The organism is Type-E symbiont of Plautia stali, from assembly GCF_059731115.1.
Genome location: NZ_AP035906.1, coordinates 3,566,662 through 4,302,215, shown reverse-complemented (window position 1 = coordinate 4,302,215; position 735,554 = coordinate 3,566,662). Strand labels below are relative to the sequence as shown.

699 protein-coding genes, 13 tRNA genes, 10 rRNA genes, 1 other RNA gene, 1 pseudogene and 3 riboswitches (1 of these 727 running past the window's edge) are annotated in these 735,554 nt (G+C 53.8%); of the genes and pseudogenes, 424 read left to right on the top strand and 300 right to left on the bottom strand.

Annotation, left to right across the window (positions count from 1 at the left end):
* Nucleotides 1–117 precede the first annotated feature (117 nt).
* The 5 genes from mioC to ravA form a co-directional block, all read right to left on the bottom strand.
* Nucleotides 118–558 carry an FMN-binding protein MioC gene (gene mioC / locus AC6I8L_RS19925; RefSeq protein ID WP_058961693.1) on the bottom strand — a complete coding sequence of 147 codons (441 nt, stop codon included), beginning with the start codon at nt 556–558 and terminating at the stop codon, nt 118–120.
* Nucleotides 559–713: 155 nt separating this feature from the next.
* A complete protein-coding gene (gene asnC / locus AC6I8L_RS19920) occupies nt 714–1,175 on the bottom strand; it encodes a transcriptional regulator AsnC (RefSeq protein WP_034830053.1) in 462 nt (153 codons plus the stop codon).
* Nucleotides 1,176–1,282: 107 nt separating this feature from the next.
* Nucleotides 1,283–3,409: a 5-histidylcysteine sulfoxide synthase gene (gene ovoA, locus AC6I8L_RS19915; RefSeq protein WP_058961692.1), complete on the bottom strand. Its 2,127-nt coding sequence runs from the start codon at nt 3,407–3,409 to the stop codon at nt 1,283–1,285.
* Between the two features lie 66 nt (nt 3,410–3,475).
* On the bottom strand, nt 3,476–4,936 hold the full coding sequence (gene viaA, locus AC6I8L_RS19910) for an ATPase RavA stimulator ViaA (RefSeq protein ID WP_058961691.1): 1,461 nt from the start codon (nt 4,934–4,936) through the stop codon (nt 3,476–3,478).
* A complete protein-coding gene (gene ravA / locus AC6I8L_RS19905) occupies nt 4,933–6,429 on the bottom strand; it encodes an ATPase RavA (RefSeq protein WP_034830059.1) in 1,497 nt (498 codons plus the stop codon). Before ravA ends, viaA begins: the two co-directional genes overlap by 4 nt.
* Nucleotides 6,430–6,728: 299 nt before the next feature.
* On the opposite strand from ravA, the gene kup reads away from it, so the two are divergent.
* Nucleotides 6,729–8,597, top strand: coding sequence for a low affinity potassium transporter Kup (kup, locus tag AC6I8L_RS19900; protein ID WP_034830061.1), 1,869 nt, complete (start codon nt 6,729–6,731; stop codon nt 8,595–8,597).
* 12 nt (nt 8,598–8,609) lie between these two features.
* Here the strand turns inward: kup and qseC are convergent, their stop codons facing one another.
* Nucleotides 8,610–9,941, bottom strand: a complete 1,332-nt coding sequence (gene qseC, locus AC6I8L_RS19895) for a quorum sensing histidine kinase QseC (RefSeq protein ID WP_058961690.1) — start codon at nt 9,939–9,941, stop codon at nt 8,610–8,612.
* Complete coding sequence (gene qseB / locus AC6I8L_RS19890) at nt 9,938–10,600, bottom strand: quorum sensing response regulator transcription factor QseB (protein WP_058961689.1); 663 nt, start codon at nt 10,598–10,600, stop codon at nt 9,938–9,940. Before qseB ends, qseC begins: the two co-directional genes overlap by 4 nt.
* A 171-nt stretch (nt 10,601–10,771) precedes the next feature.
* Between qseB and AC6I8L_RS19885 the strand changes: the two genes are divergently transcribed.
* From AC6I8L_RS19885 to rbsR, 7 genes are all read left to right on the top strand, one after another.
* Nucleotides 10,772–11,167: a YgiW/YdeI family stress tolerance OB fold protein gene (locus AC6I8L_RS19885; protein ID WP_034830066.1), complete on the top strand. Its 396-nt coding sequence runs from the start codon at nt 10,772–10,774 to the stop codon at nt 11,165–11,167.
* Nucleotides 11,168–11,337: 170 nt separating this feature from the next.
* Nucleotides 11,338–11,757: a D-ribose pyranase gene (gene rbsD, locus AC6I8L_RS19880; protein WP_034830068.1), complete on the top strand. Its 420-nt coding sequence runs from the start codon at nt 11,338–11,340 to the stop codon at nt 11,755–11,757.
* Nucleotides 11,758–11,764: 7 nt separating this feature from the next.
* Nucleotides 11,765–13,273, top strand: coding sequence for a ribose ABC transporter ATP-binding protein RbsA (gene rbsA / locus AC6I8L_RS19875; RefSeq protein WP_034830070.1), 1,509 nt, complete (start codon nt 11,765–11,767; stop codon nt 13,271–13,273).
* On the top strand, nt 13,270–14,241 hold the full coding sequence (gene rbsC / locus AC6I8L_RS19870) for a ribose ABC transporter permease (RefSeq protein WP_034830072.1): 972 nt from the start codon (nt 13,270–13,272) through the stop codon (nt 14,239–14,241). Before rbsA ends, rbsC begins: the two co-directional genes overlap by 4 nt.
* 27 nt (nt 14,242–14,268) lie before the next feature.
* Nucleotides 14,269–15,144: a ribose ABC transporter substrate-binding protein RbsB gene (gene rbsB / locus AC6I8L_RS19865; RefSeq protein ID WP_034830075.1), complete on the top strand. Its 876-nt coding sequence runs from the start codon at nt 14,269–14,271 to the stop codon at nt 15,142–15,144.
* 64 nt (nt 15,145–15,208) lie between these two features.
* A complete protein-coding gene (gene rbsK / locus AC6I8L_RS19860; RefSeq protein WP_058961688.1) occupies nt 15,209–16,138 on the top strand; it encodes a ribokinase in 930 nt (309 codons plus the stop codon).
* 13 nt (nt 16,139–16,151) lie between these two features.
* Complete coding sequence (gene rbsR, locus AC6I8L_RS19855; RefSeq protein WP_097118537.1) at nt 16,152–17,135, top strand: ribose operon transcriptional repressor RbsR; 984 nt, start codon at nt 16,152–16,154, stop codon at nt 17,133–17,135.
* Here the strand turns inward: rbsR and mdtD are convergent.
* Nucleotides 17,132–18,535 carry a multidrug transporter subunit MdtD gene (gene mdtD, locus AC6I8L_RS19850; RefSeq protein ID WP_034830079.1) on the bottom strand — a complete coding sequence of 468 codons (1,404 nt, stop codon included), beginning with the start codon at nt 18,533–18,535 and terminating at the stop codon, nt 17,132–17,134. The two genes, rbsR and mdtD, sit on opposite strands and share 4 nt — an antisense overlap.
* A 554-nt stretch (nt 18,536–19,089) precedes the next feature.
* Between mdtD and AC6I8L_RS19845 the strand changes: the two genes are divergently transcribed.
* From AC6I8L_RS19845 to rrf (AC6I8L_RS19830), 4 genes are all read left to right on the top strand, one after another.
* A 16S ribosomal RNA gene (locus tag AC6I8L_RS19845) occupies nt 19,090–20,629 on the top strand.
* 89 nt (nt 20,630–20,718) lie between these two features.
* Nucleotides 20,719–20,794 (top strand) — tRNA-Glu (locus AC6I8L_RS19840).
* A 215-nt stretch (nt 20,795–21,009) separates the two neighbouring features.
* Nucleotides 21,010–23,914, top strand: a 23S ribosomal RNA gene (locus tag AC6I8L_RS19835).
* 225 nt (nt 23,915–24,139) lie between these two features.
* Nucleotides 24,140–24,255 (top strand): 5S ribosomal RNA (gene rrf / locus AC6I8L_RS19830).
* Together the 16S, 23S and 5S rRNA genes with 1 tRNA gene alongside form the textbook arrangement of a ribosomal RNA operon.
* A gap of 130 nt (nt 24,256–24,385) precedes the next feature.
* Here the strand turns inward: rrf (AC6I8L_RS19830) and mobB are convergent.
* Nucleotides 24,386–24,892 carry a molybdopterin-guanine dinucleotide biosynthesis protein MobB gene (gene mobB / locus AC6I8L_RS19825; protein WP_058960152.1) on the bottom strand — a complete coding sequence of 169 codons (507 nt, stop codon included), beginning with the start codon at nt 24,890–24,892 and terminating at the stop codon, nt 24,386–24,388.
* On the bottom strand, nt 24,892–25,464 hold the full coding sequence (gene mobA, locus AC6I8L_RS19820) for a molybdenum cofactor guanylyltransferase MobA (RefSeq protein WP_058960151.1): 573 nt from the start codon (nt 25,462–25,464) through the stop codon (nt 24,892–24,894). The genes mobB and mobA overlap by 1 nt, the downstream gene beginning before the upstream one ends.
* A 70-nt stretch (nt 25,465–25,534) precedes the next feature.
* Between mobA and AC6I8L_RS19815 the strand changes: the two genes are divergently transcribed.
* The 5 genes from AC6I8L_RS19815 to spfP all read left to right on the top strand — a co-directional run bounded on the left by AC6I8L_RS19815 (nt 25,535) and on the right by spfP (nt 30,978).
* Nucleotides 25,535–25,810: a YihD family protein gene (locus AC6I8L_RS19815; RefSeq protein ID WP_038643998.1), complete on the top strand. Its 276-nt coding sequence runs from the start codon at nt 25,535–25,537 to the stop codon at nt 25,808–25,810.
* A gap of 46 nt (nt 25,811–25,856) precedes the next feature.
* Nucleotides 25,857–26,843: a serine/threonine protein kinase gene (locus tag AC6I8L_RS19810; RefSeq protein ID WP_038643999.1), complete on the top strand. Its 987-nt coding sequence runs from the start codon at nt 25,857–25,859 to the stop codon at nt 26,841–26,843.
* A 26-nt stretch (nt 26,844–26,869) separates the two neighbouring features.
* Nucleotides 26,870–27,499 (top strand): thiol:disulfide interchange protein DsbA, encoded by a 630-nt coding sequence (gene dsbA / locus AC6I8L_RS19805; protein WP_034823914.1) that lies wholly within the window; start codon nt 26,870–26,872, stop codon nt 27,497–27,499.
* A 367-nt stretch (nt 27,500–27,866) separates the two neighbouring features.
* Nucleotides 27,867–30,656 carry a DNA polymerase I gene (gene polA / locus AC6I8L_RS19800; protein ID WP_479414853.1) on the top strand — a complete coding sequence of 930 codons (2,790 nt, stop codon included), beginning with the start codon at nt 27,867–27,869 and terminating at the stop codon, nt 30,654–30,656.
* A 274-nt stretch (nt 30,657–30,930) separates the two neighbouring features.
* Nucleotides 30,931–30,978: a small protein SpfP gene (spfP, locus tag AC6I8L_RS19795; RefSeq protein ID WP_071892919.1), complete on the top strand. Its 48-nt coding sequence runs from the start codon at nt 30,931–30,933 to the stop codon at nt 30,976–30,978.
* A gap of 85 nt (nt 30,979–31,063) precedes the next feature.
* On the opposite strand, the gene yihA is transcribed toward spfP, so the two are convergent.
* Complete coding sequence (gene yihA, locus AC6I8L_RS19790; protein WP_058960150.1) at nt 31,064–31,702, bottom strand: ribosome biogenesis GTP-binding protein YihA/YsxC; 639 nt, start codon at nt 31,700–31,702, stop codon at nt 31,064–31,066.
* Nucleotides 31,703–32,252: 550 nt separating this feature from the next.
* Here yihA and yihI point away from each other — a divergent pair.
* Nucleotides 32,253–32,774 carry a Der GTPase-activating protein YihI gene (gene yihI, locus AC6I8L_RS19785; RefSeq protein WP_034823909.1) on the top strand — a complete coding sequence of 174 codons (522 nt, stop codon included), beginning with the start codon at nt 32,253–32,255 and terminating at the stop codon, nt 32,772–32,774.
* A 235-nt stretch (nt 32,775–33,009) separates the two neighbouring features.
* Nucleotides 33,010–34,383 carry an oxygen-independent coproporphyrinogen III oxidase gene (hemN, locus tag AC6I8L_RS19780; protein WP_058960149.1) on the top strand — a complete coding sequence of 458 codons (1,374 nt, stop codon included), beginning with the start codon at nt 33,010–33,012 and terminating at the stop codon, nt 34,381–34,383.
* 35 nt (nt 34,384–34,418) lie between these two features.
* Here hemN and glnG read toward each other — a convergent pair whose 3' ends face one another.
* From glnG to glnA, 3 genes are all read right to left on the bottom strand, one after another.
* Nucleotides 34,419–35,828 (bottom strand): nitrogen regulation protein NR(I), encoded by a 1,410-nt coding sequence (glnG, locus tag AC6I8L_RS19775; protein ID WP_034823905.1) that lies wholly within the window; start codon nt 35,826–35,828, stop codon nt 34,419–34,421.
* A gap of 7 nt (nt 35,829–35,835) precedes the next feature.
* Nucleotides 35,836–36,885: a nitrogen regulation protein NR(II) gene (gene glnL / locus AC6I8L_RS19770; protein ID WP_034823903.1), complete on the bottom strand. Its 1,050-nt coding sequence runs from the start codon at nt 36,883–36,885 to the stop codon at nt 35,836–35,838.
* A gap of 186 nt (nt 36,886–37,071) precedes the next feature.
* The gene (gene glnA / locus AC6I8L_RS19765) at nt 37,072–38,481 is read right to left on the bottom strand and encodes a glutamate--ammonia ligase (RefSeq protein WP_034823901.1); all 1,410 of its coding nucleotides are present in this window, start codon (nt 38,479–38,481) and stop codon (nt 37,072–37,074) included.
* Nucleotides 38,482–38,921: 440 nt separating this feature from the next.
* Here glnA and typA point away from each other — a divergent pair, with 440 nt between their 5' ends.
* The 5 genes from typA to fabY all read left to right on the top strand — a co-directional run bounded on the left by typA (nt 38,922) and on the right by fabY (nt 43,836).
* On the top strand, nt 38,922–40,742 hold the full coding sequence (gene typA, locus AC6I8L_RS19760) for a ribosome-dependent GTPase TypA (RefSeq protein WP_034823899.1): 1,821 nt from the start codon (nt 38,922–38,924) through the stop codon (nt 40,740–40,742).
* A gap of 183 nt (nt 40,743–40,925) precedes the next feature.
* Nucleotides 40,926–41,522, top strand: coding sequence for a glucose-1-phosphatase (yihX, locus tag AC6I8L_RS19755; protein WP_034823897.1), 597 nt, complete (start codon nt 40,926–40,928; stop codon nt 41,520–41,522).
* Nucleotides 41,523–42,395: a virulence factor BrkB family protein gene (locus AC6I8L_RS19750; RefSeq protein ID WP_045815735.1), complete on the top strand. Its 873-nt coding sequence runs from the start codon at nt 41,523–41,525 to the stop codon at nt 42,393–42,395. It abuts the gene before it with no gap.
* Nucleotides 42,392–42,829 carry a D-aminoacyl-tRNA deacylase gene (dtd, locus tag AC6I8L_RS19745; RefSeq protein ID WP_058960148.1) on the top strand — a complete coding sequence of 146 codons (438 nt, stop codon included), beginning with the start codon at nt 42,392–42,394 and terminating at the stop codon, nt 42,827–42,829. Before AC6I8L_RS19750 ends, dtd begins: the two co-directional genes overlap by 4 nt.
* A gap of 59 nt (nt 42,830–42,888) precedes the next feature.
* Nucleotides 42,889–43,836 (top strand): fatty acid biosynthesis protein FabY, encoded by a 948-nt coding sequence (fabY, locus tag AC6I8L_RS19740; protein WP_058960147.1) that lies wholly within the window; start codon nt 42,889–42,891, stop codon nt 43,834–43,836.
* Between the two features lie 130 nt (nt 43,837–43,966).
* Here fabY and AC6I8L_RS19735 read toward each other — a convergent pair whose 3' ends face one another.
* The 3 genes from AC6I8L_RS19735 to AC6I8L_RS19725 form a co-directional block, all read right to left on the bottom strand.
* Entirely contained in the window at nt 43,967–45,646 is a 1,680-nt protein-coding gene (locus tag AC6I8L_RS19735) for an AsmA family protein (protein WP_058960157.1), read from the bottom strand.
* A 122-nt stretch (nt 45,647–45,768) separates the two neighbouring features.
* Nucleotides 45,769–47,145: a nucleobase:cation symporter-2 family protein gene (locus AC6I8L_RS19730; RefSeq protein WP_058960146.1), complete on the bottom strand. Its 1,377-nt coding sequence runs from the start codon at nt 47,143–47,145 to the stop codon at nt 45,769–45,771.
* A 92-nt stretch (nt 47,146–47,237) separates the two neighbouring features.
* Nucleotides 47,238–48,173: a quinone oxidoreductase family protein gene (locus tag AC6I8L_RS19725; protein ID WP_058960145.1), complete on the bottom strand. Its 936-nt coding sequence runs from the start codon at nt 48,171–48,173 to the stop codon at nt 47,238–47,240.
* Nucleotides 48,174–48,243: 70 nt separating this feature from the next.
* Between AC6I8L_RS19725 and AC6I8L_RS19720 the strand changes: the two genes are divergently transcribed.
* Complete coding sequence (locus AC6I8L_RS19720) at nt 48,244–48,720, top strand: MarR family winged helix-turn-helix transcriptional regulator (RefSeq protein ID WP_058960144.1); 477 nt, start codon at nt 48,244–48,246, stop codon at nt 48,718–48,720.
* 52 nt (nt 48,721–48,772) lie between these two features.
* Here the strand turns inward: AC6I8L_RS19720 and recG are convergent, their stop codons facing one another.
* The 5 genes from recG to gmk are packed head-to-tail and all read right to left on the bottom strand — an operon-like array spanning nt 48,773 to nt 54,632.
* A complete protein-coding gene (gene recG / locus AC6I8L_RS19715) occupies nt 48,773–50,851 on the bottom strand; it encodes an ATP-dependent DNA helicase RecG (protein WP_058960143.1) in 2,079 nt (692 codons plus the stop codon).
* Nucleotides 50,848–51,543, bottom strand: a complete 696-nt coding sequence (trmH, locus tag AC6I8L_RS19710) for a tRNA (guanosine(18)-2'-O)-methyltransferase TrmH (RefSeq protein ID WP_034823857.1) — start codon at nt 51,541–51,543, stop codon at nt 50,848–50,850. The genes recG and trmH overlap by 4 nt, the downstream gene beginning before the upstream one ends.
* A gap of 3 nt (nt 51,544–51,546) precedes the next feature.
* Nucleotides 51,547–53,655 (bottom strand): bifunctional GTP diphosphokinase/guanosine-3',5'-bis pyrophosphate 3'-pyrophosphohydrolase, encoded by a 2,109-nt coding sequence (gene spoT, locus AC6I8L_RS19705; protein WP_034823856.1) that lies wholly within the window; start codon nt 53,653–53,655, stop codon nt 51,547–51,549.
* A 20-nt stretch (nt 53,656–53,675) separates the two neighbouring features.
* Complete coding sequence (rpoZ, locus tag AC6I8L_RS19700; RefSeq protein ID WP_034823855.1) at nt 53,676–53,951, bottom strand: DNA-directed RNA polymerase subunit omega; 276 nt, start codon at nt 53,949–53,951, stop codon at nt 53,676–53,678.
* A gap of 57 nt (nt 53,952–54,008) precedes the next feature.
* The gene (gene gmk / locus AC6I8L_RS19695) at nt 54,009–54,632 is read right to left on the bottom strand and encodes a guanylate kinase (RefSeq protein WP_034823854.1); all 624 of its coding nucleotides are present in this window, start codon (nt 54,630–54,632) and stop codon (nt 54,009–54,011) included.
* A gap of 239 nt (nt 54,633–54,871) precedes the next feature.
* On the opposite strand from gmk, the gene ligB reads away from it, so the two are divergent.
* A complete protein-coding gene (ligB, locus tag AC6I8L_RS19690; protein WP_058960142.1) occupies nt 54,872–56,614 on the top strand; it encodes an NAD-dependent DNA ligase LigB in 1,743 nt (580 codons plus the stop codon).
* Here the strand turns inward: ligB and AC6I8L_RS19685 are convergent.
* From AC6I8L_RS19685 to AC6I8L_RS19650, 8 genes are all read right to left on the bottom strand, one after another.
* Nucleotides 56,555–57,172 carry a trimeric intracellular cation channel family protein gene (locus AC6I8L_RS19685; protein WP_058960141.1) on the bottom strand — a complete coding sequence of 206 codons (618 nt, stop codon included), beginning with the start codon at nt 57,170–57,172 and terminating at the stop codon, nt 56,555–56,557. The genes ligB and AC6I8L_RS19685 overlap by 60 nt on opposite strands.
* Nucleotides 57,173–57,495: 323 nt before the next feature.
* Nucleotides 57,496–58,140, bottom strand: coding sequence for an oligosaccharide flippase family protein (locus tag AC6I8L_RS19680; RefSeq protein WP_058960156.1), 645 nt, complete (start codon nt 58,138–58,140; stop codon nt 57,496–57,498).
* A 74-nt stretch (nt 58,141–58,214) separates the two neighbouring features.
* Nucleotides 58,215–58,481 (bottom strand): hypothetical protein, encoded by a 267-nt coding sequence (locus AC6I8L_RS19675; protein WP_034823852.1) that lies wholly within the window; start codon nt 58,479–58,481, stop codon nt 58,215–58,217.
* A 436-nt stretch (nt 58,482–58,917) separates the two neighbouring features.
* Entirely contained in the window at nt 58,918–59,313 is a 396-nt protein-coding gene (locus tag AC6I8L_RS19670; protein ID WP_058960140.1) for a hypothetical protein, read from the bottom strand.
* Between the two features lie 218 nt (nt 59,314–59,531).
* The gene (locus AC6I8L_RS19665; RefSeq protein ID WP_374754038.1) at nt 59,532–60,674 is read right to left on the bottom strand and encodes an alanine racemase; all 1,143 of its coding nucleotides are present in this window, start codon (nt 60,672–60,674) and stop codon (nt 59,532–59,534) included.
* A 72-nt stretch (nt 60,675–60,746) separates the two neighbouring features.
* Nucleotides 60,747–62,201, bottom strand: coding sequence for an efflux transporter outer membrane subunit (locus AC6I8L_RS19660; RefSeq protein WP_058960138.1), 1,455 nt, complete (start codon nt 62,199–62,201; stop codon nt 60,747–60,749).
* A gap of 139 nt (nt 62,202–62,340) precedes the next feature.
* The gene (lpxP, locus tag AC6I8L_RS19655; RefSeq protein WP_034823845.1) at nt 62,341–63,264 is read right to left on the bottom strand and encodes a kdo(2)-lipid IV(A) palmitoleoyltransferase; all 924 of its coding nucleotides are present in this window, start codon (nt 63,262–63,264) and stop codon (nt 62,341–62,343) included.
* A 423-nt stretch (nt 63,265–63,687) separates the two neighbouring features.
* Nucleotides 63,688–64,551, bottom strand: coding sequence for a YicC/YloC family endoribonuclease (locus AC6I8L_RS19650; protein WP_058960137.1), 864 nt, complete (start codon nt 64,549–64,551; stop codon nt 63,688–63,690).
* 174 nt (nt 64,552–64,725) lie between these two features.
* Between AC6I8L_RS19650 and AC6I8L_RS19645 the strand changes: the two genes are divergently transcribed.
* The gene (locus tag AC6I8L_RS19645) at nt 64,726–65,169 is read left to right on the top strand and encodes a DUF3574 domain-containing protein (RefSeq protein ID WP_038649786.1); all 444 of its coding nucleotides are present in this window, start codon (nt 64,726–64,728) and stop codon (nt 65,167–65,169) included.
* Between the two features lie 67 nt (nt 65,170–65,236).
* Here AC6I8L_RS19645 and AC6I8L_RS19640 read toward each other — a convergent pair whose 3' ends face one another.
* Complete coding sequence (locus AC6I8L_RS19640) at nt 65,237–66,421, bottom strand: NupC/NupG family nucleoside CNT transporter (RefSeq protein ID WP_058960155.1); 1,185 nt, start codon at nt 66,419–66,421, stop codon at nt 65,237–65,239.
* A 146-nt stretch (nt 66,422–66,567) separates the two neighbouring features.
* Here AC6I8L_RS19640 and rph point away from each other — a divergent pair, with 146 nt between their 5' ends.
* Both rph and pyrE read left to right on the top strand, forming a co-directional pair.
* The gene (rph, locus tag AC6I8L_RS19635) at nt 66,568–67,284 is read left to right on the top strand and encodes a ribonuclease PH (RefSeq protein WP_034823841.1); all 717 of its coding nucleotides are present in this window, start codon (nt 66,568–66,570) and stop codon (nt 67,282–67,284) included.
* Nucleotides 67,285–67,333: 49 nt separating this feature from the next.
* Nucleotides 67,334–67,975, top strand: coding sequence for an orotate phosphoribosyltransferase (pyrE, locus tag AC6I8L_RS19630; RefSeq protein WP_034823839.1), 642 nt, complete (start codon nt 67,334–67,336; stop codon nt 67,973–67,975).
* Between the two features lie 95 nt (nt 67,976–68,070).
* On the opposite strand, the gene slmA is transcribed toward pyrE, so the two are convergent.
* The 3 genes from slmA to coaBC form a co-directional block, all read right to left on the bottom strand.
* Complete coding sequence (gene slmA, locus AC6I8L_RS19625; RefSeq protein ID WP_034823837.1) at nt 68,071–68,667, bottom strand: nucleoid occlusion factor SlmA; 597 nt, start codon at nt 68,665–68,667, stop codon at nt 68,071–68,073.
* Between the two features lie 115 nt (nt 68,668–68,782).
* Nucleotides 68,783–69,241: a dUTP diphosphatase gene (gene dut / locus AC6I8L_RS19620; RefSeq protein ID WP_034823835.1), complete on the bottom strand. Its 459-nt coding sequence runs from the start codon at nt 69,239–69,241 to the stop codon at nt 68,783–68,785.
* Nucleotides 69,219–70,439 (bottom strand): bifunctional phosphopantothenoylcysteine decarboxylase/phosphopantothenate--cysteine ligase CoaBC, encoded by a 1,221-nt coding sequence (coaBC, locus tag AC6I8L_RS19615; protein ID WP_479401342.1) that lies wholly within the window; start codon nt 70,437–70,439, stop codon nt 69,219–69,221. Before coaBC ends, dut begins: the two co-directional genes overlap by 23 nt.
* Nucleotides 70,440–70,628: 189 nt before the next feature.
* Between coaBC and radC the strand changes: the two genes are divergently transcribed.
* From radC to mutM, 4 genes are all read left to right on the top strand, one after another.
* Nucleotides 70,629–71,285: a RadC family protein gene (gene radC / locus AC6I8L_RS19610; RefSeq protein ID WP_058960135.1), complete on the top strand. Its 657-nt coding sequence runs from the start codon at nt 70,629–70,631 to the stop codon at nt 71,283–71,285.
* 243 nt (nt 71,286–71,528) lie between these two features.
* Nucleotides 71,529–71,765: a 50S ribosomal protein L28 gene (gene rpmB, locus AC6I8L_RS19605; RefSeq protein WP_007885297.1), complete on the top strand. Its 237-nt coding sequence runs from the start codon at nt 71,529–71,531 to the stop codon at nt 71,763–71,765.
* Nucleotides 71,766–71,783: 18 nt separating this feature from the next.
* On the top strand, nt 71,784–71,951 hold the full coding sequence (gene rpmG, locus AC6I8L_RS19600) for a 50S ribosomal protein L33 (protein WP_001051798.1): 168 nt from the start codon (nt 71,784–71,786) through the stop codon (nt 71,949–71,951).
* A gap of 70 nt (nt 71,952–72,021) precedes the next feature.
* Nucleotides 72,022–72,831 (top strand): bifunctional DNA-formamidopyrimidine glycosylase/DNA-(apurinic or apyrimidinic site) lyase, encoded by an 810-nt coding sequence (gene mutM, locus AC6I8L_RS19595; RefSeq protein ID WP_058960134.1) that lies wholly within the window; start codon nt 72,022–72,024, stop codon nt 72,829–72,831.
* Here the strand turns inward: mutM and coaD are convergent, their stop codons facing one another.
* The 6 genes from coaD to AC6I8L_RS19565 all read right to left on the bottom strand — a co-directional run bounded on the left by coaD (nt 72,832) and on the right by AC6I8L_RS19565 (nt 78,680).
* Entirely contained in the window at nt 72,832–73,317 is a 486-nt protein-coding gene (gene coaD / locus AC6I8L_RS19590; protein ID WP_058960133.1) for a pantetheine-phosphate adenylyltransferase, read from the bottom strand. It abuts the gene before it with no gap.
* A complete protein-coding gene (locus tag AC6I8L_RS19585) occupies nt 73,314–74,090 on the bottom strand; it encodes a glycosyltransferase family 2 protein (protein WP_058960132.1) in 777 nt (258 codons plus the stop codon). The genes coaD and AC6I8L_RS19585 overlap by 4 nt, the downstream gene beginning before the upstream one ends.
* A 3-nt stretch (nt 74,091–74,093) precedes the next feature.
* Complete coding sequence (waaA, locus tag AC6I8L_RS19580) at nt 74,094–75,368, bottom strand: lipid IV(A) 3-deoxy-D-manno-octulosonic acid transferase (protein ID WP_058960131.1); 1,275 nt, start codon at nt 75,366–75,368, stop codon at nt 74,094–74,096.
* Nucleotides 75,369–75,453: 85 nt separating this feature from the next.
* Nucleotides 75,454–76,587, bottom strand: a complete 1,134-nt coding sequence (locus AC6I8L_RS19575) for a glycosyltransferase family 4 protein (RefSeq protein WP_058960130.1) — start codon at nt 76,585–76,587, stop codon at nt 75,454–75,456.
* Nucleotides 76,580–77,656, bottom strand: a complete 1,077-nt coding sequence (rfaQ, locus tag AC6I8L_RS19570) for a putative lipopolysaccharide heptosyltransferase III (RefSeq protein WP_058960129.1) — start codon at nt 77,654–77,656, stop codon at nt 76,580–76,582. Before rfaQ ends, AC6I8L_RS19575 begins: the two co-directional genes overlap by 8 nt.
* 73 nt (nt 77,657–77,729) lie before the next feature.
* Nucleotides 77,730–78,680, bottom strand: a complete 951-nt coding sequence (locus tag AC6I8L_RS19565) for a glycosyltransferase (protein ID WP_058960128.1) — start codon at nt 78,678–78,680, stop codon at nt 77,730–77,732.
* A 216-nt stretch (nt 78,681–78,896) separates the two neighbouring features.
* Here AC6I8L_RS19565 and AC6I8L_RS19560 point away from each other — a divergent pair, with 216 nt between their 5' ends.
* The gene (locus tag AC6I8L_RS19560; RefSeq protein WP_058960154.1) at nt 78,897–79,928 is read left to right on the top strand and encodes a glycosyltransferase family 9 protein; all 1,032 of its coding nucleotides are present in this window, start codon (nt 78,897–78,899) and stop codon (nt 79,926–79,928) included.
* On the opposite strand, the gene AC6I8L_RS19555 is transcribed toward AC6I8L_RS19560, so the two are convergent.
* Nucleotides 79,903–80,874, bottom strand: coding sequence for a polysaccharide deacetylase family protein (locus tag AC6I8L_RS19555; RefSeq protein WP_058960127.1), 972 nt, complete (start codon nt 80,872–80,874; stop codon nt 79,903–79,905). The genes AC6I8L_RS19560 and AC6I8L_RS19555 overlap by 26 nt on opposite strands.
* A 186-nt stretch (nt 80,875–81,060) precedes the next feature.
* Here AC6I8L_RS19555 and AC6I8L_RS19550 point away from each other — a divergent pair, with 186 nt between their 5' ends.
* A complete protein-coding gene (locus AC6I8L_RS19550) occupies nt 81,061–82,143 on the top strand; it encodes a glycosyltransferase (protein ID WP_058960126.1) in 1,083 nt (360 codons plus the stop codon).
* 35 nt (nt 82,144–82,178) lie between these two features.
* Here AC6I8L_RS19550 and tdh read toward each other — a convergent pair whose 3' ends face one another.
* Nucleotides 82,179–83,207, bottom strand: a complete 1,029-nt coding sequence (gene tdh, locus AC6I8L_RS19545) for an L-threonine 3-dehydrogenase (RefSeq protein ID WP_038644056.1) — start codon at nt 83,205–83,207, stop codon at nt 82,179–82,181.
* Nucleotides 83,204–84,412 (bottom strand): glycine C-acetyltransferase, encoded by a 1,209-nt coding sequence (locus AC6I8L_RS19540; RefSeq protein ID WP_058960125.1) that lies wholly within the window; start codon nt 84,410–84,412, stop codon nt 83,204–83,206. Before AC6I8L_RS19540 ends, tdh begins: the two co-directional genes overlap by 4 nt.
* Before the next feature lie 231 nt (nt 84,413–84,643).
* On the opposite strand from AC6I8L_RS19540, the gene rfaD reads away from it, so the two are divergent.
* From rfaD to AC6I8L_RS19515, 5 genes are read left to right on the top strand one after another with little or no spacing between them, the layout of a single operon-like run.
* On the top strand, nt 84,644–85,576 hold the full coding sequence (rfaD, locus tag AC6I8L_RS19535) for an ADP-glyceromanno-heptose 6-epimerase (protein ID WP_045815712.1): 933 nt from the start codon (nt 84,644–84,646) through the stop codon (nt 85,574–85,576).
* Between the two features lie 17 nt (nt 85,577–85,593).
* Nucleotides 85,594–86,637 carry an ADP-heptose--LPS heptosyltransferase RfaF gene (gene rfaF, locus AC6I8L_RS19530; protein WP_058960124.1) on the top strand — a complete coding sequence of 348 codons (1,044 nt, stop codon included), beginning with the start codon at nt 85,594–85,596 and terminating at the stop codon, nt 86,635–86,637.
* A 2-nt stretch (nt 86,638–86,639) separates the two neighbouring features.
* Nucleotides 86,640–87,602 (top strand): lipopolysaccharide heptosyltransferase RfaC, encoded by a 963-nt coding sequence (gene rfaC, locus AC6I8L_RS19525; protein WP_058960123.1) that lies wholly within the window; start codon nt 86,640–86,642, stop codon nt 87,600–87,602.
* The gene (locus AC6I8L_RS19520) at nt 87,603–88,511 is read left to right on the top strand and encodes a WaaZ-like lipopolysaccharide core biosynthesis protein (protein ID WP_479397864.1); all 909 of its coding nucleotides are present in this window, start codon (nt 87,603–87,605) and stop codon (nt 88,509–88,511) included.
* A 49-nt stretch (nt 88,512–88,560) separates the two neighbouring features.
* A complete protein-coding gene (locus AC6I8L_RS19515) occupies nt 88,561–89,646 on the top strand; it encodes an O-antigen ligase family protein (protein WP_167347106.1) in 1,086 nt (361 codons plus the stop codon).
* A 43-nt stretch (nt 89,647–89,689) separates the two neighbouring features.
* Here the strand turns inward: AC6I8L_RS19515 and AC6I8L_RS19510 are convergent, their stop codons facing one another.
* The 3 genes from AC6I8L_RS19510 to envC form a co-directional block, all read right to left on the bottom strand.
* Nucleotides 89,690–90,769, bottom strand: a complete 1,080-nt coding sequence (locus tag AC6I8L_RS19510) for a glycosyltransferase family 9 protein (protein WP_058960120.1) — start codon at nt 90,767–90,769, stop codon at nt 89,690–89,692.
* Nucleotides 90,770–90,898: 129 nt separating this feature from the next.
* Nucleotides 90,899–91,798 (bottom strand): divergent polysaccharide deacetylase family protein, encoded by a 900-nt coding sequence (locus AC6I8L_RS19505; RefSeq protein ID WP_058960153.1) that lies wholly within the window; start codon nt 91,796–91,798, stop codon nt 90,899–90,901.
* Nucleotides 91,799–91,801: 3 nt separating this feature from the next.
* Entirely contained in the window at nt 91,802–93,103 is a 1,302-nt protein-coding gene (gene envC, locus AC6I8L_RS19500) for a murein hydrolase activator EnvC (protein ID WP_045815707.1), read from the bottom strand.
* A gap of 249 nt (nt 93,104–93,352) precedes the next feature.
* Here envC and AC6I8L_RS19495 point away from each other — a divergent pair, with 249 nt between their 5' ends.
* The 5 genes from AC6I8L_RS19495 (at nt 93,353) to cysE (ending at nt 96,462) form a co-directional block, all read left to right on the top strand.
* Nucleotides 93,353–93,784 (top strand): rhodanese-like domain-containing protein, encoded by a 432-nt coding sequence (locus AC6I8L_RS19495; protein ID WP_045833631.1) that lies wholly within the window; start codon nt 93,353–93,355, stop codon nt 93,782–93,784.
* 17 nt (nt 93,785–93,801) lie between these two features.
* Nucleotides 93,802–94,056 (top strand): glutaredoxin 3, encoded by a 255-nt coding sequence (gene grxC, locus AC6I8L_RS19490; protein ID WP_007885328.1) that lies wholly within the window; start codon nt 93,802–93,804, stop codon nt 94,054–94,056.
* Nucleotides 94,057–94,095: 39 nt separating this feature from the next.
* Nucleotides 94,096–94,560 carry a protein-export chaperone SecB gene (gene secB, locus AC6I8L_RS19485; protein WP_034823785.1) on the top strand — a complete coding sequence of 155 codons (465 nt, stop codon included), beginning with the start codon at nt 94,096–94,098 and terminating at the stop codon, nt 94,558–94,560.
* Nucleotides 94,560–95,579 (top strand): NAD(P)H-dependent glycerol-3-phosphate dehydrogenase, encoded by a 1,020-nt coding sequence (gpsA, locus tag AC6I8L_RS19480; RefSeq protein ID WP_034823782.1) that lies wholly within the window; start codon nt 94,560–94,562, stop codon nt 95,577–95,579. Before secB ends, gpsA begins: the two co-directional genes overlap by 1 nt.
* 67 nt (nt 95,580–95,646) lie before the next feature.
* On the top strand, nt 95,647–96,462 hold the full coding sequence (gene cysE / locus AC6I8L_RS19475; protein WP_034823780.1) for a serine O-acetyltransferase: 816 nt from the start codon (nt 95,647–95,649) through the stop codon (nt 96,460–96,462).
* Here the strand turns inward: cysE and trmL are convergent.
* From trmL to cpxR, 3 genes are read right to left on the bottom strand one after another with little or no spacing between them, the layout of a single operon-like run.
* On the bottom strand, nt 96,459–96,932 hold the full coding sequence (gene trmL / locus AC6I8L_RS19470; RefSeq protein ID WP_058960119.1) for a tRNA (uridine(34)/cytosine(34)/5-carboxymethylaminomethyluridine(34)-2'-O)-methyltransferase TrmL: 474 nt from the start codon (nt 96,930–96,932) through the stop codon (nt 96,459–96,461). The two genes, cysE and trmL, sit on opposite strands and share 4 nt — an antisense overlap.
* A 35-nt stretch (nt 96,933–96,967) precedes the next feature.
* Complete coding sequence (cpxA, locus tag AC6I8L_RS19465) at nt 96,968–98,344, bottom strand: envelope stress sensor histidine kinase CpxA (protein WP_034823776.1); 1,377 nt, start codon at nt 98,342–98,344, stop codon at nt 96,968–96,970.
* Complete coding sequence (gene cpxR / locus AC6I8L_RS19460; RefSeq protein WP_034823774.1) at nt 98,341–99,039, bottom strand: envelope stress response regulator transcription factor CpxR; 699 nt, start codon at nt 99,037–99,039, stop codon at nt 98,341–98,343. Before cpxR ends, cpxA begins: the two co-directional genes overlap by 4 nt.
* Nucleotides 99,040–99,189: 150 nt before the next feature.
* Between cpxR and cpxP the strand changes: the two genes are divergently transcribed.
* The 5 genes from cpxP (at nt 99,190) to AC6I8L_RS19435 (ending at nt 104,002) form a co-directional block, all read left to right on the top strand.
* Complete coding sequence (cpxP, locus tag AC6I8L_RS19455; protein WP_038644071.1) at nt 99,190–99,702, top strand: cell-envelope stress modulator CpxP; 513 nt, start codon at nt 99,190–99,192, stop codon at nt 99,700–99,702.
* Nucleotides 99,703–99,903: 201 nt separating this feature from the next.
* On the top strand, nt 99,904–100,806 hold the full coding sequence (gene fieF, locus AC6I8L_RS19450) for a CDF family cation-efflux transporter FieF (protein WP_058960118.1): 903 nt from the start codon (nt 99,904–99,906) through the stop codon (nt 100,804–100,806).
* 207 nt (nt 100,807–101,013) lie between these two features.
* On the top strand, nt 101,014–101,976 hold the full coding sequence (pfkA, locus tag AC6I8L_RS19445; RefSeq protein ID WP_034823768.1) for a 6-phosphofructokinase: 963 nt from the start codon (nt 101,014–101,016) through the stop codon (nt 101,974–101,976).
* A gap of 147 nt (nt 101,977–102,123) precedes the next feature.
* Nucleotides 102,124–103,113, top strand: a complete 990-nt coding sequence (locus AC6I8L_RS19440) for a sulfate ABC transporter substrate-binding protein (RefSeq protein WP_058960117.1) — start codon at nt 102,124–102,126, stop codon at nt 103,111–103,113.
* 130 nt (nt 103,114–103,243) lie between these two features.
* Nucleotides 103,244–104,002 carry a CDP-diacylglycerol diphosphatase gene (locus AC6I8L_RS19435; RefSeq protein ID WP_058960116.1) on the top strand — a complete coding sequence of 253 codons (759 nt, stop codon included), beginning with the start codon at nt 103,244–103,246 and terminating at the stop codon, nt 104,000–104,002.
* Between the two features lie 163 nt (nt 104,003–104,165).
* On the opposite strand, the gene tpiA is transcribed toward AC6I8L_RS19435, so the two are convergent.
* From tpiA to fpr, 3 genes are all read right to left on the bottom strand, one after another.
* A complete protein-coding gene (tpiA, locus tag AC6I8L_RS19430) occupies nt 104,166–104,933 on the bottom strand; it encodes a triose-phosphate isomerase (RefSeq protein WP_034823759.1) in 768 nt (255 codons plus the stop codon).
* 120 nt (nt 104,934–105,053) lie between these two features.
* Entirely contained in the window at nt 105,054–105,644 is a 591-nt protein-coding gene (locus AC6I8L_RS19425) for a YiiQ family protein (protein WP_034823757.1), read from the bottom strand.
* A 106-nt stretch (nt 105,645–105,750) separates the two neighbouring features.
* Nucleotides 105,751–106,497: a ferredoxin--NADP(+) reductase gene (gene fpr, locus AC6I8L_RS19420; protein ID WP_058960115.1), complete on the bottom strand. Its 747-nt coding sequence runs from the start codon at nt 106,495–106,497 to the stop codon at nt 105,751–105,753.
* Nucleotides 106,498–106,787: 290 nt separating this feature from the next.
* On the opposite strand from fpr, the gene emrD reads away from it, so the two are divergent.
* On the top strand, nt 106,788–107,984 hold the full coding sequence (emrD, locus tag AC6I8L_RS19415) for a multidrug efflux MFS transporter EmrD (RefSeq protein ID WP_058960114.1): 1,197 nt from the start codon (nt 106,788–106,790) through the stop codon (nt 107,982–107,984).
* Here the strand turns inward: emrD and glpX are convergent.
* The 3 genes from glpX to AC6I8L_RS19400 form a co-directional block, all read right to left on the bottom strand.
* Nucleotides 107,974–108,984, bottom strand: a complete 1,011-nt coding sequence (glpX, locus tag AC6I8L_RS19410) for a class II fructose-bisphosphatase (protein WP_058960113.1) — start codon at nt 108,982–108,984, stop codon at nt 107,974–107,976. The genes emrD and glpX overlap by 11 nt on opposite strands.
* 96 nt (nt 108,985–109,080) lie before the next feature.
* Nucleotides 109,081–110,592 (bottom strand): glycerol kinase GlpK, encoded by a 1,512-nt coding sequence (gene glpK / locus AC6I8L_RS19405; RefSeq protein WP_058960112.1) that lies wholly within the window; start codon nt 110,590–110,592, stop codon nt 109,081–109,083.
* A 29-nt stretch (nt 110,593–110,621) separates the two neighbouring features.
* Nucleotides 110,622–111,470, bottom strand: coding sequence for an MIP/aquaporin family protein (locus AC6I8L_RS19400; protein WP_034823747.1), 849 nt, complete (start codon nt 111,468–111,470; stop codon nt 110,622–110,624).
* Between the two features lie 421 nt (nt 111,471–111,891).
* Between AC6I8L_RS19400 and zapB the strand changes: the two genes are divergently transcribed.
* Nucleotides 111,892–112,131 (top strand): cell division protein ZapB, encoded by a 240-nt coding sequence (gene zapB / locus AC6I8L_RS19395; RefSeq protein ID WP_034823745.1) that lies wholly within the window; start codon nt 111,892–111,894, stop codon nt 112,129–112,131.
* Between the two features lie 53 nt (nt 112,132–112,184).
* Here the strand turns inward: zapB and rraA are convergent, their stop codons facing one another.
* The 7 genes from rraA to AC6I8L_RS19360 all read right to left on the bottom strand — a co-directional run bounded on the left by rraA (nt 112,185) and on the right by AC6I8L_RS19360 (nt 119,515).
* Nucleotides 112,185–112,670 carry a ribonuclease E activity regulator RraA gene (gene rraA / locus AC6I8L_RS19390; protein ID WP_034823742.1) on the bottom strand — a complete coding sequence of 162 codons (486 nt, stop codon included), beginning with the start codon at nt 112,668–112,670 and terminating at the stop codon, nt 112,185–112,187.
* A 153-nt stretch (nt 112,671–112,823) separates the two neighbouring features.
* Entirely contained in the window at nt 112,824–114,161 is a 1,338-nt protein-coding gene (gene hslU / locus AC6I8L_RS19385) for an ATP-dependent protease ATPase subunit HslU (protein ID WP_038644089.1), read from the bottom strand.
* Nucleotides 114,162–114,166: 5 nt separating this feature from the next.
* Complete coding sequence (gene hslV / locus AC6I8L_RS19380) at nt 114,167–114,703, bottom strand: ATP-dependent protease subunit HslV (protein WP_071845580.1); 537 nt, start codon at nt 114,701–114,703, stop codon at nt 114,167–114,169.
* Between the two features lie 205 nt (nt 114,704–114,908).
* On the bottom strand, nt 114,909–115,796 hold the full coding sequence (ftsN, locus tag AC6I8L_RS19375) for a cell division protein FtsN (protein ID WP_058960111.1): 888 nt from the start codon (nt 115,794–115,796) through the stop codon (nt 114,909–114,911).
* 166 nt (nt 115,797–115,962) lie between these two features.
* Nucleotides 115,963–116,973: a DNA-binding transcriptional regulator CytR gene (cytR, locus tag AC6I8L_RS19370; protein ID WP_498014495.1), complete on the bottom strand. Its 1,011-nt coding sequence runs from the start codon at nt 116,971–116,973 to the stop codon at nt 115,963–115,965.
* Between the two features lie 200 nt (nt 116,974–117,173).
* Entirely contained in the window at nt 117,174–119,372 is a 2,199-nt protein-coding gene (gene priA / locus AC6I8L_RS19365; RefSeq protein WP_058960109.1) for a primosomal protein N', read from the bottom strand.
* A gap of 8 nt (nt 119,373–119,380) precedes the next feature.
* Nucleotides 119,381–119,515, bottom strand: a complete 135-nt coding sequence (locus AC6I8L_RS19360; RefSeq protein WP_286119773.1) for a hypothetical protein — start codon at nt 119,513–119,515, stop codon at nt 119,381–119,383.
* A gap of 230 nt (nt 119,516–119,745) precedes the next feature.
* Between AC6I8L_RS19360 and rpmE the strand changes: the two genes are divergently transcribed.
* Nucleotides 119,746–119,961, top strand: coding sequence for a 50S ribosomal protein L31 (gene rpmE, locus AC6I8L_RS19355; RefSeq protein ID WP_021506837.1), 216 nt, complete (start codon nt 119,746–119,748; stop codon nt 119,959–119,961).
* A 76-nt stretch (nt 119,962–120,037) separates the two neighbouring features.
* Here the strand turns inward: rpmE and metJ are convergent, their stop codons facing one another.
* Entirely contained in the window at nt 120,038–120,355 is a 318-nt protein-coding gene (gene metJ, locus AC6I8L_RS19350; RefSeq protein WP_034823729.1) for a met regulon transcriptional regulator MetJ, read from the bottom strand.
* A gap of 277 nt (nt 120,356–120,632) precedes the next feature.
* Between metJ and metB the strand changes: the two genes are divergently transcribed.
* The 3 genes from metB (at nt 120,633) to metF (ending at nt 125,341) form a co-directional block, all read left to right on the top strand.
* Complete coding sequence (gene metB / locus AC6I8L_RS19345) at nt 120,633–121,793, top strand: cystathionine gamma-synthase (RefSeq protein ID WP_058960108.1); 1,161 nt, start codon at nt 120,633–120,635, stop codon at nt 121,791–121,793.
* A 2-nt stretch (nt 121,794–121,795) separates the two neighbouring features.
* Nucleotides 121,796–124,228 carry a bifunctional aspartate kinase/homoserine dehydrogenase II gene (locus AC6I8L_RS19340; RefSeq protein WP_058960107.1) on the top strand — a complete coding sequence of 811 codons (2,433 nt, stop codon included), beginning with the start codon at nt 121,796–121,798 and terminating at the stop codon, nt 124,226–124,228.
* A gap of 216 nt (nt 124,229–124,444) precedes the next feature.
* Nucleotides 124,445–125,341, top strand: a complete 897-nt coding sequence (gene metF, locus AC6I8L_RS19335; protein WP_058960106.1) for a methylenetetrahydrofolate reductase — start codon at nt 124,445–124,447, stop codon at nt 125,339–125,341.
* A gap of 231 nt (nt 125,342–125,572) precedes the next feature.
* Here metF and ppc read toward each other — a convergent pair whose 3' ends face one another.
* Together ppc and argE are read right to left on the bottom strand one after the other, a co-directional pair.
* Nucleotides 125,573–128,224, bottom strand: coding sequence for a phosphoenolpyruvate carboxylase (gene ppc / locus AC6I8L_RS19330; protein WP_045833619.1), 2,652 nt, complete (start codon nt 128,222–128,224; stop codon nt 125,573–125,575).
* 246 nt (nt 128,225–128,470) lie between these two features.
* On the bottom strand, nt 128,471–129,619 hold the full coding sequence (gene argE / locus AC6I8L_RS19325; RefSeq protein WP_045815696.1) for an acetylornithine deacetylase: 1,149 nt from the start codon (nt 129,617–129,619) through the stop codon (nt 128,471–128,473).
* Between the two features lie 169 nt (nt 129,620–129,788).
* On the opposite strand from argE, the gene argC reads away from it, so the two are divergent.
* The 5 genes from argC to oxyR all read left to right on the top strand — a co-directional run bounded on the left by argC (nt 129,789) and on the right by oxyR (nt 135,446).
* The gene (gene argC / locus AC6I8L_RS19320) at nt 129,789–130,793 is read left to right on the top strand and encodes an N-acetyl-gamma-glutamyl-phosphate reductase (RefSeq protein WP_034823925.1); all 1,005 of its coding nucleotides are present in this window, start codon (nt 129,789–129,791) and stop codon (nt 130,791–130,793) included.
* Between the two features lie 15 nt (nt 130,794–130,808).
* Nucleotides 130,809–131,582: an acetylglutamate kinase gene (gene argB / locus AC6I8L_RS19315; RefSeq protein ID WP_058960105.1), complete on the top strand. Its 774-nt coding sequence runs from the start codon at nt 130,809–130,811 to the stop codon at nt 131,580–131,582.
* Between the two features lie 15 nt (nt 131,583–131,597).
* Complete coding sequence (locus tag AC6I8L_RS19310) at nt 131,598–132,815, top strand: argininosuccinate synthase (RefSeq protein ID WP_038644110.1); 1,218 nt, start codon at nt 131,598–131,600, stop codon at nt 132,813–132,815.
* Nucleotides 132,816–132,891: 76 nt separating this feature from the next.
* Nucleotides 132,892–134,265, top strand: a complete 1,374-nt coding sequence (argH, locus tag AC6I8L_RS19305; protein ID WP_058960104.1) for an argininosuccinate lyase — start codon at nt 132,892–132,894, stop codon at nt 134,263–134,265.
* Nucleotides 134,266–134,528: 263 nt separating this feature from the next.
* On the top strand, nt 134,529–135,446 hold the full coding sequence (oxyR, locus tag AC6I8L_RS19300; protein ID WP_034823715.1) for a DNA-binding transcriptional regulator OxyR: 918 nt from the start codon (nt 134,529–134,531) through the stop codon (nt 135,444–135,446).
* Here the strand turns inward: oxyR and sthA are convergent.
* Nucleotides 135,429–136,829: a Si-specific NAD(P)(+) transhydrogenase gene (gene sthA, locus AC6I8L_RS19295; protein ID WP_021506825.1), complete on the bottom strand. Its 1,401-nt coding sequence runs from the start codon at nt 136,827–136,829 to the stop codon at nt 135,429–135,431. The genes oxyR and sthA overlap by 18 nt on opposite strands.
* Before the next feature lie 194 nt (nt 136,830–137,023).
* Between sthA and fabR the strand changes: the two genes are divergently transcribed.
* The gene (fabR, locus tag AC6I8L_RS19290; RefSeq protein WP_034823706.1) at nt 137,024–137,668 is read left to right on the top strand and encodes an HTH-type transcriptional repressor FabR; all 645 of its coding nucleotides are present in this window, start codon (nt 137,024–137,026) and stop codon (nt 137,666–137,668) included.
* 18 nt (nt 137,669–137,686) lie between these two features.
* Nucleotides 137,687–138,043 (top strand): YijD family membrane protein, encoded by a 357-nt coding sequence (locus AC6I8L_RS19285; RefSeq protein WP_034823705.1) that lies wholly within the window; start codon nt 137,687–137,689, stop codon nt 138,041–138,043.
* A gap of 36 nt (nt 138,044–138,079) precedes the next feature.
* Here the strand turns inward: AC6I8L_RS19285 and trmA are convergent, their stop codons facing one another.
* The gene (trmA, locus tag AC6I8L_RS19280) at nt 138,080–139,183 is read right to left on the bottom strand and encodes a tRNA (uridine(54)-C5)-methyltransferase TrmA (RefSeq protein WP_058960103.1); all 1,104 of its coding nucleotides are present in this window, start codon (nt 139,181–139,183) and stop codon (nt 138,080–138,082) included.
* Between the two features lie 112 nt (nt 139,184–139,295).
* Nucleotides 139,296–139,476, top strand: a riboswitch (cobalamin riboswitch).
* 70 nt (nt 139,477–139,546) lie between these two features.
* On the opposite strand from trmA, the gene btuB reads away from it, so the two are divergent.
* The 9 genes from btuB (at nt 139,547) to AC6I8L_RS19235 (ending at nt 148,117) form a co-directional block, all read left to right on the top strand.
* A complete protein-coding gene (gene btuB / locus AC6I8L_RS19275) occupies nt 139,547–141,418 on the top strand; it encodes a TonB-dependent vitamin B12 receptor BtuB (RefSeq protein ID WP_058960102.1) in 1,872 nt (623 codons plus the stop codon).
* Entirely contained in the window at nt 141,363–142,214 is an 852-nt protein-coding gene (gene murI / locus AC6I8L_RS19270; protein ID WP_058960101.1) for a glutamate racemase, read from the top strand. Before btuB ends, murI begins: the two co-directional genes overlap by 56 nt.
* Nucleotides 142,215–142,610: 396 nt before the next feature.
* Nucleotides 142,611–144,150 (top strand): 16S ribosomal RNA (locus tag AC6I8L_RS19265).
* A 74-nt stretch (nt 144,151–144,224) separates the two neighbouring features.
* Nucleotides 144,225–144,301, top strand: a tRNA-Ile gene (locus AC6I8L_RS19260).
* Nucleotides 144,302–144,452: 151 nt separating this feature from the next.
* Nucleotides 144,453–144,528 (top strand) — tRNA-Ala (locus tag AC6I8L_RS19255).
* A gap of 203 nt (nt 144,529–144,731) precedes the next feature.
* A 23S ribosomal RNA gene (locus AC6I8L_RS19250) occupies nt 144,732–147,636 on the top strand.
* A gap of 104 nt (nt 147,637–147,740) precedes the next feature.
* Nucleotides 147,741–147,856: ribosomal RNA gene (gene rrf / locus AC6I8L_RS19245) — 5S ribosomal RNA — on the top strand.
* A gap of 101 nt (nt 147,857–147,957) precedes the next feature.
* Nucleotides 147,958–148,034, top strand: a tRNA-Asp gene (locus AC6I8L_RS19240).
* Between the two features lie 7 nt (nt 148,035–148,041).
* Nucleotides 148,042–148,117: transfer RNA gene (locus AC6I8L_RS19235), tRNA-Trp, on the top strand.
* Between the two features lie 126 nt (nt 148,118–148,243).
* Here the strand turns inward: AC6I8L_RS19235 and hdfR are convergent.
* Nucleotides 148,244–149,065 carry an HTH-type transcriptional regulator HdfR gene (hdfR, locus tag AC6I8L_RS19230; RefSeq protein ID WP_034820037.1) on the bottom strand — a complete coding sequence of 274 codons (822 nt, stop codon included), beginning with the start codon at nt 149,063–149,065 and terminating at the stop codon, nt 148,244–148,246.
* A 121-nt stretch (nt 149,066–149,186) separates the two neighbouring features.
* On the opposite strand from hdfR, the gene AC6I8L_RS19225 reads away from it, so the two are divergent.
* A complete protein-coding gene (locus AC6I8L_RS19225) occupies nt 149,187–149,525 on the top strand; it encodes a MaoP family protein (protein ID WP_034820034.1) in 339 nt (112 codons plus the stop codon).
* Nucleotides 149,526–149,555: 30 nt separating this feature from the next.
* On the opposite strand, the gene AC6I8L_RS19220 is transcribed toward AC6I8L_RS19225, so the two are convergent.
* Nucleotides 149,556–151,076: a YifB family Mg chelatase-like AAA ATPase gene (locus AC6I8L_RS19220; RefSeq protein ID WP_058962408.1), complete on the bottom strand. Its 1,521-nt coding sequence runs from the start codon at nt 151,074–151,076 to the stop codon at nt 149,556–149,558.
* A gap of 327 nt (nt 151,077–151,403) precedes the next feature.
* Between AC6I8L_RS19220 and ilvL the strand changes: the two genes are divergently transcribed.
* From ilvL to ilvA, 6 genes are all read left to right on the top strand, one after another.
* Complete coding sequence (gene ilvL / locus AC6I8L_RS19215; RefSeq protein WP_071531048.1) at nt 151,404–151,502, top strand: ilv operon leader peptide; 99 nt, start codon at nt 151,404–151,406, stop codon at nt 151,500–151,502.
* Between the two features lie 149 nt (nt 151,503–151,651).
* Entirely contained in the window at nt 151,652–153,298 is a 1,647-nt protein-coding gene (gene ilvG, locus AC6I8L_RS19210; RefSeq protein ID WP_058962409.1) for an acetolactate synthase 2 catalytic subunit, read from the top strand.
* The gene (gene ilvM / locus AC6I8L_RS19205; protein ID WP_034820026.1) at nt 153,295–153,552 is read left to right on the top strand and encodes an acetolactate synthase 2 small subunit; all 258 of its coding nucleotides are present in this window, start codon (nt 153,295–153,297) and stop codon (nt 153,550–153,552) included. The genes ilvG and ilvM overlap by 4 nt, the downstream gene beginning before the upstream one ends.
* A gap of 18 nt (nt 153,553–153,570) precedes the next feature.
* Nucleotides 153,571–154,500 (top strand): branched-chain amino acid transaminase, encoded by a 930-nt coding sequence (locus AC6I8L_RS19200; RefSeq protein ID WP_034820022.1) that lies wholly within the window; start codon nt 153,571–153,573, stop codon nt 154,498–154,500.
* Nucleotides 154,501–154,561: 61 nt separating this feature from the next.
* The gene (ilvD, locus tag AC6I8L_RS19195) at nt 154,562–156,412 is read left to right on the top strand and encodes a dihydroxy-acid dehydratase (protein ID WP_058962410.1); all 1,851 of its coding nucleotides are present in this window, start codon (nt 154,562–154,564) and stop codon (nt 156,410–156,412) included.
* A 6-nt stretch (nt 156,413–156,418) separates the two neighbouring features.
* The gene (gene ilvA / locus AC6I8L_RS19190) at nt 156,419–157,966 is read left to right on the top strand and encodes a threonine ammonia-lyase, biosynthetic (RefSeq protein ID WP_058962411.1); all 1,548 of its coding nucleotides are present in this window, start codon (nt 156,419–156,421) and stop codon (nt 157,964–157,966) included.
* Here the strand turns inward: ilvA and ilvY are convergent, their stop codons facing one another.
* A complete protein-coding gene (gene ilvY, locus AC6I8L_RS19185; protein WP_034820008.1) occupies nt 157,967–158,848 on the bottom strand; it encodes an HTH-type transcriptional activator IlvY in 882 nt (293 codons plus the stop codon). It abuts the gene before it with no gap.
* 161 nt (nt 158,849–159,009) lie between these two features.
* Between ilvY and ilvC the strand changes: the two genes are divergently transcribed.
* Nucleotides 159,010–160,485, top strand: coding sequence for a ketol-acid reductoisomerase (gene ilvC / locus AC6I8L_RS19180; protein ID WP_479399793.1), 1,476 nt, complete (start codon nt 159,010–159,012; stop codon nt 160,483–160,485).
* Between the two features lie 264 nt (nt 160,486–160,749).
* Here ilvC and AC6I8L_RS19175 read toward each other — a convergent pair whose 3' ends face one another.
* The 3 genes from AC6I8L_RS19175 to AC6I8L_RS19165 form a co-directional block, all read right to left on the bottom strand.
* Complete coding sequence (locus AC6I8L_RS19175; RefSeq protein WP_058960698.1) at nt 160,750–162,084, bottom strand: MFS transporter; 1,335 nt, start codon at nt 162,082–162,084, stop codon at nt 160,750–160,752.
* A gap of 289 nt (nt 162,085–162,373) precedes the next feature.
* Entirely contained in the window at nt 162,374–163,375 is a 1,002-nt protein-coding gene (gene yhjD / locus AC6I8L_RS19170) for an inner membrane protein YhjD (protein WP_034819999.1), read from the bottom strand.
* Nucleotides 163,376–163,420: 45 nt separating this feature from the next.
* Nucleotides 163,421–164,320, bottom strand: coding sequence for a LysR family transcriptional regulator (locus tag AC6I8L_RS19165; RefSeq protein WP_045814179.1), 900 nt, complete (start codon nt 164,318–164,320; stop codon nt 163,421–163,423).
* Between the two features lie 115 nt (nt 164,321–164,435).
* Here AC6I8L_RS19165 and AC6I8L_RS19160 point away from each other — a divergent pair, with 115 nt between their 5' ends.
* Nucleotides 164,436–165,194, top strand: coding sequence for an SDR family NAD(P)-dependent oxidoreductase (locus AC6I8L_RS19160; protein WP_058960697.1), 759 nt, complete (start codon nt 164,436–164,438; stop codon nt 165,192–165,194).
* Nucleotides 165,195–165,358: 164 nt separating this feature from the next.
* On the opposite strand, the gene AC6I8L_RS19155 is transcribed toward AC6I8L_RS19160, so the two are convergent.
* Nucleotides 165,359–166,207, bottom strand: coding sequence for a PhzF family phenazine biosynthesis protein (locus AC6I8L_RS19155; RefSeq protein ID WP_058960696.1), 849 nt, complete (start codon nt 166,205–166,207; stop codon nt 165,359–165,361).
* 113 nt (nt 166,208–166,320) lie between these two features.
* On the opposite strand from AC6I8L_RS19155, the gene AC6I8L_RS19150 reads away from it, so the two are divergent.
* Nucleotides 166,321–166,944, top strand: coding sequence for a glutathione S-transferase family protein (locus AC6I8L_RS19150; protein WP_038644142.1), 624 nt, complete (start codon nt 166,321–166,323; stop codon nt 166,942–166,944).
* On the opposite strand, the gene AC6I8L_RS19145 is transcribed toward AC6I8L_RS19150, so the two are convergent.
* Nucleotides 166,911–168,401 (bottom strand): aminotransferase-like domain-containing protein, encoded by a 1,491-nt coding sequence (locus tag AC6I8L_RS19145; RefSeq protein WP_058960695.1) that lies wholly within the window; start codon nt 168,399–168,401, stop codon nt 166,911–166,913. The two genes, AC6I8L_RS19150 and AC6I8L_RS19145, sit on opposite strands and share 34 nt — an antisense overlap.
* A gap of 136 nt (nt 168,402–168,537) precedes the next feature.
* On the opposite strand from AC6I8L_RS19145, the gene AC6I8L_RS19140 reads away from it, so the two are divergent.
* Nucleotides 168,538–169,125 (top strand): LysE family translocator, encoded by a 588-nt coding sequence (locus AC6I8L_RS19140; RefSeq protein WP_058960694.1) that lies wholly within the window; start codon nt 168,538–168,540, stop codon nt 169,123–169,125.
* 71 nt (nt 169,126–169,196) lie between these two features.
* On the opposite strand, the gene mqo is transcribed toward AC6I8L_RS19140, so the two are convergent.
* Nucleotides 169,197–170,807: a malate dehydrogenase (quinone) gene (gene mqo / locus AC6I8L_RS19135; protein ID WP_058960693.1), complete on the bottom strand. Its 1,611-nt coding sequence runs from the start codon at nt 170,805–170,807 to the stop codon at nt 169,197–169,199.
* A 531-nt stretch (nt 170,808–171,338) separates the two neighbouring features.
* Nucleotides 171,339–171,581, bottom strand: coding sequence for a DUF1158 domain-containing protein (locus AC6I8L_RS19130; RefSeq protein ID WP_058960692.1), 243 nt, complete (start codon nt 171,579–171,581; stop codon nt 171,339–171,341).
* 283 nt (nt 171,582–171,864) lie between these two features.
* Here AC6I8L_RS19130 and mntP point away from each other — a divergent pair, with 283 nt between their 5' ends.
* The 11 genes from mntP to AC6I8L_RS19075 all read left to right on the top strand — a co-directional run bounded on the left by mntP (nt 171,865) and on the right by AC6I8L_RS19075 (nt 183,230).
* On the top strand, nt 171,865–172,437 hold the full coding sequence (gene mntP / locus AC6I8L_RS19125; RefSeq protein ID WP_058960691.1) for a manganese efflux pump MntP: 573 nt from the start codon (nt 171,865–171,867) through the stop codon (nt 172,435–172,437).
* Nucleotides 172,438–172,555: 118 nt separating this feature from the next.
* Nucleotides 172,556–172,633 (top strand): stress response protein AzuC, encoded by a 78-nt coding sequence (gene azuC, locus AC6I8L_RS19120; RefSeq protein WP_153012298.1) that lies wholly within the window; start codon nt 172,556–172,558, stop codon nt 172,631–172,633.
* Between the two features lie 247 nt (nt 172,634–172,880).
* Nucleotides 172,881–173,888, top strand: a complete 1,008-nt coding sequence (dgcN, locus tag AC6I8L_RS19115; protein ID WP_058960690.1) for an N-acetyltransferase DgcN — start codon at nt 172,881–172,883, stop codon at nt 173,886–173,888.
* Nucleotide 173,889: 1 nt separating this feature from the next.
* Entirely contained in the window at nt 173,890–174,855 is a 966-nt protein-coding gene (dgcA, locus tag AC6I8L_RS19110) for an N-acetyl-D-Glu racemase DgcA (protein ID WP_058960689.1), read from the top strand.
* 15 nt (nt 174,856–174,870) lie between these two features.
* The gene (locus AC6I8L_RS19105; RefSeq protein WP_058960688.1) at nt 174,871–176,739 is read left to right on the top strand and encodes an ABC transporter ATP-binding protein; all 1,869 of its coding nucleotides are present in this window, start codon (nt 174,871–174,873) and stop codon (nt 176,737–176,739) included.
* A gap of 21 nt (nt 176,740–176,760) precedes the next feature.
* A complete protein-coding gene (locus tag AC6I8L_RS19100) occupies nt 176,761–178,302 on the top strand; it encodes a glutathione ABC transporter substrate-binding protein (RefSeq protein WP_058960687.1) in 1,542 nt (513 codons plus the stop codon).
* 73 nt (nt 178,303–178,375) lie between these two features.
* The gene (locus AC6I8L_RS19095) at nt 178,376–179,305 is read left to right on the top strand and encodes an ABC transporter permease (protein ID WP_045814153.1); all 930 of its coding nucleotides are present in this window, start codon (nt 178,376–178,378) and stop codon (nt 179,303–179,305) included.
* A complete protein-coding gene (locus AC6I8L_RS19090; RefSeq protein ID WP_034819962.1) occupies nt 179,305–180,189 on the top strand; it encodes an ABC transporter permease subunit in 885 nt (294 codons plus the stop codon). Before AC6I8L_RS19095 ends, AC6I8L_RS19090 begins: the two co-directional genes overlap by 1 nt.
* Before the next feature lie 2 nt (nt 180,190–180,191).
* Complete coding sequence (locus AC6I8L_RS19085) at nt 180,192–181,238, top strand: DmpA family aminopeptidase (RefSeq protein ID WP_058960686.1); 1,047 nt, start codon at nt 180,192–180,194, stop codon at nt 181,236–181,238.
* 160 nt (nt 181,239–181,398) lie between these two features.
* Nucleotides 181,399–182,220, top strand: a complete 822-nt coding sequence (locus AC6I8L_RS19080) for a M55 family metallopeptidase (RefSeq protein ID WP_058960685.1) — start codon at nt 181,399–181,401, stop codon at nt 182,218–182,220.
* Between the two features lie 173 nt (nt 182,221–182,393).
* Nucleotides 182,394–183,230, top strand: a complete 837-nt coding sequence (locus AC6I8L_RS19075) for a fumarylacetoacetate hydrolase family protein (protein WP_479399789.1) — start codon at nt 182,394–182,396, stop codon at nt 183,228–183,230.
* Between the two features lie 72 nt (nt 183,231–183,302).
* Here AC6I8L_RS19075 and AC6I8L_RS19070 read toward each other — a convergent pair whose 3' ends face one another.
* The 6 genes from AC6I8L_RS19070 to AC6I8L_RS19045 form a co-directional block, all read right to left on the bottom strand.
* Nucleotides 183,303–184,814, bottom strand: a complete 1,512-nt coding sequence (locus AC6I8L_RS19070; protein ID WP_058960684.1) for a serine hydrolase domain-containing protein — start codon at nt 184,812–184,814, stop codon at nt 183,303–183,305.
* 70 nt (nt 184,815–184,884) lie between these two features.
* On the bottom strand, nt 184,885–185,625 hold the full coding sequence (locus AC6I8L_RS19065) for an ABC transporter ATP-binding protein (protein ID WP_034819947.1): 741 nt from the start codon (nt 185,623–185,625) through the stop codon (nt 184,885–184,887).
* Nucleotides 185,626–185,711: 86 nt separating this feature from the next.
* Nucleotides 185,712–186,539, bottom strand: coding sequence for an ABC transporter ATP-binding protein (locus AC6I8L_RS19060; protein WP_034819944.1), 828 nt, complete (start codon nt 186,537–186,539; stop codon nt 185,712–185,714).
* On the bottom strand, nt 186,540–187,439 hold the full coding sequence (locus tag AC6I8L_RS19055) for an ABC transporter permease (RefSeq protein ID WP_058960683.1): 900 nt from the start codon (nt 187,437–187,439) through the stop codon (nt 186,540–186,542).
* The gene (locus tag AC6I8L_RS19050) at nt 187,436–188,446 is read right to left on the bottom strand and encodes an ABC transporter permease (protein WP_034819940.1); all 1,011 of its coding nucleotides are present in this window, start codon (nt 188,444–188,446) and stop codon (nt 187,436–187,438) included. The genes AC6I8L_RS19055 and AC6I8L_RS19050 overlap by 4 nt, the downstream gene beginning before the upstream one ends.
* Nucleotides 188,446–190,041, bottom strand: coding sequence for an ABC transporter substrate-binding protein (locus AC6I8L_RS19045; protein WP_058960682.1), 1,596 nt, complete (start codon nt 190,039–190,041; stop codon nt 188,446–188,448). Before AC6I8L_RS19045 ends, AC6I8L_RS19050 begins: the two co-directional genes overlap by 1 nt.
* 199 nt (nt 190,042–190,240) lie before the next feature.
* Here AC6I8L_RS19045 and AC6I8L_RS19040 point away from each other — a divergent pair, with 199 nt between their 5' ends.
* On the top strand, nt 190,241–191,290 hold the full coding sequence (locus tag AC6I8L_RS19040) for a dipeptidase (RefSeq protein ID WP_058960680.1): 1,050 nt from the start codon (nt 190,241–190,243) through the stop codon (nt 191,288–191,290).
* Nucleotides 191,291–191,292: 2 nt separating this feature from the next.
* On the top strand, nt 191,293–192,201 hold the full coding sequence (locus tag AC6I8L_RS19035; protein WP_058960679.1) for a LysR family transcriptional regulator: 909 nt from the start codon (nt 191,293–191,295) through the stop codon (nt 192,199–192,201).
* A gap of 79 nt (nt 192,202–192,280) precedes the next feature.
* Here AC6I8L_RS19035 and AC6I8L_RS19030 read toward each other — a convergent pair whose 3' ends face one another.
* Both AC6I8L_RS19030 and AC6I8L_RS19025 read right to left on the bottom strand, forming a co-directional pair.
* The gene (locus tag AC6I8L_RS19030) at nt 192,281–193,633 is read right to left on the bottom strand and encodes an MFS transporter (protein ID WP_058960678.1); all 1,353 of its coding nucleotides are present in this window, start codon (nt 193,631–193,633) and stop codon (nt 192,281–192,283) included.
* Nucleotides 193,634–193,805: 172 nt separating this feature from the next.
* On the bottom strand, nt 193,806–194,708 hold the full coding sequence (locus tag AC6I8L_RS19025) for a GntR family transcriptional regulator (RefSeq protein WP_058960677.1): 903 nt from the start codon (nt 194,706–194,708) through the stop codon (nt 193,806–193,808).
* Nucleotides 194,709–194,843: 135 nt separating this feature from the next.
* On the opposite strand from AC6I8L_RS19025, the gene AC6I8L_RS19020 reads away from it, so the two are divergent.
* A complete protein-coding gene (locus AC6I8L_RS19020) occupies nt 194,844–195,872 on the top strand; it encodes a zinc-binding alcohol dehydrogenase family protein (protein WP_058960676.1) in 1,029 nt (342 codons plus the stop codon).
* A gap of 73 nt (nt 195,873–195,945) precedes the next feature.
* Here AC6I8L_RS19020 and AC6I8L_RS19015 read toward each other — a convergent pair whose 3' ends face one another.
* Nucleotides 195,946–196,863 (bottom strand): nucleoside hydrolase, encoded by a 918-nt coding sequence (locus AC6I8L_RS19015; RefSeq protein WP_058960675.1) that lies wholly within the window; start codon nt 196,861–196,863, stop codon nt 195,946–195,948.
* A 90-nt stretch (nt 196,864–196,953) separates the two neighbouring features.
* On the opposite strand from AC6I8L_RS19015, the gene AC6I8L_RS19010 reads away from it, so the two are divergent.
* The 3 genes from AC6I8L_RS19010 to AC6I8L_RS19000 all read left to right on the top strand — a co-directional run bounded on the left by AC6I8L_RS19010 (nt 196,954) and on the right by AC6I8L_RS19000 (nt 198,625).
* Nucleotides 196,954–197,124 carry a hypothetical protein gene (locus tag AC6I8L_RS19010; RefSeq protein ID WP_167347116.1) on the top strand — a complete coding sequence of 57 codons (171 nt, stop codon included), beginning with the start codon at nt 196,954–196,956 and terminating at the stop codon, nt 197,122–197,124.
* A gap of 41 nt (nt 197,125–197,165) precedes the next feature.
* A riboswitch (Fluoride riboswitch) is annotated at nt 197,166–197,241 on the top strand.
* A gap of 90 nt (nt 197,242–197,331) precedes the next feature.
* Nucleotides 197,332–197,709, top strand: coding sequence for a fluoride efflux transporter CrcB (gene crcB / locus AC6I8L_RS19005; RefSeq protein WP_058960674.1), 378 nt, complete (start codon nt 197,332–197,334; stop codon nt 197,707–197,709).
* Nucleotides 197,710–197,827: 118 nt separating this feature from the next.
* Nucleotides 197,828–198,625, top strand: coding sequence for a sugar phosphate isomerase/epimerase family protein (locus AC6I8L_RS19000; protein WP_058960673.1), 798 nt, complete (start codon nt 197,828–197,830; stop codon nt 198,623–198,625).
* Here AC6I8L_RS19000 and AC6I8L_RS18995 read toward each other — a convergent pair.
* The 3 genes from AC6I8L_RS18995 to AC6I8L_RS18985 all read right to left on the bottom strand — a co-directional run bounded on the left by AC6I8L_RS18995 (nt 198,622) and on the right by AC6I8L_RS18985 (nt 201,179).
* Entirely contained in the window at nt 198,622–199,227 is a 606-nt protein-coding gene (locus tag AC6I8L_RS18995; protein WP_058960672.1) for an alpha/beta hydrolase, read from the bottom strand. The two genes, AC6I8L_RS19000 and AC6I8L_RS18995, sit on opposite strands and share 4 nt — an antisense overlap.
* An 11-nt stretch (nt 199,228–199,238) precedes the next feature.
* On the bottom strand, nt 199,239–200,180 hold the full coding sequence (locus tag AC6I8L_RS18990; protein ID WP_058960671.1) for a glutathione S-transferase family protein: 942 nt from the start codon (nt 200,178–200,180) through the stop codon (nt 199,239–199,241).
* A gap of 99 nt (nt 200,181–200,279) precedes the next feature.
* Nucleotides 200,280–201,179 carry a LysR family transcriptional regulator gene (locus AC6I8L_RS18985; protein ID WP_058960670.1) on the bottom strand — a complete coding sequence of 300 codons (900 nt, stop codon included), beginning with the start codon at nt 201,177–201,179 and terminating at the stop codon, nt 200,280–200,282.
* Nucleotides 201,180–201,371: 192 nt separating this feature from the next.
* Between AC6I8L_RS18985 and AC6I8L_RS18980 the strand changes: the two genes are divergently transcribed.
* The 3 genes from AC6I8L_RS18980 (at nt 201,372) to AC6I8L_RS18970 (ending at nt 203,196) form a co-directional block, all read left to right on the top strand.
* A complete protein-coding gene (locus AC6I8L_RS18980; RefSeq protein WP_034819879.1) occupies nt 201,372–201,608 on the top strand; it encodes a ParD-like family protein in 237 nt (78 codons plus the stop codon).
* A complete protein-coding gene (locus AC6I8L_RS18975; RefSeq protein WP_058960669.1) occupies nt 201,577–201,906 on the top strand; it encodes a type II toxin-antitoxin system RelE/ParE family toxin in 330 nt (109 codons plus the stop codon). The genes AC6I8L_RS18980 and AC6I8L_RS18975 overlap by 32 nt, the downstream gene beginning before the upstream one ends.
* 165 nt (nt 201,907–202,071) lie before the next feature.
* Nucleotides 202,072–203,196, top strand: a complete 1,125-nt coding sequence (locus AC6I8L_RS18970; protein WP_058960668.1) for a GNAT family N-acetyltransferase — start codon at nt 202,072–202,074, stop codon at nt 203,194–203,196.
* Here AC6I8L_RS18970 and AC6I8L_RS18965 read toward each other — a convergent pair.
* Nucleotides 203,193–205,025 (bottom strand): ABC transporter ATP-binding protein, encoded by a 1,833-nt coding sequence (locus AC6I8L_RS18965; RefSeq protein ID WP_058960667.1) that lies wholly within the window; start codon nt 205,023–205,025, stop codon nt 203,193–203,195. The genes AC6I8L_RS18970 and AC6I8L_RS18965 overlap by 4 nt on opposite strands.
* 62 nt (nt 205,026–205,087) lie before the next feature.
* Between AC6I8L_RS18965 and AC6I8L_RS18960 the strand changes: the two genes are divergently transcribed.
* Entirely contained in the window at nt 205,088–205,582 is a 495-nt protein-coding gene (locus AC6I8L_RS18960) for a GNAT family N-acetyltransferase (RefSeq protein WP_058960666.1), read from the top strand.
* A 228-nt stretch (nt 205,583–205,810) separates the two neighbouring features.
* Here AC6I8L_RS18960 and AC6I8L_RS18955 read toward each other — a convergent pair whose 3' ends face one another.
* Complete coding sequence (locus tag AC6I8L_RS18955; RefSeq protein WP_034819850.1) at nt 205,811–206,725, bottom strand: sugar ABC transporter substrate-binding protein; 915 nt, start codon at nt 206,723–206,725, stop codon at nt 205,811–205,813.
* A 504-nt stretch (nt 206,726–207,229) separates the two neighbouring features.
* On the opposite strand from AC6I8L_RS18955, the gene AC6I8L_RS18950 reads away from it, so the two are divergent.
* The 9 genes from AC6I8L_RS18950 to AC6I8L_RS18910 all read left to right on the top strand — a co-directional run bounded on the left by AC6I8L_RS18950 (nt 207,230) and on the right by AC6I8L_RS18910 (nt 218,698).
* Nucleotides 207,230–208,624 carry an MFS transporter gene (locus AC6I8L_RS18950; RefSeq protein ID WP_058960665.1) on the top strand — a complete coding sequence of 465 codons (1,395 nt, stop codon included), beginning with the start codon at nt 207,230–207,232 and terminating at the stop codon, nt 208,622–208,624.
* Nucleotides 208,605–209,564 (top strand): 2-hydroxyacid dehydrogenase, encoded by a 960-nt coding sequence (locus AC6I8L_RS18945; protein WP_058960664.1) that lies wholly within the window; start codon nt 208,605–208,607, stop codon nt 209,562–209,564. The genes AC6I8L_RS18950 and AC6I8L_RS18945 overlap by 20 nt, the downstream gene beginning before the upstream one ends.
* A gap of 180 nt (nt 209,565–209,744) precedes the next feature.
* The gene (locus AC6I8L_RS18940; protein WP_058960663.1) at nt 209,745–210,908 is read left to right on the top strand and encodes an HD-GYP domain-containing protein; all 1,164 of its coding nucleotides are present in this window, start codon (nt 209,745–209,747) and stop codon (nt 210,906–210,908) included.
* 108 nt (nt 210,909–211,016) lie between these two features.
* Nucleotides 211,017–211,106, top strand: coding sequence for a K(+)-transporting ATPase subunit F (gene kdpF / locus AC6I8L_RS18935; protein ID WP_064511346.1), 90 nt, complete (start codon nt 211,017–211,019; stop codon nt 211,104–211,106).
* The gene (gene kdpA, locus AC6I8L_RS18930) at nt 211,106–212,785 is read left to right on the top strand and encodes a potassium-transporting ATPase subunit KdpA (RefSeq protein WP_058960662.1); all 1,680 of its coding nucleotides are present in this window, start codon (nt 211,106–211,108) and stop codon (nt 212,783–212,785) included. Before kdpF ends, kdpA begins: the two co-directional genes overlap by 1 nt.
* A 7-nt stretch (nt 212,786–212,792) precedes the next feature.
* Nucleotides 212,793–214,841, top strand: coding sequence for a potassium-transporting ATPase subunit KdpB (gene kdpB, locus AC6I8L_RS18925; protein WP_058960661.1), 2,049 nt, complete (start codon nt 212,793–212,795; stop codon nt 214,839–214,841).
* A gap of 11 nt (nt 214,842–214,852) precedes the next feature.
* Nucleotides 214,853–215,425 carry a potassium-transporting ATPase subunit KdpC gene (kdpC, locus tag AC6I8L_RS18920; RefSeq protein WP_058960660.1) on the top strand — a complete coding sequence of 191 codons (573 nt, stop codon included), beginning with the start codon at nt 214,853–214,855 and terminating at the stop codon, nt 215,423–215,425.
* 45 nt (nt 215,426–215,470) lie between these two features.
* Nucleotides 215,471–218,146: a two-component system sensor histidine kinase KdpD gene (kdpD, locus tag AC6I8L_RS18915; RefSeq protein ID WP_058960659.1), complete on the top strand. Its 2,676-nt coding sequence runs from the start codon at nt 215,471–215,473 to the stop codon at nt 218,144–218,146.
* Nucleotides 218,147–218,200: 54 nt separating this feature from the next.
* Nucleotides 218,201–218,698 carry a TIGR00645 family protein gene (locus AC6I8L_RS18910; protein WP_034819827.1) on the top strand — a complete coding sequence of 166 codons (498 nt, stop codon included), beginning with the start codon at nt 218,201–218,203 and terminating at the stop codon, nt 218,696–218,698.
* Nucleotides 218,699–218,842: 144 nt separating this feature from the next.
* Here the strand turns inward: AC6I8L_RS18910 and AC6I8L_RS18905 are convergent, their stop codons facing one another.
* Nucleotides 218,843–219,772, bottom strand: a complete 930-nt coding sequence (locus tag AC6I8L_RS18905) for a LysR family transcriptional regulator (RefSeq protein WP_058960658.1) — start codon at nt 219,770–219,772, stop codon at nt 218,843–218,845.
* 92 nt (nt 219,773–219,864) lie between these two features.
* On the opposite strand from AC6I8L_RS18905, the gene AC6I8L_RS18900 reads away from it, so the two are divergent.
* The 4 genes from AC6I8L_RS18900 to AC6I8L_RS18885 all read left to right on the top strand — a co-directional run bounded on the left by AC6I8L_RS18900 (nt 219,865) and on the right by AC6I8L_RS18885 (nt 224,093).
* Complete coding sequence (locus AC6I8L_RS18900) at nt 219,865–221,073, top strand: MFS transporter (protein ID WP_034819821.1); 1,209 nt, start codon at nt 219,865–219,867, stop codon at nt 221,071–221,073.
* 53 nt (nt 221,074–221,126) lie between these two features.
* Nucleotides 221,127–222,476: a cation:proton antiporter gene (locus AC6I8L_RS18895; RefSeq protein WP_058960657.1), complete on the top strand. Its 1,350-nt coding sequence runs from the start codon at nt 221,127–221,129 to the stop codon at nt 222,474–222,476.
* A gap of 26 nt (nt 222,477–222,502) precedes the next feature.
* Entirely contained in the window at nt 222,503–222,850 is a 348-nt protein-coding gene (locus tag AC6I8L_RS18890; RefSeq protein WP_034819815.1) for a YaeQ family protein, read from the top strand.
* A 397-nt stretch (nt 222,851–223,247) separates the two neighbouring features.
* Nucleotides 223,248–224,093 carry an alpha/beta hydrolase gene (locus AC6I8L_RS18885; protein ID WP_034819812.1) on the top strand — a complete coding sequence of 282 codons (846 nt, stop codon included), beginning with the start codon at nt 223,248–223,250 and terminating at the stop codon, nt 224,091–224,093.
* Between the two features lie 120 nt (nt 224,094–224,213).
* Here AC6I8L_RS18885 and AC6I8L_RS18880 read toward each other — a convergent pair whose 3' ends face one another.
* The gene (locus AC6I8L_RS18880) at nt 224,214–225,131 is read right to left on the bottom strand and encodes a bestrophin family protein (RefSeq protein WP_058960656.1); all 918 of its coding nucleotides are present in this window, start codon (nt 225,129–225,131) and stop codon (nt 224,214–224,216) included.
* Nucleotides 225,132–225,384: 253 nt separating this feature from the next.
* Between AC6I8L_RS18880 and AC6I8L_RS18875 the strand changes: the two genes are divergently transcribed.
* The gene (locus AC6I8L_RS18875) at nt 225,385–226,026 is read left to right on the top strand and encodes a hydrolase (RefSeq protein WP_034819796.1); all 642 of its coding nucleotides are present in this window, start codon (nt 225,385–225,387) and stop codon (nt 226,024–226,026) included.
* Nucleotide 226,027: 1 nt separating this feature from the next.
* Here the strand turns inward: AC6I8L_RS18875 and AC6I8L_RS18870 are convergent, their stop codons facing one another.
* Complete coding sequence (locus AC6I8L_RS18870; protein ID WP_058960655.1) at nt 226,028–226,930, bottom strand: LysR family transcriptional regulator; 903 nt, start codon at nt 226,928–226,930, stop codon at nt 226,028–226,030.
* Nucleotides 226,931–227,025: 95 nt separating this feature from the next.
* On the opposite strand from AC6I8L_RS18870, the gene AC6I8L_RS18865 reads away from it, so the two are divergent.
* The gene (locus tag AC6I8L_RS18865) at nt 227,026–227,847 is read left to right on the top strand and encodes an SDR family oxidoreductase (RefSeq protein ID WP_058960654.1); all 822 of its coding nucleotides are present in this window, start codon (nt 227,026–227,028) and stop codon (nt 227,845–227,847) included.
* 134 nt (nt 227,848–227,981) lie between these two features.
* Nucleotides 227,982–228,998 carry a zinc-dependent alcohol dehydrogenase family protein gene (locus AC6I8L_RS18860; protein ID WP_058960653.1) on the top strand — a complete coding sequence of 339 codons (1,017 nt, stop codon included), beginning with the start codon at nt 227,982–227,984 and terminating at the stop codon, nt 228,996–228,998.
* Nucleotides 228,999–229,042: 44 nt separating this feature from the next.
* Here the strand turns inward: AC6I8L_RS18860 and AC6I8L_RS18855 are convergent, their stop codons facing one another.
* From AC6I8L_RS18855 to AC6I8L_RS18840, 4 genes are all read right to left on the bottom strand, one after another.
* Complete coding sequence (locus AC6I8L_RS18855; protein ID WP_058960652.1) at nt 229,043–229,822, bottom strand: L-threonylcarbamoyladenylate synthase; 780 nt, start codon at nt 229,820–229,822, stop codon at nt 229,043–229,045.
* A gap of 259 nt (nt 229,823–230,081) precedes the next feature.
* On the bottom strand, nt 230,082–231,014 hold the full coding sequence (locus AC6I8L_RS18850) for a nucleoside recognition family protein (protein ID WP_034819784.1): 933 nt from the start codon (nt 231,012–231,014) through the stop codon (nt 230,082–230,084).
* Nucleotides 231,015–231,244: 230 nt separating this feature from the next.
* Entirely contained in the window at nt 231,245–232,858 is a 1,614-nt protein-coding gene (locus tag AC6I8L_RS18845) for an FGGY-family carbohydrate kinase (protein WP_498013944.1), read from the bottom strand.
* Between the two features lie 19 nt (nt 232,859–232,877).
* Nucleotides 232,878–233,627 (bottom strand): SDR family oxidoreductase, encoded by a 750-nt coding sequence (locus AC6I8L_RS18840; protein WP_167347117.1) that lies wholly within the window; start codon nt 233,625–233,627, stop codon nt 232,878–232,880.
* 108 nt (nt 233,628–233,735) lie between these two features.
* On the opposite strand from AC6I8L_RS18840, the gene AC6I8L_RS18835 reads away from it, so the two are divergent.
* On the top strand, nt 233,736–234,731 hold the full coding sequence (locus AC6I8L_RS18835; protein ID WP_064511347.1) for a LacI family DNA-binding transcriptional regulator: 996 nt from the start codon (nt 233,736–233,738) through the stop codon (nt 234,729–234,731).
* A gap of 99 nt (nt 234,732–234,830) precedes the next feature.
* Here the strand turns inward: AC6I8L_RS18835 and gorA are convergent, their stop codons facing one another.
* Entirely contained in the window at nt 234,831–236,183 is a 1,353-nt protein-coding gene (gorA, locus tag AC6I8L_RS18830; RefSeq protein WP_058960649.1) for a glutathione-disulfide reductase, read from the bottom strand.
* A 125-nt stretch (nt 236,184–236,308) separates the two neighbouring features.
* Between gorA and rnz the strand changes: the two genes are divergently transcribed.
* Nucleotides 236,309–237,220 (top strand): ribonuclease Z, encoded by a 912-nt coding sequence (gene rnz, locus AC6I8L_RS18825; protein ID WP_058960648.1) that lies wholly within the window; start codon nt 236,309–236,311, stop codon nt 237,218–237,220.
* Here the strand turns inward: rnz and AC6I8L_RS18820 are convergent.
* Nucleotides 237,217–238,032 (bottom strand): CPBP family intramembrane glutamic endopeptidase, encoded by an 816-nt coding sequence (locus AC6I8L_RS18820; RefSeq protein ID WP_058960647.1) that lies wholly within the window; start codon nt 238,030–238,032, stop codon nt 237,217–237,219. The two genes, rnz and AC6I8L_RS18820, sit on opposite strands and share 4 nt — an antisense overlap.
* Nucleotides 238,033–238,094: 62 nt before the next feature.
* Nucleotides 238,095–238,937: a 23S rRNA (adenine(2030)-N(6))-methyltransferase RlmJ gene (locus tag AC6I8L_RS18815; protein WP_034819774.1), complete on the bottom strand. Its 843-nt coding sequence runs from the start codon at nt 238,935–238,937 to the stop codon at nt 238,095–238,097.
* A 223-nt stretch (nt 238,938–239,160) separates the two neighbouring features.
* On the opposite strand from AC6I8L_RS18815, the gene prlC reads away from it, so the two are divergent.
* Both prlC and rsmJ read left to right on the top strand, forming a co-directional pair.
* Complete coding sequence (prlC, locus tag AC6I8L_RS18810) at nt 239,161–241,203, top strand: oligopeptidase A (protein ID WP_058960646.1); 2,043 nt, start codon at nt 239,161–239,163, stop codon at nt 241,201–241,203.
* Nucleotides 241,204–241,211: 8 nt separating this feature from the next.
* Nucleotides 241,212–241,961, top strand: coding sequence for a 16S rRNA (guanine(1516)-N(2))-methyltransferase RsmJ (gene rsmJ, locus AC6I8L_RS18805; protein ID WP_058960645.1), 750 nt, complete (start codon nt 241,212–241,214; stop codon nt 241,959–241,961).
* A gap of 102 nt (nt 241,962–242,063) precedes the next feature.
* Here the strand turns inward: rsmJ and uspA are convergent, their stop codons facing one another.
* Complete coding sequence (gene uspA / locus AC6I8L_RS18800; protein WP_034819767.1) at nt 242,064–242,501, bottom strand: universal stress protein UspA; 438 nt, start codon at nt 242,499–242,501, stop codon at nt 242,064–242,066.
* A gap of 420 nt (nt 242,502–242,921) precedes the next feature.
* On the opposite strand from uspA, the gene uspB reads away from it, so the two are divergent.
* A complete protein-coding gene (gene uspB, locus AC6I8L_RS18795) occupies nt 242,922–243,257 on the top strand; it encodes a universal stress protein UspB (protein ID WP_058960644.1) in 336 nt (111 codons plus the stop codon).
* Between the two features lie 63 nt (nt 243,258–243,320).
* Here the strand turns inward: uspB and pitA are convergent, their stop codons facing one another.
* Nucleotides 243,321–244,820, bottom strand: a complete 1,500-nt coding sequence (pitA, locus tag AC6I8L_RS18790) for an inorganic phosphate transporter PitA (RefSeq protein WP_058960643.1) — start codon at nt 244,818–244,820, stop codon at nt 243,321–243,323.
* Nucleotides 244,821–245,063: 243 nt separating this feature from the next.
* On the opposite strand from pitA, the gene AC6I8L_RS18785 reads away from it, so the two are divergent.
* A complete protein-coding gene (locus AC6I8L_RS18785) occupies nt 245,064–246,248 on the top strand; it encodes a BaiN/RdsA family NAD(P)/FAD-dependent oxidoreductase (RefSeq protein WP_072226553.1) in 1,185 nt (394 codons plus the stop codon).
* A 66-nt stretch (nt 246,249–246,314) separates the two neighbouring features.
* Here AC6I8L_RS18785 and AC6I8L_RS18780 read toward each other — a convergent pair whose 3' ends face one another.
* Nucleotides 246,315–247,307 carry a glycosyltransferase family 32 protein gene (locus tag AC6I8L_RS18780; RefSeq protein WP_058960641.1) on the bottom strand — a complete coding sequence of 331 codons (993 nt, stop codon included), beginning with the start codon at nt 247,305–247,307 and terminating at the stop codon, nt 246,315–246,317.
* A 282-nt stretch (nt 247,308–247,589) separates the two neighbouring features.
* On the opposite strand from AC6I8L_RS18780, the gene AC6I8L_RS18775 reads away from it, so the two are divergent.
* On the top strand, nt 247,590–247,937 hold the full coding sequence (locus AC6I8L_RS18775) for a hypothetical protein (RefSeq protein WP_058960701.1): 348 nt from the start codon (nt 247,590–247,592) through the stop codon (nt 247,935–247,937).
* Here the strand turns inward: AC6I8L_RS18775 and AC6I8L_RS18770 are convergent, their stop codons facing one another.
* A complete protein-coding gene (locus AC6I8L_RS18770) occupies nt 247,938–248,633 on the bottom strand; it encodes a cysteine hydrolase family protein (protein ID WP_058960640.1) in 696 nt (231 codons plus the stop codon). It lies immediately after the preceding gene.
* A gap of 88 nt (nt 248,634–248,721) precedes the next feature.
* Between AC6I8L_RS18770 and AC6I8L_RS18765 the strand changes: the two genes are divergently transcribed.
* Complete coding sequence (locus AC6I8L_RS18765; protein WP_058960639.1) at nt 248,722–249,723, top strand: GlxA family transcriptional regulator; 1,002 nt, start codon at nt 248,722–248,724, stop codon at nt 249,721–249,723.
* Between the two features lie 196 nt (nt 249,724–249,919).
* Here the strand turns inward: AC6I8L_RS18765 and AC6I8L_RS18760 are convergent, their stop codons facing one another.
* Nucleotides 249,920–250,408, bottom strand: a complete 489-nt coding sequence (locus tag AC6I8L_RS18760; RefSeq protein ID WP_058960638.1) for a helix-turn-helix domain-containing protein — start codon at nt 250,406–250,408, stop codon at nt 249,920–249,922.
* Nucleotides 250,409–250,730: 322 nt separating this feature from the next.
* On the opposite strand from AC6I8L_RS18760, the gene AC6I8L_RS18755 reads away from it, so the two are divergent.
* Nucleotides 250,731–251,756, top strand: coding sequence for an alpha/beta fold hydrolase (locus tag AC6I8L_RS18755; protein ID WP_058960637.1), 1,026 nt, complete (start codon nt 250,731–250,733; stop codon nt 251,754–251,756).
* 49 nt (nt 251,757–251,805) lie between these two features.
* Here the strand turns inward: AC6I8L_RS18755 and AC6I8L_RS18750 are convergent, their stop codons facing one another.
* From AC6I8L_RS18750 to proP, 3 genes are all read right to left on the bottom strand, one after another.
* On the bottom strand, nt 251,806–252,780 hold the full coding sequence (locus tag AC6I8L_RS18750; RefSeq protein ID WP_058960636.1) for a GGDEF domain-containing protein: 975 nt from the start codon (nt 252,778–252,780) through the stop codon (nt 251,806–251,808).
* A gap of 114 nt (nt 252,781–252,894) precedes the next feature.
* The gene (gene hemB, locus AC6I8L_RS18745) at nt 252,895–253,872 is read right to left on the bottom strand and encodes a porphobilinogen synthase (RefSeq protein ID WP_058960635.1); all 978 of its coding nucleotides are present in this window, start codon (nt 253,870–253,872) and stop codon (nt 252,895–252,897) included.
* Between the two features lie 117 nt (nt 253,873–253,989).
* Nucleotides 253,990–255,495: a glycine betaine/L-proline transporter ProP gene (gene proP / locus AC6I8L_RS18740; protein WP_058960634.1), complete on the bottom strand. Its 1,506-nt coding sequence runs from the start codon at nt 255,493–255,495 to the stop codon at nt 253,990–253,992.
* A gap of 573 nt (nt 255,496–256,068) precedes the next feature.
* Here proP and AC6I8L_RS18735 point away from each other — a divergent pair.
* Nucleotides 256,069–256,536: a hypothetical protein gene (locus AC6I8L_RS18735; RefSeq protein WP_034819738.1), complete on the top strand. Its 468-nt coding sequence runs from the start codon at nt 256,069–256,071 to the stop codon at nt 256,534–256,536.
* Here the strand turns inward: AC6I8L_RS18735 and AC6I8L_RS18730 are convergent.
* Together AC6I8L_RS18730 and AC6I8L_RS18725 are read right to left on the bottom strand one after the other, a co-directional pair.
* Nucleotides 256,528–257,487, bottom strand: a complete 960-nt coding sequence (locus AC6I8L_RS18730; RefSeq protein WP_058960633.1) for a D-2-hydroxyacid dehydrogenase family protein — start codon at nt 257,485–257,487, stop codon at nt 256,528–256,530. The genes AC6I8L_RS18735 and AC6I8L_RS18730 overlap by 9 nt on opposite strands.
* Nucleotides 257,462–259,066: an EAL domain-containing protein gene (locus tag AC6I8L_RS18725; protein WP_058960700.1), complete on the bottom strand. Its 1,605-nt coding sequence runs from the start codon at nt 259,064–259,066 to the stop codon at nt 257,462–257,464. The genes AC6I8L_RS18730 and AC6I8L_RS18725 overlap by 26 nt, the downstream gene beginning before the upstream one ends.
* Nucleotides 259,067–259,304: 238 nt before the next feature.
* Here AC6I8L_RS18725 and AC6I8L_RS18720 point away from each other — a divergent pair, with 238 nt between their 5' ends.
* Together AC6I8L_RS18720 and AC6I8L_RS18715 are read left to right on the top strand one after the other, a co-directional pair.
* Nucleotides 259,305–260,069 carry a class II aldolase/adducin family protein gene (locus tag AC6I8L_RS18720; protein ID WP_058960632.1) on the top strand — a complete coding sequence of 255 codons (765 nt, stop codon included), beginning with the start codon at nt 259,305–259,307 and terminating at the stop codon, nt 260,067–260,069.
* A 9-nt stretch (nt 260,070–260,078) separates the two neighbouring features.
* A complete protein-coding gene (locus AC6I8L_RS18715) occupies nt 260,079–261,026 on the top strand; it encodes an ABC transporter substrate-binding protein (RefSeq protein WP_058960631.1) in 948 nt (315 codons plus the stop codon).
* 58 nt (nt 261,027–261,084) lie between these two features.
* Here the strand turns inward: AC6I8L_RS18715 and AC6I8L_RS18710 are convergent, their stop codons facing one another.
* The 5 genes from AC6I8L_RS18710 to AC6I8L_RS18690 all read right to left on the bottom strand — a co-directional run bounded on the left by AC6I8L_RS18710 (nt 261,085) and on the right by AC6I8L_RS18690 (nt 266,811).
* Entirely contained in the window at nt 261,085–262,206 is a 1,122-nt protein-coding gene (locus AC6I8L_RS18710) for an RNA-guided endonuclease InsQ/TnpB family protein (RefSeq protein ID WP_058960630.1), read from the bottom strand.
* 152 nt (nt 262,207–262,358) lie between these two features.
* Nucleotides 262,359–263,405, bottom strand: coding sequence for an AI-2E family transporter (locus AC6I8L_RS18705; RefSeq protein ID WP_058960629.1), 1,047 nt, complete (start codon nt 263,403–263,405; stop codon nt 262,359–262,361).
* A gap of 90 nt (nt 263,406–263,495) precedes the next feature.
* A complete protein-coding gene (locus tag AC6I8L_RS18700; RefSeq protein ID WP_201785681.1) occupies nt 263,496–265,151 on the bottom strand; it encodes an ABC transporter permease in 1,656 nt (551 codons plus the stop codon).
* The gene (locus AC6I8L_RS18695) at nt 265,152–266,123 is read right to left on the bottom strand and encodes an ABC transporter substrate-binding protein (RefSeq protein ID WP_182056821.1); all 972 of its coding nucleotides are present in this window, start codon (nt 266,121–266,123) and stop codon (nt 265,152–265,154) included.
* The gene (locus AC6I8L_RS18690; protein ID WP_058960628.1) at nt 266,101–266,811 is read right to left on the bottom strand and encodes an ABC transporter ATP-binding protein; all 711 of its coding nucleotides are present in this window, start codon (nt 266,809–266,811) and stop codon (nt 266,101–266,103) included. The genes AC6I8L_RS18695 and AC6I8L_RS18690 overlap by 23 nt, the downstream gene beginning before the upstream one ends.
* Before the next feature lie 228 nt (nt 266,812–267,039).
* On the opposite strand from AC6I8L_RS18690, the gene AC6I8L_RS18685 reads away from it, so the two are divergent.
* Entirely contained in the window at nt 267,040–268,263 is a 1,224-nt protein-coding gene (locus AC6I8L_RS18685) for an MFS transporter (protein ID WP_058960627.1), read from the top strand.
* 128 nt (nt 268,264–268,391) lie between these two features.
* On the opposite strand, the gene AC6I8L_RS18680 is transcribed toward AC6I8L_RS18685, so the two are convergent.
* Complete coding sequence (locus AC6I8L_RS18680) at nt 268,392–269,207, bottom strand: TIM barrel protein (RefSeq protein ID WP_058960626.1); 816 nt, start codon at nt 269,205–269,207, stop codon at nt 268,392–268,394.
* A gap of 413 nt (nt 269,208–269,620) precedes the next feature.
* Between AC6I8L_RS18680 and AC6I8L_RS18675 the strand changes: the two genes are divergently transcribed.
* Both AC6I8L_RS18675 and iolB read left to right on the top strand, forming a co-directional pair.
* Nucleotides 269,621–271,126 (top strand): CoA-acylating methylmalonate-semialdehyde dehydrogenase, encoded by a 1,506-nt coding sequence (locus tag AC6I8L_RS18675; protein WP_479399762.1) that lies wholly within the window; start codon nt 269,621–269,623, stop codon nt 271,124–271,126.
* A 25-nt stretch (nt 271,127–271,151) separates the two neighbouring features.
* Nucleotides 271,152–271,970 (top strand): 5-deoxy-glucuronate isomerase, encoded by an 819-nt coding sequence (iolB, locus tag AC6I8L_RS18670; RefSeq protein WP_038644251.1) that lies wholly within the window; start codon nt 271,152–271,154, stop codon nt 271,968–271,970.
* Between the two features lie 159 nt (nt 271,971–272,129).
* On the opposite strand, the gene AC6I8L_RS18665 is transcribed toward iolB, so the two are convergent.
* Together AC6I8L_RS18665 and AC6I8L_RS18660 are read right to left on the bottom strand one after the other, a co-directional pair.
* On the bottom strand, nt 272,130–272,975 hold the full coding sequence (locus AC6I8L_RS18665) for a MurR/RpiR family transcriptional regulator (RefSeq protein ID WP_034819711.1): 846 nt from the start codon (nt 272,973–272,975) through the stop codon (nt 272,130–272,132).
* A 208-nt stretch (nt 272,976–273,183) separates the two neighbouring features.
* Nucleotides 273,184–275,097: a bifunctional 5-dehydro-2-deoxygluconokinase/5-dehydro-2-deoxyphosphogluconate aldolase gene (locus tag AC6I8L_RS18660; protein WP_058960569.1), complete on the bottom strand. Its 1,914-nt coding sequence runs from the start codon at nt 275,095–275,097 to the stop codon at nt 273,184–273,186.
* A gap of 548 nt (nt 275,098–275,645) precedes the next feature.
* Here AC6I8L_RS18660 and iolD point away from each other — a divergent pair.
* From iolD to iolE, 3 genes are all read left to right on the top strand, one after another.
* On the top strand, nt 275,646–277,580 hold the full coding sequence (gene iolD, locus AC6I8L_RS18655) for a 3D-(3,5/4)-trihydroxycyclohexane-1,2-dione acylhydrolase (decyclizing) (RefSeq protein WP_058960570.1): 1,935 nt from the start codon (nt 275,646–275,648) through the stop codon (nt 277,578–277,580).
* 149 nt (nt 277,581–277,729) lie between these two features.
* Nucleotides 277,730–278,743 carry a bifunctional inositol 2-dehydrogenase/D-chiro-inositol 1-dehydrogenase gene (iolG, locus tag AC6I8L_RS18650; protein WP_166936599.1) on the top strand — a complete coding sequence of 338 codons (1,014 nt, stop codon included), beginning with the start codon at nt 277,730–277,732 and terminating at the stop codon, nt 278,741–278,743.
* A gap of 46 nt (nt 278,744–278,789) precedes the next feature.
* Nucleotides 278,790–279,686, top strand: a complete 897-nt coding sequence (gene iolE, locus AC6I8L_RS18645) for a myo-inosose-2 dehydratase (protein ID WP_034819699.1) — start codon at nt 278,790–278,792, stop codon at nt 279,684–279,686.
* 99 nt (nt 279,687–279,785) lie between these two features.
* Here the strand turns inward: iolE and glpD are convergent, their stop codons facing one another.
* Complete coding sequence (gene glpD / locus AC6I8L_RS18640) at nt 279,786–281,294, bottom strand: glycerol-3-phosphate dehydrogenase (protein ID WP_058960571.1); 1,509 nt, start codon at nt 281,292–281,294, stop codon at nt 279,786–279,788.
* 228 nt (nt 281,295–281,522) lie between these two features.
* On the opposite strand from glpD, the gene glpE reads away from it, so the two are divergent.
* From glpE to malQ, 5 genes are all read left to right on the top strand, one after another.
* On the top strand, nt 281,523–281,849 hold the full coding sequence (gene glpE, locus AC6I8L_RS18635; RefSeq protein WP_034819693.1) for a thiosulfate sulfurtransferase GlpE: 327 nt from the start codon (nt 281,523–281,525) through the stop codon (nt 281,847–281,849).
* A gap of 32 nt (nt 281,850–281,881) precedes the next feature.
* Nucleotides 281,882–282,706: a rhomboid family intramembrane serine protease GlpG gene (gene glpG, locus AC6I8L_RS18630; protein WP_034819691.1), complete on the top strand. Its 825-nt coding sequence runs from the start codon at nt 281,882–281,884 to the stop codon at nt 282,704–282,706.
* A gap of 41 nt (nt 282,707–282,747) precedes the next feature.
* On the top strand, nt 282,748–283,506 hold the full coding sequence (locus AC6I8L_RS18625) for a DeoR/GlpR family transcriptional regulator (protein WP_034819687.1): 759 nt from the start codon (nt 282,748–282,750) through the stop codon (nt 283,504–283,506).
* 187 nt (nt 283,507–283,693) lie between these two features.
* Nucleotides 283,694–286,099, top strand: coding sequence for a maltodextrin phosphorylase (gene malP / locus AC6I8L_RS18620; protein WP_058960572.1), 2,406 nt, complete (start codon nt 283,694–283,696; stop codon nt 286,097–286,099).
* Nucleotides 286,100–286,190: 91 nt separating this feature from the next.
* Nucleotides 286,191–288,236 carry a 4-alpha-glucanotransferase gene (gene malQ, locus AC6I8L_RS18615; RefSeq protein ID WP_058960573.1) on the top strand — a complete coding sequence of 682 codons (2,046 nt, stop codon included), beginning with the start codon at nt 286,191–286,193 and terminating at the stop codon, nt 288,234–288,236.
* Between the two features lie 37 nt (nt 288,237–288,273).
* On the opposite strand, the gene nfuA is transcribed toward malQ, so the two are convergent.
* Together nfuA and gntX are read right to left on the bottom strand one after the other, a co-directional pair.
* Complete coding sequence (gene nfuA, locus AC6I8L_RS18610) at nt 288,274–288,849, bottom strand: Fe-S biogenesis protein NfuA (RefSeq protein ID WP_034819678.1); 576 nt, start codon at nt 288,847–288,849, stop codon at nt 288,274–288,276.
* Nucleotides 288,850–288,907: 58 nt separating this feature from the next.
* Nucleotides 288,908–289,585 (bottom strand): DNA utilization protein GntX, encoded by a 678-nt coding sequence (gene gntX, locus AC6I8L_RS18605; RefSeq protein ID WP_034819674.1) that lies wholly within the window; start codon nt 289,583–289,585, stop codon nt 288,908–288,910.
* A gap of 34 nt (nt 289,586–289,619) precedes the next feature.
* Between gntX and bioH the strand changes: the two genes are divergently transcribed.
* Together bioH and AC6I8L_RS18595 are read left to right on the top strand one after the other, a co-directional pair.
* Nucleotides 289,620–290,396 (top strand): pimeloyl-ACP methyl ester esterase BioH, encoded by a 777-nt coding sequence (gene bioH / locus AC6I8L_RS18600; protein ID WP_058960574.1) that lies wholly within the window; start codon nt 289,620–289,622, stop codon nt 290,394–290,396.
* Nucleotides 290,397–290,546: 150 nt separating this feature from the next.
* A complete protein-coding gene (locus AC6I8L_RS18595) occupies nt 290,547–290,816 on the top strand; it encodes a YdgH/BhsA/McbA family protein (RefSeq protein WP_034820058.1) in 270 nt (89 codons plus the stop codon).
* Here AC6I8L_RS18595 and AC6I8L_RS18590 read toward each other — a convergent pair whose 3' ends face one another.
* Nucleotides 290,817–292,505, bottom strand: coding sequence for an alpha-amylase family glycosyl hydrolase (locus tag AC6I8L_RS18590; protein ID WP_058960575.1), 1,689 nt, complete (start codon nt 292,503–292,505; stop codon nt 290,817–290,819).
* A gap of 961 nt (nt 292,506–293,466) precedes the next feature.
* On the opposite strand from AC6I8L_RS18590, the gene AC6I8L_RS18585 reads away from it, so the two are divergent.
* Both AC6I8L_RS18585 and AC6I8L_RS18580 read left to right on the top strand, forming a co-directional pair.
* A complete protein-coding gene (locus AC6I8L_RS18585) occupies nt 293,467–293,925 on the top strand; it encodes a hypothetical protein (protein WP_153012295.1) in 459 nt (152 codons plus the stop codon).
* Nucleotides 293,926–293,949: 24 nt separating this feature from the next.
* A complete protein-coding gene (locus AC6I8L_RS18580; protein ID WP_153012296.1) occupies nt 293,950–294,537 on the top strand; it encodes a colicin-like pore-forming protein in 588 nt (195 codons plus the stop codon).
* 4 nt (nt 294,538–294,541) lie between these two features.
* On the opposite strand, the gene AC6I8L_RS18575 is transcribed toward AC6I8L_RS18580, so the two are convergent.
* Nucleotides 294,542–294,883: a colicin E1 family microcin immunity protein gene (locus AC6I8L_RS18575; RefSeq protein ID WP_167347115.1), complete on the bottom strand. Its 342-nt coding sequence runs from the start codon at nt 294,881–294,883 to the stop codon at nt 294,542–294,544.
* 374 nt (nt 294,884–295,257) lie between these two features.
* Nucleotides 295,258–297,588, bottom strand: a complete 2,331-nt coding sequence (locus AC6I8L_RS18570; protein ID WP_058960620.1) for a Tex family protein — start codon at nt 297,586–297,588, stop codon at nt 295,258–295,260.
* Between the two features lie 204 nt (nt 297,589–297,792).
* Between AC6I8L_RS18570 and greB the strand changes: the two genes are divergently transcribed.
* Nucleotides 297,793–298,281 carry a transcription elongation factor GreB gene (gene greB / locus AC6I8L_RS18565; RefSeq protein WP_058960578.1) on the top strand — a complete coding sequence of 163 codons (489 nt, stop codon included), beginning with the start codon at nt 297,793–297,795 and terminating at the stop codon, nt 298,279–298,281.
* 122 nt (nt 298,282–298,403) lie between these two features.
* On the opposite strand, the gene yjbE is transcribed toward greB, so the two are convergent.
* On the bottom strand, nt 298,404–298,646 hold the full coding sequence (gene yjbE / locus AC6I8L_RS18560; protein WP_034819662.1) for an exopolysaccharide production protein YjbE: 243 nt from the start codon (nt 298,644–298,646) through the stop codon (nt 298,404–298,406).
* A 514-nt stretch (nt 298,647–299,160) separates the two neighbouring features.
* On the opposite strand from yjbE, the gene ompR reads away from it, so the two are divergent.
* Nucleotides 299,161–299,880 (top strand): osmolarity response regulator transcription factor OmpR, encoded by a 720-nt coding sequence (gene ompR, locus AC6I8L_RS18555; RefSeq protein ID WP_001157751.1) that lies wholly within the window; start codon nt 299,161–299,163, stop codon nt 299,878–299,880.
* On the top strand, nt 299,877–301,235 hold the full coding sequence (envZ, locus tag AC6I8L_RS18550; RefSeq protein WP_058960579.1) for a two-component system sensor histidine kinase EnvZ: 1,359 nt from the start codon (nt 299,877–299,879) through the stop codon (nt 301,233–301,235). Before ompR ends, envZ begins: the two co-directional genes overlap by 4 nt.
* A 144-nt stretch (nt 301,236–301,379) precedes the next feature.
* Here the strand turns inward: envZ and pckA are convergent, their stop codons facing one another.
* The 5 genes from pckA to AC6I8L_RS18525 all read right to left on the bottom strand — a co-directional run bounded on the left by pckA (nt 301,380) and on the right by AC6I8L_RS18525 (nt 307,442).
* Nucleotides 301,380–302,999, bottom strand: coding sequence for a phosphoenolpyruvate carboxykinase (ATP) (gene pckA, locus AC6I8L_RS18545; RefSeq protein ID WP_058960580.1), 1,620 nt, complete (start codon nt 302,997–302,999; stop codon nt 301,380–301,382).
* A gap of 268 nt (nt 303,000–303,267) precedes the next feature.
* Nucleotides 303,268–304,140 (bottom strand): Hsp33 family molecular chaperone HslO, encoded by an 873-nt coding sequence (gene hslO, locus AC6I8L_RS18540; RefSeq protein ID WP_058960581.1) that lies wholly within the window; start codon nt 304,138–304,140, stop codon nt 303,268–303,270.
* Nucleotides 304,141–304,165: 25 nt separating this feature from the next.
* Nucleotides 304,166–304,567, bottom strand: coding sequence for a ribosome-associated heat shock protein Hsp15 (gene hslR, locus AC6I8L_RS18535; protein ID WP_058960582.1), 402 nt, complete (start codon nt 304,565–304,567; stop codon nt 304,166–304,168).
* 13 nt (nt 304,568–304,580) lie between these two features.
* Nucleotides 304,581–305,249 carry a GMP/IMP nucleotidase gene (gene yrfG, locus AC6I8L_RS18530; protein ID WP_038644273.1) on the bottom strand — a complete coding sequence of 223 codons (669 nt, stop codon included), beginning with the start codon at nt 305,247–305,249 and terminating at the stop codon, nt 304,581–304,583.
* 51 nt (nt 305,250–305,300) lie between these two features.
* On the bottom strand, nt 305,301–307,442 hold the full coding sequence (locus tag AC6I8L_RS18525; RefSeq protein WP_058960583.1) for an intracellular growth attenuator family protein: 2,142 nt from the start codon (nt 307,440–307,442) through the stop codon (nt 305,301–305,303).
* 397 nt (nt 307,443–307,839) lie between these two features.
* On the opposite strand from AC6I8L_RS18525, the gene nudE reads away from it, so the two are divergent.
* Entirely contained in the window at nt 307,840–308,406 is a 567-nt protein-coding gene (nudE, locus tag AC6I8L_RS18520) for an ADP compounds hydrolase NudE (protein WP_058960584.1), read from the top strand.
* Between the two features lie 50 nt (nt 308,407–308,456).
* On the opposite strand, the gene mrcA is transcribed toward nudE, so the two are convergent.
* Nucleotides 308,457–311,006 carry a peptidoglycan glycosyltransferase/peptidoglycan DD-transpeptidase MrcA gene (gene mrcA, locus AC6I8L_RS18515; RefSeq protein ID WP_034819629.1) on the bottom strand — a complete coding sequence of 850 codons (2,550 nt, stop codon included), beginning with the start codon at nt 311,004–311,006 and terminating at the stop codon, nt 308,457–308,459.
* 242 nt (nt 311,007–311,248) lie between these two features.
* Here mrcA and pilM point away from each other — a divergent pair, with 242 nt between their 5' ends.
* The 12 genes from pilM to trpS all read left to right on the top strand — a co-directional run bounded on the left by pilM (nt 311,249) and on the right by trpS (nt 321,343).
* Nucleotides 311,249–312,058, top strand: a complete 810-nt coding sequence (gene pilM / locus AC6I8L_RS18510) for a pilus assembly protein PilM (RefSeq protein ID WP_058960585.1) — start codon at nt 311,249–311,251, stop codon at nt 312,056–312,058.
* Nucleotides 312,055–312,600, top strand: coding sequence for a PilN domain-containing protein (locus AC6I8L_RS18505; protein WP_236699740.1), 546 nt, complete (start codon nt 312,055–312,057; stop codon nt 312,598–312,600). Before pilM ends, AC6I8L_RS18505 begins: the two co-directional genes overlap by 4 nt.
* The gene (locus AC6I8L_RS18500) at nt 312,593–313,087 is read left to right on the top strand and encodes a HofO family protein (RefSeq protein ID WP_058960586.1); all 495 of its coding nucleotides are present in this window, start codon (nt 312,593–312,595) and stop codon (nt 313,085–313,087) included. Before AC6I8L_RS18505 ends, AC6I8L_RS18500 begins: the two co-directional genes overlap by 8 nt.
* Nucleotides 313,077–313,457 carry a HofP DNA utilization family protein gene (locus AC6I8L_RS18495; RefSeq protein ID WP_058960587.1) on the top strand — a complete coding sequence of 127 codons (381 nt, stop codon included), beginning with the start codon at nt 313,077–313,079 and terminating at the stop codon, nt 313,455–313,457. The genes AC6I8L_RS18500 and AC6I8L_RS18495 overlap by 11 nt, the downstream gene beginning before the upstream one ends.
* Complete coding sequence (hofQ, locus tag AC6I8L_RS18490; RefSeq protein WP_072226547.1) at nt 313,399–314,658, top strand: DNA uptake porin HofQ; 1,260 nt, start codon at nt 313,399–313,401, stop codon at nt 314,656–314,658. Before AC6I8L_RS18495 ends, hofQ begins: the two co-directional genes overlap by 59 nt.
* Before the next feature lie 482 nt (nt 314,659–315,140).
* Complete coding sequence (gene aroK / locus AC6I8L_RS18485) at nt 315,141–315,662, top strand: shikimate kinase AroK (RefSeq protein WP_034820046.1); 522 nt, start codon at nt 315,141–315,143, stop codon at nt 315,660–315,662.
* A gap of 39 nt (nt 315,663–315,701) precedes the next feature.
* Nucleotides 315,702–316,790 (top strand): 3-dehydroquinate synthase, encoded by a 1,089-nt coding sequence (aroB, locus tag AC6I8L_RS18480; RefSeq protein WP_058960588.1) that lies wholly within the window; start codon nt 315,702–315,704, stop codon nt 316,788–316,790.
* 173 nt (nt 316,791–316,963) lie between these two features.
* Nucleotides 316,964–318,004: an SPOR domain-containing protein gene (locus tag AC6I8L_RS18475; RefSeq protein ID WP_058960589.1), complete on the top strand. Its 1,041-nt coding sequence runs from the start codon at nt 316,964–316,966 to the stop codon at nt 318,002–318,004.
* 96 nt (nt 318,005–318,100) lie between these two features.
* A complete protein-coding gene (gene dam, locus AC6I8L_RS18470) occupies nt 318,101–318,913 on the top strand; it encodes an adenine-specific DNA-methyltransferase (protein WP_034819614.1) in 813 nt (270 codons plus the stop codon).
* 65 nt (nt 318,914–318,978) lie between these two features.
* Nucleotides 318,979–319,662 (top strand): ribulose-phosphate 3-epimerase, encoded by a 684-nt coding sequence (gene rpe, locus AC6I8L_RS18465; RefSeq protein WP_034819612.1) that lies wholly within the window; start codon nt 318,979–318,981, stop codon nt 319,660–319,662.
* A complete protein-coding gene (locus tag AC6I8L_RS18460; protein ID WP_058960590.1) occupies nt 319,646–320,323 on the top strand; it encodes a phosphoglycolate phosphatase in 678 nt (225 codons plus the stop codon). Before rpe ends, AC6I8L_RS18460 begins: the two co-directional genes overlap by 17 nt.
* 15 nt (nt 320,324–320,338) lie before the next feature.
* Nucleotides 320,339–321,343 carry a tryptophan--tRNA ligase gene (trpS, locus tag AC6I8L_RS18455; protein ID WP_034819607.1) on the top strand — a complete coding sequence of 335 codons (1,005 nt, stop codon included), beginning with the start codon at nt 320,339–320,341 and terminating at the stop codon, nt 321,341–321,343.
* A 58-nt stretch (nt 321,344–321,401) separates the two neighbouring features.
* Here the strand turns inward: trpS and cysG are convergent, their stop codons facing one another.
* The 4 genes from cysG to nirB are packed head-to-tail and all read right to left on the bottom strand — an operon-like array spanning nt 321,402 to nt 326,506.
* Nucleotides 321,402–322,766 carry a siroheme synthase CysG gene (gene cysG / locus AC6I8L_RS18450; RefSeq protein ID WP_058960591.1) on the bottom strand — a complete coding sequence of 455 codons (1,365 nt, stop codon included), beginning with the start codon at nt 322,764–322,766 and terminating at the stop codon, nt 321,402–321,404.
* Nucleotides 322,767–322,808: 42 nt separating this feature from the next.
* On the bottom strand, nt 322,809–323,612 hold the full coding sequence (nirC, locus tag AC6I8L_RS18445; RefSeq protein WP_058960592.1) for a nitrite transporter NirC: 804 nt from the start codon (nt 323,610–323,612) through the stop codon (nt 322,809–322,811).
* 30 nt (nt 323,613–323,642) lie between these two features.
* Complete coding sequence (gene nirD, locus AC6I8L_RS18440) at nt 323,643–323,969, bottom strand: nitrite reductase small subunit NirD (RefSeq protein WP_058960593.1); 327 nt, start codon at nt 323,967–323,969, stop codon at nt 323,643–323,645.
* Nucleotides 323,966–326,506: a nitrite reductase large subunit NirB gene (nirB, locus tag AC6I8L_RS18435; RefSeq protein ID WP_058960623.1), complete on the bottom strand. Its 2,541-nt coding sequence runs from the start codon at nt 326,504–326,506 to the stop codon at nt 323,966–323,968. Before nirB ends, nirD begins: the two co-directional genes overlap by 4 nt.
* 297 nt (nt 326,507–326,803) lie before the next feature.
* Between nirB and AC6I8L_RS18430 the strand changes: the two genes are divergently transcribed.
* Complete coding sequence (locus AC6I8L_RS18430) at nt 326,804–328,087, top strand: cytosine deaminase (RefSeq protein ID WP_058960594.1); 1,284 nt, start codon at nt 326,804–326,806, stop codon at nt 328,085–328,087.
* Between the two features lie 92 nt (nt 328,088–328,179).
* Here the strand turns inward: AC6I8L_RS18430 and tsgA are convergent, their stop codons facing one another.
* Nucleotides 328,180–329,358, bottom strand: a complete 1,179-nt coding sequence (gene tsgA / locus AC6I8L_RS18425; RefSeq protein ID WP_058960595.1) for an MFS transporter TsgA — start codon at nt 329,356–329,358, stop codon at nt 328,180–328,182.
* A gap of 262 nt (nt 329,359–329,620) precedes the next feature.
* Here tsgA and ppiA point away from each other — a divergent pair, with 262 nt between their 5' ends.
* From ppiA to argD, 5 genes are all read left to right on the top strand, one after another.
* Nucleotides 329,621–330,193, top strand: a complete 573-nt coding sequence (ppiA, locus tag AC6I8L_RS18420; protein WP_058960596.1) for a peptidylprolyl isomerase A — start codon at nt 329,621–329,623, stop codon at nt 330,191–330,193.
* Between the two features lie 98 nt (nt 330,194–330,291).
* A complete protein-coding gene (locus AC6I8L_RS18415; RefSeq protein WP_072016960.1) occupies nt 330,292–330,456 on the top strand; it encodes a YhfG family protein in 165 nt (54 codons plus the stop codon).
* Complete coding sequence (locus AC6I8L_RS18410) at nt 330,446–331,039, top strand: putative adenosine monophosphate-protein transferase Fic (protein ID WP_058960598.1); 594 nt, start codon at nt 330,446–330,448, stop codon at nt 331,037–331,039. The genes AC6I8L_RS18415 and AC6I8L_RS18410 overlap by 11 nt, the downstream gene beginning before the upstream one ends.
* 41 nt (nt 331,040–331,080) lie before the next feature.
* Nucleotides 331,081–331,656 (top strand): aminodeoxychorismate synthase component II, encoded by a 576-nt coding sequence (locus tag AC6I8L_RS18405; RefSeq protein ID WP_058960599.1) that lies wholly within the window; start codon nt 331,081–331,083, stop codon nt 331,654–331,656.
* Nucleotides 331,657–331,743: 87 nt separating this feature from the next.
* On the top strand, nt 331,744–332,964 hold the full coding sequence (gene argD, locus AC6I8L_RS18400) for a bifunctional acetylornithine/succinyldiaminopimelate transaminase (protein WP_058960600.1): 1,221 nt from the start codon (nt 331,744–331,746) through the stop codon (nt 332,962–332,964).
* On the opposite strand, the gene AC6I8L_RS18395 is transcribed toward argD, so the two are convergent.
* Nucleotides 332,965–335,040 carry a YccS/YhfK family putative transporter gene (locus tag AC6I8L_RS18395; protein WP_058960601.1) on the bottom strand — a complete coding sequence of 692 codons (2,076 nt, stop codon included), beginning with the start codon at nt 335,038–335,040 and terminating at the stop codon, nt 332,965–332,967. It abuts the gene before it with no gap.
* Between the two features lie 58 nt (nt 335,041–335,098).
* Nucleotides 335,099–335,731: a cAMP-activated global transcriptional regulator CRP gene (gene crp, locus AC6I8L_RS18390; RefSeq protein WP_000242758.1), complete on the bottom strand. Its 633-nt coding sequence runs from the start codon at nt 335,729–335,731 to the stop codon at nt 335,099–335,101.
* A 303-nt stretch (nt 335,732–336,034) separates the two neighbouring features.
* Here crp and AC6I8L_RS18385 point away from each other — a divergent pair, with 303 nt between their 5' ends.
* Nucleotides 336,035–336,439: an OsmC family protein gene (locus AC6I8L_RS18385; RefSeq protein ID WP_034819576.1), complete on the top strand. Its 405-nt coding sequence runs from the start codon at nt 336,035–336,037 to the stop codon at nt 336,437–336,439.
* Nucleotides 336,440–336,482: 43 nt separating this feature from the next.
* On the opposite strand, the gene AC6I8L_RS18380 is transcribed toward AC6I8L_RS18385, so the two are convergent.
* From AC6I8L_RS18380 to AC6I8L_RS18370, 3 genes are all read right to left on the bottom strand, one after another.
* The gene (locus AC6I8L_RS18380) at nt 336,483–337,352 is read right to left on the bottom strand and encodes a phosphoribulokinase (protein WP_034819573.1); all 870 of its coding nucleotides are present in this window, start codon (nt 337,350–337,352) and stop codon (nt 336,483–336,485) included.
* Between the two features lie 61 nt (nt 337,353–337,413).
* Complete coding sequence (locus tag AC6I8L_RS18375) at nt 337,414–337,632, bottom strand: YheU family protein (protein ID WP_034820041.1); 219 nt, start codon at nt 337,630–337,632, stop codon at nt 337,414–337,416.
* 2 nt (nt 337,633–337,634) lie between these two features.
* A complete protein-coding gene (locus AC6I8L_RS18370) occupies nt 337,635–338,651 on the bottom strand; it encodes a hydrolase (RefSeq protein ID WP_058960602.1) in 1,017 nt (338 codons plus the stop codon).
* A 60-nt stretch (nt 338,652–338,711) separates the two neighbouring features.
* Here AC6I8L_RS18370 and AC6I8L_RS18365 point away from each other — a divergent pair, with 60 nt between their 5' ends.
* The gene (locus tag AC6I8L_RS18365; RefSeq protein WP_034819569.1) at nt 338,712–339,314 is read left to right on the top strand and encodes a LysE family translocator; all 603 of its coding nucleotides are present in this window, start codon (nt 338,712–338,714) and stop codon (nt 339,312–339,314) included.
* Nucleotide 339,315: 1 nt separating this feature from the next.
* Here the strand turns inward: AC6I8L_RS18365 and AC6I8L_RS18360 are convergent, their stop codons facing one another.
* Nucleotides 339,316–340,296: a LacI family DNA-binding transcriptional regulator gene (locus AC6I8L_RS18360; RefSeq protein WP_058960604.1), complete on the bottom strand. Its 981-nt coding sequence runs from the start codon at nt 340,294–340,296 to the stop codon at nt 339,316–339,318.
* Nucleotides 340,297–340,529: 233 nt separating this feature from the next.
* Between AC6I8L_RS18360 and tauA the strand changes: the two genes are divergently transcribed.
* The 4 genes from tauA to tauD are packed head-to-tail and all read left to right on the top strand — an operon-like array spanning nt 340,530 to nt 343,948.
* The gene (gene tauA / locus AC6I8L_RS18355) at nt 340,530–341,510 is read left to right on the top strand and encodes a taurine ABC transporter substrate-binding protein (protein ID WP_160834616.1); all 981 of its coding nucleotides are present in this window, start codon (nt 340,530–340,532) and stop codon (nt 341,508–341,510) included.
* Nucleotides 341,511–341,520: 10 nt separating this feature from the next.
* Nucleotides 341,521–342,288, top strand: a complete 768-nt coding sequence (gene tauB / locus AC6I8L_RS18350; protein ID WP_058960605.1) for a taurine ABC transporter ATP-binding subunit — start codon at nt 341,521–341,523, stop codon at nt 342,286–342,288.
* Nucleotides 342,285–343,112 (top strand): taurine ABC transporter permease TauC, encoded by an 828-nt coding sequence (tauC, locus tag AC6I8L_RS18345; protein ID WP_058960606.1) that lies wholly within the window; start codon nt 342,285–342,287, stop codon nt 343,110–343,112. The genes tauB and tauC overlap by 4 nt, the downstream gene beginning before the upstream one ends.
* Nucleotides 343,109–343,948 carry a taurine dioxygenase gene (gene tauD / locus AC6I8L_RS18340; protein ID WP_058960607.1) on the top strand — a complete coding sequence of 280 codons (840 nt, stop codon included), beginning with the start codon at nt 343,109–343,111 and terminating at the stop codon, nt 343,946–343,948. Before tauC ends, tauD begins: the two co-directional genes overlap by 4 nt.
* Before the next feature lie 226 nt (nt 343,949–344,174).
* On the opposite strand, the gene AC6I8L_RS18335 is transcribed toward tauD, so the two are convergent.
* Nucleotides 344,175–346,079, bottom strand: a complete 1,905-nt coding sequence (locus tag AC6I8L_RS18335) for an ABC transporter ATP-binding protein (protein ID WP_058960608.1) — start codon at nt 346,077–346,079, stop codon at nt 344,175–344,177.
* Between the two features lie 115 nt (nt 346,080–346,194).
* Here AC6I8L_RS18335 and kefG point away from each other — a divergent pair, with 115 nt between their 5' ends.
* The 4 genes from kefG to slyD all read left to right on the top strand — a co-directional run bounded on the left by kefG (nt 346,195) and on the right by slyD (nt 349,537).
* Nucleotides 346,195–346,746, top strand: coding sequence for a glutathione-regulated potassium-efflux system ancillary protein KefG (gene kefG, locus AC6I8L_RS18330; RefSeq protein ID WP_034830789.1), 552 nt, complete (start codon nt 346,195–346,197; stop codon nt 346,744–346,746).
* Entirely contained in the window at nt 346,746–348,548 is a 1,803-nt protein-coding gene (kefB, locus tag AC6I8L_RS18325; RefSeq protein WP_058960609.1) for a glutathione-regulated potassium-efflux system protein KefB, read from the top strand. The genes kefG and kefB overlap by 1 nt, the downstream gene beginning before the upstream one ends.
* A gap of 46 nt (nt 348,549–348,594) precedes the next feature.
* Entirely contained in the window at nt 348,595–348,789 is a 195-nt protein-coding gene (locus AC6I8L_RS18320) for a YheV family putative zinc ribbon protein (RefSeq protein ID WP_034830784.1), read from the top strand.
* Nucleotides 348,790–348,982: 193 nt separating this feature from the next.
* Nucleotides 348,983–349,537 carry a peptidylprolyl isomerase gene (gene slyD, locus AC6I8L_RS18315; RefSeq protein WP_058960610.1) on the top strand — a complete coding sequence of 185 codons (555 nt, stop codon included), beginning with the start codon at nt 348,983–348,985 and terminating at the stop codon, nt 349,535–349,537.
* A gap of 46 nt (nt 349,538–349,583) precedes the next feature.
* Here slyD and AC6I8L_RS18310 read toward each other — a convergent pair whose 3' ends face one another.
* The gene (locus tag AC6I8L_RS18310) at nt 349,584–349,802 is read right to left on the bottom strand and encodes a SlyX family protein (protein ID WP_034830802.1); all 219 of its coding nucleotides are present in this window, start codon (nt 349,800–349,802) and stop codon (nt 349,584–349,586) included.
* Between the two features lie 279 nt (nt 349,803–350,081).
* Here AC6I8L_RS18310 and fkpA point away from each other — a divergent pair, with 279 nt between their 5' ends.
* The 42 genes and pseudogenes from fkpA to AC6I8L_RS18100 form a co-directional block, all read left to right on the top strand.
* A complete protein-coding gene (gene fkpA / locus AC6I8L_RS18305; RefSeq protein ID WP_045833796.1) occupies nt 350,082–350,912 on the top strand; it encodes an FKBP-type peptidyl-prolyl cis-trans isomerase in 831 nt (276 codons plus the stop codon).
* Between the two features lie 268 nt (nt 350,913–351,180).
* The gene (locus AC6I8L_RS18300) at nt 351,181–351,903 is read left to right on the top strand and encodes a helix-turn-helix transcriptional regulator (RefSeq protein ID WP_034830776.1); all 723 of its coding nucleotides are present in this window, start codon (nt 351,181–351,183) and stop codon (nt 351,901–351,903) included.
* Nucleotides 351,903–352,289 (top strand): sulfurtransferase complex subunit TusD, encoded by a 387-nt coding sequence (tusD, locus tag AC6I8L_RS18295; RefSeq protein ID WP_058960611.1) that lies wholly within the window; start codon nt 351,903–351,905, stop codon nt 352,287–352,289. The genes AC6I8L_RS18300 and tusD overlap by 1 nt, the downstream gene beginning before the upstream one ends.
* Entirely contained in the window at nt 352,289–352,648 is a 360-nt protein-coding gene (gene tusC, locus AC6I8L_RS18290; RefSeq protein ID WP_034830771.1) for a sulfurtransferase complex subunit TusC, read from the top strand. Before tusD ends, tusC begins: the two co-directional genes overlap by 1 nt.
* A gap of 9 nt (nt 352,649–352,657) precedes the next feature.
* Nucleotides 352,658–352,945, top strand: coding sequence for a sulfurtransferase complex subunit TusB (gene tusB, locus AC6I8L_RS18285; RefSeq protein WP_034830769.1), 288 nt, complete (start codon nt 352,658–352,660; stop codon nt 352,943–352,945).
* A 126-nt stretch (nt 352,946–353,071) separates the two neighbouring features.
* Nucleotides 353,072–353,446 (top strand): 30S ribosomal protein S12, encoded by a 375-nt coding sequence (rpsL, locus tag AC6I8L_RS18280; protein ID WP_006120575.1) that lies wholly within the window; start codon nt 353,072–353,074, stop codon nt 353,444–353,446.
* Between the two features lie 96 nt (nt 353,447–353,542).
* Nucleotides 353,543–354,013 carry a 30S ribosomal protein S7 gene (gene rpsG / locus AC6I8L_RS18275; RefSeq protein WP_007886246.1) on the top strand — a complete coding sequence of 157 codons (471 nt, stop codon included), beginning with the start codon at nt 353,543–353,545 and terminating at the stop codon, nt 354,011–354,013.
* Between the two features lie 93 nt (nt 354,014–354,106).
* A complete protein-coding gene (fusA, locus tag AC6I8L_RS18270; protein ID WP_034830766.1) occupies nt 354,107–356,221 on the top strand; it encodes an elongation factor G in 2,115 nt (704 codons plus the stop codon).
* Between the two features lie 69 nt (nt 356,222–356,290).
* Nucleotides 356,291–357,475, top strand: coding sequence for an elongation factor Tu (tuf, locus tag AC6I8L_RS18265; protein WP_034830763.1), 1,185 nt, complete (start codon nt 356,291–356,293; stop codon nt 357,473–357,475).
* A 178-nt stretch (nt 357,476–357,653) separates the two neighbouring features.
* Nucleotides 357,654–357,848, top strand: coding sequence for a bacterioferritin-associated ferredoxin (bfd, locus tag AC6I8L_RS18260; RefSeq protein WP_034830760.1), 195 nt, complete (start codon nt 357,654–357,656; stop codon nt 357,846–357,848).
* Nucleotides 357,849–357,952: 104 nt separating this feature from the next.
* Complete coding sequence (bfr, locus tag AC6I8L_RS18255) at nt 357,953–358,435, top strand: bacterioferritin (protein WP_034830757.1); 483 nt, start codon at nt 357,953–357,955, stop codon at nt 358,433–358,435.
* Between the two features lie 323 nt (nt 358,436–358,758).
* Nucleotides 358,759–359,070 carry a 30S ribosomal protein S10 gene (rpsJ, locus tag AC6I8L_RS18250; RefSeq protein ID WP_006120582.1) on the top strand — a complete coding sequence of 104 codons (312 nt, stop codon included), beginning with the start codon at nt 358,759–358,761 and terminating at the stop codon, nt 359,068–359,070.
* Nucleotides 359,071–359,102: 32 nt separating this feature from the next.
* A complete protein-coding gene (gene rplC, locus AC6I8L_RS18245; protein ID WP_038644330.1) occupies nt 359,103–359,729 on the top strand; it encodes a 50S ribosomal protein L3 in 627 nt (208 codons plus the stop codon).
* A 10-nt stretch (nt 359,730–359,739) separates the two neighbouring features.
* Entirely contained in the window at nt 359,740–360,345 is a 606-nt protein-coding gene (gene rplD / locus AC6I8L_RS18240) for a 50S ribosomal protein L4 (protein ID WP_034830751.1), read from the top strand.
* Entirely contained in the window at nt 360,342–360,644 is a 303-nt protein-coding gene (gene rplW, locus AC6I8L_RS18235) for a 50S ribosomal protein L23 (RefSeq protein ID WP_034830749.1), read from the top strand. Before rplD ends, rplW begins: the two co-directional genes overlap by 4 nt.
* Nucleotides 360,645–360,661: 17 nt before the next feature.
* Nucleotides 360,662–361,483 carry a 50S ribosomal protein L2 gene (gene rplB, locus AC6I8L_RS18230; RefSeq protein WP_034830746.1) on the top strand — a complete coding sequence of 274 codons (822 nt, stop codon included), beginning with the start codon at nt 360,662–360,664 and terminating at the stop codon, nt 361,481–361,483.
* 16 nt (nt 361,484–361,499) lie between these two features.
* A complete protein-coding gene (gene rpsS, locus AC6I8L_RS18225) occupies nt 361,500–361,778 on the top strand; it encodes a 30S ribosomal protein S19 (RefSeq protein WP_001138115.1) in 279 nt (92 codons plus the stop codon).
* 13 nt (nt 361,779–361,791) lie between these two features.
* Nucleotides 361,792–362,124 (top strand): 50S ribosomal protein L22, encoded by a 333-nt coding sequence (rplV, locus tag AC6I8L_RS18220; protein WP_007891659.1) that lies wholly within the window; start codon nt 361,792–361,794, stop codon nt 362,122–362,124.
* Nucleotides 362,125–362,141: 17 nt separating this feature from the next.
* A complete protein-coding gene (rpsC, locus tag AC6I8L_RS18215; RefSeq protein WP_034830744.1) occupies nt 362,142–362,840 on the top strand; it encodes a 30S ribosomal protein S3 in 699 nt (232 codons plus the stop codon).
* A gap of 12 nt (nt 362,841–362,852) precedes the next feature.
* Nucleotides 362,853–363,263: a 50S ribosomal protein L16 gene (gene rplP, locus AC6I8L_RS18210; RefSeq protein ID WP_002438716.1), complete on the top strand. Its 411-nt coding sequence runs from the start codon at nt 362,853–362,855 to the stop codon at nt 363,261–363,263.
* On the top strand, nt 363,263–363,451 hold the full coding sequence (rpmC, locus tag AC6I8L_RS18205; RefSeq protein ID WP_034830743.1) for a 50S ribosomal protein L29: 189 nt from the start codon (nt 363,263–363,265) through the stop codon (nt 363,449–363,451). The genes rplP and rpmC overlap by 1 nt, the downstream gene beginning before the upstream one ends.
* The gene (gene rpsQ, locus AC6I8L_RS18200; RefSeq protein ID WP_008104738.1) at nt 363,451–363,705 is read left to right on the top strand and encodes a 30S ribosomal protein S17; all 255 of its coding nucleotides are present in this window, start codon (nt 363,451–363,453) and stop codon (nt 363,703–363,705) included. Before rpmC ends, rpsQ begins: the two co-directional genes overlap by 1 nt.
* A gap of 169 nt (nt 363,706–363,874) precedes the next feature.
* Nucleotides 363,875–364,246 carry a 50S ribosomal protein L14 gene (gene rplN, locus AC6I8L_RS18195; protein ID WP_006120590.1) on the top strand — a complete coding sequence of 124 codons (372 nt, stop codon included), beginning with the start codon at nt 363,875–363,877 and terminating at the stop codon, nt 364,244–364,246.
* 10 nt (nt 364,247–364,256) lie between these two features.
* Nucleotides 364,257–364,571 carry a 50S ribosomal protein L24 gene (rplX, locus tag AC6I8L_RS18190; RefSeq protein WP_034830741.1) on the top strand — a complete coding sequence of 105 codons (315 nt, stop codon included), beginning with the start codon at nt 364,257–364,259 and terminating at the stop codon, nt 364,569–364,571.
* Nucleotides 364,572–364,585: 14 nt separating this feature from the next.
* Nucleotides 364,586–365,125: a 50S ribosomal protein L5 gene (gene rplE, locus AC6I8L_RS18185; protein WP_013510763.1), complete on the top strand. Its 540-nt coding sequence runs from the start codon at nt 364,586–364,588 to the stop codon at nt 365,123–365,125.
* A 14-nt stretch (nt 365,126–365,139) separates the two neighbouring features.
* Nucleotides 365,140–365,445: a 30S ribosomal protein S14 gene (gene rpsN, locus AC6I8L_RS18180; RefSeq protein WP_006120592.1), complete on the top strand. Its 306-nt coding sequence runs from the start codon at nt 365,140–365,142 to the stop codon at nt 365,443–365,445.
* Nucleotides 365,446–365,477: 32 nt separating this feature from the next.
* Entirely contained in the window at nt 365,478–365,870 is a 393-nt protein-coding gene (gene rpsH / locus AC6I8L_RS18175) for a 30S ribosomal protein S8 (protein WP_007891668.1), read from the top strand.
* 12 nt (nt 365,871–365,882) lie between these two features.
* Nucleotides 365,883–366,416, top strand: coding sequence for a 50S ribosomal protein L6 (gene rplF, locus AC6I8L_RS18170; protein ID WP_038644335.1), 534 nt, complete (start codon nt 365,883–365,885; stop codon nt 366,414–366,416).
* A gap of 9 nt (nt 366,417–366,425) precedes the next feature.
* Entirely contained in the window at nt 366,426–366,779 is a 354-nt protein-coding gene (gene rplR, locus AC6I8L_RS18165; protein ID WP_008104733.1) for a 50S ribosomal protein L18, read from the top strand.
* A gap of 14 nt (nt 366,780–366,793) precedes the next feature.
* A complete protein-coding gene (gene rpsE / locus AC6I8L_RS18160) occupies nt 366,794–367,294 on the top strand; it encodes a 30S ribosomal protein S5 (RefSeq protein WP_007891679.1) in 501 nt (166 codons plus the stop codon).
* 5 nt (nt 367,295–367,299) lie between these two features.
* Entirely contained in the window at nt 367,300–367,479 is a 180-nt protein-coding gene (gene rpmD, locus AC6I8L_RS18155) for a 50S ribosomal protein L30 (protein ID WP_021186404.1), read from the top strand.
* Nucleotides 367,480–367,482: 3 nt separating this feature from the next.
* The gene (rplO, locus tag AC6I8L_RS18150) at nt 367,483–367,917 is read left to right on the top strand and encodes a 50S ribosomal protein L15 (RefSeq protein ID WP_034830738.1); all 435 of its coding nucleotides are present in this window, start codon (nt 367,483–367,485) and stop codon (nt 367,915–367,917) included.
* A 7-nt stretch (nt 367,918–367,924) separates the two neighbouring features.
* Entirely contained in the window at nt 367,925–369,256 is a 1,332-nt protein-coding gene (secY, locus tag AC6I8L_RS18145; RefSeq protein ID WP_007891686.1) for a preprotein translocase subunit SecY, read from the top strand.
* 32 nt (nt 369,257–369,288) lie between these two features.
* Nucleotides 369,289–369,405, top strand: coding sequence for a 50S ribosomal protein L36 (gene rpmJ, locus AC6I8L_RS18140; RefSeq protein ID WP_004160566.1), 117 nt, complete (start codon nt 369,289–369,291; stop codon nt 369,403–369,405).
* A gap of 146 nt (nt 369,406–369,551) precedes the next feature.
* Nucleotides 369,552–369,908: a 30S ribosomal protein S13 gene (gene rpsM / locus AC6I8L_RS18135; RefSeq protein ID WP_034830736.1), complete on the top strand. Its 357-nt coding sequence runs from the start codon at nt 369,552–369,554 to the stop codon at nt 369,906–369,908.
* Between the two features lie 16 nt (nt 369,909–369,924).
* Nucleotides 369,925–370,314, top strand: a complete 390-nt coding sequence (gene rpsK / locus AC6I8L_RS18130) for a 30S ribosomal protein S11 (RefSeq protein WP_004160563.1) — start codon at nt 369,925–369,927, stop codon at nt 370,312–370,314.
* 31 nt (nt 370,315–370,345) lie between these two features.
* Nucleotides 370,346–370,966 carry a 30S ribosomal protein S4 gene (gene rpsD / locus AC6I8L_RS18125; protein WP_007891687.1) on the top strand — a complete coding sequence of 207 codons (621 nt, stop codon included), beginning with the start codon at nt 370,346–370,348 and terminating at the stop codon, nt 370,964–370,966.
* A gap of 25 nt (nt 370,967–370,991) precedes the next feature.
* Entirely contained in the window at nt 370,992–371,981 is a 990-nt protein-coding gene (locus AC6I8L_RS18120) for a DNA-directed RNA polymerase subunit alpha (RefSeq protein ID WP_007891688.1), read from the top strand.
* Between the two features lie 40 nt (nt 371,982–372,021).
* Nucleotides 372,022–372,408, top strand: coding sequence for a 50S ribosomal protein L17 (rplQ, locus tag AC6I8L_RS18115; RefSeq protein ID WP_003850180.1), 387 nt, complete (start codon nt 372,022–372,024; stop codon nt 372,406–372,408).
* A gap of 110 nt (nt 372,409–372,518) precedes the next feature.
* Nucleotides 372,519–372,890 carry a DnaJ family domain-containing protein gene (locus AC6I8L_RS18110; protein ID WP_479399743.1) on the top strand — a complete coding sequence of 124 codons (372 nt, stop codon included), beginning with the start codon at nt 372,519–372,521 and terminating at the stop codon, nt 372,888–372,890.
* A gap of 1 nt (nt 372,891) precedes the next feature.
* Nucleotides 372,892–373,329 (top strand): Zn(2+)-responsive transcriptional regulator, encoded by a 438-nt coding sequence (zntR, locus tag AC6I8L_RS18105; protein WP_058960612.1) that lies wholly within the window; start codon nt 372,892–372,894, stop codon nt 373,327–373,329.
* Nucleotides 373,330–373,379: 50 nt separating this feature from the next.
* Nucleotides 373,380–373,577 (top strand): annotated as a pseudogene (locus AC6I8L_RS18100) (alternative ribosome-rescue factor A); the annotation flags it as partial.
* Between the two features lie 38 nt (nt 373,578–373,615).
* On the opposite strand, the gene mscL reads toward AC6I8L_RS18100, so the two are convergent.
* The 5 genes from mscL to def all read right to left on the bottom strand — a co-directional run bounded on the left by mscL (nt 373,616) and on the right by def (nt 378,357).
* Nucleotides 373,616–374,029, bottom strand: coding sequence for a large-conductance mechanosensitive channel protein MscL (gene mscL / locus AC6I8L_RS18095; protein ID WP_034830732.1), 414 nt, complete (start codon nt 374,027–374,029; stop codon nt 373,616–373,618).
* Nucleotides 374,030–374,140: 111 nt separating this feature from the next.
* Nucleotides 374,141–375,517, bottom strand: coding sequence for a Trk system potassium transporter TrkA (gene trkA, locus AC6I8L_RS18090; RefSeq protein WP_034830730.1), 1,377 nt, complete (start codon nt 375,515–375,517; stop codon nt 374,141–374,143).
* Between the two features lie 31 nt (nt 375,518–375,548).
* Nucleotides 375,549–376,835: a 16S rRNA (cytosine(967)-C(5))-methyltransferase RsmB gene (gene rsmB / locus AC6I8L_RS18085; protein WP_058960613.1), complete on the bottom strand. Its 1,287-nt coding sequence runs from the start codon at nt 376,833–376,835 to the stop codon at nt 375,549–375,551.
* Between the two features lie 43 nt (nt 376,836–376,878).
* Complete coding sequence (fmt, locus tag AC6I8L_RS18080; protein ID WP_058960614.1) at nt 376,879–377,823, bottom strand: methionyl-tRNA formyltransferase; 945 nt, start codon at nt 377,821–377,823, stop codon at nt 376,879–376,881.
* A 21-nt stretch (nt 377,824–377,844) separates the two neighbouring features.
* Nucleotides 377,845–378,357, bottom strand: a complete 513-nt coding sequence (gene def, locus AC6I8L_RS18075; protein WP_034830726.1) for a peptide deformylase — start codon at nt 378,355–378,357, stop codon at nt 377,845–377,847.
* 112 nt (nt 378,358–378,469) lie between these two features.
* On the opposite strand from def, the gene dprA reads away from it, so the two are divergent.
* From dprA to AC6I8L_RS18045, 6 genes are read left to right on the top strand one after another with little or no spacing between them, the layout of a single operon-like run.
* On the top strand, nt 378,470–379,594 hold the full coding sequence (gene dprA, locus AC6I8L_RS18070) for a DNA-protecting protein DprA (RefSeq protein ID WP_058960615.1): 1,125 nt from the start codon (nt 378,470–378,472) through the stop codon (nt 379,592–379,594).
* Nucleotides 379,566–380,039, top strand: a complete 474-nt coding sequence (gene smg, locus AC6I8L_RS18065) for a DUF494 family protein Smg (protein WP_034830723.1) — start codon at nt 379,566–379,568, stop codon at nt 380,037–380,039. Before dprA ends, smg begins: the two co-directional genes overlap by 29 nt.
* 24 nt (nt 380,040–380,063) lie before the next feature.
* Entirely contained in the window at nt 380,064–380,618 is a 555-nt protein-coding gene (locus AC6I8L_RS18060) for a DNA topoisomerase family protein (RefSeq protein WP_072226551.1), read from the top strand.
* Nucleotides 380,615–381,190: an L-threonylcarbamoyladenylate synthase type 1 TsaC gene (tsaC, locus tag AC6I8L_RS18055; protein WP_045833801.1), complete on the top strand. Its 576-nt coding sequence runs from the start codon at nt 380,615–380,617 to the stop codon at nt 381,188–381,190. The genes AC6I8L_RS18060 and tsaC overlap by 4 nt, the downstream gene beginning before the upstream one ends.
* Nucleotides 381,191–381,193: 3 nt before the next feature.
* On the top strand, nt 381,194–382,012 hold the full coding sequence (gene aroE / locus AC6I8L_RS18050; protein WP_058960617.1) for a shikimate dehydrogenase: 819 nt from the start codon (nt 381,194–381,196) through the stop codon (nt 382,010–382,012).
* On the top strand, nt 382,009–382,257 hold the full coding sequence (locus AC6I8L_RS18045) for a DUF1488 family protein (RefSeq protein ID WP_058960618.1): 249 nt from the start codon (nt 382,009–382,011) through the stop codon (nt 382,255–382,257). Before aroE ends, AC6I8L_RS18045 begins: the two co-directional genes overlap by 4 nt.
* Here the strand turns inward: AC6I8L_RS18045 and AC6I8L_RS18040 are convergent.
* Nucleotides 382,233–382,787 (bottom strand): gamma carbonic anhydrase family protein, encoded by a 555-nt coding sequence (locus AC6I8L_RS18040; protein ID WP_058960619.1) that lies wholly within the window; start codon nt 382,785–382,787, stop codon nt 382,233–382,235. The genes AC6I8L_RS18045 and AC6I8L_RS18040 overlap by 25 nt on opposite strands.
* Before the next feature lie 494 nt (nt 382,788–383,281).
* On the opposite strand from AC6I8L_RS18040, the gene AC6I8L_RS18035 reads away from it, so the two are divergent.
* From AC6I8L_RS18035 to rrf (AC6I8L_RS18005), 7 genes are all read left to right on the top strand, one after another.
* Nucleotides 383,282–384,821: ribosomal RNA gene (locus AC6I8L_RS18035) — 16S ribosomal RNA — on the top strand.
* Nucleotides 384,822–384,895: 74 nt separating this feature from the next.
* A tRNA-Ile gene (locus AC6I8L_RS18030) sits at nt 384,896–384,972 on the top strand.
* A gap of 145 nt (nt 384,973–385,117) precedes the next feature.
* Nucleotides 385,118–385,193 (top strand) — tRNA-Ala (locus AC6I8L_RS18025).
* A gap of 201 nt (nt 385,194–385,394) precedes the next feature.
* A 23S ribosomal RNA gene (locus AC6I8L_RS18020) occupies nt 385,395–388,299 on the top strand.
* A gap of 105 nt (nt 388,300–388,404) precedes the next feature.
* A 5S ribosomal RNA gene (gene rrf, locus AC6I8L_RS18015) occupies nt 388,405–388,520 on the top strand.
* A 15-nt stretch (nt 388,521–388,535) separates the two neighbouring features.
* Nucleotides 388,536–388,611 (top strand) — tRNA-Thr (locus tag AC6I8L_RS18010).
* A 36-nt stretch (nt 388,612–388,647) separates the two neighbouring features.
* Nucleotides 388,648–388,763 (top strand): 5S ribosomal RNA (gene rrf, locus AC6I8L_RS18005).
* Nucleotides 388,764–388,931: 168 nt separating this feature from the next.
* Here the strand turns inward: rrf (AC6I8L_RS18005) and AC6I8L_RS18000 are convergent.
* The 14 genes from AC6I8L_RS18000 to msrP all read right to left on the bottom strand — a co-directional run bounded on the left by AC6I8L_RS18000 (nt 388,932) and on the right by msrP (nt 402,094).
* Nucleotides 388,932–389,693: an amino acid ABC transporter ATP-binding protein gene (locus tag AC6I8L_RS18000; protein ID WP_034830190.1), complete on the bottom strand. Its 762-nt coding sequence runs from the start codon at nt 389,691–389,693 to the stop codon at nt 388,932–388,934.
* Between the two features lie 8 nt (nt 389,694–389,701).
* The gene (locus AC6I8L_RS17995) at nt 389,702–390,802 is read right to left on the bottom strand and encodes an amino acid ABC transporter permease (RefSeq protein WP_034830188.1); all 1,101 of its coding nucleotides are present in this window, start codon (nt 390,800–390,802) and stop codon (nt 389,702–389,704) included.
* Between the two features lie 15 nt (nt 390,803–390,817).
* The gene (locus AC6I8L_RS17990; protein ID WP_058962424.1) at nt 390,818–391,996 is read right to left on the bottom strand and encodes an amino acid ABC transporter permease; all 1,179 of its coding nucleotides are present in this window, start codon (nt 391,994–391,996) and stop codon (nt 390,818–390,820) included.
* A 66-nt stretch (nt 391,997–392,062) separates the two neighbouring features.
* Nucleotides 392,063–393,088 carry an amino acid ABC transporter substrate-binding protein gene (locus AC6I8L_RS17985; protein ID WP_034830184.1) on the bottom strand — a complete coding sequence of 342 codons (1,026 nt, stop codon included), beginning with the start codon at nt 393,086–393,088 and terminating at the stop codon, nt 392,063–392,065.
* A gap of 541 nt (nt 393,089–393,629) precedes the next feature.
* Nucleotides 393,630–393,926 carry a DNA-binding transcriptional regulator Fis gene (gene fis / locus AC6I8L_RS17980; protein WP_003855228.1) on the bottom strand — a complete coding sequence of 99 codons (297 nt, stop codon included), beginning with the start codon at nt 393,924–393,926 and terminating at the stop codon, nt 393,630–393,632.
* 24 nt (nt 393,927–393,950) lie between these two features.
* Nucleotides 393,951–394,916, bottom strand: a complete 966-nt coding sequence (gene dusB / locus AC6I8L_RS17975) for a tRNA dihydrouridine synthase DusB (protein WP_038644355.1) — start codon at nt 394,914–394,916, stop codon at nt 393,951–393,953.
* A gap of 394 nt (nt 394,917–395,310) precedes the next feature.
* Entirely contained in the window at nt 395,311–396,192 is an 882-nt protein-coding gene (gene prmA / locus AC6I8L_RS17970; protein WP_058962425.1) for a 50S ribosomal protein L11 methyltransferase, read from the bottom strand.
* An 11-nt stretch (nt 396,193–396,203) separates the two neighbouring features.
* Nucleotides 396,204–397,649 (bottom strand): sodium/pantothenate symporter, encoded by a 1,446-nt coding sequence (panF, locus tag AC6I8L_RS17965; protein WP_058962426.1) that lies wholly within the window; start codon nt 397,647–397,649, stop codon nt 396,204–396,206.
* Nucleotides 397,639–397,881, bottom strand: a complete 243-nt coding sequence (locus AC6I8L_RS17960; protein ID WP_058962427.1) for a YhdT family protein — start codon at nt 397,879–397,881, stop codon at nt 397,639–397,641. The genes panF and AC6I8L_RS17960 overlap by 11 nt, the downstream gene beginning before the upstream one ends.
* 70 nt (nt 397,882–397,951) lie before the next feature.
* Nucleotides 397,952–399,301: an acetyl-CoA carboxylase biotin carboxylase subunit gene (accC, locus tag AC6I8L_RS17955; protein WP_479399740.1), complete on the bottom strand. Its 1,350-nt coding sequence runs from the start codon at nt 399,299–399,301 to the stop codon at nt 397,952–397,954.
* An 11-nt stretch (nt 399,302–399,312) separates the two neighbouring features.
* Entirely contained in the window at nt 399,313–399,780 is a 468-nt protein-coding gene (gene accB / locus AC6I8L_RS17950) for an acetyl-CoA carboxylase biotin carboxyl carrier protein (RefSeq protein ID WP_034830260.1), read from the bottom strand.
* A gap of 21 nt (nt 399,781–399,801) precedes the next feature.
* Nucleotides 399,802–400,254, bottom strand: coding sequence for a type II 3-dehydroquinate dehydratase (aroQ, locus tag AC6I8L_RS17945; RefSeq protein ID WP_058959566.1), 453 nt, complete (start codon nt 400,252–400,254; stop codon nt 399,802–399,804).
* A gap of 232 nt (nt 400,255–400,486) precedes the next feature.
* Nucleotides 400,487–401,089, bottom strand: coding sequence for a protein-methionine-sulfoxide reductase heme-binding subunit MsrQ (gene msrQ, locus AC6I8L_RS17940; protein WP_034831066.1), 603 nt, complete (start codon nt 401,087–401,089; stop codon nt 400,487–400,489).
* Nucleotides 401,090–402,094 carry a protein-methionine-sulfoxide reductase catalytic subunit MsrP gene (msrP, locus tag AC6I8L_RS17935; protein WP_034831065.1) on the bottom strand — a complete coding sequence of 335 codons (1,005 nt, stop codon included), beginning with the start codon at nt 402,092–402,094 and terminating at the stop codon, nt 401,090–401,092.
* Between the two features lie 327 nt (nt 402,095–402,421).
* Between msrP and csrD the strand changes: the two genes are divergently transcribed.
* The 8 genes from csrD to tldD all read left to right on the top strand — a co-directional run bounded on the left by csrD (nt 402,422) and on the right by tldD (nt 414,824).
* Nucleotides 402,422–404,368, top strand: a complete 1,947-nt coding sequence (gene csrD / locus AC6I8L_RS17930; protein WP_058959565.1) for an RNase E specificity factor CsrD — start codon at nt 402,422–402,424, stop codon at nt 404,366–404,368.
* A 310-nt stretch (nt 404,369–404,678) separates the two neighbouring features.
* A complete protein-coding gene (gene mreB / locus AC6I8L_RS17925) occupies nt 404,679–405,722 on the top strand; it encodes a rod shape-determining protein MreB (protein ID WP_007891976.1) in 1,044 nt (347 codons plus the stop codon).
* 145 nt (nt 405,723–405,867) lie between these two features.
* A complete protein-coding gene (mreC, locus tag AC6I8L_RS17920) occupies nt 405,868–406,902 on the top strand; it encodes a rod shape-determining protein MreC (RefSeq protein ID WP_034830877.1) in 1,035 nt (344 codons plus the stop codon).
* Nucleotides 406,899–407,387, top strand: a complete 489-nt coding sequence (gene mreD, locus AC6I8L_RS17915) for a rod shape-determining protein MreD (RefSeq protein ID WP_034830875.1) — start codon at nt 406,899–406,901, stop codon at nt 407,385–407,387. The genes mreC and mreD overlap by 4 nt, the downstream gene beginning before the upstream one ends.
* Nucleotides 407,388–407,395: 8 nt before the next feature.
* Complete coding sequence (locus tag AC6I8L_RS17910) at nt 407,396–407,989, top strand: Maf family protein (RefSeq protein ID WP_058959564.1); 594 nt, start codon at nt 407,396–407,398, stop codon at nt 407,987–407,989.
* Nucleotides 407,979–409,448, top strand: coding sequence for a ribonuclease G (gene rng, locus AC6I8L_RS17905; protein WP_058959563.1), 1,470 nt, complete (start codon nt 407,979–407,981; stop codon nt 409,446–409,448). Before AC6I8L_RS17910 ends, rng begins: the two co-directional genes overlap by 11 nt.
* A 47-nt stretch (nt 409,449–409,495) precedes the next feature.
* Complete coding sequence (yhdP, locus tag AC6I8L_RS17900; protein ID WP_498013943.1) at nt 409,496–413,314, top strand: AsmA2 domain-containing protein YhdP; 3,819 nt, start codon at nt 409,496–409,498, stop codon at nt 413,312–413,314.
* A gap of 64 nt (nt 413,315–413,378) precedes the next feature.
* Nucleotides 413,379–414,824, top strand: a complete 1,446-nt coding sequence (gene tldD, locus AC6I8L_RS17895) for a metalloprotease TldD (protein ID WP_038644371.1) — start codon at nt 413,379–413,381, stop codon at nt 414,822–414,824.
* Between the two features lie 242 nt (nt 414,825–415,066).
* Here tldD and aaeR read toward each other — a convergent pair whose 3' ends face one another.
* Nucleotides 415,067–415,984: an HTH-type transcriptional activator AaeR gene (gene aaeR, locus AC6I8L_RS17890; RefSeq protein WP_038644372.1), complete on the bottom strand. Its 918-nt coding sequence runs from the start codon at nt 415,982–415,984 to the stop codon at nt 415,067–415,069.
* 258 nt (nt 415,985–416,242) lie between these two features.
* On the opposite strand from aaeR, the gene aaeX reads away from it, so the two are divergent.
* The 5 genes from aaeX (at nt 416,243) to AC6I8L_RS17865 (ending at nt 421,216) form a co-directional block, all read left to right on the top strand.
* Nucleotides 416,243–416,446 carry a p-hydroxybenzoic acid efflux pump operon protein AaeX gene (gene aaeX, locus AC6I8L_RS17885; protein WP_021508145.1) on the top strand — a complete coding sequence of 68 codons (204 nt, stop codon included), beginning with the start codon at nt 416,243–416,245 and terminating at the stop codon, nt 416,444–416,446.
* A 9-nt stretch (nt 416,447–416,455) separates the two neighbouring features.
* On the top strand, nt 416,456–417,385 hold the full coding sequence (gene aaeA, locus AC6I8L_RS17880) for a p-hydroxybenzoic acid efflux pump subunit AaeA (RefSeq protein ID WP_058959562.1): 930 nt from the start codon (nt 416,456–416,458) through the stop codon (nt 417,383–417,385).
* Nucleotides 417,386–417,396: 11 nt separating this feature from the next.
* A complete protein-coding gene (gene aaeB / locus AC6I8L_RS17875; protein WP_058959561.1) occupies nt 417,397–419,349 on the top strand; it encodes a p-hydroxybenzoic acid efflux pump subunit AaeB in 1,953 nt (650 codons plus the stop codon).
* A gap of 111 nt (nt 419,350–419,460) precedes the next feature.
* Nucleotides 419,461–420,915 (top strand): NAD-dependent succinate-semialdehyde dehydrogenase, encoded by a 1,455-nt coding sequence (locus AC6I8L_RS17870; RefSeq protein ID WP_082678096.1) that lies wholly within the window; start codon nt 419,461–419,463, stop codon nt 420,913–420,915.
* Nucleotides 420,916–420,946: 31 nt separating this feature from the next.
* Nucleotides 420,947–421,216, top strand: coding sequence for a barstar family protein (locus AC6I8L_RS17865; protein ID WP_034831139.1), 270 nt, complete (start codon nt 420,947–420,949; stop codon nt 421,214–421,216).
* 59 nt (nt 421,217–421,275) lie between these two features.
* On the opposite strand, the gene yhcN (AC6I8L_RS17860) is transcribed toward AC6I8L_RS17865, so the two are convergent.
* The 4 genes from yhcN (AC6I8L_RS17860) to argR all read right to left on the bottom strand — a co-directional run bounded on the left by yhcN (AC6I8L_RS17860) (nt 421,276) and on the right by argR (nt 423,229).
* Nucleotides 421,276–421,542, bottom strand: coding sequence for a peroxide/acid stress response protein YhcN (gene yhcN, locus AC6I8L_RS17860; protein ID WP_058959559.1), 267 nt, complete (start codon nt 421,540–421,542; stop codon nt 421,276–421,278).
* 105 nt (nt 421,543–421,647) lie between these two features.
* Nucleotides 421,648–421,914: a YdgH/BhsA/McbA-like domain containing protein gene (locus AC6I8L_RS17855; protein WP_058959558.1), complete on the bottom strand. Its 267-nt coding sequence runs from the start codon at nt 421,912–421,914 to the stop codon at nt 421,648–421,650.
* A 90-nt stretch (nt 421,915–422,004) separates the two neighbouring features.
* Nucleotides 422,005–422,268: a peroxide/acid stress response protein YhcN gene (gene yhcN, locus AC6I8L_RS17850; RefSeq protein ID WP_034831133.1), complete on the bottom strand. Its 264-nt coding sequence runs from the start codon at nt 422,266–422,268 to the stop codon at nt 422,005–422,007.
* Nucleotides 422,269–422,758: 490 nt separating this feature from the next.
* A complete protein-coding gene (argR, locus tag AC6I8L_RS17845) occupies nt 422,759–423,229 on the bottom strand; it encodes a transcriptional regulator ArgR (RefSeq protein WP_034831131.1) in 471 nt (156 codons plus the stop codon).
* 420 nt (nt 423,230–423,649) lie between these two features.
* Between argR and mdh the strand changes: the two genes are divergently transcribed.
* Nucleotides 423,650–424,585 (top strand): malate dehydrogenase, encoded by a 936-nt coding sequence (gene mdh, locus AC6I8L_RS17840; RefSeq protein WP_058959557.1) that lies wholly within the window; start codon nt 423,650–423,652, stop codon nt 424,583–424,585.
* 46 nt (nt 424,586–424,631) lie between these two features.
* On the opposite strand, the gene mscM is transcribed toward mdh, so the two are convergent.
* The 3 genes from mscM to rsgA form a co-directional block, all read right to left on the bottom strand.
* A complete protein-coding gene (gene mscM / locus AC6I8L_RS17835) occupies nt 424,632–427,967 on the bottom strand; it encodes a miniconductance mechanosensitive channel MscM (RefSeq protein ID WP_058959556.1) in 3,336 nt (1,111 codons plus the stop codon).
* A 14-nt stretch (nt 427,968–427,981) separates the two neighbouring features.
* Nucleotides 427,982–428,878, bottom strand: a complete 897-nt coding sequence (asd, locus tag AC6I8L_RS17830) for an archaetidylserine decarboxylase (RefSeq protein WP_034829399.1) — start codon at nt 428,876–428,878, stop codon at nt 427,982–427,984.
* Between the two features lie 93 nt (nt 428,879–428,971).
* The gene (gene rsgA / locus AC6I8L_RS17825; RefSeq protein WP_034829385.1) at nt 428,972–430,018 is read right to left on the bottom strand and encodes a small ribosomal subunit biogenesis GTPase RsgA; all 1,047 of its coding nucleotides are present in this window, start codon (nt 430,016–430,018) and stop codon (nt 428,972–428,974) included.
* Between the two features lie 103 nt (nt 430,019–430,121).
* Between rsgA and orn the strand changes: the two genes are divergently transcribed.
* The 4 genes from orn to AC6I8L_RS17805 all read left to right on the top strand — a co-directional run bounded on the left by orn (nt 430,122) and on the right by AC6I8L_RS17805 (nt 431,245).
* Nucleotides 430,122–430,670 (top strand): oligoribonuclease, encoded by a 549-nt coding sequence (gene orn / locus AC6I8L_RS17820; RefSeq protein ID WP_034829381.1) that lies wholly within the window; start codon nt 430,122–430,124, stop codon nt 430,668–430,670.
* A 293-nt stretch (nt 430,671–430,963) separates the two neighbouring features.
* Nucleotides 430,964–431,039: transfer RNA gene (locus AC6I8L_RS17815), tRNA-Gly, on the top strand.
* Between the two features lie 24 nt (nt 431,040–431,063).
* A tRNA-Gly gene (locus AC6I8L_RS17810) sits at nt 431,064–431,139 on the top strand.
* Nucleotides 431,140–431,169: 30 nt separating this feature from the next.
* A tRNA-Gly gene (locus AC6I8L_RS17805) sits at nt 431,170–431,245 on the top strand.
* A 435-nt stretch (nt 431,246–431,680) separates the two neighbouring features.
* Here AC6I8L_RS17805 and queG read toward each other — a convergent pair.
* Nucleotides 431,681–432,820 (bottom strand): tRNA epoxyqueuosine(34) reductase QueG, encoded by a 1,140-nt coding sequence (queG, locus tag AC6I8L_RS17800; RefSeq protein ID WP_058959555.1) that lies wholly within the window; start codon nt 432,818–432,820, stop codon nt 431,681–431,683.
* Here queG and nnr point away from each other — a divergent pair.
* The 15 genes from nnr to AC6I8L_RS17725 all read left to right on the top strand — a co-directional run bounded on the left by nnr (nt 432,819) and on the right by AC6I8L_RS17725 (nt 451,012).
* The gene (nnr, locus tag AC6I8L_RS17795; RefSeq protein ID WP_072226498.1) at nt 432,819–434,336 is read left to right on the top strand and encodes a bifunctional ADP-dependent NAD(P)H-hydrate dehydratase/NAD(P)H-hydrate epimerase; all 1,518 of its coding nucleotides are present in this window, start codon (nt 432,819–432,821) and stop codon (nt 434,334–434,336) included. The two genes, queG and nnr, sit on opposite strands and share 2 nt — an antisense overlap.
* 3 nt (nt 434,337–434,339) lie before the next feature.
* Nucleotides 434,340–434,816, top strand: coding sequence for a tRNA (adenosine(37)-N6)-threonylcarbamoyltransferase complex ATPase subunit type 1 TsaE (gene tsaE, locus AC6I8L_RS17790; protein ID WP_034829377.1), 477 nt, complete (start codon nt 434,340–434,342; stop codon nt 434,814–434,816).
* On the top strand, nt 434,813–436,462 hold the full coding sequence (gene amiB, locus AC6I8L_RS17785) for an N-acetylmuramoyl-L-alanine amidase AmiB (RefSeq protein ID WP_058959554.1): 1,650 nt from the start codon (nt 434,813–434,815) through the stop codon (nt 436,460–436,462). Before tsaE ends, amiB begins: the two co-directional genes overlap by 4 nt.
* A 42-nt stretch (nt 436,463–436,504) precedes the next feature.
* Nucleotides 436,505–438,373: a DNA mismatch repair endonuclease MutL gene (gene mutL, locus AC6I8L_RS17780; RefSeq protein WP_058959553.1), complete on the top strand. Its 1,869-nt coding sequence runs from the start codon at nt 436,505–436,507 to the stop codon at nt 438,371–438,373.
* Nucleotides 438,366–439,307 carry a tRNA (adenosine(37)-N6)-dimethylallyltransferase MiaA gene (gene miaA / locus AC6I8L_RS17775; protein WP_479414300.1) on the top strand — a complete coding sequence of 314 codons (942 nt, stop codon included), beginning with the start codon at nt 438,366–438,368 and terminating at the stop codon, nt 439,305–439,307. Before mutL ends, miaA begins: the two co-directional genes overlap by 8 nt.
* A gap of 110 nt (nt 439,308–439,417) precedes the next feature.
* A complete protein-coding gene (gene hfq / locus AC6I8L_RS17770; RefSeq protein WP_034829366.1) occupies nt 439,418–439,735 on the top strand; it encodes an RNA chaperone Hfq in 318 nt (105 codons plus the stop codon).
* A gap of 80 nt (nt 439,736–439,815) precedes the next feature.
* Nucleotides 439,816–441,096, top strand: coding sequence for a ribosome rescue GTPase HflX (gene hflX / locus AC6I8L_RS17765; RefSeq protein ID WP_034829356.1), 1,281 nt, complete (start codon nt 439,816–439,818; stop codon nt 441,094–441,096).
* Between the two features lie 113 nt (nt 441,097–441,209).
* Nucleotides 441,210–442,448, top strand: a complete 1,239-nt coding sequence (gene hflK, locus AC6I8L_RS17760; RefSeq protein WP_034829354.1) for an FtsH protease activity modulator HflK — start codon at nt 441,210–441,212, stop codon at nt 442,446–442,448.
* A 3-nt stretch (nt 442,449–442,451) separates the two neighbouring features.
* Nucleotides 442,452–443,456, top strand: coding sequence for a protease modulator HflC (hflC, locus tag AC6I8L_RS17755; protein ID WP_034829352.1), 1,005 nt, complete (start codon nt 442,452–442,454; stop codon nt 443,454–443,456).
* A gap of 58 nt (nt 443,457–443,514) precedes the next feature.
* Nucleotides 443,515–443,715, top strand: coding sequence for a DUF2065 domain-containing protein (locus AC6I8L_RS17750; RefSeq protein WP_034829350.1), 201 nt, complete (start codon nt 443,515–443,517; stop codon nt 443,713–443,715).
* Between the two features lie 176 nt (nt 443,716–443,891).
* On the top strand, nt 443,892–445,190 hold the full coding sequence (locus AC6I8L_RS17745) for an adenylosuccinate synthase (RefSeq protein ID WP_034829348.1): 1,299 nt from the start codon (nt 443,892–443,894) through the stop codon (nt 445,188–445,190).
* Nucleotides 445,191–445,382: 192 nt separating this feature from the next.
* Complete coding sequence (nsrR, locus tag AC6I8L_RS17740) at nt 445,383–445,826, top strand: nitric oxide-sensing transcriptional repressor NsrR (RefSeq protein ID WP_034829346.1); 444 nt, start codon at nt 445,383–445,385, stop codon at nt 445,824–445,826.
* Between the two features lie 16 nt (nt 445,827–445,842).
* Nucleotides 445,843–448,293 carry a ribonuclease R gene (gene rnr / locus AC6I8L_RS17735; RefSeq protein WP_479402283.1) on the top strand — a complete coding sequence of 817 codons (2,451 nt, stop codon included), beginning with the start codon at nt 445,843–445,845 and terminating at the stop codon, nt 448,291–448,293.
* 266 nt (nt 448,294–448,559) lie between these two features.
* On the top strand, nt 448,560–449,294 hold the full coding sequence (rlmB, locus tag AC6I8L_RS17730; RefSeq protein WP_034829342.1) for a 23S rRNA (guanosine(2251)-2'-O)-methyltransferase RlmB: 735 nt from the start codon (nt 448,560–448,562) through the stop codon (nt 449,292–449,294).
* Nucleotides 449,295–449,383: 89 nt separating this feature from the next.
* The gene (locus tag AC6I8L_RS17725; RefSeq protein WP_058959552.1) at nt 449,384–451,012 is read left to right on the top strand and encodes an isovaleryl-CoA dehydrogenase; all 1,629 of its coding nucleotides are present in this window, start codon (nt 449,384–449,386) and stop codon (nt 451,010–451,012) included.
* Here AC6I8L_RS17725 and bsmA read toward each other — a convergent pair.
* Both bsmA and AC6I8L_RS17715 read right to left on the bottom strand, forming a co-directional pair.
* Nucleotides 450,986–451,312: a biofilm peroxide resistance protein BsmA gene (bsmA, locus tag AC6I8L_RS17720; RefSeq protein ID WP_058959551.1), complete on the bottom strand. Its 327-nt coding sequence runs from the start codon at nt 451,310–451,312 to the stop codon at nt 450,986–450,988. The two genes, AC6I8L_RS17725 and bsmA, sit on opposite strands and share 27 nt — an antisense overlap.
* 55 nt (nt 451,313–451,367) lie before the next feature.
* A complete protein-coding gene (locus tag AC6I8L_RS17715; protein ID WP_498013942.1) occupies nt 451,368–453,233 on the bottom strand; it encodes a methyl-accepting chemotaxis protein in 1,866 nt (621 codons plus the stop codon).
* A gap of 160 nt (nt 453,234–453,393) precedes the next feature.
* Between AC6I8L_RS17715 and yjfP the strand changes: the two genes are divergently transcribed.
* A complete protein-coding gene (gene yjfP, locus AC6I8L_RS17710) occupies nt 453,394–454,143 on the top strand; it encodes an esterase (protein WP_058959549.1) in 750 nt (249 codons plus the stop codon).
* A 47-nt stretch (nt 454,144–454,190) separates the two neighbouring features.
* On the opposite strand, the gene AC6I8L_RS17705 is transcribed toward yjfP, so the two are convergent.
* Nucleotides 454,191–454,397 carry a hypothetical protein gene (locus AC6I8L_RS17705; protein ID WP_034829327.1) on the bottom strand — a complete coding sequence of 69 codons (207 nt, stop codon included), beginning with the start codon at nt 454,395–454,397 and terminating at the stop codon, nt 454,191–454,193.
* A gap of 383 nt (nt 454,398–454,780) precedes the next feature.
* Between AC6I8L_RS17705 and rpsF the strand changes: the two genes are divergently transcribed.
* The 4 genes from rpsF to rplI are packed head-to-tail and all read left to right on the top strand — an operon-like array spanning nt 454,781 to nt 456,221.
* Complete coding sequence (gene rpsF, locus AC6I8L_RS17700) at nt 454,781–455,176, top strand: 30S ribosomal protein S6 (RefSeq protein WP_034829324.1); 396 nt, start codon at nt 454,781–454,783, stop codon at nt 455,174–455,176.
* Nucleotides 455,177–455,182: 6 nt separating this feature from the next.
* On the top strand, nt 455,183–455,500 hold the full coding sequence (priB, locus tag AC6I8L_RS17695; RefSeq protein WP_034829319.1) for a primosomal replication protein N: 318 nt from the start codon (nt 455,183–455,185) through the stop codon (nt 455,498–455,500).
* Between the two features lie 4 nt (nt 455,501–455,504).
* On the top strand, nt 455,505–455,732 hold the full coding sequence (gene rpsR / locus AC6I8L_RS17690; RefSeq protein ID WP_002210155.1) for a 30S ribosomal protein S18: 228 nt from the start codon (nt 455,505–455,507) through the stop codon (nt 455,730–455,732).
* A 39-nt stretch (nt 455,733–455,771) separates the two neighbouring features.
* Complete coding sequence (gene rplI, locus AC6I8L_RS17685; RefSeq protein WP_034829315.1) at nt 455,772–456,221, top strand: 50S ribosomal protein L9; 450 nt, start codon at nt 455,772–455,774, stop codon at nt 456,219–456,221.
* Nucleotides 456,222–456,279: 58 nt separating this feature from the next.
* Here rplI and AC6I8L_RS17680 read toward each other — a convergent pair whose 3' ends face one another.
* Nucleotides 456,280–456,936 carry an OapA family protein gene (locus AC6I8L_RS17680; RefSeq protein ID WP_153012265.1) on the bottom strand — a complete coding sequence of 219 codons (657 nt, stop codon included), beginning with the start codon at nt 456,934–456,936 and terminating at the stop codon, nt 456,280–456,282.
* A 214-nt stretch (nt 456,937–457,150) separates the two neighbouring features.
* On the opposite strand from AC6I8L_RS17680, the gene bamJ reads away from it, so the two are divergent.
* The 3 genes from bamJ (at nt 457,151) to AC6I8L_RS17665 (ending at nt 458,447) form a co-directional block, all read left to right on the top strand.
* Nucleotides 457,151–457,771, top strand: coding sequence for a BamJ family beta-barrel-assembly machinery protein (gene bamJ / locus AC6I8L_RS17675; RefSeq protein WP_034829310.1), 621 nt, complete (start codon nt 457,151–457,153; stop codon nt 457,769–457,771).
* 121 nt (nt 457,772–457,892) lie between these two features.
* Nucleotides 457,893–458,141, top strand: a complete 249-nt coding sequence (locus AC6I8L_RS17670; protein WP_038644444.1) for a type II toxin-antitoxin system Phd/YefM family antitoxin — start codon at nt 457,893–457,895, stop codon at nt 458,139–458,141.
* Nucleotides 458,142–458,447 (top strand): type II toxin-antitoxin system RelE/ParE family toxin, encoded by a 306-nt coding sequence (locus AC6I8L_RS17665; RefSeq protein ID WP_034829305.1) that lies wholly within the window; start codon nt 458,142–458,144, stop codon nt 458,445–458,447. It abuts the gene before it with no gap.
* Between the two features lie 4 nt (nt 458,448–458,451).
* On the opposite strand, the gene AC6I8L_RS17660 is transcribed toward AC6I8L_RS17665, so the two are convergent.
* A complete protein-coding gene (locus AC6I8L_RS17660) occupies nt 458,452–460,398 on the bottom strand; it encodes a bifunctional 2',3'-cyclic-nucleotide 2'-phosphodiesterase/3'-nucleotidase (protein WP_058959548.1) in 1,947 nt (648 codons plus the stop codon).
* 293 nt (nt 460,399–460,691) lie between these two features.
* Here AC6I8L_RS17660 and cysQ point away from each other — a divergent pair, with 293 nt between their 5' ends.
* The gene (cysQ, locus tag AC6I8L_RS17655) at nt 460,692–461,438 is read left to right on the top strand and encodes a 3'(2'),5'-bisphosphate nucleotidase CysQ (protein ID WP_034829301.1); all 747 of its coding nucleotides are present in this window, start codon (nt 460,692–460,694) and stop codon (nt 461,436–461,438) included.
* A gap of 111 nt (nt 461,439–461,549) precedes the next feature.
* Here the strand turns inward: cysQ and AC6I8L_RS17650 are convergent, their stop codons facing one another.
* On the bottom strand, nt 461,550–462,104 hold the full coding sequence (locus tag AC6I8L_RS17650; protein ID WP_058959547.1) for a YtfJ family protein: 555 nt from the start codon (nt 462,102–462,104) through the stop codon (nt 461,550–461,552).
* Between the two features lie 313 nt (nt 462,105–462,417).
* Between AC6I8L_RS17650 and AC6I8L_RS17645 the strand changes: the two genes are divergently transcribed.
* Nucleotides 462,418–462,624: a DUF1107 domain-containing protein gene (locus AC6I8L_RS17645; RefSeq protein WP_031280153.1), complete on the top strand. Its 207-nt coding sequence runs from the start codon at nt 462,418–462,420 to the stop codon at nt 462,622–462,624.
* Nucleotides 462,625–462,710: 86 nt separating this feature from the next.
* On the opposite strand, the gene paeA is transcribed toward AC6I8L_RS17645, so the two are convergent.
* Nucleotides 462,711–464,048, bottom strand: coding sequence for a polyamine export protein PaeA (gene paeA / locus AC6I8L_RS17640; RefSeq protein WP_034829259.1), 1,338 nt, complete (start codon nt 464,046–464,048; stop codon nt 462,711–462,713).
* 449 nt (nt 464,049–464,497) lie between these two features.
* Between paeA and tamA the strand changes: the two genes are divergently transcribed.
* From tamA to AC6I8L_RS17625, 3 genes are read left to right on the top strand one after another with little or no spacing between them, the layout of a single operon-like run.
* Nucleotides 464,498–466,237: an autotransporter assembly complex protein TamA gene (gene tamA, locus AC6I8L_RS17635; protein WP_058959546.1), complete on the top strand. Its 1,740-nt coding sequence runs from the start codon at nt 464,498–464,500 to the stop codon at nt 466,235–466,237.
* Nucleotides 466,234–470,004, top strand: a complete 3,771-nt coding sequence (tamB, locus tag AC6I8L_RS17630) for an autotransporter assembly complex protein TamB (protein WP_058959545.1) — start codon at nt 466,234–466,236, stop codon at nt 470,002–470,004. Before tamA ends, tamB begins: the two co-directional genes overlap by 4 nt.
* A gap of 2 nt (nt 470,005–470,006) precedes the next feature.
* Nucleotides 470,007–470,360, top strand: a complete 354-nt coding sequence (locus AC6I8L_RS17625; RefSeq protein WP_034829253.1) for a gamma-glutamylcyclotransferase family protein — start codon at nt 470,007–470,009, stop codon at nt 470,358–470,360.
* Nucleotides 470,361–470,414: 54 nt separating this feature from the next.
* On the opposite strand, the gene ppa is transcribed toward AC6I8L_RS17625, so the two are convergent.
* From ppa to AC6I8L_RS17610, 3 genes are all read right to left on the bottom strand, one after another.
* On the bottom strand, nt 470,415–470,945 hold the full coding sequence (gene ppa, locus AC6I8L_RS17620) for an inorganic diphosphatase (RefSeq protein ID WP_034829250.1): 531 nt from the start codon (nt 470,943–470,945) through the stop codon (nt 470,415–470,417).
* A gap of 100 nt (nt 470,946–471,045) precedes the next feature.
* Nucleotides 471,046–471,495 carry a DUF441 domain-containing protein gene (locus tag AC6I8L_RS17615; RefSeq protein WP_038644476.1) on the bottom strand — a complete coding sequence of 150 codons (450 nt, stop codon included), beginning with the start codon at nt 471,493–471,495 and terminating at the stop codon, nt 471,046–471,048.
* Nucleotides 471,496–471,565: 70 nt separating this feature from the next.
* Nucleotides 471,566–471,979, bottom strand: coding sequence for a lysozyme inhibitor LprI family protein (locus AC6I8L_RS17610; protein WP_058959544.1), 414 nt, complete (start codon nt 471,977–471,979; stop codon nt 471,566–471,568).
* A gap of 171 nt (nt 471,980–472,150) precedes the next feature.
* On the opposite strand from AC6I8L_RS17610, the gene AC6I8L_RS17605 reads away from it, so the two are divergent.
* The gene (locus AC6I8L_RS17605; protein ID WP_058959570.1) at nt 472,151–473,710 is read left to right on the top strand and encodes a methyl-accepting chemotaxis protein; all 1,560 of its coding nucleotides are present in this window, start codon (nt 472,151–472,153) and stop codon (nt 473,708–473,710) included.
* A gap of 17 nt (nt 473,711–473,727) precedes the next feature.
* On the opposite strand, the gene AC6I8L_RS17600 is transcribed toward AC6I8L_RS17605, so the two are convergent.
* On the bottom strand, nt 473,728–474,018 hold the full coding sequence (locus tag AC6I8L_RS17600) for a helix-turn-helix domain-containing protein (protein ID WP_058959543.1): 291 nt from the start codon (nt 474,016–474,018) through the stop codon (nt 473,728–473,730).
* 92 nt (nt 474,019–474,110) lie between these two features.
* On the opposite strand from AC6I8L_RS17600, the gene AC6I8L_RS17595 reads away from it, so the two are divergent.
* Nucleotides 474,111–474,368: a helix-turn-helix domain-containing protein gene (locus AC6I8L_RS17595; protein ID WP_058959542.1), complete on the top strand. Its 258-nt coding sequence runs from the start codon at nt 474,111–474,113 to the stop codon at nt 474,366–474,368.
* Nucleotides 474,369–474,419: 51 nt separating this feature from the next.
* Here the strand turns inward: AC6I8L_RS17595 and fbp are convergent, their stop codons facing one another.
* Nucleotides 474,420–475,424, bottom strand: a complete 1,005-nt coding sequence (fbp, locus tag AC6I8L_RS17590; RefSeq protein ID WP_058959541.1) for a class 1 fructose-bisphosphatase — start codon at nt 475,422–475,424, stop codon at nt 474,420–474,422.
* A gap of 166 nt (nt 475,425–475,590) precedes the next feature.
* Between fbp and mpl the strand changes: the two genes are divergently transcribed.
* Nucleotides 475,591–476,946 (top strand): UDP-N-acetylmuramate:L-alanyl-gamma-D-glutamyl-meso-diaminopimelate ligase, encoded by a 1,356-nt coding sequence (gene mpl, locus AC6I8L_RS17585; protein WP_045832883.1) that lies wholly within the window; start codon nt 475,591–475,593, stop codon nt 476,944–476,946.
* A gap of 111 nt (nt 476,947–477,057) precedes the next feature.
* Here mpl and yjgA read toward each other — a convergent pair whose 3' ends face one another.
* Complete coding sequence (gene yjgA, locus AC6I8L_RS17580; RefSeq protein WP_034829237.1) at nt 477,058–477,606, bottom strand: ribosome biogenesis factor YjgA; 549 nt, start codon at nt 477,604–477,606, stop codon at nt 477,058–477,060.
* A gap of 116 nt (nt 477,607–477,722) precedes the next feature.
* On the opposite strand from yjgA, the gene pmbA reads away from it, so the two are divergent.
* From pmbA to AC6I8L_RS17525, 11 genes are all read left to right on the top strand, one after another.
* Nucleotides 477,723–479,063 carry a metalloprotease PmbA gene (gene pmbA / locus AC6I8L_RS17575; RefSeq protein ID WP_045816560.1) on the top strand — a complete coding sequence of 447 codons (1,341 nt, stop codon included), beginning with the start codon at nt 477,723–477,725 and terminating at the stop codon, nt 479,061–479,063.
* 189 nt (nt 479,064–479,252) lie between these two features.
* Nucleotides 479,253–479,639 (top strand): cytochrome b562, encoded by a 387-nt coding sequence (gene cybC, locus AC6I8L_RS17570; protein ID WP_058959540.1) that lies wholly within the window; start codon nt 479,253–479,255, stop codon nt 479,637–479,639.
* Between the two features lie 244 nt (nt 479,640–479,883).
* Nucleotides 479,884–480,222, top strand: a complete 339-nt coding sequence (locus tag AC6I8L_RS17565; protein WP_034829231.1) for a glycine dehydrogenase — start codon at nt 479,884–479,886, stop codon at nt 480,220–480,222.
* Between the two features lie 17 nt (nt 480,223–480,239).
* Nucleotides 480,240–480,596: an SFCGS family glycine-rich protein gene (locus tag AC6I8L_RS17560; protein ID WP_010256477.1), complete on the top strand. Its 357-nt coding sequence runs from the start codon at nt 480,240–480,242 to the stop codon at nt 480,594–480,596.
* A 2-nt stretch (nt 480,597–480,598) separates the two neighbouring features.
* Complete coding sequence (locus tag AC6I8L_RS17555; protein ID WP_034829228.1) at nt 480,599–480,898, top strand: DUF4312 family protein; 300 nt, start codon at nt 480,599–480,601, stop codon at nt 480,896–480,898.
* 25 nt (nt 480,899–480,923) lie between these two features.
* Nucleotides 480,924–481,700 (top strand): DUF4311 domain-containing protein, encoded by a 777-nt coding sequence (locus AC6I8L_RS17550; RefSeq protein WP_058959539.1) that lies wholly within the window; start codon nt 480,924–480,926, stop codon nt 481,698–481,700.
* Between the two features lie 12 nt (nt 481,701–481,712).
* On the top strand, nt 481,713–482,360 hold the full coding sequence (locus AC6I8L_RS17545; protein WP_034829224.1) for a DUF4310 family protein: 648 nt from the start codon (nt 481,713–481,715) through the stop codon (nt 482,358–482,360).
* A gap of 160 nt (nt 482,361–482,520) precedes the next feature.
* Nucleotides 482,521–483,654 (top strand): amidohydrolase/deacetylase family metallohydrolase, encoded by a 1,134-nt coding sequence (locus AC6I8L_RS17540; protein ID WP_058959538.1) that lies wholly within the window; start codon nt 482,521–482,523, stop codon nt 483,652–483,654.
* Nucleotides 483,638–484,759: a DgaE family pyridoxal phosphate-dependent ammonia lyase gene (locus tag AC6I8L_RS17535; RefSeq protein ID WP_058959537.1), complete on the top strand. Its 1,122-nt coding sequence runs from the start codon at nt 483,638–483,640 to the stop codon at nt 484,757–484,759. The genes AC6I8L_RS17540 and AC6I8L_RS17535 overlap by 17 nt, the downstream gene beginning before the upstream one ends.
* Entirely contained in the window at nt 484,756–485,493 is a 738-nt protein-coding gene (dagF, locus tag AC6I8L_RS17530; RefSeq protein ID WP_034829218.1) for a 2-dehydro-3-deoxy-phosphogluconate aldolase, read from the top strand. The genes AC6I8L_RS17535 and dagF overlap by 4 nt, the downstream gene beginning before the upstream one ends.
* Before the next feature lie 24 nt (nt 485,494–485,517).
* Nucleotides 485,518–487,428: a BglG family transcription antiterminator gene (locus AC6I8L_RS17525; RefSeq protein WP_058959536.1), complete on the top strand. Its 1,911-nt coding sequence runs from the start codon at nt 485,518–485,520 to the stop codon at nt 487,426–487,428.
* 130 nt (nt 487,429–487,558) lie between these two features.
* On the opposite strand, the gene AC6I8L_RS17520 is transcribed toward AC6I8L_RS17525, so the two are convergent.
* Nucleotides 487,559–488,461, bottom strand: a complete 903-nt coding sequence (locus AC6I8L_RS17520) for a LysR family transcriptional regulator (protein WP_034829216.1) — start codon at nt 488,459–488,461, stop codon at nt 487,559–487,561.
* Nucleotides 488,462–488,590: 129 nt separating this feature from the next.
* Here AC6I8L_RS17520 and AC6I8L_RS17515 point away from each other — a divergent pair, with 129 nt between their 5' ends.
* Complete coding sequence (locus AC6I8L_RS17515) at nt 488,591–489,292, top strand: pirin family protein (RefSeq protein WP_058959535.1); 702 nt, start codon at nt 488,591–488,593, stop codon at nt 489,290–489,292.
* 70 nt (nt 489,293–489,362) lie between these two features.
* Here the strand turns inward: AC6I8L_RS17515 and dolP are convergent, their stop codons facing one another.
* The 4 genes from dolP to AC6I8L_RS17495 are packed head-to-tail and all read right to left on the bottom strand — an operon-like array spanning nt 489,363 to nt 492,980.
* Nucleotides 489,363–489,935, bottom strand: a complete 573-nt coding sequence (dolP, locus tag AC6I8L_RS17510) for a division/outer membrane stress-associated lipid-binding lipoprotein (RefSeq protein ID WP_034829213.1) — start codon at nt 489,933–489,935, stop codon at nt 489,363–489,365.
* Between the two features lie 14 nt (nt 489,936–489,949).
* Entirely contained in the window at nt 489,950–490,537 is a 588-nt protein-coding gene (diaA, locus tag AC6I8L_RS17505; RefSeq protein WP_034829211.1) for a DnaA initiator-associating protein DiaA, read from the bottom strand.
* 14 nt (nt 490,538–490,551) lie between these two features.
* Nucleotides 490,552–490,947: a YraN family protein gene (locus tag AC6I8L_RS17500; RefSeq protein WP_058959534.1), complete on the bottom strand. Its 396-nt coding sequence runs from the start codon at nt 490,945–490,947 to the stop codon at nt 490,552–490,554.
* A complete protein-coding gene (locus AC6I8L_RS17495; RefSeq protein WP_058959533.1) occupies nt 490,905–492,980 on the bottom strand; it encodes a penicillin-binding protein activator in 2,076 nt (691 codons plus the stop codon). Before AC6I8L_RS17495 ends, AC6I8L_RS17500 begins: the two co-directional genes overlap by 43 nt.
* 62 nt (nt 492,981–493,042) lie before the next feature.
* Here AC6I8L_RS17495 and rsmI point away from each other — a divergent pair, with 62 nt between their 5' ends.
* From rsmI to mdtI, 4 genes are all read left to right on the top strand, one after another.
* On the top strand, nt 493,043–493,906 hold the full coding sequence (rsmI, locus tag AC6I8L_RS17490; protein WP_058959532.1) for a 16S rRNA (cytidine(1402)-2'-O)-methyltransferase: 864 nt from the start codon (nt 493,043–493,045) through the stop codon (nt 493,904–493,906).
* Nucleotides 493,907–493,939: 33 nt separating this feature from the next.
* Nucleotides 493,940–494,316, top strand: an RNA gene (gene rnpB, locus AC6I8L_RS17485) — RNase P RNA component class A.
* 700 nt (nt 494,317–495,016) lie between these two features.
* Nucleotides 495,017–495,367: a multidrug/spermidine efflux SMR transporter subunit MdtJ gene (gene mdtJ, locus AC6I8L_RS17480; protein ID WP_160868599.1), complete on the top strand. Its 351-nt coding sequence runs from the start codon at nt 495,017–495,019 to the stop codon at nt 495,365–495,367.
* Nucleotides 495,354–495,683, top strand: coding sequence for a multidrug/spermidine efflux SMR transporter subunit MdtI (mdtI, locus tag AC6I8L_RS17475; RefSeq protein WP_034829202.1), 330 nt, complete (start codon nt 495,354–495,356; stop codon nt 495,681–495,683). The genes mdtJ and mdtI overlap by 14 nt, the downstream gene beginning before the upstream one ends.
* 147 nt (nt 495,684–495,830) lie before the next feature.
* Here the strand turns inward: mdtI and AC6I8L_RS17470 are convergent, their stop codons facing one another.
* The 10 genes from AC6I8L_RS17470 to AC6I8L_RS17425 all read right to left on the bottom strand — a co-directional run bounded on the left by AC6I8L_RS17470 (nt 495,831) and on the right by AC6I8L_RS17425 (nt 502,594).
* Nucleotides 495,831–496,805, bottom strand: a complete 975-nt coding sequence (locus AC6I8L_RS17470) for a glutathione S-transferase family protein (protein WP_058959531.1) — start codon at nt 496,803–496,805, stop codon at nt 495,831–495,833.
* Nucleotides 496,806–496,885: 80 nt separating this feature from the next.
* A complete protein-coding gene (locus AC6I8L_RS17465) occupies nt 496,886–497,296 on the bottom strand; it encodes a DoxX family protein (RefSeq protein WP_058959530.1) in 411 nt (136 codons plus the stop codon).
* A 206-nt stretch (nt 497,297–497,502) separates the two neighbouring features.
* Complete coding sequence (locus tag AC6I8L_RS17460) at nt 497,503–497,787, bottom strand: YqjK-like family protein (RefSeq protein ID WP_038644523.1); 285 nt, start codon at nt 497,785–497,787, stop codon at nt 497,503–497,505.
* Nucleotides 497,784–498,179, bottom strand: a complete 396-nt coding sequence (locus tag AC6I8L_RS17455) for a phage holin family protein (RefSeq protein WP_034829196.1) — start codon at nt 498,177–498,179, stop codon at nt 497,784–497,786. The genes AC6I8L_RS17460 and AC6I8L_RS17455 overlap by 4 nt, the downstream gene beginning before the upstream one ends.
* A 1-nt stretch (nt 498,180) precedes the next feature.
* A complete protein-coding gene (locus AC6I8L_RS17450; protein WP_034829194.1) occupies nt 498,181–498,486 on the bottom strand; it encodes an ElaB/YgaM/YqjD family protein in 306 nt (101 codons plus the stop codon).
* Between the two features lie 34 nt (nt 498,487–498,520).
* Nucleotides 498,521–498,892, bottom strand: a complete 372-nt coding sequence (locus AC6I8L_RS17445; RefSeq protein ID WP_034829192.1) for a DUF1090 domain-containing protein — start codon at nt 498,890–498,892, stop codon at nt 498,521–498,523.
* Nucleotides 498,893–499,064: 172 nt separating this feature from the next.
* The gene (gene mzrA, locus AC6I8L_RS17440; RefSeq protein ID WP_058959529.1) at nt 499,065–499,433 is read right to left on the bottom strand and encodes an EnvZ/OmpR regulon moderator MzrA; all 369 of its coding nucleotides are present in this window, start codon (nt 499,431–499,433) and stop codon (nt 499,065–499,067) included.
* A complete protein-coding gene (locus tag AC6I8L_RS17435) occupies nt 499,430–500,107 on the bottom strand; it encodes a DedA family protein (protein ID WP_034829190.1) in 678 nt (225 codons plus the stop codon). Before AC6I8L_RS17435 ends, mzrA begins: the two co-directional genes overlap by 4 nt.
* Before the next feature lie 321 nt (nt 500,108–500,428).
* Nucleotides 500,429–501,202, bottom strand: a complete 774-nt coding sequence (gene exuR, locus AC6I8L_RS17430) for a transcriptional regulator ExuR (protein WP_058959528.1) — start codon at nt 501,200–501,202, stop codon at nt 500,429–500,431.
* 90 nt (nt 501,203–501,292) lie between these two features.
* Nucleotides 501,293–502,594: an MFS transporter gene (locus tag AC6I8L_RS17425; RefSeq protein WP_058959569.1), complete on the bottom strand. Its 1,302-nt coding sequence runs from the start codon at nt 502,592–502,594 to the stop codon at nt 501,293–501,295.
* A gap of 386 nt (nt 502,595–502,980) precedes the next feature.
* On the opposite strand from AC6I8L_RS17425, the gene uxaC reads away from it, so the two are divergent.
* Genes uxaC through AC6I8L_RS17410 form a run of 3 tightly spaced genes read left to right on the top strand, consistent with a single transcriptional unit; the run spans nt 502,981 to nt 507,341 of the window.
* Complete coding sequence (gene uxaC, locus AC6I8L_RS17420) at nt 502,981–504,396, top strand: glucuronate isomerase (RefSeq protein ID WP_058959527.1); 1,416 nt, start codon at nt 502,981–502,983, stop codon at nt 504,394–504,396.
* Nucleotide 504,397: 1 nt separating this feature from the next.
* Nucleotides 504,398–505,846 carry a tagaturonate reductase gene (locus AC6I8L_RS17415; RefSeq protein ID WP_058959526.1) on the top strand — a complete coding sequence of 483 codons (1,449 nt, stop codon included), beginning with the start codon at nt 504,398–504,400 and terminating at the stop codon, nt 505,844–505,846.
* A gap of 4 nt (nt 505,847–505,850) precedes the next feature.
* Nucleotides 505,851–507,341, top strand: coding sequence for a UxaA family hydrolase (locus AC6I8L_RS17410; protein WP_058959525.1), 1,491 nt, complete (start codon nt 505,851–505,853; stop codon nt 507,339–507,341).
* 87 nt (nt 507,342–507,428) lie between these two features.
* Here the strand turns inward: AC6I8L_RS17410 and sstT are convergent, their stop codons facing one another.
* The 3 genes from sstT to AC6I8L_RS17395 all read right to left on the bottom strand — a co-directional run bounded on the left by sstT (nt 507,429) and on the right by AC6I8L_RS17395 (nt 511,117).
* Nucleotides 507,429–508,673 (bottom strand): serine/threonine transporter SstT, encoded by a 1,245-nt coding sequence (gene sstT / locus AC6I8L_RS17405; RefSeq protein WP_058959524.1) that lies wholly within the window; start codon nt 508,671–508,673, stop codon nt 507,429–507,431.
* Between the two features lie 228 nt (nt 508,674–508,901).
* On the bottom strand, nt 508,902–509,873 hold the full coding sequence (locus AC6I8L_RS17400) for a TerC family protein (RefSeq protein WP_058959523.1): 972 nt from the start codon (nt 509,871–509,873) through the stop codon (nt 508,902–508,904).
* A gap of 263 nt (nt 509,874–510,136) precedes the next feature.
* The gene (locus AC6I8L_RS17395; protein ID WP_058959522.1) at nt 510,137–511,117 is read right to left on the bottom strand and encodes a Gfo/Idh/MocA family protein; all 981 of its coding nucleotides are present in this window, start codon (nt 511,115–511,117) and stop codon (nt 510,137–510,139) included.
* 139 nt (nt 511,118–511,256) lie between these two features.
* Between AC6I8L_RS17395 and AC6I8L_RS17390 the strand changes: the two genes are divergently transcribed.
* The gene (locus AC6I8L_RS17390) at nt 511,257–512,936 is read left to right on the top strand and encodes a chloride channel protein (RefSeq protein ID WP_058959521.1); all 1,680 of its coding nucleotides are present in this window, start codon (nt 511,257–511,259) and stop codon (nt 512,934–512,936) included.
* Here the strand turns inward: AC6I8L_RS17390 and AC6I8L_RS17385 are convergent.
* Nucleotides 512,933–513,433: a M48 family metallopeptidase gene (locus AC6I8L_RS17385; RefSeq protein ID WP_058959520.1), complete on the bottom strand. Its 501-nt coding sequence runs from the start codon at nt 513,431–513,433 to the stop codon at nt 512,933–512,935. The genes AC6I8L_RS17390 and AC6I8L_RS17385 overlap by 4 nt on opposite strands.
* 81 nt (nt 513,434–513,514) lie before the next feature.
* Between AC6I8L_RS17385 and rlmG the strand changes: the two genes are divergently transcribed.
* Nucleotides 513,515–514,633, top strand: a complete 1,119-nt coding sequence (gene rlmG / locus AC6I8L_RS17380) for a 23S rRNA (guanine(1835)-N(2))-methyltransferase RlmG (protein ID WP_058959519.1) — start codon at nt 513,515–513,517, stop codon at nt 514,631–514,633.
* On the opposite strand, the gene AC6I8L_RS17375 is transcribed toward rlmG, so the two are convergent.
* Entirely contained in the window at nt 514,634–516,637 is a 2,004-nt protein-coding gene (locus AC6I8L_RS17375) for an NADPH-dependent 2,4-dienoyl-CoA reductase (protein ID WP_058959518.1), read from the bottom strand.
* A 472-nt stretch (nt 516,638–517,109) separates the two neighbouring features.
* Between AC6I8L_RS17375 and idnD the strand changes: the two genes are divergently transcribed.
* The 3 genes from idnD (at nt 517,110) to AC6I8L_RS17360 (ending at nt 520,314) form a co-directional block, all read left to right on the top strand.
* Nucleotides 517,110–518,141, top strand: a complete 1,032-nt coding sequence (gene idnD, locus AC6I8L_RS17370) for an L-idonate 5-dehydrogenase (protein WP_034830990.1) — start codon at nt 517,110–517,112, stop codon at nt 518,139–518,141.
* Nucleotides 518,142–518,150: 9 nt separating this feature from the next.
* The gene (gene idnO / locus AC6I8L_RS17365; RefSeq protein ID WP_034830987.1) at nt 518,151–518,915 is read left to right on the top strand and encodes a gluconate 5-dehydrogenase; all 765 of its coding nucleotides are present in this window, start codon (nt 518,151–518,153) and stop codon (nt 518,913–518,915) included.
* Nucleotides 518,916–518,994: 79 nt separating this feature from the next.
* A complete protein-coding gene (locus AC6I8L_RS17360) occupies nt 518,995–520,314 on the top strand; it encodes a gluconate:H+ symporter (RefSeq protein WP_058959517.1) in 1,320 nt (439 codons plus the stop codon).
* A gap of 31 nt (nt 520,315–520,345) precedes the next feature.
* On the opposite strand, the gene AC6I8L_RS17355 is transcribed toward AC6I8L_RS17360, so the two are convergent.
* On the bottom strand, nt 520,346–521,056 hold the full coding sequence (locus AC6I8L_RS17355; protein WP_058959516.1) for a purine nucleoside phosphorylase YfiH/LACC1 family protein: 711 nt from the start codon (nt 521,054–521,056) through the stop codon (nt 520,346–520,348).
* Between the two features lie 109 nt (nt 521,057–521,165).
* Here AC6I8L_RS17355 and AC6I8L_RS17350 point away from each other — a divergent pair, with 109 nt between their 5' ends.
* From AC6I8L_RS17350 to AC6I8L_RS17335, 4 genes are all read left to right on the top strand, one after another.
* Nucleotides 521,166–521,975: a 5'-nucleotidase, lipoprotein e(P4) family gene (locus AC6I8L_RS17350; RefSeq protein ID WP_058959515.1), complete on the top strand. Its 810-nt coding sequence runs from the start codon at nt 521,166–521,168 to the stop codon at nt 521,973–521,975.
* Between the two features lie 580 nt (nt 521,976–522,555).
* A complete protein-coding gene (locus tag AC6I8L_RS17345; RefSeq protein ID WP_034828312.1) occupies nt 522,556–523,194 on the top strand; it encodes a carbonic anhydrase in 639 nt (212 codons plus the stop codon).
* Nucleotides 523,191–524,666 (top strand): SulP family inorganic anion transporter, encoded by a 1,476-nt coding sequence (locus tag AC6I8L_RS17340; RefSeq protein WP_058959514.1) that lies wholly within the window; start codon nt 523,191–523,193, stop codon nt 524,664–524,666. The genes AC6I8L_RS17345 and AC6I8L_RS17340 overlap by 4 nt, the downstream gene beginning before the upstream one ends.
* A gap of 294 nt (nt 524,667–524,960) precedes the next feature.
* Nucleotides 524,961–526,385: a GGDEF domain-containing protein gene (locus tag AC6I8L_RS17335; RefSeq protein ID WP_058959513.1), complete on the top strand. Its 1,425-nt coding sequence runs from the start codon at nt 524,961–524,963 to the stop codon at nt 526,383–526,385.
* A gap of 223 nt (nt 526,386–526,608) precedes the next feature.
* Here AC6I8L_RS17335 and ddlA read toward each other — a convergent pair whose 3' ends face one another.
* Nucleotides 526,609–527,703 (bottom strand): D-alanine--D-alanine ligase, encoded by a 1,095-nt coding sequence (ddlA, locus tag AC6I8L_RS17330; RefSeq protein ID WP_058959512.1) that lies wholly within the window; start codon nt 527,701–527,703, stop codon nt 526,609–526,611.
* A gap of 142 nt (nt 527,704–527,845) precedes the next feature.
* Here ddlA and AC6I8L_RS17325 point away from each other — a divergent pair, with 142 nt between their 5' ends.
* Nucleotides 527,846–528,589, top strand: a complete 744-nt coding sequence (locus AC6I8L_RS17325) for an HAD-IIB family hydrolase (RefSeq protein ID WP_058959511.1) — start codon at nt 527,846–527,848, stop codon at nt 528,587–528,589.
* Between the two features lie 305 nt (nt 528,590–528,894).
* Nucleotides 528,895–529,599 (top strand): MgtC/SapB family protein, encoded by a 705-nt coding sequence (locus AC6I8L_RS17320; RefSeq protein ID WP_034828565.1) that lies wholly within the window; start codon nt 528,895–528,897, stop codon nt 529,597–529,599.
* Nucleotides 529,600–529,877: 278 nt separating this feature from the next.
* Here AC6I8L_RS17320 and AC6I8L_RS17315 read toward each other — a convergent pair whose 3' ends face one another.
* Complete coding sequence (locus AC6I8L_RS17315) at nt 529,878–530,561, bottom strand: hypothetical protein (protein WP_058959510.1); 684 nt, start codon at nt 530,559–530,561, stop codon at nt 529,878–529,880.
* 67 nt (nt 530,562–530,628) lie between these two features.
* Between AC6I8L_RS17315 and AC6I8L_RS17310 the strand changes: the two genes are divergently transcribed.
* Both AC6I8L_RS17310 and AC6I8L_RS17305 read left to right on the top strand, forming a co-directional pair.
* Complete coding sequence (locus tag AC6I8L_RS17310) at nt 530,629–530,913, top strand: hypothetical protein (RefSeq protein WP_058959509.1); 285 nt, start codon at nt 530,629–530,631, stop codon at nt 530,911–530,913.
* An 82-nt stretch (nt 530,914–530,995) separates the two neighbouring features.
* Nucleotides 530,996–531,334 carry a contact-dependent growth inhibition system immunity protein gene (locus AC6I8L_RS17305; protein WP_058959508.1) on the top strand — a complete coding sequence of 113 codons (339 nt, stop codon included), beginning with the start codon at nt 530,996–530,998 and terminating at the stop codon, nt 531,332–531,334.
* Nucleotides 531,335–531,577: 243 nt separating this feature from the next.
* Here the strand turns inward: AC6I8L_RS17305 and AC6I8L_RS17300 are convergent, their stop codons facing one another.
* Genes AC6I8L_RS17300 through AC6I8L_RS17290 form a run of 3 tightly spaced genes read right to left on the bottom strand, consistent with a single transcriptional unit; the run spans nt 531,578 to nt 534,459 of the window.
* A complete protein-coding gene (locus AC6I8L_RS17300; protein WP_058959507.1) occupies nt 531,578–532,825 on the bottom strand; it encodes a hypothetical protein in 1,248 nt (415 codons plus the stop codon).
* A gap of 12 nt (nt 532,826–532,837) precedes the next feature.
* A complete protein-coding gene (locus tag AC6I8L_RS17295; RefSeq protein WP_058959506.1) occupies nt 532,838–533,872 on the bottom strand; it encodes a phage integrase in 1,035 nt (344 codons plus the stop codon).
* A 2-nt stretch (nt 533,873–533,874) separates the two neighbouring features.
* A complete protein-coding gene (locus AC6I8L_RS17290; protein ID WP_058959568.1) occupies nt 533,875–534,459 on the bottom strand; it encodes a phage repressor protein CI in 585 nt (194 codons plus the stop codon).
* Between the two features lie 136 nt (nt 534,460–534,595).
* Here AC6I8L_RS17290 and AC6I8L_RS17285 point away from each other — a divergent pair, with 136 nt between their 5' ends.
* The 9 genes from AC6I8L_RS17285 (at nt 534,596) to AC6I8L_RS17245 (ending at nt 539,826) form a co-directional block, all read left to right on the top strand.
* Complete coding sequence (locus tag AC6I8L_RS17285; protein WP_058959505.1) at nt 534,596–534,817, top strand: hypothetical protein; 222 nt, start codon at nt 534,596–534,598, stop codon at nt 534,815–534,817.
* 30 nt (nt 534,818–534,847) lie between these two features.
* Entirely contained in the window at nt 534,848–535,354 is a 507-nt protein-coding gene (locus AC6I8L_RS17280) for a phage regulatory CII family protein (RefSeq protein WP_058959504.1), read from the top strand.
* On the top strand, nt 535,236–535,511 hold the full coding sequence (locus tag AC6I8L_RS17275) for a phage filamentation protein Fil family protein (RefSeq protein ID WP_374754033.1): 276 nt from the start codon (nt 535,236–535,238) through the stop codon (nt 535,509–535,511). The genes AC6I8L_RS17280 and AC6I8L_RS17275 overlap by 119 nt, the downstream gene beginning before the upstream one ends.
* Nucleotides 535,447–535,890 (top strand): hypothetical protein, encoded by a 444-nt coding sequence (locus AC6I8L_RS17270; RefSeq protein WP_153012264.1) that lies wholly within the window; start codon nt 535,447–535,449, stop codon nt 535,888–535,890. Before AC6I8L_RS17275 ends, AC6I8L_RS17270 begins: the two co-directional genes overlap by 65 nt.
* Nucleotides 535,891–535,897: 7 nt before the next feature.
* The gene (locus tag AC6I8L_RS17265; protein ID WP_058959502.1) at nt 535,898–536,329 is read left to right on the top strand and encodes a hypothetical protein; all 432 of its coding nucleotides are present in this window, start codon (nt 535,898–535,900) and stop codon (nt 536,327–536,329) included.
* Between the two features lie 70 nt (nt 536,330–536,399).
* Entirely contained in the window at nt 536,400–536,645 is a 246-nt protein-coding gene (locus AC6I8L_RS17260) for a DUF2732 family protein (RefSeq protein ID WP_374754032.1), read from the top strand.
* Nucleotides 536,636–537,475, top strand: coding sequence for a DNA adenine methylase (locus AC6I8L_RS17255; RefSeq protein WP_058959500.1), 840 nt, complete (start codon nt 536,636–536,638; stop codon nt 537,473–537,475). Before AC6I8L_RS17260 ends, AC6I8L_RS17255 begins: the two co-directional genes overlap by 10 nt.
* Complete coding sequence (locus tag AC6I8L_RS17250; protein ID WP_058959499.1) at nt 537,468–539,516, top strand: replication endonuclease; 2,049 nt, start codon at nt 537,468–537,470, stop codon at nt 539,514–539,516. The genes AC6I8L_RS17255 and AC6I8L_RS17250 overlap by 8 nt, the downstream gene beginning before the upstream one ends.
* Nucleotides 539,517–539,628: 112 nt before the next feature.
* Nucleotides 539,629–539,826, top strand: a complete 198-nt coding sequence (locus tag AC6I8L_RS17245; protein ID WP_058959498.1) for a hypothetical protein — start codon at nt 539,629–539,631, stop codon at nt 539,824–539,826.
* Here AC6I8L_RS17245 and AC6I8L_RS17240 read toward each other — a convergent pair.
* The 3 genes from AC6I8L_RS17240 to AC6I8L_RS17230 are packed head-to-tail and all read right to left on the bottom strand — an operon-like array spanning nt 539,823 to nt 542,946.
* Entirely contained in the window at nt 539,823–540,083 is a 261-nt protein-coding gene (locus AC6I8L_RS17240) for an Ogr/Delta-like zinc finger protein (RefSeq protein ID WP_058959497.1), read from the bottom strand. The two genes, AC6I8L_RS17245 and AC6I8L_RS17240, sit on opposite strands and share 4 nt — an antisense overlap.
* 50 nt (nt 540,084–540,133) lie before the next feature.
* Nucleotides 540,134–541,165, bottom strand: coding sequence for a phage portal protein (locus tag AC6I8L_RS17235; RefSeq protein WP_058959496.1), 1,032 nt, complete (start codon nt 541,163–541,165; stop codon nt 540,134–540,136).
* Complete coding sequence (locus AC6I8L_RS17230) at nt 541,162–542,946, bottom strand: terminase large subunit domain-containing protein (RefSeq protein WP_058959495.1); 1,785 nt, start codon at nt 542,944–542,946, stop codon at nt 541,162–541,164. Before AC6I8L_RS17230 ends, AC6I8L_RS17235 begins: the two co-directional genes overlap by 4 nt.
* A 185-nt stretch (nt 542,947–543,131) precedes the next feature.
* Here AC6I8L_RS17230 and AC6I8L_RS17225 point away from each other — a divergent pair, with 185 nt between their 5' ends.
* The 22 genes from AC6I8L_RS17225 (at nt 543,132) to AC6I8L_RS17120 (ending at nt 560,662) form a co-directional block, all read left to right on the top strand.
* On the top strand, nt 543,132–543,941 hold the full coding sequence (locus tag AC6I8L_RS17225; protein WP_058959494.1) for a GPO family capsid scaffolding protein: 810 nt from the start codon (nt 543,132–543,134) through the stop codon (nt 543,939–543,941).
* A 55-nt stretch (nt 543,942–543,996) separates the two neighbouring features.
* A complete protein-coding gene (locus AC6I8L_RS17220) occupies nt 543,997–545,016 on the top strand; it encodes a phage major capsid protein, P2 family (RefSeq protein ID WP_058959493.1) in 1,020 nt (339 codons plus the stop codon).
* A gap of 4 nt (nt 545,017–545,020) precedes the next feature.
* Entirely contained in the window at nt 545,021–545,734 is a 714-nt protein-coding gene (gpM, locus tag AC6I8L_RS17215) for a phage terminase small subunit (RefSeq protein WP_498013941.1), read from the top strand.
* A gap of 89 nt (nt 545,735–545,823) precedes the next feature.
* Entirely contained in the window at nt 545,824–546,276 is a 453-nt protein-coding gene (locus AC6I8L_RS17210) for a head completion/stabilization protein (protein ID WP_058959492.1), read from the top strand.
* Complete coding sequence (locus tag AC6I8L_RS17205; protein ID WP_058959491.1) at nt 546,273–546,782, top strand: phage tail protein; 510 nt, start codon at nt 546,273–546,275, stop codon at nt 546,780–546,782. Before AC6I8L_RS17210 ends, AC6I8L_RS17205 begins: the two co-directional genes overlap by 4 nt.
* Entirely contained in the window at nt 546,779–547,486 is a 708-nt protein-coding gene (locus AC6I8L_RS17200; RefSeq protein ID WP_058959490.1) for a hypothetical protein, read from the top strand. The genes AC6I8L_RS17205 and AC6I8L_RS17200 overlap by 4 nt, the downstream gene beginning before the upstream one ends.
* Nucleotides 547,483–548,619: a DUF2586 domain-containing protein gene (locus AC6I8L_RS17195; RefSeq protein ID WP_058959489.1), complete on the top strand. Its 1,137-nt coding sequence runs from the start codon at nt 547,483–547,485 to the stop codon at nt 548,617–548,619. Before AC6I8L_RS17200 ends, AC6I8L_RS17195 begins: the two co-directional genes overlap by 4 nt.
* Nucleotides 548,616–549,071 (top strand): phage protein, encoded by a 456-nt coding sequence (locus AC6I8L_RS17190; RefSeq protein ID WP_058959488.1) that lies wholly within the window; start codon nt 548,616–548,618, stop codon nt 549,069–549,071. Before AC6I8L_RS17195 ends, AC6I8L_RS17190 begins: the two co-directional genes overlap by 4 nt.
* A gap of 10 nt (nt 549,072–549,081) precedes the next feature.
* Nucleotides 549,082–549,372, top strand: a complete 291-nt coding sequence (locus AC6I8L_RS17185) for a phage holin family protein (protein ID WP_058959487.1) — start codon at nt 549,082–549,084, stop codon at nt 549,370–549,372.
* Nucleotides 549,369–549,710, top strand: a complete 342-nt coding sequence (locus AC6I8L_RS17180) for a M15 family metallopeptidase (RefSeq protein ID WP_058959486.1) — start codon at nt 549,369–549,371, stop codon at nt 549,708–549,710. The genes AC6I8L_RS17185 and AC6I8L_RS17180 overlap by 4 nt, the downstream gene beginning before the upstream one ends.
* Complete coding sequence (locus AC6I8L_RS17175; protein WP_058959485.1) at nt 549,710–550,054, top strand: hypothetical protein; 345 nt, start codon at nt 549,710–549,712, stop codon at nt 550,052–550,054. Before AC6I8L_RS17180 ends, AC6I8L_RS17175 begins: the two co-directional genes overlap by 1 nt.
* Entirely contained in the window at nt 549,981–550,208 is a 228-nt protein-coding gene (lysC, locus tag AC6I8L_RS17170) for an Rz1-like lysis system protein LysC (RefSeq protein ID WP_072226497.1), read from the top strand. The genes AC6I8L_RS17175 and lysC overlap by 74 nt, the downstream gene beginning before the upstream one ends.
* Nucleotides 550,201–550,464: a putative phage tail assembly chaperone gene (locus tag AC6I8L_RS17165; protein ID WP_058959484.1), complete on the top strand. Its 264-nt coding sequence runs from the start codon at nt 550,201–550,203 to the stop codon at nt 550,462–550,464. Before lysC ends, AC6I8L_RS17165 begins: the two co-directional genes overlap by 8 nt.
* 17 nt (nt 550,465–550,481) lie before the next feature.
* On the top strand, nt 550,482–550,655 hold the full coding sequence (locus AC6I8L_RS17160) for a DUF6890 family protein (RefSeq protein WP_374754034.1): 174 nt from the start codon (nt 550,482–550,484) through the stop codon (nt 550,653–550,655).
* Entirely contained in the window at nt 550,652–552,625 is a 1,974-nt protein-coding gene (locus AC6I8L_RS17155; RefSeq protein WP_058959483.1) for a phage tail tape measure protein, read from the top strand. The genes AC6I8L_RS17160 and AC6I8L_RS17155 overlap by 4 nt, the downstream gene beginning before the upstream one ends.
* Entirely contained in the window at nt 552,622–552,951 is a 330-nt protein-coding gene (locus tag AC6I8L_RS17150; protein ID WP_058959482.1) for a DUF2590 family protein, read from the top strand. Before AC6I8L_RS17155 ends, AC6I8L_RS17150 begins: the two co-directional genes overlap by 4 nt.
* Nucleotides 552,948–554,132, top strand: a complete 1,185-nt coding sequence (locus AC6I8L_RS17145) for a baseplate J/gp47 family protein (RefSeq protein ID WP_058959481.1) — start codon at nt 552,948–552,950, stop codon at nt 554,130–554,132. The genes AC6I8L_RS17150 and AC6I8L_RS17145 overlap by 4 nt, the downstream gene beginning before the upstream one ends.
* Nucleotides 554,125–554,757 carry a phage tail protein gene (locus tag AC6I8L_RS17140; protein WP_058959480.1) on the top strand — a complete coding sequence of 211 codons (633 nt, stop codon included), beginning with the start codon at nt 554,125–554,127 and terminating at the stop codon, nt 554,755–554,757. Before AC6I8L_RS17145 ends, AC6I8L_RS17140 begins: the two co-directional genes overlap by 8 nt.
* A 9-nt stretch (nt 554,758–554,766) precedes the next feature.
* The gene (locus AC6I8L_RS17135) at nt 554,767–557,727 is read left to right on the top strand and encodes a phage tail-collar fiber domain-containing protein (protein ID WP_058959479.1); all 2,961 of its coding nucleotides are present in this window, start codon (nt 554,767–554,769) and stop codon (nt 557,725–557,727) included.
* Nucleotides 557,724–558,467, top strand: coding sequence for a hypothetical protein (locus AC6I8L_RS17130; RefSeq protein WP_058959478.1), 744 nt, complete (start codon nt 557,724–557,726; stop codon nt 558,465–558,467). Before AC6I8L_RS17135 ends, AC6I8L_RS17130 begins: the two co-directional genes overlap by 4 nt.
* A complete protein-coding gene (locus AC6I8L_RS17125) occupies nt 558,439–558,984 on the top strand; it encodes a baseplate complex protein (RefSeq protein ID WP_058959477.1) in 546 nt (181 codons plus the stop codon). The genes AC6I8L_RS17130 and AC6I8L_RS17125 overlap by 29 nt, the downstream gene beginning before the upstream one ends.
* Before the next feature lies 1 nt (nt 558,985).
* A complete protein-coding gene (locus AC6I8L_RS17120; protein ID WP_058959476.1) occupies nt 558,986–560,662 on the top strand; it encodes a hypothetical protein in 1,677 nt (558 codons plus the stop codon).
* Nucleotides 560,663–561,563: 901 nt separating this feature from the next.
* On the opposite strand, the gene AC6I8L_RS17115 is transcribed toward AC6I8L_RS17120, so the two are convergent.
* From AC6I8L_RS17115 to AC6I8L_RS17105, 3 genes are all read right to left on the bottom strand, one after another.
* Nucleotides 561,564–562,394, bottom strand: coding sequence for an abortive infection family protein (locus tag AC6I8L_RS17115; protein WP_058959474.1), 831 nt, complete (start codon nt 562,392–562,394; stop codon nt 561,564–561,566).
* Between the two features lie 136 nt (nt 562,395–562,530).
* Nucleotides 562,531–562,606: transfer RNA gene (locus AC6I8L_RS17110), tRNA-Ile, on the bottom strand.
* 203 nt (nt 562,607–562,809) lie between these two features.
* Complete coding sequence (locus AC6I8L_RS17105; protein WP_058959473.1) at nt 562,810–563,592, bottom strand: SDR family NAD(P)-dependent oxidoreductase; 783 nt, start codon at nt 563,590–563,592, stop codon at nt 562,810–562,812.
* Between the two features lie 136 nt (nt 563,593–563,728).
* Here AC6I8L_RS17105 and AC6I8L_RS17100 point away from each other — a divergent pair, with 136 nt between their 5' ends.
* From AC6I8L_RS17100 to AC6I8L_RS17090, 3 genes are all read left to right on the top strand, one after another.
* Nucleotides 563,729–564,316, top strand: coding sequence for a TetR/AcrR family transcriptional regulator (locus AC6I8L_RS17100; RefSeq protein ID WP_058959472.1), 588 nt, complete (start codon nt 563,729–563,731; stop codon nt 564,314–564,316).
* Nucleotides 564,313–564,828 (top strand): G/U mismatch-specific DNA glycosylase, encoded by a 516-nt coding sequence (mug, locus tag AC6I8L_RS17095; RefSeq protein WP_058959471.1) that lies wholly within the window; start codon nt 564,313–564,315, stop codon nt 564,826–564,828. The genes AC6I8L_RS17100 and mug overlap by 4 nt, the downstream gene beginning before the upstream one ends.
* A gap of 88 nt (nt 564,829–564,916) precedes the next feature.
* Nucleotides 564,917–565,675 carry a substrate-binding domain-containing protein gene (locus AC6I8L_RS17090; RefSeq protein WP_058959470.1) on the top strand — a complete coding sequence of 253 codons (759 nt, stop codon included), beginning with the start codon at nt 564,917–564,919 and terminating at the stop codon, nt 565,673–565,675.
* 48 nt (nt 565,676–565,723) lie between these two features.
* On the opposite strand, the gene rpoD is transcribed toward AC6I8L_RS17090, so the two are convergent.
* From rpoD to rpsU, 3 genes are all read right to left on the bottom strand, one after another.
* Nucleotides 565,724–567,568, bottom strand: coding sequence for an RNA polymerase sigma factor RpoD (gene rpoD / locus AC6I8L_RS17085; protein WP_034828348.1), 1,845 nt, complete (start codon nt 567,566–567,568; stop codon nt 565,724–565,726).
* Between the two features lie 367 nt (nt 567,569–567,935).
* Nucleotides 567,936–569,681: a DNA primase gene (gene dnaG, locus AC6I8L_RS17080; protein ID WP_058959469.1), complete on the bottom strand. Its 1,746-nt coding sequence runs from the start codon at nt 569,679–569,681 to the stop codon at nt 567,936–567,938.
* A gap of 118 nt (nt 569,682–569,799) precedes the next feature.
* Nucleotides 569,800–570,015 (bottom strand): 30S ribosomal protein S21, encoded by a 216-nt coding sequence (gene rpsU, locus AC6I8L_RS17075; protein ID WP_001144069.1) that lies wholly within the window; start codon nt 570,013–570,015, stop codon nt 569,800–569,802.
* Nucleotides 570,016–570,293: 278 nt separating this feature from the next.
* On the opposite strand from rpsU, the gene tsaD reads away from it, so the two are divergent.
* Nucleotides 570,294–571,307 carry a tRNA (adenosine(37)-N6)-threonylcarbamoyltransferase complex transferase subunit TsaD gene (tsaD, locus tag AC6I8L_RS17070; RefSeq protein WP_058959468.1) on the top strand — a complete coding sequence of 338 codons (1,014 nt, stop codon included), beginning with the start codon at nt 570,294–570,296 and terminating at the stop codon, nt 571,305–571,307.
* Nucleotides 571,308–571,337: 30 nt separating this feature from the next.
* On the opposite strand, the gene plsY is transcribed toward tsaD, so the two are convergent.
* Complete coding sequence (plsY, locus tag AC6I8L_RS17065; RefSeq protein WP_034828352.1) at nt 571,338–571,937, bottom strand: glycerol-3-phosphate 1-O-acyltransferase PlsY; 600 nt, start codon at nt 571,935–571,937, stop codon at nt 571,338–571,340.
* 107 nt (nt 571,938–572,044) lie between these two features.
* Between plsY and folB the strand changes: the two genes are divergently transcribed.
* Both folB and bacA read left to right on the top strand, forming a co-directional pair.
* Nucleotides 572,045–572,404 carry a bifunctional dihydroneopterin aldolase/7,8-dihydroneopterin epimerase gene (gene folB / locus AC6I8L_RS17060; protein WP_034828354.1) on the top strand — a complete coding sequence of 120 codons (360 nt, stop codon included), beginning with the start codon at nt 572,045–572,047 and terminating at the stop codon, nt 572,402–572,404.
* 191 nt (nt 572,405–572,595) lie between these two features.
* Nucleotides 572,596–573,414 (top strand): undecaprenyl-diphosphate phosphatase, encoded by an 819-nt coding sequence (bacA, locus tag AC6I8L_RS17055; RefSeq protein ID WP_058959467.1) that lies wholly within the window; start codon nt 572,596–572,598, stop codon nt 573,412–573,414.
* Between the two features lie 17 nt (nt 573,415–573,431).
* Here bacA and AC6I8L_RS17050 read toward each other — a convergent pair whose 3' ends face one another.
* Both AC6I8L_RS17050 and AC6I8L_RS17045 read right to left on the bottom strand, forming a co-directional pair.
* Nucleotides 573,432–574,664, bottom strand: a complete 1,233-nt coding sequence (locus tag AC6I8L_RS17050; RefSeq protein ID WP_058959466.1) for a multifunctional CCA addition/repair protein — start codon at nt 574,662–574,664, stop codon at nt 573,432–573,434.
* A 141-nt stretch (nt 574,665–574,805) separates the two neighbouring features.
* Complete coding sequence (locus AC6I8L_RS17045) at nt 574,806–575,429, bottom strand: TIGR04211 family SH3 domain-containing protein (protein WP_034828360.1); 624 nt, start codon at nt 575,427–575,429, stop codon at nt 574,806–574,808.
* A gap of 204 nt (nt 575,430–575,633) precedes the next feature.
* Between AC6I8L_RS17045 and AC6I8L_RS17040 the strand changes: the two genes are divergently transcribed.
* The 4 genes from AC6I8L_RS17040 (at nt 575,634) to AC6I8L_RS17025 (ending at nt 582,963) form a co-directional block, all read left to right on the top strand.
* Nucleotides 575,634–576,944 (top strand): CYTH domain-containing protein, encoded by a 1,311-nt coding sequence (locus tag AC6I8L_RS17040; protein WP_058959465.1) that lies wholly within the window; start codon nt 575,634–575,636, stop codon nt 576,942–576,944.
* Nucleotides 576,945–576,975: 31 nt separating this feature from the next.
* Nucleotides 576,976–579,834, top strand: a complete 2,859-nt coding sequence (glnE, locus tag AC6I8L_RS17035) for a bifunctional [glutamate--ammonia ligase]-adenylyl-L-tyrosine phosphorylase/[glutamate--ammonia-ligase] adenylyltransferase (protein WP_058959464.1) — start codon at nt 576,976–576,978, stop codon at nt 579,832–579,834.
* Between the two features lie 127 nt (nt 579,835–579,961).
* Nucleotides 579,962–581,389, top strand: a complete 1,428-nt coding sequence (gene hldE, locus AC6I8L_RS17030) for a bifunctional D-glycero-beta-D-manno-heptose-7-phosphate kinase/D-glycero-beta-D-manno-heptose 1-phosphate adenylyltransferase HldE (protein ID WP_058959463.1) — start codon at nt 579,962–579,964, stop codon at nt 581,387–581,389.
* Between the two features lie 245 nt (nt 581,390–581,634).
* Nucleotides 581,635–582,963 carry an IS4 family transposase gene (locus AC6I8L_RS17025; RefSeq protein WP_058962542.1) on the top strand — a complete coding sequence of 443 codons (1,329 nt, stop codon included), beginning with the start codon at nt 581,635–581,637 and terminating at the stop codon, nt 582,961–582,963.
* Nucleotides 582,964–583,059: 96 nt separating this feature from the next.
* Here AC6I8L_RS17025 and ubiK read toward each other — a convergent pair whose 3' ends face one another.
* On the bottom strand, nt 583,060–583,365 hold the full coding sequence (ubiK, locus tag AC6I8L_RS17020) for a ubiquinone biosynthesis accessory factor UbiK (protein WP_034828368.1): 306 nt from the start codon (nt 583,363–583,365) through the stop codon (nt 583,060–583,062).
* A gap of 171 nt (nt 583,366–583,536) precedes the next feature.
* A riboswitch (FMN riboswitch) is annotated at nt 583,537–583,686 on the top strand.
* A 111-nt stretch (nt 583,687–583,797) separates the two neighbouring features.
* On the opposite strand from ubiK, the gene ribB reads away from it, so the two are divergent.
* Complete coding sequence (gene ribB, locus AC6I8L_RS17015; protein WP_034828370.1) at nt 583,798–584,454, top strand: 3,4-dihydroxy-2-butanone-4-phosphate synthase; 657 nt, start codon at nt 583,798–583,800, stop codon at nt 584,452–584,454.
* 219 nt (nt 584,455–584,673) lie between these two features.
* Entirely contained in the window at nt 584,674–585,459 is a 786-nt protein-coding gene (ygiD, locus tag AC6I8L_RS17010) for a 4,5-DOPA-extradiol-dioxygenase (RefSeq protein WP_058961942.1), read from the top strand.
* A gap of 37 nt (nt 585,460–585,496) precedes the next feature.
* Here the strand turns inward: ygiD and AC6I8L_RS17005 are convergent, their stop codons facing one another.
* From AC6I8L_RS17005 to tolC, 3 genes are all read right to left on the bottom strand, one after another.
* The gene (locus AC6I8L_RS17005) at nt 585,497–586,660 is read right to left on the bottom strand and encodes a glutathionylspermidine synthase family protein (RefSeq protein ID WP_058961941.1); all 1,164 of its coding nucleotides are present in this window, start codon (nt 586,658–586,660) and stop codon (nt 585,497–585,499) included.
* An 8-nt stretch (nt 586,661–586,668) separates the two neighbouring features.
* Nucleotides 586,669–587,358 carry a DUF1190 family protein gene (locus tag AC6I8L_RS17000; RefSeq protein WP_058961940.1) on the bottom strand — a complete coding sequence of 230 codons (690 nt, stop codon included), beginning with the start codon at nt 587,356–587,358 and terminating at the stop codon, nt 586,669–586,671.
* A 141-nt stretch (nt 587,359–587,499) separates the two neighbouring features.
* Entirely contained in the window at nt 587,500–588,972 is a 1,473-nt protein-coding gene (gene tolC, locus AC6I8L_RS16995) for an outer membrane channel protein TolC (RefSeq protein WP_058961939.1), read from the bottom strand.
* Nucleotides 588,973–589,184: 212 nt separating this feature from the next.
* On the opposite strand from tolC, the gene nudF reads away from it, so the two are divergent.
* The 6 genes from nudF (at nt 589,185) to AC6I8L_RS16965 (ending at nt 594,602) form a co-directional block, all read left to right on the top strand.
* Nucleotides 589,185–589,820, top strand: coding sequence for an ADP-ribose diphosphatase (gene nudF / locus AC6I8L_RS16990; RefSeq protein WP_058961938.1), 636 nt, complete (start codon nt 589,185–589,187; stop codon nt 589,818–589,820).
* Nucleotides 589,817–590,242 (top strand): DUF1249 family protein, encoded by a 426-nt coding sequence (locus AC6I8L_RS16985; RefSeq protein WP_034828381.1) that lies wholly within the window; start codon nt 589,817–589,819, stop codon nt 590,240–590,242. Before nudF ends, AC6I8L_RS16985 begins: the two co-directional genes overlap by 4 nt.
* Nucleotides 590,243–590,279: 37 nt before the next feature.
* Nucleotides 590,280–591,107: a 3',5'-cyclic-AMP phosphodiesterase gene (gene cpdA / locus AC6I8L_RS16980; protein ID WP_058961937.1), complete on the top strand. Its 828-nt coding sequence runs from the start codon at nt 590,280–590,282 to the stop codon at nt 591,105–591,107.
* A gap of 3 nt (nt 591,108–591,110) precedes the next feature.
* On the top strand, nt 591,111–591,692 hold the full coding sequence (gene yqiA, locus AC6I8L_RS16975; protein ID WP_058961936.1) for an esterase YqiA: 582 nt from the start codon (nt 591,111–591,113) through the stop codon (nt 591,690–591,692).
* Nucleotides 591,693–591,739: 47 nt separating this feature from the next.
* Complete coding sequence (gene parE / locus AC6I8L_RS16970; protein WP_058961935.1) at nt 591,740–593,635, top strand: DNA topoisomerase IV subunit B; 1,896 nt, start codon at nt 591,740–591,742, stop codon at nt 593,633–593,635.
* A gap of 67 nt (nt 593,636–593,702) precedes the next feature.
* Nucleotides 593,703–594,602: a LysR substrate-binding domain-containing protein gene (locus AC6I8L_RS16965; protein ID WP_058961934.1), complete on the top strand. Its 900-nt coding sequence runs from the start codon at nt 593,703–593,705 to the stop codon at nt 594,600–594,602.
* Nucleotides 594,603–594,634: 32 nt separating this feature from the next.
* Here the strand turns inward: AC6I8L_RS16965 and AC6I8L_RS16960 are convergent, their stop codons facing one another.
* The gene (locus AC6I8L_RS16960; RefSeq protein WP_058961933.1) at nt 594,635–594,943 is read right to left on the bottom strand and encodes a putative quinol monooxygenase; all 309 of its coding nucleotides are present in this window, start codon (nt 594,941–594,943) and stop codon (nt 594,635–594,637) included.
* Between the two features lie 31 nt (nt 594,944–594,974).
* Nucleotides 594,975–595,556, bottom strand: a complete 582-nt coding sequence (locus AC6I8L_RS16955) for an NAD(P)H-dependent oxidoreductase (RefSeq protein WP_034828398.1) — start codon at nt 595,554–595,556, stop codon at nt 594,975–594,977.
* A gap of 163 nt (nt 595,557–595,719) precedes the next feature.
* Here AC6I8L_RS16955 and AC6I8L_RS16950 point away from each other — a divergent pair, with 163 nt between their 5' ends.
* Nucleotides 595,720–596,484, top strand: coding sequence for a transporter substrate-binding domain-containing protein (locus AC6I8L_RS16950; protein WP_058961932.1), 765 nt, complete (start codon nt 595,720–595,722; stop codon nt 596,482–596,484).
* 85 nt (nt 596,485–596,569) lie between these two features.
* Here the strand turns inward: AC6I8L_RS16950 and AC6I8L_RS16945 are convergent, their stop codons facing one another.
* From AC6I8L_RS16945 to AC6I8L_RS16920, 6 genes are all read right to left on the bottom strand, one after another.
* Nucleotides 596,570–597,433, bottom strand: coding sequence for a ketose-bisphosphate aldolase (locus tag AC6I8L_RS16945; RefSeq protein WP_034828403.1), 864 nt, complete (start codon nt 597,431–597,433; stop codon nt 596,570–596,572).
* A 264-nt stretch (nt 597,434–597,697) separates the two neighbouring features.
* Entirely contained in the window at nt 597,698–598,549 is an 852-nt protein-coding gene (locus AC6I8L_RS16940; RefSeq protein ID WP_058961931.1) for a class II fructose-bisphosphate aldolase, read from the bottom strand.
* Nucleotides 598,550–598,558: 9 nt separating this feature from the next.
* Complete coding sequence (locus tag AC6I8L_RS16935) at nt 598,559–599,650, bottom strand: PTS fructose transporter subunit IIC (RefSeq protein ID WP_034828408.1); 1,092 nt, start codon at nt 599,648–599,650, stop codon at nt 598,559–598,561.
* 11 nt (nt 599,651–599,661) lie between these two features.
* Nucleotides 599,662–599,976, bottom strand: a complete 315-nt coding sequence (locus AC6I8L_RS16930) for a PTS fructose transporter subunit IIB (RefSeq protein WP_058961930.1) — start codon at nt 599,974–599,976, stop codon at nt 599,662–599,664.
* Nucleotides 599,977–600,000: 24 nt separating this feature from the next.
* Nucleotides 600,001–600,471 (bottom strand): PTS sugar transporter subunit IIA, encoded by a 471-nt coding sequence (locus tag AC6I8L_RS16925; RefSeq protein ID WP_034828413.1) that lies wholly within the window; start codon nt 600,469–600,471, stop codon nt 600,001–600,003.
* A gap of 18 nt (nt 600,472–600,489) precedes the next feature.
* Nucleotides 600,490–602,052, bottom strand: coding sequence for a BglG family transcription antiterminator (locus AC6I8L_RS16920; RefSeq protein WP_058961929.1), 1,563 nt, complete (start codon nt 602,050–602,052; stop codon nt 600,490–600,492).
* 411 nt (nt 602,053–602,463) lie between these two features.
* Here AC6I8L_RS16920 and parC point away from each other — a divergent pair, with 411 nt between their 5' ends.
* The 3 genes from parC (at nt 602,464) to ftsP (ending at nt 607,050) form a co-directional block, all read left to right on the top strand.
* A complete protein-coding gene (gene parC / locus AC6I8L_RS16915; RefSeq protein WP_058961928.1) occupies nt 602,464–604,737 on the top strand; it encodes a DNA topoisomerase IV subunit A in 2,274 nt (757 codons plus the stop codon).
* A 38-nt stretch (nt 604,738–604,775) separates the two neighbouring features.
* Nucleotides 604,776–605,513 carry a 1-acylglycerol-3-phosphate O-acyltransferase gene (locus AC6I8L_RS16910; protein ID WP_058961927.1) on the top strand — a complete coding sequence of 246 codons (738 nt, stop codon included), beginning with the start codon at nt 604,776–604,778 and terminating at the stop codon, nt 605,511–605,513.
* Between the two features lie 109 nt (nt 605,514–605,622).
* On the top strand, nt 605,623–607,050 hold the full coding sequence (gene ftsP / locus AC6I8L_RS16905) for a cell division protein FtsP (protein WP_058961926.1): 1,428 nt from the start codon (nt 605,623–605,625) through the stop codon (nt 607,048–607,050).
* A 156-nt stretch (nt 607,051–607,206) separates the two neighbouring features.
* Here ftsP and dkgA read toward each other — a convergent pair whose 3' ends face one another.
* The gene (gene dkgA / locus AC6I8L_RS16900) at nt 607,207–608,034 is read right to left on the bottom strand and encodes a 2,5-didehydrogluconate reductase DkgA (RefSeq protein WP_034828419.1); all 828 of its coding nucleotides are present in this window, start codon (nt 608,032–608,034) and stop codon (nt 607,207–607,209) included.
* A 205-nt stretch (nt 608,035–608,239) separates the two neighbouring features.
* Between dkgA and AC6I8L_RS16895 the strand changes: the two genes are divergently transcribed.
* Nucleotides 608,240–609,148 (top strand): AraC family transcriptional regulator, encoded by a 909-nt coding sequence (locus AC6I8L_RS16895; RefSeq protein ID WP_058961925.1) that lies wholly within the window; start codon nt 608,240–608,242, stop codon nt 609,146–609,148.
* A gap of 152 nt (nt 609,149–609,300) precedes the next feature.
* Here the strand turns inward: AC6I8L_RS16895 and AC6I8L_RS16890 are convergent, their stop codons facing one another.
* From AC6I8L_RS16890 to AC6I8L_RS16870, 5 genes are all read right to left on the bottom strand, one after another.
* Complete coding sequence (locus AC6I8L_RS16890; protein WP_038644709.1) at nt 609,301–609,963, bottom strand: DedA family protein; 663 nt, start codon at nt 609,961–609,963, stop codon at nt 609,301–609,303.
* Between the two features lie 105 nt (nt 609,964–610,068).
* Complete coding sequence (gene metC / locus AC6I8L_RS16885; protein ID WP_058961924.1) at nt 610,069–611,259, bottom strand: cystathionine beta-lyase; 1,191 nt, start codon at nt 611,257–611,259, stop codon at nt 610,069–610,071.
* A 133-nt stretch (nt 611,260–611,392) separates the two neighbouring features.
* Nucleotides 611,393–612,679 (bottom strand): TRAP transporter large permease, encoded by a 1,287-nt coding sequence (locus AC6I8L_RS16880; RefSeq protein ID WP_034828425.1) that lies wholly within the window; start codon nt 612,677–612,679, stop codon nt 611,393–611,395.
* Nucleotides 612,680–612,694: 15 nt separating this feature from the next.
* Nucleotides 612,695–613,201, bottom strand: a complete 507-nt coding sequence (locus AC6I8L_RS16875) for a TRAP transporter small permease (protein ID WP_058961923.1) — start codon at nt 613,199–613,201, stop codon at nt 612,695–612,697.
* 49 nt (nt 613,202–613,250) lie between these two features.
* Nucleotides 613,251–614,225 carry a TRAP transporter substrate-binding protein gene (locus AC6I8L_RS16870; RefSeq protein ID WP_058961922.1) on the bottom strand — a complete coding sequence of 325 codons (975 nt, stop codon included), beginning with the start codon at nt 614,223–614,225 and terminating at the stop codon, nt 613,251–613,253.
* A 353-nt stretch (nt 614,226–614,578) separates the two neighbouring features.
* On the opposite strand from AC6I8L_RS16870, the gene exbB reads away from it, so the two are divergent.
* The 3 genes from exbB to AC6I8L_RS16855 all read left to right on the top strand — a co-directional run bounded on the left by exbB (nt 614,579) and on the right by AC6I8L_RS16855 (nt 617,240).
* Nucleotides 614,579–615,307 carry a tol-pal system-associated acyl-CoA thioesterase gene (gene exbB / locus AC6I8L_RS16865; RefSeq protein ID WP_072017041.1) on the top strand — a complete coding sequence of 243 codons (729 nt, stop codon included), beginning with the start codon at nt 614,579–614,581 and terminating at the stop codon, nt 615,305–615,307.
* A gap of 5 nt (nt 615,308–615,312) precedes the next feature.
* Nucleotides 615,313–615,735 (top strand): TonB system transport protein ExbD, encoded by a 423-nt coding sequence (gene exbD, locus AC6I8L_RS16860; protein WP_034828432.1) that lies wholly within the window; start codon nt 615,313–615,315, stop codon nt 615,733–615,735.
* Nucleotides 615,736–615,917: 182 nt separating this feature from the next.
* A complete protein-coding gene (locus tag AC6I8L_RS16855) occupies nt 615,918–617,240 on the top strand; it encodes an MFS transporter (protein ID WP_058961921.1) in 1,323 nt (440 codons plus the stop codon).
* A 167-nt stretch (nt 617,241–617,407) separates the two neighbouring features.
* Here AC6I8L_RS16855 and AC6I8L_RS16850 read toward each other — a convergent pair whose 3' ends face one another.
* Genes AC6I8L_RS16850 through AC6I8L_RS16830 form a run of 5 tightly spaced genes read right to left on the bottom strand, consistent with a single transcriptional unit; the run spans nt 617,408 to nt 622,636 of the window.
* A complete protein-coding gene (locus tag AC6I8L_RS16850; protein ID WP_058961920.1) occupies nt 617,408–618,373 on the bottom strand; it encodes a Csu type fimbrial protein in 966 nt (321 codons plus the stop codon).
* Nucleotides 618,370–620,808: a fimbria/pilus outer membrane usher protein gene (locus tag AC6I8L_RS16845; RefSeq protein WP_201785691.1), complete on the bottom strand. Its 2,439-nt coding sequence runs from the start codon at nt 620,806–620,808 to the stop codon at nt 618,370–618,372. Before AC6I8L_RS16845 ends, AC6I8L_RS16850 begins: the two co-directional genes overlap by 4 nt.
* The gene (locus tag AC6I8L_RS16840; RefSeq protein ID WP_201785692.1) at nt 620,805–621,503 is read right to left on the bottom strand and encodes a fimbrial biogenesis chaperone; all 699 of its coding nucleotides are present in this window, start codon (nt 621,501–621,503) and stop codon (nt 620,805–620,807) included. Before AC6I8L_RS16840 ends, AC6I8L_RS16845 begins: the two co-directional genes overlap by 4 nt.
* A 25-nt stretch (nt 621,504–621,528) precedes the next feature.
* Nucleotides 621,529–622,044 (bottom strand): Csu type fimbrial protein, encoded by a 516-nt coding sequence (locus AC6I8L_RS16835; protein WP_058961917.1) that lies wholly within the window; start codon nt 622,042–622,044, stop codon nt 621,529–621,531.
* 22 nt (nt 622,045–622,066) lie between these two features.
* Nucleotides 622,067–622,636, bottom strand: a complete 570-nt coding sequence (locus tag AC6I8L_RS16830) for a spore coat protein U domain-containing protein (RefSeq protein WP_034828445.1) — start codon at nt 622,634–622,636, stop codon at nt 622,067–622,069.
* A gap of 549 nt (nt 622,637–623,185) precedes the next feature.
* Here AC6I8L_RS16830 and AC6I8L_RS16825 point away from each other — a divergent pair.
* The 3 genes from AC6I8L_RS16825 to AC6I8L_RS16815 all read left to right on the top strand — a co-directional run bounded on the left by AC6I8L_RS16825 (nt 623,186) and on the right by AC6I8L_RS16815 (nt 629,194).
* Nucleotides 623,186–625,288 (top strand): putative bifunctional diguanylate cyclase/phosphodiesterase, encoded by a 2,103-nt coding sequence (locus AC6I8L_RS16825; RefSeq protein WP_058961916.1) that lies wholly within the window; start codon nt 623,186–623,188, stop codon nt 625,286–625,288.
* Nucleotides 625,289–625,447: 159 nt separating this feature from the next.
* Nucleotides 625,448–627,538 (top strand): putative bifunctional diguanylate cyclase/phosphodiesterase, encoded by a 2,091-nt coding sequence (locus tag AC6I8L_RS16820; RefSeq protein WP_058961915.1) that lies wholly within the window; start codon nt 625,448–625,450, stop codon nt 627,536–627,538.
* A 240-nt stretch (nt 627,539–627,778) separates the two neighbouring features.
* The gene (locus AC6I8L_RS16815) at nt 627,779–629,194 is read left to right on the top strand and encodes an aminotransferase-like domain-containing protein (protein ID WP_058961943.1); all 1,416 of its coding nucleotides are present in this window, start codon (nt 627,779–627,781) and stop codon (nt 629,192–629,194) included.
* Nucleotides 629,195–629,365: 171 nt separating this feature from the next.
* Here AC6I8L_RS16815 and AC6I8L_RS16810 read toward each other — a convergent pair whose 3' ends face one another.
* The gene (locus AC6I8L_RS16810; RefSeq protein ID WP_034828452.1) at nt 629,366–629,848 is read right to left on the bottom strand and encodes a YlaC family protein; all 483 of its coding nucleotides are present in this window, start codon (nt 629,846–629,848) and stop codon (nt 629,366–629,368) included.
* 253 nt (nt 629,849–630,101) lie between these two features.
* On the opposite strand from AC6I8L_RS16810, the gene AC6I8L_RS16805 reads away from it, so the two are divergent.
* The 11 genes from AC6I8L_RS16805 to AC6I8L_RS16755 all read left to right on the top strand — a co-directional run bounded on the left by AC6I8L_RS16805 (nt 630,102) and on the right by AC6I8L_RS16755 (nt 644,751).
* Nucleotides 630,102–630,716 carry a cupin domain-containing protein gene (locus tag AC6I8L_RS16805; protein WP_058961914.1) on the top strand — a complete coding sequence of 205 codons (615 nt, stop codon included), beginning with the start codon at nt 630,102–630,104 and terminating at the stop codon, nt 630,714–630,716.
* A gap of 125 nt (nt 630,717–630,841) precedes the next feature.
* Nucleotides 630,842–632,281 (top strand): circularly permuted type 2 ATP-grasp protein, encoded by a 1,440-nt coding sequence (locus AC6I8L_RS16800; protein ID WP_058961913.1) that lies wholly within the window; start codon nt 630,842–630,844, stop codon nt 632,279–632,281.
* The gene (locus tag AC6I8L_RS16795) at nt 632,275–633,204 is read left to right on the top strand and encodes an alpha-E domain-containing protein (protein WP_038644735.1); all 930 of its coding nucleotides are present in this window, start codon (nt 632,275–632,277) and stop codon (nt 633,202–633,204) included. The genes AC6I8L_RS16800 and AC6I8L_RS16795 overlap by 7 nt, the downstream gene beginning before the upstream one ends.
* Complete coding sequence (locus AC6I8L_RS16790) at nt 633,201–634,001, top strand: transglutaminase family protein (protein ID WP_034828459.1); 801 nt, start codon at nt 633,201–633,203, stop codon at nt 633,999–634,001. The genes AC6I8L_RS16795 and AC6I8L_RS16790 overlap by 4 nt, the downstream gene beginning before the upstream one ends.
* Nucleotides 634,002–634,022: 21 nt before the next feature.
* A complete protein-coding gene (locus tag AC6I8L_RS16785; protein WP_038644739.1) occupies nt 634,023–634,727 on the top strand; it encodes a proteasome-type protease in 705 nt (234 codons plus the stop codon).
* Between the two features lie 240 nt (nt 634,728–634,967).
* Nucleotides 634,968–636,686 (top strand): bifunctional ornithine lipid synthase OlsF, encoded by a 1,719-nt coding sequence (gene olsF, locus AC6I8L_RS16780; protein WP_034828463.1) that lies wholly within the window; start codon nt 634,968–634,970, stop codon nt 636,684–636,686.
* Between the two features lie 122 nt (nt 636,687–636,808).
* Nucleotides 636,809–637,876: an ABC transporter ATP-binding protein gene (locus AC6I8L_RS16775; RefSeq protein ID WP_058961912.1), complete on the top strand. Its 1,068-nt coding sequence runs from the start codon at nt 636,809–636,811 to the stop codon at nt 637,874–637,876.
* A gap of 24 nt (nt 637,877–637,900) precedes the next feature.
* Entirely contained in the window at nt 637,901–638,890 is a 990-nt protein-coding gene (locus tag AC6I8L_RS16770; RefSeq protein WP_058961911.1) for an ABC transporter substrate-binding protein, read from the top strand.
* 2 nt (nt 638,891–638,892) lie between these two features.
* Nucleotides 638,893–640,635 carry an ABC transporter permease gene (locus AC6I8L_RS16765; RefSeq protein WP_058961910.1) on the top strand — a complete coding sequence of 581 codons (1,743 nt, stop codon included), beginning with the start codon at nt 638,893–638,895 and terminating at the stop codon, nt 640,633–640,635.
* Nucleotides 640,623–641,741, top strand: coding sequence for an MBL fold metallo-hydrolase (locus AC6I8L_RS16760; RefSeq protein ID WP_082678149.1), 1,119 nt, complete (start codon nt 640,623–640,625; stop codon nt 641,739–641,741). The genes AC6I8L_RS16765 and AC6I8L_RS16760 overlap by 13 nt, the downstream gene beginning before the upstream one ends.
* Nucleotides 641,742–641,907: 166 nt before the next feature.
* Nucleotides 641,908–644,751 (top strand): sensor domain-containing protein, encoded by a 2,844-nt coding sequence (locus AC6I8L_RS16755; protein ID WP_479399585.1) that lies wholly within the window; start codon nt 641,908–641,910, stop codon nt 644,749–644,751.
* A 170-nt stretch (nt 644,752–644,921) separates the two neighbouring features.
* Here AC6I8L_RS16755 and ftnA read toward each other — a convergent pair whose 3' ends face one another.
* The gene (ftnA, locus tag AC6I8L_RS16750) at nt 644,922–645,431 is read right to left on the bottom strand and encodes a non-heme ferritin (RefSeq protein ID WP_038644750.1); all 510 of its coding nucleotides are present in this window, start codon (nt 645,429–645,431) and stop codon (nt 644,922–644,924) included.
* 238 nt (nt 645,432–645,669) lie between these two features.
* Between ftnA and AC6I8L_RS16745 the strand changes: the two genes are divergently transcribed.
* The 11 genes from AC6I8L_RS16745 (at nt 645,670) to mrdA (ending at nt 658,513) form a co-directional block, all read left to right on the top strand.
* Entirely contained in the window at nt 645,670–646,773 is a 1,104-nt protein-coding gene (locus tag AC6I8L_RS16745) for a M20 peptidase aminoacylase family protein (RefSeq protein ID WP_058959204.1), read from the top strand.
* A 344-nt stretch (nt 646,774–647,117) separates the two neighbouring features.
* The gene (prfC, locus tag AC6I8L_RS16740) at nt 647,118–648,707 is read left to right on the top strand and encodes a peptide chain release factor 3 (RefSeq protein ID WP_058959205.1); all 1,590 of its coding nucleotides are present in this window, start codon (nt 647,118–647,120) and stop codon (nt 648,705–648,707) included.
* A gap of 257 nt (nt 648,708–648,964) precedes the next feature.
* The gene (gene osmY, locus AC6I8L_RS16735) at nt 648,965–649,552 is read left to right on the top strand and encodes a molecular chaperone OsmY (protein WP_058959206.1); all 588 of its coding nucleotides are present in this window, start codon (nt 648,965–648,967) and stop codon (nt 649,550–649,552) included.
* 95 nt (nt 649,553–649,647) lie between these two features.
* A complete protein-coding gene (locus AC6I8L_RS16730) occupies nt 649,648–649,809 on the top strand; it encodes a DUF1328 domain-containing protein (RefSeq protein WP_007893192.1) in 162 nt (53 codons plus the stop codon).
* Nucleotides 649,810–649,987: 178 nt separating this feature from the next.
* Complete coding sequence (locus AC6I8L_RS16725) at nt 649,988–651,040, top strand: patatin-like phospholipase family protein (protein ID WP_058959207.1); 1,053 nt, start codon at nt 649,988–649,990, stop codon at nt 651,038–651,040.
* A complete protein-coding gene (locus AC6I8L_RS16720; RefSeq protein WP_058959208.1) occupies nt 651,037–651,813 on the top strand; it encodes a TatD family hydrolase in 777 nt (258 codons plus the stop codon). Before AC6I8L_RS16725 ends, AC6I8L_RS16720 begins: the two co-directional genes overlap by 4 nt.
* A 292-nt stretch (nt 651,814–652,105) precedes the next feature.
* Nucleotides 652,106–652,885: a deoxyribose-phosphate aldolase gene (gene deoC / locus AC6I8L_RS16715; RefSeq protein ID WP_058959209.1), complete on the top strand. Its 780-nt coding sequence runs from the start codon at nt 652,106–652,108 to the stop codon at nt 652,883–652,885.
* A 79-nt stretch (nt 652,886–652,964) separates the two neighbouring features.
* Nucleotides 652,965–654,287 carry a thymidine phosphorylase gene (deoA, locus tag AC6I8L_RS16710; RefSeq protein ID WP_058959210.1) on the top strand — a complete coding sequence of 441 codons (1,323 nt, stop codon included), beginning with the start codon at nt 652,965–652,967 and terminating at the stop codon, nt 654,285–654,287.
* Between the two features lie 91 nt (nt 654,288–654,378).
* On the top strand, nt 654,379–655,602 hold the full coding sequence (gene deoB / locus AC6I8L_RS16705; RefSeq protein WP_034828490.1) for a phosphopentomutase: 1,224 nt from the start codon (nt 654,379–654,381) through the stop codon (nt 655,600–655,602).
* Between the two features lie 33 nt (nt 655,603–655,635).
* Nucleotides 655,636–656,349 carry a purine-nucleoside phosphorylase gene (gene deoD, locus AC6I8L_RS16700; protein ID WP_034828492.1) on the top strand — a complete coding sequence of 238 codons (714 nt, stop codon included), beginning with the start codon at nt 655,636–655,638 and terminating at the stop codon, nt 656,347–656,349.
* Nucleotides 656,350–656,635: 286 nt separating this feature from the next.
* The gene (gene mrdA / locus AC6I8L_RS16695) at nt 656,636–658,513 is read left to right on the top strand and encodes a penicillin-binding protein 2 (RefSeq protein ID WP_058959211.1); all 1,878 of its coding nucleotides are present in this window, start codon (nt 656,636–656,638) and stop codon (nt 658,511–658,513) included.
* Between the two features lie 101 nt (nt 658,514–658,614).
* Here the strand turns inward: mrdA and AC6I8L_RS16690 are convergent, their stop codons facing one another.
* From AC6I8L_RS16690 to AC6I8L_RS16670, 5 genes are all read right to left on the bottom strand, one after another.
* Nucleotides 658,615–659,325, bottom strand: coding sequence for a GGDEF domain-containing protein (locus tag AC6I8L_RS16690; RefSeq protein ID WP_080748190.1), 711 nt, complete (start codon nt 659,323–659,325; stop codon nt 658,615–658,617).
* Nucleotides 659,322–659,708, bottom strand: a complete 387-nt coding sequence (locus tag AC6I8L_RS16685; protein WP_034828496.1) for a DUF1987 domain-containing protein — start codon at nt 659,706–659,708, stop codon at nt 659,322–659,324. The genes AC6I8L_RS16690 and AC6I8L_RS16685 overlap by 4 nt, the downstream gene beginning before the upstream one ends.
* A gap of 7 nt (nt 659,709–659,715) precedes the next feature.
* A complete protein-coding gene (locus tag AC6I8L_RS16680) occupies nt 659,716–660,267 on the bottom strand; it encodes a SiaB family protein kinase (RefSeq protein WP_064511317.1) in 552 nt (183 codons plus the stop codon).
* 10 nt (nt 660,268–660,277) lie between these two features.
* Nucleotides 660,278–661,501, bottom strand: coding sequence for a SpoIIE family protein phosphatase (locus AC6I8L_RS16675; protein WP_038644771.1), 1,224 nt, complete (start codon nt 661,499–661,501; stop codon nt 660,278–660,280).
* Between the two features lie 102 nt (nt 661,502–661,603).
* Nucleotides 661,604–662,926, bottom strand: coding sequence for a methyl-accepting chemotaxis protein (locus AC6I8L_RS16670; protein WP_058959213.1), 1,323 nt, complete (start codon nt 662,924–662,926; stop codon nt 661,604–661,606).
* Between the two features lie 194 nt (nt 662,927–663,120).
* Between AC6I8L_RS16670 and AC6I8L_RS16665 the strand changes: the two genes are divergently transcribed.
* Nucleotides 663,121–663,196 (top strand) — tRNA-Phe (locus AC6I8L_RS16665).
* Nucleotides 663,197–663,829: 633 nt separating this feature from the next.
* Here the strand turns inward: AC6I8L_RS16665 and AC6I8L_RS16660 are convergent.
* On the bottom strand, nt 663,830–665,041 hold the full coding sequence (locus tag AC6I8L_RS16660; protein ID WP_264441667.1) for an FAD-dependent monooxygenase: 1,212 nt from the start codon (nt 665,039–665,041) through the stop codon (nt 663,830–663,832).
* A 912-nt stretch (nt 665,042–665,953) separates the two neighbouring features.
* Between AC6I8L_RS16660 and AC6I8L_RS16655 the strand changes: the two genes are divergently transcribed.
* The 3 genes from AC6I8L_RS16655 to fhuB are packed head-to-tail and all read left to right on the top strand — an operon-like array spanning nt 665,954 to nt 669,589.
* A complete protein-coding gene (locus AC6I8L_RS16655) occupies nt 665,954–666,733 on the top strand; it encodes an ATP-binding cassette domain-containing protein (protein WP_374754028.1) in 780 nt (259 codons plus the stop codon).
* Nucleotides 666,723–667,643, top strand: coding sequence for a Fe(3+)-hydroxamate ABC transporter substrate-binding protein FhuD (gene fhuD, locus AC6I8L_RS16650; RefSeq protein WP_064511318.1), 921 nt, complete (start codon nt 666,723–666,725; stop codon nt 667,641–667,643). The genes AC6I8L_RS16655 and fhuD overlap by 11 nt, the downstream gene beginning before the upstream one ends.
* Nucleotides 667,640–669,589, top strand: a complete 1,950-nt coding sequence (gene fhuB, locus AC6I8L_RS16645; RefSeq protein ID WP_058959217.1) for a Fe(3+)-hydroxamate ABC transporter permease FhuB — start codon at nt 667,640–667,642, stop codon at nt 669,587–669,589. Before fhuD ends, fhuB begins: the two co-directional genes overlap by 4 nt.
* 10 nt (nt 669,590–669,599) lie before the next feature.
* On the opposite strand, the gene AC6I8L_RS16640 is transcribed toward fhuB, so the two are convergent.
* Nucleotides 669,600–670,370 (bottom strand): AraC family transcriptional regulator, encoded by a 771-nt coding sequence (locus tag AC6I8L_RS16640; RefSeq protein WP_072226472.1) that lies wholly within the window; start codon nt 670,368–670,370, stop codon nt 669,600–669,602.
* Nucleotides 670,371–670,455: 85 nt separating this feature from the next.
* Between AC6I8L_RS16640 and AC6I8L_RS16635 the strand changes: the two genes are divergently transcribed.
* The 6 genes from AC6I8L_RS16635 to AC6I8L_RS16610 all read left to right on the top strand — a co-directional run bounded on the left by AC6I8L_RS16635 (nt 670,456) and on the right by AC6I8L_RS16610 (nt 677,280).
* Nucleotides 670,456–671,661, top strand: a complete 1,206-nt coding sequence (locus tag AC6I8L_RS16635) for an MFS transporter (RefSeq protein ID WP_072226474.1) — start codon at nt 670,456–670,458, stop codon at nt 671,659–671,661.
* Between the two features lie 123 nt (nt 671,662–671,784).
* Nucleotides 671,785–672,990 carry an MFS transporter gene (locus AC6I8L_RS16630; protein WP_058959219.1) on the top strand — a complete coding sequence of 402 codons (1,206 nt, stop codon included), beginning with the start codon at nt 671,785–671,787 and terminating at the stop codon, nt 672,988–672,990.
* 373 nt (nt 672,991–673,363) lie between these two features.
* Entirely contained in the window at nt 673,364–674,059 is a 696-nt protein-coding gene (locus AC6I8L_RS16625; RefSeq protein WP_058959220.1) for a helix-turn-helix transcriptional regulator, read from the top strand.
* Nucleotides 674,059–674,448 (top strand): RidA family protein, encoded by a 390-nt coding sequence (locus AC6I8L_RS16620; RefSeq protein WP_058959221.1) that lies wholly within the window; start codon nt 674,059–674,061, stop codon nt 674,446–674,448. The genes AC6I8L_RS16625 and AC6I8L_RS16620 overlap by 1 nt, the downstream gene beginning before the upstream one ends.
* 175 nt (nt 674,449–674,623) lie before the next feature.
* Complete coding sequence (locus tag AC6I8L_RS16615) at nt 674,624–676,087, top strand: Na+/H+ antiporter NhaC family protein (protein WP_058959222.1); 1,464 nt, start codon at nt 674,624–674,626, stop codon at nt 676,085–676,087.
* An 11-nt stretch (nt 676,088–676,098) separates the two neighbouring features.
* Entirely contained in the window at nt 676,099–677,280 is a 1,182-nt protein-coding gene (locus AC6I8L_RS16610; protein ID WP_058959223.1) for a MalY/PatB family protein, read from the top strand.
* A gap of 91 nt (nt 677,281–677,371) precedes the next feature.
* On the opposite strand, the gene AC6I8L_RS16605 is transcribed toward AC6I8L_RS16610, so the two are convergent.
* Together AC6I8L_RS16605 and AC6I8L_RS16600 are read right to left on the bottom strand one after the other, a co-directional pair.
* Nucleotides 677,372–678,079: a siderophore-interacting protein gene (locus AC6I8L_RS16605; protein WP_167347089.1), complete on the bottom strand. Its 708-nt coding sequence runs from the start codon at nt 678,077–678,079 to the stop codon at nt 677,372–677,374.
* A gap of 12 nt (nt 678,080–678,091) precedes the next feature.
* Entirely contained in the window at nt 678,092–678,799 is a 708-nt protein-coding gene (locus AC6I8L_RS16600; RefSeq protein ID WP_058959225.1) for a GntR family transcriptional regulator, read from the bottom strand.
* A gap of 202 nt (nt 678,800–679,001) precedes the next feature.
* Here AC6I8L_RS16600 and AC6I8L_RS16595 point away from each other — a divergent pair, with 202 nt between their 5' ends.
* From AC6I8L_RS16595 to fhuE, 8 genes are all read left to right on the top strand, one after another.
* Nucleotides 679,002–679,832, top strand: a complete 831-nt coding sequence (locus AC6I8L_RS16595) for an alpha/beta fold hydrolase (protein ID WP_058959226.1) — start codon at nt 679,002–679,004, stop codon at nt 679,830–679,832.
* Nucleotides 679,833–680,074: 242 nt separating this feature from the next.
* On the top strand, nt 680,075–681,151 hold the full coding sequence (locus tag AC6I8L_RS16590) for a substrate-binding domain-containing protein (RefSeq protein WP_058959227.1): 1,077 nt from the start codon (nt 680,075–680,077) through the stop codon (nt 681,149–681,151).
* A 20-nt stretch (nt 681,152–681,171) separates the two neighbouring features.
* Complete coding sequence (locus tag AC6I8L_RS16585; RefSeq protein WP_058959228.1) at nt 681,172–682,776, top strand: sugar ABC transporter ATP-binding protein; 1,605 nt, start codon at nt 681,172–681,174, stop codon at nt 682,774–682,776.
* Complete coding sequence (locus AC6I8L_RS16580) at nt 682,773–683,759, top strand: ABC transporter permease (protein ID WP_082678089.1); 987 nt, start codon at nt 682,773–682,775, stop codon at nt 683,757–683,759. The genes AC6I8L_RS16585 and AC6I8L_RS16580 overlap by 4 nt, the downstream gene beginning before the upstream one ends.
* A gap of 149 nt (nt 683,760–683,908) precedes the next feature.
* Nucleotides 683,909–684,325, top strand: coding sequence for a RidA family protein (locus AC6I8L_RS16575; RefSeq protein WP_153012250.1), 417 nt, complete (start codon nt 683,909–683,911; stop codon nt 684,323–684,325).
* A 24-nt stretch (nt 684,326–684,349) separates the two neighbouring features.
* Nucleotides 684,350–685,234 (top strand): fumarylacetoacetate hydrolase family protein, encoded by an 885-nt coding sequence (locus AC6I8L_RS16570; protein WP_058959230.1) that lies wholly within the window; start codon nt 684,350–684,352, stop codon nt 685,232–685,234.
* A 144-nt stretch (nt 685,235–685,378) separates the two neighbouring features.
* On the top strand, nt 685,379–686,377 hold the full coding sequence (locus AC6I8L_RS16565; protein WP_058959231.1) for a DODA-type extradiol aromatic ring-opening family dioxygenase: 999 nt from the start codon (nt 685,379–685,381) through the stop codon (nt 686,375–686,377).
* A gap of 492 nt (nt 686,378–686,869) precedes the next feature.
* Nucleotides 686,870–688,978, top strand: a complete 2,109-nt coding sequence (gene fhuE / locus AC6I8L_RS16560; RefSeq protein WP_498013940.1) for a ferric-rhodotorulic acid/ferric-coprogen receptor FhuE — start codon at nt 686,870–686,872, stop codon at nt 688,976–688,978.
* Between the two features lie 351 nt (nt 688,979–689,329).
* On the opposite strand, the gene AC6I8L_RS16555 is transcribed toward fhuE, so the two are convergent.
* On the bottom strand, nt 689,330–690,106 hold the full coding sequence (locus AC6I8L_RS16555; RefSeq protein ID WP_058959233.1) for an AraC family transcriptional regulator: 777 nt from the start codon (nt 690,104–690,106) through the stop codon (nt 689,330–689,332).
* Between the two features lie 103 nt (nt 690,107–690,209).
* Here AC6I8L_RS16555 and AC6I8L_RS16550 point away from each other — a divergent pair, with 103 nt between their 5' ends.
* Nucleotides 690,210–691,400 (top strand): MFS transporter, encoded by a 1,191-nt coding sequence (locus AC6I8L_RS16550; protein WP_058959234.1) that lies wholly within the window; start codon nt 690,210–690,212, stop codon nt 691,398–691,400.
* Between the two features lie 155 nt (nt 691,401–691,555).
* On the opposite strand, the gene AC6I8L_RS16545 is transcribed toward AC6I8L_RS16550, so the two are convergent.
* The 4 genes from AC6I8L_RS16545 to AC6I8L_RS16530 form a co-directional block, all read right to left on the bottom strand.
* Nucleotides 691,556–692,761 carry an MFS transporter gene (locus AC6I8L_RS16545; RefSeq protein ID WP_058959235.1) on the bottom strand — a complete coding sequence of 402 codons (1,206 nt, stop codon included), beginning with the start codon at nt 692,759–692,761 and terminating at the stop codon, nt 691,556–691,558.
* A gap of 4 nt (nt 692,762–692,765) precedes the next feature.
* Nucleotides 692,766–693,794 (bottom strand): alcohol dehydrogenase catalytic domain-containing protein, encoded by a 1,029-nt coding sequence (locus AC6I8L_RS16540; protein ID WP_058959236.1) that lies wholly within the window; start codon nt 693,792–693,794, stop codon nt 692,766–692,768.
* A gap of 141 nt (nt 693,795–693,935) precedes the next feature.
* On the bottom strand, nt 693,936–694,418 hold the full coding sequence (locus AC6I8L_RS16535; RefSeq protein WP_058959237.1) for an OsmC family protein: 483 nt from the start codon (nt 694,416–694,418) through the stop codon (nt 693,936–693,938).
* 45 nt (nt 694,419–694,463) lie between these two features.
* Nucleotides 694,464–695,240, bottom strand: coding sequence for an SDR family NAD(P)-dependent oxidoreductase (locus AC6I8L_RS16530; RefSeq protein ID WP_058959238.1), 777 nt, complete (start codon nt 695,238–695,240; stop codon nt 694,464–694,466).
* 176 nt (nt 695,241–695,416) lie between these two features.
* Here AC6I8L_RS16530 and AC6I8L_RS16525 point away from each other — a divergent pair, with 176 nt between their 5' ends.
* The 4 genes from AC6I8L_RS16525 (at nt 695,417) to AC6I8L_RS16510 (ending at nt 698,731) form a co-directional block, all read left to right on the top strand.
* Complete coding sequence (locus AC6I8L_RS16525; protein ID WP_058959239.1) at nt 695,417–696,331, top strand: LysR substrate-binding domain-containing protein; 915 nt, start codon at nt 695,417–695,419, stop codon at nt 696,329–696,331.
* A 239-nt stretch (nt 696,332–696,570) separates the two neighbouring features.
* Nucleotides 696,571–696,915, top strand: coding sequence for a carboxymuconolactone decarboxylase family protein (locus AC6I8L_RS16520; RefSeq protein ID WP_058959240.1), 345 nt, complete (start codon nt 696,571–696,573; stop codon nt 696,913–696,915).
* Nucleotides 696,916–696,956: 41 nt separating this feature from the next.
* A complete protein-coding gene (locus AC6I8L_RS16515; RefSeq protein WP_082678093.1) occupies nt 696,957–697,640 on the top strand; it encodes a cupin domain-containing protein in 684 nt (227 codons plus the stop codon).
* Complete coding sequence (locus tag AC6I8L_RS16510) at nt 697,637–698,731, top strand: flavin monoamine oxidase family protein (protein WP_058959241.1); 1,095 nt, start codon at nt 697,637–697,639, stop codon at nt 698,729–698,731. Before AC6I8L_RS16515 ends, AC6I8L_RS16510 begins: the two co-directional genes overlap by 4 nt.
* Before the next feature lie 423 nt (nt 698,732–699,154).
* On the opposite strand, the gene AC6I8L_RS16505 is transcribed toward AC6I8L_RS16510, so the two are convergent.
* From AC6I8L_RS16505 to AC6I8L_RS16490, 4 genes are all read right to left on the bottom strand, one after another.
* Nucleotides 699,155–700,159: a tyrosine-type recombinase/integrase gene (locus tag AC6I8L_RS16505; RefSeq protein WP_058959242.1), complete on the bottom strand. Its 1,005-nt coding sequence runs from the start codon at nt 700,157–700,159 to the stop codon at nt 699,155–699,157.
* A 76-nt stretch (nt 700,160–700,235) separates the two neighbouring features.
* Nucleotides 700,236–701,720 carry a TraI domain-containing protein gene (locus tag AC6I8L_RS16500; RefSeq protein ID WP_058959243.1) on the bottom strand — a complete coding sequence of 495 codons (1,485 nt, stop codon included), beginning with the start codon at nt 701,718–701,720 and terminating at the stop codon, nt 700,236–700,238.
* A 131-nt stretch (nt 701,721–701,851) separates the two neighbouring features.
* The gene (locus AC6I8L_RS16495; RefSeq protein WP_058959244.1) at nt 701,852–702,835 is read right to left on the bottom strand and encodes an ArdC family protein; all 984 of its coding nucleotides are present in this window, start codon (nt 702,833–702,835) and stop codon (nt 701,852–701,854) included.
* An 81-nt stretch (nt 702,836–702,916) separates the two neighbouring features.
* Nucleotides 702,917–703,420, bottom strand: a complete 504-nt coding sequence (locus AC6I8L_RS16490; RefSeq protein WP_058959245.1) for a hypothetical protein — start codon at nt 703,418–703,420, stop codon at nt 702,917–702,919.
* A gap of 246 nt (nt 703,421–703,666) precedes the next feature.
* On the opposite strand from AC6I8L_RS16490, the gene AC6I8L_RS16485 reads away from it, so the two are divergent.
* Nucleotides 703,667–704,110, top strand: a complete 444-nt coding sequence (locus AC6I8L_RS16485) for a hypothetical protein (protein ID WP_058959246.1) — start codon at nt 703,667–703,669, stop codon at nt 704,108–704,110.
* 74 nt (nt 704,111–704,184) lie between these two features.
* Nucleotides 704,185–704,424 carry a putative phage abortive infection protein gene (locus AC6I8L_RS16480; RefSeq protein WP_058959247.1) on the top strand — a complete coding sequence of 80 codons (240 nt, stop codon included), beginning with the start codon at nt 704,185–704,187 and terminating at the stop codon, nt 704,422–704,424.
* Here the strand turns inward: AC6I8L_RS16480 and AC6I8L_RS16475 are convergent.
* Nucleotides 704,419–705,306 (bottom strand): integrase domain-containing protein, encoded by an 888-nt coding sequence (locus AC6I8L_RS16475; RefSeq protein WP_058959248.1) that lies wholly within the window; start codon nt 705,304–705,306, stop codon nt 704,419–704,421. The genes AC6I8L_RS16480 and AC6I8L_RS16475 overlap by 6 nt on opposite strands.
* Before the next feature lie 702 nt (nt 705,307–706,008).
* Here AC6I8L_RS16475 and AC6I8L_RS16470 point away from each other — a divergent pair.
* The gene (locus AC6I8L_RS16470; protein ID WP_153012251.1) at nt 706,009–706,467 is read left to right on the top strand and encodes a hypothetical protein; all 459 of its coding nucleotides are present in this window, start codon (nt 706,009–706,011) and stop codon (nt 706,465–706,467) included.
* A 1-nt stretch (nt 706,468) separates the two neighbouring features.
* Here the strand turns inward: AC6I8L_RS16470 and AC6I8L_RS16465 are convergent, their stop codons facing one another.
* The 25 genes from AC6I8L_RS16465 to AC6I8L_RS16345 all read right to left on the bottom strand — a co-directional run bounded on the left by AC6I8L_RS16465 (nt 706,469) and on the right by AC6I8L_RS16345 (nt 729,406).
* Nucleotides 706,469–707,980, bottom strand: a complete 1,512-nt coding sequence (locus AC6I8L_RS16465; RefSeq protein WP_058959249.1) for a conjugal transfer protein TraG N-terminal domain-containing protein — start codon at nt 707,978–707,980, stop codon at nt 706,469–706,471.
* Nucleotides 707,980–708,300: a hypothetical protein gene (locus tag AC6I8L_RS16460; protein ID WP_058959250.1), complete on the bottom strand. Its 321-nt coding sequence runs from the start codon at nt 708,298–708,300 to the stop codon at nt 707,980–707,982. Before AC6I8L_RS16460 ends, AC6I8L_RS16465 begins: the two co-directional genes overlap by 1 nt.
* Nucleotide 708,301: 1 nt before the next feature.
* Entirely contained in the window at nt 708,302–709,717 is a 1,416-nt protein-coding gene (locus AC6I8L_RS16455; protein WP_058959251.1) for an integrating conjugative element protein, read from the bottom strand.
* A complete protein-coding gene (locus tag AC6I8L_RS16450; RefSeq protein WP_058959252.1) occupies nt 709,714–710,676 on the bottom strand; it encodes a TIGR03756 family integrating conjugative element protein in 963 nt (320 codons plus the stop codon). The genes AC6I8L_RS16455 and AC6I8L_RS16450 overlap by 4 nt, the downstream gene beginning before the upstream one ends.
* Complete coding sequence (locus AC6I8L_RS16445; RefSeq protein WP_058959253.1) at nt 710,673–711,065, bottom strand: TIGR03757 family integrating conjugative element protein; 393 nt, start codon at nt 711,063–711,065, stop codon at nt 710,673–710,675. Before AC6I8L_RS16445 ends, AC6I8L_RS16450 begins: the two co-directional genes overlap by 4 nt.
* A 217-nt stretch (nt 711,066–711,282) precedes the next feature.
* On the bottom strand, nt 711,283–711,687 hold the full coding sequence (locus AC6I8L_RS16440) for a hypothetical protein (protein WP_058959254.1): 405 nt from the start codon (nt 711,685–711,687) through the stop codon (nt 711,283–711,285).
* Between the two features lie 12 nt (nt 711,688–711,699).
* On the bottom strand, nt 711,700–714,504 hold the full coding sequence (locus AC6I8L_RS16435; protein ID WP_374754029.1) for a conjugative transfer ATPase: 2,805 nt from the start codon (nt 714,502–714,504) through the stop codon (nt 711,700–711,702).
* Nucleotides 714,504–714,917 (bottom strand): TIGR03751 family conjugal transfer lipoprotein, encoded by a 414-nt coding sequence (locus AC6I8L_RS16430; RefSeq protein ID WP_058959255.1) that lies wholly within the window; start codon nt 714,915–714,917, stop codon nt 714,504–714,506. Before AC6I8L_RS16430 ends, AC6I8L_RS16435 begins: the two co-directional genes overlap by 1 nt.
* A gap of 11 nt (nt 714,918–714,928) precedes the next feature.
* Nucleotides 714,929–716,419, bottom strand: a complete 1,491-nt coding sequence (locus AC6I8L_RS16425) for a TIGR03752 family integrating conjugative element protein (RefSeq protein WP_058959256.1) — start codon at nt 716,417–716,419, stop codon at nt 714,929–714,931.
* Entirely contained in the window at nt 716,409–717,272 is an 864-nt protein-coding gene (locus AC6I8L_RS16420) for a TIGR03749 family integrating conjugative element protein (RefSeq protein ID WP_058959257.1), read from the bottom strand. Before AC6I8L_RS16420 ends, AC6I8L_RS16425 begins: the two co-directional genes overlap by 11 nt.
* On the bottom strand, nt 717,272–717,928 hold the full coding sequence (locus tag AC6I8L_RS16415) for a PFL_4703 family integrating conjugative element protein (protein ID WP_058959258.1): 657 nt from the start codon (nt 717,926–717,928) through the stop codon (nt 717,272–717,274). The genes AC6I8L_RS16420 and AC6I8L_RS16415 overlap by 1 nt, the downstream gene beginning before the upstream one ends.
* Nucleotides 717,925–718,287, bottom strand: a complete 363-nt coding sequence (locus AC6I8L_RS16410) for a TIGR03750 family conjugal transfer protein (protein ID WP_034892368.1) — start codon at nt 718,285–718,287, stop codon at nt 717,925–717,927. The genes AC6I8L_RS16415 and AC6I8L_RS16410 overlap by 4 nt, the downstream gene beginning before the upstream one ends.
* 10 nt (nt 718,288–718,297) lie before the next feature.
* Nucleotides 718,298–718,675 carry a TIGR03745 family integrating conjugative element membrane protein gene (locus AC6I8L_RS16405; RefSeq protein WP_175501691.1) on the bottom strand — a complete coding sequence of 126 codons (378 nt, stop codon included), beginning with the start codon at nt 718,673–718,675 and terminating at the stop codon, nt 718,298–718,300.
* 46 nt (nt 718,676–718,721) lie between these two features.
* Nucleotides 718,722–718,964, bottom strand: coding sequence for a TIGR03758 family integrating conjugative element protein (locus AC6I8L_RS16400; protein ID WP_008107119.1), 243 nt, complete (start codon nt 718,962–718,964; stop codon nt 718,722–718,724).
* Nucleotides 718,955–719,287 (bottom strand): integrative conjugative element protein, RAQPRD family, encoded by a 333-nt coding sequence (locus AC6I8L_RS16395; protein WP_058959259.1) that lies wholly within the window; start codon nt 719,285–719,287, stop codon nt 718,955–718,957. The genes AC6I8L_RS16400 and AC6I8L_RS16395 overlap by 10 nt, the downstream gene beginning before the upstream one ends.
* 139 nt (nt 719,288–719,426) lie before the next feature.
* Complete coding sequence (locus AC6I8L_RS16390) at nt 719,427–720,053, bottom strand: HNH endonuclease (RefSeq protein ID WP_264441651.1); 627 nt, start codon at nt 720,051–720,053, stop codon at nt 719,427–719,429.
* The gene (locus tag AC6I8L_RS16385) at nt 720,053–721,225 is read right to left on the bottom strand and encodes an AAA family ATPase (protein WP_072226478.1); all 1,173 of its coding nucleotides are present in this window, start codon (nt 721,223–721,225) and stop codon (nt 720,053–720,055) included. The genes AC6I8L_RS16390 and AC6I8L_RS16385 overlap by 1 nt, the downstream gene beginning before the upstream one ends.
* A gap of 213 nt (nt 721,226–721,438) precedes the next feature.
* Nucleotides 721,439–722,200 (bottom strand): TIGR03747 family integrating conjugative element membrane protein, encoded by a 762-nt coding sequence (locus AC6I8L_RS16380; RefSeq protein ID WP_058959262.1) that lies wholly within the window; start codon nt 722,198–722,200, stop codon nt 721,439–721,441.
* Nucleotides 722,200–724,284, bottom strand: coding sequence for a type IV conjugative transfer system coupling protein TraD (gene traD, locus AC6I8L_RS16375; RefSeq protein WP_058959263.1), 2,085 nt, complete (start codon nt 724,282–724,284; stop codon nt 722,200–722,202). Before traD ends, AC6I8L_RS16380 begins: the two co-directional genes overlap by 1 nt.
* A 161-nt stretch (nt 724,285–724,445) precedes the next feature.
* Nucleotides 724,446–724,952, bottom strand: a complete 507-nt coding sequence (locus tag AC6I8L_RS16370) for an integrating conjugative element protein (RefSeq protein WP_058959264.1) — start codon at nt 724,950–724,952, stop codon at nt 724,446–724,448.
* Nucleotides 724,949–725,584, bottom strand: coding sequence for a transglycosylase SLT domain-containing protein (locus AC6I8L_RS16365; RefSeq protein ID WP_058959265.1), 636 nt, complete (start codon nt 725,582–725,584; stop codon nt 724,949–724,951). Before AC6I8L_RS16365 ends, AC6I8L_RS16370 begins: the two co-directional genes overlap by 4 nt.
* Nucleotides 725,563–726,264: a TIGR03759 family integrating conjugative element protein gene (locus AC6I8L_RS16360; protein ID WP_058959266.1), complete on the bottom strand. Its 702-nt coding sequence runs from the start codon at nt 726,262–726,264 to the stop codon at nt 725,563–725,565. The genes AC6I8L_RS16365 and AC6I8L_RS16360 overlap by 22 nt, the downstream gene beginning before the upstream one ends.
* Before the next feature lie 140 nt (nt 726,265–726,404).
* Nucleotides 726,405–727,688: a hypothetical protein gene (locus AC6I8L_RS16355; RefSeq protein ID WP_058959267.1), complete on the bottom strand. Its 1,284-nt coding sequence runs from the start codon at nt 727,686–727,688 to the stop codon at nt 726,405–726,407.
* Entirely contained in the window at nt 727,681–728,772 is a 1,092-nt protein-coding gene (locus AC6I8L_RS16350; RefSeq protein WP_058959345.1) for a nucleoid-associated protein, read from the bottom strand. Before AC6I8L_RS16350 ends, AC6I8L_RS16355 begins: the two co-directional genes overlap by 8 nt.
* A gap of 142 nt (nt 728,773–728,914) precedes the next feature.
* A complete protein-coding gene (locus tag AC6I8L_RS16345) occupies nt 728,915–729,406 on the bottom strand; it encodes an STY4534 family ICE replication protein (RefSeq protein ID WP_058959268.1) in 492 nt (163 codons plus the stop codon).
* Between the two features lie 26 nt (nt 729,407–729,432).
* On the opposite strand from AC6I8L_RS16345, the gene AC6I8L_RS16340 reads away from it, so the two are divergent.
* Nucleotides 729,433–729,723 (top strand): hypothetical protein, encoded by a 291-nt coding sequence (locus AC6I8L_RS16340; protein WP_153012252.1) that lies wholly within the window; start codon nt 729,433–729,435, stop codon nt 729,721–729,723.
* Between the two features lie 297 nt (nt 729,724–730,020).
* Here the strand turns inward: AC6I8L_RS16340 and AC6I8L_RS16335 are convergent, their stop codons facing one another.
* The 6 genes from AC6I8L_RS16335 to dnaB-PI form a co-directional block, all read right to left on the bottom strand.
* Nucleotides 730,021–730,743, bottom strand: coding sequence for a PFL_4669 family integrating conjugative element protein (locus tag AC6I8L_RS16335; RefSeq protein WP_082678094.1), 723 nt, complete (start codon nt 730,741–730,743; stop codon nt 730,021–730,023).
* Between the two features lie 100 nt (nt 730,744–730,843).
* Entirely contained in the window at nt 730,844–732,028 is a 1,185-nt protein-coding gene (locus AC6I8L_RS16330; protein ID WP_058959270.1) for an STY4528 family pathogenicity island replication protein, read from the bottom strand.
* Nucleotides 732,029–732,118: 90 nt separating this feature from the next.
* Nucleotides 732,119–732,373: a ParE family toxin-like protein gene (locus tag AC6I8L_RS16325; protein ID WP_058959271.1), complete on the bottom strand. Its 255-nt coding sequence runs from the start codon at nt 732,371–732,373 to the stop codon at nt 732,119–732,121.
* A complete protein-coding gene (locus AC6I8L_RS16320; RefSeq protein ID WP_058959346.1) occupies nt 732,370–732,954 on the bottom strand; it encodes a DUF2857 domain-containing protein in 585 nt (194 codons plus the stop codon). The genes AC6I8L_RS16325 and AC6I8L_RS16320 overlap by 4 nt, the downstream gene beginning before the upstream one ends.
* Nucleotides 732,955–733,002: 48 nt before the next feature.
* Complete coding sequence (locus AC6I8L_RS16315; protein ID WP_072226480.1) at nt 733,003–734,529, bottom strand: ParB family protein; 1,527 nt, start codon at nt 734,527–734,529, stop codon at nt 733,003–733,005.
* A protein-coding gene (dnaB-PI, locus tag AC6I8L_RS16310) for an SPI-7-type island replicative DNA helicase (protein WP_058959273.1) crosses the window boundary here: on the bottom strand, nt 734,526–735,554 show its 3' portion. 351 nt of this gene lie beyond the right edge of the window; only the last 1,029 of its 1,380 coding nucleotides appear in the window; the start codon falls outside the window, past its right edge; the stop codon is at nt 734,526–734,528. Before dnaB-PI ends, AC6I8L_RS16315 begins: the two co-directional genes overlap by 4 nt.

The following is a 735,554-nucleotide window of genomic DNA, read 5'->3' as shown; positions in this document are numbered from 1 at the left end:
TTATACGCAAGATTAAGGCTGTGTTATCCACAGACAATGGCATAAAAAAAACAATAAAACAGCGAAATAAACTGGGGATCGTTCACTTTTCCCGATCCCCAACCGGCAAAGATCGTCTTAAATCTGCGTTTTCCAGGTCTCGACCCACACTTCAGCCGGATCTTCAGGAATCTCATGTTCGAGAACGTCGATCTCCAGGCGATCGCCAATGCGTTTGGCGCCTAACTGGTTGAGTTGATCTTCCAGCAGCTTAATGGCACCGCAGAAAAGGTCATATTCATGGTTGCCGATACCCACTGCGCCATAACGTACCGCGGTAAGATCCGGCTGCGTCTCCTGCAAGGCTTCATATAAAGGAAGCAGATTGTCTGGCAGTTCGCCCGCACCGTGCGTGGAAGTCACAATCAGCCAGATCCCTTCCTGTGGCAGCTCGTCCAGCTCTGGCCCGTGCAGCACCTCGGTTGAAAAGCCCGCTTCCTGCAGTTTTGCTTCCAGATGTTCGGCGACGTATTCGGCGCTGCCAAGGGTACTGCCACTGATTAAGGTAATATCGGCCATGATCTTCTCCCGCACTAAAGGCGAGCATTGTACGCTGTGATCAAGCCGTGATCCACCTGTGGAAAACAGGGTTAATAACAGAAAGCATCAGGCGACAAGGCGCATCACACAAGTGATCCGCCTGGGAAAAGGTTGTGCACAGGAAAGAGAGGGAATTACGGCTTGATGGTACGCATGATCGGGTTTTGCAACGAGATCAGGGTTTCGGTGGACTGGATTTCGTCTATGGTCTGGATCTTGTTGATCAACACCTGCTGAAGTGCATCGATGGATCGGCACATCACCTTAATAAAGATGCTGTAGTGGCCGGTGGTGTACCAGGCTTCTACCACTTCATCCAGCGCCTCCAGCTTGCTGAGTGCTGCGGGATAATCGCGGGCGCTTTTCAGAATGATGCCGATAAAGCAGCAGACATCAAAACCCAACTGACGAGGATCGATTTCAACACGAGTGCCCAGGATAATGCCTGCCTGGCGCATTTTTTCTACGCGTACGTGAATGGTGCCGGGGCTGACATTGAACTGTTTGGCCAGCTCGGCATATGCGGTGCGCGCGTTTTCCAACAGCGCATTGAGAATGCCGCGATCAAGGTTATCCAGTTGCAGTTGTTCTGCCATCATCCATCCTCTTTAAGTTCTTCTTCTATGAACAGTGGAGAATGTGCAGCAAATTAGCAGTGCAGGCAAGGTGCAGACCGCGTGGTAGCCGCAGTCTGCACGCTTTTTTATCGCTTACGCCAGATTGTGAGCTGCGCTTCGGTATGTTGATACTTGCGCGCCGTCTCGCGGATCACAAACGGCACATCCTGCGGCGGCACCACTTCTTCAAAGGCATCACGCAGCAAACGCTGCAATGCCTGATAGGTCGTCAAAGCTTCACCGTTCTCACGCACGCCGCCCAGCCAGTTCTCCTTCGGCGTGAATTCCTCCAGCCAGGTATAAGGCGACGAAAGCACCAAAAGCCCGCCAGAGCGGATCATCGGGATGACGTCCTGCAGGAAACGTTTTGGCTGACGCAGACGATCGATCAGGTTTGAAGCCAATACCAGATCGTAACGATCCGGCTGCGGTTTAAGATTACAGGCGTCGCCCTGCACAAACTGAATGCGTGCCGCTTGCTCGTCACTAACATTAAAGTCCTTCAGACGCACCTGGCGATATTCCACCAGCTCGCCCTCTTCCGGCACCACATAGCGGAAGTCCTCACCGGAGGTCAGCTGCAGCGCCACATCAATAAAGCGCGCGGAATAATCCATGCCAGTAACCGTCGCGAAATGGCGTGCCAATTCAAAACTGGCACGGCCGGTCGCGCAGCCGAGGTCCAGAGCCACACCGCGTTGCTTGCAGTGCGGCAGCAGTTTTTCCACCAGCGCCACGGCGTAATTCGGCACGTTGTAGTAGCCCGGTCCGTACTGGAAATCGAGATATTGTGACACCATGCTGTCCGTTTCATACGGATTGAGTGCCATGGTCTCTTCATGTGAGGAGACCACATAGCGGAAACCGGCGTGCTGGAAGAAATGACGACGGAAGGCATAACGAGCCGATTTTAACGCCTCGTTGCCGGTGGAAATCCAACTGCCACCTTTAATCAGCGCGTGTTTGCCATCAAAGGTCGGCGTTGAGAAATCGTCATACAGCGGATGAACTTTGAAACCTTCGAAACCGTTAGTTGGCGTTGTGGTCCACTGCCAGACGTTGCCAACAATGTCGAAAAACTCGCCCTGCGCAAAGCGATCCACAGGACTGGATGAAGCCCAATAGGCCAGATTGATATTGCCGGGCGCCTCGATCCAGTCGGGCTGATCGCCGCTCACCTGTTCGCGTAGCTGCATCCATTCGGCTTCACAAGGGAGTTGAATAGATTTACCCGTCTCTTCCGCCAGCCAGCGACAAAACGCGGCGGCTTCAAGCTGATTCACTTCCGCTGGCCAGTCCCACGGCAGAGCGACTTCTTCAGCCATTAAGCGCAGTTTTAGCTGATCGGGTTGCGATATGTCACCCACCCAGAAGGTGGGCATCTGCGCGCCAGAGAATTCACGCCAGCCCCAGCCTTCCTCATCCCACCAGCGTTGATCCTGATAGCCATTAGCGGCGATAAAGCGATAGAACTCGGCGTTGCTGACCAGCATTTTACTGGCCTTAAATGGTTTGAGTTCAGTTACCTGATTGCCGTATTCGTTATCCCAGCCGTAAGTGTCATCCGTTTTGCCTTGTTGCACGCGACCGCCAGGCATCGCAATCAGCGAGTTATCCGGAACCGATGCGCGATCGTGGCGCGCCTGCGGACAAACCGGCCAATGCGCCTGCGGTTTTACCCATTCGATCGGAAGCTGGCGGATCAGCACGCTGGAGGTTTCCAGGTGGATACGCTCATGTTCAATGCCCATCAATACCACCCACGCCGGGCTTTCCCAGGTGATCGGCAGTTCCAGCGGCATGGTGCGAATAAACTCGCTCACCAGGTTTTTGACTTTTCCACGGTAGTCACGCACCTCTTCGACCGTCGGCCAGGCGTAATGGCTGTCGTTGAGATCGTCCCAGCTCATCTCGTCCACGCCGATTGCCATCATGGCTTCGATGCGATCGTCCACGCGGTTGTCCAGATAGCGACCCGCCATCAGCTTATTCATATAGAACGTAGCGGTGTGGCCAAAGTAGAAGATCAGCGGATGGCGTAATGAGATCGCTTTGTTGAAATACGCGCGTTCGTCGGCAAGGCAATCAAACAGGCTTTCGTACAGCTCCCAGGTTTGGGTGAAATACGCCAGCAGCTCGCTCCGTTTTTGTTCGGCGTTTTGGCCGGAGAGCTGCAAAGTGCGGGTCGGTGCAGGAAGTTGGGCGGTGTTCACAAGATGCTCCAGATGCTCAGTGTGCGAATTATTCACTATAGCAAATAAGCATTTCTGCCAGATGAATTAGCGTTTCCAGCGGCGCAGCAGGCGGCTTTTCAGTCCGGTATCGAAGCGCCAGATATGATCGAAGATACGCAGAATGCCCGGTTTACCGTGAAGCGACATCGCCACCGCGTGGAAACGTTGTTGATGATGGCGCTGGCGTTGCTTGATAGCGTTGATGGTGTCATCCGGTAAACGTTGGGCGATAAAATCCGACACGATCACCGCATCGGCCTCATCCCAGACGCTGCCCTCCATACGTTTAACCACCGCAGCAAGGCAAGCCGCCAGATCGGTGCCACCACGAAAACGTTGGCTAAGAAAACGGATAGCCTGCTCAATGCCGCTATCGGCAGTGAGTTCGTAGCCAATCACTTCGTGAGCGAACAGCATGATGTAGCAGCGGCGCTTATCGGCTAATGCCACCTTTAACAGCGCAAGGCAGAAGGCTTTGGCGCAGCGCTCGTTAAATCCGCCCATCGAGCCTGATGTATCGACACAAACAATAAAAGGGCCGCGCGGCTGCGCTTCATGTTGCTGGTGGCTGACCGGGCGCAGTGTGACTTTCTCGTGCCAGGCATCACCTTGTAACTGGTAAGTCAGCAGGCGTTTTTCCACCAGGCGACGATAAAATTCCAGCTCCAGCTCGCTAATACTCAAGGCAGCCAGTTCGGGCGGCAGCAAGCGCAACACATCGTCGCTCTGATGAATGCCGCTGACCTCTTCCGGCACATGATCGGGCTCGCGCACCAGTTGGTGAAATTCTTCCAGCGGTGCATCCTGCGACGGCACCGATTTGGCTTCGCGGCTGCGGCCCAACTGCTGCGCCAGTTTCATTAATTCCGGCTGTTGTGCGAGGAAATCGCCATATTGCACAATCAGCTCATAATCACCGTGCTGAAGTGACGCTTTGCTCATATCCCACAAACGTCCGGCTGCGGCTTCATCATCGTCGGTAAGGATTGGCGCCAGCTGGCCACTGATTGCCATCCGTTGCTGCAGCTCGGCCATCAGACGTTCGCGCTGCTCCTCAAGAAGGGTTTCGTTGAGCGTGAGCGTTTGCAGCGTCAGGCTGAGTCGCCAGCGTTGCAAAAACAGCGTGTGCTGAGCATTGCTCAGTTGTTCAGCTTCGTTGTGCAGCAGCAGTTTGCTGGCTTCTTCGAGAAATGGCGACGGCAGGTTTTTTAGCTGCGACATGATGTGGGGAAGCTGGTGGCTGAAATCCTGCGTGCTGATCAATTGCATTTGCTGAAACAGCTGAAACTCCTGCGCCAGCGCTTCCGGCACCGGTGTGGTTTTCATCTGTTCCGCGATTTCAGTGCGCCAGCGGGGTAAATCGCGCATTAAGGCTTGTTTCATGCGCGGAAATTTTTCAAAGAACAGCGCCAGCTGTGGCGACGCGAGCAGGGCCAGAATCAACTCTTCGATTAACTCCGTTTCGCCAATCGATAACAGCGTGCTCAGCGTCTCCAGTGAGATCATTTACGCGCCTGTTTCAGCTGTTCTGCCACATCCTGCAGGCTGGTTTCAATACGTGCCAGCCAGTCATCGCTGATAAACAAGCAGCGCTGGTGCTGGCTAAACAGCGTGCGCTGGGCGCGGAGCTGGGTATCCAGCGCTTCGTATTCATCCTGGATTTCCTGCGGCATGTCGCTACTGTTGCTGGCTCCGGGCAACGTTAAGCGTGTGGATTGCAGGCTGACATCGCGTAGCGTCAGGCAGTGATGCGCGTCCACCAGCAGATCCAGCGTCTGGCCAAAACCAATGCCATTCAGTTTGCCGCGAATTTCACCGCCTTTAATCAGCCACTGGGTTAAGGCTTCACGGGCAATCAGCACATGCGTCACTTGCATGTCGTGCAGCGTTAACGGCTGTTGCAGCATGAGCGTCAGTTGTTCATCGCTGATGGCAGCAGGCAATTCGTAATGGGGTTTGCGGCTAAACATACCGCTGTGTTTCTCCAGCGTCAGCGCTTGTGCCACGCTCTGCTGCTGTTGCAAGGCGAGACGACGTGCTTTGATCTGCTGCAGTTTGTGCAGCAACGCCTGCTGTTGCCAGGCGTGCTGGGTCATCAAAGCATCAATTTCGCGATCCAATAGCTGCATCGATGCGACGTCATGCCACAGGCAATCCTTGAGCAGAATCAGATCGATCGGCGCAATGGTCACGCGGCCACTGTAAAACGCACTGGCCTGCAGCAGATGAATCGCTTTTTTCCAGCGGCGATCGGAAATGTAAGGTGCGCTGGGCAAATTCTCCAGTTGCTGACGCAGTTGGTAAATCAGCTCAAACACATGATCAGGTAAGGAGACCTGGCTGATGCCTTTCTGCCACTGGTGATACTCTTCATCACTGATGCGCAGCGCTTCCGTCACCGGATTATCATTTTCGTCCTGCTGGTGGGTGAGCATGCTGCGGAAGTTCTGCTTCTCATGCACGTTATCCAGCCATAGGCGAATCAACATGCGATCATACAAGGCTTCCAGCCCGCTATCGGCCTCCGGCAATTCGTTGGAAGCGGTCACCAGCAGGCGCATCGGAATCTTTTCTTCGCTGTCGCCATTGCGAAAGCGGCGTTCGTTGATGGCGGTGAGTAAGGTGTTCAATATCGCCGGGCCGGCTTTCCAGATTTCATCAAGGAAGACGATTTCGGCATCCGGCAGATAGCCTTTGGTTAATCGCTGATAACGACCTTCATCTTTTAACGCCTGAATCGACAGCGGGCCAAACACTTCTTCAGGGGTAGAAAAACGGGTCATCAGGTATTCAAAGGCGCGGGCGTGTTGGAAGGCGTATTTCAGGCGGCGGGCAATCAAGCTCTTGGCAATGCCGGGCGGCCCCAGCAAAAATACGCTCTCGCCACTGAGTGCAGCTAATAAGCAAAGGCGGATCGCATGATGCCGTTCATACAGCCCTTTCTCCAGGGCGTTACTCAGGCGAGAAATTCTTTCTGCCAAAAGATGGGGTTGAGCCATAATCACATCATTGTCCTTCTGATCCTGGAGCCGTCATATTCTGGCGAGCGCAATACTCTACTGGTTATCATGCTTGATTGCGTTGATAGCCGTCAGCTTTTTTGTTTCAGAAGGTTGAGGCGAGAGAACTCGCTGCTTCAGACGGTTTTTGGCGCCTAATTTCGGCGAAAAACCGCCTCGCTGACGTCATGATGACATGTTGTAAGAGTAGGTTTTTTTGGGAATATGTGCATACTGTGCGCTTTTTGATGGCCTGAGCGGTAGGCAAGTGCCTCATCGGCTCCAACAAAAGACAACTTATGAGCTCGGATAAGAAGCAGTCCCTTGGCGCAGTCACACTCGCCGCGATTGGCGTGGTGTATGGCGATATCGGTACCAGCCCGCTCTATACTTTGCGTGAATGTCTCTCCGGTCAGTTCGGCTTTGGCGTAGAACGCGAAGCGGTATTTGGCTTTCTCTCGCTGATCTTCTGGTTGCTGATTTTAGTGGTGTCACTGAAGTACATCAGTTACGTGATGCGTGCCGATAACGCCGGTGAAGGCGGGATCCTGACCTTGATGTCACTGGCCGGGCGCAATACCGGTGCACGTGCGACGGCGATTCTTGTCATCATGGGGCTGATTGGTGGCAGCTTCTTCTATGGTGAAGTGGTAATCACGCCCGCCGTCTCGGTGTTGTCGGCGATTGAAGGGCTGGAGATTGCGGCACCGAGCCTGGATGCATATATCGTTCCGCTTGCGATTGCAGTGCTGACGCTGCTGTTTGTGATTCAGAAGCACGGTACCGGCATCGTGGGTAAGCTGTTTGCGCCGGTGATGCTGGTGTGGTTTATCATTCTGGCCGTGCTGGGCGCGCGTAGCATCATCAGTAACCCTGATGTGCTGCATGCCATGAACCCGTATTGGGCGATGCACTTCTTTATCCAGTACAAAACGGTGTCGTTCTTTGCGCTCGGCGCGGTGGTATTGGCCATTACCGGTGTGGAAGCGCTGTATGCGGATATGGGTCACTTCGGCAAATTCCCGATTCGTCTTGCCTGGTTTATCGTGGTGCTGCCCTCGCTGGTGCTGAACTACTTTGGTCAGGGCGCGCTGCTACTTAAACATCCCGAAGCGATCAAAAACCCCTTCTTCCTGCTGGCGCCAGACTGGATGCTGATTCCCATGCTGATTCTTGCTACGCTGGCCACGGTTATCGCCTCGCAGGCGGTGATCTCTGGTGTGTTCTCCTTAACACGTCAGGCGGTGCGTTTAGGCTATCTCCCGCCGATGCGTATCGTGCACACCTCGGAAGAAGAATCGGGTCAGATTTACATTCCGGTGATCAACTGGCTGCTCTACTTCTCCGTGGTGATCGTGATTGTTGGCTTTGAGCACTCCAGTAACCTGGCGGCGGCTTACGGCATCGCGGTAACCGGCACCATGGTGCTGACTGCGATTCTCTGCTCCACGGTGGCAATTCAGAACTGGCACTGGAACCGTTATCTGGTGGTGCTGATTCTGATTGGCATGCTATGTATTGACGTGTCCTTGTTCTCGGCAAACCTGGTCAAAGTGTTCTCCGGCGGTTGGCTGCCGCTGACCCTGGCACTGATGATGTTTATCGTTATGACCACCTGGAAAAGCGAGCGCTTCCGCCTGTTGCGTCGTATGCATGAGCACGGCAATTCGCTTGAAGCGATGATCGCTTCGCTGGAGAAATCTCCGCCGGTACGCGTGCCGGGCACCGCAGTCTATATGTCGCGTGCCCTGAACGTGATCCCTTTTGCCATGCTGCATAATCTCAAGCACAACAAAGTGCTGCATGAGCGTGTGGTACTGCTGACGCTACGTACTGAGGATGCGCCTTACGTGCATAACGTGCGTCGCGTTACCATCGAACAGTTGTCGCCCACCTTCTGGCGCGTGGTGGCGAGTTACGGCTGGCGTGAAACCCCGAACGTGGAAGAAATTTTCCACCGCTGCGGGCTGGAAGGTCTCAACTGCCGCATGATGGAAACCTCATTCTTCATGTCCCATGAATCGCTGATTATTGGCGATCGCCCGTGGTATCTGCGTCTGCGCGGCAAACTGTTCCTTGCACTGCAACGCAATGCGCTGCGTGCGCCGGATCAGTTTGAAATCCCGCCTAATCGCGTGATCGAGCTGGGCACGCAAGTCGAGATTTAAGGATTAAGCGCGTCACCAGCTCAAGGTGACGCGCAAGCCTTGAGGCTGCACATGGCTGAATGCAATGCGAATACCGTGCAGTTGCGCAATGTTTTTCACAATCGATATTCCTAAACCGCTGCCCGTTTGCGTTTGCCCCGGCGGTCGCCAGAAACGCTCACCAAGGCGCGCAAGTTGCTCATCGCTAACGCCTGATCCGTTATCTTCAATAATTATCGCCCGCGCGTTTAACGTGAACTGAATCTGGCTGCCCGGCGGCGCATAGCGCAGCGCGTTATCCAGCAGGTTACGCATCAGCAAATTCAACAGCAGAGGATGACCGTTCATCACCGGTTCGGCCTGTGCATGCAATTGCAGATCCATCTGCTGCGCCTCGGCCTGTGGAAAATGTTCTATCAGAAGCTTTTGCAGCAGCGGTGCCAGTGGCACCGGCTGAAATTCGCTGCGCAGATCGTCCGCTTCCACTCTTGATAGCGTTAAGAGTTGATCCACCAGCCGTGTGGCGCGCTGGATGCCGCTATCAAGCTGCTGCAATGCCCGTTTGCGCATTGCTTCGTCATCATCCGCCAGCTGAATCACCTCACTCTGCACACGCAGTGCAGCTAACGGACTGCGCAGTTCGTGCGCCGCATCGGAGGTAAAACGGCGCTCGCGCTGCACGAGTTGCGCCATACGGTGAAACAGCCCGTTCAATGCCGCCACCAACGGCTGCACCTCTTTGGGCAAGCGTGCTTCGTCGAGCGGTGTGGCGTCATCAGGTGCTCGCAACTGGAGTGATGCCGTCAGGCGCTTTAGCGGGCGCAATTCGAACCACACCAATGCCAGCAGCATCAGCAGCATAAAGGGCATGGCGTAAAGCCACGGCATCAAACTCGCCAGTGCCAGATCGCGCGTCATATCGTCGCGGTATTCCCACTCCTGGCCCACTACCACGCGATATTGTTTATCAGCAGAAGTCAGCCAAAGCAGTCGCCAACTCTCATCGTCGCCGCGCAGACGACCCTCGCGAAAACCGTCACGCTTATCATCAAACTGCATATCGCGCCCGTTCTCGCCATCGTTAAGCAACGGCTGGCCGTCCGCACGGAAAATGGCAAACGCCAGTGCATCATCATCCTGATCGCCGCGGTGATGGCGCAAAATGGATTTGGTTTTTGGCAGTGAGGCGGCGTGCAAGCTGGTGGGATCGAGTGACAGCAGGCGTTTGGCAAACAGCATTTGCTGGGTATCGAATAGCTCATTAACGGTGTCGCGGGTCTGATGCCAGGCACTGTAACTGGCCACTCCACCGCACAGCGCAATCAGCAGCACAAAGCCGATGGCGAGTCGTAGAAACAGACTCATTCTGCCGCACCGAGTGTATAACCCACGCCGTGAACGGTACGAATAAACGCTGTGCCGAGCTTTTTGCGCAGATGATGAATATGCACTTCTACTGCGTTGCTGGAGACATCGTCATCCCAGCTATAGAGTTTTTCCTCCAGCTGGCTGCGGGTTAGCACGCGACCTGGATTGCGCATAAACAGCTCCAGCAGCGCCAGTTCACGGCTCTTCAGGCTGATGGTTTCGCCGTCAATCCAGACGCTGTGGCTGCTGGGCGACATCACCACCTTGCCGTGTTTCAACTCGGGCTGTAGTTGTCCATGACGGCGGCGAATCAGCGCCTGTAAACGCGCGGCGACTTCAGCGAGCGCGAAGGGCTTACACAAATAGTCGTCAGCGCCTGACTGTAATCCTTGTATGCGCTGATCGAGCGCATCGCGTGCGGTGAGGATCAGCACGGGTACATCTGCGCCCTGCTCACGCCATTGACGCAGGATCTCCAGCCCATCGCGCCCGGGCAGCGAAAGATCCAGTACCACGGCATCCCAGGGTGCGGCCGATAAAGCCTGAAATCCTGCTTCGCCTGACACGAACCAGTCAACGCTGAAGCCGAGTTTCGTTAGCCCGACTTTCAGGCCATCGCCAATCAGCGTGTCGTCCTCGATCAATAATATGCGCATGTGTTTCTCCTTGAGTGCAAGAGTCGTTATACGAAGCAAAAATCCGCTTGTACAGCGTCAATCGCCGCAGATTGGCTATTTTTCGTGTTTTTTTACCCCTTAAGATCCTGTTAAGAACCCTATGCTGTAATAGCCTCCGTATCCCACACATTCATGGAACAGAGGTTAAAAATGAAAAAGAGTGCAGCGTTAATCGCGATTATTATGTTGGCTTCCACGCCGGTTCTGGCCGCACAACAGGGGGGATTTGTTGACCCGAGTGCGCCAAAGGCTCAGGTTCACGCAGGTGGCTTCCAGGCGGATAACACCAGTGTAGTGACCGTTAAGCAGGCTGAAGAGATGAAAGACGACAGCTGGATCACCGTGCGCGGTTATCTCGATAAGCAAATCGGCGATGAGGATTATCTGTTTCGTGACGGTAGCGGCAACATGAAAGTGGAAATCGACCATAAGCGTTGGCACGGACAGACCATCACTCCTAAGGATCAGGTTGAACTGACCGGCGAGTTGGATAAGGACTTTAATTCCATTGAGCTGGACGTTAAGCAGGTCCGCAAGCTGCCATAACACCCTTCAGAGCCGCTCAGGCGGCTCGCATCCACCACCAAACTCAAATTATTCCCGGCACAAGCGAAACGTTTCGATGGCGATCACATTTCCGTGATGACGTCATTGAGTTGCCGCGCGCATTTAATACACTCCCGCTCAGCGAAACGTTTCGCTGTGGAGTGGAAGAAATGAAAAAAGGTCGCTTGTTAAACGCTGAACTCTCTCATGTGATTGCCCGCCTGGGGCACACCGATACGCTGACGATTGCGGATGCGGGCTTGCCGATTCCGGCCGGACCACAGCGAATCGATCTGGCGTTGACGCCGGGAACGCCCGAATTTTTACAGGTGGTTGATGTTGTCACTCAGGAGATGCAAGTCGAAAGCGCCCTGATGGCGGAGGAGATCAAGCAACACAATCCGCAACTCCACAGCGCACTGCTCGCCGTGCTCGATGCCTTGCAACGGCACCAGGGGAATGTCATCACCATCCGTTACACCAGCCATGAACAGTTCAAACAAGAAACGCAGTGTAGTCAGGCCGTCATTCGCAGCGGAGAGTGTTCTCCGTATGCGAATGTCATCCTGAGCGCTGGCGTAACCTTCTGAGGTCGTTATGCAACCGTTATTGCAACTCAAAGGGATTGAAAAGTCGTTTCCAGGCGTGAAAGCGCTGAATGGCGCTTCGCTGGCTGTTTATCCGGGGCGCGTGATGGCGCTGGTGGGTGAAAACGGCGCGGGGAAATCCACCATGATGAAAGTGCTGACCGGCATTTACAGCATGGATGCGGGCTCTCTGCAGTGGCTGGGCAAGGATGTGGCTTTTTCTGGACCGAAAGCGTCGCAGGAAGCGGGCATTGGCATTATTCATCAGGAACTCAACCTGATTCCGCAATTGACCGTTGCAGAGAATATTTTCCTCGGTCGCGAATTTGTTAACCGCTTTGGCCGCATCGAATGGAACCGGATGTACGCCGAGGCGGATGCCTTATTACATCGTCTGAACCTGCGCTTCAACAGCCATAAGCTGGTGGGCGATTTATCGATTGGCGATCAGCAGATGGTTGAGATCGCCAAAGTGCTTAGCTTCGAGTCGAAGGTCATCATTATGGATGAACCGACCGATGCGCTGACCGATACCGAAACCCTGTCGCTGTTCCGCGTCATCAATGAACTGAAAGCGCAGGGCTGCGGCATTGTTTATATCTCGCACCGTATGAAAGAGATCTTCGAGATTTGCGATGATGTCACCGTGTTTCGTGACGGGCAATTTATTGCCGAGCGCGCGGTGAGCGATCTCAGCGAAGAGAGTCTGATCGAGATGATGGTGGGCCGTAAGCTGGAAGATCAATATCCGCATATTGATCAGGCACCGGGCGATATTCGTTTAACTGTTAAAAATCTCAGCGGGCCGGGCGTGGATAACGTCAGTTTTAACCTGCGCAAAGGGGAAATCCTTGGCATTTCCGGTTTAATGGGCGCGGGACGGACGGAACTGATGAAAGTGCTGTACGGCGCACTGCCTCGCAGCAACGGCACCGTTACGCTCAACGGTCGCGAAATTATTACCCGATCACCTCAGGACGGCCTGGCCAACGGCATCGTCTACATCTCAGAAGACCGCAAGCGCGATGGCCTGGTGCTCGGCATGTCGGTGAAAGAGAACATGTCATTGACCGCGCTGCGCTATTTCAGCCATGCCACCGGTAATCTGAAACACAGTGAAGAACAACTGGCAGTAGGCGACTTCATCCGTTTGTTCAACGTTAAAACCCCGTCAATGGAGCAGCCGATTGGCCTGCTGTCGGGGGGTAATCAGCAGAAAGTGGCGATTGCGCGCGGATTAATGACGCGCCCGAACGTACTGATTCTGGATGAGCCGACGCGTGGCGTGGACGTGGGTGCGAAAAAAGAGATTTATCAGTTAATTAACCAGTTTAAAGCCGAAGGGCTGAGCATCATTTTGGTGTCATCGGAAATGCCGGAAGTGCTGGGCATGAGCGATCGCATCCTGGTGATGCATGAAGGCCATCTGAGTGGCGAATTTTCCCGTGAGCAGGCTACCCAGGAATCCCTGATGGCGGCGGCAGTCGGTAAGCAACACAGCGAGGAGTTAGTTGTATGAGCACCCAAACCTTACCCGCCAGCCGTCGCTGGTTTAGCAAAGCCTGGCTGCTGGAGCAGAAATCGCTGATTGCGCTGATCGTGCTGATTGCCGTGGTGGCGAGCCAAAGCCCGAACTTCTTCACCGTTGCCAACATGTTCAACATCCTGCAGCAGACCTCGGTTAACGCCATTATGGCCGTCGGCATGACGCTGGTGATTCTGACTTCGGGTATTGATCTGTCGGTGGGATCGCTGCTGGCACTCACCGGTGCGGTCGCCGCCTCGATTGTCGGTTTGGAAGTGAATGCGCTGGTGGCAGTAGCGGCTTCGCTGGCGCTGGGTGCGGCGATTGGTGGTATTACCGGCGTGATTGTGGCGCGCGGCAAGGTGCAGGCGTTTATCGCCACGCTGGTCATGATGCTGCTGCTGCGCGGCGTGACCATGGTGTACACCAACGGTAGCCCGATCAACACCGGTTTCAGTGATAACGCCGATCTGTTCGGCTGGTTCGGTATTGGCCGTCCGCTGGGTATCCCAACGCCGGTGTGGCTGATGGCAGTGGTGTTCGCGCTGGCGTGGTACATGCTGCATCACACGCGCCTCGGTCGTTACATCTATGCGTTAGGCGGCAATGAAGCGGCGACACGTCTGTCAGGCATCAATGTTAACCGCGTCAAAATCATCGTCTATTCGCTGTGTGGTCTGTTGGCGGCGCTGGCGGGCACCATCGAAGTCGCGCGGCTTTCCTCTGCGCAACCGACGGCAGGTACCGGTTATGAACTGGATGCGATTGCGGCGGTGGTCTTAGGCGGAACCAGCCTGGCGGGCGGCAAAGGTCGCATTATGGGCACGCTGATTGGCGCGCTGATCCTGGGTTTCCTGAACAACGGCCTGAATCTGATGGGCGTATCTTCTTACTACCAAATGATTGTTAAAGCCGTTGTCATTCTGCTGGCGGTGCTGGTGGATAACAAAAGCAGCAAATAACTCTGACCTTCACACAGGACTCTATAAATGAAAAAGTTAACTGCATTGGCCGTCATCCTTGGCGCCACCCTCAGTGCTGGCGCGATGGCTAAGGACACCATTGCGCTGGTTGTATCAACGCTGAATAATCCGTTCTTTGTGTCTCTGAAAGATGGCGCACAGAAAGAAGCCGACAAACTGGGTTATAACCTGGTGGTGCTGGATTCGCAGAATAACCCGGCGAAAGAGCTGGCGAACGTACAGGATCTGACTGTGCGTGGCACCAAGCTGATGCTGATTAACCCAACGGATTCTGATGCCGTGGGTAACGCCGTGAAGATGGCCAACCAGGCCAACATTCCGGTGATCACCCTGGACCGCGTGGCGGCACAAGGCACCGTGGTGAGCCACGTGGCTTCTGACAACCGCTTCGGCGGCAAAATGGCCGGTGACTTCATCGCGAAGAAACTGGGCGATGGCGCAAAAATCATCGAGCTGCAGGGTATTGCCGGGACTTCCGCAGCGCGCGAGCGTGGCGAAGGCTTCAAGCAGGCTGCTGATGCGCACAAATTTAATATCCTGGCGAGCCAGCCAGCAGATTTCGACCGTACTAAAGGTCTGAACGTGATGCAGAACCTGCTGCAGGCGCATCCGGATGTACAGGCTGTATTTGCTCAGAACGACGAAATGGCGCTGGGCGCACTGCGTGCGCTGCAGACTGCCGGTAAAACCGATGTACTGGTGGTGGGCTTTGACGGTACCGCTGACGGTGTGAAAGCGGTAGAAGCCGGTAAACTGACCGCCACAGTGGCGCAGATGCCTGATAAAATTGGCGTGATTGGTGTGGACACTGCAGATAAAGTGCTGAAAGGCGAAAAAGTACAGTCGGTTAATCCAGTTGACCTGAAGCTGGTCACCAAATAAAAAACAAAGAAAAGCATGGCAACGCGCCACCGTCCTGGTGGCGCAACTTTCTGGATCACTCCCTATGAACACAAGTGCAAAACTGGCGGTACTTGGCAGCATCAATGCCGACCACATTCTGAACCTCACCCATTTTCCGCGTCCGGGCGAAACGGTGATCGGCAAACAGTATCAGATTGCCTTTGGTGGCAAAGGGGCTAACCAGGCCGTGGCGGCCGGTCGTGCTGGCGCGGATATCGCTTTTATTGCCTGTGTAGGTGCAGATGACATTGGCGAACGTATCCGCCAGCAGCTGCAGCAGGACCGTATTGATACTGCTCCGGTAGAAATCGTGGCAGACGAAGCCACCGGCGTGGCGATGATCTTCGTGAATGGCGAAGGTGAAAATAATATCGGCATCTATTCCGGTGCTAACGCGGCGCTGACGCCAGCCTGTGTCGATCGCCATCAGCAAGTGATTGCTGATGCTGAGGCCTTGCTGATGCAGTTGGAATCGCCGCTGGAAAGCGTGTTGGCGGCAGCGAAGATTGCGCGTGCCAATGCCACGCAAGTGATTCTGAATCCAGCGCCTGCCACACATTTGTCTGATGAGCTGCTGGCCTTAATCGATATCATCACACCGAACGAAACCGAAGCCGAAATTCTGACCGGCATCGCGGTGAAAAGTGATGAAGATGCAGCACGTGCGGCGCAGGCGTTGCATGATAAAGGCATCTCTACCGTTTTGATTACCTTAGGTCGTCGTGGTGTGTGGTTGAGCGAGCAGGGCGCAGGCGTGCGTATTCCGGGCTTCACCGTGCAGGCTATCGACACCATCGCAGCGGGCGATACCTTTAACGGCGCCTTTATTACCGCGCGTCTGGAAGGTGTGGCAATGCATGATGCCGTGCGTTTTGCCCATGCCGCCGCCGCAATTGCGGTGACGCGTCCGGGTGCGCAGCCCTCAGTGCCGTGGCGCACTGAGATCGATAACTTCCTGCAGCAACAGGGTTAAGCCTTTGGCGACCATGAAAGATGTCGCCCGCCTGGCGGGCGTCTCCACTTCCACTGTTTCCCACGTCATCAATAACAATCGTTTTGTGAGCGAACAGGTGCGGGAAAAAGTGGATCAGGCAATCCGTGAGCTGAATTACGCGCCCTCCGCGCTGGCACGCAGCCTGAAAATCAACCAAACCCGCACTATTGGCATGTTACTGACGGCCAGCAGTAACCCGTTTTATTCAGAAGTGGTACGCGGCGTAGAAAATAGCTGCTACGAGCGCGGATACAGTCTGATTCTGTGCAATACCGAAGGCGATGAAGAGCGCATGAATCGCAGCCTCGAAACGCTGATGCAAAAGCGTGTCGATGGCTTATTAATGATGTGCACCGAGACGCACCTTCCCTCTGCGGAGATCCTCAATCGTTATCCGTCCGTACCCATGGTGATGATGGACTGGGCGCCGTTTGAAGGGCGTGGCGACATCATTCAGGATAATGCGCTGCTGGGCGGTGAATTGGCAACGCAGCATCTGATCGATCGCGGATACACGCGTATTGCCTGTATTGCCGGTCCGCAGGATAAAACTCCGGCGCGTTTGCGTCTGGAAGGTTTCCATAAAGCGATGACCAACAGTGGATTACCGGTGTTGCCCGGCTATGTGGTCGACGGTGATTTCGAATTTCAGGGGGGGTTTAATGCGATGAACCAGCTACTGACCCTTGAGTTGCTACCCGAAGCGGTTTTCACCAGTAACGATGCGATGGCAGTGGGCGTATATCACGCGCTATTCCAGGCGGGATTACGCGTGCCGCAAGATATCGCGGTTATGGGTTATGACAATATCGAACTGGCACGTTATCTCACACCACCGCTTAGTACCATCCATCAGCCCAAGGATGAACTGGGCGAACTGGCGATTGATACGCTGATTCATCGTATGAGCGATCCAGACGCCAGCCAGCAAACGCTGGTACTGACGCCGGAGCTGGTGGAACGCGGTTCGGTTTAAGCGGTTTTCTTCTTTTTCTCGCGATTAGCAATCAGATTGCGGCCATCGCCGGGACGCAGCATCAGGAAAGCAAACGCGGACAGCACGGTGATCACGCCCATCGTCAGGAAGGTGGCGTGGAATTGCTGCACGGTTGTGCTCTCGAAATCCTGATAGAAACGCAGTACCGCCGCACTGACGGCCACGCCAAAGCTGATCGATACCTGCTGCGTTACGGCCAGCACGCTGTTACCACCGCTGGCATTCTCATCATTCAAATCGGCCAGTGTGATGGTGTTCATCGCGGTGAATTGTGTCGACATCGCCATACCTAATACAAACAGCGCGGCTAACAGCATTAATACACTTTCACCCGGTGTTTGCAGTGAGAAGCTGGCGACAAGAATGCCGATGATGATGGTAATACCGACCAGCGTTTTACGATAACCGAAGCGACGCAGCACTTGTGTCACGGTGGATTTGGCTAATAGCGAGCCAATCGCCGTCGGGCCCATCATGCATCCGGCAATCAATGCGGGATAGCCAAAGCCCACCTGTAACATCAACGGCATCAGGAACGGAATACAACCCGTGCCCAGACGTGCCGCGATATTACCAATGATGCCGACCGAGAAGGTTCGGGTCTTAAACATCGGTAAGTTGATCAGCGGTGCAGGATGGCGGCGTGCATGCACTATATATAGAAGCAATAGCGCGACACCGGCTAACAGCACCAGCACCGCCTGCCACGGCGACACGATACGCTCTCCGAACAGTTCGATACCGACGGATATCAGCACCAGACCTAAGCCAAACAGAATGAAGCCGCCAAAATCAAAGCGGCGCTTAGGCGTGGTGAAATCCGGCATATATTTACGTGCATAGAAGATGCCCGCGATGCCGATGGGAATGTTGATCAGGAATATCCAGTGCCAGCTGGCGTAGGTGACCAGCAAGCCACCGAGCATCGGCCCCAGAATCGGTCCGACTAATCCCGGCATGGTCACAAAGTTAAGTACCGGCAGCAATTCACTGCGTGGATAAGCACGCAACAATGCCAGGCGCGCGACCGGCATCATCATCGCGCCACCAACACCCTGGATAATGCGTGAGATAACCAGCATGCTCAGCGAGCCCGAGAGTGCACAAGCTAAAGACCCCAACGTAAATAGTGAAACGGCCACGATAAAGACTTTGCGCGTGCCGAAGCGATCGGCCAGCCAGCCGCTGACCGGGATCAGCATGGCGACAGTGAGCGTATAGCTGATCACAGCAGATTGCATGGCAAGAGGGGATCGGTCGAGACTGGTGGCGATAGCAGGAAGCGCAGTATTGAGGATGGTGGCATCGAGGGCTTGCATGAAAAACGCCATTGCGGCGATCCAGGGCAAGCCGGCCATACTGCGCGCGGAGCGAATCATTGAAAGTCCTTCTTTAATAATTGTTCAGTCTGCAACAAAGAAAACGGCGTTGGACTAACAGAATAGCATTGGTGCTTATACGCGTGACGCTGATTTGTGCCGCCAAACGGGCGCTTTTGACTGATTATTGATCGAGAAATGTCTGTTTTTAGCCTGTTCGGTTAAAAAAGTAGCGCTCAGTCAATTTTTTGCAATAAACCCTTGTCAGCCCCGAATAACTCCCTATAATGCGCCACCACTGAGACGGCAAAGCGGCAACGCAGACGGCTCAGCAGGGAGTGAAGAAATTCATCCCGCCGGAGAAAAATGCTGAAAAAAGTGTTTGACTCTGAAGGAGGAAAGCGTAATATACGCCACCTCGCAACAGCAGCTTAAGGCGCTGATTGCACCGCTCTTTAACAATTTATCAGACAATCTGTGTGGGCACTCGCAGGATTGATATCAGCGTCTCCGGACGTAAAAAATATCAAGTCTCACGAGTGAACACATAATGAAATTCATTATGACGTTTTACAGATGAGCATCGCTGCACTTGTTGCAGCAAATCAAACTTTAAATTGAAGAGTTTGATCATGGCTCAGATTGAACGCTGGCGGCAGGCCTAACACATGCAAGTCGAACGGTAGCACAGAGAGCTTGCTCTCGGGTGACGAGTGGCGGACGGGTGAGTAATGTCTGGGAAACTGCCCGATGGAGGGGGATAACTACTGGAAACGGTAGCTAATACCGCATAACGTCTTCGGACCAAAGTGGGGGACCTTCGGGCCTCACACCATCGGATGTGCCCAGATGGGATTAGCTAGTAGGTGGGGTAATGGCTCACCTAGGCGACGATCCCTAGCTGGTCTGAGAGGATGACCAGCCACACTGGAACTGAGACACGGTCCAGACTCCTACGGGAGGCAGCAGTGGGGAATATTGCACAATGGGCGCAAGCCTGATGCAGCCATGCCGCGTGTATGAAGAAGGCCTTCGGGTTGTAAAGTACTTTCAGCGGGGAGGAAGGCGATGTGGTTAATAACCGCATCGATTGACGTTACCCGCAGAAGAAGCACCGGCTAACTCCGTGCCAGCAGCCGCGGTAATACGGAGGGTGCAAGCGTTAATCGGAATTACTGGGCGTAAAGCGCACGCAGGCGGTCTGTCAAGTCGGATGTGAAATCCCCGGGCTTAACCTGGGAACTGCATTCGAAACTGGCAGGCTAGAGTCTTGTAGAGGGGGGTAGAATTCCAGGTGTAGCGGTGAAATGCGTAGAGATCTGGAGGAATACCGGTGGCGAAGGCGGCCCCCTGGACAAAGACTGACGCTCAGGTGCGAAAGCGTGGGGAGCAAACAGGATTAGATACCCTGGTAGTCCACGCCGTAAACGATGTCGACTTGGAGGTTGTGCCCTTGAGGCGTGGCTTCCGGAGCTAACGCGTTAAGTCGACCGCCTGGGGAGTACGGCCGCAAGGTTAAAACTCAAATGAATTGACGGGGGCCCGCACAAGCGGTGGAGCATGTGGTTTAATTCGATGCAACGCGAAGAACCTTACCTACTCTTGACATCCAGAGAACTTAGCAGAGATGCTTTGGTGCCTTCGGGAACTCTGAGACAGGTGCTGCATGGCTGTCGTCAGCTCGTGTTGTGAAATGTTGGGTTAAGTCCCGCAACGAGCGCAACCCTTATCCTTTGTTGCCAGCGGTCCGGCCGGGAACTCAAAGGAGACTGCCAGTGATAAACTGGAGGAAGGTGGGGATGACGTCAAGTCATCATGGCCCTTACGAGTAGGGCTACACACGTGCTACAATGGCGCATACAAAGAGAAGCGACCTCGCGAGAGCAAGCGGACCTCATAAAGTGCGTCGTAGTCCGGATTGGAGTCTGCAACTCGACTCCATGAAGTCGGAATCGCTAGTAATCGTAGATCAGAATGCTACGGTGAATACGTTCCCGGGCCTTGTACACACCGCCCGTCACACCATGGGAGTGGGTTGCAAAAGAAGTAGGTAGCTTAACCTTCGGGAGGGCGCTTACCACTTTGTGATTCATGACTGGGGTGAAGTCGTAACAAGGTAACCGTAGGGGAACCTGCGGTTGGATCACCTCCTTACCTGAAGATACCTTCCTTCGAAGTGCTCACACAGATTGTCTGATAGAAAAGTAATGAGCAAGACGGCTGCGAAGTCGTGACACTATCGTGTCCCCTTCGTCTAGAGGCCTAGGACACCGCCCTTTCACGGCGGTAACAGGGGTTCGAATCCCCTAGGGGACGCCACTTGCTGGTAATGAGTGAAAGGCGTTACCCACAGTACTTCAGAGTATGCTGATTCAGCATGCTGCGAAGTATTTGCTCTTTAACAATCCGGAACAAGCTGAAAATTGAAACGACACGTCGTGTTCATTCTCCGTAATAAGAATGAATAAACGATGTGTTCGAGTCTCTCAAATGCTTGCAGCTTGCATGCGTTGCAAAACGCCTGTGGGTTGTGAGGTTAAGCGACTAAGCGTACACGGTGGATGCCCTGGCAGTCAGAGGCGATGAAGGACGTGCTAATCTGCGTAAAGCGTCGGTAAGGTGATATGAACCGCTACAGCCGACGATGTCCGAATGGGGAAACCCGGTGCACTCTGTGCATCATCGCAACATGAATACATAGTGTTGCGAGGCGAACCTGGGGAACTGAAACATCTAAGTACCCAGAGGAAAAGAAATCAACCGAGATTCCCCCAGTAGCGGCGAGCGAACGGGGAGCAGCCCAGAACCTGAATCAGTTTGTGCATTAGTGGAAGCGTCTGGAAAGTCGCAGGGTACAGGGTGATACTCCCGTACACAAAAGTGCATTTACTGTGAGTTCGAAGAGTAGGGCGGGACACGTGGTATCCTGTCTGAATATGGGGGGACCATCCTCCAAGGCTAAATACTCCTGACTGACCGATAGTGAACCAGTACCGTGAGGGAAAGGCGAAAAGAACCCCGGCGAGGGGAGTGAAACAGAACCTGAAACCGTGTACGTACAAGCAGTGGGAGCCAACTTGTTTGGTGACTGCGTACCTTTTGTATAATGGGTCAGCGACTTATATTCTGTAGCAAGGTTAACCGTATAGGGGAGCCGCAGGGAAACCGAGTCTTAACTGGGCGTTAAGTTGCAGGGTATAGACCCGAAACCCGGTGATCTAGCCATGGGCAGGTTGAAGGTTGGGTAACACTAACTGGAGGACCGAACCGACTAATGTTGAAAAATTAGCGGATGACTTGTGGCTGGGGGTGAAAGGCCAATCAAACCGGGAGATAGCTGGTTCTCCCCGAAAGCTATTTAGGTAGCGCCTCGTGAACTCATCTTCGGGGGTAGAGCACTGTTTCGGCTAGGGGGCCATCCCGGCTTACCAACCCGATGCAAACTGCGAATACCGAAGAATGTTATCACGGGAGACACACGGCGGGTGCTAACGTCCGTCGTGAAGAGGGAAACAACCCAGACCGCCAGCTAAGGTCCCAAAGTCATGGTTAAGTGGGAAACGATGTGGGAAGGCACAGACAGCCAGGATGTTGGCTTAGAAGCAGCCATCATTTAAAGAAAGCGTAATAGCTCACTGGTCGAGTCGGCCTGCGCGGAAGATGTAACGGGGCTAAACCATGCACCGAAGCTGCGGCAGCGACACTATGTGTTGTTGGGTAGGGGAGCGTTCTGTAAGCCGTTGAAGGTGAACTGTGAGGTTTGCTGGAGGTATCAGAAGTGCGAATGCTGACATAAGTAACGATAAAGCGGGTGAAAAGCCCGCTCGCCGGAAGACCAAGGGTTCCTGTTCAACGTTAATCGGAGCAGGGTGAGTCGACCCCTAAGGCGAGGCTGAAAAGCGTAGTCGATGGGAAGCAGGTTAATATTCCTGCACTTGGTGTTACTGCGAAGGGGGGACGGAGAAGGCTAGGTTATCCGGGCGACGGTTGTCCCGGTTTAAGCATGTAGGCGGAGAGTTTAGGTAAATCCGGACTCTTTTTAACGCTGAGGTGTGATGACGAGCCACTACGGTGGTGAAGTAACTGATGCCCTGCTTCCAGGAAAAGCCTCTAAGCTCCAGGTAACACGAAATCGTACCCCAAACCGACACAGGTGGTCAGGTAGAGAATACCAAGGCGCTTGAGAGAACTCGGGTGAAGGAACTAGGCAAAATGGTGCCGTAACTTCGGGAGAAGGCACGCTGTCATCAGGTGAAGTCCCTCGCGGACGGAGCTGAAGGCAGTCGAAGATACCAGCTGGCTGCAACTGTTTATTAAAAACACAGCACTGTGCAAACACGAAAGTGGACGTATACGGTGTGACGCCTGCCCGGTGCCGGAAGGTTAATTGATGGGGTTATCCGCAAGGAGAAGCTCTTGATCGAAGCCCCGGTAAACGGCGGCCGTAACTATAACGGTCCTAAGGTAGCGAAATTCCTTGTCGGGTAAGTTCCGACCTGCACGAATGGCGTAATGATGGCCAGGCTGTCTCCACCCGAGACTCAGTGAAATTGAAATCGCTGTGAAGATGCAGTGTACCCGCGGCAAGACGGAAAGACCCCGTGAACCTTTACTATAGCTTGACACTGAACATTGAGCCTTGATGTGTAGGATAGGTGGGAGGCTTTGAAGCGTGGACGCCAGTCTGCGTGGAGCCAACCTTGAAATACCACCCTTTAATGTTTGATGTTCTAACGTAGACCCGTAATCCGGGTTGCGGACAGTGTCTGGTGGGTAGTTTGACTGGGGCGGTCTCCTCCCAAAGAGTAACGGAGGAGCACGAAGGTTGGCTAATCCTGGTCGGACATCAGGAGGTTAGTGCAATGGCATAAGCCAGCTTGACTGCGAGAGTGACGGCTCGAGCAGGTGCGAAAGCAGGTCATAGTGATCCGGTGGTTCTGAATGGAAGGGCCATCGCTCAACGGATAAAAGGTACTCCGGGGATAACAGGCTGATACCGCCCAAGAGTTCATATCGACGGCGGTGTTTGGCACCTCGATGTCGGCTCATCACATCCTGGGGCTGAAGTAGGTCCCAAGGGTACGGCTGTTCGCCGTTTAAAGTGGTACGCGAGCTGGGTTTAGAACGTCGTGAGACAGTTCGGTCCCTATCTGCCGTGGGCGCTGGAGAATTGAGGGGGGTTGCTCCTAGTACGAGAGGACCGGAGTGAACGCACCACTGGTGTTCGGGTTGTCATGCCAATGGCATTGCCCGGTAGCTAAGTGCGGAAAAGATAAGTGCTGAAAGCATCTAAGCACGAAACTTGCCCCGAGATGAGTTCTCCCTGACTCTCTGAGAGTCCTGAAGGGACGTTGAAGACGACGACGTTGATAGGCCGGATGTGTAAGTGCAGCGATGCATTGAGCTAACCGGTACTAATGACCCGTGAGGCTTAACCTTACAACGCCAGAGGCGTTTTTGAGAGACGCAGTAGATTTTCAGCTTTGTTCATCCGGATAAAAGATTTAGCGATGTCCTGCGGAGTTAAGTCCGAAGGATTTTGCGCTGAGGCAAGGCGCCGACCGAGACGGAACGAAGGAGCATACTGATGTATGTGACTGAGTTACGCGAGGAAGAGCAACGCAGCATCAGCATAAAAGACACAGGACAGAGCACAGGAATTTGCCTGGCGGCTGTAGCGCGGTGGTCCCACCTGACCCCATGCCGAACTCAGAAGTGAAACGCCGTAGCGCCGATGGTAGTGTGGGGTCTCCCCATGCGAGAGTAGGGAACTGCCAGGCATTAAACAAGTGAAGAAACCCTGAACGAAAGTTCAGGGTTTTTTTACGTCTGCAGATCGGCGAAATCGGGGTTGTTTTACGTCTGAAACTGACGCCTTAAGTTTAGCCAGACGATCATAAAACCCCCGGGTTACTGACCTTTTCTCAGCCATTTTTCAATAAAATCAGCAACCTTAACCGGCTGATTAATATCGAGAAGTGGGCGGTCAATCGTTAAGTTCTCATCGCTGGCCAGCGCAACCACGTATTCATCCAGTAAATCAGCAAATTCCCCTTTGACACCACGCCGCCACAGCGCGATTTTGGGTACTGGCTCATCTTTAAAGCCCTCAACCAGCACCAGATCCAGCGCGGAACTGTCCATCCGCGCGACCAGTTCCGCCAGATTCAACGTCTGATCAGGGGTTTCACACATCAATGCCCAGCGCTGAGTACTGGCAACAATCACCTGATCGGCACCTGCTTTTCGCAGCAGATAGCTATCTTTTCCCGGCGTATCAATGTCCATTTGATGATGGGTATGTTTGATTAACCCAGAACGAATACCGCGAGCCTTAAGCAGCGGTATCACCTGTTGAAGCAAAGTGGTTTTTCCGGTGCCACTCCACGCAACGATCGCCAGTAAAGGCACGCTCATCACTGCTTTTCCCCATCAACTAAATCGTCGGGCGTATTAATGTTGCGGAAAGCTGCCTCAGAATCTGCGAACGTCACGGCATGCCCACCATGTTCACGCAGAAACTGCATTAAACGCCGCTCACCACGAAGCAGCCAGGCTTCCAGATCGTCGGCCAGTGATCGATTGACCAGTGCCAATGCAGGATGATCACGCTGCGTTGATCGTACCCACACCGCAGGCGCCGCGCCGCGCTGCTGCCATAATCGTGCAACGAAGTCCTCCGGTAACCAGGGCGTATCACAGGCACAAAAGGCGACCCACTCGGTCTTACTGTGCTGCAAGCCACTTAACATGCCTGCCAACGGACCGGGGTAATCTGGCATCGAATCAGTGACGACCTGACAACCGCTAGCCTGATAACGATCAATGTTACGGTTGGCGCTTATCAACACAATATTGACCTGTGGCATCAAACGCTGCAAAACGTGCTGATAAAGCGGTTTGCCCTGCAATTCCAGCAGCCCTTTATCCAGGCCGCCCATACGACTGCCTTGCCCACCTGCGAGGATCACGCCGGTAAATGCGGTCATTTTCGTCTCCTTGATCATACTGGACGATACTTGCATAACGGCAGCCTACCACTGCATAGAGGAATCAATGATGAAATATCACCGACTTAATGAATTGTTCGAACTCCTGCAACCGGCCTGGCAAAAGGAGTCTGACCTTAACCTGCTGGCATTTTTACAGAAACTGGCGCAGGAATCAGGCTTCAGTGGCCCATTAAGTGAATTAACCGATGACATATTGATTTACCATCTCAAAATGCGTGACGCTGGCTGCGATGCGGAAATTCCCGGACTGAAAAAGGATTATGAAGTGGACTTCAAAACCGCGCTATTACGTGCACGCGGTGTGATTAAGGATGATGAGTAGTGTTATCCTTGCGCATTCCTTGCAACGGTAACACACAGGCAAAATGATGAGCGAAGCCGCCTTTAATTTCCAGACGCTGGACCCCGATGTCATCCTGGATGCACTTTGGGATGCGGGTCTGCGTGTCGAATCCGGCTTAACCGCCCTCAATAGCTACGAAAACCGTGTCTATCAGTTTAGTGATGACGACAAACGTCGCTATGTGGCTAAGTTCTATCGGCCACAACGCTGGAGTGCGCAACAAATCCTGGAAGAGCACCAGTTCACGCATGATCTGCTGGCCGATGAAGTGCCTGTTGCAGCACCACTGGCACTACAGGGCAGTACGCTGAATCACCATGCCGGTTTTATGTTTGCCGTTTTCCCAAGCCTGGGTGGGCGACAGTATGAAACCGATAATGAAGAACAGATGGAGTGGGTGGGCCGCTTTCTTGGTCGCATCCATCAAACAGGTCGCCAGAGTTTGTTTCAACAGCGTCCAACCTTCGGCCTGGAAGAGTATGTCTTACAACCTCGCCAGGAGCTGGAGCAAAGCACGCTGGTACCGGCTGCCCTGAAGGATGCGCTGCTGAACGCCGTTGATAAACTTATCGGCACCCTACAGCAGCGCTGGCATGATAAATGGCAGCCGCTCAGGCTGCATGGTGACTGCCATCCAGGTAATATCCTGTGGCGAGATGGCCCAATGTTTGTCGATCTTGACGATGCGCGCAACGGACCTGCAGTGCAGGATCTGTGGATGCTGGTGAACGGCGATCGTCAGGAGCAGCTGATCCAGTGGGATATTCTGCTGGAAGCTTATAATGAATTCAGTGACTTCGATTTACATGAATTGTCACTGATTGAGCCTTTACGCGCTATGCGCATGGTTTATTATTTGGCCTGGGTGGTACGCCGCTGGCAGGACCCAGCTTTTCCGCGCGCCTTTCCCTGGATGACCGATGAGGATTTCTGGCGCCGACAGATTGCACTATTTATCGAGCAGGAGAGGCTGTTACATCAACCCCCGTTGCAGCTTAGCCCGCAATTTTAATGAAGTACTCAGGAGATTTTTTCACGATGAAAAAGATTATGTTTGCGCTGGTAGGTTTAATGCTGGCATTTGGCGCCTCAGCGGCACAGTTCAATGACGGCAAACAATTCGTCACGCTGCCAAAGCCGGTTGCTGGTGAGCCTCAGGTACTGGAGTTCTTCTCCTTCTTCTGCCCGCACTGCTACCAGTTCGAACGCGTCTATCACGTGAGTGATGCCGTGAAAAAGAACCTGCCAGCAGACACTAAAGTGACGAAATATCACGTTGATTTTCTCGGTGGAGACTTCGGTCCTGTTGTGACTCAGGCCTGGGCGGTCGCGATGGCGCTGGGCGTGGAAAGCAAGGTCACTGCACCGATCTTTGATGGTATTCAGAAAACCCAAACCATTACCGATGCGGCGAGCCTGAAAGCCACCTTCATCCAGGCGGCTGGTATTTCATCAGAAGATTATGATGCAGCCTGGAATAGCTTTGCGGTAAAAGCGTTGGTCGCACAGCAGCAGAAAGCGGCAGCCGATCTTAACCTGCAGGGCGTGCCAGCCATCTTCGTTAACGGCAAATACATGGTGAATAACGGCGGCCTGGACACCAGCTCTATGGACAATTTCGTTGCCGATTATGCCAACGTAGTGAAATTCCTGGTTGAGAAGAAGTAATTAAGCTCGAATAAACGCCGGCGATGTCGGCGTTTTTATTCCCTTTCCCATGACGTAATCATGATATCCCCGTTAACCCTCCGCTTAATATCCACATGGACGATCACCTTTTCAAAAAGGCGCGCTTCATCACGGTAAGTTAATAACAAATTGAAAAACAATAACTTTTATCTGTAAAATGATTGCAATAAGCGTAAATAACAATACGTTATGAATTTTACGCACAAAGTTATCCACAGACCGATCCTTGCGATCCACTCCGCGTAACAACGAAAAAGATCCTGACATCCCTGCTCTGATTCAACATTCCTCTCTGGTTGTGGCATCCTTATAGCCCTCATTATCGCAACGAAGAAAATACGAACCTATGGCGCAAATTGCAGAAAATCCCCTGATTCTGGTAGACGGATCCTCTTATCTCTACCGGGCGTATCATGCCTTTCCGCCGCTGACCAACAGTGCAGGCGAGCCCACGGGCGCGATGTACGGTGTGCTCAACATGCTGAAAAGTTTGCTGATGCAGTATCAGCCGAGCCATGTGGCCGTGGTCTTCGATGCGAAAGGCAAAACTTTCCGCGATGAATTATTCGAGCACTACAAATCGCATCGTCCGCCAATGCCCGACGATCTGCGTGCACAGATCGAGCCGCTGCACGAGATGGTCAAAGCGATGGGATTACCGCTGCTGGCGGTGACCGGCGTTGAGGCTGATGACGTGATTGGTACTCTGGCACTGGAAGCAGAAAAGCAGGGCCGTGCAGTGCTGATCAGTACCGGTGATAAGGATATGGCGCAGCTGGTCACGCCGGGCATTACGTTGATCAATACCATGACCAACACCGTGTTGGGCCCGGAAGAGGTTGAGCAAAAATACGGTGTGCCGCCTTCATTGATTATCGATTTCCTTGCCATGATGGGTGACAGCTCGGATAACATTCCGGGTGTGCCTGGCGTGGGTGAGAAAACGGCACAGGCGCTGCTGCAGGGCCTGGGCGGTATGCAGTCGATTTACGACAACCTGGATAAAGTGGCGGATCTCTCGTTCCGTGGCGCGAAGACCATGGCAGCGAAGCTGGAGCAGAATCGCGAAGTTGCATTCCTGTCCTATCAGCTGGCGACCATCAAAACGGATGTTGAACTGGAACTGGGTTGTGAGCAACTCACCGTTAACGAACCGGACGTTGAAAAGCTGCAAAATCTTTTCGGCCGCTATGAATTCAAACGCTGGATCACCGATTTACAGGACGGCACCTGGTTGCAGGGCAAAAAGAGCAATGTGCAGGCGCAGAAATCGCTGGCGACTGAACCAGTGGCTACGGTGGCGGAAACCGCTAGCGTGTTGTCATCTGACGGCTATGTCACCATTTTGGATGAGGCAACCTTCGACGAGTGGCTGCAAAAACTGAAAAAAGCAGAACTCTTTGCCTTCGATCTGGAAACCGATTCTCTGGATAGCTGGAGTGCCAACATTGTCGGCCTCTCCTTTGCGGTTGCGCCCGGTGAAGCCGCTTATCTTCCGGTGGCCCATGACTATCTTGATGCGCCAGAACAACTCGACCGCAGCGACGTGTTGAAAAAGCTAAAACCGCTACTGGAAGACGCTAAATCTGCAAAAGTCGGTCAGAACCTCAAATACGATCGTGGCGTGCTGAAGAACTACGATATTGAGCTGAACGGCATTAAATTCGACACCATGCTGGAATCTTATTGCCTGAGCAGCGTCGGCGGCAAACATGATATGGATAGCCTGGCTTCGCGCTGGCTGAACCATAAAACCGTCACCTTCGAAGAGATTGCCGGTAAAGGAAAAAATCAGCTGACCTTCAACCAGATTGCTATCGAGCAGGCCGCTCATTACGCTGCAGAAGACGCAGATGTCACGCTGCAGTTGCATCTGCAGATGTGGCCGAAGCTGGGGCAGGAAGCGGGTCCGAAGCAGGTCTTCACCGATATCGAGATGCCGCTGGTGACCGTGATTTCACGCATTGAACGCAACGGCGTATTGATCGATCAAAACATCCTGGCCAAACATTCGCAGGAGCTGACCGCACGTCTGGCGGAATTGGAGTTGAAAGCGCACGAACTGGCAGGCGAGCCGTTTAATCTCTCCTCCACCAAACAGCTGCAAACCATTCTGTTTGAAAAGCAGGGCATCAAGCCCACTAAAAAAACGCCGGGTGGCGCACCGTCAACCAGCGAAGAAGTGCTGGCTGAACTGGCGCTGGACTATCCGCTGCCCAAAGTGATTCTGGAGCATCGTGGCCTGTCTAAGCTGAAGTCGACTTATACCGACAAATTGCCTTTGATGATCAATCCGGTTACCGGCCGCGTGCATACTTCTTATCATCAGGCGGTCACGGCCACCGGACGTCTCTCATCTACCGATCCCAACCTGCAAAATATCCCAGTGCGCAACGATGAAGGCCGTCGTATTCGTCAGGCTTTTATCGCAGATAAAGATAATCGCATCGTTGCGGCTGACTACTCGCAAATTGAACTGCGCATCATGGCGCATCTGTCGCAGGATAAAGGCCTGCTGGATGCGTTTGCGCAGGGTGAAGACATTCACCGCGCGACAGCGTCAGAAGTCTTTGGTGTTGCGCTGAGCAAGGTTTCAGGTGAGCAACGCCGCAGTGCCAAGGCAATTAACTTTGGCCTGATTTATGGCATGAGTGCCTTCGGTCTGTCGCGCCAGTTGAATATCGGTGCTGGCGAAGCGAAAAAGTATATGGATCTCTACTTTGAGCGTTATCCGGGCGTACTGCGTTACATGGAAGAGACTCGCACCCAGGCGGCCGAGAAGGGCTACGTGGAGACACTGGATGGTCGCCGCCTGTGGCTTCCGGACATCAGCTCCAGCAACGCCATTCGTCGTAAGGCGGCAGAGCGCGCGGCGATTAACGCCCCGATGCAGGGCACCGCAGCGGACATTATCAAACGCGCGATGATCGCTGTAGATGGCTGGTTACTGCAACAGCAGGATGACGCTGTGAAGATGATCATGCAGGTACACGATGAACTGGTGTTTGAAATCCACAAAGACGCGGTAGAGAGTGCGAGTGCGACGATCCGCCAACTGATGGAGAGCAGCATGAAACTTGATGTACCGCTGCAGGTTGAAGTGGGAACGGGCGATAACTGGGACCAGGCGCACTAAGGAACGTTGTCGGCGGTATATCTATGCCGCTGACATCGCCATAAGAAAAAAGTTTACTTAATCGGTTCAGCAACGATGTAAAGCCGCTTGTTAAATGCGCATTTTGTAACTGCCTATCGGCTAAGCATTTTTTTAGTAATTAAACTACACGCCTTGAACCAAAGTGTGACGGACCCGGTAAAAAAGATGTGGAATCCTGAAACTTAACAACAAAAAACCCTTTGTTGGTCAGGAAAAATCAGGTAAAGTTCATCGCGTAGGGTACAGAGGTAAGATGTTCTATCTTTCAGACCTTTTACTTCACGTAATCGGATTTGGCTGAATATTTAGCCGCCCCAGTCATTTATGACTGGGGCGTTTTTTATTGGGCTTTTTCTGAAAAGCGGGTCGTAAACCCGCGCTTCACATTACGCAGAAGGGGCTTCTTCATCTTCCTGCGCCGGTTCCAGTTCACTGAACCAGCTATCCAGTTTCTGACGAACGATATCAACGCCGATCTTCTTGAGTGACGAGAACATCTCTACCTGCACATCACCCATAAAACTTAATGCTGCCTCACGCACCAGCTTGAGCTGCGCTTTACGTGCACCTGATGCCAGCTTATCTGCTTTGGTTAACAGCACCAGTACAGGGATGCCGCTCTGGACTGCCCATTCAATCATATTCTGATCGAGGTCTTTCAGCGGATGGCGAATATCCATCAGCACCACCAGGCCTTTCAGTGCCTGGCGCTTCTGCAAATATTCAGACAGCGCACGCTGCCATTTACGTTTCATCTCTTCCGGGACTTCGGCGTAGCCATAACCCGGTAAGTCGACCAGGGTTTTCCCCTCGACGACCTGGAACAGGTTGATGAGCTGAGTACGACCTGGCGTTTTACTGGTACGCGCCAGGCTTTTCTGGTTGGTGATGGTATTCAGCGCGCTGGATTTGCCTGCGTTAGAGCGTCCGGCAAACGCGACCTCAATGCCCACATCTGCCGGTAAATGGCGAATATCCGGGGCGCTGAGCACGAAGTGGGTCATGTGATAATTCAAAGCAGACAAAGTAAAGCTCCAGCAAAGTGATTCGTTCAATTGGGCTGATTATACCTGTTATGGCGCAAAAGTGCCCGATAGCGTCTTAACGCGCCACTTTGTAAGAGATCGACGATAATTACTGCCAGTCATTACCGATTAATAGAATGTTCATATGTTGGATAGCGTAATATTTTCAATAAGATAAATAGATATTGAAAATTACCGCTCTAAATTAAAGACATGTCTCACTTGTTCATTTTACTGATTGGTCTACATTTGGTGTCAGTGCACGGTAGCACCCATCAGGATGATGCGCTCAGGAGTGTCGGGGATGACCAGGAGCATGGCAGGATGTGATTCAGGTATGAGTCGGACAAGGAAAAGGATTACTCGCAGGAGCGATGAGGCGAAGGAGCAACCGGGACGTTGAGAGCTGTAAAGGATTTATACCGTTATTCCTTCAGTAGAAGGTGCGAAATAAGGCGATAGCATAGGCTATCGCCTTTTTTCTTTGTCATCTTTCTGCTAGATTTCGCCGCAATTCTATACTGAAGAAAAATCGCCGAGACCGGACACCATGAAGCAACCTGCACCAGCCCAGCGTGGCAAACCTGCTGCTAAAGCCAAACGCAAATCGCGTGAAGAACTGAACCAGGAAGCACGCGATCGTAAACGCGATAAAAAGCACAGCGGCCATAAAGCGGGCAGCCGTGCTAACCCGGAAACCAAAGGCGCTGGCAAAGGCCAGGGTCAGAAAAATGCCGATCCACGTACTGGTAGTAAAAAACCGGTTGCGCTGGTGGCCGATGGTAAAACCGTACCGGAGAAAAAGCCGGTAGCGAAAGCCAGGCCGAAAGCGGAGAAGGTTCGTCTGACACCGGAAGAAGAGCTGGCGAAGCTGGAAAATGATGAACGCCTCGACACCTTACTGGACCGTCTGGAAAGTGGTGAGACACTCAGCGCTGAAGATCAGGCATGGCTCGATCAGACGCTGGATCGCATTGACGAACTGATGGAAACCCTCGGTATCGCGTTGGATGACGGTGCTGAAGATGAACAAGCCGAAGTCGATATGATGCGCTTGTTAAAAGGCAACTAAGTCATTTTTGATCGGCATGCGCATTTGCGCATGCCGCGCTAAACTGGTATTCGCTGATGCTTTGGCCTGGATCAATTTTAGCGCTGCTGCTGACATGTTATCTCCTGTGGTTATTGTTTAAACTTCGTCGCCTGTCGCGTCTGAAGTCGCGTTTACGCCGGCGTACGGCTCACCGCTATCTCTCCTCTTCTGCAACGCGACCCTCCCTCAAACGACTTCACCGTAAGGAGTGAGCATGTCATCGCAGCAGATTGAATGGGATCAGCGGCTGATCGAAAAATACAATTACGCAGGTCCGCGTTACACCTCATACCCCACTGCGCTAGAGTTCAATGAGAACTTTGGCGAGGCAAGCTTCCAGTTTGCGGTTGAACGCTATCCTCAACGTTGCCTGTCGCTGTATGTCCATATTCCGTTCTGTCATCGCCTTTGCTACTTCTGCGGCTGTAATAAGATTGTGACGCGCCAGCTGCACAAGGCCGATCGCTATCTGGATGTGCTGGAGCAGGAAATCCGCCAGCGTGCGCCGCTGTTTGCCGGACGCCGCGTCACGCAATTGCACTGGGGCGGTGGTACGCCAACCTTTCTCAACCAAGCTCAGGTCAGCCGGCTGGTGGCGCTGCTGCGTGGCCATTTTGAGATTGCTGATGACGTTGAGATGTCGATCGAAGTCGATCCACGCGAAATTGAGCTGGCGATGATCGATCATCTGCGTGCTGAAGGTTTTAATCGCCTGAGTATGGGTGTGCAGGACTTCAATAAGGCGGTGCAGGAGCGCGTCAATCGCGTGCAGGATGAAGAGACTATCTTCGGGCTGGTTGAGCGTGCGCGTGCGCGAGGATTCCGCTCAGTCAGCCTGGATCTGATTTATGGTTTGCCGCTGCAAACGCCCGAAAGTTTTGCCTTCACCTTACAGCGAGTCATCGCGCTTAATCCCGATCGTCTCAGCGTATTCAATTACGCGCACATGCCGACGCTGTTTGCTGCACAACGCAAAATCAAAGATGAAGAGCTACCTGGTGCGGAACAGAAGCTGGAAATCCTGCAGCAAACCATTGGCACCCTAACGGATGCAGGCTATCAGTTCATCGGGATGGATCACTTTGCCAAACCGGATGATGAGTTGGCCATTGCGCAGCGTGCGGGTGAACTGCACCGCAACTTTCAGGGGTACACCACGCAAGGCGAAACCGAGCTAGTCGGATTCGGCGTCTCAGCGATCAGTATGCTGGGAGACAGTTATGCTCAGAACCAAAAAGAATTGAAAGAATACTATGCCAGCGTGGAGCAGGGCGGGAACGCGCTATGGCGTGGTTTGACACTAAGCGACGATGACTGTCTGCGCCGTGATGTCATCAAAACGCTGATTTGTCATTTCTCATTAGATTTCGCGGCGATTGAAGCGCAGTGGCCGATCACCTTCGAAACCTATTTTGCGGAAGATTTAGCGTTACTGGCGCCTTTGATGGCGGATGGTTTGCTGGAACGGCGTGGGCGTAGTCTGCATGTCACAGGAATTGGGCGTTTACTGATTCGTAACATCTGCATGTGCTTCGATCGTTATCTGCGCCAAAAGGCTCGCATGCAGCAATTCTCGCGGGTGATATAAAAATCAGGGGAGCATCGCGCTCCCCTGATTCTCACTTATTCCATTCCCAGCTCTTTCAGTTTACGCGTCAGGGTATTACGACCCCAACCCAACAAACGTGCGGCTTCCTGCTTGTGTCCCTGAGTGTGACGCAGGGCGGTGGTGAGCAGCGTGCGCTCCATCTCCGGCTGCGCTTCAGAGAGCAGGTTTTGATGACCGGAACGCAGCGCGCGGTCCGCCCATTGTGCCAGCAAGGTGGCCCAGCTATCCGGCAGAGACTGCACTGGATTGTCCGGCGTGCTCGACTCAAACAGCTCCGGCGGCAGATCCTGAATCAGTACTTCCTGGCCTGCAGCCATCACGGTTAACCAGCGGCAGGTATTTTCCAGCTGGCGTACGTTACCGGACCAATGCAGGCGCGTCAGCGCGGTTTCGGTTTCCGGATGCAGAATCTTCGCTTCGACGCCCAACTCACGCGCGGCGACTTGCAGGAAGTAGCGCGCCAGACGTGGGATATCTTCACGACGCTCACGCAGCGGCGGTAAGTGCACGCGAATCACGTTCAGGCGATGGAACAGATCCTCACGGAACTTGCCTTCCTGCACGCGCAACTCAAGGTTTTGGTGGGTTGCCGCGATAATACGCACATCCACTTTCACCGGTGCGTAGCCGCCCACGCGATAGAACTGGCCATCGGCCAACACGCGTAGCAAGCGGGTTTGCACGTCGAGCGGCATATCACCTATTTCATCAAGAAACAGCGTGCCCCCATCGGCCTGTTCAAAACGGCCCTGACGGATCTGATTCGCCCCGGTAAAGGCCCCTTTCTCATGCCCGAACAATTCGGATTCGATCAGGTCTTTCGGGATTGCCGCCATATTCAGCGCGATAAACGGTGATTTGGCACGCGGGCTGTGACGATGCAGAGCATGCGCCACTAACTCTTTACCAGTACCCGATTCACCATTAATCAGCACGCTGATGGAAGATCGCGACAAACGGCCGATGATGCGAAACACATCCTGCATCGCCGGCGCTTCGCCAATGATGTCGGTTGTCGGGCCGCTCACCGGTTGATTACGCGGCTGCTGCTGCTCCTGATAATGGCTGATCGCACGTTCAACCAGCGCGACCGCTTCATCAATATCAAACGGCTTGGGCAGGTAATCGAACGCGCCTTGTTGATAAGCGCTGACGGCGGCATCAAGATCCGAATGCGCGGTCATTATGATGACCGGTAGCATTGGGTGACGCTGTTTAATTTGTTTCAGCAGCGCCAGTCCATCCATGCCCGGCATGCGAATATCCGATAACAATACATCTGGGGTTTTACTTGAGAGTGCATCCAGCACCTCATTGCCGCTGTCAAATGTCGCGCAGCTCAAACCGGCTCCAGTGAGCGCACGTTCAAGCACCCAGCGGATGGAGCTATCGTCATCGACGATCCAGACTATCCCTCGTTGCATAGAAACCTCACTGGCGAATAGGCAGGTAAACCGAGAATTCGGTATGTCCTGGCCAACTGTTAAATTCTATTTTTCCTGAATGCTGATCGATCAGGCTGCGGGCGATGGAGAGACCTAAACCGGTGCCTCCTTCACGACCACTCACCATCGGATAGAACAGCGTGTCCTGTAGCTGAGCAGGAATCCCAGGGCCATCATCTTCGATATCAATACGTGCCACCAGGCGATAACGGGTGCCGTGCAGCGTGAGCTGGAACGCGGTACGGGTGCGGATCACGATAGTGCCACCTTCGTCACCCAGCGCCTGCAACGCATTACGCACTACGTTGAGTAGCACCTGCTCAATCTGATCGGGATCGTGTGGCAGCTCGGGCAGGCTCGGGTCGTAATCACGCACCAGCGAGACATTGTCCGGCAGCTCCATCGAGACCAGATTCACCACGCGCTCCGCCACCTGATGAATGCTTTGTGTGACGTGCATACCGGGCTGTTGGGGCCCCAGTAAACGATCAACCAGATTACGCAGGCGGTCCGCCTGTTCGATAATAATCCGGGTATATTCATGCAGCGAAGGATCGGGCAGAGCACGCGTTAATAACTGCGCGGCGCCGCGTAAACCTCCGAGCGGGTTTTTAATTTCATGCGCCAGTCCGCGCACTAAATCACGTGCAGCGACCTGCTGAGCATGTTGCAGCTGTTCCTGGCTGAGACGGCGTTGATTATCCATCGGCGCCATTTCAAGCAGGATAAGACCATCGGGTAGACGCTGTGCGGTCAGCGACATAATGTGCGCGCGGCCATCGACCACTAACGTCACTTCGCTGTCGGTAAAGCCCTGGCCTGCTCCAAGACTCTCGCTCATCACCTCAATATTCAGCGAAAAATAGCCGGTTAATTCCGGTAATGGCGTGCCGAACAATTTGCGTGAGCTTTGTGCCAGTAATTGCTGCGCTGCCGGGTTGGCATAATGGATAACCAGATCGTTATCGACCAGCAAAATACTGTTGATTAGAGAGTTAAGAATCTGCCCCGCGTCGGGCAATGTGCCAGTTGCCATACAGCGTTCCTCTGCACTAATTTAGTGCATTATAGCCTTTTGGGACTGAAAACTATCATTCGAACGATGAATTCGCGGTGAAAAAAGCCCATCCGGAGATGGGCTAAAGTTTCCACGGCAACAAAAAAACGTTCAGGTTATTTACGCCGCCAATCAGCGGCGTGAAATGCGCTGAAATTTTTTAAATTAAACGCTGTAGTACAGTTCGAACTCAACTGGGTGCGGAGTCATGCGCACGCGGTCAACTTCTGGCTTACGCAGTTCGATATACGCGTCGATAGCGTCATCAGTGAACACGCCGCCACGGGTCAGGAACTCGCGGTCTTCGTTCAGTGCGTTCAGTGCTTCTTCCAGAGAACCTGCAACTTTTGGAATCTCAGCTTCTTCTTCCGGTGGCAGGTCATACAGGTTTTTGTCCATCGCATCGCCAGGGTGGATCTTGTTGATAACACCATCAAGACCCGCCATCAGCAGCGCGGTGAAGGCCAGGTACGGGTTAGCCGCTGGATCCGGGAAGCGTGCTTCGATACGACGTGCTTTCGGGCTCGCAACCACTGGGATACGGATTGAAGCTGAACGGTTACGTGCTGAGTAAGCCAGCATAACAGGTGCTTCGTAACCCGGGACCAGACGCTTGTAAGAGTTGGTGGTTGGGTTAGCCAGGGCGTTGATCGCTTTAGCGTGCTTGATGATACCGCCGATGTAGAACAGAGCAGTTTCAGACAGGCCGCCGTACTTGTCGCCAGAGAACAGGTTCACGCCGCCTTTTGACAGGGACATGTGGCAGTGCATACCAGAACCGTTATCGCCGAACATTGGCTTAGGCATGAAGGTTGCAGTTTTGCCGTACGCGTGAGCAACGTTGTGCACCACGTATTTGTAGATCTGAATTTCGTCAGCTTTTTTGGTCATGGTGTTGAAGCGGGTAGCCACTTCGTTCTGACCAGCAGTAGCAACTTCGTGGTGGTGAGCTTCAACCACCAGGCCCATCTGCTCCATGGTCAGACACATAGCAGAACGGATGTCCTGAGCTGAATCGACTGGTGGAACCGGGAAGTAACCGCCTTTCAGACCTGGACGGTGACCTTTGTTACCGCCTTCGTATTCTTTACCGGTGTTCCATGCCGCTTCGATATCATCGATAGCAACGTGTGAACCTGAAGTAGAAGAACCGAAACGGATGTCATCGAACAGGAAGAACTCTGGCTCTGGTCCAAACAGCACGGTATCCGCGATGCCAGAAGAACGCAGGAACTCTTCTGCACGTTTAGCAATGGAGCGTGGGTCACGGTCGTAGCCCTGCAGCGTGCCTGGCTCGAGGATGTCACAACGGATGATCAGCGTTGGATCTTCGAAGAAAGGATCCATAACTGCAGTGGTCGCATCCGGCATCAGCACCATGTCTGATTCGTTAATGCCTTTCCAGCCACCGATGGATGAGCCATCGAACATTTTGCCTTCTTCGAAGAAGTCAGCGTTAACCTGGTGAGCAGGGATAGTAACGTGCTGTTCTTTACCTTTGGTATCGGTAAAACGCAGGTCAACAAACTTAACTTCGTGCTCGTTCATCATCGAGAGGACGTGTTCAGCGGACATACTTAAACTCTCCTGGAAATGGTCATAATCGTCATGGTGAGAGAACTTCGTTGCCTGGAATGTGTCACGCTTACTGACCACCCCTAACCAAGATCTCGGCAAGCTCTTTTCAACCGTTGTATAACTGTCGTTTTCGCTTGAAAGATATAAAGCGAATTCTGTGCCAACTTTATTACAATGGTAAAAATGGCGCTGTGACGCGCTCTTTCGTGAGTCGGTCACTGCACCAGTATGGATGAGGTGCACTAATTTGGTGCTCCATAGATCAAATATCGCCCCAAAAAGGTGCAAAACACCATCGCAGTGCAGATTAATGCACCGTAATTGGTGCTAAAAAACAGCACTAAGAGAAACTTTAAGGGAATACTGTGATCATGTTCAGTCTTTCGCTTAATCCGTGTACAATACCGCGTTATTTCTATAATGCCTGAGGCAAAGCTGTGATCGAAAATTTGCGTAACATCGCCATCATCGCGCACGTTGACCATGGTAAGACCACCCTGGTTGACAAGCTGCTACAACAGTCCGGTACTTTTGATGCTCGTACCGAAGCGACTGAGCGCGTAATGGACTCCAACGATTTGGAGAAAGAGCGTGGGATTACCATCCTCGCAAAAAACACCGCCATCAAATGGAACGACTACCGTATCAACATCGTTGATACCCCAGGACACGCCGACTTCGGTGGTGAAGTGGAACGTGTTATGTCCATGGTGGACTCGGTGCTGCTGGTTGTAGATGCGATGGATGGCCCTATGCCGCAAACCCGCTTCGTAACCAAAAAAGCCTTTGCTCATGGTTTGAAGCCGATTGTAGTCATCAACAAAGTTGACCGTCCGGGCGCGCGTCCTGATTGGGTTGTTGATCAGGTGTTTGACCTGTTCGTTAACCTCGACGCGACTGACGAGCAGCTGGACTTCCCTATCATTTATGCGTCAGCGCTGAATGGTATCGCCGGTCTGGATCACAACGACATGGCAGACGACATGACCCCGCTGTATCAGGCGATTGTGGATCGTGTTTCTCCACCACAGGTTGAAGTTGAAGCCCCACTGCAGATGCAGATCTCGCAGCTCGACTACAACAACTACCTGGGCGTTATCGGCATTGGCCGCATCAAGCGCGGTAAAATCAAGCCGAACCAGCAAGTCACTATCATTGATAGCGAAGGCAAAACCCGTAACGGTAAAGTCGGTAAAGTACTGGGCCATCTGGGTCTGGAACGTATCGAGAGCGCCGAGGCTGAAGCAGGCGATATCATCGCTGTCACCGGTCTGGGCGAGCTGAACATCTCTGACACCATCTGCGACACGCAGAAGGTTGAAGCGCTGCCAGCCCTGAGCGTTGATGAGCCAACCGTAACCATGTTCTTTAACGTCAACACTTCACCTTTCTGCGGTAAAGAAGGTAAGTATGTGACTTCGCGCCAGATTCTGGAGCGTCTGAATAAAGAGCTGGTGCACAACGTGGCACTGCGTGTTGAAGAAACCGAAGATTCAGACGCATTCCGTGTGTCTGGTCGTGGTGAGCTGCACTTGTCTGTTCTGATCGAGAACATGCGTCGTGAAGGTTTCGAACTGGCGGTATCCCGTCCGAAAGTTATCTTCCGCGAATTCGAAGGCCGTAAACAAGAGCCATTCGAAAACGTGACCCTCGACATCGAAGAAACCCACCAGGGTTCTGTGATGCAGGCGATGGGTGAGCGTAAAGGCGATCTGAAAAATATGGATCCAGATGGCAAAGGCCGTGTACGTCTCGACTACATGATCCCAAGCCGTGGTCTGATCGGCTTCCGTAACGAATTCATGACCATGACTTCAGGTACCGGTCTGCTGTACTCCACCTTCAGCCATTACGACGATGTGCGTCCGGGCGAAGTGGGCCAGCGTCAGAACGGTGTACTGATCTCTAACGGCCAGGGTAAAGCAGTCGCGTTTGCGCTGTTCAGCCTGCAGGATCGCGGTAAGCTGTTCCTGGGTCACGGTGCGGAAGTGTATGAAGGCCAGATCATCGGTATTCACAGCCGTTCTAACGACCTGACAGTTAACTGCCTGACCGGTAAGAAACTGACCAACATGCGTGCGTCAGGTACTGACGAAGCGACCACTCTGGTTCCACCGCAGAAAATGACGCTGGAGCAGGCTATCGAGTTCATCGATGATGACGAACTGGTAGAAGTGACTCCGCAGTCAGTCCGTATTCGTAAACGTCACCTGACCGAGAACGACCGTAAGCGTGCGTCTCGCGGCGGTAAAGAGTAAGCGAAACAGTCTGATATTTAAGCCCCGCATCGCGGGGCTTTTTTGTGCCTGCAACCCGCTGCAACGCTCGCTTTGTGAAAGTTGTCCCCGATTCCAGAACGCTTATTTCCCCCTCATCGTACCTGTTCAGTCATGCTTTTTGCCGCTAAAGTGAATGATCCAGGGAATAGAAGGAGAGGCGTCATGCTGTACATCTTTGATTTAGGCAATGTGATTGTTGATATCGATTTTAATCGCGTGCTCGGCGTCTGGAGTGACCTGGGACGTGTGCCGCTGGCGACCTTACAAAGTCGCTTCCAGATGGATGAGGCGTTCGAGAAACACGAACGTGGTGAGATCAGCGATCCCGAGTTTGCGGCGCGTATCTGTGATCAACTGGATATCGCCTTGAGCTATCCGCAATTCACCGCGGGCTGGCAGGCGGTGTTTGTCGGGGTGCGTCCGGAAACGCTGGCGATCATGAACACTCTGCGCGCTAAGGGTGAGCGCGTGGTAATCCTGTCTAACACCAATCAGTTGCACTTTGAGTTCTGGCCAACGCAGTATCCGGAAGTGCAACAGGCCGCCGATCACGTCTATATGTCGCAAGACATAGGCATGCGTAAGCCAGAAGCGCGCATCTATCAATATGTGCTTGAGCACGAAGGCTATACCGCCGATCAAGCGGTGTTCTTTGATGATAATCGCGCCAACATTGATGCTGCGCGCGCTTTAGGGATCGAGAGCGTGCTGGTGGAAGACGCGAAAACCGTGCCGGACTGGTTTGCGAGCCGTCGCTGAGTGGTAACACGTAACCACTTGCGCCATTCGGCGCACGCGTTTTTCCTGTGGGTCAAACTGCTCTGGCGCCGTGTTGATGAAGACAACATGACGACGCAGGCCGGGAATCTGGCCTACGTCTCATTGCTGGCTTTGGTGCCGCTGATCGCCGTGGTGTTTGCGCTTTTTGCCGCTTTCCCGATGTTTTCGGAGATCAGCGTCCAGCTTAAGCATTTCATCTTCAGCAACTTTATGCCGGCAGCCGGTGACGTTATCCAGCGCTATCTCGACCAGTTTGTGGCCAACGTCAATAAAATGACAGCGGTGGGGATTGTCGGATTGATCGTGACTGCGCTGTTGCTAATGCACTCGGTAGACAGCGCACTCAACGCGATCTGGCGCAGTACTAAACCACGACCAATGGTTTACTCCTTTGCCGTCTATTGGATGATCCTGACGCTGGGCCCGATACTGGCTGGTGCCAGTCTGGCCATCAGCTCTTACTTGTTATCGCTGCGCTGGGTCAACGTCACTGGCGTGACCAGCCTTATCGATCAGGTATTACGCATCTTTCCTCTGGTACTCGCCATCCTCGCGTTCTGGTTGCTCTACAGCATCGTCCCAACGCGCCGTGTGCCAACGCGTGATGCACTGGTCGGCGCGATTGTCGCCGGGCTGCTGTTTGAGCTGGGCAAAAAAGGGTTTGCGCTCTATGTTACGATGTTCCCTTCGTATCAATTAATTTACGGCGTACTGGCAGTCATCCCGATTCTGTTTTTATGGGTTTACTGGACCTGGTGTATTGTGTTGTTAGGCGCGGAAATCACCGTCACCCTGGATGACTATCGCCAGCTAAAACAGCAGGAACGCGAAAAAGAACGAGAGGAAACATGATTGCTTTGATTCAGCGCGTCAGTCGCGCCAGCGTCGTGGTGGATGACGCGACGGTGGGTGAGATTGACGCCGGTTTGCTGGTGTTGTTAGGGGTGGAAAAGGGCGATGACGAACAAAAGGCCCAGCGGTTGTCTGAACGTGTGCTGGGTTATCGCATCTTCGGTGATGAGAACGACAAAATGAACCTGAACGTACAGCAGGCCGGTGGCAGCGTGCTGGTGGTTTCGCAATTCACACTTGCCGCCGACACCAACAAAGGCATGCGTCCCTCATTCTCGGGTGGTGCCGAACCGGCGGAAGCCGAGCGTCTCTATCACTATTTCAGCGATTGTTGCCGGGCACAGGGTGTGTCCACGGCGAACGGTCGTTTTGCTGCCAACATGCAGGTTTCGCTGGTGAATGATGGCCCAGTGACCTTCTGGTTGCAGGTGTGAGGTTTTCAGCCGAGCGGCCAGGGATCAGCCACGCAAGCTCCGAACGAGAGAATCACTTTATGTATCATCTTCGTGTGCCGCAAACGGCGGAAGAACTGGATACCTATTATCAGTTCCGCTGGGAAATGTTACGTAAGCCACTGCGTCAGCCGCAGGGTTCTGAGCGTGATGCCTGGGATGCACTGGCGCATCATCAGATGGTGGTCGATGAGCAGGGCGCTCCTGTTGCGGTTGGCCGTCTCTATATCAATGCGGAAAACGAAGCGGCCATCCGCTTCCTGGCAGTACACCCTTCGGTGCAGGGCAAAGGATTAGGGACGCTGGTGGCGATGACGCTGGAATCCGTCGCGCGTCAGGAAGGAGCGAAACGCGTCACCTGTAGCGCACGTGAAGATGCCGTGGAGTTCTTCGCCAAGCTGGGCTATGTCAATCAGGGGGAAATCACCGCGCCACAAACCACGCCGGTGCGCCATTTCCTGATGATCAAACCGGTGGTGACACTGGATGACATTCTGCACCGCGCTGACTGGTGTGGTCAGTTGCAGCAGGCCTGGTACGAGCATATTCCGCTCAGTGAGAAAATGGGCGTGCGCATTCTGCAATATACCGGGCAGAAGTTCGTTACTACCATGCCAGAAACCGGTAACCAGAACCCGCACCACACGTTATTCGCTGGCAGCCTGTTCTCACTGGCCACGCTGACGGGCTGGGGGCTGATTTGGCTGTTACTGCGCGAGCGGCATCTCGGCGGCACTATCATCCTTGCCGATGCTCATATTCGTTACAGTAAGCCCATTAGTGGGCGTCCGGGTGCGATTGCCGACCTGGGATCACTGAGTGGCGACCTTGACCGTCTGGCGCGTGGTCGTAAAGCACGCGTGCAGATGGAGGTGGAACTGTTTGGTGATGATGAGCTGGGAGCGGTGTTTGAAGGGGTATATATCGTACTGCCAGCCGATGCAGAGGGTGCATTAGAAGAGGGGGGCTCGGGTGCACGCATTAATTAATGCGTGCAGATTACGTTGTAGCCATCTTCAACCTCAATCGGTAGCAGCGCGAAGAATGGCGCATCGGTGAGCGACAGGGTGTCGCTACTGATACGCGGCATTCCTCGCATCGCTACCGTTTGCTGAAAATCTATTGAACCTGACCCGCATGCATCGTCTGCTGCACCGATTGTGTATCGGTGGTCACGGACACATTACCCTCAACACTTTGGCGCAATGGCTCGGCAGCACTCAATGAACCTTTCACCTGTAGCAAAAGATTACTGTTGCCGCTAAGAGGCAACGCAGGCCAGCCCCAGTTCTGCAACACATTGGCGGGCACCGCCTGACCTTTGAGATTCAGCGTCAATGGACGCTGTGCATCCTGGCCAACACTCGCCGTCCCTTCCAGCAAACCGTTACCGTTGAAGGCGCTCATTTCCGTCACCTGAATCTGCTGATCGTTAGCATTAAAGGCAATGGAGGGATGGCGCAGATCCGTGCGATTAAACGTTGCTTCCGCCGCGTTAAAGCTCGCTTTACCGCCCCAGATTCCCCACTGATGCTGGCGTGCCAGTAGCAGGTTATCGGCGTTACCATCCAGCGCGGTCATCTGGAATGGGAAAGCAGGGTTGATGTCGATCACCAGATTACGATTGGCCGTAGCGTGTGTCACCCGCACGCTATCCAGCCATGATGGCAATGCTTGCTGCCAGCGGTCGCGCCAGTTCTGCGGTAAGGTATATTCCAGCCCGGCAATGGCTAAATCATTCAGCGTCAGGCGTTTATCGCTGCGCGTCCAGTTGCCGCTGGCACGGATCACGCCATTGGCCCACCGTGAACTGAACTGGGCCAACTCAATGCCCTGCGCCGAGAAGTTGGCATTCACAATCGGATCGTTAAGCTCAAAGCCACCATTAATAAAGTTACCGGCATTCATCGACAGTGAGCCATCATCGCTTTGCCAGTCATCTCCTCGCAGCGTGATGTTCTTCAGGGTTAAATCGAGGTCGGTGACAGCCCAATCGGGCCCTTGCAGTCGGGCATCAGTCATATCCAGGCGATTGATGCTCACTGACGGCACGTTGCGCAGAGGATTGAGGAAATCACTCAGATTTTGATGGGTCTGCAGGCGGATATCGTTAAGACGTAGCTGATCAATCTTCCAGTTACCCTGCGCGTCGCGCTCGGCGTTGCCGGTCATCGAACCACGCGCGAGATCGGCCCCAATATTGCTGAATATCATGCGGTGCTGCTTCACACTTCCCTGCAGCAGCACATTGTTGCCCGGAACACCATTCAGCGTCAGCTTGCCTGCGCTCATCTGGAACTGTGCATCGCTGCCCAGCATATCCGTCGGGGTCGGTTTCCACGGGATAATTCCGCCATTAACCCGTTCAGCGATCATCGGCAGCATGCTGTGCGGGCTATCAATGCGCACGTTGTTCAGTTGCAGGCGATTGGCCTGGATAGGCAGCGTGGTATCGGGCGTCTGATTCGCGAGGTTAATCTCGCCATCACGCACGTCGATGCTATCAAAATGCAGCCAGTCACTGAATTGCACCAGCGCCAGTCCAAGATCGACGCGCTTGGCCACCAACACCGCTGGCTGACCATCGTGCCCAAAGCTGAAATCATCCAGCATGATGTGCGAGGGAGAAGAGAAGTTGTGCTCTATCTTGCTGAGGGAAAGATGCCAGGCGGTCTTATCACTTACCCAACGGCTAAACCAACCTGCGCCCCACTGTGTCTGCAGCAAGACATACAGGACAACCAGCCCCAGCAGAATCAGCAGCAGTAAGGTAAGGAAAAACTTGCCTAAAAATTTCATCGCATCCATCCATCCCGATATTTATCCGGTAAGAGGTTGTTATGCCTGAATTACCGTTACAGCTCAACAGCCTGGATGTAAAAGCGGATAAATAACAGGCAGGCCGTAGCCTGCCTTAAGGGTTACTTTTCCTGTGGAAAGACGAGGTTAAGCACGATTGCGGTGATACCACCGGCAGCAATGCCTGAGGAGAGCAGGGTTTTCAGCCAGTCCGGGGCGAATTGCAGAATCAGTGGTTGCTGTGAAACACCCAGGCCAACGGCCAGCGACAGTGCGATGATCATAATGGCGCGACGGTTCAGCGGCTCGCGCGAAACGATGCGTACACCCGATGCCGCAATCGTGCCAAACATCACGATGGTGGCACCACCCAGCACTGGCTCAGGAATGTGCTGCACGAAACCACTCACCGCCGGGAACAGGCCGAGCACAATCAGCATCAGCGCCACGACAAAGCCCACATAACGGCTGGCAACGCCGGTCAATTGGATCACGCCGTTGTTCTGCCCAAAGCAGGAGTTCGGAAACGTATTGAACAATGCGGATACAAATGAGTTGAGGCCATTAGCCAGCACGCCGCCTTTTAAGCGCTTCATATACAGTGGGCCGCTCACCGGTTGCTCTGACACATCCGAGGTGGCAGTGATATCGCCTATGGTTTCCAGCGAGGTCACCATAAACACCAGCATCAACGGAATCAGCAGGTTCCAGTCAAAACCGAGACCGTAATAAAGCGGTGTCGGTACCGCCACCAGCGGTTGATCGGTGGGCGCACTGGTGGCAGGTAGCATATCCAGCGCCCATGCCAACGCATAACCGACCGCCATCGCGATCACCAGTGAAGCCACACGCAGGTAGGGATTGCGCTGACGGTTGAGCAGGATAATCACCACCAATACCGCGCCAGCCAGCAGCAGGTTCTTTGGTGCGCCGAAAGTGTGATCGCTCATCGCCGCGAAGCCACCGCCAATCGAGGTCAGGCCGACCTGAATCAGTGACAGGCCAATAATCATCACCACAATGCCGGAAACTAGCGGCGTGATAATACGACGCGCCAGATGCAGAACGCGTGACAGCACCATTTCGGTACAGGACGCCACCATCAACGTACCGAACAGCGCGGCCATCATGGTCGGGACATCGGCGCCGCCATTTTTCAGGGCCATGCCACCCATAATCAGCGGTGTCACAAAGTTAAAGCTGGTGCCCTGAATGGAGAGCAAACCCGAACCCACCGGTCCCCAGGTTTTGATTTGCAGGATCGAAGCCACACCCGATGCAAACAGCGACATGCTGATAATGTGCTGCGTATCCTGAGCCGGTAAGCCCAGCGCCTGGCAGATCAACAGTGCAGGGGTAATCACAGCAACGAACATCGCCAGCAGATGCTGACAGGCAGCAAACAGCGTTTGTGGCAACGGTGGACGATCTTCGAGGCGGTAAATCAGTTCACTCTTTGGACGGGCTGACTGATGAGATTCAGCGGTATTGACGGACATGGTGCGCGTTCTCAATGACAACAAAGGGGCGATTTTAAACGGTTGCGGTGTGAAAGCAATCGTTTGCAATGCCCCTTTTCACTTGCATTGATTTAAAGCGTAAACACGGTACGGCTGCGGCTATCATCTTCCTGCCATGCCTGAGTCACTTCACTCAACGGGCGCATCTGGAAAGCGACCGAAAAATCACTCTCCGCCGCGGCATTCAACATTTCGCTGATGCAGGCGATCAGATCCGCATCGGATACGCTACCCAGACCGCTGCCCATTAATGTCAGACCCGATGAGCGCAACAGCTTGCTGTGCAGAGTGATCTCCTGGTCACTCAGCGAGCCGATTTGCACGAAGCGCACCGATTTCTCTCCACCCGCGACAGCCGCCTGCATGATATCAAGTGCACTCTGGCCCCACAGGTAATCCAGCACGATATCGATACCTTCTTTCATCAGTGCGGGCAGCGCGCCGGGCAACTCATCCAGCGTCAGGGTGATGTCCGCGCCCTGGGCACGCAGTTGATCGAGCACTTCACGATTGCGTCCAGTGGCGATGATTTTGCCTGCGCCGAGGTGTCGTGCAATGCGCACCGCTAATCCACCTGAAGTGCCGGTGGCGCCATTGATCAGCACCGTTTCACCCGGCTGCAACTGCGCCCGGCGCGTCAATGCTGCCCAGGAGGACATGCCCGGATTGGCGATGGCGGCTGCCAGCACCGGATCGAGTGAGGCGGGCAGAGGCACAATGGCAGTGGCTGGAACCAGGGTTCTTTCCGCCATGCTGCCCCAGGGCGCATCAAAGGCGAGAAAATAGACCGGATCGCCGTTGCTGAGTGTACCGGTGCCGTCAATGCCGGTGATAAAAGGGTAATGCGTGGTGGCGCTGTAGTGTTTGCCAGAAGCGCGTGCTTTCGCCAGCTGACTGACGGCAGCCGCTTTAACGCTGACAATAACATGTTGTTCATCGGCTTGCGGTTCAGGGAAATCAGCGTAAACCGGCTGTTCGCCCGCTGCAGAAACGATAGCTGCTTTCATGCTTTCTCCTTCAGATAATCGGGAACTATGTGTAATATGCACACATTAGTTCTGCCTCGGGATAACGTCAATGAAAAGTGTGCAAAATACACATAATAGTGCAGAGTTCGACGATCTGCATAATGCGCTGCTGATGATTGTGGGTACTTTTAATCGCCCGCAACGTGATGAATTACTAATAAAAGAGTCCAATATTCAACTCGATCGTGCGCTATTTCCGCTGCTGATTCAGATTGGCCGCTTTGGACCGATTGGCGTGGTGGAACTGGCAGAGCGCGCCGGACGCGATTACACCACCGTGAGCCGTCAGGTGGCGAAACTGGAAGAGCTGGAGTTAGCGCAACGACAGAAAAATGCCAAAGACAAACGCGTAAACGAAGCGGTCATTACCGCCACTGGCAAAGCGATGACGGATAAAATCGATGCCGCACGGGCGCAGATTTATCAGCATCTGTTTGAGAACTGGCAGGATAGCGAGCGCACCGAGCTGGCGCGTCTGTTGCAGAAATTTGTCGGGGATTTTATGGCGATCGATCGTAGTGAGTAAGGGCGGGCATCGTGTCGTGTTGGCTCTTTAACACGCCGTCTTTTGCCCTTTTTTAAGCGTTGCTGTAGCGCTCGGTCTCTGGCAGCCAGCGTTCAATCAACCCCTGCGCCTGTTCTGGATAGTGCTGGTGGATATGGCGTGCCACGCGTTGCACTTCCGGGATCATGCCCTGATCGCGCAGTAAGTCTGCAACCTTAAACTCCGCATTACCGGTCTGGCGCGTACCAAGTAATTCACCGGGACCGCGAATTTCCAGGTCGTGCTGAGCGATGACGAAGCCATCGTTGCTGTCGCGCAGTACCTGCAAACGCTTCTGCGCGGTTTTACTGAGGGGTGCTTTGTACAGCAGCACGCAATGCGAGGCGACTGCGCCACGGCCCACACGGCCGCGCAGCTGATGCAGCTGAGCCAGGCCCAAACGTTCCGGGTTTTCGATGATCATCAGGCTGGCGTTGGGCACGTCTACCCCGACTTCAATCACCGTCGTCGCGACCAGTAACTGAATCTCGTTGGCTTTGAAGGCCGCCATGACCGCCTGTTTTTCTGCCGGTTTCATGCGGCCGTGCACCAGCCCAACTTGCAAGCCAGGCAGCGCGAGTTTCAACTCTTCCCAGGTGGCTTCCGCCGCTTGTGCTTCCAGTACATCTGACTCTTCAATCAGCGTACAGACCCAGTAAGCCTGGCGACCTTCAAGGCAGGCGTTTTTCACCCGCTCGATAATATCGCCACGACGGCTGTCAGGAATGGCCACCGTGGTGACCGGTGTGCGGCCAGGCGGTAATTCGTCGATGGTGGAGGTGTCGAGATCGGCATAGGCGGTCATCGCCAGGGTACGCGGAATCGGCGTGGCTGTCATAATCAGCTGATGCGGATGGAAACCTTGCTCTTCACCTTTTTCCCATAGCGCAAGACGTTGATGCACGCCGAAGCGATGTTGCTCATCAATGATCACCAGCGCCATGCCGTTGAATTTGACCTGCTCCTGGAACAGCGCATGCGTGCCGACCACCATCGCTACCTGTCCGCTGGCAATCGCTTCCTGCTGGGCTTCACGTGCTTTGCCTTTTTGCTTGCCAGCCAGCCAACCCACTTCAATGCCTAGCGGCGCGAACCACTGGCGGAAATTGTTGGCATGCTGCTCGGCCAGCAGCTCGGTCGGCGCCATCAGCGCCACCTGTTTGCCATGCGCAATGACATTCAGCGCCGCCAGCGCCGCGACCAGCGTTTTGCCCGATCCCACATCGCCCTGCACCAGACGCATCATTGGGAAGTCGTTGGCTAAATCGCGCTCGATCTCCTCAACCACGCGTTTTTGCGCGCCGGTGGGTGAGAAGGGCAGCGCGGCCAGCAATTGATTCACCAGATTATGCTTAGCAGGCATCGGCAACGCATGATGACGTTGAGCGCCGGCACGAACCGCCAGCATGCTGAGGTTGTGCGCCAGCAGCTCTTCAAGGATTAAGCGCTTTTGTGCGGGATGACGACCGGTTTCCAGCTCGCTCAGACGTAAATCGGGCGGCGGACGATGCAGCGTGCGCAGGGCATCCGGCAAACTCATCAAGCCACCGCTCAGTTCTGACGGCAGCAACTCGGCAATCGGGCAGCTTTCCAGCAACGTCAGCGCTTGATCGGTGAGATTGCGCAGCGTGGCCTGACGAATGCCTTCAGTGGTGGGATAGACCGGTGTCAGGGTTTCCTGTAGCTCGACGCCGCCCTGTTCGCCCTGCACGCGATACTCGGGATGAATAATTTCAGCACCGCGCTGACCACGTTTGATTTCGCCATAAGCGGTGACGCGGCGGCCTGGCGCCAGACTGTTTTTCATCCCGGCATTGAAATTGAAGAAGCGCATGGTCAGCACGCCGCTGCCATCACTGATCTGGCACACCAGCATGCGGCGGCGGCCAAAGGTGATCTCACTGTGTAGCACTTCACCTTCCACCGTGGACCAGACGCCCGGTAGCAGGTCATTAATCTTGTAGAGTTGGGTGCGATCTTCGTAGCGCAGCGGCAGATGCAGCAGCAAATCCTGAATAGTGAACAGGCTGAGTTTAGCCAGTTTTCCCGCCTGACTGGCGCCGACGCCGGTCAGGGTACTGAGCGGTATGGCATCCAGCAGACGGCCTTTCATTTTTTACCTGTGGATTGCATGGTGGCCCACCAGTCGGCATCGGCTTCCACCTCGCCCTGGGCGTTGATATGCGGATAAGGCAGACCTTTTTGCTTCGCCACGCGGGCAAGCACCGGATAACCGCCTTCAAACAGCAAACGCTGCTGTTCATCGGCATCAAGCAGGCTGTGCTGACGTTTGTACATGCCGGCGTTCTGCCGTTGACGCTGCGCTTCATATAGAATCAGCGCGGAGGCGACGGACACGTTGAGCGACTGCACCATGCCCACCATCGGCACAATGATGTCTTGATCGGCGAGCGCCAGCGCTTCAGCGGTGATGCCGGTTTTTTCCTGCCCCATAAGAATGCAGGTCGGTTTGGTGTAATCGATCTCGCGAAAATCCACTGCATTGGCCGACAGATTGGTCGCCAGCACCTGCATCCCCTGATCTTTCAAGTGACGCACGGCTTCTGCGATATGACGATGCGTCTGCACTTTCACCCAACTGTTGCTGCCCGCTGAAGCAGACACCATGGTGCGCATGCGCACGCTAGGCCAGACGGCGTGCACTTCATGGATGCCGACCGCGTCAGCAGTACGAATCACCGCCGAGACATTATGCGGCTTATGGACCTGCTCCATGCACACGGTGAGATCGTGCTGGCGCATGGCCAGCATTTCCTGGATACGAGCAAAACGTTGAGCGTTCATGCACTAATTACGGTTACGGTGAACTTTAATCACATCCGGCATTACGCGGATTTTACGCATAATATTGGCCAGATGGACGCGGTCGTTCGCGGTGAGGCGGATAAAGGCGCTGTAAACACGGCCGTCGCGCTCTTCCGTGTTAAGACTTTGGATGTTGGATCCCGCTGTGTTGATAGCCGCCGTCAGGTTCGCCAGTGCGCCCTGATGGTTGAACATATCCACCTTAATTTCCGCGACAAACTCCTGGTCGATAACCTTGTCCCACTCAACCGGCATGAACTTCTCGGGCTCTTTCTGATAGCCACGGATGTTACGACAGGATTCGTGATGCACCACCAGACCTTTACCCGGGCTGACGTGCGCGACAATAGGATCGCCAGGAATCGGACGACAGCACTTGGCAAAGGTAATCAATACGCCATCAGCACCTTTGATCGGCAGCTTTTTGCGTTTGCTGTTGCTTTGCGGCTGCTCAGCACCCGACTGCAGCAGGTTTTTCGCCACGACCACGCTCATGGCGTTGCCGAGGCCGATCTCCGCCAGCAAATCGTCAATGCTGGTCAGCTTCATGCGCTCCAGCTCGTGCTGAATATTTTCCGGCGGGATCTCTGCCAGCTTCTTGCTGCCGCCGAGCGCATGGCTCAACAGGCGACGGCCAAGGTTAACGGAGTCTTCGCGTTTGAGGTTTTTCAGCAGCTGACGAATCTTGGCGCGCGCTTTTGAACTCACCACAAAGTTAAGCCACGCCGCATTCGGGCGTGCACCTGGCGCGGTGATAATTTCAATGGTTTGGCCGCTGGTTAGCGATTGCGACAGCGGATAAGGCTGGCGATCGACACGTGCACCGACACAGGCATGGCCAATATCGGTGTGCACGGCGTAAGCGAAGTCTACCGGCGTGGCGCCAGCAGGCAGTTCGACGATGCGTCCTTCCGGCGTGAAGACGTAGATCTCATCCGGGAAGAGATCGGATTTGACGCTCTCGATAAATTCAAACGAGCTACCGGCGCTTTGCTGCAGCTCCAGCAGGCTTTGCAGCCAGCGCTGAGCGCGAATCTGTGCGGTCGTGCCGCTTTCACCGGCCTCTTTATAAGCCCAGTGTGCCGCTACCCCCATCTCCGCCATCTGATCCATATCTTCGGTACGGATTTGCACTTCAACGGGCACGCCGTGCGGGCCAATCATTGATGTATGCAGTGATTGATAGCCGTTGGCCTTGGGAATAGCGATGTAATCTTTGACGCGTCCAGGACGCGGTTTGTACAGGCTGTGCATCTGACCGAGCACGCGATAACAGGTATCCAGGTCTTTCACGATAACGCGAAAGGCATAAATATCCATGATCGAGTGGAATCGCTGCTCTTTCAGGTGCATTTTGCGGTAGATCGAATAGAGATGCTTCTCGCGGCCACTGACACGGCAGGGAATGCCTGCTTCCTGTAAGCGCCCGTCGATTTCAGAAAGGATCTTCTGAATCATCTCCTTACGATTACCGCGTGCCGCTTTCACCACCTCTTTGATCACGCGGAAACGATTTGGATAGAGGGCTTCAAAGCCGAGTTCTTCCAACTCTGTTTTCAGGTGATGAATACCGAGGCGGTGCGCCAGAGGACTGTAAATCTCCAGCGTTTCCAGCGCGATACGACGTTTTTTGTCCGGTCGTAACGCACCGAGCGTACGCATGTTGTGCGTGCGGTCAGCCAGTTTGATCAGAATGACGCGGATGTCTTGCACCATCGCCATGATCATTTTGCGGAAGTTTTCAGCCTGGGCTTCTTTCTTGTCGCGGAACTTCAGCTTGTCGAGTTTCGACACGCCTTCCACCAGTTCGGCCACGCTTTTGCCAAACAGCTGTTCCATATCCTGGTAAGTGGCGGGTGTATCTTCGATCACGTCATGCAGCAGCGCTGCCATCAGCGTTTCATGGTCGAGTTTCATCTCGGCCAGAATGCAGGCAACGGCAACAGGATGGGTGATGTAAGGTTCACCGCTGGAGCGTGTCTGACCCTCGTGGGCATCACGCGCGACGAGATAAGCTTGCTTGAGGCGCTTGATTTGCTCCTCAGGCAAGTATTTTTCAATCAGTTGATTGAGGCTTTCAAACAGATACAAGGTTGACCTGCGAAGTGCTGTTAACGACGACCTTCAGCGATAGCGGTAACGGCTTGTAACTCAGCGGCTTCCTGCTCTTGCTGCTCCTGACGATCACGCACATCCAGAATCTGGGTGGTGATCAGGCCTTCTTCGATTTCGCGCAGGGCGATAACGGTGGCTTTATCGTTCTCTTCCGGAACCAGCGGATCTTTACCGCCTACCTGCATCTGACGTGCACGACGTGCAGCGACCAACACCAGGTCAAAACGGTTACCAATTTTCTCTACTGCGTCCTGAACGGTTACGCGTGCCATAGGTGTGCTACTCCACAGATGATGAAGAAATGACTGGGCATAATACTGAAAGTGACTTCAGACTGCCAATAGTTTGCTGATTAAAGCATCATGTCGCGATTTTTGGCGACTCATACGCAGACGTTCTGCGCGAATAATGTGTTTCAGGTCGGTCAGTGCCAGGTCGAAATCATCATTCACGATCAGATAATCGTATTCAGCGTAGTGACTCATTTCCGCCACGGCCTGAGCCATACGGCGGGCGATAACCTCTTCGCTATCCTGACCACGGCCACGCAGGCGACGATCTAACTCTTCAGTCGACGGCGGCAGCACAAAAATGCTGCGTGCGGCAGGCATTTTCTGGCGAATTTGCTGAGCACCTTGCCAGTCGATATCCAGAAATACATCGACACCGGTCGCCAGCACGCGCTCAATCGCGGCGCGCGAGGTACCGTAGTAATTGCCAAACACTTCCGCATGTTCGAGGAAGTCTTCAGCGGCAATCATGGTCTCAAATTCAGGCTTGGAGACAAAGAAATAGTGTTCACCATGAACTTCACCGGGACGCACGCCGCGAGTGGTATGGGAAACAGACACCTGCGTATCGTATAGCGGCTGTGTCTTCAATAAAGCCTGAATCAGACTGGATTTACCCGCGCCACTGGGGGCGGAAACAATATAAAGCGTGCCTTGAGCCATGGTTATCTTGAATTGAGTAAAGAGCGGAGTCGATTTCCTGCACAGTATACACGGCTTAACGGTGCCACGCAGCGTTTGCCGTTGGGCTAAGGTAATTCTTTTTCTGTGAACCCGCGCCAGATAACGCGGTAAGCCGCTGCAAACGGCTTAAAAAGCCGGGAATACGTTTGCTCTTTACCACCTTCAGCACTGGTCATTGCCCTCATCGCACTCTCCAATAGACAAAAAGGAGAGCAACGATGAAAGGATGGTGGTGGTTGTGTTGCTGGTTTTTCACCGCGGCTTGCGGGGCTGAAGCGCTGTGCCCTAACTGGTCACCGGTGCGCGCCGAACAAGAGATGGTTCAATTACATAGCCAGCTACGGCACTGGGATGATGCCTACTATCGCAAGGGCACGAGTCTGGTTAGCGATGGGGACTATGACAGCCTGCAGCAACGCTTACTGCATTGGCAGCGCTGCTTCGCGCCGGATCAACGGGCTTATCAAGCGCAGCCCACAACGGACGGTAGTACCCGACACCCGGTGGCACACACAGGGGTACGGAAACTGCGTGACAAGTTGGCAGTGGCTTACTGGATGCAGGATAAATCGCCACTGTGGATACAGCCGAAAGTCGATGGCGTGGCGGTAACGCTGGTGTATCGACGCGGGCAATTGGTTTCCCTGGTGAGTCGCGGCGATGGCTTGCGTGGCGAAGAGTGGATAACCAAAGCCCGCCATATTCCGGCGATTCCTACTCACATTGAAACCGATCGTGAAGAGGTGGTGCTGCAAGGCGAGCTGTTTCTGCTTATGACCGATCATCAGCAAGCACGTGACGGAGGGCGAAATGCCAGAGCGCAGGTGGCGGGTGCGATGATGCGTCATGAAGTATCCCCGCTGTTGGCAGATCTCGGAATTTTTATCTGGGCATGGCCCGATGGTCCAATCCAGATGCCCGCTCGACTGGCGCAGTTATCACGCTGGGGATTCGGTCTGGCGCAGGACTGGAGCCGCCCAATCAAGAACGAAGAGGAGGCGGAGGTGTGGCGCGATCGCTGGTTCCGTGCATCTTTGCCGTTCGTCACCGATGGCGTCGTGATCCATCAATCACCCGTCGGTGCCGGGCGGGACTGGCAGCCTGGTCAGGGGCATTGGTCCGCCGCGTGGAAATATCAGCCGGTTGAAGTCAGCAGTGAAGTGCTGTCCGTGGATTTCAACGTTGGGCGCACGGGGAAAATTGCCGTGGTGCTGAACCTCACTCCCGTTCAGCTGGATGATAAAACCGTGCGCAGAGTGAATCTTGGATCGCTGCGGCGATGGCGGGAGCTGGATGTCATCGCAGGTGATCAAGTGATAGTCACGTTAGCCGGTCAGGGTATTCCTCGCTTAGAGCGAGTCATTTGGCGGGTGAGAGGGCGAGATTATCCTTTAACACCACAGCAGGGCGAATTTAATCCGCTGTCTTGTTTGCACTTCAACCAGGATTGCCGGCTTCAGTTCTTATCACGCCTCACCTGGCTCAGTCAGAAATCGGTGCTGAACATCCCTGGCGTGCAACGTAGTAGCTGGCAGCGGTTACTGAACAGTGGCGCGATCACTCATCTTTTTTCCTGGCTGACGTTAACGCCAGAAGAGATCGCGCAGGACAGCGGGATGTCCTCTGCGCGGGCACAAGAGATTTGGCAACGTTTCCAACAGACACGTCAGCAACCCTTTCGGCGCTGGGTGAGCGCATTAGGTCTACCGCTTCCCCGAACCGCGTTGCAGGCCTTAGTGGATAACGACTGGACAGCGTTGCTGGCTCGCTCGGCAGATGAGTGGCAGCAGCTACCCGGCATCGGGCGCACACTGGCAGAGCGGATTGTTAGCATGCTGCAGGATGAGGAATTACAGCAACTGATCCGCTTTTTACAGCAGCAGGAAATTCCTGCTGCACCTTTAATGTTCGGGGTGGGGATAGTTGAAGATCGGCAGACCAAGGCGGAAGCGCAGCGCTAATAAACGGCCAATGAAGCCGGCCAGCAGCGTAATGATCACCACGGCTTCATGGGGAAGCGGCGTTTTGAGCAGCAGAATGTAGATCCAACCTGCGGCAAATGCGATACCGGCATAGAGCTCTTTTTGGAACACCAGCGGGATGCGATTGCAGAACATATCACGCAGCACGCCACCAAAAACCCCCGTGATCACGGCGGCAATAGCGGCAATGATCGAGGCATGACCAGAATCCAGCGCGACCTGCGCGCCAATAATGGAGAACACCACCAGGCCAAGCGCATCCAGTACCAGAAACACTTTACGCAGATGATTCATTAAAGGGGCAACAAAAGTGGTCACCACCGCAGCGGCGGCCACGATCATGATGTACTCCGGGTTTTTAACCCAACTCAACGGATAATGCCCGAGCAGGATGTCACGCACCGAGCCGCCTCCGATTGCAGTGACGGACGCAATGATGATGACGCCAAACAGATCCATTTTGCGGCGACCAGCGGCCAGCGCACCGGTCATGGCTTCGGCGGTGATGCCAATAATGTAGAGAACGGTTAATAACATAGAGCACTCCATAAGATCGGCGGTCAGCCTAAAGATTTCCTCAGCTATCGACCACTGAGTATTTCTAAAGCAGACGTCATCGGATTAGCTGTTTTGATGCCGCTCATGCTAACAGGCTTAACCCGCTTGATAAATCAGGAGTGCGTTACGCTTTCGCATTAAAAAATGTGATGTGATCTGTGTGATCGTGCAGGTCTGAGGGGTAAGAGGACGGGTGAAGAAGAGATGTTAAACGTATCAAAAAAAGAAAAAAGCGTGCTGGCGACCAGCACGCGAACGCATCTTCTCAGATGCCCAGAGCCCACCATACAGACTTGTTTTTATTATCCGTTTCTTGCTCGCACGTTAGCGAAACTTTTCAGGCTAAAACGGTATTCTGGCTGGAACCAGGAACGACCGTAGTAGCAGTAGACCAGCATTCTGATGGATACCATGGCCAGGTAGCCCCATATAGCGCACAACACTGAAGGGGTCAGCCATACGGTAAACAGTGTGACACCCAGGCCAACCAGCACCGATGAGGTTTCTGTGAAGGCGATACGCGAGAATTGTTTCTCACGCTGTAATATGGCGCGATAATGTTGCCCTTGTGGAATAATGATGAAAATCACCGAAATCATTTCCAGCATAATCGCCATTTCCGGTTGGTTCATTATTCGGCTATATAAATCACTACCAATAAACAGCACGGCGAATATCACCATGCCACTTAATACATTTCCCCAGTAGAGAATGGAAAGTTCGCTGTTATTAAGATTTATATTTCTGATGACGGAATTACCAAACCCACGGTCGGCAAGCGTATCAATAATCAATAACATCACAATGGCAATCGCGAGTAAATCTAACTCGTTTGCCTGAAGTATTTGTGCCAGAAGTGAAAGTTGTAAAACACCAATGCCGACGATTTTTATGGATGACAAAATTGACCATTTGGCGCTGGCCAAACTTTTTTCTCTTATCGCCATGTTCTGCTCGTTATGGTACATGTACCAATGCAATTAAGGGTTCACCCGGGCGCCTGCCCAGAGTACAGATCACATCAATGCAACGTGTCCTGACGCAGCCCTGAAATGCCTTTCAGAGTTTGCCACGTAAAGATGCATTCAATTAAATGATGTTCTGAATTTAAAGAGATGCCCCTGGCGCGTAAATATTTCATTGTCTCAGCGGTATCTCCTCCTGTTCGGAGGAAATCCGCAAGATCATTATAAAATCCCTTTGAATTATTATATTCCCCGGCCAGTATCCTACTGGCAATCTCAACAAATTCTTTTTCAGACAACAAAGGATAGGTTGAGCGATCCATGTTATTTCCCTGCTGTTGTTATTATCGGGTATTGCTGTGTGTGAATGAGTTATACCGTGTTTTAATTAAATTAACACCATAAGAAAACTCCTATAAATGAACTTCAGAAATAAATGGTTTCAGACTTTGCATCAGAATAGATAAGGGGACGGATGAGCGATTAATAAGTCCTGTTAGACATTTTGATCGGCGATTAAACAAGCCATTTGAATAAGTAAGAAAAAACACCGATAAATCAGAGGGGCTAAGACTTAGGAGGCGTGCTCTCACCAGGAGTTTTCCTGGTGAGAAGACTTTAGCCAGACTGGTGATTAGCACGAAAAGCAACAGGTATTATCGTTAAACAGTTAAACGCTATTGCGTAGACAAAGATGACTTTTTTATTGATTGCTTCCAGCGAAAGTTAAAGCAGTACGATTTTTATAATGCATTGATTCTAATGAGTTAACAGGTGTAGAAGTTGATCCAGGTCGCGTTTTACCCAGTCAACGTCCTGAGCAAATTTTTCATCAGACATAAGGGGTTGGCGATAAACCACCATCACCACTTCGGCTCCCTTTTCGTTAGCAATCACGCGCATCGGCATATAAATCTCCTTACCGCTGCCGGTATCGATCCAATGATCCATGACGCCAAAGAGGTTGTGTGGCGTGAAGCGGATTTTCACTGAACCTTCAGGTCCTTTGGCTTTCCAGTAGTTACCCTCTTGCGTGAGCGTACTGGCACTTAGCCCACTGGCCCATTTGGCAAAGCATTCAGGTTTCCAGATGGTTTCATATAAATCTAACCAGTTGCGGGGAATGGTCAGCGTGACTGTCTGAGATGGCAGCATGGAACCTCCGTTAGGCGAATGAAAGGCAGGGAATCCGTAAGGGTGGCTTCTGGAGATGAATGATGGCCGCCACAGTAAAATGGCGGTCTTAAGGCCGTACCCTACAGAATGATGAGACTGCCTACAGCAAAGAGTACCTTAACTGAAGGGGATTCCGCTGCAAATGGCAGGATAGTGGAAGTGTGCTGCAACAGAGGTTTCCAGTAAAAATCCTGCTATCAGATAAACTTGCCGCGTCCCTGAATATCCTTCGTCTCTGCTGTACCGTCCTGATGGCGTAAAACGAAGCGGTCAGATTGAGCCACTACCGCGCAGCTGTGATTGGGGAAGATGCGTAGCAGAGCCCCAAGCGCCGGAGCATGATCCCCGTATTGCAGAAAGCCATGCTCTTCCGAAAGTTTCAGAATTTCGTATTGGTTGCCCTGCTCATCAACGGCGATACCGAAACCGCTGGCGTTAGTGCCGTGCGGACCCTTATCAGAGCTGAGCATCTTGGAGCCGGCATCAATAATCGCGAAATGCGGATTCACCGCCACTACACGCGTTACCACGCTGAGTGCCAGTGCATCGGGCGTGCACAGCCCCAGGCGCCAGGCGGTAAGATCCAGCAGCGCATAATTTCCAGGACGAATTTCGTCGCTGCCTTCAGCCACGGGCGCGGCCAGGGCTGTAGGCGTGGAGCCAACAGAAATGCGGCAACGCGCAAAGCCTGCAGCGATCAATTGCTGCTGAACCTGGTTCATTAACATGATTTCTTGCTGTGCAACTTCAGCGATAGCCTCGGCATGACCCGCGCCGTAAGCATGGCCGGCGTGCGAAACCAGTCCGGCAAAAGGCAATCCCGCTGCTTTAATCTGCTGCGCCAATGCCACGGCCTCACCGCTGTGCGGATCCACTCCCACGCGGTGCAACCCCACATCGACTTTGATGGCGATAGACAATTCACACGTGGGCTGCTGGCGATGCGCTTGAGCGATTGCCGTGACGCCGAGAGTACAGTCGGCAATACAGGTGACACGCGCCTGATATTGCACGGCGACAGCCAGTAATTCAGTGAGTGTATCGGCGTGAACAACGGGATAAGCCAGCAGCAAATCGCGCTCCCCACCGAGGATAAAGGCAACACCCTCACTGGGTTTTGACACGGTAATACCACGCGCACCTAACTGGCGTTGCTGTTCGGCAATCCAGACACTTTTATGCGTTTTGATATGTGGACGCAGCGTGACACCTGCGGCATCGGCTTTTTGCTGCATGTGTTGCAGATTGCGTTGCAGGCGCGTCGCATCAATTTCGAGGTAAGGCGTCAGTCGGTCAGCGATAAGAGGGCGTAACCAGCCGGCATTGGCATTCTGTTCCATCATGATAGTCCGCAGAGTATTCCAGGTGCGGACTATCATTCATCAATGTGCGGCAGAATGCCAGCCGTCAGCTTATCCCTTCACTGAAGTGCCAGTGTTCTGGAATCCGCCCCCCAGGTCTTCAATTAATACCACTGCCAGATTGATCTGCTGCGCCTGCAATGCCACCAGTTTCTGATCGGACTCGATGAGTTGGTTCTGGATGGTCAGCACATCAAGGTACGGACGCAATCCTGCAGTGTATTCACGGTTTAAATCATCCCATGCGCTATGAATGAGTTGATTCGCGCTCTGCTGCTGCGCCAGCTGATCCTGAATCGACTGCAGTTGGGTAATGGTATCGCTGATATTCCCCAGGGAACCAATCAGCAGCTTGTTGTACTGCGCGACAGCCAGATCATAGTTAGCGTCACTTTCCGCTAAATCGGCGCGGCGCTTGCCGGCATCGAAGATCGGCAGAGACAGACTTGGACCCACGTTAAAGAATCGGCTGGGTGCACCAAAAAATGCATCGCCGAGCAGTGAACGGGTACCGGCTTCCGCCACCAGGTTGATGTTGGGATAGAACTCGGTTTTCGTTGCGGCAATTTGTTTTGATGCTGCTTCTACGCGCCAGCGTGCTGCCACCACATCCGGGCGACGGCCCAATAGCTCCGCTGGAATATTACCCGGCAGCGTGGCGGCAATGGGGACACTCATTTTCGCCGGTTTCAGTTGGTGCCAGTAATCGGGCCCTTTGCCGATCAGCGTGGAGAGTTGAATGCCGGCATCGGTGACATTCTGTCTGGCTTCGGTCAGAGTCGCTTCAGCGGTTTTTTGCTGCGATAGCGCCTGCTTATATTGATAGTCGGACGTCAAACCGGCGCTGACATACTGCTGCTGAATTTTGGCGATGCCACTGGAACGATCGGCATTCTGCTTTGCCAGTTCAGCGTTCGACCAGGCCAGGTTGAGGTTATTCCAGGCGCGCGTCACATTGACGGCGAGCGTCAACTGGCTGGCCTGGCGATCTAACTCACTGGCACGCGCCTGGCCCAGCGCGGCTTCAGCCGTATCTTTCTTGCCGCCCCACAGATCAAAGGTGTAGCTCATGCCGATATTGGCCGTGCGCAGCGTGCTGTAGCTTTTCCCTTGCAGAAGCGGGTCGTCGACTTTTGCCACACGTGAACGCGTGATCCCGGCATTGAGATCCACATCGGGATAGCGTTCAGCATCGGCAGCAATGACCTGCGCATTGGCTTTGTCTGCCTGCGCGTTCACCACCTGCAGGTCCGGGCTTGAAGTCATGGCATCAGCAATGAGCCGATTCAGCTGTGGATCGTTAAATCCCTGCCACCATTCGGTTTTCGGCCAGTTTGCTGCGCTGAAATGCGCGCCGCTAAGGGATGCTTTGGCTTGCAGTGAGTTGGCATCAAGCAGTGAGTTATGAGGATGTAAGCCGTGCGGATTGGCACAACCAGCCAGCAGTGCGCTGGCCACGGCAAGCGCCAGCAGCGCGCGTGGTTTAGTGGTAAATGGCAGGTTCATGTTTTTGGTCAGAATAGAAGAGAGCAGACCATTACATGAGTCTGTGCAATTTTTGACAAACCTGTTTTTCGTTAAGAATGGTTGGTAAATGTGAGCAGTGCAGAAGGGGCAGCAGGCGAAGGCCTGCTGCATCAACAGATTAGACGTAAAGTGACGCTTCACCCGGTGGGCGAGTTTTAAAGCGGCGGTGCAGCCATAAGTACTGCTCAGGTGCGCGCAGGATCTCTTTCTCGATCACTTTATTCATGTAAGCCGCGGCAGCCGCTTCATCTTCATACGGATAGTTTTGCAACTCCGGTTGAATGATGAGCTGATAACCGCTCTTATCGCTGTTGCGGATCAGCACTATCGTTAGCATGGCCGGTTTAGCCAGACGCGATAATACGAAGGTGCCATTGGTGGTAGCCGCTTTTTCGACAGCAAACAGCGGAGCGAACACGCTGCCTTTCGGGCCGTAATCCTGATCTGGCGCGAACCAGACGGCTTCGCCCTGTTTCAATGCCTGCACCATACCGCGCAGATCGCGACGATCAATCATCGCCTTATTCGATCGCATACGACCTTTTGTCTGCGCCCACTCCATTGCCTGATTATTGTGAGGGCGATACATCGCCATCATTGGCTGGCACAGTCCGGTAATGCGGCCACCCAGCTCAAGCGACATGAAATGCACACCAATCGCCATCACGCCGCGATGGTTTTGCTGGGCATTTTGCAGGTTGTGCAGGCCTTCAACCTGGAAATAACGGCGGACGCGCGCATCCGACCAGAACCAGGCAATACCGGTTTCTGCCAGCGCCATACCAAGGGATTCAAAGTTACCGGCGATCAATACCTCTTTATCTTCCTCATTGATATGCGGGAAGCAGAGTTCAATATTGCGGCGGGTAATGCGCTCACGACGCTTCAGAAAGTGACGCGACAGCTTGCCGGCAGAGGCGCCAAGCCGAATTAAAATAGGATAGGGAAGCTGCACCAGCAGCCACAGCACACCCAGCCCAAACCAGGTAAACCAGTAGCGGGGATGCAAAAGTTTAGAATTGAACTGCCCGTTTTTCTTCATAACGCCTTCAGGGAAAGAGTGGGTGTATCGCACAAAGAAGGGTGTCCATGAATTCCTGGCGGTACGGCTGTGTTAATTACGACCAGTAGATTAGCAAATAGTGCCCTCAAAGAAACGTAATCTCTGCAATCTTTAGGATTGAGAGGTTTCATTGAGGAAGCGTATTTTCAACGGAAGATTCATGGAATGAAAATAAATAATTGATGATAAACAACAGCATAATTTCTTACTGTGATAGTCCATAAGGTTGATTCACAGTCATGTTTGGTCAGCCATTGACATGCATCATCATCAAAGCTTTCACAATCTTTACATTGCAAAGTCTGCAAATTGGTCTAGAAGATAAACGAAACTTGCTGGGCATGCTGAGCGGGCAAAAAAGCCCGGATCACCGGGCTTTTTCAACACCAGCCGAATGAGGTGTTATTCGATGTTCTGAATCTGCTCGCGCATCTGCTCAATCAACACCTTCAGCTCGATAGCTGACGCCGTGATATCGGCATTGATCGACTTAGAGGCTAGCGTGTTCGACTCACGATTGAACTCTTGCATCATAAAGTCGAGACGGCGGCCAACCGCTTCTTTCTTCTTCAGGATGTTGTAGGTCTCTTTGACGTGCGCATCCAGACGATCCAGCTCTTCCGCCACATCAATGCGCTGCGCCATCATGACGAGTTCTTGCTCAAGGCGCGTATTTTCCAGCTGTACTTCCGCTTCTTCCAGTTTGCTGATCAGACGTTCACGCTGCCACTTCACCACTTCCGGCATCTGCGTACGCACTTTGCTGACTTCCAGCGACACGCCTTCTAAACGCTGCTCAATCAGGGTCTTGAGCGCAGTGCCTTCGCTTTCACGAGCAATGATAAAGTCATCCAGTGCGCCGTCGAGTGCGGTCAGCAGTTCGGTATTGATAGCATCCAGATCCTGTTCCTGAGCTGACATCACGCCAGGCCAGCGCAGAATATCCAGCGGATTGATCGCGCCTTCGTCGGTCTGCATCTTCACCCAGTTGGCGGATCGCACCAGTTGTTTCGCTAAGGCTTCATTCAGTTGCAGCTCACCTTGTGCACTGGGGTCGGCATCAAAGCGCAGGTTGCACTCGATTTTACCGCGCGTCAGGCGATTACGGATACGCTCGCGAATCACCGGCTCCAGGCTACGAAATTGTTCCGGCAGACGGATGTAGGTTTCCAGATAGCGTTGGTTTACCGAACGGATTTCCCAGGCTGCGCTGCCCCAGTGGCCTTTTGCTTCGCGGCGGGCGTAAGCGGTCATGCTGCGGATCATAAGCTTGTACTCATTTTCAGGAATGTTCATCGCATTATAGTGATGGCAGCCAAACCATGATAGGCATAAGCGCAATGAGCTCACGCCGCGCGCAACTTTCGGTGAAAAGGATGACGTATCCACCTTTCACACCCTATGATGTCCTGTGTGATACCTAAACAGTCTGAGGCTATGATGCTGAATAAATTGGCGATGCCGTTGGCGTTCGTCTTCTTTCTGGCCGGATGCCAGACAACCGCTGCACCTCCTGAACAGATCCCACCGAATACCGCTCCTGTTGCTGTGTGCGGCTCAGGGGACATCATGATGCAAACCACTCTTTGGTTCGGGATGAACAAGCCGAAAGGCGGCGTCATCAGCAGCAGCGAATGGCAGCAATTTGTTGATAATGATGTCACGCCACGATTCAAAGATGGGCTTTCAGTGTATGACGGTAAAGGTCAGTGGCTGGGAGAGGGTGGAAAGCTGGCGCGTGAAAACAGCAAAGCGTTAATGCTGATACATCAGCCGGACCGTGCAAGTTCTGACAGCATCAATGCGCTGCGCGACATTTATAAAAAGCGCTTCGATCAGGAGTCGGTGATGCGTGTCGATTCGCTGGTGTGTGTCGCGTTCTAAAGCAGAACAGGGCCGCTTTGATGGGCTCGGCCCTGTAAAGAGCGGCTAGCTGGCCGCTCCGCTGTGATTAAATGAACAATCCTGCAAACGCGGCTGACAGCAGGCTCACTAGCGTGGAACCATAAACCAGCTTCCAGCCAAAGCGCGATACCACATTGCCCTGGCGCTCATTCAATCCTTTAATCGCTCCCGCCACGATGCCAATTGAGGCAAAGTTAGCAAACGACACTAAAAATACGGACAGAATGCCGAGACCGCGCGGTGACATTTCCGCAGCGACTTTCTTCAGCTCAATCATGGCCACGAATTCATTGGCCACCAGTTTGGTCGCCATGATGCTTGCCGCTTGCAGGGCATCGGCAGAAGGAATGCCAATCAACCACGCAAACGGATAGAAGACATAGCCAAGCAGTTGCTGGAAGCTGTAGCCAAATACCGCGGCAAACAGAGCGTTAATGGCGGCGATCAGGGCGATAAATCCAATCAGCATCGCCAGAATAATCATCGCTACTTTAAAACCTGCCAGGATGTATTCGCCCAGCATCTCAAAGAAGCTCTGGTCTTCGTGCAGCTTATCCAGCGCAATACGTTCTTCATTTTCCGGGCGTGTCGGATTGATGATCGACAGGATAATGAAGGTACTGAACATATTCAGCAGCAGCGCGGCAACCACATATTTCGCATCAATCATCGACATATAAGCACCGACAATCGATAGCGACACCGTCGACATCGCAGTTGCGGCCATGGTGTACATGCGCGGTGCGGAGATATCGCCGAGGATACCTTTATAGGCGATGAAGTTCTCCGATTGACCCAGAATCAGCGTACTCACGGCATTGAATGATTCAAGTTTGCCCATCCCGTTCACCTTCGACAGCAGGGTACCGACCAGACGAATCAACAACGGCAGAATACGCCAGTGCTGCAAGATGCCGATCAGGGCGGAAATGAACACAATCGGACAGAGCACGCCGAGGAAAATAAACGCCAGTCCCTGTTTCGCCATATTGCCGAACACAAAATCGGTACCTTGCGCAGCAAAGGTCAATAAGGTTTCGAAGAAGCCGCCGACAGCGGTCACCACAGACTGGCCGCCCGCAGAATGCAGGAAGAACCAACCCAGTGCCGCTTCAACCACCAGCAATTGAATAATAAAACGTGGGCGAATCAGTTTGCGGTCATGACTGACCAAGAGCGCAAGGGTGAAGATCACCACCAGCGCCAGCAGGAAATGGAGTATTGCTGTCATCATCTGTCTTTTTATGAGAGGAAAGGGCGCATTTAGCCACAGCTGAGGCGAAATTTCATCCGGGAAAAGTGCCGCATGTAGGCAGGACAGCCGCGCACGAAGTCCGTATAATGCGCAGCCAAACCTAAGTAAGCCGGAGAGAACCCATGCGTCCAGCAGGCCGTAACGCATCTGAAGTGCGTCCCGTCACCCTCACTCGTCACTACACCAAACATGCAGAAGGATCCGTGCTGGTTGAGTTCGGTGAAACCAAAGTGCTGTGCACCGCCACCGTTGAAGAGGGTGTGCCACGTTTCCTCAAAGGCAAAGGTCAGGGCTGGGTCACTGCGGAATACGGCATGTTGCCGCGTTCCACCCACAGCCGTATGGCGCGCGAAGCGGCCAAAGGTAAGCAAGGTGGCCGTACGCTGGAGATTCAACGTCTGATTGCTCGCTCGCTGCGTGCCGCAGTGGATTTGGATGCGTTGGGCGAGTTCACCATCACACTGGACTGCGACGTGATTCAGGCCGACGGCGGCACGCGTACTGCATCGATTACCGGTGCATGCGTCGCGTTAGCCGACGCGTTGAATGCGCTGGTTGCGGCGGGCAAGTTAAAAGCCAGCCCGTTAAAAGGCATGGTGGCGGCGATTTCGGTCGGTATCGTTGGCGGTGAAGCGCTGTGCGATCTGGAGTACGTGGAAGATTCTGCGGCTGAAACCGATATGAACGTCGTCATGACTGAAGATGGCCGCATGATTGAAGTGCAGGGCACCGCCGAAGGCGAGCCGTTCAGCCATGAGGAATTACTGCAGCTGCTGGCGCTGGCGCGAGGCGGCATTGAGCAGTTGATTCAGGCGCAAAAAGCAGCGCTAACAAATTGATATAACAGGCGACCATAGAGTCGCCTTTTCTTTATTTGAGGAGTGAGAAATGAAAGCCTGGCAGCGTCAGTTTATTGAATTCGCCCTGAACAAAGGGGTGCTGAAGTTTGGTGAGTTCACCCTGAAATCGGGTCGTAAAAGCCCATACTTCTTTAATGCCGGTTTATTCAATACCGGCCGTGACTTAGCGCTGCTGGGACGTTTCTATGCGCAGGCGCTGGTGGATGGCGGCGTTGATTTTGATCTGCTGTTTGGCCCGGCCTACAAAGGGATTCCGATTGCCACCACCACGGCCGTCGCACTGGCCGATCATCACGACCGCGATGTGCCTTACTGCTTCAATCGTAAAGAAGCCAAAGACCACGGTGAAGGCGGCTTGCTGGTCGGTAGCCCGCTGCAGGGTAAAGTGATGCTGGTGGATGATGTGATCACCGCGGGTACCGCTATTCGTGAATCGATGGACATCATCAGCGCGCACAATGCCACATTGGCGGGCGTCATGATTTCGCTGGACCGCCAGGAGCGCGGCCGTGGTGATATCTCCGCCATTCAGGAAGTGGAACGTGACTATCAGTGCAAAGTCACGGCGATCATTACGCTCGCGGAACTGATTGATTATCTGGAAGAGAAGCCGGAAATGGCAGACCATCTGGCGAAAGTGCGGGCGTATCGTAAAGAGTACGGTATTTAACACCGCGGCTTTATCACGGCCGCCATCGCTGGCGACCGGATGATGGACTAAGGTGTTTTATCGCGCGCCCAATCATGGGCGCGCCTGATGAATCGCTACACTAACTGTGCAGCAATCAGAGGCCAGCGGCTGTCAAAATCAGCTGTTGGACGATAGCGGAATTCAGATCGCACATAGCGGGAAAGCAACCCTTCGCAGAACGCCAGCAACTGGCTCGCCAGCAGCGTTTCATCAGTCTGGAAGCCTTCACCATCACGCATTTTCTTCTCGCGCATCACCTGACGCAGCTGCACCTCAATGCGTTCGAAAAGCTGGTTGATGCGCCCTTGCAGGCGATCCTGTTCAAACATCAGTGCGTGGCCGGTCAAAATGCGCGTCAGCCCCGGATTACGCTCACCAAATCCCAGAATCAGCTGCACGATTAAACGCAGTCGTGCGAGCGTCTCTTTCTCGTCTTTCAGGATTAGATTGATGCGGGTAATCAGACTGTCTTCAATAAACTCGATCAGGCTGTCGAACATACGCGTTTTGCTCGGGAAGTGGCGGTAGAGTGCCGCTTCCGAAACGCCTACATTGGCTGCCAGCTTGGCGGTGGTGATTCGCTGACTGCCATCGCCCGACTCCAGCATTTGCGCTAGCGCCTGCAAAATCTCTTCGCGACGATTCCGTTTCGCGGCTTTTTTTTCTGCCATGACCTTCAAGACCCCTGAAATTCACCAAAAACAGGCAATACTGCCTCGTCAGCTACAAGCAGTTTGGCCCGTAGCGACGAGAGATAAAAAGATGGCTTGCGAAAAGTGTCGCGTGTTACTGACGACCAGAGTGGCCAAAACCGCCGGCGCCGCGATCGCTGGTGTCAAAATCTTCCACCAGGTTGAATTCGGCTTGTACCACCGGAACAAAGACCAGTTGTGCCAAACGGTCGCCAGGCTGCAGCGTAAAGCTATCCTGACCACGGTTCCAGACGGAGACCATCAGTTGGCCCTGATAATCGGAGTCGATTAAGCCCACCAGGTTGCCCAGCACGATCCCATGCTTATGGCCCAGACCTGAGCGGGGCAAAATCACAGCGGCCAGCGCAGGGTCAGCAATGTGAATCGCCAGACCAGTTGGCACCAGCGTGGTCATGCCTGGGGAGATCTCCAGTGCACCATCAAGGCAGGCGCGCAGATCGAGACCCGCAGAACCCGAGGTGGCATAAGTTGGCAGTGGGAATTCGTTACCCACGCGCGCATCCAGAATTTTAACGTCGATTTTTTTCATCATAACGGCTGACAATCTCGTCTATTAATTGTTGGCCAAGGAGCGTCTTATCACTGAGCGGTAAGACTTTCTCTCCTTCCTGCCAAAAAAGGTGAAGAGCATTGGTGTCGCTATTGAATCCCTGTCCTGCCTGCGCCACATCGTTCGCGCAGATCAGGTCCAGATTTTTTCGCACCCGTTTTTGCCGCGCGTATTCTTCCACATTCTGGGTTTCGGCAGCAAATCCCACCACATAAGGGCGATGTTTCTGTAATGCCGCTACGCCTGCGACAATATCCGGGTTCTTCACCAACTGCAGCGTGACGTTATCATCGCCACCCTGTTTTTTGATTTTCTCTGCGGCAATGTTTGCCGCCCGGTAGTCTGCCACGGCAGCGCTGGCAATGAAAATATGTTGTTGGCTGATTTGCGCCATCACCGCCGCTTCCATTTCCAGTGCACTCCCCACATCAACGCGTGTGACGCCAGCGGGCGTAGGCAGTGTGACCGGGCCCGCCACCAGTGTCACCGTTGCGCCACGTTTTGCGGCGGCGGCGGCAATGGCGAATCCCATTTTACCGGAGCTGTGATTGCTAATGTAACGAACCGGGTCCAGCGCCTCCCGGGTTGGGCCGGCGGTGATCATAATGTTGAGATGTTGCAGATCGTTGACGGGCGCGGCCCACTCCAGCGCATGAGCGACAATTGCCAGCGGATCAAGCATGCGGCCGGGGCCCACATCGCCGCAGGCCTGGCTGCCGTTGTCTGGCCCCCAAATCAGAACGCCTCGCTGATTTAGACGCTGAAGATTTTCCTGGGTAATCGGCGCGCGGTACATCTGTTGGTTCATGGCCGGCACGATCGCCAGAGGTGCTGCGCTGGCGAGGCAGGCGGTGGTCACCAAATCGTTAGCCATCCCTGCCGTGATGCGTGCAATCAAATCGGCTGTCGCGGGGGCCAGTACAATCAGATCAGCCCATTTCGCCAGCTCGATATGGCCCATAGCGGCTTCAGCGGCAGGGTCGAGTAAATCATCCAGCACCGGATATCCGGAAACGGCTTGTAAGCTGAGCGGAGTGATAAAGGCTTTCGCTGCATCAGTCATCATGACACGCACCTCTGCGCCACGATCGCGCAGACGACGAACCAACTCGGGTGTTTTATAAGCAGCAATACCGCCGCTGACGCCGAGCAGAATTTTTTTTCCGGCTAATCCCGTCATGTTCTTTGCCTCAACTCAAAACGGATTGCCGCTGTGATGCGGCAGATGCAGGCAACTTTATCACAAAATCCAGCGACCGCCTTTTCACGGCCTGCGCCCTTTGCGAGATGGCTCTGAAATCGCGACCGGCTTGCTGGTATGCCTCCTGACAAATACGCACAATTGCCTTGCCCCAGGAAGGAGAATGTCATGACGGAACTGGCCCCACGAGAAAAACTGGCCATCACAGGCGCAGAATCATTGAGCGATGCAGAACTGTTAGCGATTTTTTTGCGCACCGGCAGCCACGGTATTCCGGTGATGGCGCTGGCGCGACAAATGCTTAACGAGTTTGGCTCGCTATATCGCATCATGACCGCAAATGAAACAGAACTGAGCGTGATTAAAGGCGTAGGCACGGCCAAAATTACCCAACTACATGCAGTGGCTGAACTGGGGCGACGTTTTTTCGCCAGTCAGCTGGCGCGAGAAAATGTGATGGAGAATCCACAGGTGACAAGGCATTACTTGCAAAGCGTGCTGGCGCATCAGGAGCGAGAGGTTTTTATGGCGCTATTCCTGGATAATCAGCATCGGGTTTTGCAGGCGCAAAAGATGTTTACCGGCAGTATTGCCAGTGTCGAAGTGCATCCACGTGAAATTGTGCGCGAAGCGTTAAAACTCAACGCGGCCGCCGTGATTTTGGCGCATAATCATCCTTCCGGCATAGCCGAGCCCAGTCGCGCCGATCGTGATATTACCGGTAAAGTCGGGCAGGCTTGCGCGCTGCTGAATATTCGCTTACTTGATCATTTGGTGATCGGTCACGGCGAGTTTACCTCCTTCGCTGAGCGCGGTTGGCTGTAAAATAACCATCCGATTGCGCAGAAATGATGCATTTTCGCGCGATCCATCGGGATCTTTATTTGTTCGGGACTTGAGCACTTGGGCTGAGCGGCGTATACTACGCCACCTTTGAGAATCTCGGGTTTGGCGTTTGGGCCAGCTTAGCGGGTTCACATGGAACTCGCTTGGGCGGGCTAAGGCCTGACGAGGCGGCCAAAACCTAGTTTTTAAAGCTCGAGCTGATTTGATTTTTGGAGAATAGAAATGTCACGAGTCTGCCAGGTAACTGGAAAGCGTCCGGTAACGGGTAACAACCGTTCCCACGCAATGAACGCGACGAAACGCCGTTTCCTGCCGAACCTGCACTCTCACCGTTTCTGGGTTGAGAGCGAAAAGCGCTTCGTTACTCTGCGTGTATCTGCTAAAGGTATGCGTGTTATTGATAAAAAGGGCATTGATACGGTTCTGACCGAAATCCGCGCCCGTGGTGAGAAGTACTAAGTACTAAGGAATTGAATCATGGCTAAAGGTATTCGTGAGAAGATCAAGCTGGTTTCCTCTGCTGGTACAGGTCACTTCTATACCACCACGAAGAACAAACGTACTAAACCAGAGAAACTGGAACTGAAAAAGTTCGATCCGGTTGTACGTCAGCACGTGATCTACAAAGAAGCCAAAATTAAGTAATTTTGGTGTTCTTGCGAAAAACCCGGCTTCGGCCGGGTTTTTTGTTTCTGCGATTTGTTGAGGAGATGACATGCCTGAATTACCAGAGGTAGAAACCAGCCGACGTGGTATTGAGCCACATATGGTGGGCGCAACGATTTTGCATGCGATTGTGCGTAATTCACGCCTGCGCTGGCCGGTCTCGCACGAAATTCATGCGCTGAGCGACCAACCAGTGTTGAGCGTGCAACGGCGCGCAAAATACCTGCTGCTGGAACTGCCACACGGCTGGATTATCATTCATCTCGGCATGTCTGGCAGCCTTCGAGTCCTTCCCGGTGAGCAACCCGCCGCAAAACACGATCACGTCGATTTGGTGATGAGCAACGGCAAGGTGCTACGTTATACCGATCCACGCCGCTTTGGTGCGTGGTTGTGGACCCCTGATCTGGAAGGCAGCAGTGTACTGGCACATCTCGGTCCTGAGCCGCTCAGCAGCGAATTCGATGGTGCTTATCTGTTTGAGAAGTCGCGCGGCAAACGCACGGTCATTAAACAGTGGCTGATGGATAACAAAGTGGTGGTTGGCGTGGGCAACATTTATGCCAGTGAATCACTGTTTACCGCCGGGATCTTACCCGATCGTTCGGCGATGAGTTTGAGTCGTGATGAAGCGGAGTTGATGGTGGCGACAATCAAGGCCGTCTTGCTGCGTTCGATTGAGCAGGGCGGTACCACGCTACGTGATTTCCTGCAAACCGATGGAAAGCCTGGCTACTTTGCCCAGGAATTGCAGGTGTACGGTCGGGCGGGCGAACCCTGCCGAGCCTGCGGTACGCCGATCGTCAGCGGTAAACATGGCCAGCGCAGCACCTTTTGGTGCCCACGCTGTCAGCATTAATCAGGGCAGCGCCAGCTTGGCCAGCAGTGCCTGATGCACCACGGCAGGCAGAAATGCCTGCACATCACCTTTATGACGCGCCACTTCCTTCACCAGCGACGATGATACAAACGAGAACCCTTCGGAAGGCATCAGAAACACGCTTTCCAGCGTAGGCAACAGGTGACGATTCATCTGCGCCAGTTGCAGTTCATATTCGAAATCTGACACCGCACGCAATCCCCGCACCAGCACATTGGCATTTTGCGCTTTGGCGAAGTTCGCCATCAGATCGCTAAAGCCCAGCACCTCAACATTGGCGATGTGCTGAGTAGCCTGCCGTGCCAAATCCACGCGCTCATCGAGTGTAAACAGCGGCTTTTTGCTGGGGCTGGCGGCAATAGCAACCACGATGCGATCAAACATCTGCGCCGCGCGCGTCACAATATCCACATGGCCCAACGTGATGGGATCAAACGTGCCGGGATAAATCGCTTTGGTGCTCATACGCGACCTTGTGTTGAGGTGTGATGCAGCGCCCAGAGCGCTGAGTATTTGTTAAAGGTGTATTGCGCGTTGACGACGGCCAGAATCCAGCCCTGCTTGCCGTCGAGGAATCCGGCACGCAGCAGCAACGTCTTAAAGAATGCGCCCAACGTGTGGCTGAAAATCGAGAAGATGCCACAACGCTTGCCTCGCTGAAAACGTTCTTGCGCCCAGGCTTCGGCATAATTCATCTGTTTGCGTTGGAAAGCGATCAAATCGCGGCAGGTGAGATGCTGGAGATCGCCTGGTAACGTCACCACCGATGCGCCCAGGGTTTCCAGCGACTCGTGCACCAGATTGTCATTGTAATTGAGTACGCGAGGATAGAGGCGCATCACGCGATCCGGATACCAGCCACTATGGCGCATAAAGCGGCCAAGAAACAAATTGCTGCGTCCCAGGCTATAAACGGTAGCGGAGGGTGGTTGCTCAAGTACGTTTTCAATCGCGCGGCGTAACTCGGGTGTGACACGTTCATCGGCATCCAGCATTAGAATCATATCGCCGCTTGCATGAGCTTGTGCACGCTGGCGCTGCTTGCCAAAGCCCGCCCAGCCTTCAGCCTGATGAACCTGCGCGCCGTGCGCGCGGGCCACTGCTACGGTGTTATCCTGGCTGCCTGAATCCAGCAGTACAATCTCATCTGCCCAGCTCACTGAGGCCAGCGCCTCCGGCAGCAATTCAGCTTCGTTTTTGGCGATCATCACCACGGAAAGACGTTGGCGTTGTGGCATGCGTTAATGAGCTCGTGGCGGCAAATGTGGTTCGAGTAACTGTAGCAGACGCTGCAATGCGCCCTGATTTTGATGCAGCACTTCGACAGCGTGGCGACCGTAATAACGGCGGTAATCATCATCCTGCAGCAGGTTGGCCACCTGTTTCTCCAGCGAAACCACGTCGGTGATGGTGATCAGGCCTTCTGCCTGCTGCAATTTGGCGCAGATATCTTTGAAGTTCCAGATATGCGGACCCATAAGCACCGGAATGGCATGGGCGGCCGGTTCCAGCGGATTATGACCGCCGCGTTCTACCAGACTGCCACCAACAAAGGCGATATCGGCGATGCCGTACAGCAGCATTAATTCACCCATGGTGTCGCCAATCACAACCTGCGTTGCGCCAGACGGAATTTCACCGCTGCTGCGCAGAGTGAAACTGAAACCGCGCTTTTGCGTCAGTTCACAGGCATCTTTAAAACGTTCAGGATGGCGTGGCACCAGAATTAGCAACAGATCAGGGAACTGCTGCAGCAGACGACGATGCGCATCGAGGATGATGGTCTCTTCGCCTTCGTGCGTGCTGGTGGCGATCCACACCGGGCGGCGCGATGCCCATTGACGGCGCAAGGTGACCGCACGGGCCGCCAATTCCGGCGTTACAGAGATATCAAATTTCAGGCTACCGGTGACGGCGAGATGCGTTCGTTTAAGGCCGAGGCTGAGGAATCGCTCAGCATCCTCGTTGTTCTGCGCTGCTATCAGCGTAATGCGCTGCAGCAAATCACGCATAAAGCCACCGAGTTTTTTATAGCCTTTGGCCGAACGCTCTGACAGACGGGCATTGGCAATGACCAGCGGAATTTGGCGCTGATGCAGAATACGGATGATGTTCGGCCACAACTCGGTCTCCATGATGATCACCAGACGAGGATCAACGGTATCAAGGAAACGGTTAATCGAACCGGGCAAATCATAGGGCAGATAGACATGATGCACATCTTTACCAAACGCGGACTGAGCGCGTTCGGAACCGGTTGGCGTCATGGTAGTCACGGTGATCGGCAGAGTAGGATAGCGATGGCGCAATGCGCGTACCAGCGGCACGGCGGCCAGTGTTTCACCCACAGAAACCGAATGCAGCACAATGCCGTGCGGTTCAACTTTGCCCACACAGTAGCCGTAGCGTTCCGCCCAGCGTTTACGATAGGCCGGTGCTTTTCGACCGCGCAGCCACAGGCGCAGCCAGATCAGTGGCTGTATTAAATAGAGCAGGGCTGTGTATAGAGTTGTCATAGTTATCGTTACGACAGATTCGCGTCAAAAAACACATGAAAGGCGGCATGTTATCAGAAACTGACCGCCTGCTCATACCACTTCGTCAGCTGGTCTTCAGCACCTGCTGATAGAGTGAAGTCAGGGACTGCGCCAGTCGCTGCGGACCAAAAGGTTCGATTCTGCGGCGTGCGGCTTCACCCATCACAGAATTCTGCGAAAGTGCAGGTGTGGCGACAATGGCGTCATTTAATGCCTTGATATCCAATGCATCACAAACGAAGCCTTCCTGGCCGGCTTGAATAAATTCTGCGCCGCCACAGCCGGTGCTGGTAATCACGGCCAAACCGCAGGCCATCGCTTCAAGCACCACATTCGGAAAAGGATCATAAAGCGTGGGCAACAGTAAGGCGTCAGCGGCGTGATAATAGGGCTCCACATCCTGCTGCACGCCAACAAAGCGCAAGCGATCAAGGCAATTAAGCTGGTTAGCCAGCTGCTGATAGCGTGAAAGTTGTTTGTCCTGGCCAACCACAACCAGATAGCGATCGCTGTGGGCGAGTGCTTCAATGGCGGCTTTCAAGCCTTTGCGCTCAAAGCCTGAACCCACGTAGATCATCACCGTGGCATCCTGTGGCAGCGTCAATTGCTGGCGTATGGCGTAGCGCTGAGCTTCAGTTGCTGGCTGGAAACGTTGGCTATCGATGGCGTTGTGAATGACATGGATTTTGCTGGCATCTAGCGTGAAATGACGCAAAATATCTTGCTTCACCATCTCAGAGTTACAGATTACTGCTTTTAAAGATGCTGCATTGAACATCTCTGCTTCAGCCTGCAAAACATAGCGATGATAAGGACTCAGGCTGGCGCTCAAACGCTGCCAGGGTGAGACGATACGCGCACGTTGTTCCAGCCACACGCGATGGACGCCATCACCGGCGCGAAAAATATCGCAGCCCGCAATGCGTTCGTGGCTCTGCACGATATCGAACTTTTCACGTTCCCAGCATGCCCGTGCCGCGCGGGCAAAACCGCGTTCGCGCGATACGCGTCCAAATTTGGCGGGATTGCAGATGTGCAAATGCCAGGCCGGATTGGGTGTGCCCTGCCAGCTACGTGTGATGATATTCAGATCGAGCTGTTCGCTGTCCAGTGCTTCCAGCGCCCGCGAGATGAAACGCTCGGCCCCGCCATCCGGACGATATTTCTGCCGGACAATCGCCAGGCGTAACTTAGTCATGCAAAAAACTCCTGGCGGCGGCCACCACATCATCCACCGGAATGGCTGAGAGATAGCGCTGTTCTGTTTTGGTATCGATGTCGTCTGGCGAAGGCAGCGGTGCATAATCACCGGCCCAGATCACGCGATTGTTTTCACCCCACGGACGCCAGTGTTGCAGTTTGGTGGGGCCAAACAGCGCAAGACAGGGCGTATCGAGTGCGGCGGCCATGTGCATGGGGGCAGAATCCACACCGATAAACAGTTGTGCGGCATCAATCAATGCCGCCAGTTGCGGCAATGAAAACTGCCCAGCAAGTGAAACCACATTCTGGCTGTGGCACAGCGACTGAATGTGGGCAATCATCGCTTGCTCTTTCTGGTCTGGGGCAGCGGTAAGAACAAGGGTATGGCCGTCAGCCGCGAGCGTATCAATCAGCTGCGCGACCTTTTCATCTTCCCAGCATTTAAATACCCAACGCGATGTCGGCTGTAACACGATAAACGGCCCGCTGACCTTTTGCTGAGCCAATGCATCCTGCACTTTCTGTTTATCTGCCGCACTAAAGTGCATTGAGGCTTTTGCACCTTCCGCGCTGATACCTAGCGGCTCAAGCGCCGCCATATTCTGCTCGACGGTATGCAATTGATTATGTGTTTTTGTCGAAACCAGATAGTTATGGCACCAACGCCACAGGGCGTGATCACGTTTGGCGTAGGCAAACCCAATACGCACCGGAGCGGCTGAAAAACGCGTGATAATCGCGCTACGCCACTGGTCGGCGAGGTTAATCACCAGGTCATAATGGCAGGCTCGTACAGCTGAAAGTAGAGCCATCTCGTGGCGGAACTTCTGCCAGCCGCCCTCTTTTTTCCAGTTGCGGTCAATGATGTGCAACTGGCGAATCGCGGGGTGCGCTTCCAGCATCGGCCGCGTCTCTTTGTACAACAGGACGTCGATGTTGGCCTGGGGATAGCGTTGGCGGAGCGCATTGATAACGGGCGTGGTCAGCAGCATATCGCCGTGATGGCGTAGCTTGATCAGCAGAATGTTTTTCGGTGCAAATTGGACTGGAATCGGGCTTGCCATACTCAAATGATCTCAAATTTCAGTGAGCTGATTGTAGGGCAAACCCCTATAGGGCGAAAGCCAGCCGCGACGCTTATTTGTTACGCCAGCGATAAATGCGACTCAGCCATAACAGCAGTTGATACCACTGCCGCGCGCCGCGTGCATTACGCAGCATCCGTTTATGGGTTTGCGTGGCAAACAGATCCGCAATCATCGCCTGCCGTGCGCTCTCTTCCGGTTCACGGCGAATGGAATGGCAGACGCTGAGCGCTTCACGCGTAATTTGATAATGGAATGCGGGATAGATTTTAACTTTATCGCGATAGCGTGCATTGATCTCTTCCAGCATCTGCGCGATTTTCAGGTAATGGCGTTGATACTCGACATTTCGTTGACCGGTGCGTTTGCGGTTGCTAATGGAGGCATCGTGCAGGTAGTAGCGGTAGAGCATTTGATCGGTGTAGCGCACGCGTTTGGCGTTGAACATGAACTCTGTGGTCCAGGGAATATCCTGATGATGCAATCCCGGTTCGAAAGTGAGATTGTTTTGTTCAATCAGTTCACGGCGATAAATACCTAGCCATACAACATGCATATATCGATGGGTTTGCAGTGCGGTGTTCAGCCATTCTGGGCCGCTTAATACATCGGTGCTGGATAAGCGATCCAGGGGAATCAACGGTTTGGTCGTCTGGCTGGCTTTGAAAAACCATTCCGCGTTGCACTGCGCGGCATCGAGATCGTCTCGCTCGGCCATCTCAACCAGTGTTTGATACATGGTTGGGCTCATGGTGTCGTCTGCATCCGGGAATGTGACGTACTTGCCTTTTGCAACGGCTAATCCGGCATTGCGTGCCCGTGAGACGCCACCATTAGCCTGGTGAACAACCCGCATCTGAGAATATTGATGCGCATAAGCCTCAGCCCGTTCGCCTGAACCATCGGTGGAACCATCATCGACAATGATGATCTCGAGATCTGTCAGCGACTGCGCCAGTAGAGACTGCATAAACGTCTCGAACATCGCGCCAGCGTTGAACATGGGTGTAATGATGGAAAGTGCGGGATTATCAAGCGACATTGTTATTTATGGTTTTATGAATTATTTACGATTTTCTAACGTTAATTATTGCTAAGAAATTCAGAACTTTTTGGACATTAATGGTCAAAAGTAGTTAGCTCGCTAGCATTTTTGCGCTTTTAGGAACGGTTCTGGCCGGAATGTTTGGCATCAATCCTTTTTACCCTGGGCATCAGTATGAAAAACATCCTTGTTATCCGACGCGATAACATTGGCGATATGGTGTGTACCACTCCACTGCTGGAAGGTTTGAAACGCACTTTTCCTGACGCAAGAATCACCCTACTGGTTAATAAGATTGCTCAGGATGTGGTGAGCCATAATCCTCACGTTGACCGTCTGTATGTCTACAAAAAAGCCAAACATCGCGGTAAGAACGAAACCACACTCGGTGTTTACTGGCAGCGCGTAAAAATCATGTTGGCACTGCGTAAAACGCGTTTTGATGCCACGATTTTGGCCAATCCTGTGCCGTGCAAATACAGCTTACGGTTGGCGAAAATGGCAGGCGCACACAATATTATTGGTGCAGCTTTGCCCGATGTTCAGCTGGATCATCCGTTCCGTAAAAGCGATTTTCAGGGCAGCCATCAGGTCGAACATACCTTTTCTTACCTCTCGGCGTTGACTGACAGCCTGCCTGAAGTGCCCTCCGTGAATCTTTATCTCGCAGATGCAGAACGTGAAGCCGCGAAAGCGCGGGTTGCACAAAGCTTCGCCTCACCAGGCAGGGTATATGGTGTGCACATCAGCAGCCGCAGCCCAAAGCGTCGCTGGCCGATAGCCAGTTATGCGGCTTTTATCAATAAGCTGTTGGAAGATGAGCAGGCGCGCGTGCTGGTGTTTTGGTCGCCTCAAGGCACGTTGGATGCCCATGACAAAGGCGATGCGGCACGTGCTGATGAGTTGATGCAGTTGGTCAATTCACCGCGCGTAGCGCGCTATCCCACCGCATCAGTGCGCGAAGTCATCGCAGGTTTTGATAGCTGCGAACAAATTTTGTGTAGCGATGGGGGGCAGATGCATCTTGCCGCCGGGCTGCATAAAAAGCAGGTTGTGTTCTTTGGCGATACCAATGCGACGTTGTGGCATCCATGGTCGGGTGAGTACCAGATTATGCAGACCGATTCCGGTGAATGCACTGATATCGCACTGGAAACGGTCTGGCAGGCGTGGGAAAAACTTAACGTGCAGGCTGCTGTAGCCTAAAACTGTCGTGGTATTCAGACAGGGTCTGACCAACAAAACGGGGCGCTAACCAACTAAAGAGCGCCTCTAAATCCGCATATAATTGTTCGATATCGCGTTCGTTTTTAAACGTTGGGCTGCCGTCTGGCATGAACTCAGAGCTGTGCAGCATAAATTCCGTGTAATTATTGCCTTCTGCCAGCGACATTTCGACCACACGTTGCATATCCGCAAGATTACCGCCGGACGGGCGCAGCCAATGTACGGCGGGGCTTTTTTGCTTGCCGCGAAGTCGATACAGACTTTGTTTGAAGGCATTCATCAAAGGCGAGTATTTGTATTGAATACTCATAGGGATTTCGAGCAGTGAAGAGTTGCCGCTGCGTGAGATATCCTGCGGATCGATGAAATAAGGTTTGAACGGAAAATCTGTATAGTTAGTGCCGCCTTTACCCTGTGGCGCGCCGCGTGTGTAGGACCAGTTCACGCGCGGGGTAACGGAACAATCCACCTGATAGCCTAATTCGGTGAGAATGGCGGCATAACGTTCATCAAATGCCCAGCGCCCCGCACGATGGCTCAGCATTTTGGTCTGGAACTTTTCTTCCAACAGATCAGTCATATAAACGACTTTATCGCGCAGCACGGTATCCGGGTATTCGACCAGGAAAGGCTGCCAACGCCAGTCATCATCGGTGAGTGGAGCTTCTGGCGGACTGTTCCATGCATGCAGATGCATGCCAATCTCACCTTGTTTGCGTGCGATGACATCTTTACCGAATTCCACGAAAGCGGAATCCATCGCCATTTCATAGTTGGTCAGCCAGGTGGGTTTAAAACCATAACGCTCGCACAGGTCCTGAAAACGTGGCAGATAGCCGGTATTTTCGGTGGTGATTGAACGGTGATTGCGCCAAAGGTTGTCGCCTTCAGTGTCAATGGTAATAAGGAACGCGTGCCGGGTCATGTTCGCCGCCTGAAGCCAATAAAATCGCAATGTTACGCTGAGCCATTCAGTGACGCAAAACTATTTGCCCGGGCAGGAAACAGGCGAAAAGCACGAAGGATCTGCGCTACTATCCTGGCCAGGACTGCAGGCAATCACATGTTATTTCATTCAGACAGGTAGAATATTTTGTCAAAACGCATACTCATGGTGATAGATGGATTGCCGGGCGGCGGCGCTGAAAAAGTGGTTCTGACGCTGGTCACCGGTATGCTGGCACAGGGGCACCGTGTATCACTGTTTTCCCTGCGAAAAGTGTGCGAATACCCCTTGCCGCAGGGAGTGGATTATCAGGTCATTCTGGACACCAATCGTCGACCCTGGCGCAAACTCACTGAGCTGAGTCGTCGAGCCCGTTTGCTGGACGCAGCAGTACAACAGGCGGAGAAAACGGCAGGTGAATTTGATCTTGTGGTATCTCATCTGCACAAAACCGACCGTATTGTGCGTCGAAGTCGCGCGCTGGATGCGAAGAAAACCTGGTTCTGCCTGCATGGCGTGTTTTCAGCCTCCTACCTTGGACATCGCACCGGATTATCACGCTGGTTAAAGGCGCGTAAAATCCAGCAGGTTTATCAGGGGCGTAACGTGGTCGGCGTTTCACCCGCCGTGCTGGAGGATTTGAAAGAGGCCTTTGCTGTGAAGCTCACAGGCGAAGCGGTAATTGGCAATCCGTTCGATATTGCACTGATTCGGCAGTTGGCAGCAGAGCCCGCAGAAGTGCCTGAGTCTGGTTTTCTGGTGCATGTCGGGCGCTTCCACGAAACTAAACGGCATGACCGACTGTTAAAGGCTTACGCATTAAGCAATATTCAGTTGCCGTTGGTGTTATTGGGGCAGGGATCGGCACAGCGTAAAGCCGCTTTAGAAGCCCTGTCACAATCGCTAGGAATTGCCGATCGTGTTATTTTCCAGGGCTTTACACAAAACCCTTATGCATGGATCAGCCGGGCGACAATGTTGATCGTCAGTTCGGATAGCGAGGGTTTTGGTAATGTGCTGATCGAAGCCGTATTGTGTGGCACACCCGTCGTCAGTACGCGTTGTCCGGGTGGCCCGATGTGGCTGTTGCAGGGTGATTTAGCGCGCGGCCTGGCGGATCTCAACCCTGAATCGCTGGCAGCAGCAATGTGTGACATTTATCAGCACCCGCCGTTGTTAGCAGCGGATGCCTTTGCCGAATTTGATACGGCGGCAATCTGTCAGCAATATCTGGCGCTGATTAAGTGAATCCATGGGAGGCCCAAAAGCCTCCCTGTGAATCCTTAATCCCAGCTCAATACCACTTTTCCTGAACGGCCGGATCGCATCTCGTCAAATCCCTGCTGGAATTCATCGATGTGGTAGCGATGTGTGATGATGGGCGTTAAGTCGAGGCCGGATTGAATCAACGCTGCCATTTTGTACCAGGTTTCAAACATCTCACGGCCATAGATGCCTTTGATGAACAGTCCTTTGAAGATCACCAGATTCCAATCGATCGCCATCTCGCCCGGCGGAATGCCCAGTAGAGCGATTCGCCCACCATGGTTCATCACCTCCAGCAGGGTGCGAAACGCGGGAGGCGCGCCAGACATCTCCAGCCCGACATCGAAACCTTCGGTCATACCCAGCTCAGCCATCACATCGCGCAGATTTTCCTGCGCCACATTGACGGCGCGTGTCACGCCCATCTGGCGTGCCAGACCGAGGCGATATTCATTGATATCGGTGATGACTACATTGCGTGCGCCTACATGTTTGCACACCGCTGCAGCCATAATACCAATGGGGCCAGCGCCAGAGATCAGCACATCCTCGCCGACCAGATCAAACGAGAGCGCGGTATGCACGGCGTTGCCAAAGGGATCGAAAATCGCTGCCAGCTCGTCAGAGATATTGTCGGGAATCTTGAAAGCGTTAAATGCAGGGATGACCAGGTACTCAGCAAAACAGCCCTGACGATTGACGCCGACACCCACGGTATTGCGGCACAAGTGAGTGCGGCCGGCGCGGCAATTTCGGCAGTGACCGCAGGTGATATGACCTTCGCCGGACACACGATCGCCAAGGGCAAAGCCTCTTACCTCTTCGCCCATACCGACGACTTCGCCGACATATTCATGGCCAGTGATCATTGGAACGGGAATGGTTTTACGCGACCAATCATCCCAGTTGTAAATGTGAACATCGGTGCCGCAAATTGCGGTTTTACGAATTTTAATCAGCAGGTCGTTGTGACCAGGTTCCGGAATCGGTGCATCCTTCACCATCCAGATACCTTCTTCGGCTTTGAGTTTGGCCAATGCTTTCATCGTTCTGCTCCTGCGATCACGCCCAACTGTCGGCCAATGCGAGTGAAGGCGGCAACGGCATGTTCCAGTTGTGCCTGCGTATGACCTGCAGATATCTGAGTGCGGATGCGTGCCTGACCTTGCGGCACCACCGGATAAAAGAAGCCTGTGACGTAGATGCCCTCTTTTTGCAGCAGGCTGGCAAACTGCTGAGCCACTTTTGCATCGCCAAGCATCACCGGAATGATGGCGTGGTCAGCACCCGCCAGCGTAAAGCCGGCTGCGGTCATCTTCTCGCGGAAGAATCGGGCGTTATCCCAAATGCGCTGGCGTAACCCATCGCCTTCACTGAGCAGGTCTAACACCCGCAGCGAGGCGGCGACGATAGCAGGTGCGAGGGAATTGGAAAATAGGTAAGGGCGTGAACGCTGGCGTAGCCATTCAACCACCTCTTTTTTCGCAGCTACATAGCCACCAGAAGCACCACCTAGCGCTTTGCCTAATGTGCCAGTCAGGATATCTACGCGATCCATTACGCCGCAGTATTCATGGGTGCCACGCCCAGTTGCACCGACAAAGCCGACCGCATGGGAATCATCAACCATCACCAATGCGTCAAATTCGTCGGCCAAATCGCAAATGCCTTGCAGATTGGCAATCACGCCATCCATCGAGAACACACCGTCTGTGGCGATCAGAATATGGCGAGCACCTTTATCACGCGCTTCCTCTAACCGAGCACGTAACTCAGACATATCGTTGTTGGCATACCGATAGCGCTGGGCTTTACACAGGCGTACGCCATCGATAATTGAGGCATGATTGAGTGCATCAGAGATGATGGCATCTTCCGCACTGAGCAGCGTTTCAAACAGACCGCCATTGGCATCGAAGCAAGAGGAAAACAGGATGGCATCTTCCATGCCGAGAAAGGCCGCCAGCTTTTGTTCCAACTGCTGATGGATATCTTGTGTGCCGCAGATAAAGCGCACGGATGCCATGCCGAAGCCGTGGGAATCCATGCCTTCTTTGGCGGCCTGAATAAGCGCGGGGTGATTCGCCAGACCGAGATAGTTGTTGGCGCAGAAGTTAATCACCGAAGGACTATTAGCGACATTGATCTCAGCCTGCTGCGCCGACGTGATGGTACGTTCTTGTTTGAACAATCCATCGCTACGTGTTGTCTCAAGCTGTTGAAGGATTTGCGAATAAAACTGACTGGACATGATTCTGCTCCTCAGATAGCAAAATTTTGGCACATATTACTGATCAAGACGCATCGTGCCGACATTTCCGCCAGAGAAATCTTCGTTTTGCAGCATAGTTCACGCGATGGATGCAAATTGTGCAGCGGTTACGGAGTCATCTGGCTGCCTGCCGCGGGCTGAAATGTTATGATGTTAGGTATTCGTGCGTGAAACCTCCTGTTTCACCCCAACTGTTTAAAGGCAAAGCATATGATTATCGTAACCGGTGGCGCTGGCATGATTGGCAGCAACATTGTTAAAGCGCTGAACGATCGCGGTCTTACCGATATTCTGGTGGTGGATAATCTGAAAGATGGCACCAAATTCGTGAACCTCGCAGATCTTGATATCGCGGATTACATGGACAAAGAAGAGTTCCTCTCTTACATCATGTCCGGCGAAGATCTGGGTCCAATCGAAGCGGTGTTCCACGAAGGTGCCTGCTCGGCGACCACAGAGTGGGATGGCAAGTACATGATGGATAACAACTATCAGTACTCGAAAGACTTGCTGCATTTCTGCCTGGAACGCGAAATTCCTTTCCTTTACGCCTCTTCAGCGGCCACTTACGGTGGCCGCAATGAAAACTTCATTGAAGAGCGCCAGTACGAGCAGCCGCTGAACGTCTATGGCTACTCAAAAATGCTCTTCGACCACTACGTGCGTCAGATTCTGCCGGAAGCCGATTCTCCAGTATGTGGCTTCCGCTATTTCAACGTTTACGGCCCACGCGAAGGTCACAAAGGCGGTATGGCGAGTGTGGCTTTCCACCTCAATACTCAGATCAGCAATGGTGAAAATCCAAAGCTGTTTGAAGGCAGCGACGACTTCCGCCGCGATTTCATCCATGTTGACGATGTTGTTGCGGTAAACCTGTGGTGCTGGGAAAACGGTGTATCTGGCATCTACAACTGTGGTACTGGCCGTGCGGAGTCCTTCCAGGAAGTCGCCGATGCAGTACTGAAGTTCCATCAGCAAGGCCAGATTGAATACATCCCGTTCCCTGAGAAACTGAAAGGCCGCTATCAGGCATTCACTCAGGCGGACCTGACCAATCTGCGCGCAGCGGGTTATGACAAGCCATTTAAAACCGTTGCTCAGGGCGTGGGTGAATACATGACCTGGCTCAATCGTAAAGCATAAGGAAACCGGCACCAGCGATGAAAATTCTGGTCATTGGCCCTTCCTGGGTCGGCGATATGATGATGTCGCAAAGTCTCTATCGCACGCTCAAGGCTGAGCACCCGGATGCGGTCATTGATGTGATGGCGCCGGCCTGGTGCCGGCCACTGCTGTCACGGATGCCGGAAGTCAATCAGGCGCTGGCGATGCCATTGGGCCATGGCGCTTTGGCACTGGGTGAAAGGCGGCGTTTGGGCAAATCCCTTCAGGTCAGAAATTATGACCGTGCTTATGTGCTGCCAAATTCGTTCAAATCAGCGCTGGTGCCGTTCTTTGCAGGTATTAAGCGCCGTGTCGGCTGGCGTGGTGAGATGCGCTATGGCGTGTTGAACGATGTGCGTGTGCTGGATAAAGCCGCGTTTCCGCTGATGGTGGAGCGCTATGTTGCACTGGGCTACGACAAACCCATCGCCTCCGCACAACAGTTGCCGCAGCCCTTACTGTGGCCGCAGTTGCGTGTCGATGAAGACGAGAAGCGCATGACGGCGGCGCAGTTTGCTCTGTCGGCCGATCGTCCAGTGATTGGGTTCTGCCCTGGCGCTGAATTTGGACCAGCCAAGCGCTGGCCGCACTACCACTACGCGGCACTTGCTGACCAACTGATTGGCGAAGGCTACCAGGTGGTGTTGTTCGGTTCAGCAAAAGATCGCGAAACCGGTGACACTATTGTTCAGACGTTATCGGAATCAGCACGAGCGCACTGCAAGAATCTGGCGGGCGATACGCAATTAGAGCAGGCGGTTATTTTGATCGCACATTGCGCGGCCGTTGTCAGTAATGACTCCGGGTTGATGCATATTGCCGCCGCACTGAACCGCCCGTTAGTCGCCTTGTATGGCCCGAGTAGCCCGGATTTCACGCCGCCGCTGTCTCATCAGGCACGTGTTATTCGTTTGATCTCCGGCTATCACAAAATACGTAAAGGTGATGCCGAAGAGGGTTATCACCAGAGTCTCATAGATATTCAGCCTGCTCGGGTTCATCAGGAACTGAGTGCGCTGCTGCATCCGGTGCAGGAGTAGCCATGCACGTTTTGATTGTAAAAACCTCCTCCATGGGGGACGTGCTGCACACGTTACCGGCGCTCACTGATGCGATGCAGGCCATTCCTGGCATCCGTTTTGACTGGGTCGTCGAAGAAAATTTTGCACAGATCCCCAGCTGGCATCCGGCAGTAGATAAAGTGCTGCCTGTGGCGATTCGTCGCTGGCGTAAACATTGGTTTGGTAGCCAGCAACGTGAAGAGCGCGTTCTGTTTAAGCGAGACCTGCAATCGCGCCAGTATGATGTGGTGATTGATGCCCAGGGGTTGATCAAAAGCGCCGCGCTGGTGACGCGCCTGGCTAAAGGCGTAAAGCATGGACAAGACAGCCGCAGTGCGCGGGAACCCTTCGCCAGCTGGTGGTATGATAAACGCCATGAAATTAATAAACAGCAGCATGCGGTAGAACGCACGCGCGAACTGTTTGCTAAAAGTCTGGGTTATGAGAAACCGGATACTCAGGGGGATTATGCGATTGCAGGCCATTTCCTCTCTGCGCTGCCCAGCGATGCGCATCAATATCTGGTGTTTTTGCATGCCACTACCCGTGATAACAAGCATTGGCCTGAATCACACTGGCGCGAACTGATTGAATTGGTGCAGCCTACCGGCCTGCGGGTGAAACTGCCGTGGGGTGCTGAACATGAGCATCAACGTGCATTAAGAATGGCGGAAGGTTTTGACCATGTTGAGGTGCTGCCAAAATTAGCGCTGGAGCAAGTGGCACAGCAGTTGGCGGGGGCACGCGCTGTCGTTTCGGTCGACACGGGTTTGAGTCACCTGACCGCCGCGCTGGACCGCCCGAATATTACGCTGTTTGGTCCAACTGATCCGGGGCTGATTGGGGGGTATGGGAAGAATCAGCATGAGCTACGCGGTGCAGGTGGCAGAATGCAGGCTATATCCGCCGTGAGCGTAATGGAAAAATTGCGGGAATTGCTTTGAATGGGATCAATATTTAAACAAATCTATCGTTATACCCATGAACGAGCTTATCGGCACAATGAAAATTTTTGGCCTCATATCAGAATTCAACGTGGAGCAGAAGACCATATTGAACGGCTAGTCTGGCGAAAAAATGAAATAAAAATTGAAGCATTAGATTCATTACGTAAAACCGTTACCAATGATATGACGATACTGGCAACTGGCCCTTCAGTGAATGATCTTGATTTTAAATTACTTTCAGAAACGACATTTATTGGTGTTAATGGCGCTTATCACCTACGAGATAAAGTCGTATTTTCATATTATGTTATTGTCGATCGCGGTTTTGTTGAGAATCGTTTTGATATTGTCGGAAAAGTACTGGGCGACCCTGAGTTGACGCTCTTTACAACAGTTCATTGCCTCAATGATATGTTGAATTGCATTGGAGTCGATAAGATAAAGTGTCGTTTGGCTATTATTGAAGATCTGAGTTATAAGATATTTCGAAAATCAGTAGTACCTGCTGAGTATGCTTTGAATTTCAATGATAATAAAGGATTATCAGTCTATCCAACTGATCCATTATCAGGTTTTTCATGGGATATCCGACAAGGTATTTTTGATGCGGGTACAGTGGCCTATTGGGCGTTGCAAATAGCCGTATGGCTCAGTTCAAATCGTATACTGTTAGCAGGGGTTGATATGAATAATTTTTCATCCCCACGGTTTTATGAAAATGAAAATAATAAGCAGAAAAGCTTTTTAGGGGAAAACTTTACTCAAGTGATAAAGCCCGCATTCTTGAATGCCAGCATCGAGCTTAATCATGCAGGGATAAAGGTTTACAATTTGTCTATGAATAGTGGACTGACAGAGGAAATTTTCGAGAAGGCGACGCCAGATGTCATTTTTAAAAAAAACTGAAAGTTTATAATTTATTGCATCTATTTCTTTTATGGCATTTTTATTTTTTATGACCATATTTACAGGTGTTGGAAAAGTAAATAATTTATTTCATCTGTCGATTACAACGATGATGATATTTTTGTTTTTCCAGCGAAAAAAGCTTAGTCTTCCCGAGCCATATCCCTGGAGGTCAATAGGCGTTATTGCACTATTCCTCATTTATTACAGTATTACGAACTTATGGACAAGTGTTCCAGAGAATATAATTTCAACTCTGAAGCATACCGTTTATCTTCTTTTTTTCGTTTGTATGTTTGATTACTGTATTAAGCGTTATGGTTTGCTGAAGGTTTATGGATGCATTTTTTCCGGGTGTTTTATTGTCCTTGTTTTGACATTTATGTTGGTAGACAAGAGCACGCTACTGACTAATAGACTTGAAAACGGTTTTTTTGCCGCGCCAAAAAATGTCATTGATCTCGGTGGATATTTTGCTCTTGGTATTTTAAGTGCACTGATTATTGCCCGTGAGTCAGGCCGACACTGGATTTACATACCTGCATCGTTGCTCTTTATTGGCTTGATCTTGACGCAAAGTCGAGGTCCGTTATTGGCTTTAATGGTTTCTTTAGCTGTTTTACTTGCTAAATATAAACATGTTCACCTTAAACATGTTTTGTATATCATGATTTCAATCGCTACTATTTTATTATTCTTCTACTTTACCGATTATGGCAGTGATTTTTATGCGCGCATTGTTTCCTCTTATGCGCAGAGTTTTATCAGATTTGGAATCTGGAATCATGCCATTTCAGATGCAATGATTCATCCCTATTTCGGTTGGGGGTTTGATAAGCAGCTGACATTTGTAAACAGTATTGGCCAACATGTTATAACCACACACAGTATTTATGTATCGGCTTTCTTAAAAGGCGGTGTGGTGGGTGTGCTATTTATGGCATCACTCATCCTGGTTGGCTTGTATCATGCGTATAGAAAGTATCATCAAGGCATGGGGTTAGAAGCCTCAATTTATCTCTTCTCTTTGATGTTTTTTGTTACTCAGGGGATGTTTGTGATTGGTGGACCAGGAGAAACATGGGTATTATTCTGGTTGCCATTAGCGATAGTTTTGTCATCCCGTAAGGCCTAGATAAAAACCACTACCAGATCGCTTGCTATCTGGTAGTGTAATTTTAGACTGAAATATTTTTCATCATCACGTTATAAACTTGATCAACGCTTATTTTTCTTAATGGGTAATGTGGATCATCATTAGATTCAGGTTCAATTCTGATAGTCTGATGAATGTGTAAATCCTGATAAGGTCCTGTATGTCTGGGATTAGCACTGACATAAAGACTCACTGTCGGCGTTTCTGCCGTGATAGCAATATGTAGTGGTCCAGTGTCACCTGTGATCAACACATCAAGGTTTTTAATTATCTGTAAGAGTTCAGGTAGGCGAGTCTTACCAATATAAGAGTGAACCCTTGAATGGTATTTATTTTTTAATAAATCAAAGAATGATTTTTCAATGTTTTTATCCTGGGTGGCACCAGTCAATACTATTTTTGCATCTTTGTTATTTTCTAAAATACGCTCTGCTAGTTCAGAAAAATGTTCAACTGGCCAGCAACGGTTTTTCCCGGACGCCCCCATTTGAAAGCCAATTACAGGTCGATAGTTTTCACGTTCTACAGAGTGAATTGCAATGGGAAATTGCATTCTGATATCTGTTGTATTGCATCCAAGAATACTAATCAGGTCGAGTTTACGCTGAATAATATGAACATCTGTTGCCGATGAATAATGATCTATCCAGTGATTAAAGACAGTATTGTCACTTCTGAAATTATCTCTAATAATATATTTTGAGCCAGACAGGCGTGCACAGAGAATGTCATAGCCCAATGTTGAATGCAGTAGCACCGTCATATCAGGTTTGAATTTTCTCATTCTCCTGATTACGCGATGGGAATGAACTATTTTATTATCCCAGATGACTATTTCATCAAACCATTGACTTTTTTCAACGAGATCACGGTTTTTATCACTGGATACCAGCATGAGCCTGGCCTCTGGATAGCGATGCTTTATGGCTTTGATCGCAGGAGTATTAAAAAGGAGATCTCCTAATGCGGTCGTTGAGAAAATAACAATGCGCTTAAACTCATGATTTGAGCTTAGCGGTGTCTTGTTTTTGTCAATCTGGCTCAGTCTGGCATGTAAACTGAGTACGTTATTGATTACGTTTATTTTCCAAAGCTTTTTCATTATTCCAATTCACCCTAAGAACCTGGCAAATTTGACATCAGTCGCGGGAATTAATTTCGTAATGATAAAGAAAAAAACGCTAGCCCCGAATGGGGCTAACGCTAATTTTCAAAAACGTTGATGATTGCGTTAAAAAAGTAAACCTAACTGATTGATTAACTTACTACCTGCCACATTTTCAATCACTATTTCAACGGCTCGACTTTGCGGCACTGGCGGCAGTGGTTTACTGACCTTACACACGCCTGGAGCACGGAATTTCGGTCCCGGCGATTTATCGGTTGTCTGCGGTGTTTTACCCTGATGCAGAGGCTCATTCAGCAACTGACTCGGGCGTACCAACGTAATATCGGGTGGCAGTGATGGCAGCATCTGTTGCAGCACACGAACGGTGGTAGGATGCGGATGACCAATCGCAATGGCATAGCCATCGCGCTGTGCCAGTTTTACGGCACGGGTAAACTGTTCGCGAATCAATGCCTCATTCTGACTATCGTCAAGGAATACCCGGCGTTTCAGCACCTTAACATGCGTACCTTGTGCCGCTGGAATAGACTGGCTATTGCCAATCGTCATGCTATCGAGAAAGTAGTAATTGTACTGATTTAGCACCTGCATCACTTTCTGCATGCCGGGCAGGCTGGAGGTCATTTTGCTGCCCATATGGTTGTTCAGCCCCACAGCGAAGGGCACTTTACCCGAGGCATCCCGAACAATGCGTGCGATCTCTTCGCTGCTCATCTCTGGGGTTAAGGTATCTTTTTCCAGCGGCTGCTTACTGAGCGGTGCCATTGGCAAGTGAATCAACACCTCATGACCACCCTGATGTGCTTTTGTCGCCATCTCACGAGCATGAGGTGCATTCGGCAGTACAGCGACCGAAATCGCAGCGGGCATTTGCAGCACTTTATTCTCTTCAACCGGACGATAACCGAAGTCATCAATCACAATTGAGAGTTTACCTGCCTGAGCTGATAGTGTGAAAAACAGTGCGCAGAACGCAATTGAGAGCTTTTGAGGCTGAAACAACACTTATCTTCCTAACCACGGTAGTGGATTGACGGCCTGTCCCTGACGTCGGATTTCAAAGTAGAGCGAAGGCGTGCCGCGGCCGCCACTGGTACCCACAAGGGCGATAGGCTGTCCTGCCTTCACCTGAGTACCCACGCTCACCAGCGCACTTTGGTTGTAGCCATAAAGACTCATGTCGCCTTTACCATGTTCCAATACCACGACCAGACCGTAGCCTTGCAGCCAGTCGGCCATCAGTACGCGTCCATCGGCGATGGCTTTCACTTCGGTGCCTTCTGGTGCATCAATCACCAGACCTTTCCAGCGCAGTTCACCCTGCATGGATTCACCGAAGCGGTGTTCAATACGTCCATTCACGGGCCACACCGCCTGCCCACCAGGCTTACCGAGGCCACCGGTGCGTGCCATCAACTCACGTTCGCTTTGTGTGGGCTGATAACTTGATCCCTTGGCTTTTGCCTGTGCCTGACGCTGGCGTACTTTTTCTGCCTCGCGTGCTTCACGTTCGGCACGCTCGCGCGCTTCGCGTTCGGCTTTGGCAATTTTATCCTGCAGACGGCTTTCGTTTTCTCGCATCTCAACCAAATCGGCCTGATCTTTTTCCAGCGAGCTTTCCAGTACCGTCAGGGTTTTCTTACGTGCCGCACTGGCAGTTTCCAATTTGGCCTGCTGCGACTGCTGTTGGGCTAACAGGGATTTTTGTTGTTCCTGCTTACCTTGCAATGCCTGACGCTGCTCGGCCAACTGTTGCTGAGTTTGTTTGAGATCGTCGATGTTTTTCTGGCGTGCAGCATTAAGGTAGCCGAAATAGGCAAGAATGCGTTCACTGCGCTGTGCTTCTTCACCGCCCAGCAGCAGCTGTAACCCATTGTGCTGGCCTTGTCGGAAAGCCGCATCCAATTGCTGAGCCAGCAGTTTTTCCTGCTGAGCCTGCTGTTTTTCCAGACGAGAAATGGAGGTGGTAATTTGCGTGATTTCGCCGTCAAGCGCGGTCAAACTATTGCGCGTTTCCCGAAGCTGCCGGCTGGCTTGCGCAATCACTTTTTCCTGACTTTGCAGTTGATCGAGAAGTTTGCTGCGCTGTAATTTCTGCGCTTTAACGCTTTTCTCTTTGTCAGCAATATCCTGCTGAATGGACTTGAGCTGGGTTTTACTGTCATCCGCACTGTGCGCGTAAACGGGCAATAACAGTGCGCCCGCGCAGAGCAAGCTCAGGGAGATTTCGGACCAGCGAAATAACAACGGATGCGCTGGGCCGTTGTGACAGGTCCTTGTGTGTGTAACGGTCGCTTTTCCCTTCATAGTCGATAATTATTCCACGATGAACAGCCGCTTACCAGTTATCCCGGGCGGGTTTTGCTTTACGAAAGATGTCGGTGCCGAGCTTAGCGGCATAAACCTTGACTCAATTTTGCGATTAGAACACTTTTTTTGGAAAATGACGCACAAATCGTAACTCTGCCCGCTTCGCGACTGTACATGCTAAGTGGCGCAGGTATACTCAGAACCCTTGTTTTAGCTTATTAGCCCGGTCTGGAGTCGTTACCCCTCATGCAAGAAATTATGCAGTTTGCAAGCAATCACACCATCCTTAGTCTGGCATGGGTTGTTTTACTCGTTCTGGTGATTGTGACCACCGTTAAAGGAATGTTCTCTAAGGTAAAAACCATCAGCCGTGGTGAAGCAACCCACCTGATCAACAAAGAGGATGCGGTGGTTGTAGACGTGCGTTCGCGCGATGATTATCGCAAAGGGCACATTTCAGGTGCGGTGAATATTGCAGCGGCTGACATCAAAAAAGGGAGCTTTGCCGAACTGGAAAAGCACAAGTCCCAGCCCATAATTGTGGTATGTGCCACTGGTCAGAGCGCGAGTGAGTCAGCCGCTAAATTGAGCGCTGAAGGTTTTGAAAAAGTCTCCGTGCTGAAAGATGGCGTGAGCGGCTGGAGTGGTGAGAATCTGCCGCTGGTACGCGGTAAATAATTCCCAGAGGTAACCGCATGGCTAATGTTGAGATTTACACCAAAGTCACATGCCCTTATTGCCACCGGGCAAAAGCATTGTTGGATCAGAAAGGCGTTTCGTTCCAGGAGATTCCTATTGATGGGAACGCGGCGAAGCGTGAAGAGATGATTCAGCGAAGCGGGCGTACGACAGTTCCACAGATTTTTATTGATGCGCAGCACATTGGTGGCTGTGACGATCTTTACGCGCTGGATGGGCGTCAGGGACTGGATCCCTTACTCCAGGCATAATTTTTCGGTCAGACAATTTAACTCACAGGATTTAGTAACATGTCAGAACATAGCACAAACGAAATGCAGTTCCAGATTCAACGTGTTTATACCAAAGACGTTTCTTACGAAGCGCCAAACGCGCCTCAGGTTTTCCAGAAAGAGTGGGAACCGGAAGTGAAACTGGATCTGGACACCGCTTCATCTCAGCTGGCTGATGAAGTCTATGAAGTTGTTCTGCGCGTTACCGTGACAGCAACCGTTGGCGAAGACACCGCATTCCTGTGCGAAGTTCAGCAGGCAGGTATCTTCACTATCGGCGGTATCGAAGGCACTCAGATGGCTCATTGCCTCGGTGCATACTGCCCGAACATTCTGTTCCCGTATGCACGTGAATGCATCACCAGCCTTGTGTCTCGTGGTACTTTCCCGCAGCTCAATCTGGCGCCAGTTAACTTTGATGCCCTGTTCATGAACTATCTGCAGCAGCAAGGTGAAGGCGAAGCGCCACGTCAGGATGCCTGATGACTACACTCAACGCTTCGATTAGCGTCATCGGTGCCGGCTCGTACGGCACCGCTTTGGCCATTACGCTGGCCCGTAACGGCCATCCGGTTCTGCTCTGGGGCCACAATCCGCAAAGCGTGGCGCAGCTCCAGGCTGACCGATGTAATGCCGCTTTCCTGCCTGATGTACCTTTCCCTGACAATCTTGTTCCCGAAGCCGATTTGGCAACGGTGGTGAATGCCAGCCGCGATCTATTGGTGGTTGTGCCTAGCCACGTATTTGGCGACGTTCTCACCCAGTTGAAGCCGCATCTCCGTGCAGACTCACGTATTGTCTGGGCAACCAAAGGTCTCGAAAAAGAGACTGGCCGTCTTTTGCAGGATGTTGCGCGTGAAATCCTTGGCGATCAAATACCGCTGGCCGTGGTTTCCGGCCCAACTTTCGCGAAAGAACTTGCAGCGGGCATGCCTACAGCGATAGCGCTGGCGGCCACTGATGCGCAGTTCGCTGAAGATCTGCAGCAAAAACTGCACTGCGGTAAAAGTTTCCGCGTTTATAACAATCCGGACTTCATCGGCGTGCAATTGGGTGGCGCGGTGAAAAACGTGATTGCGATTGGTGCCGGCATTTCCGATGGAATTGGTTTTGGTGCTAACGCACGAACCGCGCTGATTACCCGTGGGCTGACGGAGATGAGTCGCCTTGGCGCCGCTCTTGGAGCCGATCCCACCACCTTTATGGGCATGGCGGGGCTGGGCGATTTAGTGCTGACCTGTACCGATAATCAATCCCGCAATCGTCGTTTTGGCATGATGCTGGGACAAGGCGAGAGCGTTGATGAGGCGCAGCGCATTATCGGACAAGTTGTAGAAGGGTACCGAAACACCAAAGAAGTCAAAGCATTGGCGGCGAGAATGGGTGTTGAAATGCCGATAACCGAGCAGATTTATCAGGTACTGTATTGCGAAAAATCGGCGCGAGAGGCAGCATTGAGTTTACTTGGCCGTGCAAGGAAGGACGAAAACAGCCAAAGCTGAAGCAGGACGCTCAGCTAAATCACCTGCAGCGCCTCTCAGGCGCTTTTTTTATCGGGAGCACAGAGCAATGTCGTCAGAAGAGTTAGAACTGGTCTGGAACAACATCAAAGCTGAAGCCAGAGCGCTGGCTGATTGTGAACCCATGCTGGCCAGCTTTTATCACGCGACTTTGCTCAAGCACGAAAATCTTGGCAGCGCACTAAGCTACATGCTGGCGAACAAACTTGCCAACCCGATCATGCCAGCCATTGCGGTACGCGAAATCGTTGAGGAAGCGTATCGCGAAGATCCAGAGATGATTGTCTCTGCAGCTTACGATATTCAAGCCGTGCGCCAGCGCGATCCTGCCGTTGATAAGTATTCAACGCCATTGCTGTATCTGAAAGGCTTCCATGCATTACAGGCTTATCGCATCGGCCACTGGCTCTGGAAAGAGGGCCGCCGCGCGTTAGCCGTCTATTTGCAGAACGAAATCTCCGTCTCCTTTGCAGTGGATATCCACCCGGCAGCCCGTATTGGTCGCGGCATCATGCTCGATCATGCTACCGGTATCGTGATTGGTGAAACCGCCGTAGTGGAAAATGACGTGTCGATTTTGCAGTCGGTCACGCTAGGCGGTACCGGAAAAACCAGCGGCGATCGCCATCCGAAAATCCGTGAAGGTGTGATGATTGGCGCAGGTGCCAAGATTCTCGGTAACATTGAAGTGGGGCGCGGCGCGAAAATTGGTGCAGGTTCGGTGGTACTACAACCAGTGCCGCCGCATACCACGGCAGCCGGTGTGCCTGCGCGTATCGTTGGCAAACCCACCAGTGATAAACCTTCGATGGATATGGACCAACTCTTCAACGGCGCGGGCTTCGAGTACGGCGACGGAATTTAGCTCTTGATCAGTGCGCCAGCATAATCAAGCTGGCGCCACGCTTCATACACCACCACTGATACCGCATTCGACAGATTCATACTGCGACTTTCAGCCATCATTGGGATGCGGATCTTCTGCTCTGCTGGCAGCGCGTTCAGTATCTCTGCCGGCAAACCACGGCTCTCAGGTCCAAACAATAAATAATCCCCTTTCTGATAGCTCACAGCGCTGTGGGCAGGTGTGCCTTTGGTGGTGAGTGCAAACAGACGCTGTGGTGCTTCAGACTCGATAAACGCAGTGTAATTGGCGTGTTTTTTGAGTGAGGTGTATTCGTGATAATCGAGCCCGGCGCGGCGCAGACGCTTGTCATCCCAGGCAAAGCCCAGTGGCTCAATAAGATGCAATTGGAAGCCTGTATTGGCACACAAGCGGATGATATTGCCCGTATTTGGCGGAATTTCTGGTTCAAATAAAACGATGTTCAGCATAAGGCCCCCGGAAACGAGGGCCGAAGCATAGCAAATTATTGACGAGCGGAGTACAGCGGCAACCAGAGTGTAAGGCGCAGCCCCCCTAATGGGCTGTCATCGGCTTTCACCCAACCGCGATGCTGTTGCACGGCTGTTTCCACAATCGCCAGTCCGAGACCGGTGCCACCAGATTCACGGTCGCGTGCTTCATCAGTGCGATAGAAGGGGCGGAAAATCTGCTCGCGATCTTCAGCGCTGACGCCTGGGCCATCGTCATCAACGTGAACGGTAATACCCTGAATATCCACCGAGAAACTCACGCTGATATGCGTGTGGGAATAACGCAGCGCATTACGCACGATGTTTTCCAGTGCGCTCTCCAGGGCATGCGGGTTGCCGTACAGTGGCCACGGACCAGGCGGATACGGCACATCCATGGTTTTACCCATCTGCTCGGCTTCAAATTTGGCATCTTCCAGTACACCGTTCCACAGCTGGTTCGCCTTCATCGCTTCACTGACTAAGGCATTTTTATGCTGAGTGCGTGAGAGCACCAGCAAATCGTTAATCATGCCATCAAGCCGCTGGGCTTCCGTTTCGATACGCTGAAGTTCTTTACCTTCACCATTTCGACGGCGCAGTAGGGCGGTAGCCAACTGCAAACGTGTCAGTGGCGTGCGTAATTCATGACTGATATCGGATAACAAACGCTGCTGTGCGGTCATCATGCGTTCAAGTGCGCTCACCATTTGGTTGAAACTTGAACCTGCTGCCAGGAATTCCTGTGGACCGGATTCCAGTTCAGGATGCTGGCGTAAGTTTCCGCTCGCCACTTCATCGGCAGCATGTTTCAGTTTGCGCGCTGGACGCGCCAGGCTCCACGCCAGCCATAACAGCAGTGGCGAGCTAATCAGCATGGTGACAATCAGCAGCAATAACGGACGGTCAAACAGTAGATTGACGAAGTCCAGTTGAGAACTGGTGGCGGGTCGGATCAGGTAGAGCTGATAGTTATCTTCACCATCCTGCACGGCGAACGGGCCCACCATCTCCACACGACCATACTTTTTCTTCTGCGGATGATCGGCATTATCAGACTGGCCGATAAAGTTACGAATCACCTGCATTTCATTATGCTGCGCTCCGATCACCCGGCCTTCGCTGGTCACCAATAACAAGCGTTGGCCGGGTGGGGCCCATTTGTCGATGGCGCGAAAGAGCCTGCGCCACCACATCAGGTCGTTAGGGGGATCTTGCGATAACTCAGCTTCAACATGCTGTTCAATCATGGTGCCCTGTCGTTGCTCACTTTCCAGCAGTGCAGTCATCTGGCGTGAGTCGAGTTTGGGCACCATCAAAACCAGCATCAACACCAGCGCCAGGGTGAGCCAGAAAATGGCGAAGATGCGGGTGGTCAAACTTCCAATCATGATGCCGAAACCATCAGATAGCCGCGTCCGCGTAGCGTTTTAAACCACGGATGACCATCACGACGTTCCGGCAATTTACGACGCAGGTTTGAAATGTGCATATCAATCGCGCGGTCAAACGGCGTCAGGCGTTTACCCAGCACTTCCTGACTGAGGTGCTCACGCGACACGACCTGACCTAAGTGCTGTGCCAGCAAATAGAGCAGAGTGAATTCCGTGCCCGTCAGATCCAGCGTTTCACTATCGAAGCTGGCTTCCTGGCGGCCTGGGTTGAGGCGCAGGCAATCCACTTCCAGCGTGGGTGAACTATTATCATGCTGCTGTTGTTGTTCGCTCCAGTTTGAACGGCGCAAAATAGCCCGAATACGCGCCACCAGTTCACGGTCATTAAACGGTTTTGGTAGATAGTCATCCGCGCCCAGCTCAAGGCCAAGAACACGATCCAACTCACTACCACGAGCGGTCAGCATAATGACCGGAGTTTGGTGCTGTTGTCGTAATTCTTTCAACGTATCAATACCGTTCTTCTTCGGCATCATGACGTCGAGTAATAACAAGTCAACGCTGTTATCCAGCAGGTTAAGCGCCTGCTCACCATCGCTGGCGACAATCACCTCAAAACCTTCCATCTCAAGCAGTTCTTTAAGCAGCGAAGTTAATTCGCGGTCGTCATCAACCAACAGGATTTTATTCATTTTTTGTTGCCCTCCGCAGGCAAAATACCGTGTTCCTTGACTTGCAATCCAACGCTTTACGTAGTTTTACACCCCCTGACGGATGTTTGCAGCTATCGCCGTACACTAGCTCTCGTTGAATCGCAAAACGGAACGAACTGGGAGTAAACGATGCGCTACTTAACCGCCGTCGTCATTGCCTCAGCGATGGTTCTCAGTCACGCCAGCGCAGAAGCAGCAGACACGACGACGATTGACGAGATGCATCATAACGGCGGATTGACGACAGGCAGTATGACGCAAAATCCGCAAAGCCACATGTTCGATGGCATTGAGCTGACTGAACAACAGCGGCAACAGATGCGAGACCTGATGCAGCAAGCACGACATGAGCGCCCGGTTATGAGCGTTCAGGATATTGAAACTATGCATGACCTTGTCATTGCAGACAAATTTAACGAATCGGCTATCCGACAGCAGGCAGAGAAACAAGCCCGCGCGCAGATAGAACTGCAAGTTGAGATGGCTCGGGTTCGCAACCAGATGTATCACCTGCTAACGCCTGCACAGCAAGCGACATTGCAGAAGAATTATGAGCGGCGACTTAACGATATGCGTCAGCTCTCAGGATTGCAGCCATCATCACCGCTGCATGCAGTGAGTAGTACCAGCAGTAACCAGTAACATAGTATCCCTGTTTTCCTTGCCATAGACACCATCCCTGTCTTCCCCCGCATGATGCGGGGGTTTTTTTTATCTGCACAATCCTGTGCTGCATCATCACCTTAATATTCAATTCACGCAGCTTACGCTTGCCGATGATAAACTTGAGCCATTATGTGACTAAAGGCGTTGCGCTGAGCAGACGCTTCTATGAGGCATGGCATGGATCCCTCCTACGCGAAACTCGTCAACCGCGCGGCGCTGGCGGCAACGACGCTGGCGACATTACTGTTGATCGTGAAAATTTTTGCCTGGTGGTTGACCGGCTCAGTCAGCATGTTGGCCGCCCTGGTCGATTCACTGGTGGATATCGCTGCATCGCTCACCAATTTACTGGTGGTGCGCTATTCACTCCAGCCTGCAGACGCTGATCACACCTTCGGCCACGGTAAAGCGGAGTCGCTTGCCGCACTGGCACAAAGCATGTTTATTTCCGGCTCGGCACTGTTTTTATTTCTCACGGGTATTCAGCATCTGGCCTCACCCAATATATTACGTGCGCCGCTGGTCGGTATCGTCGTCACTGTGGTCGCCCTTTTGTCCACCCTGTTACTGGTGACTTTCCAGCGCTGGGTGGTGCGTCGGACACGCAGCCAGGCGATACGTGCGGATATGCTGCACTATCAATCTGACGTGGTGATGAACGGCGCGATCCTGGTGGCTTTGGTGTTAAGCAGCTATGGTTTTGTCCGGGCAGATGCGCTCTTTGCGCTGGGGATTGGGGGGTACATCCTCTATAACGCTTTGCGCATGGGTTATGAAGCGGTGCAATCTTTGCTGGACCGCGCATTGCCGGAAGAAGAGAAGCAGGCGATTATCGATTTGGTTAGCGACTGGCCAGGTGTGCGCGGTGCCCATGCACTGCGTACGCGTCAATCCGGGCCAACCCGTTTTATCCAGCTTCATCTGGAAATGGATGACCACCTGCCGCTGGTGCAGGCGCATCAGGTAGCGGATCAGATCGAGCAAGCACTCCGGCTTAAGTTTCCCGGTTCGGATGTTATCATCCATCAGGATCCCTGTTCGGTGGTGCCTGAAAATCAGCAAGGCTTTTTCCAGTTTTAGCGTTTAAATATCATGGCGTTGCGTTATAAAAATGACGTAACGCTAACAACTCTGTAAAAAAATAGCGAAAACTTGTCTGACCTGAATCAATTCAGCATCAAGCCTTTGATATACTATCTGCAACTATTAAGCCGCACGATCGTGAGCGGGTTTACACCGGTCGGCAGGCAGGAATAATCCTTAGTTTTGAACAATCCAGAGGTTGTCATGATCAAAAAAATCGGAGTACTGACCAGCGGCGGTGACGCCCCAGGCATGAACGCAGCCATCCGCGGAGTTGTCCGTTCCGCGCTGAGTGAAGGCCTTGAAGTTTTTGGTATCTACGACGGCTATCTGGGATTGTATGAAGACCGTATGATCAACCTCGACCGTTACAGCGTGTCCGACATGATCAACCGTGGCGGCACTTTCCTCGGTTCTGCGCGCTTCCCGGATTTCCGTAATGAGGAAGTTCGTCAGGTTGCCATTGAGAACATGAAGAAGCGCGGCATTGACGCGCTGGTGGTCATCGGCGGTGACGGTTCCTACATGGGTGCCAAACGTCTGACGGAAATGGGTTTCCCGTGCATTGGTCTGCCAGGCACCATCGATAATGACGTTGCCGGTACCGATTACACCATCGGTTACTTCACGGCGCTGGAAACCGTTGTTGAAGCGATTGACCGTCTGCGCGACACCTCCTCTTCGCATCAGCGCATTTCCATCGTGGAAGTGATGGGTCGTTACTGCGGCGATCTGACTCTGGCTGCTTCCATCGCCGGTGGTTGTGAATTTATCGTGCTGCCGGAAATTCCTTATACCCGTGAAGAACTGGTCGAAGAGATCAAAGCGGGTATCGCCAAAGGTAAAAAACATGCCATTGTGGCCATTACCGAACACATCTGTGATATCGACGATTTGGCGCATTACATCGAAGCAGAAACCAAACGCGAAACACGTGCAACTGTGCTTGGGCATATTCAGCGTGGCGGTGCGCCATGTGCTTACGACCGTATCCTGGCGTCACGTATGGGTGCTTACTCCATCGAACTGCTGTTGCAGGGCTACGGCGGACGTTGTGTCGGTATTCAGAATGAGAAGATGGTGCATCACGACATCATTGACGCGATTGAAAACATGAAGCGCCCATTCAAGCGCGACTGGCTGGATACGGCGAAAAAACTCTACTAATCAAACTAAATCAGGGCGCGGCCTCCACCGTGCCTTTTTTTATTCCCCCTTATATTCCCTCTGGTTATAACCACTTATTTTTAATTCTTTAATCATTGAATTGGTTTATGTCAGTCTTGTTCTATAACGACCTCGGGAGAGCAAGCAATGAACAAGTGGAGTATTGGTGTCACCCTGTTACTGGCTTCCACCAGTGTTTTGGCAAAGGATATCCAGCTGTTAAACGTTTCTTACGATCCAACGCGTGAGCTGTATGAACAGTACAACAAAGCGTTTAGCGCACACTATAAGCAGGAAACGGGCGACAATGTGGTGATCCGTCAGTCTCATGGCGGCTCAGGGAAACAGGCAACCTCTGTGATCAACGGCATTCGTGCTGATGTCGTAACCCTGGCGCTGCAGTCTGACGTTGATGCTATTGCCGACCGTGGTCGTATCGATAAAAACTGGATCAAACGTCTGCCAGACAACTCCGCCCCTTATACTTCCACCATCGTGTTCCTGGTCCGTAAGGGCAACCCGAAGGGCATTCATGACTGGAACGATTTAATTAAACCTGGCGTATCGGTGATCACCCCGAACCCGAAAACTTCAGGTGGCGCACGCTGGAACTATTTGGCCGCGTGGGGCTGGGCGCTGGATCAAAACAACGGTGACCAGACCAAAGCACTGGCGTATGTGAAGGCGCTGTTCAAGAACGTAGAAGTGCAGGACTCCGGTGCACGTGGCGCCACCAACACCTTCGTTGAACGTGGCATAGGCGATGTGCTGATTGCCTGGGAAAACGAAGCGTATCTGGCGGTGAACAAGCTGGGTAAAGACAAGTTCGAAATCGTCACGCCAAGCGAATCGATCCTGGCAGAACCAACCGTTTCGGTGGTCGATAAGGTGGTGGATGAGCAGGGCACGCGTAAAGTGGCCGAAGATTACCTGAAGTATCTCTACTCACCAGAAGGCCAGACCATCGCAGCGGAAAACTTTTATCGTCCACGCGATCCTGAAGTCGCGAAAAAGTTTGCCAGCACCTTTGCGCCGGTGAAACTGTTCACTATCGACAGCAAGTTCGGTGGCTGGACGCAAGCGCAGAAAGCGCACTTCGCCGATGGTGGTAGTTACGATCAGGTCATGAAACCGTAATCGTCATCACATCAAACTGAAACGGTCAGCCTGATGCTGACCGTTTTGCATTACACAGCAGTAAAAGTCCGTGACATTGCCCAGACGGCAGGCGAGGATGCTGGCAGGTGATGAACAGAGGAATTCGGCCATGCAGGGAAGTCGTCGCACCCTGAAGTTGCTAACCGTTTTACTGCTGGTGCTGATTGTCGGACTGATCGTCAGCGCCTTCCATTTCCAGAAAAACTCCAATGCCCTCTGGCAGATCATCAGTGAAAAGTGCGTGCCCAATCTAGCGAAAGGTGGCAATCCCTCCCCTTGTCAGCAAGTGAATACGGCACAGGGTTATGTCACGCTGAAAGACCTCAACGGTCCACTGCAGTATTTACTGATGCCGATTGAAAAAATCACTGGCATGGAAAGCCCGATTATTCTCGAACCCACCACGCCCAATCTGTTTGCCGCCGCCTGGCTGCAGCGCAGTCTGTTGGCCAAAAAACGCGGTGCACCGATTGATGATAGCGTGCTGTCACTGGCGATTAATGCGCAATATGGCCGTACGCAGAATCAACTGCACATCCACATCTCCTGTCTGCGTCCTGATGTGCGCCAGCGGCTTGATGCGTTAAGCCCTAAGCTCAATGAACAGTGGCAACCAGCCACGCTGCGCAAACATCGCTATTTGATTCGCACACTGTCGACGGCTGAACTGGCGCAGCAAAGTGTCTTTATTCGTCTGGCGACTGAAGTGCCTAATGCGCGCAGCGAGATGGGAAAATATGGGATGGCACTGGCGGAATTACCGGATGGGCGCTTAGCGTTGCTGGCGCTGGAACGTAACTGGTTAATGCTAAACAGCGGTTCTGCGGAGGAGTTGCAGGACCACCAATGCCAGATTTTGAACCATTAACCATGGCTTCCAATATAAAGCTTCAATGAAACGTATAAGCACGCTGGGGGGTTCCAGAACTGTTCATCACATCTTCCACAGTGTATGAGTTACATGTGTCAGTAAGAATCTCTGGCAATAAAAAAGGCGGCTCATCAGCCGCCTTGTTCCACACCGAAAAAACTTACGCGTTTTTCGCTGCTGCAGCTGCTTTCACGATCACTGCGAACGCATCGGCTTTCAGTGAAGCACCGCCAACCAGCGCGCCATCGATATCTGGCTGGGTGAACAGTTCTGCGGCATTTTTGTCGTTAACAGAACCGCCGTACTGAATGATAACCTGCTGAGCAATCGCCGCATCTTTCTTCGCGATATGGTCACGAATGAATTTGTGCACGGCCTGGGCCTGCGCAGGTGTAGCGGATTTGCCGGTACCGATCGCCCAGACTGGCTCATAAGCGATAACCACGCCTTCGAACGCAGCCGCACCCTGAGTTTCCAGCACGGCGTCGATCTGACGTGCGCACACTTCTTCAGTCTTGCCCGCTTCGTTCTCTGCTTCAGTTTCACCGATGCACAGGACTGGCACCAGGCCGGCTGCTTTCAGAACAGCAAATTTCTTCGCGATGAACTCGTCGCTTTCTTTGTGGTAAGTACGACGCTCAGAGTGGCCGATGATGATGTATTTCGCGCCGACATCTTTCAGCATTTCTGCGGAGGTTTCACCGGTGAATGCGCCAGACAGGTTAACGTCAACGTTCTGTGCACCCAGGGCAATGTGGCTGCCGGAGACGGCGTGTTTTGCCAGGTCAAGATAGAGAGTGGGTGGAGCAATTGCTACGCCACAACCTTCAACACCAGACAGCTCTTTGCGCAGACCTTCAATCAGCTCGCCTGCCATGTGCTTGCTGCCATTCAGTTTCCAGTTACCCATAACCAGTGGATGTCGCATTCTTTCCTCCGCATAACGCGATTCATGAAATAGCGCTGCCATCGGGCAGCGATGTCTGCCAGACAGTATAGAGATCAAACGTGTCGCTGGCTTTGCTTTTCGTCATTTTTGCCGCGGTGATCAAGGGGTCGCGAGCGCCAGTTTTATTGGCTCAACCGCGAAGGTTAATCCTTTGTCACCGTTATCCGCGACCACAAAACGCAATGCGCCTTCAGTACTGGCAAAATAGCGTGCGCCTTTGCCTGCGCTGAGCAGCGCATCAAGCTTTTTGCGTCCATCTGCAGGCGATAAACCTGGGACAAAAAATCGCAATAATGCTGTCATGTAATCCATCGCACGTGCCTGCGCGGCTTTCATATCCGGGCCGGGAACCGGTAGCCAGGTAATTTGCAGCGTTTTGATTTTTCCGGTGCCCTGCTCCAGCGCGGTAGAAGCATAGAGTGTTTCATTGATCTTGCTGGCGGCGCGCGTCAGGTTGCTTTTATCGTCTCGATTATCAATCGCACGATATTCCTGCAACGGCAGGTCCGGATTCGTTGCGTTGTACTTCTCGCGGAACTGCGCGATGGTCATATCGAAGGTGGGGGCACCTGCCAATAGATAAGGGGCGGCAGGCAGGTGATCGCTTCGATCCTGCGGTGTCGCATCCTCCGCCCAGGCGGGAAATGTCAGCGCGACGCTTAAGAGCAGCGCGACTGGCAGGTTCTTCATTGCTTCGGCCCTAAATCATTCACTTAGCCCACGATTAGAACGGTTTTTACCGACCAAAGTCAAAACCCGCACAGGGAAAAGTCTGACATTCTTCACACCACACGGATTACCAGTAATGCTCGCTGGTCATATGGCCGGGTTTGCGTTTGAAATGTTTACGCATCTCACGCGTATCTTTCAGCAATTGCTGGGTATCGCGCACCATTTGCGGGTTACCACACAGCATCACGTGGCTGGTGTCAGCGGTCATCGGCAAACCCACCGCACGTTCAAGTTCACCGCTCTCAATGAGCTGCGGAACACGACCGTGCAGCGAACCGGCGATCTCTTCGCGACTCACCACCGTCTGAATATGCAATTTGCCCTGATAACGCTGTTGCAGCTGCTGCATCAACGGCAGGAAGCTCAGGTCATCGGCGAAACGTGCCGCATGTACCAGCACAATGTTATCAAACCGTTCCAGGTCTTCACCCTGTTGCAGAATCGATAAATAAGGACCGATCGCCGTGCCAGTGGCCAGCATCCATAGCGTACTGCAATCGGGAATTTCATTGAGTACAAAGAATCCGGCAGCTTCTTTGGTCACCATCACCTGATCGCCAGGCTGCAATGCCTGCAAACGTGGACTGAGCTTACCCTCTGGCACGGTTACCAGATAGAACTCCAGTAAGCGATCGCGCGGTGCATTCACATATGAATAGGCGCGTTGCACGCGTTCACCATCAATTTCCAGCGCCAGCTTGGCAAACTGCCCGGCGGTAAAGGTATCAATCGGCGCGGTAACGCGCAGGCTGAACAGTGCATCGGTCCAGTTTTTCACTTCTTTCACTTCCGCATTGATCCACTCTGCCATGATCGCTCCTTATTATTGATTATTCAGGCGTATCACTATCATCGTCAGCCCTCTCACAGATTTCCAGCCCAGCGGAGAGTAAAGGGCTCTCAGCGACAAATCATGCGCACTCCACATCAACTGTAGCGGTCGGGTTACGACCCGGTAAGTAATCTTGACACCACTGCGCCAGTCGCTTTGCACTCACCTCTCGATTTGTCACGCAATCCTGATATTTTTGCCGCCATTAATCGCCAGCAGCCTTTTTTAGTGCTGCTTTTATTTTGTTTCTCAGGCAGACATTTTGTTCCATGTTGAAGAATAAAACACAAAACCGCTTCCTGTTATTCATGCTGATCGTGCTGGTGGCGGTCGGACAGATGGCGCAAACCATCTATGTGCCGGCGATGGCGAACATGGCCGAAGCCCTGAACGTACGCAGTGGCAGCATGCAGCAGGTCATGGCCGCTTATTTGATGACCTATGGTGGATCACAACTGATCTATGGTCCGTTGTCAGATAGCTTTGGCCGTCGTCCGGTGATCCTTATCGGTATGACGATCTTTGCCGTGGGGGCATTGATCGCCATGTTTGCGCCATCACTGCAGATTTTGGTGCTGGGCAGCGCGGTGCAGGGTTTGGGTACTGGCGTCGCGGGGGTGATGGCGCGCACTATGCCGCGCGATCTCTATTCCGGTATCGCCCTGCGCCAGGCCAATAGTCTGCTGAATATGGGAATTCTGGTGAGCCCGCTGCTGGCACCGGTGATTGGCGCGCTACTGACGCACCTGTTTGGCTGGCACGCTTGTTTTGCCTTTCTGCTATTGCTGTGCGTCGGCGTCACAGCTTCCATGGCGCGCTGGCTACCCGAAACGCGTCCCGTGGATACGCCTGCCACACCGTTTCTGCGCCGTTATGCCACCTTACTTAGCGACGGGAATTTTATCCGCTATCTGCTGCTGCTGGTAGGCGCCCTGGCAGGCATCGCAGTGTTTGAAGCCAGCTGTGGTGTGTTGATGGGGGGCGTGCTCGGTCTGGATGGCATCACAGTCAGCATTCTGTTTATCCTGCCGATCCCGGCCGCCTTTTTTGGTGCGTGGTTTGCCGGGCGCGAGCAGAAGTCCTGGCATACGCTGATGTGGTACGGCGTGAACAGTTGCTTGCTGGCGGGTCTGCTGATGTGGATTCCGGCATGGTTCGGCATCATGAATATCTGGACACTGCTGGTGCCTGCCGCACTGTTCTTCTTTGGTGCCGGGATGCTGTTCCCATTGGCAACATCCGGTGCGATGGAGCCGTATGCATGGTTAGCAGGGAGTGCGGGCGCGCTGATTGGTGGCATACAGAATTTGGGCTCTGGCGTAATTGCCTGGCTGTCGGCGCTACTGCCGCAGCACGATCAGTCGAGCCTCGGGATGCTGATGTTTGTCACGTCGCTGGTGATGCTACTGTGCTGGTGGCCGCTCTCACGTCATCCGGAGAGCGGCAAACAGGCGATTACAGGATAAACTGATGCAGCGCCGCGTCTTTGCGATCCAGATAATGGATCGACTGGATGCGGCGGATGGTGCGTGATTTACCGCGCACCAGCAGGGTTTCGCTGGTAGCGATGTTGCCTTTCCGTGTAATGCCTTTCAGCAGGTCACCGGTGGTGATACCGGTGGCGGCGAAAATCACATTATCGTTACGCGCCATCTTTTCCAGCTTCAGCACTTCTCCGGCTTTAATGCCCATTTCAGCACAACGTTGCAGCTCCTGCTCGCCCAAACGACGGTTCTCTTCACTGTCGCCTTTGACGTCGTGGCGCGCCAATAGGCGAGCCTGCATGTCGCCATCCATTGCACGGATCACTGCAGCGGACACCACACCTTCTGGCGCACCGCCGATACCGTAAAGCACATCCACTTCGCTGTCAGGCATGCAGGTCAAAATCGAGGCCGCAACATCACCATCCGGGAAGGCAAAAACACGCACGCCGAGCTGCTGGAGCTGAGCGATCACCGCGTCATGGCGCGGCTTAGCCAGAATCGACACGGTCAGCTGGCTGAGGGGTTTATCCAGAGCGATGGCGATGTTCTTCAGATTGGCTTCGAGCGGCAGGTTGAGATCGATAGCACCGCGCGCGCCGGGCCCGACAATCAGTTTTTCCATGTACATATCAGGTGCGTGCAGGAAGCTACCTTTATCGGCCACGGCTAATACTGCCAGTGCGTTGGCCTGACCCATCGCCGTCATGCGTGTGCCTTCGATAGGATCGACAGCGATATCCACCGCATCCCCACGGCCGGTACCGACTTTTTCACCGATATAGAGCATCGGCGCTTCGTCGATTTCACCTTCGCCGATCACAATCTGACCGTCGATATCAATGGTATTGAGCATAATGCGCATAGCGTGGACGGCTGCACCGTCGGCCGCATTTTTATCGCCGCGTCCTAACCAGTGATAGCCCGCTAATGCAGCGGCTTCGGTCACACGGGAAAATTCAATCGCGAGTTCTCGTTTCATGGTTGCACCTGATAAAAAACAGGCAGGCAGTGTAACACGGAGGGGAAAGCAGGGCGGGGAGAAAAACCCGCGGCAGGGTGCCGCGGGTCAAAGGTATTACTCAGCGTCTTCCCACGCTTGCGCACGCGCCACGGCTTTCTTCCAGCCTGCATAGCGCACGTTGCGTTCGGTGGTTTCGATGCTTGGGCGGAACTCACGTTCAACGACCGCTTTCGCACGTACTTCCTCCAGATCGCTCCAGAAGCCCACCGCCAGGCCAGCAAGGTAAGCTGCACCCAGCGCGGTCACTTCACGTACTTCCGGACGCTCAACGCGCGTACCGAGAATGTCTGACTGGAACTGCATCAGGAAGTTGTTGGCGACCGCACCACCGTCCACGCGCAGAGATTGCAGACGGGTGCCTGCATCGTTCTGCATCGCTTCCAGCACGTCACGCGTCTGGTAAGCAATCGATTCCAGGGTTGCACGGATGATGTGATTTGCGTTGGCACCACGGGTCAGACCGAAGATGGCGCCACGGGCATACGGATCCCAGTAAGGCGCACCCAGACCGGTAAACGCAGGCACCATGTAGACGCCGTTGGTGTCCTTCACTTTCAGCGCGAAGTATTCAGAGTCGGTTGAATCGCTGATCAGCTTCATCTCATCACGCAGCCACTGAATGGAGGCACCGCCGATGAACACCGCACCTTCCAGTGCGTAGTTCACTTCGCCACGCGGGCCGCAAGCAATGGTGGTCAGCAGACCGTGCGTTGAAGTCACGGCTTCGGTGCCGGTGTTCATCAACATGAAGCAGCCGGTACCGTAGGTGTTTTTCGCCATACCCGGTTGTACGCACAGTTGGCCGTACAGGGCTGCCTGTTGGTCACCTGCAATACCCGCGATTGGAATACGCGTACCGCCTTTACCCCCGATGTTGGTCTGGCCGTAGATTTCAGAAGAGCCTTTCACTTCCGGCAGCATTTCGCGCGGAATATCGAGGATCTCCAGCATACGCTCATCCCACTCCAGCTTGTGGATGTTGTACATCATGGTACGAGAGGCGTTGGTGTGGTCGGTGATGTGCACACGCCCCTGGGTCATTTTCCATACCAGCCAGGTATCAACGGTACCAAACAGCAGCTCGCCACGTTTTGCACGCTCGCGCGCACCTTCAACGTTGTCGAGGATCCACTTCACTTTGGTGCCTGAGAAGTAAGGGTTAATCACCAGACCGGTGGTGTGCTGGATGTACTCTTCCAGACCCTCTTTCTTCAGCTTGTTACAATAGTCCGCTGTACGTGGATCCTGCCAGACGATGGCGTTATAGATCGGCTTACCGGTCTCTTTATCCCACACGATGGCAGTTTCACGTTGGTTGGTGATACCAATCGCGGCAATCTCATCAGAACGGATGTCGGCATGGGCCAGCACTTCGACCAGCGTTGAGCTTTGTGACGCCCAGATGTCCATTGGGTCGTGTTCTACCCAGCCCGCTTTCGGGTAAATCTGGGTGAATTCGCGCTGCGAGACGGCGACGATGTTCGCGTCATGATCGAGTACCACGGCACGCGAGCTGGTCGTGCCCTGATCGAGCGCGAGAATGTATTTTTTATCAGTCGTAGTCATTTTATTTTCCTGATGATTAACGATGAAACTTACGCTTTACGCTGCTCAGCGCGTGCGACCGGTTTTTCTGTTTTGCTGGCTTCCGCCACGTTGACCGGCAGGTTACGGCCAATCAGTGAACGGTAACCGAAGGCTCCGAGGCAAGCACCCACCAGTGGGCCAAAAATCGGAACCAGGAAGTAAGGAATATCTTTGCCGCCGGTGAAGGCCACATCACCCCAACCTGCGATGAAGGCGAACAGCTTAGGACCGAAGTCACGCGCCGGGTTGAGTGCGAAGCCGGTGAGCGGGCCCATTGAACCACCAATCACGGCAACCAGCAGACCAATTAACAGCGGAGCCAGTGGACCACGTGGTACGCCATTGCCGTCATCGGTCAGCGCCATGATCACCGCCATCAGTACCGCCGTAATCACCATCTCAACCAGGAACGCCTGACCGACACTGATGTGCGGGTTAGGGTAGGTTGAGAAGATACCGGCCAGATCGAGGCTCTGCACGCTGCCTCGCACCATTTGATGGCTGGCTTCATAATCAAAGAACAAATTGTAGTAGAGGCCATAAACCAGCGCCGCCGCACAGAAGGCACCGGCAACCTGCGCCAGGATGTAAGGCAGCACTTTGCGGCCTTCAAAGTTAGCAAACAGGCACAGCGCGACCGTTACCGCTGGATTTAAATGCGCGCCGGATACGCCCGCACTGAGATACACGGCCATGGAGACAGCAAGACCCCAGATAATACAGATTTCCCACTGACCGAATGCGGCACCAGCCAGTTTTAATGCAGCAACACAGCCTGCACCAAAAAAGATGATCAAACCGGTACCGAGAAACTCGGCGATGCATTGACCTTTTAGTGTGTTCGTTGTCTGACTCATAATGGCATTCCTGAAGCGAGGTTAAATTTTATCAGTTTTTGTTCTCAATCCATGAGTCACCCAGCTCTTATGTAGGGCTGATGTGAATTTATCGTTAACGAGCATAAACGAGAAATAGCGAAATCGAAATATGTGTACTCCGTCATAAAAATGCGCGTTTTCGCGTCTTTTACCTTTCTTTAAGGGCCATTAACCCTGCTTTACTTAAGTCCAATATCGTGACCGCGCGCAAAAATGCGCGATCGTGAGCGTTTTTTTAAGCATTAACTGAAAAGTGTTACAGACTGCCCGTGCAGGCCTTGTGTCGCTGGACTTGCGGGGTGTGGCTACATACAATCGAGACATCGTGGCTGGACGCACCATAACAAGGCAGTCCCAGCACCATCAACGCCTTGCAAGAGATTTAGGAGAGGTCATAAAGATGTCATTTGAAGTGTTCGAGAAACTGGAAGCGAAAGTACAGCAGGCGATTGATACCATCACCCTGTTGCAGATGGAAATTGAAGAGCTGAAAGATCAGAATAATACGCTGCGTAACGAAGCCAGCCAGGCTTCCGGCAACCAGGATGCACTGGTGCGTGAAAACCAGCATCTGAAAGAAGAACAGCATGTGTGGCAGGAGCGTCTGCGTGCACTGTTGGGAAAAATGGAAGAGGTTTAAGCGTCTATGCTTAAACCCATGACGGGTGCTGCGGCACCCGTTTTTGTTGAGGCTTACTCGATATCGAGGGCGTCTTCCGACAGAATGATGCCGGTGTTATCAGCATAAAGATGGTCTCCAGAGAAGAAGGTTACGCCGCCAAAGTTAACGCGCACATCACTTTCGCCAATCCCTTCGCCCGCCGCACCGACCGGAATCGCGGCAATCGCCTGAATACCAATTTCCAGCTCTTCCAAATCGTCCACCTGACGCACTGAGCCGTAGATCACCAGGCCTTCCCACTCGTTTTGCGCTGCCAGACGCGCCAGTTGCGCATCAACCAGAGCACGACGTACCGAGCCGCCGCCATCAATCACTAACACGCGACCCCGGCCATTCTCTTCCAGCAGATCGTAAAGCAGGCCGTTGTCTTCGAAACATTTCACTGTGGTGATTTGCCCACCGAATGAGGTGCGTCCGCCAAAATTGGAAAAGAGCGGTTCAACCACGTTCACTTCTTCATGGTAGATGTCACAGAGTTCGGAAGTATCGTATTTCATGAGGGTATCGTCTGTTTGCCACAGGAGCGGTAAGTATATCGCTATCTGACGATTGTTGGCAAAATCATCACCCGCTAAAAAAAGCGCTGCATCAATATCCTGCGTAAAAAAATGCCCGGCACAGTGGCCGGGCAGCGGATAACGATGTAACCCTTACAGAATAAAGCGGCTGAGATCTTCGTCGGCCACCAGTTCGTCCAGGTGTTTGCCAACGTAATCAGCATCGATGGTGATGGATTCGCCGTTGCGATCGCTGGCGTCATAGGAAATGTCTTCCATCAGACGCTCAAGCACGGTGTGCAGACGACGCGCACCGATGTTTTCAGTCGTTTCGTTCACCTGCCATGCGGCTTCGGCGATGCGACGGATGCCGTCTTCGGTGAAATCAACGTTCACGCCTTCAGTGCCCATCAGCGCTTTGTACTGTACGGTTACAGACGCGTTTGGCTCCGTCAGAATACGTTCGAAATCATTCACGGTCAGCGCCTGCAGCTCTACACGAATCGGCAAGCGACCCTGCAGTTCTGGAATCAGATCTGACGGGCTGGCGACCTGGAACGCGCCTGAAGCGATAAACAGAATGTGATCAGTTTTCACCATGCCGTGCTTAGTGGACACGGTGCAGCCTTCCACCAGTGGCAGCAGGTCGCGCTGTACACCTTCGCGTGATACATCCGGGCCGCCCGCATTCTGGCCGCCGCGCTTACAGATCTTATCGATTTCATCAATGAACACGATACCGTGCTGCTCAACGGCTTCGATGGCGTCTTGCTTCAGTTCTTCTGGATTCACCAGTTTTGCCGCTTCTTCTTCAATCAGCAGCTTCATGGCTTCTTTGATCTTCAGCTTGCGCGCTTTCTGCTTCTGGCCGCCGAGGTTCTGGAACATCGACTGCAGTTGGCTGGTCATCTCTTCCATGCCTGGAGGCGCCATGATTTCAACACCGGCTGCGGATGCGGCCAGATCGATCTCAATCTCTTTATCATCCAGCTGGCCTTCACGCAGTTTCTTGCGGAATGACTGACGGGCCGCAGAAGGTTCGGCAGCGTGCTCAGCCTGGCCCCAGTTATTTTTCGCCGGTGGGATCAGCACATCAAGAATGCGCTCTTCCGCCATCTCTTCGGCGCGGTATTTGTTTTTCTCGATGGCCTGGCTGCGCACCATTTTGATGGCAGAGTCGGTCAGATCGCGAATAATCGAGTCGACTTCTTTACCCACGTAACCCACTTCGGTGAATTTCGTGGCTTCGACTTTGATGAAAGGCGCATTGGCGAGTTTTGCCAGACGACGCGCGATTTCGGTTTTACCGACACCGGTCGGGCCAATCATCAGAATATTTTTTGGCGTCACTTCATGGCGCAGCTCTTCGTCGAGCTGCATGCGGCGCCAGCGGTTACGCAGTGCAATCGCCACGGCCTTCTTGGCGCCGTCCTGGCCGATGATAAAGCGGTTAAGCTCGCTGACAATCTCGCGAGGAGTCATCTCAGACATGATGTTTAGTCCTTAGCCTTAGACGGTAATTCTTCGAAGTTGATGTTGTGGTTGGTGTAAATGCAGATATCGCCAGCGATGTTCAGCGCCTTCTCAACGATATCGTGCGCACCAATGTCGGTGTTCTCCAGCAGGGCTCGAGCCGCTGCCTGGGCGTAAGGCCCACCAGAACCGATAGCAATCAGATCATTTTCCGGCTGAATGACGTCACCATTACCGCTGATGATCAGTGAGGAGTTCTCATCAGCTACCGCCAGCAGCGCTTCAAGACGGCGCAGCATGCGATCGGTACGCCAGTCTTTTGCCAACTCGACCGCGGCTTTCACCAGGTGACCTTGATGCATTTCCAGCTTGCGCTCGAACAGTTCAAACAGGGTGAAGGCATCTGCGGTGCCGCCAGCAAAACCAGCGATCACTTTGTCATTGTAGAGACGACGCACTTTCTTCACGTTGCCTTTCATCACGGTATTGCCGAGCGTAGCCTGGCCATCACCGCCAATCACGACTCGGCCGTTGCGTCGTACACTTACTATTGTTGTCACGGGCAGACCCCTTGTTGCAGTGGATAAGTAACTTCGCGCACAGAGCGCGGAGTATCATGCAACCAGATATGGGGTAGGTTTGAAGGGTTTCAACCCCGAGATTTGTCTTACTTGAAATGGCCGGTACGTTGGCGAGGTGCGTTCACCCCTGTAACTTACTGATGCAAGCTCAGGGGATTCACGCACTTGCCGCGAGGCGAATGACTTAAGGTAAAGCGAGAGGAATGCAGCTTCCGTGTCCGGAGCTGTGTAAGCGTTTGACCGTGCTGTCAGCGCTGCTGCGATCTTTAAACGGCCCGATTACCACACGATTCCAGCCACCGCTGGTGGTGATACGACTCTCGAAACCTTCAAAAGCCAGACCTGCGCGCACAGACTCTGCCTGGTCAGTGCCTTTGAACGATCCACACTGCACCATCCAGCGCTGCGAAGCGGCTTTCTCTTCCGGTTTCGCTTTTGCCATTTCCTGCGGTTTCGGCTGTTGCACTGGTTCACGCGTTATCGGCGCTGGCTGTTGTTGTTGACGCGTCGCCTGCTGTTGCTGCAACTGCTGTTGACGTTGTTGCTGCTGTAACTGTTGCTGCTGGCGCTGCATCTGTTGCTGTTGTTGAACCTGCTGCTGGCGTTGCAGAGTTTGCTGACGCTGTGCCGGAGTTTGTTCGTTCCACGGCACTTCGTTGAGCTGCGTCGGTTGCTGGCGCATATCAGCCTGCATCTGTTCCAGCAATTGGCGCTGCTCATCCGTCAGCTGTGTTTGTGATTGCACACCACCACCAGCAGACGGTTCAGTCGGCGTCGGCACGGTGATTTGGCGATTTTCCAGCTCTTTGATGTATTTCCAGCGCTCTTCCGGCTTAGGCGGAAGGCCGTTGCCGTTGGCTTTATGATTCGGAATGACCTCAGTCTCTTCTTTTTTATGATGAGAGATGAACCATAAACCACCGGCAAAGGTGACCAGCACGGCCACGGCCAGTACGATCATCAACTTTGACGTGCCGGAGCCGCCTTTGCTTTTCTTACTGCGGCCTGCAGCGGGTTTTTTGCGACGCGTCCCTGTTGAACGCCCGCGGCCTACATAATCTCTCTGTGCCACTTTCGTTCTGATACCCTTCAAAAAAATGCCAATGGGCGAAACCCTAAATTAAGACGGGTGTAAAAGTTCTGTTAATTGCCCGGCAACGAATGCGTCATGTTACTCAAGGGCTGGAACTTTGACCAGCAGAGTCTGCCTTCAGAATCCGCTGAAAATGCAGTGAAGCCTAGACCATTTTTCCCGTTTTTGTGGCGGGTGCGGTGCTTCCGCGCACGCGTAATTCCGCGTCGAGTAAACGTGAGCCGTTGTTGACGCGTTTGCCCTGCAGTTCATCCAGCAACAGCAGCATCGCCTCACGACCAATGGCAAATCGCGGCTGTGCCACGGTGGTGAGTGGGGGATCGTAATACTGCGCCAGTTCGATATCGTCAAATCCCACCACGGAAAGATCCTGCGGAATGCACATGCCCAGCTTTCGTGCCTGATTCATTGCACCTAATGCCATCAAGTCGCTGTGGCAGAAAATGGCTTTCGGCGGCTGCGGTAAGCTCATCAACTGTTTCAGCGCACTGGCACCAGCTTCGAAGGTGAAATCACCGTGCACAATCATCGTGGGATCAATGGCGATACTGCTGCGGCGCAGAGCCTGAATGTAGCCTTGTAAACGATACTGGCTGAGCGGGATATGTTCCGGCCCGGTAATGCAGGCAATCTGGCGATGACCGAGTTGCAGCAGATGATTGACAGCTTCAAATGCCGCCGTCAGGTTATCAATATGCACGGTAGGCAGAGCCATTTCCGGGGCGAATTCGTTGCCCATCACCATCGGCGGCAGGTTACGCTGATCTTCAATTCCTGCATCGAACGGCAGTTGTGAACCCAGCAGCACCATGCCGTCGATTTGGCGCGTCAACATCAGGTTGAGGAAGGTTTTTTCCTGCTGATCCTGATGTGCGCAGTCGCCAATCAACACCAGATAGCCTTCCTGCGCCGCGGTGACTTCGACGCCACGGATGATTTCACTAAAGAACGGATCGCAGATGTCCGGCACTATTACCAATATGGTTTGCGTTTCGCCGCGTTTGGCATTGCGCGCCAGCCCGTGTGGCGCATAGCCGACATCAATCACCGCTTGCTCTACTTTCTGCCGGGTGGCAGCCGAGACTTTTTCCGGGTTCATCAGCGCGCGAGAAACCGTGGCGGTAGAGACGCCGGCTTTCTCGGCCACATCTCTCATGGTGGCAGCAGATGAAGGTTGCTTCTGGTCCAACGTATAACTCCTGACGCGGTACAGCGCATTGATTTTCAGACATTGCCGGGCTTCAGCCGGGATGGGCACTATTGATAACCCAACGTCGGGTGAGGTTGTTACTTAATTTGCATAAAAATTGTGACTTGTGCGACTTTTTTCGATCTGGCTCGCAGATGTGATGCGGCCTAACTCTCGGTGGGGTCGATATCCAGTGTCCATTTGGTTTTGCGCGCGGCGGGCAGGGTGGAGATTAGCGGCAGCGAACTGCTCAGCAGCTGTTGCAGGCGTTTACGCGAAGGATGCTGTAGCAACAGTTGCCAGCGCCAGCGCCCACTACGTTTCGGTGCCAGTGCCGGAACCGGCCCCATTAACCACATGGCCTCATCTTTCAGCGGGCTGGCTTCGAGTAAATTGCGCAGTTGTGTGAGGAATTCAGCGGCCTGCGCATTGTCCATGTCTTCCGCGCGGAACAGCGCGTGGCTGGTCCACGGCGGCAGCTGCACCGACTGACGCTCCAGCAAGGTTTCCTCGGCAAAGGCGAAATAGCCACGATGCAGCAACGTTTGCAACAGCGGATGCTCGGGATGGTGCGTCTGCAGCAGTACTTCACCCTGTTTACCGGCGCGCCCGGCGCGCCCGGCCACCTGGGTATAGAGTTGAGCAAAGCGTTCGGCGGCGCGGAAATCGGCGGAGAATAAGGCGCCATCGACATCCAGCAGGGAAACCAGCGTCACGTCGGGGAAATGGTGCCCTTTTGCCAGCATCTGTGTGCCAACCAGAATGCGGGCACCGCCGCGATGCACATCCGCCAGATGCTGCTCCAGTGCACCTTTGCGGCTGGTGGTATCGCGATCAATGCGCGACACCGGTACGCCGGGAAAGAGTGTGCTGAGCTGCTGCTCAAGCTGCTCTGTACCGACGCCGACCGGCATCAGGTGTGTGGAACCGCAACCCGGACATTGATTGGGCAGCGGGCGCTGGCTGTCGCAGTGGTGGCAGCGCAGCTGACGATGATGCTGATGCAGCGTGTAATAGCTGTCGCAGCGTTGACACTCCGCCAGCCACCCGCAGTCGTGGCACATCAATGCAGGCGAGAATCCGCGGCGGTTGAGGAACAGCAATACCTGATTATCGGCCTGCAGGTGCTGGCGCATTTTGCCCAGCAATGCGGGCGCGAGCCCACCCTTAAGCTGCTGGCCTTTAAGGTCGATTAGCTGTTGCAGAGCCGGTTTGGCGTTGCCCGCGCGTTTGGTCAGATTGAGCTGTCGATACTTGCCGACGCGCACATTGTGCAGCGTTTCCAGCGCCGGTGTGGCAGAACCCATCACAATCGGGATATCTTCTTCGTGAGCGCGAAACACCGCCAGATCGCGCGCCTGATAGCGCCAGCCTTCCTGCTGCTTGTACGAACTGTCGTGTTCTTCATCAATAATGATTACCCCCGGACGCGCCAGCGGTGTGAACAGCGCGGAACGCGTACCGATGATAATCGCGGTTTCGCCACTGCGCGCACGCAGCCATACCGCAAGACGCTCACTGTCATTGAGTGCCGAGTGCAGCACATCGATCGGCGCATCGAAGCGTTCACGGAAGCGTGTAATAGTTTGCGGTGTCAGGCCGATTTCCGGCACCAGTACCAGCGCTTGTTTGCCGCGCGCCAGCACATTCTCTAGCACGCTGAGATAGACTTCGGTTTTGCCCGAACCGGTAATGCCTGCCAGCAACCACGCTGCATAATGATCATCTTCGCTGCGCATCGCGCCGACGGCCATCGCCTGATCGGTATTGAGACGCAGGCGATCGCCCTTCACCGCAAAGGTGGTGCGCCAGTCGTGCATCTGCGGTGCGTGTTCACGCAGATCGCACAGACCTTTGGCACGCAATGATTGCAGCGCGGCGTCAGTCAGATCCTGTTCACTGACCTGATGGCGATAGAGAGGTTGCTGGCGCAGTGCCGCTAAAGCTTGCTGCTGCTTGGGTGCACGCTTCAGGCTTTCCATGGCCACTTCGCGTCCGGCGTCGTTGACCACCCACTGCCACAACGGCGTTTCCTGCGCCGGTTTGCCCTGACGCAGCAGCACAGGTAGAGCATGGTTGAGCACCTCGCCGAGCGGCGAATGGTAATAGCTGGCGGCCCAGTTAAGGATGCGCCACAGCGCTGGAGAGAACAGGCTTTGATCGTCCAGCACGCTCTCCAGCGGTTTGAGCTGAGCCAGAGGCAGGTCGCTGGTTTCCTTTACAGCCACCACGATGCCGATCATTTTACGATTGCCAAACGGCACGCTGACGCGCGCGCCCACCACCGGCTGCGCCGCATCGGCGGGCAGAAGGTAGTCAAACAGGCGAGGCAGCGGAACGGGCAGGGCAACCTGAACAACGGGCATGTCGATCTCTATCCGGTACTGTAATAAGGAGAAGTAGTGTACACGCTGATGCAACCCTCGTCATACTTCACGCCACCGCCACCGCCACCGCCACCGCCACCGCCACCGCCACCGCCACCGCCACCGCCACAGCGCATAGACACATTGGCTGCGCACGCTCTTTCCATCAGATGGACTGGGATGAGGACGTTCACTGCCTCCCAGTGGCTCAGAGAATAAACAGCTGATATTTGCCTGGTGCGGTCAATTTCTGTATACTATGCCGCCTTTGATGAGATCACTTGTCAAAGATACACTTAATTATTAACCGCGTGTGGTGCTGTGCAGGTTCGCCTGGCACGGAGAGCGACACGGCCTTTTATGAGGTTCTCCCATGAAACAAGGTATTCACCCGAAATACGAAGCTGTGACCATCACCTGCTCTTGCGGCAACGTGATCAACACCCGTTCAACCATGACTGGTACCCTGAACCTGGACGTGTGCGGCAAATGCCACCCGTTCTACACTGGTAAGCAGCGTGTTGTTGATTCTGGTGGTCGTGTTGATCGCTTCAACAAGCGTTTCAGCATCCCAGGCAGCAAGAAATAAGATTATTTGCCATCGAATCTTCGGATTCGGCAGCAAGAAAAAACCCAGCCTTGGCTGGGTTTTTTTGTTTCTGGACTCAGTATTCCCAGGTGTCGGGATCGATGCCCATCTCACGCATAATCTGCTTAGCTTCTTCCGGAATCTCATCGCTACGTTCTTTGCGCAAATCGACATCATTTGGCAGCGGCTGCCCGGTGAAAGCATGCAAAAAGGCTTCGCACAGCAATTCGCTATTTGTGGCATGACGCAGGTTGTTCACCTGACGGCGCGTGCGTTCATCCGTTAAAATTTTCAGCACTTTCAGCGGGATAGAAACTGTAATCTTCTTAACCTGCTCGCTCTTCTTGCCGTGTTCAGCGTAAGGGCTGATATATTCGCCGTTCCATTCAGCCATGGGTTACCTTAATCAATAAAAGTTGAATATGGGGAAATCCGTTGATTATGCCCGATTTTTCGATGCCTGACCGCTTAAACTGCCGGTTTTATGCTTACGCATCGCTTTTCACAGGAAAGCGCGCTGAACACCAGGCGATGACGCGTAATTTTAGCGGGTATTGATGATTTGCTCAATCTATACGCAAAGACATTTAGATGTCCAGATGTATTGACGTCTATGCGCTGAATGTTATCCTGTTGCCACTTCTTATTACACTTCAGGAACAGTAAGCACCATGACGCGTAAACAGGCAACCATCGCAGTACGCAGCGGTTTGAATGATGACGAGCAATATGGCTGCGTTGTCCCACCGATTCACCTCTCCAGCACCTACAACTTCCTCGACTTTAATGAACCGCGTGCACATGACTACTCACGTCGCGGTAACCCCACGCGTGATGTGGTACAACGCGCGCTGGCAGAACTGGAAGGCGGTGCGGGCGCGGTATTAACCAATACCGGGATGTCAGCGATTCATCTGGTGACCACCGTGTTCCTGAAGCCGGGCGATCTGCTGGTTGCCCCACATGACTGCTACGGCGGCAGCTATCGCCTGTTCGACAGCCTGAGCAAACGCGGTGCTTATCGCGTGAAATTTGTCGATCAGGGTGACAAAGCCGCGCTGGCAGCCGCGCTGGCCGAGAAACCCAAACTCGTGTTGGTGGAGAGCCCAAGCAATCCGCTGCTGCGCGTGGTAGATATCGCCGGCATTTGCCAGGCGGCGCGTGCAGCGGGTGCGATCAGTGTAGTGGACAACACCTTCCTGAGTCCGGCATTGCAAAATCCGCTGGCGCTGGGAGCCGATCTGGTTATCCACTCTTGCACCAAATACCTGAATGGTCACTCGGATGTGGTGGCCGGAGCGGTGATTTCTAAAGATCCGACGATGGCCACGGATCTTGCCTGGTGGGCGAATAATATTGGTGTAACCGGCGCAGCATTTGATAGCTACCTGCTGCTGCGCGGTCTGCGCACGCTGGCGCCGCGTATGGCGGCAGCGCAGCGTAATGCGCTGGCGATTGTTGATTACCTGAAGCAACAACCGCTGGTGAAAAAACTGTATCATCCGTCTCTGCCGGAAAATGCCGGACATGAGTACGCGGCGCGTCAACAACGTGGCTTTGGTGCGATGCTCAGCTTTGAACTTGACGCTGATGAAGCGCGTCTGCGCCGCTTCCTGAAAGCGCTGCAGTTGTTCACGCTGGCGGAATCCCTGGGTGGCGTGGAGAGCCTGATTTCGCACACCGCGACCATGACGCATGCCGGCATGTCTGCGGAAGCGCGCGCGGCAGCGGGTATTTCAGAAACGCTACTGCGTATTTCTGTCGGAATTGAAGATCACGAAGATTTAATCGCCGATCTGGATAATGCATTCCGGATCGCAGCCGAGGAGTAAGCATGACAAGTTCAGCAGGCGCGGGAACGCCGAACAAGCAGTTGCATAAATTTGGTGGCAGTAGCCTGGCGGATGCACGTTGTTATCAACGTGTCGCCAGCATCATGGCGGATTACAGCCAGCCGGGCGATTTAATGGTGGTCTCTGCCGCAGGCAGCACCACCAACCAGCTGATTAGCTGGCTTAAACTGAGCCAGAGCGATCGCTTATCTGCCCATCAGGTGCAACAAGCTTTACGCCGTTTTCACAGCGAACTGATCGCTGCGCTGTTGCCTGTTGAATTTGCTGAAACGCTGACCGCTGCCTTTATTCGCGATTTAGAACGTCTGGCGGCACTGCTTGACGGCGCTATCACCGATGCGGTGTATGCCGAAGTGGTGGGGCACGGTGAAATCTGGTCGGCACGCCTGATGGCGGCAGTGCTGAGCCAGCGTGATATCGAGTCTGCATGGCTGGACGCGCGTGACTTTCTGCGTGCCGAACGTGCTGCGCAGCCACAGGTCGATGAAGGCAAGTCCTGGCCATTGCTACAGGCCCTGCTGGCTCAGCATCCTCATAAGCGTTTGGTGGTAACCGGCTTTATCAGCCGCAGCGACGCCGGCGAAACGGTGTTACTGGGTCGCAATGGTTCGGACTACTCAGCCACGCAGATCGGTGCGCTGGCAGGCGTAAACCGTGTCACCATATGGAGCGATGTGGCTGGTGTCTATAGCGCCGATCCGCGTAAAGTGTCCGACGCCTGCTTGCTGCCTTTACTGCGCTTAGATGAGGCCAGCGAGCTGGCGCGTCTGGCCGCACCGGTATTGCATACACGTACGCTGCAGCCCGTGTCGAATAGCGATATCGATCTGCAGTTGCGTTGCAGCTATCAACCTGAGCAGGGCTCAACGCGCATTGAGCGCGTACTGGCTTCCGGTACCGGCGCGCGTATTGTCACCAGCCACGACGATGTGTGCCTGGTAGAGATTCACATCCCAGAAAACCACGATTTCAAAACGCAGCAGAAAGAGATCGATCTGCTGCTTAAGCGTGCGCAACTGCGTCCGCTGGCGATGGGTGTCCATCCCGATCGCCGTTTGCTGCAACTCTGCTACACCTCCGAAGTGGTGAACAGCGCATTCAATTTGTTGCAGGACGCTGCGCTGCCGGGTCATCTGCAACTGCGCGATGGCTTAGCGTTGGTGGCGTTGGTCGGCGCAGGCGTGACGCGTAACCCGCTCCATAGCCATCGTTTCTGGCAACAGATCAAAGACCAGCCGGTTGAGTTTGTCTGGCAGTCAGAAGATCACATCAGTATTGTTGCCGTACTGCGCGTAGGACCGACGCAGCACCTGATTCAGGGGCTGCACCAGTCATTGTTCCGCGCGGAAAAGCGCATCGGTCTGATGCTGTTTGGTAAAGGCAATATCGGCTCACGCTGGCTGGAGTTGTTTGCCCGCGAGCAGGAAGGCTTATCGGCGCGTACCGGCTTTGAGTATGTGCTGGCAGGCGTGGCGGATAGCAGTCGTAGTTTGCTGAGCTACGAAGGTCTGGAAGCCAGCCGTGCGCTCGCCTTTTTTGATGACGAAGCCGAAGAACGCGATGAAGAGTCGCTATTCCTGTGGATGCGCGCCCATCCGTTCGATGATTTAGTGGTGCTGGACGTCACCGCCAGCGCACCGCTGGCACAGCAATATCTTGATTTTGCCAGCCACGGTTTCCATGTCATTAGCGCGAACAAAGTCGCAGGCGCATCCAGCAGCCAGAGTTGGCGGCAGATTCGTGATGCGTTCGCCAAAACCGGTCGTCACTGGCTATATAACGCCACGGTAGGCGCAGGATTACCGGTGAACCATACGGTGCGCGATCTGCGCGAAAGCGGCGACAGCATTCTGGCCATCAGTGGTATTTTCTCCGGCACGCTGTCCTGGCTGTTCCTGCAATTTGATGGCACCGTGCCGTTCAGTGAGCTGGTAGATCAGGCCTGGCAGCAAGGTCTCACCGAACCCGATCCGCGTGTAGACCTGTCGGGGCAGGATGTGATGCGCAAGCTGGTCATCCTGGCGCGTGAAGCCGGTTATGACATCGAGCCGGATCAGGTGCGTGTTGAATCGCTGGTGCCGTCGGATTGCGAAGAAGAATCGATTGACCACTTCTTCGAGAATGCCGACGAGTTGAATGACCAAATGCTGCAACGCTTTGAAGCGGCGCAGGAGATGGGCCTGGTGCTGCGCTATGTGGCACGTTTCGATGCCAACGGAAAGGCCCGTGTGGGGGTGGAAGCGGTGCGTCCGGAACACCCGCTGGCTTCACTGCTGCCGTGCGATAACGTGTTTGCTATCGAAAGCCGCTGGTATCGTGATAATCCGCTGGTGATCCGCGGGCCGGGCGCCGGCCGTGATGTGACAGCCGGTGCGTTACAATCGGATATCAATCGCCTCGCACAACTGCTGTAGTCTGCCTTGCAACGCAGACGGTGCCCGCCGTCTGCGCTTTTCACCCTCTGCGCGAACATGAAACTCTTTCAACTTGATTGAATATTTGTCACGCCTGTACATTAATTTTAAGTTGACGCTAACGCGCTAATGGTTCATTTTGTGCATCTGGACGTCTAAACGTATAGATGTTCGCAGGCCGCAAGTTAATCGATATGTGACGACGAGGTAATCTGGATGAGTTTCTTTCACGCCAATCAGCGCGAAGCGTTGAACCAAAGCCTGGCTGAGCTGAACGGGCAAATTAATGTCTCTTTTGAATTTTTCCCGCCTCGCACCAGTGAAATGGAAGAAACCCTGTGGAGCTCAATCGATCGACTGAGCATCCTGAAACCGAAATTCCTCTCTGTGACCTACGGTGCTAACTCTGGCGAACGTGACCGCACGCACAGCATCATCAAAGGCATTAAAGAGCGCACCGGTCTGGAAGCGGCCCCGCACTTGACCTGCATCGATGCCACGCGTGATGAGCTGCGTGGCATCGCCCGTGACTACTGGGAGAATGGCATTCGCCATATTGTGGCGCTACGCGGTGATTTGCCACCGGGCAGCGGCAAGCCTGAGATGTACGGCGCTGATTTGGTCGCATTACTAAAAGAAGTGGGCGATTTTGATATCTCCGTGGCGGCTTATCCAGAAGTGCATCCCGAAGCGAAAAGTGCCCAGGCGGATTTGATCAACCTGAAGCGTAAAGTCGATAACGGTGCCAATCGCGCCATCACGCAATTCTTCTTTGATGTTGAGAGTTACCTGCGCTTCCGCGATCGCTGTGTTGCGGCAGGCATTGATGTCGAAATCGTGCCGGGCATTTTGCCGGTATCGAACTTTAAGCAGTTACAGCGTTTCGCCACCATGACTAACGTGCGCGTGCCGGGCTGGATGAATGCGATGTTTGCCGGACTGGATGACGATCCAGAAACGCGCAAAATGGTCGGTGCCAACATCGCCATGGATATGGTGAAAATCCTGTCACGCGAAGGGGTGAAGGATTTCCACTTCTACACGCTGAACCGTGCAGAATTGAGTTACGCCATCTGTCACACGCTGGGTGTGCGTCCGGCCTTAAGAGCCTGATTTTATCAAATAGAATTATGAGGGGGCCAATGTGCCCTCTTTTCATTGGCACCATGTTACCCAGCGGGAAGAGGCGGCAAATGGAGTAAAGCGTTGGGCGCCATGGATGGCGCACGCCGAGCGATCAGGGACGAGACAGCGGCTTTATGTAATTGCCGCCTCTTCCCGCGACGCGCAACACCCATTAAAAAAGGGGCACATTGGCCCCTTCGTGATTAGCGTTTTACGCCACTAGCCCGTATTACGCATACCCGCTGCCACACCCGCAATCGTCACCATCAGCGCTTGTTCAACACGCGCATCTGGCTCGTCACCACGCTCTTCCTGCGCACGTGCACGATGCAGCAGTTCAGCCTGCAACACGTTGAGCGGATCGGTGTAAACGTTACGCAGCGCGATAGACTCGGCGATCCATGGCTGGTCAGCCATCAAATGCGCATCGTTGGCGATGGTCAACACGGCTTTGATATCCGCAGCCAGCTGATCGCGCAACTGCAGACCCAGCGGCCACAGTGATTTATCTACCAGACGCTGATCGTAATACTCCGCCAGCCACAGGTCAGCTTTCGAGAACACCATCTCCAGCATGCCCAGACGGGTGGCGAAGAACGGCCATTGGCTACACATCGCTTCCAGCTGGTCCTGATGCCCTTCGTCCATCGCCTTCTGCAGCGCCGCACCGGCACCGAGCCAGGCTGGCAGCATCAAGCGGTTCTGCGTCCAGGCGAAGATCCACGGAATCGCACGCAGTGATTCCACGCCGCCGGTAGGACGACGCTTCGCCGGACGTGAACCGAGTGGCAGTTTACCCAGCTCTTGCTCTGGCGTGGCCGAACGGAAATACGGTACGAAGTCCGGGTTTTCACGCACATAGCCGCGATACATGGCGCAGGAATGGGCAGACAAACCGTTCATGATCTCTTTCCACTCGCGCTTAGGTTCTGGCGGTGGCATCAGGTTGGCTTCGAGAATCGCACCGGTATACAGCGAAAGGCTGGCGATGGTGACTTCTGGCAAACCGTATTTGAAGCGAATCATCTCGCCTTGTTCGGTCACACGCAGGCCGCCTTTCAGGCTGCCCGGCGGTTGCGACAGCAGTGCTGCGTGTGCCGGTGCGCCGCCACGGCCGATGGAACCGCCGCGTCCGTGGAACAGCGTCAGCGTGATGCCGGCTTTCTCACAGGTCTTGATCAACGCATCCTGTGCTTCGTACTGCGCCCAGCTGGCGGCCATCACGCCGGCATCTTTCGCCGAATCGGAATAACCAATCATCACCATCTGTTTGCCGTTGATGAAACCGCGGTACCAATCGATATTCAGCAACTGCGTCATGACGTCATTGGCGTTGTTCAAATCGTCGAGGGTTTCGAACAGTGGCGCTACTGGCATCGCGTAAGGAATACCGGCTTCTTTTAACAGCAAGTGCACAGCCAGCACGTCCGACGGCGTTTTCGCCATCGAAATCACGTAAGAGGCGATGGAACCTTGCGGCGCTTCAGCCACCACTTTACAGGTATCCAGCACTTCGCGCGTGTTGTCGCCCGGCTCCCATTGATGCGGCAGCAGCGGACGTTTGGAGTTCAGTTCACGGATCAGGAACGCCTGTTTGTCGGCTTCTGACCAGCTTTCGTAGTCACCCAGCCCCAGATAGCGCGTCACTTCGGCAATCGCTTCGGTGTGGCGGGTGCTCTCCTGACGGATATCAATACGCACCAGCGGCACGCCAAAGCACTTCACGCGGCGCAGCGTATCCAGCAACTGGCCATTGGCGATGATGCCCATGCCGCACTGTTGCAGAGATTGATAGATGGCGAACAGCGGTTGCCACAGTTGATCGTTCGAGACCAGTAGATCGGCAGGGCGCGGCAGGCGCTCGCCTTTCAAACGACGGCCTAAATAAGCTTGCGTGGTCATCAGCTGGCCACGGATGCGCTTCAGAATCATGCGGTACGGTTCCAGCGCTTCTGGATCGCCGCACAACTCGCGTACTTCATCGCTGCATTCGGACATCGACAGTTCAGAAATCAGCACGCCCACGTCGCGCAGGAACAGATCGGCGGCTTTCCAGCGGCTCAACTGCATCGCATGGCGTGTGATAGGTGCGGTGACGTTCGGGTTACCGTCGCGATCGCCGCCCATCCACGAGGTGAATTTAATCGGCACGAAATCGACGGGCAACTTAATACCAAAGGTCTCTTCAACCTGCTCGTTCAGCTCGCGCAGGAATGCCGGTACGCCTTGCCACAGGCTATTTTCGACCACGGCAAAGCCCCATTTGGCTTCATCAATCGGTGTTGGACGATACTTACGGATTTCATCGGTATGCCAGGCTTGTGCGACCAACTGACGCAGGCGACGCATGACTTGCGTGCGCTCGTAATCGGAGAGATCGCTGTGGTCGAGTTGCTGCAGGCAGCTATTCACTTCGCCCAGCATGTGGATCAGCGTACGTCGGGTGATCTCCGTTGGGTGAGCGGTCAGCACCAGCTCCAGCGACAGTTCTTCGATCGCCTGGCGAATCGAACTTTCGCTGATGTCGTTTTGCTGCTTCAGACGCTCAAAGGTCTTCTTCAGGATTTCCGGATTATTCGCGCCATCGCCGCTGCGGGAGATGGTCTGATACTGCTCTGCCACGTTGGTCAGGTTGAGGAACTGGCTAAACGCGCGTGCAACAGGTAGTAACTCGTCATTAGACAGGTTTTGCAGCGTGTTCAGCAGTTCCTTACGATCGGTGTCATTGCCTGCGCGGGAGGACTTAGAGAGTTTGCGGATGGTTTCCACCCGATCGAGGATGTTCTCTCCCAGTGCATCCTTTATCGTATCCCCGAGCAGTTTGCCGAGCATACTGACATTACTTCGCATTGCGGAATATTGTTCGTTCATTTGACCCTGACACCCTTATCGTCTTGAAAGTACCCTTACACCCAACGGGCATAACATCGTCTTTTATCTAGCCACGGTTCTTCCTGTTCGTCAATTGACTTAAATTGACGATAATTCGCTGCTAACTACCGGAAATTCATAGAATTAACTTGGGGGGAAGCGAGATAAGTTATTCTTATTATCAAATCCCGAACAATGACCGGGCAATTTACTGTTTTAACAGTGAATTGCCCCATCTATTGTTAATCAGTGACAAAAATGCTGAACAACCTGCGTGATAAGCGCATGAGTTGGCTTAATAAATGCGGTATCGATAAATTCATCTGGCTGGTGCGCCTGATTGATTGATCCTGGACCTAAAACCAGCGTTGGACACAATTGCTGGATAAAAGGCGCTTCGGTGCAATAGTTCACCACTTCAGTCGGCACACCCAGCAGTTTCTCTACCACTTTCACCAGCTCATGATCGGCCGGACATTCGTAGCCAGGAATCGGCGGGTGCAGTTCACCTACCGTTAAACGCCCCGGCCAGCGTTCGCTCACTGGCGCCAATGCTTCATTCAGCAAGCCATCCAAATCGCTCAGAGTTAAGCCCGGCAGCGGACGAATATCCATGTGTAATTCGCAGCAGGCGCAGATACGGTTCGCGGCATCGCCACCGTGAATGTGACCAAAGTTCATGGTCGGGTAAGGAATCGCAAATCCATCGTGGTTATAGCGATTTTTCAGGGTATTGCGCAGTTGCATCAGCTGGGTAATGGATTCATGCATCAGCTCAATCGCATTCACACCGCGTGAAGGATCGCTGGAGTGACCGGACTGACCCTGAATACGAATCACATTCGACAAATGGCCTTTGTGCGCGCGCACCGGCTTCAGTGAGGTCGGCTCACCAATGATGGCGCAATCCGGACGCAGCTGGGTGGATTCGGAAAAGTACTTTGCACCGGCCATGGTGGTCTCTTCATCGGCGGTGGCGAGGATGTACAGTGGCTTGCTGAGTTTGGTCACGTCAACGTCACGCAGCGCATCCAGAATAAAAGCAAAGAAGCCTTTCATATCCGCCGTACCTAAACCATATAGCTTGTTGTCGTGCTCGGTCAGGGTGAAGGGATCGCGCGTCCAGCGGCCATCATCATAGGGAACGGTATCGGTATGGCCTGCCAGCAGCAGGCCGCCAGCACCCAAACCGCTGCGTGCCAGCATATTGAATTTATGACGCGTACCCGGGACTGGCTGGACTTCAACACTGAAGCCTAAATCGCGGAACCAGCCCGCCAGCAAATTGATTAAAGTTTCATTGCTCTGATCCAGCGCGCTGTCAGTGGCGCTGATCGATGGTGTGGCAATCAGCTGGCGGTAGAGTTCGATAAAAGGTGGTAATTTTGTCTTCACTGTTGACGGTCCTTGGGTTAGGATGTATCAATATTCATGCATTAATAGTGAATAAAAATACAATAACGTCGTTTGCAAGTGAAGCGTAAAATCATCTGCAAACGGCATCGTGGGCAACGGGGCAAAGCCGCGACCCGGAATGAGTGACTGTAAAAAGGGTTACAGCCTGATGTTGAATACGCTGATCGTTGGTGCCAGTGGTTATGCTGGCGTAGAGCTTGCCACTTACCTGAATCGCCATCCGCATATGAACATAACCGCTTTGGCGGTTTCAGCGCAAAGCCCGGACGCCGGAAAATTACTCTCCGATCTGCATCCGCAGCTGAAAGGCATTGTCGATTTGCCGCTGCAGCCGCTGAGTGAGGCTTCCGAGTGGGCAGACAAAGTCGATGTGGTATTCCTCGCGACCGCGCATGAAGTCAGCCACGATCTGGCACCCGAATTCCTCAAAGCAGGCTGCGTGGTGTTCGACCTTTCCGGTGCGTTCCGTGTCAACGATGATGCTTTCTATACTCAATATTATGGTTTCAGCCATCAACATCAGGATTGGCTGGATAAAGCCGTTTACGGCCTGGCCGAATGGCAGCACGACAAAATCAAAGATGCACAGCTGGTTGCTGTGCCGGGTTGCTACCCAACGGCTGCACAATTGTCATTGAAGCCGCTGGTCGAAGCCGGTTTGCTTAACGATGCACAATGGCCGGTAATCAATGCCACCAGTGGTGTGAGCGGCGCAGGGCGTAAAGCCAACGTCGGCACCAGCTTCTGTGAAGTGAGCCTGCAGCCGTATGGCTTGTTCAATCATCGTCATCATCCTGAAATCGTGGCGCATCTCGGTACGCCTGTGATTTTCACCCCGCATCTGGGTAGCTTCCCGCGCGGTATTCTTTCGACCACCACCTGTCGCCTGAAAGCGGGCGTGACGCAGCAGGACGTGGCGGATGCCTTCCACAAGGCTTACCACGACAAACCGCTGGTGCGTGTGTATGACAAAGGTGTCCCGGCATTGAAAGCCGTAGTCGGCTTGCCGTTCTGCGATATTGGCTTTGCCATGCAGGGCGAGCACCTGATTGTGGTGGCGGCCGAAGATAACCTGCTGAAAGGTGCCTCTTCGCAGGCGGTTCAATGCTTAAACATTCGTTTCGGCTACCCTGAAACATTGTCTCTGATTTAACGGACGGAAACTGCAATGAATCCATTGATTATTAAGCTGGGTGGCGTACTGCTGGATAGCGAAGAAGCGCTGGCCCGCTTGTTTGATGCGCTGCTGGCCTACCGCAATGAACATCAGCGTCCGCTGATCATTGTGCACGGCGGCGGCTGCCTGGTTGACGAGCTGATGAAGAAGCTCGCTCTGCCAGTGAAAAAGAAGAACGGTTTGCGCGTGACGCCAGCCGATCAGATTGACATTATTACTGGTGCCCTGGCGGGTACAGCGAACAAGACCTTGCTGGCCTGGGCGAAGAAATATGGCATTGGTGCCGTTGGCTTATGCCTCGGTGATGCGGGCCTGGTAAACGTGGCGCAGTTCGACGAGGAACTTGGCCATGTGGGCAACGCGACGCCAGGTAATCCAGCGCTGGTGAATACCTTGTTGAGCGCGGGCTATATGCCGGTGATCAGCTCCATCGGTATTACTGACGGCGGCGATCTGATGAACGTCAACGCTGACCAGGCAGCGACCGCGCTGGCAGCGACCATTGGTGCTGATTTAGTCCTGCTTTCAGATGTCAGCGGTATTCTCGATGGCAAAGGTCAACGTATCGAAGAGATGACGGCCGATAAAGCACAGCAGCTGATCGATCAGGGCATTATTACTGATGGCATGATCGTTAAAGTGAACGCGGCACTCGATGCCGCACGTACTTTAGGTCGTCCGGTTGATATCGCCAGCTGGCGCCATGCTGAACAGCTGCCAACCCTTTTCAACGGCGTGTCGATTGGCACCCGGATTCTCGCATAATCAAGGATTTAAGACATGAGCACGCAAAACATCAAAAAAATCGTTCTGGCCTATTCTGGCGGTCTGGATACTTCGGCCATCATTCCATGGTTGAAAGAGAATTACGGCGGTTGTGAAGTGGTGGCATTCGTGGCCAACATTGGCCAGGACCCAGCCGATCTGGAAGGCGTTGAGAAGAAGGCGCTGCAGTCTGGTGCATCTGAGTGTCACGTTGCTGACCTGCGTGAAGAGTTCATCAGCGAATACGTGTATCCCGTGCTGCAAACCGGTGCTTTGTACGAAGGCACTTACCTGCTGGGCACCTCAATGGCACGTCCAATCATCGCCAAAGCGCAGGTTGAGCTGGCGCTGAAAGTCGGTGCAGACGCGCTGTGCCACGGTGCGACCGGTAAAGGCAACGATCAGGTGCGTTTCGAAACCACCTACACCGCACTGGCACCACAGCTGAAAGTGGTTGCGCCATGGCGTGAGTGGGATCTGCGTTCACGTGAAGCGCTGCTGGATTACCTGAAAGTGCGTAACATCCCAACGACGGCATCACTGGAAAAAATCTACAGCCGTGATGAGAACGCGTGGCACATCTCTACTGAAGGTGGCGTGCTGGAAAGCCCAGCGAATGCACCGAACAAAGATTGCTGGGTGTGGACCGTTGATCCGCTGGAAGCGCCAGATCAGCCAGAGAACGTCACTGTGACCGTTGAGAAAGGTCGTGTCGTTGCGGTAAACGGCGAGAAGCTGAGCCCGTTCCAGTGCCTGGAGAAACTGAACGTGCTGGGCGCGAAACACGGCGTGGGTCGTATCGACATCGTGGAAAACCGTCTGGTCGGTATCAAATCTCGCGGCTGCTATGAAACCCCTGGCGGCACCATCATGGTCAACGCACTGCGTGCGGTTGAGCAGCTGGTACTGGATCGTGACAGCTTCAAATGGCGTGAGCAGTTGGGCCATGAAATGTCTTACGTGGTTTACGACGGTCGCTGGTTCGCGCCGCTGCGTAAATCTATCCAGGCCGCTGCCGAGTCCCTGGCAGAAGAGGTGAATGGCGAAGTGGTACTGCAGCTGTATAAAGGCCACGCCACTGCGATTCAGAAAACCTCGGCGAACAGCCTGTACTCGGAAGAGTTCGCGACCTTCGGCGAAGACGAAGTTTACGACCACAGCCACGCGGGCGGCTTCATCCGTCTGTTCTCTCTCTCTTCACGCATTCGTGCATTGAACGAGCAGAAGAAGTAATACCGCGGCAGATAACACATTTTGCAAGGGCGGCTTCGGGCCGCCCTTTCTATAACAGCATTCAGGAGTAAAGCAGATGGCACTTTGGGGCGGACGTTTTTCGCAGGCAGCAGACCAACGGTTCAAACAGTTCAACGACTCACTGCGTTTTGACTATCGTCTGGCGGAGCAGGACATCACCGGTTCGGTAGCGTGGTCTAAAGCGCTGGTTACCGTGAATGTGCTGAGCAGCGATGAGCAGCAGCAGCTGGAAGGCGCACTGAATGAACTGCTGGCAGAAGTGCGCGCCAATCCAGAGCAGATTCTGCAAAGCGATGCCGAAGATATCCATAGCTGGGTAGAAGGCAAGCTAATCGACAAAGTCGGCGCACTGGGCAAAAAACTGCACACTGGCCGTAGCCGTAACGATCAGGTCGCTACCGATCTGAAACTGTGGTGCAAAGAGCAGGTCGCGGTGTTGCTGGACGCCACGCGCGAATTACAATCTGCCCTCGTTGCCACCGCTGAAGCTAATCAGGACGCGGTGATGCCAGGCTATACGCACCTGCAACGCGCGCAGCCGGTGACCTTTGCGCACTGGTGCCTGGCGTATGTCGAAATGCTGGCGCGTGATGAAAGCCGTCTGCAGGATACGCTGAAGCGTTTAGACGTGAGCCCGCTGGGCTGTGGCGCACTGGCCGGTACCGCGTATGAAATTGATCGCCAGCAGCTGGCGGGCTGGTTAGGCTTCGCCTCTGCTACCCGTAACAGCCTTGATACCGTGTCTGATCGTGACCACGTGCTGGAGCTGCTGTCGGATGCCTCAATCGGCATGATTCACCTTTCACGTTTCGCAGAGGACCTGATTTTCTTCAACACTGGCGAAGCGGGCTTCCTTGAACTGTCTGACAAAGTAACGTCGGGTTCTTCATTGATGCCACAGAAGAAAAACCCGGATGCACTGGAACTGATTCGCGGCAAATGTGGCCGTGTACAAGGCGCACTGACCGGCATGATGATGACACTGAAAGGCTTGCCGCTCGCCTACAACAAAGACATGCAGGAAGACAAAGAAGGCCTGTTCGATGCGCTCGATACCTGGGTTGATTGCCTGCATATGTCAGTACTGGTTCTGGACGGCATTCAGGTGAAACGTCCACGTTGTCAGGAAGCGGCCGAGCAGGGTTACGCCAACTCCACCGAACTGGCGGATTATCTGGTGGCCAAAGGTGTACCGTTCCGTGAAGCGCACCACATTGTTGGTGAAACCGTGGTTGAAGCGATCAAGCAGGGCGTGGCGCTGGAAGCATTAAGCCTGGCGCAATTGAAGCAGTTCAGTGCGGTGATTGAGGATGACGTTTATCCGATTCTGTCGCTGCAATCCTGCCTCGACAAGCGTAATGCACAGGGCGGGGTGTCGCCTCAGCAAGTCGCATTTGCCATCGCTGAAGCGAAAAAGCGCTTAGGCTAAAAAAAAGCGGGCTCCTTTTCGGTAGCCCGCCAACCTCTAGCTTCAGAAATACATATTGTTATAGGCACATCATCAAGGGCTGGCACTCCCGGCCAACACTTTGATTTTTATAGCTGATTGCAGGTGATGCTCGACGTCATCTCAGCGTCTTTTTCAACATTGCTTGCTATGGCCGGTATTATTCCTGTTCATCGCTTGATAGGGCTAATCGTTCATTGCTATTCTATCTATCGCCACGGGCTATCGTGGTTTGGAGGAAATCAATGAACATTCGTGATCTGGAGTATCTGGTTTCGCTTGCGGAGCATCGCCATTTCCGGCGTGCAGCTGATGCGTGTCATGTCAGCCAACCTACCTTGAGCGGGCAGATTCGTAAGCTGGAAGATGAGCTCGGTGTGATGCTGCTGGAGCGTACCAGCCGTAAGGTGTTATTTACCCAGGCTGGACTATTGCTGGTGGATCAGGCGCGAACTGTGCTGCGTGAAGTCAAAGTGCTGAAGGAGATGGCGAGCCAACAGGGCGAAGCGATGTCCGGACCGCTGCATATTGGTCTGATTCCGACCACTGGCCCGTATTTGCTGCCGCAGATCATTCCCATGCTGCATCAAACCTTCCCTAAACTCGAAATGTACCTGCATGAAGCGCAAACGCAGCAACTGCTGGCGCAGCTCGACAGTGGCAAACTGGATTGCGCGATTCTGGCGCTGGTAAAAGAGAGCGAAGCCTTTATTGAGGTACCGCTGTTTGATGAGCCAATGAAGCTGGCGATCTACAAGGATCATCCGTGGCACGATCGCGATCGTGTGCCGATGTCAGATCTGGCTGGTGAAAAGCTGCTGATGCTGGAAGATGGCCACTGCTTGCGCGATCAGGCCATGGGCTTCTGCTTCGAAGCCGGTGCGGACGAAGATACCCATTTCCGCGCCACCAGTCTGGAAACGCTGCGCAACATGGTCGCGGCAGGAAGTGGCATTACTTTGCTGCCTTCGCTGGCAGTGCCGAATGAGCGAGTGCGTGATGGCGTGTGCTATCTGCCGTGCTATAAGCCGGTTCCACAGCGCACGATTGCTTTGGTTTATCGCCCAGGATCACCTCTGCGCAGCCGCTATGAGCAGCTGGCAGAAGCAATCAAAACCCACATGCAGGGTTATCTGGACACGTCGTTAAAACAGGCGGTTTAAGCCGTTGAGCGCCGCGACACGATAGGCCTCGGCCATCGTCGGATAGTTGAAGGTGGTATTCACGAAGTACTCAATCGTGTTGCCGCCGTTCTTCTGCTCCATAATGGCTTGCCCGATGTGAATAATTTCTGCTGCACGTTCGCCAAAGCAGTGAATACCTAAAATCTCTTTGGTTTCACGATGAAACAGAATCTTCAGGCTACCCACGTGCATCCCCACAATCTGCGCACGCGCCAGATGCTTGAACTGCGCACGACCCACTTCGTATGGCACTTTCATTGCAGTCAGCTGCTGTTCGGTTTTACCCACTGAGCTGATCTCCGGAATGGTATAAATCCCGGTAGGAATATCTTCGATCAGATGGGCAGTGGCTTCACCTTTGATGATCGCCTGTGCCGCAATACGGCCCTGATCGTAGGCGGCTGAAGCCAGGCTCGGATAACCAATGACGTCGCCCACTGCATAGATGTGCGGCTGCGCAGTCTGGTACATGCTGTTCACTTTCAACAGGCCACGACCATCAGCTTCCAACCCGACATTTTCCAGCGCCAGTGAATCGGTGTTACCGGTACGGCCGTTAGCGTACAGCAGGCAATCCGCTTTCACTTTCTTGCCCGACTTCAGGTGCATGATCACGCCATCACTGACACCTTCAATCTTCTCGAACTCTTCGTTGTGACGAATTACCACGCCGCTGTTCCAGAAGTGATAGGAGAGCGAATCTGACATTTCCTGATCGAGGAACGCTAGCAAGCGATCGCGCGTGTTGATCAAATCCACCTTGACGTTCAGGCCACGGAAAATTGATGCGTATTCGCAACCAATCACACCGGCACCGTAAATGATCACATGGCCAGGTTCATGATGCAGATTGAGGATAGAGTCGGAGTCGTAAATGCGTGGGTGCGTAAAGTCGACGTCTGCAGGATGGTAAGGACGTGAACCGCACGCAATCACGAATTTTTCTGCGGTTAAGCGTTCGCGGGTGCCATCGGGCTGTTCAACTTCGATGGTGTTGGCATCAACAAAATGGGCATCGCCCTGATAAAGCTCACAACGGTTGCGCTCATAAAATCCCTGACGCATTGCCGTTTGCTGACTGATAACGTTTTCGGTGTGATTCAAAATGTCAGCAAATGAGGAGCGCAGGAGTCGGGTGTGATCGCTATAAAGAGGGTTTTGATTGAACTCGATAATACGGCTGACAGCGTGACGTAAAGCTTTGGAGGGGATGGTCCCCCAGTGAGTACAACCGCCGCCGATATTATGGTAGCGTTCGATCACTGCAATGCGCGCTCCCTGCTTCACCAGGCCCATTGCCGCACCTTCGCCGCCTGGACCTGAGCCAATCACAATGGCATCGTAATCGTAAGACTTTTGCATACCAGTACGTCCTATTTTTCTATCACATTTTTACAACGAGATTCTAACATCTCACCGCGCACTTCTGAATTCTAACAGCGAAAAATCCCCAGTTTTGACAAAGCGTGAGGTACACAGGCGGTCACAAACTTTGCGCCACTGTACGCTGAAAAGTTTGTTATAGTGCCTTCCAGATCACTCAAAAGGCCGGGAAAATGGGCGTCAGGGCGCAACAGAAAGAACGTACAAGACGTACGCTGATTGAAGCAGCCTTCAGTCAGTTAAGTGCAGAAAGGAGTTTTGCCAGCCTGAGTTTGCGTGAAGTTGCACGTGAAGCCGGGATTGCACCTACCTCGTTTTATCGTCACTTTAAAGATGTGGATGAACTGGGTTTGACCATGGTCGATGAAAGCGGCCTGATGTTACGCCAGTTGATGCGCCAGGCACGCCAGCGCATTGCCAAGGGCGGCAGCATTATCAAAACTTCCGTTTCCACATTTATGGAATTTATCGGGAACAATCCCAACGCTTTTCGTCTCTTACTACGCGAGCGCTCCGGAACATCGGCCGCGTTCCGTGCCGCAGTTGCGCGAGAAATTCAGCACTTTATTGCTGAGCTCGCGGATTACCTTGAGCTGGAAAATCGGATGCCGCGCAGCTTTACCGAAGCGCAAGCCGAAGCCATGGTGACCATCGTGTTCAGTGCCGGTGCGGAAGCGCTGGATGTGGATATCGAACAGCGTCGCAAGCTGGAAGATCGCCTGGTGCTGCAATTGCGCATGATCGCCAAAGGCGCTTATTACTGGTATCGCCGGGAGCAGGAACGTCTGGCGGTGACCCTGGAAAAACCCGAAGAGTAATGTGATAAGGATAATGAAATGATTGAGCAAAACCCACGCGATAAAGGAACCCTGTTACTGGCTTTTATCACCGGTTTAGCAATCAACGGCTCCTTTTCGGTGCTGTTCAGTACGTTTGTGCCTTTTTCGATATTCCCGCTGATCGCCCTTGGCCTCGCAGCCTGGTGTCTGCATCAGCGTTATCTTAACCGCAATATGCCCGATGGCATGCCTTCACTGGCCGCGGCGTTTTTCCTGTTGGGTATTCTGGTGTATAGCGCGCTGGTGCGGGCTGAATATCCGGATATCGGTTCCAACTTTATCCCGACCATTTTGATGGTGGCGCTGGTGTTCTGGATTGCCACTCGCTTCCGCCGCGCCAGGAACAAAAGCTAAATACAACAACGGGAACCGCAGGGTTCCCGTTTTGTTTTACGCTTTACGCGTGAGCCAGACGCCGCATTCCATATGATGGGTGTACGGGAACTGGTCGAACAGCGCCAGCCGCGACACGTCATGGGTTTCACCCAGCGTGGCAAGATTGTCGCACAGGGTTTGCGGGTTGCAGGAGATATACAGGATGCGTTGATACGCCTGCACCATCTTCACGGTTTCCTCATCCAGGCCACTGCGTGGTGGATCGACAAAGATCGTCTCGCATTGATAGCTCTTCAGGTCGATACCTTCTAAGCGGTTGAAGCTGCGCACGCCATTCATCGCTTGGGTAAACTCTTCCGCCGCCATGCGAATGATCTGCACATTATCGATATGGTTGGCGGCAATATTGTACTGCGCTGATGCTACCGAAGGTTTCGCAATTTCCGTCGCCAGTACGCGATGGAAGTTACGCGCCAGCGCCAGTGAGAAGTTGCCGTTGCCACAGTAAAGTTCCAGTAGATCACCACGTGAGCCCTGAGTGACATCCAGCGCCCATTCCAGCATCTGAATGTTCATCGCCGCATTCGGCTGGGTGAAGCTGTTCTCCACCTGGCGATAAATCATCTCTTTGCCAGCTACCGGCAGGCATTCATCGACGTAATCGCGGTCAAGACAGATTTTGGTTTTGGTCGCACGGCCAATCAACTGCACATCAATGCCTTCAGCGCGCAGGGTGTCGCGCAGTGCGGTGGCGGCTTCCGTCCAGTCCGCTTCCAGCTTACGGTGATACAACAGCGAAATCACAATCTGATTGCTCATGGTCGACAGGTAGTCGATCTGGAACAGCTTGAAACGCAGCACCTGGTTATCACGGATCGCGTCGATCAGTTTTGGCATCAACTGATTGATCAATTCGCTCGCCGCAGGGAATTGATCCACCCGGATACGCTGCTTGGTCTCTTGATCAAAGATGATGTGGTACAGATCGTCGCCATCATGCCAGATGCGGAATTCGGCGCGCATGCGATAGTGGCTGACCGGTGAACGGAACACCTCCACGTCAGGCGCCGCAAAGGGAGACATCATCGCCTGTAAACGGCTGGCTTTTTCCGCCAGTTGCGCGTCGTATTGTTCAATCGGGAGCTGTTCGGGTGTCATCTTTAATCCTGGTAATAAGCTAGCTTGCCGGGCGATTGTAGGCATTCACCTGCTGATGTCCAGTTCTGTGAGAAGATGATGGCTGGCAGTCTGGATTCCCGACCTTCTTAACCGTAGACTGCGACTGCCGGCCTCCTTGAGTTAAAAGGGAATCCAGTGTGAATCTGGAGCTGACGCGCAGCGGTAAAAGAATGTCGTGGTGAGTGCACCTATCAACACTGTCCTGCGGGATGGGAAGTTTTTCACCATTTATGATTCTCAGCCCGAAGACCTGCCGGTGTGTCGTCGCAATCACTGCAACCATCGCGTGCTATCGGTTGCAGGCCTGCGGCATCCTGCTTCGTCTTTTGGATGCTTACAACAATGAATAAAAGCAACATTACGCTGTGTGCCTTTAGTGCAACGGCGCTTTCACTCTGGGCTGCATATGGCTACGCTCAGGATGATGATAAGCAAATCGTTACCGCCAACCGCTTCGCTCAACCGGTTTCATCGGTGCTGGCACCGACAACGGTCGTCACTCGTGAAGAGATCGATCGCTGGCAGGCGAAAAGCCTGACGGATGTGATGCGCCGTTTACCGGGCGTGGATATCGCGCAGAATGGTGGCCTTGGTCAATCCAGCTCGATGTTTATCCGTGGTACTAACTCCAGCCATGTGCTGATATTAATTGACGGCGTTCGCCTCAATCAGGCGGGTATTTCTGGTTCGTCTGATTTAAGCCAAATTCCGTTGTCACTGGTGCAGCGCATCGAATATATCCGTGGCGCGCGTTCAGCGGTTTATGGTTCGGATGCGATTGGTGGGGTGGTGAACATTATTACCGGCCGCGATAAAGCAGGTACCACGTTGACGGCGGGTGTCGGTTCCAATGGCTACCAAAGTTATGATGGTTCCACGCAGCAAATGCTGGGGGATGCCACCAAACTCACCATGGCGGGTAATTATACCTATACCAAGGGTTACGACGTGGTGGCCAACTTGCCTGACGTTTACGGAGATCCCGCGCAGAAAGACCGTGACGGCTTTATGAGCAAAACCTTGTATGGATCGTTGGAGCATCAATTTAACGATGAATTCAGCGGTTTCGTGCGTGGCTATGGTTTCGACAACCGAACGGCTTACGATGGTTACCCTACTTATGTAGAGCCGAACACCTTTGTCGATACTCGCCAGCTTTACAGCCAAACCTGGGATACCGGTCTGCGCTTCAATCAGGATATCTACTCATCCCAGTTAATCGCCAGCTACAGCCATACCAAAGATTACAACTACAGCCCGCAACTCGGTAAATACGATGCGACCGCCTCATTAAATGATGTGCAGCAGTACAACCTACAGTGGGGCAATACTGTTCAGGTCGGGCACGGTGCCATTAGTGGTGGCGTGGACTGGCAGAAACAGACTTCAGAACCGGGTACTAACTCCACTATTGAAGGTCAGGAACAACGTAATACTGGGATTTATGCTACTGCGCAGCAGCAATTCGGTAGCGTAACGCTGGAAGGGGCAGTACGTGGCGACGACAATGATGCGTTTGGCTGGCATAACACCTGGCAGAGCAGTGCTGCGTGGGAGTTTGTTGACGGCTACCGTGTTTTCGCTTCTTACGGTACGGCATTCAAATCGCCGAATTTAGGACAGCTTTACAGCCAGACGTATGGTAACCCGGATCTGAAGCCTGAAAAGAGCAAGCAGTGGGAAGGGGGCTTTGAGGGGCTGACGGGCCCGGTAAACTGGCGTGTATCCGGCTACCGCAATGATATCGACAATCTGATTGATAGCGACCCAAGCACGTACGTTTATTACAACATCGATAAAGCACGCATCAAAGGGGTGGAAGCAACAGCATCCTTCGATACTGGCCCGCTCAGCCATCAAATCTCATACGATTATGTTGATGCGCGTGATGCAGAGACTAATCAGCAGCTAGTACGCCGTGCTAAGCAGCAGGTGAAATACCAACTCGACTGGACAATCTACGATTTTGACTGGTCTGTGACCTATCACTATCTTGGCGATCGTTACGATAACGATTACAACCACTCTTACACGCCGCAGCGCGTGAAATTGGGCGGTGTGAGCTTATGGGATCTCGCAGTGTCGTATCCGGTCACATCACAGCTCACCGTTCGTGGTAGAATTGCCAACCTGTTCGATAAAGACTACGAGACAGTGTATGGCTATCCAACTCCAGGAACGGAGTATTACCTCAGCGCCAGCTACAGCTTCTGATCTGCGTCCCACCGTGCTGGTGTTTGACTCCGGCGTCGGTGGGCTCTCCGTCTATGATGAGGTCCGGCAGTTATTGCCGGATCTTCACTATTTATATGCCTTCGATAATGAAGGTTTCCCTTACGGTGAAAAAACCGAAGACTTTATTGTCGAGCGTGTGGTTGCTGTGGTTGAGGCGATTACAAAACGCTTCCCGCTGGCATTAGTCATCATTGCCTGTAACTCGGCTAGCACCGTTTCTTTACCTGCACTGCGTGAGCGATTCGAGTTTCCTGTTGTCGGTGTTGTGCCGGCGATTAAACCTGCTGCGCGTCTCACGCGTAATGGTGTCGTGGGGTTACTGGCAACGCGCGGCACGGTAAAACGTCCTTATACTCATGAGCTGGTGGCGCAGTTTGCGCGCGAGTGCAAAATCGAAATGCTGGGTTCTGCTGAACTGGTAGAGCTGGCGGAAGCGAAACTGCATGGTGAAGGGGTGGAACTCTCTGATGTGCGCCATGCTGTGCAACCCTGGCTTCGCATGAAAGAGCCACCTGACACTGTCGTCCTGGGATGTACGCACTTTCCTCTATTGCGTGACGAGCTGCAAATGGTACTGCCTGAAGGCACGCGGTTAGTGGATTCCGGTGCAGCCATTGCACGCCGCACAGTATGGTTATTAGAACATGAAGCGCCGCACGCCGTTTCTTCTGGTCAAAATATGGCGTTCTGCACGCTTATGGATGAGGAGGCGGTGCAATTATCACCGGTTTTACGGCGTTATGGCTTTCCATTGCTGGAAAAACTGGCGATTTAGTGGGGTTTCGACGAAAAAAACAGCACTCAGAATTTAATTTGCATTTAGCGCTTGTCAGCCAAAAAGAAATCCCTATACTGCGCCTCCACTGACACGGAACAACGGCTTACGAAGCGAAGTGTTCAGGAGGTGGTCTTCAAGGCAACCTTCAGAAAAGCAAAAATAAATGCTTGACTGAGAATGCGGAAAGCGTAATATACGCATCCCGCGCCGCTTGAGAAATCGCGGCACTGCTCTTTAACAATTTATCAGACAATCTGTGTGGGCACTCGCAGGATTGATATCAACGTCTCCGGACGTAAAAAATATCAAGTCTCACGAGTGAACACATAATGAAATTCATTATGACGTTTTACAGATGAGCATCGCTGAACTTGTTTCAGCAAATCAAACTTTAAATTGAAGAGTTTGATCATGGCTCAGATTGAACGCTGGCGGCAGGCCTAACACATGCAAGTCGAACGGTAGCACAGAGAGCTTGCTCTTGGGTGACGAGTGGCGGACGGGTGAGTAATGTCTGGGAAACTGCCCGATGGAGGGGGATAACTACTGGAAACGGTAGCTAATACCGCATAACGTCTTCGGACCAAAGTGGGGGACCTTCGGGCCTCACACCATCGGATGTGCCCAGATGGGATTAGCTAGTAGGTGGGGTAATGGCTCACCTAGGCGACGATCCCTAGCTGGTCTGAGAGGATGACCAGCCACACTGGAACTGAGACACGGTCCAGACTCCTACGGGAGGCAGCAGTGGGGAATATTGCACAATGGGCGCAAGCCTGATGCAGCCATGCCGCGTGTATGAAGAAGGCCTTCGGGTTGTAAAGTACTTTCAGCGGGGAGGAAGGCGATGGAGTTAATAGCTTCATCGATTGACGTTACCCGCAGAAGAAGCACCGGCTAACTCCGTGCCAGCAGCCGCGGTAATACGGAGGGTGCAAGCGTTAATCGGAATTACTGGGCGTAAAGCGCACGCAGGCGGTCTGTCAAGTCGGATGTGAAATCCCCGGGCTTAACCTGGGAACTGCATTCGAAACTGGCAGGCTAGAGTCTTGTAGAGGGGGGTAGAATTCCAGGTGTAGCGGTGAAATGCGTAGAGATCTGGAGGAATACCGGTGGCGAAGGCGGCCCCCTGGACAAAGACTGACGCTCAGGTGCGAAAGCGTGGGGAGCAAACAGGATTAGATACCCTGGTAGTCCACGCCGTAAACGATGTCGACTTGGAGGTTGTGCCCTTGAGGCGTGGCTTCCGGAGCTAACGCGTTAAGTCGACCGCCTGGGGAGTACGGCCGCAAGGTTAAAACTCAAATGAATTGACGGGGGCCCGCACAAGCGGTGGAGCATGTGGTTTAATTCGATGCAACGCGAAGAACCTTACCTACTCTTGACATCCAGAGAACTTAGCAGAGATGCTTTGGTGCCTTCGGGAACTCTGAGACAGGTGCTGCATGGCTGTCGTCAGCTCGTGTTGTGAAATGTTGGGTTAAGTCCCGCAACGAGCGCAACCCTTATCCTTTGTTGCCAGCGGTCCGGCCGGGAACTCAAAGGAGACTGCCAGTGATAAACTGGAGGAAGGTGGGGATGACGTCAAGTCATCATGGCCCTTACGAGTAGGGCTACACACGTGCTACAATGGCGCATACAAAGAGAAGCGACCTCGCGAGAGCAAGCGGACCTCATAAAGTGCGTCGTAGTCCGGATTGGAGTCTGCAACTCGACTCCATGAAGTCGGAATCGCTAGTAATCGTAGATCAGAATGCTACGGTGAATACGTTCCCGGGCCTTGTACACACCGCCCGTCACACCATGGGAGTGGGTTGCAAAAGAAGTAGGTAGCTTAACCTTCGGGAGGGCGCTTACCACTTTGTGATTCATGACTGGGGTGAAGTCGTAACAAGGTAACCGTAGGGGAACCTGCGGTTGGATCACCTCCTTACCTGAAGATACCTTCCTTCGAAGTGCTCACACAGATTGTCTGATAGAAAAGTAACGAGCAGAAAAAACCTCTACAGGCTTGTAGCTCAGGTGGTTAGAGCGCACCCCTGATAAGGGTGAGGTCGGTGGTTCAAGTCCACTCAGGCCTACCAAATTCGCACTCATGCGGCGTTATGTACCCGGTCGTTTACCAAAGTAAACTTCCCTCCTACATGCCTTGCCTGAGCACGAATTTACGTTTTCATGTAAATGAAAAAGTAACTCCTGGTGAGTGGTAGTAGAAGGTCTCTGCAGTAACTGTATGGGGCTATAGCTCAGCTGGGAGAGCGCCTGCCTTGCACGCAGGAGGTCAGCGGTTCGATCCCGCTTAGCTCCACCATTACAGTGACTCAAAACAATACTTCAGAGCGTACCGGCAACGGTGTGCTGCGAAGTATTATGCTCTTTAACAATCCGGAACAAGCTGAAAATTGAAACGACACGTCGTATTCATTCTCCGTAATAAGAATGAAGCTATCGATGTGTTCGAGTCTCTCAAATGCTTGCAGTCTGCATGCGTTGCAAAACGCCTGTGGGTTGTGAGGTTAAGCGACTAAGCGTACACGGTGGATGCCCTGGCAGTCAGAGGCGATGAAGGACGTGCTAATCTGCGTAAAGCGTCGGTAAGGTGATATGAACCGCTACAGCCGACGATGTCCGAATGGGGAAACCCGGTGCACTCTGTGCATCATCGCAACATGAATACATAGTGTTGCGAGGCGAACCTGGGGAACTGAAACATCTAAGTACCCAGAGGAAAAGAAATCAACCGAGATTCCCCCAGTAGCGGCGAGCGAACGGGGAACAGCCCAGAACCTGAATCAGTTTGTGCATTAGTGGAAGCGTCTGGAAAGTCGCAGGGTACAGGGTGATACTCCCGTACACAAAAATGCACATCTTGTGAGTTCGAAGAGTAGGGCGGGACACGTGGTATCCTGTCTGAATATGGGGGGACCATCCTCCAAGGCTAAATACTCCTGACTGACCGATAGTGAACCAGTACCGTGAGGGAAAGGCGAAAAGAACCCCGGCGAGGGGAGTGAAACAGAACCTGAAACCGTGTACGTACAAGCAGTGGGAGCCAACTTGTTTGGTGACTGCGTACCTTTTGTATAATGGGTCAGCGACTTATATTCTGTAGCAAGGTTAACCGTATAGGGGAGCCGCAGGGAAACCGAGTCTTAACTGGGCGTTAAGTTGCAGGGTATAGACCCGAAACCCGGTGATCTAGCCATGGGCAGGTTGAAGGTTGGGTAACACTAACTGGAGGACCGAACCGACTAATGTTGAAAAATTAGCGGATGACTTGTGGCTGGGGGTGAAAGGCCAATCAAACCGGGAGATAGCTGGTTCTCCCCGAAAGCTATTTAGGTAGCGCCTCGTGAACTCATCTTCGGGGGTAGAGCACTGTTTCGGCTAGGGGGCCATCCCGGCTTACCAACCCGATGCAAACTGCGAATACCGAAGAATGTTATCACGGGAGACACACGGCGGGTGCTAACGTCCGTCGTGAAGAGGGAAACAACCCAGACCGCCAGCTAAGGTCCCAAAGTCATGGTTAAGTGGGAAACGATGTGGGAAGGCACAGACAGCCAGGATGTTGGCTTAGAAGCAGCCATCATTTAAAGAAAGCGTAATAGCTCACTGGTCGAGTCGGCCTGCGCGGAAGATGTAACGGGGCTAAACCATGCACCGAAGCTGCGGCAGCGACACTATGTGTTGTTGGGTAGGGGAGCGTTCTGTAAGCCGTTGAAGGTGAACTGTGAGGTTTGCTGGAGGTATCAGAAGTGCGAATGCTGACATAAGTAACGATAAAGCGGGTGAAAAGCCCGCTCGCCGGAAGACCAAGGGTTCCTGTTCAACGTTAATCGGAGCAGGGTGAGTCGACCCCTAAGGCGAGGCTGAAAAGCGTAGTCGATGGGAAGCAGGTTAATATTCCTGCACTTGGTGTTACTGCGAAGGGGGGACGGAGAAGGCTAGGTTATCCGGGCGACGGTTGTCCCGGTTTAAGCATGTAGGCGGAGAGTTTAGGTAAATCCGGACTCTTTTTAACGCTGAGGTGTGATGACGAGCCACTACGGTGGTGAAGTAACTGATGCCCTGCTTCCAGGAAAAGCCTCTAAGCTCCAGGTAACACGAAATCGTACCCCAAACCGACACAGGTGGTCAGGTAGAGAATACCAAGGCGCTTGAGAGAACTCGGGTGAAGGAACTAGGCAAAATGGTGCCGTAACTTCGGGAGAAGGCACGCTGTCATCAGGTGAAGTCCCTCGCGGACGGAGCTGAAGGCAGTCGAAGATACCAGCTGGCTGCAACTGTTTATTAAAAACACAGCACTGTGCAAACACGAAAGTGGACGTATACGGTGTGACGCCTGCCCGGTGCCGGAAGGTTAATTGATGGGGTTATCCGTAAGGAGAAGCTCTTGATCGAAGCCCCGGTAAACGGCGGCCGTAACTATAACGGTCCTAAGGTAGCGAAATTCCTTGTCGGGTAAGTTCCGACCTGCACGAATGGCGTAATGATGGCCAGGCTGTCTCCACCCGAGACTCAGTGAAATTGAAATCGCTGTGAAGATGCAGTGTACCCGCGGCAAGACGGAAAGACCCCGTGAACCTTTACTATAGCTTGACACTGAACATTGAGCCTTGATGTGTAGGATAGGTGGGAGGCTTTGAAGCGTGGACGCCAGTCTGCGTGGAGCCAACCTTGAAATACCACCCTTTAATGTTTGATGTTCTAACGTAGACCCGTAATCCGGGTTGCGGACAGTGTCTGGTGGGTAGTTTGACTGGGGCGGTCTCCTCCCAAAGAGTAACGGAGGAGCACGAAGGTTGGCTAATCCTGGTCGGACATCAGGAGGTTAGTGCAATGGCATAAGCCAGCTTGACTGCGAGAGTGACGGCTCGAGCAGGTGCGAAAGCAGGTCATAGTGATCCGGTGGTTCTGAATGGAAGGGCCATCGCTCAACGGATAAAAGGTACTCCGGGGATAACAGGCTGATACCGCCCAAGAGTTCATATCGACGGCGGTGTTTGGCACCTCGATGTCGGCTCATCACATCCTGGGGCTGAAGTAGGTCCCAAGGGTACGGCTGTTCGCCGTTTAAAGTGGTACGCGAGCTGGGTTTAGAACGTCGTGAGACAGTTCGGTCCCTATCTGCCGTGGGCGCTGGAGAATTGAGGGGGGTTGCTCCTAGTACGAGAGGACCGGAGTGAACGCACCACTGGTGTTCGGGTTGTCATGCCAATGGCATTGCCCGGTAGCTAAGTGCGGAAAAGATAAGTGCTGAAAGCATCTAAGCACGAAACTTGCCCCGAGATGAGTTCTCCCTGACTCTCTGAGAGTCCTGAAGGGACGTTGAAGACGACGACGTTGATAGGCCGGATGTGTAAGTGCAGCGATGCATTGAGCTAACCGGTACTAATGACCCGTGAGGCTTAACCTTACAACGCCAGAGGCGTTTTTGAGAGACGCAGAAGTAGATTTTCAGCTTGTTCACGGACTGGTTCGCGTGGTGACGGATGTCACGGCGTGAATAAACAGAATTTGCCTGGCGGCTGTAGCGCGGTGGTCCCACCTGACCCCATGCCGAACTCAGAAGTGAAACGCCGTAGCGCCGATGGTAGTGTGGGGTCTCCCCATGCGAGAGTAGGGAACTGCCAGGCATTAATTTAAGACTCATTCGTGAGTCGTGACCTTTCAGGTGACACTGAAAGGGCGAAACACCCGAAGTCAGAACGGTTTCTGATTTTGGTACAGAATCGGTGGAGCGGTAGTTCAGTTGGTTAGAATACCTGCCTGTCACGCAGGGGGTCGCGGGTTCGAGCCCCGTCCGTTCCGCCACCCTTTTAGGGGCGTAGTTCAATTGGTAGAGCACCGGTCTCCAAAACCGGGTGTTGGGGGTTCGAGTCCCTCCGCCCCTGCCAGAAAACAATCCTTTGCTTCGGCAAAGGATTTTTTTTGTCCAAAATTTGGCATTTACCTCATAACTTCGTCAGTGAAAAGGGTTTGAGTTTCACTGCGCGACACTCAAACCCCTCTCAATTTCTGCTTTATTGCGTCAATACTGGAAATTTAAGCAGCTGACGAATATGTGCTTGTTGATCGCTATTCTGCAGCCACACCGCATAGAGTGGACGAACGGCAACGGGTGTATCTGGAATAACCATCAAATCACTATAAATGCTGTGCCATGAATCCGGTAAAAACGCGCAGGCGCCGGTAGTGTGGAGTAATTCACGTGTCACATGCGCTGAAGTTGTGGTCAATACTGGCACATCATCACTGGATAAATAACTTTCATGTTGATGAAAATCCGCACCCCATTCCAGTTTAATGTAATCATATTTTTCACGTTTCTCAGTCTTACGTGCGCGGAAGAGCGCGAGTGAAATATGACCAATCTGTTGGCTGGTTAATTCATCCATTTTGGGCGCTTCGGTGGTGATTAAAAGGTCCAACTGACGCTCATGTAATTGCTTTACCAGCAAATGCCGTTGTGCGATACGTGCTTCAAGGTGAAGGCTTTCCCGGTTCTCATAAAGCGTTTTTAACCAAGGGGTTAGATAAGCCTCCCACAACGACGCGCTGGCACCTATCGATAGCTCATGATGCTGTTGTGTATGTGAAACTTCCTTTTTAGCCATCAGCCAGGTACTCATCAGGCTCTCTGCATAGGGTAATAAACGCTCACCCGCAGAAGTCAGCCGAATATTATTTCGATGACGGGTGAAAAGGTTGACTCCCAACTGATTTTCCAGCTGACGAATGCGAAAACTAACGGCAGATTGCGTGAGGTAAAGCGCTTCAGCAGCACGCCCGAAATGGCGTGTTCTGCTCACTTCGAGGAAAGTTTTCAGTAATTCCGTATCCACAGCATTCTCCCAAAAAATGTTTGTCGTACTGATTTAAATGTTTTGTTTTACACTCTGTCAAGCCTATCTAATACTCCGCGCCATAAATAGCACGGCCATAAGAGAGTCGGGAGCGTGTAAAATGGCGGATAGCTTCGCAACAACAAATCGTTTCTTTGATAACAAACATTATCCTCGTGGTTTTTCACGTCATGGTGATTTCACCATTAAAGAAGCTCAGCTTCTGGAACGCCACGGTTACGCCTTCAATGAACTGGACCTCGCCAAGCGTGAACCAGCGACTGAAGAAGAGCGTTCGTTTTTAGAAGTATGTCGTGGTCTGCGTGAGCCGCAAACGGAAGCTGAACGTGTCTGGTCGAAATATACCGCACGTATTAAGCGTCCTAAGCGTTTCCACACATTGTCTGGCGGTAAGCCGCAGATGGATACTGTGGAAGACTTTAGCGATAGCGATGATTAAAAAATAGCGGGGCTTCTAAAGCCCCGTTTTTTATTCCAGACTGTTGTGCAGAAAGATTAGCAACCGGTCAATGCTGCGATAACCCACCGCCTCCTGCAAATGCTGTCGTGAAATCGTCTCCTCCCCTGCCAAGTCGGCAATCGTCCTGGCGACTTTCAAAATGCGTTGCCACGCGCGCACAGAAAGACCCAGCGAATTCAATACAGCTTCCAGCCATATAGCATCGTCCTGTCTCAGTACACAGCACTGGGCAATCTCCGGATTAGATAAATGCGCGTTTATTTTGCCTGCTCGCTCAATTTGCCTCTGACGAGCAGCAAGGACGCGTTTAAGTACCGTCTCGCTGCTCTCACTGACTTCCTGTTTTTGACTTAAGGTTCCACTGGGTAGCAACGGGATTTCCAGAGACAGATCAAAGCGATCAAGAAACGGACCTGAGAGCCGGCTCAAATAGCGCAGCACCTGTTGCGGCGTGCATCGATTATGACTGCCTTGATAATGCCCGGTAGGGCTGGGGTTCATGGCACCAATTAACTGAAAGCGCGCAGGATAAGTGACTTTGGCGCGTGTACGGGAAATCGCAATCTCGCCGGATTCAATGGGCTCGCGTAATGCATCCAGTACCTTGCGGTCAAACTCCGGGAGTTCATCCAGAAACAGGACGCCATTGTGCGCCAGAGAGATCTCACCAGGCCGGGGGATTGCTCCTCCTCCCACTAATGCATACAGCGAAGCGCTGTGATGAGGTGCTCTGAATGGCCTTCTGCGCCACTGATGATGGAGATTTCGGCTGCTGACCAGGCTATTAATCGCTGCGCACTCCAGCGCTTCCTGATCGTCTAAGGGCGGCATAATGCCAGGCAGGCGGGTCGCCAGCATGGTTTTCCCTGTGCCGGGCGGTCCAAGCAGTAACAGGTTATGCCCGCCAGCGGCAGTGATCTCCAGGGCGCGACGTCCTTGTTCCTGACCGATGATTTCGCTGAGGTCCTGGCTTTCCTGTTGCAGCGCCTCAGGTTGAGAATACGCAACGGTGAGTGTCGACTGGTTATGCAGGAAAGCGCAGATCTCGAGCAGATGTTTACCGACGAGCGTTTCCCCTTGTTGGATCAATCCGACATCCTGTTGATTCTCTTCAGCTAACACCATCTGCCTGCCGGCTTGCAAAGCGGCCATCGCTGCTGGAATAGAGGCCTGAACGCCACAGAGCGCGCCGTTGAGTGCTAACTCCCCCAGGAACTCATAGTGCGCCAGTTTCGCGTCAGGAAGCTGCTCTGAGGCCGCGAGAATCGCAATGGCGATGGGAAGGTCGTAGCGCCCACCTTCTTTTGGCAGATCGGCGGGGGCCAAATTGATGGTGACGCGTTTCGCCGGGAAGGTGAATCCGCTATTGATAATGGCACTGCGTACCCGTTCCCGCGCTTCCTTCACCGTGGTTTCAGGCAAGCCAACCAGCGTTAAAGCGGGCAACCCCTTGCTGATATGCACCTCAACCGTTACCAATGGCGCCTGTATGCCGAGCGCCGCGCGAGTGAGAACCTTTGATAAAGACATAACCACTCCTTGTTGTCTTCATCATGCGAGGAGTAAATTCAGATTGCGAATGCGATTAAAAAACATCAGCGCCGGATTCCAGTGAATCGGCGGTTTTTACAATGTTTTCGCCGCAGTTGAGGTCGATATCGCAGAATTAACAGAGAGGTTTCGCAGTGTGCGTAATGAAAATTTTTCACAACTTAAAATAACCTTTAACTTACAAGGCGATAACCCACACCCATTGCTTACGTCATAAAAAAACGTTATGAAAATAATTGTCAACGCGTAGATAACTATGGTAACTCTGTAGGTATTACTTCGAACAATCGAAAAAACAGACAACACATGAAAGCCCTTCTACAAGTGATTAGCCTAGTCGTGATTAGCGTGGTGGTGATTATTATCCCACCGTGCGGGGCATCGCTTGGAGAAAGAAAGGCTTAAAAATCAAGCCCGGAATTCCAAAAACCCCCGCACCGAAAGGTCCGGGGGTTTTTTTTCGACCTGGCTAAATATCAGCGAATCAGCGAGGAACAGATTATGAGCAGTAGCATAAAGTTCTGTTGTTCCACCAGGAATACAGGAGAATAACGATGACAGGTGCACAGTGGGTAGTTCAGGCTTTACGCGCGCAGAGTGTCGACACAGTGTTTGGCTATCCTGGCGGCGCAATCATGCCAGTGTACGATGCGCTCTACGATGGCGGCGTGGAACACCTACTGTGTCGTCATGAGCAAGGTGCAGTGATGGCGGCAATTGGTTATGCCCGTGCCACCGGTAAAACTGGCGTGTGTATCGCCACTTCCGGTCCCGGCGCCACTAACCTGATCACCGGTTTAGCCGATGCGTTTATGGACTCGATCCCGGTTGTCGCGATCACCGGTCAGGTTTCATCTGCTTTTATCGGTACTGACGCCTTCCAGGAAATCGACGTTCTCGGCCTATCGTTAGCCTGCACCAAGCACAGTTTCCTGGTTGAATCCCTCGAAGATTTGCCTTCCGTGATGGCCGAAGCCTTTGCCATCGCCCAGTCTGGCCGTCCCGGTCCGGTTCTGGTGGATATCCCGAAAGACATCCAAATTGCTAGTGCCGATTTAACCCCACACCTGTTGCCGGTTGAAGAGACGATCAGTCACTCGCCAGAGCATATCGCGGAAGCCCGCGCATTGATGGCGCAGTCGCATAAGCCAATGCTGTATATCGGCGGCGGTGTGGGCATGGCGCAAGCGGTGCCTGCATTACGTGCCATGGCTGAAGCAACCGGCATCCCAACGGTGTCCACGTTGAAAGGCCTGGGAAGTGCAGACGCCAGCAGCGATCTCTATCTCGGCATGTTGGGTATGCACGGCACCAAAGCTGCCAACCTTGCCGTGCAATCTTGCGATTTACTGATTGCCGTTGGCGCGCGTTTCGACGACCGCGTCACCGGAAAGTTAGACACCTTCGCCCCGCATGCGAACGTCATTCATATCGATATCGATCCGGCCGAGTTGAACAAATTGCGTCGTGCGCACGTTTCGTTGCAAGGTGATTTGAACCAGGTGCTGCCTGCGTTGAGTATGCCGATGCAGATTGAGGGCTGGCGCACCGAAGTTAAAGCGATGAAAGCCGAGTTTGACTGGCGTTACGATCACCCAGGCGAGGCCATTTATGCGCCGCTGCTGCTGAAACAACTCTCCGATCGTAAAGCGGACAGCGCGGTGGTGACCACCGATGTGGGCCAGCATCAGATGTGGGCTGCGCAGCACATGAGCTTCACTCAGCCAGAGAACTTCATCACCTCCAGCGGCCTGGGTACTATGGGCTTTGGTCTGCCAGCCGCCATCGGCGCGCAGGTTGCCCGCCCGCAAGACACCGTGATCTGCGTGTCAGGCGATGGCTCAATCATGATGAACATCCAGGAGCTGGGCACCATTAAGCGCGGTAAGCTGCCGGTGAAAATCCTGCTGCTGGATAACCAACGTTTAGGCATGGTGCGCCAGTGGCAGCAGTTGTTCTTTGATGGTCGCTACAGCGAAACCATCCTCACCGATAACCCCGATTTCCTCACGCTGGCCAGCGCCTTTGATATCCCAGGCCAGCACATTAGCCGTAAAGATCAGGTCGACGCCGCGATAGATGCTCTGCTGAACAGTGAAGGTCCTTACTTCCTGCATGTTTCGATTGATGAGCATGAAAACGTCTGGCCATTGGTACCGCCGGGTGCCAGCAACGCAAACATGATGGAGAAAACCGCATGAACCAGCATCAATTGTCTATCGAAGCCCGCTTCCGCCCTGAAATATTGGAGCGCATTTTGCGTGTTGTCCGCCACCGTGGCTTCCAGGTGTGCTCGATGAACATGGCATCTGCGATTAACGCTGAAAACATTAACATCGAAATGACCGTTGCCAGTCAGCGTTCGGTCGATTTACTGTCTTCACAGTTAAGCAAACTCATGGATGTCGCCTGTGTCGAGATCCAGCAACAGACATCACAACAAATCCGCGCTTAGTCGCCAAAGGAAATAGCAATGAGTACGAAGAAAGCAGACTTTATTTGGTTCAACGGGGAGATGGTTAAGTGGGAAGACGCCAAGGTTAGCGTGATGTCTCACGCACTGCACTACGGTACTTCTGTGTTTGAAGGCGTACGCTGCTACGACTCGCACAAAGGCCCAGTGGTGTTCCGTCACCGTGAACACATGCAGCGTCTGCACGACTCCGCCAAAATTTATCGTTTCCCTATCGCTGCCAGCGTTGATGAGCTGATGGAAGCCTGCCGCGAAGTGATTCGTGTAAACAAACTGAAAAGCGCTTACATCCGTCCGCTGGCGTTTGTTGGCGACGTAGGCCTGGGTGTGAACCCGCCAGATGGCTACACCACCGACGTGATCATCGCTGCTTTCCCATGGGGTGCTTACCTGGGTGCTGAAGCACTGGAAAACGGCATCGATGCGATGGTGTCTTCATGGAACCGTGTCGCACCGAACACCCTGCCAACCGCGGCTAAAGCCGGTGGTAACTACCTCTCCTCACTGTTGGTCGGCAGCGAAGCGCGTCGCCACGGCTATCAGGAAGGTATCGCTCTCGACACCAACGGCTATATTTCAGAAGGTGCTGGCGAAAACTTGTTCGAAGTGAAAGATGGCATTCTGTTCACGCCGCCGTTCACTTCTTCAGCCCTGCCAGGCATCACCCGTGACGCCATCATCAAGCTGGCGATCGACCTGGGTATCGAAGTGCGTGAGCAAACCCTGTCACGTGAATCCTTGTATCTGGCTGACGAAGTGTTCATGTCCGGTACGGCAGCAGAAATCACCCCGGTACGCAGCGTTGATGGTATCCAGGTGGGTGCAGGTAAACGTGGTCCAGTGACCACCAAAATTCAGAGCGCATTTTTCGGCCTGTTCACAGGTGAAACCGAAGACAAGTACGGCTGGTTGGATCAGGTTAATCCATAACAAGACAGTTACGCGGGTGCAGCTGCGCCCGCGTCATATTTCAGACTGGAGTAAATAGAGCATGCCTAAGTACCGTTCTGCCACAACCACCCATGGCCGTAATATGGCGGGTGCCCGCGCCTTGTGGCGCGCCACAGGGATGACCGATGACGATTTCGGCAAGCCGATTATTGCCGTAGTTAACTCATTCACCCAGTTCGTACCGGGCCACGTGCACCTGCGCGATATGGGCAAGCTGGTGGCTGAGCAAATCGAAGCTGTCGGTGGTGTTGCTAAAGAGTTCAACACCATCGCGGTGGATGACGGTATCGCCATGGGTCATGGCGGCATGCTGTATTCACTGCCTTCGCGCGAGCTGATCGCCGATTCCGTAGAGTACATGGTGAACGCGCACTGCGCCGATGCCATGGTGTGTATCTCTAACTGCGACAAAATCACCCCCGGCATGCTGATGGCGTCACTGCGCCTCAACATCCCGGTGATCTTTGTCTCCGGCGGTCCGATGGAAGCCGGTAAGACCAAACTGTCTGACAAAATCATCAAGCTGGACCTGGTTGATGCGATGATTCAGGGTGCTAACCCGAATGTCAGCGATGAAGACAGCGATAAAATCGAACGCTCTGCGTGCCCAACCTGTGGTTCTTGTTCAGGGATGTTCACTGCGAACTCGATGAACTGTCTGGCCGAAGCGCTGGGTCTGGCACAGCCAGGCAACGGTTCACTGTTGGCTACTCACGCTGACCGTAAAGAGCTGTTCCTCAACGCCGGTAAGCGTATCGTTAGCCTGACCAAAAAGTATTACGAGCAGGATGATGAGCGCGTACTGCCACGCAACATCGCCACTAAAGCGGCATTTGAGAATGCGATGACGCTGGATATCGCCATGGGTGGTTCCACCAACACCGTTCTGCACCTGCTGGCAGCGGCGCAGGAAGGCGAAATCGAATTCAACATGTCAGATATCGACCGCCTGTCGCGCAAAGTACCGCACCTGTGCAAAGTGGCACCGAGTACGCCGAAATATCACATGGAAGATGTGCACCGTGCTGGTGGCGTTGTCGCGATTCTGGGCGAGCTGGATCGTGCCGGGCTGATCGATACCAGTGCGCGCAACGTTCTGCAGCAGAGCATGCGTGAGACCCTGGATCAGTACGACATCATGCTGACCCAAGACGAAGCGGTGAAGAAAATGTTCCGCGCGGGCCCAGCCGGCATCCGTACCACCCAAGCCTTCTCACAAGACTGCCGTTGGGACACACTCGATGATGACCGTAAAGAGGGTTGTATCCGTACTCGTGAGCACGCCTTCTCTCAGGATGGCGGTCTGGCCGTACTGTACGGCAACATCTCTGAAGATGGTTGTATCGTTAAAACCGCCAGCGTTGACGCTGAGCTGCTGACCTTCAAAGGTCCAGCCAAAGTTTACGAAAGTCAGGATGACGCGGTAGATGCGATCCTCGGCGGCAAAGTTGTGGCGGGCGATTGCGTGGTGATCCGTTACGAAGGGCCGAAAGGCGGTCCGGGCATGCAGGAAATGCTCTATCCAACCACCTATCTGAAATCCATGGGCTTGGGCAAAGCCTGTGCGCTGATCACCGATGGTCGTTTCTCGGGTGGTTCTTCCGGTCTCTCTGTCGGTCACATCTCGCCAGAAGCGGCGAGCGGCGGCACCATTGCGTTGATCCAGGACGGCGACATGATCGAGCTGGATATCCCGAACCGTCGTATCCATCTGGATCTGCCAGACAACGAAATCCACGCTCGTCGTGAAAAAGAGCAGGCGCGTGGCGAAGCGGCTTATACCCCGCACAACCGCGAACGTGCTGTTTCCTTCGCGCTGCGTGCTTATGCATCCCTCGCAACCAGTGCTGACAAAGGTGCGGTGCGCGATAAGTCCAAGCTGGGAGGCTAACAACTGATGGCTGAGTCTCAACCGCTACCCGCGTCGCCTAACGGCGCGGAGTATCTGCGCGCAGTGCTGCGTGCGCCTGTGTACGAAATTGCCCAGGTCACGCCGCTGCAAAAAATGGAAAAAATTTCATCGCGTCTCGGCAACACCATTCTGGTGAAGCGTGAGGATCGTCAGCCGGTGCACAGCTTCAAGCTGCGCGGGGCGTACGCGATGATTGCCGGGCTGACCGAAGAGCAAAAAGCACGCGGCGTGATTACGGCTTCGGCCGGCAACCACGCGCAGGGTGTGGCGCTCTCGGCCAGCACGCTGGGCATCAAATCACTGATTGTGATGCCGCTGGCCACGGCAGACATCAAGGTTGATGCAGTGCGCGCATTTGGCGGTGAGGTTTATCTGTTTGGTGCTAACTTCGACGAGGCTAAAGCCAAAGCGATTGAGCTGTCCGAGCAGCAGGGTTACACCTTTGTGCACCCGTTTGACCACCCGGCAGTGATTGCCGGGCAGGGCACGCTGGCGATGGAACTGTTGCAGCAGGATGCGCATATCGATCGCGTGTTCGTGCCGGTCGGTGGTGGCGGTCTGGCGGCGGGCGTGGCGGTGCTGATCAAACAGCTGATGCCGCAGATCAAAGTGATCGCGGTGGAGTCGGAAGATTCGGCCTGCCTGAAAGCGGCACTGGATGCTGGCGAGCCGGTGGATCTGGCGCGTGTCGGGTTGTTTGCTGAAGGTGTGGCGGTGAAGCGCATCGGCAGTGAAACTTTCCGCCTGTGCAAAGAGTATCTCGATGACATCATCACCGTGGACAGCGATGCCATCTGCGCGGCAGTGAAAGACCTGTTCGAAGATGTGCGTGCGGTAGCGGAACCTTCGGGTGCGCTGGCGCTGGCGGGCATGAAGAAGTACATCCAGCAGCACGACATCAAAGGCGAGCGCCTTGCGCACGTCTTGTCGGGCGCCAACGTCAACTTCCACGGTCTGCGCTACGTGTCAGAACGCTGTGAAATTGGTGAACAGCGCGAAGCGTTGCTGGCGGTGACGATTCCAGAACAGCAGGGCAGTTTCCTGCGTTTCTGTCAGACGTTGGGTGGCCGTTCCATCACCGAGTTCAACTATCGCTATGCGGATGCCGATAACGCCTGCATCTTCGTTGGGGTGCGCTTAACGCGCGGTCTGGAAGAGCGCAGTGAAATCATCAGCCAGCTCAGCGAAGGTGGTTATCAGGTGGTGGATCTGTCAGATGATGAGATGGCGAAGCTGCACGTGCGCTACATGGTCGGCGGTCGTCCATCGAAGCCGCTGCGCGAGCGCTTGTTTAGCTTCGAATTCCCGGAAGCACCGGGCGCGCTGCTGAAATTCCTGCAGACGCTGGGCGCACACTGGAATATCTCGCTGTTCCACTATCGCAGCCACGGCACCGATTTTGGTCGCGTGCTGGCGGCCTTCGAAGCCAACGATCAAGAGCCGGATTTCGAAACCCATCTCACGGCGTTGGGCTACGAATGGCACGATGAAGCGAATAACCCGGCGTTCCGTTTCTTCCTCGCCGGGCAGTAACTACAGCAGGTTCCAGAAAGCACTGATAAGCGGCTCCCCGAGCCGCTTTTTTTGTACACACACGCCGAGCTCCAGCGGCGCGACCGACTCGACATTCTCCAGTGTCAGAACGCGATTACGCACCGGCTCCGGGCTGTTCTCCAGCACCACATCCGGCAGTAGCGCAATGCCACATCCCAGCGCCACCATTGAGACAATCGCCTCATGCCCGGAAACCGTGGCGTAAATTTGTGGATTGGGGATGCGATGGCGACGGAACCACAAATCAATGCCGCGCCGCACCGGGCCTTGTTCCGGCACGATAAACGGAATCTGCGACCAATCAGGTTGCGCCTGTGTGGCCTGGCTGCGCACCGCACACGGCAGGGCGGGCGCGATCAGCACCAGCGGAAGAATGGCGAGCGGTGTGAAGTCGATGCTGGCGGGCAGCGATTCCGGACGTCCGGCAATGGCCAAATCTGCCTCGCCAGATTGCACCATCTCAATTGCGTCGGCGGCATCGCCGGTGGTGAGTTTGATTTCCACCTGCGGATGTTCGGCGCGGAAGCGGTCGAGAATCGGCGGCAAATGGCTGTAAGCGGCGGTCACCGAGCAAAAAATGCGCAGTTCGCCGCTCAGGGACGGGCCGTTCAGATCCATTACGTGGCGCAGTTGTTGATATTGCAATAAGGTTTGCTGAGCAAATTGCTTGAGGCGCTCGCCGGCTTCAGTGAGCGTCACGGTGCGGTTATCACGCAGGAACAGCGCGTGACCGACATCTTCCTCAAGGCGCTGAATCTGGCGAGAGAGCGTGGAGGGACTGACGTGCATAGCACGCGCGGTGCGACCAAAGTGACAGCTTTCGGCCAGATGAAGAAAGAGCTTTAGGTCTCGTAAATCCATGCGCGTTTCACCTCAACGTGTTGTTGCAAATTCTGCAATGTGACCTTGCTAATATATCAATTTAAGCAATAGATTTCCTGTCATATGATGGGGTCATTCGCGGCACTGAATACGGTGTCGTTACCGAACAAAAGCAAACACAACATCTAACCGGAGTACCCATGGCTAACTATTTCAACACTCTGAATCTGCGCAACCAGTTAGCGCAGTTGGGTAAATGTCGTTTCATGTCTCGCGATGAGTTCGCAGACGGCGCAAGCTTCCTGAAAGGCAAAAAAGTCGTTATCGTTGGCTGTGGCGCTCAGGGTCTGAACCAGGGCCTGAACATGCGTGACTCCGGTCTGGACATCGCTTATGCACTGCGTGCTGAAGCGATCGCTGAAAAGCGTGCTTCTTACCGCAAAGCGACCGATAACGGCTTCAAAGTAGGTACCTACGAAGAGCTGATCCCACAGGCGGATCTGGTGGTTAACCTGACGCCAGACAAGCAGCACTCAGCGGTAGTTAAAGCGGTACAGCCTCTGATGAAAGATGGCGCAGCGCTGGGCTACTCACACGGTTTCAACATCGTTGAATCGGGTGAAACCATCCGTAAAGACATCACCGTGGTGATGGTTGCGCCGAAGTGCCCAGGCACTGAAGTGCGTGAAGAGTACAAGCGTGGTTTCGGTGTTCCAACCCTGATCGCGGTTCACCCAGAAAACGATCCAAAAGGCGAAGGCCTGGCAATCGCTAAAGCCTGGGCTGCTGCCACCGGCGGCGACCGTGCTGGCGTACTGGAATCTTCCTTCGTTGCGGAAGTGAAATCTGACCTGATGGGTGAGCAGACTATCCTGTGCGGTATGCTGCAGGCCGGTTCTCTGCTGTGCTTCGATAAGCTGGTGGCTGAAGGTCACGACGCGGCTTACACCGAAAAACTGATTCAGTTCGGCTGGGAAACCATCACCGAATCACTGAAGTTCGGCGGCATCACTCTGATGATGGATCGTCTGTCTAACCCGGCGAAAATCCGTGCTTACGCACTGTCTGAGCAGCTGAAAACCATCATGGCTCCGCTGTTCCAGAAGCACATGGATGACATCATCTCGGGCGAATTCTCTTCCGGTATGATGGCTGACTGGGCGAACGACGACAAAAACCTGCTGACCTGGCGTGAAGAGACCGGTGCAACTGCATTCGAGAACGCACCGCAGTTCGACGGTAAAATCGAAGAGCAGGAATACTACGATAAAGGCGTTGTGATGGTTGCGATGGTGAAAGCGGGCGTTGAGCTGGCCTTCGAAACCATGATCGATGCAGGCATCATTGAAGAGTCTGCTTACTACGAATCACTGCACGAGCTGCCGCTGATCGCGAACACCATTGCACGTAAGCGTCTGTATGAAATGAACGTGGTTATCTCTGATACCGCAGAATACGGTAACTACCTGTTCTCCTTCGCGGCAGTTCCACTGCTGAAAGAGTTCATGACCACTCTGCAGCCGGGCGATTTGGGCAAAGCGATTGAAGGCACTCAGGTTGATAACGCGCAGCTGCGTGATGTTAACGAAGCCGTACGTCAGCACCCAATCGAAGCGGTTGGCCGTAAACTGCGTGGCTACATGACCGATATGAAACGTATCGCGGTTGCTGGCTAATCCCCGCACGACACCGTTTTCAGCACAAGAAGAACCCCGGTTTGCCGGGGTTTTTTTATGCCTGATCAGATAGGTTTCTCACAACCAACCACGACAAAACTCTATCAAGCAGCAACGCCATGGCGATCACGCAGTCCGGGGCCGCTTAGGGTCTGGCGTCCTCGCGCCGCTAACGCGGTACCCTCATGTCATTCGCCCGTATCTCAATTCCGACCCAATAAAAAACCCGGCCTGAGCCGGGTTCATCATATCAATCTGCAACCATCACACCGCTTCGTACAGTGTCTGATGGCGCGTCTCTTTACAGGCAATCAGCGCAATCAGCGTCAGCACGGCCATGGAAGCCAGATAAAAACCGACCGCCTGCAAACCATAGTTAGCGTTCAACCATGTTGCAATATAAGGCGCAACCGAGGCACCGAGAATTGACGACAGGTTATAGGAGAACGACGCGCCGGTATAACGGACTTCGGTCGGGAACAGCTCTGGCAGCAGTGCACCCATCGGCCCAAAGGTGAGGCCCATAATGCTCAGGCCCAGCAGCAGGAAGCCCATCACCAGAATCTGTGAGCCTGAACCCAGCAGCATCGGGAACATCAGCGCGAAAGCGATGATCATCAAGGTAATGGTGATCATGGTGCGACGACGGCCATAACGATCCGCCAGCAGACCTGCAATTGGCACCATCACACCAAAACCAATCACCGCCACCATCAGCATCCACAGGAAGCTGTTACGCGAATATCCCAGACCGGCAGGTGCAGCCGCTGTGCCGTAGCTCATGGAGTAGACGGTCATGATGTAGAACAGCGTATAGGTCGCCAGCATAATAAAGGTGCCGAGGATGGTGGCGGTCAGATGCTTGCTCAGCAGCGTGCCGATCGGCATTTTGACCTGCTTATTCTCTTTCTGCACTTTGGCAAACACAGGGCTTTCGTGCAGTGAAACGCGTACATACAGGCCAATCAATACCAGTACCGCAGAAAGGATAAACGGCACGCGCCAGCCCCAGTTCATGAACTGCTCATCGGTCAGCAGCCAGGAGAGCAACAGGAAAGTACCGTTGGCGAAGAAGAAGCCAATTGGCGCGCCAAGCTGCGGGAATGAACCATAGAGCGCACGTTTTTTCGCTGGCGCATTTTCGGTTGCCAACAGAGCGGCGCCGCCCCATTCACCACCCAGACCCAGACCCTGACCAAAACGCGCCAGCGCCAGCAGCAGCGGAGCAGCAACGCCAATGGTTTGATAACCAGGCAGCAGACCGATCAATACGGTGGAGACACCCATGGTCAGCAGCGATGCCACCAGGGTGGCTTTACGGCCTACGCGGTCGCCAAAGTGACCGAACAGCGCAGAACCAATCGGGCGCGCGACGAAGGCGATAGCAAACGTAGCCAGCGACTGTAGCGTTGCCACGGTGGCATCACCCTGCGGGAAGAAAATGTGCGGAAAGACGATGACGGCCGCAGTGGCATAAATATAGAAATCGAAGAATTCGATCGCGGTGCCGACAAGCGACGCCACGACCACTTTGCCGCGTGAGTTTACGGGCGTGTCGTCGTGTTTTTTGTCGAGTGTTTCTGTGATGGAGGCTTGCATGACTGTTTCTTAATTGTAAATGTAGACAGAGAATCTTACGCACCTGTTTTGCGGCATTCAATGATGAAAACCCGCGCCAGAACAGGCATTTTCGGCGAAAAAGTGGATAATTTCTGAGTTGCGGCAATCGGCGGGTGATGGGAACGGGAAGTGTCACTTTTTTGGCGGGAATCTCTGCAAAAGGGCCAAATTAAAGTGACCCTTTAGCGTTTCCTGCTGGTTTTTGCTGGAATAATAGCCAGCAGGAAACATTTTTAGCTGTTGCGGCAAATGTAACAATTTTGCGATGTTAATTGCCCTGATGCGGCTGCGGCATCTCTTTATCATCCTTGTATTTCGCGGTGGCTATCCACGCGGCGCAGAACAGTGTCAGACGGGCAAAGAAGTAAAAGAACGCCATTAATCCCAGCACCGATCCAAAGGCTGCCCCAGAGGGCGAAGTGGCCAGCTTTGGCAGCGTCAGCGTCATCACAAACTTAATCACTTCAAAACCAATCGCCGCCAGCAGCGTGCCGCGAAATAGTGCTTTTTTGCGCGGCTTATGGCGCGGCAGAATCCAGAAAATCCACAGGAACAACAGATAGTTGGCAAAGATGGAAATCGACAGCGCAATGATGGTCATTGCCGGGCGCAGCCACTCGATATCCTCCAATCCCAACGCGTTGACGATGGCATTCTGCGCGGCACCGGCAATGGAGGTCAGCGACAGGGTAATCACCAGCGCCAGCATCAGACCCAGCAACGACACCAAATCACGCGCATATTTCTTCCATAACTTCTCTTGATCGTCCGGTTTACGCTCCCAAACATCACGCGATTGCGCGCGCACCGCCTCGCGCAAATTGCCCATCCAGTTAATGCCAGAGTAGAGCGCCAGCAGCAAACCGGTTAACCCGACCGTCGCGCGCTGCTGAATCGCGGTGTTCACGGTGTTCTTTAGCGTAGTGGCCAGCGTAGGATCGCTGATGCTGTTAACGATTTTGTTGATCAACTCGGTGAGTAAATCCTGATTCGACGCCAGCACAAAACCGACTGCCGCAAAGGAGACCATCAAAATCGGTATCAGAGAGAGGAAGGAGAAGTAAGTGATCGCTGCGCCAAACTGGCTGCCGAGGCGATCGTTAAACCGATCCAGCGCGCGCATAAAATGCGCCACCGCCGGAATGGCCTGGAACCAGGCCGCAAAGCGCGACACGTTCTGGATTGAGCCATCCACGGTTTTGTTACCGGTCTTGATATCTATCAGCGGCTTCTTTTCAGCCGTGGGTTCTTGGTTAGGTTTGTCTGTCATAGACGATAATCATCCTGTTCACTGCGAAATTAAAATTATAGCCCTTTATGTCACATACTCCTGCAACACCTGACTCAGCCACTCCATAAACACCCGCACGCGACGTGCTACGTTGCGGCGATGTGGGTAAAGCAACGAAATCGGCATCGGCTTGGCGGGGAAGTGATGCAGCACTTCCACTAACTGGCCTGATTCCAGCAGTGGCTGCACACCAATCGCGGGCACCTGAATTATGCCTAATCCCGCGATGCAGGCGGCACGATAGGTTTCGGTGCTGTTCACCGTCACCACGCCGCCGGTCTGAACATAGTGGCACTGCTTACCATCAAAATATTCAAACCCCAAAGAAGGCTGCCCCAGCTGCTGGGTGTAATGCACCATCGCGTGCTGTGCAAGATCTTCGAGGCGCACCGGCATGCCGAAGCGGGAAAGGTAGTCGGGACTGGCGCAGTTAATCAAGGCATGTGATCCGATTTTTCGCGCAATCAGACCCGAATCTTTCAGCTCGCCCACGCGGATCACGCAGTCAAAACCTTCACGAATCACATCCACCTGGCGATCGCTGCTGCTAAGCTCAATTTCGATGCCGGGATAATGCTGCAGAAACTCAGGTAAACGCGGCAGGATAAATCCGGTGGCCATGGCTACCGACATATCGACGCGCAACTTGCCGCTCAGGGTGGCGGGATCGTGCTGGAACAGGCTGTCCATATCGTCGAGCATCGACAACAGATCAAGACAACGATCGTAGTAGACCAGCCCATCCTGGGTGAGATGAACACGCCGCGTGGTGCGATGCAGCAGACGCGTGCCCATTTGATTTTCCAGCGCCTGTAACTGGCGCGATACGCTGCCTTTCGGTAGTCCAAGACTTTCAGCCGCACGGGTAAAACTGCCCATTTCTGCCACCCGCACAAAAACCTGCATTGCGTGAATTTTATCCATGTTGTTCACCGATTGTTGTTGTTAGTGAAACAGTGCTGCGTATTCCTCTGCGTTTATAGATCAATTTATAGCGAATATCCTTATCCCGTGTTCAATTTTCCATCTGGAGCGAAACATGAGTCATAAAATTGCATTGATTACCGGCGGTAACCGCGGTTTGGGCAAGAATGGTGCGCTGAAACTGGCGGCTAAAGGTGTAGATATTCTTTTCACCTATCGTGGTCACGCGGAAGAAGCGCAGGCCGTGGTGAAAGAGATTGAAGCATTGGGCGCACGTGCGGTGGCGTTACAGCTGGATGTCGGCGACAGCAGCACCTTCGACAGCTTCGTGGCGCAGGTGAAAGAGACACTGCAAAAAACCTGGCAGCGCGACAAATTTGATTATTTAGTGAACAACGCCGGTCACGGTCACTACAAGTTGTTTGCGGAAACCACCGAAGAGGAATTTGATGCGCTGATCAATGTGCATTTCAAAGGGCCTTACTTCCTGACGCAGAAGCTGCTGCCGCTGATTATCGATGGTGGCCGCATCCTGAACATTTCCAGCGGATTAACACGCATGACGTTGCCAGGTTCAGGCACTTACGCCTCGGTGAAAGGGGCGATGGAAGTGCTGACACGCTATCAGGCCAAAGAGCTGGGCGAGCGTCGTATTCGCGTCAATATTCTGGCACCGGGTGCGATTGAAACTGACTTCGGCGGTGGACGCGTGCGCGATACCAAAGATCTCAACGATCACATTGCCTCGGTGACATCGCTGGGCCGTGTGGGTCAACCGGATGATATTGGTGACGCGATCAGCGCCATCCTGAGCGAAGAAACCGGCTGGATCACCGCGCAGCGTATTGAAGCTTCAGGCGGACAGTCGCTGTAATCATGCACGTAGAGTGACGCGGCATTCATGCACGATAAATTGCGGCGCTACGCCATCCTTTGGACGGCCGTAGCGCCGCAATTTATTCCGCGTGTTTGAGATCTCAATCGCGCCGCTACTTAACCATGCAGATGGTCGTAGCGCCGCAATTTATTGCGCGTGTTTTAGATCTCAATCGTCCCGTCAATCACGGTCACTGTCTGGCCACCAATCCAGATGGTCTCACCACTAAAACTCACCTGAATTCGTCCTTCACGCTGGATAGCGCTACCCTGACGTGCGCGATAATCTTCGGTTTTCCCCTGCGCCGCAAAGTAACGTGCCAGACAGGCGTTGGCGCTGCCTGTTACCGGATCTTCGGTCAGGCTGCCGTTCTCAACCAGCAGCGCACGCACCTCGTACTGTTCGCCGCACTCCTCTGGCAACGGGCCAAACAGCGCAGTGCCATTGACGTCGGCATGTTTTTGCAAACGTAGCAGATCCGCTGCGCTGGCCTGCACATCCAACACCGCCTGCGCGCTGTTCATCGGGATCAGCAGCCAGCGAATCCCCATATCGACAATGGTCGGCGTCTGGTGGGGATCATAGGCTTCGCTGTTCAGTGCGCTGCTCATTAACGCGTCATCAAATGGCGTCAGCGTGACGTCGGGTGCGGCGAATGCCAGCGCGCCATCCTCGCTAATGCGCACATCCACCAGTCCAACGCCGCACTCCTGCACGATCTTACCCGGCGTTTTCACTTGCCAGCCCGCTTCCAGCAAGGCGTGAGCCGTGCCCAGCGTTGGATGACCGGCAAAGGGCAATTCCCCTTCAGTGGTAAAAATGCGCACCCGATAATCGGCCGCAGCATCCTGTGGTGGCAGGACAAAGGTGGTTTCCGACAAATTGGTCCAGCGGGCGATAGCGGCCAGTTGGGCGTCACTTAATCCCTCTGCATCCATGATCACTGCCAGCGGATTACCTTTAAACGCTGATGAGGTAAACACATCCATCTGCTTAAACGCGACTTTCATTTTCACTCCTTGCTGGTTGAGGCACTCTGACATCCTGATTTACATCCTGCAGATTGCTTATGTCAGTCAACAGGACTATGAATAGGTTAAGAATTCTGGAATCGGAGTCCGCTATGTTAAAAGTTCTTGGTCGTACTTCTTCAATCAACGTGCGCAAAGTTCTGTGGTTGTGTTCAGAACTGGATCTCGCGTATGAGCTCGAACCCTGGGGTGAAGACCCGCAATCGCTGCACTCGGCGGAATTCATGGCGCTCAACCCAAATGCCATGGTGCCGGTCATCATCGAAGATGACTTCGTGATGTGGGAATCCAACGCCATTCTGCGCTATCTCGCCAACAGCAATGGCGGCGACTGGCTCTATCCTGAAAACCCACGAGCGCGTGCACCGGTGGATCAGTGGATGGACTGGCAAGCCACCGAACTCAATACTTCCTGGCGCTATGCGTTTATGTCACTGGTGCGCAACTCGCCCGCCCATCAGGATCCGCGTTTGCTGGCCGCCGCGATTAAAGGCTGGACGCACACCATGAATATTCTTGACCAGCATCTGCAAAAAACCGGGCGCTACGTCGCAGGACGCAATTTCTCGCTGGCAGACATTCCTGTGGGGCTTGCAGTCAATCGCTGGTTTGAAACCCCGCTGGAGCACCCTGAATTTCCCGCCGTACAGCTCTATTACGAGCGCCTGACCGAGCGTGAGGGCTACACCACCTGGGGCCGCAACGGCAAACCCTGATCCTGTCCCGGTGCCAGGCCTGTGATTTCGCAGGCTAGCGCGCCGGTGCGTTTCAGCGCCCACGTATAACGTTCATCAAACGGGTAACAGCAGGAGAGGCGCAGCGCGTGTTTATAACGATCGCTCAGCGTGTAGAGCGCGCCCGGCGTCACGCAAATCTGCTCCTGTAATAACCGATGGAACATCTCCACGGTATCCACTTTCCCTGGCAACTCCACCCAAAACACAAAACCTCCTTTGGGCAGGGTGGCGCGTGTCCCCTGCGGAAAATGGCGCGCCATGATGCCGCGCGCCGCATCGAGATTGGCGGCATAGCGGCGGCGCAGCGAGCGCAGATGATGATCGTATCCGCCGCTGGCGAGGAATTCGGCGAGGGTTTCACACAGCAACCGCGATTCAGACATCGAAGAGACAGCTTTCAAACGGGCGATGGTCTGATGGAAACGACCGGCCGCGGTCCAGCCCACGCGGAAATCCGGCGCCACGGTTTTGGTAAAGCTGGTGCAGTAAATCACCCAGCCCTCGCTATCAAAGGCTTTCACCGGCGGCGAGAGTGGCCAGTCAAACTGCAACTCGTCATACAGCCCATCTTCCAGCATTGGAACGTGGTAAGTATTCAATAACTTCGCCAGCCGCTTCTTATTCTCCAGTGGCATCACATAGCCGAGAGGATTTTGCGCCCCAGGCATGGCAATCAGCGCCTGAATGCGCTTCTCCTGTAACAACATCTCCAGTGCATCCAGCGACAACCCTTGCTGAGGATCGGTGGGGATTTCCAGCGCTTTCAGGCCCAGTGACGCCAGCAGGGGGAACAGGAAGAAGTAAGTGGGGGATTCCAGCCCAATGCAGTCGCCAGGCTTGGTTACCGCACGTAGCGCTAGCTGTAACGCTTCCATGCAGCCGTGGGTGAGGGTGATCTCTTGCGCAGTCAGATTGATACCGGTGTGCAGACTGCGACGTGCAATCTCCTCCCGTAAGCGCTCACTACCCGGCGGGAGCGCATAGCGCCCGACGATGTCGGGATTGTGCCGTAAAATGCCCGAGGTAATTCGGCCTAAGCGCGCTGCCGGATAAAAGGTGCCATCCTGCGGACAGGCCAAAGAGATATTGGTGTAATCGGCATTATTCTGCGCGGCAAACACCTGCTCAATCAGTTCCAGCTTCTGCGTGCTCGGGTCGTTGATTTTCGCGGGCAGCGGGTTGACCGGACGCGTCACGGCTGGCATCACGCCACGCACGTAATAGCCCGATTGCGGACGCGCTTCAATCAGGCCGCGATCTTCAAGGATTTGCCAGGCATTAAGCACCGTATTGACGCTAACCTGATGCGATTGTGCCACGCGGCGGATGGCGGGCAGCCGTTTTCCCGGTTTCAGCGTGCCCTGATGAATCGACTCGGCAAAGCTATCTGCCAGCTGCTGATACAGCGTTTGACCGGATGAAAGGGGAAGGGACACAAAAGCCTCCGCGTGCGATGGGTACAATCTAAATTAACGTTAACTGTATCCATTACAATAGTGGTTTTGTGTCTCTGTTTCCATCACCCGGTACCCATTAGCATGATGTTAACTTTGGACCATCAGGAAGCGCATCATGCTCGACCCTTCATTCTTCAGCTACGTCACGGTGATGTCGATCACCCCCGGCCCGAACAACCTGCTGCTCGCCACATCGGGCGTCAATTTTGGTTTCAGGCGCACCTTGCCGATGCTGTTTGGCATTCTGGTGGGCTGTGCGATACAGATGCTGTTGGCAAGCATGGCGTTGGATGTATTACTGCACTGGATGGCATCCATTCGTTTACCACTCACGGTGGTGGGATGCAGTTACTTACTCTGGCTGTCATGGAAAATCTTTCGTGCCGCAGCGCCAGAAGCGCGTGAGCGTCCGCGCCCGATGACGCTAGTGGGCGGCATCTGTTTTCAGGCGGTGAATCCCAAAGCCTGGCTGATGGTGACTAACGTGGCGCTGATGTACGCCAACAGCAACGGCGTCATCACAGTATTGCTAGGATTTGCTGCATTGAACTTACCTTGCATCCTGATCTGGGCCGCGATGGGGGATCGTCTGCGCAGTCATCTGCAAGTGGCGTGGAAACGTCAGGCGTTTAACAGTCTGATGGCACTGTCGCTGGTGGCCACCACAGCCTGGATGCTTTACGACGCGGTACTGCTGAGCTGAATTGCAGTGCACCCATAAAAAAGGCCGCTTGCGCGGCCTTATCATTATTCACGGCAATCAGGATTGCCTGGTTACTTCCCCACCACGTGCGCCGTCTCGCGGACTTCGTCGTTCGCCGCGTCTGGCGTAACGATCGGTGCGTAGTCGAGTTGCAGTACGCGGCTGGTTTCCGCCAGAATCTTCTCGGTCAGCGCTACGTCACCGTTCATCTTACGGCCCCAGGTTGGGATCACCGCGCGGATTTTGGTCTGCCACTCTGGTGAACGCATCTGCTCAGGGAAGGCTTTCGCCATCAGTTCCAGCATAATCGGCGCTGCAGTAGATGCCCCCGGCGAAGCGCCGAGCAGGGCTGAAATCGAACCATCTTCAGAGGTCACGACTTCCGTGCCTAAACGCAGTACGCCGCCCTCTTTCTCATCGTTCTTGATGATCTGCACGCGCTGGCCAGCAGTGACTAAACGCCAGTCTTCCTGTTTCGCCTGCGGCACATAAGCACGCAGCGCTTCCATTCGATCGTCATCGCTTTGCAGCACCTGATCGACCAGATATTTCACCAGGTCAAAACTCTTCAGGCCGACCTGCATCATCGGCAACAGGTTGCTGCCGTTCATCGCGCCGAACATATCCAGCAGCGAGCCCTGTTTCAGGAATTTGGTCGAGAAGGTGGCGAATGGGCCAAACAGCAGTACCTGCTTACCATCCAGCACACGCGTATCCACGTGCGGTACTGACATCGGCGGCGCGCCCACGCTGGCTTTACCGTACACTTTCGCCATGTGCTGCTGCACCACTTCTGGATTCTCGGTCACGAGGAAGGAACCGCCCACCGGGAAACCGGCGTAGCCTTTCACTTCCGGGATGCCGGATTTTTGCAGCAGTGGCAACGCCGCACCGCCCGCACCGATAAACAGCTGGCGCGTGGTCAGCAGGCGATTTTCACCGCTGGCCAGATTGTGTAGCGTCACTTGCCAGCGGCCATCGCTCAAGCGCTTGATATCACGCACTTCCTGACGCAGACGTAGGCGGAAATTGGCTTTCTTCTGTAAAGAGGCAATCAGTTGACGCGTCACTTCACCGAAGTTGACGTCGGTGCCCATTTCGGTCCAGGTGGCCGCCACTTTCTGTTTGCTGTCACGGCCATTCATCACCAGCGGAATCCACTGGGTGATCTGGTCGCGATCTTCTGAATAGTTCATGCCACGGAACAGGGTACTTTTTTGCAGCGCCTGGAAACGTTTGCGCAGGAACTCAACGTTATCGTCGCCCCAGACGAAGCTCATGTGCGGCGTACTGTGGATAAAGCTTTTTGGATTGCGCAGGTTGCCTTTCTGAACGTGGTACGCCCAGAACTGACGAGAAATCTGGAACGATTCGTTGATCGCCACCGCTTTTGCAATGTCGATGCTGCCATCCGCCTTCTGCGGCGTATAGTTCAGCTCGGCCAACGCAGCGTGACCGGTCCCGGCATTATTCCAGCCATTGGAGGATTCCACCGCGACATCGTCGAGGCGTTCCACCATCTCAATCGACCAGTCCGGCTCCAGATCCTGCAGCCATGCGCCAAGGGTGGCACTCATCACGCCTGCGCCGATCAGCAGTACGTCGACATCCTTTCGTTCCTGAAGGTTTGCGCTATCCATACCAGCGGCGGCGAGCGCCAGGTTTACCGCAGTAGTACTCATGAGGCGACATCTCCTCTCTCTGTTGACCTGAAGTTCAACAGGTTCGCAGGCGAAACAGCCACGCTTCTTTCGAGCGCGTCGCGCTATTTCTCAAAGGTTAAGACTCAGGTTTAAGTCAGGGGACGATAACGGTTAACTGCACGTTATGCATATGCATTTGAATATAACATTCTCGTATCGGAATTAAACGTTTGTTTATTTTTTAAAGGCCGAAATGATTCAGCATAAGAATTAATCAGCTCGACCCCGCTGTCATAAGGGATTTTTATCCCTTAATCAGAGGGTTATGGTAATGCAGTTGTTGCGATATTGTGAGAGGAATGCACAGGGTAATGTTCGGAGAGTGAGCGGCATCACACTTTAAGTGTATGATTAATATCAATTTGTAGTGGATTGATTTTTTATGCGGTTTTTTATGTTGCGTGATATTTCCCCAGATCGTGTAAAACTAATGTTACATTTCTGTGAGTATTAAATTTTCGCCGCGTCAGACAGTGGTCAGAGGAAAAAAGCATTACGCGGCGGTGGGGATCACTGCTTAGCGAGGCGACGCCATGCAAAGCGGATGACAAAAAATTCAATCGCGCCCAGCAGCAGGAACCACAGGCAAAACACGATAGTGTAGAGCTGATTCAGGTCCTGCAAATGCAGCATCTCCTGAATCCGTCTGGATAATTCCAGGCCGAATTGCGGCGCGGGCAACAGCAGCGCGGAGAGAAAGCCCAGCAGCAGGGTTCCGCCAGGGATAATCAGCGTTTCAAACGGGTTTTTCATCGCAGGTTTCCTATCAATTAGCGCGGGCATTAGCGCATAAAAGCGTGCTGGCGTGCAATCCCTGTGCCGGGTCACCCTAAGAAAATTCTTCTATTCCATCCACTTAGCGTCATAAATAGCGCAAGTTAAGAGTTATAGCCTTTGCTATACTTAAATCCATGATTTTACTGTCTTTTTTTTGGTGATTTTGCGTGCTAGACTGCGCGCACTTTTTCATTACTGAACAATAGATGCGGAAAATCGCTCGCTTGAAGGCATTTTTCGCGGCATTGATTGAAAACCCATGACATTTATCGCAACTCTGATTCTGGCCTTTGGTATGTCGATGGACGCTTTCGCCGCAGCACTGGGCAAAGGCGCGTCGCTGCATCGCCCGAATTTCAAAGAAGCGCTGCGCACCGGCCTGATCTTTGGTGTGATTGAAATGCTGACGCCGCTGATTGGCTGGGCGATTGGCCTGGCGGCCAGTCGCTACATCATGGCATGGGATCATTGGGTGGCCTTTGCCCTGTTAACCGTTCTTGGCGGCCGCATGATGATGGAAGGTTTCCGTCAGACGGCGGATGAACCCTGCGAAGCACCACAGCGTCATGGCTTTATGGTCTTAGCATTGACCGCGGTGGCTACCAGTCTTGATGCGCTGGCGGTGGGCGTCGGCCTGGCATTCCTGCAGGTGAATATTGTGCTTACCGCGCTGACCATTGGTGCCGCTACCACCATCATGGCCACGACTGGCGTGATGGTGGGTCGCTTTATCGGTCCGGTGATGGGTAAATGGGCTGAAGTGCTAGGCGGACTGGTACTGATCAGCATCGGCTGCACCATTCTGAATCAACATCTCAACCTCTTCGGCTAACTCGGGCATCAGCATTAACCCTCTTTTTTGTGATCTGGCTCAAATTTATTTGCGTGAAAAACGCGCGTTAGTTATACTTTTCGCGTAATTCTTCAACAAATTTTGAGCCAGGTAGCCAATGAAACGCTTCTTCCGTTACGTGTTCCGTACCTATGTTGAGACCTTCAAGCATGTACCGCCCGGTGCGCTGAACTAAGTACGACAAATACCCTCGATAATCGCGGTCAGGGAACGACCTGTGGTTATCAATGATTTTCTTATCTCTCCCATCTATTTATTCCTCGAATCTACCTCCTATCAATGGTTTAGTGCCACTAACCATCAGTTTTGGATCTGGCTATAGCCTGATGTTATACCCCGCTACCAAACAAGCATTCGTCACCTCTTAACCCGCATGGAATAGTCGATTCAGACCCTCTAACCCGTCTGAAACGAGAAACATCATGCTGATCCCACAACCCTATTTATTGTTCCTTGGCGATGTCACCGACCCACTGGCTGCTAAAACCGCACGCGGCATTCACGTCTGGCGCCCAGAGCAGTGCGTTGGTGAAATTAAACTGCCTGGCTGCACCGTTAGCTTAGGTCTGGACGTGCTCGATATCGTCACGGCGAAAGAACGTGGCGCGAAAACGCTGGTACTGGGCACCGCCAATGCCGGTGGTTATCTGCCGGAGCACTGGCTCGATACCGTTAAAGGTGCGATCAAAGCAGGCATGAACGTGGCGAGCGGCTTGCACCATCGCCTGGTGGATGAGCCAGAGCTGGTGGCGTTAGCCCAGGAGTTTGGCGTTGAGCTGTTTGACCTGCGCCATATGCGTCCAAAACTGAATGTTGGCAGCGGTAAAAAGCGTACAGGTAAGCGTGTACTTACTGTCGGTACGGACTGCTCAGTTGGCAAGATGTACACCTCGCTGGCGCTGGAAGCGGCAATGCGTGAACGCGGTATGAAGGCGGATTTCCGCGCCACCGGGCAAACCGGCATTCTGGTTGCTGGTGAAGGCATCGCGATTGATGCGGTGATTGCCGATTTCATCGCCGGTGCTGTAGAAGCCCTGTCACCCGCCAATGATGCTGACCACTGGGATATCGTTGAAGGTCAGGGCTCGCTGTTCCATCCTTCTTATGCGGGCGTCAGCATGGGCCTGATTCACGGTGCGCAGCCGCACTGGCTGGTGATGTGTCACGAAATGGGCCGTCCGCACATGCGTCATTTACCGCATCAGCCGATGGTGAGTTTGAAAGATTGCGTGGAGGCCAACCTGCGCGCGGCCGATGTCACCAGCGATAATGTGCAACTGGCCGGTTTTGCCATCAACACCTCCAACTACAGCGAAGAAGAAGCTCGCGCCTATTGTGCGGAAGTTAGCGCCGAATTCGGCGTGCCGGCCACCGATCCGGTGCGTTTTGGTATCGCGGATATCGCCGCCCTGCTGCAGGAGCGTGGCTAAGATGCGGCGCATGCAGATTGAAGTGCTGGAGCTGCCTCTGGCGCGTCCTTTCGCTATTTCGCGTGGCACGCGTACCGCCGTCACTGTCATTCGCGTCACGCTGGAGCAGAACGGCTTTATTGGTCGTGGCGAGTGCACGCCGACACCGCGTTACGATGAAACACCAGATAGCGTCGAGGCGCAGCTGGAAGCGATGCGTAAGGATGTCGAAGCGGGCTTAAGCCGAATCGATCTGCAAAGCCGTTTATCTGCCGGTTCAGCGCGTAATGCGCTGGACTGTGCGCTGTGGCGTCTTGATGCCGCACTGGCGAAGCAGACGCTGTGGCAGCAGTGCGAACGCACTGCACCGCCATCGGTGATCACCGCCGAAACGTTAAGCCTCGACTCCATCGAAAACATGGCAGCTGCCGCCGCTGACGCGGTATCGCGTGGTGCCATCCTGCTGAAAATCAAACTGAATCGTGAAGAGATTTTAGAGAAGGTGGCGGCCATCAGAAAGGCTGCGCCACGTGCCACCTTGATCATTGACGCCAACGAAGCCTGGTCGGGCGTCGATCTGCAAAGCCTGCTTATCGCGCTGCAAGCGTACAACATCGCCATGGTTGAACAGCCGCTGCCTGCCGGACAAGACCAGGATCTGCAACGGTTTAACCACCCGATCCCGGTGTGCGCCGATGAGAGTTGCCACACGCGTGAAGACATCGCCGAGCTGCGTAATCGCTACGAGATGATCAACATCAAGCTGGATAAGTGCGGCGGCCTGACCGAAGCCTTAGCGATGGTCGAAGAAGCGCAAAAGCTGGATATGCGTCTGATGGTCGGCTGCATGCTGGGCTCCTCACTCGCAATGGAAGCTGCGCTGCCGGTGGCGATTGCTGCAGAACACGTGGATCTCGATGGCCCCATCTGGCTGGCCGCCGATAGCTCACCCTTCCTTTCCTACGCTCAAGGCCGAATCTGGCTGTAACCGCAAGAGGCAACGATGACGGACACTTTACTTACCCCCAACGCCGCCAGCGTTGCCGGTCCCGCGCCGGTACTCGCGATACAGGATCTTAGCGTCTCGTTTCGCGGCCGCAGCGGCGTAAATCAGGCACTGAAAGGCATCAGCTTTGCCATTTATCCCGGTGAAGTCGTCGCCGTTGTCGGTGAAAGCGGCTCGGGCAAATCGGTCACTTCGCTGGCGGTGATGGGCCTGCTGGCCGCTTCAGGCCGTATCGATCGCGGCAGCATGCAGTTCCGCGATCGTCAGGGTAAAGCCCACACGCTGGAAACGCTGGATGAAACCCAACGCCGCACCTTGCGCGGGCGCGAAATGGCGATGATTTTTCAGGAGCCGATGACCTCGCTCAACCCGGTACTGCGGGTGGGCGATCAGTTGACGGAAGCACTGCGTGACCATCAGATGTGCGACAAAGCCGCTGCGGATGCGCGTGCGCGGGCACTGCTGCGCCAGGTGCGCATCGCCGATGTCGATCGCGTGCTGAAAAGCTACCCGCACTCGCTGTCGGGCGGCATGCGCCAGCGCGTGATGATTGCGCAGGCGCTGGCGTGCGATCCACAGCTGCTGATTGCCGACGAACCCACTACCGCGCTGGACGTCACCGTGCAGGCGCGCATTCTGCACATCCTGCGCGACCTGCAACGCGAGAAGCAGATGGCAGTGCTGTTTATCACCCATGACATGGGCGTGGTGGCGGAAATTGCCGACCGCGTGGTGGTGATGCTGCGCGGCGAAGTCGTGGAACAGGGTACGGTCGCGGACATCTTCAACGCGCCACAGCATCCTTATACCAAAGCGCTGCTTGCTGCTGTGCCGAAACTGGGCGACATGCGTGAACAATCCTGGCCGCAGCGCTTCCCACTGTTGGGTGCCACTCAGCCCGCCGATAGCGGTGAACAGCGCACCGCCCGTTATGACGAAACGCCATTGCTGGATGTGCGCGGTTTAAAAGTCTATTACCCGATTCGCAGTGGCATCTTTTCAGCCCTGACCCATCAAGTGCATGCGGTGGAGCAGATCGACTTCAGCCTGTGGCCGGGTGAAACCCTGGCGATTGTGGGTGAGAGCGGCTGCGGCAAATCCACTACCGGCCGCGCGCTGATGCGCCTGATCAAGAGTCAGTCTGACAGCATTCATTTCCAGGGCAATGAAATCGCTAATCTGAAAGAGGCGGAGTTTCAACCGCTGCGCCGCGAAATCCAGATGGTATTTCAGGATCCCTACGCCTCTTTAAACCCGCGTCTGACCGTGGGCTTCACCATTGCCGAGCCGCTGCTGCTGCACGGTCTGGTGAAATCGCTGGAAGAAGCCACGCCGCAGGTTGAAGCCTTGCTGAAAAGCGTTGGTCTGTTGCCCGAACATGCCACGCGTTATCCCCATGAGTTTTCCGGCGGCCAGCGCCAGCGTATTGCGATTGCCCGCGCCATGGCCTTGAAACCGAAAGTCATCATCGCCGATGAGGCCGTCTCGGCACTGGATGTCTCGATCCAGGCGCAGGTGGTGAACCTGATGATGGACCTGCAAAAGCAGACTGGTGTCGCGTGGATTTTCATCTCGCATGACATGGCGGTGGTGGAGCGTATCGCTAACCGCGTGGCGGTGATGTATCTCGGCCAGATTGTCGAGCTTGGCCCGCGTCAGTCGGTGTTCAACCAACCGCAACATCCCTATACCCAACGTCTGCTGGCCTCGGTGCCGGTGGCCGATCCACAGAACCGTCAGACCCGTACTTTCGAAGATAGCGAAATTCCTTCGCCGCTGCGCAAGTTGGGCGAAACGGTCACCAAACCCCGTTATCGCCAGGTTGCACCGCAACACTGGGTCGCTGACGACATTGCATCGCGCTAACGCTCAATACCAGGAGATTTCATGAAAACCCTTTTTCGCCGTTCGTCACTGGCTTTTGGCTTGACCCTCGCGCTGGCTGCCGCCGCGCAGGCGCAGGATCTGCGTATTTCGATGTATGCCGATATCACCGGTCTCGATCCACACGATACCTCGGATAACGTCAGCTATTCGGTGCAGAGCGGTATCTTTGAACGCCTGTTCCAGTTCGATGCGCAGATGAAGCTGCAACCCTGGCTGGCGACCGGTTATACCAATAACGACAACGCCACCGAATTTACCCTGACGCTGCGTAAAGGCGTCACTTTCCAGGACGGCACGCCGTTTGATGCTGAAGCGGTCAAGGCCAACCTCGATCGCCTCGCCGATCAGACCAAAGGCCTGAAGCGCAACAGCCTGTATAAGATGATTGCCAACGTCACGGTGCTGGCGCCGGATCAGGTGAAAATTGACCTTAACCAATCCTTTGGTGCTTTCATCAACACCCTGGCACACCCGTCAGCAGTGATGTGGAGCCCGGCGATCCTCAAACAATACCCAGAGGAAGCGCAGCTGCGCCTGCATCCAGTTGGCACCGGTCCGTTCAAGTTTGTTGACTGGCAACCGGGCAAGGCCGTTTCACTGGTGAAGTACGATGGCTACTGGCAGAAAGGCTGGCCGAAGGTGGATAAAGTGACCTTCTCGCCAAGTCCGGAAGATGCCACGCGCGTTGCCGCATTGAAATCAGGACAGGTGGATGCGATCTGGCCGCTGCCGTCGGATCTGATCGCGACTGTGCAGAGCGACAGCAAATTAGCGATCCAACGCGATCCGAGTATTTATCTCTACTACATGGCGATCAACACCCAGCACAAACCATTGGCGGATGTGCGCGTGCGTCAGGCGATCAACTACGCCATCGACCGCAATCTGTGGCTGAAAGTGGCGTTTGCTGGCATGGGTAAACCCGCTTCATCCGCGATGCCGGAAGGGGTGCAGTTCTACCAGAAACAGAGCGAACCGAATTATCACTACGCCCCGGATGAAGCCAAAGCCTTGTTGAAAGCTGCCGGCTATCCGAACGGTCTGGATCTGAAACTGTGGACCACCAACACCACCGCCAGCGTGCGTGCGGCGCAGGTGCTGAAAGCCCAGCTGGCAACGGTGGGTATTCGCGCCACGGTGACGCCAATGGATTCCGGTACCCGTAACGCCAAGCTGTGGGGCGTTAAGGATCCTAAAGCAGCCGAATTCGACCTCTATTACGGCGGCTGGTCAACTTCGACCGGTGATGCGGACTGGGCGCTGCGCCCGCTGTATGCCACCGAATCCTGGGTACCGACCTCGTATAACGTTTCGTACTTCAGCAATCCGGATGTGGATAAAGCCATTGCTGGTGGGTTAGCCACCGCCGATCCGGCTAAGCGCGGTGAAGCCTATGCGGAAGCCCAGAAAATACTGTGGAAAGATGCGCCCGTCGCCTTCCTCGGCACGCCAGATAACCTGGTGGGCAAGCGCAGCAACCTGACCGGCGTATCGATGCTGGCAGATGGCAACTTCCTCTACACCCAGGCGGCATTTAAGTAAGGCAGGGCGTTAATCCCTCACCCTAACCCTCTCCTGCAAACGGGAGAGGGCGTCCCCAATTTAAAGGAAGCGCATGTTCGCATACATCATTCGTCGGCTGCTGGAGATGATCCCTGTCCTGCTGGTGGTCTCGCTGCTGGTGTTCGGTTTTATTAAGCTGCTACCCGGCGATCCGGCGCGCATTTACGCCGGTCCAGACGCCCCGATCGAAGCGGTCGAAGCCGCGCGCCAGCATCTCGGACTCAACGATCCGCTGCCGCAACAATACGTTAACTGGATCGGTGGGCTGCTACGTGGCGATCTCGGCGTCACTTACCGCACGCAACAGCCGGTGCTGCAAGTGATCAAACAAGGCTTTATGCCAACCCTGTGGCTGGCGCTGGCGGGCTTTGCCTGGTCGGTAATCCTCGGCCTGTTTCTCGGTGTGCTGGCCGCACTGAAGCGCGGTAAATGGCAGGACTGGACATTGATGAGCGTCGCCGTCGGCGGCATCTCAATGCCCACTTTTTGGTTGGGTCTGTTGCTGATCCAGTTCGTTGCCATGCCCTTTGGCCTGTTCTCGGTGAGCGGGTTCAACAAGGCCAGCGACATTATTCTGCCCGCTATTACGCTCGGCTCTTCTGTAGCAGCCGTAATGGCGCGCTTCACTCGTTCCGCCTTCCTCGAAGTGGCGCAGGAAGATTATGTGCGCACTGCCAAAGCCAAAGGGCTGCGCAATCGGCTGGTGACGTGGAAGCACGTAATGCGTAATGCCCTGATCCCCGTGATCACCATGCTCGGCTTGCAGTTCGGTTTTCTGCTCGGCGGATCGATCGTGGTGGAGAGCGTCTTCAACTGGCCCGGTTTGGGCTGGCTGTTGATCGAGTCGATCAAAGCGCAAGATCAGCCGGTGATTCAGGCGCTGGTGATGCTGTTCGTGTTTGAATTTATTGTGATTAACCTGCTGGTGGATCTGCTATATGCCGTGGTCAATCCAGCCATTCGCCTGCGACAGGAGTCGTGATGAGTACAGAATCTCTCTCTGCCGCAACACCACAAACCATCCGCTCGCCGTGGCGCGATTTCCTGCACGCCTTTGTGCGCAATCCGCTGGCGCTGGTCTCCGGCGGTTTTGTATTGCTGCTGGTGATTGTGGCGATCTTCGCGCCCTGGCTGGCACCGTGGGATCCGATGGCACCGGACTGGATGGCCTTATCATCACCCCCTTCAGCGGCACACTGGATGGGTACTGATGATCTGGGACGCGACCTGTTGAGCCGCATCATCTACGGTGCACGCATCTCGCTTTACGTCGGCGTACTGTCGGTGACGCTGGGCATGGTGGTAGGCGTGCTGCTCGGCTTGCTGGCGGGCTATTACGGTCGCTGGATTGACATGCTGATCATGCGCGGTTCCGACGTGCTGTTTGCCTTTCCCGGCATGCTGCTGGCGATTGCAGTGGTGGCGATTCTCGGTCCGGGACTGAATAACGTGATTATCGCCGTGGCGGTGTTCAGCGTGCCGGTCTTTGCCCGCATCGTGCGCGCCTCGACGCTGTCGCTCAAACAGGCTGCGTATGTCGAAGCGGTGCGCTGCGCCGGTGCGCCCGATCGCGTGATCCTGCTGCGCCACATTCTGCCCGGCACGCTCTCCAATGTGATTGTCTATTTCACCATGCGTATCGGCACCAGTATTCTAACGGCAGCGGGCCTCAGCTTTATTGGTCTGGGCCCGGAACCGGATGTGCCGGAGTGGGGAAATATCCTGGCGATGAGCCGCAGCATGATGATGGGCGGTTTATGGCACGTCAGCGTGTTCCCCGGCCTGGCAATTTTCATTACTGTGCTGGCGTTTAACCTGCTGGGTGATGCGCTGCGCGATACGCTCGATCCCAAACTGAAGAGCTAAACATGGATTTTCAACAACTGCAGCGCGATCTACTGCTGCAACGCTGGCGCACTGAACGCCAGCTCGGGCAACCACGAAGTGCTTGTGGTGCCACCAATCGCATCAGCGATGTGCCCGGCGTGCGCGTAGGTCATCACACGCTGGCAGACGGTGAGAGACAAACCGGTGTGACGGCGATTGTGCCGCCGGGCGATAACCTGTTTCTCAAGCCGTTACCCTGCGGCGCGGCGGTCTTTAATGGCTTTGCCAAGCCCGTCGGGTTGGTGCAAATCGAAGAGTTGGGCGTGCTGCAAACGCCGATCTTGCTCAGCAACACGCTGGCAGTCGGCACGCTGTTTACCACACTGGTGCGTGACGCCATCAGCCGTAACCCGGAGTTGGGTCGCAGTTTGCCTACCGTCAATCCGCTAGCGCTGGAGTGCAACGACGGCTGGCTGAATGACATTCAGGCGCTGGCCGTTACCGAAGCCATGGCGCAGGATGCGCTCGATTCGGCGCAGGCCGATTTCGCCCGTGGCAGCGTCGGTGCCGGACGTGGCATGAGCTGCTTCAGTTTGAAAGGCGGGATTGGCAGCGCATCGCGCTTAATTCCGTCACTGAATGCCACGTTGGGCGTGCTGGTGCTGGCTAACTTTGGGGCACTGAATGCGTTAACGCTGGATGGTGTGCGACTTGGTGAAATGATCGGACCGCTGCTGCCAGAGCTGACGCCGCAGCGTGATGCCGGCTCCATCATCATTATCATGGCCACCGATGCGCCGCTGGATGCGCGCCAGCTTAAGCGTATCGCTAAACGCGCCGGTGCCGGATTAGGCCGTTTAGGCAGTTATTGGGGACATGGATCAGGCGATATTGCCGTGGCGTTCTCCACGCAAACGCAACCAAACCCGCCGGAAGATGCGGCACTGGAACCGCTGCTTGCCGCCGCCGCTGATGCCACTGAACACGCGGTGCTGGATGCGCTATTAAGTGCCGAAGCGGTCACTGGTTATCGCGGCCATCATCGTCCGTCGCTGACGCAGGTGCTGGATGAATTGGCCAAACCGTAGGGCCGCCATCGGTTTTACTGCCCATGACAGGATTGCCACTTAGGGTACCTCTCTCATCAGCATCTGAGGTCAGCTTAAAAGCGGCCTGTGACGCACTGTTCCCCGTAGGGTCGCCATTTATGGCGACCGTGTTCCAACCCGCACGGAATTTGCCTGACTTATGAAAATATTCATCTCTGCTGACATTGAAGGTATCGCGGGCGTGATGCGTCCGGAACAGTGCTCCCCCGGCCATGCGGAATACCAGCTGGCACGTGGACTGATGGAGCAGGAGGTCAACGCCGCTATCGACGGCGCGTTTGCCGGCGGAGCCACCGAAGTGGTGGTGGCCGACAGCCATGCGCAAATGACCAACCTGCGCGCAGAAAACATCGATCCGCGTGCGCGCATGGTGCAAGGCAAGCCGCGTGGGTTATCGATGGTAGAAGGCATTGAGCAGCAGCCCTTCGATGGCCTGTTCTTTATCGGCTATCACAGCGCGGCGGGCGAACCCGGAGTGCTGGCGCACACCATTAACGGCCGTGCTTTTTGGCGCATCCATATCAACGGCAAAGTGATGGGCGAAAGCGACATCTACGCTGCCGCCGCCGCCGAACAGGGCACACCGCTCTGGCTGGTGAGCGGGGACGATCAACTGCAAGGCTGGATCACCGAACACTATCCGTCAGTGGATTACGTCTGTGTGAAACGCGCGATTTCCCACACCTGCGCGGAGTCCATTAGCCCGCAAGACGCACAAAACGCCATTCGTGCCGCCGCTACTGCGGCGGTACAGCGTGCGCGCCAGGTCAGTACCACGCGTTTGACCGCACCTTATGAGATGCAGTTACAAGCCAGCAAACCGGTGCTCGCGGATTTGTTCAGTCTGATTCCCGGTGTAACGCGCATTGATGCGGTGACCGTGGGTTATCGCGCCGAGCAGATGGGCACATTGATCAGCCTGCTAAGTGCATTCTCCTATCTGGCGAGTACGCAGTCGTAATGTTGGTGCGCATGAAGGCGCACCCTACAGATGCTCGCAGGGTTGCCGTGGATGGCAATCAATAGATCAGCAATCACGTATCAACGCTTAGGCACATTATTGGCAGGTCGTACCGCATTTCCTGCTGGCTTTTGGTAACCTGCGCGCAATTTATATATAACAACGAGGCAGTCATGCAGCTCTGCAGTTTTTATCTTATTGACCAGGAAAGAAAAAGTTACGGAATCGTGCGGGAAGAGGGCGTGATTGACGTCGGTTCACGCCTCGGCGCGGCATGCCCGGACCTGAAATCTTTGTTACAACGCGGCGCAGTCAGCGACCTGGAAGCCTTTAGCTCACTGCCGGCTGATCACCCGTTCAGCGCAATTCGCTTTCTTCCGGTAGTGGAAAATCCTGGAAAAGTGTTCTGTGTCGGCATGAACTACGTGGACAAGCGTAAAGAGTTTGCCGAGACTATTGAAGCGCCGACGCTGTTTGTGCGTTTCGCGGATTCCCTGGCGGGGCATGAGCAGCCGTTGTTGAAACCGGCCACCACCCAGGAATTTGATTACGAAGGCGAACTGGCCGTCATCATCGGTAAGCCGGCCTATCAGGTTAAAGCGGCCGATGCGCTGCAACACGTTGCCGGTTACAGCTGCTTTATGGATGCCACCGTACGTGACATGCAGTTCACCTGGTTTACCGCCGGAAAAAACTGGCAGCAGACTGGCGGTTTTGGTCCGTGGATGACCACCTCAGATGAGATCCCCGATCCGCAGCAGTTGGCGATCAAAACCTGGCTGAATCAGCGTGAAGTTCAGAACGACACCACCGCCAGCATGGTGCATCCGGTGGCGAAGATTATTGAATACATTTCGGCATTTAGCCCGCTGTCAGCAGGCGATGTGATCATCACCGGTTCACCGGGCGGCGTTGGAAAAAAACGCACGCCACCGCTGTTTATGTTTCCCGGCGATGTGATTGAAGTCGAGATCGAAAAGATTGGTCGTCTGCGCCACACAGTGGTTTAAAGAAAAAAAGCTGCCATTTATAAAAATGGCAGCTTTGACAGATGTGTGTTGAATTGACCAGACGACGACCGCTTAGCGCGTAAATCTCACTACGCGGCTGCGATTGAGCACCAGCCGCACCTTGTCACCTTCACGCGCGATCACAAAACGTTTCTCCCAGGGGCCATCCTGCGCGGTGGCGAGCACGCGATCGCTGCCCAGCGATTGCAAACTGGCATGAATCGCTGCCGGACCGATGCCCATTACCAGGCGATCGCCCTCAATCACCATTTCGCTGCGCCAGGCATGTGCAAACCAGCGGCCTTGCAGATGCTCAAGGCTGGCGCTGTCCGCCTCTACCGGCACAAAACGGCGTGGAGCATGACCAATCTCACCGACAATCGCTTCACCATCATGGCGTAGCTTGATCGGGAAAGTGCTGGAGAGCGACACTGCATCGCCATGAGGATCGTCGCGCCACAGCGTTTCACCGGCACCCAGCCAGGTCGCGGTCACACCCTGAATTTCCAGCCAGTCGGCGGCGTTTTCTGCCACGTATAAGCCCGGCGTCAGGTCGTGCCCTTTTTCCGGCAGCGTGCGATTCAGCAGCGCCGCCATCACCCGCAGTGCACTTTCTGAGGTCGCCACATCTTCACGGTTGGCAACAATCGCCACGCCCAGCTTCAGCTCCGGATGCAGCAGGAAATAGCTTTTATAACCCGCATGCGAACCGCCGTGACCGAACAGCGTCTGGCTGCCCAGCGTGGAACTGGTGATACCCAGCCCGTAGCCGCTGGTACGGCCGTCATTGAGATGGCGTGGCGCGCTCAGGCGTTGCAGCACGCCCGCGCCGGGTCCGCTGTCCGCCAGCAGACTTTGCAGCCAGCGCGTCAGATGATTGACGCTACCGGTCACACTGCCCGAGGCGGAAAGGTGTAATCCAGCGCTGGAGAGCTGCCACTGCGCGCCGTTTTGCCAGTAACCCGGCACCAGTCCCGGCACGATATCGAACCAGGTTTCCGGCGCGACCAAACTGATATCCAGCGGCTCGCAGATATATTGCTGCAGCAGATCGTTGAACAGCACACCTTTGGCTTTCAGCGCCTCTTCCACCAGGCGGTAGCCGGTATTGGTGTATGAAATCTCGCTGCCGGGCGGATAGCTGAGATCGCCTTCCTGTGCGACAAAATCCAGCAGATCAGCAGCGCTGGTGGCGTTGTACACCGACAAGCCGAGCAGCGACAGGGTTTCACGCACGTCGGGCAAGCCGCTGCTCATGTCCAGCGCCTGGCCGACAGTGATCTGGCCGTTGGCGCCTGTAAGCTGCGGCAGATGCTGCACCAGCTTATCGTCGAGTTGCAGATAGCGACGGCCCGGCCCGGTGACCAGCGCGGCAAACAGATGCTTGGTAATCGAGGCAAAACGCACCACGCTGTCGGCGCTAAACGGCGTTTGTTGCGCCAAATCGGCCAGACCGGCACAGTGTGTCGAGTGAATATGATGGGCATCAAACAGGACTATCGCACCACCCGGTGCGCTGGGCTGCTGCCAGCCTTGTGTTATCTGCTGCGCCACCTCGGCGGCCTGTTGCCAGTTCGCGGTCATACTGGTACCTCCAGCGTCATGCTGAGATCGAAAAGTGGTGCGATATCAGCAGACTGTTGCCCGTTCGCGGTCATGCCGGTTCCTCCAGCGTCATGCTGAGATCAAACAGTTGAGCGGTATGCGGATGCTGGATGCGCCGCGCGCGTAAATCCTCCGCGCTCAGCTGCTCCACCATCTCACCGTGCTGCATCACCCCAATGCGCTGGCACAGATGGGTCACCACCGCGAGGTTATGCGTCACCATAATGTAGGTGAGTTTGCGCTCAGTGCGTAGATCGCTGAGTAAATTCAGGATTTCCGCCTGCACCGACACATCCAGCGCCGAAGTGGGCTCATCCAGTAGCAGCACTTCCGGCTCGGCAATCAACGCGCGGGCAATCGCCACGCGCTGACGCTGACCGCCCGAAAGCTGATGCGGATAACGGAAACGCACAGCGGCCGGTAAGCCGACTTCGCTCAGCGCCTGGCTGATGCGCTGTTCCGCGCGATCCAGTTGATGCACCAGCAGTGGCTCATGCAGGATGCGGTCGATGGTCTGACGCGGATGCAGCGAACCAAACGGATCCTGAAACACCATCTGCACCTGGCGATAGAACGCGCGGCTGCGTTTGGCGCCCAGTTCCATGCCGCCAAATTTCATGCTGCCTTGCCACTCAGCATTGAGTCCGGCGAGGGCGCGCAGAATGGTGGATTTGCCTGAACCACTTTCGCCGACCATGCCAAAGCTTTCGCCGTTGGCGACCGCGAAGCTGACGCCTTTCACTACCTGATGCGCACCAAAGGCGATGCGCAGGTTATCGATTTCAATCATGAAGCTGCCTGTAAATTCTGTGCGTTCGTTGAACGGTACGCATCCAGCGGGCGTAGAGTTGGACAACCGCGTTGAGGGGCATTGCGCTATTCCCGCCACGCCGCATCGCGCTGTAATACCGGTAAACGCTCGCGCGGATGTTTTAACGAAGGCAAACAGGCCAGTAAGCCGCGCGTATACGGATGCTGAGCCTGCTGTAACTGCCCGGCGTCCAGCAATTCGACAATGCGCCCGGCGTACATCACCGCCACGCGATCGCAAAAGTGCGACACTAAAGGCAGATCGTGGCTGATCAGGATCAACCCCATGCCGCGCGCGGAAACCAGATCGTCAATCAGCTTGAGGATCTCTGCCTGTACCGTGGCATCCAGCGCGCTGGTGGGCTCATCGGCGATCAGCAGTTCCGGATCCGGTGCCAGCATCATGGCAATCATCACGCGCTGGCCCATCCCGCCGGAAACTTCATGCGGATAGCGTTTAGCCACGGCGGCAGCATCACGAATTTTCACCTGCTCCAGCAGATCAATCGCCGCCAGCATTGCCGCTTTACGGCTGCCGCCTTTGTGCTCGCGCCAGGCTTCTGCGATCTGCTGGCCAATGGTCATCACTGGATTGAGTGAATATTTTGGGTCCTGCAGGATGAAGCCCACGCGTTTGCCGCGAATTTGACGCAGCACTTTTTCACTGGCGCCGCGCAGATCGATACCGTCAAAACGCAATACGTCGGCGGTTACTTCGGCATTACCCGGCAGGAGCTGCATCAAACAGCGTGCGGTCAGCGACTTGCCCGATCCGCTCTCGCCAACAATGGCAAACTTCTCGCGGCCCACGCTGAAACTCACGCCGCGTACTGCTTCAAAGGTTTCCGTGCGACTGCGAAAGGCAATGCGCAGGTTTTCAATTTCCACCAGCATTTAGCGCTCCTTAGGATCCAGCACGTCGCGCAGACCGTCGCCGAGAAAGTTAAATGCCAGTGAGGTCAGGAAAATGGCGATACACGGCATCAGCGGCACCCACCATTCGCTGAACAGGAAGCGGCGCGCGGTGGCAATCATGGTGCCCCATTCAGGCGACGGCGGTTGCGCGCCCATCCCCAGGAAGCCAAGGCTGGCGGCGGTGATGATGATGGAACTCATATCCAGCGTGACGCGCACAATCAGGCTCGGCACGCACAGTGGCATGATGTGGCGCAGGATGATGCGCAACGGCGAGGCACCGGTGAGTCGGCTAGCGGCGATAAAATCGCTGTGGCGGAACTGCATGGTTTCGGCACGCGCCAGACGCGCATACGGCGGCCAGGCGGTTAAGGCAATCGCCAGAATCGCGCTCTCCACGCCGGGTTTCAGCGCGGCCACAAACGCCAGCGCCAGAATCAAACGCGGGAAGGCGAGGAAGATGTCGGTGATACGCATCAGCGTCTTATCCACAATCCCACCGGCATAGCCCGCGATACAGCCAATCAGCAGGCCGAGCGGGGCGGTGAGCAGCACCACGGCGATCACCATGCCAAGCGTGGTGCGTCCGCCATAGATAATGCGCGTCCAGACATCGCGGCCCAACTCATCGGTGCCGAGCCAGTGTGCGACAGAAGGAGCCGCCAGACGGTTTTCCAGATGCTGTGCGCCTGGGTCAAACGGCGTCAGCCACGGTGCAAACAGCGCCAGTAATAGCATGACGGCGATGACCGCTAATCCTGCCATTGCCAGCGGGTTGCTGCGCAGGCTGAGCCACAAGCGATAGCGTCGGCCCCACACCGCCTGACGGCGATTGGCTGGCGTATCGTCCAGCAGCCAGTCACGAGAGAAGAAGATCATTTTACGCGTGGGTCCCAAAGTCGATAAAGAAGGTCAGCCAGCAGATTGAGCAGCACGTATACGGTGCCGACCAGCAGCGTGGCACCCACTACCGGGTTCATGTCGGCGTTCATCAGCGAGGTGGTGAGATACTGGCCGAGGCCGGGCCATGAGAAGACGTTTTCGGTGACGACCGCGCCCTCCAGCAATCCGGCGTAGGTCAGCGCCAGCACCGTCACCAGTTGCACCGCCACGGTCGGAAAGGCATGCCGCCAGATCACCCGGCGCGATGACAGCCCTTTCGCACGCGCAGTGATCACAAATTCACCGCTCAAGGCATTGAGCATAAAGGTGCGCGTCATACGTGTGATGTAGGCCATGCTGAAGTAGGCAAGGATCAAGACCGGCTGCGCCATGTGTGCCAGCGCATCCCAGAAGGCATCCGTTTCACCGGCGAGCAATGAGTCGATGGTAAGAAAGCCGGTGACCTGCGGCACCATATCCTGCCAGATGATGTCCTGCCGTCCTGGACCCGGCGCAATGCCTAGCACGGCGTAGAACACCAGCAGGCTCAGCAGCGCCAGCACAAACACCGGTAGTGAGTGTCCAGCGAGGCACACCACGCGAATGGTCTGATCGACCCAGGTGCTTTGGCGCACGGCGGCCCAGACACCCAGCGGAATACCGACCAGCGCGGCGATAATAATCGCGGCAGTCGCCAGTTCCATGGTCGCCGGGAAGAAGCGCGCAATATCGGTGGTCACCGGGTTTGAAGTGAGAACCGATTTCCCGAGATCGCCGTGCAGCAGTTGATTGAGGTAGTGGCCGAACTGAATGTAGAGGGGCTGATCCAGCCCCATTTCCAGGCGCACGCGATCCACCACGGACTGCGGTGCGTTATCGCCCACCGCCGCCAGCACCGGATCGGTAGGCATCACCCGGCCGATAAAGAAGGTCAGTACAGAAAGACCAAACAGCGTCAGCACCAGGCTTCCCAGGGTGCTGACGATTTTCTTCAGTAAAGGCATCAGGCTTTTTTCACCTGATCGTATGGCCACTGCTCCAGTACCGTCATGTGCACATCTGAGATGTTTTTGCCGCAGGCGACATTTTTGGTTTTCTGCATCATGTAGATGAACGGACTTTTCTCGCGGCCCAGCTGCTGAATCTGCTGATAGAGGGCAATACGTTTCGCCGGATCCGGCTCGTGCAGTGCCTGTGCAGTCAGTTTGTTGAACTCTTCATCTGACCAGCTGCAGCGCCATGCCAGCGTGCGGCTGCGGGCATTTTCGCTGTTGTCGGTATTCACGCAGAAGGCTTCGGTGTTGGAGTTCGGATCGAAATAGTCCGCACCCCACACGGTCAGCGCCAGCTGATGCTGACGCGCACGCATCTTGGTTAACACCTGGCGGTTTTCGGCGGCAATCAATGACACTTTGATGCCAATCGCACCCAACTGGGTCTGGATCGCCTGAGCGATATCGGGATACGGCTGCATTGAGTAGTGGTCGAGGGTGATCTCAAATCCATCGGGATAACCCGCTTCCGCCAGCAGCGATTTGGCTTTTGCCACGTCTTTGTGGAACGGCGTGTCGTCCAGCGCAGCCGGGAAGCCGCTCGGCAGGAAGCTTTGATGGGTAATAAAGCTCATCGACAGGATGTTTTTCTGGATGCTGTCGTAATCCAGCGCCCACTTCAGGGCTTGCCACACCTGCGGCTTTTTCAGGTATTCATTATTAGTGTTGCACGACATCAACATGATGGCTGACAGCGACTGATTCACCAGCGACACGTTGCTGCCGTTTTTCACCTGTAGTAGCTGCTCGGTGGTGAGATCGTAGGCCGCATCCACGTCGCCTTTCTTCACCATCAGCGCCTGAGCGGCCGGGTCGGTGATGTGCTTCAGGATCACGCGCTTAATTTTGCTCTTATCGGCATACAGCGGGCTCAGTTCCAGGATCACCGTTTCACTGGCTTTCCAGGTGCGCAGGGTGAAGGCACCCGAACCGGCGCTGTGCTGCTTCAGCCACGCATTACCGAAATCGTTGTTCTGCTGGTTGGCTTCACAGGCCTTCTTCGACACGATGCTGCCGACGGTGGCAGAGAGGCAATACAGCAGGAAGGTTTCAGCCGCTGGTGCACCGAGTTTCATCTCCACGGTATGCGCATCTTTCGCCGTGACCCTCTGCGTCACATTGTCTTTAGTGAAGCCAAACTGGTTGATAATAAAGGCCGGGCTTTTATCCAGCTTGACGATACGTTCAATCGAATAGGCGACATCTTCCGCCGTCAGCGGTGTGCCGTCGGCGAATTTGGCTGCCGGATCGAGATGGAAGGTGTAGGTGCTGTTATCGCTGCTGACATCCCAGCTTTTTGCTAGCTGGCCGATCACCTTGTCGGCTTTTTGTGGATCGGGCGTGACCAGGCGCTGGTACATGTTGCCGCAAATCTGGCCGCCGGTGGCTTCAAAGCTTTCATGGGGATCGAGGCTGGTGATGTTGTCCAGCTGCATCGCCATCACGAACATACTCGGTGGCGTATCAGCGAAGGCGGTGTTGAGACTCAGATAGGAAAAAGCAGGGACGGCGGCGCATCCTGCGAGAAAACGTCTTCTGGTTACCATGACAACTCCAAGTTATTGATTAATAAAATTAAATTTAGTTATTTTGCTGTTTTTTGTCTTGACTTTCCCGCTGTGCGAGAGGATTAATAATGGGATTAAGTCATTTGTTTCATGCGTGAAGCCTTGCCTCTTTTTGGTGCAATTTGCCCCGCCAGCAGGCAGCGCTTGCGCTTTCTCCTGAACATGGAATCGATACAACATGTCTGACATCTTCAACATTCCGGTCTTTGACGGTCACAACGATGTGCTCAATAAACTCTGGCAACACCATCAACCCAACGCGGTGCAGGCCTTTCTGCAGGGCACTGGACGCGGTCAGATGGACCTGCCGCGTATCCGTCAAGGAAATATGGTAGGTGGGATATTTGCCACCTGGGTGCCGTCTCACCCTCTGATTGCAAGAAGTGCGCCAGACCTCTCAGATTTTCCTCAGGAAATTATTGGCGCTGCGCGTGATGCCACTTATTCGATGCTGGCGTTGCTGTTGCGGATTGAGCAGGCCTCTGAGGGACAAGTGAAAATTTGCCGCAGCGTGCGCGATATTCGTGACTGCATGGCAAAGGGCGTGCTGGCGGTGGTGATGCACGTGGAAGGGGCCGAAGCGCTGGATACCCATGGTGAATTGCTGGATATCTTGTATGCCAGTGGCCTGCGAACATTGGGGCCACTGTGGAGTCGCCCGAATCAGTTTGGTGAGGGCGTACCGTTCCTGTATCCGTCATCGCCGGATGTCGGCAACGGCTTAACGGCGGCGGGCAAGCAACTGGTGCGCGACTGTAATCAACGCCGCATCATGGTTGACCTGTCGCACATGGATGAGAAGGGCTTCTGGCATACCGCAGAGATCAGCGATGCGCCGCTGGTGGCGAGCCACTCCAATGCACATGTCATCAGTGCGCAGTCGCGCAACCTTACCGATCGCCAGCTGGCGGCCATTAAAGAAACCCACGGCTTTGTCGGCGTGAACTTCGCCGTGCCGTTCCTGCGTGAAGATGGCGATCGTCATGCGCCGACCACCGTGGATGCCATCGTGCAACACGTGGAGTACCTGCTGGAGAAAGTGGGGGAAGATGGCGTCGGCTTTGGCTCCGATCTGGATGGCGCCACCATGCCAGGCGACATGAAAGATGTGGCCGGTTTCCCGCTGGTGGTTAACGCGCTGGCGGCTCGTGGTTATTCGCGCGAACTGCTGGAAAAAATTTGCCACGGCAACTGGCTGCGCGTGCTCGAAGCGACCTGGGGCGAGTAACGATGCGATTACGACACATTGAAGTCTTTCAGGCGATTGTGCAGACCGGCAGCATCAGTGCGGCGGCGCGATTGCTCAATGTGTCGCAGCCGAATGTCAGCCGTGTCTTGACGCACGCCGAGCAGCAGCTGGGTTTTGCCCTATTTGAGCGCCGTGCGCAGGGGATGGTGGTCACGGCCGAAGGGCGCCGCTTGCTGCCGGAAGTGGAAGACCTCTACCAGCGTTTGCAGACCATTACGCAGCTTACCGAACAGTTGCGGCGCGGCGAAGGGCAGATGGTGCGTGTCGGTGCTGCCCATGCCTTTGGCCAGATGGTATTAGCGCCTGCATTGGTCAACTGGCGGCAACAGGCGGCATCGGTGAGTGTGGAGCTGGTGACCGAGCATTTCAGCACGCTGTGCCAGATGATCATGGATAATCAGCTCGATTTCGCGCTGGTATTTGGTCAGCAGGTGGATGCGGACTTGCTGGCCGAGCCGCTGTTTCAATCGTCGATGGTGGCGTTGTTGCCGCAGCATCACACTCATAACGACCCCGCCACGCTGGAGTGGCTGTGCGCCAATAATCTGTTGATGATGCAGAATCAAGACCCGCTTGGGCGCGTGTTGCATCGCGCTTTGCGTGACAAAGGCCTGGACCCGGCGGTGTCGCTGTCGATCAAAACCTATTCGGTGATTGCCGATATGGTGCTGGCGGGCGGCGGCGTGGGCGTGGTGGATCTGTTTACTGCTTGCCGGTATGCCGACCAGTTAAAGTTGCTGCCGGTGGCACAGCCGCTGCCTTTTGAAGTGATGCTGATCAGCCGCCGCGATCAGCCGCAATCGCAGTCAACGTTGCAGCTGAAGCAGGTGATCCGTAATAAGCTGTGGGAGATCGCGCGGCAGTGTGAAACGCGGTTTTTTACGCTTTAACGACTTGCGCAATACATTACGCCGCTACCAAAGTTGTGCACTTTGTCGTAGCGGCGCGATTTATCGCGCTATTGACGACTTACACCCCATCTGTAATCGGTTTACGCACCAGCAGCAGATACGCCAGCGCACCCACCACGGTGACGCCTGCACAAATCATCAGCGCCAGGCTGAATGACTTGGTGGTATCCAGCACCCAACCGGTGATCACCGGCGCAAACGAGGCAAACACAAAGCTGGCGAAGTTCTGGATGCTGCCCACCGATGCCGTCATACGTGCGGTAACGTTAGCGTGAATCAAGCCCCAGCAAGATGTCCCGGCAAAGTGAATGCAGAACAGCGCCATGCCAATCAGCGTCACTGCACTGGCGGTGTCTGTTGCACGGGTGACGAAAGTGGTGAAGGCTGCAGACAGCAGCATGCCGCTGACAATCGATACCTTACGCACTTTCACTGCATCCATTCCACGACGCACCAAGGCATCTACCACATAGCCGTTCAGCAACATGCCCGCGGCGCCAAACAGGAATGGAATCGCCGCCAGCAACCCGGTGCTTTTCAGATCCAGATGATAGGTCGATTGCAGATAACCCGGCAGCCAGGCAATGTAGAGCCACGCAGTGTAGTTGATGCCGCTGAAGCCAATCATCATGCCCCACATGGTGCGCTGCTTGAACAAACCGCGCCATTCGGCAAAGCTCAGCGGCTCTTTGCGTGATGCCACGCTGCCCGCTTGCAGGTAGTGAATCTCTTCGCCGCTCAGTTGGCTGTTATCGCGATTGCGGTACATCAGATACCAGCCAATGGCGAGGAACATACCCAACACGCCGATGGTCACGAACATGCCGCGCCAGCCCATTACCAGCATCATCGCTGCCAGAATCGGTGGCGCAATCGACAGGCCAATCATCGACGCGGCGTTAAACATCCCCATCGGCATGCCGCGATCTTTGATGTTGAACCAGTCGTTGATCACCTTAACGCCGCACGGGTTCATCGGCGCTTCACCGATGCCCAATCCGATGCGCACCAGCACAAACTGGGTGAAGTTATGCACCAGACCGGCAGCGGCCTGGAACAGTGACCAGACAAACATGCCAAGCGCCAGCATGATGCGCGGTCCTTTCCGATCCAGCAGTGCACCACATGGCAGCTGCGCTAAGCCGTAAGCCAGCGAAAACGCCGACAGCAACACGCCGATCTCGGTGGCCGATAAACCCAGTTCTCCACGAATGGTCATATTGGCCACTGACAGCGAGCTACGATCGAGATAGTTGATGATGGCCGCAAACAGCAGCAACAACATGGCGGTAACCTGAATCTTCTTAATGCGCGGTGAGCGCACCACGTCACCGCGTGCCGGGACAAAGTCTTGCCCGTCTACTGCGGATGTTGGCGCGGCGTCACGGCCACGTGCAGATGTATTTTCCATTGCAACCTCCCAGGTATGGGGTCTTATCGTTATCGAGGGTTGGGGTCCTGCGGCAGCGAAACGGTGCTGCCACAACAGATTGCTTTGGAGACTAGAAGTAAACCGGTTGGGATGTTGCGAGGATGTTTCAGATTCGTGCGGGCGCTTCAGAATTGTGGTTTTTAATCGGTTTTTAATTGTACTGACGAATACAGCGAATCATCGACGATTTAGCTGTACCGAGATGGTTATGTAACGCGCACAGGGCTTCAACATCCCGGCGGCTAATTAGCGCAGTCAGAATCGCCATATGCTCCTCCAGTGCCACGATGTTACGTTGCTTTAAATCCGTTTCATCCCATTGATAATGCGAATGAAAAATCACTGAGATGATTTCCAGTGACTGATTGAAGAACGGGTTGTTCGCCGCCGACAGAATCAGCGTATGCATCTCTTTATCCAGCGCGGCGAAGTGGCGATAGTTACTGGCGATGGTGTCGCGCATGGCACGGTGACGATCCAGCAGGTCGCGCGCCTGAATCCAGCGCTCATCACTGGAGGGGAGGTTGAGAAAGCGGGTAAGTGCATGTGTTTCCAGCATTTCCCGCAGTTCGAACAGGTTTTCAGCGTAGCGTTGATCAAACTTTTTCATGCGCCAGTGACCCCGCTTCACCGGTTCCAGCAGGTCGTAACGCATAAACCGCAGCAGGAACTCTCGCACCACTACCGGACTGGCCTTGACCTGTTGTGCCAGTTGCAACTCACTAAAACTGTCGCCGGGCATCAGCTGACGCTGGTTAATCAGATTAAAAAACGCCTGTTCAAACAGACGCGCTTGCTGATCGATTGGCGGCGTTAACGCGCTAAAACCATCCTCTTCGCTGGGATCGCGCACGATAACGTAAGTTTCTTCAACTTTATCCAGTACGCCGCGCTCATGCAGATGCTGCAGGGTATGGCGCACGGTGGTGCGGCTGATATTGAACATTTCCGCCAGCGCGGCTTGCGGTGGCAGCGGAGATCGGATGTGGCGTTTAGCGATGCCTTCCAGCATTTGATTGATCACGTTCTGGCGTAAATTCAGGCTTCGGCTCATGCGCTTCTCCGGTTTTTTATTTATTAAAAACCACACAAAGCCCAAAAAAAGGGCGCTGCCTCACACTTCAGCATGTGCAAACGGCGCGGGTGGCTGATTTTCGCCAAAACTGCGACATCAGCACAGGAGAAGCCCATGACAACAATGAAAACCCTGGTGGTTGCCGAGCCGCGCAATATGGTGTGGCAGCAGCGTGAGAAACCGACTCCGGCCGAACAGGAGGTTGTGATTAAACCGATTGCCGCCGGGATTTGCGGCACCGATATTCATGCCTGGGCGGGCAATCAGCCGTTCTTTAGCTATCCACGCGTTCTGGGCCATGAGCTGTGTGGCGAAGTGGTGGAGCTGGGCTGTCGGGTAACGGATTTCAAAGTAGGGCAGCGCGTGGCGCTGATTCCCTATGTTTCCTGCCAGCAGTGCGATGCCTGTCTGAGTGGTAAAACTAACTGCTGCGAGAATATTTCGGTAATTGGCGTACATCAGGATGGTGGCTTCTGCGAGTTCCTCAGCGTACCCGCCAGCAACCTGTTAGCTGTTGATGATGTGGCGCCGGAAGCGGCGGCACTGATCGAGCCTTTTGCGATCAGTGCGCATGCGGTACGTCGTGCGGCGGTGGCAGCGGATGAGCAGGTGCTGGTGGTCGGTGCCGGACCGATTGGTTTAGGTGTAGCCGCGATTGCGGCGGCCGCGGGCGCGCAGGTAGTGGTGGCCGATACCAGCGAACCGCGACGTGCGCATGTCGCAGAAAAGCTGGGGCTCGCGACTCTCAACCCGATGGCAGAAGATTTCGAAACCACGCTACGTGCAGAGTTTGGTGGACGTCTGGCGGCAAAGGTGATTGATGCGACCGGCAACCCGGCGGCGATGAACGGTGCGGTGAAGCTGATTCGTCATGGCGGCACCATCGTGTTTGTCGGTCTGCACAAAGGGGATTTGGTGATCCCGGATATCGAGTTCCATAAACGCGAAACCACCTTGATGGGCAGTCGCAATGCCACACACGAAGATTTCGCGAAAGTGGGCGAACTGATGGCTTCGGGTCAGCTTCGTGCCGATATCATGCTGAATCGGCATTATGATTTTTCCACCCTGGCGGAGACCTTTGAGCCTGAGGTGATTAATAATCGTGAGCTGATCAAAGGTGTGATTCATTTCGCGAGGTAGTCGGTGCGCATTGCTGCGCACCAGACAAAACGCTAAGGGCCCGTCATGTCGCCATTTATGGCGACCACCCATCTCATGCCCGCAATGCGGCAAAAAAGTGCTCCCGCACTGCTTCGGCATCCACGCCGAGGCACAAACGTTGTGGGCGAAGTCCGGCAAACGGATCTTCACGTGAGGCGAGGGCGCTGAGACGTCGCACTGTCTGACCACGGCTGATGCCTTCCGTCACCACACGCACCGGTGCTTCGGTCACGGTAAACGCCTGCGGCAGGGCCAGCCAGGAGAGCGTCAACGTGTCATGCAGCGCCATGCCATCAAACCCTTCCTTTTGCAGACTGTACGCCAGATACGGACGGCATATCGCGCTGAGTACAGGCTGATTTAACTGCCGCACTTCATCGCCCGTAATCAGCACCTTGTGCGTCACATCGAGCGGTAATATCACCACCGGCAGCGCCGAGGCCAGCACTTGATCGGCGGCATGCGGATCTTTCCAGATATTGAATTCGGCAAACGGCGAGACGTTGCCGGAATGGCCGTCGGTGCCAAATGCGCCGCCCATGATCACCAGCTCTTTCACCAGCGGAATGATATCCGGTGCCTGATTGATGGCGCTGGCGATATTGGTCAGCGGACCAATCGCTACAATTGTGATGGTATGCGGCTGCGCACGCACACTATCAATAATGAACTGCACCGCGCTGGAGGCTTCTTCACTGTGTGAGTTCTCGAATGCATCCCCTAATCCATCCAGGCCGTGCAGCGTGGCGGGCGCAGAAGGCGCCAATGCCAGTGGCTGCGAGCAGCCACGATACACCGGTGCCTCAATCCCCATCTTCTCGCAGAACAGCCGGGCATTTTTCACCGCCTGGCCGACCGCCACATTGCCAAACACCGTGGTAATCCCCAGCAACCGCTGCGTCCGCGCCGCATACGCCAGCGCAAAGGCATCATCCACGCCAATATCAGTATCAAAAATCAGGGTACGCATCGGGATCTCCAATTTTGTATAAATGGAAGTGAAGCAAAAATATCAAGATGATGAATGTGCTATAAACGCGAAAATTAATCAGGAGTAAGCATGATAATAAAATCGCTGATATTCATTGCGCCATCAGGTCAAGGCCAGCGTTATCAAGAACGCTGTGCTTTGCTCACCTTACTTGCTCTCTCAGAGATAGATAAAGCGGCAAATATGGGAATGACGCGAGAAGAGTTGCTGAAAGACCTTATCCAGGCCACGACGGGTTAACTCTCCGATATTGTCACTCCCGCTGCGCCAGCGTATTATCGTGCCGCTAAGGTGATGGCGTGCCACCTTCCCCAACCGCCGTTTTGGAAACAGACGGCTGATGACGCCTGACAACACTCTTATCCCTGCGCGGGAGACGGCGGTGTGTCAGGCGTTTTTCTGTCCTGCCGCGGCCCTGCGCGTAACTCATTTCAGGAGCTCCAAATTATGGTGAAGTCGTTATTGGCTGTTGTGCTCGGTGGTGCTGTGGGCTGCTCGCTGCGCTGGCTAATTTCCCTTCGTTTCAATGCCTTATTCCCAAATCTGCCTCCGGGCACACTTATGGTGAATCTGGTTGGCGGGTTTATCATCGGTGCCGCATTGGCGTTTTTTGTCCGCAATCCGCATATTGACCCTTTCTGGAAACTGCTGATTGTCACTGGCTTATGCGGCGGTTTGACCACCTTCTCAACCTTTTCAGCGGAAATTGTCGGCTTGCTGCAAACCGGTAAATACCTCTGGGCAATGTCGAGCGTCATGGTCCACGTGGTGGGGTCTGTGCTGATGACTTTCGCCGGTTTTGCGGTCGTCAATTTGCTGGGATAAAAGCCCTGCGCATCACGGGCTTGAAATAACTCCTAAGAGGTAGATACTGGTCGGTGTTCTGTGTGCGTGACACGCAGAACCTGTCACCGATTTATCCGGACGATTAAGGAGCCCGTTGATGCGAAGTAACCCCAAATTCCTTAACCTGGTGTTGTTAAACGGTGAACCTGAGCAGAAGCTGCGCGCGGCCCGTGCCGCGGGTTTCGATCAGGTCGAAATCTGGCGGGATGATGTCGAGACCAACACACCGCTGCTGGCACAACAGTTAGATCTCGGCTTTACCAACTTGCAGGTACTACGCGACTTTACCGGTACCCCCGATCGCGAACGTTTACAGAAACGCGAAGAGTTGCGTCAGTTTATCCACATTGCCCAGTCTATTGGCTGCGATACCATTCAGGCTCCCGCCACCACGCGTGAAGATTGCGTGGCTGAGCGTATCGATGAAGATCTGCGTTGGATGGCCTCAGAGGCCGCGCGCTATAACATGCGCATCATGTATGAACCGATGGCGTGGTGCAGCGTCGATAACACCTTGCCGCTGGCGTGGCAGCGTTTGCAACGTCTCGACCAGCCGAATATAGGGCTGGTGGTCGATCTGTTCCATATCTGTGCTTTGGGCGGTGATGCGTCGCAGCTGGACGGCATTCCTGCCGATCGTATTTACGAAGTGCAGCTGTGCGACATGGCGGAGATGCCGCCGCAAGAGAAGGGCGCGCTGAGCGATTATGCTCGCCACCAGCGTTTACTGCCCGGCGACGGCATTATCGAGGTAGAACGCTTTGTCGATAAGTTGAAGAGCGGCGGTTACCGGGGGCCGGTCGGCATTGAAGTGTTTAACGATGGGTTAAAAGCGCAACCACCGGAAGTGGCCGCGCAAAAAGCCTGGCAAGCGTTAAATCGCTATTGGCCTTAATCCTGTAAACACTGGGCGATAAACGTCGCTGCCTGCATGGCACCCTGTGAGGAGATGGTGTGCCCGGTGGCGGCTTCATAGCGTGCTTCCACCGTGACCCCTGCCTCCTGCAAACGTTGTGCCGCTGATTCTGTTTCGCTATAGGGGATCACCCCATCCGCTTTGCCGTGAATCAGCAACGCAGGCGTGTGCGAAGCCGGGGTTAATGCACCGTCAAACGACAATCGTCCGGAAAACGCCACCACGCCCGCCAGCGGATGACGGCCCTGTGCCAGTGCATCCAGCGCCATGATCGAGCCCTGAGAAAAGCCTACCAGAATCACTTTATCCCACGCGTCCGCCATGCCGTGTTGCGCCATCAACTGCTGCAGTGTCTCATCGAACGCTGCGCGGGCTTCACGCACCCGCGCCGGACGATTTTCTGGGGTAATGCCCGTCAGGCTAAACCACTGATAACCCATCGCATGTTCAAACGGATAGGGCGCGTTCGGTGAGGCAAAAGCCACATCCGGCAGCAGGCTGGCCCAGTGCTGACCGAGCACGGCTAGGTCATCGCCATTACTGCCGACACCGTGTAAGAAAACCACTAACGCTTTTGCCATCATCCTGCTCCTTAAAGTCCGTAATCCGCCATATCTGGGCCAACCGGGACAATGCCGTTGGGATTCAGCGCCTTGATTGAATAATAACCCTGTTTGATATGGTCGATGTTCACTGTCTGACGCACACCTGAAACCGCCAGCATACTCTTCAGATAGCGATCGAGCAGCGGATAGTCGCGCAGGCGGCGCAGGTTACATTTGAACAGGCCATGATAGGCGACGTCAAAGCGCACCAGCGTCACGAACAAGCGAATATCGGCTTCGGTCAGGCGCTCGCCCAGCAGGAAAGTGCGGCCGTCTTTCAGACGCTGTTCCAGTTCATCTAACTGGCTGAACACATCATTAAACGCTTGCTGATAGCTCACCTGCGTGGTGGCAAAGCCGGTGCGGTAGACGCCGTTATTAAGGCGTGGGTATATCGATTCATTGATCGCGTCGATCTCAGCGCGCAGATCCTCCGGATAAAGATCGAGGCTGTTGTCGGCCAGATCGCCAAATCCGCTATTTAGCATACGCAGAATATCGGCAGATTCATTGTTCACAATGGTTTGCGTCTTCTTATCCCACAGCACCGGCACGGTCGCGCGGCCGGTAAAGTCAGCATCGGCGCGGGTATAAAGTTCGTGGATGTACTCGGCTTTGTTAAGCCAGTCACGATCAGCACCCGGATAGTCACCGAAGTGCCAGCCCTGCGCACCCAGCTGCGGCTCGACCACCGAGACGCTGATCACTTTCTCCAGTCCTTTCAGGCTGCGTGCCACCAGCGTGCGTGAGGCCCATGGGCAAATCAGCGCCACATACAGATGATAGCGATCCGGCTCGGCGGCAAACTCGCTGGAGCCGTCTGCGGTGATCCAGTGGCGAAAACTGGACGTCTGACGGACAAATCCGCCCTGTTTATCGGTGGCTTGAACCGGATGCCACTCTGCACTCCACTTACCGTTAACCAACATATGCTCGACTCCTCTCTGGTGATGGAGTGAGCATATCGCGCTGCTGGTTGGGTGATAATCCGGGCAAAATGGCTTTCATTGCTTCCAAATTGGAAGGAATCAGCCGGGAGGATGTTGCTGGAAATGATCGGCGAGGAAATCAATCAGTAAGCGGGTTTTCTGCGCCAGATGGCGAGCGGGGGGATAGAGGGCAAACAGGCCCATCGGCGGCGTGGCGAAGTTATCCAGCAGCGAGACGATTTCGCCGCGTTGTAGCGCAGGTGCGGCAATAAAACCCGGTAAACGTGCGATACCCAATCCGGCGATGGCTGCCTGTAAACAGGCTTCGGTATTGGAGAAACACAGGCGGCCGCGAATCGGCATGGAAACGCTATCGCCGCACGGCGTCACAAACGGCCAGTGCCAGGGATCGCGGAAATTGGTGTCGCTGATACATTGATGCTCAGCCAGATCGCGCCAGTGCTGCGGCGTGCCTTGTTGAAGCAGATAGCCCGGCGAAGCTGCTACGCGAATCGGTACATCGCCCAAACGACGTGCAATCAGGCTACTGTCATCCAATTTGCCAATGCGAATCGCCATGTCATAGCCTTCATCGACGATGTTCACCGCGCGATCCGAGAAATTTACATCCAGTTCAATCAAAGGGTAGTGACGCGCAAATGCGACCAATACACTGGCGAGCACCGCCGTACCAAAGGTGCCGGGCGCACTGATTTTTAAGCGTCCCGTCGGCGTGGTGGCGTTTTCGCGTACCGTGGCATCCAGCGTGTCAAAAGCATCCAGCAGGGTTTTTACCCGCTCATAATAGGCGCGACCCACTTCAGTGGCTGAGAGTGCACGCGTGCTGCGCTTAAACAACTGCACGCCGAGTTCCTGCTCCAGACGTGAAACCAGCTTAGAGGCCTGACCGCTGCTGGTGCCCAGTCGCTCGGCCGCCCCGGCAAAACTGCCCACTTCCAGCACCGCTACGAACATGCGGTCACAATCAAGACGATCCATGGCGGTTCCTGCGCAGCGAAAAAGGTGAGTATACACATTCGTTATCGAGGCACGGTAAATCGTGCTGCTATCACTGATTGCCAAATGCGACAATATGTCGCACAATCACCTCTGTTGTACGTCTGGCAATGACGTATCAATGGAACCACTCTCACAACAACGTATCGGGTGACGACAATAAGAGGTTTAAATATGGCAACCAGCGTCCGCTTAGACGATGATTTTGTTGAAGATGTGAAAACACATGCAGAAGCCATGAGCCGCAGCGTGCCTAAGCAGATTGAGCATTGGGCGAAGATTGGTCGCATCGCAGAGGATAACCCCGATCTGACGTTCTCCTTCATCAACGAAATCTTACTGGCTAAAGCAGAAATGGATAACGGCAAGGTCAAAAAATATGTGCGCAGAAAAGACCGGACAGGAAGTTGAGATTTATCAGACCCGCCGTTTTGAGAAGGCGTTTAACCGCCTGACGGAACAGGATCAGGAGGGTGTTGATCAAGAGATTGACCGCATTATTGCTAACCCAGAGATCGGTGAACGCAAAAAGGGCGACCTGAGCTATCTCTGGGTGCACAAGTTTTACCTGAGCAAGCAGCAATATCTGTTGGGTTACAGCTGGGTCGATCAGAGACTGGAAATCTATCTTCTGAGCCTCGGTACACACGAAAATTATTATGACGACCAGAAGCAACATCGTAAAAACGACCTGAAACTCATCGGCTAACAGAGTCGCTTCCTTAAGCGGTGGAAGCGTCCTTTCCCATCCAAACCCCCTCCGGCGTGATTCATGCCAATAGATGGTCGATGCACATTCAGTGCGCCCCCTCTTTTCCCCTGCGACAAAACCTGTTGAACTAGCTGTTCGCCTTAAGCTGGCCGGGAGCCATGCATGTCTTTGCTTCACCTGTCATCGCTGGCGGAGATTTCCGCCCTTGAATGGGATGCGCTGTTACCTGACGATCAACCGTTTTTACGCCATGCCTTTCTTCTCACGCTGGAAGAGAGTGGCAGCGTGCGGCCGGAAAACGGCTGGCAGCCGGATCACCTGCTGTGGCGCGAAAAGGGCGTGCTGAGCGCCGCGCTGCCGGGCTATCGCAAACGCAATTCGCAAGGTGAATACGTCTTTGATCACGCATGGGCTGATGCCTGTCACCGCGCCGGCATTCCATACTATCCAAAATGGCTGGGGGCGATTCCGTTCAGCCCGGTTACGGGTGCGCGTTTATTGGGCGAGCAAGCCGCCATCAGCCAGCTGCTCGCAGCGTTGCCCGATGAACTGCTGCAAAACGGCCTGAGCGGCGCACATATCAATTTCACCACGCCGTTTGCCAACGATGTGATGGAGCAGCAGCCCGACTGGCTGGCGCGTCTCGGCATCCAGTATCACTGGCACAACAAAGGATACCGCGATTTTCAGGATTTCCTCGACACGCTGATGTCACGCAAACGCAAACAGCTGCGTAAAGAGCGCGAACAGGTGGCGAGCAGTGGCTTTGAGTTCAACTGGTATCGTGGTGACGAACTCAGCGAAGATCAGTGGGATTTTGTCTATACCTGTTACGCCAATACCTATGCGGTACGCGGGCAGCGTCCTTATCTCACGCGGCAATTCTTCAGCCTGCTGGCCGAACGCATGCCGCGATCCATTCGCGTGGTCATTGCCACGCTGCAGGGTCATCCGGCGGCCATGGCGTTCTATCTGGTGGATGGCAACTCGCTGTACGGGCGTTACTGGGGCTGCCTGGCGGAGTTCGATCGCCTGCACTTTGAAACCTGCTTCTATCAGGGCATGGATTTTGCGATTGCCGAGGGATTACAGCGTTTTGATGCGGGGGCGCAAGGCGAGCACAAACTGGTGCGCGGCTTCGAACCGCAGATCACCCACTCATGGCACTACCTTTGCCATCCGGGGCTGCGTGAAGCCGTAGAAGAATATCTAGTGCAGGAGCGGGCAGGGATCCGCGCCTATGCCATTGAAGCGCGCGAAGCCCTGCCATATCGTCGCGGCGATTAATCTTCGCCGACAAAGCCACCGGTCTGATGCTGCCACAGGCGCGCATAAAGTCCGTTGTGCGCCAGCAGTTCGCGGTGGTTGCCCATCTCAACAATCTCACCTTTATCCAGCACCACCAGTCGGTCCATTTTGGCGATAGTGGAAAGGCGGTGCGCGATGGCAATCACCGTTTTGCCCTGCATCAGCGTTTCCAGGCTCTCCTGAATCGCCGCTTCTACCTCGGAATCGAGGGCGGAAGTGGCCTCATCCATGATCAGAATCGGCGCATCTTTCAGCAGCACGCGGGCAATGGCGATACGCTGGCGCTGACCGCCGGAGAGTTTCACCCCGCGCTCACCCACATGCGCATCCAGCCCGGTACGGCCTTGTGGATCGGACAGCAGCGGAATGAACTCATCGGCGCGGGCGCGGATAATCGCCGCCTGCAGTTCGTCTTCGGTGGCGTTTGGGCGCCCGTACAGCAGGTTTTCTCGAATCGAACGGTGCAGCAGAGACGTGTCTTGAGTGATCATGCCAATCTGGCCGCGCAGGCTCTCCTGCGTGACTTCGGCGATGTTGTGATCGTCAATCAGGATGCGCCCGCCGTTGATGTCATACAGCCGCAGCAGCAGATTCACCAGCGTTGATTTACCCGCGCCGGATGGTCCAATCAGGCCGATTTTTTCGCCCGGTTTGATATTCAGGTTGAGGCGATTGATCACCTGGCGGCTGCCGCCGTAATCAAAGCGCACATCTTCAAAGCGGATCTGACCCTGCGTTACCTGCAGGTTTTTCGCCTGCGGCTCATCCTGTACGCTGAGCGGCTGCGCGATGGTGTTTAATCCATCCTGCACCATGCCGATATTTTCAAAGATGCCGTTCACCACCCACATGATCCAGCCGGACATGTTCACTAAGCGGATCACCAGACCGGTGGCCAACGCAATCGCACCGACGCTGATCAGCGACTGGCTCCACAGCCACAATGCCAGGCCAGACGTGCTGACAATCAGCAGACCATTCAGCGTCGACAGCGTGATATCCATGGTGGTGACCATGCGGCTGGCGTGCTGGGTTTTGTCGGTCTGCTCCTGAATCGCTTCACGCGCGTAGCGTTTTTCCAGATCGTTGTGCGCGAACAGTTTGATGGTGGCGATATTGGTATAGCCATCGACGATGGTGCCCATCAGTTTGGAACGCGCCTCGGAAGAGACCACCGAACGCTGCTTCACGCGCGGCACAAAGAAGCTCAGCGAGACGCTATAGGCCACGATCCAGATAATCAGCGGAATCATCAGGCGCCAGTCCGCTTCGGCGAACAGCACCAGTGAGGTGACGGCGTAAATCACCACATGCCAGATGGCATCCACCAGCTGCACCGCGGAATCGCGCAGGGAGTTGCCGGTCTGCATGATGCGCTGGGCGATGCGTCCGGCGAAATCGTTCTGGAAGAAGTTCAGGCTCTGGCGCAGCACGTAGTTGTGATGCTGCCAGCGGATCATGCTGGTCATGCTCGGGTTGATACTCTGATGCACCAGCATATCGTGCAGCGCGATAATCACCGGCCGCAGAATCAGCGCGACAAACCCCATCCATAGCAGCACCTGCCAGTTGTCGGTGAACAGCGTGGCGGGCGTCGAGTGATTGACCAGATCGATGATGCGGCTGAGATAGCTGAACAGCGCCACTTCAATCAGCGCCTGGGCAAGTCCGACAATCAGCAGGGCGACAAAGCTCGGCCACACCTGGCGCAGATAATAGAGGTAAAACGGCCAGACGCTGGAAGGGGGAGAATCGGTTGGTGCATCCTGGAAAATATTGATAAAACGTTCAAAACGACGATACAACATAAAGTCACTCTTTCCGTTTGGTGAGAGTTAACAGCTTAGTGCAAGTGAAAGGGATTACCGACATGGATCTGATCATTCGCGGTCGCGAACCAACCGATGCAGCCGCTTATCAACGCCTCTACAGCCACCCTGAGGTCTATCGCTGGACCACGCAGCTGCCGTTTCCCAGCGTGCAAACCTGGCAGAAAAAATTTGAGAACATGGACGCGGCAGGCTATATCGGCTTTGTCGCGGAGATTGACGGGCAAATGGTGGGCGAGTTGACGTTATTCGTTGAACAGCGCCCGCGCACACGTCATAGCATCAGCTTCGGTGTCAGCGTCGATCCGGCGTTTGGCGGGCGGGGTATTGGCGAGAAACTGATTCTTAACGCTATCAATTATGCCTTTAACTGGCTGGGCGTGGTACGTATTGAGCTGGAAGCCTTTCATGATAATGCCCGTGCGCTACGGTTGTACCAGCGCCTTGGTTTTGAACATGAAGGTGTGAAGCGCAAAGCCTGCCTGCGTGAGGGTGAATATCACGACATTGTGGTGATGGCGAAACTGCGCGATTAAGTAACGTGCGGGCTTTGGCCAGGTGCGCATAAATGCGTCATTCAGGCTTGTGCGGGATTTGGTTAGGTGCGCATAAATGCGTTATTAAGGGCTGTGTGGGATTTGACCAGGTGCGCATAAATGCGTCATTAAAACTTGTGCGGTATTTGGCCAGGTGCGCATAAATGCGCACCCTACGGCGGCGGGGGGAGGGTCGTAGGGTCGCCATTTATGGCGACCGTGCAAACGCTACTGACTCTTCTCGACGTACTTCTGCATATTCTCTTTGGTCACCAGCTCGAACGGAATCCACACGTGTGAATCCACTTTCTCGCCTTTCATCAGCTTTTGCGCCACATCCACCGAGGCTTTGCCCTGACCTATCGCATCCTGGAACACGGTGACCTGCATTTTGTCCTGCGCCATGGCTTTCAGGCCATCCGGCGTGGCATCAATCCCGCCCACCAGAATCTTCTTGTTGCTCTTCGCCAGCGCCATCGCGGCACCGATCGCCATTTCATCGTTGTTAGCGGCAACGATATCAATCGCTTCGCCGTTGCCGATCCAGTTGAGCATCAGATCCATGCCTTCGTTACGCGCATAGTTCGCCGGCTGCTTCTGTACCACTTTCATGCCCGGATATTTCGCCACCACCTGCTCGACATCTTTGGTGCGTTGCAGTGCGCCTGCGTCGGTTAGGTTGCCGATCATGATCGCCACATTGCCTTTGTAGTTGGCCATTTTTGCCAGCGCTTCCATCTGCAAGGTGCCGGATTCGCGCTCGTCCGATCCGACAAACACCACGCCCGCCGGCAGCGATTTATCGCCTGGCGTACGGTTCACGTATACCAGCGGGATTTTCGCCTGCTGCGCCAGTTTGGTCAGCTGTGGTGTGCTGGCGGAATCCACCGGATCGACGATGATGGCGTCAACGCCCGCGCCGATAAAGCTCTGCACCTGATCGGTCTGACGGCCAACGTCGCCGCGCGCATCTTCAAACTGCACATCGAGTCCGCGCGCTTTGGCCTCTTTATCAATCGACTGGCGAATAATGGTTAAAAAGTTCTGATCGAAATACGCCATTGATACGCCGATCTTTTCTGCCAACGCCGAGGCAGAGCTGGACAGCAGGCCAAGCAACAGTATCGCCTTGAGGGTTTTCATTGCGGACTCCAGGGTAAGCTTGTTATTAGAATGAATGTTTCAATGAGAGTTAAAATGGCTCAATGAAATCATTTTCAGACTACGAGGCGGTAAGGACCCTGACAATCAACATGTATGGATTTTGCAGCTAAGCGCACATTTTGCTCGCGGGTGCAGGATACTTTGCGACCTCCTTTGACGAGCCGGTGCATGATGCTTTGCGGCTTTCTATGGCGAGCCGATACATGATGCTTTGCAGGCTCATAGTGATGTTGCGAAGGTTTTTCTCAGAGCTGGCGCACATTCCGGTGTAAAAGCATCGGCTTATATAAGGTTCTGTGCAGCGCCGCACCCTGCATTGTGGCAGATGCCAAAACCAGCGCAAAAAAGCCGCGCGGATTCCTCCATTCGCACAATGACCACCTCGCATCTGGCTCTCTATAGTTGCTGAACAGTGAAATTTAAGCGGTATTCCTGAACATCATCGCTTCGGAGCAGGACGCTCCTTCATCAAGGGGTTCAGCCATGTTACTAAGCAAAAACCGCAATGAGAACAGCCATGTGCGCATCTGGATCCTCTGTCTGATCCTGTTCCTGTCCGTCGTGGCCTATGCCGATCGTTCGATCCTGTCGATCTCTGGATCGGCGATCAAAGAGGAGTTTGGCCTGTCGGCGATCCAGCTGGGCCTGATCCTCTCGGCATTCAGCTGGGCCTATGTGATCGGCCAGATCCCTGGCGGGATTTTCCTCGACCGTTTCGGCACCAAAAAAGTCTATGGCGTGACGTTAGCGCTGTGGTCGGTTTCCACCATTTTAATGGGCTTTATTGGCGAATTTTCCAACGGCATGACCATGGCGTTGACACTGATGTTTGCGTTGCGCTTTGCTCTCGGCCTGATTGAAGCACCGAGCTTTCCGGCCAACGCGCGTGCGGTGATCATGTGGTTTCCCGGTGCCGAACGTGGTCGTGCTTCGTCGCTGTTTGCCTCGGCACAGTATTTTGCCGTTGCCATCTTCTCACCGCTGTCCGGCTGGCTGGTATCCCGCTTCGGCTGGGAGTGGCCGTTCTTTGTTCTGGGTGGTATTGGCGTGCTGGCGGTGTTTGTGTGGGGTTGGTATATGCGCAGCCCGAAACAGCATCCGCATGTATCAGCCGCAGAGTTGAAATACATTGAGGAGGGCGGTGCGCTGGTGGATATCGATTCAGCGCAAACGCTCAAAGCACGCCCACCCTTGAGCAAAGCGATGTTCAAAACCATGCTCAGCAATCGCATGCTGTGGTGCGCCTACATTGGGCAATACTGCATTATTGCGCTCAGCTACTTCTTTATCACCTGGTTCCCGATTTACCTGGTCCAGGCACGCGGCATGAACATCATGGAAGCGGGCTTTGCCACCATCGCCCCGGCGCTGTTTGGCTTCCTTGGCGGCATCAGTGGCGGTTACATCTCTGACAAGCTGCTGGCTAACGGCTGGAGCCTGTCGTGGGCGCGTAAAACGCCGTATATCGTCGGCATGCTGATGGCCGCCTCGCTGATTCTGGCGGCGGTGATCCCGACCAATGCCGGCATTATCGCCATTATGTCGTTTGCCTTCTTTGGCAAAGGCGTGGCGGCTGGCGCGGGTACCTGGACCATTGTTAGCGATACCGCACCGAAAGAAGCAGTAGGTCTGGCGGGCGCGATCTTCAATGGCATCGGCAATATGGCCGGATTTATCACGCCACTGCTGTTCGGCATCATCGTCGGTCTGACCGGCAGCTACAGTATTGGATTGGTGTTCGTTGGCGCGCACTGCATCGTCGCGGCGCTGCTGTTCCTGCTGGTGATGGGCCCGATTGAACGCGTCGGTGACGAGCAGGATTCGTCTGCAACATCCTTCGAAAATCAGGGGAAACAAGATGGGATTAAAGCCGTTTAACGTATTGCTAAAAGGGCCGCTGTTACCGCAGCGGCTGCAGGATAATCTCGACGCGCACTTCTCTACTTCGCGGCTGTGGCAGCAGGATGATCAGGCCGCGTGGCTGGCCGAGCACGGTGCCAGTATTGATGCGCTGGTGACCAGCGGCAATGCGTTGATGGGGGCGAATGCGGAGCTACTGGCGCAGTTGCCCAATCTAAAGGTGATTTGCAGTAACGGTGTGGGCTATGACGCGATAGACATTGCCGCCGCCGAAGCGCGTGGCATCGTGGTGACCAACACGCCAGACGTTTTAAACAGCTGCGTGGCGGATACCGGCATGGCGCTGCTGCTGGATGTGGCGCGCCACATCAGCGCATCGGATCGTTATGTGCGCGCCGGTAATTGGCAAGCGAAAGGACGCTATCCGTTGACCACCAAAGTGGGCGGTAAAGTGTGCGGGATTGTCGGGCTGGGCGGGATTGGTAAGGAGCTGGCCAAGCGCGCTCAGGCGTTTGATATGGATGTGCATTTTTACAACCCGCGTTCACGCCCGGATGTGCCTTACACGCGCCACGATTCGCTGTTATCACTTGCCAGGCAGGCTGATTTTTTGGTGCTGACCATACCCGGCGGTGCCGCCACACATCATCTGGTGAATGCTGAAGTGTTACGTGCGCTGGGGCCAAAGGGCTTTTTAATCAACATTGCGCGCGGCAGTGTGGTGGATGAGCAGGCGTTGATTGCGGCGCTTGAAGCCGGTGAGATTGCGGGTGCCGGTTTGGATGTGTTCGAGCATGAACCGGCGGTGCCTGCCGCGTTACTGCAGCGTGATGATGTAGTGATCACCCCGCATCTCGCCAGCAGCACCCATGAAACCATGGCGGCGATGGCAGATTTGGTGTTTGAAAACCTGCTGGCGTTTTCGCAGGGCGAAGCGGTGTTAACGCGGGTGGTGTAGATTCTGTCGCATGATAAATCGCGCCGTCACCGATGCCATCAGGCAAACGTAGCGGTGCAAATTCATTGCGCCCATCCAAATCACTTCCCCTCTCACAGATCGCACAAATCACTCCTGAAGATTATTTGCTCAGCTGCCGATACCTCTCCTTACCATCCACTGATATTAAGGAGAGATATCGTGATAAAGCTGATTACCGTTGACGAATTGCGGCAAGGAATGTTTATCCACAAACTGGAGGTTTGGTGGCTCAAGGACAAACGCATTCGCAACCAAATGCTGATCACCGATAAACGCCAGATCGCGATGATCCGCAACGAAGGGATCCAGCAAATCTGGATCGATCTCGATAAGTCGGTGCAGGCACCTGCGAAGCCTGCGCCGAAGAAAGCCATTCCGCAAACCCCATTTTTCAAAGAGCTGGATCAGGCACAAACCATCTTCAATCAGGGTAAGCCACAGGTGCTGGCAATGTTCAACGAGGCGCGTATGGGTCAGGGGCTGGACCTCAACTATACGATGGACCTGGTGGACGACATTGCCGGATCGATTACCCGTGAACCGACTGCGCTGCTCAGCGTGGCGCGGCTGAAAAATCACGACGATTACACCTATCTGCACTCCATGGCAGTGTGCGGGTTGATGATCTCGCTGGGCAAAAAAATGGGGCTCGATGAACACCAGCAGCGGCGCGTGGGCATGGGCGGTTTGCTGCATGATGTCGGTAAATCGGCAGTGCCGCTGGAGATCCTCAACAAACCCGGCAAGCTCACCGACGAGGAGTTCACCATCATGCGCGAGCATCCGATTATCGGTGCACAGATGCTAATGGAGGCTGATGCAGGGGAAGACCTGTTAGATATTGCGCTGCATCACCACGAAAAAGTCGATGGCAGCGGTTACCCCCACAAACTGAAAGGCGAAGAGATTTCGCTGTTTTCTCGTATGGCCGCGGTGTGCGATGTCTATGATGCGGTGACCTCTAATCGTCCGTATCGCAAGGGATGGACCCCCGCCGAAGCGATGCACAATATGCTGAGCTGGCGCGGTCACTTCGACAATACGCTATTGCACGCCTTTGTGCGCACCATTGGCATTTATCCGGTGGGATCGCTGGTAAGACTGGCATCCGGGCGCGTGGCGCTGGTGGTGCAGGCCGGTGAAAAATCGCTGTTAAAACCCAAAGTGCATGTGTTCTGGTCTTTACACGCGCAACGTGAAGTGAAGCCGGAAGAGCTGGATCTCGGTGATTCATTCTGCACTGACAGCATTACCGGAGCCGAAGACAGTGGCCTTTGGCAGAACGTCGATCTCAATCGCATCTGGGCACTGGAAACCGCCTAATTCGACAGCATTTTTATACTTTCTTTACGCCAGATTCCCGCCTTTTTACCCCTTCTTTATGCCGCGCCGCGCATGCTTGCAGCACTACCAAATCCTCTGGAGGTTGCTGTGAGCGTGGGCGTGATTACCGGCATCGTGCTGGTGTTTATCTTGTTGGGCTACCTGATCTATGCCCTGCTTAATGCGGAGGCATTCTGATGGCTGCGAATGCGTTTTTACTGATTGCGGTCTATCTGCTGGTGCTAATGGTGCTGGCACAACCGCTCGGGCGTTTTCTTGCGGTGTTAGTGGCCGACAAGCCGCTGCTGCCGCGTACCGAGCGGGCGCTGTGGCGGCTGGCCGGTGTGGAGAGTGGCGCGATGCGCTGGCCGCACTATCTGCTGGCGATCCTGCTGTTCAACGCGCTGGGGTTCTTATTATTGCTGGCGATTTTGATGTCGCAGGGGTCGCTGCCGCTCAACCCGCAACACCTGCCTAATCTAAGCTGGGATCTGGCGCTCAACACCGCCGTCAGCTTTGTCACCAACACCAACTGGCAGGCTTACGCGGGCGAAAGCACGGTGAGCTATTTTAGCCAGATGGCGGGCCTCACGGTGCAAAACTTCCTGTCGGCGGCGACCGGTATTGCGGTGGCTTTTGCGCTGATCCGTGGTTTTGCCAATCGCTCACTGGATACGCTGGGCAACGCCTGGCGCGACCTGACACGCATCACGGTGTATGTGCTGCTGCCGATCAGCCTGCTGATAGCGCTGTTCTTTGTTTATCAGGGCAGCATCCAGACGTTTGAGCCTTATCACGCTCTCACCACGCTGGAAGGGGCGAAGCAAACGCTGCCACTCGGTCCGGTGGCTTCGCAGGAAGCGATCAAAATGCTCGGCACCAACGGCGGCGGCTTCTTTAACGTTAACTCAGCCCATCCGTTTGAAAACCCGACCGCGCTGACCAATTTTGTGCAGATGCTGAGTATCTTTCTGATCCCGGCGGCGCTGTGCTTCACCTTCGGTCAGCATCTGGACGACCGCCGTCAGGGCCACATGCTGCTGTGGGCGATGACCATCATGTTTGCGCTGGCGGTGGTTGCCGTGATGTGGGCAGAGCTGCGCGGTAATCCGCACTTCCTGGCACTCGGTGCAGACAGCGCCATCAACATGGAAGGCAAAGAGACGCGCTTCGGCATCCTCAACTCCAGCCTGTTTGCGGTGATCACCACCGCAGCCTCGTGCGGTGCGGTGAATGCCATGCATGACTCCTTCACTGCACTGGGCGGCATGGTGCCGATGTGGCTGATGCAGCTGGGTGAAGTGGTGTTTGGCGGCGTCGGTGCCGGGTTGTACGGCATGCTGCTGTTCGTGCTGCTCGGGGTATTTATCGCCGGTTTGATGATTGGTCGTACGCCGGAATACATGGGTAAAAAAATCGACGTGTGGGAGATGAAAATGACCGCACTGGCGATTCTGGTGACGCCTACCCTGGTGCTGCTCGGCACTGCACTGGCGATGATGACGGATGCAGGGCGCGCCGGTATGGCGAATCCAGGCATCCACGGCTTCAGCGAAGTGCTGTATGCCGTTTCGTCTGCATCTAACAACAACGGCAGTGCTTTTGCCGGTTTGAGCGCCAACACCCCGTTCTGGAACCTGTTGCTGGCCTTCTGCATGTTGGTGGGACGCTTCGGCATCATCATTCCGGTGATGGCGATCGCTGGCTCACTGGCGGCGAAGAAAATCCAGCCGGTGGGCAACGGTACGTTACCGACCCACGGTCCACTGTTTATCGCGCTGCTGATTGGCACCGTATTGCTGGTGGGGGCACTGACCTTTATCCCCGCGCTGGCACTCGGCCCGGTGGCGGAACATCTGCAACTTATTCAGGGATAACGGAATCATGAGTCGTCAACAACTGGCGCTGTTTGATGCAGCGCTGACGAAAACCGCGGTACTGGATGCGGTGAAGAAACTCGATCCGCGCGTGCAGTTTCGCAACCCGGTAATGTTCCTGGTGTGGCTCGGCAGCGTTCTGACCTCGCTGCTGGCCATCGGCATGCTGACAGGCCACCTGAGCGGTAACGCCGGGTTTACCGCCGGGGTCGCCATCTGGCTGTGGTTCACGGTGCTGTTTGCTAACTTCGCTGAAGCGCTGGCGGAAGGGCGCAGCAAGGCGCAGGCCAACAGCCTGAAAGGCATCAGTAAAACCAGTGACGCGAAAAAGCTGGCTGAGCCACGTCATGGCGCGCAGTGGCAGCCGGTAGCGGCAGACACCTTGCGTAAAGGCGATGTGGTGCTGGTGGAAGCGGGCGACATCATTCCGTGTGACGGCGAAGTGCTGGAAGGCGGCGCGTCAGTGGATGAGAGTGCGATTACTGGTGAATCAGCTCCGGTGATCCGCGAATCCGGCGGCGACTTCTCATCAGTCACCGGCGGTACGCGCATTCTGTCCGACTGGCTGGTGATCCAGTGCAGCGTCAATCCGGGCGAAACCTTCCTCGATCGCATGATCGCCATGGTCGAGGGCGCTAAACGCCGCAAAACGCCGAACGAGATCGCGCTGACTATTCTGCTGGTGTCGCTGACCATCGTGTTCCTGCTGGCGACGGCCACCCTGTGGCCGTTCTCGGCCTACGGCGGCACGCCGGTGAGCGTAACGGTGCTGGTGGCGCTGCTGGTGTGTCTGATTCCGACCACTATCGGCGGCTTGCTGTCGGCGATTGGCGTGGCGGGGATGAGCCGCATGCTCGGTGCAAACGTCATCGCCACCAGCGGTCGTGCGGTGGAAGCAGCGGGCGACGTCGATGTGCTGATGCTTGATAAAACCGGCACCATCACGCTGGGTAACCGCCAGGCGACGCAGTTTATGCCTGCACCTGGCGTCACCGAGCAGCAGTTAGCGGACGCCGCGCAGCTGGCCTCGCTGGCGGATGAAACCCCGGAAGGGCGCAGCATCGTGGTGCTGGCGAAGCAAAAATTTAACCTGCGCGAACGCGATCTCAGCAGCATGGGCGCGAGTTTTATTCCGTTCTCGGCACAGACGCGCATGAGCGGCGTCAACGTGCAGGATCGTCTGATTCGTAAAGGGGCCGTTGACGCGGTTCGCCGCCATATCGAAGCCAACAACGGCCGTTTCCCGGCAGAAGTGAACGCCAGCGTCGAAGAAGTGGCGCGCGCGGGTGGCACACCACTGGTGGTGGCCGAAGGCGCACAGGTGCTGGGCGTGGTGGCGCTAAAAGATATCGTCAAAGGCGGCATCAAAGAACGTTTTGCCGAGCTGCGCAAAATGGGCATCAAGACGGTGATGATTACCGGCGATAACCCGCTGACGGCGGCGGCCATCGCGGCAGAAGCGGGCGTGGATGATTTCCTCTCGGAAGCGACGCCGGAAGCCAAGCTGGCACTGATCCGCCAGTATCAGGCGGAAGGGCGTTTAGTGGCGATGACCGGCGACGGCACCAACGACGCCCCCGCGCTGGCGCAAGCGGACGTGGCAGTGGCGATGAACTCGGGCACGCAGGCGGCGAAAGAGGCTGGGAACATGGTCGATCTCGACTCCAACCCAACCAAACTGCTGGAAGTGGTGCATATCGGTAAACAGATGCTGATGACGCGCGGTTCGCTGACCACCTTCAGTATTGCCAACGACGTGGCAAAGTACTTTGCCATTATCCCGGCGGCGTTTGCGGCCACCTACCCGCAGCTCAATATGCTGAACGTGATGCATCTGCACTCACCGAACTCAGCGATTCTGTCGGCGGTCATTTTCAACGCGCTGGTGATTGTGTTCCTGATTCCGCTGGCGCTAAAAGGCGTGAGCTACCGTCCGATGAGTGCTGCTGCCCTGTTGCGCCGCAACCTGTGGATTTACGGTGTCGGCGGATTAGTGGTGCCGTTTATTGGTATTAAAGCCATCGACCTGCTGCTGACGCTGTTTGGTCTGGTTTAAGGAGAAGAGAAATGAGTCAGTTACGTCCGGCTATTGTATTGTTAATACTGCTGACGCTGTTAACCGGCGCGGTCTATCCGCTGCTGACCACCGGCTTAGCGCAGTGGTGGTTTCCGTCACAGGCCAACGGTTCGTTGATTGAGCAGGATGGCGCGGAGCGCGGTTCCGATTTAATTGGCCAGGTGTTTACGCAGCCCGGCCATTTCTGGGGCCGTCCATCAGCGACCGGCGATGCGCCCTACAACGCATTGGCCTCCAGTGGCAGCAACCTGGCGGCGAGCAATCCGGCATTGGATAAAGCGGTGGCCGAGCGCGTGGCTGCCCTGCGCACCGCTAATCCGCTGGCTCCTGCTGCAGTACCGGTTGAACTGGTGACGGCATCGGCGAGTGGGCTCGATCCGGATATTTCACCGGAAGCCGCATTGTGGCAAGCACCGCGTGTGGCGGCAGCGCGCAATATGGCGCTGAAGGATGTGGAAGCGCTGATTGCCCGTAACACTGAGCGTCCGCTGCTGCCGTTTATCGGTGAAGAGACGGTGAACGTGTTGCGGCTGAATATGGCGCTGGATGCGCTGCAGGGATAATTGATTGATAGCGCGATTTATCGCGCTTTTCACGACGGATAACTGATGAACGACGAAATCACCCGCCCCGATCCCGATGCGCTGTTGCTGAATCACAGCGACAGCCATCGCGGTAAGCTGAAAATCTACTTTGGCGCCTGTGCGGGCGTGGGGAAAACCTTCGCCATGCTGCAGGAGGCACAGCGTTTACGTGCGCAAGGCCTCGATGTGCTGGCGGGCGTGGTGGAAACCCATGGACGTGAAGAAACCGCTGCGCTGCTCAACGGCCTGGCGGTATTGCCGCGTCGCGCCACTGGGCGTTCACGGCATGCCGAATTCGATCTTGATGCAGCACTGGCGCGTCATTCGGCGGTGATCCTGATGGACGAACTGGCACACACTAACGTACAGGGTTCGCGCCATCCCAAACGCTGGCAGGACATCGAAGAGTTGCTGGAAGCGGGCATCGACGTGATCACCACCGTCAACGTGCAGCATCTGGAAAGCCTCAACGATGTGGTCGGCGGCGTGACCGGCATTCAGGTGCGCGAAACCGTCCCCGATCCGTTTTTCGATAGCGCCGATGAGGTGGTGCTGGTGGATCTGCCGCCGGACGATCTGCGTCAGCGGCTGAAAGAGGGCAAAGTCTACGTCGGCGATCGCGCCGAGCGCGCGATTGAAAACTTCTTCCGCAAAGGCAACCTGTTTGCCCTGCGCGAACTGGCGCTGCGCCGTACCGCGGACCGCGTGGACGATCAGATGCGTGCCTGGCGCGACCAGCAGGGCCGTGACAAAGTCTGGCACACACGTGACGCCATTTTATTGTGCATCGGCGACGACACCGGCAGTGAAAAACTGGTGCGCACCGCCGCGCGTTTAGCCGCGCGTCTCGGCAGCGAGTGGCACGCAGTGTACGTGGAAACGCCGCGTCTGAATCGCCTGCCGGAAGCGCGCCGTCGTGCCATTCTGCGCACGCTGCAACTGGCCCAAGAGCTGGGTGCGGAAACTGCTACTCTGTCCGATCCTGATGAGGCCCGCGCCGTGCTGCGTTACGCGCGCGAGCATAATCTCGGCAAAATCGTCACCGGTCGTCAGCCGCAACGGCGCTGGCGGCGCGACAGTTTTGCCCAGCGTTTGGGCCAGCTTGGCCCAGACCTCGATTTGCTGGTGGTGGCACTGGACGAACCGGTGCGCGACGCGCCGCATCCGATGGGCGGTAAACAGGCCAACAGTGATAAGTGGCGGCTGCATCTGCGCGGCTGCCTGATGGCGATTGCGCTGTGTATTCTGGTGACGATCGTAGGTCGCTGGCTACTGGTGGAGTTCGATCCGGCCAACGGCGTGATGATTTATCTGTTAGCCGTGGTGTTAGTCGCGCTGCGCTTTGGCCGCTGGCCCTCGGTGTTTGCCACGGTGATCAACATCCTGGCTTTTGATCTGTTCTTTGTCGCCCCGACCGGCACCGTGGCGGTATCGGATTTGCAGTATCTGGTGACCTTCGCGGTGATGCTGGCGGTAGGGGTGATCGTCGGGAACCTGACAGCAGGCGTGCGCTATCAGGCTAAAGTCGCGCGCTATCGCGAACAGCGTGCGCGCCATCTGTATGAGATGGCGAAATCGCTCGGCAGCGCGCTCACGCCGCAGGATATCGCCGCCACCAGCCAGCGCGTGATTGATGTCACCTTGCAGGCACGCAGCCAGCTACTGCTGCCGAATGAGCAGGGTGAGTTACAGGCGGTGGGTGAGAGCAGTATTGGTACGCCGCCCGATCTCGGCATCGCCAAATGGAGCTACAGCAAAGCACAACCGGCCGGCGCGGGCACGGATACGCTGCCTGCAGTGCCGTATCAGATTCTGCCGCTGAAAAGCGGCAATCACTGCCGTGGACTGTTGGTGGTAGAGCCGGAAAACCTGCGCCAGCTGATGATCCCTGAACAGCAGCGTCTGGTCGAAACCTTCACGGTGCTGATCGCCAACGCGCTGGAACGCATGGCGCTGTCGCAGAGTGAAGCGGCGTCTCGTTTGGCGGCAGAGCGTGAACAGCTGCGTAACGCACTGTTATCCGCGTTGTCGCATGACCTGCGCACGCCGCTGACGGTGCTGTTTGGCCAGGCGGAAATGCTGATGCTGGATCTGGCCGGCGATAACTCAAAATATGTCGGCCAGGCGAACCAGATCCGGGAACAGACGTTAAGCACCATTCGGCTGGTGAGCAATATGCTGGATATGGCGCGCATTCAGTCTGGTGGACTGAATCTGCGCGAGGAGTGGGTGGCGCTGGATGAAGTGATTGGCGGGGCGCTGAGCAGTATGGGGCCGTCGCTAAAAGGGCATGATTTCGCACTGGAACTGCCGCCGGAATTGGTGCTGATCAAAGGCGATAGCGCGATGCTGGAGCGCGTGTTTACCAATCTGATCGAGAACAGCCTCAAATATGCCGGTAACGCCGCGCAGCACGGTATTCGCGCCTGGCGTGACAAAGAGCGGCTGGAGATTGCGGTGTGGGACAACGGTCCGGGCATCGCCGTTGAGAATATGACGCGCATTTTCGACAAGTTTGCGCGCGGCGATAAGGAGTCGGCGGTGCCGGGCGTCGGGCTCGGTCTGGCGATCAGTAAAACCATTATTGAATCCCATCGCGGGCGCATCTGGGCAGAAAACCGACCGCAAGGCGGCGCGGAGTTTCGCTTGTCGCTGCCGCTGCCGGTAGCGCCTGAAATTTCTGAAGAAGCGCTGAAATAACTTCACACAAGTTCGGTTATACTCGCCCACTTGTCTGTTGATTAATGGGAAATTATGGAACGTTTTATCGAGAACCTGATGTATTCATCGCGCTGGTTGCTGGCTCCGGTTTACATTGGACTTTCGCTGGGGCTGCTGGCGCTGACCGTTAAATTTTTCCAGGAAATTTTTCACCTGTTGCCCAACATACTCAGCATTGCTGAGAACGATCTGATTCTGCTGCTGCTGTCGCTGGTGGACATGACGCTGGTCGGCGGATTGCTGGTGATGGTGATGCTCTCTGGCTATGAGAACTTTGTTTCTAAGCTGGATATTGATGAGAACAAAGAGAAGCTGAGCTGGCTGGGCAAGATGGATTCCGGCTCGCTGAAGAACAAAGTCGCGGCTTCGATTGTCGCGATTTCATCGATCCACCTGCTGCGCATCTTTATGGACGCGCGCAATGTCGATGACAGCAAGCTGATGTGGTACGTGATTATCCACCTGACCTTTGTGCTGTCGGCCTTCGTGATGGGCTGGCTGGATAATATGTCGAAGGTCGAGAAGAAGTAGTTTCGTGTGTCAGGTGCGCATCAATGCGCACCCTACGGAAATCCGCACAACCTCCCAGGAACTGCGCCTCTTACGAAAATCTGCACCATTTCCTCAAGGCACCCTTTAACGTGACGTCACCACATTGCTATGGCGGCATTGTCTTCACCGCACCGGCTGTGTGCCCGCCAGTTTCGGCATCACCTCTCTGATCATCGCGAAAAACTGCCGCATACGAGCGGGATAATAGCTGGCCCACGGATAGGTCAGCCACACTGGCAGCGGCGGGGCTTGCCACTCGGGCACCAGCTGAATCAAATCCCCTTTTGCTAAGTCCTCCTGCACCACCCACGACGACACAATCGCTGCACCCATGCCGGCCAATACCGCTTTGCGGATGGCGTATAAGCTGTCGCTGGCGAGGCGCGGGGCAATCGGCAGGTTCAACGGCTGTCCGTCACTCAAACGTTTTAACGCGAGTTCATTACGGTAAAAGCTGGTCAGCGCCAGCCAGGGTAATTCGGTGAGCTGGCTGACATCCTCAATCGGCGCATGCTGTGCCAGCAGTGAAGGTGCGGCGACCACAAAGCGCGGCACTTCAGCCAGCAGAATCGCCACCAGCGAGGGATCGTTCACTGCACCGACCTGAATCGCGCAATCGACATTTTCGCTGATAAAGTCCGGCGTGCGATCATTGAGCATCCACTCCACCGTCAGACGCGGGTAACGTTGCAGGTAATCCACCAGCGGATCGATTAATTGGTCCTGGCCAAACGCATGGGGCGCACGCACGCGCAGTGTGCCAATCGGGTCATCACTGGAACCGGTCAGTTCATCCTCTAGCGCGTGCCAGGTCGCCAGCAACTGCCGCGCTTGCGCATAACAACGTTCGCCGTCATCGGTGAGTTTCAAAGCATGGGTGGTTCGCAGAATCAGCTTCAGTCCTAACCGCTGTTCCAGTGCCTGCAACCGGCGGCTGATGGTGGGTTGTGTCGTGCCCAACTGCGCAGCGGCGGCTGACAGCGATCCACTTTCGACAATACGAATAAAGGTCTGCATCAGTTCAATGCGGTCAATACTGGTTGGATTGCTCATACGCACCGTGCATAACAGTTCTGTGTTTGACGATTCTACCGCGTATGGCCGCGACGCGCTTTAATAAGCGCACTTTCACGGGGGAATTCACTATGTCAGCCATTTCGCAATCTACTGCATTGCCAGCTGAAAAACTGCCAGCGCCGCTGGTATTTACGCTCGCCGCAGGAGCCGGGCTTAGCGTGGCATCGATTTACTACAGCCAGCCGATGCTGGATATCATCAGCAAACAATTTAACGTTGGAATTGGTAGCGTCGGCATGGTGCCGATGCTGACCCAGGCGGGATATGCACTCGGTATTCTGCTGCTGGCACCGCTTGGTGACCGCCATGACCGCCGCACCATTATCCTGATTAAAGGACTGATGCTGGTCGCCGCGCTGTTGCTGTGTGGCTTCTCGGGCGGCATCAACGCGTTACTGATCGCCAGCTTTGTCACCGGCTTAACCGCGACCGTGGCACAGGACATCGTGCCTGCTTCGGCGGCGTTAGCGCCGGAGCGCAGTCGCGGTAAAACCGTCGGTACGGTGATGACCGGTTTGCTGGTCGGTATTCTGCTGTCACGCGTAGTGAGCGGGGTGGTGGCGGAGTATCTGGGCTGGCGCACCATGTACATGGTGGCGGCGGTGGCCGTGCTGCTGATTAGCCTCGCGCTGTGGCGCGTGCTGCCACGCTTTAAACCGGGCACCTCGGTGAGCTATCCACGTCTGCTGCTGTCGCTGGCGCATTTGTGGCAACACCACCAGACGCTGCGCCGTGCCGCGCTGGCACAGGGTTTGCTGTCCGTAGGTTTCAGCGCCTTCTGGTCAACGCTGGCGCTGATGCTGAGTGAGCGCTTCCATTTTGACAGTGCGGTCGCGGGTGCATTTGGTCTGGCGGGTGCGGCTGGGGCCCTGGCGGCACCGCTGGCGGGAAGCGTGGCGGATCGCATCGGCCCTGCCCGTGTCACCCAGTATGGTGCCACGCTGGTGATGGTGTCATTTGCGCTGATGTTCCTGCTGCCACTGTTACCGGTTCCGGCTCAGATTGGCCTGATCATCATCAGCACCATCGGCTTCGATTTGGGCGTGCAGGCCACGCTGGTAGCGCATCAGACGTTGGTCTACAGCCTGGCACCAGAAGCGCGTAGCCGACTGAATGCGTTGATGTTTACCGTGGTGTTTATTGGCATGGCGACCGGTGCGGCACTTGGAAGCCTGGCGCTGGCGCACTTTGGCTGGACCGGCGTGGTGGCGCTCTCCACACTTGCCGCTGCGCTTGCGTTGCTGATTCGTCTGGCGAGTCGTCACCTGAAAAACTGATCGTCAATCCTGTGCCAGGCTTAAGGGAGAATGTTATTTAAAAACGGAGCGTTATGAACTTCCTGGCCTGGACCGCCGCCACCGGTGGTCTGTTACTTCTCATGTCACTGGCTTCCGGTTGGATTCACCGTGGGCCAGTGACCGCATTTGGACTTTACCTGTTCGCGGGTATTCTCTGCGGCCCATGGCTGCTCAATCTGCTGCAACTCGATATTCTCGGGCACGCCGAACTCGCCGCCCATCTCACCGAAATCGCCATGGCAGCCTCGCTGTTTATCACAGGCCTTAAATTACGCGTGCCACTCACAGCCCATGCCTGGCGCCTGGGGGTGCGACTGGCGTTTCCTGCCATGCTTCTCACCGTAGGCGGCATGACGCTGCTGGTGCACTGGATGACCGGTTTTGACTGGGCGCTGTCGCTGGCATTTGGTGCCATTGTGGCACCGACCGATCCGGTGCTGGCCAGCCTGATTTCCGTTAACGATGCGCGCGATGATGACGCATTACGCGTGGCGCTTTCCAGCGAAGCGGGCATGAACGATGGATCGGCGCTGCCGCTGTTGATGCTGGCGCTGCTCATGATGCAGTCCGATACGCTGAGTATCAGCCACCTGAGTGAATGGGTTTTGAGAGATGGGCTGTGGGCCATCGGCGGCGGGGTAGCCATTGGCTATCTGCTCGGTCGCTTGATTGGCCAACTGGCGACCCAGTTGCGCAGCGCGCATCAGGATATTGCACCCAATGATTTTCTCGCGCTGGCACTCATCGCGCTTAGTTATGCGGCGGCGCAAGCGGTAGATGCATCCGGCTTCCTCGCCACCTTTGCGGCGGGTGTTGGGCTACGTCGCGCTGAGCTGCGTGTGGTGAAGCACTATCCGCAAGACGAGTTGTCAGAAGAGGAGCAATACTTGCCCGCTGAGGCGCGCGTCAATCCCAATCAACGACTGGCGCACGGTGGCAGCGGTATGGTCAAATCAATGGGGTTGGTAGTCGGCGATGCGTTGTCGTTTGGCGATACCATCGAACGCCTGCTGGCTGCCGGACTGATGGTGGTACTGGGTATCACGCTGGCGCATCACTGGAATCTCACCGGCATTGGCCTCGCGCTGCTGCTATTCGTAGTCGTGCGTCCGCTGGCGGTATGGATCACCACCTGGCGCTGTGAAATTCCGCTCATGCGCCGTCTGCTCATTGGCTGGCTGGGGATTCGCGGCATCGGCAGTATCAATTACATTGCTTACGCCTGGGTGCACGGCATGCGTGGCCCACAAGCAGAGCAAATGGTGGATATGGCGTTGACGTTAGTGGTGTGCAGCATCGTGCTGCACGGCATCACGGTGACGCCGTTATTAAACTGGCGTGCCGCCCGTCAGGCGGCACGTGCGCAACATAATCAAAAGTGATTTTCTGGAAATTACTGGAGTCTGTTATGAAAGCCATATTAATCGCCCTCGTTGGGCTCTCGCTCTCCGCCAGTGCCATCGCCGCTGACGGTGATAACACCAGCGAAGAGAATGTGTATGCCAGCCAGTTGTGCCATCTGGTGAGCACGGAAAAAAAGACCAGCGATCTGGATACCTATACCGCGAAGATGAAGTCTCAGCTGGCTGCCAGCCAGTCTTCTTCGGCGATGGATAAGCCTGAATTCAATGAAGAAACGGCGCAGGAAGTGATCAGCGCCTGGATGGAACTGGGCGAGGATGAACGCACGCAGCTGCGCCATAATCAGCAGCAGTGCGAGCAAACAGTGATGACCCAATTCCAGCAACAGGATTAAATCCCCGTCATACTTCGAACTCTAGCGGCGTTGGCTGCGTCTGCTCGCCCCAGTCACTTACCGCAGTAAGCTCCTGGGGACCCGCATCCTTGCCGCCTTGCCACAGCTCGAATTATTTAGGGGATTTCAGTATTGAGTCGATAACCAGATCTCGGGTGCTTGCTTTCTGGTAGCGGAAAAAATTTGGCGGATTCACTATAAAATAAGCGCCTTTATAGGCGCTTTTTCTATGGATCTTTTGTACAAAATGCGTACATAATCGCCAGCGTTGAAGGTTGACACGTATCACATAATGAGACGCAGCCCACAAGGCTGACATGTTTTTCAATACTGGCTACTGGGCATGAAATTTACACGGCGTCACTTTTTGTTGGCAACCGGGGCAACCGTCCTCTCAATGACCACAGGCAAACTGTTTGCCCGTGATGACATTATCCCCTTGTGGCCAGACGATCCGCCGGGCGGCGGTGGGCCGTCTGGGCTGTTGAAAGTCAGTATGAACGGCTCCTGGACCAACATCGTTTCTCCGGCGATTCAACGATTTCGCCCCGAGAATCCCAACGGCGAAGCGGTGATCGTGGCGGCTGGCGGCGGCTATCGTTTTATCGGCATGGGACGTGAAGCCTGGCCGGTGGCGCGCTGGTTAAATGCCAACGGTTACACCGTGTACGTACTGAGTTACCGCTTGCCGGGAGAAAAGTGGCAGGCGGGCAACCTCGCGCCGCTGCAGGATGCGCAGCGCGCCATTCGTCTGGTGCGTTCTATGGAGAGTAAAGTGCATCTGCTCGGCTTCTCCGCTGGCGGACATCTGCTTGGCATGGCGGCCGCACGTCCTGATTTCGAAACCTATCCGGCGCAGGACCCGCTCGATCAAATCCGACCTACGGCCGATAGCGTTGGCCTGATCTATCCGGTCATCACCCTCGAAGCGCCGTATCAGAACACCAAGACGCACCTGATGATGGTAGGCGATCACGCGACACCCACTCAGGAAGCGAACTGGTCAGTGCAGAATTATGTCACCCGACAATATCCACCGACGTTCCTGGCGCAGGCGGAAGATGATCACACCTCCAATCCCCATAACACTGAAATGATGCGCGATGCCTGCCGTCGGATGCAGGTGCCAGTGGAGTTGATTGAGCTGAGCAGCGGTGGGCATGGCTTTGGTCTGGGGAAAGCGGGTACGCCTGCTGCGCTCTGGGATCAGGCGTATGTGCGCTGGCTGGATCTGCACAGTTAATCGGGCAAAAAAACGTATTATCCGAAGAGACGGACCACAAAAGTGCTCGCTATGTGGTCGGTCTGAGCTGTTAGCCATATGCCCGGCTGTGCTGTTATGCGCGCCAGGCAAATGGACGCTTTACGTCAGATTAAAATGCTCATCCGGCTGGCGCGGTTCCGGCAACGGGAAATCATTGTTCATCGCCTTCAAATTACGTTCGATATTCACGCACAGCGCATCCAGTGGCAGATGATTGGGCGCAGTGCCGAACGGATCTTCCAGCTCTTCCGCCAGTGACTCCAGCGACAGGAAGGTGTAGGAGATAAACACCGACACCAGCGGCGTCATCAGATGCAAATCTGCCACCAGCGCAAACGGTAGCAGGGTACAGAACAGGTACACGGTGCGATGCAGAATCAGGCTGTAGGCAAACGGAATCGGCGTGCTGGCAAGGCGATCGCAGCCGCCCAGATAAGCCGACAGATGATTGAGATTGTCATCGATACTCTGCCAGACAATATCCGACACCAGACCCTCATCGCGCCGCTGCGCCAGCCATTCGCCCATGCATAACAACGTCTGTGAGGTCGGCATCGGATGGCTCAATACGGCACTGTGCCATTTCTCCGGCAGCAGGCGCGCCAGATCGGCCTGCGCATCGGTTTTACGCAGCCGATGTTTCATTGCCCAGCTAAATGCCAGCTGCAGCCCTAAAAACTCCTGCACTTGCGCTTCACTGATGCCGCGAATGCATTTTATCTGGCGCAGCAGTGAGCGTTGCGTGATGTGCATATTGCCCCACAGCGTGCGCGCTTCAATAAAACGCGCATAGCTGGCGTTATTGCGGAAGCCAAGAAAGATGGCAATCGACACGCCAATCAAGCTGAACGGTGCAGTCGTGAGGTGAATGCCGAAAGTGGAGTACCACGGATAGCCGATAATGGCGATCACCGACATCAGCAGGTTGAGCGACAGGCGAAACACAATGCTAACCAGCACCGAGCCGTGCCAATCAAACAACCTGATGAACCAGTGTTGACGAGGACGTACGATCATTTTGCGATGGTGTTTTTTATGATTTTGTTGGCACAGGTTACGCCTGCTGATACACCGGAAGCAATGTGAAAAACAGCGTATTTGAGGCTGAAATTGCTGTGTTGAGTGTTAATTTATCTTTTTAAATCAGTCTTCTAAAAACAGTTTGAACAAGTTGTAAAATTCTTTGCGTTATCTCTTCGCGGCCCCTTTCTCTAAAGTTCATTCCAGCAGCACAACACACAAATTTAAAAACACTTTAGAGGAATACATCATGTCTAAACTCGACCTGCTCGACCCACAGAACTCAACCCTGATCTTTATCGACCACCAGCCGCAGATGGCTTTCGGCGTCGCCAATATTGATCGCCAGCAGCTCAAAAATAACACCGTCGCTTTGGCAAAAGCGGGCAAAGTTTTCGACGTGCCGGTGATTTACACCTCTGTAGAAACCGAAAGTTTTAGCGGCTACATCTGGCCAGAACTGTTGGCGGTGCACCCGGAATCGAAGCCGATTGAGCGTACTTCCATGAACTCATGGGAAGATGCCAAATTCGTCGAAGCGGTGAAGAAAACCGGTCGTAAGAAGCTGATTATCTCTGCACTGTGGACTGAAGTGTGTCTGACTTTCCCGGCCCTGATGGCGCTGAAAGAGGGATTTGAAGTGTACGTGGTGACCGATACTTCAGGCGGCACCAGCGTCGATGCTCACGAGCGTTCGATTCAGCGCATGGTGCAGGCCGGTGCGGTGCCAGTGACCTGGCAGCAAGTGCTGTTGGAATACCAGCGCGACTGGTCACGCAAAGAAACCTACGATGCGGTGATGGATCTGGTGCGTGAGCACAGCGGCGCATACGGCATGGGCGTGGATTACGCTTACACCATGGTGCACAAAGCGCCACAGCGTCAGGCTTGAATTACGACTGGCGCGGCAGGCTGCTTTTCAGAGCATCGATAAACAGCCGCAGCGCCATCGACTGATGCTGGTTGGGCGGGAACCACAAGGCCAGACCTGCCGACTGCACCCGCCAGTCGGCGAGCAGTTCCACTAACTGGCCGGATTGCAGCGCCGCTTCGGCGTAAAGCGACGGTACATAAGCAATGCCCAATCCGCTGATGGCCGCGCGGGTCATCAGCGCGTTATTATCTAAGGTGATCGTGCCCGGTACATCCAGTTCATAGCGTTTCCCCGCATTCTCATACTCCCAGCGATAGCGTTTCCCGCTCGGCAGACGATGGCGAATGCACTGCTGCTGCAACAAATCCTGCGGCTGCTTGATGGGGGCGTGTGCGGCGAGATAGGCCGGTGAAGCCACGGTGATAAAATTCAGCGGGCCGCCCAGCGCAATCGCCACCATATCCTGCGGCACATCTTCAATCAGCCGAATGCCGGCATCAAACCCGGCGGCTGTGATATCCACCAGTTCACCCTGTGCGGCAAAATCGAGCTGAATATTCGGGTAATCAGCGCAAAATCCCGGCACCACTTTTTCCAGCAGGATGCTAATAGCCGCATCGCTGGCACTGATGCGTAAGGTGCCTGCGTGCTGCTGGCGGCGAGCGCTGACATCGTGTAGCACTTCATCCATCTCATTCAACAGCGGTGCCAGCCGATCCAGCAGCTGTTGCCCGGCATCGGTGAGCGACACGCTACGGGTCGTGCGCTGAAACAGCTGCACACCAAGATTGTGCTCCAGCGTCTTCACCAGATGGCTGAGTGAAGAGCGCTTCAGGCCGAGCATCTCAGCGGCACGGCGGAAGCTGCGCTGCTCGCCCAACGTTTTGATGGCCTGAAGTTCATGCCAGGAAGGTCTTCTCATTGGTGGTATTTCCTCACCAGGTCATGCGCGATTAGGGAGATTATGACCACCAGTAAAGCGATCTATCATCGGGTTTTCAACCGGAGGACGACAAAATGAAAACCTGGTTAATTACCGGTGCCAGCAGTGGGCTGGGCCGTTTGATGAGTGAAGATTTACTGGCACGTGGCGATCGCGTGCTGGCCTGCGTACGTCGCACTGAGGCAATGGCGGATCTGCAAGCGCGATACGGTGGGCAGTTACAGGTCATGATGCTGGATTTGGCGAACACCGCCAGCATTGCGCCAGCCATCGCGCAGGCATTTGCCAACGTTGAGCGCGTCGATGTGGTGGTCAGCAATGCCGCCTATGGTCTGTTTGGCGCGGCGGAAGAGCTGAGCGATACGCAGATTGATCGTCAGATCGCCACCAACCTCACCGGCTCAATCCAGCTAATTCGCGCCGTGATTCCGCTGCTGCGCCAGCAGGGCGGCGGGCGCATCGCGCAGGTTTCCTCGGAAGGCGGGCAGGTGGCTTACCCCAACTTCAGCCTGTATCACGCCAGCAAGTGGGGCATTGAAGGATTTGTTGAAGCGGTACGTCAGGAAGTTGCCAGCTTTGGCATCGATTTCCTGCTGGTGGAGCCGGGGCCAACCGCCACTAACTTTGGTGCCGGGCTGGATATTGCTGAGGCGCAGGATGTTTATCGGGACACCGCCTCCGGTGAAGTGCGCCGCGCGATTATGTCTGGCGAGTTCGCGATCAAAGGCGATGCCGCGAAATCTGTCACCGCGATGATCGCCACGCTGGATCAACCCGCCATGCCGCTGCGTCTGGCACTGGGCAGCACGGCGTATGACAATATCGAAGCCGCGCTGGAACGACGCCTGGCAGAGCTGCGTTTGCAGAAAGAGATAGCCTATCGTGAGGATGTGTAAAAGCTTTTCGCATAACCGCACGGAGTAACAGGCAGGGAAGCGGCATCGCTGCCAAACTTAGCGCACAAAAGAAGGCATGCACGTTTCGCAGCGGCATGCTTTGTATTGAGCGTTTCGCTAAGGAGAAAGTGGTTATGAAAGCGATGATCCTGAAACAACCCGGCGGTTTAGAGCACTTGCGGCTGGCGGATCTGCCCGATCCCGGTAAACCGGGCGCCGGAGAGATCCGCGTGGCGATCCATGCCACCTCACTTAACTTCCACGATTTGCTGGTGGCTAACGGATCGATTCCCACCGAGCAGGATCGCATTATGATGGCGGACGGTGCGGGCGTGGTCGAAGAGGTCGGTGCAGACGTTACCGACTTCAAGCCCGGTGACCATGTGGTTTCCTGCTTCTTCCCACAATGGCAGGACGGGCTGCCTCTCGCTCAGGTCGGCAACTTCACCCAAACGCCAGGTGATGGCGCTGATGGGTTTGCCGCCGAAGTGGTGGTGCGTCCGGCGCATCACTTTACCCTCGCACCGCGCGGCTGGCGGCATGCCGAAGCAGCGACGATTACCACATCTGGCCTGACGGCATGGCGCGCACTGGTGGGCGATGCGCAGATTAAATCGGGCGATACCATCGTCACGTTGGGCACCGGCGGCGTGTCGATTACTGCGCTGCAAATTGCCAAAGCGATGGGCGCACGAGTGATTGTCACATCTTCATCGGATGAGAAGCTGGCCAGAGCCAAAGAGCTGGGGGCCGATGCGGGCATCAACTATCGCACCACGCCGGAGTGGGGCAAAGCGGTACAGCAGCTGACTGAGGGCAAAGGCGCGGATGTGGTGATTGAACTGGGCGGGCCGGGCACCATGGCACAGTCGATTGAAGCGGTGCGCGTGGGCGGTCATATCGCGTTAATTGGTGTGCTGACCGGGTTCGAAGGCGTGATACCCACCTCGCTATTGATGGCAAAGCAGGCGCGTATTCAGGGGTTGATTGTCGGCCATCGTCGTCAGCAGCAGGATTTCGTGCGCGCGTTAGAGCAAACGGGTATTCGCCCGGTAATCAGTGACAGTTATGGTGCGCTGAACGATCTGCCTGCGGCCTTCCAGCATCAGCAGTCGGCGGGACACTTCGGCAAAATCACCGTGGAGTGGTAACGCGAATTAGCCTGTTTCCCATACCAGGAAACAGGCTAGTGACATCAGTAGTAATCGCCGTGACGGTAATCCCAGGACGGGAAGATGTCCGACAGCAACGCCATGATTTTATCGACATCAAGGCCTTTGCGAATCAATACCGGGCACGGGGTGATTTTACGCTCGCCGTTTTGCTGTGGAATCAGACGACCTTCGCTATCGACCATCGACACCATTACGCCTTGTTCGTAGCGCACTTTATTTTCATCGTTAGGCTGAATGGATTTCACGTAGTCATTGGCTTCAATAATTAAATCGGCACGCGATTCAATACGTTCGCCAATACCCTCAACCAGACCACGGTTTCCCTGACCCGATGGGTTGGCGGAACTGGCGAAAGAGAATTTCCCGTGCTCTTCCCACAGCGCTTTCGCAATATTTTCGCATGGGCGACCAAATTTAATCACGAAGCAGCTGGTCTGGCGGCCATCCATCATCAGCTCTTTTGAACCGTCAGCCGGAATACGCGCCAACGCATCTTCGCGCCACGGTAAAATACAGCCCAGCAAAATATCCTGATCCCAATGCTGCTGATAAAGCTGGTCAATTTCCGGTGTCAGTTGTGCCAGAGAACGCAGTTGCTCCAGCGAGCCACATAGCACCACGCCTGGCTTGTTGCGCTTGCGCTGCTTGGCTTCAAACTTACGCTCTAACCCGGCTTTATCGGAGGTCATGATGATGTAACCGACTTTCGTTGGGCTCACAATCATGCCGCCGTCCTGGGACAAAATCTCGATGGCTTCAGGTTGTAACCCGCCATTCCACGTTATTTGCTTACCGCTCATGGAACTACCCTATCTGCGTATCAATAGATGACGTACAGGAATATTACCTGCAATGTAATTAAGGAATTAATTAACCGGATAATTCATCGGGATTAATGGGTTTGTGCAAAACCATGCTGGTGATAATAGTACGATAATTAAAGGTGATGCAACTGATGAAAATAACGATGAAAGGAATAGGGTTAATTTAAAATAACACGCGGGAATTGTAGTGTTATTTAAACAAGGCGCTGAATAAGTCTTTCAGCGCCAGGGTTAATTAAAATATCAGAGCGTGTGCCACACCGCGCAGCGCAATGCCGAGGATGATACCCGGCACGGCGAAACGGAACAGACGCGGGAAACGACTCGACAGGCCAAGGAAGATACCAATCCCCGGCAAATCAAAGGTCTGAATAAACCAACCCGCCGAGGCGTTGATGTTGTGCGCACTGTATAAACCTTTTTCGACCAGCCCGGCTACCACGCCGTAGTAGGCGGTGCCGCCTGCCAGGCATTTGGTCAGTGCAGGCAGAATATACACTTCAGAGATGTTGAATCTGTCCAGCAGCGGAGAAACCAGCCGGGTAAGCATCTCAATCCCGCCGGACTCTTTCAAAATCCCCACCACCGACAGTGAGAGAATCAGCATCGGCAGCGATCCCAGCGCCAGACGAATCGCGTCCGCACCCGCGCTGTTGATGATGGCGATCAGTCCCATTTTGCTTTCATTATTCGCAACGGCTTCATCTTCATTGAGCAGCGCTGCATCCGAGAGCTTGCGCCCAAAGAAATGATAAGTGGTGGCTGCCGCCAGCACCCCGCCGCAGATGGATATGAGTATCGCGGCGCTCCAGTTAAGTCCGGCTGGAATCAACGGATAAAAGGCGTTGGCTTGCCCCATGGCAAACAGCATCGCCAGCGTCGCCGCCATATGGCGATCGGAAGTACCGCGTTTTTCCATAATCGCTAATGCGGCTAACGGTGCCGCGAAACTGACAAAGTTAAGCTGAATCAGCGCAAATAATGCCAGCCCAGTAATACCTAAAGGTTTTAATAACGGAGTGGAATGGCGTACCACAAAATCCAGCACGCCTTTGACTTCCAGATATTTCATGATGAATAACATCACCACCATGATAGGAATAAGCGTGTACAGCGCGACATCTACCGAAGCTTTGCCCGCAGACATAATAATGCTGATGATATTCATGCGGTTGTCTGAACCTCGAACCACGGCTTAATACCGATAAGCATACTGCTCCCCTTGCCTTAAAAAACGAATAAAAATGCCAGCGCGAAGGGCGCCAGCAAAGGGATAAATAGTATCCCGGTGGTGTAAACTTGAGTAGTGAAGAAATTAAATTTTATCTTGCAGGAAATGGCAGGGAAAAATAACCGTGCGCCGACGTTTGTGCGGCGCACGGAAATATTATTCGACGTTTATTCGCTTATCTGACGAATATTACGCGCGGTGCTCTGCAATAATTTAAATGCATCATAACGGTGCTGATGCAGTGGCGAAACCGACGGCTCAGGATGCCAGCGCTTTTCATCGGTGGTCATGTTGGCCATCGCCGAGGTGACGTCGGAATATACGCCACTGGCGGCAGCGGCAAGAATCGCTGAACCCAGTAATACCGGCTCAGGGCAGTGGGTGGATTGCACAGGAAGCTGGCAGCTGTCCGCCAGCAACTGGCGTACCAGCGAGTGTTGCCCGGCACCGCCGCTGATGACAATCGACCGCGTGACGATACCCTTGCTGGTTTGCGCCTCAATGATTTGGCGCAGACCGTAGCCGAGGCTGCACAAGCCGGCGATATACAGTGCGATCAGGCTCGCTTCATCGTTGTCCATGCCCAGACCGCAAATCACCGCTCGCGCGTAAGGGTCGCCAAAAGGTGCACGATTACCCGCAAATTCCGGCACGATATGCAGACCTTCGACTAAATCCACCGTTGCTGATTCACTGCGAGCTTGCTGCAAAGCCTGTTCCGCAAGGTACACAGGCAGTGAAAGGCCAGCGGCATCGGCAGCCTGCTGTGCCCTTGCAGCCGCTGGATGCATCTCCAGCAGGCGGTCGATGGCGGCGCCCGCCGCGCTTTGTCCGCCTTCACTCAACCATAAACCCGGCACCATCGCCGAGTAATACGGACCCCACACACCTGGCACAAACGCGGCTTCACGCGTCGGCGTCATGGTGCAGGACGAGGTGCCAAACACATAGGCGAGTTTATCCTCCGGGCTGCCATCTGCGCCCAGCGTACCGACGCCGCCTGCATGGGCATCGATTAACCCGGCGGCCACTGGCGTGCCTGCGGGTAAGCCAAAGTCGGCGGCGGCCTGCGCGGTTAAACCTGTGCCGCACGATGTGCCTGGCTCGACGATCTTCTGACCGATACGCGCAAATTTCTCCTGAGCGAATTCCGGCAGGCCAATGGCACTGAAGTAGTCGGCATCCCAGCGCTGCTCATGCGCAAGATAGTTCCATTTGCAGGTGACGGTGCAGGATGAGCGCGCCGTATCGCCTGTCGCGCGCCAGCTGAGGTAATCGGTGAGATCGAAAAAGTGTGCGGCGTTCTGGAACGTCTGCGGGTTGTGGGTTTTCAGCCACAGCAGCTTTGGCATCTCCATCTCCGGTGAGATGCGTCCGCCCACATAGTCGAGCACCGGATGTTTCGTTGCATTGATGGCATCGGCCTGCCGCGTCGCGCGGTGATCCATCCACACAATAATATTGCGTTCTGCCTCTCCGTTTGGGCTGACGGGCAACGGTTGCCGCTGTTCATCGATCACCACCAGCGAGCAGGTGGCATCGAAGCCAATGCCAGCCACCGCAGCGGGATCGATAGCGGCAGTGGTCACCGCCTCGCGCACGCAGTGACTGACCGCCTGCCAAATCTCATTGGCGGATTGCTCAACCACATGACCGTGGGCACGGAAGGTGGTGATGGACTGTTTTGCATGGCCTAACAGATTTCCCGCGCGGTCAAACACGCCCGCGCGAGCGCTGGCCGAACCAACATCGACACCAATCAGATATTTTTCGTTACTCATGCTGCTGCACCTCGGTTGGTTACAGGTCAACGCTGTTGGGGAGGATAACAATATCGCGCACTGTGACACCCGGCGAACGTGTCACCATAAATAGCACCGATTCCGCCACTTCAATGGGCTGCATCAGGCTGCCATTGGCCAGCGCGTCCTCCAGTTTCTCCTGCGGCCAGTCATCGAGCAGGGCAGTGACCACCGGGCCCGGCAGCACCGCACCGACGCGCACACCATGCTGCGCCACCTGACGACGGGTTGAATGCACAAAAGCCTGCACTGCAAATTTGGATGCGGTGTAGATCGGTTCCCAGACCACGGGCACCACGCCCGCAATCGAACTGGTGAAAATGATGTCACCCGATTTCTGCGCGATCAGATGCGGCAGCACCGAACGCACGCAGCGAAAGGCCGCGCTGGTGTTGAGTTTCAGTACGCGATCCCAGATATCGGGATCGCCTTCCGCCACTGGCCCGCCAATGTAGGCACCGGCGTTGGCGTGGAAAATATCGAGGCGGCCCGCCAGCTTGAGAATGTCGTCGAGGATCCCGTCAACCTGTTTGCCGTCCATCAGGTCAATTTGCAATGGCAATGCCTGAGGACCCAGTTCCGCCGCCAGCTGCTGCAACTTGTCGCCATCGCGATCGATCAGGACGACTTTAGCCCCGGCTTGCAGCAGCACTTTGCTGCATTCCAGACCGATTCCGGAGGCAGCGCCAGTAATGGCGGCAACTTTTCCGTTGAGTGGGTTATGCATGGAGAAGAGGTTCGTGTTCATCTTATAATCCTTTATCAATGGCGTTTTAGGTGGTGCTCAATCGATGAAGCACAACTATCACCCCGACTTTTAACCAGCAACAAAAAGAGCAATAAAGGGATGGGTTCTGTGACGGGGATCGGCAAAAACAAGAAAACCACCATTTATGACCTCGCGGAACTCACGGGGGTTTCGGCAAGCGCGGTGAGCGCGATTTTAAGCGGCAACTGGAAGAAGCGGCGCATCAGTGCCAGCACTGCTGAGAAGGTGAGCCGGATTGCGCAAGAGCAGGGTTATGCGCTGAATCGGCAGGCCAGCATGCTGCGAACCACGCGCTCGAAAACCATCGGTATGATCGTGCCTAAATACGACAACCGTTATTTTGGCTCAATCGTGGAAAGTTTTGAGCAGATGGCGCGCGATCGCGGCCTGTTCCCGGTCATTACCTGCACACAGCGCGATCCTGATTTGGAACTCGAAGCGGCGCGCACCATGCTCTCCTGGCAGGTGGATTACATGGTGGTGACCGGAGCCACCGATCCAGATCGTATCACTGCACTTTGTCAGGCCGCGGGCGTTCCCTCGCTGAATCTTGATCTGCCCGGTTCGCTGGCGCCTTCAGTGATTTCGGATAACTTCAATGGCGCATTGAGCCTGGCGCGTAGCCTGCTGGAGAAATGCCCGCAACCGCTGATTTTTGTCGGGGGGCGTGCCAGCGATCACAACAGTAAAGAGCGCCTGCGCGGCTTTTTGGCGGCACATCAGGAGCGAGGTATTTCGGTGCCGGAGGAGAACCTGCTGTTGTGTGGCTATGAGCCGGAAAAAGCGCAAATGGCGTTGAAAAGCTACTTTCAGCAGCATGAAACGGGGCAATTTGGCCTGTTTGTGAATTCGACCATTTCGCTGGAAGGGGTGGTGCAGTTTCTGCGTGCGAAGGATCTGTTATCCGATGATAAACACCCGGCGATTGGCTGCTTCGACTGGGACCCATTCGTGGCACTGCTGTGCAAGGACATCACCATGGTGAAACAGGATGTGGCAGGCATGATGGAAACGGTGTTCCGCCTGATGGAGAGCGGTGAGCAGGATGTTACGGTGGTGGAAGTGCCGGTGCTGCGGATGTGAAAAAGGCGGACTTCACGCCGCCTCACCACGAGTCGCCATAAATAGCGCCCCTTCAAAAGGCCGATGCTACATTGAAGGGGACGTATTCAAGCGAATCCTTTATCGCATCGTAACAAACTCTTCTGCCGCAGTCGGGTGAATCGCTACGGTGTTGTCGAAGTCTTTCTTGGTGGCGCCCATCTTCAGTGCCACTGCGAAGCCTTGCAGCATCTCATCCATACCGTTACCGATACCGTGGATACCGACAATCTTCTCGTCTGCACCGACGCACACCAACTTCATGCGGCACGGCTGGCGATGCTGGGTGACGGCGGTGTACATCGCGGTGAAGGAAGATTTATACACTTTCACCTGGTCGTCGCCGTACTGCTCGCGCGCCTGCGGTTCGGTCAAACCAACGGTACCAATCGGTGGATGGCTGAATACCACGGTCGGCACATTGCTGTAATCCAGGTGCTCGTCGGGTTTGTTGTTGAACAGACGCTCGGAGAGGCGACGACCGGCAGCAACGGCGACGGGGGTCAGTTCCACCGCGCCGGTGTTATCGCCCACCGCATAGATGCCTTTCACATTGGTGTTCTGGAACTTATCAACGTTGATATAGCCTTTCTCGTTCAGCGCCACGCCGGTCACGGAGAGGTTAAGATTATCGGTAGCCGGTTCGCGACCAATCGCCCATACCAGGCAATCGACGGTTTGCTCATGACCGCTTTCCAGTTGCAGCGTCAGGCTGCCGTCGGCGTTCTTGATCACCGCTTTTGGAATCGACTCGGTATGCAGCGTTGGGCCTTCGGCCTGCATCACTTCTACCAGCGTATCGACAATCAGCGGATCGAAGCTGCGCAACGGCGCGTGTTTGCGCACAAACAGATGGGTTTCGGCACCCAGTGCGTTGACCACACCGGCCAGCTCAACCGCGATATAACCTGCGCCGACCACCGCGACACGCTTCGGCAGCGCATCCAGCTCAAAGAAACCGTCAGAGTCGATGCCGTATTCCGCGCCAGGCACTTTTGGATGGCTTGGACGACCGCCTGTGGCGATCAGGATGTGATCGGCCGTGATGGTCTCGCCGTTCACTTCCACGGTGTTGGCATCGATAAAGCGCGCGAAGCCCTTGATCACTTCAACGTTGTTTTTACCCAGCACGTTGTCGTACGAGGTGTGGATGCGATCGATATAGGCGCTGCGGTTTTTCACCAGCACCGACCAATCAAAATTGTTCACGGTGGTATCGAAACCGTAGTCCGGGCCATACAGGTGGATGGCTTCGGCAATCTGCGCCGCGTGCCACATCACTTTTTTCGGTACGCAGCCGACGTTGACACAGGTGCCGCCCAGCTCTTTGGCTTCAATCAGCGCGCAGTTCTGGCCATGCATCGCCGCACGGTTAATTGAGGCGATACCGCCGCTGCCGCCGCCGATGGCGAGGTAGTCAAAATGTCTGGTCATCCGTTGTGTCCATCTGTTGGAAGAAAATTGGCATAGAGTGTAACGCTGCTTGCGCAAGAGGCGCAAAGGTTCAGCCTATGATTATGATAGGGTTGAATCTACGTTCCGCTAACAGGGAAGACATTATGCACTTAACTTTTCTCGGCACCGGCGCGGGTGCGCCAAGCCTGCAACGCAACGTTACTGCGATCGCGCTGACGCTGTCGAAAAGTGGCGACACCTGGCTGTTTGACTGTGGCGAAGCCACTCAGCACCAGTTTATGCGCTCCGCGCTCAAGCCGAGCAAGCTGGAAAAAATCTTCATTACCCACTTGCACGGTGACCACATCTTCGGTCTGCCGGGCTTGCTTACCAGCCGTTCGATGGCCGGGTTGCTGGAGCCGATGACGATATACGGTCCAAAAGGCATCAAACAGTTTGTCGAGACGGCGCTCAGTCTCAGTGGTTCTTACACCGGCTTCCCGCTGGAGATCGTCGAAATTGAAGCGGGCGAAGTGCTGGATGATGGCGAGTTCCGCTTCATCGCCTATCCAATGAATCATGTGGTGGAGTGTTATGGCTATCGTATTGAACAGCATGATAAACCGGGCTTCCTCGATGCGCCGCGCCTGAAAGCGGAAGGGGTACCGCGCGGGCCGTGGTATCAGGATTTGAAAGAAGGTAAACGCATCCGGTTGGAGGATGGGCGCGAAATTAACGGCGCGGCGTATCTCGGCCCGGCGACCAGGGGCAAAGTGGTGGCGATATTCGGTGATACCGGCCCGACCGAAGTGGCACTTGAGCTGGCGGCTGATGCGGATGTGATGGTGCATGAAACCACGCTGGAAGCCGCAATGGCTGAGAAGGCCAACGGTCGTGGCCACTCCACCACAATTCAGGCGGCTGAAGTAGCGAAGCAGGCGGGCGCCAAACGCATGATCGCCACGCACTTCAGTTCGCGGTATTTGTCGGGCGATCGGGAGAGATTACTGGCGGAGTGCCAGTCGGTGTTTGCAGCGACCGAGCTGGCACGAGATTTCGCGGTGTTCGAAATTTAGTGCTGTAACGCTGGATAGGTAAAGAACAGCAGGTGCGTCATGTTGAACAGGAAATGGACGCCGGTGGCGACCCACACACGCCCGCTCCAGTGCCACGCCAGGCCGTAAATTAACCCGGCCAGAGTGGCGAAGACCACCAGCATCATGCCGCCAGGGAAGTGCGCCAGACCAAACAGCAGTGCGGTGAGCAACAGTGCCGCTACGCCACCGATTTTCTGGCGCAGGCGCTGTTGCACATAGCCACGGAAGAACGCTTCTTCGGCCAGCGAAACAAAGAACAGGTTTGCCAGCATAAAGCTGCCGAGCCACTCCGGCCAGTGTGGCTCAATCGCCAGTCCACCCAGCAGCACCGCGACGTACAGCAGCAGCGGGATCGCCGCTAGTAATAGCAGCCACAGAATCTTGTGCGGCGCAGGAAACTTCTGCGTACGGAACAGCGTGGGCAAGGCAGCCAGCAGCACAAAGGGGATCAGCGCTTTATCAAAGTTGTAGTAGAAGCTGAACGGCACACTGTTGGGGCCAACCTGCATCTCCTCGATCTGACGCGGGTTGTTAAAGCCAGGCAGCAGATGCAGGAACAGGCCACCGGCGATCAGCACCAGCAGCGCTTCGCTGATCAGCAGCACGGCACGGTTGGTGGGATTTTCCACCCGCACCCACGCCAGCAAAGCGATGGCACCTAAAATGGCGAGAGCAGGCCAGTCCAGTACATCCTGGAACAGGCCCATTATCGTCGCCAATAACAGCAGAAGTACGGCAAGGCGTTTGGCAGGTGACAGCACAGTGAGTGCGCCAGCCAGAATGATCCACATAAAAAGTGTCCTTAGAAGGGCAACGGCATGGGGCGGCTCAGGAACCGCACCCTAAAAGCCCGTTATTCTGGAACGATCTGCGTCACGCTGTAGTGACCGGTACCCGCCGGCACCAGCTTCTGATGCAGCCACGGCAGCAGCTCTTCCATCTGCGCTTTCAGCTTCCACGGCGGGTTAATCACGATCATGCCGGAGGCAGTCATACCGCGTTGATCGCTATCCGGGCGCACCGCCAGTTCAATCTGCAGAATGTTGCGGATGTTGCTGGCTTCCAGGTCTTTAATCATGTGTTTGATTTGCTGGCGCAGCACCACCGGATACCACAGCGCATACACACCGGTAGCAAAGCGTTTGTAGCCTTCCTGAATGCCTTTCACCACATCCTGATAATCGCTTTTCATTTCGTACGGCGGATCGATCAGAATCAGACCACGACGGCTCAGCGGAGGCAGTTTGGCTTTTAACTGCTGATAGCCGTCGCCACGCGCTACGCGTGCACGGGCATCTTTGCTGAATTCGGAACGTAGCAGCGGATAGTCGCTGGAGTGCAGTTCGGTCAGCTCCAGCTTGTCCTCTTCACGCAGCAGATAGCGGGCGATCAGCGGCGAGCCTGGGTAGTAGCGCAAGGTGCCATGCGGGTTGAGGTTGCGAACGGCCGTCAGATAAGGCTTCAGCAGTTCTGGCGCGTCCGGCTGCTGCCAGATGCGCGCAATGCCTTCCAGATATTCACCGGTACGCTCGGCGTGCTCTCCGCTCAGCTGGTAACGTCCGGCACCGGCGTGGGTATCCAGATAGAGAAACGGTTTTTCCTTCTCCATCAGGGCGGTGAGGATCAGGCTTTCAACGGTATGTTTGAGCACGTCGGCATGGTTGCCGGCATGAAAACTGTGGCGATAACTCAGCATAAAAAAGAGGGGTCCGCGGTTGGATCAAAGGAGATAAAAACATCGTGTGTGGCGCGATTATAGCCGCGCTGCGTAAAAATTGCTGACGTTTCGGCGCTCGCGCTTTTTTCTTTACGGGTCCATTCTCAGTAGCATTGATTTTCACCTTCACTGACCGCATGTTAGAAAGATTGCGTCGCGCCATTGCGCGCCACCCCCACTCCATGAAGAAAGGACTGCGCTTATGACCAATCCGTTACTCACCCCTTACACGCTACCGCCGTTTTCCGCGATTAAACCTGAGCACGTGGTTCCCGCTGTGACTGAAGCGCTGAACAACTGCCGTGCCGAAGTTGAACGCGTTGTGGCACAGGGTGCACCTTACACTTGGGACAATTTAGTGCAGCCACTGGCAGAAGTGGATGACCGTCTGAGCCGTATTTTCTCGCCGGTGAGCCACCTGAATTCGGTGAAGAACAGCCCGGAACTGCGTGAAGCTTACGAGCAGACGCTGCCGCTGCTGTCAGAATACAGCACCTGGGTGGGACAGAACGAAGGCCTGTATCAGGCTTATCGCGATCTGAAACAGGGCGACAGCTATGCCGCGCTGGATATCGCACAGAAGAAAGCGGTGGATAACGCACTGCGTGATTTCGAACTCTCCGGTATCGGTCTCGATAAAGAGAAGCAGAAGCGCTACGGCGAAATCGCCGCGCGCCTGTCTGAACTGGGTTCGACCTACAGCAACAACGTGCTCGACGCCACCATGGGCTGGAGCAAGTTGATCACCGATGAAGCCGATCTGGCGGGCATGCCAGAAAGCGCGCTGGCTGCGGCCAAAGCGCAGGCCGAAGCCAAAGAACAAGAAGGCTGGCTGCTGACGCTGGATATCCCAAGCTATCTGCCAGTCATGACCTATTGCGATAACGCCGCGCTGCGCGAAGAGATGTACCGCGCCTATTCAACGCGTGCTTCTGAGCAGGGCCCGAATGCCGGCAAATGGGATAACGGCCCGATCATGGCCGAAGAGCTGGCGCTGCGTCACGAGCTGGCACAGCTGCTGGGCTTTGACTCCTTCGCGCACAAATCACTGGCGACCAAGATGGCTGAGAACCCGGCTCAGGTGATCGACTTCCTGACCGATCTCGCCAAACGTGCGCGTCCGCAGGGTGAGAAAGAGTTAGCGCAACTGCGCGCCTTCGCCAAAAAAGAGTTTGGCGTTGACGAGATGAATCCGTGGGATCTCACTTACTACGGCGAGAAGCAGAAACAGCATCTCTACACCATCAGCGATGAGCAACTGCGTCCGTACTTCCCGGAAGAGCGTGCGGTGAGCGGCCTATTTGAAGTGGTGAAACGCATTTACGGCATTACCGCCAAAGAGCGTAAAGACGTGGATGTGTACCATCCAGATGTGCGCTTCTTCGACCTGTTTGATGAAAGCGGCGAGCTGCGCGGCAGCTTCTACCTCGATCTGTATGCGCGTGAACACAAGCGTGGCGGGGCGTGGATGGACGATTGCGTCGGCCAGATGCGTAAATCCGATGGCAGCCTGCAGAAGCCGGTGGCGTACCTCACCTGTAACTTCAACCGTCCGGTACAGGGCAAGCCCGCGCTGTTTACCCACGATGAAGTCACCACCTTGTTCCACGAGTTTGGTCACGGCCTGCACCACATGCTGACGCGCATCGAAGCGCCGGGCGTGTCGGGTATCAGCGGTGTGCCGTGGGATGCGGTCGAGCTGCCAAGCCAGTTTATGGAAAACTGGTGCTGGGAGCCGGACGCGCTGGCGTTTATCTCCGGCCACTACGAGACCGGCGAACCGCTGCCGAAAGATCTGCTGGATAAAATGCTGGCAGCGAAGAACTATCAGGCGGCGCTGTTTATCCTGCGTCAGCTGGAGTTCGGCCTGTTCGATTTCCGTATGCATACCGAGTTCAATCCGGAAAAAGGTGCGCAAATCCTCGAAACCCTGCGTGAAGTGAAGAAACAGGTTGCCGTGGTGCCAAGCCCGGAGTGGGGCCGCTTCCCGCATGCGTTTAGCCACGTCTTCGCCGGCGGTTATGCCGCAGGTTACTACAGCTATCTGTGGGCCGACGTGCTGGCGGCGGATGCCTATTCGCGCTTCGAAGAAGAGGGCATCTTCAACCGTGAAACCGGCCAGTCGTTCCTCGACAACATCCTGACGCGCGGCGGTTCCGAAGAGCCAATGGAGCTGTTCAAACGCTTCCGTGGCCGTGAACCACAGCTGGATGCGATGCTGGAACACTACGGAATTCAGGGATAAGCCTGCTTGTGAAAATCGGTTTAATCGATGAATCAGGCGCCGGAGACGGCGCCTTATTACATCTGGCGCAGCGCTGGGGCTTACAGCATGACGATCAGGCTGTAATGGCCCTGGTGCTGACGCCGGAGCGCCTTGAGCTGCGCAAACTGGATGAGCCTAAACTGGGTGGCATCTTTGTGGATTTTGTCACCGGAGCTATGGCGCATCGCCGCAAGTTTGGCGGCGGTCGCGGCGAGGCGGTGGCGAAAGCGGTGGGCATCAAAGGTGGCTATTTGCCGGACGTGATCGACGCCACGGCAGGATTGGGGCGAGATGCCTTTGTGCTGGCGGCGCTGGGTTGCCGGGTGCGCATGCTGGAACGTCATCCTGTGGTCGCAGCATTACTGGATGATGGCTTACGTCGTGGCTATGAAGATGCGGAGATTGGCGGCTGGCTGCGCGAACGTCTGACGCTGCTGCATGTGGTGAGTCAGCAGGCGTTGAGTGATATCACGCCCGCGCCAGATGTGGTGTATCTCGATCCGATGTATCCCCATCGTCAAAAGAGCGCGATGGTGAAGAAGGAGATGCGGGTGTTTCAGTCGCTGGTGGGACCCGATGAGGATGCCGATGCGCTGCTGGAACCCGCTCGTCGTCTGGCGAAGAAGCGCATTGTGGTGAAACGCCCGGATTACGCGCCGCCGTTAGCGGGCGTTGCAACCCAATCGGCCGTGGTCACCAAAAGCCATCGCTTTGATATTTATCCGCCATTGGTATGATTCTGCATAATGGCGTTGCGGCGTGATTTATCGCGCGGGCTTTAAAGACGCGCGATGTATTACGCCGCTACCAAAAAAACAGGGCCATTACTGGCCCTGTTTTTATTCGTCTTCTTCGTCACGCAGCGGCACAATCAGCATATCGATATGCACGGTGTTGATCAGCTGGCGCGCTGATGACATCAGCTTGCTCCAGAAATCCTGATGGTGGCCACAGACCACTAAATCCACATCGTATTTCTTAATCGCATCCACCAGCACCTGGCCGAGATCGCCGCTGCCGCTCAGGGTTTCACTGATCGGATAACCGGCGTTGGTAGAAAGTTCTTTCAGCGCGGTGTGCGTCTCTTCAGAAATGCGTTTCTGCATGTCGCCCAGATTGACGTCAATCAGCCCGGTGTAGAGGTCTGAGTAATTCACATCAACGTGGATCAGCGAGATTTTTGCATCATAAGGACGGGCCAGTGAAACGGCTTTATCAACCAGCAACTGGCTTTCCGGGGAAAGGTCTACTGCAATCAGGATGTGTTTATAAGCCATGATAAAACTCCTTCTCAAGATTCTGGGGCTACCTGAATTCCCGCCGCTCGGCGAGCGAAATCCTTTGCGCGAAACAGCGATGAAGCGCCACCAACCACAATTTATGCCCTGCAGGCGTTCTGTTGTTATGACCTGAGTATAGCCAGAGTTGTTAACAAATGCTGCAATCCACGGCTCGCTTGTGAGGAAGATCAAGCGCTATCGCAATTTTCACTCGCGGTGAACGAAATCATCGCTGGAAAAAAATTGAACAGATCTCCTACACTGAAAATGAGTGCCACTGCCGTCTGGGTAACGCGCTCGGGTTCGCATAACAACAATGCAATTCGATTCATCTGTGGCTGGTTAATTTCCCGTGGGGCGTCTACAGCATTTCCCCGCTGCCTTCGACGTCATTGCGGCTCCAGCTGGGAGGGGAACATGATCAGCACTATCGCGCTTTTTTGGGCTCTGTGTGTGGTTTGTCTGGTGAATATGGCGCGCTACTTCTCTTCTTTGCGCTCGCTATTGGCTGTGCTGCGCGGTTGCGATCCGCTGCTGTATCAATATGTGGATGGGGCGGGTTTCTTCACGTCTCATGGTCAGCCGAGCAAGCAGGTGCGACTGGTGCGTTATATCTGGGATAAACGCTATCGCGATCATCACGACGACGAATTTATTCGCCGCTGCGAGCGCGTACGCAGGCAGTTTGTCCTGACCAGCGGGCTCTGTTTTTTGGTGGTGGTGAGCCTGATTGGTCTGGCGATCTGGCACTAAACAGCGGCAATAAAAAAGGGCGACCAGTGTTGAACCGTCGCCCTCTTGTTTGCTGATAGCAGCTTAGATAATTTTCAGCGCGATCCAGTAGAGCGAACCTGACAGCACAATACACACCGGCAGGGTAAACACCCACGCCATGGCGATATTTTTAATGGTGCGGCTCTGCAAGCCACCGCCATCCACCAGCATGGTACCGGCAACGGACGATGACAGGATATGCGTGGTGGAAACCGGCATACCGGTATAACTGGCAACCCCAATCGACACCGCAGCGGTCACCTGTGCTGACATGCCCTGCGCGTAGGTCATGCCTTTCTTACCGATTTTCTCACCGATGGTGGTTGCCACACGACGCCAGCCAATCATGGTGCCGATGCCCAGCGCTAATGCCACCGCCATGATGATCCAGATTGGTGCGTATTCCACGGTGCCCAGCAGATCGCCCTTCAGCTTATTGAGGAAGCGCTTATCGTCCGGAGTGGTCTCTTGCAGTTTCGCGGCTTTATCGGCCGTGTCCGAGACGCACATCAACAGGCGACGCATCTGGCTGCGCTGATCCACCGTCAGTTGGTCATAGCTGTTCAGATTGGTCAGCAACACTTGTGCACGATTGATAGCCTGCAGCGCACGACTGCTGTCGCAATGGAACTCATGCGGCCCGCCCACAGACTCTTCCGGCGTTGGCACCGCAGGCGGCGCCATCTGGACGATATGGGTGAGTGAATCGCTGTGCTGCTGATAATACTGTTCCAGATGATTGACCGCATCGCGAGTACGGGTGATGTCATAACCTGAGGCATTCATGTTGACCACGAAACCCGCAGGCGCAACACCGATTAGCACTAACATAATCAGGCCAATGCCTTTCTGACCATCGTTCGCACCGTGGGAGTAGCTCACGCCAATCGCCGAAACGATCAAGGCAATACGCGTCCAGAACGGTGGCTTCTTCTTGCCATCGATCTTCTCACGGTCAGCGGGCGTCATGTGGATGCGCGAACGTTTAGGGGTTCCGCTCCAGTAACGACGCAGGATGAAAATCAGCGAGCCCGCAATCACCAGGCCGACAATCGGCGACAGGATCAGTGACAGGAAGATATTAATGACTTTCGGCAGGTTGAGGGCATCAACCACCGAGGTGCCGGTCATCAGCGCATTGGTGAGACCAATACCGATAATGGCGCCAATCAGGGTGTGAGAACTGGATGCCGGCAAACCCAGATACCAGGTGCCAAGGTTCCAGATGATGGCAGCCAGCAGCATGGAGAACACCATGGCCAGGCCGTGAGCGGAACCCACATTCAGCAGTAAATCAGTTGGCAGCATATGCACGATGGCATAAGCCACGCTCAAGCCGCCCAGCAAAACGCCTAAGAAGTTGAAAACACCCGCCATCACAACCGCCAATTGCGCCCGCATCGCGCGGGTATAGATGACGGTAGCGACTGCGTTAGCAGTGTCGTGGAAACCGTTGATTGCCTCATAGAACAATACAAACAGCAGAGCGATAACCAAAAACAGGCCGGTACTGAGGTCAAGACCAGCGAACAGATGTAGCATAAACGTTACGCCATTTTTTGGAGGACATGAACGCGGCGCATTATCGGCGACAACCCGCATGATGTGAAAGGAAAATATAGTCCTTTTTTGTCTTAAAATTGCCACAAACCCCATCAGACAAGGTAAAAAGACTGAAAAATAAGCGAGTTACAATATGACACATTTACGGCATTTTTTTGACGCTGGCGCGAAATGCCGCAGATCTCTACAATCACCGCCTTTCAATTATGTGGATTAAGCACTGTGGACAAGTTTGACGTTATCGTAATAGGTGCAGGCGCTGCCGGCATGTTCTGTGCGGCGCAGGCAGGGCAGTTGGGTCGTCGTGTGCTGTTGCTGGATAACGGCAAAAAGGCGGGACGTAAAATCCTGATGTCCGGTGGTGGCCGCTGTAACTTCACCAATATGTACACCGAACCGGCCGCCTATCTCTCGCACAACCCGCATTTCAGTAAGTCGGCATTGGCGCGTTACACCCAGTGGGACTTCATCGATCTGGTGAATCGCCACAAGATTGCGTATCACGAGAAAACCCTCGGCCAGTTGTTCTGCGATGATTCGGCGCAGCAGATCGTGGATTTGCTGTTAAAAGAGTGCGAAGACGGGCAGGTTACTTTGCGCTTGCGCAGTGAAGTGCTGAGCGTGACGCGCGATGAAAACGGCTACAGGCTGCAACTGAATGGCTCCGAGGTGCAGGCTGAGAAATTGGTGATCGCCAGCGGTGGCTTATCGATGCCGGGTCTGGGCGCGACACCATTCGGGTATAAAGTGGCCGAGCAGTTTGGTTTGAAAGTGTTCCCGACGCGCGCAGCCCTGGTGCCGTTTACGCTGCATAAGCCACTGCTTGAGCAGCTGCATACCTTATCGGGTGTGTCATTGCCCACCACCATCACCGCGCAGGATGGCACGCTGTTTAAAGAAGCGATGCTGTTTACTCATCGCGGCTTGTCGGGCCCGGCAGTTCTGCAAATCTCCAGCTATTGGCAGCCGGGTGAGTTTGTCACCATCAACCTGTCGCCGGAAACTTCGCTCGATGATTTCATCAACGTGCAACGCGAGGCGCATCCGAACCTCAGCCTGAAAAACAGTCTGGCGAAAATCCTGCCGAAGCGTCTGGTGGAAGTGTTGCAGGAGCTGAAGCAGATCCCGGATGTGACGCTGAAGCAGCTCAACAGCAAGCAGCAGGCGGAGTTGGTCACCACCTTGCATCAGTGGCGCGTGCAGCCTAATGGCACCGAAGGTTATCGCACTGCCGAAGTGACGATGGGCGGCGTCGATACCACGCAACTCTCCTCCAAAACCATGGAAGCGCGCGATGTGCCCGGTTTGTACTTTATTGGTGAAGTGGTGGATGTCACCGGCTGGCTCGGCGGATACAACTTCCAGTGGGCGTGGAGTTCAGCCTGGGCGTGTGCGCAGGCGCTGTGAGTTATCACGTCGCCATCAAAGGCGACGCCAGTGTACGAGGTTCAGCTTTATGCTGAGGTTGCAGCGCTAATGCCTGGCTCTGCGGAACGGCGTCACTGCAGGTGTCAGGTTTTTCGGCTGGTCGTGCAGCAATACTTGCCCCAGCAGGCTATCGCTGTTGACCACGCCATACTTCATATGCGTCGCGATATATTTGCGGTCAAAGCTGGTGAGCTTATACACCGGTGGCAACACCTCCGGTAAAGCGTCCACCATCAGCATGCGGCTCAGCTTCACCGGACGCCAGCCGCTCAGCGTTTGATACAATAACGCACCGGCTTCCGCTTTGCGTAAGTAGAAGTTGTAGTGATTCTCTTCCCGCAGCGCCTGCTGCTGAGCGATATAAACCACCAGATAATCCGGCGTCTTGATGCCCTGCAGAATTGTGTCGTAGTTCGGCAGCGCCAATAATTGCTGGAAGAAGGCTTCAGAGCCTAACTCCACAATCGGACGGAAGCAGTGCAGCCAGCGGCCGATAAAGGCATTGTTTTTCGGCGCGGCGAGAAACCAGGATTCCATAACCGGATAAGCGCGGTCGCGGGTGGATTCCTCGCGATAAAAAGCCACCAGGTCATAACGCTCATCCGCATTCACCGCTAACAGCTCATCGAGGCTGCGATTGAGGATAATGGTGGCATCCATCCAGATTCCGCCATAACGATGCAGCAGCTCCAGGCGAATCACATCGCTTTTGTGCGAAGCCCGCATCCCCGCGTGGACAAACTTCAGGTCTGGTAAATAGTCATGCAGATTGAGATTGTTGATTACCGTCAACGCATAGCCAGGGTTTTCACGGGCAATCTTATCGACAAAAATCTGGACTTCAGCCGGGAGCTTTTCACTTTCCCAGTACATCCAAACCTGACGCGGAATGGGCGCAGGCGGATTAGCACGACCCTGCAGGTTAATATCCTGTTCGGCTGCGGCGTGATAGGCGGGAAGGCGTTTGCGTGTGGTCAGCTTTTTTTCCGCCAGCAACGCCAGCGAAATCAAATGCATTTTAAGCTTATGGTTGGACATGATCATTCCTGTAACCCTGTCGGCCGCTCTCCCAGCTTCTGCCGCTTTAGGGCGAAAAACTGGCCCTGTGACAGCGGGCACGATGAAGCGCGATTGGCGCGAAAAGTGGCTCAAAATTAACAAACAGCGCTGAACTGCTCAATAAATAAACTCTGAAAACGTTACTTTAAGAGAATACGCAGGCGGCGTTCACTTGCCGTGCCGTTGCCGTGGGTGTTTAAGGGCTGTTAACCGATGAATCTGTTAAGATCGCCGCGTTTTTTCCAACAGGCCCATGATTCCATGTTCAAACTCAAATTCCTTCTGCCCGTGCTTATCGTCATCAGCGCGGCTGTCTGGTGGCTGATGCCGCACTATAGCGATGAAGACAAAGGCTATTACATCGCCATGTTCTGCACCTTGACCCATGATGGGCGCGACAACTCACCCCAGGCGATGCAACAGATTATTGAAGGCAGCAACTCGGACTATGCGCTGCAGAAAATTCATTTCCAGTCAGGTCTGGCAGAACATCTGCAAAGCGTGTGGCAGGATTTATCAGCGGAGCAGCAGCAGCAGGCGCGGCAGGAAAGTCTGTCCTGCCGCAAGGTGATGTCGGAAAAGTTATTACCGGGTAAAGCGGTGCAGTGATTAATGCAACGGCAGCGCTAATACCGCGTCAGTGGTTTTGATCTCGGCAAACACATCGGCAACGCCTGCCAGTGCGCTCTGCTGCAGCACCTTGTGATCGACCACTTTGTTATCCCAGGTCGCCAGATCGCGCGTGGCGGTGGCATCTTCCGGGATAATGACCGAGTAGCCAAGCGGTACGGCATCACGTGCGGTGGACGACACGCACATATGGGTCATTAGACCGGTGACAATTAACTGCTTGATGCCCAGACTGTCGAGTTGTTGTTTCAAATCGGTTCCCACGAAAGAACTCGGTGTGGCTTTGGTAATGACACGATCATTTTTGCCCGGCTGCAAATCCTTGTGGAATTCAGCGAAGCGGCTGCCTTTGGCGAACAGCGGGCCATCTGCCGCGCCTTCATGACGGACGAAGAACACCGGCATGCCATGCTTGTGTGCAAACTCAACCAGGCGCTTGCTGTTTTGCAGTGCTTTCATACCGTCTGGAATGGGCATTTTGCCGCCAGCGAAGTATTCGTTCTGAATATCAATCACGATGACCGCGGTTTGATTGGCCGTCAGCTGGGTGGTGGCTGTGGCACCGCTCATGGTACGAATGGTCGGTGCATTTTCAGCTTTGTGTTCTTCGGCAATAGCGCTGCCTGAAATTGCCATCGCTAATGCTAAGGTGCCTGAAGCAAAAAGGTTTTTCATCACTAATAATCTCTTTGATTGGGAAGTCAGGGTGACTTCCGATGCACAGCAGTATGGCGATTGTGCCGAAAGTGAAGGAGTACTGCGCATGACAAATAACGTTCACTTTGCGCCAAAAATGGCGCACCTGGATGCGCCCATTAAGGTCGGTATTGTGGTGTTTGACGACATCATCCCGTTTCATCTTTCCGTTCCCTGTGCGGTGTTTGAGAAGGCGGAACGCGAAGATGGCCGAGCTTGCTACCAATTAATGATCTGTGCCACCCACGCCGGTCCGCTTCGCACCAACAGCGGTTTTTCGATTGTCGCGGAGCATGAACTGGCTATGCTGGCCGAAGCGGATATGGTGGTGGTACCCAGCTGGAGCGATCCTGCCATTGCGCCACCGCCCGCTTTGTTGCAGGCGTTACAGCAGGCTGCACAGCGCGGTGCACAGATTGTGGGCTTGTGTCTGGGCGCCTTTGTGCTCGGAGCCGCTGGCTTGCTGCATCAGCAGCGCGCCACGACACACTGGCGTTGGATGAGTGATTTTGAACGGCTTTACCCCGATGTGACGATTGACCGTGACGTGTTGTATATCGACGAAGGGCAGATTGTAACCTCGGCGGGCACTGCAGCGAGTATCGATTGCTGCCTGCATCTGGTGCGTGAACAGTGTGGAGTGGATGTGGCCAACAGTGTGGCGCGCATGCTGGTGGTACCGCCGCATCGGCAGGGCGGCCAGGCACAATATATTGAGCAGCCGGTCTATCACTCGGCGGGCAACGATCGATTTATGTCGGCGCTCAGTTGGGCCACCGAAAATTTGCAGCAGGCCCTCACGCTGGATCAGTTGGCGGAGAGAGCGTTGATGAGTCGTCGCAGTTTTACGCGCCGTTTTAACCAAGCCACCGGCAGCTGTTTCAGTGATTGGTTAGTGAATCAGCGTCTGGCATTGGCGCAGCGATTTTTGGAAAAAACCGACCAGCCAATTGAGCTGATCGCAGAAAAAGCCGGATTCTCTTCGCCATTAATGTTAAGGCGACATTTTAAAAAGAATTTGAATACGTCTCCGTTACAATACCGGAAAACATTTCGTGGTCGGGTGTGAATTAATGGTTTGTAAATCAACCTATTGATAAGAATGCATTGAAAATAGGACGGATAAAATTATTCCCGGATCATTTTGACAGGCTATCTGATGAGAAGAATATTTCAGCGTGGCCAATGAGGGCTATTCTTAACAACGGATGGCGAACCATCCGTTGTTATGCAAATCCTGCAAAGAAAAATAGTGACGCGAATTATTAACGCATCACACAATCAATACGTGAGGGAAATTGACCTGAGCGCAGCGCTGGCGTTCTCACTTCTTTCATTTTCTCACTGCTGTTAAATCCATGCTTACGGCAAATCACGCATGGATCAGTGCTCTCTTTCAATTGCTGCTCGGCTTCGCTCCCCAGCTGACGCTTACGGCAGTAGAGTGGGGTGCAACCCATCACTTGCTTAAAGGAGCGAGTGAACGATTGCTGGCTTTCAAAATGGTATTTTACGGCCAGACTGATGATCGGTGCGTTGCTGTATTTCAGCTCGCTGACACAGCATGCCAGTTTCTTTTTACGGATATACCGTGCCAGCGTTTCATTATGATAGCGGGCAAATAATTTCTGCAAATACCATTTAGAATAACCCGATTTCACGGCGATATCATCAATGCTTAAGCGCTGATCCAGATTGTCCATAATCCATTTGGTCACCGAATCAATAACCCCTTCGTTGTATTTTTGCGGCATCTTTTTGATCCTCCATTAACTGGACACAGTGTAAAATAATTAATCTTTCCAATCATCCGATTAACGTAAAGTTTTATAAGGAATTGGCTGTTTTATTATTTGTCATCAAGGCTGGTCTTGCTTTTAGTGAAATTAAGGCCGCTTTTGTTGAATCGATGTTGAATATTTAGCGTAATCACGCCCGTTATTTTTAACTCAAATTTTCCATCACTTTGCCGAGCTTAACAGTATGAGAAAACGTGGCGCTGGCACACCTCATCAATGCGCACTGGCGATTAACGTGCCACACTGATGGTTTTTTCATAGCTCAGGAGCAGTGCGCATGGCTTTTCGTTTCCCGCTAAAACAGTCACTTGCCGTGATTTTGACGGCGATGGCTGCGCTACCCACCACCTCCGCGTTAGCGGCCAATGTGTATGGCGAGCAGTTGGAAGGTTTTCAGTATCCCTACCCACTTGAACACTTTAATTTCTCCTCACAGCAGCAACCGCTGAGCATGGGGTACATGGATGTCAAACCCGCGCAGCAGGCTAATGGTCAAACGGTGGTATTACTGCACGGTAAGAATTTTTGTGGTGCAACCTGGGAAGACACCATCAAAGCGCTTAGCCAGCAGGGATATCGGGTGATTGCGCCGGACCAGATTGGTTTCTGCAGTTCGACGAAACCCGCCAATTACCAATACAGCTTCCAGCAGCTGGCGTTGAATACCCATCAACTGCTGCAACAGCTCGGTATCGATAAGGCAGTGATAGTCGGGCATTCGACCGGCGGGATGCTGGCCACGCGCTATGCGCTGATGTATCCACAGCAGACGCAGAAACTGGTGCTAGTGAATCCGATTGGGCTGGAGGATTGGAAAGCCAAAGGCGCGCCGTGGCGCTCGGTGGATCAGTGGTATCAGCGTGAGCTGAAGCTCAGTGCGGCTGGCATTAAAAAGTATGAGCAAAATACTTACTACAGCGGTCAGTGGAAACCGGAGTATGACAAATGGGTGGATATGCTGGCGGGGCTGAACAGCGGACCGGGCCACAAGAAGGTGGCATGGAACTCGGCGCTGATTTACGACATGATTTTCACCCAGCCGGTGTATTACGAATTCAAAGATCTCAAAGTACCTACGACGCTGATGATCGGTACAGCGGATACCACGGCGATTGGCAGCGATATCGCCCCCGCTGCGGTTAAAGCGCAGTTAGGTCATTACAATGTTTTGGGCAAGCAGGTGGCGAAGATGATTCCTGGCGCGCGGTTAGTGGAATTCCCGGGCATGGGACATGCACCGCAGATGGAAGAACCGCAAAAGTTTAATCAGACACTGATTAACGATCTGTCGCGTCCGCTGTAAGGAATGGCAGCCGATGTGGCAATTGGGCGTGCCCTGGCACGCCCTCACATTACTGCGTCAGTTTTTTCTTGCCGTTCTTGGCTTCGTACATGCGCGCATCGCTGCCTTCCAGCAACTGCTCCAGCGATTGCGGTTGGTCAGGATCAAACTCTACGATGCCTGAAGAGAAGTGCAGGGCGTAGCGGCGGTCCAAGTCCTGAGTCTGCTTCTGCAGGAAACGATCAAAGCGCGCCAGCACACCTTCGGCATCGTCGTGCTGTAAGCCGTTAAACAGCACTACAAACTCATCGCCGCCCAGACGGGCAAAGATATCGGCATGACGGAAGCTCACCTTCATCGCGTCGGCAAAATCCATCAGCGCGCGGTCGCCTTCACGGTGGCCCAGCGTATCGTTGATGGCTTTAAAGCGGTCGAGATCGAGGAAGGTCAGGCTGGCCGGCAGCTGTTTAATCTGACACTCATTGAGCGCCAGCTGTCCGAGCGTCATAAAGCCGCGACGGTTGGTGATTTGGGTCAGTTCATCTGAAGTTGCGGTTTGAAACGCCACCAGCTCCGCTTCTGCCATCGCAGCCAGGTCGCGCAGCGTATGCATATCGTCTTCATTGAACTCGCGGGCATGATGATCGACGAGGCATAGCGTGCCGACTTTAGCGCCAGAAGGCGTACGCAGCGGACAACCTGCGTAGAAACGCACGGGGTTATCGGCAGCCTTCACCAGGGGATTATCGTGGAAACGCTCATCTTCGAGGGCGTTCTCCACCACCATCACATCATCTTGCAAGATGGCGTGCCCACAGAACGACGTATTGCGGGGTGCGGTCGCCGCGCTTTGGCCCGCAACAGATTTGAACCACTGATGGTCCTCTTCCAGCAGGCTAACCAGCGCAACCGGCACGCCGAACAAACGACGCGCAAGGCGGGTTAAACGGTCAAAACGCTCTTCTGCAGGCGTGTGCAGAATGTTGAGCGCACGTAACTGTGCCAGACGAATCGCTTCGTCCGCAGGCAGTGCAGGTGCTTTCATCGCGTTACTCTTTCTTTTGAATTATTCGGGTACAACAACACTGGTGTTTTACTGCCACAACGGCATAAAGCGCCTGGCAACGGTAGCGATATCCATTGCCAAGCGTAACGATTATCAGAGCACTTTTTGCTCGGCGAGATCAAGGGCAAAATAGCTGAAAATCAGGTCGGCACCGGCACGCTTAATCGCACCAAGGCTTTCGAGAACCACATTACGTTCGTCGATGGCACCCGCTTGCGCCGCGAATTTTATCATCGCGTATTCACCGCTCACCTGGTACGCAGCCAGCGGTAGAGTACTGCGCTCGCGGATCTCACGCAGAATATCGAGATAGGCGCCCGCCGGTTTCACCATTAGTGAATCAGCCCCTTCGGCTTCATCGATCAGGGACTCGCGAATCGCCTCACGGCGGTTCATCGGATTCATCTGATAAGTTTTACGATCGCCTTTTAATGCCGTTCCTGCCGCTTCACGGAACGGGCCGTAGAACGATGAGGCGAACTTGGTGGAGTAAGACATGATGGCGGTATCGGTGAAACCTGCCGCATCCAGCGCCTGGCGAATGGCTTTCACCTGACCATCCATTGCCGCTGAAGGGGCGATGAAATCGGCACCGGCCTGCGCGGCCACCACGGCTTGTTTGCCAAGGTTAATCAACGTCTGGTCGTTGTCCACGCCATGATCGCATAGCACACCACAGTGACCGTGGCTGGTGTATTCGCAGAAGCAGGTATCGGACATCACGATCATCTCTGGCACGGTGTCTTTGCAGATGCGCGACATACGCGCCACCAGGCCATTCTCATTCCATGCATCGCTGCCGGTGGCATCGGTGTGGTGAGAGATACCGAAAGTCATCACCGAGCGAATACCGGCTTTCGCGATACGCTCAATTTCATACGCCAGACGTTTCTCAGGAATACGCATCACACCCGGCATGGCGTTGATTGGTACGTAATCGTCCACGCCTTCTTCAACGAAGATCGGCAGGGCCAGATCATTCAGGCTGAGGTGGGATTCCTGGAACATCTCACGCATTGATGCGCTTTTGCGCAGTCTTCTTGGACGCTGGATAAGATTGAATTCAGACATGCTTGTACAACTTATGCTGGTGAAAAAAGTGGCGACAGTTTACCCCTTTTCGTCAGCAGGGATGAAGGATTGTGTGCGGAAACGAAAACTCCCGCCGGGCGGCGGGAGTGGAGAAGATTACTCGTTGATGTCCGGGTGCTGCTGCACCAGGTTTTTACGTTTCGCCTCTAGCTTGGCGATCTCTTCATCAATGTCTTCGATTTTTTGCTCAATATTGTCGTGATGTTCCTGCAGGATTTCACGCGCTTCTTCAATATCCGATGCCGCCGGGGTGGCACCGCGCAGCGGCTTGTTGGCGGTCTCTTTCATATAAACACCGGTGATCAAACCAATCACCGCCACCACCATCAGATAGTAAGCAGGCATATACAGATTGTTGGTCGACTCAACCAGCCATGCGGCGAAGGTCGGGGTTAAACCGGCGATCAAGACTGAGATATTGAAGGCACTGGCCAGCGCACTGTAACGAATGTGCGTCGGGAACATCGCCGGCAGCGAGGAAGCCATCACGCCGGTAAAGGCGTTAAGGATCACCGCCAGCAGCAGCAGACCAGCAAAAATCAGCCCCAGCACGCCGCTGTTAATCAACATAAACGCCGGAATCGCACAGGCAAACAGCGCGATACTACCAATGATGATAAACGGACGACGACCAAAGCGGTCACTCAGCATACCCATCACCGGCTGCACAAACAGCATACCCATCATGATGGCGATAATAATCAGTACGCCGTGATCTTCCGAGTAGTGCAGGTTATGCGAAAGGTAGCTCGGCATGTAGGTCAGCAGCATGTAGTAGGTCACGTTGGTGGCAATCACCAGACCGATACAGGCCAGCAGACTTTTCCAGTGCTTGGTGGCGATCTCTTTGAACGACACTTTCGGGCCGTCACGCAGACCTTCACGGTCGCCTTGCTCCAGCTTCTCAACGTGCTGCTGGAAGGCTGGCGTCTCTTCCAGGGCATGACGCAGATAAAGACCGATGATGCCTAACGGCAGCGCGAGGAAGAACGGCAGACGCCAGCCCCACTCCAGGAATTTCGCTTCACCGATGACGGTGGAAATCAGCACCACCACGCCCGCACCCAGCACGAAGCCGGCTATGGAGCCGAAGTCGAGCCAGCTGCCCATAAAGCCACGCTTACGGTCCGGCGAATATTCTGCGACAAAGATCGAGGCACCGGTATATTCACCGCCCACCGAGAAGCCCTGCGCCATTTTCGCCAGCAGTAGCAGAATCGGTGCCCAGATGCCGATGGTGGCATAAGAGGGGATCAGGCCGATACAGAAGGTACTGATCGACATGATGACAATGGTGATGGAGAGGATTTTCTGACGACCGTATTTGTCGCCGAGCATACCGAAGAACAGTCCACCCAGTGGACGAATCAGGAAGGGAACCGAGAAGGTACCCAGTGCAGCAATCATCTGCACACTAGGCGATGCATCCGGGAAGAACACCTTACCCAGCGCATACGCCACGAAGCCATAAACACCGAAATCAAACCACTCCATCGCGTTGCCCAGAGACGCAGCGGTAATGGCTTTACGTAAACGGGCGTCATCGATAATCGTGACGTCATCCAGCCCGATAGGTTTTACACGCTTCCTACGTAGTTTCATGATGTAACCCTGTATTGGAATTCGAAAAATCCTCAACGCTGCAGACTACATTTTGTGGCCAGTCCACGGCGTTGAGAAGATTTAAGCATAGCCGTGAAAGAGGGATTTATCCGGCGTAGCAACGGTAATAATTAGGGGCGAAATGATTACGTCCCGCGACAGAGTATACCGATTTTGTGTGATATTTGTCATGTTTCAGCCAGCAACTGGCTATTTTTTGGCTAAAACTCTGGCTGAATGATGGGGAAAACGCAGCTTATAAAATCCTGGTTATCGCGCGTCAGGCCGCGTAATGCGTGCGTTTCAGCCAGGAATGCATCAAAAGGGTGGCAAAGGGTGTCATTTATTTTTTTTCTGAAAAAACGCGGAGAAAATTTTGATGATTATCAGCGATATCAACTGCGCATCGCTGATTGATTAATCCATTGTTCTGACAAGTGGTGGCTTGATTGCTATACCTGATTGTTGCGCAAATAAATAAGAAATTCTTATCATTAAGCGAAGCGGTAAGCTTTGCTTGCCAGCCTGTCATCATTCGGTAATACTCTGCCGCCTGGCTCAGGTGGAGTGTTCATGTCGAGAAAAAACGCCCGATTGTTTGAGAATCCCTGGCTGTCGCAAATTGACAGTGTAGAAAGGAATCTTATCAATTATGCGCCTGATGCACGGCGAACGTTCACCGATCCTGTGGCACCGATTGGTTGGATCGACTGCGGTGAACGTGCCGATGCCCAATTGGCATTACTGGCCCAACAACCTGATGAACTGCTGAAACGCCTGAAAACCTGGCGGCAGGCGGGATTGCTCACCAGCCAGGCGGCCGAGAGTTTGCGGCAGCTGCAACGCCTGACGCAAACCAGTATCGCGCGTAATCAACCCATTACCCAGCTTGATGAGTATCAGCAGTTGGTGGGACAGCTGACGCCGACCTTAGAACGTATTAACCAGCGCCTGAATGGCCAGCGCCCGCCAGTCACGCTGGCGGATGACACACTGGAAGTGGCGCTGCGTATCGCCGAAAAACGCCGTCGCTCAGAGTAGCGATCGCAGTGGTGCGCCGCTTATCCATCCCTGAATATCTTCCACTGCCTGCGTGAAGTAGGTGCGGTAATTGCTGTCGGCGACATAGCCAAGGTGCGGCGTGGCCAGCACATTGGGCAGATGGCGCAACGGGTGGTCAGCAGATAGCGGTTCCTGTTCGAACACATCGATTCCGGCCCCAGCCAATTGACCGGATTGCAGCGCGGCAATCATCGCTTGCTGGTCGACAAGTGCGGCGCGCGAGGTGTTGATCAACAGTGCGCCTGGCTTCATCTGCGCTAATGCATCCCGGTCAATCAGATGGTGCGAGCGTTCGCTAAGCACCAGATGTATGGAAACGAAATCGCTGGTCCGCATTAGCGCATGTAACGAGTCCATCCGCTCGACACCGCATTCGGCGGCACGCGCATCGGTAAGGTTCTGGCTCCACGCGCAAACGCGCATGCCAAACGCCTGTGCCACTTTGGCCATCTCGCCCCCTATTTTGCCCAGTCCCACTAAGCCCAACGTTTTGCCCTGCAAACCGAGCCCCAGCGTTTGCTGCCACGGCCCATTATTGCGCATTGCCTGATTTTCTAACCTGATGTGGCGTGCCAGCCCAATCAGCAAACCCCAGGTGAGCTCCATCGGTGCAGCGCTGCTGCTGGCGGTGCCGCACACGGCGATATAGCGCTCGGCACAGGCGTGCAGATCAATCGAGGCATTACGCATGCCGGAGGTGACCACCAGTTTCAGGTTAGGCAAGCGACCAATCAGTTCGGCCGTGAGCGGTGTGCGCTCGCGCATAACAACGAGGATATCGGCGTGTTCGATATGGCGTACCCGCTCATCTTCATGGTCAAAATGCCGGGTCAGTGCGATGGTGTGTACGGTAGGTTGCAGCGATGCCCAATCGGCCAGCGACAGGGCAACGTTTTGGTAATCATCAAGAATGACGCAATGCAGGCTCATGGGGTTCCTCAACGAGAAGTGGCTGGCGCCCTTGCTCATCCAGCCAGGCGCGGAGCCGGTCATTATCCATCGGACGGGCATAATAATAGCCCTGAATCAGCACCACGCCACGCTGTCGCAGGTAGTCATATTGTAACGAGGTTTCCACCCCTTCACCGAGCACATCCAGCTTGAGTTTGTGGCACAAGTTAATGATGGCATCCAGCACCGGCGTTTCTACCTCCAGGCCTTCAATGGCGTTTATAAAGCCGCGATCGATTTTCAGGTAATCCAGCGGGAAGGTCAGCAGATAAGAGAGTGAGCAGTGGCCGGTGCCAAAGTCATCAATCGCCACCTTCATGCCGTGTGACTGCAGATGCCGCAGTTTGCGTGCCACCAGTTCGCCGTCATCAATCAGGCTGCGTTCGGTCAACTCGAGCGTCACCACCATCTGCTTGTCTTTAATGCGGCGGGCAAAACGCTGAACGTCCTGCACGAAATCGGCATGTTGCAAGTGTTCTGCTGCCACGTTCAGGCCAATATGGAAACCGGGCTCAACCTGCCAGCCCTGAATATCTTCCGCCATCAGATCCAGCAAATGCTGGGTCAGCTGCACAATGATCCCTTCAGATTCGGCGTGGCTAATAAAGATATCCGGACGGATCATCTCACCATTCGGCAATTGCCAGCGCAACAGGGCTTCCGCGCCTTTGCAGCGCTCGATTTCCGTGCTGTAAACCGGCTGGTAATGGACCGAGAATTGACGGCTACGCATCGCGCGGCGGATTTCATCGGCCCACGAAATGCGGCGGCGCAGCCAGTTGGCGGTCAATACCATCAGCAGGATAGAAAAAATCGCCGCCATCGGCAGGAAGATAAACAGCGCCTGGCGCCAGGCTTTCAGCAACTCGGAGGCGGGCACCGTGACATTAACGCTAATCGGGTAGCGGCTGGATTCGGCCTGATAAGGCTCACTTTTCAGATACAGTTCGGGTTCGATATCGGCCGGGCCGCTAGTGATCGGTGCGCCGCCGCTAAAGCGCAGGCTCATCTGATAGCCACGCGACTCGCCAATCGCGTGCATAAAGTCCATCAGATACTGACCATCAATCACCGCCCAGAAGCCGGTGCTATCAGGCAGTTGCCGCACGAACACCACGGCGGGGCGATTGGGCACGCCGTAAGTGCCACGAATGGAGATGCTCCACCAGGCTTTACCGGTGATTGGCGGCGGCTGCATCATCATCTGGGTCAGGGTGCCATTGGCTAAACCAAAGGCAGAAGAGCAACTGATATTTTCGCCACTTAGCATACCGACGGAACGGAAATAGGCGTTGAGGGTACCGGCGCGCTGCAGTTGATCCTCGATTTTTGCACAAGGCTGATAATGGTACTGACGCAACTGGGTGATCATATCCCAGGCGTTATCACTCATCTTTTCCGCTTGCGTTAAGAGGGAATTGGCCGTGGAAATCTGCTGCTGGCTCACCGTATGCCGCGCTTCAATGGCTGTACAAAGGATGCCCAGCACCAGCGGTAACAACCCGGCACAGACAATTAACAGCCAGCCAAAATCGCGATTTCTTTTTTGCGGTGGCACCTGACTTTCCTCGGTCATTTTAAGCAGCAGATGAGGGCTAAGCTGCGGCGTCAGCAGCATAACACTTCCAGGGGCCGTGCATATTAGCGTTTTGATTTTGCTCTGGACTGACTCAGGTCAAATATCGGCGTCGCTTTGCGTTAATTGACAATGTTTTGCCGTTATTGGCATTTCCCAGCGGGAAAAGCGCTGTGCCACGATGTTGGGAGAGCATATTGACCTGAAATGAGGAGCAAAAATGAGCACTGAAACCCTGGATGTAGCTTCCCTGCGCCAACGCATTAGCGAAGGAGAGTGGCAGGCGCGCGTTAAGCTGGCGCAGGCCTATCACCTGGCGGCCAAACTGCGCTGGACTGACCATATCTACACCCACTTTTCTCTGCGTGTGCCGGGCGATCAACCCCATTTTCTGATTAACGCTTTTGGTCAAACTTTCGATGAGATCTCGGCGGAGACGCTGGTGAAAATCGATATCGACGGCAACATCATTGATGACCCGACGGGACTGGGGATTAATCAGGCCGGATTTGTTATCCACAGCGCCATTCACCGCGCGCGCCCTGATGCGCATGCGGTGCTGCATACACATACGGCGGCGGGCATTGGTGTTTCTGCCCAGCGCAACGGCTTGCTGATGATTTCGCAGCACAGCACGCGCTTCCACAATCGCCTTGGCTATCACGATTACGAAGGCATCGCGCTGGATCTGGATGAGCAGCAGCGCATCGTGGCGGATCTCGGCGATCTTAACGCGCTGATTCTGCGCAATCACGGTCTGCTGACCAGCGGCGGCAGTATCGAAGAGGCCTTCTATAACCTCTACTACCTTGAGCGTGCCTGCCAGGCACAGCTGGCCGCGCAGTCTGGCGGCGCGGATCTGATCATCCTGCCTGATGCGGTGTCCGAAAAAGCGGCACAAGCCTTCGATAACAGCATCCGTAACCACAAATATCAGCTGCACTGGGATGCCTACATCCGCCAGCTCAGTCGCAACGCACTTTGAGAACACCCTATGAAATGGCTGAAACCGGTAGTTTCGACGCTGTTGCTGTGCGCGGCGTTCAGCAGTCAGGCAGCGCCTGACTTAAGCAAAGTCACCCTGGTGCTGGGCGATCAGGCGCGCAATCTGCGCTCGCTGATTGAGGCCGCGGATGTGATGAAGGATGCGCCGTATCAATATCGCTGGGCGAATTTTCAGGGCGCGGCGCCGCTGTTTGAAGCACAACGTGCGGGCGCGGTCGATACCTCCTACGCGGGGGATTTGCCGGTATTGATGGCGGCGTCCGGTGGCGTACCGTTGAAGATCATCGCCACCAACGTCGGCGATGCCGGTTCGAACGGATTGATCGTTCCGGCGGATTCGCCAATTCACAGCGTAAAAGATCTGGCAGGCAAGGAAGTGGTGGTGTCATCGGCGCGCGGCAGTATTTCGCAGCATCTGTTGTATGAGGCGCTGGAAGAAGCGCAGGTCAAACGCGATGCGGTGCCGGTGCGGTTTGTTTTGCCTACCGATGCCAGCGCGGCGTTTAATTCCGGGCAAATTGCCGCCTGGGCCACTTTCGATCCTTATCTGGGGATTGCCGAACAGCACGGCGCGCGCCTGCTGCGCGATGGCAAAGGGCTAACCACCGCACTGTCGTTTGTTACCGCCACGCAAAGCTCGCTGGACGATCCCGCTAAGCGGGCGGCGATTGTCGATTTCACCCACCGCCTGGCGAAAGCCCGTGAATGGGCGCTGGAACATCCGCAGCAGTACAATGCTGTGTATGCCCAGTTAACGCGACTCTCGCCGGAAGATGCACAGAAGATTACGCCGCGCATTTCGCACGGTGTTCGTGGCGTAACGGCGGAAGATGTGGCAAAGGTGCAGAAGGTGTCAGATCTGTTTAGCGAGCTGAAGATTTTGCCGAACAAGGTCGATGTGCAGGCGATTACGGATAACAGCGTGTTTACGCATTGACTGCTCCTCGCCCTAATGGGCGAGGATTCCCACTTCAACGCAACCTACCTAAACCACCTTAAGCGGCTTTAGGGTTTACAGTCGCTCCATGGGCTAACGCGGCCAGCCCGACCGCTTTTATATTCTTCGCCGCGTTTACGTCACGATCATGGTGAGCCCCACATTCAGCGCAAGTCCATGACCTGACATTAAGCGCCATTTTTGGCAGGGTATAGCCGCAACCGCTACAACGTTTTGAGGACGGGAAAAACCGGTCAATGGCGACCACGGATCGCCCCGACCATTCGCCCTTATATTCAAGCTGACGAACAAATTCGCCCCAGCTTGCGTCTGCTATCGCTTTGGAGAGTTTCGAATTGCGGATCATGTTTTTCACTTTCAGGGATTCGATGCAAACAACTTGGTTATCGTTAATGAGTTTGCGGGATAGCTTGTGCAGGTTATCCATGCGGCAATCAGCAATTTTTGCGTGAATGCGGGCGACTTTTACACGGGCTTTAGCGCGATTTTTTGAGCCTTTTTTCTTCCTGCTCAATCGACGCTGGAGCAGTGCGAGGCGCTTCGCATATTTAGCGGTGTGGCGGGGATTGCCTGTTTTGTATCCGGTATCGGTGACGAATAAATCTGTTAAACCAACATCAATGCCGACCGTTTTAGCGGTGATCGGCAGTGATACAGGTTCAAACTCGCACAGGCACGACACGAAATAGCGCCCCGCTGAATCTTTAGATACGGTGACGGTAGACGGCACGGATGGCAAAGGGCGACTCCAGCGCACGTCTAAAGGCGCTTTGCTCTTTGCCATAAACAACTTGCCATCACGGTATTTAAACGCGGCATCGGTCAGCGTAGCCGCCTGTTTATGGCGCTTGCTTTTGAAGGTGGGATATTTCGCCCGACCGGCAAAGAAGTGAGAAAAGGCGGCTTGTTGGTGGCGTAGCGCCTGCTGCAATGGAACGCTGGAAACGTCATTGAGCCATGCAAAATCTGGCTCTTTTTTGAGAGCGGTTAGTCGTGCGCTGGCTTGCGTATAACCGATCTTTTCCTGGCGGTCATAGTATGCGTCAGTGCGCCAGCGCAGGATGCTGTTATAGACAAAACGCACACACCCGAATGTTTGAGCCAAAAGCTCAATCTGATCGGGGGTAGGATAGAATCTGTATTTATATGCGCGCTTCATATCTTACATATTACGGAACATCATTTAAGAAACTCAAGGGATGTTACGCAGTTACCGCGCTCATATCCCCGCCCGATTAGGCGAGGTCTTACGCGCAAATTGATAAACACCAATCTGGCGCGATGCATCGTGCCGGATTGGTTATGTGCTCATTAACGCGGACGCGATCCTGGCCGCCCATTGCCCAGCATAATCGCCAGTCGGCTGCCGCCCGGCGTGGTCTCCATCAATATCTTAGTGACGCTTGTCAGTGGTACTGACAGCAGCATGCCCACCGGCCCCAACAGCCAGCCCCAGAATATCAGCGACAGAAACACCACCAGCGTCGAGAGCCCCAATCCGCGCCCCATCAGCTTTGGCTCCAGCATATTGCCAAACACCATATGAATCGCACTGAACAGCGCGACCACGAAGAGCGCATCGTAGACGCCATTTAACACCAGAGCCTGAATAAACGGCGGGATGCCGGCGATGATGGGGCCGATATTGGGCACGAAGTTGAGGATAAACGCCACCACGCCCCAGAACAGCGCGAATTTCACGCCGATCAATTCCAGCACCAGCCATACCGCGAGTCCGGTGATGACGCTGACCAGGGTTTTCAGCGCCAGATAGTGGGTCACGCCTTTGAACGCTCTATGAAGTCCGGCGATGCGGATTTGTGGATTGACCATCGCGTTACGCATTTTGTACGGCAGATGACGCACTTCAAACAGCATAAATACCACGGTGAGGATCAGCAGCAGCACGTTGGTCATGGCACCCGAAAACTGTTTCAGCAGCGTGGTAGCCATATCCATCATCACATTCGGATCGAGCCGCGCGGCTAAGGCCTCCGTGGAGATATTGATATGGAAGCGGGCGGCAAAGTGCTGCACCACGCCGAGCTTTTGCTCCAGCATGCTACGAATTTGCGGATAGGTATCGCTGAAGTCACTGGCAGAACTGGCCATCACGCCAACCAGCAACAGAATAACGATAAATATCACGCTGATTACCGCAGTGATTGCCAGACCGCGCGGCACGCCACGCCGCATTAGCAGGGTGACCAGCGGATTCAGCACAATCGCCAGAAAGCTGGCGAGCAGGAAGGGCACCAGAATCTCTGACGCGGCACGAATGCCCGCCAGAATGATTACCAGCATCGCCATTTTGACCAGCATGTTCTGGCCAATTTTTTCCTGGGGCAGGTTGTTCATTTACTCTCCTGAGTCATCAATGGCTCAGGAGAGTGTAGTTGAACGAGATTAAGTGATTGTTTATTTAGGAATAAGCGAAACGCAGGCGCGCTATTTATTCCCCTGACGCTGCATCAGCACGGTGGCACCCAGCATCAAGGTCAGGCTAGCGAGCAGCGTCACGGTGGCCATTGCCATCCCTTGTCCCACGGAGCCCTGCTCGAACTGCCGCCAGATAAAGATCGCCACGGTTTGTGTACCAGCCGGTGCCAGCAGCAGTGACGTCACCAGTTCGCGCGAAGCTACGGCAAACACCATCATCATCGCCGCCAGCAGACTCGGCGCCACCAGCGGTAACACAATCAAGCGCAGTGCCTGCATGCGTGACGCGCCGTGCACGCGCGCCGCCGGTTCCAGCGTGGGGGCCAGTTGGCGTAGCGCACTGCTGACATAGCGCACCGGCCACGGCAGCAGCAGGCAGCTGTAGGAAAGCAGCAGAATAAACATCGTGTTATAGGGCGATACCGGCCAGAAGCCGCGGTTCCACAGCAGAATCAAACCGACGCCTACTACCACGCCGGGCATGGCGGCAGGCAGCAGCGCCAGCCCATCCATCATCGCCAGCAGACGGGTTTTACCTTCTGACACGCGCCAGGCGATCAGGAAGCCGAGCAAGCCGGTGAGCAGTGCCGCACCCAACGCCAGCCCAATGCTGGTGGAGAACGCAGCCAGCGCATCACCTTGCTGACTGAACAGCGCGCCGAAGTGGCGCAGTGTCAGGTTATCCAGATGCAGGCCGCCGGAAAGTGTGTTCAGCAATCCACTCAGCGTCATTGCGCCCAGCGGCAGTACCACGGCGAGTAAAACGGTGAGGATAAACGGCAGCAACATCAGCGGCAGCCAGCGCCCGCCCTCGGCAAGCTCCTGCACCACCGGTTTGCCGTTAACGGCCGTGACATCGCTGCTGCCGGTCAGTTTACGTTGCAGGAACCAGGCGGTCAGTGCCACCAGGCTCAACATCAACGAGAGCGATGCTGCGCCCGGTAAATCAATGGGCCAGTCTGCCAGTTTGGTTTCGATGCCGACCGTCATCAGCGTCAGATGTGCCTGAGTGCCGAGCGCCGCAGGCACGCCGTACTCCTCAATCGCCAGCGTAAATGCCAGCAGCACGCCACCTGCTAACGCCGGAAGCGTCAGCGGCAGAGTGATCTGGGCGAAGGCGCGCCACGCCGATGCACCGTACACGCGCGCCACCCAGGCGAGACGCTGTCCGCTCGCCATCAGCGAACGCGACACCGCAAAGTAGACCACCGGGAAGATATTCAGCGTCATCACCAGCGTCATGCCGGTGCTGCTAAACAGCAGGCTATCGAGGTTGAAGCCAGTGAGTTGTTGCAGATAGCCGTTGCGTTGCAGTGCCAGCGTCCATGACAGCGCCACGATATAGGGCGGGGTGAGGAAGGGGATCAGAAACAGCAGATCCCACATTGCCGCCCCCGGCAGACGGAACAGGCCGCGCAGCGCGCCGAGCGGTAAGCCCAGCAGCAAACTGCACAGCGCCACGCCGCCGCCGATTTTCAGCGTGCCCAACCACATCGGCACCAGCTGTGGGTCTTCAAACAGCGCCGGTAATGCGCTGAACGCCCCACTCCAGTTCCCCTCGCCAAGCTGCGGAAACAGCGCCTGCAGCACGATAAACAGCAGCGGCAGTGCCACCAGCAGCGCCAGCGCCAGTAGAATCAATCCATTCAGGGCACGCGACATCATTTACTGCCCGAACAGGGCGCCAAAGCGCTTCAGCACCGCCGAGCGCTCGCTGCTGCCATCGCTATTGGCAGGCAGCAATTTGATCTCGGTGAACAGCGGACGCTGCGCTTTGATATCGGTACGTGCAGGCATCAACCAGGCCTTCGCGACCTGCTCCTGGCCTTCATCCGACAGCACATAATCAACGAATTTTTTCGCATCATCAGCATGCTGGCTGCTCTTCAGAATCATCATCGGACGCGGGGCCACCACGGTGCCGTTTTCCGGGAAGATCACTTTGACGCTTTCTCCCTGCGCAATGTTGTTATATGTGACGTAATCCACTGCACCAAACACCGCCGCTTTCGCACCCTGCAATACTGGCGTCACCGCCTGGGCATTCGGGCCGCTCATCACCATGCCGTTGGCTTTTAACTGGTCAAACAGCTGCCAGGCTTTTTCACCTTCGCTGTTTTGCAGGCCAATCAGCAGATCGAGTGACGCACCAGACAGAGCCGGATCGGGGGTGGTGACTTTGTCTTTAAACGCCGGCGCAGTCAGATCCTGCCAGGTTTTTGGCTCTGGCGTGCCGCTCTTGGTGTTCCACACGATGCCGAGCGCGGAAATGCCCTGTGCCACGTAGTTGGCCGTTTTGAACTGATCCGGCACTTTGGCGGCATTGGCGCTTTCGTACGGCAACAGCCACCCACGATGTTGCAGATCTTCAGCGGTATCCCATGAGGCGGAGATCAGCACATCGGCTTGCGGATTAGCCTGTTCGGCTTCCAGACGCGCCATCACTTTGCCGGTGGTGGCCTGGAAGATATTCACTTTAATACCGGTTTGCTTTTCGAATCCGGTGGCCAGACTTTTTGATAGCGAACCCGGACCGGCGGTGTACACCGTCAGTGCCTGGGCATCGTTGATCATCATAGCGGAGGTCAAAATCATCGCGCTGATGGCTCCTGTTTTAACTGACTTGAGAGATGGCATTGCGGTCCCCTGAGAGGTGAGTAACGGAAACAATCTGGCCCTGTGCCAGGTGAATAATGCGGTCGGCGAGCGTGTTGGCTTCCTCGCGGTCATGCGTGACATAAACAGCGGTAATGCCCGCGCTGCGCAGTAAATCCGCCATGGTGTGCACCAGGGTTTCTCGCAGATCGCGGTCAAGATTGGAGAGCGGTTCGTCGAACAACAAAATCGCCGGTTTGGCAACCAAAGCACGGGCGAGGGCGACACGCTGCTGCTGTCCGCCAGAGAGCAACGCGGGTTTGCGATCGCCAAAATCAGCCAGGCCGACCTGCGCCAGCGCCGCATCGGCTTGTTCACGCGCCGCCGCTTTTTTCACACCGCGCATGCGCAACGGGAAAGCGACGTTTTGCGCCACGGTCATATGCGGCCACAAGGCGTAATCCTGGAAAACCATGCCGAGGTTGCGCATTTCCGGCGCATCACAATGACGTGCGGTGGCAGCGCAACGATCGCCAATCCATAGCTCACCCGCCGTGGGTTGCAGCAAACCCGCCAGCAGTTTCAGCAGCGTGCTTTTGCCACAGCCGCTCGGGCCGAGCAGCGCAAGGATTTCGCCTGCGGGAATCGTCAGGGAGAGATCGTGCAGAATCGTCAGATTGTTCACTGACCATCTGAGATTTTTCAGTTCGATAGGCACGGCATGCGTCATTGGCCACCTCCGGCAAAGGAGTGGCACTGCGGCACGCGCGCCTGACAGCAAATCAGGAGCAGCATCAGATTGTGTATCCTCTTTGGGATTTGATGGGCGCGAGTGTAAGTGGGCGATATGACGAAATGATGACCACAAATTAGGGCGATCACCGGATGCAGTCGGCAGGAAAAGGCGTATAGTTAGCCTTCTATACAAATATTTAGTCACCCACGAGCGCAATCACTCATGCCTGACCAGCCTGCCGCGGCCCCTGAACACGGCCGACTTCGCCTGAATCTTCTGATCCTCTCCATTGTGAAGTTCAACTTCGCCAGCTATCTCACGATTGGCCTGCCGTTGGCGGTGCTGCCGGGCTTTGTCCATGACGGATTGGGCTACAGCGCCTTTTGGGCGGGATTGGTGATCAGCCTGCAGTACATCGCCACGCTGCTGAGCCGTCCGCATGCGGGGCGCTATGCTGATATGTGGGGGCCGAAGAAGGTCGTGGTGCTGGGGCTGGTGGGTTGCCTGATTAGCGGCATCTGTATCCTGCTTTCGGCACTGACGGAAGGGCAGGGCGTCCTCAGCCTGATTTTGTTGTGTCTGGGGCGCGTGATATTGGGCGTGGGGCAAAGTTTCTCTGGCACCGGCACCTCGCTGTGGGGCGTGGCGCGCGTTGGGTCACTGCACATTGGCCGGGTGATTTCCTGGAACGGTATTGTCACCTACGGCGCGATGGCGATCGGTGCGCCGCTCGGTGTGGTGATTTTCCGCAGCGGCGGTTTACTGCTGCTTTCGGGCATTATTATCGCCATCTGCGTGCTGGCGATTGCGCTGGCACTGCCGCGTGCGCCAGTGAAAGGCAGCAAAGCCAAACCGCTGCCGTTCCGCGATGTGCTGGGCAAAATCTACGGCTTCGGCCTGATTCTGGCGATGGGATCGGCAGGTTTTGGCGTGATCGCCACCTTTATCACCCTGTTCTATCAGGATAAGGGCTGGGATGGTGCTGCCTTTGCCTTAACGATGTTCAGCGCCGCCTTTGTCGGTACGCGTCTGCTGTTCCCCAACGCGATTAATAAACTCGGTGGCCTGCGCGTCGCCAGTATCTGTTTTGCTGTTGAAGCGGTCGGACTGTTTCTGGTGGCCGGATCGTTTGACCCGTGGATGGCAAAAGCGGGTGCGTTCTTAACCGGCGCAGGATTCTCACTGGTGTTCCCGGCGATTGGCGTGGTGGCAGTAAAAGTGGTGCCCCAGCAGAACCAGGGCAGCGCGCTGGCGACCTACACGGCGTTTATGGATTTGTCGCTAGGTATCACCGGACCGATTGCGGGCTTTATCATGAGCTACGCCGGGGTGTCGCTGGTCTATCTGCTCACCGCGCTGCTGGTGTGCCTGGCGCTGTTCTGCACGCTACGCATGATGAAGCGGCAGCCCTCGGAGGCCAGCATTGAAATCAAAGAAAATGCGTAGTGGGGTTCGATGACGAGGATGGAAAAAAGGGCCTCCGACCGAGGCCAACACTAACAAAGTGTGTCTTGTTATAGACACAGATAAGGGTAGGGGAAACGGCGGCACACACCCTCGGCCGCCGTTATAAATCAGGCTTGCAGCAACTCAATACTCTGGCGAATTTCGCGCTCAATCTCTTTCGCGCCCCACTTCTCCAGCTCCGAGGAGAATGGCTCAAAGGCGTAAATGCCCTTATAGCCCAGCATCTCCAGACGCTTCACTTGCGCCACGCTGTTCAGCACATCGCGGTCGCTCAGCATAATGCGCTCTTCATCCGTCAGTGCCGCCGTTGGGCGGGTATCTTCCACGCCTGAGAGATGCACTAAGCCAATCTGGTTCACCTCAATCTCCTGCGGGAACTCCTGCTCGGCGTTCTCGTAAAGGTGATGATGGAAGGTATCCAGCAGCAATTTAAACGGCACGCCCGCCTGCTTAATCAGCTTTTGCGTCTGCACCGCAGAGCGCAGTGAACTCACCGGGAAGCCCAGCGGCTCAACCAGCCCCTGAATACCGTATTCAGCGAAGCGCGGTGCCAGGATCTGCAACGCCTCCAGCGTTTTCTCTGGTGCGATGGCAATACCCTCGTTCAATGGGCACATCACCAGCGCTTTGGCACCAATGGCTTTCGCTTCTTGCAACATCGCTTCGGCTTTGCTCAACAGCGCGTCATCAGGGCGGTTAAACGGATAAAGCGCGTTAATGGTCTCGATCTCGATGTGATACTTATCCGCCAGCGATCGCAGCTGCGATGCGCTCAGACCATCGGTGACCTTGCCGCCCGGCATATCGTTACGCAGTTCCACTTTGCTCAAACCCAGTCGCTGAACTAACTGGAAAAAGGCTTCAAGTGAGAGCGCGGGCGCAATTTTACGGTTGATACAGAAACGGGTTGGATCGATGGCCATGTGTGGCTCCTGTAATAGGATACGGTTCAGATGCTGCAAAGAAAACATTTATTTCATTGTTAGTGAATTATGAAATATCAGATATTGGATCTTCCTCGCAAAAATTTCATATTTCGTTTCGCGTAACATCATGCTGGCGTGATCTCAGTGGAAATTGTGTGGTCACAGAGGGTTATGATTGCGTGTCGGCAAGAGAGGCAGGGCGCCGATCGAGCGAGGTTTGCGGCCTTGCTGCAGGGAAGGCGGGAAAAATGCGATCCATGCCGCTAAAAGGAAATTTTCCAAAAAGAAGTATTTGAAAAATTTATTTCATTGTAATAGCTTCATAGCACGCTTTTCGTATTGCCTGGTCAGGTGGCGTTGCAGTGATAACCGACTGCCTGCAGGGAACTTCACATCAAAGAGGCAACGACATGACTATCGTAGGAAACTTTATCGGCGGCAAGATTACCCACAGCGCCAGCAATGAAACCATCCCGGTATACGATCCAGCCACCGGCAAAGTCGCGCGTGAACTGACGCAGAGCACCGCTGCTGAAGTGGAAAAAGCGATCGAAATCGCCCATGCCGCGTTCCCTGAATGGTCGAAAACAGCGCCGCTGCGTCGTGCCCGTGTGATGTTCAACTTCAAAGCACTGATGGAAAAACACCGTGACGAACTGGCTGCGCTGATCGTGTCTGAGCACGGTAAAGTGTGGTCGGATGCGTTGGGTGAGCTGACGCGCGGTATCGAAGTGATCGAGTTTGCCTGCGGAATCCCGCATCTGATCAAAGGTGAAAACTCACCAAGCGTCGGCACCGGCGTGGATAGCTACTCGCTGATGCAGCCGGTTGGCGTGGTCGCGGGTATTACGCCCTTCAACTTCCCGGCGATGGTGCCACTGTGGATGTTCCCTATCGCCCTGGCGTGCGGTAACACCTTTATCCTGAAGCCACCGGCGCTGGATCCATCAGCCTCTGTGCGTATGGCTGAACTGCTGAAAGAAGCGGGACTGCCGGACGGCGTATTCAACGTGGTGCACTCCTCTAACGAAGATGCTGAGCAGCTGTACAAAGATCCGCGTATTGCGGCAGTGAGCTTCGTCGGGTCTTCCGGCGTGGCCGAGCACATCTATAAAACCGCCAGCGCCCACGGCAAACGTGTGCAGGCGTTTGGTGCGGCGAAAAACCACGCCATCGTAATGCCTGATGCCGATCTGGATGCCACCGTGAATGCCATCATGGGCGGCGCGTTTGGTTCTGCCGGTGAGCGTTGCATGGCGTTACCTGTGGTTGTCGCGGTAGGCAATGATACGGCCGACAAACTGATTGCGCGTCTGACACCGCTGATCAAAGCGCTGCGCATCGGCCCCGGTATTCAGAAAGGTGCCGAAGAGAACGAAATGGGCCCGGTGGTTTCAGCCGCACATCAGAAGAAAGTGCTGGGCTACATCGACAAAGGTGAAGCCGAGGGCGCAAAACTGGTGGTGGATGGCCGTGGCGTGAGAGTCGCAGGCCATGAAGAGGGTTATTACGTTGGCGGCACCCTGTTTGATAACGTGACCCCGGACATGGTGATCTGGCGTGAAGAGATCTTCGGACCGGTATTGAGCATCATGCGTTCTACTGATTTTGACAGTGCACTGAAGCTGGTCAACAGCCATGAATTCGGTAACGGCAGCGCCATCTTCACCAGCAACGGCCACACCGCGCGTGAGTTTGTGCAGAACGTGGAAGCGGGCATGGTGGGTGTTAACGTGCCGGTGCCAGTGCCAATGGCGTTCCACAGCTTCGGTGGCTGGAAGCGTTCGGTGTTTGGTGCGCTGAACGTGCACGGTCCAGACGGCGTGCGTTTCTACACCCGCATGAAAACCGCCACCGTGCGCTGGCCGAGCGGTCAGCAGACTGTTTCAGAGTTCAGCATGCCAACGCTGGGCTAATCTCGCTTAACTTAGGAGATCGATGATGTCTTTGATTTCGAAAGCGCAGCAGCCAGACAGTAATGGTCGTATCCAGCACGTCACGCCAGAAAGTGCGGGCTGGGAGTACGTCGGCTTTGATGCCTACCTGCTGAAGAAGGGCCAGAGCCTAAAGCTCAGCAGCGGCGATAAAGAACTGTGTCTGGTGTTGGTGGCGGGTTTTGCCTCGGTAAAAACCCGCAACGCGGAGTTCCCGAACCTGGGTAAGCGCCTGTCACCGTTCGAGCGTATTCCACCGTACTCGGTGTATGTGCCGCACGATGATGAAGTAGAAGTCTACGCCGATAGCGATCTGGAGCTGGCGGTGTGTAATGCACCGAGCAAAGGCAATCTGCCTGCACGCCTGATTGCACCGGAAGATGTGGGTGTAGAGCAGCGTGGTAAGGGGCGCAACCAGCGTCTGGTGCACAATATACTGCCGGACAATAAAGAAGCCGACAGCCTGCTGGTAGTTGAAGTGTATACCGACGAGGGCGCGACCAGTTCGTACCCAAGCCATAAGCACGACCAGAAAACCAGTCCGGATGAGACCTATCTGGAAGAGACCTACTATCACCGTTTCGATCCAGAGCCTGGCTTCGCGATGCAGCGCGTATATACCGACGACCGTTCACTTGACGAGTGCATGGCGCCGTATAACCGCGATGTGGTGACCGTCCCGCGTGGCTACCATCCGGTGGCCACCATTGCGGGTTACGACAACTACTATCTGAACGTGATGGCCGGTCCGGTGCGTTTGTGGAAGTTTACCTGGGAGAAAGACCACGCCTGGGTGAACAGCGATAAGTACCCGCGCAGCAAATAAAGTCGCAGGTCGCCATAATGGCGACGCTACCGACTAGCGATACGCTTGTCGTTGGGTGCGCAGTGATGTGCAGCTGGCAGCACACCGCAAGATATGAATGACAAATGTAAAAAGGGCAGCCATGTGGCTGCCCTTTTTTATCTGCAACGTCCGGCAGGTTTATTCGCCGGTGCCGGTATTATTGAGCGCTAATGAAACCGCCAGCGTCTGCGCCAGGCAGAGGGAGGCCACCTGCGAACGGAAGCCATCCACCTGCGCTTCGCGCACTACAAAGCACACATCGCTGAAAGCGGCCAGAGGGCTCACCTGGCTGTCGGTGATGGCAATCAGATGTGCGCCGCGCTTGGCACCCAACTCCACCAGCTCAACCGCTTCACGCGCATATGGCGAGTAACTGATGGCAATTACCACGTCTTTTGGATTCACCATGCTCAGTTGCTCGGTGAACATGCCGCCGAGGCCGTCGATCAGGAATGCACGACGCTCCAGATGGCGCAGCGCATACACCAGATAGGACGCAACGCTGAAGGAGCGACGCAGGCCAATGATGTAGATATTCTCCGCTTCATCCAGCATCTTGACCGCTTTATTCAGCTGGTCCGGATTAACCTGCATCGCTAACTGCTGCAATGCCTGGCTGTTCACCATAGTAAAGACGTTGAGGATTTCTACCGGGCTTTCAGGCGAGCTGGCGCTGTCATCAGTAGCAGTCTGGCGGAACAGGCGAGCACGCTCGGTGTAGTTCACGGTTTCTTCCATCAGGTGCTGACGGAAAACCTGTTTCATTTCGTTGAAACCGCTGAAACCAAAGGCGTTGGCGAAGCGGATCAGCGTGGAGGGCGGCACATCGGCCTGTTGCGCGATGGAAGCCACGGTATCGAATGCAATGCTGTTGCTGTTATCAAGAATATAACGAGCCACCTGCTTCAGGCGTTTACTCAGCGTCTCATAGCGACGACGGATATCGTCCTGTAACAAGGTTAATTGGGTTGGATTGTTGGTCATGACTTCGGCCCGTCAAAAAATGAAAATATGGCTGGATAATGAGCGCTATAGTACCAGATGGATGGAAAATTTCATTTGTTTGACGCTATCGTGACGCTTATTTCATCGGTTTATGAAATGCCTCACAAAAAGAAGTGATTAGCGGCAGTGCTGATGCCCATAAAAAAAGCGGCCCTTGCGAGCCGCTTTTGCACTGCTTTAACGCCAATCAGCCACGCGCCGCGCGCCAGTAGCCAATCAGTCGCAGATAGTTGCCTTTCACCGTTTCAATCAGCGCTTTGTCATCCAGTTCACCGTTGAGCCATTGGCGTGACGGTTGGCCGAAGATGGTGCGTCCGACGGCAAAGCCTTTAACCCACGGCGCTTGTGCCGCCGCAGCGAAACCGGCTTTCAGCGTCTCTTCCGGTGCATCGAGGCCGAGCAGCAGAATGCCGCGGCAGTGGGGATCGTGCTGTTCGATCAACCCGCTGATGGCCTGCCAGCTCTCTGCCGACAGCGGTGGCAGTTTCCACCAGTCCGGCTGAATGCCCAGGCTATAGAAGTGGCTCAGCATGTCGTAATAGTACGATTCATTACGGTCCGGATTGCTCTCCGGCAGAATCAGTTCCAGCAGCAGCTCATGCCCGCTCTTGTTACAGCCGTTCCACACATCAAGTACCAGTTCATCCTGCTCTTTACGCAGCTCGGCGCTGTCGTGCGGATGGTAGAACACCAGGCATTTCACCACGTGCTCTGCTGGCCAGTCGACCAGTTGCGAACCGATGTTACCGTGCTCCAGACGCAGGGGACGCGAGCTTGGCAGTTCGATAGGTCGGCCAATCCACCAGTTTTTGCCGGTAATCGCGTTCAGCGCTTTCTGGCCGTAGGTGGTATCCGCCAGAATCCCACTCTTCTCATTTAAGCCTGCTTCGTTGGCCGCTTCCTGCGCCGCCTGTAACAGCAGCAGTTTCAACTGTGGGATCTTATCTTCACTGACGCCTGCTTCACGGGCCATATCGGCCAGCTGTTTGCGATGGTCGAACGCGAACACGTTGAGTTCTGGCCACTGCTGTTTACGCGTGGTGACGCGGTGCAGATGGTTGAGACGCGCATCCAGATCCGGGCGTTTTACGTCTTTGTCGCGGCCGAGGAAATCGTCCAGCTCTTCTTTGGTTGGCATCGCTGGCGCGCAACCATGGCGTGAGACCACCAGCGCACCACAGGCGTTGGCGTAGCGGCAAGCCTGTTCCCAGCTTTCATCATTCAGCCAGCCGCGCAGCAGGCCAGACATAAAGGCATCGCCTGCACCCAGCACGTTCAGGACTTCAACGCGAACGCCGGTTTGCAATTTTGTCTGCTCCCAGCTGTCCGGGATATCACCTTCAAACACCACGCACCCCAGCGGTCCACGTTTACAGACCAGCGTGGCTTTACTTGCCTGGCGCACATTTTTCAGTGCTGTCAGCGTATCCGTACTGCCGCCGGCAATGTGGAACTCTTCTTCCGTTCCTACCACCAAATCGAAATAGTGCAGCACTTCCTGCAATTGTTTCGTGACTTCACCGGATTCAACGAAACGCGTTTCGCCATCGCCCAGTGACGTCAGCCCCCACAGCACTGGACGATAATCGATATCCAGTGCGGTGCGCAGACCATTTCGCTTGGCGATATCCAACGCTTTCAGTACTGCCGCGCGGGTTTGCGGATGTGAAAGGTGCGTACCGGTGACCGCGACAGCGCGAGAAGAGGTGATGAATTCCTCTTTAATGTCATCCGGCACCAGGCCCATATCGGCACAGTTGTCGCGGTAGAAGATCAGTGGGAAGGTATCCTCATCTTTAATACCGAGGATCACCAGGCCGGTCAGGCGGTTTTTATCGGTGATCAGCCCATCGGTGTTACAACCCACGCGCTGCAATTCTTCTCGCAGAAAGCGGCCGTTATGTTCATCCCCTACGCGCGCCAGCATGGCTGATTTCAGGCCCTGAATGGCTGTTCCATAGGCCACGTTACCGGAAGAACCGCCCAGATATTTATTAAAGCTGGTCATATCTTCCAGACGTGATCCGATTTGCTGACCGTAGAGGTCGACGGCGATGCGTCCGATACAAATCACATCAAGCCGCTTCTGTTGTGTACTCATACCTGTGGTTTCCTTCTGTGATAAGCAGACACTGGGGCGAAAACGCCCAACATCAAGCGCTATGCTTCCGGGTTCTCAAGGTGCCTGATTGGCTATGGTGGCAGTATGAGGAATAAAAATTCCAAATACAATATGAAATGAAACATCCATCGCGATTTTGTGACCGAGGTAAAACTCTGCACGATGCGCTATCACGGCATGCTGTTTAGCATCGGTTTCACTGATGCTATGGCTTGTGAGCCAGGTCGCAGGAAAATGGCTGTGAATAAAGGAAGCTACTGAAGTGAAATGAAATTTCGCTATCTTGTTAAAATGCTATTTTGTCATTTCACTTTTACCCCAGCAACGGCCTCCGCTGGCAACGTTTCATCTCTGAATTTGATCTCCATCGCAAAATGAAATGTTTCTTCTGTAATTACGTTTAATGAAAAAAAATATTTGTTTATAATCGCCACACGTTTCACTTATCCGCGGGTGCCGTGACGGCAGCGAAAACCCGAACCGCGTTGTACCTCACGTCAGGTACCAGCATGTAAAGGAAGAAGCATATGGGCACAATCAGACTTACCACGGCACAGGCGCTGGTGAAATTTCTTGATAACCAGTATCTGAACGTTGACGGCGTTGAAACCAAATTTGTGAAAGGCATTTTTGCCATTTTTGGCCACGGTAACGTGCTGGGACTGGGGCAAGCGCTGGAGCAGGACAGCGGCGATCTGGTGGTGCATCAGGGTCGTAATGAACAGGGGATGGCGCATGCGGCGATTGGTTTCGCCAAGCAGTCGCTGCGTCGTCAGATTATTGCCTGTACCTCTTCAGTGGGACCGGGCGCGGCGAACATGATCACCGCAGCTGCCACGGCGACCGCGAACCGCATTCCTTTACTGCTGCTGCCGGGCGATGTGTTCGCCACGCGTCAGCCCGATCCCGTTTTGCAGCAGATCGAGCAGAGCCACGATCTCAGCATCAGTACCAACGATGCCTTCCGCGCGGTGAGCAAATACTGGGATCGCGTTAGCCGTCCTGAACAGCTGATGACTGCCTGTATTAATGCCTTGCGTGTGCTGACCGATCCGGCGGAAACCGGTGCCGTGACCATCGCGCTGCCGCAAGACGTGCAGGGTGAGGCCTGGGACTTCCCGGAATATTTCTTCCAGAAACGTGTGCACCGTCTGGATCGCCGTCTGCCGACAGCTGCTCAGTTGGAAGATGCTCTGTCGCTGATTGCGCGTAAAAACAAGCCGCTGATTATCGTGGGTGGCGGTCTGAAATATTCCGATGCCGGTGCCGCGCTGCTGAAATTCGCGGAACGCTTTAACATTCCGTTTGCGGAAACACAGGCCGGTAAAGGCACCATTGTTTCTGATCATCCGCTGAATGTGGGTGGCGTCGGCGAAACGGGCTGTCTGGCTGCTAACCTGTTGGCGAAAGAAGCCGATCTGGTGATTGGGATCGGCACGCGCTACACCGATTTCACCACCGCTTCGAAATGGATTTTCCAGAATCCTGAAGTGAGCTACCTCAACATCAACGTCAGCAATTTCGACAGCTACAAGCTCGATGCAGTGCAGCTGTTAGCGGATGCGCGTGAAGGGTTGACCGCACTGGAAAGCGGACTGAAAGGCTTTGAGAACCACTGGGGCGGTCAGGTTGAGCAGGCACAAAGCAAGCTACTGAAAGAGACGCAGCGTGTGTATGCCGCCACTTATAACACCGACGATTTTATTCCCGAAATCGCCGATCACATTGACCGTGAAGCGCTGTTTACTGAGTTTGAGCGCCTGACGCAGTCAGTGCTGACGCAGAGCAGCGTGCTGGGCACCTTAAACGAGCAGCTCCCAAAGGATGCAGTGATTGTCGCGGCAGCGGGCAGTCTGCCGGGCGACCTGCAACGCATGTGGCGCACCAAAGATTACAACTCGTACCACGTTGAATACGGCTATTCCTGTATGGGCTACGAAGTCAATGCCGCGTTGGGCGTGAAGCTGGCCCAGCCGCAGCGTGAAGTCTATGTGATGGTGGGTGATGGCTCGTTCATGATGTTGCACTCCGAGCTGGTCACCTCGATTCAGGAAGGCGCGAAAATCAACGTGGTGCTGCTGGATAACATGACCAACGGCTGTATTAACAACCTACAGATGGAACACGGCATGGACAGCTTCACCACCGAGTTCCGTTTCCGCAACCCGGAAGGCGGCAAGCTGGATGGCGGCTTTATTCCGGTCGATTTCGCGGCGATTGCGGGCGGTTACGGTTGCAAAACCTATCGCATTACCACGCTGGAACAGTTGGAAGCTGCACTGATTGACGCGCAGAAACAGACCGTTTCAGTGCTGTTCGACATCAAAGTGCTGCCAAAAACCATGATTCACAAATATTTCAGCTGGTGGCACGTTGGTGTGGCTCAGACTTCAACGTCTGAACGCACGCAGGAAGTGGCCGACAAACTTAACGTGCATATCGAACAAGCACGTAAGTACTAACACCCTTTTTAGGCCGGCGTTCGCCGGCCTTGTTTAACCCTATGTCCCCCAAATAATTCGAGAATCAGGAAGGCGGCCAACGAGAGCAGCCAACGCACCTGCATCTTGAAATATGAAGGGCATACTTATCCGACTCTACAGGTGTAATTATGACGCTCAAACTCGGTGTAATTGGTACCGGTGCAATTGGTCAGGATCACATTCGTCGCTGCAACAATGTGTTGCAGGGCGCGAAAGTGGTGGCGGTTTCAGATATCAACGTGGAAGGGGCCCGCGCGGCGCTGCAGCGTCTGAATATCGAAGCTGAGGTGTATCAGGATGGTCATCAGGTGATTAACTCGCCGGAGGTGGATGCCATTCTGGTGACATCATGGGATCCGACCCACGAAGAATTCACCCTTGCCGCCATTGCTGCTGGCAAGCCCGTGTTCTGCGAGAAGCCGCTGGCGATGAGCGCCGAAGGCTGCCGTCGCATCGTTGATGCCGAAATCAAACACGGTAAACGCCTGGTGCAGGTGGGCTTTATGCGTCCGTACGATTCAGGCTATCGCGCGTTGAAGAAAGTGATCACTGACGGTGAAATCGGCGAGCCGCTGATGCTGCACTGTGCGCACCGCAACCAGAGTGTGGGGGAAAATTACACCACCGATATGGCGATCACCAACACCCTGATTCACGAGCTGGATGTGCTGCGCTGGCTGACCGAGGACGATTACAAATCGGTGCAGGTGGTGTTCCCACGTTCGACCTCGAAGACCCACGCCAAATTGAAAGATCCGCAAATCGTGCTGTTCGAAACCCAGAAGGGCATTCGCATCGATGTCGAGATCTTCGTGAACTGTGCTTATGGCTATGACATTCAGTGTGAAGTGGTGGGCGAAGAGGGCATTGCCAAACTGCCTGAGCCTTCATCTATTCAGATGCGTAAAAACGCGCGTCTCGGCAATGCGCTGCTCACTGACTGGAAAGACCGTTTTATCGAGGCTTACGACGTTGAGCTGCAAGCTTTCATCAATGACGCCACGGCGGGCAAGTTGACCGGGCCTTCCGCCTGGGATGGTTTTGCCGCTTCCGTTGCGGCGGATGCCTGCCATAAAGCCCAGAACAGCGGCGCTATCGAGCCGGTGACCATGCCAGCGCGTCCAGACTTTTACGCCAAATAACTGAGCCTGTGCGCTAACACTTCTCTCTCAGAATCAGGGAATTGAAATGAACAAAGACAATGTAAAACTGGCGATTGCGCCAATCGGCTGGACCAACGATGACATGCCAGAGCTGGGCAGCGAAAACACCTTCCAGCAGACCGTCAGTGAAATGGCGCTGGCAGGCTTTACCGGCAGTGAAGTCGGCAGCAAATATCCGAAAGATCCGGCAGTGCTGAAACCGATGCTGGAAATTCGTGGTATCCAGATCTGCAATGCCTGGTTCAGCACCTTCTTCGCCAACGGCGACAAGGCGAAAACCATCGACGAGTTCACCCAGCACATGAACTTCCTGCACGCCATGGGCGCGCGCGTGATTGGCTGCTCTGAGCAGAGTAAAAGCATTCAGGGCACCACGCTGGCGGTGCTGGAGCAGAAGCCGATCTTCACCGATGAAGAGTGGCGTCTGACAGCGGAAGGCTACAACGAGTTGGCTGAGATTGCGGCGAAGAAGGGCATGCGCGTAACGCTGCACCATCACATGGGGACCGGCATTCAGACCCCAGCGGAAATCGATCGCTTTATGGAATCGACCAATCAGAATGTCGGCCTGCTGTATGACACTGGCCACATCTACTACTCCGAAGGCTCACAGCAGGCGATGCTGGATGTGCTGACCAAATATCTGCCACGTATTTTCCACGTGCACCTGAAAGATGTGCGTGACAGCGTGGTGGCTGAGGTGCGTGAAAAATCACTGTCGTTCCTCGATGGCGTGAAGAAAGGCACCTTCACCGTGCCGGGCGACGGCGTGATTGATTTCAAACCGGTGTTCAAAATCCTCGACGATTACGGTTACAAAGGCTGGATGGTGGTGGAAGCGGAGCAGGATCCGGCGCTGGCCAATCCGTTCGAATATGCGGTGAAAGCGCGTAAATATATTCGCGAGAATACCGGCTTATAAGTTCAATGATGCGCGACTTATCGCGCTCTTTTGACCATCAGACACAATAAAAAAGGCCGTTATCCCTTGCAGGATAACGGCCTTTCTATTTGGCCTGGATTATGAAGCCAGCGACAGCGCCGGTTTCTGACCGTTGACCGCCAGCCACTCACGAATGCGTGCCTGCTCGGCTTCTGTCAGCCACATACCTTGTTTGGTACGACGCCAGATTGCATCATCCAGTTCGCGCACCCATTCATTTTTCACCAGGTAGCGCAATTCAGCTTCATAAAACTCGTGACCGAAGTTCTCGCCCAGATCCGCCAGACTGCTTGCGCCTGCCAGCAGTTCTTCGGTGCGGCTACCGTAGGTACGGGCAAAGTGGCGCGCCATGCCCTCGCTGATAAACGGATAACGACGACGTAAGCCTGCGGCGTAATCTTCACGGGTGCCAGAGAAATCACCGCCTGGCAGTACTGCTGATTTAGTCCAGGCTGGGCCGGCGTTGGGATAGTACTTCGCCAGTTTCTCCAGTGCGTGCTCTGCCAGCTTACGATAGGTGGTCAGCTTACCGCCAAACACCGACAGCAGCGGCGCCTGGCCATTGTCGTCATGCACATCCAGCGTGTAATCACGGGTGATGGCCTGCGGTGAATCCGATTCGTCATCACACAGCGGACGCACACCAGAATAAGTCCAGACGATGTCATCTTTGCTCAGCTGCTGTTTGAAGTGTCCGTTAAACACTTTCAGCAGATAGCTGATTTCGTTGTCATCGATCTTCACGTCTTTCGGATCGCCTTTGTACTCCACGTCGGTGGTACCGATGATGGAGAATTCATCCATCCACGGAATGACAAACACGATACGGTTATCTTCGTTTTGCAGGATGTATGCCTGCTTTTCGCGATGCACGCGCGGCACCACGATGTGGCTGCCTTTGATCAGGCGAATACCATACGGCGATTTCAGCTTCAGGCCATCATCAAAGAATTCTTTTACCCAAGGTCCAGCGGCATTGACCAGGCCTTTGGCACGCCACGTGAAGGTTTTGCCGGTATCAATATCTTCCGCTTCCACCATCCACAGGCCACTCTCACGCCATGCACGGGTCACGCGGGTGCGGGTGCGCACTTCGCCGCCCTGTTTCACCACTTCCTGCGCGTTGAGCACGACCATACGCGCATCATCCACCCAGCAGTCAGAATATTCGAATCCGCGCGTGATCTCAGGCTTAAGGGCCGATTCCGCGCCAAAACGCAGGCCTTTACTGCCCGGTAAAGTGGTGCGTTTACCCAGACGGTCGTACATAAACAGGCCAAGGCGAATCATCCACGCCGGACGCAGATGCGGGCGATGTGGCAAGCGGAAGCGCATTGGGAAGGCAATGTGCGGTGCCATTTTCAGCAGCACTTCACGTTCAGCCAGCGCTTCGCCCACCAGACGGAATTCGTAATGTTCCAGGTAGCGCAGGCCACCGTGGATTAATTTAGAGCTGTTGGAGGAGGTTGCACAGGCCAAATCCCGCGCCTCCAGCATCAGCACTGACAGTCCGCGTCCTGCAGCGTCCACTGCAATGCCGGCTCCGTTAATGCCGCCGCCGATCACGATCAGGTCTTTGGTTTCCACGTCATCTCCTCCGATGTTCGGAATAGTTCTAAAATGTTCGTTTTCGAGCGTAATAATAATCGGAAACCAACATTGATGCCAGCGCTTAACTCAATAAAAACATTTTTGCGTGATATAGCTAACATTCCTGCAGGAAAAAAAATCCATAGCCATAACTTTTGTCAGGTTATCGCGACGGATTCTCAGGTTAAACTAGGCGCTAATTGTGACGACCTTATGAGAGACACCATGGAAAACTTCGAATGTATTTCGGTTCAGCAGGCTAACGAGCACCTGGCACAAGGCGCGCAGCTGGTGGACATTCGCGACCCACAAAGCTATGCCATGGGCCACGCGACAGGCTCGTTACATCTGTCGAACGACAATCTGGCGGACTTTATCGCGCAGGCGAATCATGAGCTGCCGGTGCTGGTGATGTGCTATCACGGCAACAGCAGCAAAGGTGCAGCACAGTTCCTGTTAGGGCAGGGATTCAATGCCGCGTATAGCATCGATGGCGGTTTTGACGCCTGGCGCGCCGTGTTCCCCTCGCAGGTAGATACTGGCAGCGTCTGAGACGATCACACAAAGGAAGGAGAACCCGCACGATGCGCATCACACAGTTCAACAACCCACGTATGGCGCAGGCGTTTGTGGATTACATGGCAACGCGCGGCGTCACGCTGCGAATTGAGCGCGAAAGCCACTATGTCATTATGCTGGATGATGAAGGCAGACTGGAGATGGTTGAAAACGAACTTGCCCAGTTCGTACGCGACCCTAATCATCCGCGCTATCAGGCCGCCAGCTGGCACACAGGCAGTACCGAAAGTGGCTTGCGCTATGAACGCAGCAACATCTGGGCGAATATTCGTGAACGCGCAGGCCCGCTCACCATGACGATCATGATCGCCTGCGTGGCGGTGTTCATCATGATGCAGATTGTCGGTGATGATGTGGCGCTGGATTGGCTGGCGTGGCCTGCTGACTCCTCACAGTATTTCCAGGTGTGGCGCTGGTTTAGCCATGCGTTGTTGCACTTCTCACTGCTGCACATCCTGTTCAATCTGATGTGGTGGTGGTATCTCGGTGGCGCAGTGGAAAAGCGTATTGGCAGCGGTAAGCTGTTTGTGATTATGCTCATTTCCGCGCTGTTGAGCGGCTGGATGCAGGCCAAATTCAGCGGTGTGCTGTTCGGCGGACTATCGGGCGTGGTGTATGCGCTGATGGGTTATTGCTGGCTGCGTGGCGAGCGCGATCCCGAAAGTGGCATTTATCTGGAGCGTGGTCTGATGGGCTTCGCTATTGTATGGCTGATTATTGGCTGGTACGGCGCTTTTGGGCTGTCGATTGCTAACGCTGCACATGTCACCGGCTTGCTGGTCGGCCTGGCCATGGCGTTTGTCGATACGCGCAATGTGGCTCGTCGGTAGCAGGTATAAAAAGAAAACGGCTCTGAGCCGAGGAGAGAGATGTGAAGCAGACGCAACGTCATGACGCCATTATCGATTTGGTGCGACGCCAGGGATATGTCAGTACGGAAGAGCTGGTGGATCACTTTGAGGTGAGCCCGCAAACCATTCGGCGTGACCTGAACGATCTGGCCGATCAGAATAAAATCCAGCGCCATCACGGCGGCGCGGCGCTGCCTTCCAGCTCTGAAAACACCGCATGGCAGGACCGCAAAATGATGTGGTCAGCGGAAAAAGCGCGCATCGCCGAGCGTGTGGCGAGCCAGATCCCGGATGGTGCCACGTTGTTTATCGATATCGGCACCACGCCTGAAGCGGTGGCGCATGCGTTGCTGAATCACAACAATCTGCGCGTGGTGACCAACAACCTCAATGTGGCGATTTTGCTGATGGCGAAGCCGGATTTCCGCGTCATCATCGCTGGCGGCGAAGTGCGTACGCGGGATGGCGGCATCATGGGTGAAGCGACGCTGGATTTCATCTCCCAGTTTCGCCTCGATTACGGCATTCTCGGCATCAGCGGCATCGATATGGATGGCTCACTGCTGGAGTTCGATTACCACGAAGTCCGCACCAAACGCGCGATAATCGAAAACTCACGCTGCGTGATGTTGGTGGTGGACCATTCGAAATTTGGCCGTAATGCGATGGTGAACCTGGGGAATATGAGCCTGATTGACTACATGTATACCGATCAGACGCCGCCTGCCAGCGTGCTGAAGGTGATTGAGCAACACGAAGTCCATCTCGAACTCTGCTAATCCATCCTGTCGGGGCGGTTGCTATGCCGCCCGCAGAATGGCATCAGGTTGCGCGCCACGCGTAAATCCACTTTTTTTCCCTCCATCCGCATTTCCCTGTCGCTTTTTTCTTCGCCCCCGGCTTTACTTATCTTTTCTGGTTATGCGCTCGCCCGTCTTTACCGTTAACGGACTCGAAGGGATTGATATGTCGCAGCAAAAATTTAATAAAACACGTTTCGACGCCGCACTTACCCGCCAATGGCAGCACCTTGGACTCACCTCCGCCCAGCAAATGACACCGCATCAGTGGTGGCAGGCATTAAGCCGTGTGCTGACCGAGATGCTCGCCACGCAGCCGCCCGCCACACCGCGCGCAGGCCAACGCCATGTGAACTATCTGTCGATGGAGTTTCTTATCGGCCGCCTGACCGGCAACAACTTGCTGAATCTGGGTTGGTACGAGGAGGTGAAGGAAGCGCTGGCCGCGCATCAGGTAGAACTCAGTGAGTTGCTGGAGGAAGAGGTGGATCCGGCGCTTGGCAACGGTGGATTGGGGCGCCTGGCCGCGTGTTACATGGACTCGATGGCCACTGTCGGGCAGGCCGCGATGGGACATGGCCTTAATTATCAGTACGGTTTGTTCCGCCAGACCTTTGACGATGGCCAGCAAAAAGAGGCGCCAGACGACTGGCAGCGCAACAGTTATCCGTGGTTTCGCCATAACGCCGCACAGGATGTGCAGGTTGGCATCGGCGGCAAAGTGAATAAAAACAGCGATGGCTCGCTACAGTGGCGACCTAAATTTCAGCTTAAAGGTGAAGCCTGGGATTTGCCGGTGGTCGGCTACCGTAATGGTGTGACGCTGCCGTTACGTTTGTGGCAAGCCAGCAGCGTGCATCCGTTCGATCTCACCCTGTTCAATGATGGCAAGTTCCTGCAGGCCGAACAGCCCGGCATTGATGCTGACAAACTCACCAAGGTGCTGTATCCCAACGATAATCACGCAGAAGGTAAACGCCTGCGCCTGATGCAGCAATATTTCCAGTGCGCGTGTGCGGTGGGCGATATTCTGCGCCGCCACCATCTTGCCGGGCGCTCGATCCACACCTTGCCCGATTTTGAAGTCATCCAGCTCAACGACACGCATCCCACTATCGCCATCCCGGAGATGCTGCGTATCCTGCTGGATGAGCATCAGTTGAGTTGGGATGAAGCCTGGCACATCACCAGCCGCGTTTTCGCCTATACCAATCACACCTTGATGCCGGAAGCGCTGGAGCGTTGGGATGAGTCGCTGGTGCGCGATCTGCTGCCGCGCCATATGCTGATCATCCGCGAAATTAACCAGCGTCTGAAAAAAATCGTTAAGAAGCAGTGGCCAGGCGATAGCGCGACATGGCAAAAGCTGGCGGTGGTGGCTGATGGACAGGTGCGTATGGCGAACCTGTGTGTGGTGAGCTGTTTCGCCGTGAATGGCGTGGCTGCGCTGCACTCTGAGCTGGTGGTGAAGGATCTGTTCCCGGAATACCACCTTCTGTGGCCAAACAAATTCCATAATGTGACCAATGGCATCACGCCGCGCCGCTGGTTGAAGCAGTGCAATCCGCTGCTGTCGAACCTGATTGATGAAACGTTGCAGGTGGAGTGGGCCAACGATCTGGATGCGCTGGAGTGGCTGGCGCCCTATGCGCGTAAAAAAGCTTTCCGTCAGCAGTTCCGCACCATCAAGCAGCAGAACAAGCTGCGCCTGACCGTATACATCAAACGCGTGACCGGCATTGATGTGAATCCTGATGCGCTGTTCGATGTGCAGATTAAGCGGCTACACGAGTACAAACGTCAGCACCTCAGCCTGCTGCATATGCTGCACTGCTATCGTCAGCTGCGGGACAATCCTGATAACCCCGACTTTGTGCCGCGCGTATTCCTGTTCGGTGCCAAGGCCGCGCCGGGCTACTACCTTGCCAAGAACATCATCTACGCCATTAACAAAGTGGCCGAGGTGATCAATAACGACCCGAAAGTCGGCGATCGGTTAAAAGTCGTGTTTATCCCTGACTATCGCATTACCGCCGCCGAGTTGATGATTCCGGCAGCCGATCTCTCGGAGCAAATCTCGACTGCCGGTTATGAAGCGTCCGGCACCGGGAATATGAAGCTGGCGCTGAACGGCGCGCTGACCATTGGCACGCTGGATGGTGCGAACGTCGAAATCGCCGAAGCGGTGGGCGAGAAGAACATCTTTATCTTCGGCAATACCGTGGATGAGGTTAAGGCGCTCAAAGCCAACGGTTACAGCCCGAAAAAACTGCGCAAGCAAAATAAGTATCTGGATGGATTGTTGAAAGATCTGGAGAAGGGCAAGTTCAGCGAAGGTGATAAGCAGGCATTCGATATGCTGCTCACCAGCCTGACCAAAGGTGGCGATCCCTGGCTGGTGCTGGCCGATTTCGAGGCGTATCTCGACGCGCAGCAACAGGTTGAAGCCTTGTGGAAGAACCCGGAAGCCTGGACTAAAGCGGCGATTCTCAACACCGCGCGCACCGGGCGATTCAGTTCCGATCGTTCGATTCGCGATTACCAGCAACGCATCTGGCAGGCCGCGCGCTGATTTCCAGCTCGCTATTGATGGCCGCTCGACATGGTTTCGATAAGGTTTTCGTCGGATACGTATTGATACGCACTGCACCCAAGGAGACGTGATGACGTTCAGCAAACTGGATCAGGCCGCGCAGGAAGCGGGTATTGCGGTAGATTTTACCAATGCGAACGGTGAGCGGGTGCGCATTAGCGACGACACCAAACGTGCACTGCTGGCGGTGATGAATACGCCGGAAGGTAAAACGCCACCACTGCCACCGGTGCTGGTTTTCACTCCGCGCCGTCCGCGTCAGTGTTGCCCGCAGGGCAAAGGCGAGTTTAGCTGGCAGTTTGAGACCGAACGGGGCAAAACTTACAGCGGCACGCTACAGGCGGGGGAAGCCTTCGCGTTGCCGCCGCGTCTGGCGCAGGGTTATCACCGTTTGACCTTGCGGCAAGGACGTCAGCAGTGGCACTCGCGCATCATTATCGCGCCGCGTCGTTGCTATTTATCTGAACCGCTGGCACAGGGAGACAAACGCTGGGGCGCGCTGGTACAGCTTTATACGCTGCGATCTGATCGCAATTGGGGGATCGGTGATTTTGGCGATCTTGCGCAAATGCTGGAGCAGATCGCCGCTCACGGAGGCGATTTTGTTGGCCTCAACCCGCTACACGCGCTTTATCCTGCGCAGCCTGAACACGCCAGCCCTTATAGCCCCACCTCGCGTCGCTGGCTGAATATGCTGTATATCGACGTTAATCAGGTGGCGGCATTCGCTCAAAGCGCTGAAGCACAGCGCTGGTGGAAACTCGCCAAAACGCGCAAGGCTGTGCAAGCCGCGCGCGCCACTGACTATGTCGATTATCGAGCGGTGGCTGAGTTGAAAATCACCGCGCTACGCCTGTCCTGGCAGCATTATCAGCCTGAGCAGGAATTCCTGCAATTTGTCGCCGAGGGCGGCGATCATCTGCGCTATCAGGCGGCGTTTGACGGCATTCTGGCAGAACGCAGCGCTCAGCAGGAGAAGGAGTGGGGTTGGGCGTCATGGCCGGAAACCTGGGGCAATGCCCATCAGCCAGAAGTTCAGCAGTGGTGTGCTGCACATGAGGACGAGATTCAATTCTGGTGTTGGTTGCAGTGGCTGGCGCAGCAGCAATTTGCCGCCTGCTGGCAGCGTAGCCAGCAGCTCGGCATGACGGTGGGATTGTACCGGGATTTGGCGGTCGGTGTGGCGCAGCACAGCGCAGAAACCTGGCAGGACCCGCAGTTGTATAAGCTGGGGGCTTCGGTGGGGGCACCGCCGGATCGCCTGGGACCATTGGGGCAAAACTGGGCGTTGCCGCCGCTTGATCCGCACGAGATGCGCGCGCGCGGCTATCAGCCTTTTATCGATTTATTGCGCGCCAATATGCGTGATTGCGGCGCGTTGCGTATCGATCACGTGATGGCGTTATTGCGGCTGTGGTGGATTCCGTATGGTGAGACAGCGGACAAAGGTGCCTATGTGTCATATCCGGTGGACGATTTGATGGCGATTCTGGCGCTGGAAAGTCAGCGCCATCGCTGCATGGTGATCGGCGAGGATTTGGGCATTGTGCCGCCGATCATCGTTCGCATGATGCGCAGCCACGGCATTTTCTCGTGGAAAGTGCTGTTCTTCGAACAGGAGCGCGATGGCCGCTACCGCCAGCCTGCGGCTTATCCTCGACAGTCGATTGCCAGTGCCAGTACTCATGATTTGCCCACGTTGAGCGGATTCTGGCAGGCGGAAGATTTGGCATTGGGTGAAAAGCTCGGCATGTATCACGATAGCGTGCTGCACTCCCTGCAACAACAGCGCACGGCACAAAAGCAGGCTTTGCTGGACGCCTTACAGCAGGCGGGGGCCATGCCAGCTCGCAGTCGTCAACCTGCGTTGAAGCAACCGCTGACGCCGACGATCAATGTGGCGATGCACCGTTACCTGGCCCGCACGGAGAGCGCATTACTGGGATTGCAGCCGGAAGATTGGCTCGGCATGACAATGCCGGTCAACGTGCCTGGCACAGTGGATGAGTATCCCAACTGGCGGCGCAAGTTATGTGTCACGCTGGAAGAGATGTTTGCCGACAAAGCCGTGAAGCAAGTTCTGACAGCGGTGAATGACGGACGCAAAGCGAGGTAGAAATCTGCGGCAGCGCGGGTGCGCTGCCGCAAGAAAATCAATAGTAAGAGTGCTCGCCGCGCTGGTGTTCAGTGAGGTCACGCACACCTTTCAGCTCAGGGAAGGCCGCCAGCAACTCTTTCTCGATGCCATCTTTCAGCGTGACGTCGATCATTGAACAGCCGTTACAGCCGCCGCCAAACTGCAGAATCGCGTAACCGTCATCGGTGATTTCCATCAGGGATACACGACCACCGTGACCCGCCAGCTGTGGGTTGATCTGCGCTTGCAGCAGATACTCCACGCGCTCAACCATTGGCGCATCATCAGACACTTTACGCATCTTGGCGTTTGGCGCTTTCAGCGTCAGCTGGGAACCGAGGTTATCGGTGACAAAATCGATCTCAGCATCTTCCAGATAAGGCGCGCTCAGCTCATCAACATAGGCTGACAGCTTTTCGAACTTCATTTCAGTATCAGTGGCTTCTACTGCATCGGGTGGGCAGTAAGAAACACCGCATTCCGCGGTTGGCGTACCCGGATTAATGACGAATACGCGAATTTGTGTGCCATCTTCTTGTTTTGACAGCAATTTTGAGAAGTGCTCTTGCGCAGCATCAGTAATAACGATCATGGCGATTGCTCAATAGTTGACTAAATTACTTGGTTATAATACGCCCAACGCCGACGCTCTACAAGGTACGGCACAGGCAGCCAATATGCACGCTGGCCGCGCCTTGGGCCAGCAAAATGCGGCTGATTTCTGCCACCGTGCTTCCGGTGGTAACCACATCGTCGATGAGCAGGATATGGCGTCCGCGCACTGGCATTTCAAGGGAAAAGGCCCCGCGCAGATTCTTTTTCCGCGCCGAAGCGCGCAACGCATGCTGGACCAAGCCCCGCCGTCTGCGGCGCACCCCCGCACGATATTCACAACCTAGCCAGTGTGCCAGCGGTTTTGCCAGCAGCTCAGCCTGATTATAGCCACGCTGCCAGGCACGACGCCGATGTAACGGCACACTCAACACCAAATCGATGCGCGGCGTAAGGTTATCGCGGCGACTATTTAACAATTTTAACAAAAGGAGTCGTGCCAGCATCACTCTAAGTGCGGTTGCCCGAGAAAATTTCAGCTGGATGACCCAATCACTCAGCGGCGGCAGGTAATCACTCACGCAAGTCAGGCTGTGCCACGGCGGTGGACGACGCAGACAGCGGCCGCACAATCGGGTGCCGCTGGCCGGCAGTGCACAGCAGGGGCAGATCGCGGGCAGCGCCGGGATTTGTTGCACACAGCGGCTGCATAGCCCGTGTCTGGCAATCTGTAATGGCAGGCGGCATAGCCAACACAGGGCAGGGATTGATAGCATAGCGGCCTCTTTTCACTTTTCGGGAGTGTAACCGATGAGTTCGCTTTACTGGCACACCACAGGCACAGGCGATCGCGATCTTGTGCTGCTGCACGGCTGGGGATTGAATGCCGAAGTGTGGCAGAACATTGTTCCACGACTCAGCCCGCATTTTCGTCTGCACCTTGTGGATCTGCCTGGCTTTGGCCGCAGCCATGGATTTGGTGCACTGACCTTAGCCGACATGGCTCAACAGCTGCTTCCACAACTTCCTGAGCGTGCAGTGTTGCTCGGTTGGTCGCTGGGGGGACTGGTTGCCAGCCAGATTGCACTGACGCAGCCTGAACGTGTCACCGCGCTGATTAGCGTGGCGTCGTCGCCCTGTTTTACCGCGCACGAGGATTGGCCGGGCATCAAGCCTGAGACGCTGGAGAGCTTCCAGCAGCAGTTGAGCAATGATTTCCAGCGCACCGTAGAACGTTTTCTTGCCTTGCAAACTATGGGCACGGAAAACGCGCGCCAGGATGCACGTCAGCTCAAAGAGGTGGTGCTGTCGCAGCCGATGCCTTCGGTCGCGGTGCTGGAGGGCGGGCTGGAGATATTAAGCAATGTGGATCTGCGCGCGCAGCTGCCGCAGCTGGTAATGCCTTTATTGCGTTTGTATGGGGCGCTGGATGGATTAGTACCACGTCGCATTGCAAAGCAGTTGGATGAAGCGTTACCGCGCTCACCTTCAATTGTGATGGAAAAAGCGGCGCATGCGCCATTTGTTTCGCATCCTGACACATTTTGCCAGCATATTACCGAATTCATCCAAGCGGTTACCCGTTAAATCTATTGTGGCAGTGGAAATTCCTTCATCAGCGGTAATACTTTTGACGTGAGCTGAGCTGCTTCGCGGTGTGTTCTATTGCTATCTCGCCTGTTGTGCTTCGCGGCCGCTGACATCTCAATAATGCAAAAAATGGATGAGGGTATTGTTATGAAGATGATGAAATGGGCTGTGGCTTCTCTGGTGATGAGTGCGGTGTCGTTTTCAGCGTTCGCCGCAAAGGAAGTGACTAAAGAAGAAGTGCAGAAAATGAATCTGGAGAAAATCGGCACGGTGACCACCACGGCGGAGACCACTTCACCGATGGATGCGAAGCGCGAACTCTCCAAAGCGGCCGATGAGAAAGGCGGCAAATACTTTCTGGTGATTGCGGGCCGCGAACATGGCAAGTTCAGCGCCACGGCGGATGTTTACAAATAATCAGCCACGCAACCACATAAATTGCCACGCAGCCAGCGTCATTGGCTGGCTGCCATCGATTTTCTCGCCACTGATCACATCCTGATAATGTCGCGCCTGCGGCAGATGCGTGGTCACTTCCCGGCTGCTGAGATTAAACACGCACAATAAGCCCTCTTCACTGCCTGACGGATGTCGCCGCAACATCAGCAGGGTATTTTCACTCTCCAGCAGCGTCATCGCATTATCCGGATGGAACGCGCTCTGGCGGGTGCGCAGCTGGATCAATGCGCTGAGTCGTTCATACACCTGCTGACGCAATGGGTCATCGCCGCTGATCCACTGTTCCATTTCACGCAAACTGTATTTCTGGCGATTGATGGCGCGGTTGTGTCCTGCCGCGCGCACGCCTTCATTGTCGTTGCGCGATCCCAGAATGCTTTGGATATAGATCGCCGGCACGCCCGGAAAGGCGAGCAGAATGGCGTGTGCCAGCAGGAATCGGCGCAGACGCGTGTCATCGTCATCATTCTGCTGGTTGAGAGCATCGAAATAGGTGACGTTAATTTCGTAAGGGCTGGTGGTGCCATCGGGATTGTTTTTATAAGACACCAGCGCCCCTTCCAGCGCCAAATCTCGCACCAGTGCTACGATCTCCACTTCAGACAAAATACCGCGCGCAGGATTGAGGCCAATGCCATCGTGCGAGGCAAGGAAGTTGAAGAACGTGGTGGTGCCGTTACCGGTGCCCAGCGTGCTGGCCCATTGACGCAGCGCGCGTGCGGATCCTGAATGAATGGCATGGAGCACCAGCGGCGGCAGTGAAAACTGATACACCATCTGCGCTTCATCGTGCCCGTTACCAAAATAGCTGATGTTGTCTTTATGCGGCACATTAGTTTCGGTGACGATCACTGTGCCCGGTGCCACTTCGTTGGAAATGGCGCGCAACAGCTTCACCAGCTGGTGGGTTTTCGGCAGGTGAATGCAATTTGTACCCGGCGTCTTCCACATATACCCCACCGCATCGAGACGAACATAATCGGCGCCCTTGTTCAGGTAATCCAGCAATACGCCCACCATGCGAATCAGCACGTCAGGATTGGCAAAGTTAAGGTCGATTTGGTCGGCGCTAAAGGTGGTCCAGATAAAGCGCGTTTCACCATCAGCCATCTCAAACGGCGTCAGTAATGGCGAGGTACGAGGGCGCGTCACGGCGCTGAGATCGGTGGCCGGTGGCATGCTGATAAAGAAGTCATCCCAGCCAGGATCCTGCGCCAAAAAGTGGCGGAACCATTGGCTGTGCGCCGACATATGATTACAGACAAAATCGAACATCAACCGGGTTTCACTGTGCAGCGCCGCAATATGCTGCCACTCGCCACAGAGAGGATTCACCTGGTGATAATCAATCACGGAGAAGCCATCGTCGGAAGAATAGGGAAAGAACGGCAGCAAATGCACCAGGTTGAAAGTGGATTGCAGATGCTGCTGATAGAAGTGCGAGAAGCTGGCGAGCGTGGGCTGATCGGGTTCACGGAACTGATCGGCGTAGCTGATCAGCACCACATCCTTCTCGTCCCAGTGGGCTTTGCGCGGCAGTTTAGCGGTATCGTGCGCTGCACGAATGTGGGAAAGCAGACGCTCACGTGCGGCGACGGGGAAGCGGCCTTCGTAAATCTCATCAAGTAGGGCGTTGATTATGTCCATCAGATCGTTGGGCCACGCGGAAGGTCATTTTTTCACACGGATTTTTTCAGCGTAGACGGATGAGGGGATTTATCAACTTGATATGTGCGGAAGCAGAGCTGATTCCGCACAAAGGGTAGTGCTCATATCTGATACTGGGCAGGTGATAAAATCAATTCAGGTTACATTTCAGCACTATAAATTATATCAATTATTTTTTATTGATAAGTCTAATTATTTTTGAATGGTTTATGAATAATGATTTTTTGGATAAGCCTTGATGCCAAAGAAGTCTTTACGCGGATAATCAAACAGGGTTTGTAGTGCGATATTTTGCAACCGCTTTTAAGTGATACCGTAATGGTAGTTAGAATGCCCGCATCACATAATTTTCTTTTCAGTTTGAAGGCTAACTGAGAAAGATTGTTCTGAGTGATGGATTCAAACCTCCTTGGCCACGTCTGTCTTATTAATGTTTCAACTGTGCTTTTTGTTTTTTTATTTTTCATTAAGTTTGAATAAAGAGTGTATTCCATTTTTGTTAATTTAATGTTCCTTCGATTGACGTAAAGTGCATTAACGTAATCATCAATGATTATGATCATCATTCTTCCTTGTATGTGTTCGCATTGGTTTTAATCAACCATAATGGAAGTGTTATAATAGGCAACTACTTTTTGTGGATTTTAATAAGCTGCTTGCAAAATAACAATCATGGATTTGGTTTTAAGTTTTATTACTTTCATTGGTTAATTATTAATTTAAATGACTGGGCCATCACCCCTGTGATATTTAAATTTATCTTTCCAGGATCGTTATTATTTCTTTGTTATTAATGATTGATACAAGTATAGGGTGGTTGCCATTTTTACTCATTCAATTGAATATGATTGAGTTTTGATTGTTATGGGGGGATAAACCATCCAGACCTTGTAATATTGAAAACATATAGCACAACACTTTTTTCATTAAGGAGATGTATATGAATGGATATGGTGATGGTACCAACTGGAGCTCTGAACGCGGCAATGGTACTGGGTATAGTGGCAGCCAAGGCAATGCGGGTAACGGGGCAGGGAGTTCTTCTAATGGGAAGGCTTATGGTGGTGGATTGTCTGTTAATCCGAAAATAGGCGAGAAACAGGCCAAAAAACCAGGTATCAATCCTGCTGAATTTGTAGGTTATACATTAGGTATTAACGGCGAGCTAATAGGCATAACAAAACACAACTTGGGAGATGCATACGGTGTAAATTTAGGTTATCCAGAAGAGTCGACACTTTCCCCCGGGCAGCAAAATAATTCAGCTCCTGGAGGTAGTGTACCTTATAATTTAGATATATCTGATGCTCGCGTTACTGCGTTGAAGAAAATTATTCAAAAAAATGCTCGTTTAGCAAACTCCACTCAGTCTGGTACTAGCATTACCGCTGCGAGGTAAGCGACATTAAAAGCCAGGTTAGAATTGTCAATTATCATGGAGGCAAGGAAATTACAGCCATCATATTCTGATTTGCAGGATGGTATAAGACTGGTAACAGATTTTTATAAAAATTTATCAGAGCGGATTAGTGCAAGGGTATCGTTTCATGCGCAGTACTTCACTGAAGAAATAAAAGGTAAGAAATTAAGAAGTGTCAACGATGCAATAAAATCTTTTGAACAATACAAAGTTTTGAACGGATCTAAGTTTAACAGCGCAGAACGTAAAAAATTGGGGGATGCTGTTAGAAAAATTGATTATGTAACGTTTGCTCGAGATTTGAATCGATTTAGTAGAGGGTTAGGGTTCTATGGTGCAATTTCCGACTTTATAGATGTCATTAAGGAGATTGCATTGGCTACTCAGACTAATAACTGGAGAAATGTTATCGTCAAACTTGAGAAGTTAGTAGCAGGAAAATTGGCGGCCGCATTAACTGCATTCGCTTTCAGTATTATACTCGGCGCTGGAGTAGGCATTGTCGGATACGCAATCATAATGGCACTCGTTGGTTCTTTAGTTAACGATTCATTGATCAATAATTTGAATTCTAAAATGGGTTTTAAATAGAGGTTTAAGCCGGGGGATTCCCGGCTTTACTTAACTTCATAATGAAAAATAGAATGCTTAGAGGAATGGCTAATGTAAAGTAAATCAAAAAATAGATAGCTTTTATTCCTTGCATTCCCGTGTCATTTTCAAAAAAACCAGTGGTCCAAAAGGTTTTAGATGTGAATTTCAATGCAAAACTTTCGATAGTGAATTTTGCAGAGGGAAATAGAATCCCACAAACTGCAAGAAAGATTAATCTGGAGTTTTGGCTGATATCTATAGCTGCATCACGCATAATTATTGTAGTGATGACAAATAATAGCATTCCTAACGCAGCATTTTTTATATAGTATGACTTTGTCATTTTAAGTCCTTTTGTTATTACCATTCATCCTTTGAGTGGTCTATATTTCACTATTAGAAGTAAACTTACTGTGCTGTAAATCATATTTTTCTAATTTATATTCTCTCAAGAATTACATGTTTAACCATTCAATTCTTTTGTGATTATTTGGCCTTGCAATTTATCTGGCACAACAATTCCCGATTCTTTCCTAAAACAGCCAAAAAGATCCTTAGGCTGAGGAGTTTCTTTACTATATCTGGTAATAGATTAGCGTTAGCTTTTCTTATTATTAGAGCAAAGAATCCAGAGTGGAAAGGCTCTGATGCTTAATAGGACAGCATCAGAGCACATGGCTACAAAGTGATAAATTCAGGTGCTATTTGGTAAGGCAATTAGCGCTTCTTACCGAACGCGGCGGCCAGTGCATCACCCATCGCGCTATTGCCAGCTGGCGAATTAGCCGGCTTGCCGCGTGCTTTGTTATTGGCCGCGGGACGTGCATTCTCTTTGCCGCTGCTGCGATTATTGCCGCCGCGCGCATTGCTCTCGCCGGGCTGCTCGTCAAGTCGCATGGTGAGGGCGATGCGCTTACGCTGCATATCCACTTCCATCACCTTCACTTTGACGATATCGCCCGCTTTCACCACCTGATGGGGATCTTCGACGAACTTGTCTGACAGTGAAGAGATGTGCACCAGACCATCCTGATGCACGCCGATATCCACGAAAGCACCAAAGTTGGTGACGTTGGTGACCGCGCCTTCCAGAATCATGCCCGGCAGCAGGTCGTTCAGCGTTTCCACGCCTTCGGCAAACTGCGCGGTTTTGAACTCCGGACGCGGATCGCGCCCCGGTTTTTCCAGCTCTTTCATGATGTCGGTGACGGTTGGCAGACCAAAACGCTCGTCGGTGAAGTCGCGCGCGTTGAGATCCCGCAACCCACCCGGATTGCCCATCAGCTCGCTCAGCGCCTGTTCAGTCGCGGCCAGAATACGTTCGACCAGCGGGTAAGCTTCCGGGTGCACGGTGGAGGCATCCAACGGGTTATCGCCGTGATTGATGCGCAGGAAGCCGGCGCACTGCTCGTAAGCTTTTGGCCCAAGACGGCTGACTTTCAGCAACTGCTGGCGATTCTGGAAGCGGCCGTTCTCATCACGCCAGGTGACAATGTTCTGCGCCATCATGCGGGTTAAGCCTGCCACGCGCGTCAGCAAGGCGACTGAAGCGGTATTCAGATCCACGCCGACGGCGTTTACGCAGTCTTCCACCACCGCATCCAGCTTCTTCGCCAGTTGGCTTTGGCTCACATCATGCTGATACTGGCCGACACCGATGGATTTCGGATCGATTTTCACCAGCTCGGCCAGCGGATCCTGCAAGCGACGCGCTATGGAGACGGCGCCGCGAATGGAAACATCCAGATCCGGGAATTCCAGCGCGGCCAGTTCCGATGCGGAGTAGACCGATGCACCAGCCTCACTGACAATCACTTTCTGCGCGTTGATCTGCGAGAACTGCTTCTGCACGTCGAGGAAGAAACGCTCGGTTTCACGTGAAGCGGTACCGTTACCAATCGCCACCAACTCCACCTGGTGTTGGATGCACAGTGCTGCCACAACCGATGCGGCTTTCGCCACCTGCCCGGTGTGCGGATAGATGGTGTCATGTGCCACCAGTTTGCCGGTGGCATCCACCACGGCGACTTTCACGCCGGTACGCAGGCCCGGATCGAGGCCCATGGTGGCGCGCATGCCTGCCGGAGCCGCCATCAACAAATCGTGCAGGTTGCGGGCGAATACGTTAATCGCTTCATCTTCTGCGCGTTCGCGAATGGTGCCCATCAGTTCGGTTTCGAGATGCAGCAGCACTTTGATGCGCCAGGTCCAGCTCACCACCGCTTTACGCCAGCTGTCTGCCGGAGCATTGTTCAGACGCAGTTGCAGGTGATCGGCGATCAGCGTTTCACCGTGGCTTTCGCGCGGCGCTTCTTCGAATTGTGGATCGGCGTTCAGAGAGAGTTGCAGCACGCCTTCATTGCGACCACGGAACATCGCTAGCGCACGGTGAGAAGGAACGGTACTGAGAGGTTCGTGGTGATCGAAGTAGTCGCGGAATTTCGCGCCTTCTTCCTCTTTACCTTCCACCACACGCGCTACCAGATGCGCGTTTTTCCACAGATAATCACGCACTTTTGCCAGCAGCGTGGCGTCTTCGGCAAAACGTTCCATCAGGATATAACGTGCGCCATCCAGCGCTGCGCGCACATCGGCGACGCCTTTATCCGCATCCACATAGCTTGCAGCCAATGACTCGGGTTCCTGAGAAGGATCGCTCCATAGCGTTTCAGCCAGTGGCTTCAGGCCCGCTTCGATGGCGATCTGCCCACGCGTGCGACGTTTCTGCTTATAAGGCAGATACAGATCTTCCAGTTCAGTTTTGTTCAGCGTGCCATTGATGGCCGTGGCGAGTTCTGGGGTGAGTTTGCCCTGCTCGTCGATGGATTTCAGAATTGACTGGCGGCGATCTTCCAGCTCACGCAGATAGCCAAGGCGGCTCTCCAGCTGACGCAACTGGGTATCATCCAGCCCACCGGTCACTTCCTTACGATAACGTGCGATAAACGGCACGGTGTTCCCTTCATCCAGCAAGCTTACAGCGGCGTCAACCTGGTCGGCGCGAGCCTTCAGCTCACTTGCGATAATCTGGCTCAGTGAATCTTTCATCATCATTAACAATGCTTACACAGGGTTGGAAAACAGGGGACAGTTATACGGATTGGGGCGGCAAATTGCCAGCCGGGGACAGGTGAATCCGTCTTTTTCTGAATGCAGCGCGAACATCGCTGTGCACACCTTGCTGAGAGCAAAGCAGTCGCTTATTGTTGGCCTCTTTGCAGTAACGATACCTTGTTATCACGAGTAGACGTCATGAAAACCCAACTGATTACCCGCGAAGGCTATAACAAATTACGTGCCGAACACGACCATTTGTGGAACGAGAAGCGTCCGGAAATCACAAAAATTGTCTCCTGGGCGGCTAGCCTTGGTGATCGTTCAGAAAACGCCGATTACACCTACAACAAGCGCCTGTTGCGGCAGATAGACCGCCGTGTGCGCTATCTGCGCAAATGCCTCGCCGATCTGAAAATTGTCGATTATGCGCCGCAACAGGAAGGAAGGGTGTTCTTTGGTGCCTGGGTTGAGGTGGAAAATGAACAGGGTGATGCAAAGCGATTCCGCATTGTGGGGCCGGATGAAATCTATGGCGATGCGGTTAAGGATTACATCTCCATTGATTCACCGATGGCCCGTGCGCTGATCAAGAAAGAGGTGGATGACGAAGTCGTGGTGAATACGCCGGAAGGACAGAAAGTCTGGTTTGTTAACTGCATCGAGTATGTGAAGAACCCAGAGTAAAAAAGAGGCGGAGAATAATGGCTTGGGTAAAAAAGCCTTGGGTGCAACTTATTCTCCGGTGGCGAAATGGGCTGGCGTAAAAGGGGAAGCGCCGCAGCATTGCCGCGCCTGAAAGATTTGGATTATTTGCCTGGCGTGGTCGCGGTGGTGGTCGATGTGCTGCTGGTGCCTTTGTCACCGCCGCCCATGGTTGCCAGTGCCACCCCTAACAGTGCACCCACGGCACCCACACCAATCGCGTCTGAATTGCCTTTGGCGGTAGTGGAGGCCTCGGCTCCCGCCGCTTCACCCGCGCTGGTGGCCGCATGAGCCTGAGAAAGGCTGACCAGCACCAGTACACTCAGCAAGACCGCAGATTTTTTCATTTTTCTCTCTCCAAAGATGCGCAATATCAGCAGGAACCCTTGCAGTTTCTGAGATCGTTGTGTGGGAAGAAAGTGCTGATTAGTGTCTGATTAATCAGACTTTATTTAACACTGGCCTTATCTGGCGCGAGATGCGTATTGTTCCGAGAGCAGATGAGCACTGAAAACGAAAAGAGCCAGATATTATGCTGCGAATGATCGCCCATCGAACGATTCTGGCCTGCCGACTTAAGCCAAATGGCCCCAAATGCTGTGATAACGAGCGGTATTCGGCCCGGTGATCCATTTTCGAAAAGAAAACCGCGTAAATTTTCGGATTAGCGCTAAGCGGATGGAAAGCCCCGATAAAAAGCGCGAGACAACGCGCATTTCAGGGCTTAAATTAAATATAAGCTGCTGTTTAATATGCTTTGTAACAATTTCGGCTAGAATATAAACCATTAATAACTGTCACATGCAGGCATCTTTTTTACACAATATTGACTCAGGCAATGGCGCCTTTGGGAGTTGAACAATGCAAGAGAACTACAAAATTCTGGTCGTCGATGATGATATGCGTTTGCGCGCACTGCTCGAACGTTATCTCACCGAGCAGGGCTTTCAGGTGCGCAGTGTCGCCAATGCCGAGCAGATGGATCGTCTGCTAACTCGTGAATCATTCCATTTAATGGTGCTGGATCTGATGTTACCAGGCGAAGATGGCTTGTCCATTTGCCGCCGTTTGCGCAGCCAGAGCAACCCGATGCCGATCATTATGGTGACGGCAAAAGGCGAAGAAGTGGATCGTATCGTTGGGCTGGAAATCGGCGCTGATGATTACATTCCGAAGCCGTTTAACCCACGTGAACTGCTGGCCCGTATTCGTGCCGTGCTGCGCCGTCAGGCCAATGAATTGCCAGGTGCGCCTTCACAGGAAGAAGCGGTTATCGCCTTCGGTAAGTTCAAACTGAACCTCGGTACGCGTGAAATGTTCCGTGAAGATGAGCCAATGCCGCTGACCAGCGGTGAGTTTGCAGTGCTGAAAGCACTGGTGAGCCATCCGCGCGAACCGTTATCACGCGATAAGCTGATGAACCTGGCGCGTGGTCGTGAATACAGTGCAATGGAACGTTCTATCGACGTGCAGATTTCCCGTCTGCGCCGCATGGTAGAAGAAGATCCGGCGCATCCACGCTACATCCAGACCGTTTGGGGTCTTGGCTACGTCTTCGTTCCGGACGGCAGTAAAGCATGAGGCGATTGCGCTTCTCTCCTCGCAGTTCGTTTGCCCGCACCCTGTTATTGATCGTTACCTTGCTGTTCGTCAGCCTGGTAACGACCTATCTGGTGGTGTTGAATTTCGCCATTCTTCCAAGTTTGCAGCAGTTCAATAAAGTCCTCGCTTACGAAGTGCGTATGTTGATGACCGATCGACTGCAGCTGGAAGATGGCACGCAACTGGAAGTGCCACCTGCCTTCCGGCGTGAAATTTATCGTGAACTGGGTATTTCGTTGTACACCAACGCAGCGGCAGAAGAGAGTGGCCTGCGCTGGGCACAGCATTACGAATTCCTTAGCGAGCAGATGGCGCAACAGCTGGGTGGCCCGACCGATGTCCGTGTCGAGGTTAACAAGAATTCCCCCGTGGTCTGGCTGAAAACCTGGTTGTCGCCAGACATCTGGGTGCGTGTGCCGTTGACTGAAATCCATCAGGGCGATTTCTCGCCACTGTTCCGCTACACCCTGGCGATTATGTTGCTGGCGATCGGCGGTGCCTGGCTGTTTATCCGCATTCAGAACCGACCCCTGGTCGACCTGGAGCATGCAGCGCTTCAGGTCGGTAAAGGCATCATTCCTCCTCCGCTGCGTGAGTATGGCGCATCGGAAGTGCGTTCCGTAACGCGAGCCTTTAACCAGATGGCGGCGGGCGTCAAACAGCTTGCCGATGACCGTACGCTGCTGATGGCGGGTGTCAGTCATGATTTGCGCACCCCTTTAACACGCATTCGTCTCGCCACCGAGATGATGAGTGAACAGGATGGCTATCTGGCCGAGTCGATCAATAAAGATATCGAAGAGTGCAACGCCATCATCGAGCAGTTCATCGACTATCTGCGCACCGGGCAGGAGATGCAGACCGAGCGCGCCGATCTCAACAGTGTGTTGGGTGAAGTGGTGGCGGCGGAAAGCGGCTATGAGCGTGAGATTGAGAATGCGGTGATGCCGGAAGAGTTGATGCTGGATATCAATCCGCTGTCGATTAAGCGTGCCGTGGCGAATCTGGTGGTGAATGCCGCGCGTTATGGCAACGGCTGGATCAAAGTCAGCAGCGGCCAGGAACTGAATCGCGCCTGGTTCCAGGTGGAAGATGATGGTCCGGGTATTAAGCCCGATCAGCTTCAGCATCTGTTCCAGCCTTTTGTACGTGGCGATAGCGCACGCAGCACCAGTGGCACCGGCTTAGGGTTGGCGATTGTGCAGCGTATTATCGACGCGCATGAAGGCTCGCTGGAGATAGGTGAGAGCGAGCATGGCGGATTGCGCATTCGCGCGTGGTTGCCGATACCGGAGAATAACGGTACGGCGTTAGTCAGCACGCATCACAGTTAACGCTTCGCTCAGATAAATGTGGAGCGATGACTGTTTCGCCTGCAGGCATCCGCGACTGGCTGCGTAGCCCTCAGCACCACAGTTGAAAAATCACGCCGCTTAAGACTGAGTATCAATGAGCCGCCATTTGGCGGCTCATTCACTTCACAACTGCGGGCCAGCCTGAACCAGCGCTTTTCCGGCATCGTTATCGGTATACTTCTCAAAGTTGGTGACAAAACGCTGCGCCAGACCCTGCGCGGCCTCATGCCACGCGGCTTCATCCGGCCAGCTGCGACGTGGATCCAGAATCGCATCATCGACTTTTTCCAGGGACGCAGGCATCTGCAGGTTAAATACCGGTAGTGTTTCCATCGCTACGTCGTCCAGCTCACCCGCCAGAATCGCATTGATGATGGCGCGGGTATCTTTCAGTGAAATACGTTTACCGCTGCCGTTCCAGCCGGTGTTAACCAGGTACGCTTTAGCTCCCGCTGCTTCCATGCGCTTCACCAGCACATCGGAATATTGCGTTGGATGCAGCGTCAGGAAGGCCGCGCCGAAGCAAGCTGAGAACGTCGGGGTGGGCTGAGTGACACCGCGCTCGGTACCGGCCAGCTTGGCGGTAAAGCCCGACAGGAAGTGGTACTGGGTCTGTTCTGGCGTTAAGCGCGAAACCGGCGGCAGTACACCAAAGGCATCAGCGGTCAGGAAAATCACGCGCTGCGCATGGCCCGCTTTGGATACCGGCTGCACGATGTTTTCAATGTGCTCAATGGGATAGGAAACTCGCGTGTTCTCCGTTTTGCTGGCATCGGCATAATCAACGCTGCCATCCGCCCGCACCACGACGTTCTCCAGCAGCGCATCGCGGCGGATGGCGCGATAGATTTCCGGCTCGGCTTTCTCCGACAGATTGATGGTTTTGGCGTAGCAGCCACCTTCGAAGTTGAAGACACCATCATCGTCCCAACCGTGTTCGTCATCGCCAATCAGCTGGCGATCGGGATCGGTGGACAGTGTAGTTTTACCGGTGCCAGACAGGCCGAAAAACACCGCTACGTCACCCGCTTTACCCACGTTCGCCGAGCAGTGCATTGACGCGATGCCTTTCAGCGGCAGCAGGTAGTTCATGATGGCGAACAGGCCTTTCTTCATCTCGCCGCCGTACCAGGTGCCGCCAATCAGCTGCATGCGTTCGGTGAGGTTAAAGGCGACAAAGTTCTCAGAGTGTAAACCCTGAGCCTGCCAGTCCGGGTTGGTGCATTGCGCGGCGTTCATCACCACAAAATCCGGCTTAAAGGAGGCCAGCTCGGCTTCATCAGGGCGGATAAACATGTTTTTGACGAAATGCGCCTGCCAGGCGACTTCCATCACAAAACGCACACTCAGGCGGGTGTCGGGATTCGCACCGCAGAAAGCGTCGATGACAAACAGACGTTTGCCAGAGAGTTGTGCGGTGCAGCGATCTTTCAGCGCCTGCCAGGTTTCCTGCGACAACGGCTGGTTGTCATTTTTACCGTTGCCGACATCATTCCACCACAAGGTGTCACGCGTGGTGTCATCGCGCACGATGTACTTATCTTTTGGCGAACGTCCGGTAAAGATGCCGGTATCCACGGCAATGGTGCCGCTTTGCGTCTGGGTGCCGCGCGCATAACCTTCCAGTTCCGGGCGAGTTTCTTCCTGAAACAGCGTATCAAAGTCAGGGTTGTACACCACTTCTGTGGTGCCGCTAATGCCCAAAGCGGCAAGGTCTTGCGATGTCAGGCCGTGAACGCGCATGTGGCTGCTCCTTAGATCGATGCTTCATAGCATTTTTATGAGGGGTCTGCGTCCTGTCGTGCATGGCCGGACAGGGCAGATCGCGCGCAGTGTACACGTCTGAGCAGGGCGTAAAAGTGAAGAGAGTTAAAAATGCGAGCTGGAACGTGACAAGCAGTGAATTCTGCCAGTTAAGAAACTAAAGTCAGTGTAAGTTAGTTAAATTACGCGAAAGTTGATGGGTTAATTCCTGACAGAAATGCGGGCGGCGATGCCGCCCGTAGGGGAATTAGTGCAATTGATCGCTGTTATTTGTAGGTGCGTTGCGAATCGCAGCAATGTCTACGGCATCGTAAACATAATGCGAACCGCAATAGTCGCAGTGCATATCGATCTTTCCATCCTCTTTGAGGATTTCATCCACTTCTTCAACCGGCAGCGTATTCAGTACTTCGCCACAGCGTTCGCGTGAACAGGTGCATTTGAAACTGACTGGGGTCGGATCAAACACCGTGGCCTCTTCCTGATGATACAGGCGCCACAGCACATCCGTCGCGGGCAGCTCAATTAGCTCTTCGCTCTTCACGGTTTCGGTCAGAGTGGCCAGATGATTAAAATCATCCTGGCTCGGCTCTTGTGCAGGAAGTACCTGCAACAGAATACCGGCAGCGCCTTTATCGCTGGTACGAATAAACAGGCGAGTTGGCAACTGCTCAGAACGCATGAAGTAATCCTCCAGGCAGCCAGCCAGCGTATCGGCTTCCAGACCGACGACACCCTGATAACGCTCGCCTTTTTCCGGAGAAATGGTGATGACCAGATAACCGTTACCCACCATCTCTTTTAGGCTGCTACCCGGTGCAATATCGGCATCTTCCTTCACGCGTGCAACGCCACGTAATTCCTGCTTGTTGTTGCCATTGATCACCGCCAATGTCAGTGGACCATCGCCCTGTAACTGAACGGTGATGTCGCCATCGAATTTCAGCGTTGCGGTCAACAAGCTGGTCGCGACCAGCAATTCACCCAGCAGGTTTTTCACCGGTTCGGCGTAGTCGTGGTTTTTGACAATCTCACGCCAGGTTTCGGATACGTTGACCAGCTCGCCGCGCACGGCGACATTTTCGAACAGGTAACGGTGCAGTTGATCTTGAACAGACATAGTGTTTCTCTCGTTGGGGCGACGGTTATTCATCGCCCGACAATTTAAATTTCATCAGATCGCGGCGCTCTTTTTTATCCGGGCGGCGATCGGGGTGCGGCATGGTCAGGGCATTCATTTTGCGCGCCAGTGCCGTTTTTTCACGCTTCTCAATGCTGGCGGCGGTCTCCGCATACATCCCTTGCGCTTCAGTGGCTGGGCGGCGTTGATCGCCAATGGCGGTAATCACCACCGTTCGTTCATCGTTGCCCTGGCGCAGCGTTAGCTCAGCCTGTAGTTCCACAATTTTACTCGGTTTGCTGCGCTGGCCGTTGTAATGCACTTTACCGCCATCGATCATTTCGCGAGCCAGCGCGCGCGTTTTATAAAAACGTGCAGCCCACAGCCATTTATCGAGGCGGACACCTTCGCTGGTTTTTTCTTTCATTGCGGCTCCTGCTTTAACGCAGCGTTTCACACAACTGGCGATAGTCTCGCACTGCAGCATGACGCTGGAAAGATTGATCGGGCCGACCGGAATCCGGATTGCTGACGCCTAAACACCAGCGAATGCCCCAGCGTGCCGCCGCATCGAGGATCGCTTCGCTGTCATCAATAAACAGCGTGCGCTCGCTATCGAATGCAGTTTGCTGCTGAACGGCCTGCCAGAGACGTGGATCCTCTTTCGGATACCCAAAGGTATGGGTAGAAAGTAATAAATCAAGGTGGGGAGCCAAACCGGTTTGCTCCAGCTTTACCTCGAGGTTGTACGGATGCGCATTGGTCAGCAAAATGGTGCGTTTACCCGCAGCACGTAGTGCCTGGAGTAGCGGCAACGTATCCTCGCGCATGGCGGCACGGTGACGTTTTTCCCATGTCATGGCGCGGATATCTAAGGCCAGTTCTTGCGACCAGTAATCAAGACAATACCAGTTTAGCGTATGCACCACGGCTTGATACTTTTGCTGAATCAGCTGATGTGCCTCGGCCAGCGTGATATCACGCTCGCGGCTCAGGGTTTCAGGAACGTGTTCCAACCAGAAATGGCGGTCGAAGGCGAGATCGAGCAGCGTGCCATCCATATCCAGCAGCACGGTGTCAATCCCGGACCAGTTTAGCGTCATCGTCATACTCTCCCGCCCTAAAAAATAGGGCGACAGGGTAGCACAGAAGGGAAGGGCTCAGAACAGGGAGCGCACGCTCTGCATAGTACTCAGATTGTGGTTGAAGCACTTGTCGTAATACTGCTGAATTTCCACCATGCGCAGGCGATTACGATGCACACGTCGCAGGGCCAGTAGCCCATTGATGACGCCGCAGAGGATCAGCACCAACATCAATAATGCGGTACCGAGGTATCGCCATTGCGCCATCGCATCCGGTTCATTGTGCAACGCAATGTGGCGTGTGCCGTTAGCGTCAGTGGTGATGCTGGTAATGATGCCGTTGGCAGCAAACGGCGTGTGCAACAGCATGCCGGACATGCGTTGTAATTCGCGCCATTGCGATGGTGCATCAAGATCAAACAGCGACACGGAAGGCTGTGGCTGATTCACCATCTGACGACCCTCATCACTCACTATCAGGAAGCCGCCCGGTGGTGGGCTATTCAGATTTTCTGCCGCACGACGGGTTTCACGCGAGAAGAAGGTCGAGGTCGCGGTATTCACCAGGTTCTCCAGCGCTTCCGCACTGACCGGGCGTAACAGCACGTTCATGCCGTTAAGCTTGCCGGAATCTGCGCGGTGGATCAGTGAATCCCAATCCTTAGCATTGCCCAGATTCACCAGGGCATTTTTCAGCCGGACGCAATCCTGCTGCTGGCTGCACAGATCCTGTGTTTTCAGCACTAAATCAGAGAAATCATCCAGCAGAATCATGCCCGATTTCTGTATCGCGGAGGCGAGCTGTGGATTGAGTTTCGGATCGGTGTTGGTTTCCGGATGCAGCTGACGTGTGGTGGTATCAAGCAGAGCGGCAGCTTTATCGATGATATCCGACTGCGGCTGCGGCAGAGGTGCTGCGTTATTCCAGTAAATAGCTGAGCAATCGAACGGCATATACGCATAGCTGCGATTGCTTTGATAGTTGCCCGGTACGGAACACATGCCGGTTCCGCTCACCTTCAGGTTGTCACCGATGTGCAGCGGCAGGGCGTTGAGTTTATCCACGCTATTCACTTCAATGCTTTCGGTGCCTTTTACCCATGCGAGGCTGAGCTTGATTGGCATACTGAGCGGAATCCAGGTAAACAGCATCACCAGCACCACCAGCGAACCACATGCCAGCACCAGATTTTTGCGCCAGCGCTGAACTGGGAAGTTGCGAACTTCATCGTGCAGGGAGAGGAAACGCCCCTGTCGCACCACTTGCCGATTCAGATAGATGTCGACATCCGTCACCTGGCCCAAATCGTGCGCCACATAGGGTTGCCAGTGGGCGGGATAAATTAAATCGATAATGCCCAGCGAGATATTGCTCTGCTCCTGATTGGATTCACCAAACAGGCCCCAGCGTTTCGGTGCTCCGCGCAAGCAGTGCACATCGCGCAGCCCTTTTTCACCCGGGAAGCGGTAAAGGAACCACAAGCTAACCGCAATCATTGCGCAGGCTGACAGGGCAATCCACAGCATCAGGCTTCCGGGCAGCACCAGGCTGAGGAAGAACAGCAGGAAGGCAAAGCAGATAACAATGGCCTCGCGCGTGCCATCCGGCCGCGATAGACGGTACTCTTCCGGCGACTCTTTACGCACTTGCAGCAACTCGACATTTTCGCTCTCCTCTTTACGAATAGAGGCGTTGGTCGACATTGAGCGCACCAGCGGCGGCAAGGCGGGTTGTTCTACGGCATAGTTTACTAACGAGTGACCGTTGAGTGAGATCACCAGCGGCAGCGTTTGAGTGCGGATCAGCTCAACATAATTCTCTTCCGCAATGTACTGCTCCCACAGCGGTGGCAGATGCACTTCCACTTCATCGAGGTAGTAGCGCCATTGATGCGCATCATCCGTTGAGAGACCATAGCGAGTGATGGAACGTGTGACAGGATAAACATTGCTGCTCTGCGCCGTGAGCGTCAGGGATTCGGTTTCACGCGACTTCTTTGAGGAGCGGGCAGTACTCTGTTTTTGCTGTTTCGCCAGGGACGCAATGTACGCTTCAATAGCATGACGTTCTTCATCAGTGAGTTTGCGGCAGGGGGGGCTTATAAACGGCAGCGGTTTCGCCAACGGCGGACGATGCCGCATAGCGTACCAATAACCTATTCCTGCTATCAGAGAGCAGGCCAGCATGACAGCCAGAATGATGATAAAAGTGCTCATGCTTTGCTCAATCCAGCCAAAAAACTGCCTTCACGTTTACGATGTGCTCCCGATGGAACCATTATTACCAGTCAATTTTGGCGAGCATAAGTCATTCTTACAAGAAAAAACTCAGATAAAATAACGCGCAAAATCATTGAATTATAATTTATTAGATTATTCCTTAATGGGATGTTAACCACAGGACACTCAATTAAATATCGGTATTTTCTGAATTTAACAAAACCCCATTGACTTATTGTGAAAATTTAAGTGTATAGATAACAATAAGTTGTTAGCAGGCGTAAGCAAATGTGTGTCACGATGCTTTCCCTGCGCTGCGTGTCGCACATTGCTGCGGGCTTCGGTATGCTGGCGTCATCGCGATTCACAAGGCTGTGCTAAGTTTGAGGCTGATATGAAAACTCCAATGAAAAAACCTGACATCCTCAACGTGGAAGCGGTGGCCCGCTCCCGCTTGTTTACTATTGAAGCGGTTGATCTCGCTTTCAGTAACGGTGCACGCCGTGTCTATGAGCGTATGAAACCTTCCAACCGGGAAGCGGTGATGATTGTGCCGATTCTGGGTGATGATGTGATCCTGATTCAGGAATATGCCGTAGGGTTGGAAAGCTATGAGTTGGGTTTTCCTAAGGGGTTAATTGACCCAGGCGAAAGCGTGTTTGAAGCCGCAGACCGTGAGTTAAAAGAAGAAGCCGGCTTTGGTGCCCGGGAATTAGCAACGCTGGGCAAACTCACCATGGCACCGTCCTACTTCTCCAGCAAAATGAACATTGTGGTGGCTGAGGGGTTGTATGAAGAGAAGCTGGAAGGGGATGAACCTGAACCGCTGATTGTGCACCGCTGGCCGCTCAATAACCTGCTGGCGTTGCTGGACGAGCCAGATTTCCGCGAAGCCCGGAATGTCAGTGCGCTGTTCCTGGTGCGTGAGTGGCTGGTGAAGCAGGGTCGATTGACCTACTGAATACGACAAGTGCGCAATAAAAAAGCCGGCGAATACGCCGGCTTTTTTTATCAGAACAGTTCGTGGCTTTGGCCGTTGTCCATGAGTGTGGTGCCCACATCATGCACTGAATACTCCGTTGGCTGAGTGCCATTGATGAAGTACTCCTGACGGGTATTGCCGCCACCGTTGGCCAGCTTGCCCGTACCGCGATCGATCGTCACAGTGACAACGCCATCTGGCGGTGTCAGCGGCTGTACCGGCACGCCATCCAGCGCAGATTTCATGTACTCATCCCAGGCAGGCTGAGCACTCTTCGCGCCGCCTTCATAGCCAGAAATCTGGTCAGGAATCGCGCCTGACATGGTCGAGCGGCCCAGCGCGCGTGAATCATCGAAACCAATCCACACTGAGGTCACGACACCAGGGCCGTAACCAGAGAACCACGCATCTTTCGAGCTGTTGGTGGTACCGGTTTTTCCGCCGATATCGTTACGCTTCAGGTCACGACCCGCACGCCAGCCTGTCCCCATCCAGCCTGGCTCACCGAACACGTTGGAGTTCAGTGCGCTTTTGATCAGGAACGACAGCGGTGTATTAATCACATGCGGTGCGTATTGCTGGTCACCTGCGGGTTGCGGCTGAGCAGGCACTTGCTCCAGCTCCGGCTGTGGCACCGCCTGATTCTGCGATTGATCGGAGGTCGCGACGTTTTCCACGCTCTCTTCGCTCAACGCCAGCGATTTTTTGGTATCACCGTAGATCACCGGCAGATTGCACTGCGGGCAGGCAATCTTCGGTTTCTCTTCAAACACCACGCCGCCTTGTTCATTCTCAATTTTGGTAATGAAGTAAGGATCGACAAGGAAGCCGCCGTTAGCCATCACGGCATAACCGCGCACCACCTGCATTGGGGTAAACGAAGCCGCACCCAGTGCCAGCGATTCGGTATGGATGATGTTCTGTGCCGGGAAGCCGAAGCGCTGCAGATACTCTGCGGCGTAATCCACACCCATCGCACGCATCGCACGTACCATCACCACGTTTTTCGACTCACCCAGGCCCTGACGCAAGCGGATAGGCCCCGCATAGGTCGGCGGTGAGTTTTTGGGGCGCCAGTCGGCTCCGGCACCCGCATCCCAACGTGAAATAGGCACATCATTCAGAATGGAAGCCAGCGTCAGTCCACGGTCCATCGCGGCGGTATACAAGAACGGTTTAATGTTTGAACCGACCTGACGCAGTGCCTGTGTCGCACGGTTGAACATACTCTGGTTGAAGTCGAAACCACCGACCAGCGCGCGTACCGCACCGTCTTCTGGATTGAGCGAGACGAGGGCCGAGTTGACCAGCGGCACCTGACCTAACCACCAGTCGTTATCGACTTTACGCACCCAAATCTGCTGGCCTGCCTGCAGTACCTGCGTCACGCTGCGGGGCGTCGGGCCTTGTAGCGTGTCGGATTTGTAAGGACGCGCCCAGCGAACGCCCGCCATACTCAGAGAGACGCTGCTGCCGTCTTTCATCATCGCGGTGGCTTCATCGGCCGTGGCAGTGGTCACCACGGCGGCATTCAGTGGACCGTAGGTCGGCAGATCTTTCAGCGCGTTTTGAATGCGGCTCTTATCCCAGCTTGCTTCGCCCACTTTCCACAGCACGTTGGTCGGGCCGCGATAACCATGACGCATGTCATACGCCATCACGTTATTGCGAACAGCTTGTTGTGCGGCCTCCTGCAGATGACGCGTGACGGTGGTATACACTTTGTAGCCATCATCGTAAGCGGCATCACCATAGCGTTTCACCATCTCCTGACGCACCATTTCGCTCAGATAAGGTGCGGAGAAGGCAATTTCGGGACCATGATAGGTTGCGACCAGCGGCGTGTTGCGCGCGGCATCATATTGCTGCTGCGTGATGTAATTCTGGTCAAGCATACGCGCCAGTACCACATTACGACGCGCCAGCGCGCGCGCATGAGAGTAAAGCGGGTTAAAGGTTGACGGTGCTTTCGGCAGACCGGCAATCATCGCCATCTCACTCAACGAAAGCTGATCAACCGGCTTACCGAAATAGACCTGTGCAGCCGCTCCGACACCATAGGCGCGGTAACCCAGATAAATTTTGTTGAGGTAGAGCTCGAGGATTTCATCCTTGCTCAGCAGTTGTTCAATGCGAATCGCCAGGAACGCTTCCTTGATCTTACGCATCAGCGTGCGTTCAGGGCTAAGGAAGAAGTTACGTGCCAGCTGCTGGGTGATGGTACTGGCACCCTGTGAAGCATGGCCGGACACCAGCGCCACGCTGGCAGCACGGAAAATGCCCACCGGGTCGACACCATGGTGCTCATAGAAACGGCTGTCTTCAGTTGCAATGAACGCTTTGATCAGCTCAGGCGGCATCTGTTGCAAGGTGAGCGGCACGCGGCGCTTCTCACCGTACTGGGCGATCAGTTCGCCATCCGCGCTGTAAACCTGCATTGGGGTTTGCAAACGCACGTCTTTCAGCGTGTTCACATCAGGCAGCTGCGGCTCTATGTATTTGTACAAACCATAAACCGTGCCTGCTCCCAGCAGAATGCAACACACTGTAAGAATCAATAAATACTTTACGAACTTCACCTGAGAATTCCCATCTGTTGTCGTTTGGGCAGTTTATAAACAATCGCGCGGTAGTATAAAGGCAAGCCTGACGCTTTGATATACCCGTCATACTTCGAGCGGCAGCTACGTCGGCTGCGCGAGCTCACCTTAGACGCTGACTTCGGTAAGCGCCTGAGTAATAGCTCGTTTTTCGCCTTGCCGCCACTCGAAAGATTGAGGGTCTCTCTTTTTTTACCTTAAAAGATAAGGAGATCGCGCATATGGCTTTTCAGCGCTGGCAAATTGGATTGGACATCCAAAACGGGCAACTCTGCGCCCTGGGCATTGAACGCCGACGTCATGGCTGGCAGTTACGCCATTGGTGGCAGCAACCGCTGCCGCACGATACGTTACGCAACGGCGTGTTGCAAACTACCCCACTGTTACAGGAGATGTTGACGCGCTGGCAGCGCCATCTGCCGAAACGCTATTCACTGCGAGTTGGCTTGCCCCCGCAACTGGTGTTGCAGCGAACATTGCCGCTGCCAGAAACCTCGCTCAGTGAGCCGGCAATGAGCCGTTATGTGGCATCCTCGGCACCACGCTTGTTTCCGGTTGAACCCGCCACGCTGTCGATTGACTACCGCTCGGCACGCAATGCAACGCAGCTGTGCATTACGGCGGCTCGGCGTGAAGTGATTGCGCAGTGGCTGGCGCCGTTAAAGGAGGCTGGCCTGCGACCCGATGTCTTTGAACTGAGCAGCCTGGCGTTGACCCAAATCGCCATGCGCATGCCGCTGCATCGTGACCAACTTTTAATCCATCCGCTTAGCGATCACTGGCTATGGACGTTAGCCGGTGAGCCGGGCACATCAGGCGCGGCCACAGAGCCTCTAACGCTGGCGAAACTACGTGAAACCTTCCCTCAGGCATCGTCCATCTTTTGCACCTCGGCCTTCAGCTTGACTGAATCCAGCGTGACGCACTGCCGACCGCTTTCATTACTGCACTATCGACAACCGCCACTGCCCGCGCAGGAAGGTGAGTTTGCCATCGCGCTCGGTCTGGCGCTGCGCCCGGAGGATGCATGATGCTGGCCGTCAATTTATTACCCTGGCGTATGCAGCAGCAGCAGCGTCGCCGCCAGCAAAGTTTTACTCTGCTGGGATGTGTCCTGCTGGCGACTGTAATGATGGTGCTGTCGTTATGGTGGCGCGGAAGTCAGACACAGGGCCAGATGCACAGGACGTTGGCGGATATCAGCCAACAGCATGAATCGTTGCAACGCCAGTTGACGCGACAGCAACTGCTGCTGCAGCAACGCGATGAGCTATTAGAGGCGCAGCGGATACGGCAGCGTAAAAAAGATGAGCATCAGCGCTGGCAACAGTTCTGGCAGCGCTTGCCCATGCTGATGCTGGACACGCTTTGGCTCAAACGCGTGGAACGGCGCCAAAGTATCCTGCTATTCGAAGGACAGGCGCACAGCATGATGGCGATTCAGGATTTTCGTCATCAACTGATGGGGCAGCCGCTGTTTGCGACGGTTAAACCGGCTAGCGTGCAGCGGCAAACCGCTGGGCATTATCGATTTGTCTTGCGCGCGCGGATGCAGGAGAACGCCGGTGAATGATGCATTACAGCGCTGGCTGGCATTAGCCCTGATGTGGCGGATTTCCTGCCTGTTAGGCATGTCTCTGCTGCTGATGCTTATGGCGTGGTGGATTTTACTTCGCCCGCAGCAACAGGTTCATGCTGCCCAATTACGCCAGCAGGCGGTGTTGTCACAACAGGTGATGCAGCGTCAGCAGCTATTGGCTGCACGACCTGCCATCAACGTGCTGGAACAGGAAATCGCACGGTTACAGCAACCCATGAGTGGCGTCACTGAGCAAGTTACGCTTGAAGCCTTGATCACCGCGCGCGGCGATCAACTGGAAAGCTGGCTACCGGATAATCAGCCGCAGCAGTTACAGCTGCGACTCGGCTGGACGCAATTTGTTCCGCTGTTTTCTGAGCTGTCATTGACTCGCCTGCCTGTACCGCAGCGCTTTGAACTCAAAGAAGAGCAGGGAGCGCTGAACACACAGCTGTGGCTGGAGGATGGAGATGCGCCATAGTGCATGGCTGTTAGTGCTGTGGAGCGGCTTTACGCTGGCACGCGATCCCTTTCAGCCGCTGGCCGAGGTGCAATGTCGGATGCAGGTAGCTGAACCTGATGGCTGGCGGTTGCAGGGCATTATCGGTACTCCCACGCGCTATGTTGCCTGGCTACGCTCACCAGAAGGAAAAAATCATCGGCTTGGCCCTTCGGCTCGGTTACCGCGCTCAAGCTGGCAGGTGGCAGCATTAACCGCGAATAGCATGACCTTGCATGTCGCGCAAAGCTGCCCACCGCAGCAAATCACCTGGTCTATAAAAGGAGGATATTATGAAATGGATAACACTACTGCTGTGCCTGAGTTTGAGCCTACCCCTGCAGGCAAATGAAGAACGCTTAAGCCTGGTGTTTGATGATGCCCCCGTTGAACGTATTTTGCAGGCGCTGGCAGATTATCAACAAACCAACCTGCTGATTGCACCTGGCGTTGAAGGGCGCTTATCACTGCGCCTGGAAAATGTAGGATGGGAACGCGCACTGGCGCTCGTGACCCGGCTGGCAAAACTCACCGTAGTGCAGGAAGAGGGCGTGCTGCTGGTTTATCCCGAAAGCTGGCAACAGATGCAGACACAACAGGCGAAAACAGAGCATGAGGAGCGGCAACAGCAACTTCCTCTCGAACAGCAGTCCGTTACGCTGCATTACGCCAATGCCAGCGATGTCTATCGTAGTCTGCAAGCGGAGCGTTCACTCCTCACTTCACGCGGCAGTGTCACGGTCGATAGCCGCACCAACAGCCTGTTATTGCGTGACACCGCCGCCGCGTTGCGTGACGCCTCGCGCTGGTTGCGCGCGCTGGATATGCCACTCGAACAGGTCGAGTTGTCTGCCCACATCATCACTATCAATGAAGAACATCTGCGTGAGCTGGGGGTGAACTGGCAAACCGCACCTGCCCAAAGTGTGACGGCAGCCTTGCATCATCCACAGCTGGCGATCCCATTGGCGGTGAATAATCCTGCTTTGCGTGCGGGCGTTACGCTGGGGCAGGTCAGTGGCGGATTGCTAAATCTGGAACTCAGCGCGCTCGAGCAGGAGAACCAAATTGAAATCATCGCCAGCCCGCGACTTTTTACTTCTCATCAGCAAACCGCTTCCATCAAGCAGGGAACCGAAATTCCTTACGAGGTGAAGTCGGGCAGCAGTGGTGCAACGGCGATTGAATTTAAAGAGGCAGTGTTAGGGATGGAAGTGACGCCCATGGTGCTGGGGAATGGGCGAATTCAGCTAAAACTGCGCTTAAGCCAGAACATGCCGGGGCGTAGCCTGAACGTGGGCGAAAGCAACGTGCTGAGTATTGATAAGCAGGAAATTGAAACGCAGGTGACGCTGCGTGATGGCGAAACGTTGGCGCTGGGCGGGATTTTTCAACAACAGCGCATGCAGACCGAACAGCGGGTACCTTGGTTGGGTGAACTGCCCCTATTGGGAACGCTGTTCCGTCAGCAAACCAAAGAACATAAAAAGAAGGAGTTGGTGATCTTCATTACCCCCAGACTGGTCAGGGAAGCAGCGCTTACAGCCGGATAAAGCGGAAAATTCACTCTGATTTGCCATCTGCGTTGACGCAGGGCAGGAATTAGCTTACAAGGTTTAGCGATTTTTAAAACGGTGTAGCGGAACGCGGCAGGATAACCTTCCGATGGGCGTCAGTCACAAGCGATACTGGCGTCAGAATATATTTTCCTTAAATAAATTGAGTTAAAGCGCGGTGGTGAAAGCGTTCATTTCTAAGCTTATTTCTGTAAGTTTCAGGGATGAAAAGACACAGCCAACGCGCATGCTGCTTGAAGTGTGAAGGAAAACAGGAGGGGCGTTACCGTCTCGCGAACCACAGACCGGTCCTGTTACAAGGTCGCCGGGGGCAATTTATTCGGTTGCCAAACGGCCATGAGTGTTGAGATAATTTTCCGTCTGACTCTTGTTAATGCTCATGAGGTCTCAGTTCCTGTCCCGCCAGCACTATGCTGAACGCGGGGTATCATCAACGAATTCTTAGTAATACCGATAAAATGGCAGAGAAACGCAATATCTTTCTGGTTGGGCCGATGGGTGCCGGCAAAAGCACTATTGGTCGTCAGTTAGCTCAGCAACTCAATATGGAATTTTTCGATTCCGATCAGGAAATTGAGCGACGTACCGGAGCGGATGTAGGCTGGGTATTTGATGTGGAAGGCGAAGACGGTTTCCGCGATCGCGAAGAGAAGATCATTAATGAACTCACCGAGAAACAAGGCATTGTCCTGGCGACCGGTGGTGGTTCTGTCAAATCCCGTGAAACCCGCAATCGTCTCTCCGCCCGCGGCGTGGTCGTTTATCTTGAAACGACTATCGAGAAGCAACTTGCTCGTACACAGCGTGATAAAAAACGTCCGTTGTTGCAGGTTGAAGAGCCACCGCGCGAAGTACTGGAAGCTTTAGCTGGCGAACGTAATCCACTTTATGAAGAGATCGCTGACGTCACTATTCGCACTGACGATCAAAGTGCAAAAGTTGTCGCCAATCAGATCATCAACATGCTGGAAAAAAATTAATCCAGCGCCCTGACGGCTCAGCAATAGGTATCGGTCATCATGGAGAAGATCACTGTCTCACTCGGGGATCGTAGTTACCCCATCACCATCGCTGCCGGACTGTTTAACGATCCGGCTTCTTTTTGGCCGCTAAAAGCAGGCGATAACGCCATGCTGGTGACCAATGAGACGCTTGCCCCGATCTACCTCGACAAGCTGTCAGCACTGCTTTCGCAGGCGGGCGTGAAGGTGGATCAGGTGATTTTACCTGATGGTGAAAAGTACAAGACGCTCGCTGTGATGGACGATGTCTTCACCGCGCTGCTGCAGAAACCGCATGGACGTGATACCACGTTAATTGCGCTCGGCGGCGGTGTGATTGGTGATCTCACTGGGTTTGCTGCTGCGAGCTATCAACGCGGTGTGCGCTTTATCCAGGTACCGACAACGCTGCTGTCTCAGGTCGACTCTTCGGTCGGCGGTAAAACAGCCGTCAACCATCCGCTGGGCAAAAACATGATTGGTGCCTTCTACCAGCCAGCCTCAGTGGTGGTCGATACCGATTGCCTGGCTACGCTGCCGGCGCGCGAATTAGCGTCTGGTCTGGCGGAAGTGATCAAATACGGCATTATCCTCGATGGCGAGTTCTTCCAGTGGCTGGAGCAGAATCTTGATGCGCTGCTGGCACTGGATCAGCAAGCCCTGGCCTACTGCATCCGTCGCTGCTGTGAACTCAAAGCTGAAGTGGTCGCCGCCGATGAACGTGAAAACGGTCAACGCGCGCTGCTCAATCTGGGCCATACTTTTGGTCATGCGATTGAAGCACACATGGGCTATGGCAACTGGTTGCATGGCGAAGCGATTGCGGCAGGCATGGTGATGGCTGCGCGTACCGCTGAACGTCTGGGACAGTTCTCTGCAGCGGATACCGATCGCATTATCGCGCTATTTCTGCGTGCCGGTTTACCGGTGCACGGCCCGGAAAGCATGCAAGCAGAAGCGTATCTTCCGCACATGATGCGCGATAAGAAAGTGCTGGCGGGTGAAATGCGTTTGGTGCTGCCTCTCGCAATTGGCCGCTCTGAAGTGCGCGCAGGTGTGGCACATGATATGGTGCTGGCTGCGATTAACGATTGTATAAAATACTGAAGATATCCGGAATAAGTTGAGCTGCAGCAAGGTGAGCATTGCATGCATTCCAGGCGCTGATGTGAGTGAGCGTCTGGATAATAAAGTGCAACCAACGCCGTTTCAGCTTGAGTATGACGGGTAGAGTGGTGATGCGGTGCGTGGGAAGCGTGCTGTTTTACGGAGGAGGCTAGATGGATGAGTTCAAACCGGAAGACGAGTTAAAACCTGATGCCAGTGACCGCCGTCCTACGCGGCCACGCAAAACGTCTTCTGCGCCGAAAGTGAAGGTACCTGTTTCTCGTCAGCATATGATGATGGGGATCGGCATCCTGGTTCTGCTGTTGGTAGTACTGGGCATCGGTTCGGCATTGACCGGTCCAGATGAAAAGAAACCAGCGACCACGGCTAATAATGGCAATGCGGCGCCGACGGCAACCGGCGGTGAAAAGAACATCGACCTTTCCGGCTCGACGTCCATGAGCGGCCAGCAAAACGCCACGCCTTCAGCGGAAGGAAACGCACCACAGACGTCAGCTGCATCATCCTCGCCAGCAAGCAGCGATTCCAACTCGATTTCTATGCCAGCGGTGTCTTCTACACCGACGCAGGCTGCGCCTGTCGATACGCCAACCAATCAGCAACGTGTGACGCTGCCGGGCGATCTCAATAGTGCGTTGAGCAACCAGCAAGGTCAGGTTGATAACGCCGCACAGGGTGCGCAAGGCATTAGTTCACTGCCCACTGCGCCTGCTACGGTGAGCGGTAACGGTAAAGCGATAACGCCTCCGGCGATGCGCTCTGAGACATCTGCGCGTACCAATAGCAACGTTTCACGTGAAACGCACAGCAACACCGCGCATAAAGCGCCGGCCACGTCGAAACCGGTAGCCGGAGCAAAAGAGAATAAAACACATACCACCGCCGCTCACAATGCACCTGTGAGTGCCAGCAGCGGTGCCAGTAAGTCACTGCCAACCGGTGGCAGCTACACGCTGCAGTTGAGCGGTGCGTCGAAAGAAGAGAGCCTGAATGCCTGGGCGAAGAAACAAAATCTGAGCGGTTATCATGTGTATAAAACCACGCGTAACGGTCAGCCCTGGTATGTGTTGGTCAGCGGTGCTTACGCTACGCCAGCCGATGCCAAGCGCGCAGTGGCATCATTGCCTGCTGAAGTTCGTGCGGCAAATCCGTGGGTAAAACCGTTGAGTCAGGTGAAGAAAGAAAGTCAGTAATTGATGTGGGGCTGCGATCATGCGGCCCCGTTTAAAGCGCAAAGCTGCTGTCGGTTCCACCACAGCCCATAATTAAGATGTAATAACCACGACAGCATGAAGAAAAATCGCGCTTTCCTTAAATGGGCCGGAGGGAAATACCCGCTGCTTGACGATATCCGTCGTCATTTGCCACAAGGTGACTGTTTAGTCGAACCCTTTGTGGGTGCCGGTTCCGTGTTCCTCAACACCGATTATGATCGCTATCACCTGGCGGACATCAACGGTGACCTGATCAATCTCTATAACATCGTTAAAAACCGCACGGTTGAGTTTATTGAAGACGCGCGGCAGCTGTTCACGCCTGAAGGTAATATCGCAGAGACCTATTACGCGCAACGTCTGGCCTTTAACGCCAGCAAAGATGAATATCAGCGTGCATTACTGTTTCTCTATCTCAATCGGCATGGCTATAACGGTTTGTGCCGTTACAATCTGCGCGGTGAGTTCAATGTGCCTTTTGGTCGTTATCGCAAACCTTACTTCCCGGAAGCGGAGCTGTTGTGGTTTGCCGAACGGGCGCAAAAAGCGACCTTTGTCTGTGAATCGTACGATGTTACTCTGAACAACGCCCCTGCTGGCTCAGTGGTTTATTGCGATCCGCCGTATGCGCCTTTGTCGGCGACGGCGAACTTTACCGCGTACCACACCAATAGCTTTAGCCTGCGCGAGCAGCAGCATCTGGCCGAGCTGGCAAATAAGCTGGCACATGAAAACAGCATACCGGTGCTGATTTCCAACCACGACACGCTGCTCACGCGTGAGTGGTATCAGAATGCGGTTTTACACGTAGTCAAAGCCCGGCGTTCCATCAGCCGAAGCATAAGTGGTCGCACTCAGGTTGACGAACTGCTGGCGCTTTTCCGCTAGCCTGTTTCGTCCGCGACCAACGCATTACGCCAGCTCTGGCTGGCGCACAAAATTGGGAGAATCGGATGAAACAATTTTTGCTGGCCCCTTCAATTCTTGCTGCTGACTTTGCTCGCCTGGGCGAAGATACCGCCAAAGCGCTGGCAGCAGGCGGGGATGTGGTGCATTTCGACGTGATGGATAACCACTATGTGCCTAATCTGACCATGGGGCCAATGGTGCTTAAAGCGCTGCGCGACTATGGCATTACGGCACCGATTGATGTGCATCTGATGGTGAAGCCGGTGGATGCACTGATTCCAGAGTTCGCTAAAGCGGGCGCGACTTACATTACCTTCCATCCTGAAGCCAGTGAGCACGTTGACCGCACACTGCAACTGATCAAAGAGCACGGCTGTAAAGCGGGTCTGGTGTTCAATCCGGCGACGCCGCTCGATTACCTCGACTACGTGATGGATAAACTCGACATCATTCTGCTGATGTCAGTGAACCCTGGCTTCGGCGGTCAATCCTTCATTCCCGGCACGCTGGACAAATTGCGTCAGGCGCGTCGTCTCATTGATCAAAGCGGTTACGATATCCGTCTGGAAGTGGACGGCGGTGTGAAGATCGATAACATCGGTCAGATCGCGGCGGCAGGTGCGGATATGTTTGTGGCCGGTTCAGCGATCTTTGGTCACCCCGATTACAAAAAAGTGATCGACGAAATGCGCGGCGAACTGGAGAAAGTTAATGGCTCATTTCACTGATATCCGCGCGCTGGCGTTTGATCTCGATGGCACGCTGGTCGATAGCGCACCGGGTCTGTCACAGGCCATTGATCATGCTTTAGGCGACTTGCAGTTGCCGCCGCCCGGCCTTGCGCTGGCCTCCACCTGGATTGGCAATGGCGCAGATGTGATGATGACACGTGCGCTGACCTGGGCACTAGGCCGTGAACCGCACGCCGAGGAGCAGCGCGACGCGCGCTCGTTGTTCGATAAGTACTACGCCGAAACGGTGGAAGCGGGCAGCACGCTGTTTCCGCAGGTGAAAGAGACGCTGGCGGCGCTGCACGCCAAAGGCTTGCCGATGGCCATCGTCACCAACAAGCCGACGCCGTTTGTCGCGCCTTTGCTGCAATCGCTGGGCATTGCCGATTTCTTCACGCTGATTATTGGCGGTGATGATGTAGTAGTGAAAAAGCCCCATCCGGCAGCGATCTTCCTTGTTTTGGGTCACTTTGGCGTACTGCAAAAAGAATTACTGTTTGTTGGTGATTCTCGTAATGATATTCACGCAGCTCAGGCTGCGGGTGTACCTAATGTCGGTATGACGTTTGGCTACAACTATGGCGAGCCGATTGCCGCCAGCCAACCCGATCTCACTCTCGATACTTTTAGCGAACTTTTGCCCGCTCTCGGGCTGTAATTATCAGGATATAACATGAGCAAACCCATCGTTTTCAGCGGCGCCCAGCCTTCCGGTGAACTGACCATTGGCAACTATATGGGTGCGCTGCGTCAGTGGGTGCAGATGCAGGATGATTTTCACTGCATTTACTGCATCGTCGATCTGCACGCCATCACCGTTCGTCAGGATCCGGCTGCGCTGCGCAAAGCCACGCTGGATACCCTGGCGCTGTACCTTGCCTGCGGTATTGATCCAGCAAAAAGCACCATTTTTGTACAGTCGCATGTGCCTGAGCACGCGCAGCTGAGCTGGGTACTGAACTGCTATGCCTACTTTGGCGAGCTGAGCCGTATGACGCAGTTTAAGGATAAGTCCGCGCGTTATTCTGAAAACATCACCGCGGGTTTGTTCGATTACCCGGTGCTGATGGCGGCCGATATTCTGCTGTATCAGACCAACCAGGTGCCAGTGGGCGAAGATCAGAAGCAGCATCTGGAACTGAGCCGCGATATCGCCGGCCGTTTCAATGCGCTGTATGGCGATGTGTTCAAAATTCCTGAGCCGTTTATTCCGAAATCAGGCGCACGCGTGATGTCGCTGCTGGAACCGACCAAGAAGATGTCGAAGTCGGATGACAACCGTAACAACGTGATTGGCCTGCTGGAAGACACCAAAGCGGTAGTGAAAAAGATCAAGCGCGCGGTAACCGATTCCGCCGAGCCGCCAGTGGTGCGTTACGACGTGAAAGAAAAAGCCGGTGTTTCTAACCTGCTGGATATTCTTTCTGGTGTCACCGGTAAGTCGATTCCGCAGCTGGAGCAGGAATTCGAAGGCAAGATGTATGGCCACCTGAAAGGCGAGGTGGCGGAAGCGGTTTCCGGCATGCTGACTGAGCTGCAGGAGCGCTATCATCGTTTCCGTAACGACGAAGCTTTCCTGAATCAGGTGATGCGTGATGGCGCAACCAAGGCCCGTGCGCAGGCGCAGGAAACGTTGAAGAAAGTTTATGAAGCGGTGGGTTTTGTGGCTCAGCCTTAATCAGCTAGCTGCCTGACCTATGAACGGCGAGTTGTGATGACTCGCCGTTTTTTTATGTTTAAAACCAGCGCAACTGGCGGCGCAGGCTGACCACGCGCCCGACGATAATCAGCGCCGGGCTGGCAAACTGCTGCGCCAGCGTGCTGAGTTCGGCTAACGTCGCGGTTTCCACCTGTTGTTCTGGCGTGGTGCCGTTCTGCACGATGGCGACCGGCATCGCCGCATCCATGCCATGCTGCAACAGCTGGCGCTGGATCTCGGGTGCCTGATTCAGCCCCATATAGAACACCAGCGTTTGCTGCTCTGCCGCCAGCTTACTCCACTCAATTTCGCCCTGTTGTTGCAGATGACCGGTGACAAAGCGCACGCTCTGCGCATGGTCGCGATGCGTCAGCGGAATGCCGCTGTAGGCGGCACAACCGGAGGCGGCGGTAATACCTGGCACCACGCTGAACGGAATGTTGTGCTGTGCCAGTACTTCTAGTTCCTCACCACCGCGACCGAAAATAAAGGGATCGCCGCCTTTCAGCCGTACCACGCGCTTGCCGCTCTGAGCCTGCTCTAACAGTAACTGGTTGATTTGCGACTGCGGCACGCAGTGATGTCCGGCCTGTTTACCGACGAAGATGCGTTCAGCATCGCGGCGCACCAGGTTGAAAATGGGTTCGGACACCAGACGGTCATACACCACCACATCGGCCTGCTGGATACACTGCAAACCTTTCAGCGTTAATAATCCGGCATCGCCTGGACCCGCGCCCACCAGCACCACCTCACCTTGTTGGGAGAGCGGCGCATCGAACAGCGTATCAACGATATGATCGGCGCGTGGCTTGTCACCATTCGCCAGCGTTTGCGCCAGACGATCGCTGGCAAAGAAGCGCTCCCAAAATGCCCGGCGCTGTCCCATGCTGGCGAAGGTTTTCTTCACCCGGCTGCGCAGTGTGCCAGCGAGTGAAGCCAGTTGGCCGAGATGCTGCGGCAGCATCGCTTCCAGCTTCTCACGCATCAGGCGTGCCAGCACCGGAGCGCGGCCACCGGATGACACCGCAATCATCAGCGGGGAGCGATCGACAATCGACGGCATGATAGCGCTGGCTTCCTGCGGCGCATCCACCAGATTGCAGAAGATGCGGCGTGCTTCGGCGGCATCGCCCACTTGCTGATTCACAGCGTCATCGTCGGTGGCGGCAATGACCAGCCAGCAGCCCTCCAGCCACTGCTCTTCAAATGTGCCGGGCAATAGGTGCAACTTTCCCTGTTCAGCCCACTGCTGAAACGCAGGAGAGAATTGCACTGCGCCAACGTGCAGATCGGCACCGGCATCCAGCAGCAGGCGCGCTTTGCGCTCGGCGACATCGCCGCCGCCGACCAATAAACAACGCTTGCCTCGCAGACGGCAAAACAGCGGAAAATAGTCCATCGCTCATCCTCAAAAAAGCCCGCAATGTGCGGGCTCTAAACGTTACATCGATTTCAGAGTAGTGGCTTGCGGTGCCACTTGCGGTCTTTGCGCTTGCGGGGTGGCGTACCAGTATCCAAGGCCCATCAATACCATCCCGGAGAACATGTTACCCAGCGTCACCCACAGCAGGTTATGACCTATGCCGCTCAAGGTCAGGTCGGCATTATGCTGACCAAACCACGACAGTGCAAAGACCGTCATATTCGCTACCGAGTGTTCATAGCCGGAGGCGATAAAGGCCAGCAGGCACCACCAGATGGCAATGAATTTTGCCGTGCCTTCGGTGCGCACTGCCATCCAGATCGCCAGACACACCAGCCAGTTACACAGCGCACCTTTAAAGAACAGCGCCATGGCAGGCTGTGTAGTTTTCGCCAGTGCGGCACTGTGAATCAGTGCGCCTGTATTGGGTAGCATCGCACCGGCTGCGTAGTAGTAGAGCAGGGCGACAAACACCGAGCCAATCAGGTTGCCCAGCCAGGTTTGCGGCAGTACGCACCACATCTGGCCCTGGCTGATGGTCCCGGCTTTAACGCCGACGGTGAGGAACATGGTATGGCCGGTAAACAGCTCCGACCCGGCAATGATCACTAGCGTCAGGGCGATACCAAAGGTCGCGCCCATGATCAGCGGCCGCCACGCAGGATCGGCCAGATTGCCGAGTGTGAAAATCAGGATGATGGCGAGGCCGACGTAAGCGCCAGCCATCGCCGAACTGATCCAGAAGGCCAGCGGACTGTGCTGTGCCGTACGCACAATGCGCGCCGCGTTGGCGGCGCAGGTATTCAGGGTGTCAGTAAACATAGTGACGTCTCATAAAGTAAAAGAATTCTGTCAGGCGCACACTTCGACCTGGCCCGCAGTAACGCGCACCGGATAGCTCGCCACGGAACGGGCGGCATCTTCCAGGCAGACGCCGTCGCTTAAACGGAAGCACTGTTTTTTCAGTGGGCTGGCGACCCACAGCGTGTGCTGATGTTCGGCAATCAGGCCGCGTGACAGCACGCTGGCTGCGGAGAAAGGATCGATGTTACTCAGCGCATAGAGTTGCTCATCATCATGCGGACGGAAGATGGCAATCTGCTGGCCTTTTACCAACGCGCAGACGCCGGTGGCAGGCAGGATTTGTTCGAGTTCACACACGGAATGCCACTGGCTCATGCGTCGATCTCCTCAATCTGGGTGATGGCGATGCGCTCGGCAGGACTTGCCGGACGGTGCTGATCGCGCTGGGCTACGTGCTGCACCAGCGGATCGCGCTGATCGCTGTTGATGAAGGTGCTGAAGTGGATGTGCTGCCGGGGATCGTTCACCGTTGCAGCCCATTCGCACTCGACTTCAGCCCGCAGGCGCGCCAGTTCAGCTTCCAGCTGCGCGTTGAGGCTGAGTTTGTCATCGACAATCACGCTGCGCAGATAGTTGATACCGCCCTCCATACTTTCCAGCCACAGCGAGGTACGCTGCAATCGGTCACCGGTGCGGATATAGAACATCATGAAGCGGTCGAGGTACATGAGCAGAGTGTCGCGATCCAGATCCGCCGCCAGCAGATCGGCGTGACGTGGCTTCATGCCGCCGTTGCCGCATACGTACAGATTCCAGCCTTTTTCCGTCGCGATGATGCCGACATCTTTGCCCTGTGCCTCCGCACATTCGCGCGTGCAGCCCGAGACGCCAAACTTCATTTTGTGCGGTGTACGAATGCCTTTGTAGCGGTTCTCGAGCTCGATACCGAAGCCGAGGCTATCGCCGACGCCATAGCGACACCAGGTGCTGCCCACGCAGGTTTTTGCCATGCGCAACGCTTTGGCATACGCCTGGCCGGTCTCAAATCCGGCATCAATCAGCTGCGACCAGATGGCAGGCAGATCGTCGCGCTGAGCACCGAACAGGCCGATACGCTGCGAGCCGGTGATCTTGGTGTAAAGATTAAATTCACGTGCCACCGCTCCAATCGTCATCAACCCTTCTGGCGTGATTTCACCGCCGGGCGAGCGTGGGATCACCGAGTAGGTGCCATCTTTCTGAATATTGCCAAGGAACAGATCGTTACTGTCCTGAAGTGGTGCGAGTTGTGGCTTGAGCACATAGTCGTTCCAGCACGAGGCCAGCAGCGAACCGACGGTGGGTTTACACACTTCACAGCCATAACCCTGGCCATATTTCGCCAGCAGCGCATCGAAGGAGGTGATCTCTTCGACACGAATCAGGTGATACAGCTCCTGGCGTGAATAGGGGAAGTGCTCGCACAGGTGATTGTTGACTTCGATACCCTGACGGCTCAGTTCCGCGTTGAGCACCTGAGTGATCAGCGGAATGCAGCCGCCGCAGCCGGTGCCAGCTCGGGTTTCGCTTTTCAGCATCGCCACGGTGTGGCAACCGCCTTGCACCGCGTTGACGATATCGCCTTTGCTGACATCGAAACAGGAGCAGATCTGCGCGCTATCCGGCAGGGAATCGACTCCCAATACCGGCTTCTCGCCGCTGCCTGCGGGCAGAATCAAACCTTCGGGATTGTCGGGCAGTGCGATGTTGTTCAGCGCCAGCTGCAGCAGATTGCCGTAATCACTGGTGTCACCGACCAGTACCGCGCCGAGCAGCGTGCGATTGTCTTCACTGACGATCAGGCGTTTGTAGATGTGTTTTTGTTCGTCGAGCCACATATAGCTGCGCGCGCCCGGCGTGCGGCCATGCGCATCGCCGATACCACCGACATCCACGCCCAGCAACTTAAGTTTGGCGCTCATATCGGCACCGGAAAAGGCACTGTCGCGTCCCAGCAACGCATCGCTGGCGACCTGTGCCATTTTGTAGCCCGGCGCGACTAAGCCGAACAGCCGGTTCTGCCAGGCCGCACATTCACCGACGGCATAAATCGCGGCATCACTGGTTTGGCAGCGGTCGTTAATGGCGATACCGCCACGCTGGCCGATTTCCAGACCACACTGTTTTGCCAGCTTGTCTTGTGGACGAATGCCAGTGGAGAACACGATGAAATCGACATCCAGCGAACTGCCATCGGCGAATTCCAGCGTCTTACCGCCTTTGGCGTGATGCACAATCTGCTGGGTGTTTTTGCCGGTATGCACCAGCACGCCCATCTGCTCGATCTTACGACGCAACTGCTCGCCGCCTTGCACATCCAGCTGTTCGGCCATTAATCCCGGTGCAAATTCAATAACGTGAGTTTCGATACCGAGATTTTTGAGCGCGCCCGCGGCTTCCAGGCCGAGCAATCCGCCACCTATCACCGCACCACGTTTTGTTCGGCGCGCACAGGCTTCAATGGCGTTAAGATCTTCGATGGTGCGATAGACAAAGCAGTCGCTGCCTTCAGCGCCTTTGATTGGCGGTATCCATGGATAAGAACCGGTGGCAAAAATCAGCGTGTCATAGTGCACCGCGCGACCGGTATCAGAGTGAATCAGTTTTTCGTCGCGGTTGAGCGTGATCGCCCGTTCACCGATCAGCAGGTTGACCTGATGTTTTTCGTAATAGCCGGGGCGAACCAGTGACAGCTCTTCAGCGGTGTGATGGGAGAAGTAGGCGGAAAGGTGGACACGGTCATAGGCGACGCGCGGTTCTTCACAAAAGACGGTAATGGCGAATTGGCCGGGCTCGGCTTTATCGATCAGTTCTTCTATAAAGCGGTGGCCGACCATGCCGTTGCCAATAATCACGACACTGTGCTTGCTCATGCTTGCCTCAAAAATTGCGGTATCTGCGCTTACGATAGCGCGCAATATCAGGCGCTTATTGATGCACATCAAGCGCACGGCTATATACCTATTTAGAGGTATGTAATTGATTTTGAACGAAAATGATAAGTGGCTTATTTGATTGGATATTGTGCAGCATCGGTTGCCATCAGTGTCGCTGCTACAAACTGAGCTGAGGGCTTTTTTGCATGGTCATTTTGGCAGACTAAAAACCTATGGCACAGACGGAAAGATTTTCATGCTAGCTTAACCTGTGGCTTAAAACGGGAGGAAGGCATGGCGAATCGCACACTAAAGTGGATCAACAACCTGCGTCTGGCCGGCCAGCAGGGTCTGTGGCAGATGGAAATCAACGGCGGCAAAATAACGGCATTACGCCCCCAGCCACCGCAAATCACGCAGCAGGATGATGCGCTGGATGCCGAAGGAGGGCTGGCAAGTGCCCCCTTTATCGAACCGCATATCCATCTCGACACCACGCAAACCGCCGGGCAGCCTGCCTGGAATCAGTCCGGCACGCTGTTTGAAGGTATTGAACGCTGGGCGGAGCGCAAGGCGCTGCTCAGCCATGACGATGTCAAACAGCGCGCACAGCAGACGCTGAAGTGGCAAATTGCCAACGGTATTCAGCATGTGCGTACCCATGTTGATGTTTCCGATCCTACTCTCACCGCGCTGAAAGCCATGCTGGAAGTAAAGGCGGAAATGGCGCCATGGATCGATATTCAAATCGTGGCGTTTCCGCAGGAGGGGATTCTCTCCTATCCAAATGGTGAAGCGCTGCTGGAAGAGGCATTGCGTCTCGGCGCCGATGTGGTAGGCGCCATCCCGCACTTCGAGTTCACACGCGAGTATGGCGTTGAATCACTGCATAAAACCTTCGCGCTCGCCAACCGTTATGACCGCATGGTGGATGTGCACTGTGATGAGATCGATGATGAACAATCGCGCTTTGTCGAAACCGTGGCGGCACTGGCACATCGTGATGGCAATGGCGAACGTGTTACCGCCAGCCACACCACGGCGATGCACTCCTACAACAACGCCTACACCTCGCGCTTATTCCGCTTGCTCAAGCTTTCAAAGATTAATTTTGTCGCTAACCCACTGGTGAACATTCACCTGCAGGGGCGTTTTGACAGCTATCCCAAACGCCGTGGTATCACACGGGTGAAGGAGTTGCTGGAAGCCGATATTAACGTCTGCTTTGGCCATGATGATGTGTTTGATCCCTGGTATCCGCTCGGCACCGCCAGCATGCTACAGGTGCTGCATATGGGATTACATGTCTGTCAGTTGATGGGCTACGAGCAGATCGACAATGGCCTGAGCCTGATCACCACTAACAGCGCGAAGACGATGCAATTGAAGGATTACGGTCTGGCGGTAGGTGACCATGCCAGTCTGATTATTCTGCCGGCTGAAAGTGGCTTTGATGCGGTGCGCAGACAAGTGCCTGTGCGCTATTCAATACGGCAGGGAAGCGTGGTGGCGGCAACGCAGCCCGCGAGCAGTGAAATCTATTTGGGTGAGGCGGAAGCGGTGTCATTCCGACGATAGTCGCTGCATAAAAAAAGAGTGCGCATCACTGCGCACTCTCTTGCTACTGCACCAGGCAACAGAGGTGAACGTTCACCCCTGCACGTCACCGATTAGTGCGTAATATGGCCGTGCTGGCGATGTTTAGTCACAAAGCCCAGCAGCACGCACATCAAAAACACCACGGCATACAAGCCATTAGCGGTAGAGAGTGCTGCATGTGCGCCGCCTTTCGCCACAATTGGGCCGGTAACCACAAAGGTCAGCATGGTGCCGACGGTGCCGCAGGTGAGGATAAAGTTCACCAGCTTCGGCGAAGAGACTTTGGTTTGCAGCGAGCCCAGCGTAATGATGGTGGTGTAGATAGCGCTGGAGCTGAAGCCGAGAATCATGATGATCCAGTGCAGCATGCTGGCGTCGTTGGTGGTGACAAACCAGTACATTAACCCGGTCGCCAGAGCCGCCAATACCATCAGGATGCGCTGCAGATCGAAGAAGCGCAGCAGTAAGCTGAACACCCACATGCCGACCATGTACGCGGTCCAGAAGTTACCGACGAGCTGACCAGCCGCCGCAATATCCATGCCCATCGATTTGGTGGCGTACTCTGGCACCCAGGAGATAAAGCCCAATTGACCGAGGATGTAGCACAGCGCCGCGATAGACAGGAACAACACGCCGATGCCCCATTTCTCTTTCTCGCCGCCTTGCACGGCTGCTTCGCTTTTCAGTTCCGGGAATTCCACCATCAGCGTCAGGACAAAGATCGCGATGTAAATCACCCCGATGCAGGCGTATACCCAGTACCACGGCAGCATGCGCGCCAGCAGTACGCCAGCGATGATCGGGAAAATGGTACCGGCCATGCTGAAGAAGGAGTCGGTGAACAGCAGGCGCGAGCCACGCTGGCGACCATCGTACAGATGGGTAATCAGGAAGGTACCGATCGACATGGTGATACCGCTGACCACACCGAGCACAAACATGCACAGCGAGAAGACGGTCAGGTTATGGCTGGTCATCAGGCCTGCCACCGCGAGGATCATCAGCACAAAGCCAAAAATCAGCTGGCGTTTCAACGGCACAATCACCATCAGCCAGGCGTTAAGGAATACCGCGACCAGGATACCGGCATTCAGGAAGGTGAAAGTGTTGCTCATTTCTGAGATGGGCAACTGGAAGTATTGGGCAATATTATCCAGTACCATACCGGTAACGATCACCAGCGCGCCGGTGAGCGCGTAGGAGAAAAAGCTGATCCAGGTAAGGCCAATGCGATTACGGTTTGTCATGTTCTGAACCTGTGATGCGCCGGGATTGGCAAAAAGTGTCATGAATTGTAAATGCAACTGTGATCTTAATAAACAACGAGTGTAACGAGCGCGAAATATTTCATTAATAGTGTGATTTTCGTCACGCAAATGATTGCGCACCTCAAAAAGTATGACAATCGCAACATCAGCGTAAATATCGGTAAAACGCTGGCTCTTGTATAACTTGCTCTTTACAATCGATCTCGTTTTTGAGCTTGCACTCCATGGTAAGGAATCTTTCATGTTTAAACGTACTTTGACAGCGGCAGTCGCCCTGTTAGCGCTCTCTTCTGTATCCGCTACCGCTCTGGCAGCCAAAGGGGATACCCATGTGCTGCTCACCACCTCTGCGGGCAATATCGAACTCGAACTGAACAACCAGAAAGCCCCGGTTTCGGTGAAAAACTTTGTCGACTACGTCAACAACGGTTTCTACAACAATACGATCTTCCACCGTGTGATCCCGGGTTTTATGATCCAGGGCGGCGGTTTCACCACGGATATGCAGCAGAAGCAGACCGTGGCACCGATCAAGAACGAAGCCGACAACGGTTTGCGTAACCTGCGTGGCACCATCTCTATGGCGCGTACTGCAGATAAAGATAGTGCGACTAGCCAGTTCTTCCTCAACGTCGCGGATAACGCCTTCCTCGATCACGGTCAACGCGACTTCGGTTATGCGGTATTTGGTAAAGTTGTGAAAGGCCAGGATGTGATCGATAAGATTGCTCAGGTGCCAACCAAAGATGTCGGCCCGTACCAAAATGTGCCGTCAAAACCGATTGTTATCCTGTCTGCGAAAGTCATGCCTTAATGAATTAACGCGCCGGCACTCGTCGGCGCGTTCTGCTGCTCTCCGGCAAAGCTAAAATTAGCTCTTATACTTAGGGCAAATTGCTTGTCGGAGGCGCAATGACCAGCCAACTCACCGAAAAACAGAAAGCCACCCTGTGGCAACAGCGCCGCATGGCCAGTTATCAGGCCAGTTGCCGTCTTGCCGGCTACGTACTCAGCGATATCAGCGCTGAGCAGCATGAAGAGCGACTTGAGTCACTAAGGAGGCAATATGGCGGATAACAGTCTGGCCGTGCGCGACCCTTATGTCTGGCACAACGACACGGTGTTGAAAAATCGTCTCGATATTCATGACGAAGCGCAGTTGCGTAAAGCGGAGCTGGCGTTTAGCGCTGCACGCCTGGCGACACTGGAACTCGGCCCGCGCAGCACCGGTATGCCCTGGTTATGCCATATTCATCGCACGCTGTTTCAGGATCTCTACAGTTGGGCAGGGGAGTTACGCAGCATCGATATCTGGCGTGATGAGACACCCTATTGCCATTGCGAATACATCGAGAAAGAGGGCAATGCGCTGATGAGCGCGCTGGAAGATGAACAACAACTGACAAACCTGACGCAGGATGAGTTTGTCGCGCGGCTGGCACATTATTATTGTGAGATCTTCGTATTGCACCCGTTCCGCGCGGGCAATGGCCGCACGCAGCGCATTTTCTTTGAACAGCTGGCGCTGCACGCCGGTTACCTGTTGACGTGGGATAAGCTGGAACGAGAAACGTGGCGTACCGCGTTGTTTGCTGGTGTGTCGGGCGATCTGGCACCGCTGACGACACAGTTTGCGAAAGTGGTGAGTCCCGCACGGTAAAATGCGTAGAATAGCGGCGGTTTGACTGGCCTGAGGGCACTATGCTGCTGTTAATTGATAACTACGACTCCTTCACCTGGAATCTCTACCAGTACTTCTGTGAGCTGGGCGCAGAAGTGCGCGTGGTGCGTAACGATGCCATCACGCTGGCGCAGATGGATGCGTTGCCACTGACGCATCTGGTGATTTCACCCGGTCCCTGCACGCCGGATCAGTCCGGTGTGTCTCTGGATGCCATCCGCCATTTTGCCGGTCGCTTACCGATTCTCGGTGTTTGCCTCGGCCATCAGGCAATTGCGCAAGCCTATGGCGCGCAAGTGGTGCGGGCTCGTCGGGTGATGCACGGCAAAACCTCTGTTATCCAGCACACCCATCAAGGCGTATTTCGCAACCTTAATAATCCGCTCACCGTCACGCGCTATCATTCACTGATTGTGGCGCGCGATACGCTGCCCGCAGAATTCGAAGTCACGGCCTGGAGCCTGCGTGATGGCGAGCCCGATGAGATCATGGGCTTCCGCCACCGTACGCTGCCCTTAGAAGGGGTGCAGTTCCATCCTGAGAGCATCCTCAGCGAGCAGGGCCATCAGCTATTGGCTAATTTCCTCAACGCGTAACTTATGTTTGCCTTCGTGTGATTTTTTATGCATATTTTGTGATTATAATTTCACTTCAGCTCAATAAATAACCCAATGAGGTCGGCAATGGCAGCGGAAAAACTAGCGGTAACCCGGGAAACGTTCGATAACGTGATTTTGCCTGTTTATGCACCAGCGCAGTTCGTGCCGGTAAAAGGCAAGGGCAGCCGAGTCTGGGATCAGCTGGGCAAAGAGTATATCGACTTCTCCGGCGGTATCGCGGTGACTGCTTTAGGCCATTGCCACCCGGCGCTGGTGGAAACGCTGAAAACGCAGGGCGAAACCCTGTGGCACACCAGCAACGTGTTCACCAACGAACCGGCGCTGCGTCTGGCGAGCAAATTGATTGCAGCGACCTTTGCCGATCGCGTTTTCTTTGGCAACTCCGGCGCGGAAGCTAACGAAGCTGCTTTTAAGCTGGCGCGTTATTACGCCTGCAAAAAACACAGCCCGTTCAAAAGCAAAATCATCGCCTTCCACAACGCGTTCCACGGTCGTACCTTGTTTACCGTTTCCGTTGGCGGCCAGCCTAAATACTCCGACGGCTTTGGTCCAAAGCCGGCAGATATCGTCCATGTACCGTTTAACGATCTGGATGCGGTAAAAGCGGTGATTGATGATCATACCTGCGCGATTGTTGTCGAGCCGATTCAGGGCGAAGGCGGCGTGGTGGCGGCAACTCAAGAGTTCATGCAGGGCCTGCGTGCACTGTGCTATGAGCATAAAGCGCTGCTGGTGCTGGATGAAGTGCAGAGCGGCATGGGTCGTAGCGGTAAGCTGTTCAGCTACGAACATTACGGCATCAAGCCAGACATCATCACCACCGCCAAAGCGCTGGGCGGCGGATTCCCGGTGAGTGCGATGCTGACCACCAATGAAATCGCCTCAGTGATGGCGCCCGGCGTGCACGGCACCACTTACGGCGGCAACCCGCTGGCCTGTGCGATTGCTGAAACGGCTCTGGACATCATCAACACCCCAGAAGTGCTGGGTGGCGTGGAAGCTCGTCGTCAGCAGTTCGTTGAGGCACTGCAGGCGATTGACAGCAAATATGATCTTTTCAGTGAGATTCGCGGCAAAGGTTTGCTGATTGGCGCAGCGCTGAAGCCACAGCACGCCAGTAAAGCGCGCGATATCCTCAATGCCTCGGCAGCAGAAGGGTTGATGGTTCTGACCGCAGGCACTGATGTGATTCGTTTTGTGCCGTCACTGGTGATCGAGCCGACTGACATCGAAGAAGGGATGGCGCGTTTCGCCCAAGCGATTGAGAAAGTGCTGGCGGCGTAATCATCCTTTCGGACGTAAAACTTTCAGCCAGCGGCCGTGATGTGGTCGCTGGCTCCAGGCCAGTGAAGAGATGGTGTGCATCACATTCAGGTGTTGCAGGATGCGCTTCACATGCTGCTCGACAATCGTTACCGGCCCTTCATTCATATTCTCCGGCGCTTCCAGAATATTGCTGTCATTGCCTGGCCCGTCATACGCCAGTCGCTGCTGACAGCGCTGCAGCGCAATTTCACAGGATTGCAGATAGCGTTCCGCCAGCTTCGGCGTCAGCATGGTGTGCTCACGCGCCAGGATCGTCATCGCGTTAATATGCTCCACAATGAACTGGCTGTGGGTGACCCACATGCGCATATCTTTCAGGTACTGCGCGTTGAAGCCCGGTTCGCTCGATGCCTGATTCAGTGAGTTGAACAGTGCATTGTGCGCCTGATTGACCTTCATGCGCTGGTAAGCCAGCTTTTCAGGAGATTGCTCCGGCCCCAGCAACATCCGCAAGGCTTCCTGATAAGCCTCCAGCGCATCATGCGCGTTGCTGCGCAGTAATCCGCTCTGCCACTGTGGCCACAGCCAGATCATACCGGCAAAGGCGATCAGGCAGCCCATCAGGGTATCCATCATGCGCGGCAGCAGGAACTGCGCCCCGTTCAGCGACAACAGCTGGAGCGAATACACCGCCGTCACGGTGAAGCCAATCATCGACCAGCCGTAATACTTGCGCGTGACCAGATAGCTGGCGAGGGTGATGGCCGGCATAAACAGCAGGGTGATCGATTCGGGCACTTCGAGCCGTAGCGATCCTGCGGCGATCAGCAATCCGGCAAAGGTCCCCAGCGCACGGTGCTGGATACGCACTCGTGTGGCGCTGTAGCCATTCTGGCTGACAAACATGATGGTCATCAGAATCCAGTAAGGCTTGGGAATATTAAAGAACAGCGCCAGCGCACTGCCGAACATCAGCATCACCGAAATACGAGCCGCGGTGCGCAATGCAGCGGACTTGAGCGAAAGATAGCTGCGCAGCGCCGGGAACAGCGGCAAACGGCGCTGGCGATCGGCCATCAGGTCACGGGTGTATAAAGGTTTCTGGGTGCGCAGCACGCGGGCGATGCGGCTGAAATGGTAATAGCAGAAGTTGCCCACCGGATTGTCGGGATGCTGGCGCGCAATTTTTTCCAGCGCGCCGAGCTGCTTTTCCATGTGGAAGCGATCGGGCAATTGATGATAGAGAATGGCATCGGCCAACAGGCGCAGACGCGCAGAGATGGTTTTGGCATTCCAGCGGATCACCGCTTCGGCGTGACTCTGCTCGACCAGCTTTTGCACTTCTTCCGGCTGGTGCAGGCTCACCGAGATGTGCTCCTGCAAATCAAGCGCCACCTGGAAAGCCCGCGTCAGGCGCTTGTGGCTGTTATCGCGGCTGGCAGAGAGCATGTGCATCTGCTGATAGCAGGTGGTGATCAGGTCAACGGCTTTTTGCTGACGCGCCAGCAGCGGCGGCAGCGCTTTTTCCGGATCGGTGAGCTGCGTCAGCAAGGTGTACTTGGCATCGCAGTAATCCGCCAGTTCCCGATACAGCAGACTGAGCGTTTCGCGCATCGGCTGCTCTTTCCACAGCCAGAACCAGAACCAGTTAAACAGGCCATACCATAGCGTGCCGCCGATATACAGCAGCGGCGGCACCCACATGGGCATGCGTCCTACCAGGCTGAGGCTAAAGATGGCGGCAATCAGTGTGGCGGGCAACAAGCGACCGTGCAGCGGGCTGATTTCGCCGGTCACGCCTATCAGCAGCGGCAGCACAAACAGGATCAGCGGTAACGGAATGGCGTCACTGGTGAGAAATTGGATCAGAAAACTGGCGGTGGCAAACAGGGAGCCGCCGACAATCAGGCGTTTAAAGAAGCGTTTATGCGGGGTATCGAGACCCGCCATGTTGCAGCAGGCAGGCACTAAGGAGAACAGCAGGCCTTTTTGCAGATCGCCAAACAGCCAGCCTAGTGCCACAGGCAGGCACAGCACCAGCGTTTGCCGCAGTGCGTAGTTGACCTCAGGATGATAGATGATTCGGCGCCACATCAGCTCATCGCAAACAAAAACGGCGCGATGTTGCCATCACGCCGTGGGTGATAAGAAATTAGCGGGTGCCGTAGACGACGATGGTTTTACCGTGTGCGGAGATCAGGTTCTGATCTTCCAGCATTTTCAGGATACGACCCACGGTTTCGCGTGAGCAACCCACGATCTGACCAATCTCCTGACGTGTGATTTTGATTTGCATCCCGTCGGGGTGCGTCATCGCATCGGGTTGTTTCGCCAGATTAAGCAGTGTTTGCGCAATACGGCCCGTCACATCGAGGAAGGCAAGGTTGCCCACTTTCTCGGAGGTGACTTGCAGACGACGCGCCATTTGCGACGAAAGTCGCATTAAAATATCCGGGTTTACCTGAATCAGCTGACGGAATTTTTTGTAGGAAATTTCAGCCACTTCGCAGGCAGTCTTAGCACGTACCCAGGCACTACGTTCCTGGCCTTCTTCAAACAGGCCGAGTTCGCCGATGAAGTCTCCCTGATTGAGGTAGGAGAGGATCATCTCTTTGCCTTCTTCATCTTTGATCAGAACCGCAACGGAACCTTTCACGATGTAGTACAGCGTTTCCGCTTTCTCACCCTGATGGATGAGCGTGCTTTTGGACGGATATTTGTGAATATGGCAATGGGACAGGAACCATTCGAGTGTAGGGTCTGTTTGCGGTTTGCCGAGAACCATTCGCTATTATCCTCTGTTGTAATCGTGCCCAAAACACAGGGGGCAGTTTTCCCTGTCAGGCGGTGTAATCGTCGAGCGTTTCCAGTAAAGGAAAATTATTTCCGGGTGATTCTTAAGCTACGCTTTTGATTCTTCCCGCCTTCGTCTGTGATGACGAAAATATTTTCAGCACTGTTTGTAGCACAGCTTTTGCAAGCTGTCTTCTGTTGTCTCGCTTCAGCAACAGGCGGAAGAGTCTGGATTGCTGTTTATCAAGTGAAAGCGTACTCTGGCGGCAAAACCGCCACTTCAGGAGAAAGAATAATGCAGGCACGAGTGAAATGGGTGGAAGGGCTGACCTTTCTCGGAGAATCCTCATCAGGCCATCAGGTATTAATGGACGGTAACTCGGGTGACAAAGCGCCAAGCCCGATGGAGATGGTTTTGATGGCAGCAGGCGGCTGTAGCGCGATTGACGTGGTATCGATCCTGCAAAAAGGCCGAAATGATGTGGCTGACTGCGAGGTGAAACTCACCTCCGAGCGCCGGGAAGAAGCGCCACGTATTTTTACGCAAATCAACCTGCATTTTATCGTTAGCGGCACAGCGCTAAGCGATAAAGCGGTGGCGCGGGCCGTCGATCTGTCGGCGGAGAAGTATTGCTCGGTGGCGATCATGCTCGGCAATAGTGTGAAAATGACGCACAGTTACGAAGTGATTGAGCGATAACATAAGTGGGCGGCCAAACGGCCGCCGCTACAGAATTTCTGGATTATTCAATCCGTTTACCTTCAATCAGCCGCTGCACCAGTGGCGTCATGATTAACTCCATTGCCAGCCCCATTTTGCCGCCCGGCACCACCAGCGTGTTCATATGCGAAATGAACGAGCCCTGGATCATCGCCAGCAGGTAAGGGTAAGCAATGCCTTCCAGTCCACGGAAGTGAATCACCACAAAGCTTTCATCGAGTGAGGGAATTTCACGTGCGGCAAATGGGTTTGACGTATCCACCGTAGGTACACGCTGGAAGTTGATGTGGGTGCGCGAGAACTGCGGCGTGATGAAGTTGATATAATCCTCCATTGAACGCACCACTGAATCCATCACCGCTTCACGGGAATGGCCGCGCTCGCTGGTGTCGCGCACCAGCTTTTGAATCCACTCCAGATTGACAATCGGCACCACGCCGACCAGCAAATCGACATGCTCGGCGACGTTGTGCTGCTGTGTAACCACGCCACCGTGTAATCCTTCATAGAACAGCACGTCAGTGTTTTCCGGCAGCGGCTGCCAGGGCGTAAAGGTGCCCGGCACCTGATTCCACGGCACCGCTTCGTCGTAGGTGTGCAGATATTTGCGCGACTCACCCAGCCCGGTTTTTCCGTAATGCTTAAACGTCTGTTCCAGCAGCCCGAAGTCATTGGCTTCCGGACCGAAGTAGCTAATATGACGGCCCAGATCGCGTGCCTTACGGATCGCCATATCCATTTCTGGACGGGTATAACGGTGAAAACTGTCACCTTCCACTTCCGCAGCATGCAGATTCAGCTGCTGGAAAATCTTACGGAAGGCGAGGCTGGTGGTCGTGGTACCGGCACCGCTGGAACCGGTCACGGCAATGATTGGATGCCTGGCTGACATAACAGAACTCCCTGTGAAGTCGGGCGATGAGCATTGTTACCACGAATTACTGCGCGGTGCATTAACCGCGAAACTCGCCTTTCGGCATAATGTTGACGGATTCATGCAGTTCCGACCACACCAGCACAACGTCTCCGCGCTCCAGCTGGCGGCGCACGTCGGCGACTTTTTGTTCCAGGCTGCGCTCCTGCTCACCATAGTCGGTTCCCTCGCGCAGCACGAAAGTTTCAATCAGGTTTTCCAGTGTTGCGACTTCAAGTTCTTGCCAGGGAATAATCACGATCACACATCCAGATAGGTTGAAAGCCAGTCAGGCACACGCTGTTCCAGCCACATTTTCGGCTTCATTAACGTACCGCCAACAAAGCCAACGTGCCCGCCTTGTTGTGTCAGCTGATATTCAATGGAAGGCGACAGTTGCGCCGGCTGCGGGATTACTGCATCGGTCATAAAGGGATCGTCTTTGGCATGGATGATCAGCAGCGGCTTGCGCACGCCCGTGAGCAGCGGCATAGCGCTGGCACGTTGATAATAGTCGTTGGCATCCAGAAAACCGTGCGCCCGTGCGGTAATCGCATCATCAAACTCACGAATGCGGCGAAATGCGCGCAACTGGCTCAGTTCCACCGGTAGTGTGCCGGGCCAGGCCAGCAGTTTACGCGTAGCGTTCTGTTTCAGCTTGGTCAGTAAATAGTGCTGATAGAAACGAGAAAAGCCAGCATCGAGCTTTTCACTACAGGGTTCGAGCGCAAAGGGTGCCGAGATGGCGACGGCGGCATCCACAGGCACATCATTCCCGTGCATGCCCAATAAATAGGCCAGCATATTGCCACCGAGTGAAACGCCCACTGCTGCAGTCGGCACCGTGCCCCATTCGCGCTGCAACCAGTGCAGGAAAAAGGTCGCATCTTCGGTTTCACCGGAATGATAGATGCGCTCCAGACGATTCGGCTCGCCGCTGCATCCACGAAAGTGCATCACCACCGCCAGCCAGCCACGCGCCTGACACGCCTGCATCAGGCCATGCGCATACGGGCTACGGAAGCTGCCTTCCAGGCCATGGAACATCACCATGCGCGGTTTGTGACGCGCCTGTGCTGGATCTTCGCTCCACGCGAGATCGACAAAATCACCGTCCGGCAGGTCAAGTCGCTGCCAGTGCGGACGCAGGGTTACGCGCCGACGCAGTATGCGCGGCAGCAGGGTTTGCAGATGCGCGTTACTGAATCCGCGCAGCGGTGTAAATCGCTCGCCGTTCAGGCGATCAAAATAGCTTGGGTAAAGGCTTGTCTGATGCATAACTCGCTGATAGCTTCGATGGGTTGTCCGCTTTACTGGGTGAGGAGCACCCGAATATACATGGAACTGAGTCTTTTTTTATCAATGTTGGGTTTTCTTTGGGTCGCTGCCATCACGCCAGGGCCCAATAATATGTTACTTACCGCCTCAGGTGCTAATTTTGGCTTCCTGCGCACCATCCCGCTGCTCATTGGTATCATGATTGGTATGCAAGTCATGTTGCTGATGGTGGCATTTGGCATCGGTGGTTTGATCCTGCTTTATCCCTCTCTGCATCTGGTGCTAAAGATTGCCGGTAGCCTCTACCTGCTGTGGCTGGCGTGGAAAATTGCCACCGCGGAGTACGAGAAGCTGGAAACTGAAGATGCCAACGTCAAGCAGATGCCGTTCTGGCAGGGTGGCCTGCTACAGTTGATCAACCCAAAAGCCTGGCTGATGGCGTTGGGCGCGGTAGCCAGCTTTAGCCTGGCGGGCGATGCGTATCTGCATTCGGTGATCGCCATCAGTATCGGTATGGCGCTGGTCAATGTGGTATCCGGTGTTATCTGGATGGGATTTGGTTCGCTGATTGGCCGTCTGTTGCGCAGCCCGCGCGCGTGGAAAATCTTCAACCTGGCGATGGGTGCGCTCACTGCCGCCTGTGTACTGCTGATCTGGCGTTGAGTTAGCTGGAGGCGCGTTCAACGCGCTTCCAGGGTAACACTTCACGCACCACGTCACTGTGCGGCTGGCGGATGCGGTTCAGTAGCAGCTGAACACTGCGTGCACCCAGCCGATTCATCGGTTGTTCGATGGTGGTCAGCGGTGGATTGAGGCTGCTGGTGAAGGGAATACCATCAAACCCCACGACAGCGAGATCTTCCGGAATGCGCAATCCGGCCTCCAGCGCGGCGTGAATCACGCCAACCGCCAGCACATCTGAGACTGCAAACACGGCGTCTGGTCGCTCCGGTCGTGCCAGCAGTTCACGCAGTGCGGCACTGCCCGCTTCACACGAAATGTTTTCCGCGTAAGCCACGCCACCCCAATTTAGTTCCAGCTGTTCCAGCGCTTCGCGATAGCCACTTTCACGCTGATGCGAGTAAAGGTAGCGCATATCACAGTTAACCAATGCAATACGGCGGCGGCCTTTGTTGGCCAGATAACGCACGGTTTCGTAAGCCGCTTCTTTATTGTTTATCGTGACACTAGAAGCAGCGATAGCCGGATCGTATTCGGCGCATTGCACCCAAGGCGCGTCACCTATCAACCCCTTCAGCTGTTGCAGGCAGGCCGCGGCATCCATGGTGATCACGCCATCGACCACTTTACCGCTTAATAACGCCAGATAAGCGGCTTCACGCGGCAGCTGTGAGGCCGAATTGCACAACAGGATGTGATAACCCTGCGCTTCGGCTTCAGCTTCAATGCCTTGCACCACACGTGAACAGAAAGGATTGGTGATGTCTGAAATTAACACCAGCAACATATGGCTCTGGGCAGTACGCAGCTGGCGGGCCAGCAGGTTGGGCTGATAGTCACAGTGTTCGATGGCCGCCAATACCTTTGCTCGTGTATCAGAACGCACGCCTGGATGCTGGTTCAACACCCGAGAAACCGTGGCTTTAGACACGCCAGCAAGACGGGCAACTTTCTCAATCGACATGGATTTCAGTACCGCCAGTAGAGGTGACAAATCAGGAGCCTATCAATAGCACAGTCGCTATGTGAGCGTGTGACATATTTCCGTCTTTACGCCTTCTTTGCATTTGCGCATTTCGCATAGCGTTGCCCGATGTTGATCTAAGAACAGATTTTCATTAGGGATAATTTTTAATTCCTTTATGAAATTACAGCCGCTGGAGAAACTGCCATCACGACATAACATTGGGGTGAATGATGATGGCAGTAAAAAAAACGATAACGGCAGTGGCGGCAGCATTGGCCCTGATGGCATTCCAGGCACAGGCGGTCAACGTCACCGTGGCATATCAAACCTCGGCGGAACCGGCCAAAGTGGCGCAGGCCGATAACACCTTTGCTAAAGAGAGTGGCGCGACGGTCGATTGGCGCAAGTTTGATAGCGGTGCCAGCGTGCTGCGGGCATTGGCTTCCGGTGATGTGCAAATCGGTAATATCGGGTCCAGCCCGCTGGCAGTGGCGGCAACACAGCAGTTGCCCATCGAAGCTTTCTTACTGGCATCACAGCTTGGCAATTCCGAAGCGCTGGTGGTCAAAAAATCCATCACCAGTCCCAGGGATCTGATTGGCAAACGCATCGCCGTGCCCTTCATCTCCACCACCCATTACAGCCTGCTGTCAGCGCTCAAACATTGGGGCATCAAGCCATCGCAGGTGCAGTTAGTGAATCTGCAACCGCCAGCCATTATTGCAGCGTGGAAACGCGGTGATATTGACGGCGCGTACGTCTGGTCACCGGCGGTAAACGAGCTGGAAAAGGATGGCACGGTGTTAACCGACTCTTCTCAGGTGGGCAAATGGGGATCGCCAACGCTGGATGTGTGGGTGGTGCGCAAAGATTTCGCTCAGCAGCATCCTGAAGTGGTTACCGCTTTCGCGCGCAGTGCGATTGAGGCACAGCAAGCCTACATTGCGAATCCAGAACAGTGGCTCAAGCAGCCCGACAATCTCAGCAAACTGGCGCGCCTGAGTGGCGTACCGGAAAGCGATGTGCCGGTGCTGGTGCAAGGCAATACCTACCTGACCGCACAGCAGCAGGTGGAACAGCTGGGCAAGCCAGTGAACAAAGCCATTGTTGATACCGCGCACTTCCTGAAAGAGCAGGGCAAAGTGCCGGATGCCGCTAACGATTACAGCAGCTTTGTCACCACGCGCTTTGTCGCGCCTTTGGCGAAATAACGGAGGCCGTATGCTCAGCATCACCAATCTGAATGCACGTTACGCCGGACAACCCGCGCTGCAGGATATCAACCTGCAGCTGGATCAACGCGACCTGCTGGTGGTGCTGGGACCGTCAGGCTGTGGCAAAACCACCTTACTGAACTTGATCGCCGGATTCCTGCCGCTGGAGTCAGGCAGTATCACGCTGGATGGCAAAGCGGTAAATGGACCGGGCGCAGAACGCGGCGTGGTGTTTCAGAACGAAGGGCTACTGCCGTGGCGTAACGTGATTGATAACGTGGCGTTTGGCTTGCAGCTGGCGGGAATGGACAAGGCAGAACGCCACGCCATCGCCCGCCGCTTGATCCGCAAAGTCGGGCTGGAAGGTGCGGAAAAGCGTTTTATCTGGCAGCTCTCTGGGGGTCAACGTCAGCGCGTGGGGATTGCGCGTGCGCTGGCGGCTGATCCTCAGTTGCTGCTGTTAGATGAACCCTTTGGTGCGCTGGATGCTTTTACCCGTGAACAGATGCAAACCCTGCTGCTGACGCTATGGCGGGATACCGGCAAACAGATTTTGCTGATTACCCACGACATTGAAGAAGCGGTGTTTCTTGCCAGTGAACTGGTGCTGCTTTCGCCGGGGCCAGGTCGCGTGGTGGAGCGCAACAAACTCGATTTTGGCCAGCGTTTCGCCGCCGGCGAGCCGTGCCGCAGTATCAAATCCGATCCGGCTTTTATCGAACGCCGTGAATACGTGTTGAACCAGGTCTTTTCCCAGCGGGAGGCGTTTGTATGAGCGCGGTGATTGATGAGAAAACCCAGACTCGCCGACGCACGTTGCGCTGGCCTTTTTCACCGCAGTTTTCCCTGAGCTTGCTGAGTGTAGCCGTGCTGCTACTGGTGTGGTGGGGCGTGACGGCGCTCAATTTGGTGGCACCGCTGTTTCTGCCGCCACCCCAGCAGGTGCTGCAAAAGTTACTGCTGATCGCCAGCCCACAAGGCTTTATGGATGCGACCCTATGGCAGCACCTGGGCGCCAGCCTGACGCGCATGCTGGTGGCGCTGTTTTTTGCCGCGTTGATTGGCATCCCGGTGGGTATTGCAATGGGCCTGAGCCCGGCGATTCGTGGGCTGCTCGATCCGCTGATTGAACTCTATCGTCCGGTGCCGCCATTGGCCTATTTGCCGCTGATGGTGATTTGGTTTGGCATCGGCGAAACCTCGAAAATCTTACTAATCTATCTGGCGATCTTCGCGCCGGTGACGCTGTCGACGCTGGCAGGAGTGAAGAATGCTCAGCAGGTACGGATTCGCGCTGCGCAGGCACTAGGCGCTTCACGCTGGCAGCTACTGCGCTTTGTCATCCTGCCGGGCGCATTGCCTGAAATCCTTACCGGTTTACGCATTGGCCTTGGCGTGGGTTGGTCCACGCTGGTGGCCGCCGAACTGATTGCCGCCACGCGAGGGCTCGGCTTTATGGTGCAGTCGGCGGGCGAGTTTCTTGCCACCGATGTGGTACTGGCCGGTATCGCAGTGATTGCCTTAATCGCCTTTAGTTTAGAACTGGGTCTGCGCGCCTTGCAGCGCCGTCTGACACCCTGGAATGGAGAGCAGCAATGAACGAACGTGTCACCTTTACCGCGCTGGGCCCGTATATCGGTGCGCAGGTCAGCGACCTCGATCTCAGCCGCCCGTTAAGCGACGCGCAGTTTGAGCAGCTTTATCATGGTCTGCTGCGCCATCAGGTGTTGTTCCTGCGCAATCAGGTGATCACGCCGGAACAGCATCGCGCTCTGGCGATTCGCTTTGGTGATTTGCACATCCATCCGGTGTATCCACATGCGGAAGGAGTGGAAGAAATTATCGTGCTGGATACCCATCAGGATAATCCACCGGATAACGATAACTGGCACACCGATGTGACCTTTATTGAAACGCCGCCGGCGATTGCGATTTTAGCGTCTAAACTGCTGCCGGAGAGCGGTGGCGATACGTTGTGGTCAACGGGCATTGCGGCCTATGAAGCGTTGTCCGAACCGTTTAAGCAACTGCTGAGCGACTTGCAGGCGGAGCATGATTTTAAGAAGTCGTTCCAGGAGTATAAATACCGCAAGACGGAAGAAGAGCATCAGCGCTGGCAGCAAGCGGTCGCCAAACATCCGCCGGTGCAGCATCCGGTGATTCGTACCCATCCGGTGAGCGGGCGCAAGGCGCTGTTTGTCAATGAAGGCTTCACGACGCGTTTACTGGGATTGAGTGAGAAGGAGAGCGAAGCACTGCTGAATTTCCTGTTCTGGCACACGGCAAAACCGGAGTTTCAGGTGCGCTGGCGCTGGCAGGAGAATGATGTGGCTATTTGGGATAACCGCGTCACGCAGCATTATGCGAATGCCGATTACTATCCGGCGCGGCGAGTAATGCATCGGGCGACGGTGTTAGGGGATGTTCCGTTTTAAAAGAGTGCGGTGGTTAACCAGGTCGGCCTAAATGCCGACCTGTCGGCAGAAGTTGAACAAGAATACCGGACTTACAACAGACGCTGAGCATCCACGAAATCCGCACCAGACATACTTGCCTGACAGCAGAAGCTGAACAAGAATGCTGGCCTTCCAGAGATGCGAATCTTGCCTGCTGATCTTACAGCAGGCACTCACCCTGCAGGGGCAGCATGGATGCTGAACGCTAACTCGCCAGCATCTGCTCCAGCTGTTCCTGGGCATCCAGCCAGGCCATTTCAACATCTTCCAGCGCGGACTTGCTTTCGGCCTGACGTTGCAGCGCCGAGGTCAGATCCGCTTTACGGCTCTGATCGTAAATGGCACTGTCAGAGAGTTGCGCTTCTGCTTCGCTGAGCTGGCTCTGCCACTTCGCCATCTGCTTCTCTAACTTCTCGATCTCTTTACGCAACGGCTGAGTTTGCGCGCGCAGTTCAGCATCGCGGCGTTTCTGATCTTTACGAGACTGGGCGCTGTTGGCGTTATCCTGCTTCGGTGCAGCATCCTGCTGGGCTTGCTGCTTTTGCAGATCGCTCAACCACTGCTGGTAATCATCGAGATCGCCTTCAAACACATCGACTTTGCGGTCATGCACCAGATAGAGATCGTCGGTGGTGGATCGTAGTAAATGACGGTCATGCGAAACCACCACCAGCGCGCCTTCGAAATCAATCAGCGCTTCGGTCAATGCCTGACGCATGTCGAGATCAAGGTGGTTGGTCGGTTCATCGAGTAGCAGCAGATTTGGACGTTGCCAGACGATCAGTGCCAGCACCAGTCGCGCTTTTTCACCGCCTGAGAAACGTTCAGTGATTTCACTGACTTTATCACCCTGGAAACCGAAGCCGCCCAGATAATCACGCAGCTGTTGTTCCAGCGTTTGTGGCGCAATACGGGCCAGATGCTGCAATGGCGATTCATCGGCGCGCAGGTATTCAAGTTGATGCTGAGCGAAGTAGCCAAGCTTGATGCCTTTTGCCAGGCCAACTTTGCCATCCAGCGCTTCAATTTCACCGGCCAGCAGTTTGATCAGCGTTGATTTACCCGCACCGTTACGGCCGAGTAGACCGATGCGTGAACCCGGTACCAGATTCAGTTTGATGGCATCAAGAATGATGCGTTCGCCATAACCCGCCGTGACTTTCTCCATTTTCAATAATGGATTGGGCAGGCTCTCTGGTGCGCGGAAGCTGAAGCTAAACGGGTTATCGACGTGAGCCGGGGCAATTAACTCCATGCGCTCCAGCATCTTGATACGGCTCTGCGCCTGTTTGGCTTTAGTGGCCTGGGCGCGGAAGCGATCGATGTACTTTTGCAGGTGCTGTACTTTTTCCTGCTGGCTCTGGAACAACGCCTGCTGCTGCGCCAGTTTGGCGACGCGCTGGCGCTCGAACGAGCTATAGTTGCCGGTGTATTCGAACATCGTCTGCTGTTCGATATGAATGATTTTATCCACCACCGGATCAAGGAAGTCACGGTCATGCGAGATGAGGATCAGCGTGCCTTCATAGCTTTTCAACCAGCGCTCTAGCCAGATAACAGCATCAAGATCGAGGTGGTTAGTCGGCTCATCCAGTAGCAGCAGATCGGATCGGCACACCAGCGCTTGCGCAAGGTTAAGGCGCATGCGCCAGCCACCGGAGAAATCACTCACCGGCCGCATTAATTGTTCCTGGCTAAAGCCCAATCCGTGCAGCAGGCTGGAGGCGCGAGCATGTATGCTCCACGCCTGAATCGCATCCAGCTTGCCATGCAGCAGAGCGATGGCGTTGCCGTCATCCCTGGCGTTGGCATCAGCTAATTCGGATTCAAGCTGACGATATTCGCGGTCGCCGTCGATAACATATTCCAGCGCGGCTTTAGTGAGGGCCGGGGTTTCCTGGTTCACCCATGCCAGCGCCCAGTTACCTGGAAAAGTGAAATTGCCTGCATCACTGCTAATTTCGCCCTTCAGGAGCGACAGCAGCGTGGATTTTCCACAGCCGTTCTTACCCACCAAACCGACTTTTTGGCCGGGATTAATGGTGGCTGTTGCGTTGTCCAGCAGCACGTTAGTGCCGCGGCGTATTTGTAATGCGGAAAAGACAATCATAAGCGCCGTATCGTCAGAATATGTTAATTTATCGGCAACATAATTCAATAATGGTTAGTTGCGTCGAGCATGGTAGCGGAATTCCGCTGCGGTGACGACGCTTTGGAGGGGAACGATGTCGCAGCCACCTAAAATATTGCTGCTTTACGCCCATCCGGAAACACAGGATTCGATTGCTAATCGGGTTTTGCTGCAGTCGGCTATGGAACTGGACCACGTCACGGTGCACGATTTATACGCCCACTATCCGGATTTTTTCATTGATATTCATTACGAGCAGCAGCTGTTGCGCGAACACCAAATCATCGTTTTCCAGCATCCGTTGTATACCTATAGCTGCCCGGCTTTGCTGAAAGAGTGGCTGGATCGCGTGTTGTCGCGTGGGTTTGCCAGCGGCCAGGACGGGAATGCGCTGGAGGGCAAGTACTGGCGCAGCGTGGTGACCACCGGAGAACCGGAAACCGCGTATCACCATAACGGCCTGAATCGTTATCCGATGAGCGACATCATGCGTCCGTTTGAGCTGACGGCGCAGATGTGTCGTATGCACTGGATGACGCCGATGGTGATCTACTGGGCTCGCCGTCAGACGCCGGAAGTGATGCGCAATTATGCGCGCGCCTACCGTGACTGGCTCTCGTCACCATTGCCGCAGGGAGTGATGTGATGGAAGGTCAAACGTTACTCACTGCCGGAGTGATTTATCTGGTGGCCGCTGTGGTTGTGGTGCCGATTGCGGCCCGACTTGGTATTGGTGCCGTGCTGGGTTATCTGGTGGCAGGCATTGCCATCGGGCCGTGGGGGCTAGGCTTTATCAGCGACGTTGATGAGATTCTGCACTTCTCCGAACTCGGCGTGGTGTTCCTGATGTTCATCATCGGGCTGGAGTTGAATCCCGCCAAGCTTTGGGCGTTAAGGCGTTCAATCTTTGGCGTGGGCGCTGCGCAGGTATTGGTTTCTGCCGCGATTCTTGGTGTGCTGCTGTGGCTGACCAACTTTAGCTGGCAAGCCGCGGTGATCGGCGGGATTGGCCTGGCAATGTCTTCGACGGCTATGGCACTGCAATTGATGCGCGATAAAGGCATGAATCGCAGTGAAGCGGGTCAGCTCGGCTTCTCGGTGCTGCTGTTCCAGGATCTGGCCGTCATCCCCGCATTAGCCCTCGTGCCGCTGCTGGCCGGTGGCGACAGTGGCCATGTTGACTGGCTGAAAGTGGGCATGAAGGTGCTGGCGTTTGCTGGCATGCTGGTGGGCGGCCGTTATCTGCTGCGTCCGATTTTCCGCTTTATCGCTGCGTCGGGTGTCCGTGAAGTGTTCACGGCGGCTTCATTATTACTGGTGCTGGGCTCGGCGCTGTTTATGGATGCGCTCGGGCTGTCGATGGCGCTCGGCACCTTTATCGCCGGGATCCTGCTGGCCGAGAGTGAATATCGGCACGAGCTGGAAGTGGCGATCGAACCCTTCAAAGGGTTGCTGCTCGGGCTGTTCTTTATTTCCGTCGGCATGGCGCTGAATTTGGGCGTGCTCTATACCCATATCGCGGAGATTATCCTTGGCGTAGTGATTCTCGTGGCGGTCAAGACGCTGGTGCTCTATGTGCTGGGCCGTATTTATGGTTTACGCAGTTCCGAGCGCCTGCAGTTTGCCGGGGTGCTTAGCCAGGGCGGTGAATTTGCTTTTGTGCTGTTTTCAGCGGCATCGTCGGCCAAACTGTTTAGCGGCGATCAATTACCACTGTTGCTGGTGACGGTGACGCTGTCGATGATGACCACACCGCTGTTGATGCAGGGGGTGGATAAAATTCTCGCACGTCGGTTCAATGAGCCCGATGATGACAATGAGAAGCCGTTTGTCGAAGATGATCAGCCGCAGGTCATTGTGGTTGGCTTTGGTCGTTTTGGTCAGGTGGTGGGCCGCTTGCTGATGGCTAACAATAAGCGTATTACGGTGCTGGAGCGTGACATCTCGGCTGTCAGCCTGATGCGCAAATATGGCTATAAGGTTTACTACGGCGATGCCACTGAGCTTGAGTTACTGCGTGCTGCCGGTGCGGAGAATGCACAATCCATTGTGATTACCTGCAATGATCCGGAAGATTCGATGTCCATCGTTCACCTTTGCCAGCAGCACTTCCCGCAGCTGGAAATTCTGGCGCGTGCGCGTGGCCGTGTGGAAGCCCATGAATTACTGCAAGCGGGCGTAACGTTGTTCTCGCGTGAAACCTTCTCAAGTGCGCTGGAGCTGGGACGCAAAACGCTGATTTCACTCGGCATGCATCCGCATCAGGCGCAACGCGCGCAACAGCATTTCCGCCGACTCGATATGCGCATGCTACGTGAACTGGTGCCAAGCCACGATGATAATGCGCAGGCCTCACGTGTGCGTGAAGCTCGTCGTGAGTTAGAAGACATCTTCCAGCGCGAAATGCAGCATGAAAAACGTCAGATCGACGGTTGGGATGACGAGTAGGACTACACTTAACATATCCGTTGCTTAATAGCGGGCAGGAAAGAGTATGCGTAAACGTTTTATTGCTGGTGCGGTATGTCCGCAATGTCAGGAAAAAGACACGCTGGCGTTATGGCGTGAAAACAATGTCGAAGTGGTGGAGTGCGTGCAGTGCGGCCATCAAATGCGTGAAGCGGATAAACAAGTTCGCGATAAGGTGCGCAGCAATGAGCAAGTGATCGGCATTTTTCATCCTGAGTAGCAGAATGGCGCAGCTTTTTTTAAGCTTAAACTTACAGCGGGATTGAATTCCGCTACAATCGGCGCCATTAACGCTGAGCAGTATGCAGCAACACATTTGTTGGCATCCTCAGTCTTGAACCTTTCTGGTTGGTTATTGCACGCAAAATAGACCAATGAGACGGGATCTCAGTTCTCAACGGTTAGGAGATATCATGAAAGTAGCAAAAGACCTGGTGGTGAGCCTGGCGTATCAGGTTCGTACCGAAGACGGTGTGTTGGTTGACGAGTCACCGGTGAGTGCACCGTTGGACTATCTGCACGGTCATGGTTCCCTGATTTCTGGTCTGGAAAAAGCGCTGGAAAATCACTCGGTTGGCGATAAGTTTGATGTGCATATTCCGGCAAACGACGCTTACGGTCAGTACGATGACAACCTGGTGCAGCGTGTACCAAAAGACGTGTTCATGGGCGTCGACGAACTGCAGGTTGGCATGCGCTTCCTGGCAGAAACCGATCAGGGTCCAGTGCCGGTTGAAATCACTGAAGTGGAAGACGAGCACGTTGTGGTTGATGGTAACCACATGCTGGCGGGTCAGAACCTGAACTTCAACGTGGAAGTGGTAGCGATCCGTGAAGCAACGGAAGAAGAAATCGCACACGGCCATGTACATGGTGCAGATGGTCATCATCATGACCACGATCACGACCATGGTCACGATCACGGCCAGGGCGGTTGTGGTACTGGCGGTTGCGGTTGCAGCCACTAAGTTCTGCATTGAACAACAAAAGGCCACCTTCAGGTGGCCTTTTGCTTTAATAGTGCGGTGGTGGCGTCTCTTCGGACTGCGAAGCAATCGGTGAAGGTGTCGCGGCTTTCACTTTATCCACTAATAAACGTACCTGTTCGCGCATACGACTCATCTCCAGTTCATGTTGAGTCACCGTCAGATTGAGCTGATCGATGGTGTGCTCCTGAAATGCCAGTTTGCTCTCCAGCGCCTCAAGACGTTGTTCCCACTCTTCATGCTGCATCATTTCTTCTCCTGTCACGGTGCTGCGCCTGGCGCGTATCGGGCGTGATTCTACGGTCTTTAGCGGCAGAATCACCCGATTTTTAACCTTTATGGGGCTTTGCGGTTGAAATCAGCGCTAATGCCTTCATCTCTGGTGAAACTTCCTGATGCAAAAAAGGTCGGATGTTAAGCGGGTAATTACGTTGTGGGAGTGTTCGCCGCTGCCACGTAAAGTTATAGTGTGGGCCACTGTCCGCAATGATTCCCGAGGTTTAGATGCTTCGGTTTTGGAGAAAGGATGAAATCACTGTTTAAAGTCACATTGTTAGCTACCACCATGGCCATTGCGCTGAATGCACCGCTGGCAATGGCAGCTGAAACCGCTGCGGCTCCGGCTGACGCTGCTCAGGCAGCACCGCAGGCACCGAAAAATGCTGCCTTCAAAAATGAAGACCAGCAGTCAGCTTATGCGCTGGGTGCTTCTTTGGGTCGCTACATGGACAACTCTCTGAAGGAACAAGAGAAACTGGGCATCAAACTGGACAAAGATCAGTTGATCGCAGGTGTTCAGGATGCATTCGGTGGCAAGAGCAAACTGTCTGATCAAGAGATCGAGCAGACACTGCAAGCCTTCGAAGGCCGCGTGAAAGGCGCTGCACAGGCGAAGATGGAAAAAGACGCGAAAGAGAACTCTGACAAGGGTGCCGCTTACGCTGATAAATTCGCCAAAGAAAAAGGCGTGAAGAAAACTGAATCTGGCTTGCTGTATCAGGTTGAGAAAGAAGGCACCGGTGACGCACCTAAAGACAGCGACACCGTCGTCGTGAACTATAAAGGTACGCTGATCGACGGTACCGAGTTCGATAACTCTTACACCCGTGGCGAGCCACTGTCATTCCGTCTCGACGGCGTGATCCCAGGCTGGACCGAAGGTCTGAAGCACGTGAAGAAAGGCGGCAAGATCAAGCTGGTGATCCCACCGAACCTGGCTTACGGCAAAAATGGCGTTCCGGGCATTCCGGCCAACTCAACGCTGGTATTTGATGTTGAGCTGCTGGATATCAAGCCAGCGCCAAAAGCGGATGAGAAAGCACAGGCTCCGGCCGCTGCTGATAAGAAAGCGCAGTAATCTGCTTGCGCTTCTGACGCCGCCTCCGGGCGGCGTTTTTATTTGTCCGCCAGACTTGAGCTGCGCTGGCTGTGCTCGCCATCCTCACTCATGCTCAGGGCATGAACCAACATGCCGTCTTGCAGCAACCCAAATTGTTTAGGGGAATGAGTAAAGCTCTGGCTAAACATCCCGACATTTGCCAGACTAGCGCCTGCACAACTATCACAATATGAGTCTGCCCCAAAGCTGTCGAGACAGGCTCCAGCCATTTAGGGTAATGTCTTCGATGTCTAATCCATTCAATCCCGGTGAACTGACTGACTTCGATTTACTGGAGCAACGTCCGTTTGAGCAAGCCGATTACGATATTCTCAAATCTTACGAAGCCGTCGTTGATGGCCTCGCGATGCTGATCGGCTCGCACTGCGAAATCGTGCTGCACTCACTGGAAGATTTGAAATGCTCCGCCGTGCGCATCGCCAACGGTGAACATACCGGCCGTAAAGTGGGCTCGCCGATTACCGATTTGGCACTGCGCATGCTGCACGATATGCATGGCGCTGACAGCAATGTGTCCCGCGCATACTTCACGCGCGCTAAGAGCGGCGTGCTGATGAAATCGGTCACCATCGCGATTCGCAATCGTCAGCAGCGCGTGATTGGCCTGCTGTGTATTAACATGAACCTTGATGTGCCGTTCTCGCAGATTATGTCGACCTTTATGCCGCCGGAAATGCAGCAGGTAGATTCCAACGTCAACTTTGCCAGCTCAGTCGAAGACCTGGTGATGCAAACGCTGGAATTTACCATTGAGGAAGTGAGCAACGACCGCAATGTGTCGAACAACGCCAAGAATCGCCAGATTGTGCTCAACCTGTACGAGAAGGGAATTTTTGATATCAAGGATGCGATTAACCAGGTCGCTGACCGTCTCAATATTTCCAAGCACACGGTTTACCTCTACATCCGTCAGTTTAAAAGCGGTGACTTCCAGGGGCAGGATCGCTAATGCGTTATACCTTACTGGTGACGGGGCCGGCATACGGTACGCAGAATGCCAGTAGTGCATTGCTGTTTGCTCGTGCGTTGCTCAAAGCAGGGCACCAGTTGGAAAGTGTTTTCTTTTATAGAGAAGGCGTGCTGAATGCCAATCAGCTCACTTCACCTGCCAGCGATGAAGTCGATGTGGTGCGCGCATGGCAGCAACTGCGCGAAGAGAGTGGTGCCGCGCTAAATATTTGCGTGGCTGCCGCATTGCGCCGTGGCGTGACGGATGAGCAGGAAGCGACGCGCTTGCAACTGGTGGGCAGTAATTTGCAGCCTGGTTTTGAACTGAGCGGCTTAGGTGCGCTGGCAGAAGCTGCGTTGAGCTGTGATCGTCTGGTGCAATTCTGATGAATCGTGTGGCATTTCTTTTCACTCAGGCACCCCACGGCAGCAGCGCGGGCAGGGAAGGGCTGGATGCGGTGCTGGCCACTGGCGCGCTCAGCGAAGACATTGGACTGTTCTTTATTGGCGATGGCGTGCTGCAACTGCAACGCGCACAGCAGCCTGAGCAGATTTTGGCTCGCAACTATATCGCGACGTTCGGCGTGCTCGATCTCTACGACATCGACCAGTGTTTCGCCTGCCGAGAGTCACTTGATGCGCGCGGGCAAAGCCTGACGGCTGAACGCGTGATGACGGCTGAAGTGCTGGATGCCGCGACACTGCGCCAGAAACTCGCCACTTATCATCGAATCCTTCGTTTCTGAGAATCCAACATGCTCTACACGCTGCTGCAATCACCCTGGCAATGCGATATCGATAGCCTGTTACTGCTGATGCAGGAGGGCGACGACTTGCTGCTAATGCAGGATGGCGTCACGGCCGCGCTTGAGGGCAGCCAGATGTTCATCAAGCTGCAAGCCTCTCCGGCCGCGCTTTGGGTTCTTGAGGAAGATGTGGTCGCGCGTGGGTTGGTTGAGCAAATTTCGACCAAAGTAGCACGTTTGGACTATACTGGTTTCGTTGCGATGACGGTGAAGCACCAACAACAAGTGGCCTGGTAGCAAGGAAAACCTGGTTATTTCTTGACACCCTTTTGACACAGCCCTAAAATTCTGCCTCCTCGTAGTAATACGAGGCGATTTATTACGTGTTTACGAAGCAAAAAGCTAAATCCCAGGAGCTATTTAATGGCAACAGTTAACCAGCTGGTTCGCAAACCACGCGTACGCAAAGTTGCAAAGAGCAACGTGCCTGCGCTGGAAGCTTGCCCGCAGAAACGTGGTGTTTGTACTCGTGTGTACACCACTACCCCTAAAAAACCAAACTCAGCACTGCGTAAAGTTTGCCGTGTGCGTTTGACTAACGGTTTTGAAGTTACCTCCTACATCGGCGGTGAAGGTCATAACCTCCAGGAACACTCAGTGATCCTGATTCGTGGCGGTCGTGTTAAAGACTTGCCAGGTGTGCGTTACCACACCGTTCGCGGCGCGCTTGACTGCTCAGGTGTTAAAGACCGTAAGCAGTCACGCTCCAAGTACGGCGTGAAGAAGCCAAAGGCTTAATGGTTCTCCGTTAAGTAAGGCCAAACATTTTCACTTTAATGTCAAAATAAACTCGTAGAGTTTTGGACAATCCTGAATTAACAACGGAGTATTTCCATGCCACGTCGTCGCGTCATTGGTCAGCGTAAAATCCTGCCAGATCCTAAGTTCGGATCAGAATTGCTGGCTAAATTTGTAAACATCCTGATGGTAGATGGTAAAAAATCTACTGCAGAATCTATCGTCTATACCGCACTTGATACCCTGGCTCAACGTGCAGGTAAAGATGGTCTGGAAGCTTTCGAAGTTGCACTCGAAAACGTACGTCCGACTGTAGAAGTTAAGTCACGTCGCGTTGGTGGTTCAACCTACCAGGTTCCAGTTGAAGTCCGTCCGGTTCGTCGTAATGCTCTGGCAATGCGTTGGATCGTTGAAGCTGCTCGTAAACGCGGTGATAAATCAATGGCTCTTCGCCTGGCGAACGAACTTTCTGACGCTGCAGAGAACAAAGGTACTGCAGTTAAGAAACGTGAAGACGTTCACCGTATGGCTGAAGCCAACAAGGCGTTCGCACACTACCGCTGGTAACAGCCACGTAGTTGTTATTAACCCAGCGGGCGTCCCAGTGGCTTACCTGCTGGGCTTTTTTAACTTAGAACGTCTCAGAATCAGAGGAATCAAATGGCTCGTAAAACACCCATTGAGCGCTATCGTAACATCGGTATCAGTGCTCACATCGACGCCGGTAAAACTACCACTACCGAACGTGTTCTGTTCTACACCGGTGTAAACCACAAGATCGGTGAAGTGCATGACGGCGCCGCAACCATGGACTGGATGGAGCAGGAACAGGAACGTGGTATTACCATCACTTCCGCTGCAACCACCTGTTACTGGTCAGGTATGGCTAAGCAGTTCGAGCCACACCACGTCAACATCATTGACACCCCGGGACACGTTGACTTCACCATCGAAGTTGAGCGTTCTATGCGTGTGCTTGATGGCGCAGTAATGGTTTACTGTGCGGTTGGTGGTGTTCAGCCACAGTCTGAAACCGTATGGCGCCAGGCTAACAAATATAAAGTTCCACGCATCGCGTTCGTTAACAAAATGGACCGCATGGGTGCTAACTTCCTGAAAGTTGTTGATCAGATGAAAACGCGCCTGGGTGCAAACCCGGTTCCGCTTCAGCTGGCAATCGGCGCAGAAGAGAAATTCACCGGTGTTGTTGACCTGGTGAAAATGAAAGCCATCAACTGGAACGATGAAGATCAGGGCGTTACCTTCGTTTACGAAGATATCCCAGCTGATATGCAGGAACTGGCTGATGAATGGCGTGCGAATCTGGTTGAAGCCGCTGCAGAAGGTTCTGATGAGCTGATGGAGAAATTCTTCGGCGGTGAAGAGCTGACTGAAGAAGAGATCAAAACTTCTCTGCGTAAGCGCGTGCTGAAAAACGAAATCATCCTGGTTACCTGTGGTTCTGCATTTAAGAACAAAGGTGTTCAGGCGATGCTGGATGCGGTAGTTGAATACCTGCCAGCACCGACTGACGTTACCGCGATCAACGGTATGCTGGACGACGGTAAAGACACGCCGGCTGAGCGTCATTCTGACGACAACGAGCCGTTTGCTGCTCTGGCGTTCAAAATCGCAACCGACCCGTTTGTGGGTAACCTGACCTTCTTCCGCGTTTACTCTGGTGTTGTTAACACCGGTGACACCGTGTTCAACCCGGTTAAGTCAAACCGTGAGCGTCTGGGCCGTATCGTTCAGATGCACGCTAACAAACGTGAAGAGATCAAAGAAGTTCGTGCGGGCGACATCGCAGCTGCGATCGGCCTGAAAGATGTGACCACTGGTGACACCCTGTGTGATCCAGAAAATGTCATCATTCTTGAGCGCATGGAATTCCCAGAGCCAGTAATCTCTATCGCCGTTGAGCCGAAAACCAAAGCTGACCAGGAAAAAATGGGTCTGGCTCTGGGTCGTCTGGCAAAAGAGGATCCATCTTTCCGCGTATGGACTGATGAAGAATCTAACCAGACCATCATCGCGGGTATGGGTGAGCTGCACCTCGACATCATCGTTGACCGTATGAAGCGTGAGTTCAACGTTGAAGCGAACGTCGGTAAACCACAGGTTGCTTATCGCGAAGCGATTCGCGCTAAAATCACCGATGTTGAAGGTAAACACGCTAAGCAGTCTGGTGGTCGTGGTCAGTACGGTCATGTTGTTATCGACATGTACCCACTGGAGCCGGGTTCTAACCCTAAAGGTTATGAATTCGTCAACGACATCAAGGGTGGTGTGATTCCAACTGAATACATCCCTGCGGTTGATAAAGGTATCCAGGAGCAGCTGAAGTCTGGTCCACTGGCCGGTTACCCGGTAGTAGATCTGGGTGTTCGTCTGCACTTCGGTTCTTACCATGACGTTGACTCCTCTGAGCTGGCGTTTAAACTGGCCGCTTCTTTAGCCTTCAAAGATGGCTTTAAGAAAGCACAGCCCGTTCTGCTTGAGCCTATCATGAAGGTTGAAGTAGAGACTCCGGAAGAGAACACCGGTGACGTTATCGGTGACCTTAGCCGTCGTCGTGGTATGCTCAAAGGACAGGAATCTAACGCTACTGGCGTTCAGATCCATGCTGAAGTTCCACTGTCTGAAATGTTCGGATATGCAACCCAGCTGCGTTCTCTGACTAAAGGCCGTGCTTCTTACTCCATGGAGTTCCTGAAGTACGATGATGCGCCGAACAACGTCGCTCAGGCCGTTATTGAAGCTCGTAGCAAATAAGCTACGGTTTAAAAATTGTGAACTGATGCCTTCATGACTCATGAAGGCACAACGTAAGGAATTATCGCCATGGCGAAAGAGCAATTTCAGCGTAACAAACTGCACGTAAACGTTGGCACCATCGGTCACGTTGACCATGGTAAAACCACTCTGACTGCAGCTATCACCACCGTTCTGGCTAAAACCTACGGCGGCTCTGCTAAAGCGTTCGATCAGATCGATAACGCACCAGAAGAGAAAGCTCGTGGTATCACCATCAACACTTCACACGTTGAATATGAAACCCCGACTCGCCACTACGCGCACGTTGACTGCCCAGGCCACGCCGACTATGTGAAAAACATGATCACCGGTGCTGCGCAGATGGACGGCGCGATCCTGGTTGTTGCTGCGACTGATGGCCCAATGCCACAGACCCGTGAGCACATCCTGCTGGGTCGTCAGGTTGGCGTTCCTTACATCATCGTGTTCCTGAACAAGTGCGACATGGTTGATGATGAAGAGCTGCTGGAACTGGTAGAGATGGAAGTTCGCGATCTGCTGTCAGCTTACGACTTCCCAGGCGACGATACTCCAATCGTACGCGGTTCTGCTCTGCAGGCACTGAACGGTGTTGCTGAGTGGGAAGAGAAGATCATTGAGCTGGCTGGTCACCTGGATAACTACATCCCAGAGCCAGTACGTGCAATCGACCTGCCGTTCCTGCTGCCAATCGAAGACGTATTCTCAATCTCAGGCCGTGGTACTGTTGTAACCGGTCGTGTTGAGCGCGGTATCGTTAAAGTGGGCGACGAAGTTGAAATCGTTGGTATCAAGGCGACTGTTAAGTCTACCTGTACTGGCGTTGAAATGTTCCGTAAGCTGCTGGACCAGGGTCAGGCGGGTGAAAACTGTGGTGTTCTGCTGCGCGGTATCAAGCGTGAAGACATCCAGCGTGGTCAGGTACTGGCTAAACCAGGCACCATCAAGCCACACACCAAGTTCGTATCAGAAGTATACGTACTGTCTAAAGACGAAGGCGGCCGTCATACTCCGTTCTTCAAAGGCTACCGTCCGCAGTTCTACTTCCGTACTACTGACGTGACTGGTAACGTTGAGCTGCCAGAAGGCGTTGAGATGGTAATGCCAGGCGACAACGTGAAAATGACCGTTGAGCTGATCCACCCAATCGCGATGGACCAGGGTCTGCGTTTCGCAATCCGTGAAGGCGGCCGTACTGTTGGTGCGGGCGTTGTTGCTGAAGTTCTCGCTTAATTGCGTTAATGTCGGTGGTTGCTTAGGTAGCCACCGCAGCACGAAAAGAGAGCACTTCGGTGCTCTTTTTTTTTGCCTGAAATTCACCGCTCAAGCCAATCCCACACAAAAGCTACGTTTGAAATAAAAACCATTCTCATTTACACTTTGATCAGAATTTGTACTGGAGTCGCAGTAAATGTACGTCTGTCTGTGTAATGCCGTGAGTGACAAAACCCTCCGTGAAGTAGTGCGTCGCTATCAGCCCAAATCGATCCAACATCTTCGTCAACTGGTTCCTATCGGAAAACAGTGTGGTAAGTGCATCCGTTTTGCGCGCGAGATTATGGATGATGAGCTGCAGAAGGTACCGCTGTACAAAGAAATCGCTTAGGTCGATTCGACATCCTCCGGCAATAACCACAAAAACAGTCCTGTTTTTTTGACTTCTTTTTATCCGCATCTACGATCTATTTACCTGGAAGCGGAGGAAGCAAAATGAAGGGCGACAGTAAAATCATAACTCATCTCAATAAACTGCTGGGGAATGAACTGGTTGCGATTAATCAGTACTTTCTTCATGCACGTATGTTCAAAAACTGGGGGCTTATTCGCCTCAACGATGTCGAATATCACGAATCCATCGATGAAATGAAGCATGCGGACAAATACATCGAGCGCATTCTTTTCCTTGAAGGGATTCCAAATTTGCAGGATCTCGGCCGGTTGCGTATTGGTGAAGATGTCCCGGAAATGTTGCAATCCGATCTGACGCTGGAGTTAGAAGGGGCGAAGGATTTACGTGAAGCGATTGCCTATGCCGACAAGGTGCATGATTACGTCAGCCGCGACATGATGATTGAGATTCTGGGTGAGGAAGAGCATCACATTGACTGGCTGGAAACAGAACTCGACCTGATTCAAAAACTCGGTTTGCAGAATTACCTGCAGGCGCAATTAAAAGAAGAAAGCACAGACTAAAACCCTTTCGTTGTAGCAATGTCACAGAGCCTGTAGGGGGAAATATCGAGCCCCATACAGGCTTTTTCGTATTTAGTCCGCAATTGATGTGGTTAAAAACGCATCACGGGTTGCTTCCTGAACTGATTTGCGTATAATGCGCGGGCCTGCCGATATTGGTATGGCGCGATTCGAGCAGAATCGCAGGTGATAGCAAGCTATGTATCACCTGACAATACTCCCGATTGGGGAGTTATATGCTGAACGATTACACTCCTCCATCAATCGTAATGGGTGTGGGTAGTAATTCTTTTCGTTTATAAAATGTTTGGAGCCTTGGTCTCATGTCGAACCAAAGAATCCGTATCCGTCTTAAAGCGTTTGATCATCGCCTGATCGATCAATCAACCGCGGAAATCGTTGAGACTGCCAAGCGCACTGGCGCGCAGGTACGTGGTCCGATCCCGCTGCCAACTCGCAAAGAGCGTTTCACCGTTCTGATCTCTCCGCACGTTAACAAAGACGCGCGCGATCAGTACGAGATCCGTACTCACAAGCGTCTGGTAGACATCGTTGAGCCAACTGAAAAAACCGTTGATGCACTGATGCGTCTGGATCTGGCTGCCGGTGTTGACGTGCAGATCAGCCTGGGTTAATCAGGTCATCGAGCGATTGAGAGGTTGATACAATGATTGGTTTAGTCGGTAAAAAAGTGGGCATGACTCGCATCTTCACTGAAGATGGCGTTTCAATCCCAGTAACCGTAATCGAAGTTGAAGCAAACCGCGTTACTCAGGTCAAAGGCCTGGAAAACGACGGTTACCAGGCTATCCAGGTGACCACCGGTGCTAAAAAAGCAAACCGTGTGAGCAAGCCGGAAGCAGGTCATTTTGCTAAAGCTGGCGTTGAAGCTGGCCGTGGTCTGTGGGAATTCCGCACCGAAGGTGAAGAGTACTCAGTAGGCCAGAGCATCAGTGTTGAAATTTTCGCTGACGTTAAAAAAGTAGACGTTACCGGTACCTCTAAAGGTAAAGGTTTCGCAGGTACCGTTAAGCGCTGGAACTTCCGTACCCAGGACGCTACACACGGTAACTCCTTGTCTCACCGCGTTCCGGGTTCTATCGGTCAGAACCAGACTCCGGGCAAAGTGTTCAAAGGCAAGAAAATGGCTGGTCAACTGGGTAACGAGCGCGTAACCGTTCAGAGCCTGGAAGTGGTACGTGTTGACGCTGAGCGCAACCTGCTGCTGGTCAAAGGTGCTGTCCCGGGTGCAACCGGCAGCGACCTGATTGTTAAACCAGCTGTGAAGGCGTAAGGGGATAGCAATGGAATTAGTACTGAAAGACGCGCAGAGCGCGCTGACTGTTTCCGAAACTACCTTCGGTCGTGATTTCAACGAAGCGCTGGTTCACCAGGTTGTTGTTGCTTATGCCGCTGGTGCTCGTCAGGGTACTCGTGCGCAGAAAACTCGTGCTGAAGTAACTGGTTCAGGCAAAAAGCCTTGGCGCCAGAAAGGTACCGGCCGTGCGCGTTCAGGTTCTGTAAAGAGCCCGATCTGGCGTTCAGGTGGCGTGACCTTCGCTGCGCGTCCACAGGACCACAGTCAAAAAGTTAACAAGAAGATGTACCGCGGCGCGCTGAAAAGCATCCTGTCCGAACTGGTACGTCAGGACCGTCTGATCGTTGTCGAGACGTTCTCTGTAGAAGCGCCTAAAACTAAGCTGCTGGCACAGAAACTGAAAGACATGGCGCTGGAAGACGTGCTAATCATCACCGGTGAACTGGATGAGAATCTGTTCCTGGCTGCGCGTAACCTGTACAAGGTTGACGTGCGTGATGCAGCAGGTATCGACCCAGTTAGCCTGATCGCCTTCGACAAAGTCGTTATGACTGCGGAAGCAGTTAAGCAAGTTGAGGAGATGCTGGCATGATCCGTGAAGAACGTCTGCTGAAAGTCGTACGTGCACCGCACGTATCTGAAAAAGCATCTACTGCGATGGAAAAAAGCAATACCATCGTTCTCAAAGTTGCTAAAGACGCGACCAAAGCAGAGATCGTTGCTGCTGTTGAGAAGCTGTTCGAAGTTGAAGTTAAAGACGTAAACACCCTGGTTGTTAAGGGTAAAGTTAAGCGTCACGGACAGCGTATCGGTCGTCGTAGCGACTGGAAAAAAGCTTACGTCACCCTGAAGGAAGGCCAGAATCTGGACTTCGTCGGCGGCGCTGAGTAAGTCGGAGGAGAAAGACAATGGCAGTTGTTAAATGTAAACCGACATCTCCGGGTCGTCGTCACGTAGTTAAAGTGGTGAACCCAGAGCTGCACAAGGGCAAACCTTTTGCTCCGCTGTTAGAAAAAAACAGCAAATCCGGTGGTCGTAACAACAATGGTCGTATCACTACCCGTCATATCGGTGGTGGTCACAAGCAGGCTTACCGTATTGTTGACTTCAAACGCAACAAAGATGGTATCCCAGCAGTTGTTGAGCGTCTTGAGTACGATCCGAACCGTTCTGCGAACATCGCACTGGTTCTGTACAAAGATGGCGAGCGCCGTTACATCCTGGCCCCTAAAGGCCTGAAAGCTGGTGATCAGGTTCAATCTGGCGTTGATGCTGCGATTAAAGCAGGTAACACCCTGCCAATGCGTAACATCCCGGTGGGTTCTACCGTTCACAACGTAGAAATGAAACCAGGCAAAGGCGGTCAGATTGCTCGCTCAGCTGGTACTTACGTGCAGATCGTTGCGCGTGATGGTTCCTACGTAACCCTGCGTCTGCGTTCAGGCGAAATGCGTAAAGTCGAAATCGACTGCCGCGCAACCCTGGGCGAAGTCGGTAACGCTGAGCACATGCTGCGCGTTCTGGGTAAAGCTGGTGCAACCCGTTGGCGTGGTGTTCGTCCTACCGTTCGCGGTACTGCGATGAACCCAGTCGATCACCCGCACGGTGGTGGTGAAGGTCGTAACTTTGGTAAGCACCCGGTAACTCCGTGGGGCGTTCAGACCAAAGGTAAGAAGACCCGTAGCAACAAGCGTACTGATAAATTTATCGTACGTCGCCGTAGCAAATAATTTTAGAGGATAAGCCATGCCACGTTCTCTCAAGAAAGGTCCTTTTATTGACCTGCACTTGCTGAAGAAGGTAGAGAAAGCGGTGGAAAGCGGTGACAAGAAGCCCCTGCGCACTTGGTCCCGTCGTTCAACGATCTTCCCTAACATGATCGGTTTGACCATCGCTGTCCATAATGGTCGTCAGCACGTTCCTGTCTTTGTATCCGACGAAATGGTCGGCCACAAACTGGGTGAATTTGCACCGACACGTACTTATCGCGGCCATGCTGCAGATAAGAAAGCCAAGAAGAAATAAGTAGGAGGAAGAGATGGAAACTATTGCTCAACATCGCCATGCTCGTTCTTCTGCTCAGAAGGTCCGCCTTGTTGCTGACCTGATTCGCGGTAAGAAAGTGTCGCAGGCTCTGGATATTCTGACCTACACCAACAAGAAAGCTGCTGTGTTGGTTAAGAAAGTCCTGGAATCTGCCATTGCGAACGCCGAACACAACGATGGCGCTGATATCGACGATCTGAAAGTCGCGAAAATCTTCGTAGACGAAGGCCCAAGCATGAAGCGCATTATGCCGCGTGCGAAAGGTCGTGCAGATCGCATCCTGAAGCGCACCAGCCACATTACTGTGGTTGTGTCCGATCGCTGAGACTCTGGAGACTAGCAATGGGTCAGAAAGTACATCCTAATGGTATTCGCCTGGGTATTGTAAAACCATGGAACTCTACCTGGTTTGCGAACACCAAAGAATTCGCTGACAACCTGGACAGCGATTTTAAAGTACGTCAGTTCCTGACTAAGGAACTGGCTAAAGCGTCTGTATCTCGTATCGTTATCGAGCGTCCGGCTAAGAGCATCCGTGTGACCATTCACACCGCTCGCCCGGGTATCGTTATCGGTAAGAAAGGTGAAGACGTAGAAAAACTGCGCACGGTCGTAGCGAAAATCGCTGGCGTTCCTGCACAGATCAATATCGCCGAAGTCCGTAAACCGGAACTGGACGCTAAATTGGTTGCTGATAGCATCACTTCACAGCTGGAGCGTCGTGTGATGTTCCGTCGTGCGATGAAGCGTGCTGTTCAGAACGCAATGCGTCTGGGCGCGAAGGGTATTAAAGTTGAAGTTAGCGGCCGTTTGGGCGGAGCCGAGATCGCACGTACCGAATGGTACCGTGAAGGTCGCGTGCCACTGCACACTCTGCGTGCAGACATTGACTACAACACCTCTGAAGCGCACACCACTTATGGTGTAATCGGCGTTAAGGTATGGATCTTCAAAGGTGAGATCCTGGGTGGTATGGCTGCTGTTGAACAACCGGAACCGGCTGCTCAACCTAAAAAGCAGCAGCGTAAAGGCCGTAAGTAAGGAGAGTCGCTGATGTTACAACCAAAGCGTACGAAATTCCGTAAAGTGCACAAAGGCCGCAACCGTGGTCTGGCGCAGGGTACGGATGTCAGCTTCGGTACTTTCGGTCTGAAAGCTGTTGGCCGTGGTCGTCTGACTGCTCGTCAGATCGAAGCAGCACGTCGTGCTATGACCCGTGCAGTTAAGCGTCAAGGTAAGATCTGGATCCGTGTATTCCCGGACAAACCGATCACCGAGAAGCCGCTTGAAGTGCGTATGGGTAAAGGTAAGGGTAACGTGGAGTATTGGGTTGCCCTGATCCAACCGGGTAAAGTCCTGTATGAAATGGACGGTGTTCCGGAAGAGCTTGCCCGTGAAGCATTCAAGCTGGCAGCAGCAAAACTGCCTATCAAAACCACCTTTGTTACTAAGACGGTGATGTAATGAAAGCAAATGAGCTGCGTGAAAAAAGCGTTGAAGAGCTGAACGCTGAGCTTCTTAACCTGCTGCGTGAGCAATTCAACCTGCGCATGCAGGCAGCATCCGGCCAGCTGCAGCAGACCCATCTGCTGAAGCAAGTGCGTCGTAATGTTGCACGTGTTAAGACTTTACTGACTGAGAAGGCGGCGTAATGACCGATAAAATCCGTACTCTGCAGGGTCGTGTAATTAGTGACAAAATGCAGAAATCTGCAGTAGTTGCTATCGAACGTGTCGTGAAACACCCGATCTACGGTAAGTTCATCAAGCGTACGACTAAGCTGCACATCCATGACGAGAACAACGAATGTGGAATCGGTGACGTGGTAGAAATCCGCGAAACCCGTCCACTGTCTAAGACTAAGTCTTGGGCGCTGGTTCGCGTTGTAGAGAAAGCGGTTCTGTAATAGAATCCGCTTCCTTTAAAAAATAAAATGAACGGCTCGTCTGAGCCGTTCATTTTTTCTACCCATCTGCGAGAACCGGTGTTATAATGCCGCGCCCTCAATTATGGGGCTTTTTAACGACCTGAGGTTTGGGTCCCGAAGTAGTAGTTGACATTAGCGGAGCACTAAAATGATCCAAGAACAGACTATGCTGAACGTCGCCGACAACTCCGGTGCACGTCGCGTAATGTGTATCAAGGTTCTGGGTGGCTCGCACCGTCGCTACGCAGGCGTCGGCGACATCATTAAAGTTACCATCAAGGAAGCAATTCCTCGCGGTAAAGTTAAGAAAGGTGATGTCCTGAAGGCGGTAGTGGTGCGCACCAGGAAGGGTGTTCGTCGCCCGGACGGTTCTGTCATTCGCTTCGATGGTAATGCATGCGTTATTTTAAACAATAACAGCGAGCAGCCTATCGGTACGCGTATTTTTGGGCCGGTAACTCGTGAACTTCGTACTGAAAAGTTCATGAAAATTATCTCTCTGGCACCAGAAGTACTCTAAGGAGCGAGCAATGGCAGCGAAAATCCGTCGTAACGACGAAGTTATCGTGATTACCGGTAAAGACAAAGGTAAACGCGGTAAAGTAAAGAATGTCCTGACTTCTGGTAAGGTCATCGTTGAAGGTATCAACCTGGTTAAGAAACACCAGAAGCCGGTTCCGGCTCTGAACCAACCAGGCGGCATCGTTGAAAAAGAAGCTGCTATTCAGGTTTCTAACGTTGCAATCTTCAATGCGGCAACCGGCAAGGCTGACCGTGTAGGCTTTAGATTCGAAGAAGGCAAAAAAGTCCGTTTCTTCAAGTCTAATAGCGAAACTATCAAGTAATTTGGAGTAGTACGATGGCGAAACTGCATGATTACTACAAAGACGAAGTAGTCCAGAAACTCATGACTGAGTTCGGCTACAATTCTGTCATGCAAGTCCCTCGGGTCGAGAAGATCACCCTGAACATGGGTGTTGGTGAAGCGATCGCTGACAAGAAACTGCTGGATAACGCAGCAGCTGACCTGGCAGCAATCTCCGGTCAAAAACCGTTGATCACCAAAGCACGCAAATCAGTTGCAGGCTTCAAAATCCGTCAGGGCTATCCGATCGGCTGTAAAGTAACTCTGCGCGGCGAGCGCATGTGGGAGTTCTTTGAGCGCCTGATCACTATTGCTGTACCACGTATTCGTGACTTCCGCGGCTTGTCTGCTAAGTCTTTCGATGGTCGCGGTAACTACAGCATGGGCGTTCGTGAGCAGATCATCTTCCCAGAAATCGATTATGACAAAGTCGATCGCGTTCGTGGTTTGGATATTACCATTACCACTACTGCGAAATCTGATGATGAAGGCCGTGCTCTGCTGGCTGCCTTTGACTTCCCGTTCCGCAAGTAAGGTAGGGTTACTTAATGGCTAAGCAATCGATGAAAGCACGCGAAGTAAAGCGTGTGAAATTAGCAGACAAGTTCTTCGCTAAGCGCGCAGAACTGAAAGCGATCATTTCTGATGTGAACGCATCCGACGAAGATCGTTGGGATGCCGTTCTCAAGCTGCAGAGTCTGCCGCGTGATTCCAGCCCTTCCCGTCAGCGTAACCGCTGCCGTCAGACAGGTCGTCCGCACGGTTTCCTGCGGAAGTTTGGGTTGAGCCGTATCAAGGTCCGTGAAGCCGCAATGCGCGGTGAAATCCCGGGTCTGAAAAAGGCTAGCTGGTAATTGTCACCATTTGAATCACGGGAGTAACACAGATGAGCATGCAAGATCCGATCGCGGATATGCTGACCCGTATCCGTAACGGTCAGGCCGCGAACAAAGTTGCGGTCTCTATGCCTTCCTCCAAGCTGAAAGTGGCAATTGCCAACGTGCTGAAGGAAGAAGGCTACATTGAAGATTTTAAAATCGAAGGCGACATCAAGTCTGAGCTGGAAGTTACTTTAAAGTATTTCCAGGGTAAGGCTGTGGTAGAGAGCATTCAGCGTGTTAGCCGTCCAGGTCTGCGCATCTATAAGAAAAAAGATGAGCTGCCAAAAGTAATGGCTGGTCTGGGCATCGCTGTAATCTCTACCTCTAAAGGTGTCATGACTGATCGTGCAGCGCGCCAGGCTGGTCTTGGTGGCGAAATTATCTGCTACGTAGCGTAATCGGAGGATAAAATGTCTCGTGTTGCAAAAGCACCTGTCGTTGTTCCTGCGGGCGTAGAGGTAAAACTCAACGGTCAGGAAATTTCGATCAAAGGCAAAAACGGCGAGCTGACTCGTACTATCAACAGTGCTGTAGAAGTTAAGCATGCAGACAACGCCCTGACTTTCGCTCCACGCGAAGGCTTCTCGGACGCTTGGGCACAGGCAGGTACTGCTCGTGCGCTGCTGAACGGCATGGTTATCGGTGTTACCGAAGGCTTCACCAAGAAGCTGCAACTGGTTGGTGTTGGTTATCGTGCAGCTGTTAAAGGCAACTCTGTGAGCTTGGCCCTGGGCTTCTCTCACCCTGTTGACCATGCACTGCCGGCCGGCATCACTGCTGAATGTCCAACTCAGACTGAGATCGTGCTGAAAGGCGCTGATAAACAGCTGATTGGTCAGGTTGCAGCGGATCTGCGCGCCTACCGTCGTCCTGAGCCTTACAAAGGCAAGGGTGTTCGTTACGCCGACGAAGTCGTGCGTACCAAAGAGGCTAAGAAGAAGTAAGGTAACACTATGGATAAGAAATCTGCTCGTATCCGTCGTGCGACCCGTGCACGTCGCAAGCTCAAAGAGCTGGGTGCTACTCGCCTGGTGGTACATCGTACCCCGCGTCATATTTACGCACAGGTGATCGCCCCGAACGGTTCCGAAGTTCTGGTTGCTGCTTCTACTGTAGAAAAAGCTATTGCCGAACAACTGAAGTACACCGGTAACAAAGACGCTGCTGCAGCTGTAGGTAAAGCTCTGGCTGAGCGCGCTGTCGAGAAAGGCATTACTAATGTTTCTTTCGACCGTTCCGGGTTCCAATATCATGGTCGTGTCCAGGCACTGGCAGATGCTGCCCGTGAAGCTGGCCTTCAGTTCTAAGGTAGAGGTCTAAGATGTCAAACATCGAGAAACAAGCTGGCGAACTGCAGGAAAAACTGATCGCGGTAAACCGTGTATCTAAAACTGTAAAAGGTGGTCGTATTTTCTCCTTCACCGCACTGACTGTAGTGGGTGATGGTAACGGCCGCGTTGGTTTTGGTTACGGTAAAGCGCGTGAAGTTCCAGCAGCGATCCAGAAAGCGATGGAAAAAGCCCGTCGCAACATGATTAACGTCGCGCTGACTCACGGCACCCTGCAGCACCCTGTTAAAGGTGCTCACACGGGTTCTCGTGTGTTCATGCAGCCAGCTTCTGAAGGTACCGGTATCATCGCCGGCGGTGCAATGCGCGCTGTTTTAGAAGTTGCTGGAGTGCATAACGTTCTGGCTAAAGCGTATGGTTCTACTAACCCGATTAACGTGGTTCGTGCAACTATCGATGGCCTGGGCAATATGAATTCTCCAGAAATGGTCGCTGCCAAGCGTGGTAAATCCGTTGAAGAAATTCTGGGGTAATCACGATGGCTAAGACTATTAAAATTACACAAACCCGCAGTTCAATCGGCCGCCTGCCTAAGCACAAAGCCACTCTGGTTGGCTTGGGTCTGCGTCGTATTGGTCATACCGTTGAGCGTGAAGACACGCCAGCAGTGCGCGGTATGGTTAACGCGATTTCCTACATGCTGAAAGTGGAGGAGTAAGAGATGCGCTTAAACACTCTGTCTCCGGCCGAAGGGTCTAAACACGCTTCTAAGCGTCTGGGTCGTGGTATCGGTTCTGGCCTCGGTAAAACCGGTGGTCGTGGTCACAAAGGTCAGAACTCTCGTTCTGGCGGTGGCGTACGTCGCGGTTTCGAGGGTGGTCAGATGCCTCTGTATCGTCGTCTGCCGAAATTCGGTTTCACCTCTCGCAAAGCAATGGTCACTGCAGAAGTTCGTCTGTCTGACCTGGCGAAAGTTGAAGGCGGTATTGTTGACCTGAATACTCTGAAAGCAGCCAACATCATCGGTGTTCAGATCGAGTTCGCGAAAGTGATTCTGTCTGGTGAAGTTTCTGCACCGGTAACGATTCGTGGTCTGCGTGTCACTAAAGGTGCGCGTGCTGCAATCGAAGCTGCTGGCGGTAAAATCGAGGAATAAGTAGCAGATGGCAAAGCAACCGGGATTAGATTTTCAAAGTGCCAAAGGTGGCTTTGGTGAACTGAAGCGCAGACTTTTGTTTGTTATCGGTGCACTGATTGTCTTCCGTATTGGCTCTTTTATTCCAATCCCTGGTATCGATGCCACTGTACTTGCCAAACTGCTTGAGCAACAGCGTGGCACCATCATTGAAATGTTCAACATGTTCTCTGGTGGTGCTCTCAGTCGTGCCTCAATCTTCGCACTGGGTATTATGCCGTATATTTCGGCCTCTATTATTATCCAGTTGCTGACGGTGGTTCATCCCGCGTTGGCCGAGATTAAGAAAGAGGGTGAAGCTGGTCGTCGTAAGATTAGCCAGTACACTCGCTATGGCACCCTGGTTCTGGCTGTATTCCAGTCGATCGGTATTGCTACCGGTCTGCCGAATATGCCTGGAATGCAAGGCCTGGTAATGAATCCAGGTTTCGCATTCTACTTTACCGCTGTTGTAAGTCTGGTTACCGGGACAATGTTCCTGATGTGGCTGGGCGAACAGATTACTGAACGAGGTATCGGTAACGGTATCTCGATCATTATCTTCGCAGGTATTGTTGCGGGTCTCCCGCCGGCCATTGGCCATACCATCGAGCAAGCGCGGCAAGGTGACCTGCACTTCCTCCTGTTGCTGTTGGTTGCAGTTCTTGTATTTGCAGTGACGTTCTTTGTTATTTTCGTTGAGCGTGGCCAGCGCCGCATTGTGGTCAACTACGCTAAACGTCAGCAAGGTCGTCGTGTATATGCTGCACAGAGCACACATTTACCGTTGAAAGTGAATATGGCGGGTGTAATTCCGGCTATCTTTGCTTCCAGCATTATTCTGTTCCCAGCAACCATCGCGTCATGGTTCGGGGGCGGAACCGGTTGGAACTGGCTGACAACAATTTCGCTGTATTTGCAACCAGGACAGCCGCTTTATGTGCTACTCTATGCGACTGCAATCATCTTCTTCTGTTTCTTCTACACGGCGTTGGTTTTCAACCCACGTGAAACAGCTGATAACTTGAAGAAGTCTGGAGCATTCGTACCGGGAATTCGTCCGGGAGAGCAAACGGCGAAGTATATCGATAAAGTAATGACACGTTTGACCTTAATCGGCGCACTGTACATTACCTTTATCTGCCTGATCCCGGAGTTCATGCGTGATGCCATGAAGGTTCCCTTCTACTTTGGCGGCACATCGCTGCTTATCGTAGTGGTTGTCATCATGGACTTTATGGCTCAAGTGCAAACTCTGATGATGTCGAGTCAGTATGAGTCTGCATTGAAGAAAGCAAACCTGAAAGGCTACGGCCGTTAATTCAGGCGCTTGAGAAGTTACGGAGAGTAAAAATGAAAGTTCGTGCTTCCGTCAAGAAATTATGTCGTAACTGCAAAATCATCCGCCGCGACGGTGTCGTACGTGTGATTTGCAGCGCCGAGCCAAAGCATAAACAGCGCCAAGGCTGATATTGTCACATATTTTTCTTGCAAAGTCGGGTTGAGCTGGCTAGATTAGCCAGCCAATCTTTTGTATGTCGATGCGTTACCATTTGAGTATCCTGAAAACGGGCTTTTCAGCATGGGACGCATTTATTTAATTATAGGAGTGCATAGTGGCCCGTATAGCAGGCATTAACATTCCTGATCAAAAACATACCGTAATCGCATTAACTTCGATCTTCGGTATCGGCAAGACCCGTTCTAAAGCCATCTGCGCTTCAACGGGTATCGCTGAAAATGTTAAGATCAGAGAGCTGTCTGAAGAACAAATTGAACAGCTGCGTGAAGCAGTTGGTAAATTCGTTGTTGAAGGTGATCTGCGCCGTGAAATCACCCTGAGCATCAAGCGTCTGATGGACCTTGGTTGCTATCGTGGTTTACGCCATCGTCGTGGTCTGCCAGTTCGCGGTCAGCGTACTAAGACCAATGCACGTACCCGTAAGGGTCCGCGTAAACCGATCAAGAAATAATCGGGGTGAGTAAATAATGGCAAAGGCACCAGTTCGTGCACGCAAGCGTGTAAGAAAGCAAGTCTCAGATGGCGTGGCTCATGTCCATGCATCTTTTAACAACACCATCGTTACCATCACTGATCGTCAGGGTAACGCACTGGGTTGGGCAACCGCCGGTGGTTCCGGTTTCCGCGGTTCACGTAAATCTACTCCGTTTGCTGCTCAGGTAGCTGCAGAGCGCTGTGCAGAAGCAGTGAAAGATTACGGTATTAAGAATCTGGAAGTTATGGTTAAGGGTCCAGGTCCAGGTCGCGAATCAACAATTCGTGCTCTGAACGCTGCTGGTTTCCGCATCACTAATATTACTGATGTGACTCCAATCCCTCACAACGGTTGTCGTCCGCCGAAAAAACGTCGCGTTTAACGCCCGTTTTTAGGTTAGTTGGAGAAAGAAAATGGCAAGATATTTGGGTCCTAAGCTCAAGCTGAGCCGTCGTGAGGGCACCGACTTATTCCTTAAGTCTGGCGTTCGCGCGATCGATACCAAGTGCAAAATTGAACAACCACCTGGCCAGCACGGTGCGCGTAAACCGCGTCTGTCTGACTACGGCGGTCAGTTACGTGAGAAGCAGAAAGTTCGTCGTATGTACGGCGTGCTTGAGCGTCAGTTCCGTAACTACTACAAAGAAGCAGCACGTCTGAAAGGCAACACCGGTGAAAACCTGTTGGCTCTGCTGGAAGGTCGTCTGGATAACGTTGTTTACCGTATGGGCTTTGGTGCCACTCGTGCAGAAGCACGTCAGCTGGTTAGCCATAAATCTATCCTGGTGAACGGTCGCGTTGTTAACATCGCTTCTTATCAGGTATCTCCGAATGATGTCGTTAGCATCCGTGAGAAAGCCAAACAGCAATCTCGCGTGAAGGCCGCTCTGGAGCTGGCTGAGCAGCGTGAAAAGCCAACCTGGCTGGAAGTTGATGCGACTAAGATGGAAGGTGTGTTCAAGCGTATTCCTGAACGTACTGATCTGTCTGCGGACATTAACGAACACCTGATCGTCGAGCTTTACTCTAAGTAAAGCTTAGTACCAAAGAGAGGACACAATGCAGGGTTCTGTGACAGAGTTTCTAAAACCGCGCCTGGTAGATATCGAGCAAGTGAGTTCGACGCACGCCAAGGTGACCCTTGAGCCGTTAGAGCGTGGCTTTGGCCATACTCTTGGCAACGCACTGCGCCGTATTCTGCTTTCTTCCATGCCGGGTTGCGCGGTGACCGAGGTTGAGATCGATGGCGTGCTCCACGAGTACTCCACCAAAGAGGGCGTACAGGAAGATATCCTGGAAATCCTGCTCAATCTGAAAGGGCTGGCGGTAAGAGTTCAGGGTAAAGATGAAGTCATCCTTACTTTGAATAAATCTGGCATTGGCCCTGTGACTGCAGCCGATATCACCCACGACGGTGATGTCGAAATCGTCAAGCCACAGCATGTGATCTGCCATCTGACCGATGAAAACGCATCTATTAGCATGCGTATCAAAGTTCAGCGTGGTCGTGGTTATGTGCCGGCTTCTGCCCGAATTCATTCGGAAGAAGATGAGCGCCCAATCGGCCGTCTGTTGGTTGACGCTTGCTACAGCCCTGTAGACCGTATCGCCTACAATGTTGAAGCAGCGCGTGTAGAACAGCGCACCGACCTGGACAAGCTGGTCATCGAAATGGAAACCAACGGCACAATCGATCCTGAAGAGGCGATTCGTCGTGCGGCTACCATCCTGGCAGAACAACTGGAAGCTTTCGTTGACTTACGTGATGTACGTCAGCCGGAAGTGAAAGAAGAGAAACCAGAATTCGATCCGATCCTGCTGCGCCCTGTTGACGATCTGGAATTGACTGTCCGCTCTGCTAACTGCCTCAAGGCAGAAGCTATCCACTACATCGGTGATCTGGTACAGCGTACCGAGGTTGAGCTGCTTAAAACGCCTAACCTTGGTAAAAAATCTCTTACTGAGATTAAAGATGTGCTCGCTTCACGTGGTTTGTCTCTGGGCATGCGCCTGGAAAACTGGCCACCAGCAAGCATTGCTGATGAATAATCAGATCACAGGTTAAGGTTTCACTGAGAAGGATAAGGTCATGCGCCATCGTAAGAGTGGTCGTCAACTGAACCGCAACAGCAGCCATCGTCAGGCTATGTTCCGCAACATGGCCGGTTCTCTGGTTCGTCACGAGATCATCAAAACGACTCTGCCGAAAGCCAAAGAACTGCGTCGCGTAGTTGAGCCGCTGATTACTCTTGCCAAGACCGACAGCGTAGCTAATCGTCGTCTGGCATTCGCCCGCACTCGTGATAACGAGATCGTGGCAAAACTGTTTAACGAGCTGGGCCCGCGTTTCGCGAGCCGTGCCGGTGGTTACACTCGTATTCTGAAGTGTGGCTTCCGTGCTGGTGACAACGCTCCGATGGCTTACATCGAGCTGGTTGATCGTCCAGAAGCTCAAGCAGAAGCTGCTGCAGAGTAATTTGCAGTAACGTAGAAAACCCGCTTCGGCGGGTTTTTTATTGCCTCCAATTCCCCATCTCCCCCATCTTTCGCTATGCTGAACGCTGTTGTAAGTCGTAGAGGTTCATTATGTGGTTAATTGACCAGCTGGTAGAACAGCAGATACGCGCCGCGCAGGAAAAAGGTGAATTGAGTAATCTACCAGGTGAAGGTGCACCTTTACAGCTCGAAGACGAAAGTGGCGTGCCGCCTGAGTTACGTACGGCATATCGATTACTGAAAAACTCAGGTTTTTTACCCCCTGAACTTGAAATGCGCCGCGAAGCTGTGCAACTCAACGATCTTTTACAGCTTTTGGATCCTGACGACCATCAAGCCAGTGAACTCAAAAAAAGATTAACCCTGCTGGAGATGAAGTTACAGCAGGCCGGAATGAGCACAGATTTTTTACGTGGTGAATATGGCGGTGCCATTCTGCACCGCATGCTTCAGGAGAAGTAACATGTATAAAATTGGCCAGCTGGCTAAACTTGCTGACGTTACGCCTGACACCATACGTTTTTATGAAAAGCAGCAAATGATGGATCATGAGATTCGCACTGAAGGCGGATTCCGTCTCTATAATGATGATGATCTTCAGCGCTTACGCTTTATCCGCTATGGGCGTCAGCTCGGTTTCAGCCTGGATTCGATCCGCGGTTTATTATCGATCCGTATCGATCCCGAGCACCATACCTGTCAGGAGTCCAAAGCGATCGTGGCCAGGCGTCTGGATGAAGTGAATGGCATGATTGCCGAGTTGCAAACCATTCAGCGCTCATTAGAACGTTTAGCCGCGACCTGTTGCGGGGATCTACATAGCAGCGCCTGCTGTTCTATTCTTGAAGCGCTGGAAAAAGGTGAAGAGCCGCAGGTGGAAATTTGTTGTAGCAAGGATTGAATTTCACTCAGGAAAGCCTATAGTTGCGCCATTATTAACCGGAGGACACTATGAGTCGCTATCAGCATCGCAAAGGCAAGATTAACGATAACGCTTTGGAGGCACTGTTACATGATCCGCTGTTTCGTCAGCGAGTTGAACAGAATCAGAAAGGGAAAGGCAGCTACCGACGTAAAGATAAACATGCGAAGGGTAGAAGCTGGGAGGCCAGTGATAAGCAGAAAAGTTTATCACTGGCCTTCTGCTTTACAGACAAAAAAGCCGCCTGGACTTGGCGGCTTTTTTATCACAGTTTATCGCTGTTCTGCTGTTTCAACAGATCGCGAATTTCAGTGAGCAACACTTCTTCGTTGGTTGGTTTTGGCGCTGGTTTTTCAACTTCTTTCTTCTGATACAGCTTATTCATCAGCTTAATGGCCATAAAGATGGCAAAGGCGACGATGACAAAATCAAAAATGGTTTGAATAAAGTTACCGTATTCCATTACGACAGCAGGTACATCACCCTCGGCCGGTTTTAGGACCCACTTAAACTGTTTAAAATCGACTCCGCCAATCAGTAATCCCAGTGGTGGCATGATGATATTCGCGACCAGTGATGAAACAATCTTGCCGAAAGCGGCACCGATAATCACACCGACTGCCAAATCCACCACGTTTCCACGCATTGCAAAATCACGAAACTCTTTGAATAAACTCATTGTTATCTCCTTGCCTTGGCCAATGGCTAAAGTCTAACAAACCTTTGTGCAATTGCCATGATAACAGCGGATTAAGCAAAATCATCACGGCGGGCAAACGCCCGCGGCGATTTAGAGGAAGAAAGGACTTGGCTGGAAGAGACGTTCAACATCTGGGACAAACTTCTTATCTGTCAGGAACATAATGACATGATCGCCCTGTTCAATACGTACGTTGTCGTTAGCAATGATCACTTCATCGCCACGTACGACAGCGCCAATAATCGTACCCGGCGGTAGTTTGATATCTTCAATTAAACGACCCACTACGCGGGAAGTGGTCTCTTCACCGTGCGCAATAGCTTCAATGGCTTCGGCAATGCCACGTCGCAGTGAGGAGACGCCAACAATATCTGCCTTGCGCACGTGACCAAGTAGGGCGGAAATGGTGGCCTGCTGCGGAGAGATGGCAATATCGATCACGCTACCCTGAACCAGATCGACATAAGCACGACGCTGGATCAAAACCATGACCTTTTTCGCTCCCATCTTCTTTGCGAGCATGGCCGACATAATGTTGGCTTCGTCGTCATTGGTGACGGCGATGAAAAGATCCACCTGATCAACATGTTCTTCGGCGAGCAATTCCTGATCTGAAGCATCACCATAAAACACCACGGTGTCGTGCAGACGCTCAGCCAGTTCTGCTGCGCGTTGTTGATTACGTTCAATCAACTTCACGCTGTACTGTTTTTCCAACCGCTGGGCCAAACCAAAACCGATGTTGCCGCCGCCGACCAGCATAATGCGCTTGTAGGGTTTCTCAAGGCGCTGCATTTCGCTCATTACCGCGCGAATATGCTGGCTCGCGGCAATAAAGAAGACTTCATCACCCGCTTCGACGATCGTGGAACCCTGAGGGCGAATAGGGCGATCCTGACGGAAAATAGCCGCTACGCGTGTATCAATATGCGGCATATGTTCACGCAAAATGGACAACGGGTTACCGACCAGTGGCCCACCGTAATAGGCTTTAACTACTGCAAGGCTCACTTTCCCTTCGGCAAAGTTAACTACCTGCAATGCGCCAGGATACTGAATCAGGCGATAGATGTTGTCGATAACCAACTGTTCCGGTGAAATCAAATGATCGATAGGTACGGCTTCCGGTACAAACAGCTTTTCGGCATCGCGCAAATATTCCGCCGCGCGAATACGGGCAATTCGGTTCGGCGTATTGAAAAGCGAATAGGCAATCTGACAGGCAATCATGTTGGTTTCGTCGGAACTGGTGACAGCAACCAGCATATCGGCATCTTCAGCACCGGCTTCACGCAATATACGTGGATGGGAACCATGACCGTGCACCACGCGCAGGTCAAATTTGTCCTGCAACGCGCGCAGACGGGTGGCATCCGTATCAACAACAGTGATGTCGTTATTTTCGCCCACCAGGTTTTCAGCAAGCGTGCCGCCAACCTGCCCGGCGCCGAGGATAATAATTTTCATCGTTGAATCGCTCTTGTCAGAATGCGCCGCACTATTTCTTTATCAACTTAGCGTAAAAGAATCCGTCACCGCCATCAACGCTCGGGAAGACTTGCCATCCGTTGATTTGGCCTTCGGGCAGTTGCTCAGCGGCGGCATCATCGTGCTCAGCTAGAAAGGCCGCGATCTGCTGATGGTTTTCTTCGGGCAGGATCGAGCAAGTCGCGTAAATCATCGTGCCGCCGGATTTCAAACGTGGCCAAACTGCATTGAGGATTTCGCGCTGCAGTGCAGCCAGTTCTGGGATATCACGATCGCGGCGCAACCATTTGATATCAGGGTGACGTCGAATCACTCCGGTTGCAGAACAAGGTGCATCCAGCAGAATACGGTCAAATTGCTGGTCGCCGCACCACTCTGCAGGTGTCCGGCCATCGCCCTGACGCACTTCGGCTTGCATACCCAGGCGCTGCAGATTTTCATGCACGCGAGTCAAACGTTGTTGATCAATATCCACGGCCAGCACCTTTGCCTGAGGGGCGATTTCCAGAATATGCGTGGTCTTGCCGCCAGGCGCTGCGCAGAGATCGAGAATGGCTTCATTATTTTGTGGCTCAAGCAGCAGAGCACAGCGCTGTGCAGACAAATCTTGTACTGTCACCCATCCTTGATCGAAGCCCGGTAACTGACTGACAGGAGCAGGGGATTCAAGACGCAGAGCATCCGGCGCATCGGCGGGGAAGGCTGCTTTATCTTCAGCCTGCAACAGGTTCAGCCACGCATCACGGCTATGGTGCTGGCGATTGACGCGCAACCACATCGGCGGACGCTGATTATTGGCATCAACGATCTGCTGCCAACGATCTGGCCAGGCTGTCTGCAAACGCTTAAGCAACCAACCGGGATGCCAGTAGCGCTGTGGGCCTTGATCCACTGCAGCAACCAGTTCCTCTTGCTGACGCTGGAACTGACGCAGCACACCATTAATCAATCCCTTCAGCGCCGTACGCTTCAGGACTTCTGCACCGGCAACCGTTTCCGCCAGTGCGGCATGTGCTGGCACGCGCGTGTACAGCAACTGATACAACCCAACCATTATCAGGTAATGCAGTACGCGCTGCTTTCCTGTTAACGTGCGCTCCATCAGTTTGCCAATCAGCGCTTCCAGTTGTGGCAGAGTGCGCATTACGCCAAAGCAGAGTTCCTGCAACAGCGCGCCATCTTTATCAGCCAATGTTTTTTGCGCGCCAGGCAGAATGGCACTGAGCGATTCACCTTTATCTACCACGCGTTCAATCAGTTGCGCGGCGAGACTACGCAGGTTAGTTGCTTTTTTCATATTCATTCATCAAACAAAAAGCCCGGTTAAACCGGGCTGGAGATCAGGCCAGAAGGGTGCCAGTGGCAAACCATTCACGACGCGAATTCAGCAGATCTTGCGCGGACATGGCTTTCTTACCCGCAGGCTGCAGCGAAAGTAGATTGAGTACGCCGTCAGCGGTGGCAATCTGAATGCCATTTTTATCAGCATGGATGACTTCGCCCGGCTGTTTATTCTGATGAGGTAGAACGCTAGCCTGCCACACTTTGACGGGTTGATCCTCGATCAGGAAGAAACTCACCGGCCAGGGATTGAAGGCACGAATGCAGCGCTCAAGCTGTGCAGCAGAAAGTGACCAATCAAGACGCGCCTCTTCTTTACTCAACTTCTCAGCGTAAGAAACCAGCGCTTCATCCTGCACTTCAGACTGAGCTTTGCCGCTCGCAAGCAGATCGAGTGTATCCAGCATACCTTGTGGCCCAAGCTCGGCCAGCTTGTCATACAGTGATGCGCTGGTGTCTTCAGGCGTGATAGGACAGGAGAGCTTATGCAGCATGTCACCCGTATCCAGACCCACATCCATCTGCATAATGGTCACGCCGGTTTCGCTGTCGCCAGCCCAGAGCGAACGCTGAATGGGCGCAGCGCCGCGCCAGCGTGGCAACAGTGAACCATGGACATTGATGCAACCGAGTCGCGGCATATCGAGAACCGCCTTCGGCAGAATCAGGCCATAAGCCACCACCACCATGATATCGGCTTGCAAGTCAGCAACCAGTTGCTGATTATCTTCAGGTTTTAGCGATTTTGGCTGGAACACGGGAACATCGTGTGCCTGTGCCAACACTTTGACAGGGCCTGGAGTGAGTTTATTACCGCGTCCTGATGGACGGTCGGGCTGAGTAAATACGCCAACTACCTGATGCTCAGAAGCAAGCAGCGCGTCGAGATGACGCGCTGCAAAGTCAGGTGTACCGGCAAAGATAATTTTTAGCGATGCAGACACAGTTTAACCTTCTGTTAGTACTCAGGCTTCGCGTGCGTTCATGCGGGCCAGCTTTTCCAGTTTCTGTTTGATGCGCTGACGCTTCAGCGGCGACAGATAATCGATAAACAGCTTGCCATCCAGATGATCGATTTCATGCTGGATACAAATCGCCAGCAGACCATCCGTTTCCAGCTCGAAGCTCTTACCGTCACGATCCTGCGCACGGACTTTGACCCATTCCGCACGCGGGACAAAGGCACGCTGTTCAGGGATTGAGAGGCAGCCCTCTTCAATACCGGTTTCACCGCTTTTTTCCAGCAGTTCCGGGTTAATCAACACCAGACGTTCGTCTCGATTTTCAGAAACATCGATAACAATGATGCGTTGATGAATGTCGACCTGAGTGGCCGCTAAGCCAATGCCTTCTTCGGCGTACATGGTTTCAAACATGTCATCGACAATGCGCTGAACGTCTGCGTTTACGGTAGCCACCGGCGCAGCGATTTTGCGAAGGCGATCATCAGGGAAATGTAATACCTGCAAAACTGACATAAATATCCAGATCTGTATGCGTTAAAGAAAAGATTACTACCTCATATTATAGACTTTTTGTGGCCTGATTGACAGCATTGCACCGCATGTGAGCGGGCTTAAGGAAGGACGCGTGGAGCGAGTGGAAGGGATACTCAGGCTGGCAAATGTTAAAGGCCTGCGCCGGCATCGTGTGGTGGATCTTGCACGGAGTTTGCAAAGCGCTGCTGCTGTAGATGACGAATTACTGCACAGCCATGGTTTGAATGAATTGCAGCGCCAACAGTTTAACGATTATTGCCCACGGCAACTGGCGCGCACGTTACAGTGGTTGGATCAACCTCATCATCATTTAGTCTCCTGCATAGATGCTGATTATCCGGGCCCCCTGGCTGAAATCAGTCAACGCCCCTCATTGCTCTATGTGGCTGGGCACCTCTCCGTTTTACAGTCACAGCAATTAGCTGTGGTGGGCAGTCGGCACTGTTCCCACTATGGCAAAGAGTGGGGCACATGGTTTACACAGCAACTTGCACTCAGTGGGTTGACCATCACTAGCGGGCTGGCTCGCGGTATTGATGGCGTTGCACACCGTGCAGCCTTGGACGCAAGTGGAAAAACAATCGCAGTGCTGGGCAGCGGCTTGCAACATATCTACCCCAAAAGCCATCAGTCGCTGGCGCAGGCGATCATGGATAACGAAGGGGCTTTAGTCTCTGAATTTCCTCTTGATATGGCGCCACATGCGGTGAATTTTCCGCGCCGTAACCGCATCATCAGTGGGTTAAGTCAGGGAGTGCTGGTCGTTGAGGCTTCACTGAAAAGCGGTTCGCTGGTCACGGCTCGCTGCGCGCTGGAACAAAACCGCAATGTTTATGCATTACCCGGAGCATTGGGTAATGATGGCAGTGAAGGTACGCATTGGTTGATTCAGCAGGGGGCACTGTTGGTTGCCCATCCAAATAACATCCTTGAAGATTTGCATTCCACATTGCAATGGCTGCCGGCCACCACTTCAGAAACAATATATTCACAAGACAGTGACGATGTTCCATTGCCATTTGCAAGCGTGTTGGCTAACGTAGGTGATGAGGTTACACCTGTTGACGTCGTCGCTGAACGTGCCGGCCAACCTGTGCCAGTTATCGCAGCCCAGTTGCTGGAGCTGGAGTTAGCAGGATGGATCGCAGCTGTACCCGGCGGCTATGTCCGATTGAGGAGGGCATGCCATGTTCGACGTACTTATGTACTTGTTTGAGACCTATATCCACAACGAAGCTGAAATGCGTGTTGACCAGGATAAATTGACCGATGATTTGGCCGATGCGGGTTTTCATCGTGAAGATATCTACAATGCGTTGAATTGGCTTGAACGTTTAGCGGACTATCAGGATGGTCTGGTGGCGCCTGTACAATTGGCCGCAGATCCGCTCTCAATGCGAATTTATACGGACGAGGAATGCCAGCGTCTTGATGCTGATTGTCGCGGTTTTATTTTGTTCCTGGAACAAGTTCAGGTGCTGAATATGGAAACGCGCGAGATGGTCATCGAACGGGTCACGGCTCTTGATACTCAGGAATTTGATCTTGAAGATCTCAAATGGGTGGTGCTGATGGTGCTGTTTAACATCCCTGGATGTGAAAACGCTTATCAGCAGATGGAAGAACTGTTATTCGACGTCAATGAAGGTATGCTGCATTAATTTGCGATTAATGCATCCGGAAATATGAGTAAATCAGCACTATTTTCTGTGCGTAAACACGATCCCTGCCCCGCTTGCGGGGCAGATTTAGTGATACGCAGTGGTAAACACGGCCCGTTTCTTGGCTGTGTGAATTATCCAACCTGTGATTATGTTCGTCCCCTGAAAAATCAGGCCGATGGGCATATCGTTAAAGTGCTGGAAGGGCACGCGTGTCCTCAGTGCGGCGCAGATAAAGTTCTGCGTCAGGGGCGATTTGGGATGTTTGTTGGTTGTAGCCACTATCCGGAATGTGATTACACTGAAACTATCGATAAGCCCGACGAGACCGCGATTGCCTGTCCCCAATGTCAGAACGGAAAGCTGGTTCAGCGCCGTTCGCGCTATGGCAAAACCTTTCACTCCTGCGACCGTTACCCCGATTGCCAATTTGCAATCAATGCAACGCCTGTTGAAGGTATCTGCCCGCATTGCCAGTTTCCCTTATTAATAGAGAAGAAAACCGCACAAGGCATGAAGCGCTTATGCGCCAGCAAACGCTGTGGCAAGCTCATCGCCCAGGACGAAGAACGATCATGAAGCAAAAAGCGTATGTCCCCGGAAGTCTCGAATTTTGCATCGAGCAACTACAACAGCAGGCCGTTATTGCCTATCCAACCGAAGCGGTGTTTGGTTTAGGTTGCGATCCCGATAGCGAAAGCGCCGTCATGGCCTTACTGGCGCTCAAACAGCGTCCGGTTGAGAAAGGGCTTATCCTGATTGCAGCAGATTATGCGCAACTGGAACCCTACATTGCCGATCGCGAACTCACGGTGCTACAGCGTGAGCGTATGTTTGCTAGCTGGCCAGGGCCGGTGACTTATGTTGTTCCGACAACACCGCATACGCCACGCTGGCTAACAGGACGTTTCGATTCGCTGGCTATCCGCGTTAGCGATCATCCGGATGTGCAGGCTCTTTGCCGTGGCTTCGGCAAACCATTGGTGTCTACCAGCGCCAATCTCTCCGGCGAGGCGCCGTGCCGCAATGCTGATGAAGTTGCACAGCAATTCGGTGCTCAATTCCCCGTGTTGCATGCTGCAACGGGCGGGCGGCTAAATCCTTCTGAAATTCGCGACGTTATCAGCGGCGAACTAATTCGTCAGGGTTAATTTATGGAACACTTCGCCGTTTTTGGTCATCCCATTGCACACAGTAAGTCACCTTTCATTCATAGCCTCTTTGCAGAGCAGACAGGAATCGCGCACTCTTATGGCCGGGTTTGTGCACCGCTGGAGGGGTTTCCTCAGTCAATTAGCGACTTTTTTACTGTCGGTGGAAAAGGTGCAAATGTCACACTGCCGTTTAAACAACAGGCGTGGGAACTGGCCGATGAACTCAGTGAACGTGCAGCCTTATCTGGGGCGGTTAACACATTAAAGAAAAAGGCAGATGGCTCGATCTTTGGTGATAATACCGATGGGATTGGCCTGCTAAGCGATCTGGAACGATTGAATTTGATCCGTTCTGGTGACCGCATTTTACTGGTGGGAGCCGGTGGTGCGGCTCGTGGTGTGATCCTTCCCCTGCTTTCTTTTGGATGTTCAGTGGTAGTGGTCAACCGAACGGTTGCCCGCGCTGAAGAATTGGCAAATATCTTCCAGCATAGTGGGGATATCCAGGCGAGCAGCTTTGCTGAGCTCTCCGGCCAGGCATTTGATCTGATCATCAATGCAACTTCCAGTGGCGTTGATGGTAAAGTGCCGCCGTTGCCAGACTCATTGATCACCCCGCAAACACGCTGCTACGACATGTTCTATCAGCAAGGGCTGACGCCATTCTTGTTGTGGTGTCAGCAGCACGGTGCGGGTCAGCTGGCAGATGGATTGGGCATGCTGGTGGGGCAGGCGGCACATGCTTTCCAATTATGGCATGGCGTGATGCCAGAAATTACCCCCGTTATTGCTCAATTAAAGCAGGCCATGAAGGAGTGAATCAGGCGATCCATTTTCCCGATCGTGAAAGTTGGGACGAGGAACGAGAAGCGATCGTCTTTCCGGTGTTGGTGCAAGGAATGGGGTTAACTTGTGCCATCAAGCCCGACGCATTACAGGATCGATTCGGAACGGGTGCAGCGATGGCGCTGTTTAGCGCGCATCGCTGGGATTTGGAAGAAGAAGCGGAAGCGCTTATCCGGCAGGATGAGATCGATGATCAAGGTTGGATCTGGCTCTCCTGAGCGAGGTATTCATCTTTCCAGCCAACATAATTGTTAGATGAATAGAGTAGACCTGCGATTTCCGCCTCACTTAATGGGCGGATCTGTTTAACCGGGCTGCCTAAATAGAGATAGCCGCTCTCCAGTCTTTTACCCGGCGGAACCAGACTACCCGCTCCGATCATGACATCCTCTTCAACAAACACGCCATCCAGCAAAATCGATCCCATTCCAACCAGCACGCGATCGCTGATATGACAGCCGTGCAGCATTGCTTTATGGCCTACAGTCACGTCTTCACCAATCACTAAAGGGTGCCCTTCCGGGTTGCTGGTGGATTTATGCGTGACGTGCAAAACGCTGCCGTCCTGAATATTGCTTCTTTTACCTATCACGACTTTGTTCACATCACCGCGGATAGCAACCAGTGGCCAGATGCTGACATCGTCGGCGAGCTGCACTTCACCCACCACCACGCTACTGCGATCGATCATTACGCGATCGCCGATTTCTGGAAAATGGTTCTTATAAGGTCGTAGGGCTACAGACATGATCTTTCTCCTTTTGCACTTTATATCCCTAGCCTGCGGCTTATCAGGCTGGCAAACAAGATGAATTTTGAGCGGATCGCTCGCGATCTCAGCGAAAAGATTGAAAACTCGCCAGTCGATTAAAAAGATCGAAAAAAGGGGTTGTGCAAAAAAATCGGATCCCTATAATGCGCCACCACTGAGACGGCAAAGCGGCAACGCAGACGGCTCAGCAGGGAGTGAAGAAATTCATCCCGCCGGAGAAAAACGCTGAAAAAAGTGTTTGACTCTGAAGGAGGAAAGCGTAATATACGCCACCTCGCAACAGCAGCTTAAGGCGCTGATTGCACCGCTCTTTAACAATTTATCAGACAATCTGTGTGGGCACTCGCAGGATTGATATCAGCGTCTCCGGACGTAAAAAATATCAAGTCTCACGAGTGAACACATAATGAAATTCATTATGACGTTTTACAGATGAGCATCGCTGCACTTGTTGCAGCAAATCAAACTTTAAATTGAAGAGTTTGATCATGGCTCAGATTGAACGCTGGCGGCAGGCCTAACACATGCAAGTCGAACGGTAGCACAGAGAGCTTGCTCTCGGGTGACGAGTGGCGGACGGGTGAGTAATGTCTGGGAAACTGCCCGATGGAGGGGGATAACTACTGGAAACGGTAGCTAATACCGCATAACGTCTTCGGACCAAAGTGGGGGACCTTCGGGCCTCACACCATCGGATGTGCCCAGATGGGATTAGCTAGTAGGTGGGGTAATGGCTCACCTAGGCGACGATCCCTAGCTGGTCTGAGAGGATGACCAGCCACACTGGAACTGAGACACGGTCCAGACTCCTACGGGAGGCAGCAGTGGGGAATATTGCACAATGGGCGCAAGCCTGATGCAGCCATGCCGCGTGTATGAAGAAGGCCTTCGGGTTGTAAAGTACTTTCAGCGGGGAGGAAGGCGATGTGGTTAATAACCGCATCGATTGACGTTACCCGCAGAAGAAGCACCGGCTAACTCCGTGCCAGCAGCCGCGGTAATACGGAGGGTGCAAGCGTTAATCGGAATTACTGGGCGTAAAGCGCACGCAGGCGGTCTGTCAAGTCGGATGTGAAATCCCCGGGCTTAACCTGGGAACTGCATTCGAAACTGGCAGGCTAGAGTCTTGTAGAGGGGGGTAGAATTCCAGGTGTAGCGGTGAAATGCGTAGAGATCTGGAGGAATACCGGTGGCGAAGGCGGCCCCCTGGACAAAGACTGACGCTCAGGTGCGAAAGCGTGGGGAGCAAACAGGATTAGATACCCTGGTAGTCCACGCCGTAAACGATGTCGACTTGGAGGTTGTGCCCTTGAGGCGTGGCTTCCGGAGCTAACGCGTTAAGTCGACCGCCTGGGGAGTACGGCCGCAAGGTTAAAACTCAAATGAATTGACGGGGGCCCGCACAAGCGGTGGAGCATGTGGTTTAATTCGATGCAACGCGAAGAACCTTACCTACTCTTGACATCCAGAGAACTTAGCAGAGATGCTTTGGTGCCTTCGGGAACTCTGAGACAGGTGCTGCATGGCTGTCGTCAGCTCGTGTTGTGAAATGTTGGGTTAAGTCCCGCAACGAGCGCAACCCTTATCCTTTGTTGCCAGCGGTCCGGCCGGGAACTCAAAGGAGACTGCCAGTGATAAACTGGAGGAAGGTGGGGATGACGTCAAGTCATCATGGCCCTTACGAGTAGGGCTACACACGTGCTACAATGGCGCATACAAAGAGAAGCGACCTCGCGAGAGCAAGCGGACCTCATAAAGTGCGTCGTAGTCCGGATTGGAGTCTGCAACTCGACTCCATGAAGTCGGAATCGCTAGTAATCGTAGATCAGAATGCTACGGTGAATACGTTCCCGGGCCTTGTACACACCGCCCGTCACACCATGGGAGTGGGTTGCAAAAGAAGTAGGTAGCTTAACCTTCGGGAGGGCGCTTACCACTTTGTGATTCATGACTGGGGTGAAGTCGTAACAAGGTAACCGTAGGGGAACCTGCGGTTGGATCACCTCCTTACCTGAAGATACCTTCCCGCGAAGTGCTCACACAGATTGTCTGATAGAAAAGTAACGAGCAGAAAAAACCTCTACAGGCTTGTAGCTCAGGTGGTTAGAGCGCACCCCTGATAAGGGTGAGGTCGGTGGTTCAAGTCCACTCAGGCCTACCAAATTCGCACTCATGCGGCGTTATGTACTCAGTCGTTTACCCAACAGTAAACGTCCTTCGTACATGCCTTGCCTGAGCACGAATTACCGTTTTCATAAAACGGGACTCCTGGTGAGTGGTAGTAGTGGTCTCTGCAGTAACTGTATGGGGCTATAGCTCAGCTGGGAGAGCGCCTGCCTTGCACGCAGGAGGTCAGCGGTTCGATCCCGCTTAGCTCCACCATTACAGTGACTCAAAACAATACTTCAGAGCGTACCGGCAACGGTGTGCTGCGAAGTATTATGCTCTTTAACAATCCGGAACAAGCTGAAAATTGAAACGACACGTCGTGTTCATTCTCCGTAATAAGAATGAATAAACGATGTGTTCGAGTCTCTCAAATGCTTGCAGTCTGCAGCGTTGTAAAACGCCTGTGGGTTGTGAGGTTAAGCGACTAAGCGTACACGGTGGATGCCCTGGCAGTCAGAGGCGATGAAGGACGTGCTAATCTGCGTAAAGCGTCGGTAAGGTGATATGAACCGCTACAGCCGACGATGTCCGAATGGGGAAACCCGGTGCACTCTGTGCATCATCGCAACATGAATACATAGTGTTGCGAGGCGAACCTGGGGAACTGAAACATCTAAGTACCCAGAGGAAAAGAAATCAACCGAGATTCCCCCAGTAGCGGCGAGCGAACGGGGAGCAGCCCAGAACCTGAATCAGTTTGTGCATTAGTGGAAGCGTCTGGAAAGTCGCAGGGTACAGGGTGATACTCCCGTACACAAAAGTGCATTTACTGTGAGTTCGAAGAGTAGGGCGGGACACGTGGTATCCTGTCTGAATATGGGGGGACCATCCTCCAAGGCTAAATACTCCTGACTGACCGATAGTGAACCAGTACCGTGAGGGAAAGGCGAAAAGAACCCCGGCGAGGGGAGTGAAACAGAACCTGAAACCGTGTACGTACAAGCAGTGGGAGCCAACTTGTTTGGTGACTGCGTACCTTTTGTATAATGGGTCAGCGACTTATATTCTGTAGCAAGGTTAACCGTATAGGGGAGCCGCAGGGAAACCGAGTCTTAACTGGGCGTTAAGTTGCAGGGTATAGACCCGAAACCCGGTGATCTAGCCATGGGCAGGTTGAAGGTTGGGTAACACTAACTGGAGGACCGAACCGACTAATGTTGAAAAATTAGCGGATGACTTGTGGCTGGGGGTGAAAGGCCAATCAAACCGGGAGATAGCTGGTTCTCCCCGAAAGCTATTTAGGTAGCGCCTCGTGAACTCATCTTCGGGGGTAGAGCACTGTTTCGGCTAGGGGGCCATCCCGGCTTACCAACCCGATGCAAACTGCGAATACCGAAGAATGTTATCACGGGAGACACACGGCGGGTGCTAACGTCCGTCGTGAAGAGGGAAACAACCCAGACCGCCAGCTAAGGTCCCAAAGTCATGGTTAAGTGGGAAACGATGTGGGAAGGCACAGACAGCCAGGATGTTGGCTTAGAAGCAGCCATCATTTAAAGAAAGCGTAATAGCTCACTGGTCGAGTCGGCCTGCGCGGAAGATGTAACGGGGCTAAACCATGCACCGAAGCTGCGGCAGCGACACTATGTGTTGTTGGGTAGGGGAGCGTTCTGTAAGCCGTTGAAGGTGAACTGTGAGGTTTGCTGGAGGTATCAGAAGTGCGAATGCTGACATAAGTAACGATAAAGCGGGTGAAAAGCCCGCTCGCCGGAAGACCAAGGGTTCCTGTTCAACGTTAATCGGAGCAGGGTGAGTCGACCCCTAAGGCGAGGCTGAAAAGCGTAGTCGATGGGAAGCAGGTTAATATTCCTGCACTTGGTGTTACTGCGAAGGGGGGACGGAGAAGGCTAGGTTATCCGGGCGACGGTTGTCCCGGTTTAAGCATGTAGGCGGAGAGTTTAGGTAAATCCGGACTCTTTTTAACGCTGAGGTGTGATGACGAGCCACTACGGTGGTGAAGTAACTGATGCCCTGCTTCCAGGAAAAGCCTCTAAGCTCCAGGTAACACGAAATCGTACCCCAAACCGACACAGGTGGTCAGGTAGAGAATACCAAGGCGCTTGAGAGAACTCGGGTGAAGGAACTAGGCAAAATGGTGCCGTAACTTCGGGAGAAGGCACGCTGTCATCAGGTGAAGTCCCTCGCGGACGGAGCTGAAGGCAGTCGAAGATACCAGCTGGCTGCAACTGTTTATTAAAAACACAGCACTGTGCAAACACGAAAGTGGACGTATACGGTGTGACGCCTGCCCGGTGCCGGAAGGTTAATTGATGGGGTTATCCGCAAGGAGAAGCTCTTGATCGAAGCCCCGGTAAACGGCGGCCGTAACTATAACGGTCCTAAGGTAGCGAAATTCCTTGTCGGGTAAGTTCCGACCTGCACGAATGGCGTAATGATGGCCAGGCTGTCTCCACCCGAGACTCAGTGAAATTGAAATCGCTGTGAAGATGCAGTGTACCCGCGGCAAGACGGAAAGACCCCGTGAACCTTTACTATAGCTTGACACTGAACATTGAGCCTTGATGTGTAGGATAGGTGGGAGGCTTTGAAGCGTGGACGCCAGTCTGCGTGGAGCCAACCTTGAAATACCACCCTTTAATGTTTGATGTTCTAACGTAGACCCGTAATCCGGGTTGCGGACAGTGTCTGGTGGGTAGTTTGACTGGGGCGGTCTCCTCCCAAAGAGTAACGGAGGAGCACGAAGGTTGGCTAATCCTGGTCGGACATCAGGAGGTTAGTGCAATGGCATAAGCCAGCTTGACTGCGAGAGTGACGGCTCGAGCAGGTGCGAAAGCAGGTCATAGTGATCCGGTGGTTCTGAATGGAAGGGCCATCGCTCAACGGATAAAAGGTACTCCGGGGATAACAGGCTGATACCGCCCAAGAGTTCATATCGACGGCGGTGTTTGGCACCTCGATGTCGGCTCATCACATCCTGGGGCTGAAGTAGGTCCCAAGGGTACGGCTGTTCGCCGTTTAAAGTGGTACGCGAGCTGGGTTTAGAACGTCGTGAGACAGTTCGGTCCCTATCTGCCGTGGGCGCTGGAGAATTGAGGGGGGTTGCTCCTAGTACGAGAGGACCGGAGTGAACGCACCACTGGTGTTCGGGTTGTCATGCCAATGGCATTGCCCGGTAGCTAAGTGCGGAAAAGATAAGTGCTGAAAGCATCTAAGCACGAAACTTGCCCCGAGATGAGTTCTCCCTGACTCTCTGAGAGTCCTGAAGGGACGTTGAAGACGACGACGTTGATAGGCCGGATGTGTAAGTGCAGCGATGCATTGAGCTAACCGGTACTAATGACCCGTGAGGCTTAACCTTACAACGCCAGAGGCGTTTTTTGAGAGACGCAGAAGTAGATTTTCAGCTTGTTCACGGACTGGTTCGCGTGGTGACGGATGTCACGGCGTGAATAAACAGAATTTGCCTGGCGGCTTTAGCGCGGTGGTCCCACCTGACCCCATGCCGAACTCAGAAGTGAAACGCCGTAGCGCCGATGGTAGTGTGGGGCCTCCCCATGCGAGAGTAGGGAACTGCCAGGCATTAAATTAAAGTGTGCTGATATGGCTCAGTTGGTAGAGCGCACCCTTGGTAAGGGTGAGGTCCCCAGTTCGACTCTGGGTATCAGCACCAGTTTTAAAGCGTGAGTTCGGTAAATAACAGAATTTGCCTGGCGGCTTTAGCGCGGTGGTCCCACCTGACCCCATGCCGAACTCAGAAGTGAAACGCCGTAGCGCCGATGGTAGTGTGGGGTCTCCCCATGCGAGAGTAGGGAACTGCCAGGCATCAAACACAGAAGCCCTGAACGAAAGTTCAGGGCTTTTTTGTATGTTTAAAACTCGCAACCAGGCTCAAGATTCGTCAAAAACGTCGAATGAGTTAATGCGAGATAATATCAAGGTCATAAAAAAACCTCTGCCAGATTGCGCAGAGGCTTAGTAGCTCATTGCATATCAATGGATAACTTGAGAAAGGAAGGCGCGTGTACGTTCTGATTTCGGATTCGCGAAGAACTCCTGCGGCGGCGCTTCCTCAACAATCTCTCCGCGATCCATAAAGATCACCCGGTCCGCCACAGTACGCGCAAAGCCCATCTCGTGCGTCACGCATAACATCGTCATACCATCTTCTGCCAGACCAATCATTGTATCGAGAACCTCTTTTACCATTTCTGGATCGAGTGCTGAGGTCGGTTCATCGAACAGCATGATTTTCGGTTTCATACACAGTGAACGCGCGATCGCCACACGTTGTTGCTGCCCTCCTGACAACTGTCCTGGAAACTTATGGGCATGTTCCGCGATACGCACGCGTTGCAGATAATGCATCGCTAACTCTTCCGCTTCTTTCTTCGGCATCTTACGCACCCAAATCGGTGCCAACGTGCAGTTTTGCAACACGGTAAGATGCGGGAACAAATTAAAATGTTGGAATACCATGCCGACTTCGGTACGAACACGCTCAATATTGCGCACATCATCGTTAAGATGGATGCCATCTACTACGATACGACCTTGTTGATGCTCTTCTAAATGATTGATGCAACGAATAGTCGTTGATTTCCCGGATCCGGAAGGCCCACAAAGAACAATGCGTTCGCGGGGTTTCACCAGCAAGTTAATATCTTTGAGAACATGGAACTGACCATACCATTTATTCACGTTTTCGAGCGTAATCATCATGGCGTCAGCCGCATTAGTCATAATTTGTGTCATGTAAAACCTCAGTGCGATTTGCGCCCGGTGTGGAAGCGCTTCTCCAGATGCTGGCTATAGCGCGACATGCTAAAACAGAAAATCCAGTAGACCATGGCAGCAAACACATAGCCTTCGGTCGACATGCCCAACCAGGTGGGGTCAACGGTGGCTTGCTGCACGCTACTGAAGAGATCGAAGAGGCCGATGATGATCACCAGGCTGGTATCTTTAAACAGTGCGATGATGGTATTCACTAAACCGGGGATGGTCAGCTTAAGTGCCTGTGGCAGAATAACCAGCATCTGCGTTTTCCAGTAGCCGAGTGCCAGTGATTCCGCCGCTTCAGTCTGCCCTTTTGGCAGTGCTTGTAAGCCGCCACGCACCACTTCTGCAACATAAGCGGACTGGAACAGAATCACACCGACCAGCGCACGTACCAGCTTGTCGATAGTCGTGCCCTCTGCCATAAACAGCGGCAGCATTACCGATGACATAAACAGCACGGTAATCAGTGGCACACCACGCCAGAACTCAATGAAAATCACTGACAGGGTGCGAACCACCGGCATTTTTGAACGGCGAGCCAGCGCCAGCAGAATCCCCAACGGCAGCGCACCGGCGATGCCAATTGAAGCAATGATAAGCGTCAGCGTCAGACCGCCCCACTGGCGGGTTTCCACGCGATCCAGCCCCAGATAGCCGCCATACATCAGCAGCCAGACTACTATTGGGTAGATCACCGCCCAGCAGGCAATGTAGCGACCACGACGTGGCATCGACTTAATGAACATGGGAACGATCGACAGTAGGCCAATCACCAACGCCAGATTAATGCGCCAGCGCAGTTCATGTGGATAAAGTCCATACATAAACTGGCCAAAACGTGCGTGGATAAATACCCAGCATGCACCTGCTTTGGTGCAGTCTGCACGTGTTTCGCCAATCCAGTTGGCCTGGAAAATAAGCCAATCCAGCGCCGGTGGAATCACACTCCAGATAATCCAAAAGCTGAACAACGTGAGCAGGGTATTCAGCCAGCTTGAGAACAAATTTTTGCGCGCCCACAGCCAGGCTTTCCCTAACGGATTGCTGGGTGCAGGCGATGTATCGTGTGTGGTTACAGACATAATGATCCCGTTCTCTTATCGCTCAACTAGCGCAATTTTGCGGTTGTAAAGGTTCATCAGCAGTGAAATAAGCAGGCTGATGATCAGATAGACCACCATGGTAATCGCAATAGTTTCAATGGCCTGGCCAGTTTGGTTCAGCACCGTGCCGGCAAACAATGACACCATATCTGGATAGCCAATGGCCGCGGCCAGTGATGAGTTCTTCACGATGTTGAGATACTGACTGGTTAACGGTGGAATGATCACGCGCATTGCCTGCGGGATGATGACCTGACGCATCGTGACAGGATTTGGCAGACCCAGCGAGCGGGCTGCTTCATTCTGACCGTACGGCACGGACTGAATCCCAGAGCGAATCACTTCGGCAATGAACGATGAGGTATACACAGAAAGCGCCACCGTTAGCGCCGCCAGCTCCGGGATCATCACAAAGCCGCCGCGGAAGTTGAATCCGCGCAGTTCTGGTACATCCCAATGCGTTGCAGCACCAAACAATGTGTGTGCAATCAGGGGTAACAGCACAATCAAACCTGCAGCGGCGGGCCACGTGCGGCGTAACTGGCCGGTTTTCAATTGATGCTTACGGTTGAAGCGGAAAAGTGCAACGCTGCCGAGGATGGCCAGTGCCAGCGCAATCAGGAATGGCCAGGTGCCAGGTGCATACTCTGGCCACGGAATATACAAACCGCGGTTACTGACAAACGCCAGATCAAACGCATTGAGTGCCTGACGTGGCCCTGGCAGGTTACGCAACACCGCAAAGTACCAGAAGAAGATCTGCAGCAGCGGTGGGATATTACGAAACGTCTCGATGTAGATGGTCGAGAGTTTACGCAGCAGCCAGTTTTCAGACAGACGCGCGAGCCCCACGGCGAAGCCCAGGATGGAGGCAAATACAATGCAGAGTGCGGAAACCAGCAGGGTATTGGTCAACCCCACCATAAACACGCGCGCGTAAGTATCGCCTTCGGTGTAATCGATCAGGTGTTGGACGATGCCGAAACCGGCATTGCGCTCAAGAAATCCGAAACCGGAAGTGATGCCGCGGTTGGCCAGGTTGATTACTGTGTTGTGGACCAGATATCCCACCACAGCAAGCACGGCCACAATCGCGATGATCTGGTAAAGCCAGGCGCGAACCGTAGGATTACCAAACGAAAAATCCCTCTTTACGGTTGGGCGTTGTGACATGTTGAAACCTCAGTGAAGAAAACGCTTGGGCACCGCAGGGTGCGGTGCCCGACTGGCAGAACAGACTTAGCGTACTGGTGGAGCGTACTGGATGCCGCCCTGGTTCCAGAGTGCATTCTGGCCACGCGCGATTTTCAGTGCACTGTCTTTACCCACGTTGCGATCGAACACTTCCTGATAGTTACCGACCTGTTTGATGATGTTGTAAGCCCATTTATTATCAAGTTTCAGGTCTTTACCGAAGTCACCTTCTGCACCCAACAGGTGAGCCATATCCGGGGTGGTGGGTTTGGCCGCCATCTGATCAACATTCTTAGAGCTCACGCCCATCTCTTCTGCGTTCAGCATAGCGTAAAGAGACCATTTAACGATGGTGAACCAGTCGTCATCACCACGACGTACCACAGGACCCAGCGGCTCTTTAGAGATCACTTCTGGCAGCACGATAAAATCATCTGGTTTGCCGAGTTTCACACGCAGTGCATACAGCTGAGACTGGTCGGAAGAGAGGGTATCGCAGCGGCCACTGTCGAGTGCTTTCGCTGACTCATCAGAACGGTCGAAGGTCACTGGCGTGTACTGCATTTTGTTGGCTTTGAAGTAGTCAGCCACGTTCAGCTCGGTATCGGTACCGGCCTGAATACATACGGTGGCACCATCCAGCTCTTTGGCGCTTTTCAGGCCCGCTTTCTTATGGGTCAGGAAGCCGATGCCGTCATAGTAGTTCACACCAGCGAACAAGAAGCCCATGCCACCATCGCGCGAAGAGGTCCAGGTGGTATTACGAGACAAGATATCCACTTCACCAGACTGAAGCGCAGTGAAACGCTCTTTAGCCGTCAGCGGGGTGTATTTCACCTTGCTTGCATCACCAAATACCGCAGCCGCAGCAGCGCGGCAAACATCCACGTCGATTCCGGTAAATTTGCCGCTGGCATCAGCGTAGGAGAAACCTGGCAGGCCATCGCTGATACCGCACTGTACGAAACCTTTCTTTTTAATGGCATCCAGCGTGGTGCCTGCGTGCGCTTGTTGAGTAACGGCGAACAGCGAGGCTGCAGCGACCAGGGTGGAAAGCATCATCTTTTTCATAAAGCATCCTGTGTGGCGAGATCGTGTGTTGTTATGTTTGCACGCACTTTAATGTGCGCTTTTTTCTGTCTGTGGCGGTTAGCCATCCACGACTCTGCAAAGGTAATGCCAGGTTTGCAGAATCCTGAATTCACTGGAAAGATCTTTTAATAAAAGGACGCATCCAGAAATTTTGGCTACTATCGCGCACCAAAAGGCTGCATGACGAGACGACGCGATCACAAATAGTGCAAATAGTTTCACTATGTGGAAGCAGTGTGAGCCATCACTCAGGATAAAATGTATGCGTTTGCAGGGTTACGGTAGAAACAGTGCAGGATCACTGGGAAAGCGGCATGGCGGGCGTTATGACGCACAAAGCAGGCGCTAAAAAGAGGCAAAAGACGTGCGGTAAGAGAGACGAAATATCACGGATGCAATTGCAACTATCGTTACCATATCCGCGACAATTGTTTCATCCGTTGCTAACGCAGGGAAACTATTGGTGAGGCACAAACAAAAACGCCAACCCGAGGGTTGGCGTTAGCGCAGCAAAGAACAATTAGTTCATGCCGTATTTTTTCAGCTTCTTACGCAGGGTACCACGGTTGATACCCATCATCAGAGCTGCACGGGTCTGGTTGCCACGGGTGTACTGCATCACCATGTCCAACAGAGGCTGCTCAACTTCAGCCAATACCAGCTCATACAGATCACTTACATCCTGACCATTCAGTTGAGCAAAATAGTTCTTCAGTGCCTGTTTTACCGAATCACGAAGTGGCTTTTGCGTCACCTGATCCTGTGAGTTAACGGTAGAAACGGTCAGTACATCAGAATTTACGCGTTGTTCGAACATAGTTCTTTCAGCTCTTTATTTCGTTTACGCAAGATTTTCGAAGTATGCCTCCAACGCCTCCAGCTGTTCGCTGGCATCCTCTATGGCGTTGAATGTGCGCCGAAACTGGTCATCAGGAGCACTTTCCTGCAAATACCAGGAAACGTGTTTACGAGCAATACGGTATCCCTTGCGCTGACCATAAAAGTCGTGCAGTTCCCGTATATGTCCAATCAGCATTTGCTTCACTTCAGCCAGCGGCTTCGGTGCCAGCAGCTCCCCTGTGTCCAGATAATGCTGGATTTCCCGGAAGATCCACGGTCTTCCCTGAGCAGCGCGTCCAACCATAAGAGCATCGGCTCCGGTATAGTCGAGCACCGCTCTGGCTTTGTGCGGGTCAGTAATGTCACCATTCGCGATAATCGGAATGGAAACGCTCTGCTTAACTGTCCGAATGCTGTCGTATTCAGCGTGCCCCTCAAACAAACAGGCGCGCGTGCGGCCATGAATGGTGAGAGCCTGAATGCCACAGCGTTCAGCCAATTGGGCAATCTCTACACAATTACGATTTTCTTTGTCCCAGCCGGTGCGAATCTTCAGCGTAACCGGTACATCAACTGCATTCACTACCGCACGGAGGATGGACTCCACCAGTGACGGATGCTGCAGCAGTGCTGAGCCAGCCATCTTACGATTCACTTTCTTAGCCGGGCAGCCCATGTTGATATCAATGACCTGCGCGCCAGACGCCACATTAATGCGCGCGGCAGCAGCCATCTCATCAGGATCGCAACCGGCAATTTGCACGGCACGGATTCCAGGCTCGTCACTATGCACCATACGCAAACGGGATTTATCACTGGCCCAAACTTCTGGGTTTGATGACAGCATCTCGGAGACAGTCATACCCGCGCCGTTCTCGTAACACAAGGTGCGAAATGGCTTGTCGGTAACGCCAGCCATAGGTGCAGCGATGAGTCGATTACGTAGCTGATGGTGTCCAATGCGCATGAAAAAGAAGTGACCCTAACTGTTCGCAAGGCGGCGTATATTACGCATTTTTTAACGAAGATGAAAGGCCAAACTTTGAACAATTCACCGTTAAACTGCGAGGAATTCGGCCTTAACAGCAATGCTACAACTAATAATCTATATAATTCAGTGCATTAAAAAATTATGCTGAAATTGTGAGCAAAAGTTTTTCTTAAAACATGCCCAAAATCACGACATAAAAACCGCCACATCCGGTAATTAGCCAGAGAAATGACGGCGATATGATTATTAAATGTACTAATTTGATTGCTTTCAGGTAGCAGATTTGCGGCTGATATGCAGAGGGTGAGTTGCTTTCACTGACTGATGGCCAAACAGCAAACCGGCCAGCGAAGCCAGCCGGTGATCAAACTCAGCGGCGCACGCCGGTAATACGGCACCACTCCTCTTTTTCAGCCACCGGATCAAGTACGAAGCGCTCAACGTAGGCTTCACACACCCCTTCAGCCTGGCTGGCTAATACGCCCGACAATCCCAGATGTCCGCCCGCTTTCGGCAATACGCTAATCAGCGGCGCCAGCTCGCGTAGCGGGCCTGCGAGGATATTGGCGACAACCACATCCGCTTGCAGGTTTTCCGGCTGTTGATGCGGTAGATAGAGCGACAGACGATCAGAAACGCCATTGCGCTCCGCATTGTCACGGCTGGCCTGAATAGCCTGCGGATCAATATCAATCCCGATAGCCTGCGACGCGCCCAGTTTAAGGGCGGCTATAGCGAGAATGCCGGATCCACAGCCAAAATCGATCACAGTTTTGCCTTGCAGATCAAGTCCATCAAGCCAGGTGAGACAGAGCGAAGTGGTCGGGTGGGTGCCGGTACCAAACGCCAGGCCCGGATCCAGCATCACGTTGACGGCATTCGGATCCGGCACGTCCCGCCAGCTCGGGCAGATCCACAAACGTTCACCAAAACGCATCGGGTGGAAGTTATCCATCCATTCACGTTCCCAGTCTTTATCCTCGATCTGCTCGATCTTGTGATGGAAATACGATCCCAGCAGTGGATGTTGACTCAGTTCGGCCACCACATCGTCCATCTCGGTTTCGGCGTCGAACAGACCAATCACATCTGTATCGCCCCATAAGCGTGTTTCACCCGGTAGCGGTTCGTAAACCGGGTTGTCATGGGTATCCTGAAACGTCACCGAGACGGCGCCCACGTCCATCAGCGCATCGCTCAGCGGCTCGGCATTTTCGCCGGTACTGTTAATTTTGATTTGAATCCAAGGCATAGCGTTTCTCTTTATTTCACCGCAGCGTGACGCGCTTCAGGCGTGCTGCCAAACAAATTACCCACCACGAAGGCCAGCAGGCTTAAGGTCAATGAGGGAACGATAGGGTGAAAGCCCCATAGTTCAATTTTCAGGCTGGCAAGTAAGGTATAGCAAGCCGCGCCGACAACCATGCCGCTGATAGCACCTGTCGAATTAGCGCGCTCCCAATACAGTCCCAATACCAGCGGCCAGAGGAAAACGGCTTCCAGTCCGCCAAAGGCCAGCAGATTGAGCCAGATAATCATATCCGGTGGATTCCACGCCGCCAGTAACAGCAATATGCCCAGCACGAAAGTGATAGTGCCGGATAGCATACGCAGGCGCGATTCATTCTCGCTGTGCTGTGGCGCAATACGCAAATAGAGATCCTTGATTAGCGTAGCGGAGGATTGCAGCAGCTGCGCGTTAATCGTTGACATGATTGCTGCCATCGGTGCAGCGAGAAACACGCCGGCTGCCATTGGCGGCAACACGGTGATCATCAGCGTCGGGATCACGCGATCCGGAACAGTGAGATCCGGCAGAATGGCACGACCTAACGCCCCCGCCAGATGCATGCCGAGCATCAGAATCACCACGACAATGGTGCCCAGAATGATGCCGCGATGCATGGCTTTACTGTCTTTATAGGAGATACAGCGCACCGCAGTATGCGGCAAACCAATCACGCCAAAGCAGACCAGCACGGCGAAAGAACTCAGGAATGTCGGATTAATGACGTTGCCAACACCTTCCGGCGACACGAGTTGGGGATCGATGGTGCGCAGTTTCGTCACGGCCGTTTCGAGTCCACCCGCCTGATGGATAATGGCAAACAGCAGCAGGAAGGTGCCGACCAGCATTACCAGGCCTTGCATCGCATCGTTGAGTACGCTGGCACGGAAGCCGCCAAACGCGGTATACAGCGCGATGGTGCCACCAAAAATTAATAAGCCGGTGTCGTAGGGAATACCCGCAGCGGTTTCCAGCAGGCGTGCACCACCGATAAACTGCACGGTCATTGCGCCAATGAAAGCCACCAATAAGCTAATACTGGAGAGCCAAATCAGCAGTGTGCTGCCATAGCGGCCATACAGCATGTCATTCAGTGTCACCGCATTGTAGCGGCGCGCCAGAATGGCGAATTTTTTCCCTAATACGCCAAGCGACAGCCAAACCGCAGGCACCTGAATCATCGCCAGCAATACCCAGCCCAGACCGTATTTGTAGGCCGCGCCGGGTCCACCAATAAACGAACTGGCGCTGATATAGGTCGCAGTGATGGTCATCGCGAGGACAAAACCGCCCATCGAGCGATTTCCAAGGAAGTATTCGCTCAGGAAATTACCCTGGCGTTGTTTACGCATGGCAAATACAGACAGTGCTGCAATAAGTACCAGATAGGCCAGCAGCGGAAGAATGATCTCAGAGTCCATCATTGTCCTCCAGTGACATATCACGGAACAGAATGCGCACCATGAGCCAGCACAGCACAATAAACAGCAGTGGGGCAAATACGCAGGAAAGTTCGAACCAGCGGGGCAGACCCAAAATACCGATTTCATCTCCCCCTAACCAGGCGGAGAGTCCCCAGACGGCGAGGTACGCCAGCGTCAGATAAAATGCCCAGCGCGCCTCTTTGTTCGCTTGTAAAAAACGCCAATCCATCATGCAACCTCAACGGTAACAAAAATGAAAAAGGCCGGATTAACCGGCCTTTGTTTGCTCTGCGCTGCAATTACTTCTCGTGCAGGCCGAGTTTTTTCTCCAGATAGTGGATGTTGGTGCCACCCTGCTGGAAATGTTCGTCGGACATGATTTTCATCTGCAGCTCGACGTTGGTCTTGATGCCGTCGATGATCAGTTCCGCCAGCGCATTTTTCATGCGCGCGATGGCCACTTCACGGGTTTCACCGTAGGTGATCAGCTTGCCGATCATGGAATCGTAGTACGGCGGCACGCTGTAGCCGGCATAGATGTGCGATTCCCAGCGCACGCCGAAACCGCCTGGCGCGTGGAAACGGGTGATCTTGCCCGGGCTCGGCAGGAAGGTGTTCGGATCTTCGGCGTTGATACGGCACTCCACCGCATGACCGCGAACAATCACGTCTTCCTGTTTGATTGACAGCGGCTGACCGGCAGCAATACGCAGCTGCTCTTTGATCAGATCCACGCCGGTGATCATCTCGGTCACCGGATGCTCCACCTGAATACGGGTGTTCATCTCGATGAAGTAGAACTCACCGTTTTCGTACAGGAACTCGAAGGTACCCGCACCGCGGTAGCCGATATCGATACAGGCTTTCGCACAGCGCTCGCCGATAAAGCGACGCAGTTCCGGCGTGATGCCCGGCGCTGGTGCTTCTTCGACCACTTTCTGGTGACGACGCTGCATCGAGCAGTCACGTTCCGCCAGATAGATGGCGTTGCCCTGGCCGTCGGCCATCACCTGAATCTCGATGTGACGCGGGTTCTCGAGGAATTTCTCCATGTAGACCATGTCGTTGTTGAAAGCCGCTTTGGCTTCCGCTTTCGTCATGCCGATGGATTGTTCCAGATCTTTTTCACTGCGCACTACGCGCATACCACGACCGCCGCCGCCGCCAGAGGCTTTGATGATGACCGGGTAGCCGATGCGTTTGGCAATGGCACGGTTTTTATCCATGTCATCGGTCAGCGAGCCGTCAGATCCTGGCACGGTCGGCACACCGGTTTTCTTCATGGCGGTGATCGCAGACACTTTGTCGCCCATCAGGCGGATGGTGTCAGCTTTCGGGCCGATGAAGATAAAACCAGAGCGCTCAACCTGCTCGGCAAAATCGGCGTTCTCGGAGAGGAAACCGTAGCCCGGGTGGATCGCCACGGCGCCGGTGATTTCGGCGGCAGAGATCAGTGCAGGGATGTTCAGGTAACTTTTGACCGACTGTGCCGGGCCGATGCAGACGGTCTCGTCCGCCAGCAGCACGTGCTTCAGGTCGCGGTCAGCGGTTGAGTGAACCGCAACGGTCTTGATGCCTAATTCTTTACACGCGCGGAGAATACGCAGAGCGATCTCACCGCGGTTAGCAATGACAATTTTATCCAGCATGCTTCGCCTCGTTATTCGATGACGACGAGCGGCTCGTCAAATTCAACCGGTTGGCCGCTTTCCACCAGGATCGCCTTCACAACGCCGGATTTATCGGCTTCGATCTGGTTCATCATTTTCATTGCTTCAACGATGCACAGGGTGTCGCCCGCGTTGACTTTCTGGCCCACTTCCACGAAGGCTTTCGCATCCGGGCTTGGGGTACGGTAGAAAGTGCCGACCATCGGAGAACGCACGATGTGGCCGGTGATTTCCGGCTTAGCGGCTTCAGCCGGCGCAGCGGCTGCAGGTGCAACGGCGGTCGCCAGCGCAGGCTGCTGCATCACTGGCGCAGCATAAGCCTGTTGCATGACCGGATAGCCAGCGTTCGCAGGTGAACGGCTGATACGAACTGACTCTTCGCCTTCAGAGATTTCCAGCTCGGAGATGCCAGACTCTTCTACCAGTTCGATCAGTTTCTTAATTTTACGAATATCCATGAGTGTGGTTCCGTACTCTGTTTAATTGGAATGTGACAGGCGTTTTACTGCCGTTTGTAAAGCCCATGAGTATCCATCAGCGCCAAGTCCACAAATGACGCCAGCAGATACATCAGAAAGATAGGAGTGATGTCGGAACGGCTCACGTGCATGCACGTTCGAGAGATGCACCTCAATAAAAGGGATGCTAACCGCCAACAGGGCATCACGCAGTGCAACGCTGGTATGCGTGAATGCAGCCGGGTTGATGATGATGTAATCCACATTGCCACGGGCCTCGTGAATACGATCAATCAACTGAAACTCTGCATTCGATTGCAAATGACTCAATTTCACATGGTGCTGATCGGCCTGCTGGGTCAAATCGCTGACAATTTCTGCCAACGTGGTGTGCCCATATTTCTCAGGCTCACGCGTTCCCAACAAATTCAGGTTGGGGCCGTTTAAAAGCAGTATGTGAAATTCGTGCGCCATCTTGCTGCTATCTCCTGCAATCAGTAAGGTATCGCGTAAAATACCGCGACATCTGTCGTTTGTCACTCCTGAGAGTGAAAAAGACGACTTCGCTTGCAATAAAGCCGGGCATTATATCCGTTTCGTCGCAATTCGCAGCAAAATACTGGTCTTATCTGCGAAGTTGATCGGATGCGGCCCGAAGGCCACACCTTTTATCAGATTTCACAGCAGGAAGACAACCATGCGGGGATTATCGATGCAGAAGTTTACGCAACTTATTGTAACGCCAACCTAACAGCACTAAAGCCACCAGCGCATAAATCCAGGGCTGCGGGGAGAAGACTTTCACCGACCAAAGATAGTGGATAGGTGCGAGGATCGCGACAAGATAGATGCCGTTGTGCAGGGTTTGCCAGCGACGGCCAAGCTTACGTTGGGCACGTTGAAATGAGGTGATGGCGAGGGCAAACAGCACCAGCCAGCAGATCATACCCAGTAACAGATAAGGACGTGAAACGATCTCACTACCTAGCAGTTGCAGGTGGTTATAACCCAGTTCCAGCAGGTAATAGCTGGTCAAATGCAAACATGCCCAGGCAAAACACCACACGCCGAGCAGGCGGCGGGTGCGAATCAGCAGAGGCTGTTTCAGGTAACGCGTGAGTGGGCTCACCAGCAGCGTCGCTAAAAGCAACTTTAACGCCATTCTGCCGGTAAAATGCTGGATATCTTTCGCCGGGTCGGCACTTAACCAACCCTGGCTGGCTGCCATAAACAGATACACAAACGGCAGGAAAGCCGCGAGATGCAGCACCACTTTTAACAGGGTGATATGGCGTAACGTCAGTCGCACTCAGTAGTTCTCCCGTAAATCGAGCCCGCGATACAGTGAAGCCACCTCTTTAGCGTAGCCGTTAAACAGCAGGGTTGGCTGGCGTTCGACATTCAGAATGCCGCCGGAACCAATAAAACGCTCGGTGGCCTGCGACCAGCGCGGGTGATTCACATGGGGGTTAACGTTGGCATAAAATCCATATTCGTTATTGGCGATTTGGTTCCATGTGGTAGGAGGCTGGTCGCGCGTCAGGGTGATTTTAACGATGGATTTGATGCCCTTGAAACCGTATTTCCACGGCACCGTCAGGCGAATCGGGGCGCCATTCTGTGGCGGCAGCGCTTTACCGTACACGCCGGTGCTTAATAGTGTGAGAGGGTGCATCGCTTCATCAAGACGCAACCCTTCCACATACGGATAATCCAGCCCACCGCCAATAAAGCGATCTTTCTGACCTGGCATCTGGTCCGGAGCATATAACGTCTGAAAGGCGACAAAGCGGGCATTGCTGGTGGGTTCAGCCAGTTTGAGTAATTTATTCAGCTCAAAGCCCACCCAAGGGATCACCATCGACCACGCTTCAACACAGCGCATGCGATAAATACGCTGCTCCATGGCAAAACGTTTAAAGATGTCGTCCATATCCAGCGTGATCGGTTTCGCCACTTCACCTTCAATGCGCAACTGCCAGGGCTCAGTTTTCAGCGTGCCGGCGTTGGCAGCTGGATCGGCTTTATCCAGACCAAACTCATAAAAGTTGTTATAGCCAGAAACCTTGTCAAACGGTGTCATCGGCAGATCGGCCTGATACTGCGCGGGTTTGGTAAATTGCAGATCGCGACCTGCGGGGGCAGGTGGACGGTCATTGCCTTTAAACCAGCTCAGCACATCTGCCTGCGCCGCGCCGGGTAAACTTGCCGCAGCGGCGCCTAATCCCAGCGCTTTCAACACCTGACGGCGGCGCATATTAAAGATGCTCTCGGGCGTCACGTCGGATTCGGTAAGGTATTGCTTCAGCTTCATGGCATTCTCCGGCGAAAAAGGTGGTGTTGTACTCAGCATGATCAACTCGCGCTGGACACGCCACTTTGCCCGGAAAAATATGAAATTTCCTGGCAAGCGGGCTCTGTTGAGAATAGGACGAAAAAGTCCGTGTGAAACGCAAGCCATCACACTTTGCGGCTATACTCGCGCCGCAGGTCCGATTAGCATGGCGCACCGCCTAATTTGATGCGCGTCTGGCGCTGATTCAGACGATGTTTTGTGCTATTTTGCTCAGGTTTACGCCAATGAGCAGGTTGGCGCCGTCGGATGGCGACCGTTTAGTACCGCAGTGATACAGGCACAGGGATGCGATTAACAACTAAGTTTTCTGCGTTTATTACATTATTAAGCTTACTGGCAATGTTATTGATGCTGGTCGGCTGCGCTTTTAGTTTTATCTGGCTATCGCAACAACGCGTTGAAACACGCGTCAATACGCTAGCGACCGAAGTCGATAAAGCGCTGACAACGCAATCGCCACAAGAACTGACGCAGTGGTTGACGCGCATCATGCCGGTGATCAATGCGGAACAGATTGAGATGCATAACGGCAATACCGTGGTGTTTCAACTCGCTCGCCATGAAAATCCTATGCTCGAAGATGAGCCGAATCGTTTTATTCAGTTCGATCTTCCGTTAGTGCACTCTCCCGGCCTTGAGTTGCGTGTAGTGGTACTCGATCCTGCGAAAACCTGGTTCCGTTCCTTTACCGGTGCCTATACGCTGATTGTCCTGCTCAGCGTGGTGGCGATTATGTCGGCTTTACTGGTGATGACGCATCGCTGGATCAATCGTCGCTGGCAGCACATGGAGCGTTTAGAAGCTCGCTCCGAGCGTATTCTGGCGGGGGAGCGCGTGCCCTACGTCGGCCATTATGCCGAATGGCCGCCAAAAGCCAGTCGCGCTATTGACACTTTACTTAACGATCTTCAGGAAGCGGGCGAGCAGCGCTTGCGCATTGATACGCTTATCCGTACGTTTGCCGCACAGGATTCACGCACCGGCCTGAATAACCGCCTGTTCTTCGATAACCAGTTAGCCACGCTGCTGGAAGATCAGGAAGATGTGGGCACGCATGGCGTGGTGATGATGGTGCGCCTGCCCGATCTCGACACGCTGCATGAAACGCTGGGCCAAACGCTGGTGGATGAATACCTGTTTGACCTGATTAATATGCTGTCGACATTTGTTCTGCGATATCCAGGCGCTTTACTGGCACGCTACTTCCGCAGCGATTTTGCCGTGTTATTGCCGCACCGCACGCTCAAAGAGGCCAACAGTATCGCCGATCAGTTGATCAACGCGGTCGACTCATTGCCGCCGATGCGTATGGTCGATCGCGATGATTTAATCCACATTGGCATCAGCGCGTGGCGCAGCGGAGAAACTGTGCCGCAGGTGATGGAAAATGTCGAGATGGCGACCCGTCGTGCCGCCTTGCAGGGCGGTAACAGTTGGTCAGTCGGTGCAGGCAATACCTTAGACATGGGACGTGGTAGTGTGCGCTGGCGAACGCTGCTGGAAAACACGCTTAATCGCGGCGGCCCACGTCTTTACCAAAAACCGGCTGTGTTGCTGGATGGCAAAGTGCACCACCGTGAAATGCTGGCGCGCGTGTTCGATGGCGACAAAGAAGTGGTGTCGGCCGAGTTTATGCCACTGGTGCTGCAACTGGGTTTGACCGACAGTTGGGATCGCCAACTGGTGACGCGAATCGCGGCACTCTCTGAAGTGTGGCCTGATGAAACGCTGGCGTTACCCGTCAATATTGACTCCTTATTACAGCGTCCATTCCAGCGCTGGCTGCAAAAGCTTTTGCTGCAATGTACAAAATCGCAAAGAAAACGTTTTTTATTTGAACTTGCTGAGGCTGATGTTTGTCAACACATCAATCGCTTAGTGCCGGTTTTCCAAATGTTGACCGCGTTTGGTTGCCGTGTGGCGGTGGATCAGGCGGGCATGACCGTGGTGAGCAGTGCTTATATCAAGCAGTTCCCAATCGAAGTGATCAAACTCGATCCGGGGCTGGTACGTAATATTGAACGTCGTACTGAAAACCAGTTATTTGTGCAAAGTTTACTGGAAGTGTGCAAATCCACCTCGACACAAGTTTTTGCTGCGGGCGTGCGCACGCGCGCGGAGTGGCAAACGCTGGCGAATCTGGGCGTGGCAGGTGGGCAGGGCGACTTCTTTGCCCCATCATTGCCGGTGAACAGTAACGTGAAAAAACATTCACAACGTTATCGAATTTAGGTCTTCAGCCAGTAAAGTGGCGCTGAGGGGCCTTTTTCTGCCCTTTGGGGGATTACGTCCGCGCTTATGATGGCTGGAAATGTTAGATTTTATGTCGAAATTCGCCCGGTGATTAAGGGGGAATTTACGTTTAATAGGGCGGCTTAGCGCTATTTAACGGCGGCCAGGGATAAGCGAATCGGCCCAAAAAATTATTCAGCGTATTTTTTCACCGAAGCAGAACGTTTTTGCGCCTTGTAGCGGCTTCGCGTGGTTGGTAAAGTAGGCGGATTTTATTTTCCGCCCCCAGCTTGCAGGATTATCCCTTAGTATGTTTAAAAAATTTCGTGGCATGTTTTCCAATGACTTGTCCATTGACCTGGGTACCGCGAATACCCTGATTTACGTAAAAGGACAAGGCATCGTGCTGAACGAGCCTTCCGTGGTTGCCATTCGTCAGGATCGTGCCGGTTCGCCAAAGAGCGTTGCGGCCGTAGGTCATGACGCCAAGCAGATGCTGGGTCGTACTCCAGGCAACATCGCGGCCATCCGTCCTATGAAAGATGGCGTGATCGCCGATTTCTTCGTGACTGAAAAAATGCTCCAGCACTTCATTAAGCAAGTGCACAGCAACAGCTTTATGCGTCCAAGCCCACGTGTGCTGGTCTGCGTACCGGTTGGCGCCACTCAGGTTGAGCGCCGTGCTATCCGTGAATCTGCACAAGGTGCAGGCGCGCGCGAAGTGTTTCTGATTGAAGAGCCGATGGCTGCCGCAATTGGTGCAGGCCTGCCGGTATCTGAAGCAACCGGTTCGATGGTGGTGGATATCGGTGGTGGTACCACTGAAGTTGCCGTTATCTCTCTGAACGGCGTGGTCTACTCTTCTTCTGTACGTATCGGTGGTGACCGCTTCGATGAAGCTATCATTAACTATGTGCGCCGCAACTACGGTTCACTGATTGGTGAAGCCACTGCGGAACGTATCAAGCACGGCATTGGTTCTGCCTATCCGGGTGATGAAGTACACGAAATTGAAGTACGTGGTCGTAACCTGGCTGAAGGTGTACCGCGTGGCTTTACCCTGAACTCCAATGAAATCCTTGAAGCGCTGCAAGAGCCGTTGACCGGTATCGTGAGCGCAGTAATGGTCGCGCTGGAACAGTGCCCACCAGAACTGGCTTCTGACATCTCCGAGCGCGGCATGGTGCTGACCGGTGGTGGCGCATTGCTGCGCAATCTGGATCGTCTGCTGATGGAAGAAACCGGTATTCCGGTTGTCGTTGCAGAGGACCCGCTGACCTGCGTCGCGCGCGGCGGTGGTAAAGCGTTGGAAATGATCGACATGCACGGCGGCGATTTGTTCAGCGAGGAGTAAATCCTCATCGGCTGAGACCGTGGTCAAATTGCGCAGGGAGTCGCGCCTATCGACGCTGCGCACGACGGCGAGATGCGTCCAGCCCTGGAGGCGTTAGTCATAAGACTGGCGCTTCTTCCCTGATGTCGAGGAACACGCAGAATTTATGAAGCCGATTTTTAGCAGGGGGCCTTCCCTGCAGTTGCGTCTCTTTCTGGCAGTCATTGTGGCTATCGCGATCATTATCGCAGACAGCCGCGTGAGCTCCTTCTCCCAGATCCGCAACTACCTGGACACGTCGGTAAGTCCATTTTATTTTCTGGCCAATGGGCCGCGACAGCTTCTTGACGGCGTCTCAGAAACGCTGGCTTCACGCCAGCAGCTCGAGCTGGAAAACAAAGCGCTGCGCCGTGAGCTCTTCCTGAAAAACAGTGACCTGCTGATGCTGGGGCAATACAAGCAGGAAAACGCACGTCTGCGTGAGCTGCTCGGCTCGCCACTGCGTCAGGATGAGCACAAGATGGTGACCCAGGTGATTTCAACCGGCACCGATCCGTATACCGATCAGGTGGTTATCGATAAAGGCAGCGTAAACGGTGTTTACGAAGGCCAACCGGTAATCAGTGATAAAGGTGTAGTGGGTCAGGTGGTGGCTGTGGGTCAGGTGACCAGCCGTGTACTGCTGATTTGTGATGCTTCGCATGCGTTGCCGATTCAGGTGTTACGTAATGATATTCGCGTGATTGCGGCGGGTAACGGCTGCAGTGAAGATTTGCAGCTGGAACATCTGCCGGGCAACACCGACATTCGTGTCGGCGATGTGCTGGTGACGTCAGGTCTCGGCGGGCGTTTCCCTGAAGGCTACCCGGTTGGAGTGGTCTCTTCCGTGAAAGTCGATACCCAACGTGCCTACACCGTGATTCAGGCGCATCCGACGGCAGGCCTGCAACGTCTGCGTTACCTGCTGCTGTTGTGGGGCGCGGATAAGAATGGCGACATGCCAATGGCACCAGATGAAGTTCACCGCGTGGCGAATGAGCGTCTGATGCAGATGATGCCGCAGGTCTTGCCGCCAGCAGGCGAAATGGGCCCACCGGCACCGGATATGATGCAGCCTACGCAGCAAATGGGGCCGCCGGCACCCGCTAACAGCAGTCGTTCGCAAGGGATCCCAGCGAACACACGCGGAGGCCAGCCTTGAGTCGATATCGCAGCCAGGGCCGATGGGTTATCTGGCTGTCCTTTCTGATTGCCCTCATTCTGCAAATCATGCCCTGGCCGGAACAAATCTACATGTTCCGGCCTTCATGGCTTTTGTTGATCCTGGTTTACTGGGTTCTGGCATTACCGCACCGGGTTAATGTTGGTACAGGCTTCTTTTTAGGGGCCGTGATGGACCTGGTGGCCGGTTCGACGCTGGGGGTGCGCGCGCTGGCGTTCAGCATCATCGCGTATCTGGTGGCCTTCAAATTTCAGCTATTCCGAAATCTGGCGTTGTGGCAGCAGGCATTAATGGTTATGGTGCTGTCGCTCGCGGTGGATGTCATTGTTTTCTGGGCTGAATTCCTGGTCATCAACGTCTCATTCCGCCCGGAAATCTTCTGGAGCAGTGTGGTCGACGGCATTCTATGGCCCTGGCTATTCTTATTAATGAGAAAGATTCGCCGACAGTTCGCTGTTCAGTAAGGAAGACTATGATAAGCCTGTATCTCGCATCCGGTTCACCGCGTCGACGTGAACTGCTCACGCAACTTGGGCTGCAATTTGAGCGCCTGATTACCGACGTTGAAGAGCAGCGCCAGCCAGAGGAAGCGGCGGAAGTTTATGTGCGCCGTCTGGCTTTGGACAAAGCGCGCGCAGGTGTGGCGGTCGCGCCGCGGGATTTACCGGTGCTGGGTGCAGATACCATCGTGGTCCTTAACAACGATGTGCTGGAAAAGCCGCGCGATGCTGCACACGCAGCGCAGATGTTGAGTCAACTCTCCGGGCAAACGCATCAGGTGATGACCGCCGTCGCGCTGGCTGACAGTGCACGCGAGCTGGATTGCCTTGTCACCACTGACGTGACATTCCGCAATATCACGGCAGAAGAAATCTCGCACTATATTGCCAGCGGCGAGCCGATGGACAAAGCCGGCGCGTACGGAATACAGGGTCTGGGCGGCAATTTTGTCCGCAAGATTAATGGAAGCTATCACGCCGTAGTGGGATTACCGCTGGTTGAAACCAATGAGTTGCTGAGCCACTTTCAGTCACTGCGTGCGTTAAGGGGACAAGATGACGGCTGAGCTGCTGGTTAACGTTACACCTTCTGAAACCCGTGTTGCCTATATTGATGGCGGCATTCTGCAGGAAATTCACATTGAGCGCGAAGCACGGCGCGGTATCGTAGGGAATATCTATAAAGGTCGCATTAGCCGCGTTTTGCCCGGCATGCAGGCCGCGTTTGTTGATATTGGCATGGATAAAGCCGCCTTCCTGCACGCTTCTGACATCATGCCGCACACCGAATGCGTGGCGGGTGATGAGAAGAAAAACTTTGTCGTACGCGATATCAGCGAGCTGGTGCGTCCCGGCCAGGATCTGGTGGTACAGGTGGTGAAAGATCCACTCGGCACCAAAGGTGCACGACTCACCACTGATATTACGTTGCCTTCTCGTTATCTGGTGTTTATGCCAGGTGCATCGCACGTTGGCGTATCACAACGCATTGAAAGCGAAGCCGAACGTGACCGCCTGAAAGCCGTCGTGGCGACCTACTGTGACGATCTCGGCGGCTTTATTATTCGTACTGCTGCCGAAGGCATCTGCGAGGAAGACCTGGCGCAGGATGCCGCGTTTCTCAAGCGTCTCTGGACCAAAGTCAGCGAGCGTAAGAAACGTAACCAGACGCGCTGTCTGCTGTACGGCGAGTTAGCGTTGGCACAGCGCGTGTTGCGCGACTTTGCCGGCGCAGCGCTGGATCGCATTCGCGTTGATTCACGTCTGACCTGCGATCTGCTGGTGGAATTTACCGGCGAATATATCCCGGAAATGGCCAGCAAGCTGGAGCTGTACAGCGGCAAACAGCCAATCTTCGATCTGTTTGATGTTGAGAATGAAATCCAGCGCTCTCTGGAGCGCAAGGTTGAACTCAAGTCGGGCGGCTATCTGATCATCGATCAAACCGAAGCCATGACCACCGTCGATATCAATACCGGTGCATTTGTTGGGCATCGTAATCTCGACGAAACCATCTTCAACACCAACATTGAAGCCACACAGGCGATTGCTCGCCAACTGCGTCTGCGCAATTTGGGCGGCATTATCATCATCGATTTTATCGACATGAGTAATGACGACCATCGTCGCCGCGTACTGCATTCGCTGGAAAGTGCGCTGAGCAAAGATCGGGTGAAAACCGGTATCAACGGCTTCTCGGCGCTCGGTCTGGTGGAAATGACGCGCAAACGCACGCGGGAAAGTATTGAACATGTGCTCTGTGCCGATTGCCCGGTGTGCAAAGGGCGCGGCACGCTGAAAACGGTGGAAACGGTCTGCTACGAAATCATGCGCGAAATCGTGCGTGTACATCATGCTTATGATTCCGATCGTTTCCTCGTTTATGTTTCCCCGGCAGTGGGCGAGGCGTTAAAAAGCGAAGAGTCACATGCGCTGGCTGAAGTGGAAATCTTTGTCGGTAAGCAGGTTAAAGTCCATGTTGAGCCGCTCTATACTCAGGAGCAGTTTGACGTCGTCATGATGTAAGTCGTGAGGCTGAACGCCGTTATTCAACGGGAAGTAAGGAGAGGTGTGTGAGGCGGTTGCCGAGGATTTTGTTACTGCTGCTCGCCGCAATCATCGTTATTGTGGCGCTGCTAGTCAGCGGGTTGCGCCTCGTGATGCCGCATCTCAACAGCTATCGCAGCGACATACTGCAGACGATTTCACGCGTCAGCGGAGTGACGGTGGATGCCAGCGAGCTGCAGGGTAAATGGGAGAATTTCGGCCCAACCCTGCAGGTGCGTAATCTCAACGTTGTGATGCCGGACGATGGCAAACTCACCATTGGCCGCGTAAATCTGGCGCTTAACGTCTGGCAATCGCTGCTGCACTGGCGCTGGCAGTTCCGTGATCTTACCTTCTGGCAACTGCGTCTCGAAACCAATCATCCACTGCTCACCAGCGATCAACAAAAAAACAGCTTTAAGCCGGCGCAAATCAACGATCTGTTTCTGCGCCAGTTTGACCACTTTGATCTGCGTGATAGCAGCATCCGTTTTCTCACGCCCTCTGGCCAGCACGCTGAGCTGGCGATTCCGCGCCTGACCTGGCTCAACGAAAGCACGCGTCACCGTGCGGAAGGGGAAGTCAATCTCTCCAGTTTTACGGGGCAGCATGGTGTGGTGCAGGTGCGACTCGATCTCAACGATACCAACGGATTACTCAACGATGGCCGCATCTGGATGCAAGCGGATGACGTCGATGTGCGTCCGTGGATCGGTCCGTGGCTGCGCGACAACACCAGCCTCGAAAGTGCCCGTTTCAGCCTGGCGGCATGGGTGAATCTGCGTGATGGCGATGTCTACGCCGGTGACCTGTTGCTCAGTAAAGGCGGTGCACGCTGGCGCGGCGAACAGGGCGATCACCAACTGCAGGTTGATGGCTTAACCGCGCATCTGGCGCGTTTCCAAAATGGCTGGAGTTTGTCCGTCCCGCAAACCCGACTCAGCACCGATGGCATCGCCTGGGCACCGGGACACTTCTCATTGCTGTGGAAGCCGGAAGACCAGCAGATGCTGGGCGCCAACAGTGGTGCGGAGGTGCGTGTGCGTGCCACGCAACTGGATCTGGAGCGTCTGGCACCGTTGGTGCCGCTGTTCAAACCCTTATCCCCTGCGTTACTGGATAACTGGCGTGCATTGCAGCCGCGCGGCAACATCGATGCGCTGGCGCTGGATATTCCGCTCAATCAGCCCGAACAAACCCGCCTGCAAGCCAAATGGCGCAACCTGGCGTGGCAGCATTGGGAGCTGTTGCCAGGGATCAGCAATCTAAACGGTACCGCCAGCGGCAGCGTGAGTAACGGTCGGTTGGATGTGGCGATGGGACAAGCGGAAGTGCCTTATGGCGACATGTTCCAGGCGCCACTGCAAATTCAACAGATCACTGGCAAACTGAACTGGCAGCGCGATGCCAGCGGCCTGACGCTGGACGGTCAGAATCTTGATGTTCAGGCACGTTCCCTGTGGGCGCGCGGTGATTTCCGCTATCAGCAAAATATCGGCAAAGCGCCACAGCTGAATATTCTGGCGGGCATTCGCGTCACCGATGCGGGTGATGCCTGGCGCTACTTCCCGGAACCGCTAATGGGCCATGATCTGACCCATTTCCTCAGCGAGTCGATCAAAGGCGGGAAGGTGGACAATGCCACGCTGTTGTTCGCCGGTAATCCCAGCCTGTTCCCGTTTAAGCACAATGACGGCATGTTTGAAGTATGGGTGCCGCTGCGTCAATCCACCTTCCAGTTCCAGCCCGGTTGGCCCGCGCTGGAAAACCTCGATATCGACCTCGATTTTGTTAACGACGGCCTGTGGATGAAAGCCGAGAAAACCAAATTGGGAGAAGTGGATGCACGTAACGTCAGCGCGGTGATCCCGGACTATCTCAAAGAGAAGTTGATTATTAATGGCGATCTTAGCGGTCAGGGCAAGCAGATTGCCGATTACTTCGAACAGACGCCTCTGAAATCGACGTTGGGCGCGGCACTGCAGCAGTTGCAAATCGGTGGCAATGTGCGCGGTTCATTGAATCTCGATATTCCGCTGGATGGTGAATTGGTACATGCCAGCGGTAATGTGGTGATGAACAATAACAGCCTGCACATTAAGCCGTTAAACACCACACTGGAAAACCTCACCGGACGTTTCCGTTACAACAACGGCAATCTCGAAAGTGAAGAGATGCAGGCTAACTGGTTTGGTCAGCCCACTGGCGTCAGTTTTACCACTACCGAAAACCCTGACAACTTCGGTGTCAATGTGAAGCTGCTGGGCGACTGGCAGCCGTCGAAACTGAAAGTGTTGCCGACCAGCGTTAGCAGTCAATTGAGCGGCAGTCTGCCGTGGCAGGGCAATGTCGACATCACGCTGCCACACAAAGGGGGCGCGACCTATAAAGTCGATTTGCAGGGTGAGGGCAAAACAGTAAGTAGTCACTTACCTTCGCCGCTGGATAAGCAGTCGGGCGAAGCGATGCCCATCGCCATTAACGCCACTGGTGATCTGAAAGGATTCACGCTAAGCGGCAGCGTGCGCGAGCATAACCGTTTTAACAGCCGCTGGATTCTCGAACCCCAGCTGCGCGTGGATCGCGGCATCTGGCTCAACGATGCGAAAAGCACGCCGAAGCTGCCAGAAAAACGCGGGATGGAACTCAATTTACCGCCGCTGGATGGTGAAGCCTGGATGGGGCTATTGGCGGGAAGCAGTGGTTCGCGTAATGCTCAGGGCGAAACGGAAGTCGGCGGCGCGCTGTTACCAGGCGATGTGACTTTGCGGACACCGGCACTTATGCTCGGTGGCCAGCAGTGGCATGACGTTAATGCCACCGTCACGCAAGGGCCGACCGGCAACACACAACTCCAGCTGGAAAGCCGCGAAGCGCGCGGCATTTTGCAAACCGCACAGCATGCGCCATGGCAAATCGACCTTAGCTATCTTTACTACAATCCAGAATGGGCGAACAGCAGCGACAACAACGCCTCGCCGTTGGGTGGCAACAGCAGCACAGTAGACTTCAGTAACTGGCCAGCGATGCAGCTAAACTGTGATGAGTGCTGGCTGCGCGGGCAGAAGTTTGGACATATGCAGGCCAGATTACAGCCGCAGGGAGAGACGTTAGCACTTACTAACGGTAGCGTGGATTCCGGCAGTGCGAAGCTGAAGATCAACGGAGAATGGGTCAATAAGCCGGGCAATCAGCGTACCTCATTAAAAGGCAGTCTGAGCGGTAAAAACATCAATGATGCCGTTAACTGGTTTGGGATGAATACCCCACTTCGTGACGCGCCGTTTAACGTGGATTATGACCTGCACTGGCGTTCCGCCCCGTGGCAGCCTTCAGCGGAAACGTTGAGCGGTACGCTGAAAACCCATTTTGGCAAAGGCCAGATTGCGGATGTGAACACCGGGCGTGCGGGGCAGTTGTTGCGCCTGATGAGTTTTGACGCCTTGCTGCGCAAGCTGCGCTTCGATTTCAGTGACACCTTCAGTGAAGGCTTCTATTTCGATTCAATTAACGGCACGGCGTGGATCGAAAACGGTGTGATGCACACGGATAACCTGCTGGTTGATGGCCTTGAAGCGGATATCGCCATGCAGGGGCAGATCGACCTGGCAAAACGCCAGATTGATATGGAAGCGGTCGTTGCCCCTGAGATCTCCGCTTCGGTGGGCGTGGCGACGGCCTTTGTGGTCAACCCGGTGATCGGGGCCGCCGTATTTGCCGCCAGTAAAGTATTGGGCCCGCTGTGGAATAAGATCTCGCTACTGCGTTATCACATTAGCGGACCGTTGGATAAACCGGAAATCAATGAAGTGCTGCGCAAACCGCGCGAAGACGACAAGAAGTGAATTTGACGCCGTCGGGGAATTGCCGCAGGCTATGACAATCCGAGCACATAATGAGTGAGAAACGATGACTCTGAATCTGGTAAGTGAGCAGTTACTAGCTGCGAACAGCATTAATCAGCAGGACCTTTTTTCCCTGTTAGGGCAGCTTTCAGAACGTCGTCTGGATTATGCCGACCTCTACTTCCAGTCCAGTTTCCATGAATCCTGGGTGCTGGAAGACAAAATCATTAAAGATGGTTCTTACCACATCGACCAGGGTGTCGGTGTGCGTGCAATCAGTGGTGAGAAAACCGGTTTCGCTTACGCAGACCAAATCACCCTGAACGCCCTGCGCCAGTCTTCTGAAGCCGCGCGCAGTATTGTGCGTGAGCAGGGCAATGGCAAAGCGCATACGCTTTCAGCGGTGATCAACCGTTCGCTATATGCGCCGGTGAATCCGCTGGACAGCCTGACGCGCGAAGACAAAATTGCACTGCTGCATCGTGTTGATACCGTGGCACGTGCGGCCGATCCGCGCGTGCAGGAAGTCAATGCCAGCCTGACTGGCGTGTACGAACAGGTGCTGGTGGCGGCGACCGATGGTACGCTGGCAGCGGATATCCGCCCACTGGTGCGTCTGTCGATCAGCGTGCAGGTGGAAGATCAGGGTAAACGTGAACGCGGCTCCAGCGGCGGCGGCGCACGTACTGGTTATGAGTTCTTCTATGCCGATGAAAACGGTGATGTGCGTGCCGATGCATGGGCGCGTGAAGCGGTGCGTCTGGCGCTGGTGAATCTCTCTGCTGTTGCCGCGCCTGCGGGCACCTTGCCGGTGGTATTGGGCGCTGGCTGGCCGGGCGTGCTGCTGCATGAAGCAGTCGGTCATGGTCTGGAAGGCGATTTCAACCGCCGTGAAACGTCGGTCTTCAGCGGTAAAATGGGGCAGCTGGTGGCCTCTGAACTCTGCACTGTGGTTGACGATGGCACTATCGAAGGCCTGCGCGGCTCACTGGCAGTGGATGACGAAGGCGTGCCAGGCCAGTATAACGTCCTGATCGAAAACGGTGTGCTCAAAGGCTACATGCAGGACAAGCTTAACGCGCGTCTGATGGGGGTTCCGCCAACCGGTAACGGGCGTCGTGAATCCTATGCGCATCTGCCGATGCCGCGTATGACCAACACCTATATGCTGGCAGGAAAATCCACGCCGCAGGACATCATTTCCAGCGTTGAGTATGGGATTTATGCGCCGAACTTTGGTGGTGGTCAGGTGGATATCACCTCCGGCAAGTTTGTCTTCTCAACCTCAGAAGCCTATCTGATTGAAAACGGTAAAGTCACTACGCCGGTGAAAGGCGCTACGCTGATTGGTTCCGGTATTGAAGCAATGCAGCAGATCTCAATGGTCGGTAACGATCTGGCGCTGGATAAAGGCGTTGGCGTGTGCGGTAAAGAGGGGCAGAGTGTGCCGGTCGGCGTCGGCCAGCCAACCCTGAAGCTGGATAAAATCACCGTCGGCGGAACTGCATAATCATTGCTGGTGCGCATCAATGCGCACCTTCCGAATGACAGTAAAGTCTGATGTCCCCATGATGCACCATTTCGAATGGCCGTGGAGTCTGATGATTCCACGGCGGCCTCTACGAATGACCGTAAGTTGATGTTCGCATGGCGGACTCTACAGATTATCGAACAGTCTGAGTTTCCCTATGGCGCACCCTACAAATAGTCGTTTCGCGCATCGTAGGGACACCCTGTATGGCGCCCAGACCGTTAACTCTTACGATGCTGCTGATACTGTTGCGCCACCTGCTTAAAGTACTCGGTCAGATAATCGATACATACCTGCACCTTCAACGGCATCTTGTCTTTCTCGGTATAGAGCGCATACACCGGACGCGGTTCTGAGTGATATTGCGGGAACAGAATATCGATCTCCCCGGCGTTAATCTCATCAATCACCCACATCAGGGGGACATAGGCGATGCCGCAACCGGCTTTCAGCCAGCGAATCAGCGTCTGTGAATCATTGGTGACGAAGCGACCCTGCGGCGTCAATCGCGTCACCAGGCCTTCCGGTGCGACCAGTTCAAAGGTGTTATCCGGGCGTACGCTGTACTCCAGCCATGAAAAATTATCGATTTCACCCGGTTTGTCTGGCGTGCCATGCTGTGCCAGATAACTTTTTGCGGCACAGACCACCATCGGCATCGCGCCCAGTCGGCGTGAGAACAGATTTGAATCTTGCAACGCGCCTACGCGGACCACGAGATCCAAGCCGTTAGCGATCAAATCTGGCGCGGGAATGCCGGTAACCAGATTGACGCTCAGACCAGGATATTCACGTAGCATATCGCTGGTCATGGCAGACAACACATTTTGCGCCATGGTGGAGGAGCAGCCGATACGCAGAATACCGATCGGCGTATTATTAAAGGCATAAAGCTGTTCGTGCACCTGAGACGCTTCAGCCAGCATGCGGCGGCAGCCCTGATAGTAGATCTTACCTGCTTCGGTCAGACCAATACTGCGCGTACTGCGATTTAACAATTTGACCTGCAACTCATCTTCCAGTTTGGCGACAATTTGGCTGATTGACGAAACGCTAAGATGAAGCTGACGTGCCGCGGCGGTAAAAGAACCTAATTCAACCACTTTGGCGAAAATGGACATGCCTTTAAGTCGTTCCATTGTTTACTCTGGCTAAAAAGTGATTTAGCTCACAATATGTAGAAAACGTATAGTCATGCGCGTTACTATACGCACGCTGGGTCTGTTCACCGCACCTTAACACGGCTGTGTTTACACGATGATACGCTATCATTAGCTCAACGCGGCCTGAATGTTGCCATCAGTCTCCCAATCATCCCCTGATTCTCAACCCGACGTGCCATGCGGCATGAGGGCAGGTATCGGTGCAATCCGGCAAGGTCGAACTAAGGAACCGTAATGAGTGTGCTTCCGGTATTTGTCGTATTCGGGCTGAGTTTTCCGCCCATCTTCATTGAACTACTGGTTTCTCTGGCGCTGTTCTGGCTGGTGAAACGCGTGCTGACGCCCAGCGGAATTTATGACCTGGTGTGGCATCCGGCACTTTTTAACACAGCGTTGTATTGCTGCGTGTTTTACCTTGTATCCCGTCTATTCGTCTGAGGTTTTTAAGTGAAAGCGCTCATAAGAAAAATCGCGCGTTACGCGATTACTATCCTGCTGGTTATCATCGCAATCGTGATCATCTTCCGCGCCTGGGTGTTCTACACCGAATCGCCCTGGACGCGTGACGCCAAATTCTCCGCTGATGTGGTGGCGATCTCGCCGGACGTGACCGGCCTTATCACTGACGTGCCGGTGCACGACAACCAGCTGGTGAAACAGGGGGATACGCTGTTTGTCGTGGATCGCCCGCGCTACCAGAAAGCGCTGGATGAAGCCCAGGCGGATGTCGAATATTACCAGGCATTAGTCAATGAAAAGCGTCGTGAAGCGGCGCGCCGTAATCAACTCGGCACCAGTGCCATGTCGCGTGAAGCCATCGACCAGGCTAATAACGATCTGCAAACCAGCGAACATCAGCTGGCAAAATCGGTGGCAACGCGCGATCTGGCGGTGATCGACCTGGATCGCACTACCATCAAAGCGCCTTCAGATGGCTGGGTCACTAACCTGAACGTTTATCAGGGCGAGTTCATCACCCGTGGTTCCGTTGCCGTGGCATTGGTACAGCAGCACTCATTCTATGTGCTGGCTTATATGGAAGAGACCAAGCTGGATGGCGTGCGTCCGGGCTTCCGCGCTGAAATCACCCCGTTGGGCAGTAATACCGTATTGCGCGGCACGGTGGACAGCATCGCGGCGGGCGTGACCAACAGCAGCAGCAGCGTGGACAGCAAAGGTATGGCGACCATCGATTCCAACCTCGAATGGGTACGACTGGCACAGCGCGTACCGGTGCGTATTCGTCTTGACGATCAACCGGGCAACCGCTTCCCGGCGGGCACTACCGCCACGGTAGTGATCACCGGTGATAAAGATCGCCAGACCAAAGTCTCGCCGTTGACGCAGTTCTTTAACCGCCTGCGCGAGTTTGGTTAAGCGAGGGCGTTATGATTGAGTTTTTGCGTTTCCCGGTGAAGCTGACATTTGCGCTGGTTGCGGCGCTGATGATTGGCTTTCACTTTAATCTGGAAACGCCGCGTTGGGCGGTGATGACCGCCGGCATTGTTGCTGGTGGTACCGCCTTTGCTGCGGGGGGCGATCCCTATTCTGGCGCACTGCGCTATCGCGGCATTCTGCGCATCATTGGTACATTTATTGGCTGTATTGCCGCCCTCACTATCATGATCGCTACGGTGCGTGCACCGGTGGTGATGCTGCTGCTGTGCTGTTTATGGGCGGGGATGTGCGTCTGGCTCTCTTCGCTGATTAAGGTCGAGAACTCTTACGCATTGGGACTGGCGGGTTACACTGCACTGATAATCGTGATTACTGCCGATGCCAGTGGCGGTTTAACGCTGGCACCCCAGTTTGCCGTTGAACGTTGCAGTGAAATCGTCATTGGGATTCTGTGTGCGATTCTCGCGGATATGCTGTTTTCGCCGCGCTCGATCAAAAAAGTGATTGATGCTGAAGTCGATTCGCTGCTGGTGGCGCATTACAAACTGCTGCAACTGTGTGTCGCCCACGCGGATAAAGACGAGGTGGATCGCACCTGGAGCGCGCTGGTACGTCGCACCACGGCACTCAACGGCATGCGCAGCCAATTGCTGATGGAATCTTCGCGCTGGAAAAATACCAGCCGCCGGTTACAGATGCTGAATACGCTGTCGCTGACGTTAATTACGCAAGCCGCTGAAACCTTCCTGATTCAAAACGCTCGTCCGGATTATATTCCGACGCAGTATCGCCTGCTGATTGAGAAAGACGTTCATAACGTCGATGACGTGCATAAGCGTATGAAGGTGATGCGTCGTCTGATCAGCGTCAGCAACAAAAATGTGCCGATGACGGTGGCAAGTTGGGTCGGCGCAGCAACAGAGTATCTGCTGCTGATTAATGGTGTGCGCAGCAACAGCCGTATCACCACGCTGGAAGAGAGCATCCTGCAGCGCGAAGTGGTGATTCAGGCACGTTCGGCGGAAACCCATCATGCGATGATCAACGGCGTGCGTACTTTTGTGGCGACCGCGCTCGGCTCTCTGTTTTGGCTCTATACCGGCTGGACTTCGGGTAGTGGCTGTATGGTGATGCTGGCCGTCATCACCGCGCTGGCGATGCGTATGCCGAATCCGTTGATGATGGCGAAAGACTTCTTCTACGGTATGGCCTTCGCCGTACCACTCGGCATGCTCTACTTCATCTATATCCTGCCAGCTACCCAGCAAAGCGCGTTGTTGTTGTGTATCGCGATTGGCGCACTCGGGTTTATCGGCGGTATCTTCGTGCAACGACGCCAGATTGGTACGTTAGGTGCGTTGATTGGCACCATCAATGTGCTGGTGCTGGATAATCCGATGAAATTCGAGTTCAACGTCTTCCTCGATAATGCGTTGGGCCAGTGGATCGGCAGCTTTGTGGCGATGATGGTGATTCTGCTGATTCGCGATAAGTCTAAAGCACGTACCGGCCGTAAGCTGCTGAATCGCTTTATGTATGCGGCTGTGGCGGCCTTGACAACCAATCAGGCGCGCCGTCGCGAGAATCATCTGCCCGCGCTCTATCAGCAGCTGTTCCTGCTGCTTAATCTGTTCCCCGGCGATATCGACAAATACCGCATCGCGCTGACGCTGATTATCGGTCATCAGCGACTGCGTAATGCCGAAGTGCCGGTTAACGCGGAGCTTTCGGCTTATCACCGCCAGTTGCGTTATACCGCCGATCGCGTGATTTCAGCCACCAGCGATGACAAGCGGCGCTACTACTTTGAGCGTTTGTTGAAGGAACTGGAGATTTATCAGGAAAAGCTCCATCACTATTCGGCACCGGAGAGCGTTACCGAACCGGTGAAACGGCTCTCGTTGATGCTGGATAAATACCAAAACACCCTCATCCAAATCTGAAATCGGCCGCTGCACGTTGCAGCGGCCTTTTTGATCCCACGCTGACACAAAACCCGATGATATTGGCATCTATACTTTCCTGACAGGATGCAAACTAGCAGGAGAAGAATAATGTCCACCTCTCTACAACAACACGCGCTGTTCAAAACCGGCTATTTCGCTGCGGGCCAGTGGCACAACGCCAGTGCCACCTTTGACGTCACTAATCCGGCAACCGGCGAAGTGCTGGCAAAAGTCGCACGCGCGGGTAAGGCGGAAACCGAGCGGGCCATCGCTGCCGCTCAGCAGGCTTTTCCGGCATGGCGTGATAAAACCGCGAAACAGCGCGCGGAGATCCTTAATCGCTGGTATCAACTGATCATCGAGAACAAAAGCTGGCTCGGGCAACTGATGACCGCCGAGCAGGGCAAACCCCTGAAAGAAGCCGAAGGCGAAGTCGAGTACGCCGCCAGCTTTATTCAATGGTTTGCCGAGCAAGCTAAACGTGCCAACGGCGAAATCATCCCGCCGGCGAAACCGGGTTCGCGCATTCTGGCAACACGTGAACCGATTGGTGTGGTGGCGGCTATCACGCCGTGGAATTTCCCGATGGCGATGCTGACACGCAAGCTGGGCCCGGCGCTGGCAGCAGGCTGCACTGGCATCATCAAACCGGCGAACAACACCCCGCTGTGTGCCTTTGCGTTAGTCGCGCTGGCGCAGGAAGCGGGCGTACCCGACGGCGTATTGAATGCGGTGGCGGGCGATACCCATGCCATCAGCGACGCCATTATGTCGAGTCCGGCGGTGCGTAAAATCTCGTTCACCGGTTCAACCGCCGTGGGCAAAACGCTGATGCGCAATGCCGCGGACACCATGAAGAAAGTCTCGATGGAGCTGGGTGGCAATGCGCCTTATATCGTGTTTGAGGATGCGGATATTGATGCGGCGGTACAGGGCGCCATTGCTAACAAATTCCGCAACGCAGGACAGGTGTGCGTCAGCGTGAACCGCTTCTATGTGCACAATTCGGTCTACGATCGTTTCGTCAATCAACTGGCCGATGCCGTGGGCAAGCTGAAAGTGGGTAATGGCGTCGAGGAAGGCGTGATAGTCGGTCCGCTTATTGAGCAGTCGGCGCTGGAAAAAGTAGAAGAGCACGTGAAGGATGCGCTGAGCAAAGGCGGTAAGTTGCTGATTGGCGGCGAGCGTCATCCGCTGGGAGGCAACTTCTGGCAGCCGACGGTGATTGCCGAGGCGCATGAGGGGATGAAGCTGGCCCAGGAAGAGACCTTTGGTCCTGTCGCTGCCTGTTTCCGCTTTGATGATGAAGCCGATGTCATCCAGCGCGCCAATAACACCGAATATGGTTTGGCCGCCTATTTCTATACGCAAAATCTGCAGCGGGTGTTCCGCGTCTCGGCGGCGCTGGAGGCCGGGATGATTGGCATTAATGAGTGTGCCGTATCCACTGAACTGGCACCGTTTGGCGGTGTAAAAGAGTCCGGTTTGGGACGTGAAGGATCGGTGCTGGGAATGGAAGAGTACCTGGAAGTGAAAGCGCTGCATATTGGTGGGCTTGCCTGACGGGCGGCCCTGCCTGCAAGAGGGAATCACGATGAGAACCGAGCGTTTTGATTTCGACGAAATCGTCGATCAAGCCCATTTCTATCGCCAGTTCAGCGATCGTTTTGCGCTGGCGGATCTCGCCATCAGCGATCTTGACGATCTTTGGGATGCGATCCTGGGGGAGCAGTTGCCGCTGCCGCTGGAAATTGAGTTTGTGAATCTGGGTACAGGGCAGAAACGCCGGTATGGCGCATTAATCCTGCTGTTTGATGAAGCAGAAGAGGAGCTGGAAGGCCAGCTCCGCTTTAATGTGAAGTGACAAGCCGAAAAAGGGCCCCGGCGAGCGGGGCCAAAGGGTTCGTCAGAATTGACGAGGAATTATTTGTACAGCTCAGCGGTCACGTGATAGCTGTCACCGGTTTTTGCTTCAATCACTTTATAGGCACTGGCACCTTGCTCATCGGCTTTCTGTGAAAGCTCAGCACGGTAATCCATTGGCGAGCCGCCGGTACCGCTGATGGTGATAGTGCTGCCGGTAGGTTGCAGATTTTGCGCCTGCTCATTCGTCACCAATTGAGCGGCTGATGCACCAAAGGCAAACAGGGAAAGAAGGCTGGCGGCTGCGATGGTTGCTTTGATTTTCATAATTTTTCTCCTCGTTGTAATCAACAACCTGCGGCAAAAAGTGGGTGAGGCGGGTCGTCGATCAATTGTCTGGCGCCGTTCAGGCGCCCGACGTTCGATTTAGTCTTATTTGTACAGTTCTGCAGTCACATGAAAGGTGTCGCCGCGATTGTTTTCAATGATGCGATAGTGGCTGGCACCTTGCGCATCGGCTTTCTGCGACAGCTCCTGACGGACATTGGTCTGGTCGCCGTCAACACCGCTCACGCTGACAGTTTGATTCAGCGGTTGCAGCTGTGCAGCTTGTTCGTTAGAAACCAGGCTGGCGGCACTGGCACCGAAGGACAATACGGAAGCCAGACCTACGATGGCGATAGCTAATTTGGTTTTCATGATTCACTCTCCTGAAATGGGGTTTGGCAACCTGAGAGGCAAATGCGTCTCAAACGGGTCGCCGTTCACACTGCGTCTTGTTCAGCAAACTTATTTATAAAGTTCAGCGGTGGCGTGATAGCTGTCGCCGGTATTCGCTTCGATCACACGGTAGGCTTTAGCGCCTTCCTGATCGGCTTTGGCATTCAGCTGCTCATGGATATCCATCGGAGAACCGCCCACGCCGCTCACACTGATGGTGCCGGCAGGTTGCAGATTCGCTGCCTGTTGGGCATTGATAGAATCTGCTGCAAAAGCACCAAATGACAGGGCAGATAGAACACTCAGGGTTGCGATAGTAGTTTTAACGTTCATGGTATTTTTCCTCGTCTTCTGTTTTTATCTTTTTCTTTCGTGTGATTTGCATCACGAAAACAAGTATAGATCTAATCACCCATGAAATTAATATCTAGCTAATAATGTTTGGTTGTTATTCTTTATCCTTATGGCACCTTTTTAGAACTGGAAGTTATTAAAACCGGTTGATTCTTAACCATTGGCTGTTATTTATTCGTAAAAACAATGATCTGCATCAAATTATCTTTTCGTGCGAAAGATCATGGTCGATCCCGCTGGCTGATGCGTCATAAGAAGCTATAACCACTGAGCACAATATGTAAAGCAGTGTAAAATAGCGCGAATGGTTAAGAAGGGGAAAAGGTCGTACCAATATTTCGTCGGATGCAGAACCGGCAGCTATATCGATAACTTATTATTAAAAAAGGATTTTGTAACAAGCGTGGCGGGTAACGGATCATCAGGAAGGATGTTACCGGCAGATGATCTGCCGGTTAAGACCAGGGTTTTATAGTTCCTGTTCGAATAAAACCAGCACGGCATCGTGCAGCTGTTTAACGGAGAAACTACGCGCAGGGGTAATAAAGATGGTGTCATCCCCCGCGATAGTACCGAGAATGCCTTCCGCTTTACCGAGTGAATCCAGCAGGCGTGCAATCAGCTGCGCAGCACCCGGGCTGGTGTGAATCACCACTAAGGCATCGTTGTAATCGATATCCAGCACCAGATTCTTCAATGGGCTGGTGGTGGTCGGCACGCCAAGTTCGGCTGGCAAACAATAAACCATTTCCATTTTGGCATTACGGGTGCGCACGGCACCAAACTTTGTCAGCATACGAGAAACTTTTGACTGGTTGATGTTCTCGAAGCCGTCTTCCTGCAGCGCCTGTACGATTTCGCCCTGAGAGCTGAATTTTTCTTCTTTTAATAACGCTTTGAACGCTTTGATCAAGTCGTCTTGTTTTGATGGGTTTCGCATAAGCTACCAATAAAAGAGGGGTGCAGCAGGCAACAGGCCAGCAGCAGATAAATTATTATGCATTTAGATGAATTTTTATGCAATAAGCGTAGTGAGCGAATCGCGCTAATCAACTGCGGACAGGTATCATAGCAGAGTTTTGTGTTGCGCCAAAATCGCGGGCTGACGCGCAAAGCGAAGGTTGCAATGTTGTTATAGTATTGAAGTGGTAACAACTATATCGATGATCATTGCCGTCCATTGTCTTCTGGCTGCGATTGTATCATTCAGGCGACTTCTGAAGTGGAGATGTCTCGGGAGCCGATTGCGGCGTCATGTTATTGCGCGACAGGTTTGTCGCTATCGCCTGAGAAGTTGATTAAACTCGTAACCTGATGGATTTTCGGCATATCTCTGCCCCACCTTCATAAGGAGTTCAGGATGAAAGTTGCCGTTCTCGGTGCAGCCGGTGGTATTGGCCAGGCGCTCGCACTGCTGCTCAAAACTCAATTACCCGCAGGTTCCGCTCTCTCACTTTATGATATAGCCCCGGTCACGCCCGGGGTGGCGGTTGATCTCAGCCATATTCCTACCTCTGTGAAGGTGGAAGGGTTTAGTGGCGAAGACGCGACACCTGCGCTGCAGGGAGCCGATATTGTGCTGATTTCTGCGGGTGTGGCACGTAAACCCGGCATGGATCGCGCCGACCTGTTTAACGTTAACGCGGGCATTGTACGTAACCTGATCGAGCAGGTTGCCAGCACCGCGCCGAAAGCGCTGATTGGCGTCATTACCAATCCGGTTAACACCACGGTGGCGATTGCAGCTGAAGTGCTGAAAAAAGCCGGCGTGTATGACAAGAACCGTCTGTTTGGTGTCTCAACCCTCGACATTATCCGCGCCAACACCTTTGTTGCAGCGTTGAAAGGCAAGCAGCCCACCGAGATCGAGGTCCCGGTGGTGGGCGGTCACTCAGGCGTGACAATTTTGCCGCTGCTGTCGCAGGTTAAAGGCATCAGCTTCAGCGAACAGGAAGTGGCTGACCTTACTAAGCGTATTCAAAACGCCGGCACCGAAGTGGTGGAAGCGAAAGCTGGTGGTGGATCGGCGACCTTGTCCATGGGGCAGGCTGCTGCGCGCTTTGGTCTATCACTGGTGCGTGCGCTGCAGGGCGAAGCAAACGTGGTCGAATGCGCTTATGTTGAAGGGGACGGTGAGTATGCGCGCTTCTTCTCCCAGCCGCTGCTCATCGGCAAGAACGGTATCGTGGAACGCCGCCCGTTGGGTTCTTTGAGTGCGTTTGAACAGCAGGCGCTTAACGGGATGCTGGATACGCTGAAGAAAGATATCGCGCAGGGCGAAGAGTTTGTGAAGTAACGCTCAGCAGAAAAAACAACGCCCGGTGATTGCCGGGCGTTGTCATTTATAAGCCGCCAGATTTAAAGGTCTGGCTGGACGGTGAGCCATTGCTGGCCGGTGTTTTACGTCCCAGCGTTTCCATACGCACCTGGAATGGTGGGAACGGCATCTCAATACCGTGCTCTTCAAAGCCGCGCAGAATCAACTGATGCAACTCATGACGCAGTGGCATGCGGTGGCCCATCTCAGCTGCGTGCACACGCAATTCAAACAGCTGAATACCTTGCTGCAAGTCTACCAGGAACACATCCGGTGCGGGCATATCCAGCACGTAGGTACAGCGCTCGGCCGCCTGCTTGAGAATGTTGGTGACTTCATCACTGTTGACGTGTGCCGGAGCCGGGATGGTCAGCACCACGCGCGTGACAGAATCCGACAACGACCAGTTAACGAACTGCTCAGTGATAAAGGCCTTGTTCGGCACAATGATCTCTTTACGGTCCCAATCGGTAATCGTGGTGGCGCGGGTATTGATGCGGGTAATGCTACCGGTCAAATCGCGAATGGTGACGGTATCGCCAATACGGATCGGCTTTTCGAACAGGATAATCAGGCCAGAAATAAAGTTGGCGAAGATCTCCTGCATACCAAAGCCCAGTCCCAAACCTAATGCGGCGACAAGCCACTGCAGCTTTGCCCACTCAACGCCAATAATCGAGAATCCGACTAATCCGCCAATCAGCATCAGCACGTATTTGGTCAGGGTAGTAATGGCATAACCGGTGCCAGGTGACAGGCTAATGTGTTGCAGCAACGCCAGTTCCAGCAGGGCAGGCATATTACGCACCAGCTGAGTGGTGATAATGAACACCAGAATGGCAATCAGCACCGCGCCCAGCGTAATCGGCTGCACGCTCTCCACGCCCTGCACTGTGGTGCTGGCATCCCACAGTGGGATGTTGTCGAGGAAACTAAAGGCCGAGTGAATTTCCGACCACAGCACAATCACCGACACCAGCGCAATCAACGTTAGAATTGAGCGCACCAGGCGCAATGACTGCGCGCTGATCTCATCCAAATCCAGGCTCGGCTCTTCAATTTCGATGGTATCGGCGTTGGCGGGCGTTTGTTGATCTTTCTCTTCTTCGCTGCGCGCACGGTTCGCCAGCATATCGGCACGGCGTTGGCGGGCACGATCAAAGGCGATGCGGCGACGTTGGATCAGCATCCAGCGGCGAATGATGTGATAAATAACCAGCAGGAAGAACCAAATGCCCACCGAGGTTTCCAGACGCGCCAGCAGAGCCTGCGCGGTCGCCAGATAACCAATACAGGAAGCCAGTGCCGCCACCAGCGGGATGGCAATCATCAGGTTCCACAGAATGCGGTTAACGAAGTTGTCGCCGTTGCCTTCTTTATCCAGATACAGCGGAATCCCTGCGCGTTTGAGGCTGACGGTGACAATACTTAACGCACCACAAATCAGGATAAAGCACAGGCGACCGAGCGTGCCGGAAAACTGCGGATCGTCGAGATTGGCAAAAGCAATCAGCAGCATGATCAGCGGCACAATCAGGCCAACCGTCAGCGAGTAATAACGCATGGCACGCGCCACGCGCGCTTGTGGCCAGCGGAAGTGCACCACAAATAGCCCATCATGACGCGCAAAAGCAGCACTGATCATAAAGGCCCACAGCAGCGGCAGCGTGGCAGTGATGCCATCTCCAATCGCAACGGCAAACGGATAAGGCCAGGCATGCTGCAAACCAAAGCCCAGCGCGGCCCACAATACCGGCAGCGGCACGGCGACCAGAATCGACCAGAACACGGTGCGCAACGTCAGGCTAAAGCGGTCCTGGGTCACTTTGCCCACTTTGCTGGCGGAACGCGCCATAAAGGCATTGTAATGACGGCGCGAGCTGATGCTAAAGCCCACCAACAGCAATGCGCAGATGATTGGCATCACGGTTTCTTTGCTGGTAAACATCATCGCCAGCGCTTTACCGAGTTGCCCTAAGGTATCCAGCGACAGCAGGCGGGTTAAGTCACGCGCCACGTCAATCGGATACTTCAAATCGATGGCGCTGACATCCGCCGTCCAGAACAAATAACGGTGGGTGGCTTCCTTCACTTCACCCAGGGCGTCCTGCAACTGCGTGTTCGACACCTTCAGCTTGGTGATTTCCAGAATCAGTGTATCGCAGCCGGAGATCAGTGAGTTGAGCAGCTCGCGCTGGGTTTTCAGCTGGGCATCAAGAATACGGGTTTGCTCGCTGGTGAACGGCGTGCCGTCATCTTGCTTCTCTTTGCGCAGATCCTTTTGCCGCTCCAGCAAATCTTCATAATGCAGCCGTTGCACCCGCAGTTGGCCCATCTCACTGTCTATCTGCTGCGACTTCGGCATATCCGGCAATCGGGCGACTTGCGCACGTAAGGCTTCACCCAGCAGATTCGAGGCGCCCAGCCATTGTGATTGTTCGCGCAGGGTACTGAGCGCCTGGCGTACCTGTAGCGTTTGATTGGTGGCCAGACGTTGCTGCGAAGCGACCAAATCCATACGCTGAGCTTGCGCATTCAGGTCGGCTGAAAGTTCACGGTTGACGCGGAATTGATCGCTGATCGAAGCCGGTAAATCGCCGCTGTTTTCCGCCAACTGCTCGGTGCGTTCCAGCGCCAGTTCCGCTTCGCGTTGACGCTGGTTATTCAACTGATTGCGCAGCGATTGCAGGTAGTTATCCAGTTGCGTGGCTTTGCGCTGATGCACTTCCGCCCGCATGCGCGCCAGCTCCTGGCGATTGTTGGCGGAGAGCTGTGCCAGTTCTAACTCATCGACACGGGCTTTATTGGCAGCATTTTCGGCCAGGCGGGCATAAATCTGCGCCTGAGCCAGCGGCGTGGCGGCCGCTGAAAAGCCCTGAGCGCGGCGATCGCTTTCGGTCATCGCCCGGCGAGCATCGGTTTGCTGCTGCGGTAACTGTGAAAGTGAATCGCTAATCTCACGTGCGCGATCCTGCTCCTGTTGCGCCTGACGCCCTTCTTCCAGTAGCTGGCTGCTGATTTGCAGGATTTCCTGATCCAGCTCGGCGCTGCTCATGTTATTGCGCACCGTTTTACTGCTGTCGGTCAGTGTGGCGATCTGCTGACGCAGTTCACGTGCCAGCCGCGGAAAATCATCAATCACCTGCTGATACTGTTTAGCGCGCTCCAGCGATTCATCGCGCTCAGTGAGGAAATTGATGGCTGCTTCAATGGCCTGAACTTGCTCAGCTTGAGCAGGAGAGGCTTTGGCGGATTTGGCCGCATCCAGTTCCTGCTTCAACTGACTCGCGGGGGGAACGGTGGCTGCCAATACAGAACTGCTGAGCACCAGGCTCAGCAGTAGAGAGAGAAGAACGCGCACGGGAGAGGTTCCGGTTATTCAGCGAGCGGGGCGCTGTCGCCGGGCTGCGGCAGGGCAATCGCCAGCGGTTGGCCAAGACGGGTTTTACTCTCGGCTTCGAGACTTTCCGCCAGCTTCACGCGGCCCGGTGCGAACAGGTTAATCACCGTCGAACCGAGTTTGAAACGCCCCATTTCCTGACCTTTCAACAACACAACGGCGCCGTCGTGATCCGCTGAAGGATAACGCCAGCGTTTAATCACCCCTTCACGTGGTGGCGTAATGGTGCCCGCCCACACGGTTTCGATGCTGCCGACAATGGTCGCACCCACCAGAATCTGTACCATCGGGCCATGATCGGTATCGAAGACGCAGATCACACGCTCATTGCGTGCAAACAGGTTCGGGATGTTACGTGCTGTCAGTGGGTTCACAGAATAGAGATCGCCCGGCACATAAATCATTTCACGCAGTATGCCGTTACACGGCATGTGCACACGGTGGTAATCGCGCGGAGCAAGATAGGTAGTGATGAACTCACCATCGACGAACTTCTCTGCCAGATCGTCGTTACCGGCCAGCAGGGCCTGCAGCGAATAGTAATGGCCTTTCGCCTGGAAGATCTGATCGCCTTCAATGCGGCCTAACTGGCTCACCGCGCCATCAGCTGGCAGCGCCAGCAGGGTGGCATCCGGGTCAATCGGGCGCGCGCCCTCTTTTAATGGACGCACGAAGAAATCATTAAAGGTGCGATAGCTACCGGTGTGGGGTTTGCTGGCTTCCGCCATATCCACTTTGTAGTACCAGACAAACATGTCGATGACCGCTTTGGTCAGCCAGCCACCGCGACGACTGGCGCCCCAGCCGGCAAGTTCGGTCAGCCCTTTTTTAGGCAGAATATGATTCAGGCCGAGTTTAAAACGATCAAACACCGTTGCCTCCTGGCTTAATTACGCTTGGTTTACACAAAAGGGGGCGGATTGTAGCAGCGCCCCGGTCAGTTGGCGAATGTGCCGTTGTACCCGTTAATCTTCGCTGGCGGAAAAGTTTTTACGCGTTTTTACCTGCGCCATACTCTCCAGAATCCGGTGGTAGTTATCGAAGCGCGAGATGTTAATCGTCCCTTCTTCTACCGCTTCGCGAATGGCACAGCCGGGATCGGTATCATGCTTGCAGTCGCGGAAACGGCAACCGCCGATAAACTCACGGAATTCGACAAATCCACGGGTGATTTGTTCCGGCTCCAGATGCCATAAACCGAATTCACGTACGCCTGGAGAATCGATCACGTCGCCGCCGTGCGGGAAGTGATACAGGCGCGAAGCGGTGGTGGTGTGCTGGCCCAGACCGGAGTTATCAGACACATCGTTGGTCAGAATCTCATCGCCCGCCAATTCCAGTCCCAACAGGTTGTTCAGCAAACTGGATTTACCCACGCCTGATTGACCGGCAAAAATGCTCACGCGATCGGTTAAGGCCTGTTCCAGCTCCGCCAGGCCATCTTTGGCACGGCTGGAAACCATCAACACGCGATAGCCAATTTTACGATAGATATCCATCTGCTCATCGACAAACGCGCGGGCTTCCGCGTCGAGCAGATCAGTTTTGTTCAGTACCAGCAGCGGCTCAACGCCCAGGGTTTCACTGGCCACCAGATAACGATCGATGATATTGAGCGACAGCTCCGGCAGGATCGCCGATACAATGATGATCTGATCAATGTTGGCCGCAATCGGTTTGACGCCATCATAGAAATCCGGACGCGTCAGCACCGTTTTACGTTCATGAACCGCTTCCACGATGCCTTTACCGCCGCCAATCGCCGCACGCCACAGCACACGGTCGCCGGTGACCAGCGAGCGAATGGTGCGACGGATATTGCAGCGATGCACTTCGCCTACGCCGTCTTCCACATCTGCGTGCATGCCGAAACGGCTGATCACCACGCCTTCGCTCGCTTCTCCAAACAGGTTGTCATCCGGTTCCGGCTTTTCATTCCGTTGCTGCAGACGACGCTGATGGTTAGCGCTTACGCGACGTTGTTGACCCTTCGACAGTTTATTTTTGCTCACGCATCCTCTCACGGCTTTCGCCAGGCTTCGCCCCGCTGGGCAAAACGTCTATGATACACCTGAAACGAGTGTAATGACGACTTTGGCAATAGGCGGGAAACGCATGACAGCTGGAAATGAAAATAATCTGATTTGGATCGACCTGGAAATGACCGGATTGGATCCGGAGCAGGATCGCATTATTGAGATCGCCACGATCGTCACCGATGCCAACCTGAATATCCTGGCAGAAGGCCCGGTATTTGCGGTGCATCAGTCTGATGAGCAGTTGGCATTAATGGATGAGTGGAACGTGCGCACGCACACCAACAGCGGTTTAGTTGAACGCGTGAAAGCCAGCCAGTACGACGATCGTGCTGCAGAACTGGCGACCATTGAATTTCTCAAGCAGTGGGTTCCGGCTAACACTTCTCCGATTTGCGGCAATAGCATCGGCCAGGATCGCCGCTTCCTGTTCAAATACATGCCGGAGCTGGAAGCCTACTTCCACTACCGTTATCTGGATGTCAGCACGCTGAAAGAACTGGCGCGTCGCTGGAAACCCGATATCCTGCCGGGCTTCAAAAAAGCGGGCAGTCACCAGGCGCTGGATGATATCCGCGAGTCCGTTGCCGAGTTGGCGTACTACCGCGAACACTTCTTGCAGCTTTAATCGCCTAAGGGTGCGCAGGAAATCATCAGGTTGCTGATTAAATCAGCAAACGCACTGAAAGCGCAAAATTTTGCTTTTAGACTCTTGCGACTGAAAGGATTTCTCGTATAATGCGCACCCCGTACCGGTGAAGAATTTATTACGGTGCGCAGCAGTAACGCGAAGTTCCAGAATCAAGTATTTCGGTTTGCGGCAAGGCAGCAACTGAACGAATCACAGAGAGCTTACGTCAGTAAGTGACCTGTGTGAGTGAAGGAAGCTAACGCGGCAGCAAATTGAAAGACGAAGATTATGCGGGAATAGCTCAGTTGGTAGAGCACGACCTTGCCAAGGTCGGGGTCGCGAGTTCGAGTCTCGTTTCCCGCTCCAAACTTCGTTAGCAGTAACCTCTTTGCGGGAATAGCTCAGTTGGTAGAGCACGACCTTGCCAAGGTCGGGGTCGCGAGTTCGAGTCTCGTTTCCCGCTCCAAAATCTGTTTTAGTTAGTAGTAACCTCTTTGCGGGAATAGCTCAGTTGGTAGAGCACGACCTTGCCAAGGTCGGGGTCGCGAGTTCGAGTCTCGTTTCCCGCTCCAGATTTTCATATTCACTAATGTTATTTGCTCTCGGGCGTAATCAGACTTAAAACTGCTGCAGTCTTTATCGATCTTATGCGGCCTGGTTTTCTTTCTGGAAATTTTACGTACCGCATTAGCACCAACGATGCCTGTAGTCTGTTGCAGTTATCTTACAGGTTATCCACAATGCGCCTGCAACGTACTGACGGCGTTTTACCCTATCTGCAAAACTGTTTTGAACAGAGTTATCCACAAGCTCTGGACAAGCCCCTGCGCGCAATATTCTAATTAAATGTTTACAATAATCATTTAACTAATTGATTATTAATGAATTAAAGGTATTTCAGTCTGTGAATAGTCTTGGTAGACGATATAATGATCCCCGTCACTATTCGGCTTTATAATTTTATTCACAGCATGTGGAAAAGGATTTTATCCTGCGCGATTGTTCAATCACGCATCACGGGCCAGGCCTTTCTCGACGGCACGTACCAGGCGCTGTTTCTTCGCGGGCTGAACATCCACGCTCTGTGCCGCACGTCTCTGTAATTGCTGCGCGATGGCCCAGTCAATATGCTCATCCAGCATGGCGTTTTCACCGCTACGCATTTGCAACGCCGCCAGATTTTCTTCTGCCCAGGGCGCATTGCCCAATGCCACTGCGATATTCCTCAGCCAGCGTAAGTGGCCGATGCGGCGAATCGCAGAGCCTTCAGTGACTCGCAAGAATTTCGCTTCATCCCACTTGAAGAGATCCACCAACGGCGGCGCGTGCAGCACCGCGCGCGGCGAGAAATCATCTTCATCGGTCAACTGACCATAACGATTCCACGGACAGATAAGCTGGCAATCGTCACATCCATAGATGCGATTACCAATCAGCGGGCGGAACTCTTCCGGTATCGCGCCTTCGAGTTCGATGGTGAGATAGGAAATACAGCGCCGCGCATCAACCACATAAGGTTCAACGATAGCGGAAGTCGGGCAAATAGTGATGCAGGCGACGCAGCGACCGCACTGTTCTTCCTGTGGCTGATCGACGGGCAGCGGCAAATCAATCAGCAACTCGCCGAGAAAGAACCAGGAACCGGCTTCGCGATTGAGAATGAGCGAGTGTTTGCCGGTCCAGCCCAGGCCTGCTTTGGCGGCAATCGGGCGTTCAAGGATGGGGGCGGAATCAACAAACGGGCGGAAATTGAGTTCGCCACAATGCGCCTGGATTAACTCTCCAAGCTTTTTCAGGCGATTGCGCAATACTTTGTGATAATCGCGGCCCAGCGCATAACGGCTGACATAGCCAAGCTGAGGATTTTTTAAGGTGCTGGCAAACGCCGCTTTGGCCGGAAGGTAGTTCATGCGCACGCTGATCACGCGCAGTGTGCCGGGCAGGAGTTCATTCGGACGCGCACGCATCATGCCGTGGCGCGCCATCCAGTCCATCTCTCCGTGATACTGCTTCTCCAGCCAATCCTGTAATTTGGGCTCTTCAGCGCTAAGATCGGTATCGCAAATACCAACCTGCTGAAAGCCGAGTTCGCGCCCCCACTGTTTAATTTGGTGGGCAATCTGTTGAAGATCGAAAGGGTATGACATGAGAAACCAGGCAATTGAAGCAAACCCGCGCAGTTTACCACACTCTGTCTGGCCTGCGCAGGCGATAGGGCAACTGGAGCGCGATGCGGCGGATAGCCTGGGTTTAACCTTGTACGAATTAATGCTGCGCGCCGGGCAGGCGAGCTATGAGCGAGTGCGGGCACAGTGGCCGCAGGCGCAGCACTGGCTGATTCTGTGCGGACAGGGTAATAACGGGGGCGATGGCTATGTGGTGGCGCGGCTGGCACAGGCGGCAGGATTGCGCGTCACATTGCTGGCGTGCAGCGGTAATCAACCCTTGCCGGAAGAAGCGCAACAGGCGCAAGAAGCCTGGCTGGCGGCGGGCGGGGTGATACATGCCCCGGATGCGTCATGGCCGCAAAACATTGATGTGATCATCGATGCATTGCTCGGCACTGGCATCAATCGTGCGCCAGCCGCGCCTTACGCTGAATTGATTGATCTGGCCAATGCACATGCCGCGCCCATCTTCGCGATAGATATTCCATCGGGATTGAATGCTGCCACTGGCACCACGCCTGGCAATGCCATCAACGCGGATGTCACCCTGAGTATGATTGTGCTGAAACCGGGATTGTTGACGGGTAAAGCTCGCGATCACGTGGGGCGGTTACATTGTGATGCGCTAGGGCTGAACACCTTCCTCGCAGGCGAGACGGATCCCATTCAACGCTACGATGCGGCTGATCTGGTGCACTGGCTGAAACCACGAAAAGCCACTTCGCACAAAGGTGACCATGGATGTTTAGTGGTAGTGGGAGGGGATACCGGCACCGCCGGGGCGATTCGAATGACGGCGGAAGCGGCGCTGCGCAGTGGTGCTGGGCTTGTGCGCGTGCTCACGCATGAAGATAATATCGGCCCGATTCTGACCGCTCGGCCGGAGCTCATGGTCGATGCGCTACGTGAAGAAACGCTGGAACAGGCCCTGCAATGGGCTGACGTGATCGCTATCGGGCCCGGACTGGGACAACGTGAGTGGGCTCAGAAGGCACTGAAAAAAGTCGCGGCCAGTGAAAAGCCGATGCTTTGGGATGCTGATGCGCTTAACCTGCTGGCAATCAAGCCGGATTACCGTCAGAATCGCATCATTACTCCGCATCCTGGCGAGGCCGCACGGCTGTTAGGCGTGAAGACCAGTGAGGTCGAACGCGACCGCTTACAGGCGGCGCAAACGCTCGCTAAACGTTACGGCGGTGTGGTGGTGCTGAAAGGCGCAGGCACGATCGTGACCAGCGCGGCAGGTGACATCGCGATTGCGGATGTAGGCAATGCGGGGATGGCATCCGGCGGCATGGGCGATGTCCTGAGCGGTATCATTGCGGCCATGCTAGGCCAGAAACTGACTTTACTTGAGGCAGCCTGCGCGGGCTGTGTCGCACACGGTGCAGCAGCTGATGCAGTTGCCCGGCAGCGCGGTACGCGCGGCATGTTAGCCACTGATTTGTTCGAACTGCTGTGGCAGTTTGTTAATCCAGAGATGATCCAACAATAAAGCATGAAAACCTGTGTTATCCCTTTGCCCGATGAGGCGGCAACCCTAAATCTGGGTGCGCAACTTGCCCGCGTTTGCAGCAGCGCGTTGGTGATCTATCTTTATGGCGATCTCGGCGCCGGTAAAACCACGTTTAGCCGCGGCTTTTTGCAGGCGCTTGGCCATCAGGGTAACGTCAAAAGCCCAACCTATACGCTGGTGGAGCCGTACGAACTCGGCTCACGCACGCTGTATCACTTCGATCTTTATCGCCTGGCCGATCCTGAAGAGCTGGAGTTTATGGGTATCCGCGATTACTTCAGCGGGGATGCATTGTGCCTGGTCGAATGGCCGCAGCAGGGCGCTGGCGTATTACCCGAGCCCGATCTGGCATTGACGTTGCGTTACGTGGATGCGGCGCGAGAAGCGGAGATCAGCGCGGTTTCTGCAGTGGGTGAAACGCTGCTGGCCCAGTTCCAGCAAGGCAGGGAATCGGCATGACTTCATGGATGAAAGGGATTCTGCTGGCTGCGCTCTGTCTCGTTTCTGCTTCGGCGTTGTCTGCCAGCTTGTCAGATATCAAAGTCGAAAACGGCGACAGTCAGGCAACCGTCACGCTGAGCTTTAACGGCCAGCCCGTATATGGCTTCTTCCCGCTGCATAATCCCAATCGCGTGGTGCTGGATATTCGTCAAAGTGGCGCGATTAAGGGCTTACCGCTGAACTTTAGCGGCGAAAACATCGTACAACGCATTCGCAATAGCCAGCCGAAAGATAAACAGAGTATTCGTTTGGTGTTCGAACTGACGCAGGCGGCGCACACGCGTGCTACCACTCAGCGTGATGGCAATCAGTATCGCGTGGTGTTTACCATTCGCGGTACGCAACCGGCAAAACGCAGCACTGCTGCCGCACCGGTGACCACCGCTCGCCAGAGCGAGAGTGCGGCGAATCCCTTTAATGCCAATCCGGTGACCACCGTCACCAGCAGCAACACCACGGTACGTCCGGGTGGCGCCGTTTCACGCAATGACAGGGTGATTGTGGCGATTGACGCCGGCCACGGTGGTCAGGATCCCGGCGCATCGGGCCAGCATGGCCTGCACGAGAAGAACGTCACCATTGCCATTGCGCGCAAACTGAAAGCGCTGATGGATCAGGACCCGATGTTTAAGCCCGTGCTGACGCGAAACGGCGATTACTTTATCTCGGTGATGGGTCGTTCCGAGGTGGCGCGAAAAGAGAATGCCAATTTACTGGTATCGATTCACGCCGACGCCGCGCCCAACCATTCGGCGACCGGCGCATCCGTTTGGGTGTTATCAAACCGCCGCGCCAATAACGAAATGGCGAACTGGCTGGAACAGAAAGAGAAGCAGTCCGAATTGCTGGGCGGTGCCGGTGATTTACTGGCAAACAGCCAGGCTGATCCTTACTTAAGCCAGGCGGTACTGGATCTGCAATTCGGGCATTCACAGCGCGTTGGCTATGATGTCGCGGTGAAAGTGCTGCAGCAACTGCGCGGCGTGACGCCGTTGCACAAACGTTTACCGGAGCATGCCAGCTTAGGCGTGTTGCGTTCCCCGGATATCCCTTCTTTACTGGTTGAGACTGGCTTTATCAGTAACGCGGCGGAGGAGCGGCTGCTTGGCAGCAGCGCGTATCAGGAGAAAATTGCTCAGTCGATTTATAAAGGACTGCGCAACTATTTCCTCGCGCATCCGCTGCAATCCATCCCAAAGGAGGAAAACCGGCCGCTGGACAGCGCACCAGCGGTTAGCGTTGCCAGCAACCCGGCAACCGGAACCGTGCAATACACTGGCGCGACGCAGCGCCATACGGTGACGCGTGGTGAGACGTTGTCAGGCATTGCCGCCAAATACGGTGTCAGCATGGCAACTCTGCGTGACCTCAATAGCCTGAAACGCGATGTGGTGTGGGTCGGGCAACGTTTGAAAGTCCCGGCAAAATCGGGCGTGAGCGTGACCGCTGCGAGTCGTCCTACCCGACACAAAGTGGTACGCGGTGATTCACTCACTGGGATCGCCGCTCATTATGGTGTCAGCCCCAAAGCCATCATGCAGGCGAATAATATGAAGTCGAGCAACGTGATGCTGGGGCAAAACTTAAAGATTCCACAATCCTGATTGCTGGCGCTGCGGCGCCAGTCTGCTTAAAGGATCACCACCATGCCAATACAGATTTTACCGCCGCAGCTGGCGAACCAGATTGCCGCCGGCGAAGTGGTTGAGCGCCCGGCATCGGTCGTAAAAGAGCTGGTGGAAAACAGTCTTGATGCCGGCGCGACGCGCATTGACGTTGATATCGAAAAAGGCGGCGCGAAGTTGATTCGCATCCGCGATAACGGTTGTGGCATCGCCAAAGCCGAACTGGCCATGGCATTGGCTCGCCATGCCACCAGTAAAATTGCTTCGCTGGATGATCTTGAGGCGATTATGAGCCTCGGTTTTCGCGGCGAAGCCCTCGCCAGTATCAGTTCGGTTTCACGCCTCACGCTAACCTCTCGCACCGCGGATCAACACGAAGCCTGGCAAGCCTATGCGGAAGGACGTGATATGGATGTCACGGTGAAACCTGCTGCACATCCTGTCGGGACGTCGCTGGAAGTGCTCGATCTGTTTTACAACACCCCGGCGCGGCGCAAGTTCATGCGCACTGAGAAGACCGAATTTACCCATATCGATGAAGTGATTCGCCGTATCGCGCTGGCGCGCTTTGACGTGGCAATTTCGCTGACCCACAACGGCAAGATGATTCGCCAGTATCGCGCGGTGGATCAGGAAGCGCAGCGTGAACGCCGTCTTGGCGCTATCTGTGGCACCCCCTTTATGCAACATGCTCTGCGCATTGACTGGCAGCATGACGATTTGGCGTTGCGTGGATGGGTGGCCGATCCCGCCGGGTCACGTCAGGTGACGGATCTGCAATATTGTTACGTCAATGGCCGCATGATGCGTGACAAGCTGATCAACCATGCGATTCGGCAGGCGTATCAGACGCAGTTGGGGGAAGATCAACAGCCCGCTTATGTGCTGTATCTGGAGATCGATCCCCATCAGGTTGATGTCAACGTTCATCCCGCCAAGCACGAAGTCCGTTTTCACCAGTCACGGCTGGTGCATGATTTCATCTGGCAGGGCGTCATGAGTGCTTTGCAGGCGAGCCGTGCCGCAGAGTTGCCCATCGCTCATGCGGAAGAGCCTGCGCCAAAGTGGCAGCCAGAGAACCGACAGGCCGCAGGCGCGAATCATTTTGCGCAACCGGCGAACACAACACGCAATAGCACCAGCTCCAGCAGCGGCGGTGCGGCAGCGGGAACGCACGCGGGTTGGCAGAATAAAGAGCCGGTGTATCGAGCTCGTGAAGGTGCCGCCTACCAGCAGTTAATGAAAACGCCTGTGGCCGAAACCCCTCGCGCCGCCGCGCCGCAACCGGCTCCCGTGCGTCAGCCTGAAGCACGCGAAGCGCCGTTGGCTGCACATGCGCAAAGTTTTGGTCGTGTGCTGAGCGTGATGCATGAGCAATATGCGCTGCTGGAGCGGGGTCATCAATTACAGTTGTTGTCACTGAATGTGGCCTCACGCTGGCTGAAACAGGCCCAGTTACAACCGGAAGAAGAGGGCTTGAAACCTCAACCTTTACTGATCCCGGTCCGGCTGAAAATTGCCAAAGAAGAGTTGAATGTGATCGATGTTCAGGGCGCGTTATTGAGGCTGATGGGCATTGATTTACAACGAGAAGGTCAGCACGTCACCTTACGCGCCGTCCCTTTACCGTTACGCACACAAAATTTACAAATCTTGATTCCAGAACTGTTAGGCTACTTGGCCCGGCAGCAAGAGGTTTCTGCATCTGCGTTGGCCCAATGGCTGGCACGTCGTGATGATGCAGAACACGCTCACTGGAATCACTCGCAGGCGATTGCACTGCTGGCAGAGCTGGAAAGGCTATGCCCGCATCTGCTCAAGTCGCCGCCTTCAGGTCTGTTACAGACCATTGAGATTGAGAGCGCGATTAACGCGTTGAAGCATGAGTGAACTAAACCAGGCTAGCCGGCCAAAGGCAATTTTTTTGATGGGGCCTACCGCCTCCGGTAAGACGGCATTAGCGATTTCGCTGCGTCAGCAACTTCCGGTGGAACTTATCAGCGTTGACTCTGCCTTAATCTATCGCGGGATGGATATTGGCACGGCGAAACCGTCGGCAGAAGAGTTAGCACTGGCGCCCCATCGTTTGCTGGACATTCGCGATCCGGCGGAAGCGTATTCCGCCGCTGAGTTTCGTCGCGATGCGCTGGCAGAAATGGCGGAGATTACCCAAAAGGGTAAGATTCCGTTGCTTGTTGGTGGAACCATGCTCTACTTCAAGGCGTTGCTTGAAGGATTGTCGCCGTTGCCCTCGGCCGATCCCGAGGTGCGTCAGCGGATAGAGCAAATGGCGGCGGAGAAAGGGTGGGAAGACCTACACCGCCAGCTGTGTGAAATCGATCCGGTCGCCGGTAGTCGTATTCATCCGAATGATCCGCAGAGACTTTCGCGAGCACTGGAAGTTTTTTTTATTTCGGGTAAAACTTTAACGGAACTGACAAAAACATCCGGCGAAGCGTTACCCTACGACGTGTACCAGTTTGCTATCGCTCCGGCGAATCGTGAACTGATACATCAACGCATTGCGTTGCGTTACGACCAGATGCTAGCGTCAGGATTTGAAGCGGAGGCTCGTGAATTGTTTGCACGAGGTGATTTGCATACGGATATGCCTTCCATTCGTTGTGTAGGTTATCGCCAGATGTGGTCTTATCTCTCTGGTGAAATCGATTACGACGAAATGGTTTATCGGGGAATTTGCGCCACCCGGCAGCTCGCTAAACGCCAGATGACCTGGTTACGTGGCTGGCCAAACGTCCATTGGTTAGACAGTGACGAGCCAGAATTAGCCCGTAATGCGGTGCTTCAGGTAGTTAGTGCGTAGCAGGGATGATTGTGTACAATTGGTCCGTTATCGTGCGCAAATTTTTACGCAGTTTTTCTGAACCACGGTTCTTAAAGTAACAAACAACAAGCATATAAGGAAAAGATAGAATGGCTAAGGGGCAATCATTACAAGACCCGTTTTTGAACGCATTGCGTCGTGAACGTGTACCGGTTTCGATCTATTTGGTGAATGGTATTAAGCTGCAAGGACAAATTGAATCCTTTGATCAGTTCGTCATTCTGTTGAAAAACACAGTTAGCCAGATGGTGTACAAGCACGCCATCTCTACAGTGGTTCCTTCTCGTCCGGTCTCGCACCATAGCAACAACCCGGGCGGTAGCGGTGGCAGCAGCAATTACCACCATAGCGGAAGCAACCAGGGCGCTCAGTCGCAGCCACAACAAGACGGCGATAACGCAGAATAATTTTGCGCTGCCGTGAAGCCAGGGCTGGGGAGCGAAAGCGTTTTCCCGTCCTGGTTATTTTATTTTAGCGAGGTTATAGCTTGTTTGACCGTTATGATGCCGGTGAGCAGGCCGTACTGGTACACATCTGGTTCTCCCAAGACAAAGAGCTGGAAGATTTGCAGGAGTTCGAAACTCTTGTCTCTTCTGCGGGCGTCGAAGCGCTGCATGTGATTACTGGCAGCCGTAAAGCGCCACATCCCAAATATTTTGTCGGTGAAGGAAAGGCAGTTGAAATTGCCGATGCGGTGAAAGCGAGTGGAGCATCGGTCGTATTATTCGATCATGCCTTATCGCCTGCCCAGGAACGTAATCTCGAGCGAGTGTGTGAATGTCGCGTTGTCGACCGCACTGGCTTAATTCTCGATATTTTTGCTCAGCGCGCCCGTACCCATGAGGGTAAATTACAGGTCGAGCTGGCACAGTTACGCCACATGGCAACCCGTTTGGTGCGTGGATGGACGCACCTTGAGCGCCAAAAAGGCGGTATTGGTTTGCGTGGTCCCGGAGAAACGCAGCTGGAAACGGACCGCCGCTTACTGCGTAATCGCATTAGTCTCATCCTTTCTCGCCTTGAGCGTGTGGAGAAGCAGCGCGAACAGGGCCGACAAGCACGTGCCAAAGCCGATGTGCCGACCGTTTCGCTGGTGGGATACACCAACGCCGGCAAATCTACCCTGTTCAATGCGGTGACGTCAGCCAATGTATATGCGGCCGATCAGCTGTTTGCGACCCTCGATCCGACACTGCGTCGCCTGAATGTGGCAGACGTGGGTGAGGTGGTTTTAGCGGATACCGTAGGGTTTATCCGCCATTTACCGCATGACTTAGTGGCGGCTTTTAAAGCCACACTGCAGGAAACACGTCAGGCGACGCTATTGCTGCACGTGATTGACGCCGCCGATTTGCGCGTCAATGACAACATCGAAGCCGTCAATGAAGTATTGGCTGAAATCGAATCGGATGAAATTCCCACGCTGTTGATTATGAATAAAATCGACATGCTGGACGGTTTTGTGCCGCGTATTGATCGTGATGAAGAGAATAAGCCGACACGCGTCTGGCTTTCTGCTCAGAGCGGTGAAGGTCTACCCTTACTTTGGCAGGCGTTATCTGAACGCTTAGCCGGTGAAATTGCGCAGTATGATTTACGTCTGCCGCCAGAAGCGGGCCGTTTGCGCAGCCGCTTCTACCAACTGCAGGCGATTGAGAAAGAATGGAATGAAGATGATGGTTCTGTAGGTATGCATGTGCGAATGCCGATCGTTGACTGGCGTCGTTTGTGCAAACAGGAACCGTCATTAGCCAGTTATATTGTTTGATATTGCCCTAACGCCTTTACCTAACTTGTTGAAAATTGCTGCAATTATTTCTCTGGGCCGCAATTCGAAAGAGGAAGGGTAAAAAACGTAAATACAATAAATGGAGTAGAAACATGGCGTGGAATCAGCCCGGAAATAACGGACAGGACCGCGACCCGTGGGGAAGCAGCAATAATCAAGGCGGCAACTCTGGGGGAAATAAGGGAGGGCGCGATCAGGGGCCTCCTGATCTGGATGATATCTTCCGTAAGCTGAGTAAAAAACTCGGCGGACTGGGCGGTGGCAAACAGAGTGACAACAATGGCCAGCGCGGCGGCGGTAGCGGTGGCAAACTGGTTGGCATCGTTGCCGTAGCCGCAGTGGTCATCTGGGCTGCCAGCGGTTTCTACACCATCAAAGAAGCAGAACGTGGCGTTGTGACCCGTTTTGGTAAGTTCAGCCATCTGGTTGAGCCGGGCCTGAACTGGAAGCCAACCTTTATCGATCAGGTGCGTGCCGTTAACGTTGAAGCCGTGCGTGAACTGGCCGCCTCTGGCGTGATGCTGACTTCGGACGAAAACGTGGTGCGCGTTGAAATGAACGTGCAGTACCGCGTAACCAATCCTGAGCAGTATTTGTATGCGGTCACCAGCGCTGACGACAGTTTGCGTCAGGCCACCGACAGTGCACTGCGCGGGGTGATTGGTCGTTCTACCATGGACCGTATCCTCACCGAAGGCCGTACCGTGGTGCGTAGCGAAACCCAACGTGAGCTGGATGAAACCATCCGTCCTTACAACATGGGTATTACCCTGCTTGACGTCAACTTCCAGGCGGCACGTCCACCGGAAGAAGTGAAGGCCTCGTTTGACGATGCCATCGCCGCACGTGAAAACCGCGAGCAGTACGTGCGTGAAGCAGAAGCTTATTCGAATGAAGTGCAGCCGCGTGCGAACGGGCAGGCGCAGCGTATTCTGGAAGAGGCCCGTGCATACAAAGAGCGCACGGTGTTAGAAGCGCAGGGTGAAGTGGCACGCTTTGCTTTACTGCTGCCGGAATATAAAGCCGCACCGCAAATCACCAAAGAGCGTCTGTATATCGAAAGTATGGAACGTGTGCTGAGCCATACGCGTAAAGTCCTGGTTAACGACCGTGGTAACAGCCTGATGGTGCTGCCGCTGGATCAACTGATGCGTGGTGGTCAGATTTCTGGCAGCCAGGCAGGCCAGAAAAACACTAATTTGATGAAGCTGCCTTCGTCTGGCAGCAGTGCCAGCAATGATGACTCTTCGTCTTATAGTCCGAGCAGCATCATGGACCAGCGTCGCGCCAATGCGTTACGCAACGATACCCAGCGCGCAGGGAGGGAGTAATCGATGCGTAAGCCAATTATTGCCGTAATTATTGTCGTCCTGGTGGCGCTGTACGCATCGCTGTTTGTGGTGCAAGAAGGTGAGCGCGGTATCGTGCTGCGCTTCGGTAAAGTTCTGCGCGATAGCGAGAACAAGCCGCAGGTTTATGAGCCGGGTCTGCATTTCAAGATCCCATTCATTGAAACTGTGAAGTCACTGGATGCACGTATCCAGACCATGGACAACCAGGCCGATCGCTTTGTTACCAAAGAGAAGAAAGACCTGATCGTTGATTCCTACATCAAGTGGCGTATCAGTGATTTTAGCCGCTACTACCTGGCAACTGGCGGTGGTGATGTTTCTCAGGCTGAAGTGCTGCTGAAACGTAAGTTTAGTGACCGTCTGCGCTCTGAGATGGGTCGCCTGGATGTGAAAGACATCGTGACGGATTCACGTGGTCGTTTGACCACCGACGTGCGTGATGCGTTGAACACCGGTACCGCAGGCAGTGATGACGAAGTGCAGACGCCAGCCGCAGATGATGCGATTGCCAGCGCGGCAGCCCGCGTAGAGCGTGAAACCAACAGCAGCGAGCCAGCACCGAATCCGAACAGTATGGCTGCCCTGGGTATTCAGGTGGTTGACGTACGCATCAAGCAGATCAACCTGCCAGCTGAAGTGTCTGATGCTATCTACAACCGTATGCGCGCTGAGCGTGAAGCGGTTGCCCGTAGCCAGCGCTCACAAGGTCAGGAAGAGGCTGAAAAACTGCGTGCTCAGGCGGATTACCAGGTCACACGTACTTTGGCTGAAGCTCAGCGTCAGGCATTGATTTCACGTGGTGAAGGTGATGCGCAGGCAGCAAAACTGTTTGCAGATGCTTTCGGTCAGGATCCTGATTTCTATGCCTTTATCCGCAGCCTGCGTGCTTACGAGAACAGCTTCTCTGATAACCAGGATGTGATGGTGTTGAGCCCGGATAGCGATTTCTTCCGCTTTATGAAGGCACCGACTAACACCGCGCGTTAAGAACTGATATAACCTTGAGGCCGACAATGTTGTCGGCCTTTTTTTTGGGAAAAATAGAATGAACACAACCATCTGGATGGCGCTGGCATTAGTACTGGTGCTGGAAGGGCTGGGTCCGATGTTTCTGCCGCGTATCTGGCGCCGCATGATTCTGTCTATGGCGCAGTTGCCCGATCGCATCCTGCATCGTTTTGGTGGTGGATTAGTGGTAGCGGGCGTGGTGATTTATTACATGCTGAGCGTGCACGCGAGCGCATAGCGTTAAATTTGAGCGATAACGCACGGCTAAATTGTGTCTTGCAGTCGATGTTTCCCCCAACATGTTGTATTGATCAAAACGCGGGCAAAAAACCGCGCAATCGTATGCTAAAAGTGCTGAAAGTGAGCAAAACCGATGGTAGAATCCATTTTTAAGCAATCGGTGATTTTGAAAAAATGGGTAAGAACGTCGTCGTACTGGGCACCCAATGGGGTGACGAAGGTAAAGGTAAGATCGTAGACCTTCTGACTGAACGCGCGAATTTCGTTGTGCGTTACCAGGGTGGCCACAATGCAGGCCATACACTTGTCATCAACGGTGAAAAAACCGTCCTCCACTTAATTCCATCTGGCATCCTGCGTGATAACGTGACCAGCATCATTGGTAATGGTGTTGTATTGTCGCCTGAAGCGCTGATGAAAGAGATGAAAGGTCTGGAAGAGCGCGGTGTGCCGGTACGTGAACGTCTGCTGATCTCTGAAGCATGTCCACTGATTCTGCAATATCACGTCGCGATGGACGTGGCGCGCGAAAAAGCGCGTGGCGCCAAAGCGATTGGTACCACCGGTCGTGGTATCGGTCCAGCTTACGAAGATAAAGTTGCACGTCGCGGTCTGCGCGTGAGCGACCTCTTCAATAAAGAAACCTTCGCCGTTAAGCTGAAAGAAATCGTCGATTTCTACAACTTCCAGCTGGTTAACTACTACAAAACTGATGCGGTTGACTACGAAAAAGTGCTGAGCGATACGTTGGCTGTGGCTGACATTCTGACCAGCATGGTGGTTGACGTTTCTGACCTGTTGGACGGTGCGCGCAAGCGTGGCGATCTGATCATGTTCGAAGGTGCGCAGGGTACGCTGCTGGATATCGACCACGGTACTTATCCGTACGTGACCTCGTCTAACACCACCGCAGGTGGCGTGGCGACGGGCTCCGGTATTGGCCCACGTTATGTTGATTACGTGCTGGGTATCGTTAAAGCTTACTCAACGCGTGTTGGTGCGGGTCCGTTCCCTACAGAACTGTTTGACGAAACTGGCGAGTTCCTGTGTGCTCAGGGCCACGAGTTTGGCGCGACCACCGGTCGCCGTCGTCGTACCGGCTGGCTGGATGCGGTTGCCGTACGTCGCGCAGTGCAGATCAACTCCCTGTCAGGTTTCTGCATGACCAAACTGGACGTGCTGGATGGCCTGAAAGAAGTGAAAATCTGTGTGGCTTACCGCATGCCTGATGGCCGCGAAATGACCACTACGCCACTGGCAGCGGAAGGTTGGGAAGGTATTGAGCCAATCTACGAAACCATGCCAGGCTGGAGCGAAACCACCTTTGGCGTGAAAACGCTGGAAGGTCTGCCACAGGCCGCGCGTGACTACATCAAGCGTGTAGAAGAAGTGACCGGTGTGCCGATTGATATTATTTCAACTGGCCCGGACCGTAGTGAGACCATGATTCTGCGCGACCCGTTCGACGCATAATCTGACATGGCCGGACACTGTCCGGCCTTTGTTTATCCGCTCTTTGACTCCGCTCACTCTCTTTTTTCTTGCAATTATCGATACTTGCTTAAGAAAAAACGCACCGGCTTCCACGCTCTGGTTTATCATCATACTTAAACACCACGCCGACCGGCGCATAACCCTAACGCCCGATGATTCACCGAGGTATATGTGCAGCTAACGAGTTTCACCGATTATGGTCTGCGTGCGCTGATTTACATGGCGACGTTGCCGGAAGGTAAGCAGACCAACATTACCGAAGTCACCGATACCTACGGGGTGTCGCGTAACCATATGGTTAAAATCATCAACCAACTCAGCCGGGCTGGCTTTGTCGCCGCGACACGCGGTAAAAACGGCGGAATTCGTTTAGGCATGGACCCGGAAAAAATCGTCATTGGTCAGGTAGTGAGAAAAATGGAGCCTTTGCAGCTGGTGAACTGTGAGGAGTGTGCCATCACACCGGCCTGTCGTCTGCGCAAGGCGCTGCACGATGCGGTCCAGTTATTCCTCAAAGAGTTGGATAACTATACATTGGCCGATCTGGTCAAAGATAACGATTCACTGTACCAAATTTTATTGTCCGAACCGCCGGTGGCAATCCAAATTAAATGACATCGGAGGAACCGTAATGTCAAAAGATCCTTACCAGGATAGAGAAGCAGAAAAGTACGACAACCCCATTCCAAGCCGCGAATTTATTCTGGCGCTGTTAGAAAAGCGTGAGAAACCCATCAATCGTGATGAAATTGCCCAGGAATTGAATATCACCAGCGAAGAGCAGCTTGAAGCGCTGCGCCGTCGTCTGCGCGCCATGGAGCGTGACGGTCAGCTGGTGTTTACTCGTCGTCAATGTTACGCCCTGCCAGAACGCCTCGACTTACTGCGCGGTAAAGTGATTGGTCACCGTGATGGCTATGGCTTCCTGCGCGTCGAAGGCCAGAAAGATGATTTCTATCTGTCTGCTGAGCAGATGAAATTCTGCCTGCACGGTGATGTGATTCTGGCACAGCCGGGTAGTGCAGACCGTAAAGGTCGCCGTGAAGCGCGCGTGGTGCGCGTGCTGGAACCACGCAACAGCCAGATTGTTGGCCGTTACTTTACCGATGCCGGCACCGGTTTTGTGGTGCCGGATGACAGCCGCCTGAGCTTCGACATCCTGATTCCGCAGGAAGAAACCCAGGGCGCGCGCATGGGCTCGGTGGTGGTTGTAGAGATCGTCCAGCGCTCAACCCGTCGCACCAAAGCCATTGGTAAGGTCACCGAGATTCTCGGCGATAACATGGGCACCGGTCTTGCGGTCGATATGGCGCTGCGCACCCACGAGATCCCACATACCTGGCCGGAAGAAGTTGAGAAAGAGATTTCGAAACTGAAAGAGCAGGTGCCAGAGGAGGCAAAAAAAGGGCGCGTCGATCTGCGTGAATTACCGCTCGTTACCATTGATGGTGAAGATGCGCGTGACTTTGACGATGCCGTCTACTGTGAGAAAAAGCGCGGTGGTGGCTGGCGTCTATGGGTGGCGATTGCTGACGTCAGTTATTACGTGCGCCCAGGCACAGCGTTAGATAACGAAGCGCATCAACGCGGCACCTCGGTCTACTTCCCATCGCAAGTGGTGCCGATGCTGCCGGAGATCCTCTCCAACGGACTGTGCTCGCTGAATCCACAGGTTGATCGCCTCTGCATGGTATGCGAGATGACCATCTCTTCCAGCGGCAAACTCACTGGCTATAAGCACTACGAGGCTGTGATGAACTCCCATGCGCGTCTGACCTACACCAAGGTGTGGAACATTCTGCAGGGGGATACCGAGCTGCGTGAGCAGTATGCAGCACAGGTTAAACACCTTGAAGAGCTGCATCACATGTATCAGGAGCTGGAAATCGCACGTGAGCAGCGTGGCGGCATCTCCTTCGAAACGGAAGAGGCCAAATTTATCTTCAATGCGGAGCGTCGTATTGATCGCGTTGAACGTACCGTGCGTAACGATGCGCACAAGCTGATCGAAGAGTGCATGATTCTCGCCAACATCGCCTCGGCGCGTTATGTTGAGAAGCATCAGGAACCGTCACTGTTCCGCGATCATGATCGTCCAACCGAAGATAGCATCAAAAGCTTCCGCACCGTATTGAACGAGCTGGGCTTGAGCCTGCCAGGTGGCGCGAAACCGCAGCCTGTCGACTATGCCGAATTGCTCAAGCAAGTAGCCGATCGCCCCGATGCAGAAATGCTGCAAACCATGTTGCTGCGCTCAATGAAGCAAGCGGTGTACGATCCTGAAAACCGTGGTCACTTTGGCCTGGCGTTGCAGTCCTATGCGCACTTCACCTCACCGATTCGCCGCTACCCTGATCTGCTGCTGCACCGCGCGATCAAATACCTGCTGGCGAAAGAGCAGGGCACGCTGAAAGGTAACACCACGCCAAACGGCGGCTATCACTACGATATGCAGCAGATGTTGCAGCTCGGTCAGCACTGTTCGATGACCGAACGCCGTGCTGATGAAGCCACGCGTGATGTCGCGGACTGGCTGAAATGTGACTTTATGCAGGATCAGGTTGGCAACGTGTTTAGCGGCGTAATCTCCAGCGTGACCGGATTTGGCTTCTTTGTACGTCTCAACGATCTGTTTATCGATGGCCTGGTGCACGTCTCTTCGCTGGACAACGATTACTACCGTTTCGATCCGATTGGTCAGCGTCTGATTGGCGAATCTGGTGGCCGTACTTATCGTTTAGGCGATACGGTGGAAGTGCGTGTGGAAGCGGTGCACATGGATGAGCGCAAAATCGACTTTGCGCTCATCTCCAGCAAGCGCGTACCGCGCGGCGAGGGTAAAACCGAGCGCGAACGTGAGAAGCGCGGCGGCAAGCCGCCCGCAAGACGTCGTCGTGATGCGGGTAAAAAGGGCACCTTCGAGCCAGATTCAGCGTTCCGCAGCGAGAAGAAGCAGCATGCGCCTGCTGAAAAATCGGCAAAAACTGATAAAAAAGGCAAAAAAGTCTCTGAGAAAACCCGTAAAATCGCCGCCGCCACCAAGGCCAAGCGCGGGTCGAAGAAGAAACCGAACGAAGCTTGAGGGTTGGCTCGCGAAGCCTGAAGACCTGATCGCACTTTGAAGCTGGGGTCGCCTTAAACGGCGCCCCAAAGTTAGGCCAGCGTGCTGTGATGGCGCCCGCGCGACAGATAATGGATAAGTGCGTAGTGATGGCGACTTTAAGTTAGTTCAGCGTGTTGTGACGACGAGCGTACGTTAAATCAGCGCGTTTTGTAGGGTGCGCAGTTATGTGCACCGAAATTAATACTCAAATTTTCAAATCGATACATCCAACCTTGAGCAAACAAATGAGTGAAATAATTTTTGGTATTCATGCCGTGCAGGCGCTGCTGGAACGTGATCCTCAGCGTTTCCAGGAAGTCTTTATTCTCAAAGGCCGTGACGATCGTCGCCTGCAGCCGCTGATTGCCGCACTGGAAGCTCAGGGAATTGTGGTTCAGGTGGCTAACCGCCAATGGCTCGACAGCCAGGTGGAAGGCGGTGTGCATCAAGGCATCGTGGCACGCGTCAAACAGGGTAAAAACTATCAGGAAGGCGATCTGCCGGATCTGCTGCAAAGCCTGGAAAAACCGTTTCTACTGGTACTGGATGGCGTTACCGATCCGCATAATCTCGGTGCCTGCCTGCGTAGCGCCGATGCTGCGGGCGTGCATGCCGTCATCGTGCCGAAAGATCGTGCCGCCCCGCTGAATGCCACGGCGAAAAAAGTCGCCAGTGGTGCAGCAGAGAACGTGCCATTGATTCGCGTCACCAACCTGGCACGTACCCTGCGTTTACTGCAGGAGTACAACATCTGGGTGGTTGGCACCGCAGGTGAAGCCGATCACACCGTGTACCAGAGCAAAATGACTGGCCCGATGGCGTTGGTGATGGGTGCGGAAGGCGAAGGCATGCGTCGTCTGACCCGTGAACACTGTGATGAGCTGATCAGCATCCCAATGGCTGGCAGCGTCTCTTCACTGAACGTCTCTGTCGCCACCGGCGTCTGCCTGTTCGAAGCGGTACGTCAGCGTTTGGCGTGATCCCTTCCGCAAAAGTGTTTCTGAGCCAGGCATAACTGCACATCCCCCTCATACTTGAACCATGCGTTTTATGAGGGAGATGCCACATTATGACCTGGACAACCCACAGCGTTTTCAATCAGCCCCATCCTCTCAGTAACAGCAATTTATTCACCCGCGATATCGCTTTGTGCGAGGCCGTGGCACGTGAGGGTGCTGGCTGGGACCGCGAATGGCTGGCCTCTGTCGGATTGCAACTGGGCAGCGCCGAATCGCTGGAGTTAGGCCGGCTGGCGAATACCCAACCGCCGGAACTGCAGCGCTACGACGCACGCGGTGAGCGGCTGGACGAGGTGCGCTTTCACCCGGCCTGGCATCTGCTAATGCAGGGATTATGTGCCAGCCGCCTGCACAACCTCAGCTGGCAGCCCGATGTGCAGCCCAATGCGATGGTGGCGCGTGCAGCGCGATTTATGCTGCATGCTCAGGTCGAAGCGGGTTCGCTCTGTCCGGTGACCATGACTCACGCCGCCATTCCGCTACTGCAAAATCATCTGCCGGAAGCCTACGCGGATTGGCGCGAGGCGCTGCTGAGCGATCGCTACGATGCGCATCACCAGCCGGGCAACAAAAAGCGCGGCCTGTTGATTGGCATGGGCATGACCGAGAAGCAGGGAGGAACCGATGTGCTCAGCAACAGCACGCGCGCGGAACCCATTGGGGCACGCGGCACGGGTGAACCGTATAGGATCACCGGTCACAAATGGTTTTTCTCTGTGCCGCAAAGCGATGCGCATCTCATTCTGGCGCAGACTTCGCAAGGGCTGAGCTGTTTCTTTCTGCCGCGTCTGCTGCCTGATGGCACGCGCAACGCGATTCGCATCGAGCGCCTGAAGGACAAGCTCGGCAACCGCTCTAATGCCAGCGCCGAAGTGGAATTTCAGGATGCGATTGGCTGGTTGATGGGCGAAGAGGGCGATGGCGTGCGGCTGATCCTGAAAATGGGCGGCATGACGCGCTTTGATTGCGCCTTAGGCAGCCATGGCTTAATGCGCCGCGCTTTGTCGATTGCCCTGCATCACGCGCAGCAGCGTCAGGTGATGGGCAAAAACCTTAGCGATCAGCCATTAATGCGCACCGTGCTGGCGCAGCAGGCTCTGCAACTGGAAGGGCAAACCGCGCTGCTGATGCGATTAGCGCGCGCATGGTCCACGCCCGCCAGCGAGCACGAGCGTTTGTACGCGCGACTGTTCACCCCCGCCGCCAAGTTTGGCATCTGCAAAGCGGGCATGCCGTTTGTGGCTGAATCGATGGAAGTGCTGGGCGGCATCGGCTACTGTGAAGAGAGTGAACTGCCGCGTCTGTACCGTGAGATGCCGGTCAACAGCATCTGGGAGGGTTCTGGCAACGTGATGTGCCTCGACGTGCTGCGCGTGCTGGGTCGTCAGGCGGACGTCATGACCATGCTCAACGATGAATTTGAAGCGGTAAAAGGCAGCAATCGCCACTTTGATCGTCGCTGGCGCCAGTTAAGGCTGCAGCTCAACCATGTGCGGGAAGGTATGGCACGTGAGGTGACGCAGGAACTGTTACAACTGGCGAGTGCAGCGATTCTGTTGAAAGTGGCAGAACCGCCGCTGGCCGATGGCTGGTGCGATCAACACCTGGATATGCGGGGGCGACGTTCGTTGAGTGACGACCTCTGCACGCGCTTACTGTTGCGCGCCAGCGCTGGCTGAAGGCGCACCATAGAGAATCGCAGTACCGTACCAAAAACCGGGCAGCGTGGTTTCATCCAGCATCAGGATTTGATAGTAAACCGCACCCGCCTGATTCGCGCGTGCGGCCAGTGCGCGCTCGGCATCATCCGGTGAACCACGGGTAGAGACCGTAATATTGCCCAGCTTGCGCAAGCCATAGCTTTGCGCGCGGCTGATTTCCTGCGCGTGGCTGGTCGGCGGCGGTGGGGCTTCCGGTGTGGTCTTAAACGCGGCACAACCGGTTAGTAACAGGCTCAACACCAGTAAAAGGCGATGCATAACACGCTCCTGAAAAGGAAGATGGCTCCAGTTTAGGCCATCTTCCTTGTACACATCAGTCTTTCAGATGAAAAACACTCACCAGCTGCGTTAAATGATGACCCTGCTGGCTCAACGTCTGCGCCGTGGTTTCGGACTGAGTGATCATATCGCTGCTTTGGTGCGTCGCCTGGCCAATGTGATTCATTGCCAGATTGACCTGGCCAATGCCCGCTGCCTGCTCTTGCGCAGCGATATTGATCTCGCCCATCAGCGTTTTCACCTGCTCAATATGGCTGACGATATGCTGCATTGCATCGCGCGTTTGCTCGGACAGCGCATGGCCAGCCGCTACTTTATCGATGGAGGTGGCGATCAGATTATCGATCTCTTTAGCCGCATTGGCACTGCGCTGCGCCAGCGCACGCACTTCCGCTGCCACCACGGCAAAGCCTTTGCCGTGCTCACCGGCACGCGCTGCTTCCACCGCCGCGTTAAGTGCCAGAATATTGGTCTGGAAAGCGATCGATTCAATCACATGGGTGATATCGGCGATGCTCTGTGAAGCCACGCGGATCTCCGCCATGGTTGCGACAGAGCGTGCCACCGTACTGCCGCCGTGATCAACGGTGCTGGCCGCTTCACCGACCAGCGCCATCGCCTGACGCACGTTGGCCGCGGTTTGCGCCACGGTTGCGCCAAACTGCTCCATGCTGGCAGAGGTCTCTTCCACGCTACTCGCCTGGCGGCTGATCTGTTCACTGATGCTGGAGCTACTGGCAGCGATGGTGTCAGTGCCACGGCTGATATCGCGTGCCGCATAGCGAACCTGACTCACCACTTTTTCCAGCCCATCGCCGATGCCGTTAATCGCCGCTACCAGTTGGCCGATTTCGTCACGACGGGTGGAATCCAGATGCGCCTGCAAATTACCGGCCGCATATTGCTCCGCCAGATGAATCACCTGCTGCAACGGACGCGTAATGGCGCGGCGGCTATACCAGATAAAGCCCACGGCGAAAGCGATCACCAGTGCAAAGCCAATCACAATAAACAGGTTACGGCTCTGGGTAATCGGGGCCAGCAGGCTGGCGCGACTCACTTCTCCGGCAATAATCCAGTTCCAGCCCGGCAGTTGCTGCCACGCCAATAACTTAGTCTCGCCATCGAGCTCAATACTCATTAACCCTTTTGGCTGGGTTAACAGTTGCTGCTGGACGGTCTGATCCCAACGCGGCAATTTGCCTTCTGATTGACGATCAAACAGATACTGTCCCTGCGTGCTGCCGGTGGCACCGTTTAACACAAAGAAGTTGCCACTGTCGCCGAGATGGCGCACCAGCACTTTGTCGCGCATCAGGGCGTATTGCGTATCGATCTGTACGCCAACGAACAGAATAGCGATCACCGCGCCGCTCTCATCCTGCACCGGCTGATACTGGGTGATATAACGATGGCCAAACAGCGTGGCCAGTCCGCGATAAACTTCGCCCTGATTGACGCTGCGCCATGCCGCGCTGCTGCGATCTAGTTTGGTGCCAATGGCACGATTGCCATCCTCTTTTTTCAGCGAGGTGGCGATACGGACATAGTCTTCACCGTCACGCACAAAGATGGTCGACACCGCACCGGTGCGATCGAGAAAATCATCCACCGCGACTTGATCGAGGTTGAGGGTTTTCAGCCCGGCGCGCAGCGTAGGCGTGCTGAATTCGCCGACCTGAATGCGATCGTTCTCATCACGACTAAAGCGCTTGGGCAGGAAGCTCTGGAAAAGTTTGGTGTAGTTCGCCACTTCTTCAGACAACGTGGCGTTAAACATGGTGGCCATTTCATTAATGCCCAGCACCTGATTCTGCATATCGTCAGTCGCCACGCTTAAAGACGTCAATACAGACAGTTTAATGCCGAGACCCATGGCGCTGAGAGAGAGACGCTTCATAAAGTACCTATTTCAAGACTATTGGAGGGGTACAAGATCAACGGCAAATGCGGCAAAAGGTTTAGTACAGAAATTATTCTGATTAAATGTGAAGTCGCTCGCGTTTTGCTGCTTAGCGCTTACACTGTGACGGGTGATAATCATTCTCAACGGAGGCGGTATGATTGAGTTGGCGACGGAAAACCTGGCAGGCATTGAGTGTATTCATGCGGCTCCCGCGGGACAGCGGCAGGCACGTTTACCCACCATCCTGTTTTATCACGGTTTTACCTCATCCAAAGAAGTGTACAGCTACTTTGCGGTGGCGCTGGCGCAGGCGGGGTTCCGGGTGGTGATGCCGGATGCCGACATGCATGGCGCGCGCTACAACGGGGATACCGAAGCGCGTATGACGCACTTCTGGGAGATCCTCAAACAGAACATCGACGAAGTGTCGCTGTTAGAAGCGGCGCTGCGTGAGAAAGACTGGATTGCCGATGAGCGCTTCGCAGTGGCTGGTGCTTCGATGGGCGGCATGACGGCGTTGGGCGCGATGGTGCGCTATCCACAGATTCATAGCGTCGCTTGTATGATGGGCTCCGGTTACTTTATGCAGCTCAGTCATACGCTGTTCCCGCCGCTGGTGGCGCGTACGCCAGAGCAAAAAGAGACCTTTGCCGCCCGCCTCGCACCGCTGGCGCCTTACGATCCCAGCCAGCAGCTGGATAAGCTGGCCAATCGCCCGTTGCTGTTATGGCACGGCGAAGCCGATGAAGTGGTGCCCTTTGCTGAAACTGTCCGGCTGGAGAAAGCGCTGCGTGAAGCCGCGTTGAACGAAAAAATGACCTACCTGTCGGAAAAGCAAATTGGCCATAAGATCACGCCGTCAGCCCTTACCGCGCTGGTGAGTTTTTTCAAACATCAGCTATAGAAACAACTCGGGCTGGCAAAGTGAGCCAGCCCGTTACGTCATCCGATTTACAGTTGTGAAGACAGACGATCTGCTGCACTGGTATTCGCACTGACTGGGTTACTGCCAGGCGCATCCAGCCGGTTGACATAGACATAGCCTGAAGCCGCATTGCTGCTGTTACTTCTCATCTGCTGCGCGTAGTCAGCGGAGCTGGCGAAAGCGGGTGGAGACAGGAAGAGACCCAGTAAAGTGGCGAAAATGATGGTTTTCATATTCGACTCCTCACTCCAGGGATTGCACTCTCAGACGCCGCGAATAAGCCAAACCGTTGCGCCTGTAAATAGTTTAGTTCTTCGCCACATTGATGCCAGATCGCCCTGTTGAACGCCTCCATCAGCAATTTTGAATAAACCCTCGCTAACCTGCTGAATCTTAATCCTTAGCACAAAAGGTGCGCTTAACTGGCATGACCCACGCGATTTGATGAATTGTGCGCTTGAGTTTCCAGGGGGACGCCAGTATGATTACGCGTCAATTTTTCAGCTGCATTCAGAGGTGTGTTTCATTTAAATGATTCACAACCTATAACGTTCCTTGCTTCCATGGGCCGCAGCTGACCCCGACAGGAGGCTGAATAATCCGTAAGGAGCTATCGATGCGTCATTACGAAATCGTATTTATGGTCCATCCTGACCAGAGCGAACAGGTTCCAGGTATGATCGAGCGTTACACTGGTGCTATCACCGGTGCACAGGGCACGATTCACCGTCTGGAAGACTGGGGCCGCCGTCAGCTGGCTTACCCAATCAACAAACTGCACAAAGCTCACTATGTTCTGCTGAACGTAGAAGCACCGCAGGAAGTGATTGACGAGCTGGAAACTAACTTCCGCTTCAACGACGCCGTTATCCGCAGCATGGTTATGCGCGTTAAGCACGCGGTAACTGAAGCATCTCCGATGGTTAAAGCGAAAGATGAGCGTCGTGATCGTCGCGAAGACTTCGCTAACGAATCATCAGATGACTCAGATGCTGGGGATTCTGAAGAGTAATCCGACATGACGGCAAATCGACTGCGCCTGTCAGGCACTGTGTGCAAGACGCCAGTTCGAAAAGTCAGTCCGTCAGGGATTCCTCACTGCCAGTTCGTGCTTGAGCACCGTTCTGTGCAGGAGGAAGCCGGTTTTCACCGGCAAGCCTGGTGTCAGATGCCGGTGATTATCAGCGGCAGCACCCATCAGGTGATTACTCAACATATAACGGTCGGTACGCAACTCGTTCTCGAAGGTTTCATTAGCTGCCATCAGGCACGCAATGGTCAGAGTAGAATGGTGTTACATGCCGAGCAGATTGAATTGATAGATTCTGGAGACTAGCCAAATGGCACGTTATTTCCGTCGTCGCAAATTCTGCCGTTTCACCGCGGAAGGCGTTGTAGAGATTGATTACAAAGATATCGCTACACTGAAAAACTACATTACCGAAAGCGGTAAAATTGTCCCGAGCCGTATCACCGGTACTCGTGCAAAATACCAGCGTCAGCTCGCTCGTTGCATCAAGCGCGCTCGCTACCTGTCCCTGCTGCCATACACTGATCGTCATCAGTAATTGGTAGTTGTCCATTAACGACTTTAAGAGGATAAGGTAATGCAAGTTATTCTGCTTGATAAAGTAGCAAACCTGGGCAGCCTGGGTGATCAGGTTAACGTTAAAGCGGGCTACGCTCGTAACTTCCTGGTTCCACAGGGCAAAGCTGTTCCTGCTACTAAGAAAAACGTTGAGTTCTTCGAAGCGCGTCGCGCTGAACTGGAAGCCAAACTGGCTGACGTTCTGGCTGCTGCTAACGCACGTGCAGAGAAAATCAATGCACTGGGCACCGTTACCATCGCGTCTAAATCAGGCGACGAAGGTAAACTGTTCGGTTCAATCGGTACTCGCGACATCGCTGATGCAGTGACTGCAGCTGGCGTTGAAGTGGCTAAGAGCGAAGTGCGTCTGCCAAACGGCGTTCTGCGTTCTACCGGTGAGCACGAAGTTGACTTCCAGGTTCATAGCGAAGTATTCGCTAAACTGGTTGTGAATGTAGTGGCTGAGTAATTTTTTACTCGGTAACGCGAAAACGCCGGCCATGTGCCGGCGTTTTTGTATCTGCGATTTACTGAGCGCGGATAAAGCTGCCGTCTGGCTGGCGAGTAAATAACACCGGGCCGTTGCTGCCATCCACCGTTAATCCTGTCACCACGCCTTGCGCGTTCTGACGAACCTTCACCTGCTGGCCATTCTTCAATGCGCTAAGCGGCTGATCGTCACCCTCGACGCGTGCCATCGCGAACACATCATTCACCGGCAGATTATTGTCGCGGAACAACTGTGCCAGCGTCTGACCTGATGCCACAGTATAGTTGTGCCACTCACCCTGAGAATCGGTTTTCGGTTGGGTGTTCTGCGGCTGCTTGTTATCGTAAATCTCTGCCTGTAACGGCACCTCTTTGCTGCTGTTATCTGCCGGGCGCTCAATGGGATATTGCGGCGTACTGCTCGGCCAGAGAAACGCTATTAGCAGAACCAGTAAGGCAATCACAATGCCACGGCGATGGAAGGCCGGTAGCGGGTTCATCCAGCGCACATCATCCAGCAGATGCCAGACGCGCAGCAGCACGGCGGGAACGCGGGAAGGGGTATCAGAAGCCATTCGTGAATCCTCCTCGCTGGCGGCCTTGCGCGAAAATTGCGGCAGCCAACGTTGCAACCTCGATAAAGTAAAAGCACGCGGTGCGCGCGTCCTGCGGCGTCGTGGGGCGATCTGGCCCATGTATTCTCTCTTTCTTAGCGCTGTACGACGAAAACGTTGCCACAGCTATAGTATGGGCAATGCGGGCGCGAAGTGCCTGCCAGCATTGAAAAATTTGACCTGCGTATTGTTTCTCTTTCCCTGGTAAATGTCATCTGCGGCGCTGCAGATTTTACGCCAGCCGCCTGCGCTGTTATGCTGCCGTTTCTATTTTCTCCGGGATTAAGGAATCAAGATGACCACCCCTTCATTCGACAGCGTCGAATCACAAGCAAGTTACGGTATCGGTTTACAGGTCGGCCAGCAGCTGCAGGAATCTGGACTGCAGGGCCTGCAGCCAGAAGCACTGCTCGCGGGTCTGCGCGACGCGCTGGAAGGGAACTCACCGGCTGTGCCTGTTGACGTGGTACATCGCGCGCTGCGTGAAGTGCACGAACGTGCAGAAGGCGTGCGTCGTGAGCGTGTGGAAGCGATGGCTGCTGATGGCCATAAATTCCTGGAGCAGAACGCCCAGCGTGAAGGCGTGAGCAGCACGGAATCTGGTTTACAGTTCAGCGTGATCACTCAAGGCGATGGCCCAATCCCATCGCGTCAGGATCGTGTTCGTGTGCACTACACTGGCAAGCTGATCGACGGTACGGTGTTTGATAGCTCAGTGGCACGTGGCGAACCGGCTGAATTCCCGGTAAGCGGCGTGATCGCGGGCTGGATTGAAGCGCTGACCCTGATGCCAGTGGGTTCTAAGTGGGAATTAGTGATTCCACAAAACCTCGCCTACGGCGAACGCGGTGCTGGCGCATCCATCCCACCATTCAGCACCCTGGTGTTCGAAGTCGAGCTGCTGGAAATTCTGTAAGCATTCAGCAATTCATTAAAACCGGCATAAATGCCGGTTTTATTGTTTGTAAATCTGGCTGATCTTTACCCAATTGACTAATACAATGAGCGAATCGAACGATTTAAGCGGAAGGTGCGAAATGTATTTACTCTCTGCCAACGAAGCTAAAACCCAATTTGGGGATATGCTTCTCAAAGCTCAGCGTGAACCGGTACAAATCAGTCGGAACGGAAAACCTGTCGCTGTTGTCATATCTGCTGAAGAGTTTCAGGCAATTGAACTCATGAAGCAGCAGTTTTTGCAGGAAAAAATTGCCCGAGCCAGGGAAGACGTTGCCAACGGACGACTGACCGACGGTGAAACATTTTTCAATCAATTACTGGATTAAATGGCCAAATTTCAGCTCACGGATGAAGCGCGGCAGGATCTTGTCGATATTCGTCAGTTCACCTTGCAGCACTGGGGCGAAGCGCAGTCTCATCAATACCTGAGACGTTTGCAGCGCACATTGCACACGCTGTCTGAACTACCGACGATGGGGATCAGCAGAGCGTCCGATCTCGCCGAAGGTGTACTCAGTTTTCCCTTTGTGAGTCATATGATTTATTACCAGGCAATCCAACAGGGAATTATTGTGCTCGCGGTGATGCATCAAAGCCGGGTGCCCTCTCTTCATTTGGCAGCCCGGCTATAGCCTGTTACTGCTTCTGCAAATCTACCTGCCAAATCGCAAAGCCGATCTCGTCACTGCCCACAGCTTTCATCGGATAATCAGCGTACTTCTCAATAAACTGCGTGGCTTTCTCGCCCGGTGCGGTTTCAAAACGAATATCCAGCGGTGTATCGCTGCTGATCGGCGCTAAACGCCAGTTATGATCGGCCTGCGGTTTCACTTCGCCGTGTACTTTGGTTTCGCTGCTGATATAAGCCGCGACCACTGAACGGTTCTCATCTGGTGAAGCAAACGCCACGTATTTATCGCCGGTGCCGGCAAACTTCCCGCCGTAAGCACGATAGTTGTTAGTGGCGACGAGGAATACCGCATTAGGGTCGATGGGCTTACCCTGCCATGTCAGATCCTTAATGCGTGAAGCGTCTTTGTTAATCAACGTACATTCGCCGTCATAGCGTGCAGGCTGCGTCACATCGATTTGGTAATCGACGCCATCAATCACGTCGAAGTTGTAGGTGCGGAAATCCCAGTTAATCAGCGCTTGCGGTTTACTGCTGTGCGGATCGATCTGATTAAACTGCGCGGCTGAGCATTCCAGCCACTCTCTCACCTGTGCACCGGTGACTTTCATCACCACCAGGGTATTCGGATAAAGATACAGGTCGGCGGCATTGCGGAAGGTCAGTTCACCTTTCTCTACTTCGGTATAGCTGGCGGGATCGTTTTTACGCCCACCGGCTTTAAACGGTGCGGCAGCCGAAAGCACTGGCAAGCGGCCGAGATCGGGATCGCCCTGAATAAAGTGCTCAACATAGGCGCGCTGGGCATTATTCACGATCTGCACAGTGGGATCGTCCTGCACCAGCGACAGATAGCTGTACATCACATCGGCGGATTTACCGATAGGCTTAGCAACAAACTCACGCGTGGCACGGTGATCCTGCTCCAGCACTTTCACCAGACCGCTGTCTTCTGCGGCCAGTGATTTTTTAGCAACCGGATCGTAAATGGGCCGCGCTTCAGCCTTGCCCTGCATGACCTGCCACTTGCCGCCTTCGTTATTCAGCACCAGATCGACCACGCCGAGGTGATCGCCCCACATGCCGGGCATCACAGAAGGAACACCGTTTAGTGTGCCCTGTGCAATGTCAGCGCCCTGAATGGCCGCGAACTCTTTACTGGGGAACACCGCATGCGCGTGACCAAACATAATGGCGTTAATCCCCGGCACCTGGCTGAGGTAGTATACGGAATTCTCTGCCATGGCGTGATAGGGCTCACTGCTTAGACCTGAGTGCGGAATGGCGATGATTATTTCAGCACCTTTTGCGCGCATTTCCGGCACATAGCGCTTCGCTGTTTCCGTGATGTCATCAACGCGCACTTTGCCCTGCAGATTGTTGCGATCCCACACCATAATCTGCGGTGGAACGAAGCCGATGTAGCCAATTTTTAAGCGATGCGGGTTACCGCTGCGGTCGGTAACGGTGGTTTCCTGGATGAGATAGGGGTTAAACAGCGGTTTTCCGCTTTTTCCATCGATAATATTGGCATTCACATAGGGGAAACGCGCGCCGGCAATCGCTTTTTGCAGATAGGGTAAGCCGTAATTGAATTCGTGATTGCCTAAGTTGCCTACTGCGTAATCCAGCGTATTCATCGCTTTATATACTGGGTGCACATCGCCTTTTTTCAGCCCCTTAGCCGCCATGTAATCGCCCAGCGGGCTGCCCTGAATGATGTCGCCGTTATCGACCAGCACACTGTTTTTTGCTTCTGCGCGTGCCTGTTGAATCAGCGTGGCGGTGCGCACCAGGCCAAATTTCTCAGTTGGTGTGTCTTTGTAGTAATCGAAATCCATCATATTACTGTGCAGATCGTTGGTTTCCAGAATGCGCAGATCCACTTTAGCGGCTTGCACCGTGGCCGCCGTCACACACAGCGCCAGTAACGACATGCTCGCTTTGAACATGATTTGCTCCTTGTCTGATCTAATGGGCCTCTCAAAATAATGTAAAACAATGACGAATTATCATTTCAATTTGTGATGTGTCTCAGACTTTCACGCATCAGCAGGCTTCGCTGTCCGCTAGAAAGGGAATCAGCATCGCGCCATAGCCGTCATCTATGAACTATGGTATTGATAATCATATAGATTGCCGTTTCAGACAGTTCAGCCGCAAAGCATGGGAACACAACTGCTAAAATGTGTAGAGGTGAGCTGTTGATGTCTGACAGGCAGAATCAGCGGAAAAGAGGTGAAGAATGTTAGATAAAATTAGCCAACTGGCGCGTGAAGCAGGCGATGCTATTATGCATGTCTATGCGGGTGAGCAGCCGATGGATGTGACGCGCAAGTCAGATGATTCCCCGGTCACGGCTGCCGATCTCGCGGCGCACAAAGTCATCGTTGAAGGGTTGGCCGCGCTATCTCCAGACGTGCCGGTGTTATCAGAGGAAGATCCGCCGAGCTGGGCGGTGCGTCAGAACTGGAAAAAATATTGGCTGGTTGATCCGCTGGATGGCACCAAAGAGTTCATCAAGCGCAACGGTGAATTCACCGTCAATATTGCCCTGATTGAAAACGGCAAGCCGGTGTTAGGTGTGGTCTATGCGCCCGCGTTGGGTGTGATGTATTCGGCAGCAGAAGGCAAAGCCTGGAAAGAAGAGGGCGGCCATAAGACGCAAATTCAGGTGCGCGAGGCGCGTCCACTGCTGGTGGTTGTCAGCCGCTCGCATGCGGATAAAGATGAAGAGCTGAAAGAGTATCTGACACAGTTAGGCGAACATCAAACCACGGCAATTGGCTCTTCATTGAAATTCTGTCTGGTGGCGGAAGGTAAAGCGCAGCTCTATCCACGTTTCGGGCCAACCAACATTTGGGATACCGGAGCAGGTCACGCGGTGGCGATTGCGGCGGGAGCCCACGTGCATGACTGGCAGGGCAAAACCCTCGACTACACACCGCGCGAATCCTTCCTGAATCCGGGTTTCCGCGTCTCGCTTTTTTAGTTCCTGACGCGCACCTTGCGAAAGCAGCCTGTGTTTTCGCTATTCATACCGGGATGAATACAGAAGACAGGCTGGGCAACACAGGGTCGCCATTAATGGCGACCTCCGTTTTTACTGCAACAGCTCACGGATGAGTTTCATCGCCTGCTGCACTTCATCCTGCGTAAGTGCACCCTCTTTGGCATATCGCACATGCCCGGTCTTATCCAGCACCACAATTGCCGAACCCCCTTTCTCCAACTGCCAGACCTTACGCACGTTGCCATTGCTGTCGACAATGAACTGCGACCACGGATATTGCTGCTTGTTGCTCTCAATACTGCTGCGCACAAACATCCCCGTGCCGGGAATCGCATCGTCGGTGTTCACAATGGTGGTAGTCTGGTAACGGTCATGCGGGAATTTCGCCGCTTTGATCGCTTCAATCAGCGCGGCATTCTGTTCTTTGGCCGAAGAACGCCCGGCAATATGTAAGATCACACGCACTTTTCCACTCAGCTGCGCGCTATTCCACGGTTGGTAGCTAAACTTATCTTGTTGATAAAGCAGTTCGCCTCTGTCGCTCACGCCCACTGGCGGAACACGATCGCCGATCTCAAAAGCATGGGCTGAGACAAGGCTGGGAACCAGCAGTGCCAGGGCTAACACAGAGTGTGCCAAACGCATGGTGATACTCCTTAGTGATCCGACCAGTTATTCATGTTTTTGCAATATTAGGTGTGGATGATGCGCCTGTCGCGATGAGTTAACAGCTTTGCAACCCACGCCACAATTCCTTAATGAGTGAGGGTTTATACTGGGTTTTGTGAACGGCATAACAGAGTGTTCTGTAATAATGTGTCAATTCAGTAAAAAATTCACCTTTTCGGAACATACGTAACGATTGGTGTTCTATAGTTATGCCTCATTTGCGCTTCATGGGTTCGTACCGGATTTGGCAACGACGAAGCGTAGTACATCTGTTCAGGAGTTAGACAGTATGAAAATCTTCCAGCGCTATAATCCGCTGCAAATTGCGAAATACGTAAAAACGCTTTTTAAAGGAAGGTTGTATATCAAGGATGTTGGCGCGTTTGAGTTCGATAAAGGCAAAGTGATGTTGCCCCGCGTCAAAGATAAACAGCACCTTAGCGTGATGTCCGAGATCAACCGCCAGGTCCTGCGTTTGCAAGCCGAGTACAACTAAGCAGTAAAAAGAAAGGGCGCCATGCAATCAGGCGCCCTCAGTAGCGGCGCGAGAAATCGCGCCTTGTTTTTTTCTGCCGCCCGGTACTATGGCGACTCCAGCTCATCAGTGGCGCTCTTCGTCACACTCAGCACCGGTGGACGATCGTCAATACGCGTCACCAGCAGCTGATCGATGCGATAACTGTCGATATCTACCACTTCAAACTTGTAACCTGAGAACTTGACGAAATCGGTGCGTTTCGGGATTTTGCGCAGCATGTACATCATAAAACCACCAATGGTTTCATAATTGCCGGACTGTGGGAAATCATCGATATCCAGCACGCGCATCACGTCATCAATCGGTGTGCCGCCTTCAACCAGCCATGAGTTCTCATCACGCGCCACAATCTGCTCTTCCTGGCCCTGGCCGACCAAATCACCCATCAGCGTGGTCATCACGTCGTTGAGGGTAATGATCCCCACCACCAGCGCGTATTCGTTCATGATTACCGCGAAGTCTTCGCCAGCAGTTTTAAAGCTTTCCAGCGCTTCAGAGAGCGTTAATGTGTCCGGCACAATCAGCGCAGAGCGAATCTGCACGCCGCTGCTCAGGGTCAGGCTCTGATTGCCCAGCACGCGCAGCAGCAGCTCTTTGGAATCGACATAACCGACGATATGATCGATGTCGCCATCACATACCAGAAATTTTGAGTGCGGATGCTGGGCGATTTTGGTTTTGAGGCTGTTTTCGTCTTCGTGCAGATCAAACCACACCACGTTCTCGCGTGACGTCATCGAAGACGGGACGGTACGCGATTCCAGCTCAAAGACGTTTTCGATCAGTTCGTGTTCCTGTTTACGCAGCACCCCAGCCAGAGCACCGGCTTCCACCACCGCGTAAATATCGTCGGAGGTGATGTCGTCTTTACGCACCATCGGCAGCTTGAAGATGCGGAAAAACACGTTGGCCAGCCCGTTAAACAGCCACACCAGCGGACGCATCACCAGCAAGCAGAAGCGCATCGGATTGATGATGCGCAGCGCCACCGCTTCCGGCGCGATCATCCCCACACGCTTCGGCGTTAAATCGGCAAACAAAATAAACAGGCTGGTGACCACGGTGAAGGAACAGATAAAGCTGAGCTGATCGGCCAGTTCAGGGGCCATAAAGCGGCTAAATAAACTGCTGAAGGCGGGGGAAAACGCGGCATCGCCGACAATACCACCGAGGATGGCCACGGCATTGAGGCCAATCTGCACCACGGTGAAGAACATGCCAGGCTGTTCCTGCATTTTCAGCACGCGCTGCGCATTGATGTTGCCTTCATCGGCCAGCAGTTTAAGTTTGATCTTACGGGCAGCCGCCAGCGAGATCTCAGAAAGAGAAAAGAATGAACTGATCACAATCAGTAAAAGAATGACAAGTAAGCTATCGAGCATAAAAGATCCGTTGGGTTAATCACTTGTCATTTTTGGCCTGGGCAGCGCAGGAGAACATCCAGTATTCGCCTGTCATACAGGGCTATCCGTGCCAAAAATGTCTGCGCCATTTCGACAAGGAACGTTAACGTCGGGGCAGAAAGGAAAGCAGGTCATGCCTGCTGGGTGCTGATTATAGCAGCAGCGCTTATGCCGCCGCCAGAGGCGCGCACAAGGAGGCCGGAATAATCCGAGTGCACTCCCCTCAGTCGCAGAAGTGCGGCTTCGGTGTTGTATCGCCACCTCCATTTACCGACAATAGGAAATGATTTGGCTTAGTGACCATTTTTCCTCAGCCATCCGCCAAAAAGAGCGGCTATGCTGATGGGTAAGCGAGTGGTGGTGATAGCCTCCGATGAGAAATAACGCCCCTGCGGAATAAGGGGCAGGCATTATTAACAGGAGTACGCGTGCCGCGATTGCATATTTATTGTTTGGCCAGCCTGTTGCTTGCTGCACCTGCCGTTGAGGCAGCGAAAGTGCGCTTGCAGCTGGAAGGGCTAACCGGGGATTTACAGAAGAACGTCAGGGCGCGCTTGTCCACCATTGGAACTGACGAAGTGTCGAGTGATGGGCGCTTCCAGGCGCGTGTCTCGCAGGCGATTAAAGAAGGCTTGCGGGCACTCGGTTATTACGAACCTGAAATCGATTTCGAATCACGTCCCGCGCCGCCGCAGGGCGGTCGACCGGTGCTTATCGCCCACGTTAAGCCGGGCGAACCGGTGAAAATCGGTGGCAGCCACATCGTGGTCGAAGGTGCGGCGAAAAATGATGATGATTATAAAGCCTGGGTGAAGCAGGGCACGCCGAAAGTCGGCACCCAGCTCAATCACGGCGAATACGACAAATTTAAAAATGGCTTCTCCAGCCTGGCACTGCGTAATGGTTACTTCGACGGTGACTTTAAGCAAAGCCAGCTTGGCGTTTCGGTCGAAAGACGTGAAGCATTCTGGGATATCGATTACGACAGTGGCCCGCGCTACCGTTTTGGCGATGTCAGCTTCCAGGGCTCGCAAATCAACGAAGCCTATCTGCGTAATCTGGTGCCGTTCAAAAAGGGCGACCCTTACAGCTCGCGCGATCTGGCGGAATTAAACCGCCGCTTGTCAGCCACGGGCTGGTTTAACTCGGTGGTCGTTGCCCCGGAATTCGACAAAGGTCGCCAGACCAAAGTGCTGCCGCTGAATGCTGCCGTTTCGCCACGCGTTGAAAACACCATCGAAGCCGGTGTCGGCTATTCCACCGATGTCGGCCCGCGCCTGAAAGGCACGTGGAAAAAGCCGTGGATCAATAGCAGCGGTCATAGCCTCACTGCCAGCTCCTATATTTCCGCACCTGAACAACAGCTCGATCTCAGCTATAAAGTGCCCTTGCTGAAAAGCCCGCTGGAGCAGTATTACACCTTCTCCGGTGGTTTGAAGCGTACCGATCTCAACGACACCAAAGCCGATACCACCACGCTGGGCGTGTCGCGTAACTGGGACAGCAGCTCTGGCTGGCAGCGCGCGGTTAACCTGAAGTGGAGTCTCGATCACTTCACCCAAGGCAGTGTCACCAACACCACCATGCTGCTCTATCCGGGCGTGAGTTTGAGCCGCACGCGTTCACGCGGTGGCTTGATGCCGACCTGGGGCGATTCGCAGCGTTATTCCGTCGATGTCTCCGATACCACCTGGGGATCGGATGTCGACTTCCTGATCCTGCAGGCGCAAAACGTCTGGATCCGTATGCTGGGCGAGAAAAATCGCTTTGTGGTACGCGGTAACCTGGGCTGGATCGAGACCAACGACTTCGACAAAGTTCCGCCGGATCTGCGCTTCTTCGCCGGGGGCGACCGCAGTATTCGCGGCTACAAATACAAAGATGTCTCGCCGCGCGACAGTGACGGCAAGCTGACCGGTGCCTCCAAAATGGCCACCGGCTCGCTGGAGTATCAATACAACGTGACCGGCAAGTGGTGGGGCGCGGTGTTTGTCGATTCCGGTGAAGCGGTAAACGACATCAAACAGAGTGATTTTAAAACCGGTGCTGGTATTGGCGTGCGCTGGGCTTCTCCGGTCGGGCCAATCAAATTTGATATCGCACGGCCGATTGGCGATGACAAGGAACATGGTTTGCAATTCTATGTAGGACTGGGGCCTGAACTATGAAGCTGTGGAAAAAGGTCCTGATTGGATTCGGTATTTTTCTGGTGGTGCTGTTTGGCAGCGTGGCTTTTCTGATTGGTACTACGCCCGGATTGCATCTGGTGCTGAAAGGTGCCGATCGCTGGGTGCCTGGTTTATCGATCAACAAAGTCGAAGGTGGCTGGCGCGATCTGACGCTGAGTGGTGTGAAGTATGAGATGCCGGGCGTCAGCGTGGATGCTGGACGCTTCCATTTGGCGCTCAACCTGAACTGCCTGCTGCACTCGTCGGTGTGCGTGAATGACATCGGCTTGCAGGATGTCAGCGTGGTGGTCGATAGCAAGAAAATGGCCCCGGCCGCTGCACCACCGCCGCAGGAAGAGAGCGGTAGCACCAACCTGACCACGCCGTATCCGATAACGCTCAGCAAGGTCGGGCTGCACAACATCAACGTCAAAGTGGATGACACGTCCATCTCGCTGCTGGACTTCACCACCGGCCTCAACTGGCAGGGTCGCGCGCTGACGTTAACCCCAACGCATATTCAAAGCCTGCTGATAGCGCTGCCGAAGGCGGCGAAAGTGGTTGATGAGCAAGTGGTGCAGCCGAAAGTGCAACAGCCGCAGCCGGATGAGAAACCCTTGGGTGAAACGCTGCAAGAGATGTTTGCCAAACCGCTGTTACCCGAACTGCCTGACTTCCAGCTGCCGCTGGATATTACCGTTCAGGAGCTGCTCGGCGAACAGCTGCGCCTGACCGGCGATACCGATGTGTCGATTACCCGTCTGTTGCTGAAAGCCAAAACCGCTGACCGCCATCTTCAGTTAGAAACCTTTGACATCGATTCACCGCAAGGGCAGGTGAATGCGAGCGGTGATGCGCAATTGGCGGATAACTGGCCAGTGAATTTCGCGCTCAGCGGATCGTTAAATCTCGATCCGATCAAGGGCGAGAAGATCAAAATGAACCTCAGCGGTGCGATGCGTGAAGAGCTTAAGTTGGGGCTGAATCTCTCTGGTCCGGTCCGCGCACAGCTGGATGCCGCTGCGCAACCGGCGGTGGCGGGTCTGCCACTGTCACTGAAACTCACCAGCCCGGAGTTGCGCTGGCCGCTTACCGGCCCGGTGCAGTATCAGGCGGATAACCTCGATTATCAGTTCAAAGGCAAAGCCACTGATTATGTGATGTCACTGCGCACCGCTGTGAAAGGCGAAGCCGTGCCGCCGGCGACCATTGCGCTTGATGGCAAAGGCAACGTGCAGCAGTTCAGTCTGGACAAGCTGCGCGTGGCGGCACTGCAGGGTAACGTTGATTTAACCGCGCTGGTGGACTGGAGCAAAGCCATCAGCTGGCGCAGCGAACTGACGCTATCCGGCATCAACACCGCCAAACAGTACCCGGACTGGCCTGCCAAACTCGACGGCAAAATCGCCACGCGTGGCAGCCTGTACGGCGGAAGCTGGCAGCTCAGCGTGCCGCAGCTGGAGCTGAAAGGGAACGTGAAGCAGAACGCCGTCAGCGCCAATGGCTCACTCACCGGCAACAGCTATAACCAGTGGAAAATCCCGAGCATTAATATCGCGCTGGGCCGCAACCATCTGGACGTGAAAGGTGAGCTGGGCGACACGCTCAACCTGGATGCCAATATTGATGCGCCGCATCTGGATAACGCACTGCCGGGACTCGGCGGCGTGGCGAAAGGCACGGTAAAAGCACGCGGCACCTTGCAGGCACCGCAGCTACTGGCCGATCTCACGGCAACCGGCTTGCGCTGGCAGCAGCTGCAGATTCGTCGTGTGGCGCTGGAAGGTGATGTGAAATCCAGCGATCAGATCGCCGGCAAGCTGCAGTTGCGCGTCGAACAACTGCAACAGGATGCGCTGAAGATCAATCTGTTGACGCTGAACGCTGACGGCAACGAGAAGCAGCATCAGCTCAAACTGAACGTCGAGGGCGAACCGGTCTCTGGCCAGTTAACGCTCAACGGCAGCTTTGATCGCAAAACCGAACGCTGGCAGGGCAATCTCAACAACACGCACTTTGATACCCCGGTCGGCGAATGGCGTCTGACGCGTGCGATGGCGATTGATTACCTCAACACTAAGCAGACCGCCACCATCGGTCCACACTGCTGGCAGAACCCGAACGCGCAACTGTGCGTACCCGAGCCGATTGAAGCCGGGGCCAGCGGTCATGCTCATGTGGTGCTGAACCGTTTTGATCTGGCGATGATCAAACCTTTCCTCACGGATGCCACCAAGCTTAATGGCGTATTCAGTGGGGATGCGCGTGTGAACTGGACCGCCGACGGCGCGCTGCCAACCGGTACGGTCTCGCTGAAAGGTAACGGCGTGAAAGTCGAACAAGACGTGCAGGGCAACACGCTGCCGATCGCCTTTGACACGCTTAATCTGAATGCCGCAATGCGCAACGGTCGTGCCCAACTCGATTGGCTGATTCACATCGTCAACAACGGCCAGCTGAGCGGTAATGTGCAGATTGCCGATCCGCAAACCCGTCGCCAGCTGTCAGGTAATATTGGTATCAGCAATCTGTCGCTGGCGATGTTCAATCCGGCGTTGATGCAGGGTGAAAAGATTAAAGGCAACCTCAACAGCAACTTGCGTCTGGGCGGCACACTGCAACAGCCGCAGGTGTTTGGCCAGTTGGGGTTGAGCGATGTCAACGTGCAGGCCAGCTTTATGCCGGTCACACTCACCTCCGCCAATCTGAACATGGTGTTCAATGGCATGAGTTCGACGCTTAACGGCCTGTTACAGACGACGCAGGGCAACCTCAATCTGGGCGGCAATGCCGACTGGAGCCAGCTGGATAACTGGCGTGCGCGCATCACCGCGCAGGGCAACCGTATTCGTGTCACCGTGCCACCGATGGTGCGTATGGATGTTTCGCCGGACCTGGTGTTTGAAGCCACGCCAGCCGCCTTCAATCTGGATGGCAAAGTGGATATTCCGTGGGCGCGCATCACGGTGCAGGAAGTGCCGGAAAGTGCGACGGGCGTCTCCTCGGATGAAGTGATGCTGGATCAGAATCTCAAACCGATCCAGCCAAAAACTGCTGCGATCCCGATCAATAGCAACCTGGTGATCCACGTCGGCAACGATGTGCGGCTGTCAGCCTTTGGTCTGAAAGCCAAGCTGAATGGCGATCTTAAACTGGTGCAAGATAAAACCGGTCTGGGCTTAAACGGACAGATCAATATTCCTGATGGCCGCTTCCACGCTTACGGGCAGGATCTGATTGTGCGTAAAGGCGAGTTGCAGTTTGCCGGGCCGCCAGATCAGCCGTACGTTAACCTTGAAGCGATACGTAACCCGGAAGCCACCGAAGATGATGTCACCGCCGGTATTCGCGTCACCGGCCTGGCCGATGAGCCGAAAGTCGAGGTGTTCTCTGACCCCGCCATGTCGCAGCAGGAAGCGCTTTCTTACTTATTACGCGGTCAGGGACTCAGCAGTGATGGCGACAGTAATGCATTAACTTCAGCACTTGTGGGGTTAGGGGTTGCACAAAGTGGTCAGGTTATGGGTAAAATCGGCGAGACATTCGGCGTCAGTAACCTCGCACTTGATACCACCGGTGTGGGCGACAGCCAGCAGGTGCAGGTGAGCGGTTATGTACTGCCGGGTCTACAAGTAAAATACGGTGTTGGCATATTTGATTCACTGGCGACGTTAACCTTGCGTTACCGCCTGATGCCCAAACTCTATTTGGAAGCCGTGTCCGGTCTCGATCAGGCACTGGATTTGCTCTATCAGTTTGAGTTTTAGCAATGCGAATAATTGTCTACGGCAGTTTACGGCGCAAACAGGGAAACAGTCACTGGATGACGAATGCGCAATGGCTCGGCGACCATCAGATTGAAGGGTTTGCGCTCTACAATCTGGGTCACTACCCGGGCGTCGTTGAAGATGAGGGAACCGTCTTCTGCGAAGTGTATCGCATCGACGCCAGCACGCTTGGCGAACTCGATGCCTTGCGCACCAAGAATGGCGAATACAAACGCCAACTCATCCAGACGCCTTACGGCAGTGCCTGGCTGTATGTCTATCAGCGTTCGATTGCGGGTCGCACCCGCATTGCGAGCGGTGACTGGCTAAAGCGCGACGACGCACCCGAGGCATAAATAAAAACACCGTCCATTGGACGGTGTTTTTTTATGCTTGCGAGGCAGAGAAGATTATTTCTTCTGTGCGCGCTCGTAAGAAGAGATGATTTCAGCTTTGGCCGCTTCAGCGTTGTCCCAGCCGTCAACTTTTACCCATTTGCCTTTTTCCAGATCTTTGTAGTGCTCGAAGAAGTGGGTGATCTGCGCTTTCAGCAGTTCTGGCAGGTCGTTCACATCTTTGATGTGATCGTATTCTTTGCTCAGTTTGGTATGCGGAACCGCAACCAGTTTGGCATCTTCGCCAGACTCGTCGGTCATTTTCAGCACGCCAACTGGACGGCAGCGAATCACTGAGCCCGGCACCAGCGGATACGGGGTTGGTACCAGCACGTCAACCGGATCACCATCCAGAGACAGGGTGTGGTTGATGTAACCGTAGTTGCACGGATAGAACATGGCGGTAGACATGAAACGGTCTACAAACAGGGCGCCAGACTCTTTGTCCACTTCATATTTGATCGGATCGGCGTTAGCTGGGATCTCGATAACGACATAGATATCTTCTGGCAGTTCTTTACCTGCAGGCACCTGGTTCAAACTCATCTGGCTTTCCTTCATTGGTCGTATGTTGAGTGACGGCTATTATAGCCAACTGACTCTGAAAGTATGCCCCCTTTTTGGCGTTTCGGAATGCTCCAACGGCCTACTTCGCGGTGACAAACAGCGAGACGATCCCTGCAGCAATCAGTGGTCCGACCGGCACACCACGGAAAAACGCCACGCCAATCACGGTACCGATTAACAATCCACCAATCACTGAAGGCTGCACGCTCATAAAACTGACGCCGCGCCCGCCCAGCCAGGCAACAAACACCCCGACAATGATCGCCACGATCGATTGCCAGTTAGCAAATGACTTCAGCAAGGATGAAGCGGGCAGCGTCCCACTTGCCAGTGGTGCCATCACTGCGACAGTTAGAATAATAATACCGATCTGAATGCCCTGTTTTTCCACATACGGGAAGAACTGCGACAGCGGTGTCAGCTTGATGGCGAGCAGGATCAGAATGGAAATGGTAACGGCACTGTTATGAACGAAATAGCTCAGGACGGCGAGGCAGACCAGAATAATGGTAGAGGCATAAGCAGCCATGTTTTCTCCCTGAAGATGGATGGATGTGCAGGTCAGTGCCTGCGCTGACGTTTTTTAACGCCACCATTTATCAACAATCATCGGGATTGGCGCAACTGCCTTTGTTCATTGATTGCAACATTAAAGCCTGATTCCGCACCAGATTAACGCCCTGAGCCCCGATGGAAAGGGCTGCCATGCTGCCCTGGCGACTCATAAAATAGCTGCGGCTGGCATCCATCCAGCTATCGCGATAGGCCAGCCAAGCGCGTTGGGCAGCACGTAATTTGTCTTTAGGTTCGCCAGTTAATTTTTTCATCATCTGGTTGTACTGCGTATTCATCTCTTTATCCCAGGCCTTATTGGCGCTGCCGTAGCACTGAGACATGCCCGCGGTGCTGGATTCCTTGTCCAGACACTGTTGCAGCTGCTGGTCGAGCGGATGCGTCTGCGCCATAGCCATACTACTGGCGAACAGACAGGCAATCGGGAGCCACTTTTTCATCATTTCATTCCTTCATTTTTGCGCAGCGGACTTCAGAAAAGCTGAAGGGTAAGCGAACGTCGGCAGATTGACCATCAACATTGGATAAAGTTTCTCCGACCAGCTGCCGATAATCTCTCCGTTTTAGGGCCAGTGGAGTTCTGCCTTTTCATACACACGGGAATGATCATGATCAGACAACTATCAATACGTACCGCTTTACTTGCGTTGTTGGCCATCATGACGGTGATGCTGTTAGCCGTCAGCGCCATGGGCATCTATGCCATTAATGCTGGAAATCAATCTCTGGATGCGCTGAACCGCATTCAGGGGATTGAACTCAATAAGCTCTACCAAAGCCGTTCAGATTTAATGCGCGCCCGCGCCAATGCGGCGCTGGCCGTTCGTAAGATCGAAATTGGTCTGTTGGATGACGGCGCCAAAGTCACGCAGCAGGCGCAAGCCGCAGTGGACAGTTCTCACCAGTTCCTCAAAGCATTTGTCGATGCTGGCACCGTAACCGCGCATGGTAAAACTCTGGCCGATGCGATTGTGGCGACCTACAACGTCTACGATAAAGAAGGCATCACGCCCATGATGGATGCCTTAAAAAAACAGTATACCGATGAGTACTATCAGGTGCTGGAAGGCAAACAATCACAGCTGGCAGCAAACTATTCGAAGGCGGTGAATGATTTTAGTATTTACGCCGATGAAGTCTCTGCGGCACGCCTCAAGCAGGCGGCTGACAACGAAGTCCGGATGAAGGTGATGATTGGCGTGGTGATGGTACTGACACTGCTGCTGATCGTACTGGCCTGGCAGTTGTTGCGTCGCTCGCTGCTGCGTCCTCTGGACAACGCAATCCTACATCTGGAACAGATTGCGGCGGGCGATCTCTCGCAGCCTTTACCTGCCGCAGGAAAAAATGAAATTGGTCGCCTGAATCAGGCCCTTTCCGATATGCAGCTGGCGCTGCGTGATTCGGTGAGTCAGGTGCGTGAAGCCAGCATGCAGATTGATGTGGGTAGCCGTGAACTGGCGGCGGGCACTGTGCATCTGTCGCAGCGCACCGAAGAGTCTGCCGCCTCGCTGGAGCAAACTGCCGCCAGCATGGAGCAGCTGACCGCCACCGTCCGTCTTAACGCCAGTAACGCTCAGCAGGCCAATCAGTTGGCCAGCAATGTGTCGACCAGCGCCGATCGTGGCGCAGAGGTGGTGGGTTACGTGATGGAGAAGATGCAGGAGATCACCCAAAGCTCTAACCGCATCGGCGACATCCTCAGCGTGATTGATGGTATCGCCTTCCAGACCAATATCCTCGCGCTGAACGCCTCGGTGGAAGCCGCGCGTGCTGGCGAGCAGGGCCGAGGCTTTGCCGTGGTCGCTAACGAAGTGCGTACGCTGGCTGGCCGTAGTGCGACCGCCGCTAAAGAGATTCGTGAATTGATCAGCGAATCACAAACGCGCGTTAAAGAGGGCAGCGACATGGCGACACGCGCCGGTGAAACCATGGATGAAATCTCCAGCGAAGTGATGCGTGTGACCTCACTGATGAAAGAGATCTCGATTGCTTCAGAAGAGCAGAGCCGTGGGATTGAGCAGGTGAATCAGGCGGTGACGCAGATGGATGAAGCCGCGCAGCAAAACGCCGCGCTGGTGGAAGAAGCCAGTGCCGCCACGCAGTCGCTGGAAGCGCAGTCACAGCAGTTACAGGAATCAATGGCGCAGTTCCGCGTCGTCGCCGCGTAAAAACAGGTGCAACGTGCTTACGGCGCGTTGCTACTTATCTCTTCAGCAAAGCGCAGGATCATGTCTGCTAATTGGTCATCTTCAGCCAGAAAATAGGCGGCGGGGATCTCCAGCGCTTTCGCCAGCAATTGCAGCGTCAGTAAATCGGGCTGATGCACACCAACTTCATAACGATTGATGCGCGCACTGGCGGAAAACTCTTCAATGCCAGCGGCAATCCCTAACCCTTTTTGCGAAAAACCCTTCACCAGACGCACCTGTTTCAGGCGTCTACAGAAGGTATTTTGCAGGGAAGAGGTCGGTTTCATGCCTACGAGAATCGTAGATTTGCTGCTTGTCAGATACTACGAGTAACGTAGTATCGTTATGGCAACCTATAACGAGAACTAAGGAGAGTGACGTGGGTGAAAGCAAGCAGGACTGGCATCAGGCCGATATTATAGCCGCCTTACGCAAGAGAGGGACTTCATTAGCCGCCGTATCACGTGAAGCGGGGTTGTGTTCGACCACTTTGGGCAATGCCTTAATCCGGCCCTGGCCCAAGGGCGAATGGCTGATTGCCGAAGCGATTGGCGTTGCACCCGATGAAATCTGGCCCAGCCGCTACTACTCCGCGCAGGGTGAATTGATTGATCGGCAAGCAAAGCGGCGAAAATAACCCAATAAAAAGCCCGCTCATTATTGGCGGGCTTTTTCAAATCACATCAGCTTATTCGTGGCTGTCCGGGAACTCACGGATAAAGCGCTCAACGTCATCCACCATCGCATCGTTACCGCAGAAGAACGGGCAACGCTGGTGCAGGGTTTCAGGCTGGATGTCGAGGATACGGTTGGCACCATCGCTGGCTTTACCACCGGCTTGTTCCGCCAGGAATGCCATCGGGTTGCACTCATACAGCAGACGCAGCTTACCTTTCGGGTGGCTGGCGGTGCTTGGATAGAGGTAAATACCGCCTTTCAGCAGGTTACGGTGGAAGTCTGCCACCAGTGAACCGATGTAGCGCGAGGTGTATGGGCGCTTGGTGGCGATATCCTCTTCCTGACAGAACTTCAGGTATTTCTTCACGCCCTGCGGGAAGCGAATGTAGTTACCTTCGTTGATGGAGTAGGTGTAGCCTTTCTCCGGGAAGGTCATGCGCTCATGGCTCAGACAGAACACGCCCAGGGACGGATCGTACGTAAACGCATGCACGCCCACGCCGGTGGTATAAACCATCATGGTGGAAGAACCGTAAACCACGTAACCGGCCGCAACCTGCTTGTTGCCCGGCTGCATAAAGTCAGCTTCGGTGATCGGCGTACCCGGCTCACTGATGCGGTGGTAGATGGAGAAGATGGTGCCGACGGAAACGTTCACGTCGATGTTGGAAGAGCCGTCCAGCGGATCCATCAACACCACGTATTTACCGTCTTCTGAGCCTTCAAAGATGACAAACTCATCTTCTTCTTCGGAAGCGATACCGGCAACCACACCACGCGCTTTCAGGGCAGCTTTCAGTTTTTCATTCGCGAAGAGGTCCAGCTTCATCTGCTGTTCGCCCTGCACGTTTTCCACGCCGCTGGCACCGAGGATATCCACCAGACCCGCTTTGTTGATGTCGCGGTGGATAATCTTGGCTCCGAGCTTAATGGAGGAAATCAGCGCCGTCAGTTCACCTGTGGCGTGTGGAAAGTCGTGTTGCTTCTCGACGATGAATTCGCCTAACGTTTTCATAACACATTCCCTGAATCTACGATGGAGTGGCAGCAGCTTTAACACGCTACCAACGTATGAGCGCAGTTTAGCCGATTGAACTTTAAAAACCATAGTCCTAATCCGTTTCTTCCCACTCTGCTCGGGGTTACACTGTGCGCCGAACTTTTGAGTAATGGATCTCTTTATGCGTATTCACATCCTTGGGATTTGTGGCACTTTCATGGGCGGACTGGCAATGCTGGCCCGTTCGCTAGGGCATGAAGTGACCGGCTCTGACGCCAATGTCTACCCGCCGATGAGCACCTTGCTGGAACAGCAAGGCATTGAATTGACAGAAGGTTATGATGCCAGTCAGCTCGATCCGCAGCCGGATCTGGTGATCATTGGCAACGCCATGACGCGCGGCAATCCGTGTGTGGAAGCGGTACTGGAACGTAACATTCCTTACCTCTCTGGCCCGCAGTGGCTGCATGATTTCGTGCTGCGTGACCGCTGGGTCCTGGCCGTGGCCGGAACCCATGGCAAAACTACTACCGCAGGCATGGCAGCGTGGATTCTGGAGGCCTGTGGCCTTGAACCGGGCTTTATCATCGGTGGGGTGCCAGGAAACTTCGAGGTTTCGGCAAAATTAGGAAAAAGTCCATTCTTCGTGATTGAGGCGGATGAATACGACAGCGCGTTCTTCGACAAGCGTTCCAAATTTGTCCATTACTGCCCGCGCACGCTGATCCTTAACAATCTCGAATTCGATCACGCCGATATCTTTGATGACTTGCGCGCGATTCAGAAGCAGTTCCACCATCTGATTCGCATCGTGCCGGGCCAGGGCAAAATCCTGCTGCCGGAGCACGATAACAATCTTAAGCAAGTGATGGCGATGGGCTGCTGGAGCGAGCAGGAAACCGTCGGCGACAACGGCCACTGGCAGGCGAAAAAACTGACGCCGGACTCTTCGCACTGGGAGATCTGGCTGGACGGCGAGAAAGTCGGTGAAGTGAACTGGGCGCTGGTCGGCGAGCACAACATGCACAATGGCCTGATGGCGATTGCGGCCGCGCGTCACGTCGGGGTGAAACCGGTGGATGCCGGTGAAGCGTTGAGCAGCTTTATCAATGCGCGCCGTCGTCTTGAGCTGCGTGGTGAAGTGAATGCCATCAAAGTGTATGACGATTTTGCCCATCACCCCACCGCGATTCTGGCCACGCTGGCGGCGCTGCGCAGCAAAGTCGGTGGTACCGCGCGTATTCTGGCGGTACTGGAGCCGCGATCCAACACCATGAAGATGGGCGTGAGCAAAAACGAGCTGGCCCCCTCTCTGGGTCGCGCCGATAACGTGTTCCTGTTCCAGCCGCACCACATTCCATGGCAGGTGTCTGATGTCGCGGAAGCCTGCATCCAGCCGGCGAAGTGGAGCGCGGATATCGATACGCTGGTGGAAATGGTGGCAAAAGAAGCCCAGCCAGGTGATTCCATTCTGGTGATGAGTAACGGCGGGTTTGGTGGCATTCACCAGAAACTGCTGGAGAGATTGGGACGTTGATGGCGTGGCGACCCTTTAATCGGGGTTGCCACTGGGTTTGATGACGCTCTGTTAACCGCCCAAACTAAAAAGGGTCGCCCACTGGCGACCCTTTTTATGCACGCGGCAAACTTACGCCTCTGCCAGCTCGCGCAGATACTGGAAGATCTGACGGGTGGCTTTCGGTGGTTTGTTAGCGGCTTTCTCTTTCTGCGCATTACGGATCATGGTGCGCAGCTGCTGGCGATCGGCCTGCGGATAGAGGTTAATCACTTCTGCGATCGCATCATCACCTTTCTCGATCATGCGATCGCGCAGTTGCTCGAGTTTATGGAACAGCGCAACCTGCTGGTTATGGCGGTTCTTCAGCTTATCCAGTGCCTGACGAATCGGATCTTCATCGCGCGCGCGCAACATCTTACCGATCAGCTGCAACTGGCGGCGACGGCCTTCCTTTTTTATACGCTGTGCCAGCTCAATGGCGGCACGCAGATCATCGTCGAGTGGAATTTTGTCGAGGGAGTTTTTCCCCAGATCAACTAACTCGGCGCCCAGGCGTTTCAGCTCTTCGGCGTCGCGTTTAATTTCGCTTTTGCTGACCCAGATAATCTCTTCGTCTTCATCTTCTTCGTTTTGATTATCTGGCACATCGTCGAGCCAGTCATCGGGCTGCTTGGTCATCTCTTGGCTCCCTAAAAAAAAGAGGCTAATCCTACCAGTTTATCGGGCGACTGCGAAATTGTTCTCTGAGTCTGATAGACTCAATGAATTCATACTTAAGATTAGACGGCAGGTCGATGAACGTATCTACTCAGGTTGCAGAACAACGTAAAGTGTTAGAACAGGCTGTCGCGCAGGCGCTGGAACTGGCGAAAGCCAGCACTGATGGAGCAGAAGTCGCGGTGACCAAAACCACCGGCATCGGCGTCAGTACCCGCTATGGAGAAGTGGAAAACGTCGAATTTAACAGCGATGGTGCCCTTGGCATCACCGTCTATCATCAGAATCGCAAAGGCAGTGCCTCTTCAACCGACCTCAGCCCGGATGCCATCAAACGTACCGTGCAGGCGGCGATCGACATTGCGCGTTACACCTCGGTTGATCCTTTTGGCGCCCCGGCCGATCCCGATCTGCTGGCGTTTGAAGCGCCGGATCTCGATCTTTACCATCCGTGGGAGATCGACGCCGATCGCGCTATCGAATGGGCTGCACAGGCCGAACAGGCATCGCTGCAGGCTGACAAGCGCATTACCAATACCGAAGGCGGCAGCTTCAACAGCCACGTCGGCATCAAAGTGTTCGGTAACAGCCACGGCATGTTGCAGAGCTACTGCTCCAGCCGCCATTCGCTCTCCAGCTGTGTGATTGCCGAGCAGGATGGCAACATGGAGCGCGATTACGCCTACACCATCGGCCGTTCCATTGACGATCTGCAAACTGCGGATTGGGTGGGACAAGAGTGCGCACGTCGCGTGTTGTCACGCCTGGCGCCGCGCAAGCTGCCAACCATGAAAGCGCCGGTGATCTTCGCGCCGGAAGTGGCGACGGGTCTGTTTGGCCATCTGGTCGGCATGATCAGCGGCGGTAGCGTCTATCGCAAAGCGACCTTCCTGCTGGATTCACTCGGCAAACAGATTTTGCCTGAGTGGCTGACGATTGAAGAGAAGCCGCACCTGCTGAAAGGGCTGGCGTCTACGCCATTCGACAGCGAAGGCGTGCGTACCCAGGCGCGTGACATCATCAAAGATGGCGTGCTGCAAAACTGGCTGCTGACCAGCTATTCGGCACGCAAGCTTGGCTTGCAGAGCACCGGTCATGCGGGCGGCATTCACAACTGGCGCATTGCAGGGCAGGGACATAGCTTTGAAGATATGCTGAAGCAGATGGGCCGTGGCCTGGTGGTCACCGAAATGATGGGCTCCAGCGTGAGTGCCATGACCGGTGACTATTCGCGCGGTGCCTCAGGCTTCTGGGTTGAGAACGGTGAAATCCAATATCCTGTGAGCGAGATCACAATTGCGGGCAACCTCAAGGATATGTGGCTCAATATGGTAACGCTCGGTAACGACATTGAAACGCGCAGCAATATACAATGCGGTTCGGTGCTGCTGCCGGAGATGAAAATCGCCGGACAATAAAGACATCGCTTCATGAAAGCAGCCCACGTGGCTGCTTTTTTTTTGCCAATAATAATACCCTCAATCATTCGCGTTAAAGGAAGGTGGCAAGTCAATGAATTCTCAGGAGCTTACATGAGTAACTGAGTTCAGTGAGCGCAGCCAATGCACCTGGAACGTGAAGGATGACGGGTAAATAAGGATATTTTTATGCGTAAGCATGTGATTGCAATGTTGTCTCTCTCGCTGTTGTTCTCCTCGGCTAGCGTATTCGCCGCTGACCTGAAGAATGATATGGATACCCTGAAAGATGGCCTGAGCGTGGTGAAAAAAACCTCCGATGCTCAGGAAATGCAAACCGCGCTCGGCAAGATGCGCCAGGCGGCGGAGGATGCTAAAAAATCCACGCCGGAAAAACTGGAAGGTCAGGCTGCCGATAGCGCCCAGATTAAGGATTATCACGCTGGTCTCGATTCTCTGATTGCGCAGATTGATGTCGTCGATCAGTTGGCCAAAGCCAACAAGCTCGATGAAGCCAAAACTGAAGCGAAAAAGTTGGAAAATATTCGTAACGCCAACCATAAGAAATTCCGCTGATAACCCGGCCAGCCCTGTGGCTGGCCTTATCTCCTCTCGCATTCCCTCCGTTTAAACGCATCGATTTCCGGCATAACCCGCATTTTTGTGACCTGTTTCGCACACTTCATGCGTAGTGCGATCTGGCGCACACACGCCCGTGGGATTTCCACTTTGAGGTGGAAAAGATGCGTCTCCACAGCCTGAAGCGGAAAGCGTAATTTCTTTCTAACGCGAATTATCCGCAGTAAACAGGAGTAGCAAGGTGAGGAGTGAAGCTGTCCCGCTGAAACCGAGTACGCCAGAAGCCATTCAGGCGTTGGCGGATAACACGTTGAAGCAGATTGCGGCGATCTACGCCGCGCACCACATCGAAGCCAATGCCGTGCAGCAGCAAATGCTGGCCTCGCATGTACGGGCGATGGCAGCGCGTTCCCTCACGGGAGAAGCCTTGCCGGAAGTGGAAGCCGAACTGTTTGAAGATATCTCGCCAGAAACCATGGCGCTGGCACAGCAGGTGGTCGATCTGTTTGGCAATCTGCCCAAAGAAGAAGCCTGGTTGTTATCGGTGCATATCGAAGTGGCGAAATCGAACGAAGCATAAATCGAGAGGAATTGAACATGGTAACAGTCGTGATTGGTGATCGTCTGGGTAAAGGTCAGAAAGTCGCAGCCGGTATTGAGAAAGCAGGCGGTCGTGCCGTGGTGGTGCCGGGCGTCGCAGCGGATATGAAGCTGGGCGATGTGATGAAAGCGGAAAACGCCGATTTCGGTATCTCCTTCTGCGGCAGCGGCGGCGCGGGTGCCATCACTGCACAGAACAAATATGGCTACAAAGCCAAACACGGTATGCGTTCGGTTGATGAAGGCGTCACCGCCATTAACGAAGGCGCCACCGTGCTGGGCTTTGGCTTTATGGATAAAGAAGAGCTGGGTGAACGTCTGGTGCAGGCCTGGAATAAAAAACACGGCAGCTAAGCATGAAACAGCAATACGAGACGCAGGTCACGGTGCAGGGCAAAGGCGACAGCAAAGCGAAAGCCTTTTCCGATGCACTGAGCAAGGTGCAGCAGCAAGTGCTGCGCACCAGCCAAAAGATTCTGTTGCGCATTGAACCCATAGATGTGCGGGTGCTGCGCGCGCAGGAGAGCGTACGCACAGAGAAGTTCTTGTTCTTCTTTCTGGCGCGCGAACGACGGAATTACAGCGTCGAGCTGGAGATTACCGTCAGCGTCACCGTGATCGACACCGATAAGGTGGATTTCATCGCGACGAAATAAAAACGACAACAAAGGGTACAACAACATGTTTTTAATCATTTTGTTAAAGTCGTTGATCATTGGTGGATTGGTTGGCGTTGGGGTAGGTGCGGGCGCAGCGCGCATGTTCCACGCACCGACCACCCAGGGTATGGGCGCGTTTCGTACCTTGGGTGAACTCAATTCCTGTGAAGGCGATCCTGCATCGCACTTCTCCTTTGGTCTTGGCTTCTTCTTTAACGCCTGGGCATCGTCTGTGGCGGCAGGCTCCTTCACACAGGACGTTGACCACCGCATTCTGCCCAACTGGGGCGCGGCTGCGTTGATGGTGAAAAATCGTAACGTCGCGGAAACCCTGCACAACCCGAAACGCATGGCGATTGCCTGCGGCATCATCGGCATGATCGTGGTGGCGTTCCTCAACAGTACGGCTTCTGCGGTGCCTGCAGCGTTGCAGGTTACGGCGGTTAAAGTACTGGTGCCGGCGGCCAACCTGCTGGTGAACACCGTAATGCCAGTGATCTTCTGGCTGGCAGCAATTGATGCCGGCAAGAAATCGGGCTTTTGGGCAACCATCTTCGGTGGTCTGGCACAGTTGATCATGGGCAATGCCGTGCCGGGTCTGGTGCTGGGTATCCTGATTGGTAAAGGCGTGGAAGAGAGCGGCTGGAACAAAGTCACCAAAGTGATGATGTTCGCGATTGTGCTGCTGTTCGCTCTGAGCGGCTTCTTCCGTGGTTTCGACATGAAACTGCTGCAATCCTTCCAACTTGGCATTCCTGGCTGGCTGGACATGATTCACAACAGCCTGAGCGGAAAATAAGGAGCCTTGAGCATGAACGAGACCGAAAACAAAGGGTTCTGGTACGCCGACTGGTCTTTCCCGATCTTTGTTGGCCTGCTGTCCGCCGGGGTGTTTGCCGGTACGCACATGTACTACCTGTACGGCATCGGTGCATTTAACGAAGTGGCGTTTGTTTCGATGCTGCGTTCCGGCATGGAAACCGGCGTGTATGGTGCGGTGGCGGCGTTTGGTGCCAGCTTCCTGTTTGCCCGCATCATCGAGGGTTCGCTGGTCGGGATTCTGGATATTGGCGGTGCGATTCAAACCGGTGTCGGGCTGGGCGTTCCGGCTTTGCTGCTCGGTGCAGGCATCGTGTTCCCGGTGGCGAACTTTGCCGCATCACTGGCCACGGGCCTGGTGGTGGGTTTAGCGATTGGTTATCTGATTATCCTGGCGCGTAAGTTCACTATCAATCAGAGCGATTCCACCTACGGTGCGGACGTGATGATGGGCGCAGGTAATGCTTCCGGCCGCTTCCTTGGGCCGTTGATTATCCTGTCTGCGATGGCGGCATCGATTCCGATTGGCATCGGTTCGCTGGTGGGTGCGTTGTTGTTTTATCTGTGGAACAAACCGATCACCGGTGGCGCGATTCTCGGCGCGATGGCATTAGGCGCGATGTTCCCGGTTTCGCTGTAAAGCTGTCACCGATTTAACGGTCGCCCTTCACGGCGACCCTACGATTGAACAGTGCATTCTGTGTGGAGGCGCATTGATGACCCCACACAGATGTGATGCAAATTCCGTAGGGTGCGTATTGATGCGCACCGGGCTGAATGCAGGTTGTTAAGGAGTAAATATGTTTGATCTGATTCTGCGCCGCGCGCGTTTGTGCGACGAACAGCTGGTGGATATCGCCATCCAGCACGGCAAGATTGCTGCGGTCGGCGACGTCAGCGGTTCAGCTCAGCAGGAGCGCGATTTAGCAGGGCGCTACTACGTCAGTGCGGGCTGGATCGACAGCCACGTGCACTGCTATCCCAAATCCCCGATTTATCACGATGAAGCCGATGCGATTGGCGTGGCGCAAGGCGTCACGACGGTGGTCGATGCAGGCAGCACCGGCGCGGATCATATCGACGATTTCTATCAACTCACCCGTTCCGCCACCACTGAAGTGCGCGCGCTGATCAACATCTCACGCACCGGCATCATCACCCAGAACGAACTGGCGGATATGGCGCAAATCGACGGTGATGCAGTGGTGCAGGCGGTAAAACGTCGCCCGGACTTTATCGTGGGATTAAAAGCGCGCATGAGCAGCAGCGTGGTGGGTGAAAATGGCATTCAGCCGCTGATTCGCGCCAAAGCCATTCAGCAGGCGGCGGGAAATCTGCCGCTGATGGTGCACATCGGCAACAACCCGCCGGTGCTGGAAGAGATCGCCGATTTGCTCACCTCCGGTGACATCATCACTCACTGCTTTAACGGCAAACCCAACCGCATTCTGTCGCCGCAGGGCGAACTGAAAGCCGCGGTGAAAAATGCCATCGCGCGCGGCGTGAAGCTGGATATCGGCCACGGCAGCGCCAGCTTCAGCTTCGAAGTGGCCCGTCAGGCCATCGCGCAGGGCATTCTGCCCGACACTATTAGCTCGGACATTTACTGTCGCAACCGCATCAACGGCCCGGTACATAGCCTGGCGCATGTGATGTCGAAATTCTTCAGCATTGGCATGACGCTGCCGCAGGTTATCGACTGCGTCACCGGTAATGCCGCGGCTGGCCTGCGCTTAGCGGGCAAAGGGCGCTTAACCGAAGGTTATGACGCCGACCTGACCATTTTTACCGTCAAAGAGGAAGCCCGCCCGTTCGTTGATGCTGAAGGCGAACGGGTTTTGGGTGAGCAACATTTGCTGCCGCTGGCCGTGGTTATCGCGGGTAAGTGGCATCTGACTGATGAAGGGAAAGCTAATCATGTCTTCGATTTATGAAAAATATGACCTGAAACAGGTCATCAATGCCTCCGGTCGTATGACCATTCTTGGTGTTTCAACGCCTTCTGCCGATGTGGTCGCGACCGTCAGCTACGGTTTGAATCACTATTTCGAGATCAAAGATCTGGTCAATAAAACTGGCGCGTATATCGCTAAACTGCTGGATGTCGAGAGCGCGGTGGTGGTCTCCTGCGCCTCTGCGGGCATCGCACAGAGCGTGGCGGCGGTGATCGTTAAAGATAACGACTGGCTGCTGGACAACCTGCATGCCGCGCCGCTGACCGTGCCGCACGATATCGTGGTGCCGAAAGGCCATAACGTGAACTTCGGTGCGCCGGTGGGTGCGATGGTGGCGCTGGGCGGCGGACGTCTGGTGGAAGCCGGCTACAGCAACGAATGTTCGCCAGAACAGCTGGCTGCGGCCATCACGCCAACCACGGCGGCGCTGCTTTACATCAAATCACACCACTGCGTGCAGAAGAGCCACCTTAGTGTGGAGCAGGCGGCGGTAGTCGCGCGTAAACACGGTATCCCGTTAATCGTGGATGCGGCGGCAGAAGAAGATCTGCAGTGCTACTACCAGATGGGCGCGGATCTGGTGATCTACAGCGGTGCCAAGGCGATCGAAGGGCCGACCAGCGGTCTGGTGATTGGCCGCACCCAGTACGTTGAGTGGGTCAAACGTCAGAGCAACGGCATTGGCCGCGCGATGAAAGTCGGTAAAGAGGGGATTCTCGGTCTGACGCAGGCGATTGAAAACTATCTGGTGCAGCCGAAAACCACCGGCGCTGAGATGGTCGCCAACATGACGCCGTTTATCGATAACCTCAACACAATCAATGGCGTGTCTGCACGCGTGGTATGGGATGCGGCGGGTCGCGATATCGCCCGTGCTGAGATCAAGTTCGATGAAGCCGTCACTCAATGGCCAACCGGTGAGCTGGTGCAGGCGCTGAAAACCGGCGACATCGCCATCTACTTCCGTGGCTACAAAGCCAACGAAGGCATTATCGAAGCGGATGTGCGCAGCGTCAGCACCGATCAGCTGCATATTATCTTTAGCCGTATCCAGGCGTTACTCAGTGGAGGAAAACGCGCATGAGTCTGAACCCGAATTTCTATCAGGGCCGTCTGTGCCTCAACGTGCTGGCTGGTTCTAAGCAGAACGCCAAAGAGATCTGGCAGGCCGCAGAAGGCCACGTGCTGGTGGGCGTCTTATCAAAAAACTACGCCACCAATGAAGAAGCGATTGCCGATATGCGCGAGTACGCGGCGCTGATCGACAACGCGCTGTCCGTCGGACTGGGCGCGGGCGATCCGAATCAGTCGGCGATGGTGAGTGAGATCTCAGCGGTACTGCAACCGCAGCATGTTAACCAGGTATTTACCGGTGTCGCCACCAGCCGTGCCTTACTTGGTCAGAATCACACCGTGGTTAACGGCCTGATTTCACCAACCGGCACGCCGGGCCTGGTGAAAATCTCCACCGGACCGCGCAGCTCGCAGGTAGAAGATGCGATTGTGCCGATCGACAGCGCCATCGCCATGCTGCAGGACATGGGCGGCAGTTCGGTGAAATACTTCCCGATGGGCGGTTTAAAAGCGGTGAATGAGTACCGTGCCGTTGCCGAAGCTTGTGCGCGTCACGACTTCTGGCTGGAGCCTACCGGCGGCATCGATCTTAATAATTTCGAAGCCATTGTGCAGATTGCGCTCGATGCGGGCGTCAGCAAAGTGATTCCACACGTCTATAGTTCGATCATCGACAGTGCCACTGGCGACACGCGCATTGACGATGTGCGTCAGCTTCTGGCAACGTGCAAGAAACTGCTGTAACAAACGAGTCACAGGTGAAGCTCCGTGAGATTTCCCAATCAGCGTCTGGCCCAACTTTTCGCTGCGCTGCAAAACGAAACGCTGCCACAGGATGAACTGGCGCGCCGCTTTTCAGTTTCAACGCGCACGGTGCGCACCGATATCACCGCGCTGAATGCGCTTCTGGAGCAACACGGCGCACAGTTCGTACTGGCGCGCGGCGCGGGATATCAGCTGAAGATCGACGATGTGGCGCTTTTTGACCGTCTGCAGGAAGAGAGCGCCGCGCCGCTGCGCGTGCCGCGCACTTCTCAGGATCGCGTGCGCTATTTGCTCACGCGTTTTCTCACCGCCGCCTATTCGCTCAAGCTGGAAGACCTGTCGGAAGAGTGGTTTGTCAGCCGTGCCACCCTGCAAAGTGATATGGCGGAGGTGCGGGAATGGCTTGGCCGCTATCATCTGAATATCGAAACCAAGCCGCATTACGGCATGAAGTTGTTCGGCAGCGAAGCGGCGATCCGCACCTGCCTGACGGATTTGCTGTGGCAAATTGATCAGGAGATGCCCGACAGCCCGCTGTTGACGGTGGAAGCGCTGCACAGCGGCATCCTGGCACAGCTGGAACCGCTGTTGCAGCACTGCTTTAATCAGTATGCGATTCGCCTGAGCGATGAGGGCGAGCGCTATCTGCAAATTTACTGTGCGGTGGCGGTGCGACGCATCAGCGAAGGTTTCCCGCTCAACGATCCCGGCGCAGAAGATGTCGGTGATGAGGTGCGCGAAGCCGCGCATCATCTGGTGAATCTGATGCAGCCGCTGGTCGGCAAACCGATCTCGCAGGCGGAAGAGAACTGGCTGCGCGTCAATATCGCCGCCCGGCAGATTCAGGCGCTGTCGCCCAGCACCATTAATGCTGATGACGCCGATGCGTTAGTCGATTACCTGCTGAACTACATCAACACCCATTACAACTACCGCTTGCAGCAGGATGAGCAACTGCGGGCCGACCTGCTCACCCATATCAAAACCATGATTACCCGGGTGCGCTACCAGATTCACATCCCCAACCCGCTGCTGAGTAACATCAAACAGCACTATCCGATGGCGTATGATGTCACGCTGGCGGCGGTCACCAGCTGGGGAAAGTACACGCCGTACAGCATCAGCGAGAACGAAATTGGTTTTCTGGTGCTGCACATCGGTGTCGGGCTGGAGCGGCATTACGATGTCGGCTATCAACGCCATCCACAGGTGCTGCTGGTGTGCGACAGCGGCAACTCCACGCTACGCATGATCGAAGCGCTGCTGCTGCGCAAATATCCGCAGCTGGTGGTCACGGCGCGTTTGTCGCAGCGTGATTATGAGATGCGCGAACACATCGAAGAAGATTTCGTGATTTCTACCGTGCGTTTAAGCGAAAAGAATAAGCCGATTGCGGTGATGTCACCGTTCCCGACCGAGTTCCAGCTGGAGCAATTGGGCAAGCTGGTGCTGGTGGATCGCACGCGCCCATACATGCTGGAAAAGTACTTCGATGCGCAGCACTTTATGGTGCTGGATAAGCCTATGACGCAATCAGCGCTGTTCCGCGTGTTGTGCGATCAGCTGGAGTCAGAAGGCTATGTGGATGCGGAGTTTTATCCCTCGGTGGAAGAGCGTGAAGCCATCGTCAGCACCATGCTCGGCGAAGGCATTGCACTGCCGCACTCACTGGGATTGCTGGCGAAGAAAACCGTGGTGTATACCGTGCTGGCACCGCATGGCGTGAGCTGGGGGGATGAAACTGCGTCGGTGATTTTCCTGCTGGCGATCAGCAAAAGCGAATACGAAGAGGCGATGGCGATTTACGATCTGTTCGTCACCTTCCTGCGGGAGAGGGCGATGACCCGATTGCGCGATTGCGCGGATTTCGTCAGCTTTAAAGCGGTGGCGATCGATTGTCTGAGCCGGATGTGATCGTCAATCAGGGCGGCTTGAATATCGCCAAAACAATGTCCGGCATGAATTCCGCATTAAAATGTTTGGGATGAATGCCGCCATTACGATGTTCGGCGTTGGGGGGGCATTTATCCCGTCCTGGTCTTAATCAACCGCGCTGCTTAGCCAGCAACCGCGGGATTTCACGCAGGCACCACGCCTTGGCTTCACCCATGCTATCGCGGCGCCACGCCATAATGATATCCACTTCACGGGTGTATTCGGCACTCACCACACGCAGACGGCCTTCGGCGATATCCTGTTCCACCATCGGATAAGGCATGGTAGCGACACCCAATCCTGCCAGCAGCGCTCGGCGTTTATCGTCCATGCTACTCACCGTCAGGCGTTGCTGTTTATCCAGCAGCTGCACCGTTAACACCGGGCGTTCGCGCGCGGTATCCGCCACCGCGATGCCGCGATATTTCACGCGCGTCACTTCAGACAGCGGCTCGGCTTCCTGATGAATCGGGTGATCCGGACTGGCCACGTAGACGCTCATAATGCTGTAGAGCTTACGGGTGTTGATCTCGGTTGATGCACGGAAATGCATATCAGGCGCTATCACGATGTCCGCGCGGCCCTGTTCAAGACGCTCCCAGGCACCGGCCAGCACTTCCGTCACCAGTGAAATCTGCGTGTTGGCTTTCTCCGCCAGTTTTTCAACGACAGGGAACAGCAGATTGGTGGGGATCAGTGCTTCGGCCACGATGGTGAGATGGGTTTCCCAACCGCGAGCCAGCGCTTCGGCATCGGTGGTGAGTTTATCGGCCGCTTCCAGCAGCACGCGCCCACGCTCCAGTAGCATACGCCCGACATTGGTGAACTTGGTGCGATGGCCGGATCGATCAAATAGAACCACGTCCAGCTCTTCTTCCAGTTTCTGCATGGTGTAGCTCAATGCAGAGGGAACGCGGCCCAGTTCATCGGCTGCCGCAGCAAAGCTACCACGACGGTCGATAGCATCCATCACACGTAAAGCTTCGAGGGTTAACGCGCGGTCTTTTGCCATGCCGGTTCTCTGTCAGTAAATTTGAATATGCCAGGCAGATTAACTGGCTAACAATCCGGCGTCCAGCCTTTTACCATTAACGTATAAAGCCTGTGGTCGAATCTCACCGCAGTGCGTCGGAGGTAAATCATGATGACAACCCGCTGCGCGTCAGCATGTGGCCAGGCCGATTTCGGTTGGTTGCAGGCGCGATACAGCTTCTCTTTTGGCCACTATTTTGACCCGAAATTAATGGGCTACGCTTCATTGCGTGTGCTTAATCAGGAAGTGCTGGCACCCGGTGCGGCGTTCCAGCCACGTACCTATCCGCAGGTGGATGTGCTGAACCTGGTGTTGCAAGGCGAAGCAGAGTACCGCGATAGCGAAGGCAACCACCTGATCGCGCGGGAAGGCGAAGCCATGCTGTTGTCGGCGCGGCAGGGCGTGAACTACAGTGAAATCAATATCAGCAAAGATCACCCGCTAACACGCATGCAACTGTGGCTGGCGGCCTGCCCGGAACGTGAAAATCCGCTGCTGCAGAAAATCGCTGTGCCACAGCAAACTCGTTTCTTGCTGGCCTCGCCAGACGGTGTGGATGGCAGTCTGCAACTGCGTCAGCAGGTGTGGGTGCATCAGGTCGTCCTCGCTCCCGGTGAACAGCATACGGTGAAGCTGAATGGTCCTCGCGCCTATCTGCAATCGATCCACGGTTCGTTGGATTTACAGGCAAGCAGCGCCAATCAGGAGTTACTGAGCTGTGGTGACGGCGCGTTTTTGAGTGAAGAACAGCAGATTACGTTGCAGGCGAAAACGCCGCTACGTGCCCTCGTCATCGATTTACCGGCATAAAAAAGGCAGCCCGCTGAGGCTGCCCTTGTCTGTGGTCGGGGCGCAGCTGACTGCGCCCGTCAGATGCAGATTACTTCAGGATGGTGAACGCGGTCGTTACGTGTTTCACACCGCTCACACGACTGGCCACATCGGCCGCCGCAGTGGCTTCCTGTTGTGTCACCAGACCCAGCAGGAACACTTCACCGTTTTCCGTGGTCACTTTCACGTTCGAGGATTTCACCTGATCGCTACCCAGCAGCTGCGAGCGGATTTTGGTGGTGATCCAGGTATCGGATGATGAGGTTCCGAGGCTCACTTTCTGGCCAGTGCGGATTTCGTTATACACCTCGGTGGCACCATCCACGCCCATGGCAATCTGCTTGGCGCGGCTCGCCAAATCCGCCGATGGTGATTGGCCGGTCAGCAGTACTTTGCCCTGATAAGCGGTGACCACGACGCGTGCCTGGTTTTTGATTTGTTCATCTTTAGCCAGTGCGTTACTGACACGCAGTTCCAGTGTACCATCATCCACTTGCGTACCGACGGTGCGCGGGTCCGTTGCGGTTTTGGTCGCCACAGCGGCGCCGCCTGCCACAACGGCAACACAGCCTTGCAGCATCATGGCAGTTAAAAGAATGGCGACAGCGTTCAATGCTTTCATTTGAGCTCCTTCAGTCATTCCTGGTGTGGGAACAAAGTGTTATCAATCAAATCACACAGGCAGTTCAGCGTCAGCATATGCATCTCCTGAATGCGTGCACTGCGATGTGACGGAATGCGAATTTCCACATCGTGCGGACCCAACAGGCCCGCCAGCTCACCGCCATCATGGCCGGTCAACGCGACGATAGTCATATCGCGAGTCACCGCAGCTTCAACCGCTTTAACAATATCGCGGGTGTTGCCACGGGTTGAAATAGCCAGCAGCACATCACCGGCCTGACCAAGCGCGCGAACCTGCTTGGCATAAACTTCATCGTGGAGACGATCGTTGCCGATCGCCGTCAGCATGACATTGTCGGCGCTCAGTGCCAGCGCAGGCAGGCTGGGGCGCTCGGTCTCAAAACGGTTAATCATACTGGCGGCAAAATGCTGAGCATTGGCCGATGAAGCACCGTTACCACAACTCAGGATTTTGTTACCGTTCAGCAGCGACTGCACCAGCGTCATAGCGGCGCGAGAAATCGCATCCGGCAGTGCCTCCGCAGCGGCGATTTGAGTCTGAATACTTTCGGTAAAACACGCTTTAATTCTGTCCTGCACAAGACCACCTGGTTCTATCCATCGGCATTAAAGGCATCGGGCAGCCATTCCAGCTCACGCCCGGTAATGGCAATGATGTCAAAACGGCAATTCACCGTATCAAAACTGCCGCCGCGTGCCAGCAACCACCATGCAGCGGTACGCAGCAGCTTTTGTTGTTTCTGGCGCGTCACGCTGGCGGCGGCACCGCCGTAGCGCGCATCGCGTCGATAGCGCACTTCGACAAACACCCAGCAAGCGGCGTCTCGCATAATGAGGTCAATTTCCCCACTGCGGCAACGCACGTTGCTGGCAACCCATCGCAGCCCGGCGCGCTCCAGATAGCCACGCGCCTGCTGCTCCTGCTCAGCGCCAATGCGCTGGCGGTTTACTGCACCGGAACGATTTGTCCCTGACGATACTGGTTCCATGCCAACTTCCTGTTGATCACGCAATCCGTGTCGGCGCTCAGCTTGCCGGTGTTGCCGTCAATGGCAAAGCCAGGCACCTGACGCATCTGGTTAAAGTGATTCGCCAGCGTCCAGGCATCAATGCCCAACGCGTAGAGGCGAACCAGCGAATAATCATTGTTAAACGACTTCGCCGCCTGCTGCATCAGACCCGGATTGTTACCGGAGAGCAGCGGAATATCACTGAACTGCAGGCCATCCATTTCCAGACGGAAGTCTGGACCGGCACCCGCCTGCGCACTGCGGGAGCTGGCATACAGTGCGATGTTGTTGCGGCTGCTGGTGCGCATCGCAATCATCGGCTTGATCAGTTGCAGCTCGTCCTGGCTGGCCACGATGTACACTGCATCCACACTGCCGCCGCTGGCATCGGCCGTTGGCGCTGGCGGGGTGGTTTGCGGCGCTGGAATGGTCAGGCCCGCAACAGCCACGGCGGCAGACTGCGGCTGTTCAACCGTCAGCGGCGTGCCACTCAATGCGATACCCGCTCCGCTATTAATACCTTGTTTCAGCTCAGAAACGCCACCGAAACGCTGTTGCAGTACGGTGGAGCCGCCCAATTGCTGCCACTCCTGTGCGAACGCCTTGCTGACGCGATCGCCATAGCTGCTACGCGGTACCAGCAGTAATGGCTGGCGTTTGCCTTGCTCGTAGATATGGTGCGCGGCATCGCGCGCTTCGTCTTCAGGAGAAAGCGCAAAATAACAAATATTCGGATGGTTCTGGATCTGTTCTGGCTCGTTCAGCGCCAGCACGTTGAGTGGCGTCTGGCTGTTCACCACCGATTCCACGTCGTTTTTCAACAGTGGGCCCACCACGATGGTCGCGCCATCCTGCTGAGCCTGCTGCATTACCTGGGCAATCGGCTGGCTGCTGGTGTCATAAACTTTAACCTGAGCGTTGCTGTCCGGCTGAGCCGCCGTAGTCGCCGGTTGTGCTGCGGGCTGCGGCTGTTCGGTCTGTGGCGGCATATTACCTGCCATGGCCGGGCTGACAACTGCGTTAGCGGCAGCGTTAGCATCGGCAGGCTGTTGTGCGTTCGCGTCGCCAGGCTGTTGTGCTGACGGCTGGCCATTGGCATCGGTTGCCGCGGTAGCAGCAGGGGCGGGTTGCGGCGCTGGTGCAGTTAACACGCCATTTTTGGCATCGTTAAAACCTTTCTGAATCGCATTGGCAAAAACCTGTGCCTGGCCATTCAGCGGCAGCAGTAGCGCGATGGTGCTGGTCGAGGCTTTGGTGAAGTTTTGCACCTGGCTAAGCTGAGTTGGTAATGTTTTCGCACCCGGGTTTTGCGGATAACGTGTCTGCCAGTCTTTGATCGCCGCTTTCAGCATCTGCGGATCCTGGCTGTTGGTATGCCAGGTGTTGAGCAGATCCAGCCAGCCTTGCAGGGTGTTCTCATTGGCGTTAATCACCAGGCTGTTCAGCTGATCCTGCGTCATTTGCGTCAGAGCTTGCCAGGTGGCGTCAATATTGCTCTGGTGGTCGGCGCCTTGCAGCAACGGCTCCTGAGCAATATAGGCGCGTAACAGTGCGAGTGAAGGGCGATTCTGTGCCGCAGCGATTTGCAGAGCGTAGTAGCGCACCTGCTGATCCTGAGACAGGCCATCAGTCTTCACCTGACCCAGCGTCTGCTGAGCGCCGCCGAAATCCTGCTGACCAATCTGCATCTGCGCGCGCAGTAATTGCAGCTCCTGCTGCTGCACTGCAGAGAGCTGTTGTGGCAGTTGCGAGATCTGATCGTTAGCCTGCGGATACTTTCCTTCCTTCAACAGGGCACGGATGGCAAGTAATTGCCAGTCGGTCTTGCTATCATCGCTGCTTTGCTGCACCTGCTGCAGATAATAGTCAGACCGGCCAGTAGCAGGCCCCTGAATATTGACGTTGGAGGTTTGCTGCGGTCCCTGGCCGCTACAGGCGGCTAAAATCAGTCCAGCGAGAAGAACAGGTACAAAGCGTCCTGCTTTATGACGTACGACTTTTGAAGGAAGCATACTGTATCCAGTGATGTTTTTTTCTAGATGCTCAATATTAAATCGGCAATTCGGATGAAACAATGAAACAACTCGATCGGGCAGAGATTTCTGCCAGCACGCTCTATATCGTTCCTACCCCGATCGGTAACCTGGGTGATATCACGCAGCGTGCGCTGACGGTGCTTGCGAGCGTCGATCTGGTCGCAGCGGAAGATACACGTCATACCGGGCTGTTGCTACAACATTTCGCCATCAATGCGCGACTGTTCGCACTTCACGACCACAACGAACAACAGAAAGCAGAAGTGTTGTTAGCCAAGCTGCAAGAAGGCCAGAGCATTGCGCTGGTCTCGGATGCGGGCACGCCATTAATCAACGATCCTGGCTATCATCTGGTACGTCGCTGCCGTGAAGCAGGTGTGCGCGTGGTTCCGTTGCCGGGTGCCTGCGCGGCGATTACAGCATTAAGTGCGGCGGGGTTACCGTCAGATCGTTTCTGTTACGAAGGATTTCTGCCCGCCAAGAGTAAAGGCCGCTGCGATGCGCTGCGCTCCCTTGAGAATGAACCGCGAACCCTCATTTTTTATGAATCAACTCATCGTTTAATCGATAGCCTGCAGGATATGGTGAGCGTCTGGGGCGCGGATCGCTATGTGGTGCTGGCGCGCGAAATCACCAAAACCTGGGAAACCATCCAGGGCGCACCGGTCGGCGAGCTACTGGCCTGGGTGCTGGAAGATGAAAACCGTCGCAAAGGCGAGATGGTGCTGATTGTTGAAGGGCACAAGGCCGATGACGAAGCGCTGCCTGCCGAAGCGTTGCGAACCCTGGCGTTGCTGCAGACTGAGCTGCCGCTGAAAAAAGCCGCTGCGTTAACGGCGGAAATTCATGGCGTTAAGAAGAACGCCCTGTATAAGTACGCGCTGGAGCAGCAAGAGGCGTGACAAACGCGGGCGGATCGCCTATTATCCCGCGCCGAAGCTGACCAGACAGTCGCCGCTTTGTCGTCGTCCCTTTCGGGGGAGACGGGCAGAGGGGAGGAAAGTCCGGGCTCCATAGGGCAGGGTGCCAGGTAACGCCTGGGGGGCGCAAGCCTACGACCAGTGCAACAGAGAGCAAACCGCCGATGGCCCAGTAATGGGATCAGGTAAGGGTGAAAGGGTGCGGTAAGAGCGCACCGCGCGGCTGGCAACAGTTCGTGGCACGGTAAACTCCACCCGGAGCAAGGCCAAATAGGGGTTCACAAGGTACGGCCCGTACTGAACCCGGGTAGGCTGCTTGAGCCAGTGAGCGATTGCTGGCCTAGATGAATGACTGTCCACGACAGAACCCGGCTTATCGGTCAGTTTCGACTTTTTCATGTGAAAAACCCGCCTCGGCGGGTTTTTTGCTATCTGGCGTCCAGAGGCAAGATGAATAACTGTCCACTCCACTCTTTATGAAAAGAACGCGGCTTAGCAGTCAGTTTCGACTTCTTTATGGAAAAACCCCGCCCCGGTGGGGTTTTTGCTATCTGGCGTACGGCGCAAGATGAATGACTGTCCACCCCACTCTCTATGAAAAGAACGCGGCTTATCAGTCAGTTTCGACTTTTTCATGTGAAAACCCCGCTTCGGCGGGGTTTTTGCTATCTGGCGTATAACGGCGAGAGGAAGGAGAACCCACTCTCAAAGAAAAGAACGCGGCTTAGTGGAAATTAAAATAAATCTCATCCCGCGGAGAATAAATAAAGTCACAGCGTAAAGAAATGAAAATACCGAGGAACAAAATAATCCTTATGCCAGAATAGGCGCGTGTTTCACTACCGAGGACAATTTTTCATCCACATCGACGAAAAGCAACAGCGTGGATAAGTTGTAAAATTATGGACAAAATGCTCGCCCCAATGATGGCAACCTCTATTTATCTCTCTGAACACTTCCACTGCTCGATCTGCGACCAGCACTGGCGCTTCGCGCTTTAGCGTCACACTCTCCTTATTTAAAAATATTCTTAAAATTTCACATGCGTTTATTTCGTGTGATAGTTCTCTATTTCTCTTAAGGAGAGAAAGTATGCGCTATTGGCTTTTATTAGTTTTAGCTATCCTGGCTGAAATAACCGGCACGCTCTCTATGAAATGGGCCAGCGTCAATGACGACAACGCAGGTTTTATTTTTATGCTGGTGATGATTGCGCTCTCTTATATATTCCTGTCTTTCGCCGTAAAACGTATCGCTTTAGGCGTGGCCTATGCGATGTGGGAAGGTATCGGCATTCTGTTTATCACCCTGTTCAGCGTCACGCTGTTCGGTGAACCCTTATCGCTGATGAAGGTGGCGGGCTTAATCACCCTGGTGGCGGGAATTGCGCTAATCAAATCTGGCACGCTGACACGCAAGGAGCTGCAACATGGCCACGTTTAATGCGGTGCACGTTGCCTGGCTTGCACTGGCGATTGGGTTGGAGATCGTCGCGAATATCTTTCTCAAATACTCCGATGGTTTCCGCCGTGTCATTTACGGCCTGCTCTCACTGGTCGCGGTGCTGGGGGCATTCAGCGCCTTGTCACAAGCGGTGAAAGGGATCGATCTCTCAGTGGCTTATGCACTGTGGGGTGGTTTTGGTCTGGTGGCAACGGTAGCGGCTGGTTGGGTACTGTTTGGTCAACGTCTGAATCGCATCGGCTGGTTAGGGGTGGGATTGCTGATTGCGGGGATGGTGCTGATTAAGTTTGCTTAAAAGTGGGCACATCGGCCTGACACTTAGCGGCTAACGTGCATGAAGAAATGGAGTGTCAGGCGGTTCACCTCGTATTCCACCTTTTAAAACCTGCACAACACACTCCTTAAAAAAGGAGTGTGTTGAACGCAATGATCCCCACTAACCTCAACCGCGGCCGTGTGGCTCATCCCAGTCAAACGCCGGGCCTAGCGAAATCACGCCGCTCGGGTTGATGGTCTTGTGGCTACAGTAATAGTGATGGCGAATATGCGGCAGATTCACCGTATCGGCGACGCCCGGCATCTGGTAGATATCACGCAGGAAGCCGCTCAAATTGCGGTAATCACTGATGCGGTGACGATCGCACTTGAAATGCGTGACATACACCGGGTCGAAGCGGACTAAGGTGGTCCATAAACGCAAATCCGCTTCCGTCAGGCGATCGCCGGCCAGGTAGCGATGCTGCCCGAGGATCTGCTCAAGTCGCGCCAGCGAATGGAACAGCGCGGTGACTGATTCATCATAGGCCGCCTGCGAGGTCGCGAATCCGCTCTTATACACGCCATTGTTCACCGTGTCGTAAATCCAACCGTTCAGCTCATCGATCTTATCGCGCAACACCGGCGGATAATAATCCCCGGCGCGGGCACCTTGTGCATCGAAGGCCGTGTTGAGCATACGGATGATATCAGCCGATTCATTGCTGACGATGGTGTGCTGAGTTTTATCCCACAGCACCGGAACGGTCACGCGGCCTGTATATTGCGGGTCGGCGTGCAGGTAGAGCTGATAGAGGTATTCGTTTTGATACAGAGAGTCGCCGGTTGCGTCCGGGAAATCGTCGTCGAAGGTCCAGCCGTTTTCCAGCATCAATGGATGCACCACTGAGACGGAAATCATCTCTTCCAGCCCTTTAAGCTGGCGCATCAGCAGCGTGCGGTGTGCCCACGGACAGGCAAGAGAAACATAAAGATGATAGCGATCGCGCTCGGCAGCGAAACCCGCCTTGCCGGTGGGGCCAGCACTGCCATCTGCAGTGATCCAGTTGCGCCAGACTGCTTCTGTGCGTTTGAAGCGGCCACCGGTTGACTTCGTATCGTACCAGGTGTCATGCCATACACCGTCAATCAGTTGTCCCATAAGCCCTCCATAAAGAAAAAGGGCGAGGAAAATCCCCGCCCCTGCAAATCAGTATATGTGTTCTGGCAGCGCTTGTGTGCTTAGCGTGCGGCTGCTGGTGCGAATCGAGCACGAATCAGACGGTCAATGCTGTATGCACCCGGACCTACCAGACCCAGCACCAGGAAACCACCGGCGATGGACAGGTTCTTCATGAACATCAGCTGGTTAACGCCTTCAGCAAAGTTGCTGTGGAACAGGAACGCAGTCAGCACAGTGAAGCCCGCAGTGAACAGTGCGGTGAAACGCGTCAGGAAACCGAACAGAATTGCCAGACCGCCGCCGAACTCCAGCAGAATAACCAGCGGCAATAAGAAGCCCGGGACGCCCATCGCCTGCATGTATTGTGCGGTACCGGCATAACCGGTGATTTTGCCCCAGCCCGCAGTGATGAACAGAATGGTCATTAATACGCGTGCCAGCAACAGGCCTGAGTCTTCGAATTTTTTCATCATTTACTCCAACAAGAATTAAGAAGCAGGTTGTTGGCCTGCAAGGTTTTGATCCCGCAGAATCGCAGGTCGCAATTCGTTGGGCTGATGGAGGAAGATGATAGTCGCAGGTTGCAACAGTTGTAAGCGAGTTAAACTGTCAATGTTGTTCAGGGATTTTGATAAAGAAAAACCGAATCTTTTAGATCCGGTTTCAAATGAAGACGTTAGCGAGGTTCGAGCGTGGACTTAATCATGCGCCAGGTACTCCAAAGCCCAAAACCGCGTTTTGCCCAACGCAAAATACGGTTAGGACTGCGGATTGACCAGATAGCCAGTGCGCTGCTGCCAATCGCCAGATAGCGGCGTAAGCTGAGAAACGTTAGCCAGCCGCGATCGTAGTGAGCGGTGCCATCCAGCCAGTCACGGCGTGCAGCACTAAGATCCAATCGCTGCTGCTGAACCTGATTCAACAGTTCATGAATGCGTGCTTCACGTTCACGACGGCTCATGAGCGATGCTCCTCCAGCAAGCTGCGATCGGTTTCCAGCTCCTTGCGGGTATGACGCAGCAACGTTGACTGGCGTGACTTATATAGCGTCCACACACCAAAGATCAGCGCCAGTGCAAACAATACGGCGGTAGTAATGGCAATCGCCATCAGCCGATACTGCGCATCTACCGCCCAGATGATCAGCACCATCAGGCTCATTAAACCGAAAGCGGTAAACAGCATCGTCAGTCCAACCATCATCAGCATCTGAATCAGATTGGCTTTCTCCTCCTCCAGCTCGACAATCGCCAGACGGACGCGCGTTTCCACCATCCCGACCAGGGTGGTGACGATGCGCTGACCGATGTTGAAGACCCCTTTGCCTGGGCCGTGGCTCTGACTATCGCTCATATCAACGACGTGAGATCAGGATGCCGATCAGTACACCGACAGCTGCACCGATGCCTACGCCGTGCCACGGATTATCGCGCACATACTCGTCGGCCTTTTCTGCCGCTTCACGCGTGGATTGCGCGATGCGTTCACCGGAATCGCCCAGTCTCTCACGCGAACTTTCAATCGCGCCGCGCGCTTTGCTGCGCAGTTTGTCCAGTTCGGTTTTCGATTTATCCGCCGAGCTGCTCAGTACTTCTTCCAGGGTGTCAGCAAGGTTTTTCAGTTCCGCACGCAGATGTTCAGATGTGGTGTCTTTAGACATGAAGTTCTCCATTACATCATCTATTTAAGTCCGATTAGTAGGGCTCAGCCTCAAGCTTTTTCAGCTCGTGCTGTGCCTCTTCCAGCTTACGTTCGCGCTTCTCAATCTTATCTTTGTCGCCATCCTGACGCTCTTCCTTCAACTCACGCTCACGTTCCGCAATTTTGTGTTTTTGCTCTGCAATGCGTTCGCTGTGGGCTGACTTCAGTCTCTCATCAGTACAGTTCGCACGTACTTCAGTGAGCGCGCGCTCCAGCCCGGTCACCCGGCGCTGGTTATCATGCTGTTTAGCCATGTCGATTTCGCGCTGAATGTCGTGCTCTTTTTGCTGACACAGCGACTCGGCTGCCATCAGAGATCCCGAGAGAGAGAACAGAATAGCACCCAGCAGTAATTGATGTTTCATCAGGTTTTACCTTCCATTGTTGATGACCTGCCGCAAACCGGGCAGGAGAAGCGTCCCAGCTTGTCTTAACTCGCGCTACCTTTAAGCATAGACAGCAGACGAAAAAATTCAACGAAGACGCGGGGATAGCGAGGATTGATTCACCGCCTGGCTTATCACCAGACGGCTAAAATCAGCTGTAAGTGGGGCGATTGGCGTCAGGCACTTGCTGTGATGCTTGCGGTCCGCTTGCCACCACAAAGCCCTGTGGCAGCAGGCGTCGCAGCACTTTCTGCGCGGCCAGGCTCTGCTCTTCATTCTCGAAATGAATCACCAGCGCATCACCTGCAGGTGTAATGCTTTTAATACGCACGCCTTGTGCACTGAGTTGCTGATACAGATAAAAGCCATCCGGCAGATTGGTGCCATTGTGGGCAACACGGATTTGCACCACGGTATCGTGCTGCAACATCGACGGCACAAAAATCACCGCCAGCAGCGCCAGCACAGCGCCAAGCGCCCAGGGCACGAAGCGCCTGGGGAATCCACGGAATCTGATCATGGCTGTGAATTCCCATTGCGTGAAGACTGACGTTTACGCCACAGCACCACCAGAGAGCCCACCAGACCAATCACCAGCAACACCAGCGGTAACAGCATCAAGCAGAACATCAGTTCATCTTCATAGCGGCGGAAAATCGGCGTTTTGCCCAGCGCGAAACCGAGCACCGTCAGAATCAGCACCCACAGGAAGCCGCTCATCCAGTTGAAGAACTGAAAGCGTGCATTACTCAGGCCAGAAAGCCCCGCGATGGTCGGCAGCAGGGTGCGCACAAAGGCAATGAACCGACCGATCAGCAAGGCCGAAAGACCATGGCGATGGAATAAGCTGTGCGCGCGTTGATGATATTGCGCCGGAAGGTGCGAGAGCCACTTCTGTACGGTAGGCGTATTGCCCAGCCATCGACCCTGGATGTAACTCACCCAGCAGCCCAGGCTGGCGCCGGTGGTCAGAATCAGGATGGTAAGCGGGAAACCCATGGTGCCTTTAGCAATCAAAACACCGACTAAAATCAATAGACTATCGCCGGGCAGAAACGCGGCGGGTAGCAGGCCATTCTCGAGAAACAGGATCAAGAACAGCACGCCGTAAATGGCCCAAACCAGTGTCGGGTCGGAGAGCATTTCGTAATCCTGCTGCCACAGGGCATGCAGCAATGCTTTCAAAATATCCATCAATCATTCCTGAACATCATTGTTAAACGTGCCCGTAAGGGGCTGAGGCGCAGGCTGGCTTGGTTATACATTTTTGGTATGCAGCCGTTGCGGGATTTCCGGATCCATCCAGAATTGATTGTTAAATCAGCGACTTTTTAAAGCCCTGTCGCAAAGGGTAAGAAAAGGGCGATAACTGTAACAAAAATCACGCAGGTCAGACAGTGTAAAGTGGCGCTCGCACAGGAGTTTTACCTTTTGACGCAGATGCTCAAAAGGAGCTTTACATGAGCTGACACTATTGCAGATTAACTGACTTATTCGCCTGGAAATGCAGCAGAATCAATAAGAATTGTCATTACCTTCCGGCAGGATGACGGGATTTTCCGCAAACATGTAACGGTCGACATTAAATTCAAAATCGTCGGCGGTGGCGTTAAACAGCATCTGTTTAGTATTTTCCAGGTGCTGCCACATTGCCAGCTTACTGGCGGCGGGATCTTTGCGCATAAGTGCTTTCAGAATCTGGTCGTGATCGTCACACCAGCTGGTGATGTTGCGCGCATCAATATGCTCGTGCAGTTTGAGCCAATAGGGGTTGTGCAGACGGTGCAGCCACATCTTCTCGACTATCGCGGCGAGCGCGCTATTTTGCGTGGATTGAGCGATGCGGACGTGAAAGTGCATATCCCATTCAGAATCGCGTGAATGATCTTCCTGGCGGGCTTTTTCCTGAATTGCCATCAGCGCCATAATGTCCTGGCGCGTGACCTGCGTGGCGGCAAACTCGGCCACGTTGCTTTCAATAAGCTGGCGCGCCTGCAACAGCTCAAACGGACCGAAGCTGGCGAACTCCAGCTGGCTAGATGTGGTCTCGCGATTTTGCTGCTGATTACTGATCACGTGAATGCCGGAGCCTTTGCGTACCTCCACGTAACCTTCTACCTCCAGCATAATAATCGCTTCACGTACCACCGTGCGGCTCACCTCCATCTCTTCAGCGATCAGGCGTTCGGCCGGCAGCTTATCGCCCACGCGATAATCATCCGCCTCGATACGACGTTTAAGTTCACTGGCGAGTTGTTGATAAAGACGACGGGATTCATTCAGATCCATTGCGCGGTTCGCTGTAGTGGTGGAGGTTGAGTTGTTATACCACTTTGGCGGGAGGGAAGAAATGGGCTGGCGTGTGCCAGCCCGCAGAGATTAACTCCGTGCAGGAGCGGGTTGCGCTACGCCAGATTCCCCCAGCTCCGATACCGGCTGATTTTTCAGCACGGTCCAGATTACACAGGCACCGAGCAGGTCAAATACTGCCAGCGCGGCAAACAGCGGACTGAAGCCCAGCGTATCAGCCAATGCACCCACCACCAGCGCAAACAGGGTGCTGGCAGTCCACGCGGCCATGCCGGTCAGGCCATTTGCCGTGGCCACTTCATTACGGCCAAATACATCCGAGGAGAGGGTGATCAATGCACCGGACAGTGCCTGATGGGCGAAGCCACCGACGCACAGCAAACCAATCGCTACGTAAGGGCTGGTAAACAAACCAATGGTGCCCGGTGCAATCATCAGCACAGCGCCCATGGTCACCACCAGTTTGCGCGACACAATCAGATTCACGCCAAACCAGCGCTGGAACAGCGGCGGTAAATAGCCCCCGACGATGCAGCCGAGGTCGGCAAACAGCATCGGCATCCAGGCGAACATGGCGATCTCTTTCAGGTTGAAGCCGTAGACCTTAAACATAAACAGCGGGATCCACGCGTTAAAGGTGCCCCATGCCGGTTCCGCGAGGAAACGCGGCAGGGCGATGCCCCAGAACTGGCGATTACGCAGGATCTGACGCGCCGACATTTTGCTGTTATTACCGGTCTGATGCTGCACTTCCTGACCGGAAATAATGTAATGACGCTCTTCATCGCTGAGCTTGGTTTGCTGCTTAGGATGTTTATAAAAGATTAACCAGCACATCGCCCATGCCATGCTGAGCACGCCGGTGATGATAAAGGCCAGCTGCCAGCTGTGCGCCAGAATTGCCCACACCACCAACGGTGGAGCCAGCATCGCACCAATCGATGAACCGACGTTGAAGTAGCCGACCGCCACGGAGCGCTCTTTGGCCGGGAACCACTCGCTGCTGGCTTTCAAACCGGCAGGGATCATTGCCGCTTCAGCCGCGCCCACTGCGCCACGTGCCAGCGCAAAACCGCCCCAGCTGCCTGCCATCGCGGTGGCAGCACAGAAGATCGCCCAGAGGATGGCAAACACCGCGTAGCCAATTTTGGTGCCCAGCAAATCCAGCACATAGCCTGCCACGGGTTGCATCACGGTGTAACACGCCGAATAGGCGGCAACGATATAGGAATATTGTTGGGTGGTAATGCCCAGCTGGGTTTCCAGCGTCGGTGCGGCAACTGCGATGGTATTACGCGTCAGGTAACCGAGTATGGTGCCCAGCGTCACCAGCCCAATCATGTACCAGCGTAGCCCTTTGATCTTACGCATCATTAACCTCTTCCAGTCTGTCGTAACACTTGCCATTAAAGGTAGGGAGTACTTGTGTACTCCCGCTGGCGGCGATGACGAATCAGACCTGCCGCCTTGTTGTTATGAGATGTGCCATGAGGTTCGGCATCAACGAGGCGAGAGAGTAACTTGTTATACAACTTTAAAAGTTGAATGCCATCACAAAACCCTTCATGCACTATGTGATCCGCTAAACAGGCGTTATAACAGCCAGTTAGTGCAATGTGGCTGACCGTTTCGTCCATATACCCACAGTGAAACTGTCATTATTGTGAGGTGTATCGCAAACAATTTTGCCGATCGCCAAAATTGGTATGATAACTTTGAGTCAGAAGCCAATTGGCCCCAAACATGAGGAAGCAGGTATGTCGCGTTTTATGAGTGAGGATTTTCTACTCGATAGCGAGTTCGCCCGTCGTCTGTACCATGACTACGCCAAAGACCAGCCGATTTTCGACTATCACTGCCATTTACCGCCGCAGCAGATTGCCGAAAATTACCGCTTCACCAATCTCTATGACATTTGGCTGAAAGGCGATCATTACAAATGGCGTGCGATGCGTGCTAATGGCGTACCCGAAGCGCTGTGCACCGGCGACGCCAGCGATCGCGAGAAATTCAACGCCTGGGCACGCACGGTGCCGCACACTATCGGCAATCCGCTGTATCACTGGACGCACCTTGAGCTGCGTCGTCCGTTTGGCATTACCGATGTATTGCTGAATGAGCAGAGCGCGGATCGCATCTGGCAGCAGTGCAATGAGCTGCTGGCGCAGGATGCCTTTAGCGCACGCGGCATCATGCAGCAGATGAAGGTGAAAATGGTCGGTACCACTGACGATCCGCTTGACGATCTGCAGCACCATCGCACGCTGGCGGACGATGCCAGCTTTAGCGTTAAAGTGCTGCCAAGCTGGCGTCCGGATAAAGCCTTCAACATTGAGCTGGATACCTTCGTGCCTTGGATTCAGCGTCTGGAACAGGTCGCCGATGTCAGCGTGCAACGCTTTGATGATCTGCGCCGCGCGTTGAGCCTGCGTCTCGATCATTTTGCCGCACACGGCTGTAAAATCTCCGACCATGCGCTGGACGTAGTGCTGTTTGCCGAGGCCGATGAAAGCACGCTGGATAGTATCCTGGCGCGTCGCCTGCAAGGTGCTGCACCGACGCAAGAAGAAGTGGCGCAGTTCAAAACAGCGGTGCTGGTGTGGCTTGGCAGCGAATATGCGCGTCGCGGCTGGGCGCAGCAGTATCACATTGGCGCGCTGCGTAATGCTAATCGTCGGCAGTTCGATATTCTCGGCCCGGATGTGGGCTTTGACTCCATTAATGATGCGCCGATGGCGATCCCTTTGGGTCGTTTGCTGGATGCGCAGAACCGTAACAACGCACTGCCGAAAACCATTCTTTACTGCGTTAACCCACGCGACAACGAAGTGCTGGCGACCATGGCGGGCAATTTCCAGGGCGAAGGTGAACCCGGCAAGATGCAGTTTGGTTCCGCATGGTGGTTTAACGATCAGCTTGATGGCATGCATCGTCAGATGACGCAGCTGGCGCAAATCGGCCTGTTGAGTCGCTTCGTCGGCATGCTCACCGACAGCCGCAGTTTCCTCTCCTACACCCGCCACGAATACTTCCGTCGCCTGCTGTGCCAGATGATCGGCAACTGGGTTGAACGCGGGGAAGCGCCAGCCGACGAAGCGCTGTTGGGGCAGATGGTGCAAAACATTTGCTTTAACAATGCGCGCGATTACTTCGGCATTGAGTTGGGAGCCTGAGATGCAGCGGCTAAACCGTCACGATTTCCCCGGCGTAAGCTATAGCGAGCGCGTGCTCCAGTTTGGGGAAGGCAACTTCCTGCGGGCGTTTATTGACTGGCAGCTCGACTGGCTCAATGAGCATCAGGGCACCGATGCGGGCGTGGTGGTGGTGCGGCCGCGCAATCGCGTGGTGGAAGATTCACTGAATCAGCAGGACGGTTTGTACACCACGCTGATCCGTGGATTGAACACGCAGGGCGAGCAGGTAAGTGAAACCCGCCTGATCCGCAGCCTCAATCGCGAGATCCAGCCCTATCAGCAGTTCGAGGATTTTCTCGCACTGGCCCGTGCGCCGCAGATGCGCTTTGTGTTCTCCAATACCACCGAAGCAGGCATTGCCTTTGTTGAGCAGGATCGGCTGGAGGATGCGCCAGCTTCCTCCTTCCCCGGCAAGTTGACACAACTGCTGTGGGCGCGCTTCCGCCACTTTGCCGGTGCGGCAGAGAAAGGCTGGTTGATCGTGCCGTGCGAGTTAATCGATCACAACGGCGATGCACTGCGTGATCTGGTGCTGCGCTATATCAAGCACTGGCTGCTGCCGCCGGAATTTGCCCGCTGGGTGCTGGATCATTGTGCGTTCTATAACACGTTGGTGGATCGCATCGTTACTGGCTATCCAGCCGATGGTACCGACATCGCTGCACAGTTGGGTTACGAGGATCGCTATCTGGTGGCGGGCGAAGTCTATTACCAGTTTGTGATTCAGGGGCCCGATGCGCTGGCGCAGGAACTGAAGCTCGCCGCGCTGGCGCCGGAAGTGAAGTTTGTCGATGACATCACGCCCTACAAAGCCCAGAAGGTGGCGATCCTCAACGGTGCGCACACTGCGATGGTGCCGGTGGCGTTTCAGGCCGGACTGGAGAGCGTCGGTGCAGCGATGGATGATGCCGACATTGCGAACTATGTTGATGCGCTGCTGCGTGAGGAAGTGATTCCGACGCTGGATCTGCCGCGCGATGAACTGCACGCCTTTGCCGATGCAGTACAGCGTCGCTTCCGCAATCCGTTTATCCGACATGCGCTGCTCTCCATTGCGCTCAACGGCATGACCAAATTCCGTACCCGTTTGCTGCCACAGCTGTTGTTGTCTCAGCAGCAAACCGGCCAATGGCCACCGCGCCTGACCTTCGCCTTTGCCGCGCTACTGGCGTTTTATCGCGGCAAGCAGGGCGACCAGCAGTGGCCTTTGCAAGACGACGACCACTGGTTGCAGCAGTTCGCAGAACTATGGCCAGCCGTAAACCAGGACACATTGACCCCGGAACAGTTGGTGCAGGCGGTACTCTGCAACCGATCACACTGGGGCGAAGATCTCACTCAGCGGCCCGGATTAGTGGCCGCAGTCAGCCAACACCTGCAAAACATCGTTGTCCACGGGATGCGGACAGCGCTGGTACAACTGAGATAACGCTATGCAAGATGCGATAAGAATCCATTCGCGCGACAACGTGGCGGTAGCGCTGCGCGATTTACCTGCCGAAGCCAAAGTCGAAATTGATCGCCAGTTTATTACCTTGCAGCAAGAGGTTGGTCGGGGCCACAAGTTTGCGCTGACGCCGCTGGCAACGGATGCGCTGGTGATCAAATACGGCTTGCCGATTGCCCATGCCACGCGCCCGATCGCCATTGGCGAAATCATTCACTCCAGCAACGCACGCACCAATCTGAGCGATGTGGATGAGTACGACTACCAGCCGGAGTTTCTCGATATCCCCGCTCAGGCCGGCGATCGCGAGGTGCAGATTTACCGCCGCGCCAGTGGTGAAGTCGGTATTCGTAATGAGCTGTGGATTCTGCCAACGGTGGGCTGTGTGAACGGCATCGCCCGGCAGATTCTGTCGCGCTTCCTCAAGGAGACCAACGAGGCAGAAGGGATCGATGGGGTGCACCTGTTCAGCCATCCGTTTGGTTGTTCTCAGCTCGGTCAGGACCATGAAAACACCCGCACCATGCTGCAAAACATGGTGCGCCATCCCAATGCCGGTGCGGTGCTGGTGATCGGCCTGGGCTGTGAGAACAATCAGGTGGATGTGTTCCGCGAAACGCTGGGCGGCTTCGACAGTGACCGCGTGCACTTTATGGAGTGTCAGAAGCAGGACGACGAAGTCGAAGCCGGCCTTGAACGGCTGCATGCGCTGTACAACGTGATGCGTGGCGATCAGCGTCAACCGGGCAAGCTCAGCGAACTGAAGTTCGGACTGGAATGCGGCGGATCTGACGGTTTCTCTGGCATCACCGCCAACCCGATGCTGGGCTGCTTCTCCGATCAGATGATTGCCAACGGCGGCACTACGGTGCTGACCGAAGTACCGGAAATGTTTGGCGCAGAGCGCATTTTGATGAGCCGTTGCCGGGATGAAGCCACCTTTGATAAAACCGTGGCGATGATCAACGACTTCAAGCGTTACTTTATCGACCATCAGCAGCCGATCTATGAGAACCCATCGCCGGGTAACAAGGCGGGCGGTATCACCACGCTGGAGGAGAAATCCCTTGGCTGCACGCAGAAAGCCGGGCAGAGCCAGGTGGTGGATGTACTGAAATATGGCGAGCGTCTGGTCACGCCTGGCCTCAATCTGCTGAGCGCGCCAGGAAACGATGCGGTGGCCACCAGCGCGCTGGCGGGCGCAGGTTGTCATATGGTGTTGTTCACCACCGGACGCGGCACGCCCTATGGCGGATTCGTGCCTACCGTGAAGATTGCCACCAACTCGCAGCTGGCAGAGAAGAAACCGCACTGGATTGATTTTAATGCCGGACGTTTGATTGAGGGCATGAGTATGCCGGAGATGCTGGTCGATTTCGTCGATATGATTGTGGCGATTGCTAACGGTCAACCGGCGCGTAACGAAGCCAATGATTTCCGCGAGTTAGCGATATTTAAGAGTGGTGTCACGCTGTAAAAATCAGGTGCGATCGATGTGCATCTGACAACAATCACACTTGCTTATCTTAAGGGCGGCATGAATGCCGCCCTGTGCAATGCCAATTTATTCTGCTTCAGACACCGTGCGCGGTTCGCGCTCGGCTTCCGCCTGGCACACCGCTGCCGTAAACAGAATGTCGGTTGAAGAGTTCAGCGCCGTCTCGGCGGAATCCTGCAATACGCTGATGATAAAGCCGATGGCCACTACCTGCATCGCCAGGTCATTCGGAATCCCGAACATGTTACAGGCGACCGGAATCAACAGCAGCGAACCGCCGGCCACACCCGAGGCGCCACAGGCACAAATCGAGGCCACAAAACTCAGCAGAATGGCCGTCGGCACATCCACGGAAATGCCCAGCGTGTGTACCGCCGCCAGTGTCAGCACCGTGATGGTGGTAGACGCGCCCGCCATACTGATCGTCGCGCCAAGCGGAATAGACACAGAATAAGTATCTTCATCAAGATTCAGGCGTTTGGCGATCGCCATATTTACTGGAATATTTGCGGCAGAGCTGCGGGTAAAGAAGGCGGTCACGCCACTTTCACGGATGCAGGTAAACACCAGCGGATAAGGGTTACGACGAATCTTTTGGAACACCAGAATCGGATTCACCACCAATGCCATGATGGCCATGCATCCCAGCAGCAGCGCCAGCAGCGTTGCGTACTCCTCAAGTGCACCAAAGCCGGTTGAGGCCAGAATCGAGGCCACCAGACCAAAAATCCCCAGCGGCGCACAGCGAATCACGCAACGCACCACCCACGTCGCCGCATGCGAAGCATCGGTAAGAAACGCCTTGCTGCTTGGGCTGGCATGGCGGAAAGCCAGACCGAGGCCGATGGCCCACACCAGAATGCCGATGTAGTTGGCGTTGAGTAACGCGTCAATCGGGTTAGCCACCATGCTCATCAACAGACCGTGCAGCACTTCGGTAATGCCAGACGGCGGTGAAATTTCGGTTGCGCCCACGTTCATTGACAGAGTTTGCGGGAACAGATGGCTCAAGGTGACCGCGACCACAGCGGCGAAGAAGGTGCTCAACAGATAGAGCATGATGATGGGACGGATGTTGGTTTTCTGCCCTTGTTGATGATTAGCAATCGAAGAAATCACCAAAACCAACACCAGCAGCGGGGCCACCGCCTTCAGGGCGCGAACGAACAGTTCACCCAGCAGACCTACGGCCAGAGCGGCATCACGTGAGAACCACGCCAGCGCTACGCCGGCAATCAGGCCAATCATGATTTGTTTTACCAGGCTTCCTGCGAACAGCGCGCCCAGACGTCCAATAAAGTTATTTAGCATAGTTCGGTCTTTTTATAGCGGTATGAGTGTTGTGCGCGGTTGCTCCGCGCCAAACGGTTTGCCCGGCGGAGTATAAGGAAAAGTCCTGGTGAGGGAAGAGATAATTCTGGACGTGCGGCGCAGATCGGTTTTTTGATCTGCTGACGATGTGAAATGTGACAGAGCTATGAAAGGTGAAATTTGCAGCTGGCGAAACAAAGCAGGGGCGATTACCGCCCCTGCAGAAGATTATGATGAGATGCGTTTCTGGTCGTTTCTGTGGTTAACCCAGGCGTTAATCAGCAGAGTACCGCCCAAAATCACGCCCACCACCGACAGTGAGATGCCCACCGGAATATGGTAGAACTCGACGATCAGCATCTTGATACCAATAAACACCAGCACAATCGCCAGGCCATATTTCAGCATTGAGAAGCGCTCAGCCACGTTCGCCAGCAGGAAGTACATGGCGCGCAGACCGAGAATCGCGAACAGGTTCGAGGTCAGGACGATAAAGGGATCGGTCGTCACTGCGAAGATCGCCGGAATACTATCAACCGCGAAAATCACATCGCTTAGCTCCACCATGATCAGCACCAGCAGTAGCGGGGTGGCAAACAGCACGCCATTTTTGCGGGTGAAGAACTTCTCGCCTTCGAGATTATCCGTCATGCGCAGATGTTTACGCAGCCAGCGCACCACCGGTTTGTCGCCCACTGCCGCGTCATCGCCTTCTTTGGCAAACGCCATTTTCAGGCCGGTGAACAGCAGGAAAGCGCCGAACACGTAGAGGATCCAGCTGAACTGCGTCACCAGATAGCTGCCGGCGAAGATCATGATGGTACGCAATACGATCGCGCCCAGCACGCCATACACCAGCACGCGGCGTTGCAGGTTTGCCGGAATAGCGAAGTAGCTGAACAGCATCAGCCAGACGAAGACGTTATCCACCGCCAGCGCTTTTTCCAGCACGTAGCCGGTGAGGAAAGCGAGGGTTTGTGCGGTCGCCACTTCGCTGCCGGCGGTGCCTTCGAGGTACCACCAGAAAGCGGCGCTGAACAGCAGGGAAACGGAGATCCACACCAGCGACCAAACGGCGGCCTGCTTAAATGACATGGTTTGTGCGCCGCGACGTCCCTGTAAGAAGAGATCGATCGCCAGCATGATGAGCACAACAACAGCGAAGCTGCCCCAGAGTAACGGTGTGCCTACAGTGTGCATAGTTGTAATCCTGTCCGGAAAATAAAAAAGCGGCTAAGTCAGAAGACGTTAGCCGCTTTGATCAAGCTGCAAGCAAACCTCGCCTTCCGGCAAGGTCTCACTTACAACTCAGAATAGATTCCGGGTTGCCTGACGACCGGATGCGTTTAGCATCGTAATGACGATCAATCAGCTTACAAGTTACTCCCCTTTGCAGCGGCCAAGATACGTCCAACGGCTGAGGTATTCAATGGGGAGTTTGAAATATTCTGCAATATTTACACTTAAGCCTGGTCTGCCGGGAACACCACGCCAGTCTGGCGGCGGATTTCCGTCAGCAGTTTTGCTGTGATGCGCGAGGCTTCCAGTGCCGGATGCTCGACCTGGCGCTGCTCAACCCGTTGGGCAAAGGCCTCGGCTTCATACAGCATGGTGTTGATATGCTGCGGTTGCGTCAGATTCTGGCTTTCGCCACCGCGTGGGATAAAGCGCAACTGCTGGCATTCCGAGATTTTCTCAATCACCAGTGAGCCGGCTTCGCCCTGAATTTCGCTCGGAATCAGTGAATCGCTCACCTTGGAGTGCAGCAGCGTGACATCAAAATCGCCGTAGCTCAGCACCACTACACCGTGCGCATCGACGCCACTCTCCAGCAGCGAAGCCTGCGCTTTCACCTGCTGCGGTTCGCCCCACAATGTGACGGCAGCGGCCAGGCAGTAAAAGCCAATGTCCATAATCGAACCGTTCGACCAGCGCGGATTAAAGGTATTGGGATTTTCGCCGTCGAGATAACGCTGATAGCGTGAAGAGTACTGGCAGTAGTTAATCAACGCTTTACGCAGCTTGCCAAGTTGCGGCAGGGTGTTCTGCAGTTGCAGGAAGGTCGGCAGGCTGGCAGTTTTAAACGCCTCGAACAGTACTACCTGATGCTGGCGCGCACAGGCGATCATCGCCTCGGCCTCACGCAGATTCGATGCCATCGGCTTTTCGCAAATCACATGTTTGCCGTGCGACATAAACAACATCGCTTGCTCAGCGTGTAACGCATTCGGGCTGGCGATATACACCGCATCGATTTCCGGGCTGGCCGCCAAATCGTCGAGGGAAGTGAAGGTAAGTTTGCAGGGATAGTCAGCGATAAAGGCATCCGCCTGTGACTGCTGGCGCGAATAGACACCGCTTAACTTCATTTTGCCGGTCTCATGCGCGGCGTCGATAAACTGGCGGGTTATCCAGTTGGTTCCCACAATGGCAAAACGAATCACGGCTTTGTACTCCTGCAACAGTAAAGCGGCAGAGTAGCATGTTCAGCGGATCGTTCGTCAGACGAAATTTGATCATGCGATCCGCATTCCAATATGATGATGCGGCACATTTTTTTAACCAGCTAGCGGGGACGCGCGGGTGAGTGGAAGTAAACATGCATTGAACTGGACCACACTGCTGATTGCTATCCCCGTGGGATTCGTCGCGTCGCTGGTGACCTTAGCGTTTCGCGGCGTCATTGATTTGATTAACCGCCTGCTGTTTAACAGCGACAGCGAAATCACCGTGGCGATGCATGTCTGGCCGTGGATCTTCTGGCCGCTGCTGGTGGGCGCGGGCGGTGTGCTGGCGGGGTTCTTCCTGCGCTATGCGGTGGCGATTGAGAAACAGGAAACGGTTAAAACCGACTATCTCGAAGTGATCAACGCGCGCCTGGATGCGGTGCCGACCAAAACCTCGCTGTTCCGCGCACTCTCCTCGATTGCCAGTATCGGCAGCGGTGCTTCGATTGGTAAAGAGGGGCCGATGGTGCAGCTCTCCGCGCTGAGTGGCAGCCTGATGGGCCGCTGGTTCCCGCAGATGCGTAACAGCGATATTGTGGCGATGGCCGCAGCGGCCGGGCTCTCTTCTGTGTACCACGCGCCGCTGGCCTCAGCGATTTTTGTCGCTGAAATTGCCTTTGGTATCTCGGCGCTGCAGCGGCTGATCCCGCTGATTGTCGCCTCGGCGGTGGCGGTGATGACCATGTGGTCACTCGGTTTTCGCAGTGCGCTTTATCCGCTCTCCGAAGCCTTGTTCCAGATGGATATCAGCAGTTTGTTGATGACCATCGTGATTGGTTTGGTGTCCGGTTTAGCCGGTTGGTTGCTGATCAAGTTGATTGCCCGCAGCAAAATGCTATTTGGTCGTGTTAAGTCATTGCCTGCGCGTCTGGGACTTGGCGGCTTAGCGGTGGGTTTGCTGGCGTTGATCTCCACCGATATTCTGGGCAACGGCTACGAAGTGATCGTGAAAATCATCGATGGTCACTATGTACTGGCCGGATTGATTGGCCTGCTGGTGCTCAAAACCCTGGCCACCACGCTGTCGGTGGGATCGAACGCGGTGGGCGGTCTGTTTACCCCTTCGCTACTGATTGGTGCGCTGCTCGGCGTGGCGCTGGCGCAGATGGGCGTGGCACTTCATCTGCCGGTTGGCGATACCTTGCTTTACGCGGCGATTGGTATGGCGGCGGTATTAGCGGCCGTGAGTCAGGCGCCGTTAATGGCGATGCTGATGGTGCTGGAGATGACGCTCAACAGCAGCCTGTTATTCCCGATCATGATCGCCTCGGTGCTGGCTTCCATGGTGGTGTACCGACTGCAATCGGCCAGCACCTATCCGGTGGTGAGCAACCACTTTAGCCGCTCAGAAGCCAAATTTGATTTCGATAATATGCGCGTTGACCAACTGATCATCCCCGGCGCCGCGTTGCAGCCTGAAGAGTCGGTAGGTCAGGCGCTGGCTGTGAGTTCGCTGAAGCGCGAACGCTATGTGTATGTGATCAACAGAGCGGGGCAGTTCCTGGGCGTGGTATCGATCCATGACATCTCGCGCAAAGTGTTATCGCAGGAGATCACCCTGGATTCCCCGGTCAGCAGCGTGATGGATGATAACTTCCCGTACATTTATCAGAACCAGAGTATGCGTGAAGGCTGGGAGGCCTTTGCCCGCGTGACGCTGGAGCGTTTACCGGTGCTCAACAACCCGCAGGAGCGCCGCTTTATGGGCGCCTTGACCAAAACCAGTTTGATTCAGAAGGCGCAGGAGTTCCTTTAAGCCGCGTTACCGCGCATCGCCTGATCCGTCATCCACAGACGCGCATCGAACTCCAGCTGGTGGTAATCCGGTTCCATATGGCAGCAGAGTTGGTAGAACGCTTTGTCGTGATCCTTCTCTTTCAGGTGCGCCAGTTCGTGCACCACGATCATGCGCAGGAACGGTTCCGGTGCCAGACGGAAGAAGGTGGAGATACGAATCTCGGCTTTGGCTTTCAGGTTGCCGCCCTGCACGCGCGAGATGGCGGTGTGCAGGCCAAGCGCATGTTTCATCACCTTGATTTTGTTATCCCAGATCACTTTGCTGATCGGCGGTGCGCTGCGCATATAACGGCTTTTGATTGCCTGGGTGTAATCATACAGCGCACGGTCACTGACAATATTGTGCGTGTCAGGATAGCGTTCCTGCAAAAAGTTGCCCAATCGCTGATTATCAATCAGCAACTGCACCTGTTCGAGGATGTTTTCAGGATAACCCTGCAGATAGATTAATGACATTGGGATTCCCGACGAAAGACAGTATACTGCGCCCCCTTTTTAGGGCGAAAATCGCGCAAAGTGTACCACGCCGGAGATTCCATGAGCCAACTTGAACTGACCAATCGCACGCTGACCTTGCAGCGCTTCCCGCCGATGCGTGAAGAAAGCCCGTTACAGGCGTGGGATTCCGCCGATGAATATCTGTTGCAGCAAGAACTGCCAGAAGGACCGGTGCTGGTGTTCAACGACAGCTTTGGTGCGCTGACCTGCGGACTGAACGGCCGTGAAGTGTGGCACGTCAGCGACTCGCTGCTGAGCGAGCAGGCGGCGAAGCAGAACCTGCGTCTCAATGAGATGGATGAAGATCAGGTGCACTTTATCGATAGCCTGGCGCCGCTGCCTGCTGCGCCTGCTGTCGTGCTGATTAAAATCCCGAAAGCGCTGGCCCTGCTGGAGCACCAGTTGCGCGCGCTGCGCAAAGTGATCACGGCTGATACGCTGATCCTCGGCGCGGCCAAAGCCAAAGATATTCATAACTCCACGCAGCAGCTGTTTGATCGCATTCTCGGTGAGAGCAAAACCTCGCTGGCGTGGAAGAAATCGCGCCTGATTTACTGCACTTACAGCGCGCCCAAACTGCCGGAGGTGTCAGAGACCACGGTGTGGCCGCTGGACGATTCCTCTTACCAGATTCACAACCACGCTAACGTGTTCTCTCGCGGATCGCTGGACGTGGGTGCGCGTTTCTTTATGCAGCATCTGCCGTCAGATATTGAAGGGGAAATCCTCGATCTTGGCTGCGGCAACGGCGTGATTGGTTTATTGGCGCTGGAGCAGAACCCGCAGGCGGACGTGCTGTTCTATGACGAATCCTACATGGCTGTGGCGTCCAGTAAGCTGAACGTGGAAGTAAACCGTCCGCAGGATCTGGCGCGCTGTCAGTTCCGCGTCAACAACGTGCTGAGTGGCTTCCCGTCGGATCGTCTGCACGCGGTACTGTGCAACCCGCCGTTCCATCAGCAGCACGCGGTGACCGATCATCTGGCCTGGCAAATGCTGCGTGATGCCAAACGTTGCCTGCAGTACGGCGGCGAGTTGCGTATTGTCGGCAACCGCCACCTCGGTTATCACGTCAAAATGAAAAAGCTGTTTGGCAACTGTGAGCTGGTGGCGTCTAACGCCAAGTTCGTGGTGCTGCGTTCGGTCAAACTGCGTTAATCAGACGCTGAGCGCCAGCTCAGTGGCCTGTGCGATGGCGCGGCGAGCATCCAGCTCCTGCGCCACATCGGCTCCGCCAATCAGCTTTACCGCTTTACCGCGTGCGGCCAGCTCATCCGCCAGCTGACGCAACGGTTCCTGCCCGGCACAAATCACCACGTTATCCACCGCCAGCGTGATCGGCTCGCCCTGATGGCGCAAGTGTAATCCTGCATCATCAATCTTCAGATACTCGACGTCGCCCCACATCTGCACGCCGTGCGCCTGCAAACTGGCGCGATGGATCCAACCGGTGGTTTTCGCCAGCCCGGCGCCGGGCTTGCCGGATTTACGTTGCAACAGCCAGATTTGCCGATCCGCTGCCAGCGGCTGCGGACGGACTAACCCGCCGCGCGCCTGTAAGCTCTGATCGATGCCCCAGCTCTGATAGAAATCTTCGTGCGCGTTTTGATGCAGCAAAAACTCGGCAGTATCAAAGCCAATACCGCCCGCACCGATAATGGCGACGCGCTGGCCGACCGGCTTTTTATCGCGAATCACATCGAGGTAGCTGAGTACGCTGGCATGGTCGATGCCGGGAATCGACAACTGACGCGGCGCAATACCGGTGGCGATCACCACTTCATCCACACTTTCCAGCTCATCAGCGCTCACGCGATGCTCGGTGCGAATTGCCACGCCCTGTGTCTCCAGCTGATGGCGGAAGTAGCGCAGCGTCTCGCTAAACTCCTCTTTACCGGGGATCTGACGCGCAATATTAAACTGGCCGCCAATCTGTGCGTCCGCTTCATACAGCGTGACCTGATGGCCGCGCTCGGCCGCCTGCAGCGCGAACGCCATGCCCGCCGGGCCAGCACCGACCACCGCAATCTGTTTAGGCTGTTCAACTGGGATTACCGGCATCAGGGTTTCGTGGCAGGCGCGGGGATTAACCAGACATGAAGTGACTTTGCCGACAAAGATCTGATCGAGACAGGCCTGATTGCAGGCGATGCAGGTGTTGATGGCATCCGGCTGCCCGGCCTGCGCTTTGCGCACAAAGGCCGCATCGGCAAGAAACGGACGTGCCATCGACACCATATCGGCAATGCCATCGCGCAGCAGCGATTCCGCCACCTGCGGATGGTTGATACGGTTAGTGGCAATAACGGGGACGGATACCGCTTCACGCAGATGCTGCGTTACCCACGCAAAACCGGCACGCGGTACGCAAGTGGCGATAGTCGGGATGCGCGCTTCGTGCCAGCCAATACCGCTGTTGAACAGCGTCACACCGCGCTGCTCCAGCGCCTTTGCCAGCGTCAGCGTCTCTTCCAGCGAACTGCCGTTGTTCACCAGATCGAGCATCGACAGGCGGAAGATAATGATAAACGCCGGGCCGACTGCTTCGCGCACCGCCTGCGTGACTTCCAGCGCAAAGCGACCACGGCGCTGCACATCGCCGCCCCACTCATCGTCGCGATGATTGGTGTGCGCTACCAGGAACTGATTAATCAGATAACCTTCGGAGCCCATGATCTCGACGCCGTCATAACCGGCCTGCTGGGCCAACCTGGCGCACCGGGCAAAGTCCGCAATGGTCTGACGAATCTCGCCATCGCTCAGTTCGCGCGGCGTGAAAGGGTTAATCGGTGCCTGCAACGCTGAAGGCGCAACCAAATCGCGTTGATAGCTGTAACGCCCGGCATGCAGAATTTGCAGCGCGATTTTGCCGCCCTCGGCATGCACCGCATCGGTGAGGGTGCGATGCCAGTCGCACTGGCTCTCCTGATTGAGGATGGCGCCGCCGTGTGCCACCACGCCCTGTGGGTTGGGTGCGATGCCGCCGGTCACAATCAGTGCCACGCCTCCCCGCGCGCGTTCCGCATAAAACGCGGCTAATCGTGTGGCGCCATCAGTGTGTTCTTCCAGCCCGGTGTGCATGGAGCCCATCAGAAAACGATTCTTTAGTTGGGTAAATCCCAGATCCAGCGGGGCAAACAGGTGGGCGTAATGCTCAGTCATGAACACAGTCTCGGAAAGTGGTCGGATGAGTAAACTTTAGCGGGAATTGGTTGGGATGGAAATTCGCGGTGTTCAGGCTGTGAGAAACCTCAAAAAAAGCAGGGCGACAGGTCGCAGGCGAAAGGTTCGGACTCCTTCGCCCGGCACGGGAAGAGACCTGTGCACCCTGAAACAGCTTGAAGATGAGGGCTAATGATTTAGCTCTATAGTTATGACTCCTGTCAGACTCAATCCAGACGACTTTCCCGGGTGAGGGTGCGGCGATAATGACATAGCTCACTGCGGTTAATCCCCAAGACGAGTCTTGGTTTTCCCCAGCAAACAGTGATCCCGCTTCCATCTTCTGTACGAGCAGTTCACGTTCCAGGTAACAGCTATTTCGTAACATGATTTATAGTGATCTGGTTCACAGTTTTCAGCCTCTGATCCCGCTTTGATAGCCCCCATTGCAACAGCAACAAATGGGGAAACCATGAATATCGAAACGCAATCCTGCGTGATTACCGGGAAAAAACAGGTCAGCGTCGCACCGCAACAGGTGAATTGGGACGGCACAGGCACGCTGGTGCGTATTACGCGCGGCGGCATTTGTGGATCTGACCTGCATTACTATCAGGAAGGCAAAGTCGGCAGCTTCGAAGTCAAAATGCCGATGATCCTCGGTCATGAAGTGATTGGTCATGTGGTGGAGAGCGACAACCCGGACCTGAAGCCGAATCAGAAAGTGGCGGTCAATCCGTCCAAACCGTGCGGCGAGTGCAAATACTGCCAGCGCGATCAGGAAAACCAGTGCACCTCCATGCGCTTCTTCGGCAGTGCGATGTATGTGCCGCATGTCGACGGCGGTTTCACCCAGTACAAAGTGGTGGACAGCAAACAGTGCGTGCCTTTCCCACAGGATGCCGATGAAACCGTGATGGTGTTTGCCGAGCCGCTGGCGGTGTGCATTCACGCGACGCATCAGGCGGGCGATCTTACCGGCAAGCACGTGTTCATTTCCGGCGTCGGTCCGATTGGCTGCCTGATTGCCGCAGCGGCGAAAGCGCGCGGTGCCGCCTCTGTGGTATGCAGCGACATTAGCGAGCGTTCGCTGGAGATGGCGCAGCAGATGGGCGCGACCGATGTGATCCATGCCGCCGAGGGCGATTTCACGCCGTATCTGGCTGACAAAGGCTTTTTCGATGTGGCGTTTGAGGCCTCTGGCCATCCTTCCTCACTGCAGCGCTGCCTTGATGTGGTGTGCGCCAAAGGCACGCTGGTACAGGTCGGCATGGGCGGCACCATCCCGAATTTCCCGATCATGGCGCTGATCGCTAAAGAGATTCAGCTGGTCGGTTCCTTCCGTTTCACCCATGAATTCAATACCGCCGTCGAGTGGCTGGCGAACGGTGTGGTCAACCCGCTGCCGCTGTTCAGCGGTGAGTACGATTTGCAGGACATCGACGCGGCCTTGCAGTTTGCCGGCGATAAAACCCGTGCGGCGAAAGTCCAGTTAACCTTTTAAGGAGCAGTGATGAGTCAGTTATTTTCCCTCGAAGGCAAGCGTGTATTACTCACCGGTTCGGCGCGCGGTATTGGTTTTCTGCTGGCGCGTGGCCTGGGTGAAGCCGGTGCGGAAGTGATCGTCAACGCCACCACCAAAGAGGGTGCAGAGCAGGGCGCGGCGAAACTGCGTGAGCTGGGCCTGCGCGCCCATGCCAAAGCCTTTGATGTGACGCAGTCTGCGCAGGTGCAGCAGGCGGTGGATGAGATTGAAGCCGAATGGGGACCGATTGATATTCTGGTCAACAACGCCGGGATCCAGCGCCGCCGTCCGTTCCTCGAATTCCCGGAGCAGGACTGGAATGACGTAATTGCCGTTAACCAGACAGCGGTGTTCCTGGTCTCTCAAACCGTGGCGAAAAAAATGGTCGATCGCCAGCGCGGTAAAATCATCAATATCGGTTCGATGCAAAGCGAACTGGGCCGCGACACCATCACGCCTTACGCCGCTTCCAAAGGCGCCGTCACCATGCTGACGCGCGGTATGTGCGTCGAGCTGGCGCGCCATAACATCCAGGTGAACGCCATCGCACCGGGCTACTTCGTCACGGAAATGACGCAGGCGCTGGCCGACGATCCGGCCTTTACCGGTTGGCTCACCAAACGCACGCCAGCCGCCCGCTGGGGTAAACCGGAAGAGCTGATCGGTGCTGCGGTGTTCCTCGCCTCGGGCGCGTCTGATTTCGTGAATGGTCACTTGCTGTTCGTTGATGGCGGTATGCGCGTCGCCGTGTAATGCCATGGCGCGGCTGGCATTTTCGCCGGGCCGCGCCTAAACCTTAATCACCCCTCTGTATTCCTAAGGATAATAAAAAATGCCAATAACCATTATTGTGCTGGGTGTGATACTGCTGCTGGTATTGATGATTGTATTTAAGGTCAACGGCTTTATTGCGTTGGTGTTTGTCTCGGCGGTGGTCGGTATTGCCGAAGGGATGACGCCGCTCAATGTGATGGCCTCGATCCAAAAAGGTATCGGCTCGACGCTCGGTGGATTAGCGATGATCCTCGGCTTCGGTGCCATGCTCGGGCGTCTGGTCTCGGATACCGGTGCGGCACAACGCGTCGCCACCACCCTGATTGCTGCTTTTGGTAAAGAGCGGCTGCAATGGGCGCTGGTGGTCACCGGACTGATCGTTGGTCTGGCGATGTTCTATGAAGTGGGCTTCGTGCTGCTGCTGCCGCTGGTGTTCACCATCGTCGCGGCGGCCGGTTTGCCGCTGCTGTACGTCGGCGTGCCGATGGTGGCTGCACTCTCGGTGACGCACTGCTTCCTGCCGCCGCATCCCGGTCCAACCGCGATTGCCACCATCTTTGGCGCGAACCTTGGCACCACGCTGCTGTACGGCATGATCATCACCATTCCGACGGTGATCGTGGCCGGTCCGATCTTCTCGAAATTCCTTAAAAGCTTTGAGAAGTCACCGCCAGAAGGCTTGTACAACCCGAAGATCTTCACTGAAGAAGAGATGCCAGGTTTCGGTATCAGTATCTTTGCCGCCATCATCCCGGTGGTGCTGATGGCGATTGCCGCGGTGTTTGAGCTGACTACGGCAAAAGAGAACCCGCTGCGTCAGTTCTTCGAGTTTATCGGTAACCCGGCGGTGGCGCTGTTTATTGCCGTGGTGATTGCGGTGCTGACGCTGGGTCTGCGCAACGGCCGCAAGATGGAAGAAGTGATGGATATGTGCGGCGAGTCGATTGCCGCCATCGCCATGATCGTCTTCATTATTGCTGGGGGTGGTGCGTTCAAGCAGGTGCTGGTGGACAGCGGCGTGGGCAACTATATCGCGGACATGATGAAGGGATCGTCGCTCTCTCCACTGCTGATGTGCTGGACGGTGGCAGCGATGCTGCGTATCGCGCTGGGATCGGCCACGGTTGCGGCGATCACCACCGCCGGGATCGTCACGCCGATCATCGCGGTGACCCATGCCGATCCAGCATTGATGGTGCTGGCGGTAGGTTCGGGCAGTGTGATCGCCTCACACGTCAACGATCCAGGCTTCTGGCTGTTTAAGGGCTACTTCAACCTCAGCGTGGTGGAAACCCTGAAAACCTGGACGGTGATGGAGACGCTGATCTCGATTCTCGGCCTGGCGGGTGTGCTGGCACTCAACGCCATCATTCACTGATGCAATGGGCTGCACAAGGACGTGCAGCCACTCAGTCGCGGCGACGAATCCACGAAAATCGCGATTGATAGCCGCTGTCAAAATGGGTGTTGTAGCGATAGCTCGATCCCGACTCCGCCATGCAATAAGTGCAGACGTTCAGCACCTCGATCTGTTCGGCAGGAATGCCACGCTGTAACAGCAACCCTCGCGCCAGATGCGGCAAATTAAACCACACGCCCTGATGATGCGCCCGCGCTTGCGGACGAATCGCCGCGCTATTGCGTGGTTGCTCGCTTGCCCACTGCAGCGCAGGTAAATCTGCACGTTGCTGCATCTGCGTCACCAAATCTTTGCCCAGCTCATAACAGCACGGACCAATCGCCGGGCCAATGGCGACATGCAGCGTTTCGGTGCGGGCGCCACGTTTGAGCAATCCGTCAATGGCACTGTTTAGCACTCCACTCAGCGTGCCTTTCAATCCGGCGTGCACTGCCGCCACCTGATGCTGCGCGCTATCAGCGAACAGTACCGGCAAACAGTCAGCGGTATACACCGCCACCGGCAGCTGGTTTTCCCCAATCACGCCATCGGACTCGCAGCTTTTCGGCGGCAGGTTTTGGGTTGCCAGCACCACCTGGGCGCTGTGGCGCTGCTGGCCATAGGCGGCATCCGCAGGCACCGGTTGGCCCGCAGGCTGGAAGGCATAATCGAGCCACGGCAGGGCATCAAGCAGCGTTGAACGCGGTCCGGCATGTGACATAAGTGTCTCCTTTGACAGGGCGGCAGCTTTCTTCTGCCCACAGCTTACGTTAACTGCTACATTTTTAAAGCTTTACACAAACTGACCATAATCACTTAAGGATGATCTGATGAAAAACACCTCTTTGCTGGCAGCGTCCGGCATTCTTGCGCTGCTGCTGACCGGGTGCGCGCAACCGGCCAAACAGCAGGCGCAGCAGCAGCTCGGCCAGCAATCGGTATTGGCAGTGAACTGGTTCCAGCAGTCCGGTGAGTATCAGGCATTAAGCTGGCAGGCGTTTAACACTGCGCGCATGGCGTTTGATGCTGCGCCATCGCTGGCGGGCAAGCCGAAAGCGGTGATCGTCGATCTCGATGAAACTATGATCGATAACAGTGCCTATAGCGCATGGCAGGCGAAAAACGGCCAGCCGTTCTCCGGCAAAACCTGGTCAGCCTGGACTCAGGCGCGTCAGGCCACCGCCGTGCCAGGCGCGGTGGAGTTCGCCAACTACGTCAACAGCCATGGCGGCACCCTGTTCTACGTCTCAAACCGCGACCAGAAGGATTACGCTGCGACGGTGGACAACCTCAACAAGCTGGGCTTCAGCGGCGTGAGTGACAAAACCGTGCGTCTCAGCACCGGAAACTCCAATAAGCAGGCGCGCTTCGATGCGATTAAAAACGCGGGCTACAACGTGGTGCTGTACGTGGGCGATAACCTGAATGACTTTGGCGGCGCGACCTGGCATCAGGGTAATGCGCAGCGTCAGCAGTTCGTCAGCCTCAATCATCAGCATTTTGGTACGCAATTTATCGTGCTGCCTAACCCGCTGTACGGCGACTGGGAAAGCGGCATGGCGGAGAACTACAACAAACTGACGCCGGAACAACAGCTTCAGGTGCGTGAAGAACGCATGAAAGCGTGGAACGGTAAATAATTCGTCAAGCGAATTAGCGCCTGTTGCGGCAGGCGCGGTGATTTTTATTCAGGGCCAGTCATATTTACTTTTCATCGTCATTATTATTCTCCTTATTATTTTCCTGATCTCTTGCTTAATTACAGGCAAGCGATTGGCGGAAAATATCGCTATTCTGCTATTTACCCAGTGAATGACTCCAATCATAAATTTTATAATTAAGATTTTTCTCAACTCAAATCGTTCAATTCACCATACTAGTGCAAAGGCATGAAAAGACTGCGTGTATATTTTTGTCGATTCATTCCAGATGCATAATTTAATATTCAGAATAATTACATGATTCACATAACAAATGGTGTTTTTTAATCAATTGTCTCGGCTTGCATTAAATTACTTTTAATCGACACTTCCTGACGTTTATTTTACAGGGAGTTCGATTTTGTTGTGTACGGAAATATTGATTGTGCAACCACAAGCATTAGCAGCTATAAACAATTTATGTGAGGAAGCTCTGCTTTCATCCTCCATCGATCGTCTTATCGGCGTTTAAAACCCTGTGACTTTGCCTGAAAGCGATATTTCTGGACGTAGAGAGAAGATAATTGTGACGACACTTAAACCCTTATTAGCGAAAAATCGCAGTTGGGCATTACAGCGCCGCGAGCGTAATCCAGATTATTTCGAACAATATCTGCATCAACAAAAACCGCATTCGCTGTGGATCGGCTGTTCCGATAGCCGCGTACCTGCCGAAGTGCTGACTGGCTCGCATCCCGGCGAACTGTTTGTGCATCGCAATATCGCCAATATGGTGGTGCCCGATGACGATAACCTGATGAGCGTGCTGCAATACGCGATTTTCTACCTCGGCGTAGAGCGCATTGTCCTGTGCGGCCACTACGGTTGCGGCGGCGTGCAGGCCGCGCTGGGGTTGCCCGCCAGCCCGCTGGCAAAAGAGGATTCGGCGCTGGCAAGACGCATCGCCGCGTTGCGCAGTGGTCTGCAGCAAGGATTGGTGGAATATCACGCCAGTGCTGAGGAAGAGGAGAGCAGTAAGCTCAACCGCTTAGTCGAAGCCAACGTCATCGCCCAGTTTGCTCAGTTAGTGGCATGTGAGCCAGTGCGACAGGCCTGGCAGGCCGGGCAATCGCTGGAAGTGTTTGGCTGCGTGTATGACCTGCAGTCGGGTCATCTGAAAGAGCTTACTCAGCAATCTGCAGAGGAATCGGTGCCATGAATCTGAACACGCTGCGTCAGGATATTCCCGCCGGTCTGGTGGTGTTTTTGGTGGCGCTGCCGCTGTGCCTTGGCATCGCGCAGGCCAGCGGTTTACCGCCGTTTGCCGGATTGCTCACCGGGGTGATCGGCGGCCTGCTGGTCACTTCACTGAGTCCCTCGCGTTTTGCCGTCAGCGGCCCGGCGGCAGGTTTGGTGACTATTGTGGTGGCCTCGATCCAGACGCTTGGCAGCTTCTCCGCTTTCCTCACCGCGCTGATTCTGGCGGGCGTGTTGCAGTGCCTGCTTGGTTTGCTGCGAGCCGGTCGCTTTATCTCGCTGGTGCCGGGCAGTGTGATCAAAGGGATGCTGGCGGCGATCGGTATTTTGCTGATCATGCAGCAGATCCCGGTGGCCTTCGGTGCCGCAGGTGACGCTGAGCTGGTATCGCTGGTGAATGGCGAATTTCAGTTTTCGCTAAGCGCGATGCTGGTGGCGGGCATCGGTCTGCTGATTCTCTGGCTGTGGACCACGCCGATAGTGAAATCGGTCAAGCTGCTTGGTTGGATTCCGGGCCCACTGGTGGCCGTGTTGTTCGGCTGCATGGCGACGGTGTTTGGCGATCGCCTGTTCCCGAGACTGGCGGAAGGGCTACCGCGTATTGCGTTGCCAGCCTTTGATAGCCTGTCAGCGCTGGCGGCGGAGCTGGAAACCCCGGACTGGCTGGTTTGGCAAAATCCTTCAGTCTGGGTGGTTGCCGTGACGCTGGCGCTGGTGGCAAGCCTGGAAACGCTGCTGAGTCAGGAGGCGCTGAAAAAACTGCGTCCGCAGCATCCGGCACCTTCGCCAAATAAAGAGATGTTCGCACAGGGCATCGGCAACCTGACTGCTGGTTTCCTTGGTGCGATGCCGATTACGGCGGTAATTGTGCGCAGTTCGGTGAATGTCAGCGTCGGGGCGCAGACCAAACTGTCGATTCTGATCCACGGCGCGCTGTTGCTGATCTGCGGCTTGTGGTTCAGCGATCTGCTCAACGCCATTCCTCTAGCCAGCCTTGCCGCTGTCTTGCTGTATACCGGCTATAAGCTGGCAACGCCGCGTCTGTTCATTGAGCAGTTCCGCATGGGCGCTCAGCAGTACGTGCCGTTCCTCGCCACCATCGGCGGCATTATTGTGTTCGGCATGCTGGCCGGGATTGGTATCGGTATCGCCACGCAGATTCTGTATAGCATCTACAAAAGCCACCGCAACGCGCTGCAGCTTACCCGCTATGACGATCACTACGTGTTGCGCTTCCAGCAAAATCTCACCTTTATGCACAACCCAAAACTGCAGGGATTACTGGCGGAGATCCCGGAAAACAGCACGGTGATTGTCGATCACGATAACGCCGAGTATCTGGATCCGGACGTCAAAGCAGTGCTACAGGATTTCGGCGAAAACGCGCGCGATCGTGGTATTCGTCTGAGTCAGTGGCCCGTTGCGGTTAAATAGCACTAACGCTTTGCTGAAAAAATGGTTTTTCGCGTAAAAATCGGATATCTCGGATATCCGATTTTTTTATTTGCAGGGCATAATTGCAGCAGCTCTCATCCTTGTTTCTCGGGTTTCAACCCTGCTAGCGCGCTCACATCTCGCCGATCCGGCGCATTGAGTGCCGCCCAGTCGCAGAGTAGGATGACGAACACTCGCTTAATTGCCGAATCATCGCACAGTTATTTCAGGTTAAATGCTTGCTGATGCCCGTGGGCAAGAGGCAGCGATTTCCAGGTTACAGGGTTCAGACGTATGCGCGTTAAGCTGTTTGCTGAGAATAATTTAAAAAAGAATGCACTCTCGCTGTTCCTGATTACGCTTTTCTTCTGCTTTATCGGCAGTCATCTGCGCATTCCGGAGGAGTTCTCCCTGTTTTGGCCGGTGAACGCGCTGATTGCCGGTTTAATGGTGCGCAATCCCTTCCTGCATACCACGTCCAGCTATCTGGTGTGCTTTGCCGCGATGATATTTAACGACACGGTGTTCTCCGGCTGGGCGCTGCCTGCGGTAACCGTAAACTTCGCCAATATCCTGTTTATCCTCGTTTCGGTCAGCATGTTGATCAAACACCTGCAGCCACCTTCGGCCAACAGCCAGGTGTTCAACGCCATGCGCATCTTCCCGGCCTGTTTCCTCGGTGCCGCAGCCTGTGCCACCTGGGGCGCTTGGGCGCAGGACATCGATTTCAACGCGCGTTTCGTGGTGGCGTGGGGCGACTGGTTTAGCGAACAGTTCTCGACCTCACTGATGCTGCTGCCGGTGATGCTGGCGCGCTCCTTGCGAAACGTCTCACCGCGCACCTTGCTGCATCCCGGCAAACTGTTGCCGCTGGCGGCAGTGGTGCTGTCACTGACCATGGGGGCGATGATTGGCGGGGCAGGTAGCTTAACCTTCCCGGTGCCGGCGCTGATCTGGTGCGCCATCGTGTTACCGATTCCTGTTACAAGCCTGGTGATCCTGATTACCGGCATCACTGAGATCGTTCTCGTATCTCACGGCGTAATGAATATTCAGGGCGATGACGCACTGCTGCCGATCAGCCATCTCACCTCGGCGCGACTGGGTGTGGCAACCGTGGCACTCAGCCCGCTGCTGGTGGCAGTGAGTATGGATGCGATTCGCCAGCTCAATCATCGTCTGGCGCTGCGGGCGAATTTCGATTTCCTCACCCAACTGCTGTCGCGTTCCGGCCTGTATGAAAGCCTGAAACAGGAGCCGTTCTCTTTACAGCGTGAAGCGGGCGTGGTGATGCTGGATGTCGACTATTTCAAAGCGATTAACGACAACTTTTGCCACGATGCCGGTGATGGCGTGCTGGAAGAGATTGCGCGCCGCATGCAACGCGTGGTGGGCAATCGCGGCATGGTGTGTCGCTTTGGTGGCGAAGAGTTTGTGGTGGTGGTGTTCGATTACAGCCATCTGCAACTTTACCAGCTGGCCGAAGCGATTCGTCAGGCGATGGTCAAAGAGAAGTTCTGGATTCAGGGCAACACGGTGACGGTCACCGCCAGTTTAGGCCTGGCGCGCGGCAGTGCGCAGAGTGAGCGGGAATGGCCGGGCGTGATTAACCGTCTGGTGTCGGCAGCGGATAAAAATCTCTACCTCTCGAAACGCAATGGCCGTAACCAAACCTCTCCAGCGATGGAGCCGCGCAGCATGGTGAATGACGTGGCGTGAAGTGCGTGATGGTCGCCATGAGTGGCGACCATAGGATGGCTTGATGCTGGGTTGTTTTGGTCGCCGTGAATGGCGACCTTACGATGGCTTAGTGCTGGTTTTTTCGGTCGCCATTGATGACAACCTCACAACTGCCTGACGCTAATTTGTTTCGATCGCCATCAATGACAAACCTGTTTAACCGTTGTAGGGTGCGCATTCATGCGCACCCGGAACGTGAAGATTAAACGCTGCTTTTTAGCTTGCTGCTCTGCTGATGGCGTTGCTGCGCCAGCTCAATCAAGCGCGTAATCAAATCGCTGTAGCTTAATCCTGCCGCCTGCCACAACTTCGGATACATGCTGATATTGGTAAAGCCCGGCAGAGTATTCACCTCGTTCACCACGATCTCGCCGCTCTCGGTCAGGAACACATCAACGCGTGCCATACCAAAGCACTCCAGCGCCTGGAACGCGCGAATCGCCACGGCCCGAATTGCTTCGCTGTGTTCTTCACTGATGGCAGCGGGCACCACCACTTGGGCACCGTCGGCGCTGATGTATTTGGTGTCGTAGGAGTAGAAGGCATCATGCACCACCACTTCGCCACACGGGCTGGCTTCGGGCTCATCGTTGCCCAGCACCGCACACTCAATCTCGCGGCCTTTGATGCCTTGCTCAATCAGCACTTTGCGATCGAAGGTAAAGGCCAGATCCAGCGCCGCCGCCAGATCGTCGATATGATCCACTTTGCTGACACCGACAGACGATCCCTGATTGGCGGGCTTGATAAACAGCGGTAATCCGAACTGATCGATCACGGCTTGCGCATCCAGACGTGCGCGCTGTGCCTGCGTCACGCTGATCCACGGCGCGACTTCTAAGCCCGCATCGCGCAGCAAACGCTTGGTGAAATCTTTGTCCATGCTCACCGCTGAGCCCAGCACATCCGATCCCACAAACGGCAGATTCGCCATGCGCAACAAGCCCTGCAGCGAACCATCTTCACCCAGGGTGCCGTGCACGATTGGGAAGATCACATCCAGCTGTGACAGTGGCTGCGCCTGCTGACGGGTGATCAGCTGCTGCGAAGCACTGCCCGGCACCAGCGCGACGTTTTCACCTGAGCGATTCAGGGCAATCAACGCCGGATTATCGGCATTGAGCAGGAAACCGGAAGCATCATTCAGATGCCATTCACCCTGTTTATCGATGCCCAGCAGCACCACCTCGTATTTGCTCTTATCGATGGCTTCGAGGATGTTTTTCGCTGATTGTAACGACACTTCATGCTCGGCCGATTTGCCACCAAACACGATTCCTACACGTTGTTTTGCCATTGGTCTTGATCCGATTGCGGTATAGCGAGTGGGTAAGATAGCACGGTCAGATTCAGCTCAGACAGCCTGAGTTTTACATGGCAATCAGGAGGTGATATTTTCGCCAACGGCTAATGATGGCCAACGAATTAAGGATGATTTGATGGGTATTTACGTATTCGATATTGATGGCACCATCTCAAAAGGTGGCTTAAAAGTGGAGCCTGAACTCTGCCAGAGCCTTGCCAGATTACAGCAACAACATCAGTTAATTTTTGCCTCCGCCAGACCCGTGCGCGATATGCTACCGATGCTCTCTGAAGAACTGCATACGGCAACCTTTATTGGCTGCAATGGCGGCATGGCGTATCAGGCGGGTGAAATTAAAACCAGTCATACACTCAATCCCGCTTTTGTGAAGCAGGTTGTGTACCATCTGGTCGCTCTGGACATCCCTTATGTGCTGGATGGCGAATGGAGTTTTTCGTTCTCCAGTCGAACGCATCCATTCCATGAATACATCCGCTCGCTCAGCAGTGAAGAGATCAGCGAACAAGCGTTGATGGAAGAGGGCGTGACGAAAATCCTGATGCTTTCAGACGCGCACAAAGCATCAGTCATGGCATTGATTGAAGCTGAAGATGTCAGTGTGCACACCCATCGCAGCGATGGTTTCTACGACATCACTCCACAGGGGAATAATAAACACCGCGCCCTGAGCGAGTTGATTGGCAGCGAGAAATATACCGCGTTTGGTAACGATCAAAATGATTTCATCATGCTTAGTCATGCGGAAGTCGCCGTATTTATCGGCGAGGAAAAGGATTTTCCTCACGCCACGCATTACATCGAAATGGAGGCGATTCCTGAGCTGTTAATGCAGCTTGAGAGCGATGCAACTGCGTAAACATTTGATAAACAGAAGCGCAGTTGGATAGCAATTAACCGGCGCGAGGTTTACAATCGCGCCGAATTTTACCCAAGAGGATAACTGCATTGGACACCTGTCCCGAACGATTACAAAAGGTCCCTGCGGTAAGATAGCCTTCAACGCTGTCTTAACCGTGCGTTAAGACGGTGGATTTCCTTCCAGAATCTCCCCCTGTTTTTTTGCGTGATGCTGCTGAGTTTCAGCGGTAGCGGCACCGGCTGTAATCCATTTATTACCCCCCTGAAGTTCCGCCTGCCTGAAGCAGCGGAGTGAGGTTTATGATGGATTGGAAAATCTTTTTACTGCGCGTCACCGTCGCGCTGGTTCTGGGTGCGCTGATTGGCAGCGAGCGCCAGCTTCGCCAACGTATGACCGGTTTGCGCACCAATGCGCTGGTTAGCACTGGCGCCTGTTTATTTGTTTTGATGACGCAAAGCGTACCCGGCATCGCCACCGATGCCTCACGCGTAGCGGCCTATGTGGTTTCTGGCATCGGCTTCCTCGGCGGCGGGGTGATCATGCGCGACGGTCTTAACGTGCGCGGCCTGAATACCGCCGCAACGCTATGGTGCACCGCCGCCGTGGGTGTGCTGTGCAGCATGGGATTGCTGCTGGAAGCGGCGATTGGCTGCATGGTGATTCTGTGCGCCAATATTCTGCTGCGCGATTTGGCGCAGGGGATTAATCGCCAGAGCCTGGTGCCTGCGGAGGAAGTGGTGCAGCACTACAAAGTACAGATCATCTGTCTGGCGCAGGATGAAGTGCAGGTGCGCAGCCTGATGTTGCATAGCCTTGGCGGCAGCGGATTACGCCTACAATCACTGCACAGCGAGGATATGAATCCGCCACATCGAATGGAGGTCAATGCGGAAGTGCTGGGCAAACCGAGCATGACTGATCAGCTGGAGAGTCTGGTGGGACGGATTAGCCTGGAGAAGGGCGTGAGTTCGGTGCGGTGGCAGGTTTGCGGGCTGGAAGGGGAGTGATGGGTTAGGTCACGACTTCCAGGCCTTATCAAGTTGAGTGGCGCTATCATTGATGATTTGGGTTGGATGTTAAAAGCGAGTGCTGACAGATGGTGTTGGAAACATTCAATACCATCTGTTGTATTTGATGTAGATGAAGGAAACAACGATCACCCAGGATATGCTAAGTAAAGCCGCGTAATTTGGCATAAAGCGGACGAAAATGTAAATTCCGACCACTACGACTGCAAGGGGGATGAGATAGATAAAGGACTGAATTAACCACAAAAGTGCTTTTTTCATTTTTTCAAAATCTCGTATAAAGCATCTGCAATTTTTTCTTCATTGTTATCACCGGATTTTACCTGATAAATGATTTCAGACATTTGCGGTTCAATGAGGAAGTAAAGCATCTCAATATTTTCTCTTGATAGAGCTTGATAATAAGCAGGAACTTGAAATTTTAATCTGTTGGCCGCAGAGGCAGCCGTTTGCGCTTTGGCATAAAGCGTAGCGCCATTCACAAACCATGTGGAAAATGAGTTAACGAGATTGATATGCTTTTCCTTGAAGTCGGCGCTGCCGAGCACTAAATTGGCAATCGTCATTGATAAAGCCAATTTGCTCGATTTTGTTGAAGCATGTTCGGCCGCGATCCCTAACATTTTTTGGATGTGAGAGACGAGATTTTTGCTTTTTTGAACGCCAAGTTTTGTGAAGGTTTTACGAAAATATATTTCGACCATATCTAATGTGACATTTTTTCTTTTATAGATCTCACCTAACGCCAGAACTAACCTTTTGTCCTCTCTCCATGTATCACGGCATGAGCTGCGATAATATTCATTAGGTACAAAGCATGAACCATAGTTGCTGAACCGCTGTGCGCCCATCTTGAACATATCTATAGTAGACAGCTGATCTGCATGGATCTGGTTTAATGAATGAGTTAGCGCGATCGCCAGCTGCTTATTGGACTGCATCTTCAGCTATAAATAGGTTTGTGACATACCTTCGCTCCATGATGTATCCTATACCCAATTTTTGATCATGTTCGTAAGTAAGGGCAAGAAAGAAGATGAAGAAAACAAAAAAACGCTTATTTATGTCTTGGTTGTTATTATCTATTTTCTAATTATACCGGAGATCATTCTTCGTACTTTACCCTCTGGACAGCTTGCTCGTTTGAGTGATTTCACTAGCTTGGGCGGAATAGTCAATCCTCTGCTTTCTCTACTTATATGTTTTGGCATTTTTGCTGTTGTGTTAGCTATTATTACCGTTTCTGGTGTAAGTAAACTGCTTGCAGGAATAAACAATAGTGAGGTTAGATAAATGAGACAGCTTAGTTTGAACTCAAATTTTTGATTGAAAATAAATTTAATTATATCCGTGTGCCTTACTATGTGAGAAATAAATGGATACTAACATTCTTAAGCCTTGTGAAATCGATACTTTGGTAATCGCTCATTTTGGGCAGGATTGTGATTTGATTGATGAAAATTGTAAGTTCGATAATTTGCTCGATGATTATTTATCTACCTCAATGCCATTCAATCAGCGCATGTTGTTAGCAAATCTGATTGAAATCGAAGAGCAGTCCGATGGATACGACGTATTTATAGCGCGTTATCGTGGCGAGTTCGCACCCGAGCGATGGGAATTGTCAGCTGAAGAATGGGTAAAGATTGTTAAGAACCGAACAATAGAATTTCTTCACGCGAATGGGCATTCGAGTGAGCTATCAAGTGGTTGATGATGTTGCGAAAGCTTTTAGGAAATGTAGGAAGATTTGGTGGCCCCTGCTGGGTTTGAACCAGCGACCAAGCGATTATGAGAACGGTGCTCAAGACTTAAAAATCAATAGGTTACTGAAATGTCTGTAATTTTAATTTTGAACTTTGTCGATAAGTATTGAGCATTTGAGTTCTGGGGGGACAAAAAGGGGACAGTCCCCCTCAAAGGGGCAATCATCGTCGATAGTATGAATTAAAAAATATCATTCAGGATCGAAGTATCCGGTTGGGAAGAAAGATTCATTAATATGCGAAATTTCGATATAGTTATATTCCTTATTCACCAATTGTGAAATTACTTTGTAGCCAAGAGAAACTGAGTTTAAGTTATTACTTGTATTTCCGATTTTATACTCCTCGGTTAATAAAGCTACAGACATGTCCTTGAAAATCCCCCACGATACAAAATACATAGGCTGCCAGTTCTGCTCTATATTTCGGTTGATTTCATCCCATGTAGTCAATCCTTCAATATGAGGGTCACAAATGGTTTTCAATATTGGAAATGATGCTTGGCAAATGCTGCTTAAGGATGAGCCATAACCATGTGGAGAGTGTTCAAGATAGATATCAAAATACTTTTGCGTGGCTAGCGGCAGGTCAGAATAATTATTTATGCCTTCTAAGTGTAATACCTGCTCTAAGCATTTAAAGGGTGCGACGTTCACAACACTAATGAAATATGGAGATAAGCCAAACCCTCTAATCTCCTTACTCAAAAGTGCGAATCCGTGTCCATTTATTTTCTCTCCCTTTGCAGATATAACATCCATGCTTGATAACATAACTTGAATGTATTCATGTAGTTTAGTTGGTGGAGGGTTATGTTGCTGTTGAGTATCATCATATAAACATAATGTATATCCAGCTAATTGATGATCATTATATCTTTCTGGAAGTGATGATTGTACCAACAGTGGTATATCAACTATTTTAAGGCTAATTTCTCCATCAGTTAAGCAAGGTTCTAAGCAAAGCAAATTCTTACTCTGGAAGACAATAGTGTTGTAGATGTAATGTTTTATTAATGTAGGCCAGTGTGGGGAAATGATTACACTGACAATGTCTCCATCTGGAAGGCTTTGTAGAGCACCTTTTAACTCAGCTGAATATGCTGAGATTTCGGTTCCAGCTTCTCTTGTTGCACCTGAGAAGTTTTTTAATTCAATGAGCACAATGGTCTCCTTTTCAGGAGAGTATGTAATTAAATCAGGTTTTAGAATCTCGCCTTTTTTGGATGAAATATTCTGATTGGCTGTGATTAATTCTAGCAGGTGGAGGCATTCGTAACTTATTTTGAAACTATCTCTAATTTTCTCTTCTGATAAGTTCTTGGGTACGAAATCTTCAATGTAATTATTGTTTGATATAATATCACTCAGACCCCAAATTTCAGAAAATTTACTTTCTAACCAGTCCTGCATTTCCTGTTCTGATGAAAAGATACTCATAGATAACTTTCCTCATGATTTTATATTAAATTCCAAAGGGTTAAATTTAACAGCGTCTTCCAAATGTTCTGGCGAGAAATGTGCGTACCGCATAGTCATCTTAATGTCTGTATGACCAAGGATGCGCTGAAGTACCAAAATGTTCCCGCCGTTCATCATAAAGTGTGAAGCGAAGGTATGCCTCAATACGTGAGAAAGCTGACCATCAGGTAAGTCTAGGTCTGCACGTTTAACTGCGCTTCGGAATGCTGAGTAACAGGTATCAAAATATCGTCCCGCTTTTTCAGGTTTCGGGATGCTGTCATAAACTGCCTGGCTGATCGGTACGGCACGATTTCGATTGCCCTTAGTTTTTATAAAGCTGACCTTCAAACTTCTGATCTGTTTAGTTGTAAGAGACTCGGCCTCATCCCATCTTGCCCCTGTAACAAGACATAAGTGCGCAACGTGATAAACGTGCGGGTTGCGGCTGTTCTTACATTCTTCAAGCAAACGGGAAATATCTTCAGACTCAAGATATGCCAACTCCGCCTCTTCTGATTTGAAGGGTCGTAAGGTTTCTAAGGGGTTGTCTTTCTTCCAATGGCCAAGCCGCTTGAGTTCGTTAAAGACAGCGCGGAAGTAGGCCAGCTCAAGATTCATGGTTCGTGGGGAAACCTTCTGAACACGGCTGGTTCTTGCGATCTCGCCTGATAGTCTCTTTTTACGATACACCGAGAACATGGTAGAGCTGAACTCATGGGCAAGTGGGTTGCCCATGCTTTCACAAGCAAACTTCATTGACTTGAGCCGCTTATCACCGTCGTCCAGTGTTATTCCGTGTTCGTCATACCATTGCTGAGCTAATTCAACCAGCTTGCGCCGATCTTCTTTTCCGTCCAACCAGGGTTTATCAACGAGCGTTTCCATGACGTAATTTTCATACGCAATAGCTTCGCCCTTAGTTGAGAAAGTCTTGCGCAGGCGCTTACTTGCTTTACCTTTAGGTTTCCCTTCTGGGTAGATATCAAGTAGCCACTTACCATCAGGTTGTTTGCGAATGCTCATAATCAGCTAGTTATCGTTAAAACTATGCGGCCAATAATCTGAATATCATCGATAGCACAATCAAATGCCATTCCGACTCCGCTTACCCGTACTTTTTTAATAGGAATGCGCACAAGATTGCGGACGCTCACCTTGCCTTCGATGTTTACCAGCCATTCACCGTCAAATACCTCTGCATATTCACGGTCAACAACGTACTGATATTTATCGTCTATTAAACAGAAAGGGTCAGAAGGAAGGGGGACGCCTGGGCGAAAAAAGGTTTTGTCGAACATTACATAGCCAGACTCAAACAGCTGACCGTCTACAAGTTTCATTCTTGCAAACTTCATAATGTCCAATTCGTCATTGTCAAACTTTTTGCCGCGTCCTGTTGTAAGCCATTCAAGTGATGCGCCAGTCTCAGCTACACATCTGACGACCATGTCAGCAGGGAACGTGCCGCGCTTGAATCTTGCGGATAAGCTACTGGCAGCCATATCGAAATGATCTGCAAGTTGAAGCTTTTGAGCGAAGCCATATGCCTCGGTAATGCGGTCTAACACATCACTACTATGCCCAGCTTGTTCAAAGGGGAATTTGCTCATTAGCCTTCGCTCGATTAGATTTTTGCAAAATAGCATTGCAATTTTGCATAACTCTAATTAGAGTCTCTCCGTAGTTTGCGAAATGTTGAATATCACTGAATGTTACAGCATTCAGCCGAATCGGGGAGTTTGCCTTATGCGTCCTAACATTACAATCACCATACCTACACCTTACCTTCCACTTGATGAGTACTGCCGTTTAACCGGAACCGCTATGGGTACCGCTCGCGACATGATCCGCGATGGACGTTTGCCAATTCGTGGTAAGGGCGATAAGCCTCGTTCGCGTGTTGAAGTGAACATGGCGGCTCTTACCGTTGAAGCATTAAGCGAATGCAGAATTTCGCTTCAGGCTTAATCCAGGCTATCAATTCGTAGGATACGAATCATGTACGATTACAAAGTTTCAGTACGTAATTATCTCGATGATGCCTGCCGCGCTTTTACGCTCGCTCATAACATTACCGATGTTGCCAAGGTGGTTGGCATGCAACCCGCAATCTTGCGCAATAAGCTCAACCCTGAGCAACCACACCAACTGACGCTGCCGGAGCTGCTGGCCATCATTGATCACACAGAAGACCCGACAATCCTGGACGGTTTTCTGCGCCAGTTGAGTTGCCAACCTTCTGTACCGGTCAACAATGCCACGCCTGAAAACATGCAGGTATGTGCTTTGACTGCAATGTCTAGCGTTGGGGTAATCGCAGGGGAAGCGGTTTCAACGGAGAAGATGACCGTTGCGCGCCGCAATCAGATTCTGGACAAGGCCAGCGATGCAATTCGCAGCCTGTCATTGCTCGTCTACTCCGTTGAAAGTCGTTTCCAAACCATGCCCGCGCTGGCCGCTGCTGTCGATGTCGTCAGCTCAGCCATGCCCGGCATTGTCGCGTGAGGTGAACATGTTTGTATTCGTGAATTTCCTCAAACGTCAGTCTCCACCACAGCAGTTGCCATCTTTTGGCCACGGTTCGATCTCGCTGCAGGATGGCCGCCGTTGGAACCCTGCAAACACTCGAAAAAATAAGGAGGCGTTTTGTGAAAGCAAATGATCAGCATTGGTTAGGTGTATTGCGTCAGATGGTTTCAGGTCACAGCACTCAGGCGCATCAAATCTGGGAGCGCCTGAGTGAACATCAGCGCGGAGTCATTCTTCATGCTGCAGGGCTGAAGTCACGCCACTGCCGCTATTCATGGAATCAATTTTCTAATCATGAGTTGCATCAGCTGAAGCGTGGCCTACAGCGCCTCAAGTGCATGGTGGATATGTTCAAAGGGCTGGGGCCGCTTGCGTTTCAGCAGGAGAAAAAGCCATCTCCATCCGCGCTTCGTGCAGCGCGTTGTGTTCCTACCGTACCGGGAACTCCAGTAGACGATTTAATTAAGGCGCGGGATCAGCTGCGTGAATCAACGGCCAGTCGGGCTATCTGAGGTGTTTATGCAAGTTATTGCTGTAGATAAAAAAGGGCTGCTGTCCGACTTCCGTGACTGGGGCGTCAGCAATGAATACGCTGATTTCTTCGTCAGCAAGTGTGATGACAACGGTGAGACTATCGCGTTTCGTACCTTCATTTTTAACGACACCATCCAGCTGCATGACTCCATTCAGTGGATGGCCGCATGTGCTGCATTCTGGTGTCGTGCTTATCGTGAAGCAAAGACCAACGTGGCGCAGGTTGAAGCGTTGAGCGCTATTCGTTCACTGTACTTTGCAGCTGGTTTTATTAGTGCGTCACCCGTTGTTGCGATGCTTCGTTCATGGTGGAGCGGTACTTATGAGATTCACCAATTGCCAGCGCCGAACCAGTCACAGTCACAGTCTGTTGGATTCCGTTCCGCGATTCTGAATACCTCTTTCCTTCACCACTAAACCATAAAACGTGCGTTTTCTTCGGCCTCTGCAAAGGTGGTCGGGGATTCGTGCGTCCTGAAATGGAGAAATGACCATGAGAATGACCCGTCAGGACTTACCAAATAAAGCGGCCGGCAGTGCGGAACTGGTGCAAGAGCTTTGCAATCAGGCGCGTGTTGATGGCGGAAAAGATGCGGCTACCAAGTTGTCAGGTCGTCTTGATCGTCTGGCTACTCATGCCGCAAACAGCGGTATGTCCGCCGCAGAAATTGTTGAGCTGATCCGCGAAGAGGCAATGGCCATTGATGGCAAAGGAGGTGCGGTATGGCAATAAAGTCGCCGCTGAAATGGGCTGGCAGCAAAGTCCGTGTCATGCCTGAATTGTTAAAGCATCTGCCAGCTGGTAAGCGTCTTGTTGAGCCGTTTGCAGGCTCTTGCGCGGTCATGCTGAATACTGACTATGAATCCTATCTTATCGCTGATGCCAATCCTCACTTAGTTAATACCTACAGAATGATGGCGCATCACACAGATGCGCTTTTGGTTGAGCTTGAGTGTTTATTCAGTGCTGGAAGTGTTGGCACTGAATCACAGCGCGGTGAGTTCTATTACTGCATACGCACCAAATTGAATCATTGCGGCAATATGTCAGCTGTTGAGGAGGCTGCATGTTTCATGTATCTGAACCGCCACGGTTACAACGGTATGTGCCGCTATAACCTGCGGGGCGGTTTCAATGTTCCATACGGTAAGTACAAGTCACCATATTTCCCGGCAGGAGAAGTGAAGGCTTTTGCTGAAAAGGGAAGGCGCGCATCTTTCGTTTGCGCCGATTTTTCAGAGACTCTCGATCTCGTTGTGCCGGGCGATGTGATTTATTGCGATCCACCATATAACCCGGAATCACGAAGCAAAAGCTTCACCAAATATCACCGTGAGGATTTCAGTCTCACCAGTCAAAAGCAGCTGGCGTCAATTTTATCCCGTCTGGCTGATCACGGTTATCCTGTTGTGGCTTCAAACAGTGATACTGATCTGACTCATTCGCAGTATGGCGTTGGGCGTTTCAATCTTCATAAAATTTCTGTCGCTCGTTCTGTGGGTGCCGCAACTGGCGGTTGTAGTAATGCCCCAGAAATCATTGCTGTAAGTGCGTATGTCTGAGCAGTTTGCTGATCTACTGACAGGTGAATATCACGCTGCATTAAACATGCAGCGTGAGTCGTTTGCACCCGGCGCACCTCGTGGCATTACACATACAGAACTTAAGTTGTGGAACTGCGATTCAACAGACCATGACTGGCGCAGCCAATACCTGCATGACATCCCTGATTATCTGGCTGGATATTTTGGCCATCGCTATGAGTCACTCCTCAAATCACAAAACAATGGTCGCCGCCGTGCCAATACGTTCTTACGCAACACTATAGGTAAGAGCGTATTGCCACGTCTGAAGCTGGTTAATGCTGCATGGCAGCGTGATTACACTGCCGGGATGCCGTCACCGTTTAAAGATAATCTCGATGACCTGCCGGGTTATGACCGTGACCGAATCCGTGATCTGGCTTATAACGTGGCCAGCCATCTGGGTGAGGCGTTTCATTCGTGGGTTGAGCTGACTGCATCAGATGAAAAGCTAAATGAAGACGAGCTAAAGAAGCGCACCGCAGAGGGCTATGTCTTTCTGGCACAGGAGGCTTTGAAATGTGGTACCACACCACCTTACTGGCTGTCAGTTAAGAAGACCGGGAAGATAAAACGCCGTCATGCCGAGAGTGGCATCTTACGTATGATGTCGCCGGAGTGGTGGCGTGTGCGATTACAGCGCCGCCGTGATCTCCAGCGCGAGCATCTTTCAATTGCTGTTGGCCAGGTTCAAAAGGCAGCAAGCCCATACGTATCGCGTGGAACGCTTGGCGAGTGGGTAGAGCAAAAGAAGCGTAACCGTGAGTTCTTCAAAAAGTTCGACCTTATTAACGAAGACGGTGATCGCGTGGCACTGGCTGATATGGTCAACCGTAGCAATGCCAATCCTGCTATTCGTCGCTGTGAACTTATGGCGCGTATGCGTGGATTTGAAGATATAGCCAATTACGAAGGTTATGCGGGTGACTTTTTTACAATCACTGCGCCTTCTCGTTTTCACGCCGTACACAGCAAGGGTGGTTTTGTTTCTCAGTGGAACGGAGCCAGCCCGCGCGATACTCAAAAATATCTCTGCTCAGTCTGGGCAAAAATCCGTGCGGCATTATCCCGTGCGGGTATCCACGTTTTTGGCTTCCGGGTAGTAGAGCCTCACCACGATGGCACTCCGCACTGGCATATGTTGCTTTTTATGCGTCCTGAGCATGTTGACGAAGTGCGCGACATCATGTGTTACCACGCTCGTATTGATGACAGTGAAGAGTTGAGCACTGAAAAGGCTCTTAAAGCACGGTTCCACGTTGAGCCAATCGATCCCACTAAAGGCAGTGCTACAGGCTACATCGCTAAATACATTTCCAAAAATATCGACGGGTACGCGCTTGATGGCGAGGAAGACGGCGAGACAGGCGGTAATGCGCGTGAGATGGCAAAGGCGGTGTCTGCATGGGCTTCACGCTGGCGAATCCGTCAGTTTCAGCAGATTGGTGGCGCTCCGGTCACTGTATGGCGTGAGCTTCGTCGTTTAGGTGATCAGGTAGTGGGAAATGCTGAAATGGACGCTGTGCTTGCGGCTGCGAGCGTTGCCGTTGATTGGGCTGCGTATACGCAGGCACAGGGCGGTGCTCTGGTCGCTCGCCGTGATCTGGTTGTTCGTCTGGCTTATGAAATCACCGAATGTGGCAATGAGTATGGCGAAGACGTCCAGCGTGTCCAGGGTGTTTATTGTCCTCATGCATTTGGATCTGAAGTGGCCACGCGACTGGTTAAGTGGGAAAAGGTCGCCAAACTGGCCGAAGCGTCAGCGGAGGCGGGTTTTTCTGGCGGCAACGCCGCCCCTTGGAGTTCTGTCAATAACTGTACGGAAGCGGAGCGCCGGAGGTTAAAACTAGAACTAAGGACAAGGGGGTTTGAGGGTTCTGACGAGGAGGTGACTATACTTTTGAGAGGGAGTGCCATCACTTATCGCGGTTTCGGCATGGTGAAGTACCAATCAGGCCGGGTAATAGACGTAATGGACACCAATGAAAACGAGGATTGGCCGGGATGGTCGCCAGGGTAATACCGGGTTTTCATTAGTTTTTTATGTCGGATGAATCTCAAAAAAAAGATTCATATTTTATTACAGTTAAGATACTGTATTTATATCCAGTGTTTTTCGTGAGGGAGGTTTGATGTCTGTTTCTATAGGTCAGATTGTTAAAGTGGAAAGGATTGATTTTATTGCGAAATTAATGAGGTATTCGCAGTTTGACGATGAACGCCGGGCGCTACTTGATGAATGGTTGGGCGAGTTAACTGAGGATTTGCTGAGCGAGTTGAAAAGAGAAGCGAGACAGAAAGCCCCTGCTGCTGAGGGGCTTTCCAGTTAACAGGCTTGAAGTAATTTTAGAGCCAGTTGCTTGTTTTCAGCTGACATGCCGCTAATGACCTGCTGAATCAGTAAGTCACCCTTTTTAGCGCTTGGGCTGATAGTGTGGGAAAAAGTCAGATTCATAACAAAAGTATGACCACACTCGACGTCTGAGCAGGCGCAATAGACATCAGCAATATCACGATGCTTACGGTTGGTTTTACGGATTACCGCTTTTGAACCGCATTCAGGGCACTCAATTTTTAATACGCGCATATTTGCGGCTCCGGCATATAAAGTATGCCTGGATTTTATACGTTTTCGCATTACACCGCATCCTTGTTCGTTGATTCTTGGTCAAATTTAAGGTGAAGGTGATCCGGCACATCCGGGTCACCATTTATCGCAATCATCAGCCTGCGCTGAAGCGGTAATACCTCGTTTTTCTTATAGGTCGCTTCAGTCTTCTCCGGGTCACCCAGTCCCCCCGCATTCTGCGGAATGATGCCAGACAGCCCTGCCGGGAAGCGATGCGCATTCAGAACGTCTTGCGCGCTGATGTTTTTGACGTTGGCAAATTCATCTTTCGCGCCAATGTCACCCATCTGGATAAATTGCACCGCTTCCTTCTCGCCGCCAGGTATGTTCACCAGAATGGTGCTGAAATTGCCGATCCCCTTGCTGTTGGACAGCTGCGCTTCAATCTCCTCCTCCACTTCGTCGGTCATGTTGGGGTCAGTGGTGTAGAGAATGCCGCCCGTATGAGCGCCGTTGTGGTAGTAACGGCGGCGGAAGATGGTTGCTTCGCTGTTAAGCAGCGCGGAGTGAATACCGCCGATGTAATCAGGCAGGCCATAGATTTGCTGCTGCGGGTCGTACATCTTGATAAAAATCACATCTTCTTCAGCGTAAATCAGCGGCTCACCCTGTTGCAGCAAAGCAAATTCACCGTCTTTGCGGCGGCGCGTGTACAGGCCGGGCATAGGTTCAAGTGCGACAACATCACCCCAGCCGTTACGGATTTTCACAATAGCCAGGTCACCGAACGTCAGAAAATCCATTGTTCCTGCTTCCAGCTGGTCATGGCTCAGGCCGCCGCCCAGATAATCGGAAAGCACCATATTTTTACGGGCGTGGATAATGCCGCCGTGCTGGCCGTTCAGGTTTATCAATTGCGCCAGTGCCAGGCGGTCAATCGGCAGGCTGTAATGGTCAAAATCGTTGTCATACCACACCTCACGGTAATCAGTGCCGGTAGTCAAAACGGGTTCGGGCTTGCCGAAGCGCAGCACCGACATTTTGCGGTTTGATTTGCTCTGCTGTGCGCCGCTGGCGCGTTGCTTATATCGTTTTTTCATGCTGCCTTCTGAAACTTCCATTTGGATGTGGGTTTGTTTTCGTAATTGAGCGGTTCGTTTTCCAGACCGTGCATGATTGCCCAGGCGGCTTCTGCGTGGCCTGTTTCAGCAGTACGATCGGCAATGAACGTCACGGCGTTGCCGCTCTGTGTCACGGCTCGTCGGATGGTCAGGAATGAGGCGGCTATCTCTTTTTGGTCCTGATCCCACTCAATGCGTCCGCTTTCGATGACGTCAGCGGCTTTCATGACCAGTCGGTTCTTCGTGCTCAGGTCATAGCGGATGGGTTTAATCACGCGCATGGCAAACGGGTGAATATTGTCGTAAACACCCTGGCCGATGCCCGTGACGTCCACACCTAAAAAGGCGAAGTTGTACCGGGCAAACAGCTTTTTGATTTCGCTGGCCTGATGGCGGAAGTTCATGCCCTTCCAGTTGATGACGGCCAGTACGCGAAACTTTTCATTGGCCAGAACGGGGGGCGCCAGAATAACGAAAGTAGAGAGGTCGCCAGAGCGCGCCGGGTCATAGCCGCCCCAGACAGGTCGTTCCCCAAACGGGCGTTTTGCCTTGGGGTCATGATCCTGCCAGAACGAAACATCAACGCCGCATTTCTCCAGGTCGCTGTAGCTGAAGACCGCATCTTTGCTGTCCACGAACACGCACATATAGAGCATGTTGAAGGTGTCTTTGCTGTAGCGGTTGCGCAGCTTCTCAATGCTGGCCAGATTGAAGCCGTTGGCGATGGCGTCTTCCATCGTGATGACGTATCGCCACTGGCCATCCGGGCAAAGGCGTCCACCGTCACGCATCTGGTCAAATGACGGGAACACCACGGCGGCGCGCTTCTTGCTGCCTTTCTTCCAGGTGTCGCCAGTCCAGAACGGGTAAGCCTGGTGCGTTTTGGCTGATGGCGTGGAAAAGTAGGTGGTGCGCCATTTATCATGCGTGGCCATCGCTGACGCGACTTCGTTCAGCTTGTCGAAATTCGGTACCCAGAAATATTCATCGCAGTACAGGTGGCCGCTGTAGGACTGCGCCGTGTTCTTATTCGTGGAGAGGAAGCGCAGCTCTGCGCCGTTGCTCAGGCGGATAGGGTTGCCCGTCAGCGTGATGCCGAAATACTCCTGGGCAATGTTCACAATGTAAGAGCGGAACACTTCAGCCTGTGCGCGGGATGCGGACAGGAAAATCTGGGGATCTCCGGTCAGCACCGCATTTTCAAATGCCTCAAAGGCAAAGTACCAGGTAGCCCCAATCTGGCGGCTTTTGAGGATGTTGCGAATCTGCTGGGCAAGGTTGGCGCGCAGGTGCTTCTGATACCCGAAAAGATGTTCTTCCGCCCATGCTTCCAGCTCCTCGGCCGTCAGGCCGGAGATGTCGTTTTTGTTGTACTTTCGCTTGCCGCGTGGCGCTTCGTCGTCGCCATGCCCGGAATCATTGCCAGAGTGGCCGTTGTTTTGGCCCCGAGCGACGGCCAGCTTCTCTTTATGCTTGTTGTGCTGGGCGCGGAGTTTCACGGAATGGGCAATCAGCTGGTCCAGCTCTTTCAGCTCCAGTTCCGTTTTGCCGTCACGGTTGGTCAGCAGCTGGATGCGGCGTTCAATCGCATCCTCTGTGCTTTCCTGGCTGAGCATGTTGGCCCAGCCTTCCTTTTCCGCCCAGTAGTAAATGATCCGCGCATTGGGCAGGTTCAGTTCACTGGCGATTTCCTTTGGCGTGTATCGCCTTAAATACAGGGCGCGCGCAACGCCGCGTAATTCATCGCTGTATTTAGCCATCAGTTGATTACATTCCTTTATTGGTCTGATGGCTATTATGCCGTCCATTTTTAAATAAAAATCCCGCTACAGTTCGCATGAGTTCGATTAATTGTCTTTATCCGAACTCATGCGAATTTGTCAGGGTGCGCAGGGTGATGAATTAAATAATAATGGCCTTGCTGTTACGGAGGGCAGGAAAATAAATGTCACAGTTAATTACCGACTGGCTGTGTATTGCCACCGAAGGGGATACGGTTGACCGTAGAGAATTAAAGCGGGAGTGGTTAATTGATGCTGCTGAAACATATGACCCTGAATTATACGCTGCACTTATTTGGCCGGAGCATGAGCGCTATTACGGAAATGGGGGCAGCGTTAAACAGGTTATGTGGCAGGAAGGTGAAGACGGTCTGGTCAGGCTTTACGCCAAAATCAGCCCGAACATCAGCCTGATCGAAGCCAACAACCGCGACCAGCTTATCTACTTCTCAGTAGAGCTGACCGAAGACGGGGACTTTCGCGGCACGGGCCGCAGCTATCTGGAAGGACTGGGGGCAACGGACTCACCCGCAAGCGTAGGCACTACACGTATGCGCTTCAGTAAGCGCAAAAAAATCAAATCCGGCTCTTATTGCTACCGATTTGGCCGGGACGGAAAAGTGAAACAGGAAAAAGATATGAGCTGGCAGAAAATGTTTGGCATTAAGCCGAAGAAATTTGCAGAAGATGATGCGAATGGTGATGCGCCGGAAAATAGCGATAAGTTGCAGGCGCTGGCTGAAGCCCTTAATAACCTTGAAGGGCGCGTGTCTGCAATTGAAGAGCAGCTGTCATCTACTCAGGATGATGTAGAAGCGATTGCGGAAGTGGTGGACACTCAGGAATTTGCCACGCTGCGTGACAATCTTCCTGCGCTGATTAAAAACTTCAGCAAGCTGGACGACAAAATCACCAGTTTGCCAAAGCACAACCGCACCGAAAAACAGGGCGCTCGTAAGTTCAAGTTCCTTTAATTTCCACGCTCGCCGGGGAATCGAATTAATTCGCTTAATTGCGAGAGGATGATTTATGCAATTAAACCAACGCGCGGTGATGTTTATTGACGCTTACGCCAAAGGTCTGGCGGAAAACTATGGCGTCACTAACCCGTCACGCGCATTTAAGCTGAGCGACCCACAGGAAACCAGCCTGCGCGCCGCGCTGCTGGAATCTGTTGAGTTCCTCGGCATGATCACCGTCGCGGACGTTGACCAGCTGAGTGGCCAGGTTGTTTCGGTTGGCGCATCGGCGCTGCATACCGGGCGTAATGCAGATGGCCGTTTTACCAAACGTGTCGGCGTGGACGGCAACGATTACAAGCTGGTTGAGACGGATTCATGCGCCGCACTGCGCTGGGATCTGCTTTCCATGTGGGCCAACGCCGGGGACGAAGATGAATTCTTCCAGATGGTTCAGACCTTCTCTAATCAGGCGTTTGCGCTGGACATGCTGCGTATTGGCTTTAACGGTAAATCCGTTGCAGCCACTACCGATCCTGTAACAAACCCGAATGGTGAAGACGTCAACATCGGCTGGCATGCCCGCATGGAAACGTTCAAAGACGGCGTTCAGATTATGGACGACCCGGTCACCCTGGACGATGAAGGTGATTACCACTCACTGGACGCGATGGCTTCCGACCTGATTAACACCAAGATTCCGGCACAGTTCCGTAACGATCCGCGTCTGGTGGTGCTGGTTGGTGCTGACCTGGTGGCAGCGGAGCAATACCGCCTGTATCAGAAGGCTGATAAGCCAACCGAGAAGATTGCCGCGCAGATGCTGGGCAGCACCATTGCCGGGCGCACGGCCATCATCCCGCCATTTATGCCGGGCAAACGCATGGTGGTGACGCCGCTTTCTAACCTGCACATCTACACGCAGCGTAATACGCGTCAGCGTAAGGCGGAGTTCGTTGAAGACCGTAAGCAGTACGAAAACAAGTACCTGCGCAATGAAGGTTACGCCGTTGAAGTGCCGGAGCTGTATGCGGCCATTGACGAATCCGCCGTGACCATCGGCAAAGTGACCGAACCAGCAGAGGGCTGATGTCATGAGTCTTTCACCCGCACAGCGACACAGCCAGCGTAAAGAGATGCAGTTAAAGCAGGCGCAGCTTGAAGAGGTCAACACCACGGCAAGCTTGCATCTGCAATTGCAGGAAATCGCCACAGACGTGGAATCTCTTCACGGTATGCAGATGGCTGACCGCGTGGAACTCAAGCGCAACAAGCTTTTGCCGAAGTGGCTTCCGACTGTGGAGAGCTATCTGGAGCTGGGCAAAGCATACGCCAACCCGGTGTTTGCCTTGTGTGTGGTCTGGCTGTTTGACGTGGGCGATTACGATCAGGCGCTGGACTGGGCTGATATCGCCATCGAGCAGAAGCAGGACACTCCGGAGTTTATCCGGTCACGTTTCCCGGCTTTCGTTGCCGATCAGATGCTGGCATGGGCCGAGCAGGCGAGCAAGGCGGGTGAAGACCTTGAACCGTATTTCTCACGCACGTTTGAGAACGTGACGCAGCGCTGGCCGCTACACGAAGAGATTGTGGCCAAGTGGTTCAAATTCGCGGGGCTGCGAATGCTCCGTGATGAATCAGGACAGGTGCGGGCGGCGGCGATTGATAGCGTCGAGACGCTGTCAAACGCTGACCGGCTGCTGGCGGCCGCCGAGGCGAAGTATCAAAAGATTGGCGTAGGGACGATGCGCAACAATATCGCGGCGCGCATTCGCACCCTTGCACCTTTGAAAGCCAGTAACGACTAACGCAAGCCGGGTGGGCGCGGATGAGGGCAGAACACAATGTGTAATGCGCCGCGGATTCCGGTCAGCCCACCTTTTTAAGGGAAATATGCATGTTCAGTGGCAAGCCGATTGAATACCAGGACAGCCCGCTGCAAAACGATGGATTCTGGCCCGATCTGAATCTGGCCGATTTTCAGAGCGCCCGCAGCATTCCGGCAGACGTTGCAGCCGGAACGGTGGGGGATGCGCTGCTTACGGCTGTTGCAGAGGTAAACAATGACCTTGCCAGTGTGCAGGTGAAGCATCGCGCGGCAGGGTACGCCACCGCAGGGAATGTGCCGGGTGTCAGTATGGAGGGCACCAACCAGCTGGAGGCGCAGTATAAAAAGGCGGTGTATGCCAGGGCAAAAGCTGACCTGATGGGTGAGTTTGCGTCAGTTGGCCGCCGCGAGTCGCATCCGGGACAGGAGAGCGATGACACGCGCAAGGGACTGCTGGCGGAGGCGGCGATAGTGATCCGCCAGATTAAGGGACTGAAACGCGCAACGGTGAGGCAGGTATGAGCCACGTCAGCCAGCTGGATTCCCTCACCGCGTTCTTACGGGGATGTGTGCCCAAACGGGCAATGCAGTCGTTCAGCAGTGAGATGACGTCACTCAAAACCATTCCCGCAGGCAAAAGCATGGGTATGGAGCAGGAGCGGCTTTCGATCATTCGCTATGACGCAGAGCTTATCTGGGAGCGTTTCCCGTTTAGGGAGTGCGATCCCCGCCTGATGATGGCGCTGCTTGAAGTCTGGCTGGCGTCAGACTCCGCAGACCGTGAGCTGTTCAGCCATGTCGGCTTATCCAGTGCCGATCCTGACTGGGATATTGAGCTGATTGACGAAGAGACTGCGATTGTCACCGTCACGGTACCGATGGCCGAGGAACTGATCATCGTGCCGGATGACGCGGGTGATATTCCCTACCAGGGCAAGCAGTACCGCCTGGCTGATGCCGAAATCTGGACGGCACTCAGCGCGTTGATTTACGCACCGGGTGCAGACGTGCCGGGAGCGACACAGTGATATTTGGTGCGGAGGTGAATGCCGCGCAGCTGCGTGAGATGCGCCGCGAAATTGCAAAGCTTGAGCTGCCGCAAAAGAAGCGTCAGCGGCTTATCTGGCGTATGGCGAAGTACGGTGTTATCCCCGCAGCAAAGCGCAACGTGCGCAATCAGCAGGCTCCAGGCGGTACGCCGTGGGAGGGCAGGAAGACACGGCGCAGGGGCAAGATGCTGCGCAATCTGCCGGGCCTGTTGCACATCAAAGAGATGCCGGAGATTGAAGCCGTGCGGCTTTATCTTCAGGGCGGCGGGTACCGGAACGGTGAAAACCCGGTGCCAGCGGGGGTGATTGGCTACGCGCAGCAGGAGGGCATGAAAGCTACCGTCCGGGCGCGTAATGCCAGCAAGCCCATACCGTCCGGCAAAATGGCCACGCTGGCGCAGGCCAAAAAGCTGCGCAAGCTGGGGTACAAGGTGAAGCGCGGCAAGCGCTGGCGTAAGCCACCGTTTAAGGAAATTACCGACACCATGGGTTACGCGCAGGCCGGGCTGCTGATCCGCAAGTTGAGTAATAAAGCGGCTCAATCAGTCTGGACTGTCGATCTGCCGTCGCGTCCGTTTGTCGGAATGAGCAGTGATGACTTCAATAAGGCGCTGGCGCGACAGCTACAGGCCATCGGGTACGGCTGGGACGTTAACGCGCAGGATATCAGGGGAAGTGTATGAGTTGGCCAACGGTCACGATTAATCAGTTAAACCAGCTACAGGGTGAGACGAGCGACATTGAGCGCGTGGTGCTCTTTGTCGGCAAGGGGGCGACTAACAGCGGTAAGACGCTGGCGGTCAACACGCAGACCGATTTTGACACGCAGCTGGGTGCGGCGGCTTCGGTGCTGAAAAGCCAGGTAATGGCGGCGCTGGATAACGCCGGGCAGAACTGGGCGGCTTATGTTCACGTGCTGGCTGAAGATGCCGAGGCGCTGGAATGGGTGAAGGCCGTGGAGAAGGCGCAGACGGTGGCGTCTGTTGAGGGTGTCGTGCTGTGCGTGGACGTTGACGAAAAGGCGCAGATTAATGCCGCCGCTACGCTGCGCAACACGCTGCTGTCCAAATACGGTCGCTGGGTGTGGTTCATGCTGGCCGTGGGTGCGCCTGAAGATGATGAGGCATGGGCCGATTACCTGACCCGCCTAGGCACCCTGCAAACCGGCATTTCGGCATCAGCGGTGCAGCTGGTACCGCGCCTGTGGGGCAATGAGCCGGGTGTGCTGGCCGGGCGTCTGTGCTCCCGTTCGGTGACCATCGCAGACAGTCCGGCGCGCGTCAAAACGGGTGCGCTGGTCAGCCTGGGCAATGACGAGCTGCCCGTTGACGGCACGGGCGCTGAAGTCGATTTAGCCACGCTTCAGGCGCTGGAAAAGCTGCGTTACAGCGTGCCGATGTGGTACCCGGACTATGACGGCATGTACTGGGCAGACGGGCGCACGCTGGACGTTGAGGGTGGTGATTATCAGGTTATCGAATATCTGCGCATTGCTGACAAGGTGGCGCGCCGTGTACGTCTCATTGCGATTTCACGCATTGCTGACCGTTCGATGAACACCACGCCGGGCAGCATTGCAGCCACGCAGCAGAGCTTTTCAAAGCCGCTGCGTGATATGTCGCAGTCCAGCCAGATTAACGGCATCCGCTTCCCCGGTGAGGTGAAAACGCCGCTGGACGGGGATGTCACCATTAACTGGCAGTCGGCTACTAAGGTGGAGATTTATATCGTGATGCGTCCGGTTGAGTCTCCGAAGGAAATCACCGTGGGTCTGGTACTGGATACCAGCATCACAACTACTGAGGAAGCGGCATGAGCCAGCGTATCAGCGGTCAGTCTTTTGACGTGAACATTGATGGTGAGTTGCTTCACGTTGAGAAAATTTCGCTCGATATCACGGATAACACGGCGGCGGCGTCAACCCGTGGTGTGCCTGACGGCTTCACGGCGGGTGACGTGGCGGGTGAGGGTGAAATTGAGCTTAGCAGCAAAGTGTTCCAGCAGTTATCGGCGAAAGCCAAAGCGGCGGGATCGTGGCGCGGCATCGACGTGGTGGACTTCCTGTTTTACGCCAAGGTAGGCAGCGAAGAGGTCAAGGTAGAGGCGTTCGGCTGCAAGCTGATTATCAGCAACATCCTGGACATCGATCCCAAGGGCGGCGCGCTGACCACGCACAAGGTTAAGTACTTCGTGACCAGCCCGAAATTCGTCAACATCAACGGCGTTCCCTATCTGGAGTCGTCGGCTACGGAAAGCCTTATCAGCTAACGGAGAGGCAATGCAGGAGCACGAAAAAACGCTGTATCAGCTGCTGGTTATGGGCGCGGTTATCGCGCTGGGCAAGATTCTGACCAGCAATGAAAAAATCACGACGCGCCTTGTTGCCGGGCGCGTGATCCTCGGTTCAGCCATTTCGGTGGCGGCGGGGGCGGCGCTGGTGCAGTTCCCGGATATGCCGCCGCTGGCCGTCAACGGGCTTGGCGCGGGGCTGGGGATTCTGGGCTATCAGTTTTGTGAATTATGGCTACGCCGCCGTATGGGCGGTTCTGACAAGGGGAAGACAGAGTGACGTTATCGGAAAAACAACAGTTGTTCACGGTACTGATTGCGCAGCTGATTATGTTTGCGCAGGACAAGGGAATGCGCCTCACCTTTGGTGAAGCTTACCGTACCCCTGAGCAGGCCGCGCTCAATGCCAAGAGTGGCAAGGGCATCAGCAACAGCCTGCATACGCAGCGTCTGGCGGTTGACTTCAACCTGTTTGTAAACGGGGAGTACAAGACCCGCACCGAGGATTATCAGGCGCTGGGTGAGCACTGGGAATCACTGGGCGGCAGCTGGGGAGGCCGGTTCAAGAACAACCCTGACGGCAATCACTTCAGCCTGGAACATAACGGGGTGCGCTGATGGCCAGAAACGTTCTGTTTGTGATCGCTGGTTTACTGCTGGCGTTCTGGGCGGGATGGACTGGCTCGGACTGGAAGCGCGACAGCGAGGAGCTGGTAGCAGAACGGGCCGCAGGGCTGGCCGCTGGCAAAGTCCGGGAGGACATGCAGGGCGTGGCCAGCCAGTCAGCCAGCCAGCTGGAAGGCAAACTGGAGGAGTTGAAAGGTGCGATACCCGCAGGCATCCGCACTGAAGTGGTTAAGCCTGTGTTTACTAACGTTTGCGTGTCTGATGATTTTGTCAGGATGTACAACGAAGCCAGTGAACGTGCAGAGCGTACCCTTTCAGGAAAATCTAAAAACTAAATGCCCGGTTAATCTTCCACGGTTAAACGGTAACGATGGTAAAGCCGCAGCGGAATTAATTACGACATGGCTCGATATTTATTCGACGTGTGCCGCTCGTCACAACCAGCTTGTTGATGAAATTATTTTAAGAGAGAAAAAAGGCTATGAGTGATAAAGAAATTAAACTGATCGTTGCGGGTAAAGATATTACCTTTGCGCCAAACGTCACCGCGTATAACAAATACATCAACGAAATCACCATCAGTAATAAGGTGGCTCCGGCGCATAATTTTCTTGTGCGTATCGTAACGCCTGAAACTAAAGAAGCGCTGGAAGATATTCTGAAACTGCCGGGCGCGGCGTTGCAGGTGGTTTCTAAAGTGATGGATGAATATACGCCTGAGCTGGAAATTACCGTAAAAAACTAACCGAGCGGGTCCGTAATATCGACTCTAACGGACTCGAACAGTATTCAATTTTACGGCGTCACTGGCTTCCGAATGAGGATGACAGTTTAGACAGTCTCTCTGCCGCATTATGGCTCGATAATAAATACTGGGAAAACCAGCGCATTGCTGTCGCTAATGGCATCGCGCTGGCTTTTAAAGGTAAAGAATGAAACAGCTGGAATTTACTTTATCGCTGATCGACAAAATAACCCGTCCTTTGCGTCAGGCGCAGGCGAGCGTTACCGATTTTGCTGATAAGTCCCGCGCTTCATTCCAGCGTATTGGTATCGGTGGTGCGGCGTTGTGGGGCGTGGGTCAGGGCATTAAAGGCGCGCTGGGTCCGGCAATTGAAATGTATGACGCACTTCAGGAGCAGGCTGCGCGGGGCATTGATGACACCGCGCTGAAAGCGGTGGCAAAGGATGCCAACACCTTCGCCATGACTTACGGCAAAGGGGCGGTGGAGTTCGTGCAGTCCACGGCGGAAATCAACGCGGCGATTGGCGGGCTGACGGGCGATGAATTGCCCAAAGTCACCCGCGTAGCCAACCTGATGGCCGCAGCAGTGGGCAGTACGGCGGCGGAATCTGCCGAGTTCATGGGGCAGATGTTCGGAAATTTCAGGGAAGAGGCGGACAAGGTCGGCAAGGTGCAGTTTGCAGAGCAGCTGGCCGAGAAAATGTCCTTTATGCGTCAGCGGTTCGGCGTGGAAATGGGCGTGGTCAAAGACCTGATGGAAGGCGCGCGCGGCGTCGGTACCAACTACGGTCTGGGGCTGAATGAGCAGCTGGCCGTGATGGGTGAGCTACAGCGCACGCTGGGTACCGAGGCGTCCAGTTCCTACGAAGGCTTTATGACGGGCGCAGAGGATGGCGCCAAAAAGCTGGGGATGACGTTCAAAAACTCTGCGGGTCAGATGCTGTCCATGCCGGAGATCCTGACCAAACTCCAGGGGAAATACGGTGACAGTATTGCCGGGAACGTGGAGGCGCAGAAGGCGCTTGATGACGCGTTCGGTGACAGTTCCGCCGTGGTCAAGCAGCTGTGGGGCAACGTGGACACGCTACAGCGCAATATTGAAGTGCTGGGCGGCAGTGACGGGCTGAAGCGTACGCAGGAAATGGCCACGAAGATGGTCAAGCCGTGGGACCGCTTCGTGCAGATTTTATCGGTGGCACGGCAGGTTATAGGAATGACCCTGCTGCCGGTTCTTTATCCGCTGCTTAATCGCCTGGCGGATATGGGGCAGACGTTTGCCCGGTGGATGCAGATGTTTCCCAACATCGCGCGCGTGGTGGGCTATGTCACGCTGGCGGTGCTGAGTTTTGCCGCCGTGGGGGCGCTGGCCAATATCGTGATGGGGCTGAGTTTCTTTGTGATGGCAGGTCTGACGGGCATCTGGCGCGGTCTGCTGCTGGTTACGAAACTTTATACCGCCGCGCTGTGGGTCGCCTCCACCACGGTGAAAGCCTATGAGCTGGTCATGCGGACGTTGCGCGGCACGCTGATGGCGGTACGCATCCAGGCCATGCTGACCGGAACGGCGATCAACTTTATGAGCTGGCCGATTCTCCTGATTATCGGTGCCATCGCGTTGCTGGCCGCAGGCTGCTATCTGCTGATCACACACTGGGAACAGGTCAAAGCGGCGGTGATGGATACCGCCGCATTCCAGGCGGTGACGGTGGCCATTCAGTACGTGGCGGGAGTATTTGGCAAAGTCTGGGAGTTTATTAAGGACGGCTGGAAAAGTTTTGTTTCGCTCCTGAGTGGTTTTTCCGTGACGGAAACGCTCGGCAATATGGCGCAGGGAATTATGAATTTATTCGCCGGGCTGTGGGACAACATTAAACAGACCGCACTGAGTTCACTTAACTGGATTGTCACCAAGCTGAATAAAATACCCGGCGTCAATATCGCCCAGCTGGGTGAACCCGTAACGCCGCCACCTGTTATCGGCAATACGCTTTCAACGGGGAACCAGTTAAAAGGCGTTGAGTCAGGTGGCGTGAGTAAAACAATTAACAGCAGCAATCGGGCTACAACGGATAACAGCCGAAGAATTGACAAGGTCGAAATTAACATGCCGAACGGCATGACGCCGCAGCAATTATCGGAATGGCAGGAGCTGGCAGGGTGAGTGAATTACTGTATATCGATTTGCTGATTGAAAATGGTGACTTTGTTCTGAATACAGGTAGCGAGCCTGTTACCTGCAATAACCGGAAAAGTATCCAGCAGGATATTGCTCACGCAATTCTTGAATCCGGTTTACTGACCGAAATGATTGCGGAGCGCAGCCCGACTTTGCGGGCGGATATTCTGACACGTATTGAATTACTGATTGAAGACGATGAGCGAATTATTCCCGGAACGGTGGAGCTGACCGAGGAAAGTATTTCCCGGCTATGGGTTACAGCCAGCACGTATGACTTCGGCGGAATTTCTTACGGGGTGGACGTATGACGGAAAAACCGGAGGTTGATTTTGAAGAGGTGGTGAAGGCGAGCGGCATGCCCACCACTGAAGCGGAGCTGAAGGCGAAGTTTACCGCCATTGCGACAGAAGAGGGGCTGATTACCAACACCTCGCGCATGTCGCCGTTCTGGCGTCTGGTGACGGCGATCATCACCTCACCCGTGCTGTGGCTCAAAGACGTCCTGATCAATTCCGTACTGGCCAACATGTTTGTGGCCACGGCAAGCGGGCAGATGCTTCGCCTGCTGGCATGGGCGGTCAACGTGACCGCAAAGCCAGCCAGCGCGGCGGAGGGCGTGATCAGATTCGTCAAAACCGGCGACGCATCAGAAGTCACCATCCCGGCCGGGACGCGCATTCAGACCGAGCGCATCAACGGCACGGTTTACGAGCTGGTGACGCAGAGTGACTTCACCATTGCGGCGGGGCTTGCCAGCGCACTGGTACCCGTCACTGCAACAGCGGCGGGCGCAGCCTACAACCTTGCGCCGGGATATTTCCGCATTCTGCCCGTGGCGGTGTCCGGTATATCCACGGTGATCAGCGAAGAGGACTGGCTGACTGTGCCGGGCGCGGATGAGGAAAGCGACGACGATTTGCGGGACCGCTGCCGCAATCAGTTCAACCTGGTGGGCAACTATCACACCGATGCGGTTTACCGCTCAATGATTGCAGGCGTAGTGGGGCTGAGTATTGACCGCATCTTCTTTGAGCATGATGCGCCGCGCGGGCCCGGTACCGCCAATGCGTTTTTACTGCTGGATTCCGGCGTGGTGTCTGAGCCGTTCGTCACAGCGGTGAATGACTACATCAATACGCAGGGGCATCACGGCCACGGTGACGATATGCAGTGTTTTGGGATGCCGGAAACCTCGCACGATCTGGCCGTGGTGCTGTACCTGCCAGACCCGGACAACATGAGTGCGGAGGATATGTCGGTACTTACGGCAGGGGTGGAAAACCTTATCCGCTGCGCCTTCCGGGAAAATACGGACTATGACGTGAAGAAAACATGGCCCTATGGCCGGTTCTCTTTCTCCAATCTGGGCCGGGAGATTCACAAGACTTACCCGGACGTGGATTCGGTGACGTTTTCCCTGACGGACATCGTCAGTGAACTCAACGTGCCGCGCCTGAGCAGCCTGACAGTGAGCATAGAACATGACTGATTTTGAAAAGAAACTGGCAGGGCTGTTGCTGCCAACGTGGATGAAAAAGGGAGAGCCGGCCAAGTTGCTGAAAGCCGCCCGCCGATTCTGGGTTTTGGTGTACGGCTGGATCACGTGGCCTGTTAACCAGTTCGATCCGCTCACCTGTTCAGAGTCACTTTTACGCCTGATGGCGTGGGACAGAGATATCACCCGGTTTAACGGCGAGCCGCTGACGCTGTTTCGCAAGCGCGTGGCCTATGCGTTTATCAACGCACGGGATGCCGGGTCAGTTGAGGGGTTTATTGCAATCTTTGAACGGCTGGGAATCGGGTATGTCGAGGTTCTGGAACGCCAGCCAGACATTGACTGGGACGTGATCATCGTCCGGCTGAGCGACAGTCAGATTGCAAGAAATACTCAGCTGCTGATGCAGATTATTCGCCAGTATGGACGAACCTGCCGCCGCTATCAGTTTGAAGTCATGACGCCTGAAACCCTGTATCTGCATTACGGGTTTATCCAGGGTGAAAGCGTCTGCTATGCAGCGCCATTAAGTTTCACCGAAATAAAGTTCGGTGAGTATTCAGCGTATTCAGCTACCGACGTCGAAGGCGGTAACTCAGTGTTTAGTGCAAAAATTTAGGGAAAAAAAATGAGTCAGAGCGTTATCACTAACGCCTTCGAACAGCTGAAGGCGCAGCAGGCGGCAAACGGTTCCATCATCACGCTGGATGAGTTTGTCTTCGCTAACATTCCGGGGCTGGATACCAGTTTGCCCATTTCCCGCGATGAGTCATGGCCAGAAGACGGCCAGATTGTTCACCGTCAGGCCGTGGGCAAAACGGGCATGGTCAATGCCAACGCGGTGGCTTATTCCGCCGTTCTGGGCGCTGATGTGGGCGACTTCGAATTTAACTGGATTGGGCTCGTCAGCAGCAGCAGCGATACCGTCTGCATGATTGTGCATGCGCCTCTTCAGAAGAAAATCAAAACCGCAGCCGGACAGCAGGGGAACGTGCTGACACGTAGTTTTCTGATGGAATACAGCGGTGCGTCTGAGCAGACGGCAATCGTCACCCCGGTTGATACCTGGCAGATTGATTTTACTTCTCGCCTTAACGGCGTGGATGAGCGTATTCGTCTGGAGAATGTTGATGTTTACGGTGCGGCTTCATTCATTAACGATGGGTTCAAAGTTTCGCAAAGCGGGACGGTATACAGCGTTAAGCGCGGTATCGGTTATGTTGCTGGCATCAGGTCTACTCTGCTGGCCGATCAGGAGCTGAGCGTCATTTCAAAGCCGACAAAGGTATGGGTTGATGTCTGCTGGAAAGGAACGCTGACCAGCGTCTGGGCTGAGGCAACAAAATTAACGCTAGCAGACACGCTGGAAAATTATTCTGACAGTGAAGGTCAGCATTATGTTTATGCCATTGCGCATATTAATGCTGATGGAAGCGTGAATGATTTACGCCCGGCCACGCTGACTTCTGGTTTTTCGCAGCTGGCGGCGCAAAAGAATACCTTCCCGTTTTTTAACAGTCTGGCTGAAGCGAAGCTGGCTCCATTGAGTGACTTCGTGCGCGGGATGATGAATAAAGACGATTCATCCAACGTACTTTCATATCTGGGCATGGGTGATGTGTTGCCAAAGCAGCAGGATATTAGCATCAATGTTCCGGGGGATTTCCCGTCTGTTTCTGCCGCACTTAAAAGCCTCCGCAACAAGCGTTTTCCTGCCGTCTCGGTAGTCATCAACGTCAGCGCAGGTATTTACACTGAGGCTGAAACGCTTCCGACTGCACATGTGGATGGTGACCGGGTTTCGATTGTCGGAAAATATGATGATCTTGCCGTTTCATCAGTAAATTCAGTCACTGCTGGAAAATTCACCGTGCGCCACTGGGATGGGGTAACGCGCGATCTTAACTACCACACGGTAACCGGAACCGTCAGCGGCAAAGTGCCAGCAGTGGGTGAATTTGTGCTGATTCAGTCTGGTGCTGGTAATGACAAGGCGGAATATCATGTCGGAGCATGGGAGGTCACAGCCGTAGCGGGAAATCAGGTTACGTGGGTAACAACGCTTAATGCTGCTCCGCCTTCAGGCGCTGTCACGCTGTCAGGAAAAATCCTCCGATCGGTCATTCGATTTGCCGATGGCGCTAAGGGTCCTACTGCTATCCGGGTAGAAAGTTCGCTTTCTCTGGGGCTAATTGATGGGCTGGCTATTGTTGGGGCGGCAACGCCTGTGGTGATGTCAGGAGGACGAAGCCAGGCCAACTATGACGTTTATGGGGATGCCGGGGGGAATACTGGTGTTGTTTCACGAGATGGCGGCGTAGTGAATATCGGCAGTAACTTCGGTATCAGCGGTTTTTCAGGTTCCAATGTGTACGCCAACCGAAACGGAACAATCATCGTTGCGGCAGGTGCGGCTTCCTCTAACTCTGCGCGTAACGGATGGGGCAGCGCATCCGGGACAATGCAATGCACGGGGGCAATTTCCTCAGGAAACCTCATTGATGGATTTATTGCACAGGATACGGCGTTTACTTTCGCTACAAGCGCAAAGTCATTTGGCCATCATCGCCATGCCTACATTGCAGCAGGCGGCGGGTCAGTCCATTTAACCGGGTCTGTTGGAAAAGGTTCTTTAGGAAATGGGCTTGAGGTTATCAACTCTCAGGCACTGGCTAACAATGCTGTACTTCAGGACAACACAGGAAAAGCTATTAATCTGGTCGGGGGCGCTATCCGTGCCCCATCATGCGATTTGCGGAATAATAACGGGGTGACATGCTCCCTTAATGGATCGCTCAATATTACCAGTAGCAACCTGGACGGCGTGACAGTCACCGCTGAGTCAGGTGGATATATCGACGTTACCGGATACAACGGTACGGCAACCATGCTTCCGGTAGTGAATCATTACGCTAAATTCGGTGAATTTATCGCGAGCGGAACTTCGCAAACCTTTATCGGATTCAGTCCATCCGGTACTAACTCAGCTATGCGAATTTCTGATACCAACCATGTTCTCATCGGTTCAGCTACCGATCTTGCTGGACAGGCGGCAGCGCGTTTGCACGTAAACGGTGCGGCAGTATTCGCAGGAACAATTCTTCCGGCCACCGATGCCAATATCAACGCGGGTTCTGCATCACTGCGATTTAACATTGGGTTCTTTGCCGGAGGGACGCAGTCAACCTCGGACGCTACGCTAAAAGACCCGATTCGTGACTTTACCCGGGCGGAACTTAATGCGGCAATGAAAGTTGCGAAGCAATTTGGTTTCTGGACATGGCTGGATGATGAGCAAAAGCGTCTGCGCGCCGGAACAACCGTGCAGTCTGTACTGGAGGTGCTCAAATCTGAAGGTCTGGATTGGCAGGATTACGGTTTTATTGGTTTTGATGAATGGGACGATGTTTACACGCCTGAAGTAGTGGCATTAGACGACGGCTCAGAGGTTGAAACCGGAAAAATGCTGTTGGTACGTGCGGCCGGCTCAGTGTGGCAATTGCGTGATCAGGAATTCGACCGTTTTGTCATGCGCGGCCTGTCAGAACGGATTTCTGTCTTGGAACAACGCATCGGGGCAGTTGCATGATGGCTGAAAATTTGGGGTGGAGTGAGATGAACTTAGCATTCAGTGGCACGATGCCACCAATGAATTGCTCAGTTGAAACTGCGCACCCCTGGGTTTATGAGCTTGGAAAGAGTGCTGAAAGCGGGTCGTATCTCAGTCCCGCAAACGCCATTGCGTGGGTGGCCGATAAAGTGAGAAGTGCAGTAAGCGGCGCGGAAGTCGTGGCGTTGATGGTGACTGGAGACAGTGCAACAGACTTCACTAAGCGAATAGGTGAACTTGCTGACGTAATGCCGTTTCCATCGTTGAAACAGGTTCAACGCATAGCCCTGTCATCAGCACAGCTGGCCGTTGAAAAAATGCAGATACCCGCCCCGCTGAGTGGCGGATTGTCAGGTGCAGTACCCTTTTCAGTAGAAACGGCACGCACTGCACTTAATGCGGGGGTGATGCAGGATGCCGTGAATGCTGCTGCGGCTGGTTTTGATATGGATGAACTAAAAGGCGCGCTGGATTCGTTTTTTGAAAAACGCTCGCAGTTAATTAGCGAAATACTCAGCGGATTAGACGAGCTGAAAGGTAAATCAGCACGGGTATGGGCGTTTAGCGCTTCAGGAAACCTCGCAACCATTGCGGTGGAAATGTTGAAAAACATTCCAGATGCTTCAATGGTTCACAGCGCGGTCATACTGCTGACAGGGGATAATTTGGAACCAATCAGGGGGATGCTCAGTGAGTACCAATCCAACGCTGGCGCTTGATGGCGAAGGCATCCCATTGCAAAACATGCGCATCACGCTGTCTATGCAGTTTCAGGATAAAGACCAGGGCGGTCAGACGAGTTCAACGGCAAAGGCCGAGCAGGGCGTCAAGGGCAAGGAGCTGCGCGTTTCCGGGCTTATTCCCTTCACCAAGCCGGAGATTTTGAAGCGTCTTTTTGAGATGGGCATTGCCACGGGCAGTGATGGCCAGCGCAAGCGGTACCGCGTAGCGCATCAGACCGCGCGCGCGGTAGGGCTGCGTGAAGTGATATTCACCGGGAACATTGACGCGCCGGAGCAGGATGGCCGCATGGCGTGGATTGTCACTTTTACGCTGACCGAGCAAATGAGCGTGCCGGAAAAGCGCGAGGAGCGTACGGCCAGCAAGACGGCGGCAACCAAACAGACGGCGGCGGGAACGGGTTCAGTTTCAGGCGCTGCCGCCACCGAAGACGAATCAAAAATGACGTGGTTTGAGAAAAAAGTGCTCAAGCCGGTCAATGACGCACTGGAGTAGCATGAAACCAATTCAGCGCCTGTACCTGTCTAACGACAAGGTGCATTTTTCTGACATGCAGCTGGTACTTGAGCTTAACAGCTGCGGGCGTGGCTTCATTACCGCGCAGACGTCAACGGACTATACGGGCAAACTGGTGCGCGTTGACGTGGGTTACATGGATAAGGTGCTGCGCTGGTTTACCGGGTATGTGGAACGCTCGCAGCCCGTGGAAAACGGTTTTCAGCGTCTTTTTGTGCGCGAGTTGTCCGGCATCTTCGATAAGGCGTGGCCGTGCTCGATGCAGCACCCAACCTTGCGCCAGCTGGCTGCATGGCTGACGGAAAACAGCGGTATTATGGTGCAGGTGCCTGATGCGTCCTACAGTGACACGGCGATCCCCCATTTCACGCACAGCGGCACCGGGTTTCAGCTGCTTAACGTGATTGGCCAAGCGTTTTCGGTACCGGACTGCATCTGGTACCAGTTGCCCGATGGCGATCTCTATGTTGGCGGTGCTGATAAAGCCATGTTTGCCGGGCGTCCGGTAGACATCCCGGCTGAGTTTGGCCGGGCAGGCGCGGCAGGCAACAGCATGACGGTGCCGCTTATCCAGTCCATGCGCCCCGGCGTTGAGATGAATGGCCAGCGCGTGACTAAGGTTGCGCTGAATAATGGCGAGATGGCGATCACCTGGACGCCACGCAACACGCAAACCGGGAAGCCGCTTCAGAAAACGCCTTTCCAGCGTCAGGCAGAAAGCCATTACCCGGAGCTGGCCAGCGGCCTGCATACGCCAAAAATGGCAAGGGTGGTGGCGCATTCTGAGAACGTGGCCAGCGGCAATCTGTCCGATCCGTTCCGCCCCCGCTATGCGGTCAGCCTCCAGTTACTGGACGCTGACGGCAATCCTGACGGTGAGACGCCTGTCTATCCTGCCGTGCCATTGCCCGTACCTATGGCGGGCCATGATTCCGGCATGTTCCAGTTTCCGCCAGTCGGCACTAAGGTGGAAATGGGGTTCATCGGAGGGCGCCCGGATAAACCATTTATCCGGCAGACGATGGCGGACGGCAACAGCCTGCCAGATGTCAAACCGGGTGAGCAGCTACAGCAGCAGCGAGAGGAAGTGTCACAGCGCGTCACGCAGTCAGGGGACTGGGTGCGTAAAACTGACCAGACAATCAGTGAGTCCTCAATGTCGCGCGTGGTGACAGCTGACAATGAGCAGCGCACGTTGATAAGCCGTGAAACCACGGTGAAGGCCACTGATAAACTCACCGTGCTGGGAACGGCCACGCTGATGGCCGGAGCCATTCAGCAGGTGACAACAGGAGATTTCAGCCAGGGCATCAAGGGAAACCGACTGGCATCTGTAGGCGGTGACGACGAAACAGACGTCACGGGCAAAGCAGAGCTTACCGTGGGCGGCGATCTGGTTGAGAAGATTGGCCAGCTGCGGCAGAGCATTGCCGGGCAACGTCAGGAGATTATTGCGCCCGTTGTATGGATTGGCACTGGCCAGATTAACGCGGCACAGCTGATGCTGGACACGTTAGACCTTGTGCAGCAGCTGGCACAACAGCTTGCCAACCATACGCACCCTGATACGGGACAGCCAACCAACAGCGCCGCCATCGCCGCCACAGGCACCCAGGCGGGAACGCTGACCGAGAAGTATTCGCCCATCATTGGGTAACATCCTTACCAGACAACCCGCTCACGTAGCGGGTTTTTTTACGCCTGTCATCAGACCGCACAGAACGCACTTAGCGCCACGCAATAGCGCAGACCGCGCCACGATACCCCTCATTGAGATCATGCCCACAGCGTCACGCTGGCAGCGCCACAGCACTGACAAAATAATCATCCCACTCACCAAAACGGCGCTACACCGCACCCGCCTGCGAGTTTTGCATCATAAAAATTTTTCAGTTCTGGTTTTCTACAAACCGCCACGCCAGACCGCGCCGTTGCTGGCTTTCTGCCGGAGTTCGCCAACTGAAATCATTGAAAAGAATTTCAGATTTTTTCAGTTTTAGGGATCGGGAGAGGATCTAAAGAAAAATGCAAGGCAATGAAAAATAATGATTTTATCAACTTTATGTTATGTGGCTGGATCTCGCGTGGATCTCAGGTGGTGAAGTCGGGCGGCACATAAACCCAGACGGGACAAGGCTTGCGGCGTTTTCAGGCTCTAAACCAAAACTGAAAAAGTACGAAACTAAATATACTGTTATTATGTACAGTGAATGTTTATTCAGGAGGGCGACAAAATGCGGCGGTATACACTTAACAGTGCGCTTTTTTTGTTTCTGGAACGTGGCGAAAAGCTCACACGTGATGCAATCTGGAATGACAGCTGGGGACCGCATCACAGATACGTGATTTGGCCACGAGGAGAATACTGGGACGTCAGGTTTAAGCAGGTAGTAAATGGCCAATTGGATTGGGTGCCGTTAGCGGACCAGCCATTTACAAATGAACAAGAGGCTTGGCAGGCCGCGTATAATGATTGGGAATGCAAGCTTAAAACGCTTGGATGGTATAGAAGATAACAATCGGCAGAATTAACTCTGCCGAGACTGCTAACATGTTTATTAAGAATTCAATCCATTGGATTTACGTTCATCCCAAGTCTCAAGAATGAATAAAACCAATGTATGAGCAGAGTTTACTGCTAATCGAGCATGGCGAGGTTTAACATTGTATGATTTCCTACCAGATCCATGGGCTGTACTTGCATGAGTTCTAAAAGCGCCAATACCATCTGTAATTGAAAACAAACCGCTTAATATTCTTTGTAAATCGGCATCTTCAATTACTTTAGGGTCAAGGCCCAATTCATTTTTTACGATCTTCCATACACTTTGTAAATCTTGTTTGGGAGGCATTTGTATGCCTTCGTCAGCAATGTAAATTTTACAGAGGGATTCAAGAATATTACACGCGGCTGAAACAGACTCTTTAGGCTCAGAATTTACATGTTCGAGGGCGCGCTTAAACTCTGCTTCGATAGCAGGCATATTTCTGTTTTTTATTGCATCTTGTAAGCTCACAGACGATATCGAAGATCCATCTGTAATTAAGCCACCAGTTACATAATTGAGCCCATAGCGACCAAATATTTCAATTATCTCTTTCTTATATTTACGGAGGTGAATAGTATCAAAACTATCGTAATCTGTGGGTTCAGTGTCAGGAGATTCAATATAATTTTCAACAAGTCGACCAAGTACTGATAGCGGATTGTCACTTTCTTTGTTTATACGTCTTAACCATTCAAGAGCCTTAGTTGGCTTAGACCCGACAGGAGGCTCTCCGGGAGCATCAGCATACGCAAAAAGGTTATCCAGAGTTGCATGCGTTTCTATAGTTGATATGCAATTTGCAACGACTGAAATTACAGGCTGCGGAATCAATTTTTTCATACTGAAACTCCTCCACTCCAGACTATACAGGCATCCCAGGAAATACTGAGGGGACAAAAAGGGGACACTAAAAAAGGGATATAAAAAAACCACTCGTGAAAGAGTGGCTTAACTATATGTTTTAAAAGACTAAATTTGGTGGCCCCTGCTGGGTTTGAACCAGCGACCAAGCGATTATGAGTCGCCTGCTCTAACCACTGAGCTAAGGGGCCAGCGGAGCGGGGATTATAAAGTATCTCGGAGGGGTGATCCAGCGTTCGCCAATCGGTTGGTGAAAATTAGAACAATCTCTGACTCCTTGATCTCCAAGCAAAAATCTCTTCCCACCACCTAAGATCGCTCAATCAGCCCACAACCTCAGCAGGTTTTTGAGACAAGGCCATCCTTCCACCTCATCTCAATCACCACTCACATCTCACAAATAGCGCGAAGCCGGCTTATTCAACGAGATATACGGCAGGATGGCGAAGCGCGCGCTCTCCATGCTCTGCCATAGTCCCAAATCTTCCACTGAAGGGATGGTAATCAGCTCGCCGCTATCCAGCCCGCGCAGTGCCGCAGCCACCAAATCCTCAACCTCCATCACGCTCTCAGCCGGAAGGTCATCAACCGATTTCCCCGAGCGCTCGAAGATTTCGGTACGGGTTAAGCCCGGCAATACCGCCTGAATACGCACGTCACTCTCCGCCAGCTCACGCTGCATATTGCGCGTCAGCGAGAGCACAAAGGCCTTACTGGCGTTGTACGCACCATTCGCCATTTCATTCACCAGTGCCAGCACGGAAGCGATATTCACAATCGTTCCCGTACCACGGCGGCGGAATGCTTGCGCGGCTGCATGTGCCAGCTGCGTCAGAGCCACAATGTTTAACGTCAGCATGGTTTGTATTTGCGAGATATCACCCGCGACGAACTCGCCTTCAACTGCCATCCCGGCATTGTTCACCAGCATCGTAATCCGCTCGTTGTCCGCAAGGGTTTGCGCCACGCGTTGCATATCTTCAGTACGCGTCAGATCGGCGGCCAGCACACTCACTTCCACGCCGTGCGCGTCACGCAGTGATTGCGCCAGCTGGTTAAGACGTGATTCATCACGTGCCACCAGAATCAAATTGCTGCCGCGTGCGGCCAGCTGTTTCGCGTAAGTAGCACCAATGCCGCTGGATGCACCGGTAATCAAAGCCAGTTGCTGTGTCATGGTCGGTTCCTTTAAATGATGGTTGTCATATCTGATGGAAATTAATATGACGATCATCATATTTTTCGTCAAGCTGGAATATGATGATCGTAATAATTACACTGATTGCCATTAACGATGAGCAAGATGGTGAGAGATGGAAAAGCTGAGCCACAAGGCGCGCACGCGGCAGCGCATACTGGATGAGGCAGCAGTGGTGATGCGTGAATGCGGCACTGAAGGCATTGGCGTAGCGGCGCTGATGAAGCGCGCGGGCTTAACTCACGGCGGCTTCTACGCGCACTTTGATTCGCGGGAAGCGTTGGTTGAAGCGGTGATTGCCGAGATGTTTGCCGATTCGGCACAGCGCTTTGCCGCCATCACCCAACTCGAAGATCCAGCCGAGCGATTGACCAAACTGATCGATAACTATCTCTCTGAGCATCATCGCAACACGCCGGGAGAAGGCTGCCCGATGCCTGCGCTGGTGAGTGAGATTGCCCATCTGCCGATTGAAACACGCGCGCTGTTCTCGCAACGTCGTGATGCGGTGCGGCGACGGTTGGCGCAGGCACTCAACGAAATGCACCATCCTCAGGCTGATGATGTCGCCGCCAGTATGCTGGCCGAAATGGTCGGTGCGGTGGCGCTGGCACGCGCCTGTCCGGATGATGAGGAAGCGCGCAATATGCTGGCGGTTAGCCGTCGGTCGGTGAAACAGCGCGCAGGATTGGAGAGTGCATGAGCGAGCACGATATTCAGGACATTATTGCACCGGATTTGCAGGTGCTGTTTTGTGGCATCAATCCGGGCAAGTCTTCGGCGCACACCGGCTTTCACTTTGCCCATCCCGGCAATCGCTTCTGGAAAGTGATCCATCAGGCCGGCTTTACCCGCGAGTTGCTGAAACCGGAACTGGAGCATCGGCTGCTGGAAACCGGTTGTGGCATCACTATGCTGGTTGAGCGTCCCACCATTCAGGCCAATGAGTTGGCGGGTGATGAGCTGCGCGATGGCGGGGCGCGTTTGCAGGAGAAGATCTTACGCTATCAGCCGCGTGCGCTGGCGGTGCTGGGTAAAGATGCGTTCCAGAAAGCGTTCCGACAGCGCAAAGTGGAGTGGGGCGAGCAGCCGCAAACCTTGGGCGAAACGCGTTTGTGGGTGCTGCCCAATCCCAGCGGGTTGAACCGCGCGACGATAGAGGAGATGGCGGCAGCTTATCGCCAACTTCATGATTGGTTACAGAATAACGCGTGAGCGTGCTCCGCTTAACGCGGCCCTAAAGTTGTTCAATTTGCGTTTTCTGACTAAACCCAAATCTTTATGGCAAATAAAGAGAGGGAAGATGAAACGCACAATCGCGTTAGCGGCGCTGCTGGTGATGGCGCAACAGACGGCACAGGCAGAGACGCTGAAAGTATTTAGCTCCGGTGGCATGTATCCGGTGATTGAGAGCCTGAAGCAGGATTATCAGCAGCAAACTGGCAATACCCTGCAGCTGGAAGCGGCGCCCTCGATGGGTGATACGCCGCAGGCGATCCCTAATCGACTGAAACGTCAGGATAATGCCGATGTGCTGGTGATGGTCGATTACGCCATCAAACCGCTGGAGCAGGCCAAATTTGTGGATAGCAGCAGCCATCAGGTGCTGGCGCACTCTTATATCGCGATGGCGGTGAAGCAGGGCATGACGCCACCGGATATCAGCACGTTAGCGAAATTCAAACAGGTTCTCACGGAAGCCTCCAGCATCGCGATATCAGACAGTGCCAGCGGCAAATATATTCAAGGCAAGATGCTGAGTAAGCTGAAGTTGGGGCCGAAGACCGCCAGCAAAGTGTCCGTGATCCCAGCCACACCGGTGGGTGAAGCGGTGGCACAAGGGAAAGCGGAGCTAGGCTTCCAGCAGAACAGTGAGCTGCAGGCGGTGAAGGGGATTACCATTGTCGGGCTGATTCCGCCAACGGTGCAGCAGGATACGCTATACGGTGCGGTGATTACGCGTAGCACCCAGCAGAAGCAGGCGGCGGCGCAGTTTGTGAAGTATTTGCAGAGCGACAAAGCGCGCAAAATGATGCAGGAAAAAGGGCTAACGCCGTTTTGAAGGCAATAAAAAACCCCGGCCAGCCGGGGTTTTTCGTCTTAACGAGGATTAATCGTCAAGGAAGCTACGCAGCACTTCGGAGCGGCTTGGGTGACGCAGCTTACGCAGCGCCTTGGCTTCGATCTGACGAATACGCTCACGGGTAACGTCAAACTGTTTGCCAACCTCTTCCAGCGTGTGGTCAGTGTTCATATCGATACCGAAACGCATACGCAGGACTTTCGCTTCACGTGCAGTCAGACCCGCCAGCACGTCGTGGGTGGCTGAACGCAGGCTTTCTGAGGTAGCAGAATCCAGCGGCAGCTCCAGCGTGGTGTCTTCGATAAAATCGCCCAGATGTGAATCTTCATCATCACCAATCGGCGTCTCCATAGAGATCGGCTCTTTAGCGATTTTCAGCACTTTGCGAATCTTATCTTCTGGCATCAGCATACGCTCAGCCAGCTCTTCCGGCGTTGGCTCACGGCCCATCTCTTGCAGCATCTGGCGCGAAATACGGTTGAGCTTGTTGATGGTCTCAATCATATGCACCGGAATACGGATGGTACGTGCCTGGTCGGCGATAGAACGGGTGATAGCCTGACGAATCCACCAGGTCGCATAAGTTGAGAACTTATAACCACGACGGTATTCAAACTTATCAACCGCTTTCATCAGGCCGATGTTACCTTCCTGAATCAGATCGAGGAACTGCAGACCACGGTTGGTGTATTTCTTCGCGATAGAAATAACCAGACGCAAGTTCGCTTCAACCATCTCTTTCTTCGCACGACGCGCTTTGGCTTCGCCGATCGACATGCGACGGTTGATGTCTTTAACCTGCTCGATGGTCAGGCCGGTCTCTTCTTCAATCTGCTGCAATTTCTGCAGTGAACGCGTCACATCATCTTCAACTTCAAGCAGTTTCTCTGACCAGGGTTTATTCATGGCCAGCGCCGCTTTGAACCAACTTGGGCTGGTTTCGTTGCCGGTGAACAGGGTGATGAAGTTCTTCTTCGGCATTTTGCAGATTTCAATACACAGCTTCATGATCAGGCGCTCTTGCGTACGCACGCGCTCCATCATGACGCGCATACTGTTCACCAGGTAGTCGAATTGCTTCGGCACCAGGCGGAACTGTTTGAACACTTCAGACAGGTTATTGATTTCTGCAACGGCATCAGCGTGGCTGCGGCCTTTGGCTTTGATCACGGTACGGGTGGTTTCGTACTGGGTGCGCAGATCGTTGAACTTCTCGCGCGCCAGTTCTGGATCGATTGAGTTATCATCGTCAGAGCTGTCGTCGTCGCCATCTTCGTCTTCTTCATCGTCGTCGTTACGGTCTTCTTCAGACAGTTCAGAACCCACGTGAGTGGCGGTTGGCGCGATATCTTCTTCCGCGTTCGGATCAACAAAGCCGGTGATCAGGTCAGACAGGCGAGATTCGCCCGCTTCCACACGATCGTACTGATCGAGCAGATAGGTGATGGCTTCCGGGTATTCGGCAACTGAGCACTGAACCTGGTTGATACCGTCTTCGATACGCTTAGCGATGTCGATTTCGCCTTCGCGCGTCAGCAGCTCAACGGTACCCATTTCGCGCATATACATACGCACAGGGTCAGTAGTACGGCCAATTTCAGATTCAACGCTAGAGAGTACCTGCGCGGCAGCTTCTGCGGCATCTTCGTCAGTATCAGTACTGTTCTCATTCAGCATCAGATCATCGGCATCAGGTGCTTCTTCAACAACCTGAATACCCATGTCGTTAATCATCTGGATGATGTCTTCGATCTGATCGGAGTCGACGATATCTTCCGGCAGATGGTCATTGACCTCAGCATAGGTCAGATAGCCCTGCTCCTTACCACGGGTGACAAGCAGCTTAAGCTGTGACTGCGGGTTTTGCTCCATAAGACGGTATCCACACTTCTGTTAATTAGATTGGTGTCGGTCGGCAGCGAGCCAACTATAACAGTGAAGGCGTTGTTCTTTTGCCGCTGCCTTCAACGCGGCCAGGGTATCGACCCTTCATATATCGGCACTTAAGCCGCTTGAGTTCTTTCTTTGCGGGCCTGGCTTACTCGCCATTTTCGTCCCCGGCAGTGCTCACAATCCTCACGTACTTCAGTACGCTCCGGTTGCTGCGCGCTGGCGGTAACGAAACTGGCTTCGACGCCGACGGCCCTCGTACGGTGTGCTTAAAAAAAAAGCGAAAACCGTACACCCAAGTCAGAATGTGTGCTTTCACAGCCTTCACAGTTCTGACCCGGTAATAATCTTATTTTTTCGCTAATGCCTGGCTTAAGGCCCAAAACTCGCGGCGTTCGGCGGCGCTCAGGCCTTCGGTACGGTCGCGTGCGATAAGCGCTTCAAGGCGCTGTTCAAGGGCTGAGTCGTAAAGACTCGCCAGTGAATCCTGGAAAACGGCTTCTGCTTCTTCATCCACTATCATGTGGTTCCAGGTTGCCAGCGTTTCAAGGGGCTGGCTAAATTCTGTCCCGCGATATAACTCTAGTAGCTGTCCGGTCGTCAGGCCAGGATTCTCCGTACAACGACTGACTAACTCCACAAACAGCGGCAAACCCGCCATTTTTGACTGCTCAAGCCCGTCCAGCGTAGGAACGATGGCGGCAAATTGCGGATTCTGCACCAGTAACGCGATCAACACGCGCATGGTGGTGCGCTTCAACGGGGGAGGCGTTGGCGCAGTGCCGCTTTCTGCCTGCTTTGGCATCAGCTTGTCTAACTGGTTATCGTCCAGAATGCCGAGTTTATTACCCAGATTCTGACGCATATAAATGCGTAAAGTTTCACCGGGTATCTGGCTAATCAACGGCAGCGCCAGCGTGGCCAGCTTGGTTTTACCGTCACGCGTGCTCAGATCGACCTGCGGCATCAGGCTGTCGAATAAAAACGTGGAGAGCGGTAAAGCCTGCTCCATCCGCGCTTCAAACGCCTCTTTGCCTTCTTTACGCACCAGCGTGTCCGGATCCTCGCCATCTGGCAAAAACATAAAGCGTAGCTGACGACCGTCATTCATGTAAGGCAATGCGGTTTCCAATGCACGCCATGCGGCTTCGCGCCCCGCGCGGTCACCGTCGTAACAGCAAATCACCGTGTCGGTAGAGCGGAACAGCAGCTGAATGTGTTCCGCGGTGGTCGAGGTGCCCAGCGAAGCAACGGCATAATCGATGCCAAATTGCGCCAGCGCCACCACGTCCATATAGCCTTCTACAACCAGTAAACGCGCTGGCTGCGGATGATTCTTTTGCGCTTCATATAGGCCATATAGCTGACGGCCTTTATGGAAAATCGGTGTTTCCGGCGAGTTAAGGTACTTCGGCGTATCGTTGCCCAGTACACGTCCACCAAAGCCAATGACGCGCCCACGCTTATCGCGAATCGGGAACATCACGCGATCGCGGAAACGATCATAAGTGCGGCCGGAATCGTTACTGACCAGCATGCCCGCTTCCATCAAGGATTCGCGGTCCTCTTTCTGCTGACCAAAACGTTTCAGCACGTTATCCCAGCCTGCTGGCGCATAACCAATCGCGAAGTGATCGATCACTTGCTGGCTGAGACCGCGTGTGGCGAGATAATTTTGTGCAGATGTCGCTTGCGGGTTACGCAGGCTTTGCTGATAGAAACCGTCGAGGCCTTCCAGCAGCTGATACAGACTTTGGCGCTGATGACGTTCCATCGGGCTGGGGCCGTTGCCCGCTTCATACGGCACTTCTAAGCCGTGTTGCGTGGCCAGCTCCTCAACGCTTTCAACGAAATCCAGACGATCGTGATTCATCAGGAAGTCGATGGCGTTACCTTTGGCGCCACAGCCGAAGCAGTAATAAAACTGCTTCTCACCGCTTACGGTGAAAGAGGGGGTTTTCTCGTTATGAAAAGGACAGCACGCGTGATAGTTCTTACCCTGCTTTTTCAGCTTAACGCGGGCATCGATAAGATCCACGATATCCGTGCGGGCAAGTAAGTCATTGATAAATACGCGTGGAATTCGTCCAGCCATAAGCCCCGGTTTTTCAGCTCATAAACGGCAACAAGCCGCGCTTCCTTTCGGAAAGCACGGCCTCTTACTTGACTCTGTCTGCGTTTAACACGCGGCGGAAGCGAACTTCCGAAAGAAATTAGTACAGACGAGTGCGGCGTGCGTTTTCGCGAGCCAGTTTCTTGGCGTGACGCTTAACAGCAGACGCTTTAGCGCGCTTACGCTCAGTCGTTGGTTTTTCATAAAACTCACGACGACGAACTTCCGCCAGAACACCTGCTTTCTCGCAAGAACGCTTGAAGCGACGCAGTGCTACGTCGAAAGGCTCGTTTTCACGTACTTTAATTACCGGCATGTAACTCTTACCTCGATAAATTCGGTTTTGCTGCTGACTGCGGCGCCAGCACTTTTAAAATGGTGCAGCATTTTACTCCAGCCGTAGCCGAGTTGTAAAGCACCATGAACAATTTAGAACCAACAGAGACATATGCCATCGCGGCTGCCGGTTTTTTCAGGCCGTGGAGTATAGCGCACTCTTTGTGCGACAGAAAAACACTTTTTCCTGGCAAAGTCGTCCAGCGTGTGATTCGCCTGTGCTACACTGCGCGCCGCAAGAAGAGGGTGATAAAAGCTATGCGAGTTCTGGGTATTGAAACGTCCTGCGATGAAACCGGCATCGCGATTTATGACGATGCATCCGGTCTGTTGGCGAATCAATTATATAGCCAGGTCAAACTGCACGCCGATTACGGTGGCGTAGTGCCCGAACTGGCCTCACGTGACCACGTGCGTAAAACCGTTCCGCTGATTCAGGCTGCGCTGAAAGAAGCCGGATTAGCCGCAAAAGACATTGATGCCGTGGCCTATACCGCCGGTCCAGGTTTGGTCGGTGCGCTTTTAGTGGGCGCCACTATCGGCCGTGCACTGGCGTTTGCGTGGAATGCGCCTGCGGTGCCTGTGCATCATATGGAAGGCCATCTGCTGGCGCCGATGCTGGAAGAGAATCCACCGGCGTTTCCGTTTGTGGCACTGCTGGTGTCCGGCGGTCACACGCAGTTGATCAGCGTCACGGGTATTGGTGAATACACTTTGCTGGGTGAATCGATTGACGATGCGGCTGGCGAAGCTTTCGATAAAACCGCCAAACTGCTCGGTCTGGATTATCCAGGCGGGCCGATGCTGTCACGCATGGCGCAGCAGGGCACGCCGGGTCGCTTCAAATTCCCGCGCCCGATGACCGATCGCCCAGGTTTGGATTTCAGCTTCTCGGGTTTGAAAACCTTCGCCGCCAACACCATTCGTGAACATAACGGCGATGAGCAGGCGCGTGCCGATATCGCTCGTGCTTTTGAGGATGCTGTGGTGGATACGCTGATGATCAAGTGCAAACGCGCGCTGGAGCAGACCGGCTTTAAACGCCTGGTGATTGCCGGTGGTGTCAGCGCCAACCGTACGCTGCGTGAGCGTATGGCCGAGATGATGCAAAAGCGCGGTGGCGAGGTGTTTTATGCACGCCCGGAGTTCTGTACTGATAACGGCGCGATGATTGCCTACGCTGGCATGGTGCGGCTGAAAGGCGGCACACGCGGTGGATTGGGCGTCAGTGTCCGGCCACGTTGGCCACTGGCCGAATTGCCCGCCATCTAAAACGAAAAAACCGGCATCGCGCCGGTTTTTTTATTTCTTCTTTTTCCGCTTCCAGATCTTATTTTCCTGCCCGCGCCACAGGCGCTGGATGTTGTCGTGATGACGCAACAGAATCAAACAGGAGAGCATCGAAACCGGGAAGGTAAACTGCGGTTTGAACCACCACACGTAGAACGGGGCAATCAGCGCACTGACAATCGCACCCAGCGAGGAGTAGCCGCTCAGCAGCACCGTCAGCAGCCAGGTGCCGGTCATCAATCCCGTCAAATCCCAGCCAATGGGCGCGATCGCACCGAATGCGGTTGCCACGCCTTTACCACCACGAAAACGGAAAAACACCGGATAGATATGGCCGAGACAGGCGGCAATCGCGGTTAAGCCGAGATACATCGGCGTGACGTGCAGCAGATAGGCGATCCACACCGGAATCATCCCTTTTGCCACATCGAAGATCAGTACCGCAGCCGCAGCGGCTTTACCACCAATGCGCAACACGTTGGTCGCACCAGGGTTGCCGGAGCCGGCGGTACGCGGATCGGGTAAGCGCGCGAGTTTACAAACCAGGATCGCACTGGAAATCGAGCCGCAAAGATACGCGAAAATAATCATACCAAGCGCGATAGCACTCATAGCCTCGTACCGTTCCTTTTGGGTCGTTTTGTTCTCGATAAGCGTGGATAATACGCATAATCCGCCGGAAGTGGTATCCGGCTTAGCCAAAAACAGAGACTGACATCATGGATATCGTATTTATAGAACAACTCACCGTGTTCACCACCATTGGCGTTTACGACTGGGAACAGGGCATGCAGCAGAAGCTGGTGCTCGATGTCGAAATGGCGTGGGACAACCGTCGTGCTGCGGTGAGTGACGATGTGAACGACTGTCTGAGCTACGCCGATGTCACCGAGGTTATCCTCAATCATCTGCAGGGCCAGCGCTTTGCCCTGGTCGAACGCGTGGCGGAAGAAATTGCCGATCTGTTGATGAATCGTTTCAAAACGCCCGGTGTGCGCATCAAGGTCGGGAAACCTGGCGCGGTGGCCCAGGCAGCGACCGTTGGCGTGCGTATCGAGCGCGGGACTATTCCTAAATAAATCATCCGTGATTGCCATCACAATGAAACCAAACCAAATTATGGTGTGTCTCACTTGAGGCCGTTGCGCTAACGGACGCGAACTTGCCGATTTTCTTAAGGTTTCCTTCAGCGTGGCGCAGGCATAATTTTAGGCGGTAGCACCTTGCGACCGCCTTTTTACTGTTTAAAACGGATAGAGGAAAAATTTTGATGGCAGATATTCACCAGCTTTGGGTTGCTGCAATCCTGGGGGTTGTGGAAGGCCTCACGGAATTCCTGCCGGTCTCTTCTACGGGCCATATGATCATCGTTGGCCATCTGTTGGGCTTCGAGGGCGATAAAGCTGAAACCTTTGAAGTCGTCATTCAGCTGGGTTCAATTTTAGCGGTAGTGGTGATGTTCTGGCGTCGCCTGTTCGGACTGATTGGTATTCACTTCGGTAAAGAGCCGCATGAAGGCACTGGAACCGGGAAACTGACCCTGATTCACATTTTGTTAGGTATGGTTCCGGCGGTGGTGATTGGCTTGCTGCTGCACGATCAAATCAAAAGCCTGTTTAATCCGATTAACGTGATGTACGCACTGGTCGTCGGCGGCGTGTTGCTGTTGGTGGCTGAGTACTTCAAACCTAAACAGCCTAAAGCGGTAGGTATCGATGATATCACTTACCGCCAGGCGTTTATGATTGGCTGCTTCCAGTGTCTGGCGCTGTGGCCGGGCTTCTCGCGCTCGGGTGCCACCATTTCTGGCGGTATGCTGATGGGCGTGAGCCGTTATGCTGCATCAGAGTTCTCATTCATCCTTGCGGTGCCGATGATGATTGGTGCCACCGGATTGGATCTCTACAAGAGCATGGGCTTCCTGACCATGCAGGATTTCCCAATGTTCGCCGTCGGCTTCGTGACCGCCTTTATCGTGGCTCTGCTGGCGATCAAAGTGTTCCTGGAACTGATTAAACGTATTTCGTTTGTTTCGTTCGCTATCTATCGCTTTATTGTGGCGGCGGCGGTTTACGCCATCTTCATGTAAGCGCGGCGTGCGGCCGGTTATGCTGGCCGCACGTTGATCAACCCATCCTGCACTGCCATCACCCGACGACGCGTCAACTCTTCCCGCACGGCTGGTCCTTTAAAACCTGCTGCAACCACATCCTTCGTTGGCACCGCCTGAGCCAGCGCAAACGCCTGACGCAGATAATCGCCTTGTGGATAGGCCATGCTTTCCATTCCGGTGCGACCACGCGCATCGGCTTCGCTGGTCAGTGCCATCTTCTCTACGCGATCGGGCTTGCGCCATGCATCAATGCGATCGAACAGGGCAACCAGTGATTCCGCTGACTGGCGTTCAATGGTGTGGACGATATCGTGGAATTCGGTGACGATTAACGCCAGATCGCGCACCTGATTGGGCACGCGCAGCCGCTGGCACAGTGCTTCGACAATCGGCACGCCGGCTAAACCGTGACCATGATGACTCGGCCATTTTTCTGGCGGCGTTAATGCTTTACCGACATCGTGGAACAGCGTGGCAAAGCGCACATCCAGCTCCTCTGACAGTGCGGCAGACATCGTCAGCGTCATTAACGCATGCACGCCGGTATCAATTTCGGGATGCCATTTGATCGGCGCCGGAATGCCGTACAGGTTATCCAGCTCCGGGAACAGCACCTGCAATGCGCCGCAGTCACGCAATACCTGAAAATAGACCTGCGGATTGCGGGTCAGCAGTGCCTTCTCGGTCTCTTTCCACACGCGTTCGGCCGTAAGGTCAGCTAATTCGCCGCTCTCCGCCATCTCACGCATTAAGGCCTGCGTTTCATCCGCGACACGGAAATTGAGGTGGGCAAAACGGGCAGCGAAACGCGCCACACGCAGGACGCGCAGTGGATCTTCGTTAAAGGCGGATGAGACATGGCGCAGGGTGCGTTTCGCCAAATCCTGCTGTCCGCGATAAGGGTCGATTAAGCTGCCGTCGTCGGCCTGCGCAATGGCATTGATGGTGAGATCGCGGCGCTGCAAATCCTGCTCCAGCGTCACGTCTGGGGCAAATTGTGTGACAAAACCGGTGTAGCCTTTGCCATTTTTGCGTTCGGTACGCGCCAGTGCATACTCTTCACGACTGCGTGGGTGCAAAAAAACCGGAAAATCCCGGCCCACCTGCTGGTAACCTTGTGCCAGCATCGCTTCAGGTGTGGCACCGACCACCACCCAATCTCTATCTTTTACCGGCAAACGCAGTAAGGCATCACGCACCGCGCCACCGACCAGAAACGTCTTCACTCAACCACTCCAGAGGCAATGTATTCTGCGCGCCGTGCACGCATGTTGCGTTATTGTTGCATACTTTGGCTAAATATCGGGCACGCCAAAAGGGGCATCTTACGATCCCCTTGAAGAAAAGAACAAATCGGCGTGGCGGTTTTAGTTCATCCAGCGATCGTTTTTCTTGCGGCGCGGCACCATGTGCGGCAGCACCAAACCAAGCAGTAAGCCAACACCTAACACGCCGCCGCCATACATAAACCACTGCATGATGATGGTGCGCTGTTTGTCATCCAACTGGACGTTCGCGGCGCTGACTTTTTTCTGCGCGACAATCAGCTCATTTTTCAGCTTTTGATTTTCCGCTTTCAGGCCGTCAATGGTGCCGTCGCTGTTCGCCACTTTACTCTGCATTTCAGAAGTACGCTGATTCCAGCTGTTGTCGATATTCGCCAGCTTAGCGGTGAGATCTTTGACCTGTTGCTCCAGCTGTGGCACGCGAGTGCGCAGGCTCGGTTCGGCACTCAACTGGGACAGTGGGATCCAGTTGGTTTTCCCTTCGGCATCACGAATCTGGCCATATTGGGAATCGTTGTTGACCTGCAACAGGGTGACTTCCTCTCCGGCATTCAACTTGCCAATCAGGCGATATTGATCGCCCGGGCCGCTGCGTACCCAAGTGGATAATTCATCGGAGATATAACGCTTTTCGTCAGCAGCATGAACGGGGGCGATGGCGCTAAATGCCAGCAAAGAAAGGGCAGCAAGTGTGATTTTTTTCATTCGATGTCGTTTTTTCTTAATGGCGTAAAATTACCGGCACAGTCTGGAGACGCTTCTCAAAAATCTGAATGAGAACTATCCTGGTCTCAATCTGGTGCGAAAAGGGTCGTAAAAGCACAAGAAAGCGGAGACAGCGGGCTTCCGGTGCATTACTCTTCGCCAGATTAAACTCGTAAGTGCCAGCAGCGTATTGAATAAAAAATTATGACCATCGAAATCGAATTAAAGTTCATTGCCACACCACAAGCCGCCGAAAAACTCGGTGAAACCCTTGCCGCGTGGCCACATCAGCACTTCGCCGCACGCGAGCTGACCAACATCTATTTTGAGACCGATGACAATCAGCTACGTCGTTGGGACATGGGCCTGCGCATCCGCGGTGTCGATCAGCGTTATGAGATGACGCTGAAGGCCGCCGGAAAAACCGTGGGCGGTCTGCATCAGCGCCCGGAATATAACGTCGACCTCACCGAGCCAACGCTGGATATCGCCCAGCTGCCGGCTGAAATCTGGCCAGAAGGCACCGATGTGGCGGCATTACAGCAGCGCCTGCAACCGCTGTTCAGCACCCATTTCCAGCGTGAAGCCTGGCTGGTGCAGTTTGGTGAGAGCGAAATTGAAGTGGCGTTTGATCGTGGAGACGTTGCCGCAGGTGAATTGAGCGAGCCGCTGTACGAAGTGGAGCTGGAGCTGAAAAGCGGCCAGCGCGCCGACATGCTGAAGTTCGCTGAAGCCTTGATCACCGCAGGCGGCCTGCGCCTGGGCAGCTTGAGCAAAGCCGCGCGCGGTTATCAGCTGGCTCAGGGCAATCCTGCCCGTCCGCTGCGTGCATTAGCGCTACAAAAAATCGGCGCTAAAGCCACGGTAGAGCAGGGCATGATCAACGCGATGACCGCCGGTCTTAACCAGTGGCAGTACCATGAAGAAGTGTGGCTGCGTGGAAATGCCGATGCCAAAGAAGCGGTGATGGATGCGCTGGAAACCCTGCGACAGGCGTTCTCGCTATTTGGTGCGCTGGTGCCGCGCAAGGCGAGCAGCGATCTGCGTCAGAAGCTGACGCGTCTCGATGAGCTGTTAGCAGATGCAGAAATTGATGCGGAAACCGCCTGTTTTTCTACGGTCTCTGTCGAAGCCCAGTTAGCACTTACTCACTGGCTGGTGGAGTCACAATGGCAGAACTGGCTGGATGATAAGAGCAAAACCAAGCTGCAGGGGTCGTTCAAACGCTTCAGCGACATCATGCTCAGCCGTATTGCTGCCGATCTGCGTGAGACCTTTGTCGACGTGCAGCTGTTTAACGAATTTCAGGACAAATCCACGCGCCTGAATCGCCAGCTTTTAGCGGTGCATCTGCTGGCAGGGGCTTATCCAGCGGAAGAGGTGAATGTCTGGCTGGCAGGCTGGCAGGAGCTGCAGCATGCGATTCGCATCCAGCAGGAGCGCGGGTTGATTCAACTGGTTAATCTGGCCATTCGGCCATCGCCGTTCTGGCTGAATAGCGGAGTGAAACGCTAAGTCGGACGCACAATCGAATCAGGGAGGGAAGATGTTGTTACCGTTACCGGCGCTGATGCAGGCGCAGTTAGCTATCGTGGCCGAGCGCCTGAATATGCCGCCTTCCGCCTTTACGGCAGAGCAGGCGGGCGCGCTGACCTTTAGTGACTTTATCGTTGATAACCTGCAGCAGCATCCGGAGTGGTGGCAACAGCTCCAGCAGCAACCGCCTCTACCAGATGAGTGGCAACACTACAGTGCCTGGCTAAATCAGGCGCTGGCGGGCGTGGAAAATGAAACTTCCCTGATGCGCGAACTGCGCCTGTTCCGCCGCCATATGTTGGTGCGTATAGCGTGGATGCAGGCGCTGCAACACGCCAGCACTGAACAGAGCCTGACGCAACTCAGCACGCTGGCGGAGATCCTCATCGCTGCCGCTCGTGATTGGGTGTGGCAGGATTGCAGCCGCGATTTCGGCACGCCGTGCAATGAAGCCGGTGAAGCGCAGCCCATGCTGATCCTTGGCATGGGCAAGCTGGGCGGCGGCGAACTCAACTTCTCTTCCGATATCGACCTGATCTTTGCCTGGCCGGAAAACGGCGTGACGCAAGGTGGCCGTCGCGAACTCGATAACGCTCAATTCTTTACCCGCATGGGCCAGCGCCTGATTAAAGTGCTGGATCAGCCTACCGTGGATGGTTTCGTCTATCGCGTGGATATGCGCCTGCGCCCGTTTGGTGACAGTGGACCGCTGGTGCTGAGCTTTGCTGCGCTGGAAGACTATTATCAGGAGCAGGGCCGCGACTGGGAGCGTTACGCGATGGTCAAAGCGCGCCTTATGGGCGACGACCAGGGCCACTGGAGCCAGGAACTGCAGCAGATGCTGCGTCCGTTCGTCTATCGCCGCTACATCGATTTCAGTGTGATTCAGTCACTGCGTAACATGAAAGGCATGATTGCACGTGAAGTACGGCGTCGTGGCCTGAAAGACAACATCAAACTCGGCGCGGGCGGCATTCGCGAAACCGAATTTATCGTGCAGGTGTTCCAGCTCATTCGTGGTGGACGTGAGCGCTCACTTCAGCTCCGTTCCCTGCTGCCAACGCTGCAGGCCATCGGTGAACTGGCTTTGCTGAGTCCGGCGCAGGTGGAACATTTGCGCGGGGCCTATCTTTTCCTGCGTCGTCTGGAAAACCTGCTGCAAAGCATCAACGATGAGCAGACGCAAACGCTGCCGGAAAACCCACTCGATCGTCAGCGTTTAGCCTGGGCGATGGGCGCGGCGGACTGGGATGCGCTGATGGCGCAGCTTGAACAGCAGATGGCAGGCGTGCGCAGTATCTTTGATGAACTGATTGGTGATGATGCGCCAGAGGTTGACGATCAACCGCAGCTGGCTGAATTCGCAGGCTTGTGGCAGGACACGCTGGAGGAGAGCGATCTCATTCCTGTCGTGCCACAGCTGAACGAAGCGCAACGTCATGCGCTGTACGAATCGCTCAACAGTTTCCGCCAGGATGTCAGTCGTCGTACCATCGGGCCGCGTGGGCGTTTAGCGCTTGATCAACTGATGCCGCGCCTGTTGAGTGAAGTCTGTCCACGCGAAGATGCCGATGTGGTACTGGGTCGCCTGACGCCGCTGCTGCTCGGTGTGTTAACCCGCAGCACTTATCTGGAGCTGCTGACGGAATACCACGGCGCACTTCGTCATCTGATCCGCCTGTGTGCCGCCTCGCCGATGGTCGCCAGCCAGCTGGCACGTTATCCGCTGTTGCTGGATGAACTGCTCGATCCCGCCACGCTGTACCAGGCGACAGCCACCGATGCGTATCGCGATGAATTGCGCCAGTATCTGCTGCGCATTCCTACCGATGATGAAGAACAGCAGCTGGAAGCGCTGCGCCAGTTCAAGCAGGCGCAGCATCTGCGTATTGCCGCTGCCGATATCGCTGAAACGCTGCCGGTGATGAAAGTGAGTGATCACTTAACCTGGCTGGCGGAAGCCATTATCGAATCGGTGGTGCAGCAAGCGTGGCAGATGATGGTGCAGCGCTATGGGCGTCCTTCGCACCTCACCAGCGACAGCGAGCGTGGTTTTGCCGTGGTCGGCTACGGCAAACTGGGTGGCTGGGAGCTGGGTTACAGCTCCGATCTGGATTTGGTGTTCCTGCACGACTGCCCGGACGATGCGGAAACTGATGGCGAACGCGTGATTGATGGCCGCCAGTTTTACCTGCGGCTGGCGCAGCGCGTGATGCATCTGTTCAGCACGCGCACCTCCTCAGGCATCTTGTATGAAGTCGATGCGCGGCTGCGTCCGTCTGGCGCGGCGGGCATGCTGGTGAGTACCTTTGCCGCCTTCGATGAGTATCAGCGTAATGAAGCCTGGACCTGGGAACATCAGGCGCTGGTGCGTGCGCGTATTGTGTTTGGTGAGACGTCGCTCTGCGATCGCTTCAATGACATCCGTCGCGGCATTCTTTGCCTGCCGCGTGAGCGTCCTGCACTGCAAAAAGAAGTGCGTGAAATGCGCGAGAAAATGCGTGCCCACCTCAGTAACAAGCACAAAGGGCGCTGGGAGATCAAAACCGATGAGGGCGGCATCACCGATATTGAATTCATCGCGCAATATCTTGTCTTAGGCTACGCGGCAGAGCAGCCTGCGTTGACGCGCTGGTCAGACAATGTGCGTATTTTTGAGTTGATGGCGCGTCAGGAGATCATGGATGCAGAAGAAGCGCAGGCATTGACTCACGCGTACGTCACGCTGCGTGATGCATTGCACCATCTGGCATTGCAGGAGCTGCCGGGGCACGTTGCGCCGGAATCTTTTGACACTGAGCGTGCTGCCGTGCATCGCAGTTGGCAACGCTGGCTGGCTGCCACCGAATCTGATAGCGCGGAAGCGTAAAATAACGCTTCGCCCTTAGTGACCCGGCCTACAGGAAGGCGCGCAGCCCTCGCACCTGTGGCTCGAAGTCTCATCGGGGTATGTTATTATCCGCACATAATTTTGACCGTAGTCTGGAGTCTTTGGAATGAAAGTAACACTGCCCGCTTTTGGCAAAGCCGCTGTGCTGGTTGTTGGCGATGTCATGTTAGATCGCTACTGGTATGGCCCAACCAGCCGTATCTCGCCTGAAGCCCCGGTACCGGTGGTGAAAGTCGATACCATCGAAGAGCGTCCAGGCGGCGCGGCCAACGTGGCGATGAACATTGCTGCACTGGGTGCTGGTTCGCGTTTGATTGGCCTGACGGGTGAAGACGATGCGGCACGTGTGCTGAGTGAGACGCTGGAAAAGGTTAAAGTCGATTGTGATTTTGTCGCGGTGAAAAGCCATCCGACCATTACCAAACTGCGCGTGCTTTCGCGTAACCAGCAGCTGATCCGCCTCGATTTTGAAGAAGGCTTCGAGCAGGTTGATCCGCAGCCTATTCACGATCGTATGCGTCAATCACTGGCGCAAGCGGGTGCGTTAGTGCTGTCAGATTACGCCAAAGGCGCGTTGAGCAGCGTGCAGACTATGATTCAGCTGGCGCGTGAAGCCAACGTGCCGGTGTTGATCGACCCGAAAGGCACGGATTTTGAGCGCTATCGCGGTGCGACTCTGCTGACGCCAAACCTGTCTGAATTCGAAGCCGTGGTGGGTAAATGCAAAACCGTGGAAGAGATTGTGAGCCGCGGCATGCAGCTGATCGCCGATTATGAGCTCTCCGCGCTGCTGGTCACCCGCTCTGAAAACGGCATGACGTTGCTGCAACCGGGCAAATCGCCGCTGCATCTGCCGACGCAGGCGCAGGAAGTGTTTGATGTCACCGGTGCAGGTGACACGGTGATTGGCGTGCTGGCCGCCGTGCTGGCGGCCGGAGACAGTCTGGAAGAAGCCTGTTTCCTCGCCAATGCCGCAGCGGGCGTGGTCGTGGGCAAACTCGGCACATCAACCGTGAGCACCGTTGAGCTGGAAAACGCTATTCATGCACGTCCCGACAGCGGGTTTGGTGTGATGACCGAGGCCGAGCTTAAAGCAGCGGTGGCGCTGGCGCGTCAGCGCGGTGAGAAAGTGGTGATGACCAACGGCGTGTTCGACATCTTGCATGCGGGCCACGTTTCCTATCTTGCCAATGCACGTAAGCTGGGCGACCGTCTGATTGTTGCGGTAAACAGTGATGCTTCCACCAAACGTCTGAAAGGTGAAACCCGTCCGGTTAACCCACAGGAAAACCGTATGATCGTGCTCGGTGCGCTGGAAGCGGTGGATTGGGTGGTGCTGTTTGAAGAAGATACGCCACAGCGTTTGATTGCAGGTGTGTTACCGGATCTGCTGGTGAAGGGCGGTGATTATAAGCCGGAAGATATCGCGGGCAGTAAAGAGGTTTGGGCCAACGGCGGTGACGTGCGCGTGCTGAACTTTGAAGACGGTATCTCCACCACTAACATCATCAAGACGATTCGCAGCCACTCATGATGAGCATTGAGATCCCAGAAGATTCGCTGTCATTAATAGCGAGCACTGGGGTTCTCAATGATTCGCAGCCGCTCACGCGAGCACTAAGATTCCAGATGATTCGCTATCACTAACGGCGAGCGAAGAAGCAAGCGTATTCTGACTAAACAGGCGGCCCAATGGCCTAATGCCGATCAGTTAAGGATCAGTTGAACGATCCAGTGGCTGTGTAAGAATCCGGAAACGCTTCGTTTCCGGATTTTTTTATGCAGCTCAGTCAGGCCCTTGATATCGTCTCTCGTTACGATTCTCTTCGTAATCCTCTGAATACGCTCGCGGATGTTCTTGACCCTGCGCTCATCAGCCGCTGCCTTGAGGAAGCTGGCACGGTCACGCTCCGTAAGCGCAGACTCACTACAGATATGATGGTCTGGTGTCTCATCGGCATGGCCCTTGAGCGCAAAGAACCCCTTCACGCCATCGTTAATCGCCTTGATATTCTTTTACCGGGAAACCGTCCTTTCGTTGCGCCCAGTGCCGTAGTGCAGGCAAGGCAGCGGCTGGGGGACGACGCTGTACGGCGGGTTTTCGAACAGAGCAGCGAGCTCTGGAATGCACAGACTTCCCACCCTGACTGGTGTGGTCTGACGCTGTACGCTGTTGACGGCGTTGTCTGGCGCACGCCAGAAACACCTGATAATGAGAAGGCTTTCGTCCGTTCAGGCACGGTGGCAGGCGCCTCTCCTTATCCGCAGGTTCGCATGGTCTGCCTGATGGAACTCACCAGCCATCTTATCAGCGGCGCCGCGATGGGCTGCCAGAACGAGAATGAGATGGTGCTGGCAGAAGGTCTCATTGAACGCGCGTGCGACAACAGCCTGACCCTCTTCGATAAGGGCTACACGTCATTCGGTCTGCTTAGCGCCTGGCATGAGGCCGGCGAAAATCGTCACTGGATGATAGCGGCACGTAAAGACCTGCAGTACGAAGAGGTACGTCGTCTGGGGAAGGGAGACATACTTATCCGGGTAAAAACCTCCGCTCATTCACGGAAGAAATGGCCACATCTGGCGGCGCACACAGAGATGAGGATGATAAGCCGGGAAATAAAAGGCCGGACGTGGCGGTTCCTGACGTCGATGACGGATGCGATGCGTTACCCGGGTAAAGAAATAGCGGATCTCTACAGTCATCGCTGGGAGATAGAGCTGGGATATCGTGAAATAAAGCAGGGTCTCCAGGACAGCAGGCTCACGCTTCGCAGCAGGAAGCCGGAGATGATAAGGCAGGAGCTGTGGGGCGTGCTGCTGGCCTACAATCTGGTGAGATATCAGATGATAAGAATGGCCTCAACGCTGAAGGGATACTGGCCTAACCAGCTCAGCTTCAGGGAATCGACAGCGTGGGTGATGAAACTGCTCTGGACACTTGAAGGCGCATCGCCTGGGCGTATCCCGGAACTGGTAAAGGACGTAAGTTCGATAGCAGAGATGGTCAGACTACCGGGACGACGGGAGCGCTCGTTCCCAAGGGTGGTGAAAGAGAGACCCTATAAATATCCGACAGCCAGAAGAAAAAATGCCAGTCAGGCTTAACTGACTGGCATTAGGCCCAATGGCCGCCTGTTTAGTCTGCGAGCAATGTGAGCTCAGCGAGTGTTTTCGAGCAATATACGCCGCCGAGTCAGCGAATTACTGCGGAGTGTCGATCTTACCCGCCGGGTCTGGTGTCACCACCGCAGGTGCCGGTGCGGCTGGACTCTCACTCTCCAGTTTTGCCAGGCGCTGTTCCAGTGCGGCCAACTTCTCGCGCGTGCGCAGCAGTACCTGCGTCTGCACATCAAACTCTTCACGATTAACTAAATCCATGCGGGTTAACTGCGCCTGCAATACCTGACGAATTTTCTTTTCGACATCGTCGCCAAAGTCGCGAATCCCTTTTGGCATGGCTTCATGGACCTGGCGAGCCAGTTGTTCAATTTTTTTCGTGTCGATCATGATGATTTCCTGGTTGCGGTGGCTGATAACAGCACGTGTTCCGACTCAACAAAGGTTAAGTGTAATGCCTGAAACGAAAAGGTTAAACCTGAATTCCGCATCGCAGTAAATGCAAAAGCATTTGCGCTTTTGTCGATTGCCCGTCCAGATGATTGGCGTTATAGTGACCTCGCTTATTCTCAGGGCGGGGCGAAATTCCCCACCGGCGGTAAATCAGCTTCGGCTGAAAGCCCGCGAGCGCTTTCACTGCAAAGTGAAAGGTCAGCAGATCCGGTGTAATTCCGGGGCCGACGGTTAGAGTCCGGATGGGAGAGGGTAACGACATCAGCCGGGCTTACGCCCGCGTCACGTTTTTGCCATGTGTATTATTTGCGCACTCCTAAGCACGCCCTGGTTCTGGTAACTCATATATTTTTTATAAGGTTTTTTACCATGAATCAGACGCTTCTTTCTGAATTTGGCACGCCGGAACAGCGTGTAGAACGCGCCATCGATGCGCTGCGTAACGGTCGCGGTGTGATGGTGCTCGACGATGAAAATCGTGAAAACGAAGGTGACATGATCTTTGCCGCCGAAACCATGACCGTAGAGCAAATGGCATTAACCATTCGCCACGGCAGCGGCATTGTCTGCTTGTGCATTACTGAAGAACGCCGCCAGCAGTTGGATCTGCCGATGATGGTAGAAACCAACACCAGCTCTTATGGCACCGGCTTCACCGTCACCATCGAAGCAGCGGAAGGCGTTACCACTGGCGTTTCTGCCGCTGACCGCGTCACCACCATTCGTGCCGCTGTGGCAGATGGCGCGAAACCGAGCGATCTCAACCGTCCAGGCCATGTCTTCCCGCTGCGCGCGCGCGAAGGCGGTGTGCTGACGCGTGGTGGTCACACTGAGGCCACCATCGATTTGGTGACATTAGCAGGCTTCAAACCCGCCGGTGTGCTGTGTGAATTGACCAATGACGACGGCAGCATGGCGCATGCGCCAGAAGCGATTGTGTTTGCCAAACAACACGATATGCCGGTCGTGACGATTGAAGACCTGGTGGCTTATCGCCGCGAGCGTGAAACGCGCCAGGCAAGCTAAGCCTCAGTTATCGTCATCAAAAGATCCGCGGCTTTCCAGGCTGCGGATTTTTTATAGCGCATAAGTACATCTTGAAACCCCATTTTCACCGTCCATCCACTCCGCCATTTCTTATTCAAATTCCCTGATAGAGATCATCACAGTTATCAGCGTTAATCCCGGCACGAAAGCGCGTATCGTAGCGGCTAATAAAGCGACACTTTCGTCAGAGGAACCATCATGAGCCACAACCGTATGCCCGCCCTGTTTTTAGGTCACGGCAGTCCGATGAATGTACTGGAAGACAATACCTATACCCGCGCATGGCAGCATCTGGGTGCAACATTGCCACGTCCGCGCGCCATTCTCGCGGTGTCGGCACATTGGTACACACGCGGTACGGCGGTGACGGCCATGCATAATCCTCGCACCATCCATGATTTTGGTGGCTTCCCGCAGGCGCTGTTTGATGTGCGTTATCCGGCTCCGGGCTCGCCAGAGCTGGCACAGCAAGTGATCGATCTGCTGGCACCGATTGACGTCCATGCCGACCAGGAGTGGGGATTTGATCACGGCTCATGGGGCGTGCTGGCAAAAATGTATCCGCAAGCCGATATCCCGGTGGTGCAGTTAAGTATCGATGGGACGCAATCGGCGCAATGGCACTTCGAATTAGGTCGCAAACTGGCGTCGCTGCGTGACGAAGGCGTGATGATCGTCGCCAGCGGTAACGTGGTGCATAACCTGCGGATGCTTCGCTGGCAGGGTGCCGCTACAAGCTATCCATGGGCAGAAAGCTTCAATGAATTTGTGCGTGAGAATTTGAGCTTTGCCGGTGAAGCAGCAGATCATCCGTTGGTGAATTATCTGCAGCATGAAGGTGCAGAGATGTCCAACCCAACGCCAGAACATTATCTGCCGTTGCTGTATATCCTAGGCGCGCGTGCCGAGGAGGAGTCGATCAGCATTCCGGTGGAAGGGATGGAGATGGGCGCAATCAGTATGCTTTCGGTGCAGGTCAGTTAATGCACTGGCCGCCCGCGTCTGACGGGCGGCACAGCATTTATTCGATAAAGGTATGAGGATAGAAGCGTGACAGATCCTGAGTGATCAGCGCGCGATCTTCACGAATGCCGATACCAGCAGGTTGATCGTCAATCAGCCAGCTACCGATCAAGGTGTAGCTGTCGCCGAACTTCGGCAACGGATGGAATTGCTGGATGATCATTCCCTCTTCGCCGTACGGACCGTCAGCACGGGCGATCTCCTGGCCGTTTTCAATGATGCGAATATTGGCGCCTTCACGTGAAAACAGCGGTTTCACCACGTACTTGTCCATCTGCGGGGCATTTTTGTCGTCGGCAAAGAAGGCGGGCAGCAGATTGGGATGGTCAGGAAACATTTCCCACAGCAGCGGCAGCAGCGCTTTATTCGAGATAATGCTTTTCCACGCCGGTTCTAACCAACGCACACCGGCATCTGCCAGCTTGGTGGAGAACACTTCACGCAGCATAAATTCCCACGGATAAAGCTTAAACAGGTTGCTGATCACCTGATCATGCTGATCGGTAAACTGGCCTCTTTCACCCAACCCAATTTCATCGATATACAGGAATTCATTCGGCAGGCCGGCTTCGGTGGCGCAATCCTGCATATACTGCACTGTGGCACGATCTTCTTCGGTGTCACGGCAGCAGGCAAAGTGCAGCCAGTTAAAACCGTGCTCCTGATGCAACGCGGCAAAGCGCTCAATCAACTTTTCCTGCAGGCTATTAAACTGGTCAATGCCTTGTGGCAGGTTGCCCGCATTGACTTGATCTTCCAGCCAGATCCACTGGAAAAAGGCGGCTTCATACAGTGAGGTCGGCGTGTCGGCGTTATTCTCCAGCAGCTTGGCATCGCCTTTACCGTCCCAGGCTAAATCCAGACGGGAATAGAGCGACGGCTGACGCAGCTTCCACGAGTCTCGTACGAAGTCCCAGGTGTGTTTGGGAATGCAGAAGCGGGTGAGCAGTTCATCACTGTTCACCACTTTTTCCACCGCCTGCAGACACATCTGATGCAGTTCAGCGGTGGTATCTTCTAATTGCTCAACCTGTGCGAGGGTGAACTGGTAGTAAGCGTCTTCACACCAATAAGGTTCACCGTACATGGTGTGAAACTGGAAGCCATATTCGTTGGCTTTTTCGCGCCAGTCCGGACGTTCGCTGATAGCAATACGTTGCATACTGCGGCTTAGCCTCCCATCGAGCGGCTGCTGCCAGTGCTGCTGCGATTGGTGCTGGTGGCATTGCTGCGCTGCAGGGTGTTTTGTTTCGCAACGCTCTCACCGAAGCCACCACGCGTGATGGTGGAGGTGGTCGCTGGCTTAGGTGCCATGGCGGTTTTCGGCACGTTCATGCTGCGGCCTGAGGTCGCTGCACCATAGTTTTTGCCGGAAGCATCGACAAACTGACCGTTAGCCGGGCTGTTCGGGGTTTTCGGTGAGAACAGCGGTTGCTGCGCAAAGCCCGCGCCGCCGCCCATCATGCGACCCATCATGTAACCGGCCATCAGCGGCATCCAGAAGCTACCGCTCTGCTGCGCTTCGGCATTGTTGGTGCTACCGACACCGGCCTGAGCAGGTGTTTGCTGGCACTGATTCTCACCGAACTCTGCGACGCAATCTTCGCGCGTGGCGTATTTCGGTGCGGTGCGTTCGGCTTCTTTCTTCGCATTGTTATACGCAGTGGTACATTGCGCGCCCTGGCTAGGGTTAGCTTTCGCACAATCATCCGCGTTTTGGTACAGCGATACTGTCTCATCGCTTTGTTCGCAGCCAGCCAGCATAAACACTGCGGTAACCGCGAGTGCCACTGGCGTTAAATGGCGTGCCTGCCAGCTTTTACGAAAAGCGGCATGACGAATATGTTTAGTCCGTTTCATTATTTTCATCCTGTGCCCAAAGGTGGGGCTTAGGATAGGTGATGAGTGGTGGAAAATGAAGCGAGAAGCCGGATGGCTGGGGGATCTTTACGTTGTTATACGTTTGAATGCGAAAGGGGCCGCAAGCGGCCCCTTAAGGGATTAATTACCGAAAGGATTTCCGCTGCTGTGCGCGGCAGCCGGGCGCGCTTTCGCGGCGGCTGAAGGTGCCGAAGTTTTCGGGCCATTATCGACACGTGAAGCCTGCTGGCTGTTTTCCGGTGCCACCACTTCAGGTGCGGTGGTGATTTCCTTGCCCAGCGTGCTGTTCAGCTGCTGCAGGTCCTGCTCATTCAACGTACCCAGCGCATATTTGATGTTCAGCTGGTTAATCAGGTAGCTGTAACGCGCATCAGAAAGTTGCTGTTTAGAGTTGAACAGGGTTGTGGTCGCATCCAGCACATCAACGATGGTACGGGTACCCACCTGATAACCGGCTTCCATCGCATCCAATGAGCTCTGAGCAGACACAACGGCCTGTTTGTAAGCATCGATGCTGCTGATAGACGCGTTAACGTTGTTGAACGAAGAACGCACGGTCTGGATCGCACTACGATGTGCGCCTTCCAGCTGTTCGCTGGCGGCAACAAAGTTGTACTGCGCCTGTTTCACCTGCGAAGTCACCGAACCACCGCTGTACAGCGGCAGGGAGAAGCTCAGGCCAACCTGGTTGGAACCCGTGATGGAGTCAGTGGTGCCAGAACTCTGGTTAGCACGGCTGCCGCCATATTTGCTGTTAGACACACCAGTAGAGGCAGTCAGATCCAGCGTTGGCATATGACCAGACTCAGCAGAGCGAATTTGCTCGCGCGCCAGGTCCTGGCTCAAACGTGCAGATAACAGGCTGAGATTGCGGCTTTCAGCCTGCTTCAGCAAGGAAGCAACGGCATCCGGGCGTGCGGTTTTGAAACGATCAATATTCAGTGAAGCCAGTGCCAGATAATCCATACCGGTAATCTGACGCAGCGATTCCACCGCGTTATCAAGGTTGTTACGCGCGGTCACTTCGTTGGCCAGCACGCTGTCGTACTGCGCACGGGCGTTCTGCACGTCAGTGATCGCCACCAGACCCACGTTGAAGCGTTGGGTGGTTTGATCCAATTCGCGGTAGATCGACTGTTTCTGCGCTTCTGTGTAAGAAAGGGTATCAATCGCCTTCAACACGTTGAAATACGCCGTTGCGGTATTCAGAATCAGATCCTGTTGTGCGACCTGATAAGTGACATCCTGAATCCCGGCGGTTTTTTCCTGCAGCGACAGCGCACGCCATTTCGACATATCGAAAATGGTTTGTGTTAATTGCAGAGAAGCGCTGGTCGTGTTGGAATGAAGACCGCTGCTGTCACGGTAACCGTTGTTATAGGTATAATCTGCGCCCAGACCGAGCTGTGGCAATAAAGGGCTACGCGCTTCGTTAATTTTCTCAAAGGCTGCATCACGGTCAGCGGCTGAAGCACGCAGATCCGGGTTGCTAAGGCGCGCCTGCTGGTAAACCTGCAACAGGTTCTCTGCCTGGCTGGCAAGGCTAAATCCGCCCAGGCTCAACCCAATAAAAAGTGGGAGCAGTTTTTTCATTTGCATTCCTTTTGTTGCAGCAAATTGCACTGGTAGTGCTGCAGGTAAGCCAAAAAATAATCGCCGATTCTACAGAGGCGGCGTCAGAGATAAGTTGGCTGAACGTGCCTTCTTCCCCTAATTTACGTAAATAATTCAGAAAGAACCACTCGGACGGAGCACAAGGGTTGGCTTTTCTTCGCTCCATCCCAATCTGCATAAGGAACCAGATGATGGCGGGTGAAAAAAAATCCCCTGTGACTTTCACAAAAAACGATGTAGAAATTATTGCACGCGATACACGCTACGATGGTTTTTTTTCCATTATTAGCTACCGTTTCCGCCATCGCCGCTTTAATGGCGAGATGAGCGGTGAGGTGGTACGCGAAGTTTTTGAGCGCGGACACGCCGCCGTGCTGCTACCCTATGATCCCTTACGCGACGAAGTGGTGCTAATCGAACAGATTCGCATCCCGGCTTATGATTCCAGCCCAACGCCCTGGCTGCTGGAAATGGTGGCCGGTATCATTGAACCCGGTGAAACGCCGGAAGATGTGGCGCGTCGCGAAGCCGGAGAAGAAGCAGGCCTCAAGGTCGGGCGTGTGAAACCGATAGTGAATTACTTAGCCAGCCCAGGCGGAACGTCTGAACGTTTGTCGGTGCTGGTGGGCGAAGTGGATGCCAGCCTGGCAGAGGGAAATCACGGGCTGGAGGAAGAGAATGAGGATATTCTTGTCCATGTGGTGAGCCGCGAACAGGCTTATCGCTGGGTGGAAGAGGGGATTATTGATAACGCGGCATCTGTCATCGCCCTGCAATGGCTGGCGTTGCACCATGAAAAACTACGACAAGAGTGGAAGCTAAAATGAAACAGCGCTATACCCCTGACTTTCCCGAAATGATGCGATTGTGCGAAACCAATTTCGCCCAACTGCGTCGCCTGCTGCCGCGTGATGACGAGGCAGGCGCGTCGGTGATCTATCAGGTGAGCGGCGCCCGTTATCAGCTGACTATTCAAGAGTCGACGCGTTATACCACGCTGGTGGAGATTCGCCAGGTGGCCCCGGCAGTAAGTTACTGGAGCCTGCCATCCATGTCCGTTCGGCTGTACCATGATGCGATGGTCGCTGAAGTGTGTTCCACTCAGCAGATCTATCGCTTCAAAGCGCGCTATGATTACCCTAATAAAAAACTGCATCAGCGCGATGAAAAACATCAGATTAACCAGTTTCTTGCAGATTGGTTGCGCTATTGTCTGGCGCACGGTGCTGTAGCAGTGCCGGTCTGCTGATAGCATACAACTATGGCGTGGAGAGAAAGGAAACGCTTTGGATAGCCTGCTTACTCTTCCTGCGGCAAATGGGGCCGATATCAGGATTTTACAAATCACGGACACCCATCTTTTTGCAGGAAAACATCAATCGCTGCTTGGGGTGAATACCTGGTCGAGTTTTGATGCGGTGCTGGACGCCATCATGGCACAACAGCGCGATTATGATTTGATTATCGCCACTGGCGATCTCGCCCAGGATCACACCGTCGAAGCTTATCAACACTTTGTAGCGGGCATTTCACGCCTGCCGAAACCGTGTGTCTGGCTGCCAGGGAATCACGATTTTCAGCCCGCGATGGTCAATACACTTGCCGATGCCGGAATCGCTTCCGATAAACATGTGCTGTTGGGTGAGCACTGGCAGTTGGTGCTGCTGGATAGTCAGGTCTTTGGTGTGCCGCATGGCATGTTAAGCGAATACCAACTCGAGTGGCTCGACAAGGCGCTGCGCCAGCATCCTGAGCGCCATACGCTGGTGCTGCTGCACCATCATCCGCTCGCTTCCGGCTGTACCTGGCTGGATCAGCATAGCTTGCGCAATCCCCATCAATTAGAAGCGGTGCTGCAACACTTCCCGCGTGCGCGTAATCTGGTGTGTGGCCACATTCATCAGGAATTAGATCTCGACTGGCATGGTCGTCGCGTGCTGGCTTCTCCTTCGACCTGCGTGCAGTTCAAACCGCATTGCACCAACTTCACCATCGATAACGTCGCACCAGGTTGGCGCTGGTTAACTCTGAAGGCAGATGGCTTACTGGAGACCGAAGTGAATCGTCTGCAAAGCGATCTGTTCCGCCCCGATTTAGATTCCGAGGGCTACTAAGCGATGGCGGCGCTGATCTATCTGCACGGATTCAACAGCTCACCGCAATCGGCCAAAGCCACACAACTGCAGCAGTGGGTAGCCCAACATCATCCGCACATTAATGTTCTGGTGCCGCAGCTGCCCACGTTCCCCGCCGAAGCCGCCAGCATGCTGGAAGAACTGGTGATGCAGTATGCCGGTGAACCGCTCGGCCTGGTGGGATCGTCGCTCGGGGGCTACTTCGCTACCTGGCTCTCGCAATGCTTTATGCTGCCTGCGGTGGTGGTCAATCCAGCGGTGCGCCCGTTTGAGCTGCTGGTGGATTATCTCGGCGAGAACCGTAATCCCTACACCGGCCAGCAATATGTGTTAGAGTCACGCCACATTTACGATCTGAAAGTCATGCAGATTGACCCTCTCGAAGCGCCCGATTTACTCTGGCTGCTGCAACAGACCGGCGATGAAGTACTCGATTACCGCCAGGCGCTGGAATACTACAGCGCATGCCGCCAAACGGTCGAAGAGGGTGGCAATCATGCTTATATCGGATTCGAACGCCATTTTGCGCAGATCATTGATTTTCTGGGATTAAATGCTCCCTGATTGCTGCGAGATGGACCCCTATTCCTATTGCTAATCAGACAGTTACGATGAGCCAATCAAGTTATAATGCCGATGCCATTGAGGTCTTAACCGGCCTTGAACCGGTGCGTCGTCGTCCGGGGATGTACACCGATACCACGCGCCCAAACCATCTGGGCCAGGAAGTGATCGATAACAGTGTCGATGAGGCGCTGGCGGGTCACGCCAGGCGCGTGGAAGTGATCCTGCATGCGGATCAGTCACTGGAAGTCATTGATGACGGTCGCGGCATGCCGGTAGATATCCATCCGGAAGAGGGAGTGCCAGCGGTTGAGCTGATTCTTTGCCGTCTGCATGCGGGCGGTAAATTCTCCAACAAAAACTACCAGTTCTCCGGCGGCTTGCATGGCGTGGGGATTTCGGTGGTTAACGCCCTGTCAAAACGTGTTGAAGTCACCGTGCGCCGTAACGGCGAGGTCTACGATATTGCCTTCGAAAATGGCGATAAAGTGCAGGATCTGACGGTGACCGGCACGGTCGGCAAACGTAACACTGGCACGCGCGTGCATTTCTGGCCGGATGAGAGTTTCTTCGACAGTCCACGCTTCTCGGTGTCGCGCCTGACGCATGTGTTGAAAGCCAAAGCGGTGCTGTGTCCGGGCGTGGAGATCGTGTTTAAAGACAAGGTCAATGATACCGAGCAGACATGGCTCTATCATGGCGGCCTCTCTGATTACTTATCAGAAGCAGTCAACGGCCTCCCTACCTTGCCGGAAAAACCCTTTGTCGGCAGCTTCGCGGGTGATGTGGAAGCGGTGGATTGGGCGTTACTATGGCTACCAGAAGGCGGCGAACTGCTGACCGAAAGCTACGTGAACCTGATTCCCACCATGCAAGGCGGGACGCACGTTAACGGTCTGCGTCAGGGCTTGCTGGATGCGATGCGTGAGTTCTGCGAGTTCCGCAATATCCTGCCACGCGGCGTGAAACTGTCTGCGGAAGATATTTGGGATCGCTGCGCCTACGTGCTGTCGGTCAAAATGCAGGATCCACAGTTCGCCGGTCAAACCAAAGAGCGTCTCTCTTCGCGTCAGTGCGCGGCATTTGTCTCGGCTATCGTGAAAGATGCTTTCAGCTTGTGGTTGAACCAGAACGTGCAAGCCGCCGAAATGCTTGCCGAACTGGCGATCTCCAGTGCCCAGCGTCGTATGCGCGCGGCCAAGAAAGTGGTGCGTAAAAAGCTCACCAGCGGACCGGCACTGCCGGGCAAACTGGCCGACTGTAGCGCACAGGATCTGAATCGCACCGAACTCTTCCTGGTGGAAGGGGACTCCGCAGGTGGATCGGCCAAGCAGGCGCGCGATCGTGATTATCAGGCGATCATGCCGCTTAAAGGTAAGATCCTGAACACCTGGGAAGTCTCATCGGATGAAGTGCTGGCCTCGCAGGAAGTGCACGACATCTCGGTGGCGATCGGTATCGATCCCGACAGTGAAGATCTGAGCCAGCTGCGTTACGGCAAGATCTGTATCCTTGCGGATGCGGACTCCGATGGCTTACATATCGCCACCTTGTTGTGTGCGCTGTTTGTGAAGCACTTCCGCTCGCTGGTGCAACATGGCCATGTTTATGTCGCCATGCCACCGCTGTATCGCATCGATCTCGGCAAAGAAGTCTTTTACGCATTGGATGAAGACGAGAAAGAGGGCGTGCTGGAGCAGCTGAAGCGCAAGAAAGGCAAACCGAACGTACAGCGCTTCAAAGGTCTGGGTGAGATGAACCCGCTGCAGCTGCGTGAAACCACGCTCGACCCGAACACGCGCCGTCTGGTACAGCTGACGGTCAGCGATGATGATGTCGAGCAGACGCTGCGCGTGATGGACATGCTGCTGGCGAAGAAACGTTCTGAAGATCGCCGTAACTGGCTACAGGAAAAAGGCGACCTCGCCGACCTGGAAGCTTGATGACCTGGGACGCTGCGGCGTCCCTTGTTATTTGGGCAAGCCAAACATTTTTACCGGGGAAAGGAACGTGAAAATCACACTGGAAGAGCTACGCGCCTGGGTGGCGGTGGTGGATACCGGCTCAATCACAGCGGCGGCCGAGCAGCTCGATCAAACCAGTTCTGGTATCAGCCGGGCGCTGAGTCGGCTGGAAAGCAAATTACAAACCACGCTAATGCACCGCACCACGCGGCGTCTCGCGCTCACCGAGGAAGGCTTGATCTTCCTCGATCATGCGCGCCAGATCCTTTCGTCGGTAGAAAGGGCGGAAGAGCAGATCGCCCAACGTCGCGATATCCCCTCTGGCAGATTGCGCATCAATGCCAACGCCCCCTTTATGCTGCATGTAATCGTGCCGCTGGTGGCGGAATTTCGACAGCGGTACCCGCTGATTCAGCTGGAGTTGAATACCGACGACATCATGATCGATTTGCTGGAGCAGCAGACCGATATCGCGATTCGTGTCGGGGAGCTGCGTGATTCTACGCTGCGTGCCCGCGTGCTGGGCAGCAGCGCCACGCGTTTAGTGGCGAGCCCGGCTTACCTGCAGCAGTATGGCAGCCCGGAATCAGTTGAGGCGTTGTCAGCCCATCAGCTTTTGGGATTCAGCCAGCTGGATGCGCATAACGTCTGGCCCGTATGGCAGCGTGAAGGTGAGTTTTTGCAAATTAAACCCACGTTGTCGGCTTCCAGCGGAGAAACCCTACGTCAGCTGGCGCTGGCAGGCCAGGGTATTGCACGTTTATCTGATTTTGTCAGCCGTAAAGATCGTGAGCGGGGTGATTTAGTGCAGGTGCTGGAGCAGGAAACGCGTGAATGGCGTCTGCCGGTTCATGCTGTGTATTACCGCAACCAGTCACTCACCTCGCGCATTACCTGTTTTCTCGATTTTCTGCGCGAGAAGATTGAACAAGATCGCCTGCTATAAAAAAGCCCCTGCACAAGCAGAGGCCTGGACGATTAACGAACCGGCTCTAATACCAGGATCTTCACATCCACCACATCGTCTTTAATCGTGGCGCGATGCGCATCCATATGCGGCATTTGCTGATGCTGCTCAAGATGGCGCAGCGATTCCCACTGCTCCAGCATGAAAATGGAATCTGGGGAATTCTGCTTCCACGGCACCTGCGCCTGATGGTCAACCAGCGCGTCATACTGATGGCAACCCTCTTCTTCCAGCACGGTGGGGATCAATTTATTGATGGCATCCAGCACCACATGACGGCGGCCTGGCTTGACGCAAATTTCTGCAACGACGGTTAACATAACGCTTCCTCTTTTCCCGGTGTGCTTACAGTTAAGCAAAGATCTGGCTGAGATGAGTCCGATAACGTTCGATATCGCGCGGCACGTCCGGCATCTTGATCACATCGTTACAGATAAAGGTCGGTAAACCTTCCATGCCAAGGAACTGGTTGGCTTTGTGGAAGTGCAGATAGAGACCATCCACGCCCACGCCTTCGAAGAACTGCTCAGGGTCATTAAACGCTTCCAGCGGTGCGTTCCACGTCAGCGACAGCATGTATTTTTTGCCCTGAATCAGACCGCCTGAACCGTACTTTTTGCCCGCGTCGCTGCGCGTACGACCATCGCTGGCATACAGTGAGCCATGGCCTTCAGTGAACACGTCATCAATGTACTTTTTCACCGTCCACGGCTCGCCCATCCACCAGCCAGGCATCTGATAAATCACCACATCGCTGTCGAGATATTTTTGCACTTCTTCTGCCACGTTGTAGTCGCTGTCAGCAAGGGTGACCACTACGTTATGGCCCAGATCGCGCAGTTGGCTGGCCGCCACGTCAGTGAGGGTGTGGTTGAGTTCGCCTTTCGAGTGGGCAAAGGTTTTGCCGCCGTCGATGATTAAAATATTGCTCATGGATGATTCGCTCCGTTTCCCGTTGATAGCGCACACTGTACGCGCGCAGGCGAAGCAAAAAAATGCGTGATTGATCACAAGACTTTTGCTAATAAAGCAACAATGCGCAGGGCTATGCAACAATCCGCGCGCAAACCAACATCAACATAAAAAAGAAGAAACCATGAAAACCGCGATACTGAGTGCATTACTTCTGGTGAGTGGCGCTGCGTCGGCGCAATCCCACCTCGACGAGATTCGTAGCAGTAAAACCCTGAAAGTCTGTACCACGGGAGACTACAAGCCTTACACCTATCTGCGCAGCGATGGGCAGTATGAAGGGCTGGATATCAGCATGGCGCAGTCACTGGCGGCAAGTCTGGGTGCCAAAGTGCAGTGGGTGCCAACCACCTGGAAAACCATGAGTGACGATTTCGTGGCGAAGCAGTGTGATATCGCGCTGGGTGGCGTGTCCGTTACCTTAAAACGCCAGCAGATTGCCTGGTTTGCCGAGCCGCTGGGTGTGGATGGCAAAATCCCGCTGGTGCGCTGTGATGATAAAGACAAATACCAAACCGTCGCGCAGATCAACAAGCCGAGCGTGCGGGTGATTGAACCGGCTGGCGGCACGAATGAAGCCTTTGTGCACAGCCACTTACCGCAGTCGACGCTGCAACTGGCCGATAACGTCGGTATTTTCCAGCAGCTGGTGGATAAGAAAGCCGATGTGATGATTACGGATGCGTCCGAAGCATTGTTCCAGATGAAGCACTACCCGACGCTGTGCGCCATCAATCCGGGTAAGCCGATGCAGTATGGTGAAAAAGCCTACATGATTCCGCGTGATGATATGAGCTGGAAACTGTATGTCGATCAGTGGCTACATCTCAGCACCGCCACCGGCGAATATGCGCAGATCGCCTCGCAGTGGCTGGGTGTGATTAAGTAAACTCAGGCCTGATGCATCGCGCCGCTACTGGAGCGGCGCGATTATTGCGTGGCTCAAAAGGGGCAACATGGCCCCATTCGGGTACTCAGCGATATAAACTCGCTTTACCCAATCCACCAAACAGATTCATCTTGTAGCGAATCACTGCTTTGGCGGCGGTAATCGCTTCCGGATAAATCACATTGGGATCCCACCAGGTTTCACGCGCCAGAATTTCGCGCAGTTTAGCGAAGTAGGCGTACTTCATATCGCTGGAAATATTGATTTTGCCCACGCCGAGGGTCACCGCCTCAGCAATCTCCGCATCCGGGTTAGCAGAACCCCCGTGCAGCACCAGCGGAATATCGGTGCGTTGGGCAATATCCTTCAGAATATGCATCTGCAGTTCCGGCTTCATATCTTTTGGATAGATACCGTGTGCGGTGCCAATTGCCACTGCCAATGTATCGACGCCGGTGCGTTGGATAAAATCTTCTGCCTGCGCCGGTTCGGTATAGATCACTTTGCTAACGCCACCTTCCACGGTGGTGCCGGTATCACCAATGGTGCCGAGTTCACCTTCCACCGACACACCCACCGAATGCGCCAGCTTCACCACCTCTTTGGTCAGCGCCACGTTCTCTTCGTACGGCAGCAGTGATCCATCGATCATCACCGACGTAAATCCACATTGGATGGCGCGCAGCACCTGCGCAATCGATGCACCGTGGTCGAGGTGAATGGTGAAGGGCACTTTGCTCTTCAGCGTGCGTTCCCGTACATAGCCAAAGAATTCATCGGTCACAAACTCCAGCTCACTCGGGTGAATCGAGATGATCGCCGGGGTGTTAGTGGCTTCGGCTTCCTCCACCACGGCACGGATAAAGCAGCTGTCTGCTACGTTAAATGCGCCGATGGCGTAGCGGTGTTCACGAGTCGGTGCCAACATCTCTTTCATTGAAATCAACATGTTAATATTTCCTCAACGTGAGTTTTACCAGAGCCGACGCGTGCGCCGACCCGATGATGGATAAAAAGGGAAATGCTTCTGCATCCTGTTGCTGCACGACTTATCGCGCGGTATCTTGCCGCTGCTTTAAATCACGATGATCGAAGCGGCTTTTCAGGTGCGTATAAATGCGTCAAATCACGTGCGTTCGTTTCAGCGCTACGCTTAAATGCGTACCCTACGGGTCCCCGTTGGGGTGCCATTTAGGGTGAGCGCGCCCGAGCACTACGCTTTGCCAGCCGATCCCGACCAGCCCAGATACTCAATCACCACTTCACGGCAGGCGGATTCCATCAGCCCAAGCAGATCGGCCAGTTCCGCGTGCGGATGCTGTTTCAGCGCCTGCTCAACCGCGTTTTTACCGGCATCAAACACGGCGGCACCGACGTTAATCTTCGCCACACCATGCTGACCAACGCGGCGAATATCCTCGGCGGGTGTGCCCGAACCGCCATGCAGTGCCAATGGTCGTGTTGAGACCGCATGCAGCTCCTGCAAGCGCTGGAAATCAATCTTCGGCTTCACGCCTGCCGGATAAAGGCCGTGCGCGGTGCCCACCGAAATCGCCAGCAAATCGATATCGGTTTGTTCGATAAACGGCAGCACGTCGGCAACCTGCGTCATCTTCACGGAGGCATCGGCTAACTCGTAGGTCGGCGCATCGGCGATATGCCCCAACTCGCCTTCGACGCAAACGCCAGCGGTGTGCGCCATCTTCACTACCGCTGCGGTCTGGCGAATATTTTCGGCCAGCGGATCGGCAGAGGCATCGATCATCAGCCCGGTGAACCCGGCGCGGAATGCCTGACCAATCAGCGGAAAGGCCTTGCCGTGGTCCAGCGCCAGGGCAACCGGTACCGTGGCGTCTTTCGCCAGCGCCTGCACCAGCGGCACGGCCACAGCAGGAGGGAAGTGCGTGCTGTGACCCTGATAGACATTCAATATCAGCGGTGCGCGCTGCTGTTCGGCGGCCTGAATCGCCGCCCGCGCGGTTTCAAGGTTGAAGCAGTTAATCGCCAGCACGGCATACTGCTGTTTGGCAGCGGCCTGAATCAGGTCGTTCATCATGGCAAACATGGTGGCTCCTTATTCCAGTGTGAATTTGATCTCTTCGTCGCGGACGCCGGGGGCTTCCACGTCATCGAACTCTTCATCTGCCTGCGTCACCGGTTTTTTCATCAGCGACAGCATCACGCCGCACACCACGGTGCCGATACCCAGCGCCAGACAGAACATCAGCGGTTTGGTGAACAGCGGCACCACAAACATCCCGCCATGCGGCACCGGTGCTTCCACGCCCCACACCATAATCAGCCCACCGGCGATGGCAGAGGCCACCACACAGCTGCCGACCACACGCAGCAGGTCACGCGCCGCAATCGGAATCACCCCTTCGGTAATCATGCAGATACCCATCGGGAAGGCGGCTTTCAGCGCCTCTTTCTCCGCTTTGGTGTACTTATGGCGCGTCAGCAGATACGACAGCGTGATGCCAAACGGCGGAATCATTGAGCCGACGAACTTCACTGCTTCCGGGCCATAAATCCCGTCGACCAGCATGCCGTCGGCGAACAGCGACATGGTTTTGTTGATGGGGCCGCCGAAGTCAAAAGTCGCCATCGCACCCAGCACCGCACCCAGCACAAACTTCGATCCGCCCTGCATCGATTCCAGCAGATGAATCAGCGCCTTCTGCAGCCAGACAATCGGCTGGCCAATAAAGGTCATCATCAACAGACCGGCGATGATGGTGCTCAACACCGGCAGCACCATTATCGGCATCAACCCCTGCATCGACTGCGGCAGCTTAATGGTGCGGCGCAACAGCAATACCGTGTAACCCACCAGGAAGCCGCCGAGCATACCGCCAATAAAACCGGTGCCGATCTGCCCGCAGATAAAACCGACGATCAAACCGGGCGCAAAGCCGGGACGATCGGCGATGGAGTAGGCGATGGCCGCGCTGATCAGCGGCACGATCAAGCCCATGCCCCAGCCGCCGATCTGATTCAACATCCAGGCGATAGTGCCGGTTTGCTTGCCGACATCCGGCCCGCCAATCACCTGGCCGAGCGCGATACAGATCCCGGCGGCGACGATCAGCGGGATCATCCAGGATATCCCGGTGAGCAGATGGCCTTTGATCTCTTGTCCGTACTGACGTTTGTTGTCGTTCATGATGGATCTCCTCAGGCACGCGCCAGTGAATCCGCCACTTTTTCGAGGAATTTCACCGGTGACTTGATCACCACTTCGGTTTTCACTCGTACGATGGGTTTGCCCTGAAAGCGTTCTTCACCGTTGATCTTCACATCAATGGCGAGGATCACCACGTCAGCGGCAGCGATGTCTTCACGCGTCAACGAGGTTTCAGTGCCGATGGTGCCCTGGGTTTCAACGTGGATGGTGTGGCCCAGTGCATGAGCGCCTTTGATCAGTTTTTCACGCGCAATATAGGTATGCGCGATGCCTGCCGTGCAGGCCGCTACACAGACGATATTCATGTGTCACCTCAAAAAGTTAGGGGATTAACAGAGGTCGGTTTCGGCGTACTGGCTAAACAGCCGGATGATATTGCTGGGGTCGTTTTCCACCAGCAGTTGGGCTATCACCTCATCATCGGCCAGCGCGCTGGCCACCTGCGACAACAGGCGAATATGGGTGGTGTTCTGATCTTCCAGTCGCACCGCGAACAGGATGATGCAGCGCACCTGGCTGCCATCGAGCGTTTCCCAGGGGATATCCTGTTGGGTACGACCAATGGCTAATGTGGTGTGTTGGACGGCGGAAGACTTGCCGTGCGGAATGGCAACGTGGTTTTCGAACCCGGTTGAGCCCTCAGCTTCACGCAGCCAGACATCTTCAATAAAGGCTGCACGATCGGTGATGGCGCCGTCCTGATACAGCAGATCGGTCAGTTCGTTGATCACTTCTTCTTTGGTGGTGGCGGTGAGCGCCAGGTTAACGCGGCGTGGCGTCAGAATGCGGGAAATGTCCATGGGTTTTACCTCATTCAATTAATGTTCAGCCAACGCGCATTGCGCGCCGTCCGGCAGCTGGCTGCCAATCATGGCGTCAGTGACCCGCCGGATATCGTCATCGTTAAAAAATGCACTCACATACACTGCCGGAATAGGCCCGGCGTTGAGATGGATAGTGGTGATCACTAAATCCACTGTCTGGTTCTGACAAAACGCGGCGTGATTGCTGGCGGAGACGACACCCGCGATTTCCCAGTCAGGGAATGCCCGCAAGATGCGGCTTTTCAGCAGATGCGACGTCCCCACGCCGCTGGAACACACCACCAGAATGCGTTTATGGGCAATTTGCCGCTCCAGCGCGGCCTGGAAATGCACGCAGAGATAACCGATTTCGTCGTCAGCCACTGGCGAAAGCCCGTAAGTGCGAGCGGTTAATTGCATCGCCTGGTGCGTTAACGAAAATATGCCTTTCATTTCCTGCTGAATATCCTCCAGCAGCGGATTGCGAATATGAATATGATATTTGAGTCGATTTAATAGTGGCTTTATATGCACCAGTAAGCCGTCAAATAATAATCGGTCCTGCGCTAAATCTTGCTGAATAAAGGCTGCGAAACGATCAATTAATTCACAGGTTATTTTTACGGACTCTGCGGTGCAGAATTGATTATGCATCGGCGCATTATCGCCGCGCTCTTCCACCACAATGCCGGATGACACGATATATTGATAAATAAAACCCACTTCATCGGCGGGCAGGGCACAGCACATCCGCTGTTCAATCTGCGTCACCATTTGCTGGGCAATCAGTAAAATGCGCTGATCGAGATCCTGCATTGTGGCCAGAGTTGCCAGTGCCAGCGCATTCCCCTGCGCCATCCGGTGCATCATGATCAGAATATGGGTGCAGAGATTCAGATACCAGGCATCGCCCAGCGGGTAACTGAGTTGCTGCTCCATCTGTTGCAGCAGTGTCTGCACAAAAGCCACATCCTCATCGCCAAAATAATGCACCAGTGCCTGCTGGCTGCCGGGATCGAGACGTGGCAACAGCGGCGTTCCGGCAACGTTTTGCTGCATCACATCATTGATCAGGGAGACCATTGCCTGACGCAGCGCCTGTTCGTTACCTTCGATATGGGTGCCACCTGGCCCACGTTGCAGCGTCAAACCCAACGGCTGCAGCCACTCTTCAATCACTTTCAGGTCATTCACAATCGAGGCGTGGCTGATAAAATAGCGTTCCGACAGCTTACTGATGGAGGTCGCACGCGGGGCGTCACTCAGCAACTGCGAGGCAATTTTTACTCGGCGGCTGTTTTGCCCCAGCGCATCGGCACTGCTTTCATCGCCGTTGAGTTGCTGCTCCAGTTGCAGGCGCTGCTGGATATCATCAACCCGCAAACGCACGCCGCGGCCTGGGGTTTTCTCCAGCGTCAGTGACCAGCTACCAAGCCAGCTTTCCAGCCACTGCAAGTCGCGCTGAATCGTCTTTTCTGACACGCCCAACTGTAGGGCTAATTCTCTGATCGGCTGCGGTGCAGCATGTTGCAACAGCAGTTTGACTAAACGGTGTTGTCGCGAAGTCAGTATTTGCATTCGGTCACCCTTTATTTTGGCAAAGCGTTTTTAAGATTATTTCCTCGTTATCTATTTCTTAATGCCAGAAATCAGGAGCGCAATATTGATGTCTTATGGAGTATAAATTTAGGAAAGGACGGTGTAAGCAACAATACTAAATGTTGTCCATGATTACGGACAGCTTTAATACACCTGAAATAGTTAATAATTAATTGCGATCCTGCTCACATATTAATGGGAATATTGATTGTGATATTGATCTCATTCCTTTTTCATTTTCCAACCGATATCACGTTATTTAATGCCATACGATTCTGCCTGCGGTCATTGGCTTCCCTGTGACTAACTCGCACGAATAAGGTACTATCCTCGCCAAATGAGCGCCGGATGCCCCGCCGTTGCGGGCCACGAAGTGAGGATGCGAGCTTAATGAGCGAATTGACGCAGGATGGTGCAGAGCGTCTTGCCCTGCACAAATTTACGGAAAACGCGTACCTGAACTACTCCATGTACGTGATCATGGACCGCGCACTGCCGTATATCGGCGATGGCCTCAAGCCGGTGCAGCGCCGAATTGTATACGCGATGTCGGAACTGGGCCTCAATGCCAGCGCCAAATTCAAAAAATCTGCCCGTACCGTCGGTGACGTATTAGGTAAATACCATCCGCATGGCGACAGCGCCTGTTATGAAGCGATGGTGTTGATGGCACAGCCGTTCTCCTATCGCTACCCGCTGGTGGATGGTCAGGGCAACTGGGGTGCGCCGGACGATCCCAAATCCTTCGCCGCGATGCGTTACACCGAGTCACGCCTCTCCAAATATGCCGAGATTTTGCTGGGTGAGTTGGGACAAGGCACGGTCGATTACATCCCGAACTTTGACGGCACCATGCAGGAGCCGAAGATGTTGCCGGCTCGTCTGCCGAATATCCTGCTGAACGGCACCACCGGTATCGCCGTGGGCATGGCCACCGATATCCCACCGCACAACCTGCGTGAAGTGGCGGAAGCGGCGGTGAAGCTGATCGACAAACCCAACACCACGCTGGATGAGTTGCTGGATATTGTGCAGGGCCCGGATTATCCGACCGAAGCCGAGATCATCACGCCGCGCAGCGAGATCCGTAAAATCTACCAAAGCGGGCGCGGTTCGATCCGTCAGCGCGCGGTGTGGAAGAAAGAAGATGGCGATGTGGTGATCACTGCACTGCCGCACCAGGTTTCCGGTGCGCGCGTGCTGGAGCAGATCGCTAACCAGATGCGCAATAAAAAGCTGCCGATGGTGGAAGATCTGCGTGATGAATCCAACCACGAGAACCCAACGCGTCTGGTGATTGTGCCACGCTCGAATCGTGTGGATGTGGAGCAGGTGATGAATCATCTGTTTGCCACCACCGATCTGGAAAAGAGCTATCGCGTTAACCTGAATATGATTGGGCTGGATAACCGTCCGGCGGTGAAAAACCTGCTGGAGATCCTGTCTGAATGGCTGGTGTACCGTCGCGATATCGTGACGCGCCGCCTGAACTATCGTTTAGAGCGCGTGCTGCGCCGCCTGCATATCCTCGAAGGTTTGCTGGTGGCGTTCCTCAACATTGATGAAGTGATTCACATCATCCGTACCGAGGACGAGCCTAAGCAAGTGCTGATGTCGCGCTTTGAACTCAGCGATACGCAAGCCGAATCCATTCTGGAACTGAAACTGCGCCATCTCGCCAAACTGGAAGAGATGAAGATTCGTGGTGAGCAGGCGGAGCTGGAGAAAGAGCGCGATCAACTGCAGGCGATTCTGGCGTCCGAACGCAAGATGAGCAACCTGCTGAAGAAAGAATTGCTGGCAGATAGCCAGACCTACGGTGACGATCGCCGTTCACCGCTGCATGAGCGTGAAGAAGCTAAAGCGCTGAGCGAAACCGAGCTGGTGAGTGCCGAGCCGGTGACGATTGTGCTGTCGCAGATGGGCTGGGTGCGCAGCGCCAAAGGCCACGATATCGATCCAACCGGTCTCAGTTACAAAGCCGGTGACAGTTACCTCGCCGCCGCACGCGGTAAGAGCAATCAGCCAGTGGCCTTTATCGACTCCACCGGCCGTAGTTATACGCTGGATCCGACCTCGTTGCCGTCGGCGCGCGGGCAGGGCGAGCCGCTAACCGGCAAACTGACGCCACCGCCAGGTGCCGCGTTTGAACAGGTGCTGATGGAAGCGGACGACCAAAAACTGTTGATGGCCTCCGATGCGGGTTACGGCTTTATCTGTACCTTTGCCGATTTGATTTCGCGCAACCGCGCCGGTAAAGCGCTGCTAACGTTGCCAGACAATGCCAAAGTGATGACGCCAATGGCGGTGCATTCGGGCGATGATATGCTGCTGGCGATTACCCAGGCCGGACGTATGTTGATGTTCCCGGTGGGCGATCTGCCACAGATGTCGAAAGGCAAAGGTAATAAAATCATCTCTATTCCATCAGCGGATGCCGCTGCGGGCGTGGATAAGCTGCAGTGGTTGCTGATTCTGCCGCCGGTCAGTTCGATTACCCTGTATGTCGGCAAGCGTAAGCTGATCATGCGCGATGAAGATCTGCAAAAAGTGCGTGCCGATCGCGGTCGTCGTGGCAGCGTGTCGCGTGGCCTGCAGCGCATTGATAGCGTGGAAGTGAACGCGCCAGCGCGCCCGAAAAGTGACGCCAGTAGCGAAGAATAAGACTGACCAGGCAATGGATTGCCCAACTTGAGGAAGCTATGTTACTAATTTTACGCACGATTATTGTTATCGTTTATTCGATTTTGGTGTGCATCTTCGGCAGTATCTGGTGTTTGTTCTCACCGCGTAATCCTCGCCATGTGGCGACGTTCGGCCACATGTTTGGTCGCCTGTCGACGGTGTTTGGCGTCAAAGTCGAGCTGCGCAAACCCGCCGACGCGGAGAGCTATGGCAATGCGATTTACATTGCCAACCATCAGAACAATTACGACATGATCACGGCGGCGAAGATCGTGCAGCCGACCACGGTCACCGTCGGCAAAAAGAGCCTGCTGTGGATCCCATTCTTTGGTCAACTCTACTGGCTGACCGGTAATTTGCTGATTGACCGTGATAACCGCGCCAAAGCGCATGGCACCATCGGTGAACTGGTCGAGCAGTTTAATAAAAAGAAGATTTCATTCTGGATGTTCCCGGAAGGTACCCGCAGCCGTGGCCGTGGTTTACTGCCGTTTAAAACCGGTGCGTTTCATGCTGCAGTGGCAGCAGGTGTGCCGATCATCCCTGTGGTGGTGTCGAATACCCACGGCAAAGTGAAACTTAATCGCTGGAACAACGGCCTGGTGATTGTTGAAATGCTGCCGCCAGTGGATACCAAACAGTTTGAAACCACCTCGGTGCGCAAATTAGCCACCCACTGCCGCGAATTAATGTCTGCTAAGCTGGAAGAATTGAACGCCGAAGTCGCCGAACGCGAAAAAAACGGTAAACTCTAGCCATCCACGGGGTAGAAACGCTGCCCCGTGCTCATCACAGCAAAAACTCACTAACAAGAACAACATGGACACGGCGTCTTCACGCCCCGCTCAAAAGGTCTGAAGTTTTATGTCTTGCAGCAGACGTCAGTTTATTCAGCTTTCCGCCGGTGTTGCGCTGGCGACCAGTAGCATGCCTTATGCCGCCTACGCTGCGGCTCCGATGGGCGATGTGCCGCTTCCTGTTCCGCCACTGCTTGAGTCTCGCCGTGGCCAACCGCTCTTTCTGACGCTGCAACGCAGCCATTGGTCATTTAGCGGTAATAACAATAAAGTGCCGGTCTGGGGTATTAATGGCCTGTACCTCGGTCCCACGGTGCGAGTCTACAGCGGCGATGACGTGAAGTTGATTTACAGCAACCGTCTCAACGAACCGGTGGCGATGACGGTAAGTGGATTGCAGGTGCCGGGTGCCTTAATGGGCGGTGCACCGCGCATGATGTCAGCCGGCGTTGACTGGGCGCCGGTATTGCCGGTTCGTCAGGGGGCATCGACCTTGTGGTATCACGCCAATACGCCAAATCGTATGGCGCCACACGTCTACAACGGCCTGGCGGGCATGTGGCTGATTGAAGATGACGTCAGCAAAGCGCTGCCGCTGCCCAAACACTATGGCGTTGATGACTTCCCGCTGATTATCCAGGACAAGCGTCTCGATAACTTTGCCACGCCGGTTTATAACCCACCATCAGACGGCGGTTTCCTCGGGGATACGTTGCTGGTCAACGGCGTGCAGAATCCGTATGTCGAGGTGTCGCGTGGTTGGGTGCGTCTGCGCCTGTTGAATGCTTCGAACGCGCGTCGCTTTGATTTGAGCTTCTCGGATAATCGTCCGTTTACCGTGATTGCCAGCGATCAAGGCTTCCTGCCTGCGCCCGTTGCGGTGCAAACGCTGTCGCTGGCACCCGGTGAACGCCGTGAAGTGCTGGTGGATATGTCGCAGGGCGATGAAGTCTCGATTACGGCAGGGACTGCGGCGGGCCTGATGGATCGCCTGCGTGGTCTGTTTGAACCTTCCTCCATCCTCGCCAACACGCTGGTTCTGAGCCTGCGGCCAACCGGCTTACTGCCGCTGGTTACCGACAATCTGCCGATGCGTTTATTAGCGGATCAGATTCTGGATGGCGTGGCGGTGCGCACGCGCGAATTCCGCATTGGCGACAGTGTGCCGGGCATCAATGGCGCACTGTGGGACATGAGCCGCATCGACACCACGGTGCAGCAGGGCACCTTTGAACGCTGGATTATCCATGCCGATCGCCCGCAATCGCTGCATATTCAGGGCGTGATGTTCCTGATCAAAAGCGTCAATGGCGCACAGCCGATGGGCGAAGATCGCGGCTGGAAAGATACGGTGTGGGTGGATGGTGATGTGGAGTTGCTGGTGAGCTTCCCGCAGAGTTCGTCGGATCACTTCCCGTTTGTCTACTACAGCCAGACGCTGGAATTAGCCGACCGCGGCACGGCGGGGCAGTTGCAGGTCAATCCGGTGCCATAAGAAAAAAGGTGCGCAGTGATGCGCACCTTACAACAGATCGTCAAATCGACAGGGTCACGATTCATAGCAACCCGCACATGACCGCATGGCTGTTGTGAAGCCAATGCAGGCGAGTACGGAATGGCCGTATCCGCCTGACGATTAAACGGTGCCAACTTAGCCGTTAAAGCTCTCCGGATCCGGCCCCAAACGATTTCCTTTATCCAGCTTAGTGATCTCGCTGATCTCGGGTTTTTCCAGTCTGAAGTCGAACACCTGGAAGTTTTCACGAATACGTTCCGGCGTCACCGATTTTGGAATCACCACTAATCCGCTATCCAGATGCCAGCGAATCACAATCTGCGCTGGCGTCTTACCGTATTTCTTCGCCAGTTCGCGGATGATCTCCTGATCGAATACTCCTTTACCGCCTTGCGCCAGCGGGCTCCAGGATTCGGTTTGGATCTGATGCAGTGCGTTCCAGGCATGCAGGGTGCGCTGTTGCAGCATCGGGTGCAGCTCAATCTGGTTCACCACCGGCGAGACGCCTGTTTCATCGATCAGGCGTTTGAGATGGGCTTCATGGAAGTTACAGACGCCAATGCTTTTGGTTAAGCCCTGCTGTTGCAGCTCAATCATCTTTTTCCAGGCCTCAACGTAGTGATCTTTTTCCGGGCACGGCCAGTGCATCAGATAGAGATCGACGCTCTCCAGTTGCAGCTTCTTCAGGCTGGTCTCAATCGCCTGCTGACCGTTCTGCTGGTCGTCATTCCACAGTTTGGTGGTAATGAAAATGTCTTCGCGTGCGACATCGGTGTCCTGCAGTGCCTGACCGACGGCTTCCTCATTTTTGTAGATGGCGGCGGTATCAATCGAGCGATAGCCTACTTTTAGGGCCTCGACAATCGCCGCCCGGGCATCCTCGATACTCGCTTGCCAGACACCGAGTCCGAGTTGCGGCATCATATTGCCGTCGTGCAGTTTGATAATGGGTTGCTCTGCCATAGTTGCTCCTTATCTGTCGCAGTGACTTACCGTAAAAGCGCTGTGGTTAAGTCTAGTCAACAAACTCAACCGCAGGATCATTGTGGCAATCACCTCGCCCTTTTACCCTGGTCATTTCTGCCAGAATCTTGCCTGATTCTGCTGAAGGGTGGAGCTTTGAGCAGCATTGCGGCACACTGATTTTTTGGCTGCCTGAGAGTGATCCATGCCGAACGATGCCCTTTGCCGCCAGCTGGCGCAGCGCGTAACCGCGCTAATGAATGATGCGCGTAAGCCGCTGTGCGCTGTGGAAAACGTCAAGCTCATCTACGCCTGCGAAACGCTTCCGCGCACGCCGATGATGTATCAACCCGGCATTGTGATTCTTTTTCAGGGACGTAAAACCGGTTATCTCGGCAGCACGGTGTTTCATTACGACGCCACGAAGTATTTGATGCTGACCGTACCGCTGCCGGTGGAGTGCGAAACCGAAGCCACTCCGGAAGAGCCGTTGGCCGGCATGTGCCTGAGCGTGGATATCGCCAGCTTGCAGGATCTGTTGATGGATATTGGCGACGACGAACAATTTCAGCCGCAGTTGCAGACTTCCGGTATCCATTCGGCGTTTATGAGTGAAGAGATGCTGTGCGCTGCCGAGCGTTTGCTGGATGCGATGAGCCATCCGCGTGATGCGCGCGTGCTGGGCCCACAGCTGGTGCGGGAAATTATCTACTACGTGCTCACCGGCCCGATTGGCGGTGCGCTACTGTCGCTGGTGAATCGTCAGACCCAGTTCAGCCAGATTGCGCGCGCCTTACGACGCATCGAAAGCCATTTCGCCGAAAGCCTCAGCGTCGATATGCTGGCAGCCGAAGTGAACATGAGCGTTTCGGCGTTTCATCACAACTTTAAAGCCGTGACCCAAACCTCGCCGTTGCAATACCTCAAGCGCTATCGTCTGCATCAGGCGCGCTTGATGATGTTGCAGGATGGGATGAAAGCCAGTGCGGCAGCGGTGCGCGTGGGCTATGAAAGCCCTTCGCAGTTTTCGCGGGAGTTTAAACGCTATTTCGGCGTGACGCCGGGAGAGGAAGCCAGCCGCGTGCGCCAAACGTTGCCGTTTGACGCTGCCTGAACCAATGCAGATAAATGTGTATTTAACGAAATGGCCCTGAGCGAATGGGTGCTGTTTGACGCCATCTGAATGGCCAAATGTGCATGAATGCGCGCGCGACGAAACTGCACTGAACCATTGAAGGGTTACCATTTATGGCAACCCGTATCGGATTAGCTCGTTTTCTGGCGGCGTTTTTTCCAGATCACCACGATGCTGCCGGTCAGACCGACAAACAGCAACACCATCGGCAGCACCATCAGCACCGCCATCACCTGATCTTCGTGACGCTTGATAAACGGCACCTGACTGATGCCATAGCCCATGGCGACCACAATCCCGACCCACAGCGCGCCGCTCAGCCAGTTAAACAGCTGGAAGCGCCCATTCTGTAAACCCGAAATGCCCGCCATGGTCGGCAGCAAGGTACGAACAAACGCCAGGAAACGCCCGACCAGCAGCGCCATCAAACCGTGGCGGTTAAACAGATTCCAGGCGCGCTGATGATATTGCGCCGGCAAATGCATCAACCAGCTTTTGACCATCCGCGTATTGCCCAGCCATCGCCCCTGTAAATAACTCAACCAGCAACCCAGGCTGGCGGCAGTGGTCAGAATCACCATGGTGGGCACGAAATCCATCACGCCTTTGGCAATCATGGCGCCTGCGAGCAGCAACAGGCTGTCACCCGGCAGAAAAGAGGCAGGCAACAAACCGTTTTCCAGAAACAGCGTTAAAAACATCACGCCGTAGACAATCCACACGACATCCGGATTGGCCAGCGCGGCAAAATCCTGATGCCAGAGCGCGTGAACAATCTCATGTAAAACACCCATCTGCTATCCCATCGAGTCACAAGGATTCTATTTTAACCATCTGTGGCATCGCAGACGTTGATCTCACCGATGCGACACGAAATGGTTTAGGTTTTGTTTAAATATTTACTGTTTTAAGCGCGCAAAGCCCGCTTTCAGGTCGTTCAGCAGGTCATCAACGTGTTCAAGACCAATATGCAAACGCACCAGCGTACCGTCGAAATCGATACCGCCTGCCGGACGAATCTCCGCCAGCTCTTCCGGTTGGTTGGCCAGAATCAGGGATTCATAGCCACCCCAGGAATAAGCCATGCTGAAATGGTGGAAGTGATCGAGGTAATTCGCCAGCTGCTCATGGCTCAATTTTTCATGCAGGATGAAGGAAAACAGTCCGCTGCTGCCGTTGAAATCGCGCTGCCAGAATTCATGACCTTTACTCTGCGCCAGCGCCGGATGGTTGACGCGCGCCACTTCCGGTTGAGCGGCCAGCCATTCGGCGACCTGCAAACCGCTCTCTTCATGCTGGCGCAAACGCGTACCGAGTGTGCGCAAGCCGCGACTGGCCATATACGCTGTATCGGCATCCACCATCTGGCCCATCAGGTACGAATTTTCACGCAGCTGCGGCCAGCAACGTTCATTGGCGACGGCGGTGCCAATCATCGCATCGCTGTGACCAATAATGTATTTGGTGCCCGCCTGAATCGAAATATCGATGCCATGCTCCAGCGCGTTAAACAACACGCCCGCCGCCCAGGTATTATCAATCATGATGATCGCGTCGGGCGCTTTCGCACGCACGGCGGCGACGATGGCGGGAATGTCCTGCACTTCCATGGTGATGGAGGCGGGAGATTCGAGGAATACCACGCGCGTGTTCGGCTGAATCAGTTCACTGATTTCGCTGCCAATGCAGTGATCAAAGAACGTGGTGGTGACATTCAGCTTACTGAGAATTTTGGTGCAGAAATCTTGCGTTGGTTCATACACGGCGCCGCTCACCAGAATGTGATCGCCCGCTTCGACAAAAGAGATAATCGCATTAGATACTGCCGCTGCACCGCACGGATACAGCGCGCAACCCGCGCCGCCTTCCAGTTCGGTCATGGCGTCTTGCAGCGAGAAGTGGGTGAGGGTGCCACGGCGACCATAAAAAAGCTCGCCCGATGCACGACCTGCCGTCGCCCGTTTTTTGTCAGCAACCGTGTCAAAAACCAGTGAAGATGCGCGCTGAATGACGCTGTTAACTGAGCCCTGAGTGTAACGTTTGCTTCGTCCCGCGCTAACCAGCGTGGTATCAATTTTATTCGTTGCCATCACTGCCTTTCCTGACACTTACCACAAAACATCCACGTTACCACGAAACACCGCAGTGGGTTGACCCTGATTGCGGATTATCGGAGTCAGTCGATGAATTGGCCGGGCAAAAGCGCGTCCCTGCGATTTCGCGTTACATCACACCCATGACATGCGGCAGCCAAAGCGATAGCGCGGGCACGTAAGTGATCAGCATCAGGATGAAAAACAGCGTGACGTAGAAGGGCAGCATGGCCGTCACCACTTGCTCAATTTTCTGTTTACTGACGGCGCTGGCAACAAACAGCACGGTACCGACCGGCGGGGTAATCAGACCGATACCCAGGTTGGTCATCATAATCATGCCAAAATGCACAGGATCGATGCCCAGACTGGTGGCAACGGGCAGCAAGACAGGGGTTAAAATCAGAATAATAGGGGCCATGTCCATCAAGGTGCCGATCACCAGCAGTAACACGTTGATGCACATCAGAATCACGTATTTATTATCAGAGATGCTGGTGAAGGCATCGGTGATCATGGTCGGCAGTTGCATAAAGGTCATCACTGCGCCAAAGCCCGCCGCAAAGGCAATCAATACCATCACAATGGTGACGGTTTTGATGGTACGAAACACCAGAATATGCAGCTGATTCCATTTGAAATCGCGATAGATGAACATCGTGACAAAAAACGCCCACAGGCAGGCGATCGCAGCGGATTCCGAAGCGGTAAAAATGCCGGAAAGAATACCGCCCAAAATAATGACGATGGTAAACAGTCCCCAGAACGCATCGAAGAAGATTTTCACCGCCTGACGCAACGGAATGGCTTCGCCTTTGGGATAACCGCGCTTGCGTGCGAACGCCAGGCACATCACCATCAAACAGAATCCCAGCATCAGCCCGGGGATAATACCCGCAACAAACAACGAGGATATGGTAACGACGCCACCGGTGGCCAGCGAGTAGATCACGGAGTTATGGCTGGGCGGCGTTAACACCGCCTGCACCGAACCGCTGGCGGTCACGGCGGCGGCAAAATCTCGCGGATAACCTTTTTGCTCCATTTGCGGGATCATCACCGATCCGATCGAGGCGGTATCGGCCACTGACGATCCTGAAATCGCGCCAAAAAATGTCGACGCCACGATATTCACCAACGACAAGCCCCCGCGGATAAAACCGACGAAGATATAGGCAAAGTTTACCAGGCGTCGGGCAATCCCTCCCTCGGCCATGATCGCCCCGGCCAGAATGAAGAACGGAATGGTGAGGAGTGAAAATTTGTTGACCCCGTTGGTGATCTGAATCACCACGGCTTCCAATGGCAAATCGATCCACCAGGCGCCAATAAAGGCAGCAAATCCGACGGCAAAGGCCACCGGAAAGCCGACCAACAGCAGCAACACCAAACTACCAACCAGAATGAAAGCATCCATTTTAGTGCTCCGAATTTAGTGTGTGCCGCCCAGCGTCACCAGCGGACGCTGACTTTGATCGCCATTCAGTATTCGCTCGATCACAAACAGCAGCGTAAACAGCGCGCCGATAGGAATGGGCAGATACATTTCGCCATACGTCACAGCAGGCAAGGCCGCCAGCGGTTGAATCCACATGGCCTCACACAAGCTGTAGCTGGCCTGCAGCAGGATTAAGCACACCACGATCAGCAGCAGGTTGCACAGCCGTTGTGCCCATTTTTGTGCAGCCTCAGAGAGGCGATCGGTCACCATCGACACACAAATGTGTGTGCCTGCCCGCAATCCGACGGGCGCACCAATAAAGGTAAAGATGATCATGCAGACGATAGCGACCGGCTCCGGCCATGAGAGGGCACCATTCAGCACATAGCGCGCGAAAATACCGATGGGTATCACCGCGACCATAATCAACAGGGCTACCGCCGCGATGCCCATGCACAACAAATAGAGCCCATCCATCAAACGGGAATATGCATTCATGCTTCGTTACCTGAGCAAGGCGCCACGTGGTCGCGCGGCGCTGAGAGGGTTATTTCACATCCGCAATTTGTTTCATCAGATCCTGATAATTGCCGCCAAACTGGTCGCGCACCGGTTGCGTGGCTTTCATAAAGTAATCGCGGTTGGTGTCCTGGAATGTCACGCCGCCGGCTTTCATTTTCTGCACTGACTGGGCGGTGTAAGTGGCCCACAGCTGGCGCTCTTCATCCTGCGCTTCCTTGCCGAGTTTCTTCAGCAGCGCCTGATCTTCTGCGGAAAGCCGTCCCCACGAAGCTTTAGAGAACAGGATCATCTCCGGCTGAATAAAGTGGCCGCTCAGGGTGTAGTACTTCGCCACGGGCAGATAGTTGTGGGCGACAAACGTCGGTGGATTGTTCTCTGTGCCATCGACCACGCCAGTTTGCATGGCGCTAAACACTTCGCTGACGCCCATTGCCACAGGATTGGCACCCATCGCTTTCAGCGTGGCCAGTGAAATGGCACTGTTCTGCACGCGAATTTTCATCCCCTGTAAATCTTCGGGTTTGGTGAGAGGTTTTTTGGTGATCATGTTGCGTGTGCCCGCGTCGGTCCAGCCGAGGAACACCATGCGCGTGCGGGGATCGTTATCGAATTTTTCGACAATCTGTTTGCCGACATCGCCATCCAGCACCTTGTGCATGTGGTCTTCGTCGCGGAACACATAGGGCAGGGTTAGCACACTGGTTTCAGGGGCGATGGTGGTCACCGGGGCCAGCGAGACGCGAATCATGTCAATCGCGCCGAGCTGAACCTGCTGCAGCGTTTGATCCTCATCGCCCAGCACGCCTCCAGCGTAAACCTTCAACTCTAATCGTCCTTGCGTCGCTTCTTTTAACTTATCGCCCATATGCTGCAGCGCGACCACAGTGGGATAACCGGCGGGCTGTACTTCCGCGACTTTTAACACTTTGGCGTGAGCACCACTCGCCAGCAGCATAACCAGAGAAGAGATTGCAATCGTGAGTCGTTTTTTAGAGGTCATTATTATTGCTCCAGCTTGATGATCATTAGCGGTGTCAGGCACACCACAATCGGGAAGGGCTGGCTCAGAATAGTGAAATTGCGCTGGCGAAAAACTGGTCAAATGTTGATTGGATGAAATACATCACATTTTGAAACGATGTTTTAATAAATTTTCAGTTTAGGTCACATTTGTAAAACATCAGCCAGCGCATCCATAAAAACCACAAAGATTGTTGGAAATTGAGGCATAAATCGTTTGTAAATAGTAATGAGAACTACTATCACTTCGGTCAATTTTTTTGCTATGATCCGCGCTTCAATCGTGAACTGTGCAACAGAAGTTGGAGACGCAGCGTGGTAGCCAGTGATTTGATGCAAACGGACCTCTCCGTTTGGGGCATGTATCAGCATGCCGATATCGTGGTAAAAGTGGTGATGATTGGCCTGTTACTGGCCTCGGTTGTCACCTGGGCGATTTTCTTCGGCAAGTTTGCTGAGCTGAGCGGGGCGAAACGTCGCCTGAAACGCGAACAGCAGGCGCTGGGCGAAGCGCGTTCGCTTAATGATGCTTACCGCGCCGCTGAAAGCTTTAAAAGTAACAGCCACAGTGCGGTGTTGCTGAACGATGCGCAGAATGAGCTGGAACTCTCTGCAGGTACCGAAGACCTTGATGGCATTAAGGAACGTACCAGCTTCCGCCTTGATCGTCGCGTTGCGGCATTCAGCCGTCATGCCGGTCGCGGTAACGGCTTCCTCGCTACCATCGGTTCTGTTGCACCCTTCATCGGTCTGTTTGGTACCGTTTGGGGCATCATGAACAGCTTTATCGGTATCGCTAAAACCCAGACCACCAACCTCGCTGTTGTGGCGCCGGGCATCGCAGAAGCGTTGCTGGCGACCGCGATTGGTCTGGTTGCTGCTATTCCTGCTGTGGTTATCTACAACGTCTTCGCGCGCATGATTGCCAGCTACAAAGCCTCATTGGGTGATGTTGCGGCGCAGGTGATGCTGCTGCAGAGCCGCGATCTGGATCTCGGCAATGTGGACACCGCGAAAGAAGCGACCCGTCCGACGGCGGCACAGAAACTGCGCGTAGGATAAGTATTATGGCGATGCGTTTAAACGATGACTCGGTAGGCGATGGCGAAATGCATGAAATCAACGTGACGCCGTTTATCGACGTTATGCTGGTTCTGCTGATCATCTTTATGGTCGCCGCGCCATTAGCCACAGTGGATGTGCGCGTTAATCTGCCTGCGTCCACCAGCGCACCGCAACCGCGTCCGGAAAAACCGGTTTATCTTTCTATTAAGGAAGATAAACAGATCTATATCGGCAACGATGCGGTCACCAAAGAGACGCTGGTGAATGCGCTGACGGCGCAGACCGAAGGCAAGAAAGACACCACCATCTTCTTCCAGGCGGATAAGTCTGTGGATTATGAAACCCTGATGAGCGTGATGGATCAGTTACGCGAAGCGGGTTATCTGAAGATTGGTTTGATGGGCATGGAGACGGTGAAGAAATAAATCACCCCCTCTTATCGCTCACAAGGGCCGTTATCGATAGCGGCCCTTTTTATTTGCTCCCGCCGTCAATGTTAATTTCTTGTTACTTTTGGTCTCACTTTTGTAAACTGCAATGGTGAAGCGGATCACATCTATTCCTGGCGCAACCCGCTACAACGGAAGAAAAACCCAGGAAGGACAATATGAGCGCGAGTCAGTCTTTACAAAAGCCATCGCAAGGCGGGGCCAAAACCATCTTTAGCGTTACCAGCGGTAACTTTCTTGAGATGTACGATTTTATGGTGTTTGGCTATTACGCTACGGCGATCGCCAAAACCTTTTTCCCCGGAGATGATCCCTTTGCTTCATTGATGCTCACGCTGATGACCTTTGGTGCGGGCTTCCTGATGCGTCCGCTCGGCGCGATTATTCTCGGTGCCTACATCGACCACCACGGTCGCCGTAAAGGACTGTTGCTGACGCTGGGCTTGATGGCGTTGGGTACGCTTACCATCGCCCTGGTGCCGGGCTATGCCACCCTGGGTGCCGCCGCACCGATTCTGATTCTGCTGGGTCGTTTGCTGCAGGGCTTTTCTGCGGGCGTGGAGTTGGGCGGTGTGTCGGTTTATTTGTCTGAAGTGGCGCCAAAAGGACGCAAAGGATTCTATGTCAGCTGGCAGTCCGGCAGTCAGCAGGTCGCGGTGATCTTCGCGGCGCTGCTTGGCCTCGGTCTTAATCATCTGCTGGCGAAGGATGCGGTCACCGAATGGGGCTGGCGTATTCCGTTCGTGGTCGGTTGTATGATTGTGCCGTTCCTGTTCTGGATCCGCCGCATGCTGGAAGAAACCGAAGCGTTCAGCAAGCGCAAGCAGCATCCTTCCATGGGACAGATTATGCGCTCGGTCGGTGAGAACTGGGCATTGGTACTGGCGGGGATGCTGATGGTGGTGACCACCACGGTGATGTTCTACATGATCACCGCCTTCACCCCGACTTTTGGCAAAACCGTGTTGATGATGAGCGACGAGCAGAGCTTTATGGTGACGCTGTTTGTCGGCATCTCTAACCTGATTTGGTTGCCGGTCATGGGCTCGCTGTCGGATCGCATAGGACGCCGCCCGCTGCTGATCACTTTTACTATCCTGATGATTCTTACCACCTGGCCAGTGCTGCACTGGCTGGTGGGATCGCCCACCTTTGCGCATCTGGTGGAAGCGGAATTGTGGTTATCGTTCCTGTATGCCAGCTATAACGGTGCGATGGTGGTCTATCTGGCGGAAATTATGCCGGCTGAAGTGCGCGCCACCGGCTTCTCACTGGCTTATAGCCTGGCGACCGCGCTGTTTGGTGGCTTCACGCCAGCAGTTTCAAGCTACCTGATCCATGCCACGGGTGATAAAGCGATGCCCGGCGTGTGGTTGTCATTCGCGGCGGTGTGCGGATTGATCGGGACGCTGCTGATTGGCCGCATGGTGAAACAGTATCAGGCGCGCCATGGCGGCACGCCGGTGGGAGCTTCGCTGTAACGCCCTGGCTGACAACGGGCCTCATATCAGCCCGTTAAGAAGCGATTCGAGTAAAGCAGCCCCTTGTTGAAGGGGCTGCTTTTTTGTTTATGCAGATATGTGGGTATGGCGCAGTGAAACGCAATCATCGTGCCTCTTAACAAGCGACATCGTCGCTCATGCCCTGCCTAAAACGACAGATCCACCACCACGCTATCCGTATAACTCCCCGCCGCTGGCGTATTCTGCGTCGTCAGAATCTGCGCTGTATAGGTGAAGTTGCGCGTTACCAGATCCGCGTTCAGGGAGGTGGCGCTGGCGCTACTCCAGCGGTCAGTGCCGGTCGGTCCCCAGCGTGTCGTGGTGGTGGTGCCTTTATAAATGTCATAAGCCAGCCGGTTAGTCCCGCTCGCCATCTGGCGCGTGGTGCCGCTGTAGTAGCTGCCATTGCTCAACCCCACAGTGAAAGTGCTGCCTTTAGAACACACCACGTTGATGGTCTGCTGCACCGTGGAGAAACTCCCCACCAGCGGTGCGCTGCCAAAACTCACGTTAGGCGCGGTGATGGTGGTGCAGTCGTTGGTCACAACCAGGTTAACGGTAATCGGCATGGCGGTGCCGGTACTGGTTTGCACTGTTCCTACGCACAAACCTGCTACGTTCAAACCCGCGCACACCGTATAACTCACCGTTATGGTTATCGTCGTGGTGTAAGTGCCGGCTGCAATCACCTGTCCCGTCAGGGTGCGGAAATAGAGCGGAATATTAAAGTTAAGGCTGTTCCCCAGCCCAAGCAGTAAAGCCGAGCTCCAGCGATAGCTGCCGCCCTGCTGCAATTCCGTAGCGCAGGCGCTGTCGATGCACATTTGAATGGGAATGCTGTCGGTACCGGTGCTGGAACTTTTCAACACCGCCCGCGTGCCGCTGAGATAGGTCGCAGTGGTGAAGGCGTATGTGACGTTATCGGTGCCCAGCAACGACAACGTACCTGACCCACAGTTGACGTTGGTGGTGCTGGAGGTGTTCTGCACCGTGGAGCCCACCGCGAATGTCGTCACGGAGCCAAAGGTCGCCGTTGGGGCCGATAAACTACAAAGCGCATAACTGGTGCCCGGCAAGATAAACAGCGCCAGCAGCAAAAAAATCTTTCTCATGGTGAAATTCCTGACTGTGAATTATTGGCCGTGCTGACCGCCGAACCCGGCGACGGCGGCGGCAGATCGCACGTCAGCGGACCGTAGGTCTTCAGCGCTTTTGGCTGGCCGTCCGCAATGGTCAGCGTGGTATCACAACTGCGCCCATCAGGCGTCACGACATGAATTGGGTTTTCAGCGCTCAGATTCTCCATCCAGACAATGCCATCCCATCCGATATATTCCGTACCCTGATTCGGGCGCAACACCTGGCTGGAGATCGGCAACGGTTGCCCCTGTTTATCGTGCAATACCACGCTGGCGGCACGCAGACGTTCCACCGGGAAGTTCAGCAGGTAACCACTTTTCCGTTTCACCGCAAAACGCTGTTCCACCTTTGGTGCGGTGCGGTCAACCGGTAAATCCAGGGTATCGATATCGTATTTTGCGCCGTAGTAACTGCTGATCGATGGCACCAGCAAATAGCCCTGATTATCAGTGCGTCCCATTGCCTGGTTTTCATAGCGCACGGTGACATCCGGGTAATCGGTTTTCACCACCACAAACGCATCATTGATGTCGTTGGCGGCAAACACGCGGTTATCCATCAGCACCAGCGAACCGGTGAAATCGGCCCACTGCGTGGTGTTATCGTTATCGCCGTAGAACCCGGCAGAGGTGTCGATTTTGTTATTGCGATAGCGCAGGCTTGCCTGGCGGTAATCACCGCTGTCGCCACCCTGATTGGCCCAGGCCGCATCATACGCAAAGCCACCATCGGTCGGCATGGCGCGTGACACGTAGAGGCGCTGATTGTTGTTGCCCTGCTGATCGCGCTCGTAGCTCACCGAAGCACTGCTCTGCTCGCCGAATGGGATCACCAAAGAGATGGCACCGCTCCAGTCGCCCTGTTCCTGATCGCGGCTGGCGGAGATATACAGGCTGCTGTTACCCCACAGGTTTTTACTCCAGGACAGGTTCCATAAACGGGTGCGATCGCCCGATCCGCCGGCAATATCAAAGTAGGCCAGGCCCAGACTGCCGTATTGATTGAGTGACACGCTGGCGGTGTACTGCGCGCTGCGTCGCGCTAGTGAGTAGCTGGTGTTGGCGCTGTCGCCCCGGCTGCCGACCAGCGCCAGATTGCCGTAATCGGCGGTGCGTAACACATGCTGGGTGCCGATACTGAACCAGCTGTTGTTGTACTGATAACCCCAGCTGTATTGCGTGCCGGGTTTACCTTCCATCTGACTTTGTGCCAGCGCACCATTGACCACGCCCCAGCTGCCGAGCTTCACCAGTCCCCCTGCGCCGCCGGTGGCCACGCTGTCGCTGCCTTCCGCATGGCTCTCCAGCGTCAGCCAGTCGGTTAACCCATAACGATAAGAGCCGCTGGCTGCTGCTGCGCCATAGTCAAAGTTCTCCAGTCCGTAGTTTTCACGAATAGCACCGGCTGAGAAGGAGTAATCCGACAAACCCTGTCGCAGCAGGCTGCTGGAGACATAAAACGGCAGCGTGGTAGTGACCTGGCGCCCCACGGCATCGGTGGTGGTGATCACCGCATCGCCCGCGCCATTGACGAACGGCACATTGGTCAGCGACCACGGACCCGGCTGCACATTGGCTTGCGTGCTGCGATAACCGTTAATAAACAGATCGACGGAAGAAGGTACTGCGGCCTGGCCGGAAAACGCCGGTAGCGGGTAAGTGACCAAATCCGGTCGCACGCTGAAATCACGCGCAATCTGCACGCCACCCAGACGCACGCTGTTACTCCAGCTCAGCGCATCGGTGACCAGATCCCCGGCGCGCCAGCTAATTGCATCGTTCTCATCTTCATTGCTGAACCAGGTATCGTAGCGAATGTATCCCTCTTGCTGACCGCTGACACCGCCTTCCAGTTGTTGGGTGTAGACGCCATTGGTGGAGAATTGCCCGCTGGGACCAAACACGCGCAGCTCATTCCAGCTCGACAGGCGCGATCCGGCATTATCCTTACGGGTGGCGTAGAAGTCGTAATTGAGCAGCGCACCGTTACTGGCTCGCCCCGGATAGCGAGGGCCGCGCTGATCTTTACCGATCACCTGGCCGGGCAGCCAGGCGGGTGGAACGGTGAGCAACAGGCGCTGACGGCGCTCGTCATATTCTGCTTTCACCTCCGCAAGTTGATTCACATCGATTTGCTCGCCCTGGAGTTTCTCCGCAGGGATACCGGCACGCTGTAAATCGCCATTGCGCAGCCAAAAGTCGCCGTTTTTACGCTCCACCGGCACGATATCGCCGCGCGCGTTCTGATTCACCACCAGCTCCAGCATGTACTGCTGACCGCTGGCGTTGTTCTCCAGCGCAGGGGGCGGTGGTAGCTCGGAAAAGGTCTCCGCGCTACTGATTTGAGGTAACAGGCATAGCACGCTAGCCACTGCCAACGTGCATGGATGCAGCGAAAACGTCATCAACGCGCGGCCGCGCTGCTCCAGTGCCCTTTATTCACTTCTGCGGACAGCTCACCGCTCACGCTGCTGGTTAATGGCCAGCGGTTACTGCTGTTTGCCAGCACATAGCCAAACAGGCCATTGCCCAGGCGGCGGCCACCAATGGTGACATTACTCAGCCGCGCATGGCCATTGCCACGGTTGGTGAGCTCCAGCCAGCGCTTGCCACCACTGTCCACCTGCTGCCAGCTCAGTTGCGGCTTCGCACTGTCGCTGGTCACGCCGCTGCCGTAGACAAACAGCGGCACCGAATAGCGCATCTGGAAGGTTAATCCCGCCTGATTTTCGCCGGGCGTGCGCGGCGTGGGGATTTCATCCAGCACCACGCGATAGGACATTTCGCGTCCCGCTTGCGGCGCGCCCTGCTTAATCAGGCGCACCAGCTGTTTCTGACCCGGTTCGAGGCGCACCATTGGCGGGCTGGCGACCACTTGCTGCTGAGTTTGATACTGTTCCTGACCGCCCACTTGCAGCCAGCTAAAGATGCGCACCTGCATCATGGTGGTGGCATTCCCACGGTTCTCCAGCCACAACTCACTGGCTTTCTCATCAGGGTTAATGGCTGGGTCGATTGGCCAAATCATCAGCGAATTAGCGGCGTGGGCGGCAGGCATTAGTGCCATGGTAAACAACAGTAACAGAGCGCGCAGGTTCATGATTATTCATCCTTCTTTATCACTTCCGTCACCAGCTAAGCGTAACGGTTAAGGTGTCGGTATAAGTGCCGGCGCGCGTGGGGCCGGGCAACGTTAACAGGCCATAAATCGGCAAAGTAATGTTATTGGCGTTGCTGTAACTCAGCGCCACGGCGCTGTTCACCGGAATCGCCGTGGTATGTGCAACATTGGTATAGAGGTAATAGGGCACGGTATTGGTATTGCCCGAGATCTTGAGATTGCGAGTGGAGGTGTAGTTGGCGCCGCCATTAATGCTCATGCTGACGGCAGTGCCTGGCGTGCAGGCAAGGGTGATGGTGGTGCTTTGCACATAGCTGGCGCTCACGCTGCTGGACGACACGCCAGATTGCGTACCGAAATTAAGCGTGCCAAAGACCCCGGTATTGGTACCGGAGACAACACAGCCTGCCACTACTGACGCAGAAACCTGAAAGTTTGCGGTTGGCAACCCCCAGGCAGAGACGCTCCCTATCAGCAGGGCGAGGCCGCCTGCACTGTGCGCCCAACGCTGCACCACGGCCACCCTGATTACTCCACTACTGACCTCAGTAGTTCACCGCAACGTTAATGGTATCGGTGTAAGTACCTGCCGGGATCAATGGGTTAAATCCGCCCCCCACCACACGACCGTAAATGGCATAGTTGGTGCCTAAGGTCGGATCTGTGGTGCCGCTGGCGGCAATGTTGGTGTTATTGGCGATAGCGGTGGTAAACGCCGCATCGCTATACAGGGTATAGGCAATGCCCTGGGTATTGTTGGAGCCGAGAATCAGATAGCGCGGCTGGCCGCTGACGGTGCCGTAAATGGTCGCCGGTGCAGCATTACTGCTGGTGACCTGCACGTTGAAAGTCTGGCCGGTGGTGCAGCGAACATAAATACCGTTGCCCGATGCGCCGACCAGCGTGGCGTTCAGGGTATCGAAGGTTGCGGCGCTGCTACCAAAGTTCAGGGTACCGAAGTTGACGCCTGTGGTGGCAGACTGACCATTCACCAGACAACCGGTGGTCAGGGTCAGGGTCGCATTAATGGTTCCCGTTGTGGTGGCGGCAAAAGCCGCGGTAGGGGCGAGCACTACGCTCAGGCTGGACGCCAAAAGAAAAAGCTTGAGTTTCATAATCATTCCTTACTGATTATCCAAGGTCATTGCTTTTTCACCTGGTGATTCATTTATGTAAACGAATCCGAATTCAAACAAGAGCCACGATCGGCTTAACCGCGTAAGTGCCCGACATCTAGGAATATTCTTAGATGGTGGGTTAATGATTTATATCAGTTTTCTTTACTATAGATCAGCAAATCAACACTTGGGACGTTGCGCTTAGATTTTTCATTAATCAATTCACACTTTTCGCCGATAACTCAGTAATCGCAAGGGGTGACAACAGATTAAAAAAACTAAACAGCGAGTGATTTAACCCTCTACCGCGATTAACCGTTCAATGCTATGTTCGTGCATTAATCAGATATTATTAATTTTTCTGACTGCGACAGACGATGAAAAACAAAAAACATAGCGCGGTGTTTCCAGAATTATCTGGATCGGCTCCTTCCTCTGCCTCACTGCGTGCGGTCATTACTCACCCTTAATCAATGTTCTCGAACTCTTTGAACTTTTTTGACGATACAGCACCTGCTCCGCAGCGGGCTGAGTTTAGGAGCGCACATGCTGCTGGTTACCTGGGATAGCGTTCTGGTCACGGTTTCATTGATCGTGGCCTTCATTGCTGCGTTTACCGCACTGGATACGGCCGGACGCGTCGCGGTTTCACGCGGCTGCCTGGCGAAAATGTGGCTGATTGGCGGTGGCACCGCGATGGGCATTGGCATCTGGGCGATGCACTTCATTGGCATGCTGGCGATGATGATGCCGATGACCATGCGTTATGACATTACCCTCACCACGGTTTCCCTGCTGGTGGCGATCCTCGCTGCCATCTTCGCCTTCGCCCAGGGTGTTCAGGGCAGCCATCTGACCCCGCGTAGGCTGATAAGTGGCACCCTGATACTCGGCAGCGGCGTGGTGGCGATGCATTACATCGGCATGAATGCCCTGATGATTGAACCGGCGATTCGCTGGGACATGCCATTGGTCGCGCTCTCCGTGGTGATTGCCTATGCCGCCTCGGGGGCGGCACTGTGGCTGGCGTTTCATCTGCGCCAGGGCGAGAGCGTGTGGATTATGCGTGTCTGTGCCGCGCTGGTGATGGGCATTGCCATCGCCGGGATGCACTACACCGGCATGGCGGCGGCGGGGTACAGCATGCCGAGCACCATGCAGCAGCATCATGGCATCAGTGAGGATGGACTGGCGGTGTGGGTGACCATTATCACGCTGTCCATTCTTGGTCTCACGCTGTTAGTTTCCATGCTGGATGCCCAGCTGCGCGCCGCGCGTCTGGCGGCCAAGCTCAAGCGTGCCAATAGCGAACTGCGCCAACTGGCGATGCATGACAATCTCACCTCGCTCCCTAACCGCGTGTTATTGGAGCAGCAGCTGACGGCACAGATCAAGCAAGCCACCTTACAGGATGAAAGCTTTGCACTGATGTTTATGGATCTCGACGGCTTCAAAGCCGTCAACGATACCTGGGGCCATCACGTGGGCGATCGCCTGCTTATCGCGGTCGCCGAACGTCTGCGCGTGCAGCTGGGCGAGGGCGTGCTGCTGGCGCGACTGGGTGGCGATGAGTTTGTGCTGCTGTGTCCACAATACAATGATTTGCAAGCCTCGGCGCTGGCGCAGCAGCTGGTGAATGCGATTGATGCGCCGTTTGAACTGGATCGTTATTCACTGCGGGTGTCGTTGAGTATCGGCATCGTGGTGTTCCCGCAGCACGGTCGTAGCCAGCAGGAGATGATGTTCAACGCCGACTCCGCCATGTATCACACCAAACACAGCGGCCGAAACGGCTGGTGTCTGTTTGAACCGATGATGAGCGCCGTGGCACAGCATCAGCTGGCGCTGGCGAATGACTTGTGGAATGCGCTGGAATACCAGGAAATGTGCCTGTTTTATCAGCCAAAATTCCGCGCAGGCGGCACGGTGCTCATGGGCTTTGAAGCGCTGCTGCGCTGGCAACATCCGCGTCGCGGATTACTGATGCCGGATATGTTCCTGCCGCGTGCGGAGAAAACCGGGCAAATCGTGGCGCTGGGCAATTGGGTGATCAACGAAGCGTGCCGTCAGTTAAAACAGTGGCACGATGAAGGCAACCGCGACTGGAGCGTGTCAGTTAACCTTTCGGCGTTGCAATTCCATCAGCGCGATCTCATCGACAGCTTGCGTCATGCACTGCTGCGCTATCAGCTGCCGGAGGGGGCGCTGATGCTGGAGATTACCGAGAATATCGCGATGCGCGACCCGCAGTTCAGCCAGCAACGCATTGCAGAATTGCATCAACTCGGCGTGAAAGTGGCGATCGATAACTTCGGTATCGGCTATGCCAATTTACTGCATCTGAAACATCTGGAAGCCACCGAACTGAAAATCGACCGCGCCTTTATTAACAGCCTGCGTGCCGACAGCGAGGACGCCACCGTCGTGAGCGCGATGCTGACACTGGCACAAAGTCTCAATCTGCGCATGGTGGCCGAAGGGGTAGAAACCGAGGAACAGCAGCGTCTGCTGACCGGGCTCGGTTTTGACACGCTGCAGGGCTATCTGCTGGGCAAGCCAACACCGGCGGAGCGTATCGGTGAATTTACCGCTGTGTTTAATGCACCGCCGCTGTTTGCTGAGCACCCGCTGCCCTTAACCAACGCCTGATAAATCATTTTTATTTTCTTCCGCATCGGAAGGTTTCATCGTTCAAAGACTCAAATCGGCAGTGTTACTGCCGATAAAACACACAATAAAACCTATAGCCTTGACTTTTTTTCATAACACCACAGCTGATTGATAACGGCTTTAACTTGGGAAATCACTATGTTAGTGACTTCGTACGATTCGTTTACTGTCATCGTTTCCATTCTGGTGGCGATGCTGGCCTCGTTTACCGCGCTGGATATGGCGGGACGCGTGGCTTCTTCAACTGGCAAGGTGGCGCTGGTTTGGTTATTAGGCGGTGGATTCGCAATGGGCGTAGGCGTCTGGGCGATGCATTTCATCGGCATGCTGTCGATGAGCCTGGATATGGTGATGAGCTACGATCCGCTGCTGACGGCGACGTCGATGGCAGTGGCAATCCTGGCATCAATTTTTGCCTTGTGGCTGGTGTGCTCATCGCATGATTTATCCTGGCGGCGCTTAACGGGCGGGGCTTTGGTGCTCGGTTCCGGCGTGGTCGCCATGCACTACATGGGCATGGCCGCGCTGATGTTTGCGCCGGGCATCGTCTGGAATTGGGGCTGGGTCGCCGCTTCAGTGGTGATTGCGCTGGTGGCATCGGGGGCGGCCCTGTGGCTGGCCTTTAACCTGCGCGAAGGACATGGTCGCGTGAACATTCTGCGTCTCGGTGCTTCGGTGGTAATGGGCTGCGCCATTGCTGGTATGCACTACACCGGTATGGCCGCGGCCAGCTTCCCGATGATGAGTCATGCCACGCACATGGGCGTTAACAGCAACTGGCTGGCGATTGTGGTCACCGTGGTGACGCTGGCGATCCTCGGCATTACGTTGCTGGTTTCGATGCTGGATGCACGCCTGCAAGCGCGCACCTCCATCCTTGCGCACTCGCTGGCGGAAGCCAACCGCGAGCTGGCGCAACTGGCTCTGCACGATAACCTGACGCGCCTGCCAAACCGTATTTTGCTGGAAGATCGTCTGGAGCAATCGATCAACAAAGCCAATCGCGAGAAGTCGCAGTTTGCGCTGATGTTCATGGACTTGGATGGCTTCAAAGCGGTCAATGACGCCTTTGGTCACCATGTGGGTGACAACCTGCTGATTGCCGTGGCCGAGCGCATGATCGGCCAGATGAAAGGGCACTACACGCTGGCACGTATGGGCGGTGACGAGTTCGTGCTGCTGATCGAAATCGATGAGCCCAATGACGCCGCAGCGGTAGCGGATGCATTGGTGAAAGCGGTCGATCGCCCGTTTGATATTTCACGCTATGAGCTGGTGGTGTCACTGAGTATCGGCATCGCGGTCTATCCCGGCGACGGTCAAGATGATCGCGAGCTGATGTTTAACGCCGATGCGGCGATGTATCACACCAAAAACAATGGTCGTAACGGCTACAACTTCTTCCAGCCGTCGATGAATACCCTCGCGCAGTCGCAGCTACAGCTGAATAACGATCTGTGGCAAGCGCTGGATAACGAAGAGTTACGTCTGTTCTATCAGCCAAAATACTGTGCGCCGAGCGGCCCGATTCTCGGCTTTGAAGCCCTGTTACGTTGGGAGCATCCGACACGCGGTTTGCTGGCACCGGACAAATTCCTGCCGATTGCCGAGAAGACCGGCATGATCATCAACATCGGTAACTGGGTGATTAACGAAGCCTGCCGTCAATTGCACTGCTGGCATCTGCAGGGCCATCCACACTGGTCGGTCGCGGTGAATCTCTCCGCGCTGCAGTTTGAGCAGAGCAACCTGGTGGAAACCGTGACGCAGGCGCTGGCGAAGCATCAGATCCCGGCCGAATTGCTGACGCTGGAAGTGACGGAAACCACGGCGATGCGTGATCCGGAAGAGAGTGTGCGTATCATGACGCAACTGACGGATATGGGCGTGAAAGCCTCGATCGATGATTTCGGCACCGGTTACTCCAGCCTGCTTTATCTCAAACGTTTGCCCGCCAGTGAGTTGAAGATCGACCGCGCGTTCGTCAATGAACTGCAGGCAAAATCGGAAGATGCCACCATCGTTTCCGCCATTGTGGCACTGGCGCAGTCACTGGATCTCAAAGTGGTGGCGGAAGGGGTGGAAACGCAGGATCAACAAGCGTTCCTCACCGGCCTGGGTTGCGATACCTTGCAGGGTTATTTACTGGGCAAACCAGTGCCGCCAGAACGCATCCATGAACTGCCGAATTTTGTCGAAAACGAGCAGCAACTGGTGCAGTTGCCGTAAGGGTATTTGTGCGGTGATGGCCCTCATTCTCACGCAGGAAGAGGGTCGTCCTCTGCGCGGCTAAGTGTGATTCCCTGTCTGACGCTCCCCTTTCCATTTAGCAGGAGAAGGGAGCTTCATCAGCGCGGTTTAGCGTGAATGTCTAAGTAACATTCCCGGCCCAACAATCCACTATTACGCTTGCGGGATAGGGCCATGATAGTGAAAATGGCCGCACTCATTTCCAACATCGGAGCCAGGGTGGCGAAATATCAGCAGTTGGTCGATCAGCTTCGGACGCAGATCGAAGCGCGCATCTGGCCGCCGGGTGAAAAGTTGCCGTCATTACGTCAGCAGGCTGAACAGAGCGGCCTTAGCCTGATGACGGTGATGCACGCTTATGAAGTGCTGGAAAGTCAGGGCTGGATCCTGTCAAAACCGCAATCCGGATACTACGTTGCGCCACGAGCTGGCGAAAGCCGCCCGCGTCTGCCGACACAGGCGATTGCCAAAACCGAGCAGGCGGACACCAACAGTTTCGTGTTTGATGTGCTGCAAGCCACGCGTGACCCTGGCATCATGCCGTTTGGCTCTGCCTTTCCCGATCCCGAACTCTTTCCGCAGCGTCAGTTAATGCGCTCGCTGGTCAAGGTCTCGCACAATCTGAAACCCAGTGATGCCTTAAATAACCTGCCGCCCGGCAACGAAGCGCTGCGTAAAATTCTGGCGCAACGTTATGCCCAGCAGGGCATCACCTTGTCGCCGGACGATATCGTCATCACCAACGGCGCGATGGAAGCGCTCAACCTCAGCCTGCAAGCGGTGACCGAACCCGGTGATTGGGTGGTGATTGAAAATCCTTCTTTCTACGGCGCCTTGCAGGTGATTGAGCGGCTGAAACTGAATGCGATAGCCATCGCCAGCGATGTTGAGCAGGGCATCGATCTCGACGAGCTGGAGCAGGCATTGCAACGCTGGCCGGTCAAAGCCTGCTGGCTGATGACTAACCGACAAAACCCGCTGGGCTTTACCCTGAGCGCTGAACGAAAACAACAGTTGGTCACTCTGCTGTCGCGCTACCAGGTCGCGATGATTGAGGATGACGTTTACAGCGATCTCTACAGCGGCCACGACAAGCCTTTGCCTGCCAAAGCTTTTGATCGCGAGGGGAATGTGCTGCACTGCGGCAGTTTTTCCAAGAATCTGGTAGCGGGATTTCGCGTCGGTTGGGTGGCTGCCGGGCGCTATGCTCAGCGCGTACAGCGTATTCAGCTCATGAGCACGCTCTCCACCAGCGCGCCGATGCAGCTGGCATTAGCCGACTTCCTCAGCACCCGTAGTTACGACACGCACTTAAAGAAGTTGCGCCAGACGCTGGCAAAACGTAAGCAGCTGGCGCAGCAGGCTTTACGTCGTGTGCTGCCTGTTGACGCGCAGATCAGTGATACGCCAGGCGGCTATTTCTTGTGGATTGCGCTGCCGCAGCAGATCAACACCACGCAGCTGTATCATCTGGCGTTAAAAGAGGGCATCAGTATCGCGCCCGGTCAGCTGTTCTCGGGCAGTGAAGGGTTCAGCCACTGTTTCCGCTTCAACACCGCCTGGCCGTGGGATGCGCGCGCCGAGGCGGCGGTGGAGACGTTAGGGAAATTGATTGCTCAGCTGGAGTCGGCTTAACGGCTCTGTCGCAAAATGTTGGCCCCTGAGACGACTGACCACAAAGGATTACCAATATGGTCAGTCTGAATTGTCACCGATGTGCCGGTTGTACCTGCAGGGCAATCTAACAATATCGCGTCAGATTTTTGTAGCCTGTGCTGTCTTGCATCTTGTGCAAGGCGATATTCATCAGATAGTTGCCGCCTGTTTATTGCCCCATGTCAGGTAATAAACATCATAAAAATCCACTTCGCCTTTCTGCTTCATCAGGCGATCGATGCCGCTGCGCACGCGGTCAGGCGTGCCGGGATTTTCCACGATCTTATCCAGCGCCTGCTGAGACACCGGCTGCACGTAATACCATTCACCGTTGTAGCAGACGCGCAGATCCAGCGTGTCGATATCCTCAAAACGGTATTTCGGGTTGATATCCATCAGCATCAGGAAGCTCATCACCAATACAAAGGCGGTAGCGAACCAGAACGCGGGCCAGCCAAGCATCTCGGTGGAGAAGATCAGCGCCACGCACAGCGCGTAACACAGATACATGATCGCCCAGAGCCCCGGATGGGTTTTGAGGAATGAAAAGCTAAAGCGTGGCAGATTATCGCGCTGGCCTTCACGGTTAAGCGTGGCGATTTCATCGAGCAGAATTTGTTTGATCGCTTCCATAGTTCACCTCTGAATGTTACTGCCTGCCAGTTAATCACATAACAGTGAAGTGAATCAGACACAGATCCCGGGTGTTTTTTTATAACAGTTTATTAGCCGCTTTTCCGGCGCCACAAAATGTTAAATATGTTGCCAGGTAATTTGGCTTTAGTAAGGTAAATCCTTCTTTTATGTGAATTTTGTTGGTGGGCGCACATTGCAATGCCCTCGGGCTTTGCCACAATTAAGCAACATGGCTTCCCGGAGAAAGAGTATGACTGCCAACACTTCCAGCCTGCTGTTACTGATGTCTTTCGCCGCCGGTACCTTTTCAGCAGGTTCATCGAATAACCCGCAGCATCTGATGCTGTCGGTGCCCTCGGGCGGCGTCCCGAACAACCTACTGCCGCTGATCATCTGGCCCGGCATTGCGCCTGACTATGATGAAGAGCTGCAAAGCGACAGCGCAGCCTGGTTTGAAAAAACCTTCACCGACAACGGTTGGCCTGCCGCATGGCGCGCGCCGATCTTCCCTTATACCCATTACCATCCCAACACCCATGAAGTGCTAGGCGTGGCGTCGGGCTGGGCGGAAGTGCTGTTTGGCGGCGATAGCGGCCGCATGGTGACGCTACGTGAGGGGGATGCGGTGCTGATCCCCGCCGGTGTCGGCCATAAACAGGTGTTCGCCTCAGACGATTTTTTCGCCGTTGGCGCCTATCCTGAAGGAATGTCCCCGGAAACCGTGCGTGATGAACCTTCTCGTTTACGCGCGGCGAAAGATCAGATCGCGCGCGTACCTTTACCGCATCGCGATCCTTTCACGGGGGGCGATGGAGCGATGACGGATATCTGGCTGCCAATTGCGCAGCAGTTAATGCACCAGTAAGGTGCAATCTGAGTGTTATTCGGCGCTGCTCCGCTATCGGGGCGCGTGTGCCGTTTGGGGCGTGAGCCTCTGGCACACTTTGTGCAGGAGAGGATCCAGGTCCTCTGACAAGCGCCGGGTAAATCATGAAAGAAAGCTACCAGATAGCGTCACACTTCTATGATGAGATGTTATTGAGCAACGGCGAACACCGTGCGCACTATCAGCATTACTGGGAGTGGTTACAACAGGCGGACAAAGAGGCCGTGGCGCGTAAGCGCGAAGAAGCGGAACTGTTGTTTCATCGTGTGGGCATCACCTTTAATGTCTATGGTGACGATGGCGGCGCTGAACGGCTCATCCCGTTTGACAGCGTGCCGCGTATTATTCCGGCGGGTGAATGGGCGATGCTCGATCGCGGCATCCGCCAGCGCGTACAAACCCTGAATGCCTTCCTGCATGACATCTACCATCAACAGCACATCCTCAAGGCGGGGATCGTGCCGGCCGAGCAGGTATTGATCAACGATCAGTATCAGCCCTGCATGCAAGGCGTTGATCTGCATCGCAACATCTATGCGCATATCACCGGCGTCGATATGGTGCGGAATAACGACGGCGAATATTACGTCCTCGAGGACAACCTGCGCACACCGTCCGGCGTCTCCTATATGCTGGAGAACCGCAAGATGATGATGCGCCTCTACCCGGAACTGTTCGTCGAGCAGCATATTGCCCCGGTAGAACGCTATCCTTCACACCTGCTGCAAACCCTGCGCGAAAGCTCACCGGTCAACGATCCGGTGGTGGTGGTGCTGACGCCGGGCCGCTTTAACAGCGCCTACTTCGAGCACAGCTTCCTCGCGCAGCAGATGGGCGTGGAGCTGGTGGAAAGTGCCGATCTGTTTGTCAAAGACGGCGCGGTAATGATGCGCACCACTGCCGGGCCGTGCAAAGTCGATGTGATCTATCGGCGCGTCGATGATGCGTTCCTCGATCCGCTGGCGTTCCGTCCCGATTCGATGCTCGGCGTGCCGGGCCTGCTGTCGGTGTATCGATCCGGTAACGTGGTGTTGGCCAATGCCATTGGCACCGGCGTGGCCGATGACAAATCGATCTATCCCTACGTGCCCGACATGATCCGCTTCTATCTGGATGAAGATCCGATCCTCAATAACGTGCCGACCTGGCAGTGCCGTAAGCCGCAGGATCTGACTTACGTCCTTGCCAATCTCAGCAAAATGGTGGTGAAAGAGGTACACGGCGCCGGCGGTTACGGCATGTTGATTGGTCCGGTGGCCAGCCAGCAGGAGCTGAGTGATTTCCGCGATCGCCTAAGAACACGCCCGGAAAACTACATCGCGCAGGACACGCTCTCGCTCTCCACCTGTCCGACGTTTATCGATAACGGTCTGGCGCCGCGCCATATCGATTTGCGTCCCTTTGCCTTATGCGGTGCGGATATTCGTTTAGTGCCGGGTGGCTTAACCCGCGTGGCGCTGACCGAAGGTTCGCTGGTGGTGAACTCATCGCAGGGCGGTGGCACCAAGGACACCTGGGTTCTGGAGGATGACGCATCATGCTAAGCCGCACGGCCAGTGGCCTCTATTGGATGGCGCGCTATCTGGAGCGCGCAGAACAACTTGCCCGGGTGCTGGATGTCACCAACCGGCTTTCGCTGATGCCGGTGCGTAACAGCCAAACCGATGAGCTGCTGTTGCCGCTCAATCTCACCGGCACGCGCCAGCTGTTTGAAACCCTCAACGGGCGTTTCACCATGCCGCAGCTGTTTAACTTTTTCGCTCTTGATGATCGTAACCCCAGCAGCATTTTTAGCTGCTGGCAGGAGGCGTGGAACAATGCGCACGCGGTGCGCGGCAGTCTGTCGTCTGAAGTGTGGGAGAGCATCAACTCGACGTGGATTGAGATGCGTAACATGCGGCGACGCGGCATCACCAGCGCCAACGCTGACAGCTTTTTTGACTGGGTTAAAGAGCGTTCTCACCTGTTTCGTGGCGCGATGTTCGGCACCTTGCTGCGCGGCGATGCGATGTGTTTTATCCGTATCGGCACGCTGATGGAGCGCAGCGACGGTACCGCGCGTTTGTTGAGCGTCAACCAGCAACTGCTGGAGCAAAACCCCGATTCGGTGCGGGAATACTACTGCCTCGATACCTTGCTGCGTGCGGTGTCGGCGCGTGAAGCCTATAACGCGATCTTTAAGCAGCAGCTGATGCCGGATCTGGTGAATGAGATGCTGATCCTGCGTAACGAAAGCCCGCGTTCGCTGCACTCCTGCATTGAGGAGATCGCCAACCAGCTGGAACAGATCGGCAGCAGCGGTGAGGATCGTCCACGCTATCTGGTGACGGTGCTGTTGGCCGAAATGCGCTTCAGCACCTGGGAGAGTCTGACGCGTGACGGGTTGTACAGCTGGCTTAATCACTTTCTCTCGCAGACCAATGCGCTGGCAGAAAGCATCAATCAGACTTATCTGGAGGCGAAATGAGACTGAACATCGAGCACAAAACCTGGTATGCCTATGAGCATCAGGTCAAACTCAGCACCCAGTATCTGCGCCTGACGCCGCAAAACTCGGTGCACCAGCAAATCCTGTCATGGGATCTTGATCTGCCGTGTGAAGCCACGCGCACCCTGGATGCTTACGGCAACGTGTTGCATGTGCTGACGCTGGATACGCCACATCAGCAACTTGAGATTGCCGCGCGCGGGGTGGTGGAAATTCTGGATGAAGGGGAGTATTCCCCCGACCCTGAATCGATCCTTTCGCCATTGGTGTTTCTGCGTGCCACGCCATTAACCTTGCCCGATGCGGCGATACGCGATTTCGCACAGCGCTACTGGCACGCGGAAAAACCGCTCGCCAGCCTGGAAAAACTGATGGATGAGCTGCTGTTAAAAATGCCGTACCAGCCTGGCAGCACCCAGGTGAGTGATACCGCAGCGAAAGTATTTGCGGCGGGCAGCGGCGTTTGCCAGGATCACAGCCATGTGTTTCTGGCTTGTTGTCGCAGTCTCGGGATCCCGGCGCGCTATGTCAGCGGCTATCTTTATACGGACAATGTAGAACACGTTGCTACTCACGCCTGGGTTGAAGCCTGGCTGGATGGCAGTTGGCACAGCTTTGATATCACCAACAATACGCGCAGTACGCGCCAGCATTTACGTCTGGCGGTGGGTGTGGATTATCTCGATGCTTGTCCGGTGCGCGGTATGCGGCTGGGTGGCGGCGGTGAGGATATGCTGGCGATGGCCGCGGTGCAGCAGGTGCATGCGCAGCAGTGATATTTTTTTGCAGGCGTGACTATGACTTATTGTGTGGCAATGCGTTTATCGTCAGGGATGATTTTTGTATCGGATTCACGCACCAACGCGGGCGTCGATCATATTTCCTCGTTCCGTAAATTACACGTGTTTCAGGTGGATGATGAACGCACGCTGGTGCTGCAAAGCGCCGGTAATCTGGCGACCACGCAAAGCGTGATGAGTTTGCTACGGCGTAATAACCACGACAGCGATCAGCCCAATCTGCTGAATGGGCGCTCGCTGTATGACATTGCGCTGCTGGTGGGAGAAACCCTGCGTGAAGTGATCAAACGTGATGGCGAAGAGTTTGGTGGCACGCTGCTATTAGGGGGACAGATTCGTGGCGAAGAGCCGCGCCTGTTCCAGATCTATCCGCAGGGCAACTTCATTGAAGCCAGTGTGGATACGCCTTATTTCCAGATTGGTGAAAGCAAGTACGGCAAGCCGATTATTGATCGCGTATTGCGTTATGAAACCCCGCTCAGCCAGGCGATGCAGTGTGCGCTGATTTCCATGGACTCGACGCTGGCGAGTAATATTTCGGTGGGCCTGCCGCTGGATGTGATGGTGTATCACACCGACAGCTTTAAAGATAACGAACAGCATCATATTACCGAACAGCACCCTTACTTTTCGCAGATTCGTCAGCTGTGGAGTAAAGGATTGTTGAGTGTGTTCTCACAATTGCCGCCGTTAAAACTTTAACCGCTCACGCACGATGAATCGGGCGGTGCCACACCATCGATAAGTGGTTGTGTTTTCAGGGGCGGCTTCTGCCGCTCGCTGGCTCGACAATCCTCTGTACGGTTCGCTAGCGGCGCCATTACAGGCTAACGCCCAGCGTTTCCCCCCGTTATTTCCGTTTCGCTTTCTCACTGGTCATAAATCTGAAAACAAGCCTGTTTAACTTCGGTGCCATAAACCTCTGCGCACAAAAGGTGAATGATGTTTTCTGTTGATCAGCTTCTCGATACTTACTGGCCAGGCCATCACCCCGCGAACTGGCAAAAAAGCCTGTTGAAATGGGCGGTTCGCGAACATGAATTCCAATCTTTTGCTGACCGTTATCGCCACCTGAAAGGGGTGGATATGGTCGAGCAAGTACTGGAGCACCTGGATGTGCGCTGTGAATTAAGTGAACGCGATTTGGAGCAGATCCCGACCAGCGGTCCGGTGGTGATTGTCGCCAACCATCCGCTCGGTGCGCTGGACGGACTGGCGCTGCTGGCGGCCGTGTCTCAGGTGCGTCGTGATGTGAAAATCGTGGCAAACCGCATGCTGATGATGCTGGAGCCGATCAACAATCTGATGTTGCCGGTGGATAACATGGGCAACCGCACCAGTCGCGAACAGCTGACGCGCATGCAGCAGCATCTCGACAATCAGGGCGCACTGATTATCTTCCCGGCGGGTGAAGTGTCGCGCCTTTCGAGCCGTGGTGTGCGCGATAACCGCTGGCATCACAGCTTCCTGCGCCTGGCCGCCCGTGCTCGTGCGCCGATTGTTCCGGCACACGTCGTCGGACGTAATAGCCTTGCGTTCTATGCCGCCGCCAAAATCGCCTCACCGCTGGCGCTGCTGATGCTGGTGCGCGAGATGTTCCGCCAGCGTGGATCGCGCATCAAGCTGCACATTGGCGAGCAGATCCCGTTTGCCAACTGGCACGATGGCCACACGCCGGGCAAAGAGCTGGCGAAACGGCTGCGCAAGCACTTATATCGCATTGGTCAGGGCCGTCGTGGTCTGTTCCAGACTGAAGCGGCGATTGCGCGCCCGGAAGATCGTGCCGAACTGAAAAAAGCGCTGATGGAGAGTGAGCGTCTCGGCTCGCTGCCGGATGGCAAACAGATTTACCTGTGGCGTCGTAACGGCGCGACCTGGGTGCCGCTGCTGCGTGAACTCGGACGCCTGCGTGAAATCGCCTTCCGCGCGGTGGGCGAGGGCAGCGGTCGCCGCCGTGACCTCGATAAATACGATGACGATTACTATCACCTGATTCTGTGGGATGACGATGCGCTGGAGATTGTGGGCGCTTATCGCTTTATTCCGGGTGCCGAGCAGCTGGAGCGTCGTGGCCTGGAAGGCATCTACAGCGATAGCCTGTTCCACTACGACGAGCGCATGTTGCCGATCATCAATCAGGGCCTGGAGCTGGGTCGCAGCTTTATCCAGCCCGCCTACTGGGGCAAACGCGGCCTGGATTATCTGTGGATGGGCATTGGTGCCTATATCGCCAAATACCCGGAGACCCGTTACCTGTTCGGTCCGGTGTCGATCTCCGGCGGTATGCCGCTGGCGGCGCGCGATCTGCTGGTGGCGTTCTACCGCATGTACTTCCCGACTGAATTGCCGCTGGCAAAATCGCGCCGTCCTTATCCGGCCTCGCTGCCGGAGGTGTTGGCGCAGTTTACCGGTGATAACTATGCGGAAGACTTGCGTCGTCTGAAGCATCTGCTGGCGAACCTCGGCACCGCGATTCCCACGCTCTACAAGCAGTACTCGGAAGTGTGTGAGCCTGGCGGTGTGCAGTTCATCGATTTCGGCAGCGATCCCGATTTCAACAACTGTATCGACGGGCTGGTGCTGGTGGATCTGTCACGCGTGAAGCCATCACGCTATGAGCGCTATATCGGCATGCATCTGCAGGCTGAAAGCGTCGAATAATCAGCAGGGAGGCTTTCGGGCCTCCCGTTTTGTTTGAGCACGGAAACGTCAAATCGATGTCACGGGATCGTCATCTGATTGTCGTAGGGTCTTAGCCGGACTGTCAGATAAAGGCCAGAAACATGGCAACGATCACACTTCGCGGGTTAAGCAAAGCCTTTGCTGCCCAGCCGGTACTTCAGGATATCTCGCTGCAGATTGCGCAGGGAGAGTTCATCGCCGTTCTTGGCCCTTCGGGCTGCGGCAAAACCACCTTATTACGTCTGCTGGCGGGCTTCGAAACCGCTGATGCCGGTGAAATCCACGTCGGCGAACGCTGCTTTGCTGCGCCTGGCGTGCACCTGCCACCAGAAGATCGCCAGCTCGGCGTGGTGTTCCAGAGCTATGCGCTGTGGCCACATATGACGGTGGCGGAAAACGTCGCCTACAGCCTGAAAGTCAACGGCGTGCCGCGCCATGAGCGTGACAGCCGCACGCAGCAGGCGCTGGAACTGGTGGGATTAGAAAACTTTGCCTCGCGCCGTCCCGCCGATCTTTCCGGTGGACAGCGTCAGCGTGTGGCGTTAGCCCGCTGTCTGGTCGCTAAACCGACGCTGGTGCTGCTCGACGAACCGCTGGCCAACCTCGATGTGCATCTGCGCGCCACCATGGAAGAGGAGTTTCGACGCTTCCATCGCCACAGCCACGCCACCTTGCTCTACATCACCCACGATCAGCATGAAGCGATGGCGCTGGCCGACCGCATTGTCGTGATGGACGGCGGCCGCGTGATGCAGTTCGCCACGCCGCAAACCCTGTGGCGTGAACCGGCGAATGAGATGGTGGCGGGATTTATCGATGACGGCAAAGTGCTGCCGGTTAGCGATATCGAACCGACCAGCGAGGGCAAAGCACTTGCCACGCTGTGCGGCCTGCGTGCCACCTTGCGCTGCGCACCAGACCAACGCCCGATGCCTCACGGCAAAGCCAGTTTTCACGCTATAGATTTCCGTCTCGCTGAGCCGGGTGAACCGCAGTTTGCGGCACGCGTGCAGCGAGTGATCTATCGCGGCAGCCATCACCAGATTGATGTTGCACCCATCGAGGCACCAGACCACAGCATCACGCTGCATCTGGCCGATGCCGCTTTACCCGTTGTTGACGCGACCCTTGGTGTGGCGCTGCGCGACGGTTGGATTCTTCCTTCATAACGTTCAAACCTTAGGGAAATTGCTATGCGCACGACTTTTAACGCTTTGATGTTAGCCAGTGGATTAGTGTTCGCCGCCGCCAGCCACGCTGAAGAGGCGCCGTCGGGTAAGCTGGTGATCTACACCTCGCAGGCGCCGGAAATCGCGCAGCAAACCGTGGACGCGTTCAAAGCCGCGTACCCGAAAGTCGAAGTGGAGTGGACGCGTAACGGCACCACACAGCTGATGAACGTATTGCAGACCGAGATGATGAGCGGTGGCGCTAAGCCAGATGTGCTGCTGATTGCCGATGCCATCAACCTTGGCGCGTTGAAGAATCAGAACCAGCTCTACAGCTACAAAGATGCGCCACTGAGCCACATCAATCCGTCGTTCTACGACAAAGACAAAACCTTCTTTGGCACCAAAATCATCGCCACGGTGATTGCTTATAACACCCAGCACGCACAGCCGATTGACAGCTGGAACGCGCTGGCGGTAGAGGCCAATAAAGGTCAGATCGCCATGCCAAGCCCGCTCTACTCTGGTGCGGCGCTGTACAAGCTGCACACCGATATCAACACGCCAACCATCGGCTGGAACTTCTACAAGAAGCTGGCAGCGATTGGTGTGGCTCCGCAGGGCGGCAATGGCCCCGCGCTGAAAGCGGTGGCCAGCGGACTGGATAAGTACGGCATCATCACGGACGCGGACGTGATTCTGGCGAAGAAAAAAGGCTCACCGGTGGATCTGGTGTACCCGAAAGAGGGCGTCTCTTACGTGACGGAGCCGGTAGCGATCATGAAGTCGGTGCACAACCTGCCCGCCGCCAAAGCTTTCGTGAACTTTATGCTGTCTGAGCAAGGCCAGAAGCTGGTGGTCGAGCAGGGTAACCGTCCGGTGGACGATCGTGTTTCTGCGCCAGCCGGCTTTACGCCAATCAACAAAATCAAACTGCTGACCCCTGATGTGGCGAAAGCCATCAAGGAAGATGCCACGGTGCGCGATCAGTTCACCGCAATGTTTGGCGGCTAAGCATGAGCGTGGTGAGCAACGAATGGCGTAACGCGGCGCGTGGCGGTCAACGCTGGCGTCTCAACAGCGAAAAGCTGATCCTGGCACTGATGGTGCTGCTGATTGGCTTGCTGTCGGTAGCGCCGCTGCTGCGACTGGTGTGGACGGCGATTGCCCCTCAGGGCGTGCCGGATATGGCTCGGTTAACGCGCCTGATAGCCAGCGACCGCGTGCTGATTGCCAGTGGCAATACGTTGCTCATCGCTTTTAGCTCGACCCTGATTTCGGTGCTGCTCGGCACCGCCGCTGCCTGGCTGGTGGCGCTGAGCGATTTGCGCGCCAAAACCGCCTGGGTGTTTGCCTTTATCCTGCCGCTAATGATTCCGCCGCAGGTCACGGCGCTGGCGTGGCTGCAGGCGCTGGCACCGTCCAGCCCGTTAGCGCTGCTGTTTGGTTCGCTCGGCTTGCCGTGGTTTGCGCCCGGCGAACAGCCACTCTATTCGCTGAGCGGCATCGTGCTGCTGCTCGGTACACACAACGCGCCACTGGTGTTTCTCACCGTGCGCGCGGGTTTACGTCGCTTACCGGCCGATTTAGTCGAAGCGGCGCAGATCAGCGGCGCCTCCAGGATGCGCGTGCTGTTCACCATCATTCTGCCGCTGGCGCGTCCGGCGATCTTTGCCGGGGCCGCGCTGACCTTTGTCGCCGCTGCCGGTAACTTCGGTATTCAGGCGATGCTGGGTATTCCCGCCCGCGTGCCGACACTGATCACGCTGGTCTATCAGCAGCTCAACGGCATTGGTCCGAGTGCCTTACCCAATACCGCCGTTTACGCGCTGCTGATTGCCGTGATCACGTTGGCGGGTATGGCGGCCAGCGCCTGGCTCGGTGGGCGCCATGATGTGCGCGTCAACGGTGCGCCGCGCCTGTGGCAGCAAACGCTAGGGCGCGGGCGCATGGCGATTGAAGGTACCGCCTGGCTGTGGATGGTGCTGACGCTGCTGCTGCCGGTCAGTGCGCTGCTGATCACTGCACTCACCAGCGGATATGGTCAGGCACTCACCTGGCAAACGCTGACCCTGGAGAACTTCCGCAGCGCGCTATGGGGCTACCCAGCGGTGCGCCACGCCTTTATGACCAGCCTCGGGCTAACCACGCTGGCGGCGATGATTTTGACGTCCACCGCGCTGTTCCTGGCGTATTTCCTCAGCTGGCGACGGACCAAACTGGTGCGCGGCCTGTGGCTGGCCAGTGAACTCACCTATGCCTTGCCGGGCATTGTCACTGGCGTGGCGGCGATGCTGTTCTTTCTGCGGCCGCTGCCGATAATCAATGTGTCGCTGTATGGCACGGTGTGGATCATCCTCGCCGCGTATCTGGCGAACTTCCTTGCGCTGGTGCTGCGCCCGACCCTGGCAGGCTTCGCGCAACTGGAACCGGCGCTGGATGAGGCGGCACGCTTGTGCGGTGCCAGCTTTATGCGCCGCATGCGCGATATTTTACTGCCGCTGGCTGCGCCTTCTGCGCTGGCGGGCACGGTGCTGGTGTTCCTCACCGCACTGAATGAAATCCAGGTTTCGGTATTGCTGGTCACCTCGCAAACCCAAACCATCGGACCCACCATCGTGTTCCTCGACGAAGGGGGCTCCGCCTCGCTGGCGGCCGCGGTAGGCTGCCTAATGATTCTGGTCGTGTGTTTGCTGATGGGATTGGCAACGCGGCTGGCGCGGCGCCTGCCGCAAGGGGTTTTACCATGGCAAGCTTAACGGTTATCAGCGGTGTGGGCGGCAAGCTGCCCGCGGCCTTTTTGGTTGAGATGGAAGGCTATCGCCTGCTGTGGGATCTCGGCGCCGGTCCGCAACCCGGCGTGCGCCCGGATATCCGCGCCATTGGCCGGGTTGATGCGTTGTGTTTGACCCACTCGCACATTGATCACGCCGCCTCGCTCGACTGCTGGGCGCAAATCGGCTCACCGCCGGTGTACGCCACCGAGCAAACCTGGTTGCAGTTGGCTAACGTCGCGGTGCCGATGTATGCGCGACGTTTGTTACCGCTACGCGGGCAAACGGCCATTGGCCCGTTAAATCTGTTTACCGGCCGCAGCGGCCATTCACCGGGTTCGGTATGGTTCCATCTGCCGATTGCCGGTGGCATCACCTATATGGGCGACTGGAGCCGCGAAGCGCTGCTGTTGCCGTTTGACTGCCCGCCGCAGGCTAAGCTGTTGATCACTGATGCGTCCTACGGCGATCGCACGCAGCGTTTGTGCGATCAGATGGATGCACTGGGGATGGCCGCCACCCACGGCGCGGTGATTGCCGTGCCGGAACACGGACGCGGTCCGGAAGTGGCTTTACAGCTCACCGCACGGGGGCTGGCGGTTCAGCTCTGCCCGCAAATTCGCAGTGAGGTCGCGCAACTGCTGGCGATGGACAAACTGCCCGCCACCACGGCGCTGGGATTGGTGCGCTTGTTGAAACAGCCGCAGCCGGAACAATGGCGGCCTGCAGATGTCATTGTGGCGGCCGATGCGGTGGCCGACAGCGGCTTAGCCGCGCAGCTCAGTGCTCAGCCAGGCTTTAACCTGATCTTCAGCAGTCACGTTGCGCCCGGCACGCGCGCAGCCAGCTTACTGGCCGATCAGCAGGCACGCTGGCTACCCTGGAACGTCCATCCGCCGCTCGACGATCAACTGTGGTTAATTGAGAAAACCGCTGCCCAGCGCGTGATCCCGGCCTTTATTGCGGCGGCAGAGTGCCCGATTTTAGCGACACGCGCGCCATTATGCTGGCAAGCGCATCTCCCCCTGCAATGCCATCTGGATAGTCCGCGTTTTCCCCAGGAGCAGCGTCAACGTAGCAGAATATATTGAGTATCCCGCTGAATGTTTTTTCGCCATTGCCGATAACCTGACTACCAACTTTTGTCTGTGGACGATTAACGCTTGTCAGCGCTGCGCTTTTGCGTTTAAGTCTCCACGGTAATTAAGATTTTTCTTAAGAAGCAATTAATACCAGGCCAGCAATAGGCGAACAACAATGAATAATAACTCTGACGTCATGTACCGGCTGCTGGTGCAGAGCGTGGTGGATTATGCCATTTACATGCTCAAACCCGATGGCACTGTCGCCAACTGGAATGCAGGAGCGCAACGCGCCAAAGGTTATACGCCGGACGAAATCGTCGGCAAAAATTTTGCGCTGTTCTACAGCGAAGAAGATCGTAAAAACGGTGCGCCGCAGCGCGGGCTTTCAATAGCGACAGCGGTGGGGCGCTTCGAAACCGAAGGCTGGCGTTATCGTAAAGATGGCAGCGCCTTCTGGGCACATGTAGTGATAGATGCGATTCGCGACGACTTCGGCGAACTGCTGGGCTTTGCCAAAATCACCCGCGACTGCACGGTTCAGCAAGAACAGCAGCGCAAACAGCAGGAACAGGAGCAACGTTTCCGTTTATTAGTTGAAGGCGTAACGGACTACGCCATCTACATGCTTGATCTCGACGGTAACGTCGAAAACTGGAATGCCGGCGCGCAGCGTGCCAAAGGTTACGTGGCCGAAGAGATTGTTGGTCAGAACTTCTCACGCTTCTACAGTGCGCAGGACCGCAAAAATCATATCCCAGAGAAAAACCTCAGCACCGCTTTCAAAACCGGGCGCTTTGAGGATGAAGGCTGGCGCTATCGCAAAGATGGCAGCGCGTTCTGGGCACATGTGATCATTGATGCGATTCGTGATGATGCGGGCAAGCTGATTGGCTACGCCAAAATCACCCGTGACTGCACCGAGCAGCGTGAGCTGCAGCGCAAACAGCAGGAGTACGAGAAAACCTTCCGACTGCTGGTGGAAGGTGTGACCGATTACGCTATCTATATGCTGGATCTGCAGGGCCGTGTAGTGAACTGGAACGCCGGGGCACAGCGTGCCAAAGGCTATCTTTCCGAGGAGATTGTCGGCCAGCATTTTTCAGTGTTTTACGGTTCTCAGGAGCGCATCGCCAACACGCCGGAAGCCAACCTGGGTATCGCGCTGAAAACCGGTCGCTTCGAAGATGAAGGCTGGCGCTATCGTAAAGATGGCTCGGCGTTCTGGGCGCATGTGGTGATCGATGCTATCCACAATGAAGATGGCAAGATGATCGGCTTCGCCAAAATCACGCGAGATGTCACCGAGCGTCGTGAGAATGAACAGCAACTGCTGCGCGCGCGGGATCTGGCGCAGTCGCAGAGCGCTAAGATGTCTGAGCTGTCTGGTTTCCTGGACACCATCATCGCTAACATTCCGTCTTGCGTGATTGTTGAAGACGCCATCAGCCGCGAGATTTTAATGGTCAATGACAAAGCCGAGCAGCTGTTTGGTGTCAGTAAGTCTTTGATTATGCACAAGCGTCCGCACGAGTGTATGTCGGCGGAGCTGAGCGACTATTTCAATAGCCTGGCGGATATCGCGCTGCGCAGCGAAGGCATCCATTCACGCGAACAGCTGCTGCTGACCGCAGGCGGTGATCGTATTCTGCATACCCGCGCCACCACCATCAGTGGCAAAGATATGCGTCAGAACTACGTGATGCTGATTGTTGAGGACGTTACCGATCAGCGTGAAGCCGATGCGCGTATTCACCACATGGCGCACCACGATAACCTCACCAGCCTGCCAAACCGTATTCTGTTCCGGCAGAAGCTGAGTGAAGCGCTGCGCCAGGATAACCAACACCATGCGCTGAGCGCCACGCTGTGTCTCGATCTCGATAACTTTAAGAACGTTAACGATGCGCTGGGCCATCAGATTGGTGACGATCTGCTGCGCGTGGTGGCAAAACGCTTGCGCAGTGCGCTGCGCGACCATGACACGCTGGCGCGTATTGGCGGCGATGAGTTTGCTATCGTGCTGCCGAATATCAATAACGCGCAGGAAGCGGCGGTGGTGGCTCAGCGCCTGATCGAAGCGATCCGTCCGCCTATTAATGTTGAAGGGCACAATCTTTCCGTTGGGTTGAGCGTGGGCATTGCGTTGACGTCACAGGTTACCAACACGCCTGAGCACATGCTGCGCTGTGCGGATATGGCGTTGTACGAAGCCAAACGCAACGGGCGCAACCGCTTTGAACACTTCACCATGGAAATGGATGATGTGGCGCGCAGTCGCCGCGTGATTGAAAACGATCTGCGTGAGGCAATCACCGGGCGTCAGCTGAAACTCTACTATCAGCCGATCACCAATGAGGACGAAATCATTGGTTATGAAGCGCTGATGCGCTGGCACCATCCGGTTAAGGGCTTGATCATGCCGAATGATTTTATCCCGATTGCCGAAGAGACCGGGCTTATCCATATGCTGGGCGCTTATGCGCTGTATGAAGCCTGCCGCGAGGCACAGAGTTGGGGCACCGAGCAGTCTGTGTCGGTTAACCTGTCGCCGCTGCAGTTTAAGAACAGCTCGCTGGTGTCGGTGGTGGAAGGCGCGTTGCGCGAATCCGGGCTGGCCCCGCATCGCCTCGAGGTGGAGATCACGGAATCGGTACTGCTGGATGACACGCTGGGCAATATCCGCACCCTGCAAAGCCTGAAGGCGATTGGCGTGCAGATTGCGCTGGATGATTTCGGTACCGGCTATTCATCGCTGAGTTATCTGCGATCCTTCCCGTTCGATAAGATCAAAATCGACAAGTCGTTTATCAACGATATGGGTGACAGTCGCGAAGCGTTGGCGATTATCCGGGCGATCACCGGCATGAGCCGCAGTCTGGATATTCAGATCACCGCCGAAGGGGTGGAGAGCAGCGAGCAATTCGCCAAGCTGCGTGAAGAGGGTTGTACCTTGTTCCAGGGCTATTTCTTTGGCCGCCCGCAGCCTTCAGAACTGCGTCTGAAAGAGCTGGAGTAAGCGGTCGCCATGTATGGCGATGCGACAACGCAGGGGCGCATTGATGCGCTCCTGGTTGAGTCTATGTTCCTGATCGTTTGTACGCTCGTCGCCATCAAAGCGTACGATTTCAGCATAAAAAAACGCCCGGCATTGCCGGGCGTGGTGTTTTCAGCTGTGTGTCGTCTTTATTATGACTGGCCGTGGCCTTCGACGTTCATGCGCCCCAGGTCTTTGTCCACCAGGAACAAGCCTTCGCCTTTGTTGCCCACCAGCGCCAGTTTATCCAGTACGGTTTTGAACAGCTTCTCTTCTTCGTGCTGCTCAGCCACATACCATTGCAGGAAGTTGAAGGTGGAGTAGTCCTGAGACATCAACGCGGTGTGTACCAGGTCGTTGATGCGCTGCGTGATCAGCTGCTCATGCTTCAGCGCTTCTTCCAGCACGTCATTCAGTGAGTTCCAGCTAACGGCAGGGGCGGCAATGCTGCCCAGCACCGGCAGAGAACCGGCATCGCTAACGTAATCGAACAGGCGCTGCATGTGCTCCATCTCTTCGCGAGAATGCATCTTCAGGAAAGAGGCAGCACCTTCAAAACCTTTGTCGCTGCACCATGCGCTCATCTGCAAATACAGGTTGGCAGAGAAGAATTCGAGGTTCAGTTGATCGTTCAGGCGAGAGGTCATTTCAGCAGTTAACATGGCTGAGTCCTTTTTAATTTGTCAGGTGAAGTACGGTGAATTATGCATCAATCTATACTTTTTTGTGAAGGCTTTTTCGACAAAAAGTTGAAATTATCTTATTGATTATAAATGGAATTATTTCATTTATTGAATGCGAAGAGTTCTCAGTTTTGACTCATTTTCATTCACGCTGGATTGATTATAGCCGTACATCGGCGGATGCTGTGATGAGCCTTTACTTGTCAGGAGCTTAGCGGTGTCGAACGTATTAGATCATTACCATTACCTGCATGAAATCCCGGAACTGGGATTCGAAGAATTCAAAACTTCCGCCTATATCGCCGACCAGCTTGAGCAGGCTGGCATCAGCGTGACGCGCGGCATTAATCACACCACCGGCATCGTGGCGGAAATTGACAGCGGCGTGCCGGGTCCGGTACTGGCGCTACGTGCAGATATGGATGCACTCGGCCACATCATTAACGGCGTCGCCTGTGCACGCCATACCTGCGGCCACGATGGGCACTCTTCGGTGGTGCTGACGGCGGCACAGGAGTTGCTGAAAGAGGGGGCGATCAAGCGCGGCAAGCTTAAGCTGCTGTTCCAGCCTGCGGAAGAACTCGGTGCGGGTGCGTTATCGATGATTGAGGGCGGTGCGCTGGAGGATGTCGAGATGATCCTCGGTTTCCATGTGCGTCCACTGGAAGAGTGCCATGTCGGACAAGCCACGCCAGCCGTGCTCTATTCGGCGTGCAGTACGCTGGAAGCGACTATTAAAGGTGTGCCTGCTCATGCCGCGCGCCCACATTTGGGCGTGAATGCTTTAGATGCTGCGGTACAAGCGGTGCAGGCGGTAAACAGCATCCACCTGGCACCGGGGCTAACCTGGAGCGTGAAAGCTACTCGTTTCTTGTGTGATGCCGGCGTCACCAACTCCGTGCCGGATGAGGCGCGCGTGGTGTGGGATCTGCGTTCGCAGGAGAACACACCGATGGAGGTGCTGAAACAGAAAGTGACGCAGGCGATTCAGCACAGCGTGGCTGCATTGGGTGCGAGCGCTGAAGTGGTGGTACTGAAAGAGATGCCCGCCGCAGAAATCCACGAGGAAGCCACGGCAGTGATCCGGGCAGCGATCGTCGATGTACTGGGGGAAGAAGGGCTGCTCGACACCAAATCCACGCCAGGCAGTGAAGACTTCTTCTACTACCCGGTGAAAAGACCGCAGGTGAAAGCCGGTTTCTGGGGGCTGGGTACCAATCTGGTGCCGGGCCTGCATCATCCTGATATGCGTTTTGAACTGAGTTCGCTGGAGATTGGGGTGAAGATCTTTAAGGCGGCAGTGGTGCGCGTATTGGGTTAGTCGTGTGTCGTTTCCCACACCCCAGCCTCTCCCGCAAATGGGCGAGGCTGTAACCCTGAATGAAAGCCTCGCTCGAGCAGTCTCTTCTTCTCGCCTGCAGGAAAGCGGCAGGGCGAGGGTGTACACAGGTTCCATCCCGCGATTTCCCCGCCTGCTGAAATATTGTATGCTATGCCGCCTTAATGCTGACTGGATAACCGGACTGCCGCCAATGTAGATCGCGCACATCTTGCTGTGAACTGACGCCACTGCGTCACCATTGGTTCCGTTATCCCCCGGCTTTGCCCGGAACGATTTATTCGCAGCGCGCCGCCCGCGCGTTGCCCTTGAAGAAGAATTCACACATGTCTATTGCTTCCTTTTTAGATGAAGTGGCGCGCCGCCGTACGTTTGCGATCATCTCGCACCCGGATGCCGGTAAAACCACCATTACCGAAAAAGTGCTGCTGTTCGGGCAGGCGATCCAAACCGCCGGTACCGTCAAAGGCCGCGGCTCCAGCCAGCATGCTAAATCTGACTGGATGGAGATGGAGAAACAACGTGGTATCTCCATCACCACCTCGGTGATGCAATTCCCGTATCGCGACAGTCTGGTTAACCTGCTGGATACCCCAGGGCACGAAGACTTCTCTGAAGATACCTACCGTACGCTGACGGCGGTTGACTGCTGTTTGATGGTGATCGATGCCGCGAAGGGTGTTGAAGATCGTACCCGTAAGCTGATGGAAGTGACCCGTCTGCGCGATACGCCGATCATCACCTTTATGAACAAACTTGACCGTGACATCCGCGATCCGATGGAACTGCTGGATGAAGTTGAGAGCGAGCTGAAGATTGCCTGCGCGCCAATCACCTGGCCGATTGGCTGCGGTAAGCTGTTCAAGGGCGTGTATCACCTCTACAAAGATGAAACTTACCTGTATCAAACCGGTAAGGGCCATACCATTCAGGATGTGCGCATTGTCAAAGGTCTGGCGAACCCGGATCTCGACGCGGCAGTGGGTGAAGACCTGGCACAGCAACTGCGTGATGAGCTGGAACTGGTGCAGGGCGCATCCCACGAGTTCGATCAGGAGCTGTTCCTGAGCGGTGAAATTACCCCGGTGTTCTTCGGCACCGCACTGGGTAACTTCGGCGTCGATCATATGCTCGATGGCTTAGTGGCCTGGGCACCGACGCCGATGCCACGTAAAACCGATGCGCGTCTGGTGGAATCCAGCGAGGAGAAATTCAGCGGCTTCGTGTTTAAGATCCAGGCGAATATGGATCCGAAACACCGTGACCGTGTTGCCTTCATGCGTGTGGTTTCTGGCAAGTACGAGAAAGGCATGAAGCTGCGCCAGGTGCGTACTGGCAAAGACGTGGTGATTTCGGATGCGTTGACCTTCATGGCCGGCGACCGTTCGCACGTAGAAGAAGCTTTCCCTGGCGATATCATCGGCTTGCACAACCACGGCACCATTCAGATCGGCGACACCTTTACCCAGGGTGAAAACATGAAGTTCACCGGTATTCCGAACTTCGCGCCGGAACTGTTCCGTCGTATCCGTCTGCGCGATCCGCTGAAGCAGAAACAGCTGCTGAAAGGTCTGGTTCAGCTGTCGGAAGAGGGCGCGGTGCAGGTGTTCCGTCCGGTGCACAACAACGATCTGATCGTGGGTGCGGTCGGTGTGCTGCAGTTCGAAGTGGTCGTGGCGCGTCTGAAAAGCGAATACAACGTCGAAGCGATATATGAAGCCATCAACGTCTCAACCGCCCGTTGGGTGGAGTGCAGCGATGCGAAGAAATTCGACGATTTCCAACGCAAAAACGAAGTGAACCTGGCGCTGGATGGCGGTGATAACCTCACTTACATCGCCCCAACTATGGTAAACCTCAACATCACGCAGGAACGCTATCCTGACGTGAAGTTCCGCAAAACGCGCGAGCATTAATCCCGCCTCACAACAGGGCCAGTGATTTTACTGGCCCTGTTTTTATCCTACAGACTCCTCCTAATTGCGCTGCGTTTATCGCTTTTTGGCGAGATATCAACCACAAAAGCCAGCAAAACCTGTAATCCCTACTATGATTATCCTGTCGGACGAGAAAAGAGACCTCTGGTTTCATTACGTCTATGAATGCAGCAACGCCGTTTGTTGCTGGCGCATTCGCAGTTGCGAGTGAGTTAACTGATAGAAGGATGATATCGATGAATAAGACTAAGATTGCTAAAACCCTGATTGCCGCTCTGGCTACCACTGCTCTGTTGGGCGGCGCAGCCTACGCTGCGGACACCAGCAGCACGGGTTCTAAAATCGATAGTTCTATGAAAAAAGTCGATGGTTTTATGGATGACAGCGGCATCACTGCTAAAGCCAAAGCGGCGCTGGTGGATGATGAAGCGATTAAAAGTACGGATATCTCAGTAAAAACGCATCAGGGCGTGGTCACGCTGAGCGGCTTTGTCGCTTCGCAGGATCAGGCGGAAAAAGCCGTGGCGCTGGTGCAAAAAGTTGAGGGTGTGAAATCCGTCAGTGACAAACTGCACGTTAAAGACAGCAAAGAGACCACACTGAAAGGTTATGCGGGGGATACCGCAACCACCAGTGAAATCAAAGCTAAGCTTTTAGCAGATGACATTGTGCCATCGCGCAACGTGAAGGTGGAAACCACCGATGGCGTGGTGCAGTTATCAGGAGAAGTGGCGAACCAGGCACAGTCCGATCGTGCTGAGAAAATCGCCAAAGCCATTGAAGGCGTCAAAAGCGTGAAGAATGACCTGAAGGTGAAATCTTAACGCGAGCGAAGCGGCACTGCTTCAGTGCCGTTTCGTAATAAAAACAATGTTGTATGAATAAGCAGTTCGATTTTCACTACGGTAAGGAGAGGCTTATGTTTCGTTGGGGTATTATCTTTCTGGTCATCGCTCTGATTGCTGCAGCATTAGGTTTCGGCGGTCTGGCGGGTACGGCAGCATGGGCAGCTAAAATTGTCTTCATTGTCGGTATTATTCTGTTCCTCGTAAGCCTGTTTACCGGGCGTAAACGACCCTGACCGATTGCGTTAACACAACGCTAACCCGCGAGTCACTAAAGCGGAGACCAGTCATTTGCGGCATAATAGGCAGCCGCACCGATTGCACGATGCAATAGGTCAGGGAATGACAATGACTGGTTCTCCGGGATGCTGCCGTCAGCGGCTCCCTCAGAGCAGGAAAACTGAGGGACATCCATTGGGAATACGCATCCCGGTGTCACTGGACACCTTTGAGCCCCTGGCGCTCACCCCATTTAAATCCAAAAAAATTGCCCTGGTCTGCGAAGGCGGCGGTCAACGCGGCATCTTCACCGCAGGCGTGCTGGATGAGTTTCAACGCGCCGGTTTCAACCCTTTCCAACTGATGCTTGGCACCTCCGCAGGGGCACAAAACCTGTCGGCGTTTGTCTGCGCCCAGCCGGGTTACGCACGCCGCGTCATCACGCGTTACACCACCAGCAAACTGTTTTTTGATCCGTTGCGCTTTGTGCGCGGTGGCCATCTTATCGATCTCGACTGGCTGATCGACATCACCAAACAAGAATTTCCCTTGTCGCTGAGCACCGCCGAAGGGCTGTTTGCCAAAGGCAGCGAGTTCTATATGTGCGCCTGTCGCGGTGACGATTATCGTGCCGAATATTTCAATCCTACCAGCCTGAACTGGCATGACGTGATCAAAGCCTCCAGCGCCATTCCGGGGTTCTATCGCAGCGGTGTGCTGATGGACGGCGTGAACTATCTTGATGGCGGTATCAGCGATGCGATTCCGGTGCGTGAAGCCGCACGACGCGGTGCCGATACCATTGTGGTGATCCGCACCGTGCCATCACAAATGTCTTACACGCCTAAATGGTTCAAACGTATGGAGCGCTGGCTGGGTGACAGCGCACTGCAGCCGATGATCAACATCCTGCATCACCATGAAGAGAGCTATCGTGAGATTCAGCAGTTTATCGAACAGCCGCCAGACGACCTGCGCATCATTGAAATTTACCCGCCGAAACCGCTGGCGAGTATGGCGCTGGGTAGCCGTTTGGCTTCACTGAATCAGGATTACCATTTAGGACGCCGCAGCGGCCGCTATTTCCTCGCGACGCTGGGTCAATGGCTGAGCGATGCCGAACCGTTCCTGCGCCAGACTACCGTGACACCACCGGCCGCCGTGGCGAATGCACCAGACAATCGTGCGGTGCACACGCCGCCGCTGGCGGATAATGATGCCGATTTTGATGCAGGATCGCTGGCATGAGATTTATCGACACCCACTGTCATTTCGATTTCCCGCCTTTTTTCGATGACGCCGCAGGCAGCATCGCCCGTGCGGCGCAGTCGGGTGTGGAACGCATTATTGTGCCGAGCGTCGATGCCAGCCGCTTTGCACTGGTCAGCCAGCTGGCGCAACAGCACGTGGCGCTGTATGCCGCATTAGGGCTGCATCCGATCAATATTGCCGAGCATCAGGATGCGCATCTGGATCAGCTGGAACAGTGGTTGAAAACGCCTGATAGTAAACGCGTGGCGATCGGCGAGATCGGCCTCGATCTCTATATGCAGGACGCGCAATTTGATAAGCAAACGCGGTTACTGGATGCACAGCTCAAACTGGCGAAACAGTATGATTTGCCGGTGATCCTGCATTCGCGTCGCACCCACGATCAGCTGGCGCTGCATTTGCGTCGCCATGATTTACCGCGCCGTGGCGTGGTACACGGTTTTGCTGGCAGCCAGCAGCAGGCGGAACGTTTTATCCAGCTTGGCTATGCGATCGGCGTGGGCGGCACCATCACCTATGAACGCGCCAGTAAAACCCGCAACACTATTGCTAATCTGCCGCTCACCTCACTGTTACTGGAAACCGATGCGCCTGATATGCCGTTGCAGGGTTATCAGGGGCAGCCCAACCGTCCTGAGCGCGCGCATAACGTGTTTGATGTGCTGTGTCAGTTGCGCAGTGAATCGCCCGATATCATTGCTGATACGCTGTGGCAGAACAGCCTGCGCGTGTTTGCCCTGCCTGCCTGATCTCCTCCCGACACAATCTGGATTTCCCGCGGTTTTGGCGGGTATTGGCTACAGTAATAAAATCAGCATTACCCTTTTTTGCCCTATTTTGTGATAATATTCACAACCTGTATTGCACCTGAAAACGGGTGTGCTGGCGGTTATTTGTGACTTAAATCACTAAATAATTGTATTCATATGACGAATTTTCTTTTTTCATGTGACATGAAGCGCAATTCATTCAGGTGTGGTTTGTTAGAATTATCACATTATCCGGTGGGCACAGTCTGCCGGTCACCTTTTGGAGAGCATCATGACCGATCTTAAAGCGGCCGCACAACGCGCCCTGCAACTGATGGATTTAACCACCCTGAACGACGATGACACCGATGAGAAGGTGATCGCGCTGTGTCATCAGGCGAAGTCGCCAGCCGGTAACACCGCGGCCATTTGCATCTATCCGCGTTTCATCCCTGCGGCACGTAAAGCACTGCGCGAGCAGGGCACGCCTGATATTCGCATCGCCACGGTCACTAACTTCCCGCACGGCAACGATGACGTTGAGATCGCGCTGGCAGAAACCCATGCGGCGATTGCATACGGTGCAGACGAAGTGGACGTGGTCTTCCCGTATCGCGCGCTGATTGCTGGCAATCGCGACATTGGTTTTGCGCTGGTGAAAGCCTGTAAAGAAGCCTGCGCCGCTGCCAACGTGCTGCTGAAAGTGATCATCGAAACCGGTGAACTGAAAGAAGAAGCGCTGATTCGCGCCGCTTCTGAAATCGCTATCGATGCCGGTGCGGATTTCATCAAAACCTCAACCGGTAAAGTGCCGGTTAACGCCACGCCAGAGGTGGCAGCTATCATGATGCAGGTGATTCATGATAAAGGCGTGCAGCAGCAGGTGGGCTTTAAGCCTGCGGGCGGCGTGCGCACGGCGGAAGATGCCGCGATCTATCTGAAGCTGGCGGATGACATTCTGGGCGAAGGCTGGGCGGATGCGCGCCACTTCCGCTTTGGTGCTTCAAGCCTGCTGGCGAGCCTGCTGAACACGCTGGGCCACGCGACTGCGACCAGCAAAGCGGGCTACTGATCCCAGCCTCAGGGTCGCCATTAATGGCGACCCGAATAATGTTTGGTGCATTTCACAGCAATCCCTCGGGGAGGCAACCTTGTTCCTGCCACAAGAAATTATTCGAAAAAAACGCGACGGCCAGCCACTGAGCGAAGCGGAGATCCGTTTCTTTATCAATGGTGTGCGCGACAACAGCGTATCGGAAGGCCAGATTGCCGCACTGGCAATGACCATCTACTTCCACGATATGAATCTGGAAGAGCGTGTGGCGCTGACCATGGCGATGCGCGATTCCGGTTCGGTGCTCAACTGGAAGTCGTTGAACCTCAACGGCCCGATTGTTGATAAGCACTCCACCGGCGGCGTGGGCGATGTGACTTCGCTGATGCTCGGCCCGATGGTGGCAGCGTGTGGCGGTTATGTCCCGATGATCTCCGGGCGCGGCCTCGGCCACACCGGCGGCACGCTGGATAAGCTGGAAGCGATCCCCGGTTTCGATATCTTCCCGAGCGACGATCGTTTCCGCCAGATCATCAAAGATGTCGGTATCGCAATTATCGGCCAGACCAACTCACTGGCCCCCGCCGATAAACGTTTCTACGCCACGCGTGATATCACCGCTACCGTTGACTCGATCCCGCTGATCACCGCATCGATCCTTGCCAAGAAACTGGCGGAAGGATTGGATGCGCTGGTGATGGATGTGAAAGTCGGCTCCGGTGCTTTTATGCCGACCTTTGAAGCCTCGGAAAATCTGGCGCAAGCGATTGTTGGCGTGGCGAACGGCGCGGGCTGCAAAACCACCGCGCTGCTCACTGACATGAATCAGGTGCTGGCATCCACCGCCGGTAATGCGCTGGAAGTCCGCGAAGCAGTGCAGTTCCTCACCGGCGAGGCGCGCAACCCGCGCTTGCTGGAAGTGACGATGGCGCTGTGCTCGGAAATGCTGATCTCCGGCAAGCTGGCCGACAACGACGCCGAAGCACGACGGAAATTGCAGAACGTGCTGGATAACGGTCAAGCGGCGGAAGTATTCGCGCGCATGGTGGCGGCGCAGAATGGTCCGGTGGATTTCATCGAGCGGATGGACAGCTATCTGCCTGCACCGACCCTGAGCAAAGCGGTGTATGCCGATCGCGCCGGGATTGTCAGCGCCATGGATACCCGTGCGCTGGGCATGGCAGTGGTGTCGCTGGGTGGAGGTCGTCAGCGTGCCAGCGACAGCATTGATTACAGCGTGGGCTTAAGTGACATGACCACGCTCGGCACGCAGGTTCATACACAGCGCCCGCTGGCGGTGATTCATGCCGCGTCGGAAGCGCAGTGGCAGCAGGCTGCGGAAGCGGTCAAAGCAGCTATCACGTTGAGTGATAGCGCGCCTGCGGAAACGCCGGTGGTCTATCGCCGCGTCAGCGAGTAACGCTTCTTCGTGCCAGGCAGCGGCCATTCGGGTATACTGATCTGATCGCTTTTTTTTGACTTGTCATCGCGCCATTGCGCAGGAGACTTGCATGAAACGTGCTTTTATTATGGTTCTCGACTCCTTCGGGATCGGCTCCAGCAAAGACGCCGATAAATTCGGTGATGAAGGATCGGATACGCTCGGCCATATCGCCGAAGCGTGCTTCGAAGGCCGCGCCAATGAAGGTCGCGAAGGGCCGCTGCATCTGCCAAACCTGACTGCGCTCGGTCTGGGTAAAGCCGCTGAACTCTCTACCGGCCGCTTCCCGCCGGGCCTCGACGCCAATGCTGAAATCATTGGTGCCTACGCTTATGCCAGCGAGCTGTCATCCGGTAAAGATACGCCGTCAGGCCACTGGGAAATCGCCGGCGTGCCGGTGCTGTTTGACTGGGGCTACTTCAGCGACAAAGAGAACAGCTTCCCGCAGGAGCTGCTCGATGTGCTGGTAAAACGCGCCGATTTGCCGGGTTATCTTGGTAACTGCCATTCGTCCGGTACGGTGATCCTCGACCAGTTGGGCGAAGAACACATGAAATCCGGCAAGCCGATTTTCTACACCTCGGCGGACTCGGTATTCCAGATTGCCTGTCACGAAGAGACCTTTGGTCTGGATCGTCTGTACGAACTGTGCGAAATCGCGCGTGAAGAACTGACCAACGGTGGCTACAACATCGGCCGTGTGATTGCGCGTCCGTTTGTCGGCGACAAAGCGGGCAACTTTGAGCGTACCGGCAACCGTCACGATCTGGCGGTGGAACCGCCTGCGCCGACCATGCTGAAAAAGCTGGTGGACGAGAAGGGCGGCGAAGTGATCTCCGTGGGTAAAATTGCGGATATTTACGCCGAGCAGGGCATTACTCAGAAGGTGAAAGCCACCGGTCTGGATGCGCTGTTCAACGCCACCATCGAGCAGATGAAAAAGGCGCCGGACAATTCCATCGTCTTCACCAACTTCGTTGATTTTGACTCCACCTGGGGCCATCGTCGCGATATCGCCGGATATGCGGGCGGTTTAGAGTTCTTCGACCGCCGTTTGCCGGAGCTGATGGCGCTGGTGAAAGAGGGTGATATTCTGATCCTCACCGCCGACCACGGTTGTGACCCAAGCTGGAAGGGCACCGAGCACACGCGCGAGCACATCCCGATTTTGATTTACGGTCCAAAAGTGAAGCCAGGATCGCTGGGTTATCGCGATACCTTTGCGGATATCGGCCAGACCATTGCGAAGTATTTTGGCCTGTCCAGCATGGACTACGGCAAAAGCCTGCTGTAAAACAGCCCACCAATTTTAAAAAGGAAAATAACCATGGCAACGCCTCATATTAATGCAGAAATGGGTGACTTCGCGGACGTGGTGCTGATGCCGGGCGATCCGCTGCGCGCTAAGCACATCGCAGAAACCTTCCTGGAAGATGCGGTTGAAGTGAACAACGTGCGCGGCATGCTGGGTTACACCGGGACGTACAAAGGCCGTAAGATTTCGGTCATGGGCCACGGTATGGGTATACCATCCTGCTCGATCTATACCAAAGAGCTGATCACCGATTTCGGCGTGAAGAAAATCATCCGTGTCGGTTCCTGCGGCGCGGTGCGTGCCGATGTGAAACTGCGTGACGTGGTGATTGGTCTGGGTGCTTGCACCGATTCCAAAGTGAACCGTATGCGTTTCAAGGATCACGACTTCGCGGCGATTGCGGACTTCGACATGGTGCGTAACGCGGTTGATGCCGCCAAAGCGCTGGGTGTGGACGCACGCGTTGGCAATATCTTCTCTGCTGACCTGTTCTACACGCCAGATCCGCAGATGTTCGATGTGATGGAGAAATACGGCATTCTGGGCGTAGAAATGGAAGCCGCGGGTATCTACGGTGTGGCAGCGGAGTTCGGTGCTAAAGCGCTGACCATCTGCACCGTGTCGGATCATATCCGCACGCACGAGCAGACCACGGCGGCTGAGCGCCAGACCACCTTCAACGATATGATCAAGATCGCGCTGGAGTCGGTGCTGCTGGGGGATTAATCCCGTCTGTTTTGTTCGGTGCGCTTCAACGCGCACCTGACGAAACCCACCAGCGCACAGGGTCGTCATGGGTGGCGACCTTGTTCTTCTTCGCGCGAAATGAATCCTGCCATTTATCACGATCTCGTTACTCACCGCTCGGAATCATCGATACCACTCAGGGTGACCTGAACCTCTTCTCGTAAACATCTGACACACTTTTACCCAGGCTTGTGCATCTTCGTGCTGGCTCTAAAGCCATCTCTGCTTATCATTAGCGTGATAACAAAGAGACTAAGCCCCCCTGATGAATTTCCGTAATTTCGAAGCTGAAGAAAAACTGTTTGTCCGCCGTGCGCTTGTCGCTTTTGCTCTGGTCGTCATCTGTTTCATTATCCTTGGCGTTAACCTGTATCGTCTGCAGGTGGATCAGCACAGCTATTACCAGACGCGGTCCAACGAAAACGACATCAAAATGATCCCCATCGCGCCGACGCGAGGGTTGATCTACGATCGCAACGGTATTCCGCTGGTGCGTAACGTCACCTGGTACGACATCCTCGTGACGCCTTACAAAATCGACAATATGCAGGAAACGCTGAAGCAGCTGACGCCGATTGTCGACCTGACGCCGGAAGAAATTGAAACCTTCGAGCACGAACTCAAACAGAACAGCCGCTATAAGCCGGTCGAGTTAAAAGCAGAACTCACTGATGAGCAGGTGGCGCGCTTCTCCGTCAATCAGTTCCGTTTCACCGGCGTGGCCATCGACACTTATGAGGACCGTGAGTATCCCTATGGCGCCGATTTAGCTCATGTGGTGGGCTATGTTTCTAAGATCAACGATAACGATTTCAAACGCCTGAATGCCGAAGGCGTCGGCGAAAACTATGCTGCTGACCACAACATCGGTAAGCAGGGCATTGAAGGCTATTACGAGTCCATTTTGCACGGCAAAACCGGTTATCAGGAAGTGGAAGTGGATAACCACGGTCGCATTGTGCGCGTGCTGAAAGAAGTGCCGCCGGTTGCCGGCCAGAACGTCTATCTGACGCTGGATTTGCATCTGCAGCAGTACGTTGAGAGCCAGCTCGCCGGCCAGCGTGCGGCGGCGCTGATTGAAGATCCGCGCGATGGCAGCGTGCTGGCAATGGTATCTGCGCCGAGCTATGACCCGAATCCGTTTGTAAAAGGCATCAGCTACAAAGCCTACAAAACATTGCTGCAGGACAAAAATCTGCCGTTGATCAACCGTGTCACGCAAGGCCTGTATCCACCGGCCTCGACAGTTAAACCCTACATGGCGATGTCCGCGCTGCTGACCAAGGTGATCACCCCAAGCTTTACTATTTTTGGCGCGCCGACCTGGACCCTGCCAGGCACCGATCGTAAATATCGTGACTGGAAAAAGTCAGGGCATGGCACGCTGGATGTCACCAAGGCGATTGAGGAGTCGGCCGACAGCTTCTTCTATCAGGTGGCGTTTATGATGGGCATCGATCGTATTCACACCATGCTGAGCCAGTTTGGCTACGGCAAACCCACCGGCATCGATCTCAATGAAGAGTATTCAGGATTGCTGCCTAGTCGTGAGTGGAAGCAGAAAGTGCATAAACACTCATGGTATCAGGGCGATACGGTGTCGGTGGGGATTGGTCAGGGGTACTGGATTGCGACGCCGATTCAAATGGTGAAAGCGCTGGTGGCACTGCTTAATAATGGCCGGGTGATTAATCCGCACCTGCTGGAAAAATCGCAGCGTGGTAAGGAACAACAGCTTTATCAACCTAAATTGCCGCAACCGCAAATTGGCGATCCAAAATCACCGTATTGGTCGCTGGTGCGTCATGCGATGTTCGGCATGGCCAATGCACCGAACGGCACCGGTTATAAGTATTTCCACACCGCGCCTTACGGCATTGCGGCGAAGTCGGGGACGTCTCAGGTGTTCAGTCTGAAGCAGAACCAGGTCTATAACGCGAAAATGATCCCGACGCGCCTGCGTGACCACATCTTCTATACCGCGTTCGCACCGTTTAATGATCCGAAAGTCGCAGTGGCGCTGATTCTGGAAAACGGGGGAAGTGAAGGGGTGACGGCAGCACCGTTGATGCGCAATATTCTCGATCACATCTTCCTGCCGCCACCGTCTGAGCCGCCGGTAGAAACGGCGCAGAAAAATTAATTTGCGCGAGATCGCACCCAACGTCGCGGTGCAATTTATCGCGCGATCCTGAGCGGTAATGCTGATCTCTGCGCTATAAATGCTGTCGCGACAAGGCTCTTCTAGCGGAAGAAAACCCGGTTGCGACCGTGGTTTTTCGCATCATATAGCGCGGCATCAGCATTGTTATACAGGGTTTCGAAATCGGAACCTGGCTTGCCATAGCTGACGCCAAGGCTGGCCGTCACTAACTGACCCGGCAGCACCGCCAGTGGCGAGGCGTTCAGGGAGGCGTGAATCGCGCCCGCGACAATCACCGCGTCCGATAAACGGTAGTGCGGCAGCAGCACGGTAAACTCTTCACCGCCAATACGGCCAATGCTGGCATCTTCCGGACAGTGCGTCTGAATACGCGACACCAGGCCGCAAATCACCTTATCGCCCATCGGATGTCCGAACTCATCGTTGATCTTCTTGAAGTGGTCGATATCGAGAATGATCAGCGCCGCCGGGCCATTGCTCAACGTATTCGTAATACGCTGAATGATGGCACCGCGGTTCCAGACAGCAGTGAGTGGGTCGTGGCTGGCTTTGTATTCCAGCTCCTGAGCCAGTTGATGCAGCTGCTCATTGACGCGGTTCAGCTCGCGTTCAGCACGGTCACTGCGCGAGATCATGCGATAGGTCTCGCGCATCAGGCGCTGATAGTGGCGATTAACGTTCAGCAACGCATTACGATAATCGTCTGCACTGAGCGAGGTCTGAGCCGCAACATCCTGAGCGCGCGTTAGCACCTCGCTCTCTTCGCGAAACAGCTCATTCAGGTCCATCATGAGGCCATTTCCGCTCGCAGATTCACCTGCAGATCGGTAAAGTCCAGCGCCAGTTCCTGGCCGAACTCTTCAGACACATCATCTTCTTCATCAAAGAACCAGTTGAGTTCAACCTTCTGGCCTTTCTGCGCCAGCTGATTGAACAGATCAAACAGGCTGAACAGCATTTTGGTGCTGGAGCTGTTGAAATAGCGCAGGGCGATATTGGCTTCGATCTGGCCGCTTTGTGCGGGCTGCCAGCTTTCCAGCGCATCCAGCAACGGACGGTAGAAGGCGGCGGCGTTTTCCGGCCAGGATTCTCCGCGCAGGGAAAACTGACCGCTTTCGAAGTCAAAATTGACCTCGGGCGTGCTTTCTGTGGCAGCAATAACAAGGTTTTGCATAAACAATTCAATCCTGGTGAATGGTGGCTTTGAGCCAAAACGTGGCGTAACCACTGGACTCCAGCGGACGCAGTTCATACTCCAGCGGTTCACTGACATCACGGGCAAGTGTCAGTAATCCTATGTTGGCCCCTTTGCTTGTGGCAGGGCTCTCAGCTCGCAGACCTACGCGGTATGCTTGTTTGATCTCTTCATTGCTCATGGTACGCAGCAAATCCAGCCAGTAACGCAGCTGCTCACAGGCGACTTCATCAACCAGATTGCTGCTTTCCAGCACGTAGGTGTCGCCATCTACGCGCAGCGTAACGGTGCCGAAGCGAAAATCCTGCTCGGCGTGGTTCATGACGCGGCTATCCTGCGAATAACGCAGGATATTCTGTACGATTTCAACAAAACTGGAGAACAAGCGGCGGCGCACTTTCACCGGCGCCTGCTGGTTTTCCAGAAAGACCTTAATCACCTCGCCCATGGCGGTGATGTTCTGCGGCGAGAAGAAGCCAGTATAGTGCAGTGCAACGCTTTCTGGCGGTACGCGGCTAAGGGTTGAACCTGAGTTCATAAGGTGCTCATTAATAACGGAAGCCAAACCAGGTGACGTCATCGCGTCGCGGCTGGTTGCCTTGCCAGTTGAGAAATTCCCGCTCAAAGGTCGCTGACAACTCGTCCATCGGCAGGGTTTGATATTGTGTTACCAGCGTCTGAATGCGCTTTTTGCCAAACATAATATGGCGTTCACCGCCGGGCTGATCGGTCACGCCATCGGTCATCACCAACAACATATCGCCGGGATGCAGCGTGCGTTGATGTTCCGGCCAGATGTAATCCTGCGGCGTATCGGTGTAACCCACACCGACGCGATCGGCCTTGAGCGATTCCGCTTCGCCAGCGGCCGGATGTAACAGCGCATGCATGCGTGCGCTGGCCCAGCTGAGTTGATGTTGGTGAGTATCAAGGCGTAGCGCGATAGCATCACAGCCGTCATTGGAGAGCGACGTTTGCTGCGTGGCATTGAGCTGCCCAAGGGTTTGTTTAATATGACGATTCAGTGATTGCAGCAGATCGGACGGTGCCCGACGGTTTTTCTGCAGCGCGTTTTCCAGCGCGGATTGCAGGATCACCGTCATAAAGGCACCCGGAATACCATGGCCGGTGCAGTCGGCAATCAATGCCAGCCAGCCGTGTTCATCCTGATGGAATGCATAATAGTCGCCGCCCACGCCATCGCGCGGCTGCCAGTGCAGGCACCAGTCATTGAGCTGCTGGGCCATTTGCTGTTTTGAGCGATCAAGCATCGCGTCCTGAATCACGCGCGCATAATCGATACTCTGCAAAATTTGTTGATGCTGTTGCGCCTGCAAATCGGAGACGGTGCGAATCAAATCGATCCCCAAACCGATACCAATATAGCGGCCTTGTTCGGTCAGAATAAATCCGTCAGTAACCGATTTATCCCCGGTTGCCACCACCTGATGCGCCACCTGATCCAACTCGGTATCGGCATCAATCACCAGCGGCTCTTTGTCCATAAAAGCGATACAGCTTTTGCGGTCATAGAGTTCGCGGAAGAAAGGGCGCGTCATCTGTGACAGGAAGATATGGCGGTTAATCATGCCAAACGGCGTGCCGTTCTCGATCACTGGCAAACCGATCAAATCTTTGTGTTCGGTAAACAGAGCCATGACCGCTGTGTTGTCCATGGCTGGGCTGACAAACGGCACCTCAATGCACAGCGAACGCGCACGGGAACGGCTCGACAGGGAGGTTAATCCTGCGCGTAAATCAGGCAGCTGCATAAGAATTATTCTGGCATTGATTAGGATTTATCCTAGATTACTGCACTGCCATGACAGTTTTATGTCACAGCAGTGCAATAGAAGAAGAGAAAGCAGGAAAAATTACTCTTCTTTCAAGGCCTCAGCCACATGACTGATGGCGCGCACCACTTCGCTGGAGCTGCCGCGAATCTCAGAGATCACGCCACCCGCTTCTTTAGCTAACATCACGCCTTGATCGGCACGTTTCAGGTTCGATTCGATGCCTTTTAACGCTTTTTCGGCGAGAGTATGGTTATGCTGCACCATATTCTCGATCTCGGTAGTCGCGCGGTTGATGTTTGCCGCCAGCGTGCGCACCTCGTTAGCCACCACGGCAAAACTACGACCGTGCTGACCGGCACGTGCGGCTTCCACTGCGGCATTGAGTGCCAGCAGATTAGTCTGATCGGCAATGCGGCGGATGCTCTCGACAATCGCACCAATACGGTCGGAGGATTCGCTGAGGTTACTGATATCGCCGGAAATACCGTGCAGTTCGCCCGCCAGCTCATTGATGGTTTGCACACTGTTTTCAATCACCGTGGCACCGAGGCGCGTGCTCTCGCTGGTTTGCAGTGCAGTTTGATATGCCTGCTGTGCCGCCTCGCGCTCCAGATGGTTCTTCTCCACCTGTGCAGTCACATCGGTGGCGAATTTCACCACTTTGTACAGTTCGCCCGCTTCGTTAAACACCGGGTTGTAAGTGGCACGCAGCCACACGGTGCGTCCCAGCTTGTTAACGCGCTCAAACTGGCCGGAGATAAATTCACCCTGATTCAGCTTGTGCCAGAAGCGGCGATACTCGTCACTGTTGCGCATCTGCGGTGGGCAGAACTGACTGTGATGGACGCCAATCACCTCATCGCTGCGATAACCCATGGTTTTGAGGAAATTGTCATTGGTCATCAGCACTTCGCCTTTGAGGTTAAAGGCGATGACCGCCATCGAACGTTCAATGGCGGTGGTCATAGCGCGCTGCTCTTGCGCATCAATAATCCGTGCGGTGATATCACTCGCCAGCTTAACGATTTTAATCACCCGGCCGCTGCGATCCTGCACCGGCACATAGTTAGCCTCCAGCCAGATGGGACGGCTGTGCTTGGCAACGCGCAGGAATTTATCGCTGAAACCTTCGCCCCGGTTCAGGCGGCGCCAGAAATCGCGATACTGCGGGGATTGGACTAAATCAGCCGTACAAAACATGCTGTGATGCTGGCCGGCAATCTCCTTCAGCGTGTATCCCATGCGCTCCAGAAACAGTTCATTGGCGGTGAGAATGTGGCCTTCCGGCGTAAACTCAACCATTGCAATCGCCTCCTGCAACGAGCTGAGCGTGGCGCTGCTGCGAGCGCGCTTCTGCCACGCCAGGCGTGACAGGATTCCCGATGTAATAGTGCTAAACATGGTGGACCTTATAATTGGAATTTGTCGTCAAATCGGTTATCGGCGGGTGCGGTTAAAAATTCACCACTAAAGTTGGTAGTTGCAGAAATTTTTTACCGGATGGTCTGAAGGTTGCTGTAAAAGCCAGCAGTCAGCGGATTTTTGCTGAAAAGCGTTTGACGGTGCGGCCTGAGTAGGGTTTAATGCGCCCCGTTGCCCGGATAGCTCAGTCGGTAGAGCAGGGGATTGAAAATCCCCGTGTCCGTGGTTCGATTCCGCGTCCGGGCACCATACATCGAAGCACACTGGTTAGAAGTGAGATCTCTAACGGGTGTCTAAACGAAGATGGTGTTCAAAGCAACGGTGACTGCATTGACAGATGCATCATCCAACATTGAACATAAAAATCTTCAAGAAAGGGTATCAGTTCGAGCTGATGCCCTTTTCTCGTTGGCGTAAATAATTGCAATCATTGTCGCATCTGTCAACAAAACCTCAAGTTTCGTTAGATTTACTTACCCCCTTCCAGCGATTGCCATTGATGCCGCCCATCAAAATGAGCCTTACATTTTCTCAAGCCATCCCTTTTACGCTCCACGTTGTAGTATGCACCTGTTCGCTTAGTAAAAAATTCTTAGCCAAGCCAGTCATTTGTTCATGATTCTATTTACCGACTCGCGCCTTCAAAACGTTATACGGTCATGTATTAAAAATCTTCCGGTTGCCAGAATAAGCAACCAACCTGAAGCCGGTTATTCCTGATTATGCATGGAACATATTCGGGCTCAGGGTCAAGGATCTGACATTACTAAGTGAGCGCTGTATCTAATCATGGGGCATGTCAGCAACACCTTATGCAGGTGCTGCTATTAACTTTAAATCATTCTTTTTGGTGAAATTGATTTTATTACTATTTTTATCAATTCAATCAAGGAAAGTTTCAGGTTCCGGTTTGGGTGTGAAAGGTCTCATAAAAAATTGCATTATTGAAGTCCTTTCTAAACGCTTCCATTTATAAAAAAAGCTAATTCCTAAACGAGTAGAGGGTTGTTCCAACCTTATTGTCCAGGGATTAATCTTTTGAGCTTTTTCAGCATAAGGCCGCATCCTGTTTTCATAACTTTCGAATGCCATTTGATAATTACTATTTCGATTCAATTCCTGAGCAAGGATGTAAGCGCCTACGATTGCAAGTGTTGTTCCCATTCCGCTTACAGGTGTAGCACAGTAAGCAGCATCACCAACAACAGCAACACGACCTTTAGACCAAGCCGGCATTTTTATTTGACCAAGATCTTCAAAGAAGATGTCATCTGATTTGTTAAGTTCCGCAAGAATACGTGGAGCTTCCCAATTATCATCTTTGAATTTACGTTTGATAAAATCATTGACTGCTGATCGTCCCTTAAGATCTATACCTCGCTCGTCGCTACGAACATAGAGATAAGCGCGAGTCGTCCTCCCTTGATCAGGGCGTAGTAAAATTGATTTTCCCCCTTGGCAGTTGCTCCAGCGTACCCAGGTTCCATCTTGAGGCTCATAGGGTATAGCAAAATATGCAGTATAAAGTCCGATATGTTTTACAGGGACCTCACCAAATATAATTTTACGGGTACGAGACCTCATTCCCTCTGCAATCAATAACAAATCAAAAGATCTAATTTGAGAGTGTTCAAAACTTACGTCAACTCCGTTTGTGCTTTCACTGATATCTGTAATGTTATCACCAAAGACATATTCAACATTATCTTCTGTTTTTCTCATAAGGAGATTTGACAGATCAGCTCTAAGGATCTCAATGTCGGTAACAAACGATTTTTTCCCACCCGCGCTAGGGTATTCAGCTTGTATCTGATTACTGCTATCTACGAATCGTAAACCCTCTTCACGCGTCATTAAGCTATGAATTTCATCCATTATTCCCATGCGGGATACTACCTCACAGCCCTCATCTCTGATATCAACGGTTTGACCTGATAGACGTAAAGTCTGGGCACGTTCGACTACCGTAACTTTATGTCCCATTTTGCTTAGCCAGAAGGCCAGAGTTGAACCAGCTATACCTGCACCACTAATAAGGATGTTTTGGCTTTTAATATTCTCGTGAAGGTTATGATGAAATTTAAATTCTGTCATTTTATACTCTATAAAATATTTAAAAGATTATATTTTCAGTTAAATGCTAAACAATAAAAAATCGCATATAACTGAGATTTGAATAAAAATTGAAGACAACACCTTTAACTGGCGTGAAAGAAATTATATATGTCTGCGATTCGCATCAAACCAAAGTGTGCAACTGCGGAAATATTTCTTTTGCGGAGGCTATACTGTAAATATATCCCGAATATGGGTTCGAGTATTTGAAGAGGGTTCTGTATGAATTCATCTCAATTAGCTATATATAGTTAAGAACCTGACGGTTTCTCTGATAATATGTGCCGAACTGAGAGTTCACCTGCACGGTGAATGGCAGATAATAGGCCTTCTCAATTTTTTATTCAACATGTCAGAGCCAATATTCATAATTATATTTTAACTAAGGTTTTTCGGTAAATCCTTGATCTTATGATCATTAGTATTTCTTTCAGCCAGAAAATTAGTCGTCTTAAAACTATACATTGTCGCTTTAGCGATGTTGAGGAGCAGTACACATAGAATTAATTCAGTTCTGGCGGTGTCCTATTGGGATCAAGTCGGTTTAAGCCAATTTTAGTGCAACACATTCATTGTCGTTTTATCTACATACATTGTCGCAATAGCGTTATTTGTGTATTAATTAATTGATTAAAGTATAAATTACGATTTTTGGCTGACTTCATTACTTAAAGAGGTCAAAAATCTACGCTACTCAGTAAATAAAAACCATTCTTATAATCATTCTCTATTCGTTCTACTTTATCCCGACGAGTGTGATTAGGAACTTGTGATTTCGGAAGAGGATATGCCCATATCCTGCCTTTAAAAGCCATTCCGGATATGCGATGCCCTCACACAAAGTTGAAGGGAGGCTGATAATCCACAATGATTTAAATGGAAATGTGTCGAATGTCTTCTGCTTGTTTTAATGTTTGCGACGCTGAGTTTTCTATATCAGGAAAACCACTTTTTCATGGTTCAAGATTGTCATTTCCTGTGGGGGCGTTCACAGGTCTTATTGGTCACAATGGGTCCGGCAAATCGACCCTGCTTAAGTTGTTAGGCCGCCATCATAAGCCAACCTCAGGAATGCTACTGCTGAACGGGAAACCTCTGGAGTCCTGGTCATCCTCCGATTTTGCTCGTCAGGTAGCTTATGTCCCGCAACAGCTACCCGCAGCTGAGGGTATGACTGTATATGAGATAGTATCTCTTGGTCGCTACCCCTGGCATGGAGCTCTGGGCCGTTTTAAAGCGACAGACCGGGCTATAGTTAATGACGCTTTAACTGCAGCAGGGTTGAACAACCTCTCTGATCGATATGTGGACTCTCTGTCAGGGGGTGAACGGCAGCGAGCATGGATTGCAATGGCTATTGCACAGGATACGCGTTGTCTTTTGCTTGATGAACCTACCTCTGCGCTTGATGTTGGTCATCAAATAGAAGTGCTTACATTGCTCAGGCAATTGTCATCCGCTAAGGGAGTAACCGTCATCGCGGTGCTGCATGATATCAACATGGCGGCTCGCTATTGTCACCACCTTGTTGCCCTCAGAAAAGGAGGAATTATTGCACAGGGCGCCCCACATGAACTTATGCAGACTGAAGTTTTGAAAGGGATCTATGGAATATTGATGGGAACTTTCTTGCACCCGAGTAAAGGGCACCCGGTCAGTTATGTCCAGTAAAAAAGTAATATCCACTTCAATTGATCCTGGCCGGCGTCATATGCTGCGTATGCTCGCTGTTACGACAATGTTCTCTCCATTTGTCGACGCTCAAATGGTAACCAGTTCACCGCACACAGATTCAGGAATTGTGGTTACAGAGTGGCTACCATTGGAGATGTTACTTACCTTAGGTGTAATGCCACTTGCTGTGGCTGAAGCTGCCAATTACCGGTCCCTCGTTCAGCAGCCGGTGTTGTCAGAAGATGTGACTGAGCTGGGTTTACGTACCGAGCCTAACCTCGAACTGATGGCTGCACTCAAGCCGGCTCTGATCGTTTATGCAGAAGGGTATGGCCCACCGCCAACACTCTACGACGCTATCGCCCCATCGATGGCCATTGCATTCAGTGATAAAAATGGTCATCCGCTTTCAACTACCTGCACTGCGCTGCTGTCTCTGGCTGCAAAAATCGGTAAAGAAAAGACTGCACGTGAAGTTCTGGCCTGGCTGGAACGGGACATAGCATCATTACGCCTGGCCGCAGCAGACAAAATCAAGCGTCCTCTGCTTTTCATGGCGTTGGTTGACGCAAGACATGCGCTGGTTTTTGGCGAAAACAGCCTTTTTATGGATGTTATGACAGGGGCAGAGATTCCGGGGGGATGGCAGGGCGAAACCAACTTCTGGGGAAGCGCGGTTGTCAGTATTGAGCGACTTGCTTCGATAGTTCATACCGATGTTATTTGTTTTACAGAGCAAAACGATGAAGCCGTCATGAATGAGTTGGCCTCAACGACACTCTGGAAAGCTATGCCATTTGTTCGCTCCGGACAATTTCATAGGGTGCCTGGGCTCTGGTACTACGGAGGACCGCTTACTGCTTTGCGCTTCTGCCATCTTCTCAAAAGTCTTCTGAACAAAATATGAAAACCCAGCGTATAAGCATCATCTCATTATCCCTAGCCGTAGCGTTGTTGCTGGCAGGGTTTAACCTCAGCAATGTGTTACCGGTGCATGTCTGGCTTTCGGGACTGATCGCCCCTGATAACAACGTGATTTCACAGGTTCTCTTTCACGATACCCTGTTACCTCGAATAGTCATGTCGTTACTCACTGGCGCAGGCCTCGGCCTGGCTGGGCTTTTGTTTCAGCAGGTGCTACAAAACCCGCTGGCTGAACCCTCCACATTGGGAGTTGCGAACGGTGCTCAACTTGGAATGACGCTCGCCACATTGTGGGGTGGTCAACTGATTACCCCCTATGCAGGTGCGCTTTATGGTGCCATGGCCATGGGAATTTTGGTGGCCATCGTCATTCGAGGTAAAAGGCTTTCGCCGGTATCACTCATTCTGGTGGGGCTCGTCATGACACTCTATTGTAGCGCTGTCTCTCAGCTTATCGGGCTCTACTTTCATGAGAGACTACAGAGTGTACTTTTGTGGGGCACAGGATCACTAACGCAAAACGGCTGGGGAAATGTAGTCAAACTTATGCCGCAATTGCTGATTTTTTTCCTACTGTCTTTCCTGTTGATAAGGCCTCTTACGCTACTCGGCATGGACGATTCCATTTCCCGGAATCTTGGTCTGCGCCTGCATGTTGTGCGCTTCGTTTCTTTATTCATCGCTGTGTGTCTTACTGCGGCACTGGTTACAACCTCGGGGATCATTGGTTTTATCGGATTGTTTGCCCCACTTATTGCACGCTTATTCGGTGCGCGACGCTTGAACCAATTGATTGTTGCTGCGCCTTTCGTCGGTGCACTGCTTTTATTTATTTCAGATCAAGCGGTCATTCTGTTGTCGCTAATCTGGCGAGAAGTGCCGACCGGCACCGTTACGGCTCTTCTTGGTGCGCCGGCGCTATTATGGTTATTACCGCGCCTGAGAGAAAACATGCAGCCTAAGGCGCCCGTTGCGGGTGATTTTCCTGAGAAGAAAAGAAAATTAAGCACCGGGCTGGCTGTCGGGATAACTGTACTGCTTCTGCTGATAACGCTTGCTTTGTATTTAGGGCAAAACAGTTCAGGCTGGCAATGGTCTTCACAATCAACCTTGGATTTCAGGCTTCCACGTGTCGTAGCCGCGTTAGCTGCAGGAGCAATGCTTGGTCTTGCTGGCTGCCTGATCCAGCGTTTAACCGGTAATCCGATCGCCAGTCCGGAAGTTGTCGGTGTGAGCACAGGGGCCGCGGCAGGTCTGGTGATAGTTATTATGCTCGTTCCCGGAGATCTGAGCGGCTGGCTTTTACCTGCGGGTTGCCTCGGGTCTGTCATCACCTTATTCACCGTTACCACCCTTGCTGGTTACCGTAATTTTTCTGCTCAAAGGATGATGCTGGCAGGAATGGCACTTAATGCAGCCTTTATGGCTTTGTTAATGTTAATGCTGGCTGGCGGTGATCCACGTGTATCGACACTACTTACCTGGTTTGCGGGATCGACATATGGTATTTCAGCGTCAAAAGCGTGGTCAGCTTTAGCTGTTGCCGCTGCGCTGGGTCTTATTACCCCTTTATTAAGAAGGTGGCTTACGCTGCTGCCGTTAGGCGAGTCGATAGCCAGATCAGCAGGCATGCCACTAACAGCAAGCAGGCTATCCATAATGTGTGTTGCTGCAGTTCTCACTGCAACCTCCACTTTCATAGTCGGACCACTCAGCTTTGTTGGCTTAATGGCCCCCCATACAGCACGGGCGCTCGGTTACCGAAGTGCATCAGCTCAACTGGTAATATCTGCCGTAGCCGGTAGCGCCCTAATGGTTGGGTCAGACTGGTTAGGAAGAATGCTCATTTTTCCTTTTCAGCTTCCGGCTGGTCTGGTTGCTGCGTTAGTGGGGGTACCGTTCTTTTTATGGCTAATCAGGCGCGCTTAACCGCTTTCATTTAACCAAAATAGCGCGAAGGCGTGGTGCCAAACATAGAGCGGAAGGACGCGATAAAACTCGATGAAGATTCGTAACCGGCTTCCAGTGCTACCCGGGTAACGTTTTCACCATAAGCGAGCCTTTCAACGGCATACAGCATTCGATGGCGAAGCCGCCATGCACCAAATGACATGTGAGTATCTCGCGTGAACAGACGTTCAATCGTTCGACCGCTGGCACCAGCCTCCCTTGCCAGTTCATGTAATGTGGAGCGGTTGCCTGGGTCGCGCTTAAGAATCTCTACCACACGCAGGGCTCGCTCATCTGTAGGCATCATAAGATCAAGGGGGGAATTACTCAGCAATCTGATCTGATCAATCAACACATCTGCCAGACGTGACTCAGGCGATTCTGGTTTGTAATCCCATGGATGATTAGCGCAGGCGGATATCAGTTCACGTACTAAAGGCGAAACCTCAACAACCCGGCAGCGTTCTGAGTCAGGGAACGGATTGATTTCAGGTTTTATATACAAGATGCTGATGTGCGATGGTCGCTTAACCGTTAATGCATGTTTTGTGCCGCCACTGATCCACAAAGCTCGACTGGTAGGCAGTATCCACTCTCCTTCAGACGTCACCATATGTACCACCCCACGAGTAGCAAAAATCAGTTGATGACGCTGATGGCTATGCAAATCGCTGGTATAAGGCGCCGAACTTTCCGACTGGCCAACAACTGCGGACTCTGCATCATCTGGGTTTTTAACAATGTGGCGTGTTATCGACATATTTGGTCATTATAGATGAATCACACCAATGCATCCATGAGTATCATACTTACACGAAAGAATTTTAATCATGGGTAATTAAATTATGAGTCAGTCAGATGTTTCATGGAACGGCCAGAAGTCGGCCGTTTCATCCAGAGCTGAGCAAAAGCAGCTTAATTTAAGCAGAGCGAAGTGGTCAACGCGTATAGCATTTTTCATCGCGGGATTTGGCCTCTCATGCTGGGCACCTTTGGTTCCGTTTGCGCAGCAACGTATTAATGCAGACTCAGCGATGCTGGGTACGGTTTTACTTTGTCTGGGGTTAGGCGCTGTAATTGGCATGCCTACTGCAGGTGGACTTGCAGGAAAAATCGGCAGTAAAAAGATCATTATTGCAGGAGCGCTGGGCCTGATTATTGCGTTGCCATTGCTGGCGCATGTTTCGACCCCGTTGACCCTGGGACTGACTTTACTGCTGTTCGGATGCTCAATCGGTGCGATTGACGTAGCTGCCAATATCCATGGCACTGAAGTGCAAAATGCAGCTGGCAAGCCTTTAATGTCTGGCTTCCATGGATTTTACAGTATTGGTGGCTTGGCGGGCGCGAGCTTCGTCACCCTCCTGATTGCTACAGGCCTGCATATCGTCTTTGCGGCAGCAATGGCGGCAGCACTGATCCTTGTATGTATATCACTCGCTGCACGTGGATTCCTGAATACCCGTTCAGAAGAAGAACATCCGTTGTTCGTCATTCCACGCGGTAAGGTGGTTGCAATTGGCGTGCTGGCAATGATCATCTTCCTGGCGGAGGGTGCGATGCTGGACTGGGGCGCAATTTTGCTGATTCAGGTTAAGCAGGTCGCGGCGAATGTTTCAGGTATCGGATATGTGGTATTCGCGATAGCAATGGCTCTAAGCCGCTTTGTTGGTGACCGCATCGTTACACTGCTTGGCGAGAAAACTATGCTTCTGTCAGGTGTTCTTATCACTGCTGCAGGCATTTTCCTCACCGCTGAAGTGCAGTCCTTCTATGCAGTACTCGCTTCGATGGCTCTGGCCGGATTTGCTGCAGGTAACGTTGTGCCGGTGCTGTTCTCTCTTGCAGGCAGACAAAAATCTATGCCAGCTTCGCTTGCCATTGCATCAGCCAGTATCCTGGGATATCTGGGCGTATTAATGGGGCCAGCGCTGATTGGTTATGCCGCGCATTTTACGGGGCTCAAGTTGGCATTCGTATTGCTTGGAGCAATTGTATTAGTCGCGGTGAATCTGGTGTTTGCGATCATGTCCAAGAAAGGGTCCGACTAACGGTATGCCGCGGGCAACATTTTATAAGTCATTACAGCCAGATAAAGGCCCGGCATGTGCCGGGCTTTCTGCGTTTTATTTTTCGGAAATCAGGGTTCAGATAATATTTTTCGGGGTTAAAAAATGAGTTACAACAAGTCTGTCACGGCAAAATCATTGGCTTTGCCTCGCACATCATTTGGTGTATTGGGTGCTATTAGCGCTGCCCACCTTCTTAACGACATGATCCAGTCGCTGATTCTGGCGCTTTACCCGTTGCTACAACCAGAATTCTCACTGAGCTTTGTGCAAATTGGATTGATCACTTTAACTTTTCAGGTGACATCATCTTTATTCCAGCCACTAATTGGGATGTTTACCGATAAACATCCGCAGCCACGTTCACTGCCGGTGGGTATGGGTTTCACTTTACTGGGCTTAGTGATGCTGGCTTTGGCTGAGTCGTACCCGGCGCTGTTGATTGCCGCAGCATTAGTGGGAACAGGATCATCTGTTTTCCATCCTGAATCCTCTCGTGTGGCCAGAATGGCGTCGGGCGGCAGGCACGGGCTGGCACAATCGCTTTTCCAGGTTGGTGGTAACCTGGGAAGTGCTTTAGGTCCACTGCTGGCAGCGGTGGTTGTCGCCCCTTATGGAAGAGGACATGTCGCATGGTTTGTGCTGGCCGCCATGCTGGCGATAGTTATTCTGTTACAGGTGAGCCGCTGGTACGCTGCACAGCATGCAGCTGCATCTAAGTCGATAACAGCTCGGGCTGTGTCCTCTCTTCCACGTAGAAAAGTGATCATCGGCATCAGCGTACTACTGGTACTGATCTTTTCTAAATTTGTTTATACAGCCAGCCTCAGCAGTTACTACACATTTTATCTAATCGAGAAATTTGGACTGCCTGTTCAGAGCGCACAGCTATATCTATTTGCTTTTCTTTTCGCCGCTGCTGCAGGAACGGTCATCGGCGGGCCGATTGGTGATCGCTTTGGACGTAAAAAAGTTATCTGGTGTTCAATCCTGGGAACTGCTCCATTCAGCCTGGCATTACCCTGGCTGAACCTCGAAATGACATGTCTTTTTTCCATCATTATCGGTCTGGTACTGTCTTCTGCGTTTTCGGCAATTCTGGTATTTGCACAGGAACTGGTGCCGGGACGGATTGGAATGATCTCCGGCTTGTTCTTCGGCTTCGCTTTCGGCATGGGCGGCTTAGGCGCAGCAGGCCTTGGCGTCGTGGCTGATTACGCTGGCATTGCTACTGTTTTCAAAATCTGCGCCTTCCTGCCCCTGGTTGGGCTTATGGCTATCTTCTTGCCCGCTAAAACAGAGCTCGCGTAATTGTTGGATAAATTGGAGGGTACCTGATGGTGCCCTTTTTCCCTCCGGCGTACCTTTTCGAGGTTCCCCAACAAAGCTCTTCCCAACGCTCTTTGTTATTTCTCACTGTGCCCACTTCATTCGTCAACCCTGTAAATCAGTCCGACGCCTTATCCCAAGGTGAACAAAAGGGGAATTTTTGACATAGACAAAGTAAACAAAAGTCCACTTTTGAAACGATAAGTTTTTAACCAAAATTATACAACTTATTGATTTTAATTCCTTTATTAAAAATGATGTGATTGGTGTCATAAGTTTTAAGTATGTTTATGTTGCTTTTTTGTGTGTTATTTATAATCCATAAAATCAAATAAAATCCATTTTATGGTTATTTATGAATATTGATGACAACGAGATACAGCGCAGTATGGCTTTTACCGAAAAGGATCATGAACACATGACATCCTACTTTCGGCTTGCTGACATGGTCGCAGACCTTATTGGATCTCACTGTGAAGTGGTATTGCACTCATTTGAAAGTCTTGATGCTTCGGTGGTGAAGATCGTAAATGGGCACCATACCAATCGTGAGGTGGGCTCGCCGATCACTGATATGGGTTTGAAAATGCTTAGGCAGTTTAATCAGACGGGTGAGGTGAATTCTCGCAGCTATTTCACGCGCAACAGAGAAGGTAAATTACTTAAATCGACAACTTGTGTAGTAGCAGGTGAAAGTCAAAAACCTATCGGTCTTTTTTGTGTGAACATTAACGTTTCAGTTCCCTTTCCTGAACTGGTTAAAACGTTAATGCCTGACCATATACTCAATGGATTACTACCTGAAAATTTCAGTTCAAATCCTCAAGAGCTAATTAATGAATCAACCTGCAGAGCGATAAGTGAGGTTGATAATGATCAAAGAATTAATAAAAAATTGCGTACTCGCGCTATTGTTTACAATCTCTATGAAAGCGGAATATTTGAACTTAAAGAATCGGCAAATATTGTGGCAGAGAAGTTAAGTATTTCAAAAAATGCAGTTTATAAATACCTGCGTGAATTTAAACTTAATAACAGTGAGAACACATAATGAATCAAAAAGAAGCTATTGCCACCTCAAATGCTCCTGAAGCTATAGGTCCCTATTCGCAGGGGATTATGTTCGGTGATCTGGTATTTACTTCAGGGCAACTACCACTGGTACCTGAAACCATGCTGTTCCCGGAAGGTGGTATCAAAGAACAGACAATACAATCGCTTGAAAACGTCAAAGCAGTCCTTGAAAAGAGTGGAGCATCGCTTAGTACCGTGATTAAAACTACGTGTTTTCTTGCTGATATAGCTGACTTCGCTGAATTCAATGAGGTATATAGTTCGTACTTTTCAGGCTCAGCAGCGCCCGCCAGGTCGTGTATAGAAGCTGCTAAATTGCCGAAAAGTGCAAAGGTTGAGATCGAGGTTATCGCTTATAAAAAGTAGCGATTATCAATTCATATCAACATTATGAGTATTTCAAAAATGTAATTCATTACCTGGAACTGGCATGAAGCCGCCATGAATAATCATCAAAAAAACAATGCATATATTGGTGTTACGACCGCTTATGTCTCATTGATTTGGACATATTAACCTACTCAAATGAAGGGCCAAGACGATGGAAATAGCAGAGGATATAAAGGCGCAGCCTAAAAAACAGCCATCACTGAATTTCGCGTTGATGACTATCGTAGTATTGATCTTATTCATTGTGGCATCAATGAGTTTACTCGGCATTCCTATTGTAACGACATTGTTTTTCTCATGGCTTATTCTGGTCCCTTTTGCGTGGAAGTTAGGTTATTCCCCTAAAGAGATTGAGAAAGACGTATATGAAATGATTAAAGTCGGTGCAGGATTATTTGCCCTGTTGTTGGCTATTGGTTGCATGATAGCCGTCTGGATCAGTGCGGGTACGGTCCCAACACTCATTTACTGGGGTTTAGAATTAATTTCTCCTAAATATTTTCTGGTAGTTGCTTTCCTGATCTCCATGCTCATTTCTCTGCCACTGGGTACAAACTGGGGAACCGTCAGTACGGTTGGTGTCGCTATGATGGGGATTGGCATGGGAATGGGTATTTCACCAGGCATTGTTGCCGGGGCAGTCGTATCAGGCTCATGTGTAGGAAATCTGGTTTCGCCAGTGGCAGATACGCCGCTGCTGACTTCCACTATCGCTGGCGTGCCATTAATGAAACATTTAAAACACATGGTAAGCGTTGCGGTTCCTGGCGTTATCATATCGGCAGCACTGTACACAGTTGTAGGTTTCTATTTTTCTGATGCTTCAATGGATGTTCAGGCAACCAATAACATGCTGTCGTCACTTGCGAGTACCTTCAATATCGGCTGGATTACACTTATCCCTCTGGCTGTTGTTATTGGTTTACTGGCCTGTAAACAATCGGCTGTAGCCGCAATCATGGTTGGCTGTTTCGTCGGATCGTTTATATCCGTGTTCTACCAAGGCCATTCATTTTCTGAGGTCGGTAATTTTCTCGCAACCGGTGTCAGCATCGAAACAGGCAATAAATTTCTTGATCCCATCCTCAACCGCGGTGGCATTTCCAGCATGCTGGAGTTGATAGGCGTTGTTGTTGCTGCATTAGGTATGGGTGGCATTCTCAAAGGCAGCGGTATCCTGGGAAAAATCATTGATTCGATGAGCAACGTAATTCATTCACGCGTCGGGTTAATTACGTCAACATTTGCCGGATGTGCGGTGTGTTCGTCTCTTGTAGCAGCTAATTATTTTTCAATGATTATGAATGCCACTCTAATGGCACCTTTATATAAAAAATTTCGTTACCGCCCAGAAAACGCCTCACGTGCAGTCAGTAACTTCACTGATTGTTTGAGCATGATGGTGCCGTGGAGCCTGAACGGTACGTTTATCGCTGCAACGTTGGGTGTCCCGCTTATCGCTATTATCCCGTTCATGTTCTTCAACATCACCATGATTGTGCTTGAGCTGGTTTATGGCTTATGCGGCATAAGTCTTAATAAATATTCAGATGAAGAATTTGAAGAAGTTAATGATCAGCAGGGAAGCAGCCTAAAAGAGATTTCACATAGTTAAGAGGAATGAGCATGAGCAGTAATTTTGATGAGGTTATCGACCGCCGGAATACATCCGCTTATAAATTGCGAGATTGTAAAGACAGCAATACTGTTGCGCTGGGTCTGGCTGATATGGATTTTCGTACAGCCGAACCTGTTGTTAAGGCGGTCACAAACGCCGCAAACTTTAGCCTTTATGGATATGTGCAGCCAGCTGGTGATTATTTCGATTCTTTTATCGAGTGGTCTAAGAAGCATTATCGCTGGGATATCGAGCGCGAATGGATTAGCTATACACCAGGCGTGATTGCTGGAATTGGTGGTGCCGTGCGGGTGCTAACGGAACCTGGCGATGAAGTGATCTTTCAAACGCCTGCGTTTTCGTTGTTTACCGAACTTACCGTTTCTAACGGAAGAGTTCCAGCGCATAACCCAATGTTATACCGCGATGGGAAATACAGCATTGATTTCGACGATCTGGAAGTCAAAGCTCAATCCCCCCGGGCGAAAATGCTTATATTATGCAATCCACATAATCCAACCTGTCGGGTGCTCACAGAAGATGAGCTGCTTCGTATAGGCGAAATTTGTCTTAGAAATAATATAGTTATTGTTTCCGACGAAGTTCATTGCGACATGATATTTGGCAACAGGAAGCACATAAGTATCGCCTCATTAAGTGACGCATTACTGCAAAACACGATAACCTGCATGTCTCCAACCAAAACTTTCAACATGGCGGGTCTGCAGATCTCGGTTAATGTGATTGCGAATCCCGAACTCAGAAAGAAGTTTGAACTGGACTGCTTGTCGCGCGACAGTAAACGGCCCAATATTTTTGGCATGATTGGTTTTGCGGCAGCCTACAAAGAAGGCCATCAGTGGCTGGATGAAGTGCGCACCTATATCAGAAGCAACATTGATTTTGCCGAATGTTATCTACAGGAACATGCGCCTTTATTGAAGATGATTGACTGCGAAGGCACTTATCTGATGTGGATTGACTGTTCTGCTTTAGGGCTGAAAGGCAAGGCACTGGGCGATTTCTTCATAAACGAGGCCAATGTCCTGGTGGTTTCCGGAAACGGTTTTGTCGACAATGCCGATGCGTTTATCAGACTTAATCCGGCCTGCCCGCGTAGCGTTTTGACCGAGGGGTTAAAGCGGATCTGTGCAGCTGTGAAGGGAAAAATGAACCAGATTCAGGGTTAATGCAAAGAGAAACATAACAAAAACAGCACTGGCCCGATGATCTTGGGGGCAGTGCTGTTGGGTTTATGGTTTAAAAGCAAATGATGCGAGATTACTCAGCGTTATCACGGTGATCAGCTTCACCTGATTTCCAGTAAGCCGTAATAGTAGTGTCTTTCCTGCTTCGGCCAAATGTCTGAAAAAGATGTTTTCGCAGCGGGATGACCACACTGTGCTCTCCAGCTCCCCAAACATGATCAGGGCTGTTGTTCTGAATCCAGGATGTAACCTGAGCTGCCAAATCCTCATCACCTTTGAGCCAATTCAGCGATAAAGCAGCGAGGGTATGAGGCGGAGCATAAGAGGCCTCTGTCTCTTTCACAATGAAAACCTGAACAGTGACGTTTTCGTCTAACGCTTCGATGATCCCAAAAATTCCCGGTATTGCCGTTTCATCGCCAAACAAGAGCAATGACTGGATGCCTTTTAAAGCGATACCTTCACGAGGACCAGCGATTCTGATGATATCGCCTTCCTTAGCAGATCGGCTCCAGCTGGCCGCTGGGCCTTCACCGTGTTGAACAAAGTCCAGAACCAACTCATTGATTACAGGACAAATACGTCGAATAGTATAGGCGCGCCCCGGTCCTTCAGGTTCATTAGGTGGAGTAAAAAATACTTTTACCCATGCCGCCGGTAGCGCTTCTGCGAATGCTGCAACAGATTCACCGGTAAGACAGATGCGTTTCATACGCGGGTTAATATCGCTCACGTGGCTGACATGTACCGCTCGGAGCTGTCGGGTTTGCTGTTTATCCATGTTCAACATCTTTTAATGAGTGATTCGTCTGCCAATACCAGAAGGCGCTGTAACGTTTAAAACGTTTAGCATCACGTCCCGGGTTTGGTTAAGGTGTTCAGTGAGGATAGATACTGCACCTTCTGCATCACCATCAAGTATGGCCTGGAGCAGTTCGTTATGGTCTGTATTGCGCTCCCCCTGGTCAGGAACAACCGGTAGCAGGACGCGCTGATAAATCAGGTAAGCTTCTGCGAGTTGTTTAATCATGAGGAACAGCCATTTACTGCCACAGTTCTCCATCATGATAAAGTTGAAATCCTCATGTCGGCTATGCCAGTCGGGATTGAGCTTGTCCGGGCTTTCGGGCAGTGTTTGCGGTGTGTGAATCAGACGATGATTGGAAGCGATTAGACGTCCCTGCCACTCAATGTCACCGGAAGCAATTGCCTTACGCAGCGCAATACTTTCAAACGTGACCCTTTGCTCAGTGAGATCGATAAGCTCGTCCTGATAAAGGCCTCGCACGCTGAATCCCTGCTGCGGAGCCACCTCTACCAAAAGTTCTCCGGTCAATCTGTTTAGTGCTTCACGCACCACATTAAGACTAACGTCAAAGCGACCAGCGAGTTCAGAGATTTTGAGTTTCCTACCCGGAACGAGCTGTCCCGTGAGTATCAACTCCCGTAGAGATGCATAAATCGTCTCGTTTAACGATTTTCCTTCTTTTGAGCTTTTCATAATCCCTCTCCAGGAATGTTCATTATTTTCATGAGCTTGAAAACAGTTTGAACGATTTTGATTACATAATAGCACAGCATCTGTAAGAAGGATATTCATACGAAATATCTATGATGTCACAAAAAATCCATTTTCTTCTTCATAAATCATTTTTGTTGCGTATTATTGATTTCAGACCCACATGAGCACGCCAGGAGTTTTTATGTACGTGACAGTGAAGAAGTCCTCATTTGAATTTGAAGGAATAGAAGCAGGCTACTATTACGCTGATATTGGCAAGGGTTCAGCAGGCAGAAAAACATTATTACTCATACATGGTTCAGGACCTGGAGCATCCAGTTTGGGTAACTGGGGACGTATTCTCGAACCATTAGGCGAGAATTTTAATGTATACGCTCTTGATCTTATTGGCTTCGGCATTAGCAATCGTAAAGCTGAAAAACCCTATTTCGATTTTGAGATGTGGATTCGACAGGCTAAAGCCATGATCGATGTCATCGGTGTAAATGAAATAGGATTAATTGGTCATTCAATTTCTGCTGCTATTGCGCTGAATGTTGCCGCAAGCGACTCCCGCGTTAAGGCGGTATTGACGACTGGCGCGATTGGTGCACCTTTTAAAGCGTCTGAAGCAACGCAGCGAATCTGGCGCTGCCCAAAAAATCGCGATGAACTCATTTCTACACTTAGTACTCTTATCCACGATAAATCAGTTATCGATAATGACTACATAAGCGCGCGGGAACCCGTTGTGTTCCAGGAAGGATATGCAGAATATTTTGATGAAATGTTCACCGGTGAACCGCAACAGTATGTTGAAAAAACGACTCTTAGTAAAGAGACGCTCTCAGCGATTAAATGCCCGGTGATCATGTTACATGGCCGTGAAGATATTCCTTTTCCTGCAAGTAGCTCTGAGATACTTGCAAAAAATATCAGATATGCTGATTTACAGATTCTGAATAATTGCTCTCACTCAGTGGTGTTGGAAAGGAATGATGCTTTTATGGCTGCAGTGAAACAACTTTTTTAATTCACTGCATCTTGAAGCAGGAGGTTATAACGGCATCGGACGCCTTTATTTAAATCAATTAATAACAAGTATCTTTCAATTGGAAGATGATTGACTTGTTATGTCTGTAAGAAAGGCGAATTTTGCTTTTAACAGAATCGATAAAAGTTCTGGTTGGATATTAAGTCATTCTTTCATTACACAGGTTTTTTCTCCAGAAGTTAATAACCTGGCCTTTATAAGTATTGAACGAGGGAATTAAAATGAGCTGGCTTTCGAGATTCAATAAAAAAGCGTTACCGTTAAAGTCTTCCTGTTTACTGGCATCAATTATTTTTAGTTTTGCAGCACATGCAGAAGAAGATCGTCTGGTTGGAATAATTCCTGAAATGAAAGCGGAGAAGCCCTTTAAACTGGGTGTCACCGTAGTTCATCTTAACGATGATTTTTATAAAGGGATTATTTACGGTATTACTGACGAAGCCAAACGTACTGGTGTCGATGTCGTCCAGGTATCGGTTGCTGGAGCCTACGGCAATGTCCGTGAACAGTTTGCCCAACTCGAAGCGTTTAAGAGCATGGGTACTGATGTAGCCGTTCTGGCACCGGCGGCATTTAATGGGTTTGATCCTATTATCAAGTCATTGAAGTCCAGTGGCATGAAAGTGGCCGCTGTAGGCATTCCCGTGAACAGTAAGAACATTGATTTCGGGGTGCTACAGGATGATACCCACATCGGCAGTCTGATGGCGGATGCAGTTTGTAAATCGCCAGAGAAATCTAAAAATGTGGCTATGATTCCCGGCCCCGCAGGGGCTGAGTGGGTTCGATTGCGTTATGAAGGTTTCAAAGCAGAAGCTAAGAAGTGCGCTACTCCAGTTGAATTAGTTGAAACGGGTTTTGGCGGTAATATCGATCTTCAGGAAGGGTTAACCAAGGCTTCTGATCTACTGTTGCGCAACCCAAATATCAATTTTATTTATACACCGCAAATAACACTGGGCATGGGGGCCGCGCAGGCGGTGCGCCAGCAAAACCGTCAGGCGCCGGTAGTGAGCTCCGCGATGGTTAAGAGTGCGGCGCCTATGATCATAGACGGAAGATTACTGGCCGTAGTGTCTGAGCCGGGCATCATTATGGGACGCCTGATCGTGCAGTACGCTATACGGGCAATGGAAAATAAACCGATGCCTGACCTAGCAGCTCCTGGAACAGACGGTCTCAACTATCCCCACTTCAATGTTCCCAACAAAGTCATTGATAAATCCAATGTCTCGACACATCCCTTTGAGACATATGAAATTGTTCCTGAAGATTGGAAAATTCCGTCGATGCAATAGCACGTTTTGAGGAGTTCATCATGCAGAAGATTCAGGCGGATATTGCATCAGAGAGCAACGCGCCATCACCACTGTTGCGAGTTAGTGGATTAAGTAAGCGTTTCGGTGCAACGCAGGCGCTGAAAAATGTCTCGATTCAGTTTCAGGCGGGTGAAATACATTGTGTTTTAGGTGAAAACGGTGCGGGGAAATCAACGATCGGCAAAATCATCAGCGGGCTGTATTCAGCTGATGAAGGCGTTATCTGGTATGCCGATGAGCAAGTTTCATTTAGCAGTTCCCGCGAAGCCCGTCATGCGGGCGTAGTGATGGTTTATCAGGAATTATCTCTCGCGCCGAGCTTGTCAGTTCGGGCCAACCTGTGGTTGGGTTCTGAGAACGGGAAGACTCTGCTTTCCCTGACCCGCAGGCAGGTAGAAACGAAAAGAGTGCGTGAAGTACTTTCCCAGCTGGGCCTGGATGAGCTGGATATTGAACGTCCGGTTAGTGCATACCCGGTTGCTATTCAGCAGCTCATTGAGATCGGTAAGTCTCTCATGTCCCATCCACGCGTCATTATCTTTGACGAGCCCACAGCTATGCTTGGCGCGGTGGAAAAAGAAAACTTTTTTAACGTACTGAGAAGATTACGTACTGCTGGTATCGCCTCTGTGCTGGTTACACATCACATTGATGACGTTGTTGCAGTAAGCGATCGTGTCACCATTATGCGTAATGGCCAGGTCGTTGATGCATTTCCGATGAACAGTGATATCACCGGCGACTTAATTGTGACGCGTTTAACCGGCAAGAAGCCGGAAAACCTTTTTATTCATGGAAGAGGATGCAACACCTATGCACCTCTTATTGATATCGAAAATGTACCTAAAGCCAGTGGCGGTCGTGGGGTATTCACTATCGGGCGGGGAGAGATTGTCGGCATCTACGGGGTAGTCGGCTGTGGTGGAGACGTTTTGCTGCAGCAGCTGGTTGGTTTCATACCCGGTAAGGCGCATGACGGCATTTCCTTCCGGATGGAAGGTCAGCGCTGGAAGCCGAGCGGTGTCTCTGAAGCCTTACGTCACGGGGTCGCGTGGCTTCCTGCAGGCAGAGCGAGCAATTGCGTTTATGCGTCGTTGACCATCAGTGAAAATCTCATGATAACGCAGCTCAAACAATATACCCGCTGCGGCATGTTAAATACGCGTCAGACTGAGATGAAATCGGATGAGCTATTGAAGCAATCCGGCGTCAAGTATGGCAGTAAGCAGGATCTGCTAACCAGCCTCAGCGGGGGTAATCAGCAGAAGGTTCTGCTCACCAGAGCCATGGCATGTGCCCAAAAAATTCTGGTGCTGGAAGAGCCCACGGCAGGAGTAGATATTGATGCGAAGCATGAAATTCATCAACGAATTCGTGCGCTTGCGTCATCAGGTGTTTCTGTGTTGATGCTTTCAAGTGACCTGGCCGAAACCATGATGTTAAGCGATACAGTGTGGACCATGTTTCACGGCAGCATTGTAAAAACTTACTCTGCCCCGGATGAAAATGACAAAGCTTCCATAATTGCAGATGTCGTGGGCCAGAAAGAAACCGAGGTTACAACCCGCTTTCATTCAGAGAATGAACAGGAGTTTGTGTCATGACTACAAGCAAAGAAATGGGCTTTATATCTACAGAAAAGATGATGAAAAATAGATATTTTTCACTTTCTGACTGGATGCTTCCTCTCCTGGTGGTGTTGACTGCGGCAGTCGCTGGCTTCATCCAGCCGCGCTTCTTTACCGTGAGTAATGCGGTCAATCTTGCATGCCAGCTGGCGCCTTTATTGATTATTTCGCTTGGTCAGGCTGTGGCAGTAATAAGAGGTGGTCTCGATCTCTCTTTATCGTCAGCGATGTCTCTTGCCGGTGTCGCGGGTATCATGATCATGAATCAGTACGGAATAGCAGCAGGTTTACTGGCCATGTTGATTACCGGAACGATGACCGGAGCGGTATCGGGTTTTATTATCGCTTTCTTCAAAACGTCCCCTTTGGTGATAACACTTGGCATGCTCTCGGTGGCGCAAGCTATCGCGCTGATTTTATCGGGTGGTGTGCCGATTTATGATGTTCCTGCTGCCTATGTTCAGGCAGTTGGCTACGACACATTATTAGGCCTGCCAATGTTGGTATGGATAGCGGTCGCGCTAACGGTAATGGTCGCGGTGTTGCTGAAATTTACGCTGTTTGGCCGCTATGTATATGCAATCGGATCGAACGTGTCGGCGGCATCAAAATCAGGCATTAACGTGCGCTTCGTAACAGTCTTGGTTTACATGGTGAGCGGATTCTGTGCCGGTACTGGCGCAATTGTGCTTACTGCCTGGACAAGTTCAGCGCAGCCTATCGCAGCAGCTAACCTGACATTGCAATCACTTGCAGCAGTGGTATTAGGCGGCGTCGCGCTTGCTGGCGGGGCAGGCAATATCAGGCAGGTAATCACCGGTGTCGTGGTTCTCACGCTATTGTCGAATGTAATGAACATGATTGGTGTATCGGCCTATTACCAGACACTTGCGGTAGGAATAGTCATCATTCTGGCTGTAGTCCTTGACCGCTTACGTCGCCGGGGCACAGAAAATTAATTAGTGTTTTGATGGTAATTTTCATTAAATACCGGCTCTGAATCTTTGTAGCAAAGTGTGCAATTGAATCTTACAGGATATTACCCTGAGGGAGTTCTGTTGCCCATTTTTGAGTTGTTAATTAAACCCTAGAAATGAAGGATTATATTGTGACTGATAAAGTTGAATATCTTAACCCTGAAAACATCAGCCCCGCACAGGGATTATATTCCAGTCTGACGAAAGTCCGTGCAGGCGATCTCTATTTTATTTCCGGACAGCTGTCCGTTGGCTTGGACGGAAGCGTGGTTGGAAAAGGCGATTTTGACGCGCAATTTGATCAGGTCTTCAAAAACCTGAGTGATGTACTTAAAGCAGTAGGATGTGATTTTAATGATATCGCTAAATTTACAACGTATTTGGTTGCTTCTCAGCATATTGAAAAGTTTATGTTGAAACGAAAAGAACTCTTTCCTAAAGTCTTTGCAACCTCTGATTATGCACCAAATACTTTATTGGTAGTGGACCGCTTGGTAAAAGAAGATTTTCTGCTTGAAGTCGAAGCGATAGCGCGTGCTCGTGATTAAAATGTTTTTATTAAAAGGTGATGTATGAAACTGTTGACTTATATTCTGTCAGGTGAAAAAAAGATTGGCCTTATCAATAAAAGCGGAAAAATTGTAGACATATCAGGCATTGTCAAAACCAATGATATGAATGTGCTCATCGAGCGATATTCAGAGCTGAAGGTAGAACTTGAGCTTTGTAGTGAAAGAAATCATTCGGCAGACATTAACCTGAGCGATGTTACGTTGCTTGCGCCCATTCCCGAAACCCGCCGTAATATTTTCTGTGTCGGGAAAAATTATTATGCCCATGCAGAAGAGTTTGGTAACAGCGGTTACGACTCAAGCGCTGCAGCTGGAAATGTGCCATCGCATCCGATTATCTTTACCAAACCGTCTACCTCGATCAGCGGACCCGGTGACAGTATTGATAGTACTCTGGATCCTTACAACACTATTGATTACGAAGCGGAACTGGCAGTAGTCCTGGGTAAGAAAGGGCGTGTGAAAGAGTCAGATGATCCAATGTCATATGTCTTTGGCTATACGCTGGTGAATGATTTAACTTCACGTCACTTGCAAAAACAGCACAGCCAATGGATTCTTGGCAAAGGTATTGATGGCTTCTGTCCAATGGGCCCTGTGATTATAACAGCGGATGAATTCGGGCATCCTTCTGAGCAAAAGATTGTTTGCACAGTTAACGGTGAAAAACGCCAGGAAGCTTCTATTTCCGACTTAATTTTCAACATTCCTGAGTTGATTAAAACAATTGGGCAAAACATTACTTTATTACCTGGTGATGTCATTGCCACTGGAACACCTGCCGGTGTTGGCTTGGGTTTCAATCCGCCTAAATATTTATCGAAGGGTGATGAAGTCACTGTGTCGATGAGGGAAATTGGTGAGCTGACTAATACGATAGTCTAGTTGGTAATAATTTCTGATTAGATTAAGTCTCTTAGGGTTGTTTTTCTTAATTTAATAATGAGCCTTTTCCGCTTAATGTGGAAAAGGGCTCTTTCCGACGTTCATTTCCGATAGCGGAAAACACTAAATTATTGAGGTAACAAAATGGCTAAGATTGTTAGTGCTATCAGCATGTCCCATGTACCAGGTGCTCTAGGCTGGGCAGATGCTCCATCTGTTGAACAACGCCAAAGACTCGCAGATATTCATGGCCGTTTAAAAAAATGCATCGATGATACTAAACCTAATCTCATCATCGCCTTTCTTGATGACCATTTCGAAAACAACTTCCGTAATTTAATGCCAACGTTGGCTGTGCCAATTAGTGATGCCAACATTGGTCCAGCCGAATATATGATGGAAGCTTTAAAGTTTGATAAGCAGCATAGTATTGCCAGTAACGCAGAAATAGCAACGACACTGCTCGAAAAGCTTATCCATGGCGGTTTTGAAGCAACACGGATGGGTGCCATTGAGTATGGTAACAATCTCATGATGCCACTTCATTTTATTAATCCTGAGTTCAATATTCCCGTCGTACCAGTCTATATCAATGTGTTCTCACCTCCGCTGATGCCTTATTCACGTGCTTATGACCTGGGCCTTAAAGTCCGTGAGATAGTTGACTCGCTGCCAGATGACTACCATGTTCATTTCCTGGCAACAGGTGGATTGTCGCACTGGCCGCCAGTTTGGACTGAAGGCGCACCGGAAGATGACGAACTGCTGCAACGCATGAAAGTCTATCAAACCATCGGTAAAGAAGCCCTGGTCAACGATCCTTCTCTTTATACTGATTTTGCGCAGTATGAAATCGATATGATGAGCAAAATGGAATGGCCACTCGGCAAAAGTCACCCACTTGTCAATGAAGAGTGGGACCGGGAAATGCTTGAGCGTTTTGAAGCTGGTGATGTTGAATACATGCGTGCTTTGACCTACGCAGAGGTGGAAGAACGCGGTGGTCATGGAGGACACGAAGCACTCAATTGGGTTGCACTAATGGGAGCAATGAAAGGCGCGCGACCAGATTATGTGGCGTATGAATCCGTGCCTGAATGGATCACCGGAATGAGCTACCTATCTTATCCGGGACAGAGTTAATTGAATGGGTGCAGCGCGTTATTTCTACTATGACGCTCTGCACCATACGTCTGAAATCATTAATCACTAATGAGGAAGATGAAGTACCAAATTAAGCTGTACGATGAATGCACGTGCGACGTCCTTCACTTCAATTACCTATTTGTCGGGTACAAGTGTGCCCCAAAAAACAACACCTCTTGCATGAACCTTCAGTCATTTCTCAGCTTCAGGCTGCTGATTTGTCGCGTTATCGATATAGTTTGTCGATAACGCGACATCAGGAATCGCTTCCAATCAATAGATTATGGGAATGATTATCATTTGTTTTTAAGCAAAAAGTGTGCTCCAGAGCGCACCTGAAATTTAATTGAGAATGAATAAATATTTATATTGCAGCCATGCAAAAACTAAATATTAATTAAATTATATGTAGGTGATGCTTTAGTTAAATATCACATTTAAGAATGTGCAAAATATTTATGCTTGCTATAAATCAAAAGGAATTTAGCGTTGAGAAGAATAATAGCTATAAATTGTAATTTAATCAAAGCCTCGTGTGTATTAAGCCTGATTTCATTTGGCTCCTATACTTATGCGGAAAATAGTAACGATACTTTAACTGTTACTGGAGAATCTTCGGGAAACTACACGGTTGACAAGTCTACGGCCGCAACAAAACTGGATTTATCCATTAAAGAAACGCCACAATCAGTTTCAATTATAACACCTGCACGTATACAAGATCAGAACATGCAATCAATTGGTGATGCCCTTAAAAATACGACAGGAATATCTGAAAGCAGTTATGATTCTGAACGTTATACTTACTGGTCGCGTGGATATCGTATTGATAATCTTTCCTATGATGGATTGCCTACTACAACAGGCTCAATAAGTTCATATCTCGATACAAATATGGACCTATCCATTTATGATCGTGTGGAAGTTGTCAGAGGAGCAAATGGCTTGCTTACAGGCACGGGAAACCCTTCCGCAACTGTGAATATGGTAAGAAAACATGCTGTAAGCAGAGAGTTTACTGGCTCAGTAAGTGCAGGTGTCGGATCATGGAATCAATATCGCACTACCTTAGATGTCAGCACTCCATTATCTGAAGATGGCGATATTCGGGGGCGTTTCATCACAACCCTCCAGGATGCAGACTCACAATTAGATAGATACAGTAAAAAAAATCAGCTTTTTTACGGTGTGATCGATGCCAATTTGGGTACGAATACTGTACTGAGTATCGGATATGATTATCAGAAATCTAAGCCAAGTGCCTCGACATGGGGAGGATGGTCCTACCTTGATTCTGCCGGGAATCGTATAAGTTGGCCTCGATCATTTAACACCGCCCCTAACTGGACGCATTGGACAGCTACCAATAATCGCGTTTTTATTACTCTTGATCACTTTTTAGATAATGGATGGGAATTCAAGGTAAACAGCTCTTACTCAGAAACTAAAGCGGATGAGAAACTCGCGTCGTTTAGTGATTCGCCCGATGCTTCAACAGGAAACGTAACTTATACTTCAGCCAAATATCTCTCTTCTCGTAGAGTTTATTCTGCTGATGCATATGCTAAGGGCCCGTTTGAGCTTTTTGGCAGAGAGCACGAATTAGTTATTGGGACTAGCGCTAGTCGTCAAAGAAATCACTCATACGGAACCGATAGAAAAAAATTCACTGTTGAAAATATCTATTCATTTAATGGTGATGTCGCTGAGCCTGATTGGGGACCCTACAACGATGAGGGTACTGAGAGTATTTATCAGCGCAGCCTGTATGCAACAAGCAGATTAAACCTTACGGATCAGGCCAAGCTTATTTTAGGTGGACGTTTCACTGACTGGAGAACAACGGGCTCTGATAGTACTACGCAAAGTAAGGTAACACCTTACGCGGGCATTGTTTATGATATCAACGATTATTATTCGCTATATACCAGCTATTCTGGAATTTTTAGCCCTCAGACATATCGTAATCAAGATGGCTCATATTTGAAGCCGTTGGATGGCAAAAACTATGAAGCAGGAGTTAAAGCGTCAACGCTGGACGATAAATTCACTTCATCATTCACCATATTCCGCACTGAACAATCTAACATTGCCGTTGCTGATGGTTCGAATTATGTGAATAACTCTTCTGATCAGGCTTATGTTGCATCTAATAAAGCCATTAGCAAAGGATTCGAAATTGAGACTAACGGTACCCTGATGCCAGGATGGGATGTTAGTTTAGGTTTTACACGTTACGTCATGGACACCGCCGACAACAGCAGCATCAATACGCAGTTACCTCGCACAACGGTTAAAGCTTTTACCTCGTTTAAACCGGTTATCTTTAACAACCGACTTAGCGTAGGTGGTGGTCTGAGATGGCAGAACAGAACTTATACTGACATCAGCTACAACGATGAAGATGTCCGCATTAACCAGGGGTCATACTCATTAGTAGATTTATACGCTCGTTACGACATTAGCGATGCACTAACTGCGCAAGTTAATATTGCCAATTTGTTTGATAAACAATATTACAGCGTCCTGGGTTTTTATGATCAGGGAGCGTATGGTACAGGAAGGTCGATCTTTGCATCTCTGACTTATAAGTTTTAAATATATAATAAATATCACCCACAAGCATTTTTGCGGGTGATATTGAATTTTTTTGTGTTAATTAAAGACAGAAGGTAAATTTGTTAATGGTATTATACCTTCATCGGCAGCATCAGTCAGCATAGTTACTTTTCGTCGAGCCAACGAAAATACATGAATGCAGTCACCCAATGGCTTATAGTATTTAGTGTAAGGTTTATTGGCTCATTCTCATTAGACGCTCTTCTCATCTATTTTGGTTAGCAGACGATGCTCATAGGCTCATTCATCCGAGTGTCATTTTTGCTATTAACGCTCGTAAAATCGCGTGATGGTATGAGGGTGTTTTATAACAGACGAGGATAAAATCGTTCATTGAAAGTATTTACCTGGCGACTTTCCTGTGAATTTCTTAAACATAGTGATAAATGCATTAACCGAATCATAACCTAATTGGCCAGCTACATTTTGGACCGACTCTCCTGAGGCAAGTTGTCTCAATGCAATTACCAGATGAAGTTGCTGGCGCCATTTACCAAATGTCAGGCCTGTTTCCTTTACTATTAACCTTGCAAGTGTTCTGTGGCTCATTGCAAGCGTGCTACTCCAAGCAGAAAGCGTGCGACGGTCATCGGGATTATCCGCGAGGGTTTTTAACATTTTATACAGCCTTGGATCATCAGAAATGGGCAGGCAAAAATTCTCCTGAGGCATTGTAGCGAGTTCTTCCAGAAGAATTGAAGCTTTGCGATAAGTTAAGCTATTTTCTGAATATTCTGAGAATTGATCTGTAATATCTAAAATAAGTTCACGCACAAGTGGGGAAATTGCAATTGTGCAGCATTTATCGGGCAAAGTTGATGATTCTGGCCTGATGTATAACATGCATAATTTAGCTTCAGAAGTCGTGCTTATACTGTGAGGAGTATTGGAGGGGATCCAAACGCCACATTGTGGCGGAACGACCCATAACTCGTGAGCAACTTCACATGACACCGCTCCTTTTAAGGATATGACAAGCTGCCCCTGAGGATGTTTATGTAAAGGAAATCCCTCTTTATCAGAAGCTTGGATTTTCATGCCAGCTACAGGACCGAAAGTCTCCGCTTCATCGAAATTCCATTCCAGCGGCATAATTGGAGGGATCATGAACAATATTGTCCTTTTTTAGGTATAAGTAGTCATAATATCTATATCCTACGAATATCCAAAAAGCTATCTTTAGTTTTCAAACTTGGAAATGAGACCAATCATGAAAACCAAATTAGATGTCCCGTCAGGCATGGTACATCCTGTATTGCTTACGGCTGTAATCCTTGTAATTGCTACAACATTACGTGCACCTATATTAGGTGTAGGACCTTTGATTCAAACATTACAGTCGGAATTTAATCTCACTACAACAATGGCTGGCTTTTTAACAACGTTACCATTAGTAGCATTAGGGCTGATTGCTCCGTTTGCTGGAAACCTTGCCAGAGTATTTGGATTTGAAAAAACTATATTTTTTGCACTCTTAATCATGGTGTCAGGGATTATTCTTCGCTCTATGGGGCAGGAGTGGCAGCTTTATAGCGGTACGTTACTTATAGGCGTTAGCATTGCCGTTGGTAACGTTCTGCTCCCTGGGATGGTAAAGCGCGATTTTTCAGATAAAGTTGCCAGTATAACGGGTAAGTATGGGGTGGCGATCGGGGTTTCTGCTGCTGTGACTTCAGCAACTGCAATACCTTTAATGAACAGATTCGGGTGGCAAGTAGCTCTGGCGTGCACATTAATTTTTCCTGTTCTGGGCTTAGCACTGCTGTATAGCAGACTGAATAAATCTGGTAAGCAGGCTGGCGCCGTGGCTACGCCGATGAAGAAAGGAAAAAGCGTTTGGAGTTCATGGCTGGCCTGGCAGGTCACTATATTTATGTCCCTCAACTCAATAATATTTTACGCAATTGTGACCTGGCTCCCCTCCGTTTTAACCGATGCGGGAAATTCTAAAGAAACTGCAGGATCAATCCATGGTTTCATGCAGTGCGCTTCGATAGTGCCGGGTCTGATACTGGGATCAATAGTTGCCATAAGAAAAGATCAGAAATTTATTACAGCTGTATTATGCCTCTTCCAGTGCGTAGCGCTGCTTGGATTCGCTTTAATTCCTGATCTTTCTTATGCATGGGCATTTATGTTTGGTATGGGGAGTGGGGGAGCTCTTATACTGTCCCTGATGTTTATCGGACTGAGAAGTACCAACCCTCAGCAGGCTGCTTCACTGTCTGGCATGGCCCAATGTGTCAACTTTTTAATTGGTGCTTTCGGCCCTGCTGTTGCGGGCAGAATACATACATTAACCGGGAACTGGTCAGAAGTCCTGTATATTGGGGTGCTTCTTTCTGTAATTATGATTATTTTTGGTGTCTGTGCAGGAAGAAATTTAAAAATACAATCCTGATTAATTAATCATCTTACTGGGGAAGCTTCTTGCCTCCTTTAATGTGGGTAAAATGAACAAGAGACAAGTATGCCCAAAGTCATGCTTCTGGACTTTGGGCTTTAGATACCTTTTACATCAACATAACTTGCTTCCAGGCAGCAGATAAAACTGCCTCAGAAGCTGGATTTATTCTGCCGTTTTGCCCGCAACTCGTTAACAATAGCTAAAAATGCTAGCCCGATGGGAATTAAGGATCCCCACAGCACGGCGTTCCAGCCGTAAAGACTGAGCAGAGCACCTGAAGAAAATGATCCAACGATCATCACCCCAAACACCACAAAATCGTTCAGGGACTGGACCTGGGTTTTCTCATCGGGACTGTGATATTCAATGATCTTCGCCGATGCGCCGGTGAAGCCAAAATTCCAGCCCAGACCCAGCAGAATCAGCGAAAGCCAGTAGTGGAAAATATCGGTTCCACCGAGACCGGCCAGGACTGAGCTTGCAGTAATAAGCAGACCCGCAGCGGCGACACGCATGGCGCCAAAGCGGTTGATTAATTTGCCGGTGAAAAAACCCGGACCGTACATGGCAATAACATGCCACTGGATGCCGAGATTGGACGCCTGCTGAGAAATGCCGTGCATATGCATCGAGAGTGGTGCTGCCGTCATCAGGAAGTTCATCACCATATAGGTTACCGCACCGCTGAACACTGTTCTGGCAAATCCAGGCTGACGAACAATTTCGCGTAAAGGCCGTCCACCCGTTTTTATCGCACCGACCGGTTCCGCAGTTTTGACGCCTTTGAGTATGAATGCCGAAATGACGGCTACGATAGCCTGAGCGAGAAATGTGACGGCGAAGGTATGAGGCGACCAGAGGTGCATCGTTCCTGAAACCAGCATAGGACCAACCACACCAGCAATTACTCCGCCCCCCATAACCAGCGACAGAGCCCGGGCGCGGCGTTCGGGCGTGACGCCATCCGTAGCGGCAAAACGAAAGCTGAGCGCAACGGCTGCATATGCACCACCCAAAAATGCAGCAATGCAAAATAACAGGAATGAGCCAACGACGACGGCGAGGGCAGCAGCCAGGCCGGTAATAACGCCCGCTCCGGTGCCGACCATGAATGCGGCCTTACGATCCTTCTTTCGCGCCAGTGCGCCTAATGGCAGGATGCAGGCCGCCATTCCTATAACAAACATGGTGATGGGCAACGTTGCCAGCGCGCCGCTGGGAGCAATAGTGTTGCCGACAATGGCGCCCGTGGCGTAGAAGACCACCGAGTTAGCGCCAGCGAGAGCCTGAGCGGCCGATAGACGAATAATATTATTTTTCTGCTCTGCTACAGGCAGGAAATGTTCTGCGGACATGTGATTAATTATCCTGATTCATGGTGAGTACTATCCGGTAGCGGACCTGACCCATCCTGAGTCTGTTGAGAGCCTCGTTTGCACGCTCAAAGGTCAGCGGTTCTGTAACGGGTAAAGCCTGAAAGAGGTGGCTGAACTGCAGTGCGCGCTCAGTCTGCACTGGTGTGCTGACGAAGGATCCTGTCAGGGTACGTTCAGCGCCGATCATCATACCAGGCGTGATCTGCAGCGGCGTTTGTCCGGTACCCAGCAGTATCGCTTTTCCCCTTGGGGCCAGGGCGGACAGGAGGGTTGAAACCGTATCTGAAGCCGGTGCCGTTGCCACAATAAAATCCACACCCCCGTTGTTTTTCAGGCGCTCTGGTGCGTTTTCCTCGAGTGCATCAATGTAGTGATGCGCACCCAGCTCAAAGGCCGCTCGCTCTTTTTCACTCCCCCGCGCAATCACAGTCACCTCCAAACCCATTTTACAGGCGTACTGAACGGCCATGTGGCCAAGCCCCCCCATTCCGAGAACCACCACCCGGTCGCCTGCCCTGGCGCCAGAATTACGCAGCGCGTTGAAAGTAGCGGTACCGGCGCAAAGGATGGGTGCGGCATGCACGGAAGAGAGCGCTGAGGGTATGGCTATCAGCGCGGTATGGCGCATGACAACGTACTCTGCGTAGCCGCCATCGCAGCTGAGACCCGGCGTCAGTTGGTTTTCACAGAGATGAAACAGTCCGCTGCGGCAGGGCCTGCAGTGCTGACAGTACCCGCCCAGTCGCCCGATTCCTACCCGCTGACCGGTTTGCCAGATATCGGGCACGCTGTCCCCCTTCCGGGCAATAAATCCGACGATTTCATGACCCGGTATACGGCCCGGCTGGCCCTCCTGCGGCGCTTTTTCCGCGTCCCGGAGATCGGCACCGCATACTCCGCACGCTTCAATCCTGATGAGCACCTCATCCGGACCGGGAGCTGGTATCGGCCGCTCTGTCATTTCCAGCACTCCGGGAGCAACGATCTGCATAGCGCGATATTTTTTGTTCATTAATTGCACCGTTAATAATGGGGATTATCAGATGGCGAGGACGACAAGAAAACGAGACTCGCCTGTTACAGGCGACAACGGTTGCAACGGGTTCCACTGTCTCTTTATCACCAGACAGATGTGCAGAACGCTCCAGCCGCGTCAGCACTGTACTAAGTCACCTTCGATCAGCATATTCTGGGCCAGTAACCACCGGTTCAGGGAAGCGTTAATCACTCGCTGATGAATCCCTTCAAGCTGATGTACCGTGCCGTCACCGCTTACGTGGATGACATACTTAAGCCTGCCGGAAGCATCCTCCGCAGCTCTGCCGCCGAATGCCGGTATACTCTTCGGAAGGTGCCCGTCAGTGTGTATTGCAAGATGGGTAAGGACGAAACCCTCAGCTCTGGCTTCCTGAATAAAAGAAGCCATCATGCAGGCATTAAACGCAGCAAGGATTAGCTCCTGAGGGTCAGGAGCCAGCCCTTCGCCACCCAGCGAAACCGGTTCATCGGAATCGATAACGTGACTTTGCAGTGCAGGCGGATCGTTGTCTGAGGAAAGGCACTGGCAGAGCGTCCGGCTGGCCATGCCACCCTGCCAGGTGGAGACAAGGTCATAATGCGCAGTCTGGATTTGCATAATTACTCCAGTGCCGCACGCGGGTAAGCGCGTGCGGCATGGTCATCAGGCGTTACGGCCAGCCATCACGCCGCCATCGATATCCCAGATAGCACCGGTGACCCAGCCAGTTTTGTCAGAAAGCAGGAAGGCAACGGTTTCAGCGATATCGACCTGCGTACCCACGCGACCGATCGGGTGGAAGCTGTCAAAGCTATTCATCACATTCTTCACATCGTCTTTTGGAATGAAGCCTTCGTAAATTGGTGTGTGTACGACGGCCGGAGAAACCGCATTAACACGAATGCCGTTTCCGCCGAGCTCAATGGCCAGGTTTTTAGTCAACGCGTGCAGACCGGCTTTAGCCATCGAATATGCAGCAGAAGGAGTAGCACCAATAGCCTGCTGGGCCCACATTGAACCGATATTGACGATTGAACCTTTGATACCGCCCTCGACCATATTGCGTACCACGTCGCGGGTAATGAAGAAGGTCGCGCGGTTAATGTCCATATACATGTCGTAGTCGGACATCTCATTGTCGACGAAAGGTTTAGGGAAGAACACACCGGCTGCATTCACCAGCAGGCTGATATCTTTATGTTCAGCATTGATAGTATTAACAACGTGCTGCATACCTTCTTCTTTCATCAGGTCGGCAACGATGATGGAGACCTGACCATCCGCAGCCAGCGCCTGGCGGGCCTGCTCGGCTTTGTCCTGACGATTGCCAACCAGCACAACGCTTCCACCGTTTTTCAGAACCAGCTTCGCCGTTTCGAAGCCCATACCGCTTGTACCGCCGACCACTAACAGTTTTTTACCAGCAAAAGATGCGTTCATCGCTAACCTCTTTGAATTCATATGGTTGTCATTAATGAAAAGGCGTGCTCCTCATCGTGTGAAATCAGAATGCCACCCGGGCGTATGATTGACGACTGAGAAGAAATTGCGACTCAGGAAAGAAAATCTTTCTCGCTGGCGTATACTGAGGAAAATTATGAATCAGGATGCCCATAATGCGATCGCTAAACCGACTTAAATGGCTGCACGCTTTTGAAGCCACCGCCAGGCACGGCAGCTTTACCGGCGCGGCACAGGAGCTGGGCGTTACGCCCGCTGCAGTTGGCCAGCTGGTACGCTCGCTGGAAGACTGGGTAGGGCACCCGCTTCTTCACCGCACCCGCTCAGGAAAAGAGCGGCTGACGCTGGTTGACGAAGCGCAGGAGGCGCTACAGGACATCACGCAGGGACTCGACAAACTTGAAACCGGACTAAACAAGCTTCGCGGTCGCCGGTCGCGCTCGGTGGTGGTGGTGACGGCATCTCAGGTACTGGTGATGAACTGGCTGATGGATCGCCTGAACCGATTTTCAGAAGCTAACGAAAGTATCGATCTGCGGCTTAACGTCACCGAAAAACTGATGGACGTATCACACGGGGAAGCGGATATCGGTATTCGCTGCGGTCAGGGCGACTGGCCAGGCGTGAATAAAACCTGGCTGATGGATGAAGAAGCCGTGCTGGTCTGCAGCCCGCGTCTGTTGCCACCCGGGAAAATGGCCTGCAGTGAATGGCTCGCCACGCAAAAACTTATACACGATGACACGCCGCATCCGGGGGCGGATTTTCCGTCATGGGATGATGTACTGATGGCGGTCGGTGCACACGAAGCGCTGGAAAGCGGGCTGCATATTAATTCCACCTCCGCAGTCATCCTGTCGGCCTTGAGCGGCAGGGGTGTAGCTATTGTCCGGTATGCTCTGGTGAAGAACCTTATCGAAACAGGGCAGCTGGTTCAGCTGCATCCCGACCACCGGTGGCCGCTCAGATGGTCCTATTATCTGGTCACCCCGCAGCAAAAAGTCATGCGTGATGAAGTAAAAGTTTTTCATGACTGGCTTCTTCAGGATGTCGTCTTAGATCGTTCATAAACTGTCCCCCTCAGGCATTACGCCGCCTCGGCAGTCATCCCGGGCGCGTAATGGTTATTTCTCGACAAGCTACGACATAGAATTTCTTCTCTGCTCCGCAAGATTATCTGATTTGTTGATGCTGTCAGGCTTACTGATAATCGCCTTCAACGACAGTGACTACAGGCCGGTTGTTAAAACGGATGTATTTACGACGTCATGTAATTAATGATTCCTGAGACAATAAACCGGAGTTTTGAATGTTCTTAAACTGGAACGAATATCGCAGTGGTCTGCTCGCCACCATTGGTAAATTTGCCAAACTGCAGCCTGAGTTTATGAAAGGCTTTCAGCAGATGGATAAGGGTGCATCTGAAAACAAGCACCTTGACTCTAAAACTCATGAGCTTATTGCGCTGGCCGTAGCCGTGACCACCCGCTGTGACGGCTGCCTGGCCGTACACGTGGACGCTGCGGTTAAGCACGGTGCGACGCGTGAAGAGATCGCCGAAGCGCTGGCTGTTGCCATTAACCTGAACACCGGCGCAGCGCTGACGTATACCGCGCGTGCTCTGGATGTGTACGATAACCTGCCAAACAAATAGGCCTGCAGACGGCTCTTTATGGGGCCGTCTAATCACTAACTATGATGTTACTGAATTCTGATTTTTCGCAGCGTGCGATAATTACTCCGGATGATTATCAGTGGGTACCTTCACCCCAGCCCGGCGTTGAACGCATAATGCTTGACCGGATTGGTCATGAGAAGGCGCGCGCAACAAGCCTCGTCAGGTATGCGCCCGGATCCGAATTTCCTGCACACAGCCATCCCGGCGGAGAGGAGATTCTGGTGCTCGAGGGGACTTTTACCGAAAACGGCGTCGATCACCCCGCCGGCTGGTACCTGCGCAGTCCGGACGGTTCGTCTCACCAACCCTCAAGCCGCGACGGCACAACCATTTTCGTCAAGCTGCGTCAGATGTCTGCCGATGAACGCCAGCCGGTCCGGATAAATACGCAGGAGGCTGCTAACTGGCACGGTCAGCCGCAAAGACAAATCTGCTCCTTATTCTCCGGTCCTTCTGAAACCGTTCTGCTCCAGAAGCTTGCTCCGGGCGAGCGAGTCTTCTGGGCGCCGCTTGTTGGTGGTGCAGAACTCCTTCTTCTGAAAGGGCAACTTGGCGCGCCGGAAGGGTGCTATGAGGCAGGAAGCTGGCTGCGGTTTCCACCGGGCGATATGCCTGCTCTGATGGCCACCGCCTCTGGTGCACTTTTTTATCTGAAAACGGGACATCTCAGCCCGATAACCTTTACCGGAGCGACATTTTGAAGCAGAGCGTTGTTATTATTGGTGCGGGTATAAGCGGCCTTTATGCCGCCACGCTTCTTGAAAAAGCGGGCGTGGATTATGTAATACTTGAAGCCCGTGACAGAACGGGCGGCCGCGTGCTGTCAGGCCTGGAACTGGCGGGCACCTCCGCAGGTTTTCCTGTAGATATGGGGGCAGCGTGGTTCTGGCCTGATATTCAGCCGGACTTCGCGCACCTGATTGATCGGCTCAACCTTTCGACAATAGCGCATGGCCGTCCGGGTGACATGCTCTACGAACGCCAGTTGAATATTCCCCCCGAACGCTACCCGGCATGGGAGAGCTCCCCGGCGTCTTTCAGGCTGAAGGGAGGAATGCAGGCGCTGACGGCGGCACTCAAAAATCAGATCCCGGTTGAGAAGATTAAAACCGGCCATCAGGTGGTGGCTGTTTCCCGGTCCGGTAAGGAAGTGCAGGTCCATACCCGGTCAGAAGGCAGTAATAAAGCCGTGTTTTACGGTGAGCATGTTTTCCTCGCTTTGCCTCCTGCCCTGGCAGCTGAAATAGATTTCAAACCGGCGATGCCGGAACGACTGCTTTCAAACTGGCGGAAAACCCCGACATGGATGGCTCCCCATGCGAAATATGTCGCTGTATATAAAACAGACTTTTTGCATGCACGACAGCTTTCAGGGAATGCAGGGAGCCGCGTGGGGCCAATGGTTGAGATCCACGACGTATCCGAGCCAGATTCGGGTAAAATAGTGCTTTTTGGTTTTATTGGCGTACCGGCAAAATCGAGGCGGACCGTCACTGAAGCTGTGCTCAAAGGACTCTGCCGGGAGCAACTTGTGCGTTTATTTGGCCAGGATGCGGCAGAGCCTGAGGCTGAGTATATAAAAGACTGGTCGGCCGATCCGTTTACTGCAACGGAATTTGATCTCCTGCAGGAAGCCGGGCACGCAGTGCCTGAGCAACTGCCCGCCAGGGGAGAATGGACTGGCGAGATAACGGGTATTGCCAGTGAATGGTCGCCGCAGTTCTCAGGCTATCTGGCAGGCGCAATTGACTCTGCATCAAAGGGCGTTCAGCGCTGGCTACAACAGAATTAAGCCCGTCAAATGGTTTGTAGCCTTTCGAGCCGGAGTGGTAGGTTAAAAAGCGTCATTTTGGTACAGCGGGTATACGTACATCACTATAAAGTGATGATATGTGTATTGTTCACGTTGGGAGGATTAATAACTTATGAACGTCTACCACTTAATTTTCATATACAGATTAGTAAATTGAAGTGTACTTCAAAATGGTAAATCCGCTCTGATAATGTAATAAAATGGGAGTTGGCGTTGATTTAATTGGGTTTTCGTCGAGAGCGGAATGAAATTACGAAGTAGCCAACAATACCATCCCAGGCAATGCAGTAGTATTCACGAACGATTTTTTGAGTTCAAAATGGACGACTCAGGCTATTAGTTTAATTTTTTAATCCAAAGATAAATAGGCGCATTGCTTATTGTATAATGCGCCTAAAGTTTTTATCTGATTGAATGCTTGTCTAAATATAAACCCAATTCAGACTCCAGCGTTCTACATGTCACGTCCAAATTAATATCGATATATCCCATCGTCGTGGTAATACTCCTATGCCCTAACAATCCTTTAACCATCTGTAAATTTCGATCAGGTGATTTCATAAGCTCAGTCGCTAATGTATGCCTGAAACGATGGGGAGAAACAGCAAAGCCGCACTCTTTAGATAATCGTCGAAAAAATGATTTTACCGGCTGTAGTGTGGCAACCGGCGGTAGATTTTCTCTATCTTTCTCAGTACCTAAGAACCTATTAACATCAAAAATAGCGCTAATTGATTCGGCACCATTTTCAATTGCCCGCTTAATCAGTAGTTGCAGCTGAGGTTTTAATGGACCAACAATTGGAACACGCCACTCTCTGTGCGTTTTACTGCCGTCGAGGCGCAGCTCGATCCAGTTCTCTTCAAGATTAATATCCATCAACCTCACATGCATCAATTGATTTATGCGCATGCCGGTATAGCGCAAAGTGTCCAAAACTGTGGTCCAGAACCATGCCGGATGCAATGCACAGCGCTTCATCTCAGCTATTGAAAGATCAGTGTCTAAATCAACATGCTGCTGCATTAGAAGATAGACACGGGTCAGCTGCGTTTTAGATAATGTTTTTTTACGCTTGTTATCAGCCCGGACTAAAACCTCATTAAACGGGTTTTCAGTCTGAGGGATGAGGTTCGCTTTCATGGCATAATTAATGATGGCACGCATGTGAGCTACTTTGTTATTCCAGGTGACGGCAGATGAACCTTCCACATTAATAACATGCCGTCGCCATTCCTGAACATCGCGCCGAGTTATCTCACTGAGCGTTCTATCAAGCCCATAATATTTCCTAAAACCATTGACTACTTTTCGGTAACTCCACTCCGTATGGGGGCGAAGAAATTTTACGAAAAAATATTCATCCAACAACGAATCCCAGCTTGTATCGCTATCAACCTGACTCATAACCTTTCCTTCGATCAGCAATTAAAATACCACCCTTTGGGCAGCAGCTCTCCTCCATACACCTTCCAGAAAAGCGTCAGGGAACCACGAGGAACTGACTATCATCCGGCACATCAGAACTACGGATGATCATCGTGGATTTGACCAGATAGCCTTTCACACGTTTATAAGGGCCGTTACGGTCGGCACTGTTGTAGAGAGTGGCAAACGTAAAACGCTTGCCGTTGTTACGCCGATGTCGGTTAAGTCTTTCAAACCCTGCCTGAACGTTTTCACGTTCATCAGCAGACTGACCGGTTTGCTTCAGATATCGATAAAATATGCCCGGTACAAGCAGGAAAACAAAACCAGCGACCAGTTGCACGCGTGAATCTGCTTCATTGCACGCTATCGTTCCTTTTTCGAGACCCTCAACCAGCCAGGACCAAAACGCCTCGCCAATCTGTTTCTTAGAAATCTGTGAGGTGTTCTCAGGTGTGACGGGGATCGATTCTGGATCACGCCGCTGCGTTAGGTAAACTTTGTTGACGTATTTTTCATCACTTTCAGAAGATCCGTAGGCTTGGTTTTGTGCATTATCAGAATTATTCGCACTAACTTGACTACCATTCTGGATGTAAAACTTATCTATATCAGAACCATGATCGATATTTTCAGAGCTGTAGCGGCTATTTTCTATTTCAGCAGTAGCTAAATAGCCACTTTCAATAACATAACCCTGATTAATGTATTCGTCATGAGTAGTGTCGCTATACCATTCCACGGGGATTTCTGCGGGTTGATCGTTAACTTTTTCCGCATATGAATCTGACCCATTTTCCTGAACTATTTCTACGGAATGTAATTCACGTGGCACTGAATTCAGTTGCGCTTTATTCAGTAATAAATGGACCTGCTTTTCTGCGGAATTAATTCCGGCCAGTTCAAGAAACAGGCAATCTCTCACATTGGGCAGTTTTTCCATCCAATTTATCGCGCTTTTAGGCAACATTGAGGCAGCAAATGCCAGCCGGATAATGTTGTCTTTTGTTGGTAATTCGGGTTGCGGGTTCACTTTGAAGCGATATTGCATACCCGGCGCGTTCGATAGTGGATACCAGATTTGGCCATCTTCCAGTTCAGCTTCAATGCAAAGTAACTCGGGAACGTGCCGGTAAAGAGCCAGCCAAAATACGACGCAGTTCCAATGGCTGGACTGCGCGGCCTGATCTTCAGGTGCAGCACTGGCAGGAAACACCATGCCTTTCGATAACTGCAGCGTGGTAACGATTAGCTGCAGAGTGAGATCCAGTAATCCACCTTCGATATTCCAGTCCGCGATACGCACTGCAGGCAAATTTTGATAACGCTCGGCCAAAGTTTGAAGCGGTTGCAGGCAAAATTCGTCATAGGCGGATTTGGTCAGCAACGAGTTCTGCCAGATTTTTTTCAGCAGAGCCTGGCGCGATGGCGTGCCCAGCAGCAGCTGATGGTTTTGCGGTGTGAAGTAGCCTTGTCGTTTAACCGGCAACGATGGCTGAAAGGTGCTGCGTCTGAATCTATTTTGTAGTTTTGGGAACATGTTTCACCTCCAGATCGGAGGCACTATCGTTCCAGACTGCAAGTAATCACAGCTTAAAATCATTTTTGGAAAATGCGATTTAATTGCCGCTCAAAAAAAAGAAACCATCCTCAGAAGAGGATGGTTTGGTTTCAGGCTGCGTCTTCTTCAACTTGTTCGCCAAGCGGCTGAAGCAAATATTCCGATGCCTCACGAGCCTGACGACAAGCGCGGAACAGCGCTTTCTTGTCCGACTTCAATATCTTCAACCAGTGATCGATATAGCTGTCGTGCTGCACTTCGCCATACACACCAAGCTGCGCGCAGAGAAAAGCACTGCCCAATTCAGCAATCAGCTCCTCAAACGCATAGATGGGATCGCCAAACTTTCGCGTTGTCGAAGTAATGCCTTCCCGGTTCAGGCGCTTATGATGGCCGCTTGAATGCACCAGTTCATGCAGCAGAGTTGACCAGTAATCTGCGCTGGTAAAGAACTGCGACATTTTCGGCAAAACAATTCGGTCAGCTGCAGAGTTGTAATACGCGCGGTTCTGCTCAAGTGAAGTGATCTTAACGCCAGTTGCATTTAGGATTTCAATCATTTGCCCATGTGTATCGGCATCTAACTCGTCATCTTCCTGGTAGTCGAGTGCGACGGTTGGTACTGAAAAGGACTTGGGCAAATCATCACACTGCTGCACATTGAATAGCTGAATGCTACGCAACATGATGCGTTGTTCCATCACGGTTTCACCTTGTGCGTTTACACGCTTCTGGCCAGTTTTGTCTGTAGATTCGACTTCAAACGGCTTGAAGAAAACTGCGATGGTCGATTTCTCACCTTTGCGAACATGGCCGCCAAGTGCCTGAGCCTGCTTCCAAGTTAGCCAGCGGTTGGACTGAAAGCCTTGCTCCTCAGCCGACAGCCACAGCAGCATGATGTTCACGCCATTGTAGTGTCGCCGTGTCGCAGCGTTGGATGGTATAGGTGATTCTGCTGATCTCTTGCTGTCTCGCCAGGGTTTGCGCCAGGGCAAAACACCGCGTTCAATTGAAGCGACGATTCTGTCAGTCACCTGCTGGTATAGATCAACGTGATTGGTTTGGGATTTACGGGGTTTGCGTTTGGTAGGCATAAGATACTCCTCGAAAGGCGCATCTCTTCCCCTGATGGCGAAGAAATACGCCACAGGGTGGTTGGTGAAATGAAGACGAAATTATTCGTCTTGTTGTGCGATGGATTCAGGGATTGGCCACTTACCGCCTAAGTTGAGCGTTAGCCAAACCTGAACGTTGGCCCATTCATCCATCGTGCCATCTGAGTTTATGTCGTAGCATCCCGGACAGAAGCGGTGTGCTATCAGCAACGTTGCTTTGACCAAGAAATCGTATGGTCTGCATGGTTTCCAAAGGAACGTGGTTTTACAGAAACCGCAGCCCGATGAATGCTGGCCGAGGTGAAAAGTTTCATATGACGAGTCCAGGCGCTCTTCACCGTTGAACGTAATCGCCGGTTGGCCATCGAGTCCTTCAACGAGCAGTTCACTAGGTTTAAGTAACGGATATTTGCCGTCAGCAGTGCAAATGACCATTGGGTCTAAAAAACCGGGTACGTAGCGGTTTTGAGCAAGCAAAAAGACGTTGGCGACCATAGTGGTCAACAGCAGCCATTGATCGTTGGGTACAGACTTCACTTGGTGATATGAGTGAACATAGCCCATGAATAAATCCTCCAGATTGTTTGTATGGGGGATTTATCCGCTAACGGGATAAAATCCCCGTCAGGGTGGGTAATGCGAGCCTTGCGGCGATGTGATGAGAGAACCTTTACCATCGTGGATGGCACCCGCTCTAAAGGTGTGCGAGTATTGGGACCACCTTTTGGCGCTTCTTTCAGGTCCGTGAAGCTGTCGAAACTTTCTTGATATTAATTGACATGTATTACTAAAGCAAGGAAGACATACCCCATGAAAAAACATTTCCAAATATATGGTCCAAGATATTTATACATCATACTTATATTAATAGTGATACTGTATGCAATTTTTGTTTTATATAAAACAAGACCCATTGATGTTTATTCTATGGAAAGAGCTGGCATGTTTGGAGATAGCTTCGGGGTGATAACATGCCTATTTACTGCATTAGGATTTGTTGGGCTACTGATCAACCTAAGAGAGCAGTCCTCAAATAATAAGCGTCAAGTATTTGAAAATCATTTTTTTCAGATGTTAAATCATCTTAATGAAATAACTAAAGATATTAATGTTAGCGAGTACAATCCAATATTAATGCGCGATGAAGAAACTGTCGGGCGGGCAACATTTAAAACCATGAATGATGCATTGAAAGTAAAATATAAATTTAAAAAAAAGAGCTTTCTGAAGATTTATCTAATAGGGGTTATTTGAGCTCTCAGTATGAGCGATTCTGGGATGAATATGGAAGGCATCTTGGTCATTACTTTAGATGGTTGTATCACTTAATGGGGTTCGTAGATAAGTCAGAATACAACGACAAGGATTTCTATATTAAGCTCATTTGCGCTCAATTATCAAACCAAGAGTTGGTGCTACTTTTTTATAATTCTTCATTTGTGAGAGGAGATACATTTAAACCACTCTTGATTAAGTATCAAATTATGAGCAATACAGAAAAAGAAGATCTCGCTAATAGTAGCCACAGCTTACTGATACCCGAACTGAAATTTTGGAATAAACTATAAGTTATATATTTTAGCTATGTAATTACCTCTTCCGTCCCCATGTCCCAAATCCATCGAAACCATCGCCTCAGCTTCCTTCCTGCTGAGGCCGTTTTTCATATGCCACTCGGTAGCCTCTCGAGAATATGCATATCTCAAACTATGCGGTGCTTCTTTGCCCGTTAGTCCAGAATTTCTGACCACATTTCGGTATCGCTCGATCGCGCTCCTAAGCCCAGCTGTATCAACTAACTTGCCGCTATGTTCTGCCGAATACGCTACTGCTGCATTCAAGCTTCGCACCAGTTCATCGCGCTTGACGACCGTAGTATCTCTCGGTCTACCACCTTTCGTACCAAACACGACGCGCAACCGTTCATCCCCACGCGCCAGCGCCTGCTGCCACGTCTTTAGTGATTTAGCCGACTGCACCGCTTCTTCCGTTCGCAATCCGATATAACGCGCAATCTCCATCGCCAACGCGACACCTTCGTCTTTACTACGTACGAGGGCGAGCGCCTCGTGAAAGCGCTCGTCCGTAATCGCCGTCTTTGATCCGGCTCGACTGGCACCTGACAGATTGAGAGCATCGTTACTCAACTTTTCATGCTTCGGATCGGCAAGTTTAGTTCTGCCTGCAGTGGTCAGAATCGCGCGCAGCGCCGCCATTTCGTTCTGCAGCGTGCGTTTTGAGATATCATCCGCCAGACGGCTACGCACGTAATGCTCGATGTGATGGGTCTTGATATGGTTCACGTCCCTGATCTGGATATTGAGTTTCAACATCTGCTCGGCCAGCCGTGCTGCTATGCGCGAACGATCGGCAACGGTTTTAAAACTGCCGCCAGATTGTCTGGCCAACGTCACCAGCTGTTTGCTGAACTGCTTATTTCCTCGCGACATACATCCTCCAAATAAACATCTCTACCCCGACGGCACGGTTTCAGGTTGCGCTTCCTGCGTCTCAGCGGATATCTGTGCATCGGGGCGGCGAAATGTTGAGTTGTTGCGAGGTCTCCACAGCTCTCAGAGCTGATCGCGGCTAATGCCGGTTCCTGATTTCTCAGGACGCCTCCGTCCGTCAGGGTCGCTGACGTCGCCTTGATATCGCGTTGAATTTCTCCTCAAATAAGTTGCCAACGTTCACTGAATGCTGGGGTGGTTGATGGTTGTAATAACGAATTACGTGTTGGTCAGACGGTAAGCGTCGTCGCAGAAGTCCGTATTACGTGGTGTTGACGTATACGCGCTGCGCGCGTCACTTGGTTGTTGCTACGCGCCAACGCAAGTGACGCCGCGCAACTTCTGCCTGTATTTGCGAGGTTCGTTCGTCGCCAAATGTTCCAAATGGCGGAAACGATCACGCAAACTGGCCGTGCGCTGTAGCTCGTATCGATGGGATGAAGTTTATTGAACCGTAGTGATGTAGTGGAAACCTTGGACGTTGCTTTTGCCCGCTACTTGCAAAGGTTGAGTAGCTTTGCCGGTTATCCCGGATGCAGCCGCCAAATGGCGTTTCTCACAGGCTGCTGAAACTTTCGCTGATGACCGCCGCTGGGGTGCCCCTTTCAGGTCATGAGGGCTTTGTTGGTTGCGTAAACAACTATGGCAACGATTAAAATACTAGCAATATCGCCAGAAATGGTCAAACTTAAATCAAATTGCAAGCCTTGCAATGGGCAGCAGATTTGTACCGAAAGGGTGAATTTTCATATGGGGGAAGTGATGAACAACAACAGGAAGTCACAACATAATTTCATTCATGTGATATTTGGAAAGTCTTCGGCTGCTTTAAGTTCACTATCGATGACTGTCAGCCGCAGGCTGAATGTTCGGTTTAATTTGGCAAAAACAGTGCTTCTATTTTTACTAATACTTTTAGCTTTGAGCATTATCTCAGGTAGTGTTTTCGCTATGGCTATCTCAATAGCAATTGGAACCGCAATCTGCGGAGTAAACGTATTTCCTTCTTCTACAAATAAAGAGGGTGCAGAAAAACAAGAAAATGACCACAATTACGGTTCCAATGGCTCTAATGGATCTGATGGTTCAACTGGCTCATAATTTACTTTGAGATTTTAGAGCTAATTGTTTCACCAGCACTACCAGCTGCATTTTTAACACTTGATGCACCATCACTTGCCATCCGTGCTATTTCACCAATTCTTATTCCTGCCCATGAAAATGCAGCCATCCACAACGCAGGCAACACAATAAACATCGCCCCCATAACAAAGTTCATAATCAAATCATCAGAGCTATTCTGGAAGCCAGCCGCATTCCAGCGGCTATGCGTATCAGAACTATAAAGGGCTTCCATCAGCCAGCTATCCAGCCAGCGCGCCAGTTCCCACCAGAATGTCAGGAAATTAAGCGCGAACACCACAAAGCTGACGGTAATAACAGTTTTAAATTCATAACTACCGAACGCCAATATCAATGGAAGCATCACGTAAATGGCCATCAATAATAAAGCCTGAACCATCGGTAATGCCTGGCGCATCGCATCGAATGCCGGAAACGCAGCTAAGCTGCCTAATGACATTCCCGCAATACCACCAATGCGGCTGGCGGAGTTATCCAACGTGAAATCAGCATTGCCGCCATAACCGGCATAGGTGCGGCCATTCTGCGAAACGGTCAAACTCTCCGGGCTCACAAGGCGGCGAACAATGCTCTCTTTGTATTCGGTGTTGTCCTTGCCCATCATTTTCAATGCAGCTGACATGCGCAGCCACATGCCAGGTGACGCCTGATCGACTACACGCGCCTCCAATCCGGTGTCAGCGCTGGACCACCATTCGCGGCAGGTTGGATAGCCGCCGCGCCCGGTGTCCGGTCTGCCGCTGTCGCGGCTCTCGTTCCAGGGGAATGACGCGCGTGGCGTCTTCGACTGCAGCTGATCGTAATAGCCGCTGCCGTTCAAAAATGTACTGCTACCCAACCACTCAACATCGCGTAGCGCGTCTTCTTCTTTCGTTTGCCCCTGATCCTGTTGCTTCCATAGGTAGAGCGCCAGTGCATAGCAATCGTTAGTGAAGTCCTGCAGTTCGGCGGCGAGCGCCGGATTACTGATGCGGGTGTGCTGAACTTCAAAGCGCAGCTGACGTAAATCCGGGCGGCAGGGAATGGTGGCCACAGCTGCCTGAGTGATGCCTTTGGACAGCTTGTGCATCAGCACCCACCAAATTGGCGCTGCTGCCGTTTGCCCGTCCATGCTGCTGATGATCGTCGAATAACCGCTTTTATCTGGCGCTTTGGGCGTCCAGGTGCCGCAGCTCTTGGAGCGGGATTCATCGTATTGAATGCTGTCTAGGCTGACGTTGATGATCGGCAGGCAGCAAATCAGCATCACAAAAAACGCGCTGTAGAGCGCGTTCTCGATGCGCGGCAATGAAAGCTTGCCTTTATTGCCTTCGTCATCGCCTTCTTCGCGCACCTTGAGCCAGATCCCCACCACTTTGAACACCAAAGGCAGCGCGAACAGACCGGTGGCGATCAGCAGATTCCAGATGCCGTTGTTGATGATCCAACCCAGCAGGGTGAGGAAAAATTCCAGATAGCTATTCGTCGTCATCAGTGGCCTCCCGTTGAGGCATAAAGCACCCATTCCATAATGGCGATATAGAGCGCGCCAATGCCGCCAATGCGCAGAATGGCGCGCCGCCACACGGGATCTGATTTCTTGCGCTGCCAGCACTGGAAGGTGAAGTAAGCCGTCACCGCATAGATAATCAGCCGCCACGTCAGCCAGAGCACCCATGTTTTCTCAAACCAGCGCATCAACTGTGCCGGTGCATCCGGTGACTCGCTGGCTGACATTACCGTCGCAATCACTACGCAGAAAATCGCAGTGAACGACACCATGCACGCGAGAACCTTCAGGAATTTACGCATCTCACTCCTCCCCGGATGGCGCGGAAAGCTGATTGAAGCGCGAATCAGTGTTCTCATGCGGCTGGCGCTGCGGATTCGTTGTGGCGCGATTGTTTTCGCGGTCAATGATGGTCAGCACGGAGTTACGCGCCAGTTCGCGCTTCAGCTCCATTTCATTCTTGAGCGCATTGATTTCCCGATCGAGCGACTCCACGCGGCGATCGCCTTCCTGCAGCGCTTCAGGCATTGCGGCTGCATTCGGCTCCGATTGGCCGGTCACGATCATGCGGCGCATCAGCAGCGCAGTTTCAACAGTGTCAGCCATTGCCAGTTCACCCGCCAGACGGCCAACCAGCGCCGCATTGTCCGGGTCGCGCTGTAGCGCTTTGATCACACCGCTGGTGATCGCCAGACTGCCGGTGCGCAATTTCGCCAGGTTCTCGGCGTTGGGTTTTTCCGCACCATTAACCAGCTTCACCAGTTGCTCGCCATTGATGCGCGTGGCTTCTTCCAGCATCGGTGAAAAGCCGGTTCCGGCGACGCTGGCGCCAGGTTGCTGATCGATATCGCCATCGGTGCATTGCGCGGCATCTTTGCAGGTGCGAATCGAGCGATCGCCCAGCACTTTTACCACTGCAGCCGCTGCTTCTTCGGAGCTGGAGAACTTACCGCAGCTGCCACCCGTGCAGCTGTCGCCGCTGACGCTGCCGGTGCTGTTGACCGGCAGATTATTCATCATGTTGTAGCCAGCGGCAGACAGGTCATGAGTCGGACGGATCGCGCGCTGGCCGCGACCACCGCGTTTTTCACCGCCAACCCAGTTGCTGCCTGATTCTCCCGTCACTTTTTCACCGGCATCGTTCACGCGTATCGCATCCGCATCGCCGCTGTTTACCAGCTTTTTGTACTCATCCATCGCGGCCTGCTGCGTCCACTTGCTGGAGTCGGAGAAATCCACCATGCGCTTCGCCATGTTCTGGCAATTGAGCTGAGCTTTGTCGAATGCCACATTGGCCTGCAGCACACCGTTGGTGAGCATTTCATACAGGCCGGGATTAGCGCGCTGGATCACCATCGCGGGCAAACTGGCCACTGCGCCGGTTGCACCCTGAACCACATCGCCCATCAGGTTTTTGAAGCCGTTGGTCATCCCATTGAGCTGATTGCCGACAGTGGTTTTCAGGTCGAAGTTGCCGCACTGCAGATCTGAACTCCAGCCAACGTCCAGCCCCAGCTTGCGCATGTTGCTGCGCGTCGCCGGTTGCGATATCACCGAGCCGCCGCCGAGGGTATAAAACAACTTGTCCGAAACCGCGCCGCTGGCACTCTTGCCATAACCCATGCTGCTGTCCTGAACCTGCGGCAGTGAAACGTCAAACGCCTGGGCGCTGGTTGCGATCAGCAACGCAGACGCCGTAAACCAGATGCGCGCGATCATGATTCACCTCCAAAATCGGTGCTGTAAAGGAAGGTCTGGCCGCGTCGTTTACAACAGCTGTAAGGCTGCCAGAGCGCGAAGGCTTGATTTCCATCAACGGCTGCAGTGAAGTTGCCATCCGGGAATACGGCGCAGTTTTCGCTGAGCTGCGGAGACAACCTCTGCCATTTGTGGTTTTTGAATCCGGTATTTTCCTCAACCGGCCCGGGCGGCCAGTAGCCGGGAGAAGGATTTCCTTTGAGGGTTTGATAGACGTGCGGCTGGCCGGTGCGGGTGATGATGTCGGCTACGCGCTGCGCCACCACGGCGGCGGCTTTGTCGTCATCGGTCTGCGTAACAAAGCCCGATCGCGGATAGACGTTGCTCCACATATTGGCCGTTGCCTGGCTGCCGATTTCGCGCATGCCTGGCACCAGTGCTTCCGGGTAAAGCGATTCAGGTATGCCGCTGCGCCACGCCAGCGTATCGAGTGTACTGAGTAAATAAGGATTCAGTGGCGTCGCTGCGCTCTCGCAGGAGTAGCCGGAGATGCTGCCGCCAATCAGCGAAGTAGCCGGATGGCCAATTGCGTCAGCGTATTTGAAGTGCAGATTGGTTTTACGTTTACCCGGCGCTTTCAGCTCCTCATTGCCGCCACCTGCTTGCACGCCGTACATACCGTTTTCAAGCCCGCCAGCCGTCTGACTGACGAACGCCATTTCCTTCCAGGGATTCGCGCCGGGTTGGGCATACGTTGAAACCACTGCTTCCGGGATAAAGTGCGTCACTTTAACCGATGTGCGCACCTTGCAGCCCCACGGTGTGCAGAACAGCCAGTAACAGATGCCGCTGACTCGCCAACTGATGCAGGACGGCGACACCGCGCTGGCGATGATCTGCGCGCTGGTGATCGCGGATTCGGCTGCCGGTTGCATCGCGGCGAACAGCAGCGCGGTAGTGGCCAGCTTCGCGCGCGTCATGGGTGGCCACCTTGTGCCCGGATGTTTTTCGCCAGGTCCACATCGGTTGTGCCATACACCACGTCCACATCATCGAAGACCACCGCCGGGTATTTTTCAATTCCCAACTTCCACGCCGCGATAACGCCGCGCCAGGCTTCCACCAACTGCTGCTGTTGATCCGCGCTCATGCGCTGCAGGCCGCTTTTGGCATCCTGCGCAGCAGCTGCGGGTTCACTGCTGAGCTGGCCAAACATTGCATTCTGTTGCCGATCGGGCGCATCGAGAAACACTATGCGCGTATCGGCATCAGCATTAATGGCCGGATGGCCAGCCGTGGTGAACACGGTGATGGCGGCAAAACCGGGAGATATTGAGCAAAGGAACAAGAGTGGGATCAGCGACTTCATCAGACTTACTCCACAAAGTGAGAGAAGCCATAACGGTGCGCCGGATGTGAGTCGAGTACAGCAAACAACTCTGTGTCGGATGAAGGGAATTAAATGTCCCCGGCCCGAAGGGGTGCAGAACAACTACGCCAGGTAGGTGTAACCTTTGGGTCGGGGACGGTGCAGACTATGCAAATTCTGGCACGACTTCACAAGCGAGAGTGCTCCGAAACAGGCGTCATTTCGTGTGCTTTGCTGAAAGTTTATGCGCCAGATAAAGCTGGAGATACAGCAGATCGGCGGCGTCAACAATGGTCATGTACCAGCGCGGGTGGTGATAGTCATCTTCTGTTGGCCAGCTCAGATGGCTATTCACTGTAATCAGCAGATCAATCGAGCTGCATAGCTTACCTTTGAAGTGCAGCGCGAGGCAGGAATGGCTGCCGACGCGCTGCGGATGGCTGGTGATTTTTACGGGCGGATTCACGCGCGAACGGATTTCATCACACAATCTGTCGAGCAGCGCCAGATCGCTGGCGAGAATTTCCGGTTCGCCCTGCGGCATCAGCGTGAATAGCGTGCGCGCCGCCTTGAGGGAAATCGTGGTGGTAATGCGGGGAATGGGATATTTGAGTTCCAGCATAAAGCTCCCGGTTTAAGCGGCGGCTGACTTGAGGCCGCGCGCCGCATCGAGCTGGCGGGCAACGATCACTGCAGCTTCCAGTTCGCTACAGTTATGTTGTCTCATCAGCTTGCGGCGTTCGGCTTTTTCCTCTTTCTCGGTCATGCCAAGAGCGAGGTACAGGCTGGGCGGCACGGCCCGAAAAAGTGCTTCAGTTTTCTTAGACAGCACAACACCTTCGGTGTAACAGCGCGGCAGCTTACTGGCGGAAAGCAGCACCGATTTTTGCTCATCGCTCAGCTTCTTGAAACGCGCGATTTGCTCCACTTCATCAGGCGGCATCGTCAGGCACAGCCACCATTCGGCCATGTTCAGCATCTTCTCGGCGATGTCCGGGTAATCCGCCAGATTCTGCGTCGCCATCCACAGCCAGGCACCGAGCTTACGCCACATTTTGACCACTTTGGTCATGTACGGCGACAGCAGCGGATTGGTGGTGGTGATGTGTGCTTCATCAATGGCAAAGACGATTTCGCGGTCGAGATACTGATCGCGCTCAGCGATGTTGTTAATGGTGTTCACCAGGGAAACCATCGCCAGCGCCATCTGCGCGCCATAGTTCTCGCGCGCCAGCGTACCCAAATCGATAAGCGTGACATCAGCCTCCGGCCACGGCGTGCCGGGGCGGTTAAACAGCTCACCTTCGAAGCCGCTGGTAAACATCGACATCGCACCGGCCATCTCATCGGCACGCGCGCGACGGCGTTCGGTCAGCAAAGGCTGGCCGCTGCTGTCCACGCTGTTATCACGCGCGATGGCAAACAGCGCGGTCTGCAGATCTTCAGCAATCATCTGGCGCGATTCGTCGTAGCTAGTCTGCGCCGCCATCATAATGGCTTCACGGATCAGGCCACGGTCAGAGCGTGTTAACCGTTCCTCTTCGCGCTTTTCGCCACCGGTGATCATCATGCGCGCGGCGATTTCCATCTCGCCGAGAATGTCGCGCTGTTCATCGCCATCGTCTTCATCGGCGTCAGGGATATCAGCTTCGTTGAGCTGCAGCTGCTCCGGTTTGAGGTCGAGCAACTGATGCGCGTCGGCGAACAGCGCCAGGCTGACACCGCAGCCGGGACGAATGCTGATTTTATTCACCGTCAGGCCAAGGCTTTCGCAATAGTCTGCATACAGGCCAAACGAGTTACCGGCTTCAGCAATAAACAGACGTGGGCGATGAATGGCCATCAGCTGGGAAAGCGTCGCACAGAGCGTGGCAGACTTGCCCGCACCGGTTGGTCCGAACAGCAGCATATGCGCATTCTGCGTGCGGTCCTGTTTATTCATCGGGTCGAAGGTCAGCGGTTCACCGCCGCGATTGAAGAAGCTGAAGCCGGGATGACCGCTGCCGGTGGCGCGGCCAGTCACCGGCAGCAAACCAGCCAGATGCTGCACCCACGTCAGGCGCGTGTACCAGTGGCGGCGATCTTTCTGAGGATTGAAGCACATCGGCAGTGCGCGCAGCCAGGTGTTCAGCGGCGATACGTTATATTCCGGTCGAACCGGCTGCAAGCCAGCGGTCAGCAGAACCGCCGACATGTTTTGCTGGCGTCGGTTGAGGTCTGCCAGATCGTTGCCGCGCAGCATGAAAGTCAGCGCGCCGCGATAAAGCTTGTGACGGCGGCCAAGATACTCTTTCACTTCGCGCACATCCTCGCGCACGCGCCCGGATTCGGTGTTTTCACCCACGGCGTTTTTGGCCAGCTTGATGAAGTCGCTTTCCAGCACGTCCTGCGGCTGGGAAACGATGGTCAGTGAAACCACTGTGCCTTCAGGCAGCAGATCCATTAGCGCGTTAATGTGCTCGCCGCGCGCCATTTCGCCGGTCAGCATGCCGGGTTCAGGCGGGCGGCGCAGACGCTCAATGGCAATGGCGCGATGCGGCTTACCGTCGAACCACCACATGCCGTTCTCCACATCCGAACGCGGCGGCGTGTACCACAGCGTTTCGGCAAAATCGTTGGTCATCGGCAGCTCGTCAGCTTGCGCATCATGATGTTTCGCGGCGGCGTAAAACGCTTCTTTGCTCAAACCATGCTGCGGATCGGGATTGAACAGGCGCAGCAGCCATTCATGAATCTGTGCGCCGGTTTGGCGCTGGCAGGCAACGCCAGACGCACCGAGTGATGCCGCCAGCCGGTCGCAAACCTGATTAAGCATGGTTACAGGTGGCAGCGCGTGAACATCTTTCACACCTTTGGCAGCACCAGGCACCCAGCGATAAATCACCATGCGCGTGCGGCGCTGCTGCCCGCGCCACGGCTGACCAGTGACCAGCGTGTCGCGGAACAAGCCGGTTGGAATGGCGATGTCCCGCAAATGGCGCTCGGTTTCACTCAGCCAGGCGTTGGTGAATTCAGTGCCGCGCGCCCAGGGTTTTACGTACTCTTTGACCGTGTTCAGATAGGGCGAGGGATCGTCTTCATCCTGACAAAAGAACTGCACCACCCACGGCGAGATATCGTCTTCTTCCAGGCTGTCCTGCAGCGCATCTTCCACCTGATCGCGGATTTCCTCCAGGCGCGCGGCGGTGCGCCCCTCGGATGAAATCGGCGTGATGGTATAAACCGCGCCGACCGAAACGCCATCATCAAGCAGCAGGCATTTATCTTCCGGCAGATACTCGGCCCAAGGCAGGTAATCAATGATGGAAGGTTTGGCGTGATACAGCGCGGCTTCATCCTGCACCGTCATTTTGCCGGGGCGCGGCAGTGGCTGCGGCTGACTGCTTTCAGGGAGGTTGCTGGCTTCTGAAGCGGGCTTTTTAAACAGGGAAAACATCATTACAGATCCTCCGTGCGCTCACCCGGCAAGGCGTACTGCACCTGGCTGTAAAACGGAAACACCGTGCTGTAGCCGGGAACCGGCGAGTTGCCACCGGCAAGATGCGGAAACACGTACATCACCATGTCGGGATTCGGCAGGCGCGGGAATTGTTGCGTGATCTCACTTTCCTGCGTGCGGCTGTATGAATGGTCGAGTTTGTCGGCACGCTGATCTTCCGTTTCACTCAGCGGGCGGCGCAGCGCTTCACGTCCCTGCGCACCACGCTGAGCCGAACCGCTCGCGCCTTTGCCTTGCCACAGCTCCAGCATGTTGCTGTCGCCCGCTGGCAGCATTTCATCTTTCGACGTGCTGCAGCCTGAAAGAACTGAAACCAGCGTGGCGAACACGACCGGCATAAATGCTCTGTTCATTCGCAATCCCCTTAGTCCAGTCCGATGCGCGCGGCATTACCCGGCACGCTGAAGTCGTAACGCACTTTGCGGCCTTTATCTTCGTAATCGATCGCCAGCTGCTGCGTGATGTGAACGGCCAGATTCGCGCCGGGCGGTACATACACCGCGTCGAACGTCTGCCCATAACGCTGTTTCACCCATTCGGAAACATCACCGACGCCACCGGCAATCGCTTTGCCCATCGCGGCCTGTCCGGCATCACCGGTGAGCGTAGAGGTCACGCCGCCGTAAGCGTTGGTTTGCCCGGTACGCTGATTTTCGTTGAGCGCTTCACCGGCAGCGGCAGCGCCGGAAAGTGCGAAGAGCGTTGGCAGGTAAGTTGATGCGTTGGATTTACGCGTGCCGCTGATGCAGGGAATACCGGCCTCATCCGAGATCCAGCCGATGCCGCCATCCTGCTTCTTGCTACCATCCTGGCCGTTGCTCTTACCGTTGTTATCCGGGCGCGGCAGCGTGCGAACCCGGCCATCACTGAAGACGAAGGTGATGGAATTCACCTGGCCACGTACGCAGGAAAGCGTCCAGTCGCCTGACGCGGTGCCGGAAACAATCGCGCCTTCCACATCGGGCAGCTCGATGCCGTTGGCAGTGAGGTTGTCGCGGCCAATCAGCACTTTGAACGGATAAGGATCGGTGACGGTGCCATTAATCGGCACGCGGCCCAGCAGTGCGGTCATGCCTTTGCTGCCAATCAGCGTGGAGTTTTCCGGCAGCGTATAAACCGGCTCAGTGCTTTCCTCTTCTTTCTGGCTGTTGGAGTAGCCTTTCACCTTTTGCTCGTAGTTGCTTTTGCTCTTACTCAGCGCGTTATCGCCGAGGAACGATGTCGGGAATCCACCGATTGCCGCTTTGCCATCGGCGGGAGCTGAACCCGCGCCCGTGCCGCTGCTGCGCTGATCGCTGGGTGAAACCCACATCACGCCATCATTAGTGTTGCCACTGGCAACATCATCCAGACCGAGCCCCAGTGGAATATCGCTGTTGTTCTGATCCTGCTTATCAGACGCCATGCGCTTGGCCAACTGGTTGCTCAGCTCCTGCACTTTGCTGGTCAGGGATTGCTGTTCCTGCTGCAGCTGCTGGCGGCGGTCTTCGGCAAGTTTTTGGTAATTCGCCACCGCCTCATTAACCTGACCAGCAACGTTCTGGTTACGCGTGCGCAGGCGGTCATTCTCTTTCACCAGATTGAGGTTCTGGCGGTCGAGCGTTTCCTGCTTACCGCGAATGGTTTTCAGCGTGCCAACCAGCGTGCGCAGCGTGTCTTCCGGCGTATCGCCCTCGACGCCCAGCGCCTTGAGCTCGGCAGGCGTCAGATCGGCCAGCGCTTTGGGCTTTTCTGGCGTGGCGCTGGTTTTCTCAGTTTCATTCTTGATGCTGCAACTTTTCATGCCCACCGCGACGCCCGCGAGCAGGAAGACCGGCACCAGCACTTTGACCAGCGTGTTCGATTTAATCTGCATGGTGTTTACCTCGCGCTTTGCGGCTCACCTTCGCTTCTGGAATCAATGCGTTTTCGGGGCGCGAATCCATCACCAGATAGAGCATGGTAGTGTCTTCAGGCGTGCCGACTAAACCGAGGAAACGGTGCTGGAAAGTGGCGGAAACAAACTTGCCCTGCAGCGAGCGGGGATCGAGAACGATTTTACGGCTGGTCATGTTGCGCACGCGAAACGCCACCACGTTCTGGCTTTGCACCGCCCATGCGGCGATAGGCTGGATCTCTAACGGTTCAGCGGGATAGAGCGTGGTAACACGGCTGGGTAAATGTAGCGGCAGCGAACGCACGCCGGGAACCGGCTCAACCGTGCGCAGCGGCGCATACAATCGCTGCGACGCGTAACGCGTGAGCAGCACCGGCAGCGGCGCAGAATAACTGACTTTCTTCTCTTCTTTGGCGACTTCAGCTTGCTCAGGACTGGCTTCAGCCTCGCTGTCGCCAGCTTCATAAACCAGCTTTACCGACTCGGCAGAGCCTTTCGCGCCTGCGGTGACATCGAGCATGATGATCTCGCCGTTCTCCACATCCTGCAGCTGGACGCGGGTCTGGGAAAACGCTTCGTTCGCTTTCAGGTACACCGCGCCGCCGGTGCTTTGCACGCGCAGCTTACCCTTCAGCGCTGGCGCGATGCCGACGCGCACGTTTTTATCGACGAATACCACACGCTCCTGGCCAACCTTGAGCGTGACCTGCAACGGGATGCGCTCCCACTTCATCAATTCAACTGCCTGAACCGGATTCGGTGTAAGTGTTGCCACTGGCAACACCGCGAACATCAGCCTGCAGGCAACATGCAATCTGGTGAGCGTATTCATCAAAACATCCCCTTATGCTCAGGCTTAGGTGCAGGCGGCGCGGCCTCCAGACGCTGCGGCATGCCGTCGTAGCAATCCAGCGCCAGGCCAAACTGATTCGTTTCGGGATCGCCATTCCAGCGCGTGACCTTCATCGGGTAGCGCACCATCGCGCGCTTAACCGGCTCGGTATGGAAATACTCGTCGGCTACCAAATCCAGCCGCGCAACCCAGTTGTCGCGGTCGCGCACAGTGACGCTTTTGGTGCTGTAGCCGCGCTCGGGGATTTCGTACACCACGCGCACGCGGTCAATCAGCTCGTTGCGGTTGGTGCGCTCGGTGGCATCTCTTTCCAGAAAGTCTTTGCAGCCCGGCGTCAGGTAAGGCGACAGCGCCCGAATTTTGGCGGGGTAATCCACCTCACCGTTTTTTGGCCAGGCATTAAGCTGCTGGAAAATATAGAAGGCAAAGGCGTAAACCGATGACGGCGGCACTTCCCACCAGGGGCGCGTGCTGCCGGTGCGCAAGTCTGGCGGGTTATGAATGGTCATGCTGCGTGGCGCTAGCATCCAGCCAGATGACGTGATCAGCACCAACAGAATGAGGAAAGCGCAGGCGATGCGCAGCGACTTGATGTGCTGATCGCTGCGTTGAATAGCGTTGCGGAACTGGCTCATTTTCCGGCTCCCTTAGGTGTACGGCGCAAGGACCAGCTGTGTGAGCTGATGATGAGAGAACGATCGCCATAGCCCATCCGGCGTTTCTTCTCCTCCAGCCGCTGCCAGATGTAGTTTTCAGGCTTGCCGCGTTTAAGGCGGGCCATCCAGCGCCCGCCAAACGCAATGAGTAGCAGCGGCATGAGCAGCATCCCGGTCGGGATGATGACCCAGCCGACCAGTGGAAAAAACGGCAGACACACCACGCCACCAACCGCTAATCCAATCAATGCCGCCAGCCCCAATTCCGGCGTGGTGAAACCGCGAAACACGACAGGTTCGGCATTCAGTCGATCGGGCAGGAAACGGATGGTCTGCATGCTTATCCCCTTACAGAATGATTTCGGCAGACTGACCGAGCAGCCAGATAGTCGCGACCAACAACACGACGCCGGTTGCGACGATGGAACCAAACTTGGTCCAGGTGGCGCGCTCGTTACGCACTTCAACGAACGTATGCACCGCGCTGGTTGCGACGTTGATAAATGCCACGGCACAGACCAGCAAACCGGCGAAAACAATGAAGTCCTGCGCGTAGCCTTTGATCTGGCCCATCAGGCCAGTGCCACCGCTGGATTCCGGCGCTTCAACCGAAGGCAGATCGGCCAGCGCCGGTTTGCAGGACAACCAAGCCAGAATCAATCCGGAACCCAGACGCATAACCTGACGGTCTTTAAAGCGAGACAAGCGAACAAACTTTGATTTCATGGAACATTCCTCTTTGACGGGTAAAGGCACTTCGAAAATGTCTGCGTTAACTGGCGAACATCCAGATGCAGACGATCAATAAAGCCACAGAACGGATAACAAATCGGGCAAGCGCGGCATCCCGAACTTTGGTGTTTGCCCAGCCATGCCAGACATCCACCGCCGCCCATGCTGCCCAGAGAAACAGCACGCACAGTAGTAGCCCAACGGACACCAGATACAGAACGCTAATATCGATGTTGCCGGATGCCGTTTTAAACGCGTTGATCTGCGCGGCGGTCATCGCCATAGCGGACGGCCTCGCGTGTAGTCGCCGCTGACCTTGCCGTAATCCAGCGGCTGCGCACGCGAGGGCTGCGTGTAGCGATCAATGCCAGCACGCATGGTGTTGAGGTCCTCGTTAGCTTTCTTGTAGTCGAACAGGTAACGGCGGCGGCTATTGGGATCGGACTGCGCGGCGACGGTGCGGGCGCGATCGAGTGAGAGCTGGACTTGGTCTAGTAGACGTTGGGTAGTGGCGAGTTCGTCAAATTCTGCGCCAAATGCCGATAATGAAATAAGACATAAACTAACAGATATTTTTTGTGTTAATCTCTTTGAAAATACAAGCATGACAATACCCTCCTATGAAGGGGTTGATTATATGCATGCTGTTTGCTGTTGATTGGCCATTAAAACAAAACGTCTCAATGAGAAATTTATAAGCCAGGCCTCACATACATAGATGTTTAAACTGGCAATTTCCCCGGCGCTATAAATTAAACATACGTTTTAAAAGACTATTGAAAGCTCTTGCAACAGCAGGGCTTTCAGGAACTTTCCTTTCAGTAGCGTCCTGGGCCTCATCAAAGGTGTTAACTTGGATTTTTGCAAGTTCAAAGTAATCCTTAGTGTATTTCCCTTTGCTGCTGTCATTTAGAATGTCATAGTAAACTATTTTGTTTCTGTTGAGCTGTTTAATATTATATGCCAAATGGTTATCCCAGGAATCTAAGTTGGGGTGTAAAAACTTATATTTTTCAGGTAAGTAATATTGATTGCCCCTTTTAAATTCATCAAAGCCACCCTCAATGAAATCTACTTTCTCGCCTTTTATTCTCATATTACATCTTTTGCAAGACACTGCGAGATTAAGGATTTCAAACATCTCTGTTTCAATCTTAGATTTAGGTATAATATGCTCTATATCCAAAACCATATTGAATTCATCATCAAAACTCCTGCAACAGTAACAGCAGCACTCACGTTGAATATCTCTAAGGTGATTTTTTATTTTTCTTTTAAGTTTGTCTAGCTTTTTATCATCCCAGAACTTATAACCTTTTTTTAATGAAAGAGTAATTAATATCTTTTCTTCATCCGTAAATTCCAGGGGCATTATGATGACTCCTTCTTGTTGAAGGATATATCATCAATAAGATTTGTCACTCCGAAAAGAAATTCTTGCTGTGCCTCATCTTCAGTAAGGTGCTTGTAATATTCAATCCTGCTTTTAGCTAATTCTTTTCCGATTTTACCCTCTGTGAAATCGTCAAGTATATCAACGCACCTATTTGAAAGAGCTCTATTTTTTGGTGTTAGCGTGTCAAAATAATTAAGGTATACCTCTTCTGCATTGGCATCATTATCGTGCATTTTAACAAAGTCGGAATTAAGTCTTTTATATACTGACACATTGTTATTACTAATCATTGACGAAATAATAAGAGGTGAGTGTGTAGCTATTACTACCGTACATTCATTATAGCCTATGGCCCCCCTTAATAGTGAGAAGTAATCCGACTGCCATTTAGGATGAAGGCTGTTTTCTGGCTCATCGATAAAGAGATAAGACTTGCCTCTTAAATTTAAAGCAAGATGAAGTAATAAAGCAATGAACGACAACTCACCTGAACTAGCATGATTTACTGGAAATTGCCTTCCATTCTTGCCTAAATAAATATCAATGCCAGATATGAAACCAGCTCTCTTAAGTAGCTTTTCACTCTGAATTAATTTGTAAAAATCCGAAAAAAAACCTTCACTAAATGAACTGCTTTCACTTTCTAACCACAGAATACCGCCGCGCGTTCTTACTGATTCATTAATTGCTCTGTCGATGGAAAATTTCAACTCATCATCAATTACCTCATCAGAATAATCATAATATATTGGGTATGCATTACCTTTCGAATCGCGCCCGTACCTAGTTGAGTTAATGAATTTCTTTTTGAAGTTTATTCTAATCCCTAACAACTGATCATAACCCAAATAATCAAGTACGCTAAAAAATTTATTCATGACAATTTCATTGTTACTAGAAAGGCTATTCTTAATTGCTTGCTGGGGGAAATATCTCCCTATACGATTGCCAATATAACTGTAGTTCTGACTTTTAGGATGTAACTTAAACTTATCGAACAGTGTGTTTGAAACTGTTATCGTGTCTAATCCTCGCTCATATATATCTTCTGACAAGAAATTTAGCATGCTACTTTTACCACTTCCATTTTTTCCTACAAGAAGGTAGTAGCCTTCATAAGATTTAATTAGTTCATCAGTAGTTAACATTTTATTTTATAAGTGAATCTTTATAGTTGATAGTGAGTTCCGCATTCATTTCGATGTTAATTCATGAAAATGAGTGATGTCTACTTTATTTTCAGCCCTAATTTATAAATTGACAGTATGGAGCATTAATTTAACTTTACCTGTCGCGCCGCCTATGCGGCTTGCCTGCTGACGACAGCGCACAAAGTCGAGCTTTGCACGCTGTCGTCCAGCTTAGAGGTATTTCTTGAACGATGCGGTCAACACCGCCAGCGCCATTCCCAACATCAGCGCAGCAGGTAGCAATAACAGATTTGGGTACACAGCCGATGGCCACGACAGATACACCATGCAGGGCACATAGAACGCGGGTTTAACGAAGCGTTTGACATGGTGATAAACAAAGCTGGATTCATATGCCGCGCCGTAGCGCCGTAGGTCTCGCCGCCCCAGACCATCAACTACAGCGACCAACACCACCATCAGAAACAGCGGTATTGATAACACCAGAATCGTCACACGAATCAATGTCACCACAGCGACATAAACCGTCGCCAGCATATATTCTTGCAGAGCCGATGCCAGCCAGCGGCTACCGGCACTCAATCCGGCAGCAACAGCATTTCCGCCGCTTTCCATTGCCTGATTTTGCTGGGCAATCCATCCCTGCAGGCCGCTATCGACAACCAGCCACTGATAAACCTGTGTTACCCCGGTAGTGACCGTCACCGTGGGCTGTGACAGTAGCAGGCTGCGCGTAAACTCAGTGGAGAGATAGCCGCTCTCGATCTGCATTACCTGCTGGCTATGCGCTGCACCTTGTTCTGGCCAGAAGAATGCAATACCGATGTACTCCATTACCAGGCTAAAAAACAGCGAAGCCAGCAGCATGCCAATCAGCTTCCACGGCCATTCCCATAGCAGATTAAACAGAAAGCCATGCTCTTTAGGCTGCTGAACGCGGGCGGGCGGTGCAGTGGTGTTTGGTGGTGGCATTATTCACCTCCCGGCGGTTCTGCGCCAGCAGCACCAGACCACCATGCTTCGCTGGTGCGGTAATTACGGCGCATTTCAGCAGCGATTTTCTCCAGGCTTTCCGGCATCAAATCGGTTTTATCAGCAGCGGGCAGTGGCATACGAATCTTCCATAGCTGGCCGCCTTCCAGCAGTGCGAACGCCTGGCCTTTGGGCAGATTGATGATGTCAGCCGGAGTGAGCATCGGCGTTTTCACCATACTCACGCGGTCCTGCGTGTTGGAGGTGAAATCAGTGCCTTGCTCTTGGTTGGTGATATCGGTGTACCCCGAAACCAGAGTTTTGGAATACACATCCACTTCAGGCAGTTGGCTGGTGAGCAGCTCGGCGGTGCGGTTCTCACGCACGCGCAGCATGATCAGCGTATTGAAGTTGCCCGTGACTTGCGCAGCTTTGGCGCTGCTACCAATGCGCGCCTCGATGTCAGAAATTGTTTGGGTGTACGCCGTCACTTCGATGCCCGCGCCACCGCCTTTGTTGATAAGCGGAATAAACTCATCGCCCATCAGTTCATTGAACTCGTCGCAGTGCAGGCTGATCGGCAGCTTGCCGTCGCCATTTTCCGGTAAGCCATCATTGATGCCGTGCTTGTAGATATGCCCCGCGATACTCACCAAATCAGCAAACATGCTGTTGCCAACGGCAGCGCCGACTTCACTGTCAGAAAGCGCATCCAGCCCGACATAAACGATGCCGCGCTGGCGAATCACCTGTTGCCAGTCGAAAATCGGGCGCGGATCGTCGAGGTCTTTATAGTCAGGCGAGAGCAGCGCCGCCGTTTTGCCGGTGGTGAGTTTTTCCAACAGCGGCAGCAATGAGGCGACGATTTTATCGAAGTAGGTTCGGTCGTAACGTACAGCTGAGCGAAGACCTTCCAGAATGGGATCGTAGAGCTTTTTACCGGCTTCAGAACTTAGCGCCAGCTCCATTGCCCAAATGCGCGTGGCGTTTGACTGCCCCTGCATATTGCGCGGCAGATCTTTTTCCTTAAGCACATTGCTGCCATTCTCAATTTTGCTGCGCAGCTCCGGCAAATGCTTATCAACCAGATGTTCCACGTAGCGCTGATAGAGCTCGCCTATGTTGGTGACGTAGCGAAGGATAAGCGAGTAATCGGGGCGCTGGCCAAGCGCAACCAGCGCGCGCGTTACGATATTCACGAATCGCCAGGCAAACTCGCGAAACGCGGCGCTGTTACCTTCAGCGCCTAATTGACCAGCAATGCGCGAAGCCACTTCCGACACGCGCCCGAAGCGGCCAACCGCGTTGTAACGAGCCGAGATCTCTGGCCAGCCAAGATGGAAAACGTGGAAGTCATCCTGACGACCGGCGCGGTGCGCTTCAGCCCACATGCGTTTTAGCAAATCGGCATCGCCTTTGGGATCGAAGACGATGGTGATATTGCCGCGCCGAATATCCTGCGTAACCAGCAACTCCTCCAGCCGTGTTTTGCCCACGCGCGTGGTGCCAACGACTAACGTATGCCCAACGCGCTCTCGTAGATCCATTGATACATCGCGCTCATTCGGTTCAATGCCGTGCAGCGCCGGATTGCCACCAACCGGTGGCAGCGGGCGAACCGGGTTCATCGGCGTATCAGCCGAAATCATCGATGACAGCCAGGGCAGAGAATGCTCGCACGCACGTTCAAGCCTGCGCGCGATCTGATAGACCTTCGCTGGCTGCACGTACTTTTCGACTTCTGGCCGACGCGTATCGAGTAGGCGCTGAGTGTGTTTTTGCTGCCAAAGAAAACCTTTACCCAAAAACAGCCGGTGATTGCTTACTGGAACCTGGCGGCTGGTCATCACATAGCGCGGCAATCGGCGTAGATTTCTGCGATACCTGATCACCTGACACCCCTGACGGGCGCGTACGACGGCCAGCACCGCAAAGCCCGTAGCGGTGACATAACTCACCGAAGGCGACAGCGCGACAGCCCAGGGCGCTGCAACACAAACATAGCTGGCGGTGGCGGCTACCAGCGTGGTGTTGAACTCAACTGCGGGACGCAGTAGTGCTTCAATGACATAGCGATCGCTCATAGCAGTGACTCACTTTTGGCTGGATTCAGGCATGCTGAGCGTGGTGTGATGCAGATTACGCCAGCACCAGTAAGCGCGCAGCAGAGCCAGAAAAAGGACGAAGAACAGAGGGAGGAGCATCAGCGCTGCGTGGGGGATTCCATGCAATCCGACGAATCCCATCACTCGGCTGAAACCTGCTGGCTCACTGAATGCTCGGTGATCAGCACCGGGTAATGTTCCAGCTTGAGGCGGCGCGCCAGATCGCTACCTGATACCGGAGCCAGCTGGAGATTGGGCGCAATCTGGCGCAATTGCTGCAATGATGACGAGCTGCTGACGTTCACCACCATCCCAACCGCACCACATCGCTTGAGCAGTCCAGCGTTTCGCGATAGCCATTCCTGCGATTGCTCATCATCACCAACCAGAAACAGCGCACCAATTCCCGGCAGTTTCAGCACGCGTGGCTCAATGATGCCGGGAGTGAGTTCAGGTGTTGCCACTGGCAACACTGAACCTTCACTGTAATCAGGTTGGATTGACTGCTGCTGCGGCTGAGGTTCAGCGTTAATGCCTTCATAGAACGTCGCTGCTGATTGACCGCCGAGATCTGCGATAACGTTGAGTTCCGCATGTGAGAGAAATGGCAATGCGGCGATCGCGCCAGCCAGCATCAATTTGTTCATTGCTGCCTCCGGGGTTCTGTCCAGATGATTTCGGTTGAAGGTATTTGGTTGCTCGCGAGATTAGCGGGTGCCTGTGTTGCGATTGGACGAGGTTGAATAGGCGCTAGCGAAGCCAACTTTTGGCTGACAATCTGCTGATAGCGCGCTGCAGGTTTACCGCCAGCCGGATGGTGATAGCAGCCAGCCGCTTTCAACCAACTGCCGGGGCTACGCTCCCAGCATTCGCGAAGAATGCGTGCAGCCGCGTTCAGGTTGATATACGGGTCAAACGCATCCCACGTTGAGCTGAAGTGATGGCCATTCCAGCCAAGATTGACCTGCGCGATGCCGACATCGATTCGCTTCAATGGATGGTTTTTCATGAACTGCTGTAGCGCTTGCCAGGCCGCTTGCCTACTTTCATAGCGGTAGCCTTTGCCTGCGACATTGATTGTCCAGGGCCACGGGCGCGTACCTTGTGGTAGCTTGCGCGATGATTCAGCCAGCGCCAGCGAGTAAAGCGATTCAGCTGGAATACCATGTTGCAGAGCTACTTTCTGATAACCCGACGGCACGCTTTGCATGCTGGTTGATGCAAGAGAGCTAGCGGCACTCAGCATCAGCGCGGCGGTTAGAACGCTGCGATATGCCATCCGCTTTCCCCCTGCTGGAGAAGAACCGGCATGATGCCGTTGCCGTAGCGCATCCAGCGGCCTGCATCGTGATTAAGGGTGATGCGGCGTTCGCGTACTTGTTCGGCGGGAATGCGGTGCTGTTGTGCCCAGTTGCGGAGTTTCTGATCGCTGCCTTCGCTATCGACAAGGTAGATATCAACGGGGCGTTTATCGGCGAGAACGGCGGAGAGTCTGGCATCGCAGCGCTGGCAATCTGCTTCGCGCACGAACAGCGCGAGACGACCGCCTGAGTCATGCGCGATACCAGCGGCGTTGCCCATATTCACAGGTAGCATGTTGGGCATCATGCGTTTCCAGGCAGCATCAACTTCGCGCTGGAATTTAAGCTCTTTTTCGGTGCGCTCGTACTCCTGTTTTACCCAGAGTTCGGCGTAGTGGCGGCGCTCGGCGTCGCTGCGGGCTTCTATGCCCAATGTGCTTAATGGATCTAAATTTGGAGACAGTGTTCCTCTTTTACCACTCTTAAGCTCTTCAAAGCGCTGATAATCTTGTTTGCCAATTCCCCAAAGGTTGCCTACATTTTCTTCCGAAAATTTTACAGTGCCTTTAGTAAAATCTGAATTGTCACTTTCAGCCCCAATGACAAACTTCAAAGGTAAAAGTAGTACAGTAATTAAAATCAAAAAAAATCGTCTCATTGCTTCTCCCAAATGAACATAAAGTTATGAGGTGGAAATAAAGGAAGAGTAATGATTAACGTGATTTAAATGAACGATAAAGTGAAAGTGTGAAAGGTTAAATTAAAAACTACTTAGTATATTTATGTCACTATGGTTATCTAAATAAGTGACCATAAATATTTTAATGTATTTTCAATGGTCGCGTAATCAATGAATTTATTGAAGTAAATTTTTGTTGATATCAAGCTTGGAACCCAAGCGATAAAGGAAAAAATGACCATCCAGAACTTAAGCTTTTTGGCTTGTGACTTAAGCTTTTCTTTTTGACTGTTTATTAAATTAAAGAGATCGCTTCCGTTATTTGCCTCAGAGTAACTAAACGTACTATCAATAGAGGAGCTGATTGCATTTATTATTTTTCTTTGCTCTTGCGTGGTTATAAAAATCAACAGTGACGCAGCATAAACCCCTAACAAGAGAAGTAGTGATTCAAAAGAATCCTTCGATTTGAATATAGCCAAAGGGACAGCTAGCGATACAGGAAGGCCAAATAACTTACCTGATATTCCAGATAGACAGGACGATATTTTTGATGATAATTCAATATAATTTTCAGATGCAGCCTTCTTTTGCTTTAAAAAAGAGAATTTAGTCAGATAAGCTTCAAAGTTCCCTCTGTAAATACTTAATAAAACATCCCAATTGTTTACGATTTTATCAAATGGATTGCCACCAGATCTTTCAATGTTCAAAAGCTCGAGAATTGAAACTCTAAACAAGGATGATTTTTCTTCTTTATGTAGCCTATCGATATCGGACGACATAATATTATCAATAATATCGACACTATCAAGTTGCTTTTCCAAGTGATCACTAGTTATCTTTGGTGTGATCACTATTGGAGCACTTGTGTCTTTTATCTCTGGATTTGAGTCAATGAAAACTAAATTCAGACATCCAGATATCTTATCATCGTAATAGTAAGAGCTTAATAACTTTAACCCATTGATTATTTTAGCTAATCCTAAAGCAGACTTTAGATTTCCGGTAACGTTTTCATCTGATTCAGAGAAATCATAATCCTCATCCGACAAATAGACATTATAGGAGGGTTCAGATTTATTCAAATGATTATTACCTTGAAGATAAGATAAAATATTTTTCTTGAAGGTAAAATCACCCGAAGGAAACACAATAGATAGTTTAACAACATCGCTGGAGTATTGAGGGCAAGGGTCTCCAAATGTAGTACTAATCTCATTAGCACCATTAAGTAATGTAAACTCTGATAATGAATTATCATTTGACCAAATTTCATTCAAAATGACATGCGCATCCTGCGTTAGAATGCCATCAAAGGTACACTGATTATTATCTAACTCAGGCCTGTTAATGAGCCTGTAGAGTTTAACTAAAAGCTTGAACTCATTGAAATCAACCATTTTTCTCTTCCAAGGCTTTTTCAATTTTTGCCTTAGTGTCTTCATCTAGATTAGATATGATAATCTTATTCTCAGCTTTAACATATCTAATATCCGCACCATCTCTAGTGCCCAACACCCTTTTTTCAAAAACCAATTCCCAACCATCTGACTTAGTTCTAACGCGGGAACGCCTTGTAAGAGTAGCTTGGCTAACGCCAAATTCATTAGGCAATCCAATGTCATCGCTATTCAGGAACTCGGTAAGATTATCAATAGCATTCCCAAGTTTTGGAGGAATTATGCCACGGACGACATGTTCAATATCATTTATACTCGCAGTTTCCCCATTCGCCTTTTCTTTCAAATAAGTGAAAACCGCCTCATAAGCTGGTTGTTTATAGGGTTTGAGATCAGCGTTTGCTTCAAAAAACTGTCTTACCCCCGTTAAAGCTAATTCGGTTGCTTTTGAGGGAGGCAAGCTATCCGAGCACCCTAAAGCCGATACAAAGTAACCAGAGGCATCAATGTTTGACTTGGGGCTTACAAAGGCTAAGTAATTAGGCTTATCTTCATCCTGAGATGTTATATGATTGAAATATCTATCATAATTGATTCTGGCGGCCTGATGAATTTTAGATAAATCTATTTCAACAGTTTTGACTGGGATTAAATCATCATTTAAACCTAAAGCATCTTTCTGCTTTATCATTGTAACCAAAAAATAATTAGAGCCTTTTACTTCAAAGTGTGAGAACACAATCGCTCCGCCACTTGCTGCTATCCTGTGTGGGTCTTTTGCTTGCTTTGAAAGCTCATTCATACAGGTTTTGGAGAAAGAAATAAAATCTTCACTAGTTGCATTGCTTTCATAATATTTATTGAAAGCTGCAGGTACTTTATAAATGTCAACATTAGAATCGAATGTGCCACGAGCTGCTTGGCTTTCCTTTTTTCCTATAAGCCCATAAAGCTCTTCAATTAAAGTTTGAACGTAGATGTCATTTTTTGGAAGAACTTTAGTTTTTATTTTAGTCTCAACCGCCTGCTTTCCAGACTCTTTAATTAAATCATGAATGACGCAATGGCGAAGTTTAAATGACATTCTACTGTCCTTGTGAAAAAGAAATTTATTTTTAGTTTTTATAACACCAAGTTCACTGTTTCCATAGTTAAATTTGTCTAAAGCGTGGAGCTTGCTCATCGATGAAGAACGCCGTGACACATGTCACGGCGTTTCGTTTGTGCTAAAAGGAATTTTTAGCATATGAGCGTTGCCCTTCAGCATGACTCGGTGGGGTCGTTTCAGTTTTTTCTGCCTTAAAAACCATCTGCTGGCCAATCTTGATCCAATCAACTTTAATCAGCCTAGCTTTCAGGCTAACCCGTTGTTCGCCCGCATGATCACCTTTGTTAAGCGTGAAAATGTCAGACGTCAGGTTGCTGAGAGTAAACCCAAGCAGCACTTTCTGGTCCTCGTCTACGGCTTTCTGACAGCGGCTTATAAGGTCCGTTGCCTCCTTACCGGCGACAGTGGCATCAAAGCGCACATAGGTAGGGTTGTCAGTGGGGCCGCTCAGCGCATTAATCACCACGCTGAGGAAGCTGCCAGTGAGGGTTTCAATTCTGCGAATGTTGCTCAGATAACCCAGGCCCTTGATGTTGAGATTGAAGTATTCAGGTTTGGTAGAAGCCGTGTTGGCGTTGTTTGCAGCGTTGTTAGTAGTGGTAGCAGTCATGATGTTTACTCCGGGAGTGGGAAATAGTGACGGAGAAACATTCATCCCTGACGGATAAATGCTTTCCGTCAGGAAGCGCGGATAGCTATGCCGCGCTGGCTGGTCAGTACAAAGAACCTCATCACACAGGTGACATCCGCATTAAGAGGTTGAGCGGATCGACCACTGCACAAGCAGCACTTCTCTCAGGTCGTGAAGTTTTAGATGGCAACCGCGTAAGCGTTTCTCTCAGGCTGCTGAAACATTGGCTGGTTGTTGAGACAACAACAATAATGCCGTTCCAGTGTCCTGCCGCTAAAAGCGGATGTCAGCGATAAAGTAGTTTTGCGGATATGAAAATAAAAAAGCGCCAGCAATTGCCAGCGCTCAGGGCCTGCACGCAGACCGATGGTGTATTCGTTACTCCGGGAGTTAAAGCTCCGGCGCGGTTTTCACGGAGGGCGTGCGCCTTACAGACCAAATCGGATGTGCGGTGATTTGCCTGCCGGACTGATGATTTTCTGTCCCCGTAAAAGACATCCAACCATCCCGCAGTCACGGGGTGCTACATCGAAGCCTGTTAACCTTATCAGCATCGCTGAGGACATAAAAGGCTTTGCTGAAGAGCCGGAAAGTTATTCAGAAGCTTCACTACTATCCGCCAGTTTTTTCAGGTTTGGAGAGAAGGTGGAGAGCATTTTTCCCCTCATCACCTCCAGATCAACATCGCCCAGCAGCTTGACGGCTTCGCTGGCAATCACCGTCTTCTGTTCCAGATCGGCGCGCGTTACAGCGAACGAACGATAGTGCTGTGCGATGCCATACACCTTGCGCACCAGATGGCCGCCATTGCTGAGCATTTCATCGCGCTCTTTTCCGCTGATCAGCCCGTAATGGGATGCCTGGAACACCTTCATTGCCAGTTGATCATAACCAACCAACAGCCAGACGCAGCGATAACCCAGCGGCGTGCGGCTGAAGACGCCAATATTGAGCGGCGACACCGACGATACATCCGTCAGTGAGATCCGCGCAGGGATGGCTTTAAGCGTCGCTTCCAGCTCATCGACCAACTTCTGGATCTCAGTGGTCGCCAGATCCAGCGCGTTCTCCAGCTTCAACAGCGCCATATCTGCATAAGGGTTATCACCCTCGGCGTCACGGCTCATCAAACCGGCGCGCTGAATCACGCGCGGCATGCTGAGGATTTGTGGTCTGCCACGTTCGCGCAGGTCATCAGGTTGGCGTCGGCGGCCTTCCCACAATCGAATCGCATAATGCGAGTGCAGTTCAATGGTCAAAGAGGAGCGTAACGCGCCTGCTTTGGCCGTATCGGTTTCGTTCTTTTCTTCAGCCATTTCCCACTCCATATAGTTGATGATGCTGCACCAGTTTTCAGGAGCGTTAAGGCAACATCTATCGTAAAACCATTCACACAGCTGCCAGTTATCTGGCTCGTCAGCTTTTCAGGCGTTGGCGTATCGATTGCACGATCTCAGCGATGTCAGCGGCAGAGCTGGTTGCCCTTGTCGTCGGTTCAGGTTGTGCCGGTTTAGTCGGTGTGGCGACAGGCGACGGGTCTGCAACGTGAGTGAACTGGCCGGTTCTCGCTTTTTTGATAATCGTCAGCAGCCAGCCGGTTGGGTTCTGGATTGAACCGGCATCAAGATTCTGGCCAAGTTGGTGAAGCAGCTGCTGCGACTGCTCAGCGGGCAACGCTGCCAGCCGGTGCTCAAGCATGGTGAGATCTTCCTGGCTGAAACGCTGCCGGTAGCGTTCGGGGATGAGTTCCGATGTTGGCGCAGCCGGTGTATACGTGTTTTTTTTCACACCTTGTGTAAAACAACGTACGTTACCGTTCGGATTCCGAACTCCGGGCCGAAGCCTTGGTATCAGCGAGGGTTCGGAAACCGAACTCAGTGAATTTGAATGCGCCGGTATAATGGGTTCGGCTTCCGAACTCGGTGTTTTTATACCCGGTTCGGAAACCGAATTCGGGTGAGTGAACTTCCTGACTACGGCCATTTCCTGCGGCGTTTGTGGCTTGCCCAGACGACTTTCGATCTGGCTAATATGGCTTTTGCAGTGGCGCATCTGCGGGTCATTTTTGATTTCATCCAGCACCTGCAACGCAGTTTGCTTGATGGTTTTATTGCCGCTGCGGCACGCTTCAGCGACGGTATCGAGCCACGCCGGGTCCATGATTTCAGCGTCGCAGCAGGTTAGCGGTTCGTCGTGCTGCGCATAGATATTGCCGCGCACGCGTCCCTGATCGTCGCGAACGCGCTTACACAGGCTGAGCCAGCCGGTAAGTCGCAGCATCAGCAGCACGCGGCTGACCGTTTCGCGCGATGCCTTGCCTTTGTGCGGGGAAGCGAGCTGCAGTTGCAACTCGTCATAGCTGGGGAATACAGCGCCGTGGTTTTGCTGCGCGTACAGCCTGATCATCATCCACGCCATTTTATCGAGCGGTGAGAGCCGCGTATCAAGCAGCAGCTGGCGCGGGTAAGCATCCTGCACATTGCCGAGATACAGCAAACCGCTTCGCAGCTGCGAGACGCCATCGTCACTGGACTTTTCCGCCAGGCGCGCCTGCATTTTTTCCATCGTGAAAGCGATTAAGCTGTCAGAGGGGAGATTCATGTCATTTCCTTTTGCCGCCGATCGCTACGTGCCATCGGGTGAATGCTGTTATTGCTGTACCCCGCGCGGGATACAGAGTGACAACACTCGCTATTTCCAGATCGCCTTGCTGTATCTCTCATGCGTCATCAGTTCCCAGTCTTTGCCGCTGTTTTTACTTAACAGCCGCCAGAACAGGCCAATGTCGATTTTGAGATAGTCCGCTCCGTTCGCTTTGATGCGCGTGAAGTTGTTCTTGCCGCACCGGAACAGCGTCAGTTGCCTCACCGCTTTGCGGCGGCAGGGCTCTGGCACGTTGACCGGCGCGACAAGACCTTCAGTCAGCGTCTGGTTGCGTCGACTCATGCCATCTTCCGCATGGCTGCGGGCTCAGGCTTTTTGTTGCCGTGCCAGCCATGCACGGCGTGCCAGATAGCGGTCAGCGACAAATCCATCTGCTCAGCGCACAGCATCATCACGTCGAGGCCATCGGCGCTGTCGGGATCGTCAATGCTGGCTTTCTGCCACTTGCGCCAGATCTCGGCGTTGTCCTCGTCGTTGAGCACCACGCCGCGCCCCTTGCGCACTTCGATACCGGCCATGCGGCGGCGTGCGGCGACTTCAACCGTAGAAAGGCCGAAGTAGTGCTGCATCAACTCGATAGAGCCGTTGAGCGCCAGCGCGCGATCGATGCGCTGCAGGCGTCTTTGCTCGCGCCGTGCCTGCTGCAACATCAGCGACAGGTTTTCGTGGTGAATGCGGAAGGTCAGCACCGATACCGGGCTGTTCATCAGGTAGTGCAAATCTTCAATGGTGAGGCCATGAAGCATCTGCATTTCCTCTGGCATCAAACCCAGCGCTTCGCAGCGGCGGATGTAGCCTGACTTGAGTTCCATCACTAACTGGGTAAGCAGGCCGTTGGTGGCCTGAGACAAGCTGTTACTCATCATCGTGATCTCCGGTTTTCAGTAATCTCAATCGACTAAAAATGCCGCTCAGCTCTGGCGCTGCAGCTCGCGCAGCCGCCGCAACGTGCGGATTAACTTCATGAACGTCTGGGTGAGGGCATCATCAAAGCTAGGTGCGGCATTGCTGCTGCCGATTAGCAGCTCGCGCATCAGGTCAGGCAAATCCTCATCGCACGCGCCGCCTGCCAGTGAGGAAAGCAGGCATGAAATCGGTGAGGCGCTGAGCTCTTCGTCAATGCGATAGCCCGCTGAAGCCGTGCTGTTATCCGGTACGACGGCTTCGCCATCGCTGTCCGAATCGGCCAGCTCAAAGGCAAGGCGAAAGGCGATATTGCGCAGGTGATCAGCGTCATCCTGCAGAGTCGGAATGGACCAGAAATCTGGTGCGGCTGATTGAGTGTTGCCACTGGCAACATCAGAAACCATCTCTAAAGTGTTGCCAGTGGCAACAGTAGAACTCGGCTCGGAGGTGTTGCCAGTGGCAACAGTGGAATTCGGTTCGGAGGTGTTGCCACTGGCAACACCGGGCGTGGTGGGTGGTGGAGTTGGCTTGCGAACCGGCGCAGGCGCGCGCGGTGCTGCTTCCGGTTCAGGCTGCTGGTTTTGCTGCTGAAGCTGCGGTGCAACCGGTTCGGGTTCGCCAAACAGCTGGCGACGGTTTTGTTCACTGGGATCAAGCTCAATCAGCCAACGATCGTAGTTGAGCGATGGATGCGGCAACGCGCTGACCAGCTCGCCGATAAACTCGTCGCGGAACATCTCCAGCGACCAGCTCTCCGGTGAATTGAAATGCGGGCACACTTTGGTCATCACGTTTTCAAACGTCACTTCCGGCTTGGCTTCTGCCGCATAGTGATTCCATAATTTCTCGGCATCGCTGCGCAGTACCAACAACGCGTTGATCTGCGGACGGCCAAGACCCGACTCCAGCAGCGCCGGTAAATGCGGATAGAGATGACGGACGCAACTGTCCATGCGGCTCAGGCTGGAGTAACTAACCGGATAGCCTTGATCTGTCAGCACCGTTGCCAGCTCTCGCAGGGAAACCGCTTTGCCCGATTCATCCTCAATGATTTGGCGGGCGTTGCGGATGCCGATCGCTTTCTCTATAAAGCTCAGCTCACCACGCAGTTCGTTTTCCGCCAGATGACCAATCACACATTTGATGCGACCTGGCCAGGGTTTGAACAAGCAATGCACGCGGTAGAAATGTTCGCTATGCGTCTCCGCCCACAACTCACTCAACGCCTGGTAACGCGTGTTGCCGCCGTCACTAAAGATGTAAGAGCCTGGATTGTCGGGATCGAGCGTGACTTTCGGCACGGTATCGAGGCCGCGCGCGCGAATCGATGCCTTGATGTCATCAAAACGTGGATTACGGCTAGTGCGTGGGTTATCTGGATTGGGGCGTAACTGCTCCAGCGTCAGCACCATTGGCATTTCGCTGCCAGGCGCATCTGGCGTTGCCACGGTTAATGTTGCTTCGGCCTGACGACCGCGTTTTAAAAGCGCATCTGTCAGGCCGGTTGTGCGCTGTTTTGTCATCGCTGTCATGCCTGAGCCCTCCCATAACCGAAGTGATAGGAGTTGTTTTCAGCATTTGAAAAGCGCGTGTAGCGGCCATCATAGGCGGTTTTAACGGTGCCGATAGGGCCCTGACGTTGCTTGCCAATGATGATTTCGGCGATGCCTTTTTCGATGGAGTTCTCGTTATAAACTTCATCGCGATAGATGAAGAGAATCAGATCGGCGTCCTGTTCCAGCGCGCCGGAATCACGCAGATCGCCGTTGTTTGGCCGCTTATTGGGGCGCGATTCAACCTGGCGATTGAGCTGGGATAATGCTACCAGTGGACATTTCAACTCTTTGGCCAGCGCTTTCAGGCAGCGCGAGATCTCTGATATCTCCTGCGTGCGATTCTCCTGCTCAGGCGCGCGCATCAGCTGCAGGTAATCGACCAGAATCAGGCTCGGTTGTCCGTATTTGCGGATGTAACGCCGCGCGCGGGCACGTAACAGCGCAGGAGTCTGGTCGCTGTTTTCATCGATGATCAGCCGATCTTTCCAGGCTGTGACGCGCTCCATTGCCATGCTGATTCTGGCCCAGCATTCATCATCGAGCTGGCCGCTGCGCAGCAAATTCAGCTCCACCTTACCCAGCATTGCAACCAGCCGCATCATCAGCTGCTCAGCGGGCATTTCCAGGCTAAAGCAAAAAACTAAATTGCTCTCCAGTGCATCCAGCGCCGATTCGCACATCGCCAATGCCAGCGCCGTTTTGCCCATCGAAGGACGCGCGGCCAGCAGAATTAAATCGCCCGCCTGCAAACCACAGGTCATCTGGTCGAGCTCCCGAAAACCCGACGGCGTGCCAGTGATGCCATTGCCGCCGGTGGTCTCTTCTAGCCGGGTAAGCAATTGCGACATGCCATCGAGAACAGTGATTTCCTGGTGCTGGCGCGCATGGCCTTTCTCGGCAAGGTTGAACAGCTGGCTTTCGGCGACTTCGGTGATGTTGTTGGCGGTGGCGTTGGGTAGCTGCACATCGCGCGTAAGTTGGTTGCCAAGCACATACAACTG

Excerpts from the sequence above, each read along its gene's own strand:
- mioC (WP_058961693.1), bottom strand. The coding sequence starts at position 558 with ATGGCCGATATTACCTTAATCAGTGGCAGTACCCTTGGCAGCGCCGAA.
- asnC (WP_034830053.1), bottom strand. The coding sequence starts at position 1,175 with ATGGCAGAACAACTGCAACTGGATAACCTTGATCGCGGCATTCTCAAT.
- viaA (WP_058961691.1), bottom strand. The coding sequence starts at position 4,936 with ATGATCTCACTGGAGACGCTGAGCACGCTGTTATCGATTGGCGAAACG.
- ravA (WP_034830059.1), bottom strand. The coding sequence starts at position 6,429 with ATGGCTCAACCCCATCTTTTGGCAGAAAGAATTTCTCGCCTGAGTAAC.
- kup (WP_034830061.1), top strand. The coding sequence starts at position 6,729 with ATGAGCTCGGATAAGAAGCAGTCCCTTGGCGCAGTCACACTCGCCGCG.
- qseC (WP_058961690.1), bottom strand. The coding sequence starts at position 9,941 with ATGAGTCTGTTTCTACGACTCGCCATCGGCTTTGTGCTGCTGATTGCG.
- qseB (WP_058961689.1), bottom strand. The coding sequence starts at position 10,600 with ATGCGCATATTATTGATCGAGGACGACACGCTGATTGGCGATGGCCTG.
- AC6I8L_RS19885 (WP_034830066.1), top strand. The coding sequence starts at position 10,772 with ATGAAAAAGAGTGCAGCGTTAATCGCGATTATTATGTTGGCTTCCACG.
- rbsD (WP_034830068.1), top strand. The coding sequence starts at position 11,338 with ATGAAAAAAGGTCGCTTGTTAAACGCTGAACTCTCTCATGTGATTGCC.
- rbsA (WP_034830070.1), top strand. The coding sequence starts at position 11,765 with ATGCAACCGTTATTGCAACTCAAAGGGATTGAAAAGTCGTTTCCAGGC.
- rbsC (WP_034830072.1), top strand. The coding sequence starts at position 13,270 with ATGAGCACCCAAACCTTACCCGCCAGCCGTCGCTGGTTTAGCAAAGCC.
- rbsB (WP_034830075.1), top strand. The coding sequence starts at position 14,269 with ATGAAAAAGTTAACTGCATTGGCCGTCATCCTTGGCGCCACCCTCAGT.
- rbsK (WP_058961688.1), top strand. The coding sequence starts at position 15,209 with ATGAACACAAGTGCAAAACTGGCGGTACTTGGCAGCATCAATGCCGAC.
- rbsR (WP_097118537.1), top strand. The coding sequence starts at position 16,152 with ATGAAAGATGTCGCCCGCCTGGCGGGCGTCTCCACTTCCACTGTTTCC.
- mdtD (WP_034830079.1), bottom strand. The coding sequence starts at position 18,535 with ATGATTCGCTCCGCGCGCAGTATGGCCGGCTTGCCCTGGATCGCCGCA.
- mobB (WP_058960152.1), bottom strand. The coding sequence starts at position 24,892 with ATGAGCGTGCCTTTACTGGCGATCGTTGCGTGGAGTGGCACCGGAAAA.
- mobA (WP_058960151.1), bottom strand. The coding sequence starts at position 25,464 with ATGACCGCATTTACCGGCGTGATCCTCGCAGGTGGGCAAGGCAGTCGT.
- AC6I8L_RS19815 (WP_038643998.1), top strand. The coding sequence starts at position 25,535 with ATGAAATATCACCGACTTAATGAATTGTTCGAACTCCTGCAACCGGCC.
- AC6I8L_RS19810 (WP_038643999.1), top strand. The coding sequence starts at position 25,857 with ATGAGCGAAGCCGCCTTTAATTTCCAGACGCTGGACCCCGATGTCATC.
- dsbA (WP_034823914.1), top strand. The coding sequence starts at position 26,870 with ATGAAAAAGATTATGTTTGCGCTGGTAGGTTTAATGCTGGCATTTGGC.
- polA (WP_479414853.1), top strand. The coding sequence starts at position 27,867 with ATGGCGCAAATTGCAGAAAATCCCCTGATTCTGGTAGACGGATCCTCT.
- yihI (WP_034823909.1), top strand. The coding sequence starts at position 32,253 with ATGAAGCAACCTGCACCAGCCCAGCGTGGCAAACCTGCTGCTAAAGCC.
- hemN (WP_058960149.1), top strand. The coding sequence starts at position 33,010 with ATGTCATCGCAGCAGATTGAATGGGATCAGCGGCTGATCGAAAAATAC.
- glnG (WP_034823905.1), bottom strand. The coding sequence starts at position 35,828 with ATGCAACGAGGGATAGTCTGGATCGTCGATGACGATAGCTCCATCCGC.
- glnL (WP_034823903.1), bottom strand. The coding sequence starts at position 36,885 with ATGGCAACTGGCACATTGCCCGACGCGGGGCAGATTCTTAACTCTCTA.
- glnA (WP_034823901.1), bottom strand. The coding sequence starts at position 38,481 with ATGTCCGCTGAACACGTCCTCTCGATGATGAACGAGCACGAAGTTAAG.
- yihX (WP_034823897.1), top strand. The coding sequence starts at position 40,926 with ATGCTGTACATCTTTGATTTAGGCAATGTGATTGTTGATATCGATTTT.
- dtd (WP_058960148.1), top strand. The coding sequence starts at position 42,392 with ATGATTGCTTTGATTCAGCGCGTCAGTCGCGCCAGCGTCGTGGTGGAT.
- fabY (WP_058960147.1), top strand. The coding sequence starts at position 42,889 with ATGTATCATCTTCGTGTGCCGCAAACGGCGGAAGAACTGGATACCTAT.
- AC6I8L_RS19735 (WP_058960157.1), bottom strand. The coding sequence starts at position 45,646 with ATGAAATTTTTAGGCAAGTTTTTCCTTACCTTACTGCTGCTGATTCTG.
- AC6I8L_RS19730 (WP_058960146.1), bottom strand. The coding sequence starts at position 47,145 with ATGTCCGTCAATACCGCTGAATCTCATCAGTCAGCCCGTCCAAAGAGT.
- AC6I8L_RS19725 (WP_058960145.1), bottom strand. The coding sequence starts at position 48,173 with ATGAAAGCAGCTATCGTTTCTGCAGCGGGCGAACAGCCGGTTTACGCT.
- AC6I8L_RS19720 (WP_058960144.1), top strand. The coding sequence starts at position 48,244 with ATGAAAAGTGTGCAAAATACACATAATAGTGCAGAGTTCGACGATCTG.
- recG (WP_058960143.1), bottom strand. The coding sequence starts at position 50,851 with ATGAAAGGCCGTCTGCTGGATGCCATACCGCTCAGTACCCTGACCGGC.
- trmH (WP_034823857.1), bottom strand. The coding sequence starts at position 51,543 with ATGAACGCTCAACGTTTTGCTCGTATCCAGGAAATGCTGGCCATGCGC.
- rpoZ (WP_034823855.1), bottom strand. The coding sequence starts at position 53,951 with ATGGCACGCGTAACCGTTCAGGACGCAGTAGAGAAAATTGGTAACCGT.
- gmk (WP_034823854.1), bottom strand. The coding sequence starts at position 54,632 with ATGGCTCAAGGCACGCTTTATATTGTTTCCGCCCCCAGTGGCGCGGGT.
- ligB (WP_058960142.1), top strand. The coding sequence starts at position 54,872 with ATGAAAGGATGGTGGTGGTTGTGTTGCTGGTTTTTCACCGCGGCTTGC.
- AC6I8L_RS19685 (WP_058960141.1), bottom strand. The coding sequence starts at position 57,172 with ATGTTATTAACCGTTCTCTACATTATTGGCATCACCGCCGAAGCCATG.
- AC6I8L_RS19680 (WP_058960156.1), bottom strand. The coding sequence starts at position 58,140 with ATGGCGATAAGAGAAAAAAGTTTGGCCAGCGCCAAATGGTCAATTTTG.
- AC6I8L_RS19675 (WP_034823852.1), bottom strand. The coding sequence starts at position 58,481 with ATGGATCGCTCAACCTATCCTTTGTTGTCTGAAAAAGAATTTGTTGAG.
- AC6I8L_RS19670 (WP_058960140.1), bottom strand. The coding sequence starts at position 59,313 with ATGCTGCCATCTCAGACAGTCACGCTGACCATTCCCCGCAACTGGTTA.
- AC6I8L_RS19665 (WP_374754038.1), bottom strand. The coding sequence starts at position 60,674 with ATGGAACAGAATGCCAATGCCGGCTGGTTACGCCCTCTTATCGCTGAC.
- AC6I8L_RS19660 (WP_058960138.1), bottom strand. The coding sequence starts at position 62,201 with ATGAACCTGCCATTTACCACTAAACCACGCGCGCTGCTGGCGCTTGCC.
- lpxP (WP_034823845.1), bottom strand. The coding sequence starts at position 63,264 with ATGAAGAAAAACGGGCAGTTCAATTCTAAACTTTTGCATCCCCGCTAC.
- AC6I8L_RS19650 (WP_058960137.1), bottom strand. The coding sequence starts at position 64,551 with ATGATCCGCAGCATGACCGCTTACGCCCGCCGCGAAGCAAAAGGCCAC.
- AC6I8L_RS19645 (WP_038649786.1), top strand. The coding sequence starts at position 64,726 with ATGCTGAATAAATTGGCGATGCCGTTGGCGTTCGTCTTCTTTCTGGCC.
- AC6I8L_RS19640 (WP_058960155.1), bottom strand. The coding sequence starts at position 66,421 with ATGACAGCAATACTCCATTTCCTGCTGGCGCTGGTGGTGATCTTCACC.
- rph (WP_034823841.1), top strand. The coding sequence starts at position 66,568 with ATGCGTCCAGCAGGCCGTAACGCATCTGAAGTGCGTCCCGTCACCCTC.
- pyrE (WP_034823839.1), top strand. The coding sequence starts at position 67,334 with ATGAAAGCCTGGCAGCGTCAGTTTATTGAATTCGCCCTGAACAAAGGG.
- slmA (WP_034823837.1), bottom strand. The coding sequence starts at position 68,667 with ATGGCAGAAAAAAAAGCCGCGAAACGGAATCGTCGCGAAGAGATTTTG.
- dut (WP_034823835.1), bottom strand. The coding sequence starts at position 69,241 with ATGATGAAAAAAATCGACGTTAAAATTCTGGATGCGCGCGTGGGTAAC.
- coaBC (WP_479401342.1), bottom strand. The coding sequence starts at position 70,439 with ATGACGGGATTAGCCGGAAAAAAAATTCTGCTCGGCGTCAGCGGCGGT.
- radC (WP_058960135.1), top strand. The coding sequence starts at position 70,629 with ATGACGGAACTGGCCCCACGAGAAAAACTGGCCATCACAGGCGCAGAA.
- rpmB (WP_007885297.1), top strand. The coding sequence starts at position 71,529 with ATGTCACGAGTCTGCCAGGTAACTGGAAAGCGTCCGGTAACGGGTAAC.
- rpmG (WP_001051798.1), top strand. The coding sequence starts at position 71,784 with ATGGCTAAAGGTATTCGTGAGAAGATCAAGCTGGTTTCCTCTGCTGGT.
- mutM (WP_058960134.1), top strand. The coding sequence starts at position 72,022 with ATGCCTGAATTACCAGAGGTAGAAACCAGCCGACGTGGTATTGAGCCA.
- coaD (WP_058960133.1), bottom strand. The coding sequence starts at position 73,317 with ATGAGCACCAAAGCGATTTATCCCGGCACGTTTGATCCCATCACGTTG.
- AC6I8L_RS19585 (WP_058960132.1), bottom strand. The coding sequence starts at position 74,090 with ATGCCACAACGCCAACGTCTTTCCGTGGTGATGATCGCCAAAAACGAA.
- waaA (WP_058960131.1), bottom strand. The coding sequence starts at position 75,368 with ATGACAACTCTATACACAGCCCTGCTCTATTTAATACAGCCACTGATC.
- AC6I8L_RS19575 (WP_058960130.1), bottom strand. The coding sequence starts at position 76,587 with ATGACTAAGTTACGCCTGGCGATTGTCCGGCAGAAATATCGTCCGGAT.
- rfaQ (WP_058960129.1), bottom strand. The coding sequence starts at position 77,656 with ATGGCAAGCCCGATTCCAGTCCAATTTGCACCGAAAAACATTCTGCTG.
- AC6I8L_RS19565 (WP_058960128.1), bottom strand. The coding sequence starts at position 78,680 with ATGTTCAACGCTGGCGCGATGTTCGAGACGTTTATGCAGTCTCTACTG.
- AC6I8L_RS19560 (WP_058960154.1), top strand. The coding sequence starts at position 78,897 with ATGAAAAACATCCTTGTTATCCGACGCGATAACATTGGCGATATGGTG.
- AC6I8L_RS19555 (WP_058960127.1), bottom strand. The coding sequence starts at position 80,874 with ATGACCCGGCACGCGTTCCTTATTACCATTGACACTGAAGGCGACAAC.
- AC6I8L_RS19550 (WP_058960126.1), top strand. The coding sequence starts at position 81,061 with ATGGTGATAGATGGATTGCCGGGCGGCGGCGCTGAAAAAGTGGTTCTG.
- tdh (WP_038644056.1), bottom strand. The coding sequence starts at position 83,207 with ATGAAAGCATTGGCCAAACTCAAAGCCGAAGAAGGTATCTGGATGGTG.
- AC6I8L_RS19540 (WP_058960125.1), bottom strand. The coding sequence starts at position 84,412 with ATGTCCAGTCAGTTTTATTCGCAAATCCTTCAACAGCTTGAGACAACA.
- rfaD (WP_045815712.1), top strand. The coding sequence starts at position 84,644 with ATGATTATCGTAACCGGTGGCGCTGGCATGATTGGCAGCAACATTGTT.
- rfaF (WP_058960124.1), top strand. The coding sequence starts at position 85,594 with ATGAAAATTCTGGTCATTGGCCCTTCCTGGGTCGGCGATATGATGATG.
- rfaC (WP_058960123.1), top strand. The coding sequence starts at position 86,640 with ATGCACGTTTTGATTGTAAAAACCTCCTCCATGGGGGACGTGCTGCAC.
- AC6I8L_RS19520 (WP_479397864.1), top strand. The coding sequence starts at position 87,603 with ATGGGATCAATATTTAAACAAATCTATCGTTATACCCATGAACGAGCT.
- AC6I8L_RS19515 (WP_167347106.1), top strand. The coding sequence starts at position 88,561 with ATGACCATATTTACAGGTGTTGGAAAAGTAAATAATTTATTTCATCTG.
- AC6I8L_RS19510 (WP_058960120.1), bottom strand. The coding sequence starts at position 90,769 with ATGAAAAAGCTTTGGAAAATAAACGTAATCAATAACGTACTCAGTTTA.
- envC (WP_045815707.1), bottom strand. The coding sequence starts at position 93,103 with ATGAAGGGAAAAGCGACCGTTACACACACAAGGACCTGTCACAACGGC.
- AC6I8L_RS19495 (WP_045833631.1), top strand. The coding sequence starts at position 93,353 with ATGCAAGAAATTATGCAGTTTGCAAGCAATCACACCATCCTTAGTCTG.
- grxC (WP_007885328.1), top strand. The coding sequence starts at position 93,802 with ATGGCTAATGTTGAGATTTACACCAAAGTCACATGCCCTTATTGCCAC.
- secB (WP_034823785.1), top strand. The coding sequence starts at position 94,096 with ATGTCAGAACATAGCACAAACGAAATGCAGTTCCAGATTCAACGTGTT.
- gpsA (WP_034823782.1), top strand. The coding sequence starts at position 94,560 with ATGACTACACTCAACGCTTCGATTAGCGTCATCGGTGCCGGCTCGTAC.
- cysE (WP_034823780.1), top strand. The coding sequence starts at position 95,647 with ATGTCGTCAGAAGAGTTAGAACTGGTCTGGAACAACATCAAAGCTGAA.
- trmL (WP_058960119.1), bottom strand. The coding sequence starts at position 96,932 with ATGCTGAACATCGTTTTATTTGAACCAGAAATTCCGCCAAATACGGGC.
- cpxA (WP_034823776.1), bottom strand. The coding sequence starts at position 98,344 with ATGATTGGAAGTTTGACCACCCGCATCTTCGCCATTTTCTGGCTCACC.
- cpxR (WP_034823774.1), bottom strand. The coding sequence starts at position 99,039 with ATGAATAAAATCCTGTTGGTTGATGACGACCGCGAATTAACTTCGCTG.
- cpxP (WP_038644071.1), top strand. The coding sequence starts at position 99,190 with ATGCGCTACTTAACCGCCGTCGTCATTGCCTCAGCGATGGTTCTCAGT.
- fieF (WP_058960118.1), top strand. The coding sequence starts at position 99,904 with ATGGATCCCTCCTACGCGAAACTCGTCAACCGCGCGGCGCTGGCGGCA.
- pfkA (WP_034823768.1), top strand. The coding sequence starts at position 101,014 with ATGATCAAAAAAATCGGAGTACTGACCAGCGGCGGTGACGCCCCAGGC.
- AC6I8L_RS19440 (WP_058960117.1), top strand. The coding sequence starts at position 102,124 with ATGAACAAGTGGAGTATTGGTGTCACCCTGTTACTGGCTTCCACCAGT.
- AC6I8L_RS19435 (WP_058960116.1), top strand. The coding sequence starts at position 103,244 with ATGCAGGGAAGTCGTCGCACCCTGAAGTTGCTAACCGTTTTACTGCTG.
- tpiA (WP_034823759.1), bottom strand. The coding sequence starts at position 104,933 with ATGCGACATCCACTGGTTATGGGTAACTGGAAACTGAATGGCAGCAAG.
- AC6I8L_RS19425 (WP_034823757.1), bottom strand. The coding sequence starts at position 105,644 with ATGAAGAACCTGCCAGTCGCGCTGCTCTTAAGCGTCGCGCTGACATTT.
- fpr (WP_058960115.1), bottom strand. The coding sequence starts at position 106,497 with ATGGCAGAGTGGATCAATGCGGAAGTGAAAGAAGTGAAAAACTGGACC.
- emrD (WP_058960114.1), top strand. The coding sequence starts at position 106,788 with ATGTTGAAGAATAAAACACAAAACCGCTTCCTGTTATTCATGCTGATC.
- glpX (WP_058960113.1), bottom strand. The coding sequence starts at position 108,984 with ATGAAACGAGAACTCGCGATTGAATTTTCCCGTGTGACCGAAGCCGCT.
- glpK (WP_058960112.1), bottom strand. The coding sequence starts at position 110,592 with ATGACTACGACTGATAAAAAATACATTCTCGCGCTCGATCAGGGCACG.
- AC6I8L_RS19400 (WP_034823747.1), bottom strand. The coding sequence starts at position 111,470 with ATGAGTCAGACAACGAACACACTAAAAGGTCAATGCATCGCCGAGTTT.
- zapB (WP_034823745.1), top strand. The coding sequence starts at position 111,892 with ATGTCATTTGAAGTGTTCGAGAAACTGGAAGCGAAAGTACAGCAGGCG.
- rraA (WP_034823742.1), bottom strand. The coding sequence starts at position 112,670 with ATGAAATACGATACTTCCGAACTCTGTGACATCTACCATGAAGAAGTG.
- hslU (WP_038644089.1), bottom strand. The coding sequence starts at position 114,161 with ATGTCTGAGATGACTCCTCGCGAGATTGTCAGCGAGCTTAACCGCTTT.
- cytR (WP_498014495.1), bottom strand. The coding sequence starts at position 116,973 with ATGAGAGATGTGGCCGAGAAAGCCGGCGTCTCTACCGCCACGGTTTCT.
- priA (WP_058960109.1), bottom strand. The coding sequence starts at position 119,372 with ATGCCCGTTGTTCAGGTTGCCCTGCCCGTTCCGCTGCCTCGCCTGTTT.
- rpmE (WP_021506837.1), top strand. The coding sequence starts at position 119,746 with ATGAAACAAGGTATTCACCCGAAATACGAAGCTGTGACCATCACCTGC.
- metJ (WP_034823729.1), bottom strand. The coding sequence starts at position 120,355 with ATGGCTGAATGGAACGGCGAATATATCAGCCCTTACGCTGAACACGGC.
- metB (WP_058960108.1), top strand. The coding sequence starts at position 120,633 with ATGACGCGTAAACAGGCAACCATCGCAGTACGCAGCGGTTTGAATGAT.
- AC6I8L_RS19340 (WP_058960107.1), top strand. The coding sequence starts at position 121,796 with ATGACAAGTTCAGCAGGCGCGGGAACGCCGAACAAGCAGTTGCATAAA.
- metF (WP_058960106.1), top strand. The coding sequence starts at position 124,445 with ATGAGTTTCTTTCACGCCAATCAGCGCGAAGCGTTGAACCAAAGCCTG.
- ppc (WP_045833619.1), bottom strand. The coding sequence starts at position 128,224 with ATGAACGAACAATATTCCGCAATGCGAAGTAATGTCAGTATGCTCGGC.
- argC (WP_034823925.1), top strand. The coding sequence starts at position 129,789 with ATGTTGAATACGCTGATCGTTGGTGCCAGTGGTTATGCTGGCGTAGAG.
- argB (WP_058960105.1), top strand. The coding sequence starts at position 130,809 with ATGAATCCATTGATTATTAAGCTGGGTGGCGTACTGCTGGATAGCGAA.
- AC6I8L_RS19310 (WP_038644110.1), top strand. The coding sequence starts at position 131,598 with ATGAGCACGCAAAACATCAAAAAAATCGTTCTGGCCTATTCTGGCGGT.
- argH (WP_058960104.1), top strand. The coding sequence starts at position 132,892 with ATGGCACTTTGGGGCGGACGTTTTTCGCAGGCAGCAGACCAACGGTTC.
- oxyR (WP_034823715.1), top strand. The coding sequence starts at position 134,529 with ATGAACATTCGTGATCTGGAGTATCTGGTTTCGCTTGCGGAGCATCGC.
- sthA (WP_021506825.1), bottom strand. The coding sequence starts at position 136,829 with ATGCAAAAGTCTTACGATTACGATGCCATTGTGATTGGCTCAGGTCCA.
- fabR (WP_034823706.1), top strand. The coding sequence starts at position 137,024 with ATGGGCGTCAGGGCGCAACAGAAAGAACGTACAAGACGTACGCTGATT.
- AC6I8L_RS19285 (WP_034823705.1), top strand. The coding sequence starts at position 137,687 with ATGATTGAGCAAAACCCACGCGATAAAGGAACCCTGTTACTGGCTTTT.
- trmA (WP_058960103.1), bottom strand. The coding sequence starts at position 139,183 with ATGACACCCGAACAGCTCCCGATTGAACAATACGACGCGCAACTGGCG.
- btuB (WP_058960102.1), top strand. The coding sequence starts at position 139,547 with ATGAATAAAAGCAACATTACGCTGTGTGCCTTTAGTGCAACGGCGCTT.
- murI (WP_058960101.1), top strand. The coding sequence starts at position 141,363 with ATGGCTATCCAACTCCAGGAACGGAGTATTACCTCAGCGCCAGCTACA.
- AC6I8L_RS19225 (WP_034820034.1), top strand. The coding sequence starts at position 149,187 with ATGGCGGATAGCTTCGCAACAACAAATCGTTTCTTTGATAACAAACAT.
- AC6I8L_RS19220 (WP_058962408.1), bottom strand. The coding sequence starts at position 151,076 with ATGTCTTTATCAAAGGTTCTCACTCGCGCGGCGCTCGGCATACAGGCG.
- ilvL (WP_071531048.1), top strand. The coding sequence starts at position 151,404 with ATGAAAGCCCTTCTACAAGTGATTAGCCTAGTCGTGATTAGCGTGGTG.
- ilvG (WP_058962409.1), top strand. The coding sequence starts at position 151,652 with ATGACAGGTGCACAGTGGGTAGTTCAGGCTTTACGCGCGCAGAGTGTC.
- ilvM (WP_034820026.1), top strand. The coding sequence starts at position 153,295 with ATGAACCAGCATCAATTGTCTATCGAAGCCCGCTTCCGCCCTGAAATA.
- AC6I8L_RS19200 (WP_034820022.1), top strand. The coding sequence starts at position 153,571 with ATGAGTACGAAGAAAGCAGACTTTATTTGGTTCAACGGGGAGATGGTT.
- ilvD (WP_058962410.1), top strand. The coding sequence starts at position 154,562 with ATGCCTAAGTACCGTTCTGCCACAACCACCCATGGCCGTAATATGGCG.
- ilvA (WP_058962411.1), top strand. The coding sequence starts at position 156,419 with ATGGCTGAGTCTCAACCGCTACCCGCGTCGCCTAACGGCGCGGAGTAT.
- ilvY (WP_034820008.1), bottom strand. The coding sequence starts at position 158,848 with ATGGATTTACGAGACCTAAAGCTCTTTCTTCATCTGGCCGAAAGCTGT.
- ilvC (WP_479399793.1), top strand. The coding sequence starts at position 159,010 with ATGGCTAACTATTTCAACACTCTGAATCTGCGCAACCAGTTAGCGCAG.
- AC6I8L_RS19175 (WP_058960698.1), bottom strand. The coding sequence starts at position 162,084 with ATGCAAGCCTCCATCACAGAAACACTCGACAAAAAACACGACGACACG.
- yhjD (WP_034819999.1), bottom strand. The coding sequence starts at position 163,375 with ATGACAGACAAACCTAACCAAGAACCCACGGCTGAAAAGAAGCCGCTG.
- AC6I8L_RS19165 (WP_045814179.1), bottom strand. The coding sequence starts at position 164,320 with ATGGATAAAATTCACGCAATGCAGGTTTTTGTGCGGGTGGCAGAAATG.
- AC6I8L_RS19160 (WP_058960697.1), top strand. The coding sequence starts at position 164,436 with ATGAGTCATAAAATTGCATTGATTACCGGCGGTAACCGCGGTTTGGGC.
- AC6I8L_RS19155 (WP_058960696.1), bottom strand. The coding sequence starts at position 166,207 with ATGAAAGTCGCGTTTAAGCAGATGGATGTGTTTACCTCATCAGCGTTT.
- AC6I8L_RS19150 (WP_038644142.1), top strand. The coding sequence starts at position 166,321 with ATGTTAAAAGTTCTTGGTCGTACTTCTTCAATCAACGTGCGCAAAGTT.
- AC6I8L_RS19140 (WP_058960694.1), top strand. The coding sequence starts at position 168,538 with ATGCTCGACCCTTCATTCTTCAGCTACGTCACGGTGATGTCGATCACC.
- mqo (WP_058960693.1), bottom strand. The coding sequence starts at position 170,807 with ATGAGTACTACTGCGGTAAACCTGGCGCTCGCCGCCGCTGGTATGGAT.
- AC6I8L_RS19130 (WP_058960692.1), bottom strand. The coding sequence starts at position 171,581 with ATGAAAAACCCGTTTGAAACGCTGATTATCCCTGGCGGAACCCTGCTG.
- mntP (WP_058960691.1), top strand. The coding sequence starts at position 171,865 with ATGACATTTATCGCAACTCTGATTCTGGCCTTTGGTATGTCGATGGAC.
- azuC (WP_153012298.1), top strand. The coding sequence starts at position 172,556 with ATGAAACGCTTCTTCCGTTACGTGTTCCGTACCTATGTTGAGACCTTC.
- dgcN (WP_058960690.1), top strand. The coding sequence starts at position 172,881 with ATGCTGATCCCACAACCCTATTTATTGTTCCTTGGCGATGTCACCGAC.
- dgcA (WP_058960689.1), top strand. The coding sequence starts at position 173,890 with ATGCGGCGCATGCAGATTGAAGTGCTGGAGCTGCCTCTGGCGCGTCCT.
- AC6I8L_RS19105 (WP_058960688.1), top strand. The coding sequence starts at position 174,871 with ATGACGGACACTTTACTTACCCCCAACGCCGCCAGCGTTGCCGGTCCC.
- AC6I8L_RS19100 (WP_058960687.1), top strand. The coding sequence starts at position 176,761 with ATGAAAACCCTTTTTCGCCGTTCGTCACTGGCTTTTGGCTTGACCCTC.
- AC6I8L_RS19095 (WP_045814153.1), top strand. The coding sequence starts at position 178,376 with ATGTTCGCATACATCATTCGTCGGCTGCTGGAGATGATCCCTGTCCTG.
- AC6I8L_RS19090 (WP_034819962.1), top strand. The coding sequence starts at position 179,305 with ATGAGTACAGAATCTCTCTCTGCCGCAACACCACAAACCATCCGCTCG.
- AC6I8L_RS19085 (WP_058960686.1), top strand. The coding sequence starts at position 180,192 with ATGGATTTTCAACAACTGCAGCGCGATCTACTGCTGCAACGCTGGCGC.
- AC6I8L_RS19080 (WP_058960685.1), top strand. The coding sequence starts at position 181,399 with ATGAAAATATTCATCTCTGCTGACATTGAAGGTATCGCGGGCGTGATG.
- AC6I8L_RS19075 (WP_479399789.1), top strand. The coding sequence starts at position 182,394 with ATGCAGCTCTGCAGTTTTTATCTTATTGACCAGGAAAGAAAAAGTTAC.
- AC6I8L_RS19070 (WP_058960684.1), bottom strand. The coding sequence starts at position 184,814 with ATGACCGCGAACTGGCAACAGGCCGCCGAGGTGGCGCAGCAGATAACA.
- AC6I8L_RS19065 (WP_034819947.1), bottom strand. The coding sequence starts at position 185,625 with ATGATTGAAATCGATAACCTGCGCATCGCCTTTGGTGCGCATCAGGTA.
- AC6I8L_RS19060 (WP_034819944.1), bottom strand. The coding sequence starts at position 186,539 with ATGCTGGTGGAAATTGAAAACCTGCGCATTGCCTTTCGCAGTCGCACG.
- AC6I8L_RS19055 (WP_058960683.1), bottom strand. The coding sequence starts at position 187,439 with ATGATCTTCTTCTCTCGTGACTGGCTGCTGGACGATACGCCAGCCAAT.
- AC6I8L_RS19050 (WP_034819940.1), bottom strand. The coding sequence starts at position 188,446 with ATGCCTTTACTGAAGAAAATCGTCAGCACCCTGGGAAGCCTGGTGCTG.
- AC6I8L_RS19045 (WP_058960682.1), bottom strand. The coding sequence starts at position 190,041 with ATGGTAACCAGAAGACGTTTTCTCGCAGGATGCGCCGCCGTCCCTGCT.
- AC6I8L_RS19040 (WP_058960680.1), top strand. The coding sequence starts at position 190,241 with ATGTCTGACATCTTCAACATTCCGGTCTTTGACGGTCACAACGATGTG.
- AC6I8L_RS19035 (WP_058960679.1), top strand. The coding sequence starts at position 191,293 with ATGCGATTACGACACATTGAAGTCTTTCAGGCGATTGTGCAGACCGGC.
- AC6I8L_RS19030 (WP_058960678.1), bottom strand. The coding sequence starts at position 193,633 with ATGGAAAATACATCTGCACGTGGCCGTGACGCCGCGCCAACATCCGCA.
- AC6I8L_RS19025 (WP_058960677.1), bottom strand. The coding sequence starts at position 194,708 with ATGAGCCGAAGCCTGAATTTACGCCAGAACGTGATCAATCAAATGCTG.
- AC6I8L_RS19020 (WP_058960676.1), top strand. The coding sequence starts at position 194,844 with ATGACAACAATGAAAACCCTGGTGGTTGCCGAGCCGCGCAATATGGTG.
- AC6I8L_RS19015 (WP_058960675.1), bottom strand. The coding sequence starts at position 196,863 with ATGCGTACCCTGATTTTTGATACTGATATTGGCGTGGATGATGCCTTT.
- AC6I8L_RS19010 (WP_167347116.1), top strand. The coding sequence starts at position 196,954 with ATGATAATAAAATCGCTGATATTCATTGCGCCATCAGGTCAAGGCCAG.
- crcB (WP_058960674.1), top strand. The coding sequence starts at position 197,332 with ATGGTGAAGTCGTTATTGGCTGTTGTGCTCGGTGGTGCTGTGGGCTGC.
- AC6I8L_RS19000 (WP_058960673.1), top strand. The coding sequence starts at position 197,828 with ATGCGAAGTAACCCCAAATTCCTTAACCTGGTGTTGTTAAACGGTGAA.
- AC6I8L_RS18995 (WP_058960672.1), bottom strand. The coding sequence starts at position 199,227 with ATGGCAAAAGCGTTAGTGGTTTTCTTACACGGTGTCGGCAGTAATGGC.
- AC6I8L_RS18990 (WP_058960671.1), bottom strand. The coding sequence starts at position 200,180 with ATGTTGGTTAACGGTAAGTGGAGTGCAGAGTGGCATCCGGTTCAAGCC.
- AC6I8L_RS18985 (WP_058960670.1), bottom strand. The coding sequence starts at position 201,179 with ATGGATCGTCTTGATTGTGACCGCATGTTCGTAGCGGTGCTGGAAGTG.
- AC6I8L_RS18980 (WP_034819879.1), top strand. The coding sequence starts at position 201,372 with ATGGCAACCAGCGTCCGCTTAGACGATGATTTTGTTGAAGATGTGAAA.
- AC6I8L_RS18975 (WP_058960669.1), top strand. The coding sequence starts at position 201,577 with ATGTGCGCAGAAAAGACCGGACAGGAAGTTGAGATTTATCAGACCCGC.
- AC6I8L_RS18970 (WP_058960668.1), top strand. The coding sequence starts at position 202,072 with ATGTCTTTGCTTCACCTGTCATCGCTGGCGGAGATTTCCGCCCTTGAA.
- AC6I8L_RS18965 (WP_058960667.1), bottom strand. The coding sequence starts at position 205,025 with ATGTTGTATCGTCGTTTTGAACGTTTTATCAATATTTTCCAGGATGCA.
- AC6I8L_RS18960 (WP_058960666.1), top strand. The coding sequence starts at position 205,088 with ATGGATCTGATCATTCGCGGTCGCGAACCAACCGATGCAGCCGCTTAT.
- AC6I8L_RS18955 (WP_034819850.1), bottom strand. The coding sequence starts at position 206,725 with ATGAAAACCCTCAAGGCGATACTGTTGCTTGGCCTGCTGTCCAGCTCT.
- AC6I8L_RS18950 (WP_058960665.1), top strand. The coding sequence starts at position 207,230 with ATGTTACTAAGCAAAAACCGCAATGAGAACAGCCATGTGCGCATCTGG.
- AC6I8L_RS18945 (WP_058960664.1), top strand. The coding sequence starts at position 208,605 with ATGGGATTAAAGCCGTTTAACGTATTGCTAAAAGGGCCGCTGTTACCG.
- kdpA (WP_058960662.1), top strand. The coding sequence starts at position 211,106 with ATGGCTGCGAATGCGTTTTTACTGATTGCGGTCTATCTGCTGGTGCTA.
- kdpB (WP_058960661.1), top strand. The coding sequence starts at position 212,793 with ATGAGTCGTCAACAACTGGCGCTGTTTGATGCAGCGCTGACGAAAACC.
- kdpC (WP_058960660.1), top strand. The coding sequence starts at position 214,853 with ATGAGTCAGTTACGTCCGGCTATTGTATTGTTAATACTGCTGACGCTG.
- kdpD (WP_058960659.1), top strand. The coding sequence starts at position 215,471 with ATGAACGACGAAATCACCCGCCCCGATCCCGATGCGCTGTTGCTGAAT.
- AC6I8L_RS18910 (WP_034819827.1), top strand. The coding sequence starts at position 218,201 with ATGGAACGTTTTATCGAGAACCTGATGTATTCATCGCGCTGGTTGCTG.
- AC6I8L_RS18905 (WP_058960658.1), bottom strand. The coding sequence starts at position 219,772 with ATGAGCAATCCAACCAGTATTGACCGCATTGAACTGATGCAGACCTTT.
- AC6I8L_RS18900 (WP_034819821.1), top strand. The coding sequence starts at position 219,865 with ATGTCAGCCATTTCGCAATCTACTGCATTGCCAGCTGAAAAACTGCCA.
- AC6I8L_RS18895 (WP_058960657.1), top strand. The coding sequence starts at position 221,127 with ATGAACTTCCTGGCCTGGACCGCCGCCACCGGTGGTCTGTTACTTCTC.
- AC6I8L_RS18890 (WP_034819815.1), top strand. The coding sequence starts at position 222,503 with ATGAAAGCCATATTAATCGCCCTCGTTGGGCTCTCGCTCTCCGCCAGT.
- AC6I8L_RS18885 (WP_034819812.1), top strand. The coding sequence starts at position 223,248 with ATGACCACAGGCAAACTGTTTGCCCGTGATGACATTATCCCCTTGTGG.
- AC6I8L_RS18880 (WP_058960656.1), bottom strand. The coding sequence starts at position 225,131 with ATGATCGTACGTCCTCGTCAACACTGGTTCATCAGGTTGTTTGATTGG.
- AC6I8L_RS18875 (WP_034819796.1), top strand. The coding sequence starts at position 225,385 with ATGTCTAAACTCGACCTGCTCGACCCACAGAACTCAACCCTGATCTTT.
- AC6I8L_RS18870 (WP_058960655.1), bottom strand. The coding sequence starts at position 226,930 with ATGAGAAGACCTTCCTGGCATGAACTTCAGGCCATCAAAACGTTGGGC.
- AC6I8L_RS18865 (WP_058960654.1), top strand. The coding sequence starts at position 227,026 with ATGAAAACCTGGTTAATTACCGGTGCCAGCAGTGGGCTGGGCCGTTTG.
- AC6I8L_RS18860 (WP_058960653.1), top strand. The coding sequence starts at position 227,982 with ATGAAAGCGATGATCCTGAAACAACCCGGCGGTTTAGAGCACTTGCGG.
- AC6I8L_RS18855 (WP_058960652.1), bottom strand. The coding sequence starts at position 229,822 with ATGAGCGGTAAGCAAATAACGTGGAATGGCGGGTTACAACCTGAAGCC.
- AC6I8L_RS18850 (WP_034819784.1), bottom strand. The coding sequence starts at position 231,014 with ATGAATATCATCAGCATTATTATGTCTGCGGGCAAAGCTTCGGTAGAT.
- AC6I8L_RS18845 (WP_498013944.1), bottom strand. The coding sequence starts at position 232,858 with ATGAGTAACGAAAAATATCTGATTGGTGTCGATGTTGGTTCGGCCAGC.
- AC6I8L_RS18840 (WP_167347117.1), bottom strand. The coding sequence starts at position 233,627 with ATGAACACGAACCTCTTCTCCATGCATAACCCACTCAACGGAAAAGTT.
- gorA (WP_058960649.1), bottom strand. The coding sequence starts at position 236,183 with ATGACCAGACATTTTGACTACCTCGCCATCGGCGGCGGCAGCGGCGGT.
- rnz (WP_058960648.1), top strand. The coding sequence starts at position 236,309 with ATGCACTTAACTTTTCTCGGCACCGGCGCGGGTGCGCCAAGCCTGCAA.
- AC6I8L_RS18820 (WP_058960647.1), bottom strand. The coding sequence starts at position 238,032 with ATGTGGATCATTCTGGCTGGCGCACTCACTGTGCTGTCACCTGCCAAA.
- AC6I8L_RS18815 (WP_034819774.1), bottom strand. The coding sequence starts at position 238,937 with ATGCTGAGTTATCGCCACAGTTTTCATGCCGGCAACCATGCCGACGTG.
- prlC (WP_058960646.1), top strand. The coding sequence starts at position 239,161 with ATGACCAATCCGTTACTCACCCCTTACACGCTACCGCCGTTTTCCGCG.
- uspA (WP_034819767.1), bottom strand. The coding sequence starts at position 242,501 with ATGGCTTATAAACACATCCTGATTGCAGTAGACCTTTCCCCGGAAAGC.
- uspB (WP_058960644.1), top strand. The coding sequence starts at position 242,922 with ATGATCAGCACTATCGCGCTTTTTTGGGCTCTGTGTGTGGTTTGTCTG.
- pitA (WP_058960643.1), bottom strand. The coding sequence starts at position 244,820 with ATGCTACATCTGTTCGCTGGTCTTGACCTCAGTACCGGCCTGTTTTTG.
- AC6I8L_RS18780 (WP_058960641.1), bottom strand. The coding sequence starts at position 247,307 with ATGTCCAACCATAAGCTTAAAATGCATTTGATTTCGCTGGCGTTGCTG.
- AC6I8L_RS18775 (WP_058960701.1), top strand. The coding sequence starts at position 247,590 with ATGTTCAAACTCAAATTCCTTCTGCCCGTGCTTATCGTCATCAGCGCG.
- AC6I8L_RS18770 (WP_058960640.1), bottom strand. The coding sequence starts at position 248,633 with ATGAAAAACCTTTTTGCTTCAGGCACCTTAGCATTAGCGATGGCAATT.
- AC6I8L_RS18765 (WP_058960639.1), top strand. The coding sequence starts at position 248,722 with ATGACAAATAACGTTCACTTTGCGCCAAAAATGGCGCACCTGGATGCG.
- AC6I8L_RS18760 (WP_058960638.1), bottom strand. The coding sequence starts at position 250,408 with ATGCCGCAAAAATACAACGAAGGGGTTATTGATTCGGTGACCAAATGG.
- AC6I8L_RS18755 (WP_058960637.1), top strand. The coding sequence starts at position 250,731 with ATGGCTTTTCGTTTCCCGCTAAAACAGTCACTTGCCGTGATTTTGACG.
- AC6I8L_RS18750 (WP_058960636.1), bottom strand. The coding sequence starts at position 252,780 with ATGAAAGCACCTGCACTGCCTGCGGACGAAGCGATTCGTCTGGCACAG.
- hemB (WP_058960635.1), bottom strand. The coding sequence starts at position 253,872 with ATGTCTGAATTCAATCTTATCCAGCGTCCAAGAAGACTGCGCAAAAGC.
- proP (WP_058960634.1), bottom strand. The coding sequence starts at position 255,495 with ATGAAACTACGTAGGAAGCGTGTAAAACCTATCGGGCTGGATGACGTC.
- AC6I8L_RS18735 (WP_034819738.1), top strand. The coding sequence starts at position 256,069 with ATGTCGAGAAAAAACGCCCGATTGTTTGAGAATCCCTGGCTGTCGCAA.
- AC6I8L_RS18730 (WP_058960633.1), bottom strand. The coding sequence starts at position 257,487 with ATGAGCCTGCATTGCGTCATTCTTGATGATTACCAAAACGTTGCCCTG.
- AC6I8L_RS18720 (WP_058960632.1), top strand. The coding sequence starts at position 259,305 with ATGAGCACTGAAACCCTGGATGTAGCTTCCCTGCGCCAACGCATTAGC.
- AC6I8L_RS18715 (WP_058960631.1), top strand. The coding sequence starts at position 260,079 with ATGAAATGGCTGAAACCGGTAGTTTCGACGCTGTTGCTGTGCGCGGCG.
- AC6I8L_RS18710 (WP_058960630.1), bottom strand. The coding sequence starts at position 262,206 with ATGAAGCGCGCATATAAATACAGATTCTATCCTACCCCCGATCAGATT.
- AC6I8L_RS18705 (WP_058960629.1), bottom strand. The coding sequence starts at position 263,405 with ATGAACAACCTGCCCCAGGAAAAAATTGGCCAGAACATGCTGGTCAAA.
- AC6I8L_RS18700 (WP_201785681.1), bottom strand. The coding sequence starts at position 265,151 with ATGATGTCGCGTGCCCTGAATGGATTGATTCTACTGGCGCTGGCGCTG.
- AC6I8L_RS18695 (WP_182056821.1), bottom strand. The coding sequence starts at position 266,123 with ATGCCATCTCTCAAGTCAGTTAAAACAGGAGCCATCAGCGCGATGATT.
- AC6I8L_RS18690 (WP_058960628.1), bottom strand. The coding sequence starts at position 266,811 with ATGACGCATGCCGTGCCTATCGAACTGAAAAATCTCAGATGGTCAGTG.
- AC6I8L_RS18685 (WP_058960627.1), top strand. The coding sequence starts at position 267,040 with ATGCCTGACCAGCCTGCCGCGGCCCCTGAACACGGCCGACTTCGCCTG.
- AC6I8L_RS18680 (WP_058960626.1), bottom strand. The coding sequence starts at position 269,207 with ATGGCCATCGATCCAACCCGTTTCTGTATCAACCGTAAAATTGCGCCC.
- AC6I8L_RS18675 (WP_479399762.1), top strand. The coding sequence starts at position 269,621 with ATGACTATCGTAGGAAACTTTATCGGCGGCAAGATTACCCACAGCGCC.
- iolB (WP_038644251.1), top strand. The coding sequence starts at position 271,152 with ATGTCTTTGATTTCGAAAGCGCAGCAGCCAGACAGTAATGGTCGTATC.
- AC6I8L_RS18665 (WP_034819711.1), bottom strand. The coding sequence starts at position 272,975 with ATGACCAACAATCCAACCCAATTAACCTTGTTACAGGACGATATCCGT.
- AC6I8L_RS18660 (WP_058960569.1), bottom strand. The coding sequence starts at position 275,097 with ATGAGTACACAACAGAAGCGGCTTGATGTGATTTGTATCGGACGCATC.
- iolD (WP_058960570.1), top strand. The coding sequence starts at position 275,646 with ATGGGCACAATCAGACTTACCACGGCACAGGCGCTGGTGAAATTTCTT.
- iolG (WP_166936599.1), top strand. The coding sequence starts at position 277,730 with ATGACGCTCAAACTCGGTGTAATTGGTACCGGTGCAATTGGTCAGGAT.
- iolE (WP_034819699.1), top strand. The coding sequence starts at position 278,790 with ATGAACAAAGACAATGTAAAACTGGCGATTGCGCCAATCGGCTGGACC.
- glpE (WP_034819693.1), top strand. The coding sequence starts at position 281,523 with ATGGAAAACTTCGAATGTATTTCGGTTCAGCAGGCTAACGAGCACCTG.
- glpG (WP_034819691.1), top strand. The coding sequence starts at position 281,882 with ATGCGCATCACACAGTTCAACAACCCACGTATGGCGCAGGCGTTTGTG.
- malP (WP_058960572.1), top strand. The coding sequence starts at position 283,694 with ATGTCGCAGCAAAAATTTAATAAAACACGTTTCGACGCCGCACTTACC.
- malQ (WP_058960573.1), top strand. The coding sequence starts at position 286,191 with ATGACGTTCAGCAAACTGGATCAGGCCGCGCAGGAAGCGGGTATTGCG.
- nfuA (WP_034819678.1), bottom strand. The coding sequence starts at position 288,849 with ATGATCGTTATTACTGATGCTGCGCAAGAGCACTTCTCAAAATTGCTG.
- gntX (WP_034819674.1), bottom strand. The coding sequence starts at position 289,585 with ATGCTATCAATCCCTGCCCTGTGTTGGCTATGCCGCCTGCCATTACAG.
- bioH (WP_058960574.1), top strand. The coding sequence starts at position 289,620 with ATGAGTTCGCTTTACTGGCACACCACAGGCACAGGCGATCGCGATCTT.
- AC6I8L_RS18595 (WP_034820058.1), top strand. The coding sequence starts at position 290,547 with ATGAAGATGATGAAATGGGCTGTGGCTTCTCTGGTGATGAGTGCGGTG.
- AC6I8L_RS18590 (WP_058960575.1), bottom strand. The coding sequence starts at position 292,505 with ATGGACATAATCAACGCCCTACTTGATGAGATTTACGAAGGCCGCTTC.
- AC6I8L_RS18585 (WP_153012295.1), top strand. The coding sequence starts at position 293,467 with ATGAATGGATATGGTGATGGTACCAACTGGAGCTCTGAACGCGGCAAT.
- AC6I8L_RS18575 (WP_167347115.1), bottom strand. The coding sequence starts at position 294,883 with ATGACAAAGTCATACTATATAAAAAATGCTGCGTTAGGAATGCTATTA.
- AC6I8L_RS18570 (WP_058960620.1), bottom strand. The coding sequence starts at position 297,588 with ATGAAAGATTCACTGAGCCAGATTATCGCAAGTGAGCTGAAGGCTCGC.
- greB (WP_058960578.1), top strand. The coding sequence starts at position 297,793 with ATGAAAACCCAACTGATTACCCGCGAAGGCTATAACAAATTACGTGCC.
- yjbE (WP_034819662.1), bottom strand. The coding sequence starts at position 298,646 with ATGAAAAAATCTGCGGTCTTGCTGAGTGTACTGGTGCTGGTCAGCCTT.
- ompR (WP_001157751.1), top strand. The coding sequence starts at position 299,161 with ATGCAAGAGAACTACAAAATTCTGGTCGTCGATGATGATATGCGTTTG.
- envZ (WP_058960579.1), top strand. The coding sequence starts at position 299,877 with ATGAGGCGATTGCGCTTCTCTCCTCGCAGTTCGTTTGCCCGCACCCTG.
- pckA (WP_058960580.1), bottom strand. The coding sequence starts at position 302,999 with ATGCGCGTTCACGGCCTGACATCGCAAGACCTTGCCGCTTTGGGCATT.
- hslO (WP_058960581.1), bottom strand. The coding sequence starts at position 304,140 with ATGTCTGTTCAAGATCAACTGCACCGTTACCTGTTCGAAAATGTCGCC.
- hslR (WP_058960582.1), bottom strand. The coding sequence starts at position 304,567 with ATGAAAGAAAAAACCAGCGAAGGTGTCCGCCTCGATAAATGGCTGTGG.
- yrfG (WP_038644273.1), bottom strand. The coding sequence starts at position 305,249 with ATGACGATGACGCTAAACTGGTCCGGGATTGACACCGTGCTGCTGGAT.
- AC6I8L_RS18525 (WP_058960583.1), bottom strand. The coding sequence starts at position 307,442 with ATGAGCACTTTTATCATCATTCTGGCTGTCATGCTGGCCTGCTCTCTG.
- nudE (WP_058960584.1), top strand. The coding sequence starts at position 307,840 with ATGAAAACTCCAATGAAAAAACCTGACATCCTCAACGTGGAAGCGGTG.
- pilM (WP_058960585.1), top strand. The coding sequence starts at position 311,249 with ATGGCTTTTCAGCGCTGGCAAATTGGATTGGACATCCAAAACGGGCAA.
- AC6I8L_RS18505 (WP_236699740.1), top strand. The coding sequence starts at position 312,055 with ATGATGCTGGCCGTCAATTTATTACCCTGGCGTATGCAGCAGCAGCAG.
- AC6I8L_RS18495 (WP_058960587.1), top strand. The coding sequence starts at position 313,077 with ATGCGCCATAGTGCATGGCTGTTAGTGCTGTGGAGCGGCTTTACGCTG.
- hofQ (WP_072226547.1), top strand. The coding sequence starts at position 313,399 with ATGAAATGGATAACACTACTGCTGTGCCTGAGTTTGAGCCTACCCCTG.
- aroK (WP_034820046.1), top strand. The coding sequence starts at position 315,141 with ATGGCAGAGAAACGCAATATCTTTCTGGTTGGGCCGATGGGTGCCGGC.
- aroB (WP_058960588.1), top strand. The coding sequence starts at position 315,702 with ATGGAGAAGATCACTGTCTCACTCGGGGATCGTAGTTACCCCATCACC.
- AC6I8L_RS18475 (WP_058960589.1), top strand. The coding sequence starts at position 316,964 with ATGGATGAGTTCAAACCGGAAGACGAGTTAAAACCTGATGCCAGTGAC.
- dam (WP_034819614.1), top strand. The coding sequence starts at position 318,101 with ATGAAGAAAAATCGCGCTTTCCTTAAATGGGCCGGAGGGAAATACCCG.
- rpe (WP_034819612.1), top strand. The coding sequence starts at position 318,979 with ATGAAACAATTTTTGCTGGCCCCTTCAATTCTTGCTGCTGACTTTGCT.
- AC6I8L_RS18460 (WP_058960590.1), top strand. The coding sequence starts at position 319,646 with ATGGCTCATTTCACTGATATCCGCGCGCTGGCGTTTGATCTCGATGGC.
- trpS (WP_034819607.1), top strand. The coding sequence starts at position 320,339 with ATGAGCAAACCCATCGTTTTCAGCGGCGCCCAGCCTTCCGGTGAACTG.
- cysG (WP_058960591.1), bottom strand. The coding sequence starts at position 322,766 with ATGGACTATTTTCCGCTGTTTTGCCGTCTGCGAGGCAAGCGTTGTTTA.
- nirC (WP_058960592.1), bottom strand. The coding sequence starts at position 323,612 with ATGTTTACTGACACCCTGAATACCTGCGCCGCCAACGCGGCGCGCATT.
- nirD (WP_058960593.1), bottom strand. The coding sequence starts at position 323,969 with ATGAGCCAGTGGCATTCCGTGTGTGAACTCGAACAAATCCTGCCTGCC.
- nirB (WP_058960623.1), bottom strand. The coding sequence starts at position 326,506 with ATGAGCAAGCACAGTGTCGTGATTATTGGCAACGGCATGGTCGGCCAC.
- AC6I8L_RS18430 (WP_058960594.1), top strand. The coding sequence starts at position 326,804 with ATGGCGAATCGCACACTAAAGTGGATCAACAACCTGCGTCTGGCCGGC.
- tsgA (WP_058960595.1), bottom strand. The coding sequence starts at position 329,358 with ATGACAAACCGTAATCGCATTGGCCTTACCTGGATCAGCTTTTTCTCC.
- ppiA (WP_058960596.1), top strand. The coding sequence starts at position 329,621 with ATGTTTAAACGTACTTTGACAGCGGCAGTCGCCCTGTTAGCGCTCTCT.
- AC6I8L_RS18415 (WP_072016960.1), top strand. The coding sequence starts at position 330,292 with ATGACCAGCCAACTCACCGAAAAACAGAAAGCCACCCTGTGGCAACAG.
- AC6I8L_RS18410 (WP_058960598.1), top strand. The coding sequence starts at position 330,446 with ATGGCGGATAACAGTCTGGCCGTGCGCGACCCTTATGTCTGGCACAAC.
- AC6I8L_RS18405 (WP_058960599.1), top strand. The coding sequence starts at position 331,081 with ATGCTGCTGTTAATTGATAACTACGACTCCTTCACCTGGAATCTCTAC.
- argD (WP_058960600.1), top strand. The coding sequence starts at position 331,744 with ATGGCAGCGGAAAAACTAGCGGTAACCCGGGAAACGTTCGATAACGTG.
- AC6I8L_RS18395 (WP_058960601.1), bottom strand. The coding sequence starts at position 335,040 with ATGTGGCGCCGAATCATCTATCATCCTGAGGTCAACTACGCACTGCGG.
- crp (WP_000242758.1), bottom strand. The coding sequence starts at position 335,731 with ATGGTTCTCGGCAAACCGCAAACAGACCCTACACTCGAATGGTTCCTG.
- AC6I8L_RS18385 (WP_034819576.1), top strand. The coding sequence starts at position 336,035 with ATGCAGGCACGAGTGAAATGGGTGGAAGGGCTGACCTTTCTCGGAGAA.
- AC6I8L_RS18380 (WP_034819573.1), bottom strand. The coding sequence starts at position 337,352 with ATGTCAGCCAGGCATCCAATCATTGCCGTGACCGGTTCCAGCGGTGCC.
- AC6I8L_RS18370 (WP_058960602.1), bottom strand. The coding sequence starts at position 338,651 with ATGCATCAGACAAGCCTTTACCCAAGCTATTTTGATCGCCTGAACGGC.
- AC6I8L_RS18365 (WP_034819569.1), top strand. The coding sequence starts at position 338,712 with ATGGAACTGAGTCTTTTTTTATCAATGTTGGGTTTTCTTTGGGTCGCT.
- AC6I8L_RS18360 (WP_058960604.1), bottom strand. The coding sequence starts at position 340,296 with ATGTCGATTGAGAAAGTTGCCCGTCTTGCTGGCGTGTCTAAAGCCACG.
- tauA (WP_160834616.1), top strand. The coding sequence starts at position 340,530 with ATGATGGCAGTAAAAAAAACGATAACGGCAGTGGCGGCAGCATTGGCC.
- tauB (WP_058960605.1), top strand. The coding sequence starts at position 341,521 with ATGCTCAGCATCACCAATCTGAATGCACGTTACGCCGGACAACCCGCG.
- tauC (WP_058960606.1), top strand. The coding sequence starts at position 342,285 with ATGAGCGCGGTGATTGATGAGAAAACCCAGACTCGCCGACGCACGTTG.
- tauD (WP_058960607.1), top strand. The coding sequence starts at position 343,109 with ATGAACGAACGTGTCACCTTTACCGCGCTGGGCCCGTATATCGGTGCG.
- AC6I8L_RS18335 (WP_058960608.1), bottom strand. The coding sequence starts at position 346,079 with ATGATTGTCTTTTCCGCATTACAAATACGCCGCGGCACTAACGTGCTG.
- kefG (WP_034830789.1), top strand. The coding sequence starts at position 346,195 with ATGTCGCAGCCACCTAAAATATTGCTGCTTTACGCCCATCCGGAAACA.
- kefB (WP_058960609.1), top strand. The coding sequence starts at position 346,746 with ATGGAAGGTCAAACGTTACTCACTGCCGGAGTGATTTATCTGGTGGCC.
- AC6I8L_RS18320 (WP_034830784.1), top strand. The coding sequence starts at position 348,595 with ATGCGTAAACGTTTTATTGCTGGTGCGGTATGTCCGCAATGTCAGGAA.
- slyD (WP_058960610.1), top strand. The coding sequence starts at position 348,983 with ATGAAAGTAGCAAAAGACCTGGTGGTGAGCCTGGCGTATCAGGTTCGT.
- AC6I8L_RS18310 (WP_034830802.1), bottom strand. The coding sequence starts at position 349,802 with ATGCAGCATGAAGAGTGGGAACAACGTCTTGAGGCGCTGGAGAGCAAA.
- fkpA (WP_045833796.1), top strand. The coding sequence starts at position 350,082 with ATGAAATCACTGTTTAAAGTCACATTGTTAGCTACCACCATGGCCATT.
- AC6I8L_RS18300 (WP_034830776.1), top strand. The coding sequence starts at position 351,181 with ATGTCTAATCCATTCAATCCCGGTGAACTGACTGACTTCGATTTACTG.
- tusD (WP_058960611.1), top strand. The coding sequence starts at position 351,903 with ATGCGTTATACCTTACTGGTGACGGGGCCGGCATACGGTACGCAGAAT.
- tusC (WP_034830771.1), top strand. The coding sequence starts at position 352,289 with ATGAATCGTGTGGCATTTCTTTTCACTCAGGCACCCCACGGCAGCAGC.
- tusB (WP_034830769.1), top strand. The coding sequence starts at position 352,658 with ATGCTCTACACGCTGCTGCAATCACCCTGGCAATGCGATATCGATAGC.
- rpsL (WP_006120575.1), top strand. The coding sequence starts at position 353,072 with ATGGCAACAGTTAACCAGCTGGTTCGCAAACCACGCGTACGCAAAGTT.
- rpsG (WP_007886246.1), top strand. The coding sequence starts at position 353,543 with ATGCCACGTCGTCGCGTCATTGGTCAGCGTAAAATCCTGCCAGATCCT.
- fusA (WP_034830766.1), top strand. The coding sequence starts at position 354,107 with ATGGCTCGTAAAACACCCATTGAGCGCTATCGTAACATCGGTATCAGT.
- tuf (WP_034830763.1), top strand. The coding sequence starts at position 356,291 with ATGGCGAAAGAGCAATTTCAGCGTAACAAACTGCACGTAAACGTTGGC.
- bfd (WP_034830760.1), top strand. The coding sequence starts at position 357,654 with ATGTACGTCTGTCTGTGTAATGCCGTGAGTGACAAAACCCTCCGTGAA.
- bfr (WP_034830757.1), top strand. The coding sequence starts at position 357,953 with ATGAAGGGCGACAGTAAAATCATAACTCATCTCAATAAACTGCTGGGG.
- rpsJ (WP_006120582.1), top strand. The coding sequence starts at position 358,759 with ATGTCGAACCAAAGAATCCGTATCCGTCTTAAAGCGTTTGATCATCGC.
- rplC (WP_038644330.1), top strand. The coding sequence starts at position 359,103 with ATGATTGGTTTAGTCGGTAAAAAAGTGGGCATGACTCGCATCTTCACT.
- rplD (WP_034830751.1), top strand. The coding sequence starts at position 359,740 with ATGGAATTAGTACTGAAAGACGCGCAGAGCGCGCTGACTGTTTCCGAA.
- rplW (WP_034830749.1), top strand. The coding sequence starts at position 360,342 with ATGATCCGTGAAGAACGTCTGCTGAAAGTCGTACGTGCACCGCACGTA.
- rplB (WP_034830746.1), top strand. The coding sequence starts at position 360,662 with ATGGCAGTTGTTAAATGTAAACCGACATCTCCGGGTCGTCGTCACGTA.
- rpsS (WP_001138115.1), top strand. The coding sequence starts at position 361,500 with ATGCCACGTTCTCTCAAGAAAGGTCCTTTTATTGACCTGCACTTGCTG.
- rplV (WP_007891659.1), top strand. The coding sequence starts at position 361,792 with ATGGAAACTATTGCTCAACATCGCCATGCTCGTTCTTCTGCTCAGAAG.
- rpsC (WP_034830744.1), top strand. The coding sequence starts at position 362,142 with ATGGGTCAGAAAGTACATCCTAATGGTATTCGCCTGGGTATTGTAAAA.
- rplP (WP_002438716.1), top strand. The coding sequence starts at position 362,853 with ATGTTACAACCAAAGCGTACGAAATTCCGTAAAGTGCACAAAGGCCGC.
- rpmC (WP_034830743.1), top strand. The coding sequence starts at position 363,263 with ATGAAAGCAAATGAGCTGCGTGAAAAAAGCGTTGAAGAGCTGAACGCT.
- rpsQ (WP_008104738.1), top strand. The coding sequence starts at position 363,451 with ATGACCGATAAAATCCGTACTCTGCAGGGTCGTGTAATTAGTGACAAA.
- rplN (WP_006120590.1), top strand. The coding sequence starts at position 363,875 with ATGATCCAAGAACAGACTATGCTGAACGTCGCCGACAACTCCGGTGCA.
- rplX (WP_034830741.1), top strand. The coding sequence starts at position 364,257 with ATGGCAGCGAAAATCCGTCGTAACGACGAAGTTATCGTGATTACCGGT.
- rplE (WP_013510763.1), top strand. The coding sequence starts at position 364,586 with ATGGCGAAACTGCATGATTACTACAAAGACGAAGTAGTCCAGAAACTC.
- rpsN (WP_006120592.1), top strand. The coding sequence starts at position 365,140 with ATGGCTAAGCAATCGATGAAAGCACGCGAAGTAAAGCGTGTGAAATTA.
- rpsH (WP_007891668.1), top strand. The coding sequence starts at position 365,478 with ATGAGCATGCAAGATCCGATCGCGGATATGCTGACCCGTATCCGTAAC.
- rplF (WP_038644335.1), top strand. The coding sequence starts at position 365,883 with ATGTCTCGTGTTGCAAAAGCACCTGTCGTTGTTCCTGCGGGCGTAGAG.
- rplR (WP_008104733.1), top strand. The coding sequence starts at position 366,426 with ATGGATAAGAAATCTGCTCGTATCCGTCGTGCGACCCGTGCACGTCGC.
- rpsE (WP_007891679.1), top strand. The coding sequence starts at position 366,794 with ATGTCAAACATCGAGAAACAAGCTGGCGAACTGCAGGAAAAACTGATC.
- rpmD (WP_021186404.1), top strand. The coding sequence starts at position 367,300 with ATGGCTAAGACTATTAAAATTACACAAACCCGCAGTTCAATCGGCCGC.
- rplO (WP_034830738.1), top strand. The coding sequence starts at position 367,483 with ATGCGCTTAAACACTCTGTCTCCGGCCGAAGGGTCTAAACACGCTTCT.
- secY (WP_007891686.1), top strand. The coding sequence starts at position 367,925 with ATGGCAAAGCAACCGGGATTAGATTTTCAAAGTGCCAAAGGTGGCTTT.
- rpmJ (WP_004160566.1), top strand. The coding sequence starts at position 369,289 with ATGAAAGTTCGTGCTTCCGTCAAGAAATTATGTCGTAACTGCAAAATC.
- rpsK (WP_004160563.1), top strand. The coding sequence starts at position 369,925 with ATGGCAAAGGCACCAGTTCGTGCACGCAAGCGTGTAAGAAAGCAAGTC.
- rpsD (WP_007891687.1), top strand. The coding sequence starts at position 370,346 with ATGGCAAGATATTTGGGTCCTAAGCTCAAGCTGAGCCGTCGTGAGGGC.
- AC6I8L_RS18120 (WP_007891688.1), top strand. The coding sequence starts at position 370,992 with ATGCAGGGTTCTGTGACAGAGTTTCTAAAACCGCGCCTGGTAGATATC.
- rplQ (WP_003850180.1), top strand. The coding sequence starts at position 372,022 with ATGCGCCATCGTAAGAGTGGTCGTCAACTGAACCGCAACAGCAGCCAT.
- AC6I8L_RS18110 (WP_479399743.1), top strand. The coding sequence starts at position 372,519 with ATGTGGTTAATTGACCAGCTGGTAGAACAGCAGATACGCGCCGCGCAG.
- zntR (WP_058960612.1), top strand. The coding sequence starts at position 372,892 with ATGTATAAAATTGGCCAGCTGGCTAAACTTGCTGACGTTACGCCTGAC.
- mscL (WP_034830732.1), bottom strand. The coding sequence starts at position 374,029 with ATGAGTTTATTCAAAGAGTTTCGTGATTTTGCAATGCGTGGAAACGTG.
- trkA (WP_034830730.1), bottom strand. The coding sequence starts at position 375,517 with ATGAAAATTATTATCCTCGGCGCCGGGCAGGTTGGCGGCACGCTTGCT.
- rsmB (WP_058960613.1), bottom strand. The coding sequence starts at position 376,835 with ATGAAAAAAGCAACTAACCTGCGTAGTCTCGCCGCGCAACTGATTGAA.
- def (WP_034830726.1), bottom strand. The coding sequence starts at position 378,357 with ATGTCAGTTTTGCAGGTATTACATTTCCCTGATGATCGCCTTCGCAAA.
- smg (WP_034830723.1), top strand. The coding sequence starts at position 379,566 with ATGTTCGACGTACTTATGTACTTGTTTGAGACCTATATCCACAACGAA.
- AC6I8L_RS18060 (WP_072226551.1), top strand. The coding sequence starts at position 380,064 with ATGAGTAAATCAGCACTATTTTCTGTGCGTAAACACGATCCCTGCCCC.
- tsaC (WP_045833801.1), top strand. The coding sequence starts at position 380,615 with ATGAAGCAAAAAGCGTATGTCCCCGGAAGTCTCGAATTTTGCATCGAG.
- aroE (WP_058960617.1), top strand. The coding sequence starts at position 381,194 with ATGGAACACTTCGCCGTTTTTGGTCATCCCATTGCACACAGTAAGTCA.
- AC6I8L_RS18040 (WP_058960619.1), bottom strand. The coding sequence starts at position 382,787 with ATGTCTGTAGCCCTACGACCTTATAAGAACCATTTTCCAGAAATCGGC.
- AC6I8L_RS18000 (WP_034830190.1), bottom strand. The coding sequence starts at position 389,693 with ATGACACAAATTATGACTAATGCGGCTGACGCCATGATGATTACGCTC.
- AC6I8L_RS17995 (WP_034830188.1), bottom strand. The coding sequence starts at position 390,802 with ATGTCTGTAACCACACACGATACATCGCCTGCACCCAGCAATCCGTTA.
- AC6I8L_RS17990 (WP_058962424.1), bottom strand. The coding sequence starts at position 391,996 with ATGTCACAACGCCCAACCGTAAAGAGGGATTTTTCGTTTGGTAATCCT.
- AC6I8L_RS17985 (WP_034830184.1), bottom strand. The coding sequence starts at position 393,088 with ATGAAAAAGATGATGCTTTCCACCCTGGTCGCTGCAGCCTCGCTGTTC.
- fis (WP_003855228.1), bottom strand. The coding sequence starts at position 393,926 with ATGTTCGAACAACGCGTAAATTCTGATGTACTGACCGTTTCTACCGTT.
- dusB (WP_038644355.1), bottom strand. The coding sequence starts at position 394,916 with ATGCGCATTGGACACCATCAGCTACGTAATCGACTCATCGCTGCACCT.
- prmA (WP_058962425.1), bottom strand. The coding sequence starts at position 396,192 with ATGCCTTGGATTCAAATCAAAATTAACAGTACCGGCGAAAATGCCGAG.
- panF (WP_058962426.1), bottom strand. The coding sequence starts at position 397,649 with ATGGACTCTGAGATCATTCTTCCGCTGCTGGCCTATCTGGTACTTATT.
- AC6I8L_RS17960 (WP_058962427.1), bottom strand. The coding sequence starts at position 397,881 with ATGGATTGGCGTTTTTTACAAGCGAACAAAGAGGCGCGCTGGGCATTT.
- accC (WP_479399740.1), bottom strand. The coding sequence starts at position 399,301 with ATGCTGGATAAAATTGTCATTGCTAACCGCGGTGAGATCGCTCTGCGT.
- accB (WP_034830260.1), bottom strand. The coding sequence starts at position 399,780 with ATGGATATTCGTAAAATTAAGAAACTGATCGAACTGGTAGAAGAGTCT.
- aroQ (WP_058959566.1), bottom strand. The coding sequence starts at position 400,254 with ATGGCGCACGAATTTCACATACTGCTTTTAAACGGCCCCAACCTGAAT.
- msrP (WP_034831065.1), bottom strand. The coding sequence starts at position 402,094 with ATGAAGCTGAAGCAATACCTTACCGAATCCGACGTGACGCCCGAGAGC.
- csrD (WP_058959565.1), top strand. The coding sequence starts at position 402,422 with ATGCGATTAACAACTAAGTTTTCTGCGTTTATTACATTATTAAGCTTA.
- mreB (WP_007891976.1), top strand. The coding sequence starts at position 404,679 with ATGTTTAAAAAATTTCGTGGCATGTTTTCCAATGACTTGTCCATTGAC.
- mreC (WP_034830877.1), top strand. The coding sequence starts at position 405,868 with ATGAAGCCGATTTTTAGCAGGGGGCCTTCCCTGCAGTTGCGTCTCTTT.
- AC6I8L_RS17910 (WP_058959564.1), top strand. The coding sequence starts at position 407,396 with ATGATAAGCCTGTATCTCGCATCCGGTTCACCGCGTCGACGTGAACTG.
- rng (WP_058959563.1), top strand. The coding sequence starts at position 407,979 with ATGACGGCTGAGCTGCTGGTTAACGTTACACCTTCTGAAACCCGTGTT.
- tldD (WP_038644371.1), top strand. The coding sequence starts at position 413,379 with ATGACTCTGAATCTGGTAAGTGAGCAGTTACTAGCTGCGAACAGCATT.
- aaeR (WP_038644372.1), bottom strand. The coding sequence starts at position 415,984 with ATGGAACGACTTAAAGGCATGTCCATTTTCGCCAAAGTGGTTGAATTA.
- aaeX (WP_021508145.1), top strand. The coding sequence starts at position 416,243 with ATGAGTGTGCTTCCGGTATTTGTCGTATTCGGGCTGAGTTTTCCGCCC.
- aaeB (WP_058959561.1), top strand. The coding sequence starts at position 417,397 with ATGATTGAGTTTTTGCGTTTCCCGGTGAAGCTGACATTTGCGCTGGTT.
- AC6I8L_RS17870 (WP_082678096.1), top strand. The coding sequence starts at position 419,461 with ATGTCCACCTCTCTACAACAACACGCGCTGTTCAAAACCGGCTATTTC.
- AC6I8L_RS17865 (WP_034831139.1), top strand. The coding sequence starts at position 420,947 with ATGAGAACCGAGCGTTTTGATTTCGACGAAATCGTCGATCAAGCCCAT.
- yhcN (WP_058959559.1), bottom strand. The coding sequence starts at position 421,542 with ATGAAAATCAAAGCAACCATCGCAGCCGCCAGCCTTCTTTCCCTGTTT.
- AC6I8L_RS17855 (WP_058959558.1), bottom strand. The coding sequence starts at position 421,914 with ATGAAAACCAAATTAGCTATCGCCATCGTAGGTCTGGCTTCCGTATTG.
- yhcN (WP_034831133.1), bottom strand. The coding sequence starts at position 422,268 with ATGAACGTTAAAACTACTATCGCAACCCTGAGTGTTCTATCTGCCCTG.
- argR (WP_034831131.1), bottom strand. The coding sequence starts at position 423,229 with ATGCGAAACCCATCAAAACAAGACGACTTGATCAAAGCGTTCAAAGCG.
- mdh (WP_058959557.1), top strand. The coding sequence starts at position 423,650 with ATGAAAGTTGCCGTTCTCGGTGCAGCCGGTGGTATTGGCCAGGCGCTC.
- orn (WP_034829381.1), top strand. The coding sequence starts at position 430,122 with ATGACAGCTGGAAATGAAAATAATCTGATTTGGATCGACCTGGAAATG.
- nnr (WP_072226498.1), top strand. The coding sequence starts at position 432,819 with ATGAGAAACCAGGCAATTGAAGCAAACCCGCGCAGTTTACCACACTCT.
- queG (WP_058959555.1), bottom strand. The coding sequence starts at position 432,820 with ATGTCATACCCTTTCGATCTTCAACAGATTGCCCACCAAATTAAACAG.
- tsaE (WP_034829377.1), top strand. The coding sequence starts at position 434,340 with ATGAAAACCTGTGTTATCCCTTTGCCCGATGAGGCGGCAACCCTAAAT.
- amiB (WP_058959554.1), top strand. The coding sequence starts at position 434,813 with ATGACTTCATGGATGAAAGGGATTCTGCTGGCTGCGCTCTGTCTCGTT.
- mutL (WP_058959553.1), top strand. The coding sequence starts at position 436,505 with ATGCCAATACAGATTTTACCGCCGCAGCTGGCGAACCAGATTGCCGCC.
- miaA (WP_479414300.1), top strand. The coding sequence starts at position 438,366 with ATGAGTGAACTAAACCAGGCTAGCCGGCCAAAGGCAATTTTTTTGATG.
- hfq (WP_034829366.1), top strand. The coding sequence starts at position 439,418 with ATGGCTAAGGGGCAATCATTACAAGACCCGTTTTTGAACGCATTGCGT.
- hflK (WP_034829354.1), top strand. The coding sequence starts at position 441,210 with ATGGCGTGGAATCAGCCCGGAAATAACGGACAGGACCGCGACCCGTGG.
- hflC (WP_034829352.1), top strand. The coding sequence starts at position 442,452 with ATGCGTAAGCCAATTATTGCCGTAATTATTGTCGTCCTGGTGGCGCTG.
- AC6I8L_RS17750 (WP_034829350.1), top strand. The coding sequence starts at position 443,515 with ATGAACACAACCATCTGGATGGCGCTGGCATTAGTACTGGTGCTGGAA.
- AC6I8L_RS17745 (WP_034829348.1), top strand. The coding sequence starts at position 443,892 with ATGGGTAAGAACGTCGTCGTACTGGGCACCCAATGGGGTGACGAAGGT.
- rnr (WP_479402283.1), top strand. The coding sequence starts at position 445,843 with ATGTCAAAAGATCCTTACCAGGATAGAGAAGCAGAAAAGTACGACAAC.
- rlmB (WP_034829342.1), top strand. The coding sequence starts at position 448,560 with ATGAGTGAAATAATTTTTGGTATTCATGCCGTGCAGGCGCTGCTGGAA.
- AC6I8L_RS17725 (WP_058959552.1), top strand. The coding sequence starts at position 449,384 with ATGACCTGGACAACCCACAGCGTTTTCAATCAGCCCCATCCTCTCAGT.
- bsmA (WP_058959551.1), bottom strand. The coding sequence starts at position 451,312 with ATGCATCGCCTTTTACTGGTGTTGAGCCTGTTACTAACCGGTTGTGCC.
- AC6I8L_RS17715 (WP_498013942.1), bottom strand. The coding sequence starts at position 453,233 with ATGAAGCGTCTCTCTCTCAGCGCCATGGGTCTCGGCATTAAACTGTCT.
- yjfP (WP_058959549.1), top strand. The coding sequence starts at position 453,394 with ATGATTGAGTTGGCGACGGAAAACCTGGCAGGCATTGAGTGTATTCAT.
- AC6I8L_RS17705 (WP_034829327.1), bottom strand. The coding sequence starts at position 454,397 with ATGAAAACCATCATTTTCGCCACTTTACTGGGTCTCTTCCTGTCTCCA.
- rpsF (WP_034829324.1), top strand. The coding sequence starts at position 454,781 with ATGCGTCATTACGAAATCGTATTTATGGTCCATCCTGACCAGAGCGAA.
- priB (WP_034829319.1), top strand. The coding sequence starts at position 455,183 with ATGACGGCAAATCGACTGCGCCTGTCAGGCACTGTGTGCAAGACGCCA.
- rpsR (WP_002210155.1), top strand. The coding sequence starts at position 455,505 with ATGGCACGTTATTTCCGTCGTCGCAAATTCTGCCGTTTCACCGCGGAA.
- rplI (WP_034829315.1), top strand. The coding sequence starts at position 455,772 with ATGCAAGTTATTCTGCTTGATAAAGTAGCAAACCTGGGCAGCCTGGGT.
- AC6I8L_RS17680 (WP_153012265.1), bottom strand. The coding sequence starts at position 456,936 with ATGGGCCAGATCGCCCCACGACGCCGCAGGACGCGCGCACCGCGTGCT.
- bamJ (WP_034829310.1), top strand. The coding sequence starts at position 457,151 with ATGACCACCCCTTCATTCGACAGCGTCGAATCACAAGCAAGTTACGGT.
- AC6I8L_RS17670 (WP_038644444.1), top strand. The coding sequence starts at position 457,893 with ATGTATTTACTCTCTGCCAACGAAGCTAAAACCCAATTTGGGGATATG.
- AC6I8L_RS17665 (WP_034829305.1), top strand. The coding sequence starts at position 458,142 with ATGGCCAAATTTCAGCTCACGGATGAAGCGCGGCAGGATCTTGTCGAT.
- AC6I8L_RS17660 (WP_058959548.1), bottom strand. The coding sequence starts at position 460,398 with ATGTTCAAAGCGAGCATGTCGTTACTGGCGCTGTGTGTGACGGCGGCC.
- cysQ (WP_034829301.1), top strand. The coding sequence starts at position 460,692 with ATGTTAGATAAAATTAGCCAACTGGCGCGTGAAGCAGGCGATGCTATT.
- AC6I8L_RS17650 (WP_058959547.1), bottom strand. The coding sequence starts at position 462,104 with ATGCGTTTGGCACACTCTGTGTTAGCCCTGGCACTGCTGGTTCCCAGC.
- AC6I8L_RS17645 (WP_031280153.1), top strand. The coding sequence starts at position 462,418 with ATGAAAATCTTCCAGCGCTATAATCCGCTGCAAATTGCGAAATACGTA.
- paeA (WP_034829259.1), bottom strand. The coding sequence starts at position 464,048 with ATGCTCGATAGCTTACTTGTCATTCTTTTACTGATTGTGATCAGTTCA.
- tamB (WP_058959545.1), top strand. The coding sequence starts at position 466,234 with ATGAAGCTGTGGAAAAAGGTCCTGATTGGATTCGGTATTTTTCTGGTG.
- AC6I8L_RS17625 (WP_034829253.1), top strand. The coding sequence starts at position 470,007 with ATGCGAATAATTGTCTACGGCAGTTTACGGCGCAAACAGGGAAACAGT.
- ppa (WP_034829250.1), bottom strand. The coding sequence starts at position 470,945 with ATGAGTTTGAACCAGGTGCCTGCAGGTAAAGAACTGCCAGAAGATATC.
- AC6I8L_RS17615 (WP_038644476.1), bottom strand. The coding sequence starts at position 471,495 with ATGGCTGCTTATGCCTCTACCATTATTCTGGTCTGCCTCGCCGTCCTG.
- AC6I8L_RS17610 (WP_058959544.1), bottom strand. The coding sequence starts at position 471,979 with ATGAAAAAGTGGCTCCCGATTGCCTGTCTGTTCGCCAGTAGTATGGCT.
- AC6I8L_RS17600 (WP_058959543.1), bottom strand. The coding sequence starts at position 474,018 with ATGAAACCGACCTCTTCCCTGCAAAATACCTTCTGTAGACGCCTGAAA.
- fbp (WP_058959541.1), bottom strand. The coding sequence starts at position 475,424 with ATGAAAACGTTAGGCGAATTCATCGTCGAGAAGCAACACGACTTTCCA.
- mpl (WP_045832883.1), top strand. The coding sequence starts at position 475,591 with ATGCGTATTCACATCCTTGGGATTTGTGGCACTTTCATGGGCGGACTG.
- yjgA (WP_034829237.1), bottom strand. The coding sequence starts at position 477,606 with ATGACCAAGCAGCCCGATGACTGGCTCGACGATGTGCCAGATAATCAA.
- pmbA (WP_045816560.1), top strand. The coding sequence starts at position 477,723 with ATGAACGTATCTACTCAGGTTGCAGAACAACGTAAAGTGTTAGAACAG.
- cybC (WP_058959540.1), top strand. The coding sequence starts at position 479,253 with ATGCGTAAGCATGTGATTGCAATGTTGTCTCTCTCGCTGTTGTTCTCC.
- AC6I8L_RS17560 (WP_010256477.1), top strand. The coding sequence starts at position 480,240 with ATGGTAACAGTCGTGATTGGTGATCGTCTGGGTAAAGGTCAGAAAGTC.
- AC6I8L_RS17555 (WP_034829228.1), top strand. The coding sequence starts at position 480,599 with ATGAAACAGCAATACGAGACGCAGGTCACGGTGCAGGGCAAAGGCGAC.
- AC6I8L_RS17550 (WP_058959539.1), top strand. The coding sequence starts at position 480,924 with ATGTTTTTAATCATTTTGTTAAAGTCGTTGATCATTGGTGGATTGGTT.
- AC6I8L_RS17545 (WP_034829224.1), top strand. The coding sequence starts at position 481,713 with ATGAACGAGACCGAAAACAAAGGGTTCTGGTACGCCGACTGGTCTTTC.
- AC6I8L_RS17540 (WP_058959538.1), top strand. The coding sequence starts at position 482,521 with ATGTTTGATCTGATTCTGCGCCGCGCGCGTTTGTGCGACGAACAGCTG.
- AC6I8L_RS17535 (WP_058959537.1), top strand. The coding sequence starts at position 483,638 with ATGTCTTCGATTTATGAAAAATATGACCTGAAACAGGTCATCAATGCC.
- dagF (WP_034829218.1), top strand. The coding sequence starts at position 484,756 with ATGAGTCTGAACCCGAATTTCTATCAGGGCCGTCTGTGCCTCAACGTG.
- AC6I8L_RS17520 (WP_034829216.1), bottom strand. The coding sequence starts at position 488,461 with ATGGCAAAAGACCGCGCGTTAACCCTCGAAGCTTTACGTGTGATGGAT.
- AC6I8L_RS17515 (WP_058959535.1), top strand. The coding sequence starts at position 488,591 with ATGATGACAACCCGCTGCGCGTCAGCATGTGGCCAGGCCGATTTCGGT.
- dolP (WP_034829213.1), bottom strand. The coding sequence starts at position 489,935 with ATGAAAGCATTGAACGCTGTCGCCATTCTTTTAACTGCCATGATGCTG.
- AC6I8L_RS17500 (WP_058959534.1), bottom strand. The coding sequence starts at position 490,947 with ATGGAACCAGTATCGTCAGGGACAAATCGTTCCGGTGCAGTAAACCGC.
- AC6I8L_RS17495 (WP_058959533.1), bottom strand. The coding sequence starts at position 492,980 with ATGCTTCCTTCAAAAGTCGTACGTCATAAAGCAGGACGCTTTGTACCT.
- rsmI (WP_058959532.1), top strand. The coding sequence starts at position 493,043 with ATGAAACAACTCGATCGGGCAGAGATTTCTGCCAGCACGCTCTATATC.
- mdtJ (WP_160868599.1), top strand. The coding sequence starts at position 495,017 with ATGCGCTATTGGCTTTTATTAGTTTTAGCTATCCTGGCTGAAATAACC.
- mdtI (WP_034829202.1), top strand. The coding sequence starts at position 495,354 with ATGGCCACGTTTAATGCGGTGCACGTTGCCTGGCTTGCACTGGCGATT.
- AC6I8L_RS17470 (WP_058959531.1), bottom strand. The coding sequence starts at position 496,805 with ATGGGACAACTGATTGACGGTGTATGGCATGACACCTGGTACGATACG.
- AC6I8L_RS17465 (WP_058959530.1), bottom strand. The coding sequence starts at position 497,296 with ATGAAAAAATTCGAAGACTCAGGCCTGTTGCTGGCACGCGTATTAATG.
- AC6I8L_RS17460 (WP_038644523.1), bottom strand. The coding sequence starts at position 497,787 with ATGAGCCGTCGTGAACGTGAAGCACGCATTCATGAACTGTTGAATCAG.
- AC6I8L_RS17455 (WP_034829196.1), bottom strand. The coding sequence starts at position 498,179 with ATGAGCGATAGTCAGAGCCACGGCCCAGGCAAAGGGGTCTTCAACATC.
- AC6I8L_RS17450 (WP_034829194.1), bottom strand. The coding sequence starts at position 498,486 with ATGTCTAAAGACACCACATCTGAACATCTGCGTGCGGAACTGAAAAAC.
- AC6I8L_RS17445 (WP_034829192.1), bottom strand. The coding sequence starts at position 498,892 with ATGAAACATCAATTACTGCTGGGTGCTATTCTGTTCTCTCTCTCGGGA.
- mzrA (WP_058959529.1), bottom strand. The coding sequence starts at position 499,433 with ATGATCAGATTCCGTGGATTCCCCAGGCGCTTCGTGCCCTGGGCGCTT.
- AC6I8L_RS17435 (WP_034829190.1), bottom strand. The coding sequence starts at position 500,107 with ATGGATATTTTGAAAGCATTGCTGCATGCCCTGTGGCAGCAGGATTAC.
- exuR (WP_058959528.1), bottom strand. The coding sequence starts at position 501,202 with ATGGATCTGAATGAATCCCGTCGTCTTTATCAACAACTCGCCAGTGAA.
- AC6I8L_RS17425 (WP_058959569.1), bottom strand. The coding sequence starts at position 502,594 with ATGCGTAAGATCAAAGGGCTACGCTGGTACATGATTGGGCTGGTGACG.
- uxaC (WP_058959527.1), top strand. The coding sequence starts at position 502,981 with ATGTCGCGTTTTATGAGTGAGGATTTTCTACTCGATAGCGAGTTCGCC.
- AC6I8L_RS17415 (WP_058959526.1), top strand. The coding sequence starts at position 504,398 with ATGCAGCGGCTAAACCGTCACGATTTCCCCGGCGTAAGCTATAGCGAG.
- AC6I8L_RS17410 (WP_058959525.1), top strand. The coding sequence starts at position 505,851 with ATGCAAGATGCGATAAGAATCCATTCGCGCGACAACGTGGCGGTAGCG.
- sstT (WP_058959524.1), bottom strand. The coding sequence starts at position 508,673 with ATGCTAAATAACTTTATTGGACGTCTGGGCGCGCTGTTCGCAGGAAGC.
- AC6I8L_RS17400 (WP_058959523.1), bottom strand. The coding sequence starts at position 509,873 with ATGCACACTGTAGGCACACCGTTACTCTGGGGCAGCTTCGCTGTTGTT.
- AC6I8L_RS17385 (WP_058959520.1), bottom strand. The coding sequence starts at position 513,433 with ATGTCATTAATCTATCTGCAGGGTTATCCTGAAAACATCCTCGAACAG.
- rlmG (WP_058959519.1), top strand. The coding sequence starts at position 513,515 with ATGAGCCAACTTGAACTGACCAATCGCACGCTGACCTTGCAGCGCTTC.
- AC6I8L_RS17375 (WP_058959518.1), bottom strand. The coding sequence starts at position 516,637 with ATGACTGAGCATTACGCCCACCTGTTTGCCCCGCTGGATCTGGGATTT.
- idnD (WP_034830990.1), top strand. The coding sequence starts at position 517,110 with ATGAATATCGAAACGCAATCCTGCGTGATTACCGGGAAAAAACAGGTC.
- idnO (WP_034830987.1), top strand. The coding sequence starts at position 518,151 with ATGAGTCAGTTATTTTCCCTCGAAGGCAAGCGTGTATTACTCACCGGT.
- AC6I8L_RS17360 (WP_058959517.1), top strand. The coding sequence starts at position 518,995 with ATGCCAATAACCATTATTGTGCTGGGTGTGATACTGCTGCTGGTATTG.
- AC6I8L_RS17355 (WP_058959516.1), bottom strand. The coding sequence starts at position 521,056 with ATGTCACATGCCGGACCGCGTTCAACGCTGCTTGATGCCCTGCCGTGG.
- AC6I8L_RS17350 (WP_058959515.1), top strand. The coding sequence starts at position 521,166 with ATGAAAAACACCTCTTTGCTGGCAGCGTCCGGCATTCTTGCGCTGCTG.
- AC6I8L_RS17340 (WP_058959514.1), top strand. The coding sequence starts at position 523,191 with ATGAATCTGAACACGCTGCGTCAGGATATTCCCGCCGGTCTGGTGGTG.
- AC6I8L_RS17335 (WP_058959513.1), top strand. The coding sequence starts at position 524,961 with ATGCGCGTTAAGCTGTTTGCTGAGAATAATTTAAAAAAGAATGCACTC.
- ddlA (WP_058959512.1), bottom strand. The coding sequence starts at position 527,703 with ATGGCAAAACAACGTGTAGGAATCGTGTTTGGTGGCAAATCGGCCGAG.
- AC6I8L_RS17325 (WP_058959511.1), top strand. The coding sequence starts at position 527,846 with ATGGGTATTTACGTATTCGATATTGATGGCACCATCTCAAAAGGTGGC.
- AC6I8L_RS17320 (WP_034828565.1), top strand. The coding sequence starts at position 528,895 with ATGGATTGGAAAATCTTTTTACTGCGCGTCACCGTCGCGCTGGTTCTG.
- AC6I8L_RS17315 (WP_058959510.1), bottom strand. The coding sequence starts at position 530,561 with ATGCAGTCCAATAAGCAGCTGGCGATCGCGCTAACTCATTCATTAAAC.
- AC6I8L_RS17310 (WP_058959509.1), top strand. The coding sequence starts at position 530,629 with ATGTTCGTAAGTAAGGGCAAGAAAGAAGATGAAGAAAACAAAAAAACG.
- AC6I8L_RS17305 (WP_058959508.1), top strand. The coding sequence starts at position 530,996 with ATGGATACTAACATTCTTAAGCCTTGTGAAATCGATACTTTGGTAATC.
- AC6I8L_RS17300 (WP_058959507.1), bottom strand. The coding sequence starts at position 532,825 with ATGAGTATCTTTTCATCAGAACAGGAAATGCAGGACTGGTTAGAAAGT.
- AC6I8L_RS17295 (WP_058959506.1), bottom strand. The coding sequence starts at position 533,872 with ATGAGCATTCGCAAACAACCTGATGGTAAGTGGCTACTTGATATCTAC.
- AC6I8L_RS17290 (WP_058959568.1), bottom strand. The coding sequence starts at position 534,459 with ATGAGCAAATTCCCCTTTGAACAAGCTGGGCATAGTAGTGATGTGTTA.
- AC6I8L_RS17285 (WP_058959505.1), top strand. The coding sequence starts at position 534,596 with ATGCGTCCTAACATTACAATCACCATACCTACACCTTACCTTCCACTT.
- AC6I8L_RS17280 (WP_058959504.1), top strand. The coding sequence starts at position 534,848 with ATGTACGATTACAAAGTTTCAGTACGTAATTATCTCGATGATGCCTGC.
- AC6I8L_RS17275 (WP_374754033.1), top strand. The coding sequence starts at position 535,236 with ATGCAATTCGCAGCCTGTCATTGCTCGTCTACTCCGTTGAAAGTCGTT.
- AC6I8L_RS17270 (WP_153012264.1), top strand. The coding sequence starts at position 535,447 with ATGGCCGCCGTTGGAACCCTGCAAACACTCGAAAAAATAAGGAGGCGT.
- AC6I8L_RS17265 (WP_058959502.1), top strand. The coding sequence starts at position 535,898 with ATGCAAGTTATTGCTGTAGATAAAAAAGGGCTGCTGTCCGACTTCCGT.
- AC6I8L_RS17260 (WP_374754032.1), top strand. The coding sequence starts at position 536,400 with ATGACCATGAGAATGACCCGTCAGGACTTACCAAATAAAGCGGCCGGC.
- AC6I8L_RS17255 (WP_058959500.1), top strand. The coding sequence starts at position 536,636 with ATGGCAATAAAGTCGCCGCTGAAATGGGCTGGCAGCAAAGTCCGTGTC.
- AC6I8L_RS17250 (WP_058959499.1), top strand. The coding sequence starts at position 537,468 with ATGTCTGAGCAGTTTGCTGATCTACTGACAGGTGAATATCACGCTGCA.
- AC6I8L_RS17245 (WP_058959498.1), top strand. The coding sequence starts at position 539,629 with ATGTCTGTTTCTATAGGTCAGATTGTTAAAGTGGAAAGGATTGATTTT.
- AC6I8L_RS17240 (WP_058959497.1), bottom strand. The coding sequence starts at position 540,083 with ATGCGCGTATTAAAAATTGAGTGCCCTGAATGCGGTTCAAAAGCGGTA.
- AC6I8L_RS17235 (WP_058959496.1), bottom strand. The coding sequence starts at position 541,165 with ATGAAAAAACGATATAAGCAACGCGCCAGCGGCGCACAGCAGAGCAAA.
- AC6I8L_RS17230 (WP_058959495.1), bottom strand. The coding sequence starts at position 542,946 with ATGGCTAAATACAGCGATGAATTACGCGGCGTTGCGCGCGCCCTGTAT.
- AC6I8L_RS17225 (WP_058959494.1), top strand. The coding sequence starts at position 543,132 with ATGTCACAGTTAATTACCGACTGGCTGTGTATTGCCACCGAAGGGGAT.
- AC6I8L_RS17220 (WP_058959493.1), top strand. The coding sequence starts at position 543,997 with ATGCAATTAAACCAACGCGCGGTGATGTTTATTGACGCTTACGCCAAA.
- gpM (WP_498013941.1), top strand. The coding sequence starts at position 545,021 with ATGAGTCTTTCACCCGCACAGCGACACAGCCAGCGTAAAGAGATGCAG.
- AC6I8L_RS17210 (WP_058959492.1), top strand. The coding sequence starts at position 545,824 with ATGTTCAGTGGCAAGCCGATTGAATACCAGGACAGCCCGCTGCAAAAC.
- AC6I8L_RS17205 (WP_058959491.1), top strand. The coding sequence starts at position 546,273 with ATGAGCCACGTCAGCCAGCTGGATTCCCTCACCGCGTTCTTACGGGGA.
- AC6I8L_RS17195 (WP_058959489.1), top strand. The coding sequence starts at position 547,483 with ATGAGTTGGCCAACGGTCACGATTAATCAGTTAAACCAGCTACAGGGT.
- AC6I8L_RS17190 (WP_058959488.1), top strand. The coding sequence starts at position 548,616 with ATGAGCCAGCGTATCAGCGGTCAGTCTTTTGACGTGAACATTGATGGT.
- AC6I8L_RS17185 (WP_058959487.1), top strand. The coding sequence starts at position 549,082 with ATGCAGGAGCACGAAAAAACGCTGTATCAGCTGCTGGTTATGGGCGCG.
- AC6I8L_RS17175 (WP_058959485.1), top strand. The coding sequence starts at position 549,710 with ATGGCCAGAAACGTTCTGTTTGTGATCGCTGGTTTACTGCTGGCGTTC.
- lysC (WP_072226497.1), top strand. The coding sequence starts at position 549,981 with ATGATTTTGTCAGGATGTACAACGAAGCCAGTGAACGTGCAGAGCGTA.
- AC6I8L_RS17165 (WP_058959484.1), top strand. The coding sequence starts at position 550,201 with ATGAGTGATAAAGAAATTAAACTGATCGTTGCGGGTAAAGATATTACC.
- AC6I8L_RS17155 (WP_058959483.1), top strand. The coding sequence starts at position 550,652 with ATGAAACAGCTGGAATTTACTTTATCGCTGATCGACAAAATAACCCGT.
- AC6I8L_RS17145 (WP_058959481.1), top strand. The coding sequence starts at position 552,948 with ATGACGGAAAAACCGGAGGTTGATTTTGAAGAGGTGGTGAAGGCGAGC.
- AC6I8L_RS17140 (WP_058959480.1), top strand. The coding sequence starts at position 554,125 with ATGACTGATTTTGAAAAGAAACTGGCAGGGCTGTTGCTGCCAACGTGG.
- AC6I8L_RS17135 (WP_058959479.1), top strand. The coding sequence starts at position 554,767 with ATGAGTCAGAGCGTTATCACTAACGCCTTCGAACAGCTGAAGGCGCAG.
- AC6I8L_RS17130 (WP_058959478.1), top strand. The coding sequence starts at position 557,724 with ATGATGGCTGAAAATTTGGGGTGGAGTGAGATGAACTTAGCATTCAGT.
- AC6I8L_RS17120 (WP_058959476.1), top strand. The coding sequence starts at position 558,986 with ATGAAACCAATTCAGCGCCTGTACCTGTCTAACGACAAGGTGCATTTT.
- AC6I8L_RS17115 (WP_058959474.1), bottom strand. The coding sequence starts at position 562,394 with ATGAAAAAATTGATTCCGCAGCCTGTAATTTCAGTCGTTGCAAATTGC.
- AC6I8L_RS17105 (WP_058959473.1), bottom strand. The coding sequence starts at position 563,592 with ATGACACAGCAACTGGCTTTGATTACCGGTGCATCCAGCGGCATTGGT.
- AC6I8L_RS17100 (WP_058959472.1), top strand. The coding sequence starts at position 563,729 with ATGGAAAAGCTGAGCCACAAGGCGCGCACGCGGCAGCGCATACTGGAT.
- mug (WP_058959471.1), top strand. The coding sequence starts at position 564,313 with ATGAGCGAGCACGATATTCAGGACATTATTGCACCGGATTTGCAGGTG.
- AC6I8L_RS17090 (WP_058959470.1), top strand. The coding sequence starts at position 564,917 with ATGAAACGCACAATCGCGTTAGCGGCGCTGCTGGTGATGGCGCAACAG.
- rpoD (WP_034828348.1), bottom strand. The coding sequence starts at position 567,568 with ATGGAGCAAAACCCGCAGTCACAGCTTAAGCTGCTTGTCACCCGTGGT.
- dnaG (WP_058959469.1), bottom strand. The coding sequence starts at position 569,681 with ATGGCTGGACGAATTCCACGCGTATTTATCAATGACTTACTTGCCCGC.
- rpsU (WP_001144069.1), bottom strand. The coding sequence starts at position 570,015 with ATGCCGGTAATTAAAGTACGTGAAAACGAGCCTTTCGACGTAGCACTG.
- tsaD (WP_058959468.1), top strand. The coding sequence starts at position 570,294 with ATGCGAGTTCTGGGTATTGAAACGTCCTGCGATGAAACCGGCATCGCG.
- plsY (WP_034828352.1), bottom strand. The coding sequence starts at position 571,937 with ATGAGTGCTATCGCGCTTGGTATGATTATTTTCGCGTATCTTTGCGGC.
- folB (WP_034828354.1), top strand. The coding sequence starts at position 572,045 with ATGGATATCGTATTTATAGAACAACTCACCGTGTTCACCACCATTGGC.
- bacA (WP_058959467.1), top strand. The coding sequence starts at position 572,596 with ATGGCAGATATTCACCAGCTTTGGGTTGCTGCAATCCTGGGGGTTGTG.
- AC6I8L_RS17045 (WP_034828360.1), bottom strand. The coding sequence starts at position 575,429 with ATGAAAAAAATCACACTTGCTGCCCTTTCTTTGCTGGCATTTAGCGCC.
- AC6I8L_RS17040 (WP_058959465.1), top strand. The coding sequence starts at position 575,634 with ATGACCATCGAAATCGAATTAAAGTTCATTGCCACACCACAAGCCGCC.
- glnE (WP_058959464.1), top strand. The coding sequence starts at position 576,976 with ATGTTGTTACCGTTACCGGCGCTGATGCAGGCGCAGTTAGCTATCGTG.
- hldE (WP_058959463.1), top strand. The coding sequence starts at position 579,962 with ATGAAAGTAACACTGCCCGCTTTTGGCAAAGCCGCTGTGCTGGTTGTT.
- AC6I8L_RS17025 (WP_058962542.1), top strand. The coding sequence starts at position 581,635 with ATGCAGCTCAGTCAGGCCCTTGATATCGTCTCTCGTTACGATTCTCTT.
- ubiK (WP_034828368.1), bottom strand. The coding sequence starts at position 583,365 with ATGATCGACACGAAAAAAATTGAACAACTGGCTCGCCAGGTCCATGAA.
- ribB (WP_034828370.1), top strand. The coding sequence starts at position 583,798 with ATGAATCAGACGCTTCTTTCTGAATTTGGCACGCCGGAACAGCGTGTA.
- ygiD (WP_058961942.1), top strand. The coding sequence starts at position 584,674 with ATGAGCCACAACCGTATGCCCGCCCTGTTTTTAGGTCACGGCAGTCCG.
- AC6I8L_RS17005 (WP_058961941.1), bottom strand. The coding sequence starts at position 586,660 with ATGCAACGTATTGCTATCAGCGAACGTCCGGACTGGCGCGAAAAAGCC.
- AC6I8L_RS17000 (WP_058961940.1), bottom strand. The coding sequence starts at position 587,358 with ATGAAACGGACTAAACATATTCGTCATGCCGCTTTTCGTAAAAGCTGG.
- tolC (WP_058961939.1), bottom strand. The coding sequence starts at position 588,972 with ATGAAAAAACTGCTCCCACTTTTTATTGGGTTGAGCCTGGGCGGATTT.
- nudF (WP_058961938.1), top strand. The coding sequence starts at position 589,185 with ATGGCGGGTGAAAAAAAATCCCCTGTGACTTTCACAAAAAACGATGTA.
- AC6I8L_RS16985 (WP_034828381.1), top strand. The coding sequence starts at position 589,817 with ATGAAACAGCGCTATACCCCTGACTTTCCCGAAATGATGCGATTGTGC.
- yqiA (WP_058961936.1), top strand. The coding sequence starts at position 591,111 with ATGGCGGCGCTGATCTATCTGCACGGATTCAACAGCTCACCGCAATCG.
- parE (WP_058961935.1), top strand. The coding sequence starts at position 591,740 with ATGAGCCAATCAAGTTATAATGCCGATGCCATTGAGGTCTTAACCGGC.
- AC6I8L_RS16960 (WP_058961933.1), bottom strand. The coding sequence starts at position 594,943 with ATGTTAACCGTCGTTGCAGAAATTTGCGTCAAGCCAGGCCGCCGTCAT.
- AC6I8L_RS16955 (WP_034828398.1), bottom strand. The coding sequence starts at position 595,556 with ATGAGCAATATTTTAATCATCGACGGCGGCAAAACCTTTGCCCACTCG.
- AC6I8L_RS16950 (WP_058961932.1), top strand. The coding sequence starts at position 595,720 with ATGAAAACCGCGATACTGAGTGCATTACTTCTGGTGAGTGGCGCTGCG.
- AC6I8L_RS16945 (WP_034828403.1), bottom strand. The coding sequence starts at position 597,433 with ATGTTGATTTCAATGAAAGAGATGTTGGCACCGACTCGTGAACACCGC.
- AC6I8L_RS16940 (WP_058961931.1), bottom strand. The coding sequence starts at position 598,549 with ATGTTTGCCATGATGAACGACCTGATTCAGGCCGCTGCCAAACAGCAG.
- AC6I8L_RS16935 (WP_034828408.1), bottom strand. The coding sequence starts at position 599,650 with ATGAACGACAACAAACGTCAGTACGGACAAGAGATCAAAGGCCATCTG.
- AC6I8L_RS16930 (WP_058961930.1), bottom strand. The coding sequence starts at position 599,976 with ATGAATATCGTCTGTGTAGCGGCCTGCACGGCAGGCATCGCGCATACC.
- AC6I8L_RS16925 (WP_034828413.1), bottom strand. The coding sequence starts at position 600,471 with ATGGACATTTCCCGCATTCTGACGCCACGCCGCGTTAACCTGGCGCTC.
- AC6I8L_RS16920 (WP_058961929.1), bottom strand. The coding sequence starts at position 602,052 with ATGCAAATACTGACTTCGCGACAACACCGTTTAGTCAAACTGCTGTTG.
- parC (WP_058961928.1), top strand. The coding sequence starts at position 602,464 with ATGAGCGAATTGACGCAGGATGGTGCAGAGCGTCTTGCCCTGCACAAA.
- AC6I8L_RS16910 (WP_058961927.1), top strand. The coding sequence starts at position 604,776 with ATGTTACTAATTTTACGCACGATTATTGTTATCGTTTATTCGATTTTG.
- ftsP (WP_058961926.1), top strand. The coding sequence starts at position 605,623 with ATGTCTTGCAGCAGACGTCAGTTTATTCAGCTTTCCGCCGGTGTTGCG.
- dkgA (WP_034828419.1), bottom strand. The coding sequence starts at position 608,034 with ATGGCAGAGCAACCCATTATCAAACTGCACGACGGCAATATGATGCCG.
- AC6I8L_RS16895 (WP_058961925.1), top strand. The coding sequence starts at position 608,240 with ATGCCGAACGATGCCCTTTGCCGCCAGCTGGCGCAGCGCGTAACCGCG.
- AC6I8L_RS16890 (WP_038644709.1), bottom strand. The coding sequence starts at position 609,963 with ATGGGTGTTTTACATGAGATTGTTCACGCGCTCTGGCATCAGGATTTT.
- metC (WP_058961924.1), bottom strand. The coding sequence starts at position 611,259 with ATGGCAACGAATAAAATTGATACCACGCTGGTTAGCGCGGGACGAAGC.
- AC6I8L_RS16880 (WP_034828425.1), bottom strand. The coding sequence starts at position 612,679 with ATGGATGCTTTCATTCTGGTTGGTAGTTTGGTGTTGCTGCTGTTGGTC.
- AC6I8L_RS16875 (WP_058961923.1), bottom strand. The coding sequence starts at position 613,201 with ATGAATGCATATTCCCGTTTGATGGATGGGCTCTATTTGTTGTGCATG.
- AC6I8L_RS16870 (WP_058961922.1), bottom strand. The coding sequence starts at position 614,225 with ATGACCTCTAAAAAACGACTCACGATTGCAATCTCTTCTCTGGTTATG.
- exbB (WP_072017041.1), top strand. The coding sequence starts at position 614,579 with ATGCAAACGGACCTCTCCGTTTGGGGCATGTATCAGCATGCCGATATC.
- exbD (WP_034828432.1), top strand. The coding sequence starts at position 615,313 with ATGGCGATGCGTTTAAACGATGACTCGGTAGGCGATGGCGAAATGCAT.
- AC6I8L_RS16855 (WP_058961921.1), top strand. The coding sequence starts at position 615,918 with ATGAGCGCGAGTCAGTCTTTACAAAAGCCATCGCAAGGCGGGGCCAAA.
- AC6I8L_RS16850 (WP_058961920.1), bottom strand. The coding sequence starts at position 618,373 with ATGAGAAAGATTTTTTTGCTGCTGGCGCTGTTTATCTTGCCGGGCACC.
- AC6I8L_RS16830 (WP_034828445.1), bottom strand. The coding sequence starts at position 622,636 with ATGAAACTCAAGCTTTTTCTTTTGGCGTCCAGCCTGAGCGTAGTGCTC.
- AC6I8L_RS16825 (WP_058961916.1), top strand. The coding sequence starts at position 623,186 with ATGCTGCTGGTTACCTGGGATAGCGTTCTGGTCACGGTTTCATTGATC.
- AC6I8L_RS16820 (WP_058961915.1), top strand. The coding sequence starts at position 625,448 with ATGTTAGTGACTTCGTACGATTCGTTTACTGTCATCGTTTCCATTCTG.
- AC6I8L_RS16810 (WP_034828452.1), bottom strand. The coding sequence starts at position 629,848 with ATGGAAGCGATCAAACAAATTCTGCTCGATGAAATCGCCACGCTTAAC.
- AC6I8L_RS16805 (WP_058961914.1), top strand. The coding sequence starts at position 630,102 with ATGACTGCCAACACTTCCAGCCTGCTGTTACTGATGTCTTTCGCCGCC.
- AC6I8L_RS16800 (WP_058961913.1), top strand. The coding sequence starts at position 630,842 with ATGAAAGAAAGCTACCAGATAGCGTCACACTTCTATGATGAGATGTTA.
- AC6I8L_RS16795 (WP_038644735.1), top strand. The coding sequence starts at position 632,275 with ATGCTAAGCCGCACGGCCAGTGGCCTCTATTGGATGGCGCGCTATCTG.
- AC6I8L_RS16790 (WP_034828459.1), top strand. The coding sequence starts at position 633,201 with ATGAGACTGAACATCGAGCACAAAACCTGGTATGCCTATGAGCATCAG.
- AC6I8L_RS16785 (WP_038644739.1), top strand. The coding sequence starts at position 634,023 with ATGACTTATTGTGTGGCAATGCGTTTATCGTCAGGGATGATTTTTGTA.
- olsF (WP_034828463.1), top strand. The coding sequence starts at position 634,968 with ATGTTTTCTGTTGATCAGCTTCTCGATACTTACTGGCCAGGCCATCAC.
- AC6I8L_RS16775 (WP_058961912.1), top strand. The coding sequence starts at position 636,809 with ATGGCAACGATCACACTTCGCGGGTTAAGCAAAGCCTTTGCTGCCCAG.
- AC6I8L_RS16770 (WP_058961911.1), top strand. The coding sequence starts at position 637,901 with ATGCGCACGACTTTTAACGCTTTGATGTTAGCCAGTGGATTAGTGTTC.
- AC6I8L_RS16765 (WP_058961910.1), top strand. The coding sequence starts at position 638,893 with ATGAGCGTGGTGAGCAACGAATGGCGTAACGCGGCGCGTGGCGGTCAA.
- AC6I8L_RS16760 (WP_082678149.1), top strand. The coding sequence starts at position 640,623 with ATGGCAAGCTTAACGGTTATCAGCGGTGTGGGCGGCAAGCTGCCCGCG.
- AC6I8L_RS16755 (WP_479399585.1), top strand. The coding sequence starts at position 641,908 with ATGAATAATAACTCTGACGTCATGTACCGGCTGCTGGTGCAGAGCGTG.
- ftnA (WP_038644750.1), bottom strand. The coding sequence starts at position 645,431 with ATGTTAACTGCTGAAATGACCTCTCGCCTGAACGATCAACTGAACCTC.
- prfC (WP_058959205.1), top strand. The coding sequence starts at position 647,118 with ATGTCTATTGCTTCCTTTTTAGATGAAGTGGCGCGCCGCCGTACGTTT.
- osmY (WP_058959206.1), top strand. The coding sequence starts at position 648,965 with ATGAATAAGACTAAGATTGCTAAAACCCTGATTGCCGCTCTGGCTACC.
- AC6I8L_RS16730 (WP_007893192.1), top strand. The coding sequence starts at position 649,648 with ATGTTTCGTTGGGGTATTATCTTTCTGGTCATCGCTCTGATTGCTGCA.
- AC6I8L_RS16720 (WP_058959208.1), top strand. The coding sequence starts at position 651,037 with ATGAGATTTATCGACACCCACTGTCATTTCGATTTCCCGCCTTTTTTC.
- deoC (WP_058959209.1), top strand. The coding sequence starts at position 652,106 with ATGACCGATCTTAAAGCGGCCGCACAACGCGCCCTGCAACTGATGGAT.
- deoB (WP_034828490.1), top strand. The coding sequence starts at position 654,379 with ATGAAACGTGCTTTTATTATGGTTCTCGACTCCTTCGGGATCGGCTCC.
- deoD (WP_034828492.1), top strand. The coding sequence starts at position 655,636 with ATGGCAACGCCTCATATTAATGCAGAAATGGGTGACTTCGCGGACGTG.
- mrdA (WP_058959211.1), top strand. The coding sequence starts at position 656,636 with ATGAATTTCCGTAATTTCGAAGCTGAAGAAAAACTGTTTGTCCGCCGT.
- AC6I8L_RS16690 (WP_080748190.1), bottom strand. The coding sequence starts at position 659,325 with ATGATGGACCTGAATGAGCTGTTTCGCGAAGAGAGCGAGGTGCTAACG.
- AC6I8L_RS16685 (WP_034828496.1), bottom strand. The coding sequence starts at position 659,708 with ATGCAAAACCTTGTTATTGCTGCCACAGAAAGCACGCCCGAGGTCAAT.
- AC6I8L_RS16680 (WP_064511317.1), bottom strand. The coding sequence starts at position 660,267 with ATGAACTCAGGTTCAACCCTTAGCCGCGTACCGCCAGAAAGCGTTGCA.
- AC6I8L_RS16675 (WP_038644771.1), bottom strand. The coding sequence starts at position 661,501 with ATGCAGCTGCCTGATTTACGCGCAGGATTAACCTCCCTGTCGAGCCGT.
- AC6I8L_RS16670 (WP_058959213.1), bottom strand. The coding sequence starts at position 662,926 with ATGTTTAGCACTATTACATCGGGAATCCTGTCACGCCTGGCGTGGCAG.
- AC6I8L_RS16660 (WP_264441667.1), bottom strand. The coding sequence starts at position 665,041 with ATGACAGAATTTAAATTTCATCATAACCTTCACGAGAATATTAAAAGC.
- AC6I8L_RS16655 (WP_374754028.1), top strand. The coding sequence starts at position 665,954 with ATGTCTTCTGCTTGTTTTAATGTTTGCGACGCTGAGTTTTCTATATCA.
- fhuD (WP_064511318.1), top strand. The coding sequence starts at position 666,723 with ATGTCCAGTAAAAAAGTAATATCCACTTCAATTGATCCTGGCCGGCGT.
- fhuB (WP_058959217.1), top strand. The coding sequence starts at position 667,640 with ATGAAAACCCAGCGTATAAGCATCATCTCATTATCCCTAGCCGTAGCG.
- AC6I8L_RS16640 (WP_072226472.1), bottom strand. The coding sequence starts at position 670,370 with ATGTCGATAACACGCCACATTGTTAAAAACCCAGATGATGCAGAGTCC.
- AC6I8L_RS16635 (WP_072226474.1), top strand. The coding sequence starts at position 670,456 with ATGAGTCAGTCAGATGTTTCATGGAACGGCCAGAAGTCGGCCGTTTCA.
- AC6I8L_RS16630 (WP_058959219.1), top strand. The coding sequence starts at position 671,785 with ATGAGTTACAACAAGTCTGTCACGGCAAAATCATTGGCTTTGCCTCGC.
- AC6I8L_RS16625 (WP_058959220.1), top strand. The coding sequence starts at position 673,364 with ATGAATATTGATGACAACGAGATACAGCGCAGTATGGCTTTTACCGAA.
- AC6I8L_RS16620 (WP_058959221.1), top strand. The coding sequence starts at position 674,059 with ATGAATCAAAAAGAAGCTATTGCCACCTCAAATGCTCCTGAAGCTATA.
- AC6I8L_RS16615 (WP_058959222.1), top strand. The coding sequence starts at position 674,624 with ATGGAAATAGCAGAGGATATAAAGGCGCAGCCTAAAAAACAGCCATCA.
- AC6I8L_RS16610 (WP_058959223.1), top strand. The coding sequence starts at position 676,099 with ATGAGCAGTAATTTTGATGAGGTTATCGACCGCCGGAATACATCCGCT.
- AC6I8L_RS16605 (WP_167347089.1), bottom strand. The coding sequence starts at position 678,079 with ATGGATAAACAGCAAACCCGACAGCTCCGAGCGGTACATGTCAGCCAC.
- AC6I8L_RS16600 (WP_058959225.1), bottom strand. The coding sequence starts at position 678,799 with ATGAAAAGCTCAAAAGAAGGAAAATCGTTAAACGAGACGATTTATGCA.
- AC6I8L_RS16595 (WP_058959226.1), top strand. The coding sequence starts at position 679,002 with ATGTACGTGACAGTGAAGAAGTCCTCATTTGAATTTGAAGGAATAGAA.
- AC6I8L_RS16590 (WP_058959227.1), top strand. The coding sequence starts at position 680,075 with ATGAGCTGGCTTTCGAGATTCAATAAAAAAGCGTTACCGTTAAAGTCT.
- AC6I8L_RS16585 (WP_058959228.1), top strand. The coding sequence starts at position 681,172 with ATGCAGAAGATTCAGGCGGATATTGCATCAGAGAGCAACGCGCCATCA.
- AC6I8L_RS16580 (WP_082678089.1), top strand. The coding sequence starts at position 682,773 with ATGACTACAAGCAAAGAAATGGGCTTTATATCTACAGAAAAGATGATG.
- AC6I8L_RS16570 (WP_058959230.1), top strand. The coding sequence starts at position 684,350 with ATGAAACTGTTGACTTATATTCTGTCAGGTGAAAAAAAGATTGGCCTT.
- AC6I8L_RS16565 (WP_058959231.1), top strand. The coding sequence starts at position 685,379 with ATGGCTAAGATTGTTAGTGCTATCAGCATGTCCCATGTACCAGGTGCT.
- AC6I8L_RS16555 (WP_058959233.1), bottom strand. The coding sequence starts at position 690,106 with ATGATCCCTCCAATTATGCCGCTGGAATGGAATTTCGATGAAGCGGAG.
- AC6I8L_RS16550 (WP_058959234.1), top strand. The coding sequence starts at position 690,210 with ATGAAAACCAAATTAGATGTCCCGTCAGGCATGGTACATCCTGTATTG.
- AC6I8L_RS16545 (WP_058959235.1), bottom strand. The coding sequence starts at position 692,761 with ATGTCCGCAGAACATTTCCTGCCTGTAGCAGAGCAGAAAAATAATATT.
- AC6I8L_RS16540 (WP_058959236.1), bottom strand. The coding sequence starts at position 693,794 with ATGAACAAAAAATATCGCGCTATGCAGATCGTTGCTCCCGGAGTGCTG.
- AC6I8L_RS16535 (WP_058959237.1), bottom strand. The coding sequence starts at position 694,418 with ATGCAAATCCAGACTGCGCATTATGACCTTGTCTCCACCTGGCAGGGT.
- AC6I8L_RS16530 (WP_058959238.1), bottom strand. The coding sequence starts at position 695,240 with ATGAACGCATCTTTTGCTGGTAAAAAACTGTTAGTGGTCGGCGGTACA.
- AC6I8L_RS16525 (WP_058959239.1), top strand. The coding sequence starts at position 695,417 with ATGCGATCGCTAAACCGACTTAAATGGCTGCACGCTTTTGAAGCCACC.
- AC6I8L_RS16520 (WP_058959240.1), top strand. The coding sequence starts at position 696,571 with ATGTTCTTAAACTGGAACGAATATCGCAGTGGTCTGCTCGCCACCATT.
- AC6I8L_RS16515 (WP_082678093.1), top strand. The coding sequence starts at position 696,957 with ATGATGTTACTGAATTCTGATTTTTCGCAGCGTGCGATAATTACTCCG.
- AC6I8L_RS16505 (WP_058959242.1), bottom strand. The coding sequence starts at position 700,159 with ATGAGTCAGGTTGATAGCGATACAAGCTGGGATTCGTTGTTGGATGAA.
- AC6I8L_RS16500 (WP_058959243.1), bottom strand. The coding sequence starts at position 701,720 with ATGTTCCCAAAACTACAAAATAGATTCAGACGCAGCACCTTTCAGCCA.
- AC6I8L_RS16495 (WP_058959244.1), bottom strand. The coding sequence starts at position 702,835 with ATGCCTACCAAACGCAAACCCCGTAAATCCCAAACCAATCACGTTGAT.
- AC6I8L_RS16490 (WP_058959245.1), bottom strand. The coding sequence starts at position 703,420 with ATGGGCTATGTTCACTCATATCACCAAGTGAAGTCTGTACCCAACGAT.
- AC6I8L_RS16485 (WP_058959246.1), top strand. The coding sequence starts at position 703,667 with ATGAAAAAACATTTCCAAATATATGGTCCAAGATATTTATACATCATA.
- AC6I8L_RS16480 (WP_058959247.1), top strand. The coding sequence starts at position 704,185 with ATGGGGTTCGTAGATAAGTCAGAATACAACGACAAGGATTTCTATATT.
- AC6I8L_RS16475 (WP_058959248.1), bottom strand. The coding sequence starts at position 705,306 with ATGTCGCGAGGAAATAAGCAGTTCAGCAAACAGCTGGTGACGTTGGCC.
- AC6I8L_RS16470 (WP_153012251.1), top strand. The coding sequence starts at position 706,009 with ATGGCAACGATTAAAATACTAGCAATATCGCCAGAAATGGTCAAACTT.
- AC6I8L_RS16465 (WP_058959249.1), bottom strand. The coding sequence starts at position 707,980 with ATGACGACGAATAGCTATCTGGAATTTTTCCTCACCCTGCTGGGTTGG.
- AC6I8L_RS16460 (WP_058959250.1), bottom strand. The coding sequence starts at position 708,300 with ATGCGTAAATTCCTGAAGGTTCTCGCGTGCATGGTGTCGTTCACTGCG.
- AC6I8L_RS16455 (WP_058959251.1), bottom strand. The coding sequence starts at position 709,717 with ATGATCGCGCGCATCTGGTTTACGGCGTCTGCGTTGCTGATCGCAACC.
- AC6I8L_RS16450 (WP_058959252.1), bottom strand. The coding sequence starts at position 710,676 with ATGACGCGCGCGAAGCTGGCCACTACCGCGCTGCTGTTCGCCGCGATG.
- AC6I8L_RS16445 (WP_058959253.1), bottom strand. The coding sequence starts at position 711,065 with ATGAAGTCGCTGATCCCACTCTTGTTCCTTTGCTCAATATCTCCCGGT.
- AC6I8L_RS16440 (WP_058959254.1), bottom strand. The coding sequence starts at position 711,687 with ATGCTGGAACTCAAATATCCCATTCCCCGCATTACCACCACGATTTCC.
- AC6I8L_RS16435 (WP_374754029.1), bottom strand. The coding sequence starts at position 714,504 with ATGATGTTTTCCCTGTTTAAAAAGCCCGCTTCAGAAGCCAGCAACCTC.
- AC6I8L_RS16430 (WP_058959255.1), bottom strand. The coding sequence starts at position 714,917 with ATGAACAGAGCATTTATGCCGGTCGTGTTCGCCACGCTGGTTTCAGTT.
- AC6I8L_RS16425 (WP_058959256.1), bottom strand. The coding sequence starts at position 716,419 with ATGCAGATTAAATCGAACACGCTGGTCAAAGTGCTGGTGCCGGTCTTC.
- AC6I8L_RS16420 (WP_058959257.1), bottom strand. The coding sequence starts at position 717,272 with ATGAATACGCTCACCAGATTGCATGTTGCCTGCAGGCTGATGTTCGCG.
- AC6I8L_RS16415 (WP_058959258.1), bottom strand. The coding sequence starts at position 717,928 with ATGAGCCAGTTCCGCAACGCTATTCAACGCAGCGATCAGCACATCAAG.
- AC6I8L_RS16410 (WP_034892368.1), bottom strand. The coding sequence starts at position 718,287 with ATGCAGACCATCCGTTTCCTGCCCGATCGACTGAATGCCGAACCTGTC.
- AC6I8L_RS16405 (WP_175501691.1), bottom strand. The coding sequence starts at position 718,675 with ATGAAATCAAAGTTTGTTCGCTTGTCTCGCTTTAAAGACCGTCAGGTT.
- AC6I8L_RS16400 (WP_008107119.1), bottom strand. The coding sequence starts at position 718,964 with ATGGCGATGACCGCCGCGCAGATCAACGCGTTTAAAACGGCATCCGGC.
- AC6I8L_RS16395 (WP_058959259.1), bottom strand. The coding sequence starts at position 719,287 with ATGCTTGTATTTTCAAAGAGATTAACACAAAAAATATCTGTTAGTTTA.
- AC6I8L_RS16390 (WP_264441651.1), bottom strand. The coding sequence starts at position 720,053 with ATGCCCCTGGAATTTACGGATGAAGAAAAGATATTAATTACTCTTTCA.
- AC6I8L_RS16385 (WP_072226478.1), bottom strand. The coding sequence starts at position 721,225 with ATGTTAACTACTGATGAACTAATTAAATCTTATGAAGGCTACTACCTT.
- AC6I8L_RS16380 (WP_058959262.1), bottom strand. The coding sequence starts at position 722,200 with ATGCCACCACCAAACACCACTGCACCGCCCGCCCGCGTTCAGCAGCCT.
- traD (WP_058959263.1), bottom strand. The coding sequence starts at position 724,284 with ATGAGCGATCGCTATGTCATTGAAGCACTACTGCGTCCCGCAGTTGAG.
- AC6I8L_RS16370 (WP_058959264.1), bottom strand. The coding sequence starts at position 724,952 with ATGAACAAATTGATGCTGGCTGGCGCGATCGCCGCATTGCCATTTCTC.
- AC6I8L_RS16365 (WP_058959265.1), bottom strand. The coding sequence starts at position 725,584 with ATGGCATATCGCAGCGTTCTAACCGCCGCGCTGATGCTGAGTGCCGCT.
- AC6I8L_RS16360 (WP_058959266.1), bottom strand. The coding sequence starts at position 726,264 with ATGAGACGATTTTTTTTGATTTTAATTACTGTACTACTTTTACCTTTG.
- AC6I8L_RS16355 (WP_058959267.1), bottom strand. The coding sequence starts at position 727,688 with ATGGTTGATTTCAATGAGTTCAAGCTTTTAGTTAAACTCTACAGGCTC.
- AC6I8L_RS16350 (WP_058959345.1), bottom strand. The coding sequence starts at position 728,772 with ATGTCATTTAAACTTCGCCATTGCGTCATTCATGATTTAATTAAAGAG.
- AC6I8L_RS16345 (WP_058959268.1), bottom strand. The coding sequence starts at position 729,406 with ATGACTGCTACCACTACTAACAACGCTGCAAACAACGCCAACACGGCT.
- AC6I8L_RS16335 (WP_082678094.1), bottom strand. The coding sequence starts at position 730,743 with ATGGCTGAAGAAAAGAACGAAACCGATACGGCCAAAGCAGGCGCGTTA.
- AC6I8L_RS16330 (WP_058959270.1), bottom strand. The coding sequence starts at position 732,028 with ATGAATCTCCCCTCTGACAGCTTAATCGCTTTCACGATGGAAAAAATG.
- AC6I8L_RS16325 (WP_058959271.1), bottom strand. The coding sequence starts at position 732,373 with ATGAGTCGACGCAACCAGACGCTGACTGAAGGTCTTGTCGCGCCGGTC.
- AC6I8L_RS16320 (WP_058959346.1), bottom strand. The coding sequence starts at position 732,954 with ATGAGTAACAGCTTGTCTCAGGCCACCAACGGCCTGCTTACCCAGTTA.
- AC6I8L_RS16315 (WP_072226480.1), bottom strand. The coding sequence starts at position 734,529 with ATGACAGCGATGACAAAACAGCGCACAACCGGCCTGACAGATGCGCTT.